This is a genomic window from Niabella agricola, from assembly GCF_021538615.1.
GTDB classification, from domain to species: Bacteria; Bacteroidota; Bacteroidia; order Chitinophagales; family Chitinophagaceae; genus Niabella; species Niabella agricola.
The window spans coordinates 1-922,746 of record NZ_JAJHIZ010000003.1 but is presented as its reverse complement, the minus strand read 5'-3'; the positions used below and the strand labels follow the sequence as shown (position 1 = coordinate 922,746).

At 47.4% G+C, this 922,746-nt stretch carries 761 protein-coding genes, 7 tRNA genes, 1 other RNA gene, 5 pseudogenes and 4 riboswitches; of the genes and pseudogenes, 470 read left to right on the top strand and 304 right to left on the bottom strand.

From position 1 onward, the window contains the following. Positions 1 to 104 precede the first annotated feature (104 nt). Complete coding sequence (gene pckA, locus LL912_RS09255; protein ID WP_235553301.1) at positions 105 to 1,709, top strand: phosphoenolpyruvate carboxykinase (ATP); 1,605 nt, start codon at positions 105 to 107, stop codon at positions 1,707 to 1,709. A gap of 420 nt (positions 1,710 to 2,129) precedes the next feature. Here the strand turns inward: pckA and LL912_RS09250 are convergent, their stop codons facing one another. After that, positions 2,130 to 3,626, bottom strand: coding sequence for an arylsulfatase (locus LL912_RS09250; protein WP_235553300.1), 1,497 nt, complete (start codon positions 3,624 to 3,626; stop codon positions 2,130 to 2,132). 411 nt (positions 3,627 to 4,037) lie between these two features. On the opposite strand from LL912_RS09250, the gene LL912_RS09245 reads away from it, so the two are divergent. From LL912_RS09245 to LL912_RS09205, 9 genes are all read left to right on the top strand, one after another. Next, a complete protein-coding gene (locus tag LL912_RS09245; protein ID WP_235553299.1) occupies positions 4,038 to 4,556 on the top strand; it encodes an RNA polymerase sigma factor in 519 nt (172 codons plus the stop codon). Between the two features lie 48 nt (positions 4,557 to 4,604). Next, positions 4,605 to 5,678, top strand: coding sequence for a FecR family protein (locus LL912_RS09240; RefSeq protein WP_235553298.1), 1,074 nt, complete (start codon positions 4,605 to 4,607; stop codon positions 5,676 to 5,678). A gap of 144 nt (positions 5,679 to 5,822) precedes the next feature. Then, entirely contained in the window at positions 5,823 to 8,927 is a 3,105-nt protein-coding gene (locus tag LL912_RS09235; RefSeq protein ID WP_235553297.1) for a SusC/RagA family TonB-linked outer membrane protein, read from the top strand. A 42-nt stretch (positions 8,928 to 8,969) separates the two neighbouring features. Then, the gene (locus LL912_RS09230) at positions 8,970 to 10,625 is read left to right on the top strand and encodes a RagB/SusD family nutrient uptake outer membrane protein (protein WP_235553296.1); all 1,656 of its coding nucleotides are present in this window, start codon (positions 8,970 to 8,972) and stop codon (positions 10,623 to 10,625) included. Positions 10,626 to 10,637: 12 nt separating this feature from the next. Continuing rightward, a complete protein-coding gene (locus LL912_RS09225; protein ID WP_235553295.1) occupies positions 10,638 to 12,170 on the top strand; it encodes a sulfatase-like hydrolase/transferase in 1,533 nt (510 codons plus the stop codon). A 268-nt stretch (positions 12,171 to 12,438) separates the two neighbouring features. Further along, entirely contained in the window at positions 12,439 to 12,708 is a 270-nt protein-coding gene (locus LL912_RS09220; RefSeq protein WP_235553294.1) for a hypothetical protein, read from the top strand. A 144-nt stretch (positions 12,709 to 12,852) separates the two neighbouring features. Then, a complete protein-coding gene (locus LL912_RS09215) occupies positions 12,853 to 15,843 on the top strand; it encodes a sensor histidine kinase (protein WP_235553293.1) in 2,991 nt (996 codons plus the stop codon). Between the two features lie 121 nt (positions 15,844 to 15,964). Next, complete coding sequence (locus LL912_RS09210) at positions 15,965 to 16,735, top strand: LytR/AlgR family response regulator transcription factor (protein ID WP_235553292.1); 771 nt, start codon at positions 15,965 to 15,967, stop codon at positions 16,733 to 16,735. 211 nt (positions 16,736 to 16,946) lie between these two features. Next, a complete protein-coding gene (locus LL912_RS09205) occupies positions 16,947 to 17,717 on the top strand; it encodes a hypothetical protein (RefSeq protein ID WP_235553291.1) in 771 nt (256 codons plus the stop codon). A gap of 238 nt (positions 17,718 to 17,955) precedes the next feature. On the opposite strand, the gene LL912_RS09200 is transcribed toward LL912_RS09205, so the two are convergent. After that, complete coding sequence (locus LL912_RS09200; RefSeq protein ID WP_235553290.1) at positions 17,956 to 18,561, bottom strand: hypothetical protein; 606 nt, start codon at positions 18,559 to 18,561, stop codon at positions 17,956 to 17,958. A gap of 95 nt (positions 18,562 to 18,656) precedes the next feature. On the opposite strand from LL912_RS09200, the gene LL912_RS09195 reads away from it, so the two are divergent. Then, positions 18,657 to 19,835: a dienelactone hydrolase family protein gene (locus tag LL912_RS09195; protein ID WP_235553289.1), complete on the top strand. Its 1,179-nt coding sequence runs from the start codon at positions 18,657 to 18,659 to the stop codon at positions 19,833 to 19,835. Positions 19,836 to 20,040: 205 nt separating this feature from the next. On the opposite strand, the gene LL912_RS09190 is transcribed toward LL912_RS09195, so the two are convergent. Then, positions 20,041 to 20,115, bottom strand: a tRNA-Val gene (locus LL912_RS09190). A 137-nt stretch (positions 20,116 to 20,252) separates the two neighbouring features. Between LL912_RS09190 and LL912_RS09185 the strand changes: the two genes are divergently transcribed. After that, a complete protein-coding gene (locus tag LL912_RS09185; RefSeq protein ID WP_235553288.1) occupies positions 20,253 to 20,801 on the top strand; it encodes a DNA-3-methyladenine glycosylase I in 549 nt (182 codons plus the stop codon). 267 nt (positions 20,802 to 21,068) lie between these two features. Here the strand turns inward: LL912_RS09185 and dnaG are convergent, their stop codons facing one another. The 4 genes from dnaG to LL912_RS09165 form a co-directional block, all read right to left on the bottom strand. Continuing rightward, complete coding sequence (gene dnaG, locus LL912_RS09180) at positions 21,069 to 23,093, bottom strand: DNA primase (protein WP_235553287.1); 2,025 nt, start codon at positions 23,091 to 23,093, stop codon at positions 21,069 to 21,071. A gap of 58 nt (positions 23,094 to 23,151) precedes the next feature. After that, positions 23,152 to 23,940: a PhzF family phenazine biosynthesis protein gene (locus tag LL912_RS09175; protein WP_235553286.1), complete on the bottom strand. Its 789-nt coding sequence runs from the start codon at positions 23,938 to 23,940 to the stop codon at positions 23,152 to 23,154. Positions 23,941 to 24,242: 302 nt separating this feature from the next. Beyond that, positions 24,243 to 24,914, bottom strand: coding sequence for a gluconate 2-dehydrogenase subunit 3 family protein (locus LL912_RS09170; protein ID WP_235553285.1), 672 nt, complete (start codon positions 24,912 to 24,914; stop codon positions 24,243 to 24,245). Between the two features lie 62 nt (positions 24,915 to 24,976). Next, positions 24,977 to 26,716, bottom strand: coding sequence for a GMC oxidoreductase (locus LL912_RS09165; RefSeq protein ID WP_235553284.1), 1,740 nt, complete (start codon positions 26,714 to 26,716; stop codon positions 24,977 to 24,979). Positions 26,717 to 26,876: 160 nt separating this feature from the next. Between LL912_RS09165 and LL912_RS09160 the strand changes: the two genes are divergently transcribed. The 3 genes from LL912_RS09160 (at position 26,877) to LL912_RS09150 (ending at position 30,529) form a co-directional block, all read left to right on the top strand. Further along, complete coding sequence (locus LL912_RS09160) at positions 26,877 to 27,506, top strand: DUF4230 domain-containing protein (protein ID WP_235553283.1); 630 nt, start codon at positions 26,877 to 26,879, stop codon at positions 27,504 to 27,506. Positions 27,507 to 27,612: 106 nt separating this feature from the next. Further along, positions 27,613 to 29,055 (top strand): Gfo/Idh/MocA family protein, encoded by a 1,443-nt coding sequence (locus tag LL912_RS09155; protein ID WP_235553282.1) that lies wholly within the window; start codon positions 27,613 to 27,615, stop codon positions 29,053 to 29,055. 28 nt (positions 29,056 to 29,083) lie between these two features. Next, entirely contained in the window at positions 29,084 to 30,529 is a 1,446-nt protein-coding gene (locus tag LL912_RS09150; protein WP_235553281.1) for a Gfo/Idh/MocA family protein, read from the top strand. Positions 30,530 to 30,749: 220 nt separating this feature from the next. Here LL912_RS09150 and LL912_RS09145 read toward each other — a convergent pair whose 3' ends face one another. The 4 genes from LL912_RS09145 to LL912_RS09130 form a co-directional block, all read right to left on the bottom strand. Continuing rightward, positions 30,750 to 31,601 (bottom strand): type 1 glutamine amidotransferase, encoded by an 852-nt coding sequence (locus LL912_RS09145; protein WP_235553280.1) that lies wholly within the window; start codon positions 31,599 to 31,601, stop codon positions 30,750 to 30,752. Positions 31,602 to 31,679: 78 nt separating this feature from the next. Continuing rightward, positions 31,680 to 32,288, bottom strand: coding sequence for a hypothetical protein (locus LL912_RS09140; RefSeq protein WP_235553279.1), 609 nt, complete (start codon positions 32,286 to 32,288; stop codon positions 31,680 to 31,682). Then, positions 32,285 to 33,211: a hypothetical protein gene (locus tag LL912_RS09135; RefSeq protein ID WP_235553278.1), complete on the bottom strand. Its 927-nt coding sequence runs from the start codon at positions 33,209 to 33,211 to the stop codon at positions 32,285 to 32,287. The genes LL912_RS09140 and LL912_RS09135 overlap by 4 nt, the downstream gene beginning before the upstream one ends. Positions 33,212 to 33,455: 244 nt before the next feature. Beyond that, positions 33,456 to 33,974: a DUF4251 domain-containing protein gene (locus tag LL912_RS09130; protein ID WP_235553277.1), complete on the bottom strand. Its 519-nt coding sequence runs from the start codon at positions 33,972 to 33,974 to the stop codon at positions 33,456 to 33,458. A 409-nt stretch (positions 33,975 to 34,383) separates the two neighbouring features. Between LL912_RS09130 and LL912_RS09125 the strand changes: the two genes are divergently transcribed. Both LL912_RS09125 and LL912_RS09120 read left to right on the top strand, forming a co-directional pair. After that, on the top strand, positions 34,384 to 34,587 hold the full coding sequence (locus LL912_RS09125) for a hypothetical protein (protein ID WP_235553276.1): 204 nt from the start codon (positions 34,384 to 34,386) through the stop codon (positions 34,585 to 34,587). A 5-nt stretch (positions 34,588 to 34,592) separates the two neighbouring features. After that, positions 34,593 to 35,396 (top strand): IS3 family transposase, encoded by an 804-nt coding sequence (locus LL912_RS09120; protein WP_235553275.1) that lies wholly within the window; start codon positions 34,593 to 34,595, stop codon positions 35,394 to 35,396. A gap of 372 nt (positions 35,397 to 35,768) precedes the next feature. On the opposite strand, the gene LL912_RS09115 is transcribed toward LL912_RS09120, so the two are convergent. From LL912_RS09115 to ung, 3 genes are all read right to left on the bottom strand, one after another. Further along, a complete protein-coding gene (locus tag LL912_RS09115; RefSeq protein ID WP_235553274.1) occupies positions 35,769 to 36,587 on the bottom strand; it encodes a TerC family protein in 819 nt (272 codons plus the stop codon). A gap of 13 nt (positions 36,588 to 36,600) precedes the next feature. Beyond that, complete coding sequence (locus LL912_RS09110) at positions 36,601 to 37,641, bottom strand: quinone-dependent dihydroorotate dehydrogenase (RefSeq protein WP_235553273.1); 1,041 nt, start codon at positions 37,639 to 37,641, stop codon at positions 36,601 to 36,603. An 87-nt stretch (positions 37,642 to 37,728) separates the two neighbouring features. Beyond that, entirely contained in the window at positions 37,729 to 38,406 is a 678-nt protein-coding gene (ung, locus tag LL912_RS09105; protein ID WP_235553272.1) for a uracil-DNA glycosylase, read from the bottom strand. Positions 38,407 to 38,600: 194 nt separating this feature from the next. On the opposite strand from ung, the gene LL912_RS09100 reads away from it, so the two are divergent. The 6 genes from LL912_RS09100 to LL912_RS09075 all read left to right on the top strand — a co-directional run bounded on the left by LL912_RS09100 (position 38,601) and on the right by LL912_RS09075 (position 43,033). Further along, the gene (locus tag LL912_RS09100) at positions 38,601 to 38,789 is read left to right on the top strand and encodes a hypothetical protein (protein ID WP_235553271.1); all 189 of its coding nucleotides are present in this window, start codon (positions 38,601 to 38,603) and stop codon (positions 38,787 to 38,789) included. A gap of 67 nt (positions 38,790 to 38,856) precedes the next feature. Further along, positions 38,857 to 39,777 (top strand): DnaJ C-terminal domain-containing protein, encoded by a 921-nt coding sequence (locus LL912_RS09095; protein ID WP_235553270.1) that lies wholly within the window; start codon positions 38,857 to 38,859, stop codon positions 39,775 to 39,777. Continuing rightward, a complete protein-coding gene (locus LL912_RS09090; protein WP_235553269.1) occupies positions 39,774 to 40,061 on the top strand; it encodes a chaperone modulator CbpM in 288 nt (95 codons plus the stop codon). Before LL912_RS09095 ends, LL912_RS09090 begins: the two co-directional genes overlap by 4 nt. A gap of 82 nt (positions 40,062 to 40,143) precedes the next feature. Then, a complete protein-coding gene (locus LL912_RS09085) occupies positions 40,144 to 40,644 on the top strand; it encodes a hypothetical protein (protein WP_235553268.1) in 501 nt (166 codons plus the stop codon). 73 nt (positions 40,645 to 40,717) lie between these two features. Further along, positions 40,718 to 42,571 (top strand): M1 family metallopeptidase, encoded by a 1,854-nt coding sequence (locus tag LL912_RS09080; RefSeq protein WP_235553267.1) that lies wholly within the window; start codon positions 40,718 to 40,720, stop codon positions 42,569 to 42,571. 213 nt (positions 42,572 to 42,784) lie between these two features. Beyond that, positions 42,785 to 43,033 carry a hypothetical protein gene (locus tag LL912_RS09075; protein WP_235553266.1) on the top strand — a complete coding sequence of 83 codons (249 nt, stop codon included), beginning with the start codon at positions 42,785 to 42,787 and terminating at the stop codon, positions 43,031 to 43,033. 119 nt (positions 43,034 to 43,152) lie between these two features. Here the strand turns inward: LL912_RS09075 and LL912_RS09070 are convergent, their stop codons facing one another. After that, complete coding sequence (locus LL912_RS09070) at positions 43,153 to 44,724, bottom strand: M20/M25/M40 family metallo-hydrolase (RefSeq protein WP_235553265.1); 1,572 nt, start codon at positions 44,722 to 44,724, stop codon at positions 43,153 to 43,155. Between the two features lie 198 nt (positions 44,725 to 44,922). Between LL912_RS09070 and LL912_RS09065 the strand changes: the two genes are divergently transcribed. The 3 genes from LL912_RS09065 to LL912_RS09055 all read left to right on the top strand — a co-directional run bounded on the left by LL912_RS09065 (position 44,923) and on the right by LL912_RS09055 (position 47,416). Further along, positions 44,923 to 45,318 (top strand): hypothetical protein, encoded by a 396-nt coding sequence (locus LL912_RS09065; protein WP_235553264.1) that lies wholly within the window; start codon positions 44,923 to 44,925, stop codon positions 45,316 to 45,318. A gap of 175 nt (positions 45,319 to 45,493) precedes the next feature. Beyond that, entirely contained in the window at positions 45,494 to 46,273 is a 780-nt protein-coding gene (locus LL912_RS09060) for an FkbM family methyltransferase (protein WP_235553263.1), read from the top strand. A gap of 291 nt (positions 46,274 to 46,564) precedes the next feature. Next, on the top strand, positions 46,565 to 47,416 hold the full coding sequence (locus LL912_RS09055; RefSeq protein ID WP_235553262.1) for a hypothetical protein: 852 nt from the start codon (positions 46,565 to 46,567) through the stop codon (positions 47,414 to 47,416). Positions 47,417 to 47,425: 9 nt separating this feature from the next. On the opposite strand, the gene rsmG is transcribed toward LL912_RS09055, so the two are convergent. Then, the gene (rsmG, locus tag LL912_RS09050; RefSeq protein WP_235553261.1) at positions 47,426 to 48,076 is read right to left on the bottom strand and encodes a 16S rRNA (guanine(527)-N(7))-methyltransferase RsmG; all 651 of its coding nucleotides are present in this window, start codon (positions 48,074 to 48,076) and stop codon (positions 47,426 to 47,428) included. A 612-nt stretch (positions 48,077 to 48,688) separates the two neighbouring features. Here rsmG and dnaB point away from each other — a divergent pair. The 5 genes from dnaB to map all read left to right on the top strand — a co-directional run bounded on the left by dnaB (position 48,689) and on the right by map (position 53,620). Next, positions 48,689 to 50,272, top strand: coding sequence for a replicative DNA helicase (gene dnaB / locus LL912_RS09045; RefSeq protein ID WP_235553260.1), 1,584 nt, complete (start codon positions 48,689 to 48,691; stop codon positions 50,270 to 50,272). A 64-nt stretch (positions 50,273 to 50,336) separates the two neighbouring features. After that, positions 50,337 to 51,047, top strand: coding sequence for an RsmE family RNA methyltransferase (locus LL912_RS09040; RefSeq protein WP_235553259.1), 711 nt, complete (start codon positions 50,337 to 50,339; stop codon positions 51,045 to 51,047). A gap of 23 nt (positions 51,048 to 51,070) precedes the next feature. Further along, positions 51,071 to 51,553 (top strand): anthrone oxygenase family protein, encoded by a 483-nt coding sequence (locus LL912_RS09035; protein ID WP_235553258.1) that lies wholly within the window; start codon positions 51,071 to 51,073, stop codon positions 51,551 to 51,553. Positions 51,554 to 51,711: 158 nt separating this feature from the next. After that, positions 51,712 to 52,770, top strand: coding sequence for an ankyrin repeat domain-containing protein (locus tag LL912_RS09030; protein WP_235553257.1), 1,059 nt, complete (start codon positions 51,712 to 51,714; stop codon positions 52,768 to 52,770). A gap of 85 nt (positions 52,771 to 52,855) precedes the next feature. Next, a complete protein-coding gene (gene map / locus LL912_RS09025; RefSeq protein WP_235553256.1) occupies positions 52,856 to 53,620 on the top strand; it encodes a type I methionyl aminopeptidase in 765 nt (254 codons plus the stop codon). Between the two features lie 51 nt (positions 53,621 to 53,671). Here map and LL912_RS09020 read toward each other — a convergent pair whose 3' ends face one another. Further along, positions 53,672 to 54,037: a winged helix-turn-helix transcriptional regulator gene (locus LL912_RS09020; RefSeq protein WP_235553255.1), complete on the bottom strand. Its 366-nt coding sequence runs from the start codon at positions 54,035 to 54,037 to the stop codon at positions 53,672 to 53,674. A gap of 89 nt (positions 54,038 to 54,126) precedes the next feature. On the opposite strand from LL912_RS09020, the gene LL912_RS09015 reads away from it, so the two are divergent. Continuing rightward, entirely contained in the window at positions 54,127 to 54,642 is a 516-nt protein-coding gene (locus LL912_RS09015; RefSeq protein ID WP_235553254.1) for a dihydrofolate reductase family protein, read from the top strand. An 82-nt stretch (positions 54,643 to 54,724) separates the two neighbouring features. Here LL912_RS09015 and LL912_RS09010 read toward each other — a convergent pair whose 3' ends face one another. Then, positions 54,725 to 55,222, bottom strand: coding sequence for a deoxycytidylate deaminase (locus LL912_RS09010; protein WP_235553253.1), 498 nt, complete (start codon positions 55,220 to 55,222; stop codon positions 54,725 to 54,727). A 345-nt stretch (positions 55,223 to 55,567) separates the two neighbouring features. Between LL912_RS09010 and nagA the strand changes: the two genes are divergently transcribed. Together nagA and dxs are read left to right on the top strand one after the other, a co-directional pair. Next, complete coding sequence (gene nagA, locus LL912_RS09005; RefSeq protein ID WP_235553252.1) at positions 55,568 to 56,758, top strand: N-acetylglucosamine-6-phosphate deacetylase; 1,191 nt, start codon at positions 55,568 to 55,570, stop codon at positions 56,756 to 56,758. Positions 56,759 to 57,052: 294 nt separating this feature from the next. After that, a complete protein-coding gene (gene dxs / locus LL912_RS09000) occupies positions 57,053 to 58,993 on the top strand; it encodes a 1-deoxy-D-xylulose-5-phosphate synthase (protein ID WP_235553251.1) in 1,941 nt (646 codons plus the stop codon). Between the two features lie 213 nt (positions 58,994 to 59,206). Here dxs and LL912_RS08995 read toward each other — a convergent pair whose 3' ends face one another. Beyond that, entirely contained in the window at positions 59,207 to 64,132 is a 4,926-nt protein-coding gene (locus LL912_RS08995; RefSeq protein WP_235553250.1) for a translocation/assembly module TamB domain-containing protein, read from the bottom strand. A gap of 179 nt (positions 64,133 to 64,311) precedes the next feature. On the opposite strand from LL912_RS08995, the gene LL912_RS08990 reads away from it, so the two are divergent. Continuing rightward, the gene (locus LL912_RS08990) at positions 64,312 to 67,122 is read left to right on the top strand and encodes a TolB-like translocation protein (RefSeq protein ID WP_235553249.1); all 2,811 of its coding nucleotides are present in this window, start codon (positions 64,312 to 64,314) and stop codon (positions 67,120 to 67,122) included. A gap of 193 nt (positions 67,123 to 67,315) precedes the next feature. Here LL912_RS08990 and LL912_RS08985 read toward each other — a convergent pair whose 3' ends face one another. From LL912_RS08985 to LL912_RS08975, 3 genes are all read right to left on the bottom strand, one after another. After that, on the bottom strand, positions 67,316 to 67,864 hold the full coding sequence (locus LL912_RS08985; RefSeq protein ID WP_235553248.1) for a DinB family protein: 549 nt from the start codon (positions 67,862 to 67,864) through the stop codon (positions 67,316 to 67,318). A gap of 50 nt (positions 67,865 to 67,914) precedes the next feature. Continuing rightward, a complete protein-coding gene (locus LL912_RS08980) occupies positions 67,915 to 68,448 on the bottom strand; it encodes a Crp/Fnr family transcriptional regulator (RefSeq protein WP_235553247.1) in 534 nt (177 codons plus the stop codon). A gap of 141 nt (positions 68,449 to 68,589) precedes the next feature. Beyond that, positions 68,590 to 69,471, bottom strand: coding sequence for a LysR family transcriptional regulator (locus tag LL912_RS08975; RefSeq protein WP_235553246.1), 882 nt, complete (start codon positions 69,469 to 69,471; stop codon positions 68,590 to 68,592). A 56-nt stretch (positions 69,472 to 69,527) separates the two neighbouring features. Here LL912_RS08975 and hutH point away from each other — a divergent pair, with 56 nt between their 5' ends. The 4 genes from hutH (at position 69,528) to hutG (ending at position 75,758) form a co-directional block, all read left to right on the top strand. Beyond that, complete coding sequence (hutH, locus tag LL912_RS08970; protein ID WP_235553245.1) at positions 69,528 to 71,189, top strand: histidine ammonia-lyase; 1,662 nt, start codon at positions 69,528 to 69,530, stop codon at positions 71,187 to 71,189. A 2-nt stretch (positions 71,190 to 71,191) separates the two neighbouring features. Continuing rightward, positions 71,192 to 72,433 (top strand): imidazolonepropionase, encoded by a 1,242-nt coding sequence (gene hutI, locus LL912_RS08965; protein ID WP_235553244.1) that lies wholly within the window; start codon positions 71,192 to 71,194, stop codon positions 72,431 to 72,433. Positions 72,434 to 72,558: 125 nt separating this feature from the next. Further along, complete coding sequence (locus tag LL912_RS08960; RefSeq protein ID WP_235553243.1) at positions 72,559 to 74,559, top strand: urocanate hydratase; 2,001 nt, start codon at positions 72,559 to 72,561, stop codon at positions 74,557 to 74,559. A gap of 221 nt (positions 74,560 to 74,780) precedes the next feature. Continuing rightward, on the top strand, positions 74,781 to 75,758 hold the full coding sequence (gene hutG / locus LL912_RS08955; RefSeq protein WP_235553242.1) for a formimidoylglutamase: 978 nt from the start codon (positions 74,781 to 74,783) through the stop codon (positions 75,756 to 75,758). Positions 75,759 to 75,765: 7 nt separating this feature from the next. Here hutG and LL912_RS08950 read toward each other — a convergent pair whose 3' ends face one another. Together LL912_RS08950 and LL912_RS08945 are read right to left on the bottom strand one after the other, a co-directional pair. Beyond that, on the bottom strand, positions 75,766 to 76,362 hold the full coding sequence (locus tag LL912_RS08950) for a Plug domain-containing protein (protein WP_235553241.1): 597 nt from the start codon (positions 76,360 to 76,362) through the stop codon (positions 75,766 to 75,768). Between the two features lie 83 nt (positions 76,363 to 76,445). Then, the gene (locus LL912_RS08945) at positions 76,446 to 77,627 is read right to left on the bottom strand and encodes a 5-(carboxyamino)imidazole ribonucleotide synthase (protein WP_235553240.1); all 1,182 of its coding nucleotides are present in this window, start codon (positions 77,625 to 77,627) and stop codon (positions 76,446 to 76,448) included. A gap of 349 nt (positions 77,628 to 77,976) precedes the next feature. On the opposite strand from LL912_RS08945, the gene LL912_RS08940 reads away from it, so the two are divergent. Beyond that, entirely contained in the window at positions 77,977 to 78,408 is a 432-nt protein-coding gene (locus tag LL912_RS08940) for a carboxymuconolactone decarboxylase family protein (protein WP_235553239.1), read from the top strand. A gap of 125 nt (positions 78,409 to 78,533) precedes the next feature. Here LL912_RS08940 and LL912_RS08935 read toward each other — a convergent pair whose 3' ends face one another. Continuing rightward, on the bottom strand, positions 78,534 to 79,112 hold the full coding sequence (locus LL912_RS08935) for a hypothetical protein (protein ID WP_235553238.1): 579 nt from the start codon (positions 79,110 to 79,112) through the stop codon (positions 78,534 to 78,536). A 295-nt stretch (positions 79,113 to 79,407) separates the two neighbouring features. On the opposite strand from LL912_RS08935, the gene LL912_RS08930 reads away from it, so the two are divergent. Then, positions 79,408 to 79,710, top strand: a complete 303-nt coding sequence (locus LL912_RS08930) for a DUF1963 domain-containing protein (protein WP_235553237.1) — start codon at positions 79,408 to 79,410, stop codon at positions 79,708 to 79,710. Between the two features lie 173 nt (positions 79,711 to 79,883). Here LL912_RS08930 and leuB read toward each other — a convergent pair whose 3' ends face one another. Next, positions 79,884 to 80,954 carry a 3-isopropylmalate dehydrogenase gene (leuB, locus tag LL912_RS08925; RefSeq protein ID WP_235553236.1) on the bottom strand — a complete coding sequence of 357 codons (1,071 nt, stop codon included), beginning with the start codon at positions 80,952 to 80,954 and terminating at the stop codon, positions 79,884 to 79,886. A 438-nt stretch (positions 80,955 to 81,392) separates the two neighbouring features. Between leuB and LL912_RS08920 the strand changes: the two genes are divergently transcribed. Continuing rightward, the gene (locus LL912_RS08920) at positions 81,393 to 81,812 is read left to right on the top strand and encodes a globin domain-containing protein (protein WP_235553235.1); all 420 of its coding nucleotides are present in this window, start codon (positions 81,393 to 81,395) and stop codon (positions 81,810 to 81,812) included. A gap of 379 nt (positions 81,813 to 82,191) precedes the next feature. Next, on the top strand, positions 82,192 to 82,506 hold the full coding sequence (locus LL912_RS08915) for a LytR/AlgR family response regulator transcription factor (RefSeq protein WP_235553234.1): 315 nt from the start codon (positions 82,192 to 82,194) through the stop codon (positions 82,504 to 82,506). A gap of 26 nt (positions 82,507 to 82,532) precedes the next feature. Here LL912_RS08915 and LL912_RS08910 read toward each other — a convergent pair whose 3' ends face one another. From LL912_RS08910 to LL912_RS08870, 9 genes are all read right to left on the bottom strand, one after another. Further along, on the bottom strand, positions 82,533 to 83,708 hold the full coding sequence (locus LL912_RS08910; RefSeq protein WP_235553233.1) for a hypothetical protein: 1,176 nt from the start codon (positions 83,706 to 83,708) through the stop codon (positions 82,533 to 82,535). 245 nt (positions 83,709 to 83,953) lie between these two features. Further along, a complete protein-coding gene (locus LL912_RS08905) occupies positions 83,954 to 85,471 on the bottom strand; it encodes an alpha-isopropylmalate synthase regulatory domain-containing protein (protein WP_235553232.1) in 1,518 nt (505 codons plus the stop codon). A 146-nt stretch (positions 85,472 to 85,617) separates the two neighbouring features. Then, positions 85,618 to 86,214 (bottom strand): 3-isopropylmalate dehydratase small subunit, encoded by a 597-nt coding sequence (gene leuD / locus LL912_RS08900; protein WP_235553231.1) that lies wholly within the window; start codon positions 86,212 to 86,214, stop codon positions 85,618 to 85,620. Between the two features lie 87 nt (positions 86,215 to 86,301). Further along, entirely contained in the window at positions 86,302 to 87,711 is a 1,410-nt protein-coding gene (gene leuC, locus LL912_RS08895; protein WP_235553230.1) for a 3-isopropylmalate dehydratase large subunit, read from the bottom strand. 520 nt (positions 87,712 to 88,231) lie between these two features. Then, positions 88,232 to 88,774, bottom strand: a complete 543-nt coding sequence (locus LL912_RS08890; protein ID WP_235553229.1) for a GNAT family N-acetyltransferase — start codon at positions 88,772 to 88,774, stop codon at positions 88,232 to 88,234. 582 nt (positions 88,775 to 89,356) lie between these two features. Then, on the bottom strand, positions 89,357 to 90,061 hold the full coding sequence (locus LL912_RS08885; RefSeq protein WP_235553228.1) for an outer membrane beta-barrel protein: 705 nt from the start codon (positions 90,059 to 90,061) through the stop codon (positions 89,357 to 89,359). A gap of 149 nt (positions 90,062 to 90,210) precedes the next feature. Further along, positions 90,211 to 90,927, bottom strand: a complete 717-nt coding sequence (locus LL912_RS08880) for a porin family protein (RefSeq protein ID WP_235553227.1) — start codon at positions 90,925 to 90,927, stop codon at positions 90,211 to 90,213. 38 nt (positions 90,928 to 90,965) lie between these two features. Further along, positions 90,966 to 91,640: an OmpA family protein gene (locus tag LL912_RS08875; RefSeq protein ID WP_235553226.1), complete on the bottom strand. Its 675-nt coding sequence runs from the start codon at positions 91,638 to 91,640 to the stop codon at positions 90,966 to 90,968. Positions 91,641 to 91,789: 149 nt separating this feature from the next. Continuing rightward, positions 91,790 to 92,488: a hypothetical protein gene (locus tag LL912_RS08870; RefSeq protein WP_235553225.1), complete on the bottom strand. Its 699-nt coding sequence runs from the start codon at positions 92,486 to 92,488 to the stop codon at positions 91,790 to 91,792. Between the two features lie 298 nt (positions 92,489 to 92,786). Here LL912_RS08870 and uvrA point away from each other — a divergent pair, with 298 nt between their 5' ends. Together uvrA and LL912_RS08860 are read left to right on the top strand one after the other, a co-directional pair. Continuing rightward, positions 92,787 to 95,621 (top strand): excinuclease ABC subunit UvrA, encoded by a 2,835-nt coding sequence (uvrA, locus tag LL912_RS08865; RefSeq protein WP_235553224.1) that lies wholly within the window; start codon positions 92,787 to 92,789, stop codon positions 95,619 to 95,621. Between the two features lie 473 nt (positions 95,622 to 96,094). Continuing rightward, complete coding sequence (locus LL912_RS08860) at positions 96,095 to 96,244, top strand: GIY-YIG nuclease family protein (RefSeq protein ID WP_319941342.1); 150 nt, start codon at positions 96,095 to 96,097, stop codon at positions 96,242 to 96,244. Positions 96,245 to 96,616: 372 nt separating this feature from the next. Here the strand turns inward: LL912_RS08860 and dnaE are convergent, their stop codons facing one another. Then, the gene (gene dnaE / locus LL912_RS08855) at positions 96,617 to 100,288 is read right to left on the bottom strand and encodes a DNA polymerase III subunit alpha (RefSeq protein ID WP_235553222.1); all 3,672 of its coding nucleotides are present in this window, start codon (positions 100,286 to 100,288) and stop codon (positions 96,617 to 96,619) included. Between the two features lie 368 nt (positions 100,289 to 100,656). On the opposite strand from dnaE, the gene LL912_RS08850 reads away from it, so the two are divergent. Next, a complete protein-coding gene (locus tag LL912_RS08850) occupies positions 100,657 to 101,418 on the top strand; it encodes a C40 family peptidase (RefSeq protein ID WP_235553221.1) in 762 nt (253 codons plus the stop codon). Positions 101,419 to 101,586: 168 nt separating this feature from the next. Here LL912_RS08850 and LL912_RS08845 read toward each other — a convergent pair whose 3' ends face one another. After that, the gene (locus LL912_RS08845; protein WP_235553220.1) at positions 101,587 to 103,095 is read right to left on the bottom strand and encodes an oligosaccharide flippase family protein; all 1,509 of its coding nucleotides are present in this window, start codon (positions 103,093 to 103,095) and stop codon (positions 101,587 to 101,589) included. Positions 103,096 to 103,104: 9 nt separating this feature from the next. Beyond that, complete coding sequence (locus LL912_RS08840; protein WP_235553219.1) at positions 103,105 to 104,766, bottom strand: M1 family metallopeptidase; 1,662 nt, start codon at positions 104,764 to 104,766, stop codon at positions 103,105 to 103,107. A 44-nt stretch (positions 104,767 to 104,810) separates the two neighbouring features. Between LL912_RS08840 and LL912_RS08835 the strand changes: the two genes are divergently transcribed. Continuing rightward, entirely contained in the window at positions 104,811 to 106,556 is a 1,746-nt protein-coding gene (locus LL912_RS08835) for an ABC transporter substrate-binding protein (protein ID WP_235553218.1), read from the top strand. A gap of 139 nt (positions 106,557 to 106,695) precedes the next feature. Here LL912_RS08835 and LL912_RS08830 read toward each other — a convergent pair whose 3' ends face one another. Together LL912_RS08830 and LL912_RS25920 are read right to left on the bottom strand one after the other, a co-directional pair. Then, positions 106,696 to 107,337, bottom strand: a complete 642-nt coding sequence (locus LL912_RS08830) for a YdeI/OmpD-associated family protein (protein ID WP_235553217.1) — start codon at positions 107,335 to 107,337, stop codon at positions 106,696 to 106,698. A gap of 142 nt (positions 107,338 to 107,479) precedes the next feature. Next, positions 107,480 to 107,614, bottom strand: coding sequence for a hypothetical protein (locus tag LL912_RS25920; protein ID WP_255785632.1), 135 nt, complete (start codon positions 107,612 to 107,614; stop codon positions 107,480 to 107,482). A 233-nt stretch (positions 107,615 to 107,847) separates the two neighbouring features. On the opposite strand from LL912_RS25920, the gene LL912_RS08825 reads away from it, so the two are divergent. Continuing rightward, complete coding sequence (locus LL912_RS08825) at positions 107,848 to 108,900, top strand: LacI family DNA-binding transcriptional regulator (RefSeq protein WP_235553216.1); 1,053 nt, start codon at positions 107,848 to 107,850, stop codon at positions 108,898 to 108,900. A gap of 315 nt (positions 108,901 to 109,215) precedes the next feature. Here the strand turns inward: LL912_RS08825 and LL912_RS08820 are convergent, their stop codons facing one another. The 4 genes from LL912_RS08820 to LL912_RS08805 all read right to left on the bottom strand — a co-directional run bounded on the left by LL912_RS08820 (position 109,216) and on the right by LL912_RS08805 (position 112,194). After that, the gene (locus LL912_RS08820; RefSeq protein WP_235553215.1) at positions 109,216 to 109,362 is read right to left on the bottom strand and encodes a hypothetical protein; all 147 of its coding nucleotides are present in this window, start codon (positions 109,360 to 109,362) and stop codon (positions 109,216 to 109,218) included. Between the two features lie 56 nt (positions 109,363 to 109,418). Continuing rightward, on the bottom strand, positions 109,419 to 110,732 hold the full coding sequence (clpX, locus tag LL912_RS08815; RefSeq protein WP_235553214.1) for an ATP-dependent Clp protease ATP-binding subunit ClpX: 1,314 nt from the start codon (positions 110,730 to 110,732) through the stop codon (positions 109,419 to 109,421). A 35-nt stretch (positions 110,733 to 110,767) separates the two neighbouring features. Next, the gene (locus tag LL912_RS08810) at positions 110,768 to 111,421 is read right to left on the bottom strand and encodes a ClpP family protease (protein WP_235553213.1); all 654 of its coding nucleotides are present in this window, start codon (positions 111,419 to 111,421) and stop codon (positions 110,768 to 110,770) included. A gap of 89 nt (positions 111,422 to 111,510) precedes the next feature. Next, on the bottom strand, positions 111,511 to 112,194 hold the full coding sequence (locus LL912_RS08805; protein ID WP_255785631.1) for a ClpP family protease: 684 nt from the start codon (positions 112,192 to 112,194) through the stop codon (positions 111,511 to 111,513). A 295-nt stretch (positions 112,195 to 112,489) separates the two neighbouring features. On the opposite strand from LL912_RS08805, the gene LL912_RS08800 reads away from it, so the two are divergent. The 3 genes from LL912_RS08800 (at position 112,490) to LL912_RS08790 (ending at position 116,669) form a co-directional block, all read left to right on the top strand. After that, a complete protein-coding gene (locus LL912_RS08800; RefSeq protein ID WP_235553212.1) occupies positions 112,490 to 113,953 on the top strand; it encodes a PhoX family protein in 1,464 nt (487 codons plus the stop codon). A 56-nt stretch (positions 113,954 to 114,009) separates the two neighbouring features. Further along, positions 114,010 to 115,782, top strand: coding sequence for a cytochrome-c peroxidase (locus LL912_RS08795; protein WP_235553211.1), 1,773 nt, complete (start codon positions 114,010 to 114,012; stop codon positions 115,780 to 115,782). A 71-nt stretch (positions 115,783 to 115,853) separates the two neighbouring features. Beyond that, positions 115,854 to 116,669 (top strand): metallophosphoesterase family protein, encoded by an 816-nt coding sequence (locus tag LL912_RS08790; protein WP_235553210.1) that lies wholly within the window; start codon positions 115,854 to 115,856, stop codon positions 116,667 to 116,669. Here LL912_RS08790 and LL912_RS08785 read toward each other — a convergent pair. The 3 genes from LL912_RS08785 to LL912_RS08775 all read right to left on the bottom strand — a co-directional run bounded on the left by LL912_RS08785 (position 116,664) and on the right by LL912_RS08775 (position 119,254). Next, positions 116,664 to 117,575, bottom strand: a complete 912-nt coding sequence (locus LL912_RS08785) for a hypothetical protein (protein WP_235553209.1) — start codon at positions 117,573 to 117,575, stop codon at positions 116,664 to 116,666. The genes LL912_RS08790 and LL912_RS08785 overlap by 6 nt on opposite strands. Before the next feature lie 110 nt (positions 117,576 to 117,685). After that, positions 117,686 to 119,092 carry a trigger factor gene (gene tig / locus LL912_RS08780; protein ID WP_235553208.1) on the bottom strand — a complete coding sequence of 469 codons (1,407 nt, stop codon included), beginning with the start codon at positions 119,090 to 119,092 and terminating at the stop codon, positions 117,686 to 117,688. 80 nt (positions 119,093 to 119,172) lie between these two features. Then, positions 119,173 to 119,254 (bottom strand) — tRNA-Leu (locus LL912_RS08775). A gap of 604 nt (positions 119,255 to 119,858) precedes the next feature. On the opposite strand from LL912_RS08775, the gene LL912_RS08770 reads away from it, so the two are divergent. The 4 genes from LL912_RS08770 to LL912_RS08755 all read left to right on the top strand — a co-directional run bounded on the left by LL912_RS08770 (position 119,859) and on the right by LL912_RS08755 (position 125,656). Continuing rightward, the gene (locus LL912_RS08770; RefSeq protein ID WP_235553207.1) at positions 119,859 to 122,111 is read left to right on the top strand and encodes a RelA/SpoT family protein; all 2,253 of its coding nucleotides are present in this window, start codon (positions 119,859 to 119,861) and stop codon (positions 122,109 to 122,111) included. Between the two features lie 437 nt (positions 122,112 to 122,548). Continuing rightward, positions 122,549 to 123,811 (top strand): adenylosuccinate synthase, encoded by a 1,263-nt coding sequence (locus LL912_RS08765; RefSeq protein WP_235553206.1) that lies wholly within the window; start codon positions 122,549 to 122,551, stop codon positions 123,809 to 123,811. An 85-nt stretch (positions 123,812 to 123,896) separates the two neighbouring features. Then, on the top strand, positions 123,897 to 124,319 hold the full coding sequence (locus LL912_RS08760) for a hypothetical protein (protein ID WP_235553205.1): 423 nt from the start codon (positions 123,897 to 123,899) through the stop codon (positions 124,317 to 124,319). A gap of 83 nt (positions 124,320 to 124,402) precedes the next feature. After that, positions 124,403 to 125,656 (top strand): anthranilate synthase component I family protein, encoded by a 1,254-nt coding sequence (locus tag LL912_RS08755; protein WP_235553204.1) that lies wholly within the window; start codon positions 124,403 to 124,405, stop codon positions 125,654 to 125,656. Between the two features lie 4 nt (positions 125,657 to 125,660). Here LL912_RS08755 and LL912_RS08750 read toward each other — a convergent pair whose 3' ends face one another. The 14 genes from LL912_RS08750 to LL912_RS08685 all read right to left on the bottom strand — a co-directional run bounded on the left by LL912_RS08750 (position 125,661) and on the right by LL912_RS08685 (position 142,276). After that, positions 125,661 to 126,383 (bottom strand): LytR/AlgR family response regulator transcription factor, encoded by a 723-nt coding sequence (locus LL912_RS08750; protein ID WP_235553203.1) that lies wholly within the window; start codon positions 126,381 to 126,383, stop codon positions 125,661 to 125,663. After that, a complete protein-coding gene (locus LL912_RS08745) occupies positions 126,380 to 127,390 on the bottom strand; it encodes a sensor histidine kinase (RefSeq protein ID WP_235553202.1) in 1,011 nt (336 codons plus the stop codon). The genes LL912_RS08750 and LL912_RS08745 overlap by 4 nt, the downstream gene beginning before the upstream one ends. 369 nt (positions 127,391 to 127,759) lie before the next feature. After that, positions 127,760 to 130,360 carry a TonB-dependent receptor gene (locus LL912_RS08740; RefSeq protein WP_235553201.1) on the bottom strand — a complete coding sequence of 867 codons (2,601 nt, stop codon included), beginning with the start codon at positions 130,358 to 130,360 and terminating at the stop codon, positions 127,760 to 127,762. A 118-nt stretch (positions 130,361 to 130,478) separates the two neighbouring features. After that, positions 130,479 to 130,745, bottom strand: a complete 267-nt coding sequence (locus tag LL912_RS08735) for a hypothetical protein (protein WP_235553200.1) — start codon at positions 130,743 to 130,745, stop codon at positions 130,479 to 130,481. Between the two features lie 181 nt (positions 130,746 to 130,926). Next, the gene (locus LL912_RS08730; RefSeq protein WP_235553199.1) at positions 130,927 to 132,045 is read right to left on the bottom strand and encodes a hypothetical protein; all 1,119 of its coding nucleotides are present in this window, start codon (positions 132,043 to 132,045) and stop codon (positions 130,927 to 130,929) included. Beyond that, on the bottom strand, positions 132,042 to 132,671 hold the full coding sequence (locus LL912_RS08725) for an ABC transporter ATP-binding protein (protein ID WP_235553198.1): 630 nt from the start codon (positions 132,669 to 132,671) through the stop codon (positions 132,042 to 132,044). The genes LL912_RS08730 and LL912_RS08725 overlap by 4 nt, the downstream gene beginning before the upstream one ends. A gap of 190 nt (positions 132,672 to 132,861) precedes the next feature. After that, complete coding sequence (locus tag LL912_RS08720) at positions 132,862 to 135,699, bottom strand: M16 family metallopeptidase (protein ID WP_235553197.1); 2,838 nt, start codon at positions 135,697 to 135,699, stop codon at positions 132,862 to 132,864. Positions 135,700 to 136,042: 343 nt separating this feature from the next. Then, positions 136,043 to 137,086, bottom strand: coding sequence for a lytic transglycosylase domain-containing protein (locus LL912_RS08715; RefSeq protein ID WP_235553196.1), 1,044 nt, complete (start codon positions 137,084 to 137,086; stop codon positions 136,043 to 136,045). 74 nt (positions 137,087 to 137,160) lie between these two features. Continuing rightward, positions 137,161 to 138,585 (bottom strand): Asp-tRNA(Asn)/Glu-tRNA(Gln) amidotransferase subunit GatA, encoded by a 1,425-nt coding sequence (gene gatA, locus LL912_RS08710; RefSeq protein ID WP_235553195.1) that lies wholly within the window; start codon positions 138,583 to 138,585, stop codon positions 137,161 to 137,163. A 45-nt stretch (positions 138,586 to 138,630) separates the two neighbouring features. Next, the gene (locus LL912_RS08705; protein ID WP_235553194.1) at positions 138,631 to 138,855 is read right to left on the bottom strand and encodes a Sec-independent protein translocase subunit TatA/TatB; all 225 of its coding nucleotides are present in this window, start codon (positions 138,853 to 138,855) and stop codon (positions 138,631 to 138,633) included. Between the two features lie 270 nt (positions 138,856 to 139,125). Then, positions 139,126 to 139,509 carry a 50S ribosomal protein L19 gene (gene rplS, locus LL912_RS08700; protein ID WP_235553193.1) on the bottom strand — a complete coding sequence of 128 codons (384 nt, stop codon included), beginning with the start codon at positions 139,507 to 139,509 and terminating at the stop codon, positions 139,126 to 139,128. A gap of 101 nt (positions 139,510 to 139,610) precedes the next feature. Next, positions 139,611 to 140,843 (bottom strand): multidrug effflux MFS transporter, encoded by a 1,233-nt coding sequence (locus tag LL912_RS08695; protein ID WP_235553192.1) that lies wholly within the window; start codon positions 140,841 to 140,843, stop codon positions 139,611 to 139,613. 112 nt (positions 140,844 to 140,955) lie between these two features. Then, the gene (locus tag LL912_RS08690; protein ID WP_235553191.1) at positions 140,956 to 141,624 is read right to left on the bottom strand and encodes a hypothetical protein; all 669 of its coding nucleotides are present in this window, start codon (positions 141,622 to 141,624) and stop codon (positions 140,956 to 140,958) included. Between the two features lie 16 nt (positions 141,625 to 141,640). Then, positions 141,641 to 142,276, bottom strand: a complete 636-nt coding sequence (locus LL912_RS08685; RefSeq protein ID WP_235553190.1) for an outer membrane beta-barrel protein — start codon at positions 142,274 to 142,276, stop codon at positions 141,641 to 141,643. A gap of 240 nt (positions 142,277 to 142,516) precedes the next feature. Between LL912_RS08685 and LL912_RS08680 the strand changes: the two genes are divergently transcribed. Continuing rightward, entirely contained in the window at positions 142,517 to 143,167 is a 651-nt protein-coding gene (locus LL912_RS08680; protein WP_235553189.1) for a hypothetical protein, read from the top strand. 69 nt (positions 143,168 to 143,236) lie between these two features. Here the strand turns inward: LL912_RS08680 and rny are convergent, their stop codons facing one another. Continuing rightward, the gene (gene rny, locus LL912_RS08675; protein ID WP_235553188.1) at positions 143,237 to 144,796 is read right to left on the bottom strand and encodes a ribonuclease Y; all 1,560 of its coding nucleotides are present in this window, start codon (positions 144,794 to 144,796) and stop codon (positions 143,237 to 143,239) included. A gap of 329 nt (positions 144,797 to 145,125) precedes the next feature. Here rny and LL912_RS08670 point away from each other — a divergent pair, with 329 nt between their 5' ends. The 11 genes from LL912_RS08670 (at position 145,126) to LL912_RS08620 (ending at position 160,351) form a co-directional block, all read left to right on the top strand. Further along, positions 145,126 to 145,701 carry a hypothetical protein gene (locus tag LL912_RS08670; protein WP_235553187.1) on the top strand — a complete coding sequence of 192 codons (576 nt, stop codon included), beginning with the start codon at positions 145,126 to 145,128 and terminating at the stop codon, positions 145,699 to 145,701. 110 nt (positions 145,702 to 145,811) lie between these two features. Next, the gene (locus tag LL912_RS08665) at positions 145,812 to 146,831 is read left to right on the top strand and encodes a hypothetical protein (protein WP_235553186.1); all 1,020 of its coding nucleotides are present in this window, start codon (positions 145,812 to 145,814) and stop codon (positions 146,829 to 146,831) included. A gap of 385 nt (positions 146,832 to 147,216) precedes the next feature. Next, entirely contained in the window at positions 147,217 to 148,587 is a 1,371-nt protein-coding gene (locus LL912_RS08660; protein ID WP_235553185.1) for an NAD-dependent succinate-semialdehyde dehydrogenase, read from the top strand. 557 nt (positions 148,588 to 149,144) lie between these two features. After that, entirely contained in the window at positions 149,145 to 150,704 is a 1,560-nt protein-coding gene (locus tag LL912_RS08655; RefSeq protein WP_235553184.1) for a sodium:solute symporter, read from the top strand. A 110-nt stretch (positions 150,705 to 150,814) separates the two neighbouring features. Beyond that, positions 150,815 to 151,753, top strand: coding sequence for a dihydrodipicolinate synthase family protein (locus LL912_RS08650; RefSeq protein ID WP_235553183.1), 939 nt, complete (start codon positions 150,815 to 150,817; stop codon positions 151,751 to 151,753). A 274-nt stretch (positions 151,754 to 152,027) separates the two neighbouring features. Further along, the gene (locus LL912_RS08645; RefSeq protein WP_235553182.1) at positions 152,028 to 152,522 is read left to right on the top strand and encodes a carboxypeptidase-like regulatory domain-containing protein; all 495 of its coding nucleotides are present in this window, start codon (positions 152,028 to 152,030) and stop codon (positions 152,520 to 152,522) included. Continuing rightward, positions 152,497 to 155,106 (top strand): SusC/RagA family TonB-linked outer membrane protein, encoded by a 2,610-nt coding sequence (locus LL912_RS08640; protein WP_235553181.1) that lies wholly within the window; start codon positions 152,497 to 152,499, stop codon positions 155,104 to 155,106. Before LL912_RS08645 ends, LL912_RS08640 begins: the two co-directional genes overlap by 26 nt. Positions 155,107 to 155,122: 16 nt before the next feature. Next, entirely contained in the window at positions 155,123 to 156,595 is a 1,473-nt protein-coding gene (locus tag LL912_RS08635) for a RagB/SusD family nutrient uptake outer membrane protein (protein ID WP_235553180.1), read from the top strand. Between the two features lie 114 nt (positions 156,596 to 156,709). Then, positions 156,710 to 157,888 carry a sialidase family protein gene (locus LL912_RS08630; RefSeq protein ID WP_235553179.1) on the top strand — a complete coding sequence of 393 codons (1,179 nt, stop codon included), beginning with the start codon at positions 156,710 to 156,712 and terminating at the stop codon, positions 157,886 to 157,888. 10 nt (positions 157,889 to 157,898) lie between these two features. After that, complete coding sequence (locus LL912_RS08625; protein ID WP_235553178.1) at positions 157,899 to 159,242, top strand: DUF3748 domain-containing protein; 1,344 nt, start codon at positions 157,899 to 157,901, stop codon at positions 159,240 to 159,242. A gap of 227 nt (positions 159,243 to 159,469) precedes the next feature. Further along, entirely contained in the window at positions 159,470 to 160,351 is an 882-nt protein-coding gene (locus LL912_RS08620; protein ID WP_235553177.1) for an AraC family transcriptional regulator, read from the top strand. 272 nt (positions 160,352 to 160,623) lie between these two features. Here LL912_RS08620 and LL912_RS08615 read toward each other — a convergent pair whose 3' ends face one another. The 6 genes from LL912_RS08615 to LL912_RS08590 all read right to left on the bottom strand — a co-directional run bounded on the left by LL912_RS08615 (position 160,624) and on the right by LL912_RS08590 (position 170,019). After that, complete coding sequence (locus LL912_RS08615; RefSeq protein WP_235553176.1) at positions 160,624 to 162,138, bottom strand: glycoside hydrolase family 32 protein; 1,515 nt, start codon at positions 162,136 to 162,138, stop codon at positions 160,624 to 160,626. A gap of 96 nt (positions 162,139 to 162,234) precedes the next feature. Next, positions 162,235 to 162,750, bottom strand: a complete 516-nt coding sequence (locus LL912_RS08610) for a thioredoxin domain-containing protein (RefSeq protein ID WP_235553175.1) — start codon at positions 162,748 to 162,750, stop codon at positions 162,235 to 162,237. 5 nt (positions 162,751 to 162,755) lie between these two features. Further along, the gene (locus tag LL912_RS08605) at positions 162,756 to 164,459 is read right to left on the bottom strand and encodes a RagB/SusD family nutrient uptake outer membrane protein (RefSeq protein ID WP_235553174.1); all 1,704 of its coding nucleotides are present in this window, start codon (positions 164,457 to 164,459) and stop codon (positions 162,756 to 162,758) included. A gap of 21 nt (positions 164,460 to 164,480) precedes the next feature. Then, entirely contained in the window at positions 164,481 to 167,609 is a 3,129-nt protein-coding gene (locus tag LL912_RS08600; protein ID WP_235553173.1) for a SusC/RagA family TonB-linked outer membrane protein, read from the bottom strand. 28 nt (positions 167,610 to 167,637) lie between these two features. After that, positions 167,638 to 168,552, bottom strand: a complete 915-nt coding sequence (locus LL912_RS08595) for a carbohydrate kinase family protein (RefSeq protein WP_235553172.1) — start codon at positions 168,550 to 168,552, stop codon at positions 167,638 to 167,640. Between the two features lie 123 nt (positions 168,553 to 168,675). Further along, complete coding sequence (locus LL912_RS08590; protein WP_235553171.1) at positions 168,676 to 170,019, bottom strand: sugar porter family MFS transporter; 1,344 nt, start codon at positions 170,017 to 170,019, stop codon at positions 168,676 to 168,678. 228 nt (positions 170,020 to 170,247) lie between these two features. On the opposite strand from LL912_RS08590, the gene LL912_RS08585 reads away from it, so the two are divergent. From LL912_RS08585 to LL912_RS08560, 6 genes are all read left to right on the top strand, one after another. Further along, positions 170,248 to 173,028, top strand: a complete 2,781-nt coding sequence (locus LL912_RS08585; protein WP_235553170.1) for a substrate-binding domain-containing protein — start codon at positions 170,248 to 170,250, stop codon at positions 173,026 to 173,028. 320 nt (positions 173,029 to 173,348) lie between these two features. Then, a complete protein-coding gene (locus tag LL912_RS08580) occupies positions 173,349 to 173,921 on the top strand; it encodes an RNA polymerase sigma-70 factor (protein ID WP_235553169.1) in 573 nt (190 codons plus the stop codon). A gap of 353 nt (positions 173,922 to 174,274) precedes the next feature. Then, on the top strand, positions 174,275 to 175,390 hold the full coding sequence (locus LL912_RS08575; protein WP_235553168.1) for a FecR family protein: 1,116 nt from the start codon (positions 174,275 to 174,277) through the stop codon (positions 175,388 to 175,390). 232 nt (positions 175,391 to 175,622) lie between these two features. Next, positions 175,623 to 179,054: a SusC/RagA family TonB-linked outer membrane protein gene (locus LL912_RS08570; RefSeq protein ID WP_235553167.1), complete on the top strand. Its 3,432-nt coding sequence runs from the start codon at positions 175,623 to 175,625 to the stop codon at positions 179,052 to 179,054. Positions 179,055 to 179,072: 18 nt separating this feature from the next. Then, positions 179,073 to 180,860 (top strand): RagB/SusD family nutrient uptake outer membrane protein, encoded by a 1,788-nt coding sequence (locus LL912_RS08565; RefSeq protein WP_235553166.1) that lies wholly within the window; start codon positions 179,073 to 179,075, stop codon positions 180,858 to 180,860. A 70-nt stretch (positions 180,861 to 180,930) separates the two neighbouring features. After that, positions 180,931 to 181,821 carry a metallophosphoesterase family protein gene (locus tag LL912_RS08560; RefSeq protein WP_235553165.1) on the top strand — a complete coding sequence of 297 codons (891 nt, stop codon included), beginning with the start codon at positions 180,931 to 180,933 and terminating at the stop codon, positions 181,819 to 181,821. Between the two features lie 113 nt (positions 181,822 to 181,934). On the opposite strand, the gene LL912_RS08555 is transcribed toward LL912_RS08560, so the two are convergent. From LL912_RS08555 to LL912_RS08520, 8 genes are all read right to left on the bottom strand, one after another. After that, positions 181,935 to 183,206 carry a purple acid phosphatase family protein gene (locus tag LL912_RS08555; RefSeq protein ID WP_235553164.1) on the bottom strand — a complete coding sequence of 424 codons (1,272 nt, stop codon included), beginning with the start codon at positions 183,204 to 183,206 and terminating at the stop codon, positions 181,935 to 181,937. 255 nt (positions 183,207 to 183,461) lie between these two features. After that, positions 183,462 to 183,995: a hypothetical protein gene (locus tag LL912_RS08550; protein WP_235553163.1), complete on the bottom strand. Its 534-nt coding sequence runs from the start codon at positions 183,993 to 183,995 to the stop codon at positions 183,462 to 183,464. Continuing rightward, a complete protein-coding gene (locus LL912_RS08545) occupies positions 183,979 to 184,443 on the bottom strand; it encodes a hypothetical protein (RefSeq protein WP_235553162.1) in 465 nt (154 codons plus the stop codon). The genes LL912_RS08550 and LL912_RS08545 overlap by 17 nt, the downstream gene beginning before the upstream one ends. Positions 184,444 to 184,655: 212 nt before the next feature. After that, complete coding sequence (locus LL912_RS08540; RefSeq protein WP_235553161.1) at positions 184,656 to 185,648, bottom strand: DUF6620 family protein; 993 nt, start codon at positions 185,646 to 185,648, stop codon at positions 184,656 to 184,658. A 35-nt stretch (positions 185,649 to 185,683) separates the two neighbouring features. Beyond that, positions 185,684 to 186,493, bottom strand: coding sequence for a hypothetical protein (locus tag LL912_RS08535; protein WP_235553160.1), 810 nt, complete (start codon positions 186,491 to 186,493; stop codon positions 185,684 to 185,686). A 229-nt stretch (positions 186,494 to 186,722) separates the two neighbouring features. After that, positions 186,723 to 186,974, bottom strand: coding sequence for a hypothetical protein (locus tag LL912_RS08530; RefSeq protein WP_235553159.1), 252 nt, complete (start codon positions 186,972 to 186,974; stop codon positions 186,723 to 186,725). After that, positions 186,974 to 187,936 carry an SPFH domain-containing protein gene (locus LL912_RS08525; protein ID WP_235553158.1) on the bottom strand — a complete coding sequence of 321 codons (963 nt, stop codon included), beginning with the start codon at positions 187,934 to 187,936 and terminating at the stop codon, positions 186,974 to 186,976. Before LL912_RS08525 ends, LL912_RS08530 begins: the two co-directional genes overlap by 1 nt. Before the next feature lie 221 nt (positions 187,937 to 188,157). After that, positions 188,158 to 188,484, bottom strand: a complete 327-nt coding sequence (locus LL912_RS08520) for a hypothetical protein (protein ID WP_235553157.1) — start codon at positions 188,482 to 188,484, stop codon at positions 188,158 to 188,160. 226 nt (positions 188,485 to 188,710) lie between these two features. Between LL912_RS08520 and LL912_RS08515 the strand changes: the two genes are divergently transcribed. Then, a complete protein-coding gene (locus LL912_RS08515; protein ID WP_235553156.1) occupies positions 188,711 to 190,540 on the top strand; it encodes a helix-turn-helix transcriptional regulator in 1,830 nt (609 codons plus the stop codon). A gap of 11 nt (positions 190,541 to 190,551) precedes the next feature. Here LL912_RS08515 and LL912_RS08510 read toward each other — a convergent pair whose 3' ends face one another. The 8 genes from LL912_RS08510 to LL912_RS08475 all read right to left on the bottom strand — a co-directional run bounded on the left by LL912_RS08510 (position 190,552) and on the right by LL912_RS08475 (position 198,016). Next, positions 190,552 to 190,770, bottom strand: coding sequence for a hypothetical protein (locus LL912_RS08510; protein ID WP_235553155.1), 219 nt, complete (start codon positions 190,768 to 190,770; stop codon positions 190,552 to 190,554). Between the two features lie 157 nt (positions 190,771 to 190,927). Further along, positions 190,928 to 192,058: a serine hydrolase domain-containing protein gene (locus LL912_RS08505; RefSeq protein ID WP_235553154.1), complete on the bottom strand. Its 1,131-nt coding sequence runs from the start codon at positions 192,056 to 192,058 to the stop codon at positions 190,928 to 190,930. 191 nt (positions 192,059 to 192,249) lie between these two features. Beyond that, the gene (locus tag LL912_RS08500; RefSeq protein WP_235553153.1) at positions 192,250 to 192,843 is read right to left on the bottom strand and encodes an Ig-like domain-containing protein; all 594 of its coding nucleotides are present in this window, start codon (positions 192,841 to 192,843) and stop codon (positions 192,250 to 192,252) included. Positions 192,844 to 193,251: 408 nt separating this feature from the next. Continuing rightward, positions 193,252 to 194,358 carry an acyltransferase family protein gene (locus LL912_RS08495; protein ID WP_235553152.1) on the bottom strand — a complete coding sequence of 369 codons (1,107 nt, stop codon included), beginning with the start codon at positions 194,356 to 194,358 and terminating at the stop codon, positions 193,252 to 193,254. 133 nt (positions 194,359 to 194,491) lie between these two features. Beyond that, positions 194,492 to 194,563: transfer RNA gene (locus LL912_RS08490), tRNA-Arg, on the bottom strand. A gap of 52 nt (positions 194,564 to 194,615) precedes the next feature. Next, entirely contained in the window at positions 194,616 to 195,206 is a 591-nt protein-coding gene (locus LL912_RS08485) for a MarC family protein (protein ID WP_235553151.1), read from the bottom strand. Between the two features lie 168 nt (positions 195,207 to 195,374). Next, entirely contained in the window at positions 195,375 to 196,073 is a 699-nt protein-coding gene (locus LL912_RS08480; RefSeq protein ID WP_235553150.1) for an adenine nucleotide alpha hydrolase, read from the bottom strand. 5 nt (positions 196,074 to 196,078) lie between these two features. Next, complete coding sequence (locus tag LL912_RS08475; RefSeq protein WP_235553149.1) at positions 196,079 to 198,016, bottom strand: TonB-dependent receptor plug domain-containing protein; 1,938 nt, start codon at positions 198,014 to 198,016, stop codon at positions 196,079 to 196,081. 140 nt (positions 198,017 to 198,156) lie between these two features. Beyond that, a riboswitch (cobalamin riboswitch) is annotated at positions 198,157 to 198,367 on the bottom strand. Between the two features lie 425 nt (positions 198,368 to 198,792). Here LL912_RS08475 and LL912_RS08470 point away from each other — a divergent pair. Next, positions 198,793 to 200,232, top strand: coding sequence for a TolC family protein (locus LL912_RS08470; protein ID WP_235553148.1), 1,440 nt, complete (start codon positions 198,793 to 198,795; stop codon positions 200,230 to 200,232). Positions 200,233 to 200,257: 25 nt separating this feature from the next. Then, positions 200,258 to 201,631 carry an efflux RND transporter periplasmic adaptor subunit gene (locus tag LL912_RS08465; protein ID WP_235553147.1) on the top strand — a complete coding sequence of 458 codons (1,374 nt, stop codon included), beginning with the start codon at positions 200,258 to 200,260 and terminating at the stop codon, positions 201,629 to 201,631. A 114-nt stretch (positions 201,632 to 201,745) separates the two neighbouring features. On the opposite strand, the gene LL912_RS08460 is transcribed toward LL912_RS08465, so the two are convergent. Beyond that, positions 201,746 to 203,995 (bottom strand): TonB-dependent receptor, encoded by a 2,250-nt coding sequence (locus tag LL912_RS08460; RefSeq protein WP_235553146.1) that lies wholly within the window; start codon positions 203,993 to 203,995, stop codon positions 201,746 to 201,748. 76 nt (positions 203,996 to 204,071) lie between these two features. Further along, positions 204,072 to 204,181: riboswitch (TPP riboswitch) on the bottom strand. A 410-nt stretch (positions 204,182 to 204,591) separates the two neighbouring features. Here LL912_RS08460 and LL912_RS08455 point away from each other — a divergent pair. The 4 genes from LL912_RS08455 (at position 204,592) to infC (ending at position 207,439) form a co-directional block, all read left to right on the top strand. Beyond that, complete coding sequence (locus LL912_RS08455) at positions 204,592 to 204,873, top strand: RNA recognition motif domain-containing protein (protein WP_090389108.1); 282 nt, start codon at positions 204,592 to 204,594, stop codon at positions 204,871 to 204,873. Positions 204,874 to 205,077: 204 nt separating this feature from the next. Continuing rightward, positions 205,078 to 205,149 (top strand) — tRNA-Met (locus LL912_RS08450). Positions 205,150 to 205,773: 624 nt separating this feature from the next. Continuing rightward, a complete protein-coding gene (gene era / locus LL912_RS08445; protein ID WP_235553145.1) occupies positions 205,774 to 206,646 on the top strand; it encodes a GTPase Era in 873 nt (290 codons plus the stop codon). Between the two features lie 163 nt (positions 206,647 to 206,809). Then, the gene (gene infC / locus LL912_RS08440) at positions 206,810 to 207,439 is read left to right on the top strand and encodes a translation initiation factor IF-3 (protein WP_235553144.1); all 630 of its coding nucleotides are present in this window, start codon (positions 206,810 to 206,812) and stop codon (positions 207,437 to 207,439) included. Positions 207,440 to 207,838: 399 nt separating this feature from the next. Here the strand turns inward: infC and gcvP are convergent, their stop codons facing one another. Further along, positions 207,839 to 210,763: an aminomethyl-transferring glycine dehydrogenase gene (gene gcvP / locus LL912_RS08435; protein WP_235553143.1), complete on the bottom strand. Its 2,925-nt coding sequence runs from the start codon at positions 210,761 to 210,763 to the stop codon at positions 207,839 to 207,841. Between the two features lie 743 nt (positions 210,764 to 211,506). Continuing rightward, the gene (locus LL912_RS08430; RefSeq protein WP_235553142.1) at positions 211,507 to 211,959 is read right to left on the bottom strand and encodes an Rpn family recombination-promoting nuclease/putative transposase; all 453 of its coding nucleotides are present in this window, start codon (positions 211,957 to 211,959) and stop codon (positions 211,507 to 211,509) included. A 79-nt stretch (positions 211,960 to 212,038) separates the two neighbouring features. Between LL912_RS08430 and LL912_RS08425 the strand changes: the two genes are divergently transcribed. Continuing rightward, complete coding sequence (locus LL912_RS08425; RefSeq protein WP_235553141.1) at positions 212,039 to 212,527, top strand: YkgJ family cysteine cluster protein; 489 nt, start codon at positions 212,039 to 212,041, stop codon at positions 212,525 to 212,527. A gap of 33 nt (positions 212,528 to 212,560) precedes the next feature. Here the strand turns inward: LL912_RS08425 and LL912_RS08420 are convergent, their stop codons facing one another. Beyond that, entirely contained in the window at positions 212,561 to 213,517 is a 957-nt protein-coding gene (locus tag LL912_RS08420; RefSeq protein ID WP_235553140.1) for a Dyp-type peroxidase, read from the bottom strand. A gap of 222 nt (positions 213,518 to 213,739) precedes the next feature. On the opposite strand from LL912_RS08420, the gene LL912_RS08415 reads away from it, so the two are divergent. From LL912_RS08415 to LL912_RS08400, 4 genes are all read left to right on the top strand, one after another. Continuing rightward, on the top strand, positions 213,740 to 213,949 hold the full coding sequence (locus LL912_RS08415) for a hypervirulence associated TUDOR domain-containing protein (protein WP_235553139.1): 210 nt from the start codon (positions 213,740 to 213,742) through the stop codon (positions 213,947 to 213,949). Between the two features lie 87 nt (positions 213,950 to 214,036). After that, positions 214,037 to 214,876: a glycoside hydrolase family 16 protein gene (locus LL912_RS08410; RefSeq protein WP_235553138.1), complete on the top strand. Its 840-nt coding sequence runs from the start codon at positions 214,037 to 214,039 to the stop codon at positions 214,874 to 214,876. Between the two features lie 777 nt (positions 214,877 to 215,653). Beyond that, positions 215,654 to 216,988: a GntP family permease gene (locus LL912_RS08405; RefSeq protein ID WP_235553137.1), complete on the top strand. Its 1,335-nt coding sequence runs from the start codon at positions 215,654 to 215,656 to the stop codon at positions 216,986 to 216,988. After that, complete coding sequence (locus tag LL912_RS08400; RefSeq protein WP_235553136.1) at positions 216,989 to 218,122, top strand: glycerate kinase; 1,134 nt, start codon at positions 216,989 to 216,991, stop codon at positions 218,120 to 218,122. It begins immediately after the preceding gene. 109 nt (positions 218,123 to 218,231) lie between these two features. Here LL912_RS08400 and LL912_RS08395 read toward each other — a convergent pair whose 3' ends face one another. Together LL912_RS08395 and LL912_RS08390 are read right to left on the bottom strand one after the other, a co-directional pair. Further along, the gene (locus LL912_RS08395) at positions 218,232 to 218,945 is read right to left on the bottom strand and encodes a LytR/AlgR family response regulator transcription factor (protein WP_235553135.1); all 714 of its coding nucleotides are present in this window, start codon (positions 218,943 to 218,945) and stop codon (positions 218,232 to 218,234) included. After that, the gene (locus LL912_RS08390) at positions 218,942 to 220,000 is read right to left on the bottom strand and encodes a sensor histidine kinase (RefSeq protein WP_235553134.1); all 1,059 of its coding nucleotides are present in this window, start codon (positions 219,998 to 220,000) and stop codon (positions 218,942 to 218,944) included. Before LL912_RS08390 ends, LL912_RS08395 begins: the two co-directional genes overlap by 4 nt. A gap of 230 nt (positions 220,001 to 220,230) precedes the next feature. Between LL912_RS08390 and LL912_RS08385 the strand changes: the two genes are divergently transcribed. The 3 genes from LL912_RS08385 (at position 220,231) to LL912_RS08375 (ending at position 223,214) form a co-directional block, all read left to right on the top strand. Beyond that, complete coding sequence (locus LL912_RS08385; protein ID WP_235553133.1) at positions 220,231 to 220,689, top strand: hypothetical protein; 459 nt, start codon at positions 220,231 to 220,233, stop codon at positions 220,687 to 220,689. Positions 220,690 to 220,900: 211 nt separating this feature from the next. Next, entirely contained in the window at positions 220,901 to 221,350 is a 450-nt protein-coding gene (locus LL912_RS08380; protein WP_235553132.1) for an SRPBCC family protein, read from the top strand. 418 nt (positions 221,351 to 221,768) lie between these two features. Then, positions 221,769 to 223,214: an MFS transporter gene (locus LL912_RS08375; RefSeq protein WP_235553131.1), complete on the top strand. Its 1,446-nt coding sequence runs from the start codon at positions 221,769 to 221,771 to the stop codon at positions 223,212 to 223,214. Positions 223,215 to 223,255: 41 nt separating this feature from the next. On the opposite strand, the gene LL912_RS08370 is transcribed toward LL912_RS08375, so the two are convergent. From LL912_RS08370 to LL912_RS08355, 4 genes are all read right to left on the bottom strand, one after another. Next, positions 223,256 to 225,253 carry an FAD-dependent oxidoreductase gene (locus LL912_RS08370; RefSeq protein ID WP_235553130.1) on the bottom strand — a complete coding sequence of 666 codons (1,998 nt, stop codon included), beginning with the start codon at positions 225,251 to 225,253 and terminating at the stop codon, positions 223,256 to 223,258. A 179-nt stretch (positions 225,254 to 225,432) separates the two neighbouring features. After that, positions 225,433 to 225,900, bottom strand: a complete 468-nt coding sequence (locus LL912_RS08365; RefSeq protein ID WP_235553129.1) for an NUDIX hydrolase — start codon at positions 225,898 to 225,900, stop codon at positions 225,433 to 225,435. A gap of 50 nt (positions 225,901 to 225,950) precedes the next feature. Continuing rightward, positions 225,951 to 226,397, bottom strand: a complete 447-nt coding sequence (locus tag LL912_RS08360; RefSeq protein WP_235553128.1) for a PA2169 family four-helix-bundle protein — start codon at positions 226,395 to 226,397, stop codon at positions 225,951 to 225,953. Positions 226,398 to 226,741: 344 nt separating this feature from the next. Next, entirely contained in the window at positions 226,742 to 227,296 is a 555-nt protein-coding gene (locus LL912_RS08355) for an SMI1/KNR4 family protein (RefSeq protein WP_235553127.1), read from the bottom strand. 651 nt (positions 227,297 to 227,947) lie between these two features. On the opposite strand from LL912_RS08355, the gene LL912_RS08350 reads away from it, so the two are divergent. Beyond that, a complete protein-coding gene (locus tag LL912_RS08350; RefSeq protein ID WP_235553126.1) occupies positions 227,948 to 229,519 on the top strand; it encodes a Na+/H+ antiporter in 1,572 nt (523 codons plus the stop codon). Between the two features lie 70 nt (positions 229,520 to 229,589). On the opposite strand, the gene LL912_RS08345 is transcribed toward LL912_RS08350, so the two are convergent. From LL912_RS08345 to LL912_RS08335, 3 genes and pseudogenes are all read right to left on the bottom strand, one after another. Further along, positions 229,590 to 230,408, bottom strand: coding sequence for a helix-turn-helix domain-containing protein (locus LL912_RS08345; protein ID WP_235553125.1), 819 nt, complete (start codon positions 230,406 to 230,408; stop codon positions 229,590 to 229,592). Positions 230,409 to 230,473: 65 nt separating this feature from the next. Further along, positions 230,474 to 231,201 (bottom strand): annotated as a pseudogene (locus tag LL912_RS08340) (SDR family oxidoreductase). Positions 231,202 to 231,212: 11 nt separating this feature from the next. Then, complete coding sequence (locus tag LL912_RS08335; protein ID WP_235553124.1) at positions 231,213 to 232,217, bottom strand: SDR family NAD(P)-dependent oxidoreductase; 1,005 nt, start codon at positions 232,215 to 232,217, stop codon at positions 231,213 to 231,215. A gap of 200 nt (positions 232,218 to 232,417) precedes the next feature. Between LL912_RS08335 and LL912_RS08330 the strand changes: the two genes are divergently transcribed. The 4 genes from LL912_RS08330 to LL912_RS08315 all read left to right on the top strand — a co-directional run bounded on the left by LL912_RS08330 (position 232,418) and on the right by LL912_RS08315 (position 235,597). Further along, complete coding sequence (locus LL912_RS08330; RefSeq protein ID WP_235553123.1) at positions 232,418 to 233,173, top strand: helix-turn-helix domain-containing protein; 756 nt, start codon at positions 232,418 to 232,420, stop codon at positions 233,171 to 233,173. Between the two features lie 9 nt (positions 233,174 to 233,182). Beyond that, a complete protein-coding gene (locus LL912_RS26085) occupies positions 233,183 to 234,346 on the top strand; it encodes an FAD-dependent oxidoreductase (protein WP_319941341.1) in 1,164 nt (387 codons plus the stop codon). Positions 234,347 to 234,519: 173 nt separating this feature from the next. Further along, positions 234,520 to 235,236, top strand: a complete 717-nt coding sequence (locus tag LL912_RS08320; protein WP_235553122.1) for a 2OG-Fe(II) oxygenase — start codon at positions 234,520 to 234,522, stop codon at positions 235,234 to 235,236. A 100-nt stretch (positions 235,237 to 235,336) separates the two neighbouring features. Further along, positions 235,337 to 235,597, top strand: a complete 261-nt coding sequence (locus tag LL912_RS08315; RefSeq protein WP_235553121.1) for an Ada metal-binding domain-containing protein — start codon at positions 235,337 to 235,339, stop codon at positions 235,595 to 235,597. Between the two features lie 220 nt (positions 235,598 to 235,817). Here the strand turns inward: LL912_RS08315 and LL912_RS08310 are convergent, their stop codons facing one another. Then, positions 235,818 to 236,060: a hypothetical protein gene (locus LL912_RS08310; RefSeq protein ID WP_235553120.1), complete on the bottom strand. Its 243-nt coding sequence runs from the start codon at positions 236,058 to 236,060 to the stop codon at positions 235,818 to 235,820. Positions 236,061 to 236,606: 546 nt separating this feature from the next. On the opposite strand from LL912_RS08310, the gene LL912_RS08305 reads away from it, so the two are divergent. Next, on the top strand, positions 236,607 to 236,786 hold the full coding sequence (locus LL912_RS08305; protein WP_235553119.1) for a hypothetical protein: 180 nt from the start codon (positions 236,607 to 236,609) through the stop codon (positions 236,784 to 236,786). Between the two features lie 481 nt (positions 236,787 to 237,267). Then, positions 237,268 to 238,809, top strand: a complete 1,542-nt coding sequence (locus LL912_RS08300) for a sulfatase (protein ID WP_235553118.1) — start codon at positions 237,268 to 237,270, stop codon at positions 238,807 to 238,809. A gap of 17 nt (positions 238,810 to 238,826) precedes the next feature. Here the strand turns inward: LL912_RS08300 and LL912_RS08295 are convergent, their stop codons facing one another. From LL912_RS08295 to LL912_RS08285, 3 genes are all read right to left on the bottom strand, one after another. Beyond that, positions 238,827 to 239,147 carry a DUF6122 family protein gene (locus LL912_RS08295; RefSeq protein WP_235553117.1) on the bottom strand — a complete coding sequence of 107 codons (321 nt, stop codon included), beginning with the start codon at positions 239,145 to 239,147 and terminating at the stop codon, positions 238,827 to 238,829. A gap of 87 nt (positions 239,148 to 239,234) precedes the next feature. Continuing rightward, on the bottom strand, positions 239,235 to 240,959 hold the full coding sequence (locus LL912_RS08290) for a chloride channel protein (RefSeq protein ID WP_235553116.1): 1,725 nt from the start codon (positions 240,957 to 240,959) through the stop codon (positions 239,235 to 239,237). A 220-nt stretch (positions 240,960 to 241,179) separates the two neighbouring features. Next, positions 241,180 to 242,028 carry an N-acetylglucosamine kinase gene (locus LL912_RS08285; protein WP_235553115.1) on the bottom strand — a complete coding sequence of 283 codons (849 nt, stop codon included), beginning with the start codon at positions 242,026 to 242,028 and terminating at the stop codon, positions 241,180 to 241,182. A gap of 495 nt (positions 242,029 to 242,523) precedes the next feature. On the opposite strand from LL912_RS08285, the gene LL912_RS08280 reads away from it, so the two are divergent. The 4 genes from LL912_RS08280 to LL912_RS08265 are packed head-to-tail and all read left to right on the top strand — an operon-like array spanning position 242,524 to position 247,199. Continuing rightward, the gene (locus LL912_RS08280; protein WP_235553114.1) at positions 242,524 to 244,689 is read left to right on the top strand and encodes a PVC-type heme-binding CxxCH protein; all 2,166 of its coding nucleotides are present in this window, start codon (positions 242,524 to 242,526) and stop codon (positions 244,687 to 244,689) included. Positions 244,690 to 244,742: 53 nt separating this feature from the next. Next, entirely contained in the window at positions 244,743 to 244,889 is a 147-nt protein-coding gene (locus LL912_RS08275) for a hypothetical protein (RefSeq protein ID WP_235553113.1), read from the top strand. Between the two features lie 26 nt (positions 244,890 to 244,915). Continuing rightward, positions 244,916 to 246,808: a hypothetical protein gene (locus LL912_RS08270; RefSeq protein WP_235553112.1), complete on the top strand. Its 1,893-nt coding sequence runs from the start codon at positions 244,916 to 244,918 to the stop codon at positions 246,806 to 246,808. A gap of 7 nt (positions 246,809 to 246,815) precedes the next feature. Beyond that, complete coding sequence (locus LL912_RS08265) at positions 246,816 to 247,199, top strand: high-potential iron-sulfur protein (RefSeq protein ID WP_235553111.1); 384 nt, start codon at positions 246,816 to 246,818, stop codon at positions 247,197 to 247,199. A 2-nt stretch (positions 247,200 to 247,201) separates the two neighbouring features. Here LL912_RS08265 and LL912_RS08260 read toward each other — a convergent pair whose 3' ends face one another. The 18 genes from LL912_RS08260 to LL912_RS08175 form a co-directional block, all read right to left on the bottom strand. Further along, complete coding sequence (locus LL912_RS08260) at positions 247,202 to 248,551, bottom strand: alkaline phosphatase family protein (protein WP_235553110.1); 1,350 nt, start codon at positions 248,549 to 248,551, stop codon at positions 247,202 to 247,204. Positions 248,552 to 248,553: 2 nt separating this feature from the next. Continuing rightward, positions 248,554 to 249,765: a metabolite traffic protein EboE gene (gene eboE / locus LL912_RS08255; protein ID WP_235553109.1), complete on the bottom strand. Its 1,212-nt coding sequence runs from the start codon at positions 249,763 to 249,765 to the stop codon at positions 248,554 to 248,556. Positions 249,766 to 249,770: 5 nt separating this feature from the next. Continuing rightward, on the bottom strand, positions 249,771 to 250,925 hold the full coding sequence (locus LL912_RS08250; RefSeq protein WP_235553108.1) for a 3-dehydroquinate synthase: 1,155 nt from the start codon (positions 250,923 to 250,925) through the stop codon (positions 249,771 to 249,773). A 9-nt stretch (positions 250,926 to 250,934) separates the two neighbouring features. Beyond that, positions 250,935 to 251,822, bottom strand: a complete 888-nt coding sequence (gene eboC, locus LL912_RS08245) for a UbiA-like protein EboC (protein ID WP_235553107.1) — start codon at positions 251,820 to 251,822, stop codon at positions 250,935 to 250,937. A gap of 10 nt (positions 251,823 to 251,832) precedes the next feature. Next, entirely contained in the window at positions 251,833 to 252,813 is a 981-nt protein-coding gene (locus tag LL912_RS08240) for a TatD family hydrolase (protein WP_235553106.1), read from the bottom strand. After that, positions 252,797 to 253,342, bottom strand: a complete 546-nt coding sequence (locus tag LL912_RS08235) for an EboA domain-containing protein (protein WP_235553105.1) — start codon at positions 253,340 to 253,342, stop codon at positions 252,797 to 252,799. The genes LL912_RS08240 and LL912_RS08235 overlap by 17 nt, the downstream gene beginning before the upstream one ends. Positions 253,343 to 253,544: 202 nt before the next feature. Beyond that, positions 253,545 to 253,913, bottom strand: coding sequence for a transmembrane 220 family protein (locus LL912_RS08230; protein WP_235553104.1), 369 nt, complete (start codon positions 253,911 to 253,913; stop codon positions 253,545 to 253,547). Between the two features lie 251 nt (positions 253,914 to 254,164). Beyond that, the gene (locus tag LL912_RS08225) at positions 254,165 to 257,218 is read right to left on the bottom strand and encodes a heparinase II/III domain-containing protein (RefSeq protein ID WP_235553103.1); all 3,054 of its coding nucleotides are present in this window, start codon (positions 257,216 to 257,218) and stop codon (positions 254,165 to 254,167) included. A gap of 149 nt (positions 257,219 to 257,367) precedes the next feature. Then, the gene (locus LL912_RS08220; protein ID WP_235553102.1) at positions 257,368 to 258,174 is read right to left on the bottom strand and encodes an amidohydrolase family protein; all 807 of its coding nucleotides are present in this window, start codon (positions 258,172 to 258,174) and stop codon (positions 257,368 to 257,370) included. Then, positions 258,164 to 259,108: an amidohydrolase family protein gene (locus LL912_RS08215; RefSeq protein ID WP_235553101.1), complete on the bottom strand. Its 945-nt coding sequence runs from the start codon at positions 259,106 to 259,108 to the stop codon at positions 258,164 to 258,166. The genes LL912_RS08220 and LL912_RS08215 overlap by 11 nt, the downstream gene beginning before the upstream one ends. A 126-nt stretch (positions 259,109 to 259,234) precedes the next feature. After that, complete coding sequence (locus LL912_RS08210; protein WP_235553100.1) at positions 259,235 to 260,020, bottom strand: amidohydrolase family protein; 786 nt, start codon at positions 260,018 to 260,020, stop codon at positions 259,235 to 259,237. After that, a complete protein-coding gene (locus LL912_RS08205) occupies positions 260,014 to 260,949 on the bottom strand; it encodes an amidohydrolase family protein (RefSeq protein ID WP_235553099.1) in 936 nt (311 codons plus the stop codon). Before LL912_RS08205 ends, LL912_RS08210 begins: the two co-directional genes overlap by 7 nt. 48 nt (positions 260,950 to 260,997) lie before the next feature. Beyond that, positions 260,998 to 262,509, bottom strand: a complete 1,512-nt coding sequence (locus tag LL912_RS08200) for a hypothetical protein (protein WP_235553098.1) — start codon at positions 262,507 to 262,509, stop codon at positions 260,998 to 261,000. 244 nt (positions 262,510 to 262,753) lie between these two features. Beyond that, entirely contained in the window at positions 262,754 to 264,631 is a 1,878-nt protein-coding gene (locus tag LL912_RS08195; protein WP_235553097.1) for a carbohydrate-binding protein, read from the bottom strand. 110 nt (positions 264,632 to 264,741) lie between these two features. Then, a complete protein-coding gene (locus tag LL912_RS08190; protein ID WP_235553096.1) occupies positions 264,742 to 265,722 on the bottom strand; it encodes an amidohydrolase family protein in 981 nt (326 codons plus the stop codon). A gap of 24 nt (positions 265,723 to 265,746) precedes the next feature. Next, a complete protein-coding gene (locus LL912_RS08185) occupies positions 265,747 to 267,099 on the bottom strand; it encodes a DegT/DnrJ/EryC1/StrS family aminotransferase (RefSeq protein ID WP_235553095.1) in 1,353 nt (450 codons plus the stop codon). Between the two features lie 18 nt (positions 267,100 to 267,117). Next, a complete protein-coding gene (locus LL912_RS08180; RefSeq protein WP_235553094.1) occupies positions 267,118 to 268,395 on the bottom strand; it encodes a sugar MFS transporter in 1,278 nt (425 codons plus the stop codon). A 41-nt stretch (positions 268,396 to 268,436) separates the two neighbouring features. Continuing rightward, positions 268,437 to 269,264, bottom strand: coding sequence for an N-acetylmuramic acid 6-phosphate etherase (locus LL912_RS08175; RefSeq protein WP_235553093.1), 828 nt, complete (start codon positions 269,262 to 269,264; stop codon positions 268,437 to 268,439). A 537-nt stretch (positions 269,265 to 269,801) separates the two neighbouring features. Between LL912_RS08175 and LL912_RS08170 the strand changes: the two genes are divergently transcribed. The 6 genes from LL912_RS08170 (at position 269,802) to LL912_RS08145 (ending at position 276,612) form a co-directional block, all read left to right on the top strand. Beyond that, positions 269,802 to 269,972, top strand: coding sequence for a hypothetical protein (locus LL912_RS08170; RefSeq protein ID WP_235553092.1), 171 nt, complete (start codon positions 269,802 to 269,804; stop codon positions 269,970 to 269,972). Between the two features lie 386 nt (positions 269,973 to 270,358). After that, positions 270,359 to 271,582 carry an Nramp family divalent metal transporter gene (locus tag LL912_RS08165; protein ID WP_235553091.1) on the top strand — a complete coding sequence of 408 codons (1,224 nt, stop codon included), beginning with the start codon at positions 270,359 to 270,361 and terminating at the stop codon, positions 271,580 to 271,582. A gap of 104 nt (positions 271,583 to 271,686) precedes the next feature. After that, positions 271,687 to 272,703 carry an NAD-dependent epimerase/dehydratase family protein gene (locus LL912_RS08160; protein ID WP_235553090.1) on the top strand — a complete coding sequence of 339 codons (1,017 nt, stop codon included), beginning with the start codon at positions 271,687 to 271,689 and terminating at the stop codon, positions 272,701 to 272,703. Positions 272,704 to 272,715: 12 nt separating this feature from the next. Continuing rightward, positions 272,716 to 273,771, top strand: a complete 1,056-nt coding sequence (locus tag LL912_RS08155) for a dihydrodipicolinate synthase family protein (protein WP_235553089.1) — start codon at positions 272,716 to 272,718, stop codon at positions 273,769 to 273,771. Between the two features lie 20 nt (positions 273,772 to 273,791). Then, positions 273,792 to 275,171: an L-alanine-DL-glutamate epimerase gene (locus tag LL912_RS08150; protein WP_235553088.1), complete on the top strand. Its 1,380-nt coding sequence runs from the start codon at positions 273,792 to 273,794 to the stop codon at positions 275,169 to 275,171. A gap of 100 nt (positions 275,172 to 275,271) precedes the next feature. Then, positions 275,272 to 276,612 (top strand): DegT/DnrJ/EryC1/StrS family aminotransferase, encoded by a 1,341-nt coding sequence (locus tag LL912_RS08145; RefSeq protein ID WP_235553087.1) that lies wholly within the window; start codon positions 275,272 to 275,274, stop codon positions 276,610 to 276,612. A 201-nt stretch (positions 276,613 to 276,813) separates the two neighbouring features. Here the strand turns inward: LL912_RS08145 and LL912_RS08140 are convergent, their stop codons facing one another. After that, entirely contained in the window at positions 276,814 to 277,563 is a 750-nt protein-coding gene (locus tag LL912_RS08140; protein ID WP_235553086.1) for a DeoR/GlpR family DNA-binding transcription regulator, read from the bottom strand. Positions 277,564 to 277,721: 158 nt separating this feature from the next. Next, a complete protein-coding gene (locus tag LL912_RS08135; protein WP_235553085.1) occupies positions 277,722 to 278,573 on the bottom strand; it encodes a Gfo/Idh/MocA family oxidoreductase in 852 nt (283 codons plus the stop codon). 583 nt (positions 278,574 to 279,156) lie between these two features. Here LL912_RS08135 and LL912_RS08130 point away from each other — a divergent pair. From LL912_RS08130 to LL912_RS08075, 12 genes are all read left to right on the top strand, one after another. Then, entirely contained in the window at positions 279,157 to 282,312 is a 3,156-nt protein-coding gene (locus LL912_RS08130) for a SusC/RagA family TonB-linked outer membrane protein (RefSeq protein WP_235553084.1), read from the top strand. Between the two features lie 19 nt (positions 282,313 to 282,331). Continuing rightward, positions 282,332 to 284,023, top strand: a complete 1,692-nt coding sequence (locus tag LL912_RS08125) for a RagB/SusD family nutrient uptake outer membrane protein (protein ID WP_235553083.1) — start codon at positions 282,332 to 282,334, stop codon at positions 284,021 to 284,023. Further along, the gene (locus LL912_RS08120; RefSeq protein WP_235553082.1) at positions 283,960 to 284,181 is read left to right on the top strand and encodes a RagB/SusD family nutrient uptake outer membrane protein; all 222 of its coding nucleotides are present in this window, start codon (positions 283,960 to 283,962) and stop codon (positions 284,179 to 284,181) included. The genes LL912_RS08125 and LL912_RS08120 overlap by 64 nt, the downstream gene beginning before the upstream one ends. 29 nt (positions 284,182 to 284,210) lie before the next feature. Then, the gene (locus LL912_RS08115) at positions 284,211 to 285,293 is read left to right on the top strand and encodes a DUF5017 domain-containing protein (protein WP_235553081.1); all 1,083 of its coding nucleotides are present in this window, start codon (positions 284,211 to 284,213) and stop codon (positions 285,291 to 285,293) included. 837 nt (positions 285,294 to 286,130) lie between these two features. After that, a complete protein-coding gene (locus LL912_RS08110) occupies positions 286,131 to 289,343 on the top strand; it encodes a SusC/RagA family TonB-linked outer membrane protein (RefSeq protein ID WP_235553080.1) in 3,213 nt (1,070 codons plus the stop codon). Positions 289,344 to 289,371: 28 nt separating this feature from the next. Further along, positions 289,372 to 291,366 carry a RagB/SusD family nutrient uptake outer membrane protein gene (locus LL912_RS08105; RefSeq protein ID WP_235553079.1) on the top strand — a complete coding sequence of 665 codons (1,995 nt, stop codon included), beginning with the start codon at positions 289,372 to 289,374 and terminating at the stop codon, positions 291,364 to 291,366. A 33-nt stretch (positions 291,367 to 291,399) separates the two neighbouring features. Continuing rightward, positions 291,400 to 292,704, top strand: coding sequence for a DUF5126 domain-containing protein (locus tag LL912_RS08100; RefSeq protein WP_235553078.1), 1,305 nt, complete (start codon positions 291,400 to 291,402; stop codon positions 292,702 to 292,704). Positions 292,705 to 292,737: 33 nt separating this feature from the next. Beyond that, positions 292,738 to 294,147: a DUF4998 domain-containing protein gene (locus tag LL912_RS08095; RefSeq protein ID WP_235553077.1), complete on the top strand. Its 1,410-nt coding sequence runs from the start codon at positions 292,738 to 292,740 to the stop codon at positions 294,145 to 294,147. Positions 294,148 to 294,215: 68 nt separating this feature from the next. Next, positions 294,216 to 296,144 carry a Vgb family protein gene (locus LL912_RS08090; protein ID WP_235553076.1) on the top strand — a complete coding sequence of 643 codons (1,929 nt, stop codon included), beginning with the start codon at positions 294,216 to 294,218 and terminating at the stop codon, positions 296,142 to 296,144. A gap of 14 nt (positions 296,145 to 296,158) precedes the next feature. After that, complete coding sequence (locus tag LL912_RS08085) at positions 296,159 to 297,565, top strand: hypothetical protein (protein ID WP_235553075.1); 1,407 nt, start codon at positions 296,159 to 296,161, stop codon at positions 297,563 to 297,565. Positions 297,566 to 297,639: 74 nt separating this feature from the next. Continuing rightward, a complete protein-coding gene (locus LL912_RS08080; protein WP_235553074.1) occupies positions 297,640 to 298,989 on the top strand; it encodes a DegT/DnrJ/EryC1/StrS family aminotransferase in 1,350 nt (449 codons plus the stop codon). Between the two features lie 28 nt (positions 298,990 to 299,017). Beyond that, complete coding sequence (locus LL912_RS08075; RefSeq protein ID WP_235553073.1) at positions 299,018 to 300,016, top strand: glycoside hydrolase family 43 protein; 999 nt, start codon at positions 299,018 to 299,020, stop codon at positions 300,014 to 300,016. Between the two features lie 191 nt (positions 300,017 to 300,207). Here the strand turns inward: LL912_RS08075 and LL912_RS08070 are convergent, their stop codons facing one another. Then, positions 300,208 to 300,915 (bottom strand): SGNH/GDSL hydrolase family protein, encoded by a 708-nt coding sequence (locus LL912_RS08070; protein WP_235553072.1) that lies wholly within the window; start codon positions 300,913 to 300,915, stop codon positions 300,208 to 300,210. Between the two features lie 296 nt (positions 300,916 to 301,211). Here LL912_RS08070 and LL912_RS08065 point away from each other — a divergent pair, with 296 nt between their 5' ends. Together LL912_RS08065 and LL912_RS08060 are read left to right on the top strand one after the other, a co-directional pair. Continuing rightward, on the top strand, positions 301,212 to 302,519 hold the full coding sequence (locus tag LL912_RS08065) for a hypothetical protein (protein WP_235553071.1): 1,308 nt from the start codon (positions 301,212 to 301,214) through the stop codon (positions 302,517 to 302,519). A gap of 100 nt (positions 302,520 to 302,619) precedes the next feature. Then, entirely contained in the window at positions 302,620 to 303,711 is a 1,092-nt protein-coding gene (locus LL912_RS08060) for an alpha/beta hydrolase (RefSeq protein ID WP_235553070.1), read from the top strand. 124 nt (positions 303,712 to 303,835) lie between these two features. Here the strand turns inward: LL912_RS08060 and LL912_RS08055 are convergent, their stop codons facing one another. Then, on the bottom strand, positions 303,836 to 304,285 hold the full coding sequence (locus LL912_RS08055; RefSeq protein ID WP_235553069.1) for an SRPBCC family protein: 450 nt from the start codon (positions 304,283 to 304,285) through the stop codon (positions 303,836 to 303,838). A 20-nt stretch (positions 304,286 to 304,305) separates the two neighbouring features. Then, a complete protein-coding gene (locus tag LL912_RS08050; RefSeq protein WP_235553068.1) occupies positions 304,306 to 304,626 on the bottom strand; it encodes an ArsR/SmtB family transcription factor in 321 nt (106 codons plus the stop codon). A gap of 493 nt (positions 304,627 to 305,119) precedes the next feature. Between LL912_RS08050 and LL912_RS08045 the strand changes: the two genes are divergently transcribed. The 10 genes from LL912_RS08045 (at position 305,120) to LL912_RS08000 (ending at position 322,742) form a co-directional block, all read left to right on the top strand. Next, positions 305,120 to 306,694, top strand: a complete 1,575-nt coding sequence (locus LL912_RS08045; RefSeq protein ID WP_235553067.1) for a beta-N-acetylhexosaminidase — start codon at positions 305,120 to 305,122, stop codon at positions 306,692 to 306,694. A gap of 4 nt (positions 306,695 to 306,698) precedes the next feature. Then, on the top strand, positions 306,699 to 307,889 hold the full coding sequence (locus tag LL912_RS08040) for an SGNH/GDSL hydrolase family protein (protein ID WP_235553066.1): 1,191 nt from the start codon (positions 306,699 to 306,701) through the stop codon (positions 307,887 to 307,889). After that, positions 307,882 to 309,177, top strand: a complete 1,296-nt coding sequence (locus LL912_RS08035) for a hypothetical protein (RefSeq protein ID WP_235553065.1) — start codon at positions 307,882 to 307,884, stop codon at positions 309,175 to 309,177. Before LL912_RS08040 ends, LL912_RS08035 begins: the two co-directional genes overlap by 8 nt. Positions 309,178 to 309,546: 369 nt before the next feature. Further along, positions 309,547 to 312,747, top strand: coding sequence for a SusC/RagA family TonB-linked outer membrane protein (locus tag LL912_RS08030; RefSeq protein ID WP_235553064.1), 3,201 nt, complete (start codon positions 309,547 to 309,549; stop codon positions 312,745 to 312,747). Between the two features lie 18 nt (positions 312,748 to 312,765). Then, positions 312,766 to 314,652, top strand: a complete 1,887-nt coding sequence (locus LL912_RS08025) for a RagB/SusD family nutrient uptake outer membrane protein (RefSeq protein ID WP_235553063.1) — start codon at positions 312,766 to 312,768, stop codon at positions 314,650 to 314,652. Between the two features lie 33 nt (positions 314,653 to 314,685). Beyond that, positions 314,686 to 315,903, top strand: coding sequence for a DUF4959 domain-containing protein (locus tag LL912_RS08020; protein WP_235553062.1), 1,218 nt, complete (start codon positions 314,686 to 314,688; stop codon positions 315,901 to 315,903). Positions 315,904 to 315,933: 30 nt separating this feature from the next. Continuing rightward, complete coding sequence (locus LL912_RS08015; protein ID WP_235553061.1) at positions 315,934 to 317,124, top strand: DUF4998 domain-containing protein; 1,191 nt, start codon at positions 315,934 to 315,936, stop codon at positions 317,122 to 317,124. A gap of 41 nt (positions 317,125 to 317,165) precedes the next feature. After that, positions 317,166 to 318,431 (top strand): hypothetical protein, encoded by a 1,266-nt coding sequence (locus LL912_RS08010; protein ID WP_235553060.1) that lies wholly within the window; start codon positions 317,166 to 317,168, stop codon positions 318,429 to 318,431. A gap of 23 nt (positions 318,432 to 318,454) precedes the next feature. Continuing rightward, complete coding sequence (locus LL912_RS08005) at positions 318,455 to 319,843, top strand: hypothetical protein (RefSeq protein ID WP_235553059.1); 1,389 nt, start codon at positions 318,455 to 318,457, stop codon at positions 319,841 to 319,843. 172 nt (positions 319,844 to 320,015) lie between these two features. Next, the gene (locus LL912_RS08000) at positions 320,016 to 322,742 is read left to right on the top strand and encodes a family 78 glycoside hydrolase catalytic domain (protein WP_455011051.1); all 2,727 of its coding nucleotides are present in this window, start codon (positions 320,016 to 320,018) and stop codon (positions 322,740 to 322,742) included. Positions 322,743 to 322,918: 176 nt separating this feature from the next. On the opposite strand, the gene LL912_RS07995 is transcribed toward LL912_RS08000, so the two are convergent. After that, positions 322,919 to 323,950 carry a GntR family transcriptional regulator gene (locus LL912_RS07995; RefSeq protein ID WP_235553057.1) on the bottom strand — a complete coding sequence of 344 codons (1,032 nt, stop codon included), beginning with the start codon at positions 323,948 to 323,950 and terminating at the stop codon, positions 322,919 to 322,921. A gap of 230 nt (positions 323,951 to 324,180) precedes the next feature. Here LL912_RS07995 and LL912_RS07990 point away from each other — a divergent pair, with 230 nt between their 5' ends. The 3 genes from LL912_RS07990 to LL912_RS07980 are packed head-to-tail and all read left to right on the top strand — an operon-like array spanning position 324,181 to position 327,941. Continuing rightward, a complete protein-coding gene (locus LL912_RS07990; RefSeq protein ID WP_235553056.1) occupies positions 324,181 to 325,506 on the top strand; it encodes a class II aldolase/adducin family protein in 1,326 nt (441 codons plus the stop codon). Between the two features lie 39 nt (positions 325,507 to 325,545). Further along, positions 325,546 to 326,520 (top strand): sugar phosphate isomerase/epimerase family protein, encoded by a 975-nt coding sequence (locus LL912_RS07985; protein WP_235553055.1) that lies wholly within the window; start codon positions 325,546 to 325,548, stop codon positions 326,518 to 326,520. Positions 326,521 to 326,522: 2 nt separating this feature from the next. Continuing rightward, positions 326,523 to 327,941, top strand: a complete 1,419-nt coding sequence (locus LL912_RS07980; protein ID WP_235553054.1) for an FGGY-family carbohydrate kinase — start codon at positions 326,523 to 326,525, stop codon at positions 327,939 to 327,941. Between the two features lie 99 nt (positions 327,942 to 328,040). On the opposite strand, the gene LL912_RS07975 is transcribed toward LL912_RS07980, so the two are convergent. Then, entirely contained in the window at positions 328,041 to 329,432 is a 1,392-nt protein-coding gene (locus LL912_RS07975; protein ID WP_235553053.1) for a glycoside hydrolase family protein, read from the bottom strand. 488 nt (positions 329,433 to 329,920) lie between these two features. On the opposite strand from LL912_RS07975, the gene LL912_RS07970 reads away from it, so the two are divergent. After that, positions 329,921 to 330,352 carry an SWIB/MDM2 domain-containing protein gene (locus LL912_RS07970; protein WP_235553052.1) on the top strand — a complete coding sequence of 144 codons (432 nt, stop codon included), beginning with the start codon at positions 329,921 to 329,923 and terminating at the stop codon, positions 330,350 to 330,352. Here LL912_RS07970 and LL912_RS07965 read toward each other — a convergent pair. Next, positions 330,299 to 331,795, bottom strand: a complete 1,497-nt coding sequence (locus LL912_RS07965; RefSeq protein WP_235553051.1) for a M20/M25/M40 family metallo-hydrolase — start codon at positions 331,793 to 331,795, stop codon at positions 330,299 to 330,301. The genes LL912_RS07970 and LL912_RS07965 overlap by 54 nt on opposite strands. A gap of 233 nt (positions 331,796 to 332,028) precedes the next feature. Between LL912_RS07965 and LL912_RS07960 the strand changes: the two genes are divergently transcribed. From LL912_RS07960 to LL912_RS07935, 6 genes are all read left to right on the top strand, one after another. Next, positions 332,029 to 332,760, top strand: a complete 732-nt coding sequence (locus LL912_RS07960) for a carbohydrate-binding family 9-like protein (protein ID WP_235553050.1) — start codon at positions 332,029 to 332,031, stop codon at positions 332,758 to 332,760. Positions 332,761 to 334,016: 1,256 nt separating this feature from the next. After that, positions 334,017 to 334,616: a GyrI-like domain-containing protein gene (locus LL912_RS07955; protein ID WP_235553049.1), complete on the top strand. Its 600-nt coding sequence runs from the start codon at positions 334,017 to 334,019 to the stop codon at positions 334,614 to 334,616. Between the two features lie 96 nt (positions 334,617 to 334,712). After that, positions 334,713 to 335,795 (top strand): efflux RND transporter periplasmic adaptor subunit, encoded by a 1,083-nt coding sequence (locus LL912_RS07950; RefSeq protein ID WP_235553048.1) that lies wholly within the window; start codon positions 334,713 to 334,715, stop codon positions 335,793 to 335,795. Next, positions 335,792 to 337,051: an ABC transporter permease gene (locus tag LL912_RS07945; RefSeq protein ID WP_235553047.1), complete on the top strand. Its 1,260-nt coding sequence runs from the start codon at positions 335,792 to 335,794 to the stop codon at positions 337,049 to 337,051. The genes LL912_RS07950 and LL912_RS07945 overlap by 4 nt, the downstream gene beginning before the upstream one ends. 3 nt (positions 337,052 to 337,054) lie before the next feature. After that, positions 337,055 to 337,756, top strand: coding sequence for an ABC transporter ATP-binding protein (locus LL912_RS07940; protein ID WP_235553046.1), 702 nt, complete (start codon positions 337,055 to 337,057; stop codon positions 337,754 to 337,756). A 144-nt stretch (positions 337,757 to 337,900) separates the two neighbouring features. Beyond that, positions 337,901 to 339,655, top strand: coding sequence for a hypothetical protein (locus tag LL912_RS07935; protein ID WP_235553045.1), 1,755 nt, complete (start codon positions 337,901 to 337,903; stop codon positions 339,653 to 339,655). 189 nt (positions 339,656 to 339,844) lie between these two features. Here the strand turns inward: LL912_RS07935 and LL912_RS07930 are convergent, their stop codons facing one another. The 6 genes from LL912_RS07930 to LL912_RS07905 all read right to left on the bottom strand — a co-directional run bounded on the left by LL912_RS07930 (position 339,845) and on the right by LL912_RS07905 (position 344,410). After that, complete coding sequence (locus LL912_RS07930; RefSeq protein WP_235553044.1) at positions 339,845 to 340,270, bottom strand: IS110 family transposase; 426 nt, start codon at positions 340,268 to 340,270, stop codon at positions 339,845 to 339,847. A gap of 345 nt (positions 340,271 to 340,615) precedes the next feature. After that, positions 340,616 to 340,864, bottom strand: coding sequence for a GIY-YIG nuclease family protein (locus LL912_RS07925; RefSeq protein WP_235553043.1), 249 nt, complete (start codon positions 340,862 to 340,864; stop codon positions 340,616 to 340,618). 28 nt (positions 340,865 to 340,892) lie between these two features. Then, a tRNA-Met gene (locus LL912_RS07920) sits at positions 340,893 to 340,966 on the bottom strand. A 306-nt stretch (positions 340,967 to 341,272) separates the two neighbouring features. Further along, positions 341,273 to 341,605 carry a bacillithiol system redox-active protein YtxJ gene (gene ytxJ, locus LL912_RS07915; protein ID WP_235553042.1) on the bottom strand — a complete coding sequence of 111 codons (333 nt, stop codon included), beginning with the start codon at positions 341,603 to 341,605 and terminating at the stop codon, positions 341,273 to 341,275. Between the two features lie 11 nt (positions 341,606 to 341,616). Further along, positions 341,617 to 342,339 (bottom strand): YebC/PmpR family DNA-binding transcriptional regulator, encoded by a 723-nt coding sequence (locus tag LL912_RS07910; RefSeq protein WP_235553041.1) that lies wholly within the window; start codon positions 342,337 to 342,339, stop codon positions 341,617 to 341,619. A 325-nt stretch (positions 342,340 to 342,664) separates the two neighbouring features. Further along, on the bottom strand, positions 342,665 to 344,410 hold the full coding sequence (locus LL912_RS07905) for an amino acid permease (protein ID WP_235553040.1): 1,746 nt from the start codon (positions 344,408 to 344,410) through the stop codon (positions 342,665 to 342,667). Positions 344,411 to 344,585: 175 nt separating this feature from the next. On the opposite strand from LL912_RS07905, the gene LL912_RS07900 reads away from it, so the two are divergent. The 3 genes from LL912_RS07900 to LL912_RS07890 all read left to right on the top strand — a co-directional run bounded on the left by LL912_RS07900 (position 344,586) and on the right by LL912_RS07890 (position 349,596). Next, positions 344,586 to 346,058, top strand: a complete 1,473-nt coding sequence (locus LL912_RS07900; protein WP_235553039.1) for a dicarboxylate/amino acid:cation symporter — start codon at positions 344,586 to 344,588, stop codon at positions 346,056 to 346,058. Positions 346,059 to 346,067: 9 nt separating this feature from the next. Beyond that, on the top strand, positions 346,068 to 346,850 hold the full coding sequence (locus LL912_RS07895; RefSeq protein ID WP_235553038.1) for a DedA family protein: 783 nt from the start codon (positions 346,068 to 346,070) through the stop codon (positions 346,848 to 346,850). A 331-nt stretch (positions 346,851 to 347,181) separates the two neighbouring features. Next, positions 347,182 to 349,596, top strand: coding sequence for a glycoside hydrolase family 3 N-terminal domain-containing protein (locus tag LL912_RS07890; RefSeq protein ID WP_235553037.1), 2,415 nt, complete (start codon positions 347,182 to 347,184; stop codon positions 349,594 to 349,596). Between the two features lie 334 nt (positions 349,597 to 349,930). Here LL912_RS07890 and LL912_RS07885 read toward each other — a convergent pair whose 3' ends face one another. After that, positions 349,931 to 350,989, bottom strand: a complete 1,059-nt coding sequence (locus LL912_RS07885) for an RluA family pseudouridine synthase (protein ID WP_235553036.1) — start codon at positions 350,987 to 350,989, stop codon at positions 349,931 to 349,933. Between the two features lie 101 nt (positions 350,990 to 351,090). Between LL912_RS07885 and lipB the strand changes: the two genes are divergently transcribed. After that, the gene (gene lipB / locus LL912_RS07880; protein WP_235553035.1) at positions 351,091 to 351,828 is read left to right on the top strand and encodes a lipoyl(octanoyl) transferase LipB; all 738 of its coding nucleotides are present in this window, start codon (positions 351,091 to 351,093) and stop codon (positions 351,826 to 351,828) included. Between the two features lie 41 nt (positions 351,829 to 351,869). On the opposite strand, the gene LL912_RS07875 is transcribed toward lipB, so the two are convergent. After that, a complete protein-coding gene (locus LL912_RS07875; protein ID WP_235553034.1) occupies positions 351,870 to 352,634 on the bottom strand; it encodes a DUF6624 domain-containing protein in 765 nt (254 codons plus the stop codon). 142 nt (positions 352,635 to 352,776) lie between these two features. Then, entirely contained in the window at positions 352,777 to 354,459 is a 1,683-nt protein-coding gene (locus LL912_RS07870; protein ID WP_235553033.1) for an OmpA family protein, read from the bottom strand. A gap of 557 nt (positions 354,460 to 355,016) precedes the next feature. On the opposite strand from LL912_RS07870, the gene LL912_RS07865 reads away from it, so the two are divergent. The 8 genes from LL912_RS07865 (at position 355,017) to LL912_RS07830 (ending at position 363,108) form a co-directional block, all read left to right on the top strand. Continuing rightward, positions 355,017 to 355,871: a prephenate dehydratase gene (locus tag LL912_RS07865; protein WP_235553032.1), complete on the top strand. Its 855-nt coding sequence runs from the start codon at positions 355,017 to 355,019 to the stop codon at positions 355,869 to 355,871. After that, a complete protein-coding gene (locus LL912_RS07860; RefSeq protein WP_235553031.1) occupies positions 355,862 to 357,031 on the top strand; it encodes a pyridoxal phosphate-dependent aminotransferase in 1,170 nt (389 codons plus the stop codon). Before LL912_RS07865 ends, LL912_RS07860 begins: the two co-directional genes overlap by 10 nt. 10 nt (positions 357,032 to 357,041) lie before the next feature. Next, positions 357,042 to 357,941: a prephenate dehydrogenase gene (locus LL912_RS07855; protein ID WP_255785616.1), complete on the top strand. Its 900-nt coding sequence runs from the start codon at positions 357,042 to 357,044 to the stop codon at positions 357,939 to 357,941. 36 nt (positions 357,942 to 357,977) lie between these two features. After that, entirely contained in the window at positions 357,978 to 359,069 is a 1,092-nt protein-coding gene (locus tag LL912_RS07850; protein WP_235553029.1) for a chorismate mutase, read from the top strand. A gap of 85 nt (positions 359,070 to 359,154) precedes the next feature. Next, the gene (aroB, locus tag LL912_RS07845) at positions 359,155 to 360,171 is read left to right on the top strand and encodes a 3-dehydroquinate synthase (protein WP_235553028.1); all 1,017 of its coding nucleotides are present in this window, start codon (positions 359,155 to 359,157) and stop codon (positions 360,169 to 360,171) included. Between the two features lie 65 nt (positions 360,172 to 360,236). Continuing rightward, positions 360,237 to 361,583, top strand: coding sequence for a 3-phosphoshikimate 1-carboxyvinyltransferase (aroA, locus tag LL912_RS07840; protein ID WP_235553027.1), 1,347 nt, complete (start codon positions 360,237 to 360,239; stop codon positions 361,581 to 361,583). Positions 361,584 to 361,734: 151 nt separating this feature from the next. Further along, positions 361,735 to 362,733 carry a chorismate synthase gene (locus LL912_RS07835; protein ID WP_235553026.1) on the top strand — a complete coding sequence of 333 codons (999 nt, stop codon included), beginning with the start codon at positions 361,735 to 361,737 and terminating at the stop codon, positions 362,731 to 362,733. A 111-nt stretch (positions 362,734 to 362,844) separates the two neighbouring features. After that, positions 362,845 to 363,108 carry a GlsB/YeaQ/YmgE family stress response membrane protein gene (locus LL912_RS07830; RefSeq protein WP_235553025.1) on the top strand — a complete coding sequence of 88 codons (264 nt, stop codon included), beginning with the start codon at positions 362,845 to 362,847 and terminating at the stop codon, positions 363,106 to 363,108. A gap of 326 nt (positions 363,109 to 363,434) precedes the next feature. Here the strand turns inward: LL912_RS07830 and purU are convergent, their stop codons facing one another. After that, positions 363,435 to 364,268 (bottom strand): formyltetrahydrofolate deformylase, encoded by an 834-nt coding sequence (gene purU / locus LL912_RS07825; protein WP_235553024.1) that lies wholly within the window; start codon positions 364,266 to 364,268, stop codon positions 363,435 to 363,437. 70 nt (positions 364,269 to 364,338) lie between these two features. Between purU and bshC the strand changes: the two genes are divergently transcribed. After that, a complete protein-coding gene (gene bshC, locus LL912_RS07820; protein WP_235553023.1) occupies positions 364,339 to 365,940 on the top strand; it encodes a bacillithiol biosynthesis cysteine-adding enzyme BshC in 1,602 nt (533 codons plus the stop codon). 48 nt (positions 365,941 to 365,988) lie between these two features. Here the strand turns inward: bshC and purE are convergent, their stop codons facing one another. Continuing rightward, positions 365,989 to 366,504 (bottom strand): 5-(carboxyamino)imidazole ribonucleotide mutase, encoded by a 516-nt coding sequence (gene purE / locus LL912_RS07815; RefSeq protein WP_235553022.1) that lies wholly within the window; start codon positions 366,502 to 366,504, stop codon positions 365,989 to 365,991. Positions 366,505 to 366,854: 350 nt separating this feature from the next. On the opposite strand from purE, the gene pncB reads away from it, so the two are divergent. Together pncB and LL912_RS07805 are read left to right on the top strand one after the other, a co-directional pair. Further along, complete coding sequence (gene pncB / locus LL912_RS07810; RefSeq protein WP_235553021.1) at positions 366,855 to 368,039, top strand: nicotinate phosphoribosyltransferase; 1,185 nt, start codon at positions 366,855 to 366,857, stop codon at positions 368,037 to 368,039. A 303-nt stretch (positions 368,040 to 368,342) separates the two neighbouring features. After that, positions 368,343 to 369,029, top strand: a complete 687-nt coding sequence (locus LL912_RS07805) for a murein L,D-transpeptidase catalytic domain family protein (RefSeq protein ID WP_235553020.1) — start codon at positions 368,343 to 368,345, stop codon at positions 369,027 to 369,029. A 9-nt stretch (positions 369,030 to 369,038) separates the two neighbouring features. Here LL912_RS07805 and LL912_RS07800 read toward each other — a convergent pair whose 3' ends face one another. Together LL912_RS07800 and LL912_RS07795 are read right to left on the bottom strand one after the other, a co-directional pair. Then, on the bottom strand, positions 369,039 to 369,494 hold the full coding sequence (locus LL912_RS07800) for an SRPBCC family protein (RefSeq protein WP_235553019.1): 456 nt from the start codon (positions 369,492 to 369,494) through the stop codon (positions 369,039 to 369,041). 37 nt (positions 369,495 to 369,531) lie between these two features. Continuing rightward, positions 369,532 to 370,026 (bottom strand): SRPBCC family protein, encoded by a 495-nt coding sequence (locus LL912_RS07795; protein WP_235553018.1) that lies wholly within the window; start codon positions 370,024 to 370,026, stop codon positions 369,532 to 369,534. A 241-nt stretch (positions 370,027 to 370,267) separates the two neighbouring features. On the opposite strand from LL912_RS07795, the gene LL912_RS07790 reads away from it, so the two are divergent. The 5 genes from LL912_RS07790 (at position 370,268) to LL912_RS07770 (ending at position 376,176) form a co-directional block, all read left to right on the top strand. After that, positions 370,268 to 371,248, top strand: coding sequence for a GlxA family transcriptional regulator (locus LL912_RS07790; protein WP_235553017.1), 981 nt, complete (start codon positions 370,268 to 370,270; stop codon positions 371,246 to 371,248). 228 nt (positions 371,249 to 371,476) lie between these two features. Continuing rightward, positions 371,477 to 372,697, top strand: coding sequence for an AGE family epimerase/isomerase (locus tag LL912_RS07785; protein WP_235553016.1), 1,221 nt, complete (start codon positions 371,477 to 371,479; stop codon positions 372,695 to 372,697). Positions 372,698 to 372,786: 89 nt separating this feature from the next. Next, on the top strand, positions 372,787 to 374,490 hold the full coding sequence (locus LL912_RS07780) for a GMC oxidoreductase (protein WP_235553015.1): 1,704 nt from the start codon (positions 372,787 to 372,789) through the stop codon (positions 374,488 to 374,490). 13 nt (positions 374,491 to 374,503) lie between these two features. After that, positions 374,504 to 375,067: a gluconate 2-dehydrogenase subunit 3 family protein gene (locus LL912_RS07775; RefSeq protein WP_235553014.1), complete on the top strand. Its 564-nt coding sequence runs from the start codon at positions 374,504 to 374,506 to the stop codon at positions 375,065 to 375,067. Positions 375,068 to 375,120: 53 nt separating this feature from the next. Then, the gene (locus tag LL912_RS07770; RefSeq protein ID WP_235553013.1) at positions 375,121 to 376,176 is read left to right on the top strand and encodes a Gfo/Idh/MocA family protein; all 1,056 of its coding nucleotides are present in this window, start codon (positions 375,121 to 375,123) and stop codon (positions 376,174 to 376,176) included. Between the two features lie 102 nt (positions 376,177 to 376,278). On the opposite strand, the gene LL912_RS07765 is transcribed toward LL912_RS07770, so the two are convergent. Both LL912_RS07765 and LL912_RS07760 read right to left on the bottom strand, forming a co-directional pair. After that, positions 376,279 to 377,493 (bottom strand): ROK family transcriptional regulator, encoded by a 1,215-nt coding sequence (locus tag LL912_RS07765; RefSeq protein WP_235553012.1) that lies wholly within the window; start codon positions 377,491 to 377,493, stop codon positions 376,279 to 376,281. A 189-nt stretch (positions 377,494 to 377,682) separates the two neighbouring features. Further along, the gene (locus LL912_RS07760) at positions 377,683 to 379,035 is read right to left on the bottom strand and encodes a sugar porter family MFS transporter (RefSeq protein ID WP_235553011.1); all 1,353 of its coding nucleotides are present in this window, start codon (positions 379,033 to 379,035) and stop codon (positions 377,683 to 377,685) included. 389 nt (positions 379,036 to 379,424) lie between these two features. Between LL912_RS07760 and LL912_RS07755 the strand changes: the two genes are divergently transcribed. The 11 genes from LL912_RS07755 (at position 379,425) to LL912_RS07705 (ending at position 396,858) form a co-directional block, all read left to right on the top strand. Beyond that, entirely contained in the window at positions 379,425 to 382,562 is a 3,138-nt protein-coding gene (locus LL912_RS07755; protein ID WP_235553010.1) for a SusC/RagA family TonB-linked outer membrane protein, read from the top strand. A gap of 13 nt (positions 382,563 to 382,575) precedes the next feature. Continuing rightward, a complete protein-coding gene (locus LL912_RS07750) occupies positions 382,576 to 384,540 on the top strand; it encodes a RagB/SusD family nutrient uptake outer membrane protein (protein WP_235553009.1) in 1,965 nt (654 codons plus the stop codon). Positions 384,541 to 384,586: 46 nt separating this feature from the next. Further along, positions 384,587 to 385,789: a DUF5000 domain-containing lipoprotein gene (locus tag LL912_RS07745; RefSeq protein ID WP_235553008.1), complete on the top strand. Its 1,203-nt coding sequence runs from the start codon at positions 384,587 to 384,589 to the stop codon at positions 385,787 to 385,789. A 33-nt stretch (positions 385,790 to 385,822) separates the two neighbouring features. Further along, the gene (locus tag LL912_RS07740; protein WP_235553007.1) at positions 385,823 to 387,061 is read left to right on the top strand and encodes a DUF4998 domain-containing protein; all 1,239 of its coding nucleotides are present in this window, start codon (positions 385,823 to 385,825) and stop codon (positions 387,059 to 387,061) included. Between the two features lie 36 nt (positions 387,062 to 387,097). Next, entirely contained in the window at positions 387,098 to 388,213 is a 1,116-nt protein-coding gene (locus LL912_RS07735; protein ID WP_235553006.1) for a DUF4855 domain-containing protein, read from the top strand. 65 nt (positions 388,214 to 388,278) lie between these two features. Further along, positions 388,279 to 390,162: a beta-N-acetylhexosaminidase gene (locus LL912_RS07730; RefSeq protein ID WP_235553005.1), complete on the top strand. Its 1,884-nt coding sequence runs from the start codon at positions 388,279 to 388,281 to the stop codon at positions 390,160 to 390,162. Positions 390,163 to 390,193: 31 nt separating this feature from the next. After that, the gene (locus tag LL912_RS07725) at positions 390,194 to 391,765 is read left to right on the top strand and encodes an alpha-N-acetylglucosaminidase (protein WP_235553004.1); all 1,572 of its coding nucleotides are present in this window, start codon (positions 390,194 to 390,196) and stop codon (positions 391,763 to 391,765) included. After that, the gene (locus tag LL912_RS07720; RefSeq protein ID WP_235553003.1) at positions 391,651 to 392,346 is read left to right on the top strand and encodes an alpha-N-acetylglucosaminidase C-terminal domain-containing protein; all 696 of its coding nucleotides are present in this window, start codon (positions 391,651 to 391,653) and stop codon (positions 392,344 to 392,346) included. Before LL912_RS07725 ends, LL912_RS07720 begins: the two co-directional genes overlap by 115 nt. Positions 392,347 to 392,530: 184 nt before the next feature. Then, positions 392,531 to 393,613, top strand: coding sequence for a DUF4855 domain-containing protein (locus tag LL912_RS07715; RefSeq protein WP_235553002.1), 1,083 nt, complete (start codon positions 392,531 to 392,533; stop codon positions 393,611 to 393,613). Between the two features lie 326 nt (positions 393,614 to 393,939). Further along, positions 393,940 to 395,922, top strand: coding sequence for a sialate O-acetylesterase (locus LL912_RS07710; RefSeq protein ID WP_235553001.1), 1,983 nt, complete (start codon positions 393,940 to 393,942; stop codon positions 395,920 to 395,922). Positions 395,923 to 396,126: 204 nt separating this feature from the next. Then, positions 396,127 to 396,858 (top strand): esterase family protein, encoded by a 732-nt coding sequence (locus LL912_RS07705; protein ID WP_235553000.1) that lies wholly within the window; start codon positions 396,127 to 396,129, stop codon positions 396,856 to 396,858. 334 nt (positions 396,859 to 397,192) lie between these two features. Here the strand turns inward: LL912_RS07705 and aat are convergent, their stop codons facing one another. Then, positions 397,193 to 397,846 (bottom strand): leucyl/phenylalanyl-tRNA--protein transferase, encoded by a 654-nt coding sequence (gene aat / locus LL912_RS07700; protein WP_235552999.1) that lies wholly within the window; start codon positions 397,844 to 397,846, stop codon positions 397,193 to 397,195. 23 nt (positions 397,847 to 397,869) lie between these two features. Beyond that, positions 397,870 to 398,172, bottom strand: a complete 303-nt coding sequence (locus tag LL912_RS07695) for an ATP-dependent Clp protease adaptor ClpS (RefSeq protein WP_235552998.1) — start codon at positions 398,170 to 398,172, stop codon at positions 397,870 to 397,872. Between the two features lie 691 nt (positions 398,173 to 398,863). Here LL912_RS07695 and LL912_RS07690 point away from each other — a divergent pair. The 6 genes from LL912_RS07690 to LL912_RS07670 all read left to right on the top strand — a co-directional run bounded on the left by LL912_RS07690 (position 398,864) and on the right by LL912_RS07670 (position 404,567). Further along, the gene (locus LL912_RS07690; RefSeq protein ID WP_235552997.1) at positions 398,864 to 400,546 is read left to right on the top strand and encodes a GMC oxidoreductase; all 1,683 of its coding nucleotides are present in this window, start codon (positions 398,864 to 398,866) and stop codon (positions 400,544 to 400,546) included. Positions 400,547 to 400,599: 53 nt separating this feature from the next. Continuing rightward, positions 400,600 to 401,259, top strand: coding sequence for a gluconate 2-dehydrogenase subunit 3 family protein (locus LL912_RS07685; RefSeq protein ID WP_235552996.1), 660 nt, complete (start codon positions 400,600 to 400,602; stop codon positions 401,257 to 401,259). A 141-nt stretch (positions 401,260 to 401,400) separates the two neighbouring features. Continuing rightward, positions 401,401 to 402,324, top strand: coding sequence for a sugar phosphate isomerase/epimerase family protein (locus tag LL912_RS07680; RefSeq protein ID WP_235552995.1), 924 nt, complete (start codon positions 401,401 to 401,403; stop codon positions 402,322 to 402,324). A gap of 343 nt (positions 402,325 to 402,667) precedes the next feature. Beyond that, positions 402,668 to 403,576, top strand: a complete 909-nt coding sequence (locus LL912_RS07675) for an exo-beta-N-acetylmuramidase NamZ family protein (RefSeq protein WP_255785613.1) — start codon at positions 402,668 to 402,670, stop codon at positions 403,574 to 403,576. After that, on the top strand, positions 403,573 to 403,896 hold the full coding sequence (locus LL912_RS25905; protein WP_255785612.1) for a DUF1343 domain-containing protein: 324 nt from the start codon (positions 403,573 to 403,575) through the stop codon (positions 403,894 to 403,896). Before LL912_RS07675 ends, LL912_RS25905 begins: the two co-directional genes overlap by 4 nt. A gap of 212 nt (positions 403,897 to 404,108) precedes the next feature. Continuing rightward, a complete protein-coding gene (locus LL912_RS07670; RefSeq protein WP_235552994.1) occupies positions 404,109 to 404,567 on the top strand; it encodes a GNAT family N-acetyltransferase in 459 nt (152 codons plus the stop codon). A gap of 25 nt (positions 404,568 to 404,592) precedes the next feature. Here LL912_RS07670 and LL912_RS07665 read toward each other — a convergent pair whose 3' ends face one another. Continuing rightward, positions 404,593 to 405,672, bottom strand: coding sequence for a zinc-binding dehydrogenase (locus tag LL912_RS07665; RefSeq protein WP_235552993.1), 1,080 nt, complete (start codon positions 405,670 to 405,672; stop codon positions 404,593 to 404,595). Between the two features lie 360 nt (positions 405,673 to 406,032). Here LL912_RS07665 and LL912_RS07660 point away from each other — a divergent pair, with 360 nt between their 5' ends. From LL912_RS07660 to LL912_RS07650, 3 genes are read left to right on the top strand one after another with little or no spacing between them, the layout of a single operon-like run. Further along, positions 406,033 to 407,271 (top strand): DUF5690 family protein, encoded by a 1,239-nt coding sequence (locus LL912_RS07660; RefSeq protein WP_235552992.1) that lies wholly within the window; start codon positions 406,033 to 406,035, stop codon positions 407,269 to 407,271. 22 nt (positions 407,272 to 407,293) lie between these two features. Continuing rightward, on the top strand, positions 407,294 to 408,472 hold the full coding sequence (locus LL912_RS07655; protein ID WP_235552991.1) for a TIGR03364 family FAD-dependent oxidoreductase: 1,179 nt from the start codon (positions 407,294 to 407,296) through the stop codon (positions 408,470 to 408,472). Continuing rightward, the gene (locus LL912_RS07650; protein ID WP_235552990.1) at positions 408,459 to 409,145 is read left to right on the top strand and encodes a phosphonatase-like hydrolase; all 687 of its coding nucleotides are present in this window, start codon (positions 408,459 to 408,461) and stop codon (positions 409,143 to 409,145) included. The genes LL912_RS07655 and LL912_RS07650 overlap by 14 nt, the downstream gene beginning before the upstream one ends. A 17-nt stretch (positions 409,146 to 409,162) precedes the next feature. Here LL912_RS07650 and LL912_RS07645 read toward each other — a convergent pair whose 3' ends face one another. The 4 genes from LL912_RS07645 to LL912_RS07630 form a co-directional block, all read right to left on the bottom strand. Continuing rightward, positions 409,163 to 409,741, bottom strand: a complete 579-nt coding sequence (locus tag LL912_RS07645; RefSeq protein ID WP_235552989.1) for a helix-turn-helix domain-containing protein — start codon at positions 409,739 to 409,741, stop codon at positions 409,163 to 409,165. Positions 409,742 to 409,933: 192 nt separating this feature from the next. Then, a complete protein-coding gene (locus LL912_RS07640; RefSeq protein ID WP_235552988.1) occupies positions 409,934 to 411,814 on the bottom strand; it encodes an ABC-F family ATP-binding cassette domain-containing protein in 1,881 nt (626 codons plus the stop codon). 159 nt (positions 411,815 to 411,973) lie between these two features. Continuing rightward, on the bottom strand, positions 411,974 to 412,759 hold the full coding sequence (locus LL912_RS07635; RefSeq protein ID WP_235552987.1) for an SDR family oxidoreductase: 786 nt from the start codon (positions 412,757 to 412,759) through the stop codon (positions 411,974 to 411,976). Between the two features lie 6 nt (positions 412,760 to 412,765). Then, positions 412,766 to 414,343: a M1 family metallopeptidase gene (locus LL912_RS07630; protein WP_235552986.1), complete on the bottom strand. Its 1,578-nt coding sequence runs from the start codon at positions 414,341 to 414,343 to the stop codon at positions 412,766 to 412,768. A gap of 175 nt (positions 414,344 to 414,518) precedes the next feature. On the opposite strand from LL912_RS07630, the gene LL912_RS07625 reads away from it, so the two are divergent. The 10 genes from LL912_RS07625 to LL912_RS07580 all read left to right on the top strand — a co-directional run bounded on the left by LL912_RS07625 (position 414,519) and on the right by LL912_RS07580 (position 424,120). Then, positions 414,519 to 415,058 (top strand): RNA polymerase sigma-70 factor, encoded by a 540-nt coding sequence (locus tag LL912_RS07625; RefSeq protein ID WP_235552985.1) that lies wholly within the window; start codon positions 414,519 to 414,521, stop codon positions 415,056 to 415,058. Positions 415,059 to 415,061: 3 nt separating this feature from the next. Continuing rightward, positions 415,062 to 416,009: a FecR domain-containing protein gene (locus LL912_RS07620; RefSeq protein ID WP_235552984.1), complete on the top strand. Its 948-nt coding sequence runs from the start codon at positions 415,062 to 415,064 to the stop codon at positions 416,007 to 416,009. 6 nt (positions 416,010 to 416,015) lie between these two features. Further along, positions 416,016 to 417,749 carry an STN and carboxypeptidase regulatory-like domain-containing protein gene (locus tag LL912_RS07615; protein WP_235552983.1) on the top strand — a complete coding sequence of 578 codons (1,734 nt, stop codon included), beginning with the start codon at positions 416,016 to 416,018 and terminating at the stop codon, positions 417,747 to 417,749. A 58-nt stretch (positions 417,750 to 417,807) separates the two neighbouring features. Next, a complete protein-coding gene (locus LL912_RS07610; protein ID WP_235552982.1) occupies positions 417,808 to 418,824 on the top strand; it encodes a hypothetical protein in 1,017 nt (338 codons plus the stop codon). A 34-nt stretch (positions 418,825 to 418,858) separates the two neighbouring features. Beyond that, a complete protein-coding gene (locus LL912_RS07605; RefSeq protein ID WP_235552981.1) occupies positions 418,859 to 419,566 on the top strand; it encodes a head GIN domain-containing protein in 708 nt (235 codons plus the stop codon). A 233-nt stretch (positions 419,567 to 419,799) separates the two neighbouring features. After that, entirely contained in the window at positions 419,800 to 420,417 is a 618-nt protein-coding gene (locus LL912_RS07600; RefSeq protein ID WP_235552980.1) for an START domain-containing protein, read from the top strand. A 6-nt stretch (positions 420,418 to 420,423) separates the two neighbouring features. Next, positions 420,424 to 421,218, top strand: coding sequence for an SDR family NAD(P)-dependent oxidoreductase (locus tag LL912_RS07595; RefSeq protein WP_235552979.1), 795 nt, complete (start codon positions 420,424 to 420,426; stop codon positions 421,216 to 421,218). Between the two features lie 2 nt (positions 421,219 to 421,220). Next, positions 421,221 to 422,213 (top strand): NAD-dependent epimerase/dehydratase family protein, encoded by a 993-nt coding sequence (locus LL912_RS07590; RefSeq protein ID WP_235552978.1) that lies wholly within the window; start codon positions 421,221 to 421,223, stop codon positions 422,211 to 422,213. Then, entirely contained in the window at positions 422,210 to 423,337 is a 1,128-nt protein-coding gene (locus tag LL912_RS07585) for a sensor histidine kinase (protein WP_235552977.1), read from the top strand. Before LL912_RS07590 ends, LL912_RS07585 begins: the two co-directional genes overlap by 4 nt. A gap of 12 nt (positions 423,338 to 423,349) precedes the next feature. Continuing rightward, complete coding sequence (locus LL912_RS07580) at positions 423,350 to 424,120, top strand: LytR/AlgR family response regulator transcription factor (protein ID WP_235552976.1); 771 nt, start codon at positions 423,350 to 423,352, stop codon at positions 424,118 to 424,120. A gap of 281 nt (positions 424,121 to 424,401) precedes the next feature. Here the strand turns inward: LL912_RS07580 and LL912_RS07575 are convergent, their stop codons facing one another. After that, on the bottom strand, positions 424,402 to 425,091 hold the full coding sequence (locus LL912_RS07575; RefSeq protein WP_235552975.1) for a rhomboid family intramembrane serine protease: 690 nt from the start codon (positions 425,089 to 425,091) through the stop codon (positions 424,402 to 424,404). Positions 425,092 to 425,124: 33 nt separating this feature from the next. Then, positions 425,125 to 425,763, bottom strand: coding sequence for a J domain-containing protein (locus tag LL912_RS07570; RefSeq protein ID WP_235552974.1), 639 nt, complete (start codon positions 425,761 to 425,763; stop codon positions 425,125 to 425,127). A gap of 356 nt (positions 425,764 to 426,119) precedes the next feature. On the opposite strand from LL912_RS07570, the gene LL912_RS07565 reads away from it, so the two are divergent. Further along, complete coding sequence (locus LL912_RS07565) at positions 426,120 to 427,613, top strand: DUF6600 domain-containing protein (RefSeq protein WP_235552973.1); 1,494 nt, start codon at positions 426,120 to 426,122, stop codon at positions 427,611 to 427,613. A 129-nt stretch (positions 427,614 to 427,742) separates the two neighbouring features. Here the strand turns inward: LL912_RS07565 and LL912_RS07560 are convergent, their stop codons facing one another. Both LL912_RS07560 and LL912_RS07555 read right to left on the bottom strand, forming a co-directional pair. Further along, entirely contained in the window at positions 427,743 to 428,501 is a 759-nt protein-coding gene (locus tag LL912_RS07560; RefSeq protein ID WP_235552972.1) for a DUF3575 domain-containing protein, read from the bottom strand. Positions 428,502 to 428,666: 165 nt separating this feature from the next. After that, a complete protein-coding gene (locus LL912_RS07555) occupies positions 428,667 to 431,078 on the bottom strand; it encodes a hypothetical protein (RefSeq protein ID WP_235552971.1) in 2,412 nt (803 codons plus the stop codon). A gap of 238 nt (positions 431,079 to 431,316) precedes the next feature. On the opposite strand from LL912_RS07555, the gene rpmI reads away from it, so the two are divergent. Continuing rightward, positions 431,317 to 431,514 (top strand): 50S ribosomal protein L35, encoded by a 198-nt coding sequence (gene rpmI / locus LL912_RS07550; protein ID WP_026309486.1) that lies wholly within the window; start codon positions 431,317 to 431,319, stop codon positions 431,512 to 431,514. A 49-nt stretch (positions 431,515 to 431,563) separates the two neighbouring features. Beyond that, positions 431,564 to 431,908, top strand: coding sequence for a 50S ribosomal protein L20 (gene rplT / locus LL912_RS07545; RefSeq protein WP_018626400.1), 345 nt, complete (start codon positions 431,564 to 431,566; stop codon positions 431,906 to 431,908). 47 nt (positions 431,909 to 431,955) lie between these two features. On the opposite strand, the gene LL912_RS07540 is transcribed toward rplT, so the two are convergent. Beyond that, positions 431,956 to 432,804 (bottom strand): hypothetical protein, encoded by an 849-nt coding sequence (locus LL912_RS07540; RefSeq protein WP_235552970.1) that lies wholly within the window; start codon positions 432,802 to 432,804, stop codon positions 431,956 to 431,958. A 249-nt stretch (positions 432,805 to 433,053) separates the two neighbouring features. Here LL912_RS07540 and LL912_RS07535 point away from each other — a divergent pair, with 249 nt between their 5' ends. The 8 genes from LL912_RS07535 to LL912_RS07500 all read left to right on the top strand — a co-directional run bounded on the left by LL912_RS07535 (position 433,054) and on the right by LL912_RS07500 (position 441,586). Next, a complete protein-coding gene (locus tag LL912_RS07535) occupies positions 433,054 to 434,526 on the top strand; it encodes a type III PLP-dependent enzyme domain-containing protein (protein WP_235552969.1) in 1,473 nt (490 codons plus the stop codon). Positions 434,527 to 434,543: 17 nt separating this feature from the next. Next, positions 434,544 to 436,319 carry a hypothetical protein gene (locus LL912_RS07530; protein WP_235552968.1) on the top strand — a complete coding sequence of 592 codons (1,776 nt, stop codon included), beginning with the start codon at positions 434,544 to 434,546 and terminating at the stop codon, positions 436,317 to 436,319. 267 nt (positions 436,320 to 436,586) lie between these two features. Further along, on the top strand, positions 436,587 to 437,738 hold the full coding sequence (locus LL912_RS07525) for an META domain-containing protein (protein WP_235552967.1): 1,152 nt from the start codon (positions 436,587 to 436,589) through the stop codon (positions 437,736 to 437,738). A gap of 220 nt (positions 437,739 to 437,958) precedes the next feature. Continuing rightward, positions 437,959 to 440,106 (top strand): elongation factor G, encoded by a 2,148-nt coding sequence (gene fusA / locus LL912_RS07520; RefSeq protein ID WP_235552966.1) that lies wholly within the window; start codon positions 437,959 to 437,961, stop codon positions 440,104 to 440,106. A gap of 105 nt (positions 440,107 to 440,211) precedes the next feature. Further along, complete coding sequence (locus LL912_RS07515; protein WP_235552965.1) at positions 440,212 to 440,427, top strand: (4Fe-4S)-binding protein; 216 nt, start codon at positions 440,212 to 440,214, stop codon at positions 440,425 to 440,427. Positions 440,428 to 440,455: 28 nt separating this feature from the next. Further along, positions 440,456 to 440,737 (top strand): GNAT family N-acetyltransferase, encoded by a 282-nt coding sequence (locus tag LL912_RS07510; protein ID WP_235552964.1) that lies wholly within the window; start codon positions 440,456 to 440,458, stop codon positions 440,735 to 440,737. A 100-nt stretch (positions 440,738 to 440,837) separates the two neighbouring features. Next, on the top strand, positions 440,838 to 441,125 hold the full coding sequence (locus tag LL912_RS07505; RefSeq protein ID WP_235552963.1) for a lysophospholipid acyltransferase family protein: 288 nt from the start codon (positions 440,838 to 440,840) through the stop codon (positions 441,123 to 441,125). A 23-nt stretch (positions 441,126 to 441,148) separates the two neighbouring features. Next, positions 441,149 to 441,586, top strand: a complete 438-nt coding sequence (locus LL912_RS07500; RefSeq protein WP_235552962.1) for a lysophospholipid acyltransferase family protein — start codon at positions 441,149 to 441,151, stop codon at positions 441,584 to 441,586. A gap of 340 nt (positions 441,587 to 441,926) precedes the next feature. On the opposite strand, the gene ccsA is transcribed toward LL912_RS07500, so the two are convergent. Continuing rightward, entirely contained in the window at positions 441,927 to 444,512 is a 2,586-nt protein-coding gene (gene ccsA / locus LL912_RS07495; RefSeq protein WP_235552961.1) for a cytochrome c biogenesis protein CcsA, read from the bottom strand. 5 nt (positions 444,513 to 444,517) lie between these two features. After that, positions 444,518 to 444,970, bottom strand: a complete 453-nt coding sequence (locus LL912_RS07490; RefSeq protein ID WP_235552960.1) for a cytochrome c maturation protein CcmE domain-containing protein — start codon at positions 444,968 to 444,970, stop codon at positions 444,518 to 444,520. Between the two features lie 317 nt (positions 444,971 to 445,287). Here LL912_RS07490 and LL912_RS07485 point away from each other — a divergent pair, with 317 nt between their 5' ends. Then, complete coding sequence (locus LL912_RS07485; protein WP_235552959.1) at positions 445,288 to 445,638, top strand: HesB/IscA family protein; 351 nt, start codon at positions 445,288 to 445,290, stop codon at positions 445,636 to 445,638. A 9-nt stretch (positions 445,639 to 445,647) separates the two neighbouring features. Beyond that, a complete protein-coding gene (locus tag LL912_RS07480; RefSeq protein WP_235552958.1) occupies positions 445,648 to 446,547 on the top strand; it encodes a class I SAM-dependent methyltransferase in 900 nt (299 codons plus the stop codon). 378 nt (positions 446,548 to 446,925) lie between these two features. Here LL912_RS07480 and LL912_RS07475 read toward each other — a convergent pair whose 3' ends face one another. Continuing rightward, positions 446,926 to 447,759 (bottom strand): glutaminyl-peptide cyclotransferase, encoded by an 834-nt coding sequence (locus LL912_RS07475; RefSeq protein WP_235552957.1) that lies wholly within the window; start codon positions 447,757 to 447,759, stop codon positions 446,926 to 446,928. Positions 447,760 to 447,959: 200 nt separating this feature from the next. Between LL912_RS07475 and LL912_RS07470 the strand changes: the two genes are divergently transcribed. Further along, positions 447,960 to 448,430: an Lrp/AsnC family transcriptional regulator gene (locus LL912_RS07470; RefSeq protein WP_235552956.1), complete on the top strand. Its 471-nt coding sequence runs from the start codon at positions 447,960 to 447,962 to the stop codon at positions 448,428 to 448,430. A 4-nt stretch (positions 448,431 to 448,434) separates the two neighbouring features. Further along, the gene (locus tag LL912_RS07465; protein WP_235552955.1) at positions 448,435 to 449,466 is read left to right on the top strand and encodes an EamA family transporter; all 1,032 of its coding nucleotides are present in this window, start codon (positions 448,435 to 448,437) and stop codon (positions 449,464 to 449,466) included. A gap of 6 nt (positions 449,467 to 449,472) precedes the next feature. Here the strand turns inward: LL912_RS07465 and LL912_RS07460 are convergent, their stop codons facing one another. From LL912_RS07460 to LL912_RS07450, 3 genes are all read right to left on the bottom strand, one after another. Then, a complete protein-coding gene (locus LL912_RS07460; protein WP_235552954.1) occupies positions 449,473 to 450,717 on the bottom strand; it encodes a glycosyltransferase in 1,245 nt (414 codons plus the stop codon). 3 nt (positions 450,718 to 450,720) lie between these two features. Further along, positions 450,721 to 451,752: a glycosyltransferase family 2 protein gene (locus LL912_RS07455; protein WP_235552953.1), complete on the bottom strand. Its 1,032-nt coding sequence runs from the start codon at positions 451,750 to 451,752 to the stop codon at positions 450,721 to 450,723. 64 nt (positions 451,753 to 451,816) lie between these two features. Then, positions 451,817 to 453,016, bottom strand: a complete 1,200-nt coding sequence (locus tag LL912_RS07450) for a hypothetical protein (RefSeq protein WP_235552952.1) — start codon at positions 453,014 to 453,016, stop codon at positions 451,817 to 451,819. A gap of 192 nt (positions 453,017 to 453,208) precedes the next feature. On the opposite strand from LL912_RS07450, the gene LL912_RS07445 reads away from it, so the two are divergent. Continuing rightward, positions 453,209 to 454,936, top strand: a complete 1,728-nt coding sequence (locus tag LL912_RS07445; RefSeq protein ID WP_235552951.1) for a phospho-sugar mutase — start codon at positions 453,209 to 453,211, stop codon at positions 454,934 to 454,936. A 296-nt stretch (positions 454,937 to 455,232) separates the two neighbouring features. On the opposite strand, the gene LL912_RS07440 is transcribed toward LL912_RS07445, so the two are convergent. Together LL912_RS07440 and radC are read right to left on the bottom strand one after the other, a co-directional pair. After that, positions 455,233 to 456,873, bottom strand: coding sequence for an FMN-binding glutamate synthase family protein (locus tag LL912_RS07440; RefSeq protein ID WP_235552950.1), 1,641 nt, complete (start codon positions 456,871 to 456,873; stop codon positions 455,233 to 455,235). Positions 456,874 to 456,995: 122 nt separating this feature from the next. Beyond that, a complete protein-coding gene (radC, locus tag LL912_RS07435; protein WP_235552949.1) occupies positions 456,996 to 457,688 on the bottom strand; it encodes a RadC family protein in 693 nt (230 codons plus the stop codon). A gap of 130 nt (positions 457,689 to 457,818) precedes the next feature. Here radC and LL912_RS07430 point away from each other — a divergent pair, with 130 nt between their 5' ends. The 10 genes from LL912_RS07430 to LL912_RS07385 all read left to right on the top strand — a co-directional run bounded on the left by LL912_RS07430 (position 457,819) and on the right by LL912_RS07385 (position 467,335). Beyond that, positions 457,819 to 458,772, top strand: coding sequence for a ribose-phosphate diphosphokinase (locus LL912_RS07430; RefSeq protein ID WP_235552948.1), 954 nt, complete (start codon positions 457,819 to 457,821; stop codon positions 458,770 to 458,772). A gap of 21 nt (positions 458,773 to 458,793) precedes the next feature. Continuing rightward, positions 458,794 to 459,369: a 50S ribosomal protein L25 gene (locus LL912_RS07425; RefSeq protein WP_235552947.1), complete on the top strand. Its 576-nt coding sequence runs from the start codon at positions 458,794 to 458,796 to the stop codon at positions 459,367 to 459,369. A gap of 78 nt (positions 459,370 to 459,447) precedes the next feature. Beyond that, positions 459,448 to 460,023, top strand: coding sequence for an aminoacyl-tRNA hydrolase (gene pth, locus LL912_RS07420; RefSeq protein WP_235552946.1), 576 nt, complete (start codon positions 459,448 to 459,450; stop codon positions 460,021 to 460,023). Between the two features lie 25 nt (positions 460,024 to 460,048). After that, complete coding sequence (locus LL912_RS07415) at positions 460,049 to 460,660, top strand: fumarylacetoacetate hydrolase family protein (RefSeq protein WP_235552945.1); 612 nt, start codon at positions 460,049 to 460,051, stop codon at positions 460,658 to 460,660. A gap of 41 nt (positions 460,661 to 460,701) precedes the next feature. After that, on the top strand, positions 460,702 to 461,064 hold the full coding sequence (locus tag LL912_RS07410; RefSeq protein ID WP_235552944.1) for a hypothetical protein: 363 nt from the start codon (positions 460,702 to 460,704) through the stop codon (positions 461,062 to 461,064). An 81-nt stretch (positions 461,065 to 461,145) separates the two neighbouring features. Beyond that, entirely contained in the window at positions 461,146 to 463,533 is a 2,388-nt protein-coding gene (locus LL912_RS07405) for a TonB-dependent receptor (protein ID WP_235552943.1), read from the top strand. Between the two features lie 50 nt (positions 463,534 to 463,583). Continuing rightward, positions 463,584 to 464,078, top strand: coding sequence for a thioredoxin family protein (locus LL912_RS07400; protein ID WP_235552942.1), 495 nt, complete (start codon positions 463,584 to 463,586; stop codon positions 464,076 to 464,078). Between the two features lie 22 nt (positions 464,079 to 464,100). After that, complete coding sequence (locus LL912_RS07395; protein WP_235552941.1) at positions 464,101 to 464,580, top strand: DUF4442 domain-containing protein; 480 nt, start codon at positions 464,101 to 464,103, stop codon at positions 464,578 to 464,580. Between the two features lie 82 nt (positions 464,581 to 464,662). Then, entirely contained in the window at positions 464,663 to 466,066 is a 1,404-nt protein-coding gene (locus LL912_RS07390) for an MBL fold metallo-hydrolase RNA specificity domain-containing protein (RefSeq protein WP_235552940.1), read from the top strand. A gap of 267 nt (positions 466,067 to 466,333) precedes the next feature. Continuing rightward, entirely contained in the window at positions 466,334 to 467,335 is a 1,002-nt protein-coding gene (locus LL912_RS07385; RefSeq protein ID WP_235552939.1) for a vWA domain-containing protein, read from the top strand. Between the two features lie 28 nt (positions 467,336 to 467,363). Here the strand turns inward: LL912_RS07385 and plsX are convergent, their stop codons facing one another. From plsX to LL912_RS07345, 8 genes are all read right to left on the bottom strand, one after another. After that, positions 467,364 to 468,314, bottom strand: a complete 951-nt coding sequence (gene plsX, locus LL912_RS07380; protein ID WP_235552938.1) for a phosphate acyltransferase PlsX — start codon at positions 468,312 to 468,314, stop codon at positions 467,364 to 467,366. 98 nt (positions 468,315 to 468,412) lie between these two features. Further along, the gene (rpmF, locus tag LL912_RS07375; RefSeq protein ID WP_223713427.1) at positions 468,413 to 468,607 is read right to left on the bottom strand and encodes a 50S ribosomal protein L32; all 195 of its coding nucleotides are present in this window, start codon (positions 468,605 to 468,607) and stop codon (positions 468,413 to 468,415) included. 52 nt (positions 468,608 to 468,659) lie between these two features. Next, positions 468,660 to 469,211, bottom strand: a complete 552-nt coding sequence (locus tag LL912_RS07370; RefSeq protein ID WP_235552937.1) for a YceD family protein — start codon at positions 469,209 to 469,211, stop codon at positions 468,660 to 468,662. Positions 469,212 to 469,333: 122 nt separating this feature from the next. Next, positions 469,334 to 470,752, bottom strand: a complete 1,419-nt coding sequence (locus tag LL912_RS07365; protein ID WP_235552936.1) for a Glu/Leu/Phe/Val family dehydrogenase — start codon at positions 470,750 to 470,752, stop codon at positions 469,334 to 469,336. Positions 470,753 to 470,800: 48 nt separating this feature from the next. Then, on the bottom strand, positions 470,801 to 471,016 hold the full coding sequence (locus tag LL912_RS07360; protein WP_235552935.1) for a CcmD family protein: 216 nt from the start codon (positions 471,014 to 471,016) through the stop codon (positions 470,801 to 470,803). Further along, positions 471,013 to 471,708, bottom strand: a complete 696-nt coding sequence (locus LL912_RS07355; RefSeq protein ID WP_235552934.1) for an ABC transporter permease — start codon at positions 471,706 to 471,708, stop codon at positions 471,013 to 471,015. Before LL912_RS07355 ends, LL912_RS07360 begins: the two co-directional genes overlap by 4 nt. 230 nt (positions 471,709 to 471,938) lie before the next feature. Continuing rightward, entirely contained in the window at positions 471,939 to 472,589 is a 651-nt protein-coding gene (locus LL912_RS07350) for a heme exporter protein CcmB (RefSeq protein WP_255785610.1), read from the bottom strand. 15 nt (positions 472,590 to 472,604) lie between these two features. Beyond that, positions 472,605 to 473,174, bottom strand: a complete 570-nt coding sequence (locus LL912_RS07345; protein ID WP_235552932.1) for a thymidine kinase — start codon at positions 473,172 to 473,174, stop codon at positions 472,605 to 472,607. Between the two features lie 93 nt (positions 473,175 to 473,267). On the opposite strand from LL912_RS07345, the gene LL912_RS07340 reads away from it, so the two are divergent. Next, positions 473,268 to 474,011: a hypothetical protein gene (locus LL912_RS07340; RefSeq protein WP_235552931.1), complete on the top strand. Its 744-nt coding sequence runs from the start codon at positions 473,268 to 473,270 to the stop codon at positions 474,009 to 474,011. Here LL912_RS07340 and LL912_RS07335 read toward each other — a convergent pair. Next, positions 473,987 to 475,237 (bottom strand): 3-deoxy-D-manno-octulosonic acid transferase, encoded by a 1,251-nt coding sequence (locus LL912_RS07335; protein WP_235552930.1) that lies wholly within the window; start codon positions 475,235 to 475,237, stop codon positions 473,987 to 473,989. The genes LL912_RS07340 and LL912_RS07335 overlap by 25 nt on opposite strands. Positions 475,238 to 475,341: 104 nt before the next feature. On the opposite strand from LL912_RS07335, the gene LL912_RS07330 reads away from it, so the two are divergent. The 14 genes from LL912_RS07330 to LL912_RS07265 all read left to right on the top strand — a co-directional run bounded on the left by LL912_RS07330 (position 475,342) and on the right by LL912_RS07265 (position 492,098). Further along, the gene (locus tag LL912_RS07330) at positions 475,342 to 476,466 is read left to right on the top strand and encodes a DegT/DnrJ/EryC1/StrS family aminotransferase (RefSeq protein WP_235552929.1); all 1,125 of its coding nucleotides are present in this window, start codon (positions 475,342 to 475,344) and stop codon (positions 476,464 to 476,466) included. A 27-nt stretch (positions 476,467 to 476,493) separates the two neighbouring features. Next, entirely contained in the window at positions 476,494 to 477,042 is a 549-nt protein-coding gene (gene rfbC / locus LL912_RS07325; protein WP_235552928.1) for a dTDP-4-dehydrorhamnose 3,5-epimerase, read from the top strand. Position 477,043: 1 nt separating this feature from the next. After that, positions 477,044 to 477,913 carry a dTDP-4-dehydrorhamnose reductase gene (rfbD, locus tag LL912_RS07320; RefSeq protein ID WP_235552927.1) on the top strand — a complete coding sequence of 290 codons (870 nt, stop codon included), beginning with the start codon at positions 477,044 to 477,046 and terminating at the stop codon, positions 477,911 to 477,913. Positions 477,914 to 478,070: 157 nt separating this feature from the next. Beyond that, positions 478,071 to 480,134, top strand: coding sequence for a protein-disulfide reductase DsbD family protein (locus LL912_RS07315; RefSeq protein ID WP_235552926.1), 2,064 nt, complete (start codon positions 478,071 to 478,073; stop codon positions 480,132 to 480,134). 123 nt (positions 480,135 to 480,257) lie between these two features. Beyond that, positions 480,258 to 480,677: an acyl-CoA thioesterase gene (locus LL912_RS07310; RefSeq protein ID WP_235552925.1), complete on the top strand. Its 420-nt coding sequence runs from the start codon at positions 480,258 to 480,260 to the stop codon at positions 480,675 to 480,677. A 44-nt stretch (positions 480,678 to 480,721) separates the two neighbouring features. Next, complete coding sequence (locus tag LL912_RS07305; RefSeq protein ID WP_235552924.1) at positions 480,722 to 481,690, top strand: glycoside hydrolase family 43 protein; 969 nt, start codon at positions 480,722 to 480,724, stop codon at positions 481,688 to 481,690. Between the two features lie 162 nt (positions 481,691 to 481,852). After that, positions 481,853 to 482,509 (top strand): HAD family hydrolase, encoded by a 657-nt coding sequence (locus tag LL912_RS07300; RefSeq protein ID WP_235552923.1) that lies wholly within the window; start codon positions 481,853 to 481,855, stop codon positions 482,507 to 482,509. A 78-nt stretch (positions 482,510 to 482,587) separates the two neighbouring features. Beyond that, the gene (locus LL912_RS07295; protein ID WP_235552922.1) at positions 482,588 to 484,258 is read left to right on the top strand and encodes a ribulokinase; all 1,671 of its coding nucleotides are present in this window, start codon (positions 482,588 to 482,590) and stop codon (positions 484,256 to 484,258) included. A 2-nt stretch (positions 484,259 to 484,260) separates the two neighbouring features. Continuing rightward, a complete protein-coding gene (gene araD / locus LL912_RS07290) occupies positions 484,261 to 484,956 on the top strand; it encodes an L-ribulose-5-phosphate 4-epimerase AraD (RefSeq protein ID WP_235552921.1) in 696 nt (231 codons plus the stop codon). Between the two features lie 24 nt (positions 484,957 to 484,980). Beyond that, a complete protein-coding gene (gene araA, locus LL912_RS07285; RefSeq protein ID WP_235552920.1) occupies positions 484,981 to 486,483 on the top strand; it encodes an L-arabinose isomerase in 1,503 nt (500 codons plus the stop codon). Between the two features lie 98 nt (positions 486,484 to 486,581). After that, entirely contained in the window at positions 486,582 to 488,315 is a 1,734-nt protein-coding gene (locus LL912_RS07280) for a sodium:solute symporter family transporter (RefSeq protein ID WP_235552919.1), read from the top strand. Between the two features lie 184 nt (positions 488,316 to 488,499). Beyond that, positions 488,500 to 490,179, top strand: a complete 1,680-nt coding sequence (locus LL912_RS07275) for a sodium/sugar symporter (RefSeq protein ID WP_235552918.1) — start codon at positions 488,500 to 488,502, stop codon at positions 490,177 to 490,179. Positions 490,180 to 490,242: 63 nt separating this feature from the next. Then, a complete protein-coding gene (locus LL912_RS07270) occupies positions 490,243 to 490,983 on the top strand; it encodes an EcsC family protein (protein WP_235552917.1) in 741 nt (246 codons plus the stop codon). Between the two features lie 53 nt (positions 490,984 to 491,036). Further along, positions 491,037 to 492,098: a hypothetical protein gene (locus LL912_RS07265; protein WP_235552916.1), complete on the top strand. Its 1,062-nt coding sequence runs from the start codon at positions 491,037 to 491,039 to the stop codon at positions 492,096 to 492,098. Positions 492,099 to 492,173: 75 nt separating this feature from the next. Here the strand turns inward: LL912_RS07265 and LL912_RS07260 are convergent, their stop codons facing one another. From LL912_RS07260 to LL912_RS07250, 3 genes are all read right to left on the bottom strand, one after another. Continuing rightward, positions 492,174 to 493,001, bottom strand: coding sequence for an SMP-30/gluconolactonase/LRE family protein (locus tag LL912_RS07260; RefSeq protein WP_235552915.1), 828 nt, complete (start codon positions 492,999 to 493,001; stop codon positions 492,174 to 492,176). 289 nt (positions 493,002 to 493,290) lie between these two features. Next, entirely contained in the window at positions 493,291 to 495,441 is a 2,151-nt protein-coding gene (locus LL912_RS07255; protein ID WP_235552914.1) for a cation:proton antiporter, read from the bottom strand. A gap of 18 nt (positions 495,442 to 495,459) precedes the next feature. After that, positions 495,460 to 496,047: a hypothetical protein gene (locus tag LL912_RS07250; RefSeq protein ID WP_235552913.1), complete on the bottom strand. Its 588-nt coding sequence runs from the start codon at positions 496,045 to 496,047 to the stop codon at positions 495,460 to 495,462. A 553-nt stretch (positions 496,048 to 496,600) separates the two neighbouring features. On the opposite strand from LL912_RS07250, the gene LL912_RS07245 reads away from it, so the two are divergent. Beyond that, a tRNA-Gly gene (locus LL912_RS07245) sits at positions 496,601 to 496,673 on the top strand. A gap of 110 nt (positions 496,674 to 496,783) precedes the next feature. On the opposite strand, the gene LL912_RS07240 is transcribed toward LL912_RS07245, so the two are convergent. The 6 genes from LL912_RS07240 to ggt form a co-directional block, all read right to left on the bottom strand. Beyond that, positions 496,784 to 497,530, bottom strand: a complete 747-nt coding sequence (locus LL912_RS07240) for a 3-keto-disaccharide hydrolase (RefSeq protein ID WP_235552912.1) — start codon at positions 497,528 to 497,530, stop codon at positions 496,784 to 496,786. Between the two features lie 136 nt (positions 497,531 to 497,666). Then, positions 497,667 to 497,933: an acylphosphatase gene (locus LL912_RS07235; protein WP_235552911.1), complete on the bottom strand. Its 267-nt coding sequence runs from the start codon at positions 497,931 to 497,933 to the stop codon at positions 497,667 to 497,669. Positions 497,934 to 498,293: 360 nt separating this feature from the next. Next, on the bottom strand, positions 498,294 to 498,566 hold the full coding sequence (locus tag LL912_RS07230) for an acylphosphatase (RefSeq protein WP_235552910.1): 273 nt from the start codon (positions 498,564 to 498,566) through the stop codon (positions 498,294 to 498,296). 8 nt (positions 498,567 to 498,574) lie between these two features. Continuing rightward, entirely contained in the window at positions 498,575 to 499,057 is a 483-nt protein-coding gene (locus LL912_RS07225; protein WP_235552909.1) for a GAF domain-containing protein, read from the bottom strand. A gap of 2 nt (positions 499,058 to 499,059) precedes the next feature. Beyond that, complete coding sequence (locus tag LL912_RS07220) at positions 499,060 to 499,590, bottom strand: DUF1572 family protein (RefSeq protein ID WP_235552908.1); 531 nt, start codon at positions 499,588 to 499,590, stop codon at positions 499,060 to 499,062. A 67-nt stretch (positions 499,591 to 499,657) separates the two neighbouring features. After that, positions 499,658 to 501,196, bottom strand: coding sequence for a gamma-glutamyltransferase (gene ggt / locus LL912_RS07215; RefSeq protein ID WP_235552907.1), 1,539 nt, complete (start codon positions 501,194 to 501,196; stop codon positions 499,658 to 499,660). Between the two features lie 384 nt (positions 501,197 to 501,580). Here ggt and LL912_RS07210 point away from each other — a divergent pair, with 384 nt between their 5' ends. The 4 genes from LL912_RS07210 (at position 501,581) to LL912_RS07195 (ending at position 506,309) form a co-directional block, all read left to right on the top strand. Further along, entirely contained in the window at positions 501,581 to 504,070 is a 2,490-nt protein-coding gene (locus LL912_RS07210) for a PIG-L family deacetylase (protein ID WP_235552906.1), read from the top strand. Beyond that, positions 504,060 to 504,239: a hypothetical protein gene (locus tag LL912_RS07205; RefSeq protein ID WP_235552905.1), complete on the top strand. Its 180-nt coding sequence runs from the start codon at positions 504,060 to 504,062 to the stop codon at positions 504,237 to 504,239. The genes LL912_RS07210 and LL912_RS07205 overlap by 11 nt, the downstream gene beginning before the upstream one ends. A gap of 235 nt (positions 504,240 to 504,474) precedes the next feature. After that, positions 504,475 to 504,612 carry a hypothetical protein gene (locus LL912_RS07200; protein WP_235552904.1) on the top strand — a complete coding sequence of 46 codons (138 nt, stop codon included), beginning with the start codon at positions 504,475 to 504,477 and terminating at the stop codon, positions 504,610 to 504,612. Next, the gene (locus LL912_RS07195; RefSeq protein WP_235552903.1) at positions 504,609 to 506,309 is read left to right on the top strand and encodes a sodium:solute symporter; all 1,701 of its coding nucleotides are present in this window, start codon (positions 504,609 to 504,611) and stop codon (positions 506,307 to 506,309) included. Before LL912_RS07200 ends, LL912_RS07195 begins: the two co-directional genes overlap by 4 nt. Before the next feature lie 15 nt (positions 506,310 to 506,324). On the opposite strand, the gene LL912_RS07190 is transcribed toward LL912_RS07195, so the two are convergent. Both LL912_RS07190 and LL912_RS07185 read right to left on the bottom strand, forming a co-directional pair. Further along, positions 506,325 to 506,882 (bottom strand): AAA family ATPase, encoded by a 558-nt coding sequence (locus tag LL912_RS07190; RefSeq protein WP_235552902.1) that lies wholly within the window; start codon positions 506,880 to 506,882, stop codon positions 506,325 to 506,327. After that, positions 506,879 to 507,574 (bottom strand): M15 family metallopeptidase, encoded by a 696-nt coding sequence (locus LL912_RS07185; RefSeq protein ID WP_235552901.1) that lies wholly within the window; start codon positions 507,572 to 507,574, stop codon positions 506,879 to 506,881. Before LL912_RS07185 ends, LL912_RS07190 begins: the two co-directional genes overlap by 4 nt. Before the next feature lie 180 nt (positions 507,575 to 507,754). Here LL912_RS07185 and LL912_RS07180 point away from each other — a divergent pair, with 180 nt between their 5' ends. Beyond that, the gene (locus LL912_RS07180) at positions 507,755 to 508,984 is read left to right on the top strand and encodes a BaiN/RdsA family NAD(P)/FAD-dependent oxidoreductase (protein WP_235552900.1); all 1,230 of its coding nucleotides are present in this window, start codon (positions 507,755 to 507,757) and stop codon (positions 508,982 to 508,984) included. Here the strand turns inward: LL912_RS07180 and LL912_RS07175 are convergent. The 3 genes from LL912_RS07175 to LL912_RS07165 all read right to left on the bottom strand — a co-directional run bounded on the left by LL912_RS07175 (position 508,981) and on the right by LL912_RS07165 (position 515,235). Beyond that, positions 508,981 to 509,739, bottom strand: coding sequence for a response regulator (locus LL912_RS07175; protein ID WP_235552899.1), 759 nt, complete (start codon positions 509,737 to 509,739; stop codon positions 508,981 to 508,983). The two genes, LL912_RS07180 and LL912_RS07175, sit on opposite strands and share 4 nt — an antisense overlap. 336 nt (positions 509,740 to 510,075) lie before the next feature. Further along, positions 510,076 to 511,869 carry a beta-N-acetylhexosaminidase gene (locus LL912_RS07170; RefSeq protein ID WP_235552898.1) on the bottom strand — a complete coding sequence of 598 codons (1,794 nt, stop codon included), beginning with the start codon at positions 511,867 to 511,869 and terminating at the stop codon, positions 510,076 to 510,078. A 204-nt stretch (positions 511,870 to 512,073) separates the two neighbouring features. Beyond that, positions 512,074 to 515,235, bottom strand: a complete 3,162-nt coding sequence (locus tag LL912_RS07165; RefSeq protein WP_235552897.1) for a ligand-binding sensor domain-containing protein — start codon at positions 515,233 to 515,235, stop codon at positions 512,074 to 512,076. Positions 515,236 to 515,509: 274 nt separating this feature from the next. On the opposite strand from LL912_RS07165, the gene LL912_RS07160 reads away from it, so the two are divergent. From LL912_RS07160 to LL912_RS07030, 27 genes are all read left to right on the top strand, one after another. Further along, entirely contained in the window at positions 515,510 to 518,530 is a 3,021-nt protein-coding gene (locus tag LL912_RS07160; RefSeq protein ID WP_235552896.1) for a SusC/RagA family TonB-linked outer membrane protein, read from the top strand. 63 nt (positions 518,531 to 518,593) lie between these two features. Further along, positions 518,594 to 520,129, top strand: a complete 1,536-nt coding sequence (locus tag LL912_RS07155) for a RagB/SusD family nutrient uptake outer membrane protein (protein ID WP_235552895.1) — start codon at positions 518,594 to 518,596, stop codon at positions 520,127 to 520,129. 144 nt (positions 520,130 to 520,273) lie between these two features. After that, the gene (locus LL912_RS07150) at positions 520,274 to 521,449 is read left to right on the top strand and encodes a glycosyl hydrolase (protein WP_235552894.1); all 1,176 of its coding nucleotides are present in this window, start codon (positions 520,274 to 520,276) and stop codon (positions 521,447 to 521,449) included. Between the two features lie 158 nt (positions 521,450 to 521,607). Continuing rightward, positions 521,608 to 522,555 carry a glycoside hydrolase family 43 protein gene (locus tag LL912_RS07145; protein WP_235552893.1) on the top strand — a complete coding sequence of 316 codons (948 nt, stop codon included), beginning with the start codon at positions 521,608 to 521,610 and terminating at the stop codon, positions 522,553 to 522,555. Beyond that, positions 522,555 to 523,604: a glycoside hydrolase family 43 protein gene (locus tag LL912_RS07140; protein ID WP_235552892.1), complete on the top strand. Its 1,050-nt coding sequence runs from the start codon at positions 522,555 to 522,557 to the stop codon at positions 523,602 to 523,604. The genes LL912_RS07145 and LL912_RS07140 overlap by 1 nt, the downstream gene beginning before the upstream one ends. Position 523,605: 1 nt before the next feature. Beyond that, a complete protein-coding gene (locus LL912_RS07135; RefSeq protein ID WP_235552891.1) occupies positions 523,606 to 525,648 on the top strand; it encodes a family 43 glycosylhydrolase in 2,043 nt (680 codons plus the stop codon). A gap of 51 nt (positions 525,649 to 525,699) precedes the next feature. After that, a complete protein-coding gene (locus tag LL912_RS07130; protein ID WP_235552890.1) occupies positions 525,700 to 527,721 on the top strand; it encodes a beta-L-arabinofuranosidase domain-containing protein in 2,022 nt (673 codons plus the stop codon). A 49-nt stretch (positions 527,722 to 527,770) separates the two neighbouring features. Further along, positions 527,771 to 528,964: an aldose epimerase family protein gene (locus LL912_RS07125; protein WP_235552889.1), complete on the top strand. Its 1,194-nt coding sequence runs from the start codon at positions 527,771 to 527,773 to the stop codon at positions 528,962 to 528,964. A 757-nt stretch (positions 528,965 to 529,721) separates the two neighbouring features. After that, positions 529,722 to 532,712: a SusC/RagA family TonB-linked outer membrane protein gene (locus tag LL912_RS07120; protein WP_235552888.1), complete on the top strand. Its 2,991-nt coding sequence runs from the start codon at positions 529,722 to 529,724 to the stop codon at positions 532,710 to 532,712. Positions 532,713 to 532,731: 19 nt separating this feature from the next. Beyond that, positions 532,732 to 534,348: a RagB/SusD family nutrient uptake outer membrane protein gene (locus LL912_RS07115; RefSeq protein ID WP_235552887.1), complete on the top strand. Its 1,617-nt coding sequence runs from the start codon at positions 532,732 to 532,734 to the stop codon at positions 534,346 to 534,348. 11 nt (positions 534,349 to 534,359) lie between these two features. Beyond that, entirely contained in the window at positions 534,360 to 535,541 is a 1,182-nt protein-coding gene (locus tag LL912_RS07110; RefSeq protein ID WP_235552886.1) for a discoidin domain-containing protein, read from the top strand. 18 nt (positions 535,542 to 535,559) lie between these two features. Next, positions 535,560 to 536,603 (top strand): DUF5007 domain-containing protein, encoded by a 1,044-nt coding sequence (locus LL912_RS07105; RefSeq protein ID WP_235552885.1) that lies wholly within the window; start codon positions 535,560 to 535,562, stop codon positions 536,601 to 536,603. A 30-nt stretch (positions 536,604 to 536,633) separates the two neighbouring features. Beyond that, positions 536,634 to 539,801, top strand: coding sequence for a SusC/RagA family TonB-linked outer membrane protein (locus tag LL912_RS07100; protein WP_235552884.1), 3,168 nt, complete (start codon positions 536,634 to 536,636; stop codon positions 539,799 to 539,801). Between the two features lie 10 nt (positions 539,802 to 539,811). Further along, positions 539,812 to 541,380, top strand: coding sequence for a RagB/SusD family nutrient uptake outer membrane protein (locus LL912_RS07095; protein ID WP_235552883.1), 1,569 nt, complete (start codon positions 539,812 to 539,814; stop codon positions 541,378 to 541,380). Positions 541,381 to 541,390: 10 nt separating this feature from the next. After that, positions 541,391 to 542,149: a fasciclin domain-containing protein gene (locus LL912_RS07090; RefSeq protein ID WP_235552882.1), complete on the top strand. Its 759-nt coding sequence runs from the start codon at positions 541,391 to 541,393 to the stop codon at positions 542,147 to 542,149. A gap of 11 nt (positions 542,150 to 542,160) precedes the next feature. Further along, complete coding sequence (locus LL912_RS07085) at positions 542,161 to 543,915, top strand: DUF5008 domain-containing protein (protein WP_235552881.1); 1,755 nt, start codon at positions 542,161 to 542,163, stop codon at positions 543,913 to 543,915. Between the two features lie 11 nt (positions 543,916 to 543,926). Beyond that, on the top strand, positions 543,927 to 545,939 hold the full coding sequence (locus LL912_RS07080; protein WP_235552880.1) for a M60 family metallopeptidase: 2,013 nt from the start codon (positions 543,927 to 543,929) through the stop codon (positions 545,937 to 545,939). Between the two features lie 23 nt (positions 545,940 to 545,962). Further along, on the top strand, positions 545,963 to 546,958 hold the full coding sequence (locus tag LL912_RS07075) for an alkaline phosphatase family protein (RefSeq protein ID WP_235552879.1): 996 nt from the start codon (positions 545,963 to 545,965) through the stop codon (positions 546,956 to 546,958). Positions 546,959 to 546,981: 23 nt separating this feature from the next. Next, entirely contained in the window at positions 546,982 to 548,256 is a 1,275-nt protein-coding gene (locus LL912_RS07070; RefSeq protein ID WP_235552878.1) for a DUF1735 domain-containing protein, read from the top strand. A gap of 97 nt (positions 548,257 to 548,353) precedes the next feature. Then, complete coding sequence (locus LL912_RS07065) at positions 548,354 to 550,123, top strand: phosphodiester glycosidase family protein (protein ID WP_235552877.1); 1,770 nt, start codon at positions 548,354 to 548,356, stop codon at positions 550,121 to 550,123. 774 nt (positions 550,124 to 550,897) lie between these two features. Beyond that, the gene (locus LL912_RS07060) at positions 550,898 to 551,143 is read left to right on the top strand and encodes a hypothetical protein (RefSeq protein ID WP_235552876.1); all 246 of its coding nucleotides are present in this window, start codon (positions 550,898 to 550,900) and stop codon (positions 551,141 to 551,143) included. Positions 551,144 to 551,178: 35 nt separating this feature from the next. Then, positions 551,179 to 552,287, top strand: a protein-coding gene (locus tag LL912_RS07055) for an IS3 family transposase (protein WP_406603604.1) whose coding sequence is annotated in 2 segments (ribosomal slippage) — positions 551,179 to 551,431 and positions 551,431 to 552,287 — 1,110 coding nt in all. Because the reading frame shifts where the segments join, the coding sequence is not laid out codon by codon here. 28 nt (positions 552,288 to 552,315) lie between these two features. Continuing rightward, on the top strand, positions 552,316 to 553,452 hold the full coding sequence (locus LL912_RS07050; RefSeq protein WP_235552874.1) for an HlyD family secretion protein: 1,137 nt from the start codon (positions 552,316 to 552,318) through the stop codon (positions 553,450 to 553,452). A 189-nt stretch (positions 553,453 to 553,641) separates the two neighbouring features. Then, entirely contained in the window at positions 553,642 to 554,679 is a 1,038-nt protein-coding gene (locus LL912_RS07045) for an FAD:protein FMN transferase (RefSeq protein WP_235552873.1), read from the top strand. 69 nt (positions 554,680 to 554,748) lie between these two features. After that, on the top strand, positions 554,749 to 556,650 hold the full coding sequence (locus LL912_RS07040) for a beta-N-acetylhexosaminidase (protein ID WP_235552872.1): 1,902 nt from the start codon (positions 554,749 to 554,751) through the stop codon (positions 556,648 to 556,650). A gap of 61 nt (positions 556,651 to 556,711) precedes the next feature. Continuing rightward, positions 556,712 to 557,401: a peptidylprolyl isomerase gene (locus LL912_RS07035; RefSeq protein WP_235556515.1), complete on the top strand. Its 690-nt coding sequence runs from the start codon at positions 556,712 to 556,714 to the stop codon at positions 557,399 to 557,401. 184 nt (positions 557,402 to 557,585) lie between these two features. After that, positions 557,586 to 557,804 (top strand): hypothetical protein, encoded by a 219-nt coding sequence (locus LL912_RS07030; protein WP_235552871.1) that lies wholly within the window; start codon positions 557,586 to 557,588, stop codon positions 557,802 to 557,804. Here the strand turns inward: LL912_RS07030 and LL912_RS07025 are convergent. From LL912_RS07025 to LL912_RS07010, 4 genes are all read right to left on the bottom strand, one after another. Further along, positions 557,788 to 558,186: a cupin domain-containing protein gene (locus LL912_RS07025; protein WP_235552870.1), complete on the bottom strand. Its 399-nt coding sequence runs from the start codon at positions 558,184 to 558,186 to the stop codon at positions 557,788 to 557,790. The genes LL912_RS07030 and LL912_RS07025 overlap by 17 nt on opposite strands. 16 nt (positions 558,187 to 558,202) lie before the next feature. Beyond that, positions 558,203 to 558,574, bottom strand: a complete 372-nt coding sequence (locus LL912_RS07020) for a co-chaperone GroES (RefSeq protein WP_235552869.1) — start codon at positions 558,572 to 558,574, stop codon at positions 558,203 to 558,205. 138 nt (positions 558,575 to 558,712) lie between these two features. After that, positions 558,713 to 560,422 carry a M56 family metallopeptidase gene (locus LL912_RS07015; protein ID WP_235552868.1) on the bottom strand — a complete coding sequence of 570 codons (1,710 nt, stop codon included), beginning with the start codon at positions 560,420 to 560,422 and terminating at the stop codon, positions 558,713 to 558,715. A gap of 3 nt (positions 560,423 to 560,425) precedes the next feature. Further along, complete coding sequence (locus LL912_RS07010; protein ID WP_235552867.1) at positions 560,426 to 560,812, bottom strand: BlaI/MecI/CopY family transcriptional regulator; 387 nt, start codon at positions 560,810 to 560,812, stop codon at positions 560,426 to 560,428. Positions 560,813 to 561,047: 235 nt separating this feature from the next. On the opposite strand from LL912_RS07010, the gene LL912_RS07005 reads away from it, so the two are divergent. The 8 genes from LL912_RS07005 (at position 561,048) to LL912_RS06970 (ending at position 569,760) form a co-directional block, all read left to right on the top strand. Next, a complete protein-coding gene (locus LL912_RS07005; protein ID WP_235552866.1) occupies positions 561,048 to 563,444 on the top strand; it encodes a heavy metal translocating P-type ATPase in 2,397 nt (798 codons plus the stop codon). A 69-nt stretch (positions 563,445 to 563,513) separates the two neighbouring features. Continuing rightward, positions 563,514 to 563,672 (top strand): cbb3-type cytochrome oxidase assembly protein CcoS, encoded by a 159-nt coding sequence (gene ccoS, locus LL912_RS07000; protein ID WP_235552865.1) that lies wholly within the window; start codon positions 563,514 to 563,516, stop codon positions 563,670 to 563,672. A 9-nt stretch (positions 563,673 to 563,681) separates the two neighbouring features. Next, the gene (gene ccoN, locus LL912_RS06995; RefSeq protein WP_235552864.1) at positions 563,682 to 565,802 is read left to right on the top strand and encodes a cytochrome-c oxidase, cbb3-type subunit I; all 2,121 of its coding nucleotides are present in this window, start codon (positions 563,682 to 563,684) and stop codon (positions 565,800 to 565,802) included. Positions 565,803 to 565,810: 8 nt separating this feature from the next. Further along, complete coding sequence (locus tag LL912_RS06990; RefSeq protein ID WP_235552863.1) at positions 565,811 to 565,978, top strand: CcoQ/FixQ family Cbb3-type cytochrome c oxidase assembly chaperone; 168 nt, start codon at positions 565,811 to 565,813, stop codon at positions 565,976 to 565,978. Positions 565,979 to 565,985: 7 nt separating this feature from the next. Continuing rightward, positions 565,986 to 567,158: a cbb3-type cytochrome c oxidase N-terminal domain-containing protein gene (locus LL912_RS06985; RefSeq protein WP_235552862.1), complete on the top strand. Its 1,173-nt coding sequence runs from the start codon at positions 565,986 to 565,988 to the stop codon at positions 567,156 to 567,158. 26 nt (positions 567,159 to 567,184) lie between these two features. Next, on the top strand, positions 567,185 to 568,606 hold the full coding sequence (gene ccoG / locus LL912_RS06980; protein WP_235552861.1) for a cytochrome c oxidase accessory protein CcoG: 1,422 nt from the start codon (positions 567,185 to 567,187) through the stop codon (positions 568,604 to 568,606). Between the two features lie 11 nt (positions 568,607 to 568,617). Next, positions 568,618 to 569,055, top strand: coding sequence for a FixH family protein (locus tag LL912_RS06975; protein ID WP_235552860.1), 438 nt, complete (start codon positions 568,618 to 568,620; stop codon positions 569,053 to 569,055). Then, positions 569,056 to 569,760: a sulfite exporter TauE/SafE family protein gene (locus LL912_RS06970; RefSeq protein WP_235552859.1), complete on the top strand. Its 705-nt coding sequence runs from the start codon at positions 569,056 to 569,058 to the stop codon at positions 569,758 to 569,760. It abuts the gene before it with no gap. A 4-nt stretch (positions 569,761 to 569,764) separates the two neighbouring features. Here LL912_RS06970 and LL912_RS06965 read toward each other — a convergent pair whose 3' ends face one another. Together LL912_RS06965 and LL912_RS06960 are read right to left on the bottom strand one after the other, a co-directional pair. Next, positions 569,765 to 570,124, bottom strand: a complete 360-nt coding sequence (locus LL912_RS06965; protein ID WP_235552858.1) for a hypothetical protein — start codon at positions 570,122 to 570,124, stop codon at positions 569,765 to 569,767. Between the two features lie 108 nt (positions 570,125 to 570,232). Further along, positions 570,233 to 571,090 (bottom strand): transglutaminase-like domain-containing protein, encoded by an 858-nt coding sequence (locus tag LL912_RS06960; RefSeq protein WP_235552857.1) that lies wholly within the window; start codon positions 571,088 to 571,090, stop codon positions 570,233 to 570,235. Positions 571,091 to 571,296: 206 nt separating this feature from the next. Here LL912_RS06960 and LL912_RS06955 point away from each other — a divergent pair, with 206 nt between their 5' ends. The 3 genes from LL912_RS06955 to LL912_RS06945 all read left to right on the top strand — a co-directional run bounded on the left by LL912_RS06955 (position 571,297) and on the right by LL912_RS06945 (position 574,689). Next, complete coding sequence (locus LL912_RS06955) at positions 571,297 to 572,163, top strand: mechanosensitive ion channel family protein (protein ID WP_235552856.1); 867 nt, start codon at positions 571,297 to 571,299, stop codon at positions 572,161 to 572,163. 52 nt (positions 572,164 to 572,215) lie between these two features. Beyond that, entirely contained in the window at positions 572,216 to 573,568 is a 1,353-nt protein-coding gene (locus LL912_RS06950; RefSeq protein WP_235552855.1) for a sulfatase-like hydrolase/transferase, read from the top strand. A gap of 143 nt (positions 573,569 to 573,711) precedes the next feature. Further along, on the top strand, positions 573,712 to 574,689 hold the full coding sequence (locus LL912_RS06945) for a 3-keto-disaccharide hydrolase (RefSeq protein WP_235552854.1): 978 nt from the start codon (positions 573,712 to 573,714) through the stop codon (positions 574,687 to 574,689). 333 nt (positions 574,690 to 575,022) lie between these two features. On the opposite strand, the gene LL912_RS06940 is transcribed toward LL912_RS06945, so the two are convergent. Both LL912_RS06940 and LL912_RS06935 read right to left on the bottom strand, forming a co-directional pair. Beyond that, on the bottom strand, positions 575,023 to 576,360 hold the full coding sequence (locus LL912_RS06940) for a carboxypeptidase regulatory-like domain-containing protein (RefSeq protein ID WP_235552853.1): 1,338 nt from the start codon (positions 576,358 to 576,360) through the stop codon (positions 575,023 to 575,025). Then, complete coding sequence (locus LL912_RS06935) at positions 576,350 to 576,925, bottom strand: RNA polymerase sigma factor (protein ID WP_235552852.1); 576 nt, start codon at positions 576,923 to 576,925, stop codon at positions 576,350 to 576,352. The genes LL912_RS06940 and LL912_RS06935 overlap by 11 nt, the downstream gene beginning before the upstream one ends. Before the next feature lie 433 nt (positions 576,926 to 577,358). Here LL912_RS06935 and LL912_RS06930 point away from each other — a divergent pair, with 433 nt between their 5' ends. Next, positions 577,359 to 577,772, top strand: a complete 414-nt coding sequence (locus LL912_RS06930) for a hypothetical protein (RefSeq protein ID WP_235552851.1) — start codon at positions 577,359 to 577,361, stop codon at positions 577,770 to 577,772. Positions 577,773 to 578,007: 235 nt separating this feature from the next. Here LL912_RS06930 and LL912_RS06925 read toward each other — a convergent pair whose 3' ends face one another. From LL912_RS06925 to ltaE, 6 genes are all read right to left on the bottom strand, one after another. Continuing rightward, positions 578,008 to 578,607, bottom strand: a complete 600-nt coding sequence (locus tag LL912_RS06925; protein ID WP_235552850.1) for a VIT1/CCC1 transporter family protein — start codon at positions 578,605 to 578,607, stop codon at positions 578,008 to 578,010. After that, entirely contained in the window at positions 578,600 to 579,832 is a 1,233-nt protein-coding gene (gene rocD, locus LL912_RS06920) for an ornithine--oxo-acid transaminase (protein ID WP_235552849.1), read from the bottom strand. The genes LL912_RS06925 and rocD overlap by 8 nt, the downstream gene beginning before the upstream one ends. A gap of 351 nt (positions 579,833 to 580,183) precedes the next feature. Continuing rightward, positions 580,184 to 581,011, bottom strand: coding sequence for a 4-(cytidine 5'-diphospho)-2-C-methyl-D-erythritol kinase (gene ispE / locus LL912_RS06915; protein WP_319941328.1), 828 nt, complete (start codon positions 581,009 to 581,011; stop codon positions 580,184 to 580,186). 30 nt (positions 581,012 to 581,041) lie between these two features. Continuing rightward, positions 581,042 to 581,638, bottom strand: a complete 597-nt coding sequence (locus LL912_RS06910) for a bifunctional nuclease family protein (RefSeq protein ID WP_235552847.1) — start codon at positions 581,636 to 581,638, stop codon at positions 581,042 to 581,044. Positions 581,639 to 581,745: 107 nt separating this feature from the next. Continuing rightward, positions 581,746 to 583,398, bottom strand: coding sequence for a glucose-6-phosphate isomerase (pgi, locus tag LL912_RS06905; protein WP_235552846.1), 1,653 nt, complete (start codon positions 583,396 to 583,398; stop codon positions 581,746 to 581,748). Between the two features lie 19 nt (positions 583,399 to 583,417). Next, complete coding sequence (gene ltaE / locus LL912_RS06900) at positions 583,418 to 584,428, bottom strand: low-specificity L-threonine aldolase (RefSeq protein ID WP_235552845.1); 1,011 nt, start codon at positions 584,426 to 584,428, stop codon at positions 583,418 to 583,420. A gap of 266 nt (positions 584,429 to 584,694) precedes the next feature. Between ltaE and LL912_RS06895 the strand changes: the two genes are divergently transcribed. After that, a complete protein-coding gene (locus LL912_RS06895; protein ID WP_235552844.1) occupies positions 584,695 to 585,894 on the top strand; it encodes a L,D-transpeptidase family protein in 1,200 nt (399 codons plus the stop codon). Between the two features lie 13 nt (positions 585,895 to 585,907). On the opposite strand, the gene LL912_RS06890 is transcribed toward LL912_RS06895, so the two are convergent. Continuing rightward, positions 585,908 to 587,170, bottom strand: coding sequence for an aspartate kinase (locus tag LL912_RS06890; protein WP_235552843.1), 1,263 nt, complete (start codon positions 587,168 to 587,170; stop codon positions 585,908 to 585,910). 264 nt (positions 587,171 to 587,434) lie between these two features. On the opposite strand from LL912_RS06890, the gene LL912_RS06885 reads away from it, so the two are divergent. Continuing rightward, entirely contained in the window at positions 587,435 to 588,196 is a 762-nt protein-coding gene (locus LL912_RS06885) for an ABC transporter ATP-binding protein (protein WP_235552842.1), read from the top strand. On the opposite strand, the gene LL912_RS06880 is transcribed toward LL912_RS06885, so the two are convergent. Next, positions 588,193 to 589,644: an AAA family ATPase gene (locus tag LL912_RS06880; protein ID WP_235552841.1), complete on the bottom strand. Its 1,452-nt coding sequence runs from the start codon at positions 589,642 to 589,644 to the stop codon at positions 588,193 to 588,195. The genes LL912_RS06885 and LL912_RS06880 overlap by 4 nt on opposite strands. Before the next feature lie 397 nt (positions 589,645 to 590,041). Between LL912_RS06880 and LL912_RS06875 the strand changes: the two genes are divergently transcribed. From LL912_RS06875 to LL912_RS06855, 5 genes are all read left to right on the top strand, one after another. Further along, positions 590,042 to 590,476 carry an FKBP-type peptidyl-prolyl cis-trans isomerase gene (locus tag LL912_RS06875; RefSeq protein ID WP_235552840.1) on the top strand — a complete coding sequence of 145 codons (435 nt, stop codon included), beginning with the start codon at positions 590,042 to 590,044 and terminating at the stop codon, positions 590,474 to 590,476. A gap of 70 nt (positions 590,477 to 590,546) precedes the next feature. After that, entirely contained in the window at positions 590,547 to 591,077 is a 531-nt protein-coding gene (locus LL912_RS06870; protein ID WP_235552839.1) for a YfiT family bacillithiol transferase, read from the top strand. Further along, positions 591,074 to 591,622: an NUDIX hydrolase gene (locus LL912_RS06865; protein WP_235552838.1), complete on the top strand. Its 549-nt coding sequence runs from the start codon at positions 591,074 to 591,076 to the stop codon at positions 591,620 to 591,622. The genes LL912_RS06870 and LL912_RS06865 overlap by 4 nt, the downstream gene beginning before the upstream one ends. Positions 591,623 to 591,634: 12 nt before the next feature. Further along, complete coding sequence (locus LL912_RS06860; protein ID WP_235552837.1) at positions 591,635 to 592,207, top strand: pyridoxine/pyridoxamine 5'-phosphate oxidase; 573 nt, start codon at positions 591,635 to 591,637, stop codon at positions 592,205 to 592,207. A 22-nt stretch (positions 592,208 to 592,229) separates the two neighbouring features. Continuing rightward, positions 592,230 to 593,648 carry a DHA2 family efflux MFS transporter permease subunit gene (locus tag LL912_RS06855; protein WP_235552836.1) on the top strand — a complete coding sequence of 473 codons (1,419 nt, stop codon included), beginning with the start codon at positions 592,230 to 592,232 and terminating at the stop codon, positions 593,646 to 593,648. A gap of 110 nt (positions 593,649 to 593,758) precedes the next feature. On the opposite strand, the gene carA is transcribed toward LL912_RS06855, so the two are convergent. The 3 genes from carA to LL912_RS06840 form a co-directional block, all read right to left on the bottom strand. Next, positions 593,759 to 594,868: a glutamine-hydrolyzing carbamoyl-phosphate synthase small subunit gene (carA, locus tag LL912_RS06850; RefSeq protein ID WP_235552835.1), complete on the bottom strand. Its 1,110-nt coding sequence runs from the start codon at positions 594,866 to 594,868 to the stop codon at positions 593,759 to 593,761. A 76-nt stretch (positions 594,869 to 594,944) separates the two neighbouring features. Next, on the bottom strand, positions 594,945 to 595,745 hold the full coding sequence (locus LL912_RS06845) for a queuosine precursor transporter (protein WP_235552834.1): 801 nt from the start codon (positions 595,743 to 595,745) through the stop codon (positions 594,945 to 594,947). Next, entirely contained in the window at positions 595,720 to 596,028 is a 309-nt protein-coding gene (locus tag LL912_RS06840; RefSeq protein ID WP_235552833.1) for a hypothetical protein, read from the bottom strand. Before LL912_RS06840 ends, LL912_RS06845 begins: the two co-directional genes overlap by 26 nt. Positions 596,029 to 596,157: 129 nt before the next feature. Between LL912_RS06840 and LL912_RS06835 the strand changes: the two genes are divergently transcribed. Both LL912_RS06835 and LL912_RS06830 read left to right on the top strand, forming a co-directional pair. Continuing rightward, positions 596,158 to 598,650 (top strand): YfhO family protein, encoded by a 2,493-nt coding sequence (locus LL912_RS06835; RefSeq protein ID WP_235552832.1) that lies wholly within the window; start codon positions 596,158 to 596,160, stop codon positions 598,648 to 598,650. 14 nt (positions 598,651 to 598,664) lie between these two features. After that, positions 598,665 to 599,783, top strand: a complete 1,119-nt coding sequence (locus LL912_RS06830; protein WP_235552831.1) for a glycosyltransferase family 4 protein — start codon at positions 598,665 to 598,667, stop codon at positions 599,781 to 599,783. A gap of 186 nt (positions 599,784 to 599,969) precedes the next feature. Here LL912_RS06830 and LL912_RS06825 read toward each other — a convergent pair whose 3' ends face one another. The 9 genes from LL912_RS06825 to rfbF are packed head-to-tail and all read right to left on the bottom strand — an operon-like array spanning position 599,970 to position 608,344. Continuing rightward, positions 599,970 to 601,097 carry a glycosyltransferase family 4 protein gene (locus tag LL912_RS06825; protein ID WP_235552830.1) on the bottom strand — a complete coding sequence of 376 codons (1,128 nt, stop codon included), beginning with the start codon at positions 601,095 to 601,097 and terminating at the stop codon, positions 599,970 to 599,972. 53 nt (positions 601,098 to 601,150) lie between these two features. Then, positions 601,151 to 602,131 carry a glycosyltransferase gene (locus tag LL912_RS06820; RefSeq protein ID WP_235552829.1) on the bottom strand — a complete coding sequence of 327 codons (981 nt, stop codon included), beginning with the start codon at positions 602,129 to 602,131 and terminating at the stop codon, positions 601,151 to 601,153. Further along, complete coding sequence (locus LL912_RS06815; RefSeq protein ID WP_235552828.1) at positions 602,122 to 603,144, bottom strand: glycosyltransferase family 2 protein; 1,023 nt, start codon at positions 603,142 to 603,144, stop codon at positions 602,122 to 602,124. Before LL912_RS06815 ends, LL912_RS06820 begins: the two co-directional genes overlap by 10 nt. A gap of 10 nt (positions 603,145 to 603,154) precedes the next feature. After that, positions 603,155 to 603,895: a cephalosporin hydroxylase family protein gene (locus LL912_RS06810; RefSeq protein WP_235552827.1), complete on the bottom strand. Its 741-nt coding sequence runs from the start codon at positions 603,893 to 603,895 to the stop codon at positions 603,155 to 603,157. 5 nt (positions 603,896 to 603,900) lie between these two features. Then, complete coding sequence (locus LL912_RS06805) at positions 603,901 to 604,746, bottom strand: NAD-dependent epimerase/dehydratase family protein (protein ID WP_235552826.1); 846 nt, start codon at positions 604,744 to 604,746, stop codon at positions 603,901 to 603,903. Then, the gene (locus LL912_RS06800; protein ID WP_235552825.1) at positions 604,743 to 605,969 is read right to left on the bottom strand and encodes a class I SAM-dependent methyltransferase; all 1,227 of its coding nucleotides are present in this window, start codon (positions 605,967 to 605,969) and stop codon (positions 604,743 to 604,745) included. The genes LL912_RS06805 and LL912_RS06800 overlap by 4 nt, the downstream gene beginning before the upstream one ends. A 10-nt stretch (positions 605,970 to 605,979) precedes the next feature. After that, entirely contained in the window at positions 605,980 to 606,462 is a 483-nt protein-coding gene (gene rfbC, locus LL912_RS06795) for a dTDP-4-dehydrorhamnose 3,5-epimerase (protein WP_235552824.1), read from the bottom strand. Between the two features lie 38 nt (positions 606,463 to 606,500). After that, on the bottom strand, positions 606,501 to 607,583 hold the full coding sequence (gene rfbG, locus LL912_RS06790; protein WP_235552823.1) for a CDP-glucose 4,6-dehydratase: 1,083 nt from the start codon (positions 607,581 to 607,583) through the stop codon (positions 606,501 to 606,503). Further along, complete coding sequence (rfbF, locus tag LL912_RS06785) at positions 607,568 to 608,344, bottom strand: glucose-1-phosphate cytidylyltransferase (protein ID WP_235552822.1); 777 nt, start codon at positions 608,342 to 608,344, stop codon at positions 607,568 to 607,570. The genes rfbG and rfbF overlap by 16 nt, the downstream gene beginning before the upstream one ends. 108 nt (positions 608,345 to 608,452) lie before the next feature. On the opposite strand from rfbF, the gene LL912_RS06780 reads away from it, so the two are divergent. Further along, positions 608,453 to 608,902 carry a hypothetical protein gene (locus tag LL912_RS06780; protein WP_235552821.1) on the top strand — a complete coding sequence of 150 codons (450 nt, stop codon included), beginning with the start codon at positions 608,453 to 608,455 and terminating at the stop codon, positions 608,900 to 608,902. Between the two features lie 50 nt (positions 608,903 to 608,952). Here the strand turns inward: LL912_RS06780 and LL912_RS06775 are convergent, their stop codons facing one another. Next, positions 608,953 to 610,386 carry an arabinose isomerase gene (locus LL912_RS06775; protein ID WP_235552820.1) on the bottom strand — a complete coding sequence of 478 codons (1,434 nt, stop codon included), beginning with the start codon at positions 610,384 to 610,386 and terminating at the stop codon, positions 608,953 to 608,955. A gap of 38 nt (positions 610,387 to 610,424) precedes the next feature. Then, the gene (locus tag LL912_RS06770) at positions 610,425 to 613,589 is read right to left on the bottom strand and encodes a glycosyl hydrolase (RefSeq protein WP_235552819.1); all 3,165 of its coding nucleotides are present in this window, start codon (positions 613,587 to 613,589) and stop codon (positions 610,425 to 610,427) included. Between the two features lie 105 nt (positions 613,590 to 613,694). Here LL912_RS06770 and LL912_RS06765 point away from each other — a divergent pair, with 105 nt between their 5' ends. Continuing rightward, on the top strand, positions 613,695 to 614,576 hold the full coding sequence (locus LL912_RS06765) for an AraC family transcriptional regulator (RefSeq protein WP_235552818.1): 882 nt from the start codon (positions 613,695 to 613,697) through the stop codon (positions 614,574 to 614,576). A 6-nt stretch (positions 614,577 to 614,582) separates the two neighbouring features. On the opposite strand, the gene LL912_RS06760 is transcribed toward LL912_RS06765, so the two are convergent. Both LL912_RS06760 and LL912_RS06755 read right to left on the bottom strand, forming a co-directional pair. After that, on the bottom strand, positions 614,583 to 617,594 hold the full coding sequence (locus tag LL912_RS06760; RefSeq protein WP_235552817.1) for a glycosyl hydrolase: 3,012 nt from the start codon (positions 617,592 to 617,594) through the stop codon (positions 614,583 to 614,585). A 317-nt stretch (positions 617,595 to 617,911) separates the two neighbouring features. Continuing rightward, complete coding sequence (locus tag LL912_RS06755; RefSeq protein WP_235552816.1) at positions 617,912 to 618,685, bottom strand: menaquinone biosynthetic enzyme MqnA/MqnD family protein; 774 nt, start codon at positions 618,683 to 618,685, stop codon at positions 617,912 to 617,914. 79 nt (positions 618,686 to 618,764) lie between these two features. Between LL912_RS06755 and purB the strand changes: the two genes are divergently transcribed. Beyond that, entirely contained in the window at positions 618,765 to 620,102 is a 1,338-nt protein-coding gene (purB, locus tag LL912_RS06750; protein WP_235552815.1) for an adenylosuccinate lyase, read from the top strand. A 9-nt stretch (positions 620,103 to 620,111) separates the two neighbouring features. On the opposite strand, the gene LL912_RS06745 is transcribed toward purB, so the two are convergent. The 5 genes from LL912_RS06745 to LL912_RS06725 all read right to left on the bottom strand — a co-directional run bounded on the left by LL912_RS06745 (position 620,112) and on the right by LL912_RS06725 (position 626,039). Beyond that, a complete protein-coding gene (locus LL912_RS06745; protein ID WP_235552814.1) occupies positions 620,112 to 620,768 on the bottom strand; it encodes a hypothetical protein in 657 nt (218 codons plus the stop codon). A 5-nt stretch (positions 620,769 to 620,773) separates the two neighbouring features. Further along, positions 620,774 to 621,304: a hypothetical protein gene (locus LL912_RS06740; protein ID WP_235552813.1), complete on the bottom strand. Its 531-nt coding sequence runs from the start codon at positions 621,302 to 621,304 to the stop codon at positions 620,774 to 620,776. A 97-nt stretch (positions 621,305 to 621,401) separates the two neighbouring features. Then, the gene (locus LL912_RS06735) at positions 621,402 to 622,664 is read right to left on the bottom strand and encodes a M28 family peptidase (protein WP_235552812.1); all 1,263 of its coding nucleotides are present in this window, start codon (positions 622,662 to 622,664) and stop codon (positions 621,402 to 621,404) included. 213 nt (positions 622,665 to 622,877) lie between these two features. Beyond that, entirely contained in the window at positions 622,878 to 624,464 is a 1,587-nt protein-coding gene (locus tag LL912_RS06730) for a peptide chain release factor 3 (RefSeq protein WP_235552811.1), read from the bottom strand. A gap of 255 nt (positions 624,465 to 624,719) precedes the next feature. After that, on the bottom strand, positions 624,720 to 626,039 hold the full coding sequence (locus tag LL912_RS06725; RefSeq protein ID WP_235552810.1) for a serine hydrolase domain-containing protein: 1,320 nt from the start codon (positions 626,037 to 626,039) through the stop codon (positions 624,720 to 624,722). Between the two features lie 105 nt (positions 626,040 to 626,144). On the opposite strand from LL912_RS06725, the gene serA reads away from it, so the two are divergent. The 3 genes from serA (at position 626,145) to LL912_RS06710 (ending at position 628,494) form a co-directional block, all read left to right on the top strand. Then, entirely contained in the window at positions 626,145 to 627,383 is a 1,239-nt protein-coding gene (gene serA, locus LL912_RS06720; RefSeq protein WP_235552809.1) for a phosphoglycerate dehydrogenase, read from the top strand. A gap of 107 nt (positions 627,384 to 627,490) precedes the next feature. Continuing rightward, positions 627,491 to 628,081 (top strand): Crp/Fnr family transcriptional regulator, encoded by a 591-nt coding sequence (locus tag LL912_RS06715; RefSeq protein WP_235552808.1) that lies wholly within the window; start codon positions 627,491 to 627,493, stop codon positions 628,079 to 628,081. Positions 628,082 to 628,137: 56 nt separating this feature from the next. Then, complete coding sequence (locus LL912_RS06710; protein WP_235552807.1) at positions 628,138 to 628,494, top strand: hypothetical protein; 357 nt, start codon at positions 628,138 to 628,140, stop codon at positions 628,492 to 628,494. A gap of 45 nt (positions 628,495 to 628,539) precedes the next feature. Here the strand turns inward: LL912_RS06710 and pyk are convergent, their stop codons facing one another. The 3 genes from pyk to LL912_RS06695 all read right to left on the bottom strand — a co-directional run bounded on the left by pyk (position 628,540) and on the right by LL912_RS06695 (position 632,511). Continuing rightward, a complete protein-coding gene (gene pyk / locus LL912_RS06705) occupies positions 628,540 to 630,039 on the bottom strand; it encodes a pyruvate kinase (RefSeq protein WP_235552806.1) in 1,500 nt (499 codons plus the stop codon). A 127-nt stretch (positions 630,040 to 630,166) separates the two neighbouring features. Beyond that, positions 630,167 to 631,387: a 6-phosphofructokinase gene (locus LL912_RS06700; RefSeq protein WP_235552805.1), complete on the bottom strand. Its 1,221-nt coding sequence runs from the start codon at positions 631,385 to 631,387 to the stop codon at positions 630,167 to 630,169. Positions 631,388 to 631,593: 206 nt separating this feature from the next. Further along, positions 631,594 to 632,511, bottom strand: coding sequence for a fructosamine kinase family protein (locus tag LL912_RS06695; RefSeq protein WP_235552804.1), 918 nt, complete (start codon positions 632,509 to 632,511; stop codon positions 631,594 to 631,596). A gap of 160 nt (positions 632,512 to 632,671) precedes the next feature. Between LL912_RS06695 and LL912_RS06690 the strand changes: the two genes are divergently transcribed. The 6 genes from LL912_RS06690 (at position 632,672) to LL912_RS06665 (ending at position 643,018) form a co-directional block, all read left to right on the top strand. Then, positions 632,672 to 634,255 (top strand): serine/threonine protein kinase, encoded by a 1,584-nt coding sequence (locus tag LL912_RS06690; protein ID WP_235552803.1) that lies wholly within the window; start codon positions 632,672 to 632,674, stop codon positions 634,253 to 634,255. 44 nt (positions 634,256 to 634,299) lie between these two features. Beyond that, positions 634,300 to 635,250, top strand: coding sequence for a hypothetical protein (locus LL912_RS06685; RefSeq protein WP_235552802.1), 951 nt, complete (start codon positions 634,300 to 634,302; stop codon positions 635,248 to 635,250). A gap of 114 nt (positions 635,251 to 635,364) precedes the next feature. Then, complete coding sequence (locus LL912_RS06680) at positions 635,365 to 636,486, top strand: PP2C family protein-serine/threonine phosphatase (protein WP_235552801.1); 1,122 nt, start codon at positions 635,365 to 635,367, stop codon at positions 636,484 to 636,486. Positions 636,487 to 636,489: 3 nt separating this feature from the next. Further along, entirely contained in the window at positions 636,490 to 640,533 is a 4,044-nt protein-coding gene (locus tag LL912_RS06675) for an FtsW/RodA/SpoVE family cell cycle protein (protein WP_235552800.1), read from the top strand. Positions 640,534 to 640,648: 115 nt separating this feature from the next. After that, positions 640,649 to 641,551, top strand: coding sequence for a hypothetical protein (locus LL912_RS06670; protein ID WP_235552799.1), 903 nt, complete (start codon positions 640,649 to 640,651; stop codon positions 641,549 to 641,551). A 102-nt stretch (positions 641,552 to 641,653) separates the two neighbouring features. Then, entirely contained in the window at positions 641,654 to 643,018 is a 1,365-nt protein-coding gene (locus LL912_RS06665) for an FHA domain-containing serine/threonine-protein kinase (RefSeq protein WP_235552798.1), read from the top strand. Positions 643,019 to 643,565: 547 nt separating this feature from the next. Here the strand turns inward: LL912_RS06665 and panD are convergent. Further along, positions 643,566 to 643,910, bottom strand: a complete 345-nt coding sequence (gene panD / locus LL912_RS06660; protein ID WP_235552797.1) for an aspartate 1-decarboxylase — start codon at positions 643,908 to 643,910, stop codon at positions 643,566 to 643,568. A 148-nt stretch (positions 643,911 to 644,058) separates the two neighbouring features. Between panD and LL912_RS06655 the strand changes: the two genes are divergently transcribed. The 3 genes from LL912_RS06655 (at position 644,059) to LL912_RS06645 (ending at position 646,844) form a co-directional block, all read left to right on the top strand. After that, the gene (locus LL912_RS06655; RefSeq protein WP_235552796.1) at positions 644,059 to 646,002 is read left to right on the top strand and encodes an SH3 domain-containing protein; all 1,944 of its coding nucleotides are present in this window, start codon (positions 644,059 to 644,061) and stop codon (positions 646,000 to 646,002) included. A 156-nt stretch (positions 646,003 to 646,158) separates the two neighbouring features. Beyond that, positions 646,159 to 646,416, top strand: a complete 258-nt coding sequence (locus tag LL912_RS06650; RefSeq protein ID WP_235552795.1) for a DUF6364 family protein — start codon at positions 646,159 to 646,161, stop codon at positions 646,414 to 646,416. An 8-nt stretch (positions 646,417 to 646,424) separates the two neighbouring features. Further along, entirely contained in the window at positions 646,425 to 646,844 is a 420-nt protein-coding gene (locus tag LL912_RS06645) for a type II toxin-antitoxin system VapC family toxin (RefSeq protein ID WP_235552794.1), read from the top strand. A 2-nt stretch (positions 646,845 to 646,846) separates the two neighbouring features. Here LL912_RS06645 and LL912_RS06640 read toward each other — a convergent pair whose 3' ends face one another. Together LL912_RS06640 and fmt are read right to left on the bottom strand one after the other, a co-directional pair. After that, a complete protein-coding gene (locus LL912_RS06640) occupies positions 646,847 to 647,110 on the bottom strand; it encodes a hypothetical protein (protein ID WP_235552793.1) in 264 nt (87 codons plus the stop codon). Between the two features lie 135 nt (positions 647,111 to 647,245). Next, a complete protein-coding gene (gene fmt / locus LL912_RS06635; protein WP_235552792.1) occupies positions 647,246 to 648,190 on the bottom strand; it encodes a methionyl-tRNA formyltransferase in 945 nt (314 codons plus the stop codon). Between the two features lie 146 nt (positions 648,191 to 648,336). Here fmt and LL912_RS06630 point away from each other — a divergent pair, with 146 nt between their 5' ends. From LL912_RS06630 to LL912_RS06615, 4 genes are all read left to right on the top strand, one after another. Continuing rightward, positions 648,337 to 648,945: a DinB family protein gene (locus tag LL912_RS06630; protein WP_235552791.1), complete on the top strand. Its 609-nt coding sequence runs from the start codon at positions 648,337 to 648,339 to the stop codon at positions 648,943 to 648,945. A gap of 97 nt (positions 648,946 to 649,042) precedes the next feature. Next, positions 649,043 to 649,498 (top strand): FKBP-type peptidyl-prolyl cis-trans isomerase, encoded by a 456-nt coding sequence (locus tag LL912_RS06625; RefSeq protein WP_223712241.1) that lies wholly within the window; start codon positions 649,043 to 649,045, stop codon positions 649,496 to 649,498. Between the two features lie 156 nt (positions 649,499 to 649,654). After that, entirely contained in the window at positions 649,655 to 650,902 is a 1,248-nt protein-coding gene (pepT, locus tag LL912_RS06620) for a peptidase T (RefSeq protein WP_235552790.1), read from the top strand. Positions 650,903 to 651,068: 166 nt separating this feature from the next. Then, a complete protein-coding gene (locus tag LL912_RS06615; RefSeq protein WP_235552789.1) occupies positions 651,069 to 652,016 on the top strand; it encodes an SPFH domain-containing protein in 948 nt (315 codons plus the stop codon). A gap of 3 nt (positions 652,017 to 652,019) precedes the next feature. On the opposite strand, the gene prmC is transcribed toward LL912_RS06615, so the two are convergent. Continuing rightward, complete coding sequence (gene prmC / locus LL912_RS06610; protein WP_235552788.1) at positions 652,020 to 652,886, bottom strand: peptide chain release factor N(5)-glutamine methyltransferase; 867 nt, start codon at positions 652,884 to 652,886, stop codon at positions 652,020 to 652,022. A 32-nt stretch (positions 652,887 to 652,918) separates the two neighbouring features. On the opposite strand from prmC, the gene ribD reads away from it, so the two are divergent. Next, on the top strand, positions 652,919 to 653,980 hold the full coding sequence (ribD, locus tag LL912_RS06605) for a bifunctional diaminohydroxyphosphoribosylaminopyrimidine deaminase/5-amino-6-(5-phosphoribosylamino)uracil reductase RibD (protein WP_235552787.1): 1,062 nt from the start codon (positions 652,919 to 652,921) through the stop codon (positions 653,978 to 653,980). A 1-nt stretch (position 653,981) separates the two neighbouring features. Next, positions 653,982 to 654,599 (top strand): IMPACT family protein, encoded by a 618-nt coding sequence (locus LL912_RS06600; protein WP_235552786.1) that lies wholly within the window; start codon positions 653,982 to 653,984, stop codon positions 654,597 to 654,599. Between the two features lie 109 nt (positions 654,600 to 654,708). Here LL912_RS06600 and LL912_RS06595 read toward each other — a convergent pair whose 3' ends face one another. Continuing rightward, on the bottom strand, positions 654,709 to 655,818 hold the full coding sequence (locus tag LL912_RS06595; protein WP_235552785.1) for a lactonase family protein: 1,110 nt from the start codon (positions 655,816 to 655,818) through the stop codon (positions 654,709 to 654,711). A 185-nt stretch (positions 655,819 to 656,003) separates the two neighbouring features. Between LL912_RS06595 and LL912_RS06590 the strand changes: the two genes are divergently transcribed. Further along, a complete protein-coding gene (locus LL912_RS06590) occupies positions 656,004 to 656,462 on the top strand; it encodes a hypothetical protein (RefSeq protein ID WP_235552784.1) in 459 nt (152 codons plus the stop codon). A gap of 148 nt (positions 656,463 to 656,610) precedes the next feature. On the opposite strand, the gene LL912_RS06585 is transcribed toward LL912_RS06590, so the two are convergent. Continuing rightward, the gene (locus LL912_RS06585) at positions 656,611 to 657,846 is read right to left on the bottom strand and encodes a hypothetical protein (protein ID WP_235552783.1); all 1,236 of its coding nucleotides are present in this window, start codon (positions 657,844 to 657,846) and stop codon (positions 656,611 to 656,613) included. Positions 657,847 to 658,215: 369 nt separating this feature from the next. Here LL912_RS06585 and LL912_RS06580 point away from each other — a divergent pair, with 369 nt between their 5' ends. Beyond that, a complete protein-coding gene (locus tag LL912_RS06580) occupies positions 658,216 to 658,794 on the top strand; it encodes a dihydrofolate reductase family protein (protein ID WP_235552782.1) in 579 nt (192 codons plus the stop codon). A gap of 160 nt (positions 658,795 to 658,954) precedes the next feature. Here the strand turns inward: LL912_RS06580 and LL912_RS06575 are convergent, their stop codons facing one another. From LL912_RS06575 to LL912_RS06565, 3 genes are all read right to left on the bottom strand, one after another. After that, entirely contained in the window at positions 658,955 to 659,461 is a 507-nt protein-coding gene (locus tag LL912_RS06575; protein WP_235552781.1) for an ecotin, read from the bottom strand. 155 nt (positions 659,462 to 659,616) lie between these two features. Beyond that, positions 659,617 to 660,825 carry a sterol desaturase family protein gene (locus LL912_RS06570; RefSeq protein ID WP_235552780.1) on the bottom strand — a complete coding sequence of 403 codons (1,209 nt, stop codon included), beginning with the start codon at positions 660,823 to 660,825 and terminating at the stop codon, positions 659,617 to 659,619. A gap of 12 nt (positions 660,826 to 660,837) precedes the next feature. Beyond that, positions 660,838 to 661,113: a hypothetical protein gene (locus tag LL912_RS06565; RefSeq protein ID WP_235552779.1), complete on the bottom strand. Its 276-nt coding sequence runs from the start codon at positions 661,111 to 661,113 to the stop codon at positions 660,838 to 660,840. 309 nt (positions 661,114 to 661,422) lie between these two features. Here LL912_RS06565 and LL912_RS06560 point away from each other — a divergent pair, with 309 nt between their 5' ends. Both LL912_RS06560 and bla read left to right on the top strand, forming a co-directional pair. After that, entirely contained in the window at positions 661,423 to 663,675 is a 2,253-nt protein-coding gene (locus LL912_RS06560; RefSeq protein ID WP_235552778.1) for a Tex family protein, read from the top strand. A gap of 141 nt (positions 663,676 to 663,816) precedes the next feature. Next, positions 663,817 to 664,671 carry a subclass B3 metallo-beta-lactamase gene (bla, locus tag LL912_RS06555; protein WP_406603619.1) on the top strand — a complete coding sequence of 285 codons (855 nt, stop codon included), beginning with the start codon at positions 663,817 to 663,819 and terminating at the stop codon, positions 664,669 to 664,671. Here bla and LL912_RS06550 read toward each other — a convergent pair. Both LL912_RS06550 and LL912_RS06545 read right to left on the bottom strand, forming a co-directional pair. Continuing rightward, the gene (locus LL912_RS06550; protein ID WP_235552776.1) at positions 664,656 to 665,030 is read right to left on the bottom strand and encodes a hypothetical protein; all 375 of its coding nucleotides are present in this window, start codon (positions 665,028 to 665,030) and stop codon (positions 664,656 to 664,658) included. The two genes, bla and LL912_RS06550, sit on opposite strands and share 16 nt — an antisense overlap. Then, on the bottom strand, positions 665,031 to 665,219 hold the full coding sequence (locus LL912_RS06545; protein WP_231002903.1) for a hypothetical protein: 189 nt from the start codon (positions 665,217 to 665,219) through the stop codon (positions 665,031 to 665,033). It abuts the gene before it with no gap. Between the two features lie 64 nt (positions 665,220 to 665,283). On the opposite strand from LL912_RS06545, the gene LL912_RS06540 reads away from it, so the two are divergent. The 4 genes from LL912_RS06540 to LL912_RS06525 all read left to right on the top strand — a co-directional run bounded on the left by LL912_RS06540 (position 665,284) and on the right by LL912_RS06525 (position 668,522). Next, complete coding sequence (locus LL912_RS06540; protein ID WP_235552775.1) at positions 665,284 to 665,895, top strand: TetR/AcrR family transcriptional regulator; 612 nt, start codon at positions 665,284 to 665,286, stop codon at positions 665,893 to 665,895. Between the two features lie 196 nt (positions 665,896 to 666,091). After that, entirely contained in the window at positions 666,092 to 667,042 is a 951-nt protein-coding gene (gene trxB / locus LL912_RS06535; protein ID WP_235552774.1) for a thioredoxin-disulfide reductase, read from the top strand. A 133-nt stretch (positions 667,043 to 667,175) separates the two neighbouring features. After that, a complete protein-coding gene (folB, locus tag LL912_RS06530; protein WP_235552773.1) occupies positions 667,176 to 667,538 on the top strand; it encodes a dihydroneopterin aldolase in 363 nt (120 codons plus the stop codon). A 264-nt stretch (positions 667,539 to 667,802) separates the two neighbouring features. Continuing rightward, positions 667,803 to 668,522, top strand: coding sequence for a hypothetical protein (locus LL912_RS06525; protein WP_235552772.1), 720 nt, complete (start codon positions 667,803 to 667,805; stop codon positions 668,520 to 668,522). Positions 668,523 to 668,535: 13 nt separating this feature from the next. Here LL912_RS06525 and LL912_RS06520 read toward each other — a convergent pair whose 3' ends face one another. From LL912_RS06520 to ppk1, 4 genes are all read right to left on the bottom strand, one after another. After that, positions 668,536 to 669,030: a cytidine deaminase gene (locus LL912_RS06520; protein ID WP_235552771.1), complete on the bottom strand. Its 495-nt coding sequence runs from the start codon at positions 669,028 to 669,030 to the stop codon at positions 668,536 to 668,538. 143 nt (positions 669,031 to 669,173) lie between these two features. After that, complete coding sequence (panB, locus tag LL912_RS06515; protein ID WP_235552770.1) at positions 669,174 to 669,989, bottom strand: 3-methyl-2-oxobutanoate hydroxymethyltransferase; 816 nt, start codon at positions 669,987 to 669,989, stop codon at positions 669,174 to 669,176. Positions 669,990 to 670,112: 123 nt separating this feature from the next. Beyond that, entirely contained in the window at positions 670,113 to 671,006 is an 894-nt protein-coding gene (locus LL912_RS06510; protein ID WP_235552769.1) for a Ppx/GppA phosphatase family protein, read from the bottom strand. Further along, positions 671,007 to 673,061 (bottom strand): polyphosphate kinase 1, encoded by a 2,055-nt coding sequence (ppk1, locus tag LL912_RS06505; protein ID WP_235552768.1) that lies wholly within the window; start codon positions 673,059 to 673,061, stop codon positions 671,007 to 671,009. 201 nt (positions 673,062 to 673,262) lie between these two features. On the opposite strand from ppk1, the gene LL912_RS06500 reads away from it, so the two are divergent. The 6 genes from LL912_RS06500 to LL912_RS06475 all read left to right on the top strand — a co-directional run bounded on the left by LL912_RS06500 (position 673,263) and on the right by LL912_RS06475 (position 678,197). Then, complete coding sequence (locus LL912_RS06500; RefSeq protein ID WP_235552767.1) at positions 673,263 to 673,844, top strand: TrmH family RNA methyltransferase; 582 nt, start codon at positions 673,263 to 673,265, stop codon at positions 673,842 to 673,844. 298 nt (positions 673,845 to 674,142) lie between these two features. Further along, positions 674,143 to 674,634 carry a YajQ family cyclic di-GMP-binding protein gene (locus tag LL912_RS06495; RefSeq protein WP_235552766.1) on the top strand — a complete coding sequence of 164 codons (492 nt, stop codon included), beginning with the start codon at positions 674,143 to 674,145 and terminating at the stop codon, positions 674,632 to 674,634. Between the two features lie 193 nt (positions 674,635 to 674,827). Next, positions 674,828 to 675,076, top strand: coding sequence for a type B 50S ribosomal protein L31 (locus LL912_RS06490; RefSeq protein ID WP_231002891.1), 249 nt, complete (start codon positions 674,828 to 674,830; stop codon positions 675,074 to 675,076). Between the two features lie 89 nt (positions 675,077 to 675,165). Continuing rightward, entirely contained in the window at positions 675,166 to 676,287 is a 1,122-nt protein-coding gene (locus LL912_RS06485; protein ID WP_235552765.1) for a putative sugar nucleotidyl transferase, read from the top strand. Further along, positions 676,284 to 677,045, top strand: a complete 762-nt coding sequence (tpiA, locus tag LL912_RS06480; RefSeq protein WP_235552764.1) for a triose-phosphate isomerase — start codon at positions 676,284 to 676,286, stop codon at positions 677,043 to 677,045. The genes LL912_RS06485 and tpiA overlap by 4 nt, the downstream gene beginning before the upstream one ends. 6 nt (positions 677,046 to 677,051) lie before the next feature. Next, positions 677,052 to 678,197 carry a glycosyltransferase gene (locus LL912_RS06475; protein WP_235552763.1) on the top strand — a complete coding sequence of 382 codons (1,146 nt, stop codon included), beginning with the start codon at positions 677,052 to 677,054 and terminating at the stop codon, positions 678,195 to 678,197. A 68-nt stretch (positions 678,198 to 678,265) separates the two neighbouring features. Here LL912_RS06475 and LL912_RS06470 read toward each other — a convergent pair whose 3' ends face one another. The 4 genes from LL912_RS06470 to LL912_RS06455 all read right to left on the bottom strand — a co-directional run bounded on the left by LL912_RS06470 (position 678,266) and on the right by LL912_RS06455 (position 683,495). After that, positions 678,266 to 680,062 (bottom strand): ABC transporter ATP-binding protein, encoded by a 1,797-nt coding sequence (locus LL912_RS06470; protein WP_235552762.1) that lies wholly within the window; start codon positions 680,060 to 680,062, stop codon positions 678,266 to 678,268. A 135-nt stretch (positions 680,063 to 680,197) separates the two neighbouring features. Continuing rightward, complete coding sequence (locus tag LL912_RS06465; protein WP_235552761.1) at positions 680,198 to 681,244, bottom strand: hypothetical protein; 1,047 nt, start codon at positions 681,242 to 681,244, stop codon at positions 680,198 to 680,200. Between the two features lie 3 nt (positions 681,245 to 681,247). Continuing rightward, positions 681,248 to 682,435 (bottom strand): sigma-54-dependent transcriptional regulator, encoded by a 1,188-nt coding sequence (locus LL912_RS06460; RefSeq protein WP_235552760.1) that lies wholly within the window; start codon positions 682,433 to 682,435, stop codon positions 681,248 to 681,250. A gap of 70 nt (positions 682,436 to 682,505) precedes the next feature. Beyond that, positions 682,506 to 683,495 carry a pyruvate dehydrogenase complex E1 component subunit beta gene (locus LL912_RS06455; protein ID WP_235552759.1) on the bottom strand — a complete coding sequence of 330 codons (990 nt, stop codon included), beginning with the start codon at positions 683,493 to 683,495 and terminating at the stop codon, positions 682,506 to 682,508. Positions 683,496 to 683,753: 258 nt separating this feature from the next. Between LL912_RS06455 and LL912_RS06450 the strand changes: the two genes are divergently transcribed. Then, entirely contained in the window at positions 683,754 to 684,725 is a 972-nt protein-coding gene (locus LL912_RS06450; protein WP_235552758.1) for a YpdA family putative bacillithiol disulfide reductase, read from the top strand. Between the two features lie 380 nt (positions 684,726 to 685,105). On the opposite strand, the gene LL912_RS06445 is transcribed toward LL912_RS06450, so the two are convergent. Continuing rightward, the gene (locus LL912_RS06445; RefSeq protein ID WP_235552757.1) at positions 685,106 to 686,293 is read right to left on the bottom strand and encodes a thiolase family protein; all 1,188 of its coding nucleotides are present in this window, start codon (positions 686,291 to 686,293) and stop codon (positions 685,106 to 685,108) included. A gap of 162 nt (positions 686,294 to 686,455) precedes the next feature. On the opposite strand from LL912_RS06445, the gene LL912_RS06440 reads away from it, so the two are divergent. From LL912_RS06440 to rnpB, 11 genes and pseudogenes are all read left to right on the top strand, one after another. Continuing rightward, the gene (locus tag LL912_RS06440; protein ID WP_235552756.1) at positions 686,456 to 687,676 is read left to right on the top strand and encodes an exo-beta-N-acetylmuramidase NamZ family protein; all 1,221 of its coding nucleotides are present in this window, start codon (positions 686,456 to 686,458) and stop codon (positions 687,674 to 687,676) included. Positions 687,677 to 687,950: 274 nt separating this feature from the next. Continuing rightward, positions 687,951 to 688,763: a DUF3822 family protein gene (locus tag LL912_RS06435; protein ID WP_235552755.1), complete on the top strand. Its 813-nt coding sequence runs from the start codon at positions 687,951 to 687,953 to the stop codon at positions 688,761 to 688,763. Next, positions 688,739 to 689,284, top strand: coding sequence for an RsmD family RNA methyltransferase (locus LL912_RS06430; RefSeq protein WP_235552754.1), 546 nt, complete (start codon positions 688,739 to 688,741; stop codon positions 689,282 to 689,284). Before LL912_RS06435 ends, LL912_RS06430 begins: the two co-directional genes overlap by 25 nt. A gap of 53 nt (positions 689,285 to 689,337) precedes the next feature. After that, entirely contained in the window at positions 689,338 to 689,907 is a 570-nt protein-coding gene (locus LL912_RS06425; protein WP_255785599.1) for a 5-formyltetrahydrofolate cyclo-ligase, read from the top strand. Next, a pseudogene (lpxK, locus tag LL912_RS06420) lies at positions 689,897 to 690,871 on the top strand (tetraacyldisaccharide 4'-kinase); the annotation flags it as partial. The gene LL912_RS06425 and the pseudogene lpxK, both read left to right, overlap by 11 nt. A gap of 100 nt (positions 690,872 to 690,971) precedes the next feature. After that, complete coding sequence (rnr, locus tag LL912_RS06415) at positions 690,972 to 692,969, top strand: ribonuclease R (protein WP_235552751.1); 1,998 nt, start codon at positions 690,972 to 690,974, stop codon at positions 692,967 to 692,969. A gap of 192 nt (positions 692,970 to 693,161) precedes the next feature. Continuing rightward, complete coding sequence (locus LL912_RS06410) at positions 693,162 to 693,521, top strand: DUF7674 family protein (protein ID WP_235552750.1); 360 nt, start codon at positions 693,162 to 693,164, stop codon at positions 693,519 to 693,521. Between the two features lie 268 nt (positions 693,522 to 693,789). Continuing rightward, entirely contained in the window at positions 693,790 to 694,755 is a 966-nt protein-coding gene (locus LL912_RS06405; protein ID WP_235552749.1) for a polyprenyl synthetase family protein, read from the top strand. Between the two features lie 57 nt (positions 694,756 to 694,812). Beyond that, positions 694,813 to 696,507: an amino acid permease gene (locus tag LL912_RS06400; protein ID WP_235552748.1), complete on the top strand. Its 1,695-nt coding sequence runs from the start codon at positions 694,813 to 694,815 to the stop codon at positions 696,505 to 696,507. Between the two features lie 141 nt (positions 696,508 to 696,648). Next, complete coding sequence (locus LL912_RS06395; RefSeq protein WP_235552747.1) at positions 696,649 to 697,671, top strand: Smr/MutS family protein; 1,023 nt, start codon at positions 696,649 to 696,651, stop codon at positions 697,669 to 697,671. Between the two features lie 70 nt (positions 697,672 to 697,741). After that, positions 697,742 to 698,155: RNase P RNA component class A (rnpB, locus tag LL912_RS06390), an RNA gene on the top strand. A gap of 49 nt (positions 698,156 to 698,204) precedes the next feature. Here the strand turns inward: rnpB and LL912_RS26315 are convergent. Beyond that, on the bottom strand, positions 698,205 to 698,354 hold the full coding sequence (locus LL912_RS26315) for a hypothetical protein (RefSeq protein ID WP_455011049.1): 150 nt from the start codon (positions 698,352 to 698,354) through the stop codon (positions 698,205 to 698,207). Positions 698,355 to 698,393: 39 nt separating this feature from the next. Here LL912_RS26315 and LL912_RS06385 point away from each other — a divergent pair, with 39 nt between their 5' ends. The 6 genes from LL912_RS06385 to LL912_RS06360 all read left to right on the top strand — a co-directional run bounded on the left by LL912_RS06385 (position 698,394) and on the right by LL912_RS06360 (position 704,448). Then, on the top strand, positions 698,394 to 699,548 hold the full coding sequence (locus LL912_RS06385) for an esterase-like activity of phytase family protein (protein ID WP_235552746.1): 1,155 nt from the start codon (positions 698,394 to 698,396) through the stop codon (positions 699,546 to 699,548). A gap of 2 nt (positions 699,549 to 699,550) precedes the next feature. Then, entirely contained in the window at positions 699,551 to 700,381 is an 831-nt protein-coding gene (locus LL912_RS06380) for an SGNH/GDSL hydrolase family protein (protein ID WP_235552745.1), read from the top strand. Between the two features lie 78 nt (positions 700,382 to 700,459). Next, entirely contained in the window at positions 700,460 to 701,323 is an 864-nt protein-coding gene (locus tag LL912_RS06375; RefSeq protein WP_235552744.1) for an SPFH domain-containing protein, read from the top strand. Positions 701,324 to 701,333: 10 nt separating this feature from the next. Beyond that, positions 701,334 to 701,519 carry an Arc family DNA binding domain-containing protein gene (locus LL912_RS06370; protein ID WP_235552743.1) on the top strand — a complete coding sequence of 62 codons (186 nt, stop codon included), beginning with the start codon at positions 701,334 to 701,336 and terminating at the stop codon, positions 701,517 to 701,519. A gap of 83 nt (positions 701,520 to 701,602) precedes the next feature. Next, positions 701,603 to 704,050, top strand: coding sequence for a penicillin acylase family protein (locus LL912_RS06365; RefSeq protein WP_235552742.1), 2,448 nt, complete (start codon positions 701,603 to 701,605; stop codon positions 704,048 to 704,050). A 47-nt stretch (positions 704,051 to 704,097) separates the two neighbouring features. Beyond that, complete coding sequence (locus tag LL912_RS06360; RefSeq protein ID WP_235552741.1) at positions 704,098 to 704,448, top strand: hypothetical protein; 351 nt, start codon at positions 704,098 to 704,100, stop codon at positions 704,446 to 704,448. 143 nt (positions 704,449 to 704,591) lie between these two features. Here the strand turns inward: LL912_RS06360 and LL912_RS06355 are convergent, their stop codons facing one another. From LL912_RS06355 to LL912_RS06345, 3 genes are all read right to left on the bottom strand, one after another. Then, positions 704,592 to 706,025, bottom strand: a complete 1,434-nt coding sequence (locus LL912_RS06355) for a M56 family metallopeptidase (RefSeq protein WP_235552740.1) — start codon at positions 706,023 to 706,025, stop codon at positions 704,592 to 704,594. A 23-nt stretch (positions 706,026 to 706,048) separates the two neighbouring features. Beyond that, the gene (locus LL912_RS06350; RefSeq protein ID WP_235552739.1) at positions 706,049 to 706,420 is read right to left on the bottom strand and encodes an energy transducer TonB; all 372 of its coding nucleotides are present in this window, start codon (positions 706,418 to 706,420) and stop codon (positions 706,049 to 706,051) included. A 248-nt stretch (positions 706,421 to 706,668) separates the two neighbouring features. Continuing rightward, the gene (locus tag LL912_RS06345; protein ID WP_235552738.1) at positions 706,669 to 707,040 is read right to left on the bottom strand and encodes a BlaI/MecI/CopY family transcriptional regulator; all 372 of its coding nucleotides are present in this window, start codon (positions 707,038 to 707,040) and stop codon (positions 706,669 to 706,671) included. Between the two features lie 232 nt (positions 707,041 to 707,272). Between LL912_RS06345 and trhO the strand changes: the two genes are divergently transcribed. Together trhO and LL912_RS06335 are read left to right on the top strand one after the other, a co-directional pair. Next, a complete protein-coding gene (gene trhO / locus LL912_RS06340; protein ID WP_235552737.1) occupies positions 707,273 to 708,301 on the top strand; it encodes an oxygen-dependent tRNA uridine(34) hydroxylase TrhO in 1,029 nt (342 codons plus the stop codon). A gap of 88 nt (positions 708,302 to 708,389) precedes the next feature. Next, the gene (locus LL912_RS06335) at positions 708,390 to 708,575 is read left to right on the top strand and encodes a hypothetical protein (protein ID WP_235552736.1); all 186 of its coding nucleotides are present in this window, start codon (positions 708,390 to 708,392) and stop codon (positions 708,573 to 708,575) included. 74 nt (positions 708,576 to 708,649) lie between these two features. On the opposite strand, the gene LL912_RS06330 is transcribed toward LL912_RS06335, so the two are convergent. After that, positions 708,650 to 709,069 (bottom strand): nucleoside-diphosphate kinase, encoded by a 420-nt coding sequence (locus tag LL912_RS06330; protein WP_235552735.1) that lies wholly within the window; start codon positions 709,067 to 709,069, stop codon positions 708,650 to 708,652. Between the two features lie 131 nt (positions 709,070 to 709,200). Between LL912_RS06330 and LL912_RS06325 the strand changes: the two genes are divergently transcribed. The 6 genes from LL912_RS06325 (at position 709,201) to LL912_RS06300 (ending at position 714,717) form a co-directional block, all read left to right on the top strand. Next, complete coding sequence (locus tag LL912_RS06325) at positions 709,201 to 710,160, top strand: DHH family phosphoesterase (protein WP_319941340.1); 960 nt, start codon at positions 709,201 to 709,203, stop codon at positions 710,158 to 710,160. Between the two features lie 18 nt (positions 710,161 to 710,178). After that, on the top strand, positions 710,179 to 711,216 hold the full coding sequence (locus LL912_RS06320) for an FKBP-type peptidyl-prolyl cis-trans isomerase (RefSeq protein ID WP_235552733.1): 1,038 nt from the start codon (positions 710,179 to 710,181) through the stop codon (positions 711,214 to 711,216). Positions 711,217 to 711,338: 122 nt separating this feature from the next. Next, positions 711,339 to 712,325: an FKBP-type peptidyl-prolyl cis-trans isomerase gene (locus LL912_RS06315; RefSeq protein WP_235552732.1), complete on the top strand. Its 987-nt coding sequence runs from the start codon at positions 711,339 to 711,341 to the stop codon at positions 712,323 to 712,325. Positions 712,326 to 712,434: 109 nt separating this feature from the next. Further along, entirely contained in the window at positions 712,435 to 713,451 is a 1,017-nt protein-coding gene (locus LL912_RS06310) for an FKBP-type peptidyl-prolyl cis-trans isomerase (RefSeq protein ID WP_235552731.1), read from the top strand. Between the two features lie 89 nt (positions 713,452 to 713,540). Further along, on the top strand, positions 713,541 to 713,840 hold the full coding sequence (trxA, locus tag LL912_RS06305) for a thioredoxin (RefSeq protein ID WP_235552730.1): 300 nt from the start codon (positions 713,541 to 713,543) through the stop codon (positions 713,838 to 713,840). Positions 713,841 to 713,871: 31 nt separating this feature from the next. Further along, complete coding sequence (locus LL912_RS06300; RefSeq protein ID WP_235552729.1) at positions 713,872 to 714,717, top strand: DUF922 domain-containing protein; 846 nt, start codon at positions 713,872 to 713,874, stop codon at positions 714,715 to 714,717. On the opposite strand, the gene folP is transcribed toward LL912_RS06300, so the two are convergent. Further along, entirely contained in the window at positions 714,718 to 715,494 is a 777-nt protein-coding gene (gene folP, locus LL912_RS06295; protein ID WP_235552728.1) for a dihydropteroate synthase, read from the bottom strand. Positions 715,495 to 715,646: 152 nt separating this feature from the next. Between folP and LL912_RS06290 the strand changes: the two genes are divergently transcribed. The 4 genes from LL912_RS06290 to LL912_RS06275 are packed head-to-tail and all read left to right on the top strand — an operon-like array spanning position 715,647 to position 719,526. After that, positions 715,647 to 716,210, top strand: coding sequence for a DUF1599 domain-containing protein (locus LL912_RS06290; protein ID WP_235552727.1), 564 nt, complete (start codon positions 715,647 to 715,649; stop codon positions 716,208 to 716,210). Beyond that, positions 716,207 to 717,340: a BT_3928 family protein gene (locus LL912_RS06285; RefSeq protein ID WP_235552726.1), complete on the top strand. Its 1,134-nt coding sequence runs from the start codon at positions 716,207 to 716,209 to the stop codon at positions 717,338 to 717,340. The genes LL912_RS06290 and LL912_RS06285 overlap by 4 nt, the downstream gene beginning before the upstream one ends. A gap of 46 nt (positions 717,341 to 717,386) precedes the next feature. Further along, positions 717,387 to 718,433: an ABC transporter permease gene (locus LL912_RS06280; protein WP_235552725.1), complete on the top strand. Its 1,047-nt coding sequence runs from the start codon at positions 717,387 to 717,389 to the stop codon at positions 718,431 to 718,433. A gap of 46 nt (positions 718,434 to 718,479) precedes the next feature. Beyond that, the gene (locus LL912_RS06275) at positions 718,480 to 719,526 is read left to right on the top strand and encodes a hypothetical protein (protein WP_235552724.1); all 1,047 of its coding nucleotides are present in this window, start codon (positions 718,480 to 718,482) and stop codon (positions 719,524 to 719,526) included. A gap of 79 nt (positions 719,527 to 719,605) precedes the next feature. Here LL912_RS06275 and LL912_RS06270 read toward each other — a convergent pair whose 3' ends face one another. The 3 genes from LL912_RS06270 to recF form a co-directional block, all read right to left on the bottom strand. Continuing rightward, a complete protein-coding gene (locus tag LL912_RS06270) occupies positions 719,606 to 719,887 on the bottom strand; it encodes a DUF721 domain-containing protein (RefSeq protein ID WP_235552723.1) in 282 nt (93 codons plus the stop codon). A 319-nt stretch (positions 719,888 to 720,206) separates the two neighbouring features. Next, positions 720,207 to 721,325, bottom strand: coding sequence for an acyltransferase family protein (locus LL912_RS06265; RefSeq protein WP_235552722.1), 1,119 nt, complete (start codon positions 721,323 to 721,325; stop codon positions 720,207 to 720,209). Between the two features lie 63 nt (positions 721,326 to 721,388). Then, positions 721,389 to 722,474 carry a DNA replication/repair protein RecF gene (gene recF, locus LL912_RS06260; protein ID WP_235552721.1) on the bottom strand — a complete coding sequence of 362 codons (1,086 nt, stop codon included), beginning with the start codon at positions 722,472 to 722,474 and terminating at the stop codon, positions 721,389 to 721,391. A 253-nt stretch (positions 722,475 to 722,727) separates the two neighbouring features. Here recF and pdhA point away from each other — a divergent pair, with 253 nt between their 5' ends. The 8 genes from pdhA (at position 722,728) to LL912_RS06220 (ending at position 729,053) form a co-directional block, all read left to right on the top strand. Then, positions 722,728 to 723,723, top strand: a complete 996-nt coding sequence (gene pdhA / locus LL912_RS06255; protein WP_235552720.1) for a pyruvate dehydrogenase (acetyl-transferring) E1 component subunit alpha — start codon at positions 722,728 to 722,730, stop codon at positions 723,721 to 723,723. Between the two features lie 25 nt (positions 723,724 to 723,748). Next, a complete protein-coding gene (locus tag LL912_RS06250; protein ID WP_235552719.1) occupies positions 723,749 to 724,447 on the top strand; it encodes a tetratricopeptide repeat protein in 699 nt (232 codons plus the stop codon). Positions 724,448 to 724,450: 3 nt separating this feature from the next. Continuing rightward, the gene (gene ribH, locus LL912_RS06245) at positions 724,451 to 724,927 is read left to right on the top strand and encodes a 6,7-dimethyl-8-ribityllumazine synthase (RefSeq protein ID WP_235552718.1); all 477 of its coding nucleotides are present in this window, start codon (positions 724,451 to 724,453) and stop codon (positions 724,925 to 724,927) included. Continuing rightward, positions 724,927 to 725,373: a hypothetical protein gene (locus LL912_RS06240; RefSeq protein ID WP_235552717.1), complete on the top strand. Its 447-nt coding sequence runs from the start codon at positions 724,927 to 724,929 to the stop codon at positions 725,371 to 725,373. The genes ribH and LL912_RS06240 overlap by 1 nt, the downstream gene beginning before the upstream one ends. Before the next feature lies 1 nt (position 725,374). After that, positions 725,375 to 726,094, top strand: a complete 720-nt coding sequence (locus LL912_RS06235) for a (Fe-S)-binding protein (RefSeq protein ID WP_235552716.1) — start codon at positions 725,375 to 725,377, stop codon at positions 726,092 to 726,094. A gap of 306 nt (positions 726,095 to 726,400) precedes the next feature. After that, positions 726,401 to 727,759, top strand: coding sequence for a TrpB-like pyridoxal phosphate-dependent enzyme (locus LL912_RS06230; RefSeq protein WP_235552715.1), 1,359 nt, complete (start codon positions 726,401 to 726,403; stop codon positions 727,757 to 727,759). Positions 727,760 to 727,896: 137 nt separating this feature from the next. After that, positions 727,897 to 728,310, top strand: coding sequence for a hypothetical protein (locus tag LL912_RS06225; protein WP_235552714.1), 414 nt, complete (start codon positions 727,897 to 727,899; stop codon positions 728,308 to 728,310). A 5-nt stretch (positions 728,311 to 728,315) separates the two neighbouring features. Beyond that, the gene (locus LL912_RS06220; RefSeq protein ID WP_235552713.1) at positions 728,316 to 729,053 is read left to right on the top strand and encodes a hypothetical protein; all 738 of its coding nucleotides are present in this window, start codon (positions 728,316 to 728,318) and stop codon (positions 729,051 to 729,053) included. A gap of 114 nt (positions 729,054 to 729,167) precedes the next feature. Here LL912_RS06220 and LL912_RS06215 read toward each other — a convergent pair whose 3' ends face one another. After that, positions 729,168 to 730,058: a DUF72 domain-containing protein gene (locus tag LL912_RS06215; protein WP_235552712.1), complete on the bottom strand. Its 891-nt coding sequence runs from the start codon at positions 730,056 to 730,058 to the stop codon at positions 729,168 to 729,170. Positions 730,059 to 730,136: 78 nt separating this feature from the next. Continuing rightward, positions 730,137 to 731,192 carry an NAD(P)/FAD-dependent oxidoreductase gene (locus tag LL912_RS06210; protein ID WP_319941339.1) on the bottom strand — a complete coding sequence of 352 codons (1,056 nt, stop codon included), beginning with the start codon at positions 731,190 to 731,192 and terminating at the stop codon, positions 730,137 to 730,139. A gap of 174 nt (positions 731,193 to 731,366) precedes the next feature. Here LL912_RS06210 and LL912_RS06205 point away from each other — a divergent pair, with 174 nt between their 5' ends. The 3 genes from LL912_RS06205 (at position 731,367) to LL912_RS06195 (ending at position 734,199) form a co-directional block, all read left to right on the top strand. Then, positions 731,367 to 731,780: an EVE domain-containing protein gene (locus tag LL912_RS06205; protein ID WP_235552711.1), complete on the top strand. Its 414-nt coding sequence runs from the start codon at positions 731,367 to 731,369 to the stop codon at positions 731,778 to 731,780. A 99-nt stretch (positions 731,781 to 731,879) separates the two neighbouring features. After that, positions 731,880 to 733,649, top strand: a complete 1,770-nt coding sequence (locus tag LL912_RS06200; protein WP_235552710.1) for an aromatic amino acid hydroxylase — start codon at positions 731,880 to 731,882, stop codon at positions 733,647 to 733,649. Between the two features lie 172 nt (positions 733,650 to 733,821). Beyond that, entirely contained in the window at positions 733,822 to 734,199 is a 378-nt protein-coding gene (locus LL912_RS06195) for a DinB family protein (protein ID WP_406603603.1), read from the top strand. A gap of 348 nt (positions 734,200 to 734,547) precedes the next feature. On the opposite strand, the gene LL912_RS06190 is transcribed toward LL912_RS06195, so the two are convergent. Together LL912_RS06190 and LL912_RS06185 are read right to left on the bottom strand one after the other, a co-directional pair. Beyond that, a complete protein-coding gene (locus LL912_RS06190) occupies positions 734,548 to 735,705 on the bottom strand; it encodes a homogentisate 1,2-dioxygenase (RefSeq protein WP_235552708.1) in 1,158 nt (385 codons plus the stop codon). Between the two features lie 64 nt (positions 735,706 to 735,769). Beyond that, complete coding sequence (locus tag LL912_RS06185; protein WP_235552707.1) at positions 735,770 to 735,931, bottom strand: hypothetical protein; 162 nt, start codon at positions 735,929 to 735,931, stop codon at positions 735,770 to 735,772. A gap of 207 nt (positions 735,932 to 736,138) precedes the next feature. Between LL912_RS06185 and hppD the strand changes: the two are divergent. From hppD to LL912_RS06140, 9 genes and pseudogenes are all read left to right on the top strand, one after another. After that, a pseudogene (gene hppD / locus LL912_RS06180) lies at positions 736,139 to 737,268 on the top strand (4-hydroxyphenylpyruvate dioxygenase). 91 nt (positions 737,269 to 737,359) lie between these two features. Next, entirely contained in the window at positions 737,360 to 738,604 is a 1,245-nt protein-coding gene (locus tag LL912_RS06170; RefSeq protein WP_235552704.1) for a pyridoxal phosphate-dependent aminotransferase, read from the top strand. Positions 738,605 to 738,690: 86 nt separating this feature from the next. Then, entirely contained in the window at positions 738,691 to 739,392 is a 702-nt protein-coding gene (locus LL912_RS25900; RefSeq protein ID WP_255785596.1) for a fumarylacetoacetate hydrolase family protein, read from the top strand. Further along, a complete protein-coding gene (locus LL912_RS25895) occupies positions 739,362 to 739,694 on the top strand; it encodes a fumarylacetoacetate hydrolase family protein (protein WP_255785595.1) in 333 nt (110 codons plus the stop codon). The genes LL912_RS25900 and LL912_RS25895 overlap by 31 nt, the downstream gene beginning before the upstream one ends. 209 nt (positions 739,695 to 739,903) lie before the next feature. Continuing rightward, complete coding sequence (locus tag LL912_RS06160; protein ID WP_235552703.1) at positions 739,904 to 740,770, top strand: flavin reductase family protein; 867 nt, start codon at positions 739,904 to 739,906, stop codon at positions 740,768 to 740,770. Positions 740,771 to 741,058: 288 nt separating this feature from the next. Next, positions 741,059 to 741,862 (top strand): hypothetical protein, encoded by an 804-nt coding sequence (locus tag LL912_RS06155; protein ID WP_235552702.1) that lies wholly within the window; start codon positions 741,059 to 741,061, stop codon positions 741,860 to 741,862. Positions 741,863 to 742,391: 529 nt separating this feature from the next. Continuing rightward, a pseudogene (locus LL912_RS26200) lies at positions 742,392 to 743,251 on the top strand (DUF4349 domain-containing protein). 9 nt (positions 743,252 to 743,260) lie between these two features. Continuing rightward, entirely contained in the window at positions 743,261 to 743,947 is a 687-nt protein-coding gene (locus LL912_RS06145) for an SIR2 family NAD-dependent protein deacylase (RefSeq protein ID WP_235552701.1), read from the top strand. 252 nt (positions 743,948 to 744,199) lie between these two features. Then, positions 744,200 to 744,634, top strand: a complete 435-nt coding sequence (locus LL912_RS06140) for an SRPBCC family protein (protein ID WP_235552700.1) — start codon at positions 744,200 to 744,202, stop codon at positions 744,632 to 744,634. 845 nt (positions 744,635 to 745,479) lie between these two features. Here the strand turns inward: LL912_RS06140 and chrA are convergent. The 3 genes from chrA to LL912_RS06130 are packed head-to-tail and all read right to left on the bottom strand — an operon-like array spanning position 745,480 to position 747,686. After that, positions 745,480 to 746,508, bottom strand: a complete 1,029-nt coding sequence (gene chrA / locus LL912_RS06135) for a chromate efflux transporter (RefSeq protein WP_235552699.1) — start codon at positions 746,506 to 746,508, stop codon at positions 745,480 to 745,482. Next, a complete protein-coding gene (locus LL912_RS25885) occupies positions 746,448 to 746,582 on the bottom strand; it encodes a hypothetical protein (RefSeq protein ID WP_255786053.1) in 135 nt (44 codons plus the stop codon). The genes chrA and LL912_RS25885 overlap by 61 nt, the downstream gene beginning before the upstream one ends. A gap of 51 nt (positions 746,583 to 746,633) precedes the next feature. After that, complete coding sequence (locus LL912_RS06130; protein ID WP_235552698.1) at positions 746,634 to 747,686, bottom strand: flavin monoamine oxidase family protein; 1,053 nt, start codon at positions 747,684 to 747,686, stop codon at positions 746,634 to 746,636. A 186-nt stretch (positions 747,687 to 747,872) separates the two neighbouring features. On the opposite strand from LL912_RS06130, the gene LL912_RS06125 reads away from it, so the two are divergent. The 5 genes from LL912_RS06125 (at position 747,873) to LL912_RS06105 (ending at position 750,860) form a co-directional block, all read left to right on the top strand. After that, positions 747,873 to 748,772, top strand: coding sequence for an AraC family transcriptional regulator (locus LL912_RS06125; protein WP_235552697.1), 900 nt, complete (start codon positions 747,873 to 747,875; stop codon positions 748,770 to 748,772). Positions 748,773 to 748,858: 86 nt separating this feature from the next. Continuing rightward, on the top strand, positions 748,859 to 749,146 hold the full coding sequence (locus LL912_RS06120; protein ID WP_235552696.1) for a hypothetical protein: 288 nt from the start codon (positions 748,859 to 748,861) through the stop codon (positions 749,144 to 749,146). A gap of 441 nt (positions 749,147 to 749,587) precedes the next feature. After that, on the top strand, positions 749,588 to 750,043 hold the full coding sequence (locus LL912_RS06115) for a hypothetical protein (RefSeq protein WP_235552695.1): 456 nt from the start codon (positions 749,588 to 749,590) through the stop codon (positions 750,041 to 750,043). Between the two features lie 44 nt (positions 750,044 to 750,087). Beyond that, positions 750,088 to 750,300: a hypothetical protein gene (locus LL912_RS06110; protein ID WP_235552694.1), complete on the top strand. Its 213-nt coding sequence runs from the start codon at positions 750,088 to 750,090 to the stop codon at positions 750,298 to 750,300. Positions 750,301 to 750,515: 215 nt separating this feature from the next. After that, complete coding sequence (locus LL912_RS06105) at positions 750,516 to 750,860, top strand: hypothetical protein (RefSeq protein WP_235552693.1); 345 nt, start codon at positions 750,516 to 750,518, stop codon at positions 750,858 to 750,860. A gap of 166 nt (positions 750,861 to 751,026) precedes the next feature. On the opposite strand, the gene LL912_RS06100 is transcribed toward LL912_RS06105, so the two are convergent. Beyond that, positions 751,027 to 751,335: a hypothetical protein gene (locus LL912_RS06100; RefSeq protein ID WP_235552692.1), complete on the bottom strand. Its 309-nt coding sequence runs from the start codon at positions 751,333 to 751,335 to the stop codon at positions 751,027 to 751,029. Positions 751,336 to 751,393: 58 nt separating this feature from the next. Between LL912_RS06100 and LL912_RS06095 the strand changes: the two genes are divergently transcribed. The 5 genes from LL912_RS06095 to LL912_RS06075 all read left to right on the top strand — a co-directional run bounded on the left by LL912_RS06095 (position 751,394) and on the right by LL912_RS06075 (position 754,115). Beyond that, positions 751,394 to 751,825 (top strand): KGG domain-containing protein, encoded by a 432-nt coding sequence (locus LL912_RS06095; protein WP_235552691.1) that lies wholly within the window; start codon positions 751,394 to 751,396, stop codon positions 751,823 to 751,825. 168 nt (positions 751,826 to 751,993) lie between these two features. Beyond that, the gene (locus LL912_RS06090) at positions 751,994 to 752,854 is read left to right on the top strand and encodes a glucose 1-dehydrogenase (protein WP_235552690.1); all 861 of its coding nucleotides are present in this window, start codon (positions 751,994 to 751,996) and stop codon (positions 752,852 to 752,854) included. A 35-nt stretch (positions 752,855 to 752,889) separates the two neighbouring features. Continuing rightward, a complete protein-coding gene (locus LL912_RS06085) occupies positions 752,890 to 753,102 on the top strand; it encodes a hypothetical protein (RefSeq protein WP_235552689.1) in 213 nt (70 codons plus the stop codon). 69 nt (positions 753,103 to 753,171) lie between these two features. Beyond that, positions 753,172 to 753,765 carry a DUF4142 domain-containing protein gene (locus LL912_RS06080; RefSeq protein WP_235552688.1) on the top strand — a complete coding sequence of 198 codons (594 nt, stop codon included), beginning with the start codon at positions 753,172 to 753,174 and terminating at the stop codon, positions 753,763 to 753,765. A gap of 182 nt (positions 753,766 to 753,947) precedes the next feature. Next, on the top strand, positions 753,948 to 754,115 hold the full coding sequence (locus LL912_RS06075; protein WP_235552687.1) for a hypothetical protein: 168 nt from the start codon (positions 753,948 to 753,950) through the stop codon (positions 754,113 to 754,115). Between the two features lie 16 nt (positions 754,116 to 754,131). Here the strand turns inward: LL912_RS06075 and LL912_RS06070 are convergent, their stop codons facing one another. The 4 genes from LL912_RS06070 to LL912_RS06055 all read right to left on the bottom strand — a co-directional run bounded on the left by LL912_RS06070 (position 754,132) and on the right by LL912_RS06055 (position 758,878). Continuing rightward, a complete protein-coding gene (locus LL912_RS06070; protein ID WP_235552686.1) occupies positions 754,132 to 754,599 on the bottom strand; it encodes a DUF2383 domain-containing protein in 468 nt (155 codons plus the stop codon). A gap of 83 nt (positions 754,600 to 754,682) precedes the next feature. Further along, positions 754,683 to 757,235 carry a DNA ligase D gene (gene ligD / locus LL912_RS06065; protein ID WP_235552685.1) on the bottom strand — a complete coding sequence of 851 codons (2,553 nt, stop codon included), beginning with the start codon at positions 757,233 to 757,235 and terminating at the stop codon, positions 754,683 to 754,685. A 33-nt stretch (positions 757,236 to 757,268) separates the two neighbouring features. After that, positions 757,269 to 758,045, bottom strand: a complete 777-nt coding sequence (gene ku, locus LL912_RS06060; RefSeq protein ID WP_235552684.1) for a non-homologous end joining protein Ku — start codon at positions 758,043 to 758,045, stop codon at positions 757,269 to 757,271. A gap of 257 nt (positions 758,046 to 758,302) precedes the next feature. Beyond that, positions 758,303 to 758,878 (bottom strand): YciE/YciF ferroxidase family protein, encoded by a 576-nt coding sequence (locus tag LL912_RS06055; protein WP_235552683.1) that lies wholly within the window; start codon positions 758,876 to 758,878, stop codon positions 758,303 to 758,305. 138 nt (positions 758,879 to 759,016) lie between these two features. On the opposite strand from LL912_RS06055, the gene LL912_RS06050 reads away from it, so the two are divergent. Next, positions 759,017 to 759,511 carry a CinA family protein gene (locus LL912_RS06050; protein WP_235552682.1) on the top strand — a complete coding sequence of 165 codons (495 nt, stop codon included), beginning with the start codon at positions 759,017 to 759,019 and terminating at the stop codon, positions 759,509 to 759,511. A gap of 120 nt (positions 759,512 to 759,631) precedes the next feature. Continuing rightward, a complete protein-coding gene (locus LL912_RS06045; protein ID WP_235552681.1) occupies positions 759,632 to 760,111 on the top strand; it encodes a low affinity iron permease family protein in 480 nt (159 codons plus the stop codon). A gap of 4 nt (positions 760,112 to 760,115) precedes the next feature. Here LL912_RS06045 and LL912_RS06040 read toward each other — a convergent pair whose 3' ends face one another. Beyond that, the gene (locus tag LL912_RS06040; protein ID WP_235552680.1) at positions 760,116 to 760,313 is read right to left on the bottom strand and encodes a DUF6496 domain-containing protein; all 198 of its coding nucleotides are present in this window, start codon (positions 760,311 to 760,313) and stop codon (positions 760,116 to 760,118) included. A 224-nt stretch (positions 760,314 to 760,537) separates the two neighbouring features. Further along, the gene (locus tag LL912_RS06035; protein WP_235552679.1) at positions 760,538 to 761,245 is read right to left on the bottom strand and encodes a Crp/Fnr family transcriptional regulator; all 708 of its coding nucleotides are present in this window, start codon (positions 761,243 to 761,245) and stop codon (positions 760,538 to 760,540) included. A 65-nt stretch (positions 761,246 to 761,310) separates the two neighbouring features. Between LL912_RS06035 and LL912_RS06030 the strand changes: the two genes are divergently transcribed. The 4 genes from LL912_RS06030 (at position 761,311) to LL912_RS06015 (ending at position 764,122) form a co-directional block, all read left to right on the top strand. Next, positions 761,311 to 761,742 (top strand): glycine cleavage system protein H, encoded by a 432-nt coding sequence (locus LL912_RS06030; protein WP_235552678.1) that lies wholly within the window; start codon positions 761,311 to 761,313, stop codon positions 761,740 to 761,742. Continuing rightward, entirely contained in the window at positions 761,739 to 762,389 is a 651-nt protein-coding gene (locus LL912_RS06025) for a class I SAM-dependent methyltransferase (RefSeq protein ID WP_235552677.1), read from the top strand. Before LL912_RS06030 ends, LL912_RS06025 begins: the two co-directional genes overlap by 4 nt. Before the next feature lie 57 nt (positions 762,390 to 762,446). Then, the gene (locus LL912_RS06020; RefSeq protein ID WP_235552676.1) at positions 762,447 to 763,004 is read left to right on the top strand and encodes an alkylphosphonate utilization protein; all 558 of its coding nucleotides are present in this window, start codon (positions 762,447 to 762,449) and stop codon (positions 763,002 to 763,004) included. Between the two features lie 683 nt (positions 763,005 to 763,687). Beyond that, positions 763,688 to 764,122 (top strand): hypothetical protein, encoded by a 435-nt coding sequence (locus tag LL912_RS06015; protein ID WP_235552675.1) that lies wholly within the window; start codon positions 763,688 to 763,690, stop codon positions 764,120 to 764,122. 290 nt (positions 764,123 to 764,412) lie between these two features. Here the strand turns inward: LL912_RS06015 and LL912_RS06010 are convergent, their stop codons facing one another. Beyond that, entirely contained in the window at positions 764,413 to 765,105 is a 693-nt protein-coding gene (locus LL912_RS06010; RefSeq protein WP_235552674.1) for a hypothetical protein, read from the bottom strand. 244 nt (positions 765,106 to 765,349) lie between these two features. On the opposite strand from LL912_RS06010, the gene LL912_RS06005 reads away from it, so the two are divergent. Genes LL912_RS06005 through LL912_RS05985 form a run of 5 tightly spaced genes read left to right on the top strand, consistent with a single transcriptional unit; the run spans position 765,350 to position 770,753 of the window. After that, a complete protein-coding gene (locus LL912_RS06005) occupies positions 765,350 to 766,336 on the top strand; it encodes a glycosyltransferase (RefSeq protein ID WP_235552673.1) in 987 nt (328 codons plus the stop codon). 10 nt (positions 766,337 to 766,346) lie between these two features. Beyond that, positions 766,347 to 767,600 (top strand): glycosyltransferase, encoded by a 1,254-nt coding sequence (locus LL912_RS06000; protein WP_235552672.1) that lies wholly within the window; start codon positions 766,347 to 766,349, stop codon positions 767,598 to 767,600. A gap of 19 nt (positions 767,601 to 767,619) precedes the next feature. Then, positions 767,620 to 768,186, top strand: coding sequence for a D-glycero-alpha-D-manno-heptose-1,7-bisphosphate 7-phosphatase (locus tag LL912_RS05995; RefSeq protein WP_235552671.1), 567 nt, complete (start codon positions 767,620 to 767,622; stop codon positions 768,184 to 768,186). Further along, positions 768,170 to 769,654 carry a PfkB family carbohydrate kinase gene (locus LL912_RS05990; RefSeq protein WP_235552670.1) on the top strand — a complete coding sequence of 495 codons (1,485 nt, stop codon included), beginning with the start codon at positions 768,170 to 768,172 and terminating at the stop codon, positions 769,652 to 769,654. The genes LL912_RS05995 and LL912_RS05990 overlap by 17 nt, the downstream gene beginning before the upstream one ends. A 1-nt stretch (position 769,655) precedes the next feature. Then, positions 769,656 to 770,753, top strand: coding sequence for a glycosyltransferase family 9 protein (locus LL912_RS05985; RefSeq protein ID WP_235552669.1), 1,098 nt, complete (start codon positions 769,656 to 769,658; stop codon positions 770,751 to 770,753). Here the strand turns inward: LL912_RS05985 and LL912_RS05980 are convergent. From LL912_RS05980 to LL912_RS05970, 3 genes are all read right to left on the bottom strand, one after another. After that, entirely contained in the window at positions 770,702 to 771,670 is a 969-nt protein-coding gene (locus LL912_RS05980; RefSeq protein WP_235552668.1) for a glycosyltransferase family 9 protein, read from the bottom strand. The genes LL912_RS05985 and LL912_RS05980 overlap by 52 nt on opposite strands. Beyond that, complete coding sequence (locus LL912_RS05975) at positions 771,667 to 772,653, bottom strand: glycosyltransferase family 2 protein (RefSeq protein WP_235552667.1); 987 nt, start codon at positions 772,651 to 772,653, stop codon at positions 771,667 to 771,669. Before LL912_RS05975 ends, LL912_RS05980 begins: the two co-directional genes overlap by 4 nt. A 67-nt stretch (positions 772,654 to 772,720) precedes the next feature. Continuing rightward, positions 772,721 to 774,439, bottom strand: a complete 1,719-nt coding sequence (locus LL912_RS05970) for a carbamoyltransferase family protein (RefSeq protein ID WP_235552666.1) — start codon at positions 774,437 to 774,439, stop codon at positions 772,721 to 772,723. Between the two features lie 491 nt (positions 774,440 to 774,930). Here LL912_RS05970 and LL912_RS05965 point away from each other — a divergent pair, with 491 nt between their 5' ends. Continuing rightward, a complete protein-coding gene (locus tag LL912_RS05965) occupies positions 774,931 to 776,325 on the top strand; it encodes an ATP-binding protein (protein ID WP_235552665.1) in 1,395 nt (464 codons plus the stop codon). Here LL912_RS05965 and LL912_RS05960 read toward each other — a convergent pair. After that, a complete protein-coding gene (locus LL912_RS05960; protein ID WP_235552664.1) occupies positions 776,300 to 776,755 on the bottom strand; it encodes a response regulator in 456 nt (151 codons plus the stop codon). The two genes, LL912_RS05965 and LL912_RS05960, sit on opposite strands and share 26 nt — an antisense overlap. Before the next feature lie 119 nt (positions 776,756 to 776,874). Between LL912_RS05960 and LL912_RS05955 the strand changes: the two genes are divergently transcribed. From LL912_RS05955 to LL912_RS05945, 3 genes are all read left to right on the top strand, one after another. Next, positions 776,875 to 778,257, top strand: coding sequence for a sigma-54-dependent transcriptional regulator (locus LL912_RS05955; protein WP_235552663.1), 1,383 nt, complete (start codon positions 776,875 to 776,877; stop codon positions 778,255 to 778,257). Positions 778,258 to 778,751: 494 nt separating this feature from the next. Further along, complete coding sequence (locus LL912_RS05950; RefSeq protein ID WP_235552662.1) at positions 778,752 to 779,648, top strand: alpha/beta fold hydrolase; 897 nt, start codon at positions 778,752 to 778,754, stop codon at positions 779,646 to 779,648. Positions 779,649 to 779,658: 10 nt separating this feature from the next. After that, the gene (locus LL912_RS05945) at positions 779,659 to 779,838 is read left to right on the top strand and encodes a hypothetical protein (protein ID WP_235552661.1); all 180 of its coding nucleotides are present in this window, start codon (positions 779,659 to 779,661) and stop codon (positions 779,836 to 779,838) included. 110 nt (positions 779,839 to 779,948) lie between these two features. Here LL912_RS05945 and LL912_RS05940 read toward each other — a convergent pair whose 3' ends face one another. After that, positions 779,949 to 780,518 carry a DUF4142 domain-containing protein gene (locus LL912_RS05940; protein ID WP_235552660.1) on the bottom strand — a complete coding sequence of 190 codons (570 nt, stop codon included), beginning with the start codon at positions 780,516 to 780,518 and terminating at the stop codon, positions 779,949 to 779,951. 356 nt (positions 780,519 to 780,874) lie between these two features. On the opposite strand from LL912_RS05940, the gene LL912_RS05935 reads away from it, so the two are divergent. After that, entirely contained in the window at positions 780,875 to 781,084 is a 210-nt protein-coding gene (locus LL912_RS05935; RefSeq protein ID WP_235552659.1) for a dodecin family protein, read from the top strand. Between the two features lie 47 nt (positions 781,085 to 781,131). Here the strand turns inward: LL912_RS05935 and LL912_RS05930 are convergent, their stop codons facing one another. After that, positions 781,132 to 781,593: a PA2169 family four-helix-bundle protein gene (locus LL912_RS05930; RefSeq protein WP_235552658.1), complete on the bottom strand. Its 462-nt coding sequence runs from the start codon at positions 781,591 to 781,593 to the stop codon at positions 781,132 to 781,134. Between the two features lie 242 nt (positions 781,594 to 781,835). Here LL912_RS05930 and LL912_RS05925 point away from each other — a divergent pair, with 242 nt between their 5' ends. Next, positions 781,836 to 782,312, top strand: a complete 477-nt coding sequence (locus LL912_RS05925) for an SRPBCC family protein (protein WP_235552657.1) — start codon at positions 781,836 to 781,838, stop codon at positions 782,310 to 782,312. Positions 782,313 to 782,674: 362 nt separating this feature from the next. After that, on the top strand, positions 782,675 to 782,944 hold the full coding sequence (locus LL912_RS05920; protein WP_235552656.1) for a hypothetical protein: 270 nt from the start codon (positions 782,675 to 782,677) through the stop codon (positions 782,942 to 782,944). Here the strand turns inward: LL912_RS05920 and LL912_RS05915 are convergent. After that, positions 782,941 to 784,026 carry a DNA topoisomerase IB gene (locus LL912_RS05915; RefSeq protein ID WP_235552655.1) on the bottom strand — a complete coding sequence of 362 codons (1,086 nt, stop codon included), beginning with the start codon at positions 784,024 to 784,026 and terminating at the stop codon, positions 782,941 to 782,943. The genes LL912_RS05920 and LL912_RS05915 overlap by 4 nt on opposite strands. Before the next feature lie 391 nt (positions 784,027 to 784,417). Here LL912_RS05915 and LL912_RS05910 point away from each other — a divergent pair, with 391 nt between their 5' ends. From LL912_RS05910 to LL912_RS05895, 4 genes are all read left to right on the top strand, one after another. Next, positions 784,418 to 784,993: a DUF4142 domain-containing protein gene (locus tag LL912_RS05910; RefSeq protein ID WP_235552654.1), complete on the top strand. Its 576-nt coding sequence runs from the start codon at positions 784,418 to 784,420 to the stop codon at positions 784,991 to 784,993. A 49-nt stretch (positions 784,994 to 785,042) separates the two neighbouring features. Then, positions 785,043 to 785,771 (top strand): DUF72 domain-containing protein, encoded by a 729-nt coding sequence (locus tag LL912_RS05905; RefSeq protein WP_235552653.1) that lies wholly within the window; start codon positions 785,043 to 785,045, stop codon positions 785,769 to 785,771. A gap of 134 nt (positions 785,772 to 785,905) precedes the next feature. Further along, positions 785,906 to 786,334 carry a hypothetical protein gene (locus tag LL912_RS05900; RefSeq protein WP_235552652.1) on the top strand — a complete coding sequence of 143 codons (429 nt, stop codon included), beginning with the start codon at positions 785,906 to 785,908 and terminating at the stop codon, positions 786,332 to 786,334. Positions 786,335 to 786,582: 248 nt separating this feature from the next. Then, a riboswitch (TPP riboswitch) is annotated at positions 786,583 to 786,686 on the top strand. Positions 786,687 to 786,723: 37 nt separating this feature from the next. Further along, the gene (locus LL912_RS05895) at positions 786,724 to 787,380 is read left to right on the top strand and encodes a DUF6766 family protein (protein ID WP_235552651.1); all 657 of its coding nucleotides are present in this window, start codon (positions 786,724 to 786,726) and stop codon (positions 787,378 to 787,380) included. Positions 787,381 to 787,668: 288 nt separating this feature from the next. Here the strand turns inward: LL912_RS05895 and LL912_RS05890 are convergent, their stop codons facing one another. The 4 genes from LL912_RS05890 to LL912_RS05875 form a co-directional block, all read right to left on the bottom strand. Next, complete coding sequence (locus LL912_RS05890; RefSeq protein ID WP_235552650.1) at positions 787,669 to 789,822, bottom strand: FN3 associated domain-containing protein; 2,154 nt, start codon at positions 789,820 to 789,822, stop codon at positions 787,669 to 787,671. 39 nt (positions 789,823 to 789,861) lie between these two features. Further along, positions 789,862 to 790,887, bottom strand: coding sequence for a 6-bladed beta-propeller (locus LL912_RS05885; RefSeq protein ID WP_235552649.1), 1,026 nt, complete (start codon positions 790,885 to 790,887; stop codon positions 789,862 to 789,864). A 211-nt stretch (positions 790,888 to 791,098) separates the two neighbouring features. After that, the gene (locus LL912_RS05880) at positions 791,099 to 792,547 is read right to left on the bottom strand and encodes a DUF1501 domain-containing protein (protein WP_235552648.1); all 1,449 of its coding nucleotides are present in this window, start codon (positions 792,545 to 792,547) and stop codon (positions 791,099 to 791,101) included. A gap of 28 nt (positions 792,548 to 792,575) precedes the next feature. Then, positions 792,576 to 794,888: a PSD1 and planctomycete cytochrome C domain-containing protein gene (locus tag LL912_RS05875; RefSeq protein WP_235552647.1), complete on the bottom strand. Its 2,313-nt coding sequence runs from the start codon at positions 794,886 to 794,888 to the stop codon at positions 792,576 to 792,578. Between the two features lie 293 nt (positions 794,889 to 795,181). On the opposite strand from LL912_RS05875, the gene LL912_RS05870 reads away from it, so the two are divergent. After that, complete coding sequence (locus tag LL912_RS05870) at positions 795,182 to 796,420, top strand: PAS domain-containing sensor histidine kinase (protein WP_235552646.1); 1,239 nt, start codon at positions 795,182 to 795,184, stop codon at positions 796,418 to 796,420. A gap of 40 nt (positions 796,421 to 796,460) precedes the next feature. Beyond that, positions 796,461 to 797,519, top strand: a complete 1,059-nt coding sequence (locus tag LL912_RS05865; protein ID WP_235552645.1) for a response regulator — start codon at positions 796,461 to 796,463, stop codon at positions 797,517 to 797,519. Positions 797,520 to 797,575: 56 nt separating this feature from the next. Here LL912_RS05865 and LL912_RS05860 read toward each other — a convergent pair whose 3' ends face one another. From LL912_RS05860 to LL912_RS05845, 4 genes are all read right to left on the bottom strand, one after another. Then, a complete protein-coding gene (locus LL912_RS05860; protein WP_235552644.1) occupies positions 797,576 to 798,319 on the bottom strand; it encodes a YoaK family protein in 744 nt (247 codons plus the stop codon). Between the two features lie 73 nt (positions 798,320 to 798,392). Further along, positions 798,393 to 798,788, bottom strand: a complete 396-nt coding sequence (locus tag LL912_RS05855; protein ID WP_235552643.1) for a hypothetical protein — start codon at positions 798,786 to 798,788, stop codon at positions 798,393 to 798,395. Positions 798,789 to 799,011: 223 nt separating this feature from the next. Then, on the bottom strand, positions 799,012 to 799,455 hold the full coding sequence (locus LL912_RS05850) for an Hsp20/alpha crystallin family protein (protein ID WP_235552642.1): 444 nt from the start codon (positions 799,453 to 799,455) through the stop codon (positions 799,012 to 799,014). A gap of 162 nt (positions 799,456 to 799,617) precedes the next feature. After that, positions 799,618 to 800,406, bottom strand: a complete 789-nt coding sequence (locus LL912_RS05845; RefSeq protein ID WP_235552641.1) for a universal stress protein — start codon at positions 800,404 to 800,406, stop codon at positions 799,618 to 799,620. Positions 800,407 to 800,771: 365 nt separating this feature from the next. On the opposite strand from LL912_RS05845, the gene LL912_RS05840 reads away from it, so the two are divergent. After that, positions 800,772 to 800,855, top strand: a tRNA-Leu gene (locus tag LL912_RS05840). A 473-nt stretch (positions 800,856 to 801,328) separates the two neighbouring features. Here the strand turns inward: LL912_RS05840 and LL912_RS05835 are convergent. The 3 genes and pseudogenes from LL912_RS05835 to LL912_RS26190 form a co-directional block, all read right to left on the bottom strand. Further along, positions 801,329 to 802,312 carry an NAD-dependent epimerase/dehydratase family protein gene (locus LL912_RS05835; RefSeq protein WP_235552640.1) on the bottom strand — a complete coding sequence of 328 codons (984 nt, stop codon included), beginning with the start codon at positions 802,310 to 802,312 and terminating at the stop codon, positions 801,329 to 801,331. A gap of 101 nt (positions 802,313 to 802,413) precedes the next feature. After that, a pseudogene (locus tag LL912_RS26195) lies at positions 802,414 to 802,668 on the bottom strand (beta-L-arabinofuranosidase domain-containing protein); the annotation flags it as partial. 91 nt (positions 802,669 to 802,759) lie between these two features. Further along, positions 802,760 to 802,993 (bottom strand): beta-L-arabinofuranosidase domain-containing protein, encoded by a 234-nt coding sequence (locus LL912_RS26190; RefSeq protein WP_406603602.1) that lies wholly within the window; start codon positions 802,991 to 802,993, stop codon positions 802,760 to 802,762. Positions 802,994 to 803,477: 484 nt separating this feature from the next. Here LL912_RS26190 and LL912_RS05830 point away from each other — a divergent pair, with 484 nt between their 5' ends. Together LL912_RS05830 and LL912_RS05825 are read left to right on the top strand one after the other, a co-directional pair. Further along, complete coding sequence (locus tag LL912_RS05830; RefSeq protein ID WP_235552639.1) at positions 803,478 to 805,133, top strand: alpha-L-fucosidase; 1,656 nt, start codon at positions 803,478 to 803,480, stop codon at positions 805,131 to 805,133. 89 nt (positions 805,134 to 805,222) lie between these two features. Next, positions 805,223 to 805,558, top strand: a complete 336-nt coding sequence (locus LL912_RS05825) for an L-rhamnose mutarotase (RefSeq protein ID WP_235552638.1) — start codon at positions 805,223 to 805,225, stop codon at positions 805,556 to 805,558. Between the two features lie 34 nt (positions 805,559 to 805,592). Here the strand turns inward: LL912_RS05825 and LL912_RS26080 are convergent, their stop codons facing one another. Further along, positions 805,593 to 806,468, bottom strand: coding sequence for a helix-turn-helix domain-containing protein (locus LL912_RS26080; RefSeq protein WP_235552637.1), 876 nt, complete (start codon positions 806,466 to 806,468; stop codon positions 805,593 to 805,595). A gap of 506 nt (positions 806,469 to 806,974) precedes the next feature. On the opposite strand from LL912_RS26080, the gene LL912_RS05815 reads away from it, so the two are divergent. From LL912_RS05815 to LL912_RS05750, 14 genes are all read left to right on the top strand, one after another. Beyond that, positions 806,975 to 809,455 carry a glycoside hydrolase family 95 protein gene (locus LL912_RS05815; protein WP_235552636.1) on the top strand — a complete coding sequence of 827 codons (2,481 nt, stop codon included), beginning with the start codon at positions 806,975 to 806,977 and terminating at the stop codon, positions 809,453 to 809,455. Positions 809,456 to 810,416: 961 nt separating this feature from the next. Beyond that, positions 810,417 to 811,820: a glycosyl hydrolase family 28 protein gene (locus tag LL912_RS05810; protein ID WP_235552635.1), complete on the top strand. Its 1,404-nt coding sequence runs from the start codon at positions 810,417 to 810,419 to the stop codon at positions 811,818 to 811,820. Between the two features lie 152 nt (positions 811,821 to 811,972). After that, complete coding sequence (locus LL912_RS26075) at positions 811,973 to 814,132, top strand: family 43 glycosylhydrolase (protein WP_235552634.1); 2,160 nt, start codon at positions 811,973 to 811,975, stop codon at positions 814,130 to 814,132. Positions 814,133 to 814,145: 13 nt separating this feature from the next. Continuing rightward, the gene (locus LL912_RS05800; protein WP_235552633.1) at positions 814,146 to 815,750 is read left to right on the top strand and encodes a glycoside hydrolase family 43 protein; all 1,605 of its coding nucleotides are present in this window, start codon (positions 814,146 to 814,148) and stop codon (positions 815,748 to 815,750) included. Between the two features lie 261 nt (positions 815,751 to 816,011). Continuing rightward, entirely contained in the window at positions 816,012 to 820,253 is a 4,242-nt protein-coding gene (locus tag LL912_RS05795) for a hybrid sensor histidine kinase/response regulator transcription factor (protein ID WP_235552632.1), read from the top strand. A 52-nt stretch (positions 820,254 to 820,305) separates the two neighbouring features. Then, positions 820,306 to 822,327 (top strand): alginate lyase family protein, encoded by a 2,022-nt coding sequence (locus tag LL912_RS05790; protein WP_235552631.1) that lies wholly within the window; start codon positions 820,306 to 820,308, stop codon positions 822,325 to 822,327. A 915-nt stretch (positions 822,328 to 823,242) separates the two neighbouring features. Beyond that, positions 823,243 to 826,539, top strand: coding sequence for a SusC/RagA family TonB-linked outer membrane protein (locus LL912_RS05785; RefSeq protein ID WP_235552630.1), 3,297 nt, complete (start codon positions 823,243 to 823,245; stop codon positions 826,537 to 826,539). Between the two features lie 24 nt (positions 826,540 to 826,563). Next, the gene (locus tag LL912_RS05780; protein ID WP_235552629.1) at positions 826,564 to 828,288 is read left to right on the top strand and encodes a RagB/SusD family nutrient uptake outer membrane protein; all 1,725 of its coding nucleotides are present in this window, start codon (positions 826,564 to 826,566) and stop codon (positions 828,286 to 828,288) included. A 194-nt stretch (positions 828,289 to 828,482) separates the two neighbouring features. Beyond that, positions 828,483 to 830,168 (top strand): DUF4979 domain-containing protein, encoded by a 1,686-nt coding sequence (locus tag LL912_RS05775; RefSeq protein WP_235552628.1) that lies wholly within the window; start codon positions 828,483 to 828,485, stop codon positions 830,166 to 830,168. A gap of 298 nt (positions 830,169 to 830,466) precedes the next feature. After that, on the top strand, positions 830,467 to 831,669 hold the full coding sequence (locus tag LL912_RS05770; protein ID WP_235552627.1) for a glycoside hydrolase family 88 protein: 1,203 nt from the start codon (positions 830,467 to 830,469) through the stop codon (positions 831,667 to 831,669). Further along, positions 831,666 to 833,603 (top strand): glycoside hydrolase family 97 protein, encoded by a 1,938-nt coding sequence (locus LL912_RS05765; RefSeq protein WP_235552626.1) that lies wholly within the window; start codon positions 831,666 to 831,668, stop codon positions 833,601 to 833,603. The genes LL912_RS05770 and LL912_RS05765 overlap by 4 nt, the downstream gene beginning before the upstream one ends. A gap of 27 nt (positions 833,604 to 833,630) precedes the next feature. After that, positions 833,631 to 835,028: a sugar porter family MFS transporter gene (locus tag LL912_RS05760; protein ID WP_235552625.1), complete on the top strand. Its 1,398-nt coding sequence runs from the start codon at positions 833,631 to 833,633 to the stop codon at positions 835,026 to 835,028. 75 nt (positions 835,029 to 835,103) lie between these two features. Next, positions 835,104 to 836,531 carry a glycoside hydrolase family protein gene (locus LL912_RS05755; protein ID WP_235552624.1) on the top strand — a complete coding sequence of 476 codons (1,428 nt, stop codon included), beginning with the start codon at positions 835,104 to 835,106 and terminating at the stop codon, positions 836,529 to 836,531. 101 nt (positions 836,532 to 836,632) lie between these two features. After that, positions 836,633 to 838,252, top strand: coding sequence for a hypothetical protein (locus LL912_RS05750; protein WP_235552623.1), 1,620 nt, complete (start codon positions 836,633 to 836,635; stop codon positions 838,250 to 838,252). A 561-nt stretch (positions 838,253 to 838,813) separates the two neighbouring features. On the opposite strand, the gene LL912_RS05745 is transcribed toward LL912_RS05750, so the two are convergent. Next, positions 838,814 to 839,125, bottom strand: a complete 312-nt coding sequence (locus LL912_RS05745; protein ID WP_235552622.1) for a winged helix-turn-helix transcriptional regulator — start codon at positions 839,123 to 839,125, stop codon at positions 838,814 to 838,816. 70 nt (positions 839,126 to 839,195) lie between these two features. Between LL912_RS05745 and LL912_RS05740 the strand changes: the two genes are divergently transcribed. The 5 genes from LL912_RS05740 (at position 839,196) to LL912_RS05720 (ending at position 846,989) form a co-directional block, all read left to right on the top strand. Continuing rightward, positions 839,196 to 840,110: a ClpXP adapter SpxH family protein gene (locus tag LL912_RS05740; RefSeq protein ID WP_235552621.1), complete on the top strand. Its 915-nt coding sequence runs from the start codon at positions 839,196 to 839,198 to the stop codon at positions 840,108 to 840,110. Positions 840,111 to 840,738: 628 nt separating this feature from the next. Further along, complete coding sequence (locus tag LL912_RS05735) at positions 840,739 to 841,545, top strand: serine O-acetyltransferase (protein WP_235552620.1); 807 nt, start codon at positions 840,739 to 840,741, stop codon at positions 841,543 to 841,545. Between the two features lie 90 nt (positions 841,546 to 841,635). Continuing rightward, complete coding sequence (gene cysM, locus LL912_RS05730) at positions 841,636 to 842,508, top strand: cysteine synthase CysM (protein ID WP_235552619.1); 873 nt, start codon at positions 841,636 to 841,638, stop codon at positions 842,506 to 842,508. A gap of 193 nt (positions 842,509 to 842,701) precedes the next feature. Next, positions 842,702 to 845,251: a TonB-dependent receptor gene (locus LL912_RS05725; protein WP_235552618.1), complete on the top strand. Its 2,550-nt coding sequence runs from the start codon at positions 842,702 to 842,704 to the stop codon at positions 845,249 to 845,251. A 199-nt stretch (positions 845,252 to 845,450) separates the two neighbouring features. Continuing rightward, entirely contained in the window at positions 845,451 to 846,989 is a 1,539-nt protein-coding gene (locus tag LL912_RS05720; RefSeq protein ID WP_235552617.1) for a PepSY-associated TM helix domain-containing protein, read from the top strand. A 49-nt stretch (positions 846,990 to 847,038) separates the two neighbouring features. Here LL912_RS05720 and LL912_RS05715 read toward each other — a convergent pair whose 3' ends face one another. Continuing rightward, complete coding sequence (locus LL912_RS05715; protein WP_235552616.1) at positions 847,039 to 847,773, bottom strand: GntR family transcriptional regulator; 735 nt, start codon at positions 847,771 to 847,773, stop codon at positions 847,039 to 847,041. Positions 847,774 to 848,146: 373 nt separating this feature from the next. On the opposite strand from LL912_RS05715, the gene LL912_RS05710 reads away from it, so the two are divergent. Further along, on the top strand, positions 848,147 to 848,881 hold the full coding sequence (locus LL912_RS05710; RefSeq protein WP_235552615.1) for a DUF481 domain-containing protein: 735 nt from the start codon (positions 848,147 to 848,149) through the stop codon (positions 848,879 to 848,881). Positions 848,882 to 849,145: 264 nt separating this feature from the next. On the opposite strand, the gene argS is transcribed toward LL912_RS05710, so the two are convergent. Further along, positions 849,146 to 850,921, bottom strand: coding sequence for an arginine--tRNA ligase (gene argS / locus LL912_RS05705; protein ID WP_235552614.1), 1,776 nt, complete (start codon positions 850,919 to 850,921; stop codon positions 849,146 to 849,148). A gap of 74 nt (positions 850,922 to 850,995) precedes the next feature. Here argS and LL912_RS05700 point away from each other — a divergent pair, with 74 nt between their 5' ends. Continuing rightward, a complete protein-coding gene (locus tag LL912_RS05700) occupies positions 850,996 to 851,520 on the top strand; it encodes a GtrA family protein (RefSeq protein WP_235552613.1) in 525 nt (174 codons plus the stop codon). Between the two features lie 776 nt (positions 851,521 to 852,296). Here the strand turns inward: LL912_RS05700 and LL912_RS05695 are convergent. Continuing rightward, positions 852,297 to 853,718 carry a DUF4403 family protein gene (locus LL912_RS05695; protein WP_235552612.1) on the bottom strand — a complete coding sequence of 474 codons (1,422 nt, stop codon included), beginning with the start codon at positions 853,716 to 853,718 and terminating at the stop codon, positions 852,297 to 852,299. A gap of 283 nt (positions 853,719 to 854,001) precedes the next feature. Here LL912_RS05695 and dnaK point away from each other — a divergent pair, with 283 nt between their 5' ends. The 6 genes from dnaK to LL912_RS05665 all read left to right on the top strand — a co-directional run bounded on the left by dnaK (position 854,002) and on the right by LL912_RS05665 (position 861,690). Further along, positions 854,002 to 855,918, top strand: coding sequence for a molecular chaperone DnaK (gene dnaK / locus LL912_RS05690; protein WP_235552611.1), 1,917 nt, complete (start codon positions 854,002 to 854,004; stop codon positions 855,916 to 855,918). Between the two features lie 301 nt (positions 855,919 to 856,219). Then, positions 856,220 to 857,668, top strand: a complete 1,449-nt coding sequence (locus tag LL912_RS05685) for a Gfo/Idh/MocA family protein (RefSeq protein WP_235552610.1) — start codon at positions 856,220 to 856,222, stop codon at positions 857,666 to 857,668. 320 nt (positions 857,669 to 857,988) lie between these two features. Beyond that, on the top strand, positions 857,989 to 858,528 hold the full coding sequence (locus LL912_RS05680) for a lipocalin family protein (RefSeq protein ID WP_235552609.1): 540 nt from the start codon (positions 857,989 to 857,991) through the stop codon (positions 858,526 to 858,528). A gap of 165 nt (positions 858,529 to 858,693) precedes the next feature. Beyond that, the gene (locus LL912_RS05675) at positions 858,694 to 858,921 is read left to right on the top strand and encodes a hypothetical protein (protein ID WP_235552608.1); all 228 of its coding nucleotides are present in this window, start codon (positions 858,694 to 858,696) and stop codon (positions 858,919 to 858,921) included. 201 nt (positions 858,922 to 859,122) lie between these two features. Beyond that, positions 859,123 to 859,416, top strand: a complete 294-nt coding sequence (locus tag LL912_RS05670; RefSeq protein WP_235552607.1) for a hypothetical protein — start codon at positions 859,123 to 859,125, stop codon at positions 859,414 to 859,416. A gap of 414 nt (positions 859,417 to 859,830) precedes the next feature. Then, the gene (locus LL912_RS05665) at positions 859,831 to 861,690 is read left to right on the top strand and encodes a glycoside hydrolase family 2 protein (RefSeq protein WP_235552606.1); all 1,860 of its coding nucleotides are present in this window, start codon (positions 859,831 to 859,833) and stop codon (positions 861,688 to 861,690) included. A gap of 31 nt (positions 861,691 to 861,721) precedes the next feature. Here LL912_RS05665 and LL912_RS05660 read toward each other — a convergent pair whose 3' ends face one another. Then, positions 861,722 to 862,210 carry a hypothetical protein gene (locus tag LL912_RS05660; RefSeq protein WP_235552605.1) on the bottom strand — a complete coding sequence of 163 codons (489 nt, stop codon included), beginning with the start codon at positions 862,208 to 862,210 and terminating at the stop codon, positions 861,722 to 861,724. 304 nt (positions 862,211 to 862,514) lie between these two features. Here LL912_RS05660 and LL912_RS26070 point away from each other — a divergent pair, with 304 nt between their 5' ends. The 4 genes from LL912_RS26070 to LL912_RS05640 all read left to right on the top strand — a co-directional run bounded on the left by LL912_RS26070 (position 862,515) and on the right by LL912_RS05640 (position 868,336). Next, positions 862,515 to 863,375: an AraC family transcriptional regulator gene (locus tag LL912_RS26070; protein WP_235552604.1), complete on the top strand. Its 861-nt coding sequence runs from the start codon at positions 862,515 to 862,517 to the stop codon at positions 863,373 to 863,375. A gap of 75 nt (positions 863,376 to 863,450) precedes the next feature. After that, on the top strand, positions 863,451 to 864,902 hold the full coding sequence (locus tag LL912_RS05650) for an alpha-L-fucosidase (RefSeq protein ID WP_235552603.1): 1,452 nt from the start codon (positions 863,451 to 863,453) through the stop codon (positions 864,900 to 864,902). A gap of 183 nt (positions 864,903 to 865,085) precedes the next feature. Then, positions 865,086 to 867,440, top strand: a complete 2,355-nt coding sequence (locus tag LL912_RS05645; protein WP_235552602.1) for a PDZ domain-containing protein — start codon at positions 865,086 to 865,088, stop codon at positions 867,438 to 867,440. A 293-nt stretch (positions 867,441 to 867,733) separates the two neighbouring features. Then, on the top strand, positions 867,734 to 868,336 hold the full coding sequence (locus LL912_RS05640) for a magnesium transporter CorA family protein (protein ID WP_235552601.1): 603 nt from the start codon (positions 867,734 to 867,736) through the stop codon (positions 868,334 to 868,336). A 147-nt stretch (positions 868,337 to 868,483) separates the two neighbouring features. Here the strand turns inward: LL912_RS05640 and LL912_RS05635 are convergent, their stop codons facing one another. Next, the gene (locus LL912_RS05635) at positions 868,484 to 869,059 is read right to left on the bottom strand and encodes a TVP38/TMEM64 family protein (protein WP_235552600.1); all 576 of its coding nucleotides are present in this window, start codon (positions 869,057 to 869,059) and stop codon (positions 868,484 to 868,486) included. Continuing rightward, the gene (locus tag LL912_RS05630) at positions 869,043 to 869,582 is read right to left on the bottom strand and encodes a class I SAM-dependent methyltransferase (protein WP_235552599.1); all 540 of its coding nucleotides are present in this window, start codon (positions 869,580 to 869,582) and stop codon (positions 869,043 to 869,045) included. The genes LL912_RS05635 and LL912_RS05630 overlap by 17 nt, the downstream gene beginning before the upstream one ends. A gap of 216 nt (positions 869,583 to 869,798) precedes the next feature. Between LL912_RS05630 and LL912_RS05625 the strand changes: the two genes are divergently transcribed. Continuing rightward, complete coding sequence (locus LL912_RS05625; RefSeq protein ID WP_235552598.1) at positions 869,799 to 870,926, top strand: sensor histidine kinase; 1,128 nt, start codon at positions 869,799 to 869,801, stop codon at positions 870,924 to 870,926. Next, complete coding sequence (locus tag LL912_RS05620; RefSeq protein ID WP_235552597.1) at positions 870,901 to 871,614, top strand: LytR/AlgR family response regulator transcription factor; 714 nt, start codon at positions 870,901 to 870,903, stop codon at positions 871,612 to 871,614. The genes LL912_RS05625 and LL912_RS05620 overlap by 26 nt, the downstream gene beginning before the upstream one ends. 9 nt (positions 871,615 to 871,623) lie before the next feature. Here LL912_RS05620 and LL912_RS05615 read toward each other — a convergent pair whose 3' ends face one another. Further along, positions 871,624 to 871,860, bottom strand: coding sequence for a hypothetical protein (locus LL912_RS05615; RefSeq protein WP_235552596.1), 237 nt, complete (start codon positions 871,858 to 871,860; stop codon positions 871,624 to 871,626). A 133-nt stretch (positions 871,861 to 871,993) separates the two neighbouring features. On the opposite strand from LL912_RS05615, the gene LL912_RS05610 reads away from it, so the two are divergent. Further along, on the top strand, positions 871,994 to 872,401 hold the full coding sequence (locus tag LL912_RS05610) for a helix-turn-helix domain-containing protein (RefSeq protein ID WP_235552595.1): 408 nt from the start codon (positions 871,994 to 871,996) through the stop codon (positions 872,399 to 872,401). 60 nt (positions 872,402 to 872,461) lie between these two features. Beyond that, the gene (locus LL912_RS05605) at positions 872,462 to 873,217 is read left to right on the top strand and encodes an SDR family oxidoreductase (RefSeq protein WP_235552594.1); all 756 of its coding nucleotides are present in this window, start codon (positions 872,462 to 872,464) and stop codon (positions 873,215 to 873,217) included. Positions 873,218 to 873,319: 102 nt separating this feature from the next. On the opposite strand, the gene LL912_RS05600 is transcribed toward LL912_RS05605, so the two are convergent. Beyond that, the gene (locus LL912_RS05600) at positions 873,320 to 874,123 is read right to left on the bottom strand and encodes a DNA alkylation repair protein (protein ID WP_235552593.1); all 804 of its coding nucleotides are present in this window, start codon (positions 874,121 to 874,123) and stop codon (positions 873,320 to 873,322) included. Positions 874,124 to 874,410: 287 nt separating this feature from the next. Here LL912_RS05600 and LL912_RS05595 point away from each other — a divergent pair, with 287 nt between their 5' ends. From LL912_RS05595 to rmuC, 3 genes are all read left to right on the top strand, one after another. Next, positions 874,411 to 874,758: a hypothetical protein gene (locus tag LL912_RS05595; protein ID WP_235552592.1), complete on the top strand. Its 348-nt coding sequence runs from the start codon at positions 874,411 to 874,413 to the stop codon at positions 874,756 to 874,758. Positions 874,759 to 874,797: 39 nt separating this feature from the next. After that, positions 874,798 to 875,799: a bestrophin family protein gene (locus LL912_RS05590; RefSeq protein ID WP_235552591.1), complete on the top strand. Its 1,002-nt coding sequence runs from the start codon at positions 874,798 to 874,800 to the stop codon at positions 875,797 to 875,799. 104 nt (positions 875,800 to 875,903) lie between these two features. Further along, complete coding sequence (gene rmuC / locus LL912_RS05585; protein WP_235552590.1) at positions 875,904 to 877,412, top strand: DNA recombination protein RmuC; 1,509 nt, start codon at positions 875,904 to 875,906, stop codon at positions 877,410 to 877,412. A gap of 1,035 nt (positions 877,413 to 878,447) precedes the next feature. On the opposite strand, the gene LL912_RS05580 is transcribed toward rmuC, so the two are convergent. Next, entirely contained in the window at positions 878,448 to 879,293 is an 846-nt protein-coding gene (locus tag LL912_RS05580) for a universal stress protein (protein WP_235552589.1), read from the bottom strand. Positions 879,294 to 879,328: 35 nt separating this feature from the next. On the opposite strand from LL912_RS05580, the gene LL912_RS05575 reads away from it, so the two are divergent. The 4 genes from LL912_RS05575 to LL912_RS05560 all read left to right on the top strand — a co-directional run bounded on the left by LL912_RS05575 (position 879,329) and on the right by LL912_RS05560 (position 884,288). After that, positions 879,329 to 879,610: a hypothetical protein gene (locus tag LL912_RS05575; protein ID WP_235552588.1), complete on the top strand. Its 282-nt coding sequence runs from the start codon at positions 879,329 to 879,331 to the stop codon at positions 879,608 to 879,610. Beyond that, the gene (locus LL912_RS26065) at positions 879,585 to 880,610 is read left to right on the top strand and encodes a dipeptide epimerase (RefSeq protein WP_319941327.1); all 1,026 of its coding nucleotides are present in this window, start codon (positions 879,585 to 879,587) and stop codon (positions 880,608 to 880,610) included. Before LL912_RS05575 ends, LL912_RS26065 begins: the two co-directional genes overlap by 26 nt. Positions 880,611 to 880,700: 90 nt before the next feature. After that, a complete protein-coding gene (locus LL912_RS05565) occupies positions 880,701 to 882,635 on the top strand; it encodes a menaquinone biosynthesis decarboxylase (RefSeq protein ID WP_235552586.1) in 1,935 nt (644 codons plus the stop codon). Between the two features lie 257 nt (positions 882,636 to 882,892). Beyond that, positions 882,893 to 882,967: riboswitch (Fluoride riboswitch) on the top strand. A gap of 34 nt (positions 882,968 to 883,001) precedes the next feature. Next, positions 883,002 to 884,288 (top strand): voltage-gated chloride channel family protein, encoded by a 1,287-nt coding sequence (locus LL912_RS05560; protein ID WP_235552585.1) that lies wholly within the window; start codon positions 883,002 to 883,004, stop codon positions 884,286 to 884,288. 177 nt (positions 884,289 to 884,465) lie between these two features. On the opposite strand, the gene LL912_RS05555 is transcribed toward LL912_RS05560, so the two are convergent. Then, positions 884,466 to 888,593, bottom strand: a complete 4,128-nt coding sequence (locus tag LL912_RS05555; protein WP_235552584.1) for a hybrid sensor histidine kinase/response regulator transcription factor — start codon at positions 888,591 to 888,593, stop codon at positions 884,466 to 884,468. A 252-nt stretch (positions 888,594 to 888,845) separates the two neighbouring features. On the opposite strand from LL912_RS05555, the gene LL912_RS05550 reads away from it, so the two are divergent. The 5 genes from LL912_RS05550 (at position 888,846) to LL912_RS05530 (ending at position 899,035) form a co-directional block, all read left to right on the top strand. Then, complete coding sequence (locus LL912_RS05550; protein ID WP_235552583.1) at positions 888,846 to 891,989, top strand: SusC/RagA family TonB-linked outer membrane protein; 3,144 nt, start codon at positions 888,846 to 888,848, stop codon at positions 891,987 to 891,989. A 43-nt stretch (positions 891,990 to 892,032) separates the two neighbouring features. After that, the gene (locus LL912_RS05545) at positions 892,033 to 893,772 is read left to right on the top strand and encodes a RagB/SusD family nutrient uptake outer membrane protein (RefSeq protein ID WP_235552582.1); all 1,740 of its coding nucleotides are present in this window, start codon (positions 892,033 to 892,035) and stop codon (positions 893,770 to 893,772) included. Between the two features lie 224 nt (positions 893,773 to 893,996). After that, positions 893,997 to 895,226 (top strand): glycoside hydrolase family 88 protein, encoded by a 1,230-nt coding sequence (locus LL912_RS05540; protein ID WP_235552581.1) that lies wholly within the window; start codon positions 893,997 to 893,999, stop codon positions 895,224 to 895,226. A 51-nt stretch (positions 895,227 to 895,277) separates the two neighbouring features. After that, positions 895,278 to 896,561: a DUF2264 domain-containing protein gene (locus tag LL912_RS05535; RefSeq protein ID WP_235552580.1), complete on the top strand. Its 1,284-nt coding sequence runs from the start codon at positions 895,278 to 895,280 to the stop codon at positions 896,559 to 896,561. Between the two features lie 923 nt (positions 896,562 to 897,484). Next, a complete protein-coding gene (locus tag LL912_RS05530) occupies positions 897,485 to 899,035 on the top strand; it encodes a family 43 glycosylhydrolase (protein WP_235552579.1) in 1,551 nt (516 codons plus the stop codon). Positions 899,036 to 899,113: 78 nt separating this feature from the next. Here LL912_RS05530 and LL912_RS05525 read toward each other — a convergent pair whose 3' ends face one another. Continuing rightward, positions 899,114 to 900,055 carry a sugar phosphate isomerase/epimerase family protein gene (locus LL912_RS05525; RefSeq protein ID WP_235552578.1) on the bottom strand — a complete coding sequence of 314 codons (942 nt, stop codon included), beginning with the start codon at positions 900,053 to 900,055 and terminating at the stop codon, positions 899,114 to 899,116. 86 nt (positions 900,056 to 900,141) lie between these two features. On the opposite strand from LL912_RS05525, the gene LL912_RS05520 reads away from it, so the two are divergent. The 10 genes from LL912_RS05520 (at position 900,142) to LL912_RS05475 (ending at position 912,268) form a co-directional block, all read left to right on the top strand. Further along, the gene (locus LL912_RS05520; RefSeq protein ID WP_235552577.1) at positions 900,142 to 901,380 is read left to right on the top strand and encodes a sensor histidine kinase; all 1,239 of its coding nucleotides are present in this window, start codon (positions 900,142 to 900,144) and stop codon (positions 901,378 to 901,380) included. 237 nt (positions 901,381 to 901,617) lie between these two features. Next, positions 901,618 to 902,748 (top strand): TlpA disulfide reductase family protein, encoded by a 1,131-nt coding sequence (locus LL912_RS05515; RefSeq protein WP_235552576.1) that lies wholly within the window; start codon positions 901,618 to 901,620, stop codon positions 902,746 to 902,748. Positions 902,749 to 902,797: 49 nt separating this feature from the next. After that, on the top strand, positions 902,798 to 903,454 hold the full coding sequence (locus LL912_RS05510) for a class I SAM-dependent methyltransferase (protein ID WP_235552575.1): 657 nt from the start codon (positions 902,798 to 902,800) through the stop codon (positions 903,452 to 903,454). Between the two features lie 267 nt (positions 903,455 to 903,721). Continuing rightward, positions 903,722 to 904,204 carry a hypothetical protein gene (locus LL912_RS05505; RefSeq protein WP_235552574.1) on the top strand — a complete coding sequence of 161 codons (483 nt, stop codon included), beginning with the start codon at positions 903,722 to 903,724 and terminating at the stop codon, positions 904,202 to 904,204. A 226-nt stretch (positions 904,205 to 904,430) separates the two neighbouring features. Next, positions 904,431 to 904,787 (top strand): hypothetical protein, encoded by a 357-nt coding sequence (locus LL912_RS05500; protein ID WP_235552573.1) that lies wholly within the window; start codon positions 904,431 to 904,433, stop codon positions 904,785 to 904,787. A 16-nt stretch (positions 904,788 to 904,803) separates the two neighbouring features. Beyond that, a complete protein-coding gene (locus tag LL912_RS05495; RefSeq protein WP_235552572.1) occupies positions 904,804 to 906,060 on the top strand; it encodes a DsbA family protein in 1,257 nt (418 codons plus the stop codon). 297 nt (positions 906,061 to 906,357) lie between these two features. Then, positions 906,358 to 907,827 carry a DUF3375 domain-containing protein gene (locus tag LL912_RS05490; RefSeq protein WP_255785589.1) on the top strand — a complete coding sequence of 490 codons (1,470 nt, stop codon included), beginning with the start codon at positions 906,358 to 906,360 and terminating at the stop codon, positions 907,825 to 907,827. Between the two features lie 10 nt (positions 907,828 to 907,837). Then, positions 907,838 to 908,428 carry a DUF4194 domain-containing protein gene (locus LL912_RS05485; RefSeq protein ID WP_235552570.1) on the top strand — a complete coding sequence of 197 codons (591 nt, stop codon included), beginning with the start codon at positions 907,838 to 907,840 and terminating at the stop codon, positions 908,426 to 908,428. Further along, complete coding sequence (locus LL912_RS05480) at positions 908,400 to 911,783, top strand: ATP-binding protein (RefSeq protein WP_235552569.1); 3,384 nt, start codon at positions 908,400 to 908,402, stop codon at positions 911,781 to 911,783. Before LL912_RS05485 ends, LL912_RS05480 begins: the two co-directional genes overlap by 29 nt. A gap of 263 nt (positions 911,784 to 912,046) precedes the next feature. Further along, entirely contained in the window at positions 912,047 to 912,268 is a 222-nt protein-coding gene (locus tag LL912_RS05475) for a transposase (RefSeq protein WP_235552568.1), read from the top strand. Between the two features lie 925 nt (positions 912,269 to 913,193). Here the strand turns inward: LL912_RS05475 and LL912_RS05470 are convergent. Then, positions 913,194 to 914,168 (bottom strand): helix-turn-helix transcriptional regulator, encoded by a 975-nt coding sequence (locus LL912_RS05470; protein ID WP_235552567.1) that lies wholly within the window; start codon positions 914,166 to 914,168, stop codon positions 913,194 to 913,196. 90 nt (positions 914,169 to 914,258) lie between these two features. On the opposite strand from LL912_RS05470, the gene LL912_RS05465 reads away from it, so the two are divergent. The 4 genes from LL912_RS05465 to LL912_RS05450 all read left to right on the top strand — a co-directional run bounded on the left by LL912_RS05465 (position 914,259) and on the right by LL912_RS05450 (position 917,562). Beyond that, complete coding sequence (locus LL912_RS05465) at positions 914,259 to 915,137, top strand: c-type cytochrome (RefSeq protein ID WP_235552566.1); 879 nt, start codon at positions 914,259 to 914,261, stop codon at positions 915,135 to 915,137. Positions 915,138 to 915,326: 189 nt separating this feature from the next. Further along, complete coding sequence (locus tag LL912_RS05460) at positions 915,327 to 915,944, top strand: YceI family protein (protein ID WP_235552565.1); 618 nt, start codon at positions 915,327 to 915,329, stop codon at positions 915,942 to 915,944. A gap of 79 nt (positions 915,945 to 916,023) precedes the next feature. After that, positions 916,024 to 916,578, top strand: coding sequence for a cupin domain-containing protein (locus LL912_RS05455; RefSeq protein WP_235552564.1), 555 nt, complete (start codon positions 916,024 to 916,026; stop codon positions 916,576 to 916,578). Positions 916,579 to 916,734: 156 nt separating this feature from the next. Then, positions 916,735 to 917,562, top strand: a complete 828-nt coding sequence (locus tag LL912_RS05450; RefSeq protein ID WP_235552563.1) for a hypothetical protein — start codon at positions 916,735 to 916,737, stop codon at positions 917,560 to 917,562. Positions 917,563 to 917,843: 281 nt separating this feature from the next. Here the strand turns inward: LL912_RS05450 and LL912_RS05445 are convergent, their stop codons facing one another. After that, positions 917,844 to 918,461: a class I SAM-dependent methyltransferase gene (locus LL912_RS05445; RefSeq protein ID WP_235552562.1), complete on the bottom strand. Its 618-nt coding sequence runs from the start codon at positions 918,459 to 918,461 to the stop codon at positions 917,844 to 917,846. A 314-nt stretch (positions 918,462 to 918,775) separates the two neighbouring features. Here LL912_RS05445 and LL912_RS05440 point away from each other — a divergent pair, with 314 nt between their 5' ends. Then, positions 918,776 to 919,201, top strand: coding sequence for a Dabb family protein (locus tag LL912_RS05440; RefSeq protein WP_235552561.1), 426 nt, complete (start codon positions 918,776 to 918,778; stop codon positions 919,199 to 919,201). Positions 919,202 to 919,352: 151 nt separating this feature from the next. Here LL912_RS05440 and LL912_RS05435 read toward each other — a convergent pair whose 3' ends face one another. Beyond that, complete coding sequence (locus LL912_RS05435; RefSeq protein ID WP_235552560.1) at positions 919,353 to 919,544, bottom strand: hypothetical protein; 192 nt, start codon at positions 919,542 to 919,544, stop codon at positions 919,353 to 919,355. A 327-nt stretch (positions 919,545 to 919,871) separates the two neighbouring features. Continuing rightward, positions 919,872 to 920,732, bottom strand: a complete 861-nt coding sequence (locus tag LL912_RS05430) for an AraC family transcriptional regulator (RefSeq protein ID WP_235552559.1) — start codon at positions 920,730 to 920,732, stop codon at positions 919,872 to 919,874. Positions 920,733 to 920,841: 109 nt separating this feature from the next. On the opposite strand from LL912_RS05430, the gene LL912_RS05425 reads away from it, so the two are divergent. Together LL912_RS05425 and LL912_RS05420 are read left to right on the top strand one after the other, a co-directional pair. Next, positions 920,842 to 921,621 carry an SDR family NAD(P)-dependent oxidoreductase gene (locus LL912_RS05425; protein WP_235552558.1) on the top strand — a complete coding sequence of 260 codons (780 nt, stop codon included), beginning with the start codon at positions 920,842 to 920,844 and terminating at the stop codon, positions 921,619 to 921,621. A 78-nt stretch (positions 921,622 to 921,699) separates the two neighbouring features. Beyond that, positions 921,700 to 922,746 (top strand): enolase C-terminal domain-like protein (locus tag LL912_RS05420; protein WP_235552557.1); only part of this gene is annotated, 1,047 nt, incomplete at its 3' end.

Here is a 922,746-nt window from a genome sequence, read left to right as displayed (position 1 = left end):
TTCGTTGTTTGTTTTAAAATATCTAATTGTTGATCTTTAAAATATATTTTTTTTAGATTTTTTCAAATTATATTTTTGCTGTTTCAACAAAGTTTCAACGCAATATGCTTACAAAGCCATTCGAAATCCCCGGAAAACAGCTCAAGGCAGCGGGGTTAAACCTAAACAACCAGATCCATTACCAGTTGTCCCCTGATGAGCTGGTAGATGATGCGCTTATGAATCACCAGGGGAGGCTGAATGATACCGGGGCCCTGGTTATTTCTACCGGCAGGTTCACCGGACGTTCGCCCCGCGACAAATTTGTTGTGAAAGATGCTGTAACAGCAGCAACCATCGATTGGGGAAATTTTAATAACCCGATCGAGGAATTCTATTTCGACCGGATCCTGGAAGACGTGCGCAATTATTTAAACAGCCGCAAAGAGTTGTGGGTAAGAGATGCCTATGCCTGTGCCGCACCGGAATACCGGCTGAATATCCGGGTCGTAAACGAGCTGCCCTGGATGAACCTGTTCGCGCACCATCTTTTTTTACGACCTTCTGAAGAGGAGCTGGAGCATTTTGAGCCGGACTGGCATATTCTGTCCGCGCCTTCCCTGGAGCTGGATCCGGTACGTTGCGGCACCCGGCAGGGCAACACTACTGTTGTAAGCTTTAAACATAAAATGATCCTGATTGCCGGCAGTGCCTATACTGGCGAAATCAAAAAAGGGGTTTTTTCAATATTGAATTACCTGCTGCCGCAAACCCGCGGCGTGCTTAGTATGCATTGTGCCGCCAACAAGGGAAAGAAGGGTGATACAGCCCTGTTCTTCGGATTGAGCGGTACGGGAAAAACAACCCTGAGTACGGACCCGGACCGGAAACTGATCGGCGATGATGAGCATGGCTGGGATGATAACGGTGTGTTTAACTTTGAAGGAGGCTGCTATGCAAAGTGTATCGGACTTTCTGCGGAAAAGGAGCCGGAAATCTATCGTGCAGTAAGAAAAGGGGCGCTTGTTGAAAATGTTAGCTTTTTCCCGGGTACCAACCGGATCAATTTTGATGATGCTTCGGTTACTGAAAATACAAGGGTAGCCTATCCCATCGATTTTGTGGAGAACAGTGTTCCGGAAGGAACCGGTGGCATTCCCAGGAATCTATTCTTTTTAACCTGTGATGCTTATGGAGTGCTGCCGCCCATTGCCCGGCTCTCGCGCGAGCAGGCGCTGTATTATTTTATCAGCGGCTACACTGCAAAAGTAGCGGGCACTGAAACCGGGGTTACGGAACCCAAAGCTACTTTCAGTGCCTGCTTCGGTGCCCCCTTTCTGCCGCTGCATCCTGCGCGTTATGCAACGATGCTGGGCGACCGCATTGCCCAGCACGGTGTAAAAGTATGGATGGTGAATACCGGCTGGACGGGTGGCGCTTATGGCACCGGAAGCCGGATGAAACTTGCAGACTCCCGGGCAATGATCCGGGCTGCGCTGAACGGAAGCCTGGATAATGTCATTTATCACAAAGATCCTGTTTTCGGCCTGATGATACCGGGTACCTGCCCCGGTGTGGATCCGAACGTATTAAACCCGAGCCAGACGTGGCAGCACCCGGAGGCCTATGATGCCCAGGCGCAGAACCTGGCAGCACAGTTTATAAAGAACTTTGAAAGCTACGAAACTATAGTTGCAGCAGCAGTAACGGCGGCCGGACCGAAACGTTGATAGAAAGCTAGTGTTTGTTTTATGAAGGAGCCACTGGTAACAGTGGCTTTTTTTATGGCACCGTTTTTACAGGCATATAATTGTTCGGCGCTTTCTTAGCGATAGCTAACCGCAACCAACGCAGCGCGATAACGATGCTGCCACCGGTTTTCATTGGGATCGTTGCGGTGCTTGTTGGTAAAAACGAACCGCAAAGATCGCAAGGATGTTCGCGAAGTGTGCTATGTGTTTTTGAGCGATGATTAATCCGGCTTTCTTTGCGATCGTTGCTGTAAAAAACAAACCACGAAAATACGCGAGGATTTTCGCAAAGTAGCGAAGGAGGTTGTAACGATGCTCGCTCCGGTTCTCATTGCGTTCTTTGCGGATGCTTTGCAACCGTTGCGGTAAAGAACAAACCACAAGAAATACAAAAAAACTTCAGCGTTTCTGCGCCTCTGCGGCCTTCTCAAATTTCGGGTCTATAAATTCCCATTCTTTTATATGCGGATGCTGATGCTCTTTTGTTGCAATGGCCTGCATCTGTTGGATAATGCCGGGGTGCCGAGTGGCAATATCATCTGTTTCACGCAAATCTGTTTCCAGGTTGTAAAGCTGCCAGGATGCCCCTTTGTCTTTCTGTACACCGGTACGTATGCCTTTCCATTTTCCAATCCGGATTGCCACCTGACCTCCCTTTTCAGGATATTCAAAATAAAGATAGGGGTGTTGTTGCTGGGTTCCTTTGCCCAATAGCTCCGGTAGCAGCGAAAGGCCGTTAACGGCATAGGGCAACCGTTGCCGGATAAGCTCGGCAAATGTGGGCATCATATCATATTGCACGGAAAGCAGGGCACTGGTTTTGCCCGCAGGAATCTTGCCCGGCCAGCGGGCGATAAAGGGCTCCCTGAAGCCGCCTTCATAAACATCCATTTTCAAACCGCGTAGTCCCTGTACGCTGTTAAAAAAAGCGGCGTCAACCCCGCCGTTAAAAGTAGCTCCGTTATCGCTGGAGAACAGGATCAGGGTATTTTGATCCAGTCCCAGCTTTTTGATCTCATTCATAATGAGGCCTACCTGGTCGTCGAGACAGGTAATCATGCCGGCATAGGTGGATAGCGGGTATTTAGATGCTGCATAGCCATTTTGCCCATAGTAGGGCTTTTCATCAAACTGTCCCTTGTACATATTGATGTATTTTTCCGGTACCTGCAGTGAGACATGCGGAATGGTGTAGGGCAGGTAAAGAAAGAAAGGTTGTTGCCGGTGTGTACGGATAAACCCCAGTGCTTTCTCCGTCATCTTATCAATGGAATACACATTGCCTTTGAAATAATCAAAGTCGCTATCGGTGGCGGTTTGCGGGTTGAGCTGCCGGTGTACCCAGATGTTGGGGTTGTTCAGCGTGTCCCATGTATGGTTTTCCCAAAGATGTGTGGGATAGTAATTGTGCGCCTGTTTCTGATCGAGGTATCCATAAAAATAATCGAAGCCCTGCAATAATGGGTGCCCCGTGGTATGTACAGATCCCAAGCCCCATTTTCCGATGGCTGCTGTTGCATACCCCGCATTCTTAAAAAGATGTCCCAGGGTGAAACTGCCTTCGGGCAGCGGCATCTGGCCGCCTTCCAAACTGTCCGGGAAGCCTCCCAGTTCATAGTTGCCTCTTATGTAGGAATGTCCCCCATTTTTTCCGGTCAGCAGCATACAACGTGCCGGTGCGCATACCGGTGTGCCGGAGTAGTGTTGGATAAACCGCATGCCCTCGGCGGCCATCTGATCCAGGTGTGGCGTTTTGATTTTTTGTTGACCGTAGCAACCCAATTCCCCGTAGCCCATATCATCGGCATAAATGTAAATGACATTGGGTTTTTGTTGGGCAGTGATGGTAGTAACATATACAAACAGCCCGGTCATAATGAGCAGTATTTTTTTCACAATGATCTGTATTTTACTGGCAGGAGCCAGTATGGTTTTGTAATTGTATTTTGAGATCATGCTCCTGAGACCGGCCGGCGGAGATCAGCGGGTTACAAAATGGAACGAGCAGGCACGAAGGTAATGTATTTGTAAAAAGCCGCATGGCTGTTGGTGTTGTTTGTGCAAACGAATGCACACCGGTGCTGATTTTTTCGTACAGTCTTCAATACTCTCAATATTTTAAATTTACTTTGCGCCAGTGTTTGCCAGTGCTGCTTGTTTAAAGAAATTCGTACTTAAGCGCGTCTGCAGGAACCGGGAAAGCCGGGTGGGTGTTGTATATTATATGAAGGAGGGCGTAATGGAAACAGAATGGCGGCTATTGGCTGTCCTTATCGCGGCAGCGCATTTTGTTTGTTGTAAATGTATATGTTGAACCAGGTACAAGATATCAGGGATGGAAACCAAAAAGCGTTCGAGGCGTTCTATGCGCTTTGGTCGGAGCGTGTTTTTTTTCTTTTTCTGAAAAAAACCGGCAACGAGGCCGATGCTGCCGACCTTACCCAACAGACGTTTATTAAGATGTGGCAATACCGCTCCGGACTCTCCGATACCCATTCATTAGAAACCATGCTGTTCCAGAATGCCCGGCTGGTATTTATCGACTGGTTGCGTAAAGAGGCCACGCAACGGAAACGCCGGGCCGTGGCCGAAGCATTTTATACACAATCCCCGGCAGTATTAACGGATCATGAACAGCTGCATCTTGCTATCCGGCGGCTGCCGGCAATGCGCCGTAAAGTGATCCGCTTAAAGCACCTGGAAGGCTATTCCTATAAAGAAATTGCTGTTTTAATGAACCTGTCGGTTAAAACAGTAGATAACCATGTGCGGCAGGCGCTGAAACAATTGCGCAGGATGCTGACCACTGTATTCTTTTTTTTATAATTTTTTTTTTCCGCTAGGGGATTTTTTATTTGCAAACGTTATACATAAATGAAAATGGATAATGCTGTCACAAAGGAGATGGTGGAGCGGTTCTTCGACAATCAATCGGATGAGGCAGAGGCTGAAAAAGTAACGGCATTTCTCAAAGCGCACCCCGAAGTACTGCAGCACTATATTCCGGATGCGGCATTCCGCCAGATGCCGGAAACACAGCAGCTGGAGGAGCCGTGGAAAGCAGCAATGTGGAAGGCTGTAGCACAGGGGATCAACAAGAAGAAAAAAACGCGCTATTTACAAAAGATGCTGGCAGCGGCAGCCGTGCTGGCACTGGTTTTGGCAGGATATGCGTTGTTAAATTTCCTGGGTGGCGGCAAGCGGGGAATCCGCCATACGGAACCTGCATTTACGGTTGTTGAAAATCCTTCCGGAAAAGAAACGGCGCTGCAATTACCCGATGGATCTGTGCTGCGGTTGCAACCCGGCAGCCGGGTAGAGTATGCGGGCACATTTAAGGAGCAGCGGCAATTGTGCTTAACAGGAACAGCTTATTTCAAAGTAGCGAAAGATTCACTGCATCCTTTTCTTGTAGAGGCAAACGGCATACGTGTGCGGGCACTGGGTACCGAGTTTTGGGTACAGGAAAACCGGGAGCAGGCAACGATACAGGTAGATCTGACGGAAGGAAAAATAGCGGTGCGCGATCTGGATCATGCGGCCATACTGGAGCCCGTGATCCTGGTGCCGGGGGAAGGCGTGCTGGTAGACCGCAGGAATGGCGTGGCCCGGGTTATACGGCCCGCCCGGAAGGATGCCGCCGGGATGGCGGCTCATAAAGCAACCCCAGCGGCCCGCGGGCAGTTAACATCCGCGCATGGAGCGGTAGTGTGGGGAAATAAGGCCTATTCGTTTAACCGCGAAACATTGCGCCGGGTATTCGACCGGATCGAACAACGGTACCACGTAACGATTGTATTAAAAACAAAGGAGATCGGAGATTACCTGTTTACAGGAACGATCATGTATAGCGATTCGCTGGATGTTTTACTGGAACAACTTTGCCAGTTGAACGGATTGCGGTATCAAAAAAGTGAGAACCAAATTACAATAGAGAAAAACGATTGACCCTGTGGGCATACGGATAACTGCCATTCCTTTACAGGAGCATTCCGTTCATTTTTTAAAGCAGCGTCACTGTGCTGAACAGGGACGAACAAAAGCACATGCGTTTTGAACAACTATTTTATTGAATATAAAAGACAGGTAACTATGCAGTTAAAATTTTATCGCGTTTTAATCGCACTGGTCATGCTTTGCTCCCTGCAGGGCATGGCACAACACAATGCCGAAGTGCGGGGATTGGTATTGAGCCAGGGAGGCGAGCCGCTTCCGGGCGCTTCGGTTAGGATCGTAGATGTACAAAATCCTGCAACGGTAGTGCACCAGGTCACGGATGCAACGGGCGGGTTTGCCGCCCAGATGGTGTATGGACGTTCCTATGATCTTTATTTTTCGTTCGTGGGATACCGGAACGACTCATTGAAACGTTTTTCACTGAATGCCGGGGAAAAAAGCAGCATTATGATGCGGCTGGCGGCCTTACCCGGTCAAATGGATGAAGTGGTGGTAGTGGGATATGGTACGCAAAGAAGGGTAAACGTGATCGGTGCCATTTCACAGGTAAACGCTAAGGACCTCAATAACCGGGCGGTTACACAGGCTACCCAGGCACTCACCGGTCAGATGCCGGGTGTTACGGTCATCCAGCGTTCGGGGCAGCCGGGAGGGGGCAGTGCAGGAACGATCCGGATCCGTGGCGTTGCATCCTTTGGTGCCAACCCGGATGCATTGGTATTGATCGACGGTATTCCCGGTCAGCTAAGCAATATAGACCCGAATGATATATCAAGCATATCGGTGCTAAAAGACGCTGCATCGGCAGCAATCTACGGTTCAAGGGCGGCAAATGGTGTGATCCTGGTTACCACAAAATCCGGACAGGGGATGAATGGAAAAATAAAGATCAGTTATAATGGTTATATCGGCACGCAACGGGCCACGCAATATCCGGAGTTTGTGCATTCATGGGAATACGCGCAGGCACGCAACGAAGCCACACCCGGTACTTATACGGAAGAGGAGATCCGGAAGTTTCGCGATGGCTCGGATCCAGATCATTACCCGGATGTAAATTATATCGACCTGATGTTTAAAAAAGGTACGTTACAAACGGGGCATAATTTGTCTGTGGCGAATAAAACCGCCAATACCGATTACCTGCTGTCGCTGGGCTATCTTTATCAAAACGGTATTGTTGCCCGGAATGATTACCAGCGCTACAACCTGCGTTTTAATATGTCGAACCGGCTGGCCGAAAAATTAAAGCTTTCAACAAGACTGTCTGCCACGCAGGAGCTCAATGATCAGCCCGCTCCGTCGGCTACCCAGGACTTCAGTGATATGCTTACGGCCATCAGCCAGGTGGTGCGGATACCGGCAACCTTTCCTTATCTGCTCAGCAATGGCGATTTTGGTACGGGCCTTGCCAACAAGGGTACGCCTTATACCTATCTTAATAATGAGTCCTTCTTTAACTCAAAGTGGACGAACCTGGCGGGTAATCTGCGGCTCGACTGGGAGATTGTGCACGGGCTTACGCTTTCCGGCATCGGCGGATATACCAACAGCTCCAACTGGTCGCGGCGGTTCTTATCGAGCCAGGTATTGAATGCCGCGGTGAGGCTGGGGCCGGGGAACCTGACCCAGAACAATGAAGAAGTAGAATATAAAACCCTGCAGCAATTACTGGAATATAAAAACACCTTTGGGCAGCATGCGGTCAACGTATTGCTGGGCCATACCTATGAATACAACGGCGATCGCGTTTCTTCCAATTTCCGGAACGGGTATGTATCCAACAGTCTTACCGAGCTAAACGCAGGTGATCCCGGAACCCAAACCAATTCCGGTAATAAAACGGAGTGGGCCATGGATTCTTATTTTGGCCGGCTTCAATACAATTATGCAACACGTTACCTGGCCGAAGTGACTGTACGTAGGGATGGATCCTCACGGTTCCCGCCCACACTCCGTTATGCTGATTTTCCCGGCTATGCCTTGGGCTGGCGTATTTCTGAGGAACCGTTTTTTAAGCAACATATTCCGTGGATCAATGAACTCAAGCTCCGGGCTTCTTATGGTACGCTGGGCAATCAGAATATTGGTAATTATCCCTGGCAGCTGGTGCTGGCGCTGGGCGGCAATTACAGTTATCCGTTCGGAAATACGATTGCGGCCGGTTCTATCTTAACCACGCTTACAGATACCACGCTTCACTGGGAGTCTACCCGTACCAAGGATATTGCATTGGAGGGAACCGCGCTAAAGGGGCGGCTAAGTTTCAGCGCGGCGTATTTCGACCGCTATGGGTACGATATCCTGGCCAACCCCGGAAGCAGTTATTCTGCGGTGCTGGGATTTGGTGTGGGAACCATCAATGCCGGTAAACTGAGCAATAAAGGCTGGGAATTTGAACTGGGATATAATGAAACCCGGAACAAATTCACCTATGGAATGCGGGCTAACCTTTCGGTGATCCGGAACAAGGTACTGGACCTGGGACCAGGGCTGAATATTCCGCAACCCAACGGCCTGGTAGGAAATGGTTCCAGCCGCTTCCTGGGCTATCCGATCGATCTGTATTACGGGTATCGCGCAGACGGTTTGTTTGTAGACCAGGCAGATATTGACGCGTACGCCAATCAAACGGCGATCAATCCCAAGCCGAAACCGGGAGATATCCGTTATAAAGATATCAGCGGTCCCGACGGAAAGCCGGATGGCAAGGTGGATGCCACTTACGACCGGGCAATACTGGGCACCAATATTCCCAAATATACCTACGGGATCGCATTACATGCAGGATATGCCGGAGTGGATTTCAGTGCCTTGCTGCAGGGTGTAAGCGGCGTAAATGGCCGTCTGACCAACTATGCAGGCTACGCCATGTACCAGAACGGGAACATTCAGCGGTGGCAACTGGATGGAAGATGGACGGCGCAGGATCCTGACCGGAATGCACGTTATCCCCGTATGGAAGAAATTGCCAATACAGGTACGCCCAATACCCTGCTATCGGATTTCTGGTTGCTGAACGGCAGCTATCTCCGTATTAAAAACATTCAACTGGGTTATACCCTGGGGGATAAAAATCTTAAATGGATGAGGATACAGTCGCTGCGGATATTTGCAGCAGCCGAAAACCTGGCAACCTTTAGCCGCTATCCGAGAGGATGGGATCCGGAGATCAATACAGCCGGAGATTATTACCCTATCCTGGCCAACTTTACCCTGGGTGTAAATGTGAATTTTTAATACCCGCTTCCGATTGTGAAACCGTGCATAAACTTTACGACAATGAAACAAATGATAGTTCAAAAAAAAGACCTTGTTTGGGCTTATGTGGCCCTGGTTATTGTTACTTTTTGCTCCTGTGCCAAAAAGCTGGACCTGTATCCCAGGGATCAGTTTGCCAATGATGTTTTCTGGACCAGTGAGGCCAACGTAAACGTTGCACTGACCGCTTTGTACCGCGGAAACATCCAGATGCAGAAAGCCGCTGAGTTCGGGCCAACCGACTGGTGGTCTTACAACGGGTTGCTGTTTCTAGAGTTTGCAACCGATAATGCATATGACCGCAGAGGCGATAACTCCAACTTTAACAAACTTACCAACGGAACGCTTACTGCCAATACTGGTGATTATCCTAATTACTGGAGCAACAGTTACTCCAGGATTTCGCGCTGCAATTATTTCCTGGATAATATCGGTAAAGCGGCCATCGGGGATGCCCTCAGAAAGCGGGTGATTGCTGAGGCCCGGTTTCTGCGCGCCACACAGTATCTGTATCTGTCCACGTATTTTGGCGCTGTTCCGTTGGTTACTGCGGTATTGCAACCCGAGCAGGCCAATAAGGTAACCAAAGCCCCTTTAAGCGAGGTGCAGGCTTTTGTAGCAAAAGAACTCACGGACGCGGCCGCCGACCTCCCAACAGCCAAACAACTGGCTGCACCGGAAAGAGGACGAGCTACCCAACAGGCGGCACTTGCTTTTTTGGGGCGCCTGTACCTGAACCAGGAAAACTGGCAACAGGCGGCGGTCACTTATAAAAAGATCATAGATCTGAATGAGCACCTGATTGATCCGGATTATGCCAGTTTGTTTAACGGCACCAACGAAAGCAGCAAGGAAATCATCTTTGCAACGCAGTACCTGGTTGACCTGGCACCCAATGGGATGTTACAGCATTTCTTTCCGGCAATGTCAGCGGGGTGGGGTATTTTTTGTCCGCTCGGAAGCCTGGCCGAAGCATATGATTTTAAAGATGGCAGCGCGTTTTCGTATAACAGTCCGCAGTACGATCCCGCAGATTTTGGAAAGAACCGTGATCCGCGGCTGGCCGCAACTATCCTTTACAGCAATGCGCTTTTTAAAGGAGCGCCGTATATCAGTCATCCGGATGTGACCTCTTCTCCGGATCAGCTAACGCTGAGTAAACAAGCTACGAGAACGGGTTTCAGCATGCGGAAATTTGCCTATGATGGATTTGGAGGCGGTGATCTGCAGAATTCCGGTATCGACCTGCCGATTATCCGCTATGCAGAGGTGCTGCTCAGTTACCTGGAAGCACAGGTGCGGATGGGTATTGCAGGGCAGGGCCTGCTGGACGAAACGATTAATAAAGTGCGTGCCCGCGCTTCTGTATCCATGCCCCCGGTTACCGAACAGGATCCGGTAAAGCTGATGGCCATTCTGAAGAAAGAACGCCGCGTGGAGCTGGCGCTGGAAGGCACCCGTTTATGGGATCTCTACCGCTGGAACGATGCCGTAACGGTACTGCAGGGTAAATTCTTCGGTGCCGCTTATCCCGGCGCAAAAAACTTAAGAAAGGCTCCTGACGGGGCTACTGATCCCAACAGCCGCTGGTATGTGACAACTAAGAATTTTAAAGCCGAAAATTATCCCTGGCCGGTGCCACAGGCTGAAGTAAATATTAACCCCAATCTGAAATAAATTATATTTTTGATGATGCAGAAAAAATGGATACTTACCGCAATGCTCGCCTGGAGTATGCTAGCTGGTTTTTCCCAAACCAACAACCGCCCAAATGTGCTGATCATTTATACCGATGATGTAGGTTACGGAGACCTGAGTTGCAATGGGGCTAAAGTGATTGCAACGCCCAATATCGACCAGCTGGCGCAAAACGGAATTAATTTTTCCAACGCGCATGCAACGGCCTCTACTTGTACGCCCTCCCGGTATTCCCTGCTTTCGGGCAGGTATGCCTGGCGTAAGAAAGGAACCAATATCCTTCCGGGTGATGCCAACCTGATAATTCCTACTGATATTACCACGCTGCCCAAAGTGTTTCAGCGGGCCGGCTATATCACCGGGGTTGTAGGGAAATGGCACCTGGGGCTGGGCAATCAATCGCCGGTAGACTGGAATAAGGAAGTTGCACCCGGACCAAGAGAAGTAGGGTTTGATTATTCTTTTATATTTCCTGCAACGGCCGACCGGGTTCCCACGATCTTTATGGAAAATCAAAAGGCCCTTGGTTTGGAGGAAAAAGATCCGATCGCCGTTGACTATCAAAAAGCATTCCCCGGTGAACGAACGGGAAAAGAACATCCTGAATTATTAAAGCAGCCCAGTGATCCCCGGCAGGGGCACGACGGGCATATTGTAAACGGTATTGGCCGTATCGGGTTTATGCAAGGTGGGACACGCAGTGAATGGACAGACGAAGAACTGGGATATGTGTTTAATAACAAGGCCGTCGATTTTATCGACCAGAGCCTGAAACATAAAAAGCCCTTCTTCCTTTATTATGCCATTCATAACATCCATGTGCCCCGGATGCCTGGAACGGAATTCAAAGGAAAGAGCAAGCTGGGATACCGGGGGGACGTGATCCTTGAGATGGACCATAGCGTAGGCGTGGTGATGGCTGCATTGAAGGAACGGGGGGTATTGAAGAACACCATCGTTATTTTCAGCAGTGACAATGGCCCGGTACTCAATGATGGCTATATGGACCAGTCTGCAGAAACGGCCACGGCCCTCAATCATAAACCGGGAGGTGTATACCGGGGCGGTAAGTACAGTGCTTTTGAAGCCGGTACAAGGGTGCCCTTTATTGTACAGTGGCCGGCAAAGATCGCCGCTGGCAAAAGATCGGATGCCCTGGTGAGCCAAATCGACCTCATGGCTTCGTTTGCCGCATTCCTTCAGGTAAAGCTGCCCGGCGGGGAGTTTACCGACAGCCGGAACTATTTTTCAACTTTAATGGGCCAAAGCATGAAATCCCGCGATTTTATTGTGGAACAGCCGGCCAACAGTGCGTTGTGCATCGTGAAGGACGGCTGGAAATACCTGTCGCCTTCAAAAGGACCCGCATTGATGGGAGCGGTGAATATCGAAACCGGGTACAGCCCGGAGGGGCAGTTATACGATCTGAAAAAGGATCCGGGAGAACAGGCGAACCTCGCTGCAAAATATCCGCAACGGGTGCAGGAGCTTAAGACACTGTTGGAAAAGATAATGGCGGAGTAAAAAAACGCATATCGTTTTATAACGCAACCGTAATTCATGCGACTAAACAGGCTGCGGGAAACCATTCCCGCAGCCTGTTTTAATATATTGCTCCCTGGCAATTGAGGATGACCCGGAACCTACATTTCATCAAAAATCAGTCGTTAAAGGGAAACGGCTGTTTTCCCCTTTCGCCGGGATCCGGGAAGTGAAGCCAGACGGGACTCCGGTAATTTTATTTTAAATATGTACGCCATCGGTTTAACTTGCATTTTAAATCTTCCTGCAAATGAGAAAATCCTACCTGCGTATGATCCTGGTGTTTTTGTTGTTTGGCAGCGTCAGCAAGGGAACTGCACAACGGCTTTCAACCGGCGATATTGCCTTTACGGGGTATACGACTATTTTAAGAACCGAAGGTATTTCAAATAGTACCATCATCAGTTTTACGGACAATGGCTGGGATGCTGCGCTTTGTTGCGGACCAAAAAGCAGTCGGCTTATTCCTGCCGGGATCTACCGGCCAGTGATTTTTAGTCCTGTTAAGTGTCCGGGTTAGCTTCGTAAAGATGTCAACGAGGTCGTGCGAATCGATTCTTTAGCCGAACGCTTCGGTGGATAATTGATCCGGTTTGGACCAGAAAATATCCGGTTGGCAATACTGCTTTTGTACATAGAACGCTTCCTTGTTATTTTGAGTTTAATGAAAAAGAGCATCCTTGTTTTGCTGCTGTTTTTTGGAGGCCGGCTGCCTGCGCAGCAACCGGCTGTCTTTCATCAGATTACCACTGCCGATGGTTTGAACGATGGCTGGATTCATGCCATCTGCCAGGATAAATATGGCTACATGTGGTTTGCTTCGGGTGGTGCATTAAATCGTTATAATGGAAGAACGATCAAACAGTTTGGTTACGACCGTACCGACAGTACATCGCCCCCGGCTTCGGTTTGTAGCGCGATTGCCTGTGGCGCCGACGGCCGGCTCTGGTTTAGTTTTTGGAACGAGATCGTGGAATTTGACTATTCCTCTTTTGCATTCCGGAAGATAAAAAAGGCCTCCGGTTTTAATGTAAACACAATTGTGCCCGTTGCCGCCGACCGGTTATACCTGGTGTCAAGATCCGGTTTGCGCTGCTATAATCCCGTTGCCGACCGGTTTGAAGCGCTGAGCGGTGACGCTGCCTCCAGCCGGTTATTGAAAACAATAAAGGCCGGCAGCGCGTTTTTGAAAGGAAGCGACCTGTATATCGGCGGCGATGGCTGTTATGTGATTTATAACGTACGATCGGGAATGGCCAGTTATCACGAAGTAAAAGCGCTGGAAGGAAAAGCTGTTAATAAAATTATGGTATCGGCTTCCGGCGATCTTTGGCTGGCCAGCCATGCCGGTTTCCGCTTGCTGCGGATTGACGGGCAAACGCACCAGACGGAGGTGCTGGACCATTTCCTGGTGAAAGACCAGCGCGATGTAAAAAGTCTTGTAAATGGATTTGCCGAAGATGAACGTCATACGATCTGGATCATTACCAACCTGAATGGGGTGCTTTGTTATAACCCGCAGCAAAAAAAGCTGGAGCATTACCGGTATGATCCGGGCGCAAAAAATTCGTTGCTCAGTAACCTGATGTATTCCATCTGGAGGGGGAAGGATAAAAGGATCTGGCTGGGGACGGATATCGGTGTTAATTATATAGATCAGCAGCGGAATATATTCCGGGTGGGGTATCCCTTTGGCAACGCCCGGGCACATGCTGTTACCCGGGGCATTGAAGAAGACCATGAAGGAAACCTTTGGTTTACCACCGGAAACGGCATCTCCAGGTACAATGTGCGGGAGGGCACCTACAAGGTTTGGCAAAACCAGCCCGGCAAGCAGGATATGATCTATTTCAACTCCGTTCGTGCCGTTGTGGAAGATATAAATCATGATATCTGGGTGGCTACGGGAGCAGGAGTGAATCGCCTGAACCGGGCAACCGGCGGCATGGATTTCCTCACCATTAAAGATTCTATACCGCAGTCGTTTTATTTTAGCGCGAACAAAACAAGTGACGGTACGGTATGGTTTGGCGCGCGGGATTATGACGGGCTTTATTTTTATCTGCCGGCGGAAAAGAAATTTCACAGTATCACCAGCCACCCTGTATTGAAAAAGTATGCCGGGTATGCGGTGCGTTTTGTTTTCGAGGATCGCAGAAAAAGAATTTGGTTTGGTTATAACGGCGATGGCTTGTCGTTGTATGATCCGGCAACCGGCACCACCCAACTTTGGCGAAGCACAGACAAAACACCCAATACCATTATCGGTGATGTGGTTGTTAGTATTAACGAAGATAAATCCGGCAGGATATGGGTAGCTACCCTGAATGGCATTACCTGCATCGATACCGACAAATATACCTTTACCTCTTATACGGTAAAGAATGGCTTGCCCAGTAACAGTGTGGGAGGGATTGCTGTTGACGATCGTAACCGGATCTGGCTGGGTACAGCGGCTGGTATGGTCATGCTGGAACAATCAAGACGCTTTTTTACCCCCATAGGCGCCGGTGCAGGATTGCTGATTACCGATTTTGTGGAGCATCCGGCTTTTAAATTAAAGAACGGTGAATATATAATGCCTTCCCGTAAAGGCTATGTACAGTTTGATCCCTTACAGTATAAGACGGATAGCAGCGCTGTTAACTGTTTTATTGCCGATATCGGTATCGGCGGAAATAAACATATCCCCATGCGCAGGATCAATGGGAACGGTGCCATTGCATTGAAAGATGATGAAAACTTTTTTACTATTGAACTGGAGGCGGTACATTTCAATGCGCCTTTGTGGTATGCCTATAAAATGGAAGGCCTCGAAAAAGACTGGCACTATACACAAGACCCGAAAGTGGTATATAGCAGTGTACCAGGTGGTGATTATACGTTTAAATATAAGGCCTCTACCAATATAAGCGACTGGGGTGGTAGGGAAAAGCAGCTCAGGTTACAGGTAGCCGATGTTTTTTACAAAACCGGGTGGTTTAAAATCATTGTGTTCCTGCTCATCGTTGCTTCGGCTTTTATGACTTACCGTTTCCGAATGAACAAGCAGCGGCAGATCATGAGTCTTGAAACAAAAGCTGAATCGTTGGAAAAAGAAAAGACGCTGGTGCAATATGAAAGTTTAAAACAACATTTGAACCCGCATTTCCTGTTTAACTCGTTAACCGCCTTGCGCAGTTTGATTAAAACGGACGCCAAAACCGCCACCGCCTTCCTGGATGGAATGAGCAGGGTGTACCGCTATGTGTTAAAGAGCGATGAACAGGAGCTGGTGTACCTTGGGGACGAGCTCGGATTTGTTACCACCTTTGTAGAGTTACAGAAGATCCGTTTTAAAGAAGGGTTGGCAGTGGCTATTGAGGTGCCTGATGCATTCCTTAATAAATATATGGTGCCCGTAACGCTGCAGAACCTAGTGGAAAATGCGATAAAACATAATACAGCGGATATAGACAGTCCGCTGCGGATTTGCATTTATACAGAGACGGATTATGTGGTTGTGCGCAATAACCTGCAGCGGTACCGCATCGTTGAAACAAGCAATAAACGGGGCCTGGCCAATCTGCAAACCCTGTACCGTTATTATTCCGATAAGCCGGTGCAGATCATTGAAGACGGCCGGTTTTTTATTGTTAAAATACCCTTATTATGAGAGGGCTCTGAAGACTAAATTCATCTGCCGGTTTACAGATTGATTGGGGGCATGTTTATCTAACAATACTGCAAGCCCGATCAGATGGCCGGGTGATTGAAACCGATAAAAAAAGATATACATGAAAGCTGTAATTATAGAAGATGAAAGCCTGATTGCGGAAGAAATGAAGGCGAATATTACTGTGCTGGCCGGCGATGTGCAGGTGATCGAAATGCTGCCCAGTCTAAAAACGGCCCGTAAATGGTTTATGAGCAATGCTGTACCCGATTTGCTGTTTATGGATATCCGTTTAGGTGATGGATTGAGTTTTGAGCTCTTTGACGAGTTTACATTGCAGTGCCCGGTTATTTTCTGCACAGCTTATGAAGAATATGCCATCCGCGCATTTAAAGTAAACGGTGTGGACTACTTGCTAAAACCAGTACAGGAGGAAGATCTGAAGCGAGCCATTGATAAAGTAAGAAGCATGAGCGCGGATAAAAGCTTTATTCCGGGCAACCTGCAGCAGCTGATGCAATATTTTTCCAACCCTTCGCTTGCAAAAACACAATATAAAGAACGGTTTGTAATCAATTCCGGTAGTAAATGGGCGCCGGTGGAAACAAAGGATATCGCGCTTTTTTATAAGGATAATCTTAATTATGTATATACCTTCAACGGGGATCGGTTTATCTACGATTTTTCGGCATTGGAAGATATCGAAGAAGTGCTGGATCCTGCTGTTTTTTTCAGAGCGAACCGACAGGCCATTATCAATATTTACTCCATCCAGTCGGTAAAACCGCATGGTAATCAAAAACTGGTCATCCAATTAAAACACCCCTTAAAGCTTGAAATTGACATCAGCCGCGAGAAAGCGCCGTTGTTTAAAAAATGGATCGACCGGTAATTTGAGCTGCCGATGTTCTTATAAAGCGCAACTGTGTCTGGGTGGGCATTCTGTTGCATGATTGCTGGCCATATCTCCACCTGCCTGAATGATGCAAACGATCACTTCGATGTGTTGTTTATCCGTTTGATATAACTGTTTTTTGAATACGGTGTGCATGGATAGCATTTTTGTATTACAAAACAAAAATGATCAATAAAAAAACAAGACCATGAAAGTATTAAAAATCTTCGGAGTGATGATGACGGTTGCACTGGGTATTGCAAGCTGTAAAAAAGATGTAAAAGACATTCCTGCTGAAAAGGTGCCGGTAGCGTTTAAACGGATTTCAAAATCAGTAGAAACCTATTCGGATGGTAGTAAAGAAACCTATACATTGACGTATGATGCCAAGGGGAGGCCTGCCATTTATACAAGCGACAGCAAAAAAGACGTTTTTGATTTTCAGTCAACAGACCGGTTACTGGTTGCTGAATATGATCTGCCCGGCAACGTACCGAGCCGGACCTACGAATGCACGTTAAATGAACAGGGTGCCATTACTGAAATGCGGTTTAAAAATACAGCGGGTGTCGTTACCTACACGTATACGTACACTTACAACAGCGATGGTTATATGACGGGTGTAAAAGGCTCCAGTGGGACAAGCAGTTTCGAAGAAGCGCCTGAACTTAAAGATGGAAATTATATTGCTTCCAAAACCACGTTCAGCGGAGGCGCGATCTACAATAAGCAGTATTTGTTCAATAATGTGGCCAATAAACAACCCGGTGGTTTTTATGCGTACTGGCCAGTAACAACGTTGTTTGGCAAACCATCAAAAAACCTGGTGGTAGAAGCTAAAACTTTTCAAACAAATGGTAACCTCTACTGGCATACCAAAACCAATTATACAATGGCTAATGACGGATCGGTAGCTAAATACACGGTAGATATTTTAACTGCCGGAGAAACGTCAACGGTAGAATTGACCTATGAGTAATACGCCGGAGCGCATGGTTAACCGGTATGACCGCTACCTTGTGCCAAATGAAATGACAGGAGCAGAGCTCCATGTTAAGTGCAACATCGGTAGGGGTGCGTTGGAAGTTCGAAAAAAGGGTTCAGGTTTGCCGGAACCCTTTGTGTTTTGGGGAAACCGGGATGTAAAAAAAATACGTTTTATACAGCCCATTTCGTTACTTTCTTATTAATACAAAATAGACAATTATTGCGGGAATTCACATAATATTCCAGATTGTCCAGATCGGATCCCAGTAATTTGCTTTTCGGTTCAACCTTGTTGAGAAGCGCCCAGGCCGGGAGCGAGGGTCCCCGCCAAGTGTCAGGGGATATGTTTTTGTGGCCCGTTTAATGATTATCCGGGCAGCTATGATGTAAGTATACAGCAATATTGGCAACGACATTATTGTTATTGCACTTACGCCTGTTTGAAGCTCATAATTATAGTCAGTCCTGGAAAGCGAATATGCAATTAGGGCAGGTGTCAGGCTCATTACGAAAACGGTCTTATACACCCAGGGTATGCTAAACCGGTTGTTGTAAGGCGACAAAATTAAACATGCAGGAACAAGCCCAAGTATTGCAAAACTGGTAAGTTTTTCCGCTCTGTCAGTCGCAAATAACCCGATTAACAGTAGTGTACCCGGAAGAATAATGATTAGATATTCCCAGGGGTTAATCCGGTCGATTTTCAATGCTCTTTTATCATCTTTGCCGATGCCTGGCGGTTTGGGTTTCTGGAGCATGTCAATGGTAACTGTTATAGCACCGCTAAAACAAACTAAAACCAGGCAGATAATTCTGAATATTTCCAATGCTGTCATTTGTTAGTTGTCGGGATCTGTAATCCCATTCCGGTATGTGTGCACAGATGGAAATTGTAGATTCAATTTAACTTGTTAACCGACTTTAACAAAATATGGATGAAAATAAGAGTAAATTTCATATTAAAAGATCAATAATGAGAAGCTGCTATTTATTGTTTTTAATATTGTTTACTGCCCAATGTTTAAAGGCACAAAAAGTGACCGGTCGAAATTACCCGGTAGGGTTTACCACCAAAAGCGTTGTTGATTCTTCAAGAACATACAAGCCTGATACAAAAACAGGCGATCCATTGCATTACAGAATTGTCGATTTAGATCTCTGGTACCCTGCTTATGAGCATCCGGCCGATAGTATGTTGCGCGTGAATGACCTCCTTGGATTACTTGAAACACGCGCTAATTTTTATTCCGGATCAAACATCGGGAACGGAATAGCGCTGCAACTAGCTCAATTTTTCAGTGAAACTTTCAAATGCGGGTCTCCGGTCGAATTGCTTCATTTCAAAACAAGTAGCCGCAGGAACGCCGCCGCTGCTAAAGGCAGGTTTCCCCTTGTTATATATATGACAGCTTTTAATGGGATGAGTTATGAAAACTTCTACCTGTTTGAGCAATTAGCAAGAAAGGGGATCGTTGTTGTATCGATAAGTTCAATTGGTCGTTTTCCGGGAGATATGACTATGAAATCGCAGGACCTCATGGAACAGGTAAGAGATGCAGAAACCGCTGTTAAAATGCTGAGAATGGACTCAAATATTGACTTTAAGAACGTTGGAATTGTTGGGTACAGCTGGGGAGGGTTGGCCGGCGTCCTGTTGGCAAACAAAATCGAAGGATTGCGTTGCCTGGTTTCCCTCGAAGGATCAGAGTTTCATCATTATGGAAACGACAAAAAAGGCGATGAGGATTTCGATGAGATCAAAAAGAATGAAGCGTTTAAAAAAATGCGGTTAATGCTGCCCTATCTCCGGCTGGAGAGTGCGCCGCCAGCAAATCCCGTTAAAAAGGATTCTGTTTATAATTTTTCAGGCCATCATATTCTCCATGCTCAAATCTTTACTATCGATTTTGCAAAGCATGAAGATTTTGATTGTTTCTCGTATATAGTTCCTAAGGCCGGCGGTTGCCCGGGTAATATGCGTTATTTATCGGCGCTGAAATTGACTGCAGCTTTTTTGGAAGAGCATCTTCAGAATAAAGGAAAATTTGCTAAAGCCGTAAATGAAGCGCTTGGGAGAACGATAAAAGACAAAGGATTCAATAAGGACTGATCTGGAATTGACGCATTGATCATTACTTCAAAACCTGTTCTTTTTTATTTGCTTCCTGCCATTCGTTGCGGCAGATGTATCCCTAAACGTTCTTTAAGATCCTTGCCGGTAAAACAGATGTAGTAGCTTTTTTTTGGGTGGGAGTATAACATATAAGTGTAAAACACAGGCAATAAAAAAGCCCCGCAAATTTGCGAGGCTGTAGTGGGAGTTGACGGGCTCGAACCGCCGACCCTCTGCTTGTAAGGCAGATGCTCTGAACCAACTGAGCTAAACTCCCGATATGTCAAATACTTCTTTTGAAGTTTCTTTGTCCCTGTTTTACAGTGTGTTGTCCCGTAAATGGATTGCAAAGATAAGGGGAAGTTTTCTTATATTCAAAATATTTTTTAAAAAAATTTTATTGCATTTTGCAGTATGTCATTTTACTGCACATTTGTTAAGGAAAAGGGAAAAGGGACGGTTCATGAGGTTTATCACGATACCGAATACGGCTTTCCGCTGGAATCGGATAACGAGTTATTTGCCCGGCTGGTGCTGGAGATCAACCAGGCGGGTTTAAGCTGGGAAACAATCCTGAAAAAGAAAGAAGCGTTCTACACCGCGTTCGACCAGTTTGATATTAAAAAGGTGAGCCGGTACACACAAAAAAAGTTCGATGCACTGATGGCGGATGCCGGTATCATCCGGAACCGGCTGAAAATTCAGGCTGCCATTGAGAATGCCAAAGTAATCACCGGTATGCAAAAGGAATTTGGGTCTTTTAAAAACTGGCTGGATCAACATCATCCCAAAACAAAGGACGAGTGGGTAAAACTGTTTAAAAAGCATTTTAGGTTTACCGGGGGCGAAATTGTCAACGAGTTCCTGATGAGCACCGGTTACCTGCCCGGCTGTCATGCAGAAGATTGCCCTACGTATAAAAAGATCCTTAAGAAGAAGCCCATGTGGATGAGAGTTGTTTAAGGTTTAAAGTTCCAGGGTGGGTTGGAATTAAGGTCTTGAATGCCAGACACTAGATGCCAGGCGATAGATATTGACTGTAGGAAGTTCACGGAGCAGGCACGGTAGCTTCACTTTTACGTTCCCGTAAGGGGCGTAAGGTTTCACGGGATGAGAAATGAGAAATCAGAAGTCAGAAATCAGAACCTGTACTTTGAACAAAAGTTGGTCAAGCAAAAAAGGCCCCAACGGTTGAAAGCAGCACTTGAAACCAGAAATGGTTCCGGAACCCTAATGCAGGATCACGGTTCCCAAAATATTGGTAATCTCCCGTTCCATATCTTTTAACGATTTATGGATAAAATGAAGCTCCTTGAATTTATGATCACTCAGGGGACCTGCCATATCATTCTGGTTTTGCAACAGCATGCGGCGAATCTTTTTCAGTTTGAGGTATTGAATGGCCGATGCTACTTTTTGATTGGTCCGGTCTTCTGAAATGAGTTTGTATTTGTTCAGGTCCTTTTCATTCCCTTTGCTGATTACCTGTGAAAAAGCCTCGAAGCTTTGTTTGAAAAGGTCGCGCTGGTAACCGGTATTGGGACTAAAATCGGCGGCCCAGCGTTCGCTTTCTTCGTAAGGATGGTTGAGCAGCGATACAGCAAAGGCGCTGAGTTCTTTATCCTGGTTGTAGATAAAATATTTATCGCTCAGTTGTTCAGGATGGTTACGCAGCAACTGTTTAATGGATGCAATCAAAAGATTTACTTCAGGGTCTTCAATCTCCAGTTCGTCGATTTCATCAAAGATATGCTGGGCGATCAATGAATTTTCATCCCATTGCCGGTTCCCGTATTCCAGCAGCACCCGTGCCAGCTCCTTTTCCTGCAACTGGTCTTTAAACAGCAGGTCAAAAGTGGCATCATCATAACTGCTGATCTCCGTTTCCGGGGCGGAAGCTTCTTTCCGGGTGTTGCCGGCTGCTTTGCGTTCCAGGGCTGTTACTTTGTCCCGGATGTATTTGTTAACCAACGCATGCAGGCCGGCTTCATCGATCTGTAAAATAGCGGCAGACTCCTTGATATAGTCCTGCTGTTTGGTAAAATCCTCCGCTTTATTGATCCGGCTGATCGATTCGGCGATCTTATTCACGAGTTCCGATTTTTTTACCGGGTCATCGCCGATGGCCGTTAAAGATGATTCCAGTTGAAACAGGATAAAGTCTTTCTTGTTCTTTTTGATAAACTCCGTAAAGGCAGTGGCACCTACTTTGTTTACATAGCTGTCCGGGTCTTCCTTATCCGGTATCAGCACCAGCTTTACATTGAGGCTTTCCTCCAGTGCCAGGTCGAGGCCCCGCAGTGCGGCCTTTACGCCGGCCGCATCCCCGTCGTAAATAATGGTGAGGTTGTTGGTGTACTTTTTAATCAAACGCAGCTGGTCTACCGTAAGGGAGGTGCCCCCTGATGCAACCACGTTTTCAATGCCGGCCTGGTGCAGGGATACCACGTCGGTATATCCTTCCACGAGCAGGCATTCATCTGCTTTTTCAATAGCCGTGCGGGCAAAATAGGAACCGTAAAGGATCTTGCTTTTGATATAGATCTCGTTCTCGGGTGTATTAATGTATTTGGGCGCTTTATCCGTGGTTTTTAAAATCCGGGCGCCAAAGCCCATTACCTTACCGCTGTGATTGTGGACGGGAAAGATCACCCTTCCCCGGTAATTGTCGAGCAGGGTGCCGTTCCGCTCTACCACCAGCCCTGTTTTGATCAACAGGTCTTTATTGTATTGTTTGGCCAGGGCTTCTTTGGTAAATGCATCCCGTTCGGCCGGGGCATAACCGAGTTTGAATTTTTCAATAATCCCTTCGCGGAATCCACGCTCCTTGAAATAACTGAGACCGATAGCCCGGCCCTCTTCCGATTGCATTAACGCCCGTGAAAAATATTGTTCGGCAAAATTATTAATGATAAACAGACTGTCTGCGATCTGGTATTGTTCTTTTTGCTCCGCGCTGGCAAAGGTTTCTTCCACTTCAATTCCATAGCGGTTAGCCAGCCATTTGAGGGTTTCTACATAGCTGTATTTTTCATGCTCCATAATGAAGCTGATGGTATTGCCGCTTTTGCCGCATCCGAAGCATTTGTAAATTTCCTTGGAAGGGGATACGGTAAAGGAAGGGGTCTTTTCATTATGAAAGGGACAAACACCCAGGTAGTTGGCGCCTCTTTTCTTTAACTTAACAAATTCGCCTACTACGTCCAGGATGTCGATCCGGGCTAAAATCTCCTGTATGGTATTCTGTGAAATCACGGGCCGAAATTACAAGGATTGCCGGTAAAAAAGAACTAAATATTCCTTCGGGACCGGGCTAATCGAGGTAGATTTCGCCGGTGAGGTACAGTTTTCCCTGTCCGCTGATCTCCACACGGTCATCCAGGTAGTGGCATTGCAAAAAGCCCTGCCGTTCGGAAAGTTGCAACGCGGAGAGCTGCTTTTTGTTCAGCAGTTTGGCCCAATAAGGGACCAGGCTGGTATGTGCAGAGCCGGTAACAGGATCTTCCGGGATGCCGGATTGCGGCGCAAAAAAGCGGGATACAAAATCGGTGGCTTGCCCCGGTGCGGTCACAATCACTCCACGGGCATCCAGTAAGCTGATAGCGCCAAAATCGGGTTGCAGGTTGGTGATTGCATCGGCTGTTTCAAATACCAGCATGTAATCGGTTTTGCCTTTAAAAGCCAGGCGGGGCTCCTCATTAAAGCAGCTTTTCAGCTGTTCGGTCAACGGCACTTCTTGCAAGGCGTCCGCGGGAAAATCGAGGGTCAGCCATGTTTCCTCGCGTCTAACCGTTAAAATGCCGCTTCTGGGAGAGTGGAACCGGATAGTGGTGCCGGCATATTCTTCCCGGTGAAACAATACAAAGGCAGCCGCCAGCGTGGCATGGCCGCAAAGGTCTACTTCTACGGTTGGCGTAAACCACCGGATCCCGAACTGGTCTGCCTGTGGTACATAAAACGCCGTTTCGGCCAGGTTGTTTTCCATGGCGATCTTTTGCAGCAGATCATCCGGCAGCCAGTACTCCAGCGGGCATACAGCGGCCGGGTTACCGGAAAAAACCGTATTGGTAAAAGCATCTACCTGGTATATGCGTTGTGTCATGGGGATATTGATTTGAAAGCCATTGTGCTTTGCGTTCAGCATCGATCTCAAACAGGTCTTTGCTCTGCTAAGATAAACTAAAACGGGTGTCTTAAGGTGTTTCTGCTGCAGGGGCATTCAGGTTTTGTTGCAGACAATTTTGTTGCAGAAATAATTGCAACATAAAAAAGTGCAACAGATTGACGCGTCCCGAAAAAAGCGGCCCGGTTCAGCAGGTCAGTCGCATCCGGTAACACCGGCAGCCATTGCATAAAAAAAGCCATCTTCCGAAGAGATGGCTTTCTGGTTTATTACGATGCGGATCAACTGAAGCTGACGCATTCTTTTAACTCTTTTTCGGTATAGGCCAGGCCGTATTGTTTTAATACATCGTCTGGCACACCGTTCCATTGATTGGGTTTATTGCCGGCATATCCAATGTCTTTGATCCCGATCTCTGAAGTATAAAAGCCGGTGCAGGTAAGGTCGCGCATCTGCTTAAAGAACGCTACACCCTGGCTCAGCTCCGGTTTGTCCTTTGCCCGGTCGGGGTAGGCGATCAGGTCCACCAGCTGAATTTGCTGCTCCGCGCTGCAATCCTTAAAAGGCTTGCCGAATTTGTTCAGGCATTGCACATCCAGCCAGCGAAGGCCTCCACGCAGGGGCGTTTGCAGCCTGGGCTGATCCTTTACGGTGAAATGGATGAAGTCTGGCACTTTTGCATCGCTGGCGCTGCCGCTTACTTCGTCTTTGGGAATGATGATATCGGCCAAAACGGTAATAGTGGCCATTTCGTGTGCGTTGAAAAAATCGGGCATTTTATCTACGTCTTCTTCATGCGCTTTTTCATCCTCGTACCGGTGAAGCCCGGTTTTCTTGTCGGGCGCCGCGGCAGCGGTATCGTTTTTCTTCTCTTCGGTTTTACAACCAATGGCCAGGGTTCCGGTTGCCAGGGCACCGGCGGCTATATATTTGAGTGAATCACGTCTTTTCATTGTTATCCATTTGATTTTTGATGCTGTATGCTGTCTGTATACTGAATTCTGTATGCCGAATCCTACAAATTCTGTTTTTTCATTTCCTCGATAATGTATTCGCTGGCCCGCATGCTCAATGCCAGGATCGTCCAGGTGATGTTCTTATTGGCCTGTGAGGTAAACTGGCTTCCGTCTACACAGAAGAGGTTTTTACAATCATGGGCCTGGCTCCATTTATTAAGGGCCGAAGTTTTGGCGTCATCACCCATGCGTGCAGTTCCTGCTTCATGAATGATATACCCCGGTTTATCAATGCCGTAATTATTTTCCGGGCCATCGTCTCCCCAGGTGATCACGGCACCCATATTATGCATGATTTCCTTAAAGGTTTCTTTCATGTGCTTGGCCTGCTTAACTTCATAATCGCTGAGCTTCACATTAAACTTCAACACGGGGATGCCATATTTATCCACTACATTCGGGTCAATCTCGCAGCGGTTATGCTCAAAAGCAATCGCTTCTCCGCGCCCGGCCATACCTACGGTAGCGCCATAAAAATAACGCTGATCCTCTTTTAACGATTTCCCGTAGCCCCCGGCTTCTTTTTTCTTGCCGTTTACCGGGTATTTGCCATTGAAGGATTCGATGCCCATGCCAAACCCGTAGGCGGGCTGACCGAAGCCGCCCCAGTACTCGATATGATAACCCCTTGGAAAGTCCAGTTTTTTATCGTCGCCCCACCAGGGTGAATATACGTGCATGCCGCCCACACCATCTTCATTATACCGCTTCCGGCCAAAGAGTTCCGGAATATATCCGCCCATGGCCGCGCCCGTACTGTCCTGCAGGTATTTGCCTACCACATTGCTGCTGTTGGCCAGCCCGTTGGGATGACGTTGCGATTTGGAGTTCAGCAGGAGCCGGGCCGTTTCGCAGGCACTGGCCGCCAGGATCACCACCCGTCCTTCTACCTGGTATTCCAGCATATCATCCTTGTTTACGTAGGAAACACCGGTTGCAATGCCCTCGGAGTTGGTCAACACCTCACGGGCCATGGCGTTGGCGATCACTTCGAGCTTCCCGGTTTTTAATGCGGGATAGATCAATACATTTGAAGCGGAGAAGTCGGCCTTGGCCATACTGCAGTTCCGGCCGCATTGGGCACAGAAGAAACAGGAGCCCCGCTCATCGTTTAGTTTTTTGGTAAGGATGGAAAGGCGTGAAGGGATGATGGGCACGTTTGATTTCTGTGCGCCTTTTTTTATAAAAAGCTCATGAAGGCGGGGTTTGGGTGGTGGCAGAAAGATACCGTCCGGTTCGTTGGGCAGGTTTTCCACGCTGCCGAAGATCCCGATCAGCTGATCTACTTTGTCATAATAGGGTTTGATATCCTCATAGCTGATGGGCCAGTCGGCTCCAATACCATCGTGGCTGTAGCCTTTAAAATCCCTTGGACCGAAACGAAGGGAGATACGCCCCCAGTGGTTGGTGCGGCCTCCAAGCATGCGGGCCCGGAACCATTCCCACTCTGTTCCGTTCTCTTTGGTGTAAGGTTCGCCTTCAATCTCCCATCCGCCATAACAGGCGTCAAAATCACCAAACGGGCGGTATTTTGTAGAGCGGCCCCTGCGTTTTGATTCCCAGGGGTTTTTCAACTGATAGATTTCTTTTTGAGGGTCGTACATAGGGCCTGCCTCCAGCACACATACACTCAATCCGGCTTTTGACAGCGTATATGCAGCCATACCGCCACCGGCGCCCGATCCCACAATCACCACATCATATTTTTTGCCCTGTTTCTTAATTTGCAATTCTTTCATATTCAGATGGCCTGTTTAATTTTTTTTAAAATGGAGACCCAATATACAATGAAATGTTTATAATTATAAATCCTATTTTTTAAGTCTTGAACCGGAACATGGTTTTCAGTGATTTTCGGCTAATTTTAACGGGAATTTGAAACCGACAAAATGTGTACTTATGCAAAAAAGCTGTTTACCTGTGGTGATCTTATTTTGTGTGGCGGGCATTGGGATACTGGCCTATTTCCTGGGAAAAAAAAATGGTACCAAAACGGTTGATCATATTGCATTGAATGCAGCCTTTGTTCAGGAAGTGGCGGAGCTGGCTTCGCTGGAGGTACAGGGCTCGGCCAGTATCAAAACCTCCAATATTGCCAATGACGGCAGCCTGAGTGATGAGTTCCGGAAAATATTCACCGAGCAAACCCTGAATATAACGGTTCCCTATATTGCCAAGTACGGGGTAAACCTGAAGGCACAGCAACTTACCATTGAAGAAAAAAATAAACAGGTATATATTGTATTGCCGGTACCGCAACTGCTGAGTTATGAGTTGCGGCTTGACCGGGCAGATGCCATGACCCGGAGGGGATTGCTGGTAAACCCGGGAGATGCTTCATACAGTACGGTGGAAAAAAAACTGTATACCGATACCCGCAAACAAATGGAAACCTATACCCTGTATATAGAACAGGCAAAAGAAAAAATCCGGAAAGTACTGGAACAATACTATGCCCCGATGCAGTATAAGGTGTCGATCGTTTTCAAAGATGAAATAAAAAGCAAGGTAAACCGCCCGCTGAATTAAATAATTTCGAAAAAACTGCAAAAACTATCAACCGTTAATATGCTGTTTAAATGAAATTCATTATTTTGATCGTTTTTTAAAACTAAATTTAAATTTTTTCGCCATTATGAAACCAAAAAATCAATCCAGGAGAAAATTTATCCGCAACTCAGCGCTGGCCGGCAGTGCCTTTTTTATTGTGCCCCGGCATGTACTGGGACGGGGGCATGTGGCTCCCAGTGATAAGCTGAATATCGCGGGAATTGGTGCAGGAGGAAAAGGTGAAAGCGATCTGGCGTCTTTTGCAAAAAGCCCCAATGTAAATATTGTGGCGCTTTGTGATGTGGATGACCGCCAGGCAGTCAACTCAAGGAAAAATTTCCCAAAGGCTAATTACTACAAAGACTTCCGGGAGATGCTGCAAAAAGAAGCGAAGAATATAGATGCCTGTAGTATCAGTACACCGGACCATACACATGCAGTGGCTACCCTTGCGGCGATGCAATTAGGAAAGCACGTATATACGCAAAAGCCATTAACGCACGATATCTATGAAGCGCGTATCCTGGCGGAAGCAGCCAAGAAATATAAGGTGGTTACCCAAATGGGCAACCAGGGCGGTTCCGGAGATGGTGTAAGGAGGATGAAAGAATTGTACAATGCCGGTTTGATCGGTGACATTGTAGAAGCGCAGGCCTGGACCAACCGGCCCATCTGGCCGCAGGGCGTACCCAAACCTTCGGGAAATCATCCGGTGCCCAGTGAACTGGATTGGGACCTGTGGCTGGGAACTGCGCCGAAGGAAGATTACAACCCGGCCTATGTGCCATTTAACTGGCGGGGATTCTGGGCCTATGGCACCGGAGCCCTGGGTGATATGGCCTGTCATATCATGGATCCTATTTACCGGATCCTGCCCATCGATTATCCAACATCGGCCGAGTGCAGCATTGCCAACCAGTGGACGGGTATGAACCAGGAAGCGAACAATAGCGCCAGCTGCCCTGTGGCATCCATCATTCATCTCGAGTATCCGCGGAAAGATAAAAAAGGAACGCTGAAAGTTTCCTGGTACGATGGGGGCTTACTGCCCAAGCGTCCGGATGAACTGCAGCCGGAAGAATCGTTTGGTAACTGGGATGGTGGGGTACTGTTTATCGGAACCAAGGGTAAATTGCTGGCCGATTGCTATGGAGCAAACCCAAGGTTGCTGCCTTTATCAAAGAATGAAAGTGCAAAAGCGGTGAAACAAACCATTGCCCGTGTGCCGGGTGGAACCGACGGGCATTACCTGCAGTGGGTGAACGCCTGTATCGCGGGTTATGGCAAAGGGGTAACCAGTTCTCCGTTTGAGTATGCCGGTCCGTTTACCGAAAGCATCCTGATGGGGAACCTGGCCATCCGCAGTGCTCTCTATATGGATCCAAGTATATCCGGTTGGGGCAAAAGCAAATTTACCGGCCGGAAAAAACTGCTTTGGGATGCAAAGAATATGAAGATCACCAACTTTGATGAAGCCAACCAATTTGTAAAAAGAACCTACAGGGAAGGATGGAGCCTGAACCTGTAAGGGGATTCAAACTATTTTTAACGCGATTATGGATCAAAAAAAAGATAACTCACGGAGAAAATTCATACAGAACGCTGCGCTTGCAGGCGGCGCATTTTTTATTGTGCCGCGGCATGTACTGGGAAGAGGTTATGTGGCGCCCAGCGATAAGCTGGTAGTGGCCGGTGTGGGCGTTGGCGGAAAGGGTGCCGGCGATATCAACAGTTTTTATAAAGGCGGCAATGCGGAGATCGGGTTTTTATGCGATGTGGATGACCGACAGGCGGCCGGTAGCAGGAAACGGTTTCCAAAGGCAAAGTACTATGCAGACTGGAGAGAGCTGCTCGATAAAGAAAGCAAGCATTTTGACGCCGTAAGTGTTAGTACGCCGGACCATACGCATGCAATCGTGGCCTTCCATGCCATGCAGCTCAACAAACACGTATACGTGCAAAAGCCGCTTACGCACGACATCTGGGAATCGCGGATGCTGGGCGAGGCTGCCAAGCGTTACAAGGTGGTTACCCAGATGGGCGACCAGGGTTCTTCGAACGATGGTGTCCGTGACCTGCGGGAATGGTATGAGGCGGGACTGATCGGAGAGGTGGAATCGGTATATTGCTGGACAAACCGCCCGGTATGGCCGCAGGGAATTACATGGCCCCAGGAAAAACCCGCCGTTCCGGAAGGGTTGAATTGGGACCTTTGGCTGGGTACGGCACCTTATCGTGCCTATGAAGATAATGTAGTGCCTTTTAATTGGCGTGGATGGTGGGATTACGGTACCGGGGCATTAGGGGATATGGCCTGCCATATCGTGGGGCCTGTATTTAAGGTATTGGGATTGGGCTTCCCCGAAGAAGTGACCTGCAGTGTTTCTACGCCCTATGTTAAGAACTGGAACCAGGTGTATGCGCCGGATAGTCCGCCGGTTTCCTCATCCATTCATTTTAAATACAAGGGCAAGAACGGCAAAAATATCAAAGTGCATTGGATGGACGGAGGTATGCAGCCGGAGCGCCCGGATGAACTGGGCCCGAATGACATCATGGGGGGCAAGGGTGATGTGGGTAACGGCGCGCTGTTTATCGGAACCAAAGGAAAGATGATGTGCGGTGTGTACGGACAGGATCCTACATTGCTGCCAGTTTCCAAAATGAACGGATTAAAAGTGGCCAAAAAGTACGCGCGTATTCCCGGTGGTGCTGAAGGACATTATAAGCAATGGGTGGATGCCTGTATTGCGGGCTATGAAAAGGGAAGCAAAATGGTAGATTCTCCCTTTATAGGTTATGCGGTGCCGCTTACCGAAAGCATACTGATGGGCAACCTGGCGATCCGCAGCTTTAATTACAAAGACGCGAATGGCAAATTCCCCGGAAGAGGTATTACCCTGCAATGGGATGGTGCCAAGATGAAAGTAACCAATTTTGAGCCGGCTAACCAGTACGTAAAACGTACCTATCGTGAAGGATGGCCGGAACTGAAGTTCTAAAGCATCATTGAAGAACGTATAAAGAGGCTGTTCCCGGAAGGAGCGGCCTCTTTTTTTGTGGAGATTTTTTTACCGTGGAGGTCGCGGAGATTTTTTTTACCACAAAGAACGTGGTGGTTTACACAAGGTCCGCAAAGCGTTGCTGTAATATAGCGTCCTTTTCGACTCTTTTGTGCCCTTTGTGTTAAGTCTTAGCTGCAGGGCCATTATACCGCAATGGTTAAGATTCAACAAGGCTTACAGATACAATATGACTGTAGGCTTCGTTTAAAAAATTGGGGATTAGGTGCCGGTTGGTCCACATGATCTTATCCGGATCTTTCAGCTGATCGATCATACTGGATAGCTTCTGCGCTCCGTGATTTTCGATCACCATGTTGCGTTTGTCTTCCGATTGAAAATGCTTCAGCATACCTGCGGCATCTGCTTCGGGATGAAACTGGGTACCGAACATGTATGGGTTAAATGAAATACCCATTACCGCTCTTTCGTAAGGCACATGCGGGCGCTCCTTTTCTATACAGGTGATATAGGCTCCCATTTCATTTAAGATATCGAAATTGGGTTGAATCAGCTGAAAGTCGCGGCTGTCCACCGCATAAAACGGATCACTCAGGTTTTCAAATACCGGGTTGTCGCCAGCTTCCGGCAGCATATGCATGGGAAACACACCAAAGGAAGTGGACTTACGTTTGCAAATCAGTCCGGCATTAAAATACCTGCTGGCCAATTGAAAAGAATGGCAGATAAAAAAAACATATTTTTTTTGCTCGTTCCCGGGGTTTTCATTCCACCGCAACGTTTCCTTCAGCCATTTATTCCAGTTAATATCCCAATCGTCAAAACGGGTGCTCAATGGATCTCCGGGCCCGCCGCTTGAAATGTAGATGTCGTATGAGAGGTCCGGTAATTCGTTCTTAACCCGAACATCAAATACATCATAAATCAGGTCAACCTGTTTTTCGTTTGCCCACCTTTCTACAATTTCCCGGATACAGCGCATGCCCTGGTTGGGAAGCCCTGCATTCAGGTCGAGGATCGCAAAACGAACACATTCTTTTTCCATCAACATCCTGCAAAAATAACGATTGAAGCCCTAATGGTACTTAATCCCGGTCAAGAATTACTAACAACTGTGTATATTTAACACTTACCGGTATTGTTTATTGATGGCAAATCCTACCTTGTCGTTGACTCTTTTTAGCAGATTCCCATTGATTTGCCGGCGTCGTTTCCGGTCGGAACGGTCCAGGAAAATACCTTTATTGTTAAAAGGTTGCGGCGTTTCAAAAAATACCAGGATACAATAACTTTCCCCTTTTAGTTTATTGTTGAGGGCTTTATTTCTTACCGACATCTGTACCAGTTTTCGTGCCTGGAAACCTTCATAATAATCTACGTTTGCAATCCATGTGCATTGGATGGCACGCATATCCTCTACCAGTTTTTTTACTGCCGGCGCATTGTAATGATGTGCTTTCAGGCTATCGGTGAATGCCCGTTCGTGGATGTTAAAATGGTAAATATATTTGATACTGTCTTCATTAAACTCGAAGGATATATGGGTGAACGATTTTTCTTCGAAGAGAATGGAAAACGGATGCCGGGCATACAGTTGGCTGAAGTCATTCTTAATGGCTTCCAGCCTGGATTCGTTCCGGGCGTAGAAATTTGTTGGGAAATTTCTTGGATATGAACAGGACACCAGTATGCTGAGCAGCCCGTAAATTCCGGTGAATATGTAAGTATATTTCTTCATTTTGAAACCCGCGGGGTCCAGACGCTGACCCCATAGATGATGTTTTTTAAAAATTCAGGAGATAGTTGCTGCAGGGCTCTTGCCCCGTAGTCCCAGTACTCGAACTCGATATTGCCATCGGGGAGTTTCCGGATATTGGTCAGCAATACGTAGTGTGTGGGCGTACTGATCAGGGATTGTTTATGCGATTTCCGGTAAAGTTTTTTGTTGTTCAGGTAAAGAAATACCAGGCCCTTCTGCATTTGGGTTTCCAGGTAAGACGGCAGATCCTTTATCGCGGGGCGGAACAAATCGGCACCCTGGGCTTTTATCGTCCCTTTGAAAAGGCGCCGGAGCATCCGGTTGAATTTTGCAAAATTTGTGGAGGCCCAAAACGTATTTTCATCGCCTTTTTGAAAGCGCCGGTTAAAAAAATTCAGATAGCCTTTATAGTGGTCCGCCAGAGTAAGAAACCACATCTGCCCTGCAGGGTTGATATCCAGGGATCCCTTGTAACGCAACAGTCCTGCCTCCATCCGCACAGGTTTGCTGGGCTTTAACTGGTTCTTGCCAAAATTAGCCTGCCCGTTCTTATACAGTTCAATCATAAAGCGGGCAAAGCCCAGCGGGTCGTAGGTAAGCGGTATATAGGTAAGTGCTGAATAAGAACAAAAATTAGTGGTTTTGCCTTCATAAAAGGCGAGCGGTTCGATCGTAAAGGTCCGCAGGTTATTCAGTAACTGGGCCGGGGGAACATTGGGCCACCATTTGCTTTGCTGCAGGTCTTTAATGCTGCCCAGGTACTGCAGGGCCTGGGCAGGGGTGCTCCTGCGGGCGCTATCTCCCGGGGGTATGGTAATGGCGCGCCCGGGAAGTTCGAGGAATGCCAGGAGCGTAATAAAAACAATATTTTTGATCGTTGTTTTCAGGGGCGCGGTCATCATGATCCCGAAAATAATGATTTTTGTTTTTCCATGGAAACACGGGAGTACTGGTTTTTTATTTCCGCCGGCCGGGCGGATCTTTTGGGCCGGCGCGTTTCCTGCAGATTTCGGCAGATCCAGCGGATCTGCATCTCACTGCCAACAGAAAAGCAAGTTGCACAAGTGCAGGTCAGAAGCTGCGCTTTCTAAAGCCTTGGGTAGCTGCTTCCTTCACTTGTGCAACAAAAACAGGGCTGCTTATTTGCTAATTTGCCTCTACATTCCCGTTGAAGGATATAGGCGTCTTATTGGTGCTGAGCACACGAAGAGAGGCGAATCCCGACGGGGCAACAGTGAGGTAGAGCGACCGTACTTCCGTGTTGTCTTTTGGTGTGATCTCAATTTCATAATTGCTTTTCCGTTGTGTTTTTTTATAGTCGAATCTGGTGGAGGTGAATTTTATCCCTCCCTTGGTCGGATCCATCGGTGCTGTATACGACCGGCCAAAAAAAGGCAGGTAGGCAACCACCGAATCCGGCGTTACCCTTACGTCATAACGGGATGTGAGCTGGTAAAGATTGGCGGCATTAGGAAACAAGAGCCGGGGGTTGAACCGGCTGTCTTCTGTTGGGAAAACACTGGTGGCAATAAATGTATAATTACGCGCGGTAACAGCATCCGATACTGCGGTGGATGAACCGGTTGCTTGCTGTTGTGTGGAGCAGGCGTTGAGCATAACGATTGCTGACAAAAAGATCAGCAACGGACGATGTATTGTTTTCATAAAAACTGTTTTATCTATGATGCGATCTGATTGTAAATTACACAATTTCGGGGGAATTTAATAACATGGAGCGGTGATTTGAAAGTTTGAAATGGCAGGAGTGTGGGAATGTGAAAATGCTTTCTGCTTTGGCCATTAGTTGTCAGTAATCAGCTATCAGTTGATTGTGTCATGTCCTGAAATAGGTTGACATGATTTTTGGCAAAAGCGGTCAATGAAGATGACAAAATCAGGCAGAACGGTTATTCGGTACAGTATTAGCTTTAAGCAGAAGGTAGTTCGGGAGATAGAAACGGAGGGTTTGACCATATCGGAGATCAGGTTACGGTATGGGATCCCCGGGTCCCAAACGGTCCAAAGCTGGTTAAAGCGATATGGTAAAACTCATTTATTAAACAAAGTAGTACGAGTGGAAACACGAGAAGAAAAAGACCGGATCAAGGCATTGGAAGCAGAGGTTAGCAAGCTTAAGTTGGCCTTGGCAGACAGCACGTTGGAGAAGCGGACATTGGAAATACTCATAGATGTGGTCAATGAGCATTATGATACGGATGTAAAAAAAAATTTAGGACCACAGTCATCCAAAGAGCGGGACAGCAAGGCTGGGAAATAAGGAAGTTGTGTGCGTGCTTTGCGTACAGCCGGTCGGCGTATTATAAATCATTAAAAGCATGCCTTAAGGCCCGTTTTAAGAGTGAACAGGTTTTGGATTTAGTGATGGCCATCCGTCGTGATCAGCCGATGATCGGGGGTAAAAAACTCTATTGGCTCTTAAGGGAGGGGCTGGCTAAAAGTGTAGCCGGGATGGGTCGTGATAAGTTCTTTGAGATACTACGCAAGCGGGGTTTACTGGTCAAAAGGACAAAGAAGTACGTGAGGACGACGGACTCTTATCATCGGTTTTACAAGTATAAGAACGAGCTGAGAGACAGGGTATTAACAGGTCCGAATCAGGCTTTTGTCAGTGATATTACCTATTTGAGAACAGAGCAGGGTTTTCTTTATTTGTTTTTGCAGATGGATGCCTGGTCGCGCAAGATCACGGGCTGGCATCTAAGCAATAGCCTGGCCATAGAAGGAGCTGTTGCTGCTCTTAAAATGAGCCTAAAACAATGCGCTGTTACCAAAGGTGTTATTCATCATTCTGACCGGGGCATTCAATATTGCTGTGGGACGTATGTGTCCTTGCTGCAAAAGGCGGGCATGGAAATCAGTATGACCGAACAAAATCATTGTTATGAAAATGCCTGTGCAGAGCGGGTCAATGGTATTTTGAAACAAGAATTTTTGCTGGACAGGACCTTTGATAACCAGCAAGAGGCGTTAAGAGCTGTTAGAGAGGCTATCTGTACTTACAATTACCGTCGTCCGCACTGGTCATTGAAATTAGCCTTTCCCGCCCAGATCCACCAGGCTGCGTAGTAAGTCTTATCACAAAAACAGGTGCGCTCGCCGCGCGGCGGTGTATTTTCTAAGGTTAACTTTTATTAATGCCTTGAATCAGAAACAACATTTTATAACACACAAAACCTGTCCACTTTTTTCAGGACACGACATTGCGTTTGGTATGGAGGACTTGATACCTGCATCAAGTACGAAACGAGGCCAATGTGAAACCTTCTTCTTCGGGAAATGTAAAAATGAAGATGCCGTTGCTGCTCCGATGATCTTTACTCCGACCAATATTTAGCCAGCAGGTGCAGAAGCACATCAGGTGTAAAATGGATCAAACCTGAAACCTATGCCTGGCTGCCGCCCGTCGGTTGATAAGAAGATGCCGATAGTGAACCATAACTATTCTGTCTTTTCTTCTTCGTTTTTAGGCAATACCGGGCCGTTTAGCTGTACCACATGCTGTTGTTGTTTTTTCCGCATAAACAAATTCAGCAACTCTACAATAAAAGAAAATGCCATCGCAAAATAAATGTAGTTCTTTAAATGCAGCTCATGCGCCATTTCTGAATTCCATCCTTCCACGATCAGGCTCACGCCAATCATAACCAGGAAGGAGAGTGCCAGCATTTTAATAGTGGGATGGTTGTGGATAAAGTCGGAAATTTTTGCGCTGAATGTAAACATCACGGTCATGGCTACAATTACGGCAGCAATCATGATCTCGATATGTTTGGCGGTTCCGCCTGCTGTGATGACACTGTCAAATGAAAAAACGGCATCAATCACCAGGATCTGGCCAATGGCCTGTCCAAAGCTGATTTGTTTTTGGTTTTGCGTAGCAGCTGAAGGATCTTCACCTTCCAGTTTATGGTGAATTTCTTTAACCGATTTATAAATCAGGAAAAGTCCGCCCGCCAGCATAACAATGCTTGCCAGGTCGAACCCTTTACCAAACCAGGATTCCGGAATGATGTGTTTACCTTTTTGGGCCAGCAGCCAGCTCAGTCCCATCAGTAACAGGCAGCGGGATAAAATACCGGTAACCATCCACACGCGACGGGCCTTTTTCCTTGAGTCTTTGTGCAGCCGGTTAAGAATGATGCTAACAAAAATAACATTATCGATCCCCAGCACCACTTCTAAAATCGAAAGGATCAGGAAACTGATGAGTGAATCCATAGTAAACAGCTCAGCAGTTGAAATAAATATTGGAGTCATAATATGATTTGGTTTATAATTGGGAGCAGATATTTTTTACAATCGTAGGACCTTCATAGATAAAGCCGGTCCAGATCTGTACCAGCGAGGCGCCTGCTGCCAGCTTCTCTTTGGCGTCTGCCGCTGTAAAAATGCCGCCAGACGCAATAATCGGGATGGCACCATTGGTTTGCTCGGTAATGTATTTCACGATTGCGGTGCTTTTTTGCTGCACGGGTTTGCCGCTCAGTCCTCCGGCTCCAATGGCCTCCACTTCACTCGCAGGCGTAACCAGGTTACTCCGGTCGATAGTGGTATTAGTGGCCACTAACCCGTCGAGCTTAATTTCCAGTGCCAGGGAAATAACATCATCGATCTGCTCCTGGCTGAGGTCTGGCGCAATTTTCAGCAGGATGGGTTTGGCAAACGCTTTTCCGTTGTTGATCATGGCCAGGTTCAGCAGAATTTTACGAAGCGCATCCTTGTCCTGCAGTTCCCGGAGACCAGGGGTATTGGGGCTGCTCACATTTACCACGAAATAATCAACAAAAGGATGGAGCCTGGTAAAACAGGTGGCATAATCCTGCCAGGCGTTTTCATTAGGAGTGATCTTATTTTTGCCGATATTGCCCCCGATGATCAGCGGGTATGGCTCCTTGCTGCCTGCCTTTTTTGTACGCCAGGCTTCCAGGCGTTGCGCAATTTTTTCAACCCCATCGTTGTTAAATCCCATCCGGTTAATCAGTGCTTTGTCTGCCGGAAGGCGAAACAGGCGGGGCTGCTCATTGCCGTCCTGCGGCAACGGCGTAACAGTGCCGATCTCCACGAAACCAAATCCAAGGGCTTCCAGCTCATTCAAAAAGACGGCATTCTTATCAAAGCCGGCTCCCAGACCTACCGGGTTTTTAAAGGTGAGGTTCAAAAAGCGCGTCTCTTTTACCGGGGCATCGGTGAAAGAACGGACAATGGTTTTCCCAAACCTGTTTTTGGTAAACAGCTGCAAATGGTGCATGGCCATATAGTGAGCACGTTCGGGAGGAAATGTAAAATAAAGCTTGCGTAAAAGATGGTACATAAAATGCAAATATAAACTAGAATTCAGATATCAGATATCAGACTTCAGCCGTCAGCCCACAGATCTAAAATCTCAATTCTCAAATCCCTATCCATCGATCTTCCAGTCAATGGGATCAATTCCCTGGGCTACCAGGTACTCATTGGTTTTGGAGAACGGCCGGCTCCCAAAGAACCCGTTATGTGCAGAAAGAGGGGAGGGATGCGCCGATTTAATGATGAAGTGTTTGGATGCATCAATAAAGGATGCTTTTTCCTGTGCAAACCGGCCCCATAAAATAAAAACTACATGTTGTTTATGTTCCGATACCTTCCGGATTACGGCATCCGTAAATGTTGCCCAGCCAATCTTTGCATGGCTCATCGGTTCGCCTGCCCTTACCGTTAAAGAAGCATTGAGCATAAAAACGCCCTGCTGCGCCCAGTGGGTCAGGTCCCCGCTTTTAGGAATGGGAACACCCAGGTCCGCATGCAGCTCCTTGTAAATATTTACCAGTGATGGTGGAGGCGGAACGCCCTTCTGCACTGAAAAGCAGAGACCATGCGCCTGGCCGGGTCCATGATAAGGATCCTGTCCCAGCAGCAGTACTTTTACCTGGTCAAAGGGAGTGGTATTAAAAGCATTGAAGATATGCTTGCCGGCAGGATAAATGGTCTTGCCCGCCTGTTTTTCTGTTTTTAGGTGGGTTGCCAGCGTTTCAAAATAGGGTTTCTGAAATTCTTCCTGTAGTTCTTTCTTCCAGGATTGCTCAATTGCTACTTCCATGCTGCTAATTTGAGTAAAAATAATAACTCTGTTCAGAAACGCAAACATTTGTTGAAACCAGGTATCTGGCTGGTTTGTAGCTTTCTAGGTATGAAGAATATCCGGGGGATGTTATGAAATCACTAAATTAACAGTTACAGGGGCGCGGGGTTGCTGATTTTGGCTATTTTTATTATCACGCTAAACCACTTCAGATGAATCCCTTTCTGTTATTTCCCGTAGTCTGGATTGTTGCAAACAGCATTTATTCGATTACGATGTATATTTTTTTGAAGGATCGGTTGTTTAAGGAAAAATATGTTACGATCCTGAAAGTTTCCCTGGTGAGCCTATGGCTGATTTCCCTACTGGCCATTGCGGCGATCTATCTCCTGTTCGCATAAAAATTATCAAGGGGTGTTTGTTGGAACTCTTCCATTTATGTTTTAACTTGAAACATATTTTGAGTAAATGGATTATATCGACTATTATAAGATCCTGGGAGTTGCCAGGGATGCTTCGGCGGAGGATATAAAAAAAGCATACCGCAAACTGGCGCGGAAGCATCACCCGGATCTGAACCCGGATGATAAGGAAGCGGTAAAGCTCTTTCAGCAGATCAATGAAGCACATGAGGTGTTGAGTGACCCCGAAAAACGAAAAAAGTACGACCAGTACGGGGCCGAATGGAAGCATGCCGATCAGTTTGAACAGGCTCGGAAGCAGCAAGCTTCAGAGAGACAGCAGGGAGCGCCTTTTGAGGGCGGAGAATATTACAGTTACCAGTCTGGTGACGAAGGTGATTTCTCCGATTTCTTTTCGTCGCTGTTCGGACAGGGCGCAGGCCGCAGCGGCCGGTCGGCCACCCGGTTTAAAGGCCAGGATTATAAAGCTTCAGTGACCCTGAACCTTTCGGATGCCTATAAAACGCATCAGCAGACGTTTACCGTAAACGGGAAGCATATCCGGATCACCGTACCGGCAGGTATCGAGAACGGCCAGGAGATCAGGATCGCCGGTTATGGAGCTCCCGGTGTGAACGGGGGACCTAACGGAGATCTGTACATTACATTTACCGTACAGAACGATACGCCATTCGTCAGAAAGGGAAATGATCTGTACTCCAACGTTCCGGTCAGCCTGTACAAGGCCGTTTTAGGAGGAACGGAAACCATTGATACCATGGATGGGAAAGTGAAATTAACCATTCCGCCGGAAACGCAGAATGACACAAAAGTACGCCTGAAGGGGAAGGGCTTTCCGGTGTATAAGAACGAAGGGCGTTTTGGCGATTTGTACATTACTTACCAGGTACAATTACCCAAAAATTTATCCGAAAAAGAAAAAGAATTGTTTAAAGAACTAGCAAAGGAGGCAGAAAGTAAATCATGACAGAACACATCCACAGCATATCTGTAGAACAATGCTGCTCCTATTACAGTATCGAGGTGTCTTTTGTTCAGTCTCTGAGTGAGCACGGGCTGATTGAACTGACGCAACGGGAAGAAGGCGTATTTATCGGGTTTGAACAACTGACGGACCTTGAGAAATACATGCATATGCATTATGATCTCGACATCAACATGGAGGGGCTTGAAACCATCGCGCATTTGCTGGGCAAGGTGCAGGCACTGCAAACCGAGATCCGCACACTTCGAAATGAACTGGGCCGTTAAAAACCGGTGGCGCTGTTTTGCATTGCGGAAATGTTTATCAACCGACCGTTTGCGGGAGCGGGCGTATATTCCGGTATTCATTATGAAGCTATATAAAATGCGATATCGTTTCTTTTATTCACAGGGTGGGCGCAGGATGTGCCGGTTTTTGTGCCTTGCAGGGGCCTGCCTGGCCGCCGCAATACAGGTGGCAAAGGCCCAGGTACCCGGTGTTCCCACTGGCATTGCAGAACTGTTTTATATCCAGTACCCCTATGCAACGGATCTTAAATGCCGGGTAAACGGAAACCGGACCGTAGTGGACTTCCTGATGAAAAACGAGCAATATGAAGCCATTTATAAAAAAAATGAGTGGGAATATACGGTCATGAGTTTTAGTTTTGACCGGCTCCCCGAAAAGATAAAATCAGGCTTCCGGCGTTCCCGGCTGGACGCCGCCCATGTAGCAGACGTAGATGTGGTCTATATTCCAAGCGGATATGAAACCTACCGGCTCTTATTGAAAAATGCTGATACAACACCGCGGTATCATTATTTCAGCGAATCCGGGAAACGGCTCCATGCGCCTCCATATCAGTACTAAGGACGTTTATCTATTTTCCCGCAGGCCTTTCTGTTTTTTTGATTATTTTCCGCCGGAATTTAAAATTTTAATCATGCGTACCTCAAAAGGGTTATTGTTTTTATTACTGGCGGGCCTCGTGATTTCGGTAAATGCACAAAACGGTTACTGGCAGCAGCGGGTGAAGTATACGATGGATGTGGATATGAATGTAGCCACCAACCGGTTCACAGGGAAACAGCAGCTGGAGTACTGGAACCATTCGCCGGATACCCTGGACCGGGTGTACTACCACTTATTCTGGAATGCTTTTCAGCCCGGAAGTATGATGGATGAGCGCAGCAGGAGGCAGGGGAAGATCCTGATCGGGGAGAAACCGGATTGGGACCAGCGGGTGAAGGACCGTATTTTTAACCTGAAGCCGGATGAGATCGGGTACCAGAAAGTGAATACACTGCGGATGAATGGGGTGCCGCAGCCTTATGAAGTACAGGGTACCATTTTGATCGTAACGCTTACCCGCCCCATCCTTCCGGGGCAAAAAGTAATCTTTGATATGAATTTCGAGGCGCAGGTGCCCTTGCAGATCCGGAGAAGCGGCAGGGATAACCCCAATACCAAAGTGCGTTATTCCATGAGCCAGTGGTACCCGAAGATCAGTGTATATGACAAAGACGGCTGGCATCCCACCCCTTATGTAGGGCGTGAATTTTTTGGAAATTTCGGTGACTTTGAGGTGAACATCACGATTGATAAGAATTATATCCTGGGAGGAACCGGTTATCTGACCAACGCCAACCAGATCGGTTATGGGTATGAAGCCGAGGGCGCCACTGTTAAACGGCCGGCGGGCGACCGGCTGACCTGGAAGTTTACTGCGCCGGAAGTGCATGATTTTATGTGGGCCGCAGATCCCGGGTTTATTCACAAAAGCAAAAAAGTTCGGAGCGATCTTACACTGCACCTGCTGTATAAGGAGGCAAAGTTTAAGGCCGATAAATGGGAAAAAGTGTTATCCGATGCAGAGCAGGCGCTGCCCTATATAGAACAAACCTTTGGCCGCTATCCATACAAACAATATTCGTTTATAACCGGAGGGGATGGCGGTATGGAATACCCGATGGCTACCTTACTGGCCTCTCCCGGTGCCTGGCTGCACGAGTGGATGCATGAATGGTTTTACGGACGGCTGGCTACTAATGAAACAAGGTATTCCTGGATGGATGAAGGCGGAGCCGACTATGCGGATACCCGTGTTGCCCACTGGCTGAACCAGCAGGGCGTGCCGGGCTACAGCCGGCCGGATTCTACCTACATCTATTATCTGAACCTGGTGAAAAGTGGCAAAGAGGAAGCGTTAAGCACCCCCGCCGATCATTTCAATACGAACTATGCATATGGACAGGGCAGCTACATCAAGGGTGCGCTGTTTCTTGTACAGCTGGGATACATCCTGGGAGAAGATGTGCGGGACCGCATATTGCTCAACTATTACCAGCAATGGAAATTTAAACACCCCGACCCGGATGATCTTCTGCGGGTGGCAGAGCGTACCAGCGGTACAAAGCTGGACTGGTACCGGGATTACTGGATCTACACTACCCGTACTATCGATTATGCGATCGACAGTCTCTGGGAAGAAGGCGGCCAGACAAAGATCCGCTTACGGAATGACGGTATGATGCCGATGCCGGTTGATTTTTTGATTACGTTTAAAGACAGTACAAAAGAAATGCATAATGTGCCGCTGGACCTGATGTATCATGCCAAGCCGGCGGAAAATAAAACAATAAAATGGAAGGTATACCAACCCTGGCCCTGGACTAATAAATATTATACCATAGTAACCGATCACCGGTTAACGGAGATTGTTATTGCAGAAATCGATCCTTCGCAGCGTATGGCAGATGTAAACCGGAGGAACAACCGGCTGGAGCTGAAGTATTAACCGCTTCCGCAATTTGCTGCGCAGGAATATTGTTTCATAAGCCGGAAAATAAAGCGGTATGATAGCCATCCCGGGCTGGCATTGGAGGAATGTTTCAACTGTGTATTACTTCAAACCAGTGATGACGGAAAGAAAATGCATCAGCTGTTTTACTGGTAGCGGTAATATCAGCACACTGCTTAACAGACTTAACAAGTAAAATAAATGATATCAATGAATCAAAAAGAACTGGCAACATTAACCAACGAAGCGTTGTTGCGGGAAGCAAAAAAAAGTAAATCAACGAAGCTTTTCGATGCTGTACTCTTTGGGTTCTTAATTGGAGTGGCCGTTTTTAGTACCGTTAAAAATGGTTTCGGCCTGCTCAGTTTTCTTCCCCTGGTTTACATTCCGGTTGCTGCCGGGAACAGGAATAAAAATAAGGCGCTGGAACAATTGCTAAAAGAACGGAATTTAAAATAGAAGCAGCCATATCGATTCCAGACAGCCAGTGAGGGGTGATGACATGCAATTCCGCAGCATCGGATTATTGAAATCCCGGCTTTTCAGGAGCCCCGTAAGAGCGGCTGAAAAGAGCCACGCTATTTTTCAATGCCACCGCGGCGCTCCGGTTCTTTTATTTCCGGCCAGGTAATTTGTTTTCCGTTGATAACCGGTAACACACGCTGATCGCGGTTCGCCGGCCGGGGATCTTCAGACGCCATATATGCCAGTACCGCAGTAAGGATCACATTGTTTTTTACTTCATCAAAAACAATTTTATCATATGTATCGCGATTGGTATGCCAGGTATAGCCACCGTATCCCCAGCTTAGAGAGCTTAATACAAATGCCGGTACACCTGCGGCTACAAATGAAGCGTGATCCGATCCACCGCTGCCGGGCATTCCCGGGAAGCTGGTTTCAATACCCGCAGTGATTTTTTTAGGAGCTGCTGCCAGCCATCTGCCCAGGTAGTCGTATGCATTTACAAACCCCTGGCCGCTGATATTGGCAATGCGCCCAGTGCCATTGTCCTGGTTAAATACCGCCTGGATATTCTTTGTGATCTGCGGATTATCTTTTACAAAAGCGCGTGAGCCATTTAATCCCTGCTCTTCGCTTCCCCAAAGACAAATCAGTATGGTGCGTTTGTTATCCGGGTACAGTTTTTTCAATATCCGTATGGTCTCCATCATGGTGATGGTTCCTGTGCCGTTGTCGGTGGCACCCTGGGCTCCGTCCCAGGAATCAAAATGCGCGGAAAGGATCACATATTCATCCGGTTTTTCCTTTCCGTCGATGCGGCCGATGATGTTAAAGGTGGGCACCATTCCCAGTTCTTTGGATTGTACGTGGATCCGGATCCGGGGAGCTAATCCGTTTACCGCCATCCGGTACAACATACCATAGTCCTCTACCGAGATATCGATGGTAGGGATTTTTTTGGTGCGCGCTCCAAAAACGCGGTTGGCACCCATAATACCCGTCCAGTTGGAAATGGCGAGCGCAGCGGCGCCGGCCTTTTCGAGGGCTTCCGGCAAGGTGCTGCTGGTGTAGCCGGTATTGATCATGGCCTTGCGAAAGGCTTCAGCATCATCAGCCCGTTCCTTCATCATCTTTTCGTAAAGCTCAGGGGAGGCAAACTCTTTGATCTGATAATCTGGCCGGCCTGAGCGCTGGTATTGGGAAATCAATACCACTTTTCCCTTTATCGTTTTTAACCATGCTGTAAACTCACCAGCATTGTTTACAAAGGGCAATGGTACAACCTCACCCTGTACCGGTGTTTTGGTGGCCGGGCTCCAGGCCAGCTGCGTAGCTTCCAGGCTTTTGATGCGGGGGGCAATCATATCAACCTGGGAAATGCCCCGTTGCCAGCCGCGCCATTCACCAAAGGATTGTTTATTGCTACGGATCCCCCAGCTCTCAAACCTGGCAATGGCCCAGTCACCGGCCTTTTGCATTTCCGGTGTACCCACCAGCCGGGGGCCGATGCCATCCAGCAACTCACCGGCCAGTTTTTCCAGTTGGGAATGCTGCTGCACCTCATCTACTATTTTTTCCACGATGGGTAACAGGTTTTCCTGCGGCTGAGGCGCCGGTTGCGCAGACAGGAATGGACTGGTTAGCAAAAACGCTATGCAAAAAAGCTGGGAAACAGATCTGTTCATATAAAAAAAATTAGTTGTAGCATATTGGCGCGGACGCATAAACAGTACAGGATGATCGCAGCTATTTGGGCCTGCGCTGATGGCTCAGGAATCACCGGCGCCGCTGTGGCGGTAAGGTTTCTGTGTACGCGCTGCACCAATATAGGCACTTTCGGTTAAAAAATAAAAAGCTGTACCTTTAAAGTGCATTATTAAGGCATGGAAACACTATTGATAACCGGTACTGCCTTGTGGTGTTTTAAACATGAGGTGTTAACGCGTAATAAGGAACGTGTTGGAGGGCTTTTTATTACCGGAGCGCTACCTTTTCATCAGCATGCAACGGATATAGCACTTACAGAAAAGGCTATCGAGTTATCGGGCAATGAATATTATTCGGTTCCGCTGGATTGCATCTCTCAATTGTATATCGGGTTTGATGAATACTATACGAAAACACTGATGCCTAATTTCGGTTTGAGTGGTCAGCCATTACGCATTACCACCAGTAACGGGCAGGTAATGTATTTTTTTATTGACTATCACTTTTTCGGAAATGCCAACCAAAACTGGTTTAACCAGATAAAAGCACTGATTGTAGAAGCGGGCGTTTAGCCTGCGCCCGCAAGCGCAGTAGCCGTTCATAATCGCCCTGAGCCCGTCACCACAGATGGCATTGGCTGCCGGTAGTTTTCCTGCTTTAAAGACCGGCCGTAGAAAACGACATGATGTCGAAGTTCTTTGTGTGCCCTGGTGCCCTTTGTGGTTAAATGCCCTATTTTTACAATTCATGAAACGTAAATATGTTCCACAGGTGGTAACAACCGCGGCCAAAAAAATGGCCTATCGTTTTTATCATTTTTCAGAGAAGGTGTTACAACCACCATTTGACCGGTATGATTTTGAAACCTTTGACGTCATCAAACGGATATTAAAAGCGGATAGTAACTGCATCGATATCGGGGCGCACAAGGGGGAGATTCTGTCTGTCATTCTGAAAAGAGCGCCGCAGGGGCAGCATATGGGGTTTGAACCCATCCCGTACCTGTTTGCCCAGCTGCAAAAAAAATACGGCAACCGGGTACGTCTTTTCAACACAGCCCTTTCCAGCGAGGCTGGCGAGGCGGAATTTACGGTATTTAAAGACCGGCCGGCGGTAAGCGGTTTAAGAGAGCGGAACTTTGAACATGCGCAATATGCTACGGAAAAGATCCGGGTAAAGGTAGAGCGGCTGGAAGAGGCGGTTCCACCGGATATGCCCATCCGTTTGATCAAGATCGATGTGGAAGGAGCAGAGCTGGAAGTATTGAAAGGTGCGGAACGGATCCTGCGGCAACACCGGCCGGTGGTATTGTTTGAGTTTGGAAAGGGTGGAAGTGATCTTTATGGTGCCACACCGGAACTGATGTTTGATTTTTTTGATGGGCTGGGCTATACGCTTACCTTACAGCAATATTTTCTGAAAGGCCAGCCCGGTTTTAACCGGCATGAGTTCATCGGTCAGTTTGAAAAAGGATATAACTATTTTTTTATGGCCTATGATGCGGGAGGGGAAATGCTGCATATGTAATTGCAATAAGGCATCACTGTTGTTTCGTTAAGGTCGCAGATACGCAGGTATGGTACCGGCTTTAATAGTACTCAGAACATCGCAGTGAAAGCGCCGCAGGCGCAATCAGCGTATCTGCCGCAATGATAAAAAGTTGCTTAAGTAAACGACATTGAATGAGGCATTCAAAAGTGGAAATCGTCTTGCCGTCTGCCAATGAACGGAACCGTTGACGCTTTTAAATCTGATTGTTCTTGTTGGATATTTAAATTTGGTGTTCAAAAAGTTTTTAACTTTATTCAAATACCGCTTATGAACGATCCTTATCGCCCCGAACCTTTTGATCCTGAAGATCCGATAGTATACCAGCCTTATATGGGGTATGGTTCTTTTCATCGCATCAGGTGTGGTCCGGATGATTATAGCAAGGACGAATGGGAGCATCATCCCAGGGAGGTGAAACAGTTTGATAAACTTCCTCTAAAGATTCAAACCATCGCAAAGCGTGTACTGGAGGATAGTCTTGAACAATGGGCCGGGAAGGTTGTATTTCACAGTGCCAATATATACCGGCCTGAACGGTTTTTTAAGGGTGAGATCCTGGCGCAGTCTAATTACAGGCTGGTGCCGAAATACCAGCTCTGGTTTGTATTTTCTTTTTCCGAAAAACGGATAAAAGAGTATTGCTTTGAGATGAGCTTTGATCAATACCGCCAGATTTTAAAATTTGATTTTCCGCGCTACCTGTTTTATCTGGAACAAACGTTGAATGAATATGAACGGGGGCATAAACTTGCACTTGAATATGTAAAGGCCAAAAACTATAAGCCGGATCTTATTGACCTCGAACTTAAATATGCTGCGGACTCTGGCAGGTTGAACTGGGAATTTTATTATCTTCAAAAAGAGGCTGATACCGCTGTGGTTAATCAAAAGAGAATCCGTGTGGTCATTGTAGACCTGATGTTCAATATGGTGATCTATGACCAGGAATTGCATGCCACTTCCAGTAAAGTTCCGGCGCGTATGGAAAAAGAAACAGTTATTTCAGAAACAATATGGAATGGTAAAAAGATACAGGTAGTATGTTTTACGGCCATTGAAGAGGATCTTCCTTGGTTGGAAGATGAAGAAGAAGGACCTCCTCCTCCTCCTGTGCAATAAAGTACGGACCTACTTCGGCACGTACACGAGGTATTTTTCTTCAAAGAAGGGCTCGGTAAACAAATCGCTGATGGCCATTATATGGGGCCGGGTGCCGCTTTCAAAGATTTCTTTTGTAAGATCGCCGCCTTTCAGGCAGATCAGTCCCGGGGCATGGTCTCCTTTTTCAACCAGGCGCGTATGCTGTCTGGCGGGGTCTTTCCGGATCAGCGGTTTGCTCCATTGCCATAGTTCTTTTAACGGCGCCACAGCCCGGGACACTACAAAATCAAATTTTTTATCTTTTACGTCCTCGATACGGCAGTGCCGGGTCCGGAGGTTTTTTAAACCGATGGCCTCGCTGACCGCATCCACCACTTTTAATTTTTTACCAATGCTGTCTACCAGTAAAAAATCGACTTCGGGAAAAAAAATAGCCAGCGGAATACCGGGAAAGCCGCCACCTGCGCCCAGGTCTGCCACCTGTGTGCCCGGCGGAAAGTTAAATACCGCGGCAATGCTAAGCGAGTGCAGCACATGTTTTTCATAAAGGCTGTCAATATCCTTGCGGCTGATTACATTTATTTTTTCGTTCCAGTCGCGGTACAATCCCTCTAAAGCCTTTAGCTGGTCCAGCTGCGTAGCTGTAAAATCATCAAAGTATTTCTGCACGATGTTCATACTGCAAAGAAAGCGTTTTTTGGAAATTTGAAAATTTGAAAATGCAGCGGCCGTTCCGGTTCTATGATCTGCTCATCAGTCGGAGACCATTCCAAATTTAGGAGGGTAGGGGTTGTCGTAAGCATTTGAAGATGTAAAAATAGAAATCCATTAAGGCCTGCTGACCTGCGCTCCGTTCGATAGCTGCAAGTGGGAACAGCAAGCCGCGAGCAGGAAGAAGCGAAGCATATCGGGTATGGAACAGAAACCTGCCCGTCAGGCGGGCTTTCAACCTCAAACCGTACCTTGCAACAAGTTTCCGGTTGGCGATTATCGGGATTAGTGATTTGACGTCAAGTTTGGGATCGGAATCCAACGTTAAACTTCTGAAGGTTAAACCTGAAACAAAAAAGCGCCTGTGCATAACCCTGTTAATAATTGGTCCAGAAATAAAGATTTGTTTCTCCCCTTTTAAGGGTCTAAATTCGCTTCCTGATTTCAAGGGACCATCATGCAGTCTCCCCTAAAATTGATAAATTTAAGGTTGAAAAATGATCCAAGAAATCATTGGTGTATCGCTGATGATAGCGGGATTTTTGTCTCAAAAGTCAGAAAAACAGTTGTTTTAATATAATGGATTTAAAGGATATAAATAAAGATCGGAAGCAGAAACGCAGAACGGCGGTTGACCTGGGAACCATGGTTTACGGAAAAGTACCTCCCCAGGCCAGAGAGCTGGAGGAAGCCATCCTGGGGGCCATCATGCTGGAGAAGAATGCCTTTGACGCTGTTATCGAAGTATTAAAACCGGACTGTTTTTATGTAGACGCCAACCAGCGTATTTTCCGGGCCATGCAGTCGCTGGCTCATAAAAGTCAGCCCATCGATATCCTGACCGTGGTGGAAGAATTGCGGATGCGGGAGGAGCTGGAAATGGTAGGGGGCGCTTACTATGTTACCCGCCTTACCAATGCGGTCGTTTCAGCGGCGAATATCGAATCGCATGCGCGGATCGTACTGCAAAAATTTATACAAAGGGAGTTGATCCGGATCAGCGGGGAAATCATCAACGATGCATTTGAAGACAGCACGGATGTATTTGAATTGCTGGACGACGCCGAATCTAAGTTATTTGAAATAACCAACTCGCACCTGCGCAGTACCATACAACCGATTGATTCGGTACTGGTGCAAACCATACAACGGATTGAAGACCTGCGCCACCGGAACGAAGATGTGACCGGTGTGCCCAGCGGATTTAAAATGCTGGATAAGGTAACCTATGGATGGCAGAATACGGACCTGATCATCCTTGCGGCACGTCCTGCGGTGGGGAAGACCGCTTTTGCGCTCAACCTGGCACGCAATGCTGTTATGAACAAGATTAAGGAGCACCCCACCCCGGTGGCCTTCTTTTCATTGGAGATGAGTGCGGCCCAGCTGGTGCAGCGGGTACTATCGGCCGAAAGCGAGATCATGCTGGAAAAGATTGCCCGTGGTAAGATGGAAGATCATGAAATGAAGCAGCTGTACACCAAGGGGATCCAACGATTGTCGCAGGCTCCGCTTTTTATCGATGATACACCGGCGCTGAATATTTTTGAGTTACGGGCCAAATGCCGGAAGCTGAAGAATAAGCACAATATTGGGATGATCATTATCGACTACCTGCAGCTGATGAGCGGATCCGGGGATTCTAAAGGAAACCGCGAGCAGGAGATCAGTTCTATCAGCCGGAACCTGAAGGGATTGGCCAAGGAACTAAGCGTGCCTATTATTGCACTTTCCCAGTTAAGCCGTGCTGTGGAACAACGGGGCTCCAAGGATGGTAACCGGGTACCACAGCTGAGTGACCTGCGGGAGTCCGGAGCCATCGAACAGGATGCGGATATGGTAATGTTCCTGTACCGGCCGGATTACTATGATATGAACACCAATGCCGAAGGGGAGGACCAGCGGGGGTTGACAGAAGTAAAGATCGCCAAGCACCGGAATGGCTCACTTGAAACCATTAAGCTGAAGGCATTGTTACATATTCAGAAGTTTATCAGTTGGGAAGAGGACCCGTACAATATTATGGCCGCACCAGGCAGCAGCTGGAAGCGGATCGATGAAGAAGAAGGCGGTGGCGGCGGCGCCAAGTTGTTCCAGGTAGAGAGCAAGATGAATAAGATGAAGGATGATGAGTTTGATGATCTGGAAGATGCGCCTTTTTAATTTGTTTAAGGTTTAACGTAGGACCTTAAAGTTTGAACATCCAACCTCAAATCAAACGCCCGTTTTGCAGCTTCCTTTTTTCTATATTAATGAGTATACACCCGGTGCGCAACATATCGTGCTGGATGAAAACAATTCCCGTCACGTAGTACAGGTATTGCGGATGCAGACGGGAGAAGCCCTACACTTAACGGATGGTAAAGGCCATTTGCTTACCGCAGTTATTGCAGCACCGCATAAAAAGCATTGTTCCGTAATGGTCGCCGACACTGTTTTTTCACCACCCCGCCATCCGCGGGTTACCATCGCAATTTCCCTGTTAAAAAACGCGAACCGTTTTGAATGGTTTCTCGAAAAAGCAACCGAGATCGGCGTTGCGGCCATCATCCCCCTGATCAGTGATCGCACAGAAAAAGAACGGGCGAAAACGGAACGATTGCAGCAGATACTGATCAGCGCTTTATTGCAAAGCCAACAGGTATGGCTGCCGCAGATGCCGGAGCCTGTAAAATATGCTGATTTTATAAAGGATCACGGGGCTCATTCTATGACGCGGAAATTTATTGCTCATTGCCTGGAAGATGAAAAACATTCCCTGAAGGACCAGGCCGCAGCGGACGATAGCATCATTCTTATTGGGCCGGAGGGCGATTTTACAACAGAGGAGATCGGCGCTGCATTGGCAAACGGATACCAGCCGGTGACTCTTGGCACTACCAGGCTGCGTACGGAAACGGCCGGTGTGGTGGCCGCCGCCCTGCTTTGCGTACGGTAATAAACATTGTAAAACTTTGCGATATGATACTGGGTAACAGCTGTTTTTTTATAGCCCTGCTGCTGGTGGCGCTGATGGCAGGACTGTTCTTTTCGTTTAGCGTTGCAGTAACGCGCGGCTTAAAAAAACTGGATGATAAAAGCTATCTGTGGGCGATGCAAAAGATCAACAAAGCGATCCTGAACCCCGTATTCCTCTTGTGCTTTATCGGTGCGCCGCTGTTGCTTATCGGAACCACCATGATCCGTTTTTTTGAGGATCGATGGCTGTTTATGTGGATGCTGGTGACTACCCTGGTTTATACAGGCGGCGTGTTTATGGTGACTATGTTCTGCAATGTTCCCTTGAACAACTACCTGGACCGGCAACGTATCGATACATTGGATCCGGAGACGGCTGAGGCTGTTCGTTCCCGATTCGAGATCCCTTGGAACCGGTACAATCATATCCGCACGCTGTTTTCAATACTGGCCCTGGGAATGATGTTCTATAGCGGGATCCGCTGAGGGGCAGTCAGCCCGGAAAGTGCATCCGCTTCGTACTGGCACGCCGACTACAACCGGGCATACACCCGTTTATGGCTGCGACATCGTATGCTTAAAATTGATATCTTGTGCCGGCTATCGGTGTAAACAAATGAACAATTGCATCAAAAAATAACAGGATGAAATTATTTGGACCCAACGCTGAACTGACCGAAACCGCCCGGCAGATCATGACTGAAGATATTGTGGCCCTGGAACAGAAAGTGGCAAAGGGATGGGACCTAAACCAAAAGATCCCGATCACCGACCGGATTATTGAAACACCGCTTACTCTTGCATTGTGTGAGAAAAAGAAAAAAGTACTGGACTGGCTGCTTTTAAAAAATGTAGCATTGAACGATAACGATCAGCCCGCCATTTTACTGGCCTGTTCCAACACCGATGCAAAAACGGTAAAGCGTCTGATTGAGGGCGGTGCCGATGTAAATGCCCGGCACAAAACGGGGAAGTCTGCCATGAATGCTGCCTTATACGGCAATAACTATGACCTTATCCCGCTGCTGATCGAAGCCGGCTATGATCTTAAAAATGATGGCAGCTCCTTGCGGCAGGCTGTTTTCAACCGGCAGTATAAGGCCATCGCATTGCTGCTGGAACATGGGGCAGACGTGAATTTTTGCAAACCGGATATGGTGTTTCCTTATAACTCCACGCCGGTGCATATCGCAGCAGGAAACAACGATCTGGAAATGGTAAAACGCCTGGTAGCACATGGAGCGGATGTAACGATAAAGGATCATTACGGGGAACGCCCTTATAATTGCGCCGTGGCCAACCGGAATGAGGAGATGAGGGCATTTCTGAAGGCACTGGAGCCGGAGCAGTGGCACAACGAGGAACAACGGCTGGCAGATCTAAAGAGCTACAAAATACCCGAAGCACTGTTACAGGTATTGCGCAGTACGGACCGGAAACTGGAATTACCCGGTAATAAAAACGTGGGATATATTGTATTCAACTCTCTTTTGAATGTTAAGGAAGTACATTGGATGAAACATAAGTTCTTAGACCTGCTGAGCACGGTGGATCATTACGGTAGTGATGGTTTTTTGGTTTGGTATCCTAAAAAGAAATGCCTTGCCTTTGCCGACTATGAGCACCAGGAGTTTAAAGAATTGTGCAGCGTTAAAGCATTTTTTGCCGACCCTTCGGCGCAAATTGACAAGATATTTGAATAAGGCACTCAACGGAGCTGGTGGCGCCTGCAATAATTAAATGGTATATTCGCTAATGGGAACGGGGTTTTAATTAAAAATAAGCACGATGTCGATAACAAAAGAGGCTGAACTGATTGGTATGCAACACGCGGGTAACGCGGTTGCACATACGTTAAAACAAATGATGGAGTATGCCCGGCCGGGAATGAGCACCAAGGAACTGGACGATTACGGGGCAAGGATACTTGCCGGTTTTGGAGCAAGACCAGCTCCCCGGCTTACCTATGGATTTCCGGGATGTGCCTGTATCAGCGTTGACCAGGAATTTTGCCATGGCATACCGTCTGATAAACGGATCTTAAAAGAAGGCGACCTGGTAAATATTGATGTGTCTGCAGAGCTGAACGGCTTTTGGGCAGATAATGGTGCTTCGTTTGTTCTGGGGAATGACCTTCATCAGCATCAGCCCTTGGTAGAGGCGTCCAGGGAGATATTGAAACAGGCGCTTGAACATATTAAAGGCGGCGTAAAGATTGCCGATATCGGATATATTATGGAAACCGCAGCTAAAAAGAAGGGGTTTATGGTGATTAAAAATCTTGGCGGGCATGGTATTGGCAGCCGCCTGCATGAACAGCCGGAGGAACTGCTCAATTACCGGAACCGGTTTGACCAGCGCCGGTTTAAAAAGAACTCTGTTGTAGCCATTGAAACTTTTATTGCTACAAGCTCAACCTATGCAACGGAATTGAGTGATGGCTGGACCCTGGTTGGCGATAAAGGCGGTTATATGGCGCAGCATGAACATACGGTTGTGGTAACGGGCGGCAAGCCGATCGTACTAACAGAAATGAACGGCATCTTTCATTAGAACCTGGCGCTTCCTGTGCCGGCTTATTACTAGCCGCGTGTGCTGTTCTTGTTATTTTCCCTTGATCATTTTCCGGTGATTCAATCCCCATTGTTGCAACGCATTTGCAATGGGAATGAGTGATTGCCCGTATGCGGTGAGGGCATAGGTAACCGTAATAGGCCGGGTATTCTGGATAGTACGGGTTATAATCTTATTTTCTTCAAGTGTCTTCAATTCTTTAGAAAGCATTTTGGCCGATATGCCGGCAATTACTTTCTCTAGCTTTTTAAAATGCAGCAATTCTTTTGGCCGGCAGCTGATATGCAGTACGATCAAAAGTTTCCACTTGCCGCCTAAAAGTTCCAAACTGTCTCTTAGTGCCAACAGATTTTGTGTGCATTCCGGTCTTGTTATTGGTAGTTTTTTTACCTGCATAGTTACTTCCAAGTAAGTAGTTACCCGCCGTTAACGGATAATGAAAATAAAAGAATTCGCTGATATTTTTGATGATATAAACGCTTTTTATGAAAATAACATTGTATGCGAATGTTTCAGTAAACGGAAAACTGTTGTTATCTGATAACCCCAACCACCAGGTACCGCCGGACATTATCGGTCTTTCCCTGCAGCAGATCAACCGGGTGGGCAACCTGGTAATGGGAAGAAAATCATTTGAACATTTTGTGACGGCTTTTGGTGGAATCGACAGGGTAAGGGAAGTACTGCCGGATGTGGTATTTGTATGGCTTTCTGCAACCCGGGAAACAACCAGTGCTTATAAAGTTGCCCCCAGTCCTGAGGCAGCCGTAACATACCTGGAAGAAAGGGGTTTTGATGAAATACTGATCGGAGGCGGAACGGAAACCTGTAACGTATTTCTGGAAAAGGACCTGGTTACAGACGTGGTTTTTAACGTGATGCCAATGATCACCGCCGGAGGTGTGCTGGGTGGGAACGGTGCATTGAATATCAACCTCCGTTTTGTCGGGCAGGAGCGTTTGGGTAATGATGTGCTGCAGTTGCGGTATACAAAGCATTAGTGCGTTGCAACTGTGCAGCCTCCGGCAACATAGCTGTTCTTGGATTTCGTCTTTCAGAGCCTGCGAAAGGGTGCCCGGCAGGTCATACGCTCTTTTCATCAAAAGAGAGGGTAACTTCATTTACACCCGGCGTCATCTTCCGCAGTTGAACACCTGCTGTCTGCAGCATGCGTTTGGCTGCAATAAAGCTTTCCTTACTGGCGTATTTATCCGACAGGTAAATAACCTCCCCAATGCCGGATTGGATAATGGCCTTACTGCATTCGTTGCAGGGAAATAATGCGGTGTAGATTTTACAACCGCTCAGGTTTATGCCAATATTATTCAGGATTGCATTAAGCTCTGCATGACAAACATAAGGATACTTGGTTTCCAGGAAATCGCCCTCTTTTTCCCAGGGGAACTGGTCATCACTGATGCCGGTGGGCAAACCGTTATAGCCTACACCAACGATCTTGTGCTGCTGATTTACAATGCAGGCGCCTACCTGTGTGGAGGGGTCCTTGCTCCGTTTTCCGGATAACAGGGCCACGCCCATAAAATATTCATCCCAGGAAATATAATTGGTTCTCTTTGTCATCTTGTTGCAATTGTGGTAAATATACGTTCCCCGGCGGGAATGAAAAATATTGAATGGAAATCTTGCATGAGAAGTGCGGGTTGGGAAATTTGAAAATGTGGGAATGGAGATGCCGTTCCTGTTCGGAGGTATATATTCTGGTGAAATACCGCAGTCAGAAGTCAGAATTCAGAAATGAGAACCTGTACCTTGAACAAAAGTCTACCAGACATAAAACCGGATCTGATGTGAAACCTTCTTCCCTTACGGAATGTAAAACATCGAATAAAAAATATCAAATATAAAAGTGATGATGCCGCTCCTGCTTGATAATTTTATCTCTGTAGAAAATCACAATCCCCGGGAATGAGCAGTTCCCTTCAGGCAGAAACGGAAGCTAACCTGAAACCGCTCTTGTGCTATATTTGCAGAAACCTCATCACTATGAAGGCGATCTGTAACGGCATTATCTACACGGGCGGCGAAGTATTAACCAATCATTGTATCCTGGTGGATAAAGGCCGGATCCTTGCTGTACAAAAGGAGATGCCCGAAGCCGCCGAATCCGTTGATCTGAAAGGGAAGAATATTTCTGCTGGTTTTATCGATATCCAGCTGAACGGCGGAGCAGACCGGTATTTTTCAAAAGACCCGGATGCCGAAACCTTGCAGGATATGTACCAGGCCAGCAGGGCTTATGCCACTCCCTTTTTTCTGACCACCCTGATTAGTTCTCCGCAGGAGACCATACATATGGCTATAGAAGCCATCCGGCGGTTTAATGAGGTACAACCCGGAACCCTGGGCATGCACCTGGAAGGACCTTTTATGAACCCGGCAAAGAGAGGTGCACATAATGAACGGATCATCCGTAAGCCTACCGACCGCGAGCTGGATGAAATCATCGAATGGGGCAGGGGTGTGATACAGGTGATGACCATTGCCCCCGAATGTTTTACCGATGCACAACTCGAGCGCCTGCTCAAAACGGATATCGTATTGTCGGCCGGTCATTCGATGATGCACTATGAACAGGCACAGCGTTATTTTTCGATGGGCATTCACCTGGTGACGCATTTGTATAATGCTATGACACAGATGGGGCACCGGGAATGCGGCCTGGTGGGCGCGGCTTTTGATAATGACGCCGTGTATGCGCCCATCATACTGGATGGCGGGCATTGCCATTATGCGGCGGCACGGATCGCTTACCGCCAGAAAAGGGATAAGCTTTTTCTCATCAGTGATGCTTCTTTCTTGGGGCGCCGGAAGCCCCGGTTCGACTGGGCGGGGTTAGACATTGAAATGACCAATGGCTATTACCGGGATAAGGCCGGAAGCCTGGCCGGTGCCGCCATATCAATGCCAGAAGCGATAAAAAATGCAATCGATTTTGTAGGCGCCTCGCTGCAGGAGGCCGTGGAAATGGCTACCTGCCGGCCTGCCCGGGCCATCCGGATGGAAGACCACATCGGGTTTATAAAAAAAGGATACCCGGCTGTTTTTTCGGTCTTTGATGATAGACTCACGGCTTATGAAACATTGGATCTCTCCTGAGGGAGTGGCCACAGCGGCAATGATGCAACGATTTTTTTTCAGGATCGTTGCATCATTGCGTCGTTGCACGGAATAAAGCAGCGAATACGCCGGGAACCAGGAAGTTACGAAGTCTGCGGGGAACATAAAATATGGTAATACCGGAAAGGACGTCTTATTGCTGATTTATGTCTTTGGTCCACGGCAGGTGTTTAAACTTCTGCGCTTCGGTGTGTCTGTGGCTTCCTGGCCGGGGAAGGAAAACTCCCGGATAAAGGGAATATTTATGTACTTTTGCAGCATAATCGGATGCAAATGGCAATAACTCCAGGACCTCTTTTGCAACAAGTGAATACACCTGCGGATCTGAAAAAGATACCGGAAGACCAACTTCACCTATTTTGCGATGAGCTCAGGCAGTACATCATTGATGTGGTAAGTGTGCACGGCGGGCATTTTGCCGCAAGTTTGGGTGTGGTGGAACTGACCACGGCCCTGCACTATGTGTACCATACGCCGGAAGACCTGCTGGTTTGGGACGTGGGGCACCAGGCTTACGGCCACAAGATCATTACCGGCCGCCGGGACCGTTTTGAAACCAACCGGAAATACAACGGACTGAGCGGGTTTCCCAAGATTTCGGAAAGTGAGTATGATACCTTTGGAGTAGGGCACTCCTCTACTTCTATTTCGGCGGCATTGGGTATGGCCATTGCAGCCAAATACAAGGGAGAAAAAGACCGCAAGGTAGTGGCGGTGATCGGCGATGGCTCCATGACGGCGGGTATGGCCTTCGAAGCAATGAACCATGCCGGCGTGTCCAACACCGATATGCTGATCATCCTCAATGATAATGGCATTGGCATTGATCCGAATGTAGGCGCTTTAAAAGAATACCTTACAGATATCACCGTTTCTCCAAAGTACAACAAGTTTAAAGACGATGTATGGAATGCGTTGAACAAGCTGCCTGTGGGCAAAAGCATTTCCAAGAGCATTGCGCATAAACTGGCGGAAGGATTGAAGGGCATGCTGAACAGCAATTCCAATCTTTTTGAATCGCTGAAGCTGCGGTATTTCGGGCCTATCGACGGGCATAATATTACCAAACTGGTAGATACCCTAAAGGATCTGAAACAGATCGGCGGGCCCAAGATCCTGCATGTGATCACCACAAAGGGAAAAGGCTATGCACTGGCGGAGAAAGACCAGACCAAATGGCATGCACCGGGCTTGTTTGATAAAGTAACGGGTGAGATCATTAAGAAAACCTTTGAAACACCCCAGCCGCCCAAGTACCAGGATGTATTTGGCAAAACAATCATTGAGCTGGCAGAAAAGAACGACCGGATCTTTGGAATTACCCCGGCCATGCCGTCGGGGAGTTCATTAAAATACATGATGGAAGCAATGCCGAACCGGGCATTGGATGTAGGCATTTGCGAGCAACATGCCGTTACCCTCAGTGCGGGCATGGCTACCCAGGGATTGCGTGTTTTTTGTAATATTTATTCTTCCTTTATGCAGCGGGCCTATGACCAGGCGGTGCATGATGTGGCCATCCAGAAACTGCCAGTGATTTTTTGCCTGGACCGCGCGGGGTTGGTCGGCGATGATGGTCCCACCCATCATGGCTGTTACGATATTGCCTATTTCCGCTGTATTCCCAATATGATCGTCAGCGCTCCAATGAATGAAGCTGAGTTGCGGAACCTGATGTATACCGCCCAGCTGGAAAAAAACGATCATCCCTTTGTGATCCGCTACCCGCGTGGTGAAGGCGTGATGCCGGAATGGCGTACTCCTATGGAAGAGATCACCATTGGCAAAGGCCGCAGGTTAAAGGAAGGAAAAGACATTGCCATCCTCAGCTTTGGCCACCCGGGGAATTTTGCAGCATCGGCGATCCGGACCCTGCACCAGGACGGCATTTTGCCGGGTCATTACGACCTGCGTTTTGCAAAGCCGCTGGATGAAGCATTGCTGCACGAAGCCTGTCAAAAATATCCCAAACTGATCACTGTGGAAGATGGTACCATTATCGGTGGCATCGGAGCGGCCGTACTGGAATTTATGGCCAGGCATGGATATAAGAATGAAGTGCGGATCCTTGGAATCCCCGACCGGATCGTAGAGCATGGCACACCCAAAGAGCTGCAACGCGAGTGTGGTTACGATGCCGAAGGTATTGTGGCAGCTGTACGGGAAATGATGCGCGAAAAAATAACAGTTACAATGGGAGGGGTTAAGGTTTAATGTTCAAGGTTCCAGGTTCGATTTTTTTAATACCCGATGATTTATGCCCGTTCCTGATCCCGGATGTTATTGTCTGAAGTCTGATAGCTGATATCTGACGGCTGACGATAAATTGTTCCCGGTTTAACGTTCCGTTTTCAATTTTTTTAATACCCGATGATTTATGCCCGTTCCTGATCCCGGACGTAATTGTCTGAAGTCTGACAGCTGATATCAATCCACCTTCTGCTTCGGGGTAGCCGAAAGCGGTTCTTTCTTCTTTTCCATAAGCGCAGGCTCCACCCGTTTTTGCAGTGAGGAATCGGATGGTACCGGCCTGGAAGAATCCGTTCGGGCAGGGTTCTGCAACAGTATTTCCCGCTGCATCTGTTTACGTACATTGCGGAAAATTTCGCCCAGGGTATCAAATTCTTTCCGGAAGGAAATACCGCCGCCGGTCCGTTTCAGCTTGGCGGCCCCGGTACTGTTGGTGGTGAGGTAATCCAGGTTTTCCCGGTAAAAAAAGTTCAGCCGGATGGTACCGCTCTGGTTCAGCATCCAGGCGGCCGTTACGTCGGGCAGGAACTGAACGCTTTGCTGGATGGAAGATGCCAGCGGTACTTCCATTGAGCTGCCCAGGGAAATTACAAAACGGTCTTTAAACAGGGGAACCAGTATCGCACCGTTCACATTGGCCTGGTTGATGTCAAAATTGTTGCTGGGTGTTGATAAGATATTCCGGTTGTATACCGAACCGTTAAAGACCACACTTACATCGGCGCCCAGGATCTTTGTAAGCTCGTTATTCAGCTTTTTATTGATCTCGTTAAAGAAGAGCCCGGATAAACTGGATATGGTATTATACGTGAATTCATTTACGGTGCTTCCGAAATTGGAGCCGGTTTCCGGCGGGGCAAAACTATTGAAAACGATCAGGTAGGTTACCTGGCGGGTTACTTCGGTTTCATTGGTTTCGATCTGCTGCAGGGCATTGGTGATGTTAAAATCGTTCCGGTACTTACTGTTGGGATCCAGTTCCAGGCGGAATTTAAAATCGGGTTTTGACAGCAACCCGGTAAGCATTGCCGTTACATAAACATTCTCCCGGGTATTGGCATAGGCCTGGTCGATATTGATCTTTGCCAGGGGCGAGAAACTTACACGTTCGGCCCTGTACTGGGCTTCCAGGTTGAGATTGGCCTTGATGGGGTCTCCCGTCCAGGAGATATAGTTTTCACCTCCTTTTTTTATTTCAAAAGGTTTTTTAAAGAAGGACTGGAAGGTGTAGTTATAACTTCCTTCGGTAATGTCAAAACGTCCGTGAATGCTCAGGGGCTCTGCGGTGGAGGAGTGGATGTTCAGCGTGCCCGACCCCCGTCCTTTGATCTCATCGCCCGTAAGGTCGTCCATCACAAATTTCATTTCTACTTTCGGGTTTGCGGTTACATCCAGGTCATAAGTGATCTTACTGGTTTTATCCCGGTAAGTACTGTCGCCGATTGCTTCTCCGAATTTCCGTTCTACCAGCCAGTCAGGCATCTGGCCGGCTTTGGAGCTGGAAGAGGCAATGGTAAAAGTGCTTTCATCCTTGCTGGAGGCGATGGCATCGATCTTCATATACGCGTTCTCCTCCGGGCCTACCAGCGAAAACGAGCCGGTGGCTCTCACTTTGCCATAGAATGTTTTGTTGTCATTATACGTGGTGTTCAGCACCTGTACCGGCTGGTTATTGGCGGCGCCACGGGTGCCGGGTTTACGGGTAGACACGTTCACATCAAAGAACATATTCTTAAAAGAATTGTGTGCAATACTTCCCTGGAGGTATACCGGGTTATTGGTGATCGTATCCCGCAATACAATGCCATCAAGGTTGATCTCATTTTCCTTTAACTCAATGTCATTGTCTTCCAGGGCATAATAACACTGGGTAAAGTTTACGCGGAGCCCCGCCTTATGCAGGCGCCCCTTGCCCACGATATTCAGTTGGTCAAAAGGTCCTTTCAGATCAAATTTTCCGGTAATTTCTCCCTGCATATCCGAGAATAAAAAGCCCAGGAACCGGTTGATATATTTAATGTCGAAGCTGTTGGCGTTGAGGGAAATGATATTGTTTTGCTGGCTTTGGCGGTCTTTTAAAAAGAGGTTGATATTAAAAGCCAGGTCTTTTTGCTGGGGATGCAGGGTTTTGCCATTTACCACCAGTTCCCTGGATGCAAGATCAAAGACCATCCGGGCCGACAGGTCGCCGAGGGAATCGTTATCAAAGCGGATGGACCTCCCCATAAAATTATTAGAGATGATCCGCATATTCTTTCCCGGGTTCTCCAGCAGGAAATCTCCGGAAGCCATCCCTTCCAGCCGGTTGTCCGGTACAATATATTTGGAAAGGTCGCCGAGGTTGAGGTCTTTTAAGGTAACGGCAATATCGTTCCAGCTGCCTACATCAGAAGGCAGGGTACGGATGCGTATTTCCTGGCTGCTTTCCCGCAGTACCAGTTGTCCGTGTGCGGGAACATTCTGCCGGAATTCCAGCTCGCCGTTATTATCGATGGTCCAGGTTTTGCCATTCAGTACAAAGGAGGAGGGGGCAAAATCGATCTTGACGCCATTACTGTAGGTGCGCACAATGGTGTTCAGCCGGGCCTGGTCGAGCCCTGCAGCACCCCCGGAGTAAATCATTACCCGCGATACATCATTCCTGGCAGCAATATTAAACAGCGCCAGCGGAACATTCAAGCTGTCGCCGATCAGGATATTGGTGGTTCTTCCCGTTAGAGAAAGGCTGTCGTAATTGCCTCTTCCGGTTAGCGTAACATCATTAAACTTAAAACGGTCGTAACTGAAAAAGGGAACCTCCGCATCCAGTGCCAGGCTGTTGGTAAACGTGTTGATGCTTCCGGTAACCGAGGCGTTGTTGAAGCCGCCCAGGCTGCTGTCGATAATGGGTGTAAAGGCGTCGAAATTATGGGTTTTGATTTCAAACGAAAATGCCTGTTCCTTTACAGACCGGCTGGGCGGTTTTATATAAGCGGGGTAATAACGGTTCAGGAACCCGATAACGGAATTGGGCAGATCCCGGATATTATAAATGCCAAACAGGTTCACGGAAAATTCGTTAGACGCAATATGAAGCCTTTTTTTATCATCTTCCAGCGAAGAATGAATGGCCAGCGAATCAAAGGAAAGGGGGGCATCATTGCGTATCAGCACAGCATCGGTAACCGTGGCGTGGCCCAGGAAATCATCGATCGATTTTCCCGTGAACTGGGCATTGATCTTGCCGGTAAGCTCCACGTTTTCCTGGAAAAGGTTCAGGGTTTTAAACCGGATCTTACGGATATCAGACACGAAATTAAAGGCGGGTGTTGCCTTACTGAAGTCTACCAGCCCGTTCAGATCCAGGTCGGCATTGGGGTCGCTGATCTTCAGCTTGCCGTCAAAAACTTTATTGTTAATCTCCCCGTCGGCCGTGATATTTTTGTAGCGGTATTGATTGAAATCTACATAATTGACCGTGGCCGAAAGCGCCACGCTCCCGCTGGTTGGGTCAAAGCCGGCCCCTTTGAGTTTGGCATTAAAGCTCACATAGCCCAGGTCCTGGTTCTTTAAAAGAGGACCGAGGTTGAAGTTGTCGGTTGAAACATTGCCCGAGTATACGGGGTTTCCCGTTGCCGGGATCTTCATGTTGACATCCGTTTTTACGGTTCCCAATGCCGTGCGCAATGTTCCATAGGTTACAAAGTCGCGGATAAAACCGGTATAGCTGCCTACAAAGTTCAGGTATTGCAGTCTTGCCAGGTCGGGTACGGTTACTTTTTTAAGTGCCGGGGCAAAAGCCAGGGCGTCTGCATAGGTGGTGCGGAAATCATTCGCCTTAATATCGATAAACGTTTCATTGATATCGGGCAGGCCGCTTAGGGTAGCATCTCCCGCAAAATAGGTTTGGTTGCCAGCCTGGATCTCCAGTTTATGGCCGGTAAGCGATGCTACGGGGCCCTTGATATCGCCGCTTAAAACGATCTTCTTTTTCCAGGTACGCATGGCGGGCGCAAAAAAGGCGATATCATCGCTGTTGACTTCTGCTTTTTTAAACCGGCCTTCCATATGCACATCCGAAATAAAGCGGTTCATGCTTGCGAAACTGGAAAACTTCATACTGAAATAATCCGTGAGCCGGCTGTCGTTCGTTTGCAGATCGAGATCATTAAACGTGATTTCCTTGGGCGTTACCCGGGCATTGGCCGCCAGTTTTTTTACCAGCAGTCCGCTTCTTTCGGCCGTTGTCAGATCGATCCGGGTAGTAATTGTGTCCATCCACCACCGTACTTTCCGGAGATCGATGTCGATCTTTGCAAACTCGATATGCTTTCCTTCAAATACGCCGGGATCGGGGGGGATGGTATCATTATCTGTTTTGAAGGTGCCGTTATTGATTTCAACATGGGCTGCATTCACCTCCCAGCGGCCGGCATTCCATTCCAGTTCCTGTGCACCGGTGGACTTCGGCTTTGCCGGCTTTGAAGGCGCTTCGTTACGGTCTTCCGTTTCGGGCTTATTTCCTTCGTACGATCGCAGTGCCACATAGGGCTTGTTAATGGTTAGGGCGTTGATATCGATCAGCTTCCGGTCGAAGTCGATATTTTTAGGATCTACGTGCAGTGAAGTTAGTGAAAATGTGAGATCTTCTCCGGTCCACGCATCCTTTTTTTTGAAGAGAATGTTCCGCAGATCTACCTTCCGGAAGGCAATATTGATGGCGCCTTCTTTTTTGGGGCTCTTGCTTGCGGGTGTGCTGAAATAATCCAGCAGGAACTGGTGTCGCCATACAGAGTCAGTGCGCTGCAGCTGGATATAGGCGTCGGTAAGCCCGATATATTTGAGCTCGATATTTTTTTTCAGAAAGAACCAGTCGGTGATGTTAACCGTGATCTCCCCTGCACTCAGGATCGTATCTTTTTTACGGTCTTCTACCAGTACGCCCTGCAAATACATTTTGTTGAACAGGGAAAAATCTACGTGCCGGATATCGATCCGCGTCTGGAGATCTTTGGACAACCGTTTTGTTACCTTGCCGATCAGCCAGTTTTGTACACCGGGCGTTTGCAAGGCCAGCCAGAGGATGATTACAAGGCCTAGAAGACTTCCTGTAACAATGAGCAATATCTTTCTTAATTTCTTCAGTAAACTATTGAATTAAAATATTTGTAAAAGTACTTTATTCAAGGAGTACATACAAATTTGCAGGAGATCTCTGTTTAATTTTATATTTTAGTTATAATGATCCGGTGCCAATGGAATAAACAGGGTATGCTGCCGGACCGTATATTTAAAAATCAGGTATGCGTAAACTACTGTGTGTGTTCGTGCTTTTTTGGATGGCAGGTGGGGCCGGGGCTCAGCAATTTGGAGGCAACCCTCCATCTGTGAAATGGCGGCAGGTAAATACAGATACGGTACGGGTAATCTATCCGCGCGGACTGGATTCTACCGCAAGCCGTATTGCTGCCATTGTGCACCGAGTAGCGGCCATCAATGCGCATCCTTTAGGAAAACGGGTAAAGAAGATCGATATTGTGTTACAACCGCAACCGGTAACTTCCAACGGTTATGTAAGCCTGGGGCCTTTCCGGAGCGAGTTTTACCTGACCCCGCCCAGCGATAATTTTGACCAGGGCAGCCTGCACTGGGCCGATCAGCTGGCGCTGCACGAATACCGGCACGTGGAGCAATACAATAATTTTAACCGGGGCCTCAGCAGGGTGATGAAAACACTTTTCGGCCAGGAGGGATATGCGGTGGCCATCAATGCTGCGGTACCCAACTGGTTTTTTGAAGGCGATGCGGTGTACCAGGAAACCAGCCTGTCGGCCCAGGGAAGGGGACGTATGCCTTCCTTCCTCAAGGCCTTTCCGGCGCTTTGGAATGACGGAAAGCAATATAGCTGGATGAAGCTGAGAAATGGCTCGTTTAAAGATTATGTACCGAACCATTACGACCTGGGGTACCTGCTGACCAATTATGGCTATGCAACATACGGACCGGATTTCTGGGGTAAAGTGACCTCGGACGCTGCGGCTTACCGGGGACTGTTTTATCCGATGCAACGGGCGGTTAAACGGCATACTGGCCTGCCGTATAAAAAATTTATCACAAATGCTTTTGACTATTACAAAGACCGTTACGGTCTGCATACACCGGGTGTTGCAAGGGATTCCGGGGTGCAGACCGTTTTGCCGGTGAATGATCAAACATTGACCCAGTATTATTATCCGCACCAGATCGGGAAGGATTCGCTGTTGTATTTAAAGCTGTCGAATAAAAAGCGGCCGGCCTTTTATGTGCTGGATCAGCAGGGCGAACACCTGTTGCGGTACCGGGATATCGGAAGCGAACGTCAGTTCAGCTATGCCAATGGCCGCATTGTATATACAGCCGTGGAATCCGATCCGCGCTGGAGCTGGAGAACCTATAGCGTGCTGCGGGTACTGGATATTGCATCGGGGGTACAAAAAAAGATATCAAAAAAGACCCGGTACTTTGCCCCGGATATTTCGGCGGATGGCCGGCTGGTGGTTGCTAATAAGGTAGACCTGAAGGGCCGGTCCTCGCTTGTGGTGCTGAATACGGAGGATGGCGCTGTGCTGCGCGAATTTTCCGATCCGGAAATTGATTATTTCGCAAATCCCAAAATAAAGGATCCCGAAACGGTGGTTGCGGCGATCCGGCAAAAGGATGGGAGGGTTTATATCGGTCTTGTTGATTTTAACCACAAACGGGTGGAGCAGATAACGCCTGCCAGTTTCAAGATAGCCGGGCAAATCAGTATTTCCGATAATACCGTTTATTTTACCGCGGCCTACGGGTTAACCGATGCCCTTTTTTCGGTGGATCTCTCTACCCGTGTATTGCGAAAACTGGAAAACGGTAGCGGTAACCGGTATTTTGTAAACGCGGGCTTTGGAAAACTCAACTGGGCGCTTTTTACCGCGGATGGATACCAGCTTCGCCGTCTGGATATAAAGGATGCCTTGTGGACGACGCTTGGCCCGGAAGTATTTGCTGCCGGAACAACCGGTATGGTAAGCGATTCCATGCCCGTGGCAGAGGGGCCGCTGGAGTTGCATCCGGTGATGCCGGCCTCAAAGAAATATGCCCGTTTTACAAGGCCGTTTAATTTTCACAGCTGGCGGCCAAATTATGAGGATCCCGAATTCAGTTTCACGTTATATGGAAACAATACCTTAAATACGACACAAACGCAGGTGTACTACATATATAACGAAAACGACCGTACCCATGCAGCCGGTGCCAGCGTCACCTACGGCGGACTCTTTCCCTATATCGGACTGGGTTCCGAATATACGTTCAACCGGAAGCAGCAGGTGCAGAAGAAACTAAAGGAATGGGACCAGTGGGATCATTACCTGTCGCTAACAGTTCCGTTAAGCTGGAATCATGGCCGAACCTTCCGGTTTTTAACAATGGGTACCAATGCGGGTTATCGCGAGGATCTGGCCAGGGGAATAAACCGGAATGCATTTCCTTCTGCGGGCTTTGGTTATATGGCGCATAGCCTGAACCTTGGAACCCAGGTGCAGCGGGCCGTACAGGATATTTATCCGCGCTGGGGCTTTACCCTAAATACGCAGTACCGTTATGCGGTTAATAAATGGAACAGCCAGCAGTTTTTTGTACGCGGAACGGCCTACCTTCCTGGAATTGCTCCGGCGCAAAGTCTGGTATTGTCTGCTGCCTATCAGCAGGCTTCCCTGAAATACCGTATTTTTTCAAGCCGGGTTAACATAGCCCGGGGTTTTAGCGGGGTAGACTCCGCGCGGATGGCTACGCTTAGTGCGGCTTATCATTTACCGCTTTGGTATCCCGACTGGGGTTTTGGAAATATTTGTTACCTGCAACGGGTAAGAGGCGCTGCCTTTTATGACTATACCGCCGCCGGCGGCGCAGGTACCGGGTTTCAGCGACGGCTGCAAAGCGCCGGAGGTGAGTTTTTTGTAGATACACAATGGTGGAACCAGCATCCGCTCAGCTTTGGTTTCAGGGTAGGAAGACTGCTTACAAAAGACCTGGTGAAACCGGGACAAAGCTGGTTTTATGAGTTCATCCTGCCGGTAAGCATCATACCCAGGTAGGTGAAACGAACGGCTAAATTTGCGGGAACTCTGACCGCAAGGCATAACTGCAGCAAGCCTTCATGATAAACCCGCATCCATTATATTAAAAATGTGTACGCTGCTGAAGGTTTGTGAGCACACAGGCCATTGCTGCTGCCTTGGTCATTGTCTCACTGACCGGGAATAAAAGTAATATTGATACAGTGCGTTATCAGGCCCCTGCAAGGGCCTTTTTAGCCTGCCGGGTATGCCGTTCGTTGTGATAAACAACAAAGCGCAGGGTGTCGCCCAGTTTTAGGCGGATCAGCCGCGAAAGGCTGGTTCCTGTTTTCTCTTTTCCAAGATCTACCTGCTGCGCTTTTTCAAGGAGTTTAGTCAGTTGTTGCTGGTTGCTAATAAATTCGGTGAGCACAGACCGGCTAAGTGGCGCGTTCAGTGTATTCATGGGCTTGGGCGTTTTCATTTTTTTTGCGGAAGTATCGGGGTGAATCATCTTTGAAAAATAATTGCCCAGCCTTCCCGGTTTATAAACCGCGGCTGGTTTGGAGTCCGCATTCCGGATACAGGTTTGAATAGCATCCAGGTAAAAGGCGCTGTACCGGTTCAGATGTTCCATACATTCCAGCACATTCCAGCCTCCGGCAGCCGGCCTTCGGGTAAGGGTTGCGTCGGGAAGGGTATGCAGCGTTTCCGCAAAACGGATATGTTCTTTTGAAAGGCCTGTTAATACGTCCAGCAGGGGTTGCGATTGAATAGTCATCTTTTTTTTACAAAATTCCGGCGGCGGAAATAAAAAAGTATTGATAAATGTCAATGTTTTTTGAGCCGTGAAAGCGTTTCGGGGCTCATGCGGAGGTAGTTGGCGATATGCCGGTTCGAGATCTCCTGGAACAACTGCGGACTGCGCTGCAGCAACCGTTGATAGCGCTCCCTGGGCGTAGTGGTTAGAATGTCTTTTTCCCGTTCCAGGAGTTGCAGTACCAGGTCTTCCAGCATTGCCAGCCAGATCCGGAGGTGGGCAGGTTCCTGCTCCAGGAACCGTTGAAGCGCTGCCTTTGTAAGTACGGTCAGCGTTGTTTTTTTCAGTGCCTGCATGCTGTATGCGGTAGGGTTCCCGGAAAAGAATGCATCCATAAACACCACGATATCCCCCCGGTATCCAAAACGGATGTTTTGTTCCGCATCTCCGTCTTCCACAAACATCCGGATGGTACCGCTCTCGACAAAATAAATATGCGTATCGCAGTTGTTTTTAGGAAGGAGCAAGGCATTCCGTTTCAATACCCGTTTCTTGGCATGCGGCTCAAACTCCTGTATTTTTTGAATCAATTCAATTGGTTTCATGCATGCCAGTTGTCTTAAACAGTCACCTTAATGCGATTTTTATACGACCTGTTGCAAAGATGCATACAATAGCTGAAGATTCCACATGGGAACAGGCCTTTAAGTATTGAAGGAACGGCAGCGACGCCGGCGTTACCCCGTTTACCGAATCAGCTCCAGCAGGGCCCTGATTCCCAGGTTGCGGCTGGCCGGGTTCCAGATCAGTGAAAGCTGGCTGCGCTGGCGGATCCGGTTCAGTTCAATAAAGCGTACCGGAACATCATATCCTTTTTTTAGAGAGGCCGGAACAATGGCTACGCCCATGCCTTTCTCAACCAGTTTGAAAATGGTAAGCGCATTTACGGTTTGATGGTGTACGCTTGGTGTAAAATTGCAATCGCTGAAAATACTCATCACCAACTGGTAATAATCATTGCTGTAATCCCTGCCAAACAGGATAAAGTTTTCCTTTTCAAATTGCAGCAGGGACCGGAAATTTTTTGCATGTACCGGATGTTTGGCCGGAACGACCAGCGCAAAGGGTTCTTCGGATATTTTTTGCAGCAACAAGCCGGCCGGTGCCTGGCGCTGGCGGACAAATCCAAAATCCAGTTTGTGCTCCAGCAGTGCCGCTACCTGCGCATCGTTGGGCAGTTCGTTTAAGCTAACGTCAATGTCTGGATGTTTCCGGTTAAGACGGTACAGGATATCCGGTATCACCGTTTGCGCCGCAGAGCCGATAAAACCTACGCGGAGTGCGGCCCGTTTGCCTTCTCCCATTTTTTTCAACTGCACACGGATATAATCCAGCTGGCTGAACAGGATGTCCGTTTCAGATTTCAAAAACCGTCCTGCATCGGTCAGTTTTACAAAACGCTTGCCCCGCTCAAACAGCAGTGCGCCGAACAGGGTTTCCAATTGCCGGATCTGGCGGGTGAGCCCCGGCTGGGAAATAAACAGCCGTTCCGCAGCCTTGCGAAAGTGAAGCTCCTCTGCCAGCACATTGAAATAGGTCAAGTGTCGCAATTCTATTTGATAACTCATGGTTATTAATTATTGATAAAGATAGTATTATTGGTTATTATGAATCCGGAATAACTTTGAGGTATGAACAAGCGCAAACCATGCCTGCCGGAACGATTCCGGGGGCGGAGGCGTTCACCATAAGCAGCTCTTTAATGAATACAATACATACACAGTCGTTTCTTTATGGAGAGGACCATCTGACCATCTCCGCCGCGCTGGCCATTGCGGGTGGTACCTTAAGAGGCGTACTGTCTGAGAAAGGCCGGCAACAGGTCCGGAGAGGTGCTGCGCTCGTGGAGCAGATCGTGGCTTCAGCACAGGTGGTTTATGGTATCAACACCGGCTTCGGTCCGTTGTGCACCACTTCCATTAACAGCGCAGATACGGCCCGTCTGCAGGAAAACATCCTGAAGAGCCATGCCGTGGGTATGGGGGCGCCTATTCCGCAGGCATTGTCGATGCTTATGCTGGTACTTAAAGTACATGCATTGGCCAAAGGATATTCAGGCATCCGGGAGGAAACCATCGACCGGATCATCTGGCATATAGAAACCGGTATCATTCCCGTAGTACCCAGTCAGGGCTCTGTAGGTGCCTCCGGCGACCTGGCGCCGTTAGCGCATCTGTTCCTGCCATTGATCGGCGAGGGACGTGTTTTTTATAAAAAAGAAATCCGGCCGGCAGCGGAAGTATTGGCGCTGTTACAGCAACAACCCCTGCGGTTGCATGCAAAGGAAGGGTTGGCGCTGATCAATGGTACGCAGTTTATCGCTGCGCATGCGGTTACAGGTGTGGCCCGTTTTCACCAGTTGCTGATGCAGGCCGATCTGAATGCAGTACTGATGCTGGAAGGGCTCAGTGCATCGGGTAAACCTTTTTATCCGGAGTTGCATGCGCTGCGCCCGTTTAAGGGCAACCAGTTTGTGGCTGCTACCATTTATAACCTGCTGAACGGATCGGCGATCGTACAATCGCATGCCCATTGTTCGCGGGTGCAGGACCCTTATTCGCTGCGTTGTATTCCGCAGGTACATGGAGCTTCACGTACGGCCTGGCTGCATTTAAAAGAATTGGTGGAGACCGAGATCAACTCTGTAACCGATAACCCGCTACTGATCGACGAAGCGCTTACGATCAGCGGTGGTAATTTTCACGGCCAGCCGCTGGCTATGGCGCTGGACTATGCCTGCCTGGCCACAGCAGAGCTGGGGAATATCGCGGATCGCCGGGTATACCTTTCACTGGAAGGCGACACTCCGGGCGTTCCCAGGCTGCTCATGCGGTCTACCGGGCTGAACTCCGGTTTTATGATCCTGCAGTATACTACCGCAGCCCTGGCCAGTGAAAATAAAAGCCTGTGCTTTCCCGCCAGTGCCGACAGTATTCCAACCTCCCTCGGGCAGGAAGATCATGTGAGCATGGGATCTGTTAGCGGGCGGAAGCTGTTGCAGGTACTGGGAAATGTAGAAAAGATACAGGCCATTGAGCTGCTTTGTGCGGCGCAGGCCCTGGACTTTCATGCACCACTGAAGCCCACACCCATTGTGGAACAATTGCACCGGAGGATCAGGAGCGTAATCCCGCATCTGGAAGCCGACCAGGTATTAACGCCTTACCTGGAGCAGGTACAGCAGCTGGTACAATCCGGAACCTTGGTTGCGCTGGCCCGTCACATTGCGCAGGAGGAAGGACTGCCGTATATCACGGAACTTGGAAACCTTTTTGATACGTATTGAGCATGCATATGGAGATCGCATATTACCTGGCCGGCCCCTTCCGGGAACTTGTTACGATGCAGGCGCTGCCGCTGAAAGGCGCCCTGAAAGACAGCGCCCTCCGCATAATCCGGAACGGCGGTATCCTTTGGAAAGAAGGCTGGATCGAAGCCGTGGATGATTTTGAAACGCTGGCTTCAAGACCGGGTGTTACCGTTATGGAACAGATGATAAAGGGCGTGGTATTGCCGGGCTTTATCGATATGCACACGCATCTTGCATTTGGAGGAAGCAGGGCGGCAGACTTTGCACTCCGGAATAGCGGCAGCACCTACCTGGAGATTGCTGAAAGCGGCGGCGGTATCTGGAGTACGGTAAAAGCTACCCGGGCATTAACGATAGAAGCACTGGCAGCGCTGACGGCGCAAAGGGCCAACGCGTTGTTACAGCAGGGCGTAACAACGATTGAGGTAAAAAGCGGTTATGGGTTGAGTGTTGCAGAAGAACTAAAATGCTTACGGGCTATTGCTGAAGCGCGGCGGATAACCGGCGCAAGCCTCGTGGCCACCTGCCTGGCAGCGCATATGCTGCCGGCCGACTTTAACGGTTCCGTAGCTGCCTACCTGGAACTGATGGTAAACGAATTGCTGCCGGTTATAAAAGAAGAACAACTGGCGCGACGGGTGGATGCCTTTATAGAACGAAGTGCCTTTTCAGCTGCACAGATCCTGCCTTATTTTAAGAGCGCAAAAGCAATGGGCTTTGATATTACGGTACATGCCGACCAGTTTACTCCTTCGGGAACGGAAGTAGCCATAACGGTGGGTGCCAGAAGTGCGGATCACCTGGAGCATTCAACGGATAAAGAAATTGCGCTGCTGGCGCATGCTGATGTAGCGGCGGTAGCCTTACCCGGGGCCTCAATGGGGTTAGGCTGCAAATTTGCCCCGGTTCGTAAATTACTGGATGCCGGTTGCAGTGTGGCCATTGCTACCGACTGGAATCCGGGTTCTGCACCCATGGGGAACCTGATGCTGCAGGCGTCGGTGCTGGCGAGTTTTGAAAAGCTGACCAATGCCGAGGTGCTGGCAGCGATCACATACCGGGCTGCCGCGGCCCTGGGTTTTAAGGACCGGGGTGTACTGGCCCCGGGTTACCGCGCCGATTTTATTGTTTATGATGCGGATAGTTATCAGGAAATTCCCTACCAGCAGGGAAGGTTACAGCCGGCGCAGGTGTGGAAAAGTGGAGCGCGGATAGTTTGACGTTGTAAGTACCCGGTTTTTAAGTTCCCAATTCCAGGTCGATGCTGGTTTGAATGCCTGGTGGATGCTCAATGCGCAGATTTCAAGTCTCAAATCTCAAGTCTCAAATATCAATTCTTACCTACATGACCTTTCAGGAAGAAATACAACAGGGGATACCGGATGCATTACCCGCGTATCAGCAACCGGACCCGGCCCTGAGTCATGCGCCCAAACGCAAAGCCATATTGAACCGGGAGGAACAGCAACTGGCGCTTCGCAATGCGCTGCGTTATTTTCCGGCTGCATGGCATGCAACGTTGGCGGCAGAGTTCCTGGAGGAACTGCAGCGGTACGGACGCATCTATATGTACCGGTTTATGCCGCAACATCCCATTTATGCGCGTTCCATTGATGCATATCCTGCCCGGGTTCAACAGGCAGCGGCGCTGATGCTGATGATCCAGAATAACCTGGATCCGGCCGTGGCCCAGCATCCGCAGGAGCTGATTACATATGGAGGTAATGGTGCCGTGTTTCAAAACTGGGCGCAATACCGGCTAACGATGCAGTATTTATCACAAATGACCGATGAGCAAACACTGCATATGTACAGCGGTCACCCAATGGGGCTTTTCCCATCGTCACCGGCAGCACCACGGGTAGTGATTACCAACGGGATGATGATTCCCAATTATTCAAAACCGGATGACTGGGAGCGGTTCAATGCACTGGGTGTAACGCAGTACGGACAAATGACAGCGGGTTCCTATATGTATATTGGTCCGCAGGGCATCGTGCATGGCACCACCATTACGTTAATGAACGCGATGCGGCGCCGGTTAGGGCAGGGAGCGGATTTTGGCGGCCGGCTTTTTCTTACTTCCGGTTTGGGTGGAATGAGCGGTGCACAACCCAAGGCAGGAACGATTGCCGGATGCGTGACCGTGTGTGCGGAAATTAACCCGGCAGCGGCAAAGAAGCGGTATGCGCAGGGATGGGTGGATGAACTGTTTGAAGACATTGATGCCCTGGTACAGCGAACCCGGACCGCCATGGAAAAAAAAGAAGTGGTGTCGCTGGCCTTTATCGGGAATGTGGTAGACCTTTGGGAACGGTTTTATACAGAAACTATCTTTATAACGGTAGGCAGCGATCAAACCTCCCTGCATAATCCATGGTCCGGAGGATATTATCCGGCCGGTCTTTCTTTTGAGGCCGCCAACCAGATGATGGCGGAGAATCCGGAGCAGTTCCGGGAGCAGGTAAAGGCATCGCTGATCCGGCAGGTAGCCGCCATTAACCGGCATGCGGAAAGAGGTACTTATTTTTTCGACTACGGTAACGCCTTTCTGCTGGAGGCCGGAAGAGCTGGAGCAGATGTATTTGCCGGCCATAAGCATCAGTTTAAATATCCGTCCTATGTACAGGATATCCTTGGGCCGCTCTGTTTCGATTATGGCTTTGGCCCGTTTCGCTGGGTATGCACTTCGGGCAGGGCCGCAGACCTGGCGCTTACGGATCAGCTGGCACTGCAGGTGTTGACGGAATTAAAAGAACAGGCGCCCATCAGCATCCGGCAGCAATTGGAGGATAATATCCGCTGGATCTGGGAAGCGGGCAGGAACAGGCTGGTGGTGGGGTCCCAGGCCCGCATCCTTTATGCGGATGCTGCGGGAAGGATCCGGATTGCAAGGGTTTTTAATGAGGCGATAAGAGACGGACGCTTATCGGCCCCGGTAGTGCTGGGACGGGATCATCATGATGTAAGCGGCACCGACTCGCCTTACCGGGAAACCAGCAATATTTACGACGGCAGCCGCTTTACAGCCGATATGGCCATTCACAACGTGATCGGCGATAGCTTTCGGGGAGCTACATGGGTATCGGTTCACAACGGCGGCGGCGTGGGCTGGGGAGAGGTGATTAATGGTGGTTTCGGAATGGTGCTGGATGGTACAGTAACCACAGACCGGCAGTTGCAGTCGATGTTATTTTTTGATGTAAACAACGGTATCGCCCGCAGGGCCTGGGCCCGCAACCCGGAGGCACTGGAAGCCCTGGAACGGGAGCTGGAACGCACACCTTTGTTAAACGTAACGCGCCCGCATCTGGTAGATGACCGGCTGCTGGAGGGATTGGTTTAAGGTTCCTGGTTTAAAGTTCAAGGGCAAGCTCCGTTTTACACTTGATGATACGGAAGACTGATGGCATGGATAAATTCTAAAAGACTCAAAAGCAAAACTAAAGACTCAAAAAACAAAATTCAAAGCTCAACACAGAGCCCGATCACCTGGCTAAAAACCAGAAGTTCCAGATTAAACTTCGTTTAATACTTGATGATACTAAAAACGATAATTCAAATCTCATGATAGAGCGATACCAACTTTCGAATGCAGCATGCTGGCACGGACGTGTTGATGGTACGGCGCCTGCATACCAGCGCTGGCACCAGGTGGTTCGGTTACTGAATTTAAATGCACCTGTTTCCGGCCTGGCAGGGGCCTTTGTATTGCTGGGGTTTGCCTGCGATGAAGGCGTGCGGCGCAACGAGGGAAGGCCGGGAGCCGCACAGGGACCCGAAGCCATCCGTTCGGTTTTAAGGAACCTGCCGGTACATCATGGCCCGGAGGTAATACTTTACGATGCGGGAGATATTACCTGTGAAGACGGTAACCTGGAAGCCGCCCAGGAACAGCTGGCGGTTGCGGTAGGTACAATCTTAAAAGGAAAGGGTTTCCCGGTTGTACTGGGAGGTGGGCATGAAGTGGTATACGGACATTTCAAGGGGATTCGGGAAAGGGGGCACAATAAAGGCATAACCGGGATCATCAACTTTGATGCGCATTTTGACCTGAGGGCGCCGGGAGCGGCCGGGGTCAGCTCGGGTACCGGGTTTTACCAGATTGCCGGCGAACTGGGACTGCAGCAACAGGCATTGGCATACTTCTCTGTCGGAATCCAGCGGGTCAGCAATACGCCGCAATTATTTCAAACGGCGGCGGCACTGGGTGTACCCCATATAGAAGCAAATGCCATCTGTCCGGAGCACCTGCCCGCTCTGCAACAACAACTGCAGCAGTTCATCAACAAGGTTGATGAGCTGTACCTGACCATTGATATGGATGTATTTGCTGCACCCTATGCCCCTGGTGTCAGTGCTACGGCTTTTAACGGTATCGAACCAGGACATTGTTTTCAAACCCTGTTCAAACAGGTTTATGGTTCGCCAAAACTCATTTCGTTTGATATTGCCGAATTAAATCCTGCATTTGACATCGACCAACGGACCGCGAAGCTGGCAGCGGATCTTATTTTCAGGCTGGTGAGTGATCATGACCGGTGATGCAGTGTTATTGGTTTGCTGTAGTAGCCTGAGAATTGGTGCCACGAATATAGACGCTCCGTTTCTGCCCTTCTGCCGGAACATCCCTGCGTAGGCGGCCTTCAGGAGCCGTTCGGAAGTTGGCCGGATTTGTAACTATTTTTATAATCTTCAGTCGCTTATACAAAGTGTCGATATAGCCGAAACGGTTGATGTCTTCTATAGAGACCTGTACCGGTTTTGAGGTGTCTAACCGGTAGTGCATAGGATCTTCGATCAGTTTGTTATCTACCATCACAAGGGTATGAGCGGTTAGCTTTAGGTTGCGCAGCAATAAAACAGCTGTTACAGGAAGATAACGCCGGGGATCTTTCATTTTGATGAGTACGACACCGCCGGCGGCATTTCTGCCCAAACGGGCGGCATAGGCAATGGCTTCCTGTCCTTTTAAAATGGAAAGAGAGTCAATATCTTCAGGCCGTAAATCGCCTATGTTATCGATGACCACCGAGTCAACAATAAAAAGTGGCGCGCTGTTCACTACTTCCTGGTGGGCGGGCAGTTGTGCTGATAATTGCGTTGTTGCAGCAGCAAGGAAAATCAAAAATGCAAGCCATCGTTTCATCATCAATGGTTTTGTTTCTGAAAAAAAATTATTGCTGTAAAGATGCTTGCGCACCGGCTTTTTACACAGGCTGCTTAACGCATTTAATTTCCGGCGATCACCGAAAGCCCGTGTTTGATCTTATTCGCTTTGTGTAAAAGATCCGCCTTCTCCTTACTGATGACGGTCACATGCCCCATTTTACGTCCGGGTTTGGTTTGCCTTTTTCCATACAGGTGAAAAAAAGCGTTTTCAATCTTCAGCATCTCATCCAGTCCCTGGTATACCGCATCGCCGGAATAACCTTCTTTGCCGATGATATTGAGCATTACGGAAGGGAGGATGGCTTCGGTGTTGCCCAACGGATAACTCAGCAGGATCCGCCAAACCATATCGAACTGGGAACTATAATGTGCTTCAATGGTATGGTGTCCGCTGTTATGCACACGCGGAGCTGTTTCGTTTACCAGCACATCCCCGCCGGGCGTAACAAACAGTTCTACGGCGAAAATACCGGGTGAGTTGAAATTCTTAACCGTGGTCAGTGCAATGGCCTCTGCTTTCCAGTAGGTCTTTTCTTCAATATCGGCTGGGCATAACTGAAAGTCGAGCAGGTTGAGGCTTTTGTCAAAAACCATTTGAACGGCAGGGTAAATGGCAATTTCGCCAGACTGGCCCACGGCGATCATCATGGCGATCTCTTTTTCCACATCTACCAGTTTTTCCAGCACCGACAGGGCGTCAAAACCCTTGGGAACATCGGTTTCGTCATGGATGATCTGAACGCCGCGCCCGTCGTATCCGCCTTCGGCAATTTTGTGCACGGCCGGGAAAAATGCCTGTTGTTCCGCCAGCTCCTGGATATTGTGGGTAAGCAGGTAGGGGGAGGTAGGGATCTGGTGGTCGGTATAATATTTTTTTTGCGTGGCTTTATTCCGGATGGTGCGCAGTACTGAAGGACGGGGAATGACATTTACTCCTTCATTTTCCAGTGCTTCCAGTGCATCTACATTTACATTTTCAATCTCAATGGTCAGTGCATCCAGGCCTTTCCCAAAATTGTAAACCGTTTCGTAATCCCGGATATCTCCCTGGACAAAATGATGGCAGAGATGCGCTGCCGGAGCATGGGGGTCGTTTTCCAGCACATATGTTTCAACAGGGTAGTTTGCCGCTGCCTGCAACAACATCCTTCCTAACTGGCCGCCGCCAAGAATACCTACTTTTTGCATGGCGCAAAGATAGGGAGTTTGCGATTCGGTATGTGAAATCCCGTTTTTATGCATGTGCTTTTAGAGGTTTCAGGTTCCAGATTTAAGTTTCAGGTTGTGCATTCGTTTCTGCTTGAAGTGCGATGCTCAATTCCAGGGTCTTTTGATCTTTTACAGAGCTGAAATTACCCAACAGTAGCGGCATCATCACTTTTACATTTAAAATTTTACACTGACTATTTCACATTCTGCAGGGAGAGGTTTAACATTCAAAGTTTAAAGTTTAGATTTGGAGCAAGATCACCAAGCAGTAACGGTAACCTTACTTCAACATTTATTATTTCTTATTGGTTATTTTACCTTCCCGAAGGGCCTGTCTCCAACCTGCGTGTAAAATATCATTACTTTAGCGCAAAAATTATTTATGCGTATCGATTATGCGATAACTGCTCCGGAAGGATATAGAACCCTGCTGGCCATGTATGGATATCTGAAGAAAACCGATCTGGCACCCGCTCTTTTACACCTGGTATACCTCCGCGTTTCGCAGATCAACGGATGTCCGTACTGTGTAGACCTGCATTGGAAGGATGCCATACGGGAAGGGGAGGATCCCCGGAGGCTTAACGGCGTATCTAATTGGAAATATATGCCTTTTTTTACCCCGCAGGAGAAAGCGGCGCTGGCCTATGCAGAAGCCATCACCCTATTGCCCGGCCAGGAAGTGAGCGAGACCGTTTATAATGAAGCAAGACAGCATTTCCAGGATAAAGACCTGGTCGATCTTGCGCTGGCTGTTGCGCATATGAATATGCTGAACCGGGTGGCCATTACTTTTCACAAAGTGCCGGAATGATCGCCGGCGGCCCGTGACCGATGGTTTTGAATCATCAATCCCGGTCACAGACAATCCCCCTGCCCGTTGCGTGCAGGTACAATTATAATAAGCGATTGCAGCGGATGCCCGCACCGTTGCAAGCTTTACAGTTTGTTGGTGCCCCGGTTCTCCTTATCCAGGCTTTGGATATCTTTTAACTGGTTCGCGGGTATGATATTTACGTAATCCCAGAAAGCGGCCACGCAAACGATCTTCCATTGGCCGTTCTGTTTTTCCATTACCCGCACTTCCTTACTGTGCCTGAAATTGCCATCCTTGTTGCTGTTGTACTGATCCCATGTTAAATAGCAGGCGTCCTTACCGTAGAATTTGAAGGTGATCCTTCTCCGCTCCACAATGGGGTTGGTGCCCGTTTGCGGCTCCGGATTATCGTGGATATATCGTCCTACGGAGTTATCGATGCCGGGCCATCCAACGCTTGCATCAAACGTGCCGTCCCGGTTGCTCCAGGCCTGGAAGGCGTAGTCTTCATGTACGTAGGTAGACTTCCAGCTTTCGTAATCACGTGCAAAAAACGAGCGCGTTTCTTTTTCGATGGTAGCCATGATGGAATCTTTATCGGCCTGTAGTGTTTTTCCGGTTTGCCCCTTATCTTCCGCGCCGGACGAGCAACCGGCAAAGAGGGTGAGGGTAAAGACAAAAAGTAGCCATGCGGTGCTCAAAAAAATGCAGTTGTTCGGGGGTGACATTGAAATGAGCGTTCCGAAATGTTTGTTACGGGGAAATACCTGATGCTGGAACATAACGACAAGTTTTATTTTGAAACAAATTCCTGTCCTCATCAAAATCCATTGCATAGAGCCGTTTTTGAAAAAGCGGCTTTGTTCCAGTAAGTTACTTCAAAAAAATGGTTTTCCGTGCAATATGACCAATTATTTTTAAAGGAGTGCCACTGTGCTGCAGGATTTTCTCAAGCGATAATGATTCCCGTAACCAATATTGTAAAATACCCTATAGATGATCTGTCAGAAACCTTACATTGCTGATCGTTATTGTCAGGTATTCAGGAACGGGGTTAGAGGTGCCCTATTCCTTCATTTTTCTCCGGTGAAACATAAGCTTGGCGGCTATGCCTATTTTACTCAACGCGATCTCCGTGAAGGGGATGCATTAACTGCGGATTATTTGCTGCTGTTTCAAATGGGTTCCGATGAACATATTATGTGGGGAGATGCAGGCGTTGGTAACTTCTTCATTGCCCCCGTTGATTTTGCAAATAAAGATTTTTCAGGAGTGTTTTATAATTGGGATTGTCGTTAGGATGCATGCAAAACAAAGAAAGGATAAATGCAAATACTTAAACCGGAATATCGGCGCAATGAACCGGCAAAGAAAAAATAGCCATTAAAAAAAAAGAAGGCGTCTTTTTTAGACACCCTCTTTATCATAATATTTGTACAGCAATTATGGATGGCAGGCATCCATCGCATTGCTTAAAGCCGCTTCAGGATCTCTTCCCCAATGGCATCGGTGCCCAGGATCTTATCTTTCGGTGTTGAGGCATCTGCAATATCCCCGGTGCGGAACCCGGCTTTCAATACCTGGTCCACGGCGTTGATCACGTCCTCGCCTTCCTGTTTTAAACCAAAGGAGATGTCCAGCAACAGGGCTGCGGATAATACAGAAGCCATGGGGTTGGCGATTCCCTTACCGGTGATATCGTGGGCCGAACCATGGATCGGTTCGTAAACACCGGTACCGTCACCGATTGAAGCGGAAGCCAGCATACCCATGGAACCGGCAATCTGTGAAGCTTCATCCGTAAGAATGTCGCCAAACAGGTTGGCGGTAACCACTACATCGAAACGTTTGGGGTCTTTGATCAGCAGCATCGCTGTAGCGTCTACAAACTGATGCTCTACGGTTACTTCAGGATATTCTTTGGCCACCTGTTGTACCACTTCGCGCCAGAGGCGGCTGGTTTCAATCACGTTTGCTTTATCTACCGAGCACAATTTCTTGCCGCGCGTCATTGCGGCTTCAAATGCTTTACGGGCGATGCGCTCTACTTCAAAGCGGCTGTACTGTGCAATGTCGAAAGCCGTATCCCCGTTATCCTTGCGGCCTTTTTCACCAAAATAAATATCACCGGTCAGCTCCCTGAAAAACAGGATATCGGCTCCTTTTAAGATCTCCGGCTTGATGCTGGAGGCGCCCAGGAGCTCATCAAACAATTTGATCGGGCGCAGGTTGGCATAAAGCCCCAGCTCTTTGCGCATTTTCAGTAAACCCTGTTCGGGGCGTACCTTAGCGGAAGGGTCGTTGTCGTATTTGGGATGGCCAACGGCACCAAACAGCACCGCATCCGATTTTTTCATTTTCTCGAGGCTTTCATCGGGCAGCGGGTTGCCGGTGGCTTCGATGGCTGCGTGGCCGATCAGCGCTTCATCATACGTAAATTCATGACCATATTTTTCAGCGATCTTATCCAGTACTTTTTTACCTACTGCAGTTACTTCCTGCCCGATCCCGTCCCCGGGTACAATGAGAATATTTTTTTTCATGCGTCTTTTTTATTTGATTTCTACCAGCGCTGGCGGCCTTTTAGAGAATTTCTAAAAAGCTGTCCAGGCGGCCCCCTAAGATACTGGATACCGGATTATTTTTTCAAAAAAAAAATCATTTTACGGCGCCAGGCCTGCCGGTCAATTTTAGGAATCCCGTCAGCCCACTCCCTTATTACGCATCATTCCCTTTCTTATCCGCTTCAATGCGTAATTAAGCTGCTTGCGCGGTTTTTATTTCCCCGGGTTGCTGCGGTTTTTCATTTTTATAAACGGGAATGATAATCATTCTTGGGAATGAATACGGTCGGCGGGTCGTTACAGGTGCTATAGACAGCATTGTTTTTACGATCGTAAGAAGGCGGGTTGCCGATGCCGCGGGTAAATTTTGCCGTTAGCACAATGAACTTTTCCATTAGCGGAGACTCAAGATAACGAATGACACAGGAACAAATCATACTTATAAAAAAAACCTGGAGATTATTCCGCTTTGTTCCACCAGCGGCAGTGGGTAGTGCTTTCTATGGGAAATTGTTTGCCGATAGTCCGGGTTTAAGAAAACTGTTTCCTTCTGATATGGAAGGCCAATACCGGAAACTGAATGTATCCCTGAATGTACTGGTAGCCCGCCTGGAAAAAACAGAGGAGATTACGGGGTATCTTGCCGCGTTGGCGAAACGCCATACCGGATATGGTGTGAAAGAAGCGCATTATGTGCTGGTGGGAAACGCCCTGTTATGGACGCTGCAGCAGGGATTGGGAAAAGACTGGAATGCCGATGTGGCGGCTGCCTGGGCTGCCTGCTACCAGGAGGTGGCCGATATTATGATCCGGAACAGCAGGGTAGACAGGCTCTGACCCCGGGGCAAAGAATGTAAGGAGAAGCACCATTAAGGCCGCTTCATAACCGGAGCAGCCTTCTTCTTTCCGGCCGGGCAATAAAGCAGCGGCCGTCATCATCGCATGATTTATTACCAACCCAAATAAAAAAAACGGATGACGGTAATCTCATAAATCCGGAAATAAACGGAACCAGAAGAGAGTCCGTTTCAAAACGACCGCAGCATACGGAATACAGCAGGCAACGACACGCCCCGTTCCTTTTATGCCCCTCCTGTTTCACAGGGCCAAAAGAATTATCGGGGGGCTCAAATGCCGCCGGCCGCCATACAGGATCTGGTACGTTCATTACAGCGAACATCAAAAAAACGCTGTACAAAGAAAATTTATTGTGCGTGTGCGTAATAACTGGATTCCGGTATCGGTATCTGATGTTGCCTGTTTTTACCGGGAGCACCTGAATTATCTTTATACCTTCTCGGGAGAGAAGTATATATTGGATTATATCACACTGGAGGAAATAGAGGAGTTGCTGGATCCCTCTGTGTTTTACCGTGCCAACCGGCAGTATATTGTACATATCAATGCCATACAAAGCGTGCGGCCACATGAAAACCAGAAACTGACGCTTTTGCTGCAACCCGCGTTAAGGCTGGAGGTAGATATCAGCAGGGAAAAAGCACCAGGGTTTAAACGGTGGCTTGACCGTTGACGTGAACTTTTAACCGGGAGCTCTTTCTAATATACCCGGTTGAGCCGGCGGCCCATAATGCCAATTCCCAGTGTCAGTTTATGCACACTGCCACTATAGGATACCGATTTGCTTCTTAAGGGAGAGGCGATGTATTCGTATCCAACTCTTATAAAAGGAACCTGAACGCCCTGGAACGGGTATTGCTGTTTAGCGGGATCCATTTTCTTGAGTTTGATATCACCAATAATACCCAGGCTGCCGGCAATGGTGGTTCTTATGCCGGCGCCTTTCAGTTCGGGCTGTTCCTTTGTGTTTTCGTTCGGATCGACGCCAAAAATACCGGCGCCGGCGATGGGAGCAACATCGATAAGGTGGCTTTGGGTGATATATTTCCCAACAGTGAGCATCAGGTAGCCGCCTGTAACTTTTGAACCCGCGGGCCAGGTACCTCCGTTGGCAAGCGGCATCTCGGTTTTGGTGCGGCCGGATCCAACGGCCAGGTTAAACTGACCCAGCCAGTGGTTACGCACCAGGTCAAATGTAAGTCCGAAAGAGGTCAGGCTTTTATAATAGCCGGTTAAGGCACCGGCAAACCGGAACTGTCCTCCATGAAACGAGATGCTACCTCCATTGGCTGACAGCACGTATTTATTCCGGATATGAGATTTTATAAAGGGTGTATAATTACTCTCCGGGTAACGGTCGATAAACCGATCGGCCAGGTTATTCAATACAGCTTGTTGATCCGGTGTATTGCTCAGCAGGTATTTGAGATGCATGGTTAAAAAGGTTTTCTGCTCTTCCGGAAGATTGGTCTGGGTGATTTCTTTCAACAGGCTGTCCTGTTGGAGGGTTAGGATTTCGATAAGTTTTGCTGCCAGATAGTCCCGGGGAGGAGGGATACGGATTTTGTTTTCTTTAAGGTGGTCCATGCCCTGTGTTGTACGCAGAATGGATCGATAGTCGTTGGTCCAGTAAGAGAGCAGCCAGAATTCTACGGGGTAAATGGCGATGTAGTCTTCATCATCCAGTGACAGCAGCCGCTCCTTCTCCAGCGTAATGCCTATTTTATTATCGGCGATCAGCCGGTCTAGCAGAAGGCGTCTCGTTTTTATAATGCTTTCAGATTTGGAATCATCCGGGTTGCCGGAATTGTCTTGGGCTGTTGCGCTAAAAAAGAATGCCGTATAGAAACACAGGAGCAGTAGTAATTTTTTCATGATTATATTTTGGGCTATGATGCCGCTCCTGCTAAAATACATAATTTCAGCGGTAGTAAATTCCGGAGGCCCTGGGCTTTTTAGCGGGGTGCTTTGCATCCGGTGTTTTAATGCTGGTGCCGGGGCATGCCTGGTACATGTAATATCCGGAAATAATACGCTTGCCCCGGAAGCGGGTTGCCCGTTGCAACAGGGCTCCTTAGGGTGTATTTATTTATATCTGATATTTCAAGTTTTCTCCGGTTTTACACCAGGTTCAGCATTTTCTGCGTGGCTTTGATGGCGGCTACCGTCTGGTCGCTATCCAGCCCGGTGGTGGTAAATTCACGCCCGTTAAGGTTCCAGGTAATAATGGTTTCACAAAGTGCATCGGATTTCCCTCCGGGGGGGATCCGCACAATGTAGTCGCTGAGTTTGGCCAATGGCAGTTTTTTCTGTGTATAGATTTTGCGGAGCGCATTCATAAACGCATCGTATTGCCCGTCACCCTGCGCGTTCTCTTCAACAACGCCATCCTCAAACCGGATGCGTACCGTAGTGGACGGGCGCATATTCTTTGAATGGGTCAATACATAATCCTCAACATATACTTTTTCCGTTGTAGTGTTGCTGTCCAGCACATCCGAGATAATAAAGGGCAGATCGTCCTGGGTAACGGTTTCTTTTTTATCGCCCAGTTCAATGATGCGCTGGGTTACTTTTTTCAGGTCTTCATCAGGGAGCTGGATCCCCAGTTGCTGCAGGTTATTTTCAATGTTGGCCTTGCCCGAGGTTTTACCCAGTGCGTATTTGCGTTTGCGCCCGAAACGTTCGGGCATCAGGTCGTTGTAATAAAGATTCTTTTTCTTATCGCCATCGGCGTGAATGCCTGCGGTTTGGGTAAATACATTTTCGCCTACCACGGGTTTATTCGGCGATACGCGGAAGCCGGAAAAAGCTTCTACCAGTTTGCTGATCTTGTATAGGGCTTTCTCGTTTACGTTGGTTTTTACATCTTTCTGGAAATCGTTCAATACGGCTACAATGCTGGCCAGGGGCGTGTTCCCGGCCCGTTCACCCATGCCGTTAATGGTCAGGTGCAACCCACGGGCACCGGCTTTTACAGCCTCCAGGGCATTGGCAACGCCCAGGTCGTAGTCGTTGTGGCCATGAAAATCGAAATGCAGCTGCGGATACCGTTCTGTGATCTCTGCGATATAAGCATAGGTTTCGGAGGGAATTAAAATGCCCAGTGTATCGGGCAACAGCACACGTTTAATGGGCTGCTTTGCTATAAAATCCAGGTAACGAAACACATACTCTTTGGAATTGCGCATGCCGTTGCTCCAGTCCTCCAGGTATACATTCGATTCGATGCCCTTTTTTTGTGCCTTCTTTATAACGGCCGCAATGTCTTTAAAATGTTCGTCCGGTGTTTTTTTGAGCTGGTGGGTCAGGTGATTCAGCGAACCTTTTGTAAGGATATTCATCACTTTTGCACCGGCCTTTTCCAACCAGTTGATGGACGTGTCTCCATCTACAAAGGTGAGTACTTCTATCTTATGCAGGTGGCCGTTTTCTTTAGCCCAATCGGTTATGCGTTTTACCGCCTGGAATTCTCCTTCGGAAACGCGCGCGGATGCAATCTCGATCCGGTCTACTTTTACTTCTGTTAAAAGCAACTGGGCAAGGGTTAGTTTTTCCGTTGCCGAAAAAGATACACCGCTGGTCTGTTCTCCGTCCCGAAGCGTGGTATCCATTATTTCAATCGATCGTTGTTTCATCTTTCCGGTGTATTATCCGGGCTTGTTGGTATAACTGCCCGGTGAGGAGTGTGCTCAATGATCGTATCATGCTGCACTGTTCCTGGGATTCATCCCGGGAGGCGAAGCATGATACGATTTTATAAAATGCCTTCAACAGGTGGGGCCTAATACAGGCTCTTTTCTGCAAATGCGTTGATATCCTGCTTCATGGATTGCAGGTAATCGATGTCATCAAAGCCGTTCATCATATTATGCTTTTTATAGCCATTGATATCGAAGCTTTCTGTATCACCGGTTGCCAGGATGGTAACGGATTGCCTGGGAAGATTGACTTCGATCTCTGTTTTGGGATCGGCTTCAATAGCCCTGAAGATTTTATCGAGGAAGGCTTCACTTACGGTTACGGGTAGTAAGCCGATGTTGAGCGAGTTCCCTTTAAAGATGTCCGCAAAAAAGCTGGAGATTACGCAGCGGAACCCATAGTCGTAAATCGCCCAGGCAGCATGCTCGCGGCTGCTGCCGCTGCCAAAATTTTTACCACCCACCAGGATCTTTCCGGAGTAGATGGGGTTGTTAAGTACAAAATCCTGTTTCGGTGTATCGTCTGCGTTATAGCGCCAATCGCGAAACAGGTTATCGCCAAAACCCTTACGCTCCGTGGCTTTCAGGAAGCGGGCGGGGATGATCTGGTCGGTATCCACATTTTCGATGGGTAACGGAACTGCTGTGGAGGTTAATATTGTAAATTTATCGTAAGCCATTTCTTTTTTTGTTTAAAGTTTAAAGTTTGAGATTTAAAATTGTGTTTAAAGTTTAACGGTATCCGCTGAACCTTTAACCCCTGAACTTTAAACGCTCTCTATTAAATCGCGGGGATCGGTTACCACACCGGTTACTGCTACGGCAGCAGCCACATAAGGGCTGGCCAGCAAAGTGCGTGCACCGGGGCCCTGGCGGCCTTCGAAGTTGCGGTTGCTGGTACTTACCGCATATTTGCCCGCAGGGATCTTGTCTTCATTCATGGCCAGACAAGCCGAGCATCCGGGTTGGCGCAGTTCGAAACCGGCTTCATTCAGTATGTCGAGAATGCCTTCGGATTTGATCTGCTCTTCCACGATATGCGAACCCGGTACGAGCCATGCAGTGATATTGTCGGCTTTCTTCTTGCCTTTTACAATAGAAGCAAAAGCGCGGAAATCTTCAATACGGCCGTTAGTGCAGCTGCCCAGGAATACGTAGTCGATCTTTTTACCGAGCAGGGCTTCACCCTCTGCAAAATTCATATACGCCAGCGATTTTTTATAAGAAGCCTCGCCGTCTTTTACTTCAGATGCCTTTGGAATATGGTTGGTAATACCGGTTCCCAGGCCGGGATTGGTACCATAGGTAATCTGGGGCTCGATATCGACAGCATCAAAATGCAGTTCTTTGTCAAACACGGCGTCGTCGTCGGTTTTCAGGGTTTTCCAGTAGGCGAGTGCAATATCCCAGTCGGCTCCCTTAGGGGCCTTATCTCTTCCGTTGATATAATCAAATGTGGTTTGATCCGGGGCAATCATACCGCCGCGGGCACCCATTTCGATGCTCATATTGCAAACGGTCATCCGGCCTTCCATGGTCATGTTTTCAAATACTTCACCGGCATATTCCACAAAGTAACCGGTAGCACCACTTGCGGTGATCTGCGCAATCATGTACAGGGCTACGTCTTTCGGCAGCACGCCTTTGCCCAGTTTACCATTGATCGTAATACGCATCTTTTTGGGCTTGGGCTGCATGATGCACTGGGAGGAGAGCACCATTTCTACTTCCGAGGTTCCGATGCCAAACGCGATACTTCCAAAAGCCCCGTGGGTAGAAGTATGAGAGTCGCCGCAAACAATGGTCATCCCCGGCTGGGTAATGCCATTTTCGGGTCCCACCACGTGTACGATCCCATTTTTGGGACTTCCCAATGCCCACAGTGAAATGCCCCATTTGGCTGCGTTGCTGGACAGTGCCGCCAGCTGGTTTGCAGACAGGGGATCTTTTACCGGCTGATCCTGGTTCATAGTAGGGGTATTGTGATCCGCTGTGGCGAAAGTACGCTGCGGATACATTACCGGAATACCTCTTTGTTCCAGACCGAGGAAGGCCACCGGGCTGGTTACCTCATGAATAAAATGCCGATCGATAAACAGTACATCCGGGCCATCTTCAATATGGCGTACCACGTGGGCATCCCACACCTTATCAAACAAAGTAGTCGCGTTGCTCATTATAAAACTTGAATTGTTATTTAAATATATCCAATTGAGTGCCTGTAAAATTAGACAAATTTTTAATGGAAAGGTGCAATGCAGGGCGTCTATTTAGCAAACGGTCCTGCTTGTTTGAATTTTTGGAAAATGTAAAATCTTTTCGGATTTGAAAATTTGAAAATTTCGAATTTTAAATTCAATGTGAGGTTTTTTGAATTGATTATCAGTTGTTTGTGGTTCGTTTTTTATTTTACAGGCGCATCCGTCGCTGCAGTTTACAATCGCGGAGCGCCGGTTTGGATAGCGTATCGAAATAAAAAATAAGTTGGAACGGCGAGTGACCGGTGAAGGCTTTGGACAGAAGATTTATAAGAAAACCGGATGTAGTGAATTTGAAAATTTGGAAATATGGGAATATGAGAATGAAAAATTCAATGTGCTGGTGCTGCGGTGCAGCGCTATTATGGCTACGGTGTTTTTGGTTTTTTTAAATGTCAAAGTCACAACATGTATGCTTTGCAACACGGATCATACCGGTTTAATCCAATATTTTCCGCATCTGATAATCGTTCATAAAATAGCCGTTGCCAATATCAATATCTTCGGTTTTTTGAACCTCGTACCCCTGGCTTTTGTAAAAATCAACCGCTTTGTTCTGGCGGTTTACGTTTAGCCACAGTTCTTTTGCACCGTAGCCCTTTACAACTTCTTCCATACTTCTTAGCTGGAACTTTCCGATTCCCTTTCCATGCAGTTGTTGCGACAGGTAGATCTTGTGGAGCTTCCAGGCGCCGGGTACTTTTTGTTCAATGGCGGTATAGCCCATGTCCGTTCCATTGTAACGGAGGATGTAGAATTCCACGCCCCGTTCCATTTCTTTTTCCAGCACATCGGGGGCATACATCATCTGTATCATATAATCCATTTGTGCTTTACTAAGGATCTGCTCAAAGGCTTTGGGCCAGATGTTGAGCGCTAACTGGTGAACAAGGACCGCTTCTTTTTTTAAAGCTTTTCTGATTATGGTTTTTTCCTGTTGCATCATTACCCAAAGATAGGGGCGAAAAGCAGTATGGTTCAACCATGGGAATGATTTTCTTTGGCCTGTGGTTGGCAGGAGCCGGGAGAAATCTTTTGATTTCACGCGACGGCGCAAAGGGGCAACGCCGCAAGGGCTCTGTGTTTTTGATTTTTGGGTCTTGTATTTTCGTGATACCAACGCAGAAATCTTTTGATTTCAGGCGGCAACGTACGACCTGAGGCAAGGTTCTAAGATGGCCTGTCGTAGGTTCCCTGTTGCGTTCTTTGCGGGTTCCTTGCGCGCTCCGCGGTTAAAAAGAAGCGTTTTTACAGGAGCAGCAGCTTTTTGATTTCACGCGACGGCGCAAATGGTCAATGCCACAAGGGCTCTTGTGCGTTTTGGTCCTTTTGATTTTTGGGTCTTGTATCTTCGTGCTAACGATGCCGAGGTCTTTGAGTTTCAGGCAGCGATGCTACGATCCCTGGCAAGGTTCTAAGATGGCCTGTCGTAGTTTTCCTGTTGCGTGCTTTGCGGGTTCCTTGCACTTTACGTTAAAAAAGAAATGTTTTTATAGACGCAGCATAGCGCATCATGGTATGTACCGGCGCTTTTGTTTGTGTTTTTTTTGAGGTGGCAACGGCCTTATTGGAAATTATAACCTACGGCAAAACTGAGTCCCATATTTCTGAATTCTTCGCTGGTTAATTTTTTGTTTTCCAGCGGGGCGATATTTCGCAAGCCAACCTGACCGTTCAGCTGCATGTATATTGAAGGGCTGATGTTCACGCCGGCCAGCAGGTTGACGCCCAGGTCTGCCCGGCGGCCATAATTGAATTTATCGTCGTCCGGATCCTGGTTACTTAGGTCTGTATATTCGATAGCGCCGGTATTCCATCCCCAGGCGCTTTTGTATTGCTGCGTCCACCGGCCGCCAACACCCCAGGCAAAATAGCCGCCGGCTCCAATGAAAAAGCGCTCAATATCTCCGGGAAGGTAATAGATAAGGTTTAACGGCAGCTCTATATACCAGGGAGTAACGCATAAAACACCGTAGCGGGTTTCATCGCCGTAATCCTGCCGGTATCCCTTGGTGCTGAACTGTAACCCAGTTTGCAGGGTAATGGCATGTTGGTTTAGCGACAGAGGTATATGAGTGAGCAGACCAAGCTGATAACCGGGGTTGAATTTGTTTTTGATAGCGGCGCCGTTACGCGTTTCCTTCCAGACTACTTTGGATGCATTAAAACCTGCCCTCATGCTAACTGTAACCTGCCCCCTCGCAGATAAACCATATAAACAACATACGCTGCAGACCAGGAAACAAAGCGATTGTTTTATAGTTTTCATAAGCAGAAAATAAAATGGGTTGTTTTAATGGTGTTAAGTTAGCCTGGTTTTCGAAAAGTTCTGTAAGGCACTTATGCAAAGTTTGGTTAAAATTAAAAGCCACCCCAGGGGGTGGCTCTATGTTTCATGAGTTGTGGACTAACGGTACTTTAGAATTTATATCCAACGGAAATTCCAAATCCGGAGTTTTTCATTTTGGCATCAGGTTTTGTACCATCATTTTTGGGTACAATATTCACAAGACCCAGTTGCCCGTTTAACTGAAAGGACAGTTTGTTGGCGAATTCATAACCAAAGAGCAGGTTCGCACCGGCGTCAAATGGTTTGCCATAAATGACTTTATTGTCAGATCCGTCCTTGTAATCATTTTTGAATTCAAGATCCCTGCTGTCTGAACTGCTGCCGCTTACACCGCCCCAGGAGAAGTCGCCCGTTGTCTTTAATTTACCACCAATGCCATAAGCTACATAAGGTCCAGCGCCCAGTAATAATTTTCCTGTTCCAAGCTCGGGTTTGTAAATGAAATTAACCGGTACTTCAATATAAGAAGCATTCCATTTTGATTCTCCGCTAAAGCTGGCTCCGCCAATGTTTCCACTACCGGAAGTTTTAAAACCTTTCGTGCTAAACAAGGCGCCCGGCTGCACATAGAACTCATCCGCTACCGGAATATCAAAGGTTACTCCGGCATGCCAGCCCGGGTTCAGTTTGGTATCTGCTTTTTTACCGTTGGCATCTTTGATAGTGGCATTTGAAAAATTAGCGCCTGCGCGAAGACCGATCTCTACCTGCGACATTGCTGCACCCGATATACTCACCGCAGCGGCTACCATTAACGCTTTCAATAACTGATTCTTCTTTTTCATAAAATATAGGTTTAATAATCAATGTTTGTGTTAGGCAATTATCCTTTTTTGGCTTCTGTGGCTGCATCTGCTTTCATCTTTTCATTCGCAGAGATCACAAATTCCACACGACGGTTCTGTGCCCGGCCGTCGGGGGTATCATTAGAGTACTTGGGAACACTGAAGCCATATCCCTTAGTGGTCATGCGCTCCAGGGAAATGCCATGAGAGCCCAGGTAGTTGGCTACGCTGGATGCCCTTCTTTCCGATAAGGCCTGGTTGTATTTGGCAGTACCGGTATTGTCCGTATGGCCCTGGATCTCCAGGTCGGTATCGGGGTATTTATTCAGGATTGTAATCAGATCGTTCAGGGTGTTTTGAGCCGCTCCGGAAAGGGAAGACTGGTCAAAGCCAAACAGCACGGCACTGTTAAATTCTACGGTGATTCCTTCGCCTACCCGTTCTACTTTAGCACCGGGCACCTGTTGCTTGATCTCCTCTGCCTGTTTGTCCATTTTTTTACCAATAATGGCACCGGTTACACCGCCTACGGTAGCTCCGATAATAGCGCCAAGACCTGCATTACCTGCCGCTTTACCAATTACGGCTCCCATAGCAGCGCCCCCTCCGGTTCCGATAATGGCCCCTTTTTGAGTCCGGTTCATGGAGTCGCAACCTGCAAGGGTTAAACCGGTTAATGCGATTCCCAGGGATAAATTTCTCAGTTGTTTCATGTTTTTTCTTTTGATATTCAAGTTTTGCCAAATAATATGCCAAAACGAAGTTTGAAAATTTGACAGTTTGGAATAAAGACCTGTTTCCATCAAAAAGGGTTGCCTGTATTCAGACAACCCTTTGATTTTAACATTTTTATTGATCCGGATTAATTCTGGGCAGGTGCCGCCTCAACGGCTGCTGCCGGCGCATCTGTTTTAGTGCCGGTATAGGTAACGCCCTTGATCACCGGTTTTTTAGTGGTGGTCTTTTTGGGTTTTTTAGTAGTATCGTCAGTAGCCTCTGTTTCGTTGGTGGCGGCGGCCTCTTCTGTAACGGTCATTTCGGGAAAAACTGCAGCGGGTTGTTCCTCGTTGTATTTGTTGCCGATATTTACATACAGGGTGTTGGCATCTTTGTCAAAAATAAGAGTGCCTTCCTGGATGGCACGCCCGCTTACGACTTTACTTTTTGTTTTTGTAGCTGCTGCATCATCCGCTTCGGTTGTAGCCATGGCATCTTCGTCGTTCGCCAGGGTTTTTTGAGCGGGGATCTTATAGGTTGCGGGTGCGTCTTTGATCAGGGCTTTGAATTTTCCCTGGGGCAGTCCGCTTACCCAAACAATGCCTTTGTTTTCTCCATCCCTGGTGATGGTTACATGCGAAGTGGTTCCTTTTTTGTCGGTTACATCAAAATTGCCCAGTACCGGAAATATTTCGTTTTCAGTCATCGAGTCTGGCATGGGAAGTAATTCCTTGGGTTGTGGTTTATAATTTTTTGGAACTTCAGGAGTAGTGCTTGTTTGAGCAACCGTTGCCATCGCAATGGCTATTGCTAAAAAGAATGTAAGAAACGACCTTTTTTTCATAAATACGTTTTATTTAAAAATGATTCAAATTATTCTAGTTACTGAAATTATTATGCCAAACCGGGCGTTTGCCCTGAAAAATATATATTTTAATTTTTGCTTATGATCTGTACCGTTGATTCCTAGTACTTCCCGAACCAGGAATTGCAACTCCGGAAACACCGGAGCCCCTTTTCCTGGGTGAAAAAATCGCGGGACGGTTTTTCGTTTCCGATTTCGGTTTCTTTCCCGGATTGGGAAAGAAAATTTATGTAGGTTTGTGCCTTGTTTTTTACCGTCATTCCAAATTCATATACAATTGAAAGCTGAAAATGAAGTAATTGAGGTATCCGGCGCGCGGGTGCACAATTTGAAGAATATTGATATTTCGATTCCGAAAAACGAGCTGGTGGTGATCACAGGCATCAGTGGCAGTGGCAAATCATCCCTGGCTTTTGACACGATTTATTCTGAGGGGCAGCGCCGCTATATGGAAACATTCGGCGCTTATGCCCGGCAGTTTATCGGGGATATGGAACGTCCGGATGTAGACAAGATCACCGGGCTTTCTCCCGTGATTTCTATCGAACAGAAAACAACCAACAAAAACCCCCGTTCTACCGTGGGCACCATTACTGAAGTGTATGATTTTTTCCGGTTGCTGTTTGCCCGTGTCGGCGAAGCCTATTCGTATAATACCGGGAAGAAAATGGTAAAGTGGAGCGAGGAGGAAATTGTTGAAAATATTTTTGAACGGTTCCGCGGTCAAAAGATCAACCTGCTGGCACCCGTGGTGCGCGGACGTAAGGGACATTATCGCGAACTGTTTGAAGATATCCGTAAGAAGGGCTATCTGAAGGTTCGGGTAGACAGTGAGATAAAGGACCTGGCGCCAAAAATGCAGGTAGACCGTTACAAGATCCATGATATTGAAATTGTGGTGGACCGGTTGGAAGTGAACACTGCATCCAAAGCAAGGTTGAGCCAGAGTGTACAAGCTACATTAAAACTGGGAAAGGAGCTGATGTTTTTACTGGTGGATCAAACGGATCAACCGGTGCAATACAGTAAACAGCTGATGTGCGAAGATACCGGTATCAGTTATGAAGAACCTTCTCCCAATTCATTTTCGTTTAATTCACCTTATGGGGCCTGTCCATATTGTAAAGGGATCGGAACGGCCTACGCCATCGATATGGAAGCGGTATTGCCGGATCGCGCCTTAAGCATCAGTGAAGGCGGTATTGCCCCCCTGGGGGAAGAACGCAATGCAAGCGTGTTTCAACAGGTGGTGGCCTTTGCCAAAAAGCATAAGATCAATATGAATAAACCGGTGGAAGCATTGCCCGCCGGGCAACTGGAATTGTTATTGTATGGAGATGGAGGTGCCAGCCAGGAACTGGACCTCGATGGCTCCGATGACTCGATCCCGGATATTTACACCGGCAGTTATGAAGGGATTATCCCGATGCTGAAACGCTGGTTCTTTTCCACTCAAACATCGGAATGGTTGCGGGAATGGGTAGAACAGTTTATGATGCTGAAAGCTTGTCCTTCCTGCAATGGCGACCGACTGAAAAAGGAGAGCCTTTGGTTCCGGGTGGATGAAAAAAATATTGCAGAGCTTAGTAACCTGAACCTGGATAAGCTGGGCGTATGGCTGAATGGAATCGAGTCCCGGTTGTCGAAAAAACAGAATGCCATTGCCAAGGATATTTTAAAAGAGATTCGCGAACGGCTGCAGTTCCTGCTGGATGTGGGACTTACTTATTTAACTCTTTACCGCCCTTCCCGTACGCTGAGCGGCGGCGAATCGCAGCGGATCCGGCTGGCCACACAGATTGGTTCACAGCTGCAGGGGATTACCTATATCCTGGATGAGCCTTCAATCGGGTTGCACCAGCGCGATAATCACCGGCTGATCACCTCCCTGCAAAACCTGCGGGATATAGGCAACAGCGTGCTGGTAGTGGAGCATGATAAGGATATCATGCTGGCAGCCGATTACCTGATCGATATCGGTCCCAAGGCCGGATACCATGGCGGACGTGTGGTTGCCAAGGGATCGCCCAAAGAGATCCTGAAGCTGGATACGATCACCGCCGGTTATCTGAACGGGCACCTGAAAATAGAAACACCCGCGGAGCGGAGGCCTGGTAACGGGAAAATCCTGGAACTGAAAGGGGCCACCGGAAATAACTTGAAGAACGTGAGTGTGAAGTTTCCACTGGGTAAACTGATTGTGGTAACCGGGGTCAGCGGCAGCGGTAAATCAACACTGATCAATGAAACCCTGTATCCCATTTTATCGCAACACGCGTATCATTCCAAAAAGACGCCGATGGCCTATAAATCGGTAAAGGGGCTGGAGCATATTGATAAGGTAGTGGAAATCGATCAGTCGCCTATTGGCCGTACGCCGCGGAGCAATCCGGCTACCTACTGCGGATTTTTTACCGACATCCGTACCCTGTTTGCTGCAGTGCCGGAGGCGAAGATCCGGGGATACAATGCGGGGCGTTTTTCATTCAATGTAAAAACAGGCCGTTGTGATGTATGTGAAGGTGGGGGGATGCGGGTGATTGAAATGAACTTTCTCCCGGATGTATATGTGCCCTGTGAAAAATGTAATGGGAAACGATACAACCGCGAAACACTGGAGATCCGGTATAAAGGCAAGTCGATTTCTGATGTGCTGGATATGACGGTGGATGATGCCGTGGAGTTTTTCCAGGCCGTGCCTTCGATTTACCGGAAAATAAAGACCCTGCAGGATGTGGGATTAGGCTATATTACACTCGGACAAAGCGCGGTAACCCTTAGCGGGGGCGAAGCCCAACGGGTAAAACTGAGTACAGAACTGAGTAAAAAAGATACGGGCAAAACGTTTTATATTTTGGACGAGCCGACCACGGGCCTGCATTTTGAAGACATCAAGCACCTGTTGCAGGTATTGAATAAACTGGTAGACAAAGGCAATACGGTATTGGTGATAGAACATAATATGGACGTGATCAAGGTGGCGGATCATATTATTGACCTTGGGCCGGAGGGTGGCGATGGCGGCGGGCGTATCCTGTTTGAAGGAACACCGGAGGCCCTGGTGAAATGTAAGGAAAGTTATACCGGGCAGTACCTGAAGGCGGAATTATAAACGCAATGAATGTACCGTCGTCTTGACCGAAGCGGGGCGACTTTTCTGTTATCATCAAACTGGAGAATGTGAGGGAGTCTGGTTTCGTAGCGGTTTCCCGGTAAACCCAAAACGATGATGGACTGCGCCCAAAACGACGAAAAGCACACCGTCATCTCGACCGCAGCGGAGAGATCGCTGCTTGATCATCAAGCCGAAGGGAATTTTAAACTCTTTATGAGAGTATGTTTTCGTAGCGGTTTCCCGGCAAACCCGAAACGACGATAGACTGCGTCCAAAACGACGAAAAGCACACCGTCATCTCGACCGCAGCGGAGAGATCGCTGCTTGATCATCAAGCCGAAGGGAATTTTAAACTCTTTATGAGAGTATGTTTTCGAGCGGTTTCCCGGTAAACCCGAAACGACGATAGCTTTTGTATTTTTAATAAACCTATTTAAACACCAAAAGTTACCTATGAATAAGGAGGGTTTATTTACATTTTGACCAATAAGCTTAAAACAGTTTTATATGTCGGGGTAACGTCCAACCTTCGGCGAAGAATATGGGAGCATGTGCATCACGAAAATCAAAATAGTTTTACCGATCAGTACAATATTACCTGTCTTGTTTATTACGAATGATTCGGCTCGATCACTACGGCTAATGAGCGAGAGAAACAGTTAAAGCGGTGGTCAGGAATAAAGAAAACAGCGCTGGTAAACAGTAAAAACCCCGAATGGAGGTTTTTGAATGAAGAAGTATGTGATGAGGTTTATAGTCTTTTATACTGACACGTGAAGCTTGTTGCCATAGAGGTTTCTCGACAGGCTCGAAACGACGGAAAAACACGGTCGTCCCGACCGAAACGGAGAGACCTCTCCGTGATCACCGGGCACAAGGATGTTTTAAGACCCGGATAGGAGAGTGATCTTGTAGCGGTTTCTCGACAAGCTCGAAATGACAGTGGGTCAGGCTCGAAATGACAGAGGACTATGTTCGGGCCCCGGATTACTCTAATTCAATTCCACCGCTATATTCCAGTTGGCCTGTTTGGAGAGGTATTCAATCAGTTCATTGTTCATCTCAAATCCCTTTCCGCGGGTTAACAGATCTACCGTAACGTCGTCTACTGCATCTTTTATAGACAGTTTCAAGGTACTGGGGCCTTTATGTGCCTTCAGGTTTTCGTGAATGAATTCAACCGTTTCCTTTGTGATCTCCTCCACCGGTAATTCGATCTTCAAGTTTTTGGTCTGGTTCTTTATCACACTTTCCGCCAGGCAGATGGAGGTGATCTTAAAATCAAAATCGCCGTTAAAGCGCTGTTTAAAAAAGCCTGTGAGGTATACGGTTGTACCCAGTTGCAGCATGGGCGAATACTTCATATAATCTTCAGAAAACAGTACCATATCCAGCTTACCGCTGTAATCTTCAATGATAAAACTCCCGAATTTGTTGCCGGTGCGGGAAACGCGGTGTTGTGCATCCGACACCAGCCCCATAATTTTAAAGGTGGCCGCGGAGCTCACTTTTTCTTTTTCCTGGTTTTTGTAATCGTTAACGTAAGAGATCTTGGTGATGCCGTAATGCTCCATCTCAAACCGGTAATCATCCAGCGGATGGCCGCTGATAAAGATCCCGGTTACCTGCTTTTCGTGGTCGAGTTGTACCACCAGCGGCCATGGCGTGCATTCGGGGATCTTGGGTATCTGTACCTCCATCACTTCAGCGAGATCGCCAAAAAGCGTATTTGTAGTGGTTTGCGCCTGTGTCTGACAGATCTGGCCGTATTTCACAATTTTTTCAAGGCCGTTGGTGGTATCACCAACCGGCACATGAAAATACTGGGCACGGTGCAGGTCGGTAAAACAATCAAAGGCCCCGGCATAGGCCAGGCTTTCCAGTGTTTTTTTGTTCACGGTACGCTGGTTTACCCGTTTAATCATATCAAAGATGGAGGCATAGGGCCCGTTTTCATCCCGCTCCTGGATCAGGCTTTCCACCGCCGCTTCACCCACACCTTTTAAACCGCCCAATCCAAAACGAATCTCACCTTTTTTGTTTACCGCAAATCCTTTCTGCGATTCATTGATATCCGGCCCCAGTACCGGTAATCCCATCCGTTTACACTCTTCCATAAAGAAGGTGATCTTTTCCAGGGACCCGGCGTTATTCAATACCCCGGCCATATATTCGCTGGGGTAGTGGGCTTTCAGGTAAGCGGTTTGGTAAGCTACAAAGGCATAACAGGTAGCATGCGATTTGTTGAACGCATATTGCGCAAAGGCCTCCCAGTCGGTCCAGATCTTGTCCAGCTTGTCTGCTGGATGCCCTTTTTGCGTGGCGCCTTCCACAAACTGCTTTTTCATTTTGTCCAGTACCGCCTTTTGCTTTTTACCCATCGCTTTCCGAAGTACATCGGCATCCCCTTTACTGAAGCCGGCCAGTTTCTGGCTCAGCAGCATCACCTGCTCCTGGTATACGGTAATCCCGTAGGTGTCCTTCAGATCTTCTTCCATCTCCGGAAGGTCAAAGACCACTTCCTGGCGGCCGTGCTTCCGCTCGATATAGTCCGGAATATACGCCAGTGGACCCGGCCGGTACAGGGCGTTCATGGCAATAAGGTCGTCAAAACGGTCGGGCTTCAGTTCCCGCAGGTATTTCTGCATCCCCGCACTTTCAAACTGGAATGTGGCGTTGGTTTCTCCTTTCTGGTAAAGTTCATAAGTCTTTTCATCATCCAGCGGAATATCGTCTATAACGATGTCCAGGTCGTAATTCTGTTTGATCAGCTTCAACGCGTCTTTGATGATGGTAAGGGTTTTTAAGCCCAGGAAGTCCATTTTAATAACGCCGGCCTCTTCAATCACGCTTCCTTCAATCTGGGTAACCCAGAGATCGGAATCCTTGGCCGTACTTACCGGGATGAGCTCGGTAAGGTCTTTGGGGGCAATGATGATGCCCGCAGCATGGATACCGGTGTTGCGCACGGATCCCTCCAGGATCTCGGCTTCATGCAGAACCTTGGCCTGGAGATCATTCCCATTGTATACATCGCGGATCCGTTTTACGTTTTCAATATCATCGGCACCCAGTCCCTCTTTTTCGATCAGCGTTTTTTCGCCGGCTTTTGGGGAAAGCGGTGCGTGTAATACCCGTTTTAATGAAATACCCGGTTTTTCCGGAACCAGCTTTGCCAGGGCATTGGAATCAGCCAGCGGCAGGTCCATTACCCGGGCCACGTCCTTGATACTCATTTTTGCGGCCATGGTACCATAGGTAATAATCTGTGCTACCTGGTTCTTCCCGTATTTCTGCACTACGTAATCGATTACCCGCTGGCGGCCTTCATCGTCAAAGTCGGTATCGATATCCGGCATCGATTTACGGTCGGGGTTCAGGAAACGCTCAAACAGGAGGTTGTACTTAATCGGGTCGATATTGGTAATGCCGATACAATAGGCTACTACGGATCCTGCGGCCGAACCCCGTCCCGGCCCGATAAATACACCGCTGTCGCGCCCGGCCTTGATAAAATCACTTACAATCAGGAAGTACCCGGCAAATCCCATGGTTTTAATGGTGAATAATTCAAAGTCGATCCGTTCCTGGGTACTGTCGGAGATGATGCCATACCGTTGCCGCGCGCCTTCATAGGTCAGATGCCGGAGGTATTCCCACTGGTTGAGCGAATCGGCGGTTACCACTCCCTTATCTGTTTTTTCATCTTCGGTATGACGCTTAAAATCTTCGGGGATGGGGAAGTTGGGCAGCAGGATACTGCGTTTCAGGTCCAGTAATTCAATTTTATCAACAATGGCATTGGTGTTATCAATGGCTTCCGGAAGGTCGTGAAACAGTTTGCTCATTTCTTCCGTATTCTTAAAGTAGAACTGATCATTGGCAAACGCAAAACGCATATTCTTCATGTTTACGTCATCGTCTGCAAAGTCGCCGCGAAAGGCGGGCGTAGACTGCTTTTCCCCGGTATTGATACAAAGAAGGATGTCGTGCGCGTTAAAATCGTCCTGTTCTACATAATGCGAGTCGTTGCTGGCAATAATGGGCACCTTGTATTTGTACGCAAAGTGGATCAGCACTTCGTTTACCTTGTCCTGGTCGCCGATTCCGTGCCGTTGTAACTCTACATAAAAATCTTCCCCGAAGAGATCCAGCCACCATTTAAATTCCGCCTCAGCCTCTGCTTCCCCCTTGCGTAAAATCGCCTGCGGAACAGAAGCGCCCAGGCAACAGGTAGTAGCGATCAACCCTTCGTGGTATTGCAGGATCAGTTCTTTATCGATACGGGGATATTTACCATACAGGCCTTCAATAAAGCCAAGAGAAGTCAGTTTTGTAAGGTTGCGGTATCCCTGCTCATTTTTGGCCAGCAGGATCTGGTGATACCGTTTGTCTTTTTTTTCCTTGGTAAACGTCTTTTCGTGCCGGTTCTCTACCAGATAAAATTCGCAGCCCACCACCGGTTTTACCTTGGGTTTCCCGTTTTCATCCAAGTGTTTATACGCCTCTGCCACAAACTGGAACGCTCCGTACATGTTTCCATGATCGCTGATAGCCAGGGCAGGCATTCCGTCTGCAATGGCCTTTTTATACAAAGAGCCGATCGGCGCCGCGCCATCAAGCAGGGAATATTGGGTATGAACGTGTAGATGCGAGAATTTCATATTGTTGGTTCCTTTGTATTTATATGTTGAAGATCAATTTTTTATAAATCATTTAGAAACCGGCGCCGGTTTTCTTTCCCGGTTTCTTCCGGCTGCTAAAGTCCTATAAAAACGGTAAAAAACAGCGATCTTTTTATACACATCTGCAAAAGAAAACAACGGAAACAGGGCCAGGGTTCGGGAAAGACAGAAATTGTAGAAGATATTTTTATATATTGATTATCAATTAGTTATTAACAAAGTTTAAAAATATTTGAGGATGAGGCAATAAATGATCCCAATCAACGTTTATAGATATTTGAAAATTGGCATTTCGGCTTGTGTATGTTTGAATGCTGACAATTGGTAAATTATTTAAACATTTTATTTTGAGACATATATTGACGGGATTTAGCTTGATGGTGCTGATGGCTAGCTGCTCAACCGCCTCTAAATTTTTTGCCTCATCAAATAAAACCAATACAAAATCTGAGCTGCAACCCACTCAAAAGCCCAGTCCTGCTGCAAATGCTTATATGGAGCAGGTGACCATTTCTCCCAGGAATTCAAAATCTGATACGCGGATGCAACGCATTGAACAGACCATTGCCTCCAGTGAGGTGCGGGATGTAAAAGCCGTGCATGCAGCGATCCTGGTGCCGCGCACAGCCCCGGCCACCGAACTGCAGAAGAAATATGCAGCGATTTTGAATGTACTGCCCAATTCGATCAGCAATAACGATCTGTTGGAAACAATGGATGATTGGTATGGTACCCGCTATCAATATGGGGGTACTACTAAATACGGGATCGATTGCAGTGCTTTTACGCGCGAAATGTACCGGGGTGCTTTCGGGATTGAACTTCCCAGGACGGCCCGGGAACAATATGGCCGCGCCCGCAAAATTTCGAGTACAGAACTGAAGGAGGGCGACCTGGTGTTTTTTAATACCACCGGTGGCGTTTCCCATGTAGGAATGTACCTGGGGAACAATAAATTTGTTCATGCGTCTACCAGTAAAGGCGTTACTATCAGTGATCTTTACGAAACCTACTATCTTTCACGTTTTATCGGCGCAGGCCGTATTGAAGCTGCATCTGAAGAATACCTGGTTCGCAATAACAACGGATCTTCCGGGGTAAGTAATTAATGATTTTTTTATTAGCAGGAAAAGCGTTTCTGAAAAGGAGCGCTTTTTTTGTTTGATGCCACAGAAACACTGAAATCTAGAAACTAAATCAAACCTCAAATCAAAATACGGAAATACTGTTAATGTGAAACCCCAGTTTCATTCGCACCTTCTCACACTTCCACATTTTCAAATTCTTTTCCTTAGCCGTTTCCTCAGTGATTCCAGTACCGGTTTCAGATCCGGCGTGAGGTTGAGCCGGTAAACGCTGCCGGTAAAGAGCGCCACAATAAAAATACTGCGGGTAAACAAACCGGTAAAACTATGAAGATTGCGGAAGAGCAGCCAGGCCGCCAGGTATACCACTGCGCTGAGGATCACCGTGTACAGCGATTGTTTTGTAAACGGAAAGAGCCGGAACTTTTTCCATAAGAAAACGATGCGAATGATATTGTAGAGGGTAATGGAAATCAGGTTTGCAATTGGGGGGCCAATAAGCCCGTAACGTTTGGTAAAAATATAAGTGAGCGGCAGCATAAACAGCAGCAGTATGATGCCGCTGATAAAATCAAATTTCCAGTAGGTGGATGTGCCAATGATCTGGGCATTTACACCGGTGCCCATGTCTACCACCTTTGTTAATCCCAATAAAATAAAGGGAGCAAAGCCCAGCAAAAAGCTCTGTTTTAGTTTGAATGTAAGAATGGCATCCGTATAATTCAGGGCGATTAGTGTAAACAGCAGGCAGGCGAAGATCAGCTGGTTAATGGAAGAGCGCTGGTAAATGCTTTGGATCTGGCCGATCTTTTTGTCTTTCCAGGCCTTGGAGATATAAGGCATGGAAGCCGCTATGATACTGCGTTGCGGCGCCTGTATCAGACTGGTTAGGAATTGGGCCAATGTAAAAATCCCCAGATTTTTTAGACCGGTTTTGGTAACGGATGCCAACACCAGTGAATCGAACTGTTGAGAAATGGTAAATACCAGCATCCCGGAATAAATAAAAGCTACAAAACGGATGATAGGTCTGAAAAAGCGGCGGGTTACTTTACTTACCCGAAACGTAAGGTGTATTTTTTTAGTGGCGATGAGGTAAACCAACAAGGTTAAGGCAATAATGGGATAAGCAAAGGAGTAGAGTTTGATGAAACGGTCAAAATCGGGAATGATTTTTACAATAAATAAAAGGATCAATATCGTAACCAATGCCCGCCATTGCACTTCTTTTAAAAAATTAGTAAGTATCGACTTTCTTAAGCTCCAGCCATATGCTTCGAGGATTCCAAAAATGGTTAATCCCAGCGACATTGGGTACATCCAGTAATAGTAATAAACAGCCAGGGCGGAGCCGTTGCTGAATTTCCGCGCAAAAAGACTTTCAAAAGCAATCCCCAATGCAAAAACAATAGCAAAACAAACCAGGCCGGTTAACAAAGCCCAGGCAATCATATCATTTTTACGGGGCTCCAGGTGGTCGTTATAATAATGATAGAACTTGTAAATATAGGAGGGCATTCCCAATGAAGCAAAGGATACGATCAGCTGGGAGGTGGTCACAAACAATTGGGTCAGGCCATACTGCTCTTCCGTAAAAAAGCCTTCTTTAGTAAAAAGATAGGTGTTTAAGGCACCTATAGCAAACCCGATATAAATAACCGCCGATGAAATGATGCTATGCTTCCTGATTTGTGCGCTCATTGAAATGAATTAAGAAGCCTGTGCTACCCGGATATAAAAATTAGGATTTACCTGCAGCGTACCGTCCGTCAGGATGCTGGCCGGTGCTTCCTGGTACTGTTCTTTAGGGGTGAGCCATTGCCCGCCGCCCAGCTGCACCGGCATGTTGAACCCTGGTACACAATTGGTCCATTTATAACGGACCTTGCTGCCGTTAACGGTATATGTTAGTACCGGGATATCGGTGGTGCGCAGGTATTGGTCAAATATTTTTTGCAGCGGCTTACCGGTCTTACGGATAATATAGCTTTCGATTTGTTTGCCGGTTACCGTTTGATGATAGAAGTCGCGGTTGAGGCCCCGCAATAACCCGCGGAATTTTTCGTCGTCGTTAATAAGCTGGCGGATGATATGGATCATACTGGCACCCTTATCATACATGTCGCTGCTGCCCTCCTTATTTACGCCATAAGGACCAATCACGGGCACATCATTCCGGATATTCTTTCGCTGGCCGGCCAGGTATTCGTTGGCGGCTTTCAGGCCATGCCGGCATTGTACAAACAGGGTTTCGGTATAGGTAGTAAAGGCCTCATGCACCCACATGTCCGCAATATCCTTGGTGGTAATGTTATTGGCAAACCATTCATGGCCGCTTTCATGCACGATAATAAAATCCCAGTCGTCGCCCCATCCGGTACCTGACCGGTCCTTGCCCAGGTATCCGTTTAAATATTTATTGCCATATGCCACCCCGCTCTGGTGCTCCATACCAAGGTGCGGCGCGTCGATCAGTTTGTAACTGTCCTCATAAAAAGGATAGGGCCCCATCCAGTGCTCAAAACAACGGAGCATGGGTTTTACAATCTTAAAATGCTCTTTGGCTTTTTCCAGGTTATAATCCAGTACCCAGTAGCCGATATCCAGCCGCCCTTTCTCCCCCTGGAGGGTGTCGTTGAAATTTACATAATGCCCGATATAAGGCGTAATCAGGTAGGTGTTGATGGGTTGCGACACCGTCCATTTCCAGGCGGTGGTTCCATCCGGGGCAGGCGTTTTTGAAGTCAGCCGGCCGTTGCTTACGGCGGCGAGGCTATCCGGTACATGAATGGTAAGGGTAATGCCGCGGTCCGCTTCGTCGGCCTGGTGGTCTTTACAGGGGAGCCAGGTGCTGGCGCCGATTCCCTGCGTGGCCGTGCTTGCCCATGACCGTCCCTCCGCGTCCTTGGTAAAAATCCAGCCGCCGTCCCATGGCGGAGTTTTGGCTACAATGGGGTTGCCCCGGAAATAAACCCGGATGGTACGGGTTTTCCGGTTGCCGGCATCGCGCGGTATATTGAGCCAGAATACATTTCCTTCCCGCTGAAAACGAATGGGCTGCCGGGTATCCCGGTCTTCAATTTTTTCGATCTGCATCGGCTCCTGAAGGTCCAGTTGCAAAGGCGCTTTTGTGTCTTTGATAATGGCATAGGTAATATCATTGTACCCGCTTACCGCTTTGTTTTCCAGATCAACATGCAGCTGGATATTATATTGGAGCACATCCCACCAGCTTCTTCCTGTGCCATAACCGCCCCTCAGACTGTCCTGCCGGGTGAAGGTTGTTTCCTGGTTCAGGAGTTGTGCATGTATGGATACCGTGGTCAGCAGCAGCAGACTCAGCGTTTTCAGAATATTTTTCAAAAAAATCATTACCGGAATGGTTTGAATTGTAAATTTAAACGTTCATGATGAAAATGACCCGACTATATTGGAGGCTTCCTGTTTTTATGCGCCGCAGTGCAACGGTTGTTTTAACGCAACAGGGAAGAGATCATAAAGATAACTGCACGTTAAAGAACTGTTTCCACAGCACCATTGTTGCCAGGAGATGGCTGTTGCTGGTTTTTTACCTGCTCTCCATGGGTTGTGGCGATGATGCCCGTGATAAAAGAAAAGTGTTCCGCTACAACGAGTATACGGGCATCGCTTCGCTGGATCCCGCATTTGCTAAAAACCAATCTACCATGTGGCCGGCTCATCAGCTGTATAATACGCTGGTGGAAATCAATGACAGCCTGAATATCCGGCCTTCGCTGGCGAAGCGCTGGGAGATTTCGGAGGATAAACGCACGTATACCTTTTATTTAAGGAATGATGTTTTTTTTCATGACGATCCGGTGTTTCCAAACGCCCGGGGAAGAAAAATGGTAGCGGCTGATGTGGTTTTTAGCCTGAGCCGGATCATTGATCCCCGGGTGGCAAGCCCGGGCGGATGGATTTTTAACGGAAAGGTAGACTCCCTGCAAGCCTTTACTGCTCTTAATGATACGGTGTTTCAGCTGAGGCTTGTGCGGCCCTACCAGCCAATACTGGGCATTCTTTCCATGCAGTATTGTTCGGTGGTTGCCCGGGAAGCGGTGGAGCAATTCGGTGTGGATTTCAGGAGCCACCCGGTGGGCACCGGTCCCTTCCAGTTTGTAGCCTGGGAAGAAGGGCAGGGGCTGGTGTTTAAAAAGAATCCCCGTTATTTTGAAACAGACAGTGCTGGGAACCGGCTACCGTATATCGATGGAGTTAAAATCAGTTTTAAAGACAGCCGGGCCACAGAATTCCTGCTGCTGCGCCAGGGCCATCTTGATTTTATAAACGAGTTAGACCCCAGTTTTAAAGATGAGGTGCTGACCAAAAAAGGAACGCTTAAAAAAGAATGGGAAGGAAAGCTCGTATTGAAAACACAGCCCTATCTGAATATTGAATACCTGGGTATTTTGGTCGATTCCCTAAATCCCCTGGTAGCACAATCTCCCCTCCGGATGAAAAAGGTACGGCAGGCCATCAATTATGGATTTGACCGACGGAAAATGATCCTCTATCTGCGCAATTCGCTGGGAACGCCGGCAGAATCTGGTTTTGTGCCCAAGGGTTTGCCTTCTTTTAATGATTCCCTGGTGCGGGGGTATTATTATGATCCGGTAAAGGCGATGGGATTGTTAAAGGAAGCCGGCTATCCAAATGGCCGGGGGCTGCCCCTGATCCGGTTGCTTACGATTTCCATTTATGCAGACTTTGCCAACTTCATTGCCAAACAACTGGAGGCGATTGGTATGAAGGTGCAGGTGGAGGTAGTACAGAAATCCCTGTTGTTTGAAATGACGGCGAGTTCGAGAGTGGCTTTTTTCAGGGGCGGGTGGATCGCCGATTATCCGGATGCGGAAAATTACCTGTCCGTCTTTTATTCAAAAAACCCGGCACCACCGAATTATACACGGTATAAAAATCCTGCATTTGATGCAGTGTTTGAAGCGGCAATTAAGGAAACCAATGACTCCCTGCGCTACCGGCTGTACCAGAAGGCCGATCAGATCGCAATCAACGATGCACCGGTGGTGCCGCTCTGGTATGATAAGGTGATACAATTGCTGCAGCCCAATATCAAAGGATATCAGCCCAATGCATTGAATTTACTGGAGCTGCGAAGGATACGGATTGAGGACCGGTAATTTTGGGTTTCAGCTGTCAGCGATTAGTTATCAGTGTCAGCCATCAACCATCGGTTGGCAATGTCAGGTTTTGCCTTTTGATATTTGCCTTTTGATATTTGGTTCTTAGGCTTGCTGTTTGAATAAGGTCTTTTAGTATTTAAGATTTAGGTCTGTGCTTTTGATTTTTCCGTTCATACTTCCAGTTACGGTTCTTGCCTTCAGCGAGCCATTCGAGTGCAGTGGCAATGCGTTTGTTCCGGGTTGTATCGGTTTTGGCCTCAGTGATCCACTGGATGTATTCCTTGCGATGGGAAGGCGGAAAGTTTTCAAAAACGGCTTTGGCCGTTTTATTATTGGACAACGCCTTTTTGAGCGCGTCTGGCACCAGCAGTTCGGCCGCCTTTTGGGGTGGTGCTTTCTTTAAAGAAGCACCCGCATCGATCAATACCATCGCTTCCTTCAACGCCTGCAATAGTACCCTGTCCGGCGGCAGGTCTTTTACCGAAGTCAGTCTGCCAAGCTGTCCCATTGCCTTGGCAGCACCTTCGGTAATAAGGTAGGGCCTTAATGCCCCGATACGGCTGCTTAACCAGAAGTTGAGTACGGCATGTTGTTTAAAGGAAGCCATACTGCACAGTATTTTGCCATGGTAGTCGAAATGGGGGAAGGACCATTTCATGGTTTCCTCAACATCCGGACAAGCCCGGTGTACCAGTTTCCGGATATGCCCCAGGACGGGTTTGGCAAAGGATTGTGCGTTGGAGATGTAAATGTCGTGCCTGGGATCCCGGGTTGCCATGGTAAGGATTTTATGAAAGCCTAATCTAAATACTAAATGCTCAGTCCTGATGCTAAAAACGAATTTCAAAACATGAACGATAACTGATCGCTGACAGCTGAGGCCGGCCGCTGAAAACCAGGTGCTCAATGCCGGCTCCCGCTTACTGTTGCTGCTGCATAAAGAACTGTTTGGGAATAACGGCCGGGGTTTGCACTTTTTGCTGATGCATTTCTACTTCGTTGTTGTCTTCAATGGTATGCCCGTCTTCGTATCCTACGCTTACATATACGTTCATTCTCTGATGGCAGAAGAAAGACGGGCAAATTTAAAGCAGCTTCAGGATGGATAGGCTATAAAAAACGGCCAGGCACTGCATCCTGGAACAGTCATCTAGTTCCGGAAGAAACCTGCCGTTTCTGCCGGTTTGCACATTACGGATAAGGGTGGAAAAAAAGAGTGTGTAACGGGCCTTTTTGGCGAGGCACATGCTGTAAATTAACGTTATATTTGATCGTAAAACCAAATCAAATGAAGTCAGGGGCGCGCATAGGTGTTAAAGATATTGCAAGGATGACCAATGTGTCCATTGCTACGGTAGACCGGGTATTGCACAACCGGCCGGGGGTGGCATTGGCTACCGAAAAAAAGATCAAAGCGATCATAAAGAAATATGATTACCGGCCTAATATCCTGGCCCGTACACTGGCCTCACGGAAGGTTGTAAAGCTGGCAATACTGATCCCGGCAGTTTCCAAAGAAACCACTTACTGGCAGGCACCATTGGATGGTATCAGCCAGGCGGAAGCAGAGGTGCGGCAGTTCGGAATTACGATTGAAAAATATTTTTTCGACCTGAATGATAAACAAAGTTTTGTTCACCAGGCAAAAAGGATCCTGAAGAGCAAGGCCGATGGTGTGTTGATGGCACCCCATTTTGAAGGTGATGCGGAAGTGTTTTCGGGTCAGCTTACTGAACGGAAGATCCCTTTTGTGTACATTAATTCAGATGTTCCGGGTCAAAATAGCCTGAGCTATATCGGTCCGAATTTGTATCGAAGTGGATTTTTGGGAGGCCAGTTGGCTGATTTCATCTCTAAAGAAGGCAGTACCTTCCTGATTGTACATATTTCAAAGACACCGGACAGTTACTATCATTTGCTGGAAAAGGAAAAGGGTTTCCGTGCGTATTTTAAGGACCGCAAAAAAGGACGGATCTTAAAATCCGATATCCAGCGAACAGACTACGGTTCGATAAAAAAAGAGCTGACGGCGGTGCTGAAGGCGCAGCGGGTTGACCTGATCTTTGTAACGAATTCAAGGGTGTTCTATGTGGCACGGTTCCTGGAAGAAGCGGGCATTAAAAACATCCGGCTGATCGGTTTTGATCTGATCGATAAAAATATCAACTGCCTTGAAAGCGGGCGGATTGATTTTATCATCTCACAAAAGCCAAGGGAACAGGCATACAGGGGCGTGATGGCGCTTTACAATAAGCTGATCAAGGGGGAGGCCGTAGCACAGCAGGTATTTATGCCTATTGATATTCTTACAAAGGAAAATTACCGTTTTTACGAGGGATGATGCCTGGCATCGCGGAATCCTTAAAGGGGAATGAAGATACATCCGGATGCTGAACAGCATTATCGGCAAAACGCGGTGTTTTCCTGGATTACCGGCTTAAGAATGTATGGTGCCCGGCAGCTGTAGCAGCTGCTGCAAAAAGAAACTGTCTCAAAAGTCCGAAACCGTCATTTCGACTGAAGCGGAGCGAAACGGAGAAATCTCATTGCCTGGAAATTATGTGTTGGAGATTTCCCTGCTTCGCTACATGGTGCTCGAAATGACGGACTTTTGAGACAGCCTCTTAATATGTCATATATCGTACCGGCTGAACGATCAGCCCTGTTCAAAGAGGTTGGCTACAGCGCCTTCCAGCATCGGAAATTTTTCAATAATATAGTTCTTTACAGCTTCGATGGCTTTTTGTGCCTGCTCATCATTCAACAGCGCGTCTGCTTTTAATTTGTCGATTAATTCCTGCATATAAAGCGTTTAATGTTTTAAATAAAGAGGGATTGATTGGTCCGGCGTTAAACCTGCTATGCGGCTTTTACAAGTCCCATTTTGCTTTTTTCAAATTTACGCCGCGCATAATCCCTGGTTAAGGTAAACCGTGTTTCTGACGCCGAGGGCAACTCATACATGGCATCGGTTAAAATACTTTCACAGATACTGCGCAGTCCGCGGGCACCCAGCTTATATTCAACCGCTTTGTCTACCATAAAATCAAGTACCGCAGGTTCAATCTCCAGTTCAATGCCTTCCAGTTCAAATAATTTTTTGTATTGTTTCATCAAGGCGTTCCTGGGTTCAGTGAGTATCGCCCGCAGTGTGATGGCATCCAGCGGATCCAGGTGGGTAACCACAGGCAACCGGCCCAGTAATTCCGGGATCAGTCCGAAGGTTTTCAGATCCTGAGCATTTACAAAGCGCAGCAGGTTCTTCTTCATATCTTCCTGCTCTTCTTTATCTACATTAAAACCGATCGTATTGGTTTGTACCCTGCGTGCGATGATCTTGTCCACGCCGTCAAAGGCTCCGCCGCATATAAAAAGAATATTCTGGGTATTGACCTTGATCAGTTTTTGATCCGGGTGTTTACGACCGCCCTGGGGAGGTACCAATACATCGGTTCCTTCCAGCAGTTTCAGCAACCCCTGTTGCACCCCTTCACCGCTTACATCGCGGGTAATGCTGGGGTTGTCGCTTTTACGGGCCACTTTATCCAGCTCATCAATGTAAACAATACCGCGCTCAGCTGCTTCCACGTCATAGTTGCAAACCTGCAATAAGCGGGTTAAGATGCTTTCCACATCTTCGCCTACGTATCCGGCCTCTGTAAACACTGTGGCATCTACAATAGCAAAGGGTACATTCAGCATTTTTGCAATGCTCCGGGCCAGGAGGGTTTTGCCGGTTCCGGTTTCGCCCACCATAATAATATTGCTTTTCTCGATTTCCACATCATTGTGATTGTCGAGCTCACGGTTCTTCTGTTTTAACCGTTTATAGTGATTGTAAACGGCTACTGCCAGTACTTTTTTGGCATCGTTCTGACCGATCACATAGTCGTCCAGGAAGGCTTTGATCTCCATCGGTTTCCGGATCGACTGATTAAAGCCACTGACGCTCCGGGTATCTTCCCTGAAATGAAGCTCCTGGTTAATAATTTCCTGTGCATGTTCCACACAGTTTTCGCAAATATGTCCATCCTGCCCGGCGATCAGTATTTCTACCTCGTCCCGGTTTCTTCCGCAAAATGAACATTTCAACACGTTATCCGGCATAGTCCAGTGATTAAAGAATGAATGTGCAAAGTTAAAAAAATCGCTGCGAATACAGCGATTTTCCATTTTTTATGATTTAATTAATACTTTTCTGGATGCGTTTATAACTGGGTTACAACCTTGTCTGCAATGCCGTAAGCAATTGCTTCCTGGGCGTCCATCCAGTAATCACGGTCAAAATCCCGGAGAATCTCATCCACCGTTTTATCGCAGTTTTCCGCCAGAATCTGGGCGCCGATCATTTTAACCCGTTGAGTTTGTTTGGCTTGTATCTCCAGATCGGAACTTACGCCACGGATAAAACCACCCAGCGAAGGCTGGTGAATCATTACTTCCCCATGCGGATAAATATAGCGTTTCCCTTTTTCGCCGCCACTGAGTAAAATGCTTCCCATGGAGGCCGCCAAACCCATGCAAATGGTACTCACAGGGCTTTTGATCATCTTCATGGTATCATAAATGACCATGCCGCTGGTAACCACGCCACCGGGGCTGTTGATATAGAATTTGATTTCTTCCCCCGGCTTGTCAGCTTCCAGCAACAGGAGTTTGGTGGTTACTTCACGCGCACTTTTATCATCCACAACGCCCCAAAGGTACACGGCTCTTTTCTCAAAGAACAGTTGTTCCAGGCGTTTGTTCAACATCATCAGGTCATCCCGTTTGTCATTCGCCTCTTTTGGTTCTTCTTCTTCTCCGTCACCATCAAAACGAAGCGGGTTTAGCCATTTATCTTTATTTAAATTGGATATCATATTGTTTCTTTTTAGTGGGTAAGTTAATTGGTTGGAACCTTGAGGGCGGTACACCAACGACCCGTTAAAGTTTCAACCCGTAAACTGTTTTACTTTTTCTTCTTATTTACCAGCAATACTTCATCTACAAAACCATATTCCTTAGCCTCCGCAGCGGTCATCCATTTATCCCGCTCAAAATCTTTTTCGATCTGCTCGATCGGTTTGTCGGTATGGTGATTTACGATCTCGTACAGTTCTCTTTTTAATTTGCGGATCTCGTTCACGGTGATCTCAATATCGCTGGCTTGTCCGCCAATGCCACCGCTGGGCTGATGCATCATGATGCGTGCATGCTTCAGAGCGGCGCGTTTACCATGGGTGCCGGCACCCAGCAGCACGCAGGACATCGACGCGGCCATGCCGATACAGATGGTCGCCACATCCGGGGTTACATACTGCATGGTATCATATACACCCAGTCCCGCATAAACGCTTCCGCCGGGGCTGTTAATGTACATATTGATATCCCGCACGCGGTCGGTACTGTCAAGGAACAGTAACTGCGCCGTTACGATATTGGCTACTTCATCATTGATAGGGTAGCCGAGGAAAATGATGCGGTCCATCATCAGCCGGCTGTATACATCCATCACCGCCACATTCATGGGACGTTCTTCAATGATATTGGGCGTTAATGCGGTTACCAGGTGGTTACCGTAGCTGTGCAGGGTATTGCTTGAAATGCCCCGGTGCTTTACCGCATATTTTTCAAATTCCGAGTTATACGTCATAATAATCTTAAGTTACAGGTTAAAATTGAATCGCTGCCGGCTTCAGCCCGGTTCTTTTGCCTGGGCAGGAAGCAAACAGCTTTTAAAAGTAATCAAATATTTCTCCATTTACAAAATAGTGGTTTTAAATGCCAAGTTGGCTGGTTTGACAGGCGAAAACGTCAGTCGGACATTTTTTACTGCTGATAATCATCAGGCGGAGCCGGCTTGCCGGGGCCGTATCTTTTTCTTAACCTCGGCTTAAAATTTCGTTAACATCCGGGGAATAGTTTTGATCCACAAAATCAGCCAAACAATGATCCTAGAAACAAAAATGAAACCTGCGTCGGTTTTAAGCCTCGCTCTGTTTGCAGCAATGGGGTGTGCTATTGTTGCCTGCAACCGCAACCAGGATGTAAAGACCGATTCAAAAATAACGTTGAAGAGTTACTCCCAAATACCCGCCCTGATCAAAAAACTGGATGGGTTTGAAAATCTTGAAGTCTATCCGCTGATCAGCAGTGAAGACAAACTTCCCGAATCGCCCGATTATGTGTTTGGCGGAACGGCAGACGGATCAGGAACCATCAAAAACCCCAATGGCGATGGTTTTATTATGATGGTCAATAATGAAGATAACTATGCCCTTTCAAAAATCACGCTCGACCGGAATTTTAAACCGGTAAAAGGGGAGTACGCACTGAATTCCGACGCCGGCCAGTGGCGGCTGTGCTCCGGCACAATGGCAACCAGGGAAGAGCATGGGTTTGGGCCCTATTATCTTTGTGTGGGGGAAAGTTCGGCGGAAGCCCAAACACATAAGATCGACCCGCTGGCCACGGGCGTTCAATCTTCCACGGCTACGGCAGGACTGGGGCACTGGAGCGGCGAAAACGCTGTACCGCTGAACCGGAATGCTTATCCTGGTAAAACCGTTGTCATTATGGGGGAGGATGATGATACAGAAACCGGCGGGCAGGTAGTGCTTTACCAGTCGAATACGGTTGGAGACCTTGATAACGGAAGCCAGTATATGCTGCGCCGGACAGACGGGGAACAGAACGAAATGACCATGAAGCCCGGGTCTGTGTATGACGTTGAATTTGTAAAGATCGAAAATCATAAAACACTTACCGGCGCACAGATCCAGGCCCTGGTAAACCCGCTCAGGGCGATCAAGTTCGGCAGGGTGGAAGACCTGGATTACCGCAAGGGCGATGCCGCAAAGGCAAGGGAGCTTTATTTTAATGTAACCGGTCAGGATTATAAAGATGCCAATGCCGATCACTCCAGGACAAAATACGGCCGTGTGTACCGGCTGGTACTGGATGCCGGAAATCCGCTTAAAGGAAAACTGGAGTGTATCCTGGATGGTGATGATAAGTCGGGTCCGGCCAAGACATTTCAGAACCCGGATAACATCTGTGTTACCAGCAACTACGTGTACATACAGGAAGACGCCAATACCTATGGCGATGAAACCCACGACGCCTATATTTACCAGTATGATATTGCAACGAAGGCACTGAAAAAAGTGTTTGAACTGGATCACCGGAGAGGAGATGCAAACTTTATGGCAACCGCCACCAAGGGGAACTGGGAGTATGGTGCCCTGGTGGATCTTTCCGATATTATCGGCATACCCAATACGTTTTCACTTTGTATACAACCGCATACCTGGAAAAAAAGCCCGGCCTTTCAAAACCCTGATAAAGGAACCAAGCGCCCTAATGAGAACCAGGGCAGCCAGGTTGTTTTGATAAAAGGACTACCCCGGTAAGAATGGCTGGCAGCAACCTGAACAATATATGGCTAAAAATACCCTTGTGGTCCGCGATGATCACTGGGGTATTTTCCTGCGGGCACACTTCGGTTCAAAAACCTGAGCTGCGCGTTAAAAATTATTACCTGGAAATGATCAGCGCCGCCGATTCAACTGCCGGAGTATTTCAGCGGTCCGTATCAAGGGAAACGGCAAACCCCGCAACGCTGCAGCAACTGTTTAAAGCCTTGCGGCTGGCATACAAAAAAACGGAGCTTTTTGCGGCCTATTATACACCACTAACGGCCAAATCAATCAATGGGGCACCCCTGCCGTCTGTTGACGAAAACGACCAGCATACAATTGAAGCGCCGGAAGGCCTGCAGGTGATAGAACCCCTGGTGTTTCCCGTGGTGGATACCGCAAACCGGCAGGAGCTGCTGACAAAAACAGCGCAGCTGCGGTCCAATTTTAAGCGGCTGAAGCTGATGGCCGAACAGCAGGAGCTGGCCGGCCCCCAGGTTTTTGATGCCCTGAGGCTGGAGGTGTTCCGGACCATGACGCTGTGCCTGAGCGGTTTTGATGCACCCATGGCACAGACCGGGGTGTTGGAAACAGCGGCCGCTTACCAGGCTATTGAGCAGGTGCTGGCGCTTTATGAACAAAAGGAAAAGGCCCGCGATTCGGTATTGGGTACTGCCCGCAGGCTGTTTAAAAACGCGATCGCCTACCTGCAACAACACAGCGACTTCAACACGTTTAATCGCATGGAATTTATACGCAACTACGGTAACCGGGCGTCTGCGCTATTGCTGGACTGCGCTGCCGCGCTGAACATAACATTGCCCGGAGACCTGCGGCCGCTAAAGGTAAAAGCCCGCACCCTTTTTGATACGGGTGCCTTTAACCCGGATTATTATACGGCCCGTGAACAGGATTTTGGTTCTTCGGACAAGCGGATCCTGGGAAAGAAACTGTTTTATGATGTGTTACTTTCTGACAACGGGCAACGTTCCTGTGCCTCCTGTCACCGGCCGGACAAGGCATTTGCCGATGGCGTAAAAAAACAAATGACCCTGGACGGTACTTCACAGATCCGGAGGAACACTCCCACGCTTTTATATGCAGGCTTACAGCCGGCGCTTTTTTATGATAACCGCGTCAATTACCTGGAAGACCAGGCCCGGGAAGTGATCGGGAATAAAGATGAGATGCACGGCTCGCTGGAGCGGGCGGTTTTGCAGCTGAAGCAGGACAGCGCTTACCGGGTATTATTCCGGAAAGCATTCCACAATGAAAAAGAAGTGGTAAGTACCCGCACCCTGTTAAATGCACTCGGCAGCTACGTGCGTACGCTCAATGCATTTAATGCCCCGTTCGACCAATACATGCGGGGCAACCTGCAGCAGCTGAATGATGAGCAGGTCAAGGGGTTTAATCTCTATATGGGAAAGGCCCGCTGCGGCAGCTGTCATTTTATGCCGCTGTTTAATGGTACCCTGCCACCTGAGTTTACGGCTATTGAAACCGAAGTGCTGGGCGTGCCGGAACGTACAAATGGGAAAACGGTAGATCCGGACCCGGGGAAATATGACCTGAGAAAGATCAGCTTATACCGGTATGCTTTTAAAACACCCACACTGCGCAATATTGCCCTTACGGCTCCATACATGCACAATGGAGTTTACAAAAGCCTTGAAGAGGTTATGGCGTTCTATAACCGTGGCGGGGGAGCAGGAGTGGGTATCCACCTGCCCAATCAAACGCTTTCAGCGGATGCGTTGCATTTGTCGGACCAGGAAATCAGGCAGGTGATTGCATTCCTGAACGCGCTTACCGACCATTAACAAGTGCTGGCTATAGCCTGCTAATTGTTACAAATACAATATCTTTAGACAACCAATAAATAATCCCAGTCATGAAGCGCAAAGAATTTTTAAGAATTGCAACGCCGGCCTTTTTGCTGCTGGCAAATGGAAATATTGTAAAGGCCGGAGCGCAGGTGAACGAGTTGCTAAAGAAGAAAAAACGGGTGCGGTTTGCCATTGCATCCGATATTCATTACGGGCAGCCAGGTACGGATTACGACCGCCTGCTCAAAAATGCCATTACGCGGATCAACGAAGCGCATGCCAAAACGCCTTTTGATTTCTGTATGCTGAATGGGGATATAGTGCACAATGATCCGGTATATTACCCCGCTGCTAAGGCGCTGATTGAGCAATTGAAGATGAACTATTACGTAACGCCCGGAAACCACGATATGGTAACGCCGGAGCATTGGCAGCGCATCTGGAACCGGCCGGTGAACTATGATTTTGTGGTGAATGGCACGGTGTTCCTTGCGGGAACCACCTCCGATGAAAAGGGGAAGTATATTTGCCCGGACCTGAAATGGATGGAGGGTAAACTCGAACAGCATAAAAAGGCAAAGAATCTTTTCGTGATCGTGCACATCAACCCGGCGAAGCTGACCACCCATGGCATCGATTGTCCCGAGTTCCTGGCATTACTGAAACGGTATAAAAATGTAAGGGCGGTTTTTAACGGGCATGATCATGATGAGGACGGCATTAAAAAAAAGCTGGATATCCCCTTTGTTTTTGATGCTCATGTGGGTGGTAACTGGGGCACCCCATACCAGGGATTCCGGGTAGTGGAATTGCTGGAAGATGGCAGTGTGCTTACGTACATTATGAATCCGGATGCACAAATAAACCGTGCGGTTTTATAATGCGGTTCTGTCTGCTTTTGACATCCAGGGAAGGATATATACATCAATAATATGCTGACCTGCCATCTTTGCCCGGAAGTCGGCTTCGGAAATAAGCAGGCTGGTAAACTGCAACCGGGTTTGATCTGCCAGGTAAATGGTAAAACAGGCGAAGTCTGTAAGCGGACTCTTGCTGTTCCTGCGGATGTGCCAGATATCTATGGACATGATCTCCTGCTTTTTGTATAGAGTAAGTTGGTTTCCCGTGCCAAAAAGGAAATGTGGCTTTCCTTTGGAAAGGATCAGTGTTTTGCCTTTGTCGGTTTGGTAATGATTCCATATGAACAAAAGATTCATTCCAACAACGAGAAAGAATAGCACCAGGAAGATAATAAGTTGCATCCAGGTTGCGTTGCCCGCAGGATGGATATATATCATGAGCGGTACCAGCATAAGGGATAATACGAGATTGAAGCCGCTGCTTTGTATCAGGTAGTGCCGAAGCCTGTTTTTGCCGGCCTTATAAACAAAGTCGTTTGTAACAAAATGAATCCGCTTTGCTTTATGCCAGGTATGTTCCCGCTTTAATCCGTCAGGGGGAACTCCCGGGTTGTTGTAATATGCGCTGATGAATGGAAAGCTGTCTTCAGGGTTTGTCAGGCTCTTAACGAATAGCTGGTGAACAGCATTATAGTAGTACAGGATGTATTTGCCATTGTAGTACAAAGCAAGCTTTAAATAGCTTCCATCATCGTCCTGTATGGTAACGGACGGCGTTGTAAAATCAACAACAAGTTGCTCCCGCTGTTGCTGCCAGGGAAAATTACGGATCAGTTCAAAAACTGCTTCGCAGGTGTGTGGAGTCATGTCTGTAAATTCTCCTGGCTCATAGTTCTTGTATTGCAGTTTACACCTGAATGCAGTCATACAACCCAAAAATAGATCAAACACTTCAAAAGACGCCGTTTTGCGCTGTCTTATGGCGAACAATAAAAAACCGCCCCGGAGGGCGGTTCTGATCTTTCGATCTATTTCGATTAATGGTGGTGATGCTGGTGCTCACTTACCATTTTAGAAAAGTCCTCAACAGAGATGGAAGTTGCTTTGGGTTTTACCTTGGTTTCGGCCCATTCAAACACCTTTTGCGACTGCAGCCGGTTATAAGCATCCTCCACGTATTTCCGGTCTTTCATCATCCGCTCTACATAATCATTCACCCAGGGCTGGTCATCGGTCATGCCCATCGCGCCGCCCATGTACTGGAACAGCTGTTGTTTGGCAAAGTTCCGGATCTCATCGGGGCCCACCTGGATGCCGTTGTCTGCTACGATCTTTTCGGTGATCAGGGTCCATTTCAGCTGGTTCAGGAAAGAAGGCATTTCTGCTTCGATCTGCTCCGGCGTTTTGGCTGGCTGCGGGTTTTCGCCTTCCTGGGGTTGGTTGTTTTGGGTGATGAGCCAGTTTTTCAGGAAGGATTCCGGGAACTCTATTTTAGTATCATCTACCAGTTTATGGAACAGCTGATCGTGGATCTGGTTCCGGCTTTGAGCCGCCCAGTAGTTATAGATCTCGTCTTTTATTTTTGCTTTAAAATCTTCCTCAGTTTTTACATCGCCTGCAGGATAGAGCTGGTTGAAGAACTCTTCGTTCAGTTCCTTTTTCTCCAGCAACCCAACTTTGGTGATTTCAAGCGTAAAGGTTTTTTCTTTAGTAGCGGCTTCGTCTTTGTTCAGCCCCAGGTCCTGTGCAATAAATTCCAGTTCTTTTTCTTCAAAAGCCTCGCCCAGGGTGATGTTGATGCGGTCGCCGGCTTTTTTGCCAATCAGCGCTGTTCTTACTGCCGGTGCAAAATATTTTACCAGCAGGGAGTTGTCCTTCTTAATACCATCCTCAATGGCGTTACCATCCGCACCAATTTCAGTAAAGGTTACATTCACCACGTTGTCATCTTCCTCAACGGCATCTTTATCCGTCATATTACCATAGCGGTTTTGCAGACGTTCGATTTCTTCTTTTACCATTTCATCGGTAATATCGATGTTATAACCGGTGATATCCAGTTTGGCCAGATCCAGCATTTTAAAGTCGGGTTTCAAACCGATCTCAAAATGAAAATCATAATCCCCAGGATTGCTCACGTCCAGTTTCGACATGTCATTTTCCAAAGGAAGGGGTTGGGCGAAAATGTCAACCTTGTTGGTATCCAGGTAGCCCAGAATTTCTTTATCAATTGCGCGCAGCACTTCGTCCATAAACAGGGAAGGGCCGTACATCTTTTTTATCAAACCGGCGGGAACTTTTCCGGGACGGAAGCCGGGAATATTGGCTTTTTTGCTATACTCCTTTAAAGACTTTTCAAACCCGGGCAAATAATCCGTTTTTTCCAGCTTTACGCTGAGCTTTTCATGAAGAGGGCCAATTTTTTCTTGTGTAATTGTCGCCATTTGTATTGTTTAATGCTTAAAGGTTCAATGTTTAAGGTTATTCATTTTAACTTTAAACATTAAACCTCAAACCTGTGAAGTCCGGATGAAGGGACTCGAACCCCCACACCTTGCGGCATCAGATCCTAAGTCTGACGTGTCTACCAATTCCACCACATCCGGATAAGAACTCTATTTCGGGCTGCAAATGTAGTATATTCTGCTATAAAAAAACACTGTTTGCGGAAAAAATACAGGGAACAATGGAGCCGCAGCAATGCTTATTGGCTCAAAAAAGTCTTGCATTTGCGTTCAGGAGCATAAATATCGCCGCGGATGCACAGATTTTAGACTTTTAACATTGAAGCGCCTCAAAATGACTAGAACGTTCATATGGTTCGCGCAGGAAAAATGGTTGCTGCATGCTTTTTATAACAGCGTAAAATAGCTTGCCGGCACTATGCGGTATACGCCCCGGCGCAAATTTTTCAATGAGATCCAACCGGAACCAGCGAATCTGCCGCTATGAAGACGGGTTGACAGACGTTGGTCAGGAGTTCCGGCCGCGATGTCATTCAATCATAAATGCGATCAAAAAATAATATAATAAAATTCAGGTGTGTAACTGGCTGCCGCTTAAAAGGAGCAACGTTACTATAGCCGGCGACTCCTCAATTTTTGTTGTTTATGCCGATGTGACGCTGCGCAGCAGAATTTCTGTAATTTTAACCGGAGGATTGAATCGTTATCAAAGAAATAAACGGAAGAGGAGTGTGTCCATTATCACATGAAAACTGTAGAGCAAAAACCTAAATATAGTCTGAACGAGGAGCAGGAAAAAAAGCTGATTTTAAGGGAATACCGGTCGCTGTTGCGCGCGCTGAAGGACAAGATCAAGCCGGGTGACAAAGATATTCTCCGGAGGGCTTTTGAAATGGCCGCCGATGCGCACAGCAGTATGCGGCGGAAAAGCGGGGAACCGTATATCCTGCATCCGATCGCTGTAGCCAAAATATGCATTGAGGAAATCGGTCTGGGGGTACGGTCAACTGTGTGCGCCCTGCTGCATGATACCGTAGAGGATACTGATATCACCCTGCAGGATATAGAACGGGAGTTTGGATCCGAAATTGCACGGATCGTGGACGGGCTTACAAAAATCTCCAATGTTATTGACTCTTCTGCTTCCCAGCAGGCAGAGAATTTTAAAAAGATTCTCCTAACGCTTACAGACGATCCCCGGGTGATCCTGATTAAGCTGGCCGACCGCCTGAACAATATGCGCACACTGGACAGCATGAAGCGGGAAAAGCAGTTGAAAATCGCTTCCGAAACGGTTTATATCTTTGCTCCCCTGGCCCATCGTATGGGCCTGTACAGTATCAAAACGGAACTGGAAGACCTGGCGATGAAATACCTGGAGCCGGATACCTATAAGGAAATTGCAAAAAAACTGGCAGAAACCAAACGCGACCGCACCCGTTATATCAATGAGTTTATAAAGCCCATAAAGGAGAAGCTGGAGAAAAATAAGTTCGACTTTGAGATCTACGGCCGCCCGAAGAACATCCATTCCATCTGGAATAAGATGAAGAAAAAGGGTATCACTTTTGAAGAAGTATACGATCTCTTTGCCATCCGCATCATCCTGAACTCACCGCCGGAACGGGAAAAAGAAGACTGCTGGAAAGTGTATTCCCTCATCACGGATGAATATACGCCTTCGATAGAGCGCCTGCGCGACTGGGTAAGCAACCCCAAATCCAACGGGTATGAAGCCCTGCATACTACTGTGATGGGACCAAGAGGAAAATGGGTGGAAGTGCAGATCCGGACAAAACGCATGAACGAGATTGCGGAAAAAGGGCTGGCCGCTCACTGGAAATACAAAGAGGGAAGCGCCAATGAAAACCGCTTTGATAAATGGTTCCAGCAGATCCGGGAAGTATTGTACAACCAGGATGCAGACAGCGTGGATTTCCTGCAGGATTTCAAAATGAGCTTCCTTACCGAGGAAATTTACATTTATACACCTAAAGGAGATATTAAAATGCTGCCGGTGGGCAGTACCGCACTGGATTTTGCGTTTGCCATTCATACCGCCATCGGCGCCAAAACCATCGGTGCAAAGGTTAATCATAAACTGGTTCCCATCAGTTATAAACTGCGTAGTGGCGACCAGGTGGAGATCATCACCAGCAATAAACAAACGCCTTCAGAAGACTGGCTTTCGTTTGTGATGACCGCCAAGGCCAAGGCTAAGGTAAAAGAGGCCCTGAAGGAGGAGAAGAAAAAAGTAGCCGATGAGGGCCGCTATACCATCCAGCGTAAACTGGAAGGAATGGGCGTTTCCATGCAGCAGGCCAACCTGGACGAGTTGGTACAGTTTTATAAGCTGCATTCGAACCTGGAGCTGTTTTACCAGGTGGCCATCAAAAATATCGATCTCCGGGAGCTGAAAGAATTTAAGGTGATCGGCGACCGGATCGAGTACCCGCGGCCGGTGAAGATTGTGCAGGAGCATAAGATCGAAAGCCATACACCGGCGCAGAGCAATAATAAACAGGATACCGAGCTGATTATTTTCGGAGAAAGCAGCGACAAGATCATGTATCACCTGGCCAATTGCTGCAAGCCGATACCGGGGGATGATGTATTCGGGTTTATCACTACCGGGAAGGGACTGGCCATCCACCGTACCAATTGTCCCAATGCACCAAAACTGCTGGCCAATTACGGCCACCGCATTGTAAAAACCAAGTGGGCGAAGAACAAAGAGATTTCTTTCCTTACGGGCGTGCGCATTATTGGTATGGATGATGTGGGTGTGGTAAGCAAGATCACCGGCCTGATCTCTGCCGAACTGAAAATAAATATAGCAGCATTGACCATTGAGGCCTCCGAAGGATTATTTGAAGGAAACATAAAAGTATACGTGCACGATAAAGAAGAGCTGGATGAACTGGTAAACCGGCTGAAGGATCTGAGCGGGATCGAGTCGGTAGAACGGTACGACACCGAAGATCTGCCGGGGAAGTGAGGAAGTTTAGGTTTAAGTTTAAAGTTTCAGAAGGTATTACGAAGCAGGAACGGTCCCTTCATCCCCACATTTTCACATTCGCACATTTTTCAAATTTTCAATATTTTACATTTCCGCAGGGAAGTTTCCAGGCGCGCCCGCTGTTCGGCGATCAGTCGTTAGTGATCGGTAATCAATTGATGATACCGGGATTTGAAATTTATCTATTGGATCGTTGAACCTTGCGACCTTCCGGGAAGGTATTACGAAGCAGGAACGGCCCCTTCATTCCCAGATTTCCACATTCACACATTTTCACATTTTCAAATTCAGAGCAGAAACAGCACCTCCATTCTACATTTAATATTTGACCATTCAATATTTTTTTTTCCCTGCAGGCGTTTCGCGTGCAAACCTCTATTTTTGCAGCTTTAAGAATCGTTAATAAAAAGTTCATAATGATAGATGTTATTTTGGGTCTGCAATGGGGCGACGAAGGCAAAGGCAAAATTGTAGACTTTTTCGCGAAAGACTATGACGTGGTAGCACGTTTTCAGGGCGGACCCAACGCTGGTCATACCCTTTACCGGAACGGAGAAAAGCTGGTACTGCGCCAGATCCCTTCGGGAATCTTCAATGAAGGGAAGATCAACCTCATCGGCAACGGGGTGGTGCTGGATCCCATTTCTTTGGAAAAAGAATGCGAACAGCTGACCAAATTTGAAGGCGACCTGAAAAAAAATCTCTATGTGGCGGAACGGACCAACCTGATCATTCCCACGCACCGGGCATTGGATAAAGCATCGGAACTGGCCAAGGGAAACAGCAAGATCGGATCTACGTTAAAAGGGATCAGTCCGGCCTATATGGACAAAACCGGTCGTAATGCCTTACGTGTGGGAGATATCCTGAATCCCGACTTTAAAAATATGTACGAGGCATTGAAGGAAAAGCATTATGTGATCCTGAATTCCTACGGGTTCGACGAAGATATCAGCCAGGATGAAGCCGATTTCTTTAAAGCTATAGAGTTCCTGAAAACACTGAATATTGTTAATGGTGAATACTTTATCAATAAATTGCTGAAAGAAGGGAAAAAGGTACTGGCCGAAGGCGCTCAGGGCAGCATGCTGGACGTAGATTTCGGAACCTTCCCGTTTGTGACATCTTCCAATACCATTTCCGCCGGTGTGTGTAGCGGACTGGGTGTGGCACCGCAGCATATTAAAGAAGTGATCGGTATCACCAAAGCCTATTGTACACGCGTAGGAAGCGGGCCCTTCCCGTCTGAACTGGATAATGAAGACGGACAACGCCTGCGGGATATAGGTAAAGAATACGGAGCCGTTACCGGCCGGCCAAGACGCTGTGGCTGGATCGACCTGGTGGCCCTGAATTTTGCCTGCATGATCAACGGGGTTACGCAACTGGTAATGACCAAGGCGGATGTGCTGGATCATTTTGAAAAACTGGAGGTTTGCAGCGCTTATTCCCTGAACGGTAAAGAGATCCGGGAAGTACCCCTGCGGCTGGACCTGGCGCCTTATCAGCCCGTATTTGAGGCTTTTGAAGGATGGCATACCGATATTTCCCAGGCAACTGCTTACGATACCTTGCCGGAGAAAATGCAGCGCTATATCCGCTTTATTGACAACTACCTGGGAGTGCCTGTAAAGTATATTTCCAACGGGCCCGAACGCGAGCAACTGATCAAAATTTAATTCAAAAAAAATCAGTTTAAAAAATTTGGAGAATTAAAAACTTCGATTAAAATTTACATTTTCATTTATCAGATTTTATTAGGTTATGGCAAAATCAAATAAGTCAGCTGGAACAGACAAGAAGACAAATGCGGGAAACGCACCTGCGGAAAAGGCATCTTCCAAATCGAAGAAAAAAGAAGAGGAACTGGAAGATGATGATGACCTTTACGAGGAGGATGATGAAACCCCTGTAAAAGGAAAAAAAGGCAAGGCGACCAAGGATGATGACGATGATGAGGACGATTTTGATGAGGACGATGAGTGGGACAAAGTAGATGAAGACGAAGATTGGGATAAGGATTTTGAAGAATTTGACATTCCGAAATCGAAATCAAAATCAGGGGGTGTTGGTAAAGGAAAAAAATCGTATGATGAAGACGAGGATGATTTTAAGCCGGACGAAGAGTTTGATGACCTGTTCGGTAACAACGATGATGATTTTGATGACGACGATGATTTCAGATAGAAATCGAACAGGACCGTTTTTAATAAGAGACATTGGATAGTGAACGAACAGCAGGCCAAAGTTTTCCGTTAAGTGACGGTGTCTTGATAAAGCAAAAGGTGTTAAACTGGTTAAGACAGTTTAACACCTTTTGCTTTCTGGACTCCTGTGGTTTTTCCGGGGAGCGCTTTGTGTTTTTAGCCGGTGCCGGCGTAAAGCGCAGGGTGGTGCTTGCGGGAACAGGAGGCCTTAATGCTTTTGCAGATTTTTCGGAAAAGAGCGGTGCCTGGCTAATGGGGCACTGGAATTATGAGCTGCCAACCGGCGAGGGGGGTGGTTATCCGGGGCAAATTGACGCCGTTGGGTTTCCCGATGGGTTTTTCTTTGAGCCGGAATGGGTCCTTTATGTAAAAGAAGACCGGCTTTATATTGAAGGGGAAGATTCGGAGCGTTTGTATAACGAATTGCTGCAGGAACCGCTTGTGCCGGCTTTGCCTTTGCAGTTGCAGCAGCCCGTGCGCAGCCGGGTTAGCAAAGAAACTTACCTCGAAACGATCCGGCAATTGCAGGCCCATATCCACCGCGGCGATTGTTATGAAATCAATTACTGTATGGAGTTTTTTTCAGAGGCTGCCCGAATGGATCCTTTTGATGTATATACTCAACTAACGGGAAGCTCACCCAATCCGTTTTCGGGGCTTTACCGGGTGGATGATTATTGGCTGATCTGTGCAAGTCCCGAACGGTTTTTAAAAAAGACCGGCAGCCGGCTGATCAGTCAGCCGATAAAAGGCACCCTTTTGCGGAAGGGAACAGATGCTGAAAGTTTGCGTGCAGAGCAACAACAGCTGGCAAACAGCGGTAAAGACCGCGCAGAAAATGTAATGGTGGTGGACCTGGTACGGAATGATCTGTCGCGCATCTGCCGCGAGGGGTCGGTTCAGGTAGATGAGTTATTCGGCATCTACAGTTTTGCGCAGGTACACCAGATGATTTCAACCGTATCGGGGATCCTGGAGGAATCGGTCACCCTAACCGATATTTTAAAGGCCGCATTCCCGATGGGGTCTATGACCGGCGCTCCGAAGATGCGCGTTATGCAACTGATCCGTCAATATGAAAAAACAGCACGCGGGATTTTTTCAGGGGCGTTGGGCTATATACAGCCTGGTGGTGATTTTGATTTCAATGTGGTGATCCGTAGTTTAATGTATAATGCGCAATCGCACTATCTTTCTTACAAGGTTGGATCGGGGATCACGATTTATAGCGATCCGGAAGCGGAATGGGAAGAGTGCCTGTTAAAGGCAAAAGCCATTGAAGCCGTGCTGAAGGGTGCGCATGAGGAGGAGGCATAGCTTGTTATTGGGGACTTTCGATTTTTTTTACAGCCTGCAGGAACGGTTCTTTATAGGACTCGCTTATGGGGATCTCCACCTGGTCGATGCAAACCAGATCGCGCTTGATAACCGTAATTTTTGAAAGGGCTACCAGGTAGGATTTGTGGGTGCGCGCAAAGGCCCCTTGGGGCAGTTTTTCTTCCATTGCTTTCATCGTCATTCTTGTAAGAACCGGTTTGCGGGCAGCGGATAGATGGATTTTTATGTAGTCTTTCAATCCTTCAATATAGCAGATATCTGCGATCGCTATTTTAACAAGCGTGTATTCAACATTTACAAAAAGATACTGGGCCTGGGGTTCCGATCCTGTGTTTTTTATTTTTTTAAGTTGAAACAATTCCTGTGCGCGGTTGCAGGCTTTCAGGATCCGTTCAAACGAGAACGGTTTTAAAATATAATCCACAACATTAAGCTCAAACCCCTGCAGAGCATATTGTTCATAAGCGGTGACCATGATGATCATCGGTGGCTGCTCCAGTGTGTTCAGGAACTGGATGCCGCTGATCCCGGGCATCTGGACGTCCATAAACAGCAGATCGATCGGTTCTGTTTGCAGGTACTGTGCAAGCTCCAGCGCATTCTTACAGCTGCGTACCACTTTTATAAAGGGGATCTGTGCCAGGCTGTCTTCCAGCAATTCCCGTATTAATGGTTCATCGTCCACAATTACAGAACGGATCGTCATAATTCAAGTTTTAAATGCACATGAAAGGTGTCATCATTATGGTTGACCTGCAGCTCATGTTTTTGAGGATATAACAAGTTGAGCCTGGAAACCACATTTGTGAAACCGACGCCCGAGCTTTCAGGGCCGGTGTCATTTTTTTGAGCGGCAATGGCGTTTTGTACGTCAAAATGCAAGATGCCGTTAGCGATGGTCAGCCGGATGCTGATCCTGGCCCGTTCCCCCTGTACGGCTCCATGTTTAAAAGCGTTTTCAACAAAAGGAATTAACAGCATGGGCTCGATCTGGTATTCCTCTGCAACCGGTTCGAGGTGTTCCTCAATCAGCAGCTCGTTTCCAAACCGCATTCGTTGAAGAGAAAGATAACTTTTCAAGTGGCCGGTTTCCTTCGACAGCGCTACTTTTTTACCCTGCGTGTCATAAACCATATAACGCATGAACTCAGACAAGGTGATGAGCGCGGGTTCCAGCTGGTCAGACCGTCTGCGGGCCAGGGCTACAAGGTTGGTCATTACATTAAACAAAAAGTGCGGACTGATCTGTGAACGGAGAAATTTTAATTCGGTCATCAGCATGCTTGCCTCCTTTTCCCTTTGCAGCTTTTCAAAATGGATCCGATCGATCACTTTCCGGTAAACCAGGCTGATCAGAAATATACCCACTGACGGCGCAAAGGCAAAACGGTAAATGGCGTGATTTGCGAGTAACCAGGGGTAGCCTGTTTTGAGTACGGTATATTTGACCATAAACGACAACACAAGCAATGCGGCTGCTGCGGGTATATAAATCCACCAACGCTTGCGATTCAGGAACTGCGGGGCAAGATAGTAGGCATTGATATAAAAAATAAACATATGGATGATGCCGAACAACGTGAAGACCACACCCGGCAGCAGCCCGATTTTATACTGGTCTGCAGCAGATCCGATGAAATACGGAAGCAATAACAGTGCACCCCATATCAGCAGGTGAAAGATTCCGTTTATGTATTGTTTTTGTATGCGCATCGTTTTACAATGACTGAGCATGAGCGCTGACCCTGTTTTACCAATTAAAGCTACACTTTTTGACAGATTTCACGGCTGCCTGTTTGCGACGCTCGGATAGTGGTGCTGTAGCTCTTTCGGCCGGACGCCGGGCAGTACCATTCGGGTGAGGAAATCCGCCGCGTCAACTAAAAATGACGGATACATGCTGTTGAAAAAATCTTCTGCGGATGCGGTATTTTGCCCGGAACCGCCAGATCAGATAATACAGGTGCCAGCTGCGGGTTTGTAATATACCATGTTTCATCGTTGTTCTGTTTCAGGTGGGTGGAACATTGCATTTCCTGAGGCCATCATCCGGATGGTGTACGCGCTTGTGCGCCTGCTGTTTTACAGGTCCTGTATGGTGCCTTCATTTTGTGCTTTCATGTTTTTCCTTTTAAAAACAGCAGGGTCCGTCTTGCCAAACCGGTAGCTGAGATTTAAACGGAAGAGCTGTGGGTTATTGAGCCGGTTGGAGTATTGTGTAAATCCGGGGCCCTCAGCGTAAACCATTGATCTGCGGCTCCGGAAAAGGTCGCTGACGCTGATACTTACCGATGCGGCGTTGTTTTTAAGAAAGGCTTTTTTGATGGCCATATCAATCCCATAGAACGCCTTTATATAGCCCTGTGCGGCTGTTTGTGCCTGAGAAGGCGGCCCGAAACCCTCATTGGTGTTTACCGGAAGGTTGGTCTTTCCCTGGTAATCTGCTGCCAGCTGGATCGTAAACCCGGCCGGCAGGTTAAAATTGTGATTCATTTTTGCAAACAGGCTCCACAAACGGGTTTGAGGCATCGGGTTGCGATCGGTGCTGCGGATGCCCGACCGGTAAAGATTGATATTGGTGGTAAGCTCCCACCATGTTTGAAGGGTGTTTACCGATGTCAGTTCTGCTCCGTACCGTTCGCCGGCACCGGTATTGACAAAGGTGCTGATCAATGTAGCTTTCCCTGTTAACGGGTTTTCTCCCGCAATCAGGTACCGGGCGATAAGATGACTGATGTACTTATAATATACAGATGCCAGTACCGTGTTCTTTTCATTGACCTTTTTGATATAGGAGAGTTCCGTACTCGTTATGAATTCGGGGGTCAACCCCGGGTTGCCCCGGGTGATATTTAGCTCGTCGGTATAATCTGTATAAGGAGTCAGCTGGTAAAACGAAGGCCGGTTGATCTTTCGTGTAGCGCTGAACTGCAACTGCTGCTCTTTTTTCAGGTTCATATTTAAGAACAGGGAGGGAAAAAGACTGATGGGGTATTCGGTCTTAAATACATCTCCGGTATGGGTTTGCGCTCCCGTGAGTTTTGAACTTTCTGCTCTTAGTCCAAGCTGGTAATGTAGTTGCTGATTAAGCTGTCCGGATGCATTTGCATAGGCGGCATATACGGTGTTGTGTGTCTTAAAGAGGGTTGTTGCGGCATCAATTTTTTCAAAATCCCCGGGAGGGATCCGGATGAAATTTTCGTTGTCGTTGGTGATGGGGTTGAGTTGCATCCGTATACCGGTTTCCAGTTTAAAACCGGCGGATACCGGATTTATATAATCGGTTTGTGCAACCAGCAATTTTACCCGGGCCTTCATGTTGTTTTTTTGTTGCAACAGTTCCCATGTAGAAGGATGCGGGTAGGTATCGATAAAACCGGTACCGTCTACGTTTCTTGTAGAATAGGTGATGTCTGCGGTCCATTCCCGACCGGGCCGGGGAAAATTATGCTTGGCACTTAACTGGAAACTGGATCCGGTGATTTTCCGGTTACCGCTGGCATAACGGCTACCGGTAAAACTTTTAATGCCGGTGTCAAACAGGGTATCCACGCGTATATCAATCGTTTCGGCGGGTTTAAATTGCCCATAGGTTTGGGTGGCGGTAAAAGACAGTGTGGTGCGATTGGTAATGAAGTAGTCAATGCCCAGTTTCCCAAATGTAAAACCTCCTGTTGTTTTATTGAGATTCGTTTGGGACACTGAAAGTGCTGTATCTGCCCGGGTCATTCGCTGTGTGCTTCCGGTTGTCCGGTTCCGGATCTGGTTGGTAAAGGCCGAGAGGCTGAAGTTAAACTTTCCGGTTTTGACATTAAAGTTGCCTCCGGCATTGAAGCCGCCCCTGCTGTCTGCGCCGGCGCTCAGCATGCCGTTATACCCGGTGGCTTTATTTTTTTTAAGTACAAGGTTGATAATGCCCGCATGGCCACCGGAGGCATCGTATTTTGCAGAAGGGTTGGTTATTACCTCAACCTGTTCTATTTCCGATGCAGGCACCTGGTCCGGAAGGAGTGCGGAAGGCCGCCCGTTCAGATAGATCTGCGGGGTGGCATTGCGTACCCGCACATTGCCATCCACATCAACCTGTACGGATGGTACGTTGCGCAGTACTTCCACAGCCGTGCCGCCGGCTGCCGTAATATTCCGGCTCACCTGGAATACTTTTTTGTCGGTATCCAATTTGAGCAAGGGAGCCGCCGAAGTTACGGTTACAGTTTGCAGGTTCTTCACTTCTTTAAACAGTTTTATATTTCCGATATCTTTATCAAACGGGTTGATAAAGCCCTGTGCACCACCATTATTTTTTTGTGGGGGAGCTGCTGCTGACCGCATGCCTGTAGGGCCTTTGGGTATAAAGGAAAACGGTTGCTTGAAGGTTTTATAGCCAATCGCGGTAATGAGCAGCTGCATGGCGCCTCCGGCAGGCAGGTTTTCTAAACTGAACTCGCCGTTTGCCTTGCTCACCGTGGCTTTTATCAGCCGTTCCGGGCGGCGGTTCCGGGCAGAATCGGGCTGCAGGGTCATCAGCATTACAGACGCATGGGCCAGGCCCGCATCGTTTTCATCTGTTACCTTCCCGTATAGGTGGCCGCTGGCGGGAATAGATCCGGGTCTTGTATTGTTTTGAGCGAATGCAGCGGAACTAAACTCAAAAAAGAATATCAGTAGTAAAAAATATTTCATGGTATGGGTTGTTTGAAGATGGTGAAAACGGCCCTTGCTTTAAGGGGTATTTAAAGAGCAGGAGCATATTGGTGCCTATTGACACAGGGATTCCTGTAAGGGGGGAAAGAGGCTCCCGTTAAGGAGCCTTGTTGCTTTTGTATTGGATAGAGTCTGCCTGCTGATGGCTCCAGCATTGTTGATCGCTGAAACGCGAGTAGCCCTGCCGGAACCGGAAAATAAAAATATGCGAGGCAATAAAGCCTGCCAGCAGGAGTACTGCTGCTATTTTAGTAAGACGGGCCAGTGTTTTGTTGCTGGCAAAGGATCCGAAAATATAACCAAGGATCAGTACAAAGCAGGCGATCAGAAGTACGCGGCTGATGATAAAAAATGTAATGAACATAACTTTTGTTTTAATCGTGGATAAAGGCTGCCGGAATGTTGAACGGTGCCGGCAGCATTGCAAAACAAAAGTAGACCGGCGGTAAGCGGGTTGGGGCGCAACGTAGACCAACGCGGCAATTGTTGCGACAAAACAGGGCCGGGGCATCCACTTTACGATGCCGGCCCGACTAAGGGAGGACTCAGGATGCCGTTATTTCCGATTGGTAATAGCGGGTCATAAAAAGAACAATAGCGCAGGAGAGAAACAGGAGGCTGATTGCCGCGATACTGCTGAGCATAAGGATAAAATACCCGGAGAAAAACAACAGTAATAAGATGGTTACCAGGTGTTTCAGGGTCATTTTCCTTACAAAGCTGATACTCAGCAGCAGCAGCATGGTGGAAAAGGCATAGCATCCAAAGGAAACAGCAGTACGGCCGCTGATGTACCGGGTTGACAGAAATACCAGCAGCAGCATTTCCGGAAGCACCAGCACAAAGCAATATATCGCATAAGCGATCAACCAGCTTGCAACAGGTACCGGAAGCCCCCTGTAAAAAGAAAGGTACTGATCCTCGTACCGGCGAAGCCGGTTTATAAAAACGCCGTTGGCGAGGATGCCAAAACTAAAAAGCAGAAAAGCGAGTTGCAGATCGTCGGGCGCCAGCTGGTTGTTTACAGTTGTGAAATATAAAACAGTACAGGTATACAGCTTGATGCCCAGCCAGGCAAGTTTCTGTGTTTGCTGGGCCGAGCGGATGAGTATGCCCGAATAAAAAAGAACAGGGTTACGCACAGGACCTGCCAGTGTCATGTTAAGCACTGCTCTTTCGGGATGGTTCAATACATATACGTGCCAGGCCGGAAGCAGGATGCAGCAACCGGCCAGCAACGCCGTTACAATTATTGTTGCGGTCAGGCGGTGTAGGTAAATTCCTTCTGTGATCACCAACACCAGGTAAAAGATCAATGGTAGCAGCAGGATGAAATCGGTAAGGGCAAAGAGTGTGTACAGCCTTCGCCGGGGCAGGCTCCGGAGCACAGAGAGGAACCGGTAAGGGGGCTGTTGCAGCAGCTGCGTTATAAATACGGCGCATTTGCGCGCATAAAGGGCCCATAGCAGCAACGCTGCCGCCAGGAAAGAAGGAATGCTCAATAAGGCTTTGATCAGTCCGTAATGATATTTAAAAAGCCCGGCACCGTCCACCGTTCCCACCACAAAAAAGAACATGGTAAAAATAAACACAAAGGTGCCCGCATTTTCCCGGTAGAAGGGTTTTACAAAAGATTGATGACATATGCGGAAGAAGGGGCTCAACAGCGAACTGTTTTATTGTCAACAACGAGTTCCTTGCAGCAAGGCAACAAATCCGGGCCCGGATCCTGGTGCGAACTCAGGATAATGGAGCGTCCCTGCTGGTGATGCTCCAGCAGCAATTGTGCCAGCTGGTTACAGGCCTGCGCATCCAGTGTGATAAAGGGCTCATCCAGCAATACCAGGTTGAGTTCAGAGGCCCCTGTAAAGGCCAGGATCAGCGATAGTTTTTTGAGCATGCCTGCAGAATACGTTGCTATGGGGTTATGGATATAAGATGTTGCACCAAACCGGCGCACCAATGCAGCGCTCTCTTCCGGAGACGATTCACGGATCTTTTGATAAAGTGCTATTAACTCGTTACCGGTTAAAAAGCCCGGGTACAGCGGCTCAGCTTCCGCCCAGCTGATGCGTTGCCGGTAACGGAGCGGTGCCGTTTTTTGTGAGATCCCATCAACCGCAATGAATCCGTCAAAGGGGATCAATGCCGCTGCCATTTTCAAAAAAGTTGTTTTGCCGGAGCCATTTTCTCCTTTTAACCAGTAGATGCCCTGAGGCAACTGCAGGGACGGAATGTTGAGGATCAACTGATAGTTGTACCGCTTGGTAAGCGATGTGATCTCCAGCATGCTGTGGTGATTTAATGGAGCCTAAGATAAAACATTGCCATTTCACGTTTTGTTAATGAGGATATAAAAACGGCAGGAAATGCATGATCGGGATGCGGGGAACGGCTGGAATATGTGCATTTGATGGGCTGTAGCCATGTTGATTCCACTTCCTGCCATTCCCGGCGCCTCCGTCAAAACCGGTATACAACTATTTCTGAACAGGATTGCCTTCCTTGTCTAAAAGCACTACCTGGAATTGCGCTTTGGTCCGGTCGCTCAATAAGGCTTGGTCGCCCACCAGCAGGATGACCAGGTTGGGCAGGCCGGCGAGTTTTGATTTTGCAAGGCGGTTCAGTTCTTTCAGTTTGAAGTTCTTTAAAATGGCCGTTTGTTTTGCAGCGATGTCATTGGGAAGGTTATACTCCAGGATGTCGCTCAGATAGTAGGCCTTCTGATAACCGGTTTCATATTTACGGGCTTCGCTTTGCAATTTGGCGCTCTTGGTAAAATTCAGTTCCTCTTGTGTGGCGCCCTGATCCCTGTAGGAGCTAATGATGCGGAGCACATCGTGCAATGCGCTATCAGTAGCGGCAGCCTTGATACCGGAATAGAAGGTATAGGCGCCGGTGTACTTGCTTCCGCTGAAATAGGAGCCGGCACCATAGGTCCAGCCTTTGTCCTCTCTCAGGTAAAGATTGAGCCGGCTGTTAAACACACCACCCAGCGGGTAGTTCATGATACCCGATTTATAATAGTCGCCCATACCGTCAAACTTCATACCGGTGCGGTTTCCGATCCGGAATTCCGTTTGGGCCGACTTCGGAAAATCAACCATGTAAAGAACGGGTTTGCCGCCTGCAGCCGGTTGGGGCTTAAAGCTGGGCAGCTGCCCGATTGCCGGCGCTGTTTTAGGAAGCTTTGCCAGGAAAGCGGTTTTGTTTTGGATCTCCTGTTGGGTAAGGTCGCCGATGACAACCACTTCCGCGTCCCCGGAGGTGAAGCACCGTGTATAGAAATTTTCAACGTCGGCCAATGTAATGCCGGCAAGTGTCTGATCAGTACCGGAGAAATTCCTGCCAAAGGCCGTGTTGCCATAAAGCAATTTGTTATAAACAGAAGTAGCTACGCTTGCCGGCCGGGTAAGGTTGTTCTTATAACCTTCCATATACTGGTTTTTGATCCGGGTAAATGCTGCTTCGGTAAATTTCGGTTGCAGGATACGTTCTTCCAGGAGCGCCAGCGTTTTGTTGAGGTTCTTTTCAAGACTGCGTACTACAATATTGGTGGCATCTATGGCGGGGCTTACGGAAATGCTGCTGCCCAGCAGATCCAGCGCTTTGCTGAAGTCTTCTGCCGAACGGGTTTTGGTATCTTCATTCATCATGGCAGCGAATAAGGCTGCCAGACCACTTTTTTCGGCGGGCTCGGCCAGTTTTCCACCTTTAATGCCAATCATGATATTTACAACGGGTATTTCTTTAAGCGGACTTCCGATATACTGGATGCCGTTCTTTTGCGCTTTCCAGAATTCAGGAGCCGCCACCGCGAGGTCGTTTCCTGCGGGAGGCATTATACTGCGATCAAAATGGTCTTTGGCCTTATTGTAGGTAAGCCCTGCGTAACCATAATCAGGAGCCGTATAGTCGCTTTTATCGATTTCATATTTAGAATCCCCGGCAATATTAGCAGGGGCGTCCTTTGTAGCTACGCTCAGCCGTACGGCGCCTTTTCCTTTGATGTATTTATGATAAGCGTTCATAACGGCTTCGGGTGTAATGGAGCGATAATTTTCCAGGTACTTGGTAATGAAGTTGGCGTTGCCGGTAAACGTGTAAAACGCAGCGAGGCGCGACACTTTTCCGCTCACGGATTCCAGCCCGTAAATCGTTTGAGATTCAATTCCGGCTTTGAATTTATCAATATCCGCCTGGGTAACGCCCCTTTGTTCAAAATCTAAAAATACCTGCTTCACGGCCTCGTCCATATCCTTCAGTGATTTGCCTTTTGCGGGGGTAAGGCTGATGGTGAATTCGCTCGCCAGTTCTGCGCCCATATTGTAGGCACTGGCGCTTAAGGCCTGCTGGGTTTTAACCAGTTTCTGATAGAGCAGCGAATTATTTCCCTGTCCGATAATTTCAGCCAGGCAGTCGAGTGCGGCCTCTTCTTTCGTATACATTTCCGGAGCCGGGTATACGATCTGCAGGCGGGGTAATTTGGCATATTGATCCACCATGGTCACATACCGGTCCTTGTCCAGGGAGGGTACCATCGGTCCCATGTTCTTTACAGCCGGTCCGGCAGGAATGCTGCCAAAATATTGCTCCACCATCTTTACCACGTCGGCGGTTTGCACATCTCCTCCAACCGTCAATACCGCATTGTTCGGGCCATACCAGCGCAAAAAGAAATTTTTCAGATCGGTTACGTTCCCCCGGTTCAGGTCATCGATATAGCCGATGGTAAGCCAGGAATAGGGGTGGCCATAGGGGTAGAGGTTCTTGCTGGAGTTTTCAAAAACAAGGCCGTAAGGCTGGTTGTCATAGTTCTGGCCTCTTTCATTTTTAACCGTGGCACGTTGTACCTCAAATTTTTGCTGGGTGACCGCATCCAGCAAAAAGCCCATCCGGTCGGCTTCCAGCCACAACATTTTTTCCAGCTGGTTCTTGGGAACGGTTTCAAAATAATTGGTCCGGTCGCGGTTGGTAGTCCCGTTGAGGGTGCCGCCGGCTTCGGTGATGATTTTAAAGTGCTGTTCATCGGCCACATGATCCGATCCCTGGAACATCATATGTTCAAAGAAATGCGCAAAACCCGATTTGCCGATCTCTTCCCTTGCCGAGCCCACATGATAAGTCACGTCTACATGCACCAGCGGATCACTGTGGTCTTCATGAACAATCAATGTAAGTCCGTTGGGCAGTTGATAGCGGCTGTAGGGGATCACTACGTCCTGGTCACTGGCGGCTACCTTTTCCATTAAACGGGCCTGGGAAAAACCAAACGGGGTGCAACATATGGTTGCCAGGAATAGAAACAGTTGTTTCATAAGCATGAATTTAATTTTTGAATATTGGTCCCAGACATCAGTCTTGATAACAGGAGGCAGGTTTCACAGGCACCTGTTTAAGGATCCGTTTTTAAAATTAACTAAGTTCTGTGGTAAAACAAAATACCCGGGGGCTGCTTAAATAAAAGAGGCTGTCTCAAAAGTCTGTCATTTCGAGCGTCATGTAGTGAAGCCGGGAAATCTCCCATACATCATTTCCAGGCAATGAGATTTCTCCTCCTGATAGCAATCGGGATTGCTTGGCTTCAGTCGAAATGACGGTTTCGGACTTTTGAGACAGCTTCAAATATCATGTCTCGAATCTCAAATCTCAATTCGAATCTCAATTCCTGTATTCCGGATTAATCAGCATCTGAATGGATTCATTCAGCATTTCATTCTTTTTTTCAAGGAAGAGGTTTACCTTATCCTCCGGAAGCTTTAACTGGTAAGTGCTATTGGAGGCCAAAACCTTATCCAGGCTCGGGTTTAGCTTATTAAAATCAGCAAGGGACATCTCCAGATATTTGGCGATAGCAGTAGCATTATAGCGTCCGCTGATGGTTTGTACCTTTACATTTTGCTGGGTAACCTCATCCTTTACGGTTTTCATCATGGCCAGTGCCTGGTCTCTCGAAACGGTGGTTACGCCGCCCTGACCTTCCATAATGTAGTGGGTGGCAATAAATTTCTTTACATGATTCCTGCTTTCGGCCGGCAGGTAATATTGCAGGTCCCAGAAATCATTGCTGCCGGCTTTATTAATGGCTGAGTTTACACGGCCCGGACCGCAGTTATAGGCAGCCACTACCAGTAACCAGTCTTTGTAGATATTAAAGAGATAATTCAGGTATTTGCTGGCGGCCCTGGTGCTTTTCAGGTAATCGGTGCGTTCATCACGGCCGCGGGAAACATTCAGGCCCAGCCCACGTGCGGTTTCCGGCATAAACTGCCAGGGGCCCACGGCGCCGGCCCAGGAAACCAGGTTGGCGCGTAAATGCGACTCAATTACCGCCAGGTATTTTAATTCTTTAGGGATCCCGCTTTGCGACAATACATCGTCCATCATATCAAAATACGGACGCGCCCAGGTCTTCAGCTCATTCAGCTCTCTTGCATTGCGGTCGATATAATCTTTCACAAAACTGATAGCCTTGGGATTGAGGTGTTCCGTTTTAATGCCTTTAAAGCTGGTTGCTTTGAGCTCGGTATTTTCAAAAAGATCTTTAAATCCGGCTTTGGGATCGGCTTTTACCAGCTGCTCAACCGGTGCTGCCGGTACTGCTGCTGTTTCTTTTACCGGGCTCAACTGGGCATGTGCCGATGTGAAGGCACAAAGCGACATGATTGAGCTGCCTATAAAAACAGTTACCTTATTCCTGCTCATTATTTTTCTGTCGTGTTTTAATAATCGAAAGTTTATAAAAAACGCAGTCTGGAGTGTAAGCTTTAAAATAACGATTATGAAGCTAAATTATTGTTGCTAAAAGACAGCAAAGATAATTCATTAAAAGGTGCTGCCATTAACTGGACGCCAAAAGGCATCTGTTGGGTTGGATGGGTAAACAGTGGCAGCGAAATGGCCGGAACGCCGGCAAGATTAGCCATAACGGTGTAAATATCAGCAATATACATTGCAATCGGGTCCTTCGATTTTTCTCCAATCTTAAAGGCTACTGAAGGGGAGGTGGGTAAACAAATAAAGTCGAACTCCTTGAAAATCAGTTGTAAATTATTTGTTAAAATGCGCCGGACTTTTTGTGCCTGGGTGAAATAAGCATCGTAATAGCCGGAACTGAGTACAAAATTCCCCAGGAGGATTCTTCTTTTTACTTCTTTGCCAAATCCTTCTGATCGGTTTTTTTTATAAAAATCGTCCAGTTCGGTAAGATCGCTTCCTGTTGAGCGATGCCCGTACTTTACACCGTCGAACCGGGAGAGATTGGAAGATGCTTCAGCGGTAGTGAGCACATAATACGTAGGAACGATATAGTCCAGCAAATTAAAATGTACCGGAGCTACGATATGCCCTTCGGCCTCCCATTGCAGCAATCGTCCTTTTATAGCATTGCCGATCTCCGGGTCAAGGCTCTCGTGCTCGAGGGCTTCGGGGAAATAGGCAATTTTATACCGGCGGTCTTTTTCAAGCTGTTGGGAATAAGCAGGAACCGGCTTTTGGGAAACGGTGCTATCATAGTCGTCGACTCCGGCGATCACCTCCAGTATCAGTGCAGTGTCCGGGATGTTTTTGGCAAATACGCCGATCTGGTCAAAAGAAGAGGCATAGGCAATCAAACCGTAGCGTGATACCCGTCCGTAGGTAGGCTTCAGCCCGATGATACCACAAAAGTCGGCTGGTTGCCGTACCGAACCGCCCGTATCGCTTCCCAATGCTGCCATGCAGAGCCCGGCCTGTACGGCTACTGCCGAACCGCCCGAAGACCCGCCGGGGATACGGCTTTCGTCTGCTGCATTCAAAACCTTTCCATAAGCCGAATTTTCATTGGTGGAGCCCATCGCAAACTCATCACAGTTGACCCTTCCGATGATGATGGCACCTTCCGCCAGCAGCCGTTCTACCGCTGTAGCGGAGAATACAGAAGTGAATCCTTCCAGTATCCGGGATGCCGCCGTAACGGCGTGGCCCTTATGGCAGATCACATCCTTGATGGCTACCACAACTCCATGCAGTCTCCCCTGAGGAGCCGGCAGCAGATCCAGTTCGGATGCACGTTGCAGCGCCTCAGCGGCATACACTTCAACAAAGGCATTGAGGTGTTTGCTTTCTTCAATCTTCTTCAGGTAAGTTTCAACCGCAGCCTTACAGGTGGTTTCACCATTTTGCAGTTGCGTTTGGTACCGGGCAATAGAAATAAAGTCCTGCAAAAGAAAATCGCTTTTGTAGTCAGATAGAAAATATTAAAAAAGGTCTTATTCCTGGGGGGAAGTTCTTTTCGGCTCAGAAGAAATCGTATTGGCGCTCTCTTCGATCTCCCGCTTCACATTGTCTTTTGCGTCATTGAATTCGCGTACTCCTTTACCCAAACCTCTCATCAATTCAGGAATTTTACGGCCTCCGAATAACAACAGCACAATAACCATTATGATAATGATTTCGTTGGTTCCCAAAGCACCCAATAATTGAAAATTTGCCATGATCTGTAAAAATTAGTGTTCAAATATACGTTTTGTATCGTAATCTGAACGATTAAATATAAGATTGAAGATTACAAAGATTATTACGCCAAAAAAATACAATTGTTTTAAAAAGGACGGAATTATTTTGATATTTTTTATCGGAGGAGCGAATCCGGTGTAAACGGATAAAAAACAACAGCTTGCAGAAAAAGCGGTTTGGAAGGCCTGGAAAGCAGGCATAAAAAATCCCGCCAAGGCGGGATCCTGAATATTATATTGCGGTATTGCTTACGCTTTTTCAGCTTTCTTAACGTCAGCCACAGCCATACGCTTCTCGCGGATACGGGCGCTTTTACCAAAACGCTCTCTTTGATAGAACAGTTTTGCACGGCGCACCTGGCCTACTTTGTTTAAAACAATGGATTCAATGTTAGGAGAAGTGAAGGGGAACAGTCTTTCTACACCGATACCGTCAGAGATCTTCCGAACAGTAAAAGTTGCAGTGCTTCCTTTGCCCTGTTTTTTAATCACATCTCCTTTAAAAGACTGGATCCGCTCCTTGTTACCTTCAATAATTTTATAATTAACGGTAATATTGTCTCCGGCTTTAAAAGCGGGGAATGCCTTTTTGGGAGTCAGTTGTTCGTGTACAAAGTCTATAGCGCTGCTCATAACTCAAAATTTTTAGTCCCGATTTTAATTATCGGGATGCAAAGGTAGCAAGGAAATTAATATTTTCCAAAAAAAAGAGCAGATATTGCTTCGAAAGCTATTTACAGGCGCTTAAGCATATCAACTGTTTGTGATTCAATAGGTTCCCTTCGTTTCCGGATTGCCCGCCGGCCAAAAAGCAGGATACAGAGCGCTGTAAAGGCACAAAACGCCATGATTCCGCCCATCGGAACCGCCGTTTCGTTGTGAAATAAGCTCACCATTACTGTGCTGAAAGCCCCCACGGCCATCTGGATGCAACCCAGAAGGGCGGAAGCGCTTCCTGCGTTTTCATGAAAAGGAGCAATGGCCAGGGCAGAGGCATTGGGAAAAGTAAAGCCCTGGCAGGCCAGGAAGATACAACAGAGTACAATGCTGCTGTACAATCCCCACCAGTTCAGCGCAAACCCTGACAGCAGCAGGATCCCGGTAAGGGTTTGAAAGCTGATGGCCCGGGGAATGATGTATTCGCTGGAATATGTTCGCAGGATGCGGGCATTGATCTGGGTAGCCATTACCAGTCCAGCGGCTACAATCGTAAAGATCCAGCCATACACTTTTTCACTTACACCAAAGAGCTCCATAAATACATGGGGAGAACCTGCGATATACGCATAAAGCCCGGCGGCTGTAAACGATCCTGCAATGGCATAGGTAACAAACTGCCGCTCCCGGAACACCATTCCGAATTTTCCAAGAATAGACCTTGGATAAAGGGAGTAGTGGGGGTCGGGCTTTTTTGATTCGGGCAAAAGGAATACCACCATGCAGAGGATAACGGTGCCGATGATGCCCAGTACGATGAAAATGGCCTGCCATCCGAAGGCCGCGGCAAGGTATCCGCCTGCGGTTGGGGCTATAATGGGGGATACTCCTACTACCAGCATCAGCAGGGAGAATATTTTGGCGTTTTCGCTTACGTCGAAAAGATCCCTTACAATAGCCCGGGAGGCTACCATGCCCACACAGCCGCCGATGGCCTGAAAAAAACGCAGGGCAATCAGCATTTCGATAGAACCGACCATCGCACAGCCAAAGGACGTTAATATATATACGGCCATTCCAAAGTACAGGGGCTTTTTACGGCCGTATTTATCCAGAAGGGGGCCATAGAGCAGCTGGCCGATCGATATGCCAATGAAAAAACCGGAAAGCGTGAGTGAAACATTGCTTACATTGGTATGCAGGTCTTTTGCAATATCCGGGAAGCCGGGGAGGTACATATCAATAGAAAACGGACCGATAGCAGATAGCAAACCCAGTATCAGTAAACGAATAAACCTTTGCTCCTTCATAAATCAGGAGCAAAGGTACGGGTAAGGTTATGGAAAATGGCTGCTTAAATTATGGGTGCGCAGATTTGATTATACCGGTCATTTGAAATCTGCAGGATTACAACCGGATTCATCAAAGCAAAAGGGTGGCACCAAAACTCAATTGTTTCAAGGGGTGTTTATCCAGGCCGGTAAACGCATTCCATGATTTCGCCGTATTGGTTTTGCCCTCGCTTTCCGTTTTAGACCGGTTGTAGCCAACGACTAGCAGATCGGGCAATAACAATTCAAATTGAAGCCCGGAAAACACCTGGTATGCGATTCCCGGCTTAAATGAGGCATTACTGTTGTTCCCTTTTGCAGCGTAGTTAGTGACCTGTTCGGGGCCATTGACCGGCTGATAATGGTGTTGACTGGTCACATCATTCCATGCATGGGAAAGGCTGGCTTCTCCGAACACAAAAAACCGGTTGGGCAGGGAGCGGTACATTTTTATAAAGGCCCCGGCAACATAGTTTTTTGATTTCGTTTGCGCCGTAGTGAATGCGCTTATGGTTTCAGTTTTGTAATGCCCCAATCCTCCGAATAAACCCAGCACCAGGTTATTTTTGATCGCATATCCCGGAGCTAACGCGTATGTATTACCTTTTATATGGTTATTTATGTTACCCTCATAATTGAGTGTCGCCTTATTGTTGTTTACCGAGAACCGGGTTAAAAAAGCGCCTTTGTCTATTTGGGAAAAGACTGCCCCGGAAGTGCAAACCAACACCAAAAGGAGCGTAACTATTTTTTTAATCATGATACTGGCTTCAGATTTAAAAAATAAGACTGAATCCAACACCTAGAGATTCCAGCGGGTTCCTGTTGAAGGCGGTATTAAAGCTGAAGGTGTGGTTTTTATATGATTCTGTTCCCTCCGATTTTAATTTATTGCTGCTGTAATTGACCGCTAACAACGAGGGAATGAGAAGCTCCATATGTAGGTGATCCAATACCCGGTATGCGATCCCCGGCGTAACTCCCAGTCCTACCGAAGAGGAGGTTAGGCTGCGTTTTTTTTGGGAAGAAGGCAGGTTGTCCGTCCATGTTGTTTTTCCGTAGGAATAACCGAGGCCGGCTTCACCGAAAAAGTAGAAATCATGCCCCAGCTCTTTATAACACCGGTTAAAAATGCCTGCTGTATAACTTGTATTTTTTTGGTCATTCACATCGGGATTCATTTCATTCTTAGCACCGGCATATCCCAGGCTGATGCCGAATACCATATTATCCTTATAGGCTTTGCCCGCCCGGATATTGATCTGCCCATTGGTGTTGTTTTTACTGGATGTGTCGCCTTGTGTAGTAAAGCCAAGCTGGCCACCCAAAAGCGTAGACCCTTTTTCAACCTGGGCGTTCGAATAAAAATACGTGCATGTCAGCAAGGCTACGGTGAGTAGTTTTGTCTTCATAAATTTAGTTTTTGAAGGTTAAAAAGTCAATTTTGAACAAGGATCCAAAAATAGGGAAACCATAACTTCTGAGAACGGCTTTAACGAATGATTATCAGAATAAAATGTAAATAAAAAAGTCTTCACATATAGTAAAGATTCTGAATGATTGATGGGTACAATGAACCGTTCGAAATCGCTGATGCTGCCCCTGGGAGGATTATTTGAGGGAGTAGCTCGGTTTTATTCTAAATTTAATTGATGAAGCCAAAAAAATCAAAGCACCCTCCCCCGGAAATTATTACCGAATTTGAGAAACTGCCTGTTGATATACAGCGCCGCGCGACAAAAATCATACAGAATTCCCTGGCTGAACACAGCGCGGACGCACGGTTCAATACGGCCGTGTTGTATGATCTTGATGCCTGTTGCTTAACGGAAGACGAAGCAATTCATTATACGCCTATCCCCAGGTATCACCTGCATTACATTTATATGAACTCCAAAAACAGTAAGGTGCAGTATAGTTTTGAGTTAAATTTTGATGTGTATGGCCAGGTACTGAAATATGGGTTACCGAGAAACGGATCTTATACGGTAGCCGTTTTAAATGGGAGATCGGAGGCCGTAAAGCAGGTATCGCAATATGCAGCAACAAAAGGATACAAGACAAAAAGTGCAGGGGAAAGGCTGTTTCATGACCCTTTTCAGGATTGTTTGATTTGGCAGGTGCTATTGTTTCAGTACCGGGAAAAACAAGATGGCCAGCCGATCAAGTATTGCCGGGCGATTGCGGTAGATATACGGTCTGGCTGGATCTATTACGACAGGATGGCAATCGTCCGGAGTCAACAAAAAAATACATTTGTTTCGATAACCTGCGAAATAAATGATCCCAGAGATCGGCCTTGAGCTGAACATTGGGCATAAAAAAAACCGCCTCAGGAATGCTGAAACGGTTGTTGCAGGGTTGATATCTTTTTATCGGGCTACGTTCACCGCTCTTTTTTCCCGGATTACGGTTACCTTGATTTGACCGGGGAAGGTCATTTCTGTTTGGATCTTCTGCGCAATCTCAAAAGAGAGTTTATCACTGTCCTGGTCGGAAACTTTATCCGACTCTACAATTACCCGCAGTTCACGGCCCGCCTGGATCGCATAAGCCTTCTCCACACCGGGATAACTGGTGGCCAGGTTTTCCAGGTCTTTGATCCGTTGCAGGTATTGCTGCATGATCTCCCGGCGGGCTCCCGGACGGGCGCCGCTGATGGCATCGCAGGCCTGTACAATGGGAGAAATCACGTATTGCATTTCCACCTCATCGTGGTGCGCGGCGATGGCATTTACAACTGCCGGGTTCTCGCCGTATTTTTCGGCCAGTTTTGCCCCCAGCAGGGCGTGGCTCAGCTCCGATTCTTCATCCGGTACCTTACCAATATCATGCAATAACCCGGCGCGTTTCGCCAGCTTGGGATTCAGACCCAGTTCGGAAGCCATGATGGCGCAAAGATTGGCGGTTTCCCGGCTATGCATCAGCAGGTTTTGTCCGTAAGAAGAACGATAACGCATCCGGCCTACCATCCGCACCAGTTCTTTATGCAATCCATGAATACCCAGGTCAATCACGGTACGTTCACCAATTTCCATTACCTGTTCCTCAATCTGTTTACGGGTCTTTTCCACCACTTCTTCAATACGGGCCGGGTGAATCCGTCCGTCGGTAACCAGGCGCTGTAAACTCAGTCGTGCAATCTCACGGCGCAGCGGGTCAAAACAGGAAAGCAGGATGGCTTCCGGAGTGTCGTCTACAATCAGATCCACGCCGGTAGCAGCTTCCAGGGCCCGGATATTGCGTCCTTCGCGGCCAATGATCTGGCCTTTTACTTCATCGCTTTCCAGGTTGAAAACAGTGATCGAGTTTTCAATCGCCTGTTCGGCGGCAGTACGCTGGATGGTTTGGATGATGATTTTACGGGCCTCTTTATTGGCTTTTTGTTTGGCTTCATCAATAATTTCCTGCTGGATACCGATCGCCTGTGTTTGTGCTTCGTTTTTCAGGCTCTCAACCAGTTGGCTTTTGGCTTCCTCGGCAGAGAGTCCTGCAATTTTTTCCAGGCGGCGGATATGCTCCTCCTGGTGTTTTTCCAGTTCGGTACGTTTTTTATTTACGACCTCTATCTGGCGGTTCAGGTTTTCTTTGATCGCATCATTTTCCTTGATCTGTTTTTCTGCATTGGCCTCTTTCTGGCTGAGCGACTGTTCTTTCTGTTTGATGCGGTTTTCGGATTCAGCCAGTTTCCGGTTGCGCTCATTCACCTCTTTTTCATGTGCCGCTTTCAACGAAACAAACCGCTCTTTGGCTTCAAGTTCTTTTTCCTTCCGGATCGTTTCTGCCTTTAGTTCTGCTTCTTTGAGGATGTTTTTGGAATGTAACTCTGCTTCTTCAATTTTCTGCTGCGTATTTTTTGCAAAGATCAATTTACCGGCGATAATGCCCAGTACGAGGCCGCCAAGGATGTAAACAATTATTAAAGGATCCATTTAATTTCATTTTTTATTTTTCTTTTCAGAAAAAGATTCTATAATTCATTAAAACATAATACCAACCGGCATTTTATTTATCCGGAAAGGCATAGCGGCGAAGATACAAAAGCAGCACCAAAAAATACATCTTTAGGTAAACTAAATTATACCTCTCGGAATGAGGCGGTTACGATGCCTTTGCCGGGAAGGGGCGGTCGGGATTCCGGGAACCTGAAAATACACCGGTATCTCATATATTTATTATTTTAGCTGAACGGGCTGCCATAACCCGGCTTGCAACCGTTGAGGAGCAACGGGTTGGCATACATTAAAAAAAACAACTTCTTATGATCGTGAAAAAACTATCGGCCGTTCTGCTTTGCACAGTCTTTGCCTTAAAGGGGTCGGCACAGAAAATAATCCGGAATTATGGATTCGAGTGGTTTGATGTTGGCGGCAAACTGATCAGCTGGCTTCCGCAGAATACAAAAGGTCAGTACCTGATTCTTCCCAGTTTAACCGGGCACTCCGGGTTTGGATCGGTGCTGATTACGCCAAAGCCGGAAGCTCCGGCTGAGCGGGGAAGCGGGTTGTGCAACACCCACCTCGCACAAAACATGGTAAGCGGAAAGAAGACCATCCGGGTAACGGGTTTTATTAAAACCGAGGGGCTTGCAAACGGGGTCGCCAGTATCTGGATGCAACTTAATGGTATCGGTGCTATTATTGCAGATAAGAACAGTGATGCGCAAAGTGCTCAGGGTAATTCGGACTGGAAAAAATATTCCATTGAGCTTCCCATTTCAGGAAACGTACAGTCGGTTGTATTCGGGTGTAAAATGACGGGTACCGGTAAAGCCTGGTTTGATGATTTTGAAGTGTTTATTGATGATGCTCCGGTACAGGAATTATTTACACCCTAAGCATCTGCAGGTCCTCCGGGAGAAATCCTGGATGGCGCTTCCGCGGCGCGCCAGGTTCCTGTATAATACGGATGGTGTTTAAGAATCGGTTAGACTTTAAAGCAAAACAAATGAAAAAATGGTCTGTACTTACATTCGCGCTGCTTTGGGCCCGGCTTTGCCCGGCACAATTCCCGGCAACCCTTCCCGCTACCGTATGGCCGGGTAGGGAAATCTGGAGCGGAGCAGCGCACAATGCCTTTACCGATCTGATCGAATATAAAGGGTATCTATATTGCAGTTTCCGGGAAGGCTCGGGACATGTACCCGGTGTCAACGGGGTGGGACGGATTCTCCGCACCAGGGACGGTAATAACTGGGAGTCTTTTGCCCTCATCCGCAAGGACGGCATTGACCTCAGGGATCAGAAGATTTCCGTAATGCCGGATGGGCGCATGCTCTGTCTCATGGGCGGTTCTGTATACGATACAACAAAGAAGCCATCGCGCCTGTTGGCAATGCATCCGCATGTGGCTTTTATGGGAGCGGATATGAAATTTACCACACCGGAAAAAGCGGTACTCAAAAACAATGGTCACAATTGGATCTGGCGGCTTACCTGGTATAAAGGCACGGGATATGGGATTGATTACGGAGGCGGAGGTGCAGCCACACTGGTAAAAACAACCGATGGGCACAATTTTACCAGGGCGGCGAACCTGGATATCGATGGAATGCCCAATGAATCAACGATCCGGTTTGATAAGAAAGGAACCATGTTCATTCTGATCCGAAGGGAGCAGGGCGATCAGCTGGGGGTGCTGGCTACAGGCAGGGCGCCGTTTACAACATTCAGTTACCAAAAGCTGGATTACCGGTTGGGCGGCCCTGATTTTATATTTACGCCGGACCAGAAAAAACTGATCATCGGCACCCGCCTGTATGTAGCCGGTGGAGCCAAAACGGGTATTCTTGTCACCGGTCTTGATGGTAAGTTGCTTAAAACGCAGGTGCTGGAGAGTGGTGGCGACTGCAGCTATCCCGGATTGCTGATCCGGGGAAAAGCGCTTTGGGTGAGTTATTATTCTTCACATAAAGGGAAAGCGAATATCTATTTTACCCGTATCCCGTTAAATAAACTCCTGAAATAAAGTAAAGACAACTGGCGTACAGCGGTCCTTGCCGCTTTTTTTGTGAACCTTTTTTTGTGAACTTATTTTTTTGCTCACAAAAAAGGGTTCACAATGTTGACCCGTGGTGGAAAAGGTTGAGACCGAGGCTGTGTTGATCCGGTATTTTATTGATCTCATTTTTTATTTTGGCCGCCCCTGCTGCGCGCCCGGCCTTTCCTCCGTGGCCAGAGCGCTGTCTATCCGGCCCGGGTGTCAGGACCGGATAGGGGAAACTGGTTATGCTGCCAGGAAGAGCATCTCCGTTGCTAAATCCACAAATAAAGTACCTTTAGGGCAGATCGCTGATCAGTTGCCGTTAAAAACCAAAAAGGCGCCGACAGCCTGAATTTCTGAAAATAATAGTATGGCTATACAATCAATCAACCCGCTAAACGGGAAGCGGATAAAAAAATATAAAGCGGATACTGCAAAAGTGGTGAGAGAAAAAATTGAAGCAGGCCACAAGGCCTGGCTGAAATGGCGTAATACAGGTTTTGAAGAGCGGGCCCGTCTGTTGTTGCAAACGGCCGCCGTGTTGGAACAACAAAAAAAGGACCTGGCGGTTTTAATGGCAATGGAAATGGGGAAACCGCTAAGGGATGGTGTTGCTGAAATTGAAAAGTGTGCCGCGGTATGTACCTATTATGCGCAGAAGGGAGCCGCTTTTTTAAACGATGAACAAGTAAAAACCGATGCCCGGAACAGTTTTGTTACGTATCAGCCCCTGGGTGTGGTGTTGGCCGTGATGCCCTGGAACTTTCCTTACTGGCAATGCTTTCGCTTTATTGCGCCGGCTTTGATGGCCGGGAATACGGGGCTGCTGAAACATGCTTCCAATGTGCCGGGTTGCGCCCTTTCCATTGAAGCGTTGCTGTTAAAGGCGGGCTTCCCCAAGGGTGTATTTCAAACCCTGCTGGTGGGAAGCAACGCAGTCAATGGCGTCATCGGTCATCCGTTCGTAAAAGCCATTACGTTAACCGGGAGTACTGCGGCAGGCAGCCAGGTTGCCGCACAGGCCGGCCGGCAGATAAAGAAAACCGTACTGGAGCTGGGCGGCAGTGATCCCTACCTGATCCTGGAAGATGCGGACCTGGAACTGGCCGCAAGGGTTTGCGCGCAGAGCCGGTTAATCAATAACGGGCAAAGCTGCATTGCGGCAAAACGGTTTATTGTAGTGAAAAAAGTTGAAAAAGAATTTACACGGCTTTTTCTTGAACAAATGCGTAATAAAAAACTGGGAGATCCTCTCGACGTACAAACGGAGCTGGGCCCGATGTCCCGTGCAGATCTCCGGGATGAACTGCACCGGCAGGTACAGGAAAATATTGCAGCAGGCGCAACCTGCATTTTAGGGGGCAACATTCCTGAATTTAAAGGGAAACATGCATTTTATGCACCTACAATCTTAACTGGTGTAAAAAAGGGGATGTCTGGCTATGAAGAAGAGCTGTTTGGTCCGGTTGCCTGTGTGATCACTGCGCGGAATGAAGCGCATGCCATTGAAATTGCAAATGATACCCGCTTCGGTCTGGGAGCAGCCGTGTTCACCAGGGACATAAAAAAAGGAACGCGCATTGCACGGGAACAGCTGCAGGCCGGGGCCTGTTTTGTGAATACCCTGGTTAAATCGGATCCGCGTGTACCCTTTGGTGGCATTCAGCAATCGGGTTATGGGCGTGAACTGGGCAGTTTTGGTATTAAGGAATTTGTAAACATTAAAACAGTCTGGCAATAAGGCCCTGCCTTTAGCGTACGGCTCTTCATATAACCTCACTTTACTAGAAAACCGGGTATGGCCGGCCTGAAAGATTCGTTGAGCATCGCCGTTGTTCCGGAGCAAAGGAAGTATCCGGTATGCATTGCCGGCGTCGCTCTTGCCATGGCAATGCGATGGGGCTGCCGGCACCTGGCCCGGATCATTACCGTCGTTCTATTTCAATCCCGGCGCGGCCGCTCAATCTTATCATTGGCTTCAGGCTGCTGTGCCTCCATTGCACAGAACGATTGCTAACGAAACCCTACCACAGCAGCACTGCCGATAACAGGATCCTGTTTTCTACAACCATTCCGGATGCTTGCCGATACATAACGGAAAGCCAGATGGGAAGGGCGTTTACAGCCATACGGTAAAAGCGGTAGCGGAATAATGAGCCGGAACTGATAACTGAAATGGTAAAACGCATTAGATAGAATCGTATAAAAAAAGGATAAATATTTAAATTGCCCGACCGGCGTGTTGCAATATTTTTACATACAGAACGAAGCGCTTCCATTGATTGATAAAATTTTCAGATGAAGACATTGCCTTTGATTGATTTAACTGTGATCCTGGTTTACCTGGTGGCTATGGTGCTGGTGGGATACCTGTTTTCGAGAAAAAATAAAAATGCGGATCAGTTTACTACTGCTTCCGGACGGATCCCGGGCTGGGCCGTGGGACTTTCGATTTATGCTACTTTTTTAAGCAGTAACACCTTCCTGGGAGTGCCGGGAAAGGCATTCGGGAGCAACTGGAACGCTTTCGCTTTTAGCCTCTCGATGCCCCTGGCGGCCTGGGTTGCAGCAAAATATTTTGTTCCGTTTTACCGGAATATAGGAGAAGTATCGGCCTATACCAACCTGGAAAAACGCTTTGGCCCCTGGGCGCGTACCTATGCGGTTATTTGCTTTTTGCTGACGCAGATCGCCCGTATGGGCTCTATATTTTTTGGATTATCACTCACCCTCCAGGCACTTACCGGGTACAACATGCAGGTTATTATGCTGATCACCGGAGCTTGTATCATCCTGTATACGGTTATGGGAGGAATTGAAGCGGTGATCTGGACGGAGGTGGTGCAGGGTATTTTGAAAACGCTGGGGGCTATACTTATCGTATACCTGGTGATCTCCAATGTGAACGGTGGCGTGAACACCATCCTGGAGATCGGGAAGGCCAATCATAAGTTCAGCCTGGGGGGCATGGCACTGGACTTCACCAGCTCCGGTTTCTGGGTAGTGCTGTTATACGGCTTCTTCATCAATCTTAATAATTTTGGAATGGACCAGAATTATGTGCAACGCTACCATACCGCCACTTCAAAAAAAGAAGCCGCAAAGTCAGTTTGGCTTTGTGTATGGATCTATATCCCGGCATCCTTATTGTTCTTTATTATTGGTACCTGTCTCTATGCCTATTACCAGTTAAATCCGGCGCTGCTGGACACCGTGAAATTACAGGTGGCTGCAGAACGGCTGGGACAGGGAGCAGCGTCAGAACAGGTTTCGGCATTGGCCGCTACGCTGGTCCCCGGTGATTATGGTGATAAAGTAATGCCGCATTTTATGGTAACCATGATCCCTGCAGGTTTGGTAGGACTGATCATTTCTGCGATCTTATCAGCCGGTATGAGCACCATCAGTTCGGGTATGAACGCATCTGCCACCGTATTTGCTGAAGATATTTATAAAAGATATTTTAAACGGAATGTAAACGATAAACAGGGGCTGCGGTTATTACACATTGCCACCGTTGTATTCGGCCTTTTAGGAATGATTGCGGGGGTGCTGATGATCGGGGTAAAAAGTGTACTGGATATCTGGTGGCAGCTCTCCGGCATCTTCGCCGGTGGTATGCTGGGTCTTTTCCTTTTAGGGATCATCAGTAAAAAAACAGGCAATACTGCTGCATTGCTGGCTACTATCACCGGCATCATGGTGATCCTGTGGATGACCTTCTCTGCCTGGATCCCCGAGCAGTACCATTATGTACGCAGTACGCTGCACGCAAATATGATCATTGTCATCGGTACATTAACGATTTTCCTGGCAGGGCTGTTGTTTACGAAATTGCAGCAGAAAAAATATTCCTGATCATATATCGGATATCCAGATGCGCCTGCAGTCCCGGACCGGATCGCAGCACGGGCGCTTTGGGCCCAACCGGCAGCATTTGGATGCCGGCAAATCTTAAAAAAAATAAAATGAAAGTAGTAAAAGGGTTCATCCCGGTGATGTTAACCCCCTTTAATGAAAACGGATCCATTGACTTTGATGGGCTGACACGGTTAACAAACTGGTATTTGAAAAATGGGGCAAAGGGATTATTCGCCAACTGCCAGTCGAGCGAGATGTTTGCCCTGTTGCCGGAAGAACGGTTACAGATTATTGCACATGTTATAAAAACGGTTGCGGGCAAAGTACCGGTTGTGGCAACGGGGAATTTTGGTAGCACACTATCTGAACAGGCTGCATTTATAAAAGCGGTACACGCATTGGGAACAGACGCAGTAATCCTGCTTACCAATCAGCTGGTAAAGCAGCAGGAGCCGGAGCCTGTTTTGGAAGCAGCTATCATGAAACTGCTGGCACTTACCGGACAGATACCGGTTGGGTTTTACGAATGTCCGGTTCCATACAAGATCATACTGTCCCCGGAATTATTAGGCCGGCTGGTAAAAACCGGGCGGGTGATCTACCATAAAGATACCTGCCTCGATATTGCCCAGGTACGCGCCAAGAACCGGCTGTGCTCCGGAAATGAAGTGTTTGGGCTCTATGATGCTTACATGGGCCATGCTGTTGCTTCGTTGCAATCCGGTTCTGCCGGTCTTTCCTGTATTCAGGGAAATTATTTTCCGGAGCTGGTGGCCTGGCTGTGTGAACACTACAATCAGCCGGGCCTGAGAAAAGAAGTGCAACTGGTGCAACAGTTTTTTATGGATGAAATGGAGCTGATGCATAAAGATTACCCCAAGGCAGCTAAATATTATCTCTGGAAAAAAGGGATGAATATTTCCATTTATACCCGGGAGTCCGGGAACAGCGAAATTGCTTATGACATTAAAAATGGTATTGAAGGATTGGAATGGAGGTATCAACGCCTGGCGGAACAGATCGCTGCGGTGTTTGCCGGTAAATAACAAGCTCCGGTACCACGGGTTATTATCGCTTCCATAATACATTCGGGAAGGCCGGAGTGCTTTTGAAATACGCGTAGCCATAAAAAGTGGTGCTGGCAAAAGGCTAAGATTGTATAAACTTGGGATAATCGCCTATAAGTATTTGAACCGTGACCATAATAAATTTGAAGTATCTGTTAACGAAGGCTGTATCATTCATCGCTATTTAAAAAATAGCATCAACAGTTGGGATGAAGGTGACTTTATTCCGCCAGTAAAAAAAGAATATTTCCATATGAAGATTGATCGTTTTTTATTGAAGGTTCTATGGAGCCTTCCATTGATTGCCGGTTGTGTTGCTATTCGTGTAACTGCCCAAAACGGCCCGGTGGATATTAAGGGCCAGGTAAGGGACCCGGCCGGTACCGGGCTTAGCGCCGCCACCATACAGGTGCGCGGTACCGCCGCCATAACTGCTTCAGACCGGGATGGCTATTTTCATATTGCAGCGCATCCGGAAGATATACTGGTCTTCTCCAGGGTGGGTTATCAGGAAAAGGAGCTGGCTGCAAAACTGGTAAGTGAGCAGAAGGGGTTGGTGCTGCTGGACCCGGTCGATTCCCGGATGGATGAAGTGGTGGTGGTAGGGTATGGAACGGTAAAGAAGAAGGATCTGACGGTGCCGTTGTTGCTTTGTCGGCAAAAGACTTTAATAAGGGCGCCATTACTTCGGCAGACCAGCTCATTGCCGGTAAGGCCGCGGAGTGCAGGTGGTGCAGAACAGCGGTGAGCCGGGCGGCGGCATTTCTGTAAATATCCGGGGTGTGGGATCCATTAATGGCGGCAACAGTCCGCTATATGTGATTGATGGGTTACCTTTGGATAACGCATCGGCGGTGAGTGGATCCGGCACCAATTTTACCGGAATGAAGACGCCCCGAAATCCGCTCAATTCTATTAATCCGAATGATATCGCTTCCATCGAAATCTTAAAAGACGCCTCCGCTACTGCGATCTACGGTTCAAGGGGCGCTAATGGCGTGGTGCTGATTACTACAAAGAGCGGCAAGTCGGGCGCTTTAAAAGTGAATTACGATGTGTATGCGGGCATCCAGAATGTGGCACATAAAATACGGTTGCTGAACGGGGAGGAATATATGCGGATCATCAATAGTATCATTGATGAAGGCGGTGGTAATGCTGCCCAGAAAGTAACCGCTTTATCCGGCGGCGGCACCAACTGGCTGGAACAGGTCTATCAGCCCAATGCGGGTATTCAAAACCATAACCTGTCGCTTTCGGGAGGTAATGATAAAACCTCTTTCATGGCCTCGCTGAATTATTACGATCAGGACGGGATCCTGATTAACTCGAACAATAAACGCTACACCGCCCGTGTGAACCTGGAACACCGGGCATCGGAAAAATTCAAAATGGGCATCAATATAAGTACCGGCTATGTAAAAGACCGGTACGTGCCCAATGGAATGGATCTGAATGAACGTGCCGGCATTGTTTATGCAGCCATCAACTACGACCCCTCGCTTTCTGTGTATGACGAGCAGGGAAAGTACACGCTTTCCAAGGATATGAATATCGATAATCCCCTGGCCATTGCAAATGGGAAAACAGGTGTTTCCAATCTTTACAGAACCTTTGGGACCATTTACGGTGAGTATGTGGTACTGAAAGGTCTGTCTGCAAAATTGAATATCGGTGGCGATGTGGTAAACCAGCGCAGGGATACCTACGTGGGACGGTTAACAATTGACGGGGCTGCTGCGGGGGGTATCGCCAGTATCATCAACGGCAAGAACAGTAATTATTTGATGGAGGGCACATTGAACTATAAAAAAGAACTGCCCAAAAGTTCAATCAATGCGGTAGTAGGTATGACGGGACAGCGGTTTATTGAAAATTCTTCAACAGCCGAGGGCCGGGGCTTCCCTTCGGATGCAATTGGTACCGATAACCTGGGATTGGGAAATCCGGCGGCTGCTGTAAATGCCAGCAGCAAAAGCGAAAACAGTTTGCTCTCTTACCTGGGCCGCATCAACTATGTATTCGATAACAAATATCTTCTTACGGGTACCATGCGGATTGATGGTTCCTCCAGATTTGGTGCGAATAATAAGTTCGGTCATTTTCCGTCAGTAGCATTGGGATGGAAGGTAAACGAAGAACCGTTCCTGAGCAATCTGTCTGAAATCAGCAATTTAAAGTTAAGGGCCAGCTGGGGAATTACCGGTAACCAGGAAATCGGAAACTATCAATCTATGTCTACGTTTGGAACCGGCCTGAAAACCGTAATCGACAATGTACAGGTAACATCGGTAACGCCGTCAAGGATTGCCAACCCGGATCTGAAATGGGAAAGTTCTGAACAGCTGAATATCGGTGTGGATTTCGGGTTGTTTGGGAACCGGTTGTCCGGAAGCCTGGAATGGTATGCAAAAACGACGCGCGACATGTTGCTGAATCTGCCCATTCCGCGTTCTACAGGTTTTGCCACAATGTTAAGCAACGCGGGAAGTATGCGAAATACAGGGGTTGAAATCATGTTGTCCGGCGATATCCTAACGGGACCTTTTACCTGGAATGCCAATGCCTCCTTCAGTACGCTAAAAAACCGGGTCTTGAATTTGGGCGGTATTGCCAATATTATTTCGGGCAGTGCGGGCTCCACCAGCCAGATCGCGATCACAAAAGTGGGGGCACCCATTAATGCATTTTATGGATATATCATTGATGGCGTTTGGCAGCAAGATGAGGATTTTACCCAAACCAAGGATAACGTACAACCGGGGGATCTGAAGTTCCGGGATATGACCGGCGATGGATTGGTAAATGCAGATGACCGGGTGATCATCGGGAAATCTTTTCCGGACATGATGGGGTCTTTTACCAGCAGTTTCGGTTATAAAAATTTCCAGTTGTATGTTTTTGTGGAAGGCGTAAAAGGGGCTTTCATGCTCAATAATAATATGGTGGATACCTATTTTCCTGCAAACCTGAAACGGAACCGGCTGGCAACCCCGCTGCTCAACCGGTGGACGGAAGCGCATCCATCAACGATCTATCCTTCCTTTGTTGCGCCCAATGCACAAGGGCAGAAAACGGTAAATACCTATACGGTGGAAGACGCGTCCTATCTGCGGCTGAACACGATCCGGCTGAGTTATGCCCTTCCGTTGAAAAAAGGCGTAATTAAAGGGGCTACCATATATGCTTCGGCACAGAATATATGGACCCTTACTGACTATACCGGCTATGACCCGGCGCTGAATCCATATGGCGGCGCAAATTTCAGAATTGACTGGAATGCCTACCCGTCTTCCAAAACATTTTTGGCGGGTGTAACGATTGACCTTTAAAATAAAAATCTGAGTTATGATCCTGAAAAAACGCTTTTATATCACTGCATTCAGTTGTACACTGCTGCTTGCCACTTCCTGTAAGAAATTCCTGGAAGAAAAAATATATTCGCAGCTGGCGCCGGACAATTTCCTGAATACAGAAGATGGTATAAAATCACTGTTGAATGATGCCTATGCCCGGGCGGCCAATATGAATACCAATAATTCCATTTATGTGATCGCTCCACAGGAATGGACAACGGATATTTTGTACCAGTCCGGAGATAATGTAGAACGCGATGCCCGGAATTTTATTAACTTTTCGTGGGACCCTACCATCGATTTTATCAGCAATAACTGGGATGCCCCCTACCAGGCGATCCGCGATGCAAATTTGCTGCTGAAGAGTATCGACGCCGTACCGGTGTCTTCACAGGCGAAGGCCGCTTATACAGCAGAATTCCGTTTTCTGAGAGCGATCAGCTACTACAAACTTTATTGCTTCTTTGGCCCGGTGCCCTTACGCACAGAGGCTACCAGCGAACTGCAGCTGAAACGCGCTACTGACCATGAAATGAAGCAGTTTATTGAATCAGAGCTGGTCGCCGCAGCTACCGCATTGCCCGATCCCGGAGGGAAGCTGCCATACGGACGGGCACACAAAGCAGCTGCATTGGGATTCCTTTGCAAATTTTACCTGAACACCCAACAATGGCAGCAATGTGCCGATGTTGCGGCCCAGATTATGAACCAGTTTCATTATGGACTCTTCGGCGATTATCAAATGCTGTTTAGTGTGGCCAATGAGCGCAATAATGAATATATCTGGGTGCGGCCTGCCATGGCCAGCAGTGACCGGGCCACAGCTAATAGCTGGATGAATACCGCGTTTCCGGATAATTTTGCAGAGGCCCCGGCCCTGGGCGTTAAGTTCCTGTCCACGTATGTGAACTGGCCAAACGAATTCAGGATCTATGATGCTTTTTATAATTCGTTTGAGTCCGGAGACAAACGACGCAACCTGCTGGTTACCTCATACACCAATACTTCCGGGCAAACCGTATCCTTGCTGGGGAATGACAATATCCGGTCTTTTAAATATTTACCCGATCCCAATGCCCAGGGGGCATCACATGGAAACGATATTCCGGAGATCCGGTATGCGGATATATTACTTTCTAGGGCTGAGGCATTGAATGAACTAAGCGGCCCTTCGCAGGAATCCCTGGACCTGATCAACCTGGTACGCAACCGGGCGGGATTAGGGAACATAAAGATGAGTGATGTGGTTTCAAAGGAATTCCTGCGGGATCATATCCTGAAGGAGCGGGGTTGGGAATTTTATTCAGAAGGACATCGCCGGATGGACCTGATACGGATGCATCGATTTGTACCTGGTGCCCTGGCCCGGGGAAAGACCAATGCCAGGCCCTTTCATGTCCTGTTCCCCATTCCGCAGGCGGTGATGGATTCAGACCCTTTATTGATTCAGAACGAAGGGTATTGATCCGTATCGGGGCGGGCTTACACGAAATTTGTGTATGTTGATCTGCATCTTCCCCTGTATTTTTGAAGAGGTGTTGATCATTACGATCAACTCAAATAATAATCAGCATTTAAAATGAGGCATTTTTATTTACTTCCGTTTTTTCTGTTCCTGTACTCTGTAGTGAGTGCGCAACCGGGTTCATTCAAGCATGTACCTGGCACCGTTGTTACCTATAGCCCCGCTGCCGGTATGCAGTATATCGGTTCGCCCAGTCTGGCTGTACTTCCGGACGGGTCTTATGTAGCTTCGCATGATTTTTTTGGTCCCAACAGTTCTGAATTTGTACAGGCTGTTACCCGCATTTTCCGTTCGGGAGATAAGGGCAAAACCTGGAAGCAGGTGAGTGAGGTGTCCGGGGCCTTTTGGTCGAGCCTCTTCGTGCACCAGGGAAAACTGTACCTGCTGGGGCCGGACCGGCATCATGGTACGGTGTTGATCCGGCGTTCTGAAGATGGCGGCGCTACCTGGACAAAGCCCACCGGGTCAGGCAACGGGTTACTGCTTCAGGGAATGTATCACTGTGCACCGATGCCGGTGGTGGAATATAACGGCCGGTTGTGGCGGCCCATGGAAACCGCGCACGGTCCCATCCTGCAATGGGGGAAGCGTTACGGTGCCATGGTCATGTCGGCGCCGGTAGATGCCGATCTGTTAAATGCAAAATCCTGGAGCACCAGCAGTGTGCTTTATTACGACAGCACCTACCTGAACGGCAATTTTGGCGGCTGGCTGGAAGGGAATTTTGTGGTGGATAGAAACGGCGGGATGTGGGAATTGTTACGGGTAGACGATAAAAGCAACCTTGAAGAAAAGGCGGCCATGGTAGCACTGTCGCCCGATGGCAAAACACTTAGCTTTGATCGCGAAAACGGGTTTGTTCCCTTTGATGGAGGCAGTAAGAAATTCGTAATAAAATATGATAGTGTTTCCCGGTATTATTATACGTTAACCAATTCGATTCCCCGGAAATACAGGGATCAGTATCCCGGACGCAATCCTGCAACCTTCCGTAATGTATTGATGTTGCGAAAGTCCAGCGACCTGTTGCACTGGCAGGATGTACAAACAGTACTGGAACACCCGGATGTATTAAAACACGGGTTTCAGTATGTAGACTGGTCCTTTGAAGGAAGGGATATCATCGTGCTTTGCAGGACCGCGTATTTCGACGGAAAGGAGGATGCACACAACAACCACGATGCAAATTTTCTCACCTTCCACCGGATCATCAATTTCAGAAGCTTGAAATAAACGGAACACAATGTTCAGAAATAAACCTTGGTTTTGTTCATTTATTTTTATTCTTATGGTAGCCGGTTGTACATCAGGGCATAAAGAATCTGCAATCATTCAGCTGACCCATTCCGGGATGGGGCATACGCTGCATCATAACGGGGTATTTTCTGCAGACGGCCAATGGATCGTCTTCGACGGAAGAAATGAAGATACCCGGATCGGCGAGACGTCTGTAATCGGAGTGGTGAACCTGCATACAGGAGAGGAGAAAATGATCTATCAAACGAAAAATCCCACCCGCTACGGTCCAGGCGTGGGGGCGGCTTCGTTTAGTCCGGCTGCCAACAGGGTAATATTTATTCATGGGCTGATGCACGCGGATAAAGAACTTCCTTACGATATATCCCGTAGAACCGGTGTGGCCGTTGACCTGGAACGTCCGTATCAACCGGTCTTTATGGATGCAAGGGATCAAACGCCGCCTTACACGCCGGGTTCGTTAAGAGGAGGAACGCATTCCCATTGCTGGAGCGGGGATGGCCGTATGATCAGCTTTACCTACAATGATGCGCTGGTAGAGCCTGGTCTTCGCACCGTGGGCGTAATGTTGAATGCAGGAGCGCCGGTTTTAACAGACAGGGCTGCAGGGAATAACGACGGTGCGCTTTATGCAGTTGTTGTTGCAGCAGTGGTTTCGCAGCCCCGGCCGGGATCCGATGAAATCAGCAAGGCATTTGATGAGTGTTGGGTGGGAAGCAGCGGTTATACCAACAGCAAAGGCCATAGGATTCCTTATGCCATTGCTTTCCAGGGAAATACCCGGAATGAAAAAGGGGAGACCATCGCCGAAATTTTTATTGCAGACATCGCCGCCGCCGGGGTGCTAAACGATACAGCGGCTGTGGGTTTTCCAGGTGAACGGCCACATGTTCCCGGCGGGGCGTATGTACAACGGATCAGCCATACTGCAAAAGGCTTGTCGCCCGTGCGGCATTGGCTGCGCTCTTCTCCCGACGGCCGGTTGATTTATGCCCTTGCCCCGGATGAAAACGGGGTGGCGCAGATCATCAGTTGTACAGTTAACGGCGGCCGGATCCGTTATCTTACCAGGAACACCGCACCGGTGGATTATCCATTTAACCTGGACAAAGAAGGGAACCACATTGCTTATATAATGAACAATAACGTTTATCTGCTGGATCTGCGGACGAATAAAAACAAGCGGTTGACATCGAACCAGCCGGAGGATCCCAAGGTTGCAGGGGCACCTTCCTTTTCCCCGGACGGACGGATGGTGGTTTTTAATCAATATGTTGCCCAGGGGGCAGCGCAATGGCTGCAGATAAAGGCTGTTGTATTGCACGAATGAGGGCTTCGCACAATATCTTCTATAGGATGCGGTGTACAAACTAACGGGTACAGGGAGGACATTGAAGCGCTTCATCCGGTGATGATTTCCGGGGGATGCTTGTTTCACAAAAAATAAGCACTAAATTCGTATCGATACCTGTAATGGCAAGGATTGTTTCCGGGATGATTGGTGTAAAAAAAGCTGTTATAGGGGTTGCCTGTTTTAATTCTTAACGTTTGCAGTTTATGAAACTTCACTTTCACAAAGTGCCGGTACCGCTACAGGATTCCTTTTCGATAAGACACGATCGTGCACCGAATTTTGGAAGGCCGCTCCATTATCATCCTGAACTGGAATTGCATTTTACAATAAAGGGGACAGGGATCCGGCTGATCGGCGACGATGTATCCCATTTTAAAGAAGGGGAGGTGATCCTGCTGGGGGAAAATCTGCCCCATGCCTGGCGGGGAAAAGAAAATGGAACCGGAGATGCACCGGAGGATTCCTGGGTGGAGGCGATCGTGATACAGTTTTCTGCCGACTGCCTGGGGGCGGATTTTTTTCAATTGCCGGAAGCTTATCTGCTCCCCCGGATTTTTGAACTGGCGAAGAAGGGATTGCTTTTTTACGGGGAGTTGGCCGAACAGATAAAAGCATTGATGTACCGTTCTGTAAAAGCAGCCCGCTTTGAACGGATCCTTATCCTGCTGCAAATTTTGCAGGTGATCAGTGAACGGGAAGAGTTCTCCACGATTGCTTCGGCACATGCATTCTATAAACCCAATGAACATGAGTCGGTACGGTTGAACAATGTACTGGTGTTTACGCTGGCCAATTTTAAAAGAGAAATTACGCTGGACGAGGTTGCCGCAGTAAGTAATTTGAGTGTTACTTCCTTTTGCCGGTATTTTAAGATGATTACCAATAAGACCTATCTCGACTTTCTTACTGAGGTGAGGATCAGTCATACCCGCAGGATGATCATCGAAGACCGCTATCCGATTGCGATGATCTGCTACGAATGCGGATTTAATAACGTGTCGAATTTTTACCGGCATTTTAAAAGATTTACCGGCATGACACCCTTTGAATACAAGAAGCGTTATAATAAAGAGTTGTCTGCCTAGCCGCGGCATATTTTGCTGTATACCTTGCACTCTTGGCGTTAAAAAAATGAACCGAAAATGTCGCAAAGCCTGCGCAAAGGATGCGGTGAATACAATAAAGCTGCAGGGCATCTCCTTTCGTACATGCGTGTTCTCTTGCGCTATTAGCTTAAAAAAAATGAACCACTAAGCGAAGTCCGCGCAAAGGATGCAATGAAGCGGCAGGACATCTTCTTGTGTGCCCTGCGTGTTCTTAGCGTTAAAAATTTGAACTGCAATCAAGGCCGTCTTGCTTAACGGTTTTGCGGCTTTGTTACGAGTACACCATACTTCAATTGTTTTATCTGCAGGTTGCCGGGTGCTTTTATTGTAATACCGGATAAGGGTTCAGATGGGAAAAAGATACTGGTCATTACCGTTAGCCCGTCATCTGCGAAAAGCTCCAGCGACGCAGCGTCTCCAATGAGCGTAAGATTCATGCCAGCGTTAGCTGCAATCCTCGGTGCCACATGCCGCTTTGCAAAGCCTTTTTCAAAACCGGTATTCCCGGATCGGGTACGGTCGATATAGAACTGGTTGGTCGCCTTGTCAAAGCCCACGACAACTTCTTCGCCTTTTGTATTGGTTAGCGCCATGGAGAAATCGGCCGCAGGTATTCCCCTCAGGTCAAGGCGAAACAACCCATTGGCAGCGGCAGAAGCCGGTACCACTTCATAGCGGCCGGTTACCCGTATATCGGAGGCGTTCCTTACCGGACGCAGAACAGCATCCACCTCTTTTACCAGTGTTGATGCAACAAAGTACCGCCCGTTGATCTTTTTAACTGTAAGCTCCCGGGGAAGGGTCATCGCGCTCCGCCAGTTCTTTGTAGGCACTACATTTGCATACTGCCAGTTGCTCATCCATCCGAGAAACAGTTTGCGGTTACCGGTATTGCTCCAGGTAATGCCGGCATACTCATCCGGTCCGTAATCCAGCCATTTGGTGGTAGTATCATCGGGTGTAAATGTATGTCCATTAAAACTTCCGGTAAAGTACTGGGTTGCGGAGCCGCCATTCGGTCCGCCGGGGTTCAGGTTCACGATCAGTACCCAAATGGGTTTGCCCTTGTCGTTGAAGGAGATCAGGTCGGGGCATTCCCATACGCCGCCATGTGCGCCCAGGGTTCTGCCAAACCGGCTTTCTTCTTTCCAGTTTTTCAGATCCGGTGATGAATAAAAGGTGATATGGTCCAGTGTTGCAAGCGTCATGATCCATTTTTTTCCGGGTGCATACCAGGAAACCTTGGGGTCTCTGAAGTCCCGGATGCCCGGGTTCTTCAGAACTGGATTCCCTTTGTATTTTGTCCATGTTTTTCCTTCGTCGAGGCTATAGGCAATGCTCTGGTTCTGAAATTTATCCGAGCCGGCTTTTTCACCTTCATGACTGTGATTGGTATAAACAGCTACCATGGCATTCTTGCCAAAACCCGCTGTATTGTTTACATCGATCACGGCGCTGCCGGAAAAAATGGTGCCCAGCGAATCGGGGTATAGTGCTATCGCCTGCTCCTTCCAGTGCACTAGGTCGGTACTGATAGCGTGCCCCCAATGCATGGGTCCCCATACGGTAGCATCGGGATTGTGCTGGAAGAACAGGTGGTATTGGCCATTGATGAATACCATGCCATTGGGGTCATTCATCCAGCCCTTTTTGGGTGAAAAGTGAAGCTGGGGGCGGTGTGGTTCGGCTTTTTGCTGGGCAGTGAGGGGTGCCTGTGTCAAAATCAGCGCAGTGGCAAGCGTCATTAAATAGTTGTTGTAACGCATCGTGTAATTGTTTTAAGAATGTGATAGTCGATGGTTTAGGGTTCATTGTTCATGTTTTATGGTTATTTCAATTCACCATTCACCATTGACCACCCATCATTTCAGGTTTTTAATTTGTTGTAACAGGTTGTTCCATCCGTGTTCAGAATGGTACTGTGTAACGAGAGCGCCGTTTTTGGTAAACAGGGCCATAAAGGGCAACTTTTCCAAATGGTAATAACTCCTTACAAAGAACGAATTACCCTCGGTACCAATATAAAAATTTGAATACTGCTGCAATGAAAATTGCTTTACAAAAGCGGCCACATCCTTTACGGGCCAGTACGTGATCAGGACCACTGAAAGCTTTTCGAGATGCTGCCGGTGCTTTCGCATTTGCTGTAGCAGCTTTTCACAATGATCGCAGCCGGGAGAAAAGTACACCAGCAGGATCGGTTTGCCCATAGGCAGCTGCTGTGCCTTAAAGAGCTGTCCGTTTGCCTGTATCATTCGGAAAGGCGGCAGTTTGCCGGACTGGGCATCAGCCGTTATCGCAATAATTGTAAACAGGAAGATGATCCCCGCCAGGCGGGAAGCCGATCTTCCTGTTTTTATAACTGACCAGTGAAGCATATCGTTTAATATCCCGGATTTTGTTTATACAACCCCTTGGTAAATGTGATCTCCGATTGTGGTATGGGCAGGTACTCATCCCTTCCTGCTGTAAATTTGGCCGTTGCCAGGAAGGGCCGCCGTTGTTTCTCCACTGCAATATAGGCATTCAGAACAGGTTCTGCAATACCCCATCGTACCAGGTCGAAAAACCGGTCGCCCTCGGTGGCAAATTCCATCCGCCGTTCCCACTGCAGGGCCTTGCGGGCAAAATCCTGTGTCCACCCGTTGCTGCTGTATTCCCCGATCCGGTATTTAGACGGAAAGTTACCGTCCAGCTTCTTTAGCCGGCCGGTGCTGGCCGCAGCTCTTTTCCGGATGTCATTGATGAGCGGGAGGGCTTTGTCTTGCTGCCCCAACTCAATATAGGCTTCGGCCTGCATCAGCAATACATCGTCGAAGCGGAGCACATCAGAGTTTTTAGCGGAGCCCATAAACGGCCCCTGCTTCAGATAGGATGCGCTGGTGGCCAGCTGCTGGTTGCGCATGGTATGAAAATTCCCGTAAACACCCGGGTCTCTCACCCAGCTGTTGCTAAAAGGTTTGGTAGCATCATATTTGTAGGGGTGTCCGTCAATGCCCACAGTATGGTCCAGCCGGGGATCAACAGTAGCGCTATTCAGATCGGCAATGCTGTTATTGAAGGTGTTGAAATTGGGCAAGCCGTTGGCGTCGGTGGTATGCGCATTTACCAGGTTCTGGCTGGCGGCATAGAACCCGCAGCAGCCGTACTGGGGAGCGCCATGCGGATAATTGAGCCCGTCTTCGAAATTCAGCCGGCCTGTTGTAGTGCCATCATTAATGGTAAACTGAATCGCGAATACGGATTCCGGACCGTTTTCGGTTTCGGGTAAAAAATTGTCGGCGATATCGGCACTGAGATGGTATTTTCCTGATGCAATAACGGATTGGGTGAGCGTTACCACTTCCTGCAGCCGGGCAGTATTAATCTTTGTTACATGGTGCCGGTCGTCCTGCTCATAAGCCTGGTACAGTCTTACTTTGGCTAGATAAGCCTGTGCCGCATATTTATTGGCTCTTGCTTTTTCTGCCTGCTCCTCCGGAAGGTTATCTGCTGCAAACTGGAAATCGGCGGCAATACGGTTCCATGACTCATCATTGCTAAGGTCGTTGGCTGTTTTCAGGATATCGGCATCGGTGGCATTTTCATCAAAAATGGGGATGTTCTTATAAAGCAGCTTCATCGTAAAATAGCTGTGTGCTCTCAGGAACCGGAGCTCGGCCTGGCGGATCTTTTTGTTGGGGAAGCTGGCTTCATCGGCTGCATTCACAGCCCGTAAACCGGCATTGGCTCTTGAAATGGATTTGAACAGGTTCTTCCAGGTACGGGATACAAAAGCATCCATGGTAGGTACTACCAGGTTGTAGTGCTCCATCGCATCTACTTCGCCCACATCGCCGGTGCCACCACCGCCTTTATAACAGTCATCGGAGCGTACCCCGCCATAAGCCCATTTACTGTAAATGGGACCGATCATATCGCCGTTGCCAATAGCAGCGTAAGCGGCCGTTACCAATCCTTCAATAGCCGCGGGACCGCTGATGTCTTCTGCAACCAGGTATCCCTTGGGTGTATAGTCCAGGGCTTTTTTGCACGATGCAATGGCCATCGTGAAAAGCATTATTGTAATGATCTGAATATGTTTCATACTTATATTTTTTGGATTGTATTAAAAGGAGGCATTAATGCCGAAGGTGAACGTGCGGGGAACCGGTATGGGATCCATGGAGATTCTTTCGGGATCGGGGCTCAGGTACTTTTTATTCTTCATTGTTACCAGGTTTTCACCCATTACGAACAGCCGCACCCTTGTGAAAAATTTCCGGGGATCAATGGTGTACCCGATCTGTAAGTTCCGCAGTTTAAAGTAGGAGGTGCTTACGATAAAATAATCGGAGGTCCGCCGCTCGTTGTTGTTGTCCTTAAGGGTCAATGCGGGGATATCGGTATTGGTATGCTGCGGTGTCCATCCGTTGAGCACACCAGGGCCTACGTTCTCGCGGCTCTTCATGAGGTTGTTGAAATCGGTATAGCCGTCGTATCCATTGCGGCCGGCCACCCCGGAGCCGAATACAGATGCATCGAGTTTTTTATAATTCACATCGATCCGGAGCCCGTACTCCAGCTTGGGAAGCGTGGTGCCGATCCAGGTGCGGTCTTTGTCATCGATCATCCCGTCTTTATTGATATCCACATAACGGATGCGACCGGGGCCGGCGCCCACCTGTGTAGGTGCGGCGTCCACTTCGGCCTGCGACTGGAACAGTCCTGCGGTCTTGTATCCGAAAATATCGAACTGGGAATGGCCGATGATTGTATTTTCAACATTACCCGGGTAAGCCGGACGTACTTCTTCCGGCAGTTCGGTAATACGGTCGCGGAAATGGGCAAGGTTCAGCTGCACATTGTAGCCGATATCTGCGGAATGGTCGCCGCGGTAGCCCAGCACAAATTCCCAGCCTTTATTGGTTTTGGAAGCGCCATTCACCGGCCGCTGTTTTCCTTCTCCCAGGGCCGATGCCACCGGCGGAATGATCAGGATACCGGTGGTGTTTCGGCTAAAGTAATCAAAGGAACCATAGATCCTGTTTTTCAGAATGGAGAAATCGATACCGGCGTTGATTTCGTCGGTGGTCTCCCATTTCAGGGCAGGATTGGCGGCCTGTATCTGTGCAAAACCCGAGGGTAACGCACCCGTATTCGCTCCGGAAAGGGAATAAGCCGTTCCGATATTCATGTATTGCTCCCAGAAGCCGGGTGTTAGTTCATTCTGCGTGGTGCCATAACGGGTAGCGAAGAGCAGGAACCGTGCTATATCCCCAATCTGCTGGTTGCCCACCCGTCCGGCACCTACCCGTAATTTCAGTTCGGAGAACAGGGCGTTGTTTTTCATAAAGGCTTCTTTATCTACCCGCCATCCCAGCGAAGCAGCCGGAAAGATCCCATACTGGTTCTCGGAACCAAAACGGGAGGAACCATCTCTTCTTACCGTAAGGGCCGCAAGATACCGGTCTGCATAGCTGTAGTCAATTCTTCCAAACTGCGAAAAGAGCCGGTTGCCGGTGGATCTTCCCAGTGCTGTGGTTTTGCCGGTTCCTGCATCCAGGGTAAAATAATCTTCGGTTTGTAAACTGAAGTTTTCTTTACGGGTATACCGGATGTCGAGATCGGTTTTTATATATTCGGCGCCTGCCAGGAATTTAAAACGGCTTGCCCCCAGGTTTAAATTGTAGCGCAGCGTATTGGAAAATGTAATGCTGGTATACCGGTTCTCATCAAACGTAAGACTATTGGTGCTGCGGCTGGGAGCGTATTCATTAAACGACGGCTCAATGATCTTGCTTTTGAAGAACGCATTATCGGAACCGATGCTGGTTTTAAAGAACAGGTTTTTTACCGGCTGTATTTCTGCAAACACATTTCCAAAAGCGCTGAGGCGGTTGGCGTTGTTCCACCGGGCCAGGTATTGCATATGCAGCGGGTTGTTCCGGTCTGAATAGCCGGCACCCACCGGACCCGCAAAAGTAACGCCATTCTTTTTATATACCGGAATGGTTGGTGCCAGTGTTACGGCAAGGAACGTAGTGGGTGCGCCGCCGATATCTTTTGTAGCCAGGGTTTCATCAGAATTTGCAATATTGAAGTTTACGCCGAATGTCAGCTTGTCGTCAAATGCACGGGTGATAGCGCTGATGCCTCCGCTCAACCGGTCGTAGCCGGTGTAACGCAGCATGCCGGTATTTTTGAGATAGCCGAGGTTGATCTCCATGGAGGAATTGCGGTTACCGGCAGCAGCTGTAAGCGTGGTATTGGAGACGTATCCGGTTTTATACATTACGTCTTGCCAGTCGGTATTTCCAACGGGCACATTCGGGTCGCCCCCCACAAAAGGTTTAGGCGCAACGCTGTTTAGTACGGGATTGTCAAAATTATGGTTCCAGTCGAAGGTGTAGATCTCCCCATACGCGTCGGCCGGGTTAATGCGATCATTTACAGAAGCCTGCCAGAGCGCCTTGCCGCGGCCAACCGCATCCAGCATTTTATAACGGGCATATTTTTCAGATTGTGCCGACAGGCTGGTATTGAGTTGAAAGTTAACTCTGCCTTCTGTATTACCGCCGTTCTTTGTGGTTACGATCACCACGCCGTTGGATGCCCGCGATCCGTAGATAGATGCGGCAGAGGCATCCTTTAAGATCTGCACCGAGGCAATGCTGGCCGGGTTTAAGTTCTGGAACACTTCCGGGCGTGTGGTAGGAACGCCGTCGATGATGTAAAGGGGATCGGTATTGCCCAGGGTGTTGGCCCCGCGGATCAGGATGCGGCTGTTGGCGCCATTGGGCGATCCGTCCTTTTCGATATACAGACCGGCGACGCGGCCCTGGAGCGCCTGCATCGTATTACCGGAACTGGTGTTCTTTACGGGATTGAGATCCACTACCGCTACGGCGCCTGTTACATCCTGTTTGCGCTGGGTAGAATAGCCCACCACGATCACCTGCTGGCCCAGTTCTACCAGTTCTTCCATTTCCACCAGCAGCGCACTGCCGGCGTCGGTTACGGTTATAGTAAGGGGCTTCATGCTTACATGACTAAAGGTAAGCTGCCCGTTGATGGAGGTGCGGATGGAAAAATGCCCAGCTGTATCTGTCATTACAATGCTGTTGGCGGCTTTAACGGTAACACCGGAAACCGGCTCTTGTGTGCTTTTGCCCCGCACGGTACCTGTTACCGTAATTTGCTGGGCAATGCAGATGCCTGCCATGCAGGATAAAATAAATGTGAGAATTTGTTTCATATTATACTTGTTAGTAGGTTTAAAACAATCAGATCTTTTCTTTGGAAGTTGTTATGGTGTTGAAGGCTGCGGTAATTTCACCCACATCATAGTCCGGGCAGCCGCCCTCTCGCGTAGCAATAAAAGCCCCCACGGAGCAGGCAAAGGTTAATGCCACATCGATGGAGGAACCTGCTATAAATTTTGAAAGAAAACCCGCGAGGAAGCTGTCGCCGCTGCCGATGGTATCTGCTACTTTTACGGTAAACCCATCATGGGCGTAAAACCGGTTATTGTAATTGACTATTGCGCCTTTGGCACCACGGGTCACAATCAGCGTTTCGATATGAAAGCGATCCTGCAGCAATTGCATCCTGTCTTCAATGCGGCTCAGACGGCTGTACCATCCGGTCACCAGGTTCAGTTCCTCTTCGTTCATCTTGAGCACCTGGGTTTTGTGAAGCTGGTACTCCAGCCGTTCTTTGTAGATAAACGGTGCCCTGAGGTTAATGTCCAGTACTTTCCTGCAGGGAATATCCATCAGCTGGAAAAGGGTATCCTGCGATACCTTGTTCCGCGTGGCCAGGCTCCCGAAGACAAAATACCGGGCGTTGGCAATGCGTGCAGCATGAAGAGGTTCCAGCTCGATAAAATCCCAGGCCACATTTTCAACGATCTGGTATTTCATGTCGCCCGCTTCATTGGGTGTGGCCAGCACCACGCTGGTCTTATAGTGCGCATCAGTTTGCACAAGGCTGGTATCGATCTGCCGGTTGTTGAGTATAGCGCGCAGCCGGCGACCGTGTTCATCATTTCCCAGGCGTGAGATCAGGGTGGTGGGGTGTCCCAGCTTTGACAGGTGATAGGCCACATTCATAGGCGCTCCGCCCGGCAATTCGCGGTCGGGCAGTACATCCCAGAGGAGCTCGCCAAAGCATACAATTCCATTGTTTTTGTTGGTCATCGCAATCGATATTGATAATTAAAGAAAGTAATTGCAGGGAATGGGCAATAGTGAGCAGGGAATGGGCAGTTGCCTGCCATTCATTCATAAGTGACCATTCTTGATGGATTATCTATTGGGAGGTCATTCTCCCGGATCCCGCCGGAGGGTTTGTTCCATCTCCTCAAGGGAAACGCCTTTTGTTTCCGGCATTTTAAACAGTACCCACAGCAGTTGCAGGATCATCATAAGCGTAAAGAAAAGGAAGATCTTCGCCGGGCCGATGGCAGGGCTATTGGCGAAAAAGGGGAATACGCTGGTAATGATGGCTGCCATTACCCAGTGCACAGAACTGCCCAGAGACTGGCCGTAGGAACGTACCTGGTTGGGAAAGATCTCGGAGATAAAGACCCAGATCACGGCTCCCTGGCCAATGGCATGGGCAGCGATAAACATAAAAACGAGCAGGGGTACAATCATCCCGCCGAGGTACTGGAAATAAAAGGCGGCAGCGATGGCGCCCAGCGAAACAATATATCCCAGCGAGCCAATGAGCATTAATTTTTTACGGCCCAGGCGATCGATCAGGTAAAGTCCCAGCATGGTAAATACGAGGTTTACCAATCCTACACCGGCGCTTTGTAAAAAAGCAGCACTTTTGCCCAGCCCGGCCAGTTCAAAGACCCGCGGGGCGAAATAAATAATGGCATTGATACCAGATAGCTGGTTGAACAAGGCTATCAGGGTGGCCATGATGATGGGTTTTATAAATCGTTTGGAAAAGAAAACAGCGAGGCTGGCTTTTTTGCGGTCTGCTTCCACCTCCTGCTGTATGGATCGGATCGCTGCTTCCACTCCTTCGGGATCCGATACCTCCAGGATCTTCCGGGCCCCGGCATAATCGTTTTGATGCACCATTAACCAACGGGGACTTTCGGGTACAAAATACAGCAGCACTACAAAAAGAGCTGCAGGGAGGGCCAGGATCCCCAGCATCCAGCGCCAGGCTTCGGCACCTAAACCACTCAGCAGATAATTGGATAAATAAGCCAGCAGGATCCCGAAAACGATGTTGAACTGGAAAGTGGCTACCAGTTTGCCGCGGTTTTTTGCCGGGGCGATTTCCGAGATAAACATGGGCGCTACTACTGAGGAGGCGCCCACCCCCAATCCTCCCAGGAAACGGAAGGCCATGAATGTAATCACATCCTGGGCGAGGGCAGAGCCTACCGAAGCGATAAAGAATGCGATTCCGATCCAGAGCAGCACTTTCTTTCGGCCATAACGTTCGGCCGGGATACCGCCGAATAAGGCGCCGATAATCGTACCATATAAAGCGGCAGCCAGCGCCTGGCCATGGAGTACATCGCTCAACCGCCATACCTGTTGTATTTGTTGTTCGGCGCCGGAAATAACCGCCACATCCATCCCGAATAAGAGGCCTCCGAGGGCAATGACGATACTCCAGAACAAAAGTTTACTTTTCATATACCAATCGTTGTTTTTAATCGTGCCGTGAAAATAGGAAGCTCCGGAGCCTGTTCTGTTTTGATTTCGTATCAATTCCTTTTAAAATTTTGAAATTAGAACATTGTGATTTTTCTATACTGATTATCAGTTTGTTGGATTTTTGCTTTGAGGAAATTGAAAACACTGCTTTTTATTCTTGTATCAATAAATTTTAATATTGTAGCAGGTTCCTGTTAAATTTGAATCATGATACTCCTACAAGCGATTGCATTGGGAAGGAAAACAGCTGTTTTTCTGATTCTGATCCTGTTTGCCGGCTGTGCGCGGCAGGCGAAGCAGCCATTTGTAATCGGCATTTCACAGCTGGGTGATGCGGATGCCTGGAGAAAGGAGATGAGAGCAGAAATGGACCGGGAACTGGTCTTTAACCCGGATCTCCGGATCGTTTACCGCCAGGCGGATTATAACAGCCAGACCCAGGTGCAACAGATCCGGGAGCTGGTGCGGAAGAAGATCGACCTGTTGATTGTTTCACCAAATGAAGCGGCGCCCCTTACACCCATTATCGACAGCGTATATAAAAGCGGCATCCCCGTGATCACGGTTGACCGGAATATCAACTCGGGCTCTTATACCAGTTTTATAGGGGCAGACAACACGGAGGTAGGCCGGCTGGCGGGCATGTATGCCGCCGATTTCCTGGAACAAAAGGGAAACATTCTCGAAATCACCGGATTGCAGTCGTCTACACCTGCACGGCAGCGGGAAAAAGGTTTTGCAGATGTCATGAAGGATTTTCCCCAGATAAAAGTACAGGTGATCCGGGGCGACTGGCTCGAGGGAAGTGTACAGAAGCAGTTGCCTGCTTTAACAGCGCAGCTTCGCCATACACAACTGATCTTTGCGCATAACGATGTAATGGCTAATACGGCGGCTGCGATCTGCCGGCAGCTGGGCTTTCCCGGTATCCGGGTCATTGGGGTAGATGCACAGCCGGGAACGGGATTGAAATTTGTAGAGCATAAGGCCCTCCTGGCTTCCGTACTTTACCCTACGGGGGGAGGAGAAGCGATCCGGGCGGCAGCCCGGATCCTGCATAAACAGGAAGTGCCCAAACGCGACTTTTTAAGAACGATCATCGTTGACAGCACGAACGTGGTAATGCTGCAACAACAATTTAATAAAGTGATCGATCAGCAAAAAGATATCGTACGGCAGGATCTGCTGCTAAAGCGCCAGGCAAAAACCTTCCGTACTCAAAAAAACCTGATCGGTGTCCTGCTGGGAACCCTCTTCCTGCTGTTGATGTTATCCGGCCTGCTGATCTATCTCAGGCGGAAAAATATCCGGGCCTATAAATTGCTGCGTGCGCAGAATCATGAGATCCGTTCCCAAAGCGAGCAGATCAATGCAATGGCGCAACAGGTACAGGAAGCCAGCGAACAGAAGCTGAACTTTTTTACCAATGTGTCGCATGAATTGAAAACGCCGCTGACACTCATCCTGGCACCCGCAGATGAAGCGCTCCGGAATACACGCACACCCGCTTACCTGCGGGGGCAGTTTGCGCTGATCCGAAAAAATGCGTCCCGCCTGTTGCTGCTTGTAAACCAACTGATGGATTTTCGGAAACTGGAACTGAACAAAATGACCCTCCGGGTACAGGAAACGGACCTGGTATTGTTTGTAAACGAATTGCTGGGGGCTTTTGGAGGGTTGGCCCAGCAGCGGAACATCGATTTTCGCCTGCTTACAAAGGAAACCTCTTTAAAGTGCTGGATCGATCCCGAAAAGATGGAGAAGGTATTGTTCAATCTGTTTTCGAATGCCTTCAAATTCACACCGGATTCCGGCCATGTATATGTAACCCTTGAAACCGATTTGCAAGGTAGCCGGGCACTTATAAAAGTAGCGGATTCCGGTGCCGGCCTGAGTGGGGAGGAACAGGCAAGACTGTTTGAATTTTTTTACCAGGGTAATGTACGCAGCCAGAACGGAAGTGGGGTGGGGCTGGCCCTGTCAAAAGAGCTGGTAGAGCTGCATAAAGGCTCCATATGGGTGGAAAGCGAGAAACACCGGGGCGCTGTATTTGTGGTTGCCTTGCCGCTGGGCGATGCGCTGCTTCGGGAGCCGGGCGTTCTGAGGGCTGACCCTTCCGGCTATCACAGCAATATGCCTGAATGGGTAGAACATTTTCATATCGAAAACAACGCACTTCCCCAGCCTTTGCCGGACGCACCGGAGCCGGCAATCCGGCAAGACCGGATGGGAAGTATCCTGGTAGTGGAAGATAACGACGATCTGCGCCGGTTCCTTTCGGAGCGGCTGCAGGGCGAATACCATGTTATAACTGCAAGAAACGGCAGTGAAGGCATTCGCACGACCTTTGAGGAATTTCCGGACCTCGTATTGTCTGATATTATGATGCCGGACACGGATGGCCTGCAACTGGCCAATGTATTGAAGTCGGATATCCGTACGGCACATATTCCTGTAGTACTGCTCACTGCAAAAACGACTGATGACAACCAGGTAGAGGGATTGCGTACCAACGCAGACGCCTACCTGGTGAAGCCCTTCCGCATGGATGTGCTGGAGCAAACCATTCGCGGGTTGCTGAAGAACCGGCAACATTTAAAAGAACACCTTACGGCTGCTATTCCCAAAGAGGTACAACAAACGGGGGGAAAAAATGAAAAACGTTTTCTGGCAGATTTGAATGCGGTCATCGAAAAAAACCTGGCTAATGAACAGTTTTCGATCCAGGATCTTTGCCGGGCCCTGGGACTTTCCAAGATCCAGTTGTACCGGAAAGCCAAACCCCTGCTGCAGGCGGGTATTCATGAGTACATCCTTAATCAGCGCATTCAGAAAGCACAGTACCTGATCCGCCAGGGAACACTTTCATTTGCTGAAATAGCTTACCAGACCGGGTTTTCGAGCCCTTCCTATTTTTCCACCTCCTTTAAGAAGATAACCGGGGTTACTCCCAAGGCTTATAAGGACCAGTTTGGTAGTACCAAATAAGCAGCCCGGAACGGTTGCTACATAAAACCAGAACCAGGGCGCCGGATAACGTGCAAACGGTTGCACACTAAAGTAGTACCAGATGTCAAAATTTTCTGCTAATATCGCTCACGGATCGAAAGACGTGGTTTGCTTGCTATTTTTTGGTTGGCGTGAAGTGACTGTTAAAAATGAGAAATGAATCATGCATTCAAACAGGTGTCAGTGCTTCCAAGTTAATATAAATATAATTTGATTTTAAGTGATAGCGTAACGGGATGTAATATTATTGCAATGTATTTCATACCGCCTCCCGGTTTCCACCCGGGTAAAATTTTATCATGATCGATTACAGGCAATATAATGATGAGGAATTGACTGGTTTGCTGAAGGAGCGCGACCGGATGGCGTTCAATACGATCTATTCCCGTTATGCTTCCCTGCTGTACCGTTATGCGTTCAACATCCTGAAAGATGAGGATGAATGTACGGATGCGGTACAGGATCTGTTTGTTTGGCTGTGGGTAAACCATGATAAACTAAACATCACCTGCCTAAAAGCATACCTGATGGCTGCCGTGAAGTATAAACTTACCCGTGTGATTTTATCCAGCAAAAGAAGAACCGCGATCCTTAACCAGGTCTTTGCAATGCAATCTGTAGCGGAAGAAGCCCGTATGGAAGAAGGCATTGAGATCAAGGAGCTGAAGGCAGCGATCCATGATTTTGTGAATACGCTGCCGCAGCGGGCGCGGGAGATCTACAAGTTAAGTCGCGAACAATACATGAGCAATAAAGAAATAGCCGCCCGGCTGGGTATTGCCGAAAAAACGGTTGAAAACCAGATGACCATTACGTTGAAAAAACTAAAACTGCATCTGGGTAAAATGTCGTTCTGGAGCGTTTTCCTCTAAACGCCCAGCTCATAAAGAGTGGTATTGTGCCGCTTGCAGATCAGGTTCCGTTTCTTTATATTGCCAGGGCCGGTGGGTATGCCCGGTACCTTTATTATTTTATAGCGGTAGCGTAAATCCTCCTGTACCGGGCTTTGTCTTTTTTTCTATTGGTTGATGTCCCGAAGCCGCACCCTTTATCAGCTGCGTTCTTCTTCCATCGGGTTTGTTGAAGAAGAGGCATCTCCGCCGGTTTATGAGGTCAAAAAAAAATAAACATTTCCTTGGGGGATGCGAACCCATGATGTCTCTTAATGATAGGAGGCCTAAGGTTTCCGTTAAATATGGTGAACCCGGAAGAACTTTTAAAAATTATGCAACGCATTGAGGAGGGCAAGGCCTCCGACAGCGATCTGCAATCATACAACGCCTGGTGCAATCAGCAGCAGGGCAGGGAGCCGGATGCCGCAGACCTTGATGCAAAGGAAAGGCAGATGTTCCGGGAAATCAGCCGGAGAATAGATGGCAAGGCGGCTCCTTTAAGAACCTGGATCCGGATTGCGGCAGCTGCAGTACTGCTGGCGGCTTGTTTGACGGGTGTCTTCAGGTGGGTAAACACTTCGTTTAAACAACGGACCGGTGTTGTTGCTGCCCCCGAAATAAAACCGGATATTGCCCCGGGAACCAATATGGCCACCCTTGTTCTTGCGGACGGCCGCCGGATCCTGCTTTCAGAAGGTGGTAACGGAAAACTGGCCGGGCAGAAAGGCGTCATTGTTACGAAGGTTACCGATAGTACGATTGTATATCAGCCGGATGCGTTTGCGCTGGCGGATCGTCCGGTTGCTGCAGGTGCAACGGCATACAATACGTTAATCACTGCCCGCGCGCAGCAATTCGGGATCACACTTCCCGACGGATCGAAGGTTTGGCTGAATGCAGCCACTTCCCTGAAATTTCCGGTAAACTTTACAGGCTTAAGGGAGCGGCGGGTAGAGCTGGAAGGTGAGGCCTATTTTGAAGTGGCAAAGGATGCCCGTAAACCCTTTATTGTACACTCGGGCCGGCAGGATGTTAAAGTATTGGGTACGCATTTCAATGTGAGCAGTTATGCTGATGAACCGGAAGCACGCACTACTTTGCTGGAGGGGTCCGTGAAAATAAACGGACGGCAAACATTGAAACCTGGCGAGCAGGCGTTGGTTAATGGCAGGGGGCTGGTGGCCGTCTCAAAAGTAAATACCGATGCTTCGGTTGCATGGAAGAACGGGTACTTTGAATTTAACGATGAAAATGTATATGAGATCATGACCAAGGTTGCACGTTGGTATGATGTACAGGTAATTTATGAGGGTAATATGCCATTGGATAAGATGAAAGGGGCTATGTCGCGCTTTCAGAATGTGTCCGGTGTATTGGGGATCATGGAGGCCACGGGATTGTTTTCGTTCCGTATCGACGGGAAGAAAATTTACGTTACCCGAACCTGAGTGGATCTGTTGCCCGAAAACAACATTTATTCATAATTATTAAACCAGGCGCATGGATACTTAACCAGCGGCGGAGCCGTCGTTTACAATTTTTCAATGCAAAAACAGCGTTACGGGCAATCGGTCCGGCGCGCATCATTCCTTCAATTAATCATGTTCTAAAATAAATCGTATGTGCTTTAATAACCAAACGGTAGGTTCCGGCACCCGGCCGGGAAACCGCATTTTATTTATGAGAAAGGTATTTTCCTGTCTGCTGCTGCTTTGCTTTTTGCAGGTAAGCGCCGGCGGTTATGCCCAGCGACTCAACCTTTCCGAGAAGAACGCGGCCTTTGAAAAAGTGATGGAAGATATCCGCACGCAAACAGGCTATAATTTCTTTTATGTAAAATCGCATTTGCGAAATACAAAACCTGTAACGGTCCGTGTATTCAATGTTTCGCTGAAAGAAGCCATGGACGCGGTTTGTAAGGATCAGCCGGTAACCTACGAGATCAAAGACCGGGTGGTGATCATAAAAAAGCGCGATGGGAACGACCTGGCCCGCCTCGCAAGCGGTGATCAACGGATTACCGGAAGGGTTACGGGAGCGGGCGGCAAGCCGCTGGCAGGTGTAAGCATCCGCATTAAAGGTACTACGGTAGGTGTGGTAACTGCGGAGGATGGCAGTTTCTCTATTGAAGCACCGGAAAACAGCATACTGGAGGTTTCCTATATCGGGTATATTACGCAGGAAATAAAAACAAATGCGGGAGACCTGGGCAATATCCAGCTGGTGCCGGGCGATAAAAACCTGGATGAGATCGTAGTGGTAGGCTTTGGTGTGCAGAAGAAAGTAAACCTGACCGGAGCCGTGGATATGATTACCTCCAAACAATTGGAAAGCCGGCCCATTTCAAACCTGGGCGCGGGTTTGCAGGGATTGATTCCCAACCTGAATATAACGATCTCCAATGGAAGGGCTACTACCAATCCTAACTTCAATATCCGGGGCTTTACCAGTATTAATGGCGGTGATCCGCTGATCATTGTGGATAATATTCCGTTTACCATGGCCGAAGTGGCACGGCTCAATCCCAATGATGTAGAGACCGTTTCTGTATTAAAAGATGCTGCAGCGGCCGCCATCTACGGAGCACGGGCTTCCTTTGGTGTGGTGTTGATTACCACAAAAAAAGCAAAAGGAAATGATCTGAATGTGGCATTAAACGCAATGGTCGGATACCGCACCCGCGGCAAATTGCCGGATCTTGTAACCGATCCATACCAGGTGATGGATGCCAAGAACGAAGCCGGTAAACCCTTATACAACCTGTACCCCGAATCGGTACGTGAGTATGCAAAAAAACGTTCGGAGGATCCTTCGCTGCCTGCAGTCATTCTGAACCCGACCAATACCAATAACTGGGCCTACTATGGTGCTACAGACTGGTTGGATGAAGCCTACAATAAAACAGCACCTACGTATAATGCCAACCTCAGCATTTCCAAACGGGCAGACAAACTGAGTTATTATTTCTCGGGCGATTATTACCGGCAGGACGGGTTGCTGAAATATGGAAATGACATATACAAGCGGTATAACGTAAGAGGGAAGGTTGATTTTGATGTAACCCGGTGGTTGAAGTTTTCCAATAATACTTTGCTGACAAGTACCGACTATGAAGCTCCCGTTTTTCTGGATGGCGATTTCTTTTGGAATGTAAACCGTACCAATTCGCTGGACGTGCCTAAGAACCCGGACGGCAGCTGGACAAGTGCCGGCGCCCAGGTATTGGGGGCCTTGCAACAAGGCGGCCGCCGCCGGGAAAAACTGAATGAGTACCTGACTACCTTTTCTGCAAAAGCAGCGTTGATAAAAGATGTATGGGATCTGAATGCCGATGCAACCTTCCGGCGCGGATCTACGCTCATCCGGTCGTATGATATTCCTGTACCTTATAAAACAGGTCCCAATAACCCGGTACAATACACGTTCTCCAATACCTGGGCCCGGGATCAGAATATAACCAGTTTGTACAATGTGTATAACGTGTACACCGATTTTCACAAAAATTTCGGAGCACATTACCTGCAGGCACTGGTTGGGTTTAACCAGGAATACTTTAATTCAAATGATTTCTGGACCCGCCGTAATAATCTTATCGCAAATACGTTACCGTCTCCCGGCGTAAGCACCGGGGATATCACCAATAGCGAAACCATCCGGGATTGGGCGGTTCAGGGGGTGTTTTCAAGACTGGGGTATAACTATAAAGGAAAGTACCTGTTGGAATTGAACAGCCGGTATGACGGATCTTCACGCTTCCCCCCGGGAAAAAGATGGGGATTTTTTCCGTCGGCATCTGCAGGCTGGTTGATATCTGAAGAAAGTTTTTTTGCGCCGGTAAAAAATGCCCTGGCATTGAATATGCTAAAGCTTCGGGGGTCATATGGCTCCCTGGGGAACCAGGCTTCGGTATCGGAGTATGGTTATATTCCTACGATGAGCAACGGGCAGGTAGGATATATACTGGGCGCAGGACGGCCGCAGGCCGTGTATGCACCCGGAGCGGTTTCTGATAATTTTAGCTGGGAGAGTATTGCTACCGTCAACATGGGGATTGATCTGGCCCTTCTTAACAACCGGCTGGCCGTCAATTTTGATAAATATACCCGCTATACCAATGATATGCTGATACAGGGTAAAACCCTGCCCGCTGTATTCGGAACCGCCGTTCCGAGAGAAAATGCGGGCGACCTGAAAACAAAGGGATGGGAACTGCGGCTGAACTGGAGAGATAACGGGCAACTGGCAGGTTCGCCGTTCTGGTACAACCTGGCCTTAACGCTGGCAGACAGCCGTGCCTGGATCACCCGTTTTGATAACCCCACAAAATACCTGGGCGGTTCCTTTAATAATAATACAGGAAGCCTCAGCTACTACGAAGGAATGGAGATCGGCGAGATCTGGGGACTGGATGTACTGGGTTATTTTAAAGATGCACAGGATGTAGCAAATTCACCCAACCAGCGGGCTGTTGGTGAAGACGACCAGGGCTATAATTTTTATCCCGGTGATCTGAAGTTTGCAGACCGGAACCATAATGGTTCCATCGACCTGGGTAATAAAACCCTGGAAAACCCCGGGGATATGCATATTATCGGCAACCGGAGTGCGCGTTATCCATACAGTATCGATCTTTCGGGAGGATGGAAAGGTGTTGACCTGCGTATTTTTCTGCAGGGCATCGGCAAACGCGACTGGTATCCCGGCAGCTCCAATATTTATTTCTGGGGCGTGTATGCGCAACCCTGGACCAATGTAACCACATTGAATCTGGACCATTGGACACCGGAGAACCCCAATGCCTATTTTCCGGCGATACGGGCCTATACGGCGGAAGATGCCATGTCGCCACTGGCCATTCCCAATAAGAAGTATATGCAGAACGGCGCCTATATGCGGGTAAAGAATGTAACCCTGGGATATACATTGCCGTCCGCTGTTTTAACGAGGCTGAAACTGGATAAAGTGCGGTTTTATATCAGTGCTGAAAATATTTTTGAAATCTCACATCTGAAGGTGAAACTGGATCCCGAATCGATTGGTGAGGGAAACAGAGCGCAGGCTGCTTATCCCTTCCAGCGAACCTATTCCTTTGGATTAAACCTGAATTTTTAATGCATTTAACTTTTTAAGATGAAACGTATTTCATATATACTATTAGCGGCCACCTTACTGGGCGTTTCCTGTAAAAAAGATTTTTTGCAGCGCAGTCCCCAAACCTCTGTTACCAAAGACATATTTTTTAATACACCGGCCGATCTGGAAACCTATACGAATGGATTATACGGGCAGCTAAGAGCAAACTGGAATGATCTCTATTCGGATAATATATCTGTAAACACAGGTGGCAGTGAGGTCGATAACCTGATCCGCGGGGGCCTTAGTCCTGCAACCGTTGGTGGCTGGAATAACTGGGGCAATCTGCGCAGCATCAACTATTTGCTGGACAACGTAGGGAAAACTACCGGAGATCAGGCCGCAATCAATCATTATATTGGCGTGGCGCGTTTTTTCCGGGCAAATTTTTACTACAATATGGTAAAGCGATATGGGGATGTGCCCTGGTACTCGCATGTGATGGGTACCAACGACGAATTGCTGTATAAAGCCAAAGATCCCCGTACGGTGGTAGTAGATTCAGTAATGGCCGACCTGGAATATGCAGTTGCCAATATAAAAAATACGTACCCGGCAAATGCCAGTCCCAGAAACACCTACCTGACCCAGTGGGCCGCATTAACCCTGCTTGCACGGGTGGCGCTGCATGAAGGTACTTACCGTAAATACCATACAGAGCTGAACCTGCAGGCATCTGCCCAAACATTTTTGCAGCGCGCGGTTTCGGCTTCACAGGCTATCATCGACAACGGAGGGTTTGATATCTCCGGAAGCAGTGCCGCTGATTACAGGGCCCTGTTCTCCAGCAATAACATTGCCGCAAATAAAGAAGTGATCTTTCTTCAGAAGAACAGCAAAGACCTGGGAGTTGCCAACAACACCCATGTGGTGTTAGACTGGCAGTGGGCTTTGAGCTCCAGCCTGGCCGATGAATTCCTGACGAAAGACGGAACCCCTTATACTTCCGTGGCCGGGTATGATAAAAAAACATTTACAGAAATGTTCAATAACCGCGATCCCCGCCTGGCGGAGACCATTATGCCGCCCGGGTTTACTACAGCTCCTGCTAACAGTGCATATATTACCCGGCCAAGTTTTGGCGGTTACCTGCAGGTGAAATTTTATCCGCGCGATCCGGCGTTAAGAGGTGGCTGGGAACTGAATTATACGGATCTGCCGATCTTCCGGTATGCCGAAGTATTATTGATCAACGCGGAAGCTAAAGCGGAGCTGGGTACCCTTACCCAGGGCGATATCAATGCAACGGTAAACAAGATCCGTAACCGCGTAGGCATGCCGGCGCTGAATATGGTGGCAGCCAATGCCGCACCGGATGCTTATCTTGGAGCTATGTATCCCCTGGTTACCGGTAGCAATAAAGGTGTGATCCTGGAAATACGACGGGAGCGCCGGGTAGAGCTGGCCTGCGAGGGCTTTCGCTTTGATGATCTTTACCGTTGGAAGGCCGGACCGCTCTTGGGACAAGCTTCCAGCGGTATGTATATACCGGCGCTGGGTGGCTACGATGTTACCGGCGACGGGGTGGAAGATATCGCTATCCTGCAGTCTAAAAATGATGAGGGGCCGATTGCCGGACTGCCCGAAAATGTAAAAGCGAAAATCGTGAAATATTATATTGCTGACGGCGAGTTTTATTTGTCAAATACAACCTCCGGACGGATCGTATTTGCCAAGGATAAAGTGCAGCCGCGTAATTTTGTAGACCCGAAGTATTATTATTTCCCGATCCCGGTTGAACAGACCGTATTGAATAAGAACCTGACACAGCCCAGCGGCTGGTAATCACAACGATCATTAAACCCGGAGAAAGCTTTTCAGTATGAAAGGCTTTCTCCATTTAAAAAAAATGACAATGAAACGCAGCGGTTTTTTAAAAAGCATTTCTTTAACAGCGGGCGCACTGGCCCTTTCCCGGACAGCAGGGGCTGGCAGCAGGCGGAATCAACCGGTGCTTACCCTTGCGCATATTACCGATGTGCACGTAAGGCCGGATGAAGAAGTGCCGGCACGGTTTGTAAAATGCCTGGAGGAGATCAAAAAAAGAAAGGTTGATTTTTTCCTGAACGGAGGCGATTCTATACATGCAGCCGATTATAAAGATATTACCCGAGAGCGGGTGCTGGAGCAATGGGAATGCTGGGATACATGCATGCAGGCGCTTAAGGGCTACGAAGTGTACAGCTGTGTGGGCAACCACGATAACTGGTGGGCAGCGCCTTCCAAAGAAGATGCAATGTACGGGGTGAACTACGCCGCAAAACGGGCAGGTATGCCGCACCGCTATTACAGTGTTGATAAAAAAAACTGGCGGTTTATTATTCTTGACGGGAACAATAACGGCATAGCGCTGGATCAGGAGCAGCTGCAGTGGTTACAGCGCCAGCTGGAAACTACCCCGGCCGGAACGCATGTATTGCTGATGTCGCATTTCCCGATACTTACCGTTACCAATACCTGGGAAGGCGGGCAGCATAAGGATCACAAGGAACTAAAGCAGCTGTTTTATCAGCATAAGGATAAAGTACGGGTTTGCCTCAGCGGGCATCAGCACCTGCTGGACCATGCCTGGTACAATGATGTTCATTACTTCTGTAACGGAGCCATGAGTGGGTTCTGGTGGGGAAAGGGTAATGAAAAATCGGCCGCTCCCTATTATTACCAGGAAACGCCTCCCGGTTATGCTATTCTTAAACTCTATGCAGATGGAAGGGTGGAGAACGAGTACATCGTACATCGTTATTAGGAGCAGCGAAAGAAAGATAAAATGCCCAATGGTAAATGTAAAATCAAGCCCGGTAACCGGGGCTGACACCTGCCAGCCGGCATACCGGGCTTTTATGAGTTACTTTACACGGATTATTTTTTTGTTACCAGGTAGCTACCCACTTCTTTGCCGGAATCATCGAGCATACGAACCCGCACTTCCTTTTTGGAGGCGGTAACCTGTGTAATAGTGCGCGAACCGTCCCTGGGACCGCCACCGATAATGATTGGGTAGTGGTTGCCATGCTTGTCCGGTTCGTGGATCTTGTACCGGTGTGTATGACCACTCAGTACAAGATCCACCTTGCCTTTATTTAATAGCGGTTCAAATACCTGGGTGCAATGCACAGCTCCGTGTGCATCTCCGGAATAACGGGGTGGAATATGCATCATCACAATGCGGAACGACGCTTTCTTAAATGCGTTGCTGCGCATCTCCTGCTCCAGCCAACGGGCCTGTTCCAGGCGATAGACATCAAAATCCACGATACCCGCATAAACAGGATGCGTATCGTCCTTGTCTTCACCGGTGTCCAGGATCACAAAGCGCGCGGGCCCCAGTGTAAATGCAGTATGGCCTACATGATGGAAATATGCTGAAAAGTCTCGTGCAAACTTCCCGCGGGTTTCATGGTTGCCCCGTACATACACAAAGGGAAGGCTCCGTGCAAACAGATCGCAGGGCTGAAGCATATGGTCGATAATTTGTTGCTCGTCGGTTTGATAATCAAAAATGTCGCCGTTAAAAAAAACAAAATCGCGCCGGTTGCCTTTGTCGAGGTTCAGCAGGTGCGGTATGGATTGGGGACGGTCATGAATATCGTTCAGCATTACAAAGGAAACGGAATCTTTAGCGGGGTCGGCGTTTACAAACTGCTCGGTGTCTCCGTTTAGTGCTGCTCCGTATGTAAGTTTATAGGGCTGAAAATCTTTTATTTCTTTAGAAGCGATCTTGTAATAATAAGTTGTCCCGGGCTTCAGGTTGGTGAGGGTAACGCAATTGATCCTCCCCGCGGGTTTTAATCCCAGTTCGCTTTTGCCAAATGCCGTTTGATGCAGTGCATCGGCTGAAGTTCCATAGCTGACCCAGCTTGCAGCGTTTTTATTGGTGATCCATAAAATGGAGATGCTGTTGCCAAAATTGGTCTGCAGGTAGGGGCCTGCAAGGATCCTGAAGGCTTCTTCTTTTTCAGTTGCAGCAGCCAGGGCTTTTTGAGGGTTTAGCAGGGCCATGCCGCCCAGGGTAAGGCCACCTTTTAAAAAGGACCGCCGGTTATTGCTGAATTCGTTTCCGTTCATGGTATGATTGAATTGGTTGCCGGCAAAGTTGATGTATTTAATAATATGCCGGCTCTCAAAATACATAAAAACGTTATTTTTTATACAAACGGAATGGCTTTTATAAAAACCTCGCAGCGGGCGGCTTCTCGTTCACTCCATTTTTTAAACACCGGGCCGCTTCCCGGCTTATAAATGGTATTGCCGGCATTATTGAAAAAGGGAGCCTATATATGAAGGGTTCCCTTTTTTCCAGAACTTCAACCATCTGTGTTCGCGATAACGCTCGGGCATAATAGATGGTAGCATGAGATAACGAACCTGTTTTCGCGCATTGAAAATTTAACCGGCAGGCGTATGCATGCCGTCCACCGAAGATACAGCGCTTAGCCGCAAAATGGGGTCTAAAACCTCCGCTTCATAGGCCCCCAGCAACCGCTCACTTTTTTTCCCGGAACCAAAGTCTTCGCTGATGGCATAATTTTTTATGAATTGTTTTTTTCTTGCCCCCATGGCGTAATGCCAGCCGCACTGTTCTGAACTGACAAAGATGACCAGTTCGTCCAGGGTCATTAATTGTTTTTCAGGAAAGGGTGTATTGATCTTAAAAACCGCATTGCGGGTTTTGTCGAATACATAACGCACATTGACGCGGAAAATAAAATCATACAGCCCATGCAGGAACAGGTAAGCGATTATTGAATACCCGAGCACGCGGCCGCCTTCGCCCAATTGCTGATAGAAGATATAAACAGCGCCTGCGAGGCCTGCTATTGCTGCTACAAACCAGTACAGGCTTTTTAACAGATGATAATGCGGTTGCAGCGAAACAGATTGCGGCGTTTCTTCAATTTTATATTTATCTCTGGCGGTCATGATTGCTGATGATTTCGTCGATTTCGTTTAAGATGCGCTGCATTGCCCGGGTAGTAACGCCCTGGGCGATAAGGGCTCGTTTTGTTTTCCCGTCTTTCAGGTAGCATATATTCAAAGAAGTATTGGTGGTAAACAAGCCCTGTTTTAACTGATGCAGCTCAAAGCTTTGAAAGTCGGACAGGGGAATCCGAACGGCGGGCCGCAGCAAGGCGGCTTTGGCGCGTATCTCGCGGTTGTTCAGATCAATGACCAGCGACCGAGAGATCATGCCCGCAAACCCTAATGCGGCGAATGCGAGCAAGAGCCAGCCAATAACGGGGTATTTGCCCTCACGGAGTATCAGGTAGCTGAGCAGCGGTAAAAAAATGATCAGCGCAATGGGCAAAAAATAGGAGGGCTTCATTTTGTATACATTGCCCTCGGCTGTAAAGTGTTTGAATGATTGCATGTGCGTTTTTTATCAACTGTTTTGTAGTAAGAAAATAATGTTGCGCACCGGATGAACCGATGCATTACCGGAGTGATGGGTTTTACCTTTGTATGAACGGTTGCTGCTTGCAGAAAAGGGGTGGCCGCGCAACTATTTTATTCCATTTGACCGGTGTCGTCTGATCACCCCGGGCCCGGATTATAAAAGCATAACTGCTGGCTGCTACCGGTTTAGAAGGTTACGTCGTCGGCAATATTTCCGCCCTGCTCTTTTGCAAATCGTTCCGCATATTCTTTTTGCTTCTGTAGCTGATAATCCATATAATGTTGAATCTCGTTACTATTGAACTGCTGGTTTTGTGCGGTCATCCAGTTCATGGCAACAGACTGGAAGTCGGAAAGGTTAATGCCGAAGTGTTCCAGTATCCATTGAGCGCCATCCAACCCGTATTCGTAAGCTGCAGTTCTTGCACCGCAAAGTTCTTCGTAAAAATACCGGTCAGTTTTTAATTTTTCCAGGTTGGCGTTTCCATCCGGTGCGGCTGCAGCAGCCGGTTTCAGGCCGGCCAGTTTGGGATGTTCGCCGGCAATGGCAAAGTATTCGCCATATTTGGTCATGATGCCAAAGCTGGCATCTTCTTTCATCCGTTCCGGCCAAAGGAGGTTTACTTCTTCCCATACCGCTTTTTCAATACCCATGGCTTTCAGGATCGTTTCTTCAGGAATGCCCTGTGTGGTAGCATGTGCAATGCCGGCATAGTCGTACAGCGAAATGCCATGGATTGGTTCGTACAGCGGATTCCCTTCTTCCTGCACCTGGTTAAATCCCTGGGTGGCATAACCGGTAAGCTCCATGGAGTTGGCCATTTCAAATTGTATAAGCTGGTCGTAGTTATGCCCGTTCCACTGAAGGTATAACTGCTTAATGGCTTCTCTTTTTAAGTTCCGTTTTTCGTTTTCACTGAGGACTTCATCCTGGTTGGCCAGCAGTTCTTCATAATGCCGGTTTGCTGCAGCATCAAAGGCTTCTTTGGTGTAATGGGTGCCGTGCTGTGTTTGGGGGTCAAACTGGTGATGATTTCCCGGTGCCGGCATGTCGTTATCATCGTTTGCTTTATTTGCATGCGGGTTGAAGGGCTGATGGAACGGGTTGGCTCCCTGTACTTGTTCTTTTTGCTGTTCAGCTTCGTTGCTGAGGAGATTGTTCAGGAATTTTTTAAACATGATCCTTGCTTTAAAGTGTTATAAATAGATGGTGGTCAGACAGATTTATTGAAATCGTCAAGTTGTCGCTGGTAAAATTTTTCGTTGGAAGCTGCCATATCGGGAACGATCCGGTTCCATTCGTCGAACATGCTCCGCAAATAGTAACGGTAAAGATCCGGGTTCCGGCCGGAGTCGTTATGGTAGGCCTCCAGCAAATGCGCCGTGCGTTCCTCTGCAAGATCCCGTGCAATCCAGCTCAGGCTTTTTGCCAGTGTACTGGGTTCGTAGGTGTTTTGCGTGCGACATGCCGGGCATTGCAGGTAACTGGTGGTGAAATAAATTTTTTCCAGTTCAATGGGCGCGCCACATTGCTGGCATTTGAACTGGTTTTTCAGTTGCGCATGCTCATCCAGGATTTTTTGATACAGGGCTTCGTGGTCCTGCCTGGTGGCGGCTTCAACTTGTTCCTGCCAGTGATTGCAAAAATCCTCGAATCTCCGGTAGCGCTCGGCGCAGGTCTCGCTGAACTGCAGGGTTGCGGTATAGGAAAGACCCGCGTTATCCATCTGGTAATAAAAAGGACGGATCTTTTGTGCTTCTGTTTGCCGGGCTTTTTCCCGCACCTGGTTGATTTGTCCGCGGATGCCGCTCCAAACCTGGCCGATATTGGCTTCATATATGGCATCGGTGCTGCTGCGCATGGCTTTTAGCTCGGGTATGGCCGCCAGGCAGAGCTCTTCAACCCGTTCTTCCAGTTTCTGAAGAAACGCAAACCACCGATCCTGCGTCTCGCGCATCTGCTGTGTCCATTCTGACGGTACCGGGTTCCCGGTCTCTTTTTTGTTGCCAAATAAACCAAACATTGTTTTATGCTTTTTGAATTACCGGAGCGTTGTAATGCTTTGATCCGTTTCTGAACTTTATTGTTCTTTCCGCGGGCCGCGGCCTGCTTTGCCGGCGGCGATCGCGCCTGTTTTACGAGGAAGTGCTGAAAGGTCTTCGTGTTTTTTTGAACGGGTTAAACGCTGGTACCATAATTTGCCGGCTGTTCTTTTTTAAGTGGATACCGCGCCGTATAATCACGAATCGGTTTTATTGATGTTCTCTTGAGTTGTCTTCTTTTTTAATATGCAGCCCATCCGTGAGCGTTACCTGCAAAAATTCGAAACCGCAATAAGCGCAATGGCTGATGCCGTCGTCCTTGGCCCTCCCGGCCCCGCAGTTGGGGCAGGTGCGCGCTCCGATATGGGCTTCTTTTTCTGTTATAGGGCCGCCGTATTTTTCCTGGGCCTGTGCCCTGGCTTTGAGTTTTTCTAAAAAGGATTGTGCTTTCTTTTCTTCCATTATAACTGTGTTAATAGCTCGGCTTTTTTGGCTTTGTATTCTTCATCGTCGATCAGGCCGTTTTCAAAAAGTGTTTTGAGCTTTTGCAGCTTTGCCGTAATGTCTTCCTTGGGTGCGGCTGCCGGTGTTGCAATATCCGTCCGGTTTTGCTGAAGCTGGTTCATCATCAGGCCCATGGCCATCGCCGTTTGCGTCGCATCGTTCAGGACCGTGCCTTTATCCCCGATTGCATTGGCTGTATTGAACTTTGTGAATTTATCCATGTCCGTTACCATATTCATATTGGTAACTTTATCGTAAAACGCGGTTACTTCTTCCGGCAGCGTAACACTGGTAATGATGAACTGCGTCAGCTCAAGGCCCAGGGAAGCAAAATAGGGTTTCAGGTGCGGTTCGATCTTCTTGCCAAGATCGGTTATATTGCCGGCCACAGCGGTTACAGGGATCTGTTCTTTTGCGAGGACTTCTCCGAATTTCGGCGCCACAAAATCGCGCAACTGGGCCTGTAGCTCAAAAATGGTCAGGCGGGGGAATGTGCCGGCATAGGTGCTGAAAAAAGTACCGGGATCTGCGATTTTAATGTCAAAACTGCCAAAGGCTCGTATACGCACCTGTCCAAACCGGGGGTCGTTCATTAAGATGGGTGCAGGCGTGCCCCATTTATTAGTGATAAAATGATGGGTGTTAAAAAAGTAAACATCCGCTTTGAAGGGACTTTCGAAACCATACTTCCATCCCTTAAGCCGGCTGATGATGGGAATATTTTCTGTTGACAGGGTATGCAGCCCGGGCAAGAAAATATCTGCCAGCTGTCCTTCGTTCAGCAATAATGCCTGCTGGCTTTCTCTTACGGTTAATTTAGCGCCATTTTTAATTTCCTTGTCTTTGTCGGCAAATTTCCACATCAGGAGGTTCGGGTCGGGAGTGGGCGACTCGATAATTTCAATAAAAGGTAAGCTCATGTTTTAATTTTTAGATTCCGGTGGACCGGAAAGGTCATTCATTCATAAGTTCCTGCAGGCTCCCTTGCAGATCCTGCCCGTGAATGTACAACCTTTTTGTTTCCCATCCAGGTAAAAGCCGGCAATGAATAAAGAGCGAATGTATGAGTGGTGTTTTTCTGTTTCTTTATGAAACAGCGGGCAACGGCCGGTATCAGGAGAAATATTTGCCTGGATCTTTTTTAACCGATGAAAGCAAATTTGTTTTCAAAGAATTTTCCGACCAGGGGAATGTTTTTTTCGACGCCGTTGATGGCATTCAGCAGGCCGAAGATCCATAAAATAAGGAATGCAATACCGCTCAGGTAGGAAAGAACACTGATCCCGGGAATAAGACGAGTCAGGATGCCAACAGCGATATTAACAACAAGCGATAGGAGGAAAAGTCCGAGGAATTGTCGCAGATGATATTTCAGCAAGCGGTCGGGCTGTTCTTTTCCCTTAATATAGGCGTAAAGCCAGCCGAAAATAGTAAGATAGGAGATTACGGATAGGTCTTTGTTACTCATTTTTTTTTGTTTAAAGCGTAATTGATACCGGGGTAAAACTGCATAGGGATGAGCTTCCGGCAAAATTTTATGCCATTACATAATGGCTACATTCGGAGTAAGGGGTGTCTACAAAATGTCTACAATGATTTTAAATTGTTGATACACATATTTTTATCAAAAGAGTTGGGGTGTTGTTTTTTGGAAGATATAATGCCGGACAGCAAGAATTCTATAAATTCACCTCATGAAAAGCGTTGTAACAGTCCTGGTCTTGTTCTTTTTGAATGCCGGAGCTCAGAATCCCTATATCGACAGTTTGAAAAAAGAGCTGGCCGTGGCTCCCACAACGGGCCTGTATTTTAAACTGGCCGAAGCGTACCGGTACAATGATGACTATGAGCAGGCTGTGGCCACCGCCAAAAGCTATGCCGCAATGGCGGAGTCCCAAAGGAATAACCTGGAGCAAGCGAAGGCTTATGGATTGCTCACGCATATTCAGCTAAACAAAGGCGATTATAAGCTGGCACAGCAGTACCTGGATTCGGCAGAGAAGATCGCGGGGATGTCAAATGCTTCCCTGGTAAAAGATTACGCTCTGCTGGCAAAAGCGGTGTTCTATTATAATATTGATAAAGATGATATGTTGGTTACCCTTTGCCAGCAAATCTTAAAGGATGTAGAGCCTGCCGGCAAGGATCCTTTTCTGATGGCCAAGTGTTATTATTATTTATATGCTGTTTATACCACCTATAATGATTTTCCCAAAAGCCTGTATTATGCAAGCAAAGCAGCAACAGCGGCGGCCGCGGCAGGCGATCAAAACCTGCTGAGTTCTGCCTATTCGGCGCTTGCCGTCGTGTATCCTTACCGGTACGACAAAGAAAAAAAGCAGGCCGATCTGGACTCTACCATGTATTATTCGCGGGCCGCCGGTGACCTGTTCTTTAAGTACCCCGGAAAAGTGGCCTATCATACCTATGCGCTGGCACGGATGAACCTTTCGAGCTATTATCTCAAGTATGATACCGCCAACGATCCGCAGATCCGCCAGGTCATTACAGATACCCTTCGGTCGGTGCTTCAGTTTGCCGCAAAGGGGGTGGCAGATAACCAGGATATTATTGCCAGTTGTTATGGCATGCTGGGAACATTGGCCAGGCGCGCTAATGATTTTGCCCAGGCAGAGCGTTACTACCTGCAGGCCAAGCAAACGCTGGATACAGCAGCCAAACCATTTTACCATACCCGCAACACCCTGTTATCGGATATGGCGGCCCTGTATGCCGCGCAGGGGCATTACTCAAAGGCTTATGAACTGGAAAAGGAACTGCTGGAGAACAATACAAAGTTATTTGATGAAGACCAGGCGCTGATGGTGAATAAGCTGGAAGCGCAATACCAGGCGGCGAAAAAAGAGCAGGAAGTGCAGGTGTTAAAAGACAAGGCCCGCAGCCAGCAGAAGGCGCAGCATCTCTATTTCGGTCTGGCCGGCATCGGGTTGCTGGGCGCCTTTTTTATGTTCCGCTCGTATCATTTTAACCTGAAATATTCGGTGGAACGTGAGAAAAAGCTGGAGGCGGAGCAGCATGATGCGCAAACCCGTCTGCGTCTGCAGCTGGCAGAAAGCGCACGCTTAAAAGCCGAACAGGAATTGCTGGAACTGCAACAGCAAAAACTACGCGACGAGATCATGATGAGCCAGTTGCAGGTGCAGCATAAAAACGAATTGCTGCTACAGCTGAAAGAAAAATTAAAGGAAGCGCAGCCGGTGAATATCCAGCAGATCATCCGGGATGAAGATTTACTGGATGGCGATTTCGAAAAAGCCCAATTCAGTATCCAGGAAGTGCACCCTAACTTTTTTAAAAATATCCATGAACGTTCTGTTCAAAAGCTTACCTCGCTCGATCTGAAGTATTGTGCCTATTTATACCTGGGTATGGATACCAAGCAGATTGCCGGGTTGCTGCACGTGGAGCCCAAAAGTGTACGCATGACCAAGTACCGGTTAAAACAAAAATTTGATCTTGACAAAGAAACCGACCTGGTCGCATTCCTGAAGGGGATTGCCTGAAAATGCCGGTCTCAGGCAAGTTCCAGTATTGTCTGTTTGAGTTCGTTGAATGTTTCTTCCGAAATAGCAACCATGTAAGCGAAGGAACCGTTGGTAAATCGGCTGCTGATCAGTTCCGACAAGTATTCATTTGCTGAAGGAGACAGTTCTTTTTGAGAAGCGTGCAAAAACACATAAGAAAGATTATTATTCACGTGCCGGGGTTGAACCACAAGCTTGTAGCAGTACATAAACAGAAGTTTTTGCAAAGATAATCAAAAGACCAACTGCTAAACCCCGGAACGGCTTTTTCTTAGCGCTATAAAGCTGGCGCCCCGGTATTTTCAACAGCACTTATCCTGTCGGAACCTTTTGGAGCGATTCAAATGAATAAGATTTGCCAGGCTACTAAAGTTGCAACATATCTGAAATCAGTTCATCCTTCAGCGCTGCCAGTCTTTCCTGGCCACTGCTGTCATTTACCAGCAGGATAATGGCTGCATCATTATCCGGATAGAGATAGCAAAGGGCAGTAAAACCACATCCGTCTCTTCCTGTATGCATAATGAAGGGCAGGCCATTATCTTCCTTGCCCAACATCCACCCCAATCCTATACTCATGCCATCCGGTTTTGTAAAAGTAACAGTATGGCTCAGGTTAATGGCGGGATTTTTCCTGTTTAAATTAAAGGCAGCATACCGAAGCATGTCCGCCGGGGTCGAAAACATAGATGGTGCGGCTCTGAACCCATTATCGGGGATAAATGTCAAAACTTTACCCTGCTCATCGTGGCCTGGTACCAGTTGTGTTTCCTCTTTTGATGTCAGCCGGGGTTTGGTATGTACGATTCCTGCCTGGTCCTTCAGGAGAGCAGTAATCAACTGATCGAACGGCTTCTGATAAACACGCTGTAAAATTGCGATAAGAACCATCATCGCGTTTCCGTTATAACGATACCTGGTTCCGGGAACTGTATCCAGTGTAAAATGATGCATATCCCGATACAGGCTATCAACGGTATATGCCTGGTAAAATTTCCGGAAGGCTTCGGGTTTCAATTTGGAAACACTGTCTATATATTTATCGTCGTAATCTCTCGACATGGCAGGCAAGGCAGAAGTGTGGTTGGCCAGATCTACCAGCCGAACCGGGTGCCCCTTGTACTGTAAATTGGGGTAGCTGCCGGGCAGATACTTCCGGATATCATCGGTTAGTTGTACTTTCTTTTCGATAACTGCCTGGGCCAGCAGGATACCTACGAAGGTTTTTGCGATTGAACCCAGGCCGAATAACGAAATAGGTTGACTGATGGGGCCTGTTCCGTGATGAAAAGTATACTGATGCGGTGCGCCGTTTTTGATGATGCCGATCGACAAGTCGAATGTTACCGGAGATTGCATATAATGCTCAGCTGCGCGCTGAACCAAACGGTCAAGCGGCGTTTTTAGCGGGTTATCACTTTTAATAGCTGATTGCGCCTCTTGTCCACTGCAGTACTGCGATAAAATGGTCAGTATAATAAAGATTTTTAGGTGCATTGATTTCATATTCGTGTATAATAGTAAGGCTTGAAATAAAGGTACATAAAATCCTTCTTTCTTAGCAATCAGGTCTTTCAGCCGCAGGGAGCCTATTCCGGTCCTGAGCTCAGGGAACATTCAATTACGCTACAATCTTTACCCGGTCAAACAGCCTTTGTTGTAATAGTGAAAACTACAGGGGATACGCGCTAATTTGGATTGGGGATTGGATGGATCTTTACTTTGCATATGGCCATTGCAGTGCTGTTCTTTGTTTTTAGTGTAACCGTCGCTTCTCCCGGAGCGATACATTTGATGTTCCCATCCTGGTCAATAGTGGCTACAGACTCAGGAGCGATAGAAAAAATGAGATCCTTTCTGTTGGCATTATCTGGATTGTAACTGTAAGTGACATATGCAGGGGTCTGGCCCACCGCAAACGCGTATTCATCTTCCATGAATTGGACCGATTCAATATATAGGTACTCAACCGTTAAATTTATTTTCACCTCAACGCCATCGACTTTACTTTTACCGGTAATTTGGCAGGTGCCTTCTTTTATTCCGTAGACTGTTTGGCCGTCTACAAATGCAATGGAAGGGTCGGATGAGGTCCATATTATTGTACTATCGTAGGTATTTGCCGGCGTTAATTGATACTCTATTGTAAAATGGTTGCTGACTTTCAGCGTGGAGATCGCATTGGTTACCGTTATTGAAGACAGCGGTGCCGGTTTGGCCGAGCGGTCTTTCTGGCAAGCGTAAATGCCCAGCAGTAACAGTAAAAGCGTTAGATTTTTCATAATAGTTGTTTTAGTAATTATGTAATATTGTTTTTCACCGAGATCTGTTTGTTGTTCTTTCAAATGTTGCTGTTGTTAATACGATCTCCCGGTAACGAGTTACGACCGGTTGCTTTTGGCCTGATTCAGGATGTGTCCTTTTTAATAAGCAAAAGCGTTTTGGTGCCCGAACCGCGCGGCATGACCGAGGCACGAAAATACTGGATTTACAGGATAAATATAGAATATGTGGAAGTTGTAATCTTCTGTAAATGAAAAAACACAGCATTTTGGGGCTCTTGCTGGAATTCAATTTGTCCGTAAAAAAATGAATTTGAGGTAACGGTTGAGGTTGCTTTACATCAGCGGCAATCGGTTTAGCTTGTCATCTATGGAATGAACAGGTAGGAGAAGCTACAGTAAGACAGCTTATATTGGTCTGGTTTTAATTATTTCAAATCGGGATTTGATCCGAAGAAACGGCTTTTCAATTAAAAAATATGATACAATCGCCGACACAATTGTAAAGCCCAATGAGTACATAAAAGTAAATACTGGGTCCTTTGGCGCTAACCTAATGTGTTTTACAATGTACAACGCAATCGCATTTCCCAACAAATGATATACATATAGTCCGTAGGACCTTTTGCCCAGAAAAACAAATAATTTAAAGGAGAGTACCCTCTTCAAAAATATATTATTTAATGCGGTATATAGAAAGAATGACGTACAAACACCAACTAGTGTATACAGCAAAATCAGCGAATATGAGATGGTTTCTACTCCTGGAAGCAGCGATATAATAAACAGTAGTGCGCACGCAATTAAAAATAGAATGAATGAATTTACTTTTTTAAATAACCGATCAAAACCGCCAAATCCGATAACCATACCCAGCAATATAGATTCAAAATGTGTAACCGGGAGTACCCAAATTGCAGGGTGATCAGCGTGGTGTTGTATAAAAACCAGTCTTATGATATTTAATACAACAAACGAGATTGCCAAAACATAAATTCTTTTCTTTGTTGCGATGCCCATCAGCAACAGCACCATAAAAGGAATGAACACGTAAAATTGTTCTTCATATGATATCGTCCATAAGTGACTAACAAACGGAAGTGGATTGTATCCATATACAGCCGCAATAATATTATCTGTAAACGTCAATAGACCAATAATCCTGATTTTTGTACTATAACCCAAATCACCTCCGGAAAACATGTACACAGATACAGACAGTAGTATAAATAATATATAAATTGGCCATATTCTAAAAATCCTTCTAAGGTAGAATTTTTTAAAGTTTATAACTCCTGTTCTATCGAACTCAATCGTTAGAAGTTTAGTAAATAAGTACGCTGATAACGCAAAAAATAGATCAACACCAATCCATCCGGTCTTGTGAAGCACAGAAATTTCTTTTACATCAACAAAGGAGGTTGTATGGTGAATAAAGACCAATAAAAATGCAAAGAATCTAAGACCATCAAGTTCAGGCATATATACTCTTTGCGATAAAGTTTTGTAGTTCATCCGGTTAAACAGAATGGTTTGCTTTGAAATAAAAAAAATGAGGCATAAATTTAGCAAGCAAAGCTATCCAAAGTCAATATTGGGGTAATTTTGCCTGTAAATGAAAAAACACAGCATTTACGCTGTGCTTTAGTAGCCTCGACAGGAATCGAACCTGTATCTGGAGCTTCGGAAACTCTTATACTATCCATTGTACTACGAGGCCATACCGCTTAAGGGTCGGCAAATATAAAGAACTTTATTACAATTACACCAAATTATTGTGTATGTTGAAATAAACCGGCTGCATTGGAGGCAAAAATCTTGATGGCAATGGCCAGCAGGATCACTCCGAAAAATTTCCGGATGGCGATAAGGCCGCTCGGTCCCAGTAATTTGGCCAGCCGGGTAAGGGATTTTAATACAATATAAATGATCAGCAGGTTGAGCAGGATAGCGATCAGGATGGTTACTTCTTTGTAGTTGGCTTTTAACGACATGATCGTAGTCAGCGTGCCGGAACCGGCAATCAGCGGAAAAGCCAGAGGCACCAGGGTAGAGGCTTTCACATCTCCGTCCGGTTTAAAAAATTCCACGCCCAGCACCATTTCCATGCCGAGAATGAAAATGACGATGGAGCCCGCTACGGCAAAGGATTTTACATCCAGCCCCAGTACATTCAGGATGGGCTCCCCAAGAAAAAGAAAGAGGATCATGAGGGAACCGGCAATCAGGGTTACTTTGAATTCCCGGATGCCACCGATCTTGTTCTTCATCGAAATCAGGATGGGAATAGATCCGATGATATCAATGATGGCAAAAAGTGTAAAAGTAACAGTGAGTATGGCTTTATAATTCAATGAATCCATGCCTGAAGGTTTTCCTGCAAAGGTAAATTGTTAGGGGTATAAAACCGTTGAATACCGGATCTGCGGACGCGAACGATGGGGCTTACCGGAATATTCCGCTTACCCCTGCAGACCTGGTACCGTTTAAAATAAGGACCCTGCTGTAGAAAAGGCTGCCATAAATGGTGGTTACTGATCGCCGAACCGGAGATGACGGAAACAAACCTGCTCCTGTTCATTCACTGGTGATGGAAAGAACCGGTGCCGCCAGCCCTCGGAACGGTAGGGGACCGGCTTACGGAAAACCGGACCTGCATAACAAAAACTATGGTATTCCCCGTTTTCGCCGCAGGGATCGGCCGGCGCCGGAAAAGCGGCTATCAGCGCCGGAGATAACTGTTTTCCGCAATATTCCATATCCAGCATTGACCCGTTCACACAACAGATTACCGCTTCGAACCCGGATTGAAAAAAATGCCGGAGATAGATCCGGGAATCCATCTGCCAAAGGGGAAAAAGGCCCTTCATAGCAACCTGCTGCAACTGTTGCTCCCGGTATTGCCGCAGGTCCTCCAGAAAGAGGTCGCCAAACGCCACGGTATGGATCCCTTCCTGTTTTGCCTGCTTCAGCACCCGCCGCATTTCCGTTTCATAACTGTGCCGGGTACTGGTGGAAACATCTATTTTCAGCAGCGGGATGCCGGCGCTTAAGGCCTGTGCGGTGATAAGGGACTCGGGAATCTCATGCATCGAAGACCTCCGGTCTGCATTCAAAACCGTCAGCAGGTAGCGGACCTCATACAGCCCCTCCTGTTGCAGGCGGTACAGGGTGTAAGCGGCATCCTTGCCGCCACTCCAGCTAAGCAGGATCGGGATTTTTTTTTGCACCGGCGCTATAAGTTGATAAGAAGACCGCCCATAAAATTAAAGCGCCTTGTATTATACCCCGGTGTGTCAAAATAGACCTGGTCTGTCATATTCCTGAAGTCAGTATATATTTTGACTTTGGGCGTAAAAGCATATGAAGCATAAAAGTCAAGGGTGTAATAATGCGGTAGTACCGGTGTCCCAGCATCAAACTCGCCCTTAAGGCGATTGCCGATAAAGCGGAACGCAGGATTGATCGTAAGCTTTTTTACGGGAGTGAGCACCAAGCTGCTGTTGAAGATGAAATTAGGCCGGCGATAGAGGTTATTGATCGAGCCGGAATTATTTTTGCCCTGACCATCCACATAACTCAGGTTGTTTGAAAAGCTTCCGATCTGGCCTATTGCTATAGAACTCTCCATTTCAAAGCCGTAGTCATGTTGCTCGTTCTGGTTCATATAATAACTTTCAAAAGTGGTGGCGTCGGTATAATAAATAATCAGATCTTTAATATCTCTTTTAAAACCTACAATGCGGAACCAGCTTCTCCCCTCGTCAAAATTTGTTTGTACACCTGCTTCATAGTTAGTGCTTTTTTCCGGCTTCAGTTCGGTTGTTTTATTATGGTATTCGCCGTACAGTTGGTACAGGGAGGGCTCCCGGAAGCCACTCGATATATTCACAAATAATTTGGTGTTATTACTGATATTATAGGATGGATTAATGGAAAATGTGGCATTCGATCCGTACTTGCTGTTCTTATTGACCCGTATCCCCATTTCGTTATTAAATCCTTTTAAATCCAACAATAGAAGCGAAATGTATCCAGCAAAATTATTGAACCTGGCAGCGTCTTTTCCAAGAGGGGCTGCTTCGTAGGGGCCGAAGGACGAAATACTTTTATATTGCTGGTCGGTATTGATTGCCGTATACTGAAGCCCGGCCAGAAACGAAACATGACTACTGAAATAATAGTTGCCAAAAAGATCGGTGATGTAGGAATGCCCCTTGTATAAACCATAGGACCATTTCGCAAACCCGCCAACATGAGCGCTATCGTCGCTATATACTCTTTCACTGCTGACGATGCTTTGAGAAAGTGTGATTGCTGTTTGGGTACTCTTGTATTGTAGCTTCAGCGTATTTATCAGATTTTGGCTGTTAATACGGTAGTCCCTGTCGTCCGTAAAAGCCCCCGCATCGCCATCGGCTTTATATTTACTGAACATTCCCATATAGGCTGCGGAAAACCGATTGGATATTTTATAACCAAGATTAGCCTGGATATTATTTTGATTGAATCCATCCCGATCAAAATTGTTACTTTTCATGCTGTCATATGCAGCAGAAAATCCTTTGGAGTTGATCTGGTTGTACGAAATATTATAGTCGAACCGATCAATGGTGCCCCTGATCCCGATATTGCCTTTGAAAGTTTGGTAGGAACCATAGCTCAGATGTGCATTGGGCATTATTTTATCCGTTCCGCCTTTTTTAGTAACAATATTGATGACGCCAGCCATGGCGTTGCTTCCCCAAAGGGTGCTTTGCGATCCTTTGAGGATCTCAATCCGTTCAATTTGCCCGACATTGATGTTGTTGATGTCAATTGGCGCACTGCTGTTCTGCGAAGGATCATTGATCGGGATTCCGTCAATCAGGATCAGCGTATTGCCCGTAGCGCTTCCTCTGAAATAAAGTTCCTGGTTACTTCCAATGGTATTATTTGCTCCTGCAGTAAAAATCGCGGCCTGTGTATTAAGGATTTCGGTTAGTGACTTGTCTAAATTCCGCTGCAGTGTCGTCTGGTCAATGATCGTTACCACCTTGCCTGTCTGGTTTTGTTTTAACGGAGTTTTCGAAGCTGTAACGGATACTTCATCGAGGTTTGCCGTTTGCTGATCCTGTGCCAGCAGCTGGCCGCTGCAAAACACAGCAGCCATCATTAAAATCGTTTTCTTCATTTTAAATGGATCTTAAATGACTGCTTCCGGTGGAAATAAAATAGCAGGAGACTGTTCAATCGGGTAAGGCTTATTACCCGCTCAAATGCCGCTCATATTATACTTTTCTCCCGAAAGCTGAATATTGTTCTTTCCGCGGTGACGGAATACCGGTCTGGCAGGTCTTCTGGCTTGGGGATTACTTTAAAACCTTCCCGCAGCGCAAAACGCCGCAGTGGTATCTTTTAAAGCGGTCTTCTTATCTTATCCGGATAATAAAGAACCCCTTACAGCTACGGGGATAGCGCCGGACTTACACCGGACTTCCCTTTTCATTCCCGCTTACGGGAAACCAGATCCGGTGCAAAAGTAAGGTTCCCGGTTTGATGTACATTATTTTTTTTAGTAATCGGAAAAAGCACGCGGACACAAGGGGCTGTTACACCGGCAACCCCATTTTTTCAGGAAGAAGAAAAGTTGTAGCGCCGTTGATTCAAAGCCGGTGTACAGTTTTGAAGCGGCTTTAAGCCGGTCTGCAGGACCACCGGATGATGGAGGTGCAGCGTTTGCCGCCGGAGCATTTTTTTACAGAAACCGGAGACGGGCAACCGCATCCCGGGTAAAGGACGGCGGATTGCAGCATGTAAGAGTATCTCCGAGCTGTACCCGGTTGGTGATGGTAACCAATGAATACCCGCAGACCAAAAAAGCATGCTTTAAGCAGGAGGCAATCAATATTTGTTTATCAGCCCTGTTCATTGAACCCGATTTTCTGCCTTTTCGTCTATTTTTGTGAAATGAAGAATACATTTCTGACATTAACCGCTTTGGGAATAACCATCACCGCCGGCGCCCAGGTAAAATGGAGCCTGGAGCAGTGCGTGGAGTATGCGGTGGAACACAATATATCGGTTAAACAGGCCGATGTACAGGCCCGTATGGACCGGCTGACACTGGACCAGAGCAAGGCGGCGTTATATCCAACGGCCAACTCCCAGCACAGTGCCGGGTATCAATTCGGACGTTCTATTGATCCTACTTCCAACCAGTTTACAACCAATGAAATTCTTTTCGCCAACCATTCGCTGAATATAAATGCAGACCTGTTCAACTGGTTTCGCAAGCGGAATACCGTGGCCGCAAACGGGTTTTCCTATGAAGCGGCCGTAGCAAAATTTGACAAAGCCCGGAACGATGTGGCGCTGAATGTGTCCAATGCCTACCTGGCTGCTTTATTATCGCATGAGCAGATCAACGTGGCAACGGTACAGCTGCAGCAAAGCCGTGAGCAACGCGATAACGTGAATAAACAGGTGCTGGCCGGGGCGCTTCCGGAGCTGAACCTTGCGGAAATGGAAACACAGCTGGCCAATGACAGTGCAACCCTGATCAGCGCGCGTGCGGATTACCGGCTACGGCTGTTGCAACTGCAGGCCTTGTTAAACCTGGATGCGGCAATGGCCTTTGATGTGCAGGCCCCCCCGGTTGACAGTATTCCCGTAGAGCCACTGGCCGAACTGGACCCTGCGGCGGTGTTCGCTTCCGCACTGGTAAACCTGCCCCAGCAAAAGATCAATGAACTGAATGTAAAAGCAGCAGAAAAGAATGTGCTGGTAACAAAAGCGGCCATGTATCCTTCATTCGGATTATTTGGCGGTTTGGATTCCCGATACTCAAATGCACAGAAGCTGATTCCCGATTCCTATCAGAAAGGAATTGTACCAATCGGGATTATAATGCTGGACGGCAAACATTATCCGGTAACCTCAATTGAACCCCAGACTTATCCGGTCAGTTTTAAAAAAGGGAACTATTTTAACCAGTTGTCCGCAAACTTCAGCCAGAACCTGGGCATTGGGCTCAACATTCCGATCTTTAACGGCAACCAGGCCCGCACCAACTGGAAGAAAGCTAAACTAAATGTGGAATCGCAGCAACTGCTCCAGGAACAGGATGCGCAAACCCTGAAGCAGGATATCTACCAGGCGCACACCAACGCCATTGCGGCCATTGAAAAATATAATGCTGCTCGGATCGCCGCAGCTTCGGCTCAAAAAGCCTACGATTTTGCCCGGAAGCGGTTCGAGGTAGGGTTGCTGAAACCGATCGATCTGATCACCAACCAAAATAATTTATTCAAGGCAAAAATAAATATGCTTTCAGCCCAATACGACTATGTATTCAAGCTGAAGCTGCTGGAGTTTTACAAAGGGCGCGGTATTAAATTGCATCATTAACGGAGATCCCGTTTAAATTTTGATCATGAAAAAGAAATGGAAGCGAATTTTATGGATAATAGCCGGTGTAATTGTATTGCTGGTGTTGTATGCATTGTTTTCCGGTAAGGATAAAAACCTGGTAAAAGTTTCTGCGGAGAAGGCGGCGATCCGCTCCATCACGGAAACCGTAACAGCCAGCGGACAGATTTACCCGGAATACGAAGTGAAAATAAGTCCCGACGTGAGTGGTGAAATTACGGAGCTCAACGTGCAGGAAGGCGACAGCGTGCGGAAGGGGCAGGTGCTGGCAAGGGTATATGCCGACAACTACGCGCTGGACCGCGACGAGGCTTCGGCGCGCGTGGGCCAATCACAGGCGAATGTGGCCAATAGCCAGGCGGCGCTCGGCGTTCAGAAAGCTACGCTGGAACGGGCGCAGCAGGCCTATAACCGTAACAAGCAGCTGTACGATGACCGGGTGATCTCAAAAGCTGAATTTGAACAATACGAAACTGACCTGGCATCCGCTAAAGCCAGTTATAACGCCAGCTTACAGAATATCCGCAGTTTACAGGCGGGGGTACGCTCCTCGCAAACAGGGCTGGTGGCAGCCAATAAAGTATTGGGCCGGGCTACCATTTTTTCTCCTATCAGCGGTATTATTTCTTCGCTGAAGGTTGAAAAAGGCGAACGGGTAGTGGGTACCGCTCAAATGGCCGGTACGGAAATGATGACAGTGGCCGATATGAATACCATGGAAGTGCGTGTAAATGTGGGGGAAAATGATATTGTAAAAGTAAGCATTGGCGACAATGCCGATATTGAGGTAGACGCATACAGCGGACGGAAATTCACCGGCATCGTTACCAAGATTGCCAGCAGTGTGAAAAGTGCGTTAACGACCGGCGCCGCAACCAGCAACGACGTAACAAACTACGAAGTACGTATCCGGATCGATAAACATTCTTACCAGGACCTGATCGATCCCGAGAAGCCAAGAAAATTTCCTTTCCGGCCGGGAATGAATGCGAGTGCCGATATCAAAACCAAGCGGAAAGAGAACATTGTTACGGTTCCGATTTCAGCAGTAAATGCCCGGGTAAAGGGAAGCGACAAAAGTCTGAGCGATACCCGCAAAGAGCAGCAGGAACAGAAAGGCAATGGGAATAACAGCCCGGAAGAAGAACGCAGTGCCGGCGAAATGGAAGAAGTGGTATACCTGGTGATGAAGGACGGTGTGGTAAAAAAACGGATTGTTAAAACCGGGATACAGGATATTAATTATATCGAGATCGCCAGCGGGCTGAAGGCAGGAGATGAGGTGGTTACCGGTCCCTACAGTGCCGTTAGTCAAACCTTAAAAGATGACACCAGGGTAAAAGTGGTACCGAAAGAAGAACTGTTTAAGGCAAAATAGCTCCCAGCTCTCAGCAATCAGCGATCAGCGCTCAGCAATCAGTGACAATGAACTGATAACTGAGCGCTGATCGCTAATAACTGAAAATTTAACTCAAATCTCGAATCTCGAATCTCAAAACCCAAAACTTAACCCGATATTCCAGTTGATACCGGCCTGGGGGAAATAATAATTCTCGGTGGTATAGGCTCCTCCTGCAAGGTAGCTATAGGTATAACCGTTGTTCTCATATTTTTTATCCAGCAGGTTGTTTACCATGAGAATGATCCCAATTTGCTTAAATGTTTGGGAGCTGGTCTGGTAACGCAAGCGAAGATCGGTAAGCGCATAGGGGTTGATGCTTTTTTGTTGGTCAGATGCGTTATCCAGGTATTGGCGGCTTACGTATTTTTCCAGCAGGTCGATAAAAAAATGATGATGGCCCGAGATCTGGTACAGAGGTTCCAGTGTCAGGCTTGCTCCGGCAACCGTGTTGGGAGAAAAAGAAATATCGGTGTTCCGGTACGCCTTGGCTACCTGTCCGCCATTATCATAATCATCGCCGTATTGTGTAATGGCTTGGATTTTGTTCTTACTGAATGTAGCGTTGGCATTCAGTTGCAACCACTGCAGCGGTTGTAGCCCGGCTGTAAATTCAAGACCGGCCCGGTAACTGTCGGGAACATTGGTACGGGCATAGGCGCCCACATCATTGATCTTGCCGGTAAGGATCAGCTGGTCCTTATAACGCATATAATAGCCGTTCACACCGGCCTGGAAAACGGGGGTACTGTACTGGTAGCCGGCTTCCAGATCCTGCAGTTGTTCGGGTCGCGGTTTTTCTGTTTCCGATGCTTCAAAATCGTCCCGGTTCGGTTCTTTATTGGCAATGGCATAGGATGCATAAAGTTTGCTGGATGCCCCATTGCCATGATGAATAAAATAACTTGCTCCAACTTTAGGATTAAAAAACCGGTACCTGTTTTCGATAGGAGGAAGGGAAGGGGATTTCCGGAACCCGTTGATGGTATAAGCTACATTGCGGTACTGCAGGTCTGCAAAAGCGTACAGGTCGGGAAGCAGCTGTTGCTGTAATTTCGCGTATACATTGTAGTCATTTTTAAAAGCCGTCAGGCGGTACCACCGGTAATCCAGCGGAACGCCGTATGCCGCCCACTTTACAAAACCATAATGTCGGCCGTCGTACCGGGTATATGCGCCTCCAAAAACAAATTGCGTACGGGAGGTGTGGTAGGTAGTAGAAAAAACCGTCCCGTAATAATAATTGTCCAGCCATAGCTGCCGGGTAAGGTTCACCTTGCGCAGCGTGTCGCCGGGTGCTTTTACGTAATCCGGAATTCCATAGTCTGCAAACGCTTCATCTTTTTTGTACTCGTTATAATAGCCCTTGCCTCTTGTTAAGAAGGTTCCGATATTCAGGTCCCAGTTGGAGTGAAGCTTTTGATTGAGAAACAGCTGGTAGTAATCCTGCCAGTAGTTGTCTGTCTGGTCCTTATAATAAACGCCGTCACTGATTGCGCCCAGTGTATTGGTATTCCGGCCCTGTTTTTCCAGTTCCTTTTGGTAATTAACCGGCTGGTCCTTGTCGGTAAACACAATGCCCAGTCCGTTCCAGGCCTGTCCGGTCCGTTCTTTACCGGTAAGGTAATTGAATTTGATATTAGTGGCTTCATTTTTTGAGGTCCAGGACCCGATCACATGGGCTGCCAGCAGATCTGAGAAAGCACGGTCGATATAGCCATTGGAGCTGAGTTTGGACAGCCGTACATCAAACTGGAAACCGCCCTTTAATAAACCGGTGCCGGCCTGCAGCGTGTGTTTCCAGGTATCAAAGGAACCATAGGAATTGCTCAGGGATACTCCCGGTGTTTTACTTTGTTCGAGGTTGGCAATATTGATAGAACCGCCAAAGGCGCCGGAGCCGTTGGTAGAAGAACCCACGCCGCGCTGAATCTGCACGGTAGTAGTGGAGGATGCCAGATCCGGCAGGTCTACAAAAATAGCCGCCTGCGATTCGGCATCATTAACCGGTATGCCGTTCATCGTTACATTAATGCGCGTCATATCCGTTCCGCGGATTCTTAACGAAGAGTAACCCACACCGGCACCGTCGTCTGAGTTTACGACCACTGATGGCGTCTGGTTCAACAGGTAAGGCATGTTCTGTCCCAGGTTTTGTTTTTCGAGATCTCTGGAGGTAACATTGGAGGTGGCAAAAGGCGCTTTGTTACTGAGCCGCAGCGACCGCACCTCAACCGGCGACATTAAATAAAAACTGTCAGCTTTTGCTGTGGTAGAATCGGTTTGAGCAAAAGCGATCTGTGCTGCCCCTAGCAGGCAGCCGGAAATGAAAAGCCTCTTCATTTGTTTTTTTCATTTTTTTGACTCCACAGTTATTTGCGGAGCGGGTTAAAAAAAATAATGAGAGGGAAATGCTGAAAAGAAAGGAACCATCCTTCCCTGCGCAGGCATTACCCTGATCAGGTTTACGGGTATCATCTCAGCCGTCAGCCCCGCTTGCGCGAGGATCCAGCACCCCGGGAACCAGAAGCAGTATAAAATAATCATCATACTGCGTCTTAAAAATCTCATTCAAACTGGCGGTATTGCCAGCGATGCTCTTATGAACGGCGCAAAGCTATTGAAATTTAACGACAAAACAATCTGTTGCCTAAAAATCGAGCGGCTGGTGTATTCCTGCTGTATTTTGCGGGTTATAACGCAGCGCCGTTGAGAGTATTTGAAAAAAGACGCGCCATTTAGCAAAAATTTGACATACTACTCCACAAAACCCATTGTTTGTAGCGGTAACCACGTACCTTTGCGCGGTTCGTTTGAAGGGAATACATTTTGTAATGTTTGCTACCTGATCTGCTAAGCAATCGCTGTATCTGGTTTACAGGCCTCTCCTTACACTGTTTTTTTTCAAAGATTTTTTATTTTAAATTTTTTTCATTTTTATGAACATTTATGTTTCAAATTTAAGCTTCATCGTTCGGGATGAAGATCTCAGAGAGTTTTTTGTTGAGTATGGTGAAGTAAGCTCCGCACGGGTGATTACCGACAAAGCTACCGGCCGCAGCCGTGGTTTTGGATTTGTGGAGATGCCGGATGATGAAGCCGCCCGTAAGGCGATCAAAGAACTGGACGGCGGTACTGTAGACGGACGCGCAATTAAAGTTACAGAAGCCCGGCCGAGAGAAGAAAAGAGCAATAACCGCTCTTATGCCAGCAAATGGTAAGCCCCGCTTTTTAAAATAAAGCAGTAGATCCGAATATGCTTCGGCATATTGCGGGTACAATTAAAGGAATGTCAGCGCCGCCATTGGCCGGATCTGACATTCCTTTTTTATAAGTGACTTCCGGAATTGAATATTAAAACAATAAAAATGTAAAGTATTTATGCAATTGTTTTGTACGTTCAGATTTTTGTCCTATATTTGCAGTGCGAGGTAGAGCAGCGGTAGCTCGTCGGGCTCATAACCCGAAGGTCCCAGGTTCGATCCCTGGCTTCGCAACTAAAGGATAAAACCCGCTATAGTAGCGGGTTTTATTTATATTAACCCTTCTAACTTGTATATCCATTTTAAAGGTGACCGCATGGGATAACGCGTGAATTCCAATGGATCTTATAAATCGTTGGATACGTTTATGATTACTTTTTGTTTAATACCGGCTGTCAGAGAAATTGTTCCTTTGTCAGAACACTGGTCTGCAGTTGATGCGAGCTATTCTGAGTGGGGTGTTGGCCGGCATTTAAAAGGACACCGGGCCTCTCCGGGATCGGGTTTAAGAATGAGGCGGTCGCTTAGCAGGGCGTATCGGTATCAGCTATATTTTTAAGGTATCAGATGCAATGTTTGAAAAAGAACGGTCACAGGGCCGCGGGGTGCGATAGGCTGGCTCCGGTATGTTGTTGCGGATCGTAGAGGAGGAACCATCGGAATGGATGATGGTTGTAACAGCAAAAAACAAAAAAACAATCGCCTTTTCATGAATGCCGGAGCCGGACTGGCAGATTTAAGGTTAGAATGGCACGCGTTTATAATGGATGATTAACGGTCCATTGGCAGCCGAGATGTATTTATGCGGCAAAAGTTAATTCTGTGTTTCAGTGGTTTCTTTGAGTTATTTTTGCAGTTATGAAATCCGGTTTTGTAAATATATTTGGCAAGCCCAATGCAGGAAAAAGTACCTTGCTGAACGCATTGATGGGGGAAAAGTTAGCCATTGTTTCATCCAAAGTGCAAACCACCCGGCATCGGATCAAGGCGATCCTGACCGAACCGGATTATCAGATCATTTTCTCGGATACGCCCGGCATCATCGAGCCGAAGTACAAATTGCATGAAAAAATGATGCAGTCGGTAAAAAGTGCCCTCGAAGATGCCGATGTGGCGCTGCTGATCGTGGATGTGAACGATAACTGGGAGGAAAGCGATCAGATCTTTTCCGGGCTGAAGCTTAGGGTGCCTTGTGTGCTGGTGATCAATAAAATAGATAAAGCGCCCGCAGAGAAAATAGCGGCCTGCATGGAGTATTTCAGGGAGAAACCCTATTGCAGGAGGGTAGTGGCCATCTCCGCGTTGAAAGGGGCGGGTATCGACCAATTCATCCAGCCGGTGGTGGAATTGCTCCCGGAAGGCGAGCCGTTTTATGATTCCGACGATATCAGTGACCTGCCCACCAAGTTTTTTGTCAGCGAGCTGATCCGGGAAAAGATCTACGAAGTGGCGCAGGATGAGATCCCTTATCATACCGCTGTTTTAATCAGGGAATTTAAGGAGAAACAGACCCTGGTAAAGATTGTGGCCGATATTATCGTGCACCGGGAGACTCAAAAGGCAATCCTGATCGGGGAAAAGGGCAGCATGGTAAAAAAGATCGGGATGGCTGCCCGAAAAGATATCGAAGCATTTTTGAACCAAAAAGTATTCCTGGAGTTATTTATTAAGGTGAAACCTAAATGGCGCGACAACGAATTGTACCTGAAAGAATACGGGTATGGCTCCTGATCCGGCCAAAGGTTAAAAAATCCCCAAAAAATAAAATTGCAGGACTGACAATATTTTATCATATTTGTTATTAAATATTTTTCGCCTTGCCCGGAAGGCTCATTCGAAAAACAAAATTTGCGTTGCTCGCGGGCGGAGCAGCGGGGAGAATTTAAAAAGTTAAATGGCAGTACCACAAAAACCAGCCTACAGACCACCTGGCACAGGATTCCGGCCAGGGGGCAATAACAACAACAGGCCTAAAGGCTTCTTTAAAGGACGGTTTCAACCACAGAAGGAGGCAGAACACCGCATCAATCAATTCATCCGCGTTCCACAAGTACGACTCGTTGGCGACAATGTTGAACAGGGTATTTACAACACCCAGGAGGCCCTGAAAATGGCCCAGGATATGGAACTGGATCTGGTGGAGATTTCACCCAAGGTAGATCCTCCTGTTTGCCGCATCATTGATTACAATAAGTTTTTATACGATAAAAAGAAAAAGGATAAAGAACTAAAGGCTAAAAGCAAGGCTACTGAAATCAAAGAGATCCGTTTTACACCCAATACGGATGAACATGATTTTGATTTCAAGGCAAAGCATGCGGAAGGTTTTTTGAAAGATGGCAATAAGGTTAAGGCCTATGTGCAGTTTAAGGGAAGGGCCATCCAGTTTCAGGATCGCGGCCAATTGCTGTTGCTGAAATTTGCAGAGCGGCTGGCTGATTTCGGAACGCTGGAAAACCTGCCTAAGCTGGAAGGGCGCCGTATGCTGGCAATGATCGCCCCAAAACCGGCAAAAAAGAAATAGGAATTTTTTAATTGTTTTTATCGTAGAAGCCCCGTTCCTGAAATGGGGCTTTTGCGATTTTTTTTTGTTCTGTTTAAGCTGTTTCCTGCGGATTTGCACAAATGAACGTTCACTGATTTTCGCAGATAACCGGTCTTTGCGGCAATGCCGAATGCCGCCGCGTCATCGCTTTTTGCGCCGATGCGTGAAATGGCAACCGCGAAGACAGGAAGGCACAAAGAAAGACCAAGAATGACTTGATCTTGTGCCTCTTAATGTCTCAGCGCCTTTGTGGCGGACACCGGTCCTGCTGCGTCGCTGCTTCTATGCACTGTTGGGTGAAATAGAAACCACAGACCCGCAAAAAGGGCTGTCCCAAATATTTTTGAAACAGCCCTTTTTTATTGGATGTTGATCGTCTTAAGCTTCCATATAGGCCTCCACCGGCTCGCAGGTACAGATCAGGTTCCGGTCGCCCAGCGTATTATTCACCCGGGCAACAGAAGGCCAGAACTTATTGTGTGCCACATACGGCAGCGGAAATGCCGCTTCCTCCCTGGAATAGCTATGCACCCAGTTACTGCTGATAACGGCTTGCTGGGTATGCGGTGCATTCTTTAAAGGGTTGTCTTTTACGTCCCATTCACCTGCTTCTATTTTCCGGATCTCTTTCCGGATCTGCTGCAGGGCATCACAAAACCGGTCGAGTTCGGCTTTGTCCTCACTTTCGGTGGGCTCAATCATGATGGTGCCTGGAACGGGGAAGCTCATGGTTGGTGCATGAAACCCATAGTCCATCAGTCTCTTGGCCACATCCTCTGCTTCGATCTGTGCGGTTTTCTTAAATGGACGGAGATCTACAATGAATTCATGAGCACAGAGATTGTTGGCATTGGTATACAAGATATCAAAGTCTTCCGCCAGCCGGGCACGCATATAATTGGCATTCAGAATTGCGTATTCGGTCGCGGCTTTTAGTCCTCCGGCGCCTAACATACGGATATAGGCATAAGAGATCAGCAGGATAGAGGCCGATCCATAAGGTGCTGCCGATACAGCACCGGCATGAGCACCAGCCGGTGCTGTATCCGGGGTTTGACCGTTGCCGTTCAACGCAATGGTTTTTGCTTTATGTATGGAAACATGGCCTGGCAGATGTTGCGCCAGATGCGCTTTTACACAAATAGGTCCCATGCCGGGACCGCCGCCACCATGCGGGATGGCAAAGGTCTTATGGAGGTTGAGGTGGCATACATCCGCACCAATCAGGCCGGGGGCCGTAAGCCCTACCTGGGCGTTCATATTGGCGCCGTCCATATATACCTGGCCGCCATTTTCATGAATGATCCGGGTAATCTCTTTTACGGTTTCTTCATATACACCATAGGTGCTCGGGTAGGTGATCATGATGCCGGATAAAGAATCACGGTATTGTGCTGCTTTTGCCTTCAGATCTTCCACATCAATATACCCATTTTCCAGCGCCTTTACAACCACCACTTTCATCCCTGCCATTACCGCTGAAGCCGGGTTGGTACCATGCGCGGAAATGGGGATCAGCATCACGTTCCGCTGCGGATTCCCCTGGGCTTCGTGATATGCTTTGATGGTCAGCAGGCCTGCATACTCGCCCTGGGCACCGCTGTTAGGCTGCAGGCTGCAGGCATCAAAAGCGGTGATCGCGCATAGATACTGGCTCAGTTCATCCACAATCTGTTTGTACCCCCCGGTTTGACTGGCAGGTGCAAAAGGGTGGATATTGGCCCAATGCGACCAGCTGAGCGGGATCATCTCTGTGGCGGCATTCAGCTTCATGGTACAGCTGCCCAAAGAGATCATAGAAGTATTCAGCGATAAATCTTTATTCTCGAGGTATTTAATATACCGCATCATTTTACTTTCACTATGATACGTATTGAACACCGGGTGGGTAAGGTAGGCTGAAGTGCGGGAAAGCGACCCGGGAATATGACGCAATTCTTCCTCGGCGCTTAACGAGAATGAAACGGGATCAGCATCATTCTCGAAACAATTGATGAGATCATAAAGGTCTTCGATGATAACCGTTTCATCCAGCGAGATGCCAATGTGCTGGTGATCGATCTGCCGCAGGTTGATTTTTTGCTGTGTTGCTTTTTCAATAATGGCAGCGGTGTTGCTTACTTCCACCACAAGGGTATCAAAGTACTGGTCGCTTACCAGTTTAAAGCCGCGTGCCTCAATGGCTTCCCCTACGATCTGGGTATAAATGGCCACCCGCTCTGCAATACGCTTCAATCCGTCCGGACCATGATATACGGCATACATCGCCGCCATATTGGCCAGCAGGGCCTGGGCCGTACAAATATTGGAAGTGGCCTTTTCACGTTTGATATGTTGTTCCCGGGTTTGCAATGCCATACGCAGTGCCCGGTTACCTTCTGCGTCTTCACTAACGCCAATAATCCGTCCGGGGATATTGCGTTTGAATTCGTCGGTAGCCGTCATAAAGGCGGCGTGCGGGCCTCCGTAGCCCAGCGGAACGCCAAACCGTTGTGCCGAGCCTACTGCTACATCCGCCCCCAGTTCACCGGGAGGTGTTAACAGGGTTAATGCCAGCAGGTCTGTAGCCATAGCTACATAACCACCGGCAGCATGCACCGTTTCAATAAATGAACGGTAATCTTCAATACTGCCTTTATTATTGGGATATTGTACCAGGGCCCCAAAAAATGCTTCGGTTATGGCTGCGGTTTTGTAATCGCCCTCTACGATCTCGATACCAAAGGGCTCCGCGCGGGTATACAACACATCTTTCGTTTGCGGAAAGATCTCGGCGTCGATAAAAAACTTTGGTTTCTGAATCTGCTCCGAACGGTTTTTGAGATGAAAGAACATACCCATTGCTTCAGCAGCTGCAGTAGCTTCGTCCAGCAGGGATGCATTAGCCAGCGGCAGGGCCGTAAGATCGCTAACTACGGTCTGATAGTTCAGCAGGCTTTCCAGCCGGCCCTGTGAGATTTCGGCCTGGTACGGGGTGTATTGGGTGTACCATCCCGGGTTCTCAAAAACATTGCGCAGGATCACAGACGGCGTAATGGTACCATAATAGCCCTGCCCGATATAAGTATGAAAGATTTTATTTTTCAGCGACACGTTCTTGATATGCCGCAGGTACTCATGCTCACTCATCGGTTTGGGAATGTTCAGTTGGTCCTGCATCCGGATTCCGGAAGGAACTGTTTGCTCCATGAGCGCATCCAGACTGTCAAGACCGGTTTGCGTCAGCATTTTTGCAGTTTCTTTTTCATCCGGACCAATATGGCGTTTTAAAAACTCTGTCGATTGAACGTCTAAAATATTCATATAACGTATGGGGTATTAAGTATCATTGAGGTGTGCAAAGGTACACGCATTTCACGAGAAAATATTGTTTGCATCTGTTGCGCAAAACAGGCGGCAGCCGGTTGTAAATAACAGCCGGAGGCCCGGAGCGGTCTTTTTTTTATGGACTGTTTAAATATTTCTTCTGTTTGTATTTATTCGTTTAGTAAAGGCTATGGTTTATTGCAAGTTTTCAAAAATGAAATGTTCATAGTGAAAACAATTCAAACGATTGCACATCCGGCGTGCACCAACCGGCAATGAATAAGGAAGACAGTTTCCGGTGCTAACAGAAAACGACGCCCGGCAGAAGGTATCGCTTCCGGATATGATCATTAAGACGCTACTTTTTCTTTAGAAAAATCGGATCTTTTTCACAAAACCGATCGAAAACTCTTTGAGGTCTGCAATCTGCTCGTCCGTAAAATTCAGTTGGTATTCAGATTGCGTATGTTCAGTTTTGGCTTTTTATTCCCTTTTCCAGGCCGCTTTCCATACCCTTTTCTTCTGCACTCTTTAGTACGGCATATTCGGTCTATTTGTCAAAAAGGTCTTTTTTGTATAACATATAGTCTTCTTTTTCAGGTTGGCCACTTCGGAGATCTGGAATAATTTCTGAAAGATCTCCCTTATGCATGGTTACCGGAATTTGCTGCAAGTTTTCCATATTACGCAGCACATATAGCCGGCGTTCCAGGTCTGCCAGTCTTATACAGTGCAGGTGTTTACAGCGAAGGTATGGTCAAAGTTGAGTCCATTACGGCGATCAGGTATACTTTTTTCAAATCAAAGTTCCATTCCTTGTTGCCTTTTGGCCCCTGCTCATACAATTTACTGGCAACGTAAAAAACGGCCCGGTCGGTGAAGTATTTCTGATGAGCCCGTTGCACCTCGATAATAAACGTTTCACCGTCCGCGCCGGTACAGGTAAGATCAAAAATCGCTTTCCGGTATTCCTTTACTGGGCCGTTCTTTTCCTGCGGGTTATACACCAGGTCGCGTATTACTTTACGTCCTTTAAACAACTCGTTGAGAAATGCGATCAGCAGGTCTTTATTCGGCTCGGTACCAAAAACTTTTTTAAAGCCGAAGTCGGTTAGCAGGTCCATATACCGCCCTACAGGCGGGGAATGCCCTTTGGTGTGTTTTTCATAAATCAAAAATAAGCTTCTTATCATTTATAACAGCTCATGGACTATATGTAGGTTTCACCGGCAAACAGCTAATTTTGCAACAATTAAATTCAGGAAATTGAGCATGGCGGCGGATACTTTACAACACTGGGAAAAAAAGGCAAAGGAGCACCGGAAGCGCTATCAGCAGTTTTTAAAGCGCGCTCAAAAGAACCAGGTACTGAAGCTGCTGCCGGCGTTACATGAGGAAGCTTTCAAAGCGGTGGATTGTTTGAGCTGCGCCAATTGCTGTAAGGGGTATTCCCCCCGGTTTAAAACGCCCGATGTAAAACGCATTGCCCGGAGTCTTGGATTGAAGGAAAGCGTTTTTATCGACAATTATCTGAAGGTGGATGAGGAGGGGGATTTTGTAGTAAAACAATCACCCTGTCCTTTTCTGAATGAAGATAATACTTGTTCGATTTACGAAGTAAGACCCTCGGACTGCGCCCGGTTTCCCTATACTGATGAAGATGTGCTGATCAAACGTCCGGCGCTAACCCTTAAGAACAGTGAGTTTTGTCCGATTACCTATTATGTGCTGGAGCAGCTGATTGCAGCGGTTCCAAAATAAAAGGATACCCTATTCCGGGCAGATACCGGGTTTTCAGGAAGCGTCGCCTGCCGAGTACTGACCGAGCAGGTCCATTGTGGGAACAAAGAAAAGGCTCCCGGTGATTGCAGTGCTGAAATCCAGGATCCGGTCGTAATTTCCTGCCGGCACGCCAATAAACATCCGTTCCAGCATTCTACGGGTAGTGCTAAACGTATTTGCATAGGCTATAAAATAGGTGCCTATTTCTTTTTTTGAGGGATTTCCAAAAGGCATATTATCCCGCACGATCTTCAGTTCATTGCCCTGTTCATCTTCAAGACTGGCGAGCGCGCTGTGTGAGTTGCCCGGTTTCACGGCATCCGTCATTTCAATATCACTGAGCTTATAGCGCCCGATTACCTTTTCCTGCTCTTCTACCGGAAGGCGGGTCCAGGCTTCCATCTGGTGCAGGTATTTCTGTACAAAGAGATAGCTGCCGCCTTTAAAAGCGGGATCTTCATCACCAACGATGGCAAACTGCTGCCGCTCTGCGCCCACGGGGTTTTCCGTGCCGTCTACAAATCCAAGAATGGAGCGTCCGTCCCAATACCGGAACCCATGAATTTCTTCCAGGCAATCGGCTACCGGTGCCAGCACTTCGGTGATCGCAATCAGCATGTCAAAACAAACGGCCATATCTGGTCCGCGCAAATGAAAATGCAGATCTGCCGGTGTGGTTACGGCGGTATGTTTAGCGCCGGTAATGGCTTCAAAGGGCTTCAGCTCCTTAGGCAGGGGGCTGGGCAGGCCCAGCTGTACCCAGGCGTCGTGCCCAATGCCCATTACACAACTGGCGCGGCCGGAAGGAACCCTTATGGTAAATGAATGATTGAGGTTGTCTACCAGTCCGCAAAGCCGTTCGAAGGCGGCAGGGATGCCCGGTACTTCTTTAAATTTCCAGATCGCGAATATGGTATTGTTATTGGGATAATCGGTTACGTTTTGGGATGCGTATGCAGCTGCCTTCATGCTGAATGTTTTTGTGATCCAATATAAAGAATCTTTTGCCGATTTTGCAGAAATTCAGAGAACGGGCATGAAATATAAATGCTGACAGACGGTATTATATTTGCGGGAATGCTTTAGGGGCAGCTCAATTCATTCACGCGCCTGTATCCGGTCATCCCTGGTCAGCTCCTGGGGCGTTCAATAAAGTAACAGAAAGATGCAGGCGGTATAAAAACGATGGGTATGGAAGCAACGTTTAAAGTAGGCGACAAGGTAAGCTGGAACTCTGAAGCGGGAAGGGTTTCCGGTACCATTATTAAAGTGCATACAAAGGATTTTCAGTATAAAGGGTATACACATCATGCTACTGCTGAAGCGCCCCAGTATGAAATCAAAAGCAGTAAGACGGATCATATTGCCGCTCATAAAGGTTCGGCACTTACAAAAATCTAAAATTCATCTGGTGATCGGAGCCCGGCCCGTACCGGTAAACAAGACCTGCCTGCAATATTCATGCATACATTTGCAAAAAATACAACCATGAGAAAATTGAACAATAGGCCGCTTCTGTTAATCGGGTGTCTCGCGCTCTTGAATGCCTGCGGATACCAGCGGCAGTTAAAAGCGGAGGGGTACCGCCTGGTTTGGGCCGATGAGTTTAACAGAACCGGTGCGGTAGACACTGCCACATGGAATTTTGAAAACGGTTTTGAACGCAATCATGAACTGCAGTGGTACCAGCCGGAGAATGCCTGGTGCGCCAATGGTTTTCTGGTGATAGAGGCCCGGCGGGAAACAAAGCCCAATCCGCGCTACAATAGCAACAGCCCGGACTGGAGGGAGCAGCGGAAGGAGATCCGGTATACCGCTGCCAGTATTAATACCCGTGGCCGCAAAACCTGGCAATACGGCCGCTTTGTGATGCGGGCGAAGATTCAAACGGATAACGGTCTCTGGCCGGCATTCTGGACGCTCGGAGTTAAACGGGAATGGCCTTCAAATGGAGAAATCGATATTATGGAATATTACCGGGGAACCTTACTGGCCAACATCGCCTGCGGCACCACCGAGCGATATAAGGCCAAATGGTTTACCGTTAAGAAACCTCTTGAAGCACTTGGGAAGAATTGGGAAGATGCATTTCACATCTGGCGGATGGACTGGGATGAAAAGGAAATTAAATTGTATGTAGACGATATCCTGCTGAACCAGGTTCCATTGAGTCAGCTTGCAAACCCTGATGGATTCAATCCTTTCCGGCAACCGCACTATATGCTCCTCAATCTGGCTATTGGCGGCGATAACGGTGGCGATCCTGAAGCTACCCGATTCCCGAACCGGTATCTGATAGACTATGTACGGGTATATCAGAAAAAGTAAAGCAGCTCCGGGAAATGCGTATTGCCTGACGATAGGCCGCTAAAAAGTCCCTAATATTTTTAGCTGTTTTTTTATCTTTTGTGGCCGGCCATTTTTTTGGCACTGCGGGCTTGGTCTGCCGCATCTCTTTTCCTGTTTTTGTAACTCAGCAACATTCAGCTGAATGGAATCATTGACCAGGGTTGTCTGCAAATAGCAAAACCCCCAGCGTAAAGAATTACCCGGGGGTTTATTTTGCATTATAAACCTCTCTTTAGAGCGACGGCCATTGCCGCGCGCGCAATATTTTATCATTGCCGCCCTCCTTATCTCTCCCGCTTCTGAAAGAAGCACCGGGAATAGTTGGGCCGGCCGCGACGTTGTTTTGGAATTCTTGTAAACAATACTGAAAAAAATCCTACGAAATGAAAACGGACTACATAAGATTGTTTTCCTTGTGGAACGGTACACAAAACTATCAGGCTGTCTATTTTTTTTCATATTAAATTCGATGAATGCCCCGTTTTTTTCGGCAAAATGGAGCGGCTGATTTTCCCGGAGAAGTAAATCGGTTAACCGATGCTGAAGCGTTTAAAATAAGGCGTTGGCTTCAATGAGCACGTTTTGAAACCCTACCCCGAACGGGGTATCAGATGCCTCCAGTGGGGATGGTGTTTATTTGACGCTGCAATGGGTTGGAGATGAGCCGGGAATATATAGTAGTCTTTGTGTATGGTTTATTGTTGCAAGACTTTGCAAAAAAGAAAGGGTATTCAGAATTAAATAATAAATTGCCGGATGCTTGCTTCACCCGTTTTTTTTATCGTATTGGCGCTGCTGATCGGCATCGGCCTGATCATTCTCTTAACGACGCGGTACAAAGTGCACCCGTTCTTTTCCCTGTGCCTGGCTTGTTTTGTAACCGGAGGCCTGGGTGGGCTGGATGTTCTGTCCATTCTTTCTGTAATGAAAGAGGGGTTTGGAAAGATCATGAGCTCCCTGGGTTTTATCATTGTTCTTGGTACCGCGCTGGGCATGGTATTACAGGCAAATGGGGCCACTACGGCTATGGCAAATGCGATTATCCGGTGGGTGGGCGTCCGACGGTCTGCCTTTGCACTGAGCCTTACCGGTTTTGTTGTAGGTCTTCCCATCTTCTGCGACTCGGGGTATGTGGTGCTTAACGGGCTGAATCAATCCATGATCCGTCGCACCGGGATGGCTACTGCGATCATGAGTACGGCGATGGCCACAGGACTCTATGCCGTGCATTGTTTGATCCCGCCGCATCCGGGCATTACAGCCGCAGTAGGAACGGTTCATGCTGAAATCGGTCGGGTAATCCTGCTGGGATTATTGACGGCTGTTCCCGCAATGCTGACCGGTTATTACTGGGCTGTGTGGAAAGGCCGGAAGTATCCGGAGGCGTTGGGAGCGGGTGATCCCGGTGCGCCGTTACCCGATACAGGCAGGCCATTGCCCGCTACCCTGTCGGCATTTATTCCGGTGGTCGTGCCCGTGTTGCTCATTGCCTGTAGGGCATTGATCCCGGTACCGGAAAGCCGGGTGCTTCAATCGGCGCTCATAACCGGTGAGCCGGCCGTTGCTCTTGCTGTTGGCCTTGTATTGGCATTGTGCATTCCGCATAAATGGGAAAAAGGAGCCCCGGGCCGGTTAATGCATCATGGATTGGAAAAGGCCGGCGGTATTCTGGTGATCATTGGAGCCGGCGGTGCATTCGGTATGGTCATCAATGCCCTGAAACTCCAGGATCACCTGGCTGCAATGCAGGGCGTAAAAGCCCTTGGTGTATTTTTCCCGTTTCTGGTAGCACTGATCCTCAAAACGGCACAGGGATCTTCTACAGTTGCAGTATTAACGGCGGCTTCTATTGTACTGCCCTTTTTACCGGGCCTGGGCCTGAACACGGAAAATGGACGGGTACTTGCGGTACTGGCCATGGGAGCGGGTTCGATGGCCATATCGCACGTCAATGATGCCTACTTTTGGGTGATTACCAATTTTTCGGGACAGGAGCTGAAACCGGTGCTGCAGGTGTACAGTATGGCTACCATCTGGATGGCGCTTACTGGTATGGTGGCCGTATATATACTATCCTTAATCATGTTGTAAATGAAAATTGTTATAGCGCCTAATGCGTTTAAGAACAGCCTTCCGGCTGCGGCGGTTGCCGCTGCTTTGGAAGAGGGAATCCGGCGTAGCGGCTATACCGGTACATTGGTTTGTTGTCCGGTTGGCGATGGCGGTGATGGTACCGGAAGCCTGCTGACACAATACCTGGACGCGGAGCTGCTGTTTGCAGATGTTGCGGATCCGTTGGGGAGAAGTGTGAGGGCTTCCTTCGGATGGGTAAGTAAGACCAAAACGGCCATTCTTGAAATGGCCGATGCTTCCGGGCTGCGTTTACTGCGCCCGGAGGAATACGACCCGCTGCATGCTTCCACGCTGGGCTGCGGGCAACTGATTAAGGCGGCCCTGGACCAGGGCGCAACGGAACTACTGCTCTGTATCGGCGGTAGCGCAACGGTAGACGGAGGTGCGGGGGCATTGAGCGCGCTGGGATTGCAGTTGTATGACAGGGACGGAACACTGCTGTCTCCACTTCCTGTAGATTTGATCAGGCTGCATAATATAGATCGCTCCCGCTTGGATCAACGGCTGCATGGGATAACGATCACCATCCTCTGTGATGTAAAGAATCATTTACTGGGCGAAAAGGGGGCGGCAGCGGTTTTTGGTCCGCAGAAAGGCGCCGGCGTCCGCGAGGTTTTGTTGCTGGAAACGGCGCTGCAACAATGGCGGCGGATTGTTCTGCAAACTACGGGAACGGATATGGATCGGCTGGAATCCAGTGGGGCGGCCGGTGGTATGGCGGCCGGTCTGGCCGCTTTTTGCAAGGTTAAGATAGTAGATGGCATCCGCTATTTTTTACAGAAGATCGGTTTTGAACAGGAGCTGGAAAATACCGATTGGGTGATTACCGGCGAAGGTGCAATTGACCTTCAGACACTGGAAGGGAAGGCGCCTTTTGGTGTGGCAGCAATGGCCAAACAAAAAGGGATTCCCGTGATCGGGATCGCGGGAAAACTGCCGGACCGGGTAAGCCCGGGGTTGCAGGCATATTTCTCCTGGCTGCTTTCAATTAACGAGCAACCCCTAGCGCTCGAAGAGGCGATCCGCCAAACAAAATCGAACCTCGTAAGGACCGGTGAGAAGATCGGAACGGCGTTAAAAAATAAAGCATAACAAAGATACTTTGAACGCAATGTAACACCGGTTCAGTATGTTTCGTAACATAAAACATACGCCGGTCCGGTAGCTATACTGCTTCTGTGACAACGCTAAGGGGAAGTGCTTATGAAAAGCCGGGCAGCTGCTTTAACAATTGCTCCCGGTAAACCTTTCCAATGGGAATGGAGTGCCCACCGATCAGGATCCGGTTCCTGGAAATGCGCCGGATCCGGTGACATGCTACAATAAAAGATTTGTGCACGCGTATAAAAAACGGTTCTGGAAAAAGCTCCTGCATAGATTTTACAGAGCCTTTTACAACCGTTTTTCCTGAAATGGAGTGAATGATGGCATAGTCTTTTAGCCCCTGGATAAAAAGGATATCGGTCAGCACCAGTTTTATTTTTTCCACCCCGCTTTTTACAAAAATGGATTCATCATGCCCGGGATTCCGCTCGAGACCGGCTTCTTTTTTTTGTAATGCAAGGAAATCGGTAATCTTTTCCAGTGAACGAAGGAACCGCTCCTGTGCGATCGGCTTTAGTAAAAAATCGATCACGCCCAGTTCAAAACCTTCAAAAGCATAGTCGCGGAAAGCGGTGGTAAACACGGTGATCGGTGGCTGCGGTAAACTGCGCAACAAGGCGATGCCGCTGATCTCGGGCATTTCAATATCCAGGAATAAGGCATCAACCGGATGCGTTTTCAAAAAATGCAGGGCTTCGAACGCATTTCCAAAAGCACCTGCCAGCATTACACCGGGTAAAGGTCCGATGAAGCCGGCTAATATTTCCCGGGCCAGCGGTTCGTCATCTACAATAACACAATTGAGGATCATAACAGGATTTTTAAAAAGGCAATATAGACGCCGGGCGGTTCTTTTGTCTGCAGGGTATAGCGACCGGGGTATAACAATTCCAATCTCTTTTTTAAATTCTGTAAGCCGATGCCCCCTTTCCGTTCAGCACTGGTAGAGTGCGCCGTGCTATTGGTCAGGATAACGGTCAATGCGCCGTCGATCTGGATATCCAGGTGCAGAAAGGCATTGCCGTTTGCCCGGCCAAGGCCATGTTTAATGGCGTTTTCCAGCAGGGGCAGGATCAGGAAGGGGGGGATAAAACAGCGCTCGGCAACGCCTTCAACATGGACGCGGATGTCGGCCTGATGATTGGTGCGCAGCCGCTCCAGTTCCATGTAATTATGCAGGTATCCCAGTTCCATTTCTAAAGGGATGTAAGCTTCATTGCTTTCATACAGCATGTATTCCATCAATTCCGATAGCTTGAGCACCACGCCCGGCGCTTCATCCGATTTCTTTAATGTAAGCGCATATAAATTGTTCAGCGCGTTGAAAAGAAAATGCGGGTTTACCTGGGATCGCAGAAATGCTACTTCTGCATGCAGCTTCTCTACGGTGATCTTTTGGATCAGGAGCTGCTGATCGTACCAGTCCATGCTAAGTTTCAATGCCAGCATCAGCGCCAGATACCAAAGCGTACTGAAAAAGTTATAGGACAAGGCTTCTATCAGGTCACTGTTACGCATCGGGCCGACCACATATCCATAGAGATAATAATCAAACAGGCTTTGCAGGGTGAGATAACCGGCTACCGACAACAGCAGGGCGACACTATATGCGCCATAGCGCTTCTTCAACAGGTAGCGCGGTAAAAAATAGTGCAGGTTGAAATAGGCGATCAGGATCAGCAGCAGGACCCGTACAGAAACGCAGGCGAAAAAATAGGGCAGACTGGCCTTGTGAATAAGATATCGCTTTTCGTAAAGAAAGAAGGCGGTTGCTAATACCCAATAGGCGCTATGCGCCAGCAGGTACCTGGTCGACACACGCCGTTTAGAAAACGGCAGCGCTATGCTTTTGCTCCATAAATTCATGGGCCGGTTGTTTGGAGTAAAAAAAATCAAAGCAGCCGTTTCTGCAAAATTATGTCGACCAACGGCGCCGATCGTAGAGGAACATTCTGAAAAAGAAAACAACGGTGTGTTGCGTCCTCATTGATCGATTTTTCTGAACGCTGATCTACTATTTTTTAAATCTGCCCGCCTGTATTCTAATATTGTACCGTGTACATTCAAACAACATTTTTAACTTAAAACATTCTACAATGCAATCTACTACATTTAACCGGCCGTTTATTAAATTATTTACACTGATGGTGTGCTGTTTTACAGTGTTTAGTTTTACTACGAAGCTGGGGCTTGACAGTTATGAGATCTATCTTAACAACAAGTTGCTCTTACAGCAGTCGGTGAACCAGCCTGTGAATCTCAGAAAATTGCAGTTAAATAAAGCGGGTGCGAATGATGAGCTGCGGATCTATTACAGGCATTGCCATGCACCCAATATTGGTACCAACAGAAGCATTGCGGTAAAGGATGAAAAAGGGCGCCTGTTGAAAAAATGGACTTTTCCCAATGCCACAGGCTCCGATCAGGGCATGTTGGTTCCTGTAAAAGAACTGCTGCAATTAGAACGGGCGCATCTGCAGCAGGAGTTAAGTCTGTATTATACCGCAAGGGAACTTCGCGGTGAAGAAACGCTGGCCTTACTCCATTTTAAATAACGGAGCTATTGGAAACCGTTTGATATTGATTGGGGCTTCGTAAAAAGCCCGGTAGTTTGTCGCATACGGCCTCTTTGAAAACCAGATTTTACAGCCAACTTTGTTCTGGAAAGGTTGATGTAAATGATCGGCCGGACCAGTGGAGCAGCACCCACCTAAAAACGGGCGGAACCGAAAAGCCAGAAGAGTAGGACCCCATAAAAATAATTTTATGTCAGACAACAAAGTTTCATTGCACCGGATGCTGAAGACAACTCCGGAAAAGGTATATCGCGCTTTTACCGACGCCCTTGCGATCGCCTCCTGGCTGCCACCCTATGGTTTTCTTTGTACGGTGCACGAGCTGGATGCCAAAGTAGGCGGAACCTATAAAATGTCATTCCAGAATTTTTCAACGGGCAACAGTCATTCATTTGGCGGCGAATATGTGGAACTGCAACCCAATACGTTCCTGAAGTATACGGACCAGTTCGATGATCCGAACCTGCCGGGTACGATGACCACTACGGTCTGGTTGAAGAAAACCGTTGCAGGCACCGAGTTAAAGGTAGAACAGGAGGGTATACCGGCGGCCATCCCCGTGGAAATGTGCTACCTGGGCTGGCAGGAATCCCTGGAGAAACTGGCAAAACTGGTAGAGCCGGAAATTCCGGACGCCTGATCGCCCCGATACAAAAAGTAAACCCGTATAAGATCTGCATTGTCTGCGGTTGTTTCCCCGCCGGCTTTTGCAGATTTTTTTGGATACTGCTGAGGGGGTTCGTTACAGGATCCGAAGACAGGTATCTGCCGGACGATATCTCCCCGGGCGTGGAATCCTTGCACGCATCGGGATTAATTTCTACAGCATCTTTTCTTTGCTAAGATATAGACCCCTGATTCAAAAGACGGTTTTACATGGTATGTTTTTTGATTTTTCCGGCTAATACGGATCGCAGGCGGATGCCGGTACGGCAGGCAGCGAAGTGTTGAAAGGCGCCCTTGCAGGGCAGATTTTTTATTTTCGATGATAATGTACAGCAGTGTCTTTGCAGCCCAAGGAAATATTATCAGAGAAGGAAGTTCAACAGGGGTTGAAAATGGTTATCTGGGACGGATTGGCTGCCGAGGTAATGACCTCGTTTACCGGCGGTGCCTTTCTTGTGGCGATGGCCCTGCTGTTGGGTGCCAGTAATGTGCAGATCGGTCTGTTGGCAGCCCTGCCCATGATTACCAACGTATCGCAGCTGATTTCCATTTGGCTGGTTCGCCGGTACAATAACCGGAAAATGATTGCCGTATACGGGGCGTATCTGGCAAGAGTTCCTTTGATCATCATTGGCGTGCTGGTATGGATATTGCCGTATACTTCCATCAACCTGTTATTGTTTTTTCTGTTGTTTTATTATTTTTTTGGTTCAATTGCAGGGCCCAGCTGGAACTCCTGGATGAAGGACCTGGTGCCGGAGCACCTGCTCGGTGCTTATTTCTCCCGCAGAACGCGGTATACACAAACATTGAATGTAGTACTCAGTATCCTGCTGGCTTTATTACTGGATTATGTAAAGGAACATCATCCGCAACAGGAGCTGGAAGTATATGCGCAATTTTTTATTATTGCGGGTATTATTGGTGTAATTGGCGGATTTCTGCTTTCCAAGGCTCCCGAGCCACGTTCGCAACTGTCGGGGATGAATACCTTTGCATTGCTGAAACTTCCGCTGCGTAATGCTAATTTCAGGACCTTGCTGCTGTTCAATTCCGCTTGGGTATTTGCTATCAATATCGCCATCCCTTTCTTTATGGTGTTTATGATGAAGAGTCTGAAATTACCGATTTCCTATATCATTGTATTAACCGTGATCAGCCAGCTTTTCAGCATCTTTACAATCCGTATCTGGGGAATCTTCTCCGACCGGTACAGCAATAAAAGTATTATTGCATTGAGTGCACCTATTTATATTATGTGCATTATCGGCTGGTGCTTTGTGGGCATCTACAAGCAAGCGTACCTGAACATGGCGCTGTTGGTGCTGATTCATATCTTCAGCGGCATTGCTACCGCCGGTATTAACCTGTCGCTTACCAATATCGGTCTTAAGCTGGCGCCAAAGGCGGACGCGATTGTTTACTTATCGGTGAAGAATATTGTTACGGCCATTTTCTCTTCGCTGGGACCGTTGCTGGGCGGTGTACTGGCCGACTATTTTACCAATATTAAACTTTCCATACTGGTGCAGTGGAGCAGCCCGCATATGGATAAGGCCATCCGGCTTGTGGCGCTGCATGAGTGGAATTTCCTCTTTCTGATCGGTGCGCTTCTGGCGCTGTTGTCGCTGGAATTATTGATGCGGGTAAGGGAAGTAGGCGAAGTACAGAAGGATATTGTCAAAAGGATCATGCGTACCAGTATCCGGAATAACCTGAAAGAGTATTTTATCATCGGGAATATCATAAACCTGCATGAACAGGTAAAGGCGCTGATGAAGTTCCGCAAAAGGCAGGACGGCAGGCCGGCGAATATCCGTGGAGGAAACCCGGCCTGACTGTTTGTTGCGATTCTTAAAGATGGTTTTGCAGGAGGATACTACCGTTTTTGTTGCAACAACAATGCGTCTGCCGCAATGGTTCCGCCGTTCCCGGCGGCAGTGATCTGCAGATAAGGTTGCCGCCCCTTTTTCAGATTGAAATTTCCGATATGATGCCATTCGCCGGATGTTTGCCCCAGCACTTTTACCGCCTCGGCAGACACCAGGTGACCGGTTGTTTCGACACCATCGAAAACCGTGATTTTTATTTCCCTGGCGGCATCCTTAATCCGGGGCAGGTATAGATAAACATCGTAGCGCCCTTCGGTTGTAGCGGGTAACAGGAACCGGGCTGTTGCGTCCGGTGTATTGGCAAGCATCATCGAAGGTCCGTAACTTCCCTGGGTCTGCCGCTTCCAGTCGCCTGAGAACTGTACCTGATCTGTATCTGCATCGTCTATGATAAGATCCGGCGGCGTACCATCCAGAAGCGGGTCTGCCTGAAGTTTTTGTTGTACAGCGGCAACATCGATCTGTTGCACGGTCCGGCTGTTGTCGATGGCCAGGCAAGCGGCAACGGCGGCGGATTGGGCCAATACCATAAAAACCGGTTCCATCCGGATGGAACCATAAGCTATATGGCTTGCCGAGAGGCATACCGGTACCAGCAGGTTATTGCATTCCTGTTCCCGGGGTGTGATTGCGCGATAAGAGATCGGGTAGGGGGCAAATCCGCCGATCTGAACATCCCCCTCATTTTTAACCATTTTTACGCCATCCTTTTCAATAACGATCCGCTGGCAATTGTGCGAGTCCATGGTATAGGCCGCCACACCTACGCCATCGGTTACGGTTTCCCGGCCCTGGCAATTGTGTTGCGTCATTACATAGGCACCGATCATCCTGCGCGATTCCCTGATATAGGCCTGTGGCGTCCAGTGATGATTGTTGGTGTATTCATCTTTTGGGTAACCCCATTCCAGCATCTGCTCACGGATCGTCGCGGGCAGCCGGCTGTCGTGCCCCAGGAAATACAGAAGCGATTTGTTATATAATTCCAGTGCGTTCAGCAATTGCTTCCGTTTATTGTAACTGGCTTCGGGATAATCGTTGCTCCAGCCGATCATATCCGTGGAAAAAGGTCCGTTATTGTTGATATCGGTTTTATGATTAGGCATCTGATCCAGCTTTAGCACGGATTTTATACTCTGGATATTGGCCTGCCGGATGTACCGGAGCAGTAATTCAAATTTTGTAGCGTCATACCCGGGGGGACGTGTAACCGGTATGCGGTTGGCGGGATCGTTGGTTAAACAGATCCGGTAATTATAGGCCTGTACCTTCCGGTCGGCGGAACCGGTAGTAGCAAGGGCCGTGTTGCTGATGCCCCAAAGCAGCCCGCTGGATGCATCGCCGGGTATTTTATAAGGATCGATGCCGTCGGGGAATTGGTGCTTGTTCATGAGCTGCACGCCATTGTAGGTTTCCTTGTATACAGCATTACCTTCCCGTCCCACATGATAAGAGACTCCGGCCTTTGCCATCAGGTCGCCTTCATAGGAGCAGTCGATAAATATATCAGCTTCCAGGTATGCCGGCCTGCCACCCGCTCTTTCCGTTGGTTCAATGAAGATGCCGGCGATCTTATTGCGTTTCTTTTTCACATCTTTCAGCTGAAAATTGTAAACCACGGGAACCTTGGCTGCTTTGATATAGTTTTTAAACAACTGCTCCGCAACCGATGGCTCAAAAATCCATTGTTCAAACCGGCCGTAATGAGCGCCTGTTTTCCGGTAAAAATCCAATGCCAGCCCGCTGATCGCATATTTGTTTCCAATGTCGGTAAAGCCCAGGCCGCCGGAAGTAAGACCCCCCAAACGGTTGCCAGGCTCTATCAGAACAACGGTCTTGCCGAGTTTGGCGGCACTGTAGGCGGCCATCACTCCTGCGGAAGTACCGCCATATACACAGATATTCACACGTGGAGGAATCGTGTTGTTTTGCGCAGCTATAGCGGCGGATAAAATGGTAAAAATGCTTACAAATAAAATACGCATGGTCATAGTTTAATATTGGTATAAATCGGGAGGCCGGGCAATCGTCATCGCATCTGTGCAAGAGCTGTATACACGGATTGCCTGCAAAATACAAATTTTGAAACGGAGTATGGACATTATGAACGTGTAAAAAAAGAAAAGCCATCGGTCGATCAAAGACCAGAGTACCGCTAAAGTGTTCAGCCCTGTTTGTTACGAACCAGGGCGATTATTTCCAAAATAAAAGCCACCTGGGCCGGGTTGATCCGCCGTTTGGCTTCTTCCGAGGTGAACCAGGCCCATTGATCGACCTCCGGTATTTCGGTCTTCCTGCCGGACCGGGGCGGCCATTCAAGCAGAAAACTGTTGCTGTGTAATACAGCCGGATCAATATCGCCGGACACGGCCCAGGCCATTACCGTTTTCCCACCTTTTTGTTTTATGGACGTCAATGGTAAAAAGGTGCCGTTAATGGCTTGCCCGGTTTCTTCTTCAAACTCAATCCGCGCCCGTGTAAGGGGGGCTTCATTGGCCAGTAGTTCTCCTTTAGGAATAGACCAGGCTCCCAAGTCTTTGTTTTTCCAAAAGGGACCTCCGGGATGCACCAGGAAAAAATAAAGATCCTGCTCTTCTTTTTTATACAATAAAATTCCGGCGCTTGCTTTCATATGATCCCTGTTCTATAATGTGTGGTAACCATCACTGAAGGTATCCATTTTCAGGAATCCCGCAATCGTTTTATTTGGAAATGGGCCTTTTGCAACTGCTTGTTCTGCGCCTTGATCAATTCGAAGATCTCCGGAAACAGGCCGGGCTGGTTTAAAGCGCTTTCATAGGCTTTTTTCACCGCGTCTTCCATTGCCTCGCAGCTGTTGAGGATGGTTTGCCGTTCATCGCCTGTGAAAAAGGCTTTGATTTCCATCCACGCCCGGTAAATTTTTCCCATTGCGGTATTGCCGGTGGATGCCGGCAGCTTCATTTTTTCTAAGGCGGCGGTTAGCTCCCGCACAAAAATAGTGCTGTCGTCGATATAGCGCTGGAACAGAACCCGCAGGTCGTTGTCCTCCAGATCGGTTAACTCAGCGATCGCCCGCTGATAACCCGCAATACGATCGGCATTAATACGAATCATATCATTGAGCACTTCGCCATCTAATGGAGTCATAAAATATATTTTTAGTTACGGGTATTCTTAAGGTTTACGGAAAGTATTAAAACAGGCTGATCCACTGTTTTGTGCCACCAAGATCAGGCCAAATCTTCCCTTTGAGGATTTTGAATATTGAATGCAAAATATTAAATGTAAAAGGGATGATGCGGTTACCACTCCGCGACATCTGCTTTGAACGGCAGGCTCATCAATTTAAGTTTTTTTCGCGTTGGTGCAGGAATAAATTTTTTCCCGGCAATTCAGTTTGAAAAAGGGGCGCAATGGCGTCCTTTTTGTTTTTAAGGCCTCATAAAATATGATCAAAACCGTTTTTAATGACCAAGACCTTTGCTTGCGGGTTACGTTACATAAAAGCGCTTTGGAAAGCCCTCCGGAGGAACTACTTCAAAATAGTCATCAAATGCATCGGGCGGGGTAGTGGCGTAGTACCGGTTTAAGGATCCGAGGAATGCTTCCAGTGATGGGGCAATCACATTGCGGTTATTAGCCGCATGCCAAAATTCAATGATCTGTCCCTGCTGCCCCGTAAAAATGCCATCTGCGTCAAAACAGATATAATCGCCTCCGCCATTGTGAAAAAGCGGCAGCCAGGCTTCATTCCACCAGTTCTTGATCCGGAAGTCGAACCCGATCATGGCAGAAAGAGCATTTGCAGTTTCCAGGGCTTGCTGCAGGGGCAGAAAGACGGAGTTATTTACAAACGAATCAAAGGACAGATCCCGCTGACCGTTTTTCCATTGGTAGAGCGCCCGAACGTCAACTGGAACGGGGGCCCTATATTGCCGTTCCAATATGTTAAAATCGGTTTCATTTAACGATGGCTGCAGGTCTGGATAGAGCGAGGGCCTTAGAGCAGAAAGGTGCTGGTCGAGGTTTGAAAGCGTTGCTTGCATAAGCATATTTTAAGGATAAAGGCGGGGGCTCAACTTTTGAAGCCGGTTATAATATGCCATAAGCGTGGGATCGGCTGCAAAAACAGGAGCCGACCGACCGGTTATACCCGGCTTCTGTTTTGCAGGGAGACTGGCCGGAGGCGATAAAACCTGGTCCTTTGAGAAAAACAAGTTCCGTAATGTCATGGCTTTGGTATTGAAATGCATTTATGCATAGCAAAGATACCGATGCGTTGGTTAACATAATGCAGGCATGCATAGTTACCGAGGTGAGCCGTTTTTTGATCCGGCTTTTCCAGGGAATGGCTGAAGCAGCAGGTATAAAAAAATAAGAGGGAATGCGATGATCTGGAAAGATCCTGCAGCCCTCTTAAGCCCTCTAAACCGTGATAAAAGTAGTACGGATTATATTCTTTTTTTTATTTATTCGACGAAATGCCCGCGCTGATCGCTATATCGCCTGTAAACAAAGCCGAAGGGCCGGCCGCGCTGTATTTATCGCAATGATTTTAACACGTGCAATAACCAATGCCGTTGCATCGTACCTGCCTGTTTGCTGCAGTTCTGCGGCTGGGAGGGATATGATAACGGCGATCGTTTTAAAAACAGGCTTTTTGCATTCGTTTCGCCGGTTTTTTGTAGATTCAGCGTATGTTACATCAGTTTCCTTTTTACCTGCTGCTGGTGCTGTTCATCATGCTGCTGATTATGCTGGCAAACCGCATTCGCGTGGCATACCCGATTATACTGGTTTTAGGAGGTTTGCTGCTTAGCCTCATTCCGGCCATCCCGGTGGTGGAAATCAATCCCGAATTGATTTTCCTGATCTTCCTGCCTCCGCTTTTATACGAGGCCGCCTGGCAAACCTCCTGGAAGGAGTTCTGGAGGTTCCGGCGCATCATCAGCAGCTTTGCATTCCTGATCGTACTGCTTACCTCCCTGGTCGTGGCCTGGGTAGCCAGCAGTTTTATTCCGGGTTTCAGTCTGGCCCTGGGCTTTTTACTGGGCGGTATCGTATCGCCTCCGGATGCGGTGAGTGCGGCTGCCATCATGAAATCGGTAAAAGTGCCCAAATCGCTGGAAGCGATCGTTGAAGGCGAGAGCCTTTTAAATGATGCCTCCAGTTTGATTGTATTCCGCTTTGCATTGATAGCGGTGGAAACCGGCCATTTTGTATTTCGCGATGCGGCGCTCAGTTTTTTCTGGGTCATACTGGCGGGTATTGCAATCGGACTTGCTGTAGCAATTGTGTTTTACCTGCTGCACCGCTGGCTGCCCACGGATGTGAATATCGACCTGGTCTTTACCCTGGTAGCGCCGTATGCGATGTACCTGGCAGCGGAATCGATCCATGTATCCGGTGTGCTGGCTGTGGTGAGCGGCGGATTGTTCCTGTCTACCCACCAGCACCGGATCATGAATAGCAGCAGCCGGCTGCGGGTTACCAGTGTATGGTCTGCCCTGGGCTTTGTGCTGAACGGACTGGTATTTATGTTGATCGGGCTGGCACTGCCGGCCATTTCTAAAGGTCTGGGTCCGGTAAGCATGGAAGAGGCGATCGGCTATGGGGTACTGATTACCGGCGTATTAATTGTGGGTCGCTTATTGTCGGCATACGGGGCCATCGCCTTTACCATTTTTATCAGCCGGTATATCACCACGGCCGGGGCGCCCCGGAACTGGAGAGGACCTTTTATCTTTGGCTGGTCTGGCATGCGTGGCGTGGTATCACTGGCCGCGGCGCTGTCTATACCTGTTTTCATTACCGGAACAACCATTCCTTTTCCGCAACGGAACCTGATCCTCTTCATTACATTTGTTGTGATATTGCTGACGCTGGTGGTGCAGGGATTAACCATGCCCTGGTTTATAAAATTGCTGCAGCTGGAAGATCCGGACCATCATCCCACACACGAAGCGGAACATAAAATGCTCAGTCGGAAACTGGCAGATCAAAGCCTGGAATACCTGCAGCAGCATTACGCTGTTGAGCTTGATACACAGCCCGCCCTGCAAAAGATTGCACAGGTCTGGAAGCAAAAAAAAGAACTCAGCGGTAACGAACAACTGAATCGGGTTTGCCGGAATGTGTATCTGGAAGTGCTGGGTAAGCAACGGGACTGGCTGCATGAGTGGAACAGGGATCTGAAGACGGATGAAGATGTGGTCCGCCGCCAGCTGATGCAGCTGGACCTGGAGGAAGAAAAATTAAAATTGTCTTAAGGCGGGTCGATAAGCGATTGGTAATCGATATCGTGATTTAACCCTTTCGGAGTTTCCTGGCCCGCGGAGGTTATGAAGCCGCTTCCTTTGTCAGCAACGCGGTAGGCGCATAGCCGAAATGCTTTTTGAAGGCATAGGAAAAATGCGAAAGGTTCTCAAAGCCGACTTCATAACAAACATCGATGGGCTTTTTTTTCTTTTCCACAAACTGATAATGTGCCAGTTCCAATCGCTTTTGCGTAAGCCAGCGTTGCGGGGTGGCATTGAATGCTTTTTTAAAATCCCGCTTAAAAGTGGTAAGACTTCTTCCCGTAAGATAACCGAATTTTTCTATGGGCAGGTTAAACATAAAATTCTTTTCCATATAATCGGTTAAACTGATCTTTCCCGGTTCTTCAAAATTCGCCAGTACGTTGTCGAGGTTTCTGTCGATCGTGCGGAGGATGCTGATGGCTTCTGTTATTTTAAGGGTGGCGATATCTTCCGGTAGTTCCTGCATTTCAAAATAGGGAATTAAGGAAGACAGGCAGCTTGTGAGCAGCGGATGATTATTATAGCAAAGGATCTTTGGTGATGCCTCTGCCCTTGGCTGGATCTTCACTGTTGCATAATAAGCCTTCAGCCGCTCTGTAGTCAGATGCATCACCACTGTTTTATGCGGTTGTCCGTCTTTCGGGTAGTTGATGATGGTGGCCAGCTGGTTCCGGGGGATTAAAAAGATATCGCCTTTTTTAAAGAAATAGGTGGCATCGGCCTGAACGATCTTGGTTTCGCCGGAAATAAACCAGATCAGCATATGCTGGTCGAACAGGATGTCCGACTTGAAAAAACGGTCCTCGTAGCAGGATAGTTTAATATCGGTTGTAATATATTTTGCTTTATACTCCATTACCTGTTTTTTATATCCCCATGAGAATAACTGATTGCAAAAATAGATCAGAACCGGCAGTTTTGTTAAATGGATTGTCCGCCATCGACGAGCAGGTTAGCGCCGGTAATAAAGGAGGCGCTGTCGCCGGCCAGGTAGGTGATCAGATCCGCTACTTCACCGGGCTGGCCCAGCCGGCCCAGGGGTACGCTATGGATCAGTTGCACTTCCAGATCTTCGTTCATCCCGATCTTACCCATGATTGCAGTAGCTACCGGCCGGGGCTCACCGCATTTACACGGATGCCGCGCGGGGCCAGTTCCAGCGCCGCAATTTTCATTACGGCGTTGAGCGCGGCCTTGCTGGCAGCGTACACGGATGCACTTTGTGGTGAAATGGTGGCTGATGTAGAGGATAACAGGATCACAGAAGCTCCGTTCCGGAGCAGCGGAATGCATTTGCTCAGCGTAAAATAGGCGCCTTTAAAGTTTACGTTCATGATCTCATCGAAGACGGTTTCCTGCATAGACGCCACCGGGGCAAATTTGGTAATGCCCGCGTTGATGAGCAGGATGTCTATCAGATCAAATTGTGCTTTAATCGTTGATGCGAGCCTGCTGATGTCTGCCAGGCTGGACTGATCGGCAGTGACGCCCGTTACCTGTAATTCGGAAGCGGCTTTTTCCACCGCTGCTTTTCTTCTGCCCGTGATGATGACGGTGGCGCCCATGGCCTGTAGTTTTTGGGCAGTGGCATACCCGATGCCGCTGTTACCACCGGTGACTACCGCGATTTTATTTTTAAATGGAGCCATGTTACATTGATTTAATGGTTATCTGTAGGTTGAAATGTGATGCCTGTTAATGATTCGCTAAGCGTCCATAGTTTTTTTGCAGCAACCGCATCCAGGGAGTAGGCTTCTACACCACCGGGCGTAGATGCGTCGGTGGCCAGTGCCGCAATATCTGCATCTTCACAATATACACCTCCGGTATCATCTAGTAAAGGACTGGTGGCACACCAGACGGTTGTTGCTGCTCCCTGCGGGATCGTTTTGAGCGATGCTGCTACCTGCGGCAGCAGGTTCCCGTCTGCATCCAGGAATCCCAGTTGCTGAAATAATTCAATGGGAGCTTCCCGGGCCAGCTCCGTACCATTGATGGAACCTGGGTGCAGGGAATAAGCCCGTACGCCATATCCCCTGGCCCGGTTGTCGAGTTCAAGCGAAAACAGGTTGACAGCAGTTTTTGACTGGCCATAGCCCAGCAGGGTTTCATATTGCCGGTGCATAAAGTTGGGATCTTCAAAATTGAACGGCGCAAACTGATGACCATGGGAGGATACATTGACTACCCGGGCCGATCCGGCTTTTTTCAATGCCGGCCACAACCGGGCGGTGAGCTGGAAAGAGGCCAGGTAATTGATCGCGAGCTGCGATTCAATACCCCGGGCATCTCTTCTCAGCGGAACCCACATAATGCCGGCGTTATTGATCAGCAGGTGAAGCGGTCTTCCGGAACCGAGGAATTCCCGGGCAAATGCATCAATCGACAAAGGATCTGCCAGGTCCATTGACTCAAGTTCAATGTTGGCTATCCCTCCGAGGTTTTTTTTCGCTTTTTCAATATCTCTTGCGGGTATAATAACGGTGGCGCCTGCTGCTGCCAGGGTTTTTGCCGTTTCCAGGCCAATGCACGTATTTCCGCCGGTAACAATTGCCGTTTTCCCGGTAAGATCGATGCCTTCGATCACCTCGCGGGTAGTAGATGTTTTACTAAAACCGGAGCCCATGGGCTTTTGGAGGGCACCATTGTAGTTGTTCTTTTCCATATCTTTTATTTTTTGTTGAAACAAAACTACATCACTGTATCTCCGGGCATTTTGTTCAAAAGTCCTATTTTGCTTTGTTTAAAAGGCCGGTATGTTTTTGAATCATGCGGCGCTGGAACTCCGGTGTTCCTTTGAATTTTTACCTTTGTATGCCGTTCAAATAATACCGGGAGCATTTCCAGGATCAATACGAAAAAAACGTGGATAAGGATTTAGTATATAAATGGATCGGGCCGGACCCATCACTCGCCGATTTTGTAGAAGGCTTTTGGTTTTTAGAAAACAGGTCGGGTGCTGTTAAAGAAATTGTCGTTTTGCCCGATGGCCGGGTTGATTGCATTCTTGCGCAGCCGATAACAGCACCCTTTTATATCACCTTATTGGGGATTGGTACCTTGCCCGACAACGTGATGATCACTGCCGGCATAAAAATGTGCGCCATCAGTTTCAAATTACCGGCGGTGGAATATATTTTTCATCATTCTGTTTCCCGGTTGCTGAATACGGCGGCCTTTTTGCCCGCGGGCTTCTGGGATTTTAATGCAACAGACCTGGTGGATCTTGAACGATTCCGCAAAAAGGCCACAGAAAAGATCCGGTCTGCATTCCCGGGCCAGACCGATAACAGGAAGCTGGAGCTTTTTCGCCTGATCTATCGTTCTAAAGGGGCGCTTACCGTAAAAGCGCTTTCGGAAAGCGTATTCTGGAGCAGCCGGCAGATCAACCGTTATTTTCAGCAGCAATTCGGGCTCTCATTAAAAACATACTGCAGTATCCTCCGGTTCCGGGCTTCCTTTCAGCACCTCAGGGCTGGTAAATTGTTCCCGGAGGAAAACTTTGCAGATCAGTCGCATTTTATCAGGGAAGTAAAAAAGCGCTCGGGTGTACTTCCAAAGGAACTGAGCCGGAACCAAAACGACCGATTTATACAATTTACAACGCTTGGTGCTGAATAGTTTTGTGCTATAAAAGTATTCGGTATATTATTTCAGAATAAAAAGATCGCCATTGTAGGCGGTGGCCCCGGAGGACTTACGCTTGCCCGGCTTTTGCAACTGCAGGGTGCGGATGTGCAGGTATTTGAACGGGATATAAATAAGAGGGTCCGCGTGCAGGGAGCAACACTTGATCTGCATGAAGCGTCAGGCCTCGAAGCGCTTCGAAGGGCTGGTTTAATGGACGCATTCTATGCGCATTATCGTCCGGATGCCGGTAAGGTGAGGGTGTTGGATAAACAGGCGAAGATTCATTCAGACGATCATGCTGCCGGAACCGGGTACACGGAAAGTCGCCCTGAAATCGACCGGGCGCCTCTGCGGGATCTGCTGTTGCAATCTTTGGAACCTGGAACTGTTGTATGGGATCGTCATTTTATTTCGATGGAGAAAGAAAAGGATGGCTGGCAGTTGTATTTCAAAAACGGAACCACCGTATATGCAGACCTGGTAATCGGGGCAGACGGTGCCCGCTCAAAGATCCGCCCTTATATTACAGCAATTCAGCCCATCTACTCCGGTGTTACGATTGTGGAAGGCCAGGTATACCAAGCGGAGCAACATGCACCTAACCTTTGGGCCCTGGTAAAGGGCGGAAAGATCTTTGCTTTCGGCAGTGAACAATCGCTGATCCTTAGTGCAAAGGGGGAGGGCAGTTTGTCTTTTTACACCGGCTGTAAGGTGCCTGAAACCTGGGCGCAGGAATGCGGCGTTGATTTTAGTAACAGTGCACAGGTTTTTAAATGGTTCAAAACGGCGTATGGATCGTGGAATGAGGTTTGGCAGGAGCTGTTTGGGAACGGCGAGGCGGGGTTCATACCAAGGCCGCAGTATCATTTTCCGTTGGATCAGCATTGGAGTGCCCTGCCCAATCTTACAATGCTGGGGGATGCTGCGCACCGGATGCCGCCTTATGCGGGGGAGGGGGTGAATATGGCAATGCAGGACGCTTTTGAACTGTCCGATTGTATAACCGGCTCCGGCTTTGTGAGCCTTCAGGAAGCCATCGCCCATTATGAAAAGGGCATGCTGGAAAGAGCTTCGGAAGTTACCCGGTTTACGCTGGCCAACACGGAAATGCTGCATGCAAAGGATGCCCTGGAAAGGATGGAGGCAATGATGAGCGGGCAATAAGCATAACGGCTGTATGGGAGTTGCAGGGGGCCTCCTGTTATTGATGGCAGCCGCCGGATAGATCGGTGCTTCCTGTTAAGACAGTCCTTTTATTGCTGTCCGGCGCTCTCAAAAAACGCAAGTTCCGGGTTTTATAGGGCTTACTGAAAGGCGATCTTTACTGCATGAATAGCATGAAGGAACGTATCGGAGTACGGCTGGACGCAAAGGACTGGCCATTGATTACGGCAGCATTATACGACAACGGGTTTGTGGTAGTGAACGATGTATTGACAAAAGAAGAATGTGCGGCATTGATAGCCGGCTATGACTCGAAAGGCGTTTACCGCAAAACGATCCAAATGGAACGTTATCGCTTCGGCCGGGGCGAATATAAATATTTTCAATACCCCTTACCGGAGTTGATTGCAGAACTGCGGGAACAGGTTTATGCGAAGATCGTTCCGGTAGCCAATCAATGGATGCACGCATTGGCAATGGATAAGCAGTTCCCGGCTACGCATCCGGCAATGAAAGCGCTCTGTTGGCGGCACGGCCAGGATAAGCCCACTGCGCTGATTTTAAAATACGGAACGGGAGACTACAATACCCTGCACCAGGATCTTTACGGGGAGATCTATTTTCCCATGCAGGTGGTGTTTATGTTGAGCCAGGTAGCAGAAGATTATACCGGTGGAGAATTGGTGATCACCGAGCAGATACCGCGTGCACAGTCCAAGGCGAATGTACTGCAACCCGCCCTGGGAGATATGGTTATTTTAACCACCAGTTTCCGGCCGGTAAAAGGAAGCAAGGGGTATTACCGGGTAAATATGAAGCACGGCGTAAGCCCGCTGCATAGCGGAAACAGGCATAGCCTTGGTATTATTTTTCATGACGGGCTAAGCTGAATCTTTCAAGGCTATGGAAGACCGGTCTGGCATTGCAGGAATCAGGAATATCCGGAGCCTGTGTGTCGTGTAAGTGTATAAATGGTATTAATGAGTGGTAATGCTGTATTATGAAGACTTGAAAGGCGGTCCTGAAGAGCGCCGCAAAGAAATCCGGTCGCTGATTCGTAGCGGTCATATCCGGCTGGGCGGGTATAAAAAGGCGCGAATCTTTGGACTGCTGAGTTGTTCATCCGGTAAAAAAATGAAAGTAGTGAACCGGGTTTTTTTCGCGGATGAAACCGAAGCATTCGCTGCCGGTTATCGTCCATGCGGCCATTGCCTGCCGGAAAAATATAAAAAGTGGAAGGCTGAAAAATAATAACTGCTATGCGGGAGGTTATGCCCGGCTCTTTGCCTTCGTTCCCTCGAAGACGGTCGGTTTAGCGTTGATTAAAGGACCTGACCGGCTGCATATTCTTTCTCAACAACGGTTCCGTTCCGGCTTAAAAAGATTTCCTGCATAACGCATAGGAATATCTGTTCTTTGTTAAGCACACAGTTCGAATAGCTACGAATTAAAGGAAATAGACCGCTGCCGTTTACGATTGCAGTTGGTTGAGCACCATTACGATTTGCGCTACCAATCCCGGGTCGATCTGCGGCTGGTTATCGTTGATCCCGCTCAATACGCGGAATTTCTGCTCATCGTCTCGCTCAAAGATCAGCTCCTGTCCGTGAACAATTACATAAAATTTGTAAGTATAAGCAAATGTCACAAGCCGGCCTTTTAGCAACAACTCCTCATCCTTGTACATCACCGGTAATTCAAAAAAATGTTCCATATCAATAATCGGTCGCGAAATTCCGGATTTTTTGGCGTATATGTATTTTAAACAGATGCTTTAATGTAAAAATTATCTAAAAATTTTCAGAACCGCACAATAATCGATCTGCAAGGGCGTTTATAAAGTACTTGGTTCATATCTAAGAACGATCAAAGACGATTAAAAAGATATTTAAATTTTCTCATAAGCAGTTAGTTTTGGTTGCGACCCCTGTTTCCACAGGGGTCTATTTTTTTGGCGGCGCCAGGTATCCTGTAGTGCGATAAAATTCCCCGTTTTGTAGTCCTATTTCCACATATTTCAGGTTGCCGCGACGGGAGGATAGTAACGATTGTGCCGTAGAGATACCGTAGCCTGGGGTATCAACCGGTTCTCCGGCAACACACCGTAAACATGCAGAAGGTTCTGGAAGCGCGAAGTGGTTTATATACGGGGGACCGCCAAAAGCCGGTATAGCATTTTTGTGTATGCACGGAGCTGCGATCGGTGGCTCTGAAAGCTGGCCGGTAATTTGTGCTATTTCCTGAACAATAATAACAGTATATGGCGAAAAAAAACACTAGAAAGAAACCGGATATCAAGCCGGATCCGGAAACCCTGAACAAGACAGATCCACAGGAAGAAATGAAAGGTCCCGTGTCCACACCTACCCGTCAACTGGAAAAGGTATTTGATCAACCGGAGCCGCAAAAGCCGAAAAAGAAAAAAGATAAGGATGCATAATTGAGCCTGACCGTTATTTGCGGGAGGGAATACGATTAGATCCTGAAAGAACAGGTTGTTATAATTGCCGCCCGGAATCCATAAAAAAAGAGGGGAATACGTTGGTCTGGAAAGATTACGCAACCCACTCTTAGCCCTCTAAACCATTATAAAATTAACAAGCCTAAATGGAACTGCCCGTTGTTAACGGTGGTATTCGACGAATGACCGTTTTTGATGGTTCAGTCATGAACGGACGTCGATAAAACAGTCTCTGTTGCTTGTCGGCAACCGGAATGTAAAGCCCGTTGTTGCAATACCCGCATCCAGCCAAGGTGCGGGTATAATCATTCAGGTGCGTGAAAAAGGGAGCGGCCCAAGTTAACAGGAACCGGCCGCAGAAAAATAAGCCACCACAATTCAACATCAGTTTGTAACTTGATTGCCAAAACGGGCCCTGCTTCCTGAGCGGTAGCCGGCGATCATCAATAAAGATATACAAATGAAAAAAATTATCCTGCTGCTTCTTATGGTACTGTTGGGAGGGAGCGGCATCGCGCAAACGGGCAGGGCTCCCAATATCATCGTATTTTTGGTGGACGATATGGGGTGGATGGATACATCGGTTCCGTTTGCCGATAGCATTATGCCGTTGAATCAACGGTACCATACGCCCAATATGAAACGGTTGGCTGCTGAGGGTGTGAAATTTACCAACGCTTATGCCCAGCCGGTTTGCACGCCATCGCGTACCAGTATGCTAACCGGTATGAACGCGGCCCGTACGCGGGTTACGAACTGGACGTCACCCAATAAGAATGTAGACTCCGATGTGTCCGATGATCAGTTTGCGGCATTAAGCTGGAACCGGAATGGTTTAAGCAGCGTACCGGGTATCGTGCATACGGTTTATGCCACCCCGTTTCCACAATTGTTAAAAGACGCGGGGTATTATACCATTCAGGTAGGCAAGGCGCATTGGGGTGCAGCCGGCACGCCGGGGGCCAATCCTTATAACCTGGGTTTTATGGTTAATATCGCCGGTCATGCAGGCGGTCATCCGCAAAGTTATTTATCGGAACAGCATTACGGCAACATGCCAGGGAAGGCTCAGCTGCAAGCGGTTCCGGATCTGGAGGAATATTATGATACCCATACTTTTCTAACAGAAGCGCTGACCCGGGAAGCGCTTAAAGCACTGGAGCGTCCGATCCGCCGGGGAGAGCCTTTTTATCTGAACATGTGCCAGTACGCCGTGCATACACCCATTATGGCTGATCCCCGGTTTGTTCAACGGTACTATAATGCGGGCTTAGACAGTGTTGAAGCCGCATACGCCAGCTTAGTAGAAGGCATGGATAAAAGTTTGGGAGATATAATGGATTATTTGCAAAGTAAAAGGGTTGCCGGCAATACCATCATCATTTTTATGAGCGATAACGGCGGTTTGGATCATCATCAGCGGGGAGGGTTGTTTAATACGCATAACTACCCGCTTCGTTCGGGAAAGGGTGCTGTTTATGAAGGAGGCATACGGGAGCCGATGATTGTTAAATGGCCGGGGGTGACCCGGGGCGGTACCACAAACCCGGCTCCGGTGATGATCGAGGATTTTTTTCCTTCCATCCTGGAAATGGCAAAGGTGGGTGCCGGGCGTATCATTCAGCAAATAGATGGCAGGAGCTTTGTGCCGATATTAAAAACGGCGCAAAGAACCGTAGTGGCACGGCCGCTGATCTTTCATTATCCCAATAAATGGATCCATATCCATAAGGATGAAGAAGCCAAGCTGGGTATCAATTATTATACAGCGATGCGCTATGGACATTGGAAACTGATCTACCGGATGCGCACCCAGGAGTTTGAGCTCTATGACCTTTCAAAGGATCTGCAGGAAACACAGAACCTCGCTGAAACGAACAAAGATCAGCTGAAAAAGCTGGCGCTGATCTTTGGGAAAACATTAAAAGAACGATCGGCTCAGATGCCGGTTGAAAAATTAACCGGGAAGCCGGTTCCTTTTCCGGATGAGAAAGTTCAATAAAGCGAGAGCAGTAAGCATTAACCGCAATAAAGCCGGCTGAACATACAGTCAAGCGCATCTGTACCCATGTGTAGCAATAGCCCCAGCGCAATCACCCTCGGGCCGCGAAAACACAGCAGGAGGATGTAAGCACCGATCGCCCAGTAACTATGCAGAGGATGAAAGTTGATACTGCAACGGCAGGCTTCAAAAACGGGCGTGGCTAACAGGTGGTCCAAATCAACCAGCATGGTAGCTACCAGTATCCCATAAATCTTCAGCCAGTTTTTCCGGTAAAACCCGTAGGCGATGGCAGCCGGAAAAATAAAATGTAAAAAGTAGTGGATCAATGCCTGCATACCGCCGGAAGGTACTTAAAATACCCGCATGTCAAGCTGTGGGTAACGCGCAGATTTTTAGCCAGGATAAACGGATGGGTTATGTTGTTACTCTGAATAGGCCTGCATCAGCTTCCGGTAGTGTAAAAGGATATTGGATTTGGAAATAAAGCCGATAAAGGTTTCGTCGTTGCTGATCACCGGCAGTTGCCATGCACCGGTTTCGTCGAATGCTTTAACTGCCTGAAACATGTCGTCGTTAATATGTATAACGGTTGGCGGCGGTTTCATGAGGGAAGCGATCTTTATAGAGCCGGGATCGGGAGCAAACAATACCTGCCGGATGTCGTCGAGTGTAAGCACGCCGCAAAGCTGTCCGGCTGTATCAACAACTGCAAAAATATTCTTGTTTCCCGTCTTAATAAGTTCAAGCAACGTACTTAAAGAATCACCAGGCGAAAGGCGCTGTGCCTGCTTATCGATAAGGTCTGCAATATGAAGCAGTGATAACAGGTTTTTGTCGTGTGCCCGGGTAAAGATCTTTCCTTCATCGGCAAGCGGTTTGAGGTCCGGCGATATGGGAGAAAAGCGCTTTGCGATCAGATAAGAGATTACGGATACGATCATCAGCGGAATAAAAAGGTCGTACCCGAAGCTGGATTCTGCAATAAGAAATATAGCAGTCAGGGGTGCGTACAATACACCGCTCATTACCCCGGCCATGCCTGCCAGCACCAGGTTGGTTTCGGGTACCTGTTCAAATCCTGCCAGTTTGCAAAGCAGCGCAAACAGGTAGCCCAATGTGCCACCGGCAAATAGGGAAGGAGCAAAGTTGCCCCCGTTTCCTCCGCCAAATATCGTAAAAGGTGTAGCAAAAGCTTTGAGGATGCAGATCAATGCCAGGAAAAGGATAACCGTCCACTCATTGACATCGAAGTAGCGGAGAAAGCTGTTGTGCAGGATGGCGGATACCTGCCCGTTGCTAAATGCTTTGATCGCATCATATCCTTCGCCGAACAGGGGTGGCAGCAATACACAAAGGATGGAAAGCAATATGCCGCCTACCATTGCCCGTTGCATTTTGGAGCCTTTTATCCGTTGAAACCAGTGTTCCACTTTTTGACTGATGAGGAGAAAATACCGGGCATAGAAAGCGGTCAGCAATCCCAGTGCCAGGTAGTACAGGGTATTGAGGTAATTGAACGGTTCCCTGGCGTGAAAGCGGAATAAGGCATCTTCCTGCAATATGATCTTTGATACCAGGCTGCCGCAGATGGCTGCAACAACCAGCGGAATAAAGTCTGTGAATACCACTCCGGTCAGCAGAATTTCAAAAGCAAACATAATACCGGCTATCGGTGCGTTAAAGGCCGATGCGATACCTGCGGTAGCGCCGGCAGCCAACAGCAACGTACGCTCTTTATAATTGAGTTTATAGGTTTGGGCAAAGTTAGAGCCAATAGCGGCGCCGGTAACCGCTATCGGGCTTTCGAGACCTGCGGAACCACCCAATCCTACCGTTATGGCACTTTGAAAAACCTGCGAGTACATTTTAACCGGTGAAACAATGCTGGAGTTTTGTGCAATTTCGTAAAGGATGGCCCCGATCCCTTTGCGGGACTGGCCTTTAAAAAAGGAGATAACGATCGCTGTTGTCAGTACAATGCCCAGGAACGGAAAAATAATATAAAACAGGATCTGGTATTCAAAGTGAATCTTATGTGTGATGAAATAATGAATATGATGCACCAGTGATTTTAAGGCTACTCCGGCCAGGCCGGAAGTAATACCTACCAGGATGCCCGAAAGAATAAGAAACTGCGTCCGGCTCATCCGGCTTTTTAGCCAATGCAAAACCACCTCGTAACTTTTGACTTTACGGATGCTGTACCGGGTAAAATCCCTTTTGAATCTTAAAAAGCTATGATATTTTCTTAAGTGGTTTTTCTTCATTTGAATTGACCGCCCGGAGGGTAAAGGCACAAAGATATAAAAAGCCGCAGTGTGCCGGGCTGCTTTTATGCAGGCAGTTGTAAGAAGACCCCGTATTATATCAGTAGCCGCGATGGTACCGGGTAAGCCCCTCTATAGCGGAAGGGAATATATTGCCTACGCGCACTTTATGCTGTGCTGCTACCTGTATAAAGATATCTTTCAGATGATAACCCACTGATCCTACAGTGTTGATGGAATAGTGCTGATAGTCTGGATACCGGGTAATGATCTTTTTGAAGAAATCATCGAAATTGGCAATGGCCAGCGCTCTGCAATAAGGATGGTGGATGTGATCGCCGGCAAATGTTGCAAACCCGGCACAATACCGGTTTGGTGTTTTTGAAGTGTACACTTCGTTGATCAGCTGTTCGGGTGTCAGCCGGTACCGGTCCTCAAAGAGATGTTGCAATTCCTTGGGCATCTCTCCCCGTATATACCCGGCGATGACCATTTTTCCAAGATAGGACCCGCTGCCTTCATCGCCCAGCAGGAACCCGCCGGATTCTATATTATGGGTAATATGGGAGCCATTATACAACCCGCTGTTGCTGCCTGTTCCCAATATGGCAGCGAAGCCGGCTTCTTTTTGCAGCAAAGCCCGGGCCGCCGCCAGTAAGTCGGTTTCAAGCACAATTTCGGCATTATGAAATACCGCTGCAATGCCTTCTTCCAACACGGCATCTGCCTCCTTCGAATAGCCGGAGCCGGCACTGTAAAAATAAACCGCTTTTATATTGCCGCTATGGCGGGCCAACGTACCGGGTAAGGCTTTTTGAAGGGATTGGGCAATATACCTTGCATCGACAAAGAAGGGGTGATAGCCCTCGGTTTCAAAATGAAAAACCGATTGGTCATCGATGAAACTCCAGGATGTTCGTGTGGCACCGCCATCTGCGATTAGGATCATTGTAGCGCGAATTTTTAAGATGAATTGGATGATTTACTTTAAACAGCACCGGATCGTGCGGTCCGGCAGGAACCGGTGTCGTGGATCGGTACTGTCCAAAAAACCGCAAAATTTTGTTTTGACGATAAAGTGTGGCATTTTAACTATAAATTTTTGATTTTTAATTAATTGATTTTTATTTTAAGGGAGATTTACAAGAATGAAATGTCGGTTTGTTTGCGTAAAATAAAATATAAATCCGCAAAAAATCCGCAAAATAATTGTTTTTTCTAGCTTTTGCAGCTATATTGCGTTATCATTTTAGTAAAGGGCTAAAATACTGCAAGATAGAATGATTGCCAATATCAACGCTGAAATCTGTTCGTATAGGTATCGGCAACCTTCACTGTATTGTGGTTGCTACCGTTCAAAAAGCGGTCAGAATACAGGAAATAAACAGAAATATTTTGGTATAGCCCGTCTTGCTTAAAAAAAATATAATCAATCTAATGATTTATGAAAAGAACGTTTAGTTTATTGTCTGTAGTAGCTGCACTTTGCCTGCTTGCTTTTTTTTCCTGCAAGAGTAAAGACGGGAAACAGGGGCAAAAGCCGCTTTACGCTGAACCGCTGACCGCTGAAGAAGCATTAAAAAAATTTGAACTGGATCCGAATTTCGAGATACAGGTATTTGCGGCGGAGCCATATATTACCGACCCGGTTGACCTGGCTTTTGATGAAGACGGGGTGGCATATGCCGTGGGAATGCCGGACTATCCTTTTCCTCCCAAACCCGGGGAAGAAAAAGGCAATATCCGGGCGCTGCTGGATCTGAATAAAGACGGCAGGGTAGATTCGTCCGTTGTGTTTGCCGATAAACTTTCTGAAGCAACCAGCATATTGCCCTGGAAGGGCGGGCTGATCGTAACTGCAGCGCCCGATATTTTGTTTTTAAAAGATACCAATAACGATTATCGGGCCGACATCAAAGAAGTATTGTATACCGGCTTTTACAAGGCCAACTCGGAAGCGCAGATCACCAGTCTGCGTTACTCCGTAGATAACTGGATTTATGCCAATAACCGCGGACAGGCAGGTGAAGTGAGTGCTCCCGATGAACCGAATGTGTCACCCATCAATATGCAGGGTGCTGATTTCAGGTTTCGCCTGGACCAGAAGAAATTTGAGCAGGAAACGGGGCCCGGGCAGTTCGGGCAAACCATTAACGATTGGGGACACCGGTTCTTTACAGAGAATTCCATCCATATCCAGGAATCGGTAATTCCCTGGAGGTATACACACCGCATCGAGTATTTAAAAAATCCAAGGGCCATTATTAATATTTCCGATCACGATCCTATAATGTATCAAAAAACCGAAACACCGTACTGGCGCCAGGCGCGTACGGATGCGCGTAATGCAAACTTCAAAAAGCAGGGATCGAAACAGATCGAATATGCCAGGGATCATTTTACCGGGTCTTCTGGTGGAACGGTATATGATGCCGATGCGTTCCCTAAAGAATTTTATGGAAATGTGTTTACCGGTGATGTTGCCGGAAGCCTGGTGCACCGCGATGTAATGAACCTGGATCTGCAGAGCGCTGTTTATACCGCCAAGCGGGCAGCAAGCGAAAAAGACAAGGAGTTCCTGGCGACTACCGACTCCTGGTTCCGGCCGGTGGGCTTTACCGTTGGGCCCGACGGGTATTTATACGTGATCGATTATTACCGGCAGCATATTGAAACGCCGATGTCGATTCCCGATAGTCTTAAAAAGGACATGGATTTTATGCGTGGCAGCGATATGGGACGGATTTACCGGATTGTGCCGAAAGGGAAAAAAGCCATCACGGATTATGCTAAATTATCAGCAATGACTCCCGCCCAATTGTTGCCGTATCTGGGCAATGGTAATCAATGGTACCGGTTGCAGGCACAACGGTTATTGATTGCAAAGCAGGATAAAACCGTGGTAGACACTTTAAAGCAACTGGTTAAAACGACCGGCAATCCATTAGAACGGTTACATGCCATATATACTTTGGACGGACTGAATGCGTTGGATGCGGCGGCCGTGAAAACAGCATTGGCGGATGCGGCCCCAGGTGTGCGGGAGCACGGCCTGATACTGGCCGAACGCTATCCGGAGCTGGCTCAGCAAATCGGCCAAATCGCATTGAACGACCCTTCCACGCGGGTTTCATTGCAGGCCGCGCTGAGTATCGGCAATTCGAAAAACAAACAGCTGGTTAAGGACGTGCTGTTGCAGGTAGCCGAGAAATATGCCGGAAGTAACCCATGGTATAAAACGGCCATATTGAGCAGTACCGAAGGCAGCACTACGGGATTCTTTAAATCGTTGATCGACCGTAAAACGTTTTTTAACGACTTTGCTACTAATAAAGGTGCACTGGTGGAAGATTATGCAAGCATCATTGCTGCGCGCAATAATGCATCCGAAGTAAGCACCCTTCTGAAACAGATGGATGCAGCACCATTGGCCGGTAACCCGGGCTGGAAATATGCGGTCATAAAAGGATTGGGCAAAGTATACAGTACCGGGAAGATAAAAATAAGCCCGGCAACCCTGGCGGAAATTGAAAAATTAAAAGCCAGTCCGGCAAAGGATATTGCCGATACCGCCGCCAAATATGTGAAAATTAAACAGGAGAAGAAATAGGTGGTATCCGGTTTTATATGGAACCGGCAAAAAGTTCTTAGCCGTGTGGTGTGATGGCTATTGGAGTTATTTGCGTATCCGGCGTGAACCGGGGCGCGTACTCCTCCTGTATACTGCAGGGTGCTCCGGCGCTTAAAAGAACGCCGGGCTATCCGGATGACAGCGATCAGCGTAATTATGTGATGAACATGATCGGTTAGGAGCTTATGATCTTAATTTGTTAAAAATGTACCAACGGCTTCGTTTTTTTTGTTTTTTTCTTACTGCCCTTTCAGGTACTTATGCCGGCACTGCGCAGGACCTGGGAAATGGTTTTTATGATTATGGCGTGGCCTGTCCTGAAAGCAACGACCGGGGTGTGGTAGCGACCACCGGGGCCGACGGAAAAAATGTGGTATTGGCCTGGTTGTTTGATCACAGGGGCGGATATAGTTTATTGTCTGTTGATGCCGCTTCGGGCGCTACCCGCCAGTTTGATCTTCCATTTCCTCCCGGCGATGCTCCGTATGCGTCTATGTTGTCTTCCCGTAATAAGTTTTACGGCTATTTCAATCGCAATTTTGCAGAATTTGACCCGGTGAAAAATGCGTTTACTTTTTCGCAAAAGGCCTTTGATCTTACGGCTATGGCCTTTACGGAGGATGATAACGGGGTGATATGGGCGGCCACTTATCCCAATTGCGGACTGGTTTCTTATGACCCCGGCACCCGGCAGTTGGTAGATCATGGTTTTATAAACAAGGAACCCTGGATGCAATACCCGCGGGCCATTGCTGCGGATGCCGCAGGCTGGGTGTATGTAGGAGTGGGCTCTACCGAAACCCAGCTTATCGCATTTAATGCCCAAACAAAAGAAACCCGGAAACTGCTCACCGGAAAGCAACGGTTGAAAGGATGGCCTTCGTTGTACCGGGCGCAGGATGGTAACGTGTACGGATCTGCATCGATCGAAGAAGCGGGTAAATGTATCAAACTGTTTAAAGGTGCGGCAACGTTTACTACGGAAGCATTTAAAGTGGTGAATGAAAAGCCCTCCATCGCCGGCTCGCAGGTATTGTTTCATAAAAAATTCCCGGATGGATCAATGATTCAAACGATGGATTTTCGTCTTCGGGAGCTGGTGATTAAAAATCATTCAGGCGAAAAGAAAGTAAATTTTACCTATACCAGTGAGGGAAGCCTTGTGATGGCCGTAGACCTGGCTTCTACGGGAAAACTGATTGGCGGTACCACCTTTCCGATGCGGTTTTTTGAGTTTGATCCGGCTACCCGTGCGTTTAAAAATTACAATGCCTACGGGCAGTTCAATGCTTCGGTGGCATTTAAAAACCATATTTATTTTGCCGCTTATCCCTACGGGGCACTGGTACGGTACCGTGCAAACCAACCGGTAAGCAGTAATGCGGGGGCAACCAACCCGGTAGTGTTAGGCGCCGATAAACAGCATGTGCACCGGCCGCACCGCGTGCTGGTATTGGATCGGTTGGGCAAGGTTTTATTAACCGGTACACCGGAATATGGCTATACCGGTGGCGGGATGTTGATCTATAACGAAAAGGACGGGAAGATACAAACCCTGAGTGATACATTGCTGATCCCCGATCAGTCTACAATGAGCATGACGGCGTTGGATGATATCCGGGTGCTTTGCGGTACAACTACGGCACCGGGTACTGGTGGGCTGAAGAAAGCAACGGAAGCAACCCTGTATCTTTTCGATGCAAAAAAGCTGAAACCGATTTGGCAGGAAAATGTATTACCCGGCACGCAAACCTATAGTGATCTGTATAAAGCCGGTAAGTATGTTTTTGGAATTGCGGATAGTAAACTGTTTTTTGTTTTTGATCCGGTAAAGCGGAGCATTATTTATAAGGAAACCATACCGGATGAGCTGGGCCCGGTTGTAACCGTACAATCGCCGCGGGTGTTTGTAAAAAATCCTTCCACCGGTGATTGTTACCTGATTTGCAGGAAGGGTATCTTAAAAGTAAACCGGTCATCCTTTAAACTGGAAACCGTAGTAACATCCCTGGTGAAGATTGAAGCCGGCGGCGCCTGTTACAAGAATAAAATATATTTTATAAGTGACTCTCATTTGTGTAGTTATCAATTAAATTAAACGTGTTATGCAAGACCGACGTAAATTTTTGAAGGGCATATTTTTTTCGGCAACTACCGCGGCTTTCGGAACCGCATTGTTGCAGGGATGTGGCGGTAATGAACCGGCAAAAGAAAATCCTGCAGCCGAAAAGACCGATAAGCCGGCCGCCGCACCGGAAGCGCAGGGACCTGCTATTATCGACAGCTCTCAAATGACGCAGGAAGATTTTGACAAGCGGAAAAACCTGGGGTATGTAGAAAAATCGCCGATGGAGGAGAACCGGTGTGAAAATTGCGCGCTGTACCTGCAACCGGAAGGGGAGAACAAAAAATATGGTGGTTGCCAGTTGCTGCGCGGGCCCATTGCGCCTGATGGATATTGCCCCTACTGGGCAGCAAAGCAGGGATAATGTCAGGAGCAGAGGTGCTGCCAGATGATATCATAGATATCGGTAGCCCGTACCTGCTGTGTTGCAGTGCCGTTCTTGGTAATGAGTACCGGTTTGTAATCATCTTTAACAAAAGGGCTTCCGTGTGAACCTTTGACCAGTGAAGCATCCATCGGAATCACATCCATTACATAACGCATGCCCAGCTTCTTTTTAAGCAATTTATAGGCAGCCCGTAGCTTTGAAGTCATAAATAATTCCACCGGGTCATAGCCGGGTTTTTTATGTATATCTACACAGCGTGCGTAATCGGGTGCCCGTTTGTCGTCTTCCCAGAAATAATACGTGAACCAGCTATTGCTGGCAGCTATCAACACCAGGTCGCCGGAGCGTTCATGATGTATATGACCATTAACCTGACCTGCCTTATCCAATACACCGGCGATTCCGTCGGTGTTTTCAAATAAGCTTTTAATTTCGGGGATCTGCTGCTTATCCGCAATGTAAATATGAGCGATCTGATGATCTGCCACTGCAAAAGCTTTCGAAGCGCCTGCGTCCAGCAGTTCCAGTCCGCGCTCTTCCCTTACAGCAATATAGCCTTTACTACGGAGGATCCGGTTTATATGAACCGGTTTGAAAACAGGAGTAATGCCGTATTCGGAAAGTAAGATGATTCGCGCCTGTTGTTCCTGATAGTACTGTATTAACTGCCTGACTACAAGATCCACTTCCTGGCAGTCGTTTTTTATCAGTGCTTCATCGTTCCCGAATTTTTGCAAGCAATAATCCAGGTGCGGCAGATAAACAAGCGTGAGCGTAGGGTTGTATAACCGGTCTGTTCTTATAGATGCATCGGCGATCCATTGAGAAGATTTGATATGGGCACCCGGGCCCCAAAACTGAAAAAGCGGAAATTTCCCCAGTTCCTGTTGCAGGTGGTCTCGGAGGGATGCAGGATGGGTATAGCAATCCGGTATCTTCCTTCCATCTGCAAGATAGTTGGGACGTGGGGTGGCGCTGTAATCAACCGATGAATACATATTGTACCACCAGAACATATTGCTGGAGGTAAAGGATGGATCGGCCTCTTTTGCTGCCTCCCATATTTTTTTGGATTGCACCAGGTGGTTCGACTGTTTCCAGAATTTTACTTCACTATCGGTACGATCATACCATCCATTGCCGACAATGCCGGTTTCCGATGGCCATTTCCCGGTGAGGTAGGTGGATTGTACCGCTGTTGTTACCGCCGGCAACATGGGTTCAATAACCTTCAGGTGGTGCTGCGCGGCATAGTTGTTAACAAAGGGCATTAAGTGGAGAACCGATTTTGATAGCCCTACGATATTGATGACAACCGTTTTTTGCATGACTATTTGTTCAGTTGTTTAAGCACCCATTTCATTTCCCTGGTAATGGAACCCGCAATGTCTCTTTTTAAAGAGTTGGGTAAAACCTCCCAGGTATAGGTTTCAATTTCCAGGTGTTGGGTGAGGGGCGTTTGTTTATGAATGTTTAAAACCGTTACGATATCTTCCTGGGTAGTGGATAAGGGCGGAATTCTTTTTGTAAAAATGGGCACATGGTAGTGGATCCGCCATTCTTTGGCGGGCGCGGCTTCAACGCTTTTCAGTGCTTCCGGCAGGTCGGGATATACCGAAAGTTCCTGCTGATCGTTGCGGCTGATCACCTGGTGCAGATAAGTGGGTTCCAGGAACTGATTGATGGCTTCCAGGAGGGTGTCGTTCTGTTTCTTGTTTTTGGTGAAGCCAGCCTTTAAAGCGGCGCTGATCTGTATTTTGCCGATTTTGATCCCCGATCTTTGCAGCTGTATGATTTGGTCTGCATGCGCTTCATAGTTAACAGCTGCATGACAGATATCGTAACACAACCGGACATGCTTTTTTAAAAGCGTTGCTGCCTTCGAAAGCGGGATATCCAGTTTTTGACTGAGCCGCTTTGCTCCTGTTTTCAGTAACGCATTTTTATACCAATGGATGAACGTTGCGGTGTCTGTTAAAATACCGTCTGGCTCGGGTTCAATTGCGATGAAAATGATTTTCCCGGATTGTTGATGCAGTGTTATTAAATGTTCAACAACAGCAACCAGGTTGTATGTGGATGTTTGGATGGCCCGGTTTGTTGCGGCTTCATTTTTATACCAGTGGCGGTAGCTTAATGGTGAGGTGGAGATACTGCCTTCCATTTTGTCCGGTAATAAGACAGCCAATATGTCTGCGAGTTGTTTCGTGTATACGACACGTTTTGCCGTAGTCCAGTCTGGTGTATGCACCTGGTCTTTTACAACGGTTTTATGGAAGCCTCCATAAGGGAATCCGTTAATGGTAAACACATAAGCGTTTTGTTCCTTTAACCAGTTTTGAAACAGCAGGAGTTCATTTTTCTTTGAAAGGACCCGGGCAGCAATGGCCGACAGCCTTAAACCGATGCCCATTGCGGAACGGGGGCTGCATTTTTTTTTAATTTCCGGAAGGTATTTCCGGAGTTGATCAAAATGTGCTGCCCAGGATTCCCCGGAGTGAATATTGCTGCAATAGGTAAGATGCCCGTAGTTGGTGATCATGATATTTATACCAGGGATGTGGATTGAGAAATGGCGATTAATCTTTTGGCGGCTTGCTGCATTACCTGTTCATCGATAAACGTAACATTGCGGGCATGGCCAATGCTGGTTAACAGGGGTATGGTTAATACGCCGCCCAGGTGGGCGCTGAATTCATGCAGCCCGCGCAGCAATTCCTCCGTGCGCTCCAGCAGCGGGTGTGCAATGGGCAGGTTAAGATGCCATAACAGCTCAAGTATCCGGTCCAGCGCATCGGCACCCAGGTATCCCATCAGGTTGGCATAGGTGCAATCCAGCGCAATACCGATGGCAACGGCTTCCCCATGTAGTAATTTATAATCCGACATGCGCTCCAGCTTATGTGCGCTCCAATGCCCGAAATCCAGTGGTCTTGACGAACCTGCTTCAAAGGGGTCTCCATTTGCAATATGCTGCAGGTGCAGTCTGGCGCATTCAATAATGGTTTCCTGCATCGCCGCTTCATCTCTTTCGGCTACGGCAGGAGCGAGTTGCTCTATCCGTTCAAAGAACCGGGCATCCTTGATTAAGGCCACTTTTATGGCTTCGGAAATCCCGGAGATCCAGGTCCTTTGGGATAGTGTTTTTAGAAAAGCACTATCGTTGATCACTGCAACAGGGGTTGCGAAGGTTCCTAAAAAGTTTTTCTTATCAAATGCATTGATGCCGTTTTTTACACCGATGGCGGCATCATTTTGAGCCAGTGTGGTAGTGGGGATGCGGATCAGCTTAATGCCCCGGTGGGCAACGGTTGCGGCAAAACCGGTAACGTCACAAACGGCGCCGCCTCCGATGGCGATGACAAACGAGTGGCGGTCGATATTGAATTGGTTGATCGCACGGAGGATGGCCTGGTAGGCATGGTCGTTCTCCTTGGCTTTTTCACCACCGGGTATGGTTAAAAAATAGGTGTTCAGTTTGCCCGGGCTCCGTTGATCCAGGTAGTTCGTTATTGCCTGCTGCAGTTGCGGGTGCCGCATGCCTACATTGCTGTCGATGACAAATAACAGGGAAGGGGAAAACCCGCTGTTGGAATGGGTTAACAGGATGTCGCTGAATGTGGTATTGTGTATACTAAAAACATCTGCAATGAAATGCACATTGTAATGATAGTTGATAGTAAATCGTTGTTCAATAATCATATCTGAAAGTTATGTGACTGCAAAATATTTTCCTAATAAGATCGAAAGCGGTAACAGGCAAAGGATGATGCCACAAATAACAAACTGGTGATGAACAGCGGCCCAGGTAGCATCTAAGAGAATAATGCTCAATACCCCGGCCTTTACGGCGCGTACGATGTTTTTAGCCTGGGGGTTTTGCCAGGCCTTAAATAAAGGCCGCATAATACTAATGAAAAAGGGCAGCAGCAGTAAAAGCCCTGTATATGCTTTTGTATAACAGCCAACAATGCCCAGAATGATAAAAACGAGCAGGTACAGGATAAAAGTTATTGCCAGGTTGCGCCTTTTGCCGCCATGCACTTCGTCACGGCTGATGGTGGTTACTGCGAAAATATAAACCAGCGGTACAATGCCCAAATACAGCTCCTGTGTTACGAGCGGAGGCATCAGCGAAATGCCTAGTAATAAATTAAGTCCCCTGCAAAGACCCATCGTTAAAGGTCCGGCAATGGGATGCTGCTTGCTTTTGGAATCGTACAGGAATGCGGACAAAGCAATGGCGCCAGCTATTAAAAGGGCGGTGCCATTGACCAGGGCGCTGCTGGTTAGTGCAATGATGAATAGAGCTGTTCCAAATATTGTTGCAGATTTTTTTGAAATCCGGCCACTTGGAATCATCCGTTCGGGGCGTTCAATACGATCGGTGCCGGCATCAAAAATGTCGTTAAATACAATTCCTCCGGCATAGAGGGCTGCCGTTGCAATCAACAGCAGGGCAATATGAGGATAAACATTTTCCGTATCCGCTATATTGCTATAAAACAGTGCAATGCTGCTGCCGGCCAGTACATCTGCCATGGCGGTAATTACGTTGGCCGGCCGGCACAGTGTGATATAATAAAATAGCCTGTTCACATTCCGGTTGTTATTGGATGATGATGGAACCTTTGTCGATGCGGGGCTGTTGACCTCCGCGTAAAATGGAATTGTTCTCAAACTTCTCTGATTGATTAACGGCAACCCCATGAATAAAGTCATTGGGGTCTATCTGCCCGCTTTGGCCAAATGCCGCAATCGCGTTGCTATAGGTGACAGCTTTTATAGTGGCCGCATCAATGCCTCTTTTCTTCATAAGCATCGCGGTTTTGGGAACGGCCAGCGGATCACTGATGCCCCAGTCGGCAGCAGAATTGATCATGATGCGTTCGGAGCCATATTGCTTGATGATTTCTACCATCCGCTCATTGCCCATTTTTGTAAACGGATAGATGGTAAAGGCGGCCCAGAATCCGCGGTTGAGCACTTCTTCCACGGTTTCCTCATTGTTGTGATCAATAATAACCATGGAGGGGTCCAGCTGGTGCTCCAGTGCAATGTCCATACTGCGTTGTGTGCCTTTCTTCTTGTCGCGATGCGGCGTATGTACCTGTACCGGCAGCGCCGCTTCTTTGGCCAGCTCCAATTGTAACCGGTAATATTTTTCTTCTAGCGTTGTCTGGTCGTCAAAGCCTATTTCGCCGATGCCCACCACGCCTTCTTTGTAAATAAATGTTGGTAATAATGCCATTACCGCTTCTGCCAGCGCTTCATTATTGGCCTCCCTGGAATTGAGGCCGATTGTGCAATAGTGCTTAATGCCGAACTGGCCGGAACGGAAGCGCTCCCAACCCAGCAGCGAGCTGTAATAATCGTTAAACGTGCCTACATGGGTGCGTGGCTGTCCCAGCCAGAAAGAAGGCTCAATCAACGCCACGATCCCGTTATCTGCCATCGCCTGGTAATCGTCCGTAGTGCGAGAGGTCATATGCACATGCGGGTCAAAAAAGCACAGGCCGTTTATCAGCTCCATGTCTACGGCATCCGGAAGCTCCGCCCGTTTTTCAATGTCGTTATTTCCGCAACACATATTCGTTTGTTTGTAAGAATTTTAATTTTAAAGTTTCTGTTTCCTCTGGGAAAAAAGGCGCAGTCAAGTCCCATATCCCCGCATCGATATCTCTTCCCGCGGCCAGCCGTTCTTCCGCATAATCTAATAAAGAAGCAGCTAAAGCCGGATTCTTTCTTTTTTTGAGGCCGTATATAAGTGACAGGTTTTTGCCTGTAAAAATGGCTTTCAATATCATTTGATTCCAGGCTGCTTCCGGCAAATGTTCGGCCGGATAATTATTTTCCTGCATGATGGCCTCCAGCACGGGTCCCATATTGCTCCGGATGCCTTCAGCACAACGCACAGACCATGCTTCCGGATACGCGTAGAAAGGTAATGATTTGTACAAAATGGAGAGCTCACCCAGGTCTGCCTGAAGAAAGAGGGACTCAACCAGGCGGATGTAGTCCTGCCTGCTGCTTGCTTCCAGTTGCAATAGCTGGTATAACCGGGCCATATCCAGCACCGTCCAGTTCGACCAGTTGGTTTGAGGGAAGTTTCCGCTCATATAAATGAATTGATCCGGACTGCTATCTGGTTTTTGTTTGCCGAACTTCCTGCCGGACAAAGCAAAGTTCCTGTTTGCATTTTGCGAAGTAATGCTTTGGGTGAGCAGCCAGCTGAAACTCTCTGCGGTACTGTTTTTTTGTAGAAACTCAGACAGCATTGTTCGTAGTAAAGCAATATTAAAAGCAAACATGACGGTCAGGTTAAGCGGTTACAAAATAGTTAATGAGCACTACTGCCACAACAATTAACAAACCAAAGAATTCTCTTGCCTTTTCAATATAGGGTTTATTGGCTTTCATTGACTCCACCAGGCTGGGTGCATTGTATTTTTGGATCCAGTCTTTTACACCGTCTTTAGCAAAAAAAATACTGATGGCGTAACCGAAGCACAGAAGCGCCACTGCCAGGTATGCCGTTGGGAAATATTTATGAAACACTGCCAGTCCGCAAAGTGCCGCAGGGATGCCATAAATACTTACCCATAACCAGGCATCATTATCATTTAAATTTACCCAGGCAAACCCGATAAAGGCAATGCAAAAAATAATATTAAAAATCAGTAAAAACATCGTTGTAGAATTACGTATACAAGATAAGATTTGATGGCCCAGTTTCCAAAAGAACTTGGGTTTATTTTAACATATAAACGGCTATTTTTATGCATATGTTTTCAGTATAAGACGATGCTGTTGCTCCCGTTGTGCTGACATATTTAAGTATGTTTTATGTGTTGACCCGGAAGCATGCTTTTGCGGCCGGTAACGCACCCGTTCTTTGCCCGATCGATGCAAACAAACTGCGTATGCCAAACAGGCAGGTGTCATTTTTTGATATTCCATGAAGCATGGGTGGCAATCTTAAATGCAGCGCCTTCTTCAAAGTCATAGCTATAGTTTTGTTCCTGTTCTTTTGCCGTTTTGTTTTTCGCGGTACTCCCTTTTTTTATGTTACTTACAAACGTACCGGGACCAAAAAAGATCCGTGTGAATGTTCCTTCTTTTTTGATGTCCCGGATCCGGTAACAGGCATCCCGTTCTCCTTTGGTTTCAATCATGATTTGCTCACCAATCAGGCTTTTATTGACCGGCTGTTTGGTATCCACGGTGATCCATGCTTCGCCACCAAGCCCTCGGTACATTTTTACAACATGACCTTCGATGGTACCGGCGGATGTAAGGCTTGCTTTTTTGTAGGTAAGCGCGGTGCCGTTTATCAGGATGGCCTTTGTAACACGATTGCTTTTTTCTTGTATATAGCCGATAGTGCCGGTTACGGCAATACCGTTGGCCAGTTGTATGCCGTTTTGTGCAGCGGGATTGTATACCAGGTAATCGACGGTGCCGTCTGCTTTTTCTACCCGGATGCTGATGCTTTCTTCCTTGCCGTTATCCATCCGCCGTACCGACTTGATAAAAGGATGATTGCGGTAAGGTTCAAGAATAGTAACAAAGTTGCTGGTCAGGTCGCTGCCTGCGCGATGCATGAGCAGGTAGCGAAGTGTTTTGGGATTGCCCGGTTTGTTTTGAGGCGGATCGCCATCGGCCAATGATACATCATCGGAAGATGTCGTGGCATGCATCCGGATATGGATATGGTCGTTTTCCGTTAGTCCCCGGTATCCTGGCTGCGCCTTCCAGTCTGCGATGAAACTGGCCGGTGGGCTTGTGTCTTTTTCCACGTTATAAAGGAATGAATACCCATAGGGAAAGCCTGCGGCCTTTGTACCTTTGGAAATATGGGTGCCTGCGTACGTGCCCTTTTCCTGTACCTGTAATTGCAGTCCTTCTGTACGAACTGCGCCCGGAGGACCATGAAAGCTGAAAACATGGTCATTACCGCCCCTGACTCTGAAGATGTCAACCACGTAGGCATTGCTGTCTGCTGCATTGTTGCTGCTGCCACCTACGAGGAGCAAGGTACGGCTGTATGTTTTCAGATCCGGGTAAGCCGCTTTTCCGTCCAGTTCAAACGCGCCAAAGCCGTTCAATTGTTTAAAGAGACGGGTGTGTCCGCTCCAGGCGGAGCCCTGCGGCCGCTTATTGGCGAACACCAGGTTGTGTGAAATGGTGCTCCGGGTCCATTCGGTAACACTGGGTATATTGGTGGCAAATTCCGGGTATCCCAGGTCCGGCGTTAGCCAATGTCCAAAGGCAAACAGATCGAAATTAAGCATATCGTTATGCGCATGATGTATCGTGCGCCCGTAGTTACTGGCTAATGCGATGCCCGATGCTCCACGTCCGGATTCCAGTATCGACAGTCCGAACCCACTCATAAGGTAGCCTCCTATGGGTCGGGTGCCGGCCGCTTCTCCTATTTTTTTTATTTCCAGGTTGACGGCTTCGGGGTTTTCGGCAAATATGTCCAGTCCGAGCCCTTTTGCCGAGTAGCCGTTGGCACGATAGGCGGCAACGGCAATTTCCGGATCCCGGGTATACAGGTACCCCAATGCCATAAATTTTGGATCGGCATTGGGTATACCTACCAGCCCCGTTGAGCCGGCATCCCCGATATTGGGAATGGCTTTGCCGAGTACTGCCATGCGATAGGCTACGGTATAAACGTTTTTGAATTGTGGGAAATCCCTGAAAATATTATGATTCGTGTACGATGGGTAGGAACGGAGCAGCGCGGCCAGAGGCGAAATATGCAGGCCCCAGATTACGGCGTATCCAGGGGCGCCTTCGTCGGAAGTGCCATCTCTGTCGAAGCGGTTGATCATTAATTCGGGAATGGCGCCGCCATCGGGGGCAAACAACCAATCCAGCCACTGTGTGGTAAAGGGGGCAGTATTCAGGGCAAGCGCGCATAGGGCTACCGTGTGCTGATACATGCCCTGGTTTCCGCGGATCCGCTGATCGAGCACTGCCTGGAAGGTCGTTTTCAGGATGCCCTCATCCACATTGGTAACAAACAGTTCCCGTGTGCCCTTGGAGTTGGGGAGCCGGTATCGCTGGCCCTGCTGTTTTAGAAATGCATACAATGCCGGATCATTTTGGGTGCCGCTCAGGATCTTATCATAGGCATCTGCCATTCCCTGCACGATTCCGGTTTCCCATATGGATCCTTCTATTTTTCCACGACCGGTCGAACCATCCGAATGATACCAGCCCCGGCGGGCATAGGGGCTCCAATCCATCGACGGATATACGTCTGCGATCCGGTCTAACAAAATAGCTGCTTTATGGGCATAGCGCTGATCTCCTGTATAAAGGAAGGCATTGGCAAGGGCTGTGAGCCCTTCCTGAATATAGCGCCAGTATTTCCAGCTGTAATACCCGATATATTTATAAGCCCGGCCATTATGAACATAGCCAAAACCGTTATCCACGCCAAATTTGTGCAGCGGGTCTTTGGGATCGGGATGATCGGTGTTAAAGAGTAAACTGGTGTCTCCTTTGGCCGGGTTGAACAGCCCTTGCTCATCCAGCGCGCTTTGATAATATTTTCCGAAATCATTGGTGGGAAAAACCGAACCGCATGCGGGGCAGGTCAATTTCCAGGGCTTTTTTTCAAAATCAGGATTGTAGGGGTAATTCCCGTATTGAAGGATTTTGTCGCCGCAAACAATACAACCTACAAATTTAGGACCGGATGCAAATTTATCATAACCTACGTCGATGGTCCTGGGCAGATCCTGGCCCGGAACCATTGCCCATAGCGTTTCATCGGTTTTGGCCAGCCAGGGCCTGGCTTTTTCAACGGCCGCCGTTAATTGTTGCCTTGCCCAATCATATTTACGGCAATTGTTCCTGAGATTATTGATGCGTGCCGCCGAATACTGCCCCCCAAAGATGCGGGTGGCAGATGACTGCTGGGCCAGGGAGGGGAGTAATGCCAGCAGGACCAATTGTAGCAGAAGTAGTTTTTTCACTATATAAACTTTAGAGTGAGTGAAATATTATTTATAATGCTGAGTGATCCGGGAAGTGCTTTTGTATTTGCCTGCGTTTTAGCTGATAATTGCCACTGCGGTGAATCCAGCGCCTCAGGGAACGGGAAAGAGCCTATGAACCTGATTTCTTACAGCCCTAAAAATTTTTTTGCGTTTCCCGATCGTAATAATTCTTTTACGGTAACATCGGCTTCCTGCGCTCTTAATGCCTCTATCCGCAACATTCCGGTGAGGTAATCGAGGATGGGGGAGTGGGTTCCAAAAGCAAATCGCTCCGTACCCTGTGTTTTCAGAAGATTTCCCAGGTCGTTGATGGTTCTTCCGGAGGTATCCATCAACACCTGTGCCTTCTTAAATAAAGCAGCATCTGCTGCATCAAGCTGCATGCTATTGGTTACATTCAGGATCATATATTTTGCATCCGGAACCGCCTTGATGATCGGGAAAATGTTTTTTAAAGACCATTCCGGCTTGGGCGTGTACGCTACATAGTCGATATCCATCCAGGAGCGCTGCCGGCTGTCTACCATTTTATAATTAAAGGCTACCGGCAGGTTCATGTCCCGGGTTCTTTTTACCAGTTCAATGAGCGCGGGATCGGTAATTTCGTAATCATGGTATTTGGGGTAGACGCGCACCCCTTTCATCCCGAATTTTTTTACACTTTCCTCCAGGTCATATTGCCAGCCGGCATAGGTGGGATTGATAACAGCGAACGGAATAAAGCGTTTCCGGTGTGTTCCCAGCGCTTTCAATTCATCGTACAATTCCCGGTTGGCGGATTGGGTGTTTTTATAAAAAATACCATTCAGGTTACTGATTACGGATGTTTGCACGCCATACTTGTTCATTCGCTCCAAAAGCGCCGCACAGTTGTTGTACTTCAGCTGCATGAAGGGCCAGTGTCCTACGTATGCATTAATATCAATCAACACCTCTGCCTCCTTTTTTTAAGAGATTATTATAATTATCAAAAAATATCTTTTGCTTTTGCCGGTCGGTTAAGTTTGCAGACAGGATCCTGCCCACTCCCTGGTAGTAAGAATTGTCGGAAGCAAAAAATAAGCGGTCTTCGCCAAGATGTTCTACGGCAAAGTCGATCATGTTTTCGGCGTTGTTACTTCCGGAAGTGTCTACATAAATATTAGGACATTCCCGGAACAGTTTACATTCATACTCCCAGTCGCCCCCCATTCCAATATGTGCATACTGGAATATGCCTTCCGGATAGCGCCGGGCGATGTCCACAAAGTCTTCGGGTATGGAGGTATTGGGTTGTTTATATCCGTTATATTTCATCCGGTATCCGCCTACGCCCAACTGGCATTCGCCATGCGAATGGATAATCATCTTCAGATCGATCAGTTTTTCAATGATGGGGTAATACTTCGGATCATTGATTTTTACCTGGTAGTACAATTCTCCCGGTCCGATCATCCCGGCATCGGTACAGCGTTTGATTTCCTCCAGCGATTCTTTTTGATAAACAGGGTTTAATACAAAGCCGCCCAGCAACTGATCCGGATACTTCTTAATTGCCTTGATGGTAAGATCATTGAATTTCCGGAATTCTTCGGGAGTGCCGGGCATTACATCCAGGTATCGCGAAATGACCTGCTTTTCGATTCCCAACCGTCTTCCGTAATCGAGCTGTGTTTCGGGGCTGTCGTCCGTCCAGTAAATATGCGCATGTACATCAATTTTCCGGTACTTCATAACTTCTTTCATCAGGTCATAGCGTTGTGGCGCAGCGGAAAGCACCTCCGTTTGATGTGATGGTACGGAGTCCGATTTCCCGGCTAGCGGCCGGCTCACCAGCATACCTGCTATGCCAGCGGCCCCCCGGGTAACAAAATTTCTTCGGTTCATGTTCAGGAATTATTATGTTGACTTATTATTGTGTTGGTGCGCTGCCTGCGGCTTTCGAAGTTGATTACATATTTTAGAATGGATCGTTTACAAATATCGGGTTGATTCCGGCTGCCGGTCTCCCGTTCAGATGCCCAGCATCCTTTTCAGGTTTCCCGATCTTAATTGTTCTTTTGTTTTTTCGTCTGTCTCCGTTGCTCGTGACGATTCGATGCGGAGTAAACCGGAGAAATAATCAAGGATAGGGGAGTGGGTGCCGAAACAGAAGCTGCCCGTTCCAAATGATTTGAACAGGTCGCTCCAGTTGGTGATATTCCTGCCGGACGAATCGATCAGGAGATCCGCCTTTTTGAAAAGGTCCATTTCTTCCGGATTCAATGCTAAGCTGTTGGCTGCGTTCACTACCAGGTATTTTGCATCCGGAACGGCTTTTACAATGGGTACGATATTTTTTAACGTCCATTCTTTTTCAAGATCCATCCAAGAGCTGGTTCTGCTGTCGACCATTCTCAGACAAAATGCAACCGGCAGACCCTTATCGCGGCATCTTTTTACCAGCTCAACGCAGGCAGGGGCGGCTATTTCATAGCCATGATACTGGGGATAAAGCCGTATGCCTTTCATTCCCATCCGGGTGATGCACTGTTCAAGATCGTCGCGCCAGCCGCCGTATGCCGGGTTGATGACGGCGAAAGGAATGAACCGGTCCTGGTATATTTTTTTACTGCGGATGGCTTCCTGCAATTCGTCGTTGGCGTGCTGTGTGTTCTTATAAAAAATGCCATTCAGATTACTGATCACCGATATGTCCGTGCCAAATTCCTTCATCCTGCCCAGGAGGGTTTCCGGCGTGTTGTATTCTAGTTTGAGGAACGGCCAGTGGCCGATATATGCATTGCTGTCTATTAACATTGGATACCTGCTTTTTTTAACCGGTTGGCCATATTTTCAAAAAAAATCTTTCTTCGTTGTGTATCGGTAAGCCGGGCTGAAAAGATCTGGCCTACGCCCTGATAGAAGCTGTAATCGCACCCAAATACCAGCCGGTCTTCTCCAACGCATTTCAGCGCGAAATCAATCATGCCGGCAGCATTGTTGCTCCCGGATACTTCGATAAAAACGTTGGGCACATCTTTCAGTACCTTACAGGCATATTCCCAATCGATGCCACCTCCGATATGCGCAAACTGGAACAGGGCTTCCGGGTATCTTTTGGCAATATTTGCAAAATCCTCCGGCAGGGATATGTTCTTTGGCTCAGTTGGATAAAGCGTTACGCGGGAATGACCTACCGGGGAGTGCATCATGATGTTCCAGTTAAGATCAATGCATTTCTCAATAATCGGGTAATAAAGCGGGTCGTCAATTTTTACCTGGTTGTAAAGTTCTCCCAGTCCTGTCATGCCGGCATCCCGGCAGCGGTCGATCTCTTCCAGTGATTCCTTTTGGAAAGCAGGGTTCAGGGCTACCGTACCGATAAACCTGCCGGGATATTCCTTCATACACTTGATGATAAAATTATTTTTAGATCGGAAGTCGTCTGGCGTTCCTTCGCTAAAGGGCCTTATAAAATTCGAGATCATTAGTTTTTCAATACCCAGGCGGTCTGCAAAATCCAGGTTAATCGCCGTCTTGTACTGGCCTTCATCAGCGTGGGCATGCGCATCAATCTTCCGGTACTTCAGCACCTCCGGCATGAAGTTCTTTTTTTCCGAAAACTCCCCGGCACTGAAAAAGGGCCCTTCCTTGTGGTTGAATCCTGTTAGCAGGCTGCCCAGCAGCAGCCCAGCACCTGAGGTGGCCGTTCCGGTTACAAATTTTCTACGATTTATTTTCAACATATATCAACAGATAAGCGATTTGATTGTATTTATAATTTCCGGTTAAGCTTAATATTCCTGTTTATCTGCACTCTTCAAAGGAAGTTCCACCAGGTCCGATAAAAAGGCGAAATGGTTGGTGGATCTTTTGATAATATCGGAACGGTTGCCAGAGAGTTGCGGGTAATACTGCGCCATGAACGATTTTGCCCCTGTGTCATCCGATTGTGATAATTGGAAAATAGTCCTGAAAATAGTATGCAGAGTCGGTTGGATAGCCCCCCAAACGGCATAACCACCGTCCGGTATGGACGAGCTCAGGCCATAGGGCGGGTAGCCTGCAAATTGTCTTCCGGTTTGGCTGGCGTAAGCTACGCGGTACCAACCATTGTCTCCGCTCCACAAATTGGAAAATAACGGGTAACGGGTATTGCCGTTCCATAGTTTTTCAACGATCTGGTTAGCATAGGCCTTACAAAGCACGACCGGGTCAAAAGCTGCACCCCAGACCCTTTTAATATTTTCCCGGTTCCTTATGAACGTTTCAAAGGCTGGCACCAGTCTTCTGGAATGACTGATATCCCATCCGGCATCCTGTACAAGATAAGAACTGTTCCATTGAACCAGTGATCTCATTTTCCATTCCCCGTTGCCCTCCTTTTCCCAGCTAACAGGACTCTGGGTGCCTGTATAGCCGGCATACCGGTTATCAAAATGATATTTCCAAAATCCTTTGTCTATCTCTGCTCTTATGCCATTTGGCGATTGCGTAAGAAAACTCCGGGCTACGAACAGGTCGAATATTTTTTTTATGTTGCCTTTTTTATTGAGCAATGCTTCAAAAGCATTCTTTCCATCTGCTGATGCAGCCTGAACTCCTGACTGCTGTAGTTCCGACAGATCAGAAAGTACCGTCAGGTACCAGAGATCCCGATCGGTAAAATAATAACCTGAATTTTTGTCTTTTACATCGGCAACGGTTGCCTGGAGTCTTTTTTGAACGGACGAAAAATAATCAACGGTCAACCAGCGATCCAGTTGAACAGCCATGGTGTTGAAAGTGTTTTTTACAAAGGTCCTCAGTGCCACTGTTTGCTGATCAGGAGGAATATTTTCGGATATACTGGTGGCCAATGCGCCTAGCAGGCCCAGGAACTGCACACTGCAAAGCGGCACCTCTTTACCCAAAAGGCCGTAGGCGGTACATATATTTCCGCCAGAACAAATCCAGCCGGTACTGTTATTGCTGCCTGGTATCGGTTTTAATACAGAGAAGACCGGACTTAACAGATCTGCAAGCTCTGCAATCTGCCGGAGATCCTTACACCTCCGCGTCATCTCTGTGAAAGCCTGCAATCCTCCTATTTGCACATCGTATAAAACATAAACATCCTCCTGTTCAAATAACCTCTTTTGAAGCTCCGCAGCATAATGATCACGGAAATAGTGATTCCATGCATGTATCACCTGGTCATGAACGGCACCGTTTTTTGAAAAGTCAGTTTTCTCCTGTGATAAAACGGGCCCAGTGAGTGTAAATAAAAGCATGAAAGCTACAGGAAAGCGTACCAGTTTGTTCATTTTTGTATGTTTACTCCTGAAGATCTGTTTCTAGGATCAGGTTCGTTTGTGTTGTGATGGGAATACAATCTGGTGATCGTATAAAAGGGCTGAGCGGTTTTTTGCGCCAGCCTTCGCTGCCTGCTTGCATGCATTTGCTCTCGTACCCAGCCCGGATCTCTCTGTTGTGCCAAAAGGACCGGGCTGCTCATCAGTAAGAGAAATACTATATACAATACAATTTTTTTTCATGCCATATACGCTGTTATTTTACGGGTACCAATCTAAGTGCTCTTACATCAAACATGGAGCCTTTTTCGTTTGAAGCGCCTGACTGTAATACAATGCTGGTGATTCCCTTTAGGAATTGCAGGGACCCGATCTTTTTGGTGCGATAAGTAAACCAGGAACCTGTTTTATCTACCTTGCTTTTGATACGTTTTGCACCCGCGGTAACTTCAAATGTTTTTCCTGCATTAGCGTCAGAAACAGACCACTCAAGATATACATCGTATCTTCCTGTTTTTGCGATGTTGACATTCCAGATGGCTTTGTCTTTTGCATCAAACCAGCCAAAGGCCTTCCACTCGGGCATGTATTTGATGCGGCTGCCTTCGGTTCCGGCCAGCCACGATGACAGGTTGTAGGAACCGTCTTCTTCTTTCTGAACAGGCTGGAGCTTATTGGTGGCGGGCCGTTGATCTTTAAATGCTGCGGGCATTAATCCACCTACTGCGTTTACGATTATATCTTCCACTTCAGGTACAAAAGGGGATGGCTTATTGTACCAGTACATACTGCTTTCGGGTTCATAACCACCCTCGCCGATAACGCGGCGCGATGCAATATAGGAAGGCACGTCATTGGCGTATGCGTTTACCCAAAGCCGTTCGGCACCGTAGGCTTCTTTCAGACGTATTGAATAATCGACCACCACTTCGCCGGCCAGGTTTACCATGGCCATTTTGTTATCGAAGTTCCAAACCTGGAAGGAATAATCTACGGCAGCAGGGATCGTTTCTCCTCTTTCCAGCCGTTCAAGTGCGAGCCGCGCATAGTATCCTTTTATGGATGCGTCTTTGGTCCATTCAACGAGTTCGGCTGCTGACGGCACTTTTGAGAAGGGCAGCTTGATCCACTGCATTGTACCGGAAGGTGCGGTGTGCAGCGGTTGCAGCTGTGCCGTCAGCAGCTTGTCGATATTGTCGGCAATCTCTTTACCATGCCGCTGCATATTTTCAAGAGTGCCGCGTGGCTCGGGGTTGGCATCCCCGGCGCAGCCCAATGCGATGAGGGCCGTGGTGCCGGGATGCCGCTGTTCAATAAGCCGGTGCGCCTCTGCGATCCAGTCGCCGTGGATCTTATGCGCATCTCCTCCCAGCGTGGTACCATGACAGGCATAGTTCATAAAAACGGCTTTCAGTGCGCCATTGGGATCCGTTATTTTCAGGATAGGGAGCGCCAGGTCTACGGGGCCGTCCTTGGTACGCCGATTCTTTGCAAACTGCGCCTGTCCCTGGCCCCATGAAATAAGGGAGGGCTTGCGGTTGTTTAAGGCGGCCACGGCGAGGTCTTTCAGCTTTTGTGTAAGCTGCTCGGTATATTGCGTAATCTCTATGAGTTGTTTCAGCGCTAAAAGGGAATCTGTAAAACGGCCATCCCTGTATTGCAGGATATTGATCAGGTTGCCTACCTCGGGCCCGCCATGCGTATGGGAGGCGAAAATGGCTACCTGTGAAGGATTGATCCCTTTTTCTTTTGCGAGAAAATCGGTTACATTTTTCGTAATGCGCCAGGGGATCCCTACCAGGTCTACGGTGAGCAGCAGGGTTGGGTGTTGTGCATCGCTGCCCAGGGCAAGTGCCTTTGCGGCGATCGGTTGCAGCACACTATCGGCATCGGTACTGAGCCGCGCTGCATAACCGGCCATACGGATGGGAAACTGGGGCGTAATATCGGTGCTGGCTACACCGGCGGCGATGGTTACCGGGGTACCTGCTTTCTGTTGGGCGTAAAGAACTGTAGCTGACAGCAAGAGGGTTGCCAATATAAATACCTTATGCAGCGCAGCAGCTTTTTGGGAAATAAAAAAAATGGTTGGTACAAACTTCATGCGCATATTGTTGAATAGATGTTGCATCATTATATAAAAACTTTTTGGTGCCGTGAAAAAAGATTTGGTATCGGCACTTCTGTGGCTCTGTTTTACGCTGGGTTGCTATAAAGCATCATGGATAGTTCCTTCAGCGCCATTTACAATTTTAACTTGAACAGCCGGTTGGCATTATCAAAAAACATTTTTCGTTCTGCATTTTTATCCGGGGCAAGCTTTCTGATCGCTTCTATGGCCTGCCAACCGGTACAGGCTTTTCCGGTTCCAACGGAATCTGAACAATCACTGCCATAGATCAGCTTATCCTGGTGGCGTTTTAAGAACGACCTTGTGAAGTCTTCATCACGTGTCATTGCGGCCAGGCCCGAGCCGGCGGAGAGGTCGCCGTAAACATTATCGTACCGGGTGAGCAACATGTCCGTCATGCCTCCTGGCGTCACTTTTCCGGTAGGGTAGAGTATGTTCTGGTTGCTGTGATTTTTATCAATATTGGCCCACCATGTTTGTGCATGCCCGATGAAATTTACTTTTTTGTACTTGCGCAGCATATTGTGCAACCGTTCAAATCCCCAGTTGTACATTTTGTACTGGAAATGGATCAGTACCGGCACATCGTAATCCTGTGCTAACTTGTAAATAGCCTGCATTTCTTTTGAATCGCAGTCAATATTAAACTTCAGCTCACCGATCACGCAGGCGCCCAGTTTTAAATATTTTTCAATTTCTTTTACAGCGTCCGGTACATCGGGTACTTCGTTGGCACCGAAGAAATAAATTCCCTTGTATTGTTGCGCCAGCTGATAGCAGGCTTCATTGGGTGTGGCCTTTGCCTGCAACCCGTTTGAAACGCCATAATGAGTAGAGCCCATGCTCACCGGATGACCGGAGGGAAGAAGAACGGTATAGTCGACCCCCATTGTCTTCTGATGGGCTAATAATGCCTCATTGCTCCGGTCTGAATAATCCGTATGCTGATGAATGTCTATGATTTTTTCCCGGGCGGGGGCTTTCAACGACTGCTGCCATACATCTCCTTTTACAGAAGCCATCGTAAAAAGACCGGCGCCCAGGACGGATGATCGCCTGATAAAATCTCTCCGGGTTGATTTCTCTTTTGCCATAAGTAATTACAATGATTGAACGAATCAGGAAAGACTGTTTCTGTTGTTGTATACTTTTTCCAATGCATTAATGATGTCGTCCATATCCGCTTTGGTACCGAGTAAAATCGCTCCGGCGCTGATCACCACAACCGTTTCTGTTACTCTGTCGCAGGAGGGCAGTACCAGGCTGTCTTTAAAAAGTTTGATCTGTTGTTTGGTATAGTTTTTTTTGTAGTTGCCGAGTTCCAAAATATTGGTGGCCCACAAATCATGCTGCATACCTTTGATATAGCCGCCTGCCGGTATTCCTTCTGCATTCAACGCTTTCAGAAATACCTGCCGTTCCACGTTGTTAAAATGCTTTTTGTCGTAGGTGAAAGCGTATAGGTAGTAGCCGGAGCTGTTAGATCCTTCATATTGGAGCTGTGGCGTCAGGCCGGGTATGTTTTTTATTTTGCTGCTCAGGTAATTGGCATTTTCATTGCGTTTTTCAAAACGTTCAACGGCTTTATCGAGTTGCGAGAGGATGATGCTGCCTTCAAATTCGTTCATCCGCATTTTCTGACCGATGGTCGTATTCTGTCCTTTCTTATTGGTGCCGTGATTTTGTATGGTATACACTTTATCCATCAGGACATCATCGTTGCCGATAACAGCACCGCCTTCGCCGGCAGCGATTTGTTTGCTGCCCTGGAAGCTGAAACATCCCAGCTGACCGATGGTTCCTAACTGGCGGCCTTTGTATTTGGCAAAGTTTGCCTGGCAGGCATCTTCAATTACCGGGATATTGTGTTTGTTGGCTACCGCCATTATTGCGTCCATATTACAGGCCGAGCCCATAATGTGCACTGGCATAATCGCCTTGGTGTTTGGAGTGATCTTTTGAGCTATTGCTGCCGGATCAATCTGGTAGCTTCGGTAATCCAGGTCAGCAAATATCGGAAGTGCCCGGGCGGCCAGTATTGCAGAGATGGTGCCGAAGTCGGTATAGGAAGAGGTAATGACCTCATCGCCGGGTTGTATGCCTAGGGCATCTATGCAAACACCCAGTGCCTGTGTTCCCGAGCCGGTTCCTACACAGTATTTTGCACCGGTGAGCGCTGCGTATTTTTTTTCAAAAGTGGCCACGGTTCCGTGAACGGGATTACTGATCCTGCTCCAGGCTCCGCTTTTTGTGGTGGTCGTGATATTGGCAATCATGTTGTCGTCAACAATCATGTTGGGCCATTGCGGCCAGGGTTGTGTTCTTACCGGTGTGCCGCCGCTTATCGCAAGCCTGGCCGTGCTGGCTTTAATATGCGGTCCGGCTGATACCACCGAAGGGATGGTAAGGGCTGCTGAGCTGGCAGATAATACCGAGATGAATTTTCTGCGGGAGTATTGTTTTTTGTTCATGGCAATTTGTTTTCGAAGTTATTGTGTGCGTATTTTATATCCCCGGAGGGAGTAGTAAAGAATCATTAAATAACAGGGAGCTACAATCCAGTAGGCTTTTTGAGGATTGGAGATGTCTGCAAAATGCCCGTATACCAGCGGTAATAAAGCGCCGCCGCAGATGCTCATGATCAGTAACGAGGATCCGATTTTAGTAAACCGACCCAGATTTGCGATAGCCAGGGGCCATATAGCCGGCCACATAAGCGCATTCGCCAATCCCAGCAACGCGATAAACAATACAGAAAGATAGCCCGTGGTAAATAAAGCGCATAACAGGAAGACGATACCCGCCAAAGCGGAATATTGCAGGGCTTTTTCCTGTGACAGGAACCTGGGCATGCTGATGATGCCAATTAAATACCCGATAAGCATGGCGGTTAAGGTCATGCTTGTGAAGAACTTTGCGGTTACCATGGGAATGCCCTGGTAGGACCCATAGTCGATAATCGTATTGCCGGAAATGACTTCCGCTCCAACATACAGGAACAGGGTGAAGGCGCCGATTAAAAGATGCGGAAACTGGAGAATGGATTTTTTGTTATTAGCCGCTGTGCTTGCTGCTGCATCTTCTTCTTCCTCAACCTCGGGGAGGCCTGAATAATGTACCAGGAGCGCCAGTATCACGAGTACAATCGCCATTATGATATACGGAAGGATCACCCGGTGTGCCAATGCGTTTAGCTCCGCTATTTTCGCCGCGGGGTTCAGTTGCGCTATGTTTTTACTGATGGCATCGGTATCGTTTAAAATAACCGAGCCCAGAACAATGGGTGCGATAATGCCGGCAATCCCGTTGCAGATCCCCATAATGCTGATACGCCTGGCGGCGGTTTTACGAGGTCCTAAAATGGTTACATAGGGATTGGATGCGGTTTGCAGAATCGAAAGGCCGGCACCCTGTACAAATAGCCCGGTTAAGAAAACCGGATAGGTGCGGGATAAAGCTGCGGGAATGAAGATCAGCGAGCCGACTGCCATGATGATCAATCCCAGCGATATGCCTTTTTTAAAACCGGTTTTTTTCAGGATCCAGCCTCCGGGCAGGGCCATCACAAAGTAAGAAATATAAAGCGCAAAGGCTACGAGGTAGGCCTGCGTATTGTTTAACTCGCATGCTAATTTTAAATAGGGAATCAATACGGAGCTCAGCCAGGTCACAAAGCCAAATACGGAAAATAAAAGGCCGATGATGATCAGCGATTTTTTGATCGACTGCTGTTCACCTGAAGCGATTGTTGACGTTTGCCTGGGCATATTTTTGAATTATCAGGTATGTTTTTGATTTTGTTGAAATCTTATACGGGGTAATTGCCGGCGTCCAGCGACTTCAGTGCATTCTGCACGCTGCCATTCCTGAACAGGATTTCTCTTGCGGTATCATAATCGTTGATATTCCCCAGCCTCATGAGCATCTTTGTGGCCCGGTCGGTGATTTTATTATTGATGAGCTTTACATTTACCATCTGGTTATCGATGATGCGCCCCAGACGCACCATGGTAGTGGTACTGATCATGTCAAAGATCATTTTGTGGGCCGTAGCACATTTCATACGCGTACTGCCGGTTATAAATTCAGGTCCGGTTATAACTTCTACCGGATACAGCGCCTGTGCGGCAATAGGACTATCCGGATTGCTTACAATGCATCCGGTATCGATGTTTGCTTTTCTGCATTGTGTGAGTGCTGCCAACACAAAGGGAGTGGTACCGCTGGCGGAGATGCCCACTACAATATCTTTTTTGTTAATCCCTCTTTCTTCCAGTTTTTCCCAGGCTTCATTTTTGTCATCTTCCATTTCTTCGCGGGCTTCCACTAACCGGTCTACGCCTCCGGCGAGGATGACCTGGAATAAATCAGGTGAAACGCCATAGGTAGTCGGAAGCTCAATCACATCTAAAACAGATAAGCGGCCACTGCTGCCGGCGCCTACATAAAACAGTCTTCCGCCATTGGTGATTTTTGCTACAATGGCCTCTATTAACGCATTGATCCGGGGTAATTCTTTTTCCACCGCAGGCGCAACCCGCTGATCTTCCCTGTTGATCAGCATGGTTAACTCTTCAGTTGTCTTCTTTTCAAGGCTCCTGTAGCCGGATGGCTGTTCTGTAATTCTATTCTGCATGAAAATCATTTTATTGGTGAGTCGTGCGGTTTTTGTGCGTTAATTTATTGCGAATATACGCAAATACTGTATTTGAATGCTTTTTTTATGCTTTTTATTCCATTAAAAATTACCGGGGTAGCAAAGGCAAATTGCGGGAATTGATATCTGTAGTTTTCCTGATCGGGTTGCGCTGCCGGTTTCGCCCACCAAGCGTTGCTTGGACACGGTTATTGCGGTGCCCGGCTGCCCGGAGCACTGCTTTGCGGCGATCGGAACATAACGGACCAGAGCCCGGTAGCGGGATTTTAATCGGTTTGAAGACGAGACGGTTTTGTTCTCACAAATTTTTCAACACGGCCTATAAAGTAAGGTTGCAATGTGTATGCTGCTGCAAAGTGGCATTGTTCGGGCACTTTCGGATACACTGGCCGGTTTTTATGCCAAATATTCATTGTAACGGATGCGCCCATTGCGCTGTTCGGCACGTTTTCCGGGAATACAGGGGTACAATGATTTTTGAAAGAGTAAGGAGTGATCAGTAAATACCGGCTCGAAATGGCGGTCGGCGCTGAAAGGAATGCCCTGGTATCCCGGCCTGGCGGATCTGCCGGTCCGCATATGCCGGATCGGGTCGCCGGCGATAAAAAAGACGCCGTGCAGAATGCTGCTGTATTTCATGGAAATATCCGTGTACGCTCCGGCGGGTTTGTGCCGCCCGTAAGTTGAGATAGCTATTCCGGACTGTTTGCGGCCGGCATTATTTATTGAGGGGGCGTTTTTAGGACAGATCGTTGTGATGGTGTGCTGTAATGAATAAATGCTGGTTTGCGGCTTTGGAGGCAAGCATCAGGTCTGTTATGTGCTTTCTTTCCGCATCATAAAACGACGGTTGGTAGTTGTAATTGAACTGGTATAGCATGGGTGCAGGAGAAGGATACAATCCGTTTAAGTTCCGGTTCAGCGAATACCGGGAATTGATTTGCGTTTTGTATGCGGTTTTTTAAATTAAAAATACGCAGAAACTGCTCATTGTGTTGAATTATTTTTTATATTCGTTTTTTGAAGGGTATTTAATGGTTGCAAGGTAAAACATAGCGGAAATCTATTTTATTATGGGAAATAATGACAAGGGAAATCGCCGGAGATCGGGATTGTTACACGTGTTAGGCCCAGGAATCATCACGGCTGCATTGGTTTTTGGTCCCAGCAAAATGACGATCACCTCAAAATTAGGTGCTACATATGGTTATGATTTGCTTTGGGCCATTGTAGTGGCGATTTTTTTTATGGCGGTATTTACAAGTATGGCTTCCCGTATCGCGTTGGCAACAGACCGGTCTTTTTTATCCCTGATCAAAGATCGCTGGGGTAAACCGGTATCCGTGTTGGTTGGGATCGGTGTTTTTTTGGTTACGGCTTCTTTCCAGGCAGGTAATTCAACCGGTGTGGGAATCTCACTGGCGGAAACAACCGGTTTGAGTTCCAAAGTGTGGATCTTGCTTGCCAATGCCTTGGGTATTGCCTTATTATTCTTTAAGGGATTTTATAAGATTCTTGAAAAAATCATGATCCTCCTGATTGTGATCATGCTGGGTTCGTTTATTGTTACGTTCTTTTTAGCGAAGCCATCCGCGGGTAACATTGCAAAAGGGTTAGTTCCCAGTTTGCCCGAAGGGTCTTTGGGATTGGTTATTGCTTTGTTTGCTTCTGCGTTTTCAATCGTTGGTGCTTTATACCAATCATATATGGTTCAGGAACGACGGCGCTTGTCGCCCGATTTGAGACAAAAGCCCTCAGACAGCCTTCCGGGTATCCTGATCCTGGGCATTATGGCCAGTATCGTATTGATATGTGCTGCTTCGGTTTTACACCCTGCAGGAGTGGTGGTAACCAAGGCAACGGATATGTCCAAAACCCTGGCGCCTTTATTTGGCGAATACGCGGCACATCTTTTTCTGATCGGATTATTTGGCGCTTCCTTTTCTTCACTTATCGGTAATGCTTCAGTGGGTGGCACACTGCTGGGAGATGCATTGGGATATAAAGGGCAGCTAAGCTCCAATGTTGTGCGTATTTTGATTGCACTGGTAATGATCATCGGTGCTTTTGTAGCATTACAGTTTGATAAAGCGCCGCTGGAGCTGATTGTGCTGGCGCAAAGCGTCACGATACTGGTGGTGCCGTTTATGGGTATTGCTATGTTTAGTATTTCCAACGACCGCAGCATCATGGGCCGCTATGTGAATACACCGCTTACCAAGCTGGTTGCGGGTGTCGGGCTCCTGCTGTTGCTGGTTTTGGCGGTTGTTAATATTAAAGAGTTATTTTTTAAATAAACCTAAGACGTTGCAAAAGAAGCGATGGTCTTTACATACGAAGAACCCAGGATCGTTGGTGAAAATCCCGGTAGTACCCGGACTCAATTAATAAAAATAAACACATGAATGAATTGCAATTAATAGAAGACGAATTGTACCAGCCATCGAAGGCCTTGCTGGAAGATCTGCAGGCATTGGACGGCGATATCATTTTTCTGGGGGCCGGTGGTAAAATGGGGCCCAGCATGATAAAACTCGCCAGTATAGCATTGCGCGCAGCAAATTTATCTAAAAGACTGATCGCTGTTTCCAGGTTTAGTGATGAGGCTGCAAAAAAGGAGTTAGAGGATCTGGGGGTTGAGATTATTGCAGCAGACCTGCTGGATGATGCACAACTGCAGGCACTGCCGGATGTTAAGAACGTAATGTACCTGGCGGGAACGAAATTTGGAACAAACGGAAATGAGCCCTTTACCTGGGCTATGAATGCGTATTTGCCGGGGCGTGTTGCAGAAAAATATAAAAACTCCCGGATTGTTGCGTTTTCCACCGGCAATGTATACCCCTTTTCCAAATTGGAGCAGGGGGGATTTTCAGAGGAAACAAAACCGGATCCCGTTGGTGAGTACGGCCAGTCGTGCCTGGGCCGGGAGCGCATATTCCAGTATTTTTCCAGGGTTTATCAAACGCCGGTGCTGATTTACCGTTTGAATTATGCCGTTGATTTGCGTTACGGGGTTTTGCTGGAAGTAGGGAAATCGGTTTACAACGGAACACCGATCAATATTTCGACAGGAGCGGTAAATGTGATCTGGCAGGGCGATGCCAATGAGATCGCATTACGCAGCTTTTTGCATTGCAGCACCCCGGCAAAAATTTTAAATGTAACCGGTCCGGAAACCATAAGTTTAACCTGGCTGGCTACGCAGTTTGGGGGCCTGTTCGATAAACAGCCAGTGTTTACAGGGCAGGTTCAGGATACGGCTCTGTTGAGTAATGCGTCTGAGGCGCACCAGCTTTTTGGCTATCCACGTGTAAGTTTGCGAAAAATGATCCGGTTGGTAGCCGATTGGATCCGCCTGGAGGGGCGACAGATAAACAAGCCTACTCATTTTCAGGAACGGCAAGGACAATTTTAATGAATATCAATTATGAGTTTACCGGATACAATAAAAAATATATTGCATGAGGGGATTGCAATACCGGCACATCCGCTGGCCCTTACTGCCGAAAGAGATTTTGATGAGGCCATCCAACGCAGGTTGACCCGCTATTACCTGGCCAGTGGTGCCGGGGGAATTGCGGTAGCGGTGCATTCCACCCAATTTGAAATAAGAGAGCCTCAGGTTAATTTGCTGGAGAAAGTGCTGTACACGGCTGCTGATGAAGTTGAGAAAAGCGGTAAAGAGCAGTTTGTAAAGGTTGCTGGTATCTGCGGACCAACGGACCAGGCCGTTAGTGAAGCCAGGTTGGCAAAGCGATATGGCTATCACCTTGGATTGTTAAGCATGGGTGGGCTGAATACGCTGACCGAAGAGGCACTGATCGAGCGTGCTAAAGCCGTTGCCGAGATTGTTCCGGTATTTGGGTTTTACTTACAACCTGCAGTAGGCGGCCGGATTTTGAGTTTTGAATTCTGGCGAAAGTTTGCAGCAATACCTAATGTACAGGCCATCAAAATTGCTGCCTTTAACCGCTATCAGACACTGGATGTGGTGCGGGCGGTTTGCAGTTCTGAAAGGGCGGACGAGATTGCGCTGTACACGGGCAATGATGATAATATCATCGCAGATCTGCTGACGACGTATCAGTTTAATATCAACGGAAGACTCGTGCAAAAAGATTTTCGGGGCGGCCTGCTGGGGCATTGGGCGGTGTGGACACATAAGGCTGCCAGGTTGCTCGATGCCATCAAGGCCTATAAATCCGGCGATCAGGCCGGCCTGGGAGACTGGCTCACTAAAAATATTCAGGTAACGGATATGAATGCCGCCATTTTTGATCCGGTCAATCGTTTTCACGGATGCATTCCCGGTATTCATGAAGTATTGAGAAGGCAGGGTTTATTAAAGGGAACCTGGTGCCTGAACCCGAATGAGGTGTTATCGCCCGGGCAGGCGGATGAAATAACACGGGTAACCCGGGCTTATCCGGATCTGGTGGACGATGATTTTGTAACAACCTTTTTACAACAGGATAGAGGCTAGCTGTCTGGTAAGGGATTGTTATGAAACGAAGGGCTTTTATCAAAGATACGGTTGTATGGTCGCTGCTGCCAGCCATCAAACCGTTGGCAGGCATGGCCCGTCAATCCTCAAACATGAAAATCAAAATTGATCATATTGCTTCGGATTTTGAGCGGCAACCCCTGGTTCGGCCCTTTGGATTTAAGGGCGGGTATTTAACCGAATTATGGCAAACGGTTGCGTTAATGCAAACTGCTGCAAGCGGTCCCAAGCTTGGCCTTGCCACACAGAGTGTTTTGTACGGAGATCCCGACGTCTTTTCGGCACACTCGGAAAGTGCAGGTAATGCATTGATGTATGCACTATCTGAAAAAGCCTTGCAATTGGCAAGAGAAACGCCCTTCGAAACGCCGGCAGATCTTTTATCTGCGATCTTGCCCGAGGTGCGCAAATACGCTGTGTCGCTTACCGGACGAAGCAACGTAAACCTTAATTTTATTTATAATGCCCTGGTTAGTGTAGACAATGCTGCCTGGCTCGTTTATGCATCTGAAAACAAATGCCCGGATTTCGATACGATGATCCCGGCTCTTTACCGGAAGCCACTCAGTATGCATAATCCGAGGATTGCAGTCATGTATCAGATTCCTTATGGTATGCCGATGACGGACCTGGTAAAGGCTGCCGGGGAGGGGTATTTTGTTTTTAAAATTAAAACCGGGATGCCGGGCAACCAGGAGCAAATGCTCCAATCAGATATAGAGCGGCTTACGCTTATACATCAAACGCTTAAAAATTTAAGAACGCCTCAAACAAAGGATGGACGGCTTGTGTACACACTGGATGCAAACGGACGGTACCAAAAAAAGGAAAGCTTGTTGAGGTATCTTGATCATGCCCGGAAAATAGGTGCTTTTGACCAGATACGGTTAATTGAAGAACCGTTTTGGGAGTCCAATAATGAAACTGTTGAGGATGTTGGGGTGATTATAGGAGCCGATGAAAGCGTACATACGGAGGCCGATGCCATCAAAAGAATTCAACAGGGGTACAAGGCCCTGGTGTTAAAAGGCATTGCCAAAACCTTAAGTGTGAGTTTTAAAATAGCCAAGGTAGCCCACGAAAATAATGTAGCCTGCATCTGCGCGGATCTTACCGTAAACCCGTTGCTGCTGGACTGGCACAAAAACCTGGCGGGGCGGTTACAGCCATTTCCGGGAATCGGAATGCCGATGATCGAAACCAATGGGGATATGAATTACAGGAATTGGGAGTTGATGAAAACCTTTCACCCCGTGCAAAACGCATCCTGGCAACAAGTGAAGCAAGGGGTGTTTGAGTTGAATGATGATTTTTATAAGCGCAGCGGTGGCATCTTTATGGGTACAGATCATTATGAAAGGATGTTTAAACGAAGCTGATCATGATTTCCTTTTATTAAAATAAACGAAGATGTATGGAGCGGTATGCGCTATCATCTGGGAACGGTTTAAAAATATAACATAATTAAAATTTGTAAGTATGAACAATAAAGGCCGCAGAAGTTTTATAAAAAAGTCAGCAGTTATCGGACTGGGAGCAACACTCAGCTTTGATAAGGTATTGCCCACTGTTTTGAATGCCGGGGCAACGCCGGCCGTGCTGGGCGGAACACCTCTGGTCAATGCGCCCTGGCCCAAATGGCCCATTTGGAATAAAGAAACCGATGAGCCGCTTGTTTTGGAAGCATTACGCAGCGGCGTTTGGTCGCGGGCGGAGAAAGTGACCCTGTTCGAAAAAAAATGGGCAGCGCTGATTGGGGCAAAAAGAGCACTTACCACGGTTAACGGAACCAATGCGCTGATCACTGCAGTGGCGCAATCGGATATCGGAGGCGGGGATGAGGTGATTTTACCGCCCTATACGTTTATTGCCACCCTTACTGCAGTACTGAACGCCGGTGCGATGCCTGTATTTGCCGATATAAACCCCGATACCTTTCTGATCGATCCGGAGGCTATAAAGAAAAAGATCACACCCCGCACGAGGGCCATATTACCGGTGCATATTTGCGGATTGCCCGCAGATATGGGAAGTATAATGCAAATTGCGAAGCAGCACGACCTGGTGGTGATTGAAGATGCCTGCCAGGCCTGGCTGGCGGAGATCAACAACAAGAAGGTAGGCACTTTTGGTCACGCCGGTTGTTTCAGCTTTCAGAATTCTAAAAACCTGCCGATAGGGGAAGGCGGCGCTATTGTAAGTGACGATGAGGCCTTTATGGACCGGTGCGTGTCATATCATAATCTTGGTTTACCCTATGGAACCGCGTCCGCACGTCCGGGTAGCAAATTACGGTTGACGGAATACCAGGCTGCAATCGGGATGGTGCAGATGGAGCGGCTATTACCTCAAACCGCCACCAGGAACGAAAATGCAGGTTATTTACGGCAGCAGATGAAGCAGATAAAAGGAATTGTACCACATACCCTCAACGCCGGCGTAACAAAGGCGGCTTACCACCTGTTTCCCTTCAGGTACGATAAGCGGCATTTTGCGGATCTTTCGAAAGCGCAATTCATAAAAGCGTTGCAGGCGGAAGGAGTTCCTTGTTCGGGGGGGTATACACCCCTGAATACAGTGGAGAATCTGGGTAATACATTTGAAACCAAGAATTATAAAAAAATGTATTCAGCACCCGAGTTGAGTTACGAGCGGTTTAAAGAGCATAATCAATGCCCCAGGAATGAACAGCTTTGCCAGGAAGCCGTATGGTTGCCGCAGAATGTGTTACTCGCCAACCGGGAAAGCATGGATATGATTGTTTCGGCCATTCAGCGGATTCAGAAAAATGCCGCTGCCATTGGTAAAAAAGGGGGCTAGCTTCATTATTGGGGAGCTGATTGACCGGGACCAATTAACAGGCATTATGATTTTGGTTGTGTATGGTGAAAGTACAACCTGTTTTGACGCGGCCATGCCAGCTGTTGGTCTGGAAGTGAGTATAAGTTTTGGCCGGCTGCTGCTGTCTTGCTGACTTTGTTCCCGGTTCAGCAAAACCAGCAAAGGAGTGTCGGCTAGTGGTTAAAGTAGGGTGAGATTGGTATCCTGGTATCTGATCAGGCTGGGGTCATCGGGGTCCAGTTCGGTGATCAGGTAATTCACCTGGTTTACATCGCAGATCTTGATCGTCTGGATGGTATTTAACTTCTCAGAAATTGTAAGAACGGCCACTTTTTTTGCAGATCGTATCAGGGCCTTTTTGGCCTGAACTACTTCCCAGTCAAGATCGGTTAACCCTTCGACGACGGAGAAAGCGTTTGCGCCCAGTAAACAGAGGTCTGCTTTTATTTCAGAAAGCTGGTTGATCATTCCGGATCCCACATGCAGGTTGGCGTTTTTCAGCAGCCGCCCGCCGATGGTGATCACTTCTATATTGTCGAATTCCGATAAAGTAATGGCGATTTGCGGACTGATGGTAAAGAATGTAGCTTTCATATTTTTGGGGATCATTTTGGCTAATTCAAGTATGGTTGTTCCCCCCTCGGTGAGTACGGTTGAATTATTTTTTATCAGTCTTAGAGCCTTTTCTGCAATGATTTTTTTGGATTCCAGGGCGTAAACTTCATTTTGTCCGCTAAATGGCGACACAAAAGAAGGGCCAACGGCGCCTCCGTGCACTTTTACCACTTTTCCGATTTCGGCCAGCTCAATAATGTCCCGCCGGATGGTATCGTCAGACACTTTTAGCTGCAAACTCAGGTCTGCGCACAACACTTTGTTGTGTAGGTTGATTTCTTTTAATATTAACTTTTGCCGTTCGTCTTTACGCATAGTAATGATTTAGTTCCAAGTGATTTCCATGTTAACAATTTATCGCTGAAACTGTTCAGGTTAATTTAATAGTAAATATATAGTATATATCGGAAAAACTAAGGTTCCGGTACTATAACAGCATCTTTTGCAAGGGTATATTTTGTCCTTTGTTTGCTTTACTTTTGGCGGCTGCATCCATGAATGCGTAAATTTCCAGGGTTTCTGCGGGAGGAACCGGAGAGGTGCCGGTTTTCAAAAAATTTGATGATCTCTTTTAGTAACGGTACATAGCCTTCATATTGGTCAATATATACAGTTGCGTTTTCTGTGTGTGCGATGCCTCCATAATCGTGTTTGCCATTCCGCGTACCCCGGAAAACGCCGATCCTGCCATCGCTCCAGGTACCTACTACCACATCTGTATCGGTTGTTGAGGACTGGCGTACACTTACACAGCCTGTGCCCATGACCGTATACAACAACTCCACACCATGGATGCCATACCAGAACAGGTCGGTGTGAGAGGCCTCAATTTTGGCAGGGCTAAATGTGCTCGCGCCCAACACTTTTCCAAAGCTACGGTTACGTACCTGCTGCGCTTTTTCTATAAACCGCAGGGATGATGATGAAAACATCGGGGCATGGTATTGTTGGGCAAGCTTGTAAATACTGATAACATCATCTATTTTGGCGGCAGCCGGTTTGTCCATAAATACTTTTTTCCTGCTTTTGAAAATTTGAGCGGCCTGTTCCAGGTGCAGGGACCCGTCGTTGGTTTCAAGCAATACAACATCGCAATTGTTCAACAGTTCATCAATAGAACCTGCAATGGCGACCCCGTTTTCTTTTGCTTCTCTGGTATACTGACCGATGCGGCTGTAACTGCTTTCTATTTTCCGGCTGCCATAGGGATAGGCGATCGGTACATAATATCCATTATAAGCGGTCGTTTGCTTTGCGTTGTTTAGCGCTTTAATAAATTCGGTGGAATGTGATGTGTCCAGCCCGATAATGCCCACCCTGCGCATATCTTTTTTTTTGATTCAAAGCCGTTGGCCCCAGTGCGGCGTTATAAACTGCAAGACTGGTCATTTTAATAAAATTTCTTCTGGTTGGATTCTTCTGCATACAAAAACGATTACGTGATGATGAATGATGTGTTTAAAACGCTTATGGCGAAGCCGGAACGATACCGGCTACAAGATACTCGGTTTTTTTGCGTAAAAAAAATAAAAAATACCGCAAATAAAACGCAATAAAATGTTGTTTTTATAAATTTTGCCGTTATATTGCGTAATATATCAATTGTGAAACCGCTAAAATATTGCAAACACGCAATTGCTGACGCCCCTTTTTTTAAGCAATTGTAGTCCGGGTTCTCCGGACCTCCTGATAAATGAATGCGAACGGTTTGTGGTAGAAATGTGTTTACATACCCGGCGGCCAAAGCGAATCGCTACCTGTGATGACCTGCCGGTCCTGCGGCCGGACAAAATATACAGCGAATGGAATAACGGCCTCGTTTGAAAAGGATGCGGTTTGTTGACTTACCATGGCTGTTGGGGTGTTGCCCGGCAATTGGATGCTTTTAACTCTAAATAATCTCGATTTATGCGTATTTTATTTGTAAAGTTGCTTTTTTGCGTCGGGGTATGGATATGGGGGAACGGCTCCGTGCATGGGCAGGTAATCAAAGGCGTGGTTCGCGCAAAAACGGACAACCGGCCATTGGAAGGAGTTACGGTCCAGGTAAATGGTAAGTCTGCTGCCATAACCACTACGAATGCGGAAGGCAGCTATCAGCTCAGTGGCGGCAGTTCCACGGATTCGATCCTGTTTTCGCATGTAGGTTTTGAGCGCCTGGCCGTTGCCATTGCCGGACAGTCAAAAATTGATGTGCAGCTCACTCCCTTAAATGCTTCTCTGGACCAGGTGGTGGTAATTGGTTACGGATCTGTTCGTAAACTTGATCTTACGGGCTCGGTAGGAACTGTTAATGTGGAAGATATGAAGAAAGCGCCGGTGCCTTCCTTTGCGCAGGCGCTGGCCGGAAGGGTCGCCGGTGTACAGGTAAATAGTACAGATGGGCAGCCCGGAGGAGGGATGAATATCATGATCCGCGGAGCGGGGTCATTAACACAAAGTACTACCCCCTTGTATGTGGTAGATGGATTTCCCATAGAAAATCTCGATCCCAATACGCTGAATATGGATGACATCGCATCGGTGTCGATCCTGAAAGATGCTTCGTCTACTTCAATTTATGGTTCAAGAGGCGCAAACGGAGTGGTGCTCATTCAAACGCGTAGGGGAAAGCAGGGCAAACCGGAGGTGACGATCGGCGGTACTATGGGCTATCAGCTAAAGCCGCCGCTGATTCCCGTAATGAGCCCCTATGAGTTTGTGAAATACCAAATGGAATTAAACCCCAACTCTTTTAATACGCCGGCTTATACAGCATTGGGAAAAACGCTGGATGATTATAAAAATGTTCAGGGTATTAACTGGCAGGACCATATTTTACAAACGGGCGTGTACCGGAATTACAACCTGGGAATCCGTGGTGGTTCGGAACAAACAAGATATTCGGTGTCCGGATCGGTATTCAACCAAAAAGGGGTAATCATTAATACGGGAATGGACCGGTATACGGGAAGACTTTCATTGGATCAGGTGATTTCGGAAAAGTTCAAAGTGGGAACCAATGTGGCGCTTACACAAACCGATGTTTACGGCCAGCAGATCCGCTCCATTTACGGGGGCGGCAACGCTACGTCTCCCGCCCTCGTTCGTGCCTGGATGTACCGGCCGGTATCGGCTATTGAGGGGCAGGACTTATTAAGCGAAGATGCCGATCAGCAGGCGGTTACAGGCAGCGACTTCCGGATCAACCCCGTTACTGATCTGCAAAACCAATACCAGCATACGATACGTAACCAGTTGCAGGCCGATGCGTATGTCAGCTATGCCCTTACCCCGGAACTCATTTTAAAATCTGCAGCAGGCTTGATGCAATCCAATGTACGCAACGAACAGTTTTATAACTCTAAAACATCACAGGGGAGCCCGTTAAACCCCTCCAATAAGAATGGCGTATGGGGAAGCATGAGCAACAATAATTCCAACAGCTTTTTTAATGAAAATACACTGAATTACAAAACGCTGATCGGGGAGGACCATTCCATCAACGGAATGTTGTTATTTGGCGTAAACCAGTATAAAACAATGTACACTTCCTTTACTGGTATACAACTTCCAAATGAAGCAAAACGCATGGACGGATTGGACGAGTCATCGGGCGGTACGTTTACGGCTCCCAGTATTTATAATACCGTCAATACCATGGTGTCCTACGCGGCACGGGTGGATTATAATTTCAGATCCAAATATATGTTTACATTGAATTTCAGGGCCGACGGTTCCTCGAAATTTTTTCAGCCCTGGGGTTATTTTCCCGGGGGCGCCGTTGCCTGGAACATGGGTCAGGAAGATTTTTTCCGGGAAGGACTGCCATTTATTACAAACTCAAAACTGAGGGCCAGCTACGGTCAGAATGGTAACAATCGTGTAGGTGATTACGACGCCTATGCAAAACTGTCGCTAAACAATACGGGTCAGGGATATTCTTTCAACAACCAGGCCCCTGTACCCGCTGCATATTTATCCACGCTGGGAAACCCCCTGCTGCAGTGGGAGAAAACCGAACAGATCGATATCGGTTATGAAATTGGCATACTGGATAACCGGATCGGGCTGGAAGTGGACTGGTATCGCCGTACGGCATCCAACCTGCTGCTGAATACAGATCTGCCGCAGAGCTCCGGCTTTGGTACGGCCCAGGTAAATATCGGCAGCCTGCGTAATACAGGCTGGGAGTTTACACTGAATACTACCAACATCAAAACAACAGATTTTAACTGGACCAGCAGTTTTAATATCAGCTTTAATAAAAATAAAGTATTGTCGCTTGCTTATGGCCAACCCTCTTTGAGCAGGGTGCCTGCCTATCTCTCCCAGTTTGGGCAACCCCTGTATCTTTCGGAGGTTGGCAGACCGGTAGGAATGATGATCGGTTATATCTGGGACGGAAATTATCAATATGAGGATTTTGATAATCCGGCTCCCGGTGTCTACGTTCTCAAGAAAACGGTTGCAACCAATGGTACCGCGCGCAATGTGGTACAGCCGGGCGATATCAAGCTTAGGGATCTAAATGGTGATGGAACCGTAAATGCGTCCGATATGACCATTATCGGGCGGGGGCAGCCGGTACATATCGGAGGTTTTTCAAATAATTTAAATTACAAGGGATTTTCGCTGAATGTTTTTTTTCAGTGGTCTTACGGCAATGATATCTACAATGCCAACCGCTTGTTGCTCGAAGGAAACAGTAACGGCTTTGCCAATATCAATCAATACGCCAGCTATGTTAACCGGTGGACCCCGGAAAATCCAACCAATGAAAATTACCGGACACGCGGGCAGGGCTTCATTGGTTATTTTTCATCCAAGAATGTCGAGGACGGTTCTTACCTCAGGCTGAAAACTGTATCGCTGTCTTATTCACTTCCCTCCAGGCTGATCCGGAAAGCCTATCTCAAAAACTTATCGGTCGATCTTTCGGCACAGAACCTGGTTACCTGGACCCGCTATTCCGGCCTTGATCCCGAAGTATCTACCGCGGATAATGTGTTAATGCCGGGCTATGATTTTTCGGCGTATCCAAATGTACGCACCATCGTATTTGGTTTGAAAGCGACTTTTTAATCACTTTATTTTTTCAACAATGAACCGAAAATATTATTTACCGATTTTGTGTTTCGCTGTTATTGGTCTGGGAAGCTGCAAGAAATTTTTACAACCCAAACCCACAGATTTTCTGGGCACGGACACCTATTACAAAACCGAACAACAACTGAACTTTGCATTGGCGGGGGTATACAATACGGTGGGCAATGGCGGTTTCTGGGGCAGTTATGCAAATTATCTGCTGGATTGGGAGGCCGATATTGCGTATATGAACCGGCTTACATTAAACGGTCCCTTTAACTTCAATTACTCGGCATCGGATCCGTATATGACAGGGCTTTGGACTACATTGTGGGATGGGATTAACCGGGCGAACGTACTGCTTGAAAATATAGATAAAAACCCGGCAATTCCGCTGGCTGCAAGAGATCGCGTAAAAGGAGAGGCACTGTTTTTAAGAGGCTATTACTATTTTACACTGGTGCAATACTGGGGCGGGGTGCCGATCAAGCTAACGTCTACCAAATCTCCGTCTGAAGTATCGGTGGCCAGGGCTCCGGCAAAGGAAGTATACGCGCAGGTACTTGCGGATATAACGGCGGCAGAGCCATTGGTGCGAAACATCCGGAGCCTGGGTTTTTCCGGTGCCGTTAACAAGTCGGCCGTCCGGGGAATGCTGGCAAGGGTTTGCCTTACGATGGCCGGAGAACCATTAAAAGATGTAACGAAGTATCAGGATGCAAAAATGTGGGCAAAAAAGGTGATGGATGATGCCGAGGCCGGCCATGGCCTGAACCCCGGCTATCCCAATATTTTTATAACATTAGCGCAGGATAAGTACGATATTAAAGAAAATTTGTGGGAGGCGGAATTTTATGGAAATAATGCAGATCCTGCCACTATGGCCTTTTCTGAATGGACCAATATCGGTTATATCAACGGACCGCAGTCCGCAGCCGGTTCTGCTACCGGTAACGGCGTCGCTTATATGAATATTACTGCAAAATTTTATAATGCTTTTGAAGAAGGTGATCTGAGGAAATGGTGGAGCATCGCCCATTTTACCTATGTGAATTCCCAGGTGAACGGAGAAAAATTGATGAGCCCGTTGCCTGCAACAGAAAGAGATAAATGGTATATGTTCCCTGCAAAATGGCGACGCGAATACGAGGCCATCCCAAGAGGGAGTTCCGTAGTATCCGCTACTAACATGCCGATTATAAGATATTCGGATATCCTCCTGATGTTCGCTGAGGCGGAAAACGAAATCAACGGGGGGCCTACGGCGGATGCCATAGCGGCTGTGAACCTTGTGCGCAGACGGGCCTGGTCTACCGGAGTAAAATCCATTGCCGTTACCAATGGAGGAAGCGGCTATACCAGCGCGCCCACGGTAACCATTGCTGCGGGCAACGGGAGCAGCGCCGAGGCAACGGCCCTGGTTCAGGGAGGAGTAGTGGTAGCCGTGAATTTAACCAGAGATCCAACGGGTGTCCGGTTCTTCAAAGAAGGCAGTTACACCAGTGCGCCGCAGGTTTCCATCTCGGGGGCGGTGGCTCTGGAGCGGCGGCAGTGGCCACTATTTACAAGGCCGCAGATGGGGAAGTGCCTGCTTCCGCACGTGCTTCTAAAGCAGCATTTCTCTCTTTTATCCAGGATGAGCGCATGCGGGAATTCAATATGGAAGGTTGCCGGAAGGCAGACCTGCTTCGCTGGGGAATCTTCCTGAAAATAAACCAGGATATGGGGAATCAGGCGCAGCAGGATGTGCCCGGCGCGGGCTTCGTGCTTTCTTTTACGCGGGCTTCTGCCCGGGACGTGCTGATGCCTATACCGGAGAAGGAGATGATCAATAATTTAAAAATGACTCAAAACCCGGGTTGGTAATGCATGCCTGGTTTCAAAAAATAATCGTTATGAAAATAAAAAATTGGATCGCAATGGCAGGAATCGTTCTGGTATCCTGCCAGAAAGAGCTGGCCGAAGTAGCGGTGCCCGACTTTGATGTAACCACAACCGAGTTGACGGTTAAGGCCGGAACGCCTGCTGTTTTTAAGTTTTCGGGAGCAGCGGCGATGGTTTCATTTTACCCCGGTGAAATTTACAAGGACTATCAGTATAAAGATGGCCGGATCGTAGACGTAGCTGGTAAAGGGCTTACGCTAAGTTTTTCAAACGGTGTGGCCGCAGGCAATCCGGCAGGAACACAGGCCAATCAGTTTTCCATTTTGCTTTCCACAGACTTTAGCGGGAACTATGCCGACCTTGCCAGTGTAAAGGCTGCTACCTGGGTAAATATAACAGATAGTTTTGCCCTGGCAAACTCAGCTGCAATGGTGGCTACCCGCACGGTCGATCTTTCTAGGTATGTAGTGGCCGGCAAGCCGGTTTACTTTGCACTGCGTTATATCAACCGGCCCCAGGTGGCCAATGGTTATGCGCGGCAATGGATCATTGAAAACTTTTTACTGAAAAGTATTGGTGCTGTAGTAAATGGTACGGTTGTTACCATTGCCGATCAGGCCCTTGCCGGTTTCCGGATCGTGGATGAAAACCCGGTGAATGCAAAAGCACGTTCCACCATTACCAATACGAGAGTAACACTTTACGGACCAATATACAAAAATCCCACGGATCCCATTTATGATCCTAATAACCCGGTGTTTGACCCGAAGAACCCGATCTACGATCCCAAAAGTCCGCAATACAACCCGGGGGCGGTGTTGCCGGTATATGTGCCTTATGACCCCAATAGTCCGTACAATGATCCATACAGTGAGAACTGGGCGGTTTCGGCACCCGTTACCTTAAGTACGGTTGAGCTGGGTAAGGATTGGTCCATTCCGGTTCGGACATCCATTTATGGAGCAATGCCAACAGCGTATAGCTATACATACAATACCCCCGGCCGGTATGAAGCGGTTTTTGTTGCTGCTAACAATACCATTGAAGAAGCGGAGACGGTCGTTAAAAAGATAGCAGTGAATGTAATGCCTTAGTAAAAACAGGACTGATGATCATCTGACAGATACAGAATCTTCATTCGTGTTAACATAAGGAAGTATGATGGTATGATGTAAAGATTGAAAGGTATGTCGCCGTCTTCATGATATACAGGGGAGGCCTGTAATAACAGGACCATAGTTTGTTCCTGTCAATCAGGACCAGTAGTAAAATAGTGGAACACCGTAAGGAGATCGCGACGTCGATGCATGGTTACTTTAGCGGGCAACAACAAATAGCAAGATGACTGTATTTAAACAGTGCTACGAGCGGTGCTGTGCGGCAGGTAATGCAGATGTTGCTGGTGTTTTCTTTATTTATTAAAGCCGGTAACGTACACACCTAAACATTAAACGGCTTGACAGGCTCTTGTATAGATTCTAAGCTACTGATTTTAAACGGCGTACCTCGTTTTTAAAACAGACAGGCCGGGTTTTAAGACCATGACTAGTCGGTTTGTTTGCATAAATTAAAATTTAAATCCGCAAAAAATCCGCAAAAAACTTGTTTTTTACACCTTTTGCTGTTATATTGCGTGTAATACTGGTTGTAAAACCGCTAAAAAACTGCAAAAAATGATAATTGGCAATTGCTTTATGAAGTTTTCCGGATTTTTTATCTCCTCCCGGAAAATGATTCTTCTCATTTTATTGATGGCCGGTTTTTATGAGAACCATAAGTACCCGACCTGAGCATTCTCTTTTGTACTGGTATTTTTTAACCGGCCTTTATGTACTGGGCAAACAAGTCAAGCCCTTAAAGTTGATAAGGACACAATAATCAGAAATAAAATGAAAGAACATAAAAATTACGACAGCTATCAAAATGATCGGATGAGAATTTGTTGTCTGGCTTTTTTGAACGGCCGGACCCTGCTGTGCTTCTTGTTTTTCTTATTGGTACTGAAACCCGGGACGGGATCTGCCCAGGAAGATAAAATCCTTACCGGCCGGGTTGTTGACGAAATAGGAGTAGGGATCATTGGTGCCAGTGTTATTATCAAGGGGACCACAACAGGAACGAACACGGATATGGCGGGTAAATTCTCTTTAAAACTTCCGGCAGACAAGGCGGTGCTGGTAGTGACCTATGTTGGTTATGAAGACAGGGAAGTCCCTGTGGCATTACCAACAAATCAAAATATGGAGATTACCTTAAAGGCGGTTTCTAAAAGCGAAGACGATGTAGTGGTGGTGGCTTATGGAAAACAAAAAAAGGAAAGTGTGGTAAGCGCCATTACTACCGTAAACCCATCCAGTTTAAAAGTTCCCTCCAGCAACCTGACAACGGCTTTTGCGGGAAGACTGGCCGGGGTAATCGCTTATCAGCGTTCGGGCGAGCCGGGGCTGGATAATGCGGAATTTTTTATTCGTGGGATTACTTCCTTTAGTTCTTCAGGTAAGCAGAATCCGCTGATCTTGATCGATGGTATAGAAATGGAACCGAATGACCTGGCCCGGATCAATGTGGACGATATTGCCTCATTTTCCATTATGAAAGATGCCAACGCGGCGGCACTCTATGGTGCCCGCGGAGCCAATGGGGTGATCCTGGTAACGACCAAGGAGGGGAAGGTAGATAAGCTGGCCTTCAACTTCAGGGCAGAGCAGTCCAATTCCTACAACTCAGAACTGGTGAAACTAGCCGATCCGATTACGTATATGAAACTGCGGAATGAGGCGGTAAGGACGCGGGATGCGATGGTAATGCTGCCATATTCTCCAACAAAGATCCGGGAAACGGAACTGGGAACCAATCCCATTTTATATCCTTCTGTAGATTGGTACGACTACCTGATAAAAAACAAAGCGGTGAACCGGCGCGCCAACCTGAATATGACCGGGGGGGGACAAACAGTGCTCTATTACCTGGCGGCCAATTACCAGAAAGACCAGGGAATTATCAAGGAAAGTCCGGAGAACCTGATCAAGAACAATATCAATATTGATCGTTTTCAGCTGCGCTCCAATGTGACCATTAAGTTCACTCCTTTCACAACAGCCATTGTAAGGGCTTATGGGTCGTTTGATGATCTGAGCGGTCCGGCAAGCGGTGGTGCGGCAGTATTCCAGGATGCCCGCAATGCGGTGCCTGTGGAATTCTTGCCCTATTATCCACCCGATTCAGCCAATGCGTTTACAAAGCATATCCTTTTTGGAAATAACCAGGAAAGGAGCTTGAAAAACCCGGCCGCGACTCTGGCAAGCAATTTTATGCAGCAAAAAAAGTCTATGATGTTACTGCAGCTGGAAATGGAACATAAATTCAACGGTGCTTTAAAAGGAGCGACGCTCAAAGGCATATATAATGTAACGCGAAAGGCTTCATACGAACAGTCCAGGGGATATAATCCGTTTTATTATATCCCGGCTACAACCATCGACGGGTCTTATCAGCTGACGCCGCTGAACCCAGATGGGGGAACAGAGTATCTAAGCTATAGTCCAGGTAACAGAACCGTAGGCGCCATTCAATATGGAGAGGTACGTCTGGGGTATAACAAAACGCTCAATGATGTGCATGATATTAATGTTACGCTGGTAGAAACCATCCGGTCTGCCAGCCAGGTTGTGAAGGAACGGCTGAGCGATGGAACGAGAATTACCGACAATCAGCAACTTCAGGCTTCATTGCCCCAGCGCAATATTTCTTCTGCGGGCAGGGTTGCATATGGATATGATTCCCGATATTTCCTGGAGTTTAACTATGGGTATAACGGGAGTGAGCGGTTTGCCCAAAAGAACCGGTGGGGTTTCTTCCCTTCTGTAGGTGCCGGATGGGTGGTAAGCAACGAGACGTTCATGCAGAACGCGAAAGAGGTGATCAGTACATTGAAGATCAGCGGTACCTATGGTAAAGTAGGTAACGATCAGATCGGTGGTACCAGTAGAAAGGATGATGACCTGATCTCAAATGTGGTCGATCGCTTCTTTTACCTGCCACAAGTAGATATGAACGGTGCAGGTTATTGGTTTGGATATAACAGGGCCTATCGTTCGGGGGTTACCATTGGCCGGTATGCCAATGATCTGATCACCTGGGAGATTGCCAAAAAGACCAATTTAAGACTGGAGCTGGGGTTATTCAGAAACTTTACATTGATTACGGATTTTTTTGCCGAGACCCGCGAAAATGTACTACAGGAACGGGCTGATATACCAACCACGATGGGACTACGTGTGATTCCCTGGGCCAATGTAGGCGTAGCACAGGGTAAAGGTTTTGAAACGGAAATAAAATATGACAAGAATTTCCAGAGCGGTTTCTGGTTGCTGGTAAATGGTACGTTTACGTATGCTTCCAGTAAATATAAGAAATATGAAGAGCCCGACTATAGCAATACGCCCTGGAGATCCCGCGTTGGTCTGAAACTTTCCCAGCCAATGGGATTAATTGCAGAACGGTTGTTTATTGATGAGGAAGAAGTGCAGAACTCACCCCGTCAGTTATTTGGGGAGTATGGTGCAGGAGATATTAAATACAAAGACATTAACGGAGACGGTCAGATCGATTTCGATGATATGGTTCCTATCGGTTATCCTACCGTTCCGGAGATCATTTATGGGGGCGGTTTTACGGCGGGATATAAATCCTTTGATCTTTCCCTCTTCTTCCAGGGTTCTGCCCGGTCTTCCTTCTTTATCGATCCGGAAAAGATCACGCCATTTGTGAATCAAGGGCAAAGAGGCGTATTGCAATATATAGCAGACGACTACTGGTCGGAGAATAATCGGAATATCAATGCCTTTTGGCCGCGGCTGTCGGAATACGTGATCCAGAATAACGGCCAGCCCTCTAAAAACGTATATAGTACGCATTGGCTGCGTGACGGTTCGTTTGTTCGCCTGAAGTCAGCTGAGTTTGGTTATACCCTTCCTGACCGGTTATCAAAAAAGGCGCGCGTTGACAAGTTTCGCTTATACCTGAGTGGTACCAATCTTTTGCTGTGGTCTAAATTCAAAATGTGGGATCCGGAGATGGCAGGGAATGGACTGGGGTATCCTGTTCAGCGGGTGATCAACTTTGGATTGAGCGCTACTTTTTAATTTACTGCTAAACTAAAATTATATAAAGATGATACAAGATATTTATAAATCATTTTCAAAATGGGCGGGTATCCTGGGAGTCTTTCTTCTGTTGCTGGGGGCCTGGGGGTGCAACAAATTTCTGGACGTGGTGCCCAATGATACGCCCACGCTGGATCATGCTTTTTCAAATCGTTCAGTAATGGAAAAGTTTCTGAGAACCTGTTATTCCTGGCTGCCCGATCCTACGGATCCTTTCTTTTATCCCACTTATTTTACCAGCAGGGATGAATTTGATCTTCGGGCAGACAGCAGGGCAGCAAACTCTCCCGGAGGTATGATTGCTAGAGGACTTCAGAATACAAATACGCCCTACCAGGACTACTGGTCGGGCAGAAATGGAGGTACGGCGATGTACCAGGCCATACGCGATTGTAATATTTTCCTGGAAAACGCTCATATACCCAGGGACATTACGGAGGATGAACGCACCCGCTGGATATCGGAAGTGAAATTCCTGAAGGCCTACTATCATTTCTTTTTGTTGCAGCTGTATGGTCCCATTGTACTGGTTAAAGAAAATATTCCTGTTTCAGCTCCGCCGGAACAAACCAGGGTGTACCGGGAGCCGGTAGATGAATGCGTGGATTATATTGCCGGATTGATCGACGAAGCGATTTCCGGACTGCCGCCCGTACTGCCAGACCCTGCAACCGAACAGGGAAGAATTTCCCAGGTAATTGCACTGGGCGTAAAAGCAAAGCTACTGGCATGGGCCGCAAGCCCCCTGTTTAACGGAAATCCCGATTATGCGGGCTGGACGGATAACCGGCAGAAGCAATTGGTGTCTACTGCATACGATTCCAAAAAATGGGAACGCGCTGCTACGGCTATCAAGGCGGCCATTGATGCTGCCGAAAGTAATGGCTTCCGGTTATACAAGTTTGATAAATTTTCCGGCGGCGCCCAAACTTTTGCGATGAATGACAGCATGGTGCAATTAATGACCATCCGGAAATCGATCACGGAAAGCCTGGAGCGTAACCCGGGTGTCATATGGGCTACCCAAGAGCAGTTTGCCGATGGTAAAAGCGGGGGGCTGGGTTTGGCCGCGCTTGGCAATATGGTAAAATCACTGTATCCGCAGATGTATGCTCAGGACCAGGCCTTCCTGGTTAACTATTGCTCTGCTTCCTGGCATATGGCGGAATTATTTTATTCCAACAACGGGGTGCCCATAGAGGATGATAAAACATTCGATTATGCCCACCGGTATCAACCACGTCGTGCAACGGCCAGTGATAATCACACCACCTATATTCCAACAGGGGAAATTACAGCATCTATGAATTTCTTCCGGGAACCCCGTTTTTATGCCGACCTGGGTTTTGACCGCGGTTATTTTGAGATCGCATCAACAACAATTGACGGTGGAAAAACATTCGGGGTGTACCTGCGCCACAGAGCGGGCGAAGTAGGTACGTTTTCGGGTTATGCTTCGTATATGCCTAAAAAGATCATTGCCTTTGAAAGCTCCGCCAGTAAGGGCGTTACCGGAAATGCATTTTCGGCATATCCGTATCAATTTCCTTTGCTCCGCCTGGCCGACCTTTACCTGCTGTACAGCGAGGCGCTGAATGAAGTAAAGGGGGCTCCGGATGCTGAAGTGTATGAATGGATCGATAAAGTACGGGCCAATGCGGGACTGAACGGAGTCGTACAATCCTGGCAAACTGCAGCCCTGAATCCCGCGGCTCCCGCTAATAAGAACGAGATGCGGAAGATCATACAGCGGGAACGCCTGATCGAATTGGCATTTGAAGGACAGCGTTTCTGGGATATCCGCCGCTGGAAAACGGCAAGCCAGTACTGGAGCCTGCCACCCACTTCCTGGTCGTTGAATACAACAGATCCGAATTTGTTTTATGTGCCATTTGTATACGGCCCCACCCGTGTGGTTAGTTACAAAGACTACCTGTACCCGATCAAAAAATCAGACCTGCTTGCTAACACGAATTTGGTTCAGACCTATGGATGGCAATAACGGGTAGAGGGAGCGGTTTTTTAATAAATGACAATGAATTTTCTTATGAAGAAATATAGTTTTATAATCGGATTGATCGTTTTGGGTCTTTTATACGCTTGCAGAAAAGAAAAGGAAAAGACCCCCGGTGTATGGAATTCGGCCCCGGTTACGGTTAGCTCCATCACCCCGATCAATGGTGGTGCAATCATCGCTTATGATGTTCCAAAGGAAGATAACCTGCTCTATGTAATGGTAGAGTACGAGCGGAACGGTCAAATATTCACAGAGAAATCTTCGGTGTATAAAAATACGCTTCGGATAGAAGGATTCAATTTGCCCGAGCATACAAAGGTAAAAGCAAAAGTGTATAAAGTAAATAAGCAGGAACAGCGATCCGAATCTACGGAAGTAGAATTTGAGCCGATGGAAGGCTTGGTGAGCCTTGCAAAAAAATCAATACGGTTACAGCCAGGTTTCGGGGGCATCGTTGCCAACTGGGAAAATCAAACCAGTACGGAGCTGGGACTGCGCCTGCTGGCTCCCGGTGAGATCAGGAAGGACCTTGAAACCAAAGAAGTGTATTTTACAACAGTTGCAAATGATAAGCATGCTTTCAGAGGATTTGATCCGGAGCCAACGGATTTTGCACTCACGTTTGAGGATAAATGGGGAAATACGTCTGATACAATACGTTATTCGACAACCCCATTTTATGAAACAGTTATACCAAAACCATATGCAGACTACCGCGCCAACATCCCCTATGACAATACAACTACGTTGAGCGGTAAGCCTTTCAGCTCACTTTGGGATAATGTAGTAAATACGAGCGGACACGGCTGGCTAACGACACAGGGTAGCAGTGGTTTGTCCATCACGTTTGATATGAAACAGGTGGTAAAGCTAAGCCGCATTGTGATTCATGGCTATCATGTAAACAGTCCTTATGGTCAGGTAAATATTCAGCAGTTTGAAGCCTGGGGTACGGATAAAATCGATTTTTCCAAATTGCCCGACCGCCCTTACTGGCTGGATTCACTGAGTGTACGCTGGGGGGCTATTGCGGGTGTGGATCCTACCACTGTGCTGCCGGCAACAAGCTTTAAAAACGACTGGCAATACCTGGGCTGGCATGCCATCCCCCGTTATGATCTGATGGTACCACCCGATCAGCAGGCTATAGCAAATATTTCTGCCAACGGCACGGAGTATGAAATGCCGATTGATGCCAAACCGGTGCGGTATGTCCGGATTTTTGTGCGCCAGGTGGGTAATATGATGCCTCCGCCGTCCAATAATTATTTTTCAATGGGCGAAATTACCTTTTACGGGGACAATACCGTACCGCAAAACTAAGGCAGCCGAAAAAGTAGCATAAAAATCTTAAAAATGAAAAAGCTCAGTATATTATTTTACACAGCACTCGCCCTTCCGCTTTTTTGCATGTTGCTGCTGTCATCATGCGATAAAATGAATGATATTCAAAGCAAATATGAGGATAAGGAAGAGACTGTTTACCTTGGAAAAGTAGATTCAATAAAATCGTACCCGGGATTTGGAAAGACCAAGTTGGTATGGTATATAAGCAGTGACCCTAAAGTAGAACGTACCATTATCTATTGGAACCAGCGCCGCGATTCCGTTGTTAAGCAATTTGTTCGTACAACCGCGGGCGTGCAGAAGGATTCCGTGATACTGGAGCATTTGCCTGAAGGGTCAATGCTGATCGAATTCAGAAATACCAATAACAAAGGGGAGACTTCATTGCTTTCATCTGCAACGGCAACGGTTTGGGGGCCAAGTTTTGCGGATGGGCTGCGGGCCCGGTCATTAACTTCATTTGATTATGATTATAATCAATCCCGGTACAACCTGGCCTTGTCTAAAACAACGCCCGGAGACAGTGTGATCTATTCGGAAATTACATATACCACGAAATCAAACACGATCAATACAGTTGCCATTAACCGGGGTGATACGATTGCTGTACTGCCTGATTTTCCATCTGGCGGAACCTTTCAATTCCGTACTATATTTTTCCTGCCCCAGGGTATCGATACAGTGCGGAACAATTATCAGGCTTTTAGCGCCCCGGAGGCTGTTACGGACCGTGGTACAAAAATCGCATTGAAAGGAAATGTTAATAGTAAATATTTTCGTTTCAATGACGATCTGTGTGAATGGAATACCTCCGGTGATCTGATCGTATATGCAGTGGGAGCGAATGGTGAATTAGCTGAAAAGTCGAAGTACCCGGCACTGGTGTCACGCACGGCTTTCAGGGATTTCTTTTTCTATGATGGCGACCGGTTTATAGGCATTCAAACCAATAACAATGTATATATGTACCAGATCGTAAACGGTATTTTAACAATCGTTAAAACACCGGCAGGGGTGGATAATTTTGGTGCGGGCTTTACTTTCCTGAAGTATGTGCCGGCCAGAGGCTTTTTTTATTCCATTGCTGAAACAACGGGTGAGATGAAATTCTGGTTTGCGCTTCCCAATGCTACCTGGGGCACACCAAACGGAACAGTAGTAGGCACCGGATTTACGTATACTCCTTACGCATTGTTCGACTACCAGACATTGTTGGGAGTGGATGCAACGGGGTATTTATGGACAGTTCCTGTAATGGCTACGGGGTCTATTGGCTCCAAAAGCCGGATGGGCCTGGGATGGAACCGGTTTGCAAAGATCATCTGTGTAGGAACAAAGCTGTATGGTATGGAAGCCAGCGGGGATTTTTATGTGTACAGTAATTTTGACGCAACTGATAAATACTGGATCGTAAATTAAATAGCGGCACAATTACCGTAGAAAGTCGGTATCCTTTTATTTTTAACTATTAATATCCTGAAACCGGAATGGACATAACAAAATATCTTCTGATTGCTGCTATCCTTTCAGTCCCTGCTTTTTTAAAGGCGCAGCCACTGCGGGGAAAAAAGGAACCGCTTACGACGAATGCTTCGTTTACAGACCACGGTCCGGCCTCTCCCTACAGCACTACCCGTGGAAACGTGGCGGCAGTTGACGGCAACGGCCGTAATGTAGTGCTGTCCTGGCTTTTTGATGTAAGGGGTGGATATGCTTTATTAATGGTAGATGCAGCAACCGGGAAGAGTGAAGTATTTCCAATGCCGTTTAATCCGGGGGGCGATTGTCCCTTTTCCTCGATTTTTTCTTCTAAAGGAAGGTTCTACACTCTTTTTAACGGAAACTTCGTTGAGTTCGATCCGGTCAGGCGGGCATTTACATTTCATCATAAAACGGCACCGCAGATGGCGATGGGAATGACAGAAGATGATAAGGGACGGATTTGGGCGGTGACCTATCCCAACAGCGGTGTTATTTGTTATGACCCGGCAACTGCTGATTTTACTGATTATGGGTATGTACATAAAGAGAACTGGGCGCAATATCAGCGATACCTGGCGGTTGACGACCAGGGCTGGGTGTATTTTGCACTGGGAAATACCAATAGCCAGCTGATCGCCTTTAATCCCGCGTCCAGGCAGGTAAACCAGCTTTTACAACCCGGCGAACGAAAAAGAGGTACTGCATACCTGTATCGCAACAAGAACGGGAAAGTATACGGGCAGGCACTTGCAGATAAAGACGGCACCTGGTATGAATTGTATAATGGTGCTGCAATACCGATTGGTACCGGGCATCAGCCCAATGAAAAACCAATGATTACCGGCTCCCAGGCGCTGCGGCATATGTTGTTTCCTGATGGTACAAAAATCACCCAGTTGGATCTTATTGAAAAGGTATTAACCACGGAAGACACCCGCAGTGGGAAAAAGAATACCGTAAATTTTGATTACCCCTCTGAAGGCTCATGGGTTATGGGGGTGGGTACATCGCCGGATCGCCGGTCGTTGATTGGCGGTGGTTCTTTTCCTATGCGGCAGTTTAATTATACCGTATCGGAAGATAAATGGAGTACGCGGGCTGCGTTAGGACAGTACAATGCACTAACCACAAGCGGTAAGAACGTGTTCTTTGGATCTTATCCCAGTGGAGATCTTATTATGTGGGATACCAAAAAGTCGTTTAAAACCCAAAGTGCCAATCCCAAAGAAGACAACCCGCGTGTGCTGTTGAAGTGCAGCCCTGTAATACACCGCCCGCATCGGGTATTGGTACATTCCGATGGTAAAACCGTTATTTTAGGCGGTACTCCACAATATGGTTATACGGGTGGAGGCTTACTGTTCTACGATATTGCCACAGACAAGCATGTGCTGCTGACAGACGAAGATGTAGAAAAAGACCAGTCTACCATGAGCCTTGCAAATATAGCCGGTGGCAAGGTACTGGGCGGTACCACCGTAACGCCGGGAACAGGCGGGGAACAGAAGGCCCGCCTGGCGCTCCTGTATATTATCGATCCGGTGTCCAAAAAAGTAGAATGGAAAGAGCCGTTAATTCCCGGTGTTCGTTCCTATACTGACCTGACAACCCGGAAAGACGGGAAGGTGTACGGAATTGCCGACAGGCGGATCTTCTTCCTGTTTGACCCGGCAATAAAAAAGATTATTTATCAGAAGGATATGTATAAGGACTATGGTTATGCAGTGGGTGAGCAATCACCCAGGGTATTTATAAACGGAAAGCAGGATGATCTGTATATCCTTTTTGAACATGCCATCACAAGGGTAGATCACAAGACGGCGGAGATCCGGTTGGTATCAAAAACGCCACAGGCAATCAGAGCCGGAGGTAGCTTTCTGAATGACCGGCTTTATTTTATCTGTGGCTCACATTTGTTTAGCTACGGGTTATAATTTAAAACCAGGTAATGCAACGGATTCATATAGTACGTTTTTGTTTCCTGTATTGTAGCTTGCTTTGTTTTGCCACGGTGCTGTTTTCGCAGCCCCTTCAGTGGAAACAAAGCGGCGATGGGTGGATTCTTAAGAAAAATGCCGGCAGTGAAAAATATGAGCGGTTCTTTGCGATCGGTACCTGGCATGTTCCGGGTTATTCTTTTACGGATTCGGCAGAAACCCATACGGTGGCAACAAAGAACGCCAACCTGTTTAAAACCAGAACAGCGCCGTTCAATATGGTATTTGTTACACCCGGACAGCAAAAAGAGTACATGTCGGAAAAGATACAGATACTGAATCCTTTTTCACCCATGCTGCATCATTATCTGGATCGGATACCGGATCTGCCGAAAGGGAAGGACAAAGACTATTACAGAAGTCAGGTTTTAAAAAAGGAAGTAAACAAACCGGAATTTGATCATTACCTGGATTCGGCGATCGGAGTGCTGATGAAGCAGCTGCCCAATGGCAAATACATTTATTCGCATATTGACGAAATTGCTTTGGGCGGTGTTAGTAAATGGATGGTTCCCCCCGCTGTAGGGGCCAAAATTTATGAACGTGTCCGGAACGCAGATAAAAAAGCCCTGGTTTTCGTGGATCTGCTGGGACATGGCAGGGGAAGCACTTATTTTTTTGAGCAGAACTACCTGGCAAAAAACAGTGCCTTGCCGCAGGCTCCTCCTTACGAGCTGCTGGATACGCAGGCCTTGGCGAATAAAAACATCCCGCTGCTGGGCTTTTTTCAGGCCTCCGACGGGACGCCTGTATACCAGTTTGATGATGACGGAAAGTATGCTTACAGGAACTACGATCTTGAAGCCCTGAAACAGTTATGGTTCGAAAATGTAAGTCTGGTTGCGGAAGCATATAAGAGCAGCGGGGATGTCTTTGGGATGAATGCATTTATGGATTTTAATGCCAACCCCATCATGTCTGCTGTGACCACTGATGCGCTTAAAGCGGGATTGGGAAAAGATGTACCTGTATGGCTGTACTTCGACGGAAATGGCTATGCCAAACCTGCACAGGTTTCACCGGAAGCCTATATAAACATGGTCAAATGTCAAATATATACCTCGATCATTCATGGAGCTACGGGGATTCTTTTTTGGAACGACTGGTCAAAAAAGCCGGATGTGTTTAGTGCGCTGTTGCCTATGCTGGCGGAACTCAATGCCAATATGGAGATCATCCGGCTGCCTACGGTTGCAATGGAAGCCCGGGGGCATCGTCATGTTTTAATAAAACAGGGGGGCGGGAAAAAATATATAATCGCCAGCAACACCAGTAAAACAGATGCGGTTGTGATTAATCTGTCAGCAACAAATAAAAAAATCTTACAGCCACTGGCGGTTCATATATTTGTACTTTGAATGCTGTGCTTTGCCAGGAAATCATAGTCGTTGTTTACTTGTAATCATTTCTATCGAATCTAAAAATATCTATCATGAGTAGTGCGCTCAATCGCAGGAAATTTATCAGTAATGTAGCAATCGTTGGCACCGGCCTGGCCATCGGAGCTCCACACATCGTTTCGGCCGGCACCGATAATACCAAGCCTGCGATCCTGGGCGGACCCAAGGCGCATGCCGGAGCATTCCCTTCATGGCCGGTAGAGAGTGTCATTGAGGAAAAAGGATTAACGGAAGTGTTGCAAAGTAAGAAGTGGGGGCGGTTAGATGGAAGCCGGATGGCCACATTCGAAAAGGAGTACAGTAAATTGTTTGGAGTGAAGCACAGCCTGGGCGTTTCCAGCGGTACCAGCGCACTCACTACCATCTTAGGCGCATTGGATATAGGGCCGGGAGATGAGGTAGCCATACCGGTGTACACTTTTGTGGCCACATACAATGTGGTGGTATTAAACTATGCATTGCCCATCCTTGTAGATACGGATATAGAGTCCTTTCAGATGGATGCAGCTAAGGCAAAGGCGGCGATTACCGCCCAAACCAGGGCGATCATGCCCGTTCATATTGGCGGATCGCCTGTAGACCTTGATGCCTTTGTAGCTATGGGAAAGCAACACAACATACCTGTGGTTGAAGATGCCTGCCAGGCGCATCTGGCAGAATGGAAAGGCGTTAAAGTGGGAAACTACGGACTGGCCGGTGCGTTCAGCTTTCAATCATCTAAAAACCTGAATTGTGCCGAAGGCGGAGCCGTTATTACGAATAACGACGATTTTATTACCAACTGTTATACGTTCCATAATCAGGGGCAGGGAGGACGATCCACTTCTTTTTCCACAGGTGTGGGCACCCGTGGCACCAACCTGCGGCTGACCGAGTTTCAGGGGAGTCTGCTGCTGGCTCAAATGACCCGTGTAACAGAACAAAGTAACCGCCGCTGGGAAAACGCACAATATCTGTCCCGGTTATTAAAAGAGATACCGGGAATCACTCCGGCAAAATTGTACCCGGGCACTACCAGGAGTGCCTATCATCTGTATATGTTCCGGTACGATAGGAAGCATTTTGCAGGATTAAGCCGTGAAAAATTCCTGCAGGCATTGAGCGCAGAAGGCGTGCCCAATTCTGCGGGGTACGGGCAGATGAACAAAAGCGGCTATGTGACGGCATTGGCAACCAATAAACATTATCTGAAAATATACGGTGAAAAGACCATGCAGCAGTGGCTGGAGAGAAATCAATGTCCTCAGAACGATCTGTTGACCTCCGAACAGTCGGTATGGCTGTTTCAGAATATGCTGCTCGGAACAAAAACAGATATGGAACAGATCGCAGAGGCTATGCGTAAAATTCAGAAATATGCCGCGGAGATCGCAAAAAAATAAAGTTGTTTAATATTGATTTGTTTCGCCCGTGCATGAAAACGATAGCATAGAAAGCTGGTTCTGGTGGTTAGGCTGGTGTTTGTTCCTTTTATTACTTTTATTCAATGGCTGGGCCTGCTCCGGGGCAGGCAAAGGACGGGGTTCTGCTGCCGTTGCTGCGCAGCAGCCATTCATCGCCACCAGCGCCATGCGGTTGCGCGATCCCTTTATACTGTATGACCGGCGTTCGGGAAAATACTATACGTACGTCAATAACCGGCCATCGATAAAAGCCTATCGCAGCAGTGACCTGGAACAGTGGGAACCGGTGGGAAATGTATTTACCGCAGATACAAGCTTCTGGGGAAAACAGGATTTTTGGGCACCCGATTGTTATTACTATCAGGGAAAGTATTACCTGTTTGTTACGTTTTCCGGAAGTAACCGGATGCGTGGTACATCTGTATTGGTGGCCGACGCACCGGATCAGCAGTTCCGCCCGCTGGTAAATGCACCCGTTACACCTGCACACTGGATGTGCCTGGATGCGTCATTGTATATAGATAAGGATGATACCCCCTGGATCCTGTTCAGCCGCGAATGGCTGGAGGTTACCGACGGGGAGATCTATGCACAGCAGATGAGCCGCAATTTAAAAAATGCGGCGGGGGAGCCGGTATTGCTGTTCCGGGCCAGCGAGGCGCCCTGGGTAAAAGCGATTTACTCCAGGGAGCTGAACAAAAAGGGAATGATTACCGATGCTCCCTTTATACACCGTGTAAACAAAGATAAGCTGGTTATGCTTTGGTCGAGCTTTGATAAGAATGGCAGATACGCCATGGGCGCAGCGTATGCGCCCTCAGGGAAGGTGACGGGCCCCTGGATACAATCTGACACGGCCCTGAATAACGATGACGGCGGACACGGCATGTTGTTTTATGATAAAGCCCGTCAATTAAAAATTTCCTATCATGCTCCGAATGCGGGTCTGGGACATCTGATCATCAGGAATGCAACGATTGAGAAGGAGCACCTTAGCTTGCAATAATGCAGGTCCGGAGGGTGGATAAGGAATGTTTTTTTAATCGTTACAATGCACCTGCTCCGGTTTGACTTTCCGGCGCCCGGGTAGCGTTGGACCCGATATGGCGGATGAGATCGTAGCCTGAGGTAGGGGATTTAAATATGAATCCGTATGAGGCCCAGCCTCATACGGATAAAAAAGGTTGAGTTCTTTCTTTATGGATGTTGTTGCTGCCCGCTGATGATCTGGGCTAAAGCTGTAGCGATGAGCTGGTGGCCTTCGTCGTTGGGATGGATGCTGTCTGTAAACAGTACATCAACCCGTTGGTGAAGGGCATTGGTATAGTTGTAAAAAAGCAGCCAGGAATCGACCAGGTGGAGGTGTTTTTTCCGGGCGATTTTCCGGATGGTATTTGCATATGCTTTTACACGGTCGTACCGGTATTGTTCGAACCTGCTGCCCAGCGGGTTGGGGGTCAGTAAGATGACCCGTCCGCCTTGCTTTTCGATCCGGCGAATAAAGTAATGGATGTTTTTTTTGAATTGTTTCAGCGGGATGCGGGAGGGCGTTCCTTTTCCTTTGTCCTGGTAGGCATCATTAAGGCCGAAATTAATCGTTACCCAGTCGGGATGATGTTTTAAGACGGCCGTATCAAAGCGGTCCATAGCGTGAATCACTTTTGCAAAACTGTTGTCTTTGATGGATCCGCTGTGACTGCTGGGTACGCCCGAATTAATGACTGTATTTGCAATGCCGAGAGCGTCCAGCTGCTCGTGCAGCCGCTGGGCATATACTTTCTTTACATTGGCTCTTAAAGCGGTGGTCGAGTTTCCGAAAGTGACAATCGTTAACGACCGGTGGTTCTGGCCATTGCTCCCGGTCGCTATCAAAACCAGTAGTGGAATCAGGAATAATTTCTTCATATGGAGTATTTTCGTGTACGTAAACGAAAGTATGCCGAAAAATACAATTTTAAACGGTTGAACAGATGATTTTTTGAAGACTAAGTACGCATAAAAATACGATTGTGGCAATACCGCCGTTTAGAAGATAAAGCCATTTTTGCGGTATAGCAACGGGCCGGCCGGATCAGGATATTTATGCCGGCTGCAATATACGCTTGCATCCTGGTGCAGGCATGACTTAAGTAGAATAACCCTAATGTTTCATAACCATCGCTGATCAGTACCACAAACACGCAGCGAATAAAAAAAAGAGCATGATGCCGGTAAGTACCCTGGAGCTTCCAGTTGCAGAAAGGACAATGATCGCCGAAGTATTTGACTCCGGTTTTGCGGATGCGCATGATACCTATAATGCTGTTACCATTGCCGGTGACGGTAAGGTGTATTATGTGCTTTCGTCTGAAAAACACAATGTGGCAGGCCGGTTTTTTGTTTTTGATCCGGCTGCGGTTACTACCCGGTGTATGGGAGATCTATCTGAGCTATGCGGTGAAGATAGCGCGCAATGCATTGCCCAGGGAAAAAGCCACGTATCGTTTTATGAGTATGACGGAAAATTGTTTTTTGCCACACATATTGGCTATTACGAGCTGATCGATGGAATGGACCGGTTGCCGCGTAATCCACCACCCGGCTATGGGTTGTACCGGGGTGGGCATATTTTATCGTATGACACAGTCACAGGTCGCACAACATCACGGGCAATGATCCCGGGTGGCGAAGGAGCGGTGTCTATGGTAATGGATACCATCCGGGGCCATATTTTTTGTATTAGCTGGCCCACGGGTAACTTTATTTTTTATGATGTGAAAACCGGTGTGCTGAAAAATAAAGGGAGGATAAGCGGGGAAGGGGAAAATGGTATTCCGGGGAAAGATTTCCGTTCATTATGCCGTTCTTTGGTGGTTGACCCCCGGAGCGGGCATGTATTCGCATCAACAGCAGAGGGTGCTGTTTTGTGTTATAATCCTGCTGCAGATGCTTTGTATGGCTTGGAGCAGGTGGATCTGAAGAAGGATTATTTCGGTGTTTATGATTTTACACAGCCGGGCAGTATGGCCTATAACTGGAGAAAAGTGTTCTGGCACCCGCAATCGAAGCAGGTGTACGGCGTTCACGGCAATTCAGGATATCTGTTTAAGTTTGATCCATTAACGCAGGACCTGTCGCTCGGCCCAAGATTGACGTCTGAACCATCCAGACGCAGCGGTATGTATGATCAGTTTAGTTATGGATACCTGGGCTTTGCCCTGGGACCGGACAATGAAACCATTTATTATCTTACAGGCGGACCGATTTATGAAAAAGGAAAATGGCTGAGGGGAGCAGCCGCCATTGCCAAAGGTGCTGCACGGGGACCCGAAAACCTGCACCTGGTTACTTATCATATTCCATCGGAAGCTTACCGGGATCACGGGCCTGTGTTCTATGCGGATGGCGGAAGACCCGCCTATGTGAATGCCATAGCGGTAAGTGCCGATGGTTATATCTATACCATTGCCCGTGTTACAAGGGCGGGTAAAACGGTGTCGGACCTGATCCGCTTTAGTATACCGGCATAGCGCGGCTCCTGTTCCCGGAAGCAATTAATGGCAACCGCAAAGGAACCGGTCGGCAAGCGGTGGTTTCCTTAGTAATGTATGTTTCTTTAAAAAAAGTAAGATGTTAGCTACTATTTATAACAGGATGATTCCCGGGTTCTGTATCCTGATGTTTGCAGCAGCCTGCATGGTGAGCAAGAAGAACATCAGACATCAGGAGCTCCTGGTGTACCGTGGAACGCCCATCACAACGGTTGATCAATGGAATAAAAAACGGAAAGCGGTGCTGGCGCATATGCAGGAAGCGATGGGGCCCTTACCTCGGTTAAAGAATCATCCTCCATTTAATACCCTGGTTCTTGACAGTGTAATGGAATCCACTTATACAAGGTATACCATAAAATTTACTGTTGAAAAAGGTGAAGCGTTGCCGGCCCTGTTATATGTACCTGCCGGGTATACAACAGGAGGGCGCGCTCCGGCCGTGATAGCCTTGCATGGGACCGATAGGCTGGGAAAACTATCGGTTGCAGGACAAAGCGCATTGGCCAACAGGGATTATGCCAAAAAACTGGCTGAGCGGGGATACGTAGTACTGGCCCCGGACTATCCCAGTTTTGGCGACCTGGTAAATTATGACTTTGACAGAGACCGCTATCAGTCGGGCACTATGAAAGGTATTTTTAATCATATCCGTTGTGTGGATTATTTACAGTCACTGTCTTTTGTGAACCCGGATAAAATAGCGGTAATCGGGCATTCGCTGGGCGGACATAATGCCATTTTCCTGGGCGCCTTTGATCAGCGGGTAAAGGTCGTTATCGCCAGCTGCGGATGGACCTTATTCCCATACTACGACCTGGGGCCGGCTATGGAAAAGCAATATGGCGGAAAGCTGGGACCCTGGTCGCAAAAACGGTATATGCCCCTGCTAAAAGAAAAATATCATTTAAATGCTGAAAAGATCCCGTTTGACTTTGATGAGGTCATCGCCGCTATTGCACCGCGGATCTTCTTGACCAATTCCCCATTACGGGATGCCAACTTTAGTATTGAAGGGGTAAGAGCCGGGCTGAAAAACATACGGAAAGTCTATGAACTGTATCATGCGCCCGGTGCCCTGTATGCCTTTTTCCCCGAAGCCGGACATGACTTTCCTCCGGATGTAACAAAAGCCGCATTTCAGGTGTTGGACAGCGCCTTTAAAAAATAACGTGTCGTTCCGCTGCTTGTAGCAGGAAGTACACCGGGTATGGAGGTCTCCAAATACGGGATCAGGAAAGAATCAAAAGAAACGGTCCGTAGCAGGGCCGTCTCTTTTGATCCGAGGTTATAGATCAGGCTGTTCTTTTAAGATAGGTACCAATACCTTCTTCAATCAATGCTGACCAGCCCTGGTTGAAGCTGCTTGCCAGGAAATCGGGGCCGTTCTGAGCAAATGATTCAAGTCCCTCATGCGTGAGCCGGAGCCTGGTTTTGTTACCTTCTGGCGTCAGTTCAAACGTTACAAGGGAGGTGCCCGCGTATGTTTTATAGGTCCAGGTGTATTGCAGCAGTTTCCCGGGAATTGCCTGGGTAACGCGGCATAGGTGTACATATTCGTCGCCCTTGGAACCCGTTCCCGAAAAACTGAATTCAAATCCGACTTCCGGTTTAAAGTCTGTAAGCGTAAAATACCATTCTTTCATCTGGTCCTTGTCTGTGAGCGCGCGCCATACGCGATCGCTGGAAGCATCCAGTACTACTTCCTTTCTGACGGTTGTTGTGTTAAGTTGCGTTGATTCCATCGTTTATTTTTTTAGGTGAGTTATTTACGGTTCTTTTTTTCTTTAACCAGGAAGCTGTTTAGTGCCTGCAGCTTCTTGTCCCAGAACGCACTGTATTGGGCAACCCAGTCCTGTACTTCTTTCAACTTATTAAGATTGGCCTGGCAATAACGCTCCCGGCCCTGCTGATGAATCACGAGCAGCCCGCATTCCGTAAGTATTTTAATGTGCTTGGATATCGCCGGCCGGCTGATGTCGAAGTTGGCGGCAACCGCGTTCAGGTTCAGTTGCTGGTGCGCCAGCAACTGAAGGATCTCCCTGCGGGTGGAATCGGCGATGGCCTGAAAAACATCTCTTCTCATATTATGTAACCTTTCGGTTACAAATATATGTAACTATTTGGTTACGTAAAAAAATAATTTGGCCTTCGTTCTGTATAGTATATTCCAGCGGCGGTGTCACTTACAATTTCAGGATCTGCGATTCATGACGTAAGGGTCAGGAAATGCCGTTGTTTTTGTGTACTTATTTCCTGAGCGACAATAGCAATTTCAGCCAATCAGTACAGTGCAGGTTAGTTGAGAGGAAAGAATGTGCTACATTCACGCCAGATAGGTGGAAAACGTAAGTTTGTATGTAACGATTGCGAAAGCGGAGTTCCTCCCGTGTTCGACACTAAACAGAGGATGCTATCCCTGCCACTACCAGCAGCATGTATTGGGTGGAAGTGGTCTGCAAGACATATCCGGCGCTAACGCCCGGTTCACCATACTGTGTATGTAAATAACGGCTGTTTTAAATGATAGAAATATGAAAGGATTGGTCATTTGTTTATGCTTGAATATATGCGCTACAGTGTTGCCAGCGCAGGAACAGGAGGGCTCATTAAGCCTGATTCCCAAACCGGCATCTGTCCGGCTGAAAAAGGAAACGGTAAAACTGAATTCAACGGCTGCCCTTTATGTGGATCAGCGATTACCCATTGACACTGCCTACTGGGAGGCGGTACTGAAGGAGGCGGGGATCGGCTTCCGGTGGGTGAGCGATCCACAGAAAGCAATAATCAGTTTCCGGTTGAATAGCGGGACGCTTTCTTCGAAAGATGAATCCTATACGCTGGAGGTGCGGAACAGAGGGCAGTGGCCGGAACTGCGTGCACAGGCCAATGGCGGTAATGGATTGCTGTACGCACTGCAAACCCTGCGCCAACTGGTGCAGAAACGGGGCGCGGATGAAGTGTTGTTCCCGGCTTGTGTCATTTCCGATAAACCTGCTTTTCCCTGGCGGGCCTTTATGCTGGATGAGAGCCGTAACTTTCATGGAAAGGAGATGGTAAAGCGGTTGTTGGATGAAATGGCCCGTTTAAAACTGAATACCTTTCACTGGCACCTGGTAGACGACCCGGCCTGGCGGATCGAAATCAAAAAGTATCCGCTGCTGACCCGTATTGCTTCAAGGGGAAACTTTGAACATATGGTGCATTTTCAAAGTGCTGAAAGCCGCCTGGATAGTTTGTTCCTGGAACCTCCGGCACAATTCTATTTTCAAAAAGATATCCGGGAGATCGTTGCTTATGCGCATGCGCGGGGCATCGTGGTTATTCCTGAAATTGAAGTGCCTGGCCACGCTTCGGCCTCCATTTTTGCTTATCCCTGGCTGGGCGCTAGCAGTAAGCTGACCGGTAAGCCGGTGCATGGAGACCTGTATGATGTTACGGATCCTAAGGTAGAGCAGTTCCTGCATGATGTGCTGAACGAAGTGATGGCTCTTTTCCCCGACCGGATCGTTCATATTGGAGGTGATGAAGCAGATTACCGTCGCTGGGAAGCTTCAAAACCGGTAAACGATTTTATGAAGGCGCATTCGATTCCTACGTATTCCGATCTGCAGGTATGGGCCATCAACCGGATGTCGCAATACATCGCATCAAAGGGATACCGCATGATCGGATGGAATGAAATTACCGGGGATAACATACGGGAGGAAGCACATGTAAAGGCCGGGCAATCGGAGCGCCTGGCGAAAGGAACGCTGGTGCAGTTCTGGGACGGGAAAGTAGCACTGGTAAATAAAGCAATTGCCCAGGGCTATGACGTGGTCAATTCAGACCGGCATTATACCTACCTCGATTATCCCTATGAAACAACTTCCTTGGAGAAGGCCTACTCGTTCAACCCGGTGCCGCAGGAGATTGCTAAGGCGGACCAGCAAAAAATACTGGGAATCGGTGCGCAGATGTGGGGCGAGTTTATTCCCACCAGTGAGCGGCTCTATTATCAAACGTTTCCACGCATTGCGGCACTGGCCGAAGCAGGATGGATGGCGCAGGATGCAAAAAGATCTTATGAGGATTTCAGGAAAAGGCTGATTCCGCTTGAACGCATATGGATGGATAAAGGATATATCACCCGGCAAAAAGGAAAATATTAACGCCATGAAAAGGCCTGCACGCCAACTCTTGTGCTGCTTGTTTGTTTGGTGCTTTGCAACAGATCCGGTTGGTGCACAACCCGGTGGCGGCACTGTTGTATTATACAATCAGGTGTTTAATGCAGGCGGAAGTTTCCCGGATTTGATCTTGCCGCCATCCGGCGCCCGTTTTACTGAAAACGGAATGCAACTGAGCGGTAAAGGGCAGCTGGCCCGGTTGAATAAATACTACTCGCTTGCCCAGCGGCTGGTACGTTACCGGGTGCGGTTTTCAGCAGATGCCGATGCGGTGTTCCAAAGCGACCAGGGTGATTTTAAAGCGCATGTGGATATGACAAATCAAAGCATTTCGATCCGTACAACACCGGAAATCCGAAAAGCGGTTCCTTTTTTAAACCCTGGGCACGATTACCTGGTGGAAGTGCACCACAACTACCAGACATCGATGCTGAAGTTGATCGATCTGTATACTGGTGAAGAGGACAGCGTTGCTGCAACGATGGATGGGCAAGGCGGTGTACGGGCCGGAGCTGTAGGTTCTGGTTTTTTTGTGGGGCTTCAGCACGATTATTATTGTTTTGGATTAGCAGGAGGCAGCGGCATTTGGATAAAGCAGATGATGGTTCTTTCAAAAGCCTGTAATATAAAATTGCTGTTGTACGGTGATTCAATTACGGAGCCGGAAAGTTATTTTCCAACATCCGTTTTCTCCACATCCTGGACGCAGCTGATCCGCCACCGGGTCCGGGGATCCGTAATTGCCAGCGGGCGTGGCGGAACGACGATTAACGAATTGTTCAACCGGATAAAAAATGAGTTGCCCTTTCTGAAAGCGAAATATGTGATGGTGACGATTGGTACCAACGGCGGCAATACGGAGGAGAATCTGAGCGGCCTGGTCGAATACATCCGGTCGCAGGGAGCCATCCCCATCCTTAATAACATTCCTGCAAATGAAAGCGGCAGCCAGGTGCCGGTTAACGCAGTTATTGAAAAGGTTCGCCGGAAGTATCAGATCAGCGGCGCAAGATTTGATCATGCCACTTCACTGAATTTTGACGGCATCACGGTAGACAGGACCACAATGTGGCAGGAGGATTATGATTTTAGCCAGATCTATCATCATCCCAACGGCAAAGGTGCGCGGCTGATGTATCTGCAAACCTTAACAGATATACCTGAAATTTATGAATAATGCAGGACAGTGGATGATAGCGGGTGTGCTGATGCTCCTGTCGTTGATTGCACCGGCCCAAAAGAAAGTGCTGCCTGCGTTCCGGGTGCAGCAGGTACCCAATGGTAAAATTTACAGCATTGTTCAAACGGACCCGCATTATACCTTTGACTCAGCCCGGTACACAATATTTATTCCGGATAGCATGCCATCCCTTAATGGCGTCTTTATACATCAGCATGGGTGTACCATGGAAGGAACAGGCGCAGCTGCTGCCTATGATTTGCAATACCAGGCATTTGCAAAGAAATGGCACCTGGCGATCGTTGGTCCGGATCTGTATTCCGCGAAAGGAAATTGCCATAACTGGCGCGATGTGGCGTCGGGATCGGGAACGGCCCTGATCAAAGCCCTGGACGATATTGGAACCGTATCGGGGAATCGCAGGCTGGTAACGCTTCCCTGGCTGCTTTGGGGACATTCTGGTGGCGGCTATTGGGCCTTGTCTATGCTTCAGCGGTATCCCGAGAGAATACTGGCTGTATTTGGTTATTCGCCTGCCTTTGATCCCGGAGCCTATCCTCCGGCTGCATTTAAGGTGCCTGTGATGCTACGGCATGCCGGGCCGGAAGGTGATACCTGTTGCTGGCAGACCTCTATAAAAGAGTTTGGTAAACTTCGTTCCCGGGGCGGATATGCCGGCATTGCATATACACCGCGTCAAACCCATAATTATAGTTATGTGCGTTATATGGCCATCCCATTTTATGAAGCCGTGATGCAGCAACGGCTCCCTTCCGAACAAGGCGCTCCGTATACAGCCATGCAACCGGTAGATGACTCCAAAGCATGGTTGGCCGATACCATGCATTATAATCTGTATCCTGCTGCAACCTACCCCGGAGCTTCGCTTTGCGCCGCCTGGTTACCTGATGCTGCAACGGCCGCGAAGTGGCGGGAGTATGTGCTCACCGGAACCGTCATTGATCAAACACCGCCGCCACCGCCTTACAGCCTGCAACGTACAAGGAAGCCGCACGGCAGGGCGATGGTTACCTGGAAGGCTGATGCTGACATAGAGTCCGGGATCAGTCATTTTAATATTTACAGGAACAATGTCCTTATCGCACGACTGCCTTCGACAGGGTCATTTCAACAGTTTGATACAAACGGCGACAATGCGGAGCCGCTTGTATTGCCCGAAATGAAACAGGAGCTGGCATATCCTGAAAATGATCCAGGAAGGATTGCGGTAAGCACCGTCAATCATTTCGGCCTCGAATCAGAGCGGATTCCCGCAGCGTTATAAACCGGCATATACAAACATTGAGTAAAATTATTTTTGAAACAGCCGGCTGATAAGCAATGCTGTCTTCCAGGCGAAGCAACAGACGCACACTGTGGTCGCTTGTTTTTTTCTGTTTTCAGTACAGTGCAGGACAGTAAGCTTATTCCGTTTATTTATTTTTAAATCCGGTATCTGAAAAACTATTAATAAGAACGAATAATTAAACGATTGTTTTGTTTACATATAAAGTGTAACGGTATGAATGTAACAGCCATTCAGAAACGCCGCTGTTAAAAACGATAAAAATACCATCAAATGCGGTTTACTTGTAGAGCGTGCTCGAACGCATGCCTGATGGGCCTATATCCAAACAAAAAAATAAATCAAAACATGAAAACGAAAATCCTGCTGTGTTTTTCAGGAATGAAACAACTTGTTCTTGGCCTGGTGCTCAGTTGTATGTTGGTTTGCATAACAACAGGAGTTATGCAGGCGCAGGACACAATTAAGGTGTTTGGTAAAGTAATAAATACCGACGGCGCTGCAGTAGAAAATGCCTCTGTAAATGTCAAAGGAACGTCCAGAGGAATGGCCACTGATCAAAACGGCAATTTTTTTATTACGGCTTCTTCTGATAAAGACTCCATCGAAGCGTCGGCGGTGAATTATAAACCCAAAACCGTACTGGTCCGTACGGGCAGGGAACTGGTAGTGGTGCTGGAATCTGATGAAAAGGTGCAGGCGCTTGACCAGGTAGTGGTGCAGGTCGGGTTTGAATCGCGAAGAAAGGAACAGGTAGTGGGCGCGGTAACATCGGTAAACCCCGAAGAGTTGCGGATTCCTTCCAGTAACCTTACTACGGCGCTGGCCGGAAGGGTGGCCGGTGTTATTGGCTATCAACGTACCGGCGAACCTGGTCGTGATAATGCCGAGTTTTTTGTAAGAGGTGTTACTACCTTTGGCTATAAGAACGGCCCGCTGATTTTGATTGATGGGATCGAGTCCAGCAGTACCGACCTGGCCCGGTTAACAGTGGATGATATTGCTGCTTTTTCTATTTTAAAAGATGCTACTTCTACCGCCGTATACGGAGCCCGAGGGGCAAACGGAGTGATCCTCGTAAACACTAAAAAAGGAAAAGTGGGCAGTGCTAAAATATCCCTTCGGATGGATCAGGCCTTTTCAATGCCTACGAAAAATATAGAGCTTGCAGACCCCGTTACTTATATGAAAATGGCCAATGAGGCCGTGCTGACAAGGGACCGGCTGGGAACCATCCTCTATTCAGATGATAAAATTAACCGGACCGGGCAACAAGGCTCCAACCCTTATTTGTATCCCGCCAATGACTGGAGAAAAATATTGTTTAAAGACTATACCAGCAACCAGCGCTATGCACTCAATATAAGCGGCGGTGGAGGCGTTGCCCGCTATTTTGTTTCCGGGGCATTAAACCAGGACAACGGGGTACTGAAGGTGGATCCTGTAAATAACTTTAACAGTAATATCAATCTGAAAAGTTATTCGTTGCGCTCCAATATCGATATAGACCTTACCAAAACGACCATGCTTACCGTGCGGCTGTATGGTAATTTTGACGACTACCGTGGTCCGATCTACAACGGCGAAGAAATGTACGGAATGGTGATGCGCTCCAACCCGGTGCAGTTCCCGGCTACTTTTCCCAAGGACTCGGCGCACGCTTATGTAAAGCATATTCTTTTCGGTAATAATGTTACCCGCAGTAACCGCGGTTCGCTCTACCTGAACCCTTATGCGGAGATGGTAAGAGGTTACCGCGACTGGAACCGGTCCAAAATGATGGCGCAGCTGGAAGTGGCCCAGAACCTGGGGGGATGGATAAAAGGGCTCAATTTTAGAGGAATGCTGAATGTAGAACGTTATGCCTTCAATAGCATCACCCGGTTCTATAACCCCTTTTACTACGAGGTGTCGAATTATGACCCGATTACTCAAAACTATTCCTATAATGTGATCAATTCTTCTGCTAATCCGCAACCGGTAGGCCCTATAGGAACGGAATATCTGAATTTTGCGCCGGGGGACCGGGAGGTGAACTCTAATTTTTATGCCCAGGGGGTATTGAATTACGATAACCGGATCGGTGAAAAGCATTCCATCAGCGGGATGCTGGTTGGCATTGTGCAGCAGCGGCTCAATTCGGCGGCTAATACGCTGCTGACCTCGCTGCCATTGAGAAATACGGGCCTCTCCGGAAGATTTACCTATGGCTATGACAGCCGGTATCATGCAGAGTTTAATTTCGGATATAATGGTTCCGAACGGTTTTACCAGGACAAGCGTTTTGGTTTTTTTCCTTCAGGGGGTGTCGCCTGGACCATTCATAATGAGCCTTTCTTTGAAAAGTTGAGGAATACCATTAATACGCTCAAGTTACGCTACACCTATGGCATTATCGGTAATGATGCCATAGGTTCCCCGGATGACCGTTTCTTCTATTTATCAGAAGTGAATATGAATGCCGGAGAACGCGGCGCCAACTTTGGAAGGGATCTTTCAGGCGCCAGCCGGTACCTGCCCGGAGTTTTGGTTAAAAGATACGCTAATGAAGATATTACCTGGGAGAAATCATACCAGCAAAACCTTGGACTGGAGCTGGGCTTGTTCAATGCCATTACACTAAATGTAGACTTTTTCAAGCAGCACCGTACCAATATCCTGATGACGCGGGCATTTATCCCCACCACTATGGGATTGTCGGCCCCCATCCGGGCGAATGTGGGAGAGGCTTCTTCCCAGGGAATTGACGCGTCGCTTACTGTAAGCAAATCTTTCGATAACGGGCTGTTTTTGTCGGCGATGGGTAATTTCACCTATGCCACCAATAAGTACCTTGTAAATGAAGAGCCGCTGTATAAAGAACCCTGGCGCTCCAAAGTGGGGCAGAATATAAACCAGGCTTACGGGTATATTGCCGAACGCCTTTTTGTAGATGATGAGGATGCATATAATTCACCGGCCCAGAATTTTGGCCGGCCGGTGCTGGGGGGCGATATTAAATTCCTGGATGTAAACGGCGATGGGCGGATCACAGAAGCTGACCAGGTGCCCATCGGTTATCCTACTGTACCGGAAATTGTATATGGGTTTGGACCATCTGCTACTTATAAGGGATTTGACCTGTCCTTATTTTTCCAGGGGCTGGCCAATGAATCATTCTGGATCGATTACAGTACGATCACGCCCTTTGTTGATGACCGGCAGGCATTGAAGGTGATCGCCGATGATTTCTGGAGCGAACAAAACCAGGACATTTATGCGTTCTGGCCCCGGCTCAGCAATTTTGTACACCCCAACAATAATCAGACAAGCACCTGGTTTATGCGGAACGGAGCGTTGCTGCGCCTCAAAACCGTGGAGTTCGGATATACGCTTCCGCAAAAGCTGACTAATAAAATACGTTCCTCCGGCATCCGCATTTATTTTAGCGGGAACAACCTGCTTACATTCAGCAAATTTAAACTCTGGGATGTGGAAATGGGTGGCAATGGTCTTGCTTATCCGATTCAAAAGGTATATAACCTGGGTGTTCACTTAAATTTTAATTAACAGATTAAAATGCATAAAATGAAAAAAATTGCCGTTAGCGTTTTTATAGGAGTTCTATGCTGTTTTTCTTCCTGTAAGAAATACCTCGACATTGTTCCTGATAATGTGGCAACACTTGATAATGCCTTTTCGATGCGCGGTGAGGCAGAAAAGTATTTATTTACCTGCTACTCCTATATGCCCAAGGATGCTGAGCCCAATGGTGGTCCCGCCTTATTTGGGGGGGACGAAATATGGGAGCTTCCGGATATTAACGAAACCAGTATATACCGGCGCCTGGCAGAAGGCGACCAGAATGTAATCAGCCCTATTGGCGGCGATTACTGGACAAACATGTATCGTGCCATCCGTGACTGCAATATTTTCCTGGAGCATATTGGCCGGGTGCCGGACATGGAACCCCGTGAAAAACGGCAATGGATTGCGGAGGTAAAAGTACTCAAGGCTTTTTACCATTTCCTGCTGCTGCGCATGTACGGCCCTATACCGGTTGTGAGAACGAACCTGCCGGTTTCGGCAGGCGTTAACGAAGTAAAAGTGCTTCGTGAACCGGTAGACTCTTGCTTCAATTATATGGTACAACTATTGGATGAAGCCAAAGAGGATCTGCCCAAGGTTATAGTAGATCCGCAGTATTACGGAAAGATAACACAGCCTGTTGCGTATAGCCTCAAGGCAAAACTGCTCACCTTTGCAGCCAGTCCGCTCTTTAACGGCAATGCTGAGGAGGCCAGTTTGAAAAACCCGGACGGAACCCAGCTGTTTAGCCCGGCTTATGCTGAGGCCAAATGGCAGCGAGCCGCTGATGCATGCCGGGAGGCGATTGCTATATGCGAAGCCGCAGGCATTACGCTGTATAAGCATCCCAATGTAAAGGCCGCATTCTTGATCAGCGATACAACGCAAACAGAACTGAGTCTGCGGATGGCTTTTTCAGAAAAATGGAACTCAGAAATCATCTGGGCCAATACCCAAAGCTGGATCGACCGGATGCAGGTCCTGGCGTCACCGGATTGGGATCCCAGTCCGCAAGCCCGGGTATGGATGGATAACCGGTACAACGCACCGTTGAAAATAGCAGAACAGTTTTATACCAGTAACGGTTTACCCATCAATGAAGATAAAACATGGCCATATGCAGACCGTTACACCACCCGGCAGGCTACGGCCGCACACCGCCTGTATTTGAGAAGCGGCTTTACGACGGCTGCGCTCAATTTTAACCGTGAGCCAAGGTTTTATGCTAACCTGGGCTTCGATGGTGGCATCTGGTATGGGCAGGGGAAATTTAACGATAAAAAGGAGAGCGATCTTTATTGGCTGCGGTTCAAGTTGGGCGATCCGATCGGGAAAACATCTGCCTTCAATGGCCCGGTTACCGGTTACCCGATTAAAAAATGGATACACCCCGATAATGTGCGAAGCCCTTCCAGTTATACAACCATCCGTTATCCATGGCCGCTGATGCGCCTTGCCGATCTGTATCTTTTGTTTAGTGAATGCCTTAATGAAGTAAAAGGCCCGGACGCGGAAGTGTTCCTGTATCTGGATAAAGTTAGGGAGCGGGCCGGTATTCCCGGGGTACTTAAGGCCTGGTCCGATTTCTCAACCAACCCCGCAAAAGTAACCACCAAGAACGGTGTACGGGAAATTATCCAGCGCGAACGGCTGAATGAGCTGGCGTTTGAGCAACAGCGTTTCTGGGACCTGCGCCGCTGGAAGCTGGCGCTTACAGAAATGAATAAAACCATTACCGGATGGAACGTTTATGGCTCCACGACTGAATCGTATTACCGGCCCACCAATATTTTTCAGCAGCGCTTTGGTGTAAAGGATTATTTCTGGCCTATATCGGAAAACAATCTGAATGTAAATACCAATCTGGTGCAAAATATCGGCTGGTAACAATAACAACTGTAACATTTAAAAAAATTATCAATGATGGAACGAAAATATCAGGTATGGTTTTGGGCGTTTCTTTCGCTGGTGGTTCTGAGCTGTAACCGGAAGGAAGGTTATATCAACTATACAGATGCCGGCCTGCCTGCCCCGGCACAGGTGCAGGATGTAAGGATTATTCCCGTGAGCGGCGGCGCCTATATCGTATACAAAATACCGAAAGATCCCAATCTAAGGTATGTAAAAGCCGTATATGAAACTTCACCCGGTTCCCAATGGGAGGTGAAGTCTTCTTACTATACAGATACCCTCAAAGTAGAAGGTTTCGGCGGCACCGGGGAATACGATGTAGCCTTATACAGCGTTGGTAAAAATGAAAAAGCGTCCGAGCCTCTGGTCGTAAAGGTAAAGCCGCTGATGCCGGCTATTCAATCGGTGTATGAAACCCTGAATATTGCTGGAACTTTTGGCGGGATTAACGTAAAACTGCAAAATCCGGAACGTGCCAACCTGGCGGTTGTGATCCTGCAGGATACCCTTCGTAACGGGAACTACAGCGAGCTGACCACTTATTATACATCCGCGGATCGTGTTAATTTTTCCGTGAGGGGAATGGATACTACGGCGAGAAAATTTGCTGTATTGTTAAGAGACCGCTGGAATAATAAGACCACGCAAAAGGAAGCGATCATAAAGCCATGGTTTGAAAAGCAGATCGATAAGGGCTCCTGGAAGGCAATGGAACTGCCGGGGGATAACTATGAATATGTGGAAAATTATCCCTTGCGTAAAATATTTGACGGAGGCTTTGGCTACTGCTGTCTTTTTGCCACCCGGAGCTATCAATTGCCGCAAACCTTTACCCTGGATCTGGGCCGGCCGGTAGCGATCAGCCGTATGCGAACCTGGCTGCATCCCGAAGGCGCTTACCAGGGATCACATCCGAAAAATTTTGAGATATGGGGCTCCAACAGTGTGGATCCGGATGGAGATTATGTAGACCTTGAAAATAAGATCTACCGCAGCAATTGGGTGAAATTAGGCACATTCAGTTCCTTTAAACCATCGGGTGAGGGACCGGTTACACCGGAAGACAGGGATTATGCCTTAAACAGGGGAGAAGAGTTTGAGTTTGAAGCCGGAATCCCAACCGTAAGGTATATCCGGTTTAAAACCTTAGATACCTGGGGTATTTCCAGCGGTCAAACGCAGATCGTTATACAGGAATTGACCCTCTGGGGCCAGGATGGACAATAATCATTCTATCATAAAGTCAACTCGAGCAATATGAAAGTCAACATAAGCCTGTTTATTGCAGCATGGAGTGCAATCGTAATTACCGGCTGCAAGAAAATGGATGATACGTATAAGAAGTATGTGGTGCCCGAAGGCGTCACTTATGTAGAGCGCGCCAAAGCGGTAAAAACATATTCGGGTCTGAACCGGGTTAAGTTTACCTGGAAGGCACCGGTGGATCCCACGGTATCCAGGGCCCGCATCTACTGGAATAATTTTGCAGATTCAGCAGAGTTCAGGATACCGGGCAACGTGGATAGCGTTTCTTATTTTCTAAATATACCCGAGGGTATGTATTCCTTTATTATTAAAACCTTTGATGACACGGGTAAACAGTCCGTTCCTGTAGAAGTACAGGGACGTTCTATTGGTGCTACGTTTTTGTCCAATATGTTTAACCGCCCGCTGAGCCAAAGCTTTGTAGATAACGCAACCGGAAAACTTTTGCTGGCCTGGGGTGGCGCGGATACCTATAACGGAAGCATCGGTCATGAGCTTACCTATACGGATGTAACAGGTGTGGTCAAAAAACTATTTGTAACTCCTGAATCTGCTGCTACCACGCTTGCTGACTATAAATCGGGAACAGATATTTCCTACACGACCTGGTACCGGGCGGATACAACCTCTGTTGATACGCTAAAAACCAATCCTGCGCTGATTCCGTCAAAAGCTATTGTATATAAACTGGACAAATCAAAGTTCAAGGCAGTGCGGCTTCCTGGTGATGCCGGTGAAATGGCTTCCATTTTCCCTACCTGGCGCATTGAAAATATGTGGGATGGCAGAACCAATGCAGATCCGGGTTATCACTCACCCAATATTGCAAAGCCGGCACATGTTACATTTGAACTGGGTACATCCGACTATTCCCTTTACTCCTTCCGGTTATGGCAGCGTACGGACTGGGGATCTACCTATTCCGAGGGCAATCCCAAAACATTTGTGTTATGGGGCAGTAATAACCCGCCGGCAGATGGCAGCTGGAGTACCTGGACCAAGATCGGCGATTTTGCCTCGGGTACGCATAATGTTACGGCCGGAGAGCTGTTCCTTATTCCGCCTGGCGCAGGGGCATACCGGTATATAAGGATACAAGTGCTTTCTACTTGGAACCCCAAACCAGATCAACCCATACAGCTGATGGAAATAGAATTAATGGGTAACTATAGCACGCCCTGATCACCCGGTTCCTTGTTCATAAAATAATGAAACGTATGTGCATGAAAAGCATTTTTGGGGTGTTGGTATGGTGGAGCTTTGTTTTTCCCACTCAGGCAGCGATTGTAAAAGACTCGCTTCCCCGCCCGTTCTCTATAGGAATTTTTTACGGACCCATGCCGGAAATGGCCAATGACGAGCAGTTCCGGTGGATCAAAGAAGCGAATGTGGATTTTATCCAGTTTATAGGGGACAGTCTGTTTGATTTTAATAAAGATGCGGCGATTGCCGAGCGCAGGAATCGTCACATACTCGATCTGTCGGCCCGCCACGGGCTCCGTTATTTCGTGCGTGATCCCCGCGTAAAGGGTGGTGAAGCAGACATAGCAGCTATGGTGAATGCCTATAAAATGCATCCGGGACTGGGCGGTTACTTTATCGTTGACGAACCGGGTAAGGACAACCTCGACTGGCCGGCCAATGCGTATAAAGCCTTGTTGAAATACGATCCGGCAGGCACTCCATCCGTAAACCTGTTCCCCAGTTTTGTTTACCCTGATTATGAGCAGGCCTATGTAGAGGCCTGGGTCCGCAAGGTGGGAAAGGAAAACCTGAAACTGCTTTCCTTCGATCATTACCCGTTACTGGCGAATGGGGCGTTCGGTCCGGCGTATTTTAAGAACATGGATGTGATCCGGCGTGTTGGCTTACGGTATGGTATTGCAACTTCCATGTACCCGCAATCCATGGGCATTGTACATGCCTACAGGCGACCCGATAGCAATGAATTGCGGTATAGCGCCTACACGGCATTGGCCTATGGAATCAGGAACCTCGTGTGGTTTACCTACAATACACCTGTAAGGCAGCCCGTGGAACGCTTCACCAATGCGATCATTGACAGCTTGGGCAATAAGACTGATTTATACGAGCCTTTTAAGAAGCTAAATGCTGAATTAAAGCAGCTGGGTAAAACTACGGAATGGCTGGATGCGGTAGAAGTATATCATTCAGATACGCTCGATGGCACTGCGGGGCTGACCCTGCCGGACAATTTTTTCTGGAAACCGGTAGATGGTCACCAACGCATGATCCTTACGCAATTTAAAGATCGCCGTACCGGGCAATCGTTTGTAATGGTGGTCAACAAATCGCTGAAAAACAAGGAAGCGTTTTCCTTTCATTTAGGCAGCGGTATAAGAAAAGTAGATCTGGTATCGGCGCGGGATGGAAAACAATATACAACTCGGTACAGGCGGGGGGCGGTCTTTACGGATATGTTGCTGCCGGGGGAGGGTAAACTGTACGCGTTAAAGGGGAGTTGGTAATGTATCGGAACAAAATAAAAACAATGCGATTTAAAAGAAAGATTTTCCGGGGCCTGTTAAAAGCACAGCGCTTCGGTCGCTTTATTTTTACAACTTCATTTTTATACACGCATTCTTTGTGTGCACAGGAAGCGCCAATAATAAATATTGAAGACCTGGATTTTTTAAAAAAGCTTACACAAACAGTACTTGATAGTGCACGGGTGCGTTCCGGAGAAGCCATGCCTGCACCTTTCGGTATGAACAAAACCGGTGGTACTCTGATCCGCCCGGGAGGGCGGGCCACTTATCCGGCTTTTTGGATCAGGGATTATGTGATGAGCCTGGAAACAGGTTTTGTGACCGCGGATGAGCAAAAGCATATGCTGCTGCTTACGGCTGCTACACAATGCGATCAGACGCGCATTACCAAAGGCGGCGGTATGATTCCCTACGGGGCGATTGCAGACCATATCCTGGCCGATAACCGGATGCCGGTTTATTTTGCCGGTACCTATGATGTAAACGAACAGGGAACACATGAATTTGGGTTTTTTCCGCCTTACTGTGATCAGTTTTATTTCATTAGGATGGCCAAACATTATATGGCTGCCACCGGCGACTGGGCTGTTTTGGATAAAGTGATCAACGGCACAACGCTGGCCGACCGGCTGGAGATCGCATTCCGGGTTCCTCCGGCACGTACCGGTACCCATATCGTACATTCTATTGAAGCATATCGTGCGGTTGATTTTGGATTCAGGGACGCCATTCATATTACCGGCGACCTGCTGTATCCTTCCTTATTGAAGTATGAAGCCGCGCTGGAGCTTTCTGCGATCTTTAAGAAAAAGAACAACCCGGCAAAGGCGGCGCAGTATGAAACGATCGCAGCCAGGCTGAAGTCGGCCATACCAAAAATCTTTACAGATGCCGGCGGTATGTTGCGGGCATCTACCGGCAAGAGCGGGCAAAAAGATGTATGGGGCACTGCTCTCGCTATCTATTTAAAGATACTTTCCGGCAAAGCAGCGGAAAAAGCTGCTGTTGTGCTTTCCGGCGCCTATGCAACGGGCACCCTGGCATATAAAGGTGGTATACGGCATGTGCTTACAACCGATGATTTCAGTTCCACTACCGCCTGGGAGGGTGCTATACCCGGCGCTCCTTTGAACCAGTACCAGAACGGTGCTTACTGGCACACGCCGGTGGGCTGGGTGGCGTGTGCTATTGGGCTGGTGGATCAGCAAAATGCCCGGAAGCTGGTAAAGGAGTATATTGCTGAGCTGAGGGCTACGGATTTCCGGAAGGGCGGCCAGTATGCCGGCCCCCTTGAATGTTTTCATCCACCATCGTATACCCGCGGGCCGGTATATTTAACATCCGTATCCTGTCCTTATATTGTTTTAAACGCGTTGGTAAAAAAACACTGATGATAGTTTGGTTGTCACCTGCACGATTACCGGCAACCATACCCATACGAGACAGTTATTTCTATAAGGTTTTTAAAAGATAAAAATGATTTGGTTATCACAGTTCCTGGTTCAGATAATTCAGCATTCCTTTTGCGATTGCGTAAAAAAGACATTTTTTTTAGCAGTATCAATCGGACTGCCCGGAATCTATACGGGCAATCATCTTGCTGCTCAAACGCTGTATCCTGATGGGCTCAGATGTGAATATATGGTAAACCCGCTTGGAATTGATATTCCCCAACCGGCGTTAAGCTGGGAGTTTACCGCCAGCGGGAGAAACCGGAAACAGTCGGCCTATGAACTAATCGTGGCTACAGACAGCCTGTACAGGAACCCAAGCTGGCGTTCAGGCAAGGTATACACGTCGAAAAGCAATGCCATCGTTTACAAGGGCAGGCCTTTAAAGTCCTTTACCAGGTATTATTGGAAATTGCGGGTTTGGGATCAGGATGGAAAACCCGCTCCCTGGAGTCAGAACACCTGGTTCGAAACAGCGGTTTTGCCTGGTACGGCGTGGAACGGACAATGGATCGGAGATGGCAATAAAGCACCGGATAGAGAGGAAGACTTCTATAAAGACCGGCCAGCTCCCGTATTCCGAAGACAGTTCCAGGTGCAAAAAGAAATTAAAAATGCCCGGTTGTACATCACCGGCTTGGGATATTATGAGGCCTACTTGAATGGACAGAAGATTGGCAGGGAAATGCTGGCCCCCGGCTGGACGAGTTTTGATAAAACCGTATTGTACCGTACGTTCGACGTTACATCATTATTTAAACCGGGTGCGAATGCAGTCGGCGTTATGCTGGGTAACGGCTGGTACAATCCACTTCCTTTGCGTATGTGGGGCAGCCGTAATTTAAGAGAGCGGATAACCATAGGGGAACCATGTTTTGCCGCGATGATGCGGATCGAATACGGAGATGGTTCAAATGAAATCATTTGTTCTGATAAAAGCTGGGAAGTGGTACCGGGGCCGGTTATAAGAAACAATGTGTATTTAGGAGAACATTACGATGCCAGAAAAGAAATAGCGAAATGGCAGGGCAACGATGGCGTTTGGGCAACAACAAAACCGGCGGTCTTGGTGCGCGGACCGCTTGGCAAACTCACCGCACAACTACAACCAGGTGTTGAAGTAACCCGGATTGTAAAGCCGGTTAAAATTACGGAAATCAAACCGGGGTTGTTTATAGCAGATATGGGGCAAAATTTTGCGGGTGTTTTACGCGTAAGACTGAAGGCCGCTGCCGGTACCCAAATAGTCCTCAGGTATGGCGAAGATATCTATAAAGACGGCAGTCTGAATGGGATGACGGCTGTAGCGGGACAGGTGAAAAATGGTAATGGAGGAGCTGGTGCACCCTATGTGGCCTGGCAGGAAGATCGTTATACCGCCGCCGGTAATGGCGTGGAAGTTTGGAATCCCCGCTTTACATTTCACGGATTCCGCTATGTGGAAATAAAAGGATGGCCCGGCGTGCCCCAGCTTTCCGATATAGAGGGTTTGAGAATGAGTGCGGCTGTTGAGGACGCCGGGAGCTTTCAGTGTTCCAACGCCATGTTTAATCAGTTGGCCGAAAATATCCGGTGGACTTTCTTGAGTAATGTATTTAGTGTGCAATCTGATTGCCCTGCAAGGGAGAAATATGGCTACGGCGGAGATATGTTTTGTTCTTCGGATGCGTTTAATTTCAACTTCGATATGGGCAACTTTTACAAAAAAGTGCTGCAGGATCATGAAGACGATCAGCGGCCCCTTGGTGGTATTACCGAAACGGCGCCTTATGTCGGAATTGCAGATGCAAGTCCGGGTGATCAGTCAGGTCCGCTGGGCTTTCAATTGGGCTTCCCGTATGTAATTAAACAGGTATATGATTTTTATGGAGATGACCGGGTAATCCGGAAGCATTATGCGGCGCTTAGCCGCCAGATCCGGTTTTTAATGGACAGCGCAAAAGGGCATCTCTATGATGTTGAACTAAGCGATCATGAGTCTCTTGATGAAAAGCCGGTGGCCTTCACCGCATCCTGTTTTTACTTACACCATGTGAAGTTGATGCGTGAATTTGCAAGTATACTGGGTAAACCAGCAGATGTGAAGAAATACCGGCAGTTAGCCATTTCCATCCGGGAAGCCATCACTAAAAAGTTCTATAATCCGCAAACGGGTATTTTTGACAATGGCACCCAGTCTGCGCAGTTCTTTGGTTTATGGAATGACCTGTTGCCTGGAGGGGCAGACAAGACCAGGGCCCTGGAGGCGATGCAAAACGCCGTGGCAAAAAGAGGTGATCATCTGTCTACCGGGATCTTTGGTACGAAAATGCTTTTTGATGTGTTACGGTTGCACAACCGGAATGATCTGGCTTACACTATCGCAGATCAGCGCGATTTTCCGGGCTGGGGCCATATGATTGAAGGAGGGTCCACCACGCTTTGGGAAACCTGGAAATATTCAGATAACACATACTCTCAAAATCATCCCATGTTTGGTTCGGTGGGCGAATGGTTTTACCGCTCTTTATTAGGTATTAACGCTGCTGCACCAGGTTTTCAGAAGATCCGCATTCAACCTCAGCCGGCCGGAAACCTTACCTATGCCAGCGGTGCCTACCGTTCTGTAGCAGGGCGCATTCAAAGCAGCTGGAAGAAGGAAGACGGCGGTTACCAGCTGACCGTTGACATTCCTGCTAATACCAGCGCAGAAATATGGATTCCTACTGTTGCGGGTGCATCTGTTACGGAATCTGGCAAAAACATCCGGATGGTAAAAGACCTCCGGGTATTGTCCGTCAAAGATGGATATACCATTGTTCAGGTTGGGTCTGGCCGCTATCAGTTTGTTTCCCGTTAAAAGTATCACATCCGGATGCCAGCCAAGGATGGTGACTGTGTGGCTTCCAGCAATGGGTGATGTTGATTTAGCATTGCAATACGCGTTCTGATAGCCGCTATTGCCCGGCAGATCACATAGACCAATAGATTTGGATCCAGGTTTCGCCGGCGGGCGCTTTCCTGTTCTCGTACCCTTTATAAAGAGGGTCTGCGGATAAGTTTAAAAGGAACTTTTTGCCGTTCTGTAGATCCGGAAAGAATGGCCTGGGCTGTTAATACCCCCATCGCATAAAAATCAGAAGAGATCGTTGTAATGCCATTAAGGATTACCCGCTTGAACGGCGTTTCGTTATAGGAAATAATCCCAACCTGGGCACCAATTTTCAGGGAGGTAGGTTGTATTTTTTCAATAAGCGTAACCAGGTCTTCTTCGATCATATTAATGTACACTTCGCCCTGTTTGATGGGTTCGTTTTCAATATTGTGAATGATCCGGTAGGAGAAGGCATTGTCCTGGCAAAAATGTGCAAATCCTTTTTTTATTTCTTTCGGATAGTAGCTGTTGTCCGGGAAGATCAGCTTGATGGTGTGGTATTTTTCAAGATGTTCAAGCGCTTCATGAAGCGCCTGGTAAATATCGTTTTGATAGTCGATATAAATGGAGCTATAGCTGCCATGTACGCCCGGTACCAGCTTGTCCAGCAGGATCAGTTTATCTTTTGGAATGGTATCAATAATCTCATAAGCATGGTCACCTCCCTCAATAAAATGTGGAATGATCACATAATGGGTATAATGGTCCTTACTGCCCGAAAGAAGGCGTTTGAATAATTGGAAATCGTTATTGTAAATATAAAAATCAATACCCGCTTTGTCTCCTAATTCATTTACCAGTGCATCATACACCATTTTTTTGGGGGTGCTTAGTTTGTTAAAAAGCAGGAATACCCGTAGCGGCCGCTGAAATTCGGTGCTTTCAATAAAATAACCCCTTCTGGGAACTGCATTGATGATGCCCAGCCGGCGTAGTTGTTTATAGCCGCGTTCTACCGTATCCCGGGCAATATCGAGCTCAATGCTGAACTCATTGATGGAAGGCATGGAGTCACCCGCTTTTATGGTTCCTTTTTCTATTTCTTTGAGAACAGCGTTAACGATCTGAAGATATTTTGGCGTGCTCGAATAGGGATCTACATGGATCAAATCCAGCAAACGTTGTTTTTTCATTAAAAAGGAATTGGTGATTTAAAAGTACAATATACTATTAAATCATGAGCGCAAAAAATAGCGTCGTTGCGGGTAGCATTGAAGTGTGGGTGTTTTAAGCAGGGAAATGTAAACCAGCAGTTGTGCAGTAACATTGCCTTGCTTTGGTTTGTGTCATCGGGTCAATGCAGGATAGCAATCCACCAGAGCTTTTTTAAGTTTGTTGGTACTTAAACGATTTAATACGATTTATGGAGCGCTTGCTGAATACAAAAACAATGCATCCCCGGGAGCAGATAGCCTTGATGATGAAACGCATTTATGACCGGAAGCTCACTACTACATCGGGAGGTAATTTATCCATTTGTGATGAAGAAGGCGATATCTGGATAACACCGGCCGGAGTTGATAAAGGCGTATTGGATCCATCGGATATTGTTTGTGTAAAAAAGGATGGTACCGTCATTGGTAAGCACCCTCCATCATCGGAGTGCCCGTTTCACCGGGCCATTTATAAAAAACGCCCGGATATCAGATCTGTGATACATGGGCATCCACCCGGTATTGTGGCATTCAGTATTGTACGTAAAGTACCCGATACCCGTGTACTGCCGCAGGTACACGCACTTTGCGGGTCGATTGGATACGCGCCCTATGCCATGCCCGGAACGGAAGCCCTGGGAGAAAATATTGCGGATGAATTTAAGGCCGGCGTTTCTGTGGTTATTATGGAAAATCATGGTACGGTCATTGGCGGAGCCGATATTTCCGATGCTTACCAGAAGTTTGAGTTGATGGAGGCTACTGCGAAATCGATCCTCTATGGAAGCAGGATCGGAACAACACATTCCCTGACCGAACATGTGATCGAAAGGCATTTAAAGCAGTTTGATAACAACCTGCCCGAGGAAGCGTCGGCGCAGCGCTTTTCAACGGTTAACCGGGAAAAACGGACCGCGCTGCATAAAATTATTACCCGCGCCTGCCGACAGGGCCTGATGTTAGGCGCATATGGGTCGATGTCGGTAAGATGGGAAGGCAATGATTTCATTATTACGCCGGATCATTTGTCTAAATGGGATCTCACTCCTGAGGATCTGGTGCAGATCCGGAATGGAAAAAGGGAAAAAGGAAAAATACCGGATAAGTCCGTGTTATTGCATAAAGCCATTTATGAGCAGTACCCGGAGATGAATGCCATTATTATTACACAGCCTACTTACCTGACTTCCTTTGCTATAACCGGCGCCCGTTTTAATGTGCGCACGATACCCGAAACCTGGATCTATCTTCAGGATGTACAAATGAACGAGCTTGGATGCCTGTTTTCCGGAGAAGGCGAACCGCGACCGGTGATGTCGGAAGATGCGCCGGTAATGATTATTAAAAACGAATGCGTGTTGGTTACCGGTAACAAACTCTTACAGGCTTTTGATTATCTTGAAGTGGCGGAATTCAGTGCAAAATCATTAATATTGTCTGCATCGCTGGGAGCAATGGTTCCTATCGAAGACCATGAGATTGAAGCACTGGGTAAGGTAATGAGCCGTTGGAAAAACTACGAATGGAAAATATAAGCACTGCAATTTGCAATCATCGTATAGAATCGTATTGTTATGAGCCATAAATATGCCATTATATTGGGAAACCTGGGAAACACAAGGGATCGTTTTTGCAAAGGGTATAAGCAAAACCCCAGTTCAGAAGAGATGTTAAAGCAGGCGCTGGAACGGATGCCGCAGATCCGGGGCATTGAGCTGGTGGGCAGCTGGGATATCCGGCCGGATAATGTATCGGATATGAAGAAACGGCTGGACGATGCGGGTGTTGCCTGTGCCAGCATCATCCCCGACACCTTTGGGAACCCGCTTTTTGGTAAAGGGAGTCTTACGAATATCGACCCTAAGGTGCGGCAGGCAGCACTGGACTATCTGCGGCAGATGAGCGAAGTGGCGCTGGCCATGCATTGTAATATTGTAAACCTCTGGCTGGGCCAGGATGGCTATGATTATTTACTGGCAACCGATTACGACCAGGAACGGAACTGGCTTACAGAAAGCACAAGGGTCCTGGCCAGCGAGTTCCCTTCACTAAGGTATGCTCTGGAATACAAACCAAAGGAGCCCCGCAATTTTTCCTATCATGCACGTATGGCCGATACGATTCTGGCAGTAAAAGAAACCGGTTGTAAGAATGTTGGAATAACCATTGATACAGGACACAGCTTTTATGCCGGTGAGAATGTTGCGGAAGCGGTTGTTTTGGCAAAACGGGCCGGCAACCTGTTATACCATATGCATTTTAATGATAACCATGGGAGCTGGGATGACGATATGATCGTAAGCAGCGTGCATTTTACCACCTATGTGGAGCTGCTGTTCTGGCTAAAGAAAACGGGTTATGAGGGCTGGATCTCCATGGACCAGTATCCCTACCGGGAGGACGCAGTAGATGCGATTGCGGAAAGCATCTGGTGGGTGAAAAAATACGAACAGATCGTGGAGGAGCATTACGATGAGATCGACGCGCTTATCCGCGAGAATGATGCGGTGAAAACCTCCCGGTTTCTGCGTAAGCTGATACATGGATAACTATGCAAACAAGAATACCTGTCAGTGTTGTTTTTGATATCGGAAAGACCAATAAGAAGATGCTGGTCTTTGACGAGCAATACCATGTTGTAAAGGAGGAACTGGTTGTTTTTAAGGAAATAGCGGATGACGATGGCTTTCCCTGTGAAGACCTGGATGCGCTTGCTTTGTGGATGCTGGAGCATTTCCAGCAATTAAAGGCCTCCCGGGTGTATCAGCTGAAGGCCGTCAATTTTACCACTTACGGCGCTTCGCTGGTATATGTGGATGCCGCCGGGAAACGGGTAGGATATCTTTATAATTACCTGAAACCTTATCCTGCGGAGCTGTGGCAGGCGTTTGCTGACCGAAGGGGAGGTGCAGCTATATTTGTACTGGATACCTGTTCGCCATTCATGGGGCATTTAAATGCGGGGATGCAGTTGTTCTGGCTCAAAAACAGCAAGCCCGGGTTGTATGCGGATATTTCAAAAATCCTGCATTTGCCCCAGTACCTGAGCTTTTTGCTTACAGGAAAGCTGGTTGCAGAAATGACGCATATTGGCAGCCATTCCGCAATGTGGAACTTCCGGCAGCATCAGTATCATACCTGGATACAGGAGGAAAGACTGCTGGATAAGTTATGTCCCATTACTCCGGGGGATACTGCTATGATGGTACAAAATGAGCTGACGGGGGAATGGATCGCGGTAGGAACCGGACTGCATGACAGCTCAGCGGCGATGATTCCTTACCTGCAAACCTTTACCGGGCCCTTTATGATCCTGTCTACAGGTACCTGGGCTATTAGTCTGAATCCCTTTAACCAGCAGTTGCCGGATAAAACAGCCCTTGCAAACGGCGGTCTCAGTTATCTTACCTGCCAGGGCCGCCCGGTAAGGGTATCGATGTTGTTTTTGGGAAATGACCATGAACAGCAGGTAAAGCGCATCGCCGATCATTTTAATATATCTCCTGATTTTTATAAATCTGTAACAGCAGAACCTTCTATGCTGGAAGCAATGGGAGAGGTGAAGGGTGCAGACGGAAATGCCGGCAGCGACCTCGGGGCCACGGTGCCCTGCAAGTTCCGGCGGCGGGAGCTAAACACCTTTAAAACGCCTGAGGCCGCCTACTATCGGTTGATGATGGATCTGGTGCTGCAGCAAAAGGCTTCTTCCCAACTCGTAATTGCAGACAGCCCGGTAAAAAGCATCTATGTAGATGGGGGATTTAGTAAGAACGAACTGTTTATGTACCTGCTGGCGCAGGAATTTTCACAACAGGAAGTATTTGCTGCTGCCATGAACCAGGGGACGGCATTGGGGGCAGCCCTGGTATTGCACCGGTATTGGAACCGGTTGCCGGTTCCACCTGAGCTGTTCCATCTAAAGCAGATTTCCAGTCAAAAGGCGGGTGCCGGCTCCGCTGTTATTATATAACAAACAAGACCCTCAAGAAATACCCCGGTTGAATTCAGACGACACCGGCCGCATCAACACGGGAGCAGGTTCATCTTAGAATAGAAGCGTACCTTCATCTTACAGGGAGGTACTTAATGTAGCATCTGTTTTTATAAGGTTCATTTCCCGGACATGCCGGCTCAGCACCTGGGCTTCCCCCTGATACGTAATGGCGCTTGCTGCTTTTGAACCGGTATAAACGCCATTCATAAATACACAATCGGCAACCGGCGATTTTACTTCAATCAAATTCAACCCATCCCCGATAATATTGGAAACATAGATGTGATGGATCTTATAGGCAATGGGTGGTTGTCCGTACCCAACATTTCCGAGCAGGATCGTGTAAGGACTGCCCTTGTAAGGCGGTGGTATTTCCGGGTCTGTAATGGTAGTGACGCCGTTGATAAAAATATGGTGGATGCTGGCGCTGTCGCTTGCCCGCATGGCCACTCCTGTATAGTTTGTTTTTATGTTCGTGATATGAATATGTTCAATATCATCTTCAATGCCATTGTGTTTGGTGGAAGTGGCCTGGTAGGAATAAAGGTTCCCGTTTGTATGATAGGCAGCACCGAGGTCAAGCGCCGATAAAGCAATGCAGTCATCGCCATTGATTCCGGTGATATTGTTGATGTGGAAATATTTGCAGCCCTCTCTCAAATTGATGGCATCATTATTATAAGTAGCAACTTTTTCTCCCCTGATCCACCGGAACTGCGGTGTAAAAAACGTCAGATCCGAAAGTTCTGCATGATGCACCCGTTCGAAGGTTACAGCCCAGGCGTGCGCATATTCAAACCGGATATTCTTCAGTTTAAAGCCATCCACATAGGCCATCAGGATCATAAAATTCCGCCAGTCGGAAAGCTGTTTTCTTCCGGGCTTCCCCGCATCGCTTCCATAACTGATGCGTTCCCTGCTACGATTGGCTTCATCGGCAGGAACCAGTCTGCGCAAACCGTCACCGGTAGCCCTTGGGTTATCAGCTCCTTTTAAAATAACATTACCGATCCCGATCAATGCAATGTTTTTATTCCATACGGGGTGGGTAATACCTGCTCCGGTATTATCACTGCGAAACAGGTTGTCGCGGCAGCTGTCGGATAATTGAAGCACACAGTTATCCAGTACGACGGTCATATCTGAAGGCAGGAGGATGGCTTTGTCAATTTTCCAGATAGTGGAGCCATTAGCATTAAATGCGGGGATGGTGATCGTTTTTGCCGACTGTCTTGCCCGGTCGATCGCTTTTTGAATGCGTTCGGTATCTGTTCCCTTAAAATCATTGGGCGTAATGGGCCTTGCTGCGTTTGCCGTGGCTAAAGAAAGCTGCCAAAGGGCAAGAAAATACGATAAATTCCGGGTCCTCAGGAATTGTGTTTTCAGTCCGTTTAAAAGACCTGCAATAAAATAGAGATAAATTCGGGAGCAGGGATTTTTGTTTGGTTGCGGTGGCTGATCTGGCATTCGCATCGTTTTTTGGGATTCTGATAAAGATATTAAAGGCTGATGAAACCACGATTTTTTATCATTTTGAAACCGGATTGTTCTCATGTTACAGGCATGAACAGAGGCGAACCGTCAGCAGGTGTGGTGTAGCTTGGATAGGATAGGCTGGGGCCCGGGTGATAAAGATAAATTCAATTCACCAGGACTGCGGCAAGCAGTCGGTCGCTGAATGAGGTTTATATGATTGTTTTTCAGTTGGTTATTGGGGTGTTCGGTGGTGTTGCTCTTATCCGGCGGCATTTTTTTTCTCGATTTTTTGCCTGTAATACATGGTAATGGTTTTCCGCGGAGTTCCATTGTTAAAGGGGATACCTGCGGCAGAGAGCGGCGGCAGTTATTGCTTAACAGAGCCGCCGCTTAAAATCCGGTCCGATATGTTTGCTTTTTAATCGATGTTTTAGCTAACTTTATTGGGTTATTTTAATTTCAAACTTTAACCCATTATCATGGCAACAGCAAAAAAAACCACTGCAAAAAAAGCAGCTCCCAAAAAAGCAGCCGCAAAAAAGGCCGCTCCTAAGAAAGCAGCAAAAGCACCCGTAAAAAAAGCGGCTCCCAAAAAAGCTGCGGCTAAGAAAGCAGCACCCAAAAAAGTAGCTGCAAAGAAAGCCGCTCCAAAGAAAAAAAGAAAGATAAACCCGGCCCTGTTACAACCGCTTACACCCAGTCCTGCATTGGCAGCTGTGATCGGTAACAAACCAGCATCCCGCCCGGACATCATCAAAAAAATATGGGCATATATTAAAAAGCAAGGCTTACAGGATGCGGCAAATAAGAGAATGATCAATGCCGATGATAAATTAAAAACCTTGTTTGGCGGCAAATCACAGGTGTCTATGTTCGACCTGGCCAAGATCGTAAGCGCGAATGTAAAATAACATTCTTCGCGTTATTAAAGAAAGCTGTATCAAAATCATCCTTGACGGAGAATCGATGGGTGAGAAATTTGGTACAGCTTTTTTATATGCGTTACCGGGTAGCCCTGGTAATGCCGGCAGACTTTCATTACCAGCTGCGCTTACCGATTGTACTGCAAAAAAATAATTATCTTTTGAATACGGAACGGTGATGGTGGTTGCAGCGGTGAAGATCTTTTTCTCCCACTGCGGGCTGCTGGTTTCCCGCATCAGCAGGTAATAACCCGCGCAGGCGCCCGTAGCAGGAGGGTTCCACTTGATAGTCGTTGAATTTTCCAGGCCCCGGGTAATGTATACAACGTTTTGCGGCACCGATGGCGCCTTTGCCAGATTGGTCAATGTTGCGAGGTTGAGGGCGGTATTCTTTCTCAGGTATTCGAAGTCCATAAACTCGGGCAGGTCGCCATACGGAACTGCTCTTTCTGTGCGGAGGTCCTGATGCTGATGTTCAAAGTTTTCATTCATTTCCGTAATCCGTACAGCTGTATATCCTTTTTCAACAAAAGGACTTTGATCGCCGTTGCGGAGAAAACGGTCATTGCGGTATACCAGCTTTACGGTCATATGGTCGATGTAACGTTCGCCTGTTTCCTTAAAGTAACGCGCCAGTTGCCGGGGAGCACCATCGTTTTCCAAACCCAGGGAACGGATCTTCAGAAGATCATCCCGGTTGGCATTTAATGGAAGCCCTTCGCTGAAAACGCGCACCTGGGTATTGTTGACGATCCTGGTTTCATTGCTGTGATTGCTTCCAATGATATCATTGTTCAGTAATGCTTCCAGCTGCCAGTTTTTTGTTGTTACCTGGTCTGCCAGGAAACGTGCCCCCAGCAGTCCCTGTTCTTCGCCCGAAGTAGCTACAAAAACAACCGTTACCGGCGGCGGTTGCCGGCTCATGATCCGGGCGCACTCCAAAAGGGCCGCCACACCACTTCCGTCGTCATTGGCACCGGGTGCAATGCCCGCACGGTCCATCACATCACTGCGCCGGCTGTCGAGGTGCCCGGTGATCATCAGTATGCGCCGGTCGAGCGGATCGGTGCCTTTTAAAATGCCCATCACGTTCCCTAATACAAAAGGCCGGTCCACTCTTTTACCATCTGGCCTATACGTGACGGTATCGATAAAGGCAGAAAGCCTTTCGCCGGAGGCGGCAGCAAATTGCCGGAATTTATGAAGTACCCATTGCTGTGCTGCACCGATGCCTCCAGCGGGATCCTTCTGGGTACTCAATGTATGTCTTGTCTTAAAGCCCGCCAGTGCATTAATACAGGATCTGAGAGAATCGGCTGATACGGCGGCGACCATTTTTTCTATCGCCGGGTCCTTATGGATCAAGAGCTGCGCATGCAGGGCCAACGGAACAAGCGCCGTTACCAGCAATGCCATAATATATTTCTTCATATTTGTTGTAAATTGTAACCCAAAAATAACAAAAGCGGGACGGGCACAAGCATCATGTTTTTTTATGCAAGCCGTTATGCCGCAGGTTTGTAGGTGCGACCGGAGCGGATGGCAATTCTTGCTTTTGTTTTGTATCTTTCCTGTGGATGCCGCCCGACAGATGAAGCACGCTGCATAACTGCACCTGGGTTGTATTTTATATGTTACTGTAGCAGTTATTAAATCATTGAACAATGTGGAAGCCCTTTATTAGTTTTTTTGCGGCGATGCTGGTGACCTTATCTGGTATTGCCCGGGAGCGTGATCCGCTCATTTCGGATACAATTCTGGTTGTCCGATCCTGCAGGGACTTCCGTATTACGGGCAAAGGGCGGAATGCGCAATGGAAAAAAGCGGCATGGATCGATCTGCAAAAACTGGATCCGGGGGGCGCCAGCTATAACAGCCGGTTTAAAATACTTTATTCGGCTACCGGCCTTTATGTGCTTTTTTATGGAGACGATGCGCGTATCTCTTCTTCTTTTAAAAAAGATTTTGAGAAACTATTCCTTGGAGACGTGTTTGAAGTGTTTTTTCATCCCGATTCATCCATACCCCGGTACATCGAATATGAAATCAGCCCCCTGGATAAAGAGCTGGTTTTATACATGAGCAGCGAGGACGGACGGATCGCCGGGCAGGTGCCGCAGCTTTATGAAGACCCCAAAAAAGTACAACACGCAGTTCATGTCTCCGGCGGGAAAATGAAGCCGGGTGCGCCCATTCGGTCCTGGACTGCCGAAGTGTTTTTTCCCTACGGTCTGCTCAGTGCTTTTCAAAATATGCCGCCCATAAAAGGGGTGCGTTGGAAAGCTAATTTTTGCCGGCTCGACTATGACAGTGACGCTATGGTGAAGTGGGCCTGGGCGCCGGTTCAAAAATCCTTTCATGAACTGCACCGGTATTATACGCTGGTGTTTGATTAATGCTTTTTAAAGATGTTGCTGTTGAATATTGGTCATCCGCAAAGCGGAGGATGATTAAACCCGGTGCTTCAGCAAAGGAACAGTAATCAAATGCACCAGTATTTTTTTTGGACGCTTTGCCGTTGTAAGGAAGTTGGAACTTCCAACAGTGAAAGATTAAGACGCCAAAACAAATTGAGCGAGATGCTAAAGCTGGTAACAAGTAGTTCAAAAAGTTCAGCTTTTAGAAGATGGCGATTTAAAAAATATTTAAACTTATGTGGGTGTCAGACCCGGACGGAGTTTTATGGGACGCAGAATCTGAAAATCCCGGCTGATGATACGCGCTTATATAATATAATAAATGGCGTTTTTTCCTTGGAAAAGTGGGCGCTGGAGTACCAAAATTATTATCGCTGATGGTTAAACGAAAATGATGCAACAATTTATGGTTTGAGTGCTTCTATAAACAAACAAGTGATTGAAAATTTTATATCCATTAATGAATTGTAGCCCAATGTCGAAAAAGCCATTAATTAAATTAACGCTCATTTATTCTGATATTAACAGATATATTTCGCCCGATTATCCTCTGATTTTTCCTCCGGATCTTAAATAGGTTTTTATTTATATAAAGAAAACGCTCCTTTTAAGGAGCCTTTGTAGCCAGAATAGGAAAAATTATCTAACCGAATAGTGCAAGACTTTGTTCTTTTTTGTGAGCTAATTGGTTGATCATAAGTGATCTTTGTAAAATGGTTGAAAGGCTATTGGGTACTTCAAAATGCTTTTGATGTAAGCAAATTTCCGGTACGAAATTGAGATTACAATTATGGTCTATTAGCTCTAAATTATGACTGCCGTCGGCCACCGGAGAATAAAGAATAATTCCATTGGAGCGCTACGTCTTTCAAATTATTTCATCACACCCTACGAATATACTTCCGAAGAATACATTGAGCAGAAATTGGAGTCCATACGAATCAGGTCGAAAGACATGTATAAGGCATTGATGGGAGCTCGGGCCTCAGAGAAGCTGGAAGTAAAAACAATGATTGTGATTAACGGCTTGACCCTTTCAAAAAAATTAGCTAAGGCAGGCCGAAAGGAAATAGATGTTGTGCGCCTGATAATGCACTAGTAAAAAATAGCCATCCCCATTTTACGCATAAAGCCCGAAAAAATTCAAAAAATTAATAGCAATCATTTATACACATGATGGTCATCAACGTTTCCGCACCTCTACGAGCATAATTTCACATTAAAATTTAAGGCGTATGAAATGCTCTTTCATTCGGCTTCCTGCTGTAATAGCCATCGTTGCCATTGTTGTGGTTGGAATTCTTCCAATATCAGCCGCATTTTCCCTGTTCCCAAAAGCAAGTGGAAAGCCCGTGATACACGATACTATAGTTCCAAAAATAGCATTAGAGAAAACGGTGATCAAAGACATGAATGTGGTATATATCAGCGACACTGCCAACACGACTGAGGATATCCACGACGTATTAGGAGGAGGTTATGTCGAGCTGATACACTTTATACAGGCTAACAAACTACAACCTGTAAAATTCATAGCCTGGTATTACGCCATGCAGCCACCCTGGCCTGTGGACGTAGCAGTAGAAACAAACCGTGAACCTACGCAACTCAGTGGCCGCATAAAGTTCAGGAAAGTGCCCCGTGGCGAAGTGATCATCGCGCACACGTACGGACCGTATGGCCAGGTTGGACAGGCCTACATGCAAATTGAAAAGTGGTTGAAGGAAAACAACCGCAAAGCAAAAAGCGCACCTTTTGAAGTGTATGTAAATGATCCTGACCTGGTAAAAAGCCCCGAGGAAATCCAGACTGATGTCTATCAACCGGTCGAATAATCAACAGGCGGCTTAATGAAGACCATTTTGTAACAGAACATTTGTCAATTTTTTGCTGTCGCTTGCACCGTAATTTTAAGATTGATTTATTTTCCGATGACCCTGCTCAAAAATATAGCCTTTTGCTGCATCCTGTTCGTTGCCTGCAACGGACAGGTACAAAAGATAAGACCCGAAATCAGGGACATCACCGAATCGGTCTATGCCTCTGGAACGGTCAAAAGCGTTGGTCAGTACGAAGCCTATGCGGCCGTAAGCGGTATTATCGAAGCGGTGTATGTTGCCGAGGGCGATAGCGTGCGGAAAGGCACACCTCTACTCCACATCGGTAACGAGGCACAGGTGCTTAGCAAGCATAATTCGGAGCTTGCGGCGGAGTTCTCTGATATCGCTTCCAATCGCGGAAAACTTAATGATGCCAGGATGGCCATCGACCTGGCTTCCGGGAGGCTAAGCAATGACTCCTTACTATACCAACGGCAATTGCACCTCTGGCAGCACGACATCGGCACCAAAGTTGAATTGGAGCAGCGCGAGCTTGCATTGCAAAATTCAAGGAATATGTTTGCAGCGGCCGTGGTAGCCTACGAGGACCTGGAGCGGCAGGTCAGGCTAAACGCCAGGCAGTCGCGCAACAACCTGGCTATCTCTACCCGCTTAACAGAGGATTATACGCTGCGCAGCGAGATAGACGGTCTCGTTTATAAACTCCCAGGAAAAAAAGGAGAGATCGTAGGGCCGCAAACGCCCCTGGCCCTCATTGGGGAGGCAGGTCGCTTTGTATTGGAGCTGCAGGTAGATGAATACGATATCATACAGGTCAAACCTGGCATGCCTGTGCTCGTTACCATGGACAGCTACAAGGGGGAGCTGTTCCGCGCTTCCGTTACCAAAATCGATCCCCTGATGAATGAACGCAGTAAAACATTTATCGTAGAGGCACAGTTCACGAAGCCACCGCCCATGCTATATCCGCACATGACCTTTGAAGCAAATATCGTTACACGTGCCAAAAGCAAAGCCCTGCTTGTTCCTCGGAGCTGTATGCTCGATGACTCAACAGTTATACGATCTAACGGTGATAAAGTAGTGGTAAAAACAGGTCTTAAAGACTACCAGATGGTAGAGATTGTCTCTGGCTTGACTCCAGGCGACGAATTGAAAATTCCCGGGCCATGAAGTTAAAACTACTCATCAGCATTGCGGGATCTTTATTATTAGCCCGCCGCAGGCAAACGCTCGTTGCCGCCATAGGCGTAACCTTCAGCATCACTATGTTCATAGCATTACTCGGTTTTATGACGGGCCTCAACGACCTTTTGGACGGCCTTGTACTGAACAGGACGCCGCATGTGCGGTTGTATAAGGAGCTGCAGGCCGCCGAACGGCAGCCGGTAGCAATAGCGCCGGAATACAGTAAAGGTTATAATATCGTCAGATCGGTAAAGCTAAAAAGCGATCTGCTGGCGCTCCGCAACAGCGGTAACATCATCAGGGCCCTTGAGGCCGATGAACGCGTAACCGGCATTGCCCCTAAAATAGTAACCCAGGCTTTTTACAATGCGGGCCTGACCGATCTGACCGGCATGATCAGCGGTATTGACGTGGTAGAGGAAAATAGGCTCTTCCGTTTCAGCGACTACATAATAGCTGGAAGCTATATCGATCTGAAAAATGTGCCCAACAGCATTATCATCGGCAAAGGTATTGCCGATAATATGCTTACCGGCACCGGCGATATTATACAGCTCACTACGCCGAAGGGCGACCGGTTTCAGCTTAAGGTCGTCGGGATATTTGAATCGGGATTGGCGGAGATAGACAAAGTGCAGAGCTATGTTTCTATAACGACTGCTCAAAAAATGGTTAACGAGCCGGGCAATTACCTTACTGATATCCAGGTGCAACTTAAGGACCTGAAGCAGGCGCCCGCTGTCGCCAGGGAGTTTGCTTCACTTTTTGGTGTTCAGGCCATGGATATCCAGGCTGCAAACGCGCAATTTGAAACCGGGAGCTTTATCAGGACGCTGATATCCTACGCCGTAGGCATCACGCTCCTGATCGTTGCAGGGTTCGGCATTTATAACATCCTCAATATGATGATCTATGAAAAAATGGACTCCATCGCCATACTGAAAGCAACCGGGTTTTCGGGCAGCGACGTACAGCGCGTTTTCCTCATCATTGCCCTGAGCATCGGCTTCTTCGGCGGCCTGCTGGGACTCTTATTCGGGTGGGCCTTATCGGCGCTCATCGACCAGGTACCCTTCGTAACACCCTCCCTGCCCACGATCAATACCTATCCCGTTAGTTACAGCATACATTTTTACCTGATCGCAGGATTCTTTTCTGTTATCACAACTTATTTTGCCGGCTTTTTCCCTGCGCGTAAGGCAAGCAGGGTCGACCCGGTCATTATCATAAGGGGGAAATAACCAATGGAACAATCAATTGTATTAGAGGCAAGGAAAGTTACCAAATATTTTCATGACCCTGTCGACGTTCAGGTGCTCCGCGACGTAAGCCTGAGCATCCGCAAAGGAGAGTTCGTTTCGGTAACAGGCAAGTCGGGATGTGGAAAATCTACGTTGCTTTATATCCTCTCCACTATGGATACAGATTATGAGGGCGAAGTGCTTATTGACGGCATAACCATGAAAGGGAAAAAGGAGGCGGAGCTGGCCTTCGTGCGCAGCAAGTATATTGGTTTCGTTTTCCAGTTCCATTACCTGCTCAACGAATTTTCCGTTTTAAAGAACGTAATGCTGCCAGGCCTCAACCTGGCCATGTATCCACCCGAAGAAGTAGAGCACCGGGCTTATGAAAAGCTCAAAATACTGCATATTGAAAAAGAGGCGCTGAAAACACCCAACCAGCTTTCAGGCGGGGAAAAGCAAAGGGTAGCTATCGCCAGGGCGCTGATCAACGACCCCGCTATCCTGATGGGCGATGAGCCAACGGGTAATCTCGATAAAAAAAACAGCGACATTGTCTTTGGCATATTTTCCGATCTGGCGGCAAGCTATCACCAGTCCTTGCTGATTGTTACGCATGACCTGGAGTTTGCCTGCAGAACCAGCCGTCTCATTGAAATGGAAGATGGCGCTATCATTCGCGAGCAGAGCAGCAACGGAAAATAGCAATAGCCGTTGTGACGGGATATTTAATGGTCTCTTTCCTGGAGCCGTGCCGTGAGCGGCGGCTTCCTCTATGGCGGCGATTGCATAAAAAGTTGCTCAAATCCTTCCTGACACCCGCATTCAGTCCCATTCCGATGATATTTTTTGCGTACAAATGAGGAAGATCCGGAACGATTGATATTTACGGTGGCCGAGATGGTAGCCGCTCATCCCCCGTTGGAAAGTGCCTTTGTGTGCAAGATGATTGGGCAGCTTCGCGGCAAAGGCCCTGAGTTTGCGCTTGTGCTTAACTGGATCGACCAGCAGTTAATCACCATAGGTTCAAGTAGTACCGGGATGTTTAATATCGAAAACCCAAAGCAGTCTGCCGACCAGGTTTCAATAAGTAACAGCATAAGTAGTCTCAGGGCGCTGGCGGTCAACGATTGGCGTGAGTTTGTTGAACGCCACAGTATCGTTGAGCACATCCTTCGCGGTGACGGTCATGGAACTTATGCTTTGATGGATTTCAATACCAGGGACCGTTACAGGCATGTAGTCGAGTATATTTCTAAAAGAAGCGGTTCCGGCGAGTGGGAAGTGGCAAGCCTGGCGGTTCGCCTGGCGCAAGATGCTAAAGCCGCCGGCGGATCACGGGAGCGCCAGAGCCATGTTGGTTATTTTCTGGTGGGGAAAGGTGTTCGCCAGACGCAAACGCTGGCCGGAGCCCCAGCTTCCTTGCTTGTAAAGCCTCCTGGCAGCAGCGGCATGATCCTGGCACTGTATCTCGGCACTATTCTGCTGATAACGGCTGCCGGCAGTACTGTTGCTTTACTTAACTCCTATGCTGCGGGTGTCAGAAATACATGGTTGATTGTAGCGCTTGTGCTGCTGATCATTTTATGTCTGAGCCAGCTTGCAATCTCGGTCGTAAATTTCTTCGTGACCCAATTTGTGAAGCCATTGCCACTTCCCAGGATGGATTTTTCAAAGGCGATTCCCTTTGAGGCCAAGTCGCTGGTGGTGATTCCTGCCATGCTTAGAACCGTCGAAGCGATTGACGGACTGGTTGACGGTCTTGAAGTACGTTATCTGGCCAACAGAGATAAGAACCTGCACTTTGGTCTGCTCACGGATTTTGAAGATTCACTGCTTGAGCATCAACCTATGGATGATGAATTGGTCAGCCATGCCCGCGCCCGTATCCTAAAACTTAACGAAAAGTACGGACGCGGGGATAATGATCTGTTCTACCTCTTCCACCGTCCCAGGCGATGCAATCCGCGGGAAGAACGATGGATGGGGTACGAACGTAAAAGAGGTAAATTCTGCGACCTGAACGCACTGCTCCGGGAGGACAGGATAGATCAATTTAGCGTCATAGTGGGCGAGCAGACGGTGTTTGCGTCGATCAAGTATGTAATAACTTTGGATGCTGACACCCCACTGCCGCTTAACGCCGCCTGGAAACTCATAGGTACAATGGCCCATCCGCTCAACCGTCCTTTGCTCGACATGCTGAGAAAAAAAGTGGTGGAAGGCTATGGAGTTCTTCAACCGAGGGTTACTTTGAGCATACCCGATGCTTCCAGCAGCAGATACCGGCGTATGTACAGTACTCAGACAGGCATCGATCCCAACACCAGGGCTTCCTCTGATGTATACCAGGACTTATTTGCGGAGAGGTCCTTTATTGGCAAAGGAATCTATGACGTGGATATTTTTCAGGTACTCAATGGCAGGTTCCTTGAAAATAGGATTCTTAGCCACGACCTGTTGGAAGGATGTTACGTCAGGCCGGCGCTGGTAAGCGACGTGCAATTATTTGAGCAGTACCCGGGTACCTATCGGTCAGATATGAAGACAAGGATGCGGTGGGTCCGTGGAGATTGGCAGATATTGGCATGGTCTTTACCTTAGGTGCCTGCAGCGGCAAAGCGCTGGACGAGGACTCCTTATCTGCGCTTTCACGATGGAAGATCTTCGACAACCTCAGAAGGAGCCTGGTACCGGCTGCGCTTACGTTTTTACTATTGCTGGGATGGATAGTGATGCCATATCCCGTGTTCTGAACCATCGCAATGTCTACCATTATTGTTTTCCCGGTCTTTATTGCAATACCTCCCTGAATATCTGACCTGCATTGGGGCGATTTTTTGTCTTTGATTTTCTGCTTTTGGCGCCACATTGATTATGTCCTGAAGCAAGTCCACACCAACTTACAAAGTGTTTTACTGTTGAAAAACGGCTCATATCGGTACCGGTCTCACCCAAAAGCTTTAATAGCGTATAATCTGTAATACCCGGAACGCAATTGACGTCTACGCCATATATGTTTAGTAGTTTCTTATGGAGGTTTTCTGCCATTGGCTTATGATGTCTTATAGGTTTTGCTTTATACTCACTGCGTACAAACCGTTTACCGTACTCCAGGCTACATAAAATACTTCCAATATGCTTATCGATAATAGAAAGCTGCTCCTGATGAATTTCATTGATAAGGCAATCTAGGCAACCGTGGCTTTGCCAGCACATTTTTTACTAATATAGTAAAGGATTTTTATCATTATCAAAGCCTTATAAGATGGGTGCGGTTAAAGCATTTGATTTTGAAGAAAAAGTGTCGAACTATCGCAAGGATAATTCAGTGTATAGAAACTATCCTCTTAATGGAGTTTCCGAAGAGAAGACTAATTTTCAAATCTCAAAGCTGCCCCATTTTTTATTACCTAAGGATTCAGCTTCGTTCTATTTTGCTAATTATAAGCTTATGAAAAGCAAATGGCGCTACTTGGTTTTAAGTGGCGCCATTTGGCTTTGTTGTAGCGGGATCGGGAGTTGAACCCGAGTCCGCGGCGGATATGAATCCGGCGGAATTTTTTAGTAAGGCAGCGTTTTAATGAAGTCGCGTCCTGCACCGGTTTTTAACCACTTTTCAAAATCCATTGCCTGAACCTTGTTATCAAAATCTCTTGTGTAAATTAATTTCCAGGGCCTGTGTCGTGCGGTCCAGTCTTTTCCGAACTCGTTGTGTGATTTTAACCGCAGCTCAATATTGGCCGTGAAGCCTGTATAGTGTTTGTCATATGCGGGGGCATACAATACATAAACGGTATAGATCATAAGCATAAAAAAAGCTCCTTTTAAGGAGCCTTTGTAGCGGGATCGGGAGTTGAACCCGAGACCTTTGGGTTATGAATCCAACGCTCTAACCACCTGAGCTACCCCGCCATTATTATGCACATTTAATCAAGAACTTTTTGTAGCCGGACCGGGAGTTGAACCCGAGTCCGCCGCGGCGGATATGAATCCAACGCTCTAACCACCTGAGCTACCCCGCCATTATTATGCACATTTAATCAAGAACTTTTTGTAGCCGGACCGGGAGTTGAACCCGAGTCCGCCGCGGCGGATATGAATCCAACGCTCTAACCACCTGAGCTACCCCGCCATTGTCAAAAACCCGATTACCGGGCCGCAAAAATAGTCATTCTTGCTGTAATTCGGAAATCAATTTCCGAATTTTCTGAAAAATGTTTAACTGCCGGCTGCATCCATAATGTCTTCCATATATACGGCACTATGACTTTCATCATACACGCATTTCCCGTTTTTGATCAGCAGCACCTGGGGTGATTCATGCCGGATTCCATAGCGTTCAGCGATGGCGTTGGATATGGGCCTGTAGGCGATCAGGTCGAGGTAATAAAAATCAACCGTCTCCGGTAAGCTCCCTTTATTCAGCCGGCTTTTTATCACGCTGCTGATGGAGCAACGGGTACTGTGCTTGAAAATCAGCTGAGGCCGGCTTTCCGAAGCCTGGTCGATCGCCTCCAGCTGTGCTTCATTTTCCAGGGGAATCCAGTTCATCTATTGTGAAACTATTGCATATTGTGAAATACCTTCTGTACATCATCATCCTGCTCCAGGCGCTCAATCAGCTTACTTACCTCTTCAGCCTGTTCGTCTGTTACCGGAACGGTAGTGCCGGGGATCCATTCTACTTCTGCGCTGATGGGCGTAATATTCCGTTCTTCCAGGGCTTTTTGCATATTTCCGAAATCGGTGAACGCTACCCGTACCACCAGGATCTCTTTGCCGTTCTCATCCGTGCTTTCACCCAACTCTTCCAAACCTGCATCGATCAACTCCAACTCCAGATCCTCAGCATTCAATCCTTGCGGATTTAATTTAAATACGCCCATTTTGGTAAACTGGAAGGCCACACTGCCGCTATTGCCCAGGGTGCCGCCACCCTTATTAAAATGCGATTTTACATTCGCAACAGTGCGTACGTGGTTGTCTGTTGCCGTTTCTACAAGGATGGCCACTCCATGCGGTCCATATCCTTCATAAAGAATTTCATCATAATTCTCCATTTCCTTGCCCTGCGCCCGCTTGATCGCGGCTTCAACGCGGTCCTTGGGCATGTTAACGCTTTTGGCGTTCTGCATGCAACGGCGCAACGCCGCGTTGGTTGCGGGGTCGGGGCCACCGGCCTTCACCGCAATGGCAATTTCCTTACCGATACGCGTAAATTGTTTGGCCATGCGGTCGTAGCGGGCAAACATACTGGCCTTGCGAACTTCAAATATCCTTCCCATATAAATTGATAATACGATTATTTTAAGGACGCAAATTTAAGATTTCTAGAGGAATAAAGGCGGGAGAATCGCAGGGCAAAAATATCTGAGCAGCATTTTCTTATAGTGCCAGTATGTATTGCTGTGTTTTTAAGCTGCTGTAGCGGGCGTTTTGCTGCTGATGCGGAGAAGAAAGCGCTGCGCTATCTGTACTTCTGGTCATCAATTCAAAAAATCAGTTCATCTGTGGCAGCAACATGGGAGGATAGGTATGGTATTGCAATGGCCCCAGCTCCCAAAAAAGAAGCCGCAATACGCGGCTTCCAAAAAAAATGTAGGCTGCCAATCAGGCCTTCTTTCTCCGTACAAAATACAAACCAGCAAAGAACACCAGGTGGAGGGCGCCCAATACATTGGCGATCTCTACCAGGTAATCGTTCTGGATGGTATCACTGATATCCGCTGCTTTTTTTTCCAGTTCGCCGATATTGGGCAGCGCCTGGGCTTTGGCTGTAGTCAGTTTTTCGGTAGCAATCGCTAGCTGCTGCTGCAGATCATAATGGTGCCACCATGCCGAAATAAATAACAGCACACAAAGTACCATCGCTGAAACGATAGCGATCGTCATGCCCTCGCGTTTGAAAGTGCCGTTGCCGAGTTTACTCTTGGCGGCACCATAGGTAAGATAAATGTCGAAGCCGATGATCATCCATACAAATAACCGGATCCAGGTATCGGGCGGAAGGGCGATCATCATGTACAGGCAGGTGATAATCCCCAGGATGGGTACCAGCGGCACCAGCGGTGTGCGGAAGGCCCGTGGCGCGTTGGGCATCTGCTTACGCATAACGATAATACCGATACAAACGAGGATAAAGGCAAAAAGGGTACCGATGCTGGTCATTTCACCCACGATCCGGGCCGGGATAAAGGCAGCAAACAAGCTCACCAACAGCATAAATACCAGGTTGTTTTTGGCGGGAGTACGATATTTGGGATGTACAGAGCTGAACACCTTGGGTACCAGGCCATCGCGACTCATACTGTAAAACACACGACTCTGGCCCATCAGCATCACCAGGATCACCGACATATAGCCGGCCAGGATTGCTACGATAATTGCACGGTTGAGCCAGGGGTAATCGGCATGATACACGCCACTGGCATCCTGTTTACCCATATGCTCAATAGCCACGGCCACCGGGGCAATACCATCCTGCCCCTGGAACGACTTATAGGAGGTAACTCCGGTCATGACATGCGCAAATAATATATATAGCAGGGTACAGATCAGAAGGGAGATCAAAATCCCCTTGGGCATATCCCTGCCGGGGTTTTTAGCTTCCTGGGCCGCAGTGCTCACTGCATCAAAGCCGATATAGGCAAAAAATACGATACCCGCAGCACGCATGATGCCCGAAAATCCAAAAACACCGTTGCCTTCATTGGCAGGAATATAGGGGTCGTAGTTTGCATAATTGATATAGCCCCAGCCCAGCACGATAAAAATCAATACCACCGACACTTTCAGGGCCACAATGATCCCGTTTACGGTAGCACTTTCTTTGGTACCTCTGATTAGTAACAGACTCATTAAAATAACAACAAAAACAGCGGGAAGATTGACCATCCCCCCATCCCAGGGTCCGGCCATCAACGCTTCGGGAAGGTGTATATTGAAGCCTTCGAGAAACTTATGCAGGTAGCGGCTCCAGCTGATGGATACCGTAGCGGCACCAACGGCATATTCCAGCACCAGGTCCCAGCCGATGATCCAGGCTATAAACTCACCCATCGTAGCATAACTATAGGTGTAGGCACTACCGGCAACGGGGATCATGCTGGCGAATTCGGCATAGCAGAGACCTGCAAAAGCACAACCCAATGCTGCAATAACAAACGAAAGGGTAATGGCCGGACCCGCATTATTGGCCGCAGCACCACCGGTGATGGAAAAAAGCCCCGCACCAATAATGGCACCAATGCCCAGGGCAACAAGTCCCCAGGCTCCAAGGGTTTTTTTCAGACTCTTATCATGGTCTTCAGTTTCGGCTAACAATACGTTCAATGGCTTTTTTACAAATAATCCCATAAGATTGCTTCTTTAATGAGTAGTCTGTTTTTTTAAATAAATGTTATTTTCCAGTGAAAAGTAAGCAATAATACGCTTCCCGGAGAAAACTTATCCCATTTTTTTAAAAAATTATTAAAACAGGAACTGCCTTTTTCAGGCTAAACCCCTAGTTTTGGCAAATAACTACTCGACTATGAATAAAAGAAAAGCCGGGTTTCTTTCGATTATCCTTTTTACAATTGCTGCTGCTTTTCACCTGATACATGAAGAATGGACCCCAATGCCGGGAGCGTTACTTTTTAGCCTGAGATGGATCGTGATCGGCAGCCTGATCCTTTTTGCAGGATATAAACGGTCACTAACCACCTGGATCTTTGTGGCCATGGCGATCGGAATCGAGATTGGAGTGGATTTCCCGGCCTTTTCTCAAAACCTTAAATTCCTGAGCACGATCTTCCTGCGGCTGATCAAGACCATTGTAGCACCTTTATTGTTTTCCACCCTGGTGGTTGGTATTGCCAGTCACAGTAATCTGAAACAGGTAGGACGAATGGGGTGGAAGTCTATACTTTATTTTGAGATAGTAACCACTTTTGCGCTGATAATAGGGTTGGTATTTATAAATATTACAAAGGCAGGAACAGGTATCAATGTACCCGAAGCCTTATTAAAAGATCTGCCACGGTCACAGGAAAAACTGCTACAGCAAAAGGTGATTACCATTATGGACAGTGCCGGAGTATCAGTGCCACCGCATTTAATTGACAAGCTGCCCGATCCTTCTGAAAAAACCTGGCAGGATCATATCGTAGATATCTTTCCGGAGAATATCATCAAATCGGTTTATGAAGGTAATGTATTGCCCATTGTGGTATTCAGCCTGATATTCGGGATCTCGCTGGCCATGCTTTCGGAACAGCGGAAAAAACCGCTGATCGATTTTACGGAAAGTCTTTCCGAAACCATGTTCAAATTTACCAACCTGATCATGCATTTTGCGCCCTTTGGTGTAGGTGCTGCCATTTCGGTTACGGTGGGACACCTGGGCATCGATATTTTAAAAAACCTGGGATTGTTGCTGATTACCCTGTACCTGGCATTGTTTGCCTTTATATTAGTGGTATTGGTACCCATTGCCCTGTTTGCGGCCAGGATTCCTTTACGAAAATTCATCCAGGCGATTAAGGAGCCGGTTTCCATCGCCTTTGCCACCACCAGCTCCGACTCTGCTTTACCTAAAGCGCTGGCAAACATGGAAAAATTCGGTGTACCTCGAAAAATAGTTTCGTTTGTGATTCCCACGGGATATACCTTTAATCTGGACGGAACCACACTTTATTTATCACTGGCATCGGTATTTGTAGCGCAGGCGGCCGGCATTCATTTGTCATTTGGAGAGCAACTGATGATCGGCTTGTCGCTGATGCTCAGCAGCAAAGGGGTTGCGGCAGTGCCAAGGGCCTCCCTGGTGATCCTAATTGCCACAGCACATACTTTTAATTTGCCATTGTGGCCCATCATGGCGATTTACGGTATCGATGAACTGATGGATATGGCCCGAACATCAGTAAATGTGATCGGGAATACATTGGCAAGTTGTGTTATTGCACGATGGGAAGGCGAATTTGATGAACAAAAAGCCTTGAATTTTGTAGAGGATAATTAAAACCAAATAATGATCGAACTTTTAAACAGCTTTAGCTGGACGGATTTGTTACAACCGCAATGGTATATTGAGAATGGCGGTTTATGGCTTTTACTTTTCGTGGTGTTTGCAGAAACCGGTCTGTTTGCCGGTTTTTTTCTCCCGGGTGATACGCTTTTGTTTATTGCAGGAATTTATGCCCACAAGATTGGCGAAGGTGCCGCTGCGGAACCGGGGCTGACGTACCAGTTTTTAAAACTGTTTAATTTAGGACATATTCAAAATGAATGGCTGGATCTGTTTGTGCTGTGGGCCCTGATCTCGCTTTGCGGTATCCTGGGGAATATGGTTGGATATTGGACCGGCCGTAAAGTGGGGCCGGCCATGTATCACTGGAAAGAAAACTTCTTTTTCAAACGCCGGTACCTGGAACAGGCGCACGATTTTTATGAAAAACACGGAGGGGGCGCTATTATTGTAGCACGCTTCCTGCCATTTATACGCACGTTTGCACCCATTATCGCGGGTATTGTAGGCATGAATCGGGCTAAATTTACCTTTTATAATATCGTGGGTTGTGTCGCCTGGGTGTTCTCGATGTTATTTGCCGGGCATTTCCTGCAGAAATGGCTGATGAGCGCGTTCCAGTTCGATCTGAAGCAGCACCTGGAATATATTGTGTTGGGTATTGTGGTGGTAACCACGGCGCCGGTAGTTCTGAAGCTGATGAGCGGAAAGAAAAAGGCGAAGGAAAAAGAAGCGGCTGAAGCTGCAAAAAAGGCGCTGGATGCAACAGCCGAGAATGTTGAATAATCTCGTCGTGTAACATATTGAATAATGATGAGGCTGTCTCAAAAGTCTGTCATTTCGAGCGTCATGTAGTGAAGCCGAAAAATCTCCCATACATCATTTCCAGGCAATGAGATTTCTTCTCCCGATGGCAATCGGGACCCCTTCGCTTCAGTGGAAATGACGGTTCGGACTTTTGAGAACAGCTTCTTTTTGCGGGCGCCACCTGTTTGCAGGGACCTCCGGTCACCAGGTTCCTTCCGTGATGATTCGCGTCCCAACGAATCAGAAAAAGAATAATTGGTTTTGTTGCTTACCTGAATGATCTATCTTGCATTCCTGCAAATATTATTGAATGAAATTTATTGTTACGGCTTTTACGATGCTGGCAACATCCGCCACGCTGCTTGCTCAGAAGAATATTTACCATAAGGATTGGATCGATTTTAATAAGAACGGGCATAAAGATCATTATGAAGACCCTGCAGCCCCCCTTGAGGAAAGGGTAAAGGACTTGCTGGCACAGATGACCATCGACGAAAAAACCTGCCAGACGGCCACCCTGTATGGTTTTGGAAGGGTTTTGAAAGATGAGCAGCCCACTGCCGGTTGGAAGAATGAAGTATGGAAGGATGGAATTGCCAATATTGATGAAATGCTGAACGGGCTGGCCCGGAATAAAAAAGCGCAAACAAAATACTCATACCCGTTTAGTGCACACGCAACAGCTATTAACAATGTGCAGCGCTGGTTTGTAGAAGAAACCCGGCTGGGTATACCGGTAGATTTTACTAATGAAGGCATACATGGTCTGAACCACGATCACGCCACAGCATTCCCGGCACCAATCGGGATCGGGTCCTCCTGGAACAGGCGCCTGATTCGCCAGATGGGACAAATCGTAGGACAGGAAGCAAAAGCCCTTGGATATACCAATGTATATGCCCCCATCCTGGATGTAGCCCGCGATCAGCGTTGGGGAAGGGTAGTGGAAACCTATGGTGAGGAGCCGTATTTAATTGGACAACTGGGTACGGAAATGGCCGGGGGGATCCAGGAAAACGGAGTGGCATCTACGTTAAAACATTTTGCAGTATACAGCATTCCCAAGGGCGGGCGCGATGGTAATGCCCGCACCGATCCGCATGTGGCTCCCCGGGAAATGCATCAGTTGTTCCTGTATCCCTTCAGGAAAGTGATCGAAAGTGCACACCCGATGGGCATCATGAGCAGTTACAACGATTGGGACGGCGTGCCCATTACCGCCAGTTCCTATTTTTTAACGGAGTTGCTGCGGCATCAATATGGATTTAACGGTTATGTGGTGTCAGACAGCAGGGCCGTGGAATTCGTATCGGAAAAGCACCACGTGGCAAAGGATTATAAAGAGGCCGTAAAGATGGTGCTGGAAGCAGGATTAAATGTACGTACCGAATTTGATACGCCGGAAACTTTTATAGGCCCATTGCGCGAACTGGTAAAGGAAGGAGCGCTGTCGATGGAAACCCTTAACCAGCGGGTGACGGAAGTATTGCGGGTGAAATTTAGATTGGGCTTGTTTGATCATCCCTATGTGCACGATCCAAAGGCGGCAGATCGTATCGTGGCCACAAAGGAATCGGAAGCTGTGGCATTGCAGCTGAACCGGGAGGCACTGGTATTGCTTAAAAATGCGGCACCCCAGGGACAAACACAGCCCTTGCTGCCCCTTTCCATCAACCAGTATAAAAAGATCCTGGTGACCGGGCCGCTGGCCGATGAAAAAAGTCATGCCATCAGTCGCTACGGCCCCTCCAATAAAGAAGTGATCTCTGTATGGGAGGGCATCCGGAGCTATGTAGGCGATAAAGCCGCGGTACAATATGTAAAGGGATGCGATGTAGCCGATGCTACCTGGCCCGAAAGTGAGATCATTGAAACTCCGCTTACAGAAGCCGAGACTGCCGCCATCAATAAAGCAGTAGAGGCAGCAGCACAAAGTGATGTGGTGATTGCCGTGGTTGGGGAAGATGATAAGCGGGTGGGTGAGAGTCTTTCGCGTACGGGGCTGAACCTGCCGGGAAGGCAATTAAAGCTGTTGCAGGAGCTGAAGAGAACAGGCAAACCCATCGTGATGGTGCTGGTCAATGGTCAGCCGCTTACCATCAACTGGGAAAACCGTTACCTGGATGCGATCCTGGAGGCCTGGTTCCCGGGCCCGCAGGGCGGAACGGCTGTGGCTGAGGCCCTTTTTGGAGCGTATAATCCCGGGGGAAAGCTCACCATAACCTTTCCCAAAACCACCGGTCAGATAGAATTGAATTTTCCGTTTAAACCCGCATCACATGCCGGGCAGCCAGGTGACGGCCCCAATGGCTACGGTCGCACGGCGGTGGTAGGTTCATTGTATTCTTTCGGCTACGGATTAAGCTATACCCGTTTTGAATATTCCAATTTGCGGGTATCACCGGAGAAAGGCAAAACTCAATCGGAGATCCGGGTGGCGGTGGATATAAAAAACACCGGGGGGGTAAAAGGCGATGAAGTAGTGCAATTATACGTAAAAGACCGAGTAAGCAGTGTAACCACTTATGAGTCGGTGCTGCGGGGATTTGAACGCATATCGTTAAACCCTGGAGCCGTAAAAACCGTTCATTTCAAATTAACGCCCGGCGATCTTTCCATCCTGGATAAGGATATGCATTTCGTAGTGGAGCCCGGCACGTTCGATATCATGATCGGCAGCTCTTCGGAGGATATCCGGCTTAAAAAAAGCATTGAACTGGAATAACGCCGGCAAACGCCGGAGGCGTTTTTAGGTTCAACGTTTAAAGTTTCAGGTTGGATCCATTTTTTACACCTGGTTCAGTCTTTGCTGGCTATTCCCGTTATCTGAGAAATATCGGCCGGAGTGAAGATCATCGGAGCAGCAACGGTATTTTCACTTTTACATTTAATATTCGTCTTTGGATATTTTACATTCCCGAAGGAAGGGCCTGGCTTAACATTTAGTGTTTCAGGTTGGTCTTCTCTTTTGCTTGATGAGCTTTTGTCCTCATTTCTGATCGCTGATTGCTGATCCCGATGGCCTATTAGTCATTTGGCATCCCCAAATTTTCAAATTATTAAGCACGATTGGTATACTTCCGCCACTTCTCAATTACCGCTTCCATATCCTGCGGCAGTGCACTGTTAAACAGTATTTCTTCACCGGTATCGGGATGTACGAAGCCCAATGTTTTAGCATGTAGCGCCTGCCGGGGACAAAGCTCAAAACAATTGTCTACAAATTGCTTGTACTTGGCATACACCGTACCTTTTACAATCTTGTCGCCCCCGTAAAAGTCGTCATTAAAGAGCGGATGACCAATGTATTTCATATGCACACGGATCTGATGGGTACGGCCCGTTTCCAAAATGCATTGCACCAGGGTTACATAACCAAAGCGTTCCAGTACTTTATAATGAGTGATGGCTTCCTTGCCGTGGTCGCCCTCAGGATAGGCTTCAAAGAGCTTACGGAACCGGAGATTGCGGCCCACATGAGCGATAATGGTGCCTTCATCGGCTTCCATATCCCCCCAAACCAGCGCAATGTATTTCCGGCTTACGGTATGATCAAAAAACTGTTTTGCAAGCGAGCGCATAGCCTTTTCGGTTTTCGCAAGCACCAGGAGCCCGCTGGTATTCTTATCAATACGGTGTACCATACCAAAACGAGGAAGGGTCTCTTCGTTGATGGCCGCGTTTTGTTGTTGCAAATGATAAGCTACGGCATTGATCAGTGTGCCATTGGGATTGCCCGATCCGGGATGCACTACCATGCCGGGAGCCTTATTAATAATCAAAACGGCGGCATCCTCATAGGCAATATTCAAAGGAATATTTTCCGGAACGATCTCGTTTTCATCCGGAGCGATATCGGTATACACCACAATTTCCTGGGCGCCTTTCAATTTATAATTGGGCTTTACCTCTTTGCCGTCTACCAGTACCATATGGTTGCGGATCGCCTGCTGGATCTTGTTCCGGGTAGCACCTTCGATCCGGTTCATTAAATATTTATCGATCCGAAAGGGTTCCTGTCCCTTATCGGTCCGGTATACAAACTTCTGGTACAGTTCGTCGTTGCCATCCGCACTTGCCGGAAAATCATCCAGCGCTTCTGTTTCATTCAGCTTCATTGATAAACAGCGTTTTTAACATTAACGAAAATGTTGTTTACATCTTCCAAACCCTGCAAATGTAAGACATCCGTTTTTCTTGGTACCTTTACAGATCAATTATGAGTTATCAGGAAGTTTGGTTTAAAGATATGGGTGCCATGCGGTATAAAGATGCATGGGATTACCAGGAGCAGTTATTACAGGAAAATGTGGCTATTAAAACCGCGCTGCGTGAGGCGCAGGATAAGGGCGAAACATCAAATGTCAACCATCAAACCTCAAACCATTTATTGTTTGTAGAGCATCCGCATGTATACACGCTCGGTAAGAGCGGGCATATGGAAAACGTGCTTCTGAGCGAAGAAAACCTGGCAAAAAGGGGGATTGATTTTTTCCGGATCAACCGGGGAGGGGATATTACCTACCACGGACCGGGACAGATCGTGGGCTATCCCATCTTTGACCTGGAGCGGTTTTATACCGATATCGGCCGCTACCTGCGCAATATTGAAGAAGTAGTAATCCGCACACTTGCCAATTATGGCCTCAAGGGGGAACGGTCGCCGGGAGAAACCGGCGTATGGCTGGATCCATCTGTAAGAGGCCGTGAGCGGAAGATCTGCGCCATAGGGGTACGCACCAGCCGGTGGATTACCATGCATGGTTTTGCGTTGAATGTGAACACCAACCTTGAATATTTTAATTTCATCATCCCCTGCGGCATCCAGAACAAACAGGTTACATCCTTGCAGAAAGAACTGGGCCGAAAGCTGGATATGGAAGAAGTAAAGCAGCAGCTAAGGAAAAATTTCGAGGAGGTATTTGAGATCCGGCTCCGGAATGCAGATGAAATATAAAACTACCGGATATTAAATAAAAAATGCATCCCTGTGGATGATCATGGCTGAAGTGCCTTATGCGCGTCAAAATATTCCTTTTTCTTTTTCAATATGGCTTCACCCTCCGGCAGGTCCCGGTAGTATTGGTCCCAGGTCCACGAGGAGTCTATAGACCGTTTTAAATGATCCAGTAAAGGCTCCATGCCGACCTCCTTTCGCCAGGAATCAACCTTGTCGGGATCAAGGAGCGGGGCCAGCACCGTTTTATGTTTGCTGATAAGAAATTGCTGGGTACCATATCGCTGTTTCATACCTTTATCCCCTGCAATCCTGTCTTCCAGGTAGCCCCGATATTTCGGCTCCAGTTTTTTGTCAGTTACTGCCTGCGTTACCATATCCAGGTATTGCTCCCGTGTTTTCAGATCCGCATGCTGAAGTACCGCCCAAACCGTGACAGAGCCCTCAATGCCAACCTGCTTTGGATCGGGCCAGCCTTCATGATCCAGGATATGGCGGATAGCGAGCAGGTTGATGGAATCTGCCCGGTGTATCTTTTTAAAGAGGGTTTTGAGCTTTGCAGAATCCATTGGCTCCGCATTGATGACCGGTTCAATTTCCTGGCGGTATCGCTGATCCTCATAATCAATGGCCGCCAACTGATCCATCAGTGAAGGGGCTGCTTTGGTTTTGGAAAGCATTGCTCCCGGCCTGCCATGTGTGCACCCAACTGCAAGCCATAAAAGCGAAAGAGCCGGGAATAAATAAAAAATGGATGCATCTCTTTTCATATGGAATTTAATGGGAAAGTTATGAAACAGTTTCATAAGAAGCTGTTATCAATCTTATCCGGGTATCTGGTATCTAGTGTCTAATGTCTGGTATCCGGTGTCTGGCGTCTGGAGCCCAATATCAAAAAAAATCCCCATCCAAAATGGACAGGGATGTATTTGTTATAGCAAAAAGTGACTATTTTTTGCGAAGGTTGGGATGTGGAGGAGCTACCGTGTTGGGGCCGTCTTCACCCGGTGCAGCTGCACGGATATCTACCGTGTTGCAGTCGCCACCTTCCTGACCGGAAGAGAAGATAAAACGGTCTCCGCTGATACCTTCTTTTTCCTGTAAGTGTGTGATCACTTTATTTACGTGATCCCAGCTTAATTGTTGTTGTTTCTTGGTAGCAGCGCAGTAGCCCACTACAACCACTTTACAGTTGGGGTTTGCTCTTAATTTAGAAGCAACAACAGCTAAAGAAGCGGCAGCATCGGCAGTAAGCGTATTAGAGTTTGCTTTGAATGCTACACTCGGTAACGCGCCCAGCAGGGCAGCACACTCTGGTTCTTTAATTTTACAATCATCAGGGCAGGGGCATTTACCAACGCCATCTGCATCAACCGGCTGGCAGTAAGTCGGCGTAACCAGTTCTTTATCTTTACAATCAGGAACGCCGTCACCATCGGTGTCGCGGCTTACACCATGTGTATCAACCGGGCAGCCTGCCGGTGTTTGCTCCTGGTCAAATTGGTCGGTAACACCATCACCGTCCGAATCAGGCAGCACAATCTCGGGTACACGGCGGAGTTCGCCATACGCATAGTTCAGCGGGTTCAGCCAGTAAAGCGGCTCAACTCTTCTTTTCTTGGAACCTATGTTATAATTGATACCCAGGGTCAGATAGTTCATGAAGTCTTTATCAGGAGTCAATGTGCCCTGGTCGGTCCAGCGCTGACCATCCAGCAGGTCCGACCCGTTATAGATAACGCGGTCTTCCAGGGCGATGTTGAAACGCGGGCTTAAACGGAGCGCCAGCCCCATACCTCCTGTAACAGACGGTGCAATAGAACCGGCAAACAGGTGCGAGTAACGAATGCTCGGATCCGCTTCGATCGGCGTGTCATACATATCGTCCTGCAGATCTTTCAACTGTTTCAGAACGTCTTTCTTAGTGGTAGCTGTAATTTTGCTGTAGTCATAAGCAGCGCTTTCTTCATCACCTTTTACTTCATGCATAGCATTTACACGGCCATCCCAGGTAGTAACACCTACACCTCCCAATACATAGAAGGTAGCACCAGTCTGGGGCTTGTAAAAGCGAATGTTATGAAGATTGGCAATCAGTTGCAGGCTCAGCTCCTGTACCGTGGTTTTGTAGTTGTAATATACCTTGGGGAAATTAATCGGGTTCCAAACACTACCGCCGGGCAGTACGCTGTTTCGCTGGTAACGGTAATACCATGGGTTATACATGCCTGTAAATTTATACCCGGAAGAAGGACGCCAGTCCTGTCCCTTGGCAATGCCATACATGTATTCCAGTCGCAAAGACAGGGTATGTCCCAGTGATTTGCGGATATGTGCGCCAAAACCCGGGCTGATCATTTCAGAACGAACATCCCCGTTTATACTGAACAAGCCTCCCTTAATACCAATTTCCCACATATCCCGGGGCTTTGGAGGAAAGTCGGTCCGGCCATTTACAAAATCGCGGAACTGCTGCTGCTTTTTCTTCGAATAGTATTGAGAGTCGGTTACAGAAGCCGGCCCGTAAATCGCATGGGGGGCTTTGTAAGGATGGGTTTCGCTAACCTGTGCGCGCGCACTGCCAAATGAGCAGATAGCCAGGGCCAGAAGAGCGGTTTTGGAATGGTTCATATATTTTAGGTTTTGATATATTCGTCAGTGGTATCTTTCCGCTGATCTTAAATATAGAGAAACAGCAGTAAATATATAGTGACGTGCAAATATATGATTTGATGGGCATTTGTTAAAAAATAATTAATGGGAAAATAAAATTTTTCGAGGCTTTCCGGAATGATTAAATCGATCCTTAACAAACCTGCTGAAAAGCTGCATCGAGGTACTGGATTTAAGACCTGAAATGGGAAAACCCAATGTGCAGGACCCCGAAAGGGGATGATCAATACCTGGTTATATATATTTGAAAATCGCGGCCGGGAAAATAAAATTTACCTAAAAACTAGCGTTAGTTTTAAAATAATTTTGAATATTTATTTTGAAATTTAGAATTTCGTTTTATATTTGGGCCTCAATTATGAGGGCAGCAAAATTTTTTACCTGGTTTTATTTTAGCTTTTTCTTCTTTAGCGGAAAGCCGGGTGCATTTTTGTTGAAATAATTTAATAACAACATATTCAACATAAAGAATCCCGGCGAAAGAGGCCGGGATTTTTTTGTAATTGACGAAAAAAATGACAAAGGGAACAACGCAGGCAGATACCGTGCATATGGCCATTCAGGGTTATGAGGGAAGTTTTCACCAGGAAGCAGCCAACCTGTTCTTTAAAAGAAAGGTAACTGTGGAGTGTTGCGACACCTTTAAGGAAGTGATTGCCGCGGCTAAAGATCCCAACCGTACAGACGGCTGCCTGATGGCAATCGAGAACTCCATCGCAGGCAGCATTCTTCCCAATTATAATTTATTGCAGGCGAGTGATCTGCAGATTGCAGGTGAAGTATATATGCAGATTAACCAGAATTTGCTGGTAAACCATGATGTAGAACTGGAAGATATCAAGGAAGTACATTCCCATACCATGGCCCTGCAGCAATGCTATGAATACCTCGACCAGTTTCGCTGGAAGCTGGTCGATTCGGAAGACACCGCGTTAAGCGCCCGGCATATCGCGCAGCACAAGGCCCGCCATATTGCCGCAATTGCCAGCAAACTGGCTGCGGAGCTTTACGGACTAAAGATTATTGCCCCCAGGATTCAAACATTAAAAAATAATTATACCCGCTTTCTGGTACTGCGCCGGAAAGAGGACCTGAAAGAAGGGATTGATGGTAACAAAGCATCTATTAACTTTCATACCGATCATTCCAAGGGAAGTTTGGCCCGGGTGCTGTCCATTATCGCAAAGGAAGAGGTAAACCTGACCAAACTTCAGAGTTTCCCCATCCCGGGAACCGAATTCCGGTACCAGTTTCATGCAGATATGGAATTTGAGCAGATCAGTGATTTTGAAAAAGTGATGGCAAAGATCAAACCTGTGACCACCGGTTTAAAAATTTACGGCATTTATAAAAGAGGTTCATGGAAATAGCAAAAAGATTACAGGGAGTAGGAGAATACTATTTCTCCAAAAAGCTGAGAGAGATCGACGAGCTGAACAGGCAAGGTAAGCATATCATCAACCTGGGCATCGGCAGCCCCGACCTGCCCCCGCACCCCGAAGTGATCCGTACGCTTCAGGAAGAAGCCGAGAAATCCAATGTACACGGGTACCAGAATTATAAAGGCAGTCCGGTGTTACGCGAAGCATTTGCCGGCTGGTACCAGCGTTGGTATGGTGTGGAACTGAATCCTGAAACGGAGGTATTGCCGCTGATCGGCAGCAAGGAAGGAATCATGCATCTTTGCATGACCTACCTGAACGAAGGTGACGCTGCCCTGGTACCCAATCCCGGCTATCCCACCTACCGGAGTAATGTAACAATTGCCGGCGGGGTTTGCATTGACTACGAATTAAAAGAAACAAATGACTATCAGCCGGACCTGGAAGCGATCGCAGCGAAAGACCTCTCGAAGGTTAAGCTGATGTTTGTAAATTATCCGCAGATGCCAACGGGGCAGCAGCCGGATCTGGAAGTATTCCGGAAGCTTATTGCCTTCGCAAAAAAACACGGGATCCTGCTGGTGCACGATAATCCCTACAGCTTTATCCTCAATGAACATCCGGTTAGTATTTTGAGCATCGATGGGGCCCGGGAGGTAGCCGTGGAGCTCAATTCGCTAAGTAAATCGCACAACATGGCCGGCTGGCGTGTGGGAGTGTTATGCGGGGCGGCTGAGCGGATTAATGAAGTCCTGCGTTTTAAAAGCAATATGGACAGCGGGATGTTCCTCCCCCTGCAGTTGGCCGCAGCAACGGCTTTGAGCCTGGGCGGCGACTGGTATGAAGAAGTGAATGCCGTTTACAGTGCAAGAAGGGAAAAAGTGTATAACCTGCTGGATCTGCTGGGATGCAGCTATTCTAAAAAGCAGGTGGGCCTGTTTGTATGGGCGGCGATCCCCGAAGGCTATAAAGATGGGTATGAACTGGCGGATGCCGTATTATATAATGCCAATGTGTTTATTACCCCGGGAGGCATCTTCGGCAATGCCGGCGACCGCTATATCCGCATCAGTTTATGCGGGTCTGTACAGCGGTTTGAAGAGGCCATCACCCGGATAGCCGCGCAGATTACAAAGATCAGAAGTTAGTGCCTGTGTAATGGCAGGCATCAAATATCGGACATCAGGAAACAAGTATACAGAAGCAATGAGCAATCGCAAAAGAATCGCAATAATAGGAGTGGGACTCATCGGAGGGTCGATTGCCCTGCAGTTGCATGAGAAAAAACTCTCCTCCAAACTGATTGGCGTAGAGTCCAGCAGTGAGCATGCCGAGCAGGCATTGGAATACGAACTGGTAGACGAGGTCCTGGAACTGGATGAAGCTATCGCGGAAGCAGAGGTCATTGTACTGGCCATACCGGTAAACAAAATGGTACATTTGCTGCCGCAGATCATGGATAAGGTAACCGACCAGATCGTGATGGACATGGGGTCTACCAAAGCATCGGTTATTGAAGTGCTAAAAGATCATCCGAACCGGGGGCGCTTTGTAGCAACGCACCCCATGTGGGGAACTGAATACAGCGGTCCGAAATCGGCGGTGCGCGGGGCCTTTGAAGGAAAAGCGGTGATCATCTGCAATCCGGATGAATCCGATCCGGATGCCCTGGACTGGGTGAAAAAAATGTACGCCAAGATCGGCATGCGGGTAGTGGAAATGGAAGCAAAAGCACACGACCTTCATGTGGCGTATGTAAGTCATATCAGTCATATTACCTCTTTTGCCCTGGCCAATACGGTACTGGAAAAAGAAAAGGTAGAAAGCGCCATTTTTGAGATTGCTTCGGCTGGTTTTGAAAGTACGGTGCGACTTGCAAAAAGTAACCCGGATATGTGGGTGCCCATTTTTTTGCAGAATAAAGACAATATCATAGACGTATTAACCGAGCATATCGATCAGCTCACCCGGTTTAAAGAGTCCATACAGGGCAATGATCCCGGCCGCTTGCAGGCACTGATCGCAGATGCCAATAAGATCCGGCGCATCATTAAATAATGCATATAAATAAACTCAAAAAAATTCACAGGAAAAATGAAAACTCTTGAAATGACGGATAAAGAAAAAACAAAACAGGTATGGGCAAAGCGCCCGATCATCATCAGCGGGCCTTGCAGCGCTGAAACTGAAGAACAGGTGGTGGCCACCGCACAGCGGCTTGCTGCTACCGGTAAAGTAGATGCATTGCGTGCAGGCATCTGGAAACCCAGAACCAAACCCGGCATGTTTGAAGGAATTGGTGCTAAGGGCCTTCCCTGGTTGCAGGCGGCAAAAAAAGCTACCGGGTTACCAACTGCAGTGGAAGTAGCCACCGCCAAGCAGGTGGAAGATGCGCTTACGTTTGATGTAGACATTTTATGGGTAGGAGCGCGTACTACGGTAAATCCGTTCAGCGTACAGGAAATAGCTGATGCCTTAAGGGGCGTGGATGTACCGGTACTGGTAAAAAACCCCATCAACCCCGACCTGGAACTGTGGAGCGGCGGTGTAGAGCGCATTGCGCGGGCCGGTATCAAGGACATCGGGCTGATCCATCGCGGGTTTTCTTCCTATGGTAATACACAATACCGCAATGCCCCGATGTGGCACCTGGCTATTGAAATGAAATTGCGATTCCCCGAACTGCTGATCATAAATGACCCTTCTCATATCTGCGGTAACCGCGAAGGCCTGTTTGAGGTAGCTCAAAAAGCCATCGACCTGGACTACGACGGCGTGATGATCGAATCGCATATCGATCCGGACAATGCCTGGAGCGATGCCAAACAACAAGTAACACCCGAGCGTCTGAAAGAAATGCTGGAGGCCATTGTTTGGAGAAAAGAAAATAACGATAATTCAGCCTTGCAGGGCGGACTGGAAAAGCTGCGCCAGCAGATCAATCACCTGGATGATGAAATGCTGCAGATCCTTTCCCAGCGGATGAAGATCGCCGATCAGATCGGACAGTATAAAAAAGAAAACAACCTGACCATTCTTCAAACCAACCGGTGGCAGGAGATCCTCGATAAAATGATGGCCAAAGGAGAGAAACTGGGACTGAGCAAAGATTTTATCATGAAGTACCTGGATGCCGTGCACCTGGAAAGCATCAATCATCAGAAAAATATAATGGACGCATCCTAGTTCATAGATCATGGTTCATAGTTCATGGGGTATTCCATGAACTATGAACTATTTACCATTCACTATTCATTATTCACCATCTGGAATGGAAAAAATCATAAAGTTTTCAAACGCTTCCACGCATTTTTATTTCGACAGTTCCTTTAAACAGGTAACGAAACTCATCGATAAAAAGTCCCTTGTGGTGATTACGGATGAGCATATTTTTAAGGCACATACGGCCGCTTTCAAAGGGCTGAATGTGATCGTGCTAAAACCCGGCGAAGAATATAAAGTACAGGCCACCGTGGATGAAGTGATCGACACCCTGATAAAAATGGAGGCCGACCGGAGGACGGTACTGGTGGGTGTGGGCGGAGGCGTGATCACGGATCTGACGGGTTACATCGCTTCTGTTTACATGCGCGGGATCCGGTTTGGATTTGTACCCACTTCCATACTGGCGCTGGTAGATGCTTCTATCGGCGGGAAAAACGGGATTGATGTAGATCGCTACAAAAACCTGGTAGGTATTATCCGGCAGCCCGCTTTCATTTTGCATGACGTGGTTTTTCTGCAGTCCCTTCCCCAAAACGAATGGCAAAATGGCTTTGCAGAGATCATTAAACATGCCTGTATTAAAGACGCCGCCATGTTTAAGCAACTGCAGCAGGAATCACTGGCAGTGTATCAAAAAGATAAAAAGAAACTCAGCAGCCTGATCCAGCGCAATGCGCTCATCAAAACCAGGGTAGTGCAGAAAGATGAATTTGAAAAAGGCGACCGCCGTTTACTGAACCTGGGCCATACCATCGGGCATGCGTTGGAAAAAGAATATGAACTGATGCACGGACAGGCGGTGGCCATTGGTACTACCTATGCCTGTCATATTTCTGAACAGCTAAGAGGGTTTTCGCAAACCGCTGAAGTAGTGGCGCTGCTGGAACAATATGAGCTGCCAACTTACGCGGCCTTTGATAAACAAAAAGTGTTTAACGGGCTGAAGATGGATAAAAAACGCGAGCAAAAGGAAATGAATTTTGTATTGCTGGACAAAATCGGAAAAGGTGTAATCACCCCCATCCGTATGCAACAACTGGAAAAAATAATCAATAAACTATAGAATGCTAAATGCTGATAGCTCAAATTCCAAATCTCAAATCTGAAGTCTGAAATCTGAAATCTCAAATGAACATAACCATACATCCTTCTAAATTATCCGGAAATATTTATGCTGCGGCTTCCAAAAGCTCCATGCAGCGGGCCTGTGCAGCCGCGTTGCTGTCCGCACAGAAAGTGATCATCAAAAATCCTGGTCACAGCAATGACGATATTGCCGCAATGGGCATCATCAGGGCGCTGGGGGCGGAGATTATGGAGATCGATAAGGAAACCATCGCCATCGAAAGCCGTTTCTTAAATGATCCGGCGCATATTGTATCCAAAGAGCATGCAGTAAACTGTGGTGAAAGCGGTTTAAGTATCCGGATGTTCACACCCATTGTATCGTTGTGCAATAATGAAGTGCTGATTAACGGGGAAGGCAGCCTGGTAACCCGCCCGATGGACTTTTTTGATGAGATACTGCCCCAATTGGGTGTATCCATTGTTTCTAATGATGGTAAATTGCCACTGAAAGTAAACGGACCTTTACAGCCCAAAGATATTACCATCGACGGCTCGCTGAGTTCGCAGTTTCTTACGGGTTTGCTGATGGCATTTGCCGCCGCTCGCACAACTGGGCCTGTAACCATCCGGGTAAACGACCTGAAAAGCCGCCCTTATATCGATCTTACGCTGAACGTAATGAAACAATTTGGTCTGCAGGTTCCGGAAAACAACAATTATGAGACATTTACATTTCCCGGAGAAAAACCTGGAACCTCAAACCTGAAATCTGAAACAATCAATTACACCGTTGAAGGCGACTGGAGCGGGGGCGCCTTCCTGCTGGTGGCCGGCGCTATTGCGGGCGATATCCGGGTACAGGGGCTTCAGCAAACCAGCACACAGGCCGACAAAAAGATCATCGAAGCCCTGATGGCTGCGGGAGCCGGAATGGCAATGGAAGCTAAAGGCATTGTACTGCATGCAGCCCCGCTGAAAGCGTTTGAATTTGATGCTACGGACTGCCCGGATCTGTTTCCGCCCCTGGTGGCACTGGCGGCCAATTGTAAAGGTATTACTGTTATTAAAGGAGTAAGCCGGCTGGCGCATAAAGAAAGTGACCGGGGGCTGACGCTTCAGGAGGAATTTGGAAAGATGGGAATCCGCGTGGAGCTCGACGGAGATTTTATGCGCATACATGGGGGGGCGGTGAAAGGAGCCCGGGTGCATTCCCGGCACGATCACCGCATTGCGATGGCCTGCGCTACTGCCGCTTTAAAGGCAGATGGCGCTGTAACCATTGAAGAAGCCGAAGCCATCAATAAATCCTATCCCGATTTCTATGATCATTTAAAAGAACTGGGCACTACAGTTACCGGTGGACTGGAATACCGGGATGCGTTAAACAAGATTTATTCGGGCGAATAAGCGGTAGTGAATAGGCAATAAGAAATGGTGAATAGGCAATAGTCAATAGAGAGTAGCAGGTAGGGAAAATGACGCACCGTTAATCGTTGATGGCTAATAGTAGTGCGCTCAAATCTCGAATCTCGAATCTCGAATCTCAAATCTCATAACAATGAACGCATTCGGACAATTATTCAGGGTTCAGATCTTTGGGGAGTCACACGGTGAATGTGTGGGTGTGGTAGTGGATGGTATTCCCGCAGGACTGGATATACCGGTGGAGGATTTTCTGCCGGATATGGAACGCCGGAAAGGCGGAAACCAAAAGGGGGCTACGCCCCGGAAAGAGGACGATATCCCGCTTTTTAAAAGCGGCGTATTCAACGGGAAAACCACGGGCTTTCCGGTCATGATCTATTTTGAAAATAAAAACACGCGCAGCGGCGATTACGAAAAACTAAGAAGTTTCCCCCGCCCGGGACATGCAGATTTTGTAGCCCATAAAAAATTTGGCGGATTTGAGGACTATCGTGGAGGCGGGCATTTCAGCGCGCGGCTGACAACAGGATTGGTGGCCGCCGGAGTCATTGCCAAGAAACTGCTCCGGGAAGTTTCCATTGAAGCAAAGATCATTGAAATAGGAGGGGATCCAGATCCGGAAAGCGGTTTGCAGAAGGCGATTGAGGCCAAAGATTCGGTGGGCGGATTGATTGAATGCCGTGTAAATGGACTGCCGATAGGACTGGGAGAACCTTATTTTGACTCCGTAGAGTCGGTGCTGGCTCATCTTCTGTTTACCATTCCTGCGGTGAAAGGCGTGGAATTCGGAGCCGGTTTTGCAGCCGCAAAAATGTTTGGCTCACAACACAACGATCCCATTGAAAATAATGAAGGCAAAACCACCACTAATCATGCTGGGGGCATTGTAGGCGGTATTACCAATGGCAATGAACTGGTGTTTCGCATCGCTATAAAACCAACGGCATCCACACCCAAACCCCAGCACAGCCTGAATTGGGAAACCGGACAGATGGAAGACTTTTCCGTAAAGGGGCGCCACGATCTTTGTGTAGCCCTCAGGGCCCCGGTAATTGTAGAAGCGGTTACCGCCATAGCACTGGCCGATTTTATGATGCAGGCCGGGAAAATAAGCCGGATTGCTGGTGAATAACCGGTTGATAACGACCGCCTTCCTTAACGGTAAATTGTTTTTTTGGCATGTTTTTTTATATTAACTTTAAAGGACGAAAACTTTATTTCACCTTGTTAAAACAAAAAAACTATGGGTATCTTATCTTGGATCATTTTTGGATTGATAGCAGGTGCTATTGCTAAAGCCTTACACCCCGGTAAAGATCCCGGCGGTTGGATCGTGACCATTATCATCGGCATAGCCGGAGCCTTTGTAGGCGGATGGATCGGTACACAGGTGCTGGGCATTCCGATTGACGGGAACTGGTCATTCAAGGGATTTGCTTTTGCCATTTTAGGAGCGGTGCTTTTATTGTGGATCTACGGGATGATTACCCGTAAAAAAGGCGTTTGATAAAGTTGCCCTCATTTAATGATATAGATCCCGCTTTCAAAGCGGGATTTTTTATTTAGAGGCAGCAGGTCTTTAGAGAACAGACCTGCCGTGATGCTCCCGTAGATAGCGCAGATACAGCATCAACGAAAAACCGGCGAAGATCAACGTCAATAATCTGTACGGTCAGCAGGAAAAGCGGCATAGCATGTTCTCACAAATTACACAGATTCGTACAGACGGCTGGTTAAGAACCCGAACCTGAAGATTCCGTGTACATCCGTGCAATCCGTGAGCAAATAACATCTGTGAGCGGATCAGCAGGAAAACACCTGCCAAGCCCTGGCTTAATTCTCAAACACCACGGTTTTATTCCCATCCACAATCACCCGGTCCTGCAGTACCAGTTGCAGTGCCTTTGCCAGCACCGATTCCTCAATCTCTTTTCCGAGCGTTACCATATCTTTTACAGAATGCGTATGATTCACAGGAATGATCTGCTGTGCAATAATGGGGCCCTCGTCCAGTACATCCGTAACAAAATGGGCCGTTGCGCCGATCAGTTTTACGCCCCGCTCGTGGGCCTGCCGGTAAGGACTGGCACCTACAAAGGCCGGCAAAAATGAATGATGGATATTAATGATTCGGTGCGGGTAGGCTGCCACAAATCCGGAAGAAAGAATGCGCATAAATTTCGCAAGGATGATGTAGTCGAACTGGTAATTGTTCAATACTGCCGACAGTGCCGCTTCAAAAGCCTCTTTTGAATGGTCACGGTGATCAACATAATGAAACGGAATGTCAAACTTATCGGTCAGTGAACGCAGCGTTTCATGATTGCCGATCACGCATTCCACGGAGGCGTCCAATGTATTGAAATAATTCCGGAGCAGGATATCTCCCAGGCAATGATACTCTTTTGTAACCAGCACCGCTACCTTTTTTTTCACGGCCGTATGAATGAAAATAGAACTGTTGGCAGGTAGCACTTTTAACAGCCGCGTCTCCACATACGAAGCATCAATATCGCCGGCCGTTATCTCCAGGCGGAGGTAAAAGCGGTTTGCTTCCACATTTACATATTCCCGCATAGAGATGATATTAAGATCCGCATCCGCCATCACTTTTGAAATGGCAGCTACCAGACCCACCTGGTCCATACATTGTATTAAGATGATCATTGGCTAAAAATAAAACTATTTCAGTTTAAAAATGTTATTGTATTTTCATTTTGGATTGCAATATCAATGTATGGACTGTAAGACCCAACATCTTTCTTACGCAGAAACCGGTTTCTTTGGCAAACTGGTATTAGACTATTTAAATGAAGACGCCCAACTGAAACCTTTTTATGGGGAATTTCCTTCGGCAGCAGCCATTGGGGATGCCATTGGACGGAGGAAGGCGGTGGCAACCAACCGGGCACTGCTGGTGCGTGCATTGCGCCATCAATACCGCTCTGTTCCGGCTTCAGATCAGGTGAATGCCCACCTTGCCCTGCTGGAAAAAGAGACCACATTTACCACGGTAACCGCGCACCAGCCCAATATTTTTACCGGGCCGTTGTATTTTATTTATAAGATCCTGCATGCCATCCAGCTTGCAGCGCAAAGCAAAAAATTATATCCCGAATATGATTTTGTGCCGGTTTATTATATGGGAAGCGAGGATGCCGATTTGGATGAATTGGGGCATTTTTTTGTAGATGGGCAGAAGCGGGTTTGGGATACAGACCAGACCGGTGCAGTAGGAAGGATGAAGGTAGATAAAGCGCTGCTGGAACTGATCAATGGAATTGAAGCACAAATTGGAGTATTGCCTTACGGCAGTGAAATTGCCCATGCGCTGCGAAGCTGTTATCAGCCTGGTGTTTCCATACAGGAGGCCACTTTTGCCTTTGTACACTTTCTGTTTGCCGGTTATGGCCTGATCGTAGTAATACCCGACAATGCGGAATTAAAGTCCATTGCAGCAGGATTGTTTAAAGATGAATTGCAAAACGGCCGTTCTGCAGCAATGGTAGAAACAACTGCTGCGCAATTAACGGCAGCCGGCTATAAGGTGCAGGCTCATAGCCGGGAGATCAACCTGTTCTATCTGACTGACCAGGGGCGTCACCGGATTGAACGTTCCGGTGATCGATGGAACGTGGTAGACACAGCCCATTCTTTTTCCCAAGCGGAGATGATAAAAGAAGTTGATGAACACCCCGAACGGTTCAGTCCGAATGTGATCCTGCGCCCGGTATTCCAGGAAATGATCCTGCCCAATCTTTTGTTCGTAGGCGGGGGAGGGGAGCTGGCCTATTGGATCCAGCTAAAAAAGATATTTGAATACTATGGAGTGCCGTATCCGCTGCTGGTATTGCGGAATTCGTTTTTGCTCATTAACCGGAAGCAGGCTGCATTGGTGCAAAAGCTGGGGTATCGGCCCCTGCAGTTGTTTCAGTCGCCGCATGATCTTAAAAACGACTGGATACGGGTGCATTCCGGGCAAAAGCTGGATGTAACAGCCGCCCTGGACAATATCCGGCATCTTTATTCAAACCTGAAGGCACAGGCCGCACCCGTTGATGGTACGCTGCTGCAGCATATTACTGCATTGGAAACACACACCACAAAACGGATCACCGAGCTGGGCAAGAAGATGCTCCGCGCTGAAAAAAGAAACCACCAGGACGCTATGAACCAGGTAACAAAATTAAAAGCGCAGTTATTTCCTTTAAACAATCTGCAGGAGCGCATCGAAAACTTTATCCCGTTTTACGCGCAATACGGCCGGGCATTGATCGATACGCTGTATCAACATTCATTGGGCCTGGAGCAGGAGTTTGTGGTACTGGAAGCGTTGTAGCGTTCCAAAATGCTAATGGCGCACTGCTAAAGTCTGAAAGCTCAGTCTTCAGGAATCAAAAGCATTTGGCTGTCCCGATTCTTTTAACCGCTCCACTTTCTGCAGCACTTCCGCTTCCATTTCCTGTTTATAAGCAGCCATCTTTTGGTAAACGGCATCATCGGCAGCCCCGATGATCTGTGCGGCAAGAATGCCGGCATTTTTAGCGGCGTTAAGGGCCACGGTGGCAACAGGCACTCCGTTAGGCATTTGTAAAATACTCAATACCGAATCCCATCCATCAATTGAATTGCTCGATTTTACCGGAACACCGATCACAGGAAGCGCCGTAACGGAGGCTACCATTCCGGGCAGGTGCGCGGCCCCGCCGGCGCCGGCAATGATCACTTTCAATCCCCGTTCCTTTGCGCCTTGGGCATAACGGATCATACGCAGGGGGGTACGGTGCGCAGATACAACGGTAACTTCATAATCGATGCCCAATGCCTTTAAAACGGCGGCGGCCGGCTCCATCACCGGTAAATCACTGTCGCTGCCCATGATAATTCCTACTTGTATTGCCATGTTGCAAAGAACGGTAAAAAGCAGATATCGCGTATCCGGGCCGGGATATTTTTGAGCTGGGAACATTTGGTTCCCGACCTTTAGCCCCCAGTTCTCTCAACGCTAAATGATAAAAGCTAATGAATATTATTTCCTTTAAGCGATTCTTATAGATGCCACGGATCACGGCCGGGTATGACTAGTGACACTGATAATGCCTTCGGCGTCTTTTCTGCAATATTTTTTTTGAGTACAGTTGAACTTGGTACTAAATCAGCAAATCTTTGGCTTCAGGGAAGCAATGCTGAATGCTGAACGCTGATTGCTGATTACCCATCCCCTATAAACAAAATTTTATGTAGGTTTGATAAATGAACACTGAAACACTTTTCCCTTCCCCGTCGATCCTCGACAATGATTTTTACAAGTTCACGATGCAGTGTGCAGTAATGCAATTGTTCCCGGACGTAAAGGCCCGGTATACCTTTATCAACCGGGGCGCGCATGTATTTCCGGAAGGTTTTGGCGATGCATTAAAAGCACAGGTAGCTTCAATGGCAGCTTTACAGCTTACAAAAGAAGAGCACCGGTACCTGGCATTGAACTGTCCTTACCTGAATGCCGCCTATCTTGACCTGCTGGCCGGATACCGGTATGATCCCTCGGAAGTACGCATTGCTCAACAGGGAGGACAACTGGAGGTTTCGGTGGAAGGACATTGGTTCCGGACCATTCTCTGGGAAGTACCCCTGCTTTTTCTGATCAGCGAACTGTACTATAAACTTACAGAACAGCAACGTACCGACGACGGACAGGTGATCAGCAACACCATTGAAAAAACAAGCATCTACAAGGAGCTGGACGTGCCCGTTGCCGAATTTGGTACCCGGCGCAGGCATTCATTTGAAGTACAGCAACTGGTGGTGGATACGCTTTCCAAACATGGCGGCAAAAATTTTGTAGGCACCAGCAATGTACACCTCGCGATGCGTTCAAAAACAAAACCCATTGGAACGCATGCGCATGAATGGTTTATGTTTCATGCAGCGAAATACGGGTTTACCATGGCCAATGCCCTAAGCCTGGAACACTGGACGGATGTATACCGGGGCGACCTGGGCGTAGCCCTTTCTGACACCTATACCAATGAGGTATTCTTCGAACAGTTTGACAAGAAATTTGCCAAGCTTTTCGACGGCGTGCGGCACGACAGTGGCGATCCCATTGCATATGCGGAAAAAGTGATCGCTCACTACCGGAGCCTGGGCATAAACCCGGCGTATAAATTTATTATCTTTTCTGATGGATTAAATACCGAACGCGTTGCAGAGATCACGCATGCCACCAAGGGAAAAATCGGCATCTCCTTCGGTATCGGCACTAATCTTACCAATGATGTAGGGTTAAAGCCCATGAATATCGTTATGAAACTAACAGCTGTTCAGTTTGATAACAAAAGGTGGGTGCCCACCGTAAAACTCTCCGATGAGAAGGGCAAGCATACCGGGGAGTCTCAGATGATCCGCCTGGCAAAAGAAGTTTTGGGTATTGAGTAGCAGATATATATGAATTTAATTATATTAAATATTTCATTTAGGTTTTTGCTAACAGAAAAACCCTTTTTCTACCCTAATTTTGCGCTGGTTTGTGAAGAAAAGCAGACACCGCTGCTTGGTTGATTGCTTTTATTTACAGCCGATCCGATCACCGTCGGACCTGAGTGCTTCGTCGCCATATGATGCATTGGGATCATTTAAACCTTACGTCTGGATTTTTTGAGGAATTAAAAAAAGTATTTTTTAATGATGAGGGTTTTTATTGCAAAAAAAATAGTACCGCTGGTAATTTTAATTGTTGCTGTGACAAATATTTCATGGCGTGCACCTGCCATGCTCCCGGTGTCGGCGGAGATCAGTTCTGTGCCCATGTACCGGATGACGTTTGGTTTAACGGTCAACAGTCACCAGTTGATTTATGACAGCCTGCACCTGGATCTGAAAGGGCTCTCCGAGAAAGCATTTACGTATGCCCTGGAAGGCCTGGAGGAACTAAAGGAGGAAGGCAAAGTGCTGAATGATTCGGTGATTACGATCGTCGATTTCGACCAGCCCAGTGTAAATAAACGGATGTATATCCTGGATGTTAAAAATTATAAGCTGCTCTTTAATACCTGGGCTGCACATGGACGGAAGTCCGGCACCCTGGTAGCCACTTCCTTCAGTAATACCCTGTCTTCTAATAAAAGTAGCCTGGGCTTTTATCTTACGGATGAGCCTTATTACGGGGGGAATGGGTATTCACTGAAATTAAAAGGACTGGAGCCGGGCTTGAACGACCGGGCCATGCAACGCGCCATTGTGCTGCACGGCGCCCGTTATGTAAGCCAGGAAAGCATTCAGGAGTTGGGGTACCTGGGCAGAAGCTTTGGATGCCCGGCAGTACCCGTTGAACTCAGCCAGCCGATTATCGAAACGATCAAAGAAGGTTCCATACTTTTTATCTATAACAGCAGCTACCGGCCCAGGCTTTTCCTCGCCGGGAGCTGAGGACATTGCTTAACCGGCATCTTTTTTTGGAGCAGGGCTCCCATGGCCACTGGTGATCAGGTTTTGCAGGCTGTTGAGTACAAAGTCTGACCAGGCATTAGAGCAGGCACCGTAGCATTCCACATCTGGACCCAGGCCCTCGTGGGTGAAATCAAGTCTCGTACGGCCTTCTTCTTCCGAGATCTCAAAGCGGATCTGCGTATCATTCCATTCTGACTGATCCTTCAGGAAATTAAGCCGGCTGTCGGTAACCAGCCATACCACTTTTTTATTAGGAATTACCTCTGTTAGCTGCTGCCGGGAATAATGCACATCACCAAAACGTACTTCAAAAACATCGTTTTTTTGAAGTGTTGCTCCATCGAGGTTTTCCGTCCACCATCCGCGCACATTGTTTACAGCATTAAAGACCATTTCCGGTGTTTGATCCGTTACAATAGAAACAGAAAAATTACGGTCATTCATACATTGATTGTATTAATAAGGTGAATAAAAAACAGGTTTATGCTGGTTGCAGGTTCCATTTTTGGAGGAGCTCCTCGTTAAAACCACCTTCCCTGGGGTTGGGGGCGCCCTTGCCGGTAGTGATGAGCTGGTACAGGCTGTTTTGGATATAATTGGTCCAGGCATCGTGGCAAATGGGATAACATTCGTCCGCCGGTACCAGACCCTGGTGGGTAAACTGCAACCGGGTACTGTCGTCAGCGGTGTTAATATCAAAGATTACGTTAGTACCTTTCCACTCGTTTTGATCGCTGATGAAATTGAAATAGTTGTCCAGCACCAGCCAAACAACCCGTTTGTTGGGCACTACTTCGATGAGCTGTATTTTACAGATATGTACATCTTTGTAGTGGTAAAGGAATACATCGTTGAGCTGTGCGGTACCGCCCTCAAGCTCCTGGCTCCACCAGCCGCGTACATTGGTAACGGCTTCAAAGACCTGCCCCGGCGTGGCGGTCACGTGAATGGTGGTGGTAAAATTGTTTTGTTCCATTGTTTCTTTATTTAGGTTAAAAAACGAGGCTCATGCTGCTGGCATTGCTGTTGCCATATCTGCGCTGAGCAGAAAACAAAACTATTGGCTAAATGGGATATTCAGGCTGTGTAAAATGGACTTTAATGCGGGGCTATTTGGACAGTCATCTTTAATACCTTTGTAAAAGCCATTTTTTAAACCGTGTGTTTGCCGGGCCAGGCAGGGACCGGGAAGGCTGTTAAAGCAAAAAAACAGACACATGAAGCATGTAACCATTGTGGTGCCGGATTGCCGGGTTAACGTAAATACCATCGGGGGGGCCTATGATATCCTGTGCAGGGCCAACGAGTATGCAAAGCAGGCGGGACACCCGTCTTTATTAACGGTGGAGATCGCCGGTTTTGTGCCGGAGGTAAAAAGCCATAACGGGTACCTGGCCATACGGCCGGTGGATATCCGGAAGATCCGGAATACGGACCTCATCCTGATACCGGCCGTGCTGGGCGGTTATGAGGAAGCTGTGCAGCAGAACCAGGAGCTGCTGGAGTGGATCCGGCTGCAATACCGGTGCGGGGCCGAGGTGGGCAGCATGTGCTCCGGCGGTTTCCTGCTGGCGGCTACCGGCCTGCTCAACAACCGGGCCTGCTCCATACACTGGAATAAGAAGGAAGAGTTTGAACGCATGTTTCCGCGGGTGCCCATTGCCACCGGTAAGATCATTACGGACGAAAACGGCATTTATACCAATGGCGGGGCCTATTCCTTCCTGAACCTGATGCTGTACCTGGTAGAAAAACTGTTCGACCGCTCCATTGCCATCCTTTGCGCGAAAGTTTTTCAAATTGATGTGGAACGAACTACGCAATCTCCGTTTATGATCTTCCAGGTGCAAAAAGAGCACAAGGATGAGGTGGTTCAGCACGCACAAGCCTATATAGAAGAGCACCTCGATACCCGGATTTCTTTTGAAAAATTAGCGGTGCAACTGGCCATCAGCCGGCGCAATTTTGACCGGCGTTTTATAAAAGCAACCGGCAATACCCCGGTGGAGTACCTGCAGCGCGTAAAAGTTGAAGCAGCAAAAAAAGAACTGGAGCGGGGCCGCAAATCCATCTTTGAAATTATGAGCGATGTAGGCTATGCCGATGACAAAGCATTCCGGGAGGTATTCAAAAAAATCACCGGGTTGTCGCCGCAGGATTACCGGAACCGGTATAATAAAGCAGAAATCAGCGCATAATCCTGAACTGTCCGGGAAAAGCTTGTTGAAGCTACTTATTAATTTATTTTAAAAAGAATGTATTTGTAAGTAAAAATATTGCTAAATTTGTTGGTCAAGGCCATAATCCGATTGCAGTGTATGGAAGCCGCCCGCCGGTATTTTTCTGTTACTGATTACAGGCTTCATTTCCGGTTCCGGACTGCGGATTTCAGGGAATACAAACAAGAACCCAAAAAAGAACAGCGAATGGATTTTGAGATGCTGGCAACCCGGTATAAAGATGAGTTGTTAAATAATGTACTGCCGTTTTGGTTGGAACATTCTCTTGACAGGGAACGGGGCGGGTATTTTACCTGCCTGGAAAGGGATGGCGGTGTTTTTGATACCGATAAATTCATCTGGTTGCAGGGACGTGAAGTATGGATGTTCTCTATGTTATACAACAATGTGGAGAAAAAAAAAGAGTGGCTGGAAGCGGCGGTTCATGGCGGTGAGTTCCTGAAAAAATATGGTCATGATGGGGAGTATAACTGGTATTTTTCGCTAACAAGGGAGGGAAAACCACTGGTAGCGCCTTATAACATCTTCTCTTATACTTTTGCAGCAATGGCTTTTGGCCAGCTAAGTCTTGCAACCGGAGATCCGGAATATGCCCGGATCGCAAAAAAGACCTTTAATCTAATCCTTTTAAAGGTCGATGCCCCCAAAGGTCAATGGAGCAAGGCCTATCCGGGTACCCGTAACTTGAAAAATTTTGCATTGCCAATGATCCTGTGTAACCTGGCACTGGAGATCGAGCACCTGCTGGATGAGGGATTTCTGCTGAAAACAGCGGAGATCTGTATTCATGAAATTATGGAGATTTTTTACCGGCCCGAACTGGGAATCATAGTGGAGAACGTGGACGCGGAAACAGAGAGTTTATCCGATACATTTGAAGGCCGGCTGGTAAATCCCGGGCATGCAATTGAAGCCATGTGGTTTATTATGGACCTGGGCGAACGGCTGGGCCGTCCGGAGCTGATAGCGAAAGCGGTAGATATTACAATACGGATGATCGAATATGGATGGGACCGGCAATACGGGGGCATCTTTTATTACAAGGACTGGTTGGGGCACCCGTTGCAGCAATTGGAATGGGATCAGAAATTGTGGTGGGTACATATGGAAACCCTGATATCGCTGTTAAAAGGCTATCAGCTCACCGGGTCTGAAAAATGCCTGAACTGGTTTAAAAAAATACACGATTATACCTGGAAACATTTTAAGGATCAGGAGTACCCGGAATGGTTCGGGTATTTGAGCAGGCGCGGCGAAGTGCTGCTGACACTGAAGGGCGGAAAATGGAAAGGTTGCTTTCATATACCCCGAGGTTTGTATCAATGCTGGAAAACGCTGGAGAAGATCGCTTCTTCCCCTGTGGGCGCATCTACCGGCAATTCTGGTATTTTTAAAAATGATCATTAACTTAGAGCAGTTTTAGAAATTATTTATTTAACACCTGTTCGTGCAGGTTGTTTGTCGGGCATACCGTTAAAACAGTTAAAACGATTGTAATGAGCGATCAGCATCCGGAACATGTTTTTGATGCCATTGTAGTAGGCTCGGGCATCAGCGGTGGATGGGCCGCAAAGGAGCTTTGTGATAAAGGAATCAGGACCCTGCTATTGGACCGGGGAAAAGATGTAAAACATATAAAGGATTATCCAACGGCCATGAAAGCTCCCTGGGAATTTCCGCACCGGGGACGGCTTCCGCTGAAAGTACTCGAAGAAAATCCCATTGCGGCTCGTTGTTATGCTTATGATGAAACGGCGGCACATTTTTTTCTGAAAGACAAGGATCAGCCGTATATTCAGGAAAAGCCTTTTGACTGGATCCGGCCGGATCAGGTAGGCGGTAAGTCGTTGATGTGGGCACGGCAAACGCAGCGATGGAGCCGTTACGATTTTGAAGGCCCCGGCAGGGACGGTTTTGCGGTAGAATGGCCCTTTACTTATGAGGAGTTGGCGCCCTGGTACAGCTATGTAGAGTTGTTTGCCGGCATCAGTGGTAACCGGGATGGGCTGGATACGCTTCCGGACGGCGAGTTTCTGCCGCCCTGGGAAATGAACCGGGCTGAACGGTCCATGCGTTTGAAAATTGAAGCCCGGTACCGCGACCGGAATGTGATCATTGGCCGTTGTGCTCACCTGACTGCTCCTCAACAAATACACAGAAACCAGGGACGGATGCAATGCCAGGCCCGGCACCTGTGTCAGCGGGGATGTCCCTATGGCGGATACTTCAGTTCCAATTCCTCTACGCTTCCCTGGGCTCAAAAAACAGGTAACCTTACGTTAAAACCAGATTCGATTGTACATTCCGTTATTTATGATGACATCAAAGGGAAGGCAACCGGCGTTCGGGTCATTGACGTACATACAAAAAAAATAACGGAATATTTTGCAAAAATTATTTTTATAAATGCCTCCACGTTAAGTACCAACCTGATCCTGCTGAACTCTGTTTCCAGAAGATTTCCTAATGGTTTGGGAAATGATAATGGGTTACTGGGTAAGTATATCGCCTTTCACAATTACCGAGGTAATCTAAGCGCATCCCTGGAAGGAATGGAAGACAGTTATTATTCCGGGAAAAGGCCCTGTGCAGTAATGATGCCGAATTTCCGGAATGTACGCCGCCAGGAAACCGATTTTCAGAGAGGGTATATGGTGTTTTTCAGCGCCGCACGCAGTGGCTGGGGGCATACGGTTCCGGGAGCCCAGGCCGGTAGCAACTTTAAGTCTGCTATAGCAGATCCCGGCGGCTGGGGGGTATTTATGATGATGCAGGGGGAAACCATCCCGAAGGAAAGCAATCATGTACGACTTAGTAAGGATCAGACAGATCCCTGGGGTATACCGCAATTGATCACGTCCGTGGATTATGATGAAAATGACGAGCGGTTACTAAAGGATTTTTTAAATACCGGGGCTGAGATGCTGGAGACGGCCGGCGCAAAGAACATCACGGTAACAGACACCAAACAGGCACCGGGGCTGGATATTCATGAAGTAGGAGGTGTGCGCATGGGTAAGGACCCGGCAACCTCTTTGCTGAATAAATGGAACCAGTTGCATCATTGTCCGAATGTATTTGTTACCGATGGCGCCTGTATGGTATCTACCAGCACACAGAACCCCTCATTAACCTTTATGGCCATTACCGCAAGAGCCGCATATCATGCAGTAGAAGAATTGAAAAAAGGAAACCTTTAAAATCATAAATCGGATGCGCAGAAGAAAAGCGATTTCATTATTGAGCTTACTCGCAGGCGGCACTGCTTTAGAATTTTCCGGGGTGCTTACCGGTTGCAACGAACCGGAGCGGAGCCCGGGCATTTTAAAAACAGAAGACATAGAGCTGTTGGACCAGGTTGGCGATGTGTTATTGCCCCCAACTCCCGGGACGCCTGGGGCTGCTGCAGCCAGGGTGGGCGACTATATTCAAACCATCGTGACCGACTGTTTTCATAAAAAGGATCAGGACTTCTTTTTAGCGGGCATAACCCGGCTCCGGAAAACGATCCGTCTGAAAGCAGGCAAGTCCTTTGAACAGCTTCCGGATCCTGAGAAACAGAGGATGATTTTGTTACTCGATGAGCAGGCCGCAACGTATAAACCCGCGAAGCCGGAAGACCCGCCCAGGCATTATTATGCAACCATAAAAGGATTGATCATTACCGGGTATTTTACGTCGGAGGCCGGCGCTACAAAAGCATTGAGGTATGTACCGGTGCCCGGTAAATTTAGCGGCGATATTCCTTTTAAAGCCGGGGATAAAGCATTTGTGTAACAACGGAATGCCAGGAGTAGATACATTTTATTCAGGAATAAAAAGCATATAGCATGGATCATACAGGTAGCCGGCGCTCTTTTATAAAGCAGGCAACATTGGCCGGAGCAGGAATTGCACTGGGGTTTAAAGGTCATTCGGTAACGCCACCGCGGCTGCAGGAAGAAACGCCCGCAGGAAAAAGGATCGGGGTGATTGGCCTGGATACCGAACACGGGCCAGCATTTGCTCGTTTGCTAAATGCCTCCGATGCTCCGGAGGAACTGGGTGGATTTAAGATTGTTGCCGCTACTCCAAGAGGCAGTAGGGATATCAGGTCCAGCATAGACATGATTCCCCGGAATACAGAAGCGATAAAAGCGCAGGGCGTATTGATTGTAAATACCATCGGTGAATTGCTGCCGCTGGTTGACCTGGTGATGCTGGAGACCAACGATGGAAGGTTACATCTGGAACAGGCGCTTCCCGTTTTCAGAGCAGGAAAACCGATGTTTATCGATAAGCCCATTGCTGCAACGCTGAAAGATACGCTTTCCATTTACCGTGCTGCTGAAAAATACCATGTACCCATTTTTTCTTCGTCAACGCTTCGGTATATCCCTTCCGTTCAAGAGGTAGTTCAGGGGAAGATCGGAACGGTGATCGGCGCCGATGTGTTTTGCCCCACGCCGGTGGAGCCTACCCATCCCGACCTTTTCTGGTATGGGGTGCATGGTGTGGAAATGTTGTATACAATGTTGGGGGCAGATTGCAGGGCGGTTACTAGAACGTATACGCTAACGTCAGACATGGTGGTGGGTACCTGGGATAACCAGCGGATCGGAACACTAAGAGGGTTACGTAATAATTCCTGGAGCTTTGGCGGCTATGCCTATGGAGATAAAGGCCAGCGTGCCTCGCTGGGGGATTTTACTGATTACGCACCGCTGGTACCCGCAATTATCGATTTTTTTAAAACCGGCAAATCGCCGGTACCCAGGGAACAAACGATCGGGGCCATCGCCTTTATGGAAGCCGCCGAGATCAGCAGGCAGAAAAATGGCGCACAGATCCGTATCGGTGAGGTCATGGCATCCGCGGAAAAAGCAAGCCGGAAGCAAATTGTGTGATAGGGGGCAAATCGGGATTTGAGAGTTGAGATTCCGGCTTTCAACAATCAGTGGGACCAGCCTTCAGCTATTTCTGATAGCTGATATCTGACGTCTGATAACTCACAACAACAGCTTGTTCCGCGCAATAAGGCAACCGCCAATCAGGCCCGCTTTCTCACCCAACTCTGACAATACCAGTTTTGTGTCCTGGCTTACAAGATTTAGCGAGTATTTATTAAGGGCTGTTTTAACAGGAAGATAAATATAATCACCCGTGGTTGCCAGCGTACCACCCAGGATCACCATTTCGGAGTTGAGGATATTGATCAGGACCGCAATACCCCTGCCGATTTTTTCCCCAATGTCCGCCAGGAGGTCAATAGAGAGCATATCTTCATTTTTAGCAGCGTCGATGATATCATTGAGCCGGATATCCTTTTTAGCACCAATACTGGATTTAACGCCCTGTTCCGTTTTTTCTTTAAACAGTCGCAATAATGCGGTCCCGGATGCTTCTGTTTCCAGGCATCCCTTTTTACCGCAATGGCACATGATCTCATTATTAAAGAACGGGATATGACCGATTTCGCCGCTAAATCCCGATTTTCCGTAATATACCTGGCCTTCGATCATAATGCCCAATCCAAGCCCATAATCGAGGTTCATATACAGTACATTCTTTTCATTTTTGACAATGCCTTTATGGAACTCACCGTAAGCCATGGCCCGGGAATCGTTCTCAATAAAGCTTTTAATGCCCAGCTGCTTTTCAAGCACGGCGCTCAGGGGGTGCTCATTAAAATGAAAATAGCTATAACTGGCGCCACTATTGGTGTTGATGCGCCCGCCAAGGTTTACGCAAAGTGACAGGATTTTATGTTTATCTACATTTGCGGTTTTGATAAAATCCTTGATCAGTTTAATCAGGGTGTTCAGCGACGCCTCATTGTTTTCGAGCAGGAATGGGGTTTTCATATTCACCTTGCGGAGGTTCTTCTGAAAATCGAGCAGACCGATGTTTACATAGTATTGCTTTACATCAATGCCGATAAAGAAACAGGAGTCGGCGACAAGTCCATAAATACTGGCGGGCCGCCCTCCGGTTGAATCTACCTTGCCATAGTCACTGATCAGCCCTTCTTCAATCAGCTCGTTGATGAGGCTGGTTGTTTTAGGTGTGCTGATGTTGATGGCCTGGGCCAGCTCTGCAATAATGGCTTCCCCGTTTTTATCCAGATAATTGATGATCTTTCTTTTTCGCGACTTGTTTTTATAAGCAACTCCGGTTGATAAGTCATCTGAAAAAAAATCATATTCCTTTTTCTTCTTAGCCATGGGTTGTGTCTGTTTCTTTTATGGATGCGTTTTAAAACGAATTGTGAACTTTAATCGGTCTCCGGTATCTTTCAAATGATAAGCACCGGCACTAAGGAAACAATGCTGCCCGTGGTTTTGCGCCGGATACCATACCCGTTTCGTTATCAAGATTTCTCTGTATATGCACCGGGCGGCAAATGCAAAGGGTCAAACATGGATGGATTCAATTTCTTCAAGAGAGACCCCCTTTGTTTCAAAGATAAATCTATAAACAAATAGGAACGAAATAAAATTAAATAGTGCATACAGTCCGAAAGTGCCCGCACCACCAAGCCGCGACAACAGCATGGGAAAGGTAAGGGAAACAAGGAAATTCATGCCCCAGTTGGCAAAAGTGGCAATAGAACTGGCCGTACCACGGATGCTGTTAGGGAAAATTTCCGCAATATAGACCCAAATGGTGGCACCCCAGGACACGGCAAAGAACGCGATGTAGAGTAAAATAAGGAATAGCACGAAGTAATTGTCCAGGGTATTCCTGTAAAAAATGATGCTTAGTACCGCCATAGAAACAGCCATTGCCAGCGAACCAAAAAGCATTAGTTTTTTCCGCCCCAGTTTGTCAATAAAGAAAAGCGCCAGCAATGTAAATACCAGGTTAATGATGCCGGTAAGCACGGTTTGAAAAAGAACGCTGCTTCCGGTTTGCGTTTGCTCAAATATTTTGGGCGCATAGTAAAAGATAATATTGATGCCGGTAAGCTGCGCAATGCCTGCAAACGTTATACCGATCAGCAGGCGTTTCCGGTTTTTGAGTGCAAAGACTTCTTTCCAGTTTGTTTTTGGTGCATCGGCAGCGCTAATATGTATCTTTATATGTTGTAATACGGCGGCTACTTCGTCTTCGCTGTAAAATAACCGGAGCGTACGTACCGCCTTTGTTTCGTTATTCCGGGTAAGCAACCAGCGGGGACTTTCGGGCACCAGCAGGAGCCCTATAAAGAAAACAATGGCAGGTATAAGTTGTGCTTCAAACATTAGCCGCCAGTAATTATCCGCGTTTGTGTGAAATACATTCCTGGCAAGTCCGGTATTTGCAATGATCCAGTTAGAGGCAAAGGCCAGCAGGATCCCGATAACAATGGCAATCTGTTGCATCATTGTAAGCCGCCCTCTTTCTTTTGCGGGAGCGATTTCTGAAATATAAATAGGGCAGATCACCGAGGCCATACCTACGGCAATACCTCCGATAATCCGGAACAACACCAGCACCTGGGCGCTTTGAGCCCGGCCGGAACCAATAGCACAGATCAGGAAAAAAAGAGCGGAGAGCAGCAGTAGTGGTTTTCGGCCAAACCGGTCAGCAAGATTCCCCACAAACAATGCGCCGATCACACAGCCTACCAGCGCGGAACTTACTACCCATCCCAGTGCGGCTTCGTCCAGATGAAAAACCCGTTCAAGATCGGTAAGCGTTCCTGAAATTACGGCCGTGTCAAAACCAAAAAGCAGCCCACCGAGGGCAACCGTGATACTGATTAAAAGGATATATCTGTTCATATGGGGTGGTTTGTATCCGGCTGCTGACCCCCTGTTATGGGCTGCATGCCGGACCCTGTTCGTTATAATGCTGCAAATATGGCTAATTAATAAAAAAATTTAAAAACTTTTTCTTTTTTAAGAAAAATTGAATGCCTGTACTGTCGCAGCCCTTTGTAAATGTAGGCGGGATGTATAGGCGCGCTGGTCTTTTATAACCCGCGGCAATAGTGCATTTTTCGCATTTAAATGCGCTTTCGGTATAGAGACGATGTGTAAAAAATATCTTTATAATTTTTTTTAAAAAGAAATTTGATTATATTAAATTTATTTATTTTCTTTGGCCCGAAATAACGATTGGCTTACCACGCTAACAACCCTTGTGGTAATCTGAACTAACTTTTTTTACTATGATCAGACAAAAATTACGAGAAAAGAAAAGCATTCTTTGCCGTTGCCTTATCTGGATCTTATTGCCGCTGTTAATATCGGGTACGGCTTATGCCCAGGGCAACCGGATTTCTGTAAAGGGAGTGGTTCAGGATGCCCAGGGGCCCTTGGCGGGAGCCAGTGTGGTTCTAAAAAATGATTCAACGGTTGCAACAAAGACTGATGCGAATGGCAGCTATGTATTGTTGGCTCCCGCGAACGGGCAACTCATTTTTTCGATGGTAAGCTATCTAACCAAGGAAGTAGCGATTAATGGCGATGCCCAGATCAATGTCACATTGGAATTAGGAAATGATCAAATGGAGGAGGTGGCCGTGGTGGCTTTTGGTATCCAGAAGAAATCGACCATGGTAGGCGCAGTAACCACCATCAATCCAAAGGAGCTAAAAGGCCCCACCAGCAATTTAACCACCATGCTGGCAGGAAATATAGCAGGTATGATTGCCTATCAGCGCAGCGGGGAGCCCGGGAGAGATAATGCCCAGTTTTTCATTCGCGGTATTACAACGTTTGGAACCGGTAAAAGAGATCCGTTGATCCTTATTGATGGACGCGAGAGCTCTGCCGATGACCTGGCGCGGCTGCAACCAGATGATATTGCCGGTTTCTCCGTTTTAAAAGACGCTACAGCAACATCTGTTTATGGCGCCCGTGGTGCCAATGGTGTGGTATTGGTAACAACCAAAACCGGGGATGCGGGAAAAACGAGATTTAATGCCCGTTTTGAAAACTCGGTTTCCGCTAATACCCAAAACTTTAAATTGTCTGATAATATTACGTACATGAAGCTGGCCAATGAAGCCGCTACCACCAGGGACCCGCTATCGCCGGCCCTGTACACACCAAGTAAAATTGCTCATACAGCGGCTGGTGATAACCCTTACCTGTACCCTGATAACGACTGGATCAAGCAAATGATCCGGCCTTATACCAATAATACACGCCTCGATATGAATGCCAGCGGTGGAACAGAAAAGGTACAGTACTATATTTCAGGAACATACAATATTGACAATGGTGTTTTGAAAACGATCCATTCCAATTCTTTCAACAGCAATGTCCAGTATAAGAATTATGAAATGCGCTCGAACGTTACGGTGAAAATGACACCCACCACCCAGGCTATTGTAAGAGTAACCGGAAGATTTGGTGACTACAACGGGCCTATTGGAGGCGGCGGAGGCATTTTTGACCAGATACTGAAATCCAACCCGGTGATGTTCCCGGCATATTTTCCTCAAAGCTTCCTGCCGGATGTCAGGCACCCGCTATTTGGGAATAACAAAACAGGGGGCGCATTGTATCAAAACCCGTTTGCAAATTCAGTTTCCGGGTTTCAGCAAAGCAGCACTTCGGATTTGATTGCCCAACTTGAACTGAAACAAAACCTTAACTTCCTGCTACAGGGTTTGTCCGCCCGCCTGATGGCTTATACCCAGCGTAGTGCGGCCTTTGACCTGAGCCGGAGTTATACGCCGTTCTATTACCAGGCAAATGTGGATCCCGAAGTAGGGCTAAATGGATTAACCTTGCTGAATGAGGATGCCGCCACCAGCTATCTGAATTATAACCCGGGTGGGAAAACGGTGAATCTTTACAACTACCTGGAAACGGCTGTTAATTACAATACGACCATAAAAGAAAAACATGAAATTTCGGGAATGGTCGTGTCTATCCTGGGCAATCGCCTGAATGCAAATGCCGGCAATCTCGAAGGCTCGCTTCCCCAAAGGAACCTGGGTGTTTCAGGCCGGTTTACCTACGGATATGACCGCCGCTACCTGATGGAGTTTGATTTTGGGTACAATGGCTCTGAGCGGTTTGCAAAAGACCATCGCTTTGGTTTTTTCCCGTCTATCGGTTTGGCCTGGAATGTAAGCAGGGAGCAATTCTGGGAATTCATGACACCTGCGATATCCAACCTGAAATTTCGTGCAACGTACGGGCTGGTGGGAAACGACCAGATCGGCAATACCTCAGATCGCTTTTTCTACCTGTCTAATGTAGATATGAACGCGGGTGGAAGAGGATATACCTGGGGAACCCAGATGGATTATTCCAAACCGGGTATTGTTGTTACGCGCTATGAAAATAAAAATATCGGGTGGGAGAAAGCTTACAAGGCCGATATCGGAATGGATCTGGGTCTGTGGAATAATAATCTCAATCTGATTATTGATTTTTATAAAGAACGGCGTACCAATATTTTAATGACCCGGGGATATGTGCCTACTTCTATGGGATTAAATGCGCCCATACAGGCGAATGTGGGCGAGGCAGAAGGAAAGGGCATGGACGCATCGCTTGACTATGGCAAATATTTCAGTAAGGATGTATGGCTGAAAGTAAGAGGGAACTTTACCTACGCTACCAGCAAAATGCTGGTAAACGAAGAGCCGAATTATCCCGAAAATCAAAAGATCCTTTCCCGCATTGGCTACTCACTTTATCAAACCTGGGGATTGGTGGCAGATCGTTATTTTATTGATCAAAATGAAGTGAATAATTCACCCAGGCAAAATTACGGAGGCTACATGGCCGGTGATCTGAAGTATCTCGATATTAACGGAGACGGGCAGATCACTAACCTGGACATGGTGCCCATCGGTTATCCGACAGTTCCGGAAATCATATATGGCGCTGGTTTTTCTTTTGGCTATAAAAATTTTGATATCAGCGCTTTTGCCCAGGGATCGGGAAGATCTTCTTTCTTTATAGACCCGGGAAGCATACAACCTTTTGTGGGGCAAAATGGCCTGCTTAAAGTAATAGCCGAGGATCATTGGTCCGAAAATGATCCCAATCCTTATGCCTTTTATCCGCGCCTGTCTACCCAGTCCATTGGAAATAATCTGGTGACTTCTACCTGGTGGATGCGGAATGGAGTGTTCCTGCGTATCAAAAGAGTGGAATTAGGCTACAATGTGCCAATGCAACAATTGAAGAAATGGAAAATCAATGCGCTGCGCCTTTATCTGAACGGATTGAATCTTTTTGCATTTTCCAGGTTCAGGCTTTGGGATGTGGAAATGGGTGGAAACGGGCTGGGATACCCGGTGCAGCGCGTATATAATGTGGGAATCAATTTAGGATTTTAAAATGCTTTATTATATGAGACGTTTAACCGATCAATTTATTTCATTAACCGGCATCATTACGGTAAAAACCTTGGTATTGTTTCTGACCATACTTCTATACAGTGCTACCGGTTGTAAAAAATCATTTTTGGATGTAGTACCGGATAATGTGGCTACGCTCGAAAATGCCTTTGAAAATAGAAAGGAAGCAGAAAAATACCTGGCCACCTGTTATTCTTATCTGCCGGAGGTGGGGCCGCTGAATATTTTATTCTTTGGTTCAGATGATATATGGTCTTACAGTTTCAATAATGCTTCTTATAACTGGCCGTGGAAGATTGCGATGGGCGAGCAGAATATTGTGGGCCCTTATGTGAATTTCTGGGACGGTGAAAACAGTGCCATACCTTATTTTAAGGCCATAAGAGATTGCAATATTTTCCTGGAGCATATGGTGGATGAAACCGGAAGACGGCGCATTGTAGACCTGAACCCTGAAGAGCAGCAGCGGTGGATCGGGGAAGTGAAATTTTTAAAGGCCTTCTATCATTTCTACCTGATGCGTATGTACGGACCCATTCCCATCGTAGACAAAAATCTGCCGATTGCTGCTACACCGGCCGAGGTAAAAGTAAAACGTGTTCCTTTCGACAGTTGTGTAAACTATGTTGCGGGCTTACTGGATGAAGCAGCGGTTGATTTGCCACTGAATATAAAAAATCGGACAACGGAGTACGGAAGAGCCACAAAGTCGGCAGCCCTGTTTCTAAAAACCAAGTTGCTTGTAATGGCAGCCAGCCCCTTATTTAACGGTAATCCTGATTATGCAGGTTTTAAAGATAAAGATGGGGTGGCGCTGTTCAATCCGGTTAACGATGCTGCTAAATGGCAGCGTGCAGCAGCGGCCGGAAAAGAAGCGGTGGCGGCTTGCAATGCAGCGGGCTTTCAGTTGTATCAATTCACAGGAGCCCTGACAAAATTATCCGATACAACAACCATCCAGTTAAGCATCAGGGGAAGTGTATCTGCTGAAACCGATAAGAATACAGAGGCGATATGGGCATTAACAGGCCGGAATGGCGGCAGTCTGCAGAATTACGCCATGCCGCATAATATTGATCCCAGATATAAAGATACCTACCTGGCTTCGTTTCTTTCACCAACGTTAAAAATGGCGGAAATGTTTTATACCGACCATGGTGTGCCGATTGATGAAGATAAAACCTGGAATTTCTCTCAGCGGTATACGCTGCGGACTGCGGTACATGAAGAACGGTTTAATATCCAGGAAGGGTATACTACAGCCTATCTGAATTTTAACCGTGAAAACCGCTTTTACGCAAACCTGGGATTTGACGGGGGCATATGGTACCTGCAAAGCAGCCCTTCTGGTACCGACGAAAATACGTTTTTTGTTCAGGCAAAAAAGGGACAGCTTCAGGGACAGGAAGGTGTGGAGCTATATAATGTAACAGGCTATTGGGCCAAGAATCTTACCAACTGGCGGTTTACGCAAACCCAAACGAGTTTTCAAACGCAATACTATGCATGGCCTGTGTTTAAACTGGACGATCTTTTATTGCTCTATGCAGAGGCGCTCAATGAAACAGGAAATGCTGATGATGCCATCGACCATCTCGACAGGATCAGGGCCCGTGCAGGTTTAGAGGGCGTAAGAGCCTCCTGGACTAAATATGCTACTAATCCGGATAAGTTTACAACCAAAGAAGGCCTCCGGAAGATCATTCAGCGGGAACGGGCGATAGAACTGTGCTTCCAGGGAGAACGCATCTGGGATTTACGCAGGTGGAAACAGGCGGTCGAAATGCAAAACCAGCCGGTAAGGGGATGGGATATCTCGCAGAAGACGGCGGCATTGTACTATCGTCCTGTTGTGATCCATAACCAGAAGTTTATAGCTCCAAGAGATTATCTATGGCCTGTTAAGGAGTACAACCTAACTGTAAACACAAATCTCGTCCAGAATCCCGGATGGTAAAAAAGCTATTGTAAAGGGAGGTAGCATGAACCTAAAATAAAGACAAATGAAATTAAAAATAATATTCGGAGGCCTGTTTGCTGCAAGTATTGCATTACAGGGTTGCTCGCGTGAAGAAGTACATACGCCGATCTTTGAAGATGCCGGTGTTCCGGATAAAATTGAAAATCCGGTTGTGCAAAATATGCCGGGAGGTGCAAAGATTACTTACGAATTGCCCAAGGGGGGCACTCCCCTCTACGTAGCCGCCGAAGTAATGAATAAGAACGGGCAAAAGCGTGTTGTTAAATCCTCTTTTTATTCAAATTCACTGGTTATTGAGGGACTGGCAGATACCAGTGGTTACCAGGTGTCGCTCCGGTCGGTAAGTAAAAGCGAAAAAAAATCAGATCCTGTTTTGGTTACCATACATCCGCAGACTCCTCCCTACCTGGAGGCATTTAAAACATTGCAGCTGAGCCCGGATTTTGGCGGCATTTACATCGGGCTGAACAATGCTGTGAATACGGATCTTATGATCGGGTTATGCGGCACCGATTCGCTGGGAGAATTCGGCTTGCTGAATAGTTATTATTCCAATGAGAAAACAGTAAGCTATACATTCCGGGGACTGCCAGCAAGGGAAAGCAGGTACGGTGTATATGTGCAGGATAAGTGGGGCAACAGGTCCGATACGCTGTATGGGATGCTGGCGCCGCTTTTTGAAAAGATGTTGGATAAATCATTGTTCCGCGAGGTGCGGTTGCCGGGAGATGCCGTGGTCTCCAATTATCCGAATATCGGGATACGGTTTGCATGGGATGGTTCCTGGTCATCGGATTATGACGATCCTTATGGAAATTACCTCAATGTTGAAACAGATGTAGCTAAAGACGGGCGCCCTGCCTGGATTACATTCGACCTGGGAACGGTTACCCATTTAAGCCGGTTCCGGCTTAACAAATACTATACCTACTGGTATAAGGATATGCACAAATATGAGATATGGGGCGCTACAGACCCTAATCCTGACGGAAGCTGGGACGGATGGACGCCGTTGATCAGTTGTGAAGATATAAAACCAAGCGGGTTGGCTTACCCCGCAGCAACCAGTGCTGATAAGCAGGCCTGGGTACTGGGAAATCAGGCTAACTTCCCTTCTGGCCTGCCTGCGGTACGATACATTCGTATCAAGTGTACCGAAAACTGGGCCGGTAACGGAGGCAATCTGTCCTTTTCAGAAATTACATTCTGGGGGTCCGACCGGTAAATGCTAAAATAAATACAGAAAACGATTTTAAATATGAGAAAGAAAAATTACCTGGTACTGCTGGCTGTTTTGGCAATAACTGCCTGGCTGCTGGAGGGCTGCAAAAAAATGGACGATTATAAAAAATTCCTGGACCACAAAAATTTCAGTTATGCAGGAAAAGCAGATTCACTAAAAGTGCATCCCGGAGACGGCCGGTTACAGTTGTCCTGGCTATTGCAGGCAGACCCCAATATTGTGCGTGCCGTTATTTATTGGAACAGCCGCGCCGATTCGCTATCGGTTCCCATACACCGGAACCCGGGCGTAGATTCGATCAATCAGATGATTAACCTTGCCGAAGGTATTTATAGCTTTGAGATTTATACGTATAATAAAGATGGCCTGAAATCTGTTCCGGCTTATGTAACCGGTGCCTCTTTTGGTGATGCGTATAAAAGCTCCCTGATAAACAGGGGAATGATTTCGGCAGTATTGGCTAGTGATAATACCGCGGTGATCAATTGGGGGCCGGCGGAAGAATCGGTTGTGGGCGTTCGGTTGACCTATATGGATAAAAACAATAATACGGTTGTGAAAATCATCCGGAATGCTGAAAATGAAACGAGATTAGCCGACTATAAATTTGACAGCCGGTTTCAGTATCAGACCCTGTTTAAGCCGGATACGCTGGCCATTGATACGTTTTATGCGCCATTGATGACCCAGGCATGCGAACAACAGCTTGATAAGTCGAAATTCAGGGAACTCGTGCTTCCCGGTGATGCACCCTGCTATACCAGCGATCCTCAGTGGAACATTGCGATGAAGTATGGGTGGGATGATACATGGTCTACTGATTTTGATAATCCTTACGGCAACTATTTAAATGTAACAACCAATAATCCTCAAAGTGCACCTGCATCCTGGATTACATTTGACCTGGGGAAAGTGACTCAGTTGAGCCGCTTCCGGTTAAACCATTATTATGCTTATGAAGACCGGGATATGCGCAGGTATGAAATATGGGGGACTACTCAGCCGTCCGCCAACGGAGACTGGACGGGCTGGACAAAGCTGATCGCCTACACACAAACCAAACCCAGCGGGCTGCCCAATGGACAGTTCTCTGCTGAAGATAAAAATGCCTGGATAAACGGGGACCAGGCAAACTTTTCTTCCGGGTTGCCGGCCGTAAAATATATCCGGATAAAATGTCTTCAAAATTGGACGGGTTCCAATTCCAATCTGTCTTTTTCCGAAATCACATTTTGGGGATATCCCGTTCAGTAAAAGAAAAGGATAATCCATTTAATTAAAACAAACGATATGCTTAAAAGAACGTTTATTTTATGTTGCTTATTTATTGGAGGCCTGGTGGTTGCGGTAGCCTGTTCCCGTAAGGCCAACACGCCCGGTGAGGTGGTGCCCGATCCACCTGAAATGCCTGTAAAACCAGGCCCGCGCTTCCCGGTGGACCTTGCGTTGATATATCATGGAAACGGCGACCGGCCGGAATGGAACAAGGACCAGCTAAAACCCTACGTGTACCGGATGCAGAATGGAAAGCTGCAATGGCAGTTTGACGGTTTTCTTTTCCTGGAAATCACAGCCCGGATTGACGGAAAATTTTATGATTTTGGGGTAGCGCCTGCAGCGGGTAAAATGCAATGGCAATGGCTGCTTGACCGGACGTTCGCGGATGGCAAAGGGCCGGATGCATTGGAGGAGGTTATGGATGGCCTGGCCAAACAGGGATACCGGGCTCCCTATAAACGAAAAGTGATCATCAGCATTCCCAACCCCGTTTACGGAGACACAGCCTGGGGGATCCTAAAAGGAAAAAAACTTGATTTTAAAAATAACGATGACCGCATTGCGGCCTCTAAATGGTATATGGACCAGGTACTGCAAATATGGAATACAAAAAACTATAAATACCTGGATTTTGCCGGCTTCTACTGGCTAAGCGAATCAGTAGATTATGCCAGCGACGCCGATGTGATGAAGGCGACCAGTACGTATGTACGCGATAAAAAAAAGGATTTTTACTGGATCCCTTATTACGGAGCGGGCCGTGCACGAGACTGGCGCGCACTGGGCTTGGATATTGCCCATCAGCAACCCAATTATTTTTTTGATCTGAAAAGCCCTTACACCATTCTTACCGGTGGAATAAGTTTCGCTCAGCAACATCAGATGGCGCTGGAGATGGAATTTGATGACCGGTTAGCAACCGATAAAGGCTATATGGGGAAGTTTTATGATTACCTGAACGAGTATGCCAAACAGGGCATTTTTGACACAAAGCCGGTTGCTTACTATGAAGGCGGCGGTGCCTGGCTGCGTATGTCGCTGAATAAAGATACTGCGGTGCAAAGGGCTTTTAATACATTGGGCGATATTTTAGCCAGGAGAAAAGAAAAGGATATAACGTTTCAATAACAAAAATAAAACGCACGGTATTGTTTATTTGAATTTACCGGTCGCGTTTATTTTTTTTATACTTAATGATGAAAAAAATAATTATAGGAGTAGCATTGGTCATTTTTGGTATCAATGGCTTTGCGAACAACGACTCACTTATTCATATTATACCACAGCCGGTGTCTGTAGCGGCTGGTGCCGGCACCTTCTACTTAAATGCGGCTACGGTGATTACCGTTAATGACACAGCGTTGAGGGGTATCGCTGATCTGCTGTCGGGGTTTTTAAATGGTCCTTCGGGCTACGGGATCCCGGTTAAAAAAGCGGGCGCACAAACATCGAACGTAATCCTGATGGAGCGGAATAGAACGCCTGATTCAAAAATCCTTAAGAACGGCTATAAGCTGCTTGTTACTCCCCAGCGTATTCGGCTGACAGCAAATGAACCGGAGGGGTTATTTTATGGTATCCAAACCCTGCTGCAACTGATGCCTCCGGATATTGAAAGCAGGGGGGTGGTACGGAAGCTGCGATGGCCGGTGCCCTGTGTGGCAATCCTGGATTACCCGCGTTTCCATTACCGGGGGCTCATGCTGGATGTGAGCCGGCATTTTTTTACCAAGGCAGAAGTGAAAAAGTATATTGATGAAATGGTGAAATATAAATTCAATGTATTTCACTGGCATTTGACCGATGATCAGGGCTGGCGCATTCAGCTTGACGGACTTCCGGAACTCACTGGCACCGGTGCCTGGTCGGTGCCACGTACTGGAAGATTTGGTGAGTTTGCTCCACCGCAACCGGGGGAGAAAGCCACTTATGGCGGCTTCTATTCACAGAAAGACATCCGGGAAATTATTGACTATGCCCGCAAGCGCTTTATTACCATTGTTCCGGAAATTGATGTTCCGGCGCATAGCCTTTCCATGATTGCATCATATCCCGCTTTATCCTGCACACAGCAACAATACCCGGTAAACCCTGGCAGCCCAATGTATGGTAAGATTGATAATGTGCTTTGTGTAAATAACGATTCCACCTGGCTGATTCTGGATAAAGTATTTACGGAAGTTGCCAGGTTGTTTCCCGGCCCTTATATTCACATTGGTGGCGATGAGGCCAATAAAAGTTTCTGGAATGCCTGCCCGAAGGATCAGGCATTGATGAAGGCAAACGGGTTGAAACATGTGGATGAGCTGCAGCATTTCTTTATGAAGAAACTGGAACGGTTAATTACCTCCAAAGGAAAGAAAATGGTGGGCTGGGACGAAGTATTGGAAGGGGGTACATTGCCTTCAAATGTCATCATTTCGGCAAGGATGGGTATTGACGGTTGTATTGCTGCAGCCAAAGCAGGCCACCCGGTGATCATGATTCCCTGGGAATATACCTATCTTGATTTAAGCCAGGGTGATCCTTTAATTGAACCGGCAACCTATGGCCAAATCCGGTTAAAGCGAAGCTATGGCTGGAACCCTGTGCCCAATGGGGTGAACCCCGACCAGGTGCTGGGAGGCGAAGGGGTACTGTGGACGGAGTCAGTGCCGGATTACCGTCAGGCGGAGTACATGACCTGGCCAAGATCCCTGGCGCTTGCGGAAGCGTTCTGGTCGCCGCAGGAACAGCTGGTATGGAATGATTTTGTACGGCGCATGGAAGCGCGGTTCCGCTATATGGATGCAGGACAGGTAAAATACGCCCGGAGCGCCTATGATCCTGTAATTACCGGTGTAAAGGATGCCAACGACTCGCTGTTGGTAAACCTGGAAACAGAAATTGACGGGCTTGAGCTCCATTATCAGTTTAACGGAACCAACCCGGATCAGTTCTCGCCCAGGTACAAGGGTACACCATTAAACATTCCAAAAGGCGCTACGGAAATAAGAGTGATTACCTATAGGAACGGAGCGCCTGTGGGCAAGCAAATTAATTGCCCATTAAGCGAGATCAGAAAACGGGTGCCTTAATTCCCTGGAACTATCTTTTTCAAACAATAACATGGTGCAACGATATGTTCTCTTTTTAGTGGTCTTTATTTTCTCTTTGAATGCTGCAGCTAATGATTTTGAAGCGGTGGAACAACTGGCACAGCGAAGGGTTCCCTGGCTAAGCCGGCATTTGGTATTAAAAAAGGTGCCGGGAGCCCATACACAGGATGTATTTGAGCTTTCATCAGAGAATGGCCGGGTGGTCATCCGGGCCAATAATGCAAACAGTGCAGCCATGGGGGTGAACTGGTATTTGAAATATTACTGCCGCCGGTCGATGTCACATACCGGTACAAACCTGGCACCGGTGTACCCACTGCCGGTGATAGAAAATAAAGTCAGGGTCACATCGCCATTTAAATACCGGTACGCATTAAATTATTGCACCCTCAACTATACCATGAGCTTTTATTCCTGGGCTGATTGGGAGCGGGAGCTGGATTGGATGGCGCTAAATGGTGTAAACCTCATGCTGGCTACAACCGGTACAGAGGCGGTGTGGCAGCATACACTGAAAAAGTTCGGTTTCTCAGACCCGGAAATAAAAGCGTTTATTCCCGGCCCGGGGTTTACAGCCTGGTGGCTGATGGGGAACCTGGAAGGCTGGGGTGGACCCGTAACGCAACCAATGATCGACCAGCGTACCGCATTACAAAAACAAATACTGGTGCGGATGCGGGAACTCGATATGGAACCGGTATTGCAGGGTTTTTATGGTATGGTACCCCGTGCTTTAAAGAAACACTTTCCGGATGCAGCAATACGGGAGCAGGGAAAATGGGCTGGTAATTTTGACCGCCCCGATTTTCTGTTGCCGGAAGATCCGCTGTTTAAGCAGATGGCAGAAGCCTACTATACGGAAATAAAGAAGTTATACGGAACAAAGCTGCGCTTTTTTGGCGGAGATCCGTTTCACGAGGGAGGCAGCACGCAGGGCGTTGACCTTGCACAGGCAGGCCACATCATTCAGTCCTGCATGCAGCAAGCATATCCAAACAGTAGCTGGCTGTTGCAGGGCTGGCAGGAAAATCCCCGGCCGGAATTATTACAGGGCCTGGATAAATCTTCGGTGCTGGTATTGCAACTGGGGGGCGAAAAAGCGAATGACTGGGAAAAAACGAAAGGGTTTAACGGAACTCCGTTTATATGGAATACCGTCAATAATTTTGGTGAAAAATCCGGCTTATATGGCAAGCTACAATATTTTTCTGATGAAATAAGCCGCATCCGTAACAGCCGGTATGCGTCTCTTTGTAAGGGTATCGGGGTCATGCCGGAAGGCATCCACAATAATCCGGTTGTGTATGATTGGATGCTTTCCCTGGCGTGGCTGGATCAAAAAGCGCAGGTAAAGGATTGGATCCCCCATTATATACAAAGCCGGTACGGGCTCAGTAATGATACGCTTCGGCAGGCCTGGCAGATACTGCTAAAAAACGGCTTACCAAAGTTTTCCCAACCGGGAGGATGGTTTGCCCGAAGCCATATTTTGTGCCCGGCCGGCCTGGGGTATCGGGCACGTGTCTTTCCTGGGGAAGCCGCAAACGGAACTATGATACGGCTTTGTTCAGGGATGGGGTAAAACAATTCCTGTCTATCGGAGCCAATTATTTTACAAACGAAAACTGGCTGATTGATGCCGTCGATTTTTCAAGACAGGTCATTTCAAATAAGGGGGATGTGCTGTACAACGCGCTGGAGCAATCCTTTCGGCAAAAAAATGTTGACCGGTTCAAAAAAAATGCAGATGCGTTTCTACATTTGATTTTGCTGGAAGATTCGCTGTTAAGCCTCCATAAAGCGTTTAGTTTGAATCAATGGCTGGATGCTGCGCGTAAACAGGGACGCACGCATAAAGAAAAAGCATTGTTTGAATGGAATGCGAAAACATTGATTACCTATTGGGGAAGCAATGACCCCGAAACGGATCTGCATGATTATGCCAACAGGGAGATGAGTGGATTGTTAAGGTCCTTTTATTACCGGAGATGGGAGCTTTTTATGGATTATTGTATAAAAGAAATGAATGGGGAACCGGTATCGCCGCCTGATTTTTTTACGTTTGAAAAAAGCTGGGCATCAGACAGTAGTCATACGTCTCCCATCCGGTTTTCCGGTAAGGAAAGAAATGCTTTATGGAGCCGGTTGCAAGCGTGTTTGTGATAAGTTGCACTTAATGAACCACCGGGTGGTGTTTTCGGGAAGCGCTCGAACTGTGGCTGAAATGCTGATTGCTGCACCGGTAAATTAAAAATTGTATTGTTGTTACGATAATGTATAAAAGTTTATTTTTCCGGTTTTTATCTGAACGCTTAATTTTAAAAAATAATAGTAACCCGCGACACAAATGACAAATAAATTAATGCTTGCCCTGGTATTTATGCTGCTGCTGAAATGTACAAATGCGCAACAATACCTGCCCCTGGCTTCCCCAAAAACAGACTACATTGCAGATCTGGCCCTCATTTATCAGGGAGGTGTTCACCGCCCGGACTGGACGGCTGAGCAGATAGCACCCTATGTGTACCGGCAACGAGGAAAGAAGACTGATTTTTTATTTGACGGGTTTCTCTTCATTGAGTTTAAGAATGGAAAAGGGAAGGACTATTCCATCGGTTATGAGAAAGAACATGCCGGAAAGGAAGAATGGTCCTGGCTGCTGGACCGGAACTTTGAAAAAGGGAAAGCCATTCATGCATTAAATGATGTGCTGGCGGACCTAGCAAAAAAAGGAGTTAAGCCCGTTCGTAAACGAAAAGTGGTGCTGACCTTACCGGAGCCGATCCATAACCAAAAAGACTGGGGGATATTGGATGGAAAAATGCTGAGTTTCGATAATGAAGAAAACCGTTTCGAGGCTTGTAAATGGTATATTGATAACGCGCTGGAGCGCTGGCACAAGGCCGGCCTGAAGGAACTGGAGCTTGCCGGCTTTTACTGGGTGGCAGAGCAGAGCACGGGTGGAAAAGCGTTAATACCCCGTATTGCTGCATACATCCGTTCAAAAAAAATGAAATTTTACTGGATTCCTTACTGGAAAGCAGAAGGTCATGGTGCCTGGAAAGAGGCCGGTTTTGACGCAGCCTATCAGCAGCCCAATCATTTCTTTGACGAAAAAATAGCAGATAGCCGTATTGATGAAGCCTGTGATTTTGCAAAGCAACACGGCATGGGGATGGAGCTGGAATTTGATATGCGCGTGACGCAACCCGGTTTTGAGCGACGGTTGTTGGCGTATATCGACGGGTTTCAAAAAAAAGGCGTTCTTGATGAAGTAGCGATGGCATATTATGAAGGGGGCGACGGAATGATGAAGCTGGCTGGGCACAGCGATCCCCGGATGCAGGCATTGTATCAAAAACTTGCGACGATTATTGCCGGGCGTCAGCGGAAAGCCGATTTGGATTACAAACAACGGGCTGGGCATTGAGCACCAGCTTTTAGTTTTCGGCGATCAGTTATCAGTTCAGTTGCGGTCATTCCTTCGGGATGGTGTTTCAAGATTGGGGGATTATTCGGTCATCCCTTGTTGCGGATCCCTTGCGTTTAGACCGGGCGCCAGACCAACAGCTTTTAGTTTTCGGCAATCAGAACGGTCTGTACTTCCTGTGCGGTTATATGAAACAAAGCCCTGCTTGTTCCGTCCGCAGAATATGCTTATTTTAGTGCCCTCAAAAGTGATTGCGTTTCCTGCCGCCCCGTGGTGGTAATGTTTTTCGGATTGCTGCCGGTCATTTAAAAATAAAAATTAAACAGATGAAATCTTGCCGTTTTGTAGCATTATTATGCCTTGCCCTGAGGATTGGTTTTTCAACACCCGTATTTGCCGAAATAAACCTGCCGGCTGTGATCAGCAATAATATGGTATTGCAGCAAAAGGCAACACCGGCCATATGGGGCACTGCGGGCGCCGGTAAAACAGTAACAGTTCAAACTTCATGGAACAAAAGGACCTATCAGGCGAAAGCCGACGCTTCTGGCAACTGGAAGATCCGGGTGAACACACCCTCTTTTGGTGGTCCTTATACGATCCGTATTACGGAAGACAATACGGTCACATTGGAAAATGTGCTGATCGGCGATGTATGGTTGTGTTCCGGTCAGTCGAATATGGAAATGCCGCTGGCCGGCTGGGGAAAAATTTTAAATTACGAGGCAGAGATTGCCAGGGCCGGTTATCCATCGATCCGGTTATTGCAGGCCACGCATGTTACCGCAAACCAACCTCAGACATTGTTAACGGTACGCAATAGCGGATGGGATGTGTGCACGCCCGCAACCGTGGCGGAGTTTTCTTCTGTGGCTTATTTTTTTGCCCGGGAGATTTATGAAAAAACGAAGATCCCCATCGGGCTCATCCACAGTTCCTGGGGTGGCACAATTGCAGAGGCCTGGACCAGCTATGAAACCCTGCAGCAATTGCCGGATTTTGCCGCTGCGGCGCAGAAAATAAAAGCAACACCCAATGTAGATCCAAAGACCTTTGAACAAGTGTTCGCCGACTGGAACCAGCAACGGCTGGCTGCCGACAAAGGAATGGCGAACGGAAAAGCGATCTGGGCTGCAGCAGATCTGAATACGGCAGACTGGAAAACGATGCCGGTGCCGGGCCTCGTGGAAGAGAACGGGTTGCCCGGATTTGACGGCGTGATCTGGTTCAAACGCCGTTTGTCCATTCCTGAAAACTGGCCGGCAGAAGATCTGACACTGAATCTGGGGCCTGTTGATGATGATGATATTACCTGGTTCAACGGTGAGCAGATCGGCGCCACCAACGGATGGAATAAGGAACGGGTATATACCATACCGGCGCGATTGATAAAGAAGGGAGCCAACGACCTTACGGTGCGGGTAACCGATAACAGCAATGCCGGTGGTATTTATGGAACCCCGGCACAGCTTTTCATCCGGAATGGGGCAGGGCAGCGGATCGAACTGCCCGGAAACTGGTTGTATAAAGTGCCTTATGTATTGAAAGACCTGCCTCCGGCGCCGCAAAATCCCAATAATCCCAACCGGCCGACCGTGCTTTATAATGCAATGATCAACCCGATCATTGATTATACCATTAAAGGAGCTATCTGGTACCAGGGCGAATCGAATGCCGGAAGGGCCTATCAATACCGGACATTGTTCCCGGCAATGATCAAAGACTGGCGGTCGAAATTTGCATCCGGCAACTTCCCGTTCTATTTTGTACAATTAGCCAACTTTATGAAACGTGCAGATCAGCCGGGGGCTTCTGCATGGGCCGAGCTGCGGGAGGCGCAATTAATGACCACACAGGTTTCCAATACGGGTATGGCTACCATTATTGATATCGGTGATGCAAAGGATATTCATCCGAAAAATAAGCAGGAGGTAGGACGCCGGCTGGCATTGATCGCACTGAACAGGGATTATAAAAAGAACATCGAATACTCCGGACCGCGTTACAAAACACAAAAGATAACGGGCGACAGGATCGTGCTGACCTTTGATCATGCTGCAGGAATGAAGGCGGGGCAGGGTAAGCTCATGGGATTTGCTATTGCCGGAGCAGACCAGAAATTTTACTGGGCAGATGCCGCCATCAATGGATCCACCATAACGGTAAAGGCTCCGGAGGTGAAACAACCGGTAGCAGTGCGTTATGCCTGGGCCGATAACCCGGATGCCAATCTGGTGAATGCGGCAGGGCTACCGGCTTCACCGTTCCGTACAGACCAGTGGAACGGAATTACAAAAGGGGTGAAATGATTGCTGGTTTAGGATGCAGCGTTTCCGGTTGAAGCCGGCTAAGCGCCTTTTTCAGGTTTAATGTTTCACGTTGGATCCGCTTTTATGCTTGGTGAACAACTGAAAACTGTGACTGATAACTGAATACTAACAACTGAAAGCCCGGCGCAATCTCATTATATAACAAAAAATGCTTATTTTGTATAGAGATTTAAAATCTGGTTTATGAATAAGCAAATCAATTCCTGGTTCAGCCCATCCCTGCAAAAGGAGATGCCGGTCGTTTCTTATGGTCATTTTGGCACCGTATTGCTGCTGGTGCCTACAGCCGGGGCAGATTACCTGGAGTATGAGCGTTTTCAGCTGATCGACAGCCTCGCACCATTTATCAATGAGGGTAAATTAAAGATATACTCTATTGATAGTGTGAATAATGAAAGCTGGCTGAACAAAAACATGAACAATTGGGACAAAGCACAACGGCACGAGCAGTGGAATGCATATGTATACCATGAAGTGCTCCCGTATATAAAAATGGCATCGGGTGCGGATACGCCGGTATTCATCAGCGGCGCTTCCTTTGGAGCCCTGCACAGCATGAACCTGTTTCTAAAACGTCCGGACTTGCTGGCAGGCGTTATCGCAATGAGCGGCGTATATGATCTTACCTATTATTCCGAGGGGTTTATCAATGATACGGTATATTACAACAGTCCCTGGCATTATATGCCCAACCTCACGGATCACGAAATACTGGAACAGATCCGGAAAAGCCCGCATATTCATATTCTGACGGGAGCAGGTGCTTATGAAGATCCCAGAGCCGGAGGTGAATTTGCAAAGATCCTTTATGATAAAGGGATCTACTATGAATTTGATAACTGGGGCGAAAATTATAAGCACGACTGGCCTACCTGGAGGGAAATGTTGCCACATTATATCGGTACCCGGTTTTAAAAGTCATATTCCAGGTTTAATGTTTAAGGTTTCAGGTTGGGTTATTGCCTGATGTGAAACGCTCAATTTGCAGATGGTCTTCTGCTGAGATGAGATTATGGAGCAGGAACGGAATCGCTACTTTTATATTTAATATTCCTTATTGTTTATTTTACATTCCCCGGAGGGGAAAGGTTCCCGGTAGATCCGTTTGTAGGCTTGATGGACTTTTGTTCTGATAGCTGACTGTTGATTGCCAGATCATCGCGAACAGATCAATTGACGACTGACAGCTAAAAACAGGTTCCTTAAATAGGCTATACCAATCTCACATTGCCACATCTTCAAATTCGAATTACCGTGCAGGAATATATTGTTTCAGGAGTGTAGCAAATTTTTCCCCTTCAATCATACGGGCCCCCATGCTTTCGAGGTATTCCGAATATACCTGGCAGTCGATCAGTGCCACCTGTTCGTCTTGCAGATGCGCTACATATCGGGTAAATGCATAGCGGGAGGCATTGCTGACAAGACTGAACATGCTTTCTCCAAAAAATACCCGGCCCAGCCGGATACCATAGAGGCCGCCTACCAATGCTCCTTCCTTCCATACTTCGGCGCTATGCGCATATCCCTGTAAATGCAGCGCATGGTATGCAGCCACCACCTCTTCGGTAATCCAGGTGCCTTCCTGGTTGCTGCGCTTTACCTGCTGGCAGTGACGGATTACGGCTTCAAATGCCTTGTTTATTGTAAACTGAAATGCGTTTTTATGGATCAGCGACCGTACCGTTTTACTGCGCCTGAATTCATCGGGAAACAACACAAAACGCGGATCGGGGCACCACCAGAGAATGGGAGGCGTTTCATACCAGGGAAAAATGCCGTTGGCATAGGCCAGCAGTAACCGTTCGGAGCTAAGGTCGCCGCCCATCGCCAGTAATCCGTCCTTTTCAGCCAGGTGTACCGGCGGAAAATACAGTTCGTCTGACAACGCAAAAATAGCCATGAAACAGAAATAGGAGGTGTTGATTAGGAAACCAGTTCTTCGATCGTAGCGGAAATCCCCCGGTCGAGGATGGCGTTGCACATCGGTTCAAGATCTTCGTACTGTCCTTCTTTAACAGCGTATTTACCTTTGAAATGAATAAGGTAGGAACATTGTTCGGCCTGCTCATAACTATGCCCGCAAACCTCCATCAGGGTTTCAATTACCCATTCGAATGTGTTTACATCATCGTTCCACACGATCAGTTGCCAGGAGCTGGCCTCAGCCGTGAGCACATCGGTTTCGACCTCTGTTTTTGTAAACGGATTGGTACCGGCTAAACTCATGATACAAAGATAAATCATTCCGGATAAATCACTCTCTGGCAGCGCTTCTGGTAGTTGTAAAAAAAATTGTGAACCTTTTTTCTGTGAATTTTTTTTTGTTCACAGAAAAAAGATTCACATTTTGGCGGATCTGCGGGCGGGTAACTTTTCCGCTGATTTTCAGTCGGGTTCATCCTGATTTGGTCCACGTACGGGTAACAGGGCCGCATCCGGCAAATGGCGAATGGAATCCGGATGGATAAACCGCGTATAAAACAGACGGCCGGTCCACGCCGCCCGGCCGGACATCAAGACCCGGTTGACAGTGACACCGCCGGCAATCGATATAAAACGCCCAAACGGATATTGCCCGAACCAGACGCTCATAAAAGATACCGGGATTGCCGGCTAAGACGATTTTTAAATATGGACAATCACCCTTTAGAAATTGTTTTGTTGGAAAAACTCCAAAATTTTAAAGGAGGGTGCTCATGGCTGCGGTGCCATACAGGGCGGGTTCATACGCCTGCTTTTTATTGAAAAAAATCTAAAAAAAAGAAACAAAATCAGATATGTATTAAACACACAATACCGTTTGTGTAATTGTAAAAAAAATAACAGGTAATTTAAATTTAAAGCAATACTTTTATAGCTATTAAATGATTGTTTATTTTTTCACTAACGATTTTTAGATTTTTTTAAAAACAGTTTAATGGCAGAAAATAATACTTACGACGCGATCGTCATCGGCAGCGGGGTTTCCGGCGGATGGGCTGCAAAAGAACTTACAGAAAAAGGATTGAAGGTCATCATGCTGGAACGTGGTAAAAACATCGAGCATGTAAAAGACTATGTCAATGCCGGTAAGGCCCCATGGGAGCTTCCGCACCGGGGAAGCAAAACGCAGGAAATGATCAAAGATCACCCGGTGCTGAACCGCGACTATCCGCTCAATGAAACCAACCTCGATTGGTGGGTGGATGAAAAGGAATCGCCTTATACCGAAATAAAGCGTTTTGATTGGTTCCGCGGGTACCATGTAGGCGGTCGTTCGCTGTTATGGGGGCGCCAGAGTTATCGCTGGGCCGACCTGGATTTTGAAGCCAATGCTAAAGAAGGCGTTGCCGTTGACTGGCCGGTGCGTTATAAAGACATAGCCCCCTGGTATGATTACGTGGAGAAATTTGCGGGGATCAGCGGGAACCGGGATGGTATTCCGCATTTGCCCGACGGACAGTTTCTGCCGCCGATGGACATGACGATTGTAGAAAAGGATATCGCTGCCCGCATCAAGGATATTTATAAAGGATCGCGGCATATGATTATCGGGCGGGTGGCCAATATCACCCAGCCGTTACCAGGCCGTACCAATTGCCAGTACCGGAATAAATGCTGGCTGGGTTGTCCGTTTGGAGGCTATTTCAGCACACAATCATCTACCTTGCCGGCAGCCATGAAAACCGGTAACCTTACATTGAGACCCTGGAGTATCGTTACAAAGATTCTGTATGATAAAGATAAAAAGAAGGCAACCGGGGTGGAAGTGCTGGATGCTGAAACCAATAAGACCTATGTATACAATGCAAAGATTATTTTCTTAAATGCATCTACATTGAACAGTACCTGGATCCTGATGAACTCGGCCACGGATATCTGGCCGGGCGGGCTGGGCAGTTCCAGTGGCGAGCTGGGCCATAACCTGATGGATCATCACCTGGGCGTGGGTGCAGCCGGACGGGTGGAAGGGTTTGAAGATAAGTACACATTTGGACGCCGGGCCAATGGTATCTATATACCGCGGTTCCGGAATATGAATGGCGACAAGCGCGATTACCTGCGTGGTTTCGGCTACCAGGGCGGCGGCGGCCGCGGCCGTGGCAACGCCTCTGCAGAAGAGCAAACCATTGGCGTAGCCCTGAAAGAGTCCTTAACAGAGCCGGGATCCTGGACCATGAATATCGGCGGTTTCGGAGAGATCCTGCCCTACCATGAAAACCAGGTAACGCTGGATAAAAACAAAAAGGATAAATGGGGCCTGAATGTACTGGCGATTGATGCCGAGTGGAAGGAGAACGAACGGAAGATGCGCGTTGATATGAAGAACGATGCCATCGAAATGCTGGAAAAAGCCGGTGTTAAAGATGTAAAGGGCAGGGATGGCGATGGTACAATCGGCCGTGGAATTCATGAAATGGGCACAGCACGTATGGGCGCAGATCCAAAAACATCCGTGGTTAATAAATGGAACCAGGTTTGGGATGCGCCGAACGTATTTGTAACCGATGGTTCCTTTATGACTTCGGCAAATTGCGTAAACCCATCCTTAACTTATATGGCCTTTACTGCCCGGGCGGTGGACTATGCCGTTAATGAATTGAAAAAACAAAATCTTTAATCATAGAACCTGTAAGGTGTTACAGACCTTGCAGGTTTTTAAACTACAGATAAATGAACAGAAGAGAAGCTTTATCACGTGTTGGTATTTTGTTAGGAGGTACCGTTATTGGTGCTGAAGTTTTTTTGTCGGGTTGTAAAAATACGGCCGTTAAAGCCGGGTCTTTTTCACCTGAGATCGTTGCGCTGTTGGATGAAATAGGAGAAACCATCATTCCCACCACACCGGATTCTCCCGGCGCAAAAGCGGCGCAGATCGGTAATTTTATGAAAACCATCGTAACCGATTGTTACCGCGAAAACGAACAAAAAGCCTTCCATGAGGGCATTGGCAAATTGCAGGAAGCCTGCGAAGCAAAATACAAAAAAGGATTTAACGAACTGTCTGCAACCGAAAAAACCGCATTCCTGACGGAACTGGACAAAGAGGCGAAGGCATTTGTAAAAACGGATGCTTACAAAAAAGAAAAAGAAGCCTTCGATGCCAAACAGGATGAATGGGTAAAAGCAGAGGAAGCCAAAAAGAATTTTGGTGCAGTAAAGCTGAAGCAAAGCTATCCGCCGCATTATTTTTCCATGATCAAGCAGTTGACGCTGTGGGGGTACTTTACTTCTAAACCCGGAGCCACACAGGCCCTGCGTTATGTAGAAACCCCGGGAAAATTTGACGGGGCCTATCCTTATAAAAAAGGAGACAAAGCCTGGGCGCTGTAAAAATCCATATAACAGGGCACATCAGGTGGCGTCGCTGTTTATACCTTAATTGCCGCAGATCCGCTGATACCAATTGTGCTGTGGCGCAATCAGCGAATCTGCGGCTTTTTATTTCAATTGATTCAAATTTAAATTTTCAGCATGCATATCAACCGGAAAGAATTTTTGAAAAGAACATCTGTCCTGGCTGCCGGAGTTTTAGCCGGTCCTTCACTGATTGCCGGAACAGGAAAACCGAAAACCTATCCCATCTCGCTGGCGGAATGGTCGCTGCACCGCGCGCTGCAGAAAAAGCAGATCACCAACCTTGATTTTCCCCGGATTGCGAAGAAAGAATTCGGAATTTCGATTGTTGAATATGTGAACCAGTTTTTTAAGGATAAGGCAGAAGATACGGCCTACCTGAACCAGTTGCTTACGGTATGTAAGGATAACGGCGTTACCAACCATCTCATCATGTGCGATGGAGAAGGCGAACTGGGCAATACCAACGATGCCGAGCGGAAAAAAGCAGTAGAGAACCACTACAAATGGGTGCATGCCGCCAAATACCTTGGATGTAAAACCATACGGGTAAATGCTGCCGGTAATGGCAGTGCCGAAGAAGTGGCGAAAGCTGCGGTGGATGGGCTGAGCCGCCTGGGAGAATATGCCGCGAAAGAAAAAATCAACGTGATTGTGGAAAACCATGGCGGGTACTCATCTGATGGAAAATGGCTGAGCGGTGTGATGAAAACGATTGGTAAGAAAACAGTGGGCACGCTTCCTGATTTTGGAAATTTCTGCCTGAAACGCGGCGAGAACTGGAAATGCGTGGAAGAGTATGACCGCTACCTGGGTGTAAAGGAACTGTTGCCTTTTGCCAAAGGAGTAAGCGCCAAATCCTACGATTTTGATGCCAATGGCAACTGTATAGAAACCGACTATAAGCGGATCTTTGATATCATGAAAACATCCGGATTCTCGGGTATTGTGGGTATTGAATATGAAGGGAACGAGCTCAGCGAGTATGATGGTATCCGTGCAACGCTGGCCCTGCTGAAAAAAGTAATGAGCGGATCCTGACGGTAACCAGGATCTACAAAATAAGAAGCGGTCGTTTTTTGCACGGCCGCTTTTTGTTTATTGGAAACCGGTAAGCGACATATCCGGTTTGCAATTTCTTTCGAATCAAAAGCGGATCAGATCGAAGATTGGTTGCGAAATCGATAAAAGTGTTTTGGCATTTCCGGAGGCCGTTTATAGCATTAAAACAGCGATTTTATTCCTTATAAGAAATATTTGGTTACATTTATAACGGTCACATTACGCGATGGCGATCCTGGCCAATACTTGTTGTTGCGTATAGGTTGGACCTGTTTAAATAATGTTTTTACAAGTCAATGTAGCATTTACAATCCTTTTTAAAATGATGCAATTTACTTCGATGCTTTTTTTAGCGCTTCTGGCAATGAGCCACATAGAGTGTACCTCTTACGCGTCGACGGTTCCCGGTGTGCCGGAAAAGCCAGGAATTATTACAGGTGCCGATCAAACGGGAAAATATGTGCCTTATCTAAAAGGAAAACGGATTGGCCTGGTGGCAAATCAAAGTTCCATAATCGGTAAAACAAGCAGTGTAGACAGTTTATTAAGCCTTGGAATTAAAATTGTAAAAGTGTTTGGCCCCGAACATGGCTTTAGAGGTAATGCCAGCAATGGAGCGGTGGTGAGCGATGAAAAGGATGCTAAAACGGGCATTCCAATCATTTCATTATATGGCAGAAACGAGAAGCCAACTAAAGAACAACTGGCTGATATCGACCTTATGGTCTTTGATATTCAGGACGTGGGCTGCCGCTATTATACAAATATCAATACACTTGAATATGTGATGGAGGCCTGTGCCGAAAACGGTAAAGAACTGCTCATCCTTGACCGGCCAAATCCTAACGGATATGTAGTAGACGGCCCGGTGATGACGGAAGACCGATTTAAATCGGCCATTGGAATCCACTACACACCGATGACCCATGGTATGACAATCGGAGAATTTGCGCAATATCTGAACGGCGAAGGATATCTTAAAAAGCCCTGCAAAATAAAAATTATAAAAGTTGCCCATTACAATCATACCATGCCGTACGTACTCCCCGTACATCCTTCGCCCAATTTAAATACGCAGCAGGCTGTAATGCTTTTTCCCAGCCTATGCATGTTTGAAGGAACAGTTATTAATGAAGGCCGGGGAACGTATATGCCGTTTACCATATTGGGCGCACCCGCGTTGAAAGACAAATATTCATTTTCGTACAAGCCGGTAAGTATTCCGGGATGAGTGAGCGACCCAATCACAAGGACACCGTTTGTTATGGGCTGGACCTGCGCAATTATGATATAAACAAGCTTCGGCAAAGTCGGCAGATTAATTTAGCATGGGTCATTGAATTATACAATGCCTACCCGGATAAAGCCCGTTTCTTCACTCCCGGAAGAGCGAATCAGGATATATCCGCCTTTGATCTGCGCATTGGTACCAACCAGTTACGAAAGCAGATCATAGCAGGTGTATCGGAAGCAGATATTCGAAAAAGCTGGGAACCCGGGCTGCAGAAATTTAAAGCGATACGGGCAAAATATCTTTTATATCCGGATTAATAAATGCCTTTTTATACAGGAAGGATCAGGTGTTTTAACAGGTCGGGCATTTCTCTGTAACAGCCGGATATTATCCCCTGATGAATTGCAATTCCCATCATCGGACGCATAAGCCGCTTCTTCGGCCTTTGATAAATATAAAATCAGTAATTTGCTAAAGATTTGCCAGAAGAGAACACGGAACTTCTAACCAGGTGGCAATAATTTTTGATATGGAAGTGTTTATAAGAGCGGCTACACCGGAGGATGCTGAAATACTTTTAGAATTTGAGCAAAAGATTATAGAGGCGGAGCGGCCTTTTGATGATTCTTTAAAAGAAGGGACCATTCATTATTATGACCTTCTTGAACTGATCCGGTCCCCGGCGGCCACTGTGCTCCTTGCTGTTGCCGGTGACGAAATCATCGGTTCCGGTTATGCAAAAATAGTACCGGCAAAGCCCTACCAGCAATATAAGGAATATGCCTACCTGGGGTTTATGTATGTAAAGCCCGCTTTCCGGGGTAGGGGGGTAAACCAGCGGATCATACAAGCCCTGCTTGAATGGGCTAAAGCAAAAGGGCTGAAGGAGGCGCGGCTGGAGGTTTACGAGGAAAATATAGCCGCAAAAAGATCGTACCAGAAGATCGGTTTCCGTGCCAACCTGCTGGAGATGCGACGGGCGTTGTAGTTGTTCTTTATACCGGATAATCCCTTCATTGACTGATACCGACCCTGTAATAGGATCCGTTACCCGCAGCGGCAAACGCTTCGTTAAGATGGTCAAGCGCAAAAGTAGCGCCAACCAGTGCGTCAAATGGATAATCATGCTGGTGAAGTGTTATGAAACCTACCGCAGCCTCCAGGTCAGGAATCGTGTAGTTATGAAGTCCTTTGATCGTTAGTAGTTTTCGTACCACCATTTCTGCATTGACCCGTGTGGCGGGCTGGGTAAATACCGCACCTACCCAAATAGCGCATCCGCCGGTGGAAAGTAATTCCAATCCTTTTGTCATCACCTCCGGCCTGCCGGTAGTGTCAATCACCACGTCGATCTTTTCTGTTGCTGAAAGCCGGGCATCGATTTCGTGCGTCGTCAGGTTGCTGGAGAATGTTTGCGTGATTCCGAATTTTTTTGAAAATGCAAGGCGATCCGGGTGCTGATCCAGGGTATATACATGGGCGGCTCCTCCCGCTTTTGCCATGGCGCACGCCGAAAGTCCGAGCATACCGGCGCCGGTAACCAGGATGTTTTTGCCGGCCACACTGCCCGCCAGTCGCAGGGCGCCGGCAATGGTAGCATGCGTACAATTGATGGGCGCTGCTATTTTGGGGTTGATCGCATCCGGTAGTTTAAAAACTGCCGTTCCCTTTTTTAACAGGCAATGACTCGCAAAGCCGCCATTGAGGCTATCCGTATCTGAAAATTGCTGATGCCCGTATTTATAAAGGCCGGGTGATTTTTGAGGCATGCCTTTGCGTGCCATTTCGCTGGTGGCGTCAACGGCATATACGCACCAGGTAATGAGGTCGCCGGCATATAACGGTATTCCGGTATCGTCTGTATGCTTACCTGTTCCGCAAACTGCAATGCGGCCAATGATCTCATGTCCCAATACACAAGGGCATGGGGCGTTGCGTCGTCCGGAATACGTGTGAAGGTCACTGGTGCAGATTGTGGTATAGGTGATCTGCACCAGTATCTCACCCGGACCGGGGTACGGAAGACTGGATTGTTTTTTCCGGAACGGCTGGCCGGTGCCGGTGAATACCATGGATGTTGCCTTGGGGGTCATGTGTTTTGTTTTACTATTTGTAATATTTTGAGCGTCTGGCCTGCCCGCCCGGCCCGCCTGTTAACGATGGTTCAGTAAAGTAGGCTTACACCAGCGTTTGCGGGGCTTTTTGTTTCCGGTTGAAAGTTGATGATTTGATTTTATTCTATTTAATGTTCTGTTTATTAGAATGTTGTGTTGATTGTTTTGCAAGAATACTGAAAATGCGATAATGCTCCCTGGCTTTACAATTCGTTAACTTTAAGTTGATACGGGCATAACAAGCCGCGTATTTGAATGGTTTAATTTTGATTGCTCAATCGCAATTTCATGCTTTTTGTTGAAAAAAAAATTACAAATAGTAAAATTCAGACGGTGTGGATGGTGCTCTCCGTATTTTTGTGTTATACCGCCATGTACGCCATCCGGAAATCGTTTTTAGCCGGGCAGTTTACCGATCTTCATCTGGAGTATGGGCTGGATGCTAAAACGATGCTGGTGATCAGCCAGGTACTGGGGTATATGATTTCCAAATTTGCGGGAATTAAAGTGATCTCGGAAATGCAACAGGAAAAACGCAGCCGCTGGCTGATCGGACTGGTAGCTTTTGGGCTGTTGATGTTGGGTTTGTTTGCGGTAGTGCCACCATCTTCGAAATGGATCACGATTTTCTTAAATGGAATACCGTTGGGAATGGTTTTCGGAATCGTATTTTCATACATTGAGGGCCGGAAGAATACAGAGTTACTGGCAGCAGCGCTCAGTGCCACCTTTATTTTTTCAACCGGGTTGGTGAAGACTGTTGGGTTGCTGCTGATGGAGCGTTTTCATCTGAGCGAATATGAAATGCCATTTTGGACCGGCCTGCTGTTCTTTCCGTTGTTTCTGGTATCTGTGGTTATTTTGAATCAAATAAAAAGCCCCGATGAAACGGACAAGAAACAGCGAACACAACGGGTGCCAATGTATGGCAAAGACCGGCGGCGGTTTTTGCTCCAGAACGGATGGGGATATCTTGGACTGGTGGCCATTTATATCCTGCTCACCATCATAAGGGATCTAAGAGATAATTTTATCGTAGAATTCTGGTCAGAACAGGGAATGGCCGGTACTCCGCAGGTGGTAACGCTTACAGAAATCCCAGTGGCTGTTGTTGTATTGATGGTAGCTGCAGCCGGTATATGGGTGCGCAACAATAACAAGGCATTTGGAATCGGAATGACCCTGGTTGCCGCAGGAGCGGTATTGGTGCTTCTTTCTACGTATTTATTTTATCGGTCGATGCTGTCACCCGTTTGGTGGATGATATTGTCAGGCATTGGTGCTTATCTGCCCTATATCCTGTTTCATTGCCTCATTTTTGAACGGCTGGTAGCCTTGCTGCAGCTTAAAGGGAATGTAGGCTTTTTATTTTATCTGGCAGATGCTTTGGGCTACCTGGGTAGTGTGGTGATCCTGCTGCTTAAAGAAGTAGTTGGCGTAAAACAGAGCTGGACCCGGTTCTTTATTTCAGTGGACATTCAATGTGCCGTGTGCATCCTGCTGCTGGCAGGATTTGTACGCTGGTATTTTGACCGGCGCGTTATGCGGAAAGACCAATGCGTGGCGCCGGCAGCATAGCATAATGATGAATAACAAAATAATGAATAAAAAGTACGATTTGATCATTGTGGGGGGTGGTGTGCTGGGCGCATTTCATGCTTACCATGCTTTGGAGTTGGGCTTAAGTGTTGCGCTTATTGAAAAAGACCGGCAGCCGCAGCACGCCACCGTTCGGAATTTCGGGCAGGTGGTGCCTTCCGGTATGAATACCAAATGGCAGCTTTACGGAAGGGAGAGTCTTCGGATTTATAAAGAGATCCAGAACCGGTTTGATATTTCGGTGCGGCAAAACGGATCGGTATACCTGGCTTCCAATGAAGCGGAGGTGCAGTTGCTTGAAGAACTTCGTTGCATCAATCAAAAAAACGGGTACGCTTCGCAGTTACTGAGCACGCGGGAATGCCTGGAAAGATACCCGGGGCTAAAGCCGGAATATGTAAAGGCGGGTCTGTTCTTTCCGGAAGAAGTAACGGTAGAACCCCGGGTAATGATCGGTCGGTTATTGGCCTACCTGGTCGGAGACAAGGGCTTGGATTATTATAATGATACCCTGGTATTGAATTGCACGGCCTTAACAGACGGCGTGGAGGTGCATACAGCCGCGGGCGCTATCTTTTATGCCGCAAAGGTAATCATCTGCAGCGGGGCAGCGTTTAAAACCCTGTACCCGGCTCTGTTTGCCGGAAGTGATCTTGAAGTATCGAAGCTGCAGATGCTGCAAACTGTTCCGCAGAAAGGGTATGTACTAAATGGTTCGATCCTGACCGGCTTGTCGATAAGAAGGTATGAGGCATTTTACGAATGCTCTTCGTTTGCGAACATTCAATCAAAAGAAGACCCCGGTTCCTTTGAAAAGAAATGGGGCATTCATATTTTGTTTAAACAGGCAACGGACGGCTCCGTAATCATCGGAGATTCGCATGAGTATGCCGACGCGGCCAATGCCGATGCCCTGGGTTTTGACCTGCGTGCCGATATTGATGCATTTATGATTGCCGAAGCAAAAAAAATCATAGAACTGCCCAGCTACGAGATTCAGCACCGGTGGTATGGAATCTATTCCCAATGTAAGCGGCAGGACCTGTTTCAGCATACGATCGATAAGCACATTCATATTGTTACTGGTATTGGAGGAAAGGGAATGACGGGGAGCGCGGGATTTTCAAAGGAACATATAAAGCAGGTATTTAATTTAAATGAAAAGTATGAGCAATATTAAGATGGTTGTTCTGGATATGGCGGGCACCACCGTGGATGAAAAGAACCTGGTATACCATACGGTATTAAAAGTGATCAATGACCAGGGATTTGATCTTACGCTGGATGATGTACTGTTGCATGGCGCAGGAAAAGAGAAGTATAAGGCCATCACCGATGTACTGGCGGCCTGTACGGATTTAGCACCGGTAACCCCGGTGGCCGATCAGGCCTTTGCGGCGTTTAAAGAAGCGCTGGAACTGGCTTATGATGAACAGGAGGTCGGTACGTTTACCGGGATGGAACTCTTTTTTGAAAAAGTCCGGAGTCATGGAATTCTTGTGACGCTGAATACGGGATATGACCGGAAGACTGCTATCAAACTGATTGATAAACTACATTGGCGGGTAGAACAGGATTTCGATCTGTTGATCACAGCCGATGATGTGGAAAGAGGCCGTCCCTTCCCGGATATGATCGAACATGCAATGAAGCGGTTCGGGATCACGGATGCGGGATTTGTATTAAAGGCCGGCGACTCTGTGATCGATATTGAAGAAGGGAAAAATGCTGGTTGCGGTATCACCGTAGGGGTATTGAGCGGTGCCCAAACACGGGCACAGCTGGAACAGGCGAGGCCGGATTATATATTCAATGCCGTAACCGAGCTGGATGCGATTCTTTTGAATGGCTAATGTTTGTTCCGGGGAGCTCAATCCTGCCGGGGAAGGAAGAAATACATCACAAGCATTTTAGCGGAGACGATTCCCGTGTTCACCGGCACATGCGGGATGCGCCCGTCAAAGAAAAGTGCATCACCTTCCTTAAGCAATACTTCTTCATCCCCGATTTGATACAGGCATTCGCCGGATAAGATGTACTTAAACTCAAAGGCATCTGTTTCTACCTTTTCCCTTTGTGAGCCGGGTTGTACTTCCAGCAGCAATGCCTCAAAGCCAACGGATGCAACCTGTTTGCCAAGAAGTGAGCGGTATTCAAAGCCTTTTGCCTCATCCTCTTTTTCAATAACAGTATGATCTTCCCTGCGGGAAACGATAAAGCTTTTCGCACCGGATAACGGGATGTCTTTAAAGAAATCAGGAACAGCAATATCCAGTACGTTGACGATGCTGAGCAAAACGGGAAGTGAGGGGATTGTTCTCCCGTTCTCAATACGGGAGATCAGGCCGTTGCTCAGGTCTGCTTTGCCTGCAATATTGTTAATGGTAAGCCCTTTCTTTTTGCGGATCTCTTTGATGCGCTTCCCGATACCGATAAGATAATCGTCCATATTTTATAAATGCTGATCAGGGCGAAAATACGATCCTGTGGGGAATGAAAAATATGGAGTGGAAAATTTTAAATGTTGAAGTGATGATTTCATTACAGCTTCGGAGTCTTTTCCTTTGAAGAAATAAACATCGTATTATAAAACGGATCTTCCGTTGAAGTTTAAACGTGAAACCTTGAACCTGCAACCGGTCTATCCCTCAATCAATTCGCTCAGCTCCAGCCAGCGCATTTCTTTTTCGTCCAATAGTTGGGTGATTTCCCCGATCCTGCGGGACAGGGATTCCAGTGCTTCAAAATCCGTATTGCCGGCGGATAGCTGGGCCGTGATGGATTCCTTCTCGGCGCTTAGCGCGGCAATCTCTTTTTCCAGCAGTTCGTATTCTCTTTTTTCTTTAAAAGATACTTTTTTGCTAACTGGTTTTTGGGAAGGGGCGTCCGCAGGGGAAGTTCCTTTGGGCGGAACCGCTGCGGAAGGCGGTGGATTCTTTTCCTGCAGGCGGTATTGGGTATAGTTCCCGGGAAAGTCGGTGATCACACCGTCTCCTTCAAAAACAAACAGGTGATCCACCAGGCGGTCCATAAAATACCGGTCGTGGGAAACGATCAGCAGGCAGCCGGGGTATTCACTCAGGAAGTTTTCCAGTACGGAAAGCGTGGGAAGGTCGAGGTCATTGGTCGGCTCATCCAGGATCAGGAAATTGGGATTGCGGAACAAAATGGAAAGTAAATGCAACCGACGTTTTTCACCCCCGCTTAATTTGCTGACATAGGTGTATTGTTTATCCGGGTCGAAAAGGAATAGTTGCAGGAACTGGGAGGCGCTGAGTGTGCTTCCATCGGCCAGTGGAAAATTCTCCGCAATGTTCTTTACAAACTCGATCACCCGCATGTCCTCTTTTAGCACCAGGCCCTGCTGCGAATAATTTCCGAATACCACGGTGTCACCTACGTTGATCTTGCCACTGTCTGCCTGTTCCACGCCCTGCAGGATGTTGATAAATGTTGATTTGCCCGCGCCGTTTTTCCCGATCACGCCCACCCGTTCGCCTTTTTTAAACGTGTAATCAAAGCCGTTGAGTATTGTTTTAGTGCCAAAGGATTTGTATACTTTTTTTAGCTCTACGATCTTTCCGCCCAGGCGGTTCATTTTCATCTGCAACTGTACCTGATCATCGGTTACCTGTTGTTTGGCGGTTTTTTCAATATTGTAAAAATTATCTTCCCTGCTTTTCGATTTGGTGGTGCGGGCTTTGGGCTGTTTGCGCATCCATTCCAGTTCGCGGCGGTAAAGGTTCTTGGCTTTATCAATGGAGGCATTCAGGTTTTCGATACGCTGTGCCTTTTTATCAAGATAATATTCATAATCGCCCCGGTGTACATACAATTCACCGCCCTCTATTTCCCAGATCTCGTTACAAACCGCGTCCAGGAAATACCGGTCGTGGGTGACGAGTACCAGGGTTACGTTTTCCTTTCCGAGAAAATGTTCCAGCCATTCCACCATGCCCACGTCCAGGTGGTTGGTTGGTTCATCCATAATCAGCAATACATGTTTGTGCTCAAAGCCGATGTCGATCAGGGTGCGGGCAAGTGCAACTCTTTTTTTCTGTCCGCCGCTCAGGGTGTTTACTTTCTGATCGAGCTGATGGATATTGAGTTTGCCGAAGATCTGTTTCACCCGGGAATCAAAATCCCAGGCGTTTAGTTCATCCATCCGAACGAGCGCCTGGCCAATACGATCTGCGTTGCCGCTTTCGCTGGCCAGCTCATACTCCCGGATGGCTTTTACGGTGGGATGGTCATGGAAAAAAATATTGTCGGAAACGGTGAGTGCCTCTTCCAGGTCGGGTTCCTGTTCAAAAAGGATCACTTCTACGTCTTTGTGGATCCATAATTTACCGCTATCCGGTGTTTCCTTTCCGGCCAGAATTTTTAACAGGGTAGATTTGCCTGTACCATTGCGGGCAACTATGGCTACTTTATCACCCTCTTCAATATGAAATGAAATATTTGAGAACAGGGGTTGGATCCCGTAACTTTTTCCTAATCCTTCCGCAGAAACATAATGCATCCGGCAAAGGTAAGGAAGTTCAATGTTTAAGGTTTAAAGTTTAAGACAGCCCGCGCATAAAACGGTGCTAAAAAAACTATACAGTAAGCCGCTATCAATCTTCAAAAGTTTGTTAAGGCAAGCGGAATGCGTAAGTGGTGAAACCTTGAACCTTAAACTTTAAACGCTCTTTATGAGCCCCCCGTCGATGGCAATACTGGTTCCGGTAATATAGGCAGCCTGTTCCGAAGCGAGGAAAGTAACCAGGTTTCCCATCTCTTCGGGTTTTCCCAATCGCTTCATGGGTATGGTTTCCAGGGCCTGGGCTTTGTAGGTTTCCAGCGGCAGTCCTTTAGCAGCAGCTTCCCGCTCGTATAGTTCCAGGATACGGTCGGTTTCAAAGTTTCCGGTAAGGATATTATTTACAGTAATATGGTCTTTTGCTACCTGGGTAGCCAGGGTCTTGCCCCAGGTGACTACTGCCGAGCGGATGGTATTGGACAAAGCCAGTGCTTCAATCGGTTCTTTCACAGAGCGGGAAGTGAGGTTGATGATACGTCCGAACCGGTTGGTAATCATCTGTGGTAATGCTTTTTCGGTGGTATATTGAACCGTTCGGAACAACAGGTTAAATGCGGTTACATAGTCGGCGTCTTTTTTTTCAAGCGCCGTGCCCGGACTGGGCCCGCTGGTATTATTGACCAATATATCAACCTGGTTGGCTGCAAAATAGGCGTCAACCGTTTGTTTATACGCATCGATGTCTGAAAAATCGGCAACGATGTACTGATGTTGCTGTTGCTCCGGGCGCGGCAATGCCGCCTGCAGTGCTTGCAATACCGCTTCTCTTCGGGCCACGAGGGTTACGGTGGCCCCGGAAGCCGCCAGTTGTATAGCAATGGCTTTCCCCAGCCCGCTGCTGCTGGCGCCCACCAGCGCCTTTTTGTCTTTTAAAGAAATTTGCATACTGATCTATTGAATAAGGGATCCCTGCTTTTTCAAAAGCGCGAAAAATTGATCCAGGTTGGTGCCCAGGCTCTTCTCAAAAGAAGCTTTCAGGTCTTCCGGCTGCGGGTGTTTGTTGTTCCAGGTGTTAAAGTAATCGCGGAAGGCCTGGTCTACCTTATCCTGGCCAAACCGGCGTTCGAGCAGATACATCCAGATGGAGGTTTTGAGATAAGAAACCAACCCGTAATCTTCGGAGGTTTTAAAATCAGCGGCAGGCTGCTCAATTGCACTTTGCATAGGAATCTGTGAAAGTGCAAAATAAATCCGTTCCTGGAACTCCGGCACCGGCAGTTTTTTGATGGCTTCCGGTATCGATTCCCGGGCCACCGAATTGTAGTGGTATTTTTCTGCTTCGTACCGGAACTGGTAATACGTATTCAATCCTTCATCCTGCCAGGTATGTGCGCGCTCATTAGACCCCAGCATGCTCATAAACCAGTTATGACCAACTTCGTGAGCGATAACGCCATCCAGGTATTCCTTTGTAGCATCCGGACAGGTGATCAATGTAATCATCGGGTATTCCATACCCCCGCTGGAATTATTTTTTGGACCCTCAAACGCCTGTACCGTCGGGTACTGGTATTCGCCAATCCATTTGCTGTAATGGTGTACAGCATCTTTTACATAATCGATGCTGTTGTTCCATAAAGTGCCGGGCTGGTTATGATAATAGGTAAAGGCATCCACTGTTTTATTCGTTAACCGGATCGTGTCGTACTGGATTACCAGGCCTTTTTCGGCAAACCATGCAAAGTCCGGTACGTTTTCTGCCTTGTAGGTTAGCGTTTTCAGTCCCGCTTTTGTCGGTTTGTAAAGTTTGGGCGAAGCATTCCTGCCAGCAGCATTCATGGCGCCCACCGATTTGTACCGCTCCAGCTCTTCCTTGTCCTGCAACACCCCGGTGGCGCCCACCACATAATCAGACGGCAATGTTATTTTCACCTGGTAATCGGCGTATTCGCTGTAAAACTCACCCATATCCAGGTAAGGGAATTCATGCCACCCGCTTTTATCAAATACAGCCGGTTTGGGATACCACTGGCAGATCATGAACTCGCCATCGGCAAAGCCGGATCTTGAAAAATAGGAGGGCAGTTTTACATTGAAATCAGTGGTAATAGTCACAGTTGCCCCGGGTTTTAAAGGCTCGGGCAGCAATACCTTTATAATGTCGATGTATTCCGGGTTGGAATGCGGTGCTGTTTTCGCCGGCTTCCCGTCCACCTTAAAATTAAGGCCGTCGATGGAACCATAAGTGACAGCATCCAGTTTTTCAGTCCGTGAAAGATCGCTCCGGATCTGTTTAAACAAAGCTGTAGAATCGTTTTTGTAGGCATTGGGCCAGATATGGTACCAGATAAAATGGAGCGTTTCCGGCGAATTGTTTTTGTATTGGATGGCCTGTTTGCCCGTTAAGGACCGGGTTTTATCATCGAGGGTTACCTGCATATCGTATTTCAGGTGTTGCTGCCAGTAACTGTCCTGGGCAAAACCAACAGTGACAACAAGGGTAAGGATCAGCGTAAAAATCTTCTTCATGCACACATTTTTTTAAAGATAGCTAAAAAATGGCAGGGGAATAGCATAAACGGCTGGTTTTAACGCAGGGTTTAGAAGCCGGAAGGCAGGAAAAGAAAAAAATCTTTTTCGGGGATAGGGGGAAAAGCACTTTCGATTGTATTCAGTAACAGCGCTAGTATATTTGCAGGTTAGAATGGCTTTGGACCAGGCTCAATATAAACATGTTTTTGATCTTCATTATGAGGCATTGTACGGGTATGCCTGTTCCATACTGAGATCGGAAGTGTATGTGGAAGATATTTTACAGAATATTTTTATAAAGCTTTGGGAAACCCGCAATACCATACAGGTGGTATCTGTAAAAGCATACCTGTATACAGCAGTGCGCAATGAGTGCCTTAATCAGCTAAAGCACAAAGGAGTGCAGGCGGTATACGCGCATACGGCAAAGGTTACTGGAACGGAAGCCGACCACGGCAATAGGGCGGAGCAAAAGGAGTTACAGGAGCATATCCAGGGTCTTTTAGATCGCCTGCCTGAGAAATGTGCTACCGTTTTTTATATGTGCCGGCAATTGGGACTGAGCTACCGGGAGGTGGCGGAGGAACTGGACCTGTCGATAAAAACGGTGGAAAATCATATGACCAAAGCATTGAAGTTCCTGCGCGGCGGCCTGGCAACCTATCTGGTAAGCCTGCTGTTTTTATTCATTTATCAACTTTTCAATGTATAAGATATGGAGCATAAACTGATAGCCTATCATGAGCAGCTGTTGGATGCTTCGGAACGGAAAGCGGTGGAGCAATGGTTGCGGCAGGATCCTGCGCATCAGGGCATTTATGACAAAACCATCCGGATATGGGAACAATCCAGGAATCCATTGGCGTATACCTATTATAACAAGGAGCGGGCCTGGGATAAGATCCAGGCGCAGATCGATCAGGTTCCTGCAGCGGCGGGCCGCGGCCGGTTCGCTGCTTTAAAATGGTGGCAGGTGGCTGCTGTTGCGGCCTCTCTTGCGGGGATCGTATTGTTTTTCCTGGTATGGTTGCGCCCGGAACCGCGGGTATATATTGCCGATGCCGGCACCCGGGAATTGCATTTAAAAGATAACAGCACCATTGAACTATACGCGAACGGTGTGCTGGAAGTAGACCGGGCGTTTAACAGAAAAACGAGAACTGTAACCTTAAAAGGCGATGCGCGTTTTGATATTGCCCGCAACCCCGATAAGCCGTTCATTATTCACAATAAAAAGATGGAGGTACAGGTACTGGGTACTGCCTTCACCATACAGCAACGCATGGCGTTTAATACCGTGTATGTACATTCGGGGAAGGTAAAAGCAACGCTGGGGAATCAGACTGTAACGGCGGTGGCTGGTCAAAAGATTGTACAGGATAACAAAACCCGTCAATTACTGCTGCGAGAAATCCAAACGCCGATTGAATCCGTATTGAAAACGCAAACCATTCGCTGCAATAATATGCGCATCGACAGCCTGGCGAATATTTTGAGGGAGCTTTATAATGTAGATGTTCAGTTCGATCCGGCTATTGGCAGCAAACGCATTACAAGCACCTATTTATCCTATGAATCTCCGGAGCAGGTAATGGAGAACATCGCACTGATGATCAATGCTACCTGGCGTAAACAAGGCGACCATTATATCATTACTAAATAAACCTTTTTGAAAAAGTTCCTTTTTACCGTACTGCTGTTTATTTCCGGCATCTGGGCCTCGGCACAGCCGGCTATGTTGCAAAAAGTGATTACCGTCGATTTCAGAAACATCACGATGTATGATGCACTGATGCAGATTGAAGCCAAAGCAGGGTTTTATTTTTCTTATGATAACCAGCTGATCAAAAACCAGAAACGGGTGTCGTTTACGGCAGCCAATAAACCGGTGTATGAAATCCTGGATCTGTTGTTTGATAACGAATATCAATACATCATTCAGAATAATAAGGTTGTGATCCGCAAAAAAGAAGTGCCACATATTGTGGTGCGGGGCCGGTTTGTGGATCAAACGGATCAAACGCCGGTGGCCTATGTTAGCGTATACATACCGGAACTGCAGATCGGAACCATGTCGGATGAGCAGGGGTTCTTTTCATTGCGGATACCCCTGGCGCAGCACCTGGCATTAACGGTTAACCGTGTTTCCTATTACGATACGCTGTTGACGATCGATAGCAGGAATAACCCCGAGCTGACCGTTCCGCTGGCGCCCCGGATCATGGAGGAAAATGAAGTGCTCCTTAAATCGGTGCAGCGGCACTGGCTGGCCCGCAGGCTGATTGGTACACGGCAGCGGCTTAGCAGTATCAATCTTAAGAATTATTTTTATCAGCAGAAATTCCAGCTGGGCCTGCTGCCGGGCATTGCCACCAAAAATGTACTGAAGGGTCAACAGGAAAATAAACTTTCTTTTAACGTATTGGGCGGATATGCCGCGCAGGTAGATGCACTGGAAATCGGGGGGCTGTTTAATATCGTACAAAAACATGTGCGGTCGGTACAGGTGGGCGGCCTGGCAAATCTTGTGGGCGGCAGCGTAAACGGGGTGCAGATCGGTGGGTTGTATAATTATGTCGGCGACACCGTACGCGGTTTGCAGATCGGTGGTCTGGCAAATGCCGATAAAAACGCTGTAAGCGGTGTGCAGATCGCCGGCTGGTATAATGAAAGCAAGTCCTTCACCGGTTTACAGATCGGGGGCGTCGTAAACCATGCTGCAAGGGTTGGAAAAGGAATGCAGCTGGCGGGGATTGTAAACCATACTCCGGTTTTTGAAAGCGGTCTGCAGCTTTCGGGGTTGGTAAATATTGCCGGCGCGATAGGCAAAGGCGTTCAGCTTTCCGGCCTGGTAAACTATGCAAAAAAAATCAACGGTCTGCAGGTGGGCGTGTTCAATATTGCCGATACACTGCAGGGCGTAGCCCTGGGGCCATTTAACTATCAGCGGAACGGTAAGCATGCTTTCTCCGTGTCGGCGCAGGAAAACGGCCAGATTAATATCAGTTATAAATCGGGCAGCAAGGCCTTGTACAATATCCTGCAGGTCGGCTGGATTAACGCGCATACTCCGGTGACTTATTACCTGTTTGGGTACGGACTGGGCAGCGAATGGACCCTGAAGCGGAATGTAAAAATGGCGGCGGAGCTGGTGAGCTTGTTTTATACACCGGCTCATGGCTTTGATACTGACTATAACAATATCTGCTTCCAGCCTGTATTCATCTGGCAGGCTCATAAAAAACTGCAGTTGTTTGCAGGGCCACGGTTGCAATACCAACTGCCGGCACAGAACGGTGCACCAGCAGCCTATGGCGGTTTTCGCACCAATATGATCGCTTTAAACAGGAGCGTGCACCATCCCCTGGATCTTGGCTGTATGGTAGGGGTCAATATTTTTTAACGAGGGAGTAGGGGTAAAACCACTTTAGGATGTATTACTGGTATACATTACTAAAGATATGAAAATAAAAAATTGCATTTTACTACCAGCATTTATCATTACAGGCTTACAGCTCGCTGCCCAGGAAGAAGCCGGAAAAGCGGTTCATCTGGGATTGGTTACCCCCATCAGTACCCAGGGTATACATGCCCGGGAAATAAGCCCTGCATTTGCATTGCATGCCTTACAGGGCGTTAACAGGGATAACAAAGGTGTTGCTATCGCAGGATTGCATACTACTCTTTACGGAAGCAACCGCGGGGTAATGGTCAGTGGTTTGATGAACCGGGTAAAAGGATCGGATAAAGGAGTGGCCCTTGCCGGCCTGGTGAATGCCGCTCAAAATGGAAGAGGCATACAGGTTGCCGGGTTGCACAACCAAAACACAGGCAACGGATTTTTACAGGTGGGCGGGTTAAGCAACAGTAGTCACTATAGCCTGCTGCAAATCGCAGGGTTGATCAACACCACGCATCATGCGGGATATCAAATTGCCGGACTTGTTAACAGGGCCAAAACGGTAAGAGGGTTCCAATTGTCTGGCCTGATCAATATCGCTGACAGTTCAGCATATCCTGTGGGTATTTTAAACTTCATAAAAAATGGCGAACAGCAGATCGGAGTGCAGGTGTATGATGATGTATCGGCAAGCGTGCTGCTGCGTACGGGTAGTTATAAAACCTATGGCATCGTTGGGGCTGGCCTGGCCAGGGATCGGAAAAAAACGGTGCTGCAAATGGAAACCGGGCTGGGATACCGGATCCCGCTGGCCCGCCGCCTGCGTATGAATACAGAAGCGGTGATTATGGCGCGTACCGATGTGCACAATTTCATCAGGCATGTTGAATCTTTAAGAGTGCTGGCAGGTTGGAAGATTACCCCGGCGCTGGAGCTCACCATCGGGCCGGCGATGTACCTTACCGAACAATCCGACTCAGAATTATTTGCGGGGCACTATATCTGGAAATTCAAAAAAAGGGAATCCTTCCTCCTCCTGGCGCCGGGAGCGGTGGCAGGGATTAATATCAGGCTTTAATTCATTCACCAAACATTTATAAAAATCAAAACAAATGAAACAAACGCTTTTTTTAGTTTTTATTGCTGTACTGTTCACCTTCGTCCAGGGCTGTAAAAAGGTGTATCCCGACGGGCCCGCGGTAAAAGAAACGCGCAATGTAGGAGGATTTGGAAAAATTGAAACTACTTTCAGTGCGCAGGTGGAGTACCGTACAGGCGCATCTAAAGTTGAAGTATTGGCTGCAGATAATATACAGCGGTACGTGATCACAGAAGTGATTGATGATAAACTGGTGATCCGTACACCCAACAATGTATCGATCAAAAGAGGCAGTGTGACCGTATATGTAACCGCACCCTCGCTCACTGCAATAACGCTTACCGGAAGCGGGAACTTTACGGCCGTTGATGAAATAGAAACCGGCGCCATAGATCTGGCACTTACGGGTTCGGGCAATATGACGATCGCCCGGTTAAAAGCAGGCTCAGTTAAATCCCGGCTCAGCGGTGACGGAGACATAAACATCAGCAATGGAGAAAGCGATATCCAGGACATAACCATCACCGGAAGTGGTAATTGCAATGCGCATCAAATGCAGAGCAGAGACGCAAAGGTAAGGATCACGGGCTCGGGCAATGCCAAACTGTGGGCAAAAGACCAGTTAAACGTAACCATCACCGGAAGTGGAAATGTACGTTACGCAGGCACACCTGTTGTTGCTGCCACTATTACCGGTTCGGGAAATGTAAAAGCACTTTGATGTTTGTATTAAAGCGGTAACCGATGAAAGCAGGGCTTGCCGGTTCGTGCAATACCTGCAGGTAACTCATATTGTTAACGTTTATTTAAATAGAAAATTGAAGGAGGCTTGATTAAAAACAGGATACCGGTTCATGGAAAAAACCAACATTCCAGCCCTGTAATCTTACGGCTCATCCATTATTGTTTTTAAAGGGTTGAAGACACATCTATGTTTGTAAAAAAAAATAGTTTATGAAAAAGATAGGGTTCTTATGGCTGCTGGTGCTGTATAGCAGCTTTTTAAACGCAGCAGCTCCGGCGGATTTTAAATTGGTAAAAACTTCTGACGGTATTGCGTTGTATGAACGGTGGGTGATGCATAATGGCAATAAGGTACGGGAGCTGAAGGTTTGTTTCAATGTTGCAGCTGCCGGGGTGTCAGATGTAGTATCGCTTTTGAAAGATGCCGGGAAGGGCAGCAGCTGGAATGTAAGATCCAGTCAGTATAAGGTTACCAAAACGCCCGATGAGCGTGTGTGGCTGAACTATATCCGTTATTCCCTGCCATGGCCGATGGAAGACCAGGATTGCAGTTTGAAATATTTTTATAACACAACGGCGGCAGCAACAGGGTCTCATACGATTTATTTTGAAAGCGTTCAGCACCCCAGGTTTAAAAATGTGACCCGTCTGGAAGGCACGTCGGGGAAATGGGTGGTCGATCAGCTGGAAAACCGGCAATCACGCATTACTTACCAGATTCTTACGAATAAAAGTGGTACGGTACCACGTTGGATCTCCGACCCGATTGTATACGATAACATCATTACAACAATGGTACGGTTTAAATCATTACTTCAGCATCATTAAAGAACTATGAATAAACATTACACGTTGATTACGGGTGCCAGCAGCGGACTGGGAAGTGCTTTTGCCCATTGTTGTGCCCGTTTGAAGATGCACCTGATCCTGATTGCCTTACCGGGAAGTTCTATTAAGGACACTGCAGGGGAACTGATCCGTTTGTATGGAATTGATGTGCGGGTATTTGAATTTGATCTTACGGACCGGGCAGCTTTTGAGGCGCATATTGCTATTATAAAAAAAGAATACCCGGTGCGTTTTTTGATCAATAACGCCGGCATGGGTGGAACCGTATCGATGCTGGATTGTGCACCGCAGCTGATCGATAAGATCATCCAGCTGAATATCGGCTGTACCGCTTTGCTTACGCGGGAGCTGTTGCCGCTGCTGTTACAACAGGAAAAGAGTTTTATTCTCAACATTGCAAGTATGGCGGCATTTTCCCCCATCGCTTATAAAACCGTTTACCCGGCTTCCAAGGCCTTTGTGTCTTCCTTCTCTTTAGGACTGCGGGAAGAACTGCAGGGAACGGGAATCTCTGTAAGCGTGGCCTATCCGGGGCCGATCATGACCAATTCCGATACCTCACGCAGGATCCTGCTCCAGGGCTACAAAGGCCGGCTTGGGCTTTTCTCCACGGCTGACCTGGCCGGCCGGATCATCCGGCAAACCCTGGCCGGCAGGGCGGAGATTGTTCCCGGATGGTGGAACCGGATGAACCATGCATTGATGGGAGTGATTCCATCAACGGTTAAAGTACGCCTGATCTCCGGTGCCATCAAACGTGAACTGCAATTAATACATTAAATATGCCCAAAGTACTGATTACAGGGGCCAGCGGCCTGCTGGGATATAATGCTGCGCTGGAATGCTGCAGAAATGGTTTTGAAGTGCGGGTGCTGATCCGGCGGTCTTCCAATACCAACCTGCTGAACGGACTTTTCTGTGAAGTTTATTATGGGACCGTTGAAGATGCCGCAGCGGTTAGCGAAGCGGTAAGCGGTTGTGATTATGTAGTGCACACGGCTTCCCTTACGGAACAATGGGGGATCAGGTTAACCGAGTATGAAACGGTGAACATCCGGGGAACGGAAAATATCATTCGCGCCTGCCTGCTTCACAATGTAAAGCGGCTGGTGTATATCAGCACGGCCAATACCATTGCTCCTGGTTCTCTTGAATATCCAGGTACTGAGCTAAACGCTTTCTCACTTTTTAAAATCAATTCACCCTATATCAACACGAAATACATTGCACAGCAAAAAGTGCTGGAAGCCGTGGTGGAAAAGGGGCTGCCGGCAGTGGTCCTGAATCCTACCTTTATGATTGGTGCCCACGATCAGAAGCCCAGTTCCGGCAAGCTGCTGAAATATGCACTGGGCAAGGGCCTCCTGTTTTATCCTCCGGGCGGAAAAAACTTTGTACATGTAAGGGATGTAAGCAGGGCTATTGTTTTTGCCTGCCTGCACGGGGAAAACGGCGCCTGTTTTCTCATCGCAGGTGAAAACCTGAGCTACCGCGAATTTTTCCGGATGGTAAACCGCCTGGCATGTCAGAAAACCGTAATGCTGCGAATTCCGGGCATTGCATTGAAGATCGGTGGATTGCTGGGTACGGCCATGGGCCGGTTGTTGGGCCGGCGGCTGAAATTGAATTATGCATCAGCATATTTGTTGTGTTTGCAGAATTATTACTCCGGTCAGAAGGCTTCCCGGGCACTGGGGCTGCGTTATACGCCCATAACGGTTGCGGTTGAGGAAGCATTGGAATGGTTTGAGAAAAACGACAATACGCGCGTATGATACTAGGGGCCCTGATACTGATGCTGCGGAAAATGACGCGCCGGCAAATAGAAATGCTGTTACAGCATGTGTTGGTCAAATACCTGGCGCGGATCATCATTCTTTATGGTTTTAGTGTGGTGTTCCGGTCTTTTGATATGTCGTTCACCGAGGCCGGCGGCGCATCGTTTTTCAGAGCGCAGTCCTTCAGTTTGATGTTTGTACTGCTGGGATTGCTGATCTGGACGGCCGGGGAACGTTTGTCCGGGTTCTTACAGCGACGTACGGCCAAAAAGAAATTTCCTTACACCATCATTCTTCCCTGCCTTGGGTTGGTAATATTTGGCGTATTGGCCGCGTTGCTGTTCGGACTGACCTATTCGTTTTTTGATATTTATTTTTTTGACAACTATGAAGCCTGGAAAAGCTTTAGCCGGTTAAGCTATGATCTGATTTTTGGTGCTTTCATTTTTTACCTGTTGATATTAAGCTTTAACGGCATCCTGTTTTATTATAAAAACTGGCAGGAAGCACGTTTGAACGCCGAGCGGTTAAAAAGGGAAAATATGCAGGCCCGCTATGACGTATTAAAAAGCCAGATCGACCCGCATTTCTTTTTTAATTCGTTAAGTGTGCTTACCGGGCTTGTTTATAAGAGCGCTGATCTTTCTGCCGAGTATATTACACAACTTTCGAAATGCTACCGTTATATCCTTGATCAGAAAGAAGAGAACCTGGTTTCGCTGCAAACCGAGCTGTCTTTCCTCGAATCATATTTATTCCTTATTCGCATCAGGCATCAAAACTCCATTGTTTTTCATATTGATATACCTTCTTTAAAGCAACAACACTCACTGCTGCCGCCTTCGGCATTGCAGATGCTGGTGGAAAATGCAGTAAAACATAACCGTTTTGCAGTAAATGATCCGTTGCACGTAACCATTCGTTTTACGGATCAGCACATCATTGTTACCAATGATCTGCGCAAGCGGAATGGCATCCGGTTTTCTACGGGCGTGGGCCTTTCCAATATCCGGAAACGATATGAATTGATTACCGGCGAGCAGGTGGAGATCCGTGAGACCGACGATAATTTTATGGTGCAGCTTCCGTTTCTTCCGGAAATATTAAAAGACCAGTTTTAAAACAGGAATGACATGAACGTGATCATATTTGAAGATGAAAAATTAAATGCAGACCGGCTGATCCAGTTGCTGGAAGGGATGGTACCTGAATTAAAAGTGCTTAAGGTGATTGAATCGGTGGACGAGGGTGTTAAATGGCTGGCGGCCTATGGAGCCCTGGCGGATCTTGCCTTTATGGATATACAGCTTTCCGATGGCAATTGCTTTGAGCTTTTTCACCAGGCGGAGGTCCGGATGCCGGTGATCTTTACAACGGCCTATGATAAATTTGCCCTGCAGGCATTTAAAGTACATAGTATCGATTACCTGATGAAACCGATTGATAAAACGGAACTGGAGCGGGCATTGCAGAAGTTCAGTTATTTCAGACCACAAACCGGATCCAGGCAGGTACTGGATCTTTCCCGTATAGCGGAAGCGTTCTACCGGCAGGAAAATACCCGTTTTATTGGTCGCACCAATAACCAGATCGTTTATGTAAAATCAAAGGACATCGCCTGTGTTTGTTATGCGGATGGGATTACAAAGGCCGTTACCCATGCCGGCCGGAAACTGCCCCTGGATTACTCGCTGGACCAGATGGATAAGATGCTGAATAAAACCATGTTCTTTCGCATCAACCGGAAAATGATTGTATGTGTTGACGCTATTGTAAAAATCAATAGCTATTATAATAGCCGCCTGATCCTGCAGCTGAATCCCGAGGCTGAAACTGATACTGTAGTAAGCCGGGAACGCGTGGCGCTTTTTAAAAGCTGGCTGGAAGGAAGATGGGAGGTTTAAAGTTTTACAGTTAGATCCGTTTTTACGCTTAATGGATTTTTGTTCTCATTTCTGATTTCCAATTGCTAATCCCGGTATGCCATCAGGACATATAGCATCGAAGAGGAAGGACAGCTTCACTTTTACATTTAATATTTTTCATTCTCCAAAGGAGGAAGGGTTAAGGTTGGATGGTTTTTCGTTTCTGCTTGGCATGAGATGTCATTTCCGGATCTTATGATTTTTTACAGAAATGCGATGATCGAGCAGGAATGGTATCTTCATTCCACATTTTCAAATTCTCAAATTTCCCTCTGCTTTACAAAAAGCCGCACCAGCAACATACCTGCCAGGAATCCCCCGATATGCGCGGCATAGGCAACGCCGGATTGTTCGCTGCCCCCGATCATATTCACCTGGCTTACGATCTGCATGGCAATCCAGATACCCAACGTAATGATTGCCGGTACACGGAACGTGAAAAGCAAGGCCCAGATCCGTATCCGGTTCCGGGGGAACAAAACAAGGTACCCGCCGAGTATACCGGAAATTGCACCGGAGGCACCAAGGCTGGGAACCAACAGTCCATCTCCGAGTACGGCCGACATCAGTACATGGGCAAGGGAGGCCAGCACACCGCATAAAAGGTAGAAGGCCAGGTATCTGAAATGCCCCATGGCGTTTTCAATATTGTCGCCAAAGATCGAAAGGTAGAGCATGTTGCCAAAAATATGCGCAATGCTTCCATGCATAAACATCGACGTAAAGATGGTCGTGTACACGGGAGAAGGGCTGGGCCCCAGGCCATTGGTGCCCACGATATCTGCACCGGTAAGCAATTCCCCGGGTACGGCTGCATAACTCAGTAAAAAATCAATATTGGTACCCAGGCGCTGGTAATAAACAAAAACAAAAATATTAAGGGCAATAAGTAGGTAATTGACATAGGGTGTAAGGGTGCGCCCGGTATTATCGTCCCCGATTGGCATCATAACGGATAGAGTTTAAAATTAACCAATGGCTTGTTATAAAGAATACGCGATGATCATGCAAAGTAGGATAATTAAGCCTAAAATCAAAAAGGGCTTGTACCGGTTCAGGCGGATCGTGCGCCGGATCATTTTTTCTTTTTCTTCAATAAGGTCCCGGCTTCCGGCAGGTGCGTTGATCTGTTTGAGCTGATCCAGAATCCGCAACTGATCTTCGGGGTATAATAAAAAAATGCTGTCGGCCATCCACCGGATCACTTCTTTGTTGACCTGCTCCTCTTTAAAGTGGTTGAGGATATCGATCCGGGAGGGCGCAATAAGTGCTTCCAGGGTCTGGTACAATCCTTTTTTATCAACCCGGTATGCATCATAATGAATCAGCTGCTGATGAGCCTGCAACAGGGCCTGCAATACCTGGGGAGGCGTGGTGACGGCCGGTGCCATACGCTGGCCCATGGTTTGGTGAAGCCAGCGCTCCTGCAGGTATTGCGCCTTGAGATCGGCCCGGGTAAGCGTATCGTACGCTTCTTTAACGAGGCTGAACTGTACTGCAGCGTAATCATCGGACGGGTTTTTGTCAGGATGATAAAGGTGTGCCAGCTTCCGGTAGGCCATTTTTATTTCGCCGATCGTGGCAGAGGGCGGGAGCCCCAGTATCTGGTAATAATCCTTCAAAAAAAACTGTTTAGCTACAAATTTACGGCAGTAAAGGCAGTGTTCGGCTGTTAGCACCTGACCATCAGCAGTTCGTCATCTGTGTAATCGGGCATTAGCGATCAGTTTTCCGTTGTAGTAATCAGCCCGGTTGCATCGCTGTGGGCTGATGGCTAAACGCTGATTGCGAACAGCTAAGCACGCTCGCTCAAATGTTAATAGTTTTTACTTAAATATTTCATAACAATTGTTCGTTTTTAAGGTATTGGGCAACTTCAACAATAAATTACCGTCTATAAAATAAGAGAAAGCAACAGCAACTAAATGCCTGCCGCCTCGGGTAACAATTTTTACTCAAAACAAAATAATTTTTCAACATGAAACGACTTATTACCACATGGAGCTTTGGTTTATTCCTGGCGCTGGCTTTGTCTGTTTCTCAGAAGGCTGTGGCCCAGCCGAGGGTTGGGGTTAGCATCAATTTCCAGACCTTCTATGACGAGCTGAGCCCTTACGGGGAATGGATCGATTATCCGGATTACGGATATACCTGGCGCCCAAGGGTGAGCTCCGATTTCCGTCCCTACTCCACGAACGGCAGTTGGGTCTATTCAGATACCGACGACTGGATGTGGGCATCGGATTATGACTGGGGATGGGCACCGTTCCATTATGGCCGCTGGTTTTATGATCCGTTTTACGGATGGCTCTGGGTTCCCGGTTATGAATGGTCACCTGGTTGGGTAGCCTGGAGGGGAGGTGGCGATTATTATGGATGGGCCCCGCTGCGTCCTGGTATCAGCATCAGCATCGGGTTTGGGAATTATAACCCGCCTTATGATTACTGGACCTTTGCGCCCTGCCGCTATATGGGTTCCCGTTATATTAACCGGTACTATTATCCCTACCGGAATAATGTGACGATTATTAATAATACCACGATCATTAATAATTATGGAGGCCGGAATTATCGTAGAGGAGGATACTACACCAATGGTCCGCGCCGCGCCGATGTAGAACGCTATGCCGGCCGGATCCAATCGGTGCGTGTTCGGGACGCCAGCCGCCCCGGGCGTACCTCAATCGGCCGGAACGAAGTTTCGGTATACCGTCCTTCGGTTCAAAGAGGGAGTGATAATACGCGCTACGCTCCCAGAAGTATACAGGAATATGACCGGAATGCAGCCCGGGTAGACCGGGGCAATAGCGGCCGTGGAAGTATAGAAGCGGGAAGAAGAGGGGAAACCTCAGGCCGTTATGGAAATAACAACAACAGTGCAGACAGGAGAGATGAGCGGAATAGCATGGGCCGTGGCCGTGGCAATGGGCAAATGAACGATGGACGTATACAGGATGGCCGCGGCATGGATAATAACCCGGTTGGCAGGCAACAGGATGTCATCCGGCAGCGCCGGGGGAATATTGAGAATGGACGGGGCAGCGATGCGGTAGGCCAGCAGCGGGATCAGCAAATACGCGACCGGGCCGAACAGATGCGTCAGCAACGTGACCAGCAAATGGAAGCCCGCCGCAGCCAGGAGAATACGCAGCGTATGGAACAGATGCGTCAGCAACGCGACCAGCAAATGGAAGCCCGCCGCAGCCAGGAGAATACGCAGCGTATGGAACAGATGCGTCAGCAACGCGATCAGCAAATGGAAGCCCGCCGCAACCAGGAAAACGCGCAACGCATGGAGCAAATGCGCCAGCGGGAAAGCGCACAGCGTCAGGAAGCAGCCCGCAGCCAGGAGGTGCAGGTGCAAAGAAGTGCACCCCAAAGAGGTGACGCCGGTGGTTACTCAAGAGGTGGTGGTGCCCGTGGAGGTGACGGTGGTGGAAGGGGCCGCTCGGAGAACGGCAGAAGATTTTAAGATGGGTAAGGTTTAGTTTTTCATAATTTAAAGTGTATGAAATCGGCTCCGTTTCCGGGGCCGATTTTTTGTTTTTATAAAGGAGAATATCCGGACGTTGCTGCAAACCCTTGCTTCCTGTTTCTTGTGTTAGAACCGAACCCCGAGGGATACTCCGGCACGAACGCCTCCCCAAAGCCCATTTAATTTCAGGCTGGCAAAATGGCTATCCACAGTTGCTGATGAGCGAACATGAGATATCTGGATGTCTTCCAATGCCTCGCGGAGTTCTTCTTGTTCATCTGCCGTCAATGGCCGGTCGGGTATACCAGTGAAATCGCCCCGGCCTCCTCCTATATGCGGACCCAGTAACCAAAGATCGAGGGAAAGGCTTTTCCCAAGCATTTTTTGTAAACCCAGCAGCAGTCCGCCGGTATTGCTTACCAGTTTTCCTGATAGCAGCACAGTGCCATCCGTACCTCCGTAATCAGCATAGCGGACGATAAAATCATTAGACGTGTATTGCGCATGCCGGTAAAACAGCGCAATATACCATCCTTGTCCATATCCCTTTTTCCCGGGGTAAAATCGGAGCTCCGGGGTGATAGCCCAGTTGCTTACATGCATTTTTCCGATAAGATCCTTTGTAACCTGGTTTTCATCAATAGCGGACAGTATAAGCCGTTTTAACGGCAAGGAGCTTTCCGGCATCAGTCTGCCGGAGATAGCTGCAGAAAAACGCTTCCCCAGGACGCGTTCATATTGTAATGAAAAGTTCTTAAGCGGAATGGAAGTAAGGTTTGTTCGGATACGGTTTAATCGGATCCAGATTGCTGTATCCTGTTGTGCCGCGGTAGGCGATGAAAATGCAGCAAAAAACATAAAAAACAGCAGTAGTCTGGGATTCATGGTGGCTATTGATTTTCCAGGCTGCTTCCGGCCGGCACGCATCTGTTGTATAAAAAATAATGCTTCATTTGTTAAATAGGAATGAGCCATTACAAATATACCCTTTCTTTTCAGAAAGGGTATATGCCCGGATTGGAGGATTTTTAAATCCTGTAAAAAGATATATTATTCCATGTTTTCTTCATGATGGATGAGCTTCCCATCCAGCGTCATACCCTGAATCACTACCCGGAATGCATCACTGACATCGTTATTGTAAAATGAAATCAGCACCTGGTTCTTTTTGGGATCTATCACCACGTTGGGGTTCCAGTATATGGTGGTACGTACATCCTTGTCGGCTTCCGGCGAAACAAACTGGCTGTAGTACTTGGGGGTATAAAATTCCTTAATAGCGGTGTATCCTTCAATACGGCTTGCCGACAATCCTTTTCCGGGCTCAGATTTTACATCGCCACCTCTTCTTGTATAAATGGCAATGGCTCCATTGGCGCCGTTGGTGCCGCCCATAAATGGCGGGCGGAACGCCTTGATATAGGCGATATCGTTCACATTGATCGAGGAGGCAAAACTTACATCCGCCGGCATTTCGTCAATATAGATCTGGGGAGCGCCGCCTCTCCAGTTTAAAGAAGCGTTGGAGCCGCTTCCGGAGATCTGCAGTCCGGCCACCTTTCCCTGAAGATAGGTGAACACATCCATGGCGCTTTTGGCAAAAGGATCATTCAATACATCCATCTGGATGGAGTTCATATCGCCCTTAAACAATCCGGAAGCGTATTTTTCGTCCAGGACCTGCACCGGCGACTTGGTTTTGGCAGCAACCGTAACGGCTTCCAGTTCCTTGTATTTATTTTTTTCAGCAATGGCGTTGGCCGCAGCCGCCAGTTTGAGGTGGTAGGCACTGCCGGCAGTATCGGCTTTGAACGGAGTCATCCAGGCATTCCCCGGTTCCGGTACACGCAGTTTGTCGGGCATGAACTGTACCATGGATCCGTCGAGCGTTTTGTCCTGTATTTTATACGCAACCTGCGCGGTGTCGAAAAAGACTGCAGCAGGGTCATTAAACCGTCCGTCCTTTGTAATGGGCATCATCAGCATCTTGCCTTCCGTATCTTTTTGCTTCATCATCACAAAAATCGAAGAGGCGGAGGAAATGGAAGACGGCATAATGCCGGCCAGCTTTCCGGAAACTGTAATATAAGCGGAGTCTCTCGGATACCGGATAGCCGGCAGCTCACCAGATAGTAGTTTGCTCCAGTTAAAACGGCGCCATCCGTTGGTAAGCATTACCAGGTCCAGCTTCTGCTGGGTTAGCAGTGAGCTGTCTTTAAAATAATAGGCTGGATTATTAACCTTTCCTTTGAGTTCCCCGGTGAGCATCAGCCCCGAAAGGATGTTTTCACTGCTGTCTACACCAATGGCCAGATCGGTAACGGCAACCGAAAGGGAGGCCGGAGCGGCTTCGGGCAGCGAAATGATCAGTTCATTCCGGCCGCGATGACTCAGCCCCCAGTGCTCTACTTCCATGGTTGCCGGCCAGGAATAGGCACGGTTATTATCTATATAGGTGATCCGTTCGGCCAGGGGTTTCCAGCTTTTGTCAAAAACCGTGATCGTTAGAATACCATACGGAAGATTTTCCAGCGGAATGCTGCCGCTTACAGGGGCGCCTTTAAGTGCCCTGCTGATGCTGAACACCGCATGCTGGTACATGGTGCCAATAATATGTACACTGTCTGTTCCGGATGCGGCACCGGGTGAGGCCTGTACTTCAAAATTCCGTTTTCCGGGCGCCAGGGCTACTTTTATAATAACACCTTCTGGTCGGATGGCGGGGAGGGAGGTGGTATATTCTGTTTTTTTATCGTCTTTCCATTTGGCGGTATAGGTGGTATTGGCTTTGGGAGTAAGCAGGAGGTAGCCCATACCGTCATGAATGTTCCGGAGGCTGTCTACAAATTTCCCGGACTCATCTACAACCACACCGGAAAGCTTTACCGGGTCTCCAAAGGCATTTATCGCTTTAAATGCGATTTTGTTGGGAAGCCCCGCCACGGCATCCCCGCCTTCAGGGAAAAACGTAAGAGTCGGTTTCAGGTCGGCGCCTGCCTTGCCTGCAGGTGGAGCATCTGTTACTACAGGGATCTTTTTTGTATAAAGGAAGGCGGAGTCGAAATTGAGCATCCAGCTGGTATAGGCTTTTACGGTAAGGGATTTACCCGTATAACCGGCCGGAAGCTCAAACTGGCCGTTGGTCATGCCGTTTACCAGTGGACCGGTGGTATGCTGCAGAATCTTGCCTTTATCATCGATCCAGTCAATATAAAAGGTTTTGCTGGCTTCCGCCGGTACCACTTCCGTCATCAGGTACGCTTTAAACCAGATCGTTTCCCCGGGTGAATAACTGCTTTTGTCGTAATGGATATAGGCCCGCTCAGGGGGGAATGCACTGGCAAAACGTTCAATATGTCCCATTATGTCCTGTGCTTTCAGGGACTGGAATACACCGGAAACCGCCAGTGCAAGCAGCAAATATTTTGTATAAAAGGCTGAATGCTTTAATCTTATCATCATAGTAAAAGCGAAAATTAACATTTGTGCGGTAATTGCCGGCACATCGGAACCCCAATTTTATGATAATTTTAATGAAGATCCGGCCGCCGCCTCTATTTTTACATGGAAATAAGCGGTTTTTCAATTATTTACTTACCTTTGCATCCCGTTTTAAAACGGAAGCATTACTGAAGAGGTCCAAAAAGGATGGCGCCCGGGCGTCAACACCTCAAAGGTGTCACAAAAAAACAAAGGTATCATGCCTAAAGTAAAAACGAATTCCAGTGCAAAAAAGCGTTTTAAAGTAACCGCTACTGGTAAGATCACACACCAAAAAAGTTTCAAACGTCACATTCTGACCAAAAAATCAACCAAGCGTAAACGCGGTATGCGTATTGATGGTGTTGTTGCAAAATCCAATATGAATTTTGTACAGCGCTTATTACGTTTAAAGTAAGCGATTGCTTGATTTTTATTTTATTATTTACAATTAAAATTATTCAGATATGCCACGTTCAGTAAACTCTGCAGCTTCTAAAGCCCGCCGGAAAAAAATATTAAAGCAAGCCAAGGGCTTCTATGGCAAACGTAAAAATGTATTTACCGTTGCCAAAAACGTTGTTGAAAAAGGGATGACCTACATGTATGTGGGTCGTAAATTAAAGAAAAGAGATTACCGTGCTTTGTGGATTGCGCGTATCAACGCAGCGGTTCGTGAAGAAGGATTGACTTATTCTGTTTTTATCAACAAACTGAAAGAAAAGCAAATTGATCTGGACCGGAAAGTACTGGCGGATCTTGCAATGAACAACCCCGAGTCGTTCAAAGCGCTGGTTGCTTCAGTTAAATAAAAAAAGCTTTTTATATAGGGAAAGCCCGTCGGAAACGACGGGCTTTTTTAATGAAAATAGTAGCTCAGCCCCAGCGCAGCATATTGCATCCGGGGTTTTCTGCCCGGTATGTCGTTAGGGCGCCCCTTATAGATCTTTGAAAAGTGGTGCGTAAAGGAAGCCTGTATAGCAAGCCGGGTGCTAACTGTTTGCTCTATTGCTGCACGTCCGGCCAAACCGGTCGGGTGATAGTTGTCTTTAGAACTGCTTTTGGTTTCTTTAAATAAAGGAGGGTTAAGCGGTGGTTGTGCGGATTTCGTATACATGTGTGTGGTACTTTTTACCAACAGGTAGGGCGCTGCGCTCAACCCGATTGCTGTATGTTTTAGCAGTTGGTAGTTTGCACCTAGGTTGAGTTGGGCATAAAGATGGTGAACCTGTCCTAGTTTGAAATTTTTTTCGGTGGTTTCGGGGGAAACGGTATACGAGAAGTTTCCATTAACCGGGTCTCCGGTAAAACCCCCGGCATAGCCGTCGAATATTAACAGGATGGTTCTGGAACCGGGCGCATTCAGACGGTAAATATCACCGGTTGAAATGAATTTAAGGATTGTATGGGCCCGGTAGCTGGTCATTACAAGACCTGCGGACGTTTCCAGTGAAAGGCGCTTAACAATTGTTGGAATCCGCATGCCCCCCGAAAGTCCCGCGCTCAACTGGCGGTTAAAATCGGACTGCGCGCTAACGTTAGCCCGTACTGTTACATTGTCTATAGTTGTAGGGTAGGACGTTGTATTATCGGTTTTCCTGATGATTGAAAGATTTCCTTCGGGCCGGATGAACCAGTGTACCTGGCTATGGGCAGTAGGGATCATAAAAAAAAGCAAGAGAGAAAGCAGTAGTTTTAACAGGCTCATAAGGTTTGAATTTGCTGCAAAACTAAAGGAATTATATTTCGTTGGGAAGACGGACTTTACCGGCCGGCTGCGTATCGTTCATCAACAGCAATGAAAAATAATCAGTACCCAATCAGGCCCCCGATTCCGGTTGGAAGGCGCTTCAACTTAAATCCGAATTTTATCAGAGTTTTTTGAGGAAATGCCTAATTTAGCGGGCAATTTAAAAAAAACTTAAAAGCTGCCGGCATTCACCGGATTTGTTGGGTAATGAATAATTCATACTTAGGCTTAGTAGACCAGACCTTTAACTTTCCGCAGGAAGGAATTGAAGTAGAAGATGGCTATTTGAAATTTAATGGTATCGATCTGAAGGCCCTGATCAAAAAGCACGGCACCCCCCTCAAGGTTAGTTACCTGCCCAAAATAGGGATCAACATCAATAAGGCAAAGCAATACTTTGCCACCGCCATGAAACGGCATAAGTATGAAGGACAATATTTTTATTGTTACTGTACCAAGAGCTCGCATTTTTCATTTGTTGTGGAAGAAGCGCTAAAGCACAACATCCACCTGGAAACTTCCTTTGCCTACGATATCGATATCATTAATCAATTGTACAAGAGAAGAAAGATCACCAAAGACATCAACATCGTTTGCAATGGCTTTAAGCAAAAAGCCTATACTTCGCGCATTGCAAAGCTGATCAACAGTGGGTTTAAAAATGTGATCCCGGTGCTGGACAATAAGGAGGAATTGCAGATGTACAAGCGGAGTGTAAAGAGCAAGGAACCGTTTAAGCTGGGCATCCGCATTGCTGCAGAAGAAGAACCTACGTTTCCGTTCTATACCTCTCGTTTGGGAATCAGGGCCAAAGATGTGCTTGAGTTTTATGTGGATGAAATTGAGGGGAACGAGGATAAGTTCCAGCTGAAAATGCTGCATATCTTCCTGAACAAGGGAATCAAGGACGATATCTATTACTGGAGTGAGCTGCGTAAAAGCATCAACCTGTATTGCCAGCTCAAAAAGATCTGTCCCGAGCTGGATTCGATCAATATAGGCGGTGGGTTCCCCATCAAGCACAGCCTGGCATTTGAATACGATTACCAGTTTATGATCAATGAGATCATCGCTAATATCAAATCGGCCTGCAAGAAGGCCAAAGTGCCGGTGCCTAATATTTACACTGAATTTGGAAGCTTTACAGTGGGAGAGAGCATGGCGCATATTTATAGTGTGATCGGCGAAAAAGTACAGAATGACCGCGAAACCTGGTATATGATCGATTCTTCCTTCATTACCACCCTGCCGGATACCTGGGGTATTGGTGAAAAATTCCTGATGTTGCCGATCAATAAATGGAACAACGAATACCAGCGGGTGGTATTGGGCGGCATCACCTGCGACGGGCATGATTATTATGACTCGGAAGAGCATATCAACGAAGTGTTCCTGCCTAAAATCAATAACGATAACCGCGTTGGCGGACTGGGGGTTCCAGCCATTGAAGCCACTCCAAAGAATGCAGAGAGCGATGCGGAACCGCTGTATGTAGGTTTTTTTCATACCGGCGCCTACCAGGATCAGATCAGCGGATACGGCGGAATCAAGCATTGCCTCATTCCTTCACCCAAGCACATCATTCTCGAATATGATAAGAACGGCAAGCTGATTGAGTGGGTATATGCCAAAGAGCAAACCTCGCAGAGTATGCTGAAAATCCTTGGGTACCTCCGGTAGTTGGAAATAAAAGGCGCATGAAATACGGGCTAACAATTTTTTTAAAGAGCAACTTCTTAGGGATGCTCTTTTTTATTACCGGGCAAACCGGGGCACAACGTTTTGCAGAGGAAGAATACCAGGTGCGTAATGGCGCGCGTAAATTGGAGATCCGGCAGCAACTAACAGGCAGCAATACAAAAAAGCAAACGCTTGTTTATTTCGACAGGGCAGGCCGGGTGGCATTTTACGGGGAACGCTACTGGTCGGCCTACGATAGCGGGCGCTGGTATTACCAGGAATTTCATTATGATAAAAAGGAAACGGAACCTTATATTATTGTCCGGTATCATAAAGGGGATAGCGTTATGGCGGCAACCGTAAAACAGCGCGGGGCAGCCGGGCTGGAGACCATTGATGCGGAAATCAGTGCTTCCGGAAGCAGTTCCCTGGTATTAAGAACAAAAACGGGTGATGTGTTGGTAGAGCGATGCTTTTCGGGACGGAACACAAACCTCGAACCCTATTCCTCCAAATACCGGCGACCGCTGAAGCCCGAAACAATTCCGCAGGTCTTCGTTCCTGCAGACTGGCAGGGAACTGTTATTAGCGGGTACGATGTGCAGGATACATCATACGAGGTCCAAAACAAGCTTGCTCACCGGGTGGAATATACGCTCACCCGCGGTGCTGAAAAAATAGAACTGGGATATAACGCCAGCGACGCATATGATGCCGGCAAAGGTGTATGGACGCGCTACAATGGCAAACAGGAAGTGCAGGAGCTGTTCATCTATGGAGGCAACGAAATTTCTCCGTTTGGTACGCAATGGTTCTATGATGCAGGCGGGCGGCCCGTTAAAAAGGTATATGGATATTTTGATAAGATACCGCAGGATAATTACCTGAATAAGCAATTGTTCTTTTATAATAAACAGGGCGACCGGGTACGCGAAGAACGCTATTCGGAGTCCAAAAAAAAGTCAACGATCAAATACCTGTACCGGTATGATCAAAAGGATAACTGGACGGAGCTCCGGTCCGTATATGATGATTTTTCAGGAAGTACCATTACACGGAGGATCTGGTATGGAACCGAGCCGGATTATAAAGATCCCGTGTTCAGGGGCACGGAGGGCGTTATTCAGCAATTTCAGCAGCAGGCCGCTGCCAGCGTAATAAAAGCAGAAGAAGCCTACAGGAGCTTTCAGGACCGTGCCCGCAAGCAACCGGCTGTGGCATATTTTTCAAAACAGGGTGCATCCGAAAACTGGAAGGATTTTTTACCGGCGCATATGGTGTTGGACACGGTAACGAGGGGCGATTTGAATAAAGACGGACTGGACGACCTGGTAATCGTGTACCAGCCGGAGAAGTTGCTGGAACGGTTCCGGAACACAGAGCGCATCGCCCGTATTTTATTTAAACAAGCGGATGGCAGCTTCAGACTGGCGGCAGAAAGTAAAAAAGCCATTGCACCCGAAGCCGCCCATAACGTTTACTTCTCCGGTATCGAAATAAAGAAAGGTATCCTTGTGCTGCAAATGGATTTTTTAAGAGGCGGTTGTACATATAAATACCGCTACCAGGATGGTGGGTTTTACCTGATCGGCTGTTCATACACTTCCAGTGAAGCATCGTATACTGCCAGTATTGATTACAATTTAAGCACCGGTGATTATATAAAGGAAACCAGCCAGTATGAACCAGCGGAAACCACAACCTCAAAAAAGGGCAGGCATAAATTAAGAACATTACCCAACTTTGAAACCCATGAACTCGGGAGCCTGGAGGTGGACGATATGGTATTTTGATCCCGTTTTATACAAGCAGAAGCATTTGATGGAGTTCCTGTTTTTTGCAAAAGCTGCAGGGTTATATCACACAGGGCGAAGTAGGGAGCGCTGGCGGAGTTGAGACGCATGATTTTTTATCCTTCTCCTGGACGCCGGTTCTCAAAAAGAAATGTGTTTCTCAAGGCATAATAATTCAAGCTGATTTTCATTAGTTTTAGTGTTGAATTATATAATCTTCGGAGAACAGCACACTGGTTGTGATATTCTCACGGTCTTATAAAAAATATGAAAATATACTTAATCTACCCGGTTCTTTTGTGTGCAGCGATCCTTACTGCCTGTAACCGGAAAACGCCCCCTCTGGTTAGCACCCTGAAAACAGAGGAACTCCATCATAAATGGAGGATCACAGAATTGGATGGTTATGCACAGCCACTTCCGCAAACGGGGCTTGACCTGCGGAATGTATACCGCTCGTTTGCAGTGGCAGGTTGCGACACCTTAGCCTTTACACCGCGTTTTGGTCATCATAACCGCATTGCACTGGATGAATTGATGGTTTATAGCGGCAGCCGGAACTGCAGAAACGATGCCCTGAGCAAAGTGCTGAAAGAAAATCTGGCTGCAGCCTATCGCTTTAACCTTAACGGTGGACAACTGGAACTGATCAGCCGGCAGGGACGCAGTCTTTTAAAGGCCGTCATTGGTCCGGAAGATGAAAAGGGAAGTATCCGGCGCTGGTGGAGCATCGTAAAAATGATCAATGTGAGTTCCGACAGCTTTGCCCTCCGGCATCCGTTTATCGATTTTACCGATCTTTCGGCATCTGCCGCTTTTGTAGGCTGTAACCAACTCCGGTTTACAACAACTATTGCAGCGCCGTTTTCCATTTCGATATCCCGTGTTTCAGGCACCTATAAATATTGCAGGGATGCAGCCGGTTTTGAGTCGGTCCTCATCAAAGCGCTGCCGTTGGTAGCAAAATACCAGGTGATTGGTCACCGGATGAAATTATTCGATAAGGAAAACGCATTATTACTGGAGGCGGTGGCGGCGGACGACCCTGGAGCCGACCTGCAGGGAAGCACCTGGGATCCGCTGCGCCGGGAATGGATGCTGAAAAAACTGGATGGCGTTGACGGGGCGCTGGTGATTCGATCCGGGGCTTCCATCAACCTGACCAATCCTGGCCAAACGGGCGGTATGGCCGGATGCAACCGGGCCCTGTTTACGGTGAAAACCGGAGCGGGTGCATCCATTCGTTTTTCAGCCATCGCTACCACCAAAAAGTTTTGTACGAAGTTTATGAAAGTGGAGGAGCGGTACCAGGCCTTGTTACCTCAGATCCGCTCCTACGAACTAAACGGTCATTTTATAAGGTTTAAAGACGCGGCAGGGAAGATTCTTGCCGAAGCTGTGGCGGCAGACTGGGACTGAATACCCGGCGGACGGCGTTTGGGTTTACAAAACTATAACACCTGCCGGAAGCGGTTGTGGAAAATATACCAAATGGAAGCCCTTGGTATTTCTCATTTTTTCCTACCTTTGCAGCCTTAAATTCCATTCATTTTGTTCCGATATGACTTTAGTTTTTTTAAGTCATTGAAAATGAATAGAGTGGGGTTCGAAATCAAATAATTTCAACTTTAGAAAAATCATGGCAGATTTAAAATTTCAAAGAAACTTTGGTATTGCCGCTCACATCGATGCGGGTAAAACCACTACAACTGAACGTATTTTACGTTACACCGGTATGATTCACAGGATTGGTGAAGTGCATGAAGGTGCTGCTACAACCGACTGGATGGAACAGGAAAAAGAACGTGGTATTACCATTACTTCTGCTGCGGTTAGCTGCCAGTGGAATTTTCCTACGGATAAAGGAAAAGCTACAGCAGATACAAAAAAATACTCATTCAACATTATTGATACGCCCGGTCACGTGGATTTCACTGTAGAAGTGGAGCGCTCCATGCGTGTGCTGGATGGTTTGATCGCGTTATTTTCTGCGGTAGACGGAGTAGAACCTCAGTCTGAAACCGTATGGCGCCAGGCCAACCGTTACCGCGTACCCCGCATCGGCTTTGTAAATAAAATGGACCGTCAGGGGGCTGATTTTCTGAATGTGGTAAAACAGGTTCGGGATATGCTGGGTGCAAAAGCAGTGCCGCTGCAGCTGCCCATTGGTGCTGAAGATAATTTCAAAGGAGTGGTGGACCTGATCAAAAATACAGGTATTATCTGGGACGATGCTACTGAAGGCATGACCTATACGGAAGTACCGATTCCGGATGATATGAAAGCAGAAGTGGAAGAGTGGAGAGCCCAGTTGATTGAAGCGGTGGCTGAATACGATGATCAGTTAATGGAAAAATTCTTTGAAGATCCCAATTCAATCTCTGAAAAAGAGATCCATGAGGCGATCCGTAAAGCAACCATCGATCTGAGCATTGTACCGATGATGTGCGGTTCTTCTTTCAAAAATAAAGGGGTGCAAACTGCATTAGATGCCGTTTGCCGTTACCTGCCTTCCCCGGTAGATGTTGAAGCAATCGAGGGCCACGATCCGAATGATCCGGAAAAAGTATTGACCCGGAAACCGGATGCAAAAGAACCGTTTGCGGCACTGGCATTTAAGATCATGACCGATCCGTTTGTGGGCCGTCTCGCATTCTTCCGTTGTTACAGCGGTCATTTGGATGCGGGCTCTTATGTACTGAACGTAAGAAGCGGTAAAAAAGAACGTATCAGCCGGATCATGAAAATGTTTGCAAACAAACAAAACCCGATCGACTTTATCGAAGCCGGTGATATTGGGGCTGCGGTTGGTTTTAAAGAAATCAAAACCGGGGATACCCTTTGCGACGAAAACCACCCGATCGTTCTGGAAAACATGTTCATTCCGGAACCGGTGATCTCTGTAGCGGTAGAGCCTAAAACCCAGGCCGACGTTGATAAAATGGGTATGGCCATCGCGAAACTGGTAGAAGAAGATCCTACATTACGCGTAAAGACCGACGAAGATACCGGCCAAACCATCCTCAGTGGAATGGGTGAGCTGCACCTCGAAATCATCGTAGACCGTATGCGTCGCGAATTTAAGGTAGAAGTAAACCAGGGTGCTCCCCAGGTAGCTTATAAAGAAGCGTTCAATGCTACCATTGAGCACAGGGAAACCCTGAAGAAACAAACCGGTGGTCGTGGTAAGTTTGCGGATATCCAGTTCAGCCTGGGCCCGGTAGATGAAGAGTGGAAGAAAGAGAACCCTGATAAGAACTACCAGTTCGTAAACGATATCTTTGGTGGTGCCATCCCGAGAGAGTTTGTACCGGCGATTCAGAAAGGTTTTGAAACCTCAATGACCAGCGGTGTACTGGCAAGCTATCCGGTAGATAATATGAAAATCCGTGTATTTGACGGAAGCTTCCACGCGGTGGATTCGGACTCTATGTCGTTTGAGCTTTGTGCAAAACAAGGTTTCCGCGAAGCAGCCCGTAAAGCAAAACCCGTGTTGCTGGAGCCTATCATGAAGGTAGAAGTAATCACCCCCGAGCAATACATGGGTGATGTTACCGGTGACCTGAACCGTCGTCGGGGTATGATGGAAGGTATGGATACCCGTGCCGGTGCGCAGGTGATTAAAGCACAGGTGCCCCTGAGCGAAATGTTCGGGTATGTAACGCAGCTGCGTTCCTTAACTTCCGGACGTGCATCCAGCACCATGGAATTCTCGCACTATACTCCGGCTCCTACGAATATCGCCGAAGAGGTGATTGCAAAAGCAAAAGGAAAAGTTACTGCATAATACCAGTAACCCGATAGAATACGAAAGCCCCGGCTCTGGCCGGGGTTTTTTTGTGCCTGTTGGAAATCTCCTGTTTTTCAGGTATATTTAATTGTAAAATGCAATATGGTTAAAGAATATTCCAATGGGGAGATCGTGGTCATCTGGAAGCCGGAGTTGTGCATTCATTCGGGCATCTGTGTGAAAATGTTGCCGCAGGTATATAAACCAAAGGAGTCGCCCTGGGTGACGCCGGGGAATGCCAGTACAGAGGCGTTAAAGCTCCAGATTGCGCATTGCCCTTCCGGGGCTTTGTCGTGGAAACCGGCGGCGGAAAAATAATTTTTTGAATCAGATACTAAAAGGCGGTATGAAAATTATACAGCAGGACGATGGGCGAAAGGGTAGTTTTAAGGCAATGAGTGAAGGTGCAGTTGCCGGAGAAATGACGTATGTGTGGGCCGGGGATGCCAAGCTGATCATCGATCATACGGAAGTAGATCCGCATTTTTCAGGTAAAGGGGTGGGAAGACAACTGCTGATGCAGTTGGTTGCTTTCGCAAGAGCCGGTCATATAAAAGTGCTGCCGCTTTGCCCTTTTGCAAAGTCGGTATTTGAAAAAGTAAAAGAGATCAGAGATGTTTTGTCATAACAGACCACGGACGAATACAATGGAATTCCGTTACATTTGTCACCCGATTTATGGGGGCTGAAAACTGTTTTTTTTAATCTGTAGTAATGTAAATCGAAGTATGAGCAAACCGGGTAGTCGCGTAAGGCATTTTAATATTGTAAGAAAGTTTGTTCATTTTACAGTAGGCATTTTTACGTATCCCGGTATCGCAATCGCCAACAAACTGCGGATCCATGGCATTGAACACCTCAAGGGCCTGCCTCCGAATAACGTATTGTTTGTAAGCAATCACCAGACGTATTTTGTGGACGTGATCACGTTTTTTCATATTCTTTCTGCACGCAAATGGGGCAAGAAGGATCGCCTGGGGGTGCCTTATTATTTTTTAAATCCTTATACCGGGTGAATTATGTGGCTGCGGAGCAAACAATGAAAAGCAGCTGGCTGAGCCGCCTGTTCTTGCTGGCCGGGGGACTTACGGTAAAGCGTACCTGGAATGAAAACAGCAATGAAAAGCGTGCCGGGCTGGATCCGTCTGATACCCGGAAGATCCAGCGGGCCCTGGATAAGAACTGGGTGATTACCTTTCCGCAAGGCACCACAACGCCTTATGCGCCGGCAAGAAAGGGTACCGCACTGATCATTAAACATCATAAGCCCATTGTCATTCCGGTGGTCATTAGTGGCTTTTCGCGCGCATTTAACAAAACCGGTATCACCCTAAAAAGAAGAGGTACACTGCTTACCGTAACCTTTAAGCCGCCGATGAATATCGACTACGATGCTTCTGCACAGGAGATCACCAACCAGCTCATGGATGCGATTGAGCAAAGCAAACAATATATGCCAGAGGTGTTGCAGCATTGAAATTTGAAGATTTGAAAATGTGGAAATGTGAGAATGGCTTGTACATTGAGTATGAAACGGTATCTAACTAGAACATGCGCGTTACGTTTAGTTTTCAGCTATCAGTCTTCAGTTTTTAGTTAGAACAGAGAATTGGAAACCGGCATTGAGTCTGAGATGAAAGCGAACCCGGTACGGCGGGCACGCCCGGAACTTTGAACCGACCCGTCCGGTCAGGCGGGCGTTAAACTAGAAATAATTCCATGGTCTCCCAAGTCCGTATGTCCCCCTAAGCAAGGGAGATAGTCAGCGGGCAATAGATCATCGTGTACCAACGGGTCTAACCTTAAACTAAATCGAATTACCGGCCCCGGTTCAGTCGCAGTCTTCGAACCATACTGATCAATGTGCCAATCACCGTTATGATCACGCCGCCCCAGAGCAGGTTGATAAAGGGAAATTTATAGGCCTTCAGCGTAACGTATTCCATCACAGCAGAAGATTCTTTTACGCCAATCTGCGCAACACCGTTTTTCACATCATTAAGCTGTAAAACCAGGCTCTGTGCCATTACCGTATCCTGGGACTGGAACAGGGTTTGTCCCTTGCCTTTAATCATCAGAAGGTCCGACTGATAAGATGGTCCGTTAATCGATTGTACTTTCAGCGATGCCGTATAGCCTGTATCCGAACGGTCAAAATTTTGAAGCGGAAGATTATCTTTCCCAACCAGCTTTTCCAGTATAATGAATCCGCGACTGTAATAGATCGTATCTCCCACTTTTTTTGTACTTACAGCAAACTGCGCGGTGTCTTTATTTTTACTGGGATCGGGCAGGGCCGATACATAAGCAAATACATCATGGTCCCAGTAATGCCGTGCCGAAGGATTGGCCATCAGGCCTTCGTTTCCTTTATAATTGATAAAGGCATTGGGGTAGAGGGTGAAGCTATCTGCGGGTGACCTGAAATGGATCTTAAAGTAGGTAAGCGCCTTCTTGGGATGCGCAGAATCGCCTTCATAAGTTACCTTGTATTTTCCCATCGTCATGGGAACGCCTTTTATGAGCGTGAGGTTCTCCCCCGATATCTCCTTACTTCCTTTGCCGAAATCGATGGCGATGCCGCTGGTGTTATGCGACAGTACTTCTTTCTTTCCTGAAGAGAGCAAAATGCCTACCAGCACAAGTCCGAAGCCAAAGTGAGCAATAGAACCTCCGCTGTTTTTAATATTGCCTTTCAGGCTGGTAAATATGTAAAGCAGGTTGGCTACAACGGCGTACACCCCGGCCACCAGCGCGATCCAGATATTGATCAGAAATCCCAGTCCTTCTTTATCATAATTGATCTTTATTACCACAAGGATAAAGGTGGCAATCACGGCGCTGATAAAAGTGGGCAGTGCAATCTTCTTCAAGAAGATATTCCCGGGAGTGTTTTTGTACCGGAAGTATTGTACAATGGCGGTGAGTACGCCGATAATGATAGCCACCAGCACCTGGATCTGGTTATAGGCAAATTCATTGTTTTCGCCCGGAGCAGTATTGAGTTTGAAAAGTTTATTGAATACAGGAAGGGAGGTCTGGAATATAATAATAAGCGAAGAAAGGAACAGTACCAGGGCCCCGATAAACATCCAGAACTCTCTTGAGCTGGCGCTTTCTTCTTTTTTTACTGCCGGCACTTGTTTATTCATCAATACAATGAATGTAATGATCCCGGCCAGGATCACATAGAGCGGAAAACCGGGAATTACTTCGGCCAGGAAATAGGTTCCTATGGAAAGCGCCGCTGCCACAGTGCCGATCGTAATACGCTGGCGTTTGGTGGTGGCTGCTACAAACGGCATGACCCATACAAATATCAACAGAAACAAAAAGAGCTGACCGTTCATGCCGATATCAGCGAATGCATGCACGGACGATTCTCCCAAAATACCACTTTTGGTAAGAAAGGTGGCATAGAGTACAAAAAGGAACTCTAAACCAAAAAACAGAAAGGTAGCTCTTAATGAGAAACCGGTATGTTTAAAAACGAGCAATGTATGTACACCTGCTACCAGCATCAGCCAGGGCACCAGCGATGCATTTTCTACAGGGTCCCAGGACCAGTATCCCGCAAAGTTCAGCGATTCATACGCCCATTTGGCGCCCATCATAATCCCCAGTCCAAAAATGGCTACGGAAAACAGCGCCCAGGGCAGGGCTTTGTGAACCCATTCCTTTGTTTTGCCGGTCCATAACCCCGCCATCGCATAAGCAAAGGGGAAAAGGGTGGAGGCATACCCAAGGAACAGTACCGGGGGGTGAATGGTCATCCAGTAATTCTGAAGCAGTGGGTTCAGATCGTTGCCATCCTTGATCAATGTCATATAATCCGGCCGTATCGGATTAGCCATATCAAAGCCCACATGCATCACCGGGGCATTGTCCAGCACGCCGGAGTTCCTTAAAAGGATAAAAGGGTTCGACCCGATCTTTACATCAAAAATGTAAACCCCGAGAATCATGGTGGCAAGGAAAAATTGGGCAAAGCTCACGATCATCATTACCGGTGCTTCCCATTCCTTGTCTTTCCGGATCACGATCAGCCCCAGTATACAGTGCCAGATGGTCCAAAGCAGGGTACTGCCTTCCTGGCCTTCCCAGAAAGCGCTCAGTATATATTTTAATTCCAGAGACCGGCTGCTGTGCTGCCAGGCGTATTTATACTCAAAGAGGTGGTGATAGAGGATATGGAGCAGCGCCGCAAAAATGATGAAGACGGCGGCTACTTCAACGATGAACGCACTACGCGCCAGTTTTAACCAGGATTTCCGGTCTTCAGGAATAGCCACCTTTGTGGCTTTAAAATACGCGAAACTGGCTGCCAGCGACGCAACAAGGGATACGATTACAAAGAAATGTCCTATTTGTCCGGGCAGTAAATCCTCTCCGATATAATTCATTCGTTCTATTGTTTGTCCGCTATAGCGGAAGACGGGGCATTATTATATGTAGTTTTAGTATCTCCCTGGGGAACATGCTTGGAAGGGTCCTGGTCCTTATACTTGCTGGGGCACTTGGTTTGGATGCTCTGGCATTCAAATACATTGCCCACATATTTGCCTTTCATTACCAGGCGTTCGCTCAACTCAAAATTCTCAGGTTTGGGATTATGGTATACTACATTCACTTTTTGTCCCAGGCTGTCGACAGCTGTAAATGCAAGGTAATTCGGGTTTTTAATGGCATCATATTCCAGCGGTTCGCTTTTATCCCATTTGGCCATCAAATGAACGAATTTACCCGGTTTAGCCTTGGCAGTGGCTACCGTATCGTAAGTAGTGGTAGTCTTTAAAAAGCTTACCAGGACTGCAATGGCGGCAGCCACAAGTATCAGCAGGATGATATGAATCTTTTTCATTACCGGGATTTAAAATTTTGGCAAAGGTACATCAAATGACCCTCATATTTTACAGTAACATTACAATTAGGGAATTGTTGCAGCTACGTTAAAAATTATTGAATATTGCCGTTCGAGGCTGGAAATGGAACCATGTTTCAAGCCCTGTTCGTTACGGCGCGTAATGAATGGAACGGCGTGCATGAATCCATTGTGCCCCCAACCAGGTGGTATCGAATGTTTTGCAGTAAAATTCAATCACAGGGCCTTTTTCAGTGTTTCCGCCGCTATCCGGTGTACCGGTAGTAAAATGGCTATAAAATGATTAATTTTGCCAAATGGAAAATCGCATAGTTGAAGCAGCACCGGTAACGCTTACAGAAGGTGCTGTAAAAGAAATAAAAAGACTAATGGCGGCGCCTGATTTTGACGCCAGTCAGTACCTTCGGGTAGGGGTAAAAGGCGGAGGATGCTCCGGACTGAGTTATATGCTTGGATTTGATCAAAAAGAGACCAATGACCGGGAGTTTGAGGTTGAAGGCATTCCCTGTATTATTAATAAGGCGCATGAAATATACCTGGCGGGTATGGAAGTCGACTGGTCGGAGGGGCTGAATAACCGTGGATTCACATTTTCGAACCCCAATGCTTCCAGCACCTGTGGCTGCGGAACCAGTTTTGCCGTTTAAACCCAATACATGCCTCCGATACATTATCAAGCCTGCCCAGTTTGCGGTAGTGCGCAGATCCGGCCGGTTTTTTTAGTAAAGGATTATACCGTGAGCGGAGAGGTGTTTCCGGTTGAAGAATGCCGCTCCTGTTCGCTCCGGTTTACCCAGGATGTTCCGGATCAGTTATCCATAGGGCCTTATTATAAGTCGGAAGACTATATTTCCCATTCCAACACCCGTAAAGGATTTATAAGCCGGATGTACCAAATGGTGCGCACCCGAACAACGCAACAGAAGGCAGCGCTTGTGGAGCGGTATGCACAGAAGCGTAAAGGCCTTTTACTGGACCTGGGTTGCGGAACCGGCACATTTCTGAATACCATGAAAAACCGGGGCTGGGAGGTTGCAGGTCTCGAGCCGGATGCAGATGCCCGTAAAATGGCCAAACAGCTTTATCACCTGGATATAGCACCATCCCACGAATTATACCAGCTAAACGGGGAACAATTTGATGCCATTACGCTTTGGCATGTGCTGGAACATGTACACGAGCTGCATGCGTACATGGAGCAATTGAAGAAAATATTAAAACCGGACGGCGTATTGCTGATCGCGGTTCCAAACTATACCAGTGGCGATGCAGATGTTTATGAACAGTATTGGGCTGCGTATGATGTGCCCCGGCATTTGTATCATTTTTCGCCAAAGGCGATGGAAGTGCTTACAGAACGGCATGGGCTCCGCATCAAAAAAATGCTGCCCATGTGGTTCGATAGTTTTTATGTAAGCCTGCTCAGCAGCAAATACAAATATGGTAAAACCCAGTACATAGGAGCGGGACTGCACGGGCTATCGTCCAATATCAATGCCACGCGCAACACAAAGGAGTGCAGTTCGATGATTTATGTGATCAGGAAAGAAGGATAGGCCGGCGAAAAATAAAGAACCGAAAAGCGTTGAATATAAAATGTAAAACCGGGCCGCAAATCATTTGGGTAAAAGATGATCTGATGCCGCAGCGAAACCTGCCTCCCCGCCCTCCTGTTACCCGGATAGGAATTTATTCCCATATAAACTGCTGCGTCTTTGCATTCCCGCGTCGTTGCGTGCAATAAATCATTGATTGCCAAAAAATATGCATACTCAAAGAAGCACTGAGCTGTAAACACCGCTGCGTCTTTGCTCCTCTGCATCGTTGCATGAAGTAAAATCCCCTTTTGCCACAAAGCCTCGAAGACTCAAAGAAGCGAAAGCTGTAAATGCCGCCGCGTTCTTTGCCTCCTTGCGTCGCTGCGTGAAACAATGCTAATTCCCCAACTGCACTTCGTACAGCTCCGGCCATTTTTTGCCGGTGATATAGATCTTTTTGATGTCGTGGTCGTAGGCAATGCCGTTGGGGACATTTTCTTCATTTTTGGAATCCCTGCTTTTCAGCCGGTCCCAGATCGGGCTCAGATCAATCTTTCCAACCGCCAGGCCGCTTGCGGGGTCGATTTTGAAAATATAAGGCCGGTTCCACTGGTTGGCATAAACAAAGCCATCTATAAATTCCAGCTCATTGATCGAATCCAGGAAGTCGCCGTTTGCGGTTACCGATTGGGTGCGCAGCAGTTGGAAGGTGGAGGGATTGTAATAGTACAGGTTGCTGGAGCCATCGCTAACAATTAATTCCTTGCCATCTGTTGTAATGCCCCAGCCTTCGGTATTGATCGGAAACTCCTTTACTTTTTTAAAATCGGGAAGTGTATACACAAATACCACTTTCTCCCTCCAGGTGAGCTGGTACAGGGTATCGTTGAGAATGGTGATCCCTTCACCAAAATATTTTTTATCCAGGGCCAGTGTTTTTTCTGCTTTTCCGTTCTGCAGGTTTACTTTCAGCAGTTCGGAAGCTCTTCCTTCCGGTGCATAATCCGATCCGCCTGTTCCTTCATAAAGCTGTCCTTTATAGATGACCAGTCCCTGGGTAAAAGAACCCGTATCATGTGGATAGGTATTGATTACAGCAATACCAATGTTTTTTACATTACTGGCGGCGGGCGTTTCCGGCGTTGGTGCGGGTGTTTTATCATCTCCGTTACAGGATAAGAGTAGTGCCATAACCATAACCAGTACTGAGAAAAAGGATCTTTTGATCATATTGATTGATTTATCGCCTTAAAGGCGGATGCAAAAATAAAGAAACTTACAAAGAATAAGGGATCAGACCGCAAGGTTTAACAGGAAACAGCGCTTAAAATGGTAAACCTTTTTATGTGAACTATCAACTGAATATATGCTGTTGTATAGAATAATATTCTGTTTTTTGATTTTATTCAGAATATTGTTAAATTTGAGGCATGCGTGTAAAAGAAATTAACCTGGATGAAACGGACCTGGCCATCCTGAAACTTTTGCAGGAGGACGCCCGGATCACCAATGTGGCCCTGGCCGGACAACTGAAAATGGCGCCTTCGGCTACACTGGAACGGGTGCGGAAACTAGAAGAAAAAGGAATCATAAAGGGGTATAGCGCCATTGTAGACCCCCTGTGGGTCGGCAAGGACCTGTTGGTGTTTATTTTTATTAAAACGAAGGATAGCTTTGCAGATGATAAATCTGCCCGGTTACTGGCGGCCATCCCGCAGGTGATGGAGGTGCATCATATTGCGGGGGACGACTGCTATCTTATCAAAGCGCGGGTTTCCGGCCCTACAGAGTTGATGGAGCTCAAACGTTCGCGTTTCAGTAAAATAGCCAATATTATTTCCATGCGCACTACCATCGTATTGGAAACGGTAAAAGAATCTTCTCACATTTCAATCGACTGATTTTATGACTCAGAAAAAAGCGCCTTCCGTTTTACTGGTGGTGCTGGCATTTGCAGCGGTATACCTCATTTGGGGATCAACCTACTTTTTTATTGAGCGTGCGGTAAAATTTATTCCGCCCATGCTGCTGGGCGGATTGCGCTTTGTTACAGCGGGTATCCTCATGCTGGCATGGGTGGGCCTGAAGGGCGAGAAGATCTGGAACCGCTCTGTGATCCTGCATTCTGTTGTTAGCGGGATATTGATGCTTTTTGTTGGGAATGGTGCTGTGATCTGGGCGGAACAATACCTGCACAGCTCCTTCGTTGCTATTTTCCTGGCGTCGGCACCGATCTGGTTCCTCGTATTTGATAAACCAAACTGGGCGGATAATTTTACCAACCGGTATACATTGCTGGGCGTATCAATAGGATTGATCGGAGTTATCGCGCTGTTTTATGAAAAGATAACGGGAGATGACAGTAAACAGGGACTGGTACCATTGCTGGCGATTTTTATCGGGAATATCGGGTGGGTGCTGGGCTCGCTCTATTCAAAATATAAAGTAAAGCATATCTCACCTTCTGTCAATTCTGCCTGGCAGATCCTTTCTGCCGGAATGGTGTTTTTTATTATTGGCTTTAGCAACGGCAGTATTGCCCGGGTAAACTGGTCGGCTATTCCGGCAGAAGGATGGGGCGCATTGTTGTATCTGATTTTCTTTGGCTCGATCATTGGCTACAGCGCGTATGTATTTTTACTAAGCGTGCGCAGCGCGGCGCAGGTAAGCAGCTATGCATATGTGAATCCATTGGTAGCGGTATTGCTGGGTGTACTCATCAATGGCGACCATCTTACAGTCCTGCAACTCGCCGGCCTGGTGATCATTCTGGGCAGTGTGTTCTTTACCAATCTTGCAAAAAGAGAACGGGATAGGAAAGCCGCTAAAACCGTATCCGGCGGAAAACAAGTACCGGTACCGGCAGCAGAAGAGGAGCGCAGTCTGTGCGAAGCAGCAGCTCCGGGAGCACTTCCCCAGGAAAGAGAAAGCCGGTAAAGGACATCAACCCGGATGTGTCTCCCAGATCAGCGCGTTCCATTTTTCAATGACGGTCTCCGGCGCATAGCACTGCATGGATAAATGTGCATTGGTGCCCATTCGCGACCGGGTTTCCGGCTGGCTGATCAGTATTTCCAATTGCTGCTGTAGTTCCGCTTGATCCGTTGCTAAAAAGCCATTCTCGCCATGTTGGATCAATTCGTTAACCCCCGAACAACTGCGTAGCCCAAGGCAGGGTAAACCCGAAGCCATGGCTTCCGTCAATGCCAGCGGAAATCCTTCAAATTTGCTGGGGAAAATAAAGATGTCTGCCTGTTTTAATTTTTCCAAAGGGGCACTGGTGAATCCCTCTAGAAAAATTCGGTTTTGCAATCCCTTCTTTTTAATCAGATCGCGCAACGCTTTTTCGTCGGGCCCTGTTCCCCAAAAAAACAGATCCCATTCCGGGTATATATGCGCGATGGCGGAAAAAATTTCAATAGAAAGATCCTGCTGTTTGCAACTGGTGATCAGAGAGGCAATGCTTACTATTTTATAACGTTTTTTTGATACCTGGAGATCCGCCCGCTCTTCCTCTTTGATCTGAGGCACGGGATTGGGAATAGTAAAACATTTCCCCTTGAAGGTTTCCGGGATAAACGAGCGGTAGCTGCTGAACAATACCTGGATGACGGCCAGGTGTCGATAAGCAGCCTTCAGGTAATACATGTCGATAGAGCTACGGTACCATAGCAGATCTGTATAATCGTAATCCGGTCGGCCGTTGGTAGAGTTCACAATGGGAATCGCATAGGTGTTGTTATAAGTGATCTCCAAAACCGAGCTTAATGACATGGTCATGATCAGATCCGGCTTCCTTGCATCAATAAATTGTTTCCAGGCGCTGGCGCGTTGTTGGAGATTGAACAGGTAAAGCCCGTCTTTTCCGTTTAATTTCTTATAGAGTAAGTGGTTAAATAGCTTGTCTCTTTTTTTTCGGATCTTATAATATATCCAAAGCAAAGGGTTCTTCCCGGTATAGTTCCACAGCTGCCGCGGATGTTTCTGGATAATATCCGGTGTATAGATATTAGTGATCGTTACATGGGGATGGCGTACATAAACCGCTTTCCCTGTTCTGTTTTCACAAGTGGCGATTTCCACTGCATGTCCGGCTCCGGCGAAATGATCAGCTAAAAAGGAGCAGACCTTTTCAGTTCCTCCTTGTCCATTGATAAACCCTTGATGTTGTATTAGCAGGATCTTCATGGCTTAATACTTTTCGGCAACTGCTTTTCTTGTTTTTCTTCTCAATTGTGTAAACGGAATAAACCGCGTGAGGAACAGGTAAAATCCGCGGCGTCTTTTTTTTTGAATGCAATAGGAGCGGTAGAACGCGTCGAAGCGGGCAGGATTTCGTAAATCAAGAAAATAACGGAAAGGCCTGCTTAGTTGTCTCTTTTCAGATGTCGTGAGCGTGGGCAGCACTATCCGGTCCATGAACGTTATAATGAGGGAGTGAAGATAAGTTTTTTGCTCCTTGTTAAATGGCATCCTCAGGTAACGTAGCTCAAACGGCTCATGTTGGATAAAGCGTGCCAGATGCAGGGTATGTGAGGGAAGCAGCTGATGGCGGGTATAGAAATCCTCTAAAATCTGTAGCCATACAGGGATCTGCCGGAGAACAGTCCAACAATTATTGTTGATGCGGATATGATTTTGATGGACATGCCGGCGGTAATGATAAATGCCACATGGATTTAAACCGATTTTTGATGTAAGTGCAAGCAGTTGATGTGAGAATAGACCATCTTCACAGGGCTGAATATGGGGAGGAAACCGGAGCTCAGAGTGCTGCTTTAAAAAATCCATGCGAATCAATTGAGCACAGGTAGGCAACGCTGTAAAAAGCGGACCCCATTTACAAAAATAGGTCCCGATGACGGTAATGTCGCTGTTGTCTTTTCGAGCGGCTTCCAGCGAAGTTTTAAAGAATTCCGGATCCAACGTGTCATCCGAGTCCATAAAGAAAACATAGGATCCGGTTGCACGGAGCAGCCCGTTGTTCCGTGCTATGGAAACGCCGCTGTTCTCCTGGTTAATAAACTGTATCCGGGGATCTTTTTGCAGATACGCGTGACAAACCGAAACCGAACCATCGATACTTCCATCATTCACTAAAATTAGCTCCAGGTCTTTAATGCTTTGGTCGAGAACACTCTGGATGGCAGCGCCTAAAAAAGCTTCTACATTATACACCGGCATAATGACCGATACCATTATATTTTCCGCCTTGGTTGTCATTCAGGGATGAGTCGATTTTGGTTCTTAATTTGTAATAACAGTTCGCTGTAGAAAAAGCAGCCTTCTATTTCAAGGTACTGTTTAGCTCCGCTTTTTTAAGTGAAAATTCCCGGTATTTAAATTGTCCTGTTTTGTAACCAACGATGGCTCCAAATTCAATTTTTTGATCATCGCTCTTCATGGGAAACACAGCCGACCGGTATGCATTTTGTGTTACCATCGCACGTGGTAGCACTGTAAAGTTAACTCCGTCTTTGGAATACGCAAGAAACAATGCATCAGCGGTGTATTTCGTTACATCACCCGTTGCCAGGCAGAGGAAATAAAAGCCGTCGATATAGGTCGCCTGCAAATGCCAGGGGGCATATTTTGGATTAATATCTTTCCAGGGAGCATTTATAAAATTTACGATCTTACTCTTTTTGAAAATGCTAAAGTTTAGTCCATCGGTTGACGTCCGTTGAATCACATAAGAAGGCTCATTTCCGGTAAAAACCTTTCCGCCACGGTTCAACTCCACTTCGTAACTGAGAAATGTATTTCCGGTCTTTATAAATGAAGGCGACAGCAGGTGGTCATTCTTGGGTGTATAGGGCGGGTTACTGGAGTAGACTACTTCCAACGGTGTCCAGTGCACGCCGTCTGCAGAAGTTTGCCGGACAATCGTTCTTTGTGCGCTTTGTTTTAACTTGTCGTTGTTGTTTTGGCTTTTAGCGCCTCTTTTTTTTAAGGCCTGTGCGGTAATAAAGCTGCCCCGGTAATAGAGGTAAAACGTATTATTGGTAAAAAACCAGTCCACATCTGACCAAAAACCTTGTTTGTGTCCTTTTTTATTTTCCAGAAAGCTTTCCTGGATAGAGGGCGTGCGTGCCAGCGGGTTTTTGATGCCGGCCGGCTCCGCCCAGTTCAGACCATCATTGGAAACTACAACCGTCGGGTTTTCAAACCTTATATGATGCGGCGTTATACCCACAGATCCAAAATAGGGCGTAAATACCATCCAGTATTTGTAACCGTTAAATCCCTCCGGGAAATACTGTATATCGGGATGACAGTAACCATCATTGGGCCGGGAGATGTTCCGGATAAAAAACGGGTCGGTTACCCCGCTATAATTCCCGTTGGCTACCGTCGAAACATTTACGTCTCCGATATCTACCGTATAATCCGGCAGTTCCGTATAATGGTGGTTCCCCATTGCCAGGGGAACATCCTCCGCGTATAAAACTTCTTCTTCCTTGTTACAGGCAAGTGTTATTGACATTCCTGTGATCAATAACCAAAAAAAGCATTTTGGCATAAGCAATTAAATACCCATCTGTGGTTAAGTGCAAACGAAGATACATCCAAATTCAATTCCCAAAGATTTCGCCATTATTTTTCTTGGAAAAAAGCTGATTTCAAATTTTAAATCAAAATAGTAATTATCTTCAGTTCAATAAAATGATTCGAAAATATGGATAGCGCAATTCAGCAGAAAGTGGATCGATGGTTGCAGGGCAATTATGACCAGGATACCAAGGACAGCATAGAAAGGCTTCAGCAGGAGGATCCGAAGGAGCTGGCCGATGCATTTTATCAGAATCTGGAATTCGGAACCGGCGGGCTCAGGGGGATTATGGGAGTGGGCACGAACCGGATGAATAAATATACGGTAGGAATGGCTACGCAGGGGTATGCCAATTACTTGTTGCAATCTTACCCGGGTGAAGAAGTGCGTGTGGCTATCGCCCACGACAGCCGTAATAACAGTCGTTTCTTTGCAGAAACCACCGCCCATGTCTTTGCGGCCAATGGGATCAAAGTATTCCTGTTTGAAGCGCTGCGGCCAACGCCGGAGCTTTCATTTGCGATCCGTACCCTGAAATGTCAGGGCGGTGTGGTATGCACGGCCTCGCATAACCCCAAAGAGTACAACGGGTATAAGGCCTACTGGAATGACGGAGGGCAGCTGGTACCTCCCCATGATAAAAATGTGATCAAAGAAGTGGAAGGGATCGCCTCGGTTGACGATGTGCAATGGAGCGGGGGAGATGCCAATATTACGTTGATCGGGAAAGAAATCGATGAACAGTATATTGAAATGGTGAAAGGATTGAGTGTATTTCCTGAGGTGATCGAAAAACAAAGCGATCTTAAGATTGTGTACACACCCATACACGGTACCGGAATCACCCTGGTGCCCCAGGTGCTGGAACGCTTTGGGTTTAAAAATGTGCATATTGTAGAGGAACAAAAGACGCCGGATGGTAACTTTCCTACCGTAGCTTATCCCAATCCTGAGGAGAAGGAAACTATGAGCATTGGTCTTGCAAAGGCAAAGGAACTGGATGCGGATATATTACTGGGCACCGATCCGGATGCCGACCGCGTGGGTATTGGTATTAAGAATAACCATGGCGATTGGGTGCTGATGAACGGGAATCAAACAGCGGTACTGGCATTTAACTACCTGCTGGAAGCACGGAAGGAGAAAGGGATCGCCCGGCCCAATGATATGATTATTACTACTATTGTAACCACTGGTATGGTAGATGACCTGGCTGCCGGTTACGGAGTTCACTGTTACCGGGTATTGACCGGTTTTAAGTGGATTGCCGAAATGATCCGTGAAAAAGAGGGGAAAGAATATTATATCACCGGCGGGGAAGAGAGCTTTGGCCTGATGATCGGCGATAAGGTGCGGGATAAAGATGCCGTAAGCGCGGTGGCCCTGCTTTGCGAGATGGCGGCCTATGAAAAGAACAAGGGCAAAACCCTGTTTGATAAACTGATTGAGCTCTATATAAAGTTTGGTTTTTATAAAGAAAAGCTTATTTCCATTACGAAAAAAGGAATGGATGGTCAGCAGCAGATCGCAGCCATGATGCAGGACTACCGCAATCATCTTCCCAAAACCATCAATGGCATTAAAGTTGTGCGTGTGCTGGATTATCAAAGCAGTAAGTCAACGGACCCTCATACCGGTGATGTTACTGAGATTCGTCTCCCCAAATCCAATGTATTGCAGTTTGCTCTGGAAGATGGCAGCCTGGTTTCTGCCCGGCCCAGCGGCACCGAGCCAAAGATTAAATTTTATTTCAGCGTAAAGGAAAAATTGGAAAGCGCGGATCAGTTTGATGCCGTGGATCAGCGGCTGGATGCCAAAATTGAGGGTATCATTGCGGATATGAAATTGAATTAGTGCATCAGCAATTTAACGAATTTTACCTTTTAGCAGTGGATAGTAAACCGCAAGGCGGGGAATCCGCGAGGGCGCTATAAGAATAGCGGAGGATTCCATTAGGCTGGTAAAACCGCTGTGGTAACACAAAGGATCTTAATGTTTTTTTTCACGCAACGGTGAAAGGGCAAAGGCACGGCGGTCTGGTTTTCGCCACGAAGGCGCTAAGGTACGAAGCGCACAAAGGTTAGGTTTCTCTTTGTGTTTTTATGTCTTTGAGTCTTCGTGGTTCATATTAAACCGCAAGGATCGCCATTTTAACCGGCGGCTTTATCCTTGGTGCCTTCCTCGCTCCAGCTTCCGATACTGGGCCATCCCCAATGATCTTCGTCTGCGTACGCAAAATCGTGTTGATGCTTCTCCGGAATGGCTCCCTTGATGAGGGCGCCGGGAGGGATGGAAGGGTAGATTTCCTCAAAAGTGAACATAGATGTAAGACTGATGCGGCGATACACATGCGAGCGGGTAATATCCTGCATCTTGCTTAACCCTGCTGCACCCATCATTTCCACAAATGTTTTTACGGTATACTTGTGATAGTTGGCCACACGCAGTTTTTTGTCTTCCACAACGAGGCCTTTTGTTAGTTTGGGATCCTGCGTGGCCACACCAGTAGGGCAGCGGTTCGTATTGCATTGCAAGGCCTGGATGCAGCCCACAGCCAGCATCATCGCCCGGGCGCAGTTACAGGCATCGGCGCCCAGTGCCGCAGCCCGTGCAATATGAAAACCCGTCATGATCTTGCCCGATGCAATGATCTTTATATGCTGCCGGATGTTCAAACCCCGCAGGATATCATCTACAAAGGCCAGCCCGTCCAGCAGCGGGGCTCCTACATAATTGGAAAACTCCTGCGGTGCTGCACCGGTGCCGCCTTCGCCGCCGTCCACCGTAATAAAATCGGGATAGGTGTCCTGGCTGATCATGGCCTTGCAGATGGCAATGAATTCACTTTTATGACCAATGCATAATTTAAACCCTACCGGTTTCCCCCCGGAAAGTTCCCGTAGTTGTTTTATAAAATAGATGAGTTCCTTTGGCGAGTTAAAAGCCGTATGATAGGGGGGCGATTCTACCGTGGTGCCTGGCTGGATATGCCGGATGCGGGCGATTTCCGGGGTGTTTTTAGCCGCCGGCAAAATGCCGCCATGCCCGGGTTTGGCGCCCTGGGAGATCTTGATTTCGATCATCTTTACATTTGGAATCCGGGCTTTTTCGGCAAACAGCGCTGGCGCGAAATTGCCCTCCTCATCCCGGCAACCAAAATACCCTGTACCGATCTGCCAGATAATGTCACCTCCCTGTTTAAGATGGAAGTCGCTAAGGCCGCCTTCGCCGGTGTTATGCGCAAAGTTGCCGATTTTGGCACCGCCATTCATAGCTTCAACTGCATTGGCGCTGAGCGAGCCATAACTCATTGCAGAAATATTCAAAATGCTTCCGCTATAAGGTTGCTTACAATCCTTGTTCCCGAACAGCACGCGCGGATTATGATCGAGGGTTTTAAAGCTTTTAGGGGCAATGGAATGGCAGATCCATTCGTAGCCGGGCGCATATACATCCAGTTGCGTGCCAAACGGCATGGTATCGTTATCCAGTTTGGCGCGCTGGTATACGGTAGACCGGTCAATGCGGTTGATAGGTCTTCCATCGATATCCGATTCGATAAAATATTGATAAATCTTGGGCCGCAGCTCTTCCATTACGTAACGGAGGCGGCCAAAAATGGGGTAAATCCTCCGGATGGTATGTTTGGTTTGTAACATATCGTAATACCCCATACAGGAAAAGATAAGCAGGGCCCCAAATACAACGTACCAGTTTTTGCTGATGTACCAGGAAAGCAGAAAAGTAATGATCAATGCGAGAATGGAAATAACCAGGAATATTCGCCTCATATAAAAAACGGTTATGAATTAACCGCGAAAGTAATAAGAAACGAACAATTATTAGTTTTCTGTATGCGGCAGGAAAAGTTAGTGTGCCAGCCGCTCAACTGCATGTGGAAATACGGTTGCTTTTAACCAAACATTCCTTCGTCGGCAAAGCTGTAATAACCTTCATCGCTTACAATAATATGATCCATTACCCGGATATCGAGGAACTTTGCGGCTTCGCGGATCTTAATGGTAAGGTACTCATCTGCCTTGCTGGGCGAAAGATTACCGGAAGGGTGGTTATGCGCAAGGATAATCCCCACAGCATTTTTCTCCAGCGCTTTTCTCAGAATAATGCGCGGATCTGCCACTGTGCCTGTAATGCCACCTTCACTAACAACTTCAAAATGGATGGCGGCATTGTTCTGATTGAGAAATATAACGGCAAAGACTTCGTGCATCAGGTCCTTCAGCCGGCTTCTCAGGTATTCCCCGATCTGTTTGCTGGTGTTCATCATGGGGCGTTGGGGCAATGCTCCGGATTGCCTTCTGCGTCCCAGTTCCAGCGCGGCACTAAGGGTTACTGCTTTGGCTTCACCGATACCCTTTATTTTCATGAGTGTTGAGATGCTTTGCTTACCGAGTTCATTCAGGTTGTTGTCGCCGAGTTTGAGGATTTCTTTTGCCAGGTCCAGGGCAGACTGTTCGCGGGTGCCATTGTTGATAAGGATTGCCAGCAACTCGGAGTTGCTGAGCGCACTGGCTCCATGGGCAATCAGTCTCTCACGCGGACGGTCGTCTTCCGCCCAGTTCCGGATGCTGTTGGTGTTTTTCATCTATACAAGTTACAGAATGTTTCGTGTTCAAAAAATTTTTTTTAATGACCGGATTTTGCTTGGAATTTTGCTGCGGTTATTAATATCTTCGCCGCTCATTTAGTAACAAATGGAGTCTCCGCTTATAAATATGCATACAGCCAAAATTTTTGCCGGTACGGCATCGCGCCAGTTAGCAGAAGAAATATGCCAGAAGTATGGCTGTCAGTTAGGACAGATTCATACGCAACGTTTTAGTGATGGAGAGATTTATGTAAATTTTTTAGAAAGCGTTCGTGGTGATTATGTATTCCTGGTGCAAAGTACTTATGCGCCGTCGGATAACCTGATGGAGTTGCTTTTAATGATCGATGCGGCTAAGCGTGCATCGGCCTATAAAGTGATCGTGGTAATGCCGTATTACGGGTATGCCCGTCAGGACCGGAAGGACCGCCCGCGGGTGGCGATTGGTAGTAAGCTGGTTGCCAACATGTTAACGGCTGCCGGGGCTGACAGGATTGTTACCATGGACCTGCATGCTCCTCAAATCCAGGGATATTTCGACATTCCGGTGGATCACCTGGACAGTCATGCAGTTTTTATCCCTTATGTAGAGCAATTACAGCTGGAAAACCTTACCTTTGCAGCCCCCGACGTAGGAGCAACAAACCGGATCCGGGAAATTGCCTCCTATTTCAATGCTGAAATGGTGATTTGTGATAAGCACCGGAAACGGGCAAATGAAATTGCCAGCATGCGGGTAATTGGAGATGTGGAAGGCAGGAATGTGGTCATTATCGATGACATCTGCGATACAGGAGGTACGCTGGCCAAAAGTGCGGGATTGTTGATGGAAAAAGGAGCGAAGAGTGTAAGAGCCATGATCACGCACCCGATTTTGAGCGGTAACGCATACGAAAATATTGAGAACAGCGTGCTGGATGAGCTGGTGGTGTGTAACACCATTCCGCTTCAGAGAACAACCCCCAAGATCCGGGTGATTTCCGTAGCCAATTTATTTGCAATTGCAATTAAACACGCTTTTGAAAACAAGAGTATTACAAGTTTGTTTGTACACTCCAATTTAAGAACGTCCAATCCATAGTAAATTAAAACAATATCATAAATGAAAACAATTACAATCGAAGGACAACTGAGGACCGAATTTGGCAAAAGAGCCACCCGCCAGATCCGCTCTCAGGACGCTGTGCCTGCTGTAATTTACGGGGGTGCTAAAGAAATCAATTTCAGTGCGCCGGCAGCAGCATTTAAAGGACTGGTGTATACACCTAATTTTCAGCTGGCTGAAATAAAGCTGGACGGCGCTACCTACAAATGCATTTTGAAAGATCTGCAGTTTGACAAGGTTACCGATCAACTGATCCACGTAGATCTTCTGGAACTGACAGATGACAAAAAAGTGATTGCGACAATTCCGCTGAAATTCACCGGAAGCGCTAAAGGGGTTAAAGATGGCGGACGCTTTGTGTCTAAGATCAAATCGCTGAAAGTGAAAACCCTTCCGAAAGATCTGAAAGAAGTGATTGAAGTACCGATCGATAACCTGGAACTGAACGGCAATATCCGTGTAGAAGACGTAAAAGCTGAAAACATGGAAATTCTGAACTCTCCACGTATTCCTATCGCTTCTATCGTAATGACAAGACAGCTGAAACAGGAAGAAGCGGCAGCTAAAAAATAACTTTTTTTAACAAAGCGTAAAAAAGCCTGCATCAAATTGATGTAGGTTTTTTTATTTTTAATATTTTTGATAAACGGGATGAAATATTTATTAGCAGGTTTAGGAAACATCGGAAATGAATATGCGCATACCCGGCATAATATTGGTTTTGATATCATCGCTGCATTTGTTCACAAACATGGCGGGGAATTTAGAAACGACCGTCTGGCATATGTGGCAGAAGTAAAGATAAAAGGCCGTACCGGTATTTGTATTTGTCCGACTACCTACATGAATTTAAGTGGAAAAGCGCTTAAATTTTGGCTGGAAAAAGAAAAGATTCCATTGGAACGTTCGTTGACGGTGTTGGATGATTTAGCACTGCCTTTATCCAAAATGCGGATAAAGCCTGCAGGTAGCGACGGAGGACATAACGGATTGAGGAGTATTCAGGCGTTGTTAAATACTACCGCGTACCCAAAATTGAGATTTGGAATTGGTAACACGTTTCCTAAAGGCATGCAGGCCGAGTTTGTGCTGGGGAAATGGAAAAAAGAGGAGGAACCCCTGGTAAAACTGAAAATCGAGAAAGCGGTAACAGCCATTGAAACATTCATATTTCAGGGTATCGAAGCTGCAATGAACGAAATAAATAGCAAAGAATTTACGTTGTAAAGACAGATATAAATCCTACTGTATTATGAAAATTATTTGTATCGGGCGAAATTATGCGGCGCATGCCAGGGAACTGGGAAATGAGGTTCCGGAGGAACCGGTGGTATTTTTAAAACCGAAAAGTGCACTGTTAAGACCGCACCTTCCATTTTATTACCCCGAGTTTACCAATGAATTGCATTACGAATGCGAACTGGTGATCCGGGTATCCAAGAACGGGCGGTATATCAACCGGAGATACGCCAATCAATACTATGATGCCATTACACTGGGAATCGATTTTACAGCGCGAGACCTGCAGAACGAGCTAAAGAAGAAAGGGTTGCCCTGGGAAAAGGCAAAGGCCTGGGATAATTCCGCTGTGATCGGTAAATGGAGACCGGTCAATGATTTCGAAAATACCAAAAACATTAATTTCGGGCTGTATAAAAATGAAGAATTGGTACAACACGGCAATTCTTCAAAAATGATCCACAATTTCGAATCTATTTTATCACACGTTTCCAAATATTTTACCCTCAATATTGGGGATATCATTTTCACGGGTACACCGGAAGGAGTAGGAGAAGTCGTAACCGGCGATGTACTGGAGGGAATATTGGAAGACGAAAGCGTATTCCAGATTACGGTTGAATAAAAACCGCATTTTTTTTGATGTGAACGAATAGAGCGCTATTTTTGCAACGAAGATTCAAAAAGGCATTGAAGAAACGGAACAAAATACAGCGTTTTCTGGGTTGGGTATTACTGGTGATATTCATGATCAGCATTACCCCGAAAATTTATCTTCACGACGCCTTTACACATCATAAGGATCAGCTGTTTAGCGGCGCAGGCAAACAGGAGAAGAGCATCCGGTCTTTTGAGTACAGTTGCGGATTTATAAATATCGAAGGTACTACGCCTTTTTTAGAGGCCGCGTTGTTCATTCGGTCGATTGTATCTGTGCCGGCAAATATGTATCCGGCTGAACCCACTGCCGGTCTTTGTTATCGCTTTGCAGCGCAAGCTACATTAAGAGGTCCACCCGCTATTATTTAATAATACTGAAGCTTCCCGGGAAAAACACACCTGGTATAACGGTTTTTTCAAACCATATTATTCTATTTATTAAATATAGTGATGCAAAAGAAAATATTAGGGCTTATCGTCCTGCAATGGTTCATTTTTATTATTGGGAATGCCGCTCCGGTTACTTATAAAGAAGCAGCGCCGGCGGGATCGCTGAAAGGGGTAGTAACAGACGACGCAACCGGGCTGCCATTACCGGAAGCCACCATCTCATTCCCCGATCTGAAAATAGATGTTACAGCCGATAAAAACGGTGTCTATTTTATACGCTCCCTGCCTAACGGACGGTATACGGTTTCGGTATCCTTTGTAGGATACCGCTCATTTGTGGGAGTGGTGGTCATCAACGGCGAAACAACCCAGGACTTTAAATTAAAAGTATCGGTAGTTGAAAATGATGCGGTGGTCGTTACCGGGGTTTCGGCATCTACACAGTTAAAACACATGCCTACCCATATTTCCGTGTTATCTCAAAAAGAATTGCAGCAATCATCGGGAACGGGATTGCTGGATGCGGTGGCAAAAGTGCCCGGGGTGGCCATTATCACTACCGGACCAGCCATCGCCAAACCTTCTATCAGAGGGCTCGGCTATAACCGGGTGGTTACTTTAAACGACGGCGTACGCCAGGAAGGACAGCAGTGGGGCGATGAACATGGCATTGAGATAGACGAATACAGTGCCCAGAAAATTGAAGTGTTACGCGGGCCGGCTTCCCTCATGTATGGAAGCGATGCGATCGGCGGGGTGCTGAATATCCTCACTAATGTTCCTGTTCCGGAAAATACAGTAAAGGCCAACCTCTCCGGAAGTCTTAACAACAACAACAACATGCAGGGTGGCTATGCTAATGTAGCAGGAAATATCAATGGGTTTAACTGGAATGCCTACGGAAGTGTAAAAGGTGCCGGGGACTACAACAATAAATATGATGGAAACGTGCTCAACAGCCGGTTTAAGGAAAAGAATGTGGGCGGTTACCTGGGGCTGAACAAGCAGTGGGGATATACCCATCTGGTGATTTCGAACTTTGATCAGCACCTGGGCCTCGTTGAGGGTGAGCGTGACGATGAAGGCCATTTTATATTAGACGGATACGAGCCTGGTAGCAAACAAACGAACAGTAAAAGCCCGTTGATCCCCAACCAGCGGATACAGCATTTTAAAATAGCACTGGATAATAATTTTACCTTTGATAACGGAAGCCGTATAACAGCCCTGGTTGGCTTTCAGCGGAATCAGCGGAAAGAATTCGGGGATGTGGCCAACCCCAATGATCCCGAGGCATATTTCGACCTCAAGACCATCAACTATTCGGCTGCCTATCACTGGCCGGTGATGAACGGCTGGAAAACTTCTTTTGGTGTAAACGGCATGAGCCAGCAGAACAGCAACAGGGCGGATGAAGCGCTGATCCCGGATTACCGGCTTTTTGATATCGGCGTGTATGGGTATACTTCCAAAACTGTTAACCGCACTACCATTAGCGGGGGACTGCGGTTTGATAACCGCAATATCAGCAGCAAACTGACCTATGAAGATGGTGAGGAAAAATTTCAACCTTTTACTAGAAGTCTTTCCAGTGTTTCGGGAAGCATCGGGCTGGCGCATGATTTTAATGAGCACATTACGTTGAAGGCAAATGCCAGCAAGGGTTTCAGAGCTCCGAATATGGCAGAGCTGGCAGCCAACGGGGTGCATGAGGGTACGTTTCGCTATGAAATCGGGAACCGGGAGCTGAAAAGCGAAGATTCCTACTCGTTCGATCTTGGCCTGGACGTGAATACCCAGCACGTTTCGCTGAATGTATCCCCTTATATCAATCACATCAATAATTACATCTATTACCAGAAACTGCAGAACAGTGCAGGAGCTGACTCCTCTATAGGGGATTTATATGTCTATAAGTTTACACAACAAAGTGCCAATCTGTATGGGGTAGAAGCCACGCTGGATATACACCCGCACCCACTTGACTGGTTACATTTTGAAAACTCATTCAGCTGGACAAGGGGCGTGTTTACCAACGCTGTTGATGGCTCAGACAACCTCCCGCTGATTGCACCGTTGCGCTTGCTGACAGAGCTGCGGGCTGAGTTTCCGTCGCAACTGAAAGCTTTCCGCAATTTTTATGCAAAAGCGGAGATGGATAATGTAGGAGCTCAGAACCAGTATTTTTCCGGCTATGGTACGGAAACAGCCACGCCGGCTTATACGTTGTTCAATGCGGGCATCGGAAGCGATATCTACTGGGGCGGAACAAAACGGGCCACTGTGATCCTGGCGATAAATAATATCGGGGATGTGGCCTACCAGCAGCACCTGAGCCGGTTGAAGTATGCACCCGAGAACCCGGTTACGGGCAGGACAGGGGTATTTAATATGGGCCGAAATTTTACGGCAAGACTGATCCTTCCGTTTGCCTGGAAAATTAAATAGCAGAACTGTAGTTATATTTGTTGCAGCAAACACATAATCTGCAATAAATAATGATAAAACAATTACTATTTTCAGTGGTCCTTCTTGCAGCTCTGACAGCAAAGGCTCAGGATCAGCAACCCTATCATGCATATGATCCGGCTGCGGATGCAAAAGAAGGAATCCGGAAAGCTGTAGCCCGGGCAAAAAAGGAAAACAAACATGTGCTGGTGCAGATTGGCGGGAACTGGTGTATCTGGTGTGCGCGGTTTGATCAGTTTTCAAAAACAGACAGGAGTGTTGATTCAATTTTAAAGCAATCTTATGTAGTATATCATCTGAACTACAGCAAAGAAAATAAGAACCAGCCTGTTCTGGCCTCCTATGGTTTTCCCCAGCGCTTTGGCTTTCCGGTCTTTCTGGTGTTGGATAAAGACGGTAAGCGGATCCATACACAGAATTCAGGATATTTAGAGCAAGGAAAGGGATACAGCGCAGAAAAAGTGTCTGATTTTTTAATCAACTGGACGCCGGACGCACTGAAACCTGAAAAGTATAAAGAATAAACTTCGAATTTAAATCCGTTGTATGAACGCTGCCGCATTTTTTAAGATCTTAAAACATCCTGTAAAATTCAGGATGTTTTTGTTATCAAAGCTGCCGCTTGCACTGTTTGCCGGTTTGCGCATCCGTGAAGTGAATGCACAGCAATGCGTAGTGAGCATTCCATACAAGTGGATGAATAAAAACCCGTTCCGCTCTACCTATTTTGCAGCATTGGCTATGGCGGCTGAGCTGAGTACAGGTGTGCTGGCAATGGCTGCCACTATCGGCCATCCGGTAAAGGTGTCGCTGCTGGTGGTAAGGCTGGAGTCGGAATATTTTAAGAAAGCCACGGGCCATACCTTATTTACCTGTAAAGATGGCGATGCCTTGCGCCGCATGGTTCAAAAGGCCGTCGATGAAAATCAGCCGCAACAGTTTATGGCAACTTCTGTTGGTGTTAACGAAAACGGTGAGCCAGTGGCTACTTTTCACATTACCTGGTCGTTCAAGGCCAGGGGTTAAAGAAATAATAAATGCGCCGGGATGTAAAATTCTTTTTATATCTTGTTGGATAAAAATCTTATCCAACAAAAAGTGAAATAATATGAAGATTGCTTTTCATGGTGCTGCCCAAACGGTAACGGGTTCCAAACATCTCATAACGCTTAAGAATGGTAAAAAGATCTTACTGGATTGTGGTATGTACCAGGGGATGGGCGACCAGACTGACGCGTTGAACCGCGACTTCGGTTTTGTGAGCAGTGAAGTAGATGTGATGATCCTTTCCCATGCCCATATCGACCATTCCGGGTTAATTCCCCGCCTGGTAAAACAGGGTTTTCATGGAACGATCTTTTGCACGCCTGCTACAAAGGACCTTACAAATATTTTGCTGATGGATAGCGCTGAGATCCAGGAAAGTGAAATGCGGTTCCTCGAAAAGAAAAGGCAGGGAATGGCGCCGGATCTGCTACAGCCGTTGTACACGATTGAGGATGCAAAAAAAGCAATGGAGCTGTTTGACTCAAGGGAATATGGAGCCTGGTTTGATGTAACCGATGGTGTAAAAGCGATGTTTACGGATGCTGGTCATATCATTGGAAGCCAGTGTGTGCATCTGCGCATCCAGGAGGATGGTAAAGAAACCCGTATCACATTCAGCGGTGACCTGGGGCGCTACCGCGATGTGATCCTGAGATCGCCTGAAGTGTTTCCGCAGGCAGACTACATTATTATGGAATCTACTTATGGAAATAGCCTGCATGAAGATATAAGGGATACGCCGCAGATGTTGCTGGAATGGATCCGGAAGGTTTGTGTGGAACGGAAAGGTAAACTTATTTTCCCGGCGTTCAGTGTTGGGCGCACCCAGGAGATCCTGTATGCACTGAATCAGCTGTATGCACAAGGAGTACTTCCAAAGATCCCGTTTTATGTGGATAGCCCATTGAGTATTGAGGCAACGGATGTGGTGAAACGGTTTCCCCTGTACTTTAACCGGCAAATTCAAAACGTACTGAAGAACGATGATGATCCGTTTAGCTTTCCGGGGCTTATTTATATTAAATCCGTAGATGAATCAAAGGCACTGAACTTTAAAAATGGGCCGCTGGTGATTATTTCCGCAAGCGGAATGGCCGACGCGGGAAGGGTAAAACATCATATCAGTAACAATATTGAAAATTCGAGGAATGCCATTGTGATGACCGGTTATTGCGAACCGCATTCGTTGGGAGGCCGCCTGCTGGATGGAGCAAAGGAAGTGGGTATTTTTGGAGTAGAGCACCAGGTAAATGCCGAAATCGGGCAGATCCGGAGCATGAGTGCTCACGGTGACTATGAAGACATGAGCCAATGGCTGGCCTGTCAGGATCCTCAAGCCGTAAAGCAATTATTCCTGGTGCATGGAGAGCCCGACGTACAGGTAGCATTTAAGCAGCGACTGGTAAAAAAAGGGTTTGTAGATGTACTGATTCCCGAACGGCATTTTGAAATAGGGCTGGGGTGATTTGATTCGAGAAGTTGAAAAATGTGGAATGTGCGAATGGGATGACGTATCAGGTTGTCAAACGGAATCAAACCTGGAATTTTAAACCGGAGACCTGAAAGAAAAATTTCTTCTGCAGCTTTGCTTATTGCTTCCATTCATGCTGCATCAGCAATCGACACTGACTTCTGATAAGGCATCGCTTAATGACGGCAAAATACCGGTTTACCTGTATTTTCTATTTTCATCACCAGGGTTATTTTCGCAGCAAATGTAAACCTCATGCGAATGAACCTTACCGGCCGTTTACGCGGTCCGCTGCTGGCAGCTGTTGTTGCCACAGCCTTGTGCGCCTCCTGTAAAAAGGACGATACTGTAAAATTTACACCCCCGCTCAACGACAATTCGCTGCCCTCCGCAGCGGTCTATAAGGTGAAAGTACTGGAAGCCGGCGAAAAAAAACTGAGGTTCTCTGTAGACCTGGCAGTGTTTAAGGATTCTAAAAACATGGAGTACGGATTTGGTACCGGTCAGTTCCGGATCGATACCTTCCTGGGTTCCTATGCCTTTAAACCGGTGCGAGCTGCGCTTTCCGGAGGTGGAACAGCCACCCGTTATTCTTCCATCATGTTAATGGATCAAAGCGGCAGCACCGGCAGTACTGATCCGGATGACCTTCGGATCGATGCCGGGAAGATCTTTTGCCGGAATATGGGACAGGAGCATGAATCCTGGGTTTGGTGGTTTTCCGATGATTACAAAGCCGTAGGCACGGGCTTTAAATCGGATACAACAGTCCTGGTAAAAGATGTGGAAAGTGTGCGGAACCTTGGAAAAGGCGGTACGAACCTTTATGGCGCTCAGTATGCTGCTACAGATGCATTGATAAAGAGTGGCACTAAGCCAACAAAGGCCCTGCTTACATTCACCGATGGGGAAGATAACCGGGGTGTTAAAACAAGTGCACAGGTGGAGGCTTTTGCAAAAGGCAATCAGGTGCGTTTGTACAACGTTGGGCTGGGCGCCTCTTCTGATGAATACCTGTATGATCAGGCCGTTGCTACCGGTGGTGCATTTATGTATGCGAAAGACGCCCAACAATTGATCAGCATGTTTGGAAACCTGGGCCGGTTGCTGGACGGCTCTGGAAAATTCTACTCGGTAGAATGGGAAATGACTCCGGTAGGAAGCAACTCCATTATCTCAAAAGGTACGTATGATATAATATTGAAGGTGGTAACGCCATATAACTATACCATTGACGTACCGGTTACCGTTCGGTACCAGTAGTAAGCACCATGAGTTTTTTTGAAGCGGTTTAACCCTGTTGGACCGCTTCTTTTAGTTTTTGTAATACGCCGGTCTGCAGCATTTTTTCGGCCACGTAAATCATGTTGCAAAAAGCCGTAGCCCTTGAAATGCCATGTCCGATGATCACCGGCTTTTCAATTCCCAGTACCGGGGTGCCGCCGTATATCTCAAAGTTAAAACGATCTAAATACGCATTTGCTAATCTTTCATTTTTTGAAATATCATAGATAGACTCGGCTAATTTCAAAATAATATTTCCTGTAAAGCCATCGCAAACCATTACATCTGCCTTGTCGTTGAAGGTGTCGCGCCCTTCGATATTGCCAATAAAATGAATCGTGCGATTGGCTTTCAGAAGCGGATAGGCGCCCTGTGTGAGAAGGTTGCCCTTGCCTTCTTCTTCGCCCACATTTACAAGACCTACTTTTGGATCTTCAATTTCCAGGATGTGCCGGGCATATACAGATCCCAGGGTTGCAAACTGGTTCAACTGCTCGGGCTTGCAATCTGCATTCAATCCTACGTCGAGAATCAGTCCTGTACGACCGCCTTGCTTGGGAATAATAGAAGAGATGACCGGGCGCAGGATTCCTTCAATGGTTTTTAAATTAAATAAAGCGCCCACCAACATGGCACCAGTATTACCGGCGCTGATAAAGGCATCGGTTTTATCCTTTGCCAGGTATTGAAAACCGGTGGCAATGGAAGAGTGGGGCTTCTCCTTTAATGCCTTGGTGGGGTGTTCCTGCATATCGATGACCTGTGTGGTAGGCACGATCTGTATATTGCCGGCAGGAATAGCTTCCGCAGCCATAATCTCGTTCAATGCGGCCTTATCCCCGAACAAGGTTAATTGAACCGCCCCGCTTTTATTTTCAGAAAGATATTTTTTAATCCCACGCAATGCCTCAAGCGGGGCAAAATCGCCCCCCATTGTATCAATTCCAATATTCATCATATACGGACTAAAATTAAAAATTCCAAATGCATTACCAACCAAAGGTCGTCAATGAATTTGGAATGAACAAGTTAAGTAAACGGGACTTAACGTTTTTTTTAAGCTTTTGAAGGCGCTTTTTCAGCAACAACCTTTCCTTTGTAAATCAGTTTTCCTTCATTTACATAAGCGCGATGACGTACATGCGTTTCACCGGTTGTTGCATCTGTTGTTAAAGTAGCCGAAGTTGCTTTATAGTGAGTCCTGCGTTTTGCGCTTCTTTGCTGGCTGTGCCTGCGTTTAGGATTTGGCATAACTAATGAAATTAAATAGTTCTAAATTATTTTTTTCTTCTTTTACACAAACTTAATTGTCCAGATCTTTGAATTTTTCAAGATCCTTCCAGAGCGGGTTGCTATCTTTCTGAGATTTGGCTTCCGCCTCCAGTTTATTCAGCATTTTCAACGCTTCGGGATTGCATTGCGGCCCATCAGCATTATCAAAACCACAGGTTTTATGCATCGGGATACTCAGGTTTATGAATTCATAAATCCAGTTCTCCACGTTCAGGTGACTTTCTCCCCGGCTGATATAATAAACGTCCGGATCATCTTCCTGGTCGTTCATCAGTTCCGGCTCTTCTGCCATTTTCACTGTGATGACAAATTCATCCCAGAGGTCCAGCGAAATAGTATTATTGCAGCGGTCGCAAACCACGTCCAGTTTGCCACCCACCTCAAACTTCAGCATCATAAAGCTGCTCTTTTTATCAAGCGACAGCTTTATATATGCGTTGCAGTTGGTAAAGTCCTGCTGTTGAAATGCCTCAAAGAACCTGTCTGTTATTTCATAGTTGAACTCATGAATTCCCGGTTTTAAACCCACAAAGGCGATATCATACTCTCTTCGGTAAGCCATGGCTCAACTCCTCCCTGTATTTAAGGGATGCAAAAGTACGTAATATATTTGAAACAGCCTAATTGACGTTGGATCAATTTTAACCGGTCCGGTTTTTAAACCCCCAAAGGTTAAGAAGACGATTACGGGAAAATTCCCAGCTCAGCGTAGGTAGTTGCTACCTTATTGATTGCCACCACATAAGCCGCGGTTCGCATGTCCGGGATTTCGGGGTTGTTCCGCCATTCTTCCATGATCTCCCGTGTGGCACCAATCATGGTTTCTTCCAGTCCGCTGTATACAAGGTCTACCTCATCGGCTCCGTGCATAATCATTTTGCGGTTTTTTTCTCCTACTTTTTTCCCGGAAAGGTGCTCCAGCTCCTCCAGGATGGTTGTATTTACATTTTCGGTAAATCTTTTTTCCAGGCGCCCGTACCGCACATGACTGAGGTTTTTCAGCCATTCAAAATACGAAACGGTAACCCCTCCGGCATTCAGATACATATCCGGAACCACGAGCACACCTTTTTGCAGGAAGATCTCATCGGCTTCTGGCGTTAACGGGCCGTTGGCTGCTTCCCCTATGATCTTTGCTTTTATGCGGGGGGCGTTGTTCTTGTCAATGACATTTTCGAGCGCTGCAGGAATCAGGATATCGCATTCCAGTTCCAGGGTTTCCAGTGAGCTTTTGTGGTTGGTAGCACCTTTGAAGTCGAGGATCGACCCGGTGCGTCTTCTGTGCAGGAATACTTCTTCCACATCCAGCCCGTTGTTATTGCTGATGCCGCCTTCGTATTCGGCAATGCCCACAATGATTGCGCCGGCTTCCTGGAAAAATTTTGCGGTATGATAGCCCACATTTCCAAGGCCCTGTACAATTACTTTTTTACCGGCTACACCTGTTGCCAGTCCCAGCTTTTCCATTTCCTCCGGCATATTGCAAACCTCCCGGATGCCAAAAAATACGCCGAGTCCGGTAGCCTCCCGCCGCCCTCTTACGCCGCCCTGGCTCACGGGCTTCCCGGTTACACATCCGGCCGCGTCAATTTCCTGCGGGTTCATGGCGCTGTAGGTATCCACGATCCAGGCCATTTCCCGTTCGCCTGTACCATAGTCGGGGGCCGGTACGTCCGTAGCCGGGCCGATAAAATTTTTCTTGATCAGTTCCGATGTATAACGGCGGGTGATTTTTTCCAGTTCGTATGGGGTGTAATTTTTCGGATCGATCTTTATGCCGCCCTTGCCGCCCCCGAAAGGAACGTTCACAATGGCGCATTTATAAGTCATCAATGCGGCCAGCGCCATCACCTCATCCTGTGTTACCTGCATGGAGAACCGGATGCCGCCTTTACAGGGCGTTTTATGATGTGAATGCTGTACCCGATAAGCCTCAATTACTTCGATGGTCCCGTTTTCGCGCTTAATGGGAAAACGCATCCGGTATACGGAATTACAGGCGCTGATCTGTTCCAGCAAGCCCTGATCCCATTTGGTGAATTTCGCTGCCTTGTGAAAGCTTTTTTCTACGGCTTCAAAAAAGTTGTACTGAATTTCAGACATAGTTGTATATTTTCAATTAGCAATTTACGCAATAGTTATCCGGGGCACTTATTTCCCGGAATCCTGTTCCAGCTTTTTCAGCTTTTTTTCTACCCGGAACATATAAAGGAAAATTCCCAGCAGGATCACCAGCAATACGGCAATGACCACGTAAATTCTTCCGTTACTTCTCATAAGGTTTTCTGAAGCGGGTTGTGCCATGGCAAGACCGGGCAGGGACAGCATCAGTATAAAAGCGAAGAAACGGATAATAGATTTTTTCATTTTTTCAAAAGCGATTTTTCTTTCAATAAATTGATGCGGATCTTTAACGTAGCGATCCATACGCCCAGCAGGGCCCAGCCAATGAATGCGGGGTATTCAACCATACGCATCTGTGGACTTACATCTTTAAAATTCAGCGCCGGGTTGCCTTCCTGTCCGGGATGCAGACTGGGCAACAGTCTTGGGATAATAAAAATGGTGGGGAAAAGCATGGCAAAGGCAAAAATATTGTACACAGCGCTCACCCTTGCCCGTTTGTCCAGGTCGTTTATAGAGTCTCTTAAAATATGGTAAGCAAAGTAGATCAGCAGTGCTACCGCTGTTCCGATCAGCTTGGGTTCGCGGGCCACGGCACTGAACGACTGGAAGGCCGGATTGTTCGGGTCTGCCCAGGTATAGCTGGCCCATATGGCGCCCGTTGCGTAGCCCAGTAATCCGAAAAAAATACCCACCGTCGCGTAATTTTTTGCAGCGATATCGTATTTCAGATTCATCGTACGCAGATACCGGATAGAGTGTGCCAGCGAACAAATAAAGAGTACCATCATAGCGGCCCACATACCTACATGGTAAAACAGGTTACGACTGGTTTCTCCAAGAATTGGCAGATTGGGAACTTTAATAAGCAGTCCGGCTACAAGCGCGTATACCAACAGGATGATACAGAGGAATTTCCACCACGTTTTATACATATTCAAGTCTTAACAGTACACCTTAGTATTCTACAAAACACAAAAGTAAGCGTAAAGTTGTTTACGAAACCAAATTTGCAAATTGCATAAAGAAAAGCAGGTTCTTATAGAAATTAAGTAAGACCGGTATCCTCTTCCACGGATTTTGATCAATAAAAAATCGAAATGTTGTTCCGTAAACCGTTTAGAAATCGGTCACTGGTAAATGGTGATGGCAGGGGAAACCGGCATTAATCCCTCCACAAAAAAGGGAAGAGGATTACAGAAAGAAGGGCCACCAGTATGTCGAGCGCTACCAGTAATGCAATATCGTTCCAGAGGATGGCCAGCTCCGGGTTAAACGCCGCATTGGTGATCTTCATCAGCAGCATGAGCTGCGGCACAATGATCGGGAACCCAAGTATTGCCATGATGGCCGCATTTTGCTGTGCTTTTGCGGCAATGGCCGCTAAAAACGTAAATACCATGCTCAGGCTCCAGCCGCCTAATAAGACCAGGCTGGTAAAAGCAGGGATCTTTTGAACCGGGTTTCCCAGCAGTGCAAAAAAGAGCAGCAGGCTAATCAGCGACATCAGCAGCATCAATACGGAATTAAACAGCAGTTTGGCCAGTACAAAATGAACGGGCGAGGCGATTGTATAAAAATAAAGCATCCTTCCCCGGCTTTCCTGCAAAAAACTTTTTGCCACTGCATTGATGCAGATGAAGAGCTGGATCACCCAAAACAGCCCGTTCCAGATATTTCCTTCCGGTTCGTCAATGACCAGGAAAAGCACAAAAACAGTTGCTGCTATATATAATAGAATTCCATAAAAACTATATTGTTGTCTTACTTCCAACAATATATCTTTTCTTATTAAATGTATAATAGGGTGTAACAAAATCGTTCTTTATATTTAAACTTTGTCAAAATAACACTTACGGCAGCGGGGCTCATATGCATCCGTGGCACCCAGCATAATCTGTTCATCATCCGGAATTTTGCGATAGGAGTAGTTGGCAATGTTTCCGCATTTTACGCAGATTGCATGCAATTTGGTGATATAATCGGCTTTTGCCAGTAAAAAAGGCATCTGGCCAAAGGGTTTTCCAGTGTAATCCATGTCCAATCCTGCTACAATCACCCTAATGCCCTGGTAAGCCAGGCGGTCGCAGACATCCGGCAGCTCCGGGTCAAAGAACTGGGCCTCATCAATCCCAATAACATCAGCGCCCTGGCCCAGCAAGAGAATCTTTTGCGAATTATCGACGGGTGTTGATAAGATGGCATTGGTATCATGCGAAACAATCTGCTCCTCATCGTAACGGGTATCCATCGCGGGTTTAAAAATTTCAACATTCAGGTTGGCAAATTTCACGCGCTTTAACCTCCGGATCAGTTCCTCTGTTTTGCCGCTAAACATGGAGCCACAAATGACTTCGATCCACCCCCGACGGTCTCCTGTAAGATTCGGTTCAATAAACATCTGCTGTTTTTATTGGTACTACAACAATTTTTGGAGTGTTATTTGTATATTGCTATAATTACATTGTGTCCATAATTGTTCAAAAGTAGGATAATGCAGCGAATAGAAGCACTGATCGAAAAATTAAGAACTCAATTTAATAATAAGGCGGATTTATCTCAATTGCTGATCACCACACAAATGATTCAGAAGGAGATCAACGGCGCCATGAGGGAGACGGCTGTTTTGGGCAGCAGTAATGTAGCGGTTTTTTTGCCCAATACACCACCGGTTGCCAAAGGGGTAATCATTAAAGACAGGAATGGTACGGAGAAGGAATATTTTCAGTTAGACGGTTTGAATGAGGAGGAGGCTGATGAAGAAGAATTGCGCTTGCTGGAGCTGCAGCATGAGGCAGGGCTCTATCCCCAGGCAGCAGAAGCTAACGCTTATGAAAACGCAGCTAAAAAAACGCATTCGTTTACAAACAGGTTGTTCGATCCGCTTATCGAGGTGCCAACACTCTTTCAGCAAATACAAAAGGGCGCTGCAGACAGGGAAGTTAAACCCGGGGGTAGCACTGTTACCGAGCAGCTGACAGATGGCAGCTCGGCCAGGTCAATTGAAGACCTCGCCAGCGATATTCCGGATTTGGATAAGGAGCGATTTGTAAAAAACCTTTTCCGGGGTGATGAAATCATGTATAACCGCAGCATTAAGACCATCAACAATTTTGATACCCTGGACGAAGCCGAATACTGGGTAAAGCGGGAGCTAAAAACAAAACTTGGATGGAGCAACAACCGGGATGTGGAGTATTTCGACCGGCTGATCTATCGCAGGTTTTCGCGGATATAACCGGATATGATCGCCGTAGCGCCGGTATTCTCAGCTACAAAACGGCCGGCAGACCTGCCTGATGTTTCCCGGACAGGGAGGTTGTTTTTTAGTGTTTCTATTATTTCTACTAATTGACCTTCATTGCTATAGCTTGTAGCACCTCCATTTTTAATAAGTGTTTTTGCTTCTGCAAACTTTTGATAGTTGGGGCCGAAAATGACTGGTTTGAAAAATACGGCAGCTTCGAGTGTGTTGTGGATCCCGGCTTTGTTAAACCCCCCTCCAATATAAGTAATCGCTGCGTAATAGTACAGTCGCGACAGCATGCCGATATTATCGATAATCAGTACATCACCTTTTAACAGCGGTTCTTCTTTTAACTTGGAAAAGAGTTGTGCACCCGGGAACCGGCTCAATATTTCATCAATATGCTCCTTGTTAATTTCGTGAGGGGCAATGATTAATGAAGTGTTGTTGTTTTTTACTTTGAGATAGGAGGCCAGGTGCCGTTCATCATCAGGCCAGGTGCTTCCGGCTACTATAACAAAGGACTTTTGGTTGATAAAGGTCTCGATAAGGGGAATAGGTGTAAACTCAGCAGCAATCTGAACAACACGGTCGAACCGCGTATCGCCGGCTACCGTTACCTGTTCCGCCGGAATAATGGCAGCCAGACGGCTCTTGCTTGCCATATCCTGAACAAAAATATGCGTAAAGCAGCGGAGCATTTTGCGGTGAAAACTTCCATATGGCTTAAAGAAAATAGCGTTTTCCCGGAAAAGCGCAGAAACGAGCAGGGTGGGTGTCCCCGTCTTCTTCAATGCCTGCAGCAGGTGATACCAGTATTCGTATTTAACAAACAGGGCCAGCGAGGGCTTTACGATCTGCACGAACCGCCGGGCATTATACGGGGTATCCAGGGGAAGATAAAAGACCCAGTCTGCATTCGCATAGTTTTTCCGGATCTCGTATCCCGAGGGGGAAAAAAACGTAAGCAGCACGCGGAAATCGGGATATTCTTTTTTAAGTGTTTCGAGGATAGTGCGTCCCTGCTCAAATTCTCCAAGAGAAGCGCAATGCACCCAAATCACCGGAGCCTTGTTGCCGCCCAGGGCTTCTTCCAGGCGCTGAAGCAGGTGTTTCCTGCCGGAACGCCATAGCCCGGCCTTTCTGTTAAAAAAAGATGCAATAAAGATCGCCACCCGGTAGCTGTATAAAAAAAGCAGGTAAAGTAATCGTGACACTTGTTGTTTTTTGCAAATGTAGTGAGGGAAGGCCAAGCATTGCAAATGAGCGGCTATACTGCAGTAAATTTAGTTACCTTTGCAACCCAATTAAAGATGTATATATGAGACCCTTATATATGGTTGATACGCATTCTCAGTATCATAAGATAAAACACCAGGTAGACAAAGCCGTTCTGGACGTAATGGAAAGCACGGCCTTTATTAATGGTAAAGCTGTAAAGGAATTTGCTGATAACCTGGCGGGATATTTAGGCGTAAAACATGTGATCCCCTGTGCAAATGGAACGGATGCTTTGCAGATCGCCCTGATGGCGCTGGGATTGCAGCCGGGAGATGAAGTGATCACCCCCTCCTTTACTTATATTGCCACAACAGAAGTAATTGCCTTGCTGAAGTTGACACCTGTTTTTGTTGAGGTGGATCCCCAAACATTCTGTGTAGACCCTGTTGCCATTGAAAAAGCAATTTCCCCAAAAACAAAGGCCATCGTGCCGGTACATTTATACGGTCAGTCTGCTGATATGGAAGCCATTCTGAAGATCGCCGAAAAGTACAATCTGGCTGTGGTAGAAGATAATGCGCAGGCCATTGGTTGCAGTTTCCATTTTTCTGATGGCACTTCAAAGAAAACAGGTACCATCGGTCATGTCGGCTGCACTTCTTTTTATCCCAGCAAAAACCTGGGCGCTTTTGGCGATGGGGGTGCGATGTGCACCAATGATGACCTGTTGGCGGAGAAACTGCGGATGATCGCCAACCATGGTCAGAAGGAGCGGTACTATCATGAAGTGGTAGGCTGCAACAGCCGGCTGGACAGTATCCAGGCCGCCATCCTGAATGTAAAGCTGCCCTATCTGGATGATTACTGTAAAGCGCGGCAGGAGGTGGCTGCCTATTATGACCAGGCATTTGCAACAACCGATAAGATCATCACACCGTTCAAAGCGGCGAATTCCGATCACGTATATCATCAATATACCATCCTGCTGGAAGGCGTAAACCGTGATGCATTTAAAGCGGAACTGGATAAAAAAGGGGTTCCTTCTATGATTTACTACCCGGTGCCGGCTCATAAGCAAAAAATGTTTGAGCAATTTGGAGTAAGTGCACTGGAACTGCCGCTGACCACCTATTTAACAGAGCGGGTGATTTCGCTGCCCATTCATACCGAAATGGACGAAGAACAGCTAAAGTTTATTACGGACACCGTATTGTCGATTCTCTAAATTCAACCGAAATTATTCTAGCTTATAATGTCCATTATTCGTACGACTATTGAAGATTTGTTGTTGTTTGAGCCCCGCGTTTTTGAAGACGCACGCGGGCACTTTTTTGAAGCATATAACCAGTCGGTTTTTGAAGAAGCCGGTATACGCTACCGGTTTATACAGGACAACCAATCGCATTCCGTATACGGGGTGATACGCGGGCTGCATTACCAGCTAAACCCCAACGCCCAATGTAAACTGGTGCGGGTGCTTCAGGGCCGGATCCTGGATGTGGCGGTGGATGTACGGAAACATTCGCCCACCTATGGCAAGGTTTTTTCTGTAGAACTGTCTGCGGAGAATAAAAAACAATTGCTGATCCCGCACGGATTTGCACACGGGTTTTCTGTATTGAGTGCTACGGCAACGGTACTGTATAAATGCGATGCCTTCTATCATAAGGAAAGTGAGGGCGGTATTATCTATAACGACGCGGATTTGGCAATCGACTGGCAGATACCGGAAGGAAAGCAGCTTCTTTCCGAAAAGGACCTGGCGCTTCCCGGATTTAAAGACGCACTAAATAATTTTTAAGATGCAACAGCCCGTAAAGGTTCTGGTCACCGGCGCCAACGGCCAGCTGGCTACCGAGATCAGGGAGCTGGCCACCGCCCACCATGAAATGATCTTTGATTTTGCCGGCCGCGACCGGCTGCCGGTAACGGATGCCGAAGCCATCCAGCGGCACTTCGAGGCATTTCAACCGGATTACTGCATCAATTGCGCGGCTTATACAGCGGTTGACAAGGCGGAAGAACCCGGTGAATCCGAAATTGCTGAACGTATTAATGCTATAGCCGTGGGCCATCTTGCCAGGGCCTGTACCATTCATGGTACTAAATTCATTCACATTTCTACGGACTACGTTTTTGACGGAACCGCTTCGGCTCCCTATAAGCCGGAGGATGCGACCCATCCGCTGAGCGTATATGGCGCTACCAAATTAAAAGGAGAACAGCTGGCCCGTGAACATACGGATGCGGTTGTGATCCGGACCGCATGGGTATATTCATCGTTTGGAAAGAATTTTGTAAAAACAATGATCCGCCTGATGAACGAACGTCCGGCCATCAGCGTGGTCAACGACCAGTTGGGAGCGCCTACCTATGCGAGAGATCTGGCCCGGGCCATTCTCGATATCATTGCCGCCCCTCATTGGATACCGGGAACCTATCATTATACCAATGAGGGCGTCATCAGCTGGTACGATTTTGCGATGGCGATAAAAGAACACATTCATAGCGCCTGTGTGGTAAATCCCATCCCGTCTGAAGCCTATCCAACACCCGCAAAACGGCCGGCTTATTCGGTTTTAGACACCACTTCTATAAAAGAAGCATACGGAGTACGTACACCCTACTGGGTAAGTAGTTTAACAGAATGTATCAAAATACTTACCCGGTGAAAATATTTCCCGTAAAAGCTTGTGGCTGTTAATGGTTCTTAACCGGAAAGCAGTTTCTTTTTAATATTCTATAAATAAAGACGCTTTCATTTTATAACATTTGTTAGCGTTTTTTGTTTATATAAATTTGCGGATCTCACTATTTAAAAAAAAATATATGAAGCGGATCTTATGGGCCCTGCCCCTTATGTTGCTCTCTTTGTTTTCCGTGGCACAGGATAGCTCCAAAGTGACCTTTTCCTATACGCAGCAACAAACCGGTGAAGAAGAGATCCGTTTGATTATCACCGCTCATGTAAATGGAACGGATGTGAAGTTGTTTGGCCTTCAAATGCCTCAAAATAAGGATGCTTTTTCAACAGTTGTCTTCGACAGTACAGCAACCCCGCATTTGAAAGATAGCCTGGTGCAGAAAGGCAACCTGGTTTCCCAAACCGATCCTGTGCTGAATGCGCCTGTTTTGTTTTCAAAAGATTCTATTCAATGGATACAAGCCGTAACATTGAAAAAAGGAGACAGCACTGTGATTAAAGGAGCCATTACCTATATGTACCTGGCAGGGGACGCATTTGCGTCTTTTGAAGAACCGTTTAAGTTTTATGTAAAAAACCTGGGGGAGACAGGAGCTGCGTCGGTAACTGCAGGTATAAAAAACGGAGCTACATCAAACGACAGCCAGTCGTTGATCTGGATATTCCTGGGGGCCTTTGGAGGCGGACTGCTGGCACTGCTCACTCCCTGTGTGTATTCAATGATTCCCGTTACAGTGAGTTTCTTTACCAAGCGAAGTAAAACAAAAGCAGAAGGGCGAAAAAATGCATTGATCTATTCCTCCTCGATCGTATTTATATTCACCTTTATTGGTTTTTTAATTACCCTTATCTGGGGACCGGCAGCATTGAATAACATTTCCACGAACTGGATTTTTAATCTGGCCATATTCATCTTGTTTTTAATATTCGGCATTTCATTTTTAGGGGCTTTTGAAATTACGCTGCCCGCTTCCTGGTCTAACCGTGCCGATGCGAAAGCCAATACATCCAGTTTCCTGGGAATATTTTTTATGGCCCTCGTGTTGGTCATCGTTTCATTCAGCTGTACCGGTCCAATACTGGGCTTTCTGCTGCCCATCATTTTTAAAGGTGGCTATATTGGTCCGCTGATCGGATTCTTTGGTTTTTCGCTGGCCTTGTCGATCCCGTTTGCATTATTTGCATTTTTCCCTTCCTGGCTAAACAGTTTAAGCAAACCCGGAGGATGGATGAATTCGATAAAAGTTACACTGGGATTTGTGGAGCTGGCATTGGCCCTTAAGTTTCTCTCCAACGCCGATCTGGCAAAGAACTGGCGGATCCTGGACCGCGAAATATTTATTGTATTGTGGGTAGTGATCTTCTTCCTGCTGGGATTGTACCTGCTGGGAAAACTCAAGTTTAAACATGATGATGAGTTACCCAAAAATGATTTCGGCCTGCCGTACCTTACGGTAACACGGTTATCTTTCGCAATCGCGTCCTTCTTTATGGTTGTGTATCTGATCCCCGGATTGTTTGGTGCGCCATTGAAAGGGCTGGGCACATTTTTGCCGCCGATGGGCACCCAGGATTTTAATGCGGATGACCTGCCATCTGGAATTGATGTAAAATCGCTCACCAGCCGGCAAGCTGGAGCAGGAGACACGGCACATTATGAAGAAGGAATGCCCGCCCCCGTAAAATATGCGGCCATCATGAAGAAGAACGAACCGGATGTAGTGGTTAATAACGGGCTCGTAACTTATTTTGATTATCGGGAAGCGCTGGAGGTAGCGCGTAAATTAAAGAAGCCGCTGATGCTGGACTTTACGGGCATTAACTGTGTGAATTGCCGGAAAATGGAAGCCCAGGTATGGAGCGACCCGGCTGTAATGAAACTGCTGAAAGAGGAGTTTGTGATTGCATCCTTATTTGTGGATGTGCATAATGGAGTTGATATCCCCGAGGCAGAGCAGTATCAATCGAAAGAGCTCGGGAAGAAAATCGAAACCCTGGGAGAATTGAATACGGATATACAGCTCTCGCGTTTTGGGTCGAATACCCAGCCCTTTTATTTTTTCCTGGATGGAAAAGAAGAACGCCTGGCACCAGAAGGATTTCCTTATGATCCGCTTCCCGATCTGAAAGGGCGTTTTAAAACGCACCTGGAAAAAGTGATCGCCGCATACAAAAAAAGAAACTCCTGAAGCCGCTGTAAGAAATTATCTGTATATTGACGTTGATCGGGGCAATAGATGCAGTCATCCGGATCAACGTTCTGTACGTATACCGGTAAACAAAATTTTCAAATCAGCAACGGATCATTTGTTATGGACGATAAAATGTATAACGAACATGAAATGCGGTTTCATACCCGTAAATGGGTAAAGCCGGAAGATCTCAATCCAAACCAATCGCTTTTTGGCGGGCGCCTCCTGCAATGGATCGACGAAGAAGCGGCCTTGTATGCCATCATTCAGTTGGAGAATACGCATGTGGTCACCAAGTTTATCTCGGAAATTAATTTTATCGCTTCGCCCCGGCAGGGCGATATTATTGAAATCGGCATTGTAGCCACCAAGTTTGGAAATACGTCCCTTACCCTTCGTTGTGAAGTCCGGAATAAAATGACCCATGAGCCCATTCTTTCCATCGACCGGATGGTTTTTGTAAACCTGGATAAAAACGGCAAGCCGGCGCCGCATGGTAAAACAGCCATTAGCTTTGTTGCCGAACGATTGCTGAAATAAATACTCCCGCTCCGGTTTTAATAACGGAGCTCCAAAAAAAGCGTATGAAAAAAAAGATGCTGCTGCTGGCATGGATCCTTACAAGCGTTATCGTATACGGACAGAAACAATATTCCGGTAATCCGCTCTTCCCAGGCTGGTATGCCGATCCGGAAGGCGTGATCTTTAACAAGACCTACTGGGTTTATCCCACGTTTTCCGCACCCTATCATAAACAGGTGTTTCTGGATGCGTTTTCATCCCCGGACCTGGTGCACTGGAAAAAACATGAACGGATCCTGGATACGGCGAGCGTAAAATGGGCACGCCGGGCATTATGGGCTCCTGCGATCGTAAAAAAGAAACACCAGTACTTTTTGTTCTTTGGTGCCAATGATATTCAGAACGATCAGCAAACCGGCGGAATCGGTGTTGCAGTAGCCTCAAAGCCGGAAGGGCCTTTTAAGGACTATCTCGGACGCCCGCTGGTAGACCGGTTCCATAACGGCGCGCAGCCGATTGACCAGTTTGTATTTAAAGACAAGGATGGTGCTTATTATCTTATTTACGGAGGCTGGAGGCATTGCAATATTGCAAGATTGAAAGACGATTTTACCGGATTTATACCCTTTAAGGATGGTAGTACATTTAAAGAAATCACACCCGAAAAATATGTAGAAGGCCCGGTAATGTTTATCCGTAACGGGAAGTATTATTTTATGTGGTCGGAGGGCGGATGGACCGGTCCGGATTACAGTGTGGCTTATGCAGTGGCCGATTCTCCCCTGGGGCCTTTTAAACGGGTGGGAAAGGTGTTGCAGCAAGACCCGGCCATCGCCACCGGCGCGGGCCATCATTCGGTGATACAGGTTCCGGGCAGGGATGAATGGTATATTATCTACCATCGACGGCCACTTACGGAAAAGGACGGAAACTCCCGGGAAACCTGCATCGAGCATCTTTATTTCAATAAGGATGGATCGATACAACCGGTAGTACTAACCCGTAAAGGAGTGCCCCGGCGCCCACTCTGATCATGGCTGTTCGGTATGTTGCCCATATTCACTGTTTAAGCTGCCGCTTTTACGCCCTACCGGCACCGGACCGCTTGCTGGTTCAACTACACCATCGCAAATCCGAATCGATACAGTAAACTCCATATTTCTATGTATCTTTCATGCTGAAACGTTAAAGCAATGCAATATAGTGCCTTTATTTTTGATTTGAACGGAACCGTTATTGACGATATGGCCTTTCATGAGGAAGCCTGGTTCCGGATCCTGAACGACGAATTAGGGGCCGGTATGAGCCGGGAAGAGGTGAACAGTCATATGTATGGCAAGAACAGCGAATTGCTCGACCGCATTTTTGGTCCGGAACGGTTTTCGGATACCGAAAAGCAGGCGCTTTCCCTGCGAAAAGAACAGCTTTACCAGGAGGCGTACCTTCCCCATCTAACCTTGTTACCGGGTTTAGCCGGCTTTTTAAAAGCTGCCGCCGCAAAGGGCATTCCCATGGCTATTGGCACGGCAGCCATTCCGTTTAATGTGGATTTTGTGCTGGACCAGCTGGGCATCCGCTCTTATTTTAAAGCCCTGGTAACGGCCGATGATGTATTAAAAAGCAAGCCGGATCCCGAAACCTTTCTTAACTGTGCCCGGTTGCTGCAGATTCCGCCTTCCGGTTGCCTGGTGTTTGAAGATGCGCCCAAGGGAGCAGAAGCCGCAGCAAATGCGGGGATGGATACGGTCATCCTTACCACGGGGCATAAACCGGAGCAATTCGGACAGCAGGCGAACGTACTGTTTTATGTTCCGGATTATACCGATAAAAGGCTGAAGGAATTGTTATAACACTTTTCTAAAAATAATTGTCTATTTTACAATTATTGAAAATAAATTGTATTTTTAACCTTTAAACGATCGTAGTCAATGAAAGAAGCATACGTGATCGGAGTGGATTTTGGTACGGATTCTGTTCGCTCCGTTATGGTAAATGCGTTAAACGGCGAGGAGGTGGCCGCTGCCGTATTTCAATATCCCCGCTGGAAACAGGGGCTGTATTGTATCCCCTCAAAAAATCAATTCCGCCAGCATCCGCTGGATTATATAGAAGGACTGGAAACAACTATAAAAGCGTGTATTGCCAAGGCCGGCCCCGCTGCTGCGGCGCATGTTAAGGGGATTTCTATTGACACAACCGGTTCAACCCCGGTAGCGGTTGATCTGCAGGGGCAGCCCCTGGCATTGTCCGCAGAATTTGCAGAGAATCCCAATGCGATGTTTGTATTGTGGAAAGATCATACGGCTACCGCGGAGGCTGCAGCAATCAACAAACATGCAGAACGGTTTGAAACCAATTTCCTCCAGTATGTGGGGGGCATCTATTCCAGTGAATGGTACTGGGCCAAGCTGTTGCATATTTTTAAAACAGACGATAAGGTAAGAGCAAATACGGCCAGCTGGGTAGAGCATGCAGACTGGCTGCCCTTCCTGCTTACCGGAGGAAACGATATACAGCAACTGAAAAGAGGCGTGTGTACAGCGGGCCATAAAGCACTGTGGTCAGAAGCCTTTGGCGGCTTTCCGCCCAATGATTTCTTTGCAACACTAGACCCGGTGCTGGATGGATTTGTAGAGCATCTGCCGGTAAAAACCTATGCTGCGGATGAAGCTGCCGGAACGCTTTGTGCCGAATGGGCAGCGCGGCTGGGACTGAGCACAGCGGTGGTCGTGGGAATTGGTGCCATGGATGCGCATATGGGCGCTGTGGGCGGACAGATTGACCCCTACCATTTAAGCAAGGTAATGGGAACCTCCACCTGTGACATGCTGGTGGTGCCGCCGGAAGATCTTTCAGGAAATAAAACAGTAAAAGGCATCTGCGGCCAGGTAACGGGATCGGTGATTCCGGGCATGACAGGACTGGAGGCCGGGCAAAGCGCTTTCGGAGATGCCTACGCCTGGCTGAAGAACCTATTGGCCTGGCCGTTGCAGTTATTAAAAGGGAACAGTGAACAATCAGCATCCGCTGCAGCTGCATTGACTGAAGAAGTGGAAGACCGGATATTACCTGCACTGGCGGCTGCGGCAGCGGCATTGCCCCTGGAGCCAACGGATCCTTTTGCCATCGACTGGCTGAATGGGCGCAGAACACCGGACGCCAATCAGCTGTTGCATGGTGCTTTAACGGGTTTAAGCCTGGGAACTGATGCGCCGAGGATATTCAAAGCGCTGGTGGAGGCCACCTGTTTTGGCGCCAAGGCAATTGTTGACCGCTTTGAAGAAGAAGGAGTACCCATTAAAGGACTGATTGGTGTAGGAGGTGTAGCGCGGAAATCGGCCTATATCATGCAGGTAATGGCAGATGTGATGAATATGCCGATCCGCATTCACCGCTCAGAACAAACCTGCGCCATCGGAGCTGCTATGTTTGCCGCAACCGTTGCAGGCATCTATCCGAAAGTTGAAGATGCCATGAAGGCCATGGGGCAGGGATTCGACAAAGAATACTTTCCCACTCCTGAAAAACATGCATACTATAAAGAACGCATGGCGACTTATAAAAAAATAGGCGCCTTTTTAGAACATAATAACCTGTAATCATGAAGTACGAAGCGATCCGCCAAAAAGCATTTGAGGCCAATATGCAGTTACCCGAACTGGGACTGGTACTTTTTACATTTGGAAACGCCAGTGAAGCGGATCACAACGAAGGGATATTTGCCATTAAACCCAGCGGAGTCGCATACACGGACCTTACACCTGAGAAAATGGTGATTGTGGATTTTGACGGGAAAACGGTAGACGGTACGCTGAATCCCAGTTCCGATACGCAAACACATGCGGTGCTTTATAAGCACTGGAGGGAGACCGGCGGTATTGTGCATACGCATTCTACCTATGCAACTGCATGGGCCCAATCGTTAAGAGCCATTCCTATTTACGGAACCACACATGCCGACTATAATATTGTAAACATTCCCTGCGCACTTCCGATGGATGATGCCATGATACAGGGGGAGTATGAAGTGGAAACGGGGCACCAGGTATTGAATCATTTTAAAGAGAACGGTTTGGATTACCGGGAAGTTGAAATGATCCTGATCGGCAATCATGCACCTTTTACCTGGGGAAAAAATGCGGCCAAGGCCGTGCACAACAGTGCCGTGTTGGAGCAAGTTGCAAAAATGGCCTATCTCACCGAACAGATCAACCCGCAGGTACCCTTGCTGAAGAAAGCCCTTATGGATAAGCATTACCAGCGCAAGCATGGGCCCAACAGCTATTACGGACAATAATCAACAATACCGAAAATATACAACATGATCAATCTGGAACCATTAGAATTGTGGTTTGTAACCGGGAGTCAGCATCTCTACGGAGCCGATACCTTAAAAGAAGTAGCGGCACATTCACAGGAAATCGTTCAGCATATGAACGCTACAACAAAAATACCCGTTAAGCTGGTTTGGAAAGACACTGTAAAAACTCCGGAGGAGATTCAGCAGGTATTTGCCGACGCCAATTTCAACAGGTCCTGTATCGGGGTAATTGCGTGGATGCATACGTTTTCTCCTGCAAAGATGTGGATCAACGGACTCAAGATCTTTCATAAGCCCTTGCTTCAGTTTCATACCCAGTTTAACCGGGATATTCCCTGGAACGCGATCGATATGGATTTTATGAATACCAATCAATCAGCCCATGGCGACCGGGAGTTTGGCTTTATGTTAAGCCGGATGAACAAACACCGGAAAGTGGTTGTGGGGCACTGGAAAGATGACCAGGTATTAGATCGTATTGCTGCATGGTGCCGTGCGGCTACCGGCTGGCACGACTGGCAGGGGGCGCGGTTTGTACGTTTTGGAGATAATATGCGTTACGTGGCCGTAACAGATGGCGATAAAGTAGAGGCCGAGCTCAAATTCGGATACAGCGTAAATACCCATGGGATCGGCGACCTGGTAGCGGTGATCAACGAGGTAAGTGACAAAGAAACCGAAGCACTGGCACAGGTATACCTGGATACCTACAATGTTGCTTCACTGCTGAAAAGCGACGGAGCACAGTACCGGTCGCTGCTGGATGCTGCGCGTATTGAACTGGGTTTGAAACAATTCCTGGAGCAGGGGAATTATAAAGGATTTTCCGATACTTTTGAAGACCTGCATGGGATGGTGCAGCTGCCCGGTATTGCAGTACAGCGCCTGATGGAACAAGGCTATGGTTTTGCCGGAGAAGGCGATTGGAAAACCGCGGCACTGGTACGGGCAATGAAGGTGATGGCAACAGGCCTTGAAGGCGGAAATTCCTTTATGGAAGATTATACCTATCATTTTGACCCCAGAGATCCATTGGTGTTGGGATCGCATATGCTGGAGATTTGTTCCAGTATTGCAAACGGGAAGCCCTCCTGCGAAATCCATCCCCTGGGGATTGGCGGAAAAGCGGATCCCGTACGGTTGGTGTTTAATGTAAAAGGTGGCCCTGCACTGAATGCCGCGCTGATGGATATGGGGAACCGCTTCCGGTTACTGGTGAATGAAGTAGAAGCTATGGCGCCCCCGCAAGACCTGCCGAAGTTGCCGGTGGCCCGGGTATTCTGGAAGCCTTATCCTGATATGCACACCGGTTGTGCGGCCTGGATCCTGGCAGGAGGCGCGCATCATACCTGCTATTCGCAAAATCTAACGGCGGAGCACCTGGAAGATTTTGCCGGAATGGCGGGAATCGAATGTGTATTGATCAATCAAAAGACGGATTTGTACCATTTTAAAAATGAACTCCGCTGGAACGATATGTATTATCAGCTCAACAAAAATTAATCATTAAATTGTTGCAGGTGTCTGGGAAGTTGCTTTTGCCGGGATGGTTTAAACGGACTTTTTAGAGGCCTTCTTTTACATTAATAACAATTGCACATATGAAAGAAAATTTAGCCTGGCAGGACATTCTGGTGTTCTTTATCTATTTTGTAGTAGTGGCTTCTTATGGGTACTGGGTATATGTCCGGAAGAAGAAGGCTGCGGTTTCTGCATCGCACGATTATTTCCTCGCGGAGGGATCACTTACCTGGTGGGCCATCGGTGCATCGTTGATTGCATCCAATATTTCTGCAGAGCAGTTCATCGGAATGAGTGGCGAAGGCTTTTTTGTTGGGGTAGCGGTAGCCGCCTATGAGTGGATCGCTGCAGTGGCTCTCATCATTGTGGCGGTCTGGTTCATACCGGTATACCTGAAGAACAAGATCTATACCATGCCGCAATTCCTGAACCGGCGTTACAACCAGACCGTATCGCTGATCATGGCTGTGTTCTGGCTGTTGCTCTATGTATTCGTAAACCTCACGTCTATTTTATACCTGGGAGCGGTGGCCATTAACGCTTTGTTAGGTGGCGGTTATCTGCATGTGATTATGATCGTGTTACTGCTGATGGCGCTGATCATTACCCTTGGGGGTATGAAGGTGATTGGTTTTACCGATGTCATTCAGGTGGGCGTATTGATCCTGGGCGGGCTGGCTACGGTATACATGGCGCTGCAGATTGTAGACATGCGCATCAATGGCGCCACCAGCGGCAGTGCCATTGCCGGGTTTAAAACCTTGCTGCAACAGGCTCCGGATCATTTTAAACTAATGCTGGAAAAACCATCGGTGACACAAACCACCATCGATCATCCGCAGAACCTGAATGTGCAGAAATACGTGGTATTGCCGGGTATTGCCATGTATTTTGCGGGGCAGTGGATTGTAAACCTGAACTATTGGGGCTGTAACCAATACATCACCCAACGGGCCTTGGGTGCCGATCTGCAAACCGCGCGTACCGGTATCTTATTTGCCGGCTTCCTGAAGTTACTGATGCCCATTATTGTGATGTTGCCGGGCATTGCGGCGTATGTACTGTATAAGCATAACCACTTGCCGGGTTTCAGTGGCGTAAAAGATGGAGCCTACTCAGCTATCCTGGGCTTCCTGCCCGCAGGTTTAAAAGGACTGGCCATTGCCGCATTAACGGCAGCGATTGTAGCCTCCCTGGCAGGAAAGGTAAACAGTATTGCCACCATCTGGACGCTGGATGTGCATAAAAAATACCTGAGCAAATCCATGACCGAACTGCAATCGGTACGTATCGGCCGCTGGGTGGTGATCCTTTCCATGATCGTGGCGCTGGTGTTTACCTGGACAGATGTACTGGGTATCGGCGGTGAAGGTGGTTTTACCTTTATACAGAAATACACCGGCTTTATCAGTCCGGGTGTATTTGCTATGTTTCTACTGGGTATGTTTTGGAAGCGGACCACCGGAACTGCAGCCCTGGTTGGAGTGATCCTGGGATTTGTACTGGCCATTTTCTTTAATAACTACGCCGTGGGAATTTTCGGGAAAGAAACCTGGCTGTATACAGCCTTCACGTACGAAAAAATGGAAGGCGGAGTACTGCATACCATAACAGAAATCCCCTTCCTGATCAATATGGGCTGGTCCTTCTTTTTCACTGTATTGGCCATGGTGGCCATTAGCCTGGCCGGCCCCAAAGACAATCCCAAAGCATTTGAAATTGACAAGGCGATGTTTAAATTGCAACCCCGTACCATTGTATTAATTGTAATTACACTAATGATACTCGCCGCTTTGTACGTGCGGTTCTGGTAAAAAGTTATTCTTTTGCCGGCCGGACCAGGTACTTATTTCCTGGTCCGGCTTTTTTTGCCCTAATGTATTCGATTTCAATTTTTTTGACGAATCCGCTGAGTTTTTAGAAATTTTAAAATATTTCCCCGGATCGGGCTAAAAATAATATATTAGCGCTCCTTTTAACGAAATTAAACTTGTTTATATGAAAGGTTCAGATTATCTGGTTTTCTTTATTTACTTTATTGTGGTAGCTTCCTACGGGTATTGGGTATACCGCAGGAAGAAACAGGAATCGGTTTCGGCTTCGCACGACTATTTCCTGGCAGAGGGGTCGCTCACCTGGTGGGCGATCGGCGCATCACTGATCGCTTCCAATATCTCGGCCGAACAAATGATCGGCATGAGCGGGTCTGGCTTCAAACTGGGGCTGGCCATTTCGGCCTATGAATGGATGGCAGCTGCCACGCTGATTATTGTGGCAATCTTTTTTATGCCGGTGTACCTGAAGAATAAGATCTTTACCATGCCGCAATTTCTCAGCCAGCGGTATAATTCCAAAGTGGCCATGATCATGGCCGTGTTCTGGCTGATGCTGTACATTGTGGTAAACCTGATGTCGATCCTTTACCTGGGTGCGCTGGCCATCAGCGGTATCTCCGGTATTAATATTACTTTTTGTATCATGGCCCTGGCCATTTTCGCGATTGTTATTACGCTGGGAGGTATGAAGGTGATCGGCTTCACCGATGTGATACAGGTATTCTTCCTGGTACTGGGCGGATTGGTGGCAACTTATATTGCCTTAAACCTGATCTCCGGAGGAAAAGGCATCGGTGCCGGCTTTAATGTATTACAATCCAAGGCCTCGGAGCATTTTCACCTGATCTTTAAAAAAGACAATCCCAACTACATCGATCTGCCGGGTTTAAGCGTACTCATCGGCGGTATGTGGATCGCCAACCTGAGTTATTGGGGGTGTAACCAGTATATCACCCAGCGTGCCCTGGGAGCCTCACTGCCGGTTGCCCGTAAGGGGTTGCTGTTTGCAGCTTTTCTTAAAATGCTGATGCCCATCATCGTGGTGTTGCCGGGTATTGCCGTATATTATATCGTAAAAGAGAACCTGGGTGGTATTACCCCCGATCAGCTGCTTACTACCACGGGCGTGCAGGATCCCAATAAAGCGTACCCGGCACTCATTTCATTATTACCGGCGGGACTTAAAGGACTGTCTTTTGCCGCATTAACGGCCGCCATCGTGGCCTCCCTTGCCGGTAAGGCCAATAGCATTGCTACGATCTTTACCCTGGACATCTATAAAAAAGTATTTAATACCAATGCCAGCGAGCGCAACCTGGTAAGTGTAGGAAAGATCTCTGTAATTGTGTCTATGTTATTTGCGGTGCTGTTATCCCTGGTGGTGGGTGACGCGCTGATGGGCGAGGGAAAGCAGGGATTCCAGTACATACAGGAATATACCGGTTTTGTATCACCGGGTATTTTTGCCATGTTTATTTTCGGGTTCTTCTGGAAAAAGACCACCTCCAGCGCGGCGTTGTTTGCAACGATCGGTGGCTTTATTGCTTCCGTTGTTCTGAAATTTCTGCCGGGCTGGGTTAATCTTTCATTCCTGTACCAGTTTGGCTGGTCGGTACCAAATGGAGCGGGTATCTACGAAATTCCGTTTATGGACCGTATGGTGATCGTATTCCTGATTTGCGCGATTGGTATGTATCTGATCAGTATTTACCAGCATAAAAGAGGCGTGGTATCTAAAGGGCTTGAGGTGGACACCGGTATGTTCAAAACTTCCACCGGTTTTGCCGTCGGATCGCTGATTATTGTAGCTATGCTGGTTGCATTATATTCCGCGTACTGGTAACCTTTATTTTGTTTTGGTTGTTTTAAAAGAGCAGGCTGTTCCTGCTCTTTTAAATTAAGGATTATGAACCGATATGAACAGATCGCACTGGCCGAATTGAAGCGCTGGCAGTTTGAGATGCAGCGCCCACCGGGGATGTTTCACCGTTTTTCAAAAAAAACACAGGATAAGATCAATGCGCTGATACCGGAGAAAATCCACAAGGGGATTACAGTAGTGATCAAGCAAATGATCCACGCAGTGCTGTTTGGAGCCAAACATACTACAGCGAAGCCGCTAAAGGATGCAGCATTTATTTTAAGAGAACAGAAGATAAAGGAAAAGATAAAATTTTACCGGAATGCAGCGGCGGTTGAAGGCGGGGTAACCGGTGCGGGAGGGGTTTTAATGGGGCTTGCAGATTTCCCGTTGCTGCTGGCGCTCAAGCTGAAACTATTATATGAAATTGCTTCCTTATATGGCATCGACCTTGAGGATTACCGGGAGCGCGTATACCTGCTGCATATTTTTGAGCTGGCATTTTCAAGCGCACAACATCGCAATGACGTATACCGGAAAATGGAGCACTGGGATGAAAAAATGAAACAGATGCCTGCGGATGTTGCTGCTTTCGACTGGCGGCGCTTTCAACAGGAGTACCGCGATTATATCGACCTTGCAAAAATGGCACAGCTCTTGCCGGTAATAGGTGCCCCTGTAGGTTTTATTGCCAACTACGGACTGGTGAAAAAGCTGGGGAGCACCGCAATGAATGCCTATCGCATGCGAATGTTGGAAGACGGCAAAGATTTTACCGCTTCTTAAGTTTGTTTTAACAGCAACACAGCAGGGCACTGCCCTTTATGAAACCTATCTTTATGATCGAAGAGTTATGTATGATAAAACGTTTTCAAAGTATCCAGTCATTGTTGATCGGTGTTTGCCTGATGGCCTGTACGGCTTCCGATTCACAGGAAAAAATCGCCGCCGCTGCGCAGGAGCATACTCCTGTAGCGGCGAAGCCGGAGGTCGCTGCTGAAGACCAGGCCGTAACGGCAGTACTGGACACCGCAGGATATGATACGCGCATGAAGCAGCTGGCTAATGGCGATGCATCGGGCCGCTGGCCGGCGAAGGCCCCGTATCCCTTACCTGGAGCAGTATTTCCCTTCAACCGGGTTATTGCCTATTATGGCAATTTGTATTCAAAAGGTATGGGCATCCTGGGCGAGCTTCCGAAGAAAGAAATGCTTCAAAAATTAAAACTGGAGGTGTCCAAATGGGAAAAAGCAGATCCCGGAATGCCCGTGATTCCTGCGTTGCATTATATCGCGGTAACGGCACAGGGTACACCCGGCAAGGACGGAAAATACCGGCTGCGAATGCCGTTTCACCAGATCGATACCGTATTGAAATGGTCTAAAGAAATTGGCGCCCTTACGTTTATTGATGTGCAGGTTGGACAAAGCACGCTCCGGGAAGAGATTCCCCGCTTTGAAAAATATTTTAAACGACCGGGATTCCATCTCGGGATCGATCCGGAATTTTCCATGAAGGATGGGGCCACCCCCGGAAGCAGGATCGGAACCTTTGACGCCGATGACATTAATTTTGTGATCGACTATCTTGCCAAAATCGTTCGGGACAACCAGCTGCCGCCCAAGGTACTGGTTATACATCGGTTTACGAATGACATGGTTACAGGGTATAAAGAAATTAAAAAAGTGCCCGAAGTACAGGTGGTGATCGATATGGACGGCTGGGGCAGCAAGGCTCTGAAAACAGGAACCTATAATGCCTTTGTTTACCGTCAGCCGGTGCAGTTTACCGGGTTCAAGCTGTTTTATAAAAATGATCTCAAACGCGGCAGTACCGGTTTGTTTACACCCAAAGAGCTTTTACAGTTTAAACCCCGGCCGGTGTATATTCAATACCAGTAAGGGGGCGTAGTAAAGGAGCCATTGTCTTCCCGGAGGCAGTGGGAAATCGCCCAATCAAACGGGAATTACGGCGCATTATTTTAATTCAAAGGCAACTACGCTGTAATTGTTAAACGTAGGAACATATAAGGTTTTAGAAGATGCTTCATAAGCAAGATCCGCCGTATTCATGCGGCCCTGTACATCCAGCATTTTGTAAATGGAGCCGGTGGGAGATACATGGTAAATAAGCCCGGCCCAACAGGTAACGATAAAACCGCCGTCGCCGGTTGGTTCCAACCCGTCGCCGCCCTGTTCAAAACCGGAGGCGATGACCGTTTTGTTTTTCCGGGCATCCAGTTTCCATAATTCTTTTCCGGCCAGTACATAGAGGTCGGTGCCGATCGACTTCAGTCCGTTGGCGCCGGTCACCTGTTCCAGGTATACTTCAGGCCGATGATCGGTTACCTTATAGATCTTGTTTTCACGGGTGTCGGATACATATACCGTTCCTTTTTTGTCTACGGTTACATCATTTAAGAAAACCGATCCGGGAACGGGAATCGTTTGAATCACCTGCGCCTTTTTTACATCGATCACTACCAGGTCAGTAATGTCCGCCACATATAAACGGTTTTTATACAGGGCCATGCCTTTGGGAGCATTCAAACCGGTCACCCAGTTAAGATTTTTCACCCTGCCGTCTTTATAAATAATGCCTACACCGCCTTTGCCGTCCTTCTCATTTCCCTTGCCGTCAATCAGCGACACATATAACTCATTTCTGTTAGATGCCGGCAGTACTGATTCCGGAACCGGGATGGAATCAGAAGTGCGCCAGGCCTGAATAATGGTATGCTGCCCGTAACTGTTTAAAGAACATCCAATGGCCAGGATGGACAGAAAAAAAAGTGCAGGTTTCATATCTGAATATTATAGAGGTGAAGATAACGAAAAATGCCGGTTACCGGTGCCAGCCGGGCTTTAGGATATATGATTTTTACAGACATTGCCACAGAAGCACTGAAGACCTGGAGCTTTTTTTAAATTAAAAGCAGGAACGCGAAATAAGAACCAAGAAGAAGTTTCCTTAATGCACCTTTGTAGCGAAGACTTAAAGCGTCGCGTCGTTGCATGAAAAAGAACCAGGAATGCCGAAGACACAAAAGGTTTTATACGGGCAAAGGGTTAACGATTACATGGATAGATCTGCTTACCGTTCGCGGTTAAAGATGCGCCCAATATCCTTGCCAAGCCCCTCCAGATCCATGGTCGGATTGAGGAAATAGTGATCGTTGATATAAAAATCATCGGCATCCGCCGGTTTTACCTGTATGGGATAGATGAGCAGGAAATTGCCCGAACGGAAATACCGGTCGAGATAGGTAAAGATCCGGTCCATATGCGGGTTATAGGAAGGATATTGGGGACGGCTCAGCACAACGGTAAGGAGATCGTTTTTATCAACTTCCCTGGAAAGGATCAGCAGGTCTTCCCAATTGGTAAATGTTGTAAAGCGATATTCGATCGGGTTCTTTTCATTAAGCCGTTGTAAAAGCGGTTCGATGTTCGCCGGAGCAAAAAACTTTACGCCGCCACCACAATGTTTCGCAAGCGTCCACAGGTTCGAAAGCCAGTAAAAGAATCCCGCTTCCCGCTCCGCATTTGGCGGAATGACTACCACGTTGTTTTTGATAGTAGATAAAGGCTGAACGGGATTGTACACATAGGTGGTGATTTTTTCATTGTCGAGAATGCCATTGATCAGCGCGAAACTTTTCACCGAGTTGTAGGGTCTGGTGCTATATCCCAGGATGAGATCGGTGATTTTATTGGCCTTGAGTTCACCAGTGATTCCATTGATGACATTATCGTCGTAGCGGAGAATATCGGTCACTTTAACATCAGCCGCTGCACCGGTGTGTACAGCCAGCTCCAGCATTTTTTTGCCTGCTCTGTCCGATCCATCGGGTGCGTCGTGCTTGTTTATGATATGCAAGGCGTAGATCTGGTCTGTATTTGGGGCCGATTTAATGGAAAGCGCCAGCTGTACAAGATGTTCGGTTTTGTCCAATGCATTGGTGGCGATCATTATTTTTTCACCGTCTTCATTGTTGTTGTTGCTTTCTTCCGTTCCGCCGCCGGTTTCTTTTGCCAGCTCCTGTCCGCCTTTCTGGGCTGTTAATGAAGCCAGCGTACAGGTAATAAGAATTACCAGGATGGAACCGTTGAGCACAGCTTCGTTCAGCAGCCGGATGGGTTCCCCGTCGGGTGTTTCGGAAATGATGATATTATAACCCACCATTACAGCGGCAAGGGTGGCAGCGGCTTGTGCCACACTCAATCCAAAGATCACCCGAAGCTGCGGCTTGTTGAGCCGGAAGGTTTTAGCCGTGGCCCAGGCGGCCAGGTATTTTGCCACAATAACTCCAACGGTAAGCACAGCGGCTACTTTTATGGTTTCTGTATCTTTTACAAAAGCCTTAAAATCGATCAGCATACCCACGCTGATGAGGAAAAATGGAATAAAGAGCGCATTGCCTACAAATTCTACCCGGTTCATCAGCGGTGAGGTGGCCGGTATCAACCGGTTTAATGCGAGGCCGGAAAGGAATGCTCCGATAATGCCTTCCACACCGGCCAGTTCGGCGAGCACGGCACCCAGGTATACCATTACCAATACAAAAATAAACTGGGAGATCTTGTCCTGCACTTTTTTAAAAAACCATCTTCCGATAATGGGAAATAAAAACCATACAATGAGTCCGAAAGCCAGAATGGAAAGCGTAAGCCGCAGCCAGAAAGCGGCATCTACCTGTCCCTTGGTCATTCCAACAATCACTGCAAGCACGAGCAATGCCAGTGTATCGGTGATCATGGTGCCACCTACGGTAATGTTGACCGACCGGTCTTTGGCAATGCCCAGTTTACTAACGATGGGATAGGCCAGAAGTGTGTGCGAGGAGATCAGACTGCCCAGCAGGATCGAGGTCATCCAGTTGAAATGCAGCAGGTAATAGCTGCCCAGGGTACCGATGATCATTGGGATGCAAAAGGTATACATACCGAAAGTAATGCTCTTCCATTTGTTTTTTTTGAATTCGATCAGGTCGATCTCCAGCCCGGCTAAAAACATAATGTACAACAACCCGGTGGTGCCTGAAACCACGATACTACTGTCCCGGTCCAGTATGCCCAACCCATTGGGGCCGGTAAGGGCACCAGCAATGATCAGGCCGATCAGGTGGGGGATCTTTAATTTGTTCAGCAGGATTGGTGCCAGCAATACAATCAGAATTACAATCAGGTATCTTAAGATCGGGTCGGTAACCGGAAGTGTGGTGTCAATAATACTTAACAGCATGATCGGGAAAGGTTAAGATTAGGGGTGCTTCGATTTATCCAGGTCTATTTTAAAGGTGGTTTCACAACCGTCTGCCTGGGTAATCAGCCGCTGACCGCTCAGCCGATTCTTCTGATCGACTTTTAGTTCCACTTTCATGGAAGCCGAAGGTTGCGTACCCTCCGGCTCGGGAGTGGAGAGCTTCAGATCGCTGCCTGTGAAAATACCGGTGTAAACGCGGATCAGTTTGTCGCCCTGCATGGCCCGTACCGTTACGGCCGTGCCATTTCCGGCGATGAGCCAGGTTTCCTTGCGGATATCGCCTACGGCAAAGCCGGAGCAATTGGTTTGGGTGCAAACCATGGCTGCATTCCAGTTGCCCGCCAGGGAGTCCGGTAGCGGAATGCCGGATGGCACCGGCAGGCGGTTTGCAGAATCGATCGTTGCTGCAAATTTGCTAAGGCTGTCTTCTTTAAGTTTGACTTCTTTTTCTTTAAGCATTAGTGCCTGTTCACGCAGGTTCAGCGACTGCTCCCGCTCATCCAGCTGTTTTCTCCGTTCCTCAAAACCACAGCTGTATAAACAAAGTGTAAACAAGCAAATACCAATGATGAAGAGTTGTTTCATATTTAGAAATTTGGATGCAGTATTGCTAAGGTAAACAAAAAGAAGAAAAGGGCTTCCCGGCTCCGGCAAGAAGGGCGCATGTAAAAGATTGGATGCTCCTGTTTAAAATGTAAGGCTGGTAATGTTTTGAAGGTCAGGATCATCGAGGCAGTAAGGTACGGGCACTTTAATAGTTTATTGGCTACGGGATTGTTTTGAATTTCTCAGGAGCAGGCATGCTGCAGGCAGCAATGGCCGTATTTGCCGGCCGGCAATCTTTTTCTGCAATAAAGGAAGAAGACGAAACGTATCAACCACCCGATCGCCTTCTTCCTGCTCCTCCGTTTGTAAATGACAACTGATACCGGACGCGCGTTGTTTACCAGGATATTTAAAGTATCCATGCGTTTCCTTAAGCCGGAATTACCTGATCCGGTACAATGGCCGTTTACGGGGCGGATAATGCTTTACAGGGAATATCAACGGGATGTAGCCATTGTTACCCTGTAGGTATATTTAAGATTACCGTTTTTGAAAAATTTAAACAACTTCAGTATATTTATGGCGCTTGTAAGCGGAAGTAGCTCACCTGGTAGAGCGGCAGCTTCCCAAGCTGCAGGTAGCGGGTTCGAGTCCCGTCTTCCGCTCCGGATGGGGGTCTTTTCTCATCGAATTCATTCCTCGTTCCAATAAAATAGCCGGGGCTCATACTAAAAGAGCTCCGGCTATTTTTAAAAGGTAATTACAGGATTCGCTATTACTCCAGTTCCCGTATCCAGATGTTCCGGAAGCTTACCGGGTCGCCGTGGTCCTGCAGGATGATGGGCTCTTTTTCTTTATGAAATGTATTTTGAGGAATGCCGATATACTGGGTGGCGCCGAGGATGGCAGCGTTGTTTTGTACCAGTACGCCATTGTGGATCACCGTGATTCTTGCCTGCGACTTGAGGGTGCTGTCTTTATTAAAACGGGGAGCAATAAAAATGATATCATAAGTCTGCCACTCTCCGGGTTTACGCGATGCATTGGCCAGCGGGATCAGTTGCTTATAGATGCTGCCTGCCTGGCCGTTACTATAGGTGCGGTTCTTATAACTGTCCAGTACCTGCAGTTCATAATTGCTCATTAAGAAGATGCCGCTGTTTCCTCTTCCCTGGCCGTCGCCCTTCACTTCAGCCGGCGTACGCCATTCAACGTGGAGCTGGCAGTCGCCAAAACTTTGTTTGGTGCGGATAGCCCCCGATCCCTTCGCCACGGTCATTGCTTTATTGTCCAGTTTCCAGCTTGCAGGCCCTTTTCCATCCGCGCGCTCCCAGTTCGAAAGACCGGATCCGTCAAAGAGCACAATGGCATCGGATGGAGCATCTGCGCTTGTGGCACCAGGGGTTACAATCCTGGGTTCCGGATTCCATACTTCGGTGATCTTGGGGTCGCCGTTTTGTGCATACAGGGAAGGGCCGCCGGCACAGAGCACCGCAAACGCTACATAGAGTTGCTTTTTCATGAGTAAAGAAAATTGATTAAATAAGAGGCAACTTACACAATATCGGTGAGAACTAAAGCACCGCCCAGATTTTTTTTCAAACGGAAAATGATCACCGGTCGGAGATGGGGGATCAATGGTGTCGGGAGCGAAACGATTATACCCGGGAAAAATTATAGAAGGCTTTAAAGGCCCGGTCCCTGGTTTCGGCAACCGTTGCTCCCCGCCCGATCGCTGCAGTTTCACACCAGGCAATATAAGCCTCCAGGTCCTTTTTCTTACCTGAAATCAGTAAGGTAATCGTGGATTGTTTACTGGTATTTATCGTGCCGGTAATATCCAGCTCTTCGGCTTTCAACTGAAGCACGGCCGGTAAAATAGTGCCAATACTGTGGTGCCGGATGGTAATTTCTTTTGTGATCATTAGATGCATTTTGATGTTCTCAATATTCCTGTTGCCGACCTGCCGGGATAAACATGAAGAATAACGGCGGCGTCTGCAGCCAAAGGGCATGCATTTGAAAAAGAGGTGTGGTCAAAGATAGGTAAATAATAGCCGAAGCTGCACAGATGCGGGCACTTTTAACACAGAATAGCGCAAAAAAAACGGCGCAACCGTTTATTTGGACAATTTATGGGAAATTATTGTTGTATGATTTTGCAGCAAGTGGTTTAAGCCGGGGTACAAGCAACGATTTCAGAAGGGATTCATTGCTGCATTCAGATGGAGATTATTTAAGATTCTAAGGATGGATATAAATCATCCCGTATGCCCGGGAATGCGCTAGCCCAGGATCTCGAACCAACGGTATTCTTCCGTTTCGGGAACATCGGTTACCGTTACGTTTTCTACCTTTGCGCCGGCCGGTCCCTGTCTGCACCAGTCGATAAAGCGTTGCAGCGGTTCCGCATCACCATATGCGTAAATGAGTACAGATCCGTCCGGCTGGTTTTGTGCAGATCCCAAAATTCCCATGATATCGGCCTGTTGCTTGGCCGTTTTACGAAAAAAAACGCCTTGTACGGCTCCGGTTACAATAATTTTTTTTGTGCTCATATACGGGTTTAAAAAGTTGAAAAAGAAATACGGCTGACCAGTGTTTCGAGGTATTGCTGGTCCACGGCATCAAAATGATCCGGCTTTTCGCTATCCACGTCCAACACGCCCATCACTTGACCGTTGCGTATAATGGGCACCACGATCTCCGATTTTGAGAAACTGCTGCAGGCGATATGCCCCGGGAACTGCTCCACATCGGGCACAATAAGGGTTACAGCCTGTTCCCATGCCGCACCGCAAACGCCGCGTCCTTTCCGGATCCGGGTACAGGCTACCGGTCCCTGAAAGGGGCCCAGCACCAGTTCATCGTTTTTGACCAGGTAAAAGCCTACCCACCACCACTGAAACTGTTCCTTTAGTGCTGCTGCGATATTGGAAAGATTGGCGATCAGATCGGGTTCTCCCGCTATGATTGCTTCGATCTGCGGAAGCAATGCGCTGTATTGGGCATCTTTTGAGCCGGTATGTATGGTAAGATCTTCCGCCATCGTTATCGGGTTCCGGATTTTAACTGTTCGTTGAATGCCTTGGAATCACCTTTTTTTATGGAAAGGCTCTGCCACTGATCGTTCCGGATATGTTTGCCGATAAAAACGATCTGTCCCACATGATAGGCATAATGCGTTAACTGGCGATGAACGGCCTCAATCACCGTCAGGGGTTTGGTGCGGATGGTGATGGTCCGGTCAAGGTCTTCCGGTTTCAACGATTCCAGTGCGTTAAACAGGCACTGCCATCCTTCTTCCCAAAGCGTCATTAAACGAGCCCGGTCCAGCTGCTGTTCTTCAAACTCTTCATCTCTTTTCCGCCATTCTTTTTCGCCGTCTTCCGTAAGAAAATTAGTCCAGCGGCTGAGCATATTGCCGTGCATATGCGTAATGTTTACCGCAAGGTTATTATTGGCGTCATCCGGCTGAAAATGGAAGTCGGCATCGCTCAACTGTGCAAATGTTTTTTCCGCAAGCGCTTTATAGTCTTTGAATTGCTGAATGGCGCTTTGTATGAATATTGTTTCATTCATTGGTTTGAATTTGTTGTAATCAGTTTTTTCCGTCCGGCTTTCGCCAAAACATTAAGCCTGGAACTTATTAGAATCCTGCCGCACTGTCATCGCCCCGGTGATCCGCAACGGCTTCCAGTTTCCCGTCCGGCTGTATTTTAATAACCTCTGTGCGGCCGATTTGTTTACGATCGTATAGAGCATAGCCCATTTTTTTCAACGCTGCGGCTGTGTTTTCCGGAAAGCCGCTTTCGATATCGATGCGGTCGGGCAGCCACTGGTGATGAAATTTTGGCTTGTTCACTGCTTCATCCGTATTCATCTTAAAATCGATGATGTTTACGATTGTCTGAAACACGGAAGTGGGAATGGTGGTTCCTCCCGGTGTGCCCACTACGAGGTAGGGTTTTCCGCTTTTTAATACCAGGGTAGGAGCCATGGAGCTGAGCATGCGTTTGCCGGGAGCAATGGCATTGGCCTTTCCGCCTACGGCACCAAAAAGATTGGGGGATCCGGGCTTGGCACTGAAATCATCCATTTCATCATTTAAAAGAAAGCCGGCGCCTCCTACAACGGTCCGGCTGCCATAGTTATTGTTGAGGGTGGTGGTTACCGCTACGGCATTGCCTTCTTTATCCAAAATACTCAGATGTGTGGTTTCTTCACTTTCATAACCGGCAACAATGCCTCTTCCGGTTTGTTTGCTGCTGCCGGCTTTTTGCGGATCATAATCCTTCATCCTGTTTTTGAGGTAGGCGTCGCTTGTGAGTGCGGCAACAGGAACCTGCACAAAATCGGCATCGCCCATATAGCGGGCGCGGTCTGCATAAGCCCTGCGCTCGGCTTCCGTCATCAATTGGACGGCTGCCGGGGATGCAAATCCCATGGCTCCGATATCGTAGGGCTCAATCATTTTCAGCATCTGGTTCAGCAGCAATCCACCGCTGCTGGGCATGGGCATGCCCATGACCTCATATCCCCGGTATGTAAAAAGAAGCGGCTGGCGCGGTTTTGCCTGGTAGGCTTTCAGATCGTTCAGACTGATAATGCCGTTGCCGCGCTGCATTTCTTCAACAATAAGACGGGCGGTAGTTCCTTCGTAAAACCCCCGCTGTCCATCTTTTTGGATCCGTTTTAAGGTAGCTGCCAGCTCCTTCTGTACGAGGGTGTCGCCTTTTTGCCAGGGGGCTTTTTTTACAAAAGCTGTAGGCCGGGTGCTGAGTTTTTGAAAATCCTCCCGGTTGGCATTTAGTCCATGGGCTTCGGCTGCGGTGATCGCAAAACCCTGTTCGGCAAAATCAATGGCCGGCTGTATCAGCACTTCCATGGGCAGCCGGGCATACCGGTGGGCGGCATACAAACCAGCCACGGTTCCTGGTACGCCGGAGGAAAGATGCCCGTTTAAGCTTTTTTCGGCAACGGCATTGCCGTTGGCATCCAGGTACATATCGCGGTGTGCTTTGGCCGGTGCTGTTTCCCGGTAATCCAGCGCTATGTTTTCGTTGTTGGCCAGGCGGGCAACCATAAAGCCGCCGCCACCAATATTGCCGGCTCCGGGGTAAACCACCGCTAAAGCCCATTGTGTGGCAATAGCCGCGTCTATAGCGTTTCCTCCCTTTTTTAACATTTCCAGTCCTGCAAGGCTGGCCAGCGGGTGTGCAGATACGACAGCTCCGTTGGATGCAATACTGTTTTTAGTAATGGTATAATGATAGGCGTCGATACCGGAAGCGGACGGGCCGGCCGTTTTTTTTTGCGGCGGTGCAGGCCGTCAACAATAGCAAGATGCCGGTAGCAATGGAATAGCGCATGTAACTGAAATTTAGCGAAAGGTAAAAAAAGTTTCTGATTGAGTTGTGAGAATTGAGCTAAGCATAATATAAAGCAATACGAGCTCAGATCCGAAATCCGAATCTGAATTCTGAATTCTCAAATCTGAAATCTCGAATCTGACTTCTCAATTCTCAACTCTGGAATCTCGATTCTCAACTCTCCATTGTATATTCGTAAGATGAAGCGTATTGTGTATTCTTTGTTCTTAGCTTGTTTTTGTGGAACAGTCTTTGCCCAGGGGCCCCGGAGCTGGTCGGGCAGCGAAATTTTGCAGGGCATCCGGAAGCTCAACGTGCTGGGTTCCGTGCTTTACCTGGCCGCACACCCGGATGATGAAAATACGCGGTTGATTACCTACCTTGCAAATGAAAAATTTTATCGTACTGGTTATTTATCGCTCACCCGCGGAGACGGGGGGCAGAACCTGATCGGAGAGGAGCAGGGCATCGAATTGGGGCTGATCCGCACACAGGAATTGCTTGCAGCCCGACGGATCGACGGAGGCGAGCAATTTTTTACACGTGCCTTTGATTTTGGATTTTCAAAAAATCCGGAGGAAACATTTACCATCTGGAACCGGGCGCTGGTTCTGAGTGATGTGGTTTGGGTGATCCGGAAGTTTCAGCCGGATGTGATCATTACCCGGTTTCCTACCACCGGAGAAGGCGGCCATGGGCATCATACCGCATCTGCGATTCTTGCCAATGAAGCGTTCAGGCTGGCAGCAGATCCGCGCCAGTACCCGGAGCAACTGCAATATGTAAAGCCCTGGCAGGCACGCCGGATCTTATGGAACACCTTTAACTTCGGGGGAACCAATACTACCGCTCCTTCCCAGTTTAAAATTGATGCCGGTGGCTACAATGCTCCCCTTGGAAAAAGCTATGGGGAAATGGCAGCGCTCAGCCGGAGTCAGCATAAGAGCCAGGGATTTGGTTCTGCCGGAACCCGGGGGGAGAGCTGGGAATATTTTAAAACCACCGGCGGTAGTGCACCTGAGAAGGGCCTGATGGACGGTGTTGATCTAAGCTGGAACCGTATCGGTCCGGAGGGGAAAAAGATCGCGGAAGCTGTAACTAAAATAGAGGCGGGGTTCTCGGTTTTGAACCCGGAAACATCCATAAAGCCGCTAGCGGCGCTGTATCAGCAGATGGCGCAATTGCCGGCGTCTTACTGGAAGCATAAAAAAATGGAAGAAGTCCAGGAGCTCATCCGCCAGTGCTGCGGCCTGTTTATGCGGGCTACCAGCAGCGTGCAGATGGTGTTCCCCGGGGAAACCATAAAACTAAACGCCAATATCATTAACCGTTCGGATGCCCGGGTGCTGCTGAAGCGCTTAAAGATCGGTAACAGTATTTCAACCCCGGACCAGTTACTGGAAAAGAACCGGAATGTAAACCAGCTGGTAACTGTGGCTATTGCCGATACGGCAGCGCTTACACAGCCCTACTGGCTGCGCAATCCAATGGAACCGGCGAATTATACCGTGCGGGATCAACAGCAGATCGGCAGCCCGGATGCCATTCCGGCTTACACGGCCGAAATAACGATTACGGTGGAAGATGTTCCGTTCACCTTTACAGAGCCGGTATTGTATAATTTTACCGATCCGGTGAAAGGAGAATTATACGAACCGCTGATCGTAGCTCCCAAAGTGACGGTACAGTTAACGCCAAAGCTGGTACTTTTTCAAAAAGGGAAGACCGAAACCCGGCTGTTAAAACTTCAACCGGTGATCAACAAACCGTTGCAGGGACAACCGGGTGGGGGGGTAACGGGGCTTCCTGAAACTGCAGCAGCCGTGGCAGATACCGGCACGGGGATGCAGGTGCCCGTGAGCAACCAGCAGCTGACAAAGCCGGTAACCGCGGTATACGGAACGGTTTGGGATCAGGCAGCGCCGGGGAAAAAATATTCACAGGCACTCAAATCGATTCATTACGATCATATACCTTATATCAATTATTTCTTTACCGATTCCGTTAAGCTGCTCAATATCGATCTGAAAACATCCGGGAAAACGATCGGGTATATACCCGGCGCCGGAGATAAGGTGCCGGATGTATTGACGGCGATGGGGTACCAGGTGGTATTGCTGGACCGGAACCGGCTGATGACAACGGATCTTTCGGTCTTTGATGCCATCATAACCGGCGTGCGGGCCTATAATATCCACGAATGGTTAAATGATGCGTATAACCAGTTAATGAACTATGTACGCAATGGAGGGAACCTGATTGTGCAATACAATACCAACAATAATATCGGACCCGTAAAAGCAAAGATAGGCCCCTATGATTTTTCCATTTCACGAAACCGGATCACGGATGAGCGGGCTGCGGTGCGCTTTATAGATGCTTCCATGCCCGTGCTGAACTATCCGAATAAAATTACTCCGGAGGACTTCCTCGGCTGGGTGCAGGAGCGCAGCACCTATCATGGTGCGGGGTGGGATGCGCATTTGACACCGGTATTGGCCATGCGCGATCCGGGTGAACCGGAAGACTCCGGCGCCTTGCTGACAGGGAGATTCGGAAAAGGGTACTTTACCTACTGCGGACTTGCGTTCTTCCGGCAATTGCCGGCGGCTGTTCCGGGAGCGATTCGTTTATTTGCAAATATTATTGCGCTAAATTCGCAGACTTCAACAACTATAAATGGCAGATAAGAAAAAGGAATTCATGGGTATCCGCCGGGGCGAAATGGCGTTTCTGGTGGCCATCGTGATCGGGCTGGTAGTAGGAACACTTATAAAAAAAATAAGGCTGGGACTGATGCTGGGACTGATCATCGGGCTGGGGATCGTATTTATGAATAGTTTGCGGGCGAAGCGGTGAGAGGGACGAATAGGCAATGGTGAATAGGGGATCAATGTTGTTTCCTTAAAGCGCAGATGCGCAGATTTGGTAACAGCTTTAGTAGTACTCAAAATAGCGCAGAGCCGCCGCCACCGACGCAATCAGCGTATCTGCGGCAATCATAAAAGCGCTTAGGAAAACGGCATTGAATCATGAATAGGCAACAGTGAATGGGAACGGCGGGATACGGATGATGAATCTTTAACGCAGATAAATGCAACAGAATAAGGATATACAAGATGAAGAAAAAGCGCCCCTGCTCGGGTCCTGGACAAGATGGTATGTGCTTGTGATCCTGGTGCTGTTGCTGCTGATTGCCTGCTTTTACTGGATTACAAAAAACTATTCATGAAATCACTGGATTGGTTTGTACTGGTTATAACATTGGCTGCCATCATCCTTTACGGGGTATATAAAAGCCGCACCACACGTGACCTCGACGGGTATTTCCTTTCCAATCGCAGTATGCCGTGGTACCTGATCCTGCTGAGTATCATGGGCACCCAGGCAAGCGCCATCACGTTTCTTGCAGCACCAGGACAAGCTTATACGGACGGTATGCGGTTTGTTCAGTATTACTTCGGGTTACCGCTGGCTGCCATTGTTATTTGCATTTCCTTTGTTCCGGTTTTTAGCCGGCTTAAAGTATTTACGGCTTACGAATACCTGGAGCAGCGCTTCGACCTGAAAACCCGGACGCTAACCTCCTTCCTGTTTCTGCTGCAACGGGGACTGTCTACCGGTATCAGCATTTATGCGCCTTCCATTATCCTGTCTGTGTTGCTGGGCTGGAATATTTATCTTACCAATCTTTTTATGGGCGGGTTGCTGATCATATACACCGTTACCGGCGGCGCCCGCGCGGTAGCCTATACCCAAACCTTCCAGTTCCTGATCATTATCGGCGCTATGGTTACGGCCGGATATTTTATAGTAAAAGACCTGCCGCCCGGTATTGGGTTCAGCGATGCATTGCTGGTTGGAGGAAAGCTGGGAAAGATGAATGTACTCACCTCCGGATTCAGGGAGGGCACATTTGACTGGGGCGACCGGTACAATATTTTCAGCGGTATGATTGGTGGCTTTTTCCTTTTATTGTCCTATTTTGGAACCGATCAGTCGCAGGTGGGCCGTTATCTTACCGCCCGGAGCCTTACGGAAAGCCGGTTGGGGCTGTTGATGAACGGAATTGTAAAGGTACCCATGCAGTTCTTTATTTTATTGATCGGCGTGCTGGTTTTTGCGTTTTACCAGTTCAATAAAGCGCCGGCATTTTTTAATGAACTGGAATTAAAACGGCTGGAACAATCGGTCTACAGCGACTCCCTGCATCATTTAAAGCTGGAACTGCAATCCATTCAGCAACGGAAGAATGCGGCGCTGGCATTGTATCCCGGTCAGCAGGAAACGGTTTTTCAACAGCTGCAGGCACTTCAGCAGGAAACCGATACGGTGCGGATGCAGATCAAAGGGTTGGTAAAAAAGAACGGAGGGGCGGATAATGATACCAACTATATTTTCCTGCATTTTGTGGTGGACTATTTGCCGGCCGGGCTGGTGGGACTGATCATTGCCATTATATTCCTTGCCAGTTGGGGAAGTATTGCTGCTGCGTTGAATTCCCTGGCATCCAGTACAGTGATCGATTTTCATAAACGGTTTTCCGCAAAAAAGAACCCGGATGAAAAGGACTACCGGATTTCAAAGCACTATACGCTTTTATGGGGACTCTTCTGTATTGCTGTGGCCATGTTTGTTTCCAATTGGGGCAACAGCCTGATAGAAGTGGTAAATGTGCTGGGCTCGCTGTTCTATGGTACGATCCTCGGTATTTTCCTGGTTGCGTTTTACTCCAAACAAATAAAGGGAAATGCAGTGTTCTGGGCCGCTATGATTGCCGAACTGATCGTGGTTGTTTTATTTTTTCTGAATGAATACAAAGTGATTGCACTGGGATTCCTGTGGCTGAATGCCATCGGGGCCTTACTAGTTTGGGGAATTAGTTTTTTGCTGCAGTTGCTGATGCCGCAACGGGATTCGTATAACTGATGGCTGCCGGTATAATTAAAGTCCCAGGCTTGCGATAATAAAATTACTGCGTTGCTGCGGGGGGCCGGTTGGTACTTCCACTACTTTATATTGATAATTGGTATAAGTTGCTTTCAGCTGTTCATAGGTAACCACTGCTTCCTCCCAGCTTTGTTTCCGTTCGGTATCGGTGGTATAAATTTCTTTCCAGGGAGGTAACATAAATACGGTTGGGTTGTACCGGTGTATTGATGCTGCTTTGTTCATGTCTTCAGAAATGCCCTGGCCGGTAAGGGTGGCATAACACAGGGTATCGGGTATACCGCGATCGAAGAAAAAGTGCTGATTTGGGTTGCTTTGTAGCTGTTTTAGGGTTGCCTGATAGCTTTCTAGGGATCGCTCCAGCATCAGGCTGGTGTAAAGGTCCTGATCTTTCCAGGGCAACGCGGTGCCTCCGGCTGCCATTTGCTCGCGGATGATCTCCCGGGCTACTTCCGGTACAATATGAAAATACGGGCCTTCCAGTACGGTCAGCAACGTGGTTTTTCCTGATCCCGGTCCGCCGGTGAGGATGTGAAAACGGTCAACGATCATTTAGGACATTTATTGAGTTGTTTAAATGAAAGATCCAGCACATCAAAGGCTCCGGTGGCATACGTATAGTGCCACCACTCGGAATCGAGGGGCTTAAAGCCATGCATTTGCATTACGTTTTTTAAACGCTCGCGGTTACGGAGTACCTGTGGCGGCAATGCGGTAAAGCTATGATGTGCGGTATCGGTAAAATTGTCGAACCCCGTACCCATTGGTAATTCCCTGCCGGTTTTGAGATCGATCAATGTTAGGTCTACCGCTGTTCCCCGGTTATGGTTGCTTCCTTTTGCAGGGTTGGCCACATACCGTTCATCCTTTACCAGCTCCCAGAACTTTTCGGAAACGGAAAAGGGGCGATAGGCATCAAATATTTTTAATCCCAGCCCTTCCGGTTTTAGCGCTGCCTGTACCGCAGCCAGCGCTTCGGCAGCCGGCTTTCGTAAAAAAGTAACGTGTGTGTTTCGCGGGTACATCAGGCGGTGCATAAAATTATCGGTAGTGGCATACCGGAGATCATAAACCATACCGGGTATCTTGGTTTTTAGTTCCACCAGGCGATTATCAGCGTTTTTACGGACAGCATCCTGGTAGTCTGCTCCGGATCGCAGAATCGGGAAGGAATAGGATTGGGCAGAACAGGACAAGGCAGCCCAGCATACGATAAGAAAACAAGAGCATTTACAGAAAGACATATGTTGCTGTTTCAGACCGAAAATATTACAACTTACTAAAACGGCCAATAGTTTTTGTTTTCATGCTGTCTACCCCCCGGGAGTTTAAACAGCAAGCAGGAGTCCGGATGAAAGCTGACTGCTTTTGAAATGACAGTATGACTAAAAATCCGGTGTCTTATCTTTGGCAAAAATTGAACATTGCGAAAAACAGTTTATATCATTGGAGGAGGGGCTTCGGGTTTTTTTTGCGCTGTAAATGCTGCGCGCATGAACCCGCAGCTGAAGGTAGTCATTCTTGAAAAAAGCAATAAACTGTTATCTAAGGTAAAGATCAGCGGGGGCGGGCGTTGCAATGTAACTCATGCCTGTTATGATATTGTAGAGATGACCCGGCGTTATCCGCGCGGCGGGCATTTTGTGAAAAAATTGTTTCACCAGTTCTTTACCAACGATACGATTGCCTGGTTTAAGGACCGGGGAGTGCAACTGAAAACAGAAGCCGACGGCCGTATGTTCCCGGTGTCGGATTCCTCGCAAACCATCATCGATTGTTTGTTGAATGAGGCGGGCAGGTATGGTGTGGAGATCCGCATGCAGTGCGGGGTAACAGGGCTTGAGCGAACCGCTGAAGGGTTTGCCATTTATACGGCCAAAGAAGTGTTCCATGGCGACTATGTATGCGTGGCCTGCGGCGGTTTTCCCAGGACTGAACAGTTCCAATGGTTAAAAAACCTGGGGCACACGATAGCAGAACCGGTGCCTTCTTTATTTACATTTAACAGCCCCCGCCATCCCGTTACCGCATTGATGGGCGTAAGTATACCTGATGCAAAGGTTACAGTGACCGGTACAAAACTGCAACAGCGCGGACCGTTGCTGATCACCCATTGGGGCATCAGCGGACCGGTTGTGTTGCGGCTAAGCGCCTGGGGCGCCCGGGAGCTGGCGGCGTTGAACTGGAACTTCAGGGCGATTATCAACTGGCTGCCGGAGGTTCCCGAGCCTTTATTAAGGGAGCGCATGGGGCAATGGCGGTTGGAAAAGGCGGCACAAAAGGTGGGAAGCAAAAATCAACTGGGATTGCCAAACCGTTTATGGGAATTTTTGCTGGAGCAGTCCGGCATTGATGCGCAAAAACGCTGGGCCGATCTGCCTTCAAAAAACCAAAACCAGCTGATCAAAAACATCGGCACTTTTGAGTTGCCGGTTGAGGGAAAAACAACCTATAAGGATGAGTTTGTTACTGCAGGAGGCATTATTCTTCCGGATCTGGATCCGCAAACTATGATGAGCAAAAAAGTTCCGGGGCTGTTTTTTACGGGCGAGGTGATCGATGTGGATGGGATTACCGGCGGATACAATTTTCAGCATGCCTGGAGCTCCGGTTTTGTAGCGGCCCGTGCAATGGTACAGTTATCGGCAGCTTAAGGGTTCATTTTCTTTGCATAATCCGTGGGGGTCATGCCGAATTGCTTGTGAAAGTTCCGTCCAAACTGGGTAAGGGAATTATAGCCCACCGTTTCTGCGATTTCATTCATATGATGATGTCCCTGACTGATCAGTACGGCCGCTTTTTTTAGCCGCGTAAGATTGATCATTTCATTGGGCGACAGATCAGAAATGGATTTTATTTTCCGGTAAAGGGTGGGCCGGCTCATGTTGAGCCGTTGCGCCAGGAATTCAACATCCAGGAGCGTATCGGACAAATGCGCTTCAATGAGTTGTTGCAGCTTTTCTAAAAACTGCTCATCCATCTTTGTATGCGCCATGGTTTTAATATGCGCCAGCGGCGATTGGGCAAAATAGTCTTTCAGCTTCATCCGGTTGCTGAGCAAACTGGCCACCTGCGCGTTCAGATGTTCCGGGGAAAATGGTTTTTCTATGTAGGCGTCGGCACCGGCATCCAGCCCCTCTATTTTTGATTGCAGTGTATTTTTTGCGGTCAGCAACACAATGGGGATATGGCTCCATTCGAAATGTGATTTTACATAATCGCAAAATTCCAGTCCGTCCATTCCCGGCATCATAATATCACTGATGATCAGGTGCACAATATGCGTATTCAACTGCTCTATGGCTTCATGGCCGTTCGTAGCTGTCAGAACAGCATATTTCTCTTCCAGGTCATCTTTCAGGAAGTCGAGAATCTCTTCGTTATCGTCTACCAGCAGAATGGTAAACATATCGGGGCGATTACTGTGCTCTGTGTGATTCAAGATTTTAATTTTTAAATCTGTTTGACCTCTTTCCAGCAGTCCGGCGCTGATTTTTCCGTGGTGAACGTGGCGGCAACCGGCCGGGATTTGTGCTGTATTTGACCTGCGAAGATCAGCGGGAAGGTAAGATCATTTACTGATGCGGTAAAAAAACAAGCCGCTTTGTTGTTTTTTGTAGTAGCATCCACTCGTTTCCCGCAGACCGGCGCTGATTTTTTCAGCAGATGAATGCAGAAAGCAATTGCCCGGCATTTGCACTGCAATGGATCTGCGAAGATCGGCTGGATTTCTTTTTATTTCGCCTTATTTGCTGAGCACCGCTTCTTCATACACGTTGCTGACCATCTTTCCGTTTTTAAACGTTGCCGATTTTATCAATACCGGGGCTTTAACCTTAAAGGGTCCGGCATATAATGTAGATTGAGCTGTAGGCTCATTGCCATCGGTGCTATACCGGATTTCCGGCTGATAACTATTGGTTTTGAAACTGATGGTTGCTGTATTGGTAACGCTGTCAAGAATGGTGGTCTGCCATACATTATAAGCGCTTTTCGCGTAGTTGATGTGCAGAAGATCGTAGCGGTTGTATTGTGTTTCCATGCGCCGGGTAAAGTCGGTCCATTGCTTGCGGTCCTTTGGAGTCCACCCGGTTTCTGCAATCGCTGCAGCACGGGGAAAGGTCATGTATGTTACTTTTTCGGGCGTATGGATGAATTCGCTCCACACATTTCCCTGCACGCCTTTTATAAAACGGGCTTCATCCGCTGTTAGCTCCTGGGGGCAGGGCTCAAAGCCATACACTTTTTCCAGGGTATTGATGGCGTGATCAAAAATGGCATTGGGCTCCAGGGAGGGTTTCCCCTGATAATAATCAAGATAGTAATAATCATAGGGCGTCATCACCACATTGTGTCCCTGCCGGGCGGCTTCAATGCCACCCTTAATTCCGCGCCAGCTCATTACCCAGGCGTTGGGCGCCAGCCCGCCTTCGAGGATCTCATCCCACCCGATATAATTTCTTTTTTGAGCAGTAAATATTTTTTCAACACGCTTTACAAAATAGCTTTGTAATTCGTGTTCATCTTTCAGGTGCTCTTCACGAATCCGTGTCTGGCACTTGGGGCAGCTTTTCCAGCGGTCCTTAGGTGCTTCATCTCCACCCATATGAACAACGGCTCCCGGAAAAATAGCCGTTACTTCTTTAAGCACGTCTTCCAGGAAAGCAAAGGTTTTTTCATTGCCGGCACAAAAGATGTCTTTTTGAATGCCCCAGCGGGTAAGGGTTTTGAAGGGACCGCCGGTGCAGGACAGTTCGGGATACGCAACCAATGCGGCAGAAGCATGCCCGGGCATTTCTATTTCCGGTACAATGGTTACATAGCGCTCCGCAGCGTAGGCCACCAGCTCCCTGGCTTGTGCCTGTGTGTAATAACCGCCGGTGGGAGTACCGTTTAACCGCCCCTGGGAGAATTCCGTAGCGGTTCTCCAGGCACCGATATCTGTCAGTCTTGGATATTTTTTGATCTCAAGCCGCCAGCCATGATCTTCCGTAAGATGCCAGTGAAACACATTCATTTTATGCATCGCCATGTAGTCGATCAGCTTTTTTAAAAAGTTCATGGAGTAATAGTAACGGCCGCAATCCAGCATCAACCCCCGCCACTCAAAACGCGGCCGGTCCTTAATCGTTACAGCCGGGATCTGCACCGGGCGCTTTGCCAGCGCTTCCGGATCAGCAGGCAGTAATTGCAACAACGTTTGTATCCCGTAAAAGGCGCCACTACTTTCAGATGCGCGGAGTATGATCCCTTTGTTATCAACGTTTAGCTGGTAACCTTCTTTACCCAGTGAATCCGGTTGTGACACCAGCTCAATAAAAAGTGTATTGGGTGCAGGCCCCTTTTTTTCTGTTACCGGAATGAAAAGCCCCGTTTGATCTTTTACTGCCTGCGACAGCATTTCGCCCAGTTTACGGGCGGGTGCGTTACCGGCGGAAACGCCAATTTTTGTGGCTGTATTCAACTGGAAGTAGCCCGGCTGTGTGGTTACAACCGCGGGCCGCGGTATAATCGCCGGTTCACTTTTTGTTTGAGCCATTGTATGGCCCCACACCAACAGGGAGCAAAATAAAATCAGAAAATGTAATACAGGGTTGTTGTGAATTGTTACAAAAGCAAGTCGTTGTTTCATATGTATAAATCGTTCAAATAGACAATAAGCGGTAAATTTAATTAAACTGCAGGTAAAAGCTAGGATAAATTGGTTTTATAAATCCGGCAGGCTTCACAATCGCACAAAATTTTAACGGTTGGTTTGCGATGCCATCTCCAGGTGATCCGGAAATGCCAGCTCAAAACAAACCTGTCTTTCATCATTTACAAGTCGGATGTCTCCCTGATGCAATTCGGTAAGCGATTTGGCAAGATAGAGGCCGATACCGGTTCCTGCAATGGTTTCCGTGCGTTTTGAGCGGAAGAACAGTTCGAAGATCCTTTGCTGGTCGGCAAAGGGAATCGGATCGCCGTCATTGCTGATAGTAATCTTGAAATGCTTATCCGGGCCGGGTTCTGTTAATTTTGTAGATACGTTCGTTTTCCCGTATTTCAGTGCATTATTTAGCAGGTTACTGATGATTTTTGTGAAGGCGTCGCGGTCTACAAACGCATGGAAGGGGGAGGGAGGAACCGTAAGCCTGAAATCGATATTCTTATTTTCAGCAGTGGGTTGAAAACTGCTCCAGATATCCGTCAGCAACTGGGTGATATTCGTTTTTATAAAATTCAGCGACAGTTGTTTTTCCTCGATTTTGCGGAAGTCGAGAAGCTGGTTGGTTAGTTCCAGTAGCCGTTCGGTATTCCGATGCATGCTGTTGAGGTATTTTTCTGTTTGCGGTGTTTTGTCAATTTGCCCCGAGATCTTTTCCAGCGGGGCTTTGATCAATGTAAGCGGTGTGCGTATTTCATGCGCTACCTTGGTAAAAAAATCAATTTTTGATTCCACCAGCTCTTTTTCTTTTTGCATAGCATACAGTTGCATTTTTCGTTTTTGCCTGTTGGCCAGGTTACGGCGGTAAGTGCGAACGATCAGGTAGGTTGCGGAACCGGCTAATAATAAATACATCAGGTAGGCAAATGGTGTTTTCCATAAGGGCGGACGAATGGTAATGCGAAGCATTCGCTCGTTATTTTGCCAGCGGCCGCTGCTGTTGGTGGAGCGTACCTTAAAAACATATTCGCCATGCGGCAGATTGGTAAAGTAAACGCTCCGGTTGGTCTTTATATAGTTCCAGTCTTTATCCAGTCCTTCCAGCTTATAAGCATATTCCACGTTGTCGGGAGCGGTGAAATTAATGGCTGCAAAATCGATATTGAATGTAGACTGGTCATGCGTCAGTGTAATGTGACGGGTAAGTAACAACGATTGTGACAAGGCTCCCTTACGCGTGGAAATGGTTAAGGGTACATTGAACACCGAAAAGTTGGTAATATAAACCGGCGGGATATAATTGTCGGGCTGCAGTTGGGCCGGGTCAAAGCTGATCATCCCTTTCACACTGCCATAGTAAATACGGCCATCCGAAGCTTTGAAACCGGAGGAGTAATTGAACTGATCCCCCAGCAACCCGCTTGTTTTGGTAAATGTGCGAAGCGTATGGTTGTGTTGATCCAATAATACCAGGCCTTTGGAAGTAGTGATCCAATGCCGGCGCTGGTCGTCTTCTGTAATAGTATAAATAAGGTTGCTGGGAAGCCCGGTTGCTGTGGTATAAATTTTTACTTTTTTAGTGAAAGGATGAAGGTTGTACAGACCATCTTCGGTTGCAATCCAAAGTGTTTTGTCAGACGATTCATGGATATAGGTGATCCGGTTCTCTGCAAGCCGGTCCTTACCCTGTTGTACCACCTGCAGTCGTCCAAAAATATTTTTCCGGGGATTGTAGTAATGCAGCCCGTCCTGGAAGGTACCGGCCCAGATGGTGCCATCCGTTGTTTCCAGTATGCTGGAATAAAATCCCCCTCTGGGGAAGTAACCCGGTGATATAAAGTTATGATTGCGGTCGTTGTAAATGTAAATGCCATTGGAAGTGCCAATCCAAACCCGGTTGTCGGATGTCTTATACAAGCTATGAATAAAGTTACTGCGCAGGTCATGGGGACCTGGTCCGGCGGTAAAATGGCGGATCACAGATGTTGTGCGCAGGTCCATCAGGTCCAGGCCATGCTCAAAAGTGCCGATCCAGAGGCGCTGTCCTTCATGCAGCAGGCCGTGGATATTGGTATGCGCGATGCCGGTGTTTGCACCGGTAGGCTTAAAATTTGTAAAGGTACCGGAAGCGATGTCAAATTTATTCAATCCCTCATCTTCCGTTCCAATCCACAGATGCCCCATGTTATCGGATGTGATCTCGCGGACAGCATTTCCACGAATGGAGCCAGGCCCGCTTCCGGGGAAATATTTTTCAAAAACGGGAATCTCTTTTGGATAATAATTGATCCCGCCAAAATACGTGCCGATCCAGATACCTCCTTCGCGGTCTTTGCAAAAAGAATAAACCGCGTTGTCGGTAAGCGCATAGGGGCTTTGATAGTTTTTTTTCAGGTTGGTAAACCGGTGCTGCTGCGCATTGTAAATATAAATACCACTTTCGGTTGCGATCCAGTATTCACCCGCTTTCGATTGCACAAAATCCCGGGCATAAATTTCTGTCTTATCGGTATTAAAGGTGAGAAGGTCCTCATAGGTTTCGGAGGCAACATTAAATTTCTTAATGCCCTGTGTGGCGGTGCCAATCAAAAAATATCCCTCGCCGGTATCGTAGATCCGTTCCAGCCAGGTAGATACGGCAGGGCGTGAATGAGCAAAGACCGACCGAAAATGGAATTGGCCGGTGGTCGTGTCATAGCGCCCTACCATACCAGATAGGGTACCCATCCAAAGCTCGTTGTTATTGGAAACGGTAAGTGTGGTACACAGTTCCCTTCCTTCGCCCCGGTGCAGCCGGGCTTCATGGCCGTTTCGGGGAAACTGGTAAAGTTTAAAATTGATTACCACCCAGAGATTGCCTTGCTGGTCTTCAGCGATGGCCCGTACCAGTTGCCGCGGTGTGTTGCGTAAATGTGAGAAGGTTTCATTTTCGGGATTGTATGCATAAATGCCGTGCTCGGTTCCCACCCAGATGGTTCCGTCTTTTCCTGCATGCAGTTGCCAGACCGAATTATTTCCCAGGCTGGTGGTATCACCGGCAATATTACGGAACACTTTAAAACTATAGCCGTCAAAACGGTTCAGCCCGTCCTTGGTGCCGATCCAGATAAACCCTTTTTTATCCTGGATGATGCAGGTGGCCGTATTGTTCGACAGGCCCCTTTCCACCTGGAAATGTTCAAAATAATATGGTTGTGCCCCGAGCGAAAAGGCCATCCCCAGGCAAAGTAACAGGCAATGAATGATACGGGTGTACAACCGGAACTGATTTTTTTCAAACCTACATAAAATTTCTTATTCGGTGTTTTTGGCTGTCAGCAGTCGATGCTCAGCCTTTAGATTTCGGTGCCGTATCCGAAGTTGGTTCTTGGATTTTGTCTTTTGTCAGTTTGTATTTTGCTTTTGGATCTTGTCTTTTAACATTTGGGATTTGGTTGATACAATTTGATGAAAGATTGAGACAAAATATGGAAGGATCAGGTTTTGAGTATGCTACTTTTGAGAGAACGTTGATTGTTAAATTTTACGCTATATGAAATGTAGATTTAAAATGCCATCGGATTGGGTCCGTTACGGGCAGTATTTATTGTTCTTCTTTTTTTTCTGCTCTTTATTTAATACAGTAACGGCACAGAATGCACAACCGGTTACCGGTACGGTTACCGATGAACGAGGAGCTGTGTTGATCGGTGCCAGTATTTCTGTGAAAGGAACAACCAACTCAACTTTGGCAGGAGAAAACGGAGCGTACCGGATTACTGTACCGGCTAATGGCACGCTCGTCGTTTCCAATGTTGGGTATACTTCCCAGGAAATACCGGTAAAGGGCCAGTCTGAAATCAATGTGGTACTGAAGTCGTCCGCTACGGATCTTAATGAAGTAGTAGTGGTGGGTTATGGAACACAATTGAAAAAAGACCTGACGGGTGCAGTATCCGTTGTAAGGACTTCGGATGTATTAAAGCGTCAGTCTACCACGGTGGCGGAAGCATTGCAGGGATTGGTTACCGGTATTCGCGTAAGAGGCGGTGGCCGGCCGGGTTCGGAAGCGCTGATACAGATTCGGGGTGCAAAAAATCTTACAGGAACCACCCCGCTGTATGTGATCGACGGGTTGATCACCGACGCGAATCGTGACTTTAACAGTTTCGACATCCAGTCCATCCAGATTCTGAAAGATGCTTCTGCAGCTGCCATTTATGGGTCCAGAGCTGCAAACGGGGTGATCATTATTACGACAAAGCAAGGGAAAAGTGGACCAATGCAGATCCAGGCGTCGGCTCGGTATACTGTTCAGAAAATGCCGCTGTATGACCTGATGGAAACACCCGAGTTCATAAAGCTGAATTACCAGGCCTATGATAACGCAGGCGTTCCGCGACAGAAACTGGATAGTACTGTTAATACCAACTGGCAGGATGTAGCGTTCCGCACAGGATCCATGAAAGATCTGAATATGAGTTTTTCCGGAGGTGGTGAAAGCGGTTCTTATTATGTTTCCGGCGGCTATTTCGGAAACAAAGGAACGGTGATCGGAACAAAATTTGACCGGTATAATCTGCGTGTAAATACACAGGGCTCAAAAGGTATATTTAGTATCGGAGAAAACCTGGCAATTAGCAATGCCAATGTGGCTGACATGCAGGGCAACCCGGTGGTAGATGTGTACCGCTTGTTGCCCACAATACCAGTGTATGATAATACGCACCCTGGCGGGTATGGATATGGCGATGAACAAAAAGCGAGAACCTTTGGTACCAACCCGCTGGCAATAGCCAATATTGTCAATTCTGGAGTAGACAACTTTCGTGTGAGAGGCAATCTGTGGAGCGAGTTGAAATTTACATCGTTTTTAAAGTACCGGCTGAACCTGGGTTATGAAACCAGCCGGGATCATTATAAATACCTGAAAAAAGATGGTTACTGGACCCTAAACCAGTCCTATGATCCTTCTATTGCCAATGAGAACCGGGCCTCTTATGAAAATAAGCTGGTTGAAAATACACTGTCCTTTAAGGAAAAGTTTGGAAAGCACGATATTACAGCTATTGCCGGGCAATCTTATCAGAAAATAAATTATGCCCAGATCTGGGGATCAAAACGCAATATTGTACAGGATGCCTCTGGTCATTATTATGATGTGCTGGATCAGGGTGATGGCGGACAATTGGGCGGCTACCGCCAGGAAGCGGATCTGATCTCTTACTTTGGCCGGGTAGAGTATGCATATGATAACCGCTACCTGATAAACGGCGTATTACGTTACGATGGAACATCGCGACTGGGTACCGGTCATAAAACCGGTTATTTTCCTTCCGTTTCCGCCGCATGGCGCATCAGTGAGGAAAAATTCTTCAACGTAAGCTGGATCAGTGATTTAAAGTTAAGAGCGAACTATGGTACATTGGGTAGCTCCAATATCGGGTATTATGACCCGTTCCCTGTGATCAATACATTCCCAACCATCGCCATGGGAAAAGATCAGCATATAGAGCACCTTGGAACACAGGTTAAACTTACCAATCCCGATCTTCGCTGGGAAACGCTGGAGCAGCAAAACTATGGATTTGATATTTCGGTGCTCAACAATAAATTAACTTTAACCGGGGATTATTTTATTGCAAAAACCCGTGATGTGCTTTATGAGGCACCGATTGCAATGACCACCGGTAATGATGGCGGTAACCCGCTGGTAAATGCCCTCTCGCTGCAAAATAATGGCCTGGAACTGGCATTAACGTACCAGGACAATGCGGATGAGTTTAAATACAGGGGCACGCTGAATTTTACATCCGTGCGCAATAAGGTATTGAAGCTGGGCTACCAGGGTAATGACCTTTATACCGGGCTGACCCGCACCACCGTGGGGCAGCCGCTGGGGATCTGGTACCTGCTGAAAACAGATGGAATCTTCCAAACGCAGGATGAAGTGAACAATTACAAAAACTCAAAGGGGCAGGTGATACAACCCAATGCAAAACCGGGCGACCTGCGGTTTATTGATCTGAATGATGACGGACAGATTACCAACAGCGATAAAATGGATATGGGACATGCATGGCCAAAATTCGAAACCGGGCTTAACCTGTTTGGCTCTTATAAGGGGTTCGCTTTGGCAATGGACTGGTTTGGTTCTTTTGGTGCCAAGGTGATCAATGGCCCGCGCATTGCAATGGACGGTTTTTCTGATAACGCCAACTATCGCAAAGGCATACAACCCTGGACACCCGAAAACCCTAATACAAATACCCCAAGGGCATTATATGCTTCCACATTAAATTCAAGAGGTGATATTGACCGCTGGCTGGAGAACGGTTCTTTCGTTCGGTTAAAGCTGATCAGCCTGTCTTATGATCTGCCAAAAGAATGGCTCTCAAAGATCGGGTTTACCAATGCGCAATTATCCGTTTCCGGTCAGAATCTAATCACTATTACCAAATATACCGGGCTGGATCCTGAGTTTAACAATACGAATATTTATGAAAGAGGATATGATTTTGGTGCATATCCCAACCTTAAAACGTTCTCTGTAGGATTAAACTTCGGTTTTTAAAACGAGCTGATTAAAGTGCTATTCCGGTTGGTAACATACCGGTAACTACTAAAAAATATTCCGATGAAAAAGAGTTTATTCATTATACTAATTGTACTGTTACTGAGCTCCTGCAGTAAATCCGTGCTGGACCAGTTAAACCCGAACGCCATGCCGGTTTCACAGTTCTGGAAAACAGAAGATGATGCCCAGAAAGGGGTGAATGCTATTTATGCGATGTTTTATCAGAACGGCAGCTGGAACCGCTGGATCTATTTCAGGCTGGACCTTACCTCCGATGAGGGAATGAGCAAGAGTCCCTGGGTGGAACTGGCAGACTGGACGCGTTTTAATTATGTAAATTATAATTTTTTCGAAGGCAATGGAAACACCTGGAAAGATACCTACAAAGCCATCTTCCGGGCAAACCAGGTATTGAAATTTGTTCCGGATATCCCTTTTGCGGACGAAAAGAAAAAAGCGGCCATCCTGGCCCAGGCAAAATTTTTTAGAGCGTTTTATTATTTTTATGGCGCGTTGCTTTGGGAAAACATGCCTGTAATGACCGATCCGCATCTGGATGATCCGGGATATACACCCCCTGCCGGTACATTAGCTGATGTGTGGACCCAGGTTGAAAAAGATCTCAAAGAGGCATTGCCGGACCTTCCGGTAACCTGGGATAATCCAAATGCAGGACGTCCTACCAAGGGCGCTGTAAATGCTTACCTGGCGCGGATGTATATGCAGCAACATAAGTGGGCTGAGGCAAAAACCGCCCTGGATTATTTCTTTACAGGCGAAGGAAAGGGATTGTACCAGTTGGTAGACTTTAAAGAAAACTTCCGGGCAACACAGGAAAATAACGCGGAATCTGTATTTGAGATCCAGTTTTCCGATGCCAACAAAACAGGGGAGGGCGACGGTGTGAACGCCAATATGGGAAGCAACCGGACCCAATTCTTCGCGCCGCGCGGCATCGGCTGGTCCGATGGACAGGCCCGCTTCTGGCTGGTGCAGGAGTTTAAAAAAGAAAAAACGCTTAGTGGAGAAATTGATCCACGGTTGCGCTACTCCCTGTTTTATCCTGACCTGGAAAAAGATTTCGGAGATAAGATATATGGCAAAACCTGGGCAGAGGGGAAATGGGGTCAGGATGAAGCCTGGTTTAAAAAATACTCGAGAGACTACTATCGCAATAATGAGGATTATTATTCGGAGGTAAATAACCGGCTGGTTCGCTATGCGGATATTTTATTGATGTATGCAGAAGTATTGAATGAACTGGGGCAAACCGTTACTGCAGTGCCATATGTAGACCAGGTAAGGGCCCGGTCGGGAATGGCATCGCTGGCCACAGCATATCCCACGGCTATTTTAAGTAAGGATAATTTCCGTGAACGGTTAAAGGTGGAGCGGGCCCTGGAGCTTTGTGGCGAAAGCGTACGCTGGGCCGATCTGAAACGCTGGGGCGACCTGGAAACGCAGCAGAAAGTGGATGTGGTAGCACAGCGGGATCCGGATTTTAAAAACTTTACCGTGGGTAAACATATACGCCTGCCGTTACCGCAAACAGAAGTGTTGAACAATCCAAACCTGAAACAGAATCCGGGTTATTGATGAATGCGGGGGCTGTCAAAAGAAGCCCGGTACTGCTGCCGTTGATCTAAAACAATTTGGGAAATTTGGGGCAGTACGGCCGTTCATCGTAAAATGAATACATGCTTCAGCAATAAAACAATTATATAAAACCATAGTGCAATTATGAAAAAGTTGAACCTCAGACATGTGATGAAAAAAACAATGGTATGGGTAGCCGCGGTCCTGCTGTTCGCTTCCTGTAACAACCCGGAAGCCGGAGGCGGCGATGAAACTGAAGAACCGGTTGCTGCCCGGGCCATATGGAGCGCGCAGCAGGCCAACGATTGGTATGCCAACCAACCCTGGTATGTAGGGGCCAATTTTTTGCCGAGTACCGCCATCAACCAGCTGGAAATGTGGCAGGCAGAAACCTTTGATACGGCTACTATTGATAAGGAACTGGCTTTAGCTGCTTCTATTGGGATGAATGTAATGCGGGTATACCTGCATGATCTGGTGTTTAAAAATGACGAGCAGGGATTTTATGACCGGATCAATAAGTTCCTGGAAATTGCCGACCGTCATAAAATAAAAATACTGTTTACGATCTTCGATTCCTGCTGGGACCCCTTTCCCAAAGCCGGCAAACAAAGAGATCCCAAACCGTTTACGCATAACTCCGGGTGGGTACAAAGCCCCGGGCAGGCCGTGCTGAAAGATTCTACCCAATACCCCGCACTGGAACAGTATGTGAAATCCATTGTTGGTAAGTTTGCCAATGATCAACGAATTGTTGCCTGGGATGTTTGGAACGAACCGGACAATATGACCGGCGCATCCTACGAAAAGGTTGAAATCCCCAATAAGGTAGCACTGGTATTGCCGTTGCTGAAAAAAACATTTGAATGGGCCCGTAGTGCCAATCCTTCACAACCCCTTACCTCCGGTGTTTGGGCGGGCAACTGGGAGGCCGACAGCACGCTGAAGCCCATCGAGCGCTTGCAGCTGGAAGAGTCGGATATCGTTTCCTTTCATTGTTATGATGATTCGGTAACGCTTCGCAAAAAGATCAGCCAGCTGAAAAGATACAACAAACCCATGTGGTGCACCGAGTATATGGCACGGCCGAATAAGAGTACGTTCCAGAGCTCGTTGCCTATTGGTAAGGAATATAAAGTGGCCATGATCAACTGGGGATTTGTAGATGGTAAATCACAAACTATCTATCCGTGGGATAGCTGGACAAAAACCTATACCGGAGAACCGCCGCTGTGGTTCCATGATATATTCAGGAAGGACGGTACCCCTTATAAACAGGAAGAAGTGGACTTTATAAAATCCATGACCGGGAAACCATAACATGGGAAATTAAAAACAAGTAGTTGTTTCCTGAAACCGGATCCCCGTTTGTGTCGCATCACGAACGGGGATCCGGATAAATAGTCCCGGAGAACGCTCATAAAGACTTTTTTTCGATCTTCGGTTTCTGTATCTTGAACTGCAAAACCCTGCAACACGTGTATCGATTTTTCTTTAGCTGCCTGATCTGCCTGGCAACAACGTCTTTTAAAGTGGCGGGCCAGTTGCCCGAAGCTCCCAACCCGCTGGTAGCAGATCCGACAATCTTTTACCACAAAGGCGTCTATTATCTCTATGGTACCAACGGGCATAACTCTAACAACGGATTTACGGCATATACTTCCACGGATCTGTTGACCTGGAAAGCCGCAGGGCCGGTTCTGACGCCCGGTGAGGCGTTTGGAACCAGGGGATTCTGGGCACCGCAGGTATTTACCTATAAGGGACGTTTTTATATGGCCTATACGGCGAACGAGCACATCGCCATTGCTATGGCCGAGAGCCCGCTGGGGCCCTTTAAACAAAAGGAGTTAAAGCCCCTGGAAGCCCCGGTACGGATGATCGATCCCTTTGTGTTTTTTGATAAGGGAAGGGTCTATTTGTATCATGTGCGGCTGCAGGAGGGCAACCGGATTTTTGTTGCGGAAATGGATGCAACGTTGCAACATATAAAGGAGGCAACCGCCCGCGAATGTGTGCATGCCGCAGATCCCTGGGAAAATACGGCAGCTGCAAAATGGGGGGTTACAGAAGGCCCCACGGTTTTAAAAAAAGGAGCTCGCTATTACATGCTTTACTCGGCAAACGATTTTCGGAATCCGGACTATGCGATCGGCGTGGCAACAAGCACCGCTCCGGTGGGCCCCTGGAAAAAGGAGCCGGGAAATCCGATCATCTCAAAAAAAAATACGGGTTTTAATGGCACAGGTCATGGCGATCTTTTTAAAGATAAAAAAGGCAACTGGCAGTACGTATTGCATACCCATTTCTCCAGCACAAAGGTAGGTCCCCGTAAAACTGCCATCATACAGATGCTGCTGCCTCAAAATCAAAATGAAACCATCACCGCTGATCCTGAAACATTCCGATTTTTAAATCTTCAATAATGATTCGATTTTTTTCTTTTCTCCTTTTTGTGATAATGATGGCCGGGTGTTCCGGCTCCAGAACAACTACAGCTGTACACAGGTTTACCAATCCCTTGTTACCTTCCGGTGCAGATCCTTACAGTTTTTATAAGGACGGCTATTATTACTATACCCATACCGCACAGAACCGGTTGGTATTATGGAAGACCCGGAATCTTTCCGACCTGAAAAATGCGGAACAAAAAACCATCTGGACACCGCCGCGTAATACCCGGTATTCAAAAGAGCTGTGGGCACCTGAGATCCTGTTTTTGCGCGGCAAATGGTATATGTACTTTGCAGCCGATGACGGCAATAATCACAACCACCGCATGTATGTGCTCGAAAACAGCGCTGCAGACCCGATGCAGGGAGCATGGGTGTTTAAAGGAAAAGTGGCGGATCCATCAGATAAATGGGCCATTGACGGAGATGTGTTTGAATATAAAGGGCAGCTATATATGATCTGGTCCGGATGGGCGGGTGACACCAACGGCCAGCAGAATATTTATATCGCCAAAATGAGCAATCCCTGGACGATCGAAGGGGAGCGGGTGCTGATCTCGGAACCCGAGCACAAATGGGAAAAATACGGATACCTGAAGGGCGAAACACCCGATCATGTGTATGTAAATGAAGGACCGCAATTCCTGATCCGCAACGACCGTATTTTTATCGTGTATTCGGCCAGTGGCTGCTGGACCGAAAATTATACACTGGGTATGCTAACCCTTAAGGATAATAAAGATCTCCTCAACCGGAACAATTGGGTAAAAAGTCCCGAGCCCGTATTTAAAGCCGCTCCTGAAAACGGCGTGTATGCTGCGGGGCATAACTCCTTCTTCAAATCGCCGGATGGTAAAGAAGACTGGATCCTTTATCATGCCAACCCGCAACCTGGTCAGGGATGCGGCGGGCACCGTTCACCCCGTGCACAACAGTTTACCTGGCGCAGAGATGGTACACCGGATTTTGGTCGCCCGCTGCCAACAAGTACGCCTTTACCAGAGCCATCGAAAAAGAAATAACATGAAAAAAGTTCTTTGTTTCCTGGCGATGGTGTGTTGGCTGCAGGCCGGTGCCCAGCGCCAGGCGGTCATCCATACAGATTTTCCCGATCCTACCATAATTGCTGCCGGCGGAAAGTATTATGCGTATGCTACCAACTCCGGTCCGGCCGGAAAATTCTTTCATATACAGGTAGCCGTTTCTGAAGACCTGGAAAACTGGGAGATCATCGGAGATGCGCTGCCGGAAAAGCCGGTATGGGGATATAAGGATTTCTGGGCTCCGCATGTTTTGTACAATGAATACCTGAAGAAATATGTGCTGTTCTATTCTGCTGAAACGGTGGATACCGCCGCGGGCAAGGCCATTGGTGTGGCTTTTGCCGACCGGCCGGAGGGGCCTTTTAAAGATTCCGGAAAACCACTGATTGTGCGACCCGAATTTGAAGCCATTGACCCGATGGTGATCAGGGATCCGCAATCCGGAAAATTTTATATGGTTTGGGGATCGGGCTTTCAGCCGCTGCGGATCCGCGAGATGGATCCGTCGATGACAAGATTTGCAACGGGATCAGCCGACCGGGCCGTGATACAGGCGGGAGCCGATAAGGATTATGGAAGACTGGTGGAAGGTGCCTGGATCGATTATAATGGCGGCTATTATTACCTGTATTACTCGGGGGATAATTGTTGCGGCATTGATGCGCACTATGCGGTAATGGTGGCCCGATCGAGGAATATCCAGGGCCCGTATACGCGCCTGGGAATGGTGGCTGCCAACAAAAGCAGTGTGATTCTCAAAAGTGATGACGCGATCATTGCTCCCGGACATAACTCCATCATAAAAGACTGGAGCGGTAAAAAATGGATCGCCTACCACGCGATACCGAAAGATGCATTTGATCAAAAGCGATACGGAAGGATTATGTACATCGACCGGATCGAGTACCGGAACGGATGGCCTGTTGTGGTACAGCAAAAGACTCCGGCTGTTTCCGTACGATGGACAGATAGTGTGACCGTTAGTACCGGTTACCGGAAAACTACATCCGGAGAAGTATTGCCGAACTATGGAGCGCAATACCCAAGACTGTTGCAGCTTGCGAAAGATCACTGGCTGGCCGCCTATACAGTATTGCGCAACAAGGGCTACCGGCAGGATCCCAAAGGTGGGTTGGAACTGGAAATTGCAGAAAGCCGTAACCGGGGAAAAACCTGGAAGCCCATCAGCTGGATCACAGATCCGGGGAGGGATCTGGACAATGCGCAGATGATCCGTTTACCGGATGGAACGGTGTTGCTGGCAGGCCGATCGGTTCGGTGGCAGGAGTCATACCGGCTGCCCGTATATAAGAGCCTTGATAATGGAAGCAGCTGGCAGCTGCTCAGCGTCATCGATGCCAACGAAGGTGCCCCGGGTGCCCTGGGAAAACCCGACAAAGGCATTTATGAGCCGCATTTTTATTTTTTAAAAGATGGGCGGCTGGCAGTGATGTATGCCAGTGAAAAGCATGTTACAGCGTCGCCTTCTTATAGCCAGATCATTGCGCAAAAAGTTTCGGACGATTTTGGAAAAACCTGGGGAAAGGAAATATGGGTGGCGCATACACCCGGCCATCCGCAATCGAGGCCCGGTATGCCGGTTGTAGACCGGATGCAAAATGGGAACTTCATTGCGGTATACGAGGTTTGTGGTCCGGAGGAATGTGGCATCTATTGTAAAACAAGTGCAGATGGCCTTCGCTGGGAAGAAGGGTTGGGAACAAAAGCACCGGATCAAAAGGCGGCGCCCTATGTGTTGGCGCTTTTGGATGGGAACCTCCTGCTTTCGTCCAACCTGGGAATGGTAACGGTGAGTGGCGATTATGGGCGTACCTGGAAAAAACAGCCCATGCCCTGGAATCATCCGGTACTTTTTCAAACCGACTGGACACAAACTCTATGGCAAAGTATGTATCAGTTTGATGCGCATACGATTGGTATTGTAACATCAAGAAAAAGGGCCGGGGGAGGACATGATATAAAAATCCGGTTTGGCCGCATTGAAAAAAGCGGTAATTTGTAGGGCTGCCAGGGAGTGATTTATTGTATATTTGACCTTTATTAATGATTGCACATGCGATTGCATATTCTTTGCGGTATCAGTTTATTGTTTTTAGTACAGTTGGCCGGTGCACAGCAACAGGCAGAAGCGGTGCGCTATGTGCCGCGTATTTACGAGCCCTTTGATATCGGGGCCATAAAACCCGCCGGCTGGCTGCTGGATCAGCTTAAAACAGTGGCCCTGAATTCGACAGGACACCTGGATGAAACACATGATAAAATCAGGAAAGACAATGGATGGTTGGGTGGGAAAGGTGACGGATGGGAGGAAACGCCGTATTGGTTAGACGGCGCCGTACCGGTGGCCTACCTGCTGAACGATCCGCAGTTAAAAGCGAAGGTGCTGAAGTATATTAATTGGACACTGGATCATCAGCGGCCTTCCGGATATTTTGGCCCGCTCACGACGTATGAGCGGGAAACCGGGAAGACGATCACCGCCGAAATTGCCGATAAAGGCGAAGACTGGTGGCCGAAGATGGTAATGCTGAAAGTGCTGCAGCAATATTACAGTGCCACTAAAGACAAAAGGGTATTGCCGTTTATGTTGCGTTATTTCCGTTACCAGGAAGCGGCATTAAAAAAAGCTCCGCTGTCAAAGTGGACGGAGTGGGCGGTGTCCCGCGGGTCTGAAAATATGCTGGTGGCACAATGGCTGTACAGTGTTACCAAAGAGCCGTTCCTATTACAACTGGCAGCGGTGATCAGGGATCAGTCTCTGCCATGGAGTTCCATGTTGGGAGGGCGCGACTGGGTAATGCATGCAGCCGCATTCCAGAATAACAAAGCCTGGATGACCCGTCATGGCGTAAATGTAGGCATGGCCATCAAAGAACCGGCGCTTAATTACGAGCGGACTGGTAATAAAAAATATATAGATATACTAAATACGGGTTGGAACGACATCATGTTATTGCATGGATTGCCCAACGGAATCTTTTCGGCAGATGAAGACCTGCACGGCAATCTTCCCACACAAGGTACCGAGTTATGTGCAATCGTGGAAACGATGTTCTCCATGGAGGAAGCCCTTTCCGTTACCGGTGATCTGAAGTTTGCCGATGCATTGGAACGGATGACCTTTAATGCGTTTCCGCCCCAAACCACAGCTGATTTTAACAAAAAACAATATTTCCAGATCGCTAACCAGGTGGCCGTGGAGCGGGGGGTATATGATTTTTCTTTGCCCTTCGACCGGCAGATGAATAATGTATTTGGCGCCCGCAGCGGGTATAGTTGCTGCCTGTCGAATATGCACCAGGGCTGGCCGAAGTTTGCCGGGAACCTGTGGTATAAAACCACACACAATGGAATTGCAGCGCTTGTGTATGCTCCAAGCGAACTGACCACAACCATCGGCGGCCGGTCTGTAACGATCGCGGAAAAAACCAGCTACCCGTTCAGCGATGAGATCCGGTTTGAGATAAAAACAGACGCTGCCATTCCGTTCCCCTTTTTATTGCGGATTCCTTCCTGGTGTCAAAAACCGGAATTATGGATCAACAGCGAAGTGCAGCGGCCGGATATACATCAGGGACTGGTAACCCTGCACCGGACCTGGAAGACTGGCGATGTGGTGCGGCTTAAATTGCCGATGCGTATCCAGGTGAGCAACTGGGGAAGGAATTCAAGAGCCATTGAGCGCGGCCCCCTTGTATATGCGCTGAAGTTGAAGGAGCAGGTAGCCACAGATACAGAAGCCGCTGAAGGGGTTTATGAAACATTAACGACTACAGATTCCTGGAACTATGGACTGGTAAAGCGGATCATTGAAAACCCTTCGCAACTCAAAGTAGCGGAACAACCGTTGCGCAGTGATTTTAAGTGGGTACAGGAAATGGCGCCGGTTACCATTACAGTTACCGGAAAACAAATACCGGCCTGGTATGCCGGAAAAGGAAGCGTGGCCGACCAGCCTGTATCTGACCGCGAGGGGATCTACAAAGGAACGGTTGCTGCGGAAGAAGTTCCGCTGGTCCTGATTCCTTACGGGTTTACCCGCTTGAGGGTGGTGGCATTCCCGGTAGTACCTTAGGAAAGGATCAGTAATTTTATACGCAAAAACAAATTGAAAAATGATACACATGAATCAAACGCTTAAATTGGTAACCTTTTCGCTGATGGCGGCAGGCATTCTTTCCTGTAAAACCCCGGAAAATAAAGAAAGTGCACAAAGCGGCACCGACTCCACCACTGCAGCTGCTACCGGTAGCGCCTCAGAGCTGAATCCTGCAAGCTTTGAAGCCACCATCGACGGAAAGAAAACAGGGTTGTATACCCTAAAGAACAATAATGGAATGCGGGTGGCCATTACCAGTTATGGAGGCCGTATTGTAGGGCTTTGGGTACCCGATAAATCCGGTAAACCTACGGATGTAGTAATCGGGCTCAGCAGCGTGGAAGGATATGAGAAAGCAACGGAGGCCTATCTGGGTGCTACAATCGGCCGTTATGGTAACCGTATCGCACATGCCCGTTTTAAGCTGGATGGTAAGGAGTATACGCTGGCAGCCAACAACGGGCCTAACAACCTGCACGGAGGCAAGAAGGGGTTCCAGTACGTGGTATGGGATGCGGTACAGCCCAATGACAGTACGCTGGAATTGAGTTACACCAGTCCCGATTTGGAGGAAGGGTTTCCGGGTGAACTGAAGGTGAAAGTGACCTATAGTGTAACATCAGACAACGCAATAAAGATGGGTTATAGTGCGCAAACCAATAAAAACACCGTTGTGAACCTGACCAATCACGCTTACTTTAACCTTAACGGCGAAGGTAGCGGCGATATCCTGAAACACACGGCACAGATCTATGCCGATAAATACACGCCGGTAGATTCCACCTTAATTCCTACCGGCAAACTGGAACCTGTGGCAGGCACGCCTTTTGATTTTACAAAGCCGGAAGCCATAGGGGCCCGCATCGGAACCGACAATATTCAACTGAAATATGGTAAAGGGTACGATCATAATTATGTGCTCAACGGAACCAAAGGGGCTTATGGTTTAACACATGCTGCTACATTTACCGGCGATCAGTCGGGAGTGGTAATGGATGTCTATACACAGGAGCCTGGCCTGCAATTTTACAGCGGGAACTTTAATGAAGGCAAGAATACGTTGAAATCCGGCGCAAAAGATATTCATCGTGGCGCTTTCTGTGCCGAGACGCAGCATTTCCCTGATTCTCCAAATCAGCCGGCTTTTCCAAGTGTAGAGTTAAAGCCAGGCGCAACTTATCATACCGTTTCTTATTATAAGTTTTCAGTGAAACAATAGGCTGGCGCAAACTATTACAGAGTGCATAAAATAAAGGACCGTCTCTCGTTTGGGGCGGTCTTTTTTAATTGCAGGAACTTACTGTTTGAAAGGCCTGTACACAGGCGTTTCATCTTAAACAGAGAGAACGCCAGGCTGCGGCATTGCCCGGCCACAAACGTTTCGCCGTTGGGAACGTTTCGGGAATATTGCGAATGGTTTTTATTACTTACGTAAGTTTTAATACGTTTTTCGGAAAGAAAGCAAGCAAAATATTTTGAAACAATGGTAGGAATAAAAACAGGGTTTGTCTTTTTTAATTAAGTTTTAATTAGTTATAGTATTTTTTTATAAAAGATTGAAAGCCGTTGTTGGTTATTTTACTTTAACATTAAGGATTTATTAATTGTATTTTAACAAAAAAATTATTATAAAAAACTTTAAATAAGTTTTGCTGGATACATTTTAGTCTTATATATTTGAAATCTGTTAAAATGAAATAAACATTTTTAAATGTATTTGAAATGAATCAGTGCAGGGTTTAACAGAACGAATTGGGATTATTGACGAACGCTTACTTGTGTATTTTTCTCGCTCTCAGGAGCCTTTATTTGGTGGATAAAGAACCTTTGTTCTAAATGCCCTGGCATTTGGCAACGATGAGTGGACTTTGTGTTGACTATTGGGAAGCAACGGCTTTTTTTTATGAAGCCAGGCCTTAATAATTTAAGAGTTGACTATATAAAAGATTTCTTTCTGAATTGATTAACTGTTTAGTATGCAATTGAAAAAGCTGTTTGTACGCTGCGGAAGGCAATTGATTGTTGTTTTGCTGCTGGGAATAACTTTAAATGGAATGGCCCAGGTCGATACGCTCACCGATGCTGAGAAGCAGGATTCTATACTGAAGGCGACTGCCAGTCAGAAGTTCAATCAGGAATTAAAACGTTCCAATCATCCCGGACTAAGCGATAGCACCTCCCTGCTGACATTGATCAATTTGTCGGGCATAAAAAAAACACCGTTCATTAGTGTGCAGCAGTACCTGAAAGGAAATGCTGCCGGGTTATACGTGAATGAAGAAAGCGGAGAACCAGGTGCGGAACAGTTTATGTATATCCGCGGACTCAATATGCCGATATTCAATAAGCAGGATCTCATCGCGCAGCAACCGGCTGTTTTTGTAAACGGGGTACCGCTTGTACAGGCAAATGCGTTAACGTATAATATCCAGCGTTATGATTTTAACAGCATCGGTTCCGGCACCAACTTTCTTTCTACGATCGACGTAAACAATATAGAGAAGATAGAGGTGCTGAAAACGCCTTCCGACCTGGCGGTACTGGGCCCCATCGCAAGCAACGGAGCCATCTGGATTACCACCAAAAACGCCCAGTCCGGTTTCCGTAAAATTAATGTAGATACCTATTTCGGAATCCTGAAAAGACCTTCAGTATATAGTATCAACAGCCAGTATGAAAATGAGTTCCGGGATCGCTATTATCAAAAATATGCCACACTGGATCAGATTCAGAACAAACCGTTGTATGTGGCCAATACACTGGACCCTAATTTTTATGGGCCTTCCAACTGGACGGATGTTTACTATAAGGCAAAGCCAGTGCACTACCTCGGCGTAGGATTGCTGGGGGGTATGGATCGTGCCAACTTCATGTTCAACATCAGCAAAACAAAAGACCAGAACTTTGATGCCACTTCATTGAACCGGTATAATATCGTTTTTGGCATCAACATGCTGCCTGCTAAATGGCTGACTGTATCCGGTAACGTAAACGCTACACGCATGGACCGGGATCGTAACCGTAGTCTCAGGGACCGTTTTGCTGAAACAAGATTTGTTCCGGACCTTGCCAACCCCCTGGCCCCCAATGTAGCGGCCTACAACAACTTTTTGCGGAAATACACCGGCTCGGTAGACAACAATATCAATAACTCATTCTTCGGGTCATTTAGCGCGCGGGCAAAGTTTGATAAACTGGAGTTGAATACCCGGCTGGCAGCAGATTATGAAGAATCATTACGGGATGTGTTTTATGGAAAGGCTCTGATGGACAATAACAATTTCGGATCAGTTTATACCGGCTTTAACCAACGGTTTACGGTAATGAACAATATTAAATACACATTGCCGGTTAATAATAATACCCAGGAGATCCGCTTGGAGGCCGGTCAGCAATACATATCAGATTTTATTAAGTACGACTATCTGGTAGCCTATAATACACCAAACGATTTTATAAAAATTAAAGAGATATTCCTTAATACAGACTTTACTCCGGATCTGTATATGAATCGTAACGATATCTTTGGTTATCCTTTTACGGATAAAGCAAAAGCCAATCTTTCTTCCTTATACGGGCGGATCGGCTATTCCTTCAAAAAGCTGCTGGACCTGGATTTTGTTGGCCGGTACGATGGGTACTCTAATTTCTCAGAATATGCCCGATGGTTGTTTACACCCGTGGCCAGCGCACGGTTTAATGTGCACGAACTGCTGAAAAATGAAGTAGTGAGCACCCTCGTATTAAAGGGGTCCTGGGGGCAGTTTGGCAATCTGTTGGCCGATAACCGGTTTAAGATCGGTCCTCAATACCGCGTAGATCTCGGTTACTCTGATGAGCCAACCCTGGGTAGCTATGCCGGTTTGGCCGGGATTTCGCAACCATATTCCTTTGGATGGGTAAATGAATATTATAACTGGCCTTACAGCGTGCGTATGAATATCGGTACAGAAATCGGTTTATACGAGAACCGCATTTTATTGGGGCTGGATTATTACAACAATAAAAATAAAAACCTGATCGTACCCACAAGCATGCCTGCTGAGAACGGCTTTTCGCATAAATACGTACAGGGAATGACGGTTCAGAACAGCGGACTGAATTTTACAATGAATGCCGAAGTAGTAAAGCATCAAAAAGATTTCGGCTGGAACCTGTTCGGTAATTTCAGCTGGAATAAAAACAAATTGCTGCAGTTGCCTTATGGTCTCAGTTCACTCGTTTATGGCAATAAGAAAATAGAAGTAGGTAAACCAGTGGATGCCTACTGGGTGTATGAAAACAAAGGGATTATCAATAGCGAAAGCGAGATACCGAAGGGTAAACTGAACCTCAACGGAACCTACGATCCGCTTACTTTTAGCGGACTGATCAGCTTTTCGCCGGGTGATGCATTGTGGGCGGATCATAATAACGATGGCACCATTGATGAAAATGACAAAGTGCTGAAAGGAAACGCCCTGCCGGTATATACCGGGGGATTGGGAAGCAACCTGGTATACAAGCGGTTTACGCTGGATGTGCTGTTTTATATGGCGTTCGGACATAAACTGCTCAACCGTCAGACCTCCGGCAAACTCGATTTTGTCAACAACGAAAATTCAAGGGATATCAGCTATATCAAAGAAGTTACGTTCTGGCAAAAAACCTTCGACTATAATGATTACCCGATGTACAATCCCTGGAGCAGCACCATTCCTTACCGGGTTGATCAGGACCTGTTCCTGGAAAATGCAGGTTATCTGAAGCTGCGCAGTCTTACCCTGGGTTATGATTGTTCGCAACTTCCATATATTTCAAAAGCGAAGTTTAACAAAGCACTGTTATATGTTACTGCATCCAACCTGTTCACCCTGTCTTCTTTTTCGGGCGGAGACCCCGAGCAGGTGGATTATATGGGATATTACAACGGCAGAAGCCTGCCGATTCCCAAATCCTTTATTATTGGATTGAAATTGGACTTTTAAATAAAAAGAGTATTGAGTTATGGTTATTAAATATCCAAAGCAAATGATCCTGTTATTGTCCGGCATCCTGTTGCTGGCGGTTTCCGGTTGCAATAAAAAACTGGATACTGTGGTTTCATCGGCGGAATCTGCTTCCAGGATGTGGCAGTCTTACGACGATGCACGCAATGGTTTAGTAGCGCTGTATGGGCTGTCGCGTGCTGCATTAGCAGAAAATAATGGACACTGGATGTACGGTGATCTGAGGAAGGGCGACTTCGTAGCAACTTCCAGCGGAAACTATCTTGATGCCATCATTAAGAACGAGCTGAACAAAGGATTTACGCAAATCAAGCAATTAACAAACTGGCGCCGTTTTTATGCGGCCATAGATGCCTGCAACACATTCATCGAAAATGCAGAACGATGCAAGGTGGATCTGCGTTATTCTGATTTGAACTGTAAGGTGGATATTGCGCAGGCCCATATGTTGCGTTCCTTTTTGTATTTCTATATTGTTCGGATCTGGGGTGATGTGCCGTTGATTACCACAGCCTCAAAAAACGGGGAGACCGTTCAGGTAGCGCGTACACCGCAGGACCAGGTAATGGATTTTTGTATCCGCGAGCTAAAACAATACAAGGATAGTTTGCCTACGGAATATGGGGGAGATGACAGGTCCAAGCTAAACTATGATGGACTTTATTACGGGCAAACCTGGAGTAATTGGGGCAATGCATTCTGGGGCTATTATCAGTGCCTTGGATTGCTGGCACATATGTATGCCTGGATCGGGGATTATCAATCGGTGCTTATTACAACTACGGAAATCAATGCCAATGCTGCTGCAGCACGTACCGGATTAATCAGTTACTCCAATTCCAGGGGGTACCTGGCGGGCCGGAACAGTTTGTTCTACAGCAATGGTATAAAGGGCAATCTATGCTACCAGATGATTGCCTTCCCTTACAATATGAACAACAGGGAATCCGGACCCAGCGGCGTGGGGCATATAGAATCGCTTACCCTTGCAAGTCCCTATGTGGTACGCTCCAAACCGGATATTTATGTGCCCAGGGATACCATTGCCCGCTGGTTTCATTATGTAGGTGATGTGCGGCATCCGTTTCAGTCGGAATTTGGTAACTACGAGGATATCTATTTCTCCAACTATTATGGGAATATTCCCATTTTCGCCAAATTCAAAAACATTGCCACCGGGTCCAGCAATTTCCCGATCTATGGTTCCGCCATTCCCATTTTCCGATGGGAAGACAACCTCCTCCTGATGGCAGAAGCCAACTATGTACTGGGCGATATGCGGGCCGCTTTCGACCGGTTAAATGATGTTCGGGAACCCCGTAACTCACCGGGTTTCTTTTATGGACGGCCCAGCCAGACCCGCGCCGGGTTTACGTTACAACCCACAGAAGCCAGCATGGAAGGCGGGATCCTTTATAATATTTTCCGGGAGCGCAGGGTAGAGCTTGCGGGCGAGGGAAGCTGGTGGTACGACCAGATCCGTTACAACCGGTTGGCGCGTAACAATCCGCAGTTTAACAAGCTGCTGGACGAAGGAGGAATCTACTGGCCGATCGACCAGGAAATCATCAGTAAAAACCCCCTGATCGAACAAAATTCTTATTGGAAACGGTAATTGGAATCAATATGAAAAAGCAAATCTTACCAGTAACAGCGATACTCCTGATACTATTTATGCTGGCTGCAGGTTGCAATAAAGGAGGCAGTCCTTATTATAAATCAGAAATAACAGAAACCGTCCGGTTCGACGGTACCGTATTGCAATATCTTGAGAGCCAGAAAGGGATCTACGATTCGATGGTAGTGGTGATCAAGCGCTTTCCGCATCTGGAACAGCTGTTGTCGTCGCCAGGTTCCATGACCGTGTTTGCGATCCCCAACGCGGCATTCCAGGTGGCGGTGACCAACTTTAACCGGGAACGGGAAAAGCTGGACAGTGCACCGCTGTATTTTTCTCCCAATGACCTGAGCCGGCCGGATTCTGGGATGTTTCATTACCTGGGACTTGAAAAACTGATTGCACGATATATTTTTAACAGGGTTTATACCTATGAAGAACTGGCGGTGTCAACTACCGGTTTGCGTTCGCCTTCCATCCTGGGGTATGATATGAACCTCAGAGCCGTGCAGCAAAATGCAGTAGGCGCCATTAAAGATGGTCCTAAAGTAATTGAGTTAAGCGACATGAACAATTCCATCTTTAACCGTTTCTGGAAATCGGCATTAACCAGCACCATTGCTGCGGTGCAAACCAGTAATGCCCTGGTACATACGTTAACGCAAAATCATGAATTTGGCTTTGCCAGTTTTGCGGATAAATTACTGGAACCATCCTGGGACCGGACGGGGTGGACACCCATCGCCTGGCACTCGCAATACCTGGGATCCTGGGGAGGCACGGTGGCGCATGCCCTGGATAACGACGGCGATACCCGCTGGCATACCCTTACTTCAAACCCGCCTCCGTTACCACTGTATTTTACGGTGGATATGAAGAAAACGCTGTTGATCGGCGGGGTTACCATCCAGTGCCGTAAAGACGGCGGGCATGATGGTTCACCGGTTGATTTTACGGTGGAGTTTGCTCCCGAAGGCGCCAATCTTGCAGATTCTTCTGTATGGATCCGGCATCGTTTCGATTACAGCCAAACAGTCGATAACGCTTCGATTAAACTACCGCACAAATTTTTCTTTACCCCAAAAGTTGAAGCAAGATATTTCCGCTTTATAGTGAACCAGGTGTTTTCGGGAAGGCTGTATACAGACCGTCCTTATTCGAATCTTGATGAGATCTGGATGCTTTATTAATCTATTTTTTGATACATTATGAACAAAACTTCTTTTGTAGCGATATTGCTGGTACTGATAACAGGAACATCCTGTAAAAAGCTGCTTCCAAGTCAACTGGATGCAATCGATCGGTCGGCTACATTTTTGTCAACCAATTTTTCGCCCATCCTGGGCCGGAACTATATCGCCAGAAATCCGTTCAGCTATGGCCAGTCGACCCTGCCGCTGGATTTTGAAATTGTGAACATGCGAAGGTTTAACGGCGAGCCGGCTCCGGAATTAACCGATGATATTTACCCGGTTACTGTTTGGAAAACCACCGGTGCCGGATCGTATACCGGTACAGAAACTTCATTGGCGGAGATCGAAGCCAAACGTACGATCGAAAATCACCGCATCTTCGAAATGCGTAAAAATTCGGGCGACGTAGTGGTATGGGGTGATGTGAATACATCAAAGCTCAGAACGCGGCCCGATTCCGGTTATGTGTTTGATGTAAAAGTATCCAATAGCGGCGCCACCCGTTATTTTTATAACCTGCGTTTTATGCCTTACAAACCCGTGCCGCATGACCCGCATAATTACGACCTGAACACCGGTATGGCTTCCGGGCCGGCACTGAATGCAAATACCAGCGGTATTTCGCTGATCAACTTTGCAAGAAGCAAGGATAATGTAGCGATGTCTGCTACGGAGGTAGACGTATATTTTAATAAACTGGTGGGGGGCAGCGGCAATACGCTGACGTTTAAATTTCTCGATTCCGCTTATGCACCGATCAACCCCAGGTTGTTTAATCAAACCCAATGGGATCGCCTGGTGCACGGCTTTGATATGAAACTAACCGATACAGAAGTAAAATATACGGTAGCCTATCCCATTCCGCTCACATCAACGCCTACGCCGTATACCAATGGGAACGGCAGCCGGGCTGCAGTGAAATTTGGGTATTACCGCCTCGGACCCGGTGGCTTCGGTGTAACGGCGTCTCTGGGATTCAATTTTGCTATATATCAAAAGGGAGATTGGGAGATTGCCTTCCACTTTAAGAATACGTCACCCAAATTCACGAATGATTAATCTGCTTATAGACAATATAAACGAAAAGCTATGAGGATATTGAAGGGCTTATTGCTTACACTTTTTTGTTTCTCAGTACACCTGCTGTATGCGCAACAGGTGGAAATACGTGGGAAGGTAGTAGACGATAAAACGCAGCAGCCGATAGAAGGTGTTTCTGTAGTGGTAGGCAACCGCGGCACACATACAGACTCGCTGGGACAGTTCTCCGTAAAGATGACCCGCACGGAAATTCTGAATTTTTCCTATGTGGAATACAAAAAGCAAACCTATAAGCTGGGCAGCGATGAAAATGATCTGACAATCTACCTGGTTTCGGATGATGCCAAGAGTGCCATGAACGATGTAGTGGTAATGGGATTTGCAAAAAAGAGTAAAGTACTCTCAACCGGGTCGTCGGTCGTAATTACCTCGGATGATATCAAGGACGTTCCCGCCGCCAACCTGGCAGACCTGTTGCAGGGAAAAGTGCCCGGGGTAAATATTCAAACCAACAGCGGGATGCCGGGTGCCCGTAGTTCGATTTTTCAGCGGGGTTTGAGTTCTGTAGATGTTTCCGGTTCTGGTAACGAAGCGTACCTGGCTTCCACCCAGCCGCTGATCATTATTGATGGTGTGCCGATTGATCCGAATACGGATTATGAGTATGGGTTTGCCACAGCAGGTGCGGGTGTGAGCCCCCTGACCCTGATTCCCGCAGAAGATATTGAGGATGTGCAGATCCTGAAAGACGCTGCCGCCATTTCGGTTTACGGATCGCGCGGCGCATATGGGGTCTGGATCATCAATACCAAGAAAGGACGCTCCGGGAAGCCCGAGATCAATTATATCTCCAACTTTTTTGTAAGCACTGTACCAAAATTACGGGATATATACGGGGGGCGTATTGAACGGATGACGAAGATCGATCAGATACTCCGGTATAACCAGTATCTTTCCGAGTATGCCGGGTGGGCAATGGTAAATGCAAACCCATATCTCTCTGACAGCCTGAATCCCTATCTCAATAACTCTACAAACTGGCAGTCTTATTTCTTCAAAAGCACCAACAACCAGAATCATAACCTGAGTATCAAAGGAGGAGACCCCAGCTTTAATTATAAAATAAACCTGGGATATTATAATGAAAAAGGGATTATTGAAAATACCGGGATGTCGCGGTATACCCTGGGGATGAATACCATCTATGAGCCTAAGTCTAAAAAGATGAAACTGACGGCCAGCATCAATGCCAATAATTCCATCCGTAATAACGGAAGTGGGATAGGGTTGCTGCAAACAGGTGTTGCTACCAGTGGTATGGCATCTACCACGCTGCCTCCTCCCAGTATTTATACGGAGAACAGTGATGCCCTCGCCGCCTTCCAGATCGAAGAAGATAACAAAACGGCCACCATCATGTCGAACCTGCAGTTCGATTTGACGATTCTTAAAAACCTGCGGTTCCAGGCACAAGGAAGCCATTCCTATTCGCATTCCAACAGTAATACATTCTACCCATCCTGGCTGAACAGTGGTAGTTCTTATTACCTGCCTACCGGCACAAACCCGCTGGCCCAGTACAATACGTTTTCAAGGATCGGCAACGGATATTATAACCGCAACGTGTTAACGTATAATAAAACCTTTAATCAGGAGAAACATTATATCAGTGCCTATGCATTCTCCGATCTTTCAGTAGATATGGTCCGTAGCAATGCATTGCTGCTATATGGTGCTCCTAATGATTATATTTCAGGTCCTATCGGTTATAACCTTTCCAATTCCCGTTTCGGAACCAATGGGGTACCCAGGAACAGCCGGGTATTTGGTTACGGAGGTAATGTGAGTTATGCATATGAGCAACGGTATGTGCTGGAGCTCAGCTACCGGATCGATGGTACTTCTACCAACGGGCCCTTGTCTGGCTACAGTCATAACCCTACCGCATCTTTTAAATGGAACCTGTACAAAGAAAAATTTATGCAGGATGTAAACTGGGTAGATTATGCTTCTTTCCGGGGAAGCTGGGGCCGGAACATTGTACCGCAGGGAGATGTTTATGCCATTTATGGAAAGTATTTCCCCGGAGGTACGTATATGGGACAACCTTCCGTGGGACTAAGTTTTGGTACAGCGCCCAACCCGTACTTCCTGCCCAATACCTCCAATTCCTGGAACGGCGGTTTGGAGGCCGGTTTCCTGAAAGGTAAGTTTGCAATTGAATACGACGTTTATTACCGTACTGTTGAAAACATGTTCCGGAAGGTAGACATTGTTACTGAATCCGGCTATGGCGATAAGCCCACCAACGAGATCAGTATGGTAAACTATGGACATGAATTGTCGTTGCGTTTCAAGCCCATTCAAACCAAAAACTTTACCTGGAACATGAACATAAACGGCGCGTATAATAAAAACGTGCTCACGCACCTGCCCAATGATGCACGGCAACTGGTGGTCAATTCTACAGACGTTTTAGGGCTTCCTGTTTTGTACCGTCTTGGAAGCAATGCGCTCACCAATTATATGTTTAATACCAAGGGCGTTTATGCAACAGATGCAGATGTGCCGGTGCATCCGCTTACCGGACAGCGGCAGCAGATCAACGGTCGTCCGTTGAGAGGCGGGGACCCGATTTTTGCGGATCTGAATGGGGATTATGTAATCGACAATAATGACCGGGTAGCCGTGGGTGACCCGCAACCGAAAGTAACCGGGGGCTTTATCAATAACCTTACGTATAAAAACTGGTCCATGTCCCTGCAATGGTCGTACACCCTGTTCCGGGATGTGCTCAACACGCCGTTGGCCGCACGGTTCCAGTATTTTTATAATCCTTATTCTTTATCCTCACTGCCCTTGATTGATAATTATAATTACTGGAAGCAACCGGGTGATGTGGCTACTTATCCCAATCCTTATTCTTATGAGCAAAACGTGGCCATCGGATCCTATCGCTACAATCAAACCCTGTTTATGGAAGACGGATCTTATTTTAAGCTCAACACATTTACGCTTAGCTATAGTTTAAATAAGGACCTCATCAGCAGGATCCGCCTGAAAACGGCAAGGGTGTTTTTTACGGGGTATAATCTTTGGGTGATTTCCAATTATTCCGGGCCCAACCCGGAGAACGTTTCCGATCTGGGCCGGGATCAGCCAAACGGGTATCCGAACCCTCGTAAATTTTCTCTTGGTATTAACGTGACTTTATAAAATTCAACTTATGCAACATAGAAAATATGTACTGATGCTGCTGCTGATAGCAGGAATGATGACCGGCACAGGTTGTAAGAAGTTTCTCAATGTAGATCCGGTAGACTCCATGTCTGGAAATAATTTCTGGAAAAGCAAGGATGATGTAGAAAAATTTATGACCGGGGCCTATATCCTGCTGCGCAATTACACATGTATGGACGGATATTCGCTGCTGGCGATGGCCGATTACCGGTGTACAGCCTGGGTGCCATCCACACAGGGAACCGGAAGGCTTTACATCAGCGATCTGAATAATAACCGGATCAAAAATGTATTGAGTTCCACTGCAAGCACCTCGGGTGGATACGGTGATTTCGATCAAAGCAAAAACACATTCGGGTTTAAAAATATGTCCAACTGGGGATATATGTACCGGATCGTTACATCGGCCAACACGGTTATCGCCAATATCGACAGCAAGGATATTCTGGATATAACGGAAGAAGAACGTAAAAAATACAAAGCAGAAGCAATCTTTCTCCGCTGTCTTACTTATTTCCTGATGGTACGTCATTGGGGAGATGTCCCTTATGTTACAGATCCTTCCGATGATACACCACATGAACGGATGAACCAGATAGAGGTGTTTAAGAATTGTCTGGCTGCATTGAAAGCCACGAAAAATGATCTGCCCTGGACCTATCCCGATCCTACCTTACGGGGCGTTCGCGCCATGCGCGGCGGGGCCCTGGCGCTGATGATGGAAATGAATATGTGGATGGCTTGTTTTGACGCAGATAATGAAAAAACTTATTATCAGGAAACCGTCAACCTGGGCACGGAACTGATCGATCAGAACGGCGGCGCATATGAGCTCTTACCCCTGGAAAACTTTAAAGAGATCTTTAAGGGCTCATCAAAAGAAAGCCTGTTTGAGATTGGCCAGGATTACAATTTTGGCGAAACCTTTGGGTTGCTGGCCACCATTGCCGATATCGTATTAAGAACGCCCTACAAGAAAAATGTAAACGTAACCTACCTGTATTATGCTACTCCGTACCTGATGCAACTCTACGAGCCGGAGATGAACGGCCAAACAGATAAACGGATCGACAATTGGTTTGAGCAGCCCAATATGTACAACAATACCGGCCAGTTTGTATTTAAAAAGTTCCTGAATACGTTTGCCACCCAGCAGGAAACTGAAAACCCGAACGATGCCAAGATCCTGTTCCGGTATGTGGATGCCTATCTGTTGCGGGCGGAAGCACTGGAGAAACTGGGACGCTATGCAGAAGCCATTGCAGATGTAAATGTAATCCGGAACCGGGCAGGGGCCGAATTGTACACAGGCCTCGAAACAAACCAGTTCGGGCAGCAGCTTTCCGACGCCATCTGGTGGGAGCGCGAACGTGAGCTGATGGGCGAAAGCTCCACCTTCTATGACCTGGTGCGGACCAAGCGGATATTGAGCGGGCAATACACGCCGTTTCCGATTACTTTCGATGAATTCCTGAACGGCGCCTGGACCTATCCGATCCATCAGGATGTGATGCTGGCCAATCCAAAAGTTAAACCCAATCCATTCTGGATGTAAAACAAAACAAATGAAAAGCAAATTGAAATATACATTATTGGGAAGTATACTGGCCGTAATGCTGCTGGCAACGGCCTGTCAAAAAGAGTACTATTTTGATTCCGGGCTGAGCCGGCCGGAATTTAACGGATCGATGATGGAATATCTGGAGTCAAAACCCATTCTTTTTGATACCCTGGTGCAGGTGATCAAACTGGCAGGTCTGGAATCCAATTTCCGCGACAGTAGTTTTACATTTTTTGCCCCGGCAGACTCCACCATTAACAGTACTGTACAGTACTTTAATTTTGAATTGAAACGCCTGGGAGAGGATACCATTGCGGCGCTTTCCGATCTGAAACCCGAATTCTGGAAAGCCACCCTCCACAATTATATCTTCCGGAGTGTAAAGGGGCTGGAAGACTATCCGCAGCTGGATCTGTTGAATAAACAGGCTTTCCCGGGGGAATTTTCCCGTTCTGTGGGTGGCCGTGTCATGAATATCGGGGGGATATTTACCAGTGCGCGCGGCGTTAAATACCAGGGGTACCGGTATCTGAATATTTCCTATGTGCCCAACGAGGCAGCACCTTACAATTCCTGGATATCGGCCCGGGTAGCCACCTGTAATATTAAACCCAAAAACGGAATCGTGCATGTACTGGCTTATGCACCGGATGCCAACGACAGGATCGACGGCATTGGATACTCGCCGCATTATTTTGGATTCAATCCTGTTGATGCCTGGGTGCTGGCAAGATATTATGGAATTAAAAAACAAACGAACTGAAACTGAGAATCATGAATCAATTGAGTAATAGCATGCGTTTGTCAACGGCCCTGGTACTGCTGTTGCTGGCGGGAGCATACTGTTCTAAAAAGAACAGGGAAAGCTTTTCAGGCGCATATAAACCTGCGGTAAAATCCTATGTAAAGTTTTCCGGCGCTGCCCCCATGCCCGGCTCTGGATTTTCCGGAACACTGGTGAAATTTAAGGTGGCCGGATTAGACTCATTGGTCCACCTGGCTCCGGGGGATGTACAGTTCTTATTAAACGGGATTGAAGCTAAAATTGAGCAGATATCGCCATCCGATAGCACGATTACGATCGTGGTTCCGGATAATGCTTCCTCGGGTGCTGCTACCATTGTGGTAAAAGACCGGATGTATTTTGGTCCGCAGTTTAAGGTAAAAGGCGATGTATGGCTGGATTCTACCTTCAACCGGCTGGCCAATGATCAGCAGGGAAATATCGTGCTGGGCGCCGGTACTAATAATACCATTACAAGGATTTACCAGGAGGATATTGGCACGGTTCAGAGTATTTATATTATGGGCAACTTTACCCAGTATAATAACCTCCCATCCTATGATGCACCTTCCGCCACCGGGGTCATTCCATCCCGTAGAAGTTATGTCCTGAAGCTAAACCCCGCCGATGGGGCCATTAAGACCGATTTTGCCAAAGGAGCCGGACCCAGCGGTATTGTGATGGGACTCTTGCCGCTCACTCAATATCCCGGTTATCTTATTTATGGAGACTTTGCATTGTATAATAACCGCGACGGGGTAAACAATATGACCCGCATCTATACCAATGGTATGATGGATTCGGTAGTACAGAACGTGTATAACCCCAACCCGCTGGAGCCGCAATATAATGTAGACACACTTCCTGCTTTTATCGGCGGTTTTAATGACGGGGTATTGAAAGCATTCCTGGATAAGAACCGCCGCATTATCAGTGTTGGCAACTTTTTGAACCACCGGAAAAATCTCTATAATCTCTCTACCTATACGAATGTGGTGCGCCAGATTACGTATATGCCGAATGTGGGGGCGATGGATCAGAACGGAAACCTGGATACCACGTACAACTATGATCGTACCCGGGGACAGGTGTTGAAAGGTGCTAATGAGAAAATTACAGACGCCGTACAGATCCGGGATGGCAATTCGCCCTATGGTAAAATTATTGTAGTAGGTGGTTTTACAGCTTTCAATAATATTCCTGTACAACGGATCATGATGCTGGATGATAACGGCCAGCCGGATCCTTCCTTCAAGGCCCGGGCCAATGGCGCCATCAACAGGATTACATACAACCCGGTTACCCGGAAGTTGCTGGTGATGGGAATCTTTACCGAATTTAACGGAGTGGCTACGCCTACCGGTATCGCAATGATCAATGAGGACGGTACAACTGATTTTTCTTTTACCATAGGAGAATTGGCGCGTACCAATAGCTTTGGTGGGAACTGGATCTCGTATGCGGGACAACTGAATGATGGTAAGATCGTGATCGGTGGCAGTTTTGATAAGTACAAGTCACCCGGAACGGAAAATTTCGTAACCCGTCAGAACTTTATGATCCTGAACGCTGATGGCACCCTGGCAGCAGGCCTGAATAATACCGGGGCAATGAGCGGAACCATCTTCGATATCCTGGAAACAAAATCCGGCGCAAAACGAGCGCTGCTCCTTGTTGGAAATTTCAACCTGTTTGATAACGAAACCGTAGGTAATATCATCAGAATTGGTTTAGAACCAAAATAAATGGCACAGTTATGAAGAAGCAATTTAAATATGTATCGCTGCTGATGGGTTTGATCCTTATCGGGTTTACAGCCTGTAACAAGTACGGGTACAATTTTGCCGATGGCTACGAGGAAGGATTAGACAAAGCCAATATGCCCGGGGGGCAATCTGACTCTTTGGGCAAGGATCTTTCAAAGCTGAATGCGGCCCGTAATTTTCCGGGACTGGTTGGGGATCAAGAACCCCGTTTGAATAATGTAGACGTGACCGTTGACTTTTCGGCGCGCTATGTACCCGGTTCAGACATCCGGATCAATGCCTCCCCGCAGCCCTGGTACAGCACCGGCCTGTATGCACCAACGGGTGAGCCCATTACCATTGAGGCGCCCCAGGGTATAAGTGGTATTGTGGCGGTGATCGGCGGATGGACCGATAATCTGAACGGCGTACCCGCCACCAAAAGAGACCCGTTGATTTATAACCAGCTGGCATTACAGCCGGGAAAAAATGTGATCCGGAATTTGTATGGAGGGACCCTGTATCTTAGAACCAACGGTACCGTAAAAGAGTTGGGTGCAGTTTCTGTAAAAGTTTCCGGCGCTGTGCGGTCTCCGGATTTTATTCTCGGAACTTCTACGGATGAAGATTGGAACGCGCAGGTACGGAAATCGGCGGTGCCCTGGTTTCAGTTGAGAGGAAGGCGCATTATTTTTGAACTGCCAAAGATCTTTTTGGACAAATATCCCATTGCCAATCCTACCGCGTTAATGCAGGAATGGGATCGCATCATTGCGGAAGATATTTATCAATGGAAAGGACTGGAAGACATTTCGGCGGACTCGCTGAACAAGGCGCCTAACCATGCCATACGCGTGATCATGGATGCCCAGCCGCGGTTAACATATGCACATAATTCTTTTCCGGTAGTAATGCAGATGGATGAAAACCTGTTTACCAGTGAAATTGCAAATTATCAGGCACTAACTACCAAGGGGGCCTGGAGAACACTGTATGAAATAGGCCGGAATAACAGCACGGGTTTCTGGCAGTTTAATGGCCTTAGTGCTACGGCGGGCAATTTATTTTCTGCTAAGATGGCTAACAGGCTGGGCATTAATTATGCCAACCTGGTTCCGGCCATGAAACTTGCCGTAGACACCGGGCTCTGGTATACCCGGCAGCCGAAGAACTATGCCAGTCAGTTCAACCGCGATCTGAGTAACCGGACTAACGGCGACCTGATTAAGTTGCTTCCCTTTGTACAGCTCTTTGAGTATTATGGCTATGGGTTAATGCGCGCTATTGAATACGACGCGCGCCATTATACAGAGGGCGCACTGAATGACCGGCAAAAAATGGATTACTTTTTTACAAAGGCCTGCGACTATACAAAGACAGATCTTTCCGCCTTTTTCAGGGCCTGGTCAATTCAGGTATCTGCGTCGGTAGCTGATTCAATGGAAAAGAAGTATCCGTTTATGACCAAGACGGTCTTCTTGTACAACCCCATTACCAAAACCGGTGTTAAAGATTCGCTGATGCCCAAGCCAAGAGAGCTGGAACGAACAGCCTGGACGGTGTCCGGTTTCTGTTGCCAGGAAGCTACAACAGCGAAGTTGTATGCTGTGAATTTACTCGATGGAGATATCAATACCCGTTGGCAAACAAGAGAGAATCACACACCGCATACGGTGACCTTCGATATGGGAACGATTGCGGATGTAGGCGGATTTTATTATGTAAACGGCGCCTCTACGTTCCGCCCGCGTAATATAAAAGTATGGGTGAGTTGGGATAATATTAACTGGACGCAGGCTTATACTGGTGCCGGATGGGATATCGGTGCGGGAACGGTAAACACAGCGAACTTTGACGGTAACAAACGGTATGTGGGCGTACGTTACATTCGCTTTGAAGCAGCATTTGCATACCCCGCGAGCCCGGTGGTTAATACGGTTTCAACAGCAGAGTTCGGAGCGCTGCGGGGCATTTCAACCGGCGACAAGCCACAGGATCCGGTGTACCCGCCAACCGCGGAATAACAATAACTGACGAATCAACTTTTATGATGAGAAAGAAATTATACAGCATCGCAACAGGCGTCTTTGTAGGAAGTGTGTTGCTGGCAGGATGTAAAAAGTTTGCAGATCCCGGAGTACAGATCGAGGAGTACAAAGCTGATACAACCGTACGGTCGGTTTCAAACCAGCGGAAGATGCTGCTGATTAATATCGATGGGCTGGCGGCGGATGTGTTGCAGGCGCTAAAACCTGCAACCCTTCAATCGCTCCTGCAAAATGGAAAATATTCTTTTAGCACGGCAACCAACCTGCCGGTGAATAATACGGCGGCCCTCGGCTCCATGTTTACCGGCAATTTTGAAACCCGCTTGTGGGACAGTACATTTTATGCGGTACCGGTAGACAGCACCAACACCATTCCGGTGCCCTTAAATATGACAGCATTCCGTTATATCCACGACGTGTTCCCTTCAAAAAAGCTGGCGGCTGTTGCGGATTGGCCGAACCTGGTGAAAACCTTACTGGGTGATGCCGACAAAAAAGTAGTCACTACAAGCGATGCGGAAACAAAGACCAGTGTTGAAAACATACTCAGGTCGGAGAACATGGATGTGGTATTTGCCCGGTTTTCTTCCGTACAAAAAGCAGGAAGTCAATACGGCTATAAAACCGGTGCCGAATATGAAGCAGCCATCAGAACCGTAGATACCTATATCGGCGATATCATGAGTGCGTTGAAAAGCCGGCCGACATACAACGCTGAAAAATGGCTGACGGTAGTGACCACAACCCAGGTGAGCGACACATTGCTGACTACAAAAAACTGGCAGGATTCACCGCTTAAAATTCCCAGTTTTATCATCGCACATCACAAAGGGTTCTCGGGCCAGGATATCACAAAACTAAATCCCGCAATTGTAGCAAAAAATGAAGACCTGGCGGCAATAATGCTTTATTGGTTGCAGGTTTCCAAGCCCAATACGATGGTCAGCGGAAGCTCCTGGCTGGATCGTTTTGAGCTGGAGTTTTTAACAAAGTAATACGAAGACAAATGGAATGCATTATGGATAAATTAAAAAGGGTCAGGAACTATATGGCGATCCTGCTGTTACTGGGGATGGCTTCCTGTGCAAAAGAAAACCTTCCGGCTGCAGAAGCGGAACTTCAATCTTATGGGAAATTATATTTTGTACAGGCCAGCCTCACCGGAAATATTAATTTCAGGCTTTATGTAGATACGGATAAAAGAGATACCGCCTTCAACCTGATGAATGTAACGCTTGGAGGTATGGAACCGGCCGATCATGATGTGCCGGTACAGTTCCAGGTGCTGGACCAGTCTTATGTAGACGCCTATAATAACCAGAAATCGATGTCGGCAAAATTGCTGCCACAGGCTAATTATGTGCTGGATAAAGATGTGGTAATAAAACGGGGAACCAGTACAACGGGCACGCTGCCGATCAAAATAAAACTGGATGGGTTATCAAACGGAGATGTATATATATTGCCGGTAAAATTTGTAAGTAGTGATCCGGCTTATGAAGTGGATGCGCAAAAGCAGGTAGCGTATTACGTATTTACCTGTAAGCTGCTCCCGGTGGGTAAGTATATGGGCAATATTCCGCAGGTCACAGACCCGCGGGCACGGCTCTTTGATTTCTATGATGACCTGATGTTGCGGGATACAGCCGGAAATTTATGGGTATATCCGCTGAAAGGTCGGGAAACGATCGGTGAGCCTGTAAAAGTGGCAACAGGGTTTGGAAATGTGATTTCCTTATTTTTTAATGCGGGTTATAACCGGCTCATAGGCATTGTAACTGATGGGCTGTATGCAAATTGTATTGTGAGCTGGACCATTACCAACATGCCTGATGTAAAGATCGGCGACCCGTTCCTGGCATATAAGTCAACCGATTATATCGACCGGTTTGGAAATAGTTTCTTTCCGGCTGAAAATGGGGTGTGGTATGGTACTCATTATACCCCGGTGCCGCTGGCCACGCTCTTTTACGGCTTTATCGGCTTAAACGCCAGTGGTACAGCGGCTGCAAGAAACAATATTGGTTCCGGCTTTCACAGAGACGTTTACAAAGGAATGTGCACGATTAACAACGGGGTAGTGGCAAATCATCCTACAGGATTGCTGCTTTACCTGATGAACCCGGGCGGCGCCACGTTCACATCCAATCGCTGGCAGATCGGCAACGGGTTCTGGAATTACTATCATTTCATTTCATATAAATTACGCGATCTGATAGCCATACGTAAGAACGGCGATCTGATACGCTACAAGAATTTTGATATTTACGGGTTTTACACAGCTAACGAGTAGCGATAGGTAGGTGATAAGATCATTTTGAAAGGAGCAACCAACACCAACAGGCATAAAGGAACGAAAAACGATTTTGAAGATATTAAACAAGATATAGATGAAAAGCTTTAAGAACTGGAAATTACTGCTGCTGGCAGGAGTCTTGATTTCCTGTAATAAAGATTATAAAGATACCAGCACAGCACTCGTTGGCGATAAGGGAGCACCGTCCATTACCGGTTTGAGCCGGGTTACGGGCGATATCGGCGACACGCTGAAGATCATGGGTACTTTTCCAAAGGGAGGCGATGTTTTTTTTGGCAACCAACAGCTAAGCGTGGTCTCAGCAAATGAAACCGAAATCGTGGTGGTAGTGCCTTATGGTACCGGAAGTGCCTTTGTCTCCGTGAACGCCGGAGCTCTGAGGTCAAACAAGGTGACTTTTACCTATAACCTCCCTCCTGCAAAAGAGGGGGTCAGGATCGGAGATAATTACTATGAGGTTGATACAGCTTCGCTAATAGAGATCGGCCCTGGAACAAAATATATGCTCCTGAATCTGAGAGATAAGTATACCGACAATCATTTAAAAGTACATCTGACATTTATGGATGCAGGCAACCCTTATCTGTCGTTCAAGCCTGTGCTTGGTAAGGATACAGTTCCAAGTATGGAAACTGTTCCCAATATGGCGGTAAGAAAATCTAAAGCGGGAAGCAGGTATTTCGTTGGAATCAATGGGGATTTATTTAATAACACCTTTACAGCTCCTCCTGGCATCAATCACCAGGGTAGAGTTAACGGCTCCTGTATTATTGATGGCCTTATAACAAATATAAACTATAATTTCCCCGCCTATGCCCCGGTGTATTTTAAAGGAAATTCCATTTACTTTGATGAATTTGAGTTCAATTCTTATGTGCGGTTACCTAATGGTCAAAAAATTGACATTAAGAACATAAATAATAATAGAGCTCAGGATGATTTAATTCTTTACAATGCAGTTAAAGGAAAGCATACCATTACCAACCCTTTTGGTACGGAAATGAGTGTGACTCCGGTAACTTCGTGGGGTGATTACACAAATGCTCAGGTGCGTGTGAATGCAAAAACTATAAGAGCAGACAACAAAGGTAGTATGCCAATTCCTGCAGGTGGAGCGGTTATTTCCGCACATGACTTTTCTGCGGATATTTTAAATGCTGCCAATGTGGGCGATATCTTAACCGTGGTGAATTATGCAAAACGAACTGAAGACGGAACTATAGCGCAACAGATGATTTCTGGAGATCTGCGGATTCTGAAAAACGGAAATCAGCAAAGCCCGGGTATAGCCAGGGCCGCAAGAACCGCTATTGGCGCATCAGCTGATAAATCGACGGTTGTATTTTGTGTTATAGACCTGATTCCAGGTGTTTCTGTAGGAGCCTCCACTACAGACCTTGCGGATATTTTAAAATTGTATGGCGCTTCAGATGCAGTCAACCTTAATGGCGGAGCCTTCAGCACAATGTATGTAAAAGGCGCTGGTTATAATAATGCCGGGCTTGTAAACCTTCCGGGTAATACAACCACGGCACCCAATGTGGGCAACGGTATGTTTGTTATATCCACCGCACCGGATGATGCTACCGTCGTAAAACTGGTGGCGGATCTGTATTCAGTTCGGGTAAAGACAAATGGAATAATTGCTCCAAGATTTTATGGATTAAACCGATACGGCCATATTGTTGCTTCTTATGCCAGTGGAGTTACGTTAAGCGGTGGTGAAGATTTGGGAGTGATTTCGGGAACTACGTTTACCGCCGGCACGATAACCGGCCGTGCAAAAATATTTGGTACTTATAATGGTATGACGGCGGGATTTACCGTGAATGTTGTACCATAATTAATGTTTACAATATCATTTAGTTGAGGAATTCAGGGAAGGCATTGCTAAAGTAAATAAATTCTTTTGATGGGTGTCGGGTGAAATGTAGATGAGAATTTTACAATTTACCGGTAAAGTATTGCCAGGCTTTAACTTTGGTACATGACTTTCGGAGGCTTATTTTATTTCTTAATGTTTCTCCGATTCCGTTCTTAAGTCCTTATTTGCAACACCTTCAACAAAAAGGATTTATCGCTTCATTCAGACTCCCAACGCTTTTTAATGATCGTTGGTCTAAGACAAACATAGCACTGAGCTATAGTCATCTGTTGCTAAAAAAAGCTCCGCGCAGTTCATTACAGAGCTCAATACCGTTATCGAAGCATTCAGTTAAATTGAATACCTTACACAGAATTTGAGTGGTTGGATCTCTTTGTATGATCCGATTCGCTGGCTTAATTAAGTATGGGTACAACAATAATCCTAAACTAATTAAATTTAATCCCTCTCTATTAAAGGTTTTGCTAGAGGAGGTTTTGTATGGAGTTTTTTTGATATAATAGAAACAAGAATCTTGCCGCTTACTTCGAATCATCTAAGACCGCTTTTTTGCCCATATAAAATTCGAGCAGCTTCATTTTGAAAATATACTCGTATAAAGAAGATATGTTTTCAATTTTTGCCTTGAAGTAGTTGTTTTGATTAGAATTGCTGAAGCGAAAAGGCTACTATACACAATTGGTAATGGCTCAATTTGCATCTTCTACGCTTTAATCATAAGTAATGGTAAATATGGATACGGACAAATCTCTGGATAAATTGAAGCAGGAACTTTCGGAAAGGGGAGAGGAGGCAAATGATATCATAGAAAAGATGCCAATGAAATTTGGCATTGCAATTTCCTTTATTATTTTGATTCTGGCCGTTTTGATGATTATTTTTGGATGGATTATCCGGTACCCGGATACTGTGTCCGGAAGTATTAATATAACCGCCGAACGTGCCCCTGTAAGTATCCCTAAAAACCAGACAGTTTAAAATTAGAAAGATTTACTAAATTTAAACTGTAAAAAATGAAAAAGACAAGATTCACAGAGACACAGATTGTTTCAGTCTTAAAGCGCCAGGAAGGCGGTATACCGACCAAAGAACTCTGTCGTGAACTGGGTATATCCGAAGCCACTTTCTACAATTGGAAGAGTAAGTATGGCGGCATGGAAGCCTCAGATGTGAAGCGCATGAAAGAGTTGGAAGAAGAGAATGCCCGGTTAAAACGCATGTATGCGAACCTGGCAATGGATAACGAGATATTAAGGGATTTGTTCTCAAAAAAAGGCTGGGCCCTGCCACCAAAAGGCAATTAAGCAAGGAGCTTGTAAAGGAGCGAAAGATACCGGTGAGCCGGGCCTGTAAGATAATCTCATTACCACGATCCCAATATTATTATGCGTCAGTCAAGGACGATTCAGCAGTAATAGAAGCCTTGCAGGAGTTGGCATTTGCCCATCCATCGTATGGCTTCAGGAAGCTCTTTGCATATTTACGGCGCTCAGGAAAAAACTGGAACCATAAAAAGGTTTATCGTGTGTATAAGCAGTTAAAACTTAACAAAAAGCGCAAGGGTAAAAGAAGACTCCCGGCACGTATAAAACATCCCCTGCAACAACCCGAAACGGTAAATAAAGTATGGAGTATGGATTTTATGAGCGATAGCATGACAGGTAACCGGAAGTTCAGAACCTTCAATGTAATCGATGATTGCAGTCGGGAGGCATTGGCTATTGAAGTGGATACCTCAATATCTTCAAGGCGGGTGATCAGGACACTCAACAGGGTTATCGAAAGCAATGGTAAGCCCATGGCCGTAAGAGTGGATAATGGTCCGGAGTTTACCTCAAAGGATTTTGAACTGTGGGCGAAGGGACAAGGGATTAGTATCCTGTATATCCAACCCGGAAGACCTATGCAAAACGGCTACATTGAACGATTTAACCGACTTTACAGGGAAGCTGTATTGGATGCATATTTGTTTTTTGATCTCTACCAGGTAAGGGTACTAACACAGGAATGGATGGAAGAATACAATCACAAAAGACCACACGAGTCACTGGACAACCTGACACCGCTTGAATACAAAAAGTTGGCTGGTGAAAAGAAAAATACTCAACTTATAGCTGTCTGAAAAAGGGGGTACTTACACCCCCGTAAAGTTGACAGCGAATGCAACCGGAAAAATACATTACAGCAACGATATCCGGAATAATACCGCAGTTAAAGAGGGACAGTACCTTGCGGTTATGCAGAATGCTGCAGATTCCGGAGAGCTTTCGAAAATTATTTCCATACTGAGAAGCAACAGGAACAAGCTTTATAATTATGGGTATCTTTTGAGGATACTTCCGAAAAATGTTTCACTAGGAGAGTTAAATCCCTATTATTATGGCTTACTAAAAGCAATTAATGATTGTCACGATTTTTATTCCTTGAATGCCATTGGTCAGGAGATACACGGTTTAAAAAACCAGACGGAGCAGAGCCGGAAAATTTTGTCTTATCAGCAAGATGAGCTCGCTCAGAAAAATGAAAACCTTTCCATTTCGTATCGGTTATTAACAAGGGACTCTGTTCTGCACCAGCAGGAAGTGCTTTCAGACGTAGATTATGACAAATCATCTCTTTCACATAAATCTTCAGTTGCAGCGCATTATCAGTTGCATAAAGAAATGGAAGCTAACAGGGAGAATATTATTGGAAATGCCGATAAAATAACACAATTGCAGATAACAAAAAGCGCTAAGGAAAACGAGCTTCAGTTATCATTGGTATCATCTTATGATGCAATGCTGAGTAACTTTTTGCTATGGGAAGAAAAATATGTAATTAAAGCTCCCATTTCGGGGAAAATTGAGTTGTTAGGATTTATTAAAAATAATGACTATGTTTTAACGGGGCAGGAAATTATGGCGGTAGTTCCTGAAAAAACAGGCTTGAGGGGTGAAATGTATTTACCAACAATTGGAGCTGGAAAGGTAAAAGTGGGCAGCGAGGTAATAGTAAAACTGGATAATTATCCTTATGAAGAGTTCGGCTCAATAAATGGAACGGTTTTGTCGGTTTCCCAAATACCCAAACAAAAATCCGGCCAGGACCAGGCTTTAAAAACGCAGACAACGACTCCGAATGACTACTTGGTGCTGGTTGGCTTTCCCGATAGCCTGAAAACAAATTATGGGACAAAATTAAAATTCCAATATGATTTAAAGGGGGCTGGAGAGATCGTTGCTAACAAAAGGCGGTTGATTGAACGTCTTTTCGACAATCTCCGGTATCGCACGGAGAAAAAATAGGCTTGTGTGAGGACCTTAGTTTCGATGGAAACGAATATGAGGCGGCTGCTGTCTGAGTATTCGCCTTAGCCGCTCATAAATCGGATTTGCTTCGGCAATGACGAAGTGTTATCAGGCTCAATCCCCTTTGGAATATTTACAAAGTTAGCCATTCCTCCATTTCCCCGTTCTGCCTTATCTTTGGCCGTTATGCGGAGAATTTTACAAGCAGGCGGTTGCTTATTGGGCGGTATTTTGCTGGTTTTTGTAGTTGCGGGATTTAAAAAAGCATCGCCGCTCAAAGCTTTTCATATTAACGGTTTTGCCCAGGGCACTACGTACCATATTACGTATTACGCACCGGACAGCAGCCTGACCCGAGAGCAGACAGACAGCATTTTTACGGCTATTGACAGTTCTCTATCTGTTTACAAGCCCTATTCGCTGATTACAAGATTCAATAAAGAAAAACGGGGGCTGGTGCCGGATAAGCACCTGAAAAAAGTGGTAACAAAGGCACACGAGGTTTCCAGGGCTTCAAAAGGTATTTTTGATATTACCGTGATGCCGCTGGTGAAGCTCTGGGGCTTTGGGCCCGATGGAAGATCCAAAACGGTGCCCACCCCGCAGCAGGTGAAAGCTGTGCTGTCCTATGTAGGCTATCAGAAATTGTATTTTAAGGGGGATAGCCTGCTGAAAAAAGACCCGCGGATCACAATTGATGTAAATGGAATTGCCCAGGGATATACCGTAGATGTGATTGCCGGTTTCCTGGAAGACAGGGGCGTTCAGCATTACCTGGTTGAAGTAGGAGGAGAAATACGGATAAAAGGCCGAAAGCAGCCCTCGGGGGAGCGTATGAAAATAGGTGTGGAAAGTCCTTCTGATCAGGAAGATGGAAACCAGCCGGTATTAATCAAAACGATTTTTTTGGATAATGGTGCGGTGACCACTTCCGGTAAATACCGCAATTTTTACCAGAACGGCAATAAAAAGATATCCCACCTCATCGACCCCCGTACCGGCTACACGCTTCAAAATGAAATGATCAGCGTAACGATCCTGGCTAAGGATGGGATAACGGCAGATGCCTATGATAACGTATTTATGGGACTACACCTCAATGAAGCTTTTGCCTTTTTAAAAGAACATCCCGGAATGGAAGGCTATTTCATCTACACAAAAGCAAACGGAACCGTGGCCGATACGGCTTCAGCAGGCTTTGAAGCGCTGAAAAACCGTAACTAAATGTGAAGGGATTCCGGGGTGAATTGGCTATATTAGCAGTTGAAGCCAAATCTTATAATAATTGATATAATGAACAGAATTTTCCTGACGGTTTTTGCTGTAGCTTTTTCGTTATTAGGCGCCGCTCAGCAACCATCGCCGTCAATAGCATTGATACCCGAGCCAGTTTCGGTAACCGCACAGCCGGGCATTTTTATATTGCCGCAGAATGTAACCATCGGTGTTCCGGAGAACGCAGACCTGGGGCATACGTATGCACTTTTAAAAGACCGGATCGCCAACACGGGCGCTACAGTACAGGAACAGAAGGGCAATGGAAAGGCTTCCATCAACCTTATACTGAACAAGCGCACGGACAGCCGGCTGGGCGACGAAGGCTATACGCTTTCTGTAACACCGGACCAGGTAACGGTAAAAGCCAATAAGCCGGCCGGGTTGTTTTACGGGGTACAAACATTTTTACAGCTGCTGCCTCCCCAGATCGAAAGCGTGGAACGGGTTGATGGGATGCGGTTGCAGGCGCCAGCCGTTGAAATTGTAGATTACCCGAAATTAGGATGGCGGGGATTGATGCTGGACGTGTCCCGGCACTTTTTTACTGTAGACGAAGTGAAAAAGTACATCGATAACATGTCGCGGTTTAAATATAATATGTTTCATTTTCATCTTACCGACGATGAGGGCTGGAGATTGCAGATTAAAAGCCTGCCCAAACTTACAGAAGTGGGTGCATGGCGGGTGAATAAAGTGGGACTGTTCAATACATTTACACCGCCCCAGCCGGACGAGCCAAAATCTTATGGAGGCTATTATACACATGAAGATATCAAAGAACTGGTGGCCTATGCAAAGGCCCGGTTTATCAATATCATTCCCGAAATTGACGTTCCGGGGCATAGCCTTGCGGCTATTGCAGCTTATCCGGAGCTTTCCTGTACCGAAGGTGCCGATAAATACCAGGTGCGTTCCGGTGAGCCGATCATGGACTGGTCGCACGGTGCTCCTCCAATAGCGCTGATCGATAATACGCTTTGTCCGGCCAACGAAAAGGTATACGGCTTTATGGATAAAGTAATGACGGAAGTGGCTCAGTTATTCCCGTTCCCGTATATCCACGTAGGTGGTGATGAAGCACCGCATAATTTCTGGGAAAAAAGCCCGCAGGTGCAGGCACTGATGAAAAAGGAAAAGTTAAAAACCATACCACAGGTACAGGCTTATTTTGAAAAGCGTCTTGAAAAGATTGTAAATGCCAAAGGTAAAAAGCTGATGGGCTGGGACGAGATCCTGGAGGGGGGCATTTCACCCACAGCAGCATTGATGAGCTGGCGGGGAGAGCAACACGGCATTGAAGCATCAAAGTCGAAACACTATGTGGTCATGAGTCCCACACAATTCGCCTATATTGATTACATGCAGGGTGATGTTAGTACGGAAGTACCCATTTATGCATCCCTTCGGTTATCACAGACCTATAAATTCAATCCCGTGCCGGCGGGGGCCAACGCAAAATACATCCTGGGAGGCCAGGCCAATTTGTGGACAGAAAATGTATACACCATACGTCAGGCCGAATACATGACCTGGCCACGGGGATTGGCAATCGCTGAGTCTGTATGGTCTCCACTGGAAAAAAAAGACTGGAAAAAATTTGCGGCAAAAACAGAGGCATTCTTCAGTCGCTTTGATGCGGCCGAGATCAAATATTCACCGGCAATTTATGATCCCATTGTTGCGGTTTCCAAAAAAGAGGGCGCTTATTTTGTAACGCTGACACCTGAGATCGAGGGGCTTGACATTTATACCAGCTTTGACAATTCAGCTCCGGATCGTTTTTATCCGAAATATAAAGAACCCTTACAGATACCTAAGGATGCCGACGAGCTGCGCATTATTACTTACAAAGGGAAAAAAGAGATCGGCCGTCAGATGACGATAAAAGTGGCGGATCTTAAAAAGCGTGCGAAATAATGATCTGTTGAACATGGCTGCTCTTATAAGGTGTTCCATAACAGGAAAAGTTTTTTTGAAAGTGAAAAGCCGCCTGCTGATCTGTTATGCGGGCTGGTTATTAAGTAGCTGTGCTACCGGTCGGCCGGTTCCGGCAGATTACAAAAAAGATGTATTGCTGCGTACCAATTATGGGGATATGGTATTGCGGCTGAGCGATGAAACGCCTTTACACCGGGATAATTTTATTAAACTGGTAAAGCGCCGGTATTATAAAGATGTGCTTTTTCACCGGGTGATTCAGTATTTTATGATCCAGTCGGGAGATCCGGATAGTCGTAAGGCACCGGGAGGAAAACCGCTGGGAGAAGGCGGTCCGGGATATACCGTGCCGGCCGAGTTCCGGGCAGGTCTGTTTCACCGGAAAGGTGCCCTGGCTGCAGCGCGGGAGGGCGATGATGTAAATCCCCTGAAAGCCAGTAGTGGCAGCCAGTTTTATATTGTACAGGGGAAGGTATGGACCAATGGAGGATTGGATACGCTTGAAGTAAAACGGCTGAACGGGCGCAAAATCCCCGCGGCGTACCGGCAAGTGTATACAACGGTGGGTGGTACCCCGCACCTCGATCAAAATTATACGGTATTTGGCCAGTTGATAAAAGGGTATGAAGTATTGGACCAGATAGCAGCAGTACCAACCAGTAAAGCCAAAGACCGGGATCGCCCGATCCGGAATGTACGGATCCTGAAAACAAAAATGGTGAAACGGTAACACCGCACTGGTCAATCACGCCCTTTTCATTCCCGATATTGTTTTCATCCATAAGATCACCGTCCATGTGTTACCCCAGCCCGTATGCAGGCATCGGTTGTCTCCCCGGTGGCCATTTTAAAAGACGGCTGACTGTTTCGGTTGTTTTGCAACCGTTTCCATGATGCAGTAAAAATGATCCGGTATGATCGTCAGCAGGACACAGGATATTTGCTGCTGGGAAAATTATGCCTTCCTCTGCAGTGCCGTTTTTTATTTCCTTAAGATCATGGTAGCATCTGCATGCTTTCCAAACAGGTGGGTCCGTCATAAGATCGCAATTGCGATCCATCGGGCCACGAACGGAGAGGCCGGCTCAGAGTGGGAGCAGGTTGTGCCGGTAGGCATTATTGTTCACTGGTGATGCCGTCAAACGCTTCCTCGTTTTCTTCGGCCTCCTTTTTGGTATTGCGCACAATACCGTCCTTATGGTGGGGCGGAGCGTAAATCGTGTACATTTTTAAAGGCTTGTTGCCTGTATTGATCACATTGTGCCGGGCGCCTAAAGGAACGATGATCGCAAAACCGTCGCTAACGGCGTATTCCTGATCATCGATCACACAGGTACCCGTACCACTCTCAAACCGGAAGAACTGATCATTTTCCGGGTGCACCTCGGCACCGATCTCTTCCCCCGGCTGCAGGGTCATCAGAACCAATTGCAGTTGCTTTGCAGTATACAACACTTTCCTAAAGGCATCATTAGCCAGCGTGTCGTTTTCAATATGGGCGTGAAAGCCTTTCATAGCACTTGTTTTAGGGTTATAATTCTTCTTCCCGCTCCAGCATCAGGATCGCGCTTTGCGGAACGATAAAATATTTTTCACCTTCATACATAACTTCAGTGGCACCACTGAGCAGGAAAATGGCAAGATCGCCTTCCCTGGCCTGTAACGGAACATATTTCACCTGGTCTTCATCCGATTTCCAGGGCTCGTCTTCAACCGGTACGGGGATGGCATATCCGGGCCCGGTTTTAATGACATATCCCTGTTGCACCTTCTCCTTTTCCTGAACACCCGGTGGCAGGTACAACCCACTTTCTGTACGTTCATTACCTTTAACGGGCTGAATCAGCAGCCGGTCGCCAATGACAATTAATTTTCTGAAACGGTTATCTGCGGTTACTCTCATATTCGTTCAAATTGAAGGTAAAGATAACTAATAAAAAGAAGCTGCAAAAGGATACAATCGGAGCGCACAACAAACGGTTTATGCCGAAAGCGGAGCCGGCCAAACTTTTAAAAGGGCAGCATTTGTTGAGGAGCCGGGTTACAGGTCAACCACCTTTATCCGGTTTTGAATGCTGTCTTTTTTGCGTAAAGCCAGGTGAAGAGAGTCTGCACGTTTCCGCAGTTCAAGGGTATAGCCGTAACTACTGTCGGCGGCCCTGTGCTGCTGTTCGGCTGTAGCTTGCTTTAAGGCCGCGCGGTATTGTTCGGAGCGGGCATAGAGCAGCGCGTCCAGGCTGGCTTTCAACTGGTCATCGGCCTGTTCCCAATTGATATCTTTATAAAAAGAACGCAGGATATTGGCATTCTGTTCCCAGTTCATCTGGTCCATGACCCGTGTTAACTGATTTTTTAAGGCCTTTTTCTGCTGTTCAGTAACGGTTTCTGCGAGGCTGTTTTCAACATGCTTCCAACTAAGTTCAGTGATCAGTTTCTTAAAGGATTCAATGGATTGCTGCACCTTGTCTTCGGCTGCACTGTCAAGATCGGGTACAACGATCACAGGATGATCTGCAAAAAGAACCAGGGGCTGAGCGGGATCAGCCGGGGGCGCTGGTGCCGGGGGAGCTGGTGCCTGCATTTTTCCGCTTGGGTCTTCACATATTTTCAGGTAAATGGCATCGTTTGCCGGTTTCCGGTCAGGTTTCTCAAGTACAGGTATCGGGCGCACCTCGTAATTCTTTTCATCCGCAGCGGTGGTGGAAGCGGCGGCAAAAACAGGTGCTACATCAGTGGCGTCGGCCGTTGCTATAGGCATAGACCGGGACTGGCGTACAGCGGTTGACGATACAGGTGGCTGTGTGTTCCGGACGAGAAAAAGTCCGCCGGATAATAACAGCACACAGGCCAGTATGCCCATTTTTTTAAATGGAAGCACCGGCCTGGCAATACCACCGTCCATAATAGCGGCTACACGGTTACTTAACTGGCTTTCTTTTCCCGTCACATGCAGGGCGAAATCACCGGCAGGTGCCGGGTTCCGGGCGAGTTGCAAAAGGGTGGAAGCGTACATATAACGTCCGTATTCAAAACGCAACACCCATTGATCGGCCGATTTTTCGCGATCCAGTTCCTGGGCTTTGACCAGCATTCGTGCAAACGGGTTGAAATATAACAGGGTAAGAACGATCTGCGTAACGAGGTTAATCAGGTAATCATTGCGCCGGATATGTGCCAGTTCGTGCAGGATGATGGCCTCGAGCTGCTGTGGCGTCAGCTGGTTGATGAGGGCCAGGGGAAGCAGGATCACCGGTTTTAAAAAACCAATGGTCAGCGGCGATGAAATAATGGACGAGGTATATAACCTTACCTTTCTTTTAATATTGAGATAGCCGGCAGCATCCAGCATAAAGATCTTCAGGGCACCAGGTACGCGGCCGATGCCGTTTTTCCGAAGACGGCGCAGCCGCGTCGAATTTTTAAGAATATTCCGGAGTGGAAATATCAGCAGCAGCAGATAAAGAATGGCGCAATAGTTCAATAAAGAATGGCTCCATTCTGGGCTGATCCCCCATTTTAAAATGGGTTGTTCAGCAGGAGCGGTTTTGAGGGAAACAAAAAAGGTAATCAGAAAAAGGGCAAAGCCGGCCATCAAACCGGCAAACCGCAACAGGCTATTGGCCGCATCAGAAGCGGCAGGCCGCAAATAGGTATAAACCGCTATCATCAGCCAAATGATACCCATTTGCCAAAGACTGCAAAACAATGCATTTCCCAGAGCAGTAAATAAATGGTACAGTTCCTCTTGCATGTTTTAGTCTTTCTTTTTAAGCTGATCGAGCATCAGTTGAATCTCATCCAGTTCTTCCTGGGTCACTTTGCCGTCTCCAAGTGCCTGCATAACGAGTTGCGAAGACGAGCCCCCAAATAAATTACTCACAAATTTGTGCAACATATATTTCTGGGTCACTTCCTTATTCACAGCGGCTTTGTAAATATGCGTACGGAACGAATCATTACGTTTTACCAGTCCTTTCTCGTTCATAATCTGCATCAGCTTCAGCGTTGTGGTATAGCCTACATCTTTAAAATTCAGCAGGTTTTCGTGAACTTCTCTTACAGTGGCGCTTCCTTTATCCCATAAAACCTGCAGAATTTCCAATTCACTTTCCGTGGGTTTCAATGATTTGTTATCCGGCATGACTTTGTTCTTTTAATCGCAATTTACGATTTATTTCGTATGCGAAAAGAGGCGTGCGGGCATTTAGTCGCTTTTTAACAAATTTTTGGAGCTGTAAAACCGTGCTCATGCGGGGAGCTGGTGCCCGTCTGGTATGAACGGTGATTGATGACCGAGATCATATTGCCGTATGACGGCTGACAGAGGGCTTGCGGGGGCGGTTCAGGACTTTTGCCGGAGCAAATAGCACCGGGAAATGATCGATACAAAAATAGCCTGTTATCATTGCGGGGATCCCTGCACCGACCAGCACTTAAAAACAGATGATAAGTATTTCTGTTGTCAGGGCTGCAAGCTGGTTTACGAAATATTAAATGAAAATGCGCTTTGTGCCTATTATGATCTGAACACCCACCCGGGGCGGTCGCAGCGGCATCCGGGCCGGGTGGGGAGGTTTGCATTCCTGGATGATGCAGCCATCGCCGGCACCCTGGTGTCCTATTCAGACAGTACCCAAATGCACCTGACCCTACAGGTACCACATATGCATTGCAGCAGTTGCCTGTGGTTATTGGAAAATCTGAACCGGCTGCAACCGGGGATCCTGTCTTCAAGGGTTAATTTTTCGGCTAAAGAAGTTTTTATCGTAATGGACCCGCTACAAACTTCCGTACGGGAAGTGGTGGAAACCATGACTGGTATCGGGTATGAACCCTATTTGTCGCCGGGCGGTAAAAAGGATGACGGAACGAAGAGCCGGGTGCGTATGGTGCAAATCGGTATTGCCGGATTTTGCTTCGCCAATATCATGATGCTGAGCCTGCCGGAGTATTTTTCCGTGGCTGGATACCTGCAGGACCGGGTAGGAGCCGCTTTCCGTTATATCGGGCTGCTGCTCGCCCTTCCGGTTTTCTTTTATTGTGCACGGGAGTTTTTTTCCAATGCCTGGAAAGGGCTCCGGAGCGGCACGCTGAATATAGACCTTTCCATTGCACTGGCAATTGCAGTTACATTCTTCAGAAGTCTTTATAACCTGTTTCTACTGGATGGCAATACCTATTTTGACAGCATGAGCGGTATTGTTTTTTTTATGCTGATCGGTAGATGGGCGCAGGACAGAACCCAACGCTTTTTGGTTTTCGACAGGGATTACCGGTCCTTTTTCCCGATTGCTGTAAATGTAAAACGGGATCAGGGTACGGAGCCGGTACTGATCGGTGCGCTGAAGGAAAAAGATCAGATTGAAATCTATGACCGGGAGATCATCCCCGCAGACGCCGTACTGGTCAAAGGCAGGGCCCTGATTGACTATAGTTTTGTAACAGGTGAGAGCCTGCCGAAACTGGTGGAGCCGGGTGGGATGATCTACGCCGGTGGCCGGCAGGTAGGAGAAAAGCTGGAGTTGATGGTACTAAAAAGATCGGACCAGGGATACCTGACCAACTTGTGGAACCGGGAAACATTGAAAAAGGACGTAAAGGGGAGTTTTCTGTATAAGGCATCCAATCTATTTACCGCTTGTGTGCTGTTGCTGACCCTTTCGGCCGCGCTGTTCTGGTATGTTCGTGGAGAAACCGGTACCATGTGGAATGCGCTGACGACCACGCTGATTGTTGCCTGTCCCTGCGCGTTGCTGCTGGCCGCCACTTTTACCAATGGAAATGTAATGCGGATCTTAAAAAGATCGGGACTTTTTCTTAAAAATGCTGATGTCATCGCGGCTATGGCGGCCATCGATCATATCGTATTGGATAAAACCGGAACCATTACCCTGAATAAGCATTTTAAGGTGACCTATAATGGCCTTGCGATGAATCCGCAACAGGCATCACAGGTGGCATCCCTGCTGCGGCATTCCACGCATCCGCTGAGCAGGGCGGTGCTGAAAGAGCTGAAGACGGCGCCGGATGTTCCGGTAGACAGCTTCCGGAATGTGCCGGGAATGGGCATTGAAGGATGGGTACAGGAACAGCATGTAAAGGCCGGAAGCCGGATATTTGTTCAGGGCGCCAACCGGCCCGTAACCGGGGAGGACAGCTCTTGTGTGTATATCAGCATCGACGGCATTGTGCCGGGCTTTTTTGAGCTGCGGAATACCTACCGGGAAGGTTTTGCCGCTTTTGCGGAACGGATCCAGCAAAAGGCATCGTTATCCATACTTAGCGGTGATAATAATGCGGAGCAAGCCCGCCTCATAAAACTGACCGGGACGGACGCAGCGATTCACTTTAACCAGTCTCCCGAAGACAAATACCATTATATAAAAAAACTGCAGGAACAGGATCATCAAAACGTATTGATGGCCGGTGACGGTTTAAACGATGCAGGAGCATTGCGCCAGGCCCAGGTTGGCATTGCTGTAATGGAGGAAGGCGGGCATTTTACTCCGGCTTCCGATGCCATCATCAGCGCAGGGGCGCTTACCCGGCTCGATCAGCTGCTGTGGTTTGCCGGCAAAGCGGATACGGTCATCAAGATCAGTTTTGTATACTCGGTTGTTTATAATATCATCGGCCTGAGCTTTGCCCTGCAGGGATTGCTTACCCCGGTGGTGGCGGCCATCCTGATGCCCGTCAGTTCCATCGGCATTATCCTCATTACCTTCCTGCTTACGGAGTGGTATGGCCGGAAATTAAAAACAAACGCATCCTGATCAATATCATCTGTTGGCCTGTGCAGGGTCAATTTGTAACCGCTTTTATCAGTGCACCTTTACCGCGTAATGAATATCATCATCATCACCGCCATTGTAAGTCTCCTGATCGCTGTCATTTTTTTGGCAGGCCTGATCTGGAGCATAAAAGACGGACAATTTGAAGATGACTATGCACCGCCCAACCGCATCCTGTTTGAAGAAAAAAACGCATCAAAAAATAAATAACCAAAATGTATGGAAGTTCAGAAATTTAGTTATGATAACCGGATTCCCAGGCTGTTTGCCATTGCGACCATCAGCTGGGGTGTAATAGGGATGCTGGCGGGCGTGCTGGCGGCATTTCAGCTGGCTTTTCCGGTAATGAATCTCAATACGGAGTATACGACTTTCGGAAGGGTGCGGCCTGTGCACACCAATGCGGTAATCTTTGCCTTTGTAGGGAACGCCATTTTCACTGCCGTCTATTATTCAATGCCCCGGTTGCTCAAAACGCCCATGTGGAGCAGGATGCTCGGCCGCGTACATTTCTGGGGATGGCAGCTGATCATTGTGGCGGCTGCTGTCTCACTGCTGATGGGATATACAACCAGCAAAGAATATGCAGAGCTGGAATGGCAGATTGATATCGCCATTACGATCGTTTGGGTGGTGTTTGGCGTTAATATGATGGGCACTATCTTAACGCGGCGCGAGCGGCATTTATATGTAGCGATCTGGTTTTACTTGGCTTCCTGGGTTACGGTGGCCATGCTGCATATCGTAAACTCTTTTGAACTTCCGGTTTCCTTTATGAAGAGTTATTCCTGGTATGCCGGTGTTCAGGACGCCCTTGTGCAATGGTGGTACGGACATAATGCGGTTGCGTTTTTCCTCACCACCCCTTTTCTGGGAATGATGTATTATTTTCTTCCTAAAGCAGCCAACCGGCCGATTTATTCGTACCGGCTAAGTATTATCCATTTTTGGAGCCTGATCTTTATCTATATCTGGGCCGGCCCGCACCACCTGCTGTATACAGCCCTGCCGGAATGGGCACAGTCGCTGGGTACAGCACTTTCGCTGATGTTACTGTTGCCCAGCTGGGGTGGCATGCTCAACGGATTGTTTACACTCAGAGGTGCATGGGATAAAGTACGCGAAGATCCTGTCCTGAAATTTATCGTGGTAGCAGTGATCTGTTACGGAATGGCCACATTTGAGGGGCCGATGCTTTCCTTGAAAAACGTAAATGCGATTTCACACTATAGCGACTGGACGGTGGCACACGTGCATATCGGGGCCCTCGGATGGAATGGCTTCCTTACGTTCGGGATGATGTACTGGTTGATTCCGCGGCTGTTCAATACCAAACTGTATTCTACCAAACTGGCAGGCACGCATTTTTTGATCGGTACTTTTGGTATCGTGCTGTATGCGGTTCCGATGTACTGGGCGGCGTTCAGAACGTATTTTATGATGACCGCATTTACGCCGGAAGGACAACTGCAGTATCAGTTCATCGACGTAGTACAATCTGTGGTGCCTTTCTATGCATTAAGGGCCATCGGCGGAAGTATCTATCTGATCGGAGTGCTGCTAATGGTATATAACCTGGTTAAAACCGCAAGAAGGGGCCGTTTTGTTGAAAGCGAGGAAGCCAGTGCTCCGCCCTTGCTTCGCACCTATAAAGCTCCCGCCCGGGCGCACTGGCATTCCAAAATTGAGCGCAAACCGGTTATGCTGCTGGTGTTGAGTTTTATTGTGGTTGCCATCGGAGGGTTGATCGAAATGGTGCCCACCTTCCTGGTTAAAGAAAACGTACCCACCATTGCCAGTGTAAAGCCTTATACGCCGCTTGAATTGCAGGGAAGGGATATCTACATACAGGAAGGTTGTAATAATTGTCATACCCAAATGATCCGTCCTTTCCGGTATGAAGTGGCGCGGTATGGCGAGTATTCCAAAGCAGGCGAATCGGTATATGATCATCCGCACCTCTGGGGCAGCAAGCGCACGGGGCCCGATCTGGCCCGCGTAGGCGGCAAGTATCCGGACAGCTGGCACTTCAATCATATGCTGGAACCGGTTTCGATGGCCCCGGGATCTGTAATGCCGCCTTATCCCTGGCTGTTTGAAAAAAAGATTGATATCGGGTCTACCAATTCTAAAATATATGCCATGCGTAAACTTGGTGTGCCGTATCCCGAGGGCTATGAGGCCGATGCGGTAAATGACCTGAAACTGCAGGCCAATGAGATCACCGGCCGGTTGAAAAAGGAAAAAATTACCATCGGCAGTGATAAGCAGATCGTGGCCCTGATCGCATACCTGCAGCGCCTTGGAAAAGATATTAAAGCAGAACATAAACCCGAATAAGTCATACCATGAAATTTATAAACTATTTAGAAAAGATCAGCGGGGTGAGTATTTATCCCATTATTTCCCTGGTGTTGTTTTCGTTGCTGTTCATCGCTGTTTTTATGTATGCAATGAAAACGAGCGAGGAAAGCATATCTGAAATGGAAAACCTGCCATTTGATGAACTTAAATAGAGCTGCAATGAAAGAAATAAAACGTTTAAATAAAATCATAGCACTTACAGGAGGGATAAGCCTGGTTGCATTGCCGGTAATGGCCGCAGAGCAGGCTGCTCAAACACCCCGGTTGATACTGGATGTAAACATGGTATTGGTCATCGTGATTGTTTTCCTGTTATTCATTATTGGTATGTTGGGCTTCACGCTGAGGGCATCGATGGATGTGTACCGGGAGCGAAAAAAAAATCAGAAGGCGGGTGGTGATGATCAAAAAAATAAAGAAGCAGCGTCTGTTAAACCCTTGTTGACATTTATAGCGGTGTTTGTAAGCATGCAGGTGTTTGGACAAGAGGACATGGCGGCGGCGGCAACCGTTTCCAATCCGTTTTCAGACGCAAACATCCTGCGCTATATTTTGGTGGGAGTGATTGCCCTGGAGCTGTTAACAATCTTTGCATTTATCTACTGGATCCGCTTTTTTACCGGTATTGAAGAAATGCGCAAGGCACGCCTCAGTTCCAAAAAAGAAGCCTACAAAGGATTGACGGCCTGGTGGCGCAAGGCCAATAAGCTAAAGCCGATGGAAGAGGAGCAATCCCTCGATGTAGGGCACAGCTATGATGGCATCCGCGAGCTGGATAATGCCACACCCCCCTGGTTTACCATCGCCTTTGTGGCCTCTATTGTATTTGGCATCGGTTACCTGTGGCGGTATCATGTGCTGCATGCGGCGCCCAACCAGTATGAAGAGTATGAGATTGCGGTAACTAAAAGCAATCTGAAACTGGCCGCATACATGAAATCAAAAGGAGATGCAGTTAATGAAAATACCGTTGTAATGGCCGATGCTGCGGGTATTGAAGCCGGGAAAAAGTTATTCATGAATAATTGTACGGCCTGCCATGGGAACGCCGGACAGGGAGGTGTAGGACCTAATCTTACAGATGATTACTGGCTGCATGGCGGCGCCATTGGTGATGTGTTTAAAACAATTAAACTGGGTGTGGTAGAAAAAGGGATGATGAGCTGGAAGGACGTATTCTCCGCGGAGCAGATCGCGGAAATCGCCAGCTACATCAAGTCCATTCATGGCAGCAATCCTGCGGGTGCAAAGGAGCCACAGGGCGCACTCTTTAAAGACGCTCCTGCCGGAACCGACAGTACAGCCAGGAAGGATAGCAGTGCTACCCACTGATCCAATCATAAAAAGAAGCATAAAGGATGAAGGCAGAAGATGAAGCCGTGGGTCCGCAAAAAGTCAGTAACAGCTTTAGAGACCGGCACAGCAATGTAAATGAAAAAGGAAAGCGCAACTGGATCTATGCGCTCCGGCCAAAGGGTAAATTATACCGGTACCGGCAATGGTTGTCGGCAGGATACCTCTTGTTGTTTTTTGCATTGCCGTTTGTAAAAATCAACGGCATGCCGGCCGTGGAGCTGAACTTTCCCGAAGCCCGCTTTATCCTGTTTGGAAAAATATTCTGGCCGGATGATTTTTTCATCTTTGCTGTGGCAATGGTGCTGGCCATCGTATTTGTGGCCCTGTTTACCGTTATTTACGGGCGTGTTTTTTGCGGCTGGGTTTGTCCGCAAACGGTATTCATGGAATTTGTTTTCCGGAAGATTGAATGGTGGATCGAGGGAACGCCCACGCAACAGCGAAAGCTAAACGCTGCGCCTTTAAGCGTTCAGAAAATTTTCAAAAAAACGATAAAACACCTGATCTTCTTTGTCGTTTCCTTTTTAATTGCGCACACTTTTCTTTCGTATATCCTTGGCGTAAACGAAGTGCTGGCATTGATGCGGAGCCCGGTATCGGAGAATATCGGTCTTTTTGCAGGACTCTTGTTTTTTACCGGTCTTTTCTATTTTGTTTTTGCTTTTGTCCGGGATATTGTTTGTACAACGGTTTGCCCCTACGGAAGGCTTCAGGGCGTATTGTATGATAAGGATACCATGCAGGTATCGTATGATTATAACCGGGGTGAACCGAGGGGAAAGCGGTCAAAAAAAGAACAGCAGGCACTGGGCGATTGTATCGATTGTAAGCTTTGCGTACATGTATGCCCCACCGGGATTGATATCCGGAACGGGGTACAAATGGAATGTGTGGGCTGCACGGCGTGTATAGATGCCTGTAATGATGTGATGTTCCGGATCGGCCGGCCGGAGGGATTAATCCGCATGGCCTCAGAAAACCAGATCTCAAAAAAACAACCGTTTCATTTTAATGGGAGAATGAAATTCTATTCCTTTATCCTGGTGATTTTGGTAACGCTGATGAGTTTTCTTATTCTTTCCAGAAAGAGTATCGATACCACCATTTCCCGGGTAAAGGGACAATTGTACCAGGAAGTAGGAAAGGATTCGCTGTCGAATCTTTTTCAGGCAAAGATCATCAATAAAACACGGCAAGATGTACGGTTCGAATTAAAAGTAGAAGGTCCCGTGCCAGGGCAGGTTCGCATGATCGATGCCACACATAATATACTTAAAAAAGAAAGCTTAAGTGACCGTACCTTTTTTATCGTAATGCCGGCATCAGGAATCAAGGCCCGCTCTACAGATATCCAGATCGGTGTATATACCAACGGCGAAAAAACGGCAACTATAAAATCAAAATTTTTAGGACCCTTTATTTAAAATGTATATATATGAACTGGGGAATCAGAGTGGTTATTGTATTGGTGCTTTTTTTAGCCGGAATGACGTTTATGGTGGGGCTCGCAATGCGGCAAACCAATGAAACTGTGGATGCAAATTATTATGATAAAGAACTGAAATATCAGCAGGTGATCGACGGGAAGCAGCAATTGGCCGCATTAGGGCAACGCGTATCCGTCACCGATTCCGCCGGCAGCATATGGGTGCGGCTTCCGGAACCGGCATCCGGCCATCTGGATTCCGGGTATATTGATTTTCTCCGGCTGTCGTCCAGTGCTGCAGATCGCCGTATATCCATCCGGCCGGGAAGCGGAGCGGTGTATTCGTTGCCGCGTACCTCCTTTGTAAAAGGCTGGTATCATGTAAGCGTTACGTGGACAAACAATCAGGTGGGTTATTATTTTGAGGAAAACGTTCAAATTCCGTAAATGGTAGAAGCACTACTTGGGGGCCTGGGCATGGGCATTGCGGGCAGCTTTCACTGCATCGGTATGTGCGGGCCGCTGGCATTATCAATTCCGTTGGATGCCACCAGTTCCTTTGCCCGCCTGCTTTCGATATTGCTTTACAATCTTGGAAGGATGCTGACCTATTTCCTGATGGGAGTGATCCTTGGATGGGCCGGGTACCGGTTTGCCATCATCGGGTACCAACAGTATTTTTCCATTGCAATGGGCATGGTATTACTGTTGATGTTGCTTCCTGCCCGGTACCTGCCGGAAATAAAATGGTTCAAACAGCTGCAGCAGCGCATTAAAGGAAGTCTGGCCCGCTTTCTCACCCGTCGCAACCGGCCATTTTCATTTCTGGCGATCGGTATGCTCAATGGATTATTGCCCTGCGGGCTGGTTTATATGGCCATTGCTACGGCCCTGGTAATTGGCCATTCATTTACATCGGGTGTTTTTATGGCAGCATTTGGCCTGGGCACGATACCGCTTATGGCGGTCCTGATGCTTACCGGGCATCATCTTTCATTTTCACTCAGGCTTCGTATCAAAAAAATGTTGCCTTATTTTGTAGCTGTTGTTGCAGTATTAATGGTGCTGCGGGGGTTGAACCTGGGCATCCCTTATGTCAGTCCTGCTTTTCCCGCACATGTTGGCGCTGTTGATTGTCATCCGGTAAAATGAGCGCCTACTTTCTTTTTTGAGGAGGGTTGGCATCCACCATCTGATCCAGTTCCCGCGCCAGCTTTTCGATCAGGTTTGCAGTGGAGGATGCAAGACTGTCAACATATGGCTGACTGCTTTTTGCAAGTTTGTCGGCCTTGTTTTCAATAATGCTCCGGATTTTACCGGCTGCCCGTTCCGCTGCGGCAGCAGCCTTTGCAAGACTCGCTTCCAGCTCTTTTCCTCCGCCCGTACTGTCAGTATTGCCGGGTGTTTCCGGGGCTGGTTTCTGGCCGGAAATATCTTTTGCTGTCTGGGACTGGCCGGCCATCGTAAGGCCTGTTACAAATAGAACGATCAGGAACGGCTTTGCGTATTTTTTCATGATACAACATTTATAAAAGGGTTAGACCGTAAAATAAAAGCGGGGGTTGCCTCTAAAAAATACAAATAAGCCAACAGCAGGCGGTGGCCGGTTGTATCCTTTTGGAAATTAATCCAGTAGGTGAATCAGCGATTCTAATTCCTGGTACTGTACTTTTTGAAGTTCATTGTTAAAACATTCCCGGAAATCGGTGAGCACCTGTTGGATGACCTCCCGGTTCGATTGGGGGCGGAGCAAATCCGGGGTGTTCGGGACTGCGATTTTTGTAAGATAATGTTGCAGGTCGGTATGTGTAAAAATCTGGCCCAAGGAAGGCTCAATAAAAAAATCAACGTCATAATTGCCCGTGGCATCGCCCAGTCCGGGTTTGCAATATCCCAGCACAAACTGGTGGGGGATACGCATCAGCCGGATGGGAATATCCAACAGTTCTACCAGCAGTAAATAAAGCGAACCAATGCCGGTTTGATTACCTCTTTTGGATTCGAGTATCTGTGGAAGCAGGTATTCAGTCGGTCGCTCGGGATTATTGGTATTCCCCTTAATGCCAATATAGTTGTAGATGATGCTGTTAATAATGTGCACCTGTTCCAGCGGCGTCAGGTAATTATTAATCTCCAGCCAGATATTCCGGCGCAGCCGTTCCACATGATGCAGCACCTTGGCAGCCTGTAGCTCGGGATAAAGAAATTTGGCAATTAAAAGCAATGCCGGTGTCAGTTCATGATGCCCCGCCTCATTCCATTGCTTAAAATCGGTATGCAAGCCGGAAAAGTAAAGCCGGTGAATGAGCAATTCGATGCGTTCCTGTACTTCCTTGTCTTCCGTGGTTTCCCAGAGGTGTTCCAGGTTTGGGATCATCGGAAGCCCATAAGTAATAATGCGGTTACTAACGGCCTCGTAGATTTCACTATCGGGGTCATCAATCAGATTGAGTAATGCATTTACTTCGTTTTTATCATCCATCCGTTCAAAGATAGCCGGCCGCCGGCTGCAGAACAAAAATATAAATCCACATCCGTGCATAACAATAGCACCGCTTGTTTACCTGTCTGAAAAAGATTCAGATGCCCCGCGTTTACAAGCGGCTGTATCGGTGTTGTATTGCGGGTTGGCTCAAACTGTTTTTAAATTCATCCAAAATGATTAGCTTGGCGGCTAAATCATGGTTGATGGAACAACGCAGGGGAGCAATACCGGTATCGTTTATGCTGAGGCTTTTGGCCTGGGTGCTGCTGAGCATTTCATTTCCTGTGTTCAATGATTTTTATGCTGCGCATCCCTATCTGCTGCAACTGGCATACGGACTGAATACCTTCCTTACGGCGAGCGTAATCATTTCGATCGGTAAGTTTATTATCGTTTCCTTTTACAATCGCAGGCATGCTTCCAATAAAGTGCGTGGAAATTTTGTACTGGGAATAAACCGGGTGGCAGCCATATTGAATGCTGTTTTTGCAGTAGTGTCGGTGATGATTGCGCTGGGCATCAATCCCAGGGATTTTATTACCAGCGTGACCATTGTGGCCATGGCCATTGCAGTAATTTTCAGAGAATACATTACCAATCTGATCAGTGGTTTGATCGTAATGTTTTCCGAACAGTTCTCTATCGGGGATCATATCCGAGTAGGCGATCATTCCGGTAAGATCATTGATATCACTTTTGCAAATATCGTGGTGCTGAATGAGGAGGAGGATATGGTACTGGTGCCAAATAATCTTGTTTTTACTGCCACGGTGATTAATAAGTCGGCACAGGTATCCGATAAGCTAACGGTTCGGTTTGAACTTCCCCTGGCAGACAGGATGGATGTACAAACCCTGGGCAGAAAGCTGGAGCCGGTGCTGAAGACCTTGCCCGACCTCGTGCCGGGCGGGGAAGTGTTGGTGCGGATCGCAGATATCGGCAAGGATTTCGTAAAGTATAAGATAGCGCTGCATGCCATCGACGGCAGCAACCGGCGGCAGAAGCGGATCGAAAGTGCCGTATTGAACGCTGTATTGCAGTTGACGGATCCCGGCCGGCAGGCGATGTAAAAACGGAAGATAAAATTGTTAGAAGACAATATAAAAATTGCGATTGAATCAAATGCGACATCTCTATTTTTTTTTGCTGCTGTTTACAGCGTTGAAAGGCGGTGCCCAGCAACGGCCCAATATCATTTTTGTGCTGACGGACGACCTGGGCTATTCGGATATCGGCTGCTATGGCAATCCGGTAATCCGGACGCCATTCCTGGATAAAATGGCCGGTAGCGGATTACTGGCCACCAATTATGTGGTTACCAGTCCGTCCTGTACACCGTCACGGGCTTCCCTTTTAACCGGTCGTTATGCATCGCGCTATAATCTTCCCGATCCGATTGCGCCGGGGTCCCCGCTGGGATTGCCGGATGCAGAAGTAACCCTTGCCGAATTGCTGAAGAAAAACGGGTATCAGACAGGAATGGTGGGGAAATGGCATCTTGGAGATCAAAAAGCATACAATAAACCCAATGGCCAGGGATTTGATTCCTTTTATGGATTGCTGTATAGTCATGACTACCGGTTTCCTTATGTGAGCACCGATACGGTTATTAAAATTTTCCGGAATACGAGGCCTGAGTTGGAAAAACCGGCCGACTCTTTGTTAACGCGGTTGTATACACAGGAATCGATCCGGTTTATTGAACAGCAACAACCGGGAAAACCCTTCTTCCTGTACCTGGCGCATAATCTGCCTCATTTACCCGTGGCTTATGCGGCGGCGGCCAAGGGGCTTAAGGAAAAGGCAGGCGGCCCGCTGGGAAAAGTGATTACCGAAATCGACGAAGGCCTGGCTGCCATCTGGAATGTATTGGAACAAAAAAACATGGCCGACAATACAATCTTTATTTTTTCCAGTGACAACGGTCCCTGGAGCGAATACCCGCCGCGGATGGAAAAGGATGGGGTTACGAAACGCTCGGATGTGGGGGCCGCAGGTGTTTTCAGGGGATCCAAGGCTCAGTCTTATGAAGGCGGTGCCCGGGTACCGTTTATCATTTATTGGAAAAACCGGATTCCGGGAGGGGTGCGACTTTCCGAGGCCATCAGCAATGTAGATGTGTTGCCAACGCTTGCGCAATGGACCGGCACGCCACTTCCTGAAAACCGGGAGCTCGATGGGCAGGATATCGGCCGGTTACTGGAAGGTAAAACGGCGCCTGGTAGTTTTGAGCACCGGCCCATCTTTCTTGTGAATCACGGCAAGCCCGAAGCTGTAAAGTTAAAGCAGTGGAAATACCGGGAAGCCCCGGCATGGGAGCACCCGGTTACGGGACAATGGATTCCGGCAGTAAAGGAGCTGTTCAACCTGGATGAAGATCCATCAGAAAGAGTAAACCTGATCGATACCCATAAGGAAAGAGCCGCCGCATTAAAGAAGATCTTTGACGGCTTTGCCGCTTACGGGCAACAATAGCACAGCGGTTGAGGAGGTGAAACCGCTTATGGATCGATGGGCGAAGAAAAAGAAATAAATCTTATCTTCCGGTTTTGTTAGGCCGTGTGATTTTGTTACACCCGGTTGTCAACAACTGAATCATTAAATAATAAATCATTTTTATGCGTAAACGTTTTCTTGTTTTTGGTGTGAGTTGTTTGCTGGCGGCGGCTTCCGTTCATGGTAGCCCGGTTTCCGGAGAAAAACCACAGCCCGTGCGCGCTGCTGCGGCAGAAGCGAAAGACCTCATCGGCCGCTGGGATATTACCGTAGATGTGGATGGCAAGCCCTCGCCATCCTGGCTGGAGGTAAAGCTATCAGGCACCAGAACATTGGTAGGCTATTTTGTAGGCGTTACCGGCAGTGCCCGTCCTGTAGCCAAAGTGAATTTTGATAACGGTAAATTCAGCTTTTCCATTCCTCCTCAATGGGAAGAAGGCAACCAGGATTTTGTGATTGAAGGAACGCTGAACAATGGAGGTATTGAAGGTACCGTGGTAACCAGTGAGGGGAAAAAATACAATTGGAAAGGCGTAAAAGCACCGCTCTTAAAAAGAGCATCAGCTCCGGTTTGGGATAAACCCCTCAACCTGTTCAACGGAAAGGATCTTAGTGGCTGGAAAGCCGTAGGAGCCGATAATCAATGGATCGTTAAGAATGGTGTGCTGACGAGCCCGCACTCCGGTGCCAACCTGATCTCTGATCAAAAGTTCACGGATTTTAAATTACACGTTGAATTCCGTTACCATAAGGGAAGTAACAGTGGTGTTTATCTCAGAGGAAGGTACGAAACCCAGATTGAAGACAGTCCTAAAGATGCGCATCCATCAAGCGTATTGTTCAGTGGTATTTATGGATTTTTAACCCCCAGCGAAATCAACGCAAAAGGGCCGGATCAGTGGCAAAGCTATGATATTACGCTGATCGGCAGGATGGTTACCGTTGTGGTAAACGGCAAAACGGTGATCAGTAACCAGGAAATACCGGGCATCACCGGCGGTGCATTGGACAGCAATGAAGGCGAACCCGGACCGATCTATATCCAGGGCGACCATGGTCCGATTGAATTCCGCAAGATCGTGATTACGCCTGCGAAATAACTACGATGTTTTAAAATAGCTGACAGAGGGCCCGTAAGGGCCCTTTGTGTTGGCAGCTGACCCGGTTTGCCGGCGCGGACGGGTTATGGTGCAGAATGCCGGGGTTTAAGGCCTTTCCCTGGTTTTGAAGACCGGAACCTGACTCCATAATCCGTGGAGGACTGGTGATTTGACGGCCGCTCAAAGAACGCATATCTGTTTACAAGAAAATTGTTTACAGGATTTTTGTAAACAAAAAAGTTGTCAACAAAACAACATACGAAGATTTATTTACAAGTATGTAGGTTAAAAAAATGTCAACATGCCGGCCCTGTTTGATGATTTTGGAGTCTCTTAATCTACCTTAATTTTTACATCCACTTTCTTTTTTCGCTTGCTTGTTTTCCATTTGGGCCCCTTCCTAATAATCGAAATGGCCTTTTGGGCAGTGGCCTCGTCCGGCGTTTTAAGAACCGTGAATTTTTCGGGTAAGCCGTTTTCCACCGTAAACCGGAGGTGCAGGTCTTTGGAGGCATTTCCCTTATTTATACCCATTTCATTGGAGAGGTTATTATAAAAACTATCCCAGCCACCCTGCGGGTACGGGGATTCTTTATAGGGGAGGGTGTCTACTTTATAACTGCTGATGGTGCTTGTAAGCGCCCGTTTTTTTTGTTGTCCGTAGCCCACAACAACTACATCACTGAGGGAGCTGTCGGCTTGGGATAGCTGGATACCGGCTGTTTTTCCGGCCATGAGTTGCTGCATTTTATACATGTAGCCGGGGGCTGTAAACGCCAGGTTGCCGGCCGAGTCCTGCGCAGGCAGGCGAAAACTTCCGTCAACATTGGAAATGGTTGAATGGTTTTGAGGCGCGGTGATGGTGACGCCCGGAATGGGGATTCCACTTTTATCTGTTACTTTTCCAATATAATATTGTTCGAGGGGACCCGTCATCATGAAACCGTTTTCTTTTGCCGGAGCGGTCTTCGTCATTGAACGAACACCACGTATACGGATCGGGGAGTCGGCTGCGTTTAAAGCAGTTGCCTGCGGGGTGGGTGCAGCCGGCTGAATTGCCGCAGCTTCCTCAAGCGCCGGAGCGGCTGCTGCATTGTCGGCAACGGCAGTGCTTGCTGCTGCGGCCTGAGGCAATGGAGCATTGGGCCGGATATCGCTTTTCTTTGCTATATCGGGTTGCTGCGCTTTTTTTTCTGCAGCCGTTGGCGGAAGCTGTTGGGATTCAACTGCAGTGTTTGCAAGGCGATCGCTTTGAACCGTGGCGGAATCGGTGGAGGGCCGGGAAACAGGAGCTGTTACCAGTGGGGTGTTTCCGGCGATCTGACCGGTGGTAGCGGCATCGGGGCGCATAAAAAACCAGGCTCCGGCTGCCATAATACCAATAACCGCAGCAGCAGCCAGGCCGCGCCACCATTTGGTTCTATGCAGTGCCACCACCGGAGCCCGCCGGGTCGTTTCAACTTTTTGTCCGCTGATACGGCCCCGGATCTCATTCAGGTGCATATCAGTTACAGCGGGTGTGGCCGTTCCGTAACCATCCAGTGCATCCGCCAGAAACGGATCCGACAATGCGGCTTTCTCCATGTCATGCATTTCTGCAGAAGACATACTGCCGCTGAGATAGCGCCGGATATCTTCAATTGTATACTGATATGTAGGATCAGTTGGCATTTTTATCCATGCAGTTTTTTAAATTCCTTCTTCCATTCTGGATCAGGCTACGTACTTTATTCCATTCCATTCCTGTTGTTTCCGCTATTTCATTATAGCATTTATTATCATAATAAAACAGGCGGATCGTCTTTTCCTGTTCCGACGGAAGCGCTTTCATACATTTTTCCAGCTTTTTAAATGCTTCTTCTTTTTCAATGATATCATCCAGATGCGAAAAATCGCCCGATTGCACAAGCTGCGTATCTAAATTAACCGTTATATTTTTCCTGGCGGCTCGCAGGATCATCAGGCAATGATTCTTGGCCAAAACGTATAACCAGCTTTTAAAGTTCTGAACCTCATGCTTCAGCAGCTTATTTCCGAGCTCCTCATAGATATTCATCACGGCGTCTTTTGCGTCTTCCGCATCTTCCAGGTATTTCAGGCAAACCCCATAAATTAAGTCGCTGTATCTCAGGTATAAATGCGCCAAAGCCTCCTGATCTCCTTTAAGTTTAAACTGATCCAGAAGCTCCGCATCGCTGGTTGCTGCGGCTACAGGTATGCTGATGATGTTACTCAAATGGACGAAAAGCCGATGGGATGACTTTTAACTGTTGCAAGATAATTTTTTTTTCCTCAAGCTTCGGGTTGATTGGTAAATATCTGCGAAAACAGCGTCCTTACCAGACAGGGAAACCGGCTTTTTAGAAAAACAAGAGTGGGAATCGGGCTGCCTGTTTGGGGAATCCTGTTTGCCGATAATTCCCTTGCTATGCCTATAACTTATTGCTAAATAAATATTTATAGTTTGAAAAGTGTGCTTTTTCAATTTTGGCATAATATTTAGATTAATAGGGTAGGCCGTTGCTGCATCCCATGGTCAAAAAGATCAGCGTAGTTCTCTTCTGATTTTAATACGCGACCATTCAACCGTTTATCCTATAAAATTTTAAGAGCGCTCTTTTCAACGGAGCGCTCTTGTTTTATAGAACTGATTGTTCTTTATTTGCAGGATGAAAATTTTTAGTCGCTCTCAATGGCTCGCACTACTGGCTGCAATTATTCTCGCGATTGCATGTTTTATGCCCTGGTCAAAGATCCAGTCAATGGGCCTGGTTTTATCCGGGGTAGATACCACCGGTACCCGGTACGGAAGCCCGGCGTATAACCATTTTATATTGACGGCGGTGATTCTTTTGCTCACATTTATTGCCCGGATCTGGGCCAAGCGGCTGAACCTCCTGTTTGGCGTGTTAAACCTGGCCTGGGCCATCCGGAACTTTATTCTTTTTGGTCGTTGCGAAGCGGGCGATTGTCCCGAACGGCAGGTTGGCCTTTACCTGGTATTGCTGGCGGCCGTGATCCTGATGCTGACCATCCTGTTTCCAAAGATGGAATTAAAAGAGGATGGGGCGCAGGAGGATTAGAATGGTGCCAGGTTTAACGGTTCATGTTGAGATCCGTTTTGATGCTTGATGTGGTTTAGGGGGTAACGTTCAATTTTTAAAGCTCCAGGGTGAATCGTGTGCATGCCTGGGGTGCTTTCTGGCTTCAGACGTTAAATGTCAATCATCTGATATCTGTTGTCTAAAGTCTATAAACCGGATCTTCGCTACAGCATTTAAAATTTGCTATTTGTTATTTGATTTTTGCTATTTCAAATCAAATAAGTGTTCCAATCCAATAGGCCCCCACAGCCGCAATAACACCTCCTCCCGCCGTTAAAACAATTCCTCCCCAAACCGGCCGGCCGAATAACCGGTATTTCAGGAACCCGGTTACAATTAATACTACTGCCGGAACCACGAAAAAGGTATAGGCCGGTAAAAGCTGCCGTTGTGCGTTGAAGAGCACCAGAAGTCCGCCGGCAATACAGCCCGTAAAAATGGATAATGCGTAGCTAAAAGGAGCCAGGGGTTCTTCGGGAGCAGCTTTCTGATGCCATTCCCTTTTCCATTCATCACTTTCCCGTTGCGCATCTTTGATAAGGTCTTCCTTGATATGATCTGCTACATCCAGCCCTCTATAAACCTTCAGGATCCGCTTATCATGCGTATGCGACAGCTCCTCCCGGCGGGTAAAAAAGCCGCCGGCGGCCATCAAAAAAGCGGTTGCCAGAGCCGTATACGCGGTATAGAGCCAGGCTTCGGAAGAGGGGTATCCCAGGCCCGTAAGAAAACAAAACACGGTAAGCGGAATAATGATCCCATCAATGATGCCGATCAGCAGTGAAGAAAAGTAATGAGTGGGGATTTTAGGCATTGAGACTGTTTAAGGAAAGGCGAATGATTTCAACAGCGTCTTCCAGCTGTGCTTTTGTAATGCAAAGAGGAGGCGCAAACCGGATCTTATCTCCATGTGTAGGTTTTGCGAGCAGCCCGTTTTTTTTCATTTCCAGGCAAAGCTTCCAGGCTGCCTCCGGATCTTCTGCGTTGATCTCAATAGCGTTTAACAGCCCTTTACCTCTTACGGTGCGTATATGGGGTGAAGAAAGGTCCTGGAGCTGTTTGCGGAAAAAAGCACCCAGTTCAAGGGCATTGCCCGCCATATCTTCGTCAATCAATACCTGTAAGGAAGCAATGGCAGTAACCGCCGCCAGCGGGTTGCCACCGTAGGTGGAACCATGTTCCCCGGGCTTAATGGTTAACATGATTTCGTCATTGGCCAATACCGCACTCACCGGCATCATGCCACCGCTCAAGGCCTTACCCAGTAACACAATGTCAGGTTTTACCTGCTCCGCATCGCAGGCCAGCAGATGCCCGGTGCGGCAGAGGCCGGTTTGTATTTCATCGGCAATAAATAATACACCGGCTTCTTCGCAAAGCTGTTTGGCAGTAGACAGGTAACCCTCGTCCGGTACAATTACACCAGCCTCCCCTTGTATGGGTTCTACCAGGAAACCTGCAATGTTTTTTTGCTTAAGCGCGTCGGCCAATGAAGGCAGATCATTATAGGGGATTTTTAGAAAACCATCCGTAAAGGGGCCGAAATTTTTCTTTGATGAAGGATCACTGCTAAAAGAAATTACAGTTGTGGTTCTTCCGTGGAAGTTCTGCTCGCAAACAATGATCACCGCTTCGTTTTCAGGGATACCTTTTACTTCGTAAGCCCATTTCCTGCAAAGCTTGATACCCGTTTCCACCGCTTCAACGCCGGTGTTCATGGGCAGCACCTTATTATAACCCAGCAGCGTGGTAATGTATTTTTCAAAATCTCCCAGCTTGTCATTGTAGAACGCGCGACTTGTAAGGGTTAACCGCTGTGCCTGTTCTACAAACGCAGCAACAATGCGGGGATGGCAGTGCCCCTGGTTTACGGCGGAATAACCGCTTAGAAAATCATAATACCGGTTATCATCCACATCCCATACAAAAACGCCTTTTCCTTTAGATAATACCACGGGAATGGGATGATAATTATGAGCGCCATAAACTTCCTCCAGGTCCATAAAATAACTACCTGTATTTTGGGCAATTGCAGACATAAACAGAAAAATTAGAAATTAGAAATAAAAAAATGAGGATCAGAAAACGTAAGGATTGCCGGAACTGAGCCGGCGGTATACCCTGACGGATGTCAGTGGTTCAACAGATCAAGATGCTGTCGCAAAAACGGAAGTTGGCGGATACCTGCTATAAGCATGGTTGCAAGATACGGAAAATTTGAATTAGAAATTTGAAAATTTGGGAATGTGGAAATGTGAGATGGTAAGGGGGAGTAATTAAAAAACAAATTTCAAATAGCAAATGGCAAATATCAGTGTCAAGTATAAAATGTAGCGGTGAAGGCGCTGCTATTGATTCGGAGCGCATACCTGAAGAATCTTTGCCCGTTCCTAATGCAGTAATGGTTCACCCAGGGAAATGCATTTGACAAAATAATTATCCGGGAACGCTGGTACATCCGGATGCTCCTTAAACAAACCAAACACGGTGCTTCCGGTGCCCGTCATGGCGGCAAAGACTGCGCCCATGTTCAGCAACCGGGTTTTGATTGCACCCACTTCCGGGTATGCTTCAAATACCAGCGGTTCAAAGTCATTAAAGACCAGCTGCTCCCACGCTGATGGAGGCAGGTCGGGCAGCGCTTCAAGGGAGCGCACGGGGGGTGCCGGGTTGATACGACTGAAAGCCCAGGGGGTGCTGATGTGAATGCCCGGGTTTACAACCACGAGGTGATATTCAGCGAGATTCAATAAAAGGGGGTGCAGTTCTTCACCACGGCCCGTGGCGTAACTGGGCGTGTTAAGCACAAAAAACGGACAGTCACTGCCCAGGTGCAAGGCGTATTTTAATAATTGTTTTTGCGACAATTGAAGATCAAAGAAACGGTTCAATGCGGTCAAAGCCGTGGCTCCGTTGGCACTTCCGGCTCCCAGGCCGGCGCCCGCCGGGATGTTTTTTAAGAGGTGAAAGCAAACCGGAGGCAATTGCGGAAGCTCCTGTTTTAGCAGGTGCCAGGCTTTCCATACCACGTTTTGTTCCTTATTGCCGGGGACGGGGAGTCCGTACAGCAGCAGCTCAGTTTTGTCGGAGGGCATCAGCTCCAGCACATCATAAAGCGGAAGAGGATAAAAAACGGTCTCCAGGTCATGAAACCCGTCAGCACGTTTGGCTGTTATATGCAACCCCAGATTTATCTTACAGTTGGAAAAGAATACCACGTGGCGGAGTATTAGATGATAAAGGGCTGGCTATTTTTGAGTCCGGCTGTTGATCTCATCCCGTATCGCAATGGCGCGGATATAATCTTCATTTTCCAGTACCTCGTTCAGCATGGCATTGAGCTCTTCAAGAGTAAGGGTTTTCAGATCGTCTCTTGAAGGTTCACTGGTTGTACCACCCACGGCTTCTTCCTTTGTTGGTTTGGGTTCTCCTTTTTCGTCCATTACAATACCCGCGGTTTCCAGTATATTCTCGTAGGTATAAATCGGGCATCCAAAACGGACTGCCAGGGCGATGGCGTCGGAAGTGCGACTGTCGATCTCTACCGTATCATGATCCGATGAGCAAATCAGCTTACTGAAAAAAATGCCTTCCTGCAAATCTGAAATGATGATTTCATGCAGGTCGATATTAAAGGCCACCAGGAAGTTTTTCATGAGGTCATGAGTCAGCGGCCGGCTGGGGTTCATTTTTTCAAGGGCTACCGCTATGGCCTGCGCCTCAAACCCGCCAATCACAATCGGCAAACGCCGCAACCCATTCACTTCGCCCAACACCACGGCGTAGGAATGGGTTTGCGTAATGCTGTGTGACAAGGCCACAATTTCTAACTCGATTTTTTTCATATATCACCAATTCTTAAATACGGAGGTATTTAACCGACAAATATAACCATTTTTTACGCTCCGGAATCCGGTTTAGGGGGATAAAAAACAGTGCGGCCGGGCTGTGGTCACCCACGCATTTTTTTGTAGGCATTGATCAGGCCCGAGGTACTGCTGTCGTGTCCCGTAACAGGTGTATCCGTTTCCAGGGCCGGCAGGATCTTATTGGCCAGCTGTTTTCCCAGCTCCACACCCCATTGGTCGAAACTGTAAATGTTCCAGATTACGCCCTGTACAAAGATCTTATGCTCATATAACGCGATCAGCTGCCCTAATGTATACGGTGTGATCATTTTTACCAGGAAGGAATTGGTGGGCTTATTGCCTTCAAAAACCTTAAATGGCGCCAGTCGATCGATGTCGGATTTTGGAAGTCCCGATTTTTTCAATTCGTCTTTTACCTCCTTTAGGGTTTTCCCGTTCATCAGGGCTTCGGTCTGCGCAAAGAAATTGCTCAGGAGTTTTTGATGATGATCACCCACCGGATTGTGGGTTTGAGCGGGTGCAATAAAGTCGCAGGGGATCAGTGGCGTGCCCTGGTGTATGAGCTGATAAAAGGCATGCTGCCCGTTGGTGCCGGGTTCGCCCCAGATCACCGGCCCGGTGGCATAGGTAACCCTTTTCCCGTTGCGGTCCACACTTTTTCCGTTACTTTCCATATTACCCTGCTGGAAATAAGCGGGGAAGCGGTGTAGGTACTGGTCGTAGGGGAGAATGGCTTCCGTTTCTGCGCCAAAAAAATCGGTATACCATAGCCCGGTGAGGGCCATTATTATGGGGATGTTTTGTTCAAACGGGGCGGTTCTAAAATGCGTATCAATATTGTGGGCTCCTTTTAAGAGCTCCTCGAAGTGGTTGTAGCCGATGGTGAGGGCGATGGACAAACCGATAGCCGACCATAATGAATAACGGCCGCCAACCCAATCCCAGAATTCAAACATGTTCTTTGTGTCGATACCGAACTTTTTTACTTCTTTTTCATTAGTGCTCAGCGCTACAAAGTGTTTGGATACCTGCTTGCTGTCTTTGGCCTTTTTTAAAAACCAATCCCGGGCGGTATGCGCATTGGTCATGGTTTCCTGGGTGGTAAAGGTTTTGGAGGCAATCAGGAAAAGGGTGGTTTCGGGATTCAGTTTTTTTAGCGTTTCTGTGATCTGGGTGCCATCCACATTGGAAACAAAATACGCTTCAATGCCTTTAACGGTGTAGGGCTTCAGGGCTTCCGTAACCATAAAGGGGCCCAGGTCGCTTCCGCCAATGCCGATATTTACAATGGATTTGATTTTTTTTCCGGTATAGCCCACATGGGTTCCATTATGTACAGCTTCGCAAAAGCGCTTCATTTTCTGCTGCACCCTGCGCACCGCCGGCATCACATTTTCGCCATTGCTGAGGATGGCCTCTTTTCCAAAATACCGCAACGCGATATGCAGCACAGACCGTTGTTCGGTCTGATTGATGAGCGCTCCGGAAAACATCGCCCGGATCGCTTCCTGCAAACGGGTTTCCCTGGCCAGTTCCGTTAACAATTGAAGGGTTTCGTCTGTGATCCGGTTCTTCGAGTAATCAAAAAGAAGATCTTCGTGCTGAAGCGAATATTTTTGAAAGCGTTGTGCGTCGGCAGCAAACAGGTTCCGCATATGCACCTGTTTCATAGTTGCTGCATGCGCGGCTAATTTTTTCCAGCTTTTGGTTTTGGACGGATTTTGGGTTGGTAACATATCTTTTTCTTTACTAGTTTTAAAGTTTGCTGATCTTTTCAATCACCTGGTGTACCATTGTTTCTGTAATATCCAGGTGCAATACAAAACGGACCCTGCAGGGGGCAACGGCATTACAACGGATTCCGTTTGCCGCAAGGCGGGCAACCAGGTCGGCAGCTGCAATGTCCTTCGTTTCAAAAATAATGATATTTGTTTCTACCGGTAAAATGTTTTCAACAAAGCGGCAATCCCGGAGCGCGCTGGCAATGGCTGCTGCGTGTGCATGGTCGGTTTGTAGCCGCGGAATATGATGTTCGAGGGCATAAAGGCCTGCGGCAGCAAGAATGCCCGCCTGGCGCATGCCGCCTCCGAATACTTTGCGAAAGCGCCTTGCCCGGGCAATAAACGGCTTACTGCCCAGGAGCATGCTGCCAACCGGGCATCCTAGTCCTTTGGAAAAACATACCGAGATACTGTCAAATAACCGGCCGTATTGTTCCGGTGTTTCGTTTCTGGCAACAAGCGCATTAAATAAACGCGCGCCGTCGAGATGAAAGCTCAATCCCTGTTCTCTGCAAACACCCTGAATCCGTTTCAATTCTTCTATCTCATAACAGCTGCCGCCGCCCCGGTTGCTGGTATTCTCAATACATACCAGTTTGCTTGCAGATTTATGTATATCGTCCGGATTGATGGCGGCTGCTACCTGGACCGCTGTAATGCGCCCTCGGTCGCCCTGTAGCAGGCGAACCGACGCGCCGGAGTTAAAGGCAATGCCTCCGGCCTCATACTGGTATATATGTGCCTCCGCATCACAGATGACCTCATCACCGGGTTGCGTATGACATTTAATGGCGATCTGGTTTGTTTGGGTGCCACTGGAACAAAATAGGGCGGCTTCCATATCAAACAGTGCGGCACAGCGGGCCTCTAGCTCGTTCACGGTAGGGTCTTCTCCAAAAACATCATCCCCCGTTGTGGCCGTCATCATGGCCTGCAGCATGCGGGGGGCGGGGCGGGTAACAGTATCTGAACGTAAATCAATCATCGGATTCCAAAATTAGGATTTTGAAAGAACCTTCCGTCATCCGGACCGCAAATTTGCAGAAGACAGGTAAGTAAATGAAATTCAATGATGAAAGTCATATTACATATTTTTTAACATAGAAAAGCTAAATTTGTAGATAATTTGTAACGTGTTACCGAAATATCTGTCTCGTTTTTTCGTTGTAATGAGCGTAGAGACCGTTAGTGTAGGAACGATTCTTTAAACAAGCGGCGATTTATTATCCGGCGAATTATTATTGATTTAAAATGGCTTTAAAACTGAGAGGAAAAAAGGGATTTATTGCAATAACCAGCATTTTTGCATTTTCAATATTCAGCGCAGCTCAAACTTCTTATTCATCCGCGGCGTCTTATGGTGCTTTTTTTGACGCGCAGACCAGTTTGCCGCGCCCTAAAGAGTCTTTTCAGAAAAAGGGAGAGTATCTGAAAAGCCTGTTTAAATTAAAGGGGCTCGACTGGCCGGCAAAGTATGTATACCTCCGCTCTTTCAAATACGACAGTCAACTGGAGGTATGGGTAAAGAACTCGATTAAAGAAGAATACAAGCTTCTGAAAATTTATAAAGTATGCGCGCTGGCCGGATCCCTGGGCCCTAAGCGATTCGAAGGTGATTACCAGGTGCCGGAAGGATTTTATTATATCAATGAATTCAACCCCAACAGCACTTATTATTTATCACTGGGGCTGAATTATCCCAATGCATCCGATCGCATTCTTGCCGACCAGGCAAAGCCGGGTGGGGATATCTTTATTCACGGAGGATGTGCAACGGTGGGCTGTATCCCTATTAAAAATGATCAGATCGACGAGTTATATATCCTGACGGCCAGTGCCAAGAGCGCAGGGCTCGACTATATACCCGTTCATATCTTCCCGGTTAATTATAGTGTAAAGAAAAGTTATGAGTATCTGAATAAAATGCTGGAAGCCGATCCTTCTTATAAGGCGCTCAATGTAAAGCTGGAAGAGGCATTTGAGTATTTTGAACAGCATAAGCAGCTGCCGGTGGTTATGACGAAAGACAACGGCGAGTATGTGATCAGCGATGCCCCTGTGCTGGCGCCCCGGTTCCAGCCGAAACAACGTCCCAAGTCGAATTTTGTTCCAAGCCACCGGAAGGTAGATTTTGTGGCGGATGCGGTGGCCAAATGGCCGGAGTATCCCGGTGGTGCTGCGGCATTTTCGGCATTTGTAAAACGCGTTGGCACCGAAATGTCAAAAGAATTGCCCGACAGTGTTACACATGCATATGTGCAATTGGAATTTATTGTAGATAAAGACGGAAGCCCGGTGAACTTTAAAATTCTGAAGGGTGGGGTTGACGACTATTTTGATAAAGTGCTGCTGTCAAAAATGGAAAAAATGCCGGCTTGGACGCCCGCCATTTTACGTGAAAAACCGGTGGCAAAGAAAATGGTTCAAACAATTACCGTTGGCGGCGAATAAGCACTCGACGGCACTAACGATGCAGCACGCGGATGTTCTTTTGTGTTTGCTGCCGTACCAGTATTTCCTTATTTCCAATATAGCGGTCTAACGCGGTTTGATTGTAATGCCGGATGGTTGTCAGGGTAAGCCCGGGTGTTATATGTACATCAAACACTTCTGCTGCTGCTGATGAAAACCGGCCGATCTTTTCCTCCCAGTTATCAAAAGCAAAAATAAGACTGATGGCCCCGTTTTGTGTAAGCGTGGGTCTCAGGGAATGCTCGTTAAACCATTGGTACAACTGGTAGGCATGTGCATCGCCTACAAAGGAAAAATCTTTTGTTTTTAATTCCATCATTACCTGGTTCTCTTTAATAACGATAATCGGAGGCAGGCCTTTGCTCATGCGGTCACGGATCACGGTGCCCGGAAGGTCCGCATCCAGAAAGCATTTTACATATAAAGGAATATTTTTGTTTTGTAAGGGTTTGATGGTTTTGGGGTGAATAACCTGGGCCCCGTAATACGCCATCTCAATAACCTCGTTATAGCTCAGCTCATGGATGGGCACGGCATCCGGGATTTTTTTAGGGTCGGCGCTCATGACACTTTCGACATCTTTCCAGATGGTAAGACTTGTTGCGTTGAGCATGTTTGCAAAAAGGGCTGCGGAATAATCACTGCCTTCCCGGCCGAGGGTGGTACTTTCGTTTTCATCGGTAGCACCAACAAATCCCTGTGTGACGATCCATTTTTTTGACTGGAGAATGGGGCGGATCCTCGCATCAATTTGCTGCTGGGTATAGTTCCAGTTGATATTGGCATCCCTGAAATTATCATCTGTCCGGAAAATATCCCGCACATCGATCCATTCATTTGAAATTCCCCGTTCTGAAAGGTAAGCGCTCACAATACAGGTAGACAATAGTTCGCCAATGCTCACCACCTGGTCGTAGTAATAATCAAATTCGCGAACCGGCTGGTCATGCATCATCCACTCTACCTCGGTAAAAAAATCCTTTAATCGAGCTTCGCAAGCCAGGTAATGTGTTACCAGCAGGTATTTAGCTGTAGTAATATGTTGTCTTTTGATTTCATCAAAAAGTTGCAGGGCTTCTTCCTTCTTATGATCGTAATATGCATGCACCACTTTTTCAAGGGCATTGGTGGTTTTGCCCATCGCAGAAATAACAATGACCAGTTCCTCATCAGGAAAACGCTCCAGGATGGTTGCTACATTGGAAACCCGCTCTGCGCTGTTTACAGAGGCACCGCCGAACTTATATACCTTCATTGTTTTTATTTGCGGGCGAAGGTCGCCCTTTTTTAAGAAATACAGGAAGGCGCGGAAAAATAAATCTGATTACCGGGGAAGGAGCGCGTTTAGTTTTCAGCAGTGCTGCTTCGGCTGGATAATAACAGATCAATGAAGGCGCTACATCGCAAAATAGTGTATCGTATCCCAAATGAGATCCTCTGATTGCTGATAGCTGATACCCGTCACCTGTACCAAAAATAATCCCGCTAACAATTACCAACTTATTTGTAGTTTTAGCGCATGGCAACTCCCATCATTTCAGTTAGCAACCTGGTAAAGGATTACGATCAGTTTCGCGCAGTAAAGGGCATTTCTTTTGAAGTGTATGAAGGTGAAATATTTGGGCTGCTGGGCCCTAATGGTGCGGGGAAATCCACAACGCTGGAGATTATCGAAACATTGAGGGAGAAAACAGGCGGCGCAGTGATGGTGGGAGGGTATGACCTGGATAAGGAGCCGGATGCCATTAAGGGGATTATCGGCGTGCAGCTTCAGGCCAGCGGATACTACCCCGGTCTGAATCTTTTGCAGTTGGTTGATCTTTTTGCGGGTTTATACAACCAGCGGGTGAATGCGATGGACCTGTTGAAAGCGGTGAATCTGGAAGAGAAAGCGCGGGCAAAATTCAAGGACCTGAGCGGAGGGCAGAAGCAGCGGTTTTCGGTTGCCACCACATTAATCAATAAACCCCGGGTGATTTTTTTAGATGAGCCCACTACCGGTCTTGATCCGCAGGCCCGGAGAAACCTTTGGGAGTTAATCCGGAAGATCAATGCGGAGGGAACCACGGTCATTATCACCACGCATTATATGGATGAAGCCGAATACCTGTGCAACCGGATCGCGATCATTGATTCCGGCGAAATTGTTGCCCTCGATACCCCCGACCAGTTAATCGATAACCTGGTAGCAACCGGTTTTGAACGTCCAAAGGAAGTAAAGAAGGCCAATCTCGAAGATGTATTCATTCACCTAACCGGAAAGCATTTAAGAGAGGACTAAACGGAGGATTCGGCGGGGCGGAAGAGGATATCCATCGTAAGCTGATGCTGGATGAGGCCGGCATAATCATCTGCATTTTTTACCCCGAAGGTGGTCATAAACCCTGTAAACACCGTTTTCTTTGTTCCCGTCGTTTCGATAAAAAGTTCCCGCTTATTGAATAAGGTAGTCCGGTATGATTTGGAGATTACAAACTGACTGGAAGAGAACTTCATTTCAAAAAGATTGATGCAACGGTCGTTGCGGTCGATAACCAGGTCGATCTGGGCATCCTGCCTGGCAGGGGTTGGAGCTGCAGCCCGCCAGATACTTTCCCGGGTATGAATGCCGGAAATACCAAGCGCCGCTTTTAGCTGTTCCAGGTGTTTTTGACAGATGGCTTCAAATGCATAGCTGCTCCAGCTTTTCCAGGAAGACGTATTGAACAGTTTGATCCAGGTGCTTTTCCCTGAATACTTGTTGGGAGCTATAAACTTCAGGTAGAACAAGGAGTATTCATCGGTTAGTTTGTAAATGCTGTTCTTAACGGTTTTCCCGAAGGGGATATAGGATTTGATAAACCCGGATTCTGTCAGTTCATCAAGGATTTGCGTAATGCCCCCTCCGGACGACAGGCGAAGCATATCAATGATCGCATTCCGGGTAAGTCCTGAGGGCTTTTGGGCGAGGGCTTTCACAATACGAATATGAGGTTGGGCACTGTCGAAAAGAGAACAGTAAAGATTGCTGAACTCATTGGACAGGTAACCGCCCCTGGTGAAGCAAATCCGGTCGATGGCCTGTACGGCACTTTCACCGCGTTTGACCTGTTTGAGATATTGCGGTACACCTCCCATTGCCATATATAACTGCAGCACCTGGTACCGGTCCAGTTTAATTGCCTGTGCCCGGAAGAACTGTTCGGTTTCGGCCAATGAAAAGGGCAGCAGACGGATCTGCCGGGTAAGCCGGTTATGCAGGGCACCGCTATTATTTACAATTTTGCGGATCATCCAGGAGGCTGCGGATCCGCAAATGATCACTATAAGATTTTTTTGCCGGCACGCCCAGCTGTTCCAGAAATTTTCAAAGGCCGGCATAAAACCAGACCGCGGAGAATCGAGCCAGGGAAACTCATCAAAAAACACCACCTTTTTGCTTTTTGCCGTTCCGGGCGGAAGAGCCCTGATCAGCTGTTGAAATGCCTGCAGCCAGGTTTCGGGTATGGGCAGTTTCTTTTTGCGCGCTGTTTTTGAAAGGCAATCTTTAAAATGTTCCAATTGCTCCTGCAGGGAAGCATTGTGTAATCCGGAGATTTCAAATACGATCTCCTTTTCAAAAATGCTCCGGACCAGGTAGGTTTTGCCTACCCTTCTTCTCCCGTGAACAGCAACCAGTTCTGCTTCGGGTGTCTTTTTTATATCGGAGAGTACCTGGAGTTCTTCAGTTCTTCCAACGATTGCTCCCATAATTTATATTTCGCCAAAACTACAAAAAATACCCTGTTTTGGCGGAATATAAAACCGGTATCATTTTGTTTGTCTGTCTGTGATATACCGTGTTGGCGGTAGAAGCCGTTCCTTTGAATACCTTAGTGTTGTGTCTGGGATGACTGCAGGATGGTTGGATTTGCAGCTGCGCCGATTAACGATGCTGCTTATATTTCGCCAAAACTGTAAAAAAAATCCGGTTTTGGCGAAATATAATTTTGAAGAATCTGCTGTTTAGAGGGGCTTTTTCAAAAAATGTTGCGGCTGGCAGCCCGTTTTGCAGGTGCAATGAAAAAGCGCTTAAACACAGCGTGCTTTGTACCGGATTCGTTACCTTTGCAGCTATTTACTTTCATAAAAATGACACAATAAAAATATGGGATTACAGGATAAATTAAAAGCATTTATGAATAACAAAGTAGAAGCACAAAAAGAAGCCGGAAGGAAATTTCTGGAAGCCAATAAAGACAAAGAGGGCGTGCAAACGCTTCCGGAGGGCATTCAGTATGAAGTGCTCAAGGAAGGAACAGGTAAGCAGCCCACCGTACAGCAGTCGGTTACGGCACATTACCGGGGCGCCCTGCTGGACGGAACGGAGTTTGACAGTTCCTTTAAAAGGAACCAGCCGTTCTCTGCCCCGTTGAGCGCATTAATTAAAGGATGGCAGATCGCAATCCCGTTGATGAAAGAAGGCAGTCATTGGCGCCTGTGGATTCCATCGGATCTGGCTTATGGCGACAGGGGCGCGGGCCGGGATATTCCGGGCGGAGCCACATTGCTATTTGAAGTGGAACTGTTACAGGTAAATTAAAATGGCTGAAATAAGTTTGGACGCTGACAGGATGTTCAAACGCTTCGTAATTTTTTTATCAATTTCCGTTATGATCGAGAATCAATATCCCATTGGGAAGTTTGAGGAACGCAGGTTTTCAGCGGCAGTACAGCAGGAATGCCTGGCTGCCATCCGGTTCCTGCCCAACATGCTGGAAGCGGCTGTTTCCGGAATGGAGGAGCCGCAATTGCAAACGCCTTACCGGGAAGGTGGGTGGACGGTGCATCAGTTGGTGCATCATGTTGCAGACAGCCATTTAAATGCATATACCCGTTTTAAACTGGGGTTAACAGAGGAAAACCCGGTAATTAAAGCCTATGACGAAAAAGCCTGGGCGGAGCTGGGTGACGTGCGCTCCTTGCCCGTAAATCTTTCGGTCACTCTTCTTTATGCATTGCACGCCCGGTGGTATGCGGCTATTAAAGACCTCGATGATGCACAATGGGCCCGTACAATTGTGCACCCGGCTACGGGCAAAGCGCGGCCGCTTTCCCATTACCTGCAACTGTATGCCTGGCACGGCAAACACCATGTGGCACAGATCAATTATTTGAGAGAAAAACGAAAATGGCAATCATGAACTGGAAAACGATTTCTTCTGAATACTTATTTAAAGATCTATGGTTTACCGTGCGCCGGGAGCGTTGTGAAACGCCCCAGGGAAAGATCGTAGATCCCTATTATGTGTATGAATTCCCTACCTGGGTAACTGCTTTTGCGCTTACAGAGGATAACCAGGTATTGCTGGAAAGACAATACAGGCACGGGATTGGTGAAACCCGTTATGAAATTCCCGGCGGTTGTGTGGATGATACGGATGCCAGTCTTGAGGCGGCTATTAAACGAGAATTAAAAGAAGAAACCGGCTACGAATTTTCGAACTATACCTACCTGGGCAAAACCTGTGCAAATCCTTCAACGAATAATAACTGGATGCATATGTTTTTAGCAACGGGTGGGAGGAAGACCGGCGACCAGGAGCTGGATCCGAGTGAAGAGATTCACATCGAGCTAATATCGATGGAAGATTTCAAAGAAATGTTCCGGACAAACCAATTCATCCAATCCATGCATGTAACCTGTATGCTCTATGCATTGCAACAGCTGGGCGAATTAAAAATCTGATTAAAAAAGGAAATGGATCCACTGGAACTTTTCAACAGCTGGTACCAGGAGGAGCGGAAGGCATCCGGTGTTATGCTTCCGGGGGCCTGTTGTTTAACCACCCTGGGGTTGGATGGGTTCCCAAACAGTCGTTTTGTTTCGCTAAAGGAAGTAAAGGAGGGGCGTTTTGTAATTACAGGTCCAATGGATGCGCGAAAAGGACAGGAAATGGCTGCAGCACCTAAAGTGGCATTGGCCTTTTGGTGGCCGGTTACCGGTAAGCAGGTCCGGATCCAGGGTATTGCAACTCCCATTACCCCAAGCGCTGCAGATCTTTACTTTGCAGAGCGCGACCGTGCGGCAAGGATTGTGTCAACGATTTGTACACAGGGAAAACCGGTGGCTGCTTATGATCTGATGTGGGCTCAGTTTCAGCAGGCATTGATGGATAAAACGGCGGGCAACAAGCGGCCAGAAAATTGGGGTGGTTATGCCATTGCGCCGGTGCGGATAGAGCTGATGATTTTTTCGGAAACCCGTTTGCACGACCGCAATTATTTTGAATGGAAGGAGGACCGGTGGACGCATCAAAAATTGCAGCCGTAACATAACCAGTAAACCGGATGTTTTGGAAACAGAAAATGCTCCCGTTGTATATCGTGCACTGCCTTGGATAGCGGCTCTTGCAATTTTTATGCAATCGCTGGACGGTACGATCCTGAATACGGCGTTGCCTTCTATTGCTGCAGATTTGCATCGCTCGCCCTTAGGTATGCAGTCCATCATTGTTAGCTACGTGCTCATCCTGGCGCTGCTGATTCCATTGAGCGGATGGATGTCGGATCATTTTGGTTCCCGGAAGATTTTTATTTGGGCCGTCGGATTGTTTACCCTTGGCTCTTTGCTCAGTGCACTTTCCGGCAGTTTGGCTGCGCTCATCTTTTCGCGGGTGGTACAGGCCGTTGGCGGTTCCATGATGGTGCCGGTGGCAAGGCTGGCGATCCTCTATACCTATTCAAAAGATAAGCTGTTGGGCGTGATCAATTTTATTACGATTCCCGGCCTGGTGGGGCCTATTATCGGGCCCACATTAGGAGGGTGGCTGGTGGATGTGGCCAGCTGGCACTGGATCTTTCTGATCAATATTCCCGTGGGCATTATCGGTATGGCGTTTGCCTGGAAAGTGATGCCCAATTATATATACCGGGGGAAACCTTTTGATACACTGGGAATGCTGCTTTTCGGCGGGTCACTGGTTTGCATCACGATAGCGATCGAACTGGGATCCGAAAAACTGGTAGAAGGGTGGTACCTGGTAGGCATTGCTGTGTTGGGTATTATAATGATGCATGCGTATTACCGGCATTTCAAAAAACAGAAATATCCGCTGATTGACCTGCACCTGATCCGGATCCGGACCCTGCGCATTGGTGTTTTTGGCAACCTGCTGACCCGCCTGGGTATTGGCGGCATGCCGTTGTTATTGCCCCTGTTTTTTCAGGTTGGGTTCGGACATACTGCCATGGTATCCGGTATGATGCTGATTCCCTCTGCCATTACAACCATTATGGTAAAGCCCTGGGTAGTGCCGATTGTGAGGCGCTTTGGATATAAAAAAACGCTGATCGTGAACACCATGCTCATTGCCACGGTCATTGCACTTTTTTCAATCCCCGATGCGCACACGCCGCTGCCATTGTTAATTCCCTGTCTGGTATTATTCGGGGCCGTCAATTCCATTCAAATGGCTACCATGAACACACTTGCTTTGTCTGATCTGAACAATGAAAATGCAAGTATGGGCAACAGCTTGCTGCTGGTGATGCAGCAACTGTCGATAAGCTTGGGCGTGTCTGTGGGGGCTTATCTTTTATCAAAGTATGGAAGCGCATCCTGGATCCAGGCAGGAGATTCTGTCACTGTGTTCCGGTATACTTTTCTGACCATGGGAGGCATTACTGCATTGGCCGGGCTCATCTTTTTTCGGCTGGAGGCTACCGATGGCAGTACGTTGGCCGGAAGAGCCGATGCAGCAGCTGCAAACTGACCATTACCCATTGCGAATTTGCCGTGTTTGCAACGGCAAAATGCCGGTTTCTGCTGTTGATTGCCCAGGGCTGTATTTATAAAAACGCCCCGTTTCCGGGGCGTTCCTGTTTAGTTATTTTTGGACTGTTTGATCAGGTTGATAAAATCGTCGAACAGGTACCGGGAATCGTAAGGGCCGGGTGTGCTTTCGGGGTGGTATTGAACCGAAAAAGCCGGTTTGCCTTTGATCCGGATGCCTTCGATGGATTGATCATTCAGATTTAAGTGTGTGATTTCTACCAGTTCGGAAGCCTTTACAGATTCCGGGTCTACTCCAAAACCATGATTTTGAGTGGTAATCTCCGATCTTCCGGTAATTAAATTTTTTACAGGATGGTTCAGTCCGCGATGACCATGATGCATTTTAAATGTAGAAATACCATGAGCCAGGGCCAGGAGCTGGTGCCCCAGACAGATGCCAAACATCGGTTTGCCTTCATTCAGGATCTGCTTCAGTTGTTCTACAGCATAGTCCATGGCGGCCGGATCTCCGGGACCATTGGAGATAAAATATCCGTCGGGGTTAAATGCCTTTACTTCTTCTAAAGGTGTTTTGGCGGGAAATACTTTTACAAAGGCGCCGCGGTCGGTCATGCATTTAATGATATTGCGTTTGATCCCGTAATCCATCACCGCAATACGAATCCCGGCCTGGGGATCGCCGGATTCATAAACTTCCCGGGTGCTCACCTTGGAAGCCAGTTCCAATCCATCCATAGAGGGAACCTCAGCAAGCCGCTTTTTCAGTTCTTCCACATCAAAGATCTCCGAAGAGATGATACAGTTCATAGCGCCCTTGGTACGAACATGCGTTACCAACGCCCTTGTATCCACATCATGAATGGAAACAATATTATTTTGTTTCAGATAGTCGTTCAGTGAGCCATTGGCTCTTTTCCTGGAATAATTTTCATTCAGGTTCTTGGCAATCACGCCCAGGATCTTTACACTGTCTGACTCCACATCTTCATCGATTACCCCATAATTTCCCACATGTACGGCATTCATGATCACGATCTGACCGTAATAGCTGGGATCGGTAAACACTTCCTGGTACCCGGTCATGCCGGTATTAAAACAGATTTCACCGGTAGTGGTGCCAATGGCGCCAAAGGCCTTACCGGAACAGATGGTTCCGTCTTCTAATAATAAAATTGCTGGAGATTGATTATCAGGCATTTATATTGATTATAAATTTAAAAAATCACGCGAAGATAAAAGAAAAATTCTGATATCGGAGGTATAATTTTAGATTTTATAATCCTTTTGCCATGGCTTCCTGTTTCATTTGGGCAGCAAGTTCCGGCCCCAGGAACTTTTCAATAGCATTGTGCACCCAATAAATTACCGGAGTCATGATAACGGCAATAATAAACTTGTAAATATAATTGCCCACACAAATGCTGAGCACGAGCACCAGGCTCCAGGGTTCCCCCTGGTTCGAAGAAACCCGGGGACCGATATAGAACGCAATGAAAAGTACGAGAAAGCTGTCAACCAGCTGGGAGACGAGGGTGGAGCCGGTGGCCCGGAGCCAGATGGCTTTTTCTCCCGTAGCCTTTTTGATGCGATGAAACACCGCTACGTCAAGAATCTGTCCCAGCAAAAAAGCGCTCAGGGAGCCGATGATGATCCAGGATCCCTGACCCAGCATCACCCGGTAGGCATGATCGGCATTGGGCACATTGTTTTTAGTATAATTGGATACCCAGAAATCGGCAGGCGTAAGCACAATGGCACCCTGGAACATCAGGAACGTGTACCCGATCAGCCCTGCAGCAAGAAAAGAAAGAAAACGGACGCCTTTCATACCGTAGTATTCATTGATGATATCCGTCATTATAAACACAACCGGCCATAGGAGTACACCTGCTGTCAGGTTAAAAGAAAAGGCATTACCAAAAAGGTTCAGGTTAAAAGGAGCAATCCCGATTGTCTTTTCAAGGGAAAAGATTTTCACCCCGATTACTTCGGCGATGATAGCATTCGCAACAAAAAAAGACCCCAGTAATATAAAAAGCCGGGTGGGTTTATTTTTGGTAATAGTATGGATCATTCACAAAGAATATGTATACAAAAATAAGCAGGAGGCAGCCGATATTGAAAAGAATCAGCCACCGCGGAACGATGGTACCGGGCTTTTTCCCCGCAATCCAGCTAATCAGGTAAATAAGATTTACGAGCGGGATAAGGACCATTCCCAGCGCATATCCGGATGTAATAATAGCGCTGCTGATGGTTTCCCCTTTATTCCATTCATTAAAAAGAAGTGAAAGCGCCAGGATCACCATAACCCCGCATAAAAACGCCACTCTCGATAAAAATATTAACCAACGCATAAGCCGATTTCTTGTAAAATAGCATTATTTTGCCCAAATATATGCCAGGTTTTTGGTTTAGCATAATGGTATACAGCTTCATAGCACAACCGGTAAACCAATTACACCTGCTAATAAACAAGGGAAGAAATGAAAAATAATTGGGTCAAAAAAGTCATTCCGCATCTGGTTGCTGTTGTCATCTTTATTGTAGTATCGCTGGTATTCTGCAAGCCGGTGCTGGAAGGAAATGTATTGAATCAACATGATATCGTTGGCTGGAAAGGCGCTGCACAGAACGCGTTGGATGCGAAAGCAAAAACAGGGCAGGCACCTCTCTGGAACACCGGACTTTTTAGCGGAATGCCCAATTACCAGATCTATATGGAAGGGAAATCGGTGTTGCCCAACCTTACAAAGATCTTTGGATTGGGGCTGCCCAACCCGGCCAATTTTCTGTTCATTGCCTGTATTTGTTTTTATATCCTGGCCTTGGCGATGGGACTGAATCCGCTGGCGGCTGTTTTGGGCGCCCTGGCTTATGGGTTTTCTACCTATAACCCGGTGATTCTTTCCGCAGGGCATGAAACCAAGATGTATGCCATCGGCTTTATGCCCCTGCTGATGGCGGGGTTGCTGTTGATCTTCAATAAACGTTACTGGATCGGTTTGGCCATAGCTACCCTGGGAGCTTACCAGGAACTGATGTCGAACCATCCGCAGATCAACTATTACTTTTTTATTATCGCCGTTTTTGTAACCATATTTTACCTGGTGAAATGGATCCGGCAAAAAGAGTTTAAACATATCGGGATCGTTATTGTGCTGAGCGGGGTGGCGGCACTCGTGGGGCTGGGTGGTTACTACCTGAGTTATGCTGCTACAAAAGAATATACAGCATTTACAATGAGGGGTGGTAAATCGGTGGAGATAAAGGGTGACCAGGTTACCAATACTAAAACCTCCGGGTTGGACGAGAGCTATGCGTTTTCTTATAGCATGTATATGCCCGAACCGCTGGTAATGCTAATGCCCAAAGCTTACGGGGGAAGCAGTGCTGATCCGCTTAGCGAAAAAGCACAGGAAAAGATCACCGAAAAATTAACGGCACTTGGAAATCCCCAGCTGAATTCAGTGGCAGGACAGCTGGTAGGACAATTACCCGCGTACTGGGGTGGCATGTCGAAGCCAAGTGAAGGAACATCCGGACCTCCTTATGCCGGTGCAATAGTGGTATTGCTGGCGCTGATTGGCTTTGTGATTATAAAGGGACCCCTGAAATGGGGACTGCTGATCGCAACGGCATTGGGAATTATGATGAGCTGGGGTAGTTATTTTGCGGGGTTTAACCAGATACTGTTACACCACCTTCCCCTGTATAATAAATTCCGGGCGCCGTCGATGGCCCTGGTAATTCCGCAGTTGACCCTTACCATAATGGCTGCTTTCACTGTTCAGCAGCTTTTCTTTACAGCAAACGGAAAAGCGTTGCTGCAGCAAGACTTCAGAAAAATACTTTATATACTGGGGGGAACGGTTGTGGTCATCGGGCTGGTATATGTCGGCCAGTCGTACAGCTCGTATTTTGATCAGCAGATTGCAGATTCTCCTTACCCGGACGATATAAAGCGGATCCTCCTGGGCGGGCTTAAATCCGAACGCCAGTCCATGTTTGGCGGGCAACTATTGCGCACCATCTTATTTGCTGCATTGCTGGTTGGGGTTCTTTTCCTGTATCTGAGGAATACCTTTAAGCCGCAGGTGGCAACAGTGATCCTGGCGGCCATCCTGTTTATCGACCTTTGGGCAGTGGATAAAAAATACCTTACGGATGATAACTATATTCCAAAAGAAACGGCGGAAGCGCAAAATTTTGTGAAGACGGCTACGGATGATCAGATCCTGCAGGATAAAGATCCGCATTTCCGGGTGTTTGATGTTGTCAATGGATTTAACAGCAATCATGCCGCATATTTCCATCGTTCCATACTGGGCTACCACCCGGCGAAACTGCGCATTTACCAGGATATTATTGAGCGGTATATGAGCACAGGCCAACCACCGCAGGAGCTGCTCAATGCGCTGGATACACGGTATATCATCGCCCAGAACCAGCAGGCGCAGCCTTTGCTGGTGCCCAACCCGAATGCGTATGGCGCTGCCTGGTTTGTAAAAGGCTTAAAACCGGAAGCGGATGCCGCGCATGAATTGCAGGCGGTTGGCAATACACACTTAAAAGATACGGCCATTGTGCCCCAGGCAGCCGTGGCTTCAATTGGTCCTATTCAACCTGATTCTACCGCAACGATCAGCTTGGTGAAATATACCAACGATGAGGCCGAGTATACCAGTGTTAGCAACACAGCCCAGTTTGCCGTTTTCAGCGAGGTATATTACCCTGCAGGCTGGAAAGCAACTATTGACGGAAAAGAGGCGGCCATTATTAAAACCAATTATTTTATGCGGGGAGTGGCCATTCCGGCAGGAAAGCATACCGTAAAACTGGTGTTTGAACCGCAAACGGTTAAAAAAGGAATTACGATTTCTTATATTAGCTCTATCCTTGTAGTCATATTGGTGCTGGGTGGTTTTGGCATGCAATGGTGGGTGGATCATAAAATGAAAAATAAGACAGCGGCTTGATAAAGATAGCTTCCTTGGTTCCTTATAAAATCGTTCCTCCGGTAACCGGCGGGGAAAAAGCAGGGTACTATTTTTTAAAGCATCTTGCCGTATTGGGAAGAATGACCTGTTTTACCGTTGCTGAAAATGAGCAGCTCAATACGCTGTACCCTACGCTTCCCGTATTGGGAAGCAGCCGCAATAAATTCAGGTACATCAACCCCCTGCTGTTTTTCAGGTTGCGCCGGTTGCTGAAAGAGCAGGGGATCCGTTACCTGACGATGGAACATCCGTACTTTGGATGGCTGGGTATGCTGCTGCAACGGCTGGCTGGCATAAAGTTTATTATTCACTCTCACAATATTGAAGCATTCCGTTTCAAAGACCTGAAGAAATGGTGGTGGAAGTGGTTGTTCCGTTATGAAAAGATGGTACACCGGTTTGCGGACCTTAGCTTCTTTATTTCGCCGGAGGATCGCAGTTTTGCATTACAGCATTATCAGTTATCGCCGGAGAAATGTATCGTTTTGCCTTATGGTATAGAGCTTACATGGGTTTCGGCAGAAACAAAAAAGGAAGCAAAGCGCGTTTTGTGCAGTGAACTGGGCATCGACATCAACACCCGCCTGGTGCTCTTTAACGGAACCCTCAGTTACCGGCCCAACCTGAATGCCGTAACTGCCATTTTAAGATCGATCAACCCGTTGCTACGGCAACAGTTCTCAAAACCTTATAAGATCCTCATCTGCGGAAAAGGTCTTCCTGATGCCCTTTTAGCGGAAATGAAGGAACAGGAGCAACATGATATTCTGTACAGAGGATTTGTGGAAGACATCCAGCTTTACTTTTCTGCTGCGGATCTGTTTATTAATCCTGTTGCAGACGGGGGGGGGATTAAAACCAAACTGGTGGAAGCCCTTGGCAGTAATACGCCTGCCGTGTCCTATAAAAAAGGGGCCTTCGGAGTGCCCGCAGCGCTCACCGGCACGCATCTCCGGGTAGTAGAAGATAGGGATGACTCTCAATTCGTAAACGCAATGATTGCTGCGTTAAATGAGCAAAACGGCGACATACCGGAATCCTTTTATGATTATTTCAGCTGGGATAGCATTGCGCAGCGGGGAGTGGAAGCTATCAAAAAAATAAAGGTTTGATCACCGGGAATAGCATGCCGGAAGGATCAATAAAAGTCCCGTAATTACCCGCTGCAGGGGAGGAAGTCCTTTATAATGATTATAGACGTATTTCCGGCCCGGCAGTTTCCTACTCTTGTTTACCAACGCATACCGGCTCACGGAAAGCGTTCCTTAATAGCATAAGCGCAGATCAGTCTATAACCTTTATTGTCCGAATGTTTTCAAAATGCTTGCATACAGTTGTACGCTGCTTTGCTCCCAGTTGAATAGGGCTTTACGCAGTGTTCCTTTTTCAATTAATCCGATCCTGTATTTCTTATCGGTGTCAACCCGGCTCATGGCTGCGGCAATTTCATTTGTGTTGAGCGGATTTACCAGCAACGCTGCGCCCCCGGCCACTTCAGGCATAGACGTAGTGTTGCTGCAGATGACCGGAACGCCGGCCTGGAAGCCTTCAATAATGGGCAATCCGAACCCTTCAAATGTTGGAACAAATACAAGGCCCTGGCTGGCGGCAAGGAGTTGGTTCAGTTCCGCATCGCTGACTCTTCCCGTGAAATGGATATCATCCCGGTATTTCAGGTATTGAAGGGCATGCTGTAGTACGTCCGTTTTCCACTGGAGGTTACCGGCAAGCAATAGTTTCGTATGGCTGCCGGTTTCCATTTTAAATAGTTCGAAAGCAGCCAGAAGGCGGGGAATATTTTTACGCGGGTGCATTGATCCTACGAAGAAAAAGTACGGTAGCCCGTTGGAATACTTATTCCGTACAGCTTGAATTTCGTTGGTTGTTAACGGATGGAATATGGTTTTTACACCCAGGTACATGACATCGATCTTGCCTGCGTCGATGTGATAACGGTCCATAATGTCGTTTTTGGTATATTCGGAAACCGCTACAATGCGGGATGATTTTTGTGCAAACCGTTTAAAGAAAAAACGGTAATAAAGCCGGTTCCGTAATAAAAGATCTTTGGGGTGGTATTCAAAATTGAGGTCATGCATAACGGCGATCTGCTTACAGTTGGTGCGCAGGCTGATCATGCCATCCATTCCTATGAACAGATCTGTTTTGTTCTTTTTTAAAAAGGAAGGGAGCTTTCCTTCCAGGTAAAACAGGTACAGCAACGGATGGCGATAGGGGGGGAATATCAAATGCTTCCGGGCATTGGGGAAATCAAAATAACTTCTGTCGAAACTTTTATCGCACAGCAACTGGAAGTGGATTTCCGGGTGCTGTTGAATCAGCCGGGAAATGGTTTCGATGATCACATTTCCAATGCCATCGATATTTTTATTCCGGAGATTCCAGCAATTAACAGCAATGTTCATATGTCAAAAATACGGATCATAAACCAGGCATTCGGCTTTCGTTTTAGACGGATTTAACGGCGTAACAGCCGGTATAAATTTCCCGTAACCGGGGTCGCGTCCAGCAAAGCTGCAAGAACGATGGTGGGATCCCGGTAAGGCTTAAATTTTTCCGCTATGCCCAGCAGCCGGGCGTATTGCCGGCATGCCTGTACAAACCTCCCCACGGTATACCGGTTTTGCAGGGGTGCTTTTGCCAGGCGGTGACTCAGGCTGCGGCAATAAAACGACAAAAAATGCGCCCCCCAGTTTTTTATTGCCTGGTCTGCAAGAGCATTTTCTTTTCTAAGCCTGTTTAGAAAACCGATGTATCGTTCAAAAGCTTTTCTGTAAAGATCCACGCCGGTGCTGATGGAAAGGCTGGTATGCAGCCGGTATGCAAAACAGATGGCCGGAGACACTGCCATAAAAGAACCTGCGGTAAGTTCAGCAAACAACTGGTAATCGGCAAAAAGCAGGTTTGGATAGCTGGTATCAAAACCTCCGCATTGCATAAAATCTGAAGACCGGAACATATAACCCGTGCCCATACTGTCGATTGTTTGTCTGAATTCACCTTCTAAAAAGGCTTCAATATCCATGGTTCGGGGCATGGGCTGGCAGGGCCGCACCGGCGCTCCCGCCGCATTCATATAAGTGAAATGCGTTTGGTATATAGAGGCTTCCGGATACTCCAGGATGAGCTGTTGCATGGTCCGGAGATAATCCTTGTACAGCAGGTCATCGTGCCCGATAAAGGTTATATATTCATTCGAGGGCAACTTCAGGGCTCTTTTCCAGTTGTCTGGCATTGACAGGTCTTCATTTGATCGTAAATGAAGAATACGGGGATCTTTTAGCGATTCGATGTAAGCCGTGGTTCCGTCGGTGCTGTTGTTGTCAAGAATGATAAAATTAAAGTCCCGGTGAGTTTGCGCAAGCACGCTTTCGATGCATTCCTTTACATATGCACCACCATTTTTTACCGGTAATATGACGGAAAAGGTTATTTCCATATCTTTTTTACGGATAAAAGGATGTTGAAAAGCGATGGGAAATAATATTTCAGGTAAAATTTATAGATCCATTTATGGATATTTTTATTCTTAAATGCTTCAGGGATGAGTTTGTTAAGTTCCTTTTTCTGGTCCTTACCGGTATTGGCTCTTGCAACCAGAAGGGTGTATTCGACCCAGGAGCGTCCTGCAAAATTCCATATCTTGGGGACTAAGGCCTGCCAGTCTGAGCGCTGGTTTAACTGGAGCGCCAGGTAGTCATAAAACCATTGAGGCGTATGGATGTATTTGTCGCGCAGCTTAAAGATGTTATAGCCGAAGTTGTCGCCATGTACGACCTGCCCGCCCATGGCCTTGTTCTGGTAAGCCATCCCTTTTTTTGACCCTGCTGCAATTACAAAAGCATGGTCCGTCAATAATTCGCTGCCATAATTGGGCATCCCTTTTATTTCCAGTAAAATGGAGCGTTCCACCATCAGGCAGCTCCATAACAGGAATGTTGTTGAGAAAAATCCATTAAGATACGCTGCGGCAAACTGGTCAGCAGGCATCAGCTTCACCTCATCTTCCTGCATTGTTTTAAGCAGATGGGTGGTTTTGCCCACAGGTAAATGCAATGTTTTAGCCGCAAATTCGTTTTCGACCATCCAGTCGCCACAGCCGCCGTATACTCCATAACCGGGGTGTTGGTTTAGCAATGCCACCAGGTCTGTGAGCATATGCGGGTAGGCCGGATCATCGTCTGTGATCATGACGATAAATTCGCCGTTGGATCGCCCGATACTGGCATTGAAACTGGCCACCATACCGAGATTGGCATTGTTGGGGAAATATTTTACGCGCGGGTCATTTATCTTTTCAACAGCCTGTTTGCCGGATTGCTCCGTGTCGTTATCTGAAATGACAATTTCAAAATGCGGATAAGTCTGCTCAAGGATGCAATGAAGCTGATTGTATAAGAGATCGGGTCGCTTATAAGTGCTCATGCAAAAACTTACCAACGGCTGATACATGTTACAATGATTATTTGATCCGTTTTAAATAACCTCTCGGCGCTACGCTGATCAATATTTTATTATCGATATCCTTATTGATTTCAAACTGATCATTTTCTGCTAAAAAGGCATCCACAGCGGTCATTGGATTATTACCGATGCTCCAGGGACGTTCCATTCCGGGGATATAATTATTCGGAAGGTTTTCAACAATCGTGTCAAAAACCACGATATATGAATTTAGGGATACCAGGGGGGCATAAAAACGCAATTCATCCAATACATGCGCATGGGTGTGATTGGAGTCCAGTACCACTAATACGGTGCCTTTGCCTGCGGCCGCTTCGCGCACCAGGTTTACGGTTGCTTCATCTACCGAGGAGCCCTGGATCATCTTAATCCGCTTATACATGGGATGCTTTTCGATTTCCCTGCGGTTGTGCTCGCGGATATCTATGTCGATGCCCAGTACTTCACCTTTTCCGATCAATTCGAGCAGGGATGCATAAAAGATCAGGGATCCGCCATGCGCAATGCCGGTTTCGATAATCAGATCCGGCTGTATTTCCCAGATCAGCTCCTGCATGGCAATCATATCCTGGGGGTACTGGATAATAGGGCGTCCCATCCATTTAAAGTTATAGGAGTACTGGGCCTTGTTAGATGCAGTATTGAACGCTGTTGCGGCGTCTTTTAGCGCTTCATTGCTTTCGTAACTGTTTACTCTGTCTTTACATTCCTGTATAAATGCCTCTACCGGGTTGCTCATCGATATTATTTGATTGATTTTAATTTACTGTTATCCCCCCAAAAATGCATGGGCTCGAAATCGGGATAAGGATAAAAGCCCAAATTTAGTTGAATCTTCTTGTTTTTTAAACGAAGATGGTCTAAAACAAATTGCTTTACGGTAACCGGATGGTTGCTGGACACATTTATAATGCCTTCAACGTTTTTCTGAAGGGCAATTTTAACGATGGCCGCTGCTACTTTTTCCACGGGCATAAAATCCCGGGTTTGTTCACCTCCACTCATATTGAAAACGGGCGCTCCTTTTTCCAATGCGGCATCCAGTTGTGGTATCAGGGACTGGGGGTTCTGGCCTTCGCCATACATATAAAAAAGGCGTACCCATTTCAGGGAGAACGTTTTTTGCTTTTGAAAAAGCTCCAGCGCCTTTCTCAGCTCGTTTTTGGCCTGTGCATAAAAATTGCCGGGCAGGGCGGGAAGGTTTTCATTCAGGCTTCCTTCCTGCATTCCATATTCAAAACAAGTGCCCGAAACTGTAATATCGGCTATGCCCTGTTCAATCAGGTCCCAAAGAAACCGCTTATGGGCGGGAAGATTGTTGTCGACATGAAAGGCCTGCTTATAATTGGGTAATCCTTCCCAGGCCAGATGAATGAGCAGGTCTGGCTGTTCAAAATATTCGTATAGATTCAGGGAGGTATTTTGCTGGTGCAGGTCAAAGGCTTTTGCCCGTATCCTTGGATGATCGAAAATGCCGGTACGGCTGATGTTGCGTGCGCTGGCAATAATTTCCACCTCCTGTTCCAACAGCGATTGAATAACGTATTTACCAATGAAACCCGTGGCTCCTGTAACAAGTACTTTTCTCATGTTATCTGCAGCGCGGGAATGGCGGTCACAAATTGTCCGCCCCAGTCTTTAATATACGCCAATTGATTTGTGATTTCTTCCCGGAGGTTCCAGGGTAAAATCAGGACATAATCGGGTTTAGCCTCCTTTAAATGCGCTTCTTCCACTACCGGAATATGACTGGCGGGAAGGAATTTATGCTGTTTATGCGGATTGGCATCCACCACGAAGTCGATGAAATCGCTTTTGATACCACAGTAATTCAGCAGGGTGTTCCCCTTGGCTGCAGCGCCATAGGCCGCAACGGTCTTCCCCGATTTTTTCTGATCCAGTAAAAACTGCAGCAATTCCTTTTTTATGGCAAAGGCTTTTTGCTGAAAATGGGTGTAGTAGGACATATCCTGCATGCCCTTGCCTTTTTCTTTCGCCAGTAATGCGGCTACCTGTTCGGTAACCGGTTTGGTAGGATCTTCCTGGTGTCTGGCATAGATCCGGAGCGATCCGCCATGCGTAGGTAGTTCCTCTACGTCGAAGAGTTCGAGACCGGCGGCTTCAAATATCTGTTTAACGGTGTAAAATGATAAATAAGAGAAATGCTCATGGTAGATGGTGTCAAACTGGTTATTGTCTACCAGCTGCATGAGATGTGGAAACTCCATGGTGATGACGCCGGTTTCTTTTAACAAAAGTTTCATCCCCCCTACGAAATCCACAATGTCCGGAACATGCGCCAGTACGTTATTGCCCAGCAGCAAATCTGCTTTTTTTCCTTCGGTGGCCAACTGGCGGGCAAGACGCACTCCGAAAAAGTCCACCACCGAGGGAACACCTTTTTCAGCAGCTGCTGCCGCTGTATTGGCCGTGGGTTCTACGCCCAATACAGGAATGCCCTTTTCCCTGAAATACTGCAACAGGTAGCCATCATTACTGGCAATTTCAATAACCAGTGCGTCTTTTGTATATTGAAACCGCTGCTGCATCTTTTCTACATAAGCCTTTGCATGTGCCAGCCAGCTGGTAGAGTAGGAGGAGAAGTAAACATAGCTGCTGTCAAAAATGGCATCGGATTTTTTATATTCATCCACCTGTACCAGAAAACAGGCTGGGCAGGTATACACTTTTAGCGGGTAGAAGGTCTCCGGTTCATTCAATGCCTCCTTTGTTAGAAAGGAATTGGAGGCCGGAGAGTTTCCCAGGTCTATAAATACATTGTTTAGTTCAGTTTTACAAAATCTGCAATTCATTGTGTTGCTTTTATAGTAACGGGTGCTGCTGATCGCGCGCGGATAATTCAATCGCTGCCAGCGGCCATTGTATATTTATTTTAGGGTCGTTATACCGGATGCCGGATTCCGACGCCGGTGTATAAAATTCAGAATGACAGTATACCAATTCCACTCCATCGGTAAGGGCCTGGAAGCCGTGTGCAAATCCTTCCGGTATATACATCATTTGTTTATTGGATGCCGAGATTTCGGCACCAAACCACTGCAAATACGTTGCCGAGTTTTTCCTGAGATCAACAATGACATCGTAGGCGGATCCTGCAATACAGCGTACGAGCTTAATTTCTTCATATGGCGGCTGCTGAAAATGCATTCCCCGAACGGTGCCTTTTAAGGCGGTGTAAGAGTGATTCATCTGTACCCATTCCTTGCTGTGGCCGATCTCTGCAAACCGATCTTTGCTATAGGTACGCATAAACCATCCGCGGCTGTCTCCCAGGACTTTTGGCATGATTACAAAACTGCCGGATAACGGGGTGGGGGAAAATATCATAACGCCATATAACGGTTGATCTGGTTAATAGTAAAGGCTGCTGCATGTTCAGCTGGTTGCCGGTACCAGTCGATGGTCCAGTTAATGGCTTCTGCTGCGTTCAATTTGGGCTTCCAGTTTAATTGTTGTTTGGCCTTATTGATACTTAACTGCAACAGGTGAGCCTCATGCGGAGCTCCGGGATCGCTGCCGTCTTTCCAACTGCCGCTTCCCCAGGTAGCAATGGCCTGCGTAACCAGTTGCTGTACGGTAAGGTGATCTGCCGGCTCTGGTCCGAAATTCCAGGCACCACTAAATGAAAGATCGTTATGCAATTTTGCCGCCAGCAGCAGGTAGCCCCCCAACGGCTCCAGTACATGCTGCCAGGGCCTTACGGCAGCCGGATTGCGTACAATAATTTCCTGCTGCATTTTCAGGGCGTTTACAAGATCCGGAATAATCCGGTCTTTACTGAAGTCTCCGCCTCCGATCACATTTCCGGCTCTTACAGCACCAAGGGCTTTCTGATGTTCGCTATAGCTAGCCGTATTGAAAAAAGCGTTCCGGAATGATCCTACCACCAGCTCCGCGCATGCCTTGCTGGCACTGTACGGATCGTATCCTCCCAGGACGTCCTCTTCTGTATAAAGAATCGGCTGCTCCTTATTTTCGTAAACTTTGTCGGTGGTAATGACCAGTACCGTACATTTTCCATTTACTTTTTGCACCGCTTCAAGGAGGTTGGCAGTTCCCGCAACATTTACTTCAAATGTTTCTGCCGGAATTTCATAACTCCGGCGTACGAGCGGCTGGGCCGCCAGATGGAACATATAATCCGGCTGAAAGGCCTCAATGGCTTCAGACAGCCGGTTTCTGCTGCGGATGTCGGCAATAATGCTTGCTTCCGCTGTATACGGCTGTGTGACATTAAAAATACATTGCTCGTTTTCCGGCGCCAGTGCATAGCCTTTTATATGAGCTCCCAGTTCCCTGAGCCATAAAGATAACCAGGTACCTTTGAACCCGGTATGCCCCGTTATAAAGACTTTTTTACCGGCGTAAGCTGCCGACAGCTCCGTTCTATTTACCACACTTTCCATTTCGCATTATTATTTTTCCACATGTCCTCCAGTTCAATCTTATCCCGCAGGGCGTCCATTGGCTTCCAGAAGCCGGTATGTTTAAATGCAGCCAGTTGCGCATCGTTGGCAAGTTGCTCCAGCGGCTCGTCTTCCCACATCATGTTGCTCATATCACCGCGGAGATAGTTAAACACTTCCTGTTTCAAAACGAAAAAACCGCCATTGATCCATTTACCCTCATCTTTGGCCTTCTCGCGGAATGCAGATACATTATCATCGGCGTCTAACTCGAGCCCGCCAAAGCGCGAATCCATCTGAATTGCCGTAACTGTGGCAATCTTATTATGCTGTTGATGATAATTAAGCAGCCGCGGGATATTTACATCGCTGACGCCATCGCCATAGGTAAGCATGAAATCTTCGTTGCCAATGTATTTTTGAACCTGTTGCAGCCTTCCCGCCGTTTTGGTAAGCGCGCCTGTTTCCACCAGGGTTACCTTAAAATGCTCGCTGGAGCTGGCATGATAGGCAATCGAGTTATTTGCGAGGTCTACGGTAAGATCCGCGTTATGAAGGAAATATTGTGTAAAGTATTCTTTAATGATATATCCTTTATAACCGAGGCATACAATAAACTCATTAAACCCGTAATGGCTGTAAATTTTCATAATATGCCACAGGATCGGTTTCCCTCCGATCTCTACCATGGGCTTGGGCCGCACGTCGGTTTCCTCCGATAAACGGGTACCCAATCCCCCCGCAAAAATGACTACTTTCATATTGATGCTGATTTAGCCTGAGTATGGGGGCAAAAATAATTGTTCTTGTGGTGAATTTCATTAGATTTGCCACCGAATGTAAAAAATACCGTCTTAAAATTAACACTTATGAAGGCTAAATCTATGTTATCGCTTTTGTGTACAGTCGTTTTTGTGGTGGTCTTATGGTCCTGCAAAAAAGAAACAGAAACTATTTATAAGGAAAGCACCCCTCCGGCAGACTACCCGATAACAGGTGTATGGCAGGGAAATATTGCCAGCTATACCGTAGATAACGGGTATCAGGACTACACCCTTTTTATTAAATCGGATTCTACCATCAGTACCGAAGGTACGGCACTAGGTGTTCGGCATTACGCAGTGGGCACATGGACCATGAAAGATTCGTTATTTTCTGCCCGTATTAAGACCTTGCTGGGTATTTATTATAATCTTGGAGTGGAGCAGACCTTTACTGCTGTTTTTCACAAGCGCTCGCAAACGTTGAGCAATGGAAAGTGGTTGAATAGCACCTGGGGAAAGGATTCGGGATATTTTAACGTGAAATACGCGAAATAAATATGCGGTTTATTGAGCGGGTTGGCTGCTTTTGTTTACATTATACCAAATTAACCGGATATTGTAATTACTTCTATATTTAACAGATTTCCCAGTTTCCGGATTTTGGAAGCAACATGTCCTACTCCTACGGCGCAATGGTGCGCCGGGCCATACGCATTCCAGTTGTTTACAAAATTTCTTGCTCCGGACGGGAACCGGTAGCGGCTGTTGGTATTGCCGATCTGTAAAACCGGACCTGGTACAGATATGGCTTCTGCTGTCAGCAACAGCAGTTTGCCTTCTTTTGTTTCTGCAACAGACAGGAGGGTTACCGGGCCGTGTTTGACACTCATTTCAACCGATAAGCCCCAGCCTACTTTTCCATGATATACCACCAGCGGGCGTACCTTGGTTTTGCCTTCGGCAATGGCCAGGTGGCCCGGGCCATCGTGCCCCATCAGCACTACATCGTCGTCAAAGTCCATCGCATAATACTCCGTAAACGAACCGCCTGCTCCCAGGCTATCCATGATCTTCATGGCCTGAGCATTTTTGATCTCATATTCCCCGGCTACAGGAATGCCCCGGGTCGTCAGCAGCGAATTGCCCAGGATAATCGAACTCATCGTGTCTTCATTTTCCGCATTTCCCGTGCCCTTGTAATAATAGGCCATAGAGCCAAGCTCGTATTTTTCCACCAGTTTGTCCAGCGCCAGGGATGTTCGGGCTGCACGCAGCAGTTCCGTTTCCTGGCAGTCGGGCTGTACATCAAACAGCTCCCTGAAAAGACCGGCGCGCTCTGTAATTTCCTTTTCTGAAACATTTTTCCGTAAGGCCGAAAGCTCGTCTACCTCCAGCAATTCTATATGGCCGCCAAAGACGGCATACTGCAGGGTAAGGTCGGTATAAATGTCCAGCATGCCACTGTAATAATGTCCCAGGCAGCCCAACCGGTTATGCGCCATTGTATGCGCCACTTTTGCGGCTTCCACCCATTCCCGTATCTCGTTCCAGCAGCTGTCATCCTGATGCAGCATGCCGGTTACCTGGTAAAACTGAATGCCGGTTCGCTTAAATACGTTGGCGATTTCGGGTACCGGGCATGCCGAGCACCAGGCTAGCCATTCGCCGGTCATCTTTGTCCGGTCTTCCATGGCATTAAAGGCCGTATAGTCGATATGCGGGCCGGGCGACAGGTTTAGAATAATGACAGGCACTTTAACGCGTTGTACAGCCGGTAACACCGTGGCTGAAAGCGCATAAGTGGTCACATAAAGAAATATCAGGTCCACTTCTTCCTGCCGGAACCGGCTTCCGGCGGCGAAGGCTTTGTCTACATGATCTACCAACCCGGCATTGACCACAGTCGGGTGAATTGCGCGGATTCTCGTTTCCACTACCCGGAGGTATCCTTCTAGCCGCTGTTGCAGCCCTTCAAACTGGTCCCAGTATGCATCCAGGCCAATTCCCATTAATCCGATTTTTAAAACAGATGCTGGCATATATATTTTTTTATCCTGATCCTTTATATGTATGTTTTTTAATCTTTGCTCCGGAACAAGCGCATGTCATTGAGCCCGTAGTCGAACAGGATATAGCTGTTGCCCGGCGGGTACGCTGTAATACCGTTCCAGCTGTCGGGGCCGGTGTATCCCTGCCGGTATGTTTTATAATGGGGGCCCATTAAATTGCGTAAACTGCCCACCACGGTTACTTCAATCTGGTTCCTGCCCTTTTTTATCAGATCTGATACATCGAGTTGGTAAGGTTCCGCATAGATGATCCCGGCCTTCCGCCCGTTTACACGAACTGCTGCTACAGACCCCTTTAAGGAATCGATGTGTAGAAAATAGCTTCCTTCGGTTGTCAGCGAGTATTCCCTTTTGTAGGCCACCGTATGACCGTACATCGGCAGCCCCTGTTTTTTCCAGCTTCCCGTGTTCAGGGATGCCGGTGCAACGATCTTCCAGCCTTTTTCAGCTGATTCAAGGTTATAATTTCCCAGGATAAAGAGCGGGCCTATCTCTGCATAGATACGCATCGGCTCAATGGCAAGCGAAATCGTATTCGCCCCCGGTTTCAGATAAGGTCCTATTTGTAAAACGGTAAAGGAACGGTCCATCCACCAGCCGGTTCCGGGTGTAATTTTGTAGCCGTTCACCCGGATCGTGTTCCATAAGTGCCCTTGTTCAATCACTGCTCTGAAGTTTTGGGTATTGACGTCCTGATCTATAGCGAAATGATAGGTTACGATAAAGCCGGAACCTCTGGAAAAGGTATCCCGCTGTACAAACCTGGTTTTAAATTGCATCTGATGATCCCAGGGATCTCCGGGGAACCCGTTTTCCTTAAATACCAGTTGTGTGGCGTCTTTGACATGGATATCCTTCTTTTCGGTATCCCGGATCCGGACGTCACAAAAGTCGATCATTAATGTATTTTCCGAAGGCCGCTCCACGCTGATCGCCGTTCCGCTGATTTCCTCTTTTTCCAGGAGCGGGCCATAAACACCGGAAGTCTTTTGTGCGCTGTTTGCAATAAAGAATAACGCACTACCGGCAGGAGGAATATCAAAGGCAAAACGGGTGCCTTGGGCATTTTTGCTTTCCGGGTATTTCAGGATCTTTCCGGTATTAAGATCCATCCGTATGATGGATTTAGCACCACTTACTTCTACATGCCCCGCGGCGGGTTGGGTAAGGTTGGCATTGGATAAAAACAGTAATTGACCATCGCGGATGATGCGCCGGTGGTGCAGGAGGCTGCCATTTTCCATAACGGGTGTGGTCATTTGGATCTTAAAACCCGGAGTCCGGAAAACCTGTTCCATTACCCGGGAATCAAGCTGTGCATAAGCCGTAATGTTTTGCTGACCTTCGGAAAACTGTTCTGCAGAGGTCATGGCCCTGCCATCGATGTGGCTTAGCGGGTTGAAAAGAATCAGTCTTCCGCCACTGGCTACAAATTTTTTTAACAGGAGATAAGTAGACCGGTTTATATTTTCCATTCCAGGAGGAATAACCACCGTTGTATAGGTAGCATTGCCAATCCTGAATTGATTTTTGATGGCGGACCCGTGGTCTTTAATGATATGCTCCGATCCCAGATCATACTCGGCCTGTGCCTTTTCCAGTTTTGTGATAAAGGCCTGGAACCGGTTGCCCGTTTCAAAGAAACGCCCGTTGCTTTTAACACGACTGTGATACATCCAGGCAGTGGATGTTGGTTCAAGGATCAGTACGGTATTTTTTTGAACGCCGCGGGAAAGCACATAGGACAACCGTGCAAAGTACGCATTGAGCGGCTTGTAAAAAGGCCACCAGGAATTTTGATAAGAAAAAGTGGTGGGATAGTCATATTTCCGGGCCCCGGCCATGCTCATCCAGGAGAGGTGTTGGTTCATGAAATTAACACCCAATGCAGCCTGCCAGTCGCCCAGCCGTTTCATATCCCTGAAGGTTAAATCCCAGCCGGCCCCGCCATAGGTTTCGCAAAGCGTCCGTTCCTTTCCCAGCTGGTTGGCCACACTGGATAACTCCTTTACGGAGCGGATATTTCCAAACTGCGCATTCGGGCTGGACTCATTGAACTGGTTAAACAGCATGTCGATTCCGGGTTGGTCGTGCCAGGCATACATGGCCATATTGTCGGGACCTTCGCCTGGGTCGGGCCAGCCATGTTCCCAATAGTGGCCGGTCCATTTCAGCTGATTTTTTTGGGTAAAGGCCTGCATGGGTTTCGACCACCGGTCAATGAATAACTGGAGCAGGGTTTCCTGGTAATTGTGCCGGATTTTTTGCCAGTCGCCGGTTTCTTCAAAAAGTGAAGGCAGGTGCGGCACCAGGTCGTATCCCCATTTTTCACTGAACACGGCAAAAAGATCCGGGGTCCACCGCGTAGTCTGACTGCCATGTGTGGGTATGCTGGGCTCGTCGGAGAAGGTTCCGGGCACCGTTTTCCCAAAAGCGTTTCCAAATGCTTTTTTATAAGGGCCAAAGGTTACATCAATAAATTTTTCTGTAACGCCTTTCACCAGGAGGTCCACCAATGGATAATCCGGTGGGCCCACCATACCGGCCTGTTTGGCATAATTAAGTTTCCGGAACAGATAGTAGTTGCCCTTTGTGTTTTTTTGCTGTGCTGCATGGGCGGTAATGTCTGTAAACCGGTCCCGTTCTTTTTTTAAGCAAATAAAATAAGCGTTTCTGTCTTGCGGTATGGTATCTGTTTTAACCAGCTGAAGCATCTGGCCCTGGTTATAGGAAGCGGGCATCTGGTCTGGTACCAGGCCGCCGGCAAACCCCGTAGGGTAGGAGTTTTCGTCGTAGATCCACACATGCATGTCTAACGCAGCCGCTTTTTGAACAGCATGCTTATACAGGTGCAGCCAGTCTTCGCTAAGGTATTCAGTAATCAGCCCGGGACGGGGATGTATAAACACACCACCAAAGGCATTGGCTTTAAACTCCTGAAGCATGGAATCGATGATACCGGTGGTCACTTTTGTGTTCCATACCCAGAGGGGGGCCGTCTGGAACTCCTTACCGGGATTAGTGAAGTTACTGCGGATGGTTGAAAAAGAAACGGGAGGAACGGGCTTCCGCAACGACTGTGCCTGCAGGCCGGTTGCAAAGAGCAATGCAAAAAAGAATACGGGCACCGTGCTGTCTATGCTTTTCCTGTGGTTTATTTTTATCGCAATCATTGAATCATGGCATTTTTACCGGAATACAAAGATCCGGGATGTTATGCGCCCCGTCAATATCTAAAATGATCTTTAACCTGTATTTTTTGATAAATTTGAAACCCCATGGACAACTATTACAAATATCTCCCTACCAGCAACCAGGATAAAAGCTGGGGGTTATACGTTGTGAACGTCGGGCGTACGCGGATCGCAAAGGCGCAGTGTTACCCCGCCGGCGATCATCCCTCACATCACTATTTTAAATGGGAAGATGGCCGTGTGCTGGATGAATTCCAGCTGATTTATATATTAAACGGCGAGGGGGTATTTGAATCAAAGAGCTGCCCGCTGATACCGGTGAAATCCGGAACCCTGCTGATGCTGTACCCGTATGAATGGCATCGTTTTAAACCCAATAATGATACGGGCTGGGAAGAGTACTGGATCGGATGTAAAGGTAGCATCCTGCAAAATATCTATAACCGTCATTTTTTCCCCAAAGAAACGCCGGTATATTACCTGGGGATCAACGAATCGGTGATCGGCTTATTTACAGAGGTGATTGAACAGACAAGGTCCGAAAAGACGGGCTACCAGCAGTTGGTGTCCGGGATGTTGCTGCACCTGTTTGGAAAAATATTCGCGTTGTCCAAACAATTGCAGTTTGATAAGAAAAATAAACATGAGGAGATGATCAGCCGGGCCATGTCCGTAATGCATGCCCATGTTCATTCGTACCTCTCGTTTGAAAAACTGGCGGGTGATTTTTGTACCAGTTACTCTTCGTTCCGGAAAGTGTTTAAGTTATATACCGGTATGTCTCCGCATCAATACTTTCTGCAGTTAAAACTGAATAAGGCAAAGGCGTTACTCATGCATTCTGATGCTTCTGTTAAGCAAATAGCGGATGAGCTGGGTTTTGAATCGGCCTATTCTTTTTCCAGGATTTTTAAGGCTAAGACCGGTGACGCTCCCAATCATTTTAAGAAAAAATTCCGGCCTTAATGGTATTTATCGCTCCCTTACTAAGGTTACTGGCCCCAGCAAACCGGAGCTGATCAGCGGGTCATTCTTTTTATAAGGATTAAACGTGGTGAATGTAAAACGATTGCTGGTGCGGGGTTTCCCTTCCAGCAACCATGACGGCCACCTGCCATCTTTAACGCCGTCATCAGGAAATTGCTGGTCTCCGATCAGCCGGTTGATCCAAAGGTTGGCTACACTGACTTCCAGCAAATTATTTTTTTCTTTGAGCCATGGCGCCACATCGACCCGCCAGGGAACCGTCCATAATACACCGAGGTCCTTCCCGTTTAATCGCACACTTGCCAGGTATTTTACATCTCCGAGGTCCAGGTAAGCCGGACCTTTTTTATTGAACAGGGCTGGTGCGTCAAATGTTTTCCGGTATACGGCGATGCCAGAATAAAACCGGATGCCCTTGTCCGCGTTGTCTTTCCAGTCGGTCAGGCTGTTGAATGTGGTTTGCGCCGGACCGCCCCATTTGGGATCGAATGAAACACTCCAGCTTCCGGTAAGCGTATCGGTTTGCGGTGCATTGCTGATTGGGGTGATGGTGGTGGTTGGCAGATCTGTAAAAACAACAAAATAGCTTTGCTCGGGCAGCAACGATATGTCCATGACTATCTGTTGTCCTGTTCTTTGGAGTGCATGAACAGGCATGAATGTGCCGCGGAGCGGATCCCATAACTCTGCCTTTTTTTTGCCGGTTCGAAACCGGCAGGAGGCCGTGCGGAAATCTTTTGTGGTATTCGAGATAAAAAAGAGGTCTGCCTGGATCAATTTCCGCTGTGTATAACGGATGGGCTGATCACTGCTGAAATTTTCACTGATTTTTTCACCCTGGAGTATGCCGGCCAACACTTCATAATTACAATACAGCTGGTCCATTTGGTGTTCCAGTGCTTTGCCCCATATCAGCTGCCCCTTGCCAACTTTACGTTTTGTTATAGCTGCCTCCTGAAGCAACGGTCCCCACAAGGCTGCAACCTGTTTTTGTATGACGGCATCACTCAGCGGATAACCGGAAAGACCCGGTGCTTTTTGAGGCGGGGGACCAACAACCGTGGCGCCCTGCGCAATAAGTGAACTGATTTTCTGAAGCAATGATTCCGACATTGCTGGGTACCAGGGCAGTACCAGCAGGTAATAAGAGGCTCCGCCGGGAAAACAGATTTTGCCGTTCTGCACCCAGGCTTTCTTTAGCAGGCCGGGCGGACAAGCGTCAAAATTGTATCCCTTCCGGTCTTTCAGGTCGTTATTTCCTTTTAATGCGGATGCCGGGGGAGTGAAGACAAAGGGGGCTTCCTCCGGAGTCAGATACAGAATGTCTGCTACCGTATTGCCCTGTTGCAGTAAATAGGAGCAACGTGCTATATATTGATGATAGCTTCCCACCATAGGCCACCAGGTTTGATTGCGGTTCCATTGTACACCGTACGGTCCCATCGTCATACCTGGTTTTAAAGAATCGGGTAGCGGCTGGCTTTGATAGGTATGGTAAAAAAAATGATTGATTCCTGCGGCAAACGCCCAGTCGCCCTGGTTTTTCATGGATCCCGGGTATTGCTTCCATGCCTCGTTGTTTTGTGCGGTAAATGCCTCTGCTGCAATTACCGGCTTCCCTTGCAAATGCCCCAGTGACGAAGCTTCCACACAGCTGAATTGTGTATTGAATCCAAAGCCGCTGCTCCAGAATTCACACATGGGAATATCCGCACAGGCCCCCAGCTCCAGGTCCGCAGTAGGATTCATATCGTACGGTTCAATGGATAACTGTAGCCCGTTGCGATGGGCGTATTTTTTAACATATAATGCATGGCGCTCCAACACCAGGTCCATGGCTGTTTTACGTAAATCCCACAAAAACCGATCGCTGATTGCAGCGTTTCCAATGATCCGGCCGGCATACACGGGATAAAAAGGGAGGGGGTCATACCCGCGCCGCTTTATGAATTCCTGCCGGAAGTTTTTTGTCCAGTTTTGCGCGCCCATTTCCCAGCTGTCTATGTGGAGCGCTTTAAGTCCTCCGGCCTTCCTTTTGTTAACAGGCCCTATTGCTTTCAGAATCTTGCCTACATAAAAGTTTAAATGCCGGCTCAGTGCAAGGGTGTCAAATTTGTCGGCTTCGAACCCTAATCCCGGCAACGGCGCCGGCCTGGTTCCTGCTCCATTGTTACGTACTCCAAAACGCATAACCGTCCAGGTGCCGGAAGAGGGCTTCCAATGGAGTTTTCCGTCTGCGGTGAAACGGTCTGTAAGGTCGATCACTGTTGCCTTTTGAATAGCCGTGCCTTCGGAGGCGTTGTTGCCGGAAACGGGTATATAATAGGCCGGTACATTGTTGGCGGAGCTAAAGGGCGCGCGATAATAAAGTGCCCGGTTATCAATATCAGAGATGTTTTCGCCCGGAGCAGGTGTTGGGAAGGCAAGCACTGCTACATCCTTATAAAAGTTATTGCGTATCCTTGTGAGCCCGGGTGTTAAAGCCCCGTCGCCAAAGAAAGGACGCTTGGGCGGCGGAACGGGTAACAACAAAGGACCCGGATCGTTTGCGGTCACATTAATGCTGCTGCTTACCAGGTGCTGCATGGAAAGTTCCGGGCTGACCCAGGGCCCGCCGCTGCCTGCCCAACCGGGTCCAATACCTAGGGTAACAGCAATGCCTTGTTTTTCCGCTTCGTTCTCAAGTTGTTTAAAAAGCAATAACCATTCCTTGCTGAGAAAATTGACCCGCCCCCTGGGAACGCCGACATTTACTTCAAGAAATATAACGTGCCCGATGCCTGCTGCTTTCATGGCGCTCAGATCCTCCCTGATGCCCTTTGCGGAAAGGTTACCATCCATAAAGTACCAGTACACACCTGGCTTTGCGGCATCCGGGGGATTTATAAAACCGGTCTTCAATTGCTCAAGCGCATTCTTTTTTTGTTGTGCATCAGCGGTGCCGCAAAGGCAAACAGGTGCAATCCAGAGAAACAGAAGGTAAATATTCCGGTACATCGCAATCGTTTTAACCAAACATTCAAATGATCTATCAAAATAATCGATCCATATGAATTAACCGTCATGTACTGTCATGCAATAATAATTGCTACCTGTGGGACACGGTATGCGGAGGCTCCTGTTTTATCGGGTGCCTGCGCGGGGCTGGCAGTTTGATGAAAGTAAAGCGATGCCGTTTGCCCGGCCAACGCCGCATTGCTGCGGGGGTACCCTGCCTCGTGCGTTTATTAAACCGCAGTTTCCAGCGCATAAATCAGCATCGTTGCGAGAGCATGAAGCCGGATTTTCCAAGATGATTGCTACGCATTATGAGATTATGCCGGCGTGGCAAGGATCTGTAAAAAGCGCTCCAGTCCTTTGCGTTTTTCTTCATCAAGGATATAGCTGAGGTCCTGTGAGTAATACTTTTTGAGATCATAGATGCCCTCCGGTATCCGCGCAATCACCTCATCCAGGTGGTCCAGGCCGTAAGCGTTGGCTTTATCAAATTCAGTGATAAAATGATCCGGTAGTTTCCGGGTACTTACCCAGGCGGCAAAAACGAAGGGCAGGCCGGTTGCGTTTTTCCATTCCCCCGCCAGATCATAAATGTATTCAAATTTTGTACGTTGCTGCAAGGCCCGGTCGCCAATGACCAAACCCGCAGTAGTACCCTTTATCTCGTTGAGAAACGACTCATTGCGGGCATCGACGATCTCCGGCTGGATCTTCCAGTGGTTTTGAATCAGCCACCGGCATAGGGCCACCGACGACCGGCTTTGATAATCGAGGTGAATTTTTTCCACCCGTTCAAGAGGGACCTGGCTGAATACGCAAACGGAAGCGACGTTGCCGATGGCACCGATGCAGTAGTTGCCGTTGATATAGTACTGCGGCAGCTTTTGTGTAATGGCTACCGGAACCAATCCCACATCAATCTGGTCATTCAGCAGCAGCTCCGCCAGTTTTGCGGGTACGTCTTCGATCAGTTCAATCTTTTCTGTGATGGGGGGAAACTGTAAACCGTATAAAAGGGGTCTCGTATTGAGGTAATTAATTATTCCAACTCTTATCTTTTCTTCCACGCCGAATCCTTTATTTTTGTGCAAAATTAATTTGTTTCAGGCTTAAAATTCAATGTTTGGCGTTAAACTTTAAACCTGGAACCTCAAACCTGGAACTTTAAGTATGTCTTTAACAGCAATTTCGCCGGTAGACGGCCGTTATCATAAACAGGTACAGCAACTGCAGGAATATTACAGTGAATATGCACTGATCAAATATCGTGTGATTGTGGAAATCGAGTATCTTTTTTTTCTGGCGGAAAAGAAATTTCTGAAATTATCCGCTGCGGCAAAAAAACACCTGCGGGCGGTGATTGAAAATTTCGGTACCGATCAGGCAAAAGCGATTAAGGAAATTGAGAAAACAACCAATCACGATGTAAAGGCGGTAGAGTATTTTCTGAAAGCGGAACTGGACAAAACCGATGCAAAAGAAGCGAAGGAATGGATCCATTTTGGGCTTACCTCGCAGGATGTGAACAATACAGCCATTCCAATGCTATGGAAAGGCAGTATGGAGCAGGAGCTGGTGCCTGCTTATGTTAACCTGCAGTCGCAACTGAAGGAGTTGGCGAAACAATGGAGTGATGTATCGATGCTGGCTAAAACCCACGGACAGCCTGCTTCTCCTACCAAGCTCGGAAAGGAGTTTATGGTTTTTGTAGAGCGAATCGATAACCAGGTGCAGCAATTCTCTTATATCCCTTTTGCGGCTAAATTTGGAGGTGCCACCGGTAATTTTAACGCCCACCATGTGGCTTACCCCAAAATGGACTGGATCAAGTTCGGGAATGAATTTGTAGATGAGGTCCTGGGATTACAGCGGATGCAATACACTACCCAGATTGAACACTACGACAATCTGGCGGCGCATTTTGATGCGATCAAACGGATAAACACGATCCTGCTGGACCTTTGCCGCGATATATGGACCTATATCAGTATGGATTATTTTAAACAGAAAACCAAGGCCGGAGAAGTGGGCTCTTCTGCCATGCCGCATAAGGTAAACCCGATCGATTTTGAAAATGCGGAAGGTAACCTGGGTATTGCGAATGCATTGCTTGAGCATCTTTCGGCCAAGCTTCCGGTGAGCCGTCTGCAACGGGATCTTACAGACAGCACGGTATTGCGCAATATCGGAGTGCCGGTGGCTCACACCATCATTGCCATCAAAAGTATTGAAAAAGGGCTGGGCAAACTGGTGCTGAATGAAGCCAAACTGAAGCAGGACCTGGAAGATAACTGGGCCGTGGTAGCCGAAGCCATACAAACCATTCTGCGCAGGGAAAAATATCCCAATCCGTATGAGGCATTAAAAGCGCTTACAAGAGGAAAGGCCGGCATCACCAAAGCCGCCATTCATGCATTTATAAAGGGATTGAAGATCTCTGCTGATCTGAAGAAAGAGCTCCGGCAAATTACCCCGCATAATTACACAGGGATCGTGGCAAAGTACTAAAAAGAGATCCTACAGGTTGTCATACCAATTAGTATCAGCTGCCACAAGGCCCATATTGGTGATGTTTTTTTCGGAAACAGGAGTGACGGGTGTGCAGGCCTTCTTTTTATCGGCGTTGCGCTTTACGTGAGCGATCCTCCGTGGTTTCCGGGTGTTTTTCACTATTCTAAGTTTTTTTTGCTGCGTTATCACCACACCTCCAAGCTTACCTTCAAGACATTGAACCGGCAGTGCAGGAAGTTGAGGCACGGCTGTTGTAAACGGATTGGCATCCGGCGTTATCTTCGCTGATCGCTTAACCCCGCCTGTTACGGTGAGAACGCTCTGCGTGTCTTTTTGAGGTGCCTGTGCGCTCCCTTTCAGGGATAGGGCAAAAAGCAATACAAAAACAGCAGCGATCTTTTTCATAGATGGCCATCCGGAGCGGGCGATATGCCTGGCAGCCATGTAAAGGCCTGTATCATACTCTACGGTTAGCTGCTTTTCAGTAAACCGCCCGCATATTTTCTGCGATTGATATTGTACCAGGTAGGCCGAAATTTCACCGGGTGTCATATTTGTAAAATTCACGACGGTTTTGCAGCAGGTGTTGCAATAACGGCCGTTTTCACCGGGATGCATGGTTTCCCAGTTTTCATGACAGGGCGTTGGAATCTGAATTTTCATAGCTGTTATTTTTTCTGATGGCTGATTACAATGATGCCCGTGGTGATGATTTCTTTCCTGGTAATGGAACGATCGCTTTTCAAAACCGGCAGCCGTTCTGCTTTGTAGGGCGTTTTCTTTTTTACGGGTTCCGGTTTGGGTGGGCAGACCGCTATTTTTCCGACTACTCGCTCCGGGGCTGCGGTTACCGAATCTTTCCCTGAGGTTTTGGTGGCGGTTTGTGCCTGCGGATCCTGGCTGAATGCAAAAAACAATAAGAACACTGCTGCCAGTTTTCGTGTGTAACCAAGGGCAGATTGCCATACCGATTTTGTTAAAGACAGGAGCGTTGTCTTTTGGATGGTGAGCTGGCTTGCTGTAAGCCGTCCGCAAACCCGCTGTGAGCGATGCGCCTCAAGATATGCACGGATGGCCGCCGGACTCATACCCGTAAAATCGATGACGGTTTTGCAACAGGCACTGCAGAAACGCCCTTTTTCTTCAGGCTGCATATGTTCCCAGTTCTCTTGGCAGGGCTCAGGAATGATGATATTCATAACTGCTGTTTGTGGAAAGATGCGGTTATGAATGAAATTACATACGGCCTGCCGTAAAAAATAAAAACGGCTCAGTGTCTGGAAAACCGGCGGAACGTTATTCTTCTTTTACCCGGGAAGGAGTGTCTTTACCGGCAATAATAGAGTGTGCGCTGATTCCGATGGACCGGATGATTTCTGTCATATTGGCGAGGTCCAGGGTTTCTACAGCATCGCTGGGCTGGTGATAATGTGGTTCATTGTCCATTTTTGAAGTAGAAATGGTGTGGGCCGGAACACCCAGTTTTGCAAGTGTGGCATTGTCGGAACGATAAAACAGGTTTTGATCGGGGTAGGGATCGGGATGAAATTCAAAACCCGTTCCGGACAGGTTTTGCTGAAGAATCGTGCCCAGCGAAGATTTCCCGAAGCCGGTGATGTATGCCGAGTTCTTTCCCCATTTGCTATCGGTACCGATCATTTCAATGTTCAGCATTGCTGCAATTTTAGACGGGTCCAGTTGCCTGCTGAAATATTGGGAACCAAAGCCCCCGGATTCTTCGGCAGTAAAGGCTACAAAAATGATGGAGCGCTCGTTGTTTTTTAAAGCAGCAAAATGATCTGCAAGCATGATTACGGCCGTTGTTCCGGATGCATCATCATTGGCGCCATTGTAAATGGAATCGCCGTTCACGGGCTTGCCAATGCCAATATGATCATAATGGGCAGAAAAGATTACATATTCATCTTTACGTGACGTTCCCGGAAGCAGCCCGGCCACGTTGGCAAGTTTGTGCTCTGTAATCAGGTGTGAGGCCTTGATAGTGTACGTTTGCAGCGCCGGTTTGCCCAGTATAAAAACTGTAGAACCCGCCCGTTTAAAAAAGTTCCGTTTAAAGAAGACCAGCCGCTTAAAGTCGGAGGCAAAACTTTCATCTACCAGTACAATGTTATTCTTGCCATTGTTAACAGTTGTAGATGCTTCGCGGAAGAGCGAGCTGCCTGCCGGGATTGCGCTGATGGCATACCCCGATTTTTCTGTTACTTCCAGTTCCGGTTCACCGGTGATCACGATCACATTATCTTTTGAAACATCCTTTTGATCCACCCGTGCGGTAAGTCCTCTGAATGCTGCACTGTACACCACAAAGGGCTGCAAAAAGGAATTACCCTGTAAGGGTTGCAAGCCGCTTTTCTTAAAAGAGGCTGCAATAAAATCGGCAGCTTTATCGATTTCGGGGGAATAAACCGTCCGTCCTTTCATTTCGTCGGCGGCAAGAAAGCGGATGGTCTTTTCCACCGCAGCAGCGTTGAAGGTGCTTTGGGCCGATAAATGTAGAACCGGGATCAATGCCGGGAAAAGAAGCCTGAAAATGCGCATGCGTATGATTTTAAAAAGAAAGGTAGTAAAAAATGTGATTGCGGCGGCAACGGCAGCCGGTCATCAGGAAAAATTGTTCCTGCAGATCGTATGCAAAAAATGAACAGTCTCTGCCTCGGGAAATCGCGCGGAGCCCAGGCCGTAGTGCAACGCAAAGACCAGCGAAATCATCCGCGTAACCAGGAGCAAAAATTAACCGGTATCATGCGTTTGTTACTGATGGATCTCACTGCTGAAGTGAAACTCGATATCGGGGTTATTGGTAATTTCGGTATTCAGGAACCACTCGCTTTGTGCCAGGTACACCATATTGCCATCCTTGTCTTCGCCGGTATTGGTTTGTTTAAATTTTCCAAAGTCTTCCAGCTTTTTGGAGTCCTTGCTGGTAAGCCAGCAGGCTTTGTAAAAAGGCAAGGCCCTGAACTCGACGGAAGCTCCGTATTCATGCAGGAGGCGGTACTGGATCACTTCAAACTGGAGTTCTCCTACACAGCCTACAATTTTCCGGGTACCTCCAAATTGGGTAAACAACTGTGCTACTCCTTCGTCTGTCAGCTGCAGTAACCCTTTCTCCAGTTGTTTGGTTTTCATGGGGTCTTTATTAACAACCTCTTTGAAAATTTCTGGGGAGAAGGAAGGAATCCCGGTAAAATAGAAATTTTCCCCTTCTGTTAACGTATCACCGATCTTAAAGTTCCCGGTATCAAATAAACCTACCACATCGCCGGCATAGGCATCCTGGATGATGCTTTTATCCCGGGCCATAAAGGAGTAGGGATTACTAAAGCGTACATCTTTATTTAAACGCACATGGTGAAAATATTTATTGCGTTCAAACTTCCCCGAGCAAACCCTGAAAAACGCGATCCGGTCGCGGTGTTTGGGATCGAGGTTGGCATGAATTTTAAAAATGAACCCGCTGAGTTTTTCTTCTTCCACATTCACTTCCCGGGTGGTGGTTTCGCGGCTTTGCGGTGGTGGGGCAATGCGGATAAAGGTGTCCAGCATTTCCTTTACTCCAAAGTTGTTGATGGCGCTTCCAAAGAATACCGGCGAAACTTTAGCAGCCAGGTAATCGGCCACATTCAGTTCGCCATTCACGCCATCCACCAGCTCTACATCCTCCCTCAGGATGGTCGCATCGGTCTGCCCCAGCCGGCTATCCAGGATGGGGTCTTGAATGTCTGAAATGGCCAGTGTGTCTTCTTCCTCGGCCTTGGTATTGGCGGTGAACAGCCGGATGTTTTTGTCGTAAAGGTTGTATACGCCCTTAAAATCCTTCCCGCTGTTGATGGGCCAGGTCATGGGGTGCAGGGAAATATTCAGTTCTTTTTCGATTTCTTCCAGAAGGTCGAACCGGTTCTTTCCATCGCGGTCCATTTTGTTAATGAATACGATCACCGGTGTGTCACGCATCCGGCACACTTCCATCAAACGGCGGGTTTGTTCCTCAACGCCGTTCACACTGTCTACAACGAGGATTACGCTATCTACGGCAGTAAGGGTACGAAACGTATCCTCTGCGAAGTCCTTGTGACCCGGTGTATCCAGGAGATTGATCAAAATATTCTGGTATTCAAAACTCATTACCGATGTGGCTACGGAGATTCCCCGTTGCCGCTCGATTTCCATAAAATCCGATGTAGCTGATTTCTTTATTTTATTGCTCTTTACAGCACCGGCAACCTGGATGGCTCCGCCAAATAAAAGGAACTTTTCTGTAAGCGTGGTCTTACCGGCGTCCGGGTGACTAATGATTGCGAAGGTGCGCCGGTGCATGATCTCCTCGTGATACTTCATAAGGGCGCGAAGATAGGAAGGTTTCGGGTTTTATGTTAGGTTTTTGCCGTTGAAGCCCGGAAATACTGCGGGGTCGTTGCGTGTGCATGGGGCCGGGAAGCCACCGCTTGTTTGCGGGCAAAAAACCGGCGGCTTCAATGGGTAGGCCTCTTTGTGCCTGTATTGTTGAAACCCGGCAGCCTTTATCTCTTTGTTTTCTTTTGGGTTCCGGTGGTTCTTTTTTTAGCGGAAGCTGTCTTTTTTTCGGGAGCTTTCTTAACGGATTGTTTTGTAGTGGCTCTGCCGGAGGTACGGTTTTTTTTTTGCAGGCGCGGCCTTTACTGTTTTTTTTGCAGGATGCGGCGCTGGTTTTACAGTGGATTCCGGCATAGCCGTTGCTGCAGCGGTCCGGCTTTCGGTTTCTTCCTCACCACCGCTTACCTGGTTCTGCATGTAGTCTCCAAAAAAATCATAGGCCTTACGCGCCATATTATAAATATTGGAGTTCATTTTATTGCCCAGAATGATGATTACCGCTTTTTCATCCAGGAGCCTTCCAAAAGCGGGTGTAAAGCCATGCCATTTTCCGTTGTGGTAAATCACATTTTTGCCATTAGGCAAATTCAGCATCCGCCAGCCCAGCCCATAATTATGGATGGACGGTTTTTCATGGCTGTGTGGCTGATAAGCAGAATCGAGCAGCGATTGCCGGATAAAGCCGGGATTGTATAATGCCTGGTCCCATTTAAACATATCTTCCGGCGTGCTGTAGATATTTTTATCGCCATAGGTGTTGTCAAACTGATCATTAACCCAAAGCGCCCCCGAGGGCTTGTACGACATAATTACCTTGCCGCTGTCTGCAGGAGTATACACAAATGAATGGTGCATCTGCAGCGGGTCAAAAATGGTTTCTTTCACGTATTGCGGGAATTTTTTTCCTGTCACCTTTTCGACGATTAACGCCAGTAAAACAAAGTTGGTGTTGCAATAAGCAAAACGGCTGCCGGCTTTAAACATGGGAGCCGGTTTATATTGTTCAAGGAAATGCAATACATCCTCATTAGAGATCATCTGCTTGGGGTTCCATTTGGTTTTATCTTCCATTACAGAAAGATAATTGGGAAGCCCGCTTCTATGCGACAGCAGTTGTTCAACGGTAACAGTGGGATAGGGGAACGCAGGAAAATACCGGGTAACCGGGTCCTGCAAACCAATCCTGGAATCCTGGACTAACTTCAGCACCGTAACGGCAGTAAACGGCTTACTGGTGGATGCCAGGTGAAACTGTGTTTGCGCATCGATGGTATCGTTTTTCCTGTTGGGATCCCGGAAGCCATGGTAGGATTCATAAAGTATATTGCCTCCCTTTGCGACAAGGATTCCGCCGTTAAATCCGCGTCGGATCAATGCCGAATCAAAAAAGTCGCTGAGCACTTTCTGATAGCGCGCCTTATCCGCTTCTGTCATTTGTTCCACATCAAAAGAAAGGGCGTTGGATTGTATATCTTCCGTTTTGTCTTTCTGGGCCTGTGTTTTCGACTTACAACCAATCGTTAATAATGTCCATGCTATAATAACTGCAACAACTCTCAAGGTACAAAGATTTTTAAAGGAACAAATTTAACCGTATCTGCCACTGCATAAAACTAATGTTCCTAAAATTTTAATTTTTGTTAACTTATTTGGATATTTGCTCGTATGACAAATAAAAAAGAGACCAGTTACCCGAAAGAGAAAATCCGGATTTTGTTTCTGGAAAATATCAGTGATTTTGCTGTACAACGTTTTAAAGACGAAGGCTATTCGAAGGTAGAAAAACTGTCGAAAGCACTCTCAGAAGAAGAACTGATCAAGGAAATAAAGAATGTACACATTCTGGGTATCCGGTCTAAAACACATATTACTAAAAAAGTATTGGATGCGGCAGAAAAATTGCAAGCGATTGGCTGTTTTTGTATTGGAGTAAACCAGGTTGATCTGGCGGCCGCCACTGAAAAGGGCGTAGTGGTGTTTAATGCACCGTACAGTAATACCCGTTCGGTTGCAGAACTGGTGATTGCCAATTCGATAATGCTTATCAGGAGATTACCCGATAAAATCAAAGCGGCACATGAGGGCATTTGGATGAAGGACTCCAAAGGTAGTTATGAATTAAGAGGTAAAACACTGGGTATTATTGGTTATGGAAATATTGGTTCACAGGTAAGTGTGCTGGCGGAAGCTATGGGAATGAAAGTGTTGTTTTATGATGTGGAAACCAAACTGCCATTGGGGAATGCCAAGGATGCGAAAACACTGAAAGAGCTGTTACAGCAATCGGATGTAGTAACCCTGCATGTTCCGGATAACCCGCAAACAAAAAATCTGATCACAAAAAATAATCTGAAGTATTTTAAGAAAGGAGCGATTCTTATTAACTATGCACGAGGAGAAGTGGTAAACCTGGATGACCTTGCTAAATTTATGAAAGAGGGCCATATCAGTGGCGCTGCGCTGGATGTGTTTCCCTGGGAACCGGAAAAGAACGGTGATAAGTTTACCAGTCCGATGCAAAACCTACCCAACGTGATCCTGACACCGCATATCGGAGGAAGCACAGAGGAGGCACAGGAAAATATTGGTGTGGATGTAAGTTCCAAGCTGTTTAATTTTATTGAAAAGGGAATCTCTAACGGATCTCATACGGTTCCGGCCCTGGCATTGCCTTCCCAGGAAGGGGTACACCGGATTCTTCATATTCACTATAATAAACCCGGTGTTCTTTCAGAGATCAATACGCTGTTGTCGAACAACAATATCAATATTACCGGGCAATACCTGAAAACAAATGATGAAATAGGCTATGTTGTGCTGGATGTGGAGAAAGGTGTATCGAAAAAAGCAGCATCGATTCTTAATAATGTAAAGTATACCATTAAGACGAGGCTCGTTTACTAAAACAGCGTGTCAGGTGAGTATTCCGGCTCAGAGAAAGAATTGTTTAAGGATTGCCGTTCCTCTTTTCAAAGGGCGCGTGTTTTTGATACAAAAATTTTGACCGGAGCATGGACTATGATCTGATTCTGGGTAACATTACCCGGCACACTCCACTAAATAAAAAAGAAACAAATCTGTTTCTTTCTGTTCTTGAGTATTCGGAAGTCAGGAAACGCACCTGTTTGCTTAAGGCGGGAAGACCCTGTAACGTAATTTACTATGTACACTCCGGTGCACTAAGAGCTTTTTATATCGATAAAAACGGTAAAGAATCTACCGTGATGTTTGCAACAGCAGACTGGTGGATTACCGATATGTATTGTTTCCTGAACCGAAAGCCGGCAATGACCTGTATCGAAGCCACCGGCGATAGCTGTGTGTTTCAATTGTCGAAAGATGACCTGGATCGCCTTTTTGAAGAAGCTCCGAAGTTTGAGCGTTTTTTCAGGATCCTGATGCAGAATGCCTATACCAGGGAGCAGCTGCGGATCATTGATAATTTATCGTTGTCTGCTGAAGAAAAATATGATAAGTTCCTGACCAAGTACCCGCAGATTGTAAAGCAGGTAACGCAAAAACAAATTGCCTCCTATCTGGGAATCACCCCGGAGTTTTTAAGTTACATCAGGAAGAATAAGGTTTTGCGCAGCATTTCTTAAACTATCTTAATTTTTCATAACATAGCTGTGGCTTTTCTTTGTGAAAAACAATTACTATGTTGATACTTATTGCGGGGCCGTACAGAGGCGGCACAGATGATGATCCGGTGCTGATGCAGCAAAACCTGGATCGCCTGGAGGCAGCGGCATTGCCGTTATTTGAAAAGGGGCATGTGCCGATGATCGGCGAATGGGTGGCGCTTCCCTTGCTGCGTCTTGCCGGATCTTCGGCACCCGGTGATGCCATCTGGACGCAGATCCAGTATCCGGTCGCGCACCGGTTGCTTGATAAATGTGATGCGGTATTGCGCCTGGAAGGCGCTTCTGCCGGAGCAGATCAGGATGTCCGTATTGCGCTTGAAAAGGGATTAAAAGTATACTACAGACTGGAAGATGTGCCTGCTGCGGACTAACCGGTTGTTAAATAATGAAAAAAGCCTCCGTAAGGAGGCTTTTTTTTATTGAACTTCGGTGACTTTGATTGTATTCGTATGCAGTTTCAAATGAACCGGGGTACTGCCGGTGCTTACGGCGGTATCCCCACGTTTCAGGAATCCATTTTTTTTCAGGATATTGATCTGGTCTGCAAAAATGGTATCCAGATCATGCTGGTCATCGTCATAGAAAAAAGCACGGATACCCCAGCTCAGGCTAAGCTGATCAATAAGTGTATGGCTCTTTGTAAATACATACAAAGGCACTTTAGGCCGGTAGCTGCTGAGCATAAAACCGGTATAGCCACTCTGCGTCATACCGATCAATGCGTCGGCCCTTGTGTCCTTAGCCAGGTTACAGGCGTTATAACAAATGGCATCACTGGAAAGCGATGGAGAGTGCGGCTGTGGCTGCAACTCATTCGCCAGGTCGTAATGATACTCTGTTTTTTCAATTTCAAGAATGATCTTCCGCATGGTTTGTACAACCAATGTAGGGTGCTTACCGCTGGCGGTTTCGGCACTCAGCATTACGGCATCGGTTCCTTCCAGTACGGCATTGGCCACATCGGTGATCTCGCTGCGGTTGGGTTTGGAACGGTCGATCATGCTTTCCATCATCTGCGTGGCCACAATCACAGGTTTGGCGCGGTGAATACATTTGCGGATAATGCTTTTCTGGATCAGCGGCACTTTTTCAACCGGAAGTTCCACACCCAGGTCACCCCGGGCAATCATAATACCGTCGGACGCATGGATGATTTCCCGGATATTGGGAATTGCTTCCGGCATTTCGATCTTTGCAATGATCTTAGCCTTGCTTTTGTGCTTGTCCAGGATCTTGCGGAGTTTTTTGATATCATCCACCTGGCGCACAAATGACAATGCTACCCATCCCAGTTGCTCTTTTATAATAAAATCAAGGTCTGCCAGATCCTTGGGTGTCAACGCGGGTAATGAAATTTTGGTATCGGGAAGGTTTACGCCTTTTTTGGAAGACAGAAATCCACCCAGCACTACTTCGACTTTTACATCATTATTGGGTAGGATCTTGCGAACAATCACTTCGAGCTTTCCATCGTCGATCATGATCTTGTTGCCTACTTTTACATCTTTGTGGAAATTGGGGTAGGAGATATAAATCTTCTCCTTGGTACCTACCATTTTCTTGTTGGTAAAGATGAAGGTATCGCCCGGTTCTACAATGATACCGCCACCTTCCATTTCGCCAACGCGGAGTTTGGGACCCTGCAGATCACCCAGGATAGCCACCGTTGTTTTTTCCTTGCGATTGATCTCGCGGATGTATTCGATGATCTGTTTTTTTTCTTCATGTACTCCATGAGAAAAATTCAGACGAAAAACATTTACACCTGCTTTTACAAGATCAAGCAGTTTATCATAAGTATTACAGGCCGGCCCTACCGTGGCCACGATCTTTGTGCGGTTGAAGCTGTGGTCTGTATCCTTTGAAACGGTTGCCGTTTCTAAAGACTTTTTGCGAACTTTTTGAGTTTCTGTCATTTTTCGATTTCTAATGTTAATATTCCGATGGCATCGGAACAGGGATTGCTGATTAAAACCGGAAGCTACAAATTAAAAACAAAAAACCGCGCAGCAAAGGCGGTTTTAATTGTATCTGGCTTTAATTTTAGTTCCACTCCAGGATGTTGTTGAACAGGTATTCGTCCGGATTCTCAAGATACTTCTTGGCAGCTTCTTTATCTGCTTCCGTCAGATAATGCAGGGCGTTTGCAAAAACAGTCTTTGTATCTGCGCTTTGCATATCGATCAAACGGGGTTTTACCTTGCCCTTCTCATCTGCTACATCTTTGAGGTAAAGCGGTTTAACGTTCCCGGTTGCGTCAACAGTAACTACCGCACCGGTAACACTTTGATCAAACAATTGCTTTACACCCATGCCCAGGTAAGTGCAATATTCCAGGTCGAAAGCGGTGGGGGCCAGGCAACGGAGTTCATACCCCAATTCTACCGGGCGGCTTTTTACCGAAATGTTCAGTTTTTTTAATTCGTTCTGTAAAAGAATGTTGTAGATATGCGCCTTGCTTACGTTTCCGAGTTCCGGATGACCGTGATCATCGTAGGTGAACTGGATACCGGATGCCGCAATGTCGTCATCGCTCATAAAGTGGAACACCCCCTCACTTACCACCGCAACACCGTAAGGAATATCCAGGATGTTTCTTTTTACGATTGAAGAAACGATCAGTTTAGTGATCTTATCCAGCGTCAGCTTGGTTTTATTGAACATTTCAGGAATCACGATCATCGGGTAATGACAGGCAACGCCGATTCCAAAAGCCAGGTGACCAGCTTCGCGGCCCATGGCAGAAACCACAAACCAGTTACCGGAGGTGCGGGCATCTTCATAAATGGTTTTGCCCAGTTTTACACCTTCTTCCCGTGCGCTCTGGTAGCCAAACGTAGGCTGGCCGTAAGGAAGCGGAAGATCATTGTCGATGGTTTTTGGTACGTGTAAGTTTTGAACAGGTACGTTTTTATTTCTGAGGAACGTGGCAATGCGGTTGGCCGTAGATGCGGTATCGTCGCCCCCGATGGTCACCAATAACTTGATATTGTTTTTTTCAAAGAAATCGCTTGTAAACTCGTCGTCTTTTGGTTTGTACCGGCTCATACGCAGAAAAGAACCTCCGCGGCTGAAGATATCATCTGCCAGTTTAAAATCGATATCGGTGGTGACGCCTTTTCCGTTGAACAGGTTCTTATAACCGTCGTGCAAACCAATTACCCGGTAGCCGTCTTTCAAAAACGTTTTTGCTACAGAACCGATTACCGTGTTGATACCGGGTGCAGGACCACCGCCGGCAAGAATTACAATACTTTTCTCCATATAAAATTTATTATAACTTAAGTGCGCAAATATAAGAGAAATTGATTTTTGTTCTGTAGTGTTTGCGGTTATTTAAAGATTATTAAAACTTAACGGTCGTTTGTGTGAAAATGTTTAAACGGCGAGGTTCCGGACGGTGATACCCGCAATAAAGGCTGAAGCGACCCTGAAGGATGACACAAAATAAAATAGCAGCAGGGTTTTGCCTATGAGAACGACCCAAGGATCCGCTTTACCTCACCGGTATAGTGCCCGTTAAAAAGCCAGGCGTGTAACAACAGCGGATAAAGTTGTGCATAGGGTATGCGCTGCTGCCATCCGGGGTGCAGCGGGTAGGTTTGATGATACGCTTCATAGAAGATCCTGTCAAATCCGCCAAACAGGCAGGTCATACCAATATCTATTTCCCGGTGGCCGTAATACACCGCCGGGTCAAATATCGCCGGACTGCCATCGGGCAGGAACAACAGGTTCCCGCTCCACAGATCACCGTGCAGGAGTGCCGGATGCTCTTCCGGGAAAAGATCTGGCAGCCGCCTGCAAAAATTGTCGGCATTTACGAGATCTTTTTTGCCCAGGTTACCCATATCTACAAGCTCCCTTACCAGTGGAAGCACCCTCCGGGTACTGTAGAATTCGGGCCAGGTTTCCGCAGGTGTATTGTCCTGGGGCCATATTGCCAGGTAATTGTTCCCGTTAAGGCCGTAAAAGTGCTGTGGTTTGCGGTGCATTTTTGCCAGGCCGCTTCCCAGCAATTTCCAGGAATTTTGCGCCGGGGCGCGGACATCCAGCCACTCCAGCAGCAGGTATTGGTGGGTGCCGGTTGCCCCGTATCGCAGCGGAGCCGGAACCCGCAAAACACCGGCATCTGCGAGCATGCGTAAACCGGCGGCTTCTTTTTCAAATAACCCGGTACAGGGATGGTGTTGATTGATCTTCAGGAAGTAATTCGAATGGCCTGTATATAAACGGCAGGAACGGCTGATATCGCCCCCCTGAACGGGGTGGCAGGTAGCATCGGGCATCTGCAGCTCCTGGAGAATGGCATGGGGGATCATAAACAGCAAGTTAAAACAGATTTCGGGAAATGCTGTTGCTGCCACTGACCGTTTTGAACACGCCATTCACCGGTTTTATCCCAATTTTAGAGTTTAGATCGCAAAAGGGCTGTTATTTTACAGGTTACCATCGTGGGAAACAGGTATTATAAATGGAATTGTCCGGTTTTTTGAAAACAAGGCATCGGGTCGTGGAATGTTCGGAATCCAAATATTTAAAGTAAGTTTGGAATATCATTGGCGGGTGCCGTTAAGGCTGGATTATTATAAGCAGATCAAGCAAGTAAAACAAGGAATGGAGAATACAACCATCAACGGTTATAAGCTGAAGTATAAATTGGGCGAGGGGGGAATGGCCGAGGTATGGTATGCAGAAAACTACCTGCAAAAGCCGGCTGCTGTAAAGGTACTTCAAAAGCGTTTTTGCGGGATGCCTGAAGTGGTGGGCCGTTTTGAAAACGAGGCCCGGCTGATGGTGCATCTGAATCATCCGCATATCCGGAATATTTATGATTATTCTACTGTAGCCGGCTGCCCCTGTATGATCATGGAATACCTGGAAGGCAAAGATCTTGCGCAGCGGATGAAAGAGGGCTCCCGGTTTTCCAATCTGCAGCTGATCACCTGGTGGAATGATCTGGTGGATGCGCTTCAGTATACCCATCGTAAAAACATTATACACCGTGATATAAAGCCCTCAAATCTTTTTCTGACCGAAGACGGACAGATCAAGATCCTGGATTTTGGAATTGCCAAGCTCCGGGATAATGTAACGGTAACACAAACCGGCTCCCGGATGGGAACGCTGATGTATATGAGCCCGGAGCAGGTTTACGATGTAAAAACATTGTCGTATAAAACGGATATTTATTCGCTCGCGGTAACGTTCTACCATCTTGTTAGCGGAACGGCGCCTTACGATGCGTCCAAAATATCCGATTTTGAGATCCAGGAAAATATTGTGCGTAAAAACATCGATACGTCGGTACTTCCGGAACCCTGGCGGGGACTACTACCGCTGTACCTCGGTAAAAATCCGGAGGATCGGAAAGAGCTTCGGAAATTAGATGCCGCTACAAAGAACGACGAAACGATAATATTCACCCCGGTACCTCCGCAACCCATCGAACAAATTTACCCACCCCTGTCTACTCATCCGGCGAAAAAGACCGGTTCCAACCGTTTTGCATATATCTTCCTGGTGTTCCTGATTGTGAGCGGACTGATTGTTTTTGCACTGAACAAGGATGACATTCTTTCAATGTTTGGAGTAACCCCCGATGCCAAAAAGCCTGAAACAGAAATGCCTGCGTCCAGGCCGCGTCAGAAAAAACAAGCGCAGCCGGAGCCGCTGCTGATTCAGCCGGAGGATACCGCAACTGCACAGAATGATACCATGACTTCAACGCAGGTGCTTACCAGTGAAGACCTGGGACAGAAAGAAGCTGCAATTAAAAACAGGATTAATGATTATTATCGCATGCGGCAGGACTGTGGCAGTTTGTCCCGGTTTTTTAGAGACACGGTACAGCAATATTATAACCGCTCCAATGAATTACTGACCCGTATTCAAAAAGAATGCGTGGCCTATCATGGCAAATGGCGGTTCACAGAGGCCGATATCACCAATTCATCGTATGTATTTACCTACAATCCTAATGGAAATACCTATGTGGATTTCAGCATGCTGTATAAGATTAAACAAAATGAAGAGGATGACTGGATTCCCTATAATATTGATGTATCGGTGGTATTTGATAAGGAAATGAAGATCGTTCGGATTGTGGAGCGAAGGATTGAGAAGCTTTGAGGAGCAAGATTCAAATTGCAAATCTCAAATTGAAAATTGAAACTATGTTTGATAAATTAAAAAGATGGCTGCTGCCGGATGATGAGGAGGAGGAAGAGGTGGTACGGCTGACCAATCAGGCGCTGGTGGATCAGGTATTGACTTCCTTTAAAGAAACAGTGGAGCGGGAATCCTTTAATAAACGGATGATGTATGATTGCAGTTACCTCATCCTGATGCGGCCGGAGGATTACAAGCATGCAGAGTTACGGCTGGCCGGTATTACGGAGGGAATTCTGGATGAGTTTTACGACTATATCAATCAGCGCAAGGACCAGTATCCGCGCTATGAGCCCATTGGAAGTTTTTGGGATTTCCAGTATTGCCCGGCAGAACGCGGGGTCGACAACCGCGAGATCGAGCCGGGAACCATCCAGGTGGTGAGTACGCCCACTTCGGAAAAATCATGGTCAGAGCTTTCATCTGAACATATCAAAGTATCCGTAAGCAGTAAGCACTCCAAGTACTCTAAATATGATCTGAACCCCACTACTTTTTCGAATATCGATATTTTATCCAAAGGTCATTTTCGTGTGAAGTTTCGTAAGGAGTTCCTGGGCGATTTTACCTCGGTGCAGGCGCCGCCCGGAGGCTCGCGTAACAGCGTGGCTCCGGACAAACTGGCTACGGTTCAGTTTGTATTAAACAAACAGCGTTATAGTTTTCCGATGCGTGAAAAGCAATTGAGAATTACAAAGGCGATCGACGGCATGACCAGTACGGCTACTGTACTGTGCATCAATGAGCCGAGCGGGAGCTTGCAAAAAGAGCATATGATGATCCGGTACGATGACGCTGCCCGGGCATTTTATATTGCACTGTTTGCAGACGCCTTTGTGAATGAACAAAAGCTGGAACTGAGCCGTGTGGGCGAGCACCCGGTATGGCACCCGCTTAAAAGTGAATCTATGATCGTTTGCGGCATCTTTCAGCTGGACTTTAAGGCGGCAGTATAACCGGTTCTGCTCACAGATTTGTTATTTTAATTCTTAATTCTGGGAAACTATGCTGGGTACCATAATGCTGATATTTATCATCCTGGTGTTTCTGTTACAATCTAAAGTGAAATAATGAGCAGAACGGTCGATTTATACGGACAAACAGATCTGGGCCGCAGACGGGAGGAAAATGAAGATAATTTCATTGCTGTTCCCGGTCTTTGGGAAACACCCTCGCGTGCGCTGGCCGGTGCCATTGATGGTGTTGGCGGTTACGAGGGAGGCGCGGAAGCCGCCCTTATAGCCAGGGAAACGATAGAGGGATATCTGCAGCATTTCAGTTTTGGAGCGCCGCTGCAGCTACTGAAAGAAGCAGCGATCGCTGCCAATAATAAAATATTCGAGGAGCGGAGAGCAAATACAGCGCTGAGTCGCATGAGCTGTGTATTTTCGGTGGCGGTGCTGGATGCAGATAAAGAAATGATGTATGTGGCGCATGTGGGCGATAGCCGCGGTTATGTTTACCGCAATGGAAATATGCTAAAAATTACCCGTGATCATTCTTCCGTAGGTATGAAGGAAGATAGCGGATATCTTACAGAAGCCGAAGCAATGCAACATCCGCGCCGCAACGAGATCAGCAAAATGGCGGGGGAGCAGTTCCTGGATGCGGAGGATTCCAATCATTATTTCGATATTACGGAACACAGTTTTTTGCCGGGAGACATCGCGCTGTTTTGTTCCGACGGGCTCACAGACCTGGTGACACAGGCCCAGATGGCAGAAATACTGGCCTCCTCCGGCTCGCTCCGGCTTAAAACGCAACAGCTGATCGATAAGGCCAATGCACTGGGTGGAAAAGACAATATTACAGTGGTGCTGGCTACGTATGCGGCCGCTAAAAAGCCGGGCCGCAAAAGAACGAAAGAGGCTATTGAGATCCCGATTGCAACAACCGATGACGAACCCAATGAAGCAATGTCTGTTATGCCTACAACCTCCTCCAAAAAAAAAATAAGCATTCTTCCCGTGATCATCGCGTTTATCGTTGGCTTTTTGGCAAACTGGACGGGAACTAAATTTTTTTTCAAAACAAATGAACCTCCAGCGGCTCTGCCGGATACAACAGCAATTCCGGTAGATAGTCTGCCGGTAACAGACAGCGCCCGGTTACAGCAACTGGACACATTGATCAATGCAACGGATACCATCTACCGGGATAGTGTTCGCCGCAATGCACTGCAAGGTTATTAAGAAATGAAGAAGAAAGTTACATTATACCCAAGAAGAATAGAACGTGTACTGCTGGCTGCGGTTACCTTGTTGATGGGCATTATGGCCTTCCAGTACTACCAGCATAAGAAAGATGATTTTATCAATTCGGAATATGGGTACGAAAGTGGTAAAATGGTCAATCTTGTTGCACCGGTGCAGGCTTCCACGCTGCAGCAGATCTTTGCAAAAGGCGGCTATTTTACGGATGAGGAATACATTCGCTTTGTTGCCGGAAAAATAAAGAACCTGGTAGAAAAGCAGGGGCAATTGCCCAACCTGGGCGCACTGAATAAAAACAGCCTGATGATACCGGCTGCGGAGTTCTTAAACACTTCCAGTGAGTCGGGGAAGCTCCGTTTTTTAAATGCGATCACCCAGCTGGATATGGACAGTGCATTATATGCAACAGAATTAAAAAATCCTGCAAAGTATCCCGATGAGGTTGCGGTGCAGAACACCAAGACGAAATTGTCCATCCATGGTAAGATCCGGCTGGCGGCCTCCGACAGCAGCGGAGGACAGGTAGGAGCCGGCGTGCTGGTAAAAATGACCGAGATTTTTCCCTCGAATTATTATGATACCCTGAGCACGCAGGCCGGAAATGACCCGGTCGAATTCTTTGCGCGCACTAATGAAAACGGATCCTATGAATTTTACAATCTTAAAGAAAACAGCAATTACCGGGTAGTGGCCATAAAGCCAGGGTTTGATTTTGGTCCGGCAAAAGGCATTGCGGCCATCCAGGGAGACCAGTCCTTTCATTTTACCGGAAAAACACACCGGATCCGCATCCTGGACCGTACCGAGTTCCGCCAGATTAAGAGTGATAAGATCTTTACGGTACGCACGCCTGCCGATTTTAAGAAAGAATATTTTACACACCTGGTGTTGTTTGTACTGGCTTTTTGGATACTGCATTTTGTGCTTTGGCTAAAGAACTATCGGAGCGATCAGTTCATCCTGCCGCTGTTGTTTTTTCTTTCCGGTACAGGAATCATTGTGCTCTACAGCATGCAGGACCCGCTGCGCGATATCATTCACGGAAGCGGTATGGCACAATGCGTGGTGGGGGTACTGTTGTTCTTTTCTGTGGTGTTGTTCTTTCTTAAAGAACATGCGGTGATGCGATTTTACCATTCAAAATGGTTTGATCCGTTGTATAACCTGCTGCCCATATCCGGCGGGCTGAAGGCTCCGCGCGGTTATTCCTGGATGCTGTTGTCCATATTCCTGATGCTGCTGCTTGCGTTCATCGGTACGGGGCCGGAGGGGAGCGGCGTAAAAGTAAACCTGTTCGGATTCCAGGTAAGTGAACTATCAAAGATCTGCATGGTGGTATTCTTCGCCGCATATTTCGCTGTCAATGCCGAATACTTCCGGAACATTCCGGATAACCGCTGGCTTACACGGAATAATATAAAAATGTTGCTGTTATTTGTATTCCTCCTGGGTATATATGCCTTGTTGGGCGACCTGGGCCCGGCCATCGTGCTTTGTCTGACCTTCCTATTCTTTTATGCATTTGCCAAAGAAGAATTTTTCCAGATGGTACTGGCTGCCGTGATTTATGTGATTGCACTGATGATTACCTCCCGTTTCATCAATAATGCGCAACATAATTATCTCCCCTTGCTGGCTGCCCTCGCCTGCGCAGGCACCCTGGGCTATGCCTTCTTTAAAAAGCGGTATGAATCTGTTTTCTTTATTGTGCTGATCATTTCATCTTTCATCCTGCTGGCGGCATTGCCCTTTGAATTTACGCAGCGCCTGGCCGACCGGAACGGGATGTTCAAGGATATCTGGGAGAATAAGCTCATAGGGGGCGACCAGGTAGCGCAGGGAATCTGGTCCCTGAATGCAGGCGGCTTCCTTGGGCAGGGCCTGGGTAAGGGTTTTTCCAGTGTAATGCCTGCATATCATACCGATATGATTCTGGAAAGCATGGGTGAGGAGCTGGGGCTTGTTGCGCTGATTGCTGTCTTCCTGGCATTCGGGTTGCTCACTTACCGGTCTTTATTGGCCGCCCGGCGCACTGGTAAACCCTTTCTTTTTTACCTGGTAGCGGGTATTGCCATTGCCACTATGATCCAGTTTTTTCTGATTACGGCAGGCACCCTGGGGCTAATACCGCTCACGGGTATTTCTGTGCCCTTTCTTAGCAAGGGTAATGCGGGTATTATTATTACGCTGGCAGCATTCATTATGGTATTATTGCTTTCCAACGAAAAAGGGGATGCCCTCGAAATGGAATATGTGAAAAAGAACTATGACAATGTAAATGCTTATGCGATTCTTACTTTTTTTGCGGTATTGATCTTTTTCATTGGCACCTTGTTCTGGTACCAGTATAAGTCCAATACCTACATTACCAAACCGGCGCTGGTATTAAACCGCAAAGGCGCCTGGCAATACAGCTATAATCCCCGCATCGGCATCTTTTTGCGGGAGATCCGTTCCGGTAATATTTACGACCGTAACGGTGTGCTGCTGGCCACATCCAGTAAGGCTAATTTTGATAAGGTTAAGAATAAACTGATTCCTTTAGGAGCGAACCCGGTACTTTATGCGGAGCAATTAAAACGGGATCAGAACCGTTACTATCCTTTTGGCGCGGATCTTTTATTTTGGCTGGGAGATTATAACAAAGAAATCGCCAATGAAGAGGAAGCGGGGTATGCTGCGGAATACCGGCATTATACCCTGCTGAAAGGATTTGACGTTACCTATACTACTTCGCAAAAAACATCGGATCGTTACCGGGAAGACCGTTTTTTACCGGCAACGCGCAAAGAGTCCGAGCTGGTAAAATACGATTACAGCGCCCTGGCCCCCATTCTGAAAGAGGGCAGGGACGGCCAATGGGTGGAGCTGCAAAATAATAAAGACAAGGATATCCAGCTCTCGCTGGATGCGGCATTGAACCAGAAGATCAGCGCGGTTATCCAGAATACGGCTGCATCTGCCCCGTTCCGGACTTCGGTGGTTGCTGTTAATGCCAGTACAGGTGATGTGCTGGCTTCTGCTTCAAACCCGGCGCCTTCCTATAAGGATCTGAAACTGATCAGCAATATTGATCCTTCTGATTACCGCACCATTTTTAAGCAGATTTTCCAGGACCGGGTAGTGGTGCCGCAGGATCTGGGCATTACCTTTAACTCCAGGCCGGGATCTACCGTTAAGATCATAGATGCAGCGGCTGCTATGAACCAATATGGCCCTTCTGCCGCGCAGTTCAGTTATTTTATTTATCCTGCGGAAGTGATCCATCAGGGCGAGCCGGTAAATATGAATGTAGATATGCGTACGGCCATTGTACATTCCAGTAATGTATATTTCATCAAACTGGCGAACGATAAAAATTTGCAGTCGTCTTTGTTTAATATATACGATGCGCTGGGGATGAATATCCTGAACCGCGGAGGGTTTCATTTTCAGCGGCCGGAGGATTACGATAGTGAAACCTATTTTAAGGAATGGGGGGCTTTTGTGGTCCGGGGTAAAAATATCTTTAACAGTCAGCGGCTGATGAACACGAGGCGGAGGCTGCAGTCGCCTTATTCAGATATTGCCTGGGGGCAGGGTGAGCTCTCCGCAACACCACTGCATCTGGCTAAAATGTCGGGCGCACTGGCAGACAGCGGCATCTTACAACCTTCCCGTTTCCTCTTTAAAAGCTGGAACAATAAGCTGGTTCCGCAAAAGGAAACCGCTGTGACGGCCCAGCCCCGGATTGCTGCGCTGATCAGCGATTTTATGCGGGAACAATCCGCCAAGGTATCGGCGGCTTCAGGACTGGAAGTGCATGGAAAAACCGGCAGCCCGGAGCGGGACAAGCTGGTAAAAAAAGGCGAAAAGACAGAACTGAAGCGGGTTACCGATTCCTGGTATACATTTTTTGTAGCTTCGCCTAAATTAAAGGCCCCGATTGCGTTTACGATCCGTATTGAAGAGATCGGGAATTCGGAGTACGCGAAGACACTGGCGGTGGAGATTTTAAAACAGTTGAAAGCGGCGGGGTATTTTTAGCGGTCAGTTAAAAGCTAAAAGGTTCCATGTTTGAGGTTGGTTGTTGAACATGTTTTAAAATTTAACGGAGGTTTAAATCTCAAAACTCAAATCTCAAGTCTCAAATCTCAATAACATGAATTGGTTTAAGAAAAAATTTGAACAGTTTTCAGAGAAGCTCAATGCAGATGATACCTCCTTTGGGCCGCCGGAAAAAAAACTGCCTGAAGCTTCCGGGAATACTCCTGGAATTCCGAAAGCTCCGGAGCGCGCAGCTTCCCGGGCAGATAATATAGAGGAGTTAAAAGAGATCACACTGGGTGCGATTTCTCAAACGGTGCGGATGCTGGGTTATAGCAAGACCGTGATCTCGGGACTGGTATTTCACTCGGCCTTTAAAGATAATGCCATCGAAAATGTAGGATTGATGAGCCTGGTGAAAGATCCGCAGTTCATCAACCGGATCAAACGGGAATTTAAATCAAGAGGCATTGCCTGCAAAGAGGATCTGAGCATTGATGTAAAACATGAATCGCCGGACACTGCAACAGTGACCGCCATTACGGACGGGATTGGAGTGGAAGTACTAACCCCCAAAGATATCCTGAAAAAACAGAGGGCCAGGATTGTGGCAACGGAGGGTATTACCTGGGAGCCGGAATATATCCTGGAGCCCAGCGGCAAACATTATTTTATCGGCCGGGGAAAAGATCCCAAGATTGAAAACGGACCTAAGATCCACAATGATATCGCGTTTGTGGGAATTGAGGAAAAGAATGAAGAGCAATATAAGATCAATAATTTTATAAGCCGTTCCAATGCGGCAATAGTGTTTGATAAAGAGATCGGGGCCTATAAACTGTTCCGCTCAAAGTTTCTGAACAATCCTTCAAATAAAATAAAGGTTTTTAATGCTTCGCTGGATGATTTTTCGGGGATCAGTTTAAGCAATGCAACGGTGCCGCATATATTAAAAAACGGCGATTCGATCTGTTTTAATGATACCATTGTCCTGGAGTTCCAGTTGCTGGAATCCTGATGGGAAATGAAAGATCAGAAATCAGAAATCAGAAATCAGAGATCAGAAATCAGAGATGAGAGATGAGAAATGAGAAATCAAAAATAAGAAATTAGAAATGGAATGCAGGAGTTAGCATCAAAATACGATATTCTTAAGGTGGTTGGTCATGGCGGTTTTTCGGCGGTATTTAAGGCAAGGAGCAAGGAAGATCCGGGGCATGTGGTGGCGCTGAAACAGCTGGATTTTGTACTTGAAAACGAAGACGCTAAAGAATACCGTGATTTTAAAAATGAAGTCGAGATCCTGAAGCGACTGGATCATCCCAATATTGTAAAAATCTATGACGAATACATACTAGACAATAAGCCCTCCCTGGAAATGGAATATGTAGACGGCGAAACGCTGGAATCCATTATTCAGCGGGAAGGGTATTTTTCTATAGAAGATACGCTGGAGATGATCACTCAAATGGCTTCAGCTTTAAGTTATTGCCATCATTATCATACTTATGATTCGCCGCCTCAGCACTGGCTTTCGGATTCGGTCATCATTAACCGGGATGCTATTATTCACAATGATATCAACCCAAAGAATATTATCCGTACAAAGAATGAGGATGGCTCATGCCGGTATGTGCTTATTGATTTCGGATTGTCGTTTGCAGACCCCGATGCGGTGCGGCATAGCAAAAAGGAAGATGGTATGGCTGAGTACAAAGCGCCTGAGAAATGGCGCGGGCAGCTGGTAGATACGCCTTCTGATATCTACAGTCTGGGGATCGTTATTTACGAACTGCTTGCCGGACAGGTGCCCTTTCCTGTAAAAGATTATAAACAGGCCAACGAAATGTTGGCACTGGAGGAAAAACATAAGAGTGCGCCCGTGCCGGATATCTGCCGGAAGCGGATGGAGGCCATCGAAAAAAAAGAAGGGCAGCGTCCGGAGGAATGTGATATCCCGGCCTGGCTGGAAATGCTGGTGCGGCGCTGCCTGGAAAAGAATCCGCTGAACCGTTTCAAGACCGGCAGGGAGTTAAGCCAGTTTTTTTACAACGGGTTGGATGGAAAGATAGAGACGCCGCAGCAGCATACAGCGGTCATTGATATTGATCCCGCGATCCCGGGGAAAAATGCGGGAGCCTATATTGAGGTAGAACCGAATATTCTTACAGAGGGGCAGCATTTTTTTATCAATAAGGACCTGGTTACGATCGGACGGTGGAATGATCTGCCGGGAGCGACGGCTGATTTCGGTATCCGGACCTCGGACCGGTTTATATCAAAAAATCATTGCCAGATTCTTCGGAAGCCGGATGCAACAGATGGATATGCCTATTTTTTACAGGATAAAGCACCCAGCAAGAATGGAACCTTTTTCAATTCAGAAAAGAATTCGATCCGCTTGTCGGACACTACGGAAGTATTGTTAAAGGATGGTGATTATTTCTGGATCGGGAACACCCGGTTGATTTTTCATGCGCAATAACAGGGCTACTTTAGGAGGCAGGAGTTGTTCGCCTTTTGGGCTCTGTTTCGGGCGCAATGCGTGTGTTATTTTGACTGAAGCGCGTGCGTAACCCGCTGATATCGGGATGATCAGCGGCAAGCCCGTTTCTACGGCATCTGGTTGTTTGATTGTTTTTGGAATAAACCAGGTAGGTTTTTCCAGTTTCAAAGATCATTCCGCAGTCCGGCCCTCCAAACCCTGTAAGGATCGTTATGGTGTCTTTTTTTTCGCCTTTAAATATTGTGGAAACAGCGAAAGCATAGCTCATTGTATTTCCTGCTACCTTTTTTACAACAGTACCAATAAAAATGTGATCTGCGTTTGTGATTTCTTCAGATAATGACAGCTGATGACACCTGCAAGCCTGTGCTTTTGATGGCAACAACAGCAGGGATGTAAGCATAAACACAATGATAATTGGGAATGCGCGGGACCTTTTCACGAGGCTAACCAGGTTTATTCTGTATTTAAAATTGAACCTGCTTTATGAAAAACGAATGAGCAGCAGTATTATACTTTTTTTCATCTAAAGCTTATTGCCTTCCTTAGGAAAAACGATTGTAGGTTGGTGTTTTCTGGCTTCTTCAATATCCATAGAGGCGTAGGAAATAATAATCACCGGATCGCCCACCTGTGCCTTCCGGGCAGCAGGGCCATTAAGACAAATGGTGCCAGAACCCCTTTTTCCTTTGATCACATAGGTTTCCAGTCGTTCTCCGTTGTGCACATTCACAACCTGAACCTTTTCATTTTCAATCAGGTTGGCTGCATCCATGAGGTCTTCATCAATGGTAATGCTGCCCATGTAATTGAGAAAAGCCTCGGTTACAACAGCTCTGTGGATCTTGGATTTAAAAACTTCTATAAACATAGGGGCGCAAAGTTACAAATTTCCAAAATATATGGTCTTTTCTGCCGGAATATTCGTTTTGTTAACAAATTCTAAAGCTGTTTAGTTCTAAATATTATTGTAAATTCGTGGATTAGTAAGGATTTTTTTTAAGACACATCTTGAACACATGAAATCGTTTATTGTTACGGCCGGATTGATATTATTGATGGGATCTGCCCAGGCGCAAAGAAAACTAACTGCTGTTACCACTTCCCGAGGAGCGGTGGTGGAGCACCGGGTTACATCCGGGGAGTCATTACAGTATTTGAGTACGAAATACGGAGTTTCTCTTTCTTCGTTGGCAAAAGCTAACGGCATGAAAACCAGTCAGGACCTTCGGATCGGGCAAACGGTGAAGGTTCCTGTAACCGCTTCAAATCTGAATACAAAATCAAGAAAAGGTATACCGGTGTATTATGAAGCAGGGGCGAAAGATAACCTGAACAGTATCAGCCGGAAATTTAACAGGGTAGATGTAAAAACCCTGAAATCATGGAATAAGCTAAGGAAGGACGATGTCTCCAAAGGCCAGGATATTCTTGTAGGATATCTGACGGATAACGCTGCGGCTAAAAAGGAAAAGGTTGAGGATGAGAAAAAGGAAACAGCTAAAAACAATACGGGGGCTGCCTTAAAAGCGGGGAAAAAGGTAACAGTAACCTCTGCTGTTAACATCCGGAAAGGAGCAAGCACCAGCCAGCCGGTTGTAGGTACTTTGCAAAAGGATGAAGTGGTTACCATTGTTCGCATGACGAACAGCGATTGGGCAGAAGTACGTACCGGTGACGGCAAAAAAGGCTATATGGCTACTCAGTTCCTGGAGCCGGCAGCAACAACAAAACAGCCTGAGGAGGAAAAGGGAACTGCTAAGACGCCTGTTGATTTAAATGCAGGAAAGAAAGTAACGGCGACCTCGGCGGTAAATATCCGGAGGGGACCCGGAACAGATGAACCGGTTATAGGCCGGGTTGAAAAAGATGAGGTGGTTACCGTGACCCGTAAAATCAATGACGAATGGGCTGCGATCCGCACAAATGATGGTAAAAAAGGTTATATCGCTTCTCAGTTTGTTGAAGCGGTAACTGAAGAAAATAATACGGAGAAAAAAGAAATAGCACGAACGGAGACCAAAAAAGCCACAGGGCAGAAAGTGAAAGCTGCTACGGATACCTATATCAATATTCGTAAAGGACCGGGTACTGACCAGCCCGTGGTTGGACAGGCACAGAAAGATGAGATCCTTACCCTGGTGCGCCGGGTGAATGATGAGTGGGCTGCAGTACGTACCAATGACGGTGTGGACGGATATGCCGCCGCGCAATACCTTATTGACCCTTCTGCTGAAGCCCCGGAACGTCCGGTGGCTAAAAAAGAGGAGCCCGCTGCAAAAGTTGAAAAGCAAATGGCGATTGTGGGCTCCGGCATTAATATCCGTAAAGGACCTGCAACCAGCGAACCTATAGTTGGAAAAGCAGAGAACAGTGAAATGGTTACAGTAACTGGTGATACCAACAATGAATGGGCGGCCATACGCACCAGCCAGGGCATCACCGGATATATTGCTTCCCGTTTCCTTGGTACTGCTGAACAGGCTGCTGCGCTTCAGGAGCAGAGGGCCCGCGAAGCAAAAACTGAACCGGCACCGGAAGCCATCACTAAAACAGAGCCGGCCAGGCCGTCTAAAGGAAAATCTTCAGAGCCGGTATCTTCTGCCCCTGTAGCGGATGTAGCGCCTCCTCCGGCTGGTTTTGATGAAACCGGATTCTTTAAAAATGACTACGAGGCCCAGACGAATGCCGGATCTACTACGGAGCGATCGGTACATGCCGGGGTATTCAAAACCGATAAGGGCTGGGACGATGGAAAATATTATGCATTGATCGATGATGTTCCTTCGGGAACGATCATAAAGCTGACGAATCCTAAGGCCAAAACAACCGTTTATGCCAAAGTGTTGGGTGATATTAAAAGCCTGAAACAGAAGAACGGACCGGCAGCCCGCATCAGTGATGCCGCCGCAACGGCGCTTCGGATCAATGCATCAGATTTCGATGTAGTCGTTTCTCATTAATTTTCCTTGGTTTATGTAGGGTTTTTGATAAGCATTGGACGGAGATCACCTGTTTAATGGTGGGCGGTCTCCCGCTGGCAATCAGTCCTGATGTTTAAAAGAATATTTGCATTTATACGTATAAAATTTTTAGATTTGTCGTATAAATATAAAACCATGGACGCCAAAATTACCTTAAGTTTTAACCGTGTTGTCATTGAGGATGCAAAGACATATGCTGCTTCCCAGGGGTTAAGTCTCTCCCGACTTGTAGAATTGCTTTTACAAAAGGTTATAGCTAGCGGTCAGCATCACAACATTGAGCACATTCCTATTGAAGATTGGGTAAGCATGGTGGCGGAAGGGCCTGCTGCTTACAATGCCAAACCACTTGGCAAAAAGCAAAAAGCAGCGTATTATAAACGTCATAAATAACCATTGCAATGAAGTTATTTATAGACGCCAATATCCTGGTTGCTGTAATCAATAAGGAATACCCATTGTTTACCTATGCTTCTCGTGTTTTAAGCTGGGCGTCAGCGAAGGGATATCAGTTAGTGACCACGTCGGTAAGTTTAGCAATCACTTATTATTTTGCGGAAAAGAAACATGGCGCCCGGTCCGCAAAAGAACGGATAGGAATGCTGGCAGCACGTTTTTTTGTTGCAGAGTGCGGCACTAAAGAAGTACAGCAGGCCGCAATGGATAAACATGTAACTGACTTTGAAGACGGATTGCAGTATTTTGCGGCATATAATGCCGGCTGTACACATATTATAACCGAAAATACGAGGGACTTTTACTTTTCAATTCTTGAAGTGCAAACGGCATATGATTTTCTAAAAAGAAATTACAAAGGCTGAAATCAGCGATATAATAATCCGAAATAGATCAGAAATAATGCAAGCGCGTGCAGCAGCGCAACAAGAAAAAAGCTTCTTCCTGTTGTAAACCCTTTAATGATATTAATGATTACCAGCAGGGCAATCAATACCATAAAAAAGATTAGTGCAGTGCTGCCGAGCCCCGGTGTGCCATCGCCATGATCCGGGCTTAACTTTACGAATGCGAAAACAATAGCGAATGCAATGATGTAGAAAAACAGGATCAGTGTATATGCTTTTTTCATAGTTGGGCTTTTAGAAATAGAGGATTCCCATATGCCTGTAACGCTACAAACTTTATGCTAAACTATGCAGGGACAAAGCAGGTTTTTATTTGCGGATGCCTGCAGCTAAGAATCATTCCTGGTAATACGGCATGATTATTTAAACTGGTAGCCGCGCAAAAAATCGGCTATTGTCATTCGTTTTTTCCCTTCCAGTTGTATTTCTTTTACTTCAAGGAATCCATCGGAGCAGGCAAAGGAAAGTTGCGTTTTTCTGTCCGTTACATATTCCCCCGCCGGGATGCCAGGTGTTGCTGTTTTTGCGGTTGCGCTGAAGATCTTCAATTTTTTCTCATTAAAAAAAGTGAAGGCTCCCGGGTAAGGAGAAAGTCCTCTGACCAGGTTATATACACAGGTAACCGGTTGATTAAAATCGATCTGGCAGGTTTCGGTAAAGATCTTTGGGGCGTGGTGCAGCTCTATACCGGCCGGTGTTTGCTGAGGCGTTTCTATAAGGGTGCCGTCTGCCAGTCCCTGCACCGTTCTTACCAGCAGGCGGGCGCCAATTTCCTTCATCGTGTCGTGCACTGTTCCGGCCGTGTCTTCCGCGCCGATAGGAAAGCGGTCCTGCAACAAAACGTTCCCTGTATCAATCTCGTGTTGCAGTTTAAACGTGGTAACCCCCGTTTCTTTTTCGCCGTTGATCACTGCCCAGTTAATCGGCGCTGCGCCCCGGTATTGTGGCAGCAGGGAGCCATGCAGGTTAATGGTGCCCATAGGCGGCATGTTCCATACTATTTCCGGCAACATCCGGAAGGCGACACAGATCTGGAGATCTGCATTTAGATTCCGCAGGGCATTCAAAAATTCCGGATTCTTCAGCCTCTCCGGCTGCAGCACCGGCAACTGATGCTCCAGGGCGTATTTTTTGACAGCACTTTGCTGCAACTCCATGCCTCTTCCGGCCGGTTTGTCCGGGGCGGTGATCACTCCCACGATGGTGCTTCCCGCCCTGACGAGAGCATCCAAACTTGCAACCGCAAATTCCGGTGTTCCCATAAATACGATCCGTAAATTTTTTGCCTGCTCATTCAACATCATCCCGCAAAAATAATGGTAAATCGTCTATCTTTAGGTAACCAAACCGGAAGGGAGTGATACGTTTCCTGTTCTCCTGGCAAAGGGTCGCTGAACCGGCTTGTTTTATATTCCTGCCACTTATCATTTCAATCACTTAAAATTATTTTATGAAACAGCTATTCCTGGGTTTATCATTTATCCTTATCAGCGGCTTTGCAGGTTCTGAGAAAAAAGAGATCACGCCGGCAGACCGGAAGTTTGCGATCGATTATTTTCTGAAAACAAAGCAGCGGCTGCTGAACGATGTACAAAAGCTAAGTGATGCGCAGTTGAATTACAAACCGGATTCCACACGCTGGTCCGTTGCTCAATGTATTGAACATATTGCATTGGCAGAAAACGGAATATGGCAGTGGTGCATGATGACGCTTAAAAATGATTCAGCTATGTTGATAATGCCGGAAAGGCCACTTACCAATGAGCAACTAATTGCGGGAGTAACCGACCGGTCTAAAAAGGCGCAGGCCCCGGAGGTTTTGCGGCCTGGTAACCAGTTTACCGGTGCGAAAGAGGCGTTGGCAGCGTATGTTTCAAAAAGAGATTCAATCATCCAGTTCCTGAGAACAACACAGGAACCGATGGAAACACACTATATGCAAACTCCTGCAGGAACCCTCAACGTGTTCCAGGGGTTCCTGTTGCTGGCGGCGCACAGCGAGCGACACACGCTGCAGATCGAAGAGGTAATGAAAAGCCCGGGATTTCCAAAGAAATAGTTGAATCGGGAAAGAGCAGCGGGATTTCAAATTATGGCATCTGCATAAAAAAACCTACCTTGCCCACAAATCAGTTTATTCATTTTAAATTCAATCAATGCAACAAGCAAAAAAAGGCGATAAAGTAAAGGTTCACTACCACGGAAAACTGACCACCGGGGAAACATTCGATTCTTCCGAAGGCCGGGATCCGCTGCCATTTGAGATCGGGAGCGGCATGGTGATCAAAGGGTTCGATGATGGGGTTACCGGTATGGCTGTTGGTGATAAAAAGACCATTACCATTCCTGCAGAAGAGGCTTACGGACCAGTAAACCCGGATATGATCATCGAAATGCCAAAGGACCGCCTGCCCCAGGATATGGAAGTGGAAGTAGGAATGCCCCTGGTAATGAGCGATCCTCAGGGACAGCAATTTCAGGTGACTGTAAAAGAGATAACCGATGATAAAATTGTGTTGGATGCCAATCACCCCCTTGCGGGAAAAGATCTTGTTTTCGACCTGGAACTGGTAGAAATAGAAGGCGGAAGCCCCTTGATCATTATGCCTTAACAACCGGCAATATTCCATTTGATTAAAAGCAGCTTCAGAGCTGCTTTTGTGTTTATTTTTATTTCAACTGTTTTCGATAATATGCTGATAATGTTTGTTTTTTGTGGATGCATATTGATTTTTTAAGTACCTTTGTTGTTTATTGAATTAGCGACCATGACCTATAATTTTACGGTTTCTGACCGTTTTTTAAAGTATGTTACGATTGACACCCAAAGCGATCCCCAATCAGATACAGTGCCCTCTACAGCCCGGCAAAAGGACTTAAGTAAGATCCTGGTTGAAGAATTAAAAGCAATGGGCATAACGGATGCTATTCTGGATGATTTTGGCTATGTATATGCTACCATACCGGCAAATACCGAGAAGCAGGTTCCGGTGATCTGCTTTTGCAGTCATGTTGACACTTCTTCCGATTGTTCAGGTAAAGATGTGAAACCCATTGTACATCAAAACTATGATTGCAGAGATATTGTATTGCCAGATGACCCCCGGCAAATCATACGACCGGGAGACCACCCTTATTTGAAAACGAAACGGGGCGAAGATATCATCACGGCATCCGGTACCACACTTCTGGGAGCCGATGACAAAGCCGGTGTAGCCATTATTATGGACCTGGCCTATTACCTGACCATGCATCCGGACGTAAAACATGGAACCATCAAAATTTTGTTTACGCCGGATGAGGAGATCGGTCGCGGAGTTGATCATGTAGACCTGGAGAAGCTGGGTGCCGATTTTGGGTATACACTCGACGGAGGTGAAAGAGGCAGTTATACGGACGAGACGTTTAGTGCCAATGGTGTTACCATTCATTTTTTTGGAAACAGCATTCATCCCGGCTATGCCAAGGATAAACTTATCAACGCTATAAAAGTTGCGGGCACCTTCCTGGATCTGCTGCCAAAGGATGGCTTTAGTCCAGAGACCACAGAAGACCGCGAAGGATTTGTACATCCCGTTCACATCGAAGGCGGAGCAGAAAAAGCCTCTCTGAGTTTTATTGTCCGGGATTTTGAAACGGCGCAACTGAAATTACACGAGGCCCGGCTGGAGCAATTTGCCAGGCAGGCCACCGGCAGGTACCCGGGAAGCCGGTATGAATTTGAAAGCCGGGAGCAGTACCGGAATATGAAAGAGGTAGTGGATCTGCATCCTCAGATAGGGGAATATGTAAAGATCGCTATGGAGCGGAGCGGTGTTGTTTTTAAGAAAGGCAGTGCGAGAGGTGGCACAGATGGCTCTCGGTTATCTTTTATGGGCATTCCTTTCCCGGACATTTTCACCGGGGAAATGGCGTTCCACGGTAAACATGAATACGTGAGCATCCAGGATATGCAAAAATCTGTTGAAACGCTGATCCACCTGGTGCAGGTATGGGAAGAAAAAGCAGGCTCCTGATCTCCCGGTATTCCAAGCGTTGCAAAAACAAATACACACGTAACGGATTTCAGGAAGTTCAGCTGCGGGAGTGCTTTTATGGTAAGAACCCGCCTGATTCAGGGAGATAAAAAGCTTGACCGCGCATATGGGTTAATGCGTACCTTTATAAAAATAAATTATTGTTATGGAATTCCTTGCAAACTTTTGGTGGGTCATCATTCTTTTACTTGTAGTGCTCAGCGGGTTGTTTACCATAAACCAGGGTTATATCGGCGTGATCACCATGTTTGGAAAATACCGCCGCATTGTAAGGCCGGGTTTAAATATAAAAATTCCTTTCATTGAAAGAGTCTACCGGCGGGTTTCTGTTCAGAACCGGTCTGTAGAACTCGAGTTTCAGGCGGTAACCCAGGATCAGGCCAACGTGTATTTTAAAAGCATGTTGCTATATGCCGTACAAAATGAACTGGAGGAAACCGTAAAAAAAGTAGCCTTCAAATTTATTGATGAACGGAACCTCATGCAGGCGCTGGTTCGTACCATTGAGGGGAATATCCGGGCTTTTGTTGCTACAAAAAAACAGGCGGAAGTGCTTGGGCTACGCCGTGAAATTGTACAATATGTAAAAGTAGAAATTGATCATACCCTTGAAGAATGGGGCTACCATCTGCTCGACCTGCAAATCAACGATATTACCTTCGACAAAATGATATTGGACTCCATGAGCAAGGTAGTGGCCAGTAATAACCTTAAGGCAGCAGCGGAAAATGAAGGTCAGGCCTTGTTGATCACGAAGACCAAATCAGCCGAGGCGGAGGGAAACGCAATCAAGATCAGTGCTGAAGCTGAGCGCGAAGCTGCGCGGCTGAGAGGGCAGGGGATTGCCCTGTTCCGCGAAGAAGTGGCAAAAGGCGTGTCGTCTGCAGCGGTAGAACTGCGCCAGGCCAACCTGGATACGAATTTCATCTTGTTCAGCATGTGGACCGAAGCCATCAAGAACTTTGCAGAATATGGGAAAGGAAATGTTATTTTCCTGGATGGAAGCACAGAGGGAATGGAACATACCATGAAACAATTCCAGGCCATGATGATGCGCCCCTCCGGTACAGATACGTTAAAGAAAGGCAACTAAGAGTTATAGACGATCAGTGTCACCTGCAAAGCGGGCCACCACAAACCGCTGTTTTCCCTGCATATCTGTTTTAATCCATGCAAAGAAGCCTCTTGCCTCAAAAAGTTGCCGGGTTTCTTCAGCCAGCCGTTCATGCACTTCCAGGTAGATCTGACCTTCCGGTACAAGGATAGACTGAGCCGCGTCTGCTATTTTCCGGTAGAATAACAGGGGCTCCTCATCGGGCACAAATAGCGCCAGCTCTGGTTCGTGGTCCAATACATTTTTGTGCATGGATGTTTTATCGGCAACAGGAATATAAGGAGGGTTGCTTACCAGTACCTCAACCCGGGGAAGCTGTGTCCAGTTGGTTTCCTCTAAAAAGTCGATCTCTATAAAGCGGATGTCCAGCTGATATTTCGCCGCGTTTTTACGGGCCACTGCCAGGGCATTGGAGCTGATATCACAGGCGGTAACTATTGCTTCCGGAAGCTTTCTTTTTAAAGTAACGGGAATACAACCACTTCCGGTGCCGATATCCAGTATGCGTACCGGGGGTAAGGACTGGTACTCGCGAATAATCAGTTCAACCAGTTCTTCTGTTTCCGGCCGCGGAATCAGTACCTGCTTATTTACAAAAAGGGGAATATCATAAAACCAGGCTTCGTTTAGAATATATTGGATGGGCTCAGCTTTCAGCAGCCGTTTTTTGATCGCCTCCAACATATTCAGCATACAGGGGTCTGGGTTAAAGCGCTGGCTTCTGTTTGTTCGTAAATCAAACCCGGTAAGATTTTCAACGGCCAAATACCAGATTTGTCGCGCCTCGTTCTCCGGATAAAGCACCTCCAGGTCCTTTACAAAGCTCTTTTCTATGTTTTTTAAAGACATGCTGCAAACTTAATTCTTTTACTTTTGCAAAAATGGATACTGGAATACATAACATCTATCTCAGGCGTTGTTTTCAGCTGGCAAAGCTGGGCGCAGGAAACGTGGCGCCCAACCCGATGGTGGGTGCCGTATTGGTATACGAGAACCAGATCATCGGGGAAGGATATCATCAGCGGTATGGAGAGGCGCATGCAGAAGTACATTGTATTGAGAATGCGCTGGAGCAGCATGCCGGGCTTATTGAAAAAGCGACCCTTTATGTGTCACTGGAGCCCTGCGCACACTACGGTAAAACGCCTCCCTGTGCAGACCTGATCATCCGGCACCGGATTCCAAGGGTAGTGATAGGCTGCCGCGATAGTTTTGAGGCCGTTAACGGCAAGGGCATTGAAAAGTTGCGAAATGCCGGCGTGGAAGTGATCGAACAGATTGCCACAAAGGAAGCCATAACGCTCAATAAGCGCTTTTTTACCTTTCATGGATTAAAACGCCCATATATAATTTTGAAATGGGCGCAGACAAGGGATGGGATCATGGGTTCCGGCGGTACAGAACGGTTAAAGATCACCAACCCTGTAACCGACCGGCTGGTGCACCGCTGGCGTTCCGAAGAAGCCGCCATTATGGTAGGCGCTTCGACCGCCATCAAAGATGATCCCCTGCTGGATAACCGGCACTGGTTTGGAAAAACGCCGGTAAAGATCGTAGTATCCGGCTCCGGTAATTTACCAGGAGTGTTGAAGTTGTTGCATTCAGGAAATACCACCTGGATATTTACCCATGGGCAGGCCCGGCAGCAGGGGTTAGCTGAATGGATCCCTGTGGCAGAAGCGGACCTGGTGGCGGGCATGCTGGATATTTTATTTGAGCGGCAGATCCAGAGCGTTTTTGTAGAAGGCGGTCGTCAGCTGCTGCAATCCTTCGTGGATGCCGGCGTATGGGATGAAGCCAGAGTCATTACCAACACCGCTATGATCGCAGGCGGCGGATTGCGGGCGCCTTTGTTAAGGCAACAGGCGCTCCTGCAAACAAGCACGATCGATACCGATGAAATAACCGTTTATAAGAATATACATAATCAGTTTATAGTTTAAGATGGAGCAGGGGAACTACTATCAAACCATTGAAACCAGCGGGCAGGCAGAATTTAAGGACCGGGGAAGCCGTTTTATTGCCATAGCCTATCCGCTTAAAAATACCGAAGAGTTTAAAAGCATACTGGCTGCCGTAAAGAAAGAACATCCCAAGGCCAACCATCATTGTTTTGCCTATCGCCTGGGAACGGATGGCAATACCTTCCGCGTAAGCGACGCCGGGGAACCATCCGGAACAGCGGGCAGACCTATATTGGGGCAGATCGATAGCCGGCAGGTAACGGATGCACTGATCATTGTGGTGCGCTATTTTGGCGGAACGCTGTTGGGGGTTCCGGGGCTCATCAATGCCTATAAATCCGCCGCAGCGATGGCATTACAGGTAACGCATCTGGTACGCAAACCCGTGCTGAAAACATTTCACCTTCAGTTTGATTATACCCAGCTTAACGAAGTGATGAATGTGGTAAAACAGTTTGACTGCACCATTATTAAACAGGAACTTCAGTTGTTTTGTGTAATGGATATCGGTATCCCCAAGCATCGGTTAACCGAAACCGTTATGCGGCTGGAGGATATTAAAAATCTTGCATTAAAAGAGGTGATCGCAGCCGTCTGATAATTCCAATGCCTATCGTCCCGCATTGGGGCCTGGTCATTACGTCTATACTTTATAAGAATATTCTGCTCGGCGCTATTTAACAGCAACGGATTTGCTGGCGGCGGCGCTATTTTAATACCCATTTTAAGGATACAGGAATGCCGGTTTTTATTTCTTTACCGGTAGGTTCCGGCATACCGGTTTCCGGATCGATTTTAAAAACAGTGATATTGTCGCTTTTCTGGTTGGCGGCAATCAGCCAGCGCCCGGAAGGATGAATGGTGAAATTCCGGGGGAAGTTGCCGTTGGTAGACTGGCAGCCCACAAAACGGATCTTTCCGGTTTTGCGGTCTGTTTTATACACTTCAATCGTGCTGTTACTGCGTTGGGATACATAAAGGAATTGGCCGTTGGGGGAAAGATGGATGTCTGCGCCCGCGGCTTTCCCTTTTTCAGCGTTCAATGCATTTTCCGTTTGCAATGGTTGCAGTCTTCCTTTTCGGAGGGTATAAACGTTTACAGTACCAAACATTTCATCTACATTGTAAACAAACTTTTTATTGTTTGATATGACCATATGCCGGGGGCCGGCTCCAGGTGCTGTGCGCGTAAAAAATGCCTTTGCGGTATCTACTTTACCGGTTGTTGCGTTGAAAGGATACGTTACAATTTTATCGGTGCCCAGGTCGCACACGAACACAAACCGGTTATCGGGTGCAATGGTGGTGCTATGTACATGGGGCGCCTGTTGCCGAGAGCTGTCGGGCCCGCTGCCCTCGTGTTGGATAACCTGCGACAGGCTACCCAGTGATCCGTCTTTTTGAATATGGTAGATGGCGAAGCTGCCGCTGGAATAGTTGGAAACAAACAGCCATTTACCGCTCCGGTCAATTTCCAGGTAACAGGGATCGTCGCCCATGCTTTTTACGGAATTCAGCAAGGTCAGTGTACCGGTATTGGGATCAATGGAAAAAGCACTAATCCCGCCATCACGGGTTTCATTCACCGAATAAACAAAATGCCGGCTGGCCGCTATTACCTGGTAAGAAGGGTTTGCCGTTGTTGTTTCACCGGCAATTTTCAGGTCTCCCGTTTTTGGATCAAAGTCATAAATATAAATGCCTTTACTGCTGCTGTTTTGATGGGTATAGGTACCTACTACAAGATACTGACCGAACGCAGCGTTCATGGTAGCCGCCAGTGATAGCATAAGGAATGCGAAAAAGAAGGGTTTCATGTAAAAAATTGAAATGCAAAATTACGATAAGTTTTAAGGTTTGAGGCCGGGAATTTTATACTCGATAGGCCCGGCTGCTTTTATCTGTTTTTTAACAAACCCCATGCAATTTTTATAACCGATCTGGCTTCTATATATCAAAGACATTCAATCACGAATATATAAACAATTAAACTTTAACTACCATGAAACGGGTTCTTACATTTTCAATCGTATCGGTTTTGGCCGTTGTTGTTTTGGCGAGTTGTTCCAAACGGGATCATTATCGGGATGATGACCGCTTTCAGAATGAGACCGGAATTACAGAATATATTTCCGAAGTGGGATCGCCTTATTCCGTGGTCCGGATGGATTATGATGGTTCTTACGCTGTTGTTTTCAGCCAGGAAAAAGATAGTTATTACTGGCCTAGAATGAAGGACGTGATCTACGGCGATTTTTCGGTGGGCGGCGGCCGGACCCTGTATAATAAAACCGCCGGATTCAATATCCGTTTAGAGGTGGATGCGTTCTTCGACTATAAAAATGATGCGATCAATGCCGTAATCCGGAGAGAGGATCAGGAAGGATATGCAAAGGCATTCAGTAATACGAAGGTAAGCCTGGAAAGACGTACCGGTACACCGATCCCTTCTGTAAAATAAATTTTTTAGTCTGGTTCTTATACTTAGGAAGCCGCCTTCAAAGGCGGCTTTTTTTATACATTTATATGAATTTATTTGATTATAAGCAGTCAGACCGATCACTCCAATAAAATATTGGAGTGATCGGTCTGAGTAAGAAAATTTTAATTTATTGAAATTCGTAATAAAAATCTTTATTTCCAAGCGAGAACCCAAGTGCCGGTTCTCTGTAATGTTTTATATCTAGTTTAAAACGCCCGGTGAAAAGGTAAATACTGTATGTTGCGCCACCTCTATTGGACTTAGAAACTGTGGGTACATCGCTGTCTGTTTTATATATTTCCCATGTTGGATATTCGCCAAATGTTGCTAAGCCGCCAAGACCTGAGTCGTCGGTAAAATTAAATTGTGTGGAAGTTACATAAATGGGATTGTTAGAAAGCTCACTGGGATTCTGAATCGTTCCTGGATAATAATAAAATCCCTCATACACAGCATCCCCAGCTGGTGTCATTTTGCTTAAGGACTCTATGTGGAAGTAACTGAGGCCAGCAGTACAACCAGCATTCGCCCATCCAAATCCTGCATTTTTTTGCAGACCATATTGAAGATAAAGCCGATAAGAGACATTCCAGATGGGGAGTCCATTTTGCCCTGTGTTTCCGGTTGGGTAAATAATAAAGTTTTCAAATAACCAGGTCCGATACCGATACATGGGCCCGATATTATCCTCTTGGTATTTTAATTCATAGTTGAATTGATTTCCGGTTTGTGGATCAGCTATTCGATGATCAATGCCCGTCATAAGAACATTGCTGGCTGCACTCATTAATTTTTGTCCAGGCTCCAACGATTTGGACTTATTAACCCGTTTGACGTCGAATGGCTCAGCTTTTTTAAACATATTCTCTGTTTTTCTCGATAACATATTTTGATCTATGTCTGGTGCATTTGCTGCACCAGCAGTAGTATAAAAGACATTGTTGTTTACATATCTTAAAATATATTTTCCAATTTGAATTACTCCGTTCTTATTTAAGACTCTGTCGAGGAGTATTCCATTTTTGCTATATAAAATATTATTTTTTAAATAAAAATAATTGGAATCTATGCTAGCATTTTTATTTCGATCTACCTTGTTGGCGGTTTCTATATATCTGTCATACAGAGTGATCTTAAGTTGATTTTCTTTTTTCCACTCCTGATATGAACTATCAGACATTTTGGAAACCTTTGAAATCAAATTACTTAATTCCTCACCATTTCGTAAAACTAAAAAGCCGGGAGAATTGCTGTCAGGTGTTTCATCTTGAAGAGCATAATTCCCATTTTTTTTACAGGAAACAAATGTAAATACAAAAAAAAGCAAGAGGCTGCTAAGCACTGTGTTTTGAATTAGCTTCATAAATAATTTTTATAGGTTCTTAATAGCTGTTGTTTAGTATAACAGAATAAAAAACAACAGGAACAAATATGGGTGTTTTTATATATATAAAAAAAAATTTTTTCTCGTGACTCTAAAATGTGACATTGTTTTTCATTTGGTGTCTAAATCCCAAACATAAAAAGTAAAAAGATGTTGCAAAATATGGAGCCGCCTTTTCTTAATACATGTTCATCCGGATCCGCAAACCGCTATTTGTCGGAATTACCCGCTATTTGTCGGAATTGCCCAACGCTATTACCGATTATTTTATGAGATTTGCACCAGCGATAATGCAATCACCCGACAATCGCATTTATTAAACATACGTAAATTTAAACAGGACCCAATATGTCAAGGATCGTATTATTTATGCATACATCGCTCGATGGCTTTGCCGCCGGTACAAATGGTGAAATGGGATGGATTCATGTAGACCAGGAAATTTTTGATTTCGGGGCTGAGCGGATCTCCAAAACCAATACAGCGCTATATGGAAGAGTTACTTTTCAGATGATGGAAAGTTATTGGCCAACGGCAGCGGAGCAGCCGGGAGCCACCAAACATGATAAGGAGCATGCTGCCTGGTACAAGAGTGCACATAAAGTGGTATTATCAACGACCCTGGATCCTTCAGCACTTACCCATACAACGGTGATCGGAAAAGACTTTGCCGCCGCGGTTCGCAAACTGAAAGCGGAAACAACCGGCGAGATTTTGTTATTCGGAAGTCCCCGCACAGCGCATGCGCTTCTGGCAGAAAACCTCATTGATGAATGTTGGCTTTTTGTGAATCCGGTCTTGCTGGGTGAAGGCATCCCGGTGTTTAAGGGCATTAAGGAAAAACAATCCTTGAAGCTGCTGAAAACGCATGTATTCAGTTCCGGTGTGGTTTGTCTTAACCACGAACTGCTCCATGAAAATAAATGAGTCCGAATAAATGGCCAGTGGCCAGGATAGCATCTCTGCCGCTCTTTTAACGCCAGGGATATCCACCTTTTGCCTTTTATGGAGCGCATAACATAAAAAAAGCCGTCTCAAAAATATTGAGGCGGCTGCTTTTTATAGGTTACTGCTTTATGAACCTGCTTTATTTTACATTGGCATCCGAGGTATCACCTGCGTTCCAGATCCGGTATTTTAATGCATATCCGTCCGGAACAAATACAACTACCGGAAGTTTGCTGTTGTAGCGGATTTGCTCGGGTTTGGCTCCAACAAACTTTTCTGTTTTTTTACCATCCGGGCATGCCATCATCGTAGATACCACGGTTCCGTTAGAAGAGAACTCGTAGTAGGTATAGCCCCAGCCCTGAACGTCTTTTTCAACGATTTTGCCATTCAGAGAGCGGGTATTACAGTCGGTAGGCATTACTTTACCCGGTATCAGTTCCAGCTTAAAATCCGCTTCGGATGCACCTTTAGCTGGTAAAAGGATCACGTACCGCTTATATCCTTTTTTTTCTTTTGGAAAATGCTCCAGTTGTTTTTGGGCATCTTCATTTTTTTCTATAGTGTTTACTGTTTTTTTGGTAGTACTGCAGGAGATCAGCGCCATTGCGAAGAATAAAAAGCCTGCTAATTGAAATTTTTTCATCATTACTGTTTTATGGTTAAACGATTGGTTCCCTGTTTGCAATACCAGGATGCGAAATCCTGTATCATTGCATAAAAGTCAGTACCCGCAAAACAGACCGGAAGAATGCAGCAAAGGTTGTCTCCGCCGCTTAATAGATGATCCAGATCAAAAAATCAGGATGCCGGGTAGAGTGCATAATAACGGCTTTTTAAACTTTGGTAATAGAGCAGGAGCACCAGCAGCAGGCCGGTACTGCATAGCCATACATACTTGTTTGGAACCGTAACACACAGGAACAGGCATAACAGCAGCAAGCGAATATATTCCAAAGGAAAAACCCATTGTTTTTGCTCCAGCATGGCACCCGTAGCAATGACACTGAGAAGGATAAAGATTGCTGCTATGAATAATTGCAGTGACTGCATGTGGTATGAAAATAAAATAGTAAAGAACAGGATAGCAAGGGTAAACGCTGTTTGAAGCGAAATGGCTTTCAGTAGTGAAACGGGGGTGGATACGGGCTTTTTTTTGCGCTGGAATTTTCGTTCCAGTACCGGGCGGATCGATGCGTCGACCCTATCCGGTTTTCCGAACAGCAGTTTTATTTTATTCAACAGGCCGGGTTCTCTTTTTACTGCTATACAGAGTTCCATTAAAAAATGAAAATGCTGCCACAGGAAGCTGTGACTGTTGAGGGGTTGGGTAAGTCCGTAAACCGGAGTTTGATCCTCTGCTTTAAAGGTGCCAAACAGTTTATCCCATATGATCAGTACATCGCCGTAATTTTTGTCGAGGTACTCCGGATTGCTGCTGTGATGTACCCGGTGATGGGAGGGGGTCACCAAAACATACTCCAGCCAGCCCAGCTTTCCGACCAGTTGGGTATGCGTAAAAAACGGATAGGCGCCATGGATCAGCAGGAGCAGGGTGATCATATGAGGAGGAAACCCGATCAGCGGTAACACACTCCAGAAAAGCCCGCGCAGCACCGATTGAAATACCGTAATCCGGGCCGATACGGTGTAATTAAAATCTTCGCTTTGATGATGTACTACATGGGCGCTCCAGAACAGGTTTACCACATGTCCGAACCGGTGATACCAGTACCATACCAGGTCCGTTACCAAAAAAAGAAGGATCCAGGTAAGCACGGTGGGCTGTATATCCATCAGGGCATAATGCCGGTGGATCCACACAAATACGAAAAAGAAGGAACCGGAAGTAAGCAGGTCGCAAAGCCGTTCGGCAATGCCTACATTCAAATTGGCAATGGACTCCCTCCAGTGAAAAACGGACCTATTCTTTTTTAACGCGTAACGGTATTCCAGCGCCATAAACAACAGGAACAGGGGCACAGCAAGTGCAATAAAATTAAGGTGCATTTGCGAGGCATTTTAGTTCCGCGGCAACAGGGCCGGGTCCTGGTTGATGATGGAATACCGGTAGGGCGCATGGATATTACGGGTAATGCCATTGATAAAATTACAGATATCATGAAAGCTGATGCTGCCTTCAATATTCCATTCAATGCTTTGCTGATCGGAGGCAATGGCCCCGGAAGAGCATTTTACACTGCGGGTATAAACCGCTTCTTTTAATAGCCGGACCAGTTGTATCAGGATAATGTCCGCGGCTTTCGGAACATTGATCAGGATGGAGTATGCCGCCATTTTTTTGCTTTTAAGTGTTTATTAAATCGGCTCACCCTAACAGAACAAACACTCTGGAATACTACCTGTAGTATATTAGTCTACTAAATTTGTAGACAAATATACGGCGGCGTATGCAATCTGACAAATCCGGTTGTTCGGAAGGTAAAATCTTTACGTTTTTTTTAACCATTTCCGGAAAAGAGCCCATTGTGGCCAGGACGCTTTTATGGCTTACAGTTACAGGACCTGCAAAAGCGGAGATTGTTATGCACAGCCCTTTGTTTCTTTAGCGGCACCGCTTACATTTGCACCCCAACTATTTTAAAAATGGATACAAAATATATACATCAGATTGCGGCAGACCTGAACCTGCCCTTAAAGCAGGTAGGCAATGTAGGACAGCTGCATGCAGAAGGGGCTACCATCCCTTTTATCAGCCGTTACCGGAAAGAGGCCACCGGCAATATGGACGAGGTACAGGTAGGAAATGTGATTGATAAGATCCGCTACTATGACGAATTGGAAAAGCGGAAGGAAACGGTTTTGAAAACGATCGAAGCTGCAGGAAAGCTAACACCTGAATTAAAGAGCCGGATCGATGCCTGTATCAGCGCCACGGAACTGGAGGATATTTACCTGCCGTATAAACCCAAGCGGAAAACAAAAGCCTCGGTAGCTATTGAAAAAGGATTGGAGCCGCTGGCAGATCTGCTATGGGCACAGGGGAATACACGTGTTGAGGAAGCGGCCGCGAAATTCCTGAATGAGCAGGTTGCGGATATTGCGGAGGCATTGCAGGGTGCCCGGGATATTGTGGCGGAACGAGTGGCAGAAAGTGAACAGGCCCGTACCCTCGTGCGATCGATGTTTGAAGAAACATCCGTGGTTGCGTCCCGTGTGCTGACCACAAAAAAAGAAGAGGCCGATGCACAGAAATACCGCGATTATTTTGATTTTAAAGAACCCCTTTCAAAATGTCCTTCCCACCGGATCCTGGCCATCCGCCGTGGCGAAAAGGAAGGATTCCTGATTATGGATATCTCCATCGAGAAGGATTCAGCCATCGGGTCGTTAAAAAGCGAATTTGTTACCTCTTCGGGCGCGGCGGGCGGCCAGGTCGCATTGGCTGTTGAAGACGCTTATGCGCGGTTGCTGAAGCCGGCTATCGAAACCGAATTCCGGATGAGCAGCAAAACTTCCGCAGATGAAGAAGCCATCAAAGTGTTTGCAGAAAACCTGCGGCAGCTGTTACTGGCCTCTCCGCTGGGACAAAAACGGGTGCTGGCCATTGATCCGGGTTTTAGAACCGGCTGCAAAGTGGTATGCCTGGATGAAAGCGGCACTTTTCTTAAATATGAAACCATATTTCCGCATGCACCGCAAAATGACTGGCGCGGTGCAACGGAGGCATTAAAACGGTTGGCAAGCAAATACGATATTGAGGCCATTGGTTATGGAAACGGAACGGCCAGTAAGGAAACGGAAAAACTGGTTAGGAGCATCGACTTCGGAAAACCCGTCTCCATTTTTATGGTGAATGAAAGTGGTGCTTCCATTTATTCTGCCAGCGAAGTGGCTCGGGAAGAATTTCCGGATGAAGATGTAACCGTACGCGGAGCCATCAGCATCGGACGCCGGTTGCTGGACCCGCTGAGTGAGCTGGTGAAAATTGATGCCAAAAGCATTGGGGTAGGTCAGTACCAGCACGATGTAAACCAGAACCGGTTAAAGGACAGCCTGGACCAGGTGGTGCAAAGCTGTGTGAACTATGTGGGCGTAGACGTAAATACCGCCAGTAAACACCTGCTGATGTATGTATCGGGCTTAACATCAACCACAGCAAAGAATATTGTAGAATACCGGGTAAAGAATGGAGCGTTCAAAAGCCGGGAAGAATTGCTGAAAGTATCGATGCTGGGCCCAAAGGCATTTGAACAATGTGCCGGATTTTTACGCATCCCTAATGCATCCAACCCGCTGGACAATTCGGCGGTGCACCCCGAAAGCTACCCGGTGGTAGAAGCTATGGCGGATAATTTAAACTGTACGGTGGGCGAATTGATCACAAAGCCCGAACTGCGAAAGGGAATCAGGGCCAGGGATTTTGTTACGGAAACAGTTGGACAATACACTATTGAAGATATCTTAAAGGAACTGGAAAAGCCGGGCCGTGATCCGCGGGAGGCGATTGAAGAATTCAGTTTTGCAGAGGGGCTTTCTGCAATCGAAGACCTGAAGCCGGGCATGAAGGTTCCAGGCATTGTAACCAATATCACCAATTTCGGAGCCTTTGTGGATGTAGGTGTAAAGCAGGACGGATTGGTGCATGTATCGCACCTGGCAAATAAATTTGTGAGCGATCCTAATGAGGTGGTAAAGCTGAATCAGAAAGTGATGGTATCCGTGTTGGAAGTAGATCCTGCGCGGAAGCGGATCTCGCTGAGTATGAAAGATGCGGCCGGTGAAGGCAAAACAAAACCGGCGGGCAATCAGCAGAAACAGCCTGCAAAAACAGCAGCTGCGGGCCGTAATAACTTCCAGTCGAGCCTGGATGCCCTACGGAAAAAGTTTGCTGATTGATGAAATCCTAATCCGGAAAGCGGCTATAAAACGAAAAAGCAGGTTGTTAAATAAGTTGATTTACGGCCTGCTTTTTGTCTTCTATGATAAACCTGTTTGAGAAAAATGAAAAATAAAAGAAAGGCTTTGTTCCTGATCGGCATGGTGTGCTTCTTATTTATAACCACAAACCCCGTTGCCGCACAGCGGGTCAGTGAGCCTAAAGATGTTCCGGCAGAATGGTCGGAGCCTTATCCGCCCTTCCGGATCGCCGGTAATCTGTACTATGTAGGCACCCGCGACCTGGCCTGCTACCTGCTTGTTACTTCTAAAGGAAATATACTCATCAACACCGGGCTGGCGGGATCACTACCTCTGATCAGAAAGAGCATTGAAACATTAGGTTTCCGGTTTTCCGATATAAAGATCCTGCTCACCTCCCAGGTACATTATGATCATGTGGGTGCCATGGCGGCTATTAAGCGGTTAACCGGTGCACACATGATGGTAAATGCGAAGGATGCACCTGTATTGGCAGATGGCGGACGGTCTGACTATGAAATGGGCAAATACGGCGTGCAGTTTGAGCCGGTATCCGCCGACAGGTTATTGCATAACGGGGATACCATTACACTGGGTAATACCCATGTGATCCTGTTGCACCACCCGGGCCATACAAAAGGATCCAGCAGCTTCCTGGTCACGGTAAAAGATAATAACCGTTCCTACCGGATTTTGATCGCCAATATGCCTACCATTATTACAGAAAAGCGGCTGGATGCCATTCCGGCCTATCCGGGTATTGCGCAGGATTATGCCTATACACTGGATGCCTTGAAAAAGCAATCGTTTGATCTTTGGGTAGCTGCACACGCCAGCCAGTTTAAGCTCTTGGAGAAGCATTTACCAGGCGGTCCGTACAATCCGGCATTATTTGCCGACCGGCAGGCGTATGATACGCTGGTGAGCGAATTGGACCGGGTCTACCGGGAAAAAATGCGTCAGGGCTCCCGGTAAGCAGAATCCCACCGCGGCTGATGAATACCGTAATAAAAGAAGGCTCCTGCAAAATAAGCCAGCACATCGCCCGCATCTCGGGTATAGGTTTTAGCAATGGCCGGCATGAGCCCTTCAAATACAACCGATATATACAATGCCATAAAAAGTAAATAGGAGCATGGAATCCGGTACGTTTCATTTTGCACAACAAAGACCCGTATGACCCGCAGGGCCACGTGTGCCACTAATGGCACAAATACAAAATCGGTGAGATAGCTGTTCAGGAAGGGAATGGGGGCACCTGCCCAACGGAAGCTATGAATCAGCCACCACGCCAGGCCGTACCCCCGGAATAACGGGTCCAATAATCGTTTCATCTATAACGCGAAGGATACCGCAATCATAATTGCTGCAGATACAACCGTCAGTAATACCAGCACGATGGCGAAACCGGTGTGCTTCCCCAGTTTTATCATTGGGCTGTCTGTTTGTTTCACCGGCAGGATGTTTTCTCTCAGCTTCCGGTACAAGGATTTCTTTTCTTCCGCCGCAACAGGATCTTCCATGATGACTATTTTAGAACAAATGTACTAATTTTTCAGAATTAGATCAAATGTTCTAAATTTGGGCATGGATACCAAAGACCGGATACTGGAGGCCGCCCTGGAGCTCTATAACACGCAAGGGATACGTACGATCACGACCCGGCATATAGCTGCACACCTCAATATGAGTCCCGGAAACCTGCATTATCATTTTAAACATACAGATGACATTATCCGGGCGCTTTATGCGCGTTTGGCAGTGGCGTTTGATCTTGAATTGATACAGTTGCAGCAATCGGCAACGGTTACTATGAATGCAATACTTGATTTGTCGGCCAGATCTTTTCAGCTGGTATACCGGTACCGGTTTATTTTCCTGCATTTTGTAGAAATTGTATGGCGGATTCCCGGAATTGGAAAAGACTACCAGGCGCTTACCAGGCGCCGTACCCGGGAGTTTACCCGGATCTTTCAGCGATTGATCGAAAGCGGTATCTTTCGGACGGATCTGCCGCCCTCAATATGGCCGGCATTGGTAAAACAGCTGTTCATCGTAGCCGATTTCTGGCTTTCCAATAACGAATTAACCGACCGGCTCAATGAAAAAAAGGCCGTTGCGGCTTATCAGAAAACCTTCTACATGATGTTCCTGCCGTTTCTGGCGGAGCCGGAGAAAAACGGCCGCGCATCGTTTTAAAAAATAGCGGACAATCAGCCCGCCCTGGGATGATGCGGCGGAGAAGATCCGGATATCCACATCTTTGAGATGCGATGTGGGGAAGCGTTTACCCCATGTAAACATTTTCCCTTTATTTTTGTAATAGATACAACATAAAAATTTGTGAATAATAGTGTTATGCCGAAATCGTTCGGCATTTTTATAAACCATCTATATGACACAGGAAACAGGAGCAGAACGCATTAAATGTTTGATAATAGGTTCAGGGCCAGCAGGTTATACTGCGGCTATCTATGCTTCCCGCGCCAATCTGAACCCGGTTTTATACCAGGGGATCCAGCCGGGCGGGCAATTAACCATTACAACCGAAGTAGAAAATTACCCCGGATATCCGGATGGAATTCAGGGACCGGAAATGATGATCGATTTTGAAAAACAGGCCAAACGCATGGGGGCAGATATCCGCTTTGGGATTGCTACAAAGGTTGATTTTTCGAGCCTCCCACATAAGGTTTGGATCGATGATGAAAAACTGATCGAAGCCGATGCGGTGATTATTTCCACCGGTGCTTCTGCAAAATGGCTGGGGCTTTCCAGCGAAGAACGGCTGAATGGTTTTGGTGTAAGCGCCTGTGCAGTTTGCGACGGTTTCTTCTTCAGAGGAAAAGAAGTGGCTATTGTAGGAGCCGGCGATACGGCAGCCGAAGAGGCTCTCTACCTTTCCAAGCTTTGCACCACCGTTCATATGCTGGTTCGGAAGGACGCAATGCGGGCGTCGAAGGTGATGCAGGACCGGGTGCTGAACACACCGAATATTAAAATCTACTTCAATACGGAAACCGAAGAGGTGCTGGGTGATAAAACCGTTCATGGTGTTCGCGTCAGGAATAATCAAACCGGCGAAACGCAGGATATTCCGGTAAGCGGCTTTTTTGTGGCCATTGGTCATCAGCCCAATTCTGATATCTTTAAAGGCTTCCTCGATATGGATGAGGCTGGGTATATTAAAACCACACCGGGTACCTCTAAAACCAATATAGAAGGCGTTTTTGCTTCAGGCGATGTGCAGGACAAGATTTACCGTCAGGCCGTAACAGCTGCGGGAAGCGGATGTATGGCGGCCCTGGATGCTGAGCGTTATCTTGGTGAAAAAGGGATTCATTAAAACAGTACGGCCGCAGATGCAGTAAGAACAGAAGGAAAACTAGTGACATCCATCCGGCAGGATGCGGCGATTATCTGGCTACCCCGTGCACTGTATGTTCCCTTTATAGCCGCAATGCCAAAAAATAAATCCAATGGCACAACTCGTTACGATACACCTGGAGCAGCTTCGTTTTTTTGCAGGGCATGGTTTATATGCTGAAGAAAAAAAAACGGGCAACGCTTTTGAAATGAACCTGACCGTTTCGTTTCCAAAGGAAGATGGATTGATCGTTAAGCTGGAAGATACGCTAAACTATGCCGAAATCTATCACCTGGTAAAAACCGAAATGCGGGAACCTCGCGAGCTGCTGGAAACCTTCCTTACAGAACTGGCCGATAAATTAAAAGAGCGGTTCCCGGTGATTTCGCTGCTACGGATGAGCCTTTATAAGCTAACGGTTCCCATCGACGGGTTTGCAGGAAAAGTAGGCGTGGAACTGGAGCGCCGGTTTTAGCAAAACAGTGATCTGCTGCGGATGCCGTTTTGCAGGTTTTTGGTTAGCGGCAATTTCCCTGGCATGCTGCAGCAAGAATGGTGCGTAGCTCAAGTCACCGGCCTGCTTTATTTCCGATCGGGGGCAGCCATTTTGAACTTGAAAATGCAAACGGAAATCTGCTGTGATGGAGGACACCCTGTTGCTTTTAACACTACTTTCTGATTTGCACTCAACGACACTGTTTGTTTGTTTTCTATCTTGTGGCATCGTTTACTGTCGTTTATGAAAAAACAATGCTTTCCTGTTTTGATTTCGTTAATACTACTGGCGATGGCCTGTAGTAAAAATGATACCAGGTTGCCCGAGGTAGCGGAACGGGAAACCGTTTCTTTGTGGGCTGAAACAGAAAAGCAATTGATCTTACCATCCTATGCGGGAAATGATGCCGTGCTGGTTTCAAAGGATGCTGCAATTGCTACGGCTGCCTGGCTGGGCGACCGGGTTTTGGTAACCGCTCATGCTACCGGCAATACCACCATTACCTTGCGAAGCGCGGAGGCAGGGAAACCGCTTCTCTATATTGCTGTTTTTTCGAGATCTGTAGAAACTGCCTACGGCTGGAGGCGGATAGAGAATGATCAATGGAAAACAGCCGTTACCGTAAAAGCCCGGCGGGCCGCCGAAGCCCGTACGCTGCGCCAGCAGCTGCTCGATTCGTTAAAAAGCGAAGCCACGGGCAACGGGTTTATTTTCCGTTCAAACGAGGTTGCGGAATACTCCCGGAACCGGCAGCTCTACAAGGTGGGATATACGTTTAACAACTGGAAGCTTACCCTGAATCATGAAGGGTGGCAGGAAGAGATTCCGCTTCAACCGGTACAGTACAATGTTATCGGGCTAACGCAGGACCTAACGAGGCAGTATAAAGCCCGTTATCCGGGAAAGCATATTGCGCAGGTAACCGTTACCCGCTATTTTAACGAAGTGCTACCGCCAGGCTAGTGCTATAAAGAAATCAGCCATTGCCCAGGTCTTCATTGCTGAACGCCAGTGGCAGTAAATCCTTAATTGTATTAATGATATAGACAGGGCCTTCCATACCCGCCAGTAATAACCGGATAGGGCTTCCGGTACGTTTTTCATATTCAGATAAAGCCTGCCGGCACATACCGCAGGGCGATATCGGCCGGTCATTGCTTCCGTTCTCAGAATGATAGGTAACTGCAAGTGTAACAATGGGCTCATCGGTATATTGCGTACCTACAGTTGCCAACAGTGCCCTTTCCGCACAAATACCCACAGGATAAGATGCATTCTCCTGATTGGAGCCCACCACCGTTTTGCCGTTGGCCAGTTTGGCAGCGCAGGCCACATTGAACCGGGAATAGGGTGCGTAAGCTTTTTTGGTTGTTTTGCGCGCCAGTTGCAATAATGCGGCGTCCTCCTCGTTCAATGCATCGCTGTCTTCAACCAGGGTATAAGAGAATTGAAATTTTTTTTCCTTTATCATGTAATGTCCCGGTGTTTTAGTTACAAAGGGTATTAAAGATAGGAAATATTTTTTATCCTTCCCGGATAATGTACAGGCTGCTTCTTAGCTCCCGGCTTATGCGCACCTGTCTTTCTTCTGTAGATATATTATAAAAATAACTATTAATACTGCTCCTGCTCATTCGGGAAATTGCCGGCACGCACGTCCGAAATATAATGCTGAACCGCGGAGGTAGCCTGTTCAAAGATATTGAGATATTGTCTTAAAAATTTAGGTTTGAATTCCGTATTGATCCCCAGCATATCGTGCATTACCAGTACCTGGCCATCGCAATATTTGCCGGCTCCGATGCCGATGGTAGGGATATAGAGGCTTTCGGTTACTTCTTTTGCGAGGAGCGCAGGTATTTTTTCCAGCACAATGGAAAAACAACCGGCCTCTTGCAGCAGTTGTACATCTTTTCGTAACTTATTGGCTTCGGCGTCTTCTTTTGCCCGCACGGCATAAGTGCCGAATTTGTAGATGGATTGAGGGGTAAGTCCCAGGTGCCCCATCACCGGGATACCAGCCGATACAATTTTCCGAACCGATTCCACTACCTCTTCGCCGCCTTCCAGTTTTACAGCATGTGCACCGGTTTCCTTCATGATACGGATCGCCGAGGCCAGGGCAATTTCCGAATTGGACTGGTAGGCTCCGAAAGGTAGGTCCACCACCACCAGGCAGCGTTTGGCCCCACGGATCACAGACTGCGCGTGGTAGATCATCTGATCCAGTGTAATGGGCAATGTGGTTTCATGTCCTGCCATCACGTTGGAGGCAGAATCACCCACGAGGATTACATCAATACCGGCACCGTCAATAATGCGGGAAAATGAAAAGTCATATGCTGTAAGCATGCTGATCTTTTCACCGGCTTCTTTCATTTTTGCCAGTGTATGTGTAGTTACTCTTTTAACTTCTTTATTGATGGACATATTATTTGTTTAAAGTTTCAGGTTCCAAGTTTCCGGTTAGATCCCATTACATACTCGATCACCAAGGCTAAATGCTGATGGCTGAAAACTGACAATTGATGGCTGAAAACTCGTCATTGAAAACTAAACGTTCCCCTGCGCGCAGATCTCATCATACAAACTCTGGATCAGTCCGTCTGCCAACCCGATCTTGGGAACCAGGATCTCTTCTGCACCGGCCCATTTGAGCACGTTAATATAAATAAGTAAGGCCGGAACGATCACATCGGCCCGGTCTTCCCGTAATTTATAATTGCTCATCCGTTCGGTGAGCGTCATGCTGCTGAATTCTTTATAATAATCACGGAGCAGGTCCAGCGAAAGCGGCCGGCCTTCCTTGCGTTTCGACAGCGAAAAGATCTTATTGATATTACCTCCGGAACCAATGCCGGTGATCTTTTTTATACTCCGGGTATTGTTCCGGATATACGTCTTCATTTCCTCCCATTGCGTTTCTGCCACCTGTTGCTTCAGCAGCCGGATGGTTCCGATGTTGAAGGACCGTTTAAAGTTCATTGCGCCGTTTACAAAGCAGGTTAGTTCAGTGCTGCCGCCACCTACATCAATATACAGGTAGGCGGCTTCCTGCGTTAGGTTTTCGGCCACATGACTTTCGTAGATCAGTGCCGCTTCCCGGTCGCCGGAAATGATCTCAATCTGCAGGCCGGTTTCTCTGGCCACCTGCTCAATGATCTGTTGCCCGTTCCGCGCATCGCGCATAGCAGCCGTAGCGCAAACCTTCACCTGCTGCACCTCATAGGCGTCCAGCAGATTCCGGTAAGCCTTCATGGTGCTGAGGATATGCGCCGTTTTTTCACGGGAGATCTCTCCGGTTTCAAAAACATCAAAGCCCAGTCGCAAAGGCACCCGGATCAGGTTGGACTTGATAAACTCCGGTTTATTCTTTTTGATCATCCGCACGTCTGTGATCAGCAAACGGGCGGCGTTACTGCCTATGTCAATGGCCGCTAATTTCAACTATGAATATTTTTTATTAATGAGGTAATGATAAATAGCCTCCTGCGATCTTACCTTTTTAGAGGCCGAATGTACATATTTATTTTTAAGTTCATTGTCAAGGATCCGGGCTTTTACGTTATCGCTCAGCTGGATGTTCAGGATGTCGATCAGCTCATTTTTTAACAAGGGGTCCAGTACAGGGCAGGTAGCCTCCACGCGGTGCTCTATATTTCGCAGCATCCAGTCGGCAGAGGAAAGAAAAACACGGGGTTTGCCGCCGTTATGGAAAACAAAAACACGGGCATGCTCCAGGTATTCATCTACAATGCTGATGGCCGTTACTTTGTGTTTGAATTTCTTGTTCTGCGACAGCATGCAGAAGATACCGCGAACGATCAGCTTTACCACCACGCCGGCGCGTGCTGCCTCATAAAGCTTTTGGATCATGTCGATGTCGGAAAGTGAATTCATTTTAATGATCATCTCTGCCTTTTTCCCTTTCCGCGCCATGGCAATTTCATGATCGATCAATTTTACCAGGAAGGTGCGAACCAGGTAAGGACTCGGAATGATCGTCGTACATTTCTGCAATACCAGTTCGTGGGATTTGGGATTTTCCAGGTAAGCAAAGATGCGGTTGATATCGGCCATTATTTTTTTGTTGGAGGTCAGCAGGCAATGATCCGCATAGATACGTGCTGTTTTTTCATTCAGATTGCCGGTACTTACAAATCCATAATGTTCGGTCTTGGTTCCCTTCCGTTTTTTGATAACACATAGTTTGGCATGCACTTTCATATTGGGAAAACCCGTCAAAACAGTAGCTCCCACATCCTCCAGCCGTTGCTTCCACTCCATATTGGCCTCCTCGTCGAAGCGGGCTTTTAGCTCCAGCATTACCGTAACCTCCTTGCCATTACGCACGGCATTGATCAGCGCGTTGATGATTTTTGATTGTGCGGCCAGGCGGTAGCAGGTGATCTTGATGGATACCACATCCGGGTCAAAGGCTGCTTCGCGGATCAGGTCAATGGTGGGCGTAAAATTATGATAGGGATAACTCAGCATCACATCACGGTGCATGATCACATCGGAAATACGTTGCTCCAGTAAAAGGGGATGGTCAAACGGCTCTTTTCTCCGGCTTACATTTTTAAATACTTTTGATGGAAAGTCGATAAAATGCCGGAAATTATGAATGGCGCCGGCGGGGCTGATGGCATCCTGCTTACCAAAACCCATGCGTGTTACCAGGTAATTCAGGAGATCGGGATCCATACGCTCATCATAGGTGAAACGAACGGGGGTGCCTTTCTTCCTGTTTTTAAGACCGGTTTCCAGTTTCTGGATGATCGAGGTATTATCGGCGGTATCGATATCCAGTTCGGCATCTCTTGTAAATTTAAAAATATGTGCCCTAAACTCATCATAGCCCAGAAAACGGAAAATATCCGGCAGGTTGGAAATGATGGCGTCTTCCAGCAGCATGATATCATGCTGGCTGGCGCGGGAAGGCAGTTCAATAAAGCGTCCAACGGCCGTTACAGGAACCTCGATGATCGCATATTTCCGGTCTTGACGGTTAAAGCTTTTCCGCATCACCACACCCAGAAAAATAGATTTATCGCGAAGCGTGGGAAATTTTTTAATGTTTTCAATCATCAGCGGAATAATATTCGGGCTGATCTCCGTTTCATAAAAATCCCGGATGAATTTCTTCTGCGTTACCGTTAGCTGCGCTTCGGTTTTTAAATAGATCTTATTCCGGTTCAGGCTGCGTTGTACATTTTTCCAAACCCGCTCAAATTCTTCCTGTTGATCGGTCATCAGGCGTTGGATCTGGTCCAAGATCTTTTTTGGGTTTTTTTCAGGATGCATGTTTAGCTTGGATTCGATCCGCAGCATCCGCTTCAGAGAGGCGATCCGGACCCTGAAAAATTCATCCCTGTTGTTGGAAAAGATCCCAAGAAATTTGATCCGCTCATTCAACGGAACGGTAGGGTCTGCGGCTTCTTGCAATACCCGGCCGTTAAAGGCCAGCCAACTGATGTCCCTGGGGATAACCTTCTGCATATCTTTTCGGTGTATACTCACAATAATAACACTTTATCGGCAGAATTACGGGGAATAATCGGTGTTTAGATTCGTTGCGTTTTAAATTATTATTAAGGATTTCCGGCGGCCTGCTATGTTCCGTAAAGGAATACCGGCGGGAGGCGCACCGTCATATCCGTCATTTGTGGCTACATTTGCGGTTCACCAGATGGAGCTTTCATGACCAATGAACGAAGAGAAAAACTGGAAAGCGTAATCAGCAAGCGTCAGCCGGGACTGGGCATTGTACTGGAAAATGTTTTCGACCCGCATAATGTTTCCGCCGTAATGCGCAGCTGCGATGCCGTAGGCATCCAGGATGTATATATATTAAATACCCGGATTCCTCGCCATAAAAAATGGGGTGCCCGGAGCAGTTCTGGTGCCGCAAAATGGTTGTCGGTACATCAGTTTGACGATGCTGAAACTTGTTTCCTAACATTAAAAAGCCGGTACAATAAAGTGTTTACCACGCACCTTGGTGCTGGTGCCATTCCGTTGTATGAACTGGATCTTGTACAAAATATTGCGCTGGTTTTTGGCAACGAGCATGCAGGTGTAAGCGAAGAAATAAGGGCCCTGGCCGATGGCAATTTCATCATTCCCCAGGTTGGCATTATTCAGTCGTTGAACATCAGTGTTGCCTGCGCCGTCAGTATTTATGAAGCGTTTCGTCAGCGATCGGCTGCCGGAATGTATCAGACAGCGGCGGATACGCCCTACCATCAGCAGTTGCGGAAGGAATGGGGGCTGGGAATGTGAGCATGTGAATCAATGTCGTTTCCTTACAGCGACCTCAAAAGTATAAAAGTGTAGCAGCTACTTTTTATACATCCCACACCCTGGTGGCTGAATGCAACGGCAAAGGCCAGACAGGGAATGCCAAGGAGATTTTCAATATCAGGTTTCTATGCGACTGTTGCGGATACTTTGTCCATTGCGGTAAAACGAACCACAGATCTGGCTGGCCAACAACATTTCATACCGATATTTTACATTTCCCGAAGTTCTTAGTACTTTTAAATTTCACATTAAATTCAATATTCTAAATTCTTCAGATATGCCTTCTTTTGATTTTGCCAGTAAAGTAGACGCACAGGCGCTGGATAACGCCGTAAACGTGGTAAAAAAAGAAATTACCAACCGTTTTGATTTTAAGGGATCACACGTCGTGATCGATCTTGATAAAAAGACGTTTAAGATCAACGTCGAAACGGAAGATGATATGAAGATGACACAGTTACTGGATGTATTGGTGAACCGTGCACATAAGCAGGGGATAGCTCCGGAAGCATTTGACCTGAGCAAGGCTGGCAGCCAGATTGGCAAGGCCTGGAAGAAGGAAGTGGAAGTACGTAACGGTATTAAACAGGAAGACGCCAAAAAAATCGTGAAGTTGATTAAGGATGCGGGGCTGAAGGTACAGGCATCTATTCATGAAGATGTGGTGCGGGTAACCGGAAAAAAGATCGACGACCTGCAAAGCGTGATCCAGGCCTCAAAAGGCTGGGCGCTGGGCGTACCGCTGCAAATCGAAAATATGCGGAGTTAAGGGAATTTGAGAATGTGGAAATATGGAAATTGAATTCCGGAGCGGAAAAAGGGGAGTACAGCTAAAGCGACTCGGGCCATTTATTTAATTTGATATTCATTATTCTACATTTAATATTTTTCTTACCTTTGCACCTCAAATTTTATTAATAACCGTACGGCCAAATCCGTACAACCTTAAAAATCATATAATTATGAAACAAGGGCTCCATCCGGAAAGCTACCGTTTAGTAGTTTTCAAAGACATGAGTAACGGCGATACCTTTTTAAGCCGCTCTACTGCCAATTCAAAAGAAACCATTCAATGGGAAGACGGGAATGAATATCCGGTAATCAAACTGGAAATTTCAAGCACTTCTCACCCTTTCTTTACTGGTAAGAATGTACTGGTAGATACTGCCGGTCGTATCGACAAGTTCAAAAGAAAATACGCCAAAAAATAACTGGTGTTGTTTTTATATTTTTACAAACCCCGGAACTTACCGGGGTTTTGTTTTGCCCATATTTCTGTTTATCTTAGGCACCTCAATTTATGAGCGCAGTTATTTTCACCCATAAACAGTACCGGGCAGAGCATTTGTTCCCGTTTAGTCTGACAACCTCCATGGAAACCATTCCTGCGGGAATGATGACCAATCGCCGGCGCTGGGAACAGATCGTAAAAAACGATCTGAACGATCGGCCGGGCGTCAGCTGGTTTATACCGGCCAATCTACTTCCATCGGCCCGGCTGTTGGATCAACTGCGTGCTTTTTCCCCAGGTGATTTTCTGCATATTGAGAATGGAGCGGTGATCGGCTACGGTACTTCGGAGGCGGATTTTTCGGGAAAGCCATCCGGTGTGCTACCTGTAACAGCTGTTGATTTTATCAGCTATAGCTGGGAGATCTTTGAAATGAATGCCCGGCTGCTGCATTTCGATTTTGCATTGCTGACTTCTGAACGGGAGTCTGCGCCGCTGACGGCTGGCAACCGGGTGGTCAACGAAGCAAAGGTGTTTATAGAACCGGGCGCCGATATCCGGTTTTCGATTATCAATGCAGAGGAAGGACCGGTTTATATTTCGAAGAATGCACTGGTCATGGAAGGATCCTGTATTCGCGGACCCGTGTTCATTGGTGAAGGAGCGGTGGTAAAAATGGGTACCCGGATCTATGGGGGCACCACCATCGGGGCTTTTTGCACCGTGGGCGGAGAAATTAAGAACTCGGTTTTGTTTCCGTTCTCCAATAAAGCCCACGACGGTTACCTGGGCGATTCAGTGATCGGCCGGTGGTGTAACCTGGGCGCCGGCACCAGCAACAGCAATTTAAAAAACACAGCCGGAAATATTCGCATAACTTTACCCTCGGGAAACTATCAGGCGGGTATGAAATGCGGGGTATTGATGGGGGATTATTCCAGAGCCGCGATCAATACATCGTTTAATTCCGGAACCGTTACGGGGATTTGTGCAAATATTTTCGGTGCGGGGTTAAGTCCTAAATGGATTCCATCCTTTTCCTGGGGATACAGCGACGACACCCCTTACCAGCTTGACCAGGCACTGGTGCACCTGGAGCGATGGATGCAAACCAAAAAACAAACACTTACAGAAGAAGAAAAAGAACGTATTACCCTAATTTATAATCAAACAAAAACAAAGAAATCATGAGACAGCAAATAGCAGCGGCTAACTGGAAAATGAACTTAACGTATGTGGAAGGCCAGCAATTGCTAAACGATATCCTGGGCGAAAACATTGAAACGACCGAAAACCAGTTGGTGATCTTTGGAGTTCCTTTTCCTTACCTGATGATGGCTAATGAAAAGGTAAATACCCTGAAGAATTTTTATGTGGCCGCACAGAATTGCTCGAATAAGAAGTCGGGTGCATACACCGGTGAAGTTTCTGTAGACATGCTGAAATCAATCAATATCCAGTATTGCATTATCGGCCACAGCGAGCGCCGGGAGTATTTTAACGAATCGAACCTGGAGCTTTCTGAAAAACTGGATCTTCTGCTGGGCGCAGGTTTAAAGCCCATTTTCTGCTGCGGAGAACCCCTGAGCATCCGGGAGGCCGGTACGCAAAATGAGTACGTGGAAAAACAACTGCGGGAGTCCTTGTTCCATCTGTCTGCAGAAGATCTGAAAAATGTGGTGATTGCATATGAACCCATTTGGGCGATCGGGACGGGCAAAACGGCTACCACCGAACAGGCCCAGGAAATTCATGCGTACCTCCGTTCGGTGATTGCAAAACAATATGGCCAGGAGGCAGCCGATGGTATATCCATCCTTTATGGAGGAAGCGTAAAAGCAAATAACGCGAAAGAACTGTTTTCCTGTCCTGATGTGGATGGCGGTCTTGTTGGGGGCGCATCCCTGGTAGCGGTGGATTTTGTGGAAATTATCAAAGCATTGAAATAAGCGGGCATGCTGAAGGTGCTCTGGCTCTGTAGCTGGTACCCCAATAAACGGGCTCCGTTTGAAGGTGACTTTGTGCAGCGTCATGCCCAGGCAGCTTCCTTGTATCACCGGATTCATGTTATTAAAGTAACGCCCGATCCGGAAGATCTGGGCGTTACTTTTGAACAACAGCAAAACACGGAATACCCCAACCTGACTGAAGAGCATATCTACTATCCGAAAAAGCCTGGGGTGTCTGGAAAACTGCGTTCGTATTTTTACTGGTTCCATCTTTATAAAAAAGCGGTCCGGCGTTATATCAGCGTCTATGGCAAGCCGGATCTGGTTCATGTGCACATCCCGTTTAAATCGGGGCTGGTAGCACAATGGATCAAAAAGAAATACGGAATCCCTTACGTGGTTACCGAACATTGGGATGGGTATAATACGGTGGTAGACGATAATTTTTACGAGCGTCCACGCTGGTTCCGGTCAATCGTACGGAATACGTTTCATAAGGCAACCGGCTTTCATTCGGTGAGCCGTTACCTGGTACGCGAAATTAATCAGCTGGGCAAAGAAATTCCATCTGTTGTAATACCGAACGTGGCAGATACCCGTATTTTTTTTAAGAAACAAAAAGAGCGGCAGCAGCAGTTCAGGTGCGTGCATATTTCCAGCGGGGCTCCCAAAAAAAATATAGAGGGGATCATCCGAGCGTTCGGGCAGCTGCCGGCATCATCATTTTCCTTAACAGTTATCGGGCTTGAACCCAGGCTGAATGTGGCTTACAAGGAGCGATACCCTTGGATCCGATGGATAGGAGTGCAACCTTATAATATCGTTGCGCGGGAGCTGCAGGAGGCCGACCTGCTGATTGTTTTTAGCAACGCGGAGAACTCACCTTGTGTGATCGGTGAGGCGCTTTGTTGTGGAGTGCCTGTAGTATCGAGTGATGTGGGGGGCATTTCAGAACTGATCAATGATCAAAACGGATTGATGATACCTGCCGGAGATGAAGCAGCGTTGGTAAATGCGATCCGCTTTGTTGAAGCGCACTATCCTGACTACAACGCCACGAAAATTGCCTCAGATGCATCGACGCGTTTTTCCTATGCTGTGGTGGGGCAACAAATTGACCGCTGGTATCAAGGCCTGAAGAATCCGTCCTAATTCAGAAAGACATGCATTCGTTGATAAATCCTTAGCCGTTTCATCGTTCGCACCGCCCAGGAAGTATATCAGAAACGCTGGGCCGCGATCATTTGGCGGAAATCTTCCGAAGATTCCTTTAATGCATCGAAGGATCCTTGTGCCGCAACGGTTTTGTTCCGGATTAAAAAGATCGTGTCCGCCATTTTGATGGTGGCCAGGCGGTGAGCGATGATGATGATGGTACAATGCCCGTGCAGCAGCTCCAGGCTTTTTTGAATGATGTTTTCCGTGGCGGAATCCAGTGCCGAAGTGGCCTCATCTAAAACCAGGACTTCTACATTTTTATATAATTCGCGGGCAATGGACAGGCGTTGCTTTTGGCCGCCGGAAATATAAATGCCGTTATCACCTACCTGTGTATGCTCTTTTTCGGGAAGGGTGTCGATAAAACCATCCAGCGAGGCCTGTTGCACCGCTTTTTGAAATCGTTGCCGGTTTTCTGGTGTAGGATCATCGAAAAAGGTAACATTGTTAAAGATGGTATCGCTAAATACTACAGGGTCCTGGGCAATATAGCCGATCTTATCCCGGTAAGCATCCAGGCTTATTGTGCCGATTGGGCTGCTACCGATAGATACCGTGCCCGTTGTTGGGGTGATGAGCCCGATGATGACATGGGCCAGCGTTGTTTTTCCGGAACCGCTTTCCCCTATAAAGGCAACGGTCCGGTGCCGTGGAATATGGAGGTTGATATCTTCCAGTATGGCACGTCCGGTGTATGCGACGGAAACTTCGGAAAGCCGGATTTCACCCACTTCGCTGAGCGGAGACAAGTCTTTGGGTGCCGGCTCTTTTGATTGTTGTACCTCGCGGATCAACCCGGTTACGGAGCGGATGCTGCCGGTGTTCTGTGCAAAGAACTGCCAGCTTGTTTGCAGCTGGCCCAGTTGTGCCAGCGAACGATAAAACAACAGGAGGCATACGAGGATCGCATTTTTATCACTACCGGGAAACAGGTAAAATTGCAGCCCAAGTATCAGGCTGATCATTACAATGGCTACCGGCTCCTTAATGCCTTCCGACAGGGCGCTGAAGAACCCCATCCGGAAATTCAGCAGTTCGATTTCCTCAATGACTTTTTTTAATTTCCCCAGGTAACGTTTAAAATAGTTGGTGGCTTTCAGATACCGGTAATGCGTTATCGATTGAATCAGGTAACTGATAAAGGTATCGCTTTCTTTAGATACGTTGGCGGAGATCTTCTGGGTTTTTGAAAACAGCTTCCGGTACAGCAGGTTGCTTGTGGCACCAAAAACCAGCACCATAATGGCAAATTGCAGGTTGGTCATGCAGGCTAATGTGAAATAGGTAATGAGGATGCCCACGCATTGCAGCGTACTTAAATACGCTGTAAGGGTATAATAGAGGCCGCTGATCTCCGTGGTAAGCGCATTCTGTATTTTTCCTGCATTCAGTTTCAGAAAGCCGGCATAGGAAAGATTATTTAGCAGATACAGCATTTGCACACGCAGTTCCCGAATGAAGAGGAAACGTATCCGGGATGAATAACGCATTTGCAAAAAACGGAAAAGTCCTTTGATCGAAAATACCAGGACAACGACGAAAACGGTGTTGGTGATGGTAAGCGGGATTCCTGCTCCGGAAAGCAGGTCTGTTATATAATGCATTTTGCCGGTATTCAGCAGCCCTTCATTGCCGGCGCCAAAAAGCGAGGAGAACAACGGCACGATCAATGCCAGCCCGATTCCATCTAGCAAACCAACCAGCACATTCAGTAACAGGAACAGGTATATTTTGTTGCCAAGAATGGAATAATAAAAACGGAAATACCCCCGGAAATTATATTTGAAGTTTACTTCCACAACCAATAATTAACGGATGCATGCTGGATAACATAAATGATCATGCTGTAAATTTATAGGTTAAATGTCAATTAAATCCTGTTGTTGCAATATTGCCGGCAGGCAAGTGGCTAAGGGTGCTGGCTCCGCAAGTACTCATTCGATAAGGATCCGTTCAAAGGGTATTTCATTAAGGCGGGCCGCATACATGGGAAACTCGGTCCGGTACATATTTGCGGTTCCCGCGGCATAAACTTTCAGGCTTTCCGACAGCAGGAAAAAATCCGTAAAGGATTTCAGATAGGTTTCCGCGGACTTTTTTGTTTGGTGATCGAGGTGGTGGTTCTGCCCGGGAAAGCAATAAATCTGCTCCAGCCCCGCAAGGGAGCAGGAAAAACGGTAGCTGTCGGAGGTGACCAGCAATGGCGCCCTGATCTCCTGTTGAAAACGGATCAGAAAGTTGCTGCATTGCTGTATTAATGCCGTTTGTGCGGCTTCCGGCAACGCGGCTACCTGGTATTCTTCAAAATCGCCCAGCAGGTTTTGAAAACGGAAGGCAATGCCGATATACCCGGAAGGCAGCATGCTTCTTTTTTTGAGGAGTTCCTCCTCCAGGATGGGGGCCGGACGGAAAAGCTGCCGGAACAGATCGCCCCAGTTATACCGGGTATGGTAATGGGCGTTGAGCGCTTCCAGTATATCGCGGTTGGCATAGCAATGCACCTGTCCTTGCGCTTTCTTTAAACGGAGGAGGCGTTGGATGGAAGAGGACCCCACAAGGTTGAGGTATCGCACATCTGCGATATGTTCCGCTATGGCTTCGCCTTTTTGTAAGGTCCAGTCATAGGTGTTCGGGATCAGAAAATCGGTTAATGTAAAAGGAAAGGTATAATGGATCCGGAACGGGATTTGGCGCTGGAGGCAAAAAGCAAAAGAGGAAACAATGCCCTTCATCCGGTCTGCAAAACCACCATGGAAATTCCGGCCATCGACCAGTATCAAAAAAAAAGATGGGGGAGATACGGGCCTTCCGAACAGAGTATACCGCTTCAGGCTGAACAGAAAGTCTCTGAAAGGAGCCGGGCTTTTGGCTAACAAGTAGATAATGCCTTTTCTGATCATGATATACCGTAAAAAAGCTACCTGGCGATGCGATGGCGCTCCCATAACAGCCGGCTTCCGGATACCGGGGCCAGTTGTCATTATTTAGCCAATGGCTACATAATTCTGCACGTCTGCGGCCGTAATGGTTTTACCACTCAGGATCACCAGCCGTTCTACCACATTCCTGAGCTCGCGGATATTACCGGTCCAGTTGTATTGCTGCAGCGATTCGATAGCGCCCGCATCAATGCCCTTTTTTGCGATGCCATAATCCTTGCAAATGTCGTCCAGGAACTGGTCTACCAGCAGCGGGATGTCATCTTTCCGCTCATTAAGGGAAGGAACATTGATGAGGATCACACTCAACCGGTGGTACAGATCCAGCCGGAAGTTTTTATCTTCAACTTCCTGGAGCAGGTCCTTGTTAGTAGCCGCTATAACCCGAACGTCTACATTAATATCTTTATCGGCACCCACCCGGGTGATCTTTCCTTCCTGTAAGGCACGCAGCACTTTGGCCTGTGCATTCAGACTCATATCGCCGATCTCATCCAGGAACAGGGTGCCGCCATTGGCCTGCTCGAATTTTCCAATGCGCTGTTTTATTGCTGAAGTAAAAGATCCTTTTTCGTGTCCAAATAATTCAGATTCAATTAATTCGGTTGGTATTGCGGCGCAGTTCACTTCCACGAGCGGGCTGTTGGAGCGGTTGCTTAATTCATGGATCCAGCGGGCCACCAATTCTTTTCCAACACCATTGGCGCCGGTTACCAGCACGCGCGCCTCGGTGGGAGCCACTTTATTGATGGTTTCTTTAATTTTTTGAATAGGGGCTGAAGTACCTACGATTTCCTGAACCTTGGATACTTTTTTCCGGAGTACCTTGGTTTCCGCAACCAGGGATGTTTTTTCCATGGCATTGCGAATGGTGATCAGGAGGCGGTTCAGATCCGGTGGTTTGGAAATAAAATCATAGGCGCCTTTTTTAACGGCCTCAACCGCGGTTTCGATGGTGCCGTGGCCCGAAATCATAATAACCGGAACGTCGGGTGAAAGGGCCGTAGCTTTTTCGAGGAACTCAAGGCCGTCCATCTTGGGCATTTTAATGTCGCACAAAACGGCATTAAATGCTTTTTCTGAAAATAACTTCAATCCTTCTTCGCCGTCGGTAGCTTCAGAAATTTTATATCCTTCAAAGGAAAGGATCTCCGACAGCGTTTTTCTTATGGATGCTTCGTCGTCTATGATCAGAATCTCGTGTTGATTATCGTTGTTTTTATTTTTTGGCACAGGATCTTTTTAAATAAATAATCAGGATACACAACATCCGGGAGCATTCCAGCAGGGCCCGATCAACGGGTTACTTCTTCATATACATCACTTCTTTCACCAGTTTTACTGTACGGGGAACATCGGGTAACGCTGCTGCTACCAGGTTGGGGGCGTAGTGCAGCGGAGCGTCCGCGGCTGTAATCCGGCGTATGGGCGCATCCAGGTAGTCAAAGGCATCTTTCTGAACCCGGTAAGAGATCTCAGAGGAAACGGAGGCAAAGGGCCATTGTTCTTCCACGATCACCAGCCGGTTGGTTTTGCGTACGCTGGCAAGGATGGTATCCATATCCAGCGGCCGGATGGTTCTCAGGTCGATCACTTCCGCGCTGATGCCTTCTTTTTCCAGCTCGGCAGCAGCACCCAGCGCCACTTTCATCATTTTATTAAAAGAAATAATGGTCACATCGGTTCCGGCTTTTTTTACATCGGCCTTGCCCAGTTCAATATAATATTCTTCTTCCGGCACTTCCATTTTATCGCCATACATGACTTCACTTTCCATAAACATTACCGGGTCTTCTTCGTACCGGATGGCCTGTTTTAAAAGCCCTTTGGCATCGTAAGGCGTGCTTGGAGAAACCACCTTGATGCCCGGAATATTGGCGTACAGCGCTTCGAATGCGGTGGAGTGCTGTGCGCCCAACTGTCCTGCCGAGCCGTTTCCGCCACGGAAAACAATTGGACATGAAACTTGCCCCCCGCTCATTGCCAGCATTTTAGAAGCGGTATTTAAAATTTGATCCAGGGCCAGAACAGCAAAGTTCCAGGTCATGAACTCCACAATCGGACGGAGGCCGTTTTGAGCGGCACCTACACCAACTGCAGCAAAACCTAACTCGGAAATCGGAGTGTCAATCACCCGTTTGTCACCAAATTCGGCCAGCATTCCCTGGCTTACTTTGTAAGCACCATTATATTCAGCTACTTCCTCACCCATCAGAAACACGCGGTCGTCTCTTCTCATTTCTTCGGTCATTGCCTCTCTGAGGGCTTCTCTGAAAGCTATACTCCTTGCCATACTTTGTAAATTGTCATTTTTAAGAGTGGCAAATTTAAGTGAGATGCGTCAGAATACCAAAGAAGGATTATTCCCTGTTTTCCGTTGCGTATATGGACGAACCTTGCTTTTCAAGGACCGGTATTCCGGAAACACAGGTGACCACATTTGTTGTGGTGATCTAAACATGGGCGCCCGTTTTGCCCTGGTCTTCGCCCTGGTCATACCCTGTTCCGCATAAAATTTGGTATTGGGAAGCTGAACCTTGAAATTTGCAGGATGCAGCATTTTTCGATCATCATTATCGGAGGCGGCCCGATTGGTCTGGCCTGCGCCATTGAAGCACAAAAAGCAGGCCTTGACTATGTTGTTTTGGAAAAGGGGAGCCTGGTAAATTCGCTTTACAATTATCCCGTAAACATGACCTTTTTCTCCACTTCGGAGCGGCTGGAGATTGGCGGAGTGCCTTTTGTTTCCAATAATCCTAAACCCACGCGGAACGAAGCGCTCGAATATTACCGCCGGGTAACCAGCACCTTTCAGCTGAACATCCGGTTGTTTGAAACCGTGCAACAGGTAGAACGGACGGTGGATCTTTTTGAGGTGATCACAACCCGGAGTACATATACAGCAGATCATATCATCATTGCTACCGGTTTTTATGACATACCTTACTTGCTGAATGTACCGGGAGAAGAACTACCCAAGGTGACTCATTATTATAAGGACCCGCATTTTTATGCCTTCCAGGATGTGATTGTAGTGGGGGCGATGAATTCCGGCGTGGATGCGGCGCTGGAAACCTGGCGAAAAGGTGCACGGGTTACCATGGTAGTCCGCGGATCTGAAATAGGAACCCGGGTAAAATACTGGGTACGTCCGGATATTGAGAACCGCATTCATGAGGGTTCCATCCGGGCATTCTTTAATTCCACTGTAAGGGAAATAAGGGAACATGAGGTGGACATTGACACACCTGAAGGAATGGTCACTTTGAAGAATGATTTTGTAATAGCAGCGACCGGGTATCAGCCCAATCTGCAATTTCTGGAGGATATGGGTATCGAGCTGAGCAGGGATGCAGTACGTTGCCCGATCCTGAATCCGGAAACACACGAATCAAGCGTAAAGGGCGTTTATTTGGCCGGCGTCATTTGCGGCGGTATGAACACGCACCGCTTGTTTATTGAAAATTCGCGGGAGCATGCGGTGAAGATCATAAAGGCGATCAGCCGTCAGGCTGAAAGCTAAACGCTGAGGGCTGAACGCTTGTTTCAGGTTCCAAGTTCAAGGTTTAACGTTGGATATTGTTGCATGCTTGCGATGCAATCCCATTTCCATATTTGCACACATACACATTTTCATATGTTTTTGGGCGACAGGGAGACTGATGGAAGGGAAAATGTTATAATCCGCTGGTTTCACATTAGATCCTGTATGATATCTGGTGTCGCTACTAAAAACTGAAGGCTAAACGATGAACGCTTGTTCCAGATTCAACGTTTAAGGCTTAACATCAGATTTTGTATGATGCTCATAACGAAAAACTGAAGACTGATATCCTATACTTCTGACCAAAACTTCTCCCTAACCTCAACTGGACTCATGGTCGCTGACCCATTACCTCATTTTTAAATTATCCGCTCTACTACCATTGCGCTGGCGCCGCCACCACCGTTACAAATGCCTGCTGCGCCATAGCGACTCTTGTTCTGTTGCAGCACATGGATCAATGTTACAATGATGCGCGCGCCGCTGGCACCAAGGGGATGCCCGATGGACACAGCCCCTCCGTTTACATTTACGACTTCGGGGTTCAGCTTCATCCGCCGGGTATTTTCAATGCCCACCACGCTGAAGGCTTCGTTCAGTTCCCAAAAATCAATATCGGTCATTTTCAATCCCGCTTTTTCAACCGCCTTGGGAACGGCCAGGGAGGGCGTTGTAGTAAACCATTCGGGGGCCTGTTCGGCATCGGCGTAAGACAGGATCTTTGCAATGGGGCGCAATCCCAGTGCTTCGGCTTTTTCTTTGCTGATAAGCACCAGTGCGGCGGCACCATCATTCATGGTACTGGCGTTTGCCGCGGTAACCGTACCGTCCTTTTTAAACGCGGGTTTCAGGGTTGCTATTTTATCAAACTTCACGTTAAACGGTTCTTCATCTTTGGATATGGTAATGGGAGCTCCTTTACGGGATGGGATTTCAACCGGTATCACTTCTTCATCAAATTTCCCCGCTTCCCAGGCATGCTGGCTGCGGCGATAGCTTTCAGCGGCAAAGGCATCCTGTTCTTCCCTTGAAATACCACATTCACCGGCACATAATTCTGCTGCCATGCCCATAGCGTCACCATTGTATACATCGGTTAAGCCATCTTTTGCCAAACCATCAACAGCCGCTACATTTCCGTATTTATTGCCCCAGCGCATTTTGTCGAGGTAAAACGGTACATTGCTCATGCTTTCCATACCACCGGCAATCACAATATCGGCATCCCCCAGGGCAATGTGCTGCACAGCACTGGCAATCGCCTTCATACCGCTCGCACAAACCTTGTTGATGGTAGTACAATTGACCTGGTCCGGCAAACCCGCAAATTTCGCTGCCTGGCGGGCCGGAGCCTGTCCCAGGTTCGCCTGTAGCACCGACCCCATAATCACATCGTTGACCTGTTCCGGGGCAATACCGGCTTTCGCAAGCGCGCCTTTAATAACAATCGCCCCCAGTTGGGTAGCACTTAGCTCTTTTAGCGCTCCTCCAAAGCTGCCGATAGGGGTACGAACGGCGGAGAGGACATATATTTCTTTGGGTAACATCTTGTTTTTGTTTTGACAAATGTAGGGGAAATTTCTTTTTAATAACAAGTGTTAGTTTTGTCTCTGATGCCCGGTTTGCATACGGGCCTCCCGATACCTGCCGGTTATATCCCGATGAAGCTGTATTTTAGCAGCTGCCTGATTGAATGATAAATAAACAATATGAAGCTGATTCTTTTAAATTTGTTACTGATTGCAACATGTGTGTCCTGTGCCACAGCCAGGGTTTCCAAAACGCTGCCTGCGAACCCGGAACGGACCATCAAAACCGGTGCCGATCAAACCGAAAAATATGTCCCCTACCTGAGCGGTAAAAGGGTAGGAGTGCTGGCCAATCCTACTACGCGTATCGGGCACCGGCACCTGGTAGACAGTTTGCTGGAACGGGGTGTTAAAATCGTAAAAGTATTTGGTCCCGAGCATGGCTTTCGTGGAGATGCCGACGCGGGGGCTTCGGTGAGCGATGCTGTGGATGCCAAAACCGGTATTCCTGTTATTTCATTATATGGTAAAAAGAGTAAGCCCTCAAAGGAAGACCTGGCTGATGTGGATATCATGATCTTTGATGTACAGGATGTGGGTACCCGGTTTTATACCTATATCAATGTGATGGGAAGGATCATGGAAGCCTGTGCTGAAAATAATAAAGAACTATTGATCCTTGACCGGCCCAACCCGAATGGTTACCTCGTAGACGGTCCCGTGCTGGATATGCGGCTGAAGTCGGGCATTGGTGCCTATCCCATCCCTATTGCGCATGGGCTCACTATCGGGGAGCTGGCGCAAATGATTAACGGCGAAGGATGGCTGCCGAATAAAATGAAAGCGAATATAAAGATCATTCCGGTAGCACATTATAAGCACGATCTGCCATACACATTGCCGGTGGCTCCGTCTCCCAACCTGAACACCCAGCAAAGCATCTTATTGTATCCCTCACTTTGTTTGTTTGAGGGAACCATTATCAGCCAGGGACGCGGAACGCAGTATCCCTTTACCGTATTGGGTGCGCCGGCGCTGAAGGGAAGGTACGCGTTCTCATTTACACCGGTAGCCATTAAGGGAATGAGCGCCACCCCGCTGCATAAAGACCAGGTTTGTTACGGGCTGGATCTGCGGGAATATGATATGACAGAACTGATGCGGGATCGCAGGATTAATATCCGGTGGATGATGGAACTGTACAAGGCCTATCCGGATCCCTCCAAATTTTTCGATAAGACCCAAAGCAACCAGATTGGTGATATTGATAAACTGGCGGGTGTTTATGAATTTAAAAAACAGATCGTCGAGGGCCGGTCCGAGGAAGAGATCCGGAAGAGCTGGGAACCGGGACTGTCAGCGTATAAAAAGATGCGGAAACAATATTTACTGTATCCGTAATGTGATCGCTTTCCAGCTGACAGCGCTGATTGTTTCGCGGATCTTTGCTGATGTTTCTAAGTACGCGATATGATATCTGTTCATAAATAGCAGGCCGCGGCAGGTAGACTGACCCCATCTGCGTAAAAAATCTGCGAAGAGCGGCGGGAAAGTTCTCCGCGGCCGTCGCAGAATTTCTATGGTTCAGCGGATCTGTGGCGATAGCCCTCCGGCTGCAATACAACAACCGAAATGGAAAATTTTATGTACGTTTGCTCCCTAATAAAAAAAGTAAGTGCAGGCTCGATTTGAAATAAACGGAACATATTTTTTAGACCCGGAATACAGTGTTTTAGCTGTTCAAACCGGCCCGGGGTATCTGGCCTATGCGGTTTGCGATGCATTGGGGTCGAAACTGGGAACACTAAAATGGTTTTCGACAGAAAAAAGCAGCCTGCAGGAACTGCTGTCGGAAATTCCTGAAATCCAAAATCCCTTCCAGAAAAAGATCATTGCTTTTGATTTTCCGGCGTATACCCTGCTGCCGGCGGCGTTGAACCGGGGCGACAATAGTGCCCTGCTGCACCTTGCCGGTGGTGATCCGCAGGATCACATTTTAAGTGAGCACGTGGGAAACGATATCTCTCTGAATTATTCCGTGCCTTTTACATTGCTGAACCAGTGCATTCATCATATACCGGGTGCCTCGTACTGGCACCTGCAAAAAATCCGCATTGCAGAAGCGATGCAGGACGGCAGCGGATCTGTTATGGATGTGAATGTGATTGATCATACATTTTCAGTAGTAGTGGTAAGCAATGGTGCACTACTGCTGGCGCAGCATTATACCTACCGGGCGCCGGAAGACCTCTTGTTTTACCTGTTAAAGATCGCCGAAATGCATCAGCTGTCGCAAACAGAAGTGCAGTTAAATATCTCAGGATTGGTAGACGCCGATTCTCAGTTGTATAAAATGCTGTATGCCTATTTCCTGAATATCCGGCTGATGAATGCTGGTTGGATGGCCGAAACAGAACAACCCTGCCCGCCGCATTATTTTACGACTTTAAAACAAATTGCCCTATGCGAATTATCGCCGGTGCACTAGGCGGAAGAAAGATTAATCCCCCCGCTAAAATGCCTTATACAAGGCCCACCACAGATGTAGCCAAAGAAGGACTCTTTAACGTATTGCAGCACCGGATCGATTTTGACGATATCAAAACCCTGGATCTGTTTGGTGGTACCGGCAGCATCAGTTATGAACTGGCCAGCCGGGGTGCGGGCGACCTGACCATCGTGGAAAAAGACAATGTGATGTTTGAATTTATAAAAAAAACAGCCGCCACCCTCAAAATTGAAAACATGAAATTTGTAAAAATGGATGTTTTTAAATACCTCGAAAGTTGCACGACCCAATATGATTTCATTTTTGCCGGTCCGCCTTATGCACTTACAACCATTGATGAGCTGCCAAAGCTAATTATTGGCAGACAACTGCTAAAGGAGAACGGTTGGTTTGTACTGGAACATACACCAAGGAACGACTACAAGCAATTTGAGCAATACAGCTTTGAGAAAAACTACGGCACTACCATTTTTTCCGTTTTTATCAATCAGCCGGAATAGCCGGTAGTTTTGAAAACGGAAAGCAAGCTCGCAGGTTTTTAGTACCTTTACCAATGCTCAAGTCGGAAGCAAGGACAGAATATTTGCAGAAACGCGCCCGGATTACATTAAAGCAACAGGCTGTATGGGATGATCTGTTATTGATTAAGATACAGCAACTTCCCATGCCACCCTTGCATGCGGTATTGAGCTATGCGGCCATTGAACGCCGCAAAGAGATCAGCACCGAGGCCATGCTTGGTTATCTCGAATTCCGGAACCCCGGCATGCGGATCGCCTACCCGGTATATGATTCCCGAACTTCTGTAATGGAAGCGGTTTGGGTAGATGACGAGACTTTATTTAATGTAAATGAATTTGGAATCAGCGAACCACTGAACGGCACCGTGGCTCAACCCAGGGAACTGGACCTTGTGTTTGTGCCCCTGTTATGCTTTGATGAACGTGGATACCGGGTGGGATACGGGAAGGGTGTATATGACCGGTATTTGAAAAATGTACGGCCAGATACCCTCCTGGTTGGGTTAAGTTATTTTGAACCGCTGCCTCTGATCGCAGATACCGATAAATTTGACGTACCTTTAAACTATTGTATTACGCCGCAACGGATTTATGAGTTTTAAGAACGTTATCAAAAAAAAATATAAATTACTGTTACCAGTTTCATGGCTTTATATTGCAGGCGTTCGCATTTTTAGCTTTTTGTATGATTCGGGCTTAAAAAAAAGCCGCTCCTATCCGCTGCCGGTGATCTGTATCGGTAACCTTTCGGTAGGAGGCACCGGCAAGTCGCCCATGGTGGAATATATCGTACGTTTATTAAAAGACCGGTACCGGCTGGCAACCGTCAGTCGTGGATATGGTAGAAGAACCCGCGGATTCCTGGTAGCAGGTAATGATGCTACAGCGGTCATGATCGGGGATGAACCCATGCAGTTTCATACAAAATTTCCGGAGATCACCGTAGCCGTGGCAGAAAAAAGGGCAACGGCCATTGAAGAACTGCTCCGGCGAGAGCCGCCGGAGGTAATCCTGCTGGATGATGCCTTTCAGCATCGGGCTGTTACATCGGGACTGAATATCCTTCTTACAGCATATGATAACCGGTTCACCGGTGACGCGTACCTGCCGGCGGGACAGTTGCGGGATCTTAAGTCGCACTATAAAAAAGCCGATTGTATTGTGGTCACCAAATGTCCCCCGGTATTACCGGAGGCGGAACAACAGGCAATTCGGTATGAAATCAACCCGCTGCCCGGCCAGCTGGTTTTTTTTGCAGCATTAGAATACGGAAATTTATACCCCGTTTTCGGAGAAAAAGAATGGTCGCCGGATGGTATTGATACGCTGCTGCTGGTAACCGGGATCGCAAACCCCGAGCCGCTGAAAGAACAGCTGCAACAGTACAAAAAAGAGATCCGGACCTTTTACTTTGAAGATCATTATGACTTCCGGCCGGAAGATATCGACCGGCTGCTGCTTGACTACAACGCCTTTAAAAACGGAACCGCGGCATTCATTACCACTGAAAAAGACAGCGTGCGATTACTTCGGTTTAAAGCGCAGCTGGAGGCGGTAGCGCTGTTCGCGTTGCCCGTGCGTCATCGCTTTTTATTGGATGGGAGCAAAAAATTTGATACCTTGATCGGGGATTTTATTCAAAACTTTGAAAAATCACAAATATGCTATGGCAAAAAAAGTAAAGAAGAAAAAAAGTAAAACATCTTCTGGTGGAGAGCAATTGTTGAAAGGAACACTGGAGGTTACAAAATCCGGAAGGGGTTTTGTGATCGTTCCGGGTCTGGAGGAAGATGTGCTGATCCGTCCCGAAGATCTGCGTAATGCGATGGACGGGGATGTGGTTCGGGTAAAACTTACGTCTGGTTATGATGCCAAACTCAAGGGAAAGATCATGGAAGTAGTGCAGCGGAACCGTACAGAGTTTATCGGCACCCTTCAGCTAAACCGGGGATTTGGTTTTGTACTGGGCGACAAAGAAAAAGGATTGCCGGATATTTATATAGCGGAAGAGCACCTGAACGGAGCATTGAACGGACAAAAAGTAGTAGCCAAAATGCTGCGCTGGGAAAAAGAAGACAAGCGCCCGGTAGGAGCCATTGTTTCCATACTGGACGAAGCGCGTTCCGGTGATATAGCCATGAAAGAGACCCTGCTCGAAAAAGGGTTTCCATTATCCTTTTCTGAGGACGCCATGGAAGTGGCCAATCGTATTCCGGATGCGATTACAAAAGAAGACCTGGCAAAGCGGAAAGACATTCGCAACATTCTCACCTTTACCATCGATCCTGAAGATGCCAAAGATTTCGACGATGCTATTTCATTCCGGATATTGAAAAACGGCAATTACGAAGTAGGGGTGCATATCGCTGATGTAAGTCATTATGTAGTTCCGGGTACAGCGCTGGATGATGAAGCATACCTGCGGGCTACTTCGGTTTACCTGCCCGACCGGGTAAACCCGATGTTGCCGGAACATATATCCAATATCTTATGTTCTTTGAGGCCGGATGAAGACAAGCTCACCTTTTCTGCCATCTTCCAGCTAAACGAAAAAGCGGAAGTAAAGCAGTATTGGCTGGGGAAAACAGTGATCCGCTCAAAAAGGCGTTTTACTTACGAAGAGGCGCAGACGATCATTGAAACCGGCCAGGGCGATCATGCAGAAGTGATTGGCCTGGTAAACAAATTGTCGCAGCGGCTGCGTCAGAACCGTTTTGATGAAGGCGCGATCAACTTCAACTCCACCGAGGTCCGGTTTAAACTGGATGCGAATGGCGTGCCCACCGGCATTGTATTAAAAGTAAGTAAGGAAGCACACCAGCTGATTGAGGAACTGATGCTGCTGGCCAACAAGTACGTAGCAGAAACAGCTTCAAAAGTAAAGATTAACAATAAAACCTTACCATTCCCGTACCGGATCCATGATACCCCGGATGAGGAAAAATTATTGCCCTTTGTAGCCTTTGCCCATAAGTTCGGGTATAAATTTGACATTTCAAGTGCCGAGACCATTGCAGCCTCTTTTGATAAATTATTAAAAGATATCAAGGGCCGGCCGGAAGAAGCGGTACTGCAGCAGCTGGGTATACGCACGATGGCCAAGGCAAAATATACTTCTTCCAATATCGGGCACTACGGGCTCGGCTTTGAGAATTATTGTCATTTTACTTCGCCCATACGGCGTTACCCGGATATTATGGTACACCGCATCCTGCTGGAGATCCTTGAAGACAAGGCGAAAATAGACAAGAAGCTCGAAGAGAAATGCAAGCATTGCAGCGAGCGTGAACGGGCAGCCATGGAAGCCGAGCGCAGTGCCAATAAATACAAGCAGGTGGAGTATATGCAACAGTTCGTCGGAGAGGAATTCGATGCCATTATAAGCGGAGTTTCCAAATTTGGTTTCTGGGCCGAAACCGTGGATCATTTGTGTGAAGGCATGGTGGGCATGACCAGCCTTGCGGAATATGATGTATTTAAACATTCGGAGGCCGATTATGCCATCGTGGGCATGCGCACCGGCATCCGGTTTACCATGGGAGATAAGGTCCGCATTCAGGTTGTGGCTGCAAATCTCGAAAAACGTTATCTGGACTATCATTGGGTGAAACCGGCCACATTGAACACTCCTGTTAAAAATAGCAGGTCGAAAAAGAAGAAATAATCTCCATAAAATCAAGCGGTAACGGAAAACTGTATTCATACCATTTCAAAATGAAATGGTATTTTTCATTTTGATCGGCTGTTATTTGATATAATCTGATATTCTTGCTTCTAATGTATTGGTTATCAAAATTTTATTTTTGATTGGATAAATGGAATGAATTTAGCCGCAGGTAGCCATAAATAAACAGAGATGAATCGATATGAAATCCGGGCGCTGATTGAAGACGAATTGCCGGCGGTATATGGTGCGTTGAAAACACCCCTCGGGTTGGAAAATAGCCCTCATATTATGAACGTACTGGTTGGTTTTGTAAAAAGAATGCTTGCAGCGCATAACCTGCCCGTTGTGATAAAATGTATGCGAATTGTAGACAGGATTTATGAAAAGGGAGATTGCGTTGTAAGGAATGCCATAGAGCATGTCTTTATCCGCGCGTTCTCCGGCTTTCAAAAAAGCTGCCATATGGCAGAGTGGAGGGTGCTCAGTGCTAAGATCCCCATCACATTGTTTTCTGTATATATACAGCAACGGTATCAATCAAAAATATAAAAAGCCAATGCCGGCTATCCAATAAAAGACACGCTGCAGAGTTAAAAATTGGAAATGCGATAATGATCCGGAACATTGTTTGATCCCGTATTGGGCAATGGAATTGCAGCGGTACGAACGCCGATTCTCTATGGGATAGCAACCGCCCATGACCAGCGATGCTGCCATTCGATATCCCGGCCGCGGTTCATTTTAGCAGGCAGGCAGGGAGCCGCAACCGGGATCGTTGAAAAGCTGTTTTTTGAGCAAGAACCATTATTTTTGAGCCATGCATACATTCGAAGAATTATCCGCCTTATTTTCCGAAACATTTGAAAAAACACATTTTCCGCAGGAGCCGCATACCCTCTATGAGCCCAATAACTATTTTTTATCACTTGGAGGAAAACGGTTACGTCCGGTGCTCTGCCTGATGGCAAACGAGTTATTCGGAGATATACATCCCGATGCCTGGAATGTAGCCACAGCCATTGAATTATTTCACAATTTTACATTGATCCATGATGATATTATGGATAAAGCGCCGCTGCGCCGGGGGCAGCAAACGGTACATACCAAGTATAGCGAAAGTACGGCCATCCTTGCCGGCGACGTAATGATGATCCGGGCTTATGAATATATTTCCCGTGTTGATGTTGTGCTGGTACAGCGGATATTGGAACTGTTTAATCATACGGCGGTTGCAGTTTGCGAAGGACAGCAGCTGGATATGGATTTTGAGCAGCGCGGGGATGTAACGATGGAGGAGTACCTGGAAATGATCACTCAAAAAACGTCTGTGTTGCTTGCGGCCAGTTTACAGATGGGCGGCATCCTGGGTGGAGGGAGCTATGGCAACCTCGATCTTTTATACCAGGCGGGAAAAAAGATCGGGCTGGCTTTCCAGGTTCAGGACGATTACCTGGATGCCTTTGGTAATCCCGAAAAGTTTGGTAAACAGGCAGGGGGCGATATCCTCGCCAATAAAAAAACCTTCCTGCTGATAAAGGCCCTTGCCGAAGCTAAGGGCGCGCAAAAACAAGAACTGGATGCGCTCCTGGCTGGAAATGACCCGGATAAGGTAACCCGGGTGTTAAAAATTTACAGGGACTGTAATATTGATGGTTGGGCTATTGAGCTCAAACACCGGTTTTTAAATGAGGCGCTGCAACATTTTGATGATATGGCGGTGGTTTCTAAAAGAAAAATGCCGCTGAAAGAGTTGGCCCAGCAACTGGTAAAAAGAGAAAATTAGGTAGATAAATTACAAAAACTCATCATTTTATAATATTTTCACTAAAATTCATCATAGATGGGGGGCTCGATCTTTCGAAAGAAAAAGATAGAAAACATTATTGCCGAGCCGGAAGAACAGCTGCACGGCCTTAATAAAATACTAACTGTAAAAGATCTAACGTTTCTGGGAATCGCGGCAGTAGTGGGAGCCGGCATTTTTTCAACCATCGGAAGCGCCGCTTATCATGGGGGGCCGGGTGTTTCGTTGTTATTTATTATTACAGCCGTTACCTGTGGTTTTTCGGCCTTATGTTATGCGGAGTTTGCCAGCCGGGTTCCGGTATCAGGCAGTGCATACACATACTCTTATGTTAGTTTTGGTGAAATTGTGGCCTGGGTAATAGGATGGGCGCTTATCCTGGAATACGCGATCGGTAATATTGTGGTGGCCATTTCCTGGAGCGGTTATTTTAATAATTTGCTGGTGCATGTATTTCATATCCACCTGCCGGATTGGTTGCTGGTGGATCCGGAAACGGCAATCAATGCCTACCAGGGAGCAGTAAAAGCGCTTGCAGGAAACACAGCCGGACTTGCACCGGAGGAGCTGAAAAATTACCGGTTTGCTGTTGATGCATATAACAACGCGCCAAGGATTGGATCCATGCCCGTATTCCTGAATCTTCCTGCCTTTATCATTACGGCACTCATTACCTGGCTCGCGTATATTGGAATCAAAGAAAGTAAGCAATCGGCCAATTTTATGGTCATGTTCAAGATTGCGGTAATCATCTTTATTATTGTTGTTGGTGCTTTTTTCGTAGATACCAATAACTGGACGCCCTTTTTACCCAATCGTTTTGAGGGTGTTTTGAAAGGTGTTTCAGCAGTCTTTTATGCGTATATAGGGTTTGATGCCATTTCTACAACGGCGGAAGAATGCCGGAATCCGCAGCGTGACCTGCCACGAAGTATGATCTATTCATTGCTGATCTGCACAGTACTGTATATTGCGGTTGCACTTGTACTCACAGGAATCGAAAACTATGCATCGTTTAAAAATGTTTCGGATCCACTGGCCTTTGTCTTTGAAAAAAGAGCGCCCTGGGTGGAGAAAATTGTTTCTGTTAGTGCAGTGGTGGCAACAACATCAGTGTTGCTGGTGTTTCAGATCGGTCAGCCAAGGATCTGGATGAGCATGAGCCGGGACGGGTTGCTACCCCGGGTCTTTCAAAAGATTCATCCCCGTTATAAAACGCCATCTTTCTCTACCTTGTTAACAGGGGCCATTGTAGGATTTGGTGCGTTGTTTCTGGAAAGCAGTCTGATGACTGACTTAACAAGCATCGGAACCTTATTTGCATTCATCCTGGTTTGCGGCGGACTACTCATCCTGCCGCCGGTAGGCAAAGAAGCCGGTAAATTTAGAATCCCTTATCTCAATGGCCGTTATATCATTCCGATATTGCTGATCATATTTATTTACCTGTTCCGGGAGCGAACCGTTCAGTCGTTTCGCAATATTGGTAATGAGGGTTATCAGGAAATCCTCTTTCTGTTGTTCCTCGTTATGGCCACGGTTATTGCCGTTAAAACGGTCATCCGGAAATACTCATTTGTTCCGGTAATGGGTGTTTTATCCTGTCTTTATCTGCTGACCGAAATTCCGGCCATCAGCTGGCTGTGGTTCTTTGTATGGATGGCGATCGGATTGACGATCTATTTTTTATACGGGTACCGGAACAGTAAGCTGGCAAAAAAAGCAGGCTGACAGCCTGCCCATCCCTAAGCGCAGCTGCCATGCAGCGAAAAAACAAGGTGTTCCGTTGCACAGGTGTTAAAGATCTGCCTGGAGCATCTTCATTTCTTAGCGGTGGCTGTATTGGTAACCGGGAGCTACGTATATTTGCTTGTGAAATATCAGATAGGCGATAAAGTGTTGATCCTGCATTCGGACGAAGAAGGAATCATTGTTGATTTTATAAACGACAAAATGGTAATGGTGGATGTACGCGGGGTGAAGTTTCCGGTGTACCTGGACCAGATCGATTTTCCATATTTTAAGAATTTTACACAAAAGAAAAAACAATCACCGGCAGCGCCCCGCCGGTTTATTGACGACCTGAAGAAGGAAAAAAAACTCCCCGAAAAAAAGGAGGACGGGGTATGGCTGAATTTTTTGCCCGTTTCAGATACGGACGAGTTTGGCGACGAGGTGGTGGAACTGCTCAAAGTGCATCTTGTAAACAATACACGCACCGCCTACCAGTTTAAATATGCACTGGGCTTTTTTGGTGCACCTGAATTTGAGTTAAAGAATACCATACAGCCGTTTCAGAGTTTTTATATCCACGATGTTCCCTTTGAGGATATGAGTGACAGCCCTTCTTTCGAGTTTGAATTTTCACTGGCACAGCCCAATAAACAGAAAGCAACGCATTTTGAAACCGCCGTTAAAATAAAGCCCAAACAACTTTTTGCAAAAATTGAAGAACTACGGCAGAAAAACCTGGCAACTTTTTCATACAGGTTGTTTGATGCTTATCCCGACAAAGCGCCGGAGGCCGATCCCATGGAAATATCGCTCAGTAAACTGGGGGAAAAATTTAAAGTGTACAATGCAAAGGAAGCCCGCAAGCACCTGGAACCGGCCAGAAGCGTGGTGGATCTGCACATCGAGAAATTAACGGACAATGCGGCACGCATGGACAATTTTGAAATGCTGACGCTTCAGCTGGATACGTTTGAAAAATTTTACAACCTGGCCGTGGCCCATATGCAACCCATGCTCACCATTATTCATGGGGTAGGAACCGGACGGCTCCGGGATGAAATCCATGATGCATTGCGGCGGAAAAAAGAGGTGCGTTATTTTGTAAACCAGTATCATCCGTCTTATGGTTACGGCGCTACGGAGATCCATTTTAAATATTAAGAGCAGCAGTTTTGGCGCACCGGGTAATGCCTGGTTTTGCATTCTGAATTTTAGATTCTAACTTTGCAGGGTTACAAGCCGGGTTATCGCCTTTCGCGTTGCGATGGGAGGAAAGTCCGGACAGCACAGAGCAATACACCGGTGAATAGCCGGGTGTTTCGCCCCGGGCGGAACAACAGACAGTGCCACAGAAAATAACTGTGGCGCCACAGGCGCCATGAGGGTGAAAATGTGAGGTAAGAGCTCACGGTGTTTAACAGTAATGTTGAATACGGGTAAACCTTGTATGCTGAAATACCATGTAAATCCTGCTTTTTAAAACGGTCTGTTTTAAAATGTGAGCTGCTCGTTTACAATTCCGCTACGGCGGGATGGCAGGAAGGGTAGGTAGATGGATTCATTGAGGCAACTCTCTGAACAGATAAATGATAACCATCCCGCCCCGGGCGGGATACAGAATCCGGCTTACAGGCTTGTAACATTTTTTTCTGCTATCCGGATGCGTTAGCAGGCTTGTCAGCTGCCCCGGAGTTTTATATGAGATCGCCATCCTGCTTGATGAAGTACCATTCAACTTTTCGTATTGTAGCAAGCGTGCGCTGCGTCGTTTTTTTATAGACTGTTTTGTCAAACTGGTTACTGCATTTGCAGGTATCGTTCAACAGGCCCGGAACACCGCGCACTTGGTAAAAAAACTTTAGTTTTGTACCTGTTTTAAAGCTATGAAATCTTCAATTTTAGCTGTGTTTATCTTCCTGATAACCGGATGTGCCGTACAGCGGAACACTGCTTCCTTACCACATCCGGCGGCACCCCTGTCCATCACACAATTGAAATTCCTGGATGAATATGAGCTTCCTTTTGAGCTGCAATATAAAAATACCTGGGTGGGGGGCTTATCGGGTATTGATTACGACCGCAGCAGCGATCAGTATTTTATCATTAGTGATGAACGGTCCGCCACCAGTCCTTCGCGTTTTTATACGGCGCGCATCCGGATCTCCGGCAATAAGATCGATACCATTTTCTTTACCGGTGTGCAAACCCTTAAAATGGCCAACGGCAAAACGTTTCCATCCTTAAAAGAAGGCGCTCAGGAAGCAGCCGATCCGGAATCCATCCGCTTTAATCCGAGAACCAACCGGTTGGTATGGTCCAGCGAGGGAGACCGTGCAGAGCGGAATGGCACCATCAATATAAAAGACCCCTGGGTGTGGGAAATGGACCTGCAGGGTCAGTACCTGGATAGTTTTGCGTTACCGCCAAACATGCATGTGCACACAACGGAAAACGGTCCGCGGGTAAACGGCGTATTTGAAGGGCTGGGTTTCACAAACGATTACCGCCATCTTTTTGTAAGTGTAGAAGAGCCTTTGTATGAAGATGGCCCGAGGGCGGATGTGGATTACGCCGGCGCCCCGGTACGGATCCTGAAATATGATGCGGTGTCTCACAAACCAATTGCGCAATATGCCTACCTGCTGGATGCTGTAGCCCGTAAACCCAATCCGGCCACGGCTTTCCGCGTAAACGGTATTTCCGAAATCATGGTGCTTGATGAACACCGCTTGCTGGTGATGGAACGCTCGTTTTCGATGGGGAATTCCTATTGCACGATAAAGATTTACATAGCGGACCTGGACGGAGCAACGGATGTATTCGGGAAAAGCGGCCTGGATACCGATAAAACATACCAGCCGGTTTCAAAAAAATTGTTGCTCAATATGAATGATCTCAACCGCTATATCGACAATGTAGAAGGGATTACACTGGGTCCGAAATTGGCCAATGGGCATTATTCGTTGTTGCTGATCGCCGACAACAATTTTAGCAAGGAAGAAAAAACACAGGTATTCCTGTTTGAAATTATTCCATGAAAATGAAAAAACGAACGATTGCATTGCTGTTCTTTTTCCTCCTGATTAGCGGGTTTAAAAAGCAGGATATTAAATGGGTGGCCATTGGCGACAGCATCACCTACCTGAATGAACATTTGAATGAAACCGGTAACCGGGTTGCGAAAGGATATCTGACACTGGTAACAGAGCAATTGCCCTTTGTGCATTATACAAATAAGGGGTATAACGGCTGGACGGCAGGGCGTATTGCCGCAAATTTTGATTCGTTGTACATACCCTTTGCGGATGTATACACGGTATTACTGGGAACCAACGACTGGTGGCAGGGCCGGCCGGTTGGATCGGTGAATGATTATAAAGCTGCATCCGGTGAAGGCACCATTTATGGGTCGTTCCGGATCATTGTGAGCGGTCTGCGCAAGAGCAATCCCAATGCCCGGATTATTTTGATAACACCGTTGCAGCGGACCGATTTTGTTTACCTGTTCAATATGAAAAACAATGCATGGGGATCTTATAAAGATAAAGATGGCCAGTCGTTAAAGCAGGTGGCTGCTGCTGTTAAAAACATTGCTGCAATGGAAGGACTGGAGTGTATCGATCTTTATAATGATCCTGAACTCAGGGAAAAAGACCTGGTCCGTTTTAAATGGTTGAAGGATCCTGCCACCGGTAAATATCGCCGTTATGAGTTTCCTGATTTTCAAAAAATCCCGTTTAACCCCGAAACGGATGAATATCCATACCCTGAAGCGGCCATCGGCCTTACCTATGACGGCCTGCATCCTTCCGATAAAGGAAACCGGATCATTGCCCGCCGCATTGTGTCGCTGCTTTCGAAACAGCCCTGAAACATCCGGAAAATAAAATTTTGAACGCGGGAAATCCTTTGTATCTTTATGATATTATTTTAATATCAAATTAAAACTATGGAAAAATCATTAAAACCCATGTCCGGTTACCTTGCACTGGTAATCGCCATTGCGCTGACCGGAATTGGTATCTACCTGCTTGTAAACGCGGAGCATCAGGTTCCGTGGTTGGTTGGTGGTATTTTGCTGATGCTGCTGAGTATGTTTTTTCTGAAAGGGCTCATGATCATACAGCCCAACCATTCGAGGGTGTTGAATTTTTTCGGGAAGTATGTAGGCTCTGTCAAAGAGAACGGGCTGTTCTTTGTAAATCCGCTGTATGGTAGTTATAAGCTCAGCTTGCGATACCAGAACTTCCAGGGCCAAACCTTAAAGGTGAATGATAAAATGGGCAACCCAATTGAGATAGGGGCGGTGATTGTTTGGCGGGTAGGCGATACCTATAAGGCGGCCTACCAGGTAGCCAATTATATCGATTATGTGCGCACCCAAAGTGAAGCGGCGGTGCGGCACCTCGCTGTAAGTTTTGCTTACGACAGCATGGAGGATGAACAGGCAGAGATCACGCTACGGGATGGCGGTGAGCGGGTAAACAAGATCCTGGAGCAGGAGCTGGCCGAACGCCTGGAACCGGCGGGCATTGTTATACAGGAAGCGCGCATCAGTCACCTGGCCTATGCTCCGGAAATAGCCGGCGCCATGTTGCAACGGCAGCAGGCAACAGCTATTGTTGCAGCCAGGATCAAGATCGTAGAAGGCGCTGTGGGCATGGTTGACCTGGCATTGAAAAAATTGTCGCAGGAAAATATTGTGGAACTGGATGACGAACGGAAAGCTGCCATGGTCAGCAACCTGATGGTAGTGCTCTGTGGTGAGAAAGCGGCAACACCGGTATTAAATGCCGGAACATTGTATCAATAAAAACGGGACCTTGAAAGAGAAGAAGAGCTTTGTATTGCGGATCGATCAGGCAGCGTACAATTTACTGGAGAAGTGGGCTGCTGACGAGTTCAGGAGTGTGAACGGGCAGATCGAATACCTGTTGCAACGGGCGCTGATCGAATCGGGCAGGAAAAAGCCAAAGGAGCAGGAGGATGCACCGGCCAGGAAGAAATAAACCGGGACTTTCTGGTTTATTTTGGGAAGGGGCTTTTTCCGGATTGGCTTTTAATCCTTAACTTGCTGATACAAGGTCTATTTATGAGAATCATTTCGTTCCTGTTCACTACTGCTGCTACTGTATTGCTGGTATATTTGCTGAACCGACCCCTGGGCGATAAAGTGCCCATGCCTGTTGGTAATTTCTTAAGCCCGCAAACAGGTTTCTGGCAAAATGCCGAAGACACTGCCGCCGGTTTTAACGCCGATCTTTCATTTCCACAGTTAAAGGGAAAAGCGGAAGTTTATTTTGATGAACGCCTGGTGCCGCATGTATTTGCAGAAAATGACGAAGATCTTTATTTTGTACAGGGCTACCTGCATGCGAAATTCAGGTTGTTTCAAATGGACCTGCAGACAAAGGCCGCGGAAGGCAGGGTGAGTGAAATTGCAGGGGCGAAAGCGATCAACTATGACCGCGAACAGCGGCGGCTGGGAATGAAGTTCGCGGCGGAGAACTCGTTGCATACGATGGAAAAGGACCCGAAGGCGCGTGCAGTATATACGGCTTATACCGCAGGGGTTAATGCTTATATCCACTCACTAAAAAAAAGTGATCTTCCGCTCGAATATAAGATCCTGAATTTTGAACCTGAGGAATGGACCAATTTAAGAACAGCGCTGCTGCTGAAAATGATGGCCAAGATGCTGGCTTCGGGAACTGAAAAAGATCTGGCCTACTCCCGGCTGCACCAGGTTTTTTCAACCAGTCAGATCAATCTGCTGTACCCGCAGATACCGGACTCCCTGAAGCCGATTGTGCCACCGGGTGATGCCTTTGCCAAACCGGCCATCACACCAGTGATGCCTGCTGACGCAGATTCAGCCTATTTTAAAGAAGTGCCGCCGGTAACTGCTTTTGAACAATATACTCCCGACAGGGATAACGGCAGCAATAACTGGGTAGTGGCGGGCAGTAAAACAGCGAGCAGCGCGCCCATCCTGGCCAATGATCCTCACCTCGAATTATCGCTGCCATCGATATGGTACGAGATGCAACTTAGTACCCCGCAAGGTAACACCTATGGAGCAACCCTGCCAGGTAGTCCGTTTGTAATCATTGGTTTTAACGACAGCATTGCCTGGGGCGTTACCAACGCCCAACGGGATGTAAAGGATTATTATGCCATCCGGTTTAAAGACAGCCTGCGCAATGCGTACTGGTTCGAAAACCGGTGGAAGCTGGCGCAGCAGCGGATTGAAGCCATTAAAGTAAAAGGCGGCGCTACCGTTTATGATACGGTAGCCTATACCGTTTTTGGCCCGGTGATGTACGACGAAAGCTTCCGGGATACCTTAACCAAACAGAACGGGCTGGCTGTTAAATGGACAGCACATCATACCGGTGATGATGGAAACACCTTCTACCTGCTGAACCGGGCAAAGAATTACGACGACTATGTAAATGCCATTCAATTCTTCGAATGCCCGGGTCAGAATTTTGTTTTCGCCTCCAAGTCGGGCACTATCGCGCTGTGGCAGCAGGGCCGGTTCCCGGCACGATGGAACAACCAGGGCATGTATGTTATGCCCGGAACGGATCGGCGCTATGACTGGCAGGGCGATATTCCCCAGGTGGAAAATCCCCATGCGCTAAACCCGGCACGCGGCTACCTGTTTAGTGCCAATCAACGCCCGGCAGACGGCGCGTATCCGTATTACATACCGGGAGCTTATATCACTCCCAGGGCCAGCGCAATAGAGCTGTACCTGCGCTCGATGAACCATATTACTGCAGCAGATATGATGAAGCTGCAGAACAATTATTTTAATATCATGGCCCGGGATATGATGCCCCTGTTGCTCAGCTATACCGATACAAGCCTGCTGACTCCTGGTGCAAAAAAATATTATGACCAGGTAAGGAGTTGGGACCTGTTTGCAGGACCGCTTTCCATAGGGCAAACAATTTATCAGACATGGATGGATTCGCTTTCCACCAATGTATGGCAGGACGAATTGGCCAGGGCAGGTTTTAAAGTAGAAATGCCGGCGGAGGAAACACTGATGGAACTCTTGAAAAAGGATTCCGCTGCTATGGGGTATGTTGATAACATCAATACGCCGGAGCAGGAAACCCTGCAAATGCAGGTAACGGATGCCCTCAATAAAACGGCAAAGATGCTGGCCGGTATAGAAAAAGAAGGGCGGGCGGAATGGGCAAAATTTAAAGATGTAAGCGTTTATCATTTACTGAAGGAGGCGCTGTTACCCTTTGCCCACACAGGGCTCAATGTAGGAGGATGGGGGAATATCATCAATGCGGTTAAAAAAAGCCATGGTCCCAGCTGGCGGATGGTGGTGCAGCTGGGTACACCAACGGAAGCCTATGGGGTTTATCCCGGCGGGCAAAGCGGAAATCCCGGAAGCCGTTTTTATGACAACGCGATCAATACCTGGGCCACGGGTAATTATTACCGGTTGTGGATGATGAACAGGAGTGAGCAGGGGGATGCCCGCGTAAAATGGCGGATGAATTTTGTAAAATAATCATTGGCGCCGGATGATCGCCGGCCACCGTTTTAATAGAAATGAACATGAAATTTTTTGTCAGCATTGTTTCCATCAGTGTATTATCGTATATCTCCGGTATTTATCTTCCCTGGTGGGGGATAGCGGTGGCTGGTTTTGTGGTAGCCGTATTATTGCAGCAAAAGCCGGCACTTTCTTTTTGGTCGGGTTTTATCGGCGTATTCCTTCTTTGGTTGTTCCTGGCCTGGCGCATAAATGCAGCCAACGACGGCATCCTCGCCGGCCGCATTGGTTTATTGCTGGGTATTGGAAAAAGTCCCCTGCTGCTGGCAGTGATTACCGGCGTTATTGGCGGGGTGGTGGCGGGGCTGGGGGCTCTTAGCGCATCTTACCTTCACCCGCGTATAAAAAAATGACCCGTAGCATGTCAATGCCTGTTCCCAAAAATGTGATGCCCGCCAACAAAAGAGGATGCCTATGGCTAAGACATCCTCATCACATGCAATGAATACCCCGGATGTTTTGATGACCGGGAATATCCTTATTGAACAGTTCTCCACTATCCTTCAGTAACCTGGAATGTGATCGGCTGTTTGCGGTATGCTTTTACGTTTTTACCGTTCATGGTGGCCGGCGTCCATTTGCCGGATTGCTTAATAACACGCAAGGCTTCGGCGCCCATTCCGAAACCCGGATCCTTTATCACTTTCGCATCACTGATATTGCCTTCAACATCCACTATGAATTGCACGATGATTTGGTAATTGCCCGGAACGGCCCCGTTTTCTACAGGTACCTCGCCCCGGAGGTTGGTGGTCAGGTAACGCGACCAGTCGCCCGAATACCGTGCATCCTGTTCGACCTTAGTATACACTTCTGGTTCATTATCCTTTACCACAACAGGAGTAGTAAAGCGTTTGGTTGCTTTCGCTTCCGCATCTTTTACAATTTTGGGCGGGGTGAATTTTTTTACTTCTGTTTTAATGGAGTCTGCCGCGGCGACTGCCGTGCTCTCTGAAACGGCAGGGGCGAGCACCTGTGTACTATCCGATGTTGCAACGGTTGGCTGGGACGCCTGCAGCGTTGCAGCCTGCTTCGGAGGCATATTGGCCGACTGGCAGCTAATCATAAACAGAGCAGCCGCAAACAGGAACAGGAGCATTGCCATCCATTGCCGTAATGCATCATACCGGTGGCGGTTTGCGCTTGTTAACATGGCAATTCTTCTTTTTAGCTGGTGGTTATAAAAGGAGTGTACCAGCCGTGTTTGTTTCATATGAATGGCTTCTGTAACCAGGAGGGTGGCGTATTCAAACCCGTTCGTATTGCCGGCCGCAAATGCATCCGCAGAAAATTCATGCACGGTTTTCAGCTCGTTTTTCATCAGCCAGAAAAAAGGATTGATCCATGCAATAGCGGTAATGATCTCTGTAAATAACACATCAATACTATGCCGCTGGCGAATGTGATGATATTCGTGTTGCAATATTTTTTTACCTCCTTCGGAATGCTCGTCCACGCTGCGTGCCCAGAACAGCCAGTTAAAAAAAGAATAGGGGGCGGAAGGATCCTGCGTTTCAATAATCGTAATGGAATGCCAGTGCTGAACGGTGCTGCTCACGCGTTTTTTTATAAGCGCAACAACACCGGCGGCAATCTTTACCATGAGAAAAAAAGCAATGCCCATGTAAAGCAGGTACCAGAACTGGATGCCATCCGCCCCGGAAGAGGACCGGGAAGATACCATTACTTCAGGCAGCAACAGCTCATTATATTTTACCAGTGTTTGAATGCTGATGTTGCTGTCCTTTGTTAAAGAAACATAGAACGGCACTTTAATAAACGGTACCGCAATGCTGAACAAAAAGCTGCCGAGCAAAAAGAAACGGTTAAACCGGTGCAGTTTTCTGTTCTTGAGAAAGAGTAGGTAATAGGCATAAAGCAGGCCGGAACATAAAAAGAGCTGCAGAAAATAAATGGCAATTGTTTTCATAAAAATGGCGTTTTAAATTACAATCAGTTTACCATAAACGTGATCGGTTGTTTCCGGTAGGCTTTTACCGGGCGTTTGTTTTGCATGGCCGGTATCCATTTCCCTGAAATGCTGATGACTCTTACGGCTTCCTCGCCTATGCCAAAGCCGGGGTCTTTTAATACTTTTATATCACTAACATTACCTTTTGTGTCTACTACAAACTGAACGATCACCAGGTACTTGCCGGGTTTTGCGCCATTCTTAAGGGGCGTGTCTCCCCGTAGATTGGTTGTTAGAAAATGCATCCAATCGCCTGCATATTTCGCATCCTGGTCTACTTTTGTAAAGATGTCAGGTTGCCCCGTGGCTTTTTCAGGGATGGTGTCCGGTGTTGGTAAAAATGCTGGCCGCATATTGTTCATCGTCTTTGGGACAGCGCAACAGGTAAAGGCAAACAGGCAAAATACGAGCACGGGGATGGGGCGTACTATTATCTTGCACAGAGAGCGGCAGGTGGTCTTGTTGATTTTTGTAAACATGGCGATTCTTCGTTTTAATTGGTTGTTGAAAAATGAATGGGTAGCTGTAAAATTGTTTTTGATGAAACCGTCCTTTTCTTAAATGAAATGGTAATAGTCGTAAGCGGCTCCGGTGTACAGGATCACTTTTTCGACGCTTGCTGACGTTTGATCTGTTCCAGTAATTGCTCAAGCTCTTCAATACTTAGGTTGTTTTCCTTAACCATAAAGGAAACAACGTTGCTGAAAGACCCCTCAAAATATCCTTTTACCATCTGCTTCATTGTTTTTTTTGAATACGCCTCCTTGCTTACAGCCGGTACATACTGGTGCTGACGTCCAAACACATTTACAGTTACAAATGCTTTTTCCACCAGAATCTTCAAAATGGTGGCCACGGTATTCTGGTGGGGTTTGGGAGGGGGCAGCAGTTCGAGGATCTCTCTTAAAAACATCGGTCCTTGCTGCCATAGCGCCTGCATAATCTGCTCTTCCGCTTTTGTAAGTTGTTTCATAAAATCGTATTTTGGAGCAAGGTAAAACTAAATATTTAGTTTTACAACTATTTTTTTAGTTTTATTGAATTGAGCAGGTATGCGGCGTATAAACGGCGGAGCCACAGTCGATTTGGATTTGCCTGGTTAAAAGGAAATCAGTACTTTTGCGCTGAAATTTGGTGCAGCCTGCAACTGCCCAATTAAAAGTTTTTAATTATCACGGCATTCGTGGTTCAAATTTCAGCACAATATGGCATTGCATAACCGCATATCACGCAAGGAATTAAAGGAGCGCATATTAACAGATACCACACCGCGCACCACAATCTCTTTTTATTGCTATTTCAAAATAGAAGACCCTGTTGCTTATCGTAATGCGCTCTATAAATCGTTTTCGGCTATTGGCGTATTGGGGCGCATCTATATTGCTGCTGAAGGAATTAATGCACAAATAAGTGTGCCTTCTGACAACCTTGAACAGCTCCGGTCCGTCTTAAGCGGTACGCCGGCATTGGAGGGACTCCGTTTGAATATTGCGGTGGATGATGACGGAAAATCGTTTTATGTGCTGGATATAAAAGTACGTGAGAAAATCGTTGCAGACGGTATCGACGACCCCGGCTTCGATATGTCCAAAAAAGGAAAATATGTTGATGCCGGTGCATTTAACAATTTAACAAATGATCCGGAAACGATTGTGATCGACATGAGGAATCACTATGAGTTTGAAGTAGGACATTTTGAAAATGCTATAGAGATCCCCAGCGATACGTTTCGTGATCAGTTGCCGATGGCAGTGGATATGATGCAGGAACACATGGATAAAAATATTATTATGTACTGTACGGGAGGGATCCGATGCGAAAAAGCCTCCGCTTACATGTTGCATAGGGGGTTTAAGAATGTGTACCACCTCGAAGGAGGAATCATCAATTATGTAAACCAGATCAAGGAAAAAAAGCTGGTAAACAAATTTCATGGCAAGAATTTTGTTTTTGACCAGCGGTTGGGTGAACGGGTAACGGACGAAATCATCGCCAGTTGCCACCAGTGTGGCAAACCTTCCGACACGCATGTAAATTGTGTGAACGACGCTTGTCACCTGTTATTTATCCAATGTGAGGAATGTAAAAAAAAGTACGACAGCTGCTGCAGTACAGACTGCCAGGAGTTTATACACCTGCCGGAAGAGCAGCAAAAAGAAATGCGGAAAGGGATCGATCTCGGTCGGAATGTATTCAATAAATCCCGTGCACGTTTGAAGGACTTAATAAATTAATAATGGCAGAGGCGGTAGTCACAGCGTTTTTTTCGCTACCTTGCCGCCAGCCTTTTATTCCAAGTTAACTATATTAAAAACCGGTTTTATGAAACGCTTATTTTCTATTCTATTACTGATCTTTCTTACGTCAGTGCCCTCTCTTTTATTCATTGCCAATCACCGTATGCAGGAAGAAGAAAAAATGGCAACGTACCATCCCGTTCATCAAAGAGGATTGTCGCAGAATGTGGTTTTATCCTCAAATGTCATTTCCATACCGGAAGTGCGATAGGGATGTAAAGAGCATCAAAAAGCCGGCCTCCTACAAGAGCCGGCTTTTTCATTATGATTAATTCCTCTATGAAATTAGAGTACCCTTTCCAGTCCGCTGAAAAAGAAATCACCTTCGATTTTGGCATTTTCATCGCTGTCACTGCCATGAACAGCATTTTCGCCTAAGGAGGTAGCATATAATTTACGGATGGTGCCTTCTGCGGCCTTGGCAGGGTCGGTAGCGCCGATCAGTTCCCGGAAGGCGGCAACAGCATTTTCTTTTTCGAGAATAGCGGCAACAATAGGTCCGCTGCTCATGAACGCTACCAGCTCCCCGTAAAAAGGACGCTCTTTATGTACGGCATAAAATTCACCGGCTTTGTCGGCTGATAACCGGGTTACTTTCAATGCAACGATTTTATAGCCTTCTTTAATAAAACGATCAATAATAACGCCCGCATGTCCGTTTTTCATGGCATCCGGCTTGATCATAGTAAAAGTACGATTACTCATTTTAAGATTTAATTTAATTTGGCCGGCAAATTTAGGAAAAATCCTCCACTCTAAATCATAGATTTACCTATTTTTGCGCCTCATTGAAACCAATAACAGACATATTTCCGATTTTAAGACAGCCGGCTAAAGTGGTGATAACCATGCACCAGAAGCCAGATGCGGATGCTATGGGTGCTTCCCTGGGGTGGGCGCATTATCTTAAAAAACTGGGACATACAATTACGGTGGTATCGCCCACCAACTGGGCACCCTGGCTGAACTGGATGCCAGGTGCAGGTCAGGTACTGAACTACGATAAGGAACGCGAGAAGGCACAGGCGGCCCTTGCTGAAGCGGCCTGGTTATTTTGCCTGGATTTTAATATTTTTCATCGTACCAAGAATTTTGAACAGGATCTGTACAAGGCGCAGTGTTTAAAGGTACTGATCGATCACCACCGGGAACCGGATGTACAGTCTTTTGATTTTGGCATCAGTAATGTGGCCAAAAGTTCTACCTGTGAAATGATCTTTGACCTGATCCTGGCGGCAGGAGACGAAGCGATGCTGGACAAAGAGATCAGTGCCTGTTTGTATGCCGGGCTGATCGCAGATACCGGCTCTTTCCGGTTTGATGCCACTACGCCTGCGGTACATGAAATGGCTGCCCGGTTGATGGAACAGGGGATCCGGCATACCGAAATTCATAGTTTGCTGTTCGATAATTTCCTGGAAAACCGACTGCGTTTTATGGGGCATGTGTTTTCGCACCGCCTCGAATTTTTTTACGAATACAATACGGCGCTTATCGCAATTCCCAAATATGACATCATAAAGTATGAAATAAAAACCGGAGACACCGAAGGCCTGGTAAATTTCCCGTTGTCGGTACAGGGGATCAAACTGGCCGCACTGGTAATAGACCGGGAAGAAGAGCGGAAATGGAGTTTTCGCAGCAAGGACGATTTTGATTGCAACACGTTTGCCCGTACCTACTTTAACGGAGGCGGGCACTTTAATGCCTCCGGCGGCGGATCAAAAGACAGCCTGCCTGAAACCATTAATAAGTTTAAACAGGCATTAAAAGAGAACGAGCATTTATTACAATAATTAACACAAAAAGCGATAATGAAACGATTCAGAACTATTGGGCTGTTCCTGTTTACGGCGATTGCCTTTACTGCTTGCAAAAATACAGAATTCAAAACCTTACCCAGCGGTCTCAAGTATATGATAATTCCCGGAGAAGGGAAAGACAGTGCCGCGGTAGGAAATGTTTTAAAGCTAAACATGAAGGTACGGCTCAGCGGGAATAAGGATACCGTACTGGCAGATACGTATGGCAAGCTTCCTTTTTACACAGCGGTTCGCGCGCTGCCCCCGGGGCAATCGCTATATGATCCATCAGAATTGTTTCCCCGGCTAAAAAAAGGTGACAGCCTTGTGGTATTGATCTATGTGGATTCAGCCATTCAAAAAGGGATGTTACCTGAAGCACAGCTGCCGCCTTATTTAAAGAAGGGGGATAAACTAACATATACCTACAAGGTTTTGGAGATCTTTAAATCCGATAGCATTGCCCGGGCCGATTACCAGAAGGAAATGATCAAAGATGCACCGCGCCAGCAAAAAGAGCAGGAGGCCATGATGATGAAGATGAAGGACGAAAAGGAGGCCGCTCAAAAAGCAGAAGATGCAGCACTGGAACAATCGGGAGAGAAAGCAAAGCAAACTGCATTTGTTGAGGGCATTCTTAAGCAAAAAGGCATTAATGCCAGTAAAACCCCATTGGGCGCATTTATAAAACTGGACAGTCCGGGAACAGGAGCGCAGGTTGCGGACGCTAAATACGTGACCGTAAAATATACAGGGAAAAAGATGCTGAATGATAGTACCTTTGAAGGGCCCAGCTCTTTCACCACCAAGGTGGGAATCGGGGGTATTATCCGGGGACTGGAAGATGGATTAAAGCAATTCAGGCAAGGAGGGAAGGGAACAGTTTATATTCCTGGTTACCTGGCTTATGGCAAAACGCCTCCTCCGGGTGCGCCGTTTAAAGAATATGAGCCCTTGTCTTTTGAGGTTGAAATTGCGGCAGTAAGTGATAGCATGCCTGCGCCTCAATTGCCGCCGGTAGCGCCGCCTGCCGAAAAGGAAAAAAAATAATTAAGGAAGAAAACCGTTCAAATTGGCTGTCTTTATTATTGAATGAGGCAGCCATTTTGATGTAAAAGTTTTTCATTATATCAAACAAGAAATATCCGAGTCATAAAAACGCAAAAACAAAAATGAAACAACTACAAAAAATCGGGCTATTCCTGTTTGCTGTCTTGGTTTTTACAGCTTGCAAGAATACGGAGTTTAAGACCACATCCAGTGGGCTTAAATATAAAATCTTTGGAAGCGGGGGAAAGGACAGCCTGGCAGAGACCGCTGTTTTAAAGATGAACATGACAGTGAAAGTTAAGGGGCATAAGGATACCGTATTGGCAGATACTTATGGTAAGCTTCCCTTCTTTACAGGGGCACGGCCTTACCAGCCCAATCAGCCGATATATGACCCAGCTGAAGTATTCAAATACCTGAAAAAAGGAGACAGTATGGTGGCCATTGTTTATATCGATTCGGCTATCCGGAAAGGAATGTTGCCGGAGGCGCAAATGCCTCCTTATTTCAAAAAAGGCGACCAAATCATCTATACCTATAAAGTGCTGGATGTATTTTCCAGCGACAGCCTGGCACGTAACGATTATAAGGCCGAAATCGAAAAATTACAAAAGAACGAAGAACTGGCCCTGGAAAAATCGGGTGAAAAAGCAAAACAAACCACAGAAGTAGAAAATTATCTGAAAAGCAAAAACATCAATGCAGTAAAAACACCATTGGGGGCTTTTGTAAAGATAGATAATCCCGGTACTGGTGCGCCGGTGGCAGATAAGAAATTTGTTTCAGTAAAATATACCGGAAAAAAAGTATTGAACGACAGCACTTTTGAAGGTCCGAACTCCTTCACCACGCAGATTGGGGTAAACGGGGCGATACGCGGTTTTGAAGACGGATTAAGGCAGTTCAAACAAGGAGGGAAAGGCGTGATTTATATTCCCGGATTTCTTGCCTACGGAAAAACCCCGCCTCCGGGATCGCCGTTTAAAGAATTTGAACCTTTGTATTTTGAGGTAGAAATTACTGAAGTGAGCGATTCCATGCCTGCGCCTCAAATGCCGCCTGCAGCTGCTCAAAAAATAGCTTCCCCTGGAAAAGAGAAGAAGAAATAATCAGGAGCCGGCCGTCTTTAGGATGAAATCGGGGCGGCTGGTTAATGACAGTAGTTTCCGGTTTTTTAAGCAATGTAACATCTGAATAAAAAATAACACAAAAACAAAAATGAAACAATTAAAAACAATCGGGTTGTGCCTGTTCACAGCAGCTGCGTTTACAGCCTGTAAGAATGCGGATTTTAAAACGACGGCAAGCGGTCTGAAATATAAAATCATCGACGGCGGTAGCAAGGATTCTACAAAAACCGGCGACGTATTGAAGTTCCATGTAATTCAAAAAATTTCAGGCGCAAAGGATACCGTTATGTATAACTCGTATACTACCATGCCGGAGTATATGCCTGTTCAGCAACTGATGCCAGAGCAAACCAACTACAGCCCGCTGGAAGTGCTGCCCAAATTGAAAAAAGGAGACAGCCTTATTGCCATTCTTTTTGTAGATTCTCTTATCAAGAAAGGACAGATACAGGAAGCCCAGATGCCTGCCTTCCTGAAAAAGGGAGACAAAATTACGTTTACCTTTAAGGTGTTGAATGTATTTAAAAATGACAGTCTTGCTATGGCGGACCGTCAGAAAGAGGGAGAAGCCTATCAGAAAAGAGAGGAAGCCAAACAAAAAGCCGTAGTGGATGCATTTGAAAAAGCTGGTGGAAAAGATAAGCAGATCAAGGATATGGAAGCATATCTGAAAAAGAAGAATATTACAGCAGTAAAATCAGCCCTGGGTACGTTTGTTAAAATAGACAATCCCGGCAACGGAGCACAGGTAACCGATGGCAAATTCGTTACGTTGAAGTATACTGGTAAAACAGTAGACGGTGACAAGCCGTTCGATTCCAATACCATGACGGCTCAGGTAGGCTCCGGTGGGGCAATCCCGGGCTTCGAAGACGGTCTGAAACAGTTTAAAGAGGGCGGAAAGGGTGTGATTTATATCCCCGGGTTCCTGGCCTATACACAGGGCGTGCCTCCCGGTGCACCGTTTAAAGCATATGATGGGTTGTATTTTGAAGTGGAAATTACCCATGTGGGAGATGCTCCTCCGCAGCAACAGCAGCCGGTAATGCCGGTACCCCAGGAAGCGCCGAAGGCTGATTCTGCAAAAGCCGGTGGCAAGAAATAACATATTGTATTTGATATTTGAACGGCCATCCCGGAGGATGGCCGTTTTTATATGAAATGATGCGATTGTTCTACTTTTGTAAAAAAAAGATGGCAGCTAATTTTCAAACATTGATCAACGGTGAAAAACCGGTGCTGGTTGATTTTACAGCCACCTGGTGCGGTCCCTGTAAGATGATGAAGCCGGTTTTGGAAGAAGTAAAATCCAACATGGGTGAAAAAGTAACTATTATAAAGGTGGATATCGATCAAAGTCCCCAGGCGGCGGCGTTTTATCACGTGCAAAGTGTACCAACCCTCATATTATTTAAGAAAGGGCAGATCGTTTGGCGGCAAAGCGGGGTGATTCCTGCCACACAACTTACGGGGATCCTCAAATCTGTTGTTTAAGCGCACTGTCTTAATAAAATAAACTAGCTGTATGATACGATACCTGCTAACGGGCCTGTTGTTGTTGTCAGGAGCATGTGCACCCAAAATGGGTAGCCGGATCGTGGCTCCGCAGGCACCCCTGGCTGATACGGCCTTTGTGCTTGTATTAAAAGCAATGGACCGGTTTGAAAATGACGGTGTAAAAGTGGGGAGCATCCGCTCTGCCGACAACGGATTTTCGGTAAATTGTTCTTATTATGAAATCATTGAAAAACTCCGGCAAATGGCGCGCCGGAACGGTGCCAATGTAATAAAGATAACCAGAGACGAGCTCCCGGATAAGAAGAGTACCTGTGAGCGCATTTGGGCCGATATTTACAGGGTGCCGGATTTTAGAAAACATGAGGGGGAGATCTATTGGTCGCCGCAAAGAAAACTGGCCTGGGATGATTTTAAAGGCACCCCATCTGCCACCAGCTATTTTAATTTTGGAGCAGTATCCTCCTGCGATCTAAAAATGGAAACCAATAGCCTCAGCGTTTTCAAAAAGCCGAAATTTTATACGGAGGCGGTGTTCAATTGCTATAAAAGCTGGGTGCGCCCGCGTGCCAGGGGCGATAGCACAACGCTGGCACATGAGCAATGCCATTTTGATATAGCGGAGCTGTACCGCCGGAAATTGCAGCAGCAACTGGAGCAGTCTGGCATAAATGTTCTTGAGCTACAGGAAGCTGTAAAACGCATGAGCAGGGATATCGGAAAACAAATGGCAAAAAGAAATGATGTCTATGACGAAGAAACCGATCACGGCCTGAACCGTCAGCGCCAGCAGGAATGGCAGTTGCTTATTGCTGCGGAACTGGATGCGCTAAAAATGTATGAGCAACACCGGTGATCAGGATTGCTGGTACCGGTCTGTCAGAAGGATGGCTTCCATCGCCTCCCGTACATCGTGCACCCGTAGTATGTTTGCCCCGTTCATAAGTCCGATTGTATGCAGAACAGTGGTGCCGTTCAGGGCATCTTCTGCGGTTGTTCCCAAGGTTCGGTAAATGGTTCCTTTGCGGCTTACACCTAATAGCAGAGGACAGTTAAGCATTGAAAAGTGCCGGAGGTTTTTTAAAAGCGTAAAATTATGGACATTGGTTTTCCCGAAACCGAAGCCGGGGTCAATCACTACATCCCGTACTCCCGCAGTTCTTAGTAATGCCAGCTTTTCAATAAAAAAGTCCAGCAGCTCCAGCGTTACATCTTTATAACGGGGCCGCAGTTGCATGGTATCCGGGCGGCCCTGCATATGCATCAGGATATAGGGCACGTTCAATGCCGCAACGGCAGGGAACATGTTTGGGTCGATGGTTCCGGCACTGATATCATTTATAATGACGGCGCCTGCTGCAACGGCTTCCGTGGCCACGGCGCTGTAAAAGGTATCGATAGAAAGAAGGGCATCGGGGAACGCCTTGTGCAGCGCCGTCACTGCGGGAATCACGGCCCCGGCTTCTTCCTGCGCGGATAAGGTAATGCTGCCCGGGCGGGTGCTTTGGCCACCGATGTCAAGGATCGCTGCACCGGCCTTCAACATCTTTTCTGCAGTGTGTAATAAAGACTCATTTACTGCGTGCCGGCTCGGCGCATAAAAAGAATCATGGGCCACATTTAAAATGCCCATTACAACTGGCTTTTGAAGCGAAAGTAAGTTTCCCCGGCAATTAAGCGTAAACATCCCGATTTGTTTGTTATTTTTGAGCGTAAAGATAAGCTGTTGTTGCTGGTTTAAAGCCAGCATCGCCAGGCGATTTAAAGTTTGAGGAAATACCGTTTATGAATAAAACAAATGCACAATACGAGCGTGTAATCAGTGAATGCAGGGATGTATTTTTAAAAAAGAACAAAGATTATGGAACCGCCTGGCGGGTGCTCCGTACCATTTCAATCGTAGACCAGATCTATATCAAAGCCCAGCGTATCCGTACCATACAGGACCTGAAACAGCAAAAAGTAGCCGATGATATAGCGGGCGAGTTTAAGGGGATCATTAATTATGGCGTGATTGGGCTGATACAACTGGAATTGCCCAAAGAGGCGCCGGCAGACCTCCCCGAAACAACCGTACAAACTTATTACGACCAGTATACGGGTGCCGCCCAAAAGCTGATGCAGGATAAAAACCACGACTATGGCGAAGCCTGGCGGAGCATGAGCCAGGAAAGTTTTGTAGACCTGATCCTGATGAAGTTACAGCGTATACGGCAGATCCTCGACAACGATCAGAAAACGCTGATCAGTGAGGGGATCGACGCCAACTACAATGATATTATTAACTATGCTGTTTTTGCATTGATTTTACAGGAGGAAGCAAACGGCAAAAAACGGGAAACAGCATGAAAATACTGGTGGCAATTGTACGGGTCATTGTAGGAGTTCTGTTCATTTTTTCGGGTCTTATCAAAGCAAATGACCCGATTGGACTCAGTTACAAAATGCAGGAGTTCTTTGAACTTTGGAGAATGAGTGCACTGAACGGTATTACCCTCACCCTTTCCGTACTTATGATCGCATTCGAGATCATTGCCGGGGCTGCGTTGTTGCTGGGATGGAAAAAGAAACCGGTTGCCTGGCTCTTGTTGCTGCTGATCGTTTTTTTTACTTTTTTAACCGGCTATGCCCATTTCTCAGGCAAGTTTACAAACTGCGGCTGTTTTGGGGATTGTATTCCCATTACATCAAAAACCTCTTTTATAAAAGACCTGGTGCTACTGGTGCTGATCCTTTTTCTCTTTATAAACCTCCGCTATGTACAGCCGGTTTTTTCAGCAAGGACTACTGCGGTGCTGATGGTGATGATCACCGGGTTTTCTTTCGCAGGTCAATGGTATACGTTGAAATACCTGCCGGTGCTGGACTGCCTGCCTTTTAAGAAAGGAAGTTTTATTCCCGATAAGCTAAAGATTCCGGCCAATGCGATTCCGGACAGTACGGAGATCGTATTTGTATATGAAAAAGACGGTAAAAAAGTTGAGTTCAACGCGGAACAATTCCCGGCAGATTTCAATGACAGCACGTATAAGTTTATTAACCGTTATGATAAATTGATCAAGGCCGGGTCAAACAATATTCCGGAAATCCGGGGATTTGATTTTGCAGATGCCACTGGTAATAATGTTACGCAGCAGCTTCTGGGAGCCGAATATGTCCTGCTGCTGTTTCATGAAGATATGTCGCACCCGGTAAACGACTGGAAGCGTGGATTTGAGCCCATCTATCAGAAGGCCCGTGCGCAGGGAATACCAATGTATATCATCAGCAGTACAGCCATACCGGTAAAACAGTCGATTGCCGGCGCTTCGTTCAAAGACCTGGAAGTACTGGCCGGCGACCGGGTAATGATTCGTATGGCGGCAAGAACCAATCCTACAATATACCTGTTGAAAAAGGGGACGGTTGCAGGGAAATGGAGCTATAAAAATTTTAATGATGCCTTACAGGAACTGGAAAGGATAGCAACGGTGCATTAATATCGGGTAATAAATAACACCATCGGTTGAGTAAGCAGTTTTCTTTATGCTAGGATACATTATTAGAAAAGCAATATATGGCCTGCTGGTTATGGCAGGGGTGGTACTGCTGGTGTTTTTTTTATTCCAGGGCTTTGGCGACCCTTCCCGTTTGATAATGGGGCAGAGTGGTGATCAGAAAACGCAGGAAAATATCCGCAGGGAGTTGTATCTCGATCAACCGAAATGGAGGCAGTTCCTGCTGTATGTAAACGATGTATCGCCGCTGGCCATACATAGCCGGGAGGAGATCGCATCCAAGCAGCTAAAAGGTTTTTTTATCGGCGGAGCAACCAAGCTCGCCTTTAAAGTGCCTTACCTGCGCCGGTCTTATCAAACCAAAAGAGCGGTAACCAGTGTCCTGATGGAAGCACTGCCCGGAACCCTGATGCTGACGCTGGCTGCCATGGCGCTGGCAGTGGTGGTTGGTATTCCTTTAGGCGTGGTTGCAGCTGTGCGGCAAAATTCCTGGCTGGACACCAGTGCTATTTTTTCCAGCATTGTAGGCATTTCGGCGCCCTCCTTTTTTATGGGTATCATCATTGCCTATGTTTTTGGTTTTGTACTTACGAAATATACAGGCCTCCACATTACCGGTAATTGGTTCGATATCGACCCCGTAACGGGCAAGCGGGTGCTTACGTTAAAGAACCTGATCCTGCCGGCCATCACACTGGGCATCCGCCCGCTGGCCATTATTACCCAGCTTACCAGGAGCGCGATGCTGGATGTGCTGGATCAGGACTATATCCGCACTGCTTATGCCAAAGGGCTGCGCAAACAAACGGTAATATGGAAGCATGGATTGAAAAATGCACTGAACCCTGTGATCACCGCCGTTACCGGCTGGTTTGCAGAATTACTTGCCGGCGCTTTTTTTGTAGAATATATTTTTGGCTGGCAGGGAATCGGTAAAGTAACAGTGGATGCATTGGAGAAGCTCGATTATCCGGTAGTAATGGGCTCTGTCCTTATCTCGGCAGCCTTCTTTGTGATCATGAATATTGTTGCGGACATCCTGTATGGGGTGTTTGATCCAAGGGTACGGATTTAAGTTATAAACGGGGGATGGATTTTATTGCATATGCTTAAAGATTGATATGAAACAATACGGTTTACTACTGCTTGTGACCGCCCTGTTGGGTGGAACAGTTGCTGCCCAGGAAGATACTTCAAAAACGGCGCTCCGGAAAAAGTATGAAAATTCCGATATCCATAAAGAACTGAAGAAAAAAATGGCTACGGATCGCAGTTATCCGGACAGTATTATATTGGCGCCGCTACATTTCATCAATACGACCATTACCATGGATACGCCTGCGGTATTCTTTGAGCGTTTTTCTTTGGATGTGCATATCAAAACACGCATACCCGATGACTACCGTTTTTACATTTCGCCATTTAACGGTACATTAAACCGGATGCAGTTCTATGGAGGCATACAGACGGCGTCCGATGGAAGGCCGATCGGCGGCGGCAGCAGTCAGGGTATCGGCCGGGGCGGTATCTTTTCCCGCTGGATGGAACGGAACCGCAATGCATTAAAAACAAACGGGTACTATGCCAGCAGCGATGCTGAGGGGGATTTCATCAGTGTGCGCAATAAGGTAAAATGGGACAAAGGGAATTACCGCCTCACCTTATATAAATCGGGCTATGTGCCCGGGAAGCCGGTGCCGGATTCCTTTTCATCGAAGGCGATTATTTTTTCCTGGGGCGAGTATGAACATAGCTGGGTGACTATGGAAGTAGAAGATTTAGACAGGCATGAAAAATTTGTTATCGGCTCCCTGGCTTTTCCGGGAAAGCACCTGCGGTTTGGCAGCTGGGAGGGTATCTTCCTGGAGCAATACGGAACAGTAATAAATTTTGCGGAGCAAAAACCGGCGATCGGAGGAAGGATCACCAACTACAAAGAGCTGCCGGTAGTGCGTCTCAGCATTAGCAATATTCAAATGAACGGAAAACAGATCCATCCGCTGAAAGTGCAAACCTATCATAACCGTACACATCACCCGGAACAGTCAAAGATACCCATGCCGCTTCCACTGTTGTCCCAATCGTCGTATAATGCCAAAACAGGAGTGCTTGAATATGAGGTGGGCGCCTTTCAAAGCTGGCAAACACCGTCCACACCTGATCTTTAAAGAGGGGATTCGAGATTCAGATTCCAGATTTGAGACTTGAGATTCGAGATTTGGACTTTAGGGCATAGAATTTTAAACACTATTTAACAATGATCTCCCTGATTACCTTTTGTCCCAGCGCTTCATTTACGCGTTGAATGATTTTTTCCCGTTGATAGATCAGTTCGTTCTTAAGTGGGGCAACGGTTGTGGAAATGATTAGCTTATCGCCAAAGATCTGCAGTTTGTCCGTGTATCGGGCCACCGTTTTGCCCATGATCTCTTCCCAAACCCCATCGATGCGCAGGGCCTGTATATCGCCTTTAAGACGGCTTTTATTCAAAAATTCATTCAGTGCTTCGCCTAAAGAATATTCTGCCACGGTTGATCTGTTTCTGCAAAGGTAGCCTTTTAAAGGAAGGATTCCATACGGATTCTTCGCACGCGGCGGTTCAATGATCACCGCAATGCACAATGGGATCGCAAGGACGCCAGGTATGCTGCCGATAAGTATTTAAAAATCTTTCATTCATTTCATGTGCGTTCTCTGCGGTTTAATTATTGGCACAATACACGTAAGGGGCTGCAAGGGCAAAGAGCCCGGACATATGCCTTAACGACTTTCATCGCCTTTGCGGATGCCTTGCGTCCATAGCGGTTTAATAATCCCCCACAAGATGCGTCAGGAACCCCGCATGGTTTTAAAGCCGGATAAATATTTTTCTTTTATAAAGTACATATCCCATCAGCCAGCAACAAAGCATGAAGCTTACGGACCATAGCAGGGAGGGAACGGGGCCGGTTCCAAGCTGTCCCCAGGTAACCGAATAAAGGGCCTTGAAAAGCGGCTGCTGGTCTGCTGTATAAAAACTGGAAAGCAGTATCGGGATCACTTCGCTGAATAAATAAATAAACAATGCATTTTTACCAAATACTTCAAAAAAATGAACACCGGTCCGGTTGCCCCTGAAGTCAATGAAATACAGAATGGTGGTCAGTATCAGGCAATCAAGGCCCGTTGTAAGGCATGCAAAGCTGCTCGTCCATAGCTTTTTATTAATTGGGAAAACAAGATTCCATAGATACCCCGCAGACAGGAGCAGGAACCCCGCAATGGCCAGTAAGGCCAGCATTTCAAAACTCCGGGGATTCTTTTTTATATGGGCACCTGCAAAGTACCCGATCAGCACATTGACAATCGCCGGCAGGGTGCTGAGCAGTCCTTCGGGATCAAACGCATTTTCCGGTCCTTTTTTGTACAGGTGTGGTGGTGTTAATGTGAGGATATCCAGTTTGGTAGTGGCTGCACCATTGAGGGTATAGTCTCCAAAAATTGCTGCCAGGAGCCAGTATCCCAATAGCAGTCCCGCTGCAGTAATAAGGACGGTTCTGCGGGACGCAAAATAAATGATCAGGGCGCCGATCCCGTAGCAAAGCGCAATGCGCTGCAGTACGCCAAAGATCCGGGTTTCGCCAATAGGAAAGGGATGCAGATGGTTCTGCGGATCTATTTTTACAAAAGGCAGCCAATACATCAGGTAACCGATCAAAAACAGAAGCAACGTACGTTTAAGTATTTTGAGGACCACGGTTTGCCGGGGTTGTAATTCCCATTTTGAGGTTGAAAAGCTAATGGCATTACCTACTGCAAATAAAAAGGAGGGAAACACGAGGTCGGTTAATGTAAACCCGTTCCATTGCGCATGCCGCAACTCATGAAAGGGATTGGGGCCGCCGGTATTGACGATGATCATAAAACAGATCGTAAGGCCCCGGAACACATCAAGGGCAAGAAAACGCGCGGGCGCAGGCTGGTTCATACAAAATGGATTGATGGAGACTGATAATGCATTAAAATTAGTGCGAAATGGAATGCGTGCCAATTAAAGTTCCACCAGGTGCACCTCCACACCAATGGCCTGCATGTGTTGCAGCACCCGTTCCTTATTGGTATCCGTAATAAAAACCTGACCGTCCTTTTCCACGCATACCTGAGCCAGGAGGCTGCTGATCCGGTCTTCATCCAGTTTTTCAAAAACGTCATCCAGTAACAGGAGCGGAGTAAATTTTTTTTCTGCAGCCAGTACTTCCAGTTCCGTAAGTTTTAAGGCAAAAAGCAGGCTCTTCCGTTGCCCTTGTGAGGCAATATTTTTAAAGGGCTGGTTGCCGAGCTGCAGGGTGATGTCGTCGCGGTGGATGCCCAGGGTGGTGCGCTGCAGCGCCAGGTCCTTTTGCCGGGCCGCTTTCAGCAGTTCGTCAAAACCGGCTTCCAGCAGGCGGCTTTCATACAGGAGCGAGAGGTGTTCTTCCCGTTGTGCAATTTCGGTGTACATCCGTTTTACGCGGGGCAGGAAAGCCACCATGGCATCGCGTCTTTTGTTAAAGATAAAATTTCCAGCCGGTACCAGTTGTTCATCCAGCACGGAAAGCAGGGATTCATCCAGCGATCCCTGTTCGGCGGCGGTCTTCAAAAAGCTATTGCGCTGTTGCAATACTCTGTTGTAAAAGATCAGCCGCTTCAGGTATTCCGGATCCAGCTGCGAAAGCAGGGCATCTATAAAGCCCCGCCGCTCTTCACTGCCACCGGTGATAAGCACCGCATCGTCGGGCGCAATAATAACGCAGGGATAGCGGCCGATGTGCTTTGAAAATTTATCATACAGCTCCCCGTTTACAGAAAACTCCTTTTTGCCCGTTTCGCGGAGAATACAGGCCGCACTTTCAGTATGTCCGTTTTGTTCAAATACGCCATCGATCCGAAAGCCCCGGGCACCTTGCTGCACATTCACAGCGTCGGTACCGCTGAAATAACTTTTGGTAAAACAGAGATAATGGATCGCATCCAGGATGTTGGTTTTTCCCACACCGTTTTTCCCACAAATCGCGATCACCTTTTTTGGAAAAAGGAAACTCCGGTTGGTGTAATTTTTAAACTGGAGCAATGATATGGAATTAAGCTGGAACGACATAGCTGCGGTCTGCAGGCTAAATTACTAATTGTCATGTTATTGACCGTATAATTTTCAAGAAAATCAGGCGGCTGCGGGTGTCCCTGCCGGGCTTGTGCTGCAGCGCAAGTGTGCGACGCAAAGGCAGATGCCACCAGTACCCCGGCCAGGAAACAAAAAACAAAGCACCCCCGTATAAAAAAAGGTTTAAGGGCATTACAAGAGGGTATAAATCAGAAATTTTCCCTTACATTTGCTACTCAAATTTTTAGCCGTGGCAACAAAATTTTCAAAAGAAACCTACCTGTACTGGTACGAATTGATGCAGCTGATCCGCACGTTTGAGCTTACAGCGGAAGAAAAGTATAAGATGGAGGGAAAGATCCGTGGTTTTTTTCATGCCTACGTAGGGCAGGAGGCCATTGCCGCGGGTTGTATGACCGCCACGAAGCCGGAGGATATTTTTATTACGGCCTATCGTGATCACGGATTGGCCATCGCCAAAGGCGTTTCAGTAGATAGCTGTATGGCAGAGTTGTACGGAAAAGCTACCGGTTGCGCGAAAGGAAAGGGAGGCAGTATGCACTTCTTTGGTAAAGAGCAGCATTTTTATGGGGGCCACGGGATCGTAGGCGCGCAGATCGGTACCGGTACCGGCCTGGCTTTTGCCGAGAATTACAAGGGTACCGATAATGTGGTGCTCTGCTTCTTTGGAGACGGTGCCGCACGCCAGGGGATTTTGCACGAGTCCTTTAACCTGGCCATGTTATGGAAGTTGCCTGTAATTTACATTTGTGAGAACAACAATTATGCGATGGGGACTTCCGTGGAGCGGACTTCCAATATCCATGATATCTATAAACTGGGTGCTGCTTACGAAATGCCTTCCGAAGTAGTGGACGGCATGAATCCGGAAACGGTACATGATGCTGTAGCCAAAGCTGTAAAACGGGCGCGTGAAAAAGGCGGACCTACCTTACTGGAAATTAAAACCTACCGGTACAAAGGGCACTCCATCAGCGATCCCCAGAAATACCGTACCAAGGATGAGGTGGATGAGTACAAGTCAAAAGATCCGATCAACCTGTTGCGGAAAAATATCCTGGATACCAAGCTGGCAACCGAAGCGCAGGTAAAAGAAATCGATACCCGTTGCGACGAGGTGGTAGCGGCCTCTGTGGTATTTGCCGAAGAAAGCCCGTTCCCGTCCGATGATGAGGTATTAAAGGACGTATATATGGATCAGCACTATCCGTTCATTGTAGATTAAAACTAACTAAATAATATATATCAAAATGACAGATAAGCGAAATAATGAAGCTGTAAACGAGCACGTTGCGGATTCAAACGCTGTTGATAATTTAAGGGTGTTCTGGCTGAAGAACAGTAAAAAAATTGCTGCTATCCTTGGGGTGATCGTGGTTTTGGGAGGCGGGTATATGCTTTATAAGACCTTTGTGCAGAAACCCAAGATTGAAGAAGCGCTGGATAAAAGCTTTAAAGCAGAAGAGTATTTTAAAAAGGATTCATTTAATCTTGCCCTCAATGGCGATGGTGTGAATCCCGGCTTTATAGCGATCTCAAAAAAATACAGCGGTACACCCACTGGTAACCTGGCCAATTTTTATGCGGGTGTATGTTATGTAAAACTGAATCAGAATGACAAGGCGGTGAGCTTTCTGAAAGATTTCAAAACGGATTCAAAACAGATCCAGCAACGGGCCTATAAATTATTAGGTGATGCTTATGGCGATATGGGCAAAGGTGCCGAAGCCCTGGAAAATTATAAAAAAGCCGCAAAAGAGTTTGAGGCTGATCAGATCGCCAGCGCCGATGCCTTGTTTAGCGCAGCATACCTGGCGCAGCATGTTCTCAATAAAAAGGAAGAGGCGATTGGTCTTTACAAAGAATTAAAAGAAAAATATCCGCGCACCCAGCCTGGATTTGATGCAGATAAGTATCTGGCCCAGCTAGGTGTTTATAACGTAAACTAAAAAATGGCAACACAAGGAAACAGTTCTTTATATCATATTGACACAGGCATTCTGAAAGAGAATGCCTGTGTTATTTTAGTGAAAACAGAATGGAATGCAGCCATCGTAGATGCATTGGAGGATGGTTGTAAAAGAATTTTTGACCAGTATAAGATCCGGTACCAGACGCTGGTAGTGCCCGGCGCTGTGGAGCTGCCCTTTGCCATAAAACGGCACTGGGAGCGTACCAAAGACGGCGCGGCTCCCGACGCATTTATTGCCCTGGGTTGTGTGATCAAAGGCGATACTCCCCATTTTGATTATGTGTGTGATTCCGTAACACAAGGAGTATTACAATTAAATCTGATGCTGCCGGTACCTACCATTTTTGGAGTGTTGACGGTTAATACCGAAGAACAGGCCCGGGAGCGGATTGGGGGGGCACATGGACATAAAGGTGAGGAGGCTGCCATTACAGCGCTGAAAATGATTCATTCCTGATGGTTTCCCGGCGTTTCTTTTATGGTTTGCCGGTGATATTGTTAGTGACGGCTTCCTGCAATGGATCTGGCCCGGAAAAGGAGTCGGCGGGTATCGATTCCATGGTTAGCCGCAGCATTCCGCTGGCAGATACCCCGGTTGCTGCTCCCCCCATCGGTCATGCCACAGAAGCCGGGGTGATCGACAGCCTGAGAAAGATTCCCTTCGTTGCGGAAAGCCATCGGTATATCGATTCGTTTACTCATCATAAACAGGGCATTGCGTTTTTAATAGATACGGTTTCTGATAAAGAAGTTAACTTTAGAGCCGGATATAATGGTGATCTTCGTTTTGAGACCTATTATTTTTTCATTGTGAATCCGCAAACCTTCGGGATAAAGATAATGGACCCGGTTAGCGGCGATCAGCTGACGATCGCCGAATATCAAAAAGCTCAACAGCAATAAAATGAATGTACAGATTTTTATACCCTGTTTTGTAGATCAGCTTTACCCGGATACCGGCTTTAACATGATAAAAGTGTTGGAGAAATTCGGGTGTTCCGTCAGTTATAATGCCAACCAGACCTGTTGCGGACAACCGGCCTTTAATGCAGGGTTCCGGGAGGAATCAAAAGCGGTTTGCTCTAAATTCCTGAATGATTTTAAAGGCAGCGATTATATTGTGGCGCCCAGTGCCAGTTGCGTAGGGTTTGTACGCAATTATTATCCAACCCTTTTTGATAATTCCTCCGTGCACAATGAAGTCAAAGCCCTGGGAGCAAGAATCTACGAATTTTCTGAGTTCCTGGTCCATGTACTGAAGGTGACGGATACCGGTGCTACTCTCAGCGGCAACGCTACCTATCATGACAGCTGCGCCGGTTTACGTGAATGCAGGATCAAATCCGAGCCACGGGCGCTCCTGGCCAATGTGCGGGGCTTAATATTAAACGAATTGAAAGATGTGGAAACCTGCTGTGGTTTCGGGGGGACCTTTGCTGTAAAATTCCCGTCCATCTCCATTAATATGGGCGAACAAAAAGTTGAAAATGCCATTGCCACCGGTGCCGATTACCTGATCAGCACCGACCTTTCCTGCCTGATGCATTTGCAGGGATATATCGATCATAAAAAATACTCCATTAAAACCATGCACCTGGCCGATGTGCTGGCCAGCGGTTGGTAGCGGCCGTCCGTTTACGGTTTAAATTGCCACAAAAGAACACAAGAATGTATATGAGGGAAGTTTAGGCAGACTATTGCTTTGCCATGCCTGTTCCATTTTGTATAGAGAAAAGATTGCTTGCCTTATAGTAAACCTGCATGTTGGTAATGTCCCCGGGTCTCCTTGTGATCAGGTTGTTGAATAAATAGGGGAACGTTATCCATCAGGTTCTGATGAAATAGTGATTTTTTAACCACGAATTGTTTAAATAACAGAACTAACTTATATTAGTCTTTCATAATTCAACCAAAAAATAAATATAATTTAATGGAAAAGAAAATCCTTCTGAATGAAAAAGATATGCCCACCCAGTGGTATAATATAGTGGCAGATATGCCCAATAAACCATTACCGCCGCTGCATCCGGGCACGAAGCAACCGATTAGCGGGGAAGATCTGGCCCCGTTATTTCCGATGGACCTGATCCAGCAGGAAGTATCTGCAGAGCGGTATATTGATATACCGGAGGAAGTGCAGGAAGCCTACCGCATCTGGCGTCCGACTCCATTGATCCGCGCAACGGAGCTGGAAAAAGCATTGAAGACGGATTGTAAGATCTATTATAAGTATGAAGGCACCAGTCCCAGCGGCTCACACAAGCCCAACACAGCCATCCCGCAGGCTTATTATAATAAGAAGGCCGGGGTGAAACGGATCATTACTGAAACCGGTGCCGGGCAATGGGGAACGGCCTTAAGTTTTGCCTGTGCCCATTTCGGGATCGATTGCGAAGTGTATATGGTACGCATCAGTTTTAACCAGAAGCCTTACCGGAAAATATTGATGAATACATTTGGCGCCAAAGTATATGCTTCACCCAGCACCAATACACAGGCCGGAAGAAATGCGCTGGAGGTCAACCCCGATACGCCGGGCAGCCTGGGACTGGCCATCTCGGAAGCCATTGAGATTGCCGCTGGCGATGAGGATACCAAGTACGCGCTGGGATCGGTGCTGAACCATGTATTGCTGCACCAGACGATCATTGGCCAGGAGGCTAAAAAGCAACTGGAATATACGGGCGACTATCCGGATGTGATCATCGCACCATTGGGCGGAGGGTCTAATTTTGCGGGTTTGTCCTTCCCCTTTGTAAAGGATAAGATCGAGGGGAAACAGGTGCGCTGCGTGGCCGTGGAGCCGGCTTCCTGTCCCAAGCTGACCAAGGGGAAATTTATGTACGATTTTGGAGATACGCAGGGTTATACACCGTTGTTACCGATGTTTACATTAGGACATACGTTTACCCCGGCTGCCATACATGCAGGAGGGCTGCGGTACCATGGCGCCAGCGTATTGTGCAGTCAACTGCTGAAAGACGGTTTGATCGAAGCCAATGCCATTCAGCAGCTGGAATGCTTTGAAGCTGGCGTGCTGTTTGCAAAAGCAGAAGGCATTGTGCCGGCTCCGGAAGCGAACCATGGAATTGCGCAGGTGATCCGTGAGGTAAACAGGGCACGTGAGGAAGGCGTACAAAAAACCATCCTGTTTAACCTTTGCGGACATGGTTTTGTAGACATGGCGGCTTACCAGGATTATTTTGACGGCAAGTTGGTGAATCATTCATTTACTGATGAAGAACTGACGGTTGCACTGAAAGATATTGAAGTACTGCAGCCGCAATAATTTATGATCCGCTTGGATATGGAGGCCCAGCAGCACCGCGTAATAAACCGGGCTGTTTTGGGCCTCTTTTGTTTTAAGGGTTACCTGCAGGCGGTTCCTGTATTAAGAATCGTACTGCTGTTGTGAAACCGTAAAAAATGAAAAAGAAAACCATTAGCCGGCTGTTGCCTGCAGCCATTTTCCTGACTGGAATCGTGATGCTGACAAGCTGTGATCATGCCCAGGTGTTGATTGTACAGGCTGGGGGCGAAAGCAACAATTCTATAACCCTCTATGGCAACAGGGAGATGAAAGGAAGAGGGGCCTCCGCCGGGCCGAAAAAGGTAGTGGTGCGGACCCCTCGGAACGATACCACCCGCAGAACCTTTTATTTTGATATGGGGAGTTGGAGCGACACAGACCTGGACCGGCTGGCCGGTAATATTGATTCCATTGTCATTACCAACAGCAATGGTACAGAACGATTGAAAGAAAAGGACGCTTTAAAGGCCTATCTTCGGGAGCACCGTAGAGGGGTGGTTCACAGCGAGCTGCTGCTTGCGGCAAAATAAAAAGGATGAAATATTATTGGCCGCTTATTTGGATAATGCCGGGGCTGTTATCCTGCACAGAAGTAACCGATGGAAAAGTTTCGCGTTCCCCCCATGCTGCTTCGGGCACCATGCCCGCCGGCCCGCCGGTAGATAAAAACCGTACCAACAGCAAGACGCTGGCCTGTACATTTACCGGGTACAATGATGACGGGGATTATACACAGCTGAGCTGCAGGAATGGAGAAGACCATTACTATTTTATAAATGACAGGAACGAAGACCGGAGCCTGCTGCGGGGTGATCAGATACGCGTGCAGTGGAAGGAGGATACCATTTATATAGCCGGCGATGGCGAGCGGCCGGAACTGGCGAAATGGGTAATGGCCGTGCGGAAAATAAAAGACGGTGCCGTTTCCCTGTTTCGTGAAAAATATAAAAAGGAGCTTACGTACTGGTGGGCAGGCAATGATGAGTATAGTGACGATTATAAGAAGAAGCTTTACCGGATGGTGGAATACTATCTTGCCGGCGCAGAAAATAAGCTGCTTCAGCTGGCAACAGAAGGAAATGAAGACATTGGTTTTTCAATTGAAGAGCAGGAGCGGGAACAGCGGCAATATACGGTACTGGGATTGTCTGTGAGTCCTGGGAATCATTCAGCAGGACCCATTCAATGGTTGTATTATGACCGGGAGCAGGAACAGCTCTACGCATATGATTTGCCCAATGACCGGCTGGTACTGTTTGATCCGGGGTATTGACAGAAGCCTCCTGTTGCGTTATTTTTGATTGCCACAGAAGCCAGATCTTTTGATGTGCTCTTCAGCAAGTGTCTTCAGTGTTTCTGCGTTTCAGTGGCAAGGCTCCGGCTATAATTAAAACAAAGCACCTTGCTCTCCGGCTTTATCGGGTATCTTTAATGAAAGGTCAAAGCTTTGGTTCATAGCCCGGATGAAATGTGCGGCAAGCAGCGGCGATTCCAGTTCTACATTCTGATGCACAAAAAAGTACAATTGCTGCAGTCCTTCCTTCCTCCATTTTTTGATCCGTTCGACCCAGTCGTCCAAACGTATAACATCAGTAGGATGGTTGGCGCCAACATACCGCACAAAAGCCGTGGGCGCTGTCAGCCGCATATGCAGCATATCCCGGCGGCCGGCAGTGTCTACAATGATATGCGCCATGCCCAGTTTTTCCAGGAGCAGGCAATACCGGTGATGGATCCCGCGATCGGAAAACCATTCTTCATTCCGGACTTCCACAGCTAAAGGAATGCCCTTGGGAAATTGCTCCAGTACTTTTTGTATCCGGTCAAAATGCTCCGGTTTAAAATGATCATGCAATTGGAGAAATGCCATACCCAGCCGGTCTTCAAAATTGCTGATGGCATCGCAAAATACTTCAATCTCCTGCTTCACATCAATCAGTCGTTTATAATGGCTGATCGTATTGGTGAGTTTAGGAAAAAATTTGAATCCCTGCGGTGTCTTATTCTTCCAGGTTTCCACCTGCTTCGAATCAGGCATTTTATAAAAAGTAGCATTCAGTTCAATGGCATTGAACTGGGTTGCATAGTACTTTAATTCATCCTTTACACCCCGCGGATAAAAACCTTTCAGGTCGGTCCGGTTCCACTTGGCGCAGCCGGTAAATACTTCAAACGCTTCCTGCTTTTTAGCAGCACCAAGAACCCTTGCAGTTTCGGGATGATCTCCGGGGAGGGTAAAATCAACAGCTCCGGGATTGCTTACTTGTCCGAACTTCATTTTTGTGGGAAAGATAATTGATTATTCCTTATTGTTCACAATGGGAGCGTACATAAAGACAAATGATTGCGGAAGTGATCAGGGCATCATTTCGGCAATCTTTTTTCCCGCAGCAGGAGCCAGGGCTACCCCCATACCACTCATCCGGAGCGCACAAAATGAACGATCGGTAAGCTGTTCCACTATAGGATACTTTTCTTTGCCCATAGCCATAATGCCGGCCCAGCGGTGTGTGATCTGCGGCCGTTCCCCGGGCAGGATCACATTGGATAAGAAGGCCTCCAATGCCTGTTGTATTGGCAGGGTGGTAAACGGTTCCAGGGTATATTCCGCCTGAAAGGAAGTATTGCGCGCTCCGCCCAGCAAAATACGGTTGCCCAGGTTGCGGAAATAATAGTATCCTTCCTGGTAATGAAACGTGCCGTTAAATTTTAAGCCGGGAACCGGCTCGGTAAGCAATACCTGGCCTCTCGCGGGCACCAGGTCCATTTCCGGCAGGAACCGATTGCTAAAGGCATTCGTACAGTAAACGATCCGCTCTGCATGAAGCCCCGGCCCCTTTGCCAGAAAAAGCTTTACGCCCTGCGGGCGTTCTTCCACTTCACGCACTTCGGTAGCAAACAAGAAACGGATCTGCATTTTGCCGGCGAGCTGGTGCAGGGCGTTTAAAAGTTTGCCGGGGTGCAGGCAACCCTCAAAACGGTTTTCAACCAGGTGGGCTGTATGTGCAAATCCAAAAACCGGTATCAGCTCATCCTGCTGGCAAAAAGTTTGAGGTGCGCCGGTAAGCTCGTAAAGCCACTCATTTAGCGTAGAAAGCCGCTCCAGGTATTGCGGATTGTCGAGCAATTCGTATCCCTTACAAATCGAAAAGTCAATCAGGCCATTTGCAAAGATCTTTTGTATGATCCGCAGACCTTCAAAGCGCATGGTTAACAACTGCAGCGCTTTCTCTTTTCCCATAACAGCTACATCGGATAGAATTTCCGTGGGACTGCCAAAACAGGCAAACCCCGCATTGCGTGCCGAAGCTCCCGCAGGCGTTACACCCCGTTCCACTACTAAAATATTTTTAGAGGGAAATTTTTGTCGCAGGTAAATGGCCGTCCACAGCCCTGTGAAACCAGCCCCGATAATAACGATATCCTGGGGGGCATAAAAAGCCTCCTGCTCCCAAATACTTATTTGATGTTGCGGATTCGTAATTGTTAGTTATTTTTATTTATAAATCATAAAATTACTGATTACAGGCAGGAACCACACATCATTCTAAACTCAATATTTTAAATTTAATATTTTAAATTTTTTATGGCTTACTGGCTTATAAAATCCGAACCTTTTAAATACAGCTACGATCAACTGGTAAAAGACAAAAAGACCGTTTGGGACGGAGTGCGGAACTATGCTGCACGGCTGAACCTGCGGGCCATGAAGAAAGGGGATCTGACTTTTTTTTATCACAGCAATGAAGGTGTGGAAATTGTGGCGATTGCCAAAATAGTGAAGGAGGCCTTTCAGGATCCTACTACAACGGATGAGCGTTGGGTAGCCGTGGAAGTGGCCCCCTATAAAAAATTGAAGAAAGCCGTACCATTGTCAGACATTAAGGAGGTGCCGCAATTAAAAAATATGGACCTGGTACGCCTGGGCCGCCTGTCGGTACAAACCGTGAAACCAGAAGAATGGGAGCTGATTCTCAAAATGAGTGGCGAAACGATCTGAATACTGCCAGTTCCTCTTTGCCTTAAAAAATGAGCGGGAAAACGTTGCTGAATTTAATTAACTTACGTTTGTTTGTTTTAAATTGCATGTTTTTGTTGTATGAACAATTATAACAATCCGATCATCGACCGGCTTCCCCGTCACCTGAAGCAATATATCGTTGCACAGCATTATGAACATTATACTGCAGTTGATCATGCTGTTTGGCGGTATGTGATGCGGCAGAACTACAGTTATCTGAAAGACGTGGCGTATTATCCCTATATCCCTGGATTGAAAAAAGCAGGCCTTACCATTGAACGGATCCCCGATCTGCAAACCATGAACGATCACCTGAGGAAGATTGGATGGGGAGCTGTTACCGTGAACGGTTTTATTCCCTCACAGGCGTTTATGGAGTTTCAGGCATACCGGGTATTGATCATTGCCGCCGATATCCGGCAGATACAACATATTGAATATACACCCGCGCCTGATATTATTCACGAATCAGCAGGACACGCTCCGATCATCGGAGAACCGGAATATGCTGCATACCTGCAGTTTACCGGAGAGGTGGGAACCAAGGCCATGCGTTCTAAAAAAGACCAGGAGCTGTTTGAAGCCATCCGCCGGCTGGCGGTACTGAAAGAACTGGCTGGTACCGCGGAAAAGGAAATTCAAAAAGCGGAAGCGGAACTGGCAAGCATCCAGCAAAATATGGGAGCACCCTCCGAAATGGCGCTTCTGGCCCGGTTGCATTGGTGGACGGTGGAATACGGCCTCATCGGAACCCTCGAACAGTATAAGATTTATGGAGCCGGTTTATTATCATCGATTGGCGAGAGTGTTACCTGTATGGGCCCGGGAGTAAAAAAGATCCCATACACTATTGAGGCCGTAAATTATCCTTATGATATAACCAAGCCACAACCGCAGCTATTTGTAACCCCCGATTTCAAGAACCTGGTGCAGGTACTGGATACCTTTGCGGATAGGCTTTCCTACCGCCGGGGTGGAACGTATGGACTGCAAATGGCCATCGGCTGCGGTTTATTGTGCACTGTAGTGTATAGCTCGGGGTTGCAGGTCTCGGGCATTTTTATTGAAACAGATATCGGAAGGGGCACTTATGTTGTAACCACGGGACCAACGGCCCTGGCCTTTGAAGACCGCCAGCTGGAGGGACATGGGAAAAAGGAGCATCCGCAGGGTTTTGGATCACCGGTAGGAATATTGCGCGATTATGATCTGCCGCTGGAAGATTTTACAACCGACGATTTGAAGAACGCCGGTATTGAAACCGGCAAACAGGCGGCGCTGCTGTTCCGCAATGGTCTACAGGTGCACGGATTGGTAGAAGAAATACTGGTAAAGAACGGGAAGATCATCCTGATCCGCTTTTCGGGATGTACGGTGATTGACAATATTACGGCCCGCCAGCTGTTTCAGCCCGAATGGGGGATCTACGACATGGCCGTAGGTGCAGCAATCGTATCGGTGTTTTCCGGTGCCGCCGATAAGGAAGCGTATGAAGAGGTAACCATCGTTCCCCGGGAAATGCCGCGTTCCGTATACGATGATAAAACAAAGGCCCTGCACGAACTATACCGGCAGGTGCGGGAGACCCGGGAAAACGGAGCATACAGCATACAGCTGGATCAGATTGCTGCCATGCTGGAAACCACCTACCCGGACGATTGGCTTTGCCTGCTGGAAATTCTGGAGATCCTGAAAGATCGTAATGAAGCGCCGTTATTACAGGAACGCATTATACAAAATCTTACCCGCTTACAACACCGGAAGCCTGAACTTAAAAAGCTGATCGATGACGGTCTGCATACATTAATGCAAATTGACATCCTGCCAGGCATAAACCCGGCACAATGATCCGGGATAACCACGCGTATATTTTTTTAATCATAAATATCACTTGTAATGAACGATTCAACTTTTGCAATGGCATTCATCCAGGAGCTGGAAATGGAAACACGCGCTACCCGTAACTGCCTGGAACGCATTCCCCTTACATTGTCCGAGTGGCGGGCCGCACGAAAAGTCAATGCCCCTAGGTTATTTATCGGTACTGGTTGCGGAAATTCCGTTGTGGATTGCTACGATGGTACGCGGCAATGAGATCGACTTTGCCACTTTTGAGCATATCCACCCGGCCAGCACGGAGGAGCTGGTAGCACATTTCGATCAAAATATGGAAAAAGCAAAAACCGCACTGTCAGAAGTGGAGGATGGAGATCTGGAAGCCCTGTTCTATCTGAAGAGTAACGGTCAGGTCGTTTTTCAGTCTTCGAAAAGAGAAAGCCTGGAATCTACCATCAATCACCTGGTGCATCACCGGGGGCAGCTTACCGTTTATATGCGGCTGAATGATATAGCGGTGCCTTCTATTTACGGACCATCAGCGGATAGCCGTGGGTTTTAAGGGGGATAGGCTAATAGTGAATGGTGAATAGGGGTCTCGCAAGGAACCTATAGGAATTTTCAACATTCAGGTTCCCGTAGCGACCGTTGTGAACCCGTTGCGCCCATCGCGGCTAAATTGAACCAGCGCTTTAGTCATATCAAAAATATCTTCGTGATGGCATGCAATCAGCACAACTTGTCCCGCCCTGGCATCCTGGTGGCGGCATGCAGCTCCAAGGAACCTCGCAAGGTACCTATGGGGATTTTCAATATTCAGGTTCCTGTTGCGACCGTTGCAGATCCATTGCGCCCATGGCGGGAAGAAACCGGCATTTTCCCCATTCACTATTGCCCATTCACGACTCAATCACTCTGCCCAGCTCATAACATAATCCGGGTTTTCAATTTCAAGTGCTTCCTTGGTAAGCATCAGTGGATGAAACGTGTCTACCATTACCGCCAGTTCTTTTGTTTCTTTTGCACCGATACTTTTTTCAACAGCGCCCGGATGCGGCCCGTGCGGAATGCCGGCCGGGTGTAAGGTGATCATTCCCCGGGTAACATTTTTGCGGCTCATAAAGTCGCCGTCCACATAGTAAATCACTTCGTCGCTATCGATATTGCTGTGGTTATAAGGAGCAGGGATGGATTGAGGATGATAGTCGAATAAACGCGGCACGAAGGAGCAAACCACAAAGGCATTGGTTTCAAAAGTCTGATGCACGGGTGGAGGCTGGTGCACCCGCCCGGTAATGGGCTCAAAATCGTGTATGGAAAAGATAAAAGGATAGCAACAGCCGTCCCAGCCAATTACATCAAAAGGGTGGGTGCCGTAATGCAGTCCGTAGAGTACGCCTTTCTTTTTCGCCCTGATGCGGTAATCGCCTTTTTGATCAATGGTTTCCAGGTCTTGCGGGGGGCGGATATCCCGTTCACAATACGGCGCATGTTCCATCAGTTGTCCGTTCTTGCTGAGATAACGTTTTGGAAAACGGAGCGGAGTGAACGATTCTACAATAAAGAGCCGGTTATCTGCGTCATTGAACCGGATCTGGTAAATGGTGCCTCGTGGCAAAACAATATAGTCGCCGGAACTGAAAGGAAGTAATCCATATTGTGTGGCTACCACGCCGGATCCTTCATGCACAAAAATCAGCTCGTCGCCATCGGTATTTTTATAAAAGTAATCCTCCATGCTTTGCTGGGGAGCGGCCAGCACCAGGTGACAATCGTTGTTGACCAGTATGGGAATACGGCTTTCCAGGTAATCTGCTGCAGGTTTGATCTTAAATCCTTCAAAACTGCGGTGCTGTAACATTTTTTCTTCTGCAATATGCGGACGCACATCCTGCTGTGGTTCTGTTTTGATGATTTGCGTGGGCGGGTGACAATGATACAAAAGCGCGTAGTCGTTGCTGAATCCTTCCGTGGAAAAAAGCTGCTCGCTGTAAAGCCCGCCATCAGGTTTGCGGAACTGGGTGTGACGTTTATGGGGAATGGATCCCAATGTATAATAATACGGCATGAAATATAACGTTTAGCGTTAGGAGAAGATAAGCGGTAAGATACCTGCTGTGGAACAAATGGCGTCAGTTTTGCGTCGCAATCACTTCGTCTGCGATGCAAATGGCATCACCAGGTATTGCCTGTGAGAGAATACGTTGCCTCCCCATGGCCAGAGTGGCCAGCAGGAAGTAGTATTTCCAGCGTCGTTTATCCTTCCAGTATATGAAGTTCCTGAAGTAAGGCATCAAATAATTTCTGGTACAAAATTACCACTTTCAAAACAATAACGTACATTTGTTATTATTTTGAACGTTGAGACCCGATTATCCATACAAGATATTTTCAGATAAGCGCGTAAACTACGTGTTGCTGATAGAAGCCCTGGCTACTGACCGAGGCCACATTTAATCCGTTCCCTTTTTACATTTTATTTACTGTTAAAATAATTGAACATGCTTGACACAAGTAAGGTGGCTGCAGCTGTTCCGGCTACAGCTGATTTTCTTCCCCTGCAGGGAACCGACTATATTGAGTTCTATGTGGGCAATGCCAAACAGGCCGCTCATTTCTATAAAACGGCTTTCGGCTTTCAATCGCTGGCATATGCCGGGCCGGAAACCGGCGTTAAGGAAAAAGCCAGTTATGTGCTGCGTCAGAACAAACTCACTTTTGTATTTACCACACCCATCCGGAACTGTGCAGAAGTGGAAGCGCATATTGCCCGGCATGGTGACGGTGTAAGGATGCTGGCGCTGCGGGTAGATGATGCTACCGATGCCTGGGTGCAAACCACAAAGCGGGGAGGCAAAAGTTATATGGAGCCGGTTACCATGGAAGATGAGTACGGAAGGTTGATAATGAGCGGTATTCATACGTATGGCGATACAATCCACCTTTTTATCGAGCGTAAAGATTACAATGGTCCTTTTTTACCCGGGTACCGGAAATGGGAATCGGCCTACAATCCGCCGGAAACCGGGTTACTGTATGTAGACCATTGTGTAGGCAATGTTGGGTGGAACCAAATGAACAAATGGGTGCGTTTTTATGAGGAGGTGATGGGCTTTCGGAACATCCTTTCCTTTGATGATAAGGACATTTCAACGGAGTATTCTGCACTCATGAGCAAGGTAATGAGCAATGGTAACGGGTATGTAAAATTCCCGATCAATGAACCGGCCGAAGGCAAGAAAAATCACAGGTGGAAGAATACCTTGATTTTTATAACGGGGAAGGGGTGCAGCATGTGGCACTGGCTACCGGAAATATTATTGAAACGGTACGTGCGCTGCAACACCGGGGGGTAGAATTTCTGAAGATCCCTGCTACCTATTACGATACAGTCCTGGATCGCGTAGGTACAATTGATGAGGATCTTGTGCCGTTAAAAGAACTGGGCATCCTGATCGATCGGGATGAGGAAGGGTATTTACTACAGATCTTTTCCAAACCGGTGGAAGACCGGCCCACTTTATTTTTTGAGATCATCCAGCGTAAAGGTGCAAAGAGCTTCGGTAAGGGAAATTTCAAAGCCTTGTTTGAAGCGCTGGAGCGGGAACAGGAAGCAAGAGGAAATTTGTAACCAGGATCGAGAACGCATATATTCAAAAATCTCAAGCTCCAAATCCCACATCTCACATCTCATATCACATATCTCAAGTCTACCACATACCATGAAATTATCACGACTGGCTGAAAACACGCCGCCTTCGGGTATTCTGGCGATCAGCAATGCGGTAAAAAAAAGAGCGGCTGCCGGTGAACGGCTCCTGAATTACACGGTTGGTGATTTCGATCCCTGGCTGTTTCCGATTCCGAAATTACTGGAAGATGAAATTGTAAGGGCTTATCGCAACCGGCAAACCAACTACCCGGCAACCGACGGGAACGAGGATCTGCGCGCTGCCATTGCCGCGTTTATAAAACAACAGCAGGGGCTTTCCTATACTCCGCAGGAGTTTATGATCGGAAGCGGCGGCCGGCCTTTGCTCTTTGCTGCGTATCAGATGATCGTTGATCCCGGCGATACCGTGATCTATCCCGTGCCTTCCTGGAATAACCATTTTTATGTACAGCTTACCGGCGCGCTGCCATGTATTGTAGAAACAAAGCCGGAGCACAATTTTATGCCTACGGTGGATGAAATACGGCCTTTTATAAAGGACGCTGTGCTGCTGGCCCTTTGTTCACCTCAGAATCCAACCGGTACCTGCTTTTCTGAGCCGCAATTAAAATCGATCTGTGACATGGTAGTGAACGAGAATGCACGGCGCGGCGCTGGTGAAAAAAAGCTGTATATTCTGTATGATCAAATGTATTACCTGCTCAATTATGGCCGGCAAGCACACGTAAGCCCGGTAAGCGTTTGCCCGGAAGTTCAACCCTATACGATCTATATTGATGCCATCAGCAAGGCTTTTGCGGCAACGGGTGTGCGCGTGGGTTGGTGTTATGGCCCGGAGCCGGTGATCAGCAAGATAAAAACCATGCTTAACCATGTAGGCGCCTGGGCACCGATGGCGGAGCAGAAGGCGGTAGCGGCGTTTTTAGATAATCACACGGAGGTTGTAGCCTATTTGACCGGGTTTAAGGAGGCGCTGTTACTGCGGCTGACAAAAATTTACAAAGGTCTCCTGGAAATGAAAAAGAAAGGATTGCCGGTTGATGCGATTGCACCAGCGGCTTCTATTTATCTTTCTGTTAAAATAGCATTGCCACAGGATATGACAACGCTGCTGCTGGAGGAAGCAGGCATTGCCCTGCTGCCTTTTAGCGTATTTGGCGCGGCACATGCCCGCAACTGGTACCGGTTAAGCGTGGGCACCTGCAGGATGGAAGACATAGAACCGATGCTCGGCAGTTTGCAAAAAGTACTGGAACTGTATACGGAACCGGTACAGAGGACCGGCCAACACTAAATGAATACGCCGGTGACGAAGGAGGCAACAATGGACGTAAGCCTGGTTATTGTTACTATTGATGAATGTATTAAATTTTATTTCTGATGAAACTGGTATCTTATTTAAGCAACGGAAATGAACAATTAGGATTGCTGGTCAGGGACCGTATCCATGATCCTTCGTTGCTGGTGCCCGGTGCACCGGGCACCATGAATCGGCTGCTCGAAAACTGGGAAACGTATTTCCCCTTACTGGTTGAAGCAAATGAAACCCTCGTAGCCGGAAAATCTCCGGAAGCAGGAGTGGCCTTAAGCCGTGTTCAGCTACTGGCGCCTGTACCGCATCCTGCTTCCTGCAGGGACGGTTATGCGTTCCGGCAACACGTAGCAACAGCGCGCAGAAACCGTAAAGTGCCTATGATCCCGGAGTTTGATCAGTATCCGGTATTTTACTTTACCAATCACCACAGCGTCGCCGGTCCCGGAATTATAACCTGTATGCCGGATCATTTCCAGAAACTGGATTTTGAACTGGAGGTGGCCATTGCGATTTGTAAAAAAGGCAGGAATATAAAAGCTGCGGATGCAGATGCATATATCGGGGGGCTGATGATCATGAATGACTTTAGCGCCCGTACCCTGCAGATGGAAGAAATGATATTAAACCTGGGGCCGGCCAAAGGAAAGGACTTTGCCACCGCAATTGGCCCCTGGCTGGTAACAACGGATGCCCTGGCATCCCGGGAGGTATCACCCGCGTCTGGGCATACGGGTAAATGCTGGAACCTGGAAATGAATGCTTTGTAAACGGCATCCAGGTAAGCGTGGGCAACCTGGCGGATATGGACTGGACCTTCGCAGAACTTATAGAACGGGCTTCTTATGGAGCCGATCTCTACCCCGGCGATGTGATCGGGAGCGGTACAGTGGGAACCGGTTGTTTTTTGGAATTGAATGGCACCGGGAAACTGGAAGATCCCGGCTATAAAGAGCAATGGCTGCAGCCGGGGGATAAGGTTGTTATGGAGGTTGAGGAACTCGGTCAGCTGGAGAACAGGATCGAAAAAGAAGCAACGGATTTTAGTATCTTGGAACATAAAAAGGTTTAGCCGCAAGGGCGCGGGGGCGCGAAGGGGACTCAGATTCCTGATGAACGTTAATGTTTCTTTATTGCGGAATGGATTTAAACGTATGGCTAATAATTATTAGATTCGTTGTTTTCAGTTATGCCACATTGAAAGTACAACGAAGCTATAAAAGCTGCTGATTTGGACAATATTAATAAGTAAACCTCGGCCTTAGCGCTCCTGCGGTTAATATGACTATAGATTTAACTACTCTTACACCATTAGATACACAGCATTACCTGCAGCACATCATTGCGCCCAGGCCTATCTGTTTTGCGAGTACCACTGACCAGGACGGGAATATTAACCTGAGTCCGTTCAGTTTTTTTAACCTGTTCTCTACAAATCCGCCGGTAGTGGTGTTTAGCCCTTCCCGAAGGGTACGGGATAATACCACCAAGCATACGCTTCAGAATGTACTGGCAGTACCGGAAGTAGCCATTAATATTGTAGATTATGATATGGTGCAGCAGGTTTCGCTCGCCAGTTGCGAGTTTCCGAAGCATACCAATGAATTTATAAAAGCCGGCTTCACGATGGAGCCGTCGCGTCGGATCCGGCCGCCTCTTGTTAAAGAAAGTAAGGCCAAAATGGAATGCCGGGTGCTGGAAGTAAAGCCATTAGGGAACAGCGGCGGTGCCGGCAACCTGGTGATTTGCGAAGTATTGCTGGTGCATATAGATGAAGCCATTTTAGACGAAGCTAACCGGGTCGATCAGCGAAAACTGCATCATGTAGCGCGGTTAGGAGGCAACTGGTACTGTAAGGTAACGCCCGACAATCTTTTTGAAGTGGAAAAACCCAATACCCAATTAGGAATGGGAATAGATGCACTGCCGGCTCCCATCCGCAACAGCGGGGTGCTTACCGGAAATGATCTGGGGGTGCTGGCCAATGCTACGGCGATGCCTGCTGTTGATCCTGAATTTACGGATCCCACATTAACGGCATTATTGCAACTGGAGAACAGTGAGGAGCGGATACACCGCTATGCGCAGCAATTGATCCGCGAGGGCGCCACCGGTAAAGCCTGGCAGGTATTGTTGAGCCGGATCTGACTTCGGCGGTAACCGTTCATCATCTGGTGCGCAGCGCAGGGATCCCGAATCTGCGTTGGGCCGGCGTGAGCAGCGCTGAAAATAGCCGGCAGACCGTCACGCAAATTGGAGGCATCGTTACCCGAAGCCGTCATCAGGGAAAGATCGGACGGAGGACATGGTGCAGGAGCCTATCCTGCTGCTTTATGTCCGGAAATAAATTATCATTTCGTTAACAACGTTTTTTACGTATCTGTTCGTACTTTAGCTACGAAGAATTTCGTTACTTTCTTGTCTAAAACCCAACTAATGAAAAAGAGATCGCTTTTACAGACAGCTGCATGGACCTTTCTTTCCTTTGTCTGCATCACTTCGCTGTCCTTTACATCACCGGGACCAGGCCCCGCGTCCAATCCGGGCGCGCCCTATAGCAGCGATACTATACCGGCCATTACAGAATTTGAAACCGGCCGGCTGGATGCGGCGTTGAATTATGTAGATGAGCAGATCCGGACCCATGGCGGGCAATGGAATACAAAAAGCAAACAGGTTCAGCAGCAGGTCGCCCATGCGTTATCTGAAATTGACCTGGCAAAACTACAGGCAGACGCAAAAGCAGCGGTCAAGAAGATCAATTTTGAACAGTTAAACAAAGATATTGAAACAGCCATGGCTGGCATTGATAAAGCAAAGATGGAACGGGATTTGTCCTGTGCAGTGGCTTCTGTTAAAAATATAGATGCGGCGCAATTAAGAGCTGAAATCAGTGCTGCTATAAAAGACATTCGTCTGGATCAAATAAAAAAACAACTGGAAACGGCCCGTAAAGACCTGTGGTTGCAGCAGCGCGATCTGAATCATGAAATGCAACAACTGGCTCCGGGCATTAGTAATGAATTGAGGGATACCAGGAAGCAGCTTCAGCGGCTGAAGGATGCTTATCAGGAAATGGAACGGGATGGATTGATTGAACGGGGTCCCAATAACAGGATCCAGTTCAGAGAGAATGAGCTTTATATCAACGGCCAAAAACAATCGCCGGAAACAAGGGAAAAGTACCGGCACTATTTTAATAAACAGCAAACGGCTCCAGGTAAAATAGTAGCCGTTTAACAACAGACTCTTGATGACCGCCGCATGTGCGGTTTCCTGTCCGGTTGCGGACGGAACATGTAAAGGCTCCTGATACATCGGGAGCTTTTTGTATTTATTAACAGTAGGATCCCGGTTACTTTTTTCCCCGGTTGGTATTAAGATGAAAGCGTGCTGCAGCGCGCCCGACAACAAAGCAGCAAACCTGCAAGCAGCAATGACCGGCTTTGACAGGCCTTGCCAAAAATAAGACCATAAGCAAGTATAACAACGGCTATACCTGGGATCCCCGGAATTCCATGACAACCGGTTCCTGGTTACTTCATTTCTGATGATCTTAAATGAAACAAAAATGAACACTGTGGATTAACTGACACAACAAGGCATTTTGCAGCCCGCCTTTCAGCATGCGATGCATCAACCGGCGCAGCTTCCAAAGTACAGTCTTCCGGAGAACCGGACTGAGCGCAGTACCGCGAAGCAACAAATGATCGGTGTGCTCCTTGAACATCTGCATAGCAATTACCTGTTAATTTCTAAATAATTTTTTATGAAACGCCTTCTTTTTGCAATAGCAATATTGCCCTGGATCTTATTTGCCTGTAACAGCGCGTCAGAGCGCTTCTCTTTAAATAAACGGTCTCGTGATGTCGTCAGGGAAACAGCAGATGTTACCATACCGGTAGAAGATACTGCAGTTGTCTCTTCTGCGAATGAGCATATACCGGGCCTGATGACGGACCCGGATAAAAAGATGATTAAAACCGCGACGGTAACACTTGAAGTGGAAAATTATGAGCAGCATGCACAAAAATTAAAGTCCGTTATAAAAAAATACGGCGCCTATATAGCAAAAGAAGAGAACAGGGAAACGGATGAAAAAAAGATGCCCTGGTTACGGTTAAAGTACCGGTACTTTATTTTGAAGACCTGATGAATGAATTGCCCGGGGCCGATGCAAAACAACTGGAACGGAGCATCCGTTCGGAAGAAGTAAGCGGGCAGATCGTAGACACCCGGGCACGCTTATTTACGAAAAAGCAAACAAGGGATAAATACCTGGAATTTATGAAGCAGGGAAAGAACGTAGATGAGGTTCTTAAAGTTCAAAATGAAGTGAATGCCTTACAGGAAGAAATTGAATCTGCAGAAAGCCGCCTGGCTTGGCTTTCGGGACAGGCGCATTACAGCACGGTTGAATTGAACTATTTTGAGCCAAAGGCAGGTTATACTTCGGCAAGCCAACGAAGCCTGGGAGGCAGAATGACAGCGGCTTTAAAAGAAGGCGCAGGTGGATTGGGTAACCTGATGGTAGGGTTACTCTATCTGTGGCCGATGTGGTTAATTGGTTTTTTACTGCTATGGCTGTTAAGGAAAAGGAGCTGGTTGCGTTTGCATAAAAACCGGTAAGTTTACGCTATGAACAAAAAGAAACTGATCGTATTGACCGGTGCGGGCATCAGCGCCGAAAGCGGTATCAAAACCTTTCGCGATAGTGGTGGTTTATGGGAAGGATACGACGTTATGGAAGTTGCGTCACCGGAAGGCTGGATAAAGGATCCCGGGCTGGTGCTGGACTTTTACAATATGCGGCGTAAAAATGTAGCAGATGCGCTACCCAATGCCGCGCATTACGGGTTGGCCGCTTTGGAAACCGACTATGAAGTGCATATCATTACACAGAATATCGACGATCTGCATGAGCGGGCAGGCTCTACCCATGTGTTGCACCTGCATGGAGAGATCTTTAAAATGCGCAGCGAACGGTTGCATAAACCTTCTTATGAGATCCGGGGCGATATCCGTTTGGGCGATAAAGCTCCCGACGGCAGCCAGCTGCGACCAGATATTGTTTGGTTTGGAGAAGCGGTACCAATGATCGCCCCCGCCTCCCGGCTGGCAGCAGAAGCAGATATTTTTGTGGTCATCGGAACCTCGATGCTTGTCTATCCTGCCGCAGGGCTGATCGATTATGTGGCAAACGACGCTCCGAAATATATTATTGATACATCTATCCCGGCGCTGCGGCAGCTGCCCAATCTGCAGGTTATCGAAAAGCCGGCTACAAAGGGGGTGGAAGCACTGATCCGGCTTTTGAAGGTATAAACCGGCAGGGGCTGGCCCTGGCCGCACCAGCACCAGGAATAATAACAGAAACCCTGGAAAGCAATGTTCCGGACAATTGCTCGCCCGGGAGTGGGATGCTTCCCAATGAAGAGAACCCGATTCCGCTGTTTTATAAAAGCCCGCGGAAAGGGAAGGGTTGGGTGCGGTTTTTGTATTTGCATCAGATGACGTCAAAATCAGAGAATATGTGCTTTGGGCCAGGCGTTATTTGGAACAATAAATCACAATGTTATGAACCCGAAAAATTTGATTGCTACAGCACAGATAACCGTGAACGCTCCTGTTAGTAAGGTTTGGGACGCGCTGGTGAACCCCGATTTGATCAAAAAGTATATGTTTGGGGCCGCGGTAAGTTCCAACTGGACCCAGGGGAGCAAGATCACCTGGAAAGGAATGTTCAACGGGAAAGAATATGAGGATAAAGGAGTTCTGCTGGAGGTCCTGCCGGAAAAGCGGCTGGTATATAGTCATTTTAGCGCTCTGTCCGGTAAGCCGGATATCCCGGAAAATTATCATACGGTAACCATTGTCCTGAACAGCCATGGCAATCAAACGCAGGTAAAGCTGGAGCAGGATAAAAACGAAACTGAAAAAAGCAAGGCAGAGTCGGAGCAAAACTGGGGCGTAATGTTGAACGGCCTTAAAAATTTATTGGAGGGTTCCTGAGCATATTTGCTGTTTGTCCGCCTCTCTGATGTTATTCCGCGATACTTCTGGGAAGGTCAGCAGTACGGGGTTGAAAAGTGAGCCTGTTGTACAGGCCTGCAATTTGAGCGTACTTTTGTTTTCTTTTTCGGTGCAGCATCGCTGCCGGAAAAGATCACTTTTGAAAAGAAAGAGGCGGAACCATGACCTGGAAAAATCCGGAGCCGCACTCTTGCCCTTTAGTACCTTTTTGTGGTTTGTCCGTCAGGCTGTGATGGATGGGGCACAGGTTTGATATTCCCGCTGTGTCATTCCCACAATCGCCATTGTTGCAATAACCCTGTTGCTTCCTGCATGGAGCTATTGCGGTTCATATTATGAAGCTGTCCCGATGGTGTATGAACCGTGGTGGTGCCAGGTCCGTACAGGATAACGCGCTGAAAATTTAGGATGTATTGAATAGTTAAATACGCCCGGTTTATTTTTACAAAACGGAATTGCTTTGGTAACCGGCACACTGCACATAACGTCGGATCGCATTTGTACCAATGACCGGTTTGAGCCCTACCTGTTGCATGCCCTGAAAGACGGTCCGGTAAATCCGGATATCGCCCTCCGCTATTGAAGTATACGGGTCGTTCGAAAATCATTGTTCCGCCGCTCCTGTGTAAAAGCAGGTGCATTACAGGAAGTCCGGAACAAAACTAAAGGCGCTTCGCTTAAGACCATTAAAAAACAGTAAATCCTCAATATATTTATAGTAAAAACTCAATCGGGGCAGCCGGTTTGCAAATCCGTTCGACTTGCTGGAAGTCGCTGTAAAAAGTGTTGAAATGCTGCGGTGGTCCAGCCGGGACACAGGTGTTTTACAAACACCGGAGCAGAAAGCCGCCCAGGCTGCTCAGCAGGATAATATAAACCGTATTGAGCTTTTTTAGCAAGAAGGTAGGTACCAGACAAAGGACCAGTATCAGGGTGCTACGCCAGTTTTCAAGGGAGGAGGAAAGCAGGTGTAAACCCACTACGGCAATGATGGAAACGGAAGCGGCGCTTAAGCCATCCAGGAAGGCCCTGAGGCGCTGGCTTTTTCTTGCATAGGACAGTAGTTTATGAAGAAAGAAGGATAAAAAAAACGATGGCAGGAAAATACCGGCCGTGGCCCAAATACCGCCGCTGATCCCATGTACCAGGTAGCCGGCAAATGTGGCGCTGGATAAAATGGGACCTGGTGTGATCTGACCCACGGCAATGGCATCTGTTAGTTGCTGATGAGTGAGCCAATGATGCCTGCCGACAAGTGATGCATCCATATAGGCGAACAATACATAACCGCTTCCATAAAGAAGCGCTCCGATTTTAAGAAAAATAAAAAAAAACTTTTCATGCGTATATCTGCCGGCGACATGGGATATAGCTGAAAACGCCGGTAGTATGGCCACTACTGGTAATGACCCTTTAGACCGGTGTACTGCGTAATTAAGCAGGCCGGCTGTTATTATTAAGATCCCTTCATTAACCCCTGAAAACGCTCCTGCAAATACCAGCAGGCAAAGCAGGAGCAGAGCATTGCTTTTTGCCAGCAGGTTTTTCGAAAGGCGGAGAACGGTTCCGGTGACCAGCGCGGTTGTGGCGGGACGAAGCCCGAATATAAAGTCCTGAATATCGGGAAGCGCACTGTATTGCTGATAGAGGTAGCCCAGGAATAAACAAATCAGCATGGCAGGAAGGATATAACAGATGCCGGCAATCACTAACCCGGCGCGGCTTCCGCGTTCCATCCCGCAATGCATAATGATTTCAACAGCGTTTGGGCCGGGAATGATATACGAGGCGCTTAATACATCGGCAAAATGCTGGTGGCCACCATACCGGCAATGCCTCCAAAACCCAAACATCCCAGTTTGAGGCAGGACAACGCAATTTCTTTTAACGCTTGCCAGCTGCTTTCGGGGGCTCTTATGTTGCCCATACAATCGGTATTGATTCTGTCACAATAGGGTTTAAAGGGGCAGGGCTTGTGCTAACCAAGCCTTGCCGCTAGTTGTTGTGCGGCGATCACAGCACCTTCCATATAGCCGGGAAAGGCAGTAGCGGTTTCTGTTCCGCCAAAGTATAGCTTTTCATTCATAAAAGATTCCTGCAATAATGGGTGCCCATTGTTATGATGCGGTCGCTGAAAGACCGGGCTGCCTTCGTGGATAAAAGCATCGTTCCATACCTTGTCAAAATAGGAAAGTGCCGAGAGGGCATTGGCGCCCAGCAGTTCATTCAATTGCTGTAATACCAATGTTTTTCTGATATCCGGGGGATAGGACGCTGCGCCTCCATTCAGAAACCCGGTAAAACCAAATTTATTTTCTTCAAAATTTGTATGATCATACATTTCCGAAATAATTCCTGCATGGCTGTACAGCATACCGGAATACCCTTCCTTCCTCCAGAACGGTTCAGGATATTCCAGTGTAAATTTGATGGCCCCGGCCATCCACGTCTGAACCGTGGCCAATACCGTTTGAAGTGCTTCCGGCAAGCCCGGGTGGAAGGTAATTGCAGCGGCCGCCAGCTGTGGAGGAATACAAATGGCAACCTGGTTCGCCGCCCATACACGGCCGCAGGCGGTTTCCAGTAATAACTGGCCGTTGGTCTCTCTTATAGCGGTTACCCGTGTATTCAGGTGAACAGCATCCGGCAGCTTTTGGGCCAGGGCGTCGGTCAGTTTTTGGGTTCCGCCAGTTACCCGGTACGACGGACTTTCGGAAGCGGGTACAAAGAATTTTTGCGGAGGCTCGAACGATTTGGTTTGAAACAGGGAGATGCCTTCCGAGTATTGAAGGAATTTCTCCTGCTGTAAATCCCTGAGAAGCGTCAGCAGGTTGGAGTGCTGACCGCAAAACCAGGTGGCACCCAGCTCCATGGGTGTTCCGTCACACCCGCTAATGGTATGAATGCGTCCCCCCAGCCGGCCTGAGGCCTCTAAAACCGTTGCCCGGATATTCTTTTGATGTAATAACCAGGCCAGGGTAAGCCCGCTCAGCCCGCCGCCAATGATCGCTACTGTTGTGTCCTGTTTCATGATGCAAAATTGCCCGGATATGATAAAAGGTTTATGGTAGATATCGGAAAAATAATGGTAGTTATAAGCAATGTTGTGGTTGTAACCCCGCCTTTTGAAAGGCATATTATTTTTGCCGGCTTCTGTTTCGTATTTTAGCAATCTACTGGCATGGCAGCAGGTTGGTATAAATTGGTTGACGGTACTATGGTAAAGAAAAAAGAATCCATTATTACAGAGTATCATCTGAACGCGCACCGGCCGGATCGGCTGCAACTGGCTCTTCACGACCTGGGCAATTACCTGAAAGAGCATCGAAGCGATACGACCCAACCGCATATCCATAGTTTTTACCAGCTTATTTGGTTCCGGCGGGGCACCGGAACGCATTTTGTAGACTTTAAAGCATATCGCGTTTCCCGGAATACCCTGTTTTTTATTGCTAAAAACCAGGTACATTATTTCGACCAGCAAACCCATTACGAAGGCGTATTGATTCATTTTAATGAGTTGTTCCTGGGAAACAATGATCGTGGATTTGATTTCCTGGTAGGTTGCAGCCTGTTTAATAATCCGTATCAAATGCCCTGTTGCCCTGTTGAAACGGACCAGGAAGCATTGCTGGATACCTGCCTGGAACTAATAAAAACCGAATGGAAACATGAAGAAACTTTTGCCAGAGAAGAATTATTACGCATCTATCTGAAAGCCTTCCTGATTCAGGCACAACGCGCCCGGAATGCATTGGAAAAACAGGAGGGCAGGATACCGTATATGCCCGATGAAAAAAGAACGCAGCTGTTGCTGTTTGTAAACCTGCTTGAAAAGAACTACCATAAGGGCATGACGGTATCCGAATATGCAGACCTGCTTCATATTTCCACCCGGACTTTGTCTGATCTTATACATGAGACCCTTGGTAAAACACCCTCGCAGATGATACAGGAACGGATGATCCTGGAGGCGCAGCGCCTGCTGCTGCATTCGAACTTAAACGTTAATCAAATTGGTTACCGGCTGGGGTTTGACGATCCTTCCTACTTTGTAAAGTATTTTAAAAAATATACCCAAATATCGCCTTCCGAATTCCGGAAATCGGTTTCCTGAATCTACCATAGCTTTTCGGTTTTGTACATTTTTCAGATGTTGCAGGCGACACACCTTTGCATGGTACATATTTAAACCGATTCACGATGATAAAGGCATATTTACAGATTTGCATGCATATTCACCCGGCAGACCGGGAAAGCGCTACTAAAGTGTATCACCAATACCGCGCGCCGTTTCTTCAAACGGTAAAGGGAGCGGTATCGAAGGAGTTATTGCTGCATGCCGAGGGTGTGCAGGTGCTTCATGGATTTGAAACCTATGCGGATGCACAGGAATACCTGTTAAGTGATCTGTTTAATAAAAATGTGGTGCTGGCCCTGGAGCCCTGCCTGCAACAGCATCCGGACATCCGGATCTACTCAGTGGTTTAAAAACCCTGCGGGAGGAGCTACAGGACTAGCGATGGTAAACGTGTTTGAAAAAAATCGTTACACCAGAAATCACCGGATATTAAAAATGATAAAAAATAGCGGCGGGTCAACAGTTACAACAGCAAGATATAATAACTAAACGCAGGCCATTTTTGTATCTTTGTCCGGAAGAAATATCTCCCGGATAAGGGTGACAACCATCGCTTTTCCCTGCTTGCACGGATACTTCAGCCGGCCATATGCCACAGCCTGTTGTTCTCCCCTTGAAGATACCTTTCCAGATTGACGATTGTCCTGGTTAGCGGGTTTTTGCGGCTTCCGGCGGTTTTTGTACCGCTGATAACTGCTCGCTCGGATTTGCTTCCTGATATCAAAAGAGTCCGGCGGCCATGAGCTCGCGTGCGGCAACATTTTTGCAACAACAAAGGTAAATGGCCAGCTATGAACAGAGAATCGTCATCCCAGGAAATGAATACCATCAGCGAATGCATTCAGAATGCAGTTAAAACCGGGTATACTCATGATTTTTTCATTACCGAAGAAGGACTATCCTATAGCGGTGCCGGAAAAATATATGGTCCGGATGAGGTGACCATAGAAAACTTTTACCGGTTTGAGGGAGAAAGCGATCCGGCCGATAATTCCATTCTATACCTGATGCGAACGCAGGACGGGGCCAAAGGTACTTTACTGGACGCCTATGGCCCCTATGCGGAAGAGCGTATTGCCCGGTTTATAAAAGAGGTCAATGAAATACAGAAACAGGCACCGCATATAAAGATGAAACTGAGCCGGTATCTGAAGATCGGACTTGGTGTAGTGATAGCAGCTGGTGCGTTGGCGGGCGTTTTTTATAAAAGGCGTATGCATAAAATGCCCGGGCTTATTGCCGGCTGACGCGCACTGCCTTCTTTATAACATCTAAACCACAAAACAGCCTTATGACACTCGAACAATTTCTTCAGGAAAGCGAAGCAGAGCAGCTTCGTATTTTATGGAACGCCCGGTTTGTTTCAGAAAGATGGGAAGATGAAGTGCTTTATACACGGTACCAGGTTTTTGATTTTTACATTGAGGTATCTGTAAAAAAACATACAGTGGTGGCTTTTAACTATTTTAAAACAGAACAAAATCCAATGCCGGTTGCTGTTTAATTTAAAAATCTGTGGAAAAAAATCCCCATAACGGGCATTAAATGCTACACGATGCAATGACTACTGTCGCCCTAGGGAAAGCGGCATGATTATTTGCAAGATAAAGATTGACTTCCTCCGCTACGGGTTCTGCATACCCCGCAGCCAGCGATGCGGTAATCTGCGGGCAGCCTGCCAGCGGTAGTCCCGATTATTAAAAATGATAAAAGATTTACATGAAGGAACAACCTTTTGAATCAAGCGAGCATGACCTGGTGGGATATGCGTCGCTTGACCTGAAAAGCGGGCAGGATGCGTTTTTAACTGCCATATTTCCCAATTACAACCCCCAACGCTTTGTTCCCGTATCCATCAAAGTGGCTTTCGGTAAAGAACATCTTACCATAACCTTATACGCACATGCCGCCGGTGAGCAACCGGAAACCCGCGGAGAGCTGCCGGTTAAAAAGTTTAAAGGCATCCTGGACATGGACGTATTTGCAAACTATGTAAAGCATTTCTCCGTTTCGTTTTCAAACGACCGCTTTGATATAGACCAAATGCGTGTAATCAACCGGTAAGTACCTGCCCTTGGTTCCTGAAGATCCCATGTAGAATATCCGTTTCATCTCCGAAGCGGAGCAGTCCTGCTACCCGTTTCAGCCGTTTGTGTTGATTTGAACGGCCGTAACCGAACGGTATACTCTTGTAAGCACCGGCCGCTTCACGGTTAAATATACAGCCTTATTATCCGGTGCCACCCGGAAGGTTGTTCCGGATAAAACCGGGCAATAGCCCGGATGGCAGGGGTTGAGGCGGTTTTTCCTCAATGAGTGTTGCGATATTTTCCTGCTTCCGGTAAAACGGAAGGGCAGAAGTTATCCCCGGTAATTTAACAAAAAGATTTAATCGCGCCGGTTTTCCCCGCCGGAACGGTTCCTTGTGTTCCAGGATCCGCGTGTTCTGTGCATTCCATGCGTTTGTACCACGGCCGAAAAAGATCGCTTCCTGTGTCACTCCGGGGTTTAAAGAGCGCTGAAACGGGTATTGGCGCATTGATTGTTTCGTTTTGGTTAAAGCGTTGGAATCTATTGTTAAACCTAAAAATTGTATTATGAAAGCAAAGCAGGAAGCACGAGGTGCAAAACGGCATCAGCCGGAGAGTTCGGTTTTTGAAGAGATCTACAAACTGGGCTATAAACATGGGTTTGAAGATGCGAATGAAGAGGATGAATATGACGATGATTTCTCAGAATATGAAGATGAGTACGATGATTATGAAGTCAGTGCCGGTCACGAAGGTGAGGAAGAGGACATGGAAGCGAATGTGGAGAATGAGGATACCGGTACCCGCAAAAGCAGCAGCAGCCGGTCTTCCGGCTCCGGAAAAGATCGGAGTGGAAACAGGTCTTCCTCCGGGGGGGGCTCAAGGCAGGGATTTGCAGCCATGAGTAAACAACAACGCACACGTATTGCAAGAAAAGGAGGACAGGCCGCTCATGCCGGCAACGGCGGATCCGGAAGAAAGTCCACAGGCCGTCGTTAACGCCGGGCTGTATTGCTTAAAAGCGGGTACCGGTTTACAGCACTGATGTAGGGCATGATAAAGGAACGTCTTTTAAAAAGACAACCCGCCGGTTGGTGGCTATACGGGGTTTGCGGATGGTCTTCATCCGGGTTGGGCGTTCTTGTTTAACGGATATAAAACAACAATATGGAAAACGAAAAGGAAGAAAAACTGCGGCCGGGCCAGGTACAGGCAAAGCCGGGTATTGAAAATGAAATGCAGCCGCGTCCCCAGAGTGATCCGAAGCCCTATGCGGACGGAAAGCTGGCGGGCAAAACAGCCTTGATCACCGGCGGCGACAGCGGTATCGGGAGGGCGGTTGCTCTGCTGTTTGCAAAGGAAGGGGCTCGTGTGGCGGTAGCTTATCTGAATGAAGATGAAGACGCCGTGTATACTCAAAACCAGATTACAACCCTTGGAGGTACCTGCCGGCTCATTAAAGCAGATCTTAGTAAAGAGGCAGCCTGCCAGCAAACTGTGAAAGAAACAGTACAGCTATTCGGTGAATTGGATATTTTGGTGAACAATGCGGGCACACAGTGGGAACAGTCCTCTATTGAAGGGATCAGTACCGAACAGTTGCTGCAAACGTTCCACACCAATTTTTTTTCCTGTTTCTGGATGTCGAAATATGCAGTAGGCTATATGAAAAAGGGAGCTGCCATTGTCAACACCACTTCGGTGACTGCTTACAGGGGCAGCCCCCACTTATTAGATTACGCAGCTACAAAGGGCGCCATTGTGGCTTTCACCAGGAGCCTTGCCGGTAACCTGGTAAAAAAGGGAATCCGCGTAAATGCAGTGGCACCCGGACCCGTCTGGACCCCTTTGATCGTAGCTTCATTTGATAAAGAAAAGGTAGCCTCCTTTGGTAATGATGTGCCAATGGAACGGGCGGGCGAACCGAATGAAATTGCGCCCTGTTATGTATTCCTGGCCAGTGATGACGCCAGTTTTATGACCGGCCAGGTACTGCATCCCAACGGTGGAGAAATTATTAACGGCTAAGCTGCCGGATTTTCTAAATGAAAAAACCCTAAACTATGAACAAATGGTATTTTTTTAAAACGGCCGCGAACCCGCGGGTAGCCGTACCGGAACCAGATGCAGCCGGTGCAGACAGACGTTCTGAAACAGTAATTGATCAGCAAATAATATTGGACGGATCCGGAGGCCGGAGGAGAAAGGACCGGCTTACGGGCTGGTACCGTTCGCTGGTTCGAAGACGGCCGGATCGCGGGGCAGGCGCAGAGTAGGAGCTCCGCTGGCCGGGTAGGGAGCGGCCGGAGTGAATCTGATTACAGAACGATTTAAAAATGATAGGTATGAAACAGTCTATTTTTTCCCTTTTGGTATGCGTGGTAATGGTGCTGGGCGCCATCGCCACGGCCTGTAATACGGGGCCTGACAGCAGGAAGGCCGCACAAGACTCCAATGAAGTCAAATTTAACAAAAGCGACACGGCCAATCCGTCTACAGCAACACTTGAAAAAGATGCGGATTTTGCGGTAACGGCCGCTGATGGCGGACGGATGGAAGTGGAGCTGGGCCAACTGGCGCAGCGTAATGGCCAACGGCAGGAAGTAAAAGATTTTGGCCGGATGATGGAAAAGGATCATTCGGCAGCCAATAGTGAATTAAAGGCGTTGGCTGCACAAAAAAATATTTCATTGCCTGATTCTCTCAGTGAGGGGATGAAGCGGAAATACGACCGGCTCCGCGATCTGAAAGGCGCTGCTTTTGACAAAGAATACATCAAACTGATGGTAGCGGATCACCAGGAAGATGTAGATGCGTTCCGGCATTATACAGATAAAGGCGCTGATCAAAACCTGGTGCAATGGGCTAAGGGAAAGCTACCGGTGTTAGAAACGCACCTGCAGCATGCACAGCAGGTAGACAGCCTGCTGAAACACTGATAGGGAGCATGTATGCAAACCCGGTAGCCTGGGAAGCACGGACACGGTTCGTTGATGGAGGTACCGGTACACTGGCATCGTTGAGCCCGCGAAAGCCGCTGGTAGTTTTGAAGTCTTTTAAAACAAACAGGACCCGCGAGGTCTGCTGCGGCAGACGGACGAGGTCCTTCTTTATATTTTTTATGCAACGTTTGGCAGTATTTTTTTTGCTGGGCGCTTTTCTGATGGCGGTTCCCGCATTTGGAAGGCTGGTGAACCCAGACCTGGCAATGGTTTGCAGGGTGTTCTTTTTCGTGTTGTTTTTTGGTGTGATCGTAGTGCTGTTTATTCCGCCTCAAAAGAATCCCTGAGTAGTTGCTAACCAGGTTAAGGGTAGGCATATTGACCTGGTGGATCCTGCATACGACGGATATGGCGTTGATTATCGATGAGGATCTGTTTCTGGTGATGCAGGATTTGCTTTAGTTCATGATCCGGGGCGAGATCGGCCAGCACGATCTCATATGCCCTTATGGTAGCATCCTCATTATATTCAAATGCGGCCAGTAAGCCCGTTGTTTTGTGAACGGCATAAAGCGCCCGGAGCTCGTGCCAGGCACGGTAAACACTGCGGTTTACGAAATCGGGCTCTCCCGCATTTGTTTTACGCAGATAGGAACTCATGAGCCAGATGAAATAGTGCCCTTGCTGCACCAGGTCTTCTACAAATTCAGCCAGGTAACATCCGGCGCAGTATTGCCTGCATTTTTCATAAATTTCAATTTTATCTGCATGGATCTGTATCAGGTCATTCAGCGCTTCCATTTCCCGGATCTTGTTTCGTGTATTGTGCATGGCGTTTCTTTAGAATGGTAAGAAGGAATAGCCCCTTCATTAAGATTTTCAAGTATTGCGCCAAATTTAGAACTGCCCCGTTTTTAACCCGAAAGCTTTTTGATGCATTGCAGCATGTTGATGCCCTTGCCCAAAACAGGGCGGAACAGGTCGCCGTTCTGTTCCAGGCGCCGGTGTATGTTTTTTATTGTAAACCGGCGCGGATCCAGCCCTGGCCTTACCTCTTCCCAGCGCAATGGGGTCGATACAGTGGCCCCCGGCCTTGGCCGCACGCTGTAGGCACAGGCAACGGTTTGACCCCTCCGGTTTTGCAGGTAGTCGATATATATTTTTTTATTGCCTCTTTTTTTCAGGTTTCGCTCCAGGGTTGTGGTTTCCGGCAGCAGGCCTGTTACCTGCATAGCAATGAGGTGTGCAAAATCTTTTACCTGTTCGTACTCGTATTGATTGCCCATTGGAATGTATACATGCAGACCGGTGGAACCGGAGGTCTTGCAAAAAGAAATCGCTCCGCAATCATCCAGTACCTGTTTCACTGCAAGGGTGGCTTCAATTACCTGTTCAAAAGTGTTTTTTTCAGAAGGGTCAATGTCCATGATCATATATGTAGGCGCGTTTGGCTTTTTGGTGGTACTGTTCCAGGGGTTCAGCTCAATACAACCCAGGTTGGCCAGGTAAAGCATTGAGGCCCGGTCATTGCATACCACATAATTGATTTCTTTATGGTTGCTTTCCGAATAGATGGGAACGGTTGTGATCCAGCCGGGCACCGCGGCCCCGGCGTCTTTTTGATAAAAGCTTTCCCCCAAAATACCGTCCGGGAAACGGTTCAGGCTTTCGGGGCGATCTTTAAGATAGGGAAGTATGAACGGCGCAATCCGGTTGTAATAATCGACCAGGTCGCTCTTTGTATAGCCTTCTTCCGGCCAGTACACTTTTTGCGGGTTGGAGAGTTTTACGGCTTTGCCGTTGGCTTTTATAATCGTTTCTTTTTCCCCGGAAGCAACAGCCCTTGAGGATGCCGGCTTTTTCTTAACCGTTGTTTTATCTGTCATGGTATTTTCGTTTTCAGGAATCACCACTTCTGTTGCCGCTTTGTCTTCCCGGAGACCCTGGAACACCGGCTGGCGGAAAATATGTTCTTTGGTGAGCTCGGAGAATTTAATCGTACAAACCAGTTTGGGACGCACCCAAACTGCAGGCATATTGGTCTTTGGTGGTTGTTCAAAAGGAGATTGTTGCACTACAAGCGGCTGCATGGCTTCGTAGAGCGCTTTCAGGGAATGGGCGTTAAAACCCGTGCCCGTATGGCCGGCATATACAAGCTTTCCATCCTGGTACCTTCCAAGGATCAATGCGCCGAATTTTTTTCTGGAACCTCTTGGAGCGGTATAACCGGCAATCACCACTTCTTCGGTATGATGATGCTTAATCTTGAGCCATGCAGCACTTCTTTTCCCTTCGGCATAATGGCTGTCTGACCGTTTGGCGATCATCCCTTCAAGATTTTTCTTTTGAATCATTTTAAAGAATGGGACGCCCTCTGCCATGATATGATCGCAATAGCGTACCCAATCGTTTTCTACCAGCGCCTGCTTGAGGAGTTCTTTCCGCTGCAGCAGCGGCAGTTCCTCTGTGCGGTGCCCGTTCAGATAAAGCAGGTCAAATACATGGTAGATGATCGGAACATCGGGGTGTTCTCCGTAGTATTGCAGGGTCTGGAAATCGGGAAGCCCGGCATCATTGTAAGCAACTATTTCCCCGTCTATAATCATGTCCTGTTCCTGCTGCTGCAACGCTTCTGCAAGAACGGGGTACCTTCCCGAAAAGTTGAGCCCGTTGCGGGAATAGAACCGGAACTCTTTCCCGGTTTCGGCAATAGCACGGTATCCATCCCATTTTATTTCAAAGATCCAGTCCTTATCATTAAATGGCCGGGAAGACAGGGTCGCCAACATGGGTTTTATGAAGCGGCTGTATTTTTTTGGGTTGGTTGCTGCTGCCGGCCGTTTCCCGGAGGTGGCAGAAGCGATGGTCTTATTTTTTTTGGCCTTTTTCTCGAGGACCGCGGTGGTTACTTTTGATTTTTTTTTTACATGCGCCTCGGCATCATAAGGCGTGTCAACAGCATAGGCATCCCTGTGTTTCAGCAGAAGCCAGGCATTATCTTCCTGGTTATTTTTCATTCGTACCAGCGCAAATTCGCCTTTTAGCTTTTGGCCGTGCAGGATGAATTTCAGGGAGCCGTTTTTTAAGGCTTGCAATAAAACCGTTTCTTCCTTTTTCCGGGGCTGTTTTTCCAGGGCTTCGTATGTGCCCTTATCCCAGATTTCTACTTCCCCTGCACCATAGTTGCCTTCCGGAATGGTGCCTTCAAAGTACTGATAGTCGTAAGGATGGTCTTCCACCATCATGGCCAGCCGTTTGTCGGTGGGGTTAAGTGACGGCCCTTTCGGAACCGCCCAACTCTTTAGTACACCATCCATTTCCAACCGGAAATCGTAATGCAGGCGGCTGGCAGCATGCCGCTGTATAACGAAATGCAGCGCCCGTTTTTCCGAGGTGGCTGACGTTCCCCTGGGTTCCGGGGTTTCTTTAAAATCCCGTTTCTGCTGGTATTTTTTTAATGTGGCCAAGACTGGTGAACGTTTGACGTTTTGTAAAAAGATTTATGAAACCTTTTTTGTTTTTGAGGCAGCAAGACTGGCTTTTAATTGCTCCATAAGATCTTTGGATTTGTTGTAAACCACTTTCATTTTGGGCTTGGTTATTTTTTTGCCCTTTGCCTTGGAACGGATGATCTTCAGCAGTTCATCGGTATAATGATCCTTATAAGCGCTGATATCAAATGATTGGGATAGCTGGCTGATCAATGCCGTAGCCATTTTGAGTTCCGATGGTTTGATCGTTCGCTTCGGGATATTTAATTCCTTGCTGTCTCTTACTTCCTGTGCATACCGGATGCGTTGAAAAAGCAGCAGGTCTTCATAAAAACGCAACACTCCCAGGGCCTCTTTATTGCGCAATACAAAAGTGCCCACACCGGCCATTCCTGTTTTCTTTAATGCTTCAGTTAAAAGGCCATATGCAGCTTCTCCGCCTTTCTGCGGCTCCAGGTAGTAAGGAGCTTCATAAAGAATACTATCGATCTCTTCTGCTTTTACAAACTGATCAATCGTCAGCAATTTGGTTTTCTCCGGCATGGCCTTTTCAAAATCAGCCTTATCCAGTACAATGTATTTGCCTTCATAATCGTAGGCTTTTACAATGTTTTCCCAGTCTACTTCTTTACCGGTATGCTCATTTACTCGTTTAAAACGGATATTGCTGAGGTCTTTTTTATCCAGCATGTCGAGATCCAGGCTGCTTTCTTCCGTAGCAGCATACATTTTTACAGGAATGTTTACAAGGCCAAAACCAATGGCGCCGGTCCATATCGCTTTCATTTGTTAAATGGTTTAATGTTCAGTATAGGAAGTGTTCCGTGGTTCTTTTTACTGAAACAGGATGCCCCGGAATGTCTGCATGGCTAAAGTATCAAAAACCATGCACATCCGGTAATTTGAGGAATTATTTCTACAGTATTGTGTTCGTTTTTCCGCATGCGGCGTAGCGGTTCCTGAAATTAAAACGGCTGTGTCAAAAACCGTCAGCCGGAGCCTGACACAGCCATTTTTGGAATCACAGCTGGGGCGCGGTAGCTTTATTCAGCCACGGCCTGTTCATTTACAAAACTTTCGGCGATACTGGTTAGCGCCACATCGGTTGCTTTTTCACTGTCTAGTGTTTGTTGCAGCAATTTCGCAACCGCTGTGTGTCCCATTTGCGCTGCAAAAGCATGCAGGGTGCCATAAGTAGCAATTTCATAGTGCTCTACTTTCTGTGCGGCCAGGATGAGCCCTGCATCCCTGGTAAAGGTATCGCTTTCGGTATCGGAAATGACCGCCTCTGCTTCCTCCAGAAGCCCCTGCATGGCCTCGCATTTTTGTGCGCTGGCTTTTTCATTCAGGAGCCCGAAAACTTTTTCAAGTGTGGTTACATGTGTTTCTGTTTCCCTTGTATGCTTCTCAAACGCAGCAGCCAGATCCTCACTATTGCTGGCTTTCTGCATTTTTGGGAGCGATTTTGCCAAATGTTTTTCAGCCCAGTAAATATCTTTGAGCTCGTCTACAAAGAACCGGTGAAATTCGCTGTGTTGCATTTCAGGAGCGTTATTTGCAGATTGTTGCTCCGGACGTTTCCCGGTGGACATGGTCCTTCCTGATTTTGTTTGTGTCATAGTTGTTGTTTTTTGTGGTTTTAAATACGCAGCATACGATATGCATTGAATGTTTATAATTGTTTATTGTATGCATAAAACAGGAAAAAAATCAAGCCAAACCGGGATTAGACTCCTGCTGTTTTAAAATTTTTGTCTATGACGGATCAGTATCTTAATGAATGTGGAAACTGGCTCCTGCAACGGAAGCTTACGATCGCATTTGCTGAAAGCGCTACCGCAGGGCGACTCACCGCGGAATTTGCCCTGTTGCCGGATGCCGGTAAATTTTTAAAGGGAGGGTTTGTCTGTTATGATGCATCCCTGAAGGAAACTGTATTAAATGTGCCAGGGAAGCTTGTGGAAGCGTATACGCCCGAGTCTGAGGCGGTAACCGAAGCCATAACCCGGGGATTAGTACCGCTGATCCCTGCGGACATTCATGTAGGCGTTACCGGGCTCACCGCTCCGGGGGGTAGTGAGTCCCCTGAGAAACCGGTCGGTACAATGTTTGTTTATGGAATGAAGACCGGGAACAGGATCTTTTCGGAGCGAATGGTATTTGCCGGATCACCCGAGGCGATCATTCTTCAAACAATTTCCTACACCGCAAAAATGATCATCGATGCGTTGCTCCCGGATAAGCCTGCATAGACTGGAACATTTGGTGTTCGTTAAAACGTTTCTGTTCTTTTGGAGGCGCCGCAACATGATGCATAAAACGCATGCATGGCAGACGTAGTTAACGGACATATATACAGTAAAAACAGGATCATGAAAAAAAAGAAAATTAATTTTTTTGAACAGCTTGCAGCCCGCATTACTTATTGGGCCGGAAGTTTTGCGGCATTTGGCTTTGCCTTTGCCACGGTATTGACCTGGCTGGTATTGGGACCGGTGTTTCATTACTCCGACACCTGGCAACTGGTGATCAATACGGGTACAACCATTATCACGTTCCTGATGGTGTTCCTGATCCAAAAGACACAGAATAAAGATTCAAGGGCTACGCAGCTGAAGCTGGATGAATTGATTGCGGCCAGCAAGGAAGCCAGCAACCGTATGGTAAACGTTGAGGATCTTACAGAGGATGAGCTGGAAGTATTACACCGGTACTATCAACGGCTATCGGGTAAAATCAATGAGCACAGGAGCCGGCACAATGCGTCATCAGCGGGTACTTCGGCTCAGGTACAGGAAACCGGTACGGCTTCAAAAACCGGAGCCGGGGAACAGCAGCCGGAAGCACAGTAGGTCATCAGGCTTTTTGAGTCTTTTTGCTGCTGGCTTTTTTCGGAACCTTCGCGCCTTCTTTCCGGGCTTCCGACAAACCAATGGCAATGGCCTGTCTGCGACTGGTTACTTTTTTGCCGCTGCCGCTTTTCAGTTCGCCTTTTTTCATTTCATGCATGGTTTTTTCAACTTTATCACCTGCTTTTTTCGAATACTTTGCCATGATCGCATGTTTTATTAAATGCTAAACAAAAGCCTTGCCAGTTAGAGGCATATAAAAGATCCGCTCAGGCCTGCGGAAAACCGATCCCACGGCTTTTGCCAAAGGATAATACCATCATTGCCATCTTGTTCGTTATTGCTGTTTTTACAAGGAGACGATTGCCGTTGTTATAAGGCCGGTAAGGTTCTGGTATTTGAGCACTTCGTTAAAATATGGGACGTTCATTATTTGTAATCCGCAATCTTGATTAATTTGGCCACATCGTGAATAAATATTTTCCGGCCTGTTGTTTCAAGAATCCCTTCTTCTTTAAATTCGGTTAATATCCGTATAGCGTTCTCCGTGGCGGTGCCAACGAGGTTTGCAAGGTCTTCACGGCTCATATTAATGACTACCGGCATGCCGGGCTGAAAATCCACTTTGTATTTTTCCCGCAATACGATCAGTTGAAGCGCAAGGCGTTCTCTGACCGGTTTTTGGCTAATGAGGCTTAACCCGTTTACGAGTACCGCGAACTCATGGCTAAGGATTTTCAATAATCTGCCACTCAGATCTTTCGAAGATTGCAACGTATTTAGAAAATCTTCCTTCGGTATAAAAATAATTTTGCTTTCTTCCAGGGCCGCCGCAGAATCGAAATAACGGTCCCCGGAAAGTACAGAATGATACCCAATCAGTTCCCCGGCATTAGCAACGTAAAAGATTTGTTCTTTGTTATGGTTATTCCCCTTAAACTTTTTCACCACCCCGTTCATAATATAAAAAATCCCCTGCGCAAGCATGCCTTCTCTGAAAATGATTTCTCCTTTTTTATAAACTTGTTCCAGCTGGTGCCTCATCAAGAGGTCCAGGTCGTCTAAACACAAACCGGAAAAGATCGAATTACTTCCGAAATTCCATTGTTCTATTGGAAAAACGCCCTTTATACTCACAACGCAAATTTAGTTGATTTTAAAACTGATAAATCGCAGTTTTTTAACTAAGAAAAAACATTTATTTGGAGGCGCTCATCCCCGATCTTTGGCAGCTTGAAGATATGGAGGATAATGTAGTTAAAGAACGCAGGTATACCCGGGATCACGAATGGGTCGATTTCTATGAAACCCACCTGACAACAGGTGTCAGCTGGTTTAAATTGATCGGAATCCGGAAAATAGATAAAATTTCATTCGTAAAACCTTTTACAGGTTTCAGGCGGGAAGGAGAACCGCTGGCGGTCATTATCTGTAATGATTACCAGATAACGGCACATATGCCGGTGGATGGGTATATTGTTAAAGTAAATGAGACACTCGATGGTGCGCAGTTATTAAACACCCCTGAAAGCGAGGGCTGGATTGCAGTAATAACGCCCTGGGAGAAAGAACATAATACGAGGTTGTTACCGGAAAGCGCGTACAGTCAAAAATATAAAAGAAGATCTGTATGACCGGCAATAAAGAAATGCATTTGATGACGGAAACGGAATGCAAGAAGCCTCTTCAGGAGGCTATTACAGGTTATTTTGAGTCTGACGATGCATTTAATAAACTCTATCCTCCATCCATCCGGGCACTGGACCGGTATCACTGGACGCCGTTGGAAGTTGCCGTAAAGGCGACTCAATTCCTGGCCGCAGAAGACAATGCCCGGATACTCGACATTGGTTGCGGAGTAGGAAAATATTGTTTATCGGCGGGCTATTATGCACCCAGGGCTCATTTTTTTGGCGTAGAGCAACGAAAATACCTGCTGTCGCATGCGAACAAAGCAAAAGAAGCATTAGGAGGTAATAACGTAACATTTATTCATGCCAACTTTACCCAATTAAATTTTACAAACTTCGATCACTTTTATTTCTTCAATTCTTTTTATGAAAACCTGGATCAAATGGAACGAATTGATGATAGTATCGATTATTCGCTTGAGTTATTTAACTACTACAACCGTTATCTGTACCATCAGTTGAATCAAAAGCCGATTGGTACACGCGTTGCAACGTTTCACAGTCTTGAGGATGAAATGCCCCGGGGATATCACGTTGTGGAAAGTTCCAGAAGCAATCGGCTTAAATTCTGGATAAAAGCTGAACGGTAAATACCGCCTGGTATCGGTTAAGGCATAACGGAATAAGTAATAAAACGAATAAGTACAATGATTACCCCAAAATTACAGTCGCGCTGCGAGGGAACCTGTGAGCTTTGTAATAATGGAGCTGCAACCGTTGCTTACGCCGTTAGCCCAAAAAGCAGTGATGCCATCGAGAATGAGGTGGCCCTATGTTATGATTGTTTGGATCACTTTCAACGTGAGCATGCACAAAATTACTGGCGGTGCCTGGCGGGAAGTATCTGGAATGTTGAGCCCAGCGTGCAAGCATTGAGCTACCGGATTCTTCACCGGCATCAAAAAGAGGAATGGGCGCGCGACATCATCGTTTCCGTTGAATTGGATGAACAGGTGATCCATTGGGCATTAACGGCTTTTGAAAAAAAAGAACTTCATAAGGATAGCAACGGTATCGAATTAACCACCGGCGACACCGTTGTGCTGACACAGGCCCTGAATGTAAAAGGAACAAATTTTTCGGCTCCCAAAGGTACAATTGTTAGAAAAATACGATTAGTTCCCGGTAATGTGGAGCAAATTGAAGGAAAGATCAATGAACAAACTATTGTAATTCTTACGAAGTATGTGCGCAAATCATCTTAGGAAAATGGTTGCACATAGCTGTTCCCTGCATTAAAGAAGTACAACCGCCGGGCAGTTTGGAAAGGATCTCATGGCCGGGTTTATTGCAAATGCACAGGCCTTTCCGGATTGTAAACAGCTCTTTGAGCTTGAAACAGGCTTTTATTTTGGGGCTGGCTATTTGGCCTATGCGTTAAGTGTTGCTACCTTGGTGGGTGATTGTCGGGTTACGCGCTCGCGATGACCGTTGGCTGTATTGGCTTGGCTTTAATTCGATCTTTCTGGTTGGTTTGCAGCCTGTTTTATGCGTATTGCGAAAAGTGTGTGGCTGTCGTTTTTCGCGCGACATGACCGGAAACGGTACGAGCAGGATCCGGTAAAGACAAAAAATGCATATTCCTGATATTTATCAGGATTTGTTATCCGCACTACTGTTTTATTTTGTGGTGATCGCTTTCCGCACGGGCTGTATTCAAGCAAAACAGCCGGGGCTTCAGGAATGATAAATTATATTCTCAAGAAAGGCGGCCCTTTACTCCGACGTTCATTTTTTGGATATGCCAGAAAACTGCACTTTATCACCTTTTGACAGACGCGCTGATGGGGGAAGCACTGCTAAACGGAAATGCGACACCAACAATGATATATATCATGCTGAGAAGAAAATGGAAACCTTATATTCGTTGTTTTGATGCCTTATGGATATGAATAATAGATTTCCGGTACCACCAAGCGCATACCGGGTAGTGCTGTTTAGCGAGCAATACCTTCTTCTGTTTCGTTTTCACTGGCTCAATGACAATCTTTCCGTTTCGTATTATTTCATCTGTTTTAATCTTGTTCCAATTGAAAGTAAACGTGGCAGAATTAAAATAACATATGCTGCAGATTCCACTGCATCAAATTATGATGCATCGTATTTTTTGGAATATTTGCAGGCAGAAGGCAAACTGTTTATCAGTTTTTTAAACGACCGATTTGAAGTAGTATGCCTGAGACACCATGAAGCATCCGGTAAAGATGCCACGATCCTGGAGCTGCGATCTTCAGCAGGTGAAATCAGCCGGTTTTATGGAGCAACCTCTGATCCATTTAATGTCCTGTATAACAAAATCTATGGCATTCCACGTATCCGGTGACTGGTGGCGGTCGCGTAGTTCTATATTCCTGGTTTCCTCAATTGTCCGGTGACGCCCTCTGTTAGAGAAGCAAATACTTGCGAACATCTTGGCCGACATGGTTAATAAATGGGTGTTTTTATGCCTGGATGGTTCAGGCCTTACAACCGCCTGAACGAATGAGGGCCCGGCTGACAATCGCCCGGCATTGGGTGCTTCAGCTATCGCTTGCTAAGACACGCTTAGATAAAGCACATTTTATAAAGTGGTACCGGTAAAGGTACCAGCATAAAAAAATCCGCATAAAAGTATTATTCGTACCAAAGAGCGATCTGCTCCCCAATGGTATTTACCAGTTTCTGAGGCTTTACATCCGTCATGCGCCAGCCATTCTTTGTGCAGCGGATGATGCCGAAATGCTGGTCGTTCAAGGTGATGTCCAGGTCCCTGCAGATTCCGTTGGCGCAGGTGGTGAACAGGGGTACCGCTCTTCCCTGGTATTTCTTAGACTGGAACTCTAAGTTCAGAGGGATCACTTCAGTCTTTTCCGGCTCATTTTCCAGGCTGGTGACAAATGCCTTCAGCATTTTTATCAGCAGCTTCCGTTTGGCGGCTTCTGAAATATTCCACGTATCCTTATCTGCCCGTTTATGTGCAATCTTGAATTTAATTCCCGTCATCGCCGTGCTGTAATCATTGGCATTGAGTTTATGCACGAACTGGTGCGATAAGATGAACCAGTGATAACCGGTGCCTACCGGAACGCCGGAGCCCTCTGGTGCCTTGCCGGCGCGCCGCTTGATCACCGAATAAGTGAGATCCCATTGATCGGGTGTTGCTTTCCGTTCCTGCCAAACCCCTTTATCGTAATTCCATTTATGACTCCGGCCAACCTGCATACCGGTATAAAGCTGGCCGCCGAATTCTTTAAAGGAGTCGTAATCCTGCCGGCTCTTTACAGGCTTGGTTTTTTTCCGACGCGTTTTTAATGATGCTACAGGCATAATGGGTATTTATTCAGATCCACCTCAAAAATGCTGCCTTAATGCCGGTCACCGCCGAGTTGGGTTCAGTCTCCGGATCGATGGGTTGTTTTTAACAGTTTGATTTCTTATTGATCCGAGGAAAAAAATGACCAATCAATTGAGCAGTTGGGCAGAAAAAGCAACAGATAACTACTGATCCGGCCATTCTTAGGGCTGTAATGAAATGGCTTCATGTTTGAACATTTAAGGGAAAGTGTTTCCTATGATCGCAAAAGAAGACCGGTTCCGGATTTTTACCTGGCATGTACATGGAAGTTATCTTTTCTACCTGTCGCAAGGTCCTTTTGAAATTTTCATCCCCGTTAAACAGGATGGCGGCGAGGGCTACTACGGCAGAGGCAATACGTTTCCATTTGGCGCCAACGTAAAGGAGGTTCCGGCCGAAGCCGTAAAAGACATGGAGTTTGACCTGGTGCTCTATCAGTCGGCCCGTAATTACCTCAAGGATCAGTATGAGCTGCTTACGTCTGCCCAACGTAAGTTGCCCCGCATTTTCCTGGAGCACAATACGCCGCATGGGCCTGCGGTCAATACCCGGCATTGGGTAGATGATCCGGATGTTTTATTGGTACATGTCACACATTTTAATCGCCTGATGTGGGACAATCACCAAACACCTGTAACGGTAATCCCGCATGGTGTTACGGACTACGGGGTGCCGTATAAGGGAACGCTTCAAAAAGGACTGGTTGTGATCAATCACCTGGAACAACGGGGGCGTACCCTGGGATGGGATATTTATCAGCAGATGATAAAGACCATTCCAATTGATCTGGCGGGCATGGGCAATGGCAAAGACGGGATTGGTGAGGTACTGCACCCCCAGCTCCCGTTGTTCCGGAGTTACTACCGTTTCCTGTTCCATCCCGTGCGCCACACCAGCCTGGCGCTGGCCGTTTGCGAGGCCATGATGCATGGGGTTCCGGTGGTGGGGCTGGCTACGACCGAGCTGGTTACGGTCATTGAAAACGGCAAAAATGGGTTTATTCATACAGATCCGGAATACCTGAAAGAAAAAATGAGCTGCCTCCTGGAAGATCCTGCACTGGCAAAGAAGATCGGGACTGCGGGGCAGGAAACGGCCCGCCGGCTTTTTGACATCGATACGTTTATTGGCCGGTGGATGGAAGTATTTGAAACCGCACTCTTAAGGAAACGCACATTAAAGTCTCCCTTTTTACAAGGTTAAATTTTGAATTATGGAAAAAAGAATCGCATTCATAAGCGAACATGCATCTCCATTGGCGATGCCGGGAAGTACGGATTCTGGTGGCCAGAATGTGTATGTTATGGAACTGACCCGGGAACTGGCGAAGATTGGGTATCAGGTTGATATTTTTACAAGGTGGGAGCATGCGTATATGCCCCAGGTAGTGCGTTGTAACGACCGCATACGGGTAGTGCATATTCCTGCAGGACCAAAGCAATACATAGAAAAGGAGCAGCTGTTGCCGTATATGAACGGCTTCCGGCGTCATCTTGTAGATTTTATCCTGCAGCAGGGACTGAATTATGAACTGATCCATGCGAACTTCTTTATGTCGGCCCAGGTGGCTATGGAAGTTAAAATGATCCTGGGTATTCCCTTCGTTGTTACATTTCATGCCCTGGGGCATATACGCCGTTTGCACCAGGGAACCAACGACCGCTTTCCGGCCGAGCGCATGCGCATTGAACGGGATGCCATCCGGTTTGCCGACCGGATCATTGCCGAATGCCCGCAGGACCGGGAAGATCTGATTCAGCATTATCATGCGCCCGCAGAAAAAATCGTGGTGGTGCCCTGTGGAGTAAACACCAGCGAATTTTACCGCATTCCGAAAGAGGCAGCCAGGCAGCGCCTGAATCTGCCGGATGCTGATTGTACGCTTTTGCAACTGGGAAGGATCGTGCCGCGGAAAGGAATAGAGAATGTTATACGGGCGCTTGCCGTGTTGCGGAACCGGAACCTGGACGCCCGCCTCCTGATCGTCGGCGGCGACCTGAAGGATCTGGACCGGGATACTGAACTGAGCCGCCTGAAAAAGACCGGTACGGACCTGGGGGTAGCAGCATGGATCCGTTTTGAAGGACAGAAGGAGCAACAGAAACTCAAGTATTATTATTCGGCTGCGGACATTTTTATAACCACTCCCTGGTACGAACCCTTTGGTATTACGCCGTTGGAAGCCATGGCCTGTCAAACACCGGTGATCGGCTCGCGGGTGGGAGGCATTACCTACAGTGTGAAGGAGGGAGAAACCGGGGCGCTGGTGCCGCCGGAGGATCCGGATGCTCTTGCCGATGCCGTTTTGGAGCTTTGCAGCCAACCTGGTTATTTAAAAACCCTGGGCAGCAGAGGACTGGCAAGGGTGCAAACGTTGTTTACCTGGGAGCGGATTGCCCGCAAAATGGCAGGAGTCTACCAGGAAATTACGGCCGATGCCAATATGGGAATGGAAAAAGTAGTTTGAGTCTGAACCGGATGAATTTATGGACCGCGCAATATTCATAGACAAAGACGGATGTTTTATAAAGAATGTTCCGTACAATATAGATCCGGACCGGATCGAATTAAATAAGGGAGCTGCATTCTTTTGTAAGCTGGTACGAGCCTGTGGATTTAAGATCATACTGGTAACCAACCAGCCCGGGATTGCATTGGGCTATTTTTCAGAAGCGGAATTTAAAACAGCGGTTACGGCTATGGAAAAGGCTGCCGGTGCCATATTCGACAGCGTTTTTTATTGTCCGCATCATCCGGATGGATCGGTTGCTCCTTATAACCGGAGCTGTAATTGTCGCAAGCCTTCGCCGGGAATGTTCCTGGAAGCCGCAGTAGCAGAGCGGATTAGCCTGAAACATTCCTGGATGATCGGCGATATCCTGGATGATATGGAGGCCGGTAAGCGCGCGGGATGCCGGACCATCCTTTTAGACAACGGAGGAGAAACCGAATGGAAAATGGGCCCTTACCGTACACCGGATTTTGTGGTGCCCGACCTTTTTGAAGCAACATCAATTATTCTTAAAAACATCGCATATGAACTGTTTTCCTAGTGAGATAGTGGAACAATTTAAAAAATGGAAGGTCCTGGTGATCGGTGATCTGATCCTGGATCATTATGTACAGGGGGAAACGCAGCGCCTGTGCCCCGAAGGACCCGTGCCGGTTGTAGAAGTCATGCAGCGTCAGTATGCCCTGGGCGGAAGTGCCAACGTTGCGCTTAATTTTTCCTGCCTTTCCGCCCAGGTAACCTTTTGCAGCGTGGCAGGAGCAGACCCGGAAGCCGCAACGGCCATAAAAATGCTGGAGGATCAGCAGATACAGGTAAAAGTATTCAAAGACCCCGGACGCCGCACCCTGTTAAAAACAAGGCTGGTGGCAGGCCGGCAGTTACTGGCACGGTTCGATTCCGGTACTGCTGCACCGGTATCTCCGGAAACGGCCGGCTGGCTTCAATCAGTGCTGATGCAGGAAATCCCCAGGCATGACGCGATCATCATTTCAGATTACGATAAGGGTACATTAACAGCAGAGATCATTACGCTCATTAAGCAACTGAAACCAGCATACCCAAGGTATATTGCTGTTGATTCAAAAAGACTGGAATGGTTCCGGGAGCTGGAACCGGCATTTGCAAAACCCAATTACGGCGAGGCGCTGCAATTGTTAAAGGAGCCGTTTAAAAGCGAAGGGCGCATGGAGCAGGTACCCGCTTTAGGCCGGCCGCTGCATGCATTAACCAATGCCCGTATACTGGCATTGACGGCGGATAAAGACGGCGCTTTTGTTTTTAATAAGGGCACATTGATAGGGCATTGCCCGCCGTATCAACGTGAGCAGGTGAATGTGGTAGGAGCCGGCGATGTATTCTTCAGTGCGTTTGCGCTTGCGCATCTTTCGGGAGCCCCCGAACTTCAGGCGCTGGATATAGCATCGGCAGCGGCGGCCGTGGGTATGGCCCAATCCGGCCGCACCTGTTGTTGTACCACTGCAGAGCTGGCTGCGTTTTTCTCAAGGCAAACCAAGGAGCTTTCAACTCAGGAGCAGGTACGGTCACTGGTGGCGTGCTACCGTTCGATGGGAAATCGGATCGTGTTTACCAACGGTTGTTTCGATATCCTGCACCGGGGGCATATCAGTTATCTTTCGCAGGCGCGGGCACTGGGGGATGTGTTGATTGTGGGGATTAATTTTGATGAAAGCGTGCGACGGCTGAAAGGAGTACACCGGCCGGTAAACCCGCTGGCAGACCGGAAGGCGGTGCTGGCCGCGCTGGAATGTGTGACCCATATTGTTCCGTTTGGCAGTGCCGGCGATGATACGGCAAGAGAACTGATCGATTGGATTGAGCCGGATATTTATGTGAAAGGTGGTGACTACTCCCTGGAAAAACTGCCCGAGGCATCACTGGTGGAAGCAAGAGGCGGCCGGGTGCAGATCCTGCCATTAATGCCCGGCCGTTCTACTTCCGGTATGCTTCATAAAATTAACCCATCCCTGGCACTCAAAACTGGTTCCTGATATGCGGTTGCCGATCCCGATCCGGAAAGTGTTGTGTATACGCCCGGACAATATGGGTGATGTGCTGATGAGTACACCTGCCATGCGGGCGTTGAAGGAAACGTTCAATGCCTCCATTACCCTGCTTACATCTGAACAGGGAGGGGCCATTGCCCCCCTTATTCCTTTCGTTGATGAAGTATTGCTTTTTAATGCACCCTGGGTGCAGCATAACGGCGCAGAAGCGGAGGTATTGCAGCTGGTAGCGTGCTTACGGGATGGCGCTTTTGATCTGGCCGTAATTTTTACGGTTAGCAGCCAGAACCCGCTTCCTTCGGCAATGCTGGCATATATGGCCGGCATCCCGTTGCGACTGGCCTATTGCCGCGAAAATCCGTATCGCTTGTTAACACATTGGGTGCCGGATCCGGAACCGCTCCGCTGTATGGACAAACACCAGGTACAGCGCGACCTGGACCTGGTGGGTTTCATCGGCGCCCATACAACGAACCGGGAATTGCAATTGAAACCGGCCGCAGCACCGGAGAAGGATTTAACAGAACAACTTACAGCACTGGGCGTTGATCCGGCAGGCGGCTGGTGTGTCCTACATCCCGGAACGCGCGATCTTCGCCGTAAATTGCCGGCAGATGCGTGGGTAGATATCGGCGTTACCCTGCTCCGGAACCTGGATATGCCCTTATTGCTTACCGGCAGCGTAGACGATGTGGAGGAAGTAAAGGAACTCCGGCAACGGATTGGCGCGGGTAGTTATGCTCTTGCGGGTAAACTGGAATTAGGAGCGTTTGTTCATCTTATAAGCAAGAGTGCACTTCTAATCAGCATCAATTCGCTGCCGATGCATGTGGCGGCAGCGGTTCAAACACCCGTGGTGGCGCTTTATGCGAAAACCAATCCCCAGCATTTACCCTGGCAGGTGCCGGCTGAGACGTTGTTTTTTGACGTGCCCGAAAATCAACGCAGCAGGAACGAGATCCTGCAATTTATGCACCGGCATTATTCCTGGAAAGGGTCGCCGGTTTCACCCCAGAATGTATTGGCTGCTGCTCAGGCGCTGCTAAGGAAGAGCCGCCCGGCTACTGCAACCACGGCGTCATAGTTGGTACAGGTAGTCCAGTCGATGGTTTGGTGGAATTGCTGGTTCAGTGGCCCCCAGCGATGTGGTGCTCCATCCATGCTGATGACCACACTCCGGAGCTTTAAAGCTGCTGCCAGGTGCGAAACCCCGGTACAATTGGTTACGAGCCCTTCTGCACGGCTAAGCAATACGCCCATACTGCCCAAAGTAGTGGCGCCGGCCAGATCGATTGCAGGGGCATGCATCATGCCGGCAACCGTTGCCGTGAGCGTTTTTTCTGCTGCAGTACCAGTTAACACGATTGGATATCCTAAGGCCGCAAAGTGATCTGCAAGTTTTGCAAAATAGCGGGGCGGCCACTGTCGTTCCGGCACGGATGCCCCGGGATGGATGCATAAATAACCGGTTGCAGGCAGCAGGTGTTGAATCCGGTCAAATTCCGTAAAATCATTCTGAAGCAGGGGGAATTCCAGTTCGTCGCCGGCAGCGGGTATGGAAAGCTGTTGCAGTAGCGCAAGATGGCGGTGAATTTCGTGCAGGTGATCGGGATATTCAAGAAAACTTCTTTTCTCAGCACGATGGTCGCCCGGAACACAAAAGCCGGCCAGGAGCCGCGCACCGAACTGTTCCAGCAGGTCATTCACAATCGAACCATCGCCCTGGAGTTGTAAAAGAAGGTCAATCTTTTTCTTTTTAATGGCTGAAAAAAAAAGCTGGAATGCACGCGGTGTCACCTCCTGTTCGGGCAGGCCGGGATAGCCGGGGAAATGAAGGAATGCGTCGATATAGGCCGCATATCTTTTTACGAAAGCCGTTGCCCAGGGCATACCCAAAAGCGTGATATGCGCTTTGGGAAATGCCCGCCGCAGGGCCCGGAATGCCGGAACCGTACAAAGAAGATCGCCCAGTTTCAATACCCTGAAAACAACAATATTCATGCGCTCTTTTGTAAGGTGTATACATCTTTGAATTTCCAGCGGCCCTGCAGGTTCCAGTAAATGGAGGAGAAGGGGATGCACACCGATGTACAGATCATTTCCAGTACATGATCTGCTGAACGTTTGGTATGACGGAGCCGTTTAAATGTAAAAGCAACCAGGCAAATGACCCATATAAGCAGGAAGGTATAAGCCCATGTGTGCATCTTTAGAAGAAAACACAGGAAACTGCCCAGCGCTGCCGTAACGGTTATATAATAGAGCGGTGGTATAAACTGCCGGATATACTTTTTGTAATACAGGGGATATTTTTTATAAAGCAGGGCATTGTACAAGGCTTTTTTTTGTTCTTTCATGCTGATGCCCCAGCCAGGAGTGCGTACCGGGTGTACTACCAGTGCATCGGGCAGAAACCGGGGAGTGATGCCGGTATCTCGCAACGCAAACTCCAGGTCACTGTCTTCCCGCCAGGCCATCCGGAACCGTTCGTCGAATCCGCCGGTCTCTAGCAGGGCAGCCCTGGTGCAGGCTGCATTGGCGGTAATAAATTGCGCTTCCTCCAGCAGATGGGTGTTCCATTCATGGTCGGTAGGCCGTTCCGGCATGGGCACTTTTACCCTTCCGTGGAAGGCCTGTCCCTTCCCGCTTTCAAAGGCGTTCAGGATCGCTTCAAGCCATTGGGGGTCGGGGATGCAATCATCATCTGTAAACGCAATATATTTACCATGGGCGTGCATCCAGCCGGCATTGCGGGCTGCGGCAGGACCCGAATTCCGGGGCAGTACGATATATTCTGCTTGCATCCCTGCCGTTTTACGGAAGGCACTTAAAATGGAGGTGGTGGCCGGATCGGGGCCATCGCATACAATAACTATTTCAAACCATGCATTGTTAAGTGTTTGAGCGGCCAGGGCCGACAGGCAGCGTGCCAGAAGTTGCGGCCGGCGATAGGTAGGAATTACTACAGAAATAAGCACGTACATAAGAAAGGTATTTAGGTGTATCAACTGTATTTTTCATTAACGTTGCATCCGCCGTTATGCACATCGGTCAGGATTTGGAAACATGGCAATTGCCGATAATAAGGTCGTCGAAAGGCGTGGTCCAGAAACATTCAAGCGCATCCCTTGGCGTGCAAACGATGGGCTTGCCCAGCGAGTTAAAAGAAGTATTCACCAGGATGGGCACTCCCGTAAGCGACTGAAAGGCCCGGAGGGTTTCATAATAACGGGGATGCTGTTCACGGTTGATGGTCTGGATCCGGGCGGAGCCGTCTACATGACAAACTGCAGGTATCCGGTTGCGGACCTCTGGCCGTACCTGGTGTGTAAACAACATAAAGGGGGAAACATGCGCTGCTTCAAACCAATTGGCTGCTTCTTCTTCCAGTACTACCGGTGCTACGGGCCGGAAATCTTCCCGGTCTTTCAGTTCGTTCAAACGGTCCTGCATGGAAGGCATGATCGGAGAAGCCAGGATGGATCGTGCTCCAAGGGCTCTTGGGCCAAATTCCATGCGCCCCTGGTACCATCCGATGATGCGCCCCTGTGCCAGCAGCGAGGCTGTTTCGGTTGCTATATCCGTTAATTTTTTATAGGGTGTTTTCGTCCATTTCAAAAAGTTTTCGATGGCCTCGTCGGTATAACCGGGACCCCAGAAGGCATGCTCCATCTTAAAGTTGCGGACCGGTTCATCGCCCCTTAGTTGTGCATCTGCCCATAAAGCGGCGCCCAATGCGGTGCCCGCGTCACCGGCAGCAGGTTGTATCCAGATCTCTTTAAACAGTTTGGCATCGCGGATACAGGCGTTCAGCACACAGTTGAGTGCCACACCTCCGGCCAGGCAAAGGTGTTGCTGTCCGGTTTCTTTTTTCAGCCAGCTGGCCAGCTCCAGCGCTGCTTCCTGTAATACTATCTGCGCGGAATGTGCAATATTAAAATGATGGCTTGTAAACGGGGCGCCTCTTTGCCGGGCTGCCCCGAAGCGCCGGGTAAAATCTTCCTGGCTGATGGTATAAGTGCCGTCGTTGTTCAACGTGATCATTTCCCGGAAGTCGTTTACAAACACGGGCTTTCCAAAAGAGGCCAGGGCCATTACCCGGTATTCATCCGAGGAATGTAAAAACCCGAGGTGGCGGGTTACCCGCTCATAAAGCAATCCCAGCGAATGCGGCATATTTACCTGACGGATCCGTTGTATATCTGTGCCGGTGCCCACATTAAAAGTGGTAGTGGCTTGTTCACCTCTTCCATCGAGGGTTAGGATGGCCGCCTCATGAAACGGAGAAGGCAAAAAGGCACTGGCCGCATGCGCCAGGTGATGGTCGATAAAATGCCAGTGCCCGGGCCGCACCCGGGCCTGGTAAAAACGTTCCTGTAAGTGATGCGGGTATCCGTCAACCAGGTGTGCCGGTGCATTGAGGATATAAGAAAGGAACAGCGGCTCCCAGGCTACGGGCTCGTTGTCGGCATCCTGCACCGGCGACCGCAGGGGCAACTGTATTTCATCCTTTGTTGCCGATCCGTTCAACAGTAAACGGGGATCAAAGGAATAGGCCATATGGTCGACTTCATTAATATGGATACCGGCGGCCTGCAGACAATAATCAATGGCATGATAGGGGAGCTCATATGCAGAGAAGGGTATGGGCCGTTTGCCGTGTTTGATCTGCGTAAACCGTTCCTCTTCGGCTGCGGCAATCAGCCTTCCATCTTTTACAATACATGCTGCTGAGTCGTGAAACGCAGCATTGATCCCTAATGTATACATGACTCAAAATTTGACAGGTTATTTATTACTGGTGATATCAACAAATAACCCGCCATCCGCAAATAACCCGGTTCTGCTGTAAAGAAGCTTCTGTTTCTTTTTTAAAACCGGCAAGAAATAGAACAGGAGCCAATAGAATGGGGAATTAATTCCTCGAAGTAATTAAGGGATTACAGGCGCTTCACATTCATCGGTCGGCGATCAAAGAGCTCATGCAATAGTCTTGTTAATGGCCGCAGTGCTACAGATGCATTGCAGGTTAAGCAGGATCATATCCGTAAAATTTCCCCCATCCTTCTATAAGTGAAAAAAGTTTTGTATATTTACGATCCCTGTTTCTATATTCCATTCCCTCGGAATAGATAAATGACACTATGTAAGAACGACGAACATGACAGGCACATATGTATTCCTTCCGGCCCGGGGCCTGCCACTTATAATAGTTCCTTTATTGCGTTGTTGTCCGGTCCTTATATATTAATCGCTTTAGTATGATATTATCTTTAAACAAAATAAGGCTTGGATACGCCCTATCTTCCCTGTTGCTCCTCGTTTCCTATATCCTGATTTTTTCAACCAACCGCCGGTTGCAGCAGGAAAAGAACTGGATTGTGAACAACTATACGCTGATCAATAAGATGGGGGCCATCAAGATAGCTATGAGCGAGGCAGAATCTAATGTAAGGGGATATATCATTAATAAACAAGCTCCTTTCCTGGACAGTTTTTACGCTGCCCGGTCTGCCCTGGAACAGCTGCATCGTGAAATGAAAAAACTTACGCAGATGGATCCGGTCCAGTCGGCGAATGAAGACCATCTTTATTCAATGACCAGGCGCCGGCTTTCGGAGCTTTCCAGCTCCGTTTTACTGAATCGGCATTCGTCGGCCGCGCTGCGTATGTCTACCGTTGGTCAGGCCAAGCTTGCGCAGGCAGACAGTATCTATGAGCAGATCGGAAAGATGACCTCGGTTGAAGAAGCACTCATGAAAAAACGGATGTCGAAACTAAATAATTTTTATACCAGCACGGAGGCCATGACCCTGCTGTCGTTATGTATGGCACTGATTGCCGTGGCATACGCGGTGATTACCTTCAACAGCCAGTACCGGCAGAAAAAGAAGGCCAATACCATTGCCAATCAATACCGGATAGAGCTGGAAAGTAATATAAAGGAACTGAGTGATAAGAATACAGAGCTGAATGAACTGAAAGGAATCGAAAAACTGGCGGCCATTGGCCGGGTATCGCGGGTGGTAGCGCATGAGGTCCGCAACCCGCTTACCAATATCACCCTGGCTACGGAGCAGCTACGCGATCTTTCCTGTATCGAACAGGATGAGGAAGGACAACTGCTGATTAATATCATTAAGCGGAATTCAACACGCATCAGTCAGATGGTAGCCGACCTGCTCAATGCAACGAAATTTATGCAGCTGGATAAGCAGCGGGAAAATATCAATGATATACTGGATGAAAGTCTGGATATGGCAAAGGACCGCTTGTTGCTGCAGAAAATACGGGTAATTAAAGATTATTCTCCGGATCTTTGTGATGTGATGGTAGACAAGGAGCGGATAAAACTGGCTTTTCTGAATATCATTGTAAATGCGATTGAAGCCATGCGTGAGGAGGACGGAGTGCTTGAACTGGTTACCCGGAGCGCCGATGGAAAATGCATTGTGGAAGTGCGCGACAACGGAAGCGGAATGGATGAAAATACCCTGCAGAACCTTTTTGAACCGTATTTTACCTTAAAAAGTAAAGGAAACGGGCTGGGGCTTACGAATACGCAGAATATTGTATTGAATCATAAAGGGAGTATCCGCGTGCAGAGTGCAAAGGGGAATGGAACTATTTTTACGGTTTCCCTGGACCTGGCATAAGATCTCCCGGTTCGGTATTGTGCGACGATGCAATTTGATCAACGATGGAAAGAATGGTTTGTTTGGTAAAGGGTTTCCCGATAAAATTATCTGCGCCGTTATTGATGGCCATTTTCTGATCGTAACTGGTGTCATAGGCGGTCATCATTACGATATTCACATCCGAAATGGCTTTGAATTGCCGGATGTGTTGCACGCCCAGGCCGTCGGGCAGGCGGTTGTCGAGAAAGATCAAAGAGATGCCCGGGTCCTGTTTCAGAACCCTTAACCCGTCGCGGATGGATCCGGCATATACGGCGTCAATATTTCGTTGTTTCAGTATATTACGGAGAAGATAATACATATCGTCTTCGTCATCAATGATCAGCGTTTTTAGCGACGGCTTTTGCGGCGGGTGTACGGAATTGTATGGAAAAAAATTACTTTCCACTTTTTCAATTACCGGCAATTATTCTGCCAAATCCGGTGCATGGAATTTGAATTTTTTTGAATTGTAAAAGTCGGCACGATTTGCGCTGTAAATTGGATGTGTAAAAAAAACCTCAGAATATGCCCACTAAGCTACTTATTATTGATGATGATGTTGATTTGTGCCAGCTGCTGGCACGTTATCTTTTAAAAAATGGCTATGATGTGGACACCGCTTATTCTGGCAACAAGGGACTTGCCAAATATAAAGCGGATCATTTTGATGCGGTGATTGCGGATTACCGGCTGGGGGATATGGATGGTGCCCAGTTGGTGCGGGAATTAAAGGAGTTGAACAGTAAGGTGGCTGTGTTGGTCATTACCGGTTATTCAGATATCCGCCAGGCGATTGAAGTCACCCGCCTGGGTGTGTTTGATTATATCCCCAAGCCCCTGGTTCCTGAAGAAGTGCTGGAACTGCTGAAGAAGATGACCACGTTTCAGCAATCCAGGGAAGAAGGACAGCCTTCGATGCACCGCAGCAGCGCCTTTGCCGAGGATTATTATATCGGCAAATCCCGGCCCACTACAGTATTGTACCAGCAGGTAAAAGTAGTGGCGCCTACGGACTACAGTGTTATTTTATATGGTGAAAGCGGTACCGGTAAGGAAGTAATCGCACGTACCATTCACCAGAATAGCAAGCGCGCCGGAAAACCCTTTGTAGCCCTCGACTGTGGCACGCTTTCCAGGGAACTGGCGGGCAGTGAATTGTTTGGGCATGTAAAGGGCGCATTTACCGGTGCGTTGCAGGATAAAGAAGGTCATTTTGAAATGGCGAATGGCGGAACGCTTTTCCTGGATGAAATCGCCAATCTTTCTACAGATATCCAGGCGATCCTGCTCCGGATCATTCAGGAACGGAAGTTTAAACGGGTGGGAGGCAACCGCGAGATCGCTGCCGATGTACGGATCATTGTAGCATCCAATGAAGAGCTAAAAATGGCCTGTCAAAAGGGACGGTTCCGGGAAGATCTGTATCACCGGTTAAACGAGTTTGCCATTCATTTGCCGGCGCTGCGCGACCGGAAAGAAGATATCCGGCCATTGGCGGAATTCTTCTTGAAAAAGTCCTGTGAGGAAAGCGAAAAACAGGTGGAGCATTTTTCGGAACGGGTGCTGGCTGCTTTTCAACGCTACGACTGGCCGGGTAATCTCCGGGAATTGCGCAATGCTGTACGCCGGGCTGTATTGCTCACAAATTCCGGCGGTACTATTGAGGAAGATGTGTTATTGCCGGAGATCATTTCTTATAATAATATGGAGCTGAGCACCGGCGAAGCAGAACCGCTGCCCGTTCAGGAGCAGGATCTGCTAAAGGAAGTGGCCGGCCGGGCGGAATACCAGGTGATCATGTCGGTGTTACAGAAGGTGAATTTTAATAAGAAAAAAGCCGCGGAGTTGCTGAAAATCGACCGGAAAACCTTGTATAATAAATTGAAGTTGTTTCAGGGGATGGAATGATTTTTACCGGTCCTCGGAACCATAGGGTAACCGGTTGTTATTGATCATTCCCCCTGCAAATCGTGCATATCATACGGATCATATAAGCCGCATCATTATCGCCGGTGGGTGATCTTTCCATCATGCCGGCAGCGAGGTGGTACCGGCAGATTTTGTTTAACACCTCATGTCAAACGGAGTGATGGTGGTTTCTTTTTTTATAACCCGGCGCATGAAGCGGCCATGAACCAGATTGTGGAATAATGCACCGTTAAACCATGAAAGGCAAAAATAACCGGAACATCTTAGTGAACACCTGTTACCGGTTTTTAACAATCAATAAAAATGCCCGCAGGCTTTGTATGCGATGCTTGTGTGGATTTTTTTACCCGGATGCGTAAGAAAATCCACAGCTGGTCCCCGTCAGTCCCCTTCTGAAAGCAACCCGGCCTCAGGCAGATTTCGGGCTTATTTCTTGGAGCTGCTATCCTGGCGAATCATCAAAATAAAGCATTATGAAAACCATTTCTTATAAAGACCCGGTACAACAGGAATTGATCGGGATCGCCTATTGTGATTATGGTTCCGGTCAGCCGGTTGTGCTGATACACGGATGGCCGCTAAGTAAAGAGATGTGGGAGTATCAGTGGTCTGATCTTGTTGATAATGGTAACCGGGTAATTTCCTATGACCGGCGGGGTTTTGGAAGCAGCAGCAAGCCCTGGCTCGGATACGATTACGACAGCCTGGCAGCAGATCTGGATGCCCTGATTGTAAACCTGGACCTGCGGGAGGTAATACTGGTGGGTTTTTCTATGGGCAGTGGTGAAGTAGCAAGATACCTGAAACACTATGGACGCAACCGCATCAGTAGCGTGGTGTTGATTAGCCCGGTATTGCCCTTCCTGATGAAAACGAATGGAAATCCCAGCGGTGTGGACCCCGCCGTTTTTTCAGAGATGATCTCTGGTATTAAAACCGACCGGATCGGGTTCCTGGAAACTTTTCTAAAGGATTTCTTTGGCACTTCGTTGCTGAATAAACCGGTTGATAAACCTTTGCAGGAATATTACCGGGGGCTGGCCGCACGGGCGGCCATGCATGCTACTGTTCATTGTATTACCAGTTTTTCAGCCACCGATTTCAGACCGGACCTTGAAGCGATGGATCTCCCCGTGTTGCTGGTACATGGAGATAAAGATGCAGTGGTGCCCCGGGAAGCAAGTTCAGACCGGCTTACAGAGTTGTTGCCGCAGGTGCAATATGCCGTATATGCTGATGCACCTCACGGGTTGTTCTATACGCACCGGGGGCGGCTGAATAAAGACCTGGTTAACTTTATCAACGGAATTCCTTACCAGCAGGACACACAGGAATCACTACCGCCGGTCATCCCTCCGATACTTTTTTAAAAATACGATTATGCAAACAAATAAGAAAACCCAGTCCAAGCCGGACCGGACACCCGGACGGATGGTCAGCCGACGCCAGAACAAAGACGAACTGGATAGCCGCGAAGGGGAGGAACAATTATCCAAGGGCGATGATGTAACACATAACCGCAAGGAGAAACAACATGCGCGGAAAAACCTGAAAAACTGATCCGGTAGGCTGAGCAGATCTGTTGACGCCTTTTACAGGAATAAGTAACCGGCCCTTTCCCGGACTGCCATCGCATGCTGTTTCAATAAAACCCAATCCGGCATCTTCCGCTATTTCCAGTATTTTTCCTTTATACTTTTTGCAGAATCCAGGTGTTTCTGAAGTTCCGGAAGGGTTTGGTCAGCAAAGGCCTTTATGTCGGGGTCCTGCGCCTGCTTTACAGCGTCTTCGAATCTGGAAACAGCGCTTTTGTGTTCGTCGATTACTTCATTGATATACGCCCTGTCGAAACCGCTCCCGGAGCGATCCGATAACCGGCTCATGGTGCGCTCATCGCCGGATACGGGCGGAATGGTAATATTCTTCTTTGCGGCCAGGTCCTTGATGGTTTCGTTTAATTTTTTATGTTCCCGCGATAGCATGCCTGCAAAGTCCTTTACGGTGGGAATCGTGGCTTTTTGTTGGGCCAGTGCCGCCAGGTCGCCTTCCTTCAGGGTGTTGTCTGCAGCTCTTACCAAAAAAGCGGCACTAATACTATCGGCAGTTACGGTGAGGCCTCCCGCCGAACTGTCCTGCTTTACCTGGTTGGTGGAATCCGCTTCGGCAATGGGCGTCTTCGGATGCTGACCGCAGGACAAAAGCAACATCGCTGTCACAAATATGGTACTTATAGTTTTCATTTTAATTTTTTTTATGGTCATTAAATAAATGGGCAGGTCCCTTGATGCTGAGGGAGCATCGGACAGGAATAAGAATAAAAAAATAATGCCGTTTTATGCTCAGTCCCGGATGCCCCGGCATGGCAATGAATGATTTTTTAGGAAATAGCCCAATACTGGCATTTTATTTTCGGGTAATAAATAGAGCGGTTATGAACAATCGGTTCAGGCAATGCAGCATCGCCGATAAATGGATAGCGGTTGCTGCTATGTCAAAGATATGTTTTAACATTTACAGTCCCCGCGTGCTGAAGTACCCGCTACAATTACCCGGCATATGACGCAGGGTAGCACATTGAATAAATAAAACTATTTTTATGCCTGTTGTAAAAGTCACCGAAGTGATTGGCTCCTCTCCGGAGAGTTTTGAAGGTGCCATTCAAAATGCCGTAAATGAGGTTTCAAAAACGATCCGGAACATGGATTCCCTATATGTAAAGGATTTTAAAGTGCACCTGAATGAAGGGGGGATTGAGTCGTATGGTGTCATCTGTAAGATCTCTTTCCGGGTTGAGGAAACATCCTGACCGTTGGTATCGTATTGGCCTGGCAAAATGCCTAAAACTGATGCTCCTTAGCCCGGCTGCAGGTCTCTCAATACCTTGATCTGGTTATGTGCTTCAAGCAAGGACGCTTTTTGCGATAAAAGCAAGGTTTCGATCTCCGCCGGTAGCCCGGGCTCATTTAATGCATCATCGTAGGCGCTTTGCACCGCATCTTCAATCTGCTCACCATTTTTCAGCGCCGTCTTCCGGTCGGTTGTAATGGTGAAGGCAGATTTTATGTCCAGCCAAAGCCGGTACAGCTTGCCTGAACCCGTGGTGCCGGTTGCCGGCTCGCCTCCCAGGAAGCTAACCATTTTTGAAAGATCGGCATTCAGATCATTACTGTTGAGGATCATTTTGCTAAAAAGGATTTTGAGATCGCTATCGTACCCTTCCCTCAATTCGCTGGTTATTTTTTCGTATCCTGCAATGCGGTCATTGTTGATACGGATCAAATCGTTTAACAACATGCTGTGGTCCTGATAATTCATAACATCTGTTTTTTATCGGTTTACAAAATGGTGTATTAATGGCCGTTCCCGTGTAGCTGTTCTCCAGAATAAAGCATTTTATCTGAGCTCAACTATTGCGCCAAACAGTGTCGGTAATGCAGTGCCAGAAAGGCTGCTGGTATAGTCTTTGTGATTTTGTAACAGGTCATACTTGGAGGTCTCAGCGGTGCGTATTGCCGCACCGCTGAGCGCGTCGCAAAAAAGATGACAGGTACACAAAGATGAAAGGCGTACAAAAAAGCATCGAAGTATTCAAACGAAGCCCTCTTGTTTTTGACCTTTTTGTAAACCGGCTTCATAACTGGTGGCCCCGGGCATATACCTGGTCCGGGGATGCATTGGTTGAGATCCGGATTGATGCCAGGGTTGACGGCTGGTGTACGGAAACCGGGCCGCTCGGCTTTCGCTGCGATTGGGGACGGGTGCTGCAGGTGGTAACCGGAGAAAAGCTCGTTTTCCTCTGGCAGATCAGTCCATTAAGGACACCCGAACCTGATCCCGACAAGGCCAGCCTGGTACAGGTACAGTTTGAGGTGATAGAACAGGGCGCTACCCGGGTAACGCTTTGGCACACGGGCTTTGAAAACCATGGAGAAGGAGCCGCTGATTATGCGCGGAATATGGATTCGGATAAGGGATGGAAATATATCCTGGAAACATTTGCACAATTCGCAGGCAATTATACAGCGCCGGTTTGACCGGGCGATCTGATGCTATTCCCGCAAATGAGCACGGACCAGTGTGGAAATCGTTCCCTACAGGTGATCTCAGATTGAGGAATATAGCGGCATTGCTCAATAAAAAAACAGGCTGGTGTTCGAATCGCGAATCCGGAGATAAAAAAATTATTCTGAAAAATAAAATGCTTATCGGTTGCTGCTCAATACTGCTTCCCGGAAAATCATCGGCATCGCCTCTTGCCTGTTGACTTTTAGCGGATTTGGCAAACCTTTTGTTCCTTTCTGATAGGTTACGCTCCCTGGTATTTAAAGCCAGAAGTAGTTGCTGTTATATGAAAAACAGGCACCGCCCGATAAAACATCTAAATAATTGATAAAACATGAGACCACCTGCAAAACCTAAAGAAGATGGAATCTTCAGCCCGGATTTTCGTCATAAATTCCCGGTAAGTTTTACCGGCGATGCCATTAACCAATTGAGCGCCTCCGAACCAGCATTATTTGATATCCGGGAATGGATCTGGCATATTGAAGTGATCAATGGTGTGGAATATTGTGTGGTTACCGACCGGTTGCCGCATCCGGAAACAACCGGGCAGAGTTCATTGCCAGTGCTCGCAGATCCGGCAGGAGTTTCCCGGAGCGCTTAGGCAGCTTCCTTTTTGAGCAGTTTAAGCAACAGGGATTCTGCACGGGAATTGCCCGGTGTCGCTGTAGCAGTTCGCAATGCATACCGGAATAATCTTCCTGTTTCATAAGCCGTAAGTACCAGCGGATGAACATAGTGCTTTTTACAAACGGCTCTTGTGTTACCCAGGGTTGCGGCTACTTTATCCAGGGCCTGCAGGATGCATTCATTTTTTTGCTTTTCTGTTTCAGCCGGGCCGGCCTGCAGTAATGCCTCAACACAGGTAACGGTTGCTACCCAGGTACGGAAATCCTTGCTGGAAAAGAGGTCGCCGGATACTTCCCGGATATAGGTATTGATATCTTCACTGTGAATGGCCTGGTGCTGACCGGCCTCATCGACGTACTGGAATAATTCCTTGCCGGGGATTTCCCTGCATTTGGCGATGATGCGGGCCAGTCGTGCGCTTCGGAGTGTTACCCTTTGCTCAATTCCTTTTTTGCCCCTGAAACTGAACAGGAGCTGGTTCCCCCGGATCTTCAGGTGCCGGTTCTGAAGGGTAGAAAGTCCAAACGAACCATACAGTTTTTCGTAAAAATGATTACCAACCCGGAGTCCTGTTTTGTCCATGATGCTAACCGCGGCGGCCAGTACTTTTTGCTTGGACCAGCCTTTTTCCCGGAGGTGTTTGCGGATCGTTTTCCTTATTTGCGGCAGTGCTTTTCCAAATAACACAAGGCGGTGAAATTTTGTTTCATTCCGCAATGCGCTCCATATTGGGTGATACCGGTATTGCCGGCGGCCTTTTAAATCTATTCCGGTGCACTGGAGATGTCCGTTCGGATTTTCGCAGATCCATACATCCCGCCATGCAGGCGGAATTACGAGGCTCCGGATCCGGGAAAGGGTATCCGCGTCTTTTACCGGTAGTGTATCCTTTAAATAAATGAATCCCTTTCCTTTTTTGATCCGGCGGATGCCGGATCCGTTTGCTGTAATATAGATCAACGAAGCAGCAGCGGCAGTTTTTACCGGATCCCCCGCAAGGATCCCGGACAAGTGATGAGTCATGGGCAGGGTGGTATGAATGGTTGCTAAACGCAAATGAACATGTTTATTTTTACGGTACGGTTAAATCGTTTTTTGCTTTATAAATCCAAAACCGGGCCGGACAAATAAAAAATATCCCGGCGGTGTAACAGGAGATCGGGAAGAGGGCTGTGGGAACGGAAGACTACATGTGATGTGGAAAAATTTACCAAAGAGAAAGCTGGCGCCGGAAAGAATGGAGGCGCTTGCCGGTCATAACAAAGAACAGAGCGGGCCGAACTGATTTTGGCCCGCTGCTTGCGCTTTGGATGGTGAAGAAGCAGTTTCCGGTAATTCGAGGTTTCAAGCATCCGGAATCGGGGGGAGTGCTAATGTACTCCCCGTTTTTAATGAAATTATCCATTCACTTCTAATCCTCTTTCCCATGCGACTATATCTATTTTTTATGATGCTTTTATATGGCCTTTCCACGGGCATTTTGTCCTGCAATCCGCGCCCTGCTGATCAGAAGGGAACTATCAGCGATAGCAATGCTGCACGGTTTAAACAGCGGAGCAGCAGTACGGTGGCGGCCACCCTGGAACGGGACGCCCGTTTTGCGGTGGTCGCTGCCGGATCGGGCATGACCGGGGCTGAATTGGGCATGGTAGCGGCTGATAAAGCATTTGAAAAGCTGGTGCGGCAGCTGGGCGACAGTATGGCACATGCATATGGAGCCGCAAACGCCGAACTCAAGCAGATTGCGGCAAAGAAAAATATCAGTATCCCGGCAGCACCTCCAGACGGAGCGGTGCTGCGCGGGCTGCGGTCATTAAAGGGTGCGGCGTTTGACGACCGGTACCTGCAACAGGTAAAAAAAATGCAGGAAACCGATATTGAGCAATTTAAACGGTATATCAGCGCCGGTAAAGATTCTGATCTTCTTCACTGGGCCATTCTCCGGCTGCCGGCTCTGGAAGCACACCTGGATTATGTAAAACGGATAGATAGTATGGTGATGCAGCAGCGCCGGACCTATTAACGGTGCCGGAATCCTGCTCTTCCAGGCTCATAGTTTATAAGGAGACACCATGAAAAAAGGAAAGATCTATATCGGCACCTCGGGCTGGCATTACAAACACTGGAAGCAGGTATTTTATCCGGATACAGTGCGTGAACCAGACCAGTTGGCGTATTACCAAAGCCATTTCAAAACAGTTGAGATCAACAATAGTTTTTACCACCTTCCTTCTCCAGAAACCTTTAAAGCGTGGAGGTCGGCGGTTGCCGGGGATTTTGTTTTTTCGGTAAAAGCCAGCCGTTTTTTTACCCATATGAAAAAGCTGCATGTTACCAAAGGCGACCTGCAGCCTTTTTTTAAACATGTGCGGCAGCTAAAGGAAAAACTGGGGCCGGTATTGTTTCAATTGCCTCCGCTGTGGAAAGTAAATCCCGAACGGCTGGAGCTGTTGCTGCAAAAGCTTCCGCGGAAATACCGGTACACTTTTGAATTCCGGAACGCTACCTGGTATGATGAACAGATTTACGCGTTGCTGAAAAAATATCATTGTGCCTTCTGCATTTATCATCTTGATAAGCACCTGTCACCATTGATGGTGACCGCCGATTTTGTTTATGTCCGGCTGCATGGTCCTGCCGGGAAATACCAGGGCCGGTATCGTACTCCTGTATTAAAAACCTGGATGAAGCGGTGTAAAGAATGGCAGGCTGATGGAAAGGATGTATATGTGTATTTTGACAATGACCAGGAGGGATATGCAGTAGCCAATGCAAGAACCTTATCCGGCATGCTCGAATGATGCAGGACGGAAACGCTGATGATTTATATTGTCCGGTGACCATTAGTTTTTGTTACAGGTGTTATTGAACCGGTTGCAGGGAAAGAACGATGCAGGCAGCATTTTTGCAAAAAAAGGATAGTAAAAAAACTATTATGGAAAAAGAAACATCATCGGAGAAAATGAATACCATTTCTGAGTGTCTCCGTAAGGCCGCGCAGTCGGGATATGTAGTGGATTTTTTTGTGCAGGAAAACGGGCTCTCTTATAAAGGCTCAAAACAGATCTATCCTCCGGAGGCCGTCAGCATCCGCAATTTTTACCGGTTTGAAGGGGAAAGCGATCCTGCTGACAGTTCGATCCTTTATCTCATCAGGACAAGAGATGGGGTAAGGGGTACATTGCTGGATGCATATGGTATGTATTCCGATAAGGGAATCAGTGGTTTTGTAAAAGGGATCCGGCGTATACATAAACAGCAACCCAGGGAGCAAACGCGGAGCGGGAAACAGGTGCTCCTGGCAGTGCTGGCGGTTTATACGTTATGGTGGATGGTCCGGCGGCTGCTTCGTCGCCGGCGGTGAATATAATGGAGCTTTGTGTATTTTCCAGCAGCTTCTGTACAACCTTGGGTACTGCGGATTACGTTACACAAAATGGGAAAAAAAATCCGGAAGTGGCATGTGTTGCTACACGCTGCAGCTGGTGGTGCCGAATTTCTAAACCCGCGTATGGGGCGTTAATGAATTAGGTATGAAAGCATTGCCCGGTAGCAGTTGCCGGGCTGCCGGGAAAAAACGGGTTTGGCACTATATTTTGATTTCTATAAGTAAGTTTTCTTCCGGGGTGTGTTTTTATCGAAAGATAGGCGCTGAGAATAAACCCGTTGAACCTGAAACGGATCATACCGGCGAAGGAAGAAAGAAAATTTGTCCCCCGCTACAGGCGGGGGGCTTTTTTATAACCAACAGATATGAAAAGAAAAGGGTTTCTTTATCGCAACAGTTTGAGTATAGTTTTGCTGGCTTTGATGTGTTTGTTCTGGTTTGGCCAGATGCTGACCGGATGGAAGGTGTTTAGCGAAGACCAGGCAGAACTGGGTTTGCCGGCACCGGGATTTTGGGAATACCTCCATAGCGGGCATTTCATCCAGGCTACTTTTGAGAACTGGGAAAGTGAATTTCTGCAGATGATGTTATATGTGATACTTACTGTTTTTTTGCGCCAGAAAGGATCTGCTGAATCCAAAAGTCTTGATAAGGCAGAAGATGTAGACCGGGAGCCGGGTCCGCATCCACAAGCACCATGGCCGGTGAAAAAAGGCGGCCGCTGGTTGTGGTGGTATAAGCGATCGCTTTCACTGGCCTTCGCTGTTTTATTTATTGCCAGTTTTTTAGCGCATTTTTACGGCAGCCTTAAAGATTATAACCAGGAAGCAGTGGAAAAAGGAGCCCCCACGGCAACCGCGTTTGAATATATTCGTGAGCAGCGTTTCTGGTTCGAATCTTTTCAAAACTGGCAAAGCGAATTTCTTGCTGTGGCCAGTATTGTATTGTTATCCATTTGGTTCCGCCAAATGGGGTCGCCCCAATCAAAACCCGTGGATATGGCCAATGAAGAAATACCCTAACCTGCTGCGAAGACCTGCCGGTGTTATAGGCAGCGGTAAACGGTTTGTGTAGCACCCATACTCCCGCCCGGATACAGGTACTATCGCCGGAGGAAACCATTACTTTCTGGGTTTGAGGAGCAGGAAGGACAATAGCAGTATTATTGCTATTGCCCAGCAACGCTGTAAAAAGTATAATTACCATCATCTTTTTTCAGGAGTGCGTCCAAATTTTTTGCCAGCCTGAAAACGCGTCGAAAAAAACAGTGCTTGGTGAAGTCTGCCTGGTTTTCTGTTATCCAATGCCCGCTAATTCAGCAACAGCTCATCTAAAAATATCCAGCCTTTATCACCCTTACCACGGTGCCAGGAAGGGAGGCGGTTGACGGGCTTGGCAATTAATTTAATTACATGAACCGGCTGAGGTGTAAAGCGGCACTCATAACCCGTAGTATAAGCCGGAGCCGGGGCTGCCGGTTGCCGGGGTTCCGAATGGCCTAGTAATTTTAACGACTCAACCGCAGGGCCGCCCCAAACCTGCAGTTCATGTGCAGGCATCACATAACTGTCGATGGCAACCAATGAACTGAAGGTAACAGTGCTGATCGTAACCGGCGCTTTAAAAAACAGGAGCGCTTCAAAAGGCGCTTCTCTATAGCCCACCCATTCCCTGGTACCCGGGTTTTCTTTTCCCAGCTGTCCGTCAATCAGTGCCTTCCCGTTCCGTGCCCTGGCCAGGTATTCTTTTGAAGGTGGGGTTATCAGCCGGATACTATCGGGTTGTATGCTGCTTTTATAAAACGTTTCATTAGCAGGATCGCTGGTGATCCACCCGGCAAGATAGGACCGCGCTTTAAGGGTGGCTGCTTTATGAAGCGTAACAGGGGCGGTATATACGGGAGAGCGGAGGCTGTCTGGCTCGCTGCCATCCAGCGTGTAGCGGGTTTCAGCACCCTTTACCGGGTTCTTAATTTCGATTGTAAGTGTATTTTTGAAGATCCGCTGTTCCGTTTTTAACACAGGAGTACTCAGCTTTGCAATCACGGTGTCGCCCTTATACCCGAGATCAAAATCGGTTTTGGGGAACCGGTTTTTTAGTGCTGCTAAATCCTGCGCTGTAAATGCGGTGTTCCAGACCTGGACGGATCGCAGGTCTTTCAGCGGCGCCAGTGCCGATAGTTGCGCGGGCCGTACGCCGGTACCGGAGAGGGAGAGCTGCTTCAGATATTGCAAACTGCTGAGGTGCCGCAGCCCATCACCCTTAACAGCGGTAAATGCCAGATTGAGTGTGCGTAAATGAGCGAATGTTCCGATCGTTTTAAGATCCGCATCTGTTACCGGCATTTTGGCCAGCTGTAAGGATACAATATTGTCTTTTATTTTTTCAAGTTCTTTGAGCTGTGCTGAATGAAACCGGGAACTGCCGTAAAAATTAACAGCAAGAGCAGGAGAGCCCTGCGACAGCGGGGTAATGACCCGGTAGGTTGTATTGAGCTCCGCTACCAGTTGTTCAGCTGCTGCTTTAAAATCATAATCTTCGGGTTCGCCACTTTTAAAGAGCCTGGCGGCAATCATCCGGAGCGTATCGTTTCCGGGAAGATCGGTTACCTTTTTTGTGAGATGGGCGCCGCCCTTTATCCATAAATAGAGGATGCGGGCTTCTTCTTCTGTAAGCTGGGGCTTACCCCTGGGGGGCATGTGTTCTTTGCTTTCGGGCGGAAGATGGATACGCTGCATCATTAACCCAAGGTCGGCGGCGGCGGTGTCCCACAGTTTTCCGTTCTTTCCTCCTTTGAGGAGTAGCCGGGTGGTTTCCATTACCAGTTCACCCTTAGCCTTATTGCTGTTGTGGCAACTCATACATTTGTTTTTGAGGATCGGTTGCACGAGGTGGGTATAAATAACGGCGGCTTCCAGGGGTACTTCGGGGCCTTTATCGGCCGAAATAACCGGGGATAAAAGAAAATTATCGCCGTGCGTGATGGTAGCACCTTGATGTCCGGCAATCAGCAATACAGTGGTTGACAAAAGCCCTGCTGCAATGACCCTGCTGCTGTGTGCCCGTATCTGGTTGCGGAAGCTATACCATAAGAAGCTGATAAAAGCAGAAAGAACACCCATCCACTTATGCACGCCGATGGCTGCAGGATCATATCCTGTTTCCTTCGACAAAAGGATTCCCATCAGGGCGGCCACAACCGTAGTAAAGGAAGCAGCCAGCAGCAGACCGTCAGCAAGTTGCTGAAGCGCCGCGTGCCGGGGTGCACGGAGCTGCATTTCAAATAGAAAGGCGAGCAGCAATAACACGATAGGAAAGTGCAGTACCAATGGATGCGCCCTGCCGGCAACCTGGAGAACGGCCGGTATTTTAAGGTAACGGTCAAAAATAACCAGTATAAGCAAGAGGCCATTCAGGGCAATGCATGCATTAAAAATAATTTCCCGCCACTTCAGTTGCTTCATGATTGGTTTGTTTGCTCCAACATTTTAAGGCATCAGGTTTTAAACCACCGGTTCCAGCTTATAAGGATATACTTTCCCCGAATTCCACTGTGCCACATACAGGTTTTCTTCATCATCGATGCATACATCGTGTGGATACTGGAAAACCGGGTCGGTCTGATACAGCTCCTGTAACCGGCCGTCTGCATACCGGGGCGCACAACCGGCCAGGTTGGATATGACCTGGTTGTTTTTGTCAAGAATGGTTATAAAACCGGATCGCTGATCCGTTTTGCTGTTACTTTGTAATACCGCCGCGTATAAATGATCGCCTTTGATAACCGGGCGGCATACCCAGGCCCCCGGCATGGCGATGGTATCGATATATACGCCGTCCATCGAATAGCGTTTAAATGCGTTTTCCTTCCGGGAAGTTACGATCAGTACCGGCTTTTTATTCCGATGGTCGATACAGATTCCATGTGCGTTCAGCAGGTGCTTTGGCGCATTGCCCCTGCCGCCAAAATGCCGGATATAGCGCCCTTTTTGATCGTACTGGATCACAAAGTCCTTCCCGTATCCGTCCACCACGTAGATGTCGCCGTTTTGCGCTATTGCTGTTTCTGTGGGTATATATTCTTCAGCCGTGGTATATGCTCCGGTTTCTTTGGGATAATTCAATGTGAGTAACACCCGGCCGTTGAGCGTGGTTTTGATGACCTGGTGCCGTTTGTTATCGCAGATAAACAGTACATCCGTTCCGTTTTCGTTAAAAATAGTAAGGCCGTGAGCTCCCGGGTATTCGGTCCCCCAGGTACTTAATAATTGGCCTTTCTTATCGTAAATAATCACATTGTTCTTTGTTTCGTTGGTCAGCAACAGGATGCGGCCTTTACTGTCCTGTACCATTTCATGACAATCGTTAACCGGGTACCGGGCCACATCTGCCTGGCTCCAATGGGCATTTAACCGGTAGCGTTTATTACCCTGACCCAACACAACATCGTTCTTTATCAGCCAGTCGGGGGTATACAGGAGGCCGGCAAAGCCTAAGGCTGTATTGCGGATAAAATGTTTTCTATTCATGTTTTTGTTTTACAGTATTTAACACCAGATGCCTGGTACCGGGTAGTTATGACTGCTATTTGTTGTTTAATGCCGGCAGCCTGGTGTTTTACTACTTGCTATTTGTTATTTACTATTTGTAATTTGACGCTTGTTAATCGGTACTTGCTATTTTGTATTTGCTATTTGTTACCTGTTATTTGATATTTAATGCTTGTTATGTCAAATAAGCCTACACCATTAAGCCCGTTATCACTTTGCCTGCAACATCAGTCAGCCGGTAGCGGCGTCCGAGGTGCTTATATACCAGGCGCTCATGGTCGAGTCCCATCAGGTGCAGGGCCGTTGCGTGAAAATCGTGCACATGCACAGGATCAGCAATGATATTATAGCCAAATTCATCGGTTTCTCCGTATACACCGGGTTTGATGCCCCCACCGGCCATCCACATGGTAAAGCAGCGCGGATGGTGATCCCGCCCGTAGTTGTCTTTTGAAAGGGTCCCCTGGCAGTAATTGGTGCGGCCAAACTCACCGCCCCAGATGACCAGGGTTTCATCCAGCAGGCCTCTTTGCTTCAGGTCGGTGACCAGCGCCGCGGATGCCTGGTCCGTATCCCTGCATTGACCGGCCAGCTCATTGGGAAGATTGCCATGGCTGTCCCATCCCTGGTGATACAGTTGTACAAAGCGTACCCCGTTCTCCGACAATTTGCGAGCTAAGAGGCAATTGGCTGCATAGGTGCCGGGCACCAGGCAGTCGGGCCCATAAAGTTTAATAATAGACTCCGGTTCTTTGCTCAGATCGGTTACTTCCGGCACGGCGGTCTGCATGCGGTAGGCCATTTCATATTGCTGTACTTTGGCTTTTATTTCCGGATCACCTACAACGCCATAACTTTCATGATTCAGTTCTGAAAGATGATCCAGCATTTTTCTTCTTTCCGTTTTGTCCATACCATCGGGGTCATTGAGGTAGAGTACGGGGTTCTCCCCGTTGCTGAATTGAACGCCCTGGTGAATGGAGTCCAAAAAACCATTGGTCCAGAGTTTGGAGTAAACGCCCTGCCCGTTACCCTTTCCTTTGGAGAGAAGCACACAAAAGGCCGGCAGGTTTTTGTTTTCGCTGCCAAGGCCATAGCTGAGCCAGGCACCCATGCTGGGGCGGTTGCCTACCTGGGCTCCGGTTTGGAAGAAGGTGAGGGCGGGGTCGTGATTGATGGCTTCTGTGTAGAGGCTTTTTACAATACACAGATCGTCCACAATTTTGGCTGTATAAGGAAGGAGATCACTGATCCAGGCACGGTGCTCGCCGTATTGATTGAATTTAAATACCGTACCGGCCAGTGGGAATTTAGACTGGTTAGCTGTCATTCCGGTAAGTCGTTGCCCTTGCCGTACCGACTCCGGCAGATCCTGGCCCTGCATCTCGTTCAGCTTGGGTTTATAATCAAACAGGTCCAGTTGTGACGGGGCTCCGTTCTGGAAAAGATAAATAATGCGTTTGGCTTTGGGCGCAAAATGCGGGAGCCCGGAAACGAGGGCTTCTTCAACATCCCTGCTGCTAAACAGTTCGGGAATTAGTAAGGTGCCCAGTGCGGCACCTCCAATACCCATACCCAGCTTTGTAAGAAAGCGGCGGCGGTTGAGGTTGAGTCCATGTTCCAATACTTCTTTTTCCATATTACCCGGTTTAAATGCTGTGGTCGGTTTATACTTTTACAATGGCTTCCTCCATATTGTAGATCATATTGATTACCCGCATGAGGGCAGCGGTTTTTACAATATCGGACGGTTTACTGTGATGTGGGTATTCACCAACGGCGATCGTTCGCTCCGCTTCTTTTTTCTTACTGTTAAATACCTGAAGCTGGTCTGCATAATATTTTTTGAGAATATCCATTTCCGTTGCGGTTGGCCTGCGGCAGAGAATGCTTTCAAAGGCGGTGCCGATGGCCGCCCGGGGATCGTTTGCCGAAAGCCTTTCTGCAAACACCCTGGATGCTTCCAGTACGGTGGGGTCATTCATCATGATCAGTGCCTGCAGGGGGGTATTGGTGGTGAGCCGGCTTACTTCGCACTGATCACGGTTGCTGGCATCGAAAATGATCATGGAGGGTGGGGGCACTGTAAGTTTTATAAACGTATAAATGCCCCTGCGGTAAAGGTCACTGTCGCTGTCCTGGCTGTAAGTCGTGAGGGCTCCCCGCCCGGAAGTGGCAGCTTCCCAGAGTCCTTTGGGCTGGTACGGTTTTACGCTGGGCCCACCGATGGTTTTATTCAACAGGCCGCTGCTGCCCAGTACCACATCACGGATGCTTTCTGCAGCCAGGCGGATGCGCGGAGACCGGGCATAGTACACGTTGTCCGGGTCTTTTTCCATGGCCCGTGGATCAATCTTTGAAGATTGCCGGTAGGTGGCAGACAACACCATTTTGCGGACCAGCTTTTTAATGTTCCATCCCTGCTCCATAAAATCCACCGCCAGCCAGTCCAGCAATCCGGGATGTGTAGGCAAATGGCCCTGCATTCCAAAATCACCCACTGTTTTTACAATGCCTTTGCCAAAAAACTGCTCCCAGAGCTGGTTTACAAATACCCTTGCGGTAAGCGGGTTTTGTTTGTTTACGGTCCATTGCGCCAGTCCCAGCCTGTTTTTCGGGTACGCCATCGTATCGAAACGCATAACCGCCTGCAATGCCCCGACTGTTACCGGGGGGCCATGCTGGTCGTAAACACCGCGGTTTAGTATATACGTGGTACGCGGGGTATCCAGTTCGCCCATTACCGATACATTGATACGGGTGGTATCTTTCCGGTTGATAAAGCGAAGGAGGTTTTGGGTGTCCTCGGTGGTTAATGTAAGCATGGGGGTTTTTGCCGGTCCAGAATTGACAAGTCCTTCCAATCCCTGTTCCCTGCTGGTATTAAAAAAAGCAAACAGCCGGTAATAGTCTTTTTGGGATATGGGATCATATTTGTGATCATGGCACTGGGCGCATTCCGCGGTCATGGCCAGTATGCCCTTGGAATAGGTCTTTACTTTGTCTATAATATATTCCACGCGGTACTCCTCGGGGATTACGCCGCCTTCTTCTGTTATCTTGTGGTTGCGCAGAAAGGCGGTGGCCAGCAGCTGCTCTTTTCCGGCATTGGGCAGCAGGTCTCCGGCCAGCTGCCAGGTTATAAACTGATCGTAAGGCATATTGCTGTTGAACGCATGAATCACCCAATCGCGATAAGGCCATTGGGTGCGGATATCGTCATCCTGGTAACCATAGCTGTCGGCATAACGCGAAACGTCCAGCCAGTGCAGGGCCATCTTTTCACCGAACTGGGGACTCGCCAGAAGCCGGTCTACTGCTTTCTCATAGGCCGTGCTGCTGTGGTCGTTTTCGAAAGCCTGCTGCATTTGCAGGTCGGGAAGCAGTCCTGTAAGATCCAGCGATACCCGTTTTAACAGCATGCTTTTGTCTGCCGCGGCATTGGGTTGCAACTGGTGTTCCTCCATTTTTTCTGCAATAAAATAATCAATTTCATTCCGCGCCCATTCCTTATTGCCGATATCGGGCAGCGGTAATTTCCGGGGAGCAATAAAGGCCCAGTGCTTTTCATAAGGAGCGCCCTGTTCGATCCAGCGGGTAAGGATCCGGATCTCATTTTCATTCAGCACCCCCAGGTGCGATTCCGGTGTAGGCATCTGGTAAGAAGGATCTGCAGATGTAATCCTTTTGATGAGCTCAGAAGCTTCCGGCTTCCCGGGAACGATGGCATAGGCCCCTTTTGTTTCCCTTAACGGTGCTTTTGCATTCGCTTCTATGTCCAGTCGTAAACCGGCTTCCTGTTTGTTTTTGTCGGGACCATGGCAGACGAAACATTTGTCTGAAAGAATGGGACGAACGTCATAGTTGTAGCTGATCCTGTTCCTGTCATTGCGTTTTTTTACCCGGTTGCCGCAACCGGCAGCAAGCTCAGTAAGTATGAACACCATTAAAGTAATGCTGGCAAACGTCGTAAGTTTCATCGCTGTAATCTAAAAAGGTGTGTTGCTGAAAATGGCACTCAGCAACGTAAATTTAAGTATAAAGAATTGTTTAAAGCAGGGTTTTGACGGTTAACGGATAAAAAAACATCGGCGGCTATACATACAGTTTATACATATCAATGGTATGTATGACGCGGGTTGTGTGGTCATAAAATGGAACGGGTGAGCAATGGTTTCGTTTTATAACCGCTATTTGCTTCGCTTTCAAATTTTAAATGCCTTATTTTGTTACCTTTATGCATCTTATATAGCACCGAGCTGTTTTTTTATTCATGGAAGATACTGAACAAACAACGCAGGAAAGTTATCGCTACGAGGCCCTATTTAACCAGGCCTCAATGGGTATTATTGTAGTGAATCATAAGGCTGAGATCCAATCGGCCAATCCTTTTGCACTGGCTTTATTCGGGTATTCGCTGGACGAATTGCTGCAGCAACCCATCGAATTGCTGATCCCCGGCCGGTATCATAGCCGGCATGTTACACATAGGGACGGCTATACGCATAATCCAAAAACCCGGCCGATGGGGGTAGGGATGGACCTGTTTGCCGTAAAAAAAGATGGCAGCGAATTTCCGGTGGAAGTGAGTTTGAGTAATTATGAGGACGAGGGCAAGCAATTTATTATTGCTTTTATCAGTGATATTTCCATCCGGAAAAAAGCGGAAGCAGAAATCGAAGAACTAAATAATAAGCTGGAGTCGACTGTAGAACAGCGTACCCGACAGCTTACCGCTGCCATGCAGGATCTGGAGCAATCGAAAGATGAATTGTCAAAGCTGCTGGAACGGGAAAAGGAACTGGGTGAACTGAAGTCGCGTTTTGTTACCATTGCCTCCCATGAATTCAGGACCCCGTTGAGCACGATCCTCTCTTCCGCTTACCTGATTGAACGGTATACCACCACCGAAGAGCAGCCCCGGCGTGAAAAGCACCTCCAGCGGATTGTGTCTTCGGTGCAATTGCTCACCGATATCCTGAACGATTTCCTGAGCGTTGGGAAAATTGAGGAGGGGAAAATCCAGGTGCGGTTCAGCAGGCTGGACATCCAAGAACTGGTTTCCGGTATGGTGCGGGAACTGGAGGTTACTTTGAAAAAGAACCAGGAGCTGGTGTATCATCATGACGGCAATCCGATAGCGGAACTGGATGCCTCGCTGCTGAAACATATCGTTATGAACCTGGTATCCAATGCCAGTAAGTTTTCGGCGGAAGACGGGCGCATTGTTATTGAAACTTCCGGGGCACCAGACCAGGTGCGGCTTTCGGTAAAGGATAATGGTATTGGTATTTCACAGGAAGATCAGAAACATTTAATGGAACGTTTTTTCAGGGCGGCCAATGCCGGGAATATCCAGGGAACGGGGCTGGGCCTGCACATCATTTCAAAGTATACCGAATTGATGAATGGTACCATAACATGCGTCAGCGAACTGAACCAGGGAACGGAGTTTATTATTACATTTGATAAAAGGGCCGCAAAAGCGATCAGCAGTTCAGGAAACATCTGATACAAAATAGCAGGTTAAACAAACAGAAAGCAATCATCTGATGAAAAAAATATTACTGATTGAAGACAATGAAGATATCCGGAATAATACGGCGGAGATACTGGAGTTGTCGAACTATACGGTTATTACGGCGGCAAATGGCAAGCTGGGAGTGGAACTGGCCATAACGCATGTTCCGGATCTCATTATCTGCGATATCATGATGCCGGTACTGGACGGTTATGGCGTATTGCATGCCATTCAAAAGAACGAAACCATCCGGAACGTACCGTTTATCTTCCTGACAGCCAAAACAGAACGCAGCGATTTTCGCAAGGGAATGGAACTGGGTGCGGATGATTATATTACCAAACCGTTCAGCGGTACGGAATTGCTGAGTGCCGTAGACGGAAGGTTAAAGAAAGCCGATTTGCTGAAACAGGAGTTTTCGCCCGATCTGAATGGATTGGACCAATTGCTGAAGCTTTCGGATAATAAGGCTGCTTTGACCGCATTGACCGAAGACCGGGATATCAATAAGTATAAAAAAAAGCAGATCATTTATACCGAGGGGAACCACCCTTCCCGTTTGTACTATGTGCTGAAAGGGAAGGTAAAAACCTATCGTACCAATGACGACGGTAAGGAGCTGACAACGGCACTTTACAGTGCCGGTGATTTTTTGGGATATATTGCCTTGCTGGAAGGAACCGCTTACAAGGACACGGCCGAGGCGCTGGATGCGTCGGAGCTGGCCATCATTCCCCGGGAAGAATTTACGGAATTGATCGACAATAACCGGATTGTAGCCCAAAAGTTTATCCGGTTGCTGGCAAAGAATATCTCTGCAAAAGAGGAGCAGCTGCTGGGGCTGGCCTATAATTCGCTGCGGAAGAAAGTAGCCGATGCTTTATTATTGCTGGAAAAAAAATACCGCCGGGAAGACGAAGATGCTTTCTCCATTACGATCAGCCGCGAAGGACTGGCGGCCATTGCAGGCACGGCCACGGAATCACTCATTCGTACGCTGAGCGATTTCAAAAGCGAAAAACTGATCGATATCCGGGAGGGAAATATCATTATTTTAAATCGCAAAAAGCTGGAGCTCCTGCTCAACTGACGGATGTCCTTTCATGGTTATCAATAAACAGCCTTTGCAGGTGCCGGAGAACCCACTTACCGCCGAGAGGTGGCGCTTTCCGATAAAGTCCTCTTTTTTAGCAGCAGGATCCGGTACCGGATATCACTATAAATAATGCCGGTAAAAAGGACGGCTACAGCAAGAAAAAGAATCCGTGTATGAAACCTGGTAAAGCCAACGCCCCCGGCGATGCATCCCAGGAAGAAAAAGCTGATGATGGCAAAACGTAACTTTACAGAGGTTTTCAACTTTTGCTGTTGCTCGGGCTTCCTGTAAAACAATAACTGCGAAAGTTCAATACCAAGATCGGTAAACAACCCGGTGAGATGTGTGGTGCGCACCACTGCATTAGAGATACGGGTAACCATTGCATTTTGAAGTCCCATAGCAAATAAAAGGATCCCGGCAACCAGCGGTGCAAAACGATGGATGGCAGAAGGTGCCAGGAGTGCCACTCCGGTAAGTAATAGGATTTCTGTAAATACGGGAACCGCGTCGGTATAACGCGGGTGGTTTTTTTGAGTGGCTTCCACAAGGGTATTAGATACAAAAGCACCCGAAAGAAAGGCAAGGATATAGAGGAGGAAAATTCCTGCGGTTTCAAAATCCTGCCTTATTACGTCGTCTGCAAAATAGGCAAAATGCCCCGTTACATTTGTAGTAAGCACTTTTACGGAGAAAAACCCCGTTACATTTACAATGCCTGCTACAAATGACAACAACGAAGCCAGTTTGAGGTTATGAACGGGCCGGCGGGCCTTTCCCTTGTGTCTGAACATAAAACCTGCGCGATATCGATAAAGCTAATAAGAACGAATGTAGCAAACTTCGGGCAGCCTGCGCTCTTTGAACCTACTTTTGTGGATTGCCCGAGCGTTTTATCTGGTCCAGTAAATAATGATTAAATTCTGATTTGAGCCTGGCGAACTGCTTTTCCATTTGCAAAAGATCGTTGTGCAGCAGGCGGATCCGGCTTTCGAAGAGTTTTTCATCCTGTTCTGTAAAATGCCCGGTACCTGATGCTTCCAGTAACTTGAGATCGTCGCGGAAGATACCGATCCGTTCGTCATTCCGGATCAACTTGTTGAGCAGGAGTTCGATGCCTTCCAGCAGGTTCCGGTTAAAATGGGTTCTTAATACCTCAGATAACCGGTTTTTCATAATGATGGATTCCTCCATCATGAACGTTACCGCCCGTTTCCAGGTATCGCATTCGTATTGTATCTGTTGAAATTTCGGGTCGTTCATATTATTCTAAAAACTTTTTTTAGTAATAAAAGCCATGTTCAACAGAACACGGCTCATTGAGCAGGCTTAGCCCTGCTTACACAATAGCAATTGGTCTGGCTGTATGGTCCCGCAACATTTTTGAAGCGGGGCGCTGGGATTGATATTCCATTCAGAATATATTTTATTGATCAGGAATCAGCCGGTTTACACTTGCATCCGGCCGCTGTTTGTTTTATTACGCTTAGTATACACAGGCCGTGGTTTGTGCGTCTTCCGGAACTCCTGTTGTCTTACATAAATGAATGGTTAAAATACCGGCATCGTATTGTATGTGAAAGAACAGGGTACTTACATCGGGAGGCAGTACAATATCCCGGTACAGGTACCGGTTGTTGAACTCATGCAGGCGGTAGCTGGTCCCGGCCGCCAGTCCCTGATTCTTGTTTTCGGCAAAAATGGTCAGGATCTGCTTGTTGGCCTGTATGATAAAGTTTTCCTTTTTCAGTCCCGGGGCCTCCAGGTCAATCTTATAACCGTCTTTCAGTTCGGTAATATTTACCCGCGGAGGAATCGTTTCAGTATCCACCGACTGCAGGATTTCGGTAATGCTGCCGGCATTCACGGCTGGTACGAATCCTCCGGGATAGGCAGCCTGTTCTTCATTCCTCAAATGATCTGTTTTCATTACTGCTTGTTGTATTTAAAATGCTAAAGTAGACCTGTTGCGCTGGTGAGGCAATGAGCAGGATTAGCGCCCTTACTGATTTTTGTCATCCCTGCATCGCGCGATGTATATGCGGCAGATGCATTGGATTGCATTTGTTTGCGAAACTTGTATGCCGAACGGTTAATGTGCAATGAACACAGGAGCCACATGACCGCGAATGATGCTGGTAATAAAGCTTTCCCTGAACGAAGCAGACAGCGCAGAACGCCCGAATGCCCCGGTAACCAGCAGCGGGTTGCGGAAGCATTCGACCCAGGTGCTGAAATGCTTTTCCGAGTCCCAGTGCAGTTTCAGGATCCTGACGTTTGTGAAATGTGCAAGGGCATATTCCGTTAACAGCTGAAGCTGCGGGATACTGTCACTGTCTTCTTCCTTCACATAAGCAATCCGCACAGGCAGTTCCCGGTATTGCGGAAATAATAAACAGCACTGTTTTAAGGCATGGATACTTTGCGGGCTGCCATCATAGGCTACCAGGAGATGCTCGGTAGCAACTGTGTTTTCCGGAATAGCAAGTACCGGGCAGGCTGCCCAGCGCAGCAACTGCTGCATATAGCTATTGGGCTGGTTACCGCTGATACCTGCATAAAGTAATTCCTGACTGAAGAGCAGCAGGTCTGCATACCGGCTTTCCTGCTCCCAGAATGACTTTTGCCAATCGGATTTGGTTTTTTCAATGGCCTGGGAGGGTATGTCGCAGCTCCCGCATTGATCCATAAACAGCTTCGGCTCCCGGCTATGAAAATCCGGGGCGCCGCCGGCTTCCGGCCGGTGCTCGGTTATACTTCCGGCTGCCGTAAAAAACAGCCCTTTCACCTGTATGGCTTCCTGTTTGCGCAGGGCCTTGATCCATTCAAAGGCGCCTTGCGGATAATGATTTTCATCGCATACAAAAAGTATCTTTTTCATAAAAATGCTGTTGGCGTTCTGCCGGAGGCGGGGCCCCTTTTTACCTGCAAACTACGGTTTAAAACAAGCCGGTTACAATGACGGATATTGGCCGCACCGATGATTGCGGTCAAAGCTCCGGTGCCAAACACGGTAACAGAACGGGGGCGCGATCAGGAACCATATTTTTTTTAAAAAAACTACCACTGTTTGTGATTGGATTTTGAATTTTACCTATATTTGCAACCCCTGCCGCGGCAGTGATCTGGAAACAGCGCCGCAACGCAGTTTAGTTCTTTTGTTTGGTAAACAGGATCTTTGTTTTTTTAAAGGTATGGATAACCAATCCAGGGCCGCTAAAAAATCAAGAAGATCTGCATATAAATGCCCGGGTGGCGAAATTGGTAGACGCACTGTCTTCAGGTGGCAGCGTTCGCAAGGATGTGCTGGTTCGAATCCAGTCCCGGGCACCGGAAGGCCTTACAAGTCATTGATTTGTAAGGCTTTTTTCATTTAAGCACCGTCGAATTTCTTCACTTTTTTACGCTTCCTACCGCTATTTCTGACAGAAAAATGACAGGCGGTATGACAGACTTTTTTTGCTTCCGTATTTGGGGATATCCCCCCGGGTTTCCAATTCCAGCCTGATCGTTTTACTGGAAAACGCCGATGCATTATTACGCTCGATTTAAGCGGGTCATTAGGGCTGCTGCAAAAGATAGATATTTTCACAGGAACCCGATGAAAATGTAAGCGCAATTATAAATCCTTCAACGGGCATGAAAAAAAATGGAGGGTGATGATGGTGTCTGGTTACTACAAACGCCCTGCTGCAACAAGGATTTGGGGCGGCGGCCATTTTTGTTCAGCTATATCTGTTTCAATGAGCAAATCTTTTCCGGCAATGTGGTCATGAATTAAAGATGTATGGATTATTTACAGACTAGTTGATCGGATAGGGTCCATCCGTAAAGCGCTCTGCATGATATCCTTTTGAGCCGGTTAATTGTGCAAGCGGGCTGCGTAAATTTTCTCCTGCGTTTATACGCGCTATTACGTAGGCGAAATCATATTTGGGTTCCCAACCCAGGTCTTTCCTTGCTTTCTCATTTACATATACCCGGTCTATGCTTTGGTGGATCTTCCATCCGCGGTGGCTATACGCTGTTTCATAAGCCGGTACGGTGCGCAGTACTACCTCCGGCGCATTGTGGCGCAGGGCAGGCAGATCTGCCGGGCAGAACGGTGTTGTAGCACTGATAATATAAACGCCCCACCCGATGGAGGGAGCCTTTTCTGCCGCCAGCAAATGTGCATGTACCGCGTCTTCCAGCTCTACTCTTCGAAACAGAAACTCGTTGGCCTTCAGGTTCTCGTCCGGAAAAGTTTCCCGCATATGTTTGTCGTCGTCTTTTTCAGGAAAGAAACGGGAAGTGCGAAGTACCAGGCAGGGCAGACCGAAATTTCTGTAGAAGAGCTGACAAAGATCTTCCGCTGCTTTTTTGGTTACCCCGTAAATATTTTTGGGCTGAGGCTTTACGTCCTCCGTAATCCAGGCCGCAGGCGCTCCGGGAGGCGGCACTAATGCATCTCCAAAAACACTGGTCGTACTGGTAAAAACAAAAGCCTGCACGCCGGCGGCTACTGCTTCCTGCAAGAGGTTAAGCGTGCCCGTAATATTGGTATCTACGAATTGCTGCATAGTATGCGTGGCCACATGGGGCTTATGCAGGGTGGCCCCATGTAAAACGGTGGTTACTCCTTTCATGCACTCTCTAACGAAGGAGCGGTTTTCAATGGAACCTACATGAGTAGTAAATGCCGAGGGGCGGATATCCAACCCGATCACTTCAGCAGAATGTTGCCTTAATGTGCGTACCAGCGCTTCTCCAAGATGACCGGCGCTGCCAGTTACCAAAACGTTCATATGCCCTGTTTTTTAGGAATGCTGCAAAAATGAGGAAAAATCCCGTTCCCGGTAGGACAATTGTCCCACCCAGTGTTCAGCACTGCGAGATGTGGGCAATACTACGTTGGGCGGGGACCGCTCCTGGATCCATTGGCATAGGTTTGGTGAAGGATCAGCATTTTCCAAAAATTTTGCGCAGCCCGATAATAAAATTTCCGGCCCGTGCGCATATATCCTTTTGCAAAACCGTTTACCAAAACCAGGAGCGTGTTGGAATGAAGACCCGAAAGGATATTCTTATTTCTTGCAAGGGAAAGCAGGAACCAGCCACGTTCGAAAACCCTGGCAAGAACCAGATGTTTCGGGTTGTGCGATACTTCGAAAAGGTTTTAAAGGGACCTTATTCATAGCGCTGGCTTCGTTCGATGGATTGGCTTGCGGTGTATAAAGCATTTTCTCAATGGTTTAGGGGCTTGGTAAGCGCATCCTTTTGGATACATAGGCCGCCGTATCACAAACCAATTCATACCACTTTTCGTTGCCGGTACGGGTATACACATCAAGAAGTCCCTGCATTAATTTATGAAAAGTATAATAAGGAGCCCAAACTCGGCCGGATTTTTCTTCCAGCGTATCAAAAACTTTTCGGGGAATGCGCTTAAGTAACCATTGCCTGCTGGCATTTATACAACTCGTCAATCATGTAGTTGCACAGTTTATAAAAAGACTAAACGGATACATCCTGTTATAAGAACAGCGCTTCTTAAAATACGGGATAGCAGCATATTTATTTTACCAGACTTTACTTTTGATATAGGCATTTTTAACTGCGGATTTTTGACTTTTTATAAGCATTAATGTAAACCAATACTATGCCCCTTTGGTTTAAATGTGTCGGGCTGTAAGTGTTATATACCGGATGGTTTTTAACTTTATGGTATACCAGGCCCGTTCTGCATAAAAGTAGTGATTAGTCGGAAGGGGGCGGCGTAAGTCGGTTTTGTATAAAATAAAGTCGCCTTTATGTAAAAAAAATCGATTTGAAGGTTCCTAGATTTGCAGGTAGCTTTTGCCAGCAATAAGCGAGGCTGCTTGCCACTATAAGTTTTAAGCCGAGTAAACAAATCGCTCTCATTTAAGAATGAATGGAAGGTGAAATACGAATCAACGCATATTGATAATTATGAACAGACGCTTATTAATTAAACAGATGGGAATGGTATTCTCCGCTCTTGCTGCTTCGGATCTGAGTAAAGCAGGTGGTTTTTTTAATGACCTGTCTGGAAATGAAAAAATATTGACCGGTCCATTTAAACCTACCTGGCAATCGCTGCAGGGTTATAAAGTACCCGATTGGTACCGCAATGCCAAGTTTGGTATCTGGGCACATTGGGGGCCGCAATGCCAACCCGAAGCCGGAGATTGGTATGCCAGAGGAATGTATGAAGAGGGCAGTCATCAATATAAGTATCATTTACAGAAATACGGGCATCCATCTAAATTTGGTTTCAAAGATGTAATTAACGAGTGGAAGGCTGATCAATGGAATCCGGAGGAATTGGTGGCGCTTTATAAGAATGCAGGTGCGAAGTACTTTTTTGCAATGGCCAATCATCACGACAATCTTGACTTATATGATTCAAAATATCAGCAGAGCTGGAATGCTCTAAAAGTAGGCCCAAAGAAAGATATTATCGGAGGCTGGGCTAAAGCAGCTAAAAATAACAGCCTGCCTTTCGGATGTAGTATTCATGCGGCGCATGCCTGGCGCTGGTTTGAAACGGCACAGCGGCATGATAAAAACGGGGATTTTGCCGGGATTCCTTACGATGGCAACCTTACCCGGAAGGACGGGAAGGGAAAATGGTGGGAGGGGCTGGATCCACAGGAGCTGTATGCGCAAAATCACCCGCTGAGCAAGGATAGCTGGAACAACGGCTCTATACACGGGCAATGGCATTGGGGTGAAGGAGTGTACCCGCCTTCAAAAGCGTACATGGAAAAATTTGTCAATAGAACCATTCAGCTGATCAATAAATACGAGCCCGATTTACTTTACTTCGACGATTCCCAGTTGCCTTTTTGGCCCATTAGCGATGCGGGATTGCGTATTGCTGCCCATCATTACAATAAAAGCTTAAAAAAGTATGGTGAACTCCGGGCGGTGGTAAACGGTAAGATCCTTGATGAAAACCAACGTAGGGCATTGGTTTGGGATATTGAACGGGGACAGGCGAATGATATATTGCCGGATGTATGGCAAACAGATACCTGTTTGGGAAACTGGCATTATGATCGATCGGTTTTTGACAGAAAAGCGTACAAAACTCCGGAGATGGTGGTACAAACGTTGGTGGATGTTGTTAGTAAGAACGGCAATTATTTACTAAATGTGCCTGTTCGCGGAGATGGGAGCATAGATGAACTGGAACGTAAGATCGTTGGCGAAATTACGGGATGGATGAAATTAAATAGCGAAAGTATTTACGACACACGGCCGTGGAACATTTATGGCGAAGGGCCATCTACACAGAATCAGGCGAAACTAAACGGACAAGGTTTTAATGAGGGAAAAATAAAGTTTTCAGCGGCAGATATCCGTTTTACACAAAAAGGGCAAACCTTGTATGCTACCATCATGAAGTGGCCTGAAGACAGAACGGTGTTGATCAAAAACCTCGGGTCAATGTCACCTTTATATCCGCAGAAAGTCAACCAGGTTACCTGGCTTGATTCGGGGGTGTCCTTGGAGTTTGAAAAACAGCAGGACGGGTTATGGGTTAAGTTTCCGGAAAGACCCCCTCAATTTGCTTACGCTAATGTTTTAAAAATTGTTTAATTATCTGTATAACTGGTTTTTGCCCGCCTTCATATTGCTGCAAACATTGTAGGGTTAAAACCCGTAGTCAGAGCGCTTGTGTACATAAAATGAAAAGATATTGCCTGGCCCTTGATCTTAAGGACGACCCTGAGCTTATTGCGGAATATGAACAATGGCATCTGCCTGAAAATAGCTGGCCTGAAATTGGCGACAGTATCAGGGCATCGGGTATTCATTCCATGGAAATTTACAGAACGGGTACCCGCCTGTTTATGATCATGGAAACTTCCGATCGGTTCGATCCCGGAAAAAAAGCGGAGCAAGACGCCTCAAACCCGTTTGTACAGCGGTGGGAGGATTTGATGAGCCGGTTTCAGCAACCCTTGCCCTGGGCGGCGGCAGGTGAAAAGTGGGTGAAGATGCAGAAAATATTTCAGTTATAAGTTTGTTTAAAAACTGCGGATGGTTGATACGGTCTTAAATGAAATGATTGTTATTGCAGTATTCGGTAGGTGTTTGATTGGTGATCTTTTTAAAAACCCGGAAAAAATAAGGCAGGTTTTGAAAACCGGTTTCCTCTGCTATTTGGGCAAAGGTTAGGTGCTTCGTCATCATCAGGTATTGTGCTCTTTCAATTCTTTTGCTGTGAAGATATTCCAGGGGTCTTTCTCCTGTATGTTTCAAAAATATCCGGGAGAAATAGTCAGTTTGCAGGTTTGCTCTTTTTGACAACTGTTGTACGGTAATCGGCGAGGCCAGGTTGATCTGGATGTATTGCATAGCATCCAGTATAACTGAAGGGATGGCTGACGGATGATCCTGCTGCCGGTCTGCCGGCGATAAAAATCTTGAAAGCAGCTGCAGCAGTATGCCCTGTGTTTCCATAAAAACATCCAGGGGTTGTTCGTTGTTTAGCTTTTGATATTCCCTGTAGAAGACATTTTGCTCATATACCTTCGGGTTATCGGACCGGTATATCTTCCTGTGGGGATTGATTTTTAACAGTTGTTTAAAACATGCAGCCGTCAGATCGTTGGCCTTGATTTTAACAGGGCTGCGGCGATGCTGGAATAGAGAAATACCCGAAGCGGAGTCTTCAAAAAGATGTATAAAGTACTGGCTTAGTTTTTCGGCACACTCCAGGTTACAAAGCGTAAAGCTGGGGATAATATACAGGTAGCCGCTTTCCAGTCTTATTTTCCTGAAGTTACCGGAGATATAACCTTCACCCTCGTCAATATAATAAATCCGGATATACGGGCTGATCACATTCTGGTAATTCCATTTTTTATCAAGTATTACATGATCTACATGTAAAAGTGAGTAATTATGGGTTAAAACTCTTCTGGCCACCTTTATAAAGTTAAATGATAGTCGGATTTGTATATTGGAAAGTCGTTTCAATATACCCGCAAAAAAAAAGCACCCTGTAAATTTACGTTCTTATAAAGGTACTAAGTATACGTTTAGCGATGACTTGCATTTTTTTTCTTGTTATAGTGGTTCATACAATGGCGGGTTTATTGAAGTTGCCGGGAATCAGGGTTGTGAAATTTCCTGAAGCTTTTCCGGGTTACTGTATGGTACTGTTCCTGTGTTCTGTTTATCGCGCCATGATCAGGTAATAAGTGGAGTAAGGTAAACGGTGGATGGTGATAAATTTATTACCCGGAAATTCAGGAAGTGTTGGGGAAGGGGTAGGAACAACCTGATAATAATGGCCGGTGTTACTATAGCGCCTGATATTTGCGGAACATTTTCTGTAAGTTGCAACAAACACATAAACGGGCACTTACATTAATAAAAATGAGCCATAATGTTGATCGTTTATAAAGAAAACTGATTGAAAAATTGTTGAAATGAAAAAGAAGGATATAGTTGCTTTGTTTTCCATGTTTGCCATGCTGGTAGCTAAACCGGGAAATGCACAACCGCTTAAGCTATGGTATGGCAAACCTGCAACGCAATGGGTAGAAGCGTTGCCCGTAGGTAATGGGAGAATTGGTGCTATGGTTTTTGGCGGGGTGGAAAATGAACTATTGCAGCTTAATGAGAGTTCGTTATATAGCGGGGGACCATTGCCAAAGCAGATTGCTCCCGGGGCTTCTGAATACTTACCTGAAATACGAAAAGCGCTGTTAGAAAATGAAGATTATGGGACGGCTGACCAGCTGACAAGAAAAATGCAGGGACCGTTTACCCAATCTTATATGCCCCTGGGCGATTTGAAAATAACCCAAAATTTTGGAGGTAAAAGCGCTACAGCCTATTACCGCGATCTCGATATAGAAAGCGCCGTTGCAACCACCAGGTTTCAAGTGGACAATATTGTATACACCCGCGAGGTATTTGCTTCAGCGCCGGCAAACGTAATGGTCGTTAAAATTACAGCCAGTAAACCCGGCGCGCTTACATTTAATGTTAGCGCTGTCAGTCCCCTGCAGTCTTCCCAGGCTATGTTTAAAAATGATGAACTGGTGCTAACCGGCAAAGCTCCTGCACATGTGGATCCCAGCTATTATAACCCCAAAGACCGCGAGCACATTATTCAGGCTGATACCTCAGGTTGCAGTGGGATGCGCTTCCAGGCCAGGTTAAAAGTAGTAACCAATACAGGCACTGTAAAGCAGGAAGGCGGGGAACTGGCGGTTAAAAATGCCACCGAAGTCGTATTGTATTTTACAGCGGCAACCAGTTTTAATGGATTCGATAAATGCCCTGATAGCGAGGGGAAAGATGAAAAAGCCCTTTCTCAATCTTATTTGGCGGGCGCTTTAAAAACCGGTTATAGACAACTGTTGCAGCAACACCTGGCTGATTATAGAAAATACTTTAACAGGGTGTCATTAACGCTTGCCGATAGTTTGGGAAACAATAACCCGCAGGCAACGTTGCCATCAGACCGGCGGTTGCTCAACTATTCGAATGGCGCCTCGGATCCTTTTCTGGAAACATTGTATTTTCAGTATGGCAGGTATCTGCTGATTTCCAGCAGCCGTCCCGGATCTCCGCCCGCCAACTTACAGGGCATCTGGAATAAGGAACTGAGGGCTCCCTGGAGTTCTAACTACACCATCAATATCAATACGCAGATGAATTATTGGCCGGCGGAGCTCACCAATCTTTCTGAAATGCATCAGCCCTTGCTCGACTTTTTAAAAGACCTGTCTGTAACCGGTACCCGCACCGCCAGGGAATTTTATGGTGCAAGAGGATGGGCGGCCAATCACAACTCAGATATATGGGCGCTTTCGAATCCGGTAGGAGATTTTGGTAAAGGCGATCCCGTTTGGGCCAATTGGCCATTGGGCGGCGCCTGGCTGGTCCGGCACTTGTGGGAGCACTATAATTATACCGGTGATAAAGTGTTCTTAAAGAAAACGGCATATCCTTTAATGAGGGGGGCCGCAGCGTTTATGTTCGATTGGCTGGTACCAGATGGAAACGGATATTGGGTTACCGCCCCTTCGGTATCGCCTGAAAACAGGTTCAAAGATGCAAAAGGCAAATCTCAAAGTGTTTCTGTAGCCTCAACAATGGATATGGCGATTATTTGGGATCTTTTTACCAATATAGCAGCGGCCTCTAAAATACTGGGCACCGATAAAGCGTTCAGGGACTCCGTTCTGGAGAAGCGCTCAAAGCTGTTTCCTATGCAGGTAGGAAAAAAAGGACAGCTATTGGAATGGTATAAAGAGTTTGAGGAAACGGATCCGCAGCACCGGCATGTTTCACATTTGTTTGGGCTTTACCCCGGGTACCAGATAACAGCCGATGGGACGCCTGGATTTTTTGAGGCTTCAAAGAAAACATTGCAAGTCCGCGGAGACGAGGGTACCGGATGGAGCCGTGGGTGGAAGATCAACTGGTGGGCCCGTTTACAGGATGGGAATCATGCTTATTACCTGGTGAGGCAGCTACTGAAGTATACGGATAACGGGAAATTGGATATGCATAAAGGAGGCGGAACCTATCCTAATTTTTTTGATGCGCACCCACCTTTTCAGATAGATGGAAATTTCGCAGGAACTGCAGGAATGGCAGAGATGTTATTGCAAAGTCATTCAGGATTGATTCATTTATTGCCTGCATTACCCCAGGCCTGGGCAAAGGGCAGTGTCCGGGGCTTAAAAGCCCGGGGTGGTTTTGAAGTAGATATGAAATGGCAAAATGGTAACATTGAACAGGCTCAGATCAAATCCCTGAATGGCAACCAATGTGTTATCAGGTCAGCAAGGCCATTGAAAATAGCCGCAACGGGTGAGGCCGCTCAAAAGGAGGGGGCATTTTATGTGCTGAGATTTAAAACAAAGCCTGGTGGCATTTATCTTTTAATCTGAAAAGGAACCTTTGTAGAGCGTACGTACCGCTTTTGCGATAAATAATGTTGTTGCAGCTCCAATTACCTGCACACGAAGGCTACCGGATTATAGATAGGAACCCTTAAAGAGCCTTCCCGGTCAGGCTTTCAATGATCTTAAATGATAGCAGAAAATTTTTTCCGGCAATCTTTATGCCCGGTTTGGATGCATAAATAATGAAGACAGCTATCGGGTGCGTTCATAGACAGGTTCTGTAAAGCCTTCAGCAGGATTGGTAGCTGCAGCTTTTTTTTTAGATTGCAAGGGAGAAAAGCAAAAATGATATTTTACCCCCCTTTTTTTGACAGTTACCCCCTCTCAGACGCTTGAATATCATTCTAAATTGCAGCAACGATCTTTGTATAATATGCAGCAACGATAGTCTGGTCAACGTACCATTCATGCCATTTGAGAAAAAATCAGGATTGCGCATTGCCTTGGTATCGAATAATGTCATTTATAACCAGCATCTTTTCTTAAGGCCAGATAGTTTATGAATCTTTTTAATGGGTTGCTGCTTTTGCAAAATGTATTTTGAAAAATAATCTAATAACGAGTCCTTGCTAAAGTCAAGTTTTTGATGTATGATCAAAAGAAAATTTCACCTGTCTGGAAAAGTGTTGTTGGTGCTGCTACTGGTCATTCTTAAGGTCTCTTTCCTGTTCGGACAAATTGTCAGGAATACAGCCAGGTTAGCTTCTTTTGCAGATTCGCTGATGCAATCCAATAAGGTTGAGCTACCTTTTGGCCAGGAAACCAGGAACCGATCCTTGCAGTCCATATCGACCGTACAGAGGCTCAACAGCGGAACCGGTAAAATTACTCCTATATATCGGCACCTCATATAATGGGTTCCATGAATATGGGGTTGGCCGGGAATAGGGATTTTACTTCGGACCAGGTAGTGCAATCAATCGCGGGCAATTATTATTATACGAGCATGAAAAGGACAATCATATTAGGGTTTTTATTGACAGTGGTAGTGGGGGTGTTATCTGCACAGCAGCTTAAAGTATATCCGGTGCCCGCATCGATAGTGTACGGGCGGCATAACGATGACTTCACGGTACAGGTGCGTACACCCGGCGGAGAATGGCAGGACCTGTATGAATTTGACGTAAATGTAGATAATGATACCCGGTCAAAAGTTTCGATGGTTAGCTTTGATTTCGATAAAGAGGTGGAGCTGAAAGTAAGATTAAATAACGGCACCCTGCAAAAAGTTAAGATAAGGCCTGATAAAGCAGGTATCACTCCTGTCATTCAAGGCAACCAGTTTACATTCAGGCTCAAAAAACCTCAGAAACTTTCGGTAGAAGTGAATGGTAATAAACTGAACAACCTGCACGTTATTGCCAATGCCATGGTAAAAGATGCTCCTTCGCCCAACGATAAGAATGTAATGTATTTCGGACCTGGCGTTCATAAGCCGGGAGATATTCCAGGTGATGTTTTCGTGATTCCATCCAATACAACGGTGTATATTGACGGGGGCGCATTGATACAGGGGAAGCTGCTTTGCAATAAAGTAGAAAATGTAAAAATTATAGGCAGGGGGATTATCGACCAGGGAGTCAGAGGTGTGGAAATTACCCACTCCCGGAATATTACAGTAGAAGGGATAAAAATAATCAACCCCAGGCATTATTCTATTTACCTGGGCGGTTCTCAAAATGTTACCATTAAAGATGTTACCGCTTTTAGTTTGGGATCCTGGACAGACGGAATTGATATGATGAGTTGTTCTGATGTTACTATTGATGACGTTTTCCTGCGTACTTCAGATGACTGTATTGCTATTTATGCGCATCGCTGGAGCTTTTTTGGAAATACAACGAATGTACGCGTGAGCAATGCCATTCTGTGGGCCGATATTGCGCATCCCGTTAATATAGGTGTGCATGGAAATGTGCAGGAGGAGGGCGATACGATCAGTAACCTGACTTTTAGAAACATTGATATACTGGAACATGACGAAGACGATAGAAGTGCCCAGGGAACAATGGCGATTACTTCCGGGGATAAAAATTATATCAGTAATATACTTTTTGAAGAAGTGCGGATAGATGAAATTGAAGAAGGACAGCTGTTTAGTTTAAAAGTGGTGCTGGATCCCAAATATGGAAACGGTGCAGGCCGCTCTATAGAGCATGTGACCTTTAAAAATATTTTTTACAAAGGTACGCTGCCTAACCCATCTGTGGTTACTGGGTATGATGCGCAAAGAAAGATCCGTAATATACTTTTAAAGAACTTTAATATAAATGGGAAAATAATGCTGAACCCGGAACAGGCAAATATGAAGGTGGGGCCGTATACGGAAGGACTGCGTTTTGAAAGATAAAAGGAACAAAAAATAAAATGCCGGCAAAAAGTAAAAAGCATATAAACTGGTTATACGATCCTAAAGGGGTCAGTAAAGTTTTATTATTGGTTATCGTTGCGATCGGCGTTCACTTGGGCTGCTGTAGTCAACCTTACCAGATACCCCGGCATGTGAAACGTATTGTTTTTATTGGTGACAGTATTACCTGCCAGGGCCAATATATTTCCAATATCGACGCATTCCTTAGCCTGAAATATCCTTACAAACAATACGAATTGATGAACCTGGGGGTACCAGGCGAAACGGTATTCGGGTCTTCAGAGCCGGAACATGCAGGTGGAAGCTCTGCGCGACCCGATGTACACACCAGGCTGCAAAAAATATTAACACAGTTAAAGCCCGATCTGGTAGTGGCCTGTTATGGCATGAACGAGGGGGCTTATAAGCCTTTTAATGAAGAACGATTTCAAAAGTTTAAAGATGGGATCATACGGTTACATGACGCGGTGAAAAAATCCGGTGCCTCCATTATTCATGTAACACCCCCGGTTTATAATGGTAATATATATGGTAATGTGTTGGATACATATGCTGACTGGCTGATTAGCCAGCGGTACACTGCTGAATGGAACGTGATAGACATTTACGGGCCGATGAAACGCTATTTGGAGAACAAACGCAAAGAGCCGGCGTTGCCAGTGGCCAAAGAGGCTATGCATCCCGGAGAGGATTGGCATTTTATTATTTCCAAGGAAATACTGTTATCATTAGGCCAAAAAGAACTGGCCAAGGCCGGTAGTATACAGGATGCGCTGTATTTTGTGCCGGAGCACGATACCATCATGAAGCTGGTCCGTCAACGCCAGGAGATTTTAAAAGATGCGTGGCTGAACCATATGGGATTTAACAGCGCGGGGATGAATAAAGGAAGGCCTGTAGGGGAAGCAATTGCCCGGGCAGCTGTTATAAGCCGGCAGATTACGCATTTCCGGCAGGTGCCGCCGCCTAACCCTTTTGGCCATGCATTGATACCCGATATGATTGCCGATGCCAGCATTCAGGTAATAAATGGCAGTTTTTACTGCTACGCTACCACCGATGGATATGATAATGGATTGAAGACTTCCGGTCCGCCGGTGGTATGGAAATCTGAAGATTTTGTAAACTGGCGTTTTTCTGGTTGCTTATTTCCTTCAGCTTTTGGTCATAAGTATTGGGCTCCCAGTGCAGCTATTGCAGCGCATGGCAAATATTTCCTGTATCCGACTATTAACGGGTTTATGTATGCCGCTGTTGCAGATAAGCCGGAAGGACCCTTTAAGCTGGCTACAGGAAAAGATACATTCTATCTGCCCTATACACCGGCTACATTATTAAAATCGGGAGAGGGCAAGCCACCCCATGGCATCGATGCCGAAATTTTTGTAGATGATGATAAGCAGGCCTATATCTACTGGCAGCTTCGCAAGGCGGCTAAACTTCATGCGGATATGGTTACCGTCGATTCCGCTATCACAATGATTAAAACGCCGCATACGGTATATTCTGAAGGCCCCATTTTCTTTAAGCGAAAGGGTATTTATTATTATTTATATACGGTGGGCGGCGCTGAAAAATACCAGTATGCTTATGTGATGGGCCATCATTCCCCCCTTGGTCCTTTTACCGCGCCCACTGGCAGCAATATTATTTCAACCACCGATTATAAGCGCCATATATTTGGGCCGGGGCATGGTTCGGTATTCAATATACCCGGAACCGACGATTATTATTTCGCTTATCTGGAGTTTGGCCGGGGGAGTACCAACCGCCAAACTTATGTCAACAAACTCGGGTTTAATGCAGATGGTACGATACATCCCGTAAGCCTTACAATGGAAGGGGTAGGCGCATTAAAAAAAACAAAAAGCCTGCACTCTTTACCTGTTGCTGACGTATTTGCATCCAGTGTTCGCCCCAACCTGGTTATTAAACCGGAAGGTGATACACTTTTCAGACGTACCGAATCGTTTGCACCCCAATTTGCCACGGATGGCGCCAATGGTTCCCGCTGGATGCCCGCATCTGGTGATACGGCCAGCTGGCTTATGATGGATTTAGGCAAAGTGCAGCCGGTAAAACGCAGCGATGTTTACTTTGTGCGCCCTACGGCCGGGCATGCTTATATTTTAGAATACAGCGTTGATGCTGATAACTGGATACCCTGCGGTGGACATGCCGATTTGAAAACGCAATCCCCTCATACAGATCAGGTAAAAATAAAGGCCCGTTATTTACGGGTCCGTATCACCGGTGGTGTAAAAGGCATTTGGGAGTGGAACCTGTATTAAAATAAAAAAGCGGATGAAAAAAATATTGCTGGTTATAATATATGTACAATTGATAGCGTATAGCCTTTCAGCGCAGTTTACGGATAAATGGGGTGATCGGGGTAATGGCACTTATGTGAATCCCGTGCTGCCCGGGGATTTTAGCGATCTGGATGCAATAAAAGTGGGTAATGACTTTTACGCCATTTCATCTACCATGCAATTTTCACCAGGCATGGCAGTGCTGCATTCCAGAGACCTGGTTAACTGGCAGATAATAGGGCATGTTGCAGATGATTTAACCCGTATTAGCTCCAGCCTGAACTGGGATAAAATGAATAGTTATGGTAAGGGCGTCTGGGCTGGTTCGATACGCTACTATAAGGAAAGATTCTGGGTGTACTTTGGTACCCCCGACGATGGTTTCTTCATGAGCTCGGCAACCAATCCGGCGGGGCCCTGGGAGCCTTTACATCGGTTATGGAATGTAAAAGGCTGGGACGATTGCTGCAGCTTTTGCGATGATGACGGGCAGTTATATTTTATCGCCACCCAATTCGCCCTGGATCCAAAAAACAACAGGAAATACAATATTCACCTGTTTAAGATGACACCGGACGGGAAACAACTGGTCATGGAGTCAGATACCATCATTTACCAGGCAAACGGCAGCGAAGCTAACAAACTTTACAAGATTAATGGCTTGTATTACCATTACTTCAGCCAGGTTACTTCTGAAGGGCGTGTCATTATGATGCAACGCTCTAATAATATAAATGGCCCCTGGGAAGTCAAACAACTGAATCATGTCGATAGTAAAACAGACAAAGAGCCGAACCAGGGAGGCCTTATACAGCTGGACAATAACCGGTGGTGGTTTTTTACACATCATGGCACCGGTAGCTGGGAGGGCCGGGCAGCAAGCCTCTTGCCGGTTCATTGGGTAAACGGTTGGCCCGTCATCGGAAAGGTTGGTGCGGATACCATCGGCAATATGGTATGGACCGGCCGGAAACCAATCCTGTCAAAATCAGCAAAGATTAAACTTCATACAAGTGATGACTTTTCAGCACAAAAGCTATTACCGCAATGGGAGTGGAACTATCAGCCTCGTGCCGACAAATGGTCATTAACCCAACGCAACGGATTTTTACGTTTATATGCCTTTCAGCCGTTGAATCCAAAAGATACACGAAATATTATATTGCGGGCGGGAAATACGCTTACACAGCGTAGCTTACGCACGACGTCCAACACCGTAACGGTTAAATTAGATATCAGGTCAATGGCTGACGGTCAGTATGCAGGCATTACGCATTTTTCTACCACATCTCACAACTTGCTGGGCGTCAAAAGGGAGCGGGGGGTGCGCCGGTTGTTTTTTAGACAGAATAATGTTGATACAACTGGAATTATCCTTCCTGGTCAATATATTTGGCTGCGATCTCATTGGGATCTTAACGGGGAAAATGTATATGCCTATAGCCTGGATGGCAAAAAATTCGAGGGTTTTGGAGGTAGGTCAACATTAACATGGGGCAGCTATCGCGGAGACAGGATCGGTGTTTTTAATTACAACGTAAAAGAGGAAAGTGGTTTTATTGATGTGGATTATTTTAATTATCAGTACTCCAACTAATACAATAATCATGCACCATTGCAGGGTGGATGCATGAATATTGGGCCACGGGGATAAGATGTGTGTTTTAATATTCGGAATGATAATATCACTAATGCGCCTGTGGCGCCTATTCGTGCATCCGGGGCATTAAATCCTGCAAAAAATAAATTTACGCGTCAGTTCCGGTACTCATTGCCGGTTGTTTCAAAAAGCTGCAAAAAAAATATTATTATTGGTGATCTTATTGAAGGTATGTTTCGGTTTTATAAAGCCTGTTTATTGTTGATTTGTTTATGCGTTACCAAGCTCAACGCTCAGTTGGTCATTAGTAAGCTGGGGGTAAGAGAAGGGCTGTCCAACGAAACGGTTCGTTCTATTTTTCAGGATAGCAAAGGATTTATGTGGTTTGGAACACTTGACGGGCTCAATCGTTTTGACGGATACGATTTTAAGACCTATCATAATGTTTTTGGGGATAGTTCCTCTTTATTGAGTAACGTAGTATATGGAGTGACCGAAGATCGAGTTGGAAATATTTGGCTGGCAACGAGATTGGGTGTGTGCCGGCTTAACCGCTTATACGACAAATTTGCTACCGTTTACTATCGAAAGCCCGGAACCCTGCAATCTGTCAGACTCGACAGGGAGGTTATCAAAACGATTTCTTGTGATCGTTTTAATAATATTCTGATAGCTTCGGAGCTGAGAGGGTTGATGATTTGTGGTAATGCTTCCACAACAGCAATCCAGGTTCCGCTTACAGACAGCCGGAATGCCGCACTGTACAATTATGGAGTACAGGCTTTGTGTTACGACAGATACGGCCGCACCCTGGTTTTTGTTCAGGATAAAGGCCTTTATATGCTTGACTATGAAAGTAACAAGCTGAAGTTATTAAATGCGGGGCTCGGGTATGTAAACGGGATGCTGGCGGATGCTGATAATATATGGATGGCTACCAATGATGGCGTTTATTGTTATAGCCTGGATAACAATGCTTTTACTGCTGTGTTTAATACGGGCAATGGCAAAATACAGTCAAACCTGGTTTTTGCGCTGGCATCAGATAACCAGCAATCTGTTTATGTGGCAACGATGGGCGCGGGCCTTTACATCTATGACAAGGCAACCGGCAAAATGGAACGCATTAGCGGCGGCGATAGCAAAACCGATCTGACAAGTAGTGGTATTTACTCATTATTTGTTGATGAAGGAGCAAGGGTATGGCTGGGAACAAGAAGAGGCGGTATCAATATAGTGGGCAAAGGGCGCAGGCAATTTCAAACGATCAGCCACGAGCCTGGTAATAAGCAAGGCCTTTCCGGGAATTTTATTACATCTGTAGCGGAGTCTTCCACAGGTACCTTATTTGTGGCTACCGAAGAAAATGGTTTAAATGTAAAAGAGCCTGGTGCCGATTACTTTGCCAATTACCAATTTAAACCAGGAGATGTAAATTCCATATCGAGTAATAATGTAAATAATATTACTATTGATCGTGGTGGAAATATATGGCTGGCCACTTATACAGATGGGATCTGCCGTTTTGAGCCTTCCACCCGGAAGTTTAAAAGATATATTGCTATTAATCCTGAGAAAAACCTGGAGAACAAGGTATTTAATACACTATATGAAGACCGGTCCGGAACACTCTGGGCGTCGGCTCTGAGGAGAGGCAATCATTTTGGTGCGTTGTACCGGTATAACCGATCGGCGGATAAATTCGAGATTTTTGACGATCGCCTTTCCGATTTATTCTCTTTGTTGGAAGACCGCCAGGGAAATTTCTGGGGGGGAGGTCTTACCGACCTGGTTAAAATTAATAAGAAAACCCGGCAACACGAATATTTTTACATAGGCCAGTTTATCAGAACCATTACAGATGATGGTCTCGGAAATCTTTGGCTGGGTACAGAAGGGGGCGGCCTTGTGTTATTTGATCGGGATAAGAAAAAGATTAAAGCACGCTATACCGTAGCCGAAGGGTTATCTAATAATAGTATTTTTTCAACCCTGCAGGACAACAACGGGAACCTGTGGTTAGGTACTTTTAACGGACTTTCCAGGTTTAATATCAGCAGCAGAAAGTTTAAGAATTTTTATAGAAGCGATGGATTACAAAGCGACCAGTTTCATTTTAACGCTGCCACTAAACTTAGATCAGGCGCTTTTGTGTTTGGGGGTATTAGCGGTTACAACGTGTTTTATCCGGATAGCATACATTTTTCCAGGCAAAAAGCACCTTTACGCCTCACCGCAATAAGTGTTGACGGAAGAAGACTTGAAAATACACCGGATTATATTATTGATGTATCCAACGGTACCCCCGGCGCTATTGCCGTTCCTTACGACCATGCAGTATTTTCATTCAGTTTTGCAGCGCTTGAGTATGCGGTTCCCAACAAAATATCTTATGCCTACTACATGGATGGGTGGGATAAAGGATGGAACTACAGCGGCCAGACCCGGACGGCAACCTATACACATCTCAGCGAAGGGCGTTACGTATTTCGGGTGAAAAGTACTAATGGCGATGGTAAATGGGTGGAAGAGATTGCCATACCGGTTCGGGTGTATCCTCCCTGGTACCGCAGTATCTGGGCTTATTTGTTTTATTTAAGCGTTTTCGTTGCATTATTCTATTTGTATATAAAATACCGCGCAAGGCAGGCGAAATTATTGTATGAGGTTACCCTGCAAAAGCTGGAGGTGCAGAATCAGAAAGCCGAACGGGACCGGGCAGCAGCCGAGCTGGCCCTCGAGAAGTCGGAGCACGAAAGATATGCTGCTGAATTGGCCAGTGAGCGAACGCAACGGGCTTTGGAGCGGTCTGAAAGAGAAGCTGAAAAAGCGATAGCCGATAAAGAAAAAGAAGTGGATGAACGAAGAGCGGCATTTTTTACGAATATATCCCATGAGTTTCGCACGCCGTTGTCTTTAATAATTAATCCTATTAAGGACATCCTTGATAAGGATGGGATTTTACCGGAGAAGGAAGAGCGCGAGCTAAAGATCGTTTATCGCAATGCAAAAAGGATGCTGAGTCTGACCAATCAGCTGCTGATGTTCAGAAGGGAAGAAACAGGCATGGACCGCATTTATCCTCAGCAGCTAAATCTCTCTGAACTTTGTAAAGATGTATATTTATGCTTTATTTATCAGGCCCGTCAAAAGGAACTCACTTACGAATTGATAAAGCAGGAAACACCGGTCTATATTTATGGCGACAGAGAAAAGCTGGAGATCGTATTTTATAACCTGTTGTCCAACGCATTAAAATATGCGCCCTATGGCGGCCAGGTATATTTTACGCTGAATGAATCGCCGGAGACAGTAACCGTAGGTGTTTCCGACAATGGTCCGGGAATACAGAGCAGTGCGCAGTTAAAGATCTTTGATAAATTCTACCAGGCTAGAGGTTTAGACAATGTTACGCAGCCGGGATTTGGTATTGGGCTTTACCTGGCCAAACAGTTTACCAACCTGCATGGAGGAAGTATTCAATACAGGAATAATGTGTCCGGAGGAAGTCTTTTCCTGGTGGAGCTCCGTAAGGGAATGAATCATTTTCCTAATGATCAGTTCGGTCAAATCAGCGCTTCAACCACTGAAAAAATATCTTTACTTGAAACGTTGAATGAAGAAACAAAAGAAGAGGATCGGGCGCCCATGCTTAGCGAAGTATCTAAACCTACCGAGCATGTTTTAGCTACCGATAAACAGTCTATCCTGGTTGTTGACGACGATGAAACCATCCGTGAATACCTGATCCTGCTATTTTCACCGATGTACCAGGTATACCAGGCAGTAAATGGCGACCAGGGATTTGAGTTAGCCGAACGGATATTTCCCGATATCATTATATCAGATATCATGATGGGAAATACCAACGGCATTAATTTGTGCAGCCAGATAAAGCAAAACCCTGCGCTGAGCCATATACCGGTAATCTTATTAACCGGCACAACCAGCGAAACAATAAAACTCGAAGGAGTGAGGGAAGGGGCCGATGATTACATAATGAAGCCCTTTGATAAAGATCTGCTGCTGGCCAGGGTTGAAAATCTCCTTAAAAACAGGAATAGTATGCAGCGCTACTTTTACAATGAAATAACGCTTCATAACCAGGATGCCAAAATACCTGAACAATACCGGCAGTTCCTGGAAACCTGTATAAAGGTTGTAGAAGATCATTTGGACGACGAACAATTCAGCAGCAGGAAACTGGCATCGGAGCTGGGTATGAGTTACTCCTCTATCACTAAGAAAGTAAAAGCGATTTCAGGACAATCTTTGAATAGTTTTATAAGGTTTATCAGGCTAAGAAAGGCCGCCAGGCTGTTTATTGATACCAATTATAATGTAAATGAAGTAGCCAACCTGGTAGGCATTTACGATGCCCGTTACTTTCGCGAACAGTTTAGCAGGCAGTTTAATATGAATCCATCCGATTTTATAAAAAAATACAGGAACTCTTTTTCAAATAAGTTTACCATAAACAGGGATATATTTAATCAATAAAAATCTTTGTTAGGCCACTCTATGTATCTATGTGGTTAAACAGTACTTCGATATGATGCGTTTTATACCTTTTTTACTTTTTACATTTTTATTGTTTGCCTTTTCCCTGGTGGTCAACGGGCAGTCCTTTATTCATCCCGGTATTCTTCATAGCCGGGAAGACCTGGCACGAATGAAAACGGCCATACAGGCGCAAAAAGAGCCTGCTTTCAGCGGGTACGGGATTTTTGCAAAAGATCCGTGTTCACAATACACGTATAAGATCAAAGGACCGTTAGACACTGTAAGCCGGAATCCTACAGTGGGGCAGGGCATCTATGATAGTGATGCGAATGCCGCCCATCAAAACGCCATCATGTGGGCTGTTACCGGCGATAATCGTTATGCGCAGAAAGCTATTGAAATTATCAATAGCTGGTCCGCTACCTTAAAGGCTATCAGGGGGCGCGATGCGGTACTGATGGCAGGTTTGGGGCCCTTCAAGATGGTAAATGCCGCAGAAATCATTCGTTATACCAATGCAGGCTGGAGTAAGGCTGATATAACAAATGCAGAAAAGCATTTTAAAGAAGTGATTTACCCGGTAATAAAAAATTATGCACCATTTGCCAACGGTAACTGGGATGCTGCTGCATTAAAAACGGCCATGGCCATTGGCGTATTCTGTAACGACCGGGCTATATTCGAAGATGCCTTGCGTTATTATACAAAAGGAGGCGGAAACGGAAGTATATTGAATTATGTCATTAATGCAAATGGCCAGATCCAGGAAAGCGGGCGTGATCAGCCTCATGCCCAGTTAGGAATTGGTATGCTTGCAGAATGTTGTGCCATTGCCTGGAATCAGGGATTGGATTTATATGGCTTTGAAGATAACCGCCTGCTCAAGGGTTTTGAATATACTGCAAAATATAACCTTGGAAATGATGATATGCCTTTTCAGGAGTGGCTGGACAGAACAGGTAAATACCATCATTATACAATTTCCGACAAAGGGCGGGGGGCATTGCGCCCCTTATATGAGCAGGTATATGCCCACTACGTAGGAGTAAAGCGATTGAAGGCGCCTTATGTAGAGGCCGCTGTAAAAAAAATACGCCCGGAAGGTGCTGGCCACCCGGGGGCGGATCATCCGGGGTTCGGTACTTTATTCTTTGCAGGCGATGGCTTAAAAGGTAATGAAGGCGAAAATAAAGTGGATATCCGTTCCTTTGCCCCGGGTGGCTTAATAGCCTCGGGGACAGGGCAGCGTATTGAACTGGAATGGGTTGCCGCTGCTTTTCCCTGCACCTATTCCGTGCAGCGTTCTTCAGATCCTCACGGGAAGTTCCAAACGATTGCTGAAGAACTTATTGACAACCGGTTTGTCGATAAAAACGTGCTGCCCGGCAGGCGGTATTATTATACCGTTACTGAAGAACATGAAGGAAAGCAAAGCCAACCTGCATTTCCACAGCAGGCAATGGCAGGTTTGCCTGCAGGTTGGTTGCAGAAAGACGTGGGTAATATCAAAACTGGAAACACGTTTTTTGATGGCGCACATTTTAGTATAGAAGCTTTTGGCAGTGGAATCGGTGATTCATCAGACAGCTTTCACTACACCTATCTGCCTTTTAAAGGTATCGCCAACCTCTCTGTCAGGATTCATGCCCAGCCAACCTCGCAGTTCTCCATGATAGGTCTGATGATACGCAGCGACACCAGTCATCATGCCCGTTTTGCAGCCCTCACCTTATATCCCGGAAAGACAGCCCAGATTGAAGAGCCCGAGTGGCATACCCGGCTGGAAACCCGCGAACGGACTGCCGGTAAAACCATATTGGCCGGCAAAGGCAGTATCTTATCGGCTCCCGCGGTTAGTTTTGGTCGCCTTACAGGTTATTATTGGCTGAAGCTCGAAAGAAAGCGCCGGCAGCTCGTGGCGTATGCATGCGGTAATGGAAGCAGTTGGGTGGAAATAGGACGTACCAGTCAGCCGTTTGATGATCAATCGCTGATCGGCATTGCCGTAAGCTCGGGGATGCCTAATGCTACGCGTGTTACTATTGATAACATAAAAACTAACGGGAAATAATTGCCGGTCAGGTAAATTGTTTACAATACGATATTTCTTCTGGTCAGGTAGACACAGAGCGTGGTTATGCCGTGATTTGTGTTTCCCCATAGCCGTTGAGCTAAAAATCCATCCAGGTAAAACAAGAGTCGCCTGGAGGGCTGCAATATGAATAATGAATAACCCCGGTGCTAGCCGGGGGAAAGAATACATGGACGGTGCGGCCCCGGCTGGGTCGAATGTTTAATGCTTCGGGCCTTGCGGCTGTGTTAAAAGAGAAGTGCTATGCACATACGAACGTTTCAGGGTCGGGCAGAGGTGTTTGGTTATCTGTTGCCCTGGCGCCGAGGACGATTCATATCCAAGCCCACTGGCCCCCGGAGATCGATCAAACGGGGAGTAACCACTTTCTAAAGCAATGATAGTATTACTGAAGTTGAAGTGTGCGACGCAAGGAAGTTGATAAAAGCGCTGAAGATGATATCATAATAATTCACTCTTCAAAATGGCTCCATGGCTCCGGTTACTTTTATGCTGAGTTGATGGTGGAGGCATTTTAAAAAAAACGGATACAGGCGTATTTATATGCATTGTCTTGTTGAAAATATCATTTTACCCACCTTTTTTTGATATATACCCCCCCTCTTTGCTCATTTCCCCTTGTTATTATTGCATTGTGATTGTTGCCTTTGGAAGGTCTGAAGTTTTAGGCCGGGTTCAATCTGCTTTAATGGATATATAACAACCTGCGCTGAAAAATGGATACAGGAACGCAATAAGATCCCATCATTTCTTAAGTAGGTTTTCAGTAGGCATCTGTTATTTACAGTAATACAGATGACAGGGTATCCATAAGCGGTATCGAAGATGCGGCTTGAAATGACTGACAGTATCCCTATTCAGTAATTGAGGTGATTCACAAATCAAAAATTACAAATGAAAAAATTAACGCGATTGCAAAAAATGATGAGCATTGTAGCTGCTCATATCCTGTTGATCAGTTTTCCCTTCACTGGTTTTTGTCAAACTAAAGTGGTTTCCGGGAATCTTATAGACGCCACAACTTCCAAACCGGTTACGGGCGCCTCGGTTATAGTTAAAGGAACTACGCTTGGTACACGCACGGGAGATGCCGGCACTTTCACCATTAATGTTGGTGACAGTGCTGTATTGCTTATATCCGCCATCGGTTATAAGCAGCTGGAAATGAATGCCGGAGCATCACTGGAAAATATCCGGCTGACTTCCGAGTCAAAGGAGCTGGACCAGGTGGTGGTGGTGGGATACGGCACTCAAAAAAAGACCTCGCTCACGGGTGCTGTTTCAACTGTAGACGCAAAGGTCTTTGCCAACCGCGGGCCACTTGCCAGTCCGCTGGCTGCCTTGCAGGGACAAGTGCCTGGGGTAACCGTTACACGGAGTTCGGCGCAGCCGGGCAGGGAGTCCTGGAATTTCCTGGTTCGCGGTAACTCATCTGTAAATGGTGGTGAACCACTCATTATTATTGATGGCCTGACACTCCCGGGCACCAGTGCCTTAAATACGTTCAACCCCGCTGATATTGAGAATATTTCTTTTTTAAAAGATGCAGCCGCCACCTCTATTTACGGAGCAAGGGCGGCCGGGGGCGTTGTGCTCATCACTACTAAAAGAGCCAAAGCCGGGAAGCCGGTAATCGACTATAACGGGTCAGTATCGCGGAAAATCATCGGTCTGCAGCCAAAGCTTGTTGATATCAATGGCTGGGGGCCGATGATGGAGGAGGCCAGGGTAGCCGACGGTTTTACTAATGCAGACCTTTGGTACAAATACGCCATGCTGGCCCAGTATGCCACCAGTAATGGCATAACGGTAATGACAAGGCCCGAGGCGGCGCAGGCGCTGGCCAACCTGGGGTTGGAACAGGCAGGCTTTTTTACTGACGTAAGGGATTTTGTTTTCTTCCCCGGAACGATGCAGGATTTTATGTTTGGTAACGCCACTTCAAACGAGCACCAGCTAAGCATTTCAGGCAAAAATGAAAAATCGGGCTACCGTATTTCATTAGGTTTTTTAGATGACGGCAGCCTGTTGAAAGTAGGCAATAACGCTAATAAACGGTACAATATAAGGCTAACCCACGATTATAATTTTTCTTCCAGGCTTAACCTGCAAAGTAATATTTCCCTTGAAAAGAACGATATTATTCAGCCTTCAAATATCGGAGCGGTTATGAATAATGGCATACAGCCCGGCATGCCTTCAAACGGTTTGGGCAGTACGGGTAAGCCTTATGTATGGGGTTCGGGTATTGCCAATGCTTCCACGGTTGCGATAGCCAATTTTGGAGGAGATAATAAGGAGTTAAACACGGCCATCAACACCAGTTTTAACCTGACCTACACTTTTAACAGGCATTTAAAGGCTGTAGGTACCGCAGGATACTATTATAAAGTAACAGATTACAAAACCCTGGAAAATGTGATCAGCTGGTATGATTATGCGGGGGCAAGCAATGTTTCCAACCTTTCTCCGTCGGGCCAGGGTAGAAGTTTTTATCAAAGATCTAACGCCAAAGATGCTTATTACAATTTAAGTTCTTACCTCGAATATAGCAGGAAGTTTAATGCCAACCATGACCTTAAATTGATGGCGGGTACGCAATATGAGCGACAGGAGTACAACCGGTTTTTTGGACGGACACTCGATATTGTACCTGGCGTTCCCCCATCTTTGAGCAATAGCTTTGGCGATCCTGCATCGAAATCTGTTGCAGAAGCTCAATATCATTCAGCCCTGGCCGGGTATTTTAGCCGCCTGAATTATACATACCGGGGCAGGTATCTTTTTGAAGTCAATGCCCGGTACGACGGAACCTCAAGGTTTATTGAAGATGACCGCTGGAAATTCTTTTACGGCTTTTCAGGAGGCTGGCGCATTTCGAAAGAGGCATTCATGAAAAACATAAAGATGATTAATGATCTGAAACTGCGGGCTTCCTGGGGTAATGTGGGTAACCAGGGTGGCATCAGCCTGTATGAATACACACAGTTGCTCAATCTTAGCTTTTCTACCGGTGCAGGTCAGTCCGGATTCCCGATCCTGGGTACAAGCCCCGCTGTTAGGATTACACCAGGTGGTCTGGTAGCCCTGGACAGAACCTGGGAGCGCGTTACCACCGGTAACCTGGCCCTTGATTTTGCTTTATTAAACAACAGGCTGGGTGGTACGGCTGAATTGTTTCAAAAAAATAATAACAATATGCTGATTGCCCGAACGTATCCGGCCGTATTGGGTGTAAATGCACCCGCAGGAAATAATGGTCGGCTGGAAACCAGGGGATGGGAGGTTTCTTTAAACTGGAGCGACAAGATGGGCGCGTTGAGTTATCATATCGGAGGTAATATGTCCTCATACAAAACCATGCTTTCCGATTTTGGAGGCCAGAAAATCATCGGCTCCGGTAACAGGGGCCTGAATAATGCAGTAGAAGGATATCCTATAGGGTCGTATTTTGGGTTGGTATATAATGGCCGCATACAGACGGAAGAACAATTAACTGCTTACAGGGCATTTATTACAGGGAATAATATCAATATGCCTGCCGGGCCCGCCAGCTCGCAGGCGAACAACCGGCTGTCGCTGGGTGATAATATGTTTAAAGATGTTAATGGCGACGGTAAGATAACGTTTCCCGAAGATGCTGTCTTTTTAGGTACAGACGATCCGCGTTTTGCCTATTCTTTCAACGCAGGGCTTGGCTGGAAAGGGTTTGATCTGAATATGATTTTCCAGGGTGTGGGTAAAAGAATCATTGTTCGTGATGGAAGCTGGCGCGTTCCGGCAGGTACCATCTTCCAGGCTCAGAATGCAGCATATGCACATCAATGGTGGACCCCGGAACGAACGGATGCCTGGTTGCCGCGCATCTCGTCTACCGGCACGATTAATAATTATAACTATTTCCCTTCTGATTGGGTTGCCGAAAACGGAGCGTATCTCCGGTTAAAAAACCTGGTATTGGGATACACGTTGCCGGCCGCCCTGACGCAAAAAGCCAGCCTGCAAAAAGTGCGGGTATACTTCGCCGGTAATGACCTGTGGGAGACTTCAAAAATCAGGGATGGCTGGGATCCTGAAGCTTCAAGAAACGTAGCAAATTCAGGCGATGGCTCTAATAATGGTGTAAGCACTTTCAGCGCCCGATACCCCTTCTATCGATATCTCACTTTTGGCCTTAATCTTACTTTCTAAATCTGAAACATTATAATAATGAAAATGGTAAAAGTTATATATACCCTGGCTTTGATAACGGTGTTGTCCTTACAGTACAGCTGCAATAAGCTGCTCGATTTAAAGCCGCTTAACGAAATTTCAGACGCAGACTACTGGAAAACGCCAGAACAATTTAAATTGGCAGCGAATGAGTTTTACACCTACCTGCTCACGTTTGGTAATGTATTGTATGATGGTCCGCATTCGGATCTCAGGAGTGATTTCTCGCTCGCCAGGAACAATTTTGGCAACGGTACTAACACCGTGCCTCAAACAGATGGTAGCTGGAATGGCGGTTATGCCCGGCTGAGAGCTATTAATTACCTGCTGCAGAAGGCAACTGCTTACGGCAATCCCGCCGAGATAGAGCGTTACGTAGCGGAGGCAAAATTTTTCAGGGCCTATGTATATTTCGACCTGTTACAATTATTTGGCGGTGTTCCTATTGTTACCAGTCCGTTAGATATTAATGCCGGGGCATTACAGGCACCCCGGAACAGCCGGGATGAAGTGATAGACCAGGTCGTAAAAGATCTGGAAGAAGCCATAGCAATGCTTCCGCTTGAAACTGCGATCAATGCCTCAGATAAAGGCCGCATCAGTAAAGGCGCTGCGCAGGCTTTCCTGGGGCGCGTAACCCTCTATGAAGGTACCTGGCAGAAATTCAGGAATAACAGCGCCCGCGCCAATACCTTGCTGGATAAGTCCATTGCCAATAGTGATGCTGTTATAGCCAGCAATCTTTACCAGTTGTTTGCACCAGCAGCGTTGGGCGACTCTGCCCTTAAGTATTTGTTTATTCTTGAAGATGAGCGGTCGAACCCTGCCAGCATTGGCAAGTCGGCCAATAAAGAATATATCCTGGCCAACCGGTATTCCTTCACACAAAGGCAGATCAGGAATAACGTTACACATACCTGGCTGGGTGCGGGCACCACCGGGAAATTTGCCCGGTTGTTTCTCTGCCAGGACGGCTTGCCTGTTGATAAATCTCCTTTGTTTCAGGGCGATGCTTCCACCAGGTCGGAATACACCAACAGGGACAACCGCATGCGCTATACCATGATGATCGATTCTAACTATTACTGGGATAATGAAAACCCCGGTTCCCGCATCAACTGGACGGGCGATGCGGCCGATATCGCGAACTCGCGCGGGCGGCATAACGGCGCTTCGGGTACCGGCTATCAAACCCAGAAATGGGCATCAGAAAGAAGGTTAAATGATAATGAAGAAGGATACGACTGGCCGGTGATACGGCTGGCAGAAGTGTATTTAAATTATGCTGAGGCCATTTTTGAAAGGAACGGGTTCATATCGGATGACGATCTTAATAAGTCGCTCAACCTGGTAAGAAACCGGGTCAACAAATCCATGCCTAAACTTAGTAATGCCCTGGTAGCGGCCAATGGATTAGACATGCGTTTTGAAATAAGACGGGAAAGGGCCATTGAGCTATGTCTGGAAGGCTTCCGTCTTGATGATCTGAAACGATGGAAAACCGCGGAAATCGAAATGCCAATGAATGTTACCGGAGTAAAATGGACCGGTACCAGGTGGCAAACCCGTTATACCGTTAGCGGTGGTAATGCCCCCTTTCCCCTGGATGCCAATGGAAACCTCATTTTTGAAAGCGGCAGGGTATGGGCTGAAAAGAATTACCTGCTGCCGCTGCCCAGCCAGCAGTTACAGCTCAACCCGAAACTGGAGCAAAACCCCGGGTGGTAAAATTGATCCTTCAGAATATAAAATAAGATAATTATGAAAATCAATCAGATGATACTGAAGACGATGTAAATCTTTATTCCATCCCGATGGCTTTCGGGACCATTTGATAACTCCAAATACATATGAAAATGATTGCAAAACTATTACCCGGTTTATTGTCCTTGATGATAAGCTTTACAGCCTGCAAAAAAAATATGCGGGCAAATGACCCTGAATCATTGTTGGCTGCTGTTAACTCCAACACGGCGCCCGAACTGATGCCGGTAGATACCACGCTACCCGGCTACATCAATGACGATTTCAGCAAAATGGATACACTGAACTGGAATGCCCCCTCGGGCAGGCTTGAAAATGGGAAACTGGCAGCAACCATGTGGCTGCAAAATGCAACGGTTCCGTATTACCGTGGTGATTTTAGCCGGAAAAACGGGCTTGTTATCAATAAAGCCAATTTTCCCGTAATCGCCATCAAAATGAGAAAACCGCCCCGGTCCAATTTCTTTTTCGATACCAATCTCGGCTCCTATAATAACCGCAACAATAACCACACCGTTATCAAACAGCCGGATGGCAGCAATATCTACTACTGGGACCTGCGCTATGGCGGGCTGGGCAGTAACCCCGTTCCGGATGGCGATGTGTTCCTGTGGCGTTTCCAGTTTAAACTGGCAGAAGTTGAATTAACCAGGGCACAACTGGCAGCAGGCGATATCGGCTACACCGTATCGTGGATAAAAAGTTTCAGATCGGTGGAAGATATGCGTGCGCAACTGAATATTCCCACGCCGCCTGCCTATTCTTTTATTAAAAAAATCAAACACCCCGGGCTGCTGCATTCCCAAGCGGATCTAAACCGTATCCGCTCTTTGGTGTTGGAACAAAAACCGAATGCCTATGCCTGCTACCAGTTGCTGAAAAATGATTATCGCTCTCGTTATGATTATCAGCTGAGAGGCCCGTTCACCTATTTTACAAGAGATAATAATATAACCGTAGACGGGCTACGGGGCGGCGCCGTGAAAGGGCTTGTAGAACGCGATGTGCTGGGCGCCTATTACAATGCCCTGATGTGGTACATCACCAAAGACACATTACATGCCCGCAAATCGGTGCAGATATTAGAGGCCTATGCCAATAAGGCGATTGGTATTGTGGGTGCCGACGCAGAACTAAATGGATTGTATGGCTTTATTTTGGCCAATGCCGGAGAGATCATGCGGTACACGTACAATCAATGGCCTGAAGCATCGGCGGTGCAATTCGGCAAAATGTTACAGCAAGCATTCTACCCAACCCTTCGGAATTTCAGGCCCTATGCACATGGGAACTGGGACATCATTTGTATGAAAGCCCTGATGGCTATCGCCGTTTATACGGAAGATGTGGATATGCTCAACCGCGTAGTTACTTATTTCTATCATGGAGAAGGAAACGGAAGCATCAATCAGTACGTGGTGTCAGATGCCGGCCAGCTGCAGGAAAGTAACCGCGATCAGCCTCATACCACGTTGGCGCTGGGCTGCCTTTCTGAATTGTGTGAAATTGCCGAAAACCAGGGCATCCCGTTATATGAAGCCTCCAACAACGCCATCATGCGCGGGTATGAATATACGGCAGCATACAACCTGGGTAATGAGGTGCCGTTTCGTACCTGGTACGATTATCATGAGCGTTATAAAGACTATACACCGGAATCTATTTCGGCCCGTTCCACCAATTTCCGTTCTGTCTTTGAAATCGCGTACAATCACTATGTGGTGAAAAAAGGGCAAGCGATGCCTTATACAGTGCAGGTATTGCAGCAGTTAAGGCCGGAAAAGGCGCCCGCCGGCGCGGATAATCCCGGATATGGTACGCTTCTTTTCAACCGTTGGGAATAAGACAGATGGACGGAGCGGATGTTCCGGAAATATTACGGCTCACACAAAATAAAAGGATGCCTTTCGCCGGCGGGCCGGTAATAATAAACCGACATCAATTTTATTGAATGCATCCAACTGGTTTGTGGAGGCACAAACCTTAGCATAGCCTTGGCCAGTGTCTCCACTGGCTCGAAGGAGGAGGTTAAACTATATGTAAGAATAATTTTGATACCTGTTTATGATAACCGGGAGCCGGATGCTTTAAGAATGTCCGGGCAGAAAGTTCGCTGTAGCGGACAAATGAAAATACATACGGATGAAGAAAATATTTTTTTTTGGTATTGCAGTAATTGTTGTGCTGGCAGGCTGTGCCGGATCCCGTGCTTTTAGCGTTGAAAAAGAACTGGATTATTGCCTGAAGCAGGCGCAAAAAACCTTGTCCTCTCTGAAAGATTCGGTAATGATGCCCCGCAGTATCGCCCATGGTGATACTGCCTGGCGTCTCGTGAACTACCGCGACTGGACCAGCGGTTTCTGGCCCGGCATTTTGTGGTACGCCTATGAGTGTAGCAATAAGGAGGAGTGGAAGGCAGCCGCTGTAAAAAGCGCGCGGGCACTATATCCGCTTGTTGACTCATCAGCAATTGATCATGACATCGGCTTTCAGTTATTTTGCAGCGCAGGCAATGGATACCGGCTGACCGGGGATAGTACTTACAGGCAAATACTATTACGTGCAGCAGACTCCTTAGCTACATTATTTAATCCCAAAGTAGGAACCATCCTCTCCTGGCCTCGCAAAGTGCCGGGTGTAGATTGGCCATTACGTCATAATACTATTATGGATAATATGATCAACCTGGATCTTTTGTTTTGGGCAGCTAAAAATGGCGGCGGTAAACGCCTTTATGATATAGCCGTCGATCATGCTGTTACCACCATGAAAAATCAATTCAGGCCCGACTATGCCTCTTACCATGTAGTTATTTATGATACGGCTACGGGCAGGAAGATAAAAGGAATGACACACCAGGGTTTCAATGACAGCAGCATGTGGGCCCGTGGGCAAGCCTGGGCTATCTATGGCTATACCATGGTATACCGAGAAACCAGGAATCCGCAGTTTCTCGACTTTGCTCAAAAAGTAACGGACGTTTATCTGTCGCGGCTTCCGGAAGACGGCATCCCTTATTGGGATTTTGATGATCCAGGTATTCCGCAGGCGCCCCGCGATGCCTCCGCAGCTGCAGTTGTAGCAGCTGCATTGTTGCAGCTTTCTACTTTAATGGACGATAAACCTAAAGCAAAAACTTATTATGATAAGGCGGTGCATATGCTGACAGAACTATCTTCGGAAAGATATCAAAGCCGTGGGGTTAATGATGCTTTTTTGCTACACAGCTCAGGACATAAGCCTAACGGCGGAGAGGTGGATGCGGCTATTATTTATGCAGATTATTATTATTTAGAAGCTTTATTGCGGTTAAAAAGCATTAAGGAAAACAATAAATTTTTATGATGAAAAGTATCTTTCTAACACTGCTGTTCTTTTTTTGTTTGACGTCGCTTTTTTCGCAGGAAACAGTGATAGCCGATACAAAGATGGTATTGAAGTCGCCAGATGGCAATTATAGCTTCTCCTGCTATCAAAAGAAAAAGCAAGATGGAAGCAGGCAATTATATTACACAGTTGCTTATAAAGGAAAGGAGGTGATCCTTGAATCGGAGATCGGTGTATTGATCGATAACCACCTGCTTGAGTCGGCTATGGCCATACCCAATGATACATTGAAACACTGGGGAGATAACCTGCAATTGACAGGAATTGATACATCTGTTGTCAACCAGGTGTGGAAACCTGTATATGGTGAACGGTCATTGATTCGTGACCGCTACCGGCAGGCGGTGTTAAAGTTCAGGAAAGGAAATATGGAAGGCGCGGGTGTTAGCGACGGTTATGACAAACGCCGTTATTATTTTATGAATGTGGAAATTCGAGCCTACAACGAAGGCGTGGCTTTCCGCTATCATTTTCCGGAAGCAGAAAACGGGCTCTTTCTTCATATTACGGGAGAGCAGACGCAATTTGCTTTTCCCGAGGGTACATTGGCCTGGCATGAAAGCTGGGCGCAGGGACCGTTTTGTTTAATGCCTTTAAAAGGATGGACAGAAGAATCCGAACGCCCGCTTACCCTGAAATTAACCAACGGATTGACGGTGGCTTTAGTCGAAGCCAATATGGTTGATTATACAAGGGGAAAGTTTGCGCTAAGCAAAGAAAAATTAAACACGCTTCAGCTTTCGATGTATGCAGGTGCAGATATTATTACAGCGTACAATACGCCCTGGCGGGTAATTATGGTGGCTGAGCGCCCGGTTGATTTGGTCAACAATAATTACATCATACTCAACCTGAACCCGGAGAACCGGATCAAAGATGTTTCATGGATCAAACCGGGCAAGGCAATGCGGTCTGGCTTAAGTCAGCGTGAAGCCATTGCCTGCGTGGATTTTGCAGCGCAGCACGGCCTGCAATACGTGCACCTGGATGCAGGTTGGTATGGACCTGAAATAAGAGCGCAATCGGATGCAACTAAAGTCTATCCGGATAAAGACATCGATTTTCCTGCTTTGACACAGTATGCAGCAAGTAAGGATATCGGTATATTTGTATACATCAACCAACGTGCTTTGTACAGGCAGATGGATACGCTACTACCGGTTTTAAAAAAATGGGGAATTAAGGGGATTAAGTTCGGCTTCGTTCAGGTGGGGAACCAGCAATGGAGTACCTGGATCCATGATGCTGTAAAAAAATGTGCCGATTACGGCTTGTTGGTCGATATCCATGATGAATACCGGCCCACGGGTTTCAGTCGCACGTATCCTAACCTGTTAACGCAGGAGGGCATAAGGGGAAACGAAGAAATGCCTGATGCCATCCATAATACTACGTTACCGTTTACAAGATTTGTTGCCGGCGCCGCAGACTATACGATCTGTTATTACAACAACCGTATCAAAACCACACATGCACACCAGCTGGCCATGGCTGCGGTATACTATAGTCCGCTGCAGTTTTTATATTGGTACGATCATCCAAAAATGTATACGGGCGAGCCGGAAATTGAATTTTTTGATAAGGTAAAAACCGTTTGGGATGATACGAAGGCACTGGATGGAGCCATTGGGGAATTTGTAACCGTAGCAAGAAGGAGCGGAGCGGAGTGGTTTGTCGGAACCTTAAATAACACAAGCCCCCGCACGGTGAGCGTGAATTTTGACTTTTTGCCGGCAGGCAGAAAGTACCTGGCAACCATCTATAGTGATGATGACAAGGTTGCTACTAAAACCAAGGTTGGTGTCAGGAAAGTAACGGTAAATTCTAAAACAGTATTGCAGGAATCGCTGAAAGCTTCAGGCGGGCAGGCAATCTGGCTAAAGCCTCTGTGAATTATATAAAATCTTAATTCAATAATTATGCAGATATCAACAAATGATCGTTTGGGTGCAACGGCAAGAGGAGGAAAGAATCTTTGGGGCATTTCATTGATTGCTGCCCTGGCGGGGTTTATTTTTGGATTCGATACCGTTGTGATTTCAGGCGCCAATTTACCCATTAAAGCGTTATGGCATACCTCACCCTGGTTTCACGGTTTCTTTATTATGTCGATGGCTTTGTGGGGAACGGTAGCCGGGGCTTTGCTGGGAGGAATGCCCACACAGAAATATGGCCGGAAAAAGGTGCTGCTATGGATTGGCCTATTGTTTAGCGTTTCAGCAATCGGTTCGGCATTGGCGCAGGATCCCTATACGTTTTCTTTCTTTCGTTTTATTGGAGGACTGGGTATCGGCGTTTCTTCGGTTGCTGCCCCTACCTATATTTCGGAAATCTCAACGCCCAAAACAAGAGGACGGTTGGGTGCTATGTACCAGTTTAATATTGTGTTTGGAATATTGATCGCATTCCTGTCTAATTATTTCCTGCAGGGCGTAGGTGGCAACAACGACTGGCGCTGGATGCTGGGCGTAATGGCCATTCCATCTTTGATTTATACATTGATGGTTTTTAGCATTCCCGAAAGTCCGCGTTGGTTGCTATCGGTAAAAAATAATACAGTGGCTGCCAAAATGGTATTGCTCCGCCTGGGTGTGGTGGACCCCGACAAGGAAATTGAAGCAATTAACGAAGTTGAAAAGAAGAAGGCCGGACAGGTAGCTGCGATGAGCATTTTTTCGCCCAGGTATCGGGTGGTTTTGTGGCTGGCATTTTTTATAGCTTTTTTCAACCAGTGGAGCGGGATTAACTTCATCCTGTACTACGCACCAGAGATACTCGAACGTGCCGGTTTAGCCTCCAGAGATTCTTTGGGCAATTCAATTCTCATCGGCTTAACGAATCTCATTTTTACTTTTATCGGGTTATATTTTATTGACCGGGCCGGCCGTAAAACGCTTTTAATAATTGGCTCGCTGGGTTATATAATAAGCCTGGCCATGGTTGCCTGGGCTTTTTACACCGGTGCAGGCGCCAATTTCCTTTTGGTATTCCTGATGCTGTTTATCGCCGCACATGCGATTGGGCAGGGAGCGGTGATATGGGTATTTATTTCCGAAATCTTTCCCACAAAAGTGCGGGCAGCGGGGCAGGCTTTTGGCGCCAGTGTGCATTGGGTGTTTGCGGCAGTTATTACATTGATCACCCCGGTTTTTTTGGACGCAGATAACGGGATCTTTAAAGATAATCCCTGGCCCATCTTTTTGTTTTTTGCATTGATGATGGCGTTACAGTTAGTGTGGGTGTTGGTTAAAGTGCCTGAAACCAAGAGTATTTCGCTGGAGGAGCTGGAAAAAAAGTTAATACGACAGGGAAACTGAACCGGCAATAGTTACTGTTTTAATGATGGAAACGCTTATTAGTTACAAACAAAGAAGGGTCTTAAAATGGCATTGATGAACTTAAAGAAAAGCATAGCCATGGCGGCGTGGCTGGCAATGGTTTCATTTGCAGGGGCTCAGCAACTAACAGTATATCCTGCCCCGGCCCCGGAAACGGACCCCTTGCATAATGAAGATTTTACGGTTAAAGTGAGAAAACCCGGAGGGGCATGGCAGGACTTGTATGAGTACAACATAAAAGTGGACGAGGTAAAAGATACCAGGCATACGGTAATGCAGGCTTCTATGTGTAGCTTCGATTTTTCCGGCGAAGTGGAAGTAGCGGTAACTCCTAATAACAGCCAGATAAATACGGCACGTATCCGGCCACTTTCACATAATATCACTCATAAAATATCAGGGAATACCCTTTATTTTAAACTAACGAGGCCCGTCAATCTTTCTGTGGAGATCAACGGTGATATTTTTCATAACCTTCATTTGTTTGCCAATCCAATGCCAGACTTTAAGCTTCATAAAAAAGACAGGAACCTGATATATTTCGGGCCTGGTGTGCATGAAGTGCCAGGAGGTAAATTAATGATCGCTTCGGGGAAAACAGTGTATGTGGCAGGTGGAGCCGTTATTAAAGGGCAGTTGGTGGTAAGCGGGGTGCGCGATGTAAAGATCATCGGCAGGGGTATTATCGATTTTTCGATAAAGGGTGCTGTGCAGATTGAAAGATCCCGGAATATATTAGTGGAGGGATTAGCGCTTACCCAATGCCCTGTAGGAGGGTCGGACAGTGTCACCATAAAAAATGTAAAAAGCATCAGCTACTATGGCTGGGGCGATGGTATGAATGTTTTTGCAAGCAATAATGTTTTGTACGACGGTGTGTTTTGCCGTAACTCCGACGACTGTACTACGGTGTATGCCACCCGCAAGGGCTTCGTGGGCGGGTGCCGTAATATTGTTATGAAAAATGCTACGCTTTGGGCGGATGTGGCGCACCCCATCATGATTGGCATTCACGGTAACGCTGAAAACCCGGATACAATACAAAACCTGGTTTACCGTAATATTGATATATTGGATCATAAAGAAGCGCAGTTGGACTATCAGGGTTGTTTTGCCATTAATGCAGGAGATAATAATTTGATAAGGGATGTAAGATTTGAAGATATACGGGTAGAAGATTTCCGGCAGGGACAACTTTTGAATATCCGTATCTTTTATAATAAAAAGTATTGTAAGGCCCCCGGTTCAGGAATAGAAAATGTGCTGTTTAAAGACATCGTTTATAACGGGAACAACGCGGAGCTCTCTGTGATCGCCGGATATGACAGCTCCCGGATGGTTAAAAATATCATTTTTGAAAATTTGCTCATCAACGGCAAAAAGATTGCTGATAACATGCCCGGTAAGCCCGCCTGGTATAAAACAGGGGATATGGCCCGGATATTTATTGGAGCGCATGTGGAAAATGTAGTATTTAAATGATGGGCTTGGATTCTATTTTCATTGCCTGACAATGCATGTGTCTTCACGCAGCAGGTTTCAGCGGTCATCCTGAATCTTCTATGCGCATAAAAAAACATTCAATGACTTCAACACGATGGATCATTTTCATGCCTCTTTTAATCCTGCTTTTTCAACAGGTACAAGGTGCAGAATACCAGTGGTCGACCAAAGTAAAAGGATTTGTATCGTCTGAAACGAATGACTACGCCCAGGCATTTTTGTGGATACCTCCGGATTGCCGGCAGGTGAAGGCTGTAGTGCTGGGGCAACACAATATGTGCGAGGAAACCATTTTTGACCATGGCACTTTTAGAAAGGCCTTGTCGGAATTGGGTATTGCTATTATTTGGATCACGCCCGGTATAGACCAGCAATGGGATATCAGGAACGGATGCCAGGCAGTATTTGACAATATGATGAGCGACCTGGCTCAGAAAAGCGGTTATAGCGAATTAAACCATGCGCCGGTTATTCCCCTTGGACATTCTGCAATGGCCACGTTTCCGTGGAACTTTGCTGCCTGGAACGCTGGCAGGACCTTAGCAGTTATATCGTACAAAGGCGATGCACCGCGTACCAACCTTACAGGTTATGGACGGGAGAATCTTGAATGGGGGCGCAACCGGAATATTGACGGTATTCCCGGTTTAATGATCGAAGGGGAATACGAATGGTGGGAAGCGCGGGTCACTCCGGCGCTGGCATTTCGCGTCATGTACCCCGAAAGCTGTATTTCTTTTCTTGGTGACGCCGGCCACGGCCATTTCGACGTTACAGATGAAGTAGTAGCATATATGGCGCTATTTATAAAAAAAGCAGTGGCTTTCAGATTGTCCCTGAGCAACTCCCTGGATAAGCCGGTACAACTTATTAAAATAGATAATAAAAAAGGATGGCTGGCAGAACGCTGGCACCCCAATCAAAAACAAAGGGCGGGTGCTGCGCCATTTGTTTCTTATAAAGGAGATGTGCATGACGCATTTTGGTATTTTGACAAAGAGATGGCGGTAGCTACAGAAAACTATTACAGTAGGAAAAGAGGCAGAAAGATGCAGTACCTGGGGTTTCAATGGATGGGAAAGTTGTTGCCTTTCAGCAGCGCCACGCATGCGCAATATGGTAACAGTCCCATCCTTCCGGCAGAGGATGGCCTCACTTATCATTTATCTGCTACTTTTACCGATGCTACCCACAGGGTATTGTCTGATGTCCATGCTGCTACCCGGATTGCTATTGATCGTATCTGCGGGCCTGTTGAAAAGATCAACGATACTACATTTCGCCTGGCATTTTACCGGATGGGATTGGATAATTCCAAACGAACCAATGATGCCTGGCTTTTTGCGTCTGCCGGAGGCAACGCTGTTTATAAAACTTCCGTGCAACAGTTTAACTATAAAATACCCTATCCGCTTACAGATGGAAAGCGGCAGGAAATATTCTTTCCTGCAATAAACGATGTGACGAGGAGTACCGTGTCGGTTAAATTGAACGCCAGGAGTGATAGTGGCTTACCGGTTCTTTATTACATCAAAGAAGGCCCGGCTTGTTTAAAGGGGGATGAAATAATATTCACCAAAATACCGCCGCGGGCAAAATTCCCGGTAAAGGTAACAGTGGTGGCATGGCAATACGGAGTTAGAGAGAAAGTTCAGTCGGCCCAGCCTGTGGAGCGTACGTTTAATATAAATGAGCTATAACTTCTTAAAACTGCGCCGCATTTAAAACCAATCTGCTGGAATGTTCAATAGTGGCAATGGTGTTTTAAATGATTCTGATGTTTTTATTGTTGTTTTTCTTTTTATAATCTCCGCACTATAGTTTCCGTTTCTTCAATGCGCATTATAACAGATGCGTTCATTGACCGGTATTCATTCTTTCAGTAAGTTTCAAAAAATACAGGATAACGTACGTTCCATGTTATATAAGAACCCGTTACTGACTTCGCCTGAATTTTTGTGCTTCACAATGAACTACGAACGCTTGACTTGGAATATTTTCAAACCAAGCCTTAACTCTTTCCCTTCGCATCAGCAGTTAGAAATCGTAAGTTAAATGAAGGATTATTCTTTTGACAGGTATTTTGACAAATAAAGCGGTTAAAGTATTTGATTTTTAATCATAAATAAACCCGGTCCCGGACGCGCATGGTTGTAACCAATACGCTTGCAACCCTTTCTTATGTGCCGGTTGCCGGTTGTTGAACAATATCAGCGACAGGCGCTATTTAAAGCTCCTATCTCGGTAACCTATTCCTGTTTCTATACGATCCCTTCCAGTTGCAGGAAAACAGGAACCAGCGATCTTCCTTTTCCGGTTAAATGATATTCTATATGCAATGGCTTCTGCCGGATAATGATTTTTTCCAACAAGCCGAGCTCTTCCAGCTCTTTTAAGGCAAGTGACAGGGTTTGTTTGTTGGAACCCCGGATCTGGCGCAGCAAACCATTGAACCGCAGTGGTGTCTCCATGGCCAGACGGAAAATTTCGGGTTTCCATTTGCCTGCCAGTGCTTTTAAAAGCCCCTGTGCAGGACAGGTTTCCGGGTTGTTTGTCAAATTCTGAGTGGTCATAAATTTCTGACTTATTGCGGGAAAGCGCTATACGATGCAACTTTGCACAAAGATAAAAATAAATTAAACGATGCAACAGCAAGATCACCCGCTTCTTTGCGACCCGGCCGAAGGAATCTGCGGAATACCTGCCGGTACCGTGGAAAAACAAATTCCTGTTCAGGATGCCGGAACACCGGTTCAGATTCTTTATTTCACAGACCCGATTTGCTCTTCCTGCTGGGGCATTGAGCCGCAATTGCGAAAGCTGAAGCTGGAATATGCCGGCTGCATTGAAATCGAATACCACATGGGCGGCCTGCTGCCCGATTGGAGCTATAACAGCGGCGGCATCAGCAAGCCTTCGGATGTTGCGCATCATTGGGACGAAGTAAGCGTTTATTACGATATGCCAATTGATGGCGACATTTGGTTGGAGGATCCGCTGGCTTCTTCTTATCCGCCTTCCATCGCATTCAAGGCAGCGCAGCTGCAGAGCCGGGAAAAAGCTGTATGGTTTTTAAGAACGATCCGCGAAATGGTTTTCCTGCAAAAAAAGAATATTACCCGCTGGGAGCATTTGGAAGCAGCAGCCAAAAAAACAGGGCTGGATCCCGTTCGACTGAAAACGGACTTCGGGGGAACGGCCAAAACGGTTTTTGAAGAAGATCTGAATGTTGCAGGAATGCTGGGCGTACGTGGGTTTCCCACCCTGTTTTTTATCGATCCATATGGAAACAAAGAGCTTGTATATGGCACAAAGCCTTACGCCGTTTATGAAGCAGCGGTTTTAAAACTTCATCCCGTCGCCGCCAAAACGACCTATAGCAAAAACTGGGAATCTCTTTTCTCGAAGTACCCCAGCTTAACGGCAAAAGAGTTTTCAGTACTTTCGGACACGCCCCGTGCAGAGAGTGAAAAAATATTGAACGCGTTAAGTAGGTCGGGCGTACTGGAAAAGCAGACCACCAAAAACGGCTCAATCTGGAGGATTAAAACGATCTGAATGCCTGCCTGCCGGCTAAACCGGCCGACCAGGGTGGCAGCGCATGGATTTGCGGCAAATGATGTGATCCTTGATGCGTACACCGGAGGTTTTTGTCACTAAAATTCGTGATACGCGTATATCGGAATATTGAATAATTTGCTTCCACAATTGAACAAGATTAAAACTTAGAGTTCCGCCGGGGTTTCCACCCTGGCTTTGTTTTGTATCCAATCCGAATTACAGAATCAGCAGGAACCAAAGATATTGGGGTAAACGGGACAAAAAAATAAGAGGGAATACAATGATCTGGAAAAATCCTGTAGCCCTCTTAAGCCCTCTAAACCGTCATAAAAATAATACAGTTCAAGGCCGGTTGTTTTATTATTCGATGAAATGCCCGGGATTTTCGCCGTTCTGCCGTAAAATATGGCCGGAATTCATGTTGGCTGCAGATGCACTCATTGTTGATGCACTTTTTTTTACTGCATATCCTAAAAATATAAGTGCACCGGCCGCCCGCTCAACAGGTGAAGGAATGCTGCGCTGTTTTGTAAAACCGATTTTATACCCGTTCTGCTTGTTTTGTATTTTTTTAGCAACGGTTTTTAATTATTATGGTAGATTTGTGGGGTATGATCAGGTGATTATGGACCCAAATTTTTATCAACAGATATTTGAATCGCAGAAGGGCGTGCCCGCCGTACCTCCCAACCAGGTAATTTCATCCTGGGCAGATGCGCTGATTTGTTTATTATTTCCCGAGCGTGCCGATTGCTTCCCCATCAGTACGGAAGAAGTGCAGCATAAATTCGGTCTCCGGCAGAAGGAGCTGGAATCGATCCTTGCAGTTACGGATACCTGCAAACAGGTATCGAACAAGGCGCATGATTTTTTTCACCGGTTGCCCGATCTGTATCGCTTGTTAAATACAGATATCGAAGCCATCCTTTCGGGTGATCCGGCAGCTAAAACCCGTTTTGAAGTGATCCGGGCCTACCCGGGTTTTTTTGCCATTGCGTATTACAGGATCGCCAATGCCCTGCTTGCCTTGCAGGTACCGCATTTGCCGCGGATCCTCACGGAGCACGCACACGGCATTACCGGTATTGATATTCACCCCGGTGCTGCCATCGGCGCCTATTTCTGTATTGATCATGGCAGCGGTACGGTAATCGGGGAGTCGACTGTTATCGGCAATCATGTAAAAATTTACCAGGGGGTAACCCTGGGGGCGCTTAGCGTAGACAAGAGCCTGATGGACCGCAAACGGCATCCTACAGTGGAAGACGGTGTGGTCATTTACTCCAATGCCACTATCCTGGGTGGGGATACGGTGATCGGCAGCAATAGTATTGTAGGCGGAAATGTATGGCTTACCCGGAGTATTCCACCCAATTCGAAGGTTTATCACCGTCCGTCGATCGACCTGGTAGAACAGGATATACTGGAGTAAGAGCCGGTAGCCGTTTGCTGGCATTTAGAATTTGATATTTGACATTTGATATTTGGAACTTGATATTTAGGATTTAGAATTTATCAAAAAATGGCTTCATTACTGGAACTGATCGGCCATACGCCGATGGTGGAATTAAAAAACCTCAATCGTAATCCCAGCATAAAAATATACGCCAAACTCGAGGGTAACAACCCGGGGGGCAGCGTAAAAGACCGTGCCGCCTTAAACATGATTGCGTCTGCCCTGGAGCGGGGTGATATCAAACCCGGCGACAAAATGGTGGAAGCGACCAGTGGCAATACGGGCATTGCCCTGGCCATGATTGCCCGGTTTTATAACCTGGACCTGGAGCTGGTGATGCCCGATACCTCTACGCGGGAGCGCACGCTGACCATGGAAGCTTTTGGAGCCCGGGTAACCTTGCTCAACGGAATGGAAACCTGCCGTGATTATGCAGAAGAAAAAGCGGCAAAGGGAGAGGCCTTTATCTTAAACCAGTTTGCGAATAACGACAACTGGCGTGCACATTATAAAACTACCGGTCCCGAAATATGGAACGATACCCAGGGAACGATCACTCATTTTGTAAGCGCCATGGGTACCACGGGCACCATTATGGGATGTTCCCGGTATTTAAAGGAACAAAACCCCGGCGTCCAGATCATCGGGTGCCAGCCCACGGAAGAGGCCTCCATACCCGGCATCCGCAGATGGCCCGAAGCCTACTTGCCGAAGATATTTGAACCGCAGCGGGTAGATCGTGTGATGGATATTACCGAGCAGGAAGCCATCGGTTACACAAGGCGTTTGGCGAAGGAAGAAGGAGTATTTGCGGGAATGAGCACGGGTGGTGCGGCGGCGGCGGCGTTCCGGGTTGCGTCCGAACTGGAGGAAGGTACCATTGTTTTTATTGCCTGCGACCGCGGCGACCGGTATCTGAGCAGTTCGCTTTTTGGATAGGAGACACAAGATTTCAGATGTCAGATTTCAGATATGAATTCTCGCAGCTCCATTCTCGTGTCTCGCATCTCAATTCCTACATCTCATTTACGCAATCCGAAAAAAAAATACACGTCTTATTTTTCCCGATCTCGGAACGGGGCTGGCCGCAACCGCGGGTAAATTTGCCTCCTGATTTTAAATAAGACGATATATGATAAAGAAGTTAGTGATGGCGTTGCTTTTTATAAGTAACGCTTTGTTTTTATGTGCGCAACAGGCCTCTATCCATGGAACCGTAACTACTGCAGACGGACAGCCGGTATCGCAGATCAGCATTGTGCTCAAAGACACCAAATGGGGAACTGTTTCCAATGAGAACGGCTTGTTCCAGATCAAAAACATTAAGCCCGGGGAATATACGCTGGAACTTTCGTTTACGGGAGATATCCGGGAACAAAAAGCGGTTTCTTTACACCCCGGCACCAATTTAGAATTACATTTCCGCATCCGGGAAACCTCTAAAGACCTCAGCGAGGTGATCGTGGAAACCAGCAAGATCATGAACCGGGCAAGCGTGTACTCGAATAAGATGCCGCTTGCTAACCTGGAAAATGCACAGGTCGTAACGGCGATCCCGGATGTGATCCTGCGGAAGCAGATCGCCATGAGCCTGGAAGATGCTATGAAAAATGCAACCGGAATGTCGAAGATCTGGGATGCGACCAACCGCCCGGACGGCGGTTCCATTTTTGTGAGCCGGGGCTTTCAGACCACCACCAAGGCCCGTAACGGATTGCCCAATATTGTAAATACGAATGTTGAAATGGCCAACCTGGACCGTATCGAAGTGCTGAAAGGCCCTTCGGGTACCCTATTTGGAAGCATCGTAAATTCCTATGGCGGGTTGATCAACCGCATTACCAAACGGCCATACTTCTACAACGGAGGGTATGCTGATGTGGCTTACGGCTCTTATAACTTTATGCGGGCTTCTGCCGATGCTAACGTGGTGTTGAAAAAAGACCAGATGGCCTTCCGGATAAATGTGGCCGGGCAGAACCAGGACAGCTGGCAGGATGCCGGTTTCCAGCAAAACTATATTCTTGCGCCCTCTTTTATTTACAAGCCCAATGACCGCTTTACACTGAATGCCGATGCAGAGATTGCCGGCTCTAAAGGAAACAGCAATGGCGGCAATTTTATGTTCATCCTGCCGCCGAGCACCATCAATGCCTTGCTGGGCTCTATGCTGTATGCCCGGTTGCCCAGGGAAACAGCAGACGGGATTATGGCCCGGGCGCCCAAAACACTGAAAGAGGCTTATGGCACAGACCGGATCAACGAACTGAAGCTGGATTATAACCGGTCCTTCATCGCAAACGATGTTTATTCCAAAACCAATACCAACTCATTTTTTGCGGATGCCCGTTACCAGCTGTCTGGTAACTGGACTTCTCAAACAGCCGTTACCTATAGCCTGAGTCATAACAGGGGATATGCCGCATTCCAGTACCTGCTTCCCAACTATCCCGCAAACCTGCTGCATACGCTGGCCGGCGGTACGCCTGATTTTGGTGTACCGGGTACCGATAGCATCGCCCGTATGGTTTGGAAGCCCGTAGGAAGTACCAAGACCTTCGACATACAGCAAAACTTTGTTTCCGACTATACCTTCGGCAAACTGCGGAACCGTATGGTTGCGGGACTCGACTACCTTTCTTACCGCTCCGATGTGACCTATTATTATTTCAGCGGGTTGTTACATGGGGTAGCGCCCTATCCTTATCTTTTTGATGTGGCAGATGCCGGCGGCAGGGCCGGATCGGGCCTCGTTTACAACAAACCGAATATCGATAATGCCTACCAGACAAGGGGTAATGTAAATGCCAGTCCTTATATCCAGCATTCGGATGTATTCAGCGGTTATATCAATAATATCACCAATATTACGGATCAGCTGATCGTTTCGGCAGGTGTTCGGGTAGACCGGTTTGACAATAAACAAAAGGATGCGGTCCCCGAAAAAGTAAAGCCGGTACAAACCAAGGTTTCTCCAAAATTCGGATTGATTTTCATGCCGGTTAAGGACCAGCTGTCGCTGTTTGCCAACTATCAGAACGGTTTTACCAACCAGTTTGGACTGAGCAGGGACAGCATTGCTTTTGACCCCGAAGCGGCCAACCAGAAAGAGGTTGGGATTAAATATGCGCTCTTTAAAAATAAGCTCACCGGAAGTATCAGCTATTATGATATTCTTGTAAAAAATGTGGTGCGCCAGGATCCGGCAGCGCCCAATTTCAGCATCCAGGACGGAGAACAGCACAGCAAAGGGGTGGAGGTAGAAGTGCTGGCTAACCCTTACAGGGGCTGGACACTGCTCTTCGGCTATGGTTATAACGACAGCAAGATGCAAAAGGCCGATGCCGATGTGAACGGACTGCGCCCGGTACCTGCGGGACCTTATCATACGTTTAATTTCTGGACGAATTATACGTTTACCACTACCGTACTGGATGGACTGGGTGTGGGCTTCAGCCTGAATCATTCCGGCGAATCGAACGCCGTAAACAGCAATTTTGATGGCAGGCTGATCCTTCCGGCCGCCACCATCCTGGGGGCGCATCTTACATACGACCGCAAACGGTACCGGATCGGGTTGAAAGTGAACAACGCGGGTAACGAAAAATATTGGAAGGGTTGGACCAATTTTATTCCGCAGATGTCCCGGCAACTGATCGGGACCATTGCCTATAAATTTTAAAGGATATGCTCCGGGTAACCATTGACCGAGGTGTTTTTTTTGAATAAAGCTGCTTCCATATTTACCGGAATCGGGCAGCAGCGTTTCCGGCTGATTGAAACAGATCAATACACCGTGGACCGAGTTTTTGCGAAATCAGTACAAAGCCCGGCAATTATCTGCGGGAATCAGAAAGCTGCACCGGCTTCAATCTTTCAAAATGGAACGAAAAAATAAAAGACTGCAATGGGCCGTTCACCAGAAACGCTGGTTTGGAAAATGGCATCTCTACCTGGGCATCATTGCCGGTGCGGTACTTTGCGTAGTGGGACTTACCGGCAGTATCCTGGTTTTTGCAGATGAAATCGACCAGGCTTTGAATAAAGACCTGTTCCGGGCGATGGAGCACCAGCGCCGGTATTCGATCGAGGAAATTGCCACTTTGGTGCCGCAAAAGTATCCCGGAAAAAAAGTGGACTACGTGTTCCTGCCGAAGGAGGGAGACCCCAATATCAGTTATGTTTGTTACAACTTTACCACCGAAGAGCAATTTTTTATCAACCCCTACACGGCAGCTCTCACAGGTAAGCGCCTGCATCACAGTTCGTTTATCGGGTTTGTTACCGAGCTGCATACCAACCTGCTGATGCACGGTCCGGGGCAATATATCGTGGGGCTGGCAACGCTTTGCCTTCTGGTGCTTACCGTCAGCGGCCTGCGGCTTTGGGTGCCGCAGCAATACCGGAAATGGAAACAATGGCGGTCGGTGCTTACCGTAAGTTTCAGATCCGGGTGGAAACGGCAAAATTACGACTGGCACAATGTGCTGGGGGTGTACTCGGCGCCGGTAGTCGTCATGTTATCGCTAACGGGATTTGCGCTAACGTTCGGGCCGGTTTTTATTGCACTGCTATTTATCCTTACCGGCCGGTCGCCGCAATCGGTGCAACAGATCTTCGGGCAAAAATCTGCATGGGGGCAGGGGCAGAGGGCATTAACCCCCACGGGGGCGGCAACCGTTGCACGGGCGCAATTTCCGCGTGCCGTTATCCGGGGCATTGCGTACCCAGCAGACAGCACGGCCGCCTACCGGTTTGATATGCGGTCTGACGGCGTATCGAAGGAAGGCAACCGGATCATGCTGAGCATCGATCAGTATACGGGTAAACTATTATTGAACAGCGAAACCGATTTCCCGAATATTGGCAACAGCTATCTAACCTGGCTGGTTCCGCTACACCTGGGTACATTTGGGGGGCTGCCTACCCGCATCCTGGCCTTTTTAGGAGGGTTGGTTCCGTTGTTATTATTTGTAACGGGCTTTATTATCTGGTGGCCCCGGTTTAAAAAACAGCAGGGGAAAAAGGGCGCCGTGCCACCCAGGCCGCCTAAAGATGAAGCGGTATTACAGACCATTGGCGCATTACCGGCAGCCCGTTATTTTCTTGTTTATTTTAAAAAAGGATTGAAATACGGGGCGCTGTTGCTGGGATCGGCCCTGCTGGCAGGAGGACTTTACGGGGTTCTTTCGGGGATCGTAATTGAACCGGCGTTGTTTGCCGTATTGTATACCGGCATTCCGGTTATTGTAAACGTAGTGATGGCGCTGCTGGCATTCCTGACAGGCGGGTGGTTGCTGGTTATACTCAAAAAGCCGGTAAAAGGATTGTTGAAATATCTCTCGCTCTCATTAGCCATCCTGCTGGTTTTTCTGCCCTTTGTACTGGCCATCGCCCTGCTTTCAAAAAACCTGTTTTAATAATATCGCCATTCGTGTTAAGGAAGGTTGCAAAGAAGTAGCAAATCTGTTACTGATCCCTGCGGCTTTCGACGGTGTATACAAATGAATCGGCTTTATAATAGCCGAGATTGTATTCAATAGGGCGTTCGCCCCGGTCGTACACAAACCGTTTACGAAATAATACCGGATCTCCCTGGGGAATCTCCAGTTTTTCGGCAATAAATTTTGATGCAGGTTTCGCACTGATCTCCTCTTTGGAAAGATTTACCACAATGTGGTGATTTTTCTCCAGCATTTCATACAGCGGCGTATTAAAATCTTCTTCACCGGTTAAACCGATCCGGGGATGAAAAAAAGAAACAAAATAAACAAAGGGCGCCTCCGGACGTCCGCGCAGACGCTCCAGCTTCAGGATTTTCTTATCGGGCGCGATCTGGAAAAATTGAGCAATGGCTTCTTCCGGGTGTACCCAGCTTACATGCAATTCATAATTTTTAATGGGAATGCCCCTGGTTTGCATTTCCTGCGAAAAACTCAGCCAGTTGTTGGATTTTGAACTTACTGCGGTTCCGGCAACACGGGTACCGATCCCTTTCTTGCGGATCAATAATCCGTCATACACCAGTTTATTCAATGCCTGCCGCAATGTAGTACGCGAAATGGCCAGCTGCTTGGCCAGATCAACCTCGTTTGGCAATAATTTCCCATTGGCAAACTGGGGGTCCTTGATCAGGTTGCGAAGGAGTTGTTCTGCCTGTACATGAAGCGGAACATGATTTTTATGGTCCAGCGAAAGTTTCATTGTTTTAATGCTTAAGGACAAAAATAGAACTATTTAAACATTTAACGCCCGTTATGGCACTATACATATGGAGCATACCAGCGGCTGATGAAAGATACAAAAAAGAATGGCAAATAATTGGTTCCCTGCTATCTTTCATGATTTTATGGCAACCATTCACCGGCGAACGGTGCAGGGAGGCCCGTGGTTACCCGCAAATAAAGCTTTTATGTGATTATGTATGAACAATAAAAGCGTGGTAGGAAATCCCTGTTTCAGATGTCATTTGGTGTGGGCGCCACCTGCAGTACATGAGGAGCGGGGCTAAATGGATGGATGCATCCGGTCAATCGCTGCACAATTATTTTAGGTGATCCGTGTTATATTCGCGGGTATGGGTGAGCGCTGTTTGATGCTATTGTTTTTGCTGCTGCCGTGCCTAGCAATTGCGCAGTTTAATGATTCGGTACGCCACTACCTGAATGCCGGTTTATCGGGTACGCTGAACCAGTCTTCGGGCAGCAGGAATTATCTTTTGAATAATGCATTAAAATACAGATTTTATAAACGGAAGACAGAGCTGAATGCGAGTGCTGCCTGGATCTACGGCCAGAACAGGGAGGGGCTCACGAATAATGATGTTACCACGGCGCTTGATTTTAACATTTACAAGGATACGGCCGCGCGTTTAAATTACTGGGGACTTGCTGCATATGCCAGCAGCTACTCCTTAAGAATCCGCAGTCAGTTCCAGTCCGGATTGGGAGTGGCCTGGAAGCTGGTGGATAACGGAAAGCTCTATTTCCGGTTGAGTGATGGTATTTTATTTGAACAAAGCGATATTGCTCCCAGCGACAGTACGCGGGAGCGCTACCATACCTTCCGGAACTCGCTGCGTTTGCAACTCCGGTGGCATCCGTACAAGGTGCTCTCTTTTGAAAGCACTTCATTCTGGCAGCCATCGTTAAAGCGTATCAGCGATGCGATTATTACCAGCCAGCTGGGACTGAATCTAAGGTTGGTCAGGTGGCTTTCCTTATCAACCCGGCTGCATTACAACCGTATCGCCCGCACCCATAAAGAGAACCTGTTGTTTACCTACGGCCTGCTGTTTGAACGTTATTTTTGAGTGAACCGGAGCCGATGGTGGTAAGAATATTGCGCCACCGCGAAACAGTCATTGAGTCCGCGGGGGCTTGTAAAAAGCTGATGGGAACGAAAACTCATCGCCCTTGTACAGTTAGCAGAAACCGCAACACAAAGACCGGTATAAAGAAACAAGAAGGCTTCGTTGCGTTCCTGCTCCTTGGCGCCGTCGCGTGAAACGAACCTCCAACAGAAGACCAGGAATGCTTCTGCGGATCGCTTTATATATGTAGGTCTCCCTGAACCGTTACATCCGCTCAGGCACCCGGATACCCAGGAGGGCCATAGAGGCTGCGATGGTTCCGGCGGTAAGTGTACAGATTTTCAGCCGTAGGTTTTTTTTCTCCGGTGTTGCTGCATTGCGCACAGAATGCGCGGTATAAAAACTATTAAACAGCTTTGCAACGCTGAAGGCATAAATAGCCAGCAGGGAAGGGTTGTGCTCAGCAGCGGCCTGCTTTACCTGTGTGTGGTATTGCTCCAGCAGGATGATCAGCTCTTTTTCCAGGGGCTCCAGTTGCTCCGGGTCGGCAATTCCTGCTGCCAGCGGCTCATTCCGCAGGATCGACCGGATGCGGGCATGGGTATACTGGATAAACGGACCGGTAAAGCCCTGAAAATCGATACTTTCTTCCGGGTTAAACACCATCCGTTTTTTGGGGTCCACCCGCAGAAGGAAGAATTTCAATGCCCCCAATGCAATGGTGTCATACAATTCTTTAAGTTCGGTTTCGGAGAAGTCCTTCACCTTGCCCAGTTCTTCTGTTTTTGCCGCTGCCACTTTTACCAGTTCATCCAGCAGGTCATCGGCATCTACCACCGTGCCTTCCCGGGTTTTCATGCGTCCGCTGGGCAATTCCACCATTCCATAACTCATATGGTAAATACCACCGGCATAGGGTTTACGAAGTTTTTGCAGGATGAGCTGTAATACCTTCATATGGTAATTCTGCTCATCGGCAATTACATAAATGCTTTGATCGTATGGGAAATCCTTGTATTTTTCATCGGCCAGTCCCAGGTCCTGGGTAATGTACACGGCCGTGCCATCCTTCCGCAGCACCAGTTTTTCATCCAGTCCTTCTGCAGTAAGATCAATCCACACACTGCCATCCTCTTTTTTAAAGAAGACACCGTCTTTCAGTCCTTCTTCCACAAATTGTTTTCCTAATATATAGGTATCGCTTTCATAATAGATCTTGTCAAAATCGGTGCCGATGCGCTTATAGGTTTGATCAAAGCCGGCATATACCCAGCGATTCATCTTTTCCCAGAGGGCTATTACTTCGGGGTCGCCGTTTTCCCAATCCACCAGCATTTGCTGCGCGGCTTTCATAATGGGCGCATTCTTTTCGGCGTCTTCCTTGCTCATCCCTTTTTCGATGAGTTCCGCCATCTGTTCCTTATGCTTCACTCCAAACAACACGTAGTAATCGCCTACCAGGTGATCGCCCTTAATGCCGGTAGATTCCGGCGTGGCGCCGTTGCCATAGAGTTGCCAGGCCACCATCGATTTGGAAATATGGATACCCCGGTCGTTGGAAATACAGCATTTTTTTATCTCGCTGCCTGTTGCTTTCAGAATCTCTGCAATGGACCAGCCCAAAAAATTATTGCGCAGATGCCCCAGGTGCAGGGGCTTATTGGTATTGGGAGAAGAATATTCTACCATTACTTTCGAAGCCTGCTGTTCCGATTTCCCCAGCGACGGATCGGTATAGCTGGTATTCAGGAAAGCCGTCCAGAAATCGTCTGCAATGGACAGGTTCAGAAATCCTTTGATTACATTAAACGAACGGATGAGGTTGGGACGTCGGTCTGCCAGGAATTGCCCGATCTCTGCACCCAGTTCCTCCGGTTTTTTCTTCAGTTCTTTTATAAGGGAAAATAAAACGATGGTATAATCGCCTTCAAATTCAGGCTTTGTACTGTTTATGGCGATCGACGAAGGGGTCAGATCTTTTTGATACAATTCTTTTAATGCATCCGCAACAATCGGCCTCAATGTATCTACAATGCTCATTCTTAACAATTTTGATGCAAAAATAAGGAACACGGGCGCAGAAATCATGTTAATAAGGAATATCTTCGCTGCCGATGAGGCAGCATTTATATAGTGTAAGGGACCGGTTGCTCCCGTTGATCGACTTTTTTTACCCGCCATTTAAACGGATCATGCCGCTGCAAACCTTCCGGTATGCGGTTTCCGGGGCATCCAATACCTTTCTCGGGCTGCTGTCTTATTATATTGCCTATAAGTTTATTTTCCGGGAACAGGATTTTCATTTTGGTTTTTATGCGTTAAAATCACACGTGGCGGCCCTGGGCGTGTCCTTTGTGGTGAGCTTCCTGGTAGGCTTTTTCCTGATGAAATACGTGGTATTCGACGATAGCCGCATCCGCGGCCGGGTGCAGCTGTTCCGTTACCTGCTGGTATGTGTGTTTAACCTCACCATTAATTATGTGTTGCTGAAGATAATGGTAGAGGTCTGGGGCATTTATCCCATTTTTGCGCAAATCGGTACTACGGTGGTGGTGGTGCTGGTCAGTTACCTGGCACAGCGGCATTTCAGTTTTAAAAGGGTGCCGGAGCCTACCTACTTGGAAGAGGAGGAGTTATAAAACACCCTTGTAAAATGTGGAAATGGGGTTCCCTTCGGGGAATGTAAAATAACCAATAAGAAATATTAAATGTAAAAGTGAAGATGCGGTACTGCCCGTTAGTCTATGGTGCAGCCCTGTAAGGGCTTCCTATTGGTAACTCAGAACAGAAGCAGAATAAAAGCCCCGTAGTGGGCGACCTGTTTCCCCATAACCCACCCGCAGATAACAGGGAATGGCTGATAGCGGGTCGGCAGCGGCGAAGGTCATCAGGCAGGAAACGGATCCAGCCCACCATGTCGGGCACGCCTGGAGCCTTCCCCTTCGGGGAATGTAGAATAACCAATAAGAAATATTAAATGCAAAAGTAAAGATCCGGTACTGCACAATAGTCCATGGTGCAGCCCCTGTAAGGGCTTCCTATTGGTAACTCAGAACAGAAGCAGAATAAAAGCCCCGTAGTGGGCGACCTGTTTCCCCATAACCCACCCGCAGATAACAGGGAATAGCTGATAGCGGGTCGGCAGCGGCGAAGGTCATCAGGCAGAAAACGGATCCAACCCACCATGTCGGGCACGCCTGGAACCTTCCCCTTCGGGGAATGTAAAATAACCAATAAGAAATATTAAATGTAAAAGTGAAGATGCGTTCCTGCTCTGTAAACCTCCGCCGATCGATATGTTAATATCTGATATCTGACGTCTGGTGTCTGGCATCTGACATCTCACCAAGCCGGAACGAAAACCAATGGGGAACATTGAACTTTAAAACCCTGATCTATAGTAGGAGCGGAGCGATCAAAGGTTCAGTGCGGCCACCTTTAACGAAAAATCCCCATCACAGTAAGCCCTCACGGCCAGCCAGCCGGATTGCGGAAAAATGCCGGCCACACGGATGTCTCTAACGCTTCCGCTGCCGGAGATTCCTTTCATAAACTGCCGGTTCAACTGCTGGTTCATATTGGTCCGGGCCGTGGAAAGCAGTTGGTTCAGGTCATATCGGGCCATTTTTTCAATTTCGCCGGTGATCTTTTTGGAAAACAGCCAGTCTGCTGTTTTTAACAACGCATTCCGCGACTGGATATCAAAATCGACATCGGCTACCTGCAGTGTTTTTGTATCGGCATAATACAGGGGTTTACCGGTTACGTAAAAGGTGCCGTCGTTGGAGCCGGTAAACTTTACCTGCATGACCAGGCGGTTATCCCTGCTGCCAAGAAGCTTGCACTCCAGGAAAATAAACCGTTTTTTAATAAAGGCCTTGCTAAAAGTGAATTCTTTTCCGGCAATCTGGCTGGTGAGGATGCGACTGAGCGAATCATAGTTCATTACCAGGTCGGCATAAACCTGGAATCCCCGGTTGCGGCTGAAATTGCTGATATGCGGTACAGGCGCGATAGCGGTAGCAGGCTTTTCAAACCGTACCACCGGTTTGGCTGCCAATCCCACATTGATCTGCAACTGGCTGCCGGCTGCCTGAATGCTGTTGATGCGGATCTTTTGAGGGTTGATCTGCAACCAGCCCATGTTGTTGATATTATACGGCGCATTGAGCTGGTTCCACAGGGTTTGAAAATGCGGCTTCAGATCGACCCGGCCATAACTCTTTTCCAGGTCGGCTTTTGATCCATCCAGTTCCTTTTTGAGCGCGTCCATGATCACCGGGGTAATGTCCTGCCCCCAAAAGCAAACAGCGCACTTATCTACCGGCTCCGGCTCTTTCCGGGTTACCTGCATTTTTATCGTATAGTTGGTCAACATCGAGATGGCAATGGTAAAGCCGACTTTCACTTTCCGTTCGCCTTCATCAACGCCGCACTGGCAAGCCGGTGTCCAGGGCGTAACGGCCTTGCCGTTGACACAGGCACGCGTAGACCCGATAATTTTGTAGTAGCCGGTAAAAGCGATGTCGAGGGTGGTGTTTTTTAAACTGAACTGTAATGGTCCGCGCCGGAAACTGTATTTATACCGGGTATCACAACCCTGCTGCACCCAGTCGTTGGGAAACCGGGGAGAAGTAAAGAGCGTGTCTACCTTTTTATTGGCCAGAGCAAAGAACGGAGCCAGGTCAACTTGAACCGGGAGGTTGAGCTCCGACTCGGGGACGACGGCAGCCGGGTATTCGGGCGGCGACAACAAGGGGGCCGGGGAATCGATATCCTGCGGGTACCCTGCGATAAACAGGCAGAGGGCGCATAAAAGAAGGAGTCCGTTCTTCATATTTTCAAATCTGGCGCTAAAATAGGAAATCAATGGCAGGAATAAACAATAGCATTGGTTCCTGCAGATAGCGCCGTTTTATACAACCCTGATCATAACTGCTTGCTGTTGAGCGTTTAAAATGACAGGATAGAAGCCAGGTTCCCGACACGGCGTCTGTTTGATGGGGATTTGCAAAGATTTCTGACATTTTTTCATATTCCGATACTGCGGCATAATCATTGAAAGTTAATTTCTGCCACAGATTGTGGTAATTTTTAATAAAAGGAGAAATTTAAATATTATGGGTAAAATTATTGGTATTGACTTAGGAACCACCAACAGCTGCGTTGCGGTAATGGAAGGTAACGAGCCGGTGGTGATTGCCAACGATGAAGGGCGCCGTACAACCCCATCCGTTGTTGCTTTTTTGAAAAACGGCGAGCGTAAAGTAGGGGATCCTGCGAAAAGGCAGGCGATCACCAATCCGCAAAATACGATCATGTCTGTAAAGCGCTTTATGGGCCGTCGTTTTGATGAGGTTTCTGAAGAGATCAGCCACTGGAGCTACAAGGTTGCACAGGGTGACAATAATACCGTTCGTATCGATATTGATGGACGTTTGTATACCCCGCAGGAAATATCTGCCATGGTATTACAAAAAATGAAAAAAACAGCCGAGGATTACCTGGGGCAGGAAGTAACCGAAGCGGTGATTACTGTTCCGGCATATTTTAACGATGCGCAACGCCAGGCTACCAAAGAAGCCGGTGAAATTGCAGGGTTAACTGTACGCCGTATTGTAAACGAACCAACTGCTGCTGCATTGGCCTATGGGCTTGATAAAGGCGGTAAAGATCACAAAATTGCTGTATTTGACCTGGGTGGCGGTACGTTTGATATCTCGATCCTGGAGTTGGGTGACGGTGTGTTTGAAGTAAAATCTACCAACGGTGATACACACCTGGGAGGTGACGACTTCGATAAAGTAATTATGGACTGGCTGGCTGAAGAGTTTAAATCTGAAGAAGGTATTGACTTAAGAAAGGATCCCATGGCACTGCAGCGTTTGAAAGAAGCGGCAGAAAAAGCCAAGATCGAATTGTCTTCTTCCAGCGAAACCGAAATCAACCTGCCCTACATTACAGCCGTTGACGGAGTGCCGAAACACCTGGTAAAAAAACTGACCCGCGCCAAATTTGAGCAATTGGCAGATAACCTGTTCGCCCGTTGTTTAAAACCCTGTGAAGCGGCGTTGAAAGATGCAGGTATGAATGCTTCTGAGATCGACGAGGTGATTCTCGTAGGCGGCAGCACCCGGATTCCTAAAGTACAGGAAATTGTAGAAAAATTCTTTGGCAAAAAGCCCAACCGTGGTGTAAACCCGGATGAGGTAGTGGCCGTTGGTGCAGCTATTCAGGGCGCGGTATTAACCGGCGAAGTAAAAGATGTATTGCTGCTGGATGTAACCCCGCTTTCCCTGGGTATCGAAACCATGGGCGGTGTGATGACCACGCTGATCCCTTCCAACACTACCATTCCTACAAAGAAATCGGAAGTGTTTTCTACTGCAAGTGATAACCAGCCCGGCGTGCAGATTCATGTATTGCAGGGTGAACGCTCCATGGCAAAAGACAACAAGAGTCTGGGGATCTTTAACCTCGATGGCATTCCGCCAGCCCCCAGGGGCGTACCGCAGATCGAAGTGATCTTCGATATCGATGCCAACGGTATCATGCATGTAACGGCAAAAGATAAAGGAACCGGTAAGGAACAGAAGATCCATATTGAAGCGGGAAGTGGTTTGAGCAAGGAAGAAGTGGAGAAAATGAAGGCCGAGGCAAAAGCCAATGAAGCCACCGATAAAGCAGAGCGTGAAAAGATCGATAAGCTGAATGCTGCAGATAGCCTGGTGTTCCAGACCGAAAAGCAGCTGAAAGAATATGGCGATAAGGTTCCGGCAGATAAGAAAACCGTGATTGAAGGAGCGGTAGCTAAATTAAAAGAAGCGCATAAACAACAGGATATTGCCGCTATTGATAAGGCTACTGAAGAACTGAACGCCGCCTGGACAGCAGCCAGCGAGGATATCTATAAATCCGGACAGGGCGCTGAGGGGGCACAAGCCCAGGCAGGACAGCCCGGAGGCGAGCAGGCTGCCGGTGGAAATGCAGGTGGTGCTGATGATGTTACAGATGTTCCTTTTGAAGAAGTGAAATAACTATTTTAATAGCAGAACGTGATCCCGGTAAGCAATTACCGGGATTTTTTTTATGTGGAAGACGATCCAGCTGCAGCAATGATTTCGTGCATCCGGTCATGCAAGCTTATGTTATTACCAGCACTCTGCGCCTATCTCAATGCCTGATGAAGCCTTAACCTATAGGTGCGCGATAGAACCCGGAAACAAGGCATCTTCCTTCTTTCCGGGCTTAAAACCGGAAGAGCAACCGTTTGCACAAGGGCTATAGTATTATAATGGCTATTTTTATAAACATTCTAAATAACAAAATACTTCCATTATGAGTAACCGAAGAAGCTTTCTTAAACACATTGCTGTGGGAACCGGCGCACTTGCCGTCAATCTGCCTGCCCTGGCCATTAACGATGACGATATGCAACACTCTTATGAACGGGAAAAAACGGGTGCCCGTTTTAACATGAGTGGCTACGGCGCACCAAAGATCGACCGGGTGCGTATCGGCTTTATCGGTCAGGGCATGCGCGGTCCGGGCGCCGTTCAGCGGATGTCGCATATTGATGGGGTGGAGATCGTTGCTATTTGCGACCTGATCCCCGAACGTGCCACGAAATCCAATGCCCTGGTGCAGAAAACCGGCCGCCCAGCTGCCAAGGAATATTCCGGTGAAAATGGATGGAAAGACATGATCCGGAAAGAGGAGCTGGACCTGGTGTACATTACGACGCCCTGGAACCTCCACACACCCATGGCGCTTTTCGCCATGGAAAACGGCTGCCACGCCGCTTCCGAAGTGCCCATTGCCCTTACCCTGGAAGATTGCTGGAAACTGGTGGAAACCTCCGAACGCACCCGTAAACATTGTATGATGCTGGAGAACTGCTGCTACGATTTCTTCGAGCTGCTGACCCTCAACATGGCCCGCCAGGGTATGTTTGGCGAGCTGGTGCATGCCGAGGGAGCATACATTCATGATCTGCGGGACCTGAACTTCAAAAAAGACACGGGTTACCAGAATATGTGGCGCCTTCGCCAGAATTATGAGCATAACGGTTGCCTGTATCCCACACACGGCCTGGGTCCGGTGGCACAGTGCATGAACATCAACCGGGGCGATAAAATGGACTGGCTGGTATCCGTGTCCAGCAACGATTTCCAGATGGGACAGATGGCCAAAGACCTGGCCGCCAAAGATCCATATTTCAAGCAGTTTGTGGGCAAGCCCTACCGCGGCAACATGAATACGACCACCATTAAAACCAATAAAGGAAAAACCATCATGATTCAGCATGATGTAACTTCGCCCCGCCCGTATTCCCGCATCCACCTCGTAAGCGGCACCAAAGGGGTGGCGCAGAAATGGCCGGATCCCGAACGCATCGCTTTCGGTCATGAATGGATCAGCAGCGAAGAACTCAAAAAACTGTACGACCAATATACCCCCGAGATCGTCCGGAAAATCGGCGACCTTGCCAAACAGATCGGGGGGCATGGCGGTATGGACTTTATGATGGACTGGCGGTTGATCGACTGTTTGCGTAACGGGCTGCCGCTTGACCAGGACGTATATGACGGTGTGGCCTGGAGTTGTATATTCCCGCTAAGCGGCCGATCCATTGCCAAACGCTCTTCCAGCGTGGATATCCCCGATTTTACCCGCGGTGCCTGGAAAACCAACGCCCCTGTAGAGTTGACACTGAAGGGCGGCGGCACCACCGGCGTGGTGAACCTTGAGAAAAAAGACGCATCTAAACAGCTAAACGTACATTAGCCGGATTTGTACCGGTTTTTTAACAGCGCTCTGCACAAGTGAGGAGCGCTGTTTTTTATTCAGGCAATGTTCCGGTTACTGCATAACGAAGCAACAGGCATTATGCTTCCTGAAAAAGAATGATGCATGAATAAACATTAAACACCAGGTTCTCCCGGATAAGCAGCGTATCCGGAATCAACCGGAATATTTTAAACGGCCCTGGCGCACACAGCGCAACACCGCAAATGCCCCTTTATAATGATTCCAGGCACAACTTTTGAGACGAAATAATGACCTTATTTGGGGGGCGGATGCTGCAATCGGTTAAAAACAAAAGCATGCAAAAAAAACAATGGATGAAGGGACTGGTACTGGCAGCCCTGGGGGCAGCCATTGCCGCAGTGATAAAACGACGGACCATACCTAAAGGTGTGAAGGCCGTAGCCGGCTTTGAAAAAGACCGGTACCTGGGGCGCTGGTTTGAAATAGCCCGTTTTGATTTCTATTTTGAGAAACACCTGAGCCTGGTAACCGCTACCTATACAAGCAGGGATGACGGCACCATAGAAGTGGTAAACCGGGGCTTTGATTACTATAAATCCAAATGGCAGCAATCGACCGGCCGGGCAAAATTTACAGGTGACGAGCATACCGGAAGTCTGGTCGTTTCTTTTTTCGGACCTTTTTATGCAGGCTATAATGTAATAGCCATCGATCCCGGTTACCAGTATGCGCTTGTTTGCGGTAAAAGCAGGAAATACCTGTGGCTGCTCTCCCGGCAAAAGACCATGCCCGCGGCTGTAAAAGAACATTATCTGCACATAGCCCGGGATTTTGGATTCCCGGTTTCCAGGCTTACCTGGACCCAGCAAGACTAACCGTAATAAAAGTTCGGTCGGATTTTTTAAACCTTTTTCTTTACGGGTTGTTAAATAGATCGAACGTATATGTTAAATACCAGACCGTGAAGGCACCCAGTACGAATAAAATGCGGTACTGTATTTAAACGTCAATATTTTTTAATGTTTAAATAATGTAATCGTATGAGACCTGCAATGAAAGAAAACAAGGTTGGTTTTTTTGACAAAGATTCGCGCCATTATTTGCCGGTAACATTCACCGGAGACGCTATTCAGCATCTTTCTTCCTTAACGAACGCTTTTAACATTAAAGAATGGGTATGGCATACCGAAGAGATCGACGGTAAAAAATATTGTATTGTAACCGATCGGCGACAACCGGCTGGCAGCCCGGACCGTTTACCGGCCTGAACTGAAGGCAGCGGGCCGGCCGCTGCATAGGGTTTGTATAGCACCCGGCCTGCGGTGCCCGGTAACAGCAGCGTTCTGTGCTGCGATAGCAATGCCGTAAGCTGCTATGCGGTCAGGGCCTTCGCATAGCAGCTTTAACGGTTTTGTTTTTAAGCGGCCCTGTTTATTATTTTAAAATGATCAATACTACTGTGTAAACGTATGGATAAAACCCGTTTTTATATTGTGGTAGACATGAAAACGCCCAACGGGTATATTACCTATTGCCAGTTTTTTATTGGCCAGGACAAAGAGCGGGCGGATACGGTTTTTTATTCATTAACAGGAATGATACCGGAGACCTCCCATAGTGCATATGTGCTAAGGATGTGCCTGGTTGATCAACGGGATAAGTCCCGTGTTGTAAAGGCCATCCGCTATTGCACACTGGATGATCTTGCCGATAATGTTTTATTAATTACCAGGGAAGTTTTTAAATGGCTGACGCTGCATTAGGCTTATACATTCCCGCATGGCATCAGGGAAGCGCGCTATCTGCTCCCGGGATGATCTCTAAACCGTAACGGCATCTTCATTTTTATATTTGACATTGGGTACTGTTGTCATATTTCCGACAGGAAGGTTTAAAGCTTTGTGTGGAATATTTGGGACACCCGCTGTAGCAGATGGTGCTTTGAAGCCCGGAAAAATCGTCGGCTCATAGCGAACCTTCCCGCCAGTTTTTGCTATTTGTTATTTGAAATTTGTCATTTGCTATTTAAAAACGCCGCTCCCCAAAAATGTTATCACACAATTCAGGCTGACCGGTGTTTTTTAATCCCGGAGTTGTATTTTTGAAGGAATTGATTGCCGAATACGATAGCCGTATTACCTGCATTAACGATTATTTTAAACAACTACAATCAACAAGTGAAAAAGAAAATTTTCTACCTGCTACTTGCCGCTGTGATGGGAACCAGTGGCCTGAACGCCCAATGGAAACCTGTTAGCGGAAAAATTACAACATCCTGGGCCGAAAAGGTAAATGCCGCAAACCCATTGCCAGAATATCCGCGTCCCCAGTTGGTTCGCAATCACAACTGGAAAAATTTAAACGGGCTGTGGCAGTATGCTGTAATTCCCAGAAGCGGGAGCAACGTCATTCCAACGCAGTTCCAGGGCAATATCCTGGTACCTTATGCCATTGAATCGGCGCTGAGCGGCGTTGGGCGAACCGTAGGTAAGGACAGTGTACTATGGTACAACCGGGTGATAGAAGTACCGGCTTCCATGCGTAAAGGAAAACTGATGTTACATTTTGGCGCCGTTGACTGGGCGGCACAGGTCTATGTAAACGGGATCAGGGTAGGGGAGCATGAAGGCGGATACGACCCTTTTTCAATCGACATCACTGCGGCGGTTAAAAAGGGCGCCCGTCAGTCGGTTGCAGTACGGGTATGGGATCCCACGGATGATGGCCCTCAGCCCGCCGGGAAGCAGGTGAAAAATCCGCACGGTATCTGGTATACACCGGTTACCGGTATCTGGCAAACCGTATGGCTCGAAAATGTACCGGAAACCTATATTGTTGCTACCCGGCAAATACCGGATATTGATCAGCAGCAACTGCAGGTTTCGGTGAAGACTGCCGGTCTTCAGCCCGGTGATGAGGTTTCTGTATCGGCCTGGGACGGCACAAAACCGGTGGCAAGCCAAACTTCGGCTGACGGGGGGAATATGGTGCTGCGAATTCCTGATCCCAAACTATGGTCGCCTCAAACGCCTTTTTTGTATGACCTGAAAGTGGCTATAAAACGGAAAGGGAAAACCATCGATGAAGCCGGTTCCTATTTTGGAATGCGTAAGATATCCATGACCAAAGATGCAAACGGTATTCAGCGGATGATGCTCAACAACCAGTTCCTGTTTCAGTACGGGCCACTGGACCAGGGATGGTGGCCGGATGGTTTGTACACAGCGCCAACAGATGAGGCATTAAAATTTGATGTGGAACAAACAAAAGCGCTGGGTTTTAACATGATCCGCAAACATATAAAGGTAGAGCCGGCGCGCTGGTATCAATACTGCGACCAGCTGGGGGTATTGGTTTGGCAGGATATGCCCAGCGGCGACAGGGGCGGAAATGTATGGGATCAGTACCCGGGATTCATTTCAGGTCTTCCGCTGGATAAAGCGCGCACGCCCGAGTCGGAAGCCATTCATAAAAAAGAATGGAAAGCCATTATGGATCATTTGTACAACTACCCCAGTATTGTTTGCTGGGTGCCGTTTAACGAAGCCTGGGGACAGTTTAAAACAAAGGAAATTGTTGACTGGACCGTAGCCTACGATCCTTCCAGACTGGTAAATGCTGCAAGCGGAGGAAACTATATTAAGGGACTGCCCGGTCATATTATGGACCTGCATCGCTACCCCGCACCGATGATGCCAGACCCGGAGATCTATGGAGATAAGCAGATCCTTGTGCTGGGTGAATTTGGCGGACTGGGTTTGCCGGTGGAAGGACATACCTGGGTGTCGAGTGGCAATTGGGGCTATCAGAGTTTTAAAAATCAGACCGAACTTTATAATAAGTACGAAGAATTCATTAACCGGATGCCGGACCTTATCAAAAGAGGCCTTTCCGCAGCTGTTTATACACAAACCACCGATGTGGAAGTTGAAACAAACGGATTGTATACCTATGACCGGAAGGTGCTGAAATTTCCTAAAGAAAAAATGTTCGGCCTGCATCAGCAGCTATACAATAAGGGACTGGTATCCCCATAATCTCAGGCTTAAAATAACAATAGGCGAACGGTTATTTCTTTATAACAGGAATAACCGTTTGTTTATATTTTTTATCGATAACCAGTAATAAAAAAGGACGGGTGCTAAACGATTGTTTTGCACCCTTGGTTAGGTCGTATGACAGCGCCAGGTAGCCGCCGTCTTTCCGAAGCGAAAGGTTTTCATACGAAACCGCATTGTCCGATACAGAATCAATCACAGCAATCACGTCCTGCTTTGTAAAATCGATCGGGGTGGGCTGTCCGTCGCGCCCCATTGTAGCCGCCGTTCCAAAAATCGAATCAAAGCGAGCCTTGGTGGTAATCCGGGAATCCTCCAGTTGACCTTCCCTGAAATCATTGCGTACGAAATAATGCGTCGCCCTGGTAAATGGAATTGCCGCTCCGTCTGGAAGCTCGTTATTTTCTGCGCCCGTCTCTGTTTGGGCCGGTCTCCTGCTGTTGCAGGCACCAAAGATGAACAAGGCTGTTATAACAACAGGGAGAAGGATTTTTTTCATATTACATTCATTTTGAAAACCGGATGATTTCAGGCTGAAAGATAAGCAACCGTTACGGATGCACCGGCTTTCTGCTTTTTTATTTGGATAGCTCTATTTTTGGGGTAATGCATTTGATGAATGAGGGTAAAATAGTTTATATACCGGATAAGAAAAAGTATGGCGGGACCGTGTTGAAGGCCTACTTTTGAGAAACGAATTTTGTAAAAATGGGTGAGTAAGGGATGGCGGATCCGATGCCGGTACAACGGTTGCAGCCAGGTTGCCATTCCGGATATTTTGCAGTTGATTATTTATTGGAAACGTGAAGCCACAGTTTGTTGATATCATATTTTCAAAAGCCGGGAAGATCCAGGTAAAAAAAACAGTCAAATCGAGGTTTGACGGTCCGTTTCATTTTCATCATTTATGCGAACTGGTATGGGTGGAGGAAGGATTCGGCACGCGGATCATAGGCGATTCGGTTTCCAATTTCAAAAAAAACGACCTGGTGCTGATGGCACCCAACCTGCCGCATATCTGGAGAAGCGATGCGGAACTGGATTTTGTAAAGTCCACCACTATTTATTTTGATCCGGATTTTCTTTCCCATTTAACAGACGAAACGGCCACGCTCGACCGGTTCAGGCAAATGATCCAGAAATCGCGGAGAGGCATGCTTTTTCACGGTGAAACCCGTAAAAAGGCTGTGAAATTGCTGTCAAAAATCACGGAAGCAGAAGGCATTGAAAAGATCATCAGTTTCCTGAGGGTAATCGATCTGCTTACCGCTTCGGCAGAGTTCAGTGCCCTGGCCACCGTTTTGTATAATAACCGCTACGATGAAAAGGATGCGGGGCGCATTTTTACGGTGTACCAGCACCTGTTAAAGAACTTTAAGAGGGATATTTCGCTCAAGGAAGTTGCGGATCTCTGTCATATGACCACCAATTCATTCTGTCGTTTTTTTAAAAGCCGCACCAATAAACCCTTTACCCGCTTCCTGAATGAACTGCGGATCGGTTATGCCTGTGAACTGTTACAGGATGAAACACATTCGATTTCCGCCATCTGCTACGAATGCGGGTATAATACAACGGCGAATTTTCATAAATTTTTTAAACAGATTCAGCATACAACGCCTGCCGGTTACCGTAAATGGATACAGGAGGGACAAACCGTTTGAGGGCCGTGATAAAAATGTTCAGGCGGAAAAAAACATTTATAGAAACCTTCATAAACATAAAAATTCAAAACGAACGTGAAAAAAAAGTATCTGCTCTTTTGCCTGATTCTGGCAAGCTACACGATTGCTGCCCAGACATATCAACCAAACTGGGCTTCGCTCAATACCCGCAAGATACCCGAGTGGTTCGGGCAAGACAAATTCGGCATTTTTATTCACTGGGGCCTGTATGCCGTGCCGTCCTATGCGCCGGTCATCCCCAATAGCGGGGAAAGCTATGCCGAATGGTATTGGTACCGGCTGGCTGAAAAGAACAAGAACTTCATGCCCTTTCATACTAAAAATTATGGGGCAGATTTTGACTACCCCCGTTTTGAACCGATGTTTAAAGCGGAACTGTTTAACCCTGTGCAATGGGCCGATGTTTTCAAAGCATCGGGTGCCCGTTATGTGGTGCTTACTTCAAAACATCATGAAGGATACTGCCTTTGGAACAGCGCGGAGGCCGACCGCAGCTGGGGCCGTTCCTGGAACGCCGTAACCGGAACGCCTCGTCGCGACCTGCTGGGAGATCTGACCAGCGCGGTAAAAGGTGCCGGGTTAAAAATGGGCTACTATTATTCGCTGTACGAATGGTATAACCCGCTTTGGCAAAAGGATCGCAAGCGATATGTAACTGAGCATATGCTGCCACAGTTAAAAGATCTTGTAAATAAATACCAGCCATCGCTCATTTTTGCCGATGGCGAATGGGACCTGCCGGATACGGCCTGGCATAGTCCGGAGCTCCTGGCCTGGTTGTTTAACGAGTCTCCGGTTGCAAAAGATGTTGTGGTAAACGACCGCTGGGGCAGCAATACCCGCGAGCGGAATACCGGGGCTACCTATACTACTTCCGAATATGGCGGCGGTATGGATGCCAGTCGGGTATGGGAAGAAAGCCAGGGCATCGGGCATTCCTATGGCTATAACCGGAACGAAAAATTAACTGATTATAAAACGGAACGCGAGCTGATCCTGATGCTGGTTGACATCGTTTCCAGGGGCGGAAACCTGTTGCTGGATATCGGGCCAACAGCAGACGGCCGGATACCTGTGATTATGCAGCAGCGGCTGACCGCTATGGGCAACTGGTTAAAGGTAAACGGCGATGCGATCTATGGCACGCAGGCGTATAGCCGGCCGGTGCAATGGAGCGCCGGAATCATTCCCGGTAAAAGCGGTAAAAGCTATATGGCGGGTTATAGTGCAGCAGCACTGGTAGCACCCAAAAAAGATACAGCACATATTGAATTATTCTTTACCCGTAAGGGCCGCGACCTGTACTGCATGCTGCCCGATTACCAGCCCAGGTTACGGATCAAAGACCTGAATGTACCGGCAAATACGACAGCCGTAGTGCTGGCCAATAATAAGGAAGTTAAGGTAAAGAATGCTGGTAAAGACTGCTGGATCGATCTTTCCGGGTTTAAGCCGGGAGAACTGCCTGGAGAATTACTGGTAATAAAATTAAAGAACGTATTGTAACCGGCATCCATAAAATCACCGGATGATCAATCTGCCAACAGGACTCCGGGTTGAATTCGGATCAATGGAACACACATGCTTTCATTGCTGAATAATGAATGCTTAAACAAGGCTTCTGGGCTGTACGCATTCAAAAGAAAGATTCATTTCTAAAACCAATAGCAGGTAACAACAGGGAACCATATGCATAGAAAAAGAACTGCAGTCCTTTTACTGCTCATACTGCAGGGGCTGCTGCAGACCGCGTTTGCCCAAACAAAGATCTTTGTAGCTACTACCGGGAACGACCGGAATGCTGGTACGCTGCATGCCCCGCTCAGGAGCCTTGAAAAAGCCCTGTCCGTTGCGGCTGCGGGAAAAGATGCCATCACCATTTTCCTCCGGGAAGGTGTTTATTACCTGGATAAAACCGTTACCATTGACGCCGCTACATTTGAGGCGGCTTCGCTTACCATTACCGGCTATCACAACGAGCCGGTAACCATCAGTGCTGGAAAGCCTTTGCAGCTTCGCTGGGAAGCCTGTGGCAATGGGATCTATAAGGCCACCGTGCCTGGCGGTACTGTATTTGAACAACTCTATGTCAATAACCGCTTGCAGGTATTGGCGCGTTATCCCAATTACGACAGCGCTGCCCGGGTGTTTCAGGGTACCAGTGCCGATGCGATCAGTATGGAAAAGATCCGGCAGTGGAAGAATCCTGTTGGCGGATATGTACATGCCCTGCATGCGCATGAATGGGGTGGCTTCCATTACCGGATCAGCGGGGTAAAGCAGGACGGCAGCCTGGAGTTGGAAGGCGGATGGCAGAACAACCGTCCGGCCTCCATGCATCCGCAGTACCGGTTTGTAGAAAATATTGTTGAAGAGCTGGATGCGCCCGGGGAATGGTTCCTGGATCGTTCAAAAAATGAATTGTATTACTATCCGCCCAAAGACCTTCGGTTACAGGCGGCCGCCGTCGTAGTGGCTGCCTTAAAGAACAGCATCGTATTAAAAGGCACGCGTGAAGAGCCCCTGCGCCGGGTACGCCTGGAAGGCTTGGATTTTTTACACAATGAACGTAGTTTTATGGAAACCCGTGAACCCCTGGTGCGCAGCGACTGGACGATCTACCGGGGGGGAGCGGTGTTGATGGAGGGCACCGAAGACTGTATTATCAAAAACTGCAATTTTACGGGGCTTGGTGGCAATGCGATCATGGTCAGCAATTATAATAAAAGGGATACCATCAGCGGCTGTCATATTTCATGGATCGGTGCCAATGCTGTTAGCTTTATCGGGGATGCCAAAGCCCTGCGCTCGCCTTCGTTCCGGTATGAGGATTATGTACCCTATGATCAGCTGGATCAAAGGCCCGGACCACTTACCGGGAATTATCCGCAGCAATGTGTGGTATCGGATAACCTGTTGCACGACCTGGGGCGGATTGAAAAACAGGCAACCGGTGTACAAATAGAAATGGCGGCTGCCATCACGGTACGTTATAACAGCATTTACAATACGCCCCGCGCCGGCCTTAATATCGGCGACGGTGCATTTGGCGGGCACCTGCTGGAGCACAATGATGTATTCAATACCGTACTGGAAACGGGCGATCACGGGGCCTTTAATTCATGGGGCAGAGACCGGTACTGGGCCGCAAACCGCCGCTACATGGACAGCATTGTAGCGCTGCATCCGGAGCTGATCCTGCTGGATGCCCGTGCGCAGACTGTTATTCGGAACAACCGGTTCCGCTGTGATCATGGCTGGGATATCGACCTCGATGACGGGTCTTCCAATTATCATATTTACAACAATGTTTGTCTGAACGGTGGAATCAAATTAAGAGAAGGCTTTTACCGGATTGTGGAAAACAACATCATGGTGAATAATTCCTTTCATCCGCATGTATGGTTTCGGAACAGCGGGGATGTATTCCGGCGTAATATTGTAATGAAGAAGTACTTCCCTATACAGATCAAATACTGGGGACTTGCTGTTGATTCCAACCTGTTTCCTGATGCAACAGCCCTGGAGCTGGCGCAACGCAACGGCACCGATAAGCACAGCCTTTTTGGAGATCCCCTGTTCCGGAATGCCGCGCAGGGCAACTATACGGTTGCCCCGGGATCGCCGGCATTGAAGACCGGCTTTGCCAATTTTCCCATGAAGTTTGGTGTACAGCGTCCCGCCTTGAAAAGGATCGCACAGCAACCTTCCTTTCCTGAAATAAACACCGGGGATGCAGGTACGGCTATGGCAATAGCCGATTTCCTGGGCGGTAAGATCAAGTCCGTTGAAGGTCTGGGCGACCGCTCGGCCTATGGGTTACCTGATGAATCCGGAGTGGTGGTGATGGCTGTTGGAGATAAAAGCCTGCTGGCCCGGTCCGGCCTGCAGGAAAAAGATGTGATCCGCAGTGCAGACGGAAAGTCCGTAAAGAACCTGAAAGATCTTTTGGACGCATACAGCTCCGGTAACTGGAAGGGGCATCTTCCGGTTACCATTATCCGCAATCAGCAACTGATGCACCTGGAGCTAAAAACCCGGTAATATCAGCAGGTAGGCAGCGGGGGGCGGTCCGGAATCGTTTATGATCATTTTGTTTATAAAACGGGTAAGCCAATTGAATGCTGACCCCGGGATTCTTTTTTACTTTACATTATTAAAACAAGCAATTCGTTATCAAGCCCGGCTCCGGCTTTTTCTAAAGTCAGTTCCGGGTTTTTTTGTGTTTGGATACCTGTTGTTGGCCGCAACAGGCAGTTGCTTTTAACAAAATTTGGTTGTTTTTGGATTAAAAAAAATGTATATTTATTGTATTGTTTAACCTAAAATGAAATGTTATGGCCATTGATGAAATACCGCGGCTGTTAACCGTCGCCCAATGCGATGCAGCCCTCCAAAAGCTATCTGCAGTAACCCGGAAACTTACGGCTAAGCAACACCGGCTCGAAGACCGGGTAGAAGCCCATCGGCAAGTGATTTCCAAAACGAGGGATGAAATCGGTAAACTGCAATGGGAGTTATCCCGGCTGCACACAGCATTAACAAGTATGACAGACGGACGCCGTGCTCGGGAATGCCGCTGCCGTATCACTCTGGCAACCGGTCGCATTCAGCAGTTGGAGCTGCGCCTGGAAGATCGGCTGCCGGCACTGGCGATGATACAATTTGATCTGGGTGAAGTCCTCCACGCGCTGGAACAGGCTGCGCAATACCGGTTGGCCTATGAAGCAAACCGTTCCGAATTGCTGCAGGAGGCAGCTACCCTCCGGCCGGAGACAGCTGTTCAACCGGAGTCAGCAGCCGTAATACCGCTGATTCCTGCCCCCCGGCCGGCAGCGGATCAAAAACCAGCGGCCCCCCAACCGGTTGCCCGGCTCTTTCAGAAACAAAAAGGGAGGCGGTGGATGAAAGCAAGGCCGGTGGCGAAGCGGGCGGTGTGAGCGGCTGTATGACCGCACGCAATGACGCAAAAGAGCAGGGGGCAGCAGTTTTATATGGCTGCGATTACCGGCATGGGTTCCTTGTGTCATAAGCGGGCCGGTTCTTCTTTCAATTTCTTTGGGTTTCCACATACGGGGCACCGGTGCTCAGGAAAAGATCAGCCTCCCGTTCATAATATAAAGCGCACAAATCACCGCTTCGCCCAGCAACAGTGGCAGTATAAAATGCCAGAACCGGATGCGCAACAATCCCGCTGCATAACAAACCAGGTCTGTAGGCGTAAACGGCATAAAGGCCCAACCCAGGATCAGCCAAAATCCCTGCTTATGCTGCAAGCCCTGCTGAATGCGCTGTAGTTTGGGTGCCTCCTGTAAACCGGAAAAACGCAGGTAACCCGCTGCATAGTAAATAAAGGCGGCGACTACCCAAATGCTCAGCATAAATACGCCAAACAACATCAGGGGACTATCTTTGAAGATAAGGATGCCCGCGAAAAGAAATGGGGTGGAGGGCAGCAGAAATATTCCTCTCAGGATACAGAGCCCAAAATACAACAGCCAGGCCTGCTGCCGGTGTTGAAACAGGTATGCAGCGATGGCTTCCTGTGTAAAATATTGCCGGTTGCACAGGTAAAAAAGCACGCCGCCGGTAATCAATAGCACCCACAGGATGCGAAGCCATTTCCGGATCTTTCGTTCCGGTACTTTATTGTTTCTGCGCATAGTAAATAAAAGCCGGGGGAATATTAATGGGCTCAAAGCCCAGCTGCATCAGTGGAAAATTGCGCCGCAGCAGCGCTCTGTCATTCAGCGAATATTGAAACTGGATATAGAACCCCCCGGGCTTTAATATAGATTTTACAGCGCCGAGAATCTGCTCTTTTGTCCGGATATTCAGGTTGGCAAGCGGCAGGCCGGAAATGACATAATCAGCGCTGCCATTACAAACATACCGTTGCATCCGGCATACATCATCATTGACGGCCACAAATTGCTGGCATTGTAAGGTGCTCAATTTATAAAAAAGCTGCGGGTTAATTTCGAATGATGTAAGCCGGGAGCCCGCATGCATCTGATTCAGCAAATGACGGGTAATGCTTCCCGTGCCGGCTCCCAGCTCCACTATTTGCATGGGCTGGCCGAAGTCAACGAACCGGGTCATACGACCCGCCAGCCGGGAAGAACTTTCTACAAAGGATCCTGTTTGCGCGAGGTTTTCATATGCGGCTCTTAAAAAAGTAAACATAATTGTATTTTTCTGTAAAGTAGAATGGATAATAGCGGGTAGAAAAATGAAATCGACCGGTGAACAACAAATGGCTGCCAGCTTCGGATTACAGCAGACCAACGGAATATGACCTTTTTACAACGATTTGTTCCGGCCTGCAGCCCGTTTGTTGCCGGTGAAGCCCAGTTGGTCGATAAAATTTGACCGCTACGCTTTAATCGCGAATTTTACCGGATGAAAGCCGGTCCATTACAGCAACAGCATTTAAAAACAACAAGGCGGGTATTACGGCATATGCTTTTCTGGATGGCCTTTTACCTGCTGCAGTTTTATTACGGACTGGTTTCGGTGCCAGGCCTTAAGATCGCACCGGCCATGTTTTTAAATCCGTTACGCCTCATAGCTGGCGCTGCCCTGGTTTTTTACCCGTTGATGTACTGGATCATTCCTCGTTTCTTTGCCCGAAAAAAATACCGGCAGGGTATCTTCTGGTCCTTGCTATTGTTCGGAGTATTTGTTTTTATGGATGCATACTGGGAGATCCGCATTCTGAATGTATGTTCCGCCTGCTGGGAGCAACTGCGCATAAAACAACCGGATTATTACAATTATCTGCACCGGGGGCTGTTGGGTATCGCTCTTACGCGGCTGATCAGTCTGGGGTTCCTCTATCAGCTAATGGTGCAGCTTGCCATACCCATCGGCATAAAAATAGCTATGGCCTATTTTCAGCAACGGTTAACCACCGTTAAACTGGAAAAGGAAAACAAAGAACTGGAGTTGCATTTTCTCCGCTCCCAGATCGCTCCGCACTTTCTTTTCAATACGCTTAACAATATCTATGGCCTGATCCTGCATGACGACCGCAAACGGTCGGCCGCTACAGTGGCACAGCTGGCCAGTTTCCTGCGTTACTCGCTTTATCCGGATACGGATGACCATACGCTCGGCAGGGAGATCCGGATGCTGCAGGATTATATGGAGCTGGAAAAAATAAGGCTGAATCATGCATTGGTGAATTTTACGTTTGAAGCCGATGATCCTTCCCTGTTCTTTCCGCCGCTGTTGCTGATGCCCGTTCTGGAAAATGCGTTCAAGTTTTGTCCGGACAGTCCCGAAGCCGATAGCTGGATCTGGATGCAACTGGTTCTGCGCAAGGGTTATCTCTATATCTCTGTAGCCAACACAGTGGGGAGCAAACCCCATCCGGAAAGTGGCGGTATCGGACATGATAATATACGCAGGCGGTTGCAGTATTATTACGGAGGGAACCATACATTTGTGATCCATAACGAAAAAAATATTTACACTGTGGTGATCGAAATTCAAAATGCCTATGATTCATTGTATCGTAGTAGATGATGAGCCCCTGGCAAGAAATATCCTGGCGCAGCACCTGAGCCGGTTGCCCAACTGGAAAATGCAGCGGGAATGCATCAACGCAGCAGAAGCATGGCAGGCCATACAGGAACTTGAGATCCAGGTCATGTTCCTCGATATCCAGATGCCCGGCATCAGCGGCCTGGAATTATTGCGTTCCCTCAAATGTCCGCCGGTAGTGATTCTTACAACCGCTTACTCCCATTATGCCGTGGAAGGATTCGACCTTAAGGTGGCCGACTACCTGCTGAAACCGATCACCTTTGAACGCTTTACACAGGCAATCGTAAAGGCACAGGAAGTGTTAGCGAGCCCGGTAGTTACGATTCAGGAACAGGCATCGGGTGCGGTACCCCTGGTATCGGATCACTTATTCCTGAAAATTGACAACCGGCATATCCGGCTGAACTTTGAGGAACTGCTTTATTTTGAAGCGCAGCGCGACTTCACAAAGATCTTTCTGCAGGATAAAACCCTGTTGGCCGGCCTTCATTTAAAACTGCTCGAAAACATGTTGCCGGAGTCTTTATTTGCCCGCGTACACCGTTCCTATATCATCAATAAACGAAAGATCTCCGGGATTGAAGGCAACCGGATTCTTATCGGAAAAAGGGAGGTTCCGATCGGCACGCATTATAAAGACACTTTTTTTCGTTGGATGGGGCTCTGATATTCCTGTTTATTGCTGTTTCAGCGAATCCACGATATGACTGACCAGGCGGTCCCGCTGCTCCTTATTCAGCCCGGCACTGGGGAAGCGCTGATCGTAATTCACTACATTGTGCCAGCCTTTTCGGATATAAACCCGGATACGGAGCTCACCGTCTTGATCATTTACAGAAATACGGGTGTTGTTGCTGCCTCCGCAGGAAAGCGTGGCAACAAGCAGCAACATTAAAATGAACTTTATACGCATGGACCTGTTTTTAAAAGCAATATAAAACAAGCAACCCGGTATTGTATAAAAATGGGTTCAAACAGTATAAAAATGGGATAAACCTGCTGCAGGCATACTAAAATCTGTAATGAAACGTTTTTAATGCAGTTTGATGAATACCGATATGGATAAAAAAGACGAGGCCGTTAAACGCGGCGACGAAATTACCGACCGCTATCTGCAGTTCCTGGATCAGCACCTGGACGATATCGTGAGCGGGCATGCTACAGAAATGATGCAACTGGCCGAAATTGCCCCGCGGCTTTTTATTTCGCATCAGCACCTTACCGATACGGTTCAGAAGACCACCGGTCATCATCCCTGCTATTTTTACGATCTGAAAATTATAGACCGTGCCCGGCAGATGCTCCGGGATACGGACTGGCCGGTTGCTGCCATCGCGCTGAAGCTGACCTATGATCCCTCCAATTTCTCCAAATTCTTCCGGAAATTTACCGGGATGACTCCTGGTGCCTACCGGGCGCAGGATCCCATGAAAAAACCGAAAAGTTCACCATAATACATCGGGCCGCCTGGCTGATCTTTGGTTGTTGAATAATTTTTAATAAAAAACAACCGTATGACACAAAAAGATCTAAAAGGAAAAGTGGTATTGATCGCCGGGGGCGGCAAGAACCTGGGCGGATTGCTGAGCCGTGACTTTGCAGCCCAGGGAGCAAAGCTGGCCATCCATTATAACAGTGAAGCATCAAAAGCCGATAGTGAAGAAACGCTGGCCGCAGTACAGGCAGCGGGAGCCGAAGCGTTTCTGTTTCAGGCGGACCTGACAAAAGTGGAAAATATTACCCGGCTTTTCGACGAAGCGATTGCGCGCTTCGGCGGCATCGATATCGCCATCAACACTGTAGGCATGGTATTGAAAAAGCCCTTTGTGGATACCACGGAGGCGGAGTATGACACCATGTTTAACATCAACTCCAAAGTGGCCTACTTCTTCATCCAGGAAGCGGGGAAAAAGCTGAATGATCATGGGAAGATCTGTACCATTGTTACCTCGTTACTCGCAGCCTATACCGGGTTGTATTCCACTTATGCAGGCGCTAAGGCGCCGGTAGAGCATTTTACCCGTATGGCCTCAAAAGAGTTCGGCGGACGGGGGATTTCGGTTACCGCTGTTGCACCGGGGCCGATGGATACGCCTTTCTTCTATGGCCAGGAAACACCAGATGCCGTAGCCTATCATAAATCGGCTTCTGCCCTGGGAGGGTTAACAGATATCAAAGACATTGCACCGCTGGTGGAATTCCTTGTAACCGAAGGCTGGTGGATCACCGGGCAAACCATTTTTGCAAACGGGGGATATACAACGCGATAGCAGGGAGTATTTACCTTTGGAAAGGAGCAGGCCGCAACAGGAGACATCATATAGGGCCTGCTCCTTTATTTTATGCGACCCCGGGATTTTCGATTCCTCTTTTTACACAATATTGCGCAGTGCTTTCTTTGTTATATAGGTTGTTGCCTTTGTGGGGCTGATTGTATTCCACCGGTTGCAGAGATCGGTTACAAAACCAGGTTGTGTTTTGCCTGCATCGTTCAGCCAGTTGCCCACACTGTCCTGCACATATCGCGAGCAGTCGGCCATTAATGGTTCAAGGATGGGCAAACCCTGTTGGGGCATCTGCTTCAATGTTGTGATATGCGCGCACCACACACCGCGCGGGCGTGTTGCTTCGCTTGCAAAGCGCCGGACATTCGCATCGTTGTCCCGTACCCATTCCGAAAGGATCTTTATACTTTCCTTCAGGTTGTTTGTGATGCCGGGCCTTACCGCCATCCATGCAATTTCGCGTACTCCAAAATGCCCGTCGGCCGCAAAGGGCCGTATCTGGTGTAACAGCTGACCGGTATCCGGGCCGGGGTCGTTGCCGATCATATAGGCCGCCCAGCAACGCACCATATCCGCAGGATGGGCACTTAACAATTGCCGGAGTTCATGGTCCTTGTTTTTAATGATAAGTGTTAGAAGCCCGGAGCCGATGGTTTCGTTGATGGTATTGACGGTCTGTCTTTTTAGCTGCCCGATAGCGTTCATCACCGGCTGGATGTAGTTTGCACGGTCCAGTTGTTGCAGCAGATTCCGGAACAATAGTTTTTGATCAACAGCCAGCCATTCTGTAAGATTAACGGTAGCGATTTTCCCGGTATTAAGTTGCTCCAGGATCGAAGGGGGAATATCTTTTACTGACCGGGCGCCGGTACGTTTTTTGATTTCGTTCATCAAGCAGGTTTGCTGTTTAAACCAAAGGAGACCTTTAAAAGCGGAAGATATGATCTTTTGCGGGTAAACGAAAAAAGATACGATAAAACGGACGATGAATTTATTGAATCGCCTCCACGGGGAGCCGGTGCCGGGCCGGTCTGCATCAATGTAAGCGTTGGTGCGAACCAGTAAAACAAACCGGCGGGGTGAAGATGCCGGGACGTAATATTGAATACACGGGGTTTTAAAACTATTATTGTAATTTAGACAAGGATGGTCTTTGGCCATGCATTCAATAACAGATTATGACACTAAAAATTATTAACACGATCCTGATACTAACTGCCGTATTCATGGGGCTAAAGCAGGGCTATGCCATGTTTTCCGGTAAGCCGGAAATGCTCGAACTGTTTGGTAAAGGAGGCTTAGGCCCAACAGGGGTAAAGATCAATGGCTGTATCACTATATTTGCAGCCCTGCTGATACTTTTTCCAAAAACATTTATCTGGGGCAATTTTCTGATGGCCGCAGGCATATTGCTTGTAGCCTGCATACAGCTGACCACTCATAACATCAGGGGAGCGCTGATTGAAATGCCCTTCCTGCTGCTGAACCTGATTATCATCTGGCTGCGTCATCCATTGAAATCTTAACGCCATAAAGTAAAAATCAATACAAGTAAAACCCAAAAGATGCATACGGGAACACATTATAAGTTGAGCGAATTTATTCCCTGGACCTGGTCAAAGATCGGTTTTATGCTGCTGGTCAGCAGCATTCCTACGGCGATCTATTACGGCACCGGTTGGAAATGGCTGGCCGTGCCCTGGGTACCGGTAGCCCTTGTGGGTACGGCGGCTGCCTTTGTGGCCGGGTTTCGTAATACCCAAACCTATAACCGCCTTTGGGAGGCAAGGCAGATATGGGGTGCGATCATTAACTGCAGCCGGACCTGGGGCATCATGGTAATGGACTTTGTAAGAACAGAGGATACGACAGAGATGGGCCTGCGAAAAACACTGCTGTACCGGCATTTTGCCTGGCTGGCCGCACTGCGCTTCCAGCTGCGGGAGACGCGTGGCTGGGAGCATATAAAAACCAAAAGCTATAACCGGCGTTATTTAAAGCACTACCAGGTACCGGAATGGGACACCCAACTGAAGGAGCTGCTACAGCCTTATTTAAGCGAATCAGAATGCAACGCCATTTTAAAAAAGAAGAATCGTGCCACGCAGCTGATCGCCGCTCAGTCGGCACAGTTAAGGCAGTTGAATGAAGCAGGAAGCATCAGCGATCTGAATTATGTGGAGATGGAGCGGCTGTTGAAAGATCTTTATGACCAGCAGGGCAAATGCGAGCGGATCAAAAATTTTCCCTACCCCCGGCAGTTTGCCAGTATCAACCTGTATTTTGTATACCTGCTCACCTTATTGCTGCCCCTGGGGTTTATCAGCGAATTTTCAAAACTGGGGCCAGGTTTTGTGTGGCTGGCCATTCCTTTCAGTGTATTGGTGGGCTGGATCTTCCTGGTGCTGGAACAGGTAGGGGAGAGCACAGAGAACCCATTCGAGGGTGGTGCAAATGATATCCCGATGACCTCTATGAGCCGCACCATCGAGATAGATCTCCGGGAGATGCTGGGAGAAGAAAACCTGCCGGAACCGATCGTTCCTGTGAATAACATACTCATGTAAACCGGAAGGCAAATTTGCTTTTTGATGCCGGAATCTCAAAAAAAAGCTGAACTTTTGCAGTTGAATTTATAGGACGGGCTTTATTTAACAGAACGGATCTGACTATGGAAAGTTTATACCTACTTCTTGGAATCATCATCGGTGCCGGCGCCGGCTATCTGCTGGCCCGGAAATTATTGACGGCGGCTTTTATACCGCGGTCGGTTGCCGACGAATTACAAAAAAAAATCAGTGCGCTGGAGCAGTCTAACGCAGCCCGTCTTTCGCGGGAAGAAATACAGCAACAATATATTTCCCGCGAAACCGGGGAACTGCTGCAGGAAAATATACGTATTCTGCAGGAAGCCTTAAAGGATGAAAAGTGGGCGGTATTACAGCAGCAAAAAGAGATCCTGGATCTGACCAGGGCTTCCGAACAAAAATTTTCAAAAGCAGCAGTGGAGGAGCGCGACCAAAAAATCCTGCAGTTGAACAACGAGCTGGCGGGCGCCAGGGAAAAGGAGGCGGCGCTCAGGGAAAAGATGGACCTATTTGCCGCGGAACTGGAAAAACTGCACCAGCTTTCAAAAGAGCAGTTTAAAACACTGGCAACCGATGTGCTGGAAGAAAAAAAGAGAACATTTACAGAGGCCAATAAAAAAGAGCTGAGCGCCATCCTGGAGCCGCTAAAGGCAAACCTGGACCAGTTTCGCGAAAAAGTGGAAGCTACCCGGAAGGAAGATATCCAGGAGTTCACCTCATTGAAAAAAGAGATCGAACTGCTGCAGAAATTAAACCTGCAACTGGGAGATGAAGCCCGAAGTTTAGCCACCGCGCTGAAGGCAGAAGTGAAAATGCAGGGCAACTGGGGAGAAGACCGGTTGAATATGATCCTGGAAACGGAGGGCCTTCAAAAGTATATTGATTATACCAGGGAGGAAGTATACCGGGATGGTGCCGACGAACAGATCCGGCGACCGGATTTTGTTCTCCGGCTTCCCAACAGCAAACACATTGTTATTGACAGTAAAGTTTCCCTCACGGCGTATGTAAACTATTTCAATGCAGGTGATCTGCCTGCCAAGCAGGAATACCTCCGGCAACATACCCGCAGTATTACCGAACACATCGAACGGCTTGCAGATAAAAATTACCAGTCGCTGGCAGGATTGAATACACCGGATTATGTATTCCTTTTTATGCCGGTTGAATCGGCGCTGACCCTGGCGCTGAATCAGAATCCCGAACTTTTCAACCAGGCATTAAAAAGAAAAGTGGTCCTCATTACGCCAACCACACTGGTGGCAACCCTGAAAGTCGTTCGGTTGCTATGGCAGAAGGAAAACCAGGTAAAGAATGTGGAGGAGATCTTCCGCCAATGCGGGGAGCTGTATAATAAGTTTGTGCTTTTCCTGGACGAAATGGACCGTGTGGAGCACGCGCTTTCACTGGCCTCTAAAGCGCACCGGGATGCCATGAATCATTTAAGCGCCGGCACCAAAAAAGGGCATACCATTATCGGCCGATTTGAGCGGATCAAAAGCCTCGAAGCCAAAACCAGTAAACAGATCCCGGAAAAATACCTGGCGGAACTGGAAGTGCTGCCGGATGACGAGGCGCCTGCAGAAATTTAGAATAACCTATAAAGAATATTAAATGTAAGAGGATCGAGAATTTGATTTGAAAATGTGGAAATGTGAAAATAAAGATCCCGTTCCTGCTCTATGGCCTTTCCTCCGGTCGGTATCTGAAGATAATTAGGAAAAGGCGAATAGTAAGCAGGAAGAAGTGAAGCACATCAAGCATAAAAACGTACACTACCTAACATCCAGCGTCTAATATCTAACGTCTTGCATGAAGCCTAAAAGTAGATCCAACCGCCGCGGCGGGCACGCCTGAAACTTTAAACAGTCAATAGTGAACAGTGAATGGATCATCGAGTGTAGAAAGATCCAACTTTGAACGTTAACCTTTTAAAAATACACCTGGCATAAAACGGGATAAATCTGCTAGTTGGACTTCAATTTTGCGACAGGGGTTATTTGTCGCTGTGGCCCTGTAAGGGCTTTATATGGGTAACACAGAATAGGAGCGGAATAAAGCCCCGTAGTGGGCGACCTGTTTTCCCGTAACCCGCAGGCAATCGGGAATAGCGTGTAGGAAGAAGTGAAGCACATCAAGCATAAAAACGTACACGATCTAACATCCAGCGTCTAATATCTAACGTCTTACATGAAGCCTAAAAGTAGATCCAACCTGCCGCGGCGGGCACGCCTGAAACTTTAAACAGTCAATAGTGAACAGTGAATGGATCATCGAGTGTAGAAAGATCCAACTTTGAACGTTAACCTTTTAAAAATACACCTGGCATAAAACGGGATAAATCTGCTAGTGGACTTCAATTTTGCGACAGGGTTATTTGTCGCTGTGGCCCTGTAAGGGCTTTATATGGGTAACACAGAATAGGGGCGGAATAAAGCCCCGTAGTGGGCGACCTGTTTCCCCGTAACCCGCAGGCAATCGGGAATAGTGGGTAGGAAGAAGTGAAGTACATCAAGTTTAAAAACGTACACGATCTAACATCCAGCGTCTAATATCTGACGTCTTACATGAAGCCTAAAAGTAGATCCAACCTGCCGCGGCGGGCACGCCTGAAACCTGAAACAAACCTATTCCATATGTAACACCAACACCGGTACTTCACTGCGCCAGGCCAGGTTTTTTGTTACGCTTTTGTGAAACAGACCGGAAAGAAAACTCCGCATTTTATGGATGGAGATGATCAGCGATGCATGGTCTTTTTTTGCAAAATCATTCACAACTGTAGGCAGATCTTCCTCGTTGTTGGCTACATGCAGCCGGAAATGATAGTTTTGCAATTCGAGCTGCAGTTCACGGGCCAGCTGGTTTTCTTTTTCGTTCAGTTCATTTTTGAGGCAACGGTGCACCGCCGTTACCCGGGCATTTAACCGGTTCAGGAATGTATGCAGCCTTGTACGGACGGATTTGCTGAGCGGAGCTCTGAAGTCGGAGGCCAGTACAATGTTATCCGGAATGGTAATAGGGGCATATTGAGGTACCAGTAATACCGGATAGCGGATCTTGTCTACACCCCGCTGCACATTATCACCCACTAATAAGGTCTCCCATTCATCCTTAGGCTTAAACCCCATAATCACAAGATCGATATCCTCATCTGCACAAACCTGGTTCACGGCCTGGGCCAGGGCATCATTTACCACCATCGTGTTAAGCGTAGCCGGGTGCTTCAGCTGATTCCGGACCCGTTCTTTAAGCAGCTGCAACTCTTCCTGCCTCCCGGCCTCCAATGCATCCGCCTCCTGCATACTCAAAGCAAGAGAGCCGGCCTCTCCTGAGTCGTAAATGGGTACGCTCTCGTAGGTATTCAGTATAAAAAAATGGGTTGCGTTTAACCGGTTGACCAGGTTGCAGGCATAATCTACTGCATGGCCGGCTGCGTCAGAAAAATCGGTAACAACCAATAGCTTTTTCATAATCCGCCGTTTTTGCTCCCTTAAATTTACGAAAAATGCAGCGGTTTTCCTTTGATTCAGCTGATTTCTTTCAGGCTGTAAAATTTGGATCCGCCGGCCTGGGTACCGCTTCGTTTTCCTGTGGCGCTGCTGCGCAGATCGTAATGCCCGAACCGCTCCGCAGCATTCCCGCCGGGGAAACAGCGCTTCTTAAGGAGGAGGCCGCCGATACGTTCATCGCAAGCAGCAGCGATTCCCTTCCTTTGTCTTACATTTGCCAAAACCCGGCCGGGGGATACCGGTTAAAGAAAGGTGAAGTGTCAATATTATCCGTTTAATTTAAAATTCAGACATCCCTTTACCATATCCAAAGGGACAAAAACGCACCAGCCCACATTGATCGTTGAACTGGAGCATTTCGGCATCAGGGGATATGGTGAAGCCCCGGCCATTACCTATTATCACATTACGGTAGAGGATATGATCCGGGATCTGGAGGCAAAAAAAGCGATGATCGAGCGGTTTGCATTTACAGAACCGGACCGGTACTGGCATTTTCTGCATCACCTGTTGCCCAATAACCCCTTTCTTGTTTGTGCACTGGATATGGCCGCCTGGGATATATGGGCACGCATGAGCGGGAAACCATTATACCAGCTTCTGAAAGGCGACCCGGCCGATAGCCCGTTAACGGATTTTACCATCGGGATTGATACGGTTGATAAAATGGTGGCAAAGCTTAAAGAACGTCCATGGCCGGTATACAAGGTAAAAGTGGGTACTGCAGACGACCTGGCCATTGTAAGGGCCTTACGTGCAGCAACAGATGTGCCGTTGCGCGTGGATGCAAACGCAGGCTGGGACCTGGATACAGCATTAAAACTGATCCCCGAACTGGAAGCGCTGGGCGTGGAGTATGTAGAACAACCCCTGGCCAAGGATAATTGGAAGGGAATGAAAGTATTGTATGAAAAATCTTTGCTGCCCCTGTATGCAGATGAGTCCTGCGTTTTCGAACAGGATGTGGAAAAATGTGTGGGGCATTTTCATGGCATCAATATAAAGCTCACCAAATGCAGTGGCATTACCCCGGCCCTGCGCATGATTCAGCAGGCCCGTAAGCAGGGGTTAAAGATCATGATGGGCTGTATGAATGAAAGCACGGTAGGTTCAGCCGCCATCGCGCACCTGGCCCCCTTTATTGATCATGTGGATGTAGACGGGCCCCTGCTGCTGGAAGAGGATGTTGCAACCGGGTTGGGATTCGATTACGGAAAACTCATTTATAGCAACGAACCCGGACTGGGGATAGCCTATAAGGGATTGTTTGAAAAGTAAGGTACACTGCACAGGGCTGGAGGGTCATGTCTCCGGAACGAATCTGAAATCTGAAGTCTCAAATCTCAAATCTCAAATCTCAAATCTGAAATGTCGTATAAAAATCAACAGGAATTTATTGAAGCGATCGAAAAAGCCGGTGAACTGGTACGCATTAAAACTTATGTGAATCCGAAACTGGAAATGGCGGAGATCACGGACCGGATGAGTAAGGAACCGGGTGGCGGCAACGCCATTCTTTTCGAAAATACCGGTTATGATTTCCCCGTACTCATGAATGCCTATGGCAGCGAAAAGCGGATGTGCCTGGCATTGGGTGTAAATGAGCTGGATGATGTGGCCCGCGATATTGAAAATTTGTTTAAGTTATTAGCGGCCCCCAAGGAAGGCCTTATCGATAAGCTGAAGTTATTGCCCAAACTCAGTGCTTTTGCCTCCTGGATGCCGAAAGTAAAAAAGGGAAGGGGTGCCTGTCAGGAAGTGGTCATTACCGATAATCCGGATATTACCAGGCTTCCGGTGATCACCTGCTGGCCGCAGGACGGCGGGCCGTTCATTACCCTGCCCATTATCAACACCAAGGACCCCAATAATCATATCCGGAATGTAGGGATGTACCGGATGCAGGTCTTCGGACCGCAGCTTACGGCCATGCACTGGCATAAGCACAAGGTGTCGGCAAAACATTTCAACGAATACAAAAAGCTGAATAAAAAAATGCCGGTAGCCGTAGCATTGGGTGGAGACCCCGTTTATGCCTATTCGGCTACGGCGCCGTTACCTGAAAATGTGGATGAATACATGCTGGCCGGCTTTCTTCGAAAGAAAAAAGTAGAGCTGGTAAAATGCATCACGCAACCGGAAATTGAAGTGCCGGCTGATGCTGATTTTGTGATTGAAGGCTATGTGGACCCGGCCGATGACCTGCTTTGGGAAGGTCCCTTTGGTGACCATACCGGTTATTATTCACTTCCGGATTGGTATCCCAAATTTCATATTACTGCTATTACCCATAAAAAGAACCCGGTATACCCGGCAACGATCGTGGGCATTCCACCCCAGGAAGATGCCTGGCTGGGGAAGGCTACGGAACGCATTTTCCTGGCACCCATCAAAATGACGCTGGTTCCGGAGATAGAGGATATGGAAATGCCCGTGGAAGGTGTATTCCATAATCTTGTGATTACAAAGATCCACAAGGACTACGCCGGGCAGGGGCAGAAAGTAATGAATGCCATGTGGGGAGCGGGACAAATGATGTTTAATAAAATCCTTGTGCTGGTATCGCAAACCGCTGACGGAAGTGCGCTGAAGTTGGGTGATTATAAAGCCTGTGCCCGGGAGATCTTTAAGAATCTGAATCCCGCAACCGACCTGTCGTTCAGCCAGGGACCAATGGATGTACTGGATCACAGTTGCAGCAAAATGGGCTTTGGCGGAAAGATGTGCATCGATGGTACGCTGAAGTTTGAAGAGGAAACCCAGGATGGCTATACGGTGCTGGCTACAGATGTGGCAACAAACTATGCAGCCCTTCTTACGGGCCGGTTTAGCGAGATCACCGGTGTGAATGATGCACTGCCAAAAGAACAGATCCCCTGCTTGATTATTTCCGTGAAAAAAAACCGGAAGGGACATATAAAAGCACTGCACCAGGAAATTGCGGCCCTGCCGGGGATGGAGTATATAAAAATGATCCTGTACGTGGAACACACCGTGCCTGCTTCCGATCTGGCACTGGCGCTCTGGCGTTTTTGCAATAACCTGGATCCCGTACGGGACCACCTGTTGGCGCCCACTTCAAAAGAAGGGTATAGCTGTATGGGGTTGGATGGTACCATCAAGACCAGGGCATTTGATAATTTTCAGCGCGATTGGCCCAATATAATTGTAGCCGATGATACCACGATTCAAACCGTGGATGAAAAATGGGAATCGCTGGGGATCGGACCCTTTATCCCTTCTCCTTCCCTGAAATATAAAGACCAGATGTACGGACAGGAAGCGGTGGCGGCTACGGAATAGGTTTCGGGTGGGGTTTCGTTTCATGCCTAATGTGCTTTCCGGTTGAACGTTCAATATTTAAGGATTGGCGCCATCCCCGCATGATCCAGGCTGTTTTATACGCAATTCCCTATAAATGCAGATTGGAAGAAAATTCACAGAGGAGCACCGGCATCTTCATTTCCACATTTTCAAATTCCCTCCCTTTTATATTTAATATTTCTTATTGGTTATTTTACATTCCCCGAAGAATGCTGGTAACCCGTATCTTTGTACCATACAAAACAGGAAATGGTGTCTTCCTGAACCAACCGTTCACGCCTTGCGCGGGATCTGATGGCGCCTGCAAATAGTAATATTTTATTACACCATTAACCTATTTGTAGGATGTATCAATTTAAAACGGAGCAGGGAAAAATCTTTTACCAGTTGGCACACTGGACCATCCGGCTTGTACCCCTTTCATTTGTTATAGGATCATTGGTTGCTTTGTTTTTATGGCTGCTGGATTGGGCTACCCATACCCGTTGGCAGCATCTGTGGCTGCTTTTTTTGCTGCCCCTGGCGGGTATTTTTATTTGGGCATTGTATCACTACTTCGGTAAAGATGCGGAAGCCGGTAATAACCTGGTTATGGACGAAATCCATGAACCGGGAGGAGGGGTGCCCACCCGTATGACCCCGCTGGTGCTGGCCGGCACGATCGTTACGCATTTGTTCGGAGGCTCGGCAGGCCGGGAAGGCACTGCTGTGCAGATGGGCGGCAGTATTGCGGATCTTTTTGCAAAATGGTACCAGCTAAAAAAAGAAGACCGTAGTATGCTGCTGATGTGCGGAATGGCTGCGGGCTTCGGGGCCGTATTTGGTACCCCCGTGGCAGGTGCATTGTTTGCCATGGAGGTCCTGTTTATCGGTCGCATGAAATATCACGCGCTGATACCCTGTTTGATCTCTGCCGTGCTGGCCCATATTGTTTGCAGCAGTTACGGCATTCATCATACGCACTACGCCATTAGTGCTAAAATGATTCAATCTGTTGCTACCTGGGTCCCCGGCGGTTTTTCTTTCGATCTGTCCTTGTTGTTAAAAGTGATTGGAGCGGGAATTGCTTTCGGGTTGGCCGGTATGGCGTTTGCCCGCTGCACCCACTTGCTGAAACAGTTTTGGGTAAAACTGATACCGGTGAAATGGCTGATTCCCGTGGCCGGCGGCCTGCTTATTATCGGAGGTTGTTATCTGCTGGGTAATTTTGATTACCTCGGATTGGGGGTGGTCAATCCAAACGGGCACAACAGTATTGTAAGTGCGTTTACTACCGGTGGTGTAGATACCTGGAGCTGGTTATGGAAGTTGTTGTTTACTGCGGTTACACTCAGTGCCGGTTTTAAAGGCGGAGAGGTAACGCCCTTATTCTTTATCGGTGCTGCTTTGGGAAATACGTTGGCGGTTTTAGCCGGTGCACCCGCTGATCTTTTTGCCGGGCTTGGATTTATCGCCGTATTTGCGGCTGCCACTAATACACCCATTGCCTGTATGGTAATGGGCGTGGAGCTGTTTGGAGGTGAAAACATCCTTTATTTCGCCGTTGCCTGTTTCACCGCATATTATTTTAGCGGGCATTCCGGCATTTATAAAGCGCAGCGAATCGCTGTTCCAAAAATTCACAGGAAATAATATACTGCACTCCTGATCGTATAACAGGATAGCCGGCGATGATCGTTGCGAATGCTTCGCGTTTGTTTTGGTTGGGATTTTAACGCTAAGTTGTTAGCAGTAAAAAAAATAACTGCAAAGAGCGCAAGGGTTTTGCGAAGAAATCAGTATGTGGCTTTGTCTTTATGCGCAGAGGAATTAATCATCGGCTGTTTCCTCGGTTTTATCTGCCTGATGTCGTTGCAGGGTCTGCTGCGTAAAATCACTCGGAGCAACACCAAAGTATTTTTTAAATTCCCGGCTGAAGTATTTCCGGTCTTCGTATCCCACTGCATAAGACACTTCATTAATGGTCAGATCTTTTTGAAGGATCAGTTCGGCTGCCTTTTTAAACCGGCGTGTTTTGATAAATTCATTCACAGACATATTGGTAAGGGCCCGCAGTTTTTTATACAGAACCGGAGCGCTCATGCCCACTTTACGCGAAAGTTTATCTACCCCAAAATCTGCGTCTTCCAGGTGCGCGTCGATAATTCCGATGACGTTCTGTAAAAAGTCGGCATCGATTTTATTACGCACTATGCCGGTTGTTTCCTGTGGCCGGTCTGGTACGGCGCGCAGGGTAAACTCCCGGATGGTGCGTCGCTGTAATTTCCTGCGGGCTTCCAGCAGGTTGCGGATATGTAATTCCAGGATCTTTGTGCTGAAGGGCTTGGTAATATAAATATCTGCGCCCTGTTCAAGGCCTGCAACCTGGTCGGCCTGCGTGCTTTTTGCGGTCAGCAGGATCACCGGGATATGACTGGTGCGCGAATCCGTTTTTAAGCGCGTGCAAAGCTCCATACCGTTGAGCCCGGGCATCATCACATCACTGATGATCAGATCGGGGATGGCTGCCACGGCCATTTCCCATCCCTGCAGTCCATCGGCAGCCGCTTGCACAATATAACCGGGTTCCAGTTGCTGACAAATAAGCGCGCGCAATTCAGGATTGTCTTCCACAACCAGAACCGTATGCTGCCGGTTTGCCGGCAACAGGGGGGTGATGGTTGTTGCGGTTCCGGGTGGTGGTTCATTGTTCAGGAAAACCGGTGGTACCTGCTGTTCGCGGATCGAAACATGCGGGTCCGTTTCAAAATGCTTTTTGCCATGCCGGAGCGTTACAAAGAAACAGGTAAACCCGCTGTTGCCGTTTTCGGCCGGCGTACTTTCCACGCGGATATGACCTCCATGCAGTTTGGTAATTTTTTTTGAAAGCGCTAAACCGATTCCATACCCCGTGTTTTGCATCCCGTGATCGGCCACCTGGTAATAGTTGGTAAACAGCTTGTTTAAATAAGCAGCGGCAATCCCCCGCCCGGTGTCGGCTACCCGGATTTCCGTGGCGGTTGCCTGCTGATGAACGGATACCGTAATACTTCCGCCTTCCGGAGTAAACTTGAAGGCATTGGCCAACAGGTTGAAGAATACTTTTTCCAGTTGCGTTTCATCAAAATACAGCAATGCCGTTTCTGTATCGTGTGTAAAGGCGATCCGGATATTTTTTGCCAGCGACAATTCGCTGAAGCTGGAATAGATCTCCTGCAGGAAGGAAATAAGGTCCTGTTCTTTTACTTCCAGTTTCAGGTGATCCGACTCCGCTTTGCGGAAGTCCATCAGTTCACTAACCAGTTTCAGCAGCCGGTTGGAGTTGTTTTTTATCTGGATGATCTGCTGGGTAGTGAACTGGTCCGACCGGTTTATATCGAGCAGCTTTTCAACCGGCGCCATAATCAGCGACAAATGGGTCCGCAGTTCGTGGGAGACATTGGTAAAAAAATTAAGTTTTACCTGGTGGAGTTCATCTTCTTTTTTCAGCAATGCGCGAAGGAACAGAAAACGGGTAATAAAGAAGAGCACCCCCATTAACAGCAAGAGGTAAATTGTATAAGCCCACCAGGTACGCCAGAAGGGCGGCAGCACTGTAATCTTCATGCTGATGGGCTGTGTCCACAATCCATCATTATTAGCGCCCCGCACAGAAAACGTATAATCACCGGGAGGCAGATTGGTATAGGTAGCGGAAGGGGTACGCACCTGTTTCCACGCCTTATCAAATCCTTCCAGTTTATAGGAATAGCGGTTCTTATTGCTTTTTATAAAATTGAGCAATGCAAAATGGATGGTAAACAGGTTTTGATTATGGTTAAAGCGGATCTGCCGGGTCTGACTGATGTTGCGTTCCAGCAATCCATCGGAAGCACCAATGCGCACATCTGTATTGTTGAGCCGTAAACTGGTAAATACCAGGGGCGCCAGGTAGCGGTTCACTTCGATCCGGTTCGGGAAGAAGTAGGTAATGCCCCGGTATCCGCCAAAATAAAATACGCCTTTACTGTCTTTTAAATAGGAATTGTAATTAAATTCCCTGCCTGCAAGGCCATCGGCAACGGTATAAGAAAGTACGGCCTTTGTGGCAGGGTCAAATCTTACCAGTCCTTCATCGGTGCTCAGCCATAAAAATCCATGGCGATCCTGCAGGATGCCTACAATATTTTTTGATTGCCCGGAAAGTATGGTAAACTGAGCAAGTGTCTGCTTTGTTTTGTCGTAAAAAACAAGCCGGCCATTCCGGGCTCCGGCCCATATATTACCGGCAGCATCCTCGAAGAAGGTATTTACAGACAGGGTGGCGTTAACGGCATGAAGCTGGTTATGGCGTATGGTAAAAAGTCCGGACGTACCGCCCAGCCAAATCGTACCTTCCCGGTCTTTATAGATCTTGCTTGCAGAAAACTGTTTTAATTTTTCGTCGATCGGGGGAAGTGGTTCCAGCTCCGGCCCCGATTTTTTAAAAAGACGGATCCCGGCATTTGTAGCCAGCCAGAACCGGCCCTCATCATCCTCTTCCAGTGAGCCGATCTCCAGGCCGGCGCTTTCCACATCTTCGGGTTTGTATAAATAATGGCGGAATTTACCGGTTGCCGGGTCAAGCACGTTCAGCCCGCCACCGTGTGTACCGCACCAAATATATCCTGGTTTATCGATGTAAACCACTTTTACAAGATTGGAGGCAATGCTTCCCGGGTCATCCCGGTCATTTTTAAAAGTACGGAATTGCCCGGTTCTGCGGTTATATAATACCAGTCCGCCACCCTCGGTACCGATCCACAGATCCGTATTGCGGTCTTCCAGGATACTGCTGACCACATTATTGGCCAAAGCGTTGGAGCTGCCGTCATTTTGGATGATACTGAATCCTGTGGTAAACGCATCGGCACGATTGGCCCCTCCGAAATAAGTTCCGATCCAGACGGAACCGTTAGCATCTTTGTATAAGCTGTAAATCGAATTCTGGCTGAGGCTTTTAGGATCGCCGCCCTGGTTTTGAAAAGAAACCATTTGCCGGGTACGGGTATCCAGGATGCTCAGCCCTTCCTGGGTACCTATCCAGAGGGAACTGTCGTTCTGCATCATCAGGGTACGAATATTGTTGTGAATCAGTCCCTGCGGGCTGTTATTTTTGGAGAACCGGGTGAATGTTTTTGTTACCGGGTCGTAAAGATTGAGGCCTGAACTTTGCGTGCCGATCCAAAGATTGTTCGAGCGATCTTCACAAATAGCTGAGATATTGTCGCTGCTCAGGCTTCGGGGATCGGCAGGACGATGGTAGAATGGCTCATAATAATAGCGGCCGCCGGCTTCCCACATCCGCACCAGGCTGGTAGTAGAACCGATCCAGATGCTCCCTGCCTGGTCCTGGAAGATCGTTTTGATCACGCTCCCCGCCAGCGGCTGGCTCCCGGGTGTAAAAAAACAGGTAATGCGCTCCCGGCGCCGCCCGGTAAGTGCAAACACACCTTTTGAGGTTCCGATCCAAAGCCGTTGCTGCCGGTCTTCAAAAATACAGTTAACGGCTACGGGAGCTGTTGCCGGCAGGCGGATTTTTTCAAAATTGTCTTTTTTATCATTATACCGGTTCAGCCCCATGCTGGACCCTACCCAAAGCTGCTGCCGGGAATCGCGAAAAAGCGAGATGATATTGTTAGAACTAAGACCCGACTGGTCGGTGCCGGCTGTGTACGTTTTGATCTGGGATCCATCATACCGGTTCAATCCGTTAGAGGTACCCAGCCAGATAAAGCCCTGCGCATCCTGGGTTATGGAAAGTACCGAGTTATTCGACAAACCGTTTTCCGATGTCAGGTGATTAAAACGAATGGCCTGTCCCTTACAAATGATTGTAAGTATCGAAAGACAGCATAAAAGCCCACTCTTTATAATATAAGAAGACAGGGTTCTAAAACCCGGAAACCCGCAGCACATCGCAAAAGCTCTTTTTACCACCCCATGTAATTTAAAAACAATTAAAGATAAGGAGAGAAAGGACTTTATGTAAATAAAAATATTTGATTGATTATCAAATTGTTAAATCTTGGTTTAAAAAAACACCCCCAATCTTTTAGAATTTTCATCCCGGGCCGGAACATCCGTGGCAGATATTGCAGGTCCGGAGATTGTATATGAAAGAAATGCTTGTCTTTATTGCTGTCAATCATTACATCTGCTGTCATTTTTCATTTTTAAAAGTTTGTGCTTATGCCATTTAAGGATTCAGGCCATGGGCTTCGCCAGCGCGGTTGCTGGTTGATTGCCGTACTATTTTTACTGGTGCCTACGCTGCTACATGCGCAGTCGAGGCCAATTCAGGGTGTTGTAACCGATGCGAACAATATCCCGGTACCCAACGCATCTGTTATCAATAAAACCACCGGACAGGGCGTGGCCACTAATATTGAGGGGCGGTTCAGGATCAATGCTTCCGCAGCCGACGCGCTGGAGATTTCAGCGATCAACTATGAAACCGCCACCACCACGGTGGGATCGCAGACATCGCTTACGGTGAAGTTAAATGCGACCTCAACAAGCCTGGAAGATGTGGTAGTGGTAGGGTATGGGTCTAAAAGTAAGCGGGATGTAGGCGGAGCTGTTCTGTCGGTTGATCAGAAGGTGCTAAAAGACAGACCTGTGACCAATACGCTTGCTGCGCTTCAGGGAACTGCTCCAGGGCTTGTGATTACCCGTACCAATGGTCAGCCGGGGAGAGAGGGTTTGTCGGCCCGTATAAGAGGGATTACTTCGCTCGGCGCTGGGAACTCGCCACTTGTAATCATCGATGGAATCGAAGGTGATATCAACTCCTTAAATCCCAATGATATACAATCTATATCCGTGTTGGAAGATGCAGCATCGGCCTCTATATACGGAGCCAAAGCCGGTGGCGGTGTAATATTGGTAACAACCAAAGGCGGGCGTGCCAATCAAAGGACCCAGGTGGATATTACATCTATGTATACCTGGAGAACGCCTTATGCCCGACCCGAGCTGATTAGTTCCAGGAAACAGGCGGAGCTGCAAAATGCTGCGAGAAAGTTTGCAAATCAGAACCCGGATTTTACGGAGGAGCAACTGAATTGGCTGGATGATCCGAAAATTAACGAAGTGTGGAATACCAATACCAGCACCTGGGATTATTATTATAATTATAATCTGGAAGATATTTTGATGCGCAAACAGAGTCCGCAGCGCAACATTAACCTCACCGCCAGTGGCGGTGGAGATAAATCTACCTTTCTGTTTTCTTTAGGATACATGGACCAGCAGGGGGTGTTTAAATTCGGACCGGACAGTTATAACAAGTTCAACGCCCGTCTGAATTATAACACAAAATTGTCTAAGATCTTCAGTTTGGACTCAAGACTTTCATTTGCAAGGGAGAATATTGACGCTCCCCCAACCGGAGTAACAGGAGAGGGGCTCATGTATGGCGTATATTCTATCCGGGCGGCACGCAACCCGATATTTACACCGGGTACCGGCGAGACAAAATATGCGTATATCGGAACCATCTCCACAGCCTATCCTATATTGAAAGACGGAGGATACGACCGGGAGGATAAATATAATCTGAATGGGGTATTCAGCTTATCGGCAAAACAGCTGTTACGCGGGCTTGACCTGAAAGCCGTGTATAGCCCGGGAATGGTATTATCAAACCGGGCAATTTTTAACCGGACCGTGCCCCGTTATACAATTGATAAAGATATGAACCCGGTAGCAGGGACACCTATTAACCAGGTAAATTCTTTAAGTAAAACAAGGCCGTTTACAATTACTCAAAATTTTTATGCAACGGCTGATTATGATTATAAGGTTGACCGGCACAGTTTTCATTTGCTGGGCGGCTATGAATTCAAATCCTATAAGTATGACTGGATACAGGCCATTCAACGTGCGTTGCTGTTAAACGATTTCCCAACATTGAATTATACGACACTAGCCACAGCCGATGTGGGAAATGTGGGAGATAATATGCAGATAAACACGTGGCTTTCTTATTTCGGAAGATTGTCTTATAACTTTGCAAACAAGTATTATTTTGAAGGTACATTAAGACAGGATGGTAGTTCCCGTCTGGCTCCCGGTCATAAATTTCAGACATTTTATGCGGGTAATGCTTTTTGGCGGGTGGCGCAGGAGGACTGGTTTAAGAATGCATTGCCCTGGGTAAATGAATTAAAGCTTGCTGTGTCCTATGGTACTGCTGGTGGTGCGCAAACTGCAGATCCGAATGTGAACAATTATGATTTCCAAAGCCCGCTTTCAAGGGGATACTATCCATTTAATGATTCACGTACCGCTTATTTCTTCCAGGGCAGCCTTCCGTCAGAAAGCAAGGCCTGGGAAGTAATCTCAACCGCAAATTTTGGATTTGACCTTGAAGTACTGAAAAGAAGACTGACCATTCACTATGATTACTTTATTAAAAAGAATAATAACGTATTTGTTGGACAGCAACTTCCAGCACTCTTAGGGGTTACACCTAATCAGGCGAACCTGGCAGCAGTACAGGTGAAAGGATGGGGCGTAACAGTAAACTGGAATGACCGGTTTAAGAACGGAAGCTATTTTATATCAGCGAATCTCAGCGATGATAAAAATAAAGTTGTTCGGTACGATGGTTCAGTATCTTATAATGCCGGAATCAACTCTGCAATTCCCGGAATGTCAACCAATTCAATTTTCGGATACAAAGCAGATGGGTATTTCGACACACAGGATGAACTGAAGAGCGTTCCGGTTAGAACCACCAACACTGGAGTGGGCGACATTAAATTAGTTGACATCAATAACGATGGGTTTATCAATCAGGGAATCAACACGGCTGCAAACCACGGGGACCTGGTATACCTGGGCAATACAAACTCGCGCTATGTTTTTGGTTTCAATGCCGGGGTGAACTGGAAAGGATTTGATTTTTCTGTGTTGTTTAATGGTGTCGGAAAAAGGAGCCTCTTATTAGAGCCTTATGCTACGATTGCTTTTTACGACGGCTGGAGAATGCCCTGGGCAATCCATGAAGATTACTGGACTCCGGAGAATCCAAATGCAAAATTCCCGGCGATACGGATGAGCGACCGGGTAAATGATGTCGTGTCTTCTCACTGGGTACAGGATGCCAGCTATATACGTCTTAAAAATTTACAGGTCGGATATACGTTGTCAAAGCGAATGCACCACATAAAAGCAGTAGGTGATATACGTGTTTATTTCTCGGGCCAGGACCTGTGGGAAAAAACCGGAATGTGGTTTAACTACTTTGACCCCGAAAATACAGACAGGGTAACGTTTGGATACCCGCTGTGGCGGAGCTATGCAGCAGGATTAAACATCAGTTTTTAAGAAGCTGGGCTAAAAAATTGTAAATCGATTAACAAGACACATAATGGCAATACATTTTAATAAAAACGATTTATTTATCGTTGCAATCTTAACAGGCGCAGTTGCTATAGCAAGCAGTTGTACCAAAATGCTGGATCAAAATACACAAACAGTGATTACCGACCCTGTTTTTTGGAAAACAGAAAGTGATCTGATAGGTGGAACAAACTACCTCTATAACAGTTTGCCTAATTTTGACACTCCAGTAGAAGACTTATACAGCGATTTTTCTGTGGATGTATTCGGAGGATCACTGAATACAATCAGCGATGGTTCGCGAACGGTGCCATCAAACGACGGAGTATGGACGAACTCCTATTCATACATAAGAGCCGCAAATAATGTAATTGAAAAATCAGCGGGAATTGCGGCCAGCCCGATGAAAACCTATTGCATCGCGCAAGCCCGTTTTTTCCGGGCGCTGAATTATTTCCGGCTGGTAAGAGCCTATGGAGATGTTCCGTATATTGGAAGAACCATTACGGGGCGCGAAGACGAGGCCTTGTATACGCCCAGAACAAATAGAAGGGCGGTTGTTGATTCTATATATGCTGATCTCGATTTCGCAGCATCAAATTGTCCCCAGGCAGATGAATTGCCGGCCAGTACTTCGGCTTCGGGAGCAGTTGGTAAAGAGTATGGTCGCATTACCCGCAGTGCTGCCCTGGCGTTTAAGTCGCGTGTGGCATTGAATGAGGGCAGCTGGCAGAAGTTTCACGGCGCGCCCGAGTTACAGGGCGATAAGGATCCCGCAAAACATTTCACTATAGCCCGGGATGCTGCATTGACGGTAATAAATGAAGGGAAACATGGTTTGTATACCGCCGGCGGAGCGTTGAGTTTTCAAAACCTTTTCCGGTATCCGGGTGAAACCTATGCCAATAATAAAGAAAATATACTGGCACGGTTGTACGGAAAAGATATTGCCAACAATGTATCGAATAACGGGGGCTACATGCGGCCTTATTTAACAGACGGCCGTAATGCGGCTACGCGGGCATTTGTGTTAACCGCGCTTTATTCCGACGGGCTCCCAGCAGGGAAATCGTCGTTAGATTCCAATGGAAAAGAAACAGGGTTATTGACCGATTATCAAAACAGGGATCCCCGATTGGTGCAAACGTTATTTAAGGTAGGAGATCCCTATGCGTCGATAGCAGGTGGCAATCCTTTATACCGTAATACTTATTACTACCACCAGCAAAAATACTGGACCGGGCAGGCCGACTTTTTGGCGAGTCCCAACCTGTTTCTGGATTTCATCGCAATTCGTTACGCGGAAGTACTGCTGAACTATGCTGAGGCCGTTTACGAACTAAACGATAATATCTCAGACGCAGATCTAAATAAAACAATCAACCTGCTCCGGCAAAGGGCCACGAATAACGATAATTCAAAGTTGCCTTTATTAACCAACGCGTTTGTTACTGCAAACGGGCTCAATATGCGTGATGAAATCCGGAGAGAACGTTCAGTGGAACTGGCTTATGAAGGATTCCGTTATTGGGACCTGATAAGATGGAAAACTGCAGAAACAGAGTTGGTAAAGCCTCTTCTTGAACGTAAATATTTTGAAGGTCTGGATTATGGGGGTAGTACCAAACCAACCATGCTGAACGGATATGTACTGATGCAGGCATCTGATAAAAGGAAGTTTAATCCTCAGCGGGACTATTTATGGCCATTGCCGTCTAACCAGATCGGACTCAGTAATAATACCCTTACTCAGAATCCAAACTGGTAATGGATGATTGGTAGATACGGATGCAAAGACAATGTTGTTTTGCAAACAGCGCAGAGCTGTAGCAATCTTTGCGTCCGTATTGTTATAGTGAACGTCCTGGCGATAGACTATTTCCTTCTGCCGGTATTTTAATGATTAACCATAAAAACATGTATCAAAAGAAAAAAATTGCAGTTGTCTTCTGCTTGTTTCTGATTTTACTTTCTTGTGCTCACGGAAAACAAATGCAATCCGCATCGAAGGATACTCCCGATCGTTTTGTAGAAGACAATATGACGTATGCCAGACAGATGCTTGGTATGCAATTAAAAGTTGCAGATCTTCAATTCGCTGCTCCCAAAGGGGCCTATCCCCGTACTACGGATAAAAACGGAAAGTTGGTGACGACCTCCATGTACGACTGGACACCCGGGTTCTTCCCTGGTAATCTTTGGTATGCTTACGAGTATTCAAAAGATGAAACGCTGAAAAAGGAAGCACTCCGGTGGACGGAAAAAATGGAACCTCTGAAAACCTTTACGGAGCATCATGACCTGGGATTTATGATGTATTGCAGCTATGGCAATGCTTACAGGCTTACGCATAACCCCGCATATAAAGAGATCCTGGTACAATCCGCACGCTCGCTGGCCACCCGTTTTGACCCTAGGGTCGGCAGTATCAAATCCTGGAACCGCTTTGTTTCCTGGCACGGGAATAAGACCTATTATTATCCGGTAATCGTGGATAATTTAATGAACCTTGAGTTGTTGTTTTTTGCTTCGGAGGTTTCGGGCGATACTACCTACAGGCATGTGGCTGTAACGCATGCACGAAATGCCATGAAGAACCAGGTACGCCCCGATTACAGCACCTATCATGTGGTTTGCTATGATCCTGCATCGCCGGCTGTAGTGGGGCGGGAAACGGCACAGGGCTATGCCGATAATTCTACCTGGGCGAGGGGACAGGCCTGGGCCATTTACGGGTTCACCATGATTTACCGTTTTACAAAAGACCCGCAATTTCTGAAAACCGCAGCCGGACTCGCTGATTTCTATATCAACCATAAAAACCTGCCGGCGGATAAGATCCCGTACTGGGACTTTAATATTGATCAGCCGGGTTATACACCGGGTATAAAATCCAATGCGCCGAATGTAAAGACACCATACCGCGATGCTTCGGCCGCAGCCATCACCGCATCGGCATTGCTGGAGCTGAGCGGCTATGTAGATGACCGGAAAGCCGGCTCATACAAACAATTTGCCATCGCAACATTGCAGTCGTTAGCCGGTCCGGAATACCGTGCAAAAGCGCATACCAACGGCAACTTTATCCTGAAGCACAGTGTGGGCAGTATTCCGCATAACAATGAAATTGATGTGCCCCTGGTATACGCCGACTATTATTTCCTGGAAGCATTACTGCGGTATCGCAAAATTGCGCACAACGAAAAACTGTTTGAGGAATAAAAGGCAGCATTGATAAAATCAGCATATTTGTCGTATTAATCTTTTTTAGACATGAAGTGTATACAAAATAAAACCGGGCTATTAGGGGCCATGTTGTTGCTGGTGGCTGTTACGGCAAGCAGCCAGCCAAAACGTAATCCGAAGCTAGGATTGGTAAATCCTGGTGCGACCAGCGGCGCCCGGGACCGCGCTCAATGGGTAAGGAATATTTACAAAATTGCGTATCCTGTGGTACATAATCTTGCAGAAGGCACATTAAAAAAGAACCTTCCGCTGGAGCAGGGTCCTTCTTATAACCTGGTAGTAAAGGATGTAACGTATCTTGAGGCCGTGGGCCGCACGGTTGCTGGGATCGCGCCCTGGCTGGAGCTTCCGGATGACCAGACCGAAGAAGGCCTGTTGCGTGCAAAAATGCGCAAGGAGCTGCTGCAGGGACTGAAAAATGCAGTTGATCCCGGTAACCCGGATTGCCTGAACTTTAAAAAGCAGAGTCAGCCCATCGTAGACGCAGCGTATTTATCGCATGCCTTCCTGAGAGCTCCCAGGGCCCTGTGGCAGCCACTGGATACGGTAACCAAACAACGCTATATCGATGCTTTTAAATCGTTGCGCAACCGCAGCGGTGCCTACAACAACTGGTTGGTATTTGCTGCACTTACCGAAGGCTTTTTGCGGTACATCGGGGAAGACTATGATCCGGTGCGCATCGATTATGCCTTAAATAAAATGAAGGACTGGTACACCGGCGATAGCTGGTACAAGGATGGCGACCTGTTTAGCATGGACTATTATAATTCATATGTAATTCATCCCATGCTGACCGATCTGATCCGGACACTGCTGGAAAAACGCCCAGGGAAAGTGCACGTAACGGCAGGAGACTATGAAACGGCCCTGCGCCGGATGGTACGGCACGCCGAATTCCTGGAGCGCATCATAGCACCGGACGGAACCTACCCGGCTTTTGGAAGGTCGGTTACCTACCGCACCGCGGCGTTCCAGGTATTGGGCCAGGTGGCGCTGATGGAAAAATTGCCCGGGCATATTCAGCCGGCGCAGGTGCGTTGTGCGCTCACCAAGGTATTTTCCAATATGTTTGACGGCAACCAGAATTTTGATGCCAACGGATGGCTGGTACTGGGTTTTAACGGGCATCAACCGATGATGGCCGATGTATATACCTCTACCGGCAGCTTATATATGGCCACGCTGGGATTTTTGCCGCTGGGGCTGCCGGCCGATCATAAATTCTGGACCGATCCGCCCGCTGACTGGACCAGCAAAAAGGCATGGAGCGGACAGCCGGTGAAGAAGGATTATAAGGTGGAGTATTAGGGGGATTTGAAAATTTGAATCCTGGTAGCTATTGAGTGGAGATGTAAGAATGAGGGAAGGGGGCGGTCGTTACTGCCCTTGGGGAATTTAAAATATCCAATAAAGAATATTTAATATAAAGGATGGAGAACTTGATTTGAAAATTTGAAAATGTGAAAATGAAGATCCCGTTCCTGCTCTACGGCCCTTCCTCCGGTCGGTATCTGAAGATAATTAGGAAAAGGCGAATAAAAAGCAGGGAGAAGTTAATTCCGTCAAGCATAAAAACGTACACGATCTAACATCCAGCGTCTAATATCTAACGTCTTACATGAAGCCTAAAAGCGGATCCAACCTGCCGTGGCAGGCACGCCTGGAACTTTAAACAGTCAATAGTGAATAGATCATCGAGTGTAGAAAGGTCCAATTTTGAACGTTAACCTTTTAAAAGTACACCTAGCATAAAACAGGAAAAATCTGCTAGTTGGACTTCAATTTCACGACAGGAGTTATTTTATCGCTGCGGCCCTGTAAGGGCTTTATATGGGTAATACAGAATAGGAGCGGAATAAAGCCCCGTAGTGGGCGACCTGTTTCCCCGTAACCCGCAGGCAATCGGGAATAGTGGGTAGAAAGAAGTGAAGTACATCAAGGATAAAAACGTACACGATCTAACATCCGGCGTCTAATATCTAACGTCTTACACGAAGTCTAAAAACGAATCCAACTTCAAACTTTAAACAGTCAATAGTGAATAGATCATTGAGTGTAGAAGATGCAGTCTGGAACTTTCCCCCTTCCGGAATGTAAAACAACCAATAAGAAATATCAAAGGTAAAAGTGATGATACCGGTGCGGCAGATAACTTAAAAAAGAAATAATGCCCGTTCTTGTTTGAGAATGCGTTATTTTTAAGTACCCTTTTTTAAACAAAAACCTGCGCCATGAAGTCCTTTCTGTTTTTACTGCTCACAACTTTTTCATTTTATGCCTGTAAAAAGGCCTCCATTCCATCACTTCCAACAGACGCATCCGCTGCATCCGGCTTCAGCCTTGCTGCAGCATCGCTGCCTGGTACGCTAACCGATAGCGGCATCTACCGTATCCGTGCCCTGGCATCTCAACCCGCCGGACCGGTGGTGGAAGTAACCGGTAATACAACGGCCGAGGGGGCACAGATACAGCAATGGTCCTGGTTCCCGAACAACGGACAAAAATGGAAACTGGTAAAAGTCGATACCGTCTACTGGAAACTGGTAAATCTTACCAGTGCCAAGTGTCTTGAAGCGCCTTCCGCCAGTGAGTGGGCGATATTACAACAGGGGACAGACGATGGAGCAGATCTTCAGCGATGGAGGATTGACCATACCGGGGATAATTTTTATACCCTCACCAATAAGGCCACCGGCATGAAAGCCGTACTGGGCACGAATGATAGCGTGCCGGGGCGCAAGATCCGGCAAACAGCCAGCGTAACGGGCACTGCAGACCGTTTTGAGTTTCATAACCTGTATTTTAAAAATCCGGTTATCAACGGCGGGCGCCCGGATCCCTATGTGGCAGCGCGTAACGGCTACTATTATTTTTTAAGTACCAAGGGAAACCGAATCACCATTATTAAGACTCCGGATATGTCTTTATTAAATGCTATGCCGGAGATTACCGTTTGGACGCCGCCTGCCGGAACGGCTTATTCCTCTCATATATGGGCGCCGGAACTGCATTTCCTGGATGGCAAGTGGTATATCTATTTTGCTGCAGACAATGGTACAGACGATAACCACCGCATGTTTGTGCTTGAAAATGCCAATGCAGATCCCACCACCGGCACCTGGGTGGTAAAAGGAAAGATCACGGATGCTTCGGACCAATGGGCCATCGATGGTACGGTGCTGACCATTGGCAGCTCAAGATGGTTTGTGTGGTCTGGCTGGGAGAGCCTGGCCACAAAATACAAACAGTATATTTATATCGCCAGCATGTCTAACCCCTGGACCATTACCGGCGCCAGGGTTAAAATATCTTCGCCCACTAATAACTGGGAGAAATACGAGGGCGATGGATCGCTGGGACTGGGTGTAAACGAAGGCCCCATTATTTTAAGAAAAGACGCCTCCAGTCCGGTTTGCCTTATTTTTTCTGCCAGCAGATATAATAGCGATAATTATTGCCTGGCACAAATTCAGTTAACGCCGGGTGCAGACCCGAAACTGGCCGCCAGCTGGACCAATAAAAAGCAGGTATTTGTTAAGAGTACGACCAATTCCGTTTACGGGCCCGGTCATAATGGGTTTTTTACCAGCAGTTATACAGACCCTAATAATATTGTTCACACCGATAACTGGCTTGTTTACCATGCCCGGAGCACGGCCAATACGCCCGGCGGTACCCGTACCACCCGTATGCAATCGTTTAACTGGAATGCAGACGGCACGCCTGACTTTGGCGTTCCGGTAAAAACAGGAACAGACCTTCCTGTTCCCATTGGGGAATAGGAAGGTCTGTTGCATTGTTGCCAGGAGTATTGTATGTTCCGGTCGGGCATCCGGTATCAGTAGTCATCACCTCTGCGCTCAGGCACTCAATGCTTTTTTAGCGTAGGCCAGGCATTTTTTTACCTCCTGCACCGCATCCGATCCTTCGGGGATCTTATACTCCAGTTCAATGGTAACGGGAATTGGATACTTGCTGGTTTTAAGCAGCGACAAAATTTCTTTAATAGGAGTATCTCCTTCGCCCCAGGGCAGGTTGGCTCCGCCATTGGCTGCTGCCTGCCGGTCTTTCAAATGCATGGAAGTAATCCGGTTGTGCCGTTTTTTGATCAATGCCAGCAGGGATTCCGTGCTATGCCCCTTTGCCGCAATATAATGGCCGCAGTCCAGGTTCATGGAATTGTAGGGTGATTGTGCCAGCGCTGTATCCCATAGGGTATCGGTTGCCTGTGTATGGGCATGGTATCCGATATATACTTTATGTTTGGCTCCTAATTTGCCCAGGCGTTCCGTTTGCTGCGGATCTTTCGGCAGTTCTACCGTAACCGACCTTGCTCCCAGTGCTTTTGCGGCCCGGAGGGCATATTCAATTTCTGCATCCGTGTTTTGAGCACCCAGGGCATTCGGCTTGTAGGCATAGATAGATACACCGGCCTTGTTAAACAGCTTTTTCACAGCCTTGAACTTTTCCATGGATACCGTGGCACGCCAGTCTGCTACCTGGTTTTTATCGGCAGGACAGCCGGCATATTGCTCTACGGCATCGCCCATCAGCTCAACGGCACTGATACCGCTATTTACTGTATGTTGTAAAACCTCCTGCAGGCTTCCCGGCATGCTCCGGTAAGAATAAGTGATGACACCGATCTGGACGCCCGAAATTTTTGAACCGGGACCCGTCAACAGGCTTCCGGCTTTTAAAAGGGAAGGGGCCGTTAATAAACCTAGTGAGGCCAAACCACTTTTTCTTAAAAAATAACGGCGCGAAACGGCGCCGGTAGGCTCTTTTGCTGCAAGCATCATATATATGTGTTTAAATAATTGTTAACGGGTTCAAAGGTACAGTGTTCAGCTTTATTTTTCTATATTCGTTTACAAATTCGCCTTCAATGACTCCTGATCCCCTGATGACGGAAACCACTCCCGATAAACGATTACAACGGCTCGTGAATGTTGTGCAGGAATTGTCACTGGCACGCAATCTGGAAACCGTAACCCGTATTGTGCGCACTGCTGCCCGGGAGCTCACTGGTGCAGATGGCGCCACGTTTGTATTAAGGGACAAGGATAAATGTTTTTATGTAGACGAGGATGCCATCAGTCCCCTGTGGAAGGGCAGCCGTTTTCCTATAGAAACCTGTGTTAGCGGCTGGACAATGCTCAACCGCAGATCAGTGATCATCCCGGATATTTACAAAGATGACCGTATTCCCGCCGAAGCCTACCGGCCCACCTTTGTAAAAAGCCTGGTGATGGTGCCGATCCGTACAATGAACCCGATCGGGGCAATCGGTAATTACTGGGCAAGATACCATCACGCCACAGAAGATGAAGCCCAGATTTTACAGTCGCTGGCAGATATCACGGCGGTAACACTGGAAAATGTTCAGATCTACAGCGAGCTGGAGGAGCGGGTAAAGCATCGGACGGCTGAACTGGAAATAGCAAACAAACAGCTGGAAGCGTTTTCCTATTCGGTATCTCATGACCTGAGAAGCCCTTTGGCGGGCATACAGGGATTGGTGCAGGTACTGCAGGAGGAATACGGCGTTTTGCTGGATAAGGATGGTAAAGAGCTAACGGATCTGATCGAACAAAGCGTTAAAAATATGGCGCATCTGATCGACAACCTGCTGGTGTTTTTTACCACTTCAAAAAAAGAACTGCGCAGTGTGGAGGTTTTGATGAAGGAAATGGCTATTGAATATTTCAACCTGCTGAGAAAACAGGAACCACCGGAACGGTCTTTTGAATTTTCGATCAGCAACCTGCCCCATGCTTATGTGGATGTGGCCCTAATCAAGCAGGTATGGCTGAACCTTTTGGGAAATGCTATAAAATACAGTCGCAAAAAAGCCAAAACGGTCATTGAGGTGGGATTCCTGGAAACACCGGCGGATATCGTCTATTTTGTAAAAGATAAGGGCAGCGGTTTTGAGATGGCGCAATACGATAAGCTGTTCAGCGCTTTCCAGCGATTGCACAGCGACCAGGAGTTTGAAGGCAACGGCATCGGGCTGTCGCTGGTTGAACGGATCATTGCCCGCTACAAAGGCCGCGTATGGGCAGAAGGTGTGCCGGAAGAAGGGGCTGCGTTTTATTTTTCGTTGCCCAGAACACTGGTTTAATGATTTCCTGGCGCAAACGAAGCAGCTCCTGCCAGTCGTTCCGGGATCAGGCCTTACGCTGATCCGTCCTGTCATAAGGCAGATGTTTCCATCTTTAAACGCCCGGCACGGACGGTGAAACAGCCGGTAAAAGCACCGCTACCGTCCGGTCCGGGCGTTTCATGGAACCTATGAAAACAATCTGTATCCGGAATCATTCAATAACGTATATTTATCTACTGATAATAAAAGCAATACATGAAACAACTATTCCTCTTGCTTGTGGCGCTGCCGGCAGCTGTATTTGCACAAAAAGGAAAACCGGTAGTGGTAAAGGGGCAGTTCCATATGGCGGAACAGCCCAACATGATTTACCTGGTGCATTATGAGACCCGGAAAATGATCACAGACAGTACGGAGCCTGTAAACGGGAGTTTTCAATTCACAGTTCCCGTACAGGAGCCTTCACTAAGCTATTTAAGAGCCCGGTTTGCGCGCCGGGACGAGGAAAAAGGGAAGTACCGGTACGAGTTGCTGCCACTGTTTTTACAACCGGGGGTCACTACGGTAACCGTCCGCGATTCCCTGAAGCTGGCCACCGTATCGGGTTCTGCGGCCCATAAAGCCTATGAAGGATACATGGCAGCGCAAAAGCCTGATAACGACGCCCTGCAGCGTCTGAGGCGCAGTTATGTCGCCTACCGTGAGGAAAAAAATGAAACGGGGATGAAGCTGGTGGAATCCCAGATGGACAGCGTAGACAACCATCGAAAAGAAAAAGTAGTAGCACCCTACCTGGCCACACACCTGCAATCACCCATTGCCTTACATGTGTTGAGAGATTATGCAGGATATGATATGGATCCTAATAAAATAGAGCCGCTGTTTAAAAAATTGCCGGCATCTTCAAAAGCAGCTCCCTCCGGTTTGCTCATGAAAGAAAAGATTGAAAAAGCCAAAGCCACATCGGTAGGCAATTTTGCGCTCAATTTTACACAGCATGATACCCTGGGACATCCGGTAAGTCTCAGTTCCTTTAAGGGGAAGTATGTATTGCTCGATTTTTGGGCAAGCTGGTGCGGGCCCTGCCGCGCGGAGAATCCCAATGTGGTAAAAGCGTTTCAGCAATACAGGGACAAAAACTTTACAGTGCTGGGCGTATCGCTGGACCGCGCCGATGGAAAAGAAAAATGGCTGGAAGCCATTCATAAGGATGGTTTAACCTGGACGCATGTCAGTGATCTGAAGTTTTGGGACAACGCGGTTGCCAAACAATATGGCATTGAAGCCATTCCTCAAAACCTCCTGATCGATCCTACGGGGAAAATTATTGCAAAAAACATCTCCGGTGAGGAATTGCAGGCAAAACTAAAAGAGTTGTTTAATTAGGCATGAACCCGAAAGGGATCGGAACGGTAAAGATTCATAAAGCAAACAAATGATGAGTGATGCCGATTTAAAGGCCCTGGCCGGACAGCTGCGGCAGCCACACGGAACCATGGGTGCAGAAGTGGCCGACATGATGCATGCAACCAATATTGGTATGACTATTCATGCTATCGACCGGCTTTCCGTTGCAGCAAACGACCTTATCCTGGAACTGGGACACGGGAGTGGCAAACATCTTCCGTACCTGCTGCAGCAAAAAGAAGGATTAACCTATTACGGACTGGAAATCTCCGGTGATATGAACCGGCTGGCCGCGGCAGTCAATAAGACTTTGGCAGAACAGGGAAAGGCCGTTTTTCAATTGTATGATGGTCTGCACCTGCCTTTTGAAGATCTCTATTTTGACCGGATCTTCACCGTGAATACGGTTTACTTCTGGGAGGAACCGGGATTGCTGCTGGCGGAATTGCACCGGGTGCTGAAGCCGGGCGGGCGGTTGAACATTACGTTTGCGCAGGAACATTTTATGCAAATGCTCCCCTTTACAAAATATGGCTTTACCCTTTACGATGATGAAAAAATGGAACAGCTGATCAAAGAAAGCCCGTTCCGGCTGGCGGATACGGCAAGCCAGGCCGAAGAGATAGAAAGTAAAACAGGAGACCGGGTCCGCAGGGCGTTTACAACCGTTTCGTTGGAAAAATAACGGCCTCCGGCATTCAGAAAAGGAGCGCGGCACAGGGGCATGCGCTCCTTTTTGTGCACTAAATATTTCCGGCCCATCGCTGAAATTGGCGACCCCTGAAATTTGGGAACCGGCCTGTAAACAGGTTACCTTCGCTACAGACGTCTGCAAGCAAATTAATTATCAACCAAAACGCTGACAGGCAGCTGCCGGCGCAATTCTGAACGACCAACCAAAACGTATACGTTCATTTCGGCCAAATCATTTTTATCTCAAAAACAATTTACAATGAAAAAATTAAGCATTCTTTTCACTGCAGTCATTGCTGCAGCGGTACTATCTATCGGCTGGACATCAGTTGTCAAAACTGCTGCTAACGACGGAGCCTCCAGTACTTCCGTGCCTTTTAATATGAATGTGTTTATTCCCTGCGCAGGTGAATGGGTAGCGCTGTCCGGCGATCTGCACCTCCTGAGCAATGTAACCATTAACGATAACAATGCTGTGGTAAAGGTGCACGCCCAGCCACAAGGTGTTACAGGGGAGGGCTCGGTAACCGGCGATAAATACAATGCCACCGGGGTTACGCAAAGCACCACAAAGACCTCGTTTGTAAACGGTAGTTCCAATTTCACTTTCGTGAATAATTTCCGGATCATCGGCCAGGGATCGGGCAATAATTATTTGGTACATATGCTCGTTCATGTAACGGTGAATGCAAACGGAGATGTAACCGCCACTGTTGGTGAAACAACCATCGACTGTAAGTAGTTGGCAAAGGACTTCCTGTTCTTAATTCTCAGAAGTCACTTAAATTGGTGACCCCTGAAATTTGGAAACCGGTTGATGAAAAGGCTACCTTCGTTATGGATATCCGAGATTCATTCATTTAAACTCAAACACCGGCAGATAGCTGTTGGTGCATTCACTAAAGTACAACCAAAACGTATACGTCAGTTCCGTACATCCTTCTTTTCACAATTCAAAAAAAATTACAATGAAAAAAGTAAGCATTCTTTTTGCTGCAGTTATTGCCATTGCTGTAGCAACCATCAGCTGGAAAGCAGCTGATAATGCAGCAGTTCGCATTACAGATTTTGGATGCGGATTTTCCGATGGCAACGGCAATCCATTTTTTACGGATAACAGTTCTATAGTTATCACAAGCAGCGGCAATGGCAATTTCAAATGCCAGGCTTCCGGCGTGCCCAATTCAACAGGTAAGGCCGTTAAGTATGGCGGTGACATTACCGGCGGCTGGTGCTTTACACAAGCCGGTATCACCGACGACTGGCAGGAAGTAATCAGCGCTGATGGCAATGCCACCCTGATCTGCAAAGTACATCCGCAATAAGAAAACTGCCGTAACTATGAGACAAGGCACCGCATCACAAACTGTGGTGCCTTATTTTTTGTTTACCCAACCGATGCGTATGAAAAAAATGCTGCCAAAAACTGCGGTCGTTGTTCTGATTTTATTAGGCGTCATTATTTGCCGCTACCTGTTCTACAAACATCTGAACCTGGCCGGGCCGGATGTTTGCTCGGCCGTCTTTGGTAATAGCTGTAATGCAGCACTCTCGGGCTCCTTCGCGGAGGTGTTGGGCCTTCCGCTTGGAGGCTGGGGCCTGCTGTATTATTTTATCCTCGGTGTGTTTTTCCTTGTTCCGTGGGTTTTTGGAAAAGAATTTTTAACCGGAAGCCGCTTTTTTATTTTTGTATTAAGTCTTTGCAGTGTCCTTGCGGGCCTGTTCTATACCGGGTTAATGCTTTGGCGCCCGGCTCTTTTTTGTCCGCTATGTACCCTCGTCCATGGCATCAATTTTCTGTTATTCTTCCTGCTGATAAAAGTAAACGGATATGGGTTTTCCCGGTTTTTTAACAGCCTGCGCATACGTCGCGCCGCATCTGTCTTTATTTTAGCCGGATTCTGGAAGCCCTTCGGGTTCCTCATCGCCGGATTCTTTATGGTGTCTGCCTTCTTCGGGTTAAAGGCGCTGGCGCTTTCCACGGCGGCGGCGCAAAAAGTCGATTTTAAAAAAGTATTTGCAGATTACGACAGCCAGCCGGTGAGGGAAATCCCCGTTGCTAAGGAAGACGCCGTCGCCGGTAATTCCTCGGGTCCGATGAAACTGGTGATCTTTACCGATTTTTATTGTCCGGCCTGCCGTATGTTTTCGGCCGAAACCGACTCGATCGTGAAAAAATTCGGTAGGGCGTGTTTTATTGTATTTAAACAGTTCCCGTTAAGCACGGAATGTAATGCGACCATAAACAAAAATATCCACGCCGGTGCCTGCGACGCTGCCCGGGCCGCCCTCGCCGCCGCACAGCAGGGTAAGTATATGGAATTCCACGATCTGCTGTTCAACAGTACCGGAAAAACCGACCTGGTGGCTGCAGCACGGAAATGCGGCCTTCGGTTACCGGATTTTGAATCGTTCCGGAACGGCCCGCTGGCTTCCGCCGTTCTCCAGGCCGGTATCCGCCAGGGAGCCTTATTGGGCATCGATGGAACGCCCGCAGTTTTCCTCAATGGCAGGCAGATTAAGGACACGCGGCCGGGCGTAGTGCAGTCGGTACTGATCAGGGAATTGCAATCCGGTCGGAACACATCCCGCAGGTAGGGTTTAGGCACCCCGCGAAAGAGCATCCGGATGATTCAATATTTAGCCTTATTTTATTTTGTACATAAAATTTATAATAAATTAATTTTCAATAATTATATTTTATTTTATCCAATTTAATATTAAATAAATCGTGCCGCATGCTATTGCTTTGATAACGGAAATCATGCTCCTGTAACTGAATACACCCGGCATAGGTTGCAGGCCGGCCGTATACCTGAATGTTCTGCGGGAAAATCTCGGCAGATTATCTTATTTTGCAGGCTTCCCATTATAAAGAGGTGGTTTTGTAGGGATATGACAAGCGAGCAAATTGCGTTTTTAATCAATGCTTCACCGGCACTGCAAATGTTACGGCTGCGTAATGCGGGCTGGGTGTTACCATTTTTATATACCGTTTTTAAAGAAAACCGGAGGATGGTGGTCCGCGAAGACCAGCTGGTGCCCCTGCTGGCGGAAACCCTGGGCGCCCATGCAGATGGAACGGAAGACTGGGAGGAAGCCCGGATCGATTTTGGGGAAGATGAAGAAAGCCGCAGCCGTAAATATTTGTTGAACTGGGTACAAAAAAGGATCCTGCAGGATTTTCCGGATACCGAAGGAAACACCAATTACCAGCTGAGCGCGCATACGGAAAAGGTATTTCAATGGATGCAGAACCTGCAGCTGGGGCAGCACCATGTGGGTACGGAAAGCCGCTTTAAAATGCTGTTTTCATCCCTTCGTGATATGGTAGAAAATACAGAAGACGACCGGGAGCGGAAACTGCAGATCCTCAAAGACCGGAAAGCAGAGATCGATAAAGAGATTAAAGCACTGGAACTGGGCGTGGCCCCCCAGCGGTACAACAATGCGCAGGTACAGGAGCGGCTCGATCTGTTCATCAAGCTTTGCTATGAACTGATCGGTGATTTCCGCGAAGTGGAAGATAATTTTAAACAGATCCACCGCAGCATCGTGGAGCAACATACCCGCGCCGAACAAAACAAAGGTGCTATTGTGGGCTTTGCGTTTGAATCGTACGATGCGCTGCGCAGCAGTAACCAGGGAAAAAGCTTTTATGCCTTCTGGGATTTTCTTATTTCGCGCAGCGGCCAGGAAGAATGGCGGCAATTGACCGAACAATTGCTTTCGCTGCTCGAAGATCGGCAGCTGGAAGCCGATACCGAATTTCTGCAGAACATCAAATCCTTCCTCCTGGAACAGGGCCGGTCTGTTTATGATGCCAATGACCGGATGGCCGAAAAGCTCAGCCGCATCATTACAGAAAAGGAAATTGCGCGGCACCGGCGGCTGCGTCAACAGATCAGCGGCATCAAGGAACTGATTTTTGATCTGATGGAAGAAGATCCGGTTACGGCCGGCCTGGTGTTGGATGAGGCATCCGATATACGGATGGTGATGGATCGTGCACTGACGCTGGAAGCCAAAAAAACGGCGGGCACGCTAAAACAACCCGCCGCTGCCGTAGAGAAGATCGCTGATATCGACCGGTTCAACCGGCTGCTGAACACCAGCTTTATTGATAAAAAGCAGCTTTGGAAAAAAGTAGAGCGGGTACTGGAGCATAAGCAAACGGCTACGCTGAAAGAAATCATTGAGGCGACCCAACTGGAGCACGGTCTGGCGGAAGTGATCAGTTATTATAGTTTTTTAAAGGAAAAATCAAAAAAGGTACAGGTGGTGGGCAATGCGGTGGAGCTGATCCCGCTGAACAGTAATGCCGACAAGTTTGTAGAAGTGCCTTATTTGTTATTTAGTAAATAGAAGGAATCGGATGGTTGAAAAAATACACGCATTTACCCCCGTATTTATCAAACTGCTAAAAGGACCGGTGGAATATCTTGAGAAAAGCACCTGGGAAAAACTGCTGCAATACAAAGCAGAACTCACTGTTTTTTTACAGCGGCTGGGGCTTACACTGGTGCTGGATGAACAGGATGGATACGCTTATATCAGACATACCATTTCGGAAGAAGATGCCACCAGCGTAAGCTGGGTACAACGCCGGGCGCTGGCCTATGATGAAAGCGTGATGCTGGTATTGCTGCGCGATATGATGGCGGAGTTTGAAGTGGGAGAGGCCACCCAGCGTGAACTGATCAAAAAGCGGCGGGAGATAAAAGAATATGCCGAATTGTTTTTTAAGGAAAACGCCAGCCGGGTAAAGATGCTGAAGGACATTGACCGGTTGATTGAGCGGGCAGTGGAAAACGGCTTCCTGGAACGTTCCGGCACACATGAAGTACCCGATGAACAGAAGTTCCGGATCAAAAAACTGATCAAGGCCCGGGTAGATAGTGAGGTTTTAGAAGATTTTAAACAGCAATTAACAGCACATGCAGCTAAGCGTATTCAGCACGGATAATGAAAAAAGCGGCTTTCGCCTGCAATATATGGAGGTTTTTAACTGGGGAACCTTTGACGAACAGATCCATACCATCATCCCAGGCGGCGAAACCAGCTTACTGACCGGATCCAACGGGAGCGGGAAAACCACCTTTGTGGACGCCCTGTTAACCCTGATCGTTCCGGAAAAGAAATACCGGTTTTATAACCAGAGCAGCGGGAGTGAAAAGAAAGGCGACCGTACAGAGGAAACCTATGTACTGGGCGGTTATGGTACCATTAACAGTGAAAGTGGTGTTACCCGGGCACTCTATCTCCGGGAGAACCGTGAAGAAGCCTACAGCATCCTGCTGGCCAATTTTACCAACGAGGCCATGCAGGAGGTAACCTTATTCCAGGTCCGTTATTTTAACAACGGGGATATGAAACGGGTGTTTGGGGTGGCGCATAAAAGCCTGCATATTGAAGAGGATTTTAAACCCTTCGACCTCGGAAATGCCTGGAAACGCCGGCTGGATCAGCAATACAATAAAGGAAACCGGAAACAGGTGGAATGGTTTGACGCCGCCAGTAAATATGCTTACCGGCTGGTAGACGTGCTGGGCATGCAAAGCATCCAGGCCCTTACCCTGTTTAACCAAACCGTGGGCATTAAAGTACTGGGCAATCTGGACGATTTTATCCGTACCCATATGCTGGAGCCGCGGGATATGGAATCGTTGTTCCAGGAACTCAAAAAGCACCTGGCCACTTTGCTGGATGCCCAGCGCAACATTGAGAAAGCGGAAGAGCAGATCCGGTTATTGCAACCCGTACAGGAACATTATACAGGGTTTAAAAGCTTACAGGTACGGCAGGAGGAAGTACAGAAAGCCCTGCATACTGCCGCCGCATGGAAGGGCTTCACCCAGGATCAGCTGCTGCTACAGGCACTGGAAGAAGCCCGCGCAGGTATTAAGGACCTGGAAGAAAAAACCACCGCAGCAAAAGCCGCGATCGATGCCCTGCATGAAGAAGAACGAACTACCCGCAACCAGATCGATCAGAACCAGGCCGGGCAGCGTCTGAAGCAGCTGGAACAGGAGTTGCAGGCCCTGAAGGGTAAAAGGACGGAAGCCGAAAATAACCTGTCATTATTTACCGATTGGTGCGGCACCCTGCACCTGGAGGATAAAAGCGCTTCGGATGAAGATGCATATAAGCGGGTACTAAAGGAAGCTGTGCAGGCGGCGCAACGCCTTGAAAAAGAAAACCGGCTGAATGAAACCGATGACTTTGATGCCAAAAACCAGCATAAAAAAGCAGCTGAAGCAAAGACCAGACTGGAAGAAGAGCTGAACATCCTGCTGCACAGCAAAAGCAATATTCCTGTTCACCTCGTGCAGCTTCGTAAGCAATTATGCGCGGCGCTGAAACTGGATACAGCGGAACTGCCTTTCGCCGGAGAGTTGATGCAGGTAAAGCCGGAGGAACAGCGCTGGCAGCCGGCGATTGAAAAATTACTACATGGCTTTGCGCTCCGGCTGCTGGTGCCGGATCAGCATTATAAAAAAGTAACCCGCTATATTAACCAGACCAACACCGGCACCCGGCTGGTATACTACCGGGTACTGGATACTTTTCACGCCCTGGCCGAGGATGGAACTGTGTACTACAAACTCGATTTTCACCCCGAACATCCCCTTTCCGGATGGGTACAGCAGCAGGTGGTGCAGCAGTTTTCTTTTACCTGCCTGGAAGATGAAAAGCCGATGGAACGTTACGATAAGGCCATTACCATTAACGGTCTCATCAAGAACCGCGACCGGCATGAAAAAGATGACCGGCCGGGCAGCATTGATCCCGGACGTTATGTGATGGGCTGGAACAATGAAAGCAAGAAGGAGGCGCTGATCCGGGAACGGAACCGGCTGGCAGATGAACTTTCCAATACTGTGGAGATCATTGAACGGTGCCGTAACCGGGCGGCCCGTTTGCAAAAGCAGTTTTATGCGCTGAACCGCTTACAGGAGCATGGTGGTTTTGCATTGCTGGATGTAGCCGGCATACAGCGCAATATTCATAAAACAGAAGAGCAGATCAGGGCACTGAGTAAAAGCAATAACCAGTTACAGGAGTTAACAGATCAGCTGGAAGCGCTTGTACAGCAGCGGCAGGAAGCCGAGAAAAAATGGGAACGGGCCGCGCAGGAGAAAACGACCCTGCAAAACCGTGCACTGGCCATGGAGCAGCAGCGTGAGCAGCTCCAGCTGCTGTTGCAGCATATAACGGAAACGGATAAGGAAGCGTTGCTTCAATTTCAACAGCAGCATGCCCTGATGCTGGCCGCCGTAACGCTGGAAAACATAGAAGCCGTATATGCGCAGTTTAAAACAAAGCTGGAGCACGAAGCCCAGGAAGTGCAACGTTTGCTCCACAAGGAAGAAACACACCTGAACCGCAGTATCAGCCAGATCAAAAATCCTTCCCCGGCGTTGCTGCAGCGCTTTCCCGACTGGTACAGCGATGTGCAGTTCCTGCCGGAGGAGGCCGAACATGCGGAAGAATTTAAGGAATGGCTGGATAAACTCAGCAGTGAGAATCTTCCCAAATACCGCCGGGATTTTGAAAGTTTTGTCAACGACACTATTACCTATAAAATCGGGGGGCTGAATGAAGAAATGGAGAAATGGGAACGGGAGATTAATAACAGTGTCAACAAGCTCAACCAGTCGCTGGGAGGGATCAATTTTAACAAACTCCCGGATACCTATATCCAACTGGGAAAACGGAAGGTGCAGGATGCCACGGTAAATGCCTTCCGCAGTGCGCTGCTGGATGCCTTACCCCAGGCCGCTAACTGGCAGCAAAGCAGCTTTGAGGATAAGGCATTGCATTTCCGTCAGAAAGTACAACCGCTCATCGATAGCCTGGATGAAAGCGAAACCTACCGTGCGCGGGTAATGGATGTACGGAACTGGTTTGAGTTTTGGGCAGATGAAAAATACCGGAATACCGGAGAGCTTAAGAAAACCTACCGCCAGATGGGACAACTATCCGGGGGAGAAAAGGCGCAGCTTACCTATACCATTCTCTGTAGTGCCATTGCCTACCAGTTTGGTATTACCCGTGAAGGAAAGAACAGCCGTAGTTTGCGGTTTATTGCCGTGGACGAAAGTTTCAGCAACCAGGATGAGGATAAAGCCACCTACCTGATGGAGCTGTGCAAACAATTGCATTTACAATTACTGGTGGTAACGCCCAGCGACAAGATTCAGATCGTACAGGATTATATTGCCCATGTACACCTGGCACAGCGGGTGAACAACCGGCATAGTATCATGTATAATATGACCATTAAGGAACTGCAAAAGCAGATGAAGAAGGCTTCCTGATTGTTCCCCGCGGCGTCTCCCCCAGAGGACACTGCGGATGAGTATCGGCATGTTCCACGTCCCCTTTCAGGAGACATGGAACGAAAGATGATCCCGTTCCCCGCGGCGTCTCCCGCAGTGGACACTGCGGATGAGTATTGGGGCTTTCCAGTCCCTTTCAGGAGACATGGAAAGGAAAGTGGTCATCCGGTCCGTTCCCCGCGGCGTCTCCCGCAGAGGACGCTGCGGACGGGTATCATATGGAAAAATCGTTAATTTCGCTTATGCCTGTGAAACACACCATAACAGCAACCGAAGGCGTATATTTTATAACGTTTACCTGTTATCGATGGATGCGATTGATCGCTATTGCGGATGCATACGATATGATTTACAAATGGTTTGATCATTTAAAATGTAAAGGCCACTACATCTGCGGGTATGTGATTATGCCCAATCATGTGCATGCATTAATCGCATTCCGGGAATACCGGTCAATTGATTAATACGATTGTAGGGAATGGGAAACGTTTTATCGCGTATGGTATTATCGACCGTCTGAAAAGAGGCGGGGCAGGCCGACTGTTGGCACAATTATCATCCGCGGTTGGCAAAAGCGGTCAAATAAAACATAAAATGCATGAAGTATGGGAACGTTCGTTCGATTGGAAAGAATGCCGGACAAATGCCTTCATGCTTCAAAAATTGAATTATATACATGATAATCCCTGCAAGGGCAGATGGATGCTTGCACCCGCTCCTGCAGATTATATGCATAGTTCTGCTCAATATTATATTTCCGGAATACAGGGCGTTTATGATATTTGGCATTATTGCAAACTTGCAGATATCGACCTGACACGTCCATTATGATCCCGCTCCCCGCGGCGTCTCCCGCAGAGGACGCTGCGGATGAGTAATAGCACTTTCCACGTCCCTTTCAGGAGACATGGAACGAAAGATGATCCCGTTCCCCGCGGCGTCTCTCGCAGAGGACGCAGCGGATGAGTATTGGCACTTTCCACGTCCCTTTCAGGAGACATGGAACGAGAAAGATGATCCCGTTCCCCGCGGCGTCTCTCGCAGAGGACGCTGCGGATGAGTATTGGCATGTTCCACGTCTCTTTCAGGAGACATGGAACGAGAAAGATGATCCCGTTCCCCGCGGCGTCTCCCGCAGTGGACACTGCGGATGAGTATTGGCACTTTCCACGTCCCCTTTCAGGAGACATGGAACGAAAGATGATCCCGTTCCCCGCGGCGTCTCTCGCAGAGGACGCTGCGGGTGAGTAATAGCACTTTCCACGTCCCTTCCGGGAGACATGGAACGAAAGATGATTCCGTTCCCCGCAGCGTCTCCCGCAGAGGACGCTGCGGGATGAGTATTGGGGTTTTCCACGTCCCTTTCAGGAGACATGGAACGAAAGGCGGTCATCCGGTGCGGTATTTTAGGGGACTTATCTTAAAATGCTTCTTAAATGCCGTGGAAAAATGATGTGCATAGGCATAGCCCACCACCAATGCAATTTCATCAATGGTGCTCTTTGTGTCCCGCAGCAGCAGGGCGGCATGCTCCATGCGCAAACGGTGAATGTAAGTAAACAGGGTTTCTCCAAAAAGCTGCTTAAATCCTTTCTTCAGCTTGAACTCATTTAGCAGGCTCACCCGGCTGAGCTGGTGCAGACTAAGATCCGAGAGGTAATGGATACCGATATAGGCTTTTAGCTGTTGCAACCGCTCCTGTTCCTCCCAGGGAATGGCTGCGCTGCTGAGCGGCGTGCAGAACTGTTCGATTTCAAGTGCCAGCAATTCCAGCATCCGAGATTGCAGTAACAGGCGGCGCATGGTTCCGGTTTCTGCACAGTTCAGAATACTGTCCAGCAATAGCTGCATTTTGTTTGAAACAGGCCGGGCCTCCGGCGCGCCTGAAAAAGGGCGCTGCGCTTCCAGGTTGCGATGTACCTGTTCACTCCAGCGGTCGTTACAGCCGATCGAAGCAGTAAAAAAGTCCTTGTCAATAATAACATGCAGCAACGACAGTGAATGATTGCCGGCGATGTGATGATGATCACCAGCCTCCGGCGCGTATACCAGGTTGTGCCGGTTTGTCTGCATATCCATTGGATGATTGATCCCCGTAAACCGGGAATACATTTGACCGCCCAGTTGGAAATTGATATTGATGGTATCGCTGCTGGTAGCCCCATGCATTTCCAGGTCCTCTGCTGTGTTCCATTGAATCTGCGATAAATGAATATGCGGAAAAGTGTCTGTATGCAGTTGTAATGCTCCTGCGCGTGGGTGCAGGCTGGTAACTTGTTCCCGTAACGGATTGGGAGCGCCCGGCTCCAGGTTGGAAAGCAGCTCGAAATCAAGAATGTCTGTATTCAATAATTTAAAAGCCATAAATCCGTTTGGCGTAATGATCAATCCGTTTGGCGTACCCTGTAGTTATGGGATGCAGCTGAAATTTGCGCAAAAGTAAATCATTTTATCATGCTTAGAAAAATATTCAAATGGTGCGGTGTGGTACTGGCCGCTGTGCTGGTATTAATATTGGTGGCATACGCCGGTATTTCGCTGAATCTTCGCAACCGGATGCAGGAACGATATGCCTATGCGGTTGCACCTGTTTCGATACCTTCCGACAGCGCCACGCTCCTCAGAGGCGCACACCTGCTGGCGATAAAAGGTTGCTACGAATGTCATGGCACACAGATGGCCGGTAAGATCGTTGCCAACGACGGCATGATTGGCCGGATTACAGCAGCCAATCTTACCAGGGGAAAGGGAGGGCTTCCTGCGGATTATACATCCGAAGACTGGTTCCGGGCACTGCAGCACGGTATTGGGAAGGATGGCCGTCCGCTCGTGCTGATGCCGGCGCAGGAAACAACCCTGATGTCAGAAAGCGATATCGCCGCCATCATTGCATATTGCAACCGGTTGCCGCCTGTTCACAATCAACTGCCATCCACCCGCATTGGCCCTGCTGCACGCATCCTGGCATTTTTTGACAAGATCCCGCTGTTACCTGTTGAAAAAATCGACCATTTAAGAACGCCGGATAAGGTTGCGGATACCCTCGAAGGTATCGGTCAGGGCAAATACCTGGCAGCCTCCTGCTCCGGCTGTCATGGTTCAGATCTGAAAGGCGGTGATGCGCTGCTGCCGGGCATGCTGCCGGCACCGGATTTCAGTTTCAGCGGCAATGCCGGTAAATGGACACCGGAACAATTTATACATACCCTTCGTACGGGTACCACACCCTCCGGGCATTCCATGAAAAATGAAGATATGCCCTGGCAGATGACGGCCCGGTATACGGATAAGGAGCTGGCCTCTTTGTACCAATACTTCCGTTCGCTTAAATAACCGGCTGTGTGGGCGGCGGTAATAATGTAATGACCGCGAATCTGAAGGTGTGCTGGAGTATTCTGATGAATTTGAAATGCAGAGGTATCGAACGGATCTTATGAGGACCAATAAAGCAGGTGCTCAGCACTGCCGCAAGCCCGGTAATTTTCCTTCATAAATTTTATCACCAAACAATCATAAAGAAAAATGAAAATCAAACATGTTCTTTTTACCGCGCTCGTATGTTCTCTGTTTTCCTGTGCTCGTAACGGTGCCGGTATCAGCACTACTTTTGAAGTAGATGCCGCGACCTCCTCTATAGAATGGAAAGGTTCAGCCCCCGATCACTTTCATACCGGTGCTTTTAATGTAACCGGTTCTTTAACAGCCAACCGTCATGGCCAGATAAAGAGCGGAACATTCCGGATCCCGATCGCCAGCATCCGGAATTTTGACCTGGAGGAGCCTTTGAAGGAACAATTGCTGACCCATTTAAAAAGCGCCGACTTTTTTAACCTGCTGGTTTATTCCGAAGCCCGCTTCCGCGTTACCGAAGTACACCCTTACACCCCGGCGGATGCAGGAGCCATCAGCGGTGCCAATACCCTGGTAACCGGTGATTTTACGCTGATCGGGCAAACACACCGGCTTAGTTTCCCGGCAAAGGTTGCTATCACCGGTGACACGGTCCGGACGGAAGCCACATTGGACCTGAACCGGCTGAACTGGGGAATGAACAGTTTCAGCGATCCGGAACAGCCACTTTATATTCTACCCGAAGTAACGATCCATCTGGATATCCGGGCTATAAAAGCAAATGAGTAAGACCTGAGTTTCCGGCAGTTGTCTTAAAAGACTGCCGGAAATGTTACAGCATCACAAATAAAAGATAAAGGCAACAAGTATGCAGCCATTACCAAGAACCATCACCCATCCGCAGGTAGGAGACACGGTGACCTTTTTGAAAACTGCCGCCGAAACGAATGGCACATATACCCTGGTAGAAGTGGTATTGCTGCCTGGTGGGGGCAATGATCTGCATTATCATGTAGATTATATTGAAATATTTGAAGTACTGGAAGGTGTATTGGGCGTGCAATGCGGAAAAGCGGAGCAGTACCTGAACCCCGGAGATACGGTAACCATACCCAAAAAAATGGTCCATCGTTTTTTTAACAAGAGCTCCCGGCACCCCGTTAAATTCAGAGTAACCATTCAGCCGGCGCGGCATTTTGAAGTGATGCTGCGCATTGCTTACGGGTTGGCAGTCGATGGTAAAACCAATAAAAAAGGATTGCCGCATATCTGGCATCTGGCCATCCTGTTTCAAAAAGGCGAAAGTTATCTTCCCGGCCTGCCGCTCCGGATTCAGAAAAGCGTATTTGGCATTCTGGCCCGTATCGCCCGTATAAAAGGTGTGCACCGGGAATTGTATAAATACTATAAATCGGAAGTATAAAGCGCTTGTTTTTCAGACCATCTGCTACAGACAGGTTGGTATTATTCTTGCTGTTAATGATGTGCTAAACTTCTCTGAAGTCAGATCCGTACCCGTTGTGTTGATTCCAGGCGAGGTAGCCGGATCATATTTAAACTAAACATCATTTAAGCAAACATGACAAACACGTTCATTTTGGGGTCCGTAGCATTGGTAATGCTGACGCTGACCACGCAGCAAAGTAACGGCCAGCTAGGCGGCATACTCAACAAAGCCGGAGAAAAAGTGGCTCAAAAAGCCGGTGAAGTGATCGCCAATAGCAGCGTTTCGGCAAAAGGCAGCTCAGGTGCAACCGCAGGAACAGCTGGCAATACAACCGGTAAAAAAAGAGTATCGTTTGATGCCGGGTTTGATTTTAAAGCTGGCAGCACAGTGCTGTATGCCAGCCAGTTCGAGCAATTGAATACCGGCAGCATGCCTGCAACCCTCAAAACCAACGGGAGCGGGCAACTGGTCAAATCGGGTGATATTGCCGGCACCTGGCTGGAAATGCAGACCGGGGCTACTTACAAGCTTAATAACAATACAAAATTACCCAAAGTGTTTACCGTCGAATTTGATCTGTTAACAGCCTGTGATAAAATTCGTGATATCAGCCCGGTAAGTTTTGGTTTTGCCGGAAACAATAGCGTCAGCGGTTTTAACGAAGGCGATATTGCACATACCGAGTTGGAATTCTATAATGAAAACCAGATCACCAGTTTTGCAGGGCCGGCAGATAAATATATCAATACGGAATATGACCTTAAGCCATATGCGAATGATAAGCTGCATGTATCTATTGCAGTAAATAATGAGCAAATGAAAGTATATCTGGGCAAAACCAAGGTGCTGGATGCAAAAATGTTTACCACTGATGCCGTCAAGTACTTTTTTATCAGCGCGCCGATTAAGACCGAGAACGATGCAAAGGTCTATTTCAGTAACCTGGTCATTGCACAATAACCCTTGTTTAAAAAGATTTCCTGCGCCTAAAAGGGGGTGCGATCGATGGCATGGACGGTTAAAATAATCCGTTACAAAAACCAGGAAATCGTCGTTATCTGTTTACAGGTTCAACGGAGTCATTTTCCGATCTGCTCGTCTGTCCTCTTTGCACCGGATGCGCGCCGCGCGTTTTGATCCGGCATTGTGCTCCCGGTTGCGACCGGAGCGAAATATATAATATGCGTCAGTCATCTGGCTGCGACAGCTGTTTTTTGTACACAGAGCCGGATTTTTTTGCATCAGATTGACAATTTTTTAAAGCTGCAGAATACAAATTGTTGAACGGTCTGGAAAGGTGTAAGGTGCTCTGTGGTCAGGCATTTTATTTTTTTGAAAAACCCTTCCAGACGGTTTGTCATTGTGCGGGCGGAATAGCGCTTTACCTCAATACCGCTGCATTGGGTGGGACCTTTTTCGGAAAATGTACCAATCACTAGGATGCCGCCCGGCACAATACCTTGTTGTGCGGCCTGAATATAGTTCGAAACCTCCTGCTCATCCGTAAGGAAATGAAAGGCTGCGCGATCGTGCCAGAAATCGTAGGCCATAGTAGGTTTGAATTGAGCCGCATCAGCAACGATCCATGTAATTTTTGAGGCCCGTTCACCCAGTCGCCGCTGCGCTCTTTCGATGGCGGATGCAGATATATCCAGTACGGTAATGTTCTGGTAGCCGCGGTCGAGCAGATGATCTGCAAAGGTACTGTCTCCTCCACCGATGTCAATAATCTTTGCCGTGTGGTGAACCCGGAGCTGGTCCAGGATGGACAGGGATGTGTGGGGTTTTTCCTGGTACCAGCTAAATGCATACGGAGCCTTCGTCTGGTAAATGGATTCCCAGTGTTGTTTACGATTCATATATGATTTTTATATCGCAATGCCGATAAAACCTGCCTGTCAAAACCCAGACTTACCGACACTGGCCTGATATGTGACTTCAAATTTTCCGGTTGATGCAGAAACAGGGGGCTGTTACCAGGTGTTGCAGAAGCGCGGGGGCACCAATGTGTTCAACACTGCAGCCGGTTAATTTTGCTGAACATGGAGCGTCAGCAATAATGCTTATGATATTGCAATATTACGATTAATAAATGAAATTGCCGTTTTTTGGTCGGGAATGGGCGCTCTTTTTTATCTTTATTCCGTAAAACCGGTTTTAATATTTAACGACCATGCAGCAAAAAAAGCGACATTCAAATACCCGCAGAAGATTTATCAAACATGCCGCCGTATTAGCGGCCTCACCCGCAGCCGTTAGCCGGCTCCCGGAAGCACCCCGGCAACAGGTGATTCATCATGTGTTCTTTTGGTTAAAGAATCCCGGGGCTGAAGCCGACAAAGCAGCGCTGGTGGCCGGGCTCAAAACGCTGAAAGCAATTCCGCAGGTGCGGCAATTGCTTATTGGCATGCCAGCATCAACCGTAAAGCGGGAGGTGGTGGACAACAGTTTCCAGGTTTCAGAGCTTATGTATTTTAACAGCATTAAAGACCAGGATGATTACCAGGTACATCCCCTGCATAAAGCCTTTGTAGAAAAATGCAGTCATCTGTGGGAGCGGGTAGTGGTGTATGATATGGTCACAGACGGTGGGGTATAGGTATATTGCCACGAAGGCCGGATAACACAAAGACAAGGCTTGACCTTAGTGTCTCTTTGTGCTGTTGAACCTTTGTGGTGACCGGCGGCCGCGCTGCGCTGTTGCCCTTCTGCGCCGTTGCTTGAAAGACGTCTGCAGGTGTGTATAGATATTAATTGCTGACGTTGATGGCAGCGATCTTATGAATATGCAGCCATTCGCGGAATTCTTCCGGGCGTTCCGGCGAGAAATGAATGATTTCTCCCGATTTAAGGAGGATCGTAAAAAAGCCCGCAGACTCCACAAATTTGTTCAGCTGCGCGTGGCCGTATTCAAATTCTGGAAATAAAGCAGCAATGTTCATATTTAATGACTGTTTATGTAAGCGTCTTCATACCGGTTGTACGAATTACTCCATATAAAAGTATCAAAATATCCTGCACAAAAAACAGTTTGGAGCCGCCGGAAAATATCCTGGGGACAAAAGGTGGAAATCTTCTGGTTGTAAAAAGAAAACCGCCGTCTGGCTGAACAAACCGCGAAAAATTGTTGCTTGGGTTCAGCAGTAAATAAGCTTGCTGCAATTACAAGGGCTGCGGCCTCAAAGGCCCTGGCGGCCAATTAACCTGCAACATATTATCTGTGCATCTGTAGCGATAAAAATATTGTATCGGCATTGGGTCAGCAGTTCTTATGTATGAATCAGTTTCCGGTATTCGTTCGGCTGGATATGTTTCATTTTTTTAAACAGCCGGTTAAAATGGGTAATGTTATTAAACCCGCTTTCGTAGCAGATCTCTTTAATACTTTTCTGGCCTTCAGATAATAGTTTACAGGCATGACCGATCCGCAGTTCTGCAATAAACTGAGTATAGCTTTTCCGGGTACAGGATTTAAAATACCGGCAAAAAGAATTCACCGTAAGATTGGTAATGGCAGCAACCTCTTTAATATAAATCGTAGACTTGAAATGTTGAAGGGTATAGTTATAGATCTTGTTGATACGCTCCGATTGGGTAAAAGGGTTGTTGCTTTGATAGGCGGAGGAAATGGTGCCGGTTTTTTTACATTCCGAAAGGCAGATCAGCAGTTCCAGGAGCAGCACAATTCGTTTCGTATCCGTGGCTGCAATCAGTTCGGTAAGGATCCCTTTGGCTGCTTCAGCCTTTGCGCCGCGGAGTACCAGTCCTTTTTTACTCTTATCCAGAAGCGCTGCGATCTTTTGATTCTCCGGTATGTCCAGGAAATCCTTACCCCAGAAATCCTCACGGAACTGCGTCAGTTCAATATAAGATTTCGCCGGAACCTCCGATGTGTACAGGCTGTCAAACTTCCAGTAATGCGGAAGATAGCTGCCGATAAAAACCAGGTCGCCGCTTTTGAAATGATGAATCCCGTCTCCGGCAAACAACGTGCCTCCACCCTTTACTATATGAATGAGTTCGAACTCCGGGTGGTAATGCCAGCTGTTGTTCTTATACGATTTACTATCGGATCGCGCACTGAACGAGATCGCCGGACCGGACGTAATTTTAAGAAGAATCGGTTTCATACCTGAAGATATTCCTTTGAGAGCTAAAAATAAACCATTTATGTTAAAATAGTGTAGGCAATGGCACATACAATGCGGCCTTTGCTGTGGATTATTTTATTTCTTTGTTATGAAGAACGGAGTTGCCATGGTATTATCAAATAAAGTGATTGTTGTTACGGGCGGGGCCGGCGGTATCGGTTACGAATGTGTAAAAGCCTATATCAGCGAAGGCGCACAGGTGGCGGTGCTGGATGTGCGGCGGGAAGCCCCTGAACGGTTAAGGGAGGAATCCGGCAAGTCACATCTATATCTGCACTGCGATGTGTCTGACGAGGTACAGGTGAAAAAAGCCATCGCACATATTGAACAACATTACGGAACGATCGATTGCATCCACAATAATGCAGGCATCGCTGCACCGGCCAAACCGCTGCACGAAACCTCGGTTGACGAATGGCAGGCACTGATGCAGGTAAACGTATTCAGTATCTATTTAACCACCCGGTACGCGCTCGCCGCATTACAGCGATCAAAAGGCTGTATCTTAAATACAAGCAGTATGGTAGGAAGCATCGGACAGGCTAGTCATGCAGCATATACGGCCACCAAGGGCGCTGTAGATGCACTTACAAAATCGATGGCGCTGGATTATGCAGTCTATGGAATCCGGGTAAACGCTGTGGCTCCGGCCGGCGTGTGGACGCCGCTGTTGCGGGAATGGGCGGCAGCGCAACCTGATACCACAGGTATTGAAACCTATCTGGATGAGATTCATGCCTTGGGCTATTGCCCCGAAGGTGATGTGATTGCCGATGCCTGCGTATACCTGGTATCCGAAAAAGCACGGTTTATAACAGGCTGTATCCTGCCCGTAGGGGGTGGGGCAGAACTGGGATACCGGCGTTAGAAAAGACATGGCAGCCCGTATAAAAGATGATGGCTGTATAACATGCTAATTTATATTAAACATTGACAGGAACGAGATATGATTCGGAATATAGCGATTAAGGACAGGCGGTTTTCATTATCGGGAGGTGCGGGCAGCGACGCGGTGCACCGTGATCCGGTTTATTCATACGCAGTTACGGAATTGATAGACGATAGCGGGATAAAGGGTACGGGTTTCGCCTTTACCCTTGGAGCGGGAAATGACCTGGTATGTAAGGCCGCTGCATTTTATGCGCAAACATTAAAGGGGTCGGATATTGAAGAAGTGATGGCAAACTTTGGTCATTGGTTCAACCGGTTATCGAACGAGCAGCAGTTCCGGTGGCTGGGTCCGCACAAGGGAATCGTACACCTGGCCCTGGCATCTGTAACCAATGCCTGTTATGATCTCTGGGCGAAAAAAAAAGGGGTACCGCTCTGGAAATTGTTGACAGATCTGAGTCCCGAACAATTGGTAAATACGCTGGACCTGAGCTACCTGGAAGATGAATTGAGCCGTGAAGCGGCCATTATCCTGCTCCGGGAGCAGGAAGTAACAAGGGCCCTGCGCGAGCCTGTTTTAAAAACAGGATATCCCGGATATGACACTTCCGTAGGATGGTTTAATTATGATGACGAACAGATCCGGGAAAACTGCCGTAAGGCGGTCGATAATGGTTTTTCCGCCCTGAAGTTAAAAGTAGGATCGGCCGATGCCGGTCGCGATATCCGGCGCGCCCAGATCGTAAGAGCCACAGCCGGTGATGCCGTAAAAGTGATGCTGGATGCCAACCAGCAATGGACCCTTCCGCAAGCCCTGCAGGTCTGCCGCTCATTGAGTGCTGTAAACCCTTACTGGATTGAAGAACCTACCCATCCGGATGATATTGCGGCGCATCGCGTGCTGGCAGCAGCGATCGCACCGGTGCCGCTGGCAATCGGGGAACATGTACCTAACAGGGTGATCTTTAAAAACTACCTGCAGGCAAAATGCGTGGGCTTTATCCAGGCCGATGCGGTTCGGTTGGGCGGCGTAAGCGAATTCATCACTGTCAGCCTGCTTTGCCGTAAATATGGGATTCCGGTGGTGCCGCATGTAGGAGAT

Excerpts from the sequence above, each read along its gene's own strand:
- LL912_RS07275 (WP_235552918.1), top strand. The coding sequence starts at position 488,500 with ATGAAAGGTTCAGATTATCTGGTTTTCTTTATTTACTTTATTGTGGTA.
- LL912_RS06645 (WP_235552794.1), top strand. The coding sequence starts at position 646,425 with ATGAAGTTATTTATAGACGCCAATATCCTGGTTGCTGTAATCAATAAG.
- LL912_RS06315 (WP_235552732.1), top strand. The coding sequence starts at position 711,339 with ATGAAACAACTACAAAAAATCGGGCTATTCCTGTTTGCTGTCTTGGTT.
- LL912_RS07415 (WP_235552945.1), top strand. The coding sequence starts at position 460,049 with ATGAAAATTATTTGTATCGGGCGAAATTATGCGGCGCATGCCAGGGAA.
- LL912_RS07510 (WP_235552964.1), top strand. The coding sequence starts at position 440,456 with ATGAAAATTATACAGCAGGACGATGGGCGAAAGGGTAGTTTTAAGGCA.
- LL912_RS07480 (WP_235552958.1), top strand. The coding sequence starts at position 445,648 with ATGCCTCCGATACATTATCAAGCCTGCCCAGTTTGCGGTAGTGCGCAG.
- LL912_RS09140 (WP_235553279.1), bottom strand. The coding sequence starts at position 32,288 with ATGAAGAAATATACTTACATATTCACCGGAATTTACGGGCTGCTCAGC.
- LL912_RS07715 (WP_235553002.1), top strand. The coding sequence starts at position 392,531 with ATGACAAATAAATTAATGCTTGCCCTGGTATTTATGCTGCTGCTGAAA.
- LL912_RS07595 (WP_235552979.1), top strand. The coding sequence starts at position 420,424 with ATGAATAAACATTACACGTTGATTACGGGTGCCAGCAGCGGACTGGGA.
- LL912_RS07885 (WP_235553036.1), bottom strand. The coding sequence starts at position 350,989 with ATGAAGCTGAATGAAACAGAAGCGCTGGATGATTTTCCGGCAAGTGCG.
- LL912_RS07850 (WP_235553029.1), top strand. The coding sequence starts at position 357,978 with ATGAAAACTCTTGAAATGACGGATAAAGAAAAAACAAAACAGGTATGG.
- LL912_RS07020 (WP_235552869.1), bottom strand. The coding sequence starts at position 558,574 with ATGAGAGTAACCGCAGATAACCGTTTCAGAAAATTAATTGTCATTGGC.
- LL912_RS07390 (WP_235552940.1), top strand. The coding sequence starts at position 464,663 with ATGAAGATTGCTTTTCATGGTGCTGCCCAAACGGTAACGGGTTCCAAA.
- LL912_RS05560 (WP_235552585.1), top strand. The coding sequence starts at position 883,002 with ATGTATCAATTTAAAACGGAGCAGGGAAAAATCTTTTACCAGTTGGCA.
- LL912_RS08870 (WP_235553225.1), bottom strand. The coding sequence starts at position 92,488 with ATGAAAAAAAGGTCGTTTCTTACATTCTTTTTAGCAATAGCCATTGCG.
- LL912_RS07470 (WP_235552956.1), top strand. The coding sequence starts at position 447,960 with ATGCGTGTAAAAGAAATTAACCTGGATGAAACGGACCTGGCCATCCTG.
- LL912_RS05955 (WP_235552663.1), top strand. The coding sequence starts at position 776,875 with ATGCCCACTAAGCTACTTATTATTGATGATGATGTTGATTTGTGCCAG.
- LL912_RS05645 (WP_235552602.1), top strand. The coding sequence starts at position 865,086 with ATGCATAGAAAAAGAACTGCAGTCCTTTTACTGCTCATACTGCAGGGG.
- LL912_RS05985 (WP_235552669.1), top strand. The coding sequence starts at position 769,656 with ATGCGGTTGCCGATCCCGATCCGGAAAGTGTTGTGTATACGCCCGGAC.
- LL912_RS05565 (WP_235552586.1), top strand. The coding sequence starts at position 880,701 with ATGTCGTATAAAAATCAACAGGAATTTATTGAAGCGATCGAAAAAGCC.
- LL912_RS07015 (WP_235552868.1), bottom strand. The coding sequence starts at position 560,422 with ATGCAAGAGGAACTGTACCATTTATTTACTGCTCTGGGAAATGCATTG.
- LL912_RS07210 (WP_235552906.1), top strand. The coding sequence starts at position 501,581 with ATGAAGCGTATTGTGTATTCTTTGTTCTTAGCTTGTTTTTGTGGAACA.
- LL912_RS08760 (WP_235553205.1), top strand. The coding sequence starts at position 123,897 with ATGGCAAAATCAAATAAGTCAGCTGGAACAGACAAGAAGACAAATGCG.
- leuD (WP_235553231.1), bottom strand. The coding sequence starts at position 86,214 with ATGGCTTACGATAAATTTACAATATTAACCTCCACAGCAGTTCCGTTA.
- LL912_RS09145 (WP_235553280.1), bottom strand. The coding sequence starts at position 31,601 with ATGTTGATGGAAAAAGAATGTGTTCGTTTTGCGATCCTCGACCTGAAT.
- LL912_RS08950 (WP_235553241.1), bottom strand. The coding sequence starts at position 76,362 with ATGAAACGATGGCTTGCATTTTTGATTTTCCTTGCTGCTGCAACAACG.
- LL912_RS06140 (WP_235552700.1), top strand. The coding sequence starts at position 744,200 with ATGAACCCGAAAAATTTGATTGCTACAGCACAGATAACCGTGAACGCT.
- LL912_RS06735 (WP_235552812.1), bottom strand. The coding sequence starts at position 622,664 with ATGCGCATTTTCAGGCTTCTTTTCCCGGCATTGATCCCGGTTCTACAT.
- LL912_RS07205 (WP_235552905.1), top strand. The coding sequence starts at position 504,060 with ATGGCAGATAAGAAAAAGGAATTCATGGGTATCCGCCGGGGCGAAATG.
- LL912_RS08150 (WP_235553088.1), top strand. The coding sequence starts at position 273,792 with ATGAAACGAAGGGCTTTTATCAAAGATACGGTTGTATGGTCGCTGCTG.
- LL912_RS06450 (WP_235552758.1), top strand. The coding sequence starts at position 683,754 with ATGCAGCATTTTTCGATCATCATTATCGGAGGCGGCCCGATTGGTCTG.
- LL912_RS08720 (WP_235553197.1), bottom strand. The coding sequence starts at position 135,699 with ATGAAACAACTGTTTCTATTCCTGGCAACCATATGTTGCACCCCGTTT.
- LL912_RS08270 (WP_235553112.1), top strand. The coding sequence starts at position 244,916 with ATGTACCAACGGCTTCGTTTTTTTTGTTTTTTTCTTACTGCCCTTTCA.
- LL912_RS05790 (WP_235552631.1), top strand. The coding sequence starts at position 820,306 with ATGATGCGTTTTATACCTTTTTTACTTTTTACATTTTTATTGTTTGCC.
- LL912_RS08350 (WP_235553126.1), top strand. The coding sequence starts at position 227,948 with ATGTTACATCAGTTTCCTTTTTACCTGCTGCTGGTGCTGTTCATCATG.
- LL912_RS09185 (WP_235553288.1), top strand. The coding sequence starts at position 20,253 with ATGTCATTTTACTGCACATTTGTTAAGGAAAAGGGAAAAGGGACGGTT.
- LL912_RS06265 (WP_235552722.1), bottom strand. The coding sequence starts at position 721,325 with ATGAACCAGCCTGCGCCCGCGCGTTTTCTTGCCCTTGATGTGTTCCGG.
- LL912_RS06290 (WP_235552727.1), top strand. The coding sequence starts at position 715,647 with ATGAATAAAACAAATGCACAATACGAGCGTGTAATCAGTGAATGCAGG.
- LL912_RS08495 (WP_235553152.1), bottom strand. The coding sequence starts at position 194,358 with ATGAACTACAAAACTTTATCGCAAAGAGTATATATGCCTGAACTTGAT.
- LL912_RS08770 (WP_235553207.1), top strand. The coding sequence starts at position 119,859 with ATGAAAACTGTAGAGCAAAAACCTAAATATAGTCTGAACGAGGAGCAG.
- rfbD (WP_235552927.1), top strand. The coding sequence starts at position 477,044 with ATGCAACAGCCCGTAAAGGTTCTGGTCACCGGCGCCAACGGCCAGCTG.
- LL912_RS08545 (WP_235553162.1), bottom strand. The coding sequence starts at position 184,443 with ATGCAATCATTCAAACACTTTACAGCCGAGGGCAATGTATACAAAATG.
- LL912_RS08175 (WP_235553093.1), bottom strand. The coding sequence starts at position 269,264 with ATGCAGAATAGAATTACAGAACAGCCATCCGGCTACAGGAGCCTTGAA.
- LL912_RS07940 (WP_235553046.1), top strand. The coding sequence starts at position 337,055 with ATGGAACAATCAATTGTATTAGAGGCAAGGAAAGTTACCAAATATTTT.
- LL912_RS08215 (WP_235553101.1), bottom strand. The coding sequence starts at position 259,108 with ATGAACCGAAGAAATTTTGTTACCCGGGGGGCCGCTGGCATAGCAGGT.
- LL912_RS08560 (WP_235553165.1), top strand. The coding sequence starts at position 180,931 with ATGAAACGCAGCGGTTTTTTAAAAAGCATTTCTTTAACAGCGGGCGCA.
- pncB (WP_235553021.1), top strand. The coding sequence starts at position 366,855 with ATGAACACTGAAACACTTTTCCCTTCCCCGTCGATCCTCGACAATGAT.
- LL912_RS07985 (WP_235553055.1), top strand. The coding sequence starts at position 325,546 with ATGAGCCATAAATATGCCATTATATTGGGAAACCTGGGAAACACAAGG.
- LL912_RS06250 (WP_235552719.1), top strand. The coding sequence starts at position 723,749 with ATGACAGATAAGCGAAATAATGAAGCTGTAAACGAGCACGTTGCGGAT.
- LL912_RS05475 (WP_235552568.1), top strand. The coding sequence starts at position 912,047 with ATGCCTGTGAAACACACCATAACAGCAACCGAAGGCGTATATTTTATA.
- LL912_RS08625 (WP_235553178.1), top strand. The coding sequence starts at position 157,899 with ATGTTCAGAAATAAACCTTGGTTTTGTTCATTTATTTTTATTCTTATG.
- LL912_RS08630 (WP_235553179.1), top strand. The coding sequence starts at position 156,710 with ATGAGGCATTTTTATTTACTTCCGTTTTTTCTGTTCCTGTACTCTGTA.
- LL912_RS08520 (WP_235553157.1), bottom strand. The coding sequence starts at position 188,484 with ATGAGTAACAAAGACCTATCCGTAATCTCCTATCTTACTATTTTCGGC.
- LL912_RS07975 (WP_235553053.1), bottom strand. The coding sequence starts at position 329,432 with ATGCCAGATCAGCCACCGCAACCAAACAAAAATCCCTGCTCCCGAATT.
- LL912_RS06330 (WP_235552735.1), bottom strand. The coding sequence starts at position 709,069 with ATGAGTAATCGTACTTTTACTATGATCAAGCCGGATGCCATGAAAAAC.
- LL912_RS08725 (WP_235553198.1), bottom strand. The coding sequence starts at position 132,671 with ATGCTGGAGATCACATCGCTTACCAAGCGGTACAACTATCAGTTGATC.
- LL912_RS05535 (WP_235552580.1), top strand. The coding sequence starts at position 895,278 with ATGAAGTGTATACAAAATAAAACCGGGCTATTAGGGGCCATGTTGTTG.
- LL912_RS06740 (WP_235552813.1), bottom strand. The coding sequence starts at position 621,304 with ATGAATATCATCATTCCTGAGCCCTGCCAAGAGAACTGGGAACATATG.
- LL912_RS07175 (WP_235552899.1), bottom strand. The coding sequence starts at position 509,739 with ATGTTTACCATTCTGCTGGTAGACGATAACGAAGAGATTCTCGACTTC.
- LL912_RS08080 (WP_235553074.1), top strand. The coding sequence starts at position 297,640 with ATGAGTAGTGCGCTCAATCGCAGGAAATTTATCAGTAATGTAGCAATC.
- LL912_RS06940 (WP_235552853.1), bottom strand. The coding sequence starts at position 576,360 with ATGCCAACTGATCCTACATATCAGTATACAATTGAAGATATCCGGCGC.
- LL912_RS05465 (WP_235552566.1), top strand. The coding sequence starts at position 914,259 with ATGCTTAGAAAAATATTCAAATGGTGCGGTGTGGTACTGGCCGCTGTG.
- LL912_RS06430 (WP_235552754.1), top strand. The coding sequence starts at position 688,739 with ATGCGAATTATCGCCGGTGCACTAGGCGGAAGAAAGATTAATCCCCCC.
- LL912_RS08550 (WP_235553163.1), bottom strand. The coding sequence starts at position 183,995 with ATGACCGCCAGAGATAAATATAAAATTGAAGAAACGCCGCAATCTGTT.
- LL912_RS06685 (WP_235552802.1), top strand. The coding sequence starts at position 634,300 with ATGTTTGATAAATTAAAAAGATGGCTGCTGCCGGATGATGAGGAGGAG.
- gcvP (WP_235553143.1), bottom strand. The coding sequence starts at position 210,763 with ATGAATATTTTAGACGTTCAATCGACAGAGTTTTTAAAACGCCATATT.
- LL912_RS07775 (WP_235553014.1), top strand. The coding sequence starts at position 374,504 with ATGCGCAGAAGAAAAGCGATTTCATTATTGAGCTTACTCGCAGGCGGC.
- LL912_RS07305 (WP_235552924.1), top strand. The coding sequence starts at position 480,722 with ATGAAAAAAAAGATGCTGCTGCTGGCATGGATCCTTACAAGCGTTATC.
- LL912_RS06540 (WP_235552775.1), top strand. The coding sequence starts at position 665,284 with ATGGATACCAAAGACCGGATACTGGAGGCCGCCCTGGAGCTCTATAAC.
- LL912_RS08305 (WP_235553119.1), top strand. The coding sequence starts at position 236,607 with ATGGCGAAAAAAAACACTAGAAAGAAACCGGATATCAAGCCGGATCCG.
- LL912_RS06730 (WP_235552811.1), bottom strand. The coding sequence starts at position 624,464 with ATGAAGTATCACGAGGAGATCATGCACCGGCGCACCTTCGCAATCATT.
- LL912_RS08135 (WP_235553085.1), bottom strand. The coding sequence starts at position 278,573 with ATGCGCAGGGTGGGCATTATCGGGCTGGACACATCACATTCCACCGAA.
- LL912_RS06745 (WP_235552814.1), bottom strand. The coding sequence starts at position 620,768 with ATGAAAATTCAGATTCCAACGCCCTGTCATGAAAACTGGGAAACCATG.
- ltaE (WP_235552845.1), bottom strand. The coding sequence starts at position 584,428 with ATGATTGATTTACGTTCAGATACTGTTACCCGCCCCGCCCCCCGCATG.
- leuB (WP_235553236.1), bottom strand. The coding sequence starts at position 80,954 with ATGAAAAAAAATATTCTCATTGTACCCGGGGACGGGATCGGGCAGGAA.
- LL912_RS08420 (WP_235553140.1), bottom strand. The coding sequence starts at position 213,517 with ATGAAGGCAGCTGCATACGCATCCCAAAACGTAACCGATTATCCCAAT.
- LL912_RS07490 (WP_235552960.1), bottom strand. The coding sequence starts at position 444,970 with ATGAAAAAGATTCATATCATCCTGCTGATACTTGTGGCTGCCGCCATT.
- LL912_RS08535 (WP_235553160.1), bottom strand. The coding sequence starts at position 186,493 with ATGTTTGGTTTATTTGGCAACAAAAAAGAGACCGGGAACCCGGTACCG.
- LL912_RS08795 (WP_235553211.1), top strand. The coding sequence starts at position 114,010 with ATGATCACTGGGGTATTTTCCTGCGGGCACACTTCGGTTCAAAAACCT.
- LL912_RS25885 (WP_255786053.1), bottom strand. The coding sequence starts at position 746,582 with ATGGGCAACATAAGAGCCCCCGAAAGCAGCTGGCAAGCGTTAAAAGAA.
- LL912_RS05965 (WP_235552665.1), top strand. The coding sequence starts at position 774,931 with ATGATATTATCTTTAAACAAAATAAGGCTTGGATACGCCCTATCTTCC.
- LL912_RS06630 (WP_235552791.1), top strand. The coding sequence starts at position 648,337 with ATGAAACAGCTATTCCTGGGTTTATCATTTATCCTTATCAGCGGCTTT.
- LL912_RS07085 (WP_235552881.1), top strand. The coding sequence starts at position 542,161 with ATGAATCAATTGAGTAATAGCATGCGTTTGTCAACGGCCCTGGTACTG.
- araA (WP_235552920.1), top strand. The coding sequence starts at position 484,981 with ATGATCAATCTGGAACCATTAGAATTGTGGTTTGTAACCGGGAGTCAG.
- LL912_RS05430 (WP_235552559.1), bottom strand. The coding sequence starts at position 920,732 with ATGAAACCGATTCTTCTTAAAATTACGTCCGGTCCGGCGATCTCGTTC.
- eboE (WP_235553109.1), bottom strand. The coding sequence starts at position 249,765 with ATGATCACCAACTACGGGCATCTTACCTATTGCAGCAATATTCACTCC.
- LL912_RS05675 (WP_235552608.1), top strand. The coding sequence starts at position 858,694 with ATGAGACCTGCAATGAAAGAAAACAAGGTTGGTTTTTTTGACAAAGAT.
- LL912_RS09095 (WP_235553270.1), top strand. The coding sequence starts at position 38,857 with ATGGATTATATCGACTATTATAAGATCCTGGGAGTTGCCAGGGATGCT.
- LL912_RS08285 (WP_235553115.1), bottom strand. The coding sequence starts at position 242,028 with ATGATCCTAATCGCAGATGGCGGTGCCACACGAACATCCTGGAGTTTC.
- LL912_RS25905 (WP_255785612.1), top strand. The coding sequence starts at position 403,573 with ATGAGTGAGCGACCCAATCACAAGGACACCGTTTGTTATGGGCTGGAC.
- rnr (WP_235552751.1), top strand. The coding sequence starts at position 690,972 with ATGGCAAAAAAAGTAAAGAAGAAAAAAAGTAAAACATCTTCTGGTGGA.
- LL912_RS07225 (WP_235552909.1), bottom strand. The coding sequence starts at position 499,057 with ATGGCGGAAGATCTTACCATACATACCGGCTCAAAAGATGCCCAATAC.
- LL912_RS07745 (WP_235553008.1), top strand. The coding sequence starts at position 384,587 with ATGAAATTAAAAATAATATTCGGAGGCCTGTTTGCTGCAAGTATTGCA.
- trxB (WP_235552774.1), top strand. The coding sequence starts at position 666,092 with ATGACACAGGAAACAGGAGCAGAACGCATTAAATGTTTGATAATAGGT.
- LL912_RS07115 (WP_235552887.1), top strand. The coding sequence starts at position 532,732 with ATGGTTATTAAATATCCAAAGCAAATGATCCTGTTATTGTCCGGCATC.
- LL912_RS07270 (WP_235552917.1), top strand. The coding sequence starts at position 490,243 with ATGAACCGATATGAACAGATCGCACTGGCCGAATTGAAGCGCTGGCAG.
- LL912_RS05695 (WP_235552612.1), bottom strand. The coding sequence starts at position 853,718 with ATGAAGAACGGACTCCTTCTTTTATGCGCCCTCTGCCTGTTTATCGCA.
- LL912_RS07540 (WP_235552970.1), bottom strand. The coding sequence starts at position 432,804 with ATGAGCCTGTTAAAACTACTGCTTTCTCTCTTGCTTTTTTTTATGATC.
- LL912_RS07135 (WP_235552891.1), top strand. The coding sequence starts at position 523,606 with ATGAAAAAAGTTCTTTGTTTCCTGGCGATGGTGTGTTGGCTGCAGGCC.
- LL912_RS07360 (WP_235552935.1), bottom strand. The coding sequence starts at position 471,016 with ATGAAAAAATCTATTATCCGTTTCTTCGCTTTTATACTGATGCTGTCC.
- LL912_RS05715 (WP_235552616.1), bottom strand. The coding sequence starts at position 847,773 with ATGAAACTTTCGCTGGACCATAAAAATCATGTTCCGCTTCATGTACAG.
- LL912_RS06425 (WP_255785599.1), top strand. The coding sequence starts at position 689,338 with ATGCTCAAGTCGGAAGCAAGGACAGAATATTTGCAGAAACGCGCCCGG.
- LL912_RS06320 (WP_235552733.1), top strand. The coding sequence starts at position 710,179 with ATGAAACGATTCAGAACTATTGGGCTGTTCCTGTTTACGGCGATTGCC.
- ppk1 (WP_235552768.1), bottom strand. The coding sequence starts at position 673,061 with ATGCAGAAGGTTATCCCCAGGGACATCAGTTGGCTGGCCTTTAACGGC.
- LL912_RS07665 (WP_235552993.1), bottom strand. The coding sequence starts at position 405,672 with ATGACCCCCAAGGCAACATCCATGGTATTCACCGGCACCGGCCAGCCG.
- LL912_RS05830 (WP_235552639.1), top strand. The coding sequence starts at position 803,478 with ATGAACAGACGCTTATTAATTAAACAGATGGGAATGGTATTCTCCGCT.
- LL912_RS07505 (WP_235552963.1), top strand. The coding sequence starts at position 440,838 with ATGAGCAAACCGGGTAGTCGCGTAAGGCATTTTAATATTGTAAGAAAG.
- LL912_RS08315 (WP_235553121.1), top strand. The coding sequence starts at position 235,337 with ATGCTGTATTATGAAGACTTGAAAGGCGGTCCTGAAGAGCGCCGCAAA.
- LL912_RS06310 (WP_235552731.1), top strand. The coding sequence starts at position 712,435 with ATGAAACAATTAAAAACAATCGGGTTGTGCCTGTTCACAGCAGCTGCG.
- rplT (WP_018626400.1), top strand. The coding sequence starts at position 431,564 with ATGCCACGTTCAGTAAACTCTGCAGCTTCTAAAGCCCGCCGGAAAAAA.
- dnaB (WP_235553260.1), top strand. The coding sequence starts at position 48,689 with ATGGATTTAAAGGATATAAATAAAGATCGGAAGCAGAAACGCAGAACG.
- LL912_RS07530 (WP_235552968.1), top strand. The coding sequence starts at position 434,544 with ATGAAATACGGGCTAACAATTTTTTTAAAGAGCAACTTCTTAGGGATG.
- LL912_RS08395 (WP_235553135.1), bottom strand. The coding sequence starts at position 218,945 with ATGATCCTCAATTGTGTTATTGTAGATGACGAACCGCTGGCCCGGGAA.
- LL912_RS07200 (WP_235552904.1), top strand. The coding sequence starts at position 504,475 with ATGCAACAGAATAAGGATATACAAGATGAAGAAAAAGCGCCCCTGCTC.
- LL912_RS08930 (WP_235553237.1), top strand. The coding sequence starts at position 79,408 with ATGATCTGTCAGAAACCTTACATTGCTGATCGTTATTGTCAGGTATTC.
- prmC (WP_235552788.1), bottom strand. The coding sequence starts at position 652,886 with ATGTCTTTAAAAAACATAGAAAAGAGCTTTGTAAAGGACCTGGAGGTG.
- argS (WP_235552614.1), bottom strand. The coding sequence starts at position 850,921 with ATGAGCATTGTAGATACATTGAGGCCGATTGTTGCGGATGCATTAAAA.
- LL912_RS07620 (WP_235552984.1), top strand. The coding sequence starts at position 415,062 with ATGGAGCATAAACTGATAGCCTATCATGAGCAGCTGTTGGATGCTTCG.
- LL912_RS09035 (WP_235553258.1), top strand. The coding sequence starts at position 51,071 with ATGATACTGGGTAACAGCTGTTTTTTTATAGCCCTGCTGCTGGTGGCG.
- ytxJ (WP_235553042.1), bottom strand. The coding sequence starts at position 341,605 with ATGAACTGGATTCCCCTGGAAAATGAAGCACAGCTGGAGGCGATCGAC.
- LL912_RS08335 (WP_235553124.1), bottom strand. The coding sequence starts at position 232,217 with ATGGAAAAGAACAACTACAATGGTGCCCTCCAAAAGCCCATGGGCTCC.
- LL912_RS06930 (WP_235552851.1), top strand. The coding sequence starts at position 577,359 with ATGAAAATTTTTAGTCGCTCTCAATGGCTCGCACTACTGGCTGCAATT.
- LL912_RS07260 (WP_235552915.1), bottom strand. The coding sequence starts at position 493,001 with ATGAAACCTGCACTTTTTTTTCTGTCCATCCTGGCCATTGGATGTTCT.
- LL912_RS09115 (WP_235553274.1), bottom strand. The coding sequence starts at position 36,587 with ATGACTCCAATATTTATTTCAACTGCTGAGCTGTTTACTATGGATTCA.
- LL912_RS06965 (WP_235552858.1), bottom strand. The coding sequence starts at position 570,124 with ATGAAAAAATACGCAAAGCCGTTCCTGATCGTTCTATTTGTAACAGGC.
- LL912_RS07110 (WP_235552886.1), top strand. The coding sequence starts at position 534,360 with ATGAAAAAGCAAATCTTACCAGTAACAGCGATACTCCTGATACTATTT.
- LL912_RS08300 (WP_235553118.1), top strand. The coding sequence starts at position 237,268 with ATGAAAAAAATTATCCTGCTGCTTCTTATGGTACTGTTGGGAGGGAGC.
- LL912_RS07895 (WP_235553038.1), top strand. The coding sequence starts at position 346,068 with ATGATCGAACTTTTAAACAGCTTTAGCTGGACGGATTTGTTACAACCG.
- LL912_RS07990 (WP_235553056.1), top strand. The coding sequence starts at position 324,181 with ATGGAGCGCTTGCTGAATACAAAAACAATGCATCCCCGGGAGCAGATA.
- LL912_RS08310 (WP_235553120.1), bottom strand. The coding sequence starts at position 236,060 with ATGGAACATTTTTTTGAATTACCGGTGATGTACAAGGATGAGGAGTTG.
- LL912_RS07365 (WP_235552936.1), bottom strand. The coding sequence starts at position 470,752 with ATGTCTGAAATTCAGTACAACTTTTTTGAAGCCGTAGAAAAAAGCTTT.
- LL912_RS08800 (WP_235553212.1), top strand. The coding sequence starts at position 112,490 with ATGATCCTAGAAACAAAAATGAAACCTGCGTCGGTTTTAAGCCTCGCT.
- LL912_RS08025 (WP_235553063.1), top strand. The coding sequence starts at position 312,766 with ATGAAAAAAATTGCCGTTAGCGTTTTTATAGGAGTTCTATGCTGTTTT.
- LL912_RS05925 (WP_235552657.1), top strand. The coding sequence starts at position 781,836 with ATGAAAGGCGTACAAAAAAGCATCGAAGTATTCAAACGAAGCCCTCTT.
- LL912_RS05455 (WP_235552564.1), top strand. The coding sequence starts at position 916,024 with ATGCAGCCATTACCAAGAACCATCACCCATCCGCAGGTAGGAGACACG.
- LL912_RS08555 (WP_235553164.1), bottom strand. The coding sequence starts at position 183,206 with ATGTATTTTGAGAGCCGGCATATTATTAAATACATCAACTTTGCCGGC.
- LL912_RS07865 (WP_235553032.1), top strand. The coding sequence starts at position 355,017 with ATGACAAAGGGAACAACGCAGGCAGATACCGTGCATATGGCCATTCAG.
- serA (WP_235552809.1), top strand. The coding sequence starts at position 626,145 with ATGACAAATAAAAAAGAGACCAGTTACCCGAAAGAGAAAATCCGGATT.
- LL912_RS09230 (WP_235553296.1), top strand. The coding sequence starts at position 8,970 with ATGAAACAAATGATAGTTCAAAAAAAAGACCTTGTTTGGGCTTATGTG.
- LL912_RS05910 (WP_235552654.1), top strand. The coding sequence starts at position 784,418 with ATGATGCTTTTATATGGCCTTTCCACGGGCATTTTGTCCTGCAATCCG.
- LL912_RS05485 (WP_235552570.1), top strand. The coding sequence starts at position 907,838 with ATGGTTGAAAAAATACACGCATTTACCCCCGTATTTATCAAACTGCTA.
- purE (WP_235553022.1), bottom strand. The coding sequence starts at position 366,504 with ATGGCAATACAAGTAGGAATTATCATGGGCAGCGACAGTGATTTACCG.
- LL912_RS06120 (WP_235552696.1), top strand. The coding sequence starts at position 748,859 with ATGATAAAGGCATATTTACAGATTTGCATGCATATTCACCCGGCAGAC.
- LL912_RS05980 (WP_235552668.1), bottom strand. The coding sequence starts at position 771,670 with ATGAATATTGTTGTTTTCAGGGTATTGAAACTGGGCGATCTTCTTTGT.
- LL912_RS06580 (WP_235552782.1), top strand. The coding sequence starts at position 658,216 with ATGTCAAGGATCGTATTATTTATGCATACATCGCTCGATGGCTTTGCC.
- LL912_RS08430 (WP_235553142.1), bottom strand. The coding sequence starts at position 211,959 with ATGATAAGAAGCTTATTTTTGATTTATGAAAAACACACCAAAGGGCAT.
- LL912_RS06520 (WP_235552771.1), bottom strand. The coding sequence starts at position 669,030 with ATGATAAAGGAAAAAAAATTTCAATTCTCTTATACCCTGGTTGAAGAC.
- LL912_RS05460 (WP_235552565.1), top strand. The coding sequence starts at position 915,327 with ATGAAAATCAAACATGTTCTTTTTACCGCGCTCGTATGTTCTCTGTTT.
- LL912_RS06495 (WP_235552766.1), top strand. The coding sequence starts at position 674,143 with ATGCCTTCTTTTGATTTTGCCAGTAAAGTAGACGCACAGGCGCTGGAT.
- LL912_RS07655 (WP_235552991.1), top strand. The coding sequence starts at position 407,294 with ATGAATAAAAAGTACGATTTGATCATTGTGGGGGGTGGTGTGCTGGGC.
- LL912_RS09245 (WP_235553299.1), top strand. The coding sequence starts at position 4,038 with ATGTTGAACCAGGTACAAGATATCAGGGATGGAAACCAAAAAGCGTTC.
- LL912_RS06780 (WP_235552821.1), top strand. The coding sequence starts at position 608,453 with ATGAAGGCTAAATCTATGTTATCGCTTTTGTGTACAGTCGTTTTTGTG.
- rny (WP_235553188.1), bottom strand. The coding sequence starts at position 144,796 with ATGGATCCTTTAATAATTGTTTACATCCTTGGCGGCCTCGTACTGGGC.
- LL912_RS07230 (WP_235552910.1), bottom strand. The coding sequence starts at position 498,566 with ATGAGCACAAAAAAAATTATTGTAACCGGAGCCGTACAAGGCGTTTTT.
- LL912_RS06285 (WP_235552726.1), top strand. The coding sequence starts at position 716,207 with ATGAAAATACTGGTGGCAATTGTACGGGTCATTGTAGGAGTTCTGTTC.
- LL912_RS05515 (WP_235552576.1), top strand. The coding sequence starts at position 901,618 with ATGAAACAACTATTCCTCTTGCTTGTGGCGCTGCCGGCAGCTGTATTT.
- LL912_RS07105 (WP_235552885.1), top strand. The coding sequence starts at position 535,560 with ATGAACAAAACTTCTTTTGTAGCGATATTGCTGGTACTGATAACAGGA.
- LL912_RS08205 (WP_235553099.1), bottom strand. The coding sequence starts at position 260,949 with ATGTTGAAAATAAATCGTAGAAAATTTGTAACCGGAACGGCCACCTCA.
- cysM (WP_235552619.1), top strand. The coding sequence starts at position 841,636 with ATGGCTTCATTACTGGAACTGATCGGCCATACGCCGATGGTGGAATTA.
- LL912_RS06215 (WP_235552712.1), bottom strand. The coding sequence starts at position 730,058 with ATGAAGTTCGGACAAGTAAGCAATCCCGGAGCTGTTGATTTTACCCTC.
- LL912_RS09020 (WP_235553255.1), bottom strand. The coding sequence starts at position 54,037 with ATGCAGGTAAAAAAACTACCAATAACAAGACCGGAATGCACACAAAAT.
- LL912_RS05605 (WP_235552594.1), top strand. The coding sequence starts at position 872,462 with ATGACACAAAAAGATCTAAAAGGAAAAGTGGTATTGATCGCCGGGGGC.
- LL912_RS08115 (WP_235553081.1), top strand. The coding sequence starts at position 284,211 with ATGAAAATAAAAAATTGGATCGCAATGGCAGGAATCGTTCTGGTATCC.
- LL912_RS07710 (WP_235553001.1), top strand. The coding sequence starts at position 393,940 with ATGAAATCTTGCCGTTTTGTAGCATTATTATGCCTTGCCCTGAGGATT.
- LL912_RS08295 (WP_235553117.1), bottom strand. The coding sequence starts at position 239,147 with ATGCAGGCATTGATCCACTACTTTTTACATTTTATTTTTCCGGCTGCC.
- LL912_RS05945 (WP_235552661.1), top strand. The coding sequence starts at position 779,659 with ATGCAAACAAATAAGAAAACCCAGTCCAAGCCGGACCGGACACCCGGA.
- ung (WP_235553272.1), bottom strand. The coding sequence starts at position 38,406 with ATGGAAGTAGCAATTGAGCAATCCTGGAAGAAAGAACTACAGGAAGAA.
- LL912_RS05620 (WP_235552597.1), top strand. The coding sequence starts at position 870,901 with ATGATTCATTGTATCGTAGTAGATGATGAGCCCCTGGCAAGAAATATC.
- LL912_RS07765 (WP_235553012.1), bottom strand. The coding sequence starts at position 377,493 with ATGGCTAAGAAGAAAAAGGAATATGATTTTTTTTCAGATGACTTATCA.
- LL912_RS07675 (WP_255785613.1), top strand. The coding sequence starts at position 402,668 with ATGATGCAATTTACTTCGATGCTTTTTTTAGCGCTTCTGGCAATGAGC.
- ribD (WP_235552787.1), top strand. The coding sequence starts at position 652,919 with ATGGATACTGGAATACATAACATCTATCTCAGGCGTTGTTTTCAGCTG.
- LL912_RS08145 (WP_235553087.1), top strand. The coding sequence starts at position 275,272 with ATGAACAATAAAGGCCGCAGAAGTTTTATAAAAAAGTCAGCAGTTATC.
- LL912_RS06400 (WP_235552748.1), top strand. The coding sequence starts at position 694,813 with ATGGGGGGCTCGATCTTTCGAAAGAAAAAGATAGAAAACATTATTGCC.
- LL912_RS06845 (WP_235552834.1), bottom strand. The coding sequence starts at position 595,745 with ATGATCCATACTATTACCAAAAATAAACCCACCCGGCTTTTTATATTA.
- LL912_RS09175 (WP_235553286.1), bottom strand. The coding sequence starts at position 23,940 with ATGACACAACGCATATACCAGGTAGATGCTTTTACCAATACGGTTTTT.
- LL912_RS05750 (WP_235552623.1), top strand. The coding sequence starts at position 836,633 with ATGACTTCAACACGATGGATCATTTTCATGCCTCTTTTAATCCTGCTT.
- LL912_RS07755 (WP_235553010.1), top strand. The coding sequence starts at position 379,425 with ATGATCAGACAAAAATTACGAGAAAAGAAAAGCATTCTTTGCCGTTGC.
- LL912_RS05540 (WP_235552581.1), top strand. The coding sequence starts at position 893,997 with ATGCAATCCGCATCGAAGGATACTCCCGATCGTTTTGTAGAAGACAAT.
- LL912_RS05625 (WP_235552598.1), top strand. The coding sequence starts at position 869,799 with ATGAAAGCCGGTCCATTACAGCAACAGCATTTAAAAACAACAAGGCGG.
- LL912_RS08400 (WP_235553136.1), top strand. The coding sequence starts at position 216,989 with ATGAAAATTGTTATAGCGCCTAATGCGTTTAAGAACAGCCTTCCGGCT.
- LL912_RS07630 (WP_235552986.1), bottom strand. The coding sequence starts at position 414,343 with ATGAAGAAGATTTTTACGCTGATCCTTACCCTTGTTGTCACTGTTGGT.
- LL912_RS06350 (WP_235552739.1), bottom strand. The coding sequence starts at position 706,420 with ATGCGGCCAGCATTTTTACCAACACCGGACACCATCCCTGAAAAAGCC.
- LL912_RS08140 (WP_235553086.1), bottom strand. The coding sequence starts at position 277,563 with ATGCGTAAAGACGAACGGCAAAAGTTAATATTAAAAGAAATCAACCTA.
- LL912_RS07040 (WP_235552872.1), top strand. The coding sequence starts at position 554,749 with ATGAACAGAATTTTCCTGACGGTTTTTGCTGTAGCTTTTTCGTTATTA.
- LL912_RS05505 (WP_235552574.1), top strand. The coding sequence starts at position 903,722 with ATGAAAAAATTAAGCATTCTTTTCACTGCAGTCATTGCTGCAGCGGTA.
- LL912_RS08405 (WP_235553137.1), top strand. The coding sequence starts at position 215,654 with ATGCTTGCTTCACCCGTTTTTTTTATCGTATTGGCGCTGCTGATCGGC.
- LL912_RS07860 (WP_235553031.1), top strand. The coding sequence starts at position 355,862 with ATGGAAATAGCAAAAAGATTACAGGGAGTAGGAGAATACTATTTCTCC.
- LL912_RS08615 (WP_235553176.1), bottom strand. The coding sequence starts at position 162,138 with ATGCGTTACAACAACTATTTAATGACGCTTGCCACTGCGCTGATTTTG.
- purU (WP_235553024.1), bottom strand. The coding sequence starts at position 364,268 with ATGATCATCTTAATACAATGTATGGACCAGGTGGGTCTGGTAGCTGCC.
- LL912_RS09030 (WP_235553257.1), top strand. The coding sequence starts at position 51,712 with ATGAAATTATTTGGACCCAACGCTGAACTGACCGAAACCGCCCGGCAG.
- LL912_RS07870 (WP_235553033.1), bottom strand. The coding sequence starts at position 354,459 with ATGAACCATTCCAAAACCGCTCTTCTGGCCCTGGCTATCTGCTCATTT.
- LL912_RS05850 (WP_235552642.1), bottom strand. The coding sequence starts at position 799,455 with ATGAAAACAGATCATTTGAGGAATGAAGAACAGGCTGCCTATCCCGGA.
- LL912_RS05600 (WP_235552593.1), bottom strand. The coding sequence starts at position 874,123 with ATGAACGAAATCAAAAAACGTACCGGCGCCCGGTCAGTAAAAGATATT.
- LL912_RS06955 (WP_235552856.1), top strand. The coding sequence starts at position 571,297 with ATGGAACAACGCAGGGGAGCAATACCGGTATCGTTTATGCTGAGGCTT.
- LL912_RS06600 (WP_235552786.1), top strand. The coding sequence starts at position 653,982 with ATGGAGCAGGGGAACTACTATCAAACCATTGAAACCAGCGGGCAGGCA.
- LL912_RS05870 (WP_235552646.1), top strand. The coding sequence starts at position 795,182 with ATGGAAGATACTGAACAAACAACGCAGGAAAGTTATCGCTACGAGGCC.
- LL912_RS06155 (WP_235552702.1), top strand. The coding sequence starts at position 741,059 with ATGAAAAAGAGATCGCTTTTACAGACAGCTGCATGGACCTTTCTTTCC.
- LL912_RS05445 (WP_235552562.1), bottom strand. The coding sequence starts at position 918,461 with ATGAATCGTAAACAACACTGGGAATCCATTTACCAGACGAAGGCTCCG.
- ccoS (WP_235552865.1), top strand. The coding sequence starts at position 563,514 with ATGAATATCATCATCATCACCGCCATTGTAAGTCTCCTGATCGCTGTC.
- araD (WP_235552921.1), top strand. The coding sequence starts at position 484,261 with ATGAAGTACGAAGCGATCCGCCAAAAAGCATTTGAGGCCAATATGCAG.
- LL912_RS05765 (WP_235552626.1), top strand. The coding sequence starts at position 831,666 with ATGATGAAAAGTATCTTTCTAACACTGCTGTTCTTTTTTTGTTTGACG.
- LL912_RS06800 (WP_235552825.1), bottom strand. The coding sequence starts at position 605,969 with ATGAATTGCAGATTTTGTAAAACTGAACTAAACAATGTATTTATAGAC.
- LL912_RS09195 (WP_235553289.1), top strand. The coding sequence starts at position 18,657 with ATGGATGAAAATAAGAGTAAATTTCATATTAAAAGATCAATAATGAGA.
- LL912_RS08360 (WP_235553128.1), bottom strand. The coding sequence starts at position 226,397 with ATGACTCCATTAGATGGCGAAGTGCTCAATGATATGATTCGTATTAAT.
- LL912_RS05685 (WP_235552610.1), top strand. The coding sequence starts at position 856,220 with ATGAGTAACCGAAGAAGCTTTCTTAAACACATTGCTGTGGGAACCGGC.
- LL912_RS08460 (WP_235553146.1), bottom strand. The coding sequence starts at position 203,995 with ATGAAGAGGCTTTTCATTTCCGGCTGCCTGCTAGGGGCAGCACAGATC.
- aat (WP_235552999.1), bottom strand. The coding sequence starts at position 397,846 with ATGGCTATTTTTGCGTTGTCAGACGAACTGTATTTTCCGCCGGTACAC.
- LL912_RS08610 (WP_235553175.1), bottom strand. The coding sequence starts at position 162,750 with ATGCTTCACTGGTCAGTTATAAAAACAGGAAGATCGGCTTCCCGCCTG.
- LL912_RS07625 (WP_235552985.1), top strand. The coding sequence starts at position 414,519 with ATGGCTTTGGACCAGGCTCAATATAAACATGTTTTTGATCTTCATTAT.
- LL912_RS08365 (WP_235553129.1), bottom strand. The coding sequence starts at position 225,900 with ATGAAAGCAAGCGCCGGAATTTTATTGTATAAAAAAGAAGAGCAGGAT.
- LL912_RS05825 (WP_235552638.1), top strand. The coding sequence starts at position 805,223 with ATGAAAAGATATTGCCTGGCCCTTGATCTTAAGGACGACCCTGAGCTT.
- LL912_RS06355 (WP_235552740.1), bottom strand. The coding sequence starts at position 706,025 with ATGAAAACAATTGCCATTTATTTTCTGCAGCTCTTTTTATGTTCCGGC.
- LL912_RS07600 (WP_235552980.1), top strand. The coding sequence starts at position 419,800 with ATGAAAAAGATAGGGTTCTTATGGCTGCTGGTGCTGTATAGCAGCTTT.
- LL912_RS05510 (WP_235552575.1), top strand. The coding sequence starts at position 902,798 with ATGATGAGTGATGCCGATTTAAAGGCCCTGGCCGGACAGCTGCGGCAG.
- LL912_RS05710 (WP_235552615.1), top strand. The coding sequence starts at position 848,147 with ATGGGTGAGCGCTGTTTGATGCTATTGTTTTTGCTGCTGCCGTGCCTA.
- LL912_RS06335 (WP_235552736.1), top strand. The coding sequence starts at position 708,390 with ATGAAACGCTTATTTTCTATTCTATTACTGATCTTTCTTACGTCAGTG.
- LL912_RS08665 (WP_235553186.1), top strand. The coding sequence starts at position 145,812 with ATGAAAAAATGGTCTGTACTTACATTCGCGCTGCTTTGGGCCCGGCTT.
- LL912_RS06885 (WP_235552842.1), top strand. The coding sequence starts at position 587,435 with ATGGCAACTCCCATCATTTCAGTTAGCAACCTGGTAAAGGATTACGAT.
- LL912_RS09080 (WP_235553267.1), top strand. The coding sequence starts at position 40,718 with ATGCGTACCTCAAAAGGGTTATTGTTTTTATTACTGGCGGGCCTCGTG.
- LL912_RS06380 (WP_235552745.1), top strand. The coding sequence starts at position 699,551 with ATGAAAAAACGAACGATTGCATTGCTGTTCTTTTTCCTCCTGATTAGC.
- LL912_RS06825 (WP_235552830.1), bottom strand. The coding sequence starts at position 601,097 with ATGAACATTGCTGTTAATTGCTGGAATCTCCGGAATAAAAATATCGAT.
- LL912_RS08875 (WP_235553226.1), bottom strand. The coding sequence starts at position 91,640 with ATGAAACAACTGAGAAATTTATCCCTGGGAATCGCATTAACCGGTTTA.
- LL912_RS05920 (WP_235552656.1), top strand. The coding sequence starts at position 782,675 with ATGAGACCACCTGCAAAACCTAAAGAAGATGGAATCTTCAGCCCGGAT.
- LL912_RS07125 (WP_235552889.1), top strand. The coding sequence starts at position 527,771 with ATGAATCAAACGCTTAAATTGGTAACCTTTTCGCTGATGGCGGCAGGC.
- LL912_RS05775 (WP_235552628.1), top strand. The coding sequence starts at position 828,483 with ATGCGGGCAAATGACCCTGAATCATTGTTGGCTGCTGTTAACTCCAAC.
- LL912_RS06950 (WP_235552855.1), top strand. The coding sequence starts at position 572,216 with ATGCGACATCTCTATTTTTTTTTGCTGCTGTTTACAGCGTTGAAAGGC.
- rpmI (WP_026309486.1), top strand. The coding sequence starts at position 431,317 with ATGCCTAAAGTAAAAACGAATTCCAGTGCAAAAAAGCGTTTTAAAGTA.
- LL912_RS07640 (WP_235552988.1), bottom strand. The coding sequence starts at position 411,814 with ATGCATTATGTTTCTGCGGAAGGATTAGGAAAAAGTTACGGGATCCAA.
- LL912_RS07875 (WP_235553034.1), bottom strand. The coding sequence starts at position 352,634 with ATGAAACTGTTTCATAACTTTCCCATTAAATTCCATATGAAAAGAGAT.
- LL912_RS07160 (WP_235552896.1), top strand. The coding sequence starts at position 515,510 with ATGAAATGTAGATTTAAAATGCCATCGGATTGGGTCCGTTACGGGCAG.
- LL912_RS07355 (WP_235552934.1), bottom strand. The coding sequence starts at position 471,708 with ATGTATAAAACGTGGTGGAAATTCCTCTGTATCATCCTGTTGGTATAC.
- LL912_RS08735 (WP_235553200.1), bottom strand. The coding sequence starts at position 130,745 with ATGTTCATTACATTTTTTATCATCAGCCGCGTACTTCTGATCGCCTGC.
- LL912_RS08485 (WP_235553151.1), bottom strand. The coding sequence starts at position 195,206 with ATGGATTCATTGAATTATAAAGCCATACTCACTGTTACTTTTACACTT.
- LL912_RS05500 (WP_235552573.1), top strand. The coding sequence starts at position 904,431 with ATGAAAAAAGTAAGCATTCTTTTTGCTGCAGTTATTGCCATTGCTGTA.
- LL912_RS08980 (WP_235553247.1), bottom strand. The coding sequence starts at position 68,448 with ATGAAACCAATTGAATTGATTCAAAAAATACAGGAGTTTGAGCCGCAT.
- LL912_RS08940 (WP_235553239.1), top strand. The coding sequence starts at position 77,977 with ATGCGTATCGATTATGCGATAACTGCTCCGGAAGGATATAGAACCCTG.
- LL912_RS06105 (WP_235552693.1), top strand. The coding sequence starts at position 750,516 with ATGAAGGAACAACCTTTTGAATCAAGCGAGCATGACCTGGTGGGATAT.
- LL912_RS06095 (WP_235552691.1), top strand. The coding sequence starts at position 751,394 with ATGAAAGCAAAGCAGGAAGCACGAGGTGCAAAACGGCATCAGCCGGAG.
- LL912_RS08600 (WP_235553173.1), bottom strand. The coding sequence starts at position 167,609 with ATGAAACAAATTCTCACATTTATTTTATCCTGCATGGCAGGCATCTGC.
- leuC (WP_235553230.1), bottom strand. The coding sequence starts at position 87,711 with ATGAGCAACGCGACTACTTTGTTTGATAAGGTGTGGGATGCCCACGTG.
- LL912_RS07660 (WP_235552992.1), top strand. The coding sequence starts at position 406,033 with ATGGTGCTCTCCGTATTTTTGTGTTATACCGCCATGTACGCCATCCGG.
- LL912_RS08575 (WP_235553168.1), top strand. The coding sequence starts at position 174,275 with ATGCAACGCATTGAGGAGGGCAAGGCCTCCGACAGCGATCTGCAATCA.
- LL912_RS08590 (WP_235553171.1), bottom strand. The coding sequence starts at position 170,019 with ATGAAAAGTAAACTTTTGTTCTGGAGTATCGTCATTGCCCTCGGAGGC.
- fmt (WP_235552792.1), bottom strand. The coding sequence starts at position 648,190 with ATGATGTTGAATGAGCAGGCAAAAAATTTACGGATCGTATTTATGGGA.
- LL912_RS06375 (WP_235552744.1), top strand. The coding sequence starts at position 700,460 with ATGGAAAAATCATTAAAACCCATGTCCGGTTACCTTGCACTGGTAATC.
- LL912_RS07030 (WP_235552871.1), top strand. The coding sequence starts at position 557,586 with ATGATCGTCAGCAGGACACAGGATATTTGCTGCTGGGAAAATTATGCC.
- fusA (WP_235552966.1), top strand. The coding sequence starts at position 437,959 with ATGGCAGATTTAAAATTTCAAAGAAACTTTGGTATTGCCGCTCACATC.
- LL912_RS05815 (WP_235552636.1), top strand. The coding sequence starts at position 806,975 with ATGAAAAAGAAGGATATAGTTGCTTTGTTTTCCATGTTTGCCATGCTG.
- ccsA (WP_235552961.1), bottom strand. The coding sequence starts at position 444,512 with ATGAATTATATCGGAGAGGATTTACTGCCCGGACAAATAGGACATTTC.
- LL912_RS09130 (WP_235553277.1), bottom strand. The coding sequence starts at position 33,974 with ATGAAAACAATACATCGTCCGTTGCTGATCTTTTTGTCAGCAATCGTT.
- LL912_RS07690 (WP_235552997.1), top strand. The coding sequence starts at position 398,864 with ATGGCAGAAAATAATACTTACGACGCGATCGTCATCGGCAGCGGGGTT.
- LL912_RS05670 (WP_235552607.1), top strand. The coding sequence starts at position 859,123 with ATGGATAAAACCCGTTTTTATATTGTGGTAGACATGAAAACGCCCAAC.
- LL912_RS06130 (WP_235552698.1), bottom strand. The coding sequence starts at position 747,686 with ATGAAACAGGACACAACAGTAGCGATCATTGGCGGCGGGCTGAGCGGG.
- LL912_RS06075 (WP_235552687.1), top strand. The coding sequence starts at position 753,948 with ATGCAACGTTTGGCAGTATTTTTTTTGCTGGGCGCTTTTCTGATGGCG.
- LL912_RS07785 (WP_235553016.1), top strand. The coding sequence starts at position 371,477 with ATGGATTTTGAGATGCTGGCAACCCGGTATAAAGATGAGTTGTTAAAT.
- LL912_RS09220 (WP_235553294.1), top strand. The coding sequence starts at position 12,439 with ATGAGAAAATCCTACCTGCGTATGATCCTGGTGTTTTTGTTGTTTGGC.
- LL912_RS07155 (WP_235552895.1), top strand. The coding sequence starts at position 518,594 with ATGAAAAAGAGTTTATTCATTATACTAATTGTACTGTTACTGAGCTCC.
- LL912_RS05780 (WP_235552629.1), top strand. The coding sequence starts at position 826,564 with ATGGTAAAAGTTATATATACCCTGGCTTTGATAACGGTGTTGTCCTTA.
- LL912_RS05680 (WP_235552609.1), top strand. The coding sequence starts at position 857,989 with ATGCAAAAAAAACAATGGATGAAGGGACTGGTACTGGCAGCCCTGGGG.
- LL912_RS07960 (WP_235553050.1), top strand. The coding sequence starts at position 332,029 with ATGTGGAAGCCCTTTATTAGTTTTTTTGCGGCGATGCTGGTGACCTTA.
- LL912_RS07475 (WP_235552957.1), bottom strand. The coding sequence starts at position 447,759 with ATGATCAAAAGATCCTTTTTCTCAGTACTGGTTATGGTTATGGCACTA.
- LL912_RS09110 (WP_235553273.1), bottom strand. The coding sequence starts at position 37,641 with ATGTACCATCTTTTACGCAAGCTTTATTTTACATTTCCTCCCGAACGT.
- LL912_RS08015 (WP_235553061.1), top strand. The coding sequence starts at position 315,934 with ATGAAAGTCAACATAAGCCTGTTTATTGCAGCATGGAGTGCAATCGTA.
- LL912_RS06345 (WP_235552738.1), bottom strand. The coding sequence starts at position 707,040 with ATGAAACAACTTACAAAAGCGGAAGAGCAGATTATGCAGGCGCTATGG.
- LL912_RS08845 (WP_235553220.1), bottom strand. The coding sequence starts at position 103,095 with ATGAGCGCACAAATCAGGAAGCATAGCATCATTTCATCGGCGGTTATT.
- LL912_RS09165 (WP_235553284.1), bottom strand. The coding sequence starts at position 26,716 with ATGAAAGAATTGCAAATTAAGAAACAGGGCAAAAAATATGATGTGGTG.
- LL912_RS05575 (WP_235552588.1), top strand. The coding sequence starts at position 879,329 with ATGCAGCGGTTTTCCTTTGATTCAGCTGATTTCTTTCAGGCTGTAAAA.
- LL912_RS09205 (WP_235553291.1), top strand. The coding sequence starts at position 16,947 with ATGAAAGTATTAAAAATCTTCGGAGTGATGATGACGGTTGCACTGGGT.
- LL912_RS06775 (WP_235552820.1), bottom strand. The coding sequence starts at position 610,386 with ATGCCAGCATCTGTTTTAAAAATCGGATTAATGGGAATTGGCCTGGAT.
- LL912_RS06005 (WP_235552673.1), top strand. The coding sequence starts at position 765,350 with ATGATCGCAAAAGAAGACCGGTTCCGGATTTTTACCTGGCATGTACAT.
- LL912_RS07220 (WP_235552908.1), bottom strand. The coding sequence starts at position 499,590 with ATGAATGAAACAATATTCATACAAAGCGCCATTCAGCAATTCAAAGAC.
- LL912_RS08685 (WP_235553190.1), bottom strand. The coding sequence starts at position 142,276 with ATGAAGACAAAACTACTCACCGTAGCCTTGCTGACATGCACGTATTTT.
- LL912_RS06000 (WP_235552672.1), top strand. The coding sequence starts at position 766,347 with ATGGAAAAAAGAATCGCATTCATAAGCGAACATGCATCTCCATTGGCG.
- LL912_RS05800 (WP_235552633.1), top strand. The coding sequence starts at position 814,146 with ATGAAAAAAATATTGCTGGTTATAATATATGTACAATTGATAGCGTAT.
- aroA (WP_235553027.1), top strand. The coding sequence starts at position 360,237 with ATGAACATAACCATACATCCTTCTAAATTATCCGGAAATATTTATGCT.
- LL912_RS07695 (WP_235552998.1), bottom strand. The coding sequence starts at position 398,172 with ATGAGTTTAGCCGGTACCAATCCGTTTACAAAAACAGAGGTCGAAACC.
- LL912_RS06865 (WP_235552838.1), top strand. The coding sequence starts at position 591,074 with ATGAACTGGAAAACGATTTCTTCTGAATACTTATTTAAAGATCTATGG.
- LL912_RS07685 (WP_235552996.1), top strand. The coding sequence starts at position 400,600 with ATGAACAGAAGAGAAGCTTTATCACGTGTTGGTATTTTGTTAGGAGGT.
- rfbC (WP_235552824.1), bottom strand. The coding sequence starts at position 606,462 with ATGCCAAAAGTCCTGGGAGACAGCCGCGGATGGTTTATGCGTACCTAT.
- LL912_RS08090 (WP_235553076.1), top strand. The coding sequence starts at position 294,216 with ATGGACATAACAAAATATCTTCTGATTGCTGCTATCCTTTCAGTCCCT.
- LL912_RS08525 (WP_235553158.1), bottom strand. The coding sequence starts at position 187,936 with ATGAGCTTACCTTTTATTGAAATTATCGAGTCGCCCACTCCCGACCCG.
- LL912_RS06160 (WP_235552703.1), top strand. The coding sequence starts at position 739,904 with ATGACTATAGATTTAACTACTCTTACACCATTAGATACACAGCATTAC.
- LL912_RS06665 (WP_235552798.1), top strand. The coding sequence starts at position 641,654 with ATGCAGGAGTTAGCATCAAAATACGATATTCTTAAGGTGGTTGGTCAT.
- LL912_RS07750 (WP_235553009.1), top strand. The coding sequence starts at position 382,576 with ATGAGACGTTTAACCGATCAATTTATTTCATTAACCGGCATCATTACG.
- LL912_RS07465 (WP_235552955.1), top strand. The coding sequence starts at position 448,435 with ATGACTCAGAAAAAAGCGCCTTCCGTTTTACTGGTGGTGCTGGCATTT.
- LL912_RS08050 (WP_235553068.1), bottom strand. The coding sequence starts at position 304,626 with ATGAGAAGAGATGTTTTTCAGGCCATCGCCGATTCCACCCGCAGGGAG.
- pth (WP_235552946.1), top strand. The coding sequence starts at position 459,448 with ATGAAATATTTATTAGCAGGTTTAGGAAACATCGGAAATGAATATGCG.
- LL912_RS08070 (WP_235553072.1), bottom strand. The coding sequence starts at position 300,915 with ATGAAGAAATTATTCCTGATTCCACTACTGGTTTTGATAGCGACCGGG.
- panD (WP_235552797.1), bottom strand. The coding sequence starts at position 643,910 with ATGTTTATAGAAGTTTTTAAATCCAAGATCCACAGAGCTGTTGTAACC.
- LL912_RS09160 (WP_235553283.1), top strand. The coding sequence starts at position 26,877 with ATGCAAAAAAGCTGTTTACCTGTGGTGATCTTATTTTGTGTGGCGGGC.
- LL912_RS08165 (WP_235553091.1), top strand. The coding sequence starts at position 270,359 with ATGGGAAATAATGACAAGGGAAATCGCCGGAGATCGGGATTGTTACAC.
- LL912_RS06575 (WP_235552781.1), bottom strand. The coding sequence starts at position 659,461 with ATGAAAAAATTTCAATTAGCAGGCTTTTTATTCTTCGCAATGGCGCTG.
- LL912_RS08290 (WP_235553116.1), bottom strand. The coding sequence starts at position 240,959 with ATGAGCCGGACGCAGTTTCTTATTCTTTCGGGCATCCTGGTAGGTATT.
- LL912_RS05930 (WP_235552658.1), bottom strand. The coding sequence starts at position 781,593 with ATGAATTATCAGGACCACAGCATGTTGTTAAACGATTTGATCCGTATC.
- LL912_RS08905 (WP_235553232.1), bottom strand. The coding sequence starts at position 85,471 with ATGAAACAACGATCGATTGAAATAATGGATACCACGCTTCGGGACGGA.
- LL912_RS05950 (WP_235552662.1), top strand. The coding sequence starts at position 778,752 with ATGAAAACCATTTCTTATAAAGACCCGGTACAACAGGAATTGATCGGG.
- LL912_RS08280 (WP_235553114.1), top strand. The coding sequence starts at position 242,524 with ATGAAAAGAACGTTTAGTTTATTGTCTGTAGTAGCTGCACTTTGCCTG.
- LL912_RS08750 (WP_235553203.1), bottom strand. The coding sequence starts at position 126,383 with ATGACGATCCGTTCTGTAATTGTGGACGATGAACCATTAATACGGGAA.
- LL912_RS07565 (WP_235552973.1), top strand. The coding sequence starts at position 426,120 with ATGAAACGACTTATTACCACATGGAGCTTTGGTTTATTCCTGGCGCTG.
- LL912_RS06615 (WP_235552789.1), top strand. The coding sequence starts at position 651,069 with ATGGAATTCCTTGCAAACTTTTGGTGGGTCATCATTCTTTTACTTGTA.
- LL912_RS07395 (WP_235552941.1), top strand. The coding sequence starts at position 464,101 with ATGAACGCTGCCGCATTTTTTAAGATCTTAAAACATCCTGTAAAATTC.
- LL912_RS09215 (WP_235553293.1), top strand. The coding sequence starts at position 12,853 with ATGAAAAAGAGCATCCTTGTTTTGCTGCTGTTTTTTGGAGGCCGGCTG.
- LL912_RS07255 (WP_235552914.1), bottom strand. The coding sequence starts at position 495,441 with ATGCTGTTAAGTATTATTGACACCACACTTCCGGTTACCGACCCGATC.
- LL912_RS05720 (WP_235552617.1), top strand. The coding sequence starts at position 845,451 with ATGGAACGAAAAAATAAAAGACTGCAATGGGCCGTTCACCAGAAACGC.
- LL912_RS09065 (WP_235553264.1), top strand. The coding sequence starts at position 44,923 with ATGGAAACACTATTGATAACCGGTACTGCCTTGTGGTGTTTTAAACAT.
- LL912_RS06440 (WP_235552756.1), top strand. The coding sequence starts at position 686,456 with ATGAAGCTGATTCTTTTAAATTTGTTACTGATTGCAACATGTGTGTCC.
- LL912_RS05895 (WP_235552651.1), top strand. The coding sequence starts at position 786,724 with ATGAAAAGAAAAGGGTTTCTTTATCGCAACAGTTTGAGTATAGTTTTG.
- LL912_RS07440 (WP_235552950.1), bottom strand. The coding sequence starts at position 456,873 with ATGAGGCGAATATTCCTGGTTATTTCCATTCTCGCATTGATCATTACT.
- rpmF (WP_223713427.1), bottom strand. The coding sequence starts at position 468,607 with ATGCCAAATCCTAAACGCAGGCACAGCCAGCAAAGAAGCGCAAAACGC.
- LL912_RS06490 (WP_231002891.1), top strand. The coding sequence starts at position 674,828 with ATGAAACAAGGGCTCCATCCGGAAAGCTACCGTTTAGTAGTTTTCAAA.
- tig (WP_235553208.1), bottom strand. The coding sequence starts at position 119,092 with ATGGCGACAATTACACAAGAAAAAATTGGCCCTCTTCATGAAAAGCTC.
- LL912_RS07430 (WP_235552948.1), top strand. The coding sequence starts at position 457,819 with ATGCATACAGCCAAAATTTTTGCCGGTACGGCATCGCGCCAGTTAGCA.
- LL912_RS08680 (WP_235553189.1), top strand. The coding sequence starts at position 142,517 with ATGAAGCCAAAAAAATCAAAGCACCCTCCCCCGGAAATTATTACCGAA.
- LL912_RS25920 (WP_255785632.1), bottom strand. The coding sequence starts at position 107,614 with ATGAACGTATATGTAAGCGTAGGATACGAAGACGGGCATACCATTGAA.
- ribH (WP_235552718.1), top strand. The coding sequence starts at position 724,451 with ATGGCAACACAAGGAAACAGTTCTTTATATCATATTGACACAGGCATT.
- LL912_RS09240 (WP_235553298.1), top strand. The coding sequence starts at position 4,605 with ATGAAAATGGATAATGCTGTCACAAAGGAGATGGTGGAGCGGTTCTTC.
- LL912_RS05640 (WP_235552601.1), top strand. The coding sequence starts at position 867,734 with ATGGCCATTGATGAAATACCGCGGCTGTTAACCGTCGCCCAATGCGAT.
- hutG (WP_235553242.1), top strand. The coding sequence starts at position 74,781 with ATGATAGAGCGATACCAACTTTCGAATGCAGCATGCTGGCACGGACGT.
- LL912_RS07370 (WP_235552937.1), bottom strand. The coding sequence starts at position 469,211 with ATGGCTTACCGAAGAGAGTATGATATCGCCTTTGTGGGTTTAAAACCG.
- LL912_RS05635 (WP_235552600.1), bottom strand. The coding sequence starts at position 869,059 with ATGCGCAGAAACAATAAAGTACCGGAACGAAAGATCCGGAAATGGCTT.
- LL912_RS05995 (WP_235552671.1), top strand. The coding sequence starts at position 767,620 with ATGGACCGCGCAATATTCATAGACAAAGACGGATGTTTTATAAAGAAT.
- LL912_RS07760 (WP_235553011.1), bottom strand. The coding sequence starts at position 379,035 with ATGAACAGATATATCCTTTTAATCAGTATCACGGTTGCCCTCGGTGGG.
- LL912_RS08830 (WP_235553217.1), bottom strand. The coding sequence starts at position 107,337 with ATGGCAACCCGGGATCCCAGGCACGACATTTACATCTCCAACGCACAA.
- LL912_RS06525 (WP_235552772.1), top strand. The coding sequence starts at position 667,803 with ATGAAAAAACAATGCTTTCCTGTTTTGATTTCGTTAATACTACTGGCG.
- LL912_RS08415 (WP_235553139.1), top strand. The coding sequence starts at position 213,740 with ATGGAAGCAACGTTTAAAGTAGGCGACAAGGTAAGCTGGAACTCTGAA.
- pepT (WP_235552790.1), top strand. The coding sequence starts at position 649,655 with ATGACCTATAATTTTACGGTTTCTGACCGTTTTTTAAAGTATGTTACG.
- LL912_RS07855 (WP_255785616.1), top strand. The coding sequence starts at position 357,042 with ATGGCAGGCATCAAATATCGGACATCAGGAAACAAGTATACAGAAGCA.
- trhO (WP_235552737.1), top strand. The coding sequence starts at position 707,273 with ATGGCATTGCATAACCGCATATCACGCAAGGAATTAAAGGAGCGCATA.
- LL912_RS08180 (WP_235553094.1), bottom strand. The coding sequence starts at position 268,395 with ATGCCCAGGCAAACGTCAACAATCGCTTCAGGTGAACAGCAGTCGATC.
- LL912_RS07450 (WP_235552952.1), bottom strand. The coding sequence starts at position 453,016 with ATGTCAATAACACTTGCCTGTAACAAGGAAGAAGAAGTTTTATACGCG.
- LL912_RS06485 (WP_235552765.1), top strand. The coding sequence starts at position 675,166 with ATGAGCGCAGTTATTTTCACCCATAAACAGTACCGGGCAGAGCATTTG.
- LL912_RS07295 (WP_235552922.1), top strand. The coding sequence starts at position 482,588 with ATGAAAGAAGCATACGTGATCGGAGTGGATTTTGGTACGGATTCTGTT.
- LL912_RS25895 (WP_255785595.1), top strand. The coding sequence starts at position 739,362 with ATGCTGGAACCTGGAAATGAATGCTTTGTAAACGGCATCCAGGTAAGC.
- LL912_RS05990 (WP_235552670.1), top strand. The coding sequence starts at position 768,170 with ATGAACTGTTTTCCTAGTGAGATAGTGGAACAATTTAAAAAATGGAAG.
- LL912_RS07605 (WP_235552981.1), top strand. The coding sequence starts at position 418,859 with ATGAAACAAACGCTTTTTTTAGTTTTTATTGCTGTACTGTTCACCTTC.
- LL912_RS06880 (WP_235552841.1), bottom strand. The coding sequence starts at position 589,644 with ATGGGAGCAATCGTTGGAAGAACTGAAGAACTCCAGGTACTCTCCGAT.
- LL912_RS07405 (WP_235552943.1), top strand. The coding sequence starts at position 461,146 with ATGCAAAAGAAAATATTAGGGCTTATCGTCCTGCAATGGTTCATTTTT.
- LL912_RS07075 (WP_235552879.1), top strand. The coding sequence starts at position 545,963 with ATGATGAGAAAGAAATTATACAGCATCGCAACAGGCGTCTTTGTAGGA.
- LL912_RS08230 (WP_235553104.1), bottom strand. The coding sequence starts at position 253,913 with ATGTTTTTACTGATTTTTAATATTATTTTTTGCATTGCCTTTATCGGG.
- LL912_RS05530 (WP_235552579.1), top strand. The coding sequence starts at position 897,485 with ATGAAGTCCTTTCTGTTTTTACTGCTCACAACTTTTTCATTTTATGCC.
- LL912_RS08005 (WP_235553059.1), top strand. The coding sequence starts at position 318,455 with ATGCGATTTAAAAGAAAGATTTTCCGGGGCCTGTTAAAAGCACAGCGC.
- LL912_RS06860 (WP_235552837.1), top strand. The coding sequence starts at position 591,635 with ATGGATCCACTGGAACTTTTCAACAGCTGGTACCAGGAGGAGCGGAAG.
- LL912_RS07195 (WP_235552903.1), top strand. The coding sequence starts at position 504,609 with ATGAAATCACTGGATTGGTTTGTACTGGTTATAACATTGGCTGCCATC.
- LL912_RS08595 (WP_235553172.1), bottom strand. The coding sequence starts at position 168,552 with ATGACCAACAAAAACAATGGAATTGTATGCTTTGGCGAGCTCCTCTGG.
- LL912_RS08380 (WP_235553132.1), top strand. The coding sequence starts at position 220,901 with ATGTCAGACAACAAAGTTTCATTGCACCGGATGCTGAAGACAACTCCG.
- LL912_RS07300 (WP_235552923.1), top strand. The coding sequence starts at position 481,853 with ATGCAATATAGTGCCTTTATTTTTGATTTGAACGGAACCGTTATTGAC.
- LL912_RS06560 (WP_235552778.1), top strand. The coding sequence starts at position 661,423 with ATGGATACAAAATATATACATCAGATTGCGGCAGACCTGAACCTGCCC.
- LL912_RS06595 (WP_235552785.1), bottom strand. The coding sequence starts at position 655,818 with ATGAAACCCTTCTTTTTCGCATTCCTTATGCTATCACTGGCGGCTACC.
- LL912_RS06300 (WP_235552729.1), top strand. The coding sequence starts at position 713,872 with ATGATACGATACCTGCTAACGGGCCTGTTGTTGTTGTCAGGAGCATGT.
- LL912_RS08715 (WP_235553196.1), bottom strand. The coding sequence starts at position 137,086 with ATGAGCAGGAATAAGGTAACTGTTTTTATAGGCAGCTCAATCATGTCG.
- LL912_RS06090 (WP_235552690.1), top strand. The coding sequence starts at position 751,994 with ATGGAAAACGAAAAGGAAGAAAAACTGCGGCCGGGCCAGGTACAGGCA.
- LL912_RS07830 (WP_235553025.1), top strand. The coding sequence starts at position 362,845 with ATGGGTATCTTATCTTGGATCATTTTTGGATTGATAGCAGGTGCTATT.
- LL912_RS09200 (WP_235553290.1), bottom strand. The coding sequence starts at position 18,561 with ATGACAGCATTGGAAATATTCAGAATTATCTGCCTGGTTTTAGTTTGT.
- LL912_RS07560 (WP_235552972.1), bottom strand. The coding sequence starts at position 428,501 with ATGAATCCCAGACTACTGCTGTTTTTTATGTTTTTTGCTGCATTTTCA.
- LL912_RS07645 (WP_235552989.1), bottom strand. The coding sequence starts at position 409,741 with ATGGACGATTATCTTATCGGTATCGGGAAGCGCATCAAAGAGATCCGC.
- LL912_RS07835 (WP_235553026.1), top strand. The coding sequence starts at position 361,735 with ATGAACGCATTCGGACAATTATTCAGGGTTCAGATCTTTGGGGAGTCA.
- LL912_RS05525 (WP_235552578.1), bottom strand. The coding sequence starts at position 900,055 with ATGATGCTTGCAGCAAAAGAGCCTACCGGCGCCGTTTCGCGCCGTTAT.
- infC (WP_235553144.1), top strand. The coding sequence starts at position 206,810 with ATGGCAGTACCACAAAAACCAGCCTACAGACCACCTGGCACAGGATTC.
- LL912_RS05735 (WP_235552620.1), top strand. The coding sequence starts at position 840,739 with ATGGACCCAAATTTTTATCAACAGATATTTGAATCGCAGAAGGGCGTG.
- LL912_RS08975 (WP_235553246.1), bottom strand. The coding sequence starts at position 69,471 with ATGAGTTATCAAATAGAATTGCGACACTTGACCTATTTCAATGTGCTG.
- LL912_RS08210 (WP_235553100.1), bottom strand. The coding sequence starts at position 260,020 with ATGTTAATAGACAGCAATGCATATATCGGCCACTGGCCGTTCCTCAAA.
- LL912_RS08345 (WP_235553125.1), bottom strand. The coding sequence starts at position 230,408 with ATGGAGTATAAAGCAAAATATATTACAACCGATATTAAACTATCCTGC.
- LL912_RS08990 (WP_235553249.1), top strand. The coding sequence starts at position 64,312 with ATGCGTAAACTACTGTGTGTGTTCGTGCTTTTTTGGATGGCAGGTGGG.
- LL912_RS08040 (WP_235553066.1), top strand. The coding sequence starts at position 306,699 with ATGAAAAGGCCTGCACGCCAACTCTTGTGCTGCTTGTTTGTTTGGTGC.
- LL912_RS05745 (WP_235552622.1), bottom strand. The coding sequence starts at position 839,125 with ATGACCACTCAGAATTTGACAAACAACCCGGAAACCTGTCCTGCACAG.
- LL912_RS05610 (WP_235552595.1), top strand. The coding sequence starts at position 871,994 with ATGAATACCGATATGGATAAAAAAGACGAGGCCGTTAAACGCGGCGAC.
- LL912_RS07575 (WP_235552975.1), bottom strand. The coding sequence starts at position 425,091 with ATGATGCCAATCGGGGACGATAATACCGGGCGCACCCTTACACCCTAT.
- LL912_RS07580 (WP_235552976.1), top strand. The coding sequence starts at position 423,350 with ATGAACGTGATCATATTTGAAGATGAAAAATTAAATGCAGACCGGCTG.
- rfbC (WP_235552928.1), top strand. The coding sequence starts at position 476,494 with ATGTCCATTATTCGTACGACTATTGAAGATTTGTTGTTGTTTGAGCCC.
- LL912_RS07060 (WP_235552876.1), top strand. The coding sequence starts at position 550,898 with ATGGATACGGACAAATCTCTGGATAAATTGAAGCAGGAACTTTCGGAA.
- LL912_RS06080 (WP_235552688.1), top strand. The coding sequence starts at position 753,172 with ATGAAACAGTCTATTTTTTCCCTTTTGGTATGCGTGGTAATGGTGCTG.
- LL912_RS05880 (WP_235552648.1), bottom strand. The coding sequence starts at position 792,547 with ATGGAAAAAGAAGTATTGGAACATGGACTCAACCTCAACCGCCGCCGC.
- LL912_RS07590 (WP_235552978.1), top strand. The coding sequence starts at position 421,221 with ATGCCCAAAGTACTGATTACAGGGGCCAGCGGCCTGCTGGGATATAAT.
- LL912_RS08880 (WP_235553227.1), bottom strand. The coding sequence starts at position 90,927 with ATGAAAAAGAAGAATCAGTTATTGAAAGCGTTAATGGTAGCCGCTGCG.
- LL912_RS06550 (WP_235552776.1), bottom strand. The coding sequence starts at position 665,030 with ATGAAACGATTATTGGACCCGTTATTCCGGGGGTACGGCCTGGCGTGG.
- LL912_RS07670 (WP_235552994.1), top strand. The coding sequence starts at position 404,109 with ATGGAAGTGTTTATAAGAGCGGCTACACCGGAGGATGCTGAAATACTT.
- ccoN (WP_235552864.1), top strand. The coding sequence starts at position 563,682 with ATGGAAGTTCAGAAATTTAGTTATGATAACCGGATTCCCAGGCTGTTT.
- LL912_RS06870 (WP_235552839.1), top strand. The coding sequence starts at position 590,547 with ATGATCGAGAATCAATATCCCATTGGGAAGTTTGAGGAACGCAGGTTT.
- LL912_RS06040 (WP_235552680.1), bottom strand. The coding sequence starts at position 760,313 with ATGGCAAAGTATTCGAAAAAAGCAGGTGATAAAGTTGAAAAAACCATG.
- LL912_RS07340 (WP_235552931.1), top strand. The coding sequence starts at position 473,268 with ATGCAGCGAATAGAAGCACTGATCGAAAAATTAAGAACTCAATTTAAT.
- rocD (WP_235552849.1), bottom strand. The coding sequence starts at position 579,832 with ATGTCTGCAATTGCCCAAAATACAGGTAGTTATTTTATGGACCTGGAG.
- LL912_RS05890 (WP_235552650.1), bottom strand. The coding sequence starts at position 789,822 with ATGAAGCAACTGAAGTGGCGGGAAATTATTTTTAATGCATGCATTGCC.
- LL912_RS07515 (WP_235552965.1), top strand. The coding sequence starts at position 440,212 with ATGGTTAAAGAATATTCCAATGGGGAGATCGTGGTCATCTGGAAGCCG.
- hutI (WP_235553244.1), top strand. The coding sequence starts at position 71,192 with ATGCATATGGAGATCGCATATTACCTGGCCGGCCCCTTCCGGGAACTT.
- clpX (WP_235553214.1), bottom strand. The coding sequence starts at position 110,732 with ATGGAAAATCGCTGTATTCGCAGCGATTTTTTTAACTTTGCACATTCA.
- LL912_RS08500 (WP_235553153.1), bottom strand. The coding sequence starts at position 192,843 with ATGAAAAATCTAACGCTTTTACTGTTACTGCTGGGCATTTACGCTTGC.
- plsX (WP_235552938.1), bottom strand. The coding sequence starts at position 468,314 with ATGATGAATATTGGAATTGATACAATGGGGGGCGATTTTGCCCCGCTT.
- LL912_RS08095 (WP_235553077.1), top strand. The coding sequence starts at position 292,738 with ATGAAAAAGCTCAGTATATTATTTTACACAGCACTCGCCCTTCCGCTT.
- LL912_RS09010 (WP_235553253.1), bottom strand. The coding sequence starts at position 55,222 with ATGACAAAGAGAACCAATTATATTTCCTGGGATGAATATTTTATGGGC.
- rmuC (WP_235552590.1), top strand. The coding sequence starts at position 875,904 with ATGGAAAGTTTATACCTACTTCTTGGAATCATCATCGGTGCCGGCGCC.
- LL912_RS06765 (WP_235552818.1), top strand. The coding sequence starts at position 613,695 with ATGGACAACTATTACAAATATCTCCCTACCAGCAACCAGGATAAAAGC.
- LL912_RS05435 (WP_235552560.1), bottom strand. The coding sequence starts at position 919,544 with ATGAACATTGCTGCTTTATTTCCAGAATTTGAATACGGCCACGCGCAG.
- LL912_RS07065 (WP_235552877.1), top strand. The coding sequence starts at position 548,354 with ATGAAAAGCTTTAAGAACTGGAAATTACTGCTGCTGGCAGGAGTCTTG.
- LL912_RS07090 (WP_235552882.1), top strand. The coding sequence starts at position 541,391 with ATGAAAAGCAAATTGAAATATACATTATTGGGAAGTATACTGGCCGTA.
- LL912_RS07400 (WP_235552942.1), top strand. The coding sequence starts at position 463,584 with ATGATAAAACAATTACTATTTTCAGTGGTCCTTCTTGCAGCTCTGACA.
- LL912_RS07730 (WP_235553005.1), top strand. The coding sequence starts at position 388,279 with ATGATGAAAAAAATAATTATAGGAGTAGCATTGGTCATTTTTGGTATC.
- LL912_RS05865 (WP_235552645.1), top strand. The coding sequence starts at position 796,461 with ATGAAAAAAATATTACTGATTGAAGACAATGAAGATATCCGGAATAAT.
- LL912_RS08060 (WP_235553070.1), top strand. The coding sequence starts at position 302,620 with ATGTTAGCTACTATTTATAACAGGATGATTCCCGGGTTCTGTATCCTG.
- LL912_RS06465 (WP_235552761.1), bottom strand. The coding sequence starts at position 681,244 with ATGACAACTGGCCCCGGTATCCGGAAGCCGGCTGTTATGGGAGCGCCA.
- LL912_RS05480 (WP_235552569.1), top strand. The coding sequence starts at position 908,400 with ATGCAGCTAAGCGTATTCAGCACGGATAATGAAAAAAGCGGCTTTCGC.
- LL912_RS09155 (WP_235553282.1), top strand. The coding sequence starts at position 27,613 with ATGAAACCAAAAAATCAATCCAGGAGAAAATTTATCCGCAACTCAGCG.
- LL912_RS06655 (WP_235552796.1), top strand. The coding sequence starts at position 644,059 with ATGAAATCGTTTATTGTTACGGCCGGATTGATATTATTGATGGGATCT.
- LL912_RS07610 (WP_235552982.1), top strand. The coding sequence starts at position 417,808 with ATGAAAATAAAAAATTGCATTTTACTACCAGCATTTATCATTACAGGC.
- LL912_RS08670 (WP_235553187.1), top strand. The coding sequence starts at position 145,126 with ATGATCGTGAAAAAACTATCGGCCGTTCTGCTTTGCACAGTCTTTGCC.
- LL912_RS05700 (WP_235552613.1), top strand. The coding sequence starts at position 850,996 with ATGAGGCAGCATTTATATAGTGTAAGGGACCGGTTGCTCCCGTTGATC.
- LL912_RS07770 (WP_235553013.1), top strand. The coding sequence starts at position 375,121 with ATGGATCATACAGGTAGCCGGCGCTCTTTTATAAAGCAGGCAACATTG.
- LL912_RS06840 (WP_235552833.1), bottom strand. The coding sequence starts at position 596,028 with ATGCGTTGGTTAATATTTTTATCGAGAGTGGCGTTTTTATGCGGGGTT.
- LL912_RS08065 (WP_235553071.1), top strand. The coding sequence starts at position 301,212 with ATGATGCCGGTAAGTACCCTGGAGCTTCCAGTTGCAGAAAGGACAATG.
- LL912_RS05975 (WP_235552667.1), bottom strand. The coding sequence starts at position 772,653 with ATGTACGTGCTTATTTCTGTAGTAATTCCTACCTATCGCCGGCCGCAA.
- LL912_RS09150 (WP_235553281.1), top strand. The coding sequence starts at position 29,084 with ATGGATCAAAAAAAAGATAACTCACGGAGAAAATTCATACAGAACGCT.
- LL912_RS05660 (WP_235552605.1), bottom strand. The coding sequence starts at position 862,210 with ATGAAAAAAATCCTTCTCCCTGTTGTTATAACAGCCTTGTTCATCTTT.
- LL912_RS06975 (WP_235552860.1), top strand. The coding sequence starts at position 568,618 with ATGAACTGGGGAATCAGAGTGGTTATTGTATTGGTGCTTTTTTTAGCC.
- LL912_RS05785 (WP_235552630.1), top strand. The coding sequence starts at position 823,243 with ATGAAAAAATTAACGCGATTGCAAAAAATGATGAGCATTGTAGCTGCT.
- LL912_RS06045 (WP_235552681.1), top strand. The coding sequence starts at position 759,632 with ATGAAAAAAAAGAAAATTAATTTTTTTGAACAGCTTGCAGCCCGCATT.
- LL912_RS08570 (WP_235553167.1), top strand. The coding sequence starts at position 175,623 with ATGAGAAAGGTATTTTCCTGTCTGCTGCTGCTTTGCTTTTTGCAGGTA.
- LL912_RS08650 (WP_235553183.1), top strand. The coding sequence starts at position 150,815 with ATGAAAGTAGTAAAAGGGTTCATCCCGGTGATGTTAACCCCCTTTAAT.
- LL912_RS07150 (WP_235552894.1), top strand. The coding sequence starts at position 520,274 with ATGAAAAAGTTGAACCTCAGACATGTGATGAAAAAAACAATGGTATGG.
- LL912_RS09210 (WP_235553292.1), top strand. The coding sequence starts at position 15,965 with ATGAAAGCTGTAATTATAGAAGATGAAAGCCTGATTGCGGAAGAAATG.
- map (WP_235553256.1), top strand. The coding sequence starts at position 52,856 with ATGTCGATAACAAAAGAGGCTGAACTGATTGGTATGCAACACGCGGGT.
- LL912_RS08985 (WP_235553248.1), bottom strand. The coding sequence starts at position 67,864 with ATGACTATTCAATCGCAACCCCTGCTGGACGTATTAACAGGCCTTTCA.
- LL912_RS08510 (WP_235553155.1), bottom strand. The coding sequence starts at position 190,770 with ATGTACTGCTACAAGCTTGTGGTTCAACCCCGGCACGTGAATAATAAT.
- LL912_RS06695 (WP_235552804.1), bottom strand. The coding sequence starts at position 632,511 with ATGGCGTGTTCAAAACGGTCAGTGGCAGCAACAGCATTTCCCGAAATC.
- LL912_RS08945 (WP_235553240.1), bottom strand. The coding sequence starts at position 77,627 with ATGCATAAAAACGGGATTTCACATACCGAATCGCAAACTCCCTATCTT.
- chrA (WP_235552699.1), bottom strand. The coding sequence starts at position 746,508 with ATGTTTGGGTTTTGGAGGCATTGCCGGTATGGTGGCCACCAGCATTTT.
- LL912_RS08235 (WP_235553105.1), bottom strand. The coding sequence starts at position 253,342 with ATGAGCGGAAACTTCCCTCAAACCAACTGGTCGAACTGGACGGTGCTG.
- rplS (WP_235553193.1), bottom strand. The coding sequence starts at position 139,509 with ATGAGCAGCGCTATAGACTTTGTACACGAACAACTGACTCCCAAAAAG.
- LL912_RS06805 (WP_235552826.1), bottom strand. The coding sequence starts at position 604,746 with ATGAGAAAAGTACTTGTTACAGGAGCCACGGGTTTCATTGGTAAATAC.
- LL912_RS08765 (WP_235553206.1), top strand. The coding sequence starts at position 122,549 with ATGATAGATGTTATTTTGGGTCTGCAATGGGGCGACGAAGGCAAAGGC.
- LL912_RS07650 (WP_235552990.1), top strand. The coding sequence starts at position 408,459 with ATGAGCAATATTAAGATGGTTGTTCTGGATATGGCGGGCACCACCGTG.
- LL912_RS08010 (WP_235553060.1), top strand. The coding sequence starts at position 317,166 with ATGAAAAGCATTTTTGGGGTGTTGGTATGGTGGAGCTTTGTTTTTCCC.
- LL912_RS07905 (WP_235553040.1), bottom strand. The coding sequence starts at position 344,410 with ATGGGATTATTTGTAAAAAAGCCATTGAACGTATTGTTAGCCGAAACT.
- LL912_RS07425 (WP_235552947.1), top strand. The coding sequence starts at position 458,794 with ATGAAAACAATTACAATCGAAGGACAACTGAGGACCGAATTTGGCAAA.
- panB (WP_235552770.1), bottom strand. The coding sequence starts at position 669,989 with ATGTCCATCAATAAAGAAGTTAAAAGAGTAACTACACATACACTGGCA.
- LL912_RS06960 (WP_235552857.1), bottom strand. The coding sequence starts at position 571,090 with ATGGATGATAAAAACGAAGTAAATGCATTACTCAATCTGATTGATGAC.
- LL912_RS06815 (WP_235552828.1), bottom strand. The coding sequence starts at position 603,144 with ATGTATCAGCCGTTGGTAAGTTTTTGCATGAGCACTTATAAGCGACCC.
- LL912_RS06810 (WP_235552827.1), bottom strand. The coding sequence starts at position 603,895 with ATGAGCAACCCGGTAGAGGCATTTATACAGGAATGTAAAGACAGAGTA.
- LL912_RS08645 (WP_235553182.1), top strand. The coding sequence starts at position 152,028 with ATGAAGATTGATCGTTTTTTATTGAAGGTTCTATGGAGCCTTCCATTG.
- LL912_RS06445 (WP_235552757.1), bottom strand. The coding sequence starts at position 686,293 with ATGTTACCCAAAGAAATATATGTCCTCTCCGCCGTTCGTACCCCTATC.
- LL912_RS08195 (WP_235553097.1), bottom strand. The coding sequence starts at position 264,631 with ATGATGCAACATCTATTCAACAATATGCGCATGAAGTTTGTACCAACC.
- LL912_RS09235 (WP_235553297.1), top strand. The coding sequence starts at position 5,823 with ATGCAGTTAAAATTTTATCGCGTTTTAATCGCACTGGTCATGCTTTGC.
- LL912_RS08410 (WP_235553138.1), top strand. The coding sequence starts at position 214,037 with ATGAGAAAATTGAACAATAGGCCGCTTCTGTTAATCGGGTGTCTCGCG.
- LL912_RS06170 (WP_235552704.1), top strand. The coding sequence starts at position 737,360 with ATGAAATTATCACGACTGGCTGAAAACACGCCGCCTTCGGGTATTCTG.
- LL912_RS08465 (WP_235553147.1), top strand. The coding sequence starts at position 200,258 with ATGAAAAAGAAATGGAAGCGAATTTTATGGATAATAGCCGGTGTAATT.
- LL912_RS07140 (WP_235552892.1), top strand. The coding sequence starts at position 522,555 with ATGATTCGATTTTTTTCTTTTCTCCTTTTTGTGATAATGATGGCCGGG.
- LL912_RS07460 (WP_235552954.1), bottom strand. The coding sequence starts at position 450,717 with ATGAAGATCCTGCTAATACAACATCAAGGGTTTATCAATGGACAAGGA.
- LL912_RS05845 (WP_235552641.1), bottom strand. The coding sequence starts at position 800,406 with ATGAAAAAGATACTTTTTGTATGCGATGAAAATCATTATCCGCAAGGC.
- LL912_RS07120 (WP_235552888.1), top strand. The coding sequence starts at position 529,722 with ATGCAATTGAAAAAGCTGTTTGTACGCTGCGGAAGGCAATTGATTGTT.
- LL912_RS06235 (WP_235552716.1), top strand. The coding sequence starts at position 725,375 with ATGAATGTACAGATTTTTATACCCTGTTTTGTAGATCAGCTTTACCCG.
- LL912_RS08740 (WP_235553201.1), bottom strand. The coding sequence starts at position 130,360 with ATGAAATATTTTTTACTACTGATATTCTTTTTTGAGTTTAGTTCCGCT.
- LL912_RS07735 (WP_235553006.1), top strand. The coding sequence starts at position 387,098 with ATGCTTAAAAGAACGTTTATTTTATGTTGCTTATTTATTGGAGGCCTG.
- LL912_RS08125 (WP_235553083.1), top strand. The coding sequence starts at position 282,332 with ATGAACCGAAAATATTATTTACCGATTTTGTGTTTCGCTGTTATTGGT.
- LL912_RS08705 (WP_235553194.1), bottom strand. The coding sequence starts at position 138,855 with ATGGCAAATTTTCAATTATTGGGTGCTTTGGGAACCAACGAAATCATT.
- LL912_RS06360 (WP_235552741.1), top strand. The coding sequence starts at position 704,098 with ATGAAATTTTTTGTCAGCATTGTTTCCATCAGTGTATTATCGTATATC.
- LL912_RS08695 (WP_235553192.1), bottom strand. The coding sequence starts at position 140,843 with ATGAAGGAGCAAAGGTTTATTCGTTTACTGATACTGGGTTTGCTATCT.
- LL912_RS06115 (WP_235552695.1), top strand. The coding sequence starts at position 749,588 with ATGAACAGAGAATCGTCATCCCAGGAAATGAATACCATCAGCGAATGC.
- LL912_RS05545 (WP_235552582.1), top strand. The coding sequence starts at position 892,033 with ATGGCAATACATTTTAATAAAAACGATTTATTTATCGTTGCAATCTTA.
- LL912_RS06700 (WP_235552805.1), bottom strand. The coding sequence starts at position 631,387 with ATGGAGAAAAGTATTGTAATTCTTGCCGGCGGTGGTCCTGCACCCGGT.
- LL912_RS08920 (WP_235553235.1), top strand. The coding sequence starts at position 81,393 with ATGACACAGGAACAAATCATACTTATAAAAAAAACCTGGAGATTATTC.
- LL912_RS06585 (WP_235552783.1), bottom strand. The coding sequence starts at position 657,846 with ATGAAGCTAATTCAAAACACAGTGCTTAGCAGCCTCTTGCTTTTTTTT.
- LL912_RS07250 (WP_235552913.1), bottom strand. The coding sequence starts at position 496,047 with ATGAAACAACTCTTCATCATTGGTATTTGCTTGTTTACACTTTGTTTA.
- LL912_RS07945 (WP_235553047.1), top strand. The coding sequence starts at position 335,792 with ATGAAGTTAAAACTACTCATCAGCATTGCGGGATCTTTATTATTAGCC.
- LL912_RS08055 (WP_235553069.1), bottom strand. The coding sequence starts at position 304,285 with ATGGAATCAACGCAACTTAACACAACAACCGTCAGAAAGGAAGTAGTA.
- tpiA (WP_235552764.1), top strand. The coding sequence starts at position 676,284 with ATGAGACAGCAAATAGCAGCGGCTAACTGGAAAATGAACTTAACGTAT.
- LL912_RS07720 (WP_235553003.1), top strand. The coding sequence starts at position 391,651 with ATGGTTTGCCCGAAGCCATATTTTGTGCCCGGCCGGCCTGGGGTATCG.
- LL912_RS07045 (WP_235552873.1), top strand. The coding sequence starts at position 553,642 with ATGCGGAGAATTTTACAAGCAGGCGGTTGCTTATTGGGCGGTATTTTG.
- LL912_RS05835 (WP_235552640.1), bottom strand. The coding sequence starts at position 802,312 with ATGAACGTTTTGGTAACTGGCAGCGCCGGTCATCTTGGAGAAGCGCTG.
- LL912_RS08690 (WP_235553191.1), bottom strand. The coding sequence starts at position 141,624 with ATGATTAAAAAAATAGTTACGCTCCTTTTGGTGTTGGTTTGCACTTCC.
- LL912_RS08635 (WP_235553180.1), top strand. The coding sequence starts at position 155,123 with ATGATCCTGAAAAAACGCTTTTATATCACTGCATTCAGTTGTACACTG.
- LL912_RS08835 (WP_235553218.1), top strand. The coding sequence starts at position 104,811 with ATGACCCGACTATATTGGAGGCTTCCTGTTTTTATGCGCCGCAGTGCA.
- LL912_RS08605 (WP_235553174.1), bottom strand. The coding sequence starts at position 164,459 with ATGAAACATATTCAGATCATTACAATAATGCTTTTCACGATGGCCATT.
- LL912_RS06145 (WP_235552701.1), top strand. The coding sequence starts at position 743,261 with ATGAACAAAAAGAAACTGATCGTATTGACCGGTGCGGGCATCAGCGCC.
- LL912_RS08820 (WP_235553215.1), bottom strand. The coding sequence starts at position 109,362 with ATGCAGGAATTAATCGACAAATTAAAAGCAGACGCGCTGTTGAATGAT.
- LL912_RS07795 (WP_235553018.1), bottom strand. The coding sequence starts at position 370,026 with ATGGAACAAAACAATTTTACCACCACCATTCACGTGACCGCCACGCCG.
- LL912_RS06190 (WP_235552708.1), bottom strand. The coding sequence starts at position 735,705 with ATGCCGTATTATTATACATTGGGATCCATTCCCCATAAACGTCACACC.
- LL912_RS08540 (WP_235553161.1), bottom strand. The coding sequence starts at position 185,648 with ATGTTTAAAAAATTCCTGAACAATCTCCTCAGCAACGAAGCTGAACAG.
- LL912_RS07680 (WP_235552995.1), top strand. The coding sequence starts at position 401,401 with ATGCATATCAACCGGAAAGAATTTTTGAAAAGAACATCTGTCCTGGCT.
- LL912_RS05935 (WP_235552659.1), top strand. The coding sequence starts at position 780,875 with ATGCCTGTTGTAAAAGTCACCGAAGTGATTGGCTCCTCTCCGGAGAGT.
- LL912_RS06500 (WP_235552767.1), top strand. The coding sequence starts at position 673,263 with ATGACCAATGAACGAAGAGAAAAACTGGAAAGCGTAATCAGCAAGCGT.
- LL912_RS08240 (WP_235553106.1), bottom strand. The coding sequence starts at position 252,813 with ATGTGTTGCGGAAATAACGACATTGAAAAACGGGCGGAGCTTCCGGAT.
- LL912_RS05900 (WP_235552652.1), top strand. The coding sequence starts at position 785,906 with ATGGAAAAAGAAACATCATCGGAGAAAATGAATACCATTTCTGAGTGT.
- LL912_RS07185 (WP_235552901.1), bottom strand. The coding sequence starts at position 507,574 with ATGTCTTTCTGTAAATGCTCTTGTTTTCTTATCGTATGCTGGGCTGCC.
- LL912_RS06410 (WP_235552750.1), top strand. The coding sequence starts at position 693,162 with ATGAATCGATATGAAATCCGGGCGCTGATTGAAGACGAATTGCCGGCG.
- LL912_RS07535 (WP_235552969.1), top strand. The coding sequence starts at position 433,054 with ATGAATAATTCATACTTAGGCTTAGTAGACCAGACCTTTAACTTTCCG.
- LL912_RS07585 (WP_235552977.1), top strand. The coding sequence starts at position 422,210 with ATGATACTAGGGGCCCTGATACTGATGCTGCGGAAAATGACGCGCCGG.
- LL912_RS08155 (WP_235553089.1), top strand. The coding sequence starts at position 272,716 with ATGAGTTTACCGGATACAATAAAAAATATATTGCATGAGGGGATTGCA.
- LL912_RS09090 (WP_235553269.1), top strand. The coding sequence starts at position 39,774 with ATGACAGAACACATCCACAGCATATCTGTAGAACAATGCTGCTCCTAT.
- LL912_RS07780 (WP_235553015.1), top strand. The coding sequence starts at position 372,787 with ATGAGCGATCAGCATCCGGAACATGTTTTTGATGCCATTGTAGTAGGC.
- LL912_RS07800 (WP_235553019.1), bottom strand. The coding sequence starts at position 369,494 with ATGAATGACCGTAATTTTTCTGTTTCTATTGTAACGGATCAAACACCG.
- LL912_RS07240 (WP_235552912.1), bottom strand. The coding sequence starts at position 497,530 with ATGAAAAAGCAACTCTATGTAGCGTTTGCGGTGCTCTGTGCCGGCGGC.
- LL912_RS09100 (WP_235553271.1), top strand. The coding sequence starts at position 38,601 with ATGAATCCCTTTCTGTTATTTCCCGTAGTCTGGATTGTTGCAAACAGC.
- LL912_RS08655 (WP_235553184.1), top strand. The coding sequence starts at position 149,145 with ATGAAGACATTGCCTTTGATTGATTTAACTGTGATCCTGGTTTACCTG.
- LL912_RS05425 (WP_235552558.1), top strand. The coding sequence starts at position 920,842 with ATGAAGAACGGAGTTGCCATGGTATTATCAAATAAAGTGATTGTTGTT.
- LL912_RS08745 (WP_235553202.1), bottom strand. The coding sequence starts at position 127,390 with ATGCGCATACAAAAACAATACATAAACGGAATCTTTCACCTGCTGATA.
- LL912_RS06195 (WP_406603603.1), top strand. The coding sequence starts at position 733,822 with ATGCCCCTAGGTTATTTATCGGTACTGGTTGCGGAAATTCCGTTGTGG.
- bla (WP_406603619.1), top strand. The coding sequence starts at position 663,817 with ATGGTGTGCTTCTTATTTATAACCACAAACCCCGTTGCCGCACAGCGG.
- LL912_RS08660 (WP_235553185.1), top strand. The coding sequence starts at position 147,217 with ATGGCTATACAATCAATCAACCCGCTAAACGGGAAGCGGATAAAAAAA.
- LL912_RS07925 (WP_235553043.1), bottom strand. The coding sequence starts at position 340,864 with ATGCTTATGATCTATACCGTTTATGTATTGTATGCCCCCGCATATGAC.
- LL912_RS05440 (WP_235552561.1), top strand. The coding sequence starts at position 918,776 with ATGCAGCAAAAAAAGCGACATTCAAATACCCGCAGAAGATTTATCAAA.
- LL912_RS07130 (WP_235552890.1), top strand. The coding sequence starts at position 525,700 with ATGCGATTGCATATTCTTTGCGGTATCAGTTTATTGTTTTTAGTACAG.
- LL912_RS05875 (WP_235552647.1), bottom strand. The coding sequence starts at position 794,888 with ATGAAACTTACGACGTTTGCCAGCATTACTTTAATGGTGTTCATACTT.
- carA (WP_235552835.1), bottom strand. The coding sequence starts at position 594,868 with ATGCCTGATAATCAATCTCCAGCAATTTTATTATTAGAAGACGGAACC.
- LL912_RS06230 (WP_235552715.1), top strand. The coding sequence starts at position 726,401 with ATGGAAAAGAAAATCCTTCTGAATGAAAAAGATATGCCCACCCAGTGG.
- LL912_RS08375 (WP_235553131.1), top strand. The coding sequence starts at position 221,769 with ATGGTTATCTGGGACGGATTGGCTGCCGAGGTAATGACCTCGTTTACC.
- LL912_RS07740 (WP_235553007.1), top strand. The coding sequence starts at position 385,823 with ATGAGAAAGAAAAATTACCTGGTACTGCTGGCTGTTTTGGCAATAACT.
- LL912_RS07525 (WP_235552967.1), top strand. The coding sequence starts at position 436,587 with ATGAAAATATACTTAATCTACCCGGTTCTTTTGTGTGCAGCGATCCTT.
- LL912_RS08475 (WP_235553149.1), bottom strand. The coding sequence starts at position 198,016 with ATGAAGAAAACGATTTTAATGATGGCTGCTGTGTTTTGCAGCGGCCAG.
- LL912_RS08810 (WP_235553213.1), bottom strand. The coding sequence starts at position 111,421 with ATGATATCCAATTTAAATAAAGATAAATGGCTAAACCCGCTTCGTTTT.
- LL912_RS07070 (WP_235552878.1), top strand. The coding sequence starts at position 546,982 with ATGGATAAATTAAAAAGGGTCAGGAACTATATGGCGATCCTGCTGTTA.
- LL912_RS08105 (WP_235553079.1), top strand. The coding sequence starts at position 289,372 with ATGATACAAGATATTTATAAATCATTTTCAAAATGGGCGGGTATCCTG.
- LL912_RS07900 (WP_235553039.1), top strand. The coding sequence starts at position 344,586 with ATGAATAAAAGAAAAGCCGGGTTTCTTTCGATTATCCTTTTTACAATT.
- LL912_RS08160 (WP_235553090.1), top strand. The coding sequence starts at position 271,687 with ATGAATGAATTGCAATTAATAGAAGACGAATTGTACCAGCCATCGAAG.
- LL912_RS07100 (WP_235552884.1), top strand. The coding sequence starts at position 536,634 with ATGAGGATATTGAAGGGCTTATTGCTTACACTTTTTTGTTTCTCAGTA.
- LL912_RS06875 (WP_235552840.1), top strand. The coding sequence starts at position 590,042 with ATGGGATTACAGGATAAATTAAAAGCATTTATGAATAACAAAGTAGAA.
- LL912_RS09225 (WP_235553295.1), top strand. The coding sequence starts at position 10,638 with ATGATGCAGAAAAAATGGATACTTACCGCAATGCTCGCCTGGAGTATG.
- LL912_RS06385 (WP_235552746.1), top strand. The coding sequence starts at position 698,394 with ATGAAATCTTCAATTTTAGCTGTGTTTATCTTCCTGATAACCGGATGT.
- LL912_RS05860 (WP_235552644.1), bottom strand. The coding sequence starts at position 798,319 with ATGTTCAGACACAAGGGAAAGGCCCGCCGGCCCGTTCATAACCTCAAA.
- LL912_RS06205 (WP_235552711.1), top strand. The coding sequence starts at position 731,367 with ATGGCTTACTGGCTTATAAAATCCGAACCTTTTAAATACAGCTACGAT.
- dnaE (WP_235553222.1), bottom strand. The coding sequence starts at position 100,288 with ATGAAATTCTCGCATCTACACGTTCATACCCAATATTCCCTGCTTGAT.
- LL912_RS07385 (WP_235552939.1), top strand. The coding sequence starts at position 466,334 with ATGAACCTTACCGGCCGTTTACGCGGTCCGCTGCTGGCAGCTGTTGTT.
- trxA (WP_235552730.1), top strand. The coding sequence starts at position 713,541 with ATGGCAGCTAATTTTCAAACATTGATCAACGGTGAAAAACCGGTGCTG.
- LL912_RS07930 (WP_235553044.1), bottom strand. The coding sequence starts at position 340,270 with ATGTGCTGGCAAAGCCACGGTTGCCTAGATTGCCTTATCAATGAAATT.
- LL912_RS05630 (WP_235552599.1), bottom strand. The coding sequence starts at position 869,582 with ATGTTTACTTTTTTAAGAGCCGCATATGAAAACCTCGCGCAAACAGGA.
- ccoG (WP_235552861.1), top strand. The coding sequence starts at position 567,185 with ATGAAGGCAGAAGATGAAGCCGTGGGTCCGCAAAAAGTCAGTAACAGC.
- LL912_RS08100 (WP_235553078.1), top strand. The coding sequence starts at position 291,400 with ATGAATTTTCTTATGAAGAAATATAGTTTTATAATCGGATTGATCGTT.
- LL912_RS05590 (WP_235552591.1), top strand. The coding sequence starts at position 874,798 with ATGCATACGGGAACACATTATAAGTTGAGCGAATTTATTCCCTGGACC.
- LL912_RS05615 (WP_235552596.1), bottom strand. The coding sequence starts at position 871,860 with ATGCGTATAAAGTTCATTTTAATGTTGCTGCTTGTTGCCACGCTTTCC.
- LL912_RS06365 (WP_235552742.1), top strand. The coding sequence starts at position 701,603 with ATGAGAATCATTTCGTTCCTGTTCACTACTGCTGCTACTGTATTGCTG.
- LL912_RS08530 (WP_235553159.1), bottom strand. The coding sequence starts at position 186,974 with ATGGAAGAAAAGAAAGCACAATCCTTTTTAGAAAAACTCAAAGCCAGG.
- dxs (WP_235553251.1), top strand. The coding sequence starts at position 57,053 with ATGGCAATAACTCCAGGACCTCTTTTGCAACAAGTGAATACACCTGCG.
- LL912_RS06220 (WP_235552713.1), top strand. The coding sequence starts at position 728,316 with ATGAAATATTATTGGCCGCTTATTTGGATAATGCCGGGGCTGTTATCC.
- LL912_RS07500 (WP_235552962.1), top strand. The coding sequence starts at position 441,149 with ATGAAAAGCAGCTGGCTGAGCCGCCTGTTCTTGCTGGCCGGGGGACTT.
- LL912_RS08960 (WP_235553243.1), top strand. The coding sequence starts at position 72,559 with ATGACCTTTCAGGAAGAAATACAACAGGGGATACCGGATGCATTACCC.
- LL912_RS08020 (WP_235553062.1), top strand. The coding sequence starts at position 314,686 with ATGATGGAACGAAAATATCAGGTATGGTTTTGGGCGTTTCTTTCGCTG.
- LL912_RS06820 (WP_235552829.1), bottom strand. The coding sequence starts at position 602,131 with ATGGAAATAACCTTTTCCGTCATATTACCGGTAAAAAATGGTGGTGCA.
- LL912_RS07950 (WP_235553048.1), top strand. The coding sequence starts at position 334,713 with ATGACCCTGCTCAAAAATATAGCCTTTTGCTGCATCCTGTTCGTTGCC.
- LL912_RS07790 (WP_235553017.1), top strand. The coding sequence starts at position 370,268 with ATGAAGCATGTAACCATTGTGGTGCCGGATTGCCGGGTTAACGTAAAT.
- LL912_RS05550 (WP_235552583.1), top strand. The coding sequence starts at position 888,846 with ATGCCATTTAAGGATTCAGGCCATGGGCTTCGCCAGCGCGGTTGCTGG.
- LL912_RS08585 (WP_235553170.1), top strand. The coding sequence starts at position 170,248 with ATGATACTCCTACAAGCGATTGCATTGGGAAGGAAAACAGCTGTTTTT.
- LL912_RS07280 (WP_235552919.1), top strand. The coding sequence starts at position 486,582 with ATGAAAGAAAATTTAGCCTGGCAGGACATTCTGGTGTTCTTTATCTAT.
- LL912_RS06275 (WP_235552724.1), top strand. The coding sequence starts at position 718,480 with ATGAAACAATACGGTTTACTACTGCTTGTGACCGCCCTGTTGGGTGGA.
- LL912_RS08355 (WP_235553127.1), bottom strand. The coding sequence starts at position 227,296 with ATGCAAGCAACGCTTTCAAACCTCGACCAGCACCTTTCTGCTCTAAGG.
- LL912_RS06650 (WP_235552795.1), top strand. The coding sequence starts at position 646,159 with ATGGACGCCAAAATTACCTTAAGTTTTAACCGTGTTGTCATTGAGGAT.
- LL912_RS07890 (WP_235553037.1), top strand. The coding sequence starts at position 347,182 with ATGAAATTTATTGTTACGGCTTTTACGATGCTGGCAACATCCGCCACG.
- LL912_RS06570 (WP_235552780.1), bottom strand. The coding sequence starts at position 660,825 with ATGCACCTTAATTTTATTGCACTTGCTGTGCCCCTGTTCCTGTTGTTT.
- LL912_RS06200 (WP_235552710.1), top strand. The coding sequence starts at position 731,880 with ATGAACAATTATAACAATCCGATCATCGACCGGCTTCCCCGTCACCTG.
- LL912_RS05885 (WP_235552649.1), bottom strand. The coding sequence starts at position 790,887 with ATGAATAGAAAACATTTTATCCGCAATACAGCCTTAGGCTTTGCCGGC.
- LL912_RS08265 (WP_235553111.1), top strand. The coding sequence starts at position 246,816 with ATGCAAGACCGACGTAAATTTTTGAAGGGCATATTTTTTTCGGCAACT.
- ggt (WP_235552907.1), bottom strand. The coding sequence starts at position 501,196 with ATGTTAAAAAAGGGAGGAAACGCTATAGACGCGGCTATTGCCACACAA.
- LL912_RS07265 (WP_235552916.1), top strand. The coding sequence starts at position 491,037 with ATGATCGAAGAGTTATGTATGATAAAACGTTTTCAAAGTATCCAGTCA.
- nagA (WP_235553252.1), top strand. The coding sequence starts at position 55,568 with ATGAGCAGTTCCCTTCAGGCAGAAACGGAAGCTAACCTGAAACCGCTC.
- LL912_RS07910 (WP_235553041.1), bottom strand. The coding sequence starts at position 342,339 with ATGGGAAGGATATTTGAAGTTCGCAAGGCCAGTATGTTTGCCCGCTAC.
- LL912_RS05940 (WP_235552660.1), bottom strand. The coding sequence starts at position 780,518 with ATGAAAACTATAAGTACCATATTTGTGACAGCGATGTTGCTTTTGTCC.
- LL912_RS05855 (WP_235552643.1), bottom strand. The coding sequence starts at position 798,788 with ATGAACGACCCGAAATTTCAACAGATACAATACGAATGCGATACCTGG.
- LL912_RS06985 (WP_235552862.1), top strand. The coding sequence starts at position 565,986 with ATGAAAGAAATAAAACGTTTAAATAAAATCATAGCACTTACAGGAGGG.
- LL912_RS06640 (WP_235552793.1), bottom strand. The coding sequence starts at position 647,110 with ATGAAAAAAGCATATACACTGATCCTGTTTTTCTACATCATTGCATTC.
- LL912_RS06010 (WP_235552674.1), bottom strand. The coding sequence starts at position 765,105 with ATGCCTGTAGCATCATTAAAAACGCGTCGGAAAAAAACCAAGCCTGTA.
- LL912_RS06590 (WP_235552784.1), top strand. The coding sequence starts at position 656,004 with ATGAAACGGGTTCTTACATTTTCAATCGTATCGGTTTTGGCCGTTGTT.
- lipB (WP_235553035.1), top strand. The coding sequence starts at position 351,091 with ATGAGTTATCAGGAAGTTTGGTTTAAAGATATGGGTGCCATGCGGTAT.
- LL912_RS09170 (WP_235553285.1), bottom strand. The coding sequence starts at position 24,914 with ATGAAAAGACGTGATTCACTCAAATATATAGCCGCCGGTGCCCTGGCA.
- LL912_RS05905 (WP_235552653.1), top strand. The coding sequence starts at position 785,043 with ATGAAAAAAGGAAAGATCTATATCGGCACCTCGGGCTGGCATTACAAA.
- LL912_RS07010 (WP_235552867.1), bottom strand. The coding sequence starts at position 560,812 with ATGCCGGATAACAAATCATTGAAACCCACGGAAAGTGAATTGGAAATT.
- ku (WP_235552684.1), bottom strand. The coding sequence starts at position 758,045 with ATGAAAGCGATATGGACCGGCGCCATTGGTTTTGGCCTTGTAAACATT.
- LL912_RS07995 (WP_235553057.1), bottom strand. The coding sequence starts at position 323,950 with ATGAAAAAACAACGTTTGCTGGATTTGATCCATGTAGATCCCTATTCG.
- LL912_RS08275 (WP_235553113.1), top strand. The coding sequence starts at position 244,743 with ATGGCTATTGGAGTTATTTGCGTATCCGGCGTGAACCGGGGCGCGTAC.
- LL912_RS06945 (WP_235552854.1), top strand. The coding sequence starts at position 573,712 with ATGCGTAAACGTTTTCTTGTTTTTGGTGTGAGTTGTTTGCTGGCGGCG.
- LL912_RS08385 (WP_235553133.1), top strand. The coding sequence starts at position 220,231 with ATGCAATCTACTACATTTAACCGGCCGTTTATTAAATTATTTACACTG.
- LL912_RS08620 (WP_235553177.1), top strand. The coding sequence starts at position 159,470 with ATGAAACTTCACTTTCACAAAGTGCCGGTACCGCTACAGGATTCCTTT.
- LL912_RS07080 (WP_235552880.1), top strand. The coding sequence starts at position 543,927 with ATGAAGAAGCAATTTAAATATGTATCGCTGCTGATGGGTTTGATCCTT.
- LL912_RS07025 (WP_235552870.1), bottom strand. The coding sequence starts at position 558,186 with ATGAAAGGCTTTCACGCCCATATTGAAAACGACACGCTGGCTAATGAT.
- LL912_RS06565 (WP_235552779.1), bottom strand. The coding sequence starts at position 661,113 with ATGGCGGCATACTCCATCCTGATCAATGTTCCGAAAGCCGCGGACATT.
- LL912_RS06240 (WP_235552717.1), top strand. The coding sequence starts at position 724,927 with ATGGTTTCCCGGCGTTTCTTTTATGGTTTGCCGGTGATATTGTTAGTG.
- LL912_RS08425 (WP_235553141.1), top strand. The coding sequence starts at position 212,039 with ATGGCGGCGGATACTTTACAACACTGGGAAAAAAAGGCAAAGGAGCAC.
- aroB (WP_235553028.1), top strand. The coding sequence starts at position 359,155 with ATGGAAAAAATCATAAAGTTTTCAAACGCTTCCACGCATTTTTATTTC.
- LL912_RS05450 (WP_235552563.1), top strand. The coding sequence starts at position 916,735 with ATGACAAACACGTTCATTTTGGGGTCCGTAGCATTGGTAATGCTGACG.
- LL912_RS07555 (WP_235552971.1), bottom strand. The coding sequence starts at position 431,078 with ATGATGATAAGATTAAAGCATTCAGCCTTTTATACAAAATATTTGCTG.
- LL912_RS07235 (WP_235552911.1), bottom strand. The coding sequence starts at position 497,933 with ATGATCACAAAAGAAATTACCATCCGGCACCACAGTATTGGCACTATT.
- LL912_RS09085 (WP_235553268.1), top strand. The coding sequence starts at position 40,144 with ATGAAGCTATATAAAATGCGATATCGTTTCTTTTATTCACAGGGTGGG.
- LL912_RS09055 (WP_235553262.1), top strand. The coding sequence starts at position 46,565 with ATGAACGATCCTTATCGCCCCGAACCTTTTGATCCTGAAGATCCGATA.
- LL912_RS06675 (WP_235552800.1), top strand. The coding sequence starts at position 636,490 with ATGAAGAAGAAAGTTACATTATACCCAAGAAGAATAGAACGTGTACTG.
- LL912_RS08170 (WP_235553092.1), top strand. The coding sequence starts at position 269,802 with ATGGCGGTCGGCGCTGAAAGGAATGCCCTGGTATCCCGGCCTGGCGGA.
- recF (WP_235552721.1), bottom strand. The coding sequence starts at position 722,474 with ATGTCGTTCCAGCTTAATTCCATATCATTGCTCCAGTTTAAAAATTAC.
- LL912_RS06100 (WP_235552692.1), bottom strand. The coding sequence starts at position 751,335 with ATGCGCCAATACCCGTTTCAGCGCTCTTTAAACCCCGGAGTGACACAG.
- LL912_RS05970 (WP_235552666.1), bottom strand. The coding sequence starts at position 774,439 with ATGTATACATTAGGGATCAATGCTGCGTTTCACGACTCAGCAGCATGT.
- LL912_RS06760 (WP_235552817.1), bottom strand. The coding sequence starts at position 617,594 with ATGTACCGGAATATTTACCTTCTGTTTCTCTGGATTGCACCTGTTTGC.
- LL912_RS06625 (WP_223712241.1), top strand. The coding sequence starts at position 649,043 with ATGCAACAAGCAAAAAAAGGCGATAAAGTAAAGGTTCACTACCACGGA.
- LL912_RS05490 (WP_255785589.1), top strand. The coding sequence starts at position 906,358 with ATGACAAGCGAGCAAATTGCGTTTTTAATCAATGCTTCACCGGCACTG.
- LL912_RS06715 (WP_235552808.1), top strand. The coding sequence starts at position 627,491 with ATGGACTATGATCTGATTCTGGGTAACATTACCCGGCACACTCCACTA.
- LL912_RS09015 (WP_235553254.1), top strand. The coding sequence starts at position 54,127 with ATGAAAATAACATTGTATGCGAATGTTTCAGTAAACGGAAAACTGTTG.
- LL912_RS06835 (WP_235552832.1), top strand. The coding sequence starts at position 596,158 with ATGAAAAATAATTGGGTCAAAAAAGTCATTCCGCATCTGGTTGCTGTT.
- purB (WP_235552815.1), top strand. The coding sequence starts at position 618,765 with ATGTCTTTAACAGCAATTTCGCCGGTAGACGGCCGTTATCATAAACAG.
- LL912_RS08190 (WP_235553096.1), bottom strand. The coding sequence starts at position 265,722 with ATGGCAAAAGAGAAATCAACCCGGAGAGATTTTATCAGGCGATCATCC.
- LL912_RS06710 (WP_235552807.1), top strand. The coding sequence starts at position 628,138 with ATGTTGATACTTATTGCGGGGCCGTACAGAGGCGGCACAGATGATGAT.
- LL912_RS07095 (WP_235552883.1), top strand. The coding sequence starts at position 539,812 with ATGCAACATAGAAAATATGTACTGATGCTGCTGCTGATAGCAGGAATG.
- pckA (WP_235553301.1), top strand. The coding sequence starts at position 105 with ATGCTTACAAAGCCATTCGAAATCCCCGGAAAACAGCTCAAGGCAGCG.
- LL912_RS08455 (WP_090389108.1), top strand. The coding sequence starts at position 204,592 with ATGAACATTTATGTTTCAAATTTAAGCTTCATCGTTCGGGATGAAGAT.
- LL912_RS07330 (WP_235552929.1), top strand. The coding sequence starts at position 475,342 with ATGAGACCCTTATATATGGTTGATACGCATTCTCAGTATCATAAGATA.
- LL912_RS06680 (WP_235552801.1), top strand. The coding sequence starts at position 635,365 with ATGAGCAGAACGGTCGATTTATACGGACAAACAGATCTGGGCCGCAGA.
- bshC (WP_235553023.1), top strand. The coding sequence starts at position 364,339 with ATGGACTGTAAGACCCAACATCTTTCTTACGCAGAAACCGGTTTCTTT.
- LL912_RS05520 (WP_235552577.1), top strand. The coding sequence starts at position 900,142 with ATGACTCCTGATCCCCTGATGACGGAAACCACTCCCGATAAACGATTA.
- LL912_RS06225 (WP_235552714.1), top strand. The coding sequence starts at position 727,897 with ATGAAAAAGAAAACCATTAGCCGGCTGTTGCCTGCAGCCATTTTCCTG.
- LL912_RS08505 (WP_235553154.1), bottom strand. The coding sequence starts at position 192,058 with ATGCACCTAAAAATCTTTATTATACTGACCATTTTATCGCAGTACTGC.
- LL912_RS07315 (WP_235552926.1), top strand. The coding sequence starts at position 478,071 with ATGAAGCGGATCTTATGGGCCCTGCCCCTTATGTTGCTCTCTTTGTTT.
- LL912_RS06970 (WP_235552859.1), top strand. The coding sequence starts at position 569,056 with ATGGTAGAAGCACTACTTGGGGGCCTGGGCATGGGCATTGCGGGCAGC.
- LL912_RS05755 (WP_235552624.1), top strand. The coding sequence starts at position 835,104 with ATGAACTTAAAGAAAAGCATAGCCATGGCGGCGTGGCTGGCAATGGTT.
- LL912_RS06890 (WP_235552843.1), bottom strand. The coding sequence starts at position 587,170 with ATGAAGGTATATAAGTTCGGCGGTGCCTCTGTAAACAGCGCAGAGCGG.
- LL912_RS07980 (WP_235553054.1), top strand. The coding sequence starts at position 326,523 with ATGCAAACAAGAATACCTGTCAGTGTTGTTTTTGATATCGGAAAGACC.
- LL912_RS07635 (WP_235552987.1), bottom strand. The coding sequence starts at position 412,759 with ATGCAAATTTCTTTAAAAGACAAAAAGGCGCTGGTGGGCGCCAGCAGC.
- LL912_RS07190 (WP_235552902.1), bottom strand. The coding sequence starts at position 506,882 with ATGATCGTTGACCGTTTTCACATCCTCACCGGCGGACCGGGATCAGGA.
- LL912_RS06050 (WP_235552682.1), top strand. The coding sequence starts at position 759,017 with ATGACGGATCAGTATCTTAATGAATGTGGAAACTGGCTCCTGCAACGG.
- LL912_RS08370 (WP_235553130.1), bottom strand. The coding sequence starts at position 225,253 with ATGCGTATTTTATTTGTAAGCATTTTTACCATTTTATCCGCCGCTATA.
- folB (WP_235552773.1), top strand. The coding sequence starts at position 667,176 with ATGGCACAACTCGTTACGATACACCTGGAGCAGCTTCGTTTTTTTGCA.
- folP (WP_235552728.1), bottom strand. The coding sequence starts at position 715,494 with ATGGGCATTTTAAATGTGGCCCATGATTCTTTTTATGCGCCGAGCCGG.
- LL912_RS06405 (WP_235552749.1), top strand. The coding sequence starts at position 693,790 with ATGCATACATTCGAAGAATTATCCGCCTTATTTTCCGAAACATTTGAA.
- LL912_RS05810 (WP_235552635.1), top strand. The coding sequence starts at position 810,417 with ATGAAAAGGACAATCATATTAGGGTTTTTATTGACAGTGGTAGTGGGG.
- LL912_RS05770 (WP_235552627.1), top strand. The coding sequence starts at position 830,467 with ATGAAGAAAATATTTTTTTTTGGTATTGCAGTAATTGTTGTGCTGGCA.
- rfbF (WP_235552822.1), bottom strand. The coding sequence starts at position 608,344 with ATGAAAGTAGTCATTTTTGCGGGGGGATTGGGTACCCGTTTATCGGAG.
- LL912_RS06070 (WP_235552686.1), bottom strand. The coding sequence starts at position 754,599 with ATGCACAATACACGAAACAAGATCCGGGAAATGGAAGCGCTGAATGAC.
- LL912_RS08825 (WP_235553216.1), top strand. The coding sequence starts at position 107,848 with ATGAAGTCAGGGGCGCGCATAGGTGTTAAAGATATTGCAAGGATGACC.
- LL912_RS08470 (WP_235553148.1), top strand. The coding sequence starts at position 198,793 with ATGAAGAATACATTTCTGACATTAACCGCTTTGGGAATAACCATCACC.
- LL912_RS08580 (WP_235553169.1), top strand. The coding sequence starts at position 173,349 with ATGATCGATTACAGGCAATATAATGATGAGGAATTGACTGGTTTGCTG.
- LL912_RS08320 (WP_235553122.1), top strand. The coding sequence starts at position 234,520 with ATGAAGGAACGTATCGGAGTACGGCTGGACGCAAAGGACTGGCCATTG.
- LL912_RS05495 (WP_235552572.1), top strand. The coding sequence starts at position 904,804 with ATGAGACAAGGCACCGCATCACAAACTGTGGTGCCTTATTTTTTGTTT.
- LL912_RS06025 (WP_235552677.1), top strand. The coding sequence starts at position 761,739 with ATGACCGGCAATAAAGAAATGCATTTGATGACGGAAACGGAATGCAAG.
- LL912_RS06770 (WP_235552819.1), bottom strand. The coding sequence starts at position 613,589 with ATGATTGCGATAAAAATAAACCACAGGAAAAGCATAGACAGCACGGTG.
- LL912_RS06925 (WP_235552850.1), bottom strand. The coding sequence starts at position 578,607 with ATGCCTAAAATCCCCACTCATTACTTTTCTTCACTGCTGATCGGCATC.
- LL912_RS06185 (WP_235552707.1), bottom strand. The coding sequence starts at position 735,931 with ATGCCTTACTTCAGGAACTTCATATACTGGAAGGATAAACGACGCTGG.
- LL912_RS09135 (WP_235553278.1), bottom strand. The coding sequence starts at position 33,211 with ATGATGACCGCGCCCCTGAAAACAACGATCAAAAATATTGTTTTTATT.
- LL912_RS06990 (WP_235552863.1), top strand. The coding sequence starts at position 565,811 with ATGAAATTTATAAACTATTTAGAAAAGATCAGCGGGGTGAGTATTTAT.
- LL912_RS08085 (WP_235553075.1), top strand. The coding sequence starts at position 296,159 with ATGCAACGGATTCATATAGTACGTTTTTGTTTCCTGTATTGTAGCTTG.
- LL912_RS07445 (WP_235552951.1), top strand. The coding sequence starts at position 453,209 with ATGGATAGCGCAATTCAGCAGAAAGTGGATCGATGGTTGCAGGGCAAT.
- LL912_RS08515 (WP_235553156.1), top strand. The coding sequence starts at position 188,711 with ATGAAAAGCGTTGTAACAGTCCTGGTCTTGTTCTTTTTGAATGCCGGA.
- LL912_RS08185 (WP_235553095.1), bottom strand. The coding sequence starts at position 267,099 with ATGAACAAAAAACAATACTCCCGCAGAAAATTCATCTCGGTATTATCT.
- LL912_RS06475 (WP_235552763.1), top strand. The coding sequence starts at position 677,052 with ATGCTGAAGGTGCTCTGGCTCTGTAGCTGGTACCCCAATAAACGGGCT.
- LL912_RS07970 (WP_235553052.1), top strand. The coding sequence starts at position 329,921 with ATGGCAACAGCAAAAAAAACCACTGCAAAAAAAGCAGCTCCCAAAAAA.
- LL912_RS08910 (WP_235553233.1), bottom strand. The coding sequence starts at position 83,708 with ATGAAAAAATTACTACTGCTCCTGTGTTTCTATACGGCATTCTTTTTT.
- LL912_RS06015 (WP_235552675.1), top strand. The coding sequence starts at position 763,688 with ATGAATAATAGATTTCCGGTACCACCAAGCGCATACCGGGTAGTGCTG.
- LL912_RS07705 (WP_235553000.1), top strand. The coding sequence starts at position 396,127 with ATGAATAAGCAAATCAATTCCTGGTTCAGCCCATCCCTGCAAAAGGAG.
- radC (WP_235552949.1), bottom strand. The coding sequence starts at position 457,688 with ATGAAAAACACCAACAGCATCCGGAACTGGGCGGAAGACGACCGTCCG.
- LL912_RS07485 (WP_235552959.1), top strand. The coding sequence starts at position 445,288 with ATGGAAAATCGCATAGTTGAAGCAGCACCGGTAACGCTTACAGAAGGT.
- LL912_RS25900 (WP_255785596.1), top strand. The coding sequence starts at position 738,691 with ATGAAACTGGTATCTTATTTAAGCAACGGAAATGAACAATTAGGATTG.
- LL912_RS08805 (WP_255785631.1), bottom strand. The coding sequence starts at position 112,194 with ATGACGTATAACTCGGAATTTGAAAAATATGCGGTAAAGCACCGGGGC.
- LL912_RS06455 (WP_235552759.1), bottom strand. The coding sequence starts at position 683,495 with ATGGCAAGGAGTATAGCTTTCAGAGAAGCCCTCAGAGAGGCAATGACC.
- LL912_RS05470 (WP_235552567.1), bottom strand. The coding sequence starts at position 914,168 with ATGGCTTTTAAATTATTGAATACAGACATTCTTGATTTCGAGCTGCTT.
- LL912_RS09070 (WP_235553265.1), bottom strand. The coding sequence starts at position 44,724 with ATGAACAGATCTGTTTCCCAGCTTTTTTGCATAGCGTTTTTGCTAACC.
- LL912_RS08250 (WP_235553108.1), bottom strand. The coding sequence starts at position 250,925 with ATGATTATTGAACAACGATTTACTATCAACTATCATTACAATGTGCAT.
- LL912_RS06110 (WP_235552694.1), top strand. The coding sequence starts at position 750,088 with ATGACACTCGAACAATTTCTTCAGGAAAGCGAAGCAGAGCAGCTTCGT.
- LL912_RS05725 (WP_235552618.1), top strand. The coding sequence starts at position 842,702 with ATGATAAAGAAGTTAGTGATGGCGTTGCTTTTTATAAGTAACGCTTTG.
- LL912_RS06895 (WP_235552844.1), top strand. The coding sequence starts at position 584,695 with ATGGCTTTAAAACTGAGAGGAAAAAAGGGATTTATTGCAATAACCAGC.
- LL912_RS09060 (WP_235553263.1), top strand. The coding sequence starts at position 45,494 with ATGAAACGTAAATATGTTCCACAGGTGGTAACAACCGCGGCCAAAAAA.
- LL912_RS06910 (WP_235552847.1), bottom strand. The coding sequence starts at position 581,638 with ATGAAAAAAATCGAGTTAGAAATTGTGGCCTTGTCACACAGCATTACG.
- dnaK (WP_235552611.1), top strand. The coding sequence starts at position 854,002 with ATGGGTAAAATTATTGGTATTGACTTAGGAACCACCAACAGCTGCGTT.
- LL912_RS08390 (WP_235553134.1), bottom strand. The coding sequence starts at position 220,000 with ATGAATTTATGGAGCAAAAGCATAGCGCTGCCGTTTTCTAAACGGCGT.
- LL912_RS07455 (WP_235552953.1), bottom strand. The coding sequence starts at position 451,752 with ATGACAACCAAGGCGGAAAATATAATGGTATCGGTCATTATGCCGGTG.
- LL912_RS08885 (WP_235553228.1), bottom strand. The coding sequence starts at position 90,061 with ATGAAAACTATAAAACAATCGCTTTGTTTCCTGGTCTGCAGCGTATGT.
- LL912_RS07725 (WP_235553004.1), top strand. The coding sequence starts at position 390,194 with ATGGTGCAACGATATGTTCTCTTTTTAGTGGTCTTTATTTTCTCTTTG.
- LL912_RS07965 (WP_235553051.1), bottom strand. The coding sequence starts at position 331,795 with ATGAAGAAATATATTATGGCATTGCTGGTAACGGCGCTTGTTCCGTTG.
- LL912_RS06280 (WP_235552725.1), top strand. The coding sequence starts at position 717,387 with ATGCTAGGATACATTATTAGAAAAGCAATATATGGCCTGCTGGTTATG.
- LL912_RS06545 (WP_231002903.1), bottom strand. The coding sequence starts at position 665,219 with ATGGAAGATCCTGTTGCGGCGGAAGAAAAGAAATCCTTGTACCGGAAG.
- LL912_RS08565 (WP_235553166.1), top strand. The coding sequence starts at position 179,073 with ATGAAACGTATTTCATATATACTATTAGCGGCCACCTTACTGGGCGTT.
- LL912_RS08110 (WP_235553080.1), top strand. The coding sequence starts at position 286,131 with ATGAGAATTTGTTGTCTGGCTTTTTTGAACGGCCGGACCCTGCTGTGC.
- LL912_RS08030 (WP_235553064.1), top strand. The coding sequence starts at position 309,547 with ATGAAAACGAAAATCCTGCTGTGTTTTTCAGGAATGAAACAACTTGTT.
- LL912_RS07955 (WP_235553049.1), top strand. The coding sequence starts at position 334,017 with ATGAAATGCTCTTTCATTCGGCTTCCTGCTGTAATAGCCATCGTTGCC.
- LL912_RS05760 (WP_235552625.1), top strand. The coding sequence starts at position 833,631 with ATGCAGATATCAACAAATGATCGTTTGGGTGCAACGGCAAGAGGAGGA.
- LL912_RS07310 (WP_235552925.1), top strand. The coding sequence starts at position 480,258 with ATGGACGATAAAATGTATAACGAACATGAAATGCGGTTTCATACCCGT.
- LL912_RS06125 (WP_235552697.1), top strand. The coding sequence starts at position 747,873 with ATGGTAAAGAAAAAAGAATCCATTATTACAGAGTATCATCTGAACGCG.
- pgi (WP_235552846.1), bottom strand. The coding sequence starts at position 583,398 with ATGTTACCAACCCAAAATCCGTCCAAAACCAAAAGCTGGAAAAAATTA.
- LL912_RS08120 (WP_235553082.1), top strand. The coding sequence starts at position 283,960 with ATGCGGGAATTCAATATGGAAGGTTGCCGGAAGGCAGACCTGCTTCGC.
- LL912_RS08200 (WP_235553098.1), bottom strand. The coding sequence starts at position 262,509 with ATGAACAAACTGGTACGCTTTCCTGTAGCTTTCATGCTTTTATTTACA.
- LL912_RS08035 (WP_235553065.1), top strand. The coding sequence starts at position 307,882 with ATGAATAATGCAGGACAGTGGATGATAGCGGGTGTGCTGATGCTCCTG.
- LL912_RS06020 (WP_235552676.1), top strand. The coding sequence starts at position 762,447 with ATGATTACCCCAAAATTACAGTCGCGCTGCGAGGGAACCTGTGAGCTT.
- LL912_RS09075 (WP_235553266.1), top strand. The coding sequence starts at position 42,785 with ATGAATCAAAAAGAACTGGCAACATTAACCAACGAAGCGTTGTTGCGG.
- LL912_RS07005 (WP_235552866.1), top strand. The coding sequence starts at position 561,048 with ATGATCGATACAAAAATAGCCTGTTATCATTGCGGGGATCCCTGCACC.
- era (WP_235553145.1), top strand. The coding sequence starts at position 205,774 with ATGAAATCCGGTTTTGTAAATATATTTGGCAAGCCCAATGCAGGAAAA.
- LL912_RS08790 (WP_235553210.1), top strand. The coding sequence starts at position 115,854 with ATGAAGCGCAAAGAATTTTTAAGAATTGCAACGCCGGCCTTTTTGCTG.
- pyk (WP_235552806.1), bottom strand. The coding sequence starts at position 630,039 with ATGACAGAAACTCAAAAAGTTCGCAAAAAGTCTTTAGAAACGGCAACC.
- LL912_RS06670 (WP_235552799.1), top strand. The coding sequence starts at position 640,649 with ATGAATTGGTTTAAGAAAAAATTTGAACAGTTTTCAGAGAAGCTCAAT.
- LL912_RS06085 (WP_235552689.1), top strand. The coding sequence starts at position 752,890 with ATGAACAAATGGTATTTTTTTAAAACGGCCGCGAACCCGCGGGTAGCC.
- LL912_RS05580 (WP_235552589.1), bottom strand. The coding sequence starts at position 879,293 with ATGAAAAAGCTATTGGTTGTTACCGATTTTTCTGACGCAGCCGGCCAT.
- LL912_RS08260 (WP_235553110.1), bottom strand. The coding sequence starts at position 248,551 with ATGCAAAAAACGGTTGTCATCAATATCGTAGGGCTATCAAAATCGGTT.
- rfbG (WP_235552823.1), bottom strand. The coding sequence starts at position 607,583 with ATGGAAAGTGTGGTAAATAGAACGGAGCTGTCGGCAGCTTACGCCGGT.
- LL912_RS06055 (WP_235552683.1), bottom strand. The coding sequence starts at position 758,878 with ATGACACAAACAAAATCAGGAAGGACCATGTCCACCGGGAAACGTCCG.
- rsmG (WP_235553261.1), bottom strand. The coding sequence starts at position 48,076 with ATGAACATCGTGCAGAAATACTTTGATGATTTTACAGCTACGCAGCTG.
- LL912_RS08130 (WP_235553084.1), top strand. The coding sequence starts at position 279,157 with ATGCGTATTTTATTTGTAAAGTTGCTTTTTTGCGTCGGGGTATGGATA.
- LL912_RS08785 (WP_235553209.1), bottom strand. The coding sequence starts at position 117,575 with ATGACTGCATTCAGGTGTAAACTGCAATACAAGAACTATGAGCCAGGA.
- LL912_RS05595 (WP_235552592.1), top strand. The coding sequence starts at position 874,411 with ATGACACTAAAAATTATTAACACGATCCTGATACTAACTGCCGTATTC.
- LL912_RS07345 (WP_235552932.1), bottom strand. The coding sequence starts at position 473,174 with ATGTTTATTGAACCGAATCTTACAGGAGACCGTCGGGGGTGGATCGAA.
- LL912_RS08840 (WP_235553219.1), bottom strand. The coding sequence starts at position 104,766 with ATGATTTTTTTGAAAAATATTCTGAAAACGCTGAGTCTGCTGCTGCTG.
- LL912_RS05740 (WP_235552621.1), top strand. The coding sequence starts at position 839,196 with ATGCAACAGCAAGATCACCCGCTTCTTTGCGACCCGGCCGAAGGAATC.
- LL912_RS07170 (WP_235552898.1), bottom strand. The coding sequence starts at position 511,869 with ATGGCTCAAACAAAAAGTGAACCGGCGATTATACCGCGGCCCGCGGTT.